Source organism: Flavobacterium bomense, assembly GCF_003970355.1.
In genome coordinates this window covers 1-648,428 of record NZ_RYDJ01000001.1, presented here as the reverse complement: position 1 = coordinate 648,428, position 648,428 = coordinate 1, and the positions used below count along the sequence as shown (strand labels likewise).

The following is a 648,428-nucleotide window of genomic DNA, read 5'->3' as shown; positions in this document are numbered from 1 at the left end:
TTATTACTGACCAATTTATACGTTCCTAATATGTCGTGTGAATCTTCATCACGATTGAACATTGGGGTATCGGTTTCGATAATGTTTTTTGCTTCAATCACTTCAAATCGAGTTCCTTCAATATAATTTGAAAAATAGGCTTCAAAAAAAGCGAAATTTTGAAAAGCTGTATTAGTTGTATTTCTATCTATCGCATTTTTGAATTCTCTTTGCTTTAACTCTAAAAATAATATCTCAAACAAATCTATTCTTGATTGGTCATAAGGATTTCCAAATGCTCGTGCAATGGCTCGTGGAGACGATAATATTTTGGAAGGCTGTGTAGATAATAAGGCACTAATTAGTTTGTTTAATTTCTCAAACTCACTTTGCATTCTTAATTTATCGGCGATTACTTTTGCGCTATCTCTAATTTGATTTAGTCCTTCTTCGCCTTTAACTTGTACTATTTTCTCTAGTTTGTTTTCGAGTTCAGCAATTGAAATAGTTTTAGATTCTGGACCCGATTTTCTGGACGGTTGTAGGTTTTCTAAAAATGCTCTTTCTTGTTGTGAAACAAATAACTCCCCCGAAAATGAATTGTCACCTTCAATTGCTCCAATACCTTCCATAAAACGAATGGTTATTCCAGGCAACTCTATTTTTTTGGTGTAGGTATAGGTAACAAATATTTGTCCTGTTGCAGTTGGTTTGAATTCTATTGCGGAACGGTGGCTTAATAATGCCCCGGGATATAAATTGCCCAGAATAGAAAAAATATTTCTTTTGATAATAACCTCGTCCGTATCAATAAAATTGGAAGTAAAGATACGAGGAGCAATTTTTTTAATTTTACCTGTACTTTCAAGCAAAGCAATTTGTTTTCTTACTTTTTTATCGCTCGATGAATAAATAATTTCTTGAAGGTGTGTTGGGACAAAATTTTCCATTAGTGGTGCTTTATTGAAGTAAAACTATACTTTATTTTCCACTAAAAAGTATTTATCGGGCTTTTTTTTCCATTATAAACGAATGTTGGGGTAGGAATGGGTGTTTTTTCCAGTAATAATTATAGTTTTTCTAAACCAGTTAGCCAAGTTTGTAATTCTTCAACAACTAAATCAGTTTGTGGAGTATTAGCTGGAAATAGAACATCAATAAAACGATGCAAATATGTTAATCTTACTGTATTATGTAAATTTATAAATTCCCATATTGTACGGTGACACGTACATAAATAGGGCAGATGCCATCATTATTGACTTTTGATCTCTTTATATAAAAGAGAACGGATACGGCTGTGTTCATGGTTGGTGACCTTTTAGTTATTATTAAATTTAAACTTTGTAATTCTTCCAAACAAGATGTTCAAATAGTGAAAAGGTATTTGAACAAATGTTGAACTGGTATCTTTTGAGATTTAATGAATAATTTGATTTACCGTAAATGAAAAAACCCCACTAAATCCTAGAATTTAGTGGGGTTTGCTTCTTTTTGTATTTCTACTGGCAGAGAGGAAGGGATTCGAACCCTCGATATGTTGCCATATACACGCTTTCCAAGCGTGCGCCTTCAGCCACTCGGCCACCTCTCTATTTTATTACGGCTGCAAAGAACACGAAAAAAAACGAGTTAGAAAAGTAAAATCTAAATATTATGTCATTTCTCCTCGTAAAGAAGTTTCAAAAATAGTTTTGAAGTCTTTTGGGGCTATTTTTTTGCTCAATAAATACATCAATTTTGTGATTCCCGCCTCGGTGGTGATGTCTTTTCCGGAAATCACACCAATTTCTTTCAGTCCGGTACTGGTTTCGTATTGCCCCATACTGACACTCCCGCCAGAACATTGGGTAACGTTAACAATATGTAACCCGCCGGCAATCGCTTTTTTCAAGAGGTTTAAAAACCAATCCTCTGTAGGTGCATTCCCAGCTCCGTAGGTTTCTAAAACAACACCTTTAAGATTCGGAATATTTAAAATAGCGGATAAAACCGCTTCACTGATTCCAGGAAACATCTTTATAATGGCAACATTATTGTCTAAATTTTTATGCACTTTGAATTCCTCCGTTCCTTTTTTAGGCAAAAACAATTCAGGATTCAACTTTAAATGCACCCCAGACTCCACCAATTCAGGATAATTTGGAGACGTAAATGCTTTAAAATGTTCCGCATTAATCTTTGTAGTTCTATTGCCTCGGTATAATTTGTATTCAAAATAAAGACACACTTCACTGATAACCGGATGATTATTATTTTGCAGAGAAGCTATTTGAATGGCTGTAATCAGGTTTTCTTTAGCATCGGTACGCAAATCCCCTATGGGTAATTGTGAACCGGTAAAAATAACTGGTTTTGCCAAATTCTCAAGCATAAAACTCAGCGCTGAAGCAGAATACGACATAGTATCGGATCCATGAAGCACAACAAATCCATCAAATGAAGTATAATTATCTGCAATAATTATAGCCATTTTTGCCCATTTTTCAGGATTCATGTTCGAGGAATCTATAGGATTTTCAAAAGAAACAGTTTCGATCTCACAATCCAATTGTTTCAATTCTGGAATTCGCTGTAACAATTTACTAAAATTGAATGCCTTGAGGGCTCCTGTTTCAAAATCTTTTCGCATACCAATAGTTCCTCCGGTATATATTAAAAGTATTTTGGCTTTATACAACATCGTGGTATTTTAATTTGTTCACAACTGGATTTGCATACATGGCCAAAAAACTTTCAAGAGCCACTGGATTGTCATGATCAATTCGCATTTCCAGTCTGCGCTCGAACAATGATTTTTCATTTTCAGTATACAAATGGGAATATCTATCGGTCTTATTTACAATATCAAAAGCAATAAAATTCGTTGGCCATAATTTGTAATTACTCAATATGGCATTATCAATTACTTGTGCCAAAGCTACTATTTGCTTATTTGAGTTCTCGTTTTCTGTAATAATGGCATCAATTTCAATATCTAAAACTTTCCCAACATGAATGTGTATTCTCTTCTTTTGCCCTAGAGCACCACTCAGAATCGTCATGAAATCTTCATTCTTTTCCTTGACATACACTTCATTATTGGCTTCAGCCATCAATTGTGGCATTTTCAGAGCATCAGTAGGATCATACTCGTACGAAATAGATACGGGTACAATTTTAATTTTCTTGAAATAATCCATTAAATTCTTTTCATCAGAACCCATTCCTACCATTTTCAAAACACCCGGATTGGTCTCATCCTTGCCGTCTTTCGTTCTTCCTTCTCGCTGTGCTATCCATACAGAACGGTTTTCATGAAGCAATAAATTTCCTATATATTCCGACAATAGTTTTGAACTCTGCAGCATTTCTCTTGGAGTCAATCCCCGTTGTACTAAAAAATTACGGTTCAGTTTTGCCAAGGTATTCAGAAACGATTTTTTTACTAAATTATCCCCAATCGCTGAGGCTGTCATCACTAACCCATGTTCAAATAAAGCTGTGTTTAATAACGTAGTATCCAAAAGGATGTCCCGATGATTTGAGACAAACAAATAAGAAGTGTTTTTCTTTAACTTTTCAAAACCGGAAGTGGTCATTCCTTCTGAACTTTTTTCTAGTATTCTTTGAACCGATTGGTATATAAAATTACATTGAAAATCCCGAATGGAGTGCGTTTTCCTGAGTTGTTCTTTCCAAACTTCGTCAGCAGCACCCGGAAAAGTAAAGTTCATCAATGCTTTCATCATTGGGTGATTAATCACATCTTGAAGTGCTTCGTTTATTTCGGAATCATAAAATGGCCGAATAGCGTCAAATTTCTGCATTGTTGATTTTTCTATATTTGTGTGGGCAAATGAACAAAAAAAAAGTCAAAATAAAGTGAATTCTACTTTAAATCCCAAAAATAGCTTTAGAATTCTCGGTGGTTCGCATTGCTATTTCATGTGTTGAAAGGCCATAAATCTGGGCTAACTTATCGACTACGCTGACTATATAACTACTTTCATTCCTTTTTCCACGAAAAGGAATTGGGGCTAAATATGGGGAATCTGTTTCTAAAACAAGATGCTTTATATCGATCTGTTTCAAAAATTGATCGATTTTTCCGTTTTTGAAAGTAACAACCCCGCCTATTCCAAGCTTCATATTATACGAAATTGCCCTTAAAGCTTGTTCATACGTTCCAGAAAAACAATGAAAAATACCAAATAAATCATCCGATTTTTCTTGTTCCAGAATTTCGAAAATTTCATCAAATGCATCCCGACAATGAATCACAATAGGTAACTTATATTCTTTAGCCAATTGAATCTGCTTTTTGAAAGCAATTTGTTGCTGAGGCAAATGGGTTTTATCCCAATACAAATCGATCCCAATTTCACCAACAGCGTAGAATTTTCTTTTCGCCAGTTCGTTTTCCACATGCTGTAATTCTTTCAGATAATTCTCTTTCACATACGTGGGATGCAAGCCCATCATCAAGAATACGTTTTCAGGATACTTTTTTTCTAAAATATACATGGATTCGGTGCACGTCGAATCGATTGCCGGAATAAAAAAACGCGAAACCCCCGCTTCAATGGCGCGTTGGATCATTTCATCTCGGTCTTGATTGAATTCCTCAGAATATAAATGAGTATGGGTATCGGTAATTATTACTTTTGTTTCCAAGTGTCGTCTTTTAAGAATACAAAATTACAAGAATTAAACTAGTCAAAAAAATGGTTTAACAAAGATTGCGATAGAAAAAAGATTCCAAAACTGCATACAACAACTTGTATCTTTGTAAAAGGGACACTATAATTCCGAAAACAAATTCTGCCTAGATGAAAAACCTCCACAAAATCCTTAAAAAAGAAAACTACAAAAAAGTAAAATTTAAGATTACTAAAACCCAACACCTTTTGATTAAAGCCAAAATCAACGGTATCAAAGGAAATTTCATTTTAGATACAGGTGCTTCAAGTAGTTGTATCGGATTTGAATGTGTTGATTTGTTTCTATTGGAAGCTAAAAAATCAAAAACTAAAGCTTCAGGAGCTGGAGCTTCCGGAATGTTGACACAAATAGCTACAAAAAATCAATTGCAACTAGGCACTTGGAAAGACAGTGCTTTTGACGTCGTAATTTTCGATTTATCTCATATAAACGAAGCTTTAACACAACACAAATCAAAACCCGTTCATGGAATCATAGGAGCCGATGTTTTAATGAAAGGAAAAGGAATCGTGGACTATTTTAATTATTGCTTATATTTACAATAGAAAAACGACCTTAAAACCTTAAAGAAACATGAAAAATATTTTCAAAAAATTATTGGTATTTATGGGACTACTTTTATTTTCTTGTTCTCCCGCCGACTTAACTAACGAAGATGAAACAATAACTAATTCAGATTCCAACAATCTCAGTATTTTAAAAACCAGCTATTCAAAAATTTGGGACTTCGATAATTTAACGGAATGGGAAGATGCTACTCAAGTTGGCAATCCAAATTACTGGATTGAAAATGGAAATTTACGTATTTTCACAAATCCAAATACGTGGGAAAGATCAAAAGTAAAAACGATTTCAAGTTTTGCCGCTGGAACCTATAGCTGGAATGTTTATATCCCCGAAATGGGCGTTGGTGACATGGCTAGCATTGGAGCTTTTTTATATAATAATGACACACACGAACTCGATTTTGAGATTGGCTATGGATCACAAGCCATTCGAAATCAATTAGCAGCAGAACCAGACGATCTTATCGTATACATGATCTCACAGGGCTATCCGTTCCAATCTGTTCAAAGGAAAATCAAAAGAAGACAATGGTATAATCTTACACTACAATTATCCCTTACTTCTAATGGGCGATACAATGTAAGTTGGAAAATCAATGATGCAATTATGGCAAGTGTCCGGCTTAATTATGGTAAAAACACCAAATTTAACATCTATTGCAGTGTCGAAAATTTACAATTTATAGGCGACCACATTCCGAAAAGCCAAAATTACGCACTTTTTGATGTTGTGGAATTCAAAGGAATTTTAATAAAAAAATAAAAAATCCGTTTAGTTCTAAAACTAAACGGATTTTTTATTTTTTTATTAATTCAATTACAATTCTAATGCTTTTTTAGGATTGTTCTCTAACAATAATTCCATTGGGTTTTCTAAGGCTTCTTTTACGGCCACCAAGAAACCAACAGACTCACGACCATCAATAATTCTATGGTCATAAGACAACGCCACATACATCATTGGGTGAATTTCTACTTTTCCGTTTACGGCAATTGGGCGCTCGATAATGTTGTGCATTCCAAGAATTCCTGACTGTGGCGGATTGATAATTGGCGTACTCAACATACTTCCAAAAACACCACCGTTAGTAATCGTAAACGTTCCACCAGTCATATCATCCACTGTGATTTGTCCGTCACGCGCTTTAAGGGCTAATCTTTTAATGTCGGCTTCAACACCACGGAAAGTTAAGTTCTCCGCATTACGAACTACAGGAACCATTAATCCTTTTGGTCCTGAAACTGCGATAGAAATGTCGCAAAAATCGAAAGCGATCTTATGATCCCCATCCATCATTGAGTTTACATCTGGAAATAATTTTAATGCTCTGGTCACTGCTTTAGTAAAAAAAGACATGTACCCTAAACCAATTCCGCCATGTTTTGCTTTGAATGCGTCTTTGTATTCATTCCGAATCAAGTTGATTGGCGTCATGTTTACTTCATTAAAAGTAGTTAACATGGCTGTTTCGTTTTTAGCAGCCACTAATCGTTCTGCCACTTTACGACGTAACATTGATAATTTTGAACGTTCTGATCCACGAGACCCACCGGTAGGCGTCCCCATTGAAGGTGCCGCATGTACGGCATCGTCTTTAGTGATTCTTCCGTCTTTTCCAGTTCCTGTTACTGAAGTTGTTGCTATATTTTTTTCGTCTAATATTTTTCGTGCTGCCGGAGATGGAGTTCCTGAAGCGTAAGTTGCTGCTGCTACTGGAGCGGCTTTTGGCGCTTCTGTTTTAGTTTCCACTTTTGGCGCTTCAACTGTTTTTGTAGCTTCAGCAACTGGCGCATCGCCTGCTGGTTTTACGCCGTCCGTATCAATGTGACAAACTACTGCTCCTACTGCAACTGCATCTCCTTCTTCCGCTTTCAAAGTAATGATTCCGCTCGCTTCTGCTGGCAATTCTAATGTTGCTTTATCAGAATCAACCTCAGCAATGGCTTGGTCTTTCTCTACATAATCTCCGTCTTTTACCAACCAAGTTGCGATTTCAACTTCCTTTATAGATTCCCCTGGTGATGGGACTTTCATTTCTAAAATCATGTTCTATTATTTTAAATTATGAATTTTAAGTTTTAAATTGTTCTTGAACAACTTATGTGTGTTAGATGTATTGTTTTTTAGCCCTGATGGCAGCGACATCCTTTTTCTAGCTTCTTTAGCTAGGAAAAGATATAGCGTACAGCAGGAAATAGCTCCTTATTATCGGTATAAATTTTTATCAAAAACCATTCGCAAGGCATCAGCCTGACGGCGTTTTGCTCTTGTATAACTTCCTGAGGCCGGTGCCGCATACGCTTTTAGTGAAGCCAATCTCCATTTTACTAAATCAAAATTCATTAGCATAAAGCTGTAAGCTCCCATGTTTTTTGGTTCTTCTTGTGCCCAAACATAATCATCTGCATTAGGGTATTTAGCGATAATGGCTTTTAATTGTTCTACCGGTAATGGGAACAATTGCTCGATTCTAACTACAGCCACATCATTTCTGTCCAGAATTTCTCTTTCGGCAGTAATGTCATAATAGAATTTTCCGGTACAGAAAACCAGCGTTTTCACATGCGCTTTATTCACTGTTTCATCATCAAATGTTTCTTGAAAACTCCCTGTTGCAAATTCTTCAACGGTAGATACTACCCTTGTATCCCGCAACAAACTTTTAGGCGTAAACACAACAAGTGGTTTACGAAACGTTGTTTTCATTTGTCTTCTCAAAAGGTGAAAGAAGTTGGCTGGTGTAGTACAATCTGCCACATACATATTGTGTCTGGCACAAAGTTGTAAATATCGCTCCATTCTGGCTGATGAATGCTCCGCTCCTTGTCCTTCGTATCCGTGCGGCAATAATAAAACAATTCCGTTTTGATTGTTCCATTTATCTTCGCCACAAGAAATATACTGATCAATTATAATTTGGGCACCGTTACTAAAATCCCCAAACTGTGCTTCCCAGATGGTTAATGTATTTGGGTTGGCTAAAGCATACCCATAATCAAACCCTAAAACAGCATATTCAGACAACAGCGAATTGAATATATTGAATTTCCCTGTTGCTCCCTCTAAAGTACTCAACAAAGTCACTTCTTCTTCTGAATCCTCTACTTTTACAACGGCATGACGGTGAGAGAACGTGCCTCGCTCTACATCTTGTCCCGAAATACGAACATCATATCCTTCTTTTAAAAGTGAACCATAGGCTAAGTGCTCTGCCATGGCCCAATCCAGCTTGTTGGTTTCAAAAAACATTGTTTTTCTATCCTTGACCAGTTTTTCTATTTTGCTGATAAATTTTTTGTCTGCAGGTAAGTTACAAATTACGTTTGCAACCTCAGTAAGTCCGGCTACTGGAAAAGTAGTGTCTACTTTTTTGAGCATTTCAACATCCGAAACCTGTTCAAAACCTTTCCATTCGTTTTTCATGAATGGCGTTATAATAGTCAAATCTTTTTTACGGGAGGCTTCTAAATTCACCTCTAGATTTGATTTGTATTCTTTTTCTAATCCTTTTACAAAAGTACTGTCAACAACTCCTTCGGCAAGCAATTTCTCCATGTAGATGTCTCTTGGATTTTTATGCTTTGCAATGATTTTGTACAATACGGGTTGGGTAAAACGAGGCTCATCGCCTTCATTATGTCCATATTTTCTATATCCCAATAAATCAATAAACACATCCCTACCAAATTCCATTCTGAAGTCCAATGCAAAGGACATCGCGTGAACTACTGCTTCAGCATCATCTGCATTGACATGCAAAACGGGCGAAAGGGTAACTTTAGCAACATCAGTACAATAGGTAGAGGAACGAGCATCCAGATAATTGGTGGTAAAACCTACTTGATTATTGATAACAATATGTATAGTTCCTCCCGTTTTATAACCATCCAATTGTGCCATTTGCACAATTTCATACAAAATTCCCTGACCCGCAATTGCAGCATCTCCGTGAACGGCGATTGGCAATACTTTTGAGAAATCGTTAGGGAAATATTTATCTTGTTTGGCTCTTGTGATTCCTTCGATTACTGCACCTACTGTTTCAAGGTGCGACGGATTAGGAGCTAAATTGATATTAATTTTTTTACCGGTACTGGTCACTTTATCCGCTGTAAGTCCTAAATGGTATTTTACATCGCCGTCAAAATATTCTTGATCGTAATCTTTGCCGTCAAACTCTCCAAAGATGTCTTGGGTCGATTTGCCAAAAATATTTGCCAACACATTCAAACGACCACGATGTGCCATTCCCATAACAAATTGCTCAACTCCTTTTTCAGCTGCTTTCTCGATTAAAGCATCTAATGCAGGAATAATTGATTCCCCACCTTCTAGAGAAAAGCGTTTTTGACCTACATATTTAGTGTGCAAAAAATTCTCAAAAGAAACGGCTTGGTTTAATTTATTAAGAATGGATTTTTTTTCGTCCAATGAAAATTTAGGCTGATTGTCATTGTAGCCTAATTTTTTCTGAATCCACTCCACTACTTCTGGTTTACGGATATACATATATTCCACCCCGATGTGCTGGCAGTATATTGTATCAAGATGCGTTATGATTTCCTGAAGCGTACAAGGCTGTATTTCCATAACCTTGGCTGCATCAAAAACAGTATTTAAGTCTGCTGATGAAAGTCCAAAATTTGTGATTTCTAGAGTTGGTGATGATACTCGTCTTTCTCGAACCGGATTTGTTTTAGTAAACAAATGACCGCGAGAGCGGTATCCATCTATTAATTTTAATACATTGAACTCCTTTTGAAGCTTGTCAGAAACCAAGCTAATATCTGTATTATTAGCCGCAAAATTTGCAATTTGCTCGACTTTATGATCCTCGCCGTAAGAACTCATCCCAAAGTCAAAACCTTGAAAGAAACTTCTCCAACTAGGCTCAACGCTGTCTGGATTTTCTATATATTGATCGTATAATTGAGCGAAAAATTCTGTATGTGCTGCGTTTAAAAATGAAAACCTATCCATAATATTTAGTGAATATACCTTTTTGATTAAAATAGTTTGGCAAAAGTACAATAATACAATAAATTTATAATTTATTTTAAGATACTTTTACATCTTAAATTGTTAAAAATCTAGAAACTTATGGCAAAAAAGCGCTTTTTCGAGGTTACCAAATCGTTTTTAGTACTTATTGCCTTGTTTTTTGCAAGTGCTCTGTTTGCACAACAAAATACAATGTATACCACTATGCCAAACCAGTTTTGGAGAAATGTACAATTTGGAGGTGGACTGGGTTTAGGCTTTGGTTCCGGCTACACGGACATTTCGTTAGCGCCAAGTGCCATTTATAATTTCAATGAATATGTGGCTTTGGGACTGGGAGTGCAGTATAAATATTTGAAGCAACGCGATTTTTTTGCTTCTCATTTGTATGGCGGTAGTGTTATAGGATTATTTAATCCAATCCCCGAAATCCAACTTTCGACGGAACTGGAACAATTAAGAGTCAATGTAAATCTGGATGGATCCAATAGCAATTCTCAAAACTACTGGAATACAGGTTTATTCATCGGCCTTGGTTACAGATCTGGAAACGCCACTATTGGTGGGCGATATAATGTTTTGACTGACAAAAACAACATTTACGGCAGTGCCTTTATGCCTTTTATTAGAGTGTATTTTTAATTATCTGCGATGAAAAAAACTTTTCAATTATGCTGTATTTTATTTATAAGTTACAGTTTTGCTCAAAACAATATTTTACAATCTGGGCCCATGGTGGGGTATTGCGAAATGACCGAAGCGATGATTTGGTTGCAAACCAACAAAAAAGCTTCGGTGAAAATAGCTTATTTTGCCCTTGACAATCCTACTAATATATTCTACTCCGACGTGTATTCATCTTCAAAAGAAGTTGGCTTCACGCATCATATTATTTTAGATCAATTAGAACCCGGAAAAAAATATACGTATGCTGTTTTCATAAATGACAAAAAAATCATCTTGCCCTACGAGACTTGTTTTTCATCAAAGAAACTTTGGGAATGGCGCGAAGATGCTCCTGATTTCACAGTAGCCATTGGAAGTTGTTCCTATTTTAATGAAACTCCGCTGGACAGACCAGGAAAAGCCTACGGAAGTGAGTATGGCATTTTTGAAAGTATTGCCAAAAAAAATCCAGAAATCATGATATGGAGTGGTGACAATATTTATCTCAGAGAAGCGGACTGGGATAGTAAAACCGGGATTTATCATCGGTATACGCATTCAAGGTCGGTAAAAGAAATTCAGCCTTTGCTGGCAAAAACTCAAAATTTTGCCATTTGGGATGACCATGATTTTGGTCCGGATGATAGCGATGGCAGTTTTTATAACAAATTTCTAACTCAAAAAGCGTTTAAAGATTTCTGGGCAAATAAAAGCTACGGTATGAATGCTGAACAAAACGAGGGTATTTATTCTACCTTTAGCTGGAGTGATGCACAGTTTTTTTTATTGGACGATCGGTTTTTCAAGACCCCAAATAACAGAATTACGGGCGAAAGAACGGTTTTAGGAAATACCCAATTAGAATGGCTGATTAACGCACTAAGTTCCTCTAAAGCCAGTTTTAAAATAATTGTAATGGGCGTACAAGTATTAAATTCCGTAGCGGAAAAGGAAAACTACAGCAACTACCCCAAAGAGAAAGAAAAATTGCTAAAAGAAATTCTTGATAATAAAATTAAGGGCGTTTTATTCCTAAGCGGTGATAGGCATTTTACTGAATTTTCCGAAGTTCCCCGCGAGAATGCCTACTCTTTATTTGACTGGACCGTTTCACCGCTAACTTCCGGTGTTGCCGCTGAAGGGGCATTAAAGGAAAACAATATTTACAGATCCAAAGGCAGTTTGATTACGCAACATAATTTTGGTATGATTTCATTCTTGGGTTCAAAGGAAAACCGCCAAATAAAACTAACTGTTTTTGATACTGCGGGAACTGAATTATGGAATAAAACAATCTTAAAAAAAGACTTACAATAACTAATACTTATTCCGGAACCACACTTTTTGCCATTCTCTTTTTAGGATCAAAAAAGCGACTTGTTCTGCCAGAACTACTAAATCAGATCCGTCTAGTTTTTTTATTTCTTCTTCGGAAACATCAATTATGTATAATAAATTGAGGTATTCAGCAAATTTGTATTGAATAAGTCGATATATTTTTTCGTGAAGCTGCAACTTCAATTCACTGGGAGAAATACCCAACGGAAAATCAATTGCTTCGTTAGCGAGATTGAAATCCTTATTCATTTGTTCGATTAATTTCAAATATAAGTTTTCACCCGCGGCTTCAGCAAGTAGTAAATCGGTATTTTTTGGAACTATAAACATATCTTTAAATATCAATGGCAATATGAATGTCAATTTTCAATATTGTTATTATTGTACACTATACTTCTTGTTAAATTATAAATATAAACTTTCAAAGTCAATGTTGAAATTGATTATTGAAATTGAATTACACTTTTCTGCCCATTAAATTCTCCCCAAAAGATTTCAACATTGCTTTTTTATCGGCGCTAATATTCATTTTATCCAAGGTCTGAAACGCCTCAAAAGTAAAATCTTGTATTGCTTCCTGTGTTGCCGTAGCCGCACCAGAACTATTAAAAAGTGCTTTCACCGTCTCTATTTTATCCGTACTATTTTCCGGCTGAACAGAAAACAAATACCGCAATTCTTTAGCTTCCTCTTCTTTTGAAAAAGCTACTGCTTTTAGATACAAATACGTTTTTTTATTTTCTATAATATCACCGCCTACTTGTTTTCCAAAGGTTTCTGGATCCCCAAAAGCGTCCAAGAAATCATCCTGTAATTGAAAAGCCAAGCCTAAATTGAGGCCGAAATCATACACCAGATTTGCGTTTTCCTCGGTAGTTTCTGCAATAATCGCTCCCATTTTCATGGCTGCTGCTACCAAAACGGCCGTTTTGTATTGAATCATCATCAGGTATTCTGGAATGGTAACATCATTGCGTTCTTCAAAATCGACATCCCATTGCTGCCCTTCGCAAACTTCAAGCGCTGTTTTGCTGAACAACTTGGCCAAATCCCGAAAAATAACGGGCTCATATTGTTCAAAATATTGATAGGCTAAAATCAGCATCGCATCCCCAGATAAAATTCCGGTGTTTATATTCCATTTCTCATGAACCGTTGCTTTTCCTCTTCGTAGTGGCGCATCATCCATAATATCATCGTGAACCAACGAAAAGTTATGAAAAACTTCAACGGCTAATGCGGCAGGCAATGCTTTTTGATACGGCGCATCAAAAATTTCGGCACTCATTAAGGTCAGTACCGGACGAATTCTTTTTCCGCCAAGGTCTAAAATATACCGGATGGGCTCGTACAAATTTCTTGGTTCTTTGGTTTCATATTGTGCCTGCAAATACTCCGAAAGAAACCCCTGATATTGATAAATGGAATGCATAAAATAAATTTTTGGCTAATTTACTCTATTCAAATTGTATTACAAACATCGTTTTACCTTCAAATGTTAAATAAACCAAAATACATTGGAAACTATTTTGGTGTTTAAAGTTTCCGTCTTATATTCGCACTCGAAATTAATCGTTCAAATCAACAAATTTGAATTTAATTAAAAAATACTGAAACCATTTCAGCCTTAAAAATGAAAGAAAAAATTATAACTAAAGCAAGTGAGATGTTTTTAAAACTAGGTTTTAAGAGCATCACCATGGATGATATTGCAGGAGAAATGTGTATTTCTAAAAAAACGATTTATAAATATTTCTGCAATAAAGAATTACTTATTGAGGAAAGCACCACTGCAATTCACAAACAAATCCATCAAATTATTGACCGTATTATTGCCCAGAATTATAATGCTATCGCAGAAAATTTTGAAATACGAAAAATGTTTAAAGAAATGTTTCAATCCTCAGACGACTCCCCCATTTACCAATTAAAAAAACATTATCCTGAAATTTATGAGAAAGTGATGACAAGAGAAATCAATGAATGCAACACCACTTTTGAACAAAACATAAAAAAAGGAATCGAACAAGGTTTTTACCGCGAGAATATAAATATTGAAAGTTACACGCGATTTTATTATTATTTAATTTTCAGTATAAAGGGCTGTACCAGTTCCGAAAAAGAAGCTCAAAAGATAGAACTTGAGATTTTAGAATACCATACCAGAGCTATGGCAACTCCCAGCGGGATAATTGAACTTGAAAAACATTTACTTAACTATACTACAAAATGAAAACTATAATTTTACTAGCCATCCTGACCTTTGGGATTTCGGCTCAATCACAAAACTCAGGCAACCCAGGTACAAGTCCCGTACAAACACTTACGCTAAAAGAAGCCATCAACTATGCTCTAGAAAACAAAGCAGATGCCAAAAAAGCACAATTACAAGTAGAGAACAGTGAATACCAAATTCAGGAAATACGCTCCAGAGCTTTGCCTCAAATTTCAGCTAATGGCAATTTGACGTACAATCCTGTAATACAAACAACTGTTATTGACGGAGCAGGATTTGGCGCTCCGGGAACTACCATCCAAGCCGCTTTTGGCCAACCATGGATTTCTACTGCCGGAGTTTCTCTGACACAGGCTATCTTCGACCAAACTGTTTTTACCGGCCTAAAAGCAGCAAAATCTACCAGAGAATTTTACCAGATCAACAATCAACTAACAGAAGAGCAAGTAATTGAGCGTGTGGCCAATAATTATTACCAAGTCTATGTGCAGCGACAAAAACTAACGGTGATTGACAGCACTTTAAAAAATACCACCAAAGTAAGAAACATCATCAAAGGACAATATGACAATGGTCTAGCCAAGAAAATTGATTTGGATCGAATTATAGTAAAAATTTCAAACATCAATACACAACGTCAACAGGTACTGAATGCCGTACAAATACAAGAAAATACCTTGAAATTTTATATGGGAATGCCCATAGAAACCCAAATCGAGATTCCACAAACTGCCTTTGAAGTAGGGTCACAAGCATTGTCTGAAATTCCAAATACGGCAAACAGAACGGAATACTTGCTTTTGAAAAAACAAGAACAACTATTATTTTATCAAAAAAAGGCTATTGAAGCTGCTTATTACCCAACATTATCACTGAATGCCGGGTACAATTATATTGGTCAGGGTCCTGTAATGCCTTTGGGCGGAAAACCTTCTAAAGGAGTGTACTGGTCTGATTTCTCTTCGATTGGCTTGAATTTGAAAGTACCGATATTTACTGGATTTGGCACTCGTGCAAAAGTGAGACAAGCCGATGTTGACCTACGAACTATCCACGAAGAGTTGGTTGATACCAAGTTGTCACTTGACCTGGCTTTTGCCAATGCAAAAACGCAAATTGACAACAGCTTAACCACAATCAAAAATCAGAAAGAAAATGCCCAATTAGCCAAAGAGGTTTTAAATAACACCCGAAACAACTATATACAAGGATTAACCACACTGACTGATTTACTGGATGCCGAAAACTCATTGACCGAAGCTCAAAACAACTACACATCAGCCATATTAGAGTACAAACTGGCAGAAATACAATTAGTCAAATCCAAAGGGGAATTAAAAACACTAACCAATAAATAATCAAAATGAAAAAAATAATAATAACAGTAGTAGTAATTGTAGCATCCTTAGGACTAATTGCCTACGTATTAACCAATAATAAAAAAGAAAACGAAGCTAAAACAACTATTGTTGCGGAGAAAAACGCCTCCGTTTCTGTTAGAGTTGAAACCGTAAAAACCGAAGCTGTTTCATTAGATTTCTCATCCAATGGAAATTTTGAACCCATACAAGAATTAAAATTTTCTGCTGAAAAATCAGGTAAAATAACAAAGATACTTGTAAAAGAAGGCGATTATGTTTCAGTAGGACAAACACTCGCCATTGTACGAAGTGATGTTATAAACGTAAATGCGCAAAACGCTAATGCGGTGTATCAAAATGCGGTGGCTGATTACACCCGATTTGAAAATGCATACAAAACAGGCGGCGTAACTAAACAACAAGTAGATCAGGTAAAACTAGCAATGGTAAATGCTAAATTCCAGTTAACACAAGCAAATATCAATGTTGGAGATACAAGAATCAAAGCGCCAATTAGTGGGTTTATCAATAAGAAATACATCGAGGTTGGATCAATCATTTCTGCTACACCTGCTACGGAATTGTTTGATATTGTAAATGTTTCCAAACTAAAACTAAAAGTTAACGTTAACGAAAGCCAAGTGGCCAGTTTAAAAGTAGGTACCGTCACAAAAGTTGTAGCAAGCGTTTATCCAGACCAAATTTTCTCAGGGAAAATCACTTTTATCGCCTCAAAAGCGGACGAAATTTTAAATTTCCCCATCGAGATTGAAATTACAAACAACGCTTCCAACGGTTTAAAAGCGGGTATGTACGGAACCGCTGAATTTGCATCGAAACAACAAAAACAATCGTTGATGATTGTTCCTAGAGATGCTTTTGTAGGAGGTGTAAGCAGCAATCAGGTTTTTGTAATTGAAAGCGGAACTGCCAAATTGAAAACAGTTACAGCTGGAAGAATTCTTGGGGACAAAGTAGAAATTCTAAACGGACTCTCAAATGGCGAAACTGTAATTGTCACAGGTCAAATCAACCTTCAGGACGGATCTAAAGTGGATGTCATTAAATAGTCGAAAGTTGTAAACCCAAAGGTCAAAAGCAGAAAACGGCATGACCTTATACGTTAAGACCTAAAAATATAAATATATGAAATTAGCAGAAATATCCATAAAACGTCCTTCGTTAGTAATTGTATTGTTTACGATTCTAACACTTGGTGGACTGTTCAGTTACAGCCAATTGGGTTACGAATTGATTCCAAAATTCGAAACCAATGTAATTACTGTTGCCACTATTTATCCGGGTGCATCACCAAGTGAGGTAGAAAATACGGTTACCAAAAAAATTGAAGATGCCATTGCATCCTTAGAAAATATTAAAAAAATAGACTCGAAGTCCTACGAAAGTTTATCAACAGTGTCCATTACATTAACGTCTTCGGCTGATGTTAATATTTCCATGAACGATGCGCAGCGTAAAATAAATGCTATTCTTAGTGATTTGCCTGATGATGTTGAAACGCCTTCATTGACTAAATTTTCTTTAAGCGATTTACCAATTATGACTATTGGTGCCAACGGAAAAATGGATGAAGTTGCTTTTTACGACTTAATTGATAAAAAATTAGCACCCGTTATTTCTCGAGTAGAAGGTGTAGCACAAGTAAATATTATTGGCGGACAAGAAAGAGAAATTCAAGTAAATCTTGATGCGGTAAAAATGCAAGCCTACGGACTTTCGATTCCGCAAGTGCAACAAACTATTTTATCTTCTAATTTGGATTTTCCAACAGGAAACATTCAAACTCGTGAGCAGAAAATACTAATTCGTTTAGCCGGAAAATATAAAACTGTTGATGAATTAAGAAACTTAATTGTATCTTCTAAAAACGGAATACAAGTTCGTTTAGACGCTATTGCTGATGTTCAGGATACTCAAAAAATTCCTGAAAAAATAGCGCGTGTCAATCAAAAAAGTGCTATTATTTTACAAATCATCAAACAATCGGATGCCAATGCGGTTGCCGTAAGTGAAGAGTTAGTTAAAACAATTGCTAAACTGGAAACGGATTATAAAGCAAACGGATTAAAACTTGAAATAGCAAAAGACAGTACTATTTTCACATTAGAAGCTGCCGATGCTGTTGTGCATGATTTACTAATTGCGGTACTTTTAGTGGCTCTTGTGATGTTATTTTTCTTGCACAGCATCAGAAACTCATTGATTGTAATGGTTTCTATTCCTGCTTCATTAATTGCTACGTTCATTGGAATTTGTTTGATGGGGTATACCTTAAACTTAATGAGTTTATTAGGACTTTCTCTTGTGGTGGGTATTCTTGTGGATGACGCCATTGTGGTTCTCGAGAATATTTACAGGCACATGGAAATGGGGAAAAATAAAGTTCGAGCTGCTTATGATGGAACTGCAGAAATTGGTGGAACTGTTGTATCGATTACTTTAGTAATTGTAGTAGTGTTTCTACCAATTGCAATGAGTACCGGATTGGTTTCTAACATTATTACACAATTCTGTGTAACGGTTATTATCTCGACATTGCTGTCATTAGTCGCTTCATTTACAATCATCCCATGGTTATCTTCCAGATACGGGAAATTAGAACACATTCAAGGTAAAAATCTTTTTGGAAGAATCATCCTGGGATTTGAAAGCTATTTGACACGATTTACAAATTGGGTCTCCAGATTATTAGAATGGTGTTTGGATCATTATTTTAAAACACTAGCTATCGTTTTAGTACTCTTTTTTGGATCGATGATTAGTTTATTTGGCGGTGGATTTATTGGTGGGGAATTCTTTGCCGCGTCTGATAGTGGTGAGTTTTTAGTTCAGATAGAAATGCCAAAAGATGCTTCATTAGAGCAAACCAATTTCATGACGCAAAAAGCAGAAGCATTCTTGCAGAAAGAAGAGTATGTTTTTAGTCAAATTACAACGATTGGTCAAACCAGTGAAGGTCTTGGTGCTTCGCAAGCCACTGCTTACAAATCGGAGATAAACGTAAAAATGGTTGGATTAGACAACCGTAATGAACCTGCAAATGTGTATGCTGCAAAAACCAAACGCAAATTAGAAAAAATACTAGTTGGTGCCAAAGTAAAAACAGTTCCAGTTGGTATTTTAGGAACTGCAGAAGATGCTACTTTAGGATTAATTGTAACGGGGCCAAATGTAGAAAGCGCCATGCAATTTGCAAAAGCAGCAGAAAAAGAATTACGTACCATTCCTGGAGCAACAGAAATCGAATTGTCTGTAGAAGATGGAAATCCAGAAGTAAACGTAAAAGTCGATAGAGATAAAATGGCCGCTTTAGGATTGAGTTTGCAAACAGTAGGTATGACCATGCAAACTGCTTTTAGCGGAAATACTGATGGTAGATTTAGAGCTGGTGAATACGAATATGACATCAACATTAAATACAATGCATTCGACAGAAAAAGTATCGCAGATGTCAGAAACTTAATTTTCATAAACGATAGTGGTCAACAAATAAAACTGAATCAATTTGCAACCGTAACCGAAGGTTCCGGTCCAAGTGAATTAGAACGAAGAGACAAATCAGCATCGGTAACTGTAAAAGGCCAAAATGTGGGTGTGGCTTCAGGAACTATTGTAACACAATGGCAAGAAAAAATTGAAAAATTAAAAAAACCAACCGGTGTAAATTATATTTGGGGTGGTGATCAGGAAAACCAGTCCGAAGGTTTTGGTACATTAGGAATTGCGCTATTAGCTGCGATTGTCTTGGTTTACCTGGTAATGGTTTCGTTATACGACAGTTTTGTACATCCATTTGTGGTATTGTTTGCCATCCCGCTTTCCTTTATTGGTGCAATGTTGGCTTTGGCTTTAACCAATAATACACTGAATATATTTACCATTTTAGGTATCATCATGCTTATTGGTCTGGTGTGTAAAAATGCGATTATGCTTGTAGATTATACCAATCAAAGGCGTAAAGCTGGCGAAACGGTCAGAACAGCATTAATCCAAGCAAATCATGCGCGTCTTCGTCCAATTTTGATGACCACTATCGCGATGGTATTTGGTATGTTCCCCATTGCGCTAGCCTCTGGAGCTGGAGCGGAATGGAAAAACGGTTTGGCTTGGGTAATTATTGGGGGATTAATTTCCTCATTATTCTTGACTTTAGTAGTAGTTCCGGTAATTTACCAAATTATGGAAAAAGCCATCAGTAGACTTTCGAAAGGAGAAAAAGTTGATTATGAAGCTGAGATGGTTGCCGATTATGAGCATAAAGAACTAAGTGAAGATGGATTTAATCCAAAACATACCGTTTAAAATCTGAATTTATTATAAAAGATAAAACCTGTTCATTAGTTTGAACAGGTTTTTTTATGGCTAAAAATCCATTAAGAATTCAATTTTAACAATAGCAACAACTGGCTTTTACACCTTCTTAATCACATAGGTCACAATTCCCCAGATGATTAATTGATTTTCTTCCGTGACTTTTATCGGAGCATAATTGGGATTTTCAGGCATCAGATAAAAACAGTCTTTCTCCAGTTGTATGCGTTTCACCGTAAATTCTCCATCGATAAAGCAAATTGCAATTTTATTGTTCTGTGGCTCCAAGCTTCTATCCACAACAAGAACATCTTTATCATTGATTCCAGCATCAATCATAGAATTTCCTTTGACTCTGATGTAAAAAGTAGCTAATGGGTTTTCACTCAATTGCTTGTTCAAATCAATGCTCATTTCCATAAAATCTGCGGCCGGTGATGGAAATCCAGCCGAAACCCCTTCGTTTATGAAAGGAATTCGCAATTCACTTTCAAAATCAGGTAGAAAGAACATTAGTTTTTGTCCGTTATTTATTGGCATTTGATTTCGAGTATGTCTTTAAAATTAGTGGTGTATCCGGGTGACAAATGGTTCTGATTCATGTTCCAGGTCAGACTTAAATTTTGGGTAGCCAACTTTACTTTCTTGTCACCAATTTTGTTATTGAGACCATCCATCACTTTCATCAGCAGCAAATGTTTTGGGTTTTCTTCGTCAAACAGCTGCAATTGTTTCTTGTTTTGATCAATCAATTCCGTGACGATCACGCCCGCTTTCTTGAATTTCAAATGTTCATTTCCTTGGTGCAGTTTCTTCAACATTGCGATAGCAACATTAGAAATTGTCAATGTAGAATTTGACGCATACGGCAATGTAATCGCCATATTAAAATAATATTTTGAGGTTTGTACCGTATGTTTATCCACCACTAACATTACAATAATGGTATGACAGCAGGAATTTTGTTTGCGTAATTTCTCTGCACAAACCGCGGCAAAAGTTGCTACACGTTCGCGCAGCAAATCAAAATCAGCAATTTGTTTTGGGAAACTTCTGGTCGTAGCAATACTTTTCTTTTGGTCAACAATGGGCTCTAAATCCAATACTGATTTTCCTTCGAGTTCATATTTTAAACGCATCCCAATCACACCCATTTCTTTTTTGATCCAAGCTTCGTGTTGTGGTGCCGTAAAATCCAGAGCGGTCACAATATTTTTAGCTTTCATCTTTTTATTCATCCGGTAACCAATGCCCCAGACATCTTCAATCTTTGTCCATTTCAAGGCTTTGATGCGTTTTTCTTCGGTATCAATAACATACACTCCTTGCGTTCTGTCTTGGAATTTCTTGGCAATTTTATTGGCTACTTTAGACAATGCTTTGGTTTCGGCAAAGCCAATGCAAACCGGAATCCCTACCCATTTTCGTATCCGAGTTTTCATTTGGATTCCATACTCATGATAATCGGAAATCGTCAAACCATCAAAATTCAGGAAGGCTTCATCAATGCTGTAAATTTCTAGATTTGGTGTAAACTGCCCTAAAATAGCCATCACCCGATTGCTCAAGTCTCCATACAGTGCATAATTGGATGAAAATAATGTTATATTTTTCTCTTTTACCAATTCCTTAATCTGAAATGCCGGCGCACCCATAAGAATCCCGGCCGCTTTTGCTTCATTGCTTCTGGAAATCACGCAACCGTCGTTATTTGATAATATTGCAACCGGCTTTCCGTTGAATTTCGGCTGAAAAACACGTTCGCAGGAAGCGTAAAAATTGTTACAATCAACTAAAGCATACATGTTGCAAAATTACTCAATATCAGTTGAAGCGAGTTCGTAACAAAAGTTAATTTTAAGCACTGTTGATAAGTAGTTTTTGTAGTGAAAAGGATTTAAAAGTAGCTAATGCTCCTTTACTGGCATTCTTCTTTTATGAAAAACATCAACAGATACAGTAATTTTATGAAAAAAAATCATAATAATTGCTTTTCAATAAAATTGTTTTTTGTTTTTCATACAAATTAGAGTGCTGATTTTAAGTGGATTAAGTCTACAAAATCAGGCCGTACTTTAAAGACACAATCCCTTGATTAAAAATTTTGGCATGCTCCTTGAATATCCCTTATCAAATAACACAAAAAGCGAAAGCCGAAAAGCTCAAGAGTAGGCAAAATTCAAAAGAACTGTATCATGAAAAAAATTACCTTTTTAGTAGCTAGTATCTTCATATTGGGAGGTAGTATAGCGAATGCCACAGAAAAAATCGATTTTTCTGTAGAAAGAAGATCTCCAGTAGATTTTAGAGATGCCGACCCAATTGTGTTCACAGAAAGAGGAATTGAGTTTTTTATTTTCCCTGACGGACAATTAGATTTTAATACACGTCCTACAATTGGACGGGATATCTATTATAAGTCAAGCCGAAAAAATGGGGTAAACAAAACCTATGGTGCGCCAGGCAATGTGCGAAACGGGAATTATGGGGTAAAAGTAGCACACGATAATATGGGGAGAGTAAGACAAGTAGGAAATGTGTTTATCAACTATGATTCAAATGACCGCATCAAACGAGTGGGTTCCGTGTATATGACCTACAACCGATTTGCATTGGAACGCGTAGGAGGTTTAGAAATAATCTACAACCGTCATGGCCAGATTGTTGAAACTGTTGGCGCTGTAAAAGGTGGTAGAAGTTACCAATACGGTCAAAACAGAAATGATCGTGATGACGACAATGATTTTGGTGGCAACCAAAACTCAGAGGACGACGACTCTTACTATTACAGAACAAATGGCCCCAAAACAAAAATTGAAAAAACGAAAGGAACCGGTCGCGTAGCCATCGTAATCAATAGAAGATAGTTTGTTAGTTATAAATGGTTTGTTTGAAAAATCCCGTTGGTATTCGTATCAACGGGATTTTTGTTTGAACAATTGAAAACACTACAAATTCCCCATAATTTGGTCCATAACCCAACTCGTATGCGTTGCTGTCAAACCTGTAGAAGGGTGTGTACTGTGCCCAAGAAGGTCTTCTCGCATTTGCTGCACATGATACAACTGAATATTTTCAGGATGGTCAATGAGTACTTCTGTTTGTCCTTGTGCGTTCGAAAGCACTACAGGATCATTTTCAAATACAGAAAACGTTATTTTTCCTTTGCTTCCATAAATGACCACTTTATCTTCCCGTTCATAGCACCCAAAATTCCAGCTTCCGGTACCTGTAATTCCAGACTCATGCAACCAACAGGCAGTCGCGGCATCTTTAGCAGCGTACAATCCCTGTTGATTAATACTAAGCCCCGAAACTTCTTTTATATTTCCCAGTAAATGCGTGAATAAATCCAGGCCGTGACTTGCTAAATCATCAAAATAACCGCCTGCAGCAATCAACGCATCAGTTCGCCAATTGTATTCGCCTGATAAATCCGTAGAACTTGCAGGTTTACTCAAATGCCATCTTATGTGTCTGATGTCACCAATGCTATTGGTATCAATCCACGCTTTTATTTGTTCAAAACGAGGTAATGTTCGGCGATAATAGGCTACAAACAACGGAGTTTTTTTTGCTGCGAAAGCAGTACAAATCGAGAGGCTGTCTTGATAATTTGGAGACAAAGGTTTTTCGATACAACATATTTTACCGGCTGCAGCCACCATGAGTCCATACAATTTATGCACATCCGGAGGCGTGGCAATATAAATCGCATCAATCTCAGGATCATTAATCAAATCATCGGCATTTGTGTAATATTTGCTGATTCCGTGTCTTTTAGCATAATCCGCAGCCTTAACCGCATCTCTTCGCATTACTGCTACCACTTGAAAACCATCCGTTTTCTGGTACGCAGGACCACTTTTCAGTTCGGTAACATCGCCACAGCCTAATATTCCCCAGCGGATTACTTTTGTAGGTTCACTCATAATGATAATTTTTCATTGCCTCAGACGATTGTGCCCTACTGCGACTGTTTTGCTTAATAGTTAAACCAGAAAGAAATTATGCTTCTTGTAGATACAACGCTGGATGAAACTTAATTGCTTATCGTTTGAAATTCTCGTTTTACTCACAACCATCAATTCCACAACTGTCTCCATCGGTGGTATTCAATACCGTGACTTTCGAATCAAATTTGCCTTCCTCCCATACTTTTTCAAGTGTCTTCACAAAGGTTTCCACATGTTGCGCACCCGAAACTGCATATTTATTATCGAAAACAAAAAAAGGAACTCCTTGAACCCCGACAGATTGCGCCTCATTTATATCCTGCTGCACTTCATTTGCGTACGCATCAGAATTTAGCACTTCATCAATAGCTTCGCCATTCAGTCCTACTTCCAGTCCTAACGCCTTCAAAGTATCCAAATCATTAATATTCTTACCATCCGTTAAATAGGCTTTGAACAGTAATTCTTCTAAGTCATTTGTCAAATCATATTTTTTAGCCAAATGCAACAAGCGATGTGCATGCAGCGAATTGGCCATAACCGCTTTTTCAAAATTGAAATCCAATCCTGCATTTTTAGCATTTTCAGTCATATTATTCAGCATCTCTTGTGCCCAATCTTTATCTTTTCTATATTTTTCGGCCAAATGCTCAACCATATCATCCTCTGGAGAAGCAACAAAGCCGGCGTCTAACTGAAAACTTTTCCATTCAATTTCAACTGCATCTTTATGCTCAAAATTCTGTAAAGCACCTTCTATTCTTCTTTTTCCAATATAACAAAACGGACACATGATATCCGACCAGATTTGTATTTTTAATGTATTTCCCATTTTCCTTTAATTAAATTCAAAAATTAATTTTATAATACAAAATTAATCAATTCAGTTTTGAGCTTTTGGGGTTTTAGTGTTTAATTATAGATACTGGAATAGTAAATATTTATTTGAATCAGAAAATCAGAAAAGTAATCCTTTATAATAGAACCAAAAAAACCATCAAAATTGCTCGTGATGGTTTTTTGTCAACTATAATCATTATACTAAAACTTCAACGTCAAACCGGCAAGGAAATTAATTCCTGCTTGTGGATAATAATACGGATAAATATCATACATGTAGCCATTAGAAACATATTTTTTATCTAAAAAATTGTTTACAAGACCTGTTACAATTATTTCTTTAAAAATTGATTTGGGTTTAAAGGTGTACGCCACATTCAAATCATTCACAAAATAATCCGCCAACTTTGCAGCCGGTAATTCAATGTTGTTCATGTATTGTTCCCCAACGAATTTTTGCAACCACGAAATATGAAGATTCTCCACTGGTGTGTAGACCAGAATATTTCCCGCAATTATTGCTGGTGAATATGCGATTTCAGTAGTTCCGTAATTTTGACCTTCAACAGCTAAATCAATATTTTTATTGGCACTCAAGGTAAAATTAGGACGAATAATCAATTGGTCTGTCAACGCTATTGTAGCATCCACTTCCAGTCCTAAGCGGTAACTTTTTTCGCTGTTCGAACGTATCGGAGCACCTACATCGTCTAAACTCCCTGTCAAAATCAATTGGTCTTTATAGGCCATATAATACACATTCGAGTTAAATTGTACTTTTTCCGCAACATATCTCCACCCCAATTCAAAGTCATTTAGTTTCTCTGGCTTTACGTTTCCGCCTTCATAATCACTCCTATTCGGTTCGCGATTGGCTCTGGCATAAGACAAATACACGGAATTTCCGGAATTGATCGTATAGGTCAATCCCGTTTTAGGGTTAAAGAAATTAAACGTATCATCCACAAGTGTTGGTTGAACACCATTAGCCTTGTAATTCACTGAACGATATTGCAAATCTCCAAATAAACTTAGCTGTTCTGTGATTTGGTAATTGGCTTTCACAAAAACATTCCCGTCCGTTTTATTGGCATAATCATCATAATAGCGATCTCCCAATTCACTCTGTGAAGCATTTCGTGCCCAGATCACTTTTCCAAAATGGTCGCCTTCATACTTATTCCATCCACCACCAAAAATTACATCCAGTTTTTCCTCTTTATAATTAGCAGAAAAAGTAGTACCGTAAAAATCATTATCCAACCATTTTTGACGCACTAAATCCGTTCTATTTATTGTTGTTCCTCCAATAGTAATTGGCGTCAAGTTATAGCTGGAAAATTTAGCATCTTCTTTATAATTTTCATAGAATCCTTTTCCTTTGGTGTAATGCAAAGCAAAATTAGTACTCCAGTTTTCAGATATTTTTTCGTTCCAATGCAATTGAGAGTGATCTTGCTGGTAATTATCCGTTTCATTATCATAAAAACGAGCATTTCCTTGCTCGTCCGTAAAAGCACCTGATGAATTAAACGCTCGGTCATTCTGCAGCGTTTCTGCATCTATTCCGTTCCAAGACTGGTACGTTTTTTCAGTACCTCCAAAAACCAATGCTTTTATCAAAGTCGTTTTGCCGACATACGTTCCCTGCAGAAAATAGGATTTCAAATCAGAAGCGCCACGATCTACAAACCCGTCAGACTTGATGGCTGATAACCTTCCTGCGATTTCAAAATGGTCGTTCATCAAACCCGTACTGAATTTTACGGTGTGTTTTCTGGTATTGAAACTACCCACAGAGTTCGATATTTCACCAGAGCTTTCTTTGGCAAAATTGTCCGTCAACATGTTTAAGCTCGCCCCAAAAGCACCCGCTCCATTCGTAGACGTTCCTACGCCACGTTGCAATTGCAAACTTTCTAATGATGAAGCAAAATCTGGCATATTTACCCAAAAGGTTCCCTGACTTTCAGAATCATTGTAAGGAATTCCGTTGATAGTGACATTCACTCTTGTTGCATCGCTACCACGTACGCGAATTCCGGTATACCCTACTCCATTTCCCGCATCAGAAGTCGTCACAACTGACGGCAAATAATTCATTAAAATAGGAATATCCTGTCCTAAGTTTCGGAATTTGATTTCCTTTTTGTCCAAATTACTGAAACTTACCGGCGTTTTAGTAGTGACCCGCACCGCCGAAACCAAGACTTCATCAAGTTGGTTTACTTTCGTAGTGTCTTTAACTTGAGAAAAAGAGATAAATGATGTAAAGAGAAAGACAGAAGACATAAAATATGTCAGATTCTTGGACTTTGAAACTTTAAGACTTTGAGACTTTGAGACTAAAATAGTATTCATCCGTAAATAAGATTACGAATAAAAGGGGGAATTATTCCTTTTGTTAAATTAATAAATGATTGTTTCCTATGACAAATAGATAGTGTGCACGCTATTTTCTTTGTCATTTTTTCCCTTAGCGACATTACTCGCCCAGGTTCGTTGGGTATGATCTCAGCTCGTTATTTAGAGCACCCCTTTGAGACAGCGCAAAAGTAGTTTTTTTTGTTCGAATTTTAGAAATAAAAAATAAAATCTTATTCTAAATTTGGTTTTCTCCTGTTTTTCTTGACTTCAGAAATAGTCTTTTTATCCTTTATTCTTTTTCTAATGACTGATTTAGGGATTCTGGTGGGTTTTCTTTCTTTTGGAACAAGCAATGCATTTTTTATTAATTCCAAAAATCGTTTGATTACGAGTTCTTTGTTTCTAAATTGACTTCGGTCTTCCTCACAATTTAAAATTAAAACAGCATCAGTGGTAAGTCTGGACGATAATTTAGTTGCAATCAAAAGTTTTTCTTCATCCGTTAAAGCCAGAGAATGGTGCAGATCAAAAGTCAACACCACTTTAGAGGATACTTTATTTACGTTCTGACCGCCGGCTCCACTGCTGCGGACTGCTTTAAAACTTAATTCGGATACGATTTTTTCTATTTCCATTGATGCGTAAATTTTAGAACTGATGTGCCGGTTTCAACAAATCATTCACCGTTTTGACCGGATTAAAAGTAATCAAAGGCACCTCAACAAACACAGTCAGCCATTTAGCCATTGCGCCGTTCCATAAACCAGGCAATTCATACCCTTTGATGTTTTTGCCCGCTACATTTTTTTCCACAATAAAACCACTACTATAATCCACAAACTGAGTGAGATCAAATTTCTCTTTTTTATAATTTTTTAGGCTACAGACTAAATCAACCGGATTAAAATGGGTAGCAGCATCCAGAATCGTCTTTTGATTGTCGTTTGCCAAATCGACTTGGAAACCTTCTACGATTTGCAATGAAATTCCTCCTTGAAGATCCCGGACCCAAAACGGCCCTCCTCCGGGTTCACCCTCGTTTTTTACCATTCCGCATACGCGAATCGGCCTGTTTAAAATCGCTTTTATTTCCTTGACTTTATTGTCCAGACTGTCCGTATGAGAACCGTCCTTCATTGTAGTATTCAATTTTTCCTTCAAAAAAAGAATAATTTCATCTACAAACGCGGACTCAATTGCCACAGTATCCAAGGCGTTTAAATACCTGAAAACCTGCTGCTGTATTGCCAGCAAAATTCCCGCCAACCCTTTTTTGTACAAAGAAATTTTCTCTAAATTGTTTTGAATTACATTGTCAATGTTTTTGATAAATACTATATCAGCCTCTAAATTATTCAAATTGGCAATCAAAGCACCGTGTCCTCCGGGCCTGAAAACTAATTGTCCCTTTTCATCTCGGAACGGCTTGTTTTTCATAGTAACCGCAAGTGTATCAGTTCGCTTGCTTTGATAGGAAAAACTAACCTGTATTGTTACACCCGATTGCTTTTCAATTTTAGATTTAATTGCATCAATGCGGCTTTCAAACTTTTTTTGATGGGATTCTGACACTGTAAAATGCAAATAAGAACAGTTATTAGTGCTCGTATAATGCGTACATTCCTGTAAATGCTCTTCCACAGGAGTTGCAATATGGGTTTTGTATTTATGAAAAGGAAGAGTCCCTTTTGGCTGATTTGCAAAGTCAAAATAATCAGATGATAAAATGAATTTTATAAAATAATAATTTTTCAAACTTGGATCTAAAGTATCAAAAGCGGCATACTCGGCTCTGAGTCGTTTATCGATTGCTTCAAAAAAGGGAAGTTTTTCCATTCCCACGATAAAAACAGCAAGTTTATTTGCTTTTTTTCGGTTGATATAGGAATTAATTGATTCATTTTCAACATCAAATTCATTTATAAATTCCGCCAAAAACTTAAACATTCTGCTGGCTGCTCCGGAAGCAGGCACAAATTTCTGTAATTTCAGATTTGATTTATGGGTATCAAAAAAAAGGGATTTTTCTTGAAAATCTTTTTCAGATAGCTTTAAAATACCATTAGACACTGTTGCCGGACGAACCAAATCTGCTTTGGGGATACCGTTTTTAAAAAAATTCAATTGCTTTTGAATGTCTTTCATTGAGATTCCATACTCCTGAATATACAGAAAATCATCCGAGGAAAACCCGAGTTCCCTTGCTAAAGTTAAGTCGTTAACACTTGCAATTGCCTTTTTGAGACGCAAATCCTGGTCTCCGGAAAGGGTTATAAATGGTTTATTATTATCGATTAAAGATTGTTTAAACACGGCAAAAACAGATTCTCTTCCTTCTGCTTTGTCTCGCAAATCATCTTTTTCCCAGGGTACATCAATATCTGTCAGAAAAAACAAATCGTATTCATGTGCCCGAGCTGCTTCATGCAACAAAGGATCGCAATAGTTGTAATACACCTCCGAAAAAACTTTGGTCACCATTAAATTCGTATCACAAAAAAGATATTTATTGGCAATCAGCGTTCGTTCATTTTCTAATTTAGCTTGACCGTAAGCAATGGGCAGCATATCATCAACGGTACATATTTGCTGACTTGAATCCCACTTTTCTTGCAGGTAATCACGTGCAAACTCCGGAACCCATTCCGTTTTATAATAGTCCGCAAGCTGTCTGGCCAAGGTAGTTTTACCAGTGCTTTCAGGACCAAATAAAGCTATTTTAATTATTTTTGTAACTCCGTTTGAGAGCTGTCTGAGATTTTCTTCCATTCTAAATAGCCAAAAATGGCAACTATTGTAAATACTATGTATTGAAAACTGGTAAAGGTATAGCCTTTGGCAAAATACAACGGAATGGAAATTACATCTCCAATAATCCAAAACACCCAATTCTCGACTTTCCTTTTGGCCATGAGCCACATTCCCACAAAGAAAATCCCTGTAATAAATGTATCTACATAGGCATACCAAGTGGTAAATTTACCAAAATAGTGATATACTGAAACCACAAAAGCGACCGTAAATATAAAAAGAATTATCGCAATTCGTTTTTCAGAACTTGAAATTTTTGAAATTGGGAATTCTTCCGTATCACCTTTTTTTCGGGTCCAATGGTACCAGCCATAAATACTCATTACAAAATAATAGCCATTAATCATCATGTCACCCCACAAGGTCCATTTCCAGAGCAAATACACAAATATGGACGTACTCACTAATCCGGTTGGAAAAACCAGAATATTGTCTTTTTTGGCGTACCAAACACTCCATAGTCCAAAAATGACAGCTATAATTTCCAAGATAATATCTAATGTTGAATACTCGCTGTACTGCGAAAAAAAATAGTCTATCATTAATTAAGGTTAAAAAAATTAATATCCTTTTCAAAAGCGGTTCCTATAATTACTAGATCGGCTCCGGCAGCATACGCGTTTTGAATTCCCTGCAAATCTACAATACCACCACCAACAAGTAACGGAATTTCAATATTTTGCGTAACTAATGCAATCATTTCTAACGGAACAGCTTGTTTAGCGCCACTTCCCGCTTCGAGATAAATCAGTTTATTACCTAACATTTCTCCCGCTAGTGCCGTAGCCAATGCTAAATCCAGATTATTTCTATCTAAAGGCTTTGTTTTACTAATGCGTTCTACTGCGGTTTCAGTGCCGCTTTCAATCAAAATATAACCGGTAGAAATGATCTCGAGTTGGGTTTGTTTTAAAATGGGTGCCACTTTTACTTGGTGTTCGATTAAAAAATCAGGATTGCGACCAGAAATTAAAGACAAAAATAAAATTGCATCGGCTTTATCTGAAATCTGAGATGGGTTTCCAGGAAATAAAACGATAGGCAATGTGCTGCTTTTTTTTATTTCTATAATTAATTCGTCTAAAATGTTGTTTTCAACCTGGCTTCCGCCAATGAAAATATGTGTTGCGGGTGATTGATTGATTTTTGAAATTAAACTAGGTAAATTCACCAGAACTATTTTATCAGGATCCAGAAGAATCGCCAGGAGCTTTTGACATTCGACTTTAGATTGGATGATTTCGTTATAAATGTTTGTCATTTTTGGTACGCAGATAACGCGGATTTTGTGGATTTAAACGGATTTCTGATACTTTATATTGTTGCTTATTAATTGTCTTTTCATTGCTTAACCAGTACGGGCAAAGCAATGACAAACTGCGCGATGAAATACTGTGTACTATTTTTCGAAAGCATAGACTAACGTAAAATCTTGTATTTCTTCAAAATGAATATTGAAATCCTTCAATACATTATTAAAATGAAGTTTAGCTTTATTTTGTTTAGTATTTAATTCAAATGAATGAACGTTTATATGGTCTTTGAAACTGATTCCTTTTTCGTTTCTAATTTTGAAAATAGCCTCTTTGGCACCCCAAATAACCGTTAATTTTCGGATATATTCTTCACTGTCCATATCCAAGAATTGAAACTCGCTATCACAAAATTTATGTGCTATTTTGATGATTTTATTTCGTTGCAATTCAATGTCGATTCCCACGGTTTCAGTACTGATTATAATGGCCGAAAACTCATGAGAATGTGTGATGGAAATGTGCTTTCCATCGTGTAAATGGGGCTTTCCGAAGGTGTCATAATACAAATCAAAATCAGTATATCCGGCTTGTTGCAATGCCTTACGAACGCTCAGGAAGGCGCGTTGGTGCATTTCGGATTTCATTCCGTCCAGTCGATTTTGATTGTTTACATTAAGAACAATCTGTTGGTTTAATTCGGAGAAAGGTTCCGTTATTTTCCAAATTAAAATTTGGGTGGCGGCATTAGGACGTATGATTTTATAAAGTGGCATCGTGTTGTGATCTTGATTTTTAGCCCCGGTAGCAGTGATATCCTTTTTTCACGCTTTTTTGCGTGTAAAAAGATATAGCGAATAACGGGAAATAGCTCCAGAAACTGAAACAAGTTCAGCTTAAAGAAATTATTTAGTTAATGTTCAAAAGATTAGCGAATTAAACAATTCATAAATCTTCTGGAAAACCGTAAAATTCTAAAGTTATTGCGTAAATTTGCAAAAAATTTTCACCCGAGCCTGAAAGGCGAACGGACGAAGTAATTACAAATATACTATAAATGAGTACTACAACTATGCCTTTTGTGGCTTTCAAAGTAAAAGACATTTCCCTGGCGGCTTGGGGAAGAAAAGAAATTGAATTAGCAGAAGCTGAAATGCCAGGTTTAATGGCGCTTCGTGCGGAATACAAAAACGAACAACCACTTGCTGGTGCTCGTATTGCGGGATGCTTGCACATGACAATCCAGACTGCAGTTTTGATTGAAACGTTGATCGCTCTTGGTGCTGAAGTTACTTGGAGTTCTTGTAACATTTTCTCTACACAAGATCAGGCTGCTGCAGCGATTGCTGCTGCTGGAATTCAGGTATATGCTTGGAAAGGGTTGAACGAACCTGATTTTGACTGGTGTATTGAGCAAACATTATTTTTTGGTGAAGACAGAAAACCATTGAACATGATTCTTGATGACGGTGGGGATTTGACCAATATGGTTATAGACCGTTACCCGGAATTAGTTGCAGGAATCAAAGGATTATCCGAAGAAACTACCACTGGAGTACACAGATTATACGAAAGAGTAAAAGCAGGAACATTGCCAATGCCGGCAATCAACGTGAATGACTCGGTTACTAAATCGAAATTTGACAACAAATACGGTTGTAAAGAATCAGCAGTTGATGCAGTTCGTCGTGCAACTGACTTGATGCTTGCTGCAAAAAGAGTAATCGTTTGTGGATACGGTGACGTAGGTAAAGGGACAGCAGCTTCTTTTAGAGGTGCTGGTTCTATTGTTACGGTTACTGAAATTGACCCAATTTGTGCGCTTCAAGCAGCGATGGACGGTTTTGAAGTAAAAAAATTAGATACAGTTATTGCAACTGCTGATATTATCATTACCACTACTGGAAATAAAGATATTGTTTTGGGTTCTCATTTTGAGAAAATGAAAGACAAAACTATCGTTTGTAATATTGGACATTTTGACAACGAAATTGATATGGCTTGGTTGAACACTAACCACGGTGCATCAAAAATCGAAATCAAACCTCAAGTTGATAAATACACTATTGCTGGAAATGATATTATTGTATTGGCTGAAGGCCGTTTGGTAAACCTTGGTTGTGCTACAGGTCACCCAAGTTTTGTAATGAGTAACTCCTTTACTAACCAAACACTGGCTCAAATCGAATTATGGAAAAACAGTGCGGCATACAACAATGATGTGTACATGTTACCAAAACATCTTGATGAGAAAGTAGCCATGTTACACTTAGCTAAATTGGGTGTTGAATTAGAGACGTTACGTACTGATCAAGCGGATTACATTGGCGTTCCAGTTGAAGGCCCGTTCAAACCAGAATATTACAGATACTAGTCGAGTCATTGCGAGGAAACGAAGCAATTCTCACTATTATAATACAAACCCTTGCAGTCCCGAAGTTTCAGGAGCAAGGGTTTTTTGTTTTTGGCCGTGACCCTTCGCAAAAACTACGGGTCGGATACTTATACGTGCCCTGCTAATGAAACCCCAACGACCAATGGAAATTGGTACGCCAAAAAGAACGGCACGTCAATAAGCCAGATGAAGCATTATAAATCTAGTGCTTGTCTGAGTTGTGAACTTTTAAAAAATGCACCAAAAATGCCAAAGGCAGTCTCATTGAACGCTTCCAATATGCCGATTTTATTTATCAAAATAAAGTCAGAATCCAAAATAATTATAAAATATACCGCAGACGACAAGCCGTCGTCAAACATCCGGCAGCCTGTCCCGCTCTTTGCAAGAGAGTAATAAAGCGGCAATGGGATTTTTATTATATCATGGCAACGAAAACCATAAAACGCGCCGCAGCTGATGTTGGATTGATTTTTACAGCCTACAACCTGCGCCGAATCTTCAACCTGATTGATCACAATCTACTAAAACAGTATCTAAGAATACTGGCGTTGTATTTTGTGATGTTAAGAGCAATTTTAACCCTTTATACGGACTGTTTTATTTTAATAATCATCAGCGACTTTTGCCAGAACGAATTTTAATTGTAGTTTAAATAACATATATTTACTCAATGATTAACAAAATACAGTTCCCTTGGAGGTTTTTAGACGAACTGACGTTAGCGGGAATCGCACCCACTATAACCGTAAAATCAAACAAAAGAAAACATGAAAAAAACATTGCTTTTAATCGCTCTTTTAACGGTTTTTAATAATATTTATTCACAAGAAGACAAAGTCGATCTTGCAATAAAAGAACTTATTCAAAAAAATAAAATTGTCGGTTTACAATTATCGGTTATTAAAGAAAATGTTATTGTAAAAACAAGTCATTATGGATTCGCCAATATTCAAGATTCAATTGCTGTAAATAGTCAAACCGTTTTTAGCATTAATTCTATTACCAAAGCATTCACAGGAGTTGCAATCATGCAATTAGTAGAAAACGGAAAATTAAATCTAGAAGAACCTATTTCAAATTATTTAGATAAATTACCCCAAACTTGGCAAAAAATTACCGTAGAACAGCTTGCAACCCATAAATCGGGACTTCCTGATGTTTGGGATTCACAAGGCAATATGCTTTCCGAGGATGGTAATATTTTGTTCGAAAACGTCAAAAAGCTACCCCTTGCTTTTGAACCTGGAAAACATGTGAGAGAAGGCTTGGCAAATTACATGCTTCTAGGAATGCTTATAGAAAAAATTAGTGGACAGTCGTTTGAAAAATTTATTATGGAAAACCAATTCAAAAAAGCAGGAATGAAAAACGCCATGAAGGCAGGAATTGGGGATTTTTATAACATTATTAATAACTCATCAAGACCATATACTTATTTTAGAAATAATGTTCTAACTAATGTTTATCAACCAATGCCTTCAAATTTATTGCCTGCAGGTGGGATATATGCAACAGCAACCGAAATGGCACAATGGGTAATTGCATTACAAACTAATCAATTAATTAATGCTGAAAATCTTAAAATTCTTTTAAAACCTATTGAATTAGAAAACGGAAAACCATATGAAGAGAATGGTTTGCTCGACAGAACTTCAATTGGTTTTTCATTAAGTTCAAGAGCTGAAAATCCAATAATTGCTTCAATGGGTGGTGCAAGAAATGCATTATTTATTTATCCTAATAAAAATGTTTCAATAGTAATTTTGACAAATTTAATGGGTTCTCATCCTCAAGCTTTTATAGAAGAAATTGCTAAATTATACATTAACTAAAAATAACAACTGCCGCTAACAGCTAGGGCTTACAAGTGCTACTCAAAAAATCGTAATGCCGGATTTTGACAAACCGTTAAGGCAAAATATGCAACGCAAAACGCCTGATAAATTCTGATGCATTTTTGACCCAAAAAAACCAACCTGTTTTAGTTTCAAATTGAGAGCTAATCCGATAGAATAATAAAGAAACCTCTCGATTTACAAATAAATCAATTCGGTAGTCCTTATAATAATATAAGTTTATGGTATCTTTGAATAACATAAATTCTAAGAGACATACAGCTGCTAATTAATTTGTATATCACAACAAAAGATAAAACCCTTTAATTATAAAACCATGAATACTTATTCTATTATCGCTCAGCTTGTAATCGCAGTGTCCGTAGGTTACGTATGGATTTTTAGGTTTGATAACATTGTTAACGAATTTAAACAATACGGCATATCGGATTTGACAAGAAATGTTGTTGGAGCCACAAAAATAGCCTTATCAACCTTGTTAATAACAGGAATTTGGTATCCTGAATTAGTATTTATACCGGCACTTATAATGGCCTTTCTAATGATAAGCGCACAATTTTTTCATTTTAAAGCAAAAAACCCATGGTCTAAACACCTTCCTTCTTTATTCCTTTTAGCATTATCTCTTTTTGTTGCATTATGCGCTTCCAAATAATCAAAACATGAATTTATTGCATTTACTTATTTTATTTTCGGCAACCTCCTTTCTTATCTATGGAATGGCGTATTTTGCCTCGTCGAATATGAAAAATGAATTTAAACGCTTTGGACTTGAAAAATTTGGACCATTAATTGCTGTTTTAGAATTGGCAGGGGCTATCGGTTTATTTATTGGGCTTCAAAATCATACTGTTTTAGTTCTTGCTTCCGGAGGCCTAGCTTTGCTTATGCTTCTTGGTACAGGGGTAAGAATAAAGATGAAAGATTCTTTATTGGTTTCTTTACCCGCGTTTTTTTACTTTGTGTTGAATCTCTATATTTTATGCAGAACCTTAGAATAAATCAACACTAAGTTGTTTTTAATATTTACCACCAAACAGTTCACTATTTGTTCTAATTTTAAATTAAAACAAAATACCCATTCCAATAATAATTGAAATGGGTACTAAGTAATAACCATGGTATAATGTCGTATTTTAAAATCAAGATAAAATTACATAACAATCTGATTTAAAGCTGCTTTACTTAAAGTTAATTCTTTTGACTTTACGACTTTTAAACTTTCGACTTATTTATAATAATTGAGAAAATCAATAATGCTTCAGCATAACGCTTTTATCACATTTTGAAATTATTCAATAATAATTTTTTTACTGGTTTTATTATTCTCATCATCAATTAGCTGCATGATATACGTTCCAGACGAAAGAGAAGAAACATCTATTGTATTACTAGAAGACTTTAGTACTGTACTTAAAATCTGTCTTCCTAACAAATCAAATACTGCAACATCTAAGTGCTGTGTTTTTTCAAATTGAACCGTAATGCTGTTTTTTGCAGGATTTGGATAGACCTGAATTAGGGAAGTATCAAAATTTTTAGCGCTAAGGCTTAAGCTTTCTACTCCACAATACGCTATTGCCCATGATGTCAGTATACCATCATCCCCTAATCCTGTATCCGTTATATTAAGTCTCCATTCGCCTTTAGCACTTTCTCCATTAAAAGCAGAAAGCGGTTGCGCCGGCTTTAAAACACCAGAGATTGCTGGACTTGTTAAAGAACAGTTTATTACAGCCAACCCTTGATCATCAAAAGTAGCATTCAAATCTGGATTAGAATCACACTTACTAGCTATGAGTGAAACATTGGTCCCTGATGGACTTGTCAGTACCGCAACTATATCTCCTATATAACTATGGGTAATTTTCATCGAAACATTAATATCTGAAATTGGGATATCAGTTGCTATATTTATTGTGCTTGTTGTCGTTAAGGTTGATACTATTACAGAAGGATTAGTGTTAGTCCTACTAAAACACTTGTTTGAACCAGTTGTAAAGCTACTTGGCCTACTAAAAACACCGTTTGCACATTCGTTTTTAGGCCTAACTCTCCAATAATATAACGTATTTTCGCTTAACCCTTTATTTTGATTATATCCATTTTTTGAGACAGTTGCGGTTTCTACTATAGATTGAAAATTTGAATCAGAAGCAACTTCCACATCAAAAAATTCAGCACTGTTATTCCCATCTTTAGACCAGATATAGGATGGATAAGTTGATTGTTTCACACTTGTATTAGCTGGACTACTCAGCACAGGCTCCGAAAAAACACCTCCCTTTAGCGTTAATACAACAACTTGAGTTTTGGTTTCTGACGGAGAAGTACCCGCGAAAGTGATAGAATAATCCTTAGGGTTTGAATTAGAAAATCCGCTAACGGTCATTAGTATTGTTTCTTTTGAGGTACTTGCTGTTGTTGGTGTAAAGCTAGCTGTGGAACCAGATGGTAAACCTGTCGCAGCAAATCTCACTACCCCCGTAAAACCCGCAGAAGGAATATAATCAAAACTAAAAGTTGATTTATTATCATTAGCACATTGGATTTTTGAGACTTCAAGCGCTGTCAAAAAGAATGTTGGAGTTGTAACTTGCTTAATTATTATAGTTGCGTCATTTACATCTAAGAAAACATTGTCAGCCGCTTTTATCATTAAACGCCCTGATTCCGTTAAAGAAGAGGGTACAATGATGCTTTTAGAACCACTATTTAAAGCCTTATCCGCTAATATAATAGTATCGGTAAAATCCCCTAAAGCCGAAAATAAAACATTTACAAACAAACAGTTTACCGGAAGTAAATTGGTATTCGCAACATCCCAAGTTATCAGTTGAGTTTCACCTTGTATCCAAGTCGTGTTTGAGTTTTGACTTGAAACTTTAAAGGGTCCTGCCGTTTGGATTGTATTTAACGTCATCAAATCAGCTGCCGTTTGTCCGCCATAAACAACATTATCCCTAACCGTAAAAGCAAACTCAAAACTCCGTTGAACTTGGGAAATTACCTCCCAAGTAGGCATCAGATTATTACTTAAAATATCAGTTAATTGGGGGAAATACCTATTAGGTTTTGTGGTTCCTCTTCGGGTTCTAAACATAGGACCTTGAATAGCCGTTGGGACAGGCTGAACAGGACTTTGCATCTCTTCATTGTCATTTTGTTCCCACGTATAAGTAAGAAGATCTCCTGAGTCAGGATCAGAACCTGTTCCTGACAACTGAAATGCGGTACCTACAGGAATGCTATAATTAGCTCCCGCATTGGCTTTTGGCGGTAAGTTGCTAACCTTGATTTCATCAAAACAGGCAGAACTCACACCCCCTTGAATGTTAGCACTTATGTCTCGTATGTTTACATAATTAAAATAATCATCCGAATTTTCCTGTACATTTTGCCCCGTACAAATTCCGGCATACCCCATTATTGACGATCCGCTTCCGGGTTCCACTTCGGTATTATTTCCACTTTTCAAACAGGTAGTTGTCCCATTGTGGGTATGATACCCTCCCATTTGATGTCCAATTTCATGTGCTACATAATCAACATCAAAAGAGTCTCCAGTAGGATTTGATCTACCAGTCATACCGCTTCCTTTATTTCCGGAATTACAAACACAACCAATACAACCTGCATTACCGCCGCCAGCTGTATTAAAATTATGCCCTATGTCGTAGTTTGCGTCTCCAATATTAGCATCTATGGTCAATTGAGTTTGCTTATTATATTCTGTACCCCAAGGGTCAGTAGTTCCATCATAATACATTACATCAAAATTCTTAGGTACAAACTGATATGTGATACCTAATTCTTTCTCATAAATACCATTTACTCGTGTCATTGTGACAACCATTTGCGCCATGATATTTGATTTTTTTTCAAAATCGGTAGTAGCATTACCAATAAACAAGGCACCATACTCTCCTGTACACGACATTGCTAATTCATACAACCGAATTTTACTATCATCAGTAGCACCTATCGTTTTATTTATTTGCGTATTTCCAGTTTTTTTAGAAAGTGAATTATCAGTCTCGCAAGTAAAAACATCAGATGAATTATTGACTAGATCATCTCTGTTGTAAGCAATATATACTGACTTATCACTTGTATAGGGATCTATAAAATAAGTTGATTTTCCAGCTTCAAAAACCTGAGCATGAAATCCGGCTTGCGATAAACTAAACCGAATATATTTACCAGGATGTACTAATGAACTACCAACATAACTTTTAATATTTGGTAATTTTGCAGCCAAATCCGGATGCAAAATTTGGGCATCTAAAACTTGGTAGTTTTCAACAGAACCGTCTTCATTAGGCACATTGATTATATTTTGAGAAGTCCCAAAAAACACACCTCTTTTAGGAGTATTCTGTAGTTTATTTTTAACAGAGGCTATACCAACAGTATAAAGTTTGAATTTTGTAGGCATTTTTTCTTTATCAAAACTAATATTATTAATTTTGAGCCGACTGTTTTCGGATAAAGCGGTCCAATCACTTTTATTCTGCCCCCATGATATGCTTAAGGAAAAACAAAACAGTAGGGGTAAAAGAAAATTATTTTTAGTATTCATTATCTTTAAATTTAGGTAAAAAATAAATCCCCCATTGCATTTCTACGATGGGGGATTTTGAATCAATTATTTATTGCATCAGAAACTTAAATGTATCTGATTTATTACCATTTATAACAAGAAAATACATTCCGCTGGATAATTTACTAACAGGTATTTTAGCTTCATTACTACTTTCTAATTGCAAAGCGCTTATTAAACCTCCATTTAGGGTATAAATGTCAACTCGATCAATTGGCGTTCTTGCACTGGAAATTGTAATTACTTTATCAGCCGACAATACAGTTGGGTATATTTTAAATTCTTCCCCATTAATTTTTTGCGTAGATAAAGTCGCTTGTGTTACCAAAGCAAAAGTTCCAGATCCGGTATGATTTCCTTTATAAGTACGATATTGCTCCGCAGAATATGCAGCACCTAACCCTCCGTTTATTTGAAAATTCTTAGGGTAATTTTTAGCATCATTGATAGAGTTGCTATTTACTTTTATAACTCTTAACCCGCTAGGGTCTGAAAACTCACTTGTTTCAGCATCTGTAAAGAATAGTGTTAAGTCATAGGAAGCTGTTGGTGCATTCAATCCATCTGCTTCTACTTTGATAACTTTCCCTGAATGAGATCCTGCTATATTAGTAAAGTTAGATTTACTACCTGACTCACTAATAGTTAGCGTAACACAACCCAGATCCTTAGTCGCATTTTCTATCAAACCAATGACATCTCCATCTTGATCGCTCAAAAAGTATACTTGATTTCCAATTTTCACGGTTTCACTATCAAATTGCATCAAATCAGATTCTACTGAAGCTGGTGTTCCGCTTACTACTACGTTGTCTAAAGTAAAACTAAAAGCAGTACCTAGTAAAGCATCATTATACCATCTCCAAGCTAAATGAAATTGTGTATTATTTAATGCCGGTGTCGCTTTATTATACTTACCTGAAGACATAACAGCTCCTGATGCTGTACCTGCAAAAAAGGCTAAAGAATTATAATTAGCGCCATCTAAAGAGTATACAAATTCACCATAATCAAACAACGCAGTATTATCTACTTGGTCCGTTTCTCCTCCTGCTTGCCAGTCAAAAGCTACAGTAACATCGCTCATCCCTTTTGTATCAATCAATTTGCTTATGAGAAGTAGATTTCCGTTTTGGGTTGAATCATAAGTGGCGCCTTGAGATGCAGTGCGATTTGAAACGTATGCTTTTCCTAAAGTATTTGGCCCATTAAAAAGCCAAACATTGGGATCCAATCCTATTACACTTTTAGTTTCCCAACCAGATGGAATATTTGAAGTAGTAAAAGTTTCTTTAAAAATCTCTACCGTACCTATACCAATAGCTGGTACATAATCATTATCAACAATTGTGATGTTTTGAATTCTAGATTGCGCTACAGGAGTATTTACATTAAACTTGATTATAATATTTTCTACACCTTCAACTATACCATCATTAAAAATGTTGAGTAAAATTGTTTTAGTCCCATCTTTATCAAAAGACAAACTAGTTGCTGATGTAGTAAAGTCTTTATTAATAGTTGCTGTAGAACCTGAGAAGTCTAAATTAATGGTTTGAGGAGAAGTGATGTTTACCCCAGTGACCTTAACCTCTATTGTATTAAAAACAGCACACCCTTGTGTTGCTGTCTGTTCGTTGACTACAGAAACATTAGCCGATTCAAAGAAAAGTTGGTTTGGATCAGGCGCAATAAATTCATTCCCTACATTAACCGCATACCAGGCATTCGTTACTTGTTTCACTTCATTAGAAAACGTTCCATATTCTTGTCCTGCAACAAGTATACTTGCATCTCTCATCTCTTGAAAAGTAGCGTTTGGAGTAAGTAGCACTTCGGCCTTAAAAGTAATCTGTTCAGCAATAAGAAAACCTAAACCTTTGACACTGTAGACCTTCAAAGCATCATTTATTTGATCATCTGCAGCCGCTTTAGCTTTCCCACGAGTAAAACTCTTTCCAGAACCTTCTACTAATAAATAATACCATTTATTTAGAACTCCACTATTACTATGGACTCCGCATTGGTCATTCGCTAAACTAGGTTGTACACATTGTGGGTCAGACCAAAATTTACCTCCATAACTGTCGGGATCTGTATTTGCTTTTGGATCATCCATCCAACGCAAAGCAGTAGATCCAGCTGCGCCCGGAGCTAACCCACCATCACGTTCATCAATTTGTTCTCCAATTCCCCATGGATCGTAAGGCAACGAACTATCAATTGTAGTCAACACATAATTTTCTACAGATGCTGCCCAGATATCCGAAAAACCTTCATTCATTGCACCGGATTCTCTGGCGTAAACTAAATCAGATGTATTAGAGCAGACACCATGTCCTATTTCATGCCCACAAACATCCATGGATGTTAAAGGTCCAAAAGAACCATTAGGCTTTGTACCGCCTTGATAACTTCCATCTCCGTAGGTCATTGCAGTACCATTCCAGAAAGCATTGTCATACGCATCACCATAATGTACATAATTAATAACTTTGGTACCACGATTATCATAACTACTTCGATTATGAATAGCTCCCCAATATTTAATTACTATTTCAGCTCCCCAATGCGCATCTAAAGCAATATCATCATTTTTTGTTTCATTGTCAACAGGGTATTTTAGAGTAGTGAAACGACTTCTCCAGTGTTCATCTGCGGTCCAGTTGTTGTCTCCAATTTCAACTTTTAATTGTCCTGATGGAGCATCACCATCATAAATAGAATACGATGGAATATTAGGCACACCAATAGGCGCTCCACCTACTCCATTATAAGAACGCGTTTCGTTTTCTATAACAACCGGCAATCCATTCACAAGGACCGGAATAGTCCCGAATAATGAATAGCGATTATTGACTGCATCTAATGTAGTCTGAAATTTTCTGTTTCCAGCATATCTTGTAGCTCCGTTCCCTTCAACTGAGGCTAAAATTGCTGCTGAATTAGTGGTGTTTATTTTATTCTTTTCGATGTTTTTATTAATTTCATCTGCATGTTTAATAATTGCATCCGTTAATAAAATCTGGCCATTGGCAGCATCAACAAAAACATTGTTTCTTGATAATGGTTTTGATGCGTATATATTGAATTTGTATGCAAGCGTTAAGTCAACCTCTTTTGTCTTATAATTATCAACATATACTAATTCGCCTTTAGGCAAATATTCATTATATGATTTTTGTAATTGTTGTATCTCTTTCTGATTCACCGTAACTTTTAAACTTTTTGAAATATCTTCCCAAACATAATTCTCAGCACCAACATGTTGCTTTGCCTTTTCTAATGCTTGGTCTTGGGACAATGACTTTGTCTTAGAAACATTAGCACCCATAACATAATGCTCTAGTGTAATTGCAGTTACTTTATCTTTTTTAAGAACAATATTATATCGTGCATGCTCCACTTTCACCCCATTATAGAAGGCAGAAAAAGTAACGATATTAAAATTTCCTTTGGTAGTATTGGTGTGAATTTCTTTAAATTCAAATGAATTTTTATCTAATTGCAGTACTTCCACTAAAAAAGCAGGAACACCAGCTAAATTTAAATTATAGTCCGGTTTAATTTTTAGTAAAGAAGGACTCTGGCGACTTTTATTAAATTTAAATTCCTGGATATTTGTATTTGATTGCAAATATTTTTCATTATTTTGAGTTTTACTTTTTTGAGCGAAAATTAAAAAGGTAAAAAACAAAAAACTAGATGTGAGTAATAGTTTATTCATAGTTGTGCTGTAAAATTTGGTGTACTAATTGAGTTTGTCCTTATTGTTTAATGCTGTGTAATTTGATACTTTATTTCATTAGCGCTAATATTTATTAATTAATAGTATTTATAGTCTTTAAAATCATTAATTCAAACGAACAATCAATAAACCACTTAGACAAGATCATTTTTAATGTCTAATCTGATTAAACAGAATCATATTAACTATATCCCGGTACGCTGTTTTGACTCGTAAAACCAACATTCTCGTAAACTATTATTCCAAAAAAAATATTTGATTAAAATTGATTAAAATAAATTTTAATCAAAATTTTGACTTTAAAAAACATAATTATTATATTTTAATCCAAAAAAGAATTAATTAATTAATTTTTTATCAAAAAAAAAGGTTAAAAAAAATAAACTTAATTTCTAATCAATATTAAAACAATAAATTATTTAAAAATTAATTTCAATTTATTAATTAAAAAAAAATCCTATAGATTTAAACTATTAGAGAGTAATGAATCTAATCTTTATGTTGCCATATAAAATCAGATACCGTTTAAAACTAGAAATAACCTTCTGAATTAGTGAAATTATATCAAAAAAAGAGATGCGTTTATAAAGAATATAATGGAGAGGGAAAATTTGAAAGAAAAAAAACACTACAGTGTCTTTGAGTGTCCAAAAAAATTACAGACAAGCAGTAATCACCTATACAAGTGAAAATTTATATTTTAATTAGAAGATGATTTTCTAAAAACAGTTCTGATTTGTAAAACCTATAAAAGAATCACAACAGTTTCTAATTACAAAATATCCCTTCCAAAACAGTATACGGCATTTTATTTGAACCGAAATTTAGTTTATTAAACTCCCTAGACCATCAGTAAAAAACTACGAATATAATCAATACTTATACCCTGATAAAATCAAATATAATTTACAAATCAGGCAAACCATCAATTTTGACTCTGCCTTCTTTTCCTTTGAAGATTCCGGAGGCGCTTGGCTAAGGTCAAAAAAAAACCCATTTCTTTCGAAACGGGTTTTTTAATAATTGAGAAAATCAATTATGCTTCAACTTCAAATGGAAGTATAGATACATAAGATTTGTTATCTCTTTTCTTTTGGAAAAAAACAACTCCATCTACTCTTGCGTGTAGGGTGTGATCTTTACTGATGTAAACATTTGCACCTGGATTATGTTTTGAACCTCTTTGTCTTACGATGATGTTCCCAGCAATAGCAGCTTGACCACCAAAAATCTTAACACCTAAACGTTTTGATTCTGATTCTCTACCATTCTTAGAACTACCGACACCTTTCTTGTGAGCCATGACGTATTAGTTTTATTTTGTTATTATTCTTGAGTATCTTCTTTTTTAGCTTTAGCTACCTTTTTCTTAGGAGCTTCAACTTCTTCTGTAGTTGCTTCAACTGCTGCTTTTTTAGGAGCCGCTTTTTTAGCACCTGCTGCAGTAATACCTTCGATTACAATTTGAGTAAGATACTGACGGTGTCCGTTTCTCTTTTTGTATCCTTTTCTTCTTTTCTTTTTGAAAATGATAACTTTATCTCCTTTTAAGTGTTGTAACACTTTGGCTTCTACTGAAGCACCTTCTATAGCTGGGGCGCCTATTGTGATTGTACCGTTATCATCTAACAAATAAACTTTGTCGAAAGAAACTTGAGTTCCTTCTTCATTTGCTAAACGGTGAACGTAAACCTTTAGGTCTTTGCTAACTTTAAACTGTTGCCCTGCTATCTCTACGATTGCATACATAACAAATTGTTTTATAAATTTTTAAGGTTGCAAATATACAATTAAATAATTACCTCGCAATTTGTTGAAGAAAAAAAATACCCAATACATCATAATTACTTATTAAATAGACTTTTGAAATAATTTTACAAAATAAAACGCTTAACTAGTGTTAAATTTCTCACAGTGAAACGCTTTTTATGTAACAAAAATTAAAAACCACTACTAATTATGCATATTAACAAAATTATTAACCTTATGAAAAATTCATTAATGGCTTTAGGTGCTTTGTTTATGCTAGGAGGAGTAGCTTCTGCTCAGAAAGTAGCTTTTGAAGAATACAAATTAGACAATGGACTGCATGTGATTTTGCACAACGATCCTTCTGCCCCTACTGTTATTACCTCAGTAATGTACCATGTAGGCGCTAAAGATGAAAATCCGGAAAGAACTGGTTTTGCTCACTTTTTTGAACATTTATTGTTTGAAGGAACCGAAAACATCAAACGCGGTGAGTGGTTTAAGATTGTAACTGGAAACGGTGGTGTAAATAATGCCAACACAACGGATGACCGAACCTATTATTACGAGGTTTTCCCATCTAACAACTTAGAATTAGGTTTATGGATGGAAGCAGAAAGAATGCTGCACCCAGTGATCAATCAAATTGGTGTTGATACTCAAAACGAAGTGGTGAAAGAAGAAAAGAGATTGCGCGTTGACAATCAGCCTTACGGAAATTTTTTGGCGGAAGTAAAAAAGAATATTTTCACAAAACACCCATACCGTTGGGCAACTATAGGTTCTATGAGCCATTTAGACGCTGCAACATTAGAAGAATTCCAAGCTTTCAACAAGAAATTTTACATTCCGAACAATGCTGTTTTAATTGTCGCTGGTGATTTCAAAAAAGAGCAAGCAAAAGAATGGATTCAAAAATATTTTGGACCGATCAAAAAAGGAGCTCCCATACAAAGAGAAACATTTGTTGAAGAACCGATTACTCAAACTATAAAAGCAGAATTTCAAGATGCTAATATCCAAATCCCCGCAATTGTAGCAGCCTACAGAACGCCATCTATGAAAACCAGAGACGCAAGAGTACTGGATATGATTTCATCCATCTTAAGCGATGGAAAAAGTTCTAGACTATACAAAAAAATAGTTGATGACAAAAAGATGGCCTTGCAAATTGGCGCTTTTAGTAACAGCCAAGAAGACTACGGCAGCTATATCATTTACGGTTTGCCTCAAGCGCCTAACACAACCGAAAATATTCTTGCCGAAATTGACTCTGAAATTGTAAAATTACAAACAGAATTAATTTCAGAAAAAGACTTACAAAAACTACAAAACAAATTCGAAAACCAATATGTCAACAGCAATTCTACCATTGACGGTATTGCAGACAACCTGGCTTCCTATCATTTGTTATACGGTGATGTAAACTTAATCAATACCGAAATTGAAATCTATCATTCTATCACTCGGGAAGAAATCAGAGATATTGCTAAGAAATATTTAAATCCAAACCAAAGATTAGTTTTGGATTATGTTCCATCTAAAGACAAAGCTCAAAACTAAGATACATCATTATGAAAAAATCAATATTAATTTTATCAAGCTTGTTCTTAACCGTAATTATGCAAGGACAAATCATCCCTCAGCCAAAACCTGGTGTAGCACCATCAATAAAAATCGGAAAACCGTTAACTTTTGAATTAAAAAATGGATTAAAAGTTATGGTTGTCGAAAACCATAAACTTCCTAGAGTAGCATTCAGTCTTACCTTAGACAATGATCCGTATGCTGAAGGCGACAAAAAAGGGGTTGCCGACATGACCAGTACATTAATCGGAAGCGGCACCACTAAAATTTCGAAAACAGCTTTCAATGAAGAAGTAGATTTCTTAGGCGCTAACATCAATTTTAGTTCTAATGGCGCTTCAGCAAGTTCCTTATCTAAATATTCGGGGAGAGTTTTAGAGCTAATGGCTGATGGTGCATTAAACCCAAACTTCACCCAAGAGGAATTTGACAAAGAAAAAGCAAAACTTATTGAAGGTTTGAAAGCCAATGAAAAAAGCGTTTCAGCAGTAGCAGCAAGAGTTGTAGATGTTTTGACTTATGGGAAAAACCATCCTGCAGGCGAATATGTTAGCGAAGCTACCTTGAAAAACGTAACTCTTGCAGATGTAAAAGCAAACTACACAACATATTTTGTGCCAAGCAACGCTTACCTAATTATTGTGGGTGATGTAAAATTCAGCGAGACAAAAAAAATGGTAGAGAAATTCTTTGGCTCATGGAAAAAAGCAGCTGCTCCATCGATCTCTTATAGCGATCCAATAGATGTTTCCGCTACACAAATCAACTTTATTGACATGCCAAATGCAGTTCAATCAGAAGTTGCGGTTGTAAATATGTCAAATCTTAAAATGACTGATCCAGATTACTTCGCAGTTTTGGTGGCCAATCAAATCCTTGGTGGCGACTTTAACAGTTACATCAACATGAACTTAAGAGAAGCGCACGGATGGACTTATGGTGCAAGAACAAGCATTTACGGAGACAAACGCATTTCTACTTTCAGTGCTTCTACGCAAGTTCGTAATGCCGTAACGGACAGTACTGTTGTTGAAATTTTTAAAGAATTCAAAAAAATCAGAACTGAGAAAGTGACGGATGAAATGTTAGCCAGCGTAAAAGCAGGATACATTGGACGTTTTGTAATGCAAATTGAAAAGCCACAAACCGTGGCAGGATATGCTTTGAGAATTCAAACACAAAGCTTACCAGCTGACTTCTACGAAAACTACATCAAAAATATCAGCGCTGTAACAGCAGATGACATTTTAAGAGTATCAAATAAATATTTTTTAACGGACAACAGCCGAATTGTAATTGTTGGAAAAGCAGCTGATGTAGCTACTAATCTGGAAAAATTGAAAATACCAGTTTCCTACTTTGATAAATACGGAAATGCAACAGCTAAACCAGAATTAAAAAAACCAGTTCCAGCAGGAGTCACTGCCAAAAGTGTCATTGAGAATTACATCAAAGCTATCGGTGGAGAAAAAGCAGCATTGGCTGTAAAAACAATTGTAATGAACGGGACAACAACTATTCCGCAAGCGCCTTCTCCATTAAGCTTCACCTCAAAAATTGATGCCAAAGGAAAATTGATGGTTGAATTAACGATGGGCACAATGAGCCTAATGAAACAAGTGGTAAATGAAAAAGGAGCTTACGTAATGCAACAAGGGCAACGCCAAAATATTGAAGGCAGTACACTTGCTGATATGAAAGCAGCTGCCACACCATTTGAAGAATTGTCTCTTGCTAAAAACCAAGGTTTAACGCTGGAAACTATTGAATCCATTAATGGGAAAGATGCGTACGCCGTCAAAAACGGAAAAACAACCTTGTTTTACGATGTAACTTCCGGTTTAAAATTAGCCGAATCTAAAATTGTTGAACAAGGCGGGCAAAGCATCACTCAAACTACAAATTATGGAGATTACAAAGAAGTGAAAGGAGTTAAAGTTCCTTTTAACATCATCCAGAATGTAGGTTTTGAATTAGACATAAAAATGTCTGATGTAAAAATCAATGAAGGTGTTTCAGATGCTGATTTTTTATAATCAAATCTTGAATAAATAAATAAATAAAGGCTGTCTATTTTTAGACAGCCTTTATTATTTTTAATAAGATCCTAAACACAAACTGATCAAGAACAGCTACTACTTCTTAGCCGACAAATACACGCCGATTAAAATAATAAACGCACCAAAAAACTGAACTGGCGTTAGCATTTCATTATCCAATAATCCCCAGCAAAAAGCAACTACGGGAATCAAATACGTTACCGAAGTAGCGAAAACCGGCGATGACATCTGGATCAATTTAAAGAACAGAATATTCGCAATTCCAGTTCCTACCACACCTAAAACCATTATAAACAAAATTGATTCCTGCACTTTCACATCATGTACCACTTCAAAAAAACCGGAGAAAAACAAGATAATGAATGCCGGAAAAAACAATACCATAAAATTCCCGGTAGTAATACTCAGCGGACTCAAATCATGCAAATATTTTTTGATTAAATTGACATTGACTGCGTAACATATCGAAGCTATTAAAACCAAAATAGCATAATAATAATTTTGTTCCGGATGATGCATGGCGCCGTTCAAAATCAACAAGGCGCTTCCTAATAAACCAATTAGAATTCCAAAAATTTGATTTCTTTTGAACTGCAGTCCAAAAACCAAAGCGCCAAGAATCAGCGTATTCAAAGGGGTCAGGGAATTCAAAATAGAACTCACGGAACTATCAATTTCAGTCTGTGCAATTGCAAACAAGTAAGCGGGTATAAATGTCCCGAATAAAGATGTTAAAGCAATGTATTTCCATTTAAATACTGGGATTTTAGACAAACTTTTGAACCCTATTAATATTAAAAAAACAGCTGCAAAAATAATTCGCAACGATCCCAATTGTAACGCTGTCAAACCTATTAATCCTTTTTTTATCAGTATAAAGGAACTTCCCCAAACCAAGGCAAGAACCAACAAATACACCCATTTTAACTGCTTCGATTCCATAAAAATAATTTTGCCCAAAATTGTAATTATTTTATGAATTAGTCCTTCTTTTTTTAATTAATTTTGTAATTCATAAAAAAGTAGTTAATCTTCAAAATATACATTATAATGAATTTCAAAAAATCAATCGCAACACTGGTACTTACATGTCTTTTATTTGTAGGTTGCAAAGAAAAAGAAACAGACATAGCTTCAAAAGAAACGGCTGAAACAACTGCTCCAAAAGTTAAAAAGGAAATTGCAGCTGCTAATCTTCAAACAGCGAGTTTCTCTGTAGAAGGAATGACGTGCGCTGTAGGCTGCGCCAAAACGATTCAAGAAGATCTAACCGCACAGGATGGTGTTCAAAAAGCAACAGTAGATTTTGATACTAAAATGGCCACTGTAACTTTTGACAAAACAGTTCAAACACCAGAAAAATTGACAACAGTGGTTGAAGCCGCTGCTGATGGCAAAACATACAAGGTTTCTAAAATGAAGTCCTAAATAGAACTTTACCTTTATCGCAACAAAACATTCTCTTTACGGGGATGTTTTTTTTTGAACCACACAAGGATGTTGAAGGTCATTAAAAAAAGCGTACAGTTAGTGTTAACAGGCTAATTTAAACTTAAAAGCCTTATTTATTCTAAAAAGAGTATTGCTTATTTTGTACTATTCCGGTAAATGGCTATTGTTGTTATTTCCACTTCAAGGTTTCCATTAGCCGCTGCATATCATTTTTGATATAACTTGCCGCTGGCATAATCGAGTCATAATTGGGTTTCGCATAAAAATAAACGGATCCCGTCAAAAAATGACTAGTACTGTCCGTAGCATAAAACTGGGAATTCGTTGCTGCATTTCCTTCTACCTGATAAAACATACCGTACACTTTCTTATCGGGATTCAAATACGGTTGTTCCAGAATATCATCTGCTTTTATCACGTGTTCATAAGTCAATTTTTGTGCATCCCGCAACAGTTCATTAATGTTTTTAGTGACTGGTTTATAGGTGAGATAAATAGTCGCTTTCATTTTTGGATAGGTAATCGTGAAACCACAATTGGGCTCTTTCTGGATAACGGCCTCTGAATTCATTTCAAAAGCAAAAGGACATTCGTTTTCAAAATTCATATAACTGGCTTGCGGATAATCCAACCGCAAATAAGCGGATGGTTTTGGGATCACGGCGTCTTTGCAACTAAAACTCAACAATGACGTTAGTGCTATTACCAGAAAAGGGATTGTTTTTTTAAACATTTCTATTTTTTTTAATCTTACAAATTTTAAGAAAACGCATTCCAATGGCTCTCTTTCCTTCGCAGAGGACCATGGAAGGATTATTCAATCGTTACTTTTATCTGTTTAACTCGTTTTTTATCCACTGCTTCTATAGTAAACAGACAGTTTTCGAATGCAATTTTTTGATCTTTTTTAGGGAAATTGCCTAAAATTTCCAGAATAAATCCGGCTAATGTTTCGGCTTCTCCTTTTTTAATTTCGAATAATTCTTCATCAACATCAATAATCCGATAAAAATCTCGCAGGTTTATTTTTCCTTCAAAAAGGTAATTTTTTTCATCAATTTGAGAAAAACTAATCTGCTCATCATCAAATTCATCGCTGATATCCCCAACAATTTCTTCAATAACATCCTCAAGAGAAACTAACCCTGAGGTTCCTCCATATTCATCTACCACGATCGCTAAATGACTTTTCTTGTTCTGAAAATCTTTCAGCAAATTATCCAGCTTTTTGTTTTCAGGGACAAAAAAAGGTTCTCGCAGCAATGCTTTCCAGTCAAATTCATTTGTATTAATATGCGGAAGCAAGTCTTTGACAAACAAAACGCCTTCTATCTGGTCTATATTGTCTCGATATACCGGAATTCTGGAATATCCTTTTTCTATAATTTTGGGACAAATAGCAGCAAAAGATTCTTCTATTTCTAAAGCAAAAATATCGATTCGCGGACTCATTACTTGTCTGGTATCCGTATTTCCAAAACTCACAATTCCTTCTAATATTTTTTGCTCTTCGGAAGAGGTTTCATCCGAAGCCGTAAGCTCTAAAGCCTGTGATAATTGATCAACAGAAAAATTTGTTTTTTGTTTTCCTAATTTGTTATGCAAATAAATCGTTGCTGCACGCATTGGTAAACTAATAGGCGTCAAAAGCTTATCTAAAAAGAAAATAGGGTAAGCAATAAGTTTGGCAAACTTGGTATTATTTCGACTGGCATATACTTTAGGCAAGACTTCTCCAAAGAGCAAAATCAAAAAAGTGACTACCAATACTTCCAAGATGAATTTCAATACCGGTTGGGTTATCGCTGCAAACATGCTTTTGCCAGTATATGAAAACAATATTACTATCGCTATGTTGACAAAATTATTAGCAACCAGAAGTGTGGCCAGCAGTTTTTTAGGTTTTTCTAAAAGCGCGGCAATAATTTTTCCTTTAGAATCATTCTCCTGAATGGTTTCATCAATCTCTTTTTGTGACAACGAAAACAAGGCTACTTCGGCACCTGAAATTAATGCGGAACAAAACAGCAATATGATTATTACTGTAAAACCAAATGCTAAATTAGTATCTATTGCGTAAGCAAAAAGCAAACTGGGCTCTGAGTCCAAATTGGTAAGGATTAGTTAAACACTCAAAATGGCAAGTCGTTTATAGGCAAGACATTCTTTTCGGTGTCAAAATTAGTGTTTTTCGGGACATCAGATACAGGAATTTGTTTATTACTTTCAGTGTCTTTCTTAGTTGACAGAAAAGTAAATTCGGTTACCTGAATTTCAGTGGTGTGTTTTGTACTTCCATCCTCTGACTGCCATTGACGGGATTTAATGCGTCCTTCCACGTAAATTTTATCGCCTTTAGAAAGGTATTTTTCACAAAGTTCCGCCGCTTTGTTGCGAACAACTAAATTGTGCCACTCCGTAGAAGTGATTTTTTCATTGGTGGTTTTGTTGATATACACTTCGTTTGTGGCCAACTGAAATCTTCCAATACAATTGCCTCCATCAAAATAATGCATTTTGATGTCGTCGCCAAGAAAACCAATTAGCATAACCTTATTTAATGTTCCGTTCATTTTAGAATATGGTATTTTATCAAAGATACATTTTTTTAGAAACTCTATAAATCCTTTTCAATAAAATTATGAATCACAATTGGGAACGGAAAAGTTCTCAAAGTTTCAACGTCAATTCCGTTTTCAATTGTTCCTTCAATTTTCACTTTCCAAAACTTAATATGTAAATGCTGGTGTGACAATTTATGAAGGATGCTTTTTTCGTTGTATTCTAACATACTTACGACAGTATTATCTTTAAAATAATCCGCTTGAATAGCTTCGCTAACACAATCAAAATCTTCCTCTTTTTCGGTTTCTATCAAAGGGAATTCATAGAGATTGTGCCAAATTCCTTTGTCTGTTCGTTTTTGAATTATGGTGTTGTCATTTTCATCTGCAACAACCAGATAATTAAAGTAACGGCTTCTCACTTTTAGTTTTTTAGTCTTAACAGGCAACTGATTAACTTTGTTTTTTTGCAAAGCAGCGCAACTTTCATTAAAAACACAAATACCGCAATTTGGACTTTTAGGAACACATTGCAAAGCCCCAAATTCCATAATGGCTTGATTGAAGGTTGCCGGGTTATCTTTTGGCATCAGTTCGAATGCCAAAGCAGCGAATTCTTTTTTGGCAGAAGCCTGAGCAATATCTGTATCTATATCGAAATAACGCGATAAAACTCGGAATACATTTCCATCAACAACCGGAACGGCTTCGTTATAAGAAAAAGAAGCGATGGCCGCAGCGGTATATTCCCCAATGCCTTTTAATTTTAGTAAATCCGCATAGTTATCCGGAAAACTTCCCCCTAAATCTGAGGCCACATATTGCGCCGTTTTATGCAAATTTCGCGCTCTGGAATAATATCCTAATCCCTGCCAAAGTTTCAAAACATGTTCTTCATTGGCTTTTGCTAAATCAAAAACAGTAGGAAAAGCGGCAGTAAAAGACATAAAATAAGGCATTCCTTGGGCAACGCGTGTCTGCTGCAACATGATTTCGGAGAGCCAAATAGGATACGGATCCGTAGTGTTTCGCCATGGCAAATCCCGTTTATTTTGTAAATACCATTTTATCAGCAGGTTAGAAAAATTCATTTTTAAATATTAGACTGCAAAAGTAAAAGTTTATGTGATTAAAATTTAATGAATTAGCTTGAATAATTGTTTTTTAAATTCCTATATTTGCAAACTCAAAAAAATAGTACAACATTATAAATAGGAAAGAAAATGACGAAAGCAGATATCGTAGCAAAAATTTCAGAAAAATTAGGTCTTGAAAAGGGAGATGTACAGGCAACTGTAGAGACTTTTATGAATGAAGTAAAAAATTCATTGGAAACTGGAGACAATGTTTATTTAAGAGGTTTTGGAAGCTTTATAGTGAAAACCAGAGCAGAGAAAACTGGAAGAAATATTTCTAAAAATACTACAATAAAAATTCCTGCACACAACATTCCTGCATTCAAACCTGCAAAAGTTTTTGTTGAAGGGGTGAAAATAAATAACGAAGCAAAATAATAATATTAATTAATCATAAAATCATAAGATATGCCAAGTGGTAAAAAAAGAAAGAGACATAAGGTAGCAACTCACAAACGTAAAAAAAGAGCGAGAGCTAATCGTCACAAAAAGAAAAAGTAGTTTTAAACTACTTTTTTCTTTTTAAATGTTCATTGAAATTGAAAGTTAGTAATCAGTATTCAGTTTTTAGTAGTCAGTCAACTGCGAACTTAACACTGCAAACTGCCAGCTAATTTTCCCCGGGTTCAATACCTGTTAAAAATATTGTTTAATCCATTTGTTCGCCACAGCGAATAGATAAAAATGTACAGCGTGAATAAAGAATTAATCATCCGATCTAGTTCCGAAGCCGTAGATTTTGCCTTATTAAAAGATGGAAAACTAATTGAATTACACAAAGAAGAAGAAAAAAGCAACTTCCAAGTTGGCGATATTTTTATTGCCAAAATCAGGAAACCCGTTGCCGGACTAAATGCTGCTTTTGTAAATGTTGGCTTTGAAAAAGATGCCTTTTTACATTATCATGATTTAGGACCCAATTTAGCTTCCCAACTGAAATTCATAAAACTTGTAAGCGCAGGTAAATTAAAAGATTTCTCCCTAAAAAACTTTCAGTTTGAAAAAGAAATAGACAAAGATGGTACCATTACTGATGTTTTGAGCGCCAATCAATCTGTTTTAGTACAAGTTGTCAAAGAACCTATATCTACCAAAGGACCAAGGATTAGCGCTGAGCTTTCTCTTGCCGGAAGATTTATAGTTTTGGTTCCGTTTTCTGATCGTGTTTCTATTTCTCAAAAAATAGAAGACAAAAAAGAAAAAGAACGCTTGAAACGATTAGTACAATCCATCAAACCAAAAGGATTTGGTGTTATTGTTCGCACAGTAGCCGAAGGCAAAAATACAGCCGAATTAGAAAAAGATTTGCAGAACCTGCTCAGCAGATGGACTGCAATGTGTAAAAAATTACCAACTGCTCATCATCCTTCAAAAGTATTAGGAGAACTCAATAGAGCCTCTTCGATATTAAGAGATGTATTTAATGATACCTTTAGTGGTATTCAAATTGATGATGAAGAGTTGTACAACCAAACGAAGGATTATTTGCAAGAAATTGCCCCTTCGAAACAATCAATAGTGAAGTTTTATCAATCAAATGACACACCTATTTTTGAGAAATACAACATAGAGAGACAAATCAAAACTTCTTTTGGAAAAACAGTATCCATGAGTAAAGGGGCGTATCTTATTATCGAACATACTGAAGCCTTGCACGTTATAGACGTAAACAGCGGAAACCGTTCTAATAAAGCCACCAACCAGGAAGATACAGCCATGGAAGTCAACATGATAGCAGCAGCCGAAATTGCAAGACAACTGCGTCTTCGTGATATGGGCGGAATCATTGTGGTTGATTTTATCGACATGTCGAATCCTGAAAATCGCAAAGTGTTGTTCGACTTCCTCAGGGAAGAAATGAGCGATGATAAAGCAAAACATAAGATCTTACCCCCTAGCAAATTTGGACTAGTTCAAATTACAAGACAAAGAGTAAGACCAGAAGTAAATATTAAGACCAGAGAAGAAGATCCAAACAATGAAAGTGCCGAAATTGAAGCGCCGATTCAAATCATTGATAAAATCGCTTTTGATCTGGAAAGAGTATTAAAAAACCACAAAGATGTTGTGCTTAATGTACATCCGTTTGTGGCCGCATACCTTACCAAAGGTTTTCCATCATTACGTTCAAAATGGTTTCTTGAACATAAAAAGTGGGTGAAAATCATACCTCGTGATGCTTACACGTATTTAGAATATCATTTCTACGACAAAAAAGAAAATGCTGTCATAGAATAAATTATAAACCGCCTTTCGTAAGATTGGCGGTTTTTTTGTGCGTCATTGCGAGATTTTTCGAAGCAAGCGGTCATTGCGAGGCACGAAGCAATCTGGAGCTAATCCAGCTATACGTTACAATCTTTTCTTTTTTAAAGAAAAAAAGAAAAGGATTTCCACTGCTATCTGGGCTAGGGATTTGTGTAAATAGAATTATTTTCTTCTCTCCACAAAAAACCGCTTCATCAACTCCGAAGCTTCATTTGCCAAAACACCTTTCACAACAGTTGTTTTAGGATGCAATTGTGTTCCCATTTTCACAAAACCCCTATTTTCATCAGTGGCTCCATAGACAATTCTCGAAATCTGACTCCAGTACAAAGCGCCGGCGCACATCTGGCAAGGTTCCAGTGTGACGTACAGCGTACAACCCATTAAATATTTTCCGCCGAGATAATTCGCAGCAGCAGTAATGGATTGCATTTCGGCGTGGGCCGTAACGTCATGGAGTAATTCGGTAAGATTATGTCCTCGAGCAATGACCTTATTATCGATAACAATTAGAGCACCAACAGGAATTTCGCCTTTTTCAAAAGCCATTTCGGCTTCCTGCAAAGCCTTTTTCATAAAATATTCGTCGGTGAAAGGATTTATCATAGTATAAGTCCGCGAATTCGCATATTTAAGTTCTTTGCAAATCTTCGCTTTATTTTGTGATTCTTTATAAAACAAGTTTTTTATCAAATGTAAAAATACAATTTCAAATCGTACCTTTGCTTTATGTCAGATAATTTACTTTCAACCATAAACAATCCAACCGATTTACGCCAGCTTGATGAAACCCAACTTCCTCAGGTCGCTCAAGAATTACGCAATTTCATAATTGATATTGTAGCCGCAAAAGAAGGCCATCTTGGGGCCAGTTTGGGTGTTGTTGAACTCACCATCGCTTTGCATTATGTGTTTGACACACCAAATGATTTGTTGGTCTGGGATGTAGGCCATCAGGCCTATGGACATAAAATACTCACCGGCCGAAGAGAAAATTTTCACACCAACAGGCAACTCGGCGGTATTTCCGGTTTCCCAAAAAGAGGTGAAAGTATCTATGATGCTTTTGGCGTAGGACATTCTTCGACTTCCATTTCAGCAGCATTAGGAATGGCGATCGCTTCTAATTTGAAAGGCGAATACGACAAACAACATATTGCAGTGATTGGAGATGCCTCCATCGCATCAGGAATGGCTTTTGAAGGATTAAATCACGCCGGAGTTACTGATGCTAATTTACTGGTGATTCTTAATGATAACGCCATCGGCATTGACCCGAGCGTTGGTGCGTTAAAAAAGTATCTTACTGCCGTAAAAGAAGGGAAAAATCCAAGGCAGAACAACATGATTAAATCATTGAATTTTGATTATTCGGGTCCTCTTGACGGGCATAATCTTTTTGCGGTTATCAAGGAACTCAAACGCTTGCAAAAAGTAAAAGGACCAAAATTTCTCCATATCATCACCACCAAAGGTAAAGGACTGCAACAAGCCGAAGAAAATCAGGTTAAATACCATGCGCCGGGGAAATTTGACGCTACAACTGGGGAAATTCACATCAAATCAGAAGAGAATTTACCGCCGAAATACCAGGATGTTTTTGGCTTGACCGTATTGGATTTGGCCCGAAAAAACGAAAAAATAATAGGAATTACACCTGCAATGCCTTCGGGAAGTTCCCTCAAATTCATGATGGAAGCTTTCCCAAAACGCGCCTTTGATGTAGGAATCGCCGAGCAACATACCGTTACCTTAGCGGCCGGAATGGTGGCACAAGGAATGATCGTATTTTGCAATATTTATTCTACTTTTTTGCAAAGAGCATACGACCAAGTCATTCATGACGTAGCACTGCAAAACTTACCGGTAATTTTCTGTTTGGACAGAGCGGGATTAGTGGGAGAAGACGGCGCAACGCATCACGGTGTTTTTGATCTTGCTTATTTGCGCTGTATTCCTAATATGATTATCTATTCCCCCATGAACGAAATAGCGCTTCAAAACATTCTCTATACTGCACAACTGGGATTGAATCAACCCATCGCTATCCGTTATCCAAGAGGTCGTGGTGTGATTCAGAATTGGCACGATCAACATCTGGGAAAGTATAAAAAAATAGCAATTGGAGAAAGCATTTGTATTAAAAAAGGAACACATATCGCAGTATTATCAAATGGAACTATTGGTCACAATGTCACTTTGGCTATAGCCAAGACAGACCACCAGGAAACCATTGCCCATTATGATTTTTCATTTGTCAAACCATTAGACGAAAAAGCACTACATACCATTTTCACTAAATTTTCAACTATAATCACGCTAGAAGACGGCGTTGTAAATGGTGGTTTTGGGAGTGCTATACTTGAATTTGCTTCCCAAAATAATTACACTTCAAAAATAAAAATATTAGGCATTCCTGACGAATTTATTGAACAGGGAACAGTCGCTGAATTACAACAATATTGCAAAATTGACGTTAAAAGTCTTGAAATCCTTTTTTCAAGCTATTAAAATAATTATTTTGCACGTTTAAATTTAATCTCACCCGTAATGAAATTACTCCCTACTGCATTTTTACTTTTTTTATTTTCAGTTTCTATAAATAGTTTTTCCCAAGAAGCAACAGTCAGTACTATGAAAACTGCACTTGAACCTGTAACAACACTCACAAAAGTAAAGAAACCGCTGACCGTAGTAATCAATATACGAACTAAGAAACCACATGTCCCTTTATCGTATTGGACAAAAAAAAATAGTTTAGGATTTGACATATCCGAAGTCGCTTTTATCAACTGGAGTCCCGGGGGAACGAGCTCCGTTTCCGGGTTGTTCAACGGAAAATTTCTGAGAACGTATAACCGAAGTAATTACAATTGGACCAATGAACTTTTAATCCGATATGGTTTAAACAAACAAGACCGCATCGAAGTAAGAAAAACGGATGATGCCTTTTTATTAAACTCAACATTTGGTTACCGAAAAGACACCCTTTCGAATTGGTACCATTCCGCAAAATTAAATTTCAATACGCAGTTCACTAATGGTTATTCCTATCCAAATACTGAAACTGCAATATCAAAGCCCTTTGCTCCAGCTTATGCCTTCATGGGAATAGGAGCTGAGAATATAAATAAAGAGAAAAAAAGAACGTTTTATATTTCCCCATTTACATTTAAAACAACCTTGGTTTTAGATCAAAGATTAGCGAATCAAGGTGCTTTTGGTGTCTCTAAAGCCATTTACGATCTGAACGGAAATTTGATCGAAAAAGGCGAAAAATCCAGAACAGAGCTCGGATTTTTATTTACGGGTCATCTGAAAAAAGAAATTTTTAAAAATATTCATTTAGAAAATCGCCTCAGTTTATATTCTGATTATGTGAATCATTTTGGCAACATAGATATCGATTACGACCTCCAATTTGAATTAGTGGTAAACCAATACGTAAAAGCGAATATTGGCGCACATATTATTTATGATGATGACATTAAATCAAAAAGAGAAATAGCGGGAATTCAAGTCACTGAAGGCCCAAAAGTACAAGTACGGCAAGCTATAGGTGTTGGAATACAATATTTGTTTTAAAAAAATTCTGAAAAATTTTTTCAGGGCTTTAAAATTTATGCTATTAATTTTTAATTATTTTTTCAACATAATGTAAATTTTCTCCTTTTATATCCAATATATAAATCCCGGTTGCCAATGCACTTAAATCAATTGATTTTGCTCTACTGAATTCTTGGTTTTTAACATCATAAAGCACTCGTCCGTTAAGATCTATTACTTGGATATTTACCCTACCAGAGTATTGATCAATTTTAATTGTTATTGGCCCTTTGGATGGGTTTGGAAATACGCGCATCACATCACTCTCAAAGTTGTCTACCGCTAAGGCGCAATTTGGTCCTGATACGGGTCTTGTAAAATCTTCAGCTTGATCATTCCCGACATTATTGTCTCCAGCAGATGCGTTTACTCCTAGTCCTCTGGCAGCAAAAACTTCCCAAATCAAACAGAAATCCTTACCGCCTGTTATTGCCTGATCTGCAGCTATAATAGCATTTCTTGCATCTACAAAAGTAGGACTGCAAGCTTGTAATTTGATTCCATCTAATACAATTCGCATGATTCTATTATTCCCGCTTGATCCTGTATATTTATTATTATCAAAACCATATTTATTGACATAAGCCCACGTTAAGTCCCACAGCATAGTAGCCCAAACGGAACCTACCCCGTGTACCGAGGTTTTTGATACCATATCTGCTGCGTCAATAAACTGATAATTATTGGTAGAGGCGTATGTCATTGGATTAATCGCCCTGTCCGTAGAATACTGAAAATCTCGTATTCCCCTGCCATCTGTGGCTTGTGAAGAAACAAAAGTCCCTATTCCTCTTTTGGCACCACCAGAATCTCCAGGTTTAATTTGCATCATTAATGCAAACCAATCAGACCAGCCTTCTCCCATTTGATCCGCATTATTCAAACAACTGGAGTTATTGCTCCCACCGGCCAGACGAGTAGAAATCCCATGACCATATTCGTGTGCAATAATCCCATTATCGAAATCACCATCTGAATTTATGAAAGGAGAAGCCTCTAATTGAATCTTTATATTCACGGTTTGAGTCTGCATCTGGGTTATAATATTCTCCCCAACGGACTGAGTAACACTTATGGCAGGTATGGTAATCGATTCATCAGCTCCCGACATAATTAAATCTCCATCAGCATTATTAACAACAATTACAGCAATAGCCCCAGCATTTTGCGCCGCTTTTACTTTTACTACAAACGTACAGCTCCCTCTTCTCAGCACAACGATTTTTCCACTCATTGCCGCAGCATTAGAAGGTGCTACACACCCTTGGGAGGTGCCGCCCGTACTATCTAAGTAGAGCACTACATCAGATTGCAGGAAATTGGGAGCCACAGGCAAATCAACACGTCCTGGGTTAAAGGAGTTTTGCCTTGCTACATAACTTCCAGCAATACTTGCAGGCGAATTAATTATTATTGGCTTAATTTCTGGACCTCGATCCCACAGAAACATCTGCATTCTTCCGCTACTCCCATCCACCGGAGTTGAAAAATTAGCATTATTTAAACTCATTGGTACCACTAATGATCCATCTTGTGCATCAGCATTAACATGATCCGTATCTTTCCCGCCACGATTGTAGTTATTCACTTGGAAATTTCCATTTGCTTCATCAAAACCATATTGATACCAAACATCATGCATGACATTATTCATATAAAAAAGGTTCGTAATTGCCGCATCTATATAGGTTGATGCCTGTACATTTGTACCACCATAAGGAAAATCAAAAAGTAGTGATGCTCCACCTGAAGGGCTAAAACCCGAAGTTGAATTAGTGCTGACAAAATCCTCTTTAGCCCATACATTATTTCCTCTGGTTATCGTAAATTCATGTCCCGCCACACCATCAACATCATGCCAGCCAAAAGGAGATGCATGGCTGTTCGCTGGGTTCGAAACAAGTTGAAAAGCAGAGTGGTTGGGACTTTCAAAATTGAATGGTATCACTCGGTAGGACCCGCTAGTTGTTTGCGTTGGAGAGGCCGAAAAAATTTGTTTGTAACTGGAGTCAAATGAATTTGCCCAAGACTCATGAGAATGACTGATTGCTTTACTATGATCAAAACTGCAAGAAATAACAAAATCATTTTTTTCTAACAGTCCCCCATCAGCGGCATCAATTCTCACGCTCCATATATGGTCCTGAGTTGGTGTATAAATGGTAAAATCCCACGCCAAAATTAATTTACCATTACTGGCTTGATGAAAAACTAAATTAGCAGTGACTGGCTCCTGAATGCCTAACCCATTGCTTATTTTAAATTTATGAGCTTCTTTATTTTCTATAACAGTGAAAATTTCATCGGCTTTCATGCCCAAGAGCGAATACGCTTTAGTCAAAGCATCTACTGCTGATAATGAGGGTTTGGTTGTATTTACTTTTTTAGAAACACCATCCACTATTCGTTTTTGAACATCAATAACTTCACTATTCTGTATTGAAAAATTAGAAACTGCCCTAAAGATTTCAATACCTTTATAACGTTGCACTACATAACAATTTTGTATTCCGGAGCTGGTCGCTCCACCATCGCTTTGTATTACCCAATCCTTAAAATCGCTTTTCGAAACATTAATTTTAGCATTAGGAGTATTTAAATAATGTTGAATAATTAAAGCGTTAGATTGTCCTAAAGCAAAAAAATGCGTTAAAAAAACTAAAAAAAGTGTAATTTTTTTCATAAAAATCTAATAATTCATCAATCATAAAAGCTGAAAACAAATCTAATTTTTTTAATCTACAATAACAAATTAATGATTAGTACACAATTGTTAATTTTTAACAGCAGTAATTGTTTTATAAAACAACAACGCATTTCCATCTGTCAGTAATGAGATAAAATGACAAATATGAAGTAATCTTCCGTATAAATTTTCTTTTTCCAAATGATGCTTTTCAGGCAACATTTTCAGAATTAAAGAGTCGTAATTAGATGCATTCCCATCGAATTTATTATTGAAAGCCGTTATGAATTTATCTAACAAGGTTTGAATAATCTGGTAGCCTACAATTTCTTTCTCAATGACTTCCCGACTTTGGTAAATATTATCCACACTTATTTTGATAATATCGTCCATCTGCGCTTTGTATTTGCTCTTATCCATTATGGCATACGGGAATTTTCCGTTCAGGATCAGCACTTCATTTTCGACAAATACTTTTACGGCATCATTGATTAAACTTCCAATTGCCAAAGCGCGCAAATAACTTATTCTATCTTCTTTGGTTTCTAAGGTCTTGTATTTTGAAGTATCAATGCTGTCTTTTACCAATTTTATCAAATATTCTAAAGCAAAATCTTCGGAAACTAGTCCTAAATTGATTCCGTCTTCAAAATCAATAATGGTATAACAAATATCATCAGCCGCTTCGACTAAATACGCTAAAGGATGTCTTTCAAAACCAATATCCATCCCTGTTTTATTTGGAATCAATCCCATATCTAAAGCCACATCTTGAAAAAAAGTTTTATCCGTTTGAAAGAAACCGTATTTTTTGTCGGCAATAGCTGCGGTTGGTTTCTTCGGCAAGCTTTCTTTTGGATACTTCATAAAAGCACCCAGAGTTGCAAACGAAATTCTAAGTCCTCCTTCAATTCCCGGACGACTGGCCGTCAATACCGAAAATCCATTCGCATTTCCTTCGAAATCAATTAAATCCTGCCATTCTTTTGCCGTAAGCTGGTCTTTGTATTGTTGTCCTTTCCCAATGGAAAAATATTCACCAATTGCTTTCTCACCGGAATGCCCAAAAGGTGGATTCCCAATATCATGAGCCAATGATGCAGCGGCAACTATAGCCCCAAAATCATTCATGTGATAGCCATGCACTTCTTGCAGATGCGGATATTTCTCGATGATTTTTTTACCCACCAATCGCCCTAAAGAACGTCCCACGACAGAAACTTCTAAACTGTGCGTCAATCTGGTGTGTACAAAATCAGTTTTTGATAACGGAATAACCTGCGTTTTATCTTGTAAACTTCTAAAGGCAGCCGAGAAGATAATACGGTCATAATCCACCTCAAAACCCAAACGGGTGTCGTCTTGTTCTATCCGCAATCGTTTGCCTTTGTCTCCTTGTCGTTTTAGTGATAAAAGTTGTTCCCAGTGCATCATTATATTTTTGGTTTTTACAAGGAGCGAATATAAAAAAAAGGTTGTGTTTATAAACAAAAAAACAGTCTAAAATGACTGCTAATTTTATCTTATCTACTTTCTTATTCTTCCGTAAATAATTTTTTCTTGGTTATAAACTCGTGTTTTTTCACCACATACGTTGCGGATAAAGTATCATGCAAACCTCTTTCTGTTTTACCCAGAAATGAAAAAGGGTCCATAGGATTAAGGCGGGATACTGCTCGTATCATAAAGTTTTTGGTATTGGGTTTAGATCCATCAACTCGTACTACAATCGTTTTGGTAAAATACTTAGCAAAGGTTCTGGAGAAGTACATCTCCGTAAATACATAGTAAAAAAACAAAATAATAAGCCCAAAGAATAAATTTTCAATCAAACTTAATGATGAAACCCAATTCGATGCCCCATGACTGTTTGTTGTATCTCCAATTATATTAATGGTAGCGACAATACTTATTGCTATAATATAAATAATCAATATATCGATAAGTAGATTCAGGAGACGCTGGCTTTTGGAAGCTAATAAATCATCTGTAATAGTAAATTTTTTATTTTCCATAGTATTAGTATAAAAATGATTATTTATAACGATAACTATCTCAAATATAGTGAATTATTTACAAATATAAACTTCTAGTTTCAAAACAATATGATGTTTTGGTTGTGATTATTGTCTTCTCTTTATTTATATTTAGGCTTTTTAGCTTACTTCTTTTAACATTCCTTTTATCATTGTAAATAATGGCCTAATTATGTAAAGCAAGATAAACGAACCTAGAAAAGCAAAAACCACATTAAATTTGACATTATAAAAATTCAACTCTCTTAATTCAAATTCAAGTTTTGTTTTTTTGATTCCATCTTCAGAAAATACTTTTACATAGTCAATTATCATATAATTTAAATCCTCTGAACTTGATTCGTTGTAAATTAATTGCTTAATATTTCTTTCTAATTGTGTCTTTCTTTTTACACTGAACCTAACATTAAACGTTTTCTTTAAAACATTATTAACATCCTTTTTACAGGCTTCATAGTATCCACTTAAATCCAAGTTTAATTTTCTGATAGGTTTTTTAATAACCGTAAATCCTTTAGGCAATGGAGGTATTATTGGATCGGAAGAATTTTTAGATTCTTTTAATATTTCGTTTGCAGACGTTAAGTCAAGAGGAGGTCTTTTTTCTTTTAATACTGTTTCATCAGAAGGTGGAACAAAATTATTATTTTGATTATCCTTCAGTATTTCATAAACAAATGGAGGTCTTTTATTCAACTCTTCTTTAAGTATGTTAAATGAATTATTAATCTCTGAAATTTGACTTTCTAACCGTTCTTTTCTAATTTCAGAATACTCATTTTTAACATAAAAAAATAGGATACTTCCAATTATAATACCAGCGAAGACAAAAAAAACAAACAACTCTCTTTTTGCCTTTTTCTTATAAACATTAGATTCTAAGGAATTCATCCCATCTAAATATTTCCATACTAAATAAAACGATAAGGTAGGAACGATAAGATAAATTAGAAATCTAAAATAGTTCATTGTACCATATCCATCAGATATTATACTTGAATGAAAAATGTAGTTGTCATTATTTTGATAAGGTACAAAATATATGAAAATCAATAATATTATTGAAATGTAAACTAGAAATGCAATTTTTTGAAAAATATTAAATTTCATAATATTTGAGTTTAAAAAAAGCTACCATTTATATGATAGCTTTTCAATTAAATTTATTGATTTAAAAAATCATCAAAATCGTCTCCTTTTTTCAATTTTAGTCTTCTTTTATTTAATATTTCTAAAATAGTTACACCAAGTTTAATGTTTTCTTCTGGAATTCCCTTATTTATATCATTTTTCCCAAGTATTAAATAATCCTTTAAGATTTTCTTTTGTTCATTAAATAAAATCTTTTTTTCAGGAATTAATTCGTTTTCTTTTTTTTCTTCTTCTCCCCAATATATTGTTGTTGGCAATTCAACCTCAATTATACCTTTATTAAAAGTGCCTTTAATGTAATGATTAATTTTAAAATCTACTGGTTTTTTAAATAATAAGCCTTTTGTACCTGATGAAGATACTTCTAACTTAATAGTAATATAGCCATTTAAATCATTATCACTTCTACCTTCAGAGAGAAAAAGGGATTTTGGTACGAGTGCTGTGTTATTCATACTAATTTTACTGCTAATAAAATCAAATTCTAAAGCATTCAATTCATAATCATTGAAAATTTTCTTTTGGTGTAATAATATATTATCTTCAGTTATGGATGTTAATTTTTCAATGTCAATAGTGATTTTTTCTGTTAGTTCATTAGTTACATCTACACTTTCTTTGCTAAACAATATTTCCATTTTTTTCTTTTTTAAAATATTTACGACCCACACATTTCACACTCATCCGGACCTGCATTTTTAGACAATTCGAGCATGGCTCTGTATTCATCGGCAGTCATTTCTACTGCTTCAGCGACTGCAGGAATAACGATTGATTGCTCCTTGATTTCGATTGGCTCCGCTTTTTTATCATTGTTTAATGTAAATTTAATCGCATCTACCGCAGCTTTTGTTCTCAAATAATACATTCCCGTTTTCAATCCAGATTGCCAAGCATAGAAATGCATCGATGTCAATTTAGAATAATTGGCATTTTGCATAAACAAGTTCAACGATTGTGATTGATCCACAAAATAACCACGTTGACGAGACATGTCGATAATGTCTTTCATCGACATTTCCCAAACTGTTTTGTACAATTCTTTCAGGTCTTGCGGAATATTCAGGTCTTGAACCGAACCGTTATTTCGCATTAATTCTTGTTTCAACGTTTCGTTCCACAAACCACGCTCCACTAAATCGTGCAACAAGTGTTTGTTTACCACAATAAATTCTCCCGAAAGTACTCTTCTGGTGTAAATATTAGAAGTATAGGGTTCGAATGCTTCGTTGTTACCCAAAATTTGTGACGTCGATGCTGTTGGCATTGGTGCCACTAACAACGAGTTTCTCACTCCGTGTTCCATCACTTCTTTTCGCAAGGAAGCCCAGTCCCAACGACCAGATAATTCCTCATCTTTCATTCCCCACAAATTGTATTGGAATTCTCCTTGAGATATTGGCGAGCCTTTAAATGTCGAATAAGGACCTTCTTCTTTGGCCATTTCCATTGAAGCGGTTACCGCAGCAAAGTATAATGTTTCAAAAATTTCCTGATTTAGTTTTTTAGCTTCGTCGCTCGTAAACGGCAAACGCAACATAATGAAAGCATCGGCTAATCCTTGTACTCCAAGACCAATTGGCCTGTGGCGTTTATTAGAATTCTCTCCCTCGATTACCGGATAATAATTCCTATCAATTACTTTATTTAAGTTTCTAGTTACCCGTTTTGTAACGGTATACATCAATTCATGGTCAAACTTTCCATTAGAAACAAACATCGGCAAGGAAAGAGAAGCTAGATTACAAACTGCAATTTCATCTTTGGATGTAAATTCCATAATCTCGGTACACAAATTCGAAGAACGAATCGTCCCCAAATTTTTCTGGTTTGATTTTCTATTGACGGCATCTTTATACAACATGTAAGGCGTTCCGGTTTCGATTTGCGATTCTAGAATTTTCTCCCAAAGCTCATGTGCTTTAATTGTTTTTCTACCTTTACCCGCTTTTTCATAATCCGTATACATTTTTTCGAAATCATCACCATAGACATCATACAATCCCGGACATTCATTAGGACACATCAACGTCCAATAACTGTCTTCTTGAACTCGTTTCATAAATAAATCAGACGTCCACATGGCAAAGAACAAATCTCTGGCGCGCATTTCTTCTTTTCCAGTATTCTTTTTTAAGTCCAAAAATTCAAAAATATCCGCATGCCAAGTTTCGATGTATATTGCAAAACTACCTTTACGTTTTCCACCACCTTGATCTACATAACGTGCCGTATCATTGAAAACACGCAACATCGGAACAATTCCGTTTGACGTTCCGTTTGTTCCACGTATGTAAGAACCTGTAGCTCTTACATTATGAATAGAAAGCCCAACTCCACCTGCTGATTGCGAAATTTTAGCCGTTTGTTTCAACGTGTCATAAATCCCATCAATACTATCATCTTGCATCGCCAAAAGGAAACAAGAAGACATTTGCGGTTTTGGAGTTCCTGCATTGAATAATGTAGGCGTTGCATGCGTAAAGAATTTTTTCGACATTAAGTCGTACGTTTCAATCACTGAATCTAAATCATCTAAGTGAATCCCGACCGAAACACGCATTAACATGTGTTGCGGACGCTCCACTATTTTGCCGTTTATTTTAAGCAAATATGATCTTTCCAAGGTTTTAAACCCAAAATAATCATAATTAAAATCTCTGTTGTATATCACATGGGAATCTAAAAATTCCGCATTTTTCATAATCACCTGATGTACTTCCTCAGATAATAAAGGTGCATCTTGTCCATTTCTCGGGTTTACATAATGAAACATATCGTTCATTGTTTCCGAAAATGATTTTTTAGTATTGGAATGCAAATTCGAAATTGCAATTCGCGCCGCCAATTGTGCATAATCAGGATGCGCAATAGTCATTGAAGCCGCAGTTTCGGCTGCTAAATTATCTAATTCTGACGTAGAAACTCCATCATAAAGCCCTTCAATTACTCGCATTGCGACTTTCACGGCATCTACTAAATCATTTAAACCATAGCATAGTTTTTTAATTCTATCTGTGATTTTGTCGAACATTACCGGCTCTTTGTGGCCATCTCTTTTTACTACGTACATACTTTTGTTTGTTTTTTAAAACAGAAAATCCCTTCGCTGTTTTTCGTTATTTGTTAGTCATTGCGAGGAACGAAACAATCTCAATTATTGTTTCATTTGCTCAATTTTTTTTGGAGCCATATCCAGCTATCCATTTCAATCTTTCTAGTCCTGAAAAAAGTTCAGGACTAGAAAGGATTTCCATTACTATCTGGGCTAATCAGTATTAGAAACAAAAAGAAATCAGTAAATCATTTAAGATTTAAAAAATCAAAATATTTCTTTAACATTAAAATATTTAGAAAAATTAAGACAAAACTTAATCGATCTTAATTCCTTCATGGTTTGATAAAAATCTAAAAATCGGCGTCAAAAGATATTTTTTGAGCATCACCATCAGTGTTCATTACACCTGCTTTTTGATATTCAGCCACTTTCTTTTCAAAGAAGTTTGTTTTCCCTTGAAGCGAAATCATATCCATAAAATCAAATGGGTTTGTAGTATTATATTCTCTGTCGCAACCTAATTCCACTAACAATCTGTCAGCAACAAATTCTAAATATTGTGTCATCAATACGGCATTCATTCCTATCAAACTTACCGGAAGTGACTCGGTGATAAATTCTCTTTCAATGTTTAAAGCATCTACAATAATGCTTCTGATTCTTTCTTTTGGCACTTTATTCACCAAGTGATGGTTGTGTAAATGCACGGCAAAATCACAGTGTACTCCTTCATCACGAGAAATCAATTCGTTAGAAAACGTCAATCCTGGCATTAAACCCCGTTTTTTCAACCAATAAATCGAGCAAAATGCTCCCGAAAAGAAAATTCCTTCCACTGCTGCAAAAGCAATCAAACGTTCTGCAAATGAATCCGATTCAATCCATTGCAAAGCCCAGTCCGCTTTTTTCTTAATCGCCGGAAAAACCTCTAAAGCATTGAATAATTCATCTTTCTCCACTTCATCTTTTACATAGGTATCAATCAATAACGAATAGGTTTCGCTGTGAATGTTTTCCATCATAATTTGAAAACCGTAAAAGAATTTCGCTTCCGCGTATTGCACTTCGTTTACAAAATTTTCTGCCAGATTTTCATTTACAATGCCATCTGAAGCAGCAAAAAATGCCAAAATGTGCTTCACAAAATAACGCTCATCATCCGAGAGTTTGTTGTTCCAGTCATTTAAATCCTGTGACAAATCGATTTCTTCAGCCGTCCAGAAACTGGCTTCCATACTTTTATAAAATTCCCAAATGTCATGGTGTTTGATAGGAAAAATTACGAAACGATTTTTATTTTCTTGTAAAATTGGTTCAACTTGAGTCATTATAATTGTTTGTTTTTTTGAGGTTTTAACAAATTTTTAAGCTTTTTGAGAGATACAAAGATTGTAAAATATTGCGGTTAATAAAAGCCAAACTTATTCACAATCCCCTATAGTTTTTAACAAATAGAAAAATTAAGATATTTTTCATACAAATTTTAAAACACTTAAATTCAGTATTTTAAATAATAATTAAAGGAATGAAGCACCGTAAAATATAGTTTTTTTAAATAATTAAACAAGAAAAACAGAATTCTTATTTACTTATTTTTTCATGTCTTGCGCCACCCTTTCAAGTTCAGCATACCAGTCTTCGCCAAATTTACGAATCAGGGCTTCTTTGACAAATTTGTATACCGGAACTTCAAGTTCCTGACCTAAAGAGCAGGCGGGATCACAAATATCCCATTTGTCATAATTAACAGCGGCAAACTCCGTAAAATCTTTCACCCGAACTGGATACAAATGACAAGAAACTGGTTTTTTCCAACTAATTGCTCCTTGATTATAGGCTTGTTCAATACCACACAGAGCGGTCTTACCGTCAAATATTGCGTAGGCACAATCTTTGTCGTCAATCAGTGGCGTTTCAAGATCACCATCGGTACCTTTTACCCAAGTTCCTTGCGCTTCAATTGCAGCAATTCCTTGTTTGCGTAAAAAAGGCTTGATCTTTGGATAAATAGATTCGAGGATTTGAGTCTCCTCAAAACTCAATGGCGCACCAGCGTCACCATCTACGCAACAAGCGCCTTTACAAGCAGTCAAATTACAAACAAAATCTTTTTCGAGTAAGTCTTCTGAGACTATGGTTTTTCCTAGTTGAAACATTCTGCAAAGATATTCAAGAAATTTGAAAAAGCACCTCAGCAACTCATAAATTCGTAAACAAAACCGAATAAAATTAAAACGAATTTACCTAATTTTATACTCCTGATTTTTTAACTTCGTTTACTTTTGTTTTCAAACTTATACAAACAATTGCATTTTTTATTTCTTTACAGTTCATCCTCTTTCACCAACCAAAAACACAGAACCATTTGAAATGGTTTTAAAAAATATTGAGTATTAATTGCCTTAGTTGTGCCCTAAAAACGATAAAAATCAAACTGTTACTTTTTTAGGACTATGAAATACAGGTCAACTATTCCCTCCTGGGAAAAAAATCTTCTCAAAAAAAAGGCATTAAAATTAAAAAATCTACTCCTCCAATAATCAGGGAAATTATCTACTTTTACCATAAATAAAAAAAGTCTGTTATGGAATTCGATATTCGAGAAATAATCACCGTAGGAATGGTACTTTTTGCCGTAATTGACATCGTGGGATCCATCCCGATTATCATTGATTTAAGAGCAAAACACGGACATATTGAATCCGAAAAAGCATCCATTGTAGCCGCCGTCATCATGATTGTTTTTCTTTTTGCCGGAGAAGAACTCTTAAAACTAATTGGAATTGATGTCAATTCTTTTGCTGTAGCCGGATCCTTTGTGTTGTTTTTCTTGGCATTAGAGATGATTTTAGGAATTCGGATTTACCGGGACGAAGAAGCCAGCTCTGCCTCAATTGTTCCCCTTGCCTTCCCTTTGATTGCTGGAGCCGGAACAATGACCACTTTACTCTCTTTACGCTCCCAATTTTATACCATAAATATTGTAATTGCCATTTTATTAAATATCATTTTGGTCTATATCGTTTTAAAATCATCCTCAAAAATAGAAAAATTATTAGGCGAAAACGGACTTGGTGTAATCAGAAAGACTTTTGGCGTAGTACTTCTGGCGATTGCTGTTAAATTATTCGCTGCGAATGTTAAAGGTTTGTTTGTCTAAAATATAATTTCCTAAATTTACCCTTAAATTATTGTAAAATAAAAAATCTGATTTTTTTGGAGCATTTTATTCTAAATAAATAACCCCTCCAAACATCTGCATTTTTTACCAAAAACAAAAACATCTTATGAAAATTTTCACTAACATCTTGGTATTTTTAGCAATAGCGCTAATCCTATTTAATGTTACTTTACTGGATTTCAAAAATCCATTTCAAGGAGATAGCGTAGTTGCATTTATTGGAATGGCAGCCTCTTTTTGTGCTGTATTGATTCTTCTAATATTCAGAATGTCAAAGAAAATAGAAGAAAAAACAAACGAAAAATAGCCTTGGTCTTTGATGTACTTATCCTTGGCGGTGGCGTATCTGGCATGTCATGCGCTCTAGTTTTGGGTTCTGCAAACAACAAACACTTTGTGTCTAATAAAAAAATCGGGGTGTTTACCCATCAAAAAACCTCTGCCCTTAAGGAAGCGCTATTCAATAATGTCTACGGAATCCCTGCAGGCACATTAGGCGCTGATTTATTGAAAGAAAGCACAGGACATCTTTTAGAAAAATATCCGCACATTACACAAATTCCCAACGAAAAAGTACTAAAAATTGAGGGCACCGCTCCTGAGTTTGCTGTAACTACAAATAAAAAAACCTACAAGACCCGCATAATTGTTGTAGGTGTCGGATCTGCAAATACTTTTGCTATTGAAGGTTTAATGCAATTTGTCGAACCACATCAAAAATCCCTTCCCGAAAAACAACGAATCCAACTCAAAAACAGCGATCACAAAGTCAAGGAAGGCATTTACGTGATAGGCACTTTAGCCGGATGGAGAAGCCAACTGGCCATTGCTGCAGGCAGTGGAGCTGCAGTAGCAACAGATATTCTAACTTTATGGAATGGCGGAATTCAGACTCATGCTCATGATAGCATTAGATAAATAGAATTTCATTCTGGAAAATCTCTCAAAAAATAGTGTTAGGTTTACACCTTCAATTCACTGTTTTATGGGATCATTTTTTTTGGGACTGGCAAGACTCCTGATTTTTATCGGATTTGTTTCTTTTTTTTCGATTGTGTTTTTTCTTTTTTCTTTTTTTCGAAGCAACGAAATTAACGCCCAAAAAGCTCTTATCCTGCGGGACTTTATAATTCGCACCTCAAATACCCTTTTGGGCATACGCACTATTATCTATGGCGACAAGCCGAAAGTTCAAGGACTAATCGTAGCCAATCACCGTTCCTATTTTGACCCAATTGTTATCGTAAACCAAATACATGCTTTTCCTGTAGGGAAAAAAGAAGTTGCCTCATGGCCTATGATTGGCTACATCTGCAAAATATCCGGCGTTTTATTTGTAGATAGAAAGTGTCCAAAAAGCCGACAAGAAACCGCCGAAAATATCCGAGAAGTTCTTGCCAAAGGATATTCGATCATTAATTTTCCAGAGGGGACAACAGCGGTTTTGCCAACGACTCTTGATTTCAATTACGGCTCTTTTGTAATGGCTACTAAGATTAAAGCTGCCGTGATTCCTATTGCAATAGATTATAAAGAAAAAACAGACGCTTTTATTGGTGACGACACTTTCATTCCGCATTTTTTAAAATGCTTTGGAAAACGGACCACTGAAATTAAAATAACTTATTTTCCGGCTATTTATTCTGAAGATGCAGCCTATTTATTAAGTACGTCAAAGAAAATGATAGATAACGAACTCATTCGATATAGAAAAGATTGGGACAATCAAAATTAGTTTTCTTTTTAAGGGCAAACAAAATCAAGAGTGAAATTTTCTAATTAAGCATCAAGTCCTAAGCTAATAAGCATCTCAAAAATAGAATCTTCATTTAGTGCCACTTTCTTTAAAACAGCTTTAATTCCTTCCACATTTTTTTGTTCCAGAGCATTATCAAAGTCATTTATAAGGCCTCCAACATACAAACGCTCATTAACTGTCATTCCAGAAAACTTACTTTCCATACTGTGAAATATAGTGATTATTATTTTTTCAAAATTGCCTTAATCATGGCATCCTCTTTCAATATAATCTCATAATAAGACCGTTCCCCATACAATTGCCGAGCAAATTCAGCAGCCAGGTATCGTTTTACCAATGATTTGCTTTTTCCAAATTTCAAATCCAATCCGTTGCCAAAAATAAATTTCTGAAATGAATTGAAATATGCCTCTGTTTGATTCATTTTAGATTGGAACTGAGCAAAAGTGAGTCCTTTAAAGGCGCTCCGATTTTTATCCAATTGTTCGAAAACAAAATTCCCTACGATTCCCGATTGCAATAAATAAGCGGTACTTCCATTTCCATGTTCCACCTCAAGCGGTACAAAAACATCAGGAACAATACCGCCACCGCCATATACAATTTTACCTTTTTTAGTTTTGAATTGCAAGGTGTCTGAAACTTTTATACTGTCTTTTTGATATAGTTCCCCATTTTCAAAACGCGTTTCTGATTCTTTAAAATACGCTTCATTCCCTTTTGAATAGGGTTTTTGAATCGACCGGCCTGTTGGCGTATAATATCTGGCAACAGTCAAGCGAACTGCTGAACCGTCAGCAAAATCTATTTCTCGTTGCACCAATCCCTTTCCAAAAGAACGGCGGCCTACAATAGTTCCCCGGTCATTATCCTGAACGGCTCCTGCAAGAATTTCACTTGCTGAAGCGCTGTTTTCATTAATTAGAATAAAAACATTTCCTTTTTCAAAACTACCTTTTTGGGTTGCAAATGTCTTGTCTATAGTACCTTTTTTGTTTTTGGTAAAAACAATCAGTTGTTTGTTTGGCAACAATTCATCCGCGATAGCAATTGCTTCTTCCATATAACCGCCACCGTTATCTCGGACATCAATAATAAGTGACTTCGCACCTCGTTGCTTAAGTGCAGACAAATTTTGCATAAACTCCTTGTAAGTAGTTTCGGCAAAACGATTTATTTTTATGTATCCTGTCGCATTACTCAAGAGCAAAGCGGCATCAACACTTTTTAAGGGAATAACATCGCGTTTTAGTTTTAGCTTGAGTTTTTTACGTTCTGATTTTCTATATATTGTAAGCTCAATATTAGAACCTACGGCCCCTTTTAATTTAGAAAACAAACTGTCTGTGGGCAACTTACGTCCGAACAATTTGGTTTTATCAGCATATAGAATCCGATCACCTGATTTTATTCCTGCTTTTGCCGAAGGGCCGTTTTCTACAGGTTTTATGACCGCTACAGAATCTTTATACATATAAAAATTCACTCCTATTCCCACAAAATTACCCTTCATGCTTTCCATTACCTGTTGCTGCTCGCTAGCGGGAACATATACGGAATGCGGATCAAGTTGCGCAAGAATATTATCAACGGTAAGATTTACAATAGAATCCGTATCAACCGCATCAACGTATTCAGTATCAATAAAATCAATGAGTGTATTCAGCTTAGTTTTAGAATTATTTTTAGCTGTGAAATCAGCTCTACCGGGAAAATGCAACATCCCGCCCAACACAACGCCAAAAGCAAGTGTTGAGAAAAGGAGTAGTGGTAAATATTTTGTATTAAATTTCATATAAAGTTATCATTAAAAGAATAATATAACCTGACGTGCATCATCGTTTTAATTTTTTTTGCACGTTCTTTTATTCCTCCAAAACTGGAATATGCTCAACCTCTACTCCGGCTTTTATCAAAAACTGAATGCCGGAATCATCGCGATAGCCATTGTGATAGACCACTCTTTTTATTCCCGACTGGTGAATCAATTTACTGCACTCCTTACAAGGTGAAAGTGTGATATACAAGGTGGCTCCTTCACAGGATTGTGTGGATCGCGCTACCTTGAGGATCGCATTTGCCTCAGCATGTAAAACATCCCAGCGGGTTAATCCTTGCTCATCTTCACAACAGTTTTCAAAACCGGAGGGCGTTCCGTTATACCCATCTGAGATTATCATTCTGTCACGCACAATAATTGCACCAACTTGTTTTCGTTTACAATAGGACAGCAAGCTCCATTCTTTGGCAATTCTAAGGTATGCTTTGTCGTATTTATTTAATTTTTTTTCGTTCATTTTATCTTATCCAGATTTCACTTTCCACAATCATTGGTATCACTACTCCTATTATAAATGCTGACATTACTAATGTCCAGTCGCGTTTTGAAAATCTAAAAACAGTCTGAACAATGTAGGCTAAAATCAAAACCACAAAAACCACTACAATCTGGGCGGCTTCTATACCTAGTGCAAATTCTGACAGTGGCAAGACTTTAGACATAGCATTTCCTCCAAGAATCGATTTGAAATAATTTGAAAAACCCAACCCATGAATTATCCCAAAGAAAAGCGTGATAAAAAACATCAGATTGAGGCTTTCTTTCTTGCTCGATTTTCCTGCCGTAAAAAGATTAAACAATGCGGTTATCACAATTGTAATTGGGATTAACAACTCAACAATATTTACTTTTATGGCAATTATACCAAAAACAGAAAGCAGTAAAGCCATGGTATGACCAATGGTAAAAAGGGAAACCAAAAGTACAATTCGCTTCCAGTCCTTGAAAGAAAAAGGAACCGCTAGGGCGATTAAAAATAAAACATGATCATAAGCGTGAATATCCAAAACGTGTTTTAATCCTATTTGAAAGTAAATCCAAAATTCTGACATCAGTAAAGTATTAAGTTGATAAAGGGTTGTAAACTTACGATTAATTTTGAAAATGATTCATTTGAACATTCAAATAAATACAAATCAAAAGCAGGTATGTCGAAAGAAAAAATATAAAAAAAATAAAAATTAATACTTTAAAATAGATATATCTTTGTACGATACAAAAACCACAACTATGTCATTTTCAGATTTATTTGATAGCGAATTCAAACAAAGAAATAGAGGTCATTTTTCATCTATTGTCCGCGTAGCACTAACTGACGAGAAGATTTCTCCAGAAGAAAAAGCATTTGTAGATAAATTAGCCGTTCGATTAGAAATTTCTCCTGCAGAATATGAAGAAATTTTACAGGATCCGCTAAAATACCCTATCAATCCTCCTTATTTATATGAACAAAGGATAGAGCGACTGTATGATTTAGCCAGAATCGTTCATGTTGACCACCATTTAGGAGACAAACAAGAGCTGATGTTACGAAAAATTGGCATTGGAATAGGATTTGACCCTGAAAATATAAGTCAAATTGTAGAAAATGCTCTTCTGCTTGTAGAAAAAGAAGTAGATTTGGATACGTTCATTACTGAAATACAAAATATCAATACGTAGATTATACCTATAAAAAAGCTTCCGCCAAGACGGAAGCTTTTTGTTTTTAGTACTTGCTTAGTTTTGCTTTAAGCATAAATTCTTCCGATTTTTCAACCATATTGTAGCTTCCACAGAAAAAAGGAACGCGCTGATGCAGTTCCGTTGGTTCAATTTCCATCACCCGATCAAATCCATCCGATGCTTTTCCTCCCGCCTGTTCTGCGATAAAAGCTAATGGGTTGCATTCATACAACAATCGTAATTTCCCTTTGGATGCTTTTGAACTTGTTGGATATAAATAAATCCCTCCTTTAATCATATTGCGATGAAAGTCAGAAACTAAACTTCCGATGTATCGAGAAGTATAAGGCCTGTCTCCTTCTTCCAGCTGACAATATTTGATATAATCCTTTACTCCTTGCGGAAAATGGACATAATTACCTTCATTGATGGAATAAATATGGCCATCGGTTGGGAATTTCATTTTAGGATGAGACAAGTAAAAAGTACCAATAGCAGGATTCAGCGTAAATCCGTTCACACCGTGCCCAGTTGTATAAACTAACATAGTCGAAGTCCCGTAAATCACATAGCCTGCAGCAACCTGATTGATCCCCGGCTGTAAAAAATCTTCCAACGTAACTGGAGTTCCTATTGGGGTAATTCTCCTGTAAACCGAAAATATTGTCCCTACAGAAACATTAACATCAATATTAGACGAGCCGTCAAGGGGATCCATCAACACTACATATTTATTATTGTGGCTGTGGTCACTTCCTTCCACAGTAATGAAATCATCATTTTCTTCAGAAGCGATTCCGCATACGATCTCGCGATTAATTAATGTTTGAATAAAAACTTCATTGGCATATACATCTAGTTTTTGCTGGTCTTCCCCCTGTATGTTTTGCTCTCCGGCAGCACCCACAATATCAACCAGTCCAGCTTTGTTTACTTTATAATTGACTACCTTGGCAGCCAATCGGATGGAGTTGATAATTCGAGATAATTCGCCGGACGAATATTGAAAAGCATTCTGGTTTTCAATGATAAATTCTCCAAGTGTTTTGTTGCGTTCTTCCATTAAGAAATCGTTGTAGTTGTTTTGAAGTCACAAATATCGTTTTTTTTGTGAAATTGATTTGAAAAATAGTTGCTTAGTTTAACCGTATTGTATATTTGCTGATTAAAACATAAAATTAATACGTAAAAATCTAATTTTATTGCGATATTGAAGCATTAAAATAAAAAATTATGAAATGAGCCGTATTGGAGATTGATCCAATAGCCAATCGAAAAAGCAAATTTCTTATTCAACTAAAAAACACAAATACATCCCGCACATGACGATCAGAAAAGGAAATCCTGAAGATATGGAAGCTGTTTTAGGGCTCATCCAAGAATTAGCAATATTCGAGAAAGAACCCGATGCCGTCCTTGTAACTGTTGCCGATTTAATTCGAGATGGTTTTGGCCCGGTGCCACTATTTCATGTTTTTGTTGCCGAGGTTCAAGCGGACCCGAGCAATAGCGAACAGGCAAAACAAATTGTAGGTATCGCCTTGTACTACTACCGATTTTCTACTTGGAAAGGAAAAACAATTCACCTGGAAGATTTAGTGGTAAAAGAGACAATGCGTGGCACCGGATTAGGATATGCTTTATATTCTGAAATTATAAAACAGGGTAAAAAAGATCAGGTTCGAAGAGTAGAATGGAATGTATTGGACTGGAATACTCCAGCAATAGAATTTTATGAAAAATCAGGCGCCAAAGTACTCCGTGATTGGTATGTTGTTCACATGGACGAATTGGGAATCACCAATTTTGTAGAGAATAAATTGAAATAAAATAAAGAACAATTTTTGTTTAAAATATGAGAGTATTCAAATTTGGAGGAGCTTCTGTAAAAGATGCTGAAGGAATTAAAAACGTGTATGACGTTTTACAAAAAGTGGGCTATGAAGACGTATTGTTGGTCGTTTCTGCAATGGGAAAAACCACAAATGCGCTCGAGGTTGTCATAAAAAATTATTTCGATAAATCCGCTGAATTAAATTCATCTGTTCAAGAAGTAAAAAAGTACCACAATCAAATTTTGATAGATTTATTTGAGGACGAAAAAAACGAAGTCTTCAAAGCTGTTAACACTCAATTTTCAGATTTAGAGTATTTCCTGACCCACAATAAATCACCCAATTATAATTTTGTCTACGATCAAATTGTCAGTTATGGCGAATTAATTTCGACCACAATCCTAAGTCATTTCATGAATTTCATGGGCATAAAAACACAATGGCTGGATGTTCGGAATTTCATAAAAACCAATGCTACATACAGGGATGCGGAAGTAGATTGGGAATTGACACAGAAGAACATTGCCAAAAACGTAAAACGTAAAACACTAAACATTACACAAGGATTCTTAGGTTCTGACGAAAATAACTTTACCACCACTTTAGGCCGAGAAGGATCTGATTATACGGCTGCAATTTTTGCGTATTGCTTAAATGCCGAAAGCGTGACCATCTGGAAAGATGTTCCCGGAGTAATGAATGCCGATCCAAGATATTTTGAAAATGCGAGTTTATTGAATCAGATTTCGTACCGTGAAGCCATAGAACTGGCTTTTTATGGGGCAACGGTTATTCACCCAAAAACACTACAACCTTTGCAAAAAAAGGAAATTCCGTTGTATGTAAAATCCTTTATAAATCCGTTACTAAAAGGAACGAGCGTTTCTAAAGGAGTCGACTTAGAACCTTATTTACCGTGTTTCATCGTCAAAAGAAACCAGCTTTTGATTTCGCTTTCCTCTATCGATTTCTCTTTTATCATGGAAGAAAACATCAGCGAAATTTTTGCATTATTCCATCAATTCAAAATAAAAGTGAACTTGATTCAGAATTCAGCAATTAGTTTCTCCGTATGTGTAGAAGATAAATTTGACAATTTCAAAGCCCTGAATGCTATCTTGTCTAAAAAGTTTAAAGTAGAGTTTAATGAAAATGTCACCTTATACACCATCCGACATTTTAACGAAACAGCAGCCGAAACCGTTGAAAAAAACAAAGTTGTGTTATTGAAACAGGTCAGTCGGGAAACCATACAAGTGATCACAAAGGAAGTGTAACCCTAAAAAAGATGCGCAACCCAAAGTATAAATGGAGATCAGAATCAAATTCTGATCTCCATTCTTTTAATACTTTAAAACCCAAACGCTAAAATCGAAACCTTTTGTAATTATCAAATTATAAATACTACTTTTGACACTTTCGAGTTATAGTATTTATGTTGAAAAAATTACTTTTTTGGACTGTAATAAGCTGTATTTCTGGGCTCCACGCACAGGAAATAAATTCGTTGTACAAAACCAAAAAAATCCCTTTTTCCCGTGACACCATTCATCTTGAAAAAGAAAGCATTAATTCCAGTTTTTTCAAATTGCTTGACGCCAATGGCAAACCCATCGAAACCCTTTTTTATACGGTAAATTTCAGTGAAGGGACTTTGTTTTTAAAAGAAAACAGCGCCCAATACAACGATTCAATAACCGTACACTATTTGAAATTTCCGGAGATCCTTACTAAAGAATACCGCATTTATGATTCTGCCAAAGTAGTAAGCAACGAAGCCGGATCAGGTGATTTATATACCCTCAAAAATAAAAACCCAAATAAAAATGTGCCTTTTGACGGCTTGAATACATCCGGAAGTATTACCCGTGGCATTACCATAGGAAACAATCAAAATGCCGTTTTGAACTCCAATTTAGACTTACAAATCACAGGAAAAATCTCTGAAAAAGTAAACTTAAGAGCCTCCATTCAAGACAGTAACATTCCGCTGCAGGATGGCGGTTATTCCCAAAAATTAGACCAGTTCGATAATGTATTCATGGAATTATTCAGTGCCGATTGGAACATTCGAGCGGGTGATATTTTTCTAGAGAACAAGAAATCCCAATTCCTGAATTTCAATAAAAAAGTGCAGGGACTCGCCACCACCTTCACCTTTGGAACCGAAGAAAACAAAACAAATGTATTTGCCTCAGCAGCGCTGGTCCGAGGACAATATGCAAAAAGCGATATCGTGGGCCAAGAAGGCAATCAGGGTCCCTATAAATTAAAAGGGCAAAATGGAGAGTTGTATGTACTCGTTATTTCAGGATCAGAGCGGGTGTATGTAAATGGTGTTTTATTAAAACGAGGCGAAAACAATGATTACACGATTGATTATAATGCGGGTGAAATCGTGTTTACCCCGCTTTTCACGATTACCTCCGAAATGCGAATTGCCATAGAATACCAATATTCAGATCGAAATTACACTCGATTTATAACCTATGCAGGCGCCACGCACGAAAATAAAAACTGGAGTTTTGGAGGCTATTTATATTCGGAAAACGACCTGAAAAACCAACCTTTACAACAAAATTTATCCCAAGAACAAGCCCAGATATTAGTTAATGCGGGAGATAATCCGGATTTAATGGTTGCCCCGTCAGCATTTGCAGATTCCTATTCTGAAAACAAGGCGCTGTACCGAAAAACAATCCTCAATGCTGTGGAAATTTTTGAGTACTCAAATGAAGCACAGCAGGAATTATTCAATGTTCGATTTACTTTAGTAGGACTGAATAATGGAAATTATATTTTGACAAATTCAGCCACGATCACCCGGGTTTATGAGTATATAGCTCCCATTAACGGCGTTTCGCAAGGAAGTTATGAACCCATCATACAATTGATTGCTCCTACAAAAATCCAAGTGACCACCTTTTTAGGGAAATACAATCCCACTGAAAAAACGGTACTCGATTTTGAAATTGGTCTCAGCAATAACGACAGCAATTTATTTTCGCCCGTTGACGATGCAAACAATCAGGGCCTGGCTGCAAAAATCAATGCCAAGCAACGGCTTTTTTCAAAAAAATGGCACGTAGATGCTTTTGCGAATTATCAATTTATTCAGCGAAATTTTAGGGCTGTAGAACGGCTGTACAACATCGAATTTGACCGGGATTGGAACTTAGGAACTGCGGCTATAGGAAATCAAAGTTTGTTAATTTCCGGACTGCAATTGGATTTAAACCCTAAACCCAACTCAACAAACAAAGGACTATTGATGTATCAGTTTGAAAAACTGGATTTTTCGGGAAATTTTTCGGGAAATCGACATGTTTTAAATGGCTTGTTTCAAATAAAAAACTGGACTTTTCAAAATCAAGGCAGTTCCCTAAAAAGTGACGGAACGATTTCATCCTCTGAATTTTTAAGAAACCAATCCCAAATCCGTTTTCATTTTGACAAAAACTGGATTGGCTCTCGCTTGCGCTTAGAGGACAATCAGGAGAAAAATAAAATTTCAAATGTATTTTCGGCTTTGAGTCAAAAATTTACAGAGTACGGATTTTTTACCGGTCGCGGAGACAGCACCAAAGTTTTTGTAGAATTGGGATACCTAAGAAGATCCAATGACAGTTTACAAAATGGACTGATCCAAAGGGTCAATTCGTCTCAGACTTTCCTTTTGAAATCAAAATTGATTCAAACTAATAAAAGCGATTTATCCCTATATGCTAATTACAGAATCTTGGATTTTGTGGATGCAACAAGAAAAAGAGAACCTACGTTAAATTCCAGAATAATTTATACGGATCGTTTTTTCAATCAATTGATACAAAGCACAACGGTTTATGAAACGAATTCCGGGACCATTCCCCAACAGGAATTCACGTATCTGGAAGTTCCTGCGGGCCAGGGAATTTACACCTGGAACGACTATAACGGCAATGGAATTCAGGAATTACAGGAGTTTGAAGTCGCCACGTTTATTGACCAGGCAAAATTCATCCGCATCTTTCTTCCCAACAGGGTTTACATAAAAACACATCAAAACAAATTCTCGCAATCCGTGACCCTGAATCCCAATCAATGGCAGAACGAAAAAGGTTTTAAGAAAATACTTTCGTATTTCTACAATCAAACCGCTTTTATAATCGACCGAAAAACTAGAAGTGAGGGTGATAATTTCGAATTAAATCCGTTCAGCAGTTCTACTGAAAATGTGTTGGGATTAAACTCGAGTTTAAGGAACAGTTTGTTTTACAATAGAGGAAAACAAAACCACTCCGCCACGTATTCATATCTGCAAAATAAAACTAAAAACTTGTTGTCTATAGGCTCTCAAGAGGCTACCAACAATTCGCATCAATTGCAGTACAATCATTTGTACCAGAAAAGCTGGCTGCTAGGTTTTTTTGCCAAAACGATACAAACAACCATTGAATCAGAAAATTTCCCGGAGAAAAACTATGCTATAAACGGTTATCAATTAGCTCCTAAAATCAGTTATCTATTTTCTAAAAGCACGAGCTGGGACCTCTTTTATGAATTACAGAATAAAAAAAACCAAATTGGGGTTTCAGAAACGCTGCTGCAAAACCGTTTTGGAACTGCCTTTTCGTATGCAGGCACAAAAAAATTCACGATGAACGGCGAAGTCTCTTTTTACCAAAATAAATTCGAAGGAAATGAATTCTCTTCGGTTGGATTTCAAATGCTGGAAGGGCTACAAACCGGACAAAACATCACTTGGAGGCTTCTTTTACAAAAAAATATCACCCAGTTTTTAGATGTTAATTTTAATTATCAGGGTCGGAAAAGTGAAACAACCCAGGCCATACATACTGGAAATATTCAATTGAGAGCCTATTTTTAATACCACAATTTAATAGTTTGGTAATGCCCTCGCAATATTAAATACACGTTCATTGTCTATCTTTCAAATTTAAACCACTAAACTACAGAGCCACATGAATTTGAATGCAAACCAACAAACTATTTTGATTGCGCCATTAAACTGGGGCTTAGGCCATGCTACACGTTGTATTCCAATCATTAAGGCCTTATTAGAAAACAACTACATTCCTATAATTGCTTCTGATGGAATTGCATTGGCTTTGCTAAAAAAGGAATTCCCTACTGTACAAACGCTGGAACTGCCATCCTACCAGATAGAATATGCAAAAAATGGAGCTCACTTTAAATGGAAATTATTAAAAAATAGCCCAAAAATGCTTGAAGCAATTTGGGAAGAAAAAAAAATAATTAAAAAATGGATCTCAAAATATAGGATTGACGGGATTATATCCGACAACCGACTGGGTGTGTTCAGCAAAAAAATTCCTTCGGTATTTATTACCCATCAATTGAATGTAATGACTGGCAATACCACTTGGATTACCAGTAAGATCCACCAACATATTATAAAAAAATACACAGAATGCTGGGTTCCAGATCTTGCTGGATCAATTAATCTAACCGGAAAAATGGGACATGTTGACGATCCAAATCTTAAAATTAGATACATTGGTCCTTTGAGTCGATTGCAAAAAAAATTAGTCCCAAAAAAATATGATTTAATGATTATTCTTTCCGGACCAGAACCTCAGCGCGGCTTGCTGGAGGATTCCCTGAAAAAAGAAATCGCACGATACCGCGGGAATGTCATATTTATTGAAGGAAAGATTGAAACCGAACAAATAGTAACTCAAATCAATCCTGTTACCTATTATAATTACATGAATTCTTTCCAGTTAGAGCAGGCTTTTAACGAAAGTGAAATGGTGCTGTGCCGTTCCGGATACACCACAATTATGGATCTAGCCCAACTCCGTAAAAAGGCTTTTTTTATTCCAACTCCAGGCCAATACGAACAGGAATATTTAGCCAGAAAGCTAAAAAAAGAAGGGTTAGTTCCCTATTCAAATCAGGATGATTTCAAAATTGAAAATCTTAGTGAAGTAGCGTCCTACCGTGGTTTACAAACCTTGCATTGCAATATTGACTGGAAATCGCTTTTTGATATTTTCCAAAACACAAAAATAAGTACCCTTAACCCCTAAAAACCCATTCCCTCAAATGGGTTTCTTAAGATTAGTTTTGAATGGTTATCAAAAAAAGAAGCACTACTGAATTACAGATTTGTACCTTTTAAATTAGCATGGCTATTGAATTCTTTGAATAATTCGAGTAAGTGCATCGTTGCTTTTATCAAATCATTAGTTTCTAAAAGTAACGCGAAATACAACTTGCTGTTTTTAGGACTGGTTTCTACCGTTCTAATTCTTTCAATTTGTTTTTTAATTAATTTAGATACTTGATCGTAAATCTCCATTTTGGTTTCTAAAAGAACATCAATTTTGTCAAACGAACCTTCTTGAAAAATAACAATAATATCTTCAAATAATTTTTTAAGCTTATTGTCTAAGCTTTTCAAATCCCTAATTTGATTGAATTTCAATTGTTTGTGATTGTTATTGATATGTGCATAGCTGTTTTGTGAGATGAATCCAAGGGACTGAATCATGTCTTGAAGATAACCCAAAATCATGACATAAAACATACTGCCCTCTGCCGAGGTTTCATCCAGATTCTTTATAAAATAGTATACATTACTCTTTAATTCATCGACTTCTTTTTCGAGTTTTTTGAGGTCTTTTTTATTCTCCTTTAACTTCCCTAAATCCTGAAGGCTAAGATTTTCGATAACCTCTCTATAAATCGTGTTTGAACCGCTTATCACTCTGGAAATCTGAATGGTACACTCCCTAATAACTTCATTTATGGTAACAATATCTTCTCTTTTCAAGAGCAATAATTCTTGCTGGGCTTTAATGGTTTTAGTATGCTTTCTTGAACTTCGATACAAAAGAATTCCTAATCCAACCAGCAATCCGATGAAAGCATATACTTGACCTACTTTGAGGAAATACGCAAAGATAAAGGCCGAAACAAATGCAACAATTGCTGTTACAAACCATCCCCCAATCACATTAAAAACCCCTGCAATACGATACACTGCGCTTTCGCGGTCCCAAGCTCGATCTGCAAATGAAGTTCCCATGGCCACCATAAAAGTAACATAAGTTGTAGAAAGTGGCAACTTTAAAGAAGTCCCTATCGATATCAAAATGCTGGCTACCATTAAATTTACAGCAGCACGAACCATATCAAAAGCAGGTTCGTCCTTTCTTTTTTTTCCTTTGACTTCCTGTTTCTCAAATTGCTTATCAATTTTTATTTGGATTGATTTTGGTAAAAAATAATTAATTCCCAGTCCGATATAAACGCCAAATCGCACAATATATCTGGATAACATATTGGGTGAAAAACGCTCTACGCCATCACCCTGTCTGGATAAATTAAGGCCGGTCTCGATGACAGTTTTGGCTTTTTTTGAAGTCCAAAGTGTTATAACCATAACCACTCCTGCAAAAACTAAAAAATAAAATGGCGCCACAATATTATCATTAGCCAACGCTCCCATCATAAATTGATCTCCAGAAATTCCTGAACCATTGAAAATTTCATAGGAGTTATAGGCCGCAATAGGAACGCCGATAAAGTTAACCAAATCATTCCCGGCAAAAGCTAAAGCCAAAGCAAAAGTCCCTACTATGATGATTACTCGGAGAATATTTATTTTGAAGAAAGTCATCAACACTTGAGAAAGCAGTGTGAAAAAAACAAAATTTACTCCTATTATCAGTAATTGATTGCTTTTTATCCAGACATGAGTAGCTTGATCGATAAAAGAAACTCCTTTCAATCCTTTAATCAGGATAAAAAAAGTAATCGCAGTAATGGCTAATCCTCCAAAAACTGCACCTATATATTTGACTCTTTTTTCATATTGAAAAGTAAAAATTAGTCGAGAAACATATTGCACAAAACTTCCAAGAGTGAAAGAAAGAATGACAGACAGTAGGATACTAAAAACAATTTGTGATGCTTTTTCAGTGTTGATATAATCACTTAAAGTATCAAAACTATCATCCAAAACATAAATTTTATAGACTGCCAAACAGAGCGCTGCCCCTAAAAGTTCAAAAATAATGGATACTGTTGTCGAAGTTGGTAATCCTATTGAGTTAAAAACATCTAATAATATAATATCTGAGATCATTACGGCCAGGAAAATAATCATAACATCATTAAAACTAAACATGCCGGGAACAAAAATACCACTTCGGGCAATTTCCATCATACCACTGGAAAATAGCGCTCCTACTAAAATACCTAGACTGGCCACAATCATAATAGTACGAAACGACACTGCTTTAGAACCAATTGCCGAATTTAAGAAATTTACTGCGTCATTACTAACCCCGACAACTAGATCAATTATTGCCAAAATACCTAAAACCACAAGCATTACTATATATATTTGTTCCATATCTGTATTAAAGTGAAAGGTGAAATTTTGTTTGCTCTGATGGAATTAGTTGGCCTTCAAAACAACTGTCTCATTGTACGACAACCTCATGATGATTTATGCCTGAGTGTTGCTTTATAGTTCAAAAAAGCGTCGTGATGGTACGGTTACACTTGGATGTCATCATAAATATACCACAACAAACTTCCGGTGTCTTTTGCAAATATGACCCTCAAAAGTAAGACTGTCGTTACTAAATTATTATTTTGACATCAACTTAATAACATCAATAACACAAGTGAATGATCCTAAAATAATTGTGCTTATTAGGTAAAGGATATTATTAATTCTATTTGACCTGAAGGAATTTAGATGGCCGTACTTATTCCCCTGACTTGGATTTTTCCAGGGTAAATGAAAACTCAGATCCAACATGATACGTGCTGTCTACATAAATTTTCTCGTCATGTGCTTCGATAATATGTTTTACTATGGACAATCCCAGCCCAGAGCCTCCCTCTGTTCTTGCTCCGCTTTTATCTACTCTATAAAAACGTTCAAAAAGTCTTGGGATATTTTTTTTCTCAATTCCTTCTCCGTTATCGGTGACACGAACGATGACTTTTTCTGCTGTCAAATCCTCAATACTTACTTCGGTAGAACCCTTTAATTTTCCGTATTTGATTGAGTTTACAATAAGGTTCATCACCACTTGTTGTATTTTTTCCTGATCTCCAATGACCATAACGGGTTTGTTGTATTTCATGTCAAACATCAACAAAATATCTTTTTTAGATGCTTTCATTTCGAGCAAATCAAATACATTCTGAACGAGTTTAACGATGTCAAACTCGACAATTTCCAGATGCAAATCCCCTATTTCGAGTTTGGTAATCATGTCCAGATCCTGCACAATGTAGATCAGTCTTTCGACTCCTTTTTCGGCGCGTTCCAGGTATTTTTTTCGGATTGTTTTGTCATTCATGGCTCCGTCAAGTAAGGTTGACAGATAGCCCTGAACCATAAAAAGAGGTGTTTTTAGTTCGTGAGAGACATTTCCCAGAAATTCTCTCCGGTATTCCTCCCGAACTTTTAAGGTTTCAATTTCCAGCTTTTTGTCAGTAGCAAACTTCTTGACTTCCCTTGTAAGAGTCGCCATGTCAGTGGTTATGGGCTGGTTTCTGAAGGTGCTAGATTCTAATAAAGAAACGTCATCGTATATTTTTTTTACCTTTTTATAAATAAAACGCTCCACCCGATATTGAATCACTATAAATGAAAAAGTAGCAATCGAAATGGCAAAAATCAGGCTAAACTGGTAGGAAAAAGTAAAAAAAAGGTAAATCAGTAAACTTACCAATGCAGTAGAAAAAAGGGTAATATACAGGGCCGACTTTACGGCAAAACGATATGTTTTTTTAAAATTTATTGTCATTTATACTTCAAACTTATATCCCACTCCTTTTATTGTTTTGAACAACTCTTCGCCAATTTTTTCACGTAATTTTCTGATGTGAACATCTATGGTTCTACCACCAACAACTACTTCATTGCCCCACACTTTATCCAGAATTTCATCTCTTTTGAAAACTTTTCCCGGTTTTGAAGCCAATAAATAAAACAATTCAAATTCTTTTCTGGGTAAGGCAATTTCGATATTATCTTTTACAATTTTGTATTCCTCCCGATTGATTTCGATTCCACCAACATTAAGAGTTTCGCTATTTTGTTCTTTTTCTTTTAATCGGCGCAGTAAGGCTTTTACTTTACTGACTAATAATTTAGGCTTTATTGGTTTAGTGATGTAATCATCAGCTCCGGCATCAAAGCCCGCAACTTGAGAGTAATCTTCGCTTCTGGCGGTTAAAAAAGTTATGATTACATTACTGAGTTCCGGTATTTTTCTGATGTTCTCGCAAGCTTCCATGCCATCCATTTCCGGCATCATTACATCCATTATAATTAGGTCCGGCAATTCTTTTTTAGCGATTGCTATAGCCTCTTTCCCGTTTGTGGCAGTACTGATTTGATATCCCTCTTGAGAGAGATTATACCCTACAATTTCTAAGATATCCGGTTCATCGTCTACTAGTAGAATTTTAGTATTTTTTTTCTTCATAAAGCACCAAAAATTATTTTGAATTGTAAATGTAATCATAAATGAGCTATTGAAAAGCTGTTAACGGTAATTTAATATTGAAGCCTCTTTATGATGTAAAATAAAACATAATCATAACAAACCAATAACTTACATTTTACATTTCGGCTGTTACTTTGCAAAAAATTTAAACCAGATGAAATTCAAATTATTATTTTTAACGTTATTTATAACCGCTGTTTCTTTTTCACAGAACAAAGGAACTATAGCAGGTATCTTGACAGATAAGGATTCTAACAACCAATCATTACCATTTGCTAACGTTCTCATTAAAGGAACTAATATAGGAACAAATACTGATATTGATGGTAAATATGCCATAACAATACTTCCCGGAAAATATACTTTACAGTTTAGTTTTGTAGGATATGAATCTGTAGAAGTTCCTGTAACAGTAGTTGCTAATCAAACTGTAACATTAAACAAAACTTTAGGTTCCGGAAGCTACAAACTAGAAGATGTAGTGGTGCGATCTACTGTAAATAGAGAAAAGGAAACCGCTCTTTTATTAGATCAAAAACAAGCGGTCGTGATAAAACAAAGTATCGGTTCACAAGAAATGGCTCGTAAAGGGGTAAGCGATGTTGAGGAAGGATTAACGAAAATTACCGGAATTACAAAAGTAGACGGAAGAGGTTTATTTATTAGAGGTTTAGAAGACCGTTATAATAACTTGTTGATAAACGATCTACAATCCCCTTCTAATAGTCCTTTCAAAAAAATTATTCCTTTGGATTTATTTCCTACTGACGTTGTAGGAGTTTTAAATGTATACAAAACATTCAATCCTAATATTTCAGGAGATTTTGCTGGAGCGACTGTCAATATTGAAACACCTCAGCCGAAAAATATCACAAAATTGAATATTGGTTTTGGTTATACCACAAACAACAATCTTGAAGCATTTTTGCTGTCCAATGATGCAAATTCTACTAAAGGGTCTTTAGGAATGCTTGGGAATGACAGAGCACTTCCTAGTGCTTTTGGTTCTGTTCCTAACGGTGCAGAACTTTCTCCTTCAGAATATGAAAATGGTTTTGGTAAAAAATCATGGGACGTTAACAATACTAAAAGCCCCTTGAATTCAAGCATTGGATTTTTACATGCTCAAAAATTCAATCTTAAAAACGAAAGTAATATAAGTTACATTATGTCTTTCAATTTTGATAATAAATACTCTTACAGAGAAGGTGTAGACAGAACCTTCAACCTTGGACAGAGTAATTACGATAATAATTTATACAACAAGCAATATAGTTATCAGACTACTTTTTCTGGATTAGCTGGAATGAAATACAAAACAAACCGATTCAACTTAAACTTCAATACTTTTTTAATTAAAGCGACTGACAGTAAAATTCAAGATCAAATAGGATATGTTAATAGTGCTGCCAATATTACTGATAATCTAATACGAATGAACCAATATGAGGAATCTAAGTATTGGAATACACAATTATTTGGAGACTATAAGTTAACTGAAGATGGCAAACATTCCCTTAAAGCTGGAGGTTCTTATGTAAAGACTTCATTCCAACAGCCCGACCGAAAATTCATTACAGGACGAATAAATGACAATCAAATTGACATGATATACGGTGGTAATAATTTAAACCGTCAATATCTAGACGTAAAAGGAAACTTTTATTATTCGTCTCTCTTAGAATATAATTTAAAATTTGGAAATGAAGAAGAATCCAATAAATTATCAATAGGATATAATAGCTCCCTAAATGACATGCAGTCTACTTATCGCTTCTTTTCAGGGAAAAGCAGAACTAATACACAACCTTACACTGCAAATGTCAACACTGTTAGTGAGAATATTAATCAAGACATAAACAATGGAATTGTATATGTTAAAGAGGAATCCAATGGTGATTATAAAGTCAAATTAAATCAGTTCGTTAATGCGGGATACTTCAATTTGTTCATGAATATTGGAGAAAAATGGGATTTAAATGCTGGAATTAGAGCAGAAAGCTCTACTCGTGAAATAAAATATAGAGAGCAAGGCGATCCTTTTGGAAGCGCTTATCGCAAAAAAACTGATGACAAACTTGATATCTTACCATCAGTAAATGCAAAACGTATTTTGAATGAAAACAGCAACCTTAGACTTTCATTAGCAAAAACAATCACTAGACCTGTAGCTGTGGAGTTGTTGCCAATAAATTACATTAATGCTGACGGAACCTCTGAAAGTGGAAATAAAGATTTGAAGGATAGCGAAAACTACAACGTAGATTTTAAATACGAATTATTTCCTAATAATAAAGAAATGTTTGCAATAGGAGTATTTGGAAAAATGATTAATAATCCAATTGAAAGAGTATTCAAACCTACTGCGAATAGTGGTGGTCAGATTACTACTTTTAAAAACTCGCAGCAAGCCGTTATTTATGGTGCCGAAATAGAAATGCTAATCCAATTGAGCAGAATAAACGAATCGCTTTCTAATTTCTCTCTAGGTTTCAACACATCATTAATGAGTACTGATGTTAAAATTGATCTTAAAAAACAAGGAAATGAATTAGAAAACAGTACCAACCGTAAATTACAAGGTGCTTCAAGCTGGTTAATTAATTCTGATTTAAAGTATGATTTCATTCTTAACAAAGATTGGAAAAACTCTATGACCTTAGTGTATAACGTTTATGGAGATAGAATCTTTGCTGTAGGTTCTTCAGGAATTGATCATATCTACGAGAAATCTTTTAGTAAATTAGATTTTGTCTGGACAAATTCTATTTCTAAAAGTATTGAACTTAAATTTGGAATAGACAATATACTAAATCCAAGCTATAAAAAAGAGTTAGGAAGGAAAAGCACTTTGAACATTACTGAAGACTCTCTAGTTTTAAGAGAATTCAAAAAGGGTGTTGGGTTCTCCTTTACTATAGGGTATACGTTTTAAAAACCAAAAAAAGAGCTGTAACGGCTCTTTTTTTGGTTTTTATAGTAACGTAAACTTTACATCAAATTGATTGTTATATAATACTTTAGTAACAATTACATAACTAAATTACAAAAACTCTAGAGTAATTTTGATTAAAATAATAAACAAAAAAACTTATAATTTTAAATTATTAAAAATGAAAAAATTAGTATTTAGTCTTGCATTACTTACCTTGGTTTTTACAAGTTGCACATCAAGTGATAATGAAACAGTAACAACTACACCAACTGCAACAGGCGATATCACAGGTGACGTTACAACATCAAAAACCTACACTAAAGGTACTTACAAATTGATTGGAGCCGTAAGAATTAAAAGTGGTGCAACACTAACTTTTGAAGCGGGCTCAGTAATTACTGCTGACGTTACGGATGGTTCTGATGTTCTATTAGTAGAAAATGGAGGGAAATTAAATATTTCAGGTACAGCTGCAGAGCCTGTTGTCTTTACTGAAAAATCAAAAACTGCAGGTTCTTGGGGTGGTATTATCATGTTTGGTGATGCTCCAATTGTATCAGGAAAAACAAGTGACGGAACTCCGATTACAACAGCAACTTCTGAGGATGGTACAAATATTGTTTACGGAGGTACAAATGCATCACATAATGGTGGTTCATTAAAATATGTACGAGTAGAATACGCTGGTAAAAAGATTCTTGATGGAAATTCTGAGATGAATGGATTTTCATTTTATTCAGTAGGTTCCGGAACAGTTTTAGAAAATCTTGTAGCTTATAAAGGAGCCGATGATGGTTTTGAATTTTATGGAGGAACAGTAAGTGCTAAAAATCTAATTTCATACGGTAATACAGATGATTCTTTTGACTGGCAAGATGGATGGCAAGGTCAAGCAAATACTAACTGGTATGCTTATCAAACTGGAGCTGGAAATTTCGGAATGGAAATCGAATCGAAAAGTGTAAATAATTCATTTGGTCCTAAAGTATCAAACATCACTTTAAGAAGAGCCGCTGGAACTGTAACTGAGTCTGGCAATCCTACAGAAATAGATGCAATCCAATTTAAAAAAGAAGGAAACGGAGAATATTCTAATGTCGTAATTTCAGGATATACTAATTCTGTAACTTCCGGAACTACAACAACAAATGCCGTTGCCGTTAGAATTCAAGATGCTAATACGAACACAAATCAAGTTCTTTCAGGTAAAATAAAAATGTTGAATGTTAAAATTTCTGATAATACTCCATTATCTGGAGCTGGTGCAAGTACATTTACTGTAGCTTTCCCATCTGCAAACTACACAACAAGCACTTCAGCAACTGGAGCGGCATTAACTCCTGGAACATGGGCAATTGTTGATGGCGTTAATTTGTTAGGGAATTTGTAATTAACAATCCAATCGATTTATATCAAACATCCTGAAAATTCAGGATGTTTTTTTTTGGTATGCTTTTTGAAATATATTTTGTATATTTACTATTCAAATTAATCTGATGGCAAAAAACTACTTTTATACTATTACTTTATTGGTTTTTTTATTTTCCCTTGGCATTAGTGCTCAGGAAACTAAGCAACAACCAAAGACACAAGAAAACGTCTCAATTGAAGGATTAAGCTTGTACCCGAACCCTGTGAGTAATGGTAGAGTGTACATTTCTACAAAAAACGATTTTGATAAAGAAATTATCATCTTTGATGTTTTAGGAAAAAAAGTACTTCAAACCATATTGAGCTCAAAAGAACTAAATGTCTCTAATCTAACCTCTGGTGTTTACATCATCAAGATCAATGAAAAAGAAGCATCAGCGACCAGAAAATTAATCATCCGATAATTTCAAAAATACATCAGAAAAGCTCCAATCCTGTTGGGGCTTTTTTGTATAATGCTTAAACCAAATCAACTCCCAGATTCAAGTTTATACCATTCCGTTATTGGTTTGCCTTAAAATTTTTGATTACTTTTGCAAAAAAAATATTGATCACATCTTCCGATATATTTACCATTTCCAGTCAAAAACAGTTTGAGAAAATTGCTTTGAAAGTGTTTCGTTTCCAATACGAAAACAACTTGGTCTATCAGGAATTTTGCGATTTTTTAAAAACAGATCCTCACAAAGTAAAATCGCTACAACAAATTCCATTTTTACCGATTCAGTTTTTTAAGAGTCATGAAGTGGTTTCGAATACCAATCCCATTCAGGAAACTTTTACCAGCAGCGGAACCACAAGCCCCGTAGCCCATAAAGGGGGAAATTTGGATAAAAAAGTAATTCCCATAACTAGCAAACATTTAGTTACGGACGTCACTCTGTATGAAGAAAGTTACCGCAAAGGGTTTTCCGAATTTTATGGCAATATTGAAGATTATGTTGTTTTGGCCTTGCTTCCTTCCTATCTGGAACGGGAAGGATCTTCCTTAATTTACATGGTCAAGGATTTAATTGAACTTTCCAATCATCCTGAGAGTGGTTTTTACCTGCACAATCACGACGAACTGATTGCCAAGCTTATCGCTTTAGATCTAGCGGGTCAAAATGTAATCCTGATTGGGGTTACTTTTGCTTTATTGGACTTAATTGAAACCTTCAACGAAAAAAGTTCTTTTTTAGATAAAAAAAAGAAGGTTCGTGATGACCTTGGGCAAACAACTGAACTTTCAGAAAAAAAACATTCGTTTCAACTGCAGCACACCATTATCATGGAAACAGGCGGCATGAAAGGAAAACGTAAAGAAATGATTCGAGAAGAACTACACGAACAATTGTGTAAAGGATTTGGCGTTTCAGCCATACATTCTGAATATGGAATGACCGAGTTGCTTTCGCAAGCGTATTCCTTAGGAAACGGCGTATTTGAATGCCCTTCTTGGATACAAATCCTTGTTCGCGATACCGAAGATGCGTTAACTTACATTCCAGACGGAAAAACAGGCGGAATCAACGTGATTGATTTAGCTAACATCAATTCCTGTTCCTTTATTGCTACGCAGGATTTGGGCAAAAAAAATCCCAACAACTCTTTTGAAGTATTGGGACGTTTTGATAATTCTGATATTCGAGGTTGTAATTTGATGGTCTTGTAAAAAGGTTAATCGTTAATTTATTTCATCGGTTAACCAAATTAACGAGCAAAATTTCATAAATAATTCTGTAATCTCCAACACGAATTCTATATCCTTTTCTTCCTTTCAATTTTCTATACCCTTGCGGCCGTGGATTTTCAGCTAAATCATAGATTTGCTTTTTGATTGCTGAATAGTGAGGCTCATTAATTTTGATTAAAGCTTTCAAAACTTTATTTCGAAATTCGATAGCATAAGCCATTACTTCGCTAATTTGCGCTTTTCTTCAATAATTTTAAAAGCTTCGTCTATAGAAATTCGATAACCGTCATCCTCTTTTTTGGCTTCATCATAAAGACGTACATCTTCTAAATCTTCCAATTTTTCAATCAATTTATTATATTTCTTGATAGGCAATACAACTGCGGTTCTATTTCCTTTTTCGTCAGTTAAAAATTGAGTTTCCATAGCTTTTCGTTATTTCAAGTAAAGTTATACAATTATTTAACCCGAAGCACAAAATAATTTTTCTTACCGCTTTGCAATAATACAAATTGATTGTTGATTAAATCTTTGTTCGAAAGCGAGAATTCTTCGGTTACTTTTTCTTTATTTACTGAAATAGAATTAGCTGTCAAAGCGCGTCTTGCTTCGCCATTCGATTTTAGAAATCCTGTTTTTTCGTTTAGAACATCAACAATATTGATTCCTGATTCAATCTCATTTCTATTGATTTCCGCTTGAGGAACACCATCAAAAACATCTAAGAAAGTAGCTTCGTTCAATTGCTTCAAATCATCTGAAGTGGAATTTCCGAACAAAATATTCGATGCTTTTATGGCGTTTTCTAAGTCTTCTGCTGAATGTACCAATACCGTAGTTTCTTCGGCCAAACGTTTTTGTAACAAACGTAAATGCGGTGCTTCTTTATGTTTTTCAGTTAAAACCTCAATTTCATCTTTGGATAAAAAAGTAAAAATCTTAATGTATTTCTCCGCATCAACATCCGAAGTGTTCAACCAATATTGGTAAAATTTATAAGGAGAAGTTCTAACGGCATCCAACCAAATATTTCCTCCTTCAGATTTTCCAAACTTGGTTCCATCCGCTTTTGTAATCAACGGACAAGTCAATGCATACGCTTTTCCACTCGCTATTCTACGCACTAATTCAGTTCCCGTGGTGATATTTCCCCATTGGTCACTTCCACCCATTTGCAACGTACAATTCTTTTCTCTGTACAAATGCAAAAAGTCATACCCTTGAACCAATTGGTACGTAAACTCAGTAAATGACATTCCTTCGGCAGCTTCAGAAGACAAACGTTTCTTCACAGAATCTTTGGACATCATATAATTTACCGTAATGTGCTTTCCAATATCCCGAATGAAATCGAGAAAAGAAAAATTCTTCATCCAATCGTAATTATTCACTAATTCCGCCGCATTTGGCGCATCGGAAGTAAAATCCAGAAAACGAGCCAATTGTCCTTTTATCGCTTCTTGATTGTGACGCAAGGTCGCTTCGTCCAATAAATTTCTTTCATTTGATTTTCCGGACGGATCACCAATCATTCCTGTTGCACCACCCACTAACGCTAATGGTTTATGTCCCGATAGTTGAAAATGTTTCAACAACATCACACCCACCAAATGTCCTATATGCAATGAATCGGCAGTTGGGTCAATTCCCACATACGCCACACGCATTTGTTCCATCAAATGTTCTTCTGTGCCGGGCATAACATCGTGGAGCATTCCTCTCCAAGTTACTTCTTCAATAAAATTCTTCATCTTTTTAATCAATTTCCACAAAGATAAAATTTATTGTGGATTCGGTTATTTGTTTAATAGGTTATTCGAAAAAAATTATTCGTATTTTCGTAGCATGATTTTAGTCACAGGAGGAACGGGTTTAGTAGGCACGCATTTATTGCTTCATTTAATTGATAATGGTAAAAAAGTACGTGCTATTTATCGAAGTGCCGCCTCGATGGAGAAAACGAAATCCCTATTTGCCATCTACAAAAAGGAATCGTTATTCGAGCAAATCGAATGGATTCCCGCAGATATTACCGAAATCCCTTCGTTAGAAATCGCCTTCCAGAATATTAATTCCGTCTACCATTGTGCCGCTTTGATTTCCTTTGATCCAAAAGATGAAGATGCTTTGCGAAAAACAAACATTGAAGGCACCGCAAATATTGTGAATTTTTGTATCGCTTATAAAATAAAAAAACTGTGTTTTGTAAGTTCCATTGCCACTTTGGGTGATTTGCTGCCTCATGAAAAATTCATCACCGAAGAAACCGAATGGAATCCGGAAAAGTACCATACTGATTATGCTATTTCTAAATATGGTGCCGAAATGGAAATCTGGCGCGGACAACAAGAAGGTTTAGATGTGATAATTGTAAATCCAGGCATCATTCTCGGGCCTGTCCCGAAGTTTCGGGATTGGGAGCAAGGAAGCGGACAACTTTTTACGAAAGTAAAAAAGGGACTGCAATTTTACACGCTAGGTTCAACCGGATTTGTTGCCGTTACTGATGTGGTCCGAATTGCACATCAATTGATGCAAAGCGAAATCAAGAATGAACGCTTTACCTTGATTGCAGAAAACAGTGTTTACCGGGACATCCTGAATACTATGGCGGATGCATTGGGCGTGAAACGACCTGAAACTCATGCAAAACCCTTTTTCATGGAAATTCTCTGGAGATTGGATTGGTGCGTTTCTACTATTTTTCAACAAAAGAGAAAATTATCGCACGCTACCGCAAAAGCTTCCTACTCGAAAAACAGGTATTCCAATGAAAAGATTAAAAACAGATTAAAAACAGATTTTACAAATATCACCGACTACATAAAAGACATTTCAGCGCTTTAAAAGGGCGCTTCATTCTGTTTTAATCGCGAAGTATCCTTAACAATTACAGGCGTTTTTTTCTTTTTCAAAAGAAGGGATTTCTTTTTCTTTTTATCTATGGTAAGTAAAGAATCAACTTGTTTTTTGTTATCCTCCAATCGTTGGGTCATTTGCTCAAACATCACTTTGTAACCCTCATAATCGGACGCATAATAAATATTACTTTTGGCAAACTGCAGGCTGTCAATTTTATATTTTTTATAAATATATTGTGTAGGATTTATTTTGAACGTGTCCAGGGAGGCTGGATTTTGGTATTTTATCGCTTCTAAAACAGACAAATCATACATCACATTTATCATAACGTCTTTATCAATAAGCCGTTCCGGTTTTTTGACTACTTCCTCTTTACAACCTAATAAGAGAGTCCCGATCGCTAAAAATGCTATAATTTTTTTCATTTATCAAAAATTTATCTTTCAAACAACAACCGTTTGCCCACACGAATGTCTTTTACCTTAAATGCGTTATATACTAATTGTCCATTTACAAAAGTATGGGTAATTCTGGACTTAAAAGTAAAACCTTCAAATGGTGACCACCCACATTTAGCCATAATATTTTCTTTCTTAACACTCCACGGCAAACCTGAATTTACGATCACTAAATCCGCATAATAGCCTTCTTTAATGAAACCACGTTTTTCTATTTTGAAAATCTTTGCCGGATTATGACACATTTTTTCCACAATTTTCTCCACGCTAATTTTACCTTGATGAAAGGCTTCAAACATAGCCACAACAGCGTGTTGAACCAGAGGCCCACCGGAAGGCGCATTCAAATACGATTGTTTTTTTTCTTTTAATGTGTGTGGCGCATGATCTGTGGCAATCACATCGATTCTATCATCCAGCAAGGCTTCCCAAAGCACTTTCCGGTCATTCGCAGTTTTTACCGCGGGATTCCACTTGATCAGATTGCCTTTGGTTGCATAATCATCATTGGTAAACCACAAATGATGGATACAAACCTCAGCTGTGATTTTCTTGTCTTCCAATGGAATTTTATTGGTAAACAAATCCATTTCTTTAGCAGTTGAAAGGTGAAAAACATGCAAACGCGCTCCTGTTTTCTTTGCCAGCGCAACCGCTTTGGAAGACGAAATATAACACGCTTCCTCACTGCGGATCAGGTGATGTGCGGTAATGGGAACATCTTCTCCATACTCTGCTTTGTATTTTGCTAAATTATTTTGGATAGTCGTTTCATCCTCGCAATGTACCGCGATAAGCAGTGGTGTACTGGAAAATATTTTTTCTAATGTGGCTTCATTATCCACCAGCATATTTCCCGTTGAGGATCCTAAAAATATTTTGATTCCGGCAACATTCTTTGGATTTGTTTTTAGAACCTCTTCTAAATTATCATTGGTTGCACCCATCATAAACGAATAATTCGCATACGATTTTTGGGCAGCCAACTCGTATTTTTGTTCTAATATTTCTTGGGTAACCGCATTTGGAACCGTGTTCGGCTGTTCAATAAAGGACGTAATTCCCCCTGCAATTGCGGCCTTAGATTCGGATTCGATGTCGCCTTTGTGCGTGAGTCCTGGTTCTCTAAAATGCACCTGATCATCAATGGCTCCGGGAATTAAATAATTTCCCTCGGCATCAATGATTTTACATTCAGAGGATTTAGCGCTGATGCTTTCTGCAATTTCAACAATAAGGTCATTCTCAATTAACAAATCACCTTCAAAAATGACTCCTTCATTTACTATTTTGGCATTCTTTATTAAAACCCTGTTCATCGTATTTTTTTCTTATAATGTATTGAAAAGTCTTTTTAATCTAAGCGAAATAACTCCAAAAACGGCTTCAATAATTATTGAATTACTCATTTTGGATTGCCCCTTGGTTCTATCAGTGAAAATAATTGGAACCTCTACGATTTGAAAATTCTTACAATATGTTCTATATTTCATTTCAATTTGAAAGGCATACCCAACGAATTTAATGGAATTTAAATGGATTTCTTCTAAAACTTTTCTTTTGTAACAGACAAACCCAGCGGTAGCATCATGAATTTTCATTCCGGTAATCATGCGCACATAAACAGAGGCAAAATATGACATTAGCACCCGGCTTAAAGGCCAGTTCACCACATTGACACCGGTTACATATCTAGATCCAATTGCTAAATCAGCATCCCCAAAATGACAGGCACTGTACAATTTTTCTAAATCATTGGGATTATGAGAAAAATCGGCATCCATTTCAAAAATATATTCATATCGGCGCTCCAATGCCCATCTGAATCCATGTACATAAGCCGTTCCCAAACCTGATTTCTTTTTTCTTTTCTCTAAAAACAACCTGCCTGCAAATTCTCTCTGAAGCAAAACAACCTTATCAGCAGTGTGATCTGGTGAATTATCATCAATAATAAGCACATGAAAGGGTTTGTGTTGAGAAAGCACCGATCGGATAATGCTTTCTATATTTTCAATTTCGTTATAGGTAGGAATTATAACAATACAATCATTCATATTTAGGCTAATTTCACCGCAAAAGTAAACTTTTTATGCCACTTGATCCTTAATAAAATTATAATAAAAAGAATGGCATAAAAATTAGTAATTTTGCACTGTTATGATAGAAACCATACTTCATCCAAGAATAACAGAGAACAAAGACTGGGCGACCGTACTTTTTGTGCTGTCATTTGCTATTATTGCTATTACTAGATCCATTTTCGAAAATCGTTTTGGTGATTTTGCGAACCTTATTTTCTCCAATAAATACACCAAAGTATACCGTGACAGCAGTCATCTCAAAAGCGGATTCACTGTTGCTTTATTTTTGGTTCAAATCATCTCCCTTGCGTTCTTCATCCAAATTGCATTGAGCTATTTTGGCCCTGTTTCAAAAACGGACTGGTTGCTTTATATTCAAATATTTACGTTCTTGATCTTCTTCGTTTTAGCAAAGTATTTAATCGAAAAAATAATTGCAACCTCATTCAATATTGAAGAATTTATGGAGCAGTTCAACCTTCAAAAGGTAACTTACAGGACCTATATTGGATTAATCATACTGCCATTCAATATTATTTTGTTTTATAACGACACAATCTCAATAAATATTCCATTATTAATTATAGGCATTATATTGACAATCAATGTTATAACTTATTTTATTTCAATAAAAAATTATCAAAATTTAATAATCGGTAAGTTGTTTTATTTTATTTTATATCTTTGCGCTCTCGAAATAGCTCCCTATTATTTCATGTATTATTGGTTCACAAAAGGGAGTGCTTAGAAAACGTTAAAATATGAAAGTGAAAACAATTTTGGTATCACAACCAGAGCCTAAAGTGGAAAATTCCCCATACTTTGAACTTCAACAAAAGCATAAAGTAAAAATTGATTTCAGGCCTTTTATTCATGTAGAAGGAGTTAATGCAAAAGAGATCCGCCTTCAAAAAATTGATCTTAATCATTACACCGCAATTATTTTAACCAGTAGAAATGCAGTAGACCACTTTTTCAGAGTGGCCGAAGAAATGCGATTTAAAGTACCCGAGGGATTAAAATATTTCTGCCAATCAGAAGCAGTCGCTTTTTACCTGCAAAAATATGTGGTATATCGAAAACGGAAAATTTACGTTGGACCAAAAGACTTTGCCGATTTATCCCCACTGATTAAAAAATACAAAGACGAAAAATTCTTATTACCTGCTTCAGATCAACTCAATGCGGATGCTCCAATAACGCTGGACGCCTTAAAAGTAGACTGGACTCCCGCTATTTTTTACAAAACAGTGATGAGCGATTTGTCTGATTTAGCCGATGTATATTATGATGTTTTGGCCTTCTTTAGTCCAACCGGAATAAAATCATTGTTCATGAATTTTCCGGAATTTGAACAAAACAATACTCGAATTGCTGTTTTTGGCAGTACCACCCAAAAAGAAGCTTTGGATCATGGCTTAAGAATCGATATTCTTGCGCCAACCCCGGAAACTCCCTCGATGACAATGGCTTTAGAGAAATATGTTATGGAAGCCAACAAAGGAAAATAAAAAATTACTTTTCGAAATAAAATCAAAAAAGCCATTCGCAATCCGAATGGCTTTTTTGATAATACAAAATCTAAAATTCCGTTGTGGTTCTTTATCGTGTATTACTGATACATATAAATTAGTACTACTGTCAGTTCGAGCACAATCGAAAATCATTTTAGCATCCAGACTGCGCTCAATATCACATAAAACTCAACAAATACTAAATTTAATCGTTTTTTTTTTAAATTTGATTTTCAATTCAAACTAAATTTAATAGTTTAGTTTAAAACAACAACCTATGAAAATCAATTCACTAGTAGTAGAAATTGACGGTATCGATAAAGAAATCTTGCGCGACTTGATGGAAGATGCCCGAAAGCCAATTCTTCAAATCGCCAATAAAATTGGAATTTCCGGAGCTGCGATTCATCAACGTTTGCGAAAACTGGAACAATCCGGCGTTATTTCGGGATCAAAATTTACGGTAAACAATAAAATTTTGGGCTATAACACGATGGCTTTTGTTGGAATTTATCTGGACAAAGCGGCTAGAAATCCAGAGGCGGTACGTGATCTAAAAAAAATTCCTGAAGTACTAGAATGCCATTATACGACAGGAAACTGGTCTATTCTTATTAAAATAATTTGTCGAGATAACGAACATTTAATGCAATTACTCAATACCAAAATCCAAGCGATAGAAGGCGTTTCCAGAACAGAAACTTTTATTTCTCTGGACCAACAAATTGAAAGACAAATTCAATTGTAGCACCACTTTTATCCCTTTGTGACTCCATGAACTTTGTTATTTCTGCGTAGGATAAATCATACACTCCGAATAACTTGATGAGATTTCTTCTCCGTCGAGATGAAATAGAGGCAAAAAAATCCGTCTTGTTCTTACACAAGACGGATTTGTATTTTTTTAGCAAACATCTAATTCCTTCTTCCGCCCATATAAATCGAAACATAATACAAGAGTGTCGCGATGGATCCTAAAGCAGCCACAACATACGTTCTAGCAGCCCATTTAAGCGAATCTTTGGCTCCCGCTTGTTCTTGCTGTGTCAGCATTCTTTTGTTTTCTAACCAAGCCAACGCCCGATTACTCGCATCATATTCGACCGGCAAAGTAACTATAGAGAATAAAGTAGTTGCTGCAAAAATGATAATTCCCACCAGTAGTAATTGCGGAAAAGTCTTCATCATCAAGATTCCTCCTAGCAAGATCCACTGCATATACGTAGAGGCTACATTTACCACCGGCACTAATTTAGATCGCATTGTCAGCCACTGATACCCTACAGCGTGTTGCACCGCATGTCCACATTCGTGAGCCGCAACAGCTGCCGCTGCCGCATTTCTTTGGTTGTAAACGGCCTCGCTTAAATTCACAGTTTTGTCAGATGGATTATAATGATCCGTCAAACGTCCCGGTGTAGAGATTACTCGTACATCACGAATCCCGTTATCGGCAAGCATTTTCTCGGCGATTTCAGCACCGGACATTCCGTTTTGCAATTGCAATTTAGAATAATGTTCAAATTTGCTTTTTAGTCTTGAACTAACTAACCAGCTGAAAAGCATGATTGCTCCGGCAAGAATCAAATAACCCATTCCCATATTTTTGTTTTTTAATTGTATTGTTTAAAATAAAACATCAAATTTTGAACCATTTTTTTACAATGTCAAAATGGCACAAGAAAATAGCAACAACATTATTCATTAACACTCAACTGCTTATTCACAGCTTCAAATTTAACGATCAAACCGTTGACTCTAGCCTGCTCTTTTTTGATTTCTTTTGGTCTTAAATAAAACCAAGTAAACCCAATCCACCCCAACATTACTACATAAGTGAAAATTCCCCAAAATATTGTCATACGGGATGTGTATTCATACATATACAAACATAACCCGGATCCAAGCAGTATAAAATACAAACTCAACATGGTAGATTGCAAAAAATGCTGTTTTGTTTTAATCGAAATTAATTTTTGCAGGTATTCACTATTACTTTGGGTGCCATCAATAGTTTTATAAAATGAAACTAATTTATTGTAGACGAATAAATAAAGCATCATAGCAAAAACGGCTAAAATGATTCCGATTTTGGTTGAAATAAATTCAGGCTGATAATGATACCAGATAAAAATAATAAATACACTTGTTGCGATAAGCAGCACATTTGTTATAACTAATTTTCGCAGACTCACTCTCTTGAAATGTTTCAGTTTAGAAAGCAATTCTTCTATATTTGGCGGACTTACAGCCTGTTGTCTCCACAAATCTTTAAAGTCTATATTATTGTCCATTTTCTTTAAACTTTTGAGTTAATTTTTCTTTTATCCTATGAATTTTTACTCTTGTATTAGCCTCTGATAGCCCAACAATATTGGCAATTTCTGCTTGTTTTACTTCTTCCAGTTCTAGTGAAATAATGATACGATCAATTTCTGGCAATTCGGCAATGCATTTGTACAAAAATTGAATCTGAGGTTCTGGCGAATAGTGCTTTTCTTCTGTAATATGTATTGGAAGTTCTGACTTGGGAAATCGTTTTTCTTTATCAATTTGTCTCAAGCAATTATTAGATGCAATACGGAAAATCCAAGTTCCAATACTGGCTTCATTTCTAAATGTGTGGAGTTTTTGCCAAACGATTATAAATGTTTCCTGCGCAATGTCCTGTGCTATGTCATAATCATTTACATAACCCATGCACAGGCGAAAAACCTTCTGCCAATAGGATTTGTATAACTGTTCAAACTCCATTATTATGATTTTATAAAGTTATTTAGTTGTGCTAAGTACCATTCTTTATCATCATACATAATAAAGTGTAACCCTTTGTTTGAATATTGAAAACTCGCAGTTTCTAAGTTTTTATATTGTGCCTCTATAGGCCTTTTATAATTTGAAAAACCAAATTCTAATAATATTAATGAAGGGCATTTTATATTCCCAATTTTTTCTCTCAAATCGGTATTGGAAAAATCACAATACATTTCTCCAAAAGTTTTTCTGTCTGATTTCATGCTCCACCTAATTGCTTCATCTTGTTTTGTAGCATCTGCTAAAAGCATTGCTATATTTCTTTTTTGCATTTGATAAAATTCATCTTCAGACATAGCCGTTATTTGATTGAGCATTGACGTGCAATCATTATTTACTTGTGATTTAAAAGAAGGATCTCTCAAAGCTGCCAAACAAGGAAGCGCATCAACAACTGCAATTTTGTTTATTAATTCCGGATAATCCGAAGCAATAGCCAACGCAAGTCCTCCACCCATACTGTGACCAACTAGAATTGGTTTTTCGATTTTGTTCGCTTTTATGTAGTTCACAATTTCTGTTTCCCAATTTTCAAATGTAGCATTTGGTTGTGGTTTACCCCCCGCAAAACCAGCCATTGTAAAAGTGTAACAAGTAAACTCTTTTTCAAAATTAGATTTTGTTTCATTCCAGACATCTCCAGAACTGGCAAATCCAGGCAGAAATATTATGGATTGTTTTCCCTTTCCTGTTTTGGCAATTTCAAACGGATACGATTTAGTTTGCCCAAATACATTTAAACACAATGCTGTAAATAATAGAGCGATAACCAAGAAGAGATACTTTTTCATTTTAATAGATTTAAGTTGTTAAATGATCCAATTTGCTTTTTAGATACAGGATCTATTAAAATGTTACAAAAGTTAAAAGTAATTTTTAATTTTCTGTTTATTAGCTGTTTGCAAAACAAAAAAAATCCTAATTCTAAAATTTAGGATTAGGATTGATTATATACTGTGGACAGATTATTACCCTACTAAATTAATAATTTTTCCCGGAACAATTATCACCTTATTTGGCGTTCTTCCTTCTAATTGTTTGATGGTTCTGTCATCTTTCATCACGATTTCCTCGATTTGCTCCTTGGTTAAATCCAAAGGTAAAACCATCGTGAAACGCATTTTTCCATTGAAAGAAACTGGATATTCCTTTTCACTTTCTACTAAATATTTCGCTTCAAAAACAGGAAAAGCAACTGTTGCAATCGAACCTTTATTTCCTAGCAACGACCATAATTCTTCGGCGATGTGTGGTGCATACGGCGAAATCACAATCGCTAAAGGCTCCAAGATTGCACGAGAATGACAATTCTGCGTTGACAATTCATTCACACAAATCATAAATTGTGAAACCGAAGTATTAAATGAAAAACCTTCGATATCTTCTGCTACTTTCTTGATAGTTTTGTGCAATGATTTTAGATTCTCCCCCAACCCCTCCGAAGAAGGGGAGTCAGAAACGTAGAAAGAGTCGTCTGGTCCAGTATGATACAAACGCCATAATTTTTTCAAGAAACCAAAAACTCCTGATATTCCTGCTGTATTCCAAGGTTTTGCTTGTTCCAATGGTCCTAAGAACATTTCATACAAACGCAATGTATCAGCTCCATATTCGTTACAAATATCGTCTGGCGTTACTACATTGTATTTGGATTTCGACATTTTTTCGATTTCGCGACCTACAATGTATTTTCCGTTTTCATCTAAAATAAATTCCGCATCTGCATAATCTTCTCTCCAAGCTTTGAATCTTTCAATATCTAATTCATCAGAAGAATTAACCATTGAAACGTCAACATGAATTGGCTGCACGTTTTGTCCACCGATTTTATTTTTAGAAACATACGTATTTGTTCCGTCTAGTCTATAAACAAATGCACTCATTCCCAAAATCATTCCCTGATTGATCAGTTTTTTGAATGGCTCTTCGGTTGGAGCAAAACCTTTATCTTTTAGGAATTTGTTCCAAAAACGAGAATACAATAAATGTCCGGTGGCATGTTCGCTTCCGCCAATATATAAATCTACGCTTTCCCAATATGCCAATGCGTCTTTACTTGCAAATTCGCTTTCGTTCTGCGCATCCATATAACGCATCCAATACCATGAACTTCCCGCCCAACCTGGCATCGTGTTCAATTCTAATGGGAATATAGTTTCCTCCCCCAACCCCTCCGAAGGAGGGGAGAGAAGCTCATTCGAAACCACTTTATTATTTACACTGTCCCAAGCCCAAACCAAAGCGTTACCTAAAGGCGGTTGCCCGTCTTCGGTTGGTAAGTATTTCTCTACTTCCGGCAAGATGATTGGTAAATGTTTTGCTGCAATCATTTGCGGCAAGCCATTCACATAATATACCGGAAACGGCTCTCCCCAATAGCGCTGGCGCGAGAAAACAGCATCACGCAAACGGTAATTGATTTTTCCTTTTCCTTGGTTTAGTTTTTCTAATTCTTCTATCGCTTTTTTAGTCGCTTCTTTGTACGTTAATCCGTTTAGGAAATCAGAATTGGCGATAATCACATTGTCTTTCGAAACGTATGCAGCTTCAGAAATATCTACATTGGCAAAAATATTTTTGATTTCTTGCATGCCTTGTTGCCCTTTGAAGAAATTCGTAAAAGCATAATCTCTTTCGTCGCCACAAGGAACCGCCATAACCGCGCCTGTCCCGTAACCTGCCAAAACATAATCCCCAATCCAAACCGGAATTGGTTCTTTCGTAAAAGGATGCTCTACGTAAGCACCAGTAAATACTCCAGAAATGGTTTTAACATCGGCCATACGTTCTCTTTCGGAACGTTTTGACGTTTTTTCTACATACGCATTGACTGCCGCTTTTTGTTCCTCAGTTGTTATTTCTTGAACCAAAGGATGCTCTGGAGCCAATGTCATGAATGTAACTCCAAAGATGGTGTCGGGCCGAGTGGTGAAAATCCCCACCCCAACCCTCCCCGAAGGGGAGGGAGCCGAAGCTGAATTCGTAATATCTTCTCGTTTTCTATTATTTAATTCAGTTTGAATTTTAGACAAAACTGCTTCAATATCTTTTTTTACCTCATCATTTGAAAATCGAATAACTTTGAATCTGTGTTTTTGTTCTAATTCAAAAGTCCTTTCTTCATCAAGTTCTATTTGTTCAGGAGTATTATGATATTCTCCATCAACTTCAACAACCAATCTACTTTCCAAACAAACAAAATCAGCAATGTAATTACCAATTAAATGTTGTCTTCTAAACTTACTGTCTAATTTTTTATTCCGAACAGCATCCCACAATAACGCTTCAGCAAATGTTGGTTCTTTTCGCATTTCCTTGGCATTAACCAATAAATGTTTAGCATTCTGAGAATCCCCTGTCATGTACCCAGGCTCGGCTCCCCCTCTTTTGGAGGCGGCTGGGGGGAGGAGATTAAAGGTTACCATCGCCCCAACACTTTTCCCAATCCAGTTTCTCTGACTTTCCTTAATGCTTTCGCTCCAGTCAATATCGTTTAAGCCTTGCAGTAAACGTTCTGCATAAGCCGAAATTCGCATGCTCCATTGTGTCATTTTCTTGCGCACCACTGTAAAACCGCCACGCTCTGAAACACCATTTACGATTTCGTCATTTGCTAAAACCGTTCCCAATCCCGGACACCAGTTTACTTCAGTCTCGGCCAAATAGGTCAATCTGTATTGCAATAAAATTCGCTCCTGTTGCTCTTTTGCGAAAGCGTTCCATTCATTTGCTAAAAAAACTTCACTATTTTCATCGCAAACCGCATTGACATTTGCATTTCCTTCTTTTTGGAAAATCGAAACCAAAGTCGAAATATCTTCGGCTTTGTCGCTGTTTTTATTGTACCATGAATTGAATAATTGAATGAAAATCCATTGTGTGTGTTTGTAATAATCGGGATTTGAAGTACGCACTTCTCGACTCCAGTCGAAAGAGAATCCAATTTTGTCCAATTGCTTTCTGTATCCTGCAATTTTATTTCCTTCTTTATCCGTTCCGCCGTCAATATTTACCGAAGTAGTATCCTCAGGACGTTGACCAGTCTGTATGGCATATTGCTCAGCAGGCAAACCAAAACTGTCATAGCCCATAGGGTGCAACACATTAAAACCTTGGTGTCTTTTGTATCTAGAATACACATCTGAGGCAATGTATCCCAGCGGATGCCCAACATGCAATCCCGCTCCAGATGGATACGGAAACATATCCAGTACGTAATATTTAGGTTTTGTTGCGTTATTTTCAGCTTTAAATGTTTCGTTTTCTAACCAATATTGCTGCCATTTGGTCTCTATTTCGTTCGGATTGTATTTCATTCCTCTTTTTTATTGTTTTTTAATGGAGTCATGCTGTCGCGCACTCAAGTCATTCCTCTTTTTTATTGTTTTTTAATGGAGTCATGCTGTCGCGCACTCAAGTCCTTTTTATAAGGTTCTGAACAAATGAGCAACTGAGGTTCTACCTTTTATTACGATGACTATTTTTAGGTGGCAAATTTACGTTTATTGTACGAAAGTTGAAACTTTGAGCGTTATTAACTTTAAATAAAGAAATTCTTTGTTATTTTTACCCAATAATTTCAGTAAACTATGAGTTCTTCCTTTGATAATTTTCAAAAACGCCGTTTAATTTCCTCTTATTTCTCAGTAGTGCTAAGTGTATTCTTGGTCTTGTTTCTACTTGGAATATTGGGTCTTTTCATTATAAATTCTAAAAAATTAGCGAACGATTTCAAAGAAAATATTGCCATGACCATTTTTTTCAAAAACGAAGCCAATGACACGATATTAAAAGCTTTTGGAACTGAATTAAAAGCAAGTCACTTTGTAAAATCATACGATTATGTAACCAAAGAAGCTGCTGCAAAACAACATACCGATATTATAGGGGAGGATTTCCTGGTATTTCTGGGAGAAAACCCGTTGCAAAATTCGTATGACATTCACCTGAAAGGAGATTATGTAGTAAAGGACAGCATAACAAAAATCGAAGCTAGCTTACGCAAAAACGCTATGATTTCCGATATTGTGTATGACAAACAATTAGTAAATCTGGTGAACGACAACATCAAAAAAGTAAGCATGTGGATTTTGATAATCAGCGGTTTTTTATCTTTTATTGCCGTATTACTGATCAATAGTTCGTTGCGTTTGTCCATACATTCTAACAGATTCATCATTAAGACCATGCAAATGGTAGGTGCTACCAAATCATTTATCAGAAAACCTTTTGTAATCCGAAGTATAAAACTGGGCATGATTGGAGCATTTTTAGCCATAATAGCCTTGACTGGTGTACTGATTTATATAGAAACCAGTTTTCCAAATCTTGGCATATTAGAAGACAAAGCATTAATTGGACTTGTTTTATTGAGTGTTCTAGGAATTGGTATTTTAATTACCTGGTTAAGCACGCATTTTGCAACACAACGGTTCTTGAATTTAAGAACAGACGACCTTTATTAATTAAACAATGAGGATAAGATTGCTTTGCTTCGTGCCGCGCAACTCCTCGCAATGATTTTATGGAAAACAACAACCACAAACCAGAATTTCTTTTTGACAAAATAAATTATAAAATTCTCTTAATCGGGATTGGTGTAATTGCCTTGGGATTTATTCTAATGGCCGGCGGAGGAAGTGATGATCCAAATGTATTTAGCGAAGACATCTTCAATTTTAGAAGAATTCGACTTGCGCCAACAACTGTTTTAATTGGTTTTGGCATTACTGTATATGCCATTCTTAAAAACCCAAAAAAATAACAAACATTGACGCATTATAAGTTACAATACTGATTAACAGACTACTAAAAACAGAACACTGATCACGCTATAATGAATACATTACAAGCTTTTTTAATTGCCATAATCGAAGGATTAACAGAATATTTGCCCGTTTCATCCACAGCACACATGGTTTTCCTAAGTTCCTATTTTGGAATTCAAGAAGATGATTTTGTGAAGCTTTTTCAGGTTTCTATTCAGTTTGGAGCTATTTTAGCTGTCGTGGTATTGTACTGGAAAAAATTCTTCGATTTCTCCAAATTCAATTTTTACATTAAACTCATTTGTGCCGTAATTCCTGCTTTGGTTTTAGGAAAATTATTTGACGATAAAATTGAAGCTATTTTGGGTGATCCTATCCCTATAGCGGTGGTGTTAATTATAGGAGGTGTAATTCTGCTTTTTATTGACAGTCGTTTTCAAAGCCCCACTATCATTCAAGAAGAAGATATTACTGTAAAAAAAGCTGTAATTATTGGTTTCTGGCAATGTTTAGCCATGATGCCGGGGACAAGTCGTTCCGCTGCCTCGATAATTGGGGGAATGCAACAAGGATTAACGCGGCATGCTGCGGCAGAATTCTCTTTCTTTTTGGCCGTGCCAACAATGATGGCTGTAACATGCTATTCTGTGTTCTTGAAAACCTACGAAACTTCACAAATGAAAGGCTATGAATTGATTTTAAAGTCTAACGAAAACATCCAATTATTCCTGATTGGTAATGTCGTGGCTTTTATCGTTGCCATTATAGCAATTAAATTTTTTATTGAAATTATCAAAAAATATGGTTTCAAACCATGGGGCTGGTACCGAATAATTGTAGGTATCTTTTTATTGATCTACTTTTCATATTCTAAATAATTCCTTTTGAAGACAGCCGAAGATTACCAAAACGGACAAATTTTACTGATTGACAAGCCCTTGAACTGGACTTCTTTTCAGGCGGTGAATAAATTGAAATGGGCATTAATCACTAAACTGAATCTGCCAAAAAAATTCAAGATAGGTCATGCTGGAACGTTAGACCCTTTGGCAACCGGATTACTGTTAGTTTGTACCGGAAAATTCACTAAAAAAATCACTGAACTTCAGGGTCAAGCCAAAGAATATACCGGAACTTTTTACATTGGAGCGACTACGCCTTCGTATGATTTAGAAACGGAGATCGATCAAACTTTCCCGACAGATCATATTGATGATGCTTTAATCCATGATACCCTAAAACAGTTTCTAGGCGAAATAGATCAAAAACCCCCTATTTATTCGGCTATAAAAAAAGATGGCGTGCGCTTGTATGAACATGCCAGAGCAGGAGAAACTGTTGAAATTGCCACCAGAAAAACAACGATTCACGAATTTGAAATTACCAGAATTGCACTTCCTGAAATAGACTTTAGAGTAGTTTGCAGCAAAGGAACTTACATTCGTTCCTTGGCATTTGATTTTGGAAAAACCATGGGTTCTGGTTCGCACTTAACGGCTTTACGCCGAACCAAAATTGGCGATTATGATGTAAAGAATGGTGTAGCTGTTACTGTTTTTGAAAATAGTTTAGACTCCAATAATTAGTGTTTTGAGACTTTCAACCCTAACAACATTCTTAGTTGCTTTTTTAAAACGAGAATAATTTCCAAATTAATTCATCCCTAATTATATCTTTTTTTAATTACTTCGTTCAACCACGTTTTATGAGAACTTGTTGTGCAGCGTACAACCTGATACAGCTGGGCATGCCCAAAAAAACCCCTCTTAAAACTTCAAAAGGGATTGGTTTATTTTATGTTTTGGAGAAAATTATTCCATTTCTTCCGCGTCTTTGTCTTCTTTCTCCACCGCGTCTTTATAATCCGGATATAAAAACTTATTGTACGGAAAACGGGTAATGTGAATGTGACGTACGGCTTCATAAACACGTTCTCTGAATTCCTCAAAATTTTCCTTGTTAGTAGCCGAAATAAACAATGCATTTTGCTCGCCTACTCTGCTCATCCAAGTCGATTTCCATTCTTCCAGCGTATAATGTCTTGGCGTTTTTTCGGTCATTAAATCATCTTCGTCAATAGTCAAATGCTGGTAAGCATCAATTTTATTGAAAACCATAATTACCGGTTTGTCATTTGCCTTAATATCCAATAAAGTTTGGTTTACGGATGCAATATGATCTTCAAATTCAGGATGCGAAATATCAACTACGTGCAATAACAAATCCGCTTCGCGAACCTCATCCAGCGTGCTTTTGAAAGAATCGACTAATTGTGTTGGCAATTTTCTGATAAATCCTACCGTATCCGAAAGCAAGAAAGGCAGGTTTTTAATAACTACTTTTCGGACGGTGGTGTCCAGCGTAGCAAAAAGTTTATTCTCTACAAAAACATCACTTTTACCAACGGCATTCATCAAGGTTGATTTCCCCACATTAGTATATCCCACCAAAGCCACACGAACCATAGCGCCACGATTGCCGCGCTGCACACCCATTTGCTTGTCGATGGTTTTTATTTTTTCTTTCAATAAGGCGATTCGGTCACGAACAATACGTCTGTCGGTTTCAATCTCCGTTTCCCCGGGACCACGCATTCCAATTCCCCCTTTTTGGCGTTCAAGGTGCGTCCACATTCCGGAAAGCCTTGGTAATAAGTATTGACATTGCGCTAATTCTACTTGCGTTCTGGCGTACGAAGTTTCAGCACGTTGCGCAAAAATATCCAAGATAAGGTGCGTTCTGTCCAGAATTTTACATTCCGTTATGATTTTAGATATATTTTTTTGTTGTGAAGGTGATAATTCATCATCAAATACCAAAGTCGAGATATCATTTTCTTTTACAAAAAGATGAATCTCTTCAATTTTTCCGGTACCAACAAAAGTCTTGGGATTAGGACGTTCCATTTTTTGCGAAAAACGTTTCACCACTTGCCCTCCTGCGGTAAAAGTCAAAAACTCTAATTCGTCAAGATATTCGCGCAGCTTCTCTTCACTTTGGTTTTGAGTTACAATACCAACTATAGCCGTCTTTTCGAAATTTATTACTTCTTTTTCTAACATATTTTTGAATAAGTTACAAATTTAATGATTTGTCAGGGACTTATTGAGTTCTGGGTTTATAAAAAATTAGAAGCTGTAAATAATGATAGTTTTTTGGTCGATCCGAAAATTATACTGCTGAAATGTTTTCCTGCGAATAAAATAAATTCAGCCGTGTATTTCTCCAGATGAAACTGCTATTTAACTCCAGAACGAGAAAAATTTCGCCACAGATTAGCACAGATTAAACGGATTTTTTCTCTTAGCGATAAATAATCTGTGAGTATCTGCCAAATCTTTTTTATCAGCGGGTCGTAATGATTATTTCTAAAGAAAAATTTTGCCACAAATCACCATTTGATTTCAAAAAAATCAGTGAAAATTAGGATAATTCGTGGCTAAAAAAATTTGCCAAATTTACAGTTATTTTAAAAAATTTTATTCTTGCCTCGCACACATTAAATGTTAGTTCTATTTTAATAAAGTGCATCATTTGAAAACAGTTTAGGCGCTAATTTTGACTTACTATCAATTAAATTGAACAAAACAGTACATCATTCCAAATTTTATTCCACTGGAAAGAGTGTGAAATAAACAATAAAGAGTTTACTTTTACTTTTTAAGAAATTGCAGCGATAACTACAATTTTGTTACTGTTTTAAATAAAACGATCTCGTAAAAATCAAGCCGAATTATAAAACCAAAAATCAATTAGTAATTTATATTCAATAAAAATGAAGCATTATCTTTTTTCACTACTATTCACTTTAACGTTCTTGAGTAACGTTGCGGCACAACAATTAAAATCACCCAACCAAAAATTCACAATGGATTTTTCATTGTTAAGTGACGGCACTCCAAGTTACACTTTGAGCTACAAAAATAACGTCGTTATAAAACCTAGTAAACTGGGTCTCGAACTAAAAAGCGACAAAAAAACAATGTTGTTTGATTTGACATATAGTACTAATCCCGCTGAAAAAAAATTGCTTTTTGATAAAAATTCGTTATTAAATAATTTCACGATAACAGATACCCAAACAGCTACTTTTGATGAAAACTGGAAACCCGTTTGGGGAGAAGTAGCTTCCATTCGCAATCATTATAACGAATTGGCAGTAACCTTAAATCAAAAAGAAACAGACAGAAAGATTGTGATTCGTTTCCGTTTGTTTGACGATGGTTTAGGATTTCGTTATGAATTTCCTTCGCAAAAAAACCTTACTTATTTTGTAATTAAAGAAGAAAGAACTCAGTTTGCCATGACAGGAGATCATACTGCATTTTGGATTCCGGGTGATTATGACACTCAAGAATACGATTACACCACATCAAAATTATCGGAAATCCGAGGCTTATCAGAAAAAGCAACTACCGCAAATGTTTCTCAAAAGTCTTTTTCTACAACAGGAGTACAGACTTCGCTAATGCTAAAAACAGCAGATGGATTGTATATCAATCTACATGAAGCAGCATTAATCAATTATTCGTGCATGCATTTGAATCTAGATGATAAAAATATGGTATTCGAATCTTGGTTAACACCAGATGCCAAAGGAGACAAAGGATACATGCAGGCCCCAAATCATTCGCCTTGGCGTACAATAATTGTTAGTGATGACGCAAGAGAAATTCTGGCTTCAAAAATGACATTGAACTTGAATGACCCAAACAAAATTGAAGATACATCATGGATAAAACCCGTTAAATATGTAGGTGTTTGGTGGGAAATGATCACCGGAAAAAGTTCTTGGGCGTATACGGATGAATTTCCAACGGTACAACTTGGCGTTTCTGATTTTTCAAAAGCGAAACCAAATGGAAAACACGGTGCCAACAACACTAATGTAAAAAAATACATTGATTTTGCAGCTAAACACGGTTTTGATGCCGTTTTAGTAGAAGGCTGGAATGAAGGTTGGGAAGACTGGTTTGGTCATTCCAAAGATTATGTTTTTGATTTTCTGACTGCGTATCCGGATTTTGACGTCAAAGGATTGCATGAATATGCCAAATCAAAAGGTATTAAAATGATGATGCACCATGAAACTTCAGGATCTGTGCGTAACTATGAGCGCCACATGGATAAAGCGTATCAGTTTATGAAAGACAATGGATACGATGCTGTAAAAAGTGGTTATGTAGGTGATATTATGCCAAGAGGCGAAAACCACTACAGCCAATGGATTGTCAATCACTTTCAATATGCTTTGGAAAAAGCAGCCGAATATAAAATTATGTTGAATGCTCACGAAGCGGTTCGTCCAACGGGAATTTCAAGAACCTATCCCAATTTAATTGGTAACGAAGCAGCAAGAGGAACAGAATACCAAGCTTTTGGTGGTTCTAAACCCAATCACGTGACAGTGTTGCCTTTTACCCGTTTAGTAGGCGGACCGATGGATTATACTCCTGGGATTTTTGAAATGGATTTAAGCAAATTGAATCCAGATAATAATTCCCATGTCAACAGTACGATTGCAAATCAATTGGCATTGTACGTAACGATGTACAGCCCGTTGCAAATGGCAGCCGATACACCGGAAAATTACGATCGCTTTCCTGATGCTTTTCAGTTCATCAAAGATGTAGCCGTAGATTGGTCTGACAGCAAATACCTTGAAGCAGAACCTGGTCAATATGTTACTGTTGCGCGTAAAGCAAAAGTGACGAACAATTGGTTTATTGGTAATGTAAATGGCGATACTTCTCGTACATCAACCATCAAATTTGATTTTTTGGAAAAAGGAAAAAAATATGTTGCCACTATTTATGCTGATGCAAAAGAGGCACATTATAAAACCAATCCACAAGCCTATACGATTCGTAAAATGACGGTGACTAACAAATCAAAACTGGCACAACTCAGTGCGCCCGGTGGAGGTTATGCGATAAGCATCGTTGAAATTAAATAATAATAAGCCGTTGGGTGTAATTCAATTTGTTTAATTTTTTAACCACATAGAAATATAGATTTTAAAATTCCGTAATGCGTTCCACTTTTTCCTAGAAAACCATAGCTATGTGAACCCAAGAATTAGGCTATCTTACTCTTTTTTTCTATGTCTCTATGTGGTTCAAATTTTTTATTAAAGATTAATTGAAATTTTCTTTAATTACACCCAACGAGTTCATAATAATAATCCGTGTATTGTAATTCATTCTACCACATAAATTCATAAAACAGAAAAGGCTGCCTAGAAAATCTAGACAGCCTTTTTTAGTTTTATCTTTCTCTTTAACTAATTTACTTTGATCAGTTTAACATTGAAAACAAGAACAGATCCTGCTGGAATAGGTCCACTACCGTTGCTTCCATAACCCAGATGAGAAGGAATTAAAAGAACTCCGTTTCCTCCTTCTTTAAAAAAGGGAATACCTTCTGTCCATCCTTTTATCACTTGGTTCAAACCAAATGAAATGCCTGAAGCATCACTTTGATCAAAAACATTTCCATTAGTAAAATATCCTTTGTAGGCTACTGTTACATTAGATGAAGCTGTTGGTTGAGCGCCAGTTCCCGCTTCATTAACCACATAATACAATCCTGAATCGGTTTTTGTGGCAGTCAATTTATTTTTCGCAATGTAATCCACGATTTCTTTTTCGTTTTGAACCGTGTAATCAACAGGTTTAGATGCTTCGTTATCCGATAAACAAGAAACAAATAATAAAGAAATTAGGGCTAATAAAGTAGATTTCATAATTTAATTTAAATGTTAAAGTTGCAAATATAGTAATTCAAGCAAAGCCTTTTATAAAAATTATTTATCACCAAAAATCTGGACGTCATCTACTTGAAAAGCGCCATCCAAAGCCAGGTTTTTTCCGGAGCCTGTATATTTAAAAGCAATGCTGATTTTACCTTGGAATGCAGATAAATCTACTGCGCCACTTCCTACAAATTGATACCAAGGCGTGGCTTGTTTGGGCAAATTAACCATTAAGGGAATCCAAGTGGCAGTTGCAAAATTCAATCCGTCAAAATTACTGGAAGCATACACTTCCAAGGAATTTAACTGGGAATCAACGTCTAAATGATGCTGAGCGCTTCTAAAAGTAAGGACTTCTTTCGTATGAACATCCATGTCAATTTTTGGCGAGATCAACCAAGCCACATTCGAAACAACTTTAGTTCCGCTAATGGCAAACTCGGCATACCCGTTACCGGAATAAACGGTGCCTTTCCAGAAAAGTGTTCCTTTTTGAACCATATTTGCCCAGCCGGGAAGACTCAAATTCGACTTATCGACAACTTTTTCAAAATCTTGGGAGAAAAAAGGAACAGCTCTGCTTCCGGTCATCACCACATCTTTTTCGGAACGCGGCAATAATTGGTAATCCGTTCCGTATTTTGTCAAAATTCCCCTTACTTTTCCGCTTCCTTCGGGAACAACTTTAGTCGAAAAATCAGAAAAACTACTCGTTCTAAAATAGACTTGATTGCCTAATTTATCTACTAATCCCCAATTTGTCGCACCGCCCACATTATTGGTTTCCTCAAAATAATGACGCCCTATGGCCAAAGCTGAAAACTGAACATCAGACAATTCGACCAACGTATTCAAATTAGAATCATTCAGCAGTTCCGCCATGGTTAACGACCGAACCAAAACCTCCTCCTTTACATTCCTACACGACGCATTCAACACTTTTTTATACTCATTTTGTGAAAGTCGCCCCACGCCACCTTCATTATAGGAATTCACAAAAATACTTCCGATACGCATCCCGCCAAATGAAATATCCGTATATTGATCTTTCAATTTTATATATACTTTATTGCCCAATCTATAGTCAATATACAAGTTGGTAGCATCCACAGGAACGCTAAATCCTATGGCTGGCGTTGTGGCTGTTGCCAAAGTCTGAAAGGAAATCGACTTGAAAAAATTTCCCGATTCATCGCTGGAAACCACATACGCCTCGATGACATCCTCGTATTTGTACTGTGTTACAATGGCATTCGCAACAGCATGAACTTCGTTAACTGTTTTATTTACAACTAAATCCGGCTGGGTGCAAATGAGTTTTGGAGCCACAACCTCATCCGTTACGCAACTGCTGAAAGTGATTGTCAACAGTAAAAATAGAACCGGTTTGCAAAATATTGATTTCATGTGCTTTAATTTATAAATTGATATAAAGATTGACAAAATACGTTCTTCCGTATCCGTAAAAATATTTTGGCCCAAAAGAAGGCGTGCCACTGGAAACATCTTGATTAATTTGTCTGAAATTTGCGTTTCGGGCTTGTTCATAACCACCCGTTTTATAGGTAACATCGAGTACATTATTGATGCTGGCAAAAATCCCAACATTCTTTCCGTAAATTCTCCATGATTTTCCACCCACAAGGTTGAGCAACATCGTTGGATCAAATTTTTCTTGTTTTATGAGTACTGTAGCCCGTTCCTCCGTTGCCTCTGGAAAATTGAAACCGCTTGCGGGATTTTTATAAAATATTTCGGTTCTGGAAATAGGAGAAATATCAATATAACTGTTGGTGAGGTAATTTACATTGGCGCTAATCCACCAATATTTTGGATCTCGATATTCAATTCCCACGGAATACGCGCGTTGTGGCATTCCCGCTTGCTTATAATTTTTTAGGGAAGCCGTTCCAAAATCAAAAACCGGACTGGTATTTTCTGGAGTTGCTTCAGCATCGTTTGTCAAAGTCACTCTTGGATTACTGTCATACATATATTCCCCGAAAGCGGCCGAAAAAGTGGTTTTAAATGTTTGGCTTAATTGGTATTCCAAACTGAATTCGGCCCCTACATTTTTCTTATTCAATTGTGTTAATGTCTGACTCACAAAAGCATCGGTATTTAAATAACCGGAGCCATCATCAAAAATTCCTTCGGCATAAAAAAAGGAAATTTGAGTAGCATTTTTAATTAAGGAATAATACGCAGTTAGTCTGGCTTTGAGTTTTGGGGAACGATAGATGTAACTGGCGTCCAAACTGCTGATGTTCTCACTTTCAATACCGTCTACAATCGCATTATTCAATCGGGAATTCGCAAACGTATTTTTCAAAGATGGTGCTTTGGTTAAATGTGCCGCATTAAAAGTCACCAGCTGTTTGCCGGAGATTTTGAAATTGAATCCGGCTTTGAAGCCAAAGTTTTCAAATGCTGTTTTTTCGTTTTTCCCGAAGGAATTGGTTTCATAAATTCCGTTTTTGTACAGACCTTCCCTTTGATAATTGGCAGTAGAAAAATGCTGGGCCAGATAAAAATCCGCTTTGTTGTAGGTGAATTTGAATTGGGTAAACGCTTCTACAGTATTGGCAAAATAATTATAGTTGTATCCGTACGTATCCCCAACAACTACTTGACGGTCGGGACTATTCAAATCAGACTGGGATTGATTTCCACTATAAAAAGCATCGATATCTTCAAAATAGGAACCGCCAAGCAAGTCCAACAATTTTTGTGAATTATGCGATTTTAGTTTTTTGAAAGATGCTCCTGCATTCAAAAAAATATTTTCCGACAGTTGCGCACTCAAATTTGTTGTGGCCACCGCTGTCTGATCTTCTACTTGATCTTCATACAAAACATACTTGCTTTTTGTGGGTTCGTAGCCCGTAATTGTTTCATTAGCATCCAAAACCGGATTTTGATTGGCTCGGTACAATGCGGTCCAATCAATTTGCGAATTGGCTAAAAATTCCGCTTTACTTTTTTCTGCATTTTCATAATCCGGAGTAAATGCACCCGAGAATTCTCCATTATCAGGCGCATAAAGAGAGCTGTAATAACTGGGCATATTTCGATAATACGTTGGATCAGGACTATTCGCATTTTGATAATCGATGTTGCTGTTGGCAATTGTTCCAAATTGATACGTCACACTCGAATTCAAATTGGTTTTATCATTGATTTTAAAATAATGATTCAGCATTATCATGGGTTCTTCAATGGTTTTGATGCGGGCGTTTCTTTTTTCATTCTCTTGAAAACCCCAATACGAATTGTATTTTACGTTTGTCAATTGGGTAACTTCAGCTGTATTAGGGGAATTTTTGGCTCTGGAATTCGGAGTGTACAGTGCCGTGAGATTCAACGAATGCTTCTCGCCTACTTTTTTTTCGAGACTTATAAAAAAGGAATTCGCATCATAACTGCTGCCTTCAAAATACCCTTCTTGCGCCCAGCGCTTTCCTGCCGAAACTACAAAAGCCCAGCCACGGGAATTCATTCCGGAAGCATGCGTAGCCATGGTGCGCCAACTGTAATTGGTATTGGTCCCAGAAAATGAAATTCGAGAACCTGGTCTGTAAATAGAGGCTCGCGTATTGATTTCCTGTGTCCCTAAAATACCCCCAAACGTATAATCCGAAGGGGCAGTTCCCAAGGTAAATTCCTGATTACGTAGCGCGTCATTCAATCCGCCCCATGCACCCCATTGCGGTCTGCCGTCATAAATTTTATTCATGGAAACGCCATTGATCATCATTGTGGAATGTTCGCTGTCTAATCCCCGAACTCTAAAACGAGCTTGTCCCCAGTTGAAAGCGGCAGCTTGCAAAAAAGCATCTCGGGAGGATTGCAAGAGTCCGGAAGTACTTTCGGAACTGCTGTTGTCTTCGCCAAAATCACTTTCAATAAGTGTGATGATACTGTTTTGCTGCTCTATGGATTGGTCTTGTTCTAAAGATATGGTTCCCAAATCCAGCATTTGTCCTTCGGTAATTTCAACGGGATACAAGCCATCTTTGAAACCCTGACTGTGTACCAGAAGCAAAATATTTCCTGTGGGAACGGTATCAAAACTGAAATTACCATCCGTTTTAGTGAGTTGCATTAAAGTCGTATTTTGAACACTGACTACCACAAAACCTAACGAAATTTGCGTTTTTGAATCGATGATTTTTCCAAAAAAGCCTGTGTTATTTTGTGCCGTAATGCATCCCAGTTGAACCATGAAAAAGAAAGCTATGTAAAAATTATTCATATATTCAAACGATGAGGGTTCTATTTAATAAAAATTATAAATTCCAATAAAAAGTTCAACCGTTACAATGAATTGCAACGGTTGAACTAAAACATAGAAAGCGTCATCCGAAAGGGAATAACTTTGAAAACAATTAAAAATGAATTTTGGAAAAAGAGTATAAAACCTTACTACTATAATGCTGAAAAAAGTGGTATTTAAAATTCAGCCTGTTGTCACGAACGAATTATAATGTTAAATGTACAAAAAAAACACTAACATATTGATTTTCAATAAATAAATTACTCTTTAGGTTAAAAATAAAAAACATACAAAAACATCGCGGTTTTAGTTGAAAATTTTCATTCTTTTCAAACGATCCTAAGCTTATTTATTCAAATATTATCTGTTGTTTTTGCTTCCAATACTAGCGATTTTATCGATTTGAAGGCCTGATAAAAGTTAAAGTGTTTTTTTATTCTTCGGAAAAAGCGTCTAAAAACGCACCAATTGTTAGGTAACTTTTAAAATTTGCCCCGAAACTTCGGGATAAAACTTAAAAGTAGTATTTTTGCACTATGGAAACAAATAGACAGAAAAAAATAGGTGGGGTTATCCAAAAAGATTTGGTTGATATTCTGCAAGGTGAAGTGAGAAAAAATGGAGTAGCTAATTTAATTATCTCGGTATCCAAAGTTACTGTAACTACAGATTTATCAGTGGCGACAGTACATTTAAGCGTTTTTCCTCAGGACAAAGCCAAAGAAATTTTAGAGGCGGTGAAGTCCAATGCTAAAACTATAAAACATGATTTATCACAACGCGTTCGTTTGCAATTAAGAAAAGTTCCTAATTTGGTTTTCTTTATTGACGACTCTTTAGATTACATTGAAAAAATTGACAATGCGTTAGCCAACAGAGATAATCCTATAGAAAACAGGGATCTTTTAGACAAACGCAGATTCCAATAAAGTTTGAATTTCTCCCTCTACATAGCCAAACGATACATCCTCAGCAATAGTAAAAACAATGCTATAAACATCATCAATCGCATTGCCAGCATGGGAATTATTGTTGGTGCAATGGCTTTGTTTGTTGTTTTATCCGTTTTTAGCGGGCTAAAAGTATTTAGTCTTTCGTTTACCAATGACATCGATCCGGATTTAAAAATAAGCAGCACTTTAGGAAAATCCTTTTTGATTTCTCCCAATCAGGAAAGCCAAATCAAAAAAATAGACGGTCTTGCTTGGTATACCAAAATCATCGAAGAGCGTGTTTTATTTACTTTTGACGGAAAACAACAAGTTACGTACTTAAAAGGGGTTGATGCTAATTTTAGCAAAGTAAATGCTATTGAATCCAAACTTTTCAATGGGCAATGGTTTAAACCTGACACCTATCAAGTAGTTGTTGGGTATGGAATTGCTCAGAAATTCTCGATGGGATTATTGGATTTTAATAATCATTTGGAAGTAATGGTGCCTAAAGCTGGAAAAGGCACGATTGAAAATCAAGAACAGGCCTTTAACAAAACGGATATAATTCCTGTTGGTATTTACGCCATTAGCGAAGATTTAGATTCTAAATATGTTTTTGCTGATTTGGGTTTAGCGCAGGAACTATTGGAATACAAAACCAATCAGGTTTCCGGGATTGAAATCAAAGCAAAAACTGGTGCTGATGAAACTGCTATTATAAATCAACTTCAAACTATTTTTAAGAATAAAATCACCGTAAAAAATAGGGCTCAACTTAACGACTCGCTCTACAAAATGTTGAATACCGAGAATATCGTTGTTTATTTAATCTTTACTCTGGTAATTGTTGTGGCACTATTCAACTTGATTGGCGCGTTAATTATGATGATTTTAGACAAAAAAGGGAATCTAAAAACCCTTTTTAATTTGGGAACTGAAATCAAAAATTTGCGAAAAATATTCCTGCTTCAAGGGACTTTATTGAGTGTTTTTGGCGGAATTATTGGGCTAACCTTAGGGATTATAATTGTACTACTTCAAGAACATCTTCAGCTTGTAATGATTACTCCTACACTGGCTTATCCTGTGATTTTCTCTCTCGAAAATGTACTTATTGTTATGGGGACGATTATTACGCTTGGCTTTATTGCATCCTTGATTGCAAGTAGTCGCGTGAGTAAGAAGTTATTGGAGTAAGTTTTTTACCGCTAATTCGCTAATTTTTAAAAAAATTACTCTTTAGATTTAGCAAAGATGTTTAATTAATAAGCTATTATAAATTAGCGAATTGGCGGTAGAAGTTGATTAATATATACTGCTTAAACCAACTCATATCCCGCATACGCTTCTTCGATTTCATTTAAAGCAGCGAACAATTCTTCGGGACGATCTAGTGTAACTAATTTTTGCTTGTGGGTTTTAAAAGAATGAATTCCTTTGAAATAATTGGTGTAATGTGGTCTTGTTTCCACAATTCCTAATCTTTCGCCTTTCCATTCCATGGCCCAAGTAAGGTGATTTCGAACTGCTTCGACTCTATCAATAACGGTAGGTTTTGGCAAATGTTCTCCCGTTTTAAAGTAATGTTTGATTTCGTCAAAAATCCAAGGATAACCAATGGCAGCACGACCAATCATAATGCCATCGATACCATATTCATTTTTATATTGCAATGCTTTTTCCGGAGAATCAATGTCGCCATTACCAAAAATAGGCATCGTGATTCTTGGATTATTTTTAACTCGGGCAATATGCGACCAATCGGAATGGCCTTTGTACATTTGGGCACGAGTTCTGGCGTGTATGCTCAAAGCAGCAACACCAATATCTTGCAAACGCTCTGCTACTTCATCAATATTAATGGAGTTATCGTCCCAACCCAAACGGGTTTTTACGGTTACCGGCAAATGGGTACTATCGATAACGGCTTTAGTCAGGCGAATCATTAAATCTACATCTTTAAGAACGCCGGCTCCGGCACCTTTGCAAACGACTTTTTTAACAGGGCAACCAAAATTAATATCGATTAAATCCGGGTTTACGGCAGACACAATTTTAGAGGACATGGCCATCGCTTCTTCGTCTCCACCAAAAATCTGAATCCCAACGGGGCGTTCGTAATCAAAGATGTCTAATTTCATGCGGCTTTTGATGGCGTCCCGAATCAATCCTTCGGAAGAAATAAACTCAGAATACATCATATCGGCACCGTGCGCTTTACACAATCTGCGAAAAGGCGGATCACTCACATCTTCCATTGGTGCGAGAAGTAAAGGGAATTCGGGTAATATTATGTTGCCAATCTTGATCATCGTCCTTAATTTTTTGCAAAATTACGACATTTAGCTGAAAGGATAAAAGAAGAAAGGAGAAAGACTTCGTATTAAAGGTGTTGGTTTACGAATTCGGGACTTTGAAACTGTTGAATTTAGCTTATATTTGCAGATTAATAGTCGCTGTTTGGCGATTGCGTGAGGGATTGCAGTGGAAATCCTTTTCCTTTTTTCTTTAAAAAAGGAAAAGATTGTAGCGGAAAGCCCGACCCTTGTGGTCACGCCCTGAAAAAAAATCAGGGTAAACCCAAATAAATTTGATATCAACAGAAAATGAAACACATACGGAATTTTTGTATTATTGCACATATTGACCACGGGAAAAGCACGCTTGCTGACCGATTACTTGGCGCTACACAAACCGTTACCGCTCGTGAGGAAAAAGCGCAATTGCTGGACAACATGGATCTAGAACGTGAACGTGGGATTACGATTAAGAGTCACGCGATTCAGATGGAATATACGTATAAAGGACAAGAATACATCTTGAACTTGATTGACACTCCTGGACACGTGGATTTTTCGTACGAAGTTTCTCGGTCGATTGCCGCTTGTGAAGGCGCACTTTTGATTGTAGATGCAGCGCAAAGCATTCAGGCACAAACGATTTCGAATTTATATTTGGCTTTAGAAAATGACTTGGAAATTATTCCGGTTTTGAATAAAGTAGATTTACCAAGCGCGAATCCAGAGGAAGTAAGTGACGATATTATTGATTTACTTGGATGTAAATTAGAAGATATTATTCATGCATCTGGTAAAACTGGTTTTGGTGTCGAAAATATTTTGGCAGCCATCATCGATCGAATTCCTCCTCCAAAAGGAAGTGTTGATGAGCCATTACAAGCCTTGATTTTTGACTCGCATTACAATCCATTTCGAGGAATCGAAGTTATTTTCCGGGTAAAAAATGGTCAGATTAAAAAAGGTCAGAAGATAAAATTCATGGCTACCGGAAACGAATATTTTGCAGACGAGATTGGGACTTTAAAATTAAACCAAGTTCCGAAACAAGTGATTTCAGCCGGTGATGTTGGGTATTTAATTTCTGGAATTAAAGAAGCGAAAGAAGTAAAAGTAGGTGATACATTGACAGATGCGAAAACGCCAACAACGAATATAATTAAAGGATTTGAAGAGGTAAAACCAATGGTTTTTGCGGGAATTTATCCTGTGGATACGGAAGATTATGAGGAGTTGCGAAACTCTATGGAAAAATTGCAGTTGAATGATGCTTCATTAGTATTTTTACCGGAAAGTTCAGCTGCTTTGGGATTTGGTTTCCGTTGTGGATTCTTGGGAATGTTGCACATGGAAATTATCCAAGAGCGTTTGGAGCGTGAATTCAACATGACAGTGATTACTACGGTTCCCAACGTTTCGTATTTGGCTTACACCAAAAAGGATCCAACAACTCCACTTATTGTAAACAATCCTTCGGACTTGCCGGAGCCCTCTCGTTTAGACCACGTGGAAGAGCCTTTTATTAAGGCAACTATCATCACCAAATCCGATTATGTTGGAAATGTAATGAGTTTGTGTATTGAAAAACGTGGGTTGATTACGAATCAGACCTATTTGACTACGGAACGTGTAGAGTTGACTTTTGATATGCCATTGGCAGAAATTGTATTTGATTTTTACGACCGTTTGAAAACCGTTTCTAAAGGATATGCTTCCTTTGATTATACGCCAATTGGGTTGCGAACTTCTAATTTAGTGAAAGTAGACATCTTATTGAACGCTACGATTGTGGATGCATTATCCTCCTTGATGCATGCCGACAACGCATATCAAATAGGAAAAAAAATGTGTGAAAAACTGAAAGAATTGATTCCACGCCAACAATTTGATATTCCTGTTCAAGCGGCTATTGGGGTAAAAGTGATTTCTCGCGAAACAATAAAAGCATTGCGTAAAGACGTTACCGCTAAGTGTTATGGTGGAGATATTTCCCGTAAACGTAAATTATTGGAAAAACAGAAAAAAGGTAAAAAACGAATGAGATTGGTTGGAAATGTTGAAATTCCGCAAGAAGCGTTCATGGCTGTTTTGAAGTTGAATGATTAATGACCTGACGTTTTTTCTCGTCATTAATTACCCTGACGATAGTACCGGTTTTTTTAGAGGAGTGAACTAGGTATTTCATCCCAGATTTAAATACGAAATTGGTTGTTTACTTTAGTGTTCAGAAACAAAGAGACAAAAGCGTATATTTGAATAACAAAAAAATATAACAATTATGAATTTTAATTCTAAAAATCCATTTTTAAATACTAAAACTTTTTCTACTGCAGTTTCAAAAAATGATCAAGTACATCAAACCACAATTCTTGATTATAATGACGAGATGACCTTGTCAGGAACCATAAATAAAAGTTTGATTTTATTTTTACTACTTACTGCTTCGGCTATAGTAATATGGTGGTTGACCTTTAATGGGATGAACCCAATGGTCCCGGCAATTGGCGGTGCAGTAGTTGGGCTTATTCTAGTCGTAATTTCAGCGTTTAAACCTCAATACTCCCCCTATTTAGCTCCTGGTTACGCACTTTTTGAGGGCTTATTTATTGGTGGAATTTCAGCAATATTTGAAGCAATGTATCCTGGAATTGTCATTCAGGCCGTAGGAGCTACATTTGTAACCTTCATGATTTGTCTGGGATTGTATAAATATAAAATTGTGAAGGTAACAGAACAATTCAAATCGGTAGTTGTGGCTGCAACATTGGCTATTGCCACGTATTATCTTATATCTTGGGTATTTTCAATGTTCACCAGTTTTGTGCCCGTGCATTATGGCGGCTCATGGATGAGTATTGGAATCAGTGTTTTTGTAATTGTGATTGCTGCTTTAAATCTGTTTTTGGATTTTGACCGCATCGAAAAAGGAGCAGAACAAAAAATGCCAAAATACATGGAATGGTATGGTGCCATGGGGTTAATGATCACCCTTGTTTGGCTGTATATTGAATTTTTAAGATTGCTCTCAAAATTAAACAGTAAAAACTAATCGTGCTAATAGCTGTATAAAAAAGAGTGAACCTTTTAAAGTGTAAAAGAGTCACTCTTTTTATGCTGCTTTCTCAAAAGCAATGTAATGACTTAAAAGCCCTTTATTGTTGAAAATAGGAAACCCTTTTATGAAACAAACATAAATAGTCCCATTTTTTTTATAATTCAACACTGTTTTTTCAAAAGGTTTCTGCTCTACTATTGCCGTACGGATTTCACTTGAAGTACTCTTGCTCGTTGCTTTCCCTTGAAAAATCTTAGGGCTTTTTCCCAAAACTTCGGATTCTGCATAGCCGTTCATTTTTTTCATGTTGTGTGAAGCAAATATAATATTCAATTTTACATCCGTAACAATAACAACCTCTTCTTTCAGGCTACTATTGAGATCCCAATCATTTTTTGACCATTTATTTTGCAAAGCAATTGAGTTTAGCTTGTTTAAATCCAAAAAAACATTCTTGACTGAACTCAAAAATTCATTATGAAAATCCCAAGAACAAACAGGAACCGTCTTAATACTTAAAGCGCTGTGATACATCGCAATAGCGTCTTCATATTCTTTAAAATTGCTCATAACACATAATTTAATGAACCAAATGTAATTTTATTCACAAAGATAAAATTACAAATTTCAGATTTTAACCATTGTTGAACTCCTTCATTCTCCATTAGAAATCAAATTTCAGCTGCACCACAACAAATTTTTTCTGCTCTGTATTCAAATTGCTTAGAGAAATCCCCAGCAAACGAACGGAATCCTTCATGCGCTCTTGGTACAAAAGTTCTTTCACAACCTCTAGAATCAGTCCTTTGCCAGATATAAAATAAGGCAAGGTTTTACTGCGGGTTTGTTGGGTAAAATCACTGTATTTAATTTTCAAAGTGATTGTTTTTCCAGCTATAGTTTGTTTTTTTAATCTTCTTTCTAAGGCACTTGCAATAGGATCCAGTTGCTCCATCATGAAAATTTCTGAAGAAAGGTTGACGTCAAAAGTATGTTCTGCCGCTACTGATTTTGTGATTCGATTGGATTTAACCTCACTATTATGAATTCCCCTAACTACGTTGTAGTAAAAATGTCCTGATTTTCCAAAATGTCTCTCCAGAAACTCCAATGATTTACTTTTTAATTCTACTCCCGTAAAAATCCCTAATTGGTACATTTTCTCGGTGGTTACTTTTCCAACCCCATGAAATTTGTGAATGGCTAATTCTTCCAAAAATGCAATCACTTCATTTGGATCGACTGTTTTCTGCCCGTCGGGTTTATTATAATCACTTGCGATTTTAGCGACAAATTTATTAACTGAAATCCCTGCCGAAGCTGTCAAACCTACTTCATTAAAAATGCGTTGTCTTATTTCCTGTGCCAATAAAGTGGCGCTAGGATTTCCTTTTTTATTTGTAGTGACATCTAAATACGCCTCATCGAGTGAGAGTGGCTCTACTAGATCCGTATATTCATAAAAAATCTTGTGAATTTTTCTTGATATTTCTTTGTACCGATCAAATCTCGGTGTAACAAAAATAAGTTCTGGGCAGTTTTTTTTAGCCATAACGCCACTTATGGCACTCCTTACGCCAAATTTCCTAGCCTCATAACTTGCTGCAGCGACAACTCCTCGATTCTCTGAACCTCCCACTGCAATGGGTTTTCCCCGCAACAATGGATTGTCCAATTGCTCCACAGAGGCGTAGAAAGCATCCATGTCAACGTGAATAATTTTTCTTACTGGAATGAATCCCTGCATAATGTTCTAATTGAATATTCCCTTCGATTTCTTCCAAAGAACCTAGCATTCTGATTAATTCTTACCGTCTGAACTCAAATAATTGACAACTACTTCTGATTTTTTTTTGTTTTCCGTTGGAAAAAAGAAACTAATGGGTCTGGATTTAAAATGATTCCAGATAGAAGCGGCAATAAATCGCAATTCAAACAAAGAAATAGCCCTGGAGCGGAGCGCCAATCCCAACGAAAGGCTAAAACTGACCGTAAAATTCACTAACCCAATAACTCCAATCCCAAAAATGCCCCAAAACAACATAGTATTGCTTACTTGATAATTTGCTCCATACACTCCTAAGGCTAGATTGCCACTTACAAAAGTGATGTGTCTAATATCCAGATTCAACCCTAAAAACAAGCCAACGGAAGCCGTACTTCCCATAAAAACGCCAAACCAAAAATTAGAAATAATTCCGGCCCCTCTTTTTTCGTACAGCTTGGCTAATTTTAAAGTACGTACTTTCCCTAAGCTTCTTTTCAACATGGGGTGTTCCGTTATCCGGAAAAAAACCTGATTATGTTTATCCCTATTGGCAATACTTCCCGAAATAATTCCAGATAAAAACAGAAAAAATCCTGCTATTGCCGCATGAAAAATAGCTAATGAATGAATGGGACTAATGTCTGTAAGTAACGTTTCCCATTTAGTTGCAGCAATATTATAATGGAATAAGTAATCAATAGCCCAAATTCCAAGCAATGAAACTGGAAAAGCCATAATTACATTCCCCAAAAATGCAATAAACTGGGACCTGAAAACACGTGCAAAAAGAATGGCAAAAGCTTCATATTTCTCCGCCTCCTTCCCTTGTTTTGCAACTCCTTTTTCTAGAGCTTTTATCAAGGCAGCAGCAGTCATCGCTGGCTGTTTTGTAGCTAAAGTAAACCCCAGAAGATAAATAGCAATAAATCCAAAAGCATAATTCATACTATAAAGAAAAGCATGCCCAAAAAAACTAGTGTCAGCGCTAGCAAGCAAAACCTTAATGACACATAATATACCTACAATAAACCCTCCACCTAGGGCGGTACGGAACATTTTAAAATATTCTTTGCGACTTTCTGTGATATAATGTTCCCCTGTTTTAGCCGTGTGCTGGGTAATTTCATAGGAGATTAATTGCGTACTTTCGGCTATAAATTTCCTAACATTGTTCTTGTAGCAATTGAATTTTATCAAACGCAAGGCTAAAACAATCCCATTGTTTTTTTTATCACTCTCTTTTTCAACGATCAGCAACGGAATTAAAAATTTAAGCCGCTCTAATTGCTGTCTGATTTTTAGTAAATTCTGGTTTACCCGAAGTGAAATGCCATATTTAGAACTATTATGAAAAGCTCTGTCCACAAATTCTTCGCATTGCTTATGCAAAACCATCAATTGGGAATAAGATAAATCATCTATAGTGATGAAATGATTTTCAGAACTCCGGACTTGATCTTCTATTTGAAACAATTCCTTTTCAAAAGCTGAAAAAGGACTTTCAAAATCATCAAATTCAGGTACCATTTTAATCACATCCGTTTCCATGGCACGACCGCTGATGCGTTGTGTAATAAGATGCATTGCAACAAGTATTTCTGATAAAACGGAGTGAGGTGCTACACTTTCATAAATAGATTTGAATTTTAAAAGGCTGTATAATTCCTCTAATTGCTCCACTGGAATTTTATTTACCCAAATCCCATCATTGGCTAGATAAAAAACCTGATTGAAAATGTATTCTAAAGTGTCTTTTTGAGGTTGATAAGGCAATATCTTAGCAAAGATTCTTTTTTTGACTTCAAAAAGAAAATCTACATCTTGCAAAATAGCTGCGTCTGTGAGGATTTTATTAAACTTAATGTCTTTGAGAATTTCTTTGAGATAAAGGGAAAGTTGTTTCCGACAAGAATAATTTTCTTTCAAAAAAGTAATAATATCCTGCAAATCCACGGTTGCCAATTTTTTTGTTTGCAAAGGCCGAATCAACCGAATTAACTCCACTAAAGGCTCCAGGTTGTCTTCTGTATCACGCCAAGACTCTGCTTCCCCAAAAAATTCAGTTAGCACTCCCACTGGAGTTGGCTTGTGTTTTCTTTTAAAAAATGGTTTTATCAACTTTGTTTAATTTTTGTAAAAATACGAACAGACTGATCATTTTTCATTAATAAATCCTTGAAATTATTGCTCAAGGACGCACAAAAAGACCTATTCGCAAAATTTCCTTCCTATTATCGGTAATCGACACACAGAATTGGAACATAAAAAACAGCAAACTAGCATAAACTCCGCTTTTGTCAAAGAGATAAAAACGGAACAAAAGCAAAATATTTAATACCTTTGGTTGCTGGTATCAGCCCAGATAGCAATGAAAAATCTTCGATTGAAAAAAACTATTTTTCATTTAAAAAAGAGCAACCCAAGACGCTATTTTTTACAAATTGAAAAAAGATTTATGAGTAAAAATTGAAATGAATATCTGGATACGAGCCAAGTGAACTGACAAAATAAATAACTAAAAATAACAAATTTCGCTTGAAATGATAGAAATAGAAAGAAAATTTTTAGTCAAAGATGATTCCTATAAAGAATCTGCTTTTACTCAAAATCATATTGCGCAGGGCTATTTGAGTTCCGCGCCAGCGCGAACGGTACGGGTACGAATAAAAGGAAAAAAGGGGTTTCTGACGATAAAGGGGATTTCTAATACCTCCGGACTGTCCCGTTTTGAGTGGGAAAAAGAAATTTCCATTAGTGACGCTGAAAAATTACTGCTTTTGTGTGAAAAGGGAGCTATTGATAAAACTCGTTTTGAAATAAAAGTGGGCTCTCATATTTTTGAAGTAGATGAATTTCATGGTGAAAATCAAGGACTGGTTGTGGCAGAAATTGAATTAAACTCTGAAGAAGAATTTTTTGAAAAACCAGCTTGGCTGGACAAGGAAGTCACCGGAGACTCCCGCTATTACAATTCTTATTTGAGCACTTCGCCTTTTAGAAACTGGTAATCTAATTACTCATTACGGCTATAGTTACCTGCAGCCCTCCGCTGTTTTTATTAGCTGCAATATCCATAAATGCTCGTTTAGAAAGATCAATCTCTCTAGACTTGACAAATGGGCCTCTATCTGTAATTTCTACAATTACGAACTTCCCGTTTTTTTCATTGGTCACTTTGACTTTGGTACCAAAGGGCAGTTTTTTGTGGGCGGCGGTATATTTATTATTGTCAAATTTTGTACCGCTGGTCGTTCTTCTGCCATTGAATTTATCTGCGTAATAGGATGCGTGAGCGGCTTTTTTGTAGATTTTAAATTTTCCTAAAGAAGAGATCAATGAGTCTATTTTTTTTTCTTCCAGCTCCATTGCGGTTCGACTTTTTTTGATGCTGTCTTTTTGTATGGTGGCTTTTTGTATGGTGGCTTTTTGTCTTTCAGAGATGGAACTTTGGCTACTGGCTAAAGTGATTATTGCCAACAAAAAAAATAATGTTATTGATTTTTTCATTTATGTCTTTTTTAGTTAAATCTATTTTACAAAAACCATACCTAGATAAAAAAAGCTCTATTTCTAGAGCTTTCACGGTTTTTTTTAAAACCATATTTTCCATGGGATTCGGCTTAAAATAAGCACTAATCCTAAACCATAAAAAATAGAAAATGTTTTAAATTTAGATTCGCTTGTAGTTGCTTTTTTGTGTTTTGACCACCCAATAGTAATCAAGACAATTGCTATTATATTGATCAAAGGATGTTCTAAAGCCAACAATCGGCTTTCCGTTGTCAGCCCACCCATTCCAACGGCTTTTATCATATTCAAACCATTGGGAGACACAAAGTATAAAAGTACACCTACTACTAATTGAGTGTGTATTGCTATTAAGCCAAACAGCGCTATCTTTCTGTCTTTGGAAGTAAATTCTTTTTTAGAAAACATCCCTATCAAAGAATTAACCACAGCCACCACTAAAACTAAAAGTGCGAGATAAGCCCAGCCAGAATGAAATTTTTGAATAAAATCCTCCATAAATAATATTTTTGTTTTAACAAATATAAGCAAAAAAGGCATAAAAAAACCACGTTTTTCAACGTGGTTTTAAATATTCAAACACTTAAATTACTCCTACTTACCAAAAATGTATCTAAGTGTAAATTGTGCTTGCCAAACATCAAAAGTTGAAGCATTTTTTTGAAAAGTGTCTTTTATTAAAACTCGAGTTCCGTTAGCTTCTACTTGAGTCGCTAATTGATAAAAAGGAACATTCGTAGTCGTTGTTCTGTAGTTCAAAACATTTGTATTTGTAACTCGTTGTGTAACTCCCCAATCTTTATTAATGAAATTAGTAAAGTTCAGGATATCAGCTCTGAATTGAAAATTATTCTTTTTACCCGCAATTGTAATATAAAAATCTTGAGTTGCTGATAAATCTAATCTATGTAGCATAGGTAAAACTCCTCCATTTCTCTCTGCATACTGCCCTCTTCTAGTAGAAAGGTAATCATCTTGATTGATATAGGATTCGTAAGCTTGTTGTTGTTGCGCTTCAGTGTAGACTGTTGTCACAGTCCCATTTGTTACTGAAAGTGATTGAAAACGAATTTCATTTGCATTTTTAGGGACATAAATCAAGTCATTGTTATTTACTCTGTCACCATTCATATCACCCCCGTAAGAATAGGAAAACGGTCCGGATTGTTCTCCAATGTATCCTAAATTGATTGAAGTTGCCGCCCCTACATTTTTACCGTATTCAATTTTGTATCCTAAAATACCAACTAATCTATGTGGTGTATTATTGTTAGACAATGCTAAAGGTAAGTCGTTATTTCCATTTACAGATCTAGCGCCCGTCCACGAACCAGAAGCAATAGAACCCGGAGATAACAAATCATTAGCACTTGAATACGTGTATGCAAACGATCCCCATAGCCCTTTTTTGTATGGATACTCTAATTTAAAGGTTGAAGAATAAAAATATCCTTTGTCCGTGTTTGTTAAAACAACGGCACTGGAAACATTATCATTAACACGAACACCTGCATCGGTACGAGCATATCTTGGTCTGTTATCCGGACCGCTGAAAGTTCCAACTGGCGCATCAAAATTAGCATTATAATAATGTATCGCATTAATATTTCTTTGAAAAATCCCTTCTACTGTACCTACAAAACCAAAAGGAAGTTTTTGATCAACCGCTATATTAGTTTTCCAAACTTGCGGAAACTTAAATTTTTTATCGGTGAAAGCCAATTCAAAAGTAGTAGGAAGCGTTGGGGTATCCGGAATAAAATAATCATTTGGGTTTGGAGTAAAACCATACCCACCAGAAGCCAATGCAGTGCCACTTACATCAACAAAACCTGTAAGCACTCCATTATTACCAATTGCATTAGATAAATAAACTGAAGGTGCTCTTCCTGTAAAAACACCACTACCTCCACGAAGTTGCGTCGTTGCATCGCCATTTAAGTCTAAGTTAAAACCAACTCTTGGCTCCAACAAATACTGAGTATCAGGCATTTTTCCTGTATTAAATTTTTGGCCTTGTCCAAAAGTTAATGCAGTAACTGCAGGATTCTCAAGAGCTGTATCAGCAAACCAAACAGCTGTGGCACGAAGACCTACTGTTAATTTAAATCTATCGCTCAATTTCATTTCATCTTGCGTGTACAAATCTAATTTGTTTGACTTGAAGATTTGTAATGGCTCTTGAGCGCCGGGCAATGCAGAATATCTGAATTGAAGACGTGCAGGAAGTGCAGTTGTTGATGGCGCCCCACCTGTGTTTGCAGACTGATTAGCTGCTGCATAAAAGTCAGAAAGTGAATTAAAAGTATAAACACCATTAGACCCAGAGAAAAACAAGTTGCTTGATTTGAAGTACTCAAAGTTAGTACCAAACAATAATGAATGTTTACCTATCGTTTTGGTCAAATTATTAGTAAAATGTAATGTAGAATACGAAAGTTTATTTCCTTGAGTGAACGGATCTAAACCTGCCGAAATAAATGTGTTTGAACCGTTTAAGATATCAATTGTTGGAAACAAACCACCACCTTGTAATGCTCTGTCTTCAATTTGCTTATCGTAACCTGCAATAAAGTTATTGTACCAAGAATTGCTTAATTTACTATTCAATTCTAAGACTACTGATCTCGTATTATCCTGAATTACATATCCGCTGTTTTTAAAAGACATTGCTAACGGACTTGTTCTTCTGTTTCCAAAACCTAATGAATTTGAGTTTGAAGTTAACTCATCAGAATTAGAGTTATGAAAAACATAACGAGCGGTCAATTGATGATTATCATTAATATTCCAGTCCAGTCTGGCTAGGAATTTTTTTGAAATTCTTTCAGCATCATAGTTTTCCCATGGTCCTGTGGTATAATTAAATTTATCTTGCAAAAAAGTAGAAAGTGTTTGCATTTGTGCAAAAGTAGGAGCCGAAACCTGTGCACTTGCTTGTGGCGAACCTGTAGATGTCCAAGTAGTAGCCGGGCTAATGTTCTCTATAGTTTCAACATTCCCAAAGAAAAATAATTTATCTTTAATGATTGGTGCTCCAATTCTGGCGCCCCAAATTTTTTCTTCAAATTTTCCAGGTACTACTGTTCTTTCTCCTGCTTTACTTCCTATGAAGTCTTTTTTGTTGCTTCGGAATGAGTTGTATATTGACCCTTCCACCTCATTCGTTCCACTTTTGGTAACCGCATTGATTCCAGAACCTAAAAATCCGGATTGACGTACGTCATAAGGAGCGATATTTACTTGTAATTGCTCAATAGCATCTAATGAAATAGCTGTAGAACCGGTTCTTCCTCCGGCTTGTGAGTCACTACCTAAACCAAAACCATTATTAAAAACAGATCCGTCAATAGTAAAATTGTTTAATCTTGAATCCTGACCACCAAAAGTACCGTTACTACCTGCATTAGCATTGTACTTAGTAATTGCATTTATGGAACGTGCACCTGTTACTGGCACGGCAGTGATTTCTCTGTTAGAAAATTGTTGAGATGCTCCAGTTCTTCCTTTATTGAAAGTCCCTTTCGATTTTGTAGAAACAATTACTTCATTCAACGCATTTGATTCTTCTTCTACAACAATATTTACAGTTAAATTATTCCCTAAAGGAGCGTTAATATCCGTGATTTCTGTTGTTTTGTAGCCCACATAAGTCACTCTTACAGTGTAGGGACCGCCTGGTCTAATACCCTGAACTGCATAGCCTCCATTGGCACTTGTAGTTGAAAAATATTTTGTTCCTGTAGGCGTGTGAACGACCTCAACTGACGCTCCTGGAAGAGTCTCTCCAGCATTCGATTTAACAGTCCCAGACATAGCAGAACTAGTGACCTGCGAATGACCTACAACTGATAAAAAAATAATCAAAATAAAAATAATTCTTTTCATTTTTGTTTTTTTGTTTAGTTAAAAAAGTTTGGCAAAAATATAACATTTTTACTTAAATAAGTTAACATACTGTTAAGAATACGGTATTTCAAAACAATTTTTTCGCCCTCAACCATTATTTCTTTTTAGATCGAAAACCAAAGTATTTATTTTTTTTATTAAAGATTATTCTTTTTTTAAAAGACTTAAAATGTGGTTTTTAGTTATAAAAAAAAACCTCATTCCAAATTGAAATGAGGGTTAGATTATTTTAAGCTAAACTAGTTGAATGTATAACGAACACCAGTTTGCATTTGCCATCTTGATGAGTTAAGACCTACATCATCAACTTGGTTAACATTATTTCCTACAGCAGGGTTGTATCTAAACGTTGGTGTGGTACCATTAGCTAAGAATCCAACTTGCTGAAGCAATTGCACTTGGTCAAAGCTTGTAAAATAACGTTTACCCCAATTTTTATTTATAAGATTGGTAAAGTTGAAAATATCAGCTGTAAATTCTAAGGTATGTTTCTTATTCCCTACGTTGATAGTAAACTCTTGTGCAAATTTCAAATCGACAACATGAGTCGTTTTTAAACGATCTCCGTTACGCTCAGCGTATCCACCTTTTCTACTTCTTAAATACTCATTCCCTTCGATAAAAGCACTAAGCGCATCCCATTGTTGATCAGCGGTTAAGCCATTAGTTGTGCTTACTAAATTAATTTCAGATTTAGCAGCAGGAACATAAATCAATGCTGAACTAGAGAATGTATCTTTTAACAAATTTCCACGGTCATTATACACATAACTTATCGGTGTTCCTTGAGCTCCTTCGTAGAAGAAACCAATTCTTGATTTTGTGAATTTACTCCATTTCAAAGTAACATTTCCGTTCGAAATAACTCTTGCACCTTGATCAAAATCAGATCTTGACAATGTTGGAAAATTAGCTCCATTAACGGTTTCAGTATTATTCCACTGAGAACTGTTTTGAGATGAGGTTGCATCCAATAGAACGGTAGACTTACCATAGGAATATGTACCAGAAATATTACCGTCAATAAATGGTGATCTAAAGTTTTTAGTTAAAGTAAAAGACACATTATAAGCTTTTCCTTCATCTGTATTAGAGGCCAAATAAATTCCTAGATACTTGTTATCAACTCTATTATTTGCATTGTAAGTTGGTCTTGTATCCGCTCCAGTTAAGTTACTTGTAGACGCTTTGATATTCAAATTTTCATAGGTGATAGCACTGATGTTATCATTGTAAGTAACTTCGGAAGTAAACACGAAGCCTAATGGCAATTTTTGATCTACTGCAAAACTTGCTTTAAATACCTGTGGTAATTTAAAATCTTTTGCAAAAATATCAATATTACCGCCCGTACTACCTGAACCTGGTCTTGGGACAGAAGCAGGAAGCGGCGCTATTTGACTATCAACGCTTGGATTAGGATTGAACACTGGCGTTGTCCCTCCGGTAATTTGAATCGCTCCTTGAGTAACTCCATTATTGTTATATGTCCCACCTGGCCATACTAGCGGTAACCTAGAAGTAAATACTCCAAATCCACCTCTAATTTGAGTTAATTTTGCACCATTTACATCATAATTAAAACCCAAACGCGGTGCAAAATGAGCATAATTAGATATCCCTTGACCTACTCTGGCATCTTTCAAGTTTTTACCGGCTGCTTGTAATAACCCAACCGTTCTAACATTAAAATCATTATTTACTAAACCATCTTCCCATACCGGCATATCAACTCTTACTCCGTAAGAAAGTTTGAAATTTTCAGTCAATCTCATGTCATTTTGAATATACAAACCAAATTGTTTTGTACCAAACTCAGCTGCTCCTAGCGACTCATCTCCACTACCACCAATCAAGGAATAGTTCATTAAAAACCTATTTGCTCTTGCATCTGTTAAGAAATCAGATAATTTGGAGTAACGATAAGCTCCAAAATTGTTACCAAAGAATACGTTTTTAGATTGTGAAAATTCGTTGTGAGTTCCAATCGTGATTTTATTTCTTCCAAGATTGATTTCAAAATTATCAGAAATAGTCAATACTTTTTGATCTAAAAGATTTGCAGTTGAAAAAGCTTCTGCACCAAAGAAAATACTACCTGGACCATCTATAATTTGAACGGTAGGAAACGGATCTCCAGATGGGTCTCTGTCATCAGCTACAGTTGTGTAAGCAATAACAAGATTGTTAGAAAATTTATTACTAAATCTTGAGTTTAGTTCTAAAGCTGTTGAATTAGTTGTCGATTTAAATAACTGACTACCATTGATAAAACTAATTGCTGTAGCAGAAGAACGGCTAGGAGAAAAATTCTCTGCATCAACAATACTGTGCTTAAATGATAATTTATGATTATCACTGATGTTCCAGTCTAACTTAGCAATGATTTTATCACTCTTAAGTGTTCTGACATTATTATTGTAAGAACCTGGATCATATCCAAAACCTGCTAATTTTGCAGTTAAGGCATTAATATCAGCTAATTTAGAATCTCCTGCGTAGGTACCAAAATCAAAAGGTTGTGGTGTCTCATTGTTTTGTTTTTCATAATTGATAAAATAAAACAATTTGTCTTTGACAATTGATCCACCTGCACGAACTCCGTACGTTTGCGCAGAAAAATCAGCTAACTTTTGTCTTCCGTCTGCACCTGCCAATGAAGGAGGCGTTTTAGCAGAAATAGACTCGTCTCTATTGAAAAAATAGGCAGATCCTTCAAAATCATTAGTTCCTGATTTCGTAATTGCACTAATTGCTCCACCCGCAAAACCTGAAAGTTTCACATCATAAGGAGCTACACTTACTTGAAATTGCTCAATTGCATCCACAGAAATTGGACTTACACCCGTTTGCCCTCCGTTAGTTCCGTTTGCAGCTAGTCCGAAAACATCATTACTTACAGCTCCATCAATATAAATTGCATTGAATCTATTATTTTGTCCCCCAATAGACAATTGATCATCGCCTCGAATTTGTGCCTGAGGTGTCAATCTTGCAAAATCAGAAATGTTTCTGGATAAGGAAGGCAATGACTTGATTTTATCTGAATTGATTACCGTTTGAGCTCCTGTTCTCTGAGAATTAAACGTATTATCTCTTGACGCTCTAACTACAACTTCTTTCAATTCATTTGAATCTTCAGCCAAAGCAATTTTAAAAGTTTTATTTTCTCCCAATTGAAGATAAATTTCGTTTTCTTCATAGTTTTTAAAACCTACATAAGTAATGGTAACCTTATAAGGCCCACCAACTCTCATGTTTGAAATACTAAAATTACCTGTCCCATCTGTAGATGCAGTGTAACGGGAACCTGAAGGAGTATGTACTGCAAGAATAGATGCGCCGGGTAAGGTTTGAGAATCGTTATCATAAACATTTCCGCTTACAGAGGAATTTGTATTTCCCTGTGCGTAAAGGTTAGGATTAGCGCAAAATAATAACGCTAATGCAAAAAACAACTTTAAAAATTTTTTCATATTGTCTAGTTTATTAATATTTGGCAAAAATATAACATTTTTGCTTTAATAAGTTAACATAACGTTAAGAATATCGTTTCTTTTAAACAGAATTTTTATCTCAAACCAATAATCTCGCTTTTTTTAATTAAAAAAAAAGAGAATTTTCAATTAAAATCATTTTATATTAAATTATCCACACCAAATTACCAATTGCAAATACTAAAAAAAATAACACAAATTTAAAAAAAGTACTCTGCCAGAATTACTTAAATACTAAAAAGCCCTGAATTAGCTAAAATCAAGGCTTTTAGTGTTTTATACCTCCATCAAAAACAGAGCAGTAATCAACCTTAAATGAAAATTGATACGATCATAAAAATCAGTAGCTTATTTGCTCCTATTTATTCTTCAAAAAATGATTCAATAAAAAAGTGGTAGATCCGTCATGTGTTTGAACCGTTTTCGTATTAATTTCTTCCAAGATAGAATTAGCCAATTGTTTTCCTAATTCAACTCCCCACTGATCAAAACTAAAAATATTCCAGATCACTCCTTGTACAAAAATCTTGTGCTCGTACAAGGCAATCAAAGAGCCTAACGTCTCGGGTGTCAGTTTTTGGATTAAAATAGTGTTTGTAGGCTTGTTACCTGTAAAAACTTTAAATGGCAAAAGGAATTTTGCTTTATCAGCTGAAATTCCTTGTGTATCAAATTCAGCTTGTACTTGTTCTTCTGATTTCCCATGCATTAATGCTTCTGTTTGTGCAAAAAAGTTAGACATTAGTTTATCATGATGATCATTGTCGCCGTATAGCGGAGTTACAAATCCAATAAAATCTGCAGGTATCAGTTTTGTCCCTTGGTGAATTAACTGAAAAAAAGCATGTTGTGCATTAGTCCCCGGCTCTCCCCAAATGATCGTCCCAGTTTGGTAATTGACTGGTTTCCCGTCCCGACCCACACTTTTACCATTGCTTTCCATTGTTCCTTGTTGCAAGTAGGGGGCTAATTTTTGTAAGTATTGCGTGTACGGAATCAAAGCTTCACTTTCGGCACCAAAAAAATTGTTGTACCAAATACTCAATAACGCTAACGTAACCGGCATGTTTTGGTCAAAATCGGCAGTTTTGAAATGCTCGTCCATCTCATTGGCTCCTTTTAGCATGCCGTCAAAATTATCGTACCCAACGGCTAAACTTATCGTAAGTCCAACGGCACTCCACAAAGAGAATCTCCCTCCAACCCAATCCCACATAGGGAATACGTTGTCTGGGTTTATCCCAAACGCTGTTACTTTTTGAATATTGGTAGAAACGGCAACAAAATGCTTGGCCACATCTTCTTGAGTAGCCGATTTTAAAAACCATTTTCTGATGGTTTCAGAGTTGGTTAATGTTTCTTGAGTTGTAAATGTTTTGGAAACAACCACAAAAAGCGTTGTTTCTGGATTTAGTTTTTTTATGATTTCATTTACATGATCCCCATCCACATTAGAAACAAAATGAACATTTAAATGATTTTTATAAAATTGCAATGCCTCAACAACCATAACAGGCCCTAAATCCGAGCCTCCAATGCCTATATTGACCACATCCGTGAACGGTTTCCCTGTAAAACCTGTTCTTTTGCCGGAAATTACTTCATTGGTAAATAATTTAATTTTACTTTTTACTTCATTAATTTCAGTAAGTACATTACTTCCATCAACATTTATTATTGCTGATTTTTTGGCACGCAATGCGGTGTGAAGTACTGCTCTATTTTCGGTTTGATTAATTATTGCACCATTAAAATAATCAGCAATAGCACTTTTAAGTCCTACTTCATCTGCTAGTTGTAATAACAACTGAAGTGTTTCTTGATTAATAATATTTTTTGAATAATCAATTAAAAAATCATTCCATTTCAAATTGAATTTTTTTGTTCTGGATTCGTCCAATTGAAATAATTCCTGAATCGACGCTTTTTGCATTTCGCTGTAATGCTTTTCAAGTTTTTTCCAAGCGCTTGTTTCGGTTGGATTTGTGGTATTTAAAGCCATTTATTGTGTGTTTTGTAGTATTATTTTAATAGGGTAAAAATAGTGAAATTAGTTTTAATGAAAAATGGTTTTGCATTATATTAAACTATAGTAATATAACAAGATTTCAGTGTTTTTTGGGACTAACACTAAGCAACTCGTCTTTTTTGAAAAAAATTGTGATGATTTTACAAATGTTATTTACAGGTTAGCCACACTATCCAGTTCAAATTTCAAGGGCGTTATTTGTGTCAAAAACCGACTTTTATTAGCGCCATTCATCGGCTCACCACTAGGCAATTTAAGTCTTAATGCATCTACTTGTCTTCCGTTTTTCCAAAATCGATAACAAACATGTGGCCCTGTTGCCAAACCTGTGCTTCCTACTAAACCGATAACCTGTCCCTGACTGACCCGTTGTCCGCGTCTCACGAGTATTTTTGACATGTGCAAATATTGTGTTGAGTAGGTTCCGTTATGTTTAACTTTTACAAAATTCCCGTTTCCGGCAGTAAAACCACTTTGCTCCACAACGCCGCTTGCCGTAGTGGTTATAGGTGTGCCATGAGGCGCCGCATAATCCGTTCCTTTATGTGCTTTCCATCTGTGCTGAACCGGATGAAATCTACTGTTTGAAAATCTTGACGAAATTCTACTGAATTTTATTGGAGACTTAAGAAAGAAATTTTTTAGTGTTTTCCCTTCTTCATTATAATATTGAATTTTATCTGAATTGGGGTTCTGCGCAAAGGGAAAGGCATAAATAATTTTTCCTCCGTATTCAAAAAAAGAAGCTTCCAGTTCTTCGACTCCATCATAAACGGAATCATTTATAAAGCGCTCTGTAAACGTTATCGCAAAACGATCTCCTTTTTTGAGTTTCATGAAATCAATTGAATAGGCGTAAATTTTAGCTATTTTATTCGCTAGAGCCCCTTCAATCTTAGCATTGTCTAAAGTTTCCGACAATGATTCTTTCAAAACTCCACCAATGGTGCGTCGCCTAATTGTAATTGGTTTGGTTTTTTTATAAACAACTACCGCTGTGTCCCGCATATCAATCACGTAATAACTCAGCGCATCGGGTTGATAAATAAAAGCCTGTAAATTATGTTTTTTATCCTTGGACCTCAACAACGTAAAAGGCCTGTTGATTCTAATACTTCTTACATCAAACGAATCTCTCACTTTAGCAATAATATCATATACTTTTCGTTCCCCAATATTCTGATTTTGAATAATAGTTCCAAAAGTATCTCCCCTTTCTATAGTATCATTAACGATATTAAAATCAGCAAGAACAAACCCAAACTCACTCTTTTTAGGAACAAGTTTCACTACTTTTTCCGGCACAACTTCCTTCATTTTATTACATGATACTAAAGAAAAAAGTGCTATTATAATTATAAATATTTGTTTCAAATCTTGTTTTTTTTTATTCAATCTACATTTCTACTCCCCAATTTTCTAATTCGTGGCTACTCCATAATTCCGGGAAGAAAATTCTTCTTTGATATTTTGGATGCATGTATTTTTTCCAGTCACTCCCGCCAGTAGCTTCTCCATCGCCTTTTCCACTTTGATCAATATATTTTTTTGCTGTATTAAGGTGTTGCATTACCCAAGTAATATTTACCGTATGGTCATAATGACGCATGGCTTGAATTAGTTCTGGATTTTTTTGATCTGATTCCGGTAATTGTTTGAATTTTTGCCAAATATTAATGGTGTTGTATTCCTCCATGTGGGCTAAGAATTCCTTCTTATATTTTTTTTCAAACTCCTCCAGTAAAAATGATTTTTTACCGCTGTGATACTCTTTTCCGGCTGCTTGCCAATACAAATGTTCCAGTGCAAACTCATACGTTGTATTCCGGTCAATGGTATCTCTATAACGGTAATCAATCAGATTTATTAGGTCTGTTGATGAAAATTCTATCAAGCGGTATTGCGCACTTTGAAAGCCGCTGGCCGGAGTTAGTGTATTTCTAAATTTCATGTATTGCTCCACTTCCATTCCATTTCCCATAATATCAAAAGAGGTGGTTAACATGTCAAAATAACGGCTGATTCGCATTAATCGTTCCGTGAAAAATACTGTATTAATGCTTTCACAATAGGAAATTTGCCGCATCTCCCAGAGAATCATTTTAAATATCAATTCATTAACCTGGTGATACATGATAAAAACCATTTCGTCCGGAAGCGTCGTTCTCTGAATTTGAAGATTCAACAGGGCATCTGTCTGAATATAATCCCAATAGGTGATTGGCTTAGACCATAATACTCCTTCGAGCTGTGTTTCTGTTTTTTGATTTATCGCATCATATTTAAGCTCAATTTCTTTTAAAATAGCTTCTGAATTGTCTTTAGTACTCATTATTTTTTTGTTTTAAAAGGATTTTTCAATCCTCTGTATCCCTCAATATCTGCCTTGATTGACCCTACTGCCAGACTGGCTTTTATCCTCAGCGGTACTTTATTGTCATCGTCCGAAATCCAGACAGTAAGACTTTCTTTCTCTTTGAAAACGCGTCCTGATTGTACCAAAGGTCTAAAAATCATAGCTGAAACAACGCCAAATTTAGTGGTAATATTTTCTCGTCCAATAAACTTTAGCTTGAATTTAGTAGTTTCATCATCAAAAAACATATCGATTGCCACTGATTCTCCAATTTTTAATTTATCGATACTAGGATAGTTTCTTAAATAATAAAAGGCCGATAGAATATCCTGAGTATTTTTTGGAATGTAAAGTGTTTTTTCGGTTTTATGTTTATAATCTTTTACAACAACTCTGTTTGTAGATTGGTCAAAAAACCCTTCTTGATTTTTAGTATAGCCGCCTTCATCAATTTTTCGAACAAACTGGTACGGATTTCCTGTTTCCTTATCAATGTAGCTTTCGTATAAATCATCTACTTTAAAGAAAAAACGAGACATCCCCGTGGTGTATCCTTTACCAACAACATGAAACGTTTTTTTGTTGTTTAAAATGGCCTCTTTTACTTCCAGCGTGGCATAACCGGCATTGACTATTCCATAGTGTATCCTGAATTTGAACCACTCACCCACTCCGTAAGCATCTTCCTGAGGAGAATCAAAGCTTACTGTTATAATCAACACAAAGAATAAGAATAGTTTTTTCATCACTTAATTTGTCTGTTTATTGACTCTATTAGCAAATTTTGTTCCAAATATATCAAAACAAAAAAACTCAGTCAAATAATGACTGAGTTTTTATGCTATTAACTAACCAAAAAACTATAAACTATGAAATTTATATGAAATCAGGAAGGAAACCACCCCTTCCCTTTTTGCGAGTGCAAAGGTAGTTAACAAATCCACTTTTTTTTGTTAAAAAAAAAGTTTAACACAACATTTACAAAAAAACATGTTGTTTATTAGTTATTTTTTCACAATATGTAAAAATAATGCTTTTTTACAACGTTCCTCGCAATTCCTGTTCTCGCTCAATTGATTCAAATAGCGCTTTAAAGTTCCCCGCTCCAAAACCTTTGGCTCCCATTCTTTGTATAATTTCAAAAAATAAGGTTGGCCTGTCTTGCACCGGTTTTGTGAAAATTTGCAACAAATACCCTTCTTCATCGGCATCTACCATGATGGCTAGTTTCTCGATTTCGTTTAAATCTTCTTTCATCATTTTCATGTGATCTCCCAATCGCTCCGGAATGGCTTCATAATAGGTATGTGGAGGAGCGGACAAAAATTCAATTCCTCTGGCTTTCAATTGCGATACGGTTTTGATAATATCATCCGTTGCTATTGCGATATGCTGAATTCCAGGTCCACCATAAAAGTCCAGATATTCCTCAATCTGTGACTTTTTCTTTCCTTCAGCAGGTTCGTTGATTGGAAATTTGATTCTTCCGTTTCCGTTTGACATTACCTTACTCATCAATGCTGAATATTCCGTATTGATTTGTTTGTCATCAAAAGAAAGGAAATTTACAAATCCCATCACGTCTTCATAAAACTTAACCCAAGTATTCATTTCATTCCAACCCACATTTCCTACCATGTGGTCAATGTATTTTAATCCTGTTGGTTCCGGATTATACTCGGATTTCCATTCCTTATAACCAGGAAGGAAAACACCATTATAGTTTTTGCGCTCTACAAAAATATGTACCGTTTCTCCGTAAGTGTAAATTCCGGAACGTACTACTTCTCCAAATTCGTCTTTCTCTACCGTAGGCTCCATAAAAGAGCGCGCACCACGTTTCATGGTTTCTTCGTACGCACTGGTGGCATCTTCTACCCATAGCGCTGCAACTTTCACGCCGTCTCCATGTTTTCTTAAATGTTCGTGTATTGGAGAATCTTGTGTTAATGGCGTAGTTAATACAATGCGGATTTTATCTTGTTTTAACACATACGACGTTCTGTCTCGCACTCCGGTTTCTAATCCTGCATACGCCAAAGACTGATACCCAAAAGCCGTTTTATAATAATGTGCGGATTGTTTTGCATTTCCTACGTAGAATTCTACATAATCGGTTCCTAATAACGGAAGGAAATCTTGTGCTCCTTCAAATATTTTTTCGAGTCCGTATTCTACTGATTTTACTTCTTTGCTCATTGTGATTTATTTTTTGATTCGGCATCTCTAGTTTTGGAACGCGGTTGACGCGGATAAAACAGATGTACACGGATGTATTAATTTAAAATTATGTTGTTGTTTACTCTAAAGCCCTAGCCCTGATGGAAACGGCATCCTTTTTCTGGCTTCTTTAGCCAGGAAAAGATAAAGCGTACAGCAGGAAATAGCTTCTAATTACTCGACCCAAGATTTGTAATATTGACCGTCGTCCAATCCCATCGCTTCTTCGGTGACCATTAAGGGACGAAAGGTATCAACCATAACCGCTAATTCGTGGGTTTCTGTATGACCAATGCTGCGTTCCATAGCACCTGGCGCCGGTCCGTGAGGAATCCCTTTTGGATGTAGTGTAATGTGACCTTGCTCTATATTGTTGCGACTCATGAAATCCCCATCTACATAATACAAAACCTCATCACTATCTATATTACTGTGATTGTAAGGCGCAGGAATGGATTTTGGATGGTAATCGTACAATCGTGGAACGAACGAACAAACAACAAAAGTTGAAGTTTCAAAAGTCTGATGCACTGGTGGTGGCTGGTGTACCCGACCTGTTATAGGTTCGAAATTATGAATACTAAATCCGTATGGAAAATTATAACCGTCCCAACCTACTACATCAAAGGGATGTGTGGCATAAACGAATTCATGCATCATTCCTTCTTTCTTGATTTTTATTAGAAAATCACCTTTTTCATCGTGCGTTTCTAATTCTGTTGGCAAAATAAAGTCGCGCTCGCAAAATGGAGAATGTTCTAGATGTTGACCTGATTCATTTTTATAGCGTTTTGGCGTGTAAAAAGGAGCAAATGATTCGACGTAAAACAATCTATTTTCCGAAGTTTCAAAATCAATTTGGTAAATCATTCCACGTGGAATAATCAAGTAATCTCCATATTCGAAAGAAATATTTCCCATCATGGTGCGCAATTTTCCTTTCCCTTTATGAATGAAAATCATTTCATCGGCATCGGCATTTTTATAGAAATAACTGCGTAATGATTGTCTGGGTGCGGCTAATCCTATGATACAATCTTTATTGATCAACATGGCTTTACGACTGTCCAGAAAATCGTTCTCCGGCTTTAACTCAAAACCTTTTAAAAGTAATGATTTGATGTTTTTTCCAATGGCAATTTTTGGTTCTACTGAATAGGATTTTAAAATTTCCTTTACCTGTGTTGGTCTGTGAACGTGATATAGTAATGAGGAATGGCCATGAAAACCTTCCGTTCCAAAAAGCTGTTCGTAATACAAACCACCTGTAGGCTTTTCAAATTGAGTATGTCTTTTTTGGGGAAATTTTCCCAATTTATGGTATAAAGGCATGATTTTTTTGCTTAAAAGTTAAAGTTTAAAAGTTTATCGTTTTATCGAAATAAACTTATTTAATTAAATCAAAAAAAATACAATCTATTCCGGATTCCTCTTAATGAGGAATTGCAGATATCCTAACAAACCGTTCCAAATTGTTTTCATAATAACAAATATCGGAATTAAAATTCAAATAAATTACAATTAAAACATAAACCCGATGCTAAACCATGTAAATCCTTTAGGCTGTTCCGGGGACCAGGAATATTTTATTTCTATAGGTCCAATGACTGTTTCTAAACCATATCCTACGGCATAGCCAGAATATTTTGGAATTGAAACCCAATCCACGGTCTCAAAAATCCGATCTCCAATATTAGCAAAATTTGCCGAAAAATTGATGTGGTTTTTTTTATAAAACTCATAATCTATCGTTCCTGTTGATTTTATATAACTATTAGCGGCCACACTTAAATAATCGTATCCATATAAATATTTGAAATTATTAAGCGGATTATATCCATATCCTCCTAAAATAAAATTAAAAAAAGCAACGCTTTCCTGACCAAAAGAAAACCCGGCATCGGTTTGGAATTTTACTGTAGCGTTCTTAAATAAAGTTGCGGCTACACCAAAATCTGCTTTAGCAATAGAAAACGGTTGAAAATCGCCCGTGTAATTGGACGAAAGCAAATAGGTTTGAATATCACCAGTAAAATACCATCCTTTTTTAGGAAAATATTTATTATCAAAAGAATCAAATTTCATGTAGCCAAAAAGACTGAAGTAATTACTGTTGTCAATTATTGGATCTACATTGGCGAGTGTTTCTGATTTTATTTTTAAATATTTGAGCTCGACTCCGCCTCCTATCAGAAATTTTTGAACAAATAAAGACTGGAAATACGCTTGATTTGTCAAGTCCGTAAAATCTACATTAATCGAATTTATATCCGGATTATTAAACGTTGTACTGCTTATTTCTTTGGCTACATTCCTGTTAAATTGGTTGTAATAAGATTTAAAACCAAAACTCAAATTAAATCTATTTTCGATATAATAATCTAAATTGTATCTAATATTATCTCCTAAAACAATATCCAGAGAGGCTATATCATTTTTAAAAAGTGTTTTTTTACGGGTCAAATTTACCAAAACGCCACTTTTGAATAAATTATCATAATGCAGGCCAAATTTTAAATAGGTTTTTGTTGAATTCTCTTCTAAATTTATGTTCAGGTCTACACCCCTTTTATTAGGTTCCAATGAATATGAGATAGAGCTGAAATTTTTGGTTGCATTGATATTATTAATGCCTTTTAATAAATCATCATAGCACGTTTTTACTCCGGGCTTAAATCTTAGCTTCCCTATGACATACTCTTTCGTGTAATTCTTTAATTCATTGCTGTTTATTGCTCTTATTTGAAGACTGTCTGACAGTAGTTTTAACTTGGGCTTCGTGTAGGGATTGGACGCATCAACAAGTTGTTTGAGTTGCTCATAAATCCCAAATGTTGCCTCTTCCCCTTTTCTTATTATTTCCTTTCCCTTGTCAAATGAGATCACACCATATTGTGTAACGTCTGGTCTAATGTAAATATCAGTATCCGTTACATTTTTTTTCATTCGCTCTATAGATTGAAGATTGGTGATTTGAACTAAAATTTTAGTAGCATCCTTGAGTTCTGTTCGGTCTAATAAATCATTTTGAACATCAACTCCTATAATGATATCCGCACCTAATTTTCGCACCTCTTCAATGGGATAATTATTAACAACGCCTCCATCTACCAGAATTTTTCCGTCAATTTCCACCGGAGAAAATAAGGAAGGAAATGCGGAACTGGCTATCATGGCCTGTGCCAGATTCCCTTTGTTCAATAAGACTTGCTCTCCCGTTTCAATATTAGTTCCAATACATAAAAAAGGAATTGGAAGCTGGTTAAAATCCTTTATGTGTCTTACGTTTCTGGTAATTCTGCTCAATAAATTATAATTGTAGATCCCTTTAGACAAAGCTTCTGGAATTCCTATTTTGAATTTGTCAAACGGCAAAACCAAAGCATACAATTCGTCATTTCTTTTTTCATAAAAATTCTTGGAAGACCTGGGGATAAAATCATTTATTAATTCATTGAAATCGGTCGCTTGAAAAATAGAATCGATCTGGTTTGCATTGTAACCTGAAGCATACAACCCTCCAATAACTGCACCCATACTGGTTCCGCCTATGTAATCAATCTTGACACCCGCTTCTTCTAACACCTTAAGGACTCCTATATGAGCAAATCCTTTTGCACCACCACCGCTTAAAACCAATCCTACTTTGGGTCTTTTTTGCTCCTGCGAAAACACCATCAAACTAGTAAAAACAAGAAATATTAGTGCAATTTTCTTCATAAGCAGCAATTTGGCAGTACTAAAACTGGACGCGATTGGGTATTATTTGTCCAAGTTTAGATACTCTAGATTAATCATTGATTTGTTGCCTTGTAAAATTCGGTAATTTTTTTGGCTTTAGACACACCTATAACGTCCGAAATTTCTTTTTCTGTTGCTAATTTCAATCTTTTAACACTTTTGAAGTGTTGGATCAAGGTCAGCATCGTTTTTTCGCCAATACCGGGAATGGATTCTATCGAAGAATTCAGTGCTGCTTTACTCCTTTTGTCCCGGTGATGCGTTATCCCAAAACGGTGCGCTTCGTTGCGTAATTGCTGGATTATTTTAAGGGTTTCTGATTTTTTATCTAAATATAACGGAATAGAATCACCCGGATAAAAAAGTTCTTCGAGCCTTTTGGCAATGCCAATTATGGCTATTTTTCCGCGAAGACCCAATTCATCAAGACTCTTCAGTGCTGATGACAATTGCCCTTTTCCACCGTCAATAATTATTAAATTCGGTAACGGTTCCTTTTCGTCCAGCAATCGTTTGTACCTTCTATAAACCACTTCGGTCATTGAAGCAAAATCATCCGGTCCTTCGACTGTTTTTATATTAAAATGGCGGTAGTCTTTTTTGCTGGGTTTTCCATCTTTAAAAACCACACAAGCCGCTACAGGATTTGTTCCTTGAATATTCGAGTTGTCAAAACATTCAATATGTCTTGGCTCTACAGGCAATCGCAAATCTTTTTGCATTTGTGCCATAATCCTTTTTGTATGACGGTCTGGATCTACAATTTGCAGTTGTTTGAGTTGTTCAATTCGGTAAAACTTAGCGTTGCGAATGGATAAATCCAAAATTTGCTTTTTATCTCCCAATTGCGGAACAGTTACTTTTATATTCTCCCCTAAATCAACGGGAAACGGTACGATTATTTCACGCGACAGCAATTGAAAACGTTCCCGCAGTTCAATAATTGCTAATTCCAGTAATTCTTCATCGGTTTCGTCAAGTTTCTTTTTGATTTCCATCGTGTGTGAACGAATAATCGAACCGTGCGAAATTTGTAGAAAATTTACGTACGCCGCACTTTCATCCGATACAATCGAAAAGACATCAATATTCGTAATTTTTGGATTTACAATCGTGGAACGCGACTGGTAATTCTCCAACACTTCGATTTTCTCTTTTATTTTTTGTGCTTCTTCAAAATGCATGTCGGCGGCCAGATTGGTCATCACCCGCTTGAAATCCTTCATGCTTTCCTTGAAATTCCCTTTCAGGATTTCGCGAATCGCATCCACTTGCTTTTGATAATTTTCTAAAGTTTCTAATCCTTCGCAAGGCCCCATACAATTACCAATATGATACTCAAGACACACCTTGAATTTTCCACTTTCGATATTGCTTTTACTCAAATCATAATTGCAAGTTCTAAGCGGATACAACTCTTTGATCAGTTCTAAAATAGTACTTACGGTCTTGAAACTAGTATACGGCCCAAAATATTCCGACCCGTCTTTGACCATTCTCCGAGTCGCAAATATGCGCGAAAAAGGTTCTTTCTTGATGCACAACCACGGATAACTTTTATCATCCCGCAATAACACATTGTAGCGCGGCTGCAAGGTTTTTATTAGGTTATTTTCTAGTAAAAGGGCATCGGTTTCCGTAGGAACCACAATGTGTCTTATGGTCACGATCTTCTTAACGAGCACATTGGTTTTGGCCGTGTCATGAATTTTATTGAAATACGAAGAAACTCTTTTTTTTAAATTTTTGGCTTTGCCTACATACAAAATTTTCCCTTCCTTGTCGTAATATTGGTATACGCCTGGATTATCAGGTAAGGTTTGGATTTGTAAGGCTAAAGTTGTTGGATTCATGTAACAAAGTTAATCTCAAAAATCCCGAAATACAAATCTGATTTTTAGAATAGCACTTTATTTCATTTCTTGAATGTTCCATTTATTTTTCATTACGTTTAGACCGTTAGACCTAAATCGTTTTATTAAGTTACCTATCAAATGCTTTAAATTATACCATCAGTAGTGACAAACCGTTACTTACTAATTGAAAATCAAGCCAATCCTGAAAAATCATTAAAAGTGGGTATAGTATCTATTCTTTATTATCTTAACTTTATAAATTATTAATTTAAACCTTACTAATTTATGAAACAGCAAAACAGCGAAACCAAAAATACTATTACCCATACTATTACTTGTGATTAGTATGTTTACAAGTTGTACCGAAGAATTGTATGATGAAGCAATTGCAACGCAATTTAAAATAACTTCACAAAAGATCCCTTTACAAGAAGTAGTCTCTGAAATTAATACTGTTCAAATCCAGATTTTTGCAAAAAACAATGCGAGACCAGAATTTACAGCAGAAAAACAGCAGAAAACAAAAGAAAATAATACCAACTTTATAAAAATTATTAAAAAAGACGATTACACGACATACTCCCTACTACTAAACAATTATTCAAAAGAAAAACCATTTTTTTCATTTTTAATAATTACCAAGAAAGAAACCGTTGAAAAAGCAGGTATAGCAAAATTTACTCCCACCAATCCTATTGCTGTTTTTGACGAGAAAACTTTTACAGGTACATTTCAAATTTTCGATATTTACCATACTGTAATTGTACAAACTCAATTTACAAACGGGGTTGCTCAAAATGGTCGAAAAACATCCAAAAACACTGCTAAAAGTAATAGCTGCACGACAAATGTAACAACTATTGTACATAATTGTACAAACGGCGGAAATCATGCACCAGGTGTAAAATGCGGCGATAATCTTATTAATGATGGTTATTACGAATTTTTAATAACAACAACTTGCAATAGTGCTCCCGCTATAAATTACATCTCTGCTCCAGACGCTTTTGCGGGTCAAAGCGCAACCAGTGGTAGTGGAAATAGTTTGAGTTTTAATAATGAGGTTTTGTCTTTTCTTTATCAATTAACAGAAGAAGAATATGCCGTTGTGGTTGCTAATCCTTTACTAGTTAAATATTTAGAGCAGTACAATGTTTCTGTAGAAAGCAGAGAATTTGCGTACCGTGTGATTTATAGTGTGATTTACAATAAAGAAAATATGAATTTCTTTAACGAAACCATACAATATCAAATTGATCAAAATTGGTCGCAAGAAAGCGCTGATTTTGCACAAGAAATGCGAATTAGAAAGTTCGATAATCCAACAGTTTTCAATTCTATTACTCCTTTTTTAATTGAAAAAAATATTGATGACGCTTTACTCGATCCTTGTAGTAAAGACGTATTTCAAAAAATAAAAAACACTACTAATTGTGATTTTGCAAATGTATTTGCCAAACTTGGTGCTGACAACTCTATTTACAATACGACTATAAAGACGGAACATAATAGTGTAATGGTTAATGGGCAACTACAACAGGTAACAACACCCGCCAATACAGGCAGAACAACACTTGGAACCAAATATAATTATACAATGTATGTAAACCCCGATTATAATGGGAAATCGAAATTATTTATTGCTGCTTTATTATTACACGAAATGGCACATGCTTACTTTTTCAGTTTGGTTGATGATTACAATATGGGAGCAACCAATTCTTTTAACGAACTTCCTATTTTGTTTAACGCCGCAGTAGTAAACCAATTTCCAATAGGACCTGATTTACACCATGAAGAAATAGCCAATAGTTATGTAAATGCAATAGCTGCCGCATTACAAGAATTCCAACCGGGGTTCCCTCAACAAGTTTATGACGATTTAGCTTGGGGGGGATTATATGGAACTTCGATTTTTGACACTTTATTACCCGTTGGAAACCCTAATAGAGAAAGAATAATAAATAGATATGCTTGTGAACAAACTGGCAACCCTCAGGGTCTAGGCACTACAAATCAACAAAACCCGATGGGTCAACCTTGTAATTAATAAAGTCATGAAAAAAGTATTGGTAATCAGTATAGTTTTTTTAGCGTTATCCTGTTCAGTTAAAAAAAACAACAGAGATCTCTCTGAAACAATAAATTCAATTGTAAAGGAAAGTGATATTACAAAAATAGAAGGTGATATTATTAACGATTTTTTAGAGGTAGAACTTAAAAAAGATCGTTACAAATCTTATAAAAATTATCCAATTTGTATTATTAAAGAAAGAATTAGCAGATTGTCTTCATTAATCATCTATGAATATTGTTATAAAGATAGGTATTTACCTATAAAAAATTCTACTAATAAAGATTGGATTCTTAACGAAGTACAAATAAAAAATATAAAGGATACTTTAGTTAATACTATAGCACATAATTGGAAAGTTTCGGATTTTACTTCGATTAATGTTTCAATTATAGAATCGAGTGAGTTAACAAAAAGTATTAAAGAAAATAATTACAAAAAGTATTCTGAAACCTTAATTCTTAACTTGTCAACTCCATTAATAATTAATGATAAAAATGCATTTATAACTTTTAATGCTAATCTTGGATGGAAAACAATGGACAGATTTACTGCTTTAATGAAGAAAAATAAAATAGGAAAATGGGAAATAGATTCGTATTATTATGATCCTAATTCTACTTGGTAAATAAATACTAGCTCAACAAAGTAAACCCTAAAAAAACTGCGCAAAGGACTCTGGATCTTTGCGCAGTTTTTAAGTTTTACTATACAAATGAAAGTGAACGAAGGTTAGGAAAATTTGTCGCTACTTAGAATTTGTAATGCTAAAGTTGTTGAATTCATATAACAAAGTTAATCTCAAAAATCCCGAAATACAAATCAATACTCTTGAAATCGTTCTGGCAAAATTTTTATCAGAATTTTAGTTTCTAATTCGTTATTATCCTTATTTTTATCCTTTCAAGAACTTATGATGAAAATCAATACCACACCTATCGTTCTTTTTGGCGAAAGCATTATTCCTGGCGAAAGCAAAACGATCAATGTCGAAATTGCCAGACTACACACCACAACAAAACTGAACATCCCCATTATGGTAAGACGCTCAAAGTTTGAAGGTCCCATAGTGCTTTTCTCGGCAGGAATTCATGGCGACGAAATCAATGGCGTCGAAATCGTACGACAGCTCATTCACAAAAAAATCAACAAGCCAAAAAAAGGTACAATCATTTGTATTCCAATCATAAACGTTTATGGATTTGTAAATAAATCGAGAGAATTTCCAGACGGTCGGGATTTAAACCGCGTGTTTCCGGGAAGCAAAACGGGTTCATTGGCCAGCCGATTTGCGTTTTATATTTTAGCTGAAATCATGCCTCTGATTGAATATGCCGTCGATTTTCATGCCGGTGGAGCCAGCCGTTTTAACGCACCACAAATTAGAATAACGCATAACAATCAGGAATTAAAAATTCTGGCCGATGTCTTTAATGCGCCTTTCACCTTATATTCCAGAAACATAATGGGATCCTTTAGGAGTTCCAGTGAAAGAATGGATGTCAAAATGTTGCTTTTTGAAGGCGGAAAGTCATTAGATATCAATAACGCTATCGCCGATGAAGGTATAAATGGAGCGAAACGTCTGCTTTCGCACCTTGATATGCTGGACCCAAAACATACTGTAGTTCATCAGAAATCCGACACCATTTATATTGAAAAATCAGGCTGGATACGAGCCAAATGCTCCGGATTATTACATGATTACGACACTATTGGGAAATTTGTAAAAAAAGGAACTATTCTTGCCACCATAACTGATCCGTTCGGAAAGTTTGAGCGAAAAGTAAAAGCGCCAAACGACGGTTATATCATAAATGCCAATCATTCCCCGATTGTGTATGAAGGCGATGCCATTTATCATTTGTCGAATGCTTTTGGAGAAGAAGGAGAATAAAATTATTAAAATGGACAAAACTGCGTTACGAAAAAAATACAAAGCCTTACGAAATTCCCTTTCAGAAAATGAAATCGAGGAAAAGAGTTTGGCTGTAGCCAATAAAACACTCACACTTCCTCTTTGGGAGAAAACCTATTTTCATATTTTCCTACCCATAACAGAACAAAAGGAAGTCAATACAGAATTTATTCTTCACATATTATCCGGAAAAGACAAAGAGATTATTGTTTCCAAAGCTGATTTTGCCACCCGAAAGATGACGCATTTTCTTTTGACTGATAATACCCGAATCAAAAAAAATAAATATAACATTCCCGAACCGGTAGATGGTATTGAAGTTCCTTCTACTAAAATCGATGTGATTTTTGTTCCGCTTTTGGCTTTCGACAAAAAAGGACATCGGGTGGGTTACGGCAAAGGATTTTATGACAAATTTTTATCAGAGTGCAAACCGGATGCAATCAAAATTGGACTTTCTTTCTTCGAACCCGAAGAATTGATTACCGATATTTTTGAAGGCGATATACAACTGGATTACTGTGTGACTCCGAATCAAGTTTATAAATTTTAATCCGTACTTTTGTAACTGATACAATCCACTTAACTTATGAGAACATTCAAAAATTCAAGATTTGCCGTAAGCGTTATGGTCATCCTTTTTGCAGTTTCCTTTTCAAGCTGCAGTATTCACACTGGAACCAGCAGATCATCCTATAAAGCTAAAAAACTACCTCCAGGTCAAGCAAAAAAAATATATGGCGGGAAAAGCGCTAAACAATATGCCCCCGGACACAATAAAAATTAATACAAACAAAAAAGACTTGCTCAAATCAGGAACAGGTCTTTTTGTATGTTATAAAAAACGTCGAACCTATTCGTGATGAAAAGCTTTTTTGTTGAAAAAAATCAAGATTCCAACTCCTGTTGAAATCGCCATATCGGCAATATTGAAGATAGCGTTGAAAAAAGTAAATTCTTTTCCGCCCCAAACAGGCAACCAGCTGGGTAGATTTCCGTGCCAAAAAGGAAAATAAAACATGTCTACCACTTTTCCGTGAAACCAGGTTCCATACGGTTGATCCGCAAATAAAGTAGCGACTTCTTGCTGACTGTCATCAAAAATAATTCCGTAAAAAACAGAATCGATGATGTTCCCAAAAGCACCTGCCAAAATCAATGAAATGGCAACAATTAGATAGTTAGAACTATTTTTTCTTTCTATAGAATCCCATAGCCAGTACCCAATTCCGCCTACAGCAACCAATCTAAAAAGGGTTAAAAATAATTTTCCGTAAACCCCCGGAATTACTGTTCCCCATGCCATTCCATCATTTTCAATGAAAAGGATTTTGAACCATTTGAATACTTCGACTTCTTCCCCTAAGATAAAATTAGTTTTGATGTAGATTTTAGTGACTTGATCAACAAGCAGTAAAATAAAAATAAGGAGATAGGCTTTTCGTAATGACATTTTATAAATTTTAATGGCGCAAAAATAGCAATTTAATCAAAAAAAACGCTCCCAATGGAGCGTTAAATATTGTTTAACTAGTAGTTTATCGTTGCAGGTTCTTTGCTTCAATACTCATTGTAGCGTGAGGGACAATTTTCAATCTTTCTTTCCCGATTAATTTGCCTGAGACTTTACACACTCCATACGTTTTATTTTCGACACGGAAAAGGGCATTTTTCAAATCCCGAATAAACTTTTCCTGACGAATTGCCAGTTGAGAGTTTGCTTCTTTAGACATCGTTTCGCTTCCTTCTTCAAAGGCTTTAAAAGTTGGAGAAGTATCGTCAGTTCCGTTATTTAAATCATTCATGTACGCACTTTTTATCAGATCTAAATCAGCCTGTGCTTTTTTAATTTTCCCAAGGATTATCTCTTTGAATTCTGCTAAATCAGTATCAGAATATCTTGTGATTTCATCTGTCATCTTATATTATTTTGAAATTAATATCATTGTTTTTATTTCATCAAATGTTATTTCCGTACCGTTTGTTATTTCATCTACAAATACCAATTCACTGGTCAGTGTTTCTGATTTTATATAGGCTTCATTTTCTAAAATTGCCTGCTCTAAAAGTCCGTTTCTCTTCAGTTGCACTTTAATTTTATCCGTAACTTCAAATCCGGAATCTTTACGAATATTCTGAATTCTGTTTACTAATTCTCTGGCAATTCCCTCTTGTTTTAATGCTGGTGAAATTGTAATGTCCAGCGCAACCGTTATTCCGTTAGCGTTTGCTACCAACCAGCCTTCAATATCCTGTGAGGTAATTTCGACATCTTCTTGTGTTAAAATTACGGTATTTCCTGCAATAACAATACTTAGGCTTCCATCCTTATCCAATTGGCTGATCTGTGCCGCAGAAAACCCTTGTATTTCCCTAGAAATCAACCCCATATCCTTTCCAAAACGGGGTCCAAGTGCCTTAAAATTAGGCTTGATTTGTTTCACCAAAACACCGGAAGCATCATCCAAAAGTACGATTTCCTTCACGTTTACCTCTGCTTTTATCAGGTCAGAAACAGCTTCAATTTCGGCTCTTTGATTGTCGTCAAGCACCGGAATCATTACCTTTTGCAACGGCTGACGCACCTTGATCATTTCCTTTTTTCGGAGTGATAAAACCAATGATGAAATGGTTTGTGCTTTCTGCATTTTGCTCTCCAACATTTTATTAACATAGTTTTCAACCGAAATTGGAAACTCGGCCAAATGTACGCTGTCATATTTTTCCGACTGTGTTGCTACAGTTAAGTCTCTGTAAAGTTTGTCCATGAAGAACGGAGCGATTGGCGCACCAAGTTTACTTATGGTTAACAAACACGTATATAAAGTTTGATATGCCGCGATTTTGTCTTGTGCATATTCCCCTTTCCAGAAGCGTCTTCTGCACAAACGAACGTACCAGTTACTCAAATTTTCCTGAACAAATTCAGAGATTGCGCGAGCCGCTTTAGTTGGCTCATAATCTGCATAATAGGTATCTACATCTTTTATCAAGGTATTCAATTCAGAGATAATCCATTGGTCAATTTCCGGTCTTTCGCTTAATGGAATCTCTGCTTCTTCATATTTGAAACCATCAATATTAGCATACAAACTAAAAAACGAATACGTGTTGTACAAGGTTCCAAAGAATTTTCTACGAACTTCCGCAATTCCTTCTAAATCAAATTTCAAATTGTCCCAAGGATTTGCATTCGAAATCATGTACCAACGCGTCGCATCTGGACCGTATTCTTTTAATGTTTCAAATGGATCTGCGGCATTGCCCAAACGTTTAGACATTTTTTGTCCGTTTTTGTCTAAAACCAATCCGTTAGAAACTACATTTTTATAGGCAACTTTATCAAAAACTAATGTCCCAATGGCATGTAAAGTATAAAACCAACCACGCGTTTGATCCACTCCTTCAGCAATGAAATCAGCAGGAAAATCCTTATTTGCGTCTATTTTATCTTTGTTTTCAAAAGGGTAATGCCATTGCGCATAAGGCATGGAACCAGAATCGAACCAAACATCAATCAAATCAGCTTCACGTGTCATTGCCTTTCCAGAAGCAGAAACCAAGGTGATTTCGTCGACTACATTTTTATGCAAATCAACTAAATCGTAATTGGATTCAGCCATATTTCCAATTTCAAAACCTTTAAAAGGATTTTCTTTTTGAAAACCTGCAGCGATAGATTTTTCAATTTCGTTGTATAATTCTTCAACAGAACCAATTAAGATTTCCTCTTGTTTATCTTCAGTTCTCCAAATTGGCAATGGAATTCCCCAGAATCTGGATCGCGATAAATTCCAGTCATTGGCATTTTTTATCCAGTTTCCAAAACGTCCTTCTCCAGTCGATTTTGGCTTCCAGTTAATCGTTTCGTTCAGTTCGAACATTCTGTCTCTAACCTCCGTGATTTTTATGAACCAGGAATCCAATGGATAATATAAAATCGGCTTATCGGTTCTCCAGCAATGCGGATAACTGTGGACATATTTCTCTACTTTGAAGGCTTTGTTTTCTTCTTTTAATCGAATGGCAATTTCAACATCTACTGAACGCTCTGGCGCTTCACCGTCGTTGTAATATTCATTTTTCACATATTTACCGGCATATTCGCCCACATGTGAGGTGAATTTTCCTTGTAAATCTACTAATGGAACCGGAGTTCCATTTTCATCCAGCACCAACATCGGCGGGATTTCTGGCGTAGCTTCTTTTGCTACTCTTGCATCATCAGCACCAAAAGTAGGTGAGGTATGTACAATTCCTGTTCCATCTTCGGTAGTTACAAAATCTCCTGAAATTACTCTAAAAGCATTTTCAGCATTTTGATACGGAAGCACCAATGGCATTAGTTGTTCGTACCGAATATCAACTAAATCAGCTCCTTTGCATTCTGCTAAAACCTGAAACGGAATTTTCTTGTCGCCTTCTTTGAAATTTTCAAAATCAGCAGGTTCTGTACTTTCAAAGAACCCTTTCCCGAATTGTTTTGCAACTAATTTTTTAGCCAAAATCAATGTTGCCGGACGAAATGTATATTGATTGAATGTTTTTACTAAAGCATATTCAATTTTTAGACCTACAGTCAAAGCGGTATTACTTGGCAATGTCCAAGGCGTTGTCGTCCAAGCGAGGAAATAAAAATCCCCAGCCCAGCCCTCCCCTTTGGGGAGGGAGTCGAGTCCGAAAGCCTTTGATACCGAATTTTCAGTTTCAGCTCCCTCTCCTTTGGAGAGGGTTGGGGAAAGGACTTTAAATTGTGCCACAACAGTCGTATCCGTTACATCACGATAACTTCCTGGTTGGTTGACTTCATGAGATGACAATCCTGTCCCTGCTTTTGGGGAATAAGGCTGAATAGTGTAGCCTTTGTACATCAAATCCTTGTTGTAGATTTGTTTCAAAATCCACCAAACCGTTTCCATATATTTGGATTTATAGGTCACATACGGATCTTCCATATCAACCCAATAGCCCATTTTTTCGGTCAAATCGTTCCATACGTCTGTATAACGCATTACGGTTTTTTTGCACGCTTCGTTGTATTCTTCGATGGAAATGGTTTTTCCAATATCTTCTTTGGTGATTCCCAATTCTTTTTCGGTTCCTAATTCCACCGGCAAGCCATGCGTATCCCAGCCGGCTTTACGCTTTACCTGGAACCCTTTTTGAGTTTTATATCTGCAAAAAATATCTTTAATGGCGCGTGCCATTACGTGGTGAATTCCCGGTAATCCATTTGCCGAAGGCGGCCCTTCAAAAAACACGAATGGGGTGTTTCCTTCACGAGTGGTTACACTTTTCTCGAATATGTTTTCCTTCTTCCAAAAATCAAGTACCTCTGACGCTACAGTTGGTAAGTCAAGTCCTTTGTATTCAGTAAATTTTGTGCTCATTTTATCCTTTTCTAAATCGAGGTGCGAAAGTAAGGAATAGTTCTGAATTATGAGTTATGAGTTACGAGTTTTTGCGTGAGGGATGGAAGAGGAAATCCCTTTATGAAGTTTACGAAATAAAAGATTGGAACGAACAGCCCGACCCGAAGTTTTTACGTAGGGTCACGCCCGAATTTCTAGGTAAAAACTTCTTTTAAAACATCCAGCGATTTTGGTTTTCTTGAAACTTTTATGGCTTTGCAATTTTCTAAAGTGAATTTGTTTTGAAAGAATTTGTATTAAATACAATTTCTTATCAAATTGAGGTATTTAACCCTTATTTGTCATCATCATCCAGTTCGAAAAAATCATTAACTGATTTTCCAAACAACCTTGATAATTTTAGCGCAAGAACTGTTGATGGCACAAAGCGATTGGTTTCAATTGAATTTATAGTTTGCCTTGAAACTCCTATTTTCTCCGCTAATTCCTCTTGAGTTAAATTTAAAATGGCGCGTTCTACTTTTAATCTATTCTTCATTACACACCTTTTTTAAATTACTAAAATTCAACAATATGACAACGAAGAACATTAATAGTTAACTGCTATTTCCTCGTATTTTTTATTGAGTTACGATATTCTAAAAAAAATAGCATGACAAGAATTAGGTATCCTGCTGCTTTTATCCACTTGCTAATATTGTAGTCCGTAAATAATTGTAACGAAATAATAGTTATTGAAATCAAAATCAAAATTAATTTTATATACTTCATATCAATGATTTTAAATAGTTAGCAACCTATGTGTTTTTTAAACTTTTCCTTTTTGTTTTGATTTTGATTCCATAAAGTTAATTAGTTAAAGCTTATTTTCCATAAAGAACAACAAAGTTGATTAAAAGATAAATATACTTTACTTTTTGATGCAAAATTAAATTATGAAGAATTTTTTTGTCCTATGAAAAAACCTCTTTCAAAACGTCCAATGATTTTGGTTTTTTAAAACCATCCAAGTGGAAACTGTAGTAATCGATCAGTATTCTTAAAATGATTTGCCGTTCGATGACATGGAATATTTTTTGATCGGTATCGAATTTCAAATCGATTAGTTTTTTGAACAAATTGCTTTCATGTTCCGTGAGCGAACTGATGGCATTGAAAGGCGTAAAGACACCTTCGTTCATTTCGAAAAAAGGCATGTCCATATCAGAAATATCCGGATAAAAACCCAGATATTTTGTGGTTTCCAATAATAAAATCAAATGAAAATTAGCAATTTCATCGTGATTGTCGAGCCAATGCAAAGCGGTTTCCAGAAAGGTAAACAGATGTTCATTTGCCTCTTCTTCGTGAATGGAATGGTGTAGCATTTCGGAAATAAACATTACAATCGTGCTTTTATAAATATCCGAATGTATCGAATGAAAAGGAGTCCCGATTTTTATTTCCTTGAAATTTTCTAAAGTACCTTTGTTTTTATGAACGGCTTCAATTTCGAGTATCGTCAAAGGTTGAAAATAAGCAATTTTTTGATTTGATTTTCGACTCGAAAAAGCATCCCGAACGAAGTACGATTTCAAGCCATGTGACAGCGTAAAGCATTTCACAATTAAGCTTTTTTCTTGAAATTTTAAAGATGAAAGAACAATGGCTTTGGTTTTTACGAGCACAATTTTAATTTAAAGATTGAAAATTCATTCCTTTAGATTATCTAATTATCATTACTTTTTTAACTTTAGTTTCCACTCCGTCTTGTGCCGAAATAAAAATCATATACACCCCGGAAGCCACTTTATATTTCCCAAAGGCGGTGGTATCCCATTCTATTGTTCCGCCTTCGGAAGTGGTTTCATAAACCAGATTTCCTCCAATATCAGTGATTTTAATGTTGGCTTTATCCAGTAATCCGGCAATTTTAACGGTTCCTTGGTATTCCGGTCGTACCGGATTTGGATACACATACGCGTTACTTAAATCATCATTAGCAGCAGTTGCAATTCCTTTGAAAGAAATCAGCCCTTTTGCAGTAGCAATAAAAACTTCGCCCGTAGCGCTATTGATCTCAATGTCATTGATCACATTGCTGGGCAACGGCGAGTTGCTTATTGTAAAATGATATTTGGTTTCCTGACCGTTTGGCGAGACTAAAAACAAACCGGAATCAGCCGTTCCTATCCATTTGTTATTGGCACCATCAACAGCAATATCCGTAATAAACTGTTCGTATAACAATTCTTGGGCCAGATTATCGTCTGTAATAATTATGGGATTGGTCGTCATCTGGTCATCCGATTGAAAACTACTTACATTTGACAAAATTCGCAACCCTTTTGTAGTACCGATCCAGAGCTGGTTTCTGGTATCTATTGCAATAGTTCGAACATCCGAAACTGGTAAATTACCCAAATCAGCGCCTGTTGTTATTTTTTTAAATCTAGTGTTACTTTCGTTAAAACCAATCACACCATCACCATTCGTAGAAAGCCATTTGGTTCCATTTCTATCTATTGCAATTGTTCCAAAATTGTTGTCATTTGGCGAGTCCAAAATAGCATCCATCGCATAACTTTGCCATTGACCCGAAGGCCTCAAGACTTTCAATCCATTTTTTATTCGGCTGTTGGTAACCCAAAGATTTCCTGTTTTGTCAAATGCGGTTCCATTGATCCTAATGTCTTTATAATTAGGCCCTGCAAAGGTTAATGACTCTAAGCCGCTATTGGTTTGATTGTACAAAATTTTTGGTACGTCATTTTCTATTTTCAACAGTCCTGAGAAAAAAGAACTGGCATATACTTCGTTTTCATTGCTTGGATTAACTATAATTCTGGTCATTGATTGCGCTCCTAAAACTGCTTCATACGGAATATTCAACCACCCTGTAGCGCTAAATTTACTAATCCCATAACTGTCTAACGGATACGGATTATAATCGGACGTATAATCTCCGTAAACCACCCAAAGCGAGCTGGGCGCCACCTGAAGCGAAAATATATTGTTTCTTGACGGACCAATGGGTGTTATGTTTTCAAAAGTTACCCCCAAAGAAAGCGTAGTTGTAGTCAATCCATTTTCTTTTGTTCCAATAAAAACAGTGTCGCCTATTATAGTAGCACACGTAAAACTAATATTGGGTTCCGGCAGTTGATTGGTGTTTATTTGATGTACCAATGCCATTTGGCTGTTATAAATATAAATCCTGCTTAAAGTTGTAACTACTAAATAACCATCCGATGTTCTCATATCCAATGCAGGTTGAGAAAGCCGGACAGATCCCGCAAACGAATCCGTAACCAAATTAAATTTATGAATGTATCCCGAAGCGTCCACAGCATACAGATTTAAACCTACTGTTGTTATGCCAGACCAGATTCCAGAGGCTATTGTGGTCCATTGGTTAAAATCGACTAAATTCTTATTAGAAACAGCAGCTCTTTTTATTCCATTATTTGTGGCAGCATAAATAAAACCATTGTACAATGCGGTTTGGCTCACACTGATTTCGGCACCGGCATTCCCAATAAAATAAGTATCCCCAAATTGCATGGTGGCCAAATTAAATTGGACAATACCAAAATCACACGAGAGATAAGCTATCCCTTCAAATTCCATGAAATGATTGATTTTCTTTATATCCGAAGGAAGTTGTTTGTTGATAATATCGACTACATTGAGCATGCTTCCATCAACTTCATTAATCACGATTAGCAGTCCGTTTTCATATCCTACAATTGTTTTATTGGAGGCTGTACTATGAAATACCGACGAGATGGTTTGTCCGGAGAGTCCATCTACTGTATTGGTGGTTTTGATTATATTACTGGTTGTGTTTTTAGAAAACAACGCATTTTCAGAAGCAGCAAAAACGGCTGTTGCAGATACGGAGACATCTTTTATTTCATTATAGGAGAAATAACCCTGCCACGACAAATCGTTTTGAGCAAAACCCATTTGCACAAAAAGTAGCAGCAAAAAAAATAAAACGCTCTTGTTCATTATCTGTATGACTATTGAATTACAAATATAGAACAAACGAAAGTCTTAGCATTTTGTTACACACAAAAAATGCCTTCTGTCCAGAATAAAGACAAAAGGCATTTTATACAATAATTAAAGCTGATTTACACGACCCCTTGTGCCAGCATAGCATCTGCTACTTTTACAAATCCAGCAATGTTTGCTCCTTTTACATAGTTCACATATCCTTCTTCGTCCGTACCATATCTTTTACATTGATTGTGGATTCCTACCATAATCTCTTTTAGTCTGCTATCTACTTCTTCACTGGTCCAGTTTAAACGAATAGAATTTTGTGTCATCTCTAATCCAGAGGCTGCAACACCACCTGCATTTGCCGCTTTACCTGGTGCAAAAAGGACTTTTGCGTTTAAGAATTCTTTGATAGCTTCTAACGTACATGGCATGTTTGCTGCTTCGGTTACACAAATAACTCCATTTGCAATTAAGTTTTTTGCATCTTCCTCGTTCAACTCATTTTGAGTTGCGCAAGGAATGGCAATATCTGTTTTTACTTCCCACACACTTTTACCTCTGTGGAAAGCGGCATTTGGATATTTTTCTAAATACGATTCGCATCTGTTATCGCCTCTTGCCCTCATCTCTAGCATAAAGTCAATTTTTTCTCCGAAAATACCTTCCTCATCATAAATATACCCATCCGGACCTGAAATAGTAACTAATTTTCCGCCAAGGTCATTTACTTTCAAAGCGACTCCCCAAGCCACATTCCCAAATCCAGAAATGGAAACTGTTTTTCCATTGATAGTTTGGCCTATGGTTTTAAGCATTTGTTCCGCAAAATAAACCACTCCATACCCTGTTGCTTCCGGTCTGATCAAAGAACCTCCGTAAGCCAGTCCTTTACCGGTTAACACTCCAGTAAATTCATTTTTTATTCTTTTGTATTGACCAAATAGATACCCAATTTCCCTGGCTCCAACACCAATATCTCCTGCAGGAACGTCTAATTGTGGCCCGATGTGTCTGCACAATTCCGTCATGAAAGACTGACAGAAACGCATCACTTCCCCATCTGATTTTCCTTGTGGATCAAAATCCGATCCTCCTTTTCCTCCGCCCATTGGCAAAGTGGTCAGACTATTTTTGAATACTTGTTCAAATGCTAAAAACTTAAGCACTGATAAATTTACCGTATGGTGGAAGCGTATTCCCCCTTTGTATGGTCCGATTGCTGAATTCATTTGAATTCTAAAACCTCTGTTAACCTGTATTTCACCACTATCGTCAACCCACGGAACACGAAATATAATCGACCGTTCTGGTTCAGCTATTCTGAGAAGCAAATTTTTTCCGTCGTATTTTTTCTGTTCTGCAATAAATGGGATTACAGTTTCAGCGAATTCCCTAACAGCTTGAATAAATTCAGGTTCATTTGGATTTTTGGCTTCAACTTGAGCCATAAATTCATTTACTTTTAGTAACATAGATTATAAATAATTGATTAAGAAAACGATTTCGTTAAACTATACAAAGATACATTTTATAAAAATATTCAGACTTAGTTTTTCCACTTTATCAATAGAATTATTTTTTTATTACCCATTTGCAATCAATTGTGTATAAGATATACCATTTAATCTAAAATCACTATGACTTTCGTAAGTAAAATAAGAATTTGTAAACTTATTTATAATTTTATTTTTATTAGTGAATGATGTTTTTATATATTTGTCAGGATTAGAAAATTTATCCCCCTAATGATCAAACAAATAACCCTGCTTACCCTTTTTTTTTTTGGTTTTTACCTCATTCTAATGCACAATTCGGTGGTTTTTCGCATGAAATAGGAGTGGTTGTTGGGCCTGTTGCTTTTCAATCTGATTATGGGGAACGAAATGACCTTTCAACAAACTCAGGAAATACAGGTATAGGAATAGGGATTATTCATTATTTGAATTTTTCTTATAAAGCCGACTGTAATTGTTATACCCCGGAAACGTATTTTAACAACCACTTCAAATTAAGAAGTGAGCTATCGTATAATAAAACCTACTTAAAACACTTTGGCGAATGGGTCGCTCCAGAGAAACCCTCACTGGAAGCAGATCAATTGCGCGCAATGACAGGAAGCACTGCTGTTACTAACATTGGAATGCAACTGGAATATTTTCCCTGGAGTATTCGTGATTTCAGTTCCCGAACAGGAAGCTTAGGACCTTTTATAAGCCTGGGAGGTCAGTTTAGTTATTACAATGCAAAAGCTTCGTCCTCACTAGGCCCTTTAGGAACTCCGTTAACTACATTTCCTAAATATCTAACCCCAACTGATGGTCGTCCGTATGGGTTTTCTTCTGAAAGCGGATCTGTCTGGTCCGTGGTATCCAGCGTGGGAACCCGCTATAAATTATCTCCATTATCGGATTTAATGGTCGACTTAAGAATGCAGTATTATTTTTCCAACTGGGTAGATGGTTTAAATCCTAATCCGGAAATTTATAAAGAAAACAAAGCAAACGACTGGCTGGTCTGGTTTAATGTAGGGTATATTTATTATTTGTAATAATAATGGCAATACTTTTACACAACAAACCCCCAACTCTAAATTAGAATTGGGGGTTTGTTTTTATTTTGAAAAAATCTTACGCTAAGGCTTGTTTCAAATCTTCCAGTAAATCTTCGATATCTTCGATTCCTACGCTTAACCGGACTAAATCATCTGTGATACCAACTGCTGCCCGTTTGTCTTCCGGAATTGATGCGTGAGTCATCAAAGCCGGATGATTTGCTAATGATTCTACACCTCCAAGGGATTCTGCAAGGGTAAATACGTTAATTTTTTCTAGAAAAGCAATAGCATCTTCTTTTTTACCAGAAACAAAGGTAAACGAGACCATTCCTCCATAACCGCTCATTTGCTTTTTTGCAATTGCATGAAACGGATGGCTTGGCAATCCTGGATAATACACCGTCTTTACTTTTATATGATTGTCTAAAAAATCCGCTACTTTCTCTCCATTCTGACAATGTCTTTCGACACGCAAATGCAACGTTTTTATTCCTCTAAGCACTAAAAAACTATCCATTGGCCCTAATGTAGCTCCAGTTGCAAATTGTTGAAAATGCAATTGTTCCCCAAGCGCCTCCTCTTTTACAATTAAAGCTCCCGCAATTACATCAGAATGACCGCCAAGATATTTCGTCGCCGAATGCATGACAATATCAGCACCTAAGTCTAATGGTTTTTGTAAATAAGGCGTTGCAAAAGTATTATCAACTGCGAAAAGTATTTTCTTTTCTTTGGTGATTTTAGCAATTTCCTGAATATCTACTAATTTCATCAAAGGATTTGTTGGCGTTTCTACCCAAACTAATTTTGTGTTTTCAGTTATCAATGACTTGAATTTCTCTATGTCATTCATATCCACAAAATGAAATTTTATTCCGGGATCTTTGTAAATACGGGTAAACATGCGATAGGTTCCTCCATATAAATCATCCATTGCTATAATTTCATCCCCTGCTTTGAAAGAACGCAAAACACAATCTGTAGCCGCTAACCCTGAAGAAAAAGCCAATGCTCGGGTTCCGTTTTCTATACTTGCTAATGCATTTTCCAGTGCGGTTCTGGTAGGATTTGCAGCTCTGCTATATTCATAATCCGGATTTATGGGTTGTCCGGGACTTGTTTGTGCAAATGTAGATGTTTGATATACCGGTGGCATAACGGCTCCTGTGCTTGGGTCATGGTGTTGTCCACCGTGAATCACTTTAGTATTAAATTTCATATCTTCTAATTTTAAAATGCTCGATTGTTTTACAAATTTACCGTTTAATTCATTCTTACCAAGCCTCAAGTAGGTCCCTTTGTGTTTAATTATCTGTTAAAAGATGAAATACATTGTCTTATTTTCACTTATCCTTTTTTCTATCACACGGTGCTCTAATGAATTAGTTTTTGAATACCAGAATTTTGTAACGACAACTACATTACACTGCAAAAAGCCATGTCCTACAATAAGCTTAAAAATCCCAATTGCTAAAGAACTCCCAATTGCAGCAGACAGCATTAATAAAAAAGTATTTTCTGTACTGAAGAAAATTATTTATTTTGGCGAAAAGCCATACACTGCATCAAATTACAAGGAACTAACGACTGCTTTTATTGGTTCCTACGAAAAATTCCAAAACGATTTTCCGAATGATACCTTTGGATGGGAAGCTCAGGTTGAAGAAAGCATAAAATACAAATCTGAAAATATTTTAAATTATAAAAGCATGTCTGACCACCAGTCTTTCGGTTTAATTTACTCCAACAGAGGTCTTTTGGGGATCTGATTCTAAAAACACGAAGACAACTTGTTTTACAAATCAAAAATCCAATTAGTCTATAGCTTTAATTCGGGATACCATCAGTGCTATCAAAAATCCAAAAATACCTATAAATGCGAATGAAAATCGCAGACTGGACAACTCAGCGATGTACCCTATAATAGGCGGACCCATCAAAAATCCAAGAAAGCTTACGCTGGAAACTGTGGTTAGGGCTACGCTGGGAGAAACGTTTGGTGTTTTCCCGGCAACACTATATACAGTAGGCACAATAGTAGAAACGCCTAGTCCTACAAACATAAAAGCGAGGGTTGCGGGAATAATAAAAGGAAAAAGTACTGCTGTAAAAAGTCCTGCCGAAATCATGATACCACTTATTTGTAAGACTCTTTTTCTTCCAAATTTACGGATCAGTCCATCCCCTAAAAAACGCCCACCTGCCATCATAATCATAAAAGAAGTGTATCCTAAAATCACTAATGGTCCGGGTGCTTTGATAACATCTTTGAAATAAACGCCGCTCCAGTCAAACATAACACCTTCACTGGCCATGCAACAAAAGCCAATGACACCAAGCCAAATTAAACCGCTATCTGGTTTTGAAAACATTTTTTTCTTCTCGACTTGGATCGTTTCTTTGGCTTTGACCAAAAAATTATAATTAAATGCCATCATCAATAGTACTATTCCGGCAACAATCAAAAAATGAACATACGGAGTCAACTCAAATGCCAGCATACCCAATCCTACTAAAGCACCTGTAAATCCGGCAAAACTCCACATCCCATGAAAAGAGGACATAATTGTTTTTTTGAAAAGTACTTCTGTGTAAACACCCTGTGTATTCACGGCTATGTTAGACAAGTTTCCAAAAATTCCAAACACGAATAATCCCAATGACAATTGCCAAGCCGCAACAGCCAAGCCCAAGTTTGTCAAGCTAAAAACATAAAAAAGCAAGGAAAAAATCAAGATCCGATGACTGCCAAAACGAGTGACCAATTTACCGGAAAAAGGCATCACCACCAGTTGTCCTAGTGGCAAAGCAAATAAAATACTCCCTAAATCCCCTTCGCTTAGGTGCAATGCTGTTTTAATATCCGGAATTCGGCTGGCCCAAGTAGCAAAACACAAACCCATACCAAAATAGAACATAGAAACTGCCCAACGAATTCTTTTCAGATACGAAATCTTAGCATCTTTATATGTTTTCTTGAATTTAGCTTTCGTTTTTGACCTTCCTAAAAAGTTTAAATCTATCAAAGTGATTTGTTTTAGAATTTTATTGTGCCAAAATTACAAAAAGCAACGATTGGTTGTGTCAAAGCCACACATTTGATGCGAGCTACAACGTTATTGTTCATAAAAAGTAATTCCCGCGAATTCACTAATTTTCACAAAAGTTTAAAAAAATTAGCGAATTCGCGGTACATTTTATAGGTCAATTACTTTTTTCTGCGCACTGCTTTGGATTGCCGCTTCAATAATTCGCATAACCTGAACACCCTCTTGTGCCGTAACCGGTTCTATAGCGTCATTTGTAATCGAATGATATACGCCGTCAAAAAAGTCATAATAATTCCCTTGAAGCGTGGGTGTGATTTCCTGAACCGTTTTGCCTTTTATTTCCGTGTGTAACAACCCTCTTTTTTCAACTGATTCCGTTCCCCAAACATCCAGATTGGGTTTCATTCCTAATTTTAATTCGTCTTCCTGTACATCGCCACGCGGTTTCAGGAATGACCCTTTTTTTCCATGAATAATATAAGCGGGAATCGCTTCCCGGACAAAAAAACCCGCTTTTAATCGGACACGAAAGTTAGAATAATACAGTAAAATATCGATATAATCATCAACCAAAGAATGTTCCCGTGTGATGCGGATGTCAGCAAAAACAGATTGTGGCAATCCAAACAAGCACAAGGCCTGATCGATTAAATGTGGCCCTAAATCCTTGAGAATTCCAGCACCGGAATTGGCGGTTTCTTTGTGTTGTTTTGGACTCAAAAGCGGATTGTACCGATCAAAATGGATTTCGGCTTCTATAAGATCTCCCAAAACTTTCTCTGAAATGATTTTCTGGACGGTCTTGAAATCACTGTCCCATCGTCTGTTTTGAAAAACGGCCAGTTTCAATCCATTTTCTTTAGCGATAGCAGCTAATTCCTGCGCTTGGGCAACCGTTGTGGTAAATGCTTTCTCGACAATGGCGTGTTTCCCGGCCAACAGCACTTTTTTAGCATATTCGTAATGTGTCTCTACAGGGGTATTGACTACCACCAGATCAAGATCATCCTCTAATAGCTCTTCCATCGTGGCATAACTTTTCACCGAAGGACAATCTTGATGAATCAATTTTTTACTTCGTTCCCAAGAACCAAGCAGCTCAAATCCGGGATGAAATTCTAAAAAAGGAGCATGAAATACTTTTCCGGACATTCCGTAGGAAAGCAAAGCTGTTTTTATTTTTTGCATGGTAGTAATTTTCAAATTATTGGCGTATTATTTTTAAACATGTAAGTCCTGTAAGTTTTTAAAATTTAGAGGAGTACTATAAATTCTTCTCAACTCATTATCTTTTCAAAATAAAGATTCTTGTTTTTTTAAGCATTTAATGAATTTAAGTTCATAGAAGAATTAAAATGCCTTTACACAGTGTCACTTTATACTTTTTAAAAGTAAAACGTATTTGACTTATATGTTTCAAAATTTTACTTTTTTGCTCTTTCGTATTGTTTTGGCCATTCGCTCTCCGCCTTTAAGTCATGGGCAAATGTCAATCCTAAATTTGGATTTCTCAGGGACTCTCTGGCAAATAACACTAAATCCGCTTTACCTGAAGCAACAATCTCCTCGGCTTGGGCGGCAACAGTGATTAAACCTACGGCGCCAGTCCGGATTCCGGTTTCTTTTTTTATGCTTTCTGCAAAAGGGACTTGGTAATTTGGTCCCAACGGAATTTGTTGGTGCGAAACTAATCCTCCCGAAGAAACATCAATCAAGTCCACTCCTTTTTCTTTTAGTATTTTCGAAAGTTGTACAGATTCCTCAGAATTCCACCCGCCTTCTGCCCAGTCTGTTGCTGAGATTCTAACGAATAAAGGCAAGTTTTCCGGCCACTCAGCTTGAACTGCTACAACGACTTCGAGTGTCAATCGGATTCGGTTTTCGAAACTTCCACCGTATTCATCGGTTCTAAAATTAGACAAAGGCGAAAGAAACTGATGCAACAAATACCCGTGTGCGGCATGGATTTCCATCACTTGAAAACCTGCTTGAAGCGCTCTTTTTGTGGCTGATTTAAAGTCGGAAACTACTTTTTGAATTCCTGTTTGGTCTAATGCAATTGGTATTGCTTCATTGTCATGATAGGCTACAGCACTTGGCGCTACTGGATCCCAACCGTCTTGTATTTTAGCTACTTTTCTACCTCCGTTCCATGGTGATGCGGCACTGGCTTTTCTTCCGGCATGTGCCAATTGGATTCCGGGAATTGAATTCTGACTGATGATAAATTGATTAATTTGCTGCATTTTTTCGATTTGTTCGTCTTTCCAAAGTCCCAAATCGCCCGGAGAAATCCTGCCTTCTGGAGAAACCGAAGTCGCTTCCTGAATGATTAATCCTGCGCCTCCGCTGGCGCGACTTCCCAGATGCACAAGATGCCAATCATTAGCAAAGCCATCATGAGCAGAATATTGGCACATAGGAGAAATTGCAATTCTATTTTTAAGGGTAATGCTTTTTATTTGGAGTGGAGAAAATAATTGAGATGACATAGTAGTAATTTAAGTATGTAATTAAAATAAAGACAAAGGGAATTTCCTTTTAAAAAAAGTAAAGTTACGAGACAGCAGCGAAACGAGGGACTGAATTTTCATTAATTAACAAACATTTAAAACGGTATGGAACAATTATTGCGAATTAAACAAATAGAAAACCTTACTTTTGTGAGTTGTAAAAATTAAATTAATAAGAGGATTAGATTGCTTCGTTCCTCGCAATGACAAATAAATGGACATAGTTATCAAGCTTTCTCAATTTTTATTGAGCTTATCATTACTGATTATACTTCACGAATTAGGACATTTCATTCCTGCTAAACTGTTTAAAACCAGAGTCGAAAAATTCTACTTATTTTTTGATGTTAAGTATTCCCTTATCAAAAAGAAAATTGGCGAAACTGAATACGGTATCGGGTGGTTGCCTCTTGGCGGTTATGTGAAAATTTCCGGAATGATTGATGAAAGCATGGACAAGGAACAAATGGCCTTGCCTCCGCAACCCTGGGAATTTCGCTCTAAACCGGCTTGGCAACGTTTGATTATTATGTTGGGAGGCGTTACCGTAAATTTTATTTTGGCTTTCATTATATATATCGGAATGGCATTTGCTTATGGCGATATTTTCATAGCAAATGCGGATTTGAAAGATGGTTTATTGATTGAAAATAAAGCGATGCAAAATGTTGGTTTCAAAACCGGTGATCATATTTTATCTGTTGATGGTGAAAAAATTACCCGATTTGACAATGATCTAACCATGAAGGTTATTATGGCAAAACAGATTCTTATTGAAAGAAATGGTGCGGAACAAGCAATCAAAATGCCAAATGACTTTGTAGACCAATTGTCAAAACAGGAAAAAGTACCATTGGTATCGATCCGAATGCCGTATGCAATAACATCTATCTCCGAAGGATCTTTGAACACTGCCCTGCAGCCTAAAGATATTATTACTTCATTAAACGGACAGTCCACAAAATATTTTGACCAAGTAAAATCTGTTTTAGAAAAAAACAAGAATAAAACAATTGCAGCCACTGTTTTAAGAGATGAAAAAGAGATAAAAGTACCTGTTATTGTTTCTAGCAATGGAGAATTAGGGATTACTGTTGGGTCATTAGGAATGGCTTCACTTGAAAAACTGGGCTATTACAAAATTAGCAAACAAGAATTTGGTTTCTTAGAATCTATTCCGGTTGGGATTACTAAAGGAAAAGATCAATTAGTAGGATACGGAAAACAGTTGAAAATGATTTTCAATCCGGAGACTAAAGCCTACAAACAAGTGGGAGGTTTCAAAGCCATCTTCGACATCTTTCCTAATACCTGGAGCTGGGAAGTGTTCTGGAACATCACTGCATTGTTATCCATAATGCTAGGTGTAATGAACTTATTGCCTATTCCGGCACTTGATGGAGGTCACGTTATGTTTTTATTATATGAAATCATCAGTGGTAAAAAACCAAGTGACAAATTCCTAGAGAATGCGCAAATGGTTGGTTTCGTATTACTTATAACACTGTTATTATTTGCTAACGGAAACGACATTTACAAGGCAATTGTAGGGAAGTAAAAAAAATTAAAAAAAAATTTATTTTTGCTTGCAGAAATCAAATTAAGCCCTATATTTGCACCGCTTTACAAGTGAAATAAACTTCATTAATAAGCACACAAAAACGTTCATTTTTTACCAGAATAAAAATATACAGTTTCCTTCTTAGCTCAGTTGGTTAGAGCATCTGACTGTTAATCAGAGGGTCCTTGGTTCGAGCCCAAGAGAGGGAGCTTTTTAAAAAGACTTTACAGCAATGTAAGGTCTTTTTTGTTTTAAAGCGGTAGTGAAATCGGGGCTTCATGGCGATTCAGTCAATAAAAGCTAATTCTAGATTTTGCCAAGTTGCTAGGTTCGTTTATAAAAAAAAGGCACACTATTCGGTACCCATCTAAAATCTCGAGGTACCCATTTTATATTCTGACTTGTCATGCCAATTGTTTAACTCTAAAAAACGGTAACATGAATCAAAAAAAAACTACAATTCTAATAGTGCCTCTTGCCAAAAACCCACCTCCTTTTTTTAAAGAATCCTATCCTGCCTTTGCTATAATTTTACGCTAATAGTACATTAATTGTATATCTTTGAATTTCGATCACATGACTTATTATTTACAAATAGGTTCGGGAATAAATAAAGACACTTAATGCTGTTTGAACTTGCGGATTTTAATATCTTTTCTTTCGAATATACATCCAACACCTTTTGTTTATAGTTGCTTCGATTAAGTAAATAGTGTAAAAACGAACTAGAACTGACCTAAAAAAAACCAATACATAACCCTAAATTTAGATTTAATGAAGAAAATTCTTTTCCTCTCTCTCTTTTTTATACTGGCTTGTAAGCCAACTCAAAAAACAGTTATTCCGGCATGGGCCCCTTATGACGAAACCGAAGAACTAGCAAAAAATGCTACCAACGCATCAACAAAAATGCAATACAAATTGATCCAGTCAAAAATTCTGGATAAAAACACTATTTGGGAAAACATAGCACAACAGATAGGTGCTTTTTCGGAGGACGATTATCAAAGACTAAAACCTTTAATCTTAGAACAAAACATTCCCACCATTCAATCCAATATTAAATCTGGCAGCCTTAGCTATGAAACACTGACGCAGTGGTATTTATACAGAATTGTCAAATATGAAAATGATAAAGATAAGATGCTAAATGCAATTGTAGCTATTAACCCTGAAGCAGTTAATGAAGCACGAAAGAGAGATAAAAACAAATCCAATCACGACCATCCAATTTACGGCATACCAATACTTGTAAAAGACAATACAAACGTAAAGGGCATGCCTACCACCGCAGGAACACATTTGTTACGAAACAATACCGCTGCAGATGCATTTATAATTACCCAAATAAAAGATAAAGGTGCTATTGTTTTAGGTAAAACAAACTTAAGCGAATGGGCTAATTTCCTTTTCCTGACTGGTCCTAATGGCTATAGTGCAGCGGGAGGGCAAACGCTTAATCCCTATGGACGGAAAATATTTGACACTGGTGGTTCGAGCTCAGGAAGTGGTGCTGCGGTAGCCGCCAATTATGCGGCAGCAGCAGTGGGAACTGAAACTTCAGGTTCTATTCTTTCTCCTTCGTGGCAAAATTCAATTATTGGTCTAAAACCAACTACTGGTTTATTGAGCCGAACGGGTATTATTCCAATCTCAAGTACATTAGACACGCCTGGGCCAATGACAAAAAATGTTACTGATAGTGGAATCCTTCTTTCGGCTATGAGTGGAGAAGACAATAATGATCCTGCAACCAAGAACAATCCAAAAAACATAAAGTACCTCGATGATCTAAAGTCGGGAACGCTGCAAGGATTACGATTTGGTGCCATTAAAAACTTTTTAGGAGATTCAATTTATAAGCAGAGTATCAATACCATAATTAAGTTAGGTGGTATAGTCGTTGAATATGATCCAGAACCAATGAACTTCGACGGTTTTGGCACCATACTTAGTGCCGACATGAAAGTTGATCTTCCTAATTATTTGAATAAATATGCATCAAATGAACTTACTATCCGCTCTATTGCTGACATTATAGCGTACAATAAAAATGATTCGATACTAAAAATTCCCTACGGACAAGGACGTTTTGAACAAATGCTAGCCGAAAACACTACTGAAGCAGAATTACTGCAAATAAAGGCCAAAATCAAAAAAGAAGGAGTCAATTTTTTTGAAAAACCGATGGTAAAATACCAACTCGACGCTATCTTATCCATAAACAATAATAACGCCGGTCATGCCGCTGCGGCCAACTACCCTTGCCTTACTATTCCTATGGGCTACAAAACAACGGGAGAGCCATGGGGTCTTACATTTATAGCCAGACCGTATCATGAAGACAGCCTTTTAAAAATGGGATTTGCCTTTGAAAAAGTAACAAAAATTCGAAAATTACCGCAAGACTATAAATAGATTTAAAAGATTAAAATTAAAAACACCCGCATCTATTAAATCACTTGTACGTTGGTTACAACTTTAATTTAAAGCAAGAAGATGCAAAGCAAAATTGATATTGAAAACCTAATACAGAATCCTGAAATTTCAATGAAATTACTTGAAAACATATAAAAAGTTAATCATCGAATAAATCACCCGAACTAGCCTCAATAGCTATCGGTAGAACCTTTTTAAAAAAGACTTTACAGCAATGTAAGGTCTTTTTTGTTTTAAATTCACAATGAAATTAAGACATCACCTAGTTCAAAGATAGAAATAGGAAAATTTGTTGATAACCATTTTAACTTGGTTACAAATCTGTGCTTCCATGCAACGCCGTTTAACAACTACAATTACTACTAAATTAATTCTTATATTTGATAAATAACTAGGTATGTGTTTTTCCAATATGCAGTGTTTAAAACTAAAAATGGCAAATCCTTATTGAAGTTTAAAATTTAATAACCACTAACCAATCTATTAAAACCTATGAACCAAACTTATTTTAAAAGAATTAACTTTAGTATCGTTCTTGTCTTTTTTATAACACTTTCCACTAGCTTAGGCTATGCTCAAAAAAAGAATGTAAAAAACAAAACAACTTCAAATTTTGTCTCAGATAGCGTATTTAATGCGCTTAAATGGAGAAATATCGGACCTTTTCGATCGGGAAGATCACTTGCGGTAGCAGGACATGCCAACCATCCTTTGACGTATTATTTTGGTTCAACAGGAGGTGGCGTTTGGAAAACAATTGATGGAGGAAATGAATGGTTTCCTATTTCTGATAGTATTTTTAAATCATCTGCTGTAGGTGCAATTACAGTTGCTCCATCTGATGCGAATGTAGTATATGTAGGAATGGGCGAAGCGGATATGCGATCCAATATCTCTTTTGGTGACGGAATGTATAAATCTGTAAACGGCGGAAAAACTTGGTCAAAATCTGGCCTCGATAAAGCGGATGCAATCGCTAATATTGAAGTACACCCTTCTGATGCTAACATCGTTTTTGTTGCAGCAATGGGAAATCCTTTTAAATCTAATCCGGAACGCGGTGTTTACCGATCAAAAGATGGTGGAAAAACATGGCAATTAGTTCTTTCTAAAGATGAAAAAACGGGCGCTATGTGTGTTCGTATCGATCCTACCAATCCTAGAATTGTTTACGCAACGCTTTGGGAAGGATATCGTAACGGTCATTCTATGTCATCAGGAGGAAAAGGATCTGGAATGTACAAATCTATTGATGGCGGTGATACTTGGAAATCGCTTAACGAAAAACCAGGAATGCCAATTGGAATCCTCGGAAAAATGGGAATCGCTGTGTCTCCAATAAATTCGAATCGCTTGTATGCTTTGATCGAAAATACAAAAGGCGGACTGTATCGATCTGACGATGCAGGCGAGCACTGGGAATTGATTAATGAAGATAAAAATCTTTGGCAAAGACCATGGTATTACATGAATTTACAAACCGATCCTAAAAACGAAAATGGATTAATTGTATTAAATGTAGATGCTTGGAAAACTAGCGATGGCGGTAAAAGCTTTAAAAAAATAAATGTCCGACACGGAGATACACATGATGTATGGATTAATCCTTTAAACCCAGATAACTTTATAATTGGCGATGATGGCGGTGGCGAAGTTACCTTTAATGGTGGGGAAACCTTCACGGAATTAGACACACCAACCGCTCAATTTTATCATGTATCAGTAGACAATGAATTCCCGTATAATATCTACGGAGCTCAACAGGACAATTCTTCCATTCGGATTGCTTCTAGAACTAGTGGCAATAGTATAGGTCCTGAATCTTGGTACGCCGTTGCGGGTGGCGAAGCAGGATACATCGAGGCAGATCCAACGAATGCTGACATTACATACGGTGGCGAGTACGACGGTCAATTGAGTTCTTACAACAAAAAAACAGGCCAAGGAAAAGATATCTCTCCGTATCCAGAATCGAATATTGGGGCTCCTTCAAGTGCTAAAAAATACCGTTTTCAATGGACGTACCCAATTGTTTTTTCGCCTCACAACCCAAAAAGAATGTATGTTACCTCTCAGGTAGTACACGTGACGGAAGATCAAGGTCATTCATTTGAAATTATAAGTCCTGATTTATCTCGAAATGATCCAAAAACTACAGGAGAAACGGGCGGACCAATAACTAAGGATCAAACAGGAGCGGAAGTATACGCTACTATATTCACCCTCTCAGAATCACCGCTAGAAAAAGGGGTAATTTGGACCGGATCTGATGACGGTTTAGTACATATCACTAAAAACAATGGGGCAAAATGGGAGAATATCTCATTACCAACAACAGTATTGCCTGACTTTTCTTTGATTAGTATGATTCACACTTCAGAACACGAAAAAGGAAAAGCATATTTAACAGCCAATAAATACATGTACGGCGATCGTACACCGTATATGTTCAAAACGGTTGATTATGGAAAAAGTTGGACTAAAATAACCAATGGAATTCCATCTGATGAATATTGCAGAGTATTGCGTGAAGATCCTAACAAACCCGGATTACTGTTTGCTGGAACTGAGCGAGGCGTTTATGTTTCTTTCAACGATGGAGATTCTTGGCAAAAACTAAACTTGAATTTACCGGTTACTCCTATTAGAGATTTACAAATTCAAAAAAGAGAAAAGGATTTAATCGTTGCAACCCACGGCCGATCTTTTTGGGTATTAGATGATATTACACCGCTTTATGAAATAAAAGACAAAACAGTAAAAGGAGACAAACACCTTTTCAAACCGCGTCCTGCTTATAGAATGCAAGGCGGACAAAGCGATGACATGAGTTCAGGAACTAATGCCCCAAATGGAGTAATTGTACGTTACTTTTTCAAAAAGAAACCTTCAACTGAGATAAAATTACAGTTTCTAACACTCAAAGGAGATACGATAAATACCTACTCTTCAACCAAAGACATGAAGGGTGAACCCATGAAAATTTCCAAGGAATTTTATCAAGATCCAAAAAAAGAGCAAGCGGGTTTCATCACCGCAAAAGCAGGTATGAATTCATTTGTATGGAACATGCGCTATCCAAATGCAACTGCAGTTGACGGAACTAATGTAATGTGGGCAGGATCTGGTACTGGCGCAAAAGTAGTACCGGGATCTTATATTGTTCGGTTAATTGAAGACAAAACCATTATTGCAGAGGCAGCTGTTGAAATCAAACTTGATCCTCGAATGACCACGAGTGATGCTGATTTAAAAGAGCAATTTGACTTGCACCAAAAAGTAAATAAAAAAGTCAATGAAGCTCATCTCGCGATTAACCAATTGCGAAAAATACGCACGCAAATTAATGGATACATAGCAACTGTAAAAGATACTGTGGCAGTCAATCAAATGAAAAAAATGACGAAATCGACTCTGGAAAACTTGGATAAAATTGAGTCATCATTAATGCAGCCAAAAGCTAAAGCACCACAAGATGTGTTAGCTTTCCCAATTCAATTGAACGATAAAATGGCTGGATTAGGATCCAATATTTCGTCATCGGAATCAAAACCAACCCGAAATGCTTATGTTGTTTATGAAGATTTAGCTATGAAAATAGATGCCGAACTCCAGAAAATAAAAGATATCGTGGATAACGATGTCAAGAAATTTAATGCTTTTGTAATGAAACAGCAAATTCCTGCCATTATTTTAGATAAGGAAATAAAATAATTAGATCGTATCAATCTTGTCAAATGGAGCGCAGTCGAGATTTAACTGCTAATCTGTCCCGAGGGGCGAGCCCAAGAGAGGAGCTTTTTAAAAAGACTTTACAGCAATGTAAGGTCTTTTTTGTTTTAAGACTTTAGTGAAAGCCGGGCTTCATGGTGATTAATGAGAAAAACTATCTTGTTTTGCAAAAACCGTTCTGTTTCAGAAACAGCAGTCATTCTCCTTTTAAAATTTGAGATAAATAGTGATCCTATTCTATTTTTAATTTAGATATTTACATTTAAAATTAATCAGATGATACGAAGACAGTTTATTGGTTCGGCAGCTTTAGTAGGTATTGCAGGTGCTTTTGGATTCACAAAACACTCCAATGAAAAAAATTTAATACACCATGTGTTTTTTTGGTTAAAGAACCCCCAATCGGAAGAAGATAAACAGCAATTGATTTCCGGCTTGAAAACTTTAGCAGCAATTCCAACGGTTCGCCAATTTCATTTGGGTATATTAGCTTCTACGGAAAAACGGGAAGTAGTAGACACTTCTTGGGACGTTTCAGAGCTGTTGTTTTTTGATGATGAAGCGGGTCAAAAAATATATCAGGACCACCCTATTCATCAGGATTTTGTAAAAAACTGTTCCCATCTTTGGGAGAAAGTTTTGGTTTATGATGCAATAGACTTATAGGCCTTGAATCTTGAGATATTAGATCAAATACTTTTACCATAATTAAGAGATTCTAAACAAAAATTAATGAATTCTTATTTTTTTCAGCCATTACAATTTTCTACTTTACCATTTTTGCAATAATCTTTTTTGCTTGATTTGAATTACCCCAGCTTGCGATTTCGTGCAAAACAGGCATTAAGCTTTTCACTTTAGCAAATGAAAATGTAATTCCAGATTTAGATATTGGAAATTATTTGAATAACATTCGTCGGGAAAAATTATTTATTGTTGAGCAAAAACTTGTTGATGGCAAAATTTTTGAAATAGAAAGATCATATTATTTAGCAGAAGTAGAAATTGGAAATAAAGTATCTATAAACAATGAGGTTATTAAAGACGGCTCATATCAAATAAGCAACGAAAAAAAAATATATGAAGTCAAAAACAATACAATAATACAGATTTTTACAGTTAACATTTACAAAACTTCTTCTGAAACAGAAATTACAGTACATCAAAAAAATTACTGGGAGATATCAAAAGGTGATAGCGTTTTTATAAACTCTGAAATTACAGAAAGTCAATCTATAAAACTTACGAAAGGGACAGTTTTATTAGTTCATGATGGTAAAATTAACCAAATTAAATGGAAAACAATTTTTCATAATTTACTGTATTTATTTCTGCATTAAATTCTCACTAAGTTTCAGAGTAAATTGGGCATTTAATCGCAATAATACTTATGTCATGGGGTGATTATGTTTTTAAAGTTTCAATATAAAAACATGGGACAAATATTAAATGCCAACTGTAGAATTTGCAATTTTGAAACTGATTTTAAATATGGTGGCGGTCAGTTTAATTACCATGAAAACCGCCCTGTTTCTGCTATAAATAAAGAAACTGGACAATTTGAAACCGTGAACTATTATTTCACTTTCTTAATTGCACTGCTCTCTATCCAGCCTTCGGTTCCATCCGTTAGTTGCACTTTTTTCCATTTTTCGATGACTTCCTTCACATAAACTTTAGTTCCTTCATGCAGCACAAAAATAGATTTACCGCCATTTCTGGGTTCGCTTTTCACATTCGCCATTTCGGCAAAAACAATGGCTGGTTTTTCGGTATCAAAATGACTTTTCTCAATAATAGCTGCGACCAGCGTCATTAGTAAAAGAAAAACAGCCAGAAACATTCCAAAAAAGAAAATCCGTTTAGGAAGTGTTCTTTGTAAAAAATAGTACCCGATAAAAAACAACAAAAAAGCGGCAGCCAATCCTACAGAAACCCATCCCCAGGTATTATAATGATAAATTCCCGTGAAATCACGAACTAATTTTGCAAAACCTACTTTTGGGATTACTTTAATTTCATCAATTGTTCTTTTTTGAGCGAATTTCAGGTTGTTAATACTTCCTTGATCGTTTGGATTGAGCACTAATGCTTTTTCATAATTGTAGATCGAAGGCGCAACCTGATTCAATTTATAATAGGCATTTCCTAAATTAAAATACAATTCCGAAGAGTGCTGCTGCTGGGTTTTCAAAACACTTTCATAGGCAGCCACGGCTTCAGTGTACTTTGCCTTTTCATAATACGCATTCCCTTTTTCAAAGCCGTTTTGGGCAAAGAAAAACTGAGTTGAAAGTAAAAGTATGTATAGTATATTTTTCATCATTATCTTTTTTTGCAACGAGGGCACAAAGGCTCAAAGTGTATTTACTCAAAAATTAATTTTAGTACTTTTATTAAGCAATCTGTTTTTCCAACGCAGCGATGATATAAACTGCTTTATCAAAATCCTGTTGTATTGTAACACTGGATGAAGGTGCATAACGAGCCACTTCACAATTTTCAGTAAGCGCAATAAAATCGTTTACAGCTTCTGGTTTTGCATTTCGGGACAACAATAATTCCTGAATATTATTCTTGCTCATTTCAGAGGTTTCAATGTGTAATTTTGCCTTCAGGAAATTATGCATCGCTTTCTCCAGTGCAATGTAAAACAGTTCTTTGTTATTGATTTGTTTCTTGGCCACTGATAAATATTTCTTGGCCAGTCTATTATTCATTCGGATTCTGTTTCCGGAAATATCGCCATCCATAGCTTCCTTTTTCTTTTTGAATAACACAATTATTGGAACCAATAAAAAAGGCAGTACTAACAATCCAATAAACAAATTCGATCCATAGAAATCCTCTTTATCAATGGTAACCAGATTAGTTTTTGACTTGATCGTTTTAAATTCTTCAACCGCTGCAATTTTATTTTTATTTCCAGCTGTAGCAGAAGAATCTGCCGGAGAGGGGCCATCAAGAATATGGATCATAATCTCTGGAGAACGGAGTGTTTTATACGTACGGGAATCCAAATCAAAATAAGAAAACAGCATTGGTTTTACTGGATAATTCCCTCTGTATTGCGGAATTATAGTATAACTGTCTGACATTTTTCCGCTCATACCGGAAAGTGGTGTACTGATGTCTTCGCTGTGAACGGCATCATACATTTCCAGCGCATTTGGCACAACTGGTTTTGGCAAACTGAACAATTTTAGATTCCCTTTTCCGGTTACGCTGACAACAAGATCCAGACTTTCTCCGTTTTTTAAATCGGTTTTAGACGGTGTGACTTTGAAGTCGAAACTTCCAACCGCTCCGGTAAAATTTTCTGGTTTTCCAGACTCGGGTAGTGGTTTAACGGTAATGGTTTTGGCTCCGGCCGAAACTCTTTGGGTCGTTTCCGTTAGTACCATTCGACCAAACATATCCCTTTGGTTCGTTGGTAACTGCACATCAACTGCTAATGATAGGGGCTCGATCTTAAGTTTTCCTGATTTTTGCGGATATAGCACTACTTTTTTTAGCACGATATAGCGATAATTTTGGCCTTTAAACATCCCCTCTTCGGCAGCAAGCTGTTTTATTTCAATATTTTGACTCCAAAAATCATTGTATTTTGGCTTGGTTAGTTCTCCTAAATTTGAGATTCCAATATTTGCAAAATACAATTTGTACACGACCGTAATGGGTTCGTTGATGTACGGATTTGTTTTAGACACATCGGCAACAAGATATAAGTTTTCATCCGCAGACACTTGTGAATCGTTTGGATCTCTGGGTTGTTGCGTAGCCTCAGTAACATTTATTTTTACTGGTGCTGTCTTATAAATTTGACCATTAAACTCTATGGCTGCCTGCTTGATAACCAAGGTTCCTTTTTGATTTGGCAAAAGAATATATGAATAGACTTTCTCAAAAGAACTTCTCCCGTTTACCCAGGACTGACTTACTTGCTGGCTGGGCCCGGCAACAATTCTAAATCCTTCAAATGAAGGCTTCACAAAATTATCCCCATCTACATTCATCATAAAATCAATACGCAACCTCTCATTTAAGCCCAACGTACTTTTGCTGACTTTGGCCTCAAACTGAACCTGAGCATTAAGGGAGCTGCACACCAATAAAACGATTGCTGCTATATATTTTTTCATTTTCAAACTGTCTAATTGATGTAAGTCCAAATTACTTGACAAGTATATTATTTATAAAAATTGGGCTTCGTTATACCTTTATCAATAAAATGTTGCTTATTCATTTCAAAATGCATTTCCGTCATAAAATTTAAATATTCTCTTAAATTTTCAAGCTTATACTCATCCCTTCTAAAATCAATATTCACACTATCTTCTAAACTTTTTGGTATTGCTTGACCAATGTTATTATATTCCAATTGAGTCGCATACAACTGTTTTTTTCCAATATTTAATTGCACTCTATCATATAAATAGGCGTAATTTTGTGGGTTTGCATTATTATTTCTAACCTCAATTTTCATTTTTTTTAATACCTTTTTTTGAAAATTGGGATATTTGTCGGAATGCTGTGTAAGTAACCAAAAATCTTTTGCTCCTTCTTTCCCAACTTTATCAAAACCTAAAAAACCGACCCTATTAAATATTTTTTCAATTCTTATTTTGTGATTTGTATAAACACTATCTTTAAAAAGCAACCACTTTTCTTTAGATAATTGTTCATATTGTTTTGGCGGTGAGGCATTATTTGCAGCTATTTGATCTGTTTTCACCATTTTTTCGAGATCAATTTCTAAATTATTTTTTTCTTCTTCATTTAAATTTATAGCGTTACAACTAATGAAGAATACAAGAATTATTAAAATTGAATATCTCATTTTCGATTTGATTATATCTTCAAAATTTATCGTTATCTTAGTAAAATCTACCAATCCTTCTCCGTTTTAACTGGTTTTCCTTTTACTTTCTGGGCATTCACCTTATCCTGAACCTTCTTTTCTTCTCTATTTACAGCATCTAGTAAATTTTCCAGACGCTGCTTGGAGATACCTCCAGGTGCTGGTTTTGGCTCCCCATTTTCATTGGGTTTTGGCTCATTTTTATCTTTGTCCTGATCGCCTTTATCGTCTTTTTTATCTTCCTCTTTTTTGTCTTTCTTATCGTCCTTTTTATCGTCTTTCTTGTCTTTATCTTTATCTTTCTTGTCGTCTTTTTTCTTGTCATCCTTTGGCGGATTGTCTTTCAGCATTTTTTTGGCCAAAGCAAAATTATAACGGGTTTCCTCATCGGTTGGGTCATTTCGCAAGGCGTTTTTATACGCTTCTACCGCCTGAGTATAATCCTTTTCATTCATGAATACGTTTCCCAAATTATGCAGGGCTCTGTGTTTTTGAGGTCTCGTTTTTGAATTTTTAAATGCTTTGGCGTACGCAAATTTGGCTTCTCCAGACTGCTTTTGCTTGTAAATACTATTTCCAAGATTGAAGGACGCAGCGGTACTATTAGGGAATTTTGAATCCGAAATTCTGTAATTAGCCTCTGCCTCTGCGAATTTGTTTTCCGCATATTCTGCATTTGCTTTAGGCAAAATTCGGTCTTTTTGTTGTGCGTACAAACCGGCCGTTCCGCAGAAAGCAATCATTAAAAAAGCAATTATGATAATTTTAAATCTTTTCATTTATTGTATCTATAAATCCAGAAGGTTAAGAACCTTTAGGAAATAATTATTTATTTTCGTTAAATAAATTCAATTTCTTAACCCAGCTTGTTTTTCTCTCCAACAGAAAGACATCCACAAATAACAGCAAGAAGGCAAAGCCCAAAAACCATTGAAATTGCGATTGAAAATCCGCCATTTCCGTCGCTTCAAATTCGGTTTTTTGAATATTATTCAATGCATTTTTTACATATTCAAGCACTTCTTTGGTATTATTTCCGTTTACATAACCCCCTTTTGTGGCTTTAGCAATCGCTGTCAGACTTTCTGGAACCAACTTCGTTATAACCACTTGGTTGTTATTGTCTTTCTTGAAACCTTCAATAATTCCATTTCTTTTCAATGGGATTGTACCTCCTTTTTCAGTTCCAACACCAATTGTAATAATTTTAATTCCCAACTTATTGGCTTCTTCAGCCGCTTCTTCAGCACCTTCATTATGGTCTTCACCATCCGAAATCATGATCAATAACTTACTCGTTTTTTTATCATCAAAATAGGTTGACGATAATTTGATTGCCTCGTTGAACGATGTTCCTACGGAGGAAACCATATCAGTATTCATGCTTTGCAAAAACATTTTTGCAACGCTGTAATCCGTAGTGATGGGCAATACCGGAAAAGCACTTCCGGCATACGCCACAATACCTATCCTATCGCTTCCTAACTGGTTGATGATTTGTGAGACAATTTGCTTGCTTTTGTCCAATCGATTGGGCGCAACATCTTCGGCCAGCATACTTTTAGAAACATCCATTGCAAAAACAATGTCAATCCCTTCCCGTTTTACGGTTTCCATCTTGGTGCCAATCTTTGGGTTTACCAAAGCAAAAATCAGCCCAAGAAAAGCTAAAATCAGCACGACTATTTTTAATACTGGCTTAAAAACGGAACTTTCCGGACTTAATTTTTTTACCATTTCTAAATCTCCAAACTCGCGCTGTTTCTTTCTTTTCCAATATAAATTGGCCAGAAAAACCAACACTAAAAGAGGCAGTATAAAAAGAAGGTATAAATATTTTTTTTCGTCTAATTCCATTTTTAATTTTAGATTTTTAATTTTAGATTTATGAATTTTGATCTTAGATTTTTACCCTAAATCAAAATTCTAAACTTGGTCATTCTAATTCCAATATTCCAGTTCGTGCTCCCTTCCCTTCGGGGAGGGCTGGGGTGGGGATTTTATATAAAGCTTTTAAAAACTGTATTCCTTAGTCCTACTTCCAGCAACAACAAAAAACCGGCAAACCATATAAAAGGCCTGAATTTTTCATCGTAATCATAGAATTTTAATTCTTCTATTTCTGTAGTTTCCAGTTTATTGATGGAGGCATAAATTTCGGCCAGCTTGCTATTGCTGGTGGCTCTAAAATATTTTCCGTCCGTTTTTCTGGCAATACTTTTCATTAATTGTTCGTCGATTTCCACTTTCATCATTTGGAATAAAAACGTTCCATTAGGTGCTATTTTATAGGGAAACATGGCCATTCCGTTAGTTCCAATTCCTACTGTGTATACTTTTATTCCATATTGCTTGGCGATGTCTGAGGCTGTTTCCGGCTCAATGAACCCAGCATTATTCACACCATCTGTCAAAAGAATAATGACTTTACTTTTGGCTTTACTGTCTTTTAATCGGTTTACGGCAGTGGCTAATCCCATCCCGATTCCGGTTCCGTCCTGCAAAACAGTATCGTATTTTATAGTGCTAATCGCATTTAGGATTACTGCTTTATCGCTGGTCACCGGTGTTTTTGTGTACGCTTCCGAGGCATACACCACTAATCCTATTCTGTCATTTGGTCGTTCTTCAACAAAATCAGCTGCGACTCTTTTCAATGCTTCCATTCGGTTTGGTTTCAAATCTTTGGCCAGCATACTTCCAGAAACATCTATTGCCATAACAATATCAATTCCTTTAGTTGTTTTTGTTCTACTGCTTACATCCACCGTTCTTGGCCTGGCCATGGCAACAATTAAAGAACACAATGCTAAAACCCGTAATACATTCAACAGTGGCTTTAACTTTGTCAAATACGACTCTGCGCCTTTAAATCCTGCTATAGAACTAATTTTTAATGTTGCGATCTGTTCGTTTTTTGTCCAAAGCAACCAGGCAATCACAACTGGAATCAGTAGAAACAGCCAAAAAAATTCTGGGTTCAAAAAAGTTATTTTATCCATTATTTACTTGCTTGTTTTAATTCGACCGAGTTCAAAACTCGTTCTGAGATTTCATTGCCATAGGTATCTCCTTCTTCATGAAAAAGTAAAACTTGTTGTAATCCACCTTCCTGACTGAACAATACTGCTTCATAGTACATTTTTACACCTGTCGCATCACCGCCATCAACTTGGGAAAAAGTGCCGTAGGCTTTAATCCCTTTGACCCCTTCTTTGGTTTCAAATTCTTCTTGTTTAACAATCATATTTTGAGCTCCTTGGGATTCTAATGATTGCAATATCCCGTCCATCGATTTAGCCAAATCAATTTGCGTTTCTGCTTTGAATTTTAACGTAGAAACCATCACATAAAAACGATCTAAAACACTACCATACACAAACGATTGCATCTCTTTAATCAATGCCATTCCATTTTTAGGAAGCGTTTTAGTCAGATCTATTCTCTTGAGTACTTTTGGTGTTTCTATGATAATTCCTGGATTTCCATATTCACTTTTTACCCATTCGCCTTCTAATAATTCTTTTGTAGGATGACCAATGATATTGTCTTTCACATAACTAAACCCTTTGGTAGCAATAAAAAAAGTGGTGGTCGCTGCCAATAAAAAAAGTACAATAGCGCTGGCCGTAAGAATCCGTTTATTTCTTTGTTTGCGCAACTGAATTTGAATTTGTTTTTGTCTTTGTGCTTCATTCAACAGTATCTCTTCTGCTTCTGGAACTTCCAGCGGAATGGAGCTGTCCAGGGTTAAAATTGCTTTTTGAATTTTATTTCGGTCTTCGGTTATTTCAAAATCCAATGGTTTCGATTTGGCAAATTTCACTAAATCGGCTTGTTTCAAAACACGCTCCAGATTATCGATAATTTCCTTCGAAAGCGTCATTTTCTTTTTGACAGAAGCCGCTCTAAGTCCAAGAATCAGCTCTGATGTAGTACTTTCCATAGCTGGAATTTCTATGGCTTCTTCAATATAATTTCGGGCAATATCAGTCAATTCACTGTAATAGGCCTTGACTTCTCCTTTTTGCCAAAGTTCTTTTTTCTCCAAAGAATCCAGCAAACTAGTCGCTCTTTCTATAGGCGTTTTATAAATTTCTTTGTGTAGTTTTTTCTCTTGTCGTTTTTTAATAAACCAATAAATACACGCTCCTATACCACCAATCAAAGCAACAATCAGCAGGTATTTCCACCAATCCCCAATTGAATTATCCGCAGGAGCAATGTCCTTGATGTCGTACATTTTTTGTTTCAAAGTATCCACTTGAACATTCGCTACCTCAACCAAAAGCGAATCCGTAAAAAACGGTTTGCTGTTGATAAAAATCTTGATACTTGGAACCACATATCTGCCAGAATCAAATTGGGTCAACCCGTATTTCTTGATTAATTCATAACGGCCGTCCATTTTGACCGTATCAATAGGATACGACTGAATCACCTCTAAAGCGCCAAGGTTTTTTAAGTTTGGAAAAATGACCTTAGACGAAGTGTCAACAGTAGTTTTTATGGATAATTTAAATTCGGCACCAATTTTATTTTTAATTGTATCAATACTTGTGACTACTTGCTTTTGTTGTGCAAAAACAGCCGTAGAAAGCAGCAATAGTAGGTATAATTGTTTTTTCATCTTTTATTATTGAACCCTTATCTCGATTTAAAATAACTCAGCAATTTAGTCACATAACTTTCATCAACTCTTGTGTTTACCACACCTGAACCTGATTTACTGAATGTTTCTTTAAAATAGGTTACTTTATTATGGTACTGTTTTTCATAATTCATTCGCACTGCTTTCGAGCTGGTATTTATCAATTCAATTGCTCCGGTTTCGGCATCAAGCATAGAAACCATCCCTAAATTCGGCATTTTTTCTTCCCGAATGTCGTACACGCGAATCCCAGTTATATCGTGTTTTTTAGAGGCTATTTTTAATGTATGTTCATACTCTTCCGACATGAAATCAGAAATTACAAACACAATAGCTTTCTTTTTCTGGGTTCCCGATAAAAATTTTAAGGCTTGGGCAAGATCTGTTTTACGGCTTTTGGGCTGAAATTCGATCAATTCCCTGATGATGCGCAATACATGCGATCTTCCCTTTTTTGGCGGAATATACAATTCGATTGCGTCAGAAAACAAAATTAAACCTATTTTATCATTGTTTTGTGTGGCTGAAAAAGCCATTGTTGCCGCAATCTCCGTAACAATATCTTTCTTGAATTGATTTTTCGAACCAAAACTTTCTGATCCTGATATATCCACCATCAACATCATGGTCAATTCCCGTTCTTCCTCAAACACTTTTACGTGCGCTTCATTGTATCGCGCCGTAACATTCCAATCAATAGCACGAATATCATCTCCAAACTGGTATTGACGCACCTCGCTGAACGTCATTCCGCGCCCTTTAAAAGATGTGTGGTATTCCCCCGAAAAGATGTGATCGCTCAATCTTCGGGTTTTGATTTCTATTTTTCGTACTTTTTTTAAGAGGTCTTTTGTATCCATTTCTTTGGTAATGAGTGAGAAGTGAGTGGTGAGTAGCAACCAAAAAAGGCTAATTACTATTCACTTTTTACTATTCACTTTTATGGCACTTCTATTTCGTTTACAATTTTGTTAATGATATCGACTGAAGTAATGTTTTCGGCTTCTGCTTCGTAGGTAACACCAATTCTGTGACGCAATACATCATGCACTACCGCCCGAACATCTTCTGGAATTACATAACCGCGACGTTTGATAAAAGCGTAACATTTTGCAGCATTTGCTAAATTGATGCTTCCTCGAGGAGATGCTCCAAAACTGATTAACGGTTTCAAATCAGCCAATTTGTATTTCTCCGGGTACCGTGTAGCAAAAACGATATCCAGAATGTATTTCTCTATTTTTTCATCCATGTATACTTCCCGAACGGCTTCCTGTGCGCGCAAGATTTGCTCTACTGAAACTACTGGATTAACTTTTTCATAACTCCCTTTCAGGTTCTGGCGAACAATCAAACGTTCGTCTTCCATTTTTGGGTAATCAATAACCGTTTTCAACATAAAACGATCCACCTGGGCTTCAGGCAATTGGTACGTTCCTTCTTGTTCAATAGGATTTTGAGTAGCCAAAACCAAGAATGGACGGTCTAGTTTGAAAGTAGTGTCTCCAATAGTTACTTGCTTTTCCTGCATGGCTTCCAGTAAGGCGGATTGTACTTTGGCAGGTGCACGATTTATCTCATCCGCAAGGACGAAATTAGCAAAAATTGGTCCTTTTTTTATCGAAAACTCATTTTGCTTAATATTGTAAATCATTGTTCCCACAACATCCGCAGGCAATAAATCCGGCGTAAATTGTATTCTGCTGAAAGAGCCATGTACCGCTTGTGAAAGCGTATTGATCGCTAATGTTTTTGCTAATCCGGGAACTCCTTCTAATAAAATATGACCCTGACCCAAAAGTCCAATCAACAAACGCTCCACCATGTGCTTTTGACCTACAATAACCTTGTTCATTTCCATTGTGAGAAGGTCTATAAAAGCACTCTCTCTTTCAATTTTTTCATTGATTGCTCTGATGTCTAAAGCCGCTGTATTTTCTTCCATTTTATTATTTTTAAAACCTTGAATTTAATGCCGTCGTTTTGAAGGTGCAAATTGAATTTTTTTTTAGAAGTAAGATGTTAAAAAATGGTTAAAACTTCGACAAAAGACTTAATTTTAAGGCCGAATTATGATACAATTTTTATATTTTTAAGAACTTTGAAAAATATATTTCGAATTTGAAGATTTACGCATTTTAATAAAAAATAAAAAACATGAATAAAACTAAATTATCACCCATTGTAGCAGGCGTCATGAACTGGGGGATTTGGGATAAAAATCTCAATACCAAAGAAATGGAAAACATGATTAATGTGTGTTTAGAAAATAAAATCACAACTTTTGACCATGCTGATATCTACGGGGATTACACCACCGAGTCTGATTTTGGAAAAGCATTTGCAGCCAGCAGTATTGACCGGGAAAAAATGCAATTGATATCCAAATGCGGAATCCAAATGGTGACCGAAAACCGGAACAATACGATCAAACATTATGAATATTCAAAAGAGTACATCATCTGGTCCGTTGAAAACTCCTTAAAAAACCTGCATACCGATTATTTAGACGTACTTTTACTACACAGACCAAGTCCTTTGATGCAGCCGGATGAAATTGCCGAAGCCGTTTTGAAGCTAAAATCAGAAGGGAAGATCATCGATTTTGGAGTTTCTAATTTCACTTCTACACAAACCGAATTAATTGGTCAAAAAACAGAAGTCTTGTACAATCAAGTCCAATTTTCGGCCACTAATTTCGAACCTATGGTGGATGGAAGTTTTGATTATATGCAGGCCAATAACATTCGGCCTATGTCTTGGAATCCGCTTGGATCTGTTTTCAGAAAAGATATTCCGCAAACCCATCGCTTAAAAAAATTATTGGCGACCTTAGTTTCTAAATACCATTTAGGCTCCGACTCGATTTTGCTGTCCTGGATTTTAAAACACCCTGCTCAAGTAATTCCTATTGCCGGAACGGTAAATGTAGCCCGAATCCAATCCTTGATGAAAGCCGTTGAATTAGAATTAGACAAAGAAGATTGGTTTGCCATTTGGGCAGCAAGTATGGGAACAAATGTAGCCTAGAATCCCTATTCAACTCAACAACTTTAGAATCAAAAAAGAAAAAAATTTCATGACTAAAACAGCCTTAGTGACCGGAGCCACCAGCGGAATTGGTAAAGCAACAGCACAAATATTAGCTAAAAATAACTATCAGATTATTCTTTGCGGACGCCGTGAGGACCGATTGACTGAACTCAAAAAGGAGCTTTCAGCATTTACCAAAGTGCATACGTTGTCCTTTGACGTTCGAGATAAAAAAGCGGTTTTCGAAAGCATCAATTCTATTCCGGAAGTCTTTTCTACAATTGATGTTTTGATTAATAATGCCGGAAATGCACATGGTTTAGACCCCATTCAAAAAGGAGATTTAGACGACTGGGATGCCATGATTGACATCAATGTAAAAGGACTTTTGTATGTCTCAAAAGCCATAATCCCACAAATGATCGAACGAAAATCAGGTCATATTATCAACATTGGGTCCATAGCCGGAAAAGAAGTATATCCAAACGGAAACGTCTATTGTGCTTCCAAACATGCTGTTGATGCCTTAAACCAAGCTATGCGAATGGACTTGAATCCTTATGGAATCCGGGTGGGAGCCATTCATCCCGGTGCCGTGGAAACAGAATTCAGTGAAGTGCGTTTCAAAGGCGATACAGACAGAGCCGCCAATGTATACAAAGGTTTTGAGCCATTACATCCTGAAGACATTGCTGACATTATTCACTTTGTAGTTTCCAGACCGTACCATGTGAATATTGCCGATTTGATGGTGTTGCCAACCGCACAAGCCGCTGCTACTATTTTAAAAAGGAATTGATTATCTCCATTATTTATTATAAAACACTACAATACATCGAGTTATCATTATATTTATAAAAGGGAATAAACAAAAAATGCAACAGGTAAAAATGCAACCGCTAATTCGCAGATTTTCTAATTAATTAGAAAATCTGCGAATTAGCGGTAGTTTATTAAAATATTCTGATAGAAAAGGATCAAAATAGGATCAACAAATATGTCTTTACAACACTGAAAAAAAAAATACATAATAAACAGTACCAATGATCAACAAACGCATTCTTATTAAAAACCTGCTTGCTCACAATGATGAAAGTAGTTTTTATGACAAAAAGCGCCAGTTAAATTTGCATACACGGGAAGGAAAAGCCAAGTTTCTCAAACACATTTGCGCGCTGTCCAATTCAAACCCTATGAATAACTCCTATATTGTAGTGGGGGTTGAAGACCAAGACAATACTATTGTGGGGGATGATTTTTTTGATGACAGTCGGATTCAGAATTTAGTGAATGCCTATCTGGAGAATCCACCCAAAATTCAATATGAAAATATACCTTTTCCAAATCTACCAAAGGACAAGGTTATCGGACTGGTAACAATCAAGCCAAAAAGCAACACCTCCTATTTCAAAAAAGGAATTCACACGATTCCTGCCAACAGTATTTTTATCCGAAGAGGCAGCAACACGACACCGGTTGAAGGCGAAATTGAAAAGAATTATCAGAATACGGAAACCGTAATTGGCATTGAAAACAACTCCCGAAACAGCATTGAATACACACTTGATGGCGTGATTGATTTTATGAATTTACGCCACAAAGACATGTCGCCAAAGTATAAAGTATTCAAGGAGTTATTTGTGATTTGCTGGGCAGGAATTGCAAAAAAATCCCGTGATAAAACGTATTTATCCCGCGTGGATATTGAATTGATCAACGAACAAATCAAGCTGTTTTATTCGGCTCAGGATGTGGTCGAAATCACTTTTGACGAAGATACTTTTACCATTATTGAGTATGTTCCTTTGGGTCTGAATGATAAAACGAGTTATTATCCTTTAGAAAAACAAACGATTCATTTTCACGACAATGGCTATTATAAAATTGAGAGAGAGATGCTTTTTCAACCACCGGAATTCAACAAGAAAATGCTGTTCCATATTTATAATGCCAATATTACTTTGCTGAACAAACTCCAAAAAGGACTTTCATTAAGCAAACGAGAAGAAAAAGATTTAGAGAATTTACCCTCAACATTTATGATTTGCTACCTCAACGGTTTTGAAGAAGCCAAACAAAAGCTAATAGATGCCAAAGTACTGTTGAAACCTTTCAACCACGTGTATTTATCGTTTAAGGAAGCGTTGCGAATTTTGAGAAAGATGAAATATGATGTGCAGTAATTTTTTGTTGATTTATTTATTTTTAAAATGTCCTGAAAAGTAAAATAAGCCCCTAAAGTAGTGATATTTTAAGTTTTACTTTAAAATGAGATTTGAGGAATTTAGCCCTGTTATTTGCAATAAAAATCAGAATTTTTAAAAAAGAGCTCCTTTAACTTTAGTTAAAAAAATAAGTTAAAAAGTAGTACTTCACCACTCTTTTACTTAATTTTATACCTTGAAAGACAGCTCGTATTTCTTGCTGTTTTTAGACTAATAAATGAACAACCCGTACATGAGAACACTTGTTATAGGCGATATCCACGGTGGTTTGCGAGCATTGCACCAAATTATGGAAAGAGCCAATGTTACTAAAAACGACACCCTGATTTTTCTGGGAGATTACGTCGATGGCTGGAGTCAATCGCCTCAAGTACTAGATTTTATCATTGCTCTGAAAACCAAACAAAACTGCATCTGCATCCGTGGGAACCATGATGATTTATTGCTGGAATGGCTCGGCGAAAGCAAAGACAATCTGCTTTGGCACAAACATGGTGGAGAAGCAACTGTTTTAGCCTACGAAACGGTTGGCTTAGAAACCAAGAAAAAACACATTGAATTCCTGAAATCATTAGAAAATTTTCATCTGGACGAGCAACAACGGCTTTTTGTCCATGCCGGTTTTACGAATATGAATGGTGTTGACTTTGAATATTTTCCCGGGCTTTTCTATTGGGACAGAACCTTATGGGAAACGGCCTTGGCATTAGACACGACAATGAAAACCGACCATGCGTTTTACCCAAAACGCTTTACTTTATATAATGAAATCTATATTGGTCACACGCCTGTCACCCGAATAGGTGAAACGACTCCCGTTCAAAAGGCAAATGTTTGGAATGTAGATACCGGAGCAGCCTTCAAAGGACCATTGACTATTATGGATGTTGACACCAAGGAGTTTTGGCAAAGTGAACCTTTGAACCAATTGTATTTTGACGAAAAAGGAAGAAATTAGATGTCCTATTTTTTTAAACCTGTGTTTAAAAGTGATCTATTACTGCCACATTAACACTTGCACAAGCTTTAAAAAACAAAAAAAAATCGTCTAAGTCAAATATATTTGTCTGGGCACTTTGGATTTTATTATTGCTGTAGAAAAGGGTTTGTTTTTTTCGATGTGTATGACGGGTTAGATTACATCACAAAGATTATTGTGCGTGTTTTTTAATAAGTTTACAAGGAATTTGTAATACTAAAAAAGGCAATTTGAAATATTCAAATTGCCTTTTTTAGTTAATTCTATTTTGGGGTTACAAGTCAAATTTTATTCCTTGTGCCAATGGCAATTGGGTTCCGTAATTGATAGTATTAGTTTGTCTTCTCATGTAGGCTTTCCATGCATCAGAACCCGATTCACGTCCGCCGCCAGTTTCTTTTTCCCCTCCAAAAGCACCACCAATTTCAGCTCCTGAAGTACCAATATTTACGTTGGCAATTCCACAATCGGAACCCGATTGAGAAAGGAACAATTCCATTTCTCTCATGCTCTTTGTAAAAATCGAAGAAGAAAGTCCTTGTGGAACTCCGTTTTGCAACGCAATCGCTTCTTCAATCGTGCTGTATTTCATTACATATAAAATAGGAGCAAAAGTTTCTGTTTGCACAATGTTAAAATGGTTTTCAGCTTCAATGATACATGGTCTTACATAACAACCACTTTCATATCCTTCTCCTTCAACCAAACCACCTTCAACAATAATTTTTCCACCTTCTTTTTTAGCGCTTTCAATCGCATTCAAATATTCCTGAACAGCACCTTTATCGATCAGCGGTCCTACGTGATTATTCTCATCCAATGGATTTCCTATTTGCAATTGACCGTACGCATTTTTCAACACGCTGATCGTTTTGTCATATACACTTTCGTGAATGATTAAACGTCTGGTTGAGGTACAACGCTGTCCTGCTGTTCCTACCGCTCCAAAAACCGCTCCGACTAATACCATACTGATATCCGCGTGTTCCGAAACGATAATAGCATTGTTCCCTCCTAATTCAAGGATAGTATTTCCAAAACGTTCGGCAACAGTTTTTGATACGTGACGACCTATTCTAGTTGAACCTGTAAAAGAAACCAGCGAAATTCTCTTATCATTATTGATTAAGTCTCCGGATTCATTTCCTGTTACTAAACAACTAACGCCTTCAGGAACGTTATTTCTTTTTAACACTGTTTTAATGATGTTCTGACAAGCAATTCCACATAAAGGTACTTTTGAACTTGGCTTCCAGATGGCAACATCACCGCAAACCCAAGCAATCATAGCGTTCCAACTCCAAACTGCTACCGGAAAGTTAAACGCTGAAATGATTCCAACCGTTCCTATTGGATGGTATTGCTCATACATCCGGTGCAAAGGTCTTTCAGAGTGCATGGTTAATCCGTACAATTGACGGGATAATCCCACCGCAAAATCACAGATATCAATCATTTCCTGTACTTCGCCATATCCTTCTTGAAGACTTTTTCCCATTTCATAAGAAACTAGTTTTCCTAAAGGCTCTTTGAATTTTCTTAATTCATCTCCCATCTGGCGAACGATATCCCCTCTTTTAGGAGCTGGAACCATACGCCATTCTAAAAATGCTTCCGAAGCTTTTTGCATTGCTTTTTCATAGTCTTCCTTAGAAGACGTTTTTACTTTTCCAATTAAAGTCCCATCTGCTGGTGAATAACTTTCGATGATTTTTCCATTGGCAAAATTAGCTGCTCCTGTTGATGTTCCTTCATTTACCTCCTCAATCCCTAATTGCTTTAGGGCGTCTTTGATTCCGAATTGATCTGCTATTGTTATCATTGTAACTTTTTTATTAAAAATTGTTATATTATTTACAAATATATTGATTTAACGTCAAATACTAAACATTGCTACTTTTATTTTGTTCTTTGGATCCAAAATCTGTTTTTTATAAAACAAACCCTTTTATAGATCTCAGAATTCTATCCAAATGATCTTCTTTTGAGGTTCCTTGTTATCGGTAGGCAAAATAAAATCGGATACACACTATAGTTTTAATCCCCTATAGTTGTAAATCTATTCTATTTTATCTTAAAAACAGAACAATTACTTATCTTAACTTTTATTTCCTGCGACGTTCCGTGAATATATTTGCAAGGGATAGTGGGAAATAGCTCCAAATAAAAATTGGATTGCTTATTTTTGTGCTCAATAAAATAGAATCATGATACAGAATCCAAAAAGATATACAATTACAGCGGCATTACCTTATACGAACGGCCCAATTCACATTGGCCATTTGGCGGGTGTCTACGTACCTTCGGACATATATTCCAGATATTTAAGATTGCAGGGGAGAGACGTTTTGTTTGTTTGCGGAAGTGACGAGCACGGCGTGGCGATTTCGATGAAAGCTAAAAAAGAAGGTATTACACCACAGGAAGTAATCGATAAATATGACGGAATTATACGTAAATCATTCTCTGATTTTGGAATTTCATTTGATAATTATTCCAGAACTTCGGCTAAAATCCATCATGATACGGCTTCGGAATTTTTTAAAAAGCTGTATGATAAAGGTGATTTTATTGAGGAAGTGACCGAGCAATTGTATGATGCAAAAGCGGATCAATTTTTGGCAGACCGTTTTGTGGTGGGAACGTGTCCAAAATGTGGCAACGAAGAAGCCTACGGCGATCAATGCGAAAAATGTGGCTCTACGTTGAATGCTACGGATTTGATTAATCCAAAATCGACCATTACAGGCGAAACGCCAATTATGAAAGCAACGAAACACTGGTTTTTGCCTTTGGATCGTTATGAAGATTTCCTGAAAGAATGGATTCTTGTTGGACATAAAAACGACTGGAAACCGAATGTTTACGGACAAGTAAAATCATGGATTGACGGTGGTTTAGAGCCTCGTGCAGTAACTCGTGACTTGGACTGGGGAATTGACGTTCCTGTTGAAGGTGCCGAAGGAAAAAAATTATACGTGTGGTTTGATGCGCCTATTGGCTACATTTCTTCTACAAAAGAATGGGCTTTGCACGAAGGAAAAGATTGGGAACCATACTGGAAAGATAAAGACACGAAACTAGTTCATTTTATAGGGAAAGACAATATTGTTTTCCATTGCATTATTTTCCCAGCGATGTTGAAAGCCGAAGGAAGCTATATTTTGCCGGACAATGTGCCTGCAAATGAGTTCTTAAATTTGGAAGGAAATAAATTATCGACTTCAAAAAACTGGGCGGTTTGGCTGCACGAATATTTGGAAGAATTCCCGAATCAGCAAGACGTGTTGCGTTATGCGTTGACCTCAAATGCACCGGAAACAAAAGACAATGATTTTACCTGGAAAGATTTTCAGGCGAGAAACAATAATGAATTGGTGGCGATTTACGGAAATTTCATTAATCGCGTGGTAGTTTTAACCAATAAATATTACAACGGAATTGTACCTACTCCAAATGAACTTTCGGAAGTGGACGAAGCTACTTTGACGGAATTGAAAGCGTATCCAGCGGTGATTTCAAGTTCTCTGGAGCGTTACAGATTCCGGGAAGCGTTGAGCGAGTTGATGAATGTGGCTCGTTTAGGAAATAAATATTTAGCCGACGAAGAACCCTGGAAAGTAATCAAAGACAATCCGGAGCGCGTGCAGACACAAATGTACGTTGCGTTGCAAATTGCGGCTGCGTTGAGTTCACTTTGCGAACCCTTCTTGCCGTTTACAGCTACAAAATTATCAAGAATTCTAAAAATAAAAAGTCCTTTGAATTGGAATACTGTTGCTCAAAACTCTGATTTGATTCCAGCTGGTCACCAAATTGGAGAAGCGGAATTATTGTTTGCCAAAATTGAAGACGAGGAAATACAGAAACAAATTGACAAATTAGAGGCGACTAAAACGGCTAACAAAGCAGAGAATAAAGTAGCCGAACCACAGAAAGAAACAATTCAATTTGAGGATTTTGCCAAAATGGATATCCGTACGGGAACAATCTTGGAAGCAGAAAAAATGCCAAAAGCGAACAAGCTTTTGATTTTAAAAATAGATACCGGAATTGACGTACGCACCATTGTTTCAGGAATTGCGGAGAGTTTTAAGCCCGAAGATATAATAGGGAAAAAAGTTACTGTTTTAGTGAATTTGGCTCCAAGAAACCTTCGTGGCGTAGAAAGTCAGGGCATGATATTGATGACCACTAATGCCGAAGGGAAACTGGTTTTTGTAAATCCGGATACCGATGGCGTTGCCAATGGAGAGACTATAAATTAAGAAAAAACAACCGCAAATTTGCTAATTAATATGTAATCTTAAATATATTAATTAGCGAATTCGCGGTAAATAAAAAAATATGAGCTTAAAAGTAATTGCCTTCGATGCCGATGATACCTTATGGATCAACGAAACCTATTTTGATGAAACGGAGAAAAAATTCTGCGGTTTGATGGAAGATTATTTATCGCATCAGGGAATTTCTAAAGAACTTTTCAAGGTCGAAATTGACAATCTGAAATTATACGGCTACGGAATCAAAGGCTATATTCTTTCGATGATTGAAGCCGCGATGAATATTTCGAATAATACCATTCCTATTGAAATAATCGAAAAAATTATTCAATATGGAAAAGAATTGCTGGAGAAACCTATCGTTTTATTGGATGGTGTTCAAGAAACTTTAGACGCATTGAACGGAAAATACAAATTGGTTGTAGCTACCAAAGGCGATTTATTAGACCAACGCCGAAAATTGCACAATTCTGGTTTGGGACATTATTTTCACCATATAGAAGTGATGTCAGACAAACAGGAAAAAGATTATTCCGATCTCATCAAACGATTGGAAATACAACCTTCGGAATTTTTTATGATTGGCAATTCCTTAAAATCAGATATACTTCCGGTTTTAGCCATTGGCGGACATGCCGTTCACATTCCGTTTCATACCACTTGGGCACATGAAAAAATTGACCATAAAATAGAACACGAAAATTTCATTGCTTTCAAAAAAATAACAGACGTTTTAAAACGATTGGAATTACGATAAATCCACCAATCCAATTGGCTAAAATTAGAGTATGCGAGTGCATTTGTCGGATCTGTTCTGTCTTAAATTTAGCCCCTCTAAACCTCTTTTTTAAGTAAAAAAGATACAAATTCAGCATATAAATACCTATTTTGAGGCATCAAAAATGCTTTAAAACATTTAAAAAACGCCCGTTTTAGTACATTGTTTATTACAATTGGAACGAATCCTTATATAATTTACTCTTTACCGGCTATCCTCCATTTTTGTACTGTAGGTTTGTAAAAACTTTAAATTTTTATATGATGAAAAAAATCATACTTACGTTAGTTTTTGCTTCAGCGATTACAACTTTAAGCGCTCAAACAGAACCTCAGAAAAATACTGAAAACGATTACAACAAATGGTCTGTTGAATTAGCAGGTGGTGTTAATAAAACACAAAGACCAATGACTGCTGGTTATTTCACCTCTACACCTAGTCCTTTTGTTGCTGATCTTGGAGTTCGATATATGTTCAACAACAAATTTGGTTTAAAGGCTGACATTGGATACAACAGCTTCCAAGGCAAAAACAATTCAATTGATTTTGACACTAAATATTACAGAGCAGATATTCAAGCCGTCGCTAATTTAGGAAGAATCATGAATTTTGAAACATGGACAAACACTCTCGGTTTATTGGGTCATGCAGGTTTTGGTTTAGCACAATTAGAAGACCAAAATTCGGCGTTGAAAGACAGAATGGGTAACTTTATGGCCGGTGTTACAGGTCAAATTAAACTATCAAACAGAATTGCTCTAACGGGAGATTTCACAACTATTCTTAATGCTGCGCAAGATGCCGCTTTTGATGGTGCAAGTACTCGTGATGCCAGAGGTTTCTCAGGGATTCTTTTTAATGGTACAGTAGGTTTAACAGTTTACTTAGGTAAAAACGAAAAACATGCGGACTGGGTTATCGATCACGAAGGTAAATTTGATGCAATTGATACAAGATTTATGGCTATCGAAAATAAAATGCTGGATACGGATGGAGATGGCGTAGCTAATTATTTAGATCAAGAAGAAAATACCCCTGCAGGAGCTTTGGTTGACACAAAAGGAAGATCAATTGATAAAAATAACAACAATGTTCCTGATGCTACAGAAGCTTACGTCCTAGAGAATTATGCTAGCAAAACCCCCGATAGTAACGTTGTATATGATAACGAACTAATCAAAAGTTTAATTAATGGTGGTTATGTTGCTGTTTATTTTAACTTTGATCAATCAAGACCAACTGACGTATCTACAGAAGCTACTAGTTTTATTTTAACATACTTGAGAGACAATCCTTCTGCTTCAGTAGACATTATTGGTCATGCTGATGAATTAGGAGGATCTGCTTACAATGATAAATTATCTACAGCAAGAGCTAACCATGTTAAAACTACATTGGTAAAAGCTAACATTGATGCATCAAGATTGAATGTTGTTGCAAACGGTGAAGATACCTCTGTAGATAAAAATTCAGTAAATGCAAGAAAATTAGTTAGAAGAGTTACGTTCTCCGTAAAATAAGCTTCATACTTACTTATAAAAAAGCCCTAAAGGAAAATTTCTTTAGGGCTTTTTTTAGAACTACACCTTATCTAACTGTTCCATTTTAGAATAGAGAATCAACTAACTCCTAACTATTCACAAAGAATAGCTGTACTTTTGAACTTTAAATAAAATCCCTTCATTTTGAGAACCCTTTTAGATATAGAAAATTGGCCCAGAAAAGAACATTTTCATTTTTTTAGACAATTTGAAGAACCTTTTTTTGGAGCCACAGTCAAAATTGATTGTACGAAAGCTTATGCAGCTGCAAAAGCACTAAATTCTTCTTTTTTTAATTATTATTTACACCAAACATTAGTAGCGGTAAATACCATTGAATCTTTTAAGTATCGAGTTTCAGAGGACCAAATATATATTTGTGACCAAATTAATGCTTCAGCTACAATTGGTCGGGAGGACGGCACTTTCGGATTTTCTTTAATCGAATACAATGCTGATTTTGCAGTTTTCAAAACGACCTCCGCTACAGAGATTGCCCGCATTCAAACCACAACAGGACTTTTTACCCGAACCTTTGAGGAGGATAACGTGATCCATTTTTCAGCAATTCCGTGGCTGGATTTTTCCTCTTTATCCCATGCTAGAAGTTTTTCCTTTCCGGACAGCTGTCCAAAAATATCTTTTGGCAAAATGAAAGTCTCCCCTAGTGGCAAAAGAACCATGCCCTTGTCTGTTCATGTACATCATGGATTAATGGACGGTTTTCATCTGGGACAATTTGTGGATTGTTTTCAGGAATTGATGAATCAGTAGTGACTTATTTTTTTTAACTTTACTAAAAACTAAAATTATGCTATCTAAAAATATTGAAATTGCCCTAAACAAACAGATTCGCATTGAAGCAGAATCCTCGCAAACCTACCTTTCTATGGCGTGTTGGGCTGAAGTGAGCGGACTGGAAGGAATTGCTCAATTCATGTTTGCCCAATCTGACGAAGAGCGCCTGCACATGCTCAAATTAATCAAGTATGTAAATGAACGTGGTAGCCATGCAAAAATAACGGACTTAAAAGCCCCAAAAACTACTTATGAAACCTTCAAAGATATGTTTGAGGAACTTTATAAACATGAAATTTTTGTTTCGGATTCGATAAATGAGTTGGTACACATCACTTTCTCTGAAAAAGATTATGCCACACATAACTTTCTGCAATGGTATGTTGCCGAGCAAATTGAGGAAGAAGCGACCGCAAAATCTATTTTGGACAAAATCAACTTAATAGGAGATGACAAAGGCGGTTTATACTTATTTGACAGAGACTTACAACAAGTGGCGCTTGTCAAACCTGCTATTTAAATGTTAAAATTTATTTAGAACAGATAAAAATAACATACATTTGCCTTAGTTTTTAATTCTTTATAAAAATTGGAAAAGAAAAAAAAGGAAAAGAAAAAAAATCAAAAAGAAATCCTTAAAACCATTAAGATTGCAGAAAACTGCAAATCTAAATGTTGCAAAAAATTCAAAAAAGGGGAAGACAATCGCTGTAAGCGGTGTCCGTTGTTTGATTTATTAAAAAAAGTATCCTGATTCAAAACATAAATGCCCTCTGATACAGAGGGCATTATTTTATTGCTTCGTCTTGAAAAACCTATTTCCCTAAAAGCAAAACATCATCAACGACAACTTCAGTGATGTAGCGTTTTTCTCCATTTTTATCGTCATAACTTCTATGGGTTAATTTTCCTTCAATGGCAATTTCTTTTCCTTTGGTAACATATTTCTCTATGATTTCAGCCGTTTTTCCCCAAGCAACGAGTTTGTGCCATTGGGTTTCTTCTACTTTTTCTCCTTTGTCGTTTTTGTAGCTTTCATTTGTAGCTAAGGAAAAATTAGCTAGTTTTTTTCCTCCGTCAAATGATTTGATTTCCGGATCATTTCCTACATGTCCAATTAACTGTACTTTGTTTCTTAATGTGCTCATGGCGTATACTATTTAAATGTTAGTGTATGTTTGTTGAATTGGTCTTTCAAATCAACAGGGCAAAGATGCGATCATAGCTAAAAAGCATTCGGTTGTTAACTATTTACTTTCGGTTGTAACTATTTGTAACCGTTTGTAATTGGTAAATTTTAGCTATATTTGATAAAATCATTATTTCATGCAAGCCAAAATAAACAAAGTAGAGTTACGAAATCTAGCGATTGAAGACTATAAAGAGCTCAAAAAATCAATGGTAGAATCGTATCCGGAAATGGTTGGTTCCTATTGGAGAGAACATCATATTGAAAAATTATTGAGCATTTTTCCGGAAGGCCAACTCGTAATCTTAGTAGACGGCAAAGTTGTAGGCTCTGCATTATCGCTAATTGTGGATGAAAGCTTAGTAGACAAAAACCATAATTATTCTGATATAACAGGAAAATATACCTTTTCGACCCACAATCCACAAGGGGATGTCTTGTATGGAATAGATGTGTTTATTCATCCAAGCTACAGAGGACTCCGCTTGGGAAGACGTTTGTATGACGCCCGTAAAGAACTATGTGAACAATTGAATCTGAAAGCAATTGTTTTTGCCGGCAGGATTCCAAATTATGGGCAACACGCCAAAACCCTCACTCCTAAAAATTATATCGAAAAAGTAAAAAGAAAAGAGCTACACGACCCTGTGCTTTCTTTTCAGCTGAGCAATGATTTTCACGTAATCCGGGTCATGAAAAACTATCTGGAAGGCGATACCGATTCTAAAGAATTTGCCGTTTTACTAGAATGGAATAATATTTATTACGACGAAAGCCCTAAATTAATAAACCTCAAGAAAAGTGTCATCCGCCTGGGACTCGTTCAGTGGCAGATGCGCCAACTGAACAATCTGGAAGCTTTGTTTGAACAATGTGAATTTTTTGTTGATGTCGTTTCCGGGTATGGCAGTGATTTTGCACTCTTTCCAGAACTCTTTACCGCTCCGTTGATGGCGGATTACAATCATTTGTCCGAGGCAGAAGCCATACGGGAATTAGCCAAACATTCAGAGCCTGTTCGCAAACGCTTTCAGGAGCTAGCCATTTCGTACAACATCAACATTATTACAGGAAGTATGCCTCATTTAGAAAATGGCACGCTTTACAATGTGGGTTTTCTGTGCAAGAGAGACGGAACTTCAGAAATGTATGCCAAAATTCATGTTACTCCAAACGAAGTACAGCACTGGGGGATGACCGGAGGATCACAAATTAAGACCTTTGATACCGATTGTGGTAAAATAGGCATCATGATTTGTTATGATGTTGAATTTCCGGAACTCTCTAGATTAATGGCAGATGAAGGCATGAATATTTTATTTGTACCGTTCTTAACAGATACTCAAAACGCCTATACCAGAGTCAAACATTGCGCACAAGCCAGAGCGATTGAAAACGAATGTTATGTAGCCATAGCAGGATGTGTAGGAAATCTACCAAAGGTAAACAACATGGATATTCAATATGCGCAATCAGCAGTATTTACACCTTCTGATTTTGCTTTTCCAAGTAATGGAATCAAAGCCGAAGCAACCCCAAATACCGAGATGACACTCATTGTTGACGTAGATTTAGATTTACTGAAAGAGCTTCACGAGCACGGTAGCGTACGCATTCTAAAAGACCGTAGAACTGATTTATACGATATCAAAAAAATAAATCCATGACAAAAACCTGCTTAGAATGTGAAGAGAAAATTGTAGGCCGTGAAGATAAAAAGTTTTGCAGTGACGGATGTCGCAACGCCTACAACAATAAAATGAACAAAGACAGCACTAATTTTATGCGCAACATCAACAATAAGTTGCGTAAAAATTACCGCATTCTAATTGAACTTAATCCCGATGGAAAATCAAAAACCACCCGCGCAAAATTATTAAGCAAAGGTTTTGATTTTGAATTTTTTACTAATATTCTGCGAACCAAAACAGGAAATACTTACTATTTCCTGTACGATCAGGGGTATTTAGTTTTAGACAATGAGTATTACATGCTAGTCAAAAAAGACATTTAACACCGCATCCAAATCCACTTACTTACCATGAAAAAAGATTATTTCTCCATTTTTGCCGGTTTGTTTATTTCAGTAACCCTAGCGTTAATCTACTTTACGATGATGCCGCAATGGACTTCCAATGATCAAGGGTCCCTTACTGAGTTTTCGACCCAAAGGGCTTTGAATCACATCAAATCCATTTCAAAAAAACCTCATTATGTAGGCTCCGACAATCATGATGTGGTCGCAAATTACCTCCTGAAAGAGTTAAAAAAGTTAGGACTGCAGACTTCTGTTCAAACCGGCTATACGCTAAGTGACTGGGGAAATCTTGTACAATCAAAAAACATCTTGGCTCGTATCAAAGGTTCTAATAGTTCCAAAGCCTTGTTGTTGCTTTCACACTATGACAGCGCACCCCATTCCTACTCGCCCGGAGCTAGTGATGCGGGTTCCGGTGTAGCTACAATTCTGGAAAGTGTTCGGGCTTTTTTATACAATAAAACCCCGCATAAAAACGATATTATTATTCTGTTTTCGGATGCAGAAGAGTTAGGACTTAATGGTGCTGCACTTTTTGTAACCCAACATCAATGGGCAAAACAAGTGGGACTGGTACTCAACTTTGAAGCCCGTGGTTCTTCCGGCCCCAGCTACATGCTGATGGAAACTAACAATGGAAATGCAGGATTAGTAAAAGAGTTTGCTGCTGCAAAAGCGACTTTTCCAGTATCTAATTCCTTGATGTACAGTATTTATAAAATGTTACCCAACGACACTGATTTGACCGTTTTTAGGGAACAAGGCGATATTCAGGGCTATAACTTTGCATTTATTGACGACCATTTTAACTACCATACCGCTCAGGATGACATCCAGCATTTAAACAAAAATACGCTGGCTCATCAGGGTTCATATTTAATGCCGTTGTTAAATTATTTTTCCAATACGGATTTAAATGCGGTGCAATCCAGTGAAGAGTATGTCTATTTTACCATTCCATACACTTTTATAAGCTATCCTTTCAGTTGGGTTTTGCCTATGGTTCTACTCGCCTTAGCGTTGTTTCTTTCGCTATTATTTATAGGAAGAGCCAAACGCCTTATATCAGCCCGAGAAATTGTAAAAGGATTCATTCCGCTGTTTGGTTCCCTGACGGCAACGGGAATAATTACCTTTTTTGGATGGAAAGGATTGCTGCTCGTCTATCCTCAATACACGGATTTGCTGAACGGATTTACCTATAACGGACATGCTTACATAGCTGCTTTCGTACTGCTGGCTTTAGCAATAAGCATGGTCTTTTATCATTTATTTTCATGTCGTAAAGTCAACATCAATCATTATGTAGCGCCATTATTTATTTGGATTGGGATTAATGCTATCATAGCTTTTATGTTACCGGGAGCTGGATTCTTGATTATTCCGGTGTACTTTGGTCTATTCCTTTTTGGAGTTTTCATTGTCACTCAAAAATCAAGCGAAACATTAAATCTTATTTTTAGCATTCCTGCTTTGATCATTATAGCTCCTTTTATCCAAATGTTTCCTATCGGTTTGGGACTAAAGGTATTGTTTGGAAGTGCCCTTCTTACCGTATTGATGTTCGGATTATTGCTGCCTATTTTTGGGGCTTTCGCCAAAAAGGGAATCTGGTCTATACTCCTGCTTTTGCTTTCCATTGGCTTTTTTGCGAAAGCGCATTTAGAGTCGGGATACAAACCCGGAAAAGCGAAGTCAAATAGTTTATTATACCTCTATAATGCTGACACAGATCAAGCCAATTGGGCCACGTATGACACTAATCTCGATTCCTGGACCACAGGCTATTTGGGTGTAAACCCGAAAAAGGCAACCAATTTGAACGAAATTCCGTTGTTTAGCAAATACAATTCTGGTTTTACCTATGCTGCCAAAGCTCCTAAAAAAGCGATTCCGAAACCAACTATCGCATTTCTGGAAGACCGAATTATAGGAAATCAAAGACATGTCAAAATAAAAATTTCCCCGAACAGAAACGTTAATCGCTATGACATTTTTGCCAATGAAAAAATGATACTTCATAATTTAAAAGCGAATGGCGTGACTACACTAGGTCGGAAAAATTCAATTTACCAGCGAAAAGGAAAGAAGATATTGAGTTATTATGTGGTAGGAAACGCCCCTTTAGAATTGCAGTTTAGTTTTAATGCTGCAACTGCGTTCAACATGGAACTGTTAGAAAGTTCTTTTGACCTACTTTCAAATCCTTTATTTGAAATCACAAAAAGAGAAAACTGGATGATGCCAACCCCTTTTGTTTTGAACGATGCGGTTGTCATTAGGCAAAAAATAAAAGCGAGTCCGGTTGTTGAGAATACTTTGAATACTACTGTAACAAATCCTGTTGTAAAAGATAGTTTAGCAGTAGTGAAAGACAGTTTGAAAAAATTATGATGGAATTTCTTTAAGGTCACATTTTATGACCTTGAAGAAATTTAAATTTATGAGAATGCACGGCCACCAATTGTAACCGCATATAAATTTAAAAATTACGATTGATTACAAAAAACGAAAATGACAAAAATTAGTGTTCTGGGTTGCGGATGGCTGGGTTTGCCTTTGGCGAAAGCCTTACTTTCGAAAGGATTTTCCGTGAAGGGCTCGACGACTTCTACAGCGAAATTAGACGTATTGAAAAATGCCGGAATCGCTCCTTTCTTAATTGCGCTTTCAGAAAATAAAACCAAAGGAAACCTTTCTGATTTTCTGGAAAATTCTAAAATTTTAATCATTGATGTCCCACCAAAACTTCGTGGTTTAGCGCAAGAAAACTTTGTTGCCAAGATTAGAAATATGATTCCATCTATCGAAAAATCTTCTGTTGAAAACGTACTTTTCATCAGTTCGACATCTGTTTATAATGATGAAGCTATTTTTGTTACTGAAGAAACTATCCCAAAACCAGATACGGAAAGCGGCAAACAATTACTGGAAACAGAACAGCTTTTGCTAAACAACAGTCATTTTAAAACGACGGTATTGCGTTTTGGCGGATTAATTGGCCAGGACCGCCATCCTGTAAAATTCTTGGCCGGCAGAGAAAATCTTGACAACCCTAATGCAACCATTAACTTAATTCATCAAGACGATTGTATTGGAATCATTGAAAAAATTATTGAAACGGATTCATGGAATGAAACCTTCAATGCAGTGGCTCCATTTCATCCTTCTCGAGAACAGTACTACACCCAAAAAGCGAAGGATCTGGATTTAGCTTTGCCAAAATTTAATTCTGAAGAAAATTCAACTGGAAAAATAATTTTGAGTGCTCGCATAGAAACGGTTTTAAAGTATACTTTTACGAAACCAAATTTGTAATGTGAGAACTAAAATTAAGAATGCCGTTTCGTCCAAAATAGACACTATTGGACTGCCAATTTTGGCTTTGTGTTGGGTCAGTTTTTTTTGGGGAACTACCTGGATTGCTTCTAAAGAAGGCGTGAAACACATGCCCGCCTTACAACTTGTCGCCATCAGACAATTTTTAGGAGGATTCCTGTATATTTCCTATTTTTTATTTAAAAAGGCGCCTTGGCCAAAGGGAAAACAATGGAAAACGATCATCATTCTAAGCATTCTTAATTTTGTTTTAAGCAACGGATTAAGCACTTGGGGCGTCAAGTATATCAGTAGTGGTCTAGGCGCAATTATTGGCGCTTGTGTCCCTTTATGGATTGTGATCATTACTTTTTTTAGAGGCGAACGATTATCCAGAGTATCAGTTGTGGGTTTGATTATCAGTTTCAGTGGGGTTTGTGTGATTTTTTACGACCACCTGAGTGATTTTTTGATTCCTAGTTTCAGATTTGGAATAATCATTTCCATAATTTCTACTTTAACTTGGGCTTTTGGCACCTTGTACACGAAGAAAAAAGCAGCCACTTTTAATCCGTATTTTAGTTTGGGACTGCAAATGTTTATTTCTAGTATTTTAGTTTTCGCCTACACTGGCGCAACTGGAATTTCCGTCAAATTAAGCGAAATTCCTGCTGCTTCCTGGTGGTCTATCGCTTATTTAGTTGTTTTTGGTTCCATACTTACTTTCATTGCCTTTATTTATGCTCTTCAAAATCTTCCTGCGGAGATCAGTAGTGTGTATTCCTATATCAACCCAATTATTGCCGTGATTTTAGGCGCAATAATCTTTGGGGAAACCCTCAATACTGCCATAGCCGTAGGAGGTGGCGTCACCTTATTTGGCTTGTATCTGGTGAATTATTCGCTGAGAAGAACCCGAAAAAACAGTATCAAAACAGAATAAAAAAAGTCCCATTTGCTCAGGCAAATGGGACTTTTTCATACTACAAGATAATTTTTATACCTGTATTTTTTTCTGGACTGAAGCTACGTCTCTGTGTCATTCGACTAAGGAGAAATCACACCAGGATCATACTCTGGTGAATAATTTCTACCAGATTTTTACTCTCTTTTCTGGAGCAATGTACATGCCATCATTTTCTTTAATATCAAAGGCTTGATAAAACGTATCAATATTTTGCAAAGGCACATACGCACGGTACATTCCTGGAGAATGCGGATCTGTTTTCACTTGGTTTTTCAAGGCTTCATCACGCATTTTGGAACGCCAGATCGTTGACCAGGAAATAAAGAACCGTTGTTCCGGAGTATATCCATCGATTAATCCCGGGTTTCCGTTTGCTTTCAGGTACAATTGCAAACCATCATAAGCGGCATTTACGCCTCCTAAATCTCCAATGTTTTCACCAAGCGTGAATTTACCATCTACAAAAGTTCCTGGAATAGGTTGCAAAGCGCTGTATTGAGCTGCAAGCGCTCCTGTTAAAGCAGAGAATTGTTTCAAATCTTCAGCGGTCCACCAATCTACTAAGTTTCCGTCAGCATTGTAACGCGATCCCGAATCATCAAACCCATGTGAAATTTCATGCCCGATAACGGCTCCAATTCCACCATAATTTACGGCTTCATCTGCTTGATAATTATAAAAAGGCGGTTGCAAAATAGCTGCTGGAAATACAATTTCATTATTTGATGGGTTGAAATAGGCGTTCACCGTTTGTGGAGACATGCCCCATTTTTCTTTATCGACTGGCTTGTTCAATTCAGCTATGTTTTCTTCAAAACGCCATTTTGCCAAGTTTTTAACATTATCAAAATACGTTCCGCCTTCTTTTGGACTTTTAATGGTCAAGGCTGAATAATCTTTCCATTTGTCTGGATATCCAATTTTTATTCTTGATTTATGCAGTTTAGCAAGTGCACTTACCTTAGTTTCTGTAGACATCCAAGGCAAATTATTGATTCGGTTTTCGAAAGCAAGAAATATATTTTTGATCATTTTTTCCGCTTTGGCTTTGGCTTCAGCCGGAAACATTTTCTCTACATATAATTTTCCTAACGCTTCTCCAACCGTTCCGTTGATGGTTTGAAGTGCTCTTTCGTCACGTGGTCTTTGACTTACAGCGCCCGTCAGGGTTTTTCCGTAAAACTCCCAGTTTGCGTCTTCAATAGTAGTTGACAATTGACTTGATGCTCTGTTTAATAAAGTCCAACGCATGTATGCTTTCCAGTCTTCTACTTTATTTTCTTTGAAAATTGTTTCTAAAGCAGTCATATATTTAGGCTGAGACACTATCAAGGAATCCACTTTAGGCAATCCTATTTTTGTGAAATAATTATCCCAGTTGATTGAAGGCGTCAGTTTTTGTAAATCTTTAACCGTCATTGGGTTGTATGATTTACGACGGTCTCTTCTTTCTACTCTATCCAATCTTGGTTTAGACATGGCGATTTCAAGTGCCAGGATTTTTTCGGCATTCGCTTTAGCAACTACCGGAGTATCACCAAGGTACTGTAACATTTTAGCAACGTGAAGCACGTATTTAGCTCGTTTTTCTTTAGAGTCGGCATCTTCAGAAACATAATAATCTCTGTCTGGCAAACCTACGCTACCCAATCCTACATTAATTACATTTCTATTGCTGTTCTTTGCATCAGTGCCTACACTGGCTCCCACAAATCCAATACCGCCAATTGGCTCCATTTCAATTAATAATGCCTCTAGGTCTTTCGCATTTTTAACTGCGTTTATTTTTGTCAAATACGGCTTTAAAGGCGCTATCCCAAGCTTATTTCTTCCTATGGTATCTAATATCGACTGGTATAAATTAACGGCTTTCCCTTGATCAGTATTTGATTTATAACTCGGATTCTTAGTGGCTTCCTTCAAGATTGCCAAAGCATCGGCATCTGTTTTTTGACGCAATTCATCAAAACTTCCCCAACGGGTTCTATCAGCTGGAATTTCTGTATTATCCAACCATGTTCCATTCACATAGCGAAAAAAATCATTGTTGGGTTGTACATTCTTGTCCATGTGGTTCACATTGATTCCTGGCTCTTTCGCCACGGCTGTGTTCTGGGCTTGACTTACCGTAAAACCCATGATTGCAGGAATCACAAAAAGCAACTGCTTATTGATGTTCTTTTTCATTTTTAATATATATTTAGTTAGTTTTACAAAGCTATCAATAAAACTTTTAACTTCTTGTTAAATTTTATCCCAATAAGATTGTGTTAATTTGAATTAAAAACAAATTTCGTTTTCGTATTTTTGTATTAAAATAACATTATGTTACGAATTTTAAAAAAATACCGAATCTTTTTAGGGGTCTTCCTGGTTTTTTCTGCAATCGTTTTATCCTTATTTTATTCGGCCTTAAAGCCAAAAAAAACACTTCCTATTTTTAATCCTTCTGATGTAAATCCGGAATTAGTAGACAGTACGATTCAGTATAAAAGTAAATACCATACCATTGCTGATTTTTCGTTTGTCAACCAAAACGGAAAAACCATCACCCAAAAAGACTATGAAGGAAAAATATATGTGGCTGATTTTTTCTTTACCACTTGCGGCTCCATTTGTCCAAAAATGAGCACCAATTTATCGGATATCCAGAAAGTTTTTGCCAATGACCCCAAGGTGAAGTTATTGTCGCATACTGTTTTTCCGGAGACGGACAGCGTTCCGGTTTTGAAGGCTTACGCCAAAAAATATAAGGTAGATGCTTCAAAATGGAATTTAGTCACCGGCGATAAAAAAGAAATTTATGAGATGGCCAGAAAATCGTATTTGGCCGTTAAACTGGGAGAACCAAGCGAATTATACGACATGGTACACACAGAAAATTTTGTATTGGTAGATACTAAAAAAAGAGTTCGTGGGTTTTATGACGGCACTAACAAAGAAGACATGAAACGATTAATCGACGACATTCGTTTTTTGAGTGCCGAATAAGATTAATTGACCTTTAATTTCTTCTCCTTTTCTGATAAATCCCATCCCAATCCATGCATTTTTTTTGTCTTAATTAAGGTTTAAATGTGATATTTATCATTTTTATTTGTATTAAAATGTGTATTTTTGCAATCTTAATTCAATCTAAATAAGGTTTGCAAACAACGATAAATTCTCTCAAAAAAGGCGAAAAGGCCATTATAAAAGACTTTGACATTGATATAGTTCCATTAAAATTATTGGAAATGGGTTGCTTGCCGGGCAATCTGGTAGAATTACTTCAAATTGCTCCTTTTGGCGATCCTTTATATTTAAACATCAATGGTTCACACGTTGCTATCCGATTGGAAACTGCCCGTGAGATTGAAGTTGAAATACTAAAAACTAATTTATAATGACCAATCAAAATATCAATGTTGCTTTAATTGGAAATCCTAACACCGGAAAAACCTCTGTTTTTAATCAATTGACCGGTTTGAATCAACAAGTAGGGAATTACCCTGGAATTACCGTTGAAAAAAAGATGGGTTTTTGCAAATTACCCAATAACATCAAGGCTAATATCTTGGATTTACCGGGAACCTACAGCCTAAATGCCAGTTCGATTGATGAAAACGTTGTCATTGAATTATTACTGAATAAAAACGATAAATTATACCCTGATGTAGCCCTTGTAGTTACGGATGTGGAGAATCTAAAACGAAATTTATTACTTTTTACCCAAATAAAAGACCTTGAAATTCCAACCATATTAGTCATCAACATGGCCGATAGAATGAAATTCAAAGGAATTACGCTGGATATTCCGTATCTTGAAGCACACTTAAAAACAAAAATTGCGCTGATCAGTTCGAGAAAAGGTTTTGGAATTGATGAACTAAAAAAATTGATAGTCAACTACAAATCCCTTTCGAATGAACCCTGCTTGAATGCCTCAAGCATTGATCCGGAATATTTTAATACTTTAAGAAAAACATTTCCCAACCAGCTCTTGTATAAATTATGGCTGGTCATTACTCAAGACGTCAATTTCCTGAATTTAGACCGAAATGAAATCCGAAATTCATTTACTAAATCGCATTCGGATCTAAAGCGTTTGCAACAAAAAGAAACCATAAAACGCTACCAATTCATCAATGACGTCTTGAAAACAGGATTAAAAGTCGATGAGACAATTGCTAAAGATTTTCGCAGCAAACTGGATCGCGTCCTGACTCACAAGATTTGGGGTTATGTGATTTTCTTCATGATTTTGTTTGTTATTTTTCAATCTATTTTCGAATGGTCTAAAATTCCAATGGATTTCATTGACGGTACCTTTGCTACAATAAGCGCTCTTGCTGCCGAGCAATTACCGGCCGGCGTTTTAACCAATCTAATTTCGCAGGGAATAATTCCTGGAATTGGAGGTATTTTGATCTTCATCCCTCAAATTGCTTTCCTATTTATGTTTATTTCAATTCTTGAAGAAAGCGGTTACATGAGCCGAGTTGTTTTCCTGATGGATAAAATTATGCGTAAATTTGGATTATCAGGCAAAAGTGTAGTCCCACTTATTTCCGGTACGGCCTGTGCGATTCCGGCAATTATGGCAACCCGAAACATTGAAAACTGGAAAGAACGATTGATCACCATCCTGGTCACCCCATTCACGACCTGCTCCGCCAGATTACCTGTTTATGCCATAATCATTGCTCTGGTAATTCCGGATACTCGTGTTTTGGGTTTTCTGAACATGCAAGGAATGACCTTGATGCTGTTGTATCTTTTGGGTTTTGGAACGGCTATTTTTTCAGCTTACATTTTAAATAAAATCCTTAAAATAAAAGGAAAAACATACTTTGTGGTAGAAATGCCCAATTATAAATTACCGCTTTTCAAAAACGTAGGTATTAATGTGATCGAAAAAACAAAAGCCTTTGTTTTTGGTGCCGGAAAAATCATACTGGCTATTTCTATAGTTTTATGGTTCTTAGCTTCGTACGGACCAGGAGAAAAATTCAATGATGCAGAAACCATTGTCACTGAAAACACCAAAAATAATCCGTTGCCTGAAGCTGAATTTGAGAATGCAGTGGCCTCCCAAAAACTGGAAAACTCTTATATCGGAATCATGGGAAAAGCCATTGAACCTGCTATTTCTCCTCTGGGTTACGACTGGAAAATAGGAATTGCCATCATCAGTTCCTTTGCCGCCAGGGAGGTTTTTGTGGGAACATTAGCCACTATTTACAGTGTGGGTGGTAGCGATAATGAAGTCACTATTAAAAATAAAATGGCTGCCGAGATTAATCCGGTTACCGGAGAAAAGGTTTTTAATTTTGCTTCCGGAATATCACTATTACTTTTTTATGCTTTTGCTTTGCAATGCGCCAGTACACTCGCCGTTACTAAAAAAGAAACCAATTCCTGGAAATGGCCGGCAGGACAATTGATCTTTATGTCCGGATTTGCGTATGTTGTTGCTTTAATTGCATACCAAATTTTAAAGTAATCACACACTACAATGGTTTTAAAATCACTCGTATGAGTGTGAGTGAAAAAAGCTAAAATTTAAAAAAATTAAAATGCAGATCTTAGCCTTTTACCGTGCGATTTGATTACTTATTAAATAACTCCAAGTTGGACAAACAATTTGCGAATTAGCAGCAAAAGAAATTAAGAAGATCAAGCAAAATAAGATAAAGCACTTGGTTATACATGCTTTTAAGACTCATAAATTTAATTCCTTTATAAGAACTAAGTAATAGGAACGATATATTGTCACATATTATAATGTCAAACCTTCAATAAAGACTGAGGTTGAGTTAAAAACAAATACGACATTATTTTAATCTCATTACTTATATGTCAACAAAAGTTAAAATGTCAAATTTTTATTATTTTTAATTTGTCTAAATAAGATTTAGGTTCTACATTTGCAGTGTAGAATTAATCTAAATAAAAATGAAGAATATTATAATTATCGGCTCGCTATTAATTACGTCCGTTTTGTTTGCACAAGAAAAGGAACTTACAAAAACTCAAAAAGATAGTATTGAAAGTTTAAACGAAGTTATTATTACCACCGATGCGATCATTGGAAGTAAATTTAAAGCCAAAAATAAAGCCGGATCAACATATTTTATCTCTCCAAAAGAATTAAAAACCTTTAATTATGATGATGTTTCCAGGATTCTAAGAACCGTTCCCGGCATCAATATTCAGGAAGAAGAAGGGTTTGGACTCCGCCCAAATATTGGTATGAGAGGAACCAGCCCAGATCGTTCGAGTAAAATTACACTAATGGAGGATGGCGTTCTAATAGCACCTGCTCCTTATGCCGCTCCTGCCGCGTATTATTTCCCAACAGTAAACAGAATGCAGTCTTTCGAAATTGTAAAAGGAGGAAGTCAAATACAATACGGTCCTTATACTACCGGCGGCGCCATCAATATGGTTTCTACTCAAATCCCAAATCGTTTCAAAGCCAGAGTTGTAGCCAGCATTGGTAGTTTCAATACCAAAAAAACATACGTAAATATTGGAGATGAACGCAAAAATTTTGGTTACGTTTTAGAATACAACAACCGAAATTCAGACGGATTTAAAAAAATAGACAACAGTTCAAAAAACACCGGTTTTCAGGGAAATGATTATGTTGCTAAATTTAGAATTAATACGGATCTCGATGCCAAAATCTTTCAATCCTTAACCGCTAAAGTCCAGTTTGGCGAAGATTTTGCCAATGAAACTTATCTTGGTTTGACCGAAGACGATTACAACAAGAGTCCTTACAGAAGGTATGCCGGATCAAATGAAGATTATCTTGATACGGAGCACAAACAAATCATGTTGACCCATTTTATTCAACCGTCTAAAAATTTCAACATCACCACAAAGGCCTACAAGAATGATTTTGCCAGAAATTGGTATAAACTTGATGCCTTAAAACTTGGAACTACAAAAGTAGGAATCAATTCTATATTAATTGATCCAATAAAGTATAATGCGGAATATTTAGCTTTAACAGGAGCTAATAACACTGCTGATAATGCTTTATTAGTTAAAGCCAACAATAGGATGTACGAGGCCAAAGGAATCCAATCAGTAGCCAATTATAATTTTGCAACAGGAGCGCTGAAACACGATTTTGATTTTGGATTTCGCTACCACGAAGATTATGAAGATCGCTTTCAATGGGTTGACGGATACGCCATACAAAATGGAGTGATGAATAGAACTTCAAACGGAACTCCAGGCACAGATGCAAATAGGATTACCTACGCCGAAGCAATTGCCGCTCATGTGCTTTATACGATTACCTATGACAAATTTACGTTCTCGCCAGGAGTCCGATATGAAAATATCAATTTAGAATCGATTAATTACGGGAGCAACGATATTACAAGAACCGGTACAAATATCGTAAATGCAAATAACCGTTCTGATGTTTGGATACCGGGAATGGGAATTCTGTATAAAATAAATGAAGATTACAATGTGTTTACGAGTGTTCACAAAGGGTTTTCTCCTCCGGGCGCTAAAGTTGGAGAAGATGCCGAAAACAGTATCAACTCAGAACTGGGTTTTCGCTTTCAAAAAAATGCCTTTTACGGAGAATTGATTGGCTATTACAATGATTTTTCTAATTTACAAGGTTCGGATAACATGTCCGGTGGCGGAACTGGAACTGGAGATTTATTCAATGCAGGTGCAGCAATCGTAAAGGGAATTGAATTTTTGGCCACGTATGAAATCCTGAAAAATTCAGAAAAAGGATATAAACTACCGCTTAGCTTTTCCTATACTTTGACGGATACGAAATTAAATAGTGACTTTAACAGCCCAATATGGGGAAATGTAACACGTGGAGATGAGATTCCGTACATCGCCAAAAATCAATTTGCTCTGACTGCCGCTTTCGAAACAGAAAAATTCAATTTGGCCATCAGTGGGAAATATGTAGATGCGTTTAGAACATTGGCAGGAACGGGAACTATTCCGTCCCAAAACAAAGTAAACAGTAATTTTATTGTAGATTTCTCAGCCAAATACCACCTCAGCCAAAAAGTGAGCCTGATGTCTAATATCATTAATTTAATGAATGAAAAGTATGCCGTTTCAAGAGTTCCTGCAGGTTTAAGACCAGGAATGCCTTTTAGTATCAATTTTGGAATTATGGCACAGTTGTAAAAAACTTTCTCATTAGTTTAACTCAAAAAAGCAACCTCTTTTGGTTGCTTTTTCTTATTTTTACAATATGGATATTCAAGAAATTTTAGCTTTTTTTGCCCTTGGAATAGCACTTGCTTTTTTGATTAAAAAATTCTTCCTCAAAAAGAAAAAATCAGATAAAAATTGTGGCAGTGGTGGTGATTGCGGCTGCCATTAAAATTTTATTTCGTATTTAAACGTTAAAAAAGAGCCCATGTAAAATGTTTGGTAGTAGTCTGAACTATCTTAAAAAACAATAAGTCTGTGCTTTCTTTAAAATATAAAAAAAGTGCGGTACTTTAATAGAATGGATTTTTAGACTCAATATCAACTGTTTACGTTTGTATGTTTTAGAAAATGTTTTCAAATTTGAACTTGTATCTAATTTGACTTTGAACATGATTTTAGTTTTATCCCTACAAAAATTGAAATTATGGTACTATTATGAATTAGTAATCCGTATGCGATTAGACCATCATAATTTTAACAAAAATCTGATATATAAGTTATATATATTTAATCCCAATGAAAATATTTTTCATTTTGCTATAGTGATATGCAGTCATTCAGTAGTGATATAAAAAGTTATTTTAAATACCCAATTTTCACATAGTATTCACTCGGGTTGATTTTGACACCTTCTTTTGGATACGGAAGAACACTATAGTTTTTTATGTTTTTTTGCTTTTTAGGCAAATATTTAGAAAACCACTCTTTATTTTCGTTTTCGTTTTTCATCGAAAAAACCAATATCTTGTTTTCAATTAATTTTGAATCTTTGTAAACAGAAACGACTCCCGAAACTTCCCCTTCCCAAATACAAGTAACCCCTTCCGGACAACGGGAATCAGAAGAAATCGATTTTAGAACCAACTGAAAACCTTTTTGATTGTGGCATATTTTCTGATGTATTGTACTGTATTTGACCTTTTGGGATTTTGGGATTTGCGCCAAAACTGCACTGCTGATAATCATACAAAGGAATACTACTGACTTTTTCATAAACGCGGTTTAAAAGATAAAGCTACGCTTCTTTTTAATAACAAATGGCAAAAATTAAAAACCCTATCCCAAAGCCACATCCAGAACCATCATCACTATAAATCCGCCAACAAATCCCAGTGTGGCAATATCCGTATTTTTATCCTGTTGTGTTTCCGGAATCACTTCCTCTACCACAACAAAAATCATAGCACCTGCAGCAAAGGCCAAAGCGTACGGTAAAATTGGGGTAAAAAATGTGACAGCAAAAGCGCCTAAAACAGCAGCGACAGGTTCTACCAAAGCTGATGATTGTCCGTACATAAAGCTTTTTCTTCTACTCATTCCCATACGACGCAACGGCATAGCCACGGCAATACCTTCGGGGAAATTCTGAATTCCAATACCAATGGCCAAGGTAACAGCTCCCGCAATGGAAGCCTCCGGAATCCCGGCAGCCACTCCCCCAAAAAGAACCCCTACGGCCAATCCTTCAGGTATATTGTGCAGTGTAATTGCCGAAACCAGTAATGTAGTACGCTGCCAAGGCGATTTAATTCCCTCCGTAACTTTAAAATTAATGTGAAGATGTGGCAATACTTTATCAATCCCAAAAATGAACAAGGCACCAAGAAAAAAACCAAAAGCTGCGGGAATCACTTTTTGAAAACCTTCGCCGCCGGTCATTTCTATAGCTGGAGCCAATAAACTCCAAAAACTTGCAGCAACCATTACGCCCCCGGTAAATCCGAGCATTCCGTCCAGTACCGTCCGGTTCATGGTTTTAAACAAAAAAACAAACGAGGCTCCTAAAGCCGTAAGAAACCAAGTGAATAAACTCGCATACAAAGCGGCTAATATTGGGTCGATACTCGTAAAATAATCTACTACAGATTGAAACATAATTATTTGATGTATATATTACTGGCTATTTTATTTGAAACCGTTATTTCTTTTGTTCCAACCCGAATTCTCAAAGAGGAATCAAAACTTTCCTTTTCGATAATTTCAATTTGGGAACCCAAAGCGATTTCTTGTTTGTCTAAATATTTTAAAAAATCAGAAGATGTATCTTTGACACCCACACAAATCCCGATTTGGTTTTTCTCGAATTCAGAAAGCAGTTGTTTGTCTACTTTTATAATTCTTCCGTTAGCATCCGGAATCGGATCTCCATGTGGATCTTCAGTGGGATTTCCCAGAAAATCATCTAACTTATTGATGAGTTTTTCAGATTTGATGTGTTCCAATTGTTCCGCAAGATCATGCACTTCATCCCATGAAAAATCTAATTTTTCAACTAAAAAAGTTTCCCAAAGCCGGTGCTTTCGAACAATCATTTTAGCGGCTAATTGTCCCTGATCAGTAAGGGAAACACCTTGGTATTTGATGTAGTTGACTAACTCTTTTTCGGCGAGTTTCTTGAGCATATCGGTAACGGATGACGCCTTGATTTCTATTTTTTCGGCAATCGCATTGGTGCTGATATCCACCTCTGAAACAGCCGTAAGGTGGTAAATGGTCTTGAGATAATTTTCTTCTGAAAAGGTCATGCTATGTTTTTTGAATACTCTTTTTAAATTTTAATACAAATCAATTTATTGATTTCTTCTTGAAGACTTCTCACTAAACCAATTAAGTTATTGATACAAATGTAATTAAAAAATTGGTTTTGCAAAATATAATTTTTAGTTTTGCCTAAATTTAATTTAAGCATTGTGAAAAAATTATGTTCATTATTAGTTTTCCTTATGTTTCACTTTGGCTACAGCCAAGAAAAAACAAATCTTTCTGGATTTATTTCATCAGAAAAAAAAGGGGTTTCGGAGGCTCGAGTTTTTTTAATTGGAACAAAATACGCCACCCAAACGGATAGTTTAGGAAATTACAGTATAGCGAATATTGCTGAAGGGAATTACAAAATACAAATTGTTGCAGAAGGTTTTCAAACTTTAAAAAAGAATATAACGGTCAAAATTAATGAAAACACTATTCTGGATTTGGAACTTTCAAATAATGAAAACCAACTTAACGAAGTTGTGGTTTCCGGAACTTTAAAACCCGTAAAAAGACTGGAAAGTCCCGTTCCTGTCGAGGTTTATTCCCCAATATTTTTCAAGAAAAATCCAACGGCCAGTATTTATGAAGCATTACAGAATGTAAATGGTGTTAGACCACAGCTTAATTGTGGCGTTTGCAATACGGGCGACATTCATATTAATGGGCTTGAAGGTCCGTATACTTTAGTTCTAATTGACGGAATGCCCATCGTGAGCAGTTTATCCACGGTGTACGGATTATCTGGAATTCCGAATTCACTGGTCGAACGAATTGAAATCGTAAAAGGTCCCGCTTCGTCTTTATACGGTAGTGAGGCGGTTGGAGGTTTGATTAATATTATTACCAAAAATCCAACAAACGCTCCCCTATTCTCCGCAGATGTGTTTTCTACTTCTTGGTTGGAAACTAATGTTGATTTAGGAGTAAAACTCAATGTTGGACAGAAAGCTACGGCACTTCTAGGTTTAAATTATTTTAGCTACAATCAAAAAACAGACAACGATGGCGACAATTTTACTGATGTTACCCTTTCAGACCGAATTTCCCTTTTTCAAAAATGGACTTTCAACAGAAAAGAAAACCGTTTGTTCACTATTGCGGCGCGTGGGGTTTATGAAGACCGTTTTGGCGGCGATGTGCGTTGGGAGAAAAAACACCGTGGCGGAGACGAGATCTATGGCGAAAGCATTTATACAAAACGAGCGGAACTAATAGGAAGTTACCAATTGCCTTTTCAGGAAAAACTAATGCTTTCCTTTTCAGGAAATGTACATTTTCAAGACAGTCGCTACGGGACAACCAGTTATATTGCCAATCAAAAAATTGGTTTTGTACAACTAACTTGGGACAAGAAAACAGGGAGGAATGATTTACTAACCGGAATTGCTACCCGATACAATTATTACGATGACAATACACCGGCAACATTAAAACAGGGAAATAACAATCCCGAGAAAACCTGGCTGCCGGGAATTTTTGTTCAGGACGAAATTACATTTACCGAAAAACACAAGATACTCTTGGGACTGCGTTACGATTACAACTCGTTTCACGGAAGTATCTTGACGCCAAGAATTGCCTATAAATGGAAATTGAACGATAATAATATTATTCGACTGAACGCCGGAACAGGTTTTAGAGTGGTAAATTTATTTACCGAAGATCACGCTGCTTTAACCGGTGCTCGTGAAATTATAATCGCAAATAATTTGAAGCCGGAACAATCCATCAATGCTAATTTGAATTATATTAAGAAAATAAATTTTGATAACGGAACCTTTATTGGCATTGAAACTTCCCTTTTTCATACCAGATTCAGCAATAAAATTGTTTCGGATTATGTTACTGATCCCAACCAAATCATCTACGACAACATTAATGGTTATGCGATAAGTCAAGGAATCAGTATGAATGTCGATTTCAATTTTCCTAATGGATTAAAAATTATCACCGGCGCTTCTTTGTTAGACAACAAAAACGTTCAAAATGGCCTAAAAGAAACACCTTTTCTAACCGAAAAATTTACAGCAACTTGGAGTGTTTCCTATAAAATTCAAGCTATCGATTTAAATATTGATTACACCGGAAATCTATACAGCCCTATGCGACTCCCACTTTTAAGCGCTTTAGATCCCCGTGCTCCAGAATCACCTTGGTACAGTTTACAAAACATTCAATTCACCTATTCTGGTTTACCTGATTTTGAAATTTATGTCGGAATTAAAAACCTGTTGAACTTTTTGCCTAAACAAAATAACCCGTTTTTAATTGCAAGAACAAATGATCCTTTTGATAAAAATGTAACCTACGACACAAACGGACAAGCGCAGGCCACTCCCCAAAATCCCTATGGACTAACCTTTGACACTACCTATGTATATGGGCCCAACCAGGGAATCAGAAGCTTTTTCGGACTCCGATATACCTTGAGATAATGAAAAAAAAACTGTATTTACTGGTACTCCTATGCTTTGCGATTCCTTCTGGATTTGCGCAGTTGCATTCGGTTTCGTTTGAACAAATAGACAGTTTGCAAAATAACAAAAAGAGAAAAACGATAGTTTTTATTCAAACCGATTGGTGCCAATTTTGTCATGCCATGAAAAACACCACTTTTAAAAACAAGGAAATTATTACCCAGCTCAATTCTAATTTCTATTTTATTGATTTTAATGCCGAGGAAAAGCGAACGGTTATTTTTAACAAAACTAGTTTTCAATTCCGACCCACGGGAAACAACTCCGGAATACATGAACTGGCCCTCGCATTAGGAACAGTCAACAAGCAACTGAACTTTCCTGTTTTGTGTGTTTTGAACAGTGAAAATGAGATTATTTTTCAGCACTACGGCTACTTAAACCCAAAAGAATTTAAGCTGATTTTAGCCAAACTAAAAGAATAAAATTGTCTATTTTTGATGGGAATGTCAAATTCTCAAATGAAACACTTCGATTACATCTTTACCGGCGCAGGATTATCGGCTTTGATGACCGTGTATAAAATGGTCCAATCTGGTAAATTCCGAGATAAAAGTATTTTGTTATTGGATGAAAATACCAAAAAAACCAACGACAGAACCTGGTGTTTTTGGAAAACTAGTGATTCGGTTTGGGAACAATCCATTTCCAAGAAATGGGATTCGGCTTTGTTTGCCAATGCAGATTTTCACCGGGATTTAGACCTGAAACCCTACCGCTACAATATGGTTAAAGGGCTGGATTTCTATAATCGGGTATTTGATCTGCTTTCAAAACAAGAAAACATCACGTTCATCAACCAGAAAGTTTTGGAAATCAAAGAATCCGAAACCATAATTATGGTACAAACCGAAAGCGAATCCTTTTCCTGCTCGAAATTGTTTAATAGTATTTACAACAAAGAAAAAGCAGAAAACCAGACAAAATATCCTGTTTTACAACAGCATTTTATAGGTTGGTTTATCAAAAGTGAGCAAGCTGTATTCAATCCCGAACAAGCTACTTTCATGGATTTTTCAGTGGAACAAAAAGGGAATACCCGTTTTATGTATGTGTTGCCCACTTCCAAAACTGAAGCTTTACTGGAATACACCTTGTTTTCGCACCACCATTTGAAGACCGAAGAATACGAAAACGAAATCCAGCAATACATCGAAAAACTTGGGATTACAAACTATGAAATCGTCGAAAAAGAGCAAGGTAGCATTCCTATGACGTGTTATCCTTTTTGGAAAGCGAATACTAAAAACGTAATCAATATAGGAACTTCTGGCGGCTGGACGAAAGCTAGTACGGGCTATACATTCAAAAATTCGGACACCAAATCAACAGAATTGGTTGCCTTTCTACAAAGGGAAACCGACTTTACTAAGTTTCATAAAAGCACTAAATTCTGGTTTTACGATTTACTTCTGTTAGACATCTTAGACCGAAAAAATGAATTGGGTTCTTCTATCTTTTCTTCGATGTTCAAAAAAGGCAATCCAACATTAATTTTTAAATTCTTGGACGAAGAAACTTCACTCAAGGAAGACATTACCGTTATTCTAAAATGTCCCAAAATGCTATTTATAAAAGCTATTTTTCATGTGGCTTCAAAAGCAATTAAATAGAAATCAAACTATAACAAAACTTTATAATTCAACTTCTATACTTGATTGTAAACTTTGTAACTTTGCAATTCAAAATTAGTATTGATTTAAAATAAAAAAATATGTATCCACAAGAAATGGTAAAACCAATGCAAGAGGAATTAACCGCTGCAGGTTTTCAAGATTTACATAGTGCCGAAGCGGTAGAAAACGCAATGAAATTAGAAGGAACGACGCTTGTAGTTGTAAATTCGGTTTGTGGCTGTGCTGCTAGAAACGCACGTCCGGGGGCAAAAATGAGTTTGGATAGCGCTAAAAAACCAGACCATTTAATCACTGTTTTTGCAGGAGTTGACAAAGATGCAGTTGATGCTGCGAGACAACATATGTTCCCTTTTCCTCCATCATCGCCAAGTATGGCTTTGTTCAAAAACGGAGAATTAGTGCACATGCTAGAGCGTCACCACATTGAAGGTCGCCCAGCAGAATTAATTGCTGAAAACTTGAAAGATGCGTTCAACGAGTATTGCTAATCCCAGTCAAAGCATAGAATATAAAACCACGTTTCGGCGTGGTTTTTTTGTTTATTGATGGTGATTATTATTTGCATTTAAGACAAAGTTGTCACTCTGACTAAGGAAGAGTCCTTATAAATTGCTCAACAGATAAAGATTCTTCGTTCCTCAGAATGACAAAATAAACGCAGGAAGGTCAACCCAAAATTGTCCCCCGCTCCCGCACGAATCCTTTCGTGTGGCTTGAAGAGCTAATTACAATTCTGAGAAACTAAACCTTCTATTCACCACAACTACCCTAGCCCAGATTGCAGCGGCATCCTCTTGTTGTAGCGATAGCGGAAACAAGAGATAGAGCGAAAAGCTGGAAAGAGCTCCAAAAAAAATAAACCATCAAGACATTACCGTAAATTAAGCAAGCATTGTTTTTGATTGTGAACCTTAGTTCCTTGAAAACTTTGCCTCTCTGAACCTTTTTTCATACTTTTGCAAAAAATATATTTCTCAACTTAAAACTGTTTATAGCATGCAACTGTATAACACATTAAGCGCAGAGGAAAGAGCCGTCATGATTGATGATGCCGGAAAACAACGTCTTACGCTGTCTTTCTATGCTTATGCGCAAATCTCAAATCCAACACAATTTCGTAACGAATTATTTCTGGCGTGGAACTCACTTGAAGTTTTGGGTCGGATTTATGTAGCCAGTGAGGGAATCAACGCCCAATTATCATTGCCTGCCGATAATTTTTATGCATTCAAAGATTCCATCGAGGTCTATGATTTCATGAAAGGAATCCGATTAAATATTGCCGTAGAACAAGACGATCACTCGTTTTTGAAACTGACTGTAAAAGTGCGTGATAAGATTGTGGCTGATGGTTTGGTTGATGAAACTTTTGATGTAACGAATATTGGAATTCACCTAAAAGCCAAAGAATTCAATGAACTTCTAGAAGATCCAAACACGATTGTAGTCGATATGCGAAATCATTACGAAAGTGAAATTGGACATTTCACCAAAGCTATAAAACCAGATGTGGATACTTTTCGGGAATCATTACCCATTATCGAAGAGCAGCTTACGGAACACAAACAAGACAAAAAACTATTGATGTATTGCACCGGAGGAATTCGCTGCGAAAAAGCCAGTGCTTATTTCAAACATAAAGGTTTTGAAAACGTGTACCAACTGGAAGGCGGAATTATTGAATACACACGCCAGGTAAAAGCAGAAGGTTTAGAAAGTAAATTCATTGGAAAAAACTTCGTATTTGATCATCGCTTGGGCGAAAGAATTACAGACGATATTGTTTCGCAATGCCATCAATGTGGCGCACCTTGTGACGTACATACCAATTGCGTGAACGAAGGTTGTCATTTACTTTTTATTCAATGTGACTCTTGCAAGGGAAAAATGGAAAACTGTTGTTCTGCTGAATGTGTAACTATAATTCATTTGCCGGAAGAAGAACAGAAAGCTATTAGACGAGGAATTAAAAACGGAAATAAGATCTTCAAAAAAGGGAAATCAGACGTTTTGACTTTCAAAAATAATCAAGATCCATTAGCAGGAGTTCCGAATCTTAGTGAATTGGCTGAGTCAAAAATTGCTCGCAGAGTAGCTACCGTTCTCAAAAAAGAAATAAAGATCAAAAAACAATACATTGGAAAAGGAACTCACTTTTATCCAAAACCAAGTATTGGTCAGTTTCTAATTGAAGAAAACGAAATCAAAATTGGTGATACGATTCTGATTAAAGGAGCTACAACAGGCGAGCAAAAACTGGTAATCGAAGAAATGCTGGTGAACGATTTTGCACAAGAAAAAGCAGTTTCTGGAGACACTTGTACTTTTAAATTGCCATTCCGGATTCGATTGTCAGATAAATTATATAAAGTTGTAGATTAGTGGAAATTTAAAACTAATTGTATGCCACATTCTTTTAATAAATTATGGATTCATGCTGTTTGGGCAACCAAAAACAGAGGTGAATTAATTGACTTTTCAATAGAGAAACAAGTATACGACTATATCAGACAAGAATTAATTGAATTGGGATGTCCCGTACGAATCATTAATGGAATGCCAGATCATATTCACGCCTTATTTTTATTAAATCCACAAAAATCAATTGCAGATGTAATAAAACAAATTAAAGGGAGCTCGTCACATTATATAAATGGAGAAAATTTAATGATTGAAAAATTTGTTTGGCAAACAGGTTATGCCGCTTATTCCGTTAGTGAATCTCAATTAGAATCCGTTTATAATTACATAAAGAATCAAAAGCAACATCATTTAAAGAAAAATTCTCAAGATGAATTTGACGAATTTATAAAATTACATGGGTTAAGCCAAATTTGAAACCGTGGCTATGTTCAAAACACACACAGCCATTAAACTATAGCCAACCGTTTCAACGGTTGGAGACATTCATGAGAAAACCTTTGAAAAATATTGTATTGTTCTTTACGTTGCTAACGGTTGAAACCGTGGGCTATATTCTAAAAACACACAACCATTAAACTATAGCCAACCGTTTCAACGGTTGGAGACATTCATGAGAAAACCTTTGAAAAATAATGTATTGTTCTTTACGTTGCCAACGGTTGAAACCGTGGGCTATGTTCTAAACACACACAGCCATTAAACTATAGCCAACCGTTTCAACGGTTGGAGAAATTCATGGGACAATCTTTGAAAAACAATGTATTGTTCTTTACGTTGCCAACGGTTGAAACCGTGGGCTATCTTCAAAACACACACAACCATTAAACTATAGCCAACCGTTTCAACGGTTGGAGAAATTCATGGGACAATCTTTGAAAAAATAGATATAAAACACATCATATCTTTATAAGAAGGGATTCAAAACTAACCCATTACAAACTAATTTGTAATGGGTTTTTTTATTGAAAATTTATGAGGCATTCGTGCTTTTATGCGTTGTGACGTAAAATTAAAAAATACTATCTTTACACATTAAACGTTTTAAAAACATAAGTTGTGCTCGTCGCAACACTATATATAAAATTATGGCATGTACAAGTTGTTCAACTTCTGATGGTGGATCACCTAAAGGTTGTAAAAATAATGGGACTTGCGGCACCGACAGCTGCAATAAATTGACGGTTTTTGATTGGCTTTCTAATATGAGTCTGCCTAATGGTGACGCCCCTTTTGACTGTGTGGAAGTACGCTTCAAAAACGGCAGAAAAGAATTTTACCGCAATACAGAGAAATTAACGTTAAGCATGGGCGATATCGTGGCTACTGTTGCTTCTCCGGGACACGACATAGGAATTGTTACTTTGACAGGAGAATTAGTTAAAATTCAAATGAAGAAAAAAGGAGCCAATCACCTGGGCAACGAAATTCCGAAAATTTATAGAAAAGCATCCCAAAAAGATATTGATATTTGGTCTGCCGCACGGGAAAAAGAAGAGCCAATGAAGGTGCGCGCACGGGAACTGGCGATTGCTCAAAAACTGGAAATGAAGATTTCAGATATTGAATTTCAAGGGGACGGATCAAAAGCTACGTTTTATTACACGGCAAATGACCGAATTGATTTTCGAGCATTAATTAAAGATTTTGCTAAAGAATTCAGTACCCGAATAGAAATGAAACAAGTAGGTTTCCGTCAGGAAGCAGCTCGTTTAGGCGGAATAGGTTCTTGCGGAAGAGAATTGTGTTGTTCGACTTGGTTGACGGATTTTAGAAGTGTAAATACCTCAGCGGCACGGTACCAACAACTATCTTTGAATCCACAAAAACTAGCCGGACAATGCGGAAAATTGAAATGCTGTTTGAATTATGAACTGGATACGTACATGGATGCTTTGAAAGACTTCCCGGATTTTGAAACAAAATTGGTAACGGAAAAAGGAGATGCCATTTGCCAGAAACAAGATATTTTCAAAGGATTAATGTGGTTTGCCTACACCAATAATTTTGCAAATTGGCACGTATTGAAAATTGATCAAGTCCGAGAAATCATCGCTGAAAACAAACTGAAAAATAAAGTTTCTTCGCTAGAAGATTTTGCAATAGAAATCATTGCAGAACCAGAGAAAAACTTCAATAATGCAATGGGACAAGAAAGTTTAACTCGTTTTGATCAACCCAAAACGAAGAAAAAACCAAATAAAAAACGAAAACCGGGCGGTGAAAATGCAATTGTAGCAAACAGCAACAAACCTGCAAACAATACCCGTCAAACTCCAAATGACAAAAAGCCTGTGGAGCCAAGAAAACCTATAATTATTACTAAAAATGTGGATAAAAAATAGCGCTTTACTTCTTTTGGTAGTAATTCTATTCTGGTCGTGTGATAAAAAAAGGGTTTTTGATGACTATCAATCTGTGGGTAGTGCGTGGCATAAAGACAGCATTGTAACGTTCCATTTACCAGAACTAGATTCCACAAAACGCTATAATTTGTTTGTGAATTTGAGAGCGAATAATGCGTATCAATACAACAATTTGTTCTTAATTGTAGCTTTAGAACTACCTAATGGTTTTACAAAAGTAGACACGCTCGAATACCAAATGGCTGATCCGGAGGGATTACTATTAGGGAATGGATTTTCAGACATAAAAGAAAGCAAACTTTTTTATAAGGAAAATGTACGGTTTCGATCCAAATACACCGTTCATATTAAGCAAGCAGTCAGAGAAAACGGCAAAGTTCCCGGCGTGACGGCTTTAGACGGAGTTACAGATGTAGGTTTTAGAATAGAAAAAAAAGAATAAAATAGTATTATGGCTATCAAAAAAAACAACAGTCCCGCTAAAGATAATGACAAAGACATGGCTCATTACAAAAATATTTTTTGGAAAATATTCTTTGTAGGGTTAGGAAGTCTTGCTTTATTTTTCCTGTTTGCTTCCTGGGGAATCTTCGGTTCGATGCCCTCTTTTGAAGATTTAGAAAATCCCGATTCTAATTTAGCGACTGAGATCATATCCGCTGACGGAGTGGTTTTAGGGAAATATTTCGAAAAAAACAGATCTCAATTAAAGTATTCTGACTTGCCAAAAAATTTGGTTCAAGCACTAATCGCAACGGAAGATGCTCGTTTTTATGAGCATTCCGGCATTGACGGAAGAGGTACTTTGAGAGCCATCTCGAGCTTAGGAACCAGCGGAGGAGCCAGTACCTTGACGCAGCAATTAGCCAAACAATTATTTCACGGAGAAGGATCTAAATTCCTGCCTTTTAGAATTGTACAAAAAATAAAAGAATGGATTATTGCCATCCGATTAGAAAGACAATACACTAAAAATGAAATCATTGCCATGTATTGTAATGTATACGATTTTGGAAACAATTCTGTCGGAGTTAGTTCAGCCGCAAAAACGTATTTTTCTAAAGAACCAAAGGACTTAACCATCAGCGAGTCGGCAATATTAGTGGGAATGTTTAAAAATTCTGGTCTTTACAATCCTGTGAGAAATCCACAAGGAGTGATAAACCGAAGAAATGTAGTGCTTCTGCAATTAGAAAAAGGAAAAATAATTTCAAAAGAAGAAAAAGAAAGACTGCAAGCTTTACCAATCACATTAAAGTTCAAATTACAAACGCACAAAGACGGAACAGCAACCTATTTCAGAGAATATTTAAGAGACTACCTAAAAAAATGGGCGGAGGAAAATAAAAAACCGGATGGTTCAGATTATGACATCTACAAAGATGGTCTAAAAATCTATACTACCATTGATTCCAGAATGCAACTGCACGCTGAAAAAGCAGTAACGGAGCACATGGCCAATCTTCAAGAAGAATTTTTCGAGCAATCCAAAACAAATAAAAATGCGCCATTTGTCAACATCTCTTCTGTAGAAACACAACGCATTTTAAGCCAAGCCATGAAATCCTCAAACAGATGGGCGGTATTAAAATCACTGGAAAAAACGGACGAAGAAATTATAGCATCCTTTAGCATAAAAACTAAAATGAGAGTCTTCTCTTGGAAGGGAGAAAAAGACACTATTATGACGCCATTGGATTCCATTCGGTATTACAAACATTTTTTACAATCCGGACTCATGGCGATGGAACCTCAAACGGGAAATATAAAAGCGTGGGTTGGAGGTATCGATTATAAATATTTTCAATACGATCACGTAGGGCAAGGTGCCAGACAAGTTGGTTCCACTTTCAAGCCTTTTGTTTATGCTACAGCCATAGAACAATTGAATATGTCGCCTTGTGATTCCATTATTGATTCCCCTTTTATGATTAGAAAAGGACGTCATAATGTTACCGAAGATTGGGAACCAAAAAACTCCAACAACAGATACAGCGGAATGGTAACCCTAAAACGAGGATTGGCAAATTCCATCAATATTATATCCGCAAAATTAATAGACCGAGTAGGTCCGGCAGCTGTAGTCGATTTAGCCCATAAATTAGGCATCAAATCAGAGATTCCGCTTCAGCCTTCCATTGCTTTGGGAGCCGTTGAAATAACCGTCGAAGATATGGTTGCTGCTTACAGCACCTTTGCCAATCAAGGCGTGTATATGAAACCCCAATTTATATCTCGAATCGAAGATAAAGGTGGCGTAATTATTTACGAACCCATCCCTGAATCACATGATGTTTTAAACAAAGACATCGCGTATGCCGTGATCAAATTATTAGAAGGCGTTACGGAAGGCGGGTCCGGAGATCGTTTGCGCACCACCGGCGGCGGAAACGGAGACAAACGCTGGACAGGATATCCCTATCAATTTAAAAATCCTATTGCAGGTAAAACAGGAACTACACAAAACCAATCTGACGGATGGTTTATGGGAATGGTTCCTAATCTTGTAACTGGAGTCTGGGTGGGTTGCGAGGACCGTTCTGCCCGTTTCAAAAGCATAACTTACGGACAAGGTGCCACAGCAGCACTGCCGGTTTGGGGTTATTTTATGAAACTTTGTTACGAAGATCCCGCTCTAAAAGTATCCAAAGCATCCTTTGAAAGACCCGCAAATCTATCCATAAAAGTAGACTGCTACACCGCTCCAAAAGTAATAGACACCACTAATATTGAACAAAATACCGATGAATTTGAATTGTAAAATTTTCATCTGGAGCTAATCCAGCCATCCGCTATATCTTTTAGTCTCCTTAAAGAAGGAGACTAAAAGGATGTCGCTTCTATCTGGGCTAGGCAATTCGTTCTTAAAATTAAATCTTGTTGTTATTAATACTACAAACAGATTGGGTTCTTCTTTAAATTAAAATTCGTCAACTAGCATTCAATTTTATGATTAACAAAAAAGTAAATAACGTTCATGAAGCCCTTCAAGGAATTGAAAACGGGATGACCATCATGCTGGGCGGTTTCGGATTATGCGGTATTCCAGAAAATTCCATCGCCGAATTAGTAAAAAAAGAAACTACGGATTTAACCTGTATCTCAAACAATGCAGGAGTAGATAATTTTGGCCTTGGATTGCTTTTGCAAAAACGCCAAATCAAAAAAATGATTTCTTCTTACGTAGGTGAAAATGCCGAATTTGAGAGTCAAATGCTATCTGGAGAACTCGATGTAGAATTAATCCCGCAAGGAACTCTTGCAGAACGATGTCGTTCGGCACAAGCAGGAATTCCAGCTTTTTTCACCCCTGCCGGTTATGGAACTGAAGTAGCCGAAGGGAAGGAAGCACGGGAATTCAATGGAAAAATGCATCTTATGGAATACGCTTTCAAAGCTGATTTTGCCATCGTAAAAGCATGGAAAGGTGATGAAGCCGGCAACCTAGTTTTCAAAGGAACAGCACGAAACTTTAATCCTTGTATGGCCGGAGCGGCAAAAATAACTATCGCCGAAGTAGAAGAATTATTGCCTGTAGGTAGTTTAGATCCAAACGAAATTCATATTCCAGGAATACTTGTAAATAGAATTTTTCAAGGTGTGAAATATGAAAAAAGAATTGAACAAAGAACCGTGAGAAAAATTTTCTGATTATGGCTTTAGATAAAAATCAAATTGCAAAACGCATTGCAAAAGAATTAAAACACAACTACTATGTGAATCTCGGAATCGGGATTCCAACATTAGTTGCTAATTATGTCCCAGAAGGAATTGACGTCGAATTTCAAAGTGAAAACGGAATTCTCGGTATGGGTCCATTCCCTTTAGAAGGCGATGAAGACGCTGATTTAATCAACGCCGGAAAACAAACCATAACTACTTTGCCTGGAGCAAGTTTCTTCGACTCGTCATTCAGTTTTGGAATGATTCGTGGACAACATGTTGACTTAACAATCCTTGGTGCAATGGAAGTTTCCGAAAATGGTGATATTGCCAACTGGAAAATTCCTGGTAAAATGGTCAAAGGAATGGGTGGCGCAATGGATTTAGTGGCTTCTGCCGAGAATATTATTGTAGCCATGATGCACGTTAACAAAGCTGGCGAATCTAAAATACTTAAAAAATGTACCTTGCCTTTAACAGGTGTTGGCTGTGTTAAAAAAGTCGTTACTGAACTAGCCGTTTTAGAAGTAACGCCGCAAGGTTTCAAATTATTGGAACGCGCACCGGGTGTAACTGTAGCGCATATCATCGCTTCTACGGAAGCTGATTTAATTATTGAAGGCGAAATTCTGGAAATGGTTATTGAGTAGCCCGAGTCTTAAAAACACAAAAAAACCACAATTTAATGAAATTTAGGGCTTTTTGTATTTAGTGATTTAGGTTCTAAAAATTGTATTTCCCTCCAAGGTAAATACTCCTTCCGCTAGCATTAATTCCAGAGGCAAAAGTCCTGTATTGTATATCTAAAACATTTTCAATACCGGAATAAACAGTGAACTGTTCCGTTAAAGATAATGATCCTTTCAAATTATAGGTTTCCCAAGAAGGCATTCCATTTTTTGGAGCATATTGCAAATTATCTTCTCCACTAGGCGAGTAATTGCTCAACTCTTTTTTTCCATTATACAACATATATAAATCCAAATTTACTAGTTTACTTTCATATTTAAAACCTGTTTTTCCATAAAATGGAGCAACATGGTCTAAAGGAAAATTACCCACCGCATTTTGGACTCTACCGTGAGTAAAATTGAAAGTGCCATAAAACAAGAATGATTTTGTGATATAACTTCTTAAGGTAGAGGAAATTCCGCTAATATTTCCTTTTCCTTGATTTTGATTGGCAAGAATGAGACTGTTTTTTCCTTCATAAACAATCGAAGATTGTCCGTTTAACGTAAAAGAACCCGTTATTATTGCATCATACAGTCTTGTGTAATAAAAAATATTTTCAAACTGAAAACGTTTACCTTCCCAAAAAGTAATGCTCAAATCAGCCGTTACTGATTTTTCAGGCCTCAAATCTTTGTTTGGTACAATTAAAGTTCCTGCTGCCGATTCGAATATTTTTGCTAAATCATCAATGTTTGCAACTCGAAATGCAGAAGCTAAATTAAAACCTATTTTTGTGTTTTCGCTGGCATTATTTACAATTCCAACGGCACCGCTATAGGTAAAGTTTTTTTGTGATACGCTAGTATAAGGTAAATTCAGAAAATTGGTTAAAATTTCGCTATTCAAAGTCGTGTAACCAGCCCTAGCACTTACATTACACGAGGCTGTTTTGTTAATGTCATTGCTGTAGGATGCAAAACCTTCGGCTCTAAAAGTATTGTTTTTTCCATCTGGATAACGCGAATCAGTAATGCTTTCAGCATTAGTTAAAATATTTTTTTTATTTCCTAAAGAATTTAAATTATCATAATAAACATCGGCGCCATAAATAAAATCACCATTACCTATTTTTGTTTTAAAATCAGAATTGATGGCAAATATCGAAACTTTTTCAATCCTTGAACTTTGCGTTGGATTGCCGAAATTACGGGTAATTCTACTTTCTTCGATGTTTTGATAACTGGCAACCAAATTCATATCACTGTTTAAGAATACCTTCTTTTTGTCTAATTTATAAGAAGAAATTAACCTTTTTTGTGGACCATAATTCCAAACTGCAGATTTAAATTTTCCGTTTGAACTCAAATCAGTTAGCCTGTCATATCTGGGAATGTTTGATGTGGTAGAAAATTGTAAATTTATACTATGTCGTGTGCTGATATTCTGCTGAAAAATAATTTTTTGCATAAAATCATATTGTTTATATCCAGAAAATTTTTGCACATATTTATCATCATTAGTAACTTTAATGTCAATACCATCTTTGGTTACCACATAAAAAGGTCTTTCTCCAAAAAAATCATTGCTACCATTTTTATGTTTTCCCATTTTTAAATCCCCATAATCATTATAGGAGAATGAAGTTAAGTAACCCCATTTTTGACCCGCAAAGTTGAAATCTAAATGACCTGATTTTCCTTGGTTTGCAGAGTTATAATTTGTTAAAGCAGTTCCGCTAACCTTTTGGTTTTCCGTATCGGAAAGCAATTTTGCAATTTTAGTTTGTAAATAAATGGCTCCGCCAAGCGCATCACTTCCGTGAATAGTAGATGATGGTCCAAAAAGCACGTCTACATTTTCAAGCATATTTTTATCAACAGTAATTATGTTTTGCAAATGTCCAGCTCTGTAAATTAAGTTATTCATTCGGATTCCATCAACGAGTAATAAAATTCTACTGGATTCAAAACCCCTAATAACAGGGCTTCCGCCGCCCTGTTGCGATTTTTGAACTGCTAAAGTCCCCGAATTCCCTAACACATCGGCACTGGACTGGAAGTTATTAAACTCGATTTCTTTTTTAGAAATACTTTCAATTTGTTGCGTAATTTTTCTTTTTGGTTTTGCAAATCGTTGTGTACTTACAACTACTTCATCTAATCCTATTGAATTTATAATGTCTTTTTTAGTTTGGGAAAATCCCGACAAAGAGTAAATACAAACCATTACGATTATTATTTTTTTCATGTTTGTGTAATTAATTTTGTTTAAAATAGATACTTCAAAAAAAAAACATGGAGTATCTAATAGTGAATAGATAAAGGATCTAGTTTTTAAATTAAATTGAGTATTATGATTTTTAATTATATCAATTTTAAAATCAATTTTAAAACCAAAATTCACTTTGTTTTTTTGTAAGAGGTGATTAAAGAGAAAGATTCGTTTTTACTTACTTTTAAAATAGCATTTGTAGTAATTTCAATCTCAAAACAAAAATCTCAAATAATCAGTTGTTTTTGATTTTTACAGGGAAATTCAGCGTTTAATTCAGCTTTTAGAAAAACCAAGTCGCCACAAAAATAGCCGTAATCACACAAATCAAATCGACTATAAGCATCGTTCCTAATGCATAACGCGTATTTTTAATATTTACGGAACCAAAATAAACGGCTATCACATAGAAAGTACTTTCGGCACTACATTGAAAAATACTACTCAATCTTGCCGTTAAGGAATCAGCACCAAAAGTATTCATTGAGTCAATCAAAAATCCTCTTGATCCTGCAGAACTAAAGGGACGAAGCAACGCAACTGGTAAGGCATCCGTGATTTGCTTGCTAACACCCATATTTGAGAAAATAAAAGCGATCCAATTGCTAATAATTTCAAATAAACCACTGTTTCTAAATAAAGAAATGGCAACCAACATTCCCAATACATAAGGAAAAATAGTTACTCCAGTTTTCACACCATTGTTTGCTCCTACTACAAAAGAATCAAAAACTGTAGTACTTGCGACCGTAAACTTCTTCTCATTTATAAAGGAGAAAATCAGGGTAAAAGCAATAATTCCAATTAATATTAAAGCAGAAAGATTAGCCGTAAAATAGTTTTTCCCGATTAAATCTAAATGGTTTACATACATCAACAAACCAACAATTGCAGCTATTAAAACCATCAATACAATCACTAGAGAAGCACTTTTGAAATTGATTTTTTGCTTCACTCCAACAATTAGAAATGCTGCAATAGTTCCTATAAAAGAAGTGATAATACAAGGTAACATCACATCCGCCGGATTGCTGGCATTAGCCGCAGCACGATACCCTATAATAGAGGTTGCAATCAAAGTAAGACCCGAAGCATGCAAACACATAAACATAATTTGTGCATCACTGGCCTTGTCTTTATCAGGATTTATTTCTTGCAAGCTCTCCATGGCTTTAAGACCAAAAGGAGTTGCAGCAGAATCTAATCCTAAGAAATTAGCAGCAAAATTTAAGGTCATATAGGAAATGGAAGGATGATTTTTAGGAATACTAGGAAACACTTTTACAAAAACTGGACTCAATGCTTTCGCTAACTTTCCAGAAGCTCCGGAAATGATTAAAAGCTCCATTAATCCACAGAAAAAGGCCAAGTAAGCCATCAACGGAAGGACTAAATCAAGCAAAGTACTTTTGCACGTTGGCAGTAAACCATCTGATTTTTGAACGCCACTGTATATTTTTACGGTTTTGTTTTTATAAACATAAGTCGTATCCGCATTTAGCGTATCACGATTAATTATCATGGTTTGTTCGGGTGCTTTTTTGATGCTGTCTTTAATAAAGGCAGGAAGTTCTTCGGCAAATTTCTCCGAAACCAGAATTGGATCATCTTTCTTTCCGTTCAAAACGTGGTCAATAGTATAACTGTCTCCCGAAAACAAACTAAACACTACAAATACAATTGCTGAAATAAAAATGACTAACCAAAATCTACTCAATACCATAATCTATAATTTTTGTAAATGTAAAAATTTAAAAAGTTTAACCGCAAATTCGCTAATAAAAATAAACCAGGAATAAACATTTCGATTCGCAAAATATCCAATTTGCGAATTGGCGGTAAATTATCACACATGAATTATTTCGTCCTCAATCAATAATTCTTCCCGTCTTAATCTCAAGAAAATCTGCGCCACGGCGATCGTGTCTTTCTCACAATAGGTTACAATACGATCAATATCTTTGTCTACATAAAATACATGTCCTACCTGGCTACCGTCGATATCGCCTTTTGGAGAAGGGATTCCAAGGACTTTACACATCAATTTCAAAGAAGTAAAATGCTTGTAATCGCCAAATTTCCACAATTCCAAGGTATCCAAATGGGGAATTTCCCATGGTTTTTTTCCAAATAAATTCAGTTTGTTTGGAATAGCAATTTGGTTGATAATCATGCGTCGGGCGAGGAACGGAATATCAAATTCCTTAGCATTGTGCCCACACAAAACATGTTGCGGCTGGTTGAAATGAGTATTCAGCAAAGTATTAAAATCTAACAATAGTTTCTTTTCTTCACCAAAAAAAGAAGTCACCCTAAAATTCCGAATATCGCCTTTGATGGTAAAATAACCCACCGAAATACAAACGATTTTCCCAAACTCGGCCCAAATTCCCGCACGATCGTAGAAATCCTCGGGAGTATATTCGTCTTTGCGCTGGTATTGGGTTTTATGTTCCCAAAGATCTTGCATTTCAGAATCTAATGCATTGAAATCTTCGGCTTCCGGAACGGTTTCGATGTCCAGAAACAGAATGTTATTGAGGTTTATTTTTTCTATCATTTGATGACACGCAGCTTACGTGGATTTTTACAGATTTTCTTAAACGAATATACCAAATTTATTCATCAACAACTAAAACAAACTTTGTTGCGTCGTTGGGTTTTCATGTTCCAATAACCATTTTTTTCGCCATAATCCGCCTGCATATCCTGTTAGTGAACCATCTGTTCCAATGACTCTGTGACAGGGCACGACAATCCAAAGCGGATTTTTCCCGTTAGCAGATGCAACGGCTCTAATGGCTTTGACATCACCCAAAATTTTGGATTGTTCGAGATATGTTCTCGTTTTCCCATAAGGAATGTCCAATAAAGATTTCCAGACTTTTTGTTGGAATTCAGTCCCTTTTGGATTTAATTTAAAATCGAAATCGGTTCTCTTGCCTTCAAAATATTCGTTGAGTTGTACAACGGCTTGTTGTAAAACAGCCTGAATTGTATTTGAACACAACCCTTCTTCGGTGACTGAAATTCGTGATATTCCACTTTCATCGCCTATGATTTTGGCAATTCCCAATGGCGTTTTGATGTATGCGGTTTCCATATTTTAAAGATAAAAAAAATACCCACATTGTTCCTAAAGAAGTAATAAAGTTCAGAAATAAATGCACTTAAAGTGTTTTGAGCATAAAAAAACCATTCGCAGAGACGAATGGTTCTTGTATTTTAGCCCCGATAGCAGCGGCATCTCGCGATTTAGAAAAACAAGGCTTTTTATCCGTAGTTTTTATTTATCGGGAATACAGCGGATAGCGGGAGTAGCTCCTGAAAAACACCAGGATTATTTCAAATTGGAATATACGTATGCTTCCAAGGCTTTCAATTCGTCATCCGACATGGCTTTGGTAACCACGAAGTTTGTTTTCATCACTTCATACTGGCTAGGATCAACAATAGGCTCGCCTTCGCCTTTCAAAAACGTTACGATACTTGCGTTTTTATCTTTATAAATCTTAGCAATATCCTGCAGACTAGGCCCTATTACCTTTTTATCTACTTGATGACAGGCGACACAATTACCTTTTCCATTGAAAATTTCTTCTCCTAATTCCTCTGGAGTTTGAGCAATTTCTTCGGAAGTGGTTGGGTATAAAGGTTCTTTTTTGGCTTCTTCTTTTTTACAAGAAGTTAAGGCTAAAACGGCTAATAAAAATAATGTCTTTCTCATGTTAATTTCTTTAATTATAGGTGGCTCAGTGGCTAGAATTACCATCCAATATACTTGGGTGGCTGAATTTGATTCAGATTCAAATACACTAAAATTTGTGCTCTGTGATGGGTGACATGGTCTTGCATCAAATTAAGTATTTGCAATTTTGATTTTTGACCCGCAAAAAAAGTAACTTTTTGGGATAATTCAGCATCATTGGTTTTTTGGACAACTCTTTTTGCTGCATCAAAAGAGGTTTTTATCTCTTGGATTATTTGTGCTTTTGAAAGCCCTTTTGCGGCTTCTTTTTTCACATATTTCTCTTCCGAAAAATAAGTTGTGCCCAACCAATTCATGTTATCTTGTATGTGAAATAATTGTTCTTTAAAGGACATTTCACGTTCAGCGGGTTTATAATCATATTTATCTTCCGGCATAGCTTCTGCAACGGCCACTAAATAATCTTTGGAATTATCCCATTTCTCTATGAAAGTAGAAACTACTTCCGCTTGTGCAAAAATGCTATTGGAAAGCAATAAAACCACTATTATTAAACATTTTTTCATTTCTATTTGTTAAGGAGTATTGCAGCCTCTTTCGCAAAATAGGTCGAAATCAAACTGGCTCCCGCTCGTTTGATACACATTAATTGCTCCATCATAATTTTATCGTGATCGAGCCAACCTCTTTCGGCAGCGGCTTTGATCATTGCATATTCACCCGAAACGTGGTAGACTGTTACCGGCACATTTACCGCATTTTTAACTTCGCGAACAATGTCTAAATAGGCAATTCCAGGTTTTACCATGACCATATCAGCGCCTTCTTCAACGTCCCATAACGCTTCTTTGATAGCTTCTATGCGATTGGCATAATCCATTTGGTATGTTTTTTTATCTTTTGGAATTTCAGTGGCGTCAACAGGAGCGCTGTCTAACGCGTCACGGAACGGCCCGTAAAAAGCAGATGCGTATTTTGCCGAATAACTCATGATGCCTACGTTATGAAAACCGGCAGTATCCAGACCCTCGCGCAAACGCAATACACGTCCGTCCATCATGTCCGATGGCGCTACAAAATCGGCTCCGGCCTGCGCATGAGAAACAGCCATTTTTACCAAGGCTGCGTTCGTTGCATCATTTGCTACATCTCCATTTGCAATGATTCCGTCATGTCCATAAATAGAATAAGGATCCAAAGCCACATCAGGCATTACAATCATTTCCGGACAAGCAGCTTTGATGGCACGTATGGCGTTTTGCATCAATCCGTTTGGATTCCACGCTTCCAGTCCCGTATTGTCTTTTAAATTTTCACTTACTTTTACATAAATATTTACCGCACGAATGCCCAATGCAAATATTTCTTTGACTTCTTCTACAGTTAAATCTATCGAACGACGGAATATACCCGGCATGGAAGAAATTTCTACTTGTACATTTTCGCCTTCAGCTATAAACATAGGAAACATAAAATCCGATGGACTTAAACTCGTTTCACGAACTAAACTCCTTATGGATTCGTTTGTTCTTAATCTTCTGCCTCTGTGTAATGGGAACATATATTTTCGTTTAAAGTTAAACTTTAATTTATTTTTTTAACCATTAAGAAATTAAGGTTCATTAAGGTTTTAAACTTAATTTTCCTTAATCTCTTTATGGTTTAACTATTTAAATCCAATTTTTCGGATTTTCTAATACGTTGACTAATTTCTCTTCTTCGCTTCCTGCTGCTGCATGATGGTCGTACACCCATTGTACATTTGGTGGCAAACTCATCAGAATACTTTCGATTCTTCCGTTGGTTTTTAGACCAAATAAAGTGCCTTTGTCATGAACCAAATTAAACTCGACATAACGACCGCGGCGTATTTCCTGCCACGTTCTTTGTTCTGGCGTATAGGGTAAATCTTTTCTTTTTTCTACAATTGGAACATAGGCTTCGAGGAAACTATTCCCCACTTCTGAAACGTAATTGAACCAATCTTGCATACTCCGCTCTGGAGTTTCTTTGCAATAATCGAAAAACAATCCGCCAATTCCCCGCGCTTCATTGCGATGCGCATTCCAGAAATAGGCATCGCATTGTTTCTTATATTTTGGATAAAACTCCGGATTGTGTTTGTCGCAAGCAGTTTTACAGGTTTGATGAAAATGAATTGCATCTTCTTCAAACAGATAATAGGGTGTTAAATCTTGTCCGCCACCAAACCATTGCTGAATTACATTTCCGTTATCATCGTACATTTCGAAATAGCGCCAGTTGGCATGAACCGTAGGAACCATTGGATTTTTTGGATGCATTACCAAACTTAATCCACAGGCAAAAAAATCAGCTTCGCCCACATTAAACATTTTTTGCATGGCTTCGGGTAACTTCCCGTGAACGGCTGAGATATTCACGCCACCTTTTTCGAAAACTTTTCCGTTTTCGATCACGCGGGTTCTTCCTCCTCCTCCTTCCGGCCGTTCCCAAAGGTCTTCACGGAATTTGGCTTGACCTTCAACCGCTTCCAATCCTTTACAGATTTGGTCTTGAAGGTTTTGTATGTAGGTGTAAAATTGTTGTTTCATTTTAAGTTAAAAGTGTTTAAATTATTTTTTAGTTTTTTTAAACCACTAAATAATAATGCTTTAAAAAAAGTGACTAAAAAGCGACTAAAAGTATCTAAATTAATTCCCAATAATACCCAGGTGTACACTTTATCTTCCAAAAAACCTTGTAGTAAAGACTGCAAACTGAACACTAATTACTGTATACTATTTCCCGTACTCCTTCACCGCATCAATAAACGCTTTTGCGTGATCCACAGGAATATTTGGTAAAATTCCGTGACCTAAATTCACGATGTATTTGTCTTTTCCGAATTCGTCAATCATTTCATGTACCATTTTCTTGATAACCGGAATTGGAGATAACAATCTGGAAGGATCAAAATTTCCTTGTAATGTGATGTTTCCGCCAGACAAGTATCTTGCATTTCTTGGAGAACACGTCCAATCTACACCAAGTGCCGAAGCCCTACTTTTTCCCATTTCATTCAATGCAAACCAACATCCTTTTCCGAAAACGATAACCGGTGCATCATCGGCCAAAGCTTCAATGATTTGATTGATATATTTCCAAGAGAATTCCTGATAATCAACTGGCGATAACATTCCGCCCCAAGAGTCAAAAATTTGAACAGCATCCACTCCTGATTTCACTTTTTCTTTCAAATATAAGATCGTGGTATCAGTGATTTTTTGCAATAAAACATGAGCAGCTTCTGGATGTTTGAAACAAAATCCTTTGGCCATATCAAAGCTTTTAGAACCTTTCCCTTCCACCGCGTAACACATAATTGTCCAAGGTGAACCTGCAAAACCAATTAATGGCACCTCATCATTCAACATTTCTTTGGTCAATTTAATAGCATCAAAAACGTACCCTAATGTTTCATGTACATCTGGAACAATTACTTTCTCCACATCTTGAATCGTACGAATTGGATTTGGTAAAAACGGCCCGAAATTTTCTTTCATCAACACTTCAATTCCCATGGCTTGTGGAATTACCAAGATATCTGAAAACAAAATGGCAGCATCCGGAGCAATTCTGTGAATCGGCATCATCGTTATTTCGGCTGCTAATTCCGGAGTCTGACAACGGGTAAAAAAATCATATTTATCACGCAATGCGATAAATTCCGGCAAAAACCGTCCGGCTTGACGCATCATCCAAACTGGCGGACGTTGTACTGTTTCTCCTTTTAGTGCTCTTAAAAATAGGTCGTTTTTGATCATGTATTTAAATTTTAGCGGATTGCTAGATGCTTTCCGGTGTATAATATTCAATAACTTCCAAAATCACGGCTTCGATAGTTGGTGTTTCGGGAATTACTATGTTTTTAATTTTCTTTGTTTCTAATGCTGCTGCTGTAGTAGTGCCTACGCAAAAACAAACTTCATTCTTGATTTTATTATTTGTCAAATAACTTTCAACGGCAGATGGGCTAAAAAACAGAATTCCGTCAAAATTTTCTTGGTCTGATATTTTAAAAGGCGCTAGTGTTGTTTGATACACTTCGATTTCATTAAAAATTATTCCGGCACTTTTTAATGCTTCAGGCAACGTTTCTTTACGCAAATTTCCGCTCAAAAAAGTATAGCTTTCTTTATTGTAAATTAAAGTGATTATTTCGGCTAATTCAGAGGCATAATCCAAATACACATCAACTGTAAAGCCATGCAATTCCAGTAATTCTTTGGTTTTAATACCTACACAAAAAACAGGTTTAGTCTTTAAAACTTCCCAACCGTTTTGTTCTATCAAACTTAAAACAGCATTTTGGCTGCTAAAAATTAAGTTGTTGTTGATGGTACTGAGTTCGAAAAGGTTGTTTTTTATTTCGATGAAATCTTGTTCCAAAAGATCAAAATTAGCATCAATAAATACTTGCCTTTGTTCTGCCGATAATGTTTTGGTGGATAAAATGCTTGTTTGGCTCATTATTTCTTCAAATTAATTTTAATTGCTGTCATCAATTCTGCTCCGCCATTTTCTAAAATTTCTTTGGCACAATAAAAGCCTAATTTCTTCCATTCCTGCATCGGAACGATTTTTTCTATTTCGATTTTTTGTTTCCCATCAATTGAAAACAAAACGCCTTTGAATACTATTTCCTCTTCTGTAAATACTGCCAAAGCGCCAATTGGTGCCGTACAACCGCCTTCGAGTGTTTTCAGAAACTGTCTTTCAATGTGTGTACATACCTCGGCATCAATATCATTTAACTCAGAAACGGCCTCTCTGCAAAATTCATCTTTTGCCATCGCAACAATCACCATTGCGCCTTGAGCTGGCGCCGGAATCATCCAATCCAAGTCGATATAATTAGAAGGTTTCAAGTTGATTCTTTCCAAACCTGCTGCCGCAAAAACGGCTCCGTTCCAACCGCTTTCCTGCAATTTCTGCATTCTCGTATTGACGTTTCCACGTAAATCAACTACTTTATGGTTGGGGTATTTATTGAGCCATTGTGCCTGACGACGCAAACTGCCTGTGGCAATTGTTCCTGCTCCATTACGAAAATCAAGGGTTCCTTTGTACACTAGGATATCTAACGTATTGGCTCTTTCCAAAACTGCTGCTTGTACAATTCCTATTGGCAAAGCCGTAGGAACATCTTTCATGGAATGCACTGCAATATCAACCTGACCGTTGATCATGGCAATATCAAGTGTTTTAGTAAAAATGCCTGTGATTCCTAATTCGTAAAGTGGTTTGTCAAGGATAATATCTCCTTGCGATTTTACCGCTATAATTTCGGTTTTATAGCCTAAATCATTTAGTTTTTTTTCGACGGTATGGGCTTGCCAGAGTGCGAGTTCACTGTCTCGGGTTCCTATGCGTATTGTTTTGTTTGCCATTTTTATTTTTTCAAACCAAGAGGAATTAAAGGTTTATTTTAATGAAATTTAATTCCTTAATGGTGTAAATTTTATTTTGTAGTCGCTCCTATTTTGAAAACTTTCTCAATCCAATCGATGCTTTCATCCACCATCGTATCATCATCTTTCAAATGGTTGGCAAAATGTGTAGTTATTTTTTGGATAATTCTGTTGCTGATAATCTCTGCTTGTTCTTCGTTGAAATTTGAAATTTTCTTGCTTTGAAAATCCAATTCGGATGTTTTTATCGCATTCAATTTTGCTTTCAAAGCATTGATAGTAGGGGCAAATTTTCTGCCTTTGGTCCACGTAGTAAATTCTTCTTTGATTTCTTCAATGATGGCTTCAGCAGCGGGAATGTGTTTTTTTCTATTTTCTAAAGTTTCATCTGTTAATTGTGACAAATAATCCATGTGAATCAGCGTAACACCTTCTAATTCCTCGACATTTTCATTTACATTTTTAGGAATTGATAGATCCAAAATCAATATTGGTTTTTTCAAATTCAGAATCGCTTTGTCAATAGTAGGATTCTGTGCGCCGGTAGCTACCACAACAACATCTGCTTTTTGTAGTTCCAAATGCAGTTCCGAATAATCTTTCACAATTAGATTCAGTTTTCCGGCTAGTTTCTCTGCTTTTTCTTTGGTTCTATTGATAAGTGTAATGTGTTCGTTTTTAGTATGTTTTACTAAATTTTCACACGTATTTCTACCAATTTTTCCAGTACCAAACAATAGAATATTTTTGTTCCCAATGTCTTGCACATTGTTAATAATATAACGAACCGCAGCAAAAGAAACCGAAGTAGCTCCAGAACTAATTTCGGTATCGGTTTTTATTTTTTTACTGGCTTGAATCACCGCATTCACCAATCGTTCCATAAAAGCATTGGCTAAGCCCAATGATTTTGATTGTGAAAATGAGTTTCTTATTTGGGCAATAATTTCAAAATCACCCAGAATCTGACTGTCTAAACCCGTTCCCACACGAAACATGTGGCTGACGGCTTCTTGATTTTTATAGACAAAACCCACTTTTTGAAAAGCTTCAACTGAGCCTTGACTGTTCTCGCAGATTAATTTGATCAATTGAAACGGATGTTCCGCATAACCGTAAATCTCTGTACGGTTGCAGGTAGAAGTAACTATTAAACTCTCTATTCCTTCATTCTTAGCTTGTTCCAAAACCCGCGTTTTTGCTGCGGCATCTAAACTAAACTTTCCTCTAATCTCAGCATCTGCTTTTTTATAGCTTAATCCTACGGAGTAAAAATAATGATGCTTTGATGTGTTATTGTTTTCCATATTTGCACTTTTCCTAAAAGTGAGGCAAAATTATCACTATAGTATTTATAAAAGTAACGCTAGAAGTTCTTTTTGTATCGCTCAGTGATTTTTTAATTCCAAATGGTCAGAATACTGCAAAAAAGGCTACTTTTGTAATGAATTCAAGTTGTTTGAATTGCTTTATTTAAAGTGGTTCTAAATAAAATAACTTGATGAATATCATTTTCATTTAAAAAAAATATCGCTATGGGTTCTCAGGAAATTATAAAAATTGAGGATGATTTCACACTCATTCGCTTTCAGAATGACAGCAACGATTCTTTTAATGCGCAACGGGAAGTGGGCAGCGGTTTGATTCAGTTTCATTTTGGAATCAAAGGAAAAGCGAAATTCATTTTCAACCAAGGCAATTATGCTTTGGAACTGAAAGAGGAAAAATCATTGTTGCTGTACAACCCACAAAAAGAACTGCCTTTAAATCTGGAGTTAGCACCTAATTCTTGGGTAATCTCTGTGATTATTTCTATCAAAAAATTCCATGCTTTATTTTCGACCGAAGCCGATTATATTACTTTTTTAAGCGCAGATAATAAGGACAAAAAATATTATAACGAAGGTAATATCAGTCCCTCGATGGCGATTGTTTTATCGCAATTGTTTCATTATAACTTGCATCCCTCCATAAAAAACTTGTATTACAAAGGCAAAGGATACGAATTATTGAGTTTGTATTTCAATAGAACTGAAGATCCAAACGCAGAACAATGTCCGTTTCTAATTGATGAGGACAATGTCATGAAAATTAAAAAAGCCAAAGAAATCATCATAGCCAATATGGCTGAACCACCCGGATTACAGGAATTGGCGGATGAAATAGGGCTGAATCTAAAGAAACTAAAAATGGGTTTCAAACAAATTTATGGCGATACCGTTTATGGTTTTCTGTTTGACTACAAAATGGATTTTGCTCGAAAATTACTCGATAGCGGCTCCTATAATGTAAACGAAGTAGGATTGAAAATTGGCTACAGCACCGGAAGCCATTTCATAGCGGCATTTAAGAAAAAATTTGCCACTACGCCTAAAAAATACTTGATGTCGATCAATCCAAATATGTCATAAACAATTGATTTCATATATTAAACAATAAATAAAAAATAGTTAATCGCAATTTATAAAAAAGTAAGTTTATTTACTTTTGTACCAACAAAAAAAGATAACATGAAAGGTGTATTATTAGTTAATTTAGGTTCTCCGGAAAGTCCCACTCCAAAGGATGTAAAATCGTATTTAGATGAATTTTTAATGGACAAATACGTAATTGACGTTCCGTTTTTGTTACGAGCATTATTAGTTCGTGGTATAATTTTGCAAACAAGACCTAAAAAATCTGCTGCCGCTTACGCAAAAATATGGTGGGACGAAGGGTCTCCACTTGTGGTTATTTCCAAAAGAATGCACGAAAAAGTACAAAAATTAGTTGATGTACCCGTTTCCCTAGCAATGCGTTACGGAAATCCATCCTTATTGTCCGGCTTACAAGAGTTACATGATAAAGGCGTGACCGAGGTGTTGTTTTTTCCTTTGTACCCGCAACATGCAATGGCATCTACCACCACAATAATAGAACTGGCCGAAGAGTACCGTAAAAAGTATTTTCCGGGTATGAAATTCACGATAGTTCCTGCGTTTTACAACAAACCAGATTATCTCAAAAACTTGGCTGATTCCATTAAAGGTCATCTAGAAGGTTTTGACTATGATCATTTATTATTCTCCTACCATGGAATTCCGGAGCGTCATATTCGCAAAACGGATATCACAAAATCACATTGTAAAATTGACGGTTCATGCTGCAACACCCCGTCGCCGGCACATGAGTTTTGTTACCGCCATCAATGTTATGAAACGACCAAACAAGTTGTAAAATTGCTGGGAATTCCAGAAGGAAAATACAGCCAGACTTTTCAATCGCGCTTAGCCGGAGACAAATGGTTGACACCATATACAGACGTTGAAGTAAACAAAATGTCCGAGAAAGGAATCAAAAACCTGGCTGTTGTAACGCCTGCTTTTGTATCGGATTGCTTGGAAACTTTGGAAGAAATTGCCATGGAAGCCAATCATGAATTTAAGGCTCACGGAGGAGAAAATTTTAAAGCAATTCCTTGTTTAAATGATGGTGACGACTGGTGTAAAACCGTAAGTAATTGGATTTCAAGCTGGTCCAATGCTTCATCATCACTTAAACTTGACTCCGAAAAAATTAACGCTTAAATGACTGTTACCGCCGATGAACTAGGAACACAAGACATTAAAAAACTCTTGATAAAACAGGCAGTTCCGTCTTCTATTGGGATTTTATTCATGTCGGTTAATATCTTGATTGATACCATATTTGTTGGACAATGGATTGGTTCTTTGGCCATTGCTGCGGTAACCGTAGTTCTGCCCATCACCTTTTTGATTTCTTCTCTGGGAATGGCGATTGGTGTGGGCGGAGGATCTGTACTTTCCAGAGCATTGGGAGCCAGTCACAAGGAAAAAGCACTTCAAACATTTGGCAACCAAATCATGATGACTTTTTTATTGGCCTCTGTTTTTGTGGTATTTGGTCTTTTTTTTAGTGACGAAATGCTAATGCTTTTTGGCGCGAAAGGAGCCATAATGGAACCCGCAAAAGAATTTTTTATCCCCATAATTATAAGCGTTCCGTTTTTGGCACTTTGCATGATGGGAAACAACGTGATTCGCGCCGAAGGCAAGGCCAAGTTTGCGATGGTCTCCATGATTATTCCTGCATTTGTCAATATTGCATTGGATATTATTTTTATCAAATACTTAGATTTAGGTATGTTTGGCGCTGCTTTGGCTACTGCCATATCCTATTTTACCTGTTTCTTGTTTGTACTTTGGTTTTTTGTTTTCAAAAGTGAACTTCAACTGAAAATGAAGCATTTTAAATTTAAAATGCCCATTGTCAAAGAAATCACTGAGTTGAGTTTTGTGACTTTTTCAAGACAAGGAGTTGTGAGCATTTTAGCCATCATCCTGAATCATACTTTATATACGTATGGCGGCGAACATTCTGTTGCTATTTATGGAATTATCAGTCGAATGCTGATGTTTTCCTTGTTTCCTATCCTGGGAATTACGCAAGGATTTCTGCCAATTGCCGGTTTCAATTACGGTGCAGGAAATTATGAAAGAGTGAAAGAAAGTGTGCAACTATCCATAAAATATGCCGCATTTCTCGCCTCGCTTATTTTTGTGGTTATTCTAATCTTTGCAAAGCCTATCGTTGCTATTTTTACTACAGATCCACTTGTAATCGACCAAACTCCGGAAGCGTTGCGCTGGGTATTTGCAGCTTCGCCAATTATTGCTGTTCAGCTCATTGGTGCGGCTTATTTTCAAGCTGCAGGAAAGGCAAAAAAAGCACTGCTTTTGACGTTAAGTAAACAAGGATTTTTCCTGATTCCGTTAGTGCTCATTCTACCAAATTTTTTAGGTATTTTTGGAGTGTGGTTTGCATTCCCAATTGCAGATATCTTATCAACAATACTAACTGGCTATTTTCTAAAAAAAGAAATGAATACAAAACTGATTCAAACTAACGATGGAATACTATAATTACCTTAAATCTCTGCACCTCATCTTTGTAATTACATGGTTTGCAGGATTGTTTTATATTGTACGCTTGTTCGTGTACCAAATTGAAGCGGCAGATAAACCCTCGCCAGAGAAAGAAATTCTGCAAAAACAATACAAAATAATGACCTATCGCTTGTGGTATATTATCACTTGGCCTTCGGCTGTTTTAGCGAGTATATTTGCCTTTTCATTACTTTATCTGAATCCAAGTTTAATTCAGTTAGATTATATGCAAGTAAAATTTGGCTTTGTTTTTGCACTTTATTTATACCATGGAAAATGCCAACAAATTTACAATCATTTGCAAAATGATGAAATAAAATACAGTTCAAACTTTATGCGGTTGTGGAATGAAGGTGCGACCATAATTTTATTTGCAGTCGTTTTTTTAATCATTGTCAAAGATGCAGTGAACTGGATTTATGGTGTAATTGGAATCTTTTTGTTTTCCATTTTAATTATGTTGGGTTTTAAATTTTACAAACGGATTCGACAAAGAAATCAATCTTAATTATGTTCAAAAGCTTCAAAATAGCAATGCTCTCGTTACGAATCAGAATCTTCCTTTCGATGATTGTGTTGATATTAATAGCGTCTGTTTTATTAGCTTCTATATCCATCATTCAATTTAAAAACGAAGCCAAAGAGTACCACCAAGAACGCTTAGAACGCAATGAGAATTCTGTAAAAGAGCACATCAATTATGTACTCTCTACCACTACATATCCTTTAAATTCTGCCAATTTAAGTTTGATTTTTAAAGATAAAATCCATGAATTAGCCCACATTCATAATGCGGAAATAAACATCTATGGTCTGGACGGAAAATTACTAAAGTCTTCTAAAGAGTCTTTTTCTGTGGATATAGTGGCGCCTCCTATTCCAAAATACATTTTAAAACTAGTTCGTTCTTCTATCGAAAAAAGATACGTTGATATTAAAACTATAGATGGCAAAAAGAACCGTTCCGCTTTCAGCCAAATCAAAGATCATAAATTCAAACCACTGGGGATATTGAACTTACCTTATGTAGAAGATGATGGATATTATGAAAACGAATTAAAAAGTTTCCTAATTCGTCTGGGACAGGTGTATGCTTTTATGCTTATTATTGCTTTTGCTGTCGCTTATTTCCTTTCCTCTTACATTACAAAATCATTAAAAACAATATCAGATAAGTTAAGTGGAACGAGTTTAAATCAAAAAAATGAAAAAATTGTTCTGGAAGCAAACAGTAAGGAAATCAACTTATTGATCAATGCCTACAACGGAATGGTGGACAAACTGGAGAAAAGCGCCATTAAACTGGCCCAAAGCGAACGAGAAGAAGCGTGGCGCGAAATGGCCAAACAGGTCGCCCATGAAATCAAAAATCCGCTTACGCCAATGCGATTAACAGTACAGAGTTTTCAACGAAAATTTGATCCAAACGATGCCAATGTAAAACAAAAAATGAACGATTACTCCGAAACTTTAATTCAACAAATTGACACCATGAGTGCCGTTGCCTCTGCGTTTTCAAATTTTGCATCAATGCCGGCACAGCAAAACGAAACCTTGAATGTTGTTGCCGTAGTAGAACTTGCGATGGACATTTTCAATGAAGACTACATTGAATTTCAAAGCGATTCTCCTGAAATTATTTCGAAAATTGACCGTACCCAACTGATCCGGATTATCACGAACCTGGCTAAAAATGCTATTCAGTCTATTCCGGAACAACAAGAAAAAAAATCAGTAGTTCTCCGTATCCATAAAGCAGCAAACAACGTATTAATTACTGTTACCGATAATGGAATTGGGATTCAACTCAAAGATATTGACCGTATATTCGAACCAAAATTTACCACTAAAAGTAGCGGAATGGGTCTTGGTCTTGGAATTATAAAAAACATTATCGAAAATTATAAAGGAACGATTACCTTTGAAACTGAATATGGAAAAGGAACTACTTTTACGGTTTCGCTTCCAATAATTAACACCTAAAAATACAATTATGAACTACGAAAATCTTTTAATTGCAACCGAAAATAACATTGCAACGATTACCATTAATCGTGCTACAAAACTAAATGCGTTGAATGTTGCCACGATTTCTGATTTGAATAAAGCTTTCAAAACATTAGGGAAAAATGATGAAATTCATGTTATTATTTTAACGGGAAGCGGTGAAAAAGCTTTTGTGGCGGGAGCGGATATCTCTGAATTTGCTGCTTTTTCAGTTGAAGAAGGAACGCAATTGGCCGCTGAAGGACAAGAAAAATTATTTGATTTCATAGAAAATTTAAAAAAACCCGTAATCGCAGCCGTTAATGGTTTTGCATTGGGCGGCGGATTAGAATTAGCCATGGCGTGTCATTTCAGAGTAGCTTCAGAAAATGCAAAAATGGGATTACCTGAAGTTTCGCTGGGTGTAATTCCGGGTTACGGAGGAACGCAACGTTTGCCACAATTGATAGGAAAAGGACGCGCAATGGAAATGATTATGACCGCAGGAATGGTAACAGCGCAAGATGCTTACAGAACGGGACTGGTGAATCACGTAGTCCCTGAAGCTGAACTTTTAGATTACTGTGTGAGTGTAGCCCATAAAATAATAAAAAATTCTCCGTATGCTATTGGCAAAGCCATAAAAGCCGTCAATGCTAATTTTAAAGAAGGAAAAAATGGCTATGAAACCGAAATAAAAGCTTTTGGAAAATGTTTTGGAACCGAAGATTTTAAAGAAGGAACAGCTGCATTTTTAGAGAAAAGAAAAGCAGTGTTTACGGGGAAATAATAACAAAAGAGAACCACGTTGGTTCTCTTTTTAGTTTATAAATGATGTTCCTTTAAAATAATCTTTGCTCAAAAAACAGATTATCTGCTTGACAAGACTTAATTTTGCAATCCTCTTTCGGAATATAACCATCTAAAATTAAACCAATGTCCTTCCAACCTGTATTTGCACTTTTCTGGGAAAATGTAAAAGAAAGCATCCAAAATGGCACTTACGCCAAACTAACACTTGCCAAAACCATTGGTGACACCGAACTGAAAAATATCTACGTTCGTCCCGTTTTGTCAGAAAGTGACGTGTTCAGCCTTTCCGTTACGGCGCGTTATAAAACCGAAGAAATAGAAAGTTTTCATACTCTTGACGAAACTTTTATGGTATTAGCGCCTTTTATGAACAATCCATTTTTAACTGCCTTACTGTTTACAACGGAGAACGACATCACTTTTAAACTCAATAAAAAAAGAGTAGGAACTATTATTGAGCAAGCGCCCACTTTTAAGAATGCTTCGGATGTGATTTTGGAAATGAAAGCAAAAGGGATTTCGATTTAAGATTTTTGATTAATCCCGATAACTATCGGGACTGATTTTTGATTTAAAAAACCAGCAATCCAAAAAATATCTGAAATTTAAAAATAGTGGTTAGGGACCAGAATTTAGTAATCAGTTCATGGCTTGGGTGTAAGGCAAGACTGAAATCGATCTTTTTTAATTAAAGTTGCAGTATTTGGACGTCAACAAACTGAATACTAAAACTGAACACTGTTTACTTACTTCTCCCCTTCCCATTCCGCATAAAACTGCGCTAGAAATCCTTCCATATACTGGTGTCTTTCTTGTGCAATTTGTTTTCCCGCCTCGGTATTCATCTTATCTTTCAAAAGCAATAATTTTTCGTAAAAATGATTGAGCGTTGGAGAATCGTTCTTCTTGTATTCTTCCTTGGTCATGTTGAAATTTGGAGCAATTTTAGGGTCGTAGATCGCTCTGTTTTTAAATCCGCCATAATTGAATGTTCTGGCAATTCCAATGGCGCCAATCGCATCTAATCGGTCCGCATCCTGAACCACATCTAGTTCTATGGAGGAGAATTTCTTTTCGAAATTACCGCCTTTGTATGAGATGTTTTCAATGATCTTGACCACATGTACAATGGTATCTGCGTCAACATTTTCTGATTCTAAAAATGATCTCGCTAGTTTTGGCCCTACAGTTTCGTCACCGTCATGAAACTTACTATCGGCAATATCATGCAGCAAAGCACCCAATTGAACCACCGTGGGATCACAAGCTTCTTTTCTAGCAATCAAAACGGAATTTTTAAACACTCTTTCAATATGAAACCAATCGTGTCCGCCTTCGGCATTTTTTAGTTTTTCCTTTACAAAAAGAATCGTTTTTCGAATTAAATCTGCATTTATCATTCTTTATATACTTTTAAAAAAAAGTTGAATTTCAAAGTTCTGTAACTTCAAAATTCAACTTTTTTATTCTTTATTTTTGCATTCAAAAAGCTATCGTACTAAAGCGGGTTCTACCCATTTGAAAATATGGGATTCTTTCGGAATGACCAATCGCTCAGAAATTCGTGCCATTCTTCCGGGTAATTTCATCAAATAATCCCGGGCTTTTTCTGCTTCATCAGTTAAGCCTGTAATTTTATCAATTTCCCATTTGTCAATTAATTTTTGCATAATGTCTACATAATCCGCTGCAGTGTACACCCCGATTCGTTGTGCCGAATCCGAAAACTGTTCGAAAGCAGTACTTATTTTTTCACCGGATTCTCTTAAGAAATGTGCTGGCATAACGATTTTTGCTTTCATCATATATTGAAACGCAAGCATCATTTCGCTAGGATCCACCTGAAAAATACGAGTTACAAACTCACTGTAAGCATGATGGTGGCGCATCTCATCACCCGCAATCATTTTGCACATTTTAGACAATTTGTTATCCCCATATTTCTTAGCCATTTGCGCTACTCGGTTATGGGAAACATAGGTTGCCAACTCTTGAAAACTAGTATAAACAAAGTTTTTATAAGGGTCTCTTCCGGTTCCTATGTCAAAACCATCGTTGATGAGGTGTTGGGTAGTCATTTCTACTTCACGCATATTCACGCGACCTGATAAATACAGATATTTGTTGAGCATGTCGCCATGACGATTTTCCTCTCCAGTCCATTGTCGGATCCATTTGGACCAACCGTTTCGCTCTACATTATCTATTCCGTCTACGTCCATTAACCAAGATTCGTAGGTCGGTAAGGCTTCTTCAGTAATCGTGTCACCTACTAAAGTTACCCAAAAATCATAGGGTAATTCTTTTGCAATTTCACGCAATTCTTTGACCTCATCAAAAAAAGTATCACTTTGAGAATTAGGCAAAAAATCCGTTGGTTGCCATATTTTTTCTACTGGTATCAGATACTGATCGACAAAGCTATCTACGTTTTTTTCCAAAAACTGCATTACTTCTAATCGAATGTTTTTTATTGACATTATATATAAATTAAATTTTTATTCCTTGAACAACTGCTTTTTCTGTTTTTTCGATCAAATCAGAAAAATTATAATCTTTAACCGCTAATGGCTTATGAACTACAAAGGTAAGGCGATTTCCTAAACCTAAAGGGAAAAACCCATATTTAACAATTATCCAAGAATTGTTTATGCTTATCGGAACTACATAAGCTGAAGGCGCGTATTTGCATAAAATTTTGAATCCGCTTTGCGCAAATTCCTTTGGCTTCCCAGTCTTGCTTCGTGTTCCTTCCGGAAAAATAACTGCGCAACGATTGTGTTTTTCAATATATTCAGACAAATTTTTGATCGCAGGAATGGCTTGCTTGGGATCTCTACGATCAATAAGAGCAGAACCACCATGTCGTAAATTAAACGACACACTGGGAATCCCACTTCCCAATTCTTTTTTACTGACAAATTTACAATGAAATCGGCGAAAAAACCAAATCATAGCAATAATATCGTACATACTTTGATGATTGGACACGAAAATTAACGGAACATTTTTTGGGATGCTTTCCACATTTTCAAACCGGTACGATGTTCCTAACAGTCTTGTGCACAAAATCAGAGAAAAATTTAAATAATCGACACTTATTTTATGGGCTTGATACCCAAAAACGTGAAAGCAAACCCATTGAATTGGGTGAAAAATAACCAAGGTAAGACCAAAACATAAATAATAGATTACGGATATGGGATACGAAATTAGTTTTTCCATGCTTTAAAAATTTGCCGTAAAAGTAAGAAATATATTTTTAGCCCGATTTTAAATCCCAAACAATATATGGACTCAACCTTTAATCGTAACTTTGCCAGTCAAAATCCATGTCCTTTTTTCTATTAAAATGAATTTTACTTACTCAAAAAACGAAAAACTAAAAAGCAAGACCACTATTGGATTATTGTTTACCGAAGGGAAATCAGTATCAAAATATCCGTTGCGATTGGTGTATAAAGCCAGCTCTTTTGGCGATCCCGAATCCCGAAACTTCGGGACGGGAGAAAAAATAAAAATGGGAGTTTCGGTTTCCAAAAAGAATTTCAAGAAAGCCGTAGACCGCAATTATTTCAAACGCGTCCTGCGCGAAACCTACCGGCTGAACAAACACCTTTTGATTGACCATCTGGACCAACCCTATTCCTTTATGTTTTTTTATCAAACTAAAGACAGATTGACGTACGCCGAAATTAATGCCAAAACCATTCAATTGTTTGAGAAATTTGTTGCTCAAAACATTAAAAAACCAGTATCCGAAAGCGATTCTATTTCTGAAATATAAACAATTCACCTATCCCAATTAAACAAAATCACCTTTAGATTCAGTCCTGCATCATTATTTCGTGATTTATTGTTATTTTAGTGGTCTCAAATTTAGTTAATTAAACCTATGAGCTTCCTCAAAAAAAAATTCTTAATTCCCCTTGTCGCTTCGGTATTTCTGTTTATTGGAACCAGCTTCAAAGATGATTTTTTTGAAATCGCCAAGCAAATCGAGATATTCACGACCCTTTTCAAGGAATTAAACCGAAATTATGTCGATGAAACGAATCCTGGAGAATTAATGGACAAGGCCATCAAAGGAATGCTGGTTAATTTAGACCCATACACCGTATATTTCAACGAGCAGGATGTAGTGCGATTCAAGATAAACAACACTGGAGAATATACCGGAATAGGCGCTTTACTGACTCGAAAAGAAGATAAATTGATCGTTAAAGAGCCCTATAAAAATTTTCCCGCCGACAAAGCTGGCCTGAAAGCCGGTGACGAAATTATTCAAGTGGGCGATGTCCTTTTGTCTGATTTTAAAGACGAGGCCTCTCAGCTTTTCAAAGGTACCAAAAACACCAAAATAGACCTCAAATACATCCGACAAGGAAAAGTACAAAGTACCCAGATTATCCTGGACGAAGTCGAAATCAAATCGGTGCCCTTTTTTGCAAAAATAGACGACAAGACCGGCTATATCGTATTATCGCATTTTAATAAAAAAGCGTCCTTGGAAACCAAAGAAGCCTTAGAACAACTCAAAAAAGAAGGTGCCGAACGCATTATACTGGATGTCCGAGACAATCCGGGCGGACTCTTGAATGAAGCCGTGAATATTTGTAATTTATTTGTTCCAAAAAACGAAATTATTGTTACTACAAAATCAAAAATAGAGCAACACAACAGCACATATAAAACAACCAAAGACCCTGTAGATACTGACATTCCTTTGATAATACTTGTTAACGGTCACAGCGCTTCAGCATCCGAAATCGTGGCTGGCGCACTTCAAGATTTAGATCGTGCTGTAGTGGTGGGTAGCCGCAGTTTTGGGAAAGGACTCGTGCAAAGACCGGTAGATTTAACGTATGGTACACAACTAAAAGTAACCATTTCCCGTTATTACACGCCATCCGGAAGATGCATTCAAGCTTTAGATTATTCACGAAAAAACAAAAACGGAATGGTTCTAAAAACAGAGGAGAAAAACTATAATGCCTTTAAAACCAGAAAAGGCAGAACCGTTTATGACGGCGGAGGAATTCAGCCGGATGTAGAACTGGAAGAAACTAAATTAAGTCCGATAGCAAATGCTTTGCTTCACAACGACGGGATTTTTAACTATGCCACGACGTATTATTATAAAAATCCAAATTTAGGAAATCGCATTCCTGTTATTTCTGATGTGGAGTATTTAGAGTTCAAACAGTTCCTAAAAACACAAAAATTCTCCTTTGACACGGAAACGGAATTGGCCTTGAAAAACACTTTGGCTATGGCCAAAAAAGAAAAACTAGAGGAATCTATTCTGGTAGAATATCAACAATTAAGTGTTGCGCTTCAAAAAAGCGAAAATGCCTTATTGGACAAAAACCAAAAAGAAATCAAAAACCTGATGGTCGATGAAATCATTAAACGCTATCAATATCAGGAAGGGCTGTATCAGTATTACATCAAAAATAATTCTGAAATCAAACGGGCCATTACTATTTTGAATTCCAATATGGAGTATCAGTCTATCTTAAAATGAAAAAATCGTTCTCCATAGTGCTATTACTTTTTTCGAGCTACGTATCAGCTCAGTGGCAACCTATAGAAACGGTTTATTTTGAATTTGACAAATTCACACTTTATAACGACCAAATACAAACGATAGTCGATTTTATAAAAAACACAGATACCTCAAAAGTAGAATCGATACAAATTTATGGGTATTGTGATGACCGGGGTGCTAACGATTATAATTATGAATTATCAAAAAACAGAGTAATTACGGTACAAAATATACTTATCCAAAATGGTTTCAGTAAAAACAAAATTGTCATTATTGAAGGCAAAGGCCGCGTGATTCTGAAAAAAGATATGATAGAAAACCTATCCGAAACCCGTTCTAAAAACAGGCGAGTCGACTTGTTTCTTGTCAAGAAAAACAGTTTTGGAAACGGCATTTACAATTCGTTTCAGAAGAAGCATAAAGTAGGCGACCGTATTTATCTGGAAAATATCCTTTTTCCACTTGGCAGCAGCACATTAACGGAGAAATCTAAGAAAGAATTAGACAAGATTGTGGTTCTTTTGCAGCAACAAAAAACGTTGGAATTCGAAATCAGAGGCCACGTTTGTTGCACGCCCAGTTATTACCTGGATGCCATAGATAAGGGAACCCGAGAACGCAAGCTTTCCTTGAACCGTGCAAAAAACGTCTATAAATACTTGATAAATAAAGGCGTAAACAGCCTTAGGATGCATTATATAGGAAACGGAAACAAATTTCCCTTAGGTCAAGGAGAAGCATTAGACCGCAGAGTTGAGTTTCTGATTCTAAAAATTTAGTTCCCCACTTTTCATCTCAATATGCGGAATATCGTCTTCGAGATACATTTCACTGGTTTGCACAAAACCATGACTCTCATAGAATTTCTTTAGGTACAATTGCGCTCCAATAGTGATGTGGCTTTCGCCAAAATGATGCGCTATTCCTGCAATAGATTCCCGCATTAAGTCATGACCCCATTTTCTGTCGCGGTAATTTGAATCAACTGTTACTCGGCCAATTGAGGCATTGTCAAAACTGATTCCTGGTTTGAAAAGTCTGGAATGCGCTACAATTTTACCTTCAAATTCCCCAATAAGATGCAGAGCTAGTTTGTCCTTTCCATCTAGATCGAGATATACACAGTTTTGCTCCACCACGAAAATCTCGCTTCTCAATCTCAGCAGATCGTATAACTCATCCACAGAAAGTTCCTTAAACGACTTTATACTCCATTTTAACATTTTATTTTTTTTAGTTTTTATTAGACTGCAAATAAAAGAAAATAAAACTATTTTTTCAAAACCTCAACTGATTTTATGATGGCTTCTAACTCATGCATTAAGTCTCTTTTTTCTTTGGAGGGCGCATAACAAAAGCCTTCCAAAACTAAAATCCTGTTGTGCTCTGTATCCAGAATAGCATAATTAATAAAAGGGCCTGACATAAAATCGTTTTTCAATTCCCAAGTTCCTTTTGTTTCATACGTTTCCTTTCCGTCCAGACTGATCTTAAAAAAATAAGGCGAATAGCTTTCTCCGGTAATCATTGCAGTATTATTCTCTTTTCCGCTGATGTAAAGATTGCCAATAGAATCCCTCATTTTAATAATATTCGTGATCAGATCTGTATCCTTTTTAGTGATGACATTTATAGGAACTTGATAAATCAACAAACTCGTGTTGCCGCTTATAATTTCATTTTTTAACCATATAAAAAGCGGTTTATGAAGGACGTATTGATATGAAGAAGGAATATTAATCGAAATTTGAAATTTATTCTTGATGATTTTTGGATTAAGAATAGACTGTTTTATAATGCGTTGGTTTTCGGAAATTTCAGTTTCCTTAATAATTTCAATTATTTTTGGCGAATTTTTCGCTATTATTTCTAGAATATCTACACTTGTTTTTCCGGAAATATGAAACACATTTTGGGGTGATGCGTATTGATTTTTTTTAATTTCAAATTTATTTTGCTCTTCTTTTTTGACTACGATAATCGTACGGCTGTCCGTCATAAATCCTTCTAAAATTTTAGTAGGATATTGATTTATCGTAAAAAGAGGTTCCTCCTCAGGCAATCCTATAACGGCGGAGGCAAATTTATTTCGAATACTGTCGCCAATCTCACCATTCCACAACTGGTCGTCTATGATAACTGAAATAGTATTAATTTTTCCTGTTGTAGCACGCGGTTGGGGATCCTTTTTTTGGTTGCAAGAACCCAGCAAAATGGCAGTAAGAAGCAATAAAAGAAGGGCTTTATTCATTGTATTTCAATTATAAAATAAAACCCAAATTTAGATAAGATTATTCTATTATCCGTTAATTTTAAGTTTCATTCCTGGTTTGAGTACTTCCCCGCGAATACCGTTCCATTTTTTCAGGTCAGAAATGGTTACGCCTGGATATTTTTTTGATATACTATACAACGAATCCCCTTTTTTTACATAGTAATCAACGGTTTCTTTCTGGGATAATCCGGAACCATTTATTTTTTTATTAAAGTAACTTATCGTTGCTTTATTTGTATTTATTACAGGTTCCTCTTTGGCGACAATCAAAGAACTCCCTAAAATAATTGTCTGCCCGGAAATTTTATTCCATTGTTTCAGAGTAGACGGAGAGGTGCCAAATTTCTTAGCAATGCGCTCTAAATTATCTCCTTTTTGAACTATATAATACGCCTTGCTTTCAGTAGATGCTACAGCTGCGTTTGCCTCTAATGAGGCGGCAACTTGCTTCTCAGAAAGGGCTTGTATTGGATCTGAATTCTTTATTACTTCATTAGAAACAACCGCTTCGTTGCTACTAATTTTTAGGTTTTTACCATACGCGATAACATTGCTGCTTAGCGCATTCCATTGTCTTAAATCAGCAATGCTAACATTGTATTTACTGGCAATAGCTCCCAGATTATCTCCTTTTTTTACCTTGTAATACTGGGTTGTCTGGGATTGCGCTATTCTTTGATTGCCAGTATCTTCACGTTCTTTTTTGGGTGTTGTTTTTGTGGCAAAATAGGGCTTCTCTCGTTTGCTGGATTCGTATTCTGTATAGGCATAAATCGGACCTTCATTAGAGGCAAAAACAGCAATTTTTTCTTGTGGCAATCTCAAATAATGATTTTGATCATGATAAAAAGGAATTATATCAAGCTTGTAGGAGGGATTTAAAACCTGCAATTGAACTACTGGAACATCAAGTAAATCTGATATTTGCTTGAATGTAATTTGCTTCTTGATCAGGATAGTATCCGTAGTAAAATGCTTTATGGTAGCCCGCTGGGGCACGATTCCGTGTTCCTTATGGTATTCATAAAGATACATGGTTGCTAAGAAAGCAGGTACATATCCTTGGGTTTCTCTGGGAAGATTTTTCCTGATATTCCAATAATTTTGCTGACCACCGGAACGTCTGATAGCTTTGGAAACATTTCCCGGACCAGAGTTATAAGAGGCCAAAACCAAATCCCAATCTCCAAATATTTTGTACATATTGGTCATATATTGCGCTGCTGCCTCGGTAGCTTTTAAGGGATCGCTGCGTTCATCCACATACGAATCAATTTTCAACCCATATTGTTTTCCGGTTTGATACATAAATTGCCACAGTCCAGTTGCTCCCATTTTTGAAACTGCTTTTGGATTTAAAGCAGATTCCACAACGGCTAAATATTTTATCTCCAAGGGAATATTTTGTTTGGCCAAAGCCTCCTCAAACATGGGGAAATAATATTCCGAAGTGGCCATTAATCGTTCAAAAGATTTTTTTCGGTATTTTAAAAATGATTTAATAATGTTTTCCAGACCTTGATTGTACGCAATATTAAACGGCGATTTTGCATTCATTGCCGCCAATCTTTCTTTCAGCAGTGCTGTTGGTAACTCATAATCTACTTTTTCATCTATATTTATATTTTCGATGTCTTCTGTAAGATCATTATATAAATCTAAGTTGGTCATTTCATTCATCCATAAACTGTCTACACAAGATGCCAGATCATATTCAACAAAGGAATTCTTAATGGAATCTAAATAGGATAATTTTGCATCAATTTTTTCAAATGCTTTGTTTTCAGTTGCTTTCTGCGAAAATAAATGAATTGATAGCAACAGAAAAAACGATAATGTGGTATTTTTTATAGTCATATTTAAAAGATCAAAGACCTATAATCCAAATGATTAGAAGTCTTATTTTTACAAACTTAAGAGGTTAAAACTAAAATTTTCTTTAAATATTGTTAAAAATATAATTTTTCAGTCCTTGGCACTGAATTTCTAATCGTTTGTGGGTAAAATTACTTTAAAGATCCAATTGTGAAACTTAAAAAAAACCTCAGCGATACATAAGGTATCGCTAAGGTTTTTATACATGTGATAAAACAGCTGTTTGATTTGAATGCTATTTAGATATCAAACGGCTTTTATTTTAATTTTACTGCATTTATTAGTCTAAAATAGCTGCAATTCCGGGTAACACTCTGCCTTCGAGCATTTCCAGCATTGCTCCTCCGCCTGTAGAAACATAACTCACTTTATCTTCCAGCCCAAATTGTTTTACAGCTGCCACTGAATCCCCTCCACCTACAAGAGAGAATGCTCCGTTTGCAGTAGATTCTGCAATAAAGTTGCCCAATGTAATTGTTCCGTTAGCAAAATTTTCCATTTCAAAAACACCCAATGGACCGTTCCAAAGAATCGTTTTAGAATCCATGATTACTTTTTTGAAGTTTTCCAATGATTTTGGTCCAGCATCCAATCCTTGCCACCCGTCAGGAATTGCTTTGACATCCACAATTTGGGTTTGAGCATCATTTGAAAAAGCATTTGCCGCTACAACATCAACCGGAATATGGATTTGAACTCCTTTTTCTTTGGCTAATCTCAAGATTTCCAAAGCCAATTCTTGTTTGTCATCTTCACAAATTGAATCTCCAATTTTACCGCCTAATGCTTTCACAAAAGTAAAAGTCATTCCGCCACCAATAATCATGTGGTCTACTTTATCCAGAATATTCTCGATTACGGTAATTTTAGAAGATACTTTTGATCCACCAAGGACTGCTGTTACTGGTTTTTCGCTGTTTTTTAAAACTTTGTTCAAGCTTTCTATTTCTTTGGCCAATAATAATCCAAAACATTTTTCGCTTGGAAAAAACTGCGCAATAATTGTAGTCGATGCGTGCGCTCTATGCGCTGTACCAAAAGCGTCGTTTACAAAAATATCACCAAGTGACGCCAGTTCTTTTGCAAAAGCAACATCACCCGCTTCTTCTTCGCTGTGAAAACGTAAATTTTCTAACAATAAAACTTCTCCAGCCTGCAATTTTTCAGCTGCAGCTTTCGCCTCTGAACCAATACAGTTTGAAGCGAACTGAACCGAAACTCCAAGAATTTCAGCAGTTGTTTTCAAAATGTGTTTCAAAGAGTATTTTTCTTCCACTCCTTTTGGCCGACCTAAATGCGACATCAAAATCACGCTTCCGCCTTGCGCAAGAATCGCGTCAATAGTAGGTTTTGCAGCTTCAATACGCGTGGCATCCGTTACATTGAACTTTTCGTCCAAAGGCACATTAAAATCAACCCGAATTATGGCTTTTTTATTTGCAAAATTGAAATCACTTATGGTTTTCATCAGTCTGTTTTTTAGTTTATTTTTTTTGAAAGAGTAACAAATATAGAACTTTTAAATTATTAATAAATTAGAGAAAATCATATAAAATCAATTTTTAGCAACGAAATCGATGTAAATTAATAAATAATGCTTTTATTTATCAATTTATCTAGATATTATTTTAGATAAAGGCCTGTTAAATTTTAAAAATAAAACATAAATTGGCACTTCTATAAACTAGCTTCTGCTGAAACTTTGCCTGCTAAAATTTTAGACTACACCATTTTCTGCTATCTTTGCTTCATGCAATTTTCAGAAATTTTAGGACAAGAACACATCAAAAGTCATTTGACAAAAAGTGCTGATTTGGGCAGAATTCCCCACGCACAACTGTTCGTAGGTCCGGAAGGCAGTGGCACTTTACCCATGGCGATTGCGTATGCACAATACATCATTTGCAGCAATCAAAACGGAGAGAATTCCGGTTCAAATGAAGCGTGCAACCTGAAATTTCAGAAAACTTCCCATCCTGATTTGCATTTTATTTACCCGACTGTCAGTACTGAAGAAGTAAAAACAAAACCCAAAAGCATTGATTTCATAACGGAATGGCGACAGTTTATAGAACAAAATCCGTACGGAAGTTTGTTTGATTGGTACCAAATGCTAGGTGTTAAAAACAAGCAAGGAGAAATTAGGGTCGATGATGCGCAGGAAATCTTGAAATCGCTGGCTTTAAAATCTTATGAAGGCGGATACAAAATAATGATTATTTGGATGGCTGATAAATTGAATATCGCTGCTTCTAATAAATTACTGAAATTATTGGAAGAACCTACAGACAGAACGGTTTTTATCCTGATTTCAGAAAATGAAGAAGATATTATTCAAACGATTCGTTCCCGTTGCCAAGTACTACATTTTAATGGTTTGAGTGAAACTGTCATTGCGGAGGCTTTGGTTTCAAAAGAAAATACGGATTCTAAAATAGCTTTAAAAATAGCGCATCAAGCACAAGGAAATTTCAATAAAGCATTGCAATTAATACAACCGGACAGCGAATCAGTTTTTTTTGAAAAATGGTTTGTCGATTGGGTTCGTGCGGCTTTTAGAGCAAAAGGAAACGCCGCTGCCATTCAGGATTTGATCCAGTGGAGCGAGCAAATTGCTGGTTTGGGAAGAGAAACCCAAAAAAAGTTTTTACATTTTTGTATTGATATGTTTCGTCAGGCCTTGTTGCTCAATTACCAAACGCCAAGTTTAGTCTACATGGAACCACAAGTGGAAAAATTCAAACTGGAGAATTTTGCACCTTTTGTAAATGGCAACAACATAAATGATATTTTTAAAGAACTTTCAGAGGCAATGTATCACATTGAACGCAACGGAAACGCTAAAATTATTTTAACCGATTTATCAATAAAACTTACTCGTTTAATTCACAAAAAATAAAAAAATGAACAATATTACTTCTATTTTAATTTTAATTTTCCTGGCCATCACTTTCCTACAGTCCGGATACGACAAATTGTTTTATTGGAAAGATAATGTCGAATGGTTAAAAGGTCATTTCGCTAAAACACCATTAAAAAACCATGTACCTTTAGCACTACTAAATATCTTGATTTTAGAATTAATTTCCGGTATTTTATGTGTGGTGGGTTGCATCGAATTATTCGTAAACAACGGAAGGATTTTTGGTTTTTACGGAGCCGTTTTCTCTTGTATCACGTTGTTGATGTTGCTTTTCGGACAGCGATTGGCCAAAGATTATGATGGAGCCAGAACGATTGTCATTTATTTTATCCCTGCAATATTGGCTGTTTATTGGTTAAACTAGACTTTACAACTTATTATTTTGAACAACTCCTTTTTAAATAAAAAAATGACACCAAAACACCCTTCAGAATCCCTGACGATATTAACTGATTTGGTTTTACCAAGCGAGACCAATCCTTTGAACAATCTTTTTGGTGGCGAATTATTAGCCCGTATGGATCGCGCAGCAAGTATAGCGGCACGCAGACATTCCCGAAGAATTGTAGTTACAGCATCCGTAAATCACGTTGCATTCAACAGAGCCATTCCGTTGGGAAGTGTCGTTACTGTTGAAGCTAAAGTTTCCAGAGCTTTCAAAAGTTCAATGGAAATATTCATTGACATTTGGGTTGAAGACAGAGAATCCGGTAATAAAACCAAAGCCAATGAAGCGATCTACACTTTTGTGGCAGTAGACGATACGGGAAGACCCGTTGAAGTACCCCAAATTGTTCCGGAAACCGAAATAGAAAAACAACGTTTTGAAGCTGCATTGCGACGCAAACAGCTGAGTTTAGTTTTAGCCGGAAAAATGAACCCCCATGATGCAACCGAATTAAAAGCGTTGTTCGTGTAAGAAGCAAAATACAACTGACTATTTTTAATTGATAAATAGATTTAAAATATTCTTGAAAGAGAAAATTTTAAATCAAAAAAGAAGTATTTTTACAAAACATATATTCAATATACAAATGAAATTATGGGATAAGTAATCATCCTGTCAGTTTCTTACAGTTATAAACCAATACAAATAGATGAAAGAAAAGGTAAAAGAGAAGATGAGTTCAGAGAAAGAATCTAAATTAAAAGCGCTACAACTTACGCTTGATAAATTAGACAAAACCTACGGAAAAGGGACAGTAATGAAAATGGGCGACAAAGCCATTGAAGAAGTAGAAACTATTTCTTCCGGGTCTTTAGGAATCGATTTGGCATTAGGAGTTGGAGGCTATCCAAGAGGTAGAATTATTGAAATATACGGTCCGGAATCTTCTGGAAAAACCACATTGACGCTTCATGCTATTGCTGAAGCTCAAAAAGCAGGTGGAATTGCAGCTTTTATTGATGCAGAACATGCTTTCGACAGAAACTATGCGGAGAAATTAGGCGTAGATATTGAAAACTTAATCATATCACAACCTGATAATGGAGAACAAGCGTTAGAAATTGCGGAGAACTTGATTCGTTCCGGAGCAATTGACATTGTTGTCATTGACTCGGTTGCAGCTTTGACTCCAAAAAGTGAAATTGAAGGCGAAATGGGAGATTCTAAAATGGGATTACACGCCCGTTTAATGTCTCAAGCATTGCGTAAATTAACGGGAACCATCAGTAAAACAAACTGTACAGTTTTCTTTATTAATCAATTGAGAGAGAAAATTGGTGTGATGTTTGGAAATCCAGAAACGACAACGGGAGGAAATGCATTGAAGTTTTATGCTTCGATTCGTTTGGATATTCGTCGTTCTACTCAAATTAAAGATGGAGATAACGTCCTTGGGAACAGAACCAAAGTAAAAGTGGTGAAAAACAAAGTCGCTCCGCCATTTAAAATCGCGGAATTTGACATCATGTATGGGGAAGGAATTTCAAAAACAGGAGAGATTCTTGATCTTGCTGTTGAGTTTGAAATCATCAAAAAAGCAGGATCTTGGTTCAGTTACGGTGAAACTAAATTAGGACAAGGTCGGGATGCTGTTAAGTCTTTGATTAAAGACAATCCGGAATTAGCGGATGAATTAGAAGAAAAGATTAAAGCCAGAATAAAAGAATTGGCAGAAGCATAAAAAGTAAAACCCGTCTCGTACCTAAAAAACGAGACGGATTTTTTTATTTTTACACGCAACCTTTTGTTGAAATTTTGATCTTTTGCAAAACAGCTTAGAATTCAATTAAGAAACTGAATTGTATAAATTTAAAAAATTAAGAAATGAAAAAAATTGTGCTTTTTATTCTGTTCATTACAACCTTGACCGGATGTTCCATTGATAATGATAATCAAGATTCTTATAGCTTTGAAGTGCTGCCTATAGATAGCTATACATTACCTGAAAAATTCATATTGGGAAATACCTATGAGATAAAATTAAAATATACAAGACCAACCGAATGTCATTTATTTCAAGGGATTTATTATGACAAAAATTTGAATGTAAGAACCATAGGCATTCAAACGGCAGTGAATACTAGTCAAGTTTGTACGCAACAAATACCTTCACCATCAGAGGTTTCTTTTAATTTTTATGTAACCAATACCGGTTCTTATATTTTTAAATTTTATAAAGGAGAGAATGCTAATGGAGAAAATATCTTTGAAGAAGTAGAAGTTCCTGTCGTTATTAATTAATTCTTGAATAAAATTGTGCGCTTAGACCAATAAATTATTGACTGTAAAAAGCTATTAGGAGTTTACTTGATACATTCGAGTAGTTATCCGGATGCCGAAGAAAATTTACAGATTTGAAGCAAATCCATTTTAGCACTAATGTGAGTACCGGCTTTAAATACCGAATTGTAAAATCATTTCAGATTAATTTTGAACCTATGGTAAAGTATCAAATAAATACTTTTTCAAACAACTCTGGTGACTTTAAACCGCTATTTATTGAGTTGTATTCCGGGATCAGTTACAGTTTTTAAAATTTATTTAGAGTCGAAAGCAACTAATTGGTCGTAAATGATTTCGCGTACTTCTTCGCGAATTTGTTTCCTGTCTGCCCCTGTTTTTCCCAAAGTTTCCACATGAGAATGTATTTTTACCCGCATAAATCCTGGACTTCCTCCCCAAAAAGCATATGGAAATCTTTTTTTATTGTCTCCAAAAGTAATGGGAACAATGGGTATTTGATGCTCAATTGCCAATCGGAAAGCACCATCTTTGAAAGTGTCCAGCAAGACTGATTCATCACATGGAACGCCACCTTCTGGAAAAATACAGATACTCAGTCCTTGATTAATTCTTTTTTGAGCGCGATTAAAGACTTCCATTTTACTTTTTGAAGAATTTCTATCCACCAAAATACAGGTTCTTTTATAGAAAAAGCCAAACAACGGAATTTTTGAAAGTTCTTTTTTACCTACAAAAACAAACGGATTTCTTGTCAGGACAAGCATCAGCATAATATCAGCCATGGAGGTATGATTCGCAACAATCATGTAACTTTTTTGGCACTCCATTGCTTGTGTTCTATCTATTTTATAATGAAAACCCATGCCAAAAAGAATGAATTTTGCCCAAATACGAGCCATCTTAAAAAAATAAGGATACCCGTTTTCCGTCAAAATAGACAGCACCAGAAAAGGAAACATCACCAATATAGGAATGGTCATCAAAATATAAAACCATATACGCCATAGCGCCCAGAAAATAATTTTTAATGCTCTCATAAGTTCAAAAGTAAGAAATCGGATGTTATGATACTCAAAAAATATTCTTGCGTTTTTCAACATATAAGTATTATAAGTTCTAATTTACTGCTCAATTATAATATCTTCGTTTAACCATCAAGGTTTTATTGACTTAAATGTCTGATATGGTTAAAAGAAATTACTAACACGATTTAAAGTAACTTGATTTTTATAATTTGCAAATTTGCGGTAAAAAATAAAAAACTTTGCGAACTTTGCGGTAATAGTTAAAAATCATAATGGCAAAAATACTGACAGGCGTTCAAAGTACCGGAACACCGCATTTAGGAAACTTACTTGGTGCAATCATTCCCGCAATAGCACTATCAAATAAACCGGAAAACGAATCGTTTCTTTTCATTGCCGATTTGCATTCCATAACGCAAATAAAAAACGGCGAAACTTTAAGAACAAATACTTACAGTACTGCTGCAGCCTGGCTTGCCTGTGGTTTGAATGTAGATAAAGTCGTTTTCTACAGACAATCAGATGTGCCGCAAACAGCCGAATTGTCATGGTATTTGAGTTGTTTTTTCCCTTTTCAACGCTTGACATTAGCGCATTCTTTCAAAGACAAAGCGGATAGACTGGAAGATGTCAACGCTGGTTTATTTTCGTATCCAATGCTGATGGCGGCAGATATTTTATTATACGACGCCGAGTTTGTACCCGTAGGAAAAGACCAATTGCAGCACGTTGAAATCACGCGTGATGTAGCGTCCCGTTTCAACCACCAAATGGGAGAGACTTTTGTACTTCCCGTAGCAAAAATTCAGGAAGACAGCATGCTGATTCCCGGAACTAACGGCGGAAAAATGAGTAAATCAGCTAATAATATTATCAATATATTCTTGGATGATAAGTCCTTACGCAAACAAGTTATGAGCATTGAAACCGACAGCACGCCGCTGGAAGATCCTAAAAATCCGGATACGTGCAATGCGTTTGCCATTTATAAATTATTGGCAAATCAACAACAAATAGCCACAATGACTGCCAATTACTTAAATGGAAATTACGGTTACGGTCACGCCAAACAAGCGTTGTTTGAGTTGATTATAGAAACTTTCAAAACAGAAAGAGAAAAATACAAGTATTACATGAACAACCTTCCTGAAGTAGATGCTTTACTAAAAATTGGTGCTCAAAAAGCTTCGGCTGTTGCCAATGGAGTTTTGGCAAGAGTGAGAGAGAAATTAGGATTTGAGGTTTAAACAATCGATTTTTAAAACATATAAGTTTTTTTAAGTTTAATACTATTTTATTAAAGCTTTCATGACTTATATGTTAAAATCAAATCGCCTCAAACAATTTCCCCGGTAAAGGCCGTATCACGCCTTTCAATTCCATATTTAATAGCATTCCTGAGATTTTATAAATAGGAAAATCACAGCGCAAAGCAATAATATCCATTAGTTCTTTCCCTGTTTTAAGGAGGTAGTCGTATACTTTTTGTTCGTCTTCCTCTAAGCTTACAAACAATTGTTTTTGTATGGGTTTGGATTCCTTCTGAATGTCCCAATTCAAAATATAAACCAAATCAGCGGCACTAGTCAATACATTTGCTTTTTGAGTCTTTATGAGGTTGTTGCAGCCTTGGCTATACTTATCTGTAACACGTCCCGGAACCGCAAAAACATCACGATTGTAATCATTCGCCATGTTTGCAGTGATTAACGATCCGCCTCTATCGGCAGATTCAATTACAATCGTCGCTTCAGACATTCCTGCAACGATCCGGTTTCTTCGCACGAAATTTTCTTTATCCGGATTGGAGGAACTCCAAAACTCAGTCATAAAACCACCGTTTTGTTCGACTTTCGACACATATTTTTTATGGGTTTTCGGGTAAATTTGGTTTAAACCATGAGCAACAACACCAATGGTTTGTAGGTTATTTTCCATTGCCAATTGATGCGCCACAATATCGACACCGTAGGCAAAACCACTTACGATTATAGGATCGAGTGGAGCCAAATCTTCGATCAGTTTTCTACAAAATTCAGTACCGTACGAGGTAATTTGGCGCGTTCCTACAATGCTGATTATTCTTCTGTTTTTTAAATTGATATTTCCAGATGTGAATAATAAAAGTGGTCCGTCAATACAATGTTTCAACCGATCTGGATATTCTTCGTCCTGAAAATAAACCGCATTGATTTCATTTGCTTTTATAAACTCCAGTTCCTGAGTCGCTTTTTCGAAAACTGATTTATCTTTTAAATTTTTCAGCAAAACAGATCCTACTCCATCAATAGCAGCGAGTTGCGATGCTTTTGTATTAAAAACCGCTTCTGCTGTTCCAAAATGGGTAAGCAGTTTTTTGGCTATGATGTCGCCCACGCCCTCTATTCTTTGCAATGCCAATAAATAAAATAAATCCTGCTCTTTCATATGTAGATAATACTTGTTTTTTATTGGAATATGGAATACGCCAGTTTAAAAAAATCTTTATTTATGTTTGTATAACGATTAAACATGGCTATTTCATGCTAATTATTTGAGGGTGAAATGTATAAATTTTTATGCGGATTGTTAATAAAAATTGTAAATAAAATTTTGATACCTGTTTTCGTTGTATAACTTTGTGAGTATGAAAATCGAACTATACATCGCGCAGCTTTTATACCGTTATCAATGTGTAACCGTTCCGGGTTTCGGAGCTTTTTTGACCGAAATTCAATCGGCTAAACGGAACGAAAGCACGAACTCGTTTTCTCCTCCCAAAAAAATGATCGCTTTCAATGCTAATTTGAAAAACAATGATGGTTTATTAGCCAATCATATCGCTTTAGCAGAGAAAACGTCTTATGAATACGCCGTTAGTGCCATTCAATATGAAGTTTTTACTTGGAAAAAAACATTAGAAGAAAACGAACTTTTTTCTATCAAAAATGTAGGTGATCTTCATTTGAACGCGGATAAAAATATAGTTTTCACTCCATACGACCAAACGAATTACTTAACCAGCTCTTTTGGGTTGGCTCCCTTTGTTTCACCACTTGTAAAAAGAGCAATCTTCGAAAAAGAAGTAGAAGCAATTGAAGAAAAAGCAACCATCACTATGGTTCCTGAAACCAGAACAGCGAATCCATATTTAAAATACGCCGCTATTTTTGTGTTAGGATTAGGACTTGCGGGAAGTGTTGGTTATCCAATGTATCAAAATCAAATTGCCTCAGAAACGATTCTTGTAGAAACTGCCGTTCAAAAACAAGTTCAAAATAAAATTCAGCAAGCCACATTCTTCATCGAAAGTCCGGTTCCTGCTGTTACACTATCCGTAAAATCGACTATCGAAGCAAAAATGCCGTATCACATTATGGCCGGAGTGTACAGGGAAGAAAAAAATGCGGATAAAACACTGCGGATTTTAAATCGCTTAGGATATGATGCCAAGCGAATCGCTCCTAACCGAAACGGTTATTTTCCGGTTTTGTATGGCAGTTACGCCACATTTGCTGAAGCAGAAAAAGCAAAAAAAGAAATCAATGAAAAGCACAATCCAGAAGCTTGGATATTAATTCAGTCACTATAAAACAAAAACCCTATTCGTACCGAATAGGGTTTTTTAGTTTTAATACTTTCTTATTATTTAATTCAAACTCGCTTTGTACATTCTCGCTTCTTCCCAAGAAAATTTATGACCGTATTTCTCCATCAACGCATTCAGTGATTCTTCTTTATATCCTGCAAAAGCAGCTGCTAAATCCTGCATTTTATCCTCCGATAAAACCTCTGAAATTGAAACTGCTTTGGTTTGTATCAGCTTTACAAAATGGGTGTAAATCGTTTGTTTGGTCAGCACTCTGATAGTTGCAATATCCGCAATTGATTTCTTTTCGACCCACAATTCATAGGTTTCCTGCACCGTTGTTTTTTTAGGTACCGTTGTTTTTGCTTTTTTCGAAGTATAACGCTCTATGTCTTTATCATCGGCAATCAAGGTTATATTTAATTCCTTGAATTGATTTTGTATGGCTTCTGTCTTGCGGATGATGTAATTTTTTATTTCTGAAGAGGTCAATTTTTCTTTCGAAATGGCTTCTCCTGCCACAACGGTTTCTATCAATAATTTGGCCTTCATTAAGCGTAAAACGGCTTTGGTTTGCAATTCTTCTAGCACGATTAATTCATCATAAAACGTTTTTACTTTTTTGATGCGCTTTACTTCTTCAATTTTCCAAAGAATTTCAAAAACCAGCTCGTCCATTGGTTTTAGGAAATAACTGAAAGCGGCTTGAATGCGTTCCGATACGTGATTCAAATCGACCGTTTCCTGACCAAAAAGGGTATTCAACTGCGAAATGAATTTTTTGGATGGATCTAAAAGCTGTTCAATGATTTCTGTTTGCTTTTTGGCCCAAACAGCGTGTTTGGATTTCTCTGAAATTTCTGATTTTTCGTTATAACTGAATTTATGATTGCGCCATTCCTGAGCCAAATCGTTCCAATCAAAGGTGTTTGTCAGATAGTTATGGATGAAATTTTTGGTTTCAAAATGCAAGGCATTCTCTAAAAACGAATCCGAAGCTTTGTTTAATGAGTAATCCATGACATCCTGATCGTTTGAAATGCCATTCATACGCAACGGAGATAGCAAAATAAGCCCTTCTAGTGAGCGCAAACGAGATAATGCCACATAAGCCTGTCCGGGTAGAAAAACTTGCGAAACATCAAGTGCTGCTTTATCAAAGGTTAGTCCCTGGCTTTTATGCACCGTAATCGCCCATGCTAATTTGATGGGATAGTGCACAAAAGTTCCCAAAACCTCTTCATCAATTTCTTTAGTGGTTTCGTCTACTTTGTATCGAATGTTTTGCCATTCATATCTTTCAACTTCTATAGTTTTATTTTCTTCCGGAAAATGAACCAGAATTTCTTTACTCGAAAGGGATTTGATAACGCCCATTTTTCCGTTGAAATAGTGTTTATCAAAGGATAAATCATTTTTTACAAACATGATTTGCGCGCCCACTTTTAACTGCAATTGTTGTTCCACGGGAAATATCTTATCCGGAAAATCTCCGGTAATCTCCGGTTTATAAACCACCAGCTTTCCCTCCAGATCTTGTAAAGCCTGCGCGTTCATCGTATCGGCTTTGTTGTTGTGCGTGGTTAATGTGATGTATCCTTTATTTGCTTTTAAATCGAAATCGGGTTTTACATATTGGTTTAAGGTTTGAATGTCCTGCTGTGAAATCTCATTGTTGCGCAGGTTATTCAAAACCGAAATAAATGTATCGTCAGTCTGGCGAAAAATCTTGGACAATTCAATGTATAAAGGCGGATTTTGTTGCACGACGTGCGAATGAAAAAAGAATTTTCCTTTGTAATAGGTTTTCAGCGTACGCCATTCTTCGTCCCGAATGACCGGCGGCAACTGCAACAAATCACCAATATATAAGACTTGAACACCTCCAAAAGCAGTGTTGCGCTTGCGTACTGTTTGCATCATATAATCCATCGCATCCAGCAAATCCGCACGAAGCATACTGACTTCATCGATAATCAATAATTCCATATTGCGAATCACCGATTTCTTCAAACCACTCATTTTGAAATGCCTGCGCAAGGTAGCTTTGGTTTCAAATTTAGTACTTTCGGAAAATTGAGGTGATGAATTATCTGGAATAAATCCTCCAAACGGCAACTGAAACATGGAGTGAATCGTAACGCCTCCTGCATTTAACGCGGCAATTCCTGTTGGCGCCACCACAACGGTGTTTTTGTGCGTGGTTTGGATAATTTCCCGTAAAAGGGTGGTTTTTCCCGTTCCTGCTTTACCGGTCAGGAAAACGGATCGATGGGTTTGATTGATGAATCGTAAGGTATAAGCGGCGGCTTCTGAAATGGTTTGCATTAGGCGTGTATATATAAAGCTAAAGTATTGAAAATTAAAAACACTATTGGAATAATTGGAAAATATTTACGATTATAATTCGACTGTTTTTTAGCCCAGATAGCAGCGAAAATCCTCGAAATTTAGAAAAAACACTTGCTACACGAGAGATTACTTCACTATACTTTTATTTCAATTGGAGTTCAGTGAACTACGTTTATAGCGGATAACCGGGTATGGCTTCAAAAAAAAAGCCTTCAATCTAACTATAGACGAAGGCAATCTTTTGAATTAATAGTAAAAATTTATTTTTTAGCCGCTGCTGTTTCTTCCGTTTTTGCAGGAGCTTTATATTTATCGTTCAAGGCTTTGATAATTTCTTTTGTGATATCAAATTTATCTTCTGCGTATAAAATTGAGGCAGCGTCACCGGTTCCATAGATGTAGGCATATCCTTTTTCCTTACCGTAGGATTTAATAAATTTTTTCACACCACTCACCAGAGAATCCATTTCTTTTCCGCTTTCTTGCTGCAATTCCTGAGACAACGCTTGTTGTGCGTAGCTCAATTGTTGTTCTTTTTTTTGCAGTTCAGCTCCTTTTTGTTGTGCCCAAGCCTGCCCGTTAGCTTGTGCCTGAGCTTGGAAACCTGCTGCTTCTTGCTTGAATCGATTAATTTCAGCCTCTAGCTGTCTTCCTTTTTCTTCTGCTTTTGTCTTGTATTTTGCTTCAAGATCTTTGGCCTCTGTATATTCCTTCATTAATTCAGAAGTATCTACGTAAGCAGTTTTCACTTCCTTAACTTCTGCTGGTTTGTTACAAGCAACAATTGAAATTGATAATGCGATAATTACTAATGCTTTTTTACTCATGTTTTTAATATTTATTTTTTGGTATTGCGTTGCCAGTTCGCTAACGCTCGTGTCGTGAATCTTTGATTTCATTTTGATGAATTTCTAGTTTTGAGTATTGGTGACAAAAATATAAAAAAATAGATAGTATTGACATAAAGTTTGAAAAATGCTACTTTTTTATGATATAAGATTTTATTATTGTGATTCACAAATGCATAATCTATGACTATTAAAAACGAGCTTCATATCTTCTAAATAAACGAATTAGTTTAAAAATCCGATGATCACCTTCGATTTCATTAAAAAACACACTTAAACACACTTAAAATGATTTTTAGGTGTTTTTTAGGATGTAAATGTGTGAGGAATACTCAGAATTCTTCTTCGCTTCCCAATTTGATTGCAATCCAACAAAAAAGGCTTTTATATAATTCATTTTTCCGGTTTTGTATTTTTCCGAAAGCAAAGCAACATAAAACGAATCAAATTTCATGGGAAGCACTTGTACCAATTTCATTTCTTCTTTCTCGAAAAGCATTTTTATAGCCGTTTTAGAAAAATGCCAAAAATGAATTGGCACATCATAAGCGGCCCAAAACGTTCCGTAATGTTTTGCATCGAAGGATTTAAAATTTGGAACAGCAATAATTAAAGTTCCATTAGGTTTTAATAATCGTTTGAGTTCTTTGATTTGGTTTTCCAAATTAGGAACGTGCTCCAAAACATGCCACATCGAAATGACTTCAAAAGAATGATTGTCTAACTCACTGGTTTCGCCAACAAATGAAACGCCTTTATTTTTGGCAATTGCTTTTGCTTTTTCACTTGGCTCTACTCCTATGGCATGCCAACCGTTTTCTTTGGCAACATATAAAAAATCCCCTGTTCCGGCACCTATATCTAAAATACTCCCTTTGTTGGATTGCAATGAATTAATTAAATTCAATTTATTTTTAAGTGCAATAGTTTTTATAAAATGATATGCTTTTTCAAACAGAGATCGTTTGCTATCGGTGTGCGAAATATAATCCACGCTTTCGTAATACTTGCCTAAATTTTCTAAACTGGGTTGTGGAGACGTAATCAGCATATCTAATTTGGCGTCATGATACAAGTTAAAAACCTCCTGAGAAACAGAATAATCTTTAACGGTTAAAAAAGGCTGTTGGTTTGAAATGTTCATTAATTAATAGTCTTTTATATTTTTAATTTTAAACAAAACCCTGAAAACACATACGAATGCTTTCAGGGCTGAATTATTTATTTTTATGATTCTTTAATAACTCCAAGGCTTCACAGCGTAGTTTCACGTGGAACAATTTTTAGTAACCAGTATTCCGTTTTTAGCACTTCCGAGAAACTGAATACTGCGACTGAATACTGATCACTAAACTAGCGTCCCATATAAATCAACAACACCGAAACATCACTTGGTGACACACCGCTGATTCTTGATGCTTGCGAAATGGTAACAGGACGAATCTTGCTTAGTTTTTGTTTGGCCTCAATTGACATGGACTTAATTTTATCATAATCAAAATTTTCAGGGATTTTAACATCTTCTAAACGAAGTAACTTATCAGCATTATTTCTTTCTTTTTCTATGTAACCAGAATATTTCACTTGGATTTCGGCTTGTTCTAAAATTTCTTGATCCACATCATTGGCGGCAACATAAGCTAGTACTTTCTCGAATTTCATCATGTCCTCTAAATCAATTTGCGGACGTGAAAACACTTTGAACATCTTATCCCCTTGCGAAATCAGCGCCGTCTCTTTTGCTTCTAAAACAGGATTTGCTTCCGCAACCGAAACACTCGTTTCTTTGAAGAAAGCCACCATTTTTTCGGATTCATTTAGTTTGTGTTCCATTCTGCGCAAACGTGCTTCTGAGGCCAAACCTATTTCATGTGACATGGGAGTTAATCTAAAATCGGCATTGTCCTGACGCAACAGCGTTCTATATTCTGCTCGAGACGTAAACATTCTATATGGTTCTTCAGTTCCTTTCGTAATTAAATCATCAATTAAAACTCCGATATAGGCTTCGTCTCTTTTTAAAATTAAGGGTGCTTTTTCATGCACTTTCAAATGCGCATTTATTCCGGCCATCAGTCCTTGAGAAGCTGCTTCTTCATATCCTGTAGTTCCGTTTATTTGACCAGCGAAATACAATCCTTCAATAAGTTTTGTTTCCAAAGTATGCTTCAATTGTGTCGGCGGGAAATAATCATATTCAATTGCATATCCCGGACGAAAGAATTTTACTTTTTCAAATCCTACAACAGAACTCAATGCCTTGAATTGAATATCCTCAGGAAGCGACGTTGAAAATCCATTCACATAAACTTCACAAGTATTCCATCCTTCTGGTTCTACAAACAGTTGATGTCTTTCTTTATCCGCAAAACGATTAATTTTATCTTCAATCGACGGACAATATCTTGGCCCAAGACTTTTTATTCTACCGTTAAACATTGGCGAACGATCAAAACCTTCTCTCAAAATATCGTGAACTTCAAGAGAGGTATAGGTCATATGACACGATTTTTGATGAATCAACGGTGAGGTCACATCTGAATAGGAAAATTTATCCGGCTTCGCATCTCCTTTTTCTTCATTCATTTTTGAATAATCCAAAGATCGTCCATCAACTCTTGGAGGCGTTCCTGTTTTCATTCGTCCTGATTGAAACCCAGCAGCAACTAAATCTTCAGTAATTCCATGTGCAGCACTCTCGCCTGCTCTTCCACCACCAAATTGTTTTTCGCCAATATGAATCAATCCATTCAGGAAAGTTCCATTAGTCAACACAACCGACTTAGACCGAATCTCTACTCCTAGCGAAGTTCGGATTCCTTTTATTTTTCCGTTTTCAATAATCAAACCTTTCACCATTTCCTGATAAAAGTCAAGATTTGGAGTTCCTTCAAGCATCATTCTCCACTCCTCGGCAAAACGCATTCGATCACTTTGAACACGCGGAGACCACATTGCAGGACCTTTGGATTTGTTCAGCATCTTGAACTGGATTGCAGTTCTATCCGAAACAATTCCAGAGTACCCCCCAAGCGCATCAATCTCGCGTACAATTTGTCCTTTAGCAATTCCACCCATAGCTGGGTTGCATGACATTTGGGCAATATTCTGCAAACTCATTGTTACCAGTAAGGTTTTAGAACCAAGATTTGCAGCAGCGGCAGCAGCCTCAGAACCGGCGTGTCCTGCGCCCACAACTATCACATCATATTCATTTAAAAACATCTTCTTTATAATTTAATCCGTATTAAGGATTGTGATTTTGAAATCTATTTAATTGTTCCACGTGAAACATTATATACTCAATTTTCAAATCTAAACTAAATGTTCCACGTGAAACACTTTAGATTAAAATAAAGAAAACACTATTATTTCACCTAAAACATAGCGATTTTTTCATCTTCTTTACTACGCATTAAAAGCTCCTCCGACTCTCCTTTGTCTTTGTAGCCACAGTAATGTAAAATTCCGTGAACTAAAACGCGTTTTAATTCTTGCTCAAAAGAGACATTGAAATCAGCGGCATTGTCTTTCACTCTTTCGACAGAAACAAAAATATCACCGTGCAACTCATTACCCATAGAATAATCAAAACTAATTATATCTGTTAGCGTATCATGATTCAAATATTCTACATTGATTTTATGTAGATACTCATCATCACAAAAGATGTAATTAATCTCTCCTTCTTTCTTGTTTTCTGAAGTAATAACATTTTCCAACCAAGCTACAACAGCTTCTTCGTTGTCTAAATTAAAGTCGGTTTCGTAATTAAAATTGATCATTTTTTATTAAAATATTCTTGAACTTTTTGATTAAAATTCGAGCGTAAAGGTAAGGATTGTCTATTTAATATTTCTATGCTATTCAAATAATCTAATAAAGCTGCCGGAAGCACATTAGATGGGTTTTTAAACTCCTTTTTATTGGTTTCGGATTGGCGTTTGTTTTCTTCACCTTGTTGCTGAATAGCGGAATTTAATTTCAACAATTCCTGTTTCACATTCAATATCTTTTGAAGCGTTTCGTTCTTAAAACCTTTGTTTAATAATTGCTTTTCAATTTGCTTCATTTGTTCCAAAGCGCTTTGTCCATTACCAACCAATCCTTGTTTATTTAATTCGTTTTGCAATGCTTCCCTTAATTGCTTTTGTTCTTTGTAAATTTCCATTATAGCTTGTGCATCACCTTCTCCGCCCTCACCCTTTTGTCCCGGTTTTCCTTGATTTCCTTGTTTACCATTTTGTCCTTTTGGACCGTCCCCATACTTATCTCCTTTCTTAATTCCGTCTTTCATTTTCTCGCCAAGACCTTCTTGTTTTTTAATAATATCCGGCAATTGCATTCCTTGTCCTTGACCTAGCTTCGGTTTCCCAGAACCCATTCCTGACATTTGCATTTGCATATTGTAAAGCATGTCACTGAGAAAATCTGCTAGTTTGTTAGCCGATGAAATCGAATATTGTTGGTGAGACAAACCTTTTGGAACTTGAGCGTCGGTTAAACTGGATAACGATTTGTCGACGTTGTAAACTACATTACCAATTTCTTTGGTAATATCCTCCGCAATTTTAGGATTACGCAAGGACATCGCAAATAAACTATCGTCAACATGCTTGAACTGTTGCTTTAAATCCTGTTGAAGTTTTATGTTTTTATTGAACGCTGGAGACCCTGATTTATGCCTTTTGAACTGATTCATCAAATCTTCCTGTGACAAAGAAAAAGCTAATAAATTGTCTGCGATTTGTCGCAACATGACAACATCTTCCTGCAACTGTTCCATATCTCCTTTATCCAAAGTTTGCGCCATTTTTTGCGCCATCTCTATCATCTTTTTAGAAGCACTTTTTTGGTTTGGTTTGGCTTTATCCTTTTTATCTTTCTTCAATTCCTCAGAAGCTTTCTTTAAATCATCATCAATGCTTTTTTCTTTAGCATCATCTTTTGGTAAATCCAATGGTGATTTTAATTCCTTATTTTCTTTTTCCAAATCATTTAAATCTAATTGAATTTTATCAAACTCCGCATTAATATCTTCCTGTTTATCCAGTTTATTTTCATTTTCATCATCAGATAATTTGTTTAGTTTTTTAGAAAGCTTGTCCAGTTTTTCACCTAACTGTTCCGCTTTCTTTTCAACATAAAATCTCTTAGTCAACTCTACCAACTGTTCTAAATTCTTAGTTTGGTTTTTACTGTTTTGTTTAAAAATATCCAACTTGGTCAACAACTCTTCATTCTGGATTTTATCGTTAAGTTCTTTCAACTCATCTAAAAGCTTTTGGTTTTTTTCCAATTGTTTTTCCGATTTGTCCATTCGGTTTTGAAGCACTTCTTTTAATTCATCTTTTTTATCCGTTTTGAATTGCTCCAAATTGTCATTCATTTTTTTTGTAAATTCTTTCATCATCTCATCCTGTTTCATTTGACGCTTGATAAAATCATTTACTTTTTGCTGATCTTTGAAATCCAAATTTTCTTTCTCTTTTCCGGTTTTTTGAAACTTTTCTATATCGGCCATTTGCTTGTCCTGGTTTTTTAACGACTTCTCTAAACTGTTAATGTTGTCGTTTTGCTGCTGCAAAATTTGATCTTCCTTTTCTTCATCTGTGGAAACACGATTAGTGAAGACCATAGACTTCGTACTTTTAAAATTGTGAATCGCATCATTATCAAAAACTTCAAAATAATACTCATAAGAAACCCCTTGCTCCACCGGAAGATTACTTGGAAACGAAAATACAAATTGGTCAAAAGAACTTTTTTTAATGGCAATTGTTCCACGTTTGGCAGTTTGCGGTTTCTCTATTTCGTAATAAACAATCTGAAGTCTAGACAAACCATAATCATCCGTGATTTGGCCTAAAACATAGTTCTTAGCAATCTTCAAACTGTCCGGTGTATTGTTCACATTGATCGTTGGGAACTGATCTTTGATAACTGTAAGCTGATAATTGAGTTTTTCGTGGTTTTTTACCTTATCATTTGAAGTAAATATTTGATAATCTGTATTTTGAAGTATATTTTTAGATAAAATAAAGGAGTTTTCTGTTTTCGAAAAAGAAGATTTGGAAATTCCGCTCATCCACGCAATATTTTGGGTCGCTTGAGTTTCTATTTTCCAAGTTACACGCGTTCCTTCAGGAATAACAGCATTTCCAGTTCCATTTATAGTTTCTGCTTTTTTATTCAAATATGAAGGAAAGTTCAATTGCATTTCGAAATTAGCAATCAAAGGAACGGTTATCACTTTCAATTCATAATCCGGAGAAGAAATAGCATTTCCCTCCACGTGAAACAAAATATTTCCTGAAGGCTTTGCCATCTTAAATTGAAATTCTCCAGCTTTCGATGATTCCATGAAATAACTTTCATCGCCAATGAAAATCATTGCATTCTCCGGAGCTATCTTTCCTTCGGTTTTAATGCGAAGGATAAAATCCTTTCCTTGTTCGGTTTGTAAATTCGAATTTAAAACAACGAATTTAAAAGGAGCCGGTGGCAAAAAAGCCGAATTGAAATGTACTACTCTATTCAAACTTTGAGAAATCATGCTGCTGTTTCCAGAAAAATAAAAGAAAGCATATAACAAAATTGGAATTAAAGCCAAAGGAAAATACTTTCTGTTAACATTATAATTTATGGCGTTCCCAAAAGGAATTGGTTGCAATGCATTGGCTTTTTGTTCAATCGAAGCAGCTAATAACTCCGATTTACTTTGATGAATATCCGAATCTGCCAATTGTAAGAAATTTGTCAACTTATCACTCACTTCCGTAAAATGATTTCCAATAATTTCCGAAGCCTGATTGTAATCGATTCCTTTTTGAAGTTTGAATAATTTAAAAATGGGAAACAAAATAAAACGGAACAACAAATAGACTTCTACTCCAATGAAAGTCCAAAATAAAATGGTTCTTCCTATTGGCTTGAGCCAAAGAAAATATTCGACAAAAAGCGTAAAAAGGAAATACAACAATCCTAAACCGACAAAGAAAATAGTTCCCCGTATCAATTCGTTGGTATAAAACTTCCTGATGAAAGCTTCTAATTTTAGATAAATAAATTCATGAGTTTCCAAAATTTATGCTTTGTTTGTTGTAACCAATAAAAGTAATAATTTATATGCTGGCAATTATCCAAATTCCAAAATATCTGAATCAAAGATTGAAGTCTCTTGGCAAACAGAATCAACGTTTTTACCGCTAATTCGCTAATTTTTATAAAAAAATCTATATTAAATAAACCACTTGATGTAGAATTGCACTAATTAACATCCTAAAATACAAAATTTAGTTTTTCTAAAAATAAATTTGCGGATTTGCGGTTCTTTTAAAAACTGATGTGTTTGCCTACTTGAATTTGTATCTTTGCAAAAAAAATACAGCAATGTCTAGACAAGTTCGGGTGCGTTTTGCACCAAGTCCAACGGGACCTTTACATATTGGCGGAGTTCGTACCGCATTATTCAATTATTTGTTTGCCAAAAAAAACAATGGTGTCTTCTTCCTGAGAATTGAAGATACAGACCAAAATCGTTTTGTTCCCGGAGCCGAAGAATATATCATGGAAGCGCTAGAATGGTTAGGAATTGCACCCGATGAGACTATTGGTAAAAATGAAAAATTTGGTCCATACCGTCAAAGCGAAAGAAAAGAATTGTACCAACAATATGCTGCTGAATTAATCAATTCTGGAAATGCGTATTATGCTTTTGATACAGCCGAAACATTGGATTCAGCAAGAAAATTAGAAGAAGATCAAGGGAACACCTTTATTTACAATCATACTAACAGAGAAAAACTAGATACCTCCTTAGTGATTTCTGCAGATGAAACTGCTAAAAGAATTGCTGATGGAGAGCATTATGTCATCCGTTTTAAAACTCCAGTGAATGAAACCTTGCATCTGCATGACATAATTCGTGGCGATGTGAAATTTGAAACGAATCTTTTAGACGATAAAGTATTGTTCAAAAGTGACGGAATGCCAACGTACCATTTGGCTAATATTGTGGATGATCATTTAATGGAAACATCACATGTAATTCGCGGTGAAGAATGGTTACCATCAATGCCTTTGCACGTTTTGTTGTACAGAGCATTTGGTTGGGAAGCACCGGAATTTGCACATTTACCATTGATTATGAAACCTGTTGGGAACGGAAAATTATCCAAGCGTGACGGTGATAAAATGGGATTTCCTGTATTTCCATTAGATTGGAAAACTACAGAAGGCATTTCATCTGGTTACAGAGAAAAAGGATTTTTCCCGGAAGCCGTAATCAACTTTTTAGCATTATTAGGTTGGAACGATGGAACGGATAAAGAATTATTCTCGCTGGAGGAATTAGTGGAAGCATTTGACTTGAACAGAGTTCATAAAGCTGGAGCTAAATTTGATCCAGAAAAAAACAAATGGTTCAATCACCAGTATTTAATAAAGCGGGAAGATGCAACTTTGGCGAAAGCCTATACTCCTATTTTAGCTGAAAAAGGTTTCTCGACTGCGCTCGAAATGACAAAGTTGACCAAAATAGTTTCTTTAATCAAAGAACGTGCGGATTTCGTTTCAGAATTTTGGGAAATGAGCGATTTCTTTTTTGTGGCTCCAACAGCCTATGATGAAAAAGCAAGCAAAAATTGGAAAGCAGAAACTCCGGCATTGATGCAAGAATTAATTTCTGTTATAGAAGAAATCACCGATTTCACTTCGATGAACACAGAAACAATTGTCAAAGATTGGATGACAAAAAATGAAATTGGAATGGGAAAAGTAATGCAACCGTTTCGATTGAGCTTGGTTGGCGCACTGAAAGGTCCTCACCTATTTGATATCGTTGAAGTAATAGGAAAAGACGAAACGATTAACAGAATTCAAAAAGCAATTGCTACTCTTTAAAACTAATAAAGCTTCTAGCCTTTTGAAGGCTAGAAGCTTTATATTTTATACAATTCACAAGTAAAATTTTACAAATAAATTATCATATTTCCGTTTAGTATTCCAGGATTTCCTTTGAAGTTGACTCCTAAATTCTTGTTGTTCCATTTTTAAAGCATATTATTGACTCCATATTGATAGGAAACATTAGCTCTAAAATGACGAACGCCAAAAGTGATTCTAACAGTTGGATAACAATTAAAATTAGAAATCTCCCTAATATCTTTGACTAACAACGTTGTACCAGAAATAACATTATTTTCATCTGTATTATCTATATTTAATTTTCCATTTACTTGAACAATTGGGCCAAACTCAATACTCAAATGATTTTCAACAAGTTTATAACTCACTTGTAAAGACACTTGAGCTGACGCCAATTTATAGTTGACATCTTCCTTAGCCAAAGTAAAAGCGTTTGTTGCAACAGAAAAATTATTCTCGCTAAATTGAATGTTATACACCATGTCCCAATTATTATAAAAATTTCCCCGCATAGAAAGTCCGGCATTCCAACCCAATTCAGGTTTAGTTTGAAAGTTATTCGTGTTCAGGGTAAATTGGTTGACTCCAAAACTAATCCCTACTCTATTGGAATCCTGTTATTTGTATTAGGCATAAGTACTTATTGAAATGAAAACACAAACTAAAGCAAACAAAATATTTCTCATATTATTTGAAATTTACAAGAACAAACCTAAAGATTTTTTGTAAATTGTCGGATATTTATTTAACTAAAAAAAACATTATGAACATTCCATTAATAGTACTCTTAGTAGTTGGATTTTTTATTTTACTTTCCTCTTTTTTTACTGTCAAACAGCAAACAGCTGCAGTAGTAGAACGATTTGGAAGGTTTTTAAACATTAGACAATCAGGTTTACATCTAAAAATTCCTTTAATCGACCGAATTGCAGGTCGCGTTAATCTTAAAATACAGCAATTAGACGTCATAATTGAAACAAAAACCAAAGACAATGTTTTTGTGAAACTAAAAGTTTCGGTTCAATTTATGGTTATCAAAGAAACCGTTTATGATGCTTTTTATAAACTGGAATATCCACACGATCAAATAACATCTTATGTGTTTGATGTGGTTCGTGCCGAAGTTCCAAAGCTAAAACTGGATGATGTTTTTGAAAGAAAAGACGATATCGCCATTGCTGTAAAAAGAGAATTAAATGAAGCCATGACTACGTATGGTTATACGATTATCAATACATTGGTAACAGATATCGATCCGGATATTCAAGTGAAAAATGCGATGAACAGAATTAATGCAGCTGATAGAGAAAAAACTGTTGCAGGATTTGAAGCCGAAGCCTCCAGAATTAGAATTGTAGCTAAAGCCGAAGCCGAAGCAGAAAGCAAACGATTACAAGGACAAGGTATTGCGAACCAAAGAAGAGAAATTGCTAAAGGTTTAGTAGAGAGTGTAGATGTTTTGAACAGAGTTGGTATCAACTCCCAAGAAGCTTCAGCATTGATAGTGGTTACACAACATTATGATACGCTACAAGCGATTGGAGCAGATTCTAATTCTAATTTAATTTTATTACCCAATTCACCTCAAGCAGGAAGTGACATGCTGAATAACATGATTGCCTCTTTCAGCGCTTCCAATCAAGTGGGTGAAATGATGAAAAAAGGTAATAGAAAACCAAATCCTAAAAAAGAAAATAAAACGGATTATCAATTACCTGAAAAACCAGAAGCTCCGGAAACGGAAGAATAATTTAAATTCAAATCATAAAAAAAGAGGCTCATCAGCCTCTTTTTATTTTTTTTATCCACTTAATCACAAATGGTAATGCAATGGTCAATAGCGATCCGTACGAACCTGAAAATGCATTTAAGGATGATCCTATGACACCACTCACAATATTTGAGGGGGTTAAACTCTCTTTTGTTTTTTGAAAACCATACGCTAATTTTTGATAACTGATTTCTTTTTCAATCCTTAAAATTTCCAGTTCTCTTTCAATTTGAGCATAGGATGAATATTTTTTGGTTTCCATAAATTAGTCGTTAAAAAAGATTTCTGAAAATTTCTCTAAAATGGGTCCTTCAATAATTCTATCTTTAATAGTAAATAAAAGCATTGTCAGTACAAGATAAATTCCACCAACTATTAAAAACCCATAGGCATAACTATCTAAAGCTATTCCAATAGCAAATGCTGCCGCAACAGAACAAAACAATAAAACCATACTAAAGCAAAGTAAAATCAAAGACATTTTTATGATCATTGTCGTTGATTTCATTGCAAGCTTAAAGCCTCTTAATTTATAATAAGCAGCGGTAGCTTCCAAATATTCTTTAGCCTGTTCTTGAATGTTTTCTGTGTTTTCTTTTAGTTCTTCAAAAGCCATGTACTTATTTTTAGATTTTAATACTAAATTAAATCAAAATTACTTTTGAAGTTTGGCGTTTTGAGATTTTAATTCCGCCAATTTTTCTTCTAAGAAAGAAATGACATCATCCGTCTTGTGACTCATATTAGACACTAGCTCCTCATAAGTTCCTTCCAGATCGTATTTAGCAAGCGAAAACTTATCTTTCAATTCTAAAGATACACTATCAAATCTGTTTTTTAATTCATTTTTAGCATCCTCAAAACCATCTTTAAATTTTTCTCTAGTTCTAGAGCCTTTATCCGGAGCGAATAAAATTCCTACTCCTGCACCTATAGCTACACCTGTTAAAAGAGCCAATACTGTATTTCCTGTATTATTCGACATGATTCTTACTTTTATACGTTCGTTTTATAAAGATACATATTTATAAACAACAACCCGTTAACAACTCGTTAAAGTGTAATTATACAAGACCAAAAGCAAATAAAAGCAAGCTCTTGTGTGTTTTTTTAAATTCTATAAAAGATGTTGTTTATGCTATAAAAGACGTTTAAAATCAATATATGGATGTTGTTTCCGATTAGATAAAAATATTAAAAATAGTATTTCTATAAAAAATTACTATACCAATCAAAAATCCTCTAAAAAGAGGATTTTTGATTGGTAAAACTATTTTAGCAATATGTTCTTAAAATGTAAGATCATTTAATACCTGTAGCACTTTATCGTTTTTTTCATTATTTTTCATTTCTGAAAGTTGTGTTTGAAAAAGACTAAAATTACCGCCGTCCTTTTGTAAGTTTTCGATAACTAAAATTCGAACCGCTGCCAATTGGCTTTTCAATGACATCGAATATAATTTTGTTAAAGACTCTTCATCAATATCTTTTATATTAACCTTATCAGAATGCAGTAAAATCAAATTAGAAAACAATAACGAGTTATTATCATTCTTAATATTTTTGACAATAGTCTGAATAATTAAACTGTAATTATCTATACTTTTTATATTAGTCACAATGTTGTTTAAAATCAAATTGGCATTGTTTTCATCCTTTTCTTTTACATATTTATTGATTTCTTTTTGCGTGTTCATCAATAAATTTTCTTCTTTTTTGCCCTTTTCTTCCCAAGCATCTTTTAATCCAACGGTTTTATTGAAGACAATTTTGCCTTCAGTTGAATCTTTATCCACATTGAAGTAACCCAATCGTTGAAACTGAAATTTATCTCCGGATTGTACCGTTGCCAAACTTGGTTCTACAAATCCTTTTACAATTTGTAACGAACCAGGATTCATAAATTCCAAGAAGTTTTTCTCTTTATGACTGTCTGGCGCTTCATCGATAAACAAGCGATCGTAGAGCCGAACTTCCGTCTCTAGAGCGTGTTGTATAGAAACCCAATGCAGGGTTCCGGCCACTTTTCGTTGACTGGCTTCGCTCCCGCTCCCGCTCCTGCTGTCTTCATCATACGTTACATGAATTTCAGTAATATTACCCGCAGCATCTTTTACAACACGCTCCCCTTTAATAATATAGGCGTTTTTAAGACGTACTTCTCTGCCTAAACTCAATCGGAAAAATTTGGCAGGAGCCTCTTCTAGAAAGTCTTCTTTTTCAATAAATAATTCTCTTGAAAAAGGAACTTTCCTAAATCCTGCACTTTCATCTTCCTGATTGTTTTCGGCATCAAGCCATTCTTCTTTGTCATCCGGATAATTTGTGATGACTAATTTTATAGGATCTAAAACCGCCATAACTCTTGGAGCGGTTTTATTCAAATCTTCACGCAGGCAAAATTCCAAAAGTGAAAAATCAATTATATTTTCTCTTTTGGCAACACCAATACTATCACAAAACTTACGAATAGAAGCTGCGGTATATCCTCTTCTTCGCAATCCTGAAATTGTTGGCATTCTAGGATCATCCCAACCGTTTACAATATTTTCCTGTACTAATTGCAACAGTTTTCGTTTGCTCATTACCGTGTAGTTCAAGTTCAAACGGGCAAATTCATATTGTTGTGGTCGTACTTTTGAGTCATCATAAATTTGGTCTAAAAACCAGTTGTATAATTCTCGGTGCATTACAAATTCAAGCGTACAAATAGAATGCGAAATTTGCTCGATATAATCGCTTTCTCCGTGTGCATAATCATACATTGGATAAATATTCCATTGATTGCCTGTCCTGTGATGGTGACGGTGTAAAATACGATACATCAATGGATCTCGCATCAACATATTAGTAGATGCCATATCAATTTTCGCACGTAAAACATGACTTCCTTCCGGAAAATCTCCATTTTTCATTCCTTCAAATAAAATGAGATTTTCTTCTATAGTACGGTTTCTGAAAGGCCCATCTACACCTGCTTGTGTTGGCGTTCCTTTTTGCAATGCCATCTTTTCCGAGGATTGGCTGTCTATATATGCTTTTCCCTTTTTAATCATCAAAATTGCCCAGTCATACAATTGCTGAAAATAATCAGAAGAATACAATTCCTCGGTCCAGTTAAATCCCAACCATTTTAAATCTTCTTTGATGGCGTCTACATATTCCTGCTCTTCTTTAGCAGGATTGGTATCATCAAAACGCAAGTTAACCGGTGCATTGTACTTTAATCCTAAACCAAAATTCAAGCAAATTGATTTAGCATGACCAATATGTAAATAGCCATTAGGCTCCGGCGGAAAACGAAAACGTAATTTATCTTTAGGAAAACCGTTAGATAAACTGTCTTCAATGATTTGTTCTATAAAATGGAGCGATTTTTCTTCAGTTGACATTTTTTTGTTTTATTTTAGCAAAGATAAAAAAAGTTTGAGGTTAAAGGTTTAAAGTTTCCATAGAAACCTTTGAAAAATTAGCGATTCCTCTTTACATTATACGCTTTACACAAAAAAATAAAATAATGGGAATTATAAAACTTAAAAATATCCGCACCTACTCCTACCACGGTTGCTTGATCGAGGAAGGAAAAATTGGGTCAGACTATATTGTAAATTTAGAAGTTAAGACTGATTTGAGAAAATCCAGTATTACAGATGATTTGAAAGACACGGTGGATTATGTGCTCTTAAATCATATCGTTGTAGAAGAAATGGCGATTCGTTCAGACTTATTAGAACATGTGGCACACCGAATCTTAACGCGAATCTTTGAAGAAATTCCGGAAATTTCCAGAATTATTGTGGCGGTTTCTAAACTAAACCCCCCTATTGGTGGTGATGTTGAAGCAGTTACTATTGAATTGGAAGAATATAGAAGCTAAATTAAAAATATTTTTTAAAACTTTTAAACTTTAAACTTTTAAACTTTAAACTTTTTGAGTACTTTTGCCGTCCATTCAACAGGGCGTCGTGGCCGAGTGGCTAGGCTGGGCTCTGCAAAAGCTCCTACTCCGGTTCGAATCCGGACGATGCCTCTAAAACCTTCAAAGCAATTTGGAGGTTTTTTTTATGTCTAATTTTTAGGAAAATTAGGGTTCGAATCCGGATAAAATATAAAACCTTTAAAACACTTTAGTTTTTTTTTGACTCAAATTTTTACCATTAAGAAACTACATTTTATTAAGACTTAAGACTTAATTTTTCTTAATTTCTTAATGGTTTAAAAAAACGTAATAGACTTTAATTATCTATTTTATCAAATGCTTTTTTTACCAATTCTTTTTCTTCCGGAAACCAACCTTGGGTGATCAAAACCATCCCAAAAACCATCATTACAATACTGATTCCTTTTTTAATTTTAAGGATGTTATTAGGGGTAAGTTTTGTTTTTAATTGTTTAGCTAATCCAATTTTGATACAATCTATAAATAAATAGGTTCCAATAACTGCAATAAAAAAAGTGACCATTCTAAATGTTTGCATTTCTAGTTTTGGTCCTACTGAAATAATAATAGCCAACCAAAAACCAAGTACACCTATATTGATAATATTTAACAAAAAACCTTTTATAAAAAGGCTTAAATAATTTTTTTTAACTATTTCCTTATCGATAATGTCTGTATTTATTTTCTCTTCTTTTTTTAATTGCAGGAAAGAAATTACACCATAAGCGAGCATCAACACACCTCCAAAAATAAAAAGTGCTGGTTGGTCTTTTAAACTTTGAATTAACCGGTAACTGCCTAAATAAGCAATTCCGATGAAAACAATATCTCCTAAAATTACGCCTAAATCAAATATTAAAGCCGCTCTAAATCCTTTTATAATACTTGTTTCCAGTAAAATAAAAAAAACAGGGCCAATCATAAAACTTAAGAAAATTCCCCAAGGAATACCAGCTAGAATATCGTTTATCATTAAATATCTAAATTTATTGGTATGAAAAATAAACTAAAATACTAATTTTTCTCTAAGATAGTGCCACCAATGAAAACATTTTGGTTAATCTGTTTTGGTTTTCCATAGATAAAAATTGAGCCTCCAGCTTTTACTTTTGCATCCACTAATATTGTGGCATGAATTTCTGATTGTCCTCCTGCAGTAACACTTATGGTTGTTTGAGAAGTCTCTAAATCCTTAGCATTAAGAATTCCGCCCGAGGTAATTACAACATCTTGATTTTTGGCTCTACCGGATACTGAAACTATTCCTCCTGCATTCGCTTTCACTTCTACTTTATCAACATCAATTTCTAACTTTATTTCGCCTCCAGATTTTGCATTTAAATCTAATACTGTTTGTTTAAAATCAGAGTCACTTGATACATAACTTCCCTCGCTTACAGCAATACTTTGCAAGGTTTTAAAATATAACTTAACTTTAATATCATCTCCAGATAATAATTTAGGGAAAGGCATTCTGATTTTTAATTCACCGTTCTTATTCACCGTTTCCACTTCATCTGCACGAGCACCGGTTATAATAATTTTGTTTTCTGAGGCTGCAATTAATTTAACACTGATTTTATCAAATACTTTTACTTCATCAAAATCTCCTAAATTTCTGGTTATCTGAGCATTTGTTATTTGACTTAAAAATATAAAAGCAATAATCACTAATTTTTTACTCCTATTTCTAATATTTATTTTTTGGTATTGCTTCGCCAGTTCGTTAGCACTCGTGTCGTGAATATTTGATTTCATTTTTTTTATTTTAATGGTTCTCCAATTCTTCTTAAAAAATTAAAATCCAGTTGTTTTTTAACTAAATCAGCATTTTTTACTTTAACATAAATTTCATCTCCTAATTGTAACAATTTTCCAGAAGTTGCACCAGTAAGTGCGTATTGTTTTTCATCAAAGGTGTAATAATCGTCTTTTATATCCCTGATTCTACACATTCCTTCACATTTATTTTCGATAATTTCTACATAAATTCCCCATTCTGTCACACCGGAAATTACACCCAAAAATTCCTCGTCCTGATGATCTTGCATGTATTTGACCTGCATGTACTTAATAGAATCACGTTCAGCATTAGTTGCTAAACCTTCCATTGTGGACGAATGAACGCATTTTGTTTCATACGTTTCTTCATCTACTGATTTACCTCCGTCCAGATAATGTTGCAACAAACGATGCACCATCACATCCGGATAACGACGAATTGGTGATGTAAAATGCGAATAATAATCAAAAGCTAAACCATAATGTCCTATGTTATCCGTTGAATATTTGGCTTTACTCATACTTCTAATCGCAAGGGTATCAATTAAATTTTGTTCTTTTTTACCATTTACATCTTCCATTAATTTATTTAAAGCTTGTGAAATAGAACCTTGCTTAAAATCAATTTTATGTCCAAACTTAGCAATAACAGCTTGCATTGCAAAAAGTTTATCCTCATTGGGTTCATCGTGAATTCTGTAAATAAACGTTTTCTTTTGTTTTCCAATGTATTCCGCTACTTTTCTGTTGGCTAAAAGCATGAATTCTTCAATCAGATGATTGGCATCTTTCGAAACTTTAAAATAAACGCCTTGCGGTTCACCGGCTTCGTCTAAATTAAATTTCACTTCCACTTTATCAAAAGTAATAGCTCCTTCAGCCATTCTTCTTTTTCTAAGAATTTTAGCTAATTCATCCATTTTTAGCGTCGCAGCGACAATTTCTTTCGAAACTTGATACGAACTTGCCGTGATCGAAATTTCTGATGGAATCACATCGTCTTTGGTCTCTATGATATACTGCGCTTCTTCATACGCAAAACGTTGATCAGAGTAAATTACCGTTCGACCAAACCATTGGTTGATAACCTCGGATGTTTCGTTAATTTCAAATATAGCCGAAAACGTATATTTTTCTTCATTTGGTCTCAACGAACACGCAAAGTTTGATAATACTTCGGGTAACATTGGCACTACTCTATCTACTAAATAAACTGATGTTGCTCTTTGATACGCTTCATCATCCAGGATTGTTCCTTCTTGTAAATAATGCGAAACATCAGCAATGTGAATACCAATTTCGTAATTACCATTTTCTAGTTTTTTAAATGAAAGTGCATCATCAAAATCCTTCGCATCTTTTGGATCAATTGTAAAAGTCAACGTATCTCGCATATCGCGACGTTTAGCAATTTCATTTTCTTCTATTGAAGTATCAATTTTTTGTGCAAACATTTCTACTTCAATAGGAAACTCTGACGGCAAACCATATTCTGCAAGAATGGCATGAATTTCTGTATCGTGTTCCCCTGGTTTTCCTAAAACTTTTATTACGGAACCAAAAGGACTATCAGCTCTGGCCGGCCAATCTTCAATGTGTACCAAAACGACATCACCTTGTTCGGCCTCGCCTATTTTATCCTTTGGAATAAAAATATCGGTATACATTTTTGGATTTGCAGTAGAAACAAAAGCAAAATTAGCTTGAATGTCAATTACACCCACAAAATCTGTTTTATTTCTTTCAAGTACTTCAATTACTTCACCTTCGGGTCTTTTTCCTTTTCTGCGGTTGTATACATACACTTTGACAATGTCTTTATCTAAGGCGTGGTTCAAGTTATTGGTCGGGATAAAAACATCTTCTTCCATTTCAGCACAAACAAAATAAGCTGTTTTACGGCTTGTCATATCAATTTTACCCTCGTAATACTCCTTACTTTCTGCTTTTACTAAGTATTTACCCGGCTCTGATTCTATGATTTTGTTTTGCGAAGCCAGAATCTTCAAATCTTTTATAATTTGATTTCTGCTTTCGGTATCATCAAGCTCAAGTTTTGCTCCTATCTGTTTATAATTGAATGCTTTATTAGCACTTTGCGATAATATTTTTATTATTTTTTCAGAGAAATCTTTCTCTTTTTTTATCGGCTTTCTTAGTCTTTTACTCATAAATCGGTTCTTAAAAGTCTAAAATTACAAAGAAGATATCATATTACAGATTTTACGGATTATATTTATTAAAAAAATAACTTTCGTATCTTTATAAAAATTGAAAAAATGGAAGATTTCAAAATAATTAGAACCTTTAATTATTCACATGAAATTGTGGTACTAAAGCATTTATTAGAACAGGAAAAAATCAACTATTTTTTTGAAAATGAAACGTTGGTTTCCATCGATCCGTTTGGCAGTTTTGCTTATGGTGGAATTAAACTTAAAGTTCATATTAATGATTTTGAAAAGGTTCAGGAATTATTAGATAACCTGAATACAAAACTGACTATTGTTTAAATCTAAAACAGTACTTTTTTTGAAAGTTGTCAACATCTATTATTTTAAATAAAAAGAAAAATTAAATTTAAATTATTTTTTGGTTGTTATTATAGTATGTTAATAGTGGCAATAAATTTATTTTAAAAATAGTTGAAATCAAGTTTAAAGATGTTATTAAGAGTTATTAACATACTTATTTTAAGATAAAGTATTAATTTTAAAGTCTTTTTATATTTTAATTAACAATGGTTGATAATATAAAAACTAGTGGTTTTGTAAATAACTCACACAACACTATTTTGTTGATAACCCACTTTTTAATATTAATAACTATTCTAAAAATTAACGAAACTAAATTAGGATTTAAAAACTAGGTTTTGGATTACTTATTTTTTAGATATTACCCAAAAATAGTTCTAAGATTCTATCTTAAGTTATGAACATAGTACGTTAATTTAAAGTTAACTGAATATCAAGCAATTGCATTTCGTTATTAACAATGTAAAATTTTAACATTTATAATACAAAATTTATATTGATTTACAACTATTTATGGATTAAAAGGAATTATTAATAACTGTTAATTAAATAAGGATCTGATAGTTACAAAATAAAATATTAAATTCAATTTTAAAGGTATATTTAAATTGAATTTATCAAATAAATAGGACTTATTTAATTCATCAGAATAGATTACTTTATTTAAATTTGCACAACATTATTTAATACATAGTATATGAAAATCTCCATAGGAAACGATCATGCAGGTCCGGAATACAAAAAAGCAATTGTGGAAATGCTTCAAGCAAAAGGACATGAAGTAACTAATTACGGAACAGATTCAGCAGCAAGTGTAGATTATCCAGATTTTGGTCATCCTGTTGCTACAGATGTTGCAGAGGGAAAAGCTGATTTTGGAATTGTTATTTGCGGGAGTGGCAACGGAATTTCTATGACAGTCAATAAACAATCTAAAGTTCGTGCGGCTTTATGCTGGATGAAAGAAATAGCAGTTTTAGCTCGTCAACATAATGATGCTAATATTATTAGTATTCCCGCTCGGTACACTTCAATTCCACAAGCAGTAGAAATGGTTGAAGCATTTTTAAGTACTGAATTTGAAGGTGGAAGACACCAAAATAGAGTAGATAAAATTTCTTGCTAGAATTTAATTATTCCAAAATTATACAGTCCAAAAAGGATTAAAATTTGAATTACTATAATTCCGTAAAACCTCAAAAGGAAGCTTTCTTTTGAGGTTTTATGTCTAAATAGAAGCATTGCTAACCCGGAACCAATTGTTCCGCCAATAACGCTTGGCAGTAACAAATTAAGTTCTGAAATGCGTCTTTTTTGATTTACAGCTAGCTGTTTGTCAACTGCTATTATTGAAAAAGCAACCAAATTAATGAGTGCAAAATACCAGAATAAAAAAGACATAAATAAGAAATTTTGACTCAAAGATACTATTTTAGTAACATGATTTTATAATCTTAAATTTAAAATGACCAACATACAATTCATATCAAAAGTCGTTGCCACTGCAGCAATAAACATTCAAAAAACAGTACAATTATTACAAGAAGATTGTACTATTCCTTTCATTTCTCGCTATCGAAAAGATACAACAGGAAATCTGGATGAGGTACAAATAGAACAAATTGCAAAGCTTCAAAAAGAATACGAAGTGATTGTAAAACGTAAAGAAGCGATTTTAAAATCGATTCAGGAACAAAATGCGCTCAGTCCAGAATTAGAAAAAAAAATACAACAAAGTTTCGATTTACAGGAATTGGAGGATTTTTATCTCCCATTCAAAAAGAAGAAAAAAACCAAAGCCGATGTGGCTAGAGAAAATGGATTGGAACCACTAGCCAAAATCATTATGGCGCAAAATAATGATGATGTCGATTTTATTTCGACAAAATATTTGAACGAAAAAGTAAGCAATGAAGCAGCAGCTCTACAAGGCGCCAGAGATATTATTGCTGAATGGATTAATGAAAATAGTTATGTTCGAAAGCAACTCCGACGATTGTACGAACGCAAAGCCATTATTACGACTAAAGTGGTAAAAACAAAGAAAGAAGATGAAAAAGCACAAAAATTTAATCAATATTTCGATTGGTCTGAGCCGTTGACTAAAGCACCTTCACACAGATTATTAGCCATGCTCCGTGCCGAAAATGAAGGTTTTATTAAGGTTAAAGTAGAAGTTGATATTGATGAAGCGTATGTTATTATTGATGCGTTAGTTTTAAAAAGTGAAAATAAAAGCACACCGCACGTTCAATTAGCTATCGAAGATAGTTACAAACGATTGCTGAATCCGGCGATTTCAAATGAAACTTTGCAAGAAGCTAAAGTGAAGGCTGATGCCAATTCTATTCAGGTTTTTGCGAACAATCTTGGACAGTTATTACTGGCGCCGCCGTTGGGTGAAAAACGAATTCTGGCGATTGATCCCGGTTTTAGAAGCGGATGTAAAATTGTTTGCTTGGACGAAAAAGGAGATTTGTTATACAATGAAACTATTTATCCGCATGCGCCTCAAAAAGAGGAAGCGATGGCGATGAAAAAAATTCGTTCGATGGTAAATTCGTATAAAATTGATGCTATTTCAATAGGAAACGGAACGGCTTCGCGTGAAACCGAATTCTTCATCAAGAAAATAGCTTTCGACAAACCGGTCCAGGTTTTTATCGTTTCAGAAGCGGGAGCATCGGTGTATTCTGCCTCAAAAATTGCTAGAGATGAATTTCCGAATTATGATGTCACGGTTCGAGGTTCGGTTTCTATAGGTAGACGACTAAGTGATCCATTAGCCGAATTAGTAAAAATTGACCCGAAAGCCATTGGCGTAGGCCAATACCAACATGATGTGGACCAAAACAAGTTGAAAGAAGAATTGGATAATACAGTGGTTCGTTGTGTGAATTCAGTTGGGATAAACATAAACACTGCGAGCAAGCATTTATTGAGTTACGTGAGTGGAATAGGAGAGAAGCTGGCTGAAAATATAATACAATACCGCTCGGATAATGGTCCTTTTACAGATAGAAAACAACTTAAAAAAGTGCCGCGTTTGGGTGAAAAAGCGTACCAACAAGGCGTTGCTTTTATCCGAATTTCGAATGCAAAAAACCCATTGGATAATTCAGCGGTTCATCCGGAAGCCTATGGAATTGTAGAAAAAATGGCTAAAGATTTGAAATTGACGGTGCATGATTTGATTGCCAACAAAGAGAAAATCGCTTTGATAAAACCAGAAAACTATAGTACACCAGAAATAGGTTTATTGGGATTGAAAGACATTATCAAGGAATTAGAGAAACCAGGATTAGACCCCAGACAATCAGCTAAAGTATTTGAATTTGATCCGAATGTAAAAATGATAAAAGATATAAAAACAGGAATGATTTTGCCGGGAATTATCAATAACATTACTAATTTTGGTTGTTTTGTGGATATTGGAGTCAAAGAAAGCGGGTTGGTTCACATCTCGCAACTCAAAGCCGGTTTTGTTAGTGATGTAAATGAAGTGGTTAAATTGCACCAACATGTTCAAGTCAAAGTGACCGAAGTAGATGAGGAAAGAAAGAGAATTCAGTTGACGATGGTCATTTAAATCATAAAAAAAGGCTTTTCAAGTATGAAAAGCCTTTTTTTATTTTGTTTCTCCTTCTTTTTTATCAGCTGACGGATCTTCTTTGGCTGCGTTTTTGAATTCTTTGATTCCGCTTCCTAAGCCTTTCATCAATTCTGGGATTTTTTTACCTCCAAAAAGTAATAAAACAACCGCCAATATAATAAGGATTTCTGTAACACCTATACTACTCATAATACGATAATTTATTGCCGAAGCAAGTTTGTAATAAACCTATCAGCAAAGGTATAGAGAATTAATTAATAGAAACTCATTTAAATTCATTTATTTTAATTTTAAAAACGTTAAAAATTTATTAAAAACGAATGCAAGATTAAGAAATATCATCCTAGAAAAGCGAATACAATCAACGACAATAATTGTTATATTTGTTAAATAATCAAAAAGGATGCCCGACAAAGGATTAAAAAGACAGAAATTAAAGGAAAATTTATTTAATAAAAGACGTTTAATCATACTAAACGAAGATACTTTTGAAGAAACTTTTTCATTGAAGCTTACCCTAATGAACGTTTTTGTGGTAGCGACTTTAGGCGCTATAATTATTACATTTGTCACCACCTTTATCATTGCATTCACTCCTTTACGAGAATTTATACCGGGCTATTCTTCTTCAAAATTGAAAAAGGATGCAATGGAATTGTCTTTAAAATCGGATTCTTTGTCACGTGCATTAAAACAAAACGAAGCCTATATCCAATCGATTCAAAAAGTGCTGACCGGAGAATTAGAATATGCAAAATTCAATAAAGATTCAATACTCGCGGAGGCAGAGGAAGCGCCTTCACAGGTTGATATGTCTGCATCAAAACAAGAATTAGAATTGAGGCAACAGGTTGCGCAGGAAGAGAAAAATGTAAATTCCCTGCGATCCTCCAACAAAGGTAAGGGTCAACCTCCAATAAAGTAAAATAGTTTTTATTACAATAAAATGGAGTGCGCCCAGCGGCTCAAACAATTAAAATCAGAAGGAAGAAATGTCACTAAAATCAATTGCAGCAAAATTATTTGCAAAAAAAATTTACAATACCACACAAGCTTGGTCTACTGATCCTATTGAAACTCAAAAAAAAGTTTTTTTACAATTAATAAAAGACGCAAATAAAACCCAATTTGGCGTAGACCATCATTTTGACCAAATTAAAAATTACGATGATTTTACAAATCAGGTTCCTGTTCGAGATTATGAAGGGTTAAAACCTTATATTGATAAGGTGGTCAAGGGGTCGGTTGATGTGCTCTGGAAAGGAAAGCCACTTTATTTTGCTAAAACTTCTGGAACAACATCTGGGGCTAAGTACATTCCTTTGACAAAAGAATCCATGCCGTTTCACATTACAGCAGCCAGAAACGCTATTTTGCATTATATTCATGAAACCGGTAACGCTGATTTTGTAGATGGAAAAATGATTTTCTTGCAGGGAAGCCCACTTCTGGAGGTGAATAATGGAATAAAATTTGGTCGTTTATCTGGAATTGTAGCGCATTTTGTTCCAAAATATTTACAAAAAAACCGAATGCCCTCTTGGGAAACCAATTGCATTGAAGACTGGGATACTAAAGTGAATGCAATTGTCGAGGAAACAATCAACGAGAACATGGCTGTGATTTCTGGAATTCCTTCCTGGGTGCAAATGTATTTTGAGAAATTGCATCAAAAAGAAGGGAAGCCTGTTGGGGAAATCTTCAAAAACTTCAATTTGTTTATTTACGGCGGTGTAAATTATGAACCGTACCGCGCCAAATTTGAAAATTTGATAGGTCGAAAAGTAGACAGTATTGAGCTGTTTCCGGCTTCGGAAGGATTTTTTGCGTACCAAGATTCACAAAAAGAAAAAGGAATGTTACTGCTTTTAAACTCGGGAATTTTTTATGAATTTATTAAATCGGACGAATTTTATACGAATCCCGAAGGTTCGGGACCAAGACGTTTTACGATTGGTGAAGTGGAACTGGGCGTGAATTACGTTTTAATCATTTCTACTAATGCAGGACTTTGGGGATATGATTTAGGCGATACCGTTCAATTTACCAGTTTAAAACCCTACAGAATTATAGTATCCGGAAGAATCAAACACTATATTTCGGCTTTTGGAGAACATGTAATTGGGAAAGAAGTGGAAAGTGCGTTACAGGAAGCAATTCTTGGAACTACCATTCGAATCAATGAGTTTACCGTGGCACCACAAATCACTCCTGCAGAGGGATTGCCGTATCATGAGTGGTGTATTGAATTTGAAAACGAACCGGAAGACAGCGTATCTTTTGCGGAAGCGCTGGACAATGCCATGCGAAAACAAAACATGTATTATGATGATTTGATTGTGGGCAAAGTGTTGCAAAAAGTGGTTGTCACCAAAGTGGCTAAAAATGGTTTTCAAGACTATATGAAATCGATTGGCAAATTGGGCGGACAAAATAAAATCCCGAGACTTTCTAATGATAGGAATATAGTGGATTTGTTAAAAAGTAAATAAATGTCTTACCTTTGAAGGTTAGAAAATAAGTAGAAAATGAAAGAAACAAAAAATATATCACGCTCCAGAGCACAAGAGTCTTCGGCAGCAATTGAAAAAATGTACATCACGATGCGCCACCTTTTCAATAGGGGATTTTACAAACCGATGGGAATTTCAGGCGATACATTGCGCGAAGCATTATTAGCATTACGACCAGAAATTTATGGAAATATTGCCGAAGAAAAAGTAGAATTGAACGGACTTTTATATGTAATTGAACGTCTGCCAGTAGGAATAGAAGAATGCAGATTTATCAATTTAACTTCGGATGAAGGGTATTCTAAATCGCATTTTCAGGCAATTGTACCGCCAAAAAGGCGACGTAATTGTTACCGTATCGACGAGGAACAAATGAACGTGGAGATTACTCGTGGACGCTCAGATATTTATGATATTCTGACGCATTTGACGTTTATTTTCATAGAATCACACAAAATTAGAAACAGGGTTTTACTGGATGACGCCGGTGAAGTTTCCCGCGACTGGTTCAAACTGGAACAAGCAGTTTCCCAAAAGAAGAAACTGACTCTTGTAGAAAAAGAGAAAGCCATTTCGCATGCCGCTAATATTCTGGGAAGAACATTTGAGGAAGTATTGGATATTTATGACGCATTTGGTTCAGCTGCTGCGCCAGATCGTTTCTTGCATGTTATCTTTTGGTTGGGGAAACTCGCCATTGAAGAAATTGTAGACGATAATAAGAGAACAATCACCTTTAGTCCTATTTTAAGAGAGCGATTGGGACACCACATTCATGGGGAAATTTGGGCTACCAAAATTAAAGAAGTGCTAGAAGAAAACGAACTTTTAGACCGCCCTATTCACGTGATTAGTGCGAACATGCACAGTGTGATGAATTCTATTTTTGCTACGGAAGTGTTGAAAACTAAGTTCAAAGACAAATCAGATTTCTTTATTTACGAGGAATTGAGTAAATCCGGAGCAGATGCTGTGCGAAACCAAGTGGAAGAAGTAGCCTTGAAATTTGGAATGATTTCGTTGCCGGATACCTCAGGAACGAATATCGATATTCAGATTTTTGATACTGCCAAAATTGACTGGGAAAAAACCTCATTTCCAAAGGCAAACACCGGAGATAAAAAACCAGTACTGATTGTTATGGATTATGCTTTTGGGGAACAGGCGTATGAAACGATTGATGAGTTGCTGAAACCGTTTAAAAAAGACACTTTATTGAATGTGGAATCGGTTTCTATCATGGGGAAAGCTGGGATTCTGGAAGGTGGAAAAGGGGACATTATGATTCCGAATGCACACATTAATGAAGGAACGGCAGATAATTATTTTTTCCATAATGAATTGTCGGCTGAGATGTTTGAAGGCAATGATATTGCTGTTTTTGCCGGACCCATGGTTACTGTTTTAGGAACTTCATTGCAGAACAGGGATTTATTGAAGTTTTTCCATGAGTCGACCTGGGGAATTATTGGGTTGGAAATGGAAGGTTCTTATTACCAGAAAGCCATTCAATCAGCTTCAAAAATCAGAAAGAGTGTTCCACATGATGTGAAGGTCAGATATGCGTATTATGCATCAGATAACCCGCTGGAAACGGGAAGTACATTAGCTTCAGGCGGACTAGGAACCACTGGTGTAAAACCAACTTACTTGATTACCATTAAAATATTAGAACAAATTTTCAACGTAAAATAATTAGCTCATGAATTTAAACGCGCATAGCGATTCAGAAATTGATGTATTTCAAATTACCAGTAAGCTAAAAAAAGGGTTCGGAAGGTTGAATACCCTGTTGTTCTATTGTATTCAGTTTTTTTTAAATCAACGGAAGGTTGTTTTAGTATTACTAATCATCGGTTTTGGTTTGGGATTGTTTTTGGATAAGAATAATAAATTGTATACTACTGAAATTACTGTAATTCCTAATTTTGGGAGTGTGGATTATTTGTATGCAAAAATCAATTTGATTCAATCTAAAATTAATGCTGGCGATATCGTTTTTTTACAAAATGAAATAGGATTGTCCCAACCTGAAGATCTAATAAAAATTGAAATTAAACCCATAGCTGATGTTTATAAATTCATTGAAGATAAAGAGCGAAACTTTGAGTTGATTAAGTTAATGGCAGAAGTTGGAGAGGTAAAAAAAGTACTTGAAGATAATATTACTAGTAAAAATTATACGTACCATACGATTGCGGTTGTTACCAATGGAACTACTAGTGAGAAAAAATTGATTACACCATTATTGAATTATCTAAATCAATCTGAATATTTTACCGCCATACAAAAGGTAGGATTGGCAAATTTAAAACAGGATATTACTCAAAATGACACGATTATTCAACAAATAAATGGAGTTCTTAATGGGTTTACGGCCAATGTAAAAAGTGCATTAAAAAATGATAAGCTCATGTATTATAATGAAAATACACAACTGAATGATATTATTAAAACCAAACAGGAATTGTTATACATTCAAGGGCTAAACCGATTAAAATTAATCAATTTTCAAAAAACGATTAGAGAGGTAACATTCACATTGAATAGTGATACTTCAAAATCAGTAAATGGCGTTATGAAGTTTGTATTGCCAGTATTGCTAGTATTATTATTTGTTTTTATTCATTTGTTCATTCGATTTTATCAAAAGCAATTAGCAAAATCAAAAGTAATTGCTTCTTAAAAAAAATATTTTTCTTTTGCAAAACAGAGCCATTGTGTTAAAAACAATTCGATACTACTTACTTACAACAGTCCAAAATCCTGTAGTTCGGCAAAGTTTACTAACCTTATTGATTCGGGTTTTTGGTGTGGTTCTTTTATTTGGTTTTACTTTGTTTTTAACTCAAAAATATGATCCTAAACTAGTTGGGCAATATGATTTTGTGCGTACGTTTCTTTTCGCAATCGGTAGTATTTGTTTGCTAGGATTTGACCAATCCATATTGTATTTTAAAGGGCGTTTGTATCCTAATTATTCTTTAGGCCATTTGAAGAAAGTATATTTAAAAATGGTTTTGATGCTGTTTTTAGCATCCTTACTTTTATTTCTTTTTTTTGTACTATTAGATGCTTCTGTTATTACACAATTTTTTGCTGATAATGCAACTTATTTCCTTCTATTCAAAGCCTCCGCAGTTATGTTTTTTTATGGACTTGCTATTTTAAACGTTGAGGTTTTTAGAGCATTAGAGGAAATAGTAGTAGCTGAATTATTTCGAAATGTTTTTAAATACTTGCCTATTATTGTTCTGGCTGTTTTATTAGTTCAATGGCAATTAGAATTGTATTTAGTGGATGCTCTATTGTTGAGTTTTGTTTTTTTGGGAATTGTTACTACAGTACTAACTTTTTATTTTTTTACAAAAAAAACAGCTATTTGCACTACGGATTGTTTCTCAGCTCGAGAGATTATCACTCAATCTTTTCCCATAGCCGTAAGCGGAATGGCTATTTTTTTGATGATGAGTTTTGACATCTTGTTTTTAAAAAAATACCAAGGTGACGCAGCAGTTGCTTTTTATTCGGTGGCGGTCAAGTTAATGACGTTGTTGTCTGTTATTATTTTAACAATAAACATTACCGTTTCGGCATCTATTGCAGCAAGTTTTTCGAATAAAGAAATTGAAAAAGTACAGCAAATAGTTCAAAATAGTTCCCGATTAATTGTAGCGATTACGCTGCCCGCAGTTATTGGATTGCTTATTTTTCCGGAGTTTGTTTTGAATTTTTTTGGCCCCAATTATTTAGCGGCGAAAGAGGCATTAGTAGTATTGGTTTTGGGACAAGGTTTTTGTGCCTTTTTTGGGTCGGCTCCTGTTTATTTAAACATGACTGGGCGGCAACGAATTTTTCAACGTATTGTTTTGGGCGCTCTTGGTCTTAATTTTATTCTCAATTACTGGTTAATTCCTTCCTATGGAATGTTAGGAGGGGCAATCGCTTTTTCGGCGAGTGCAATTTTTTGGAATTTTGGAACAGCTCTTTTTGTGTATTACAAAGACGGGATTAAGTTGTTTTTGAGTTAAGTTTGTCACTTCTATTTTCAATCAGAACTAAATGTCTTTACTCATAAAAAAAAATAAAGTAGCTTTTTTACTCCTTGTGGGACTCAATCTATTTGTGGCCTTTGCTGCGAGTTTTATTTTACCGAAACGTTTTTTTTATGATGCTGCTATAATTGCTTATGATAATGGTAACGAAATTGGTTATTTTGGAAGTTACCCATTGACTATTTTGTTTTATAAAATTACAGGTTTGCGTTATTTGCCTTTTTCAATAATTGCATTGATTCAGTTTTCCATTTTAATGGGTATTTTGTATAAAATAGGAATTCCAAGTACGTTTGAGAAAGTTACAATTAAGAATATTTTGGTGTATTTTGCTTTCATCATGATTGCGATTTTTATGGCAATGCCTTCCAAGGAGTTTATTACTTTTTTGTACCTCTCCGTGATCGTTTTCTTATTTCAAAATAAGCATTTTACTTTTCAGACTACCTTATTTATAGCCTTGTCTCTTTTTGTGTTTTTTGGAGTTATCTACAGGCCTTATTTTGCGCTACTGCCTATCGTAGCCATGGGAATGTATTGGGTTACTTGTGTCAAGATTCCGAATCGTACTTTTGCAACTCTTTTTTACGGAATTGTAATTGTAATTTTTTTGTCATTGAGTTATGGCTTTGTACAAGGAGAATTTTTTTCAGAGCAAAGCAGAGAGCTTATAAATAGCGCCCGATTAGGATCTGTTGATGCTAATTCAAGCATTGTTTCACCTGTAAAAACAGACACTTGGTATGGTGAAATCATAGGGATTTTGTATGGTTTTTTTACTGTAAATGTACCCCTTAATGGGTTGAAGCATATTTTTTCTCCACAAATTTTGTTATTCGTAATTTGGCAATTATTTCTGTTTTATATTTTATTGGTTCGATTGGCACGTTGCATAAAAGATAAAAAAAAATATGTTTACGAGTTATGGATGCTTCTTTTTATATTTTCTTTTTTTATCATTCAAGGGGTTTTTGAACCTGATTTAGGATCAGCGATTCGTCACAAAATGGGTGTTTTCCCATTAATTTATTATGCTCTTTATTATGACCATTTCCGAAAAGCAGTTCAATAAAGTTTTCTCTTTTTTTTTGGTGGCGATAGCTTGTACGCTAATTTTCAGGAAGCCTTGTACTTGGTTAATTTTTGCTTTCGCTATTTTTAATATGTTCTATTTCAAGAAAATAAAGTTATCTAGAAAGGCATTGATTTTAGCCATTACAATCGCGTCGCCTTTTTTGTTAGAATTATTGCTATTTTGGAATAATGATTCTTTTGCGCAAGGTATTAAATCTTTAGAAAAGACAGTCTCTTTAGTGTTATTTCCACTAATTATTTTGGGAAATTACAAACGAATTTCATTTCAAAAATTGTTACAATTTTATGTAAATAGTACCACATTAGTAATGATTGCTTTTGTGTTGCGTTTTGTATTTGTTTTTCCGGAGCATATCACTAAGTATTGGCATGGAATTCACCTATGGGAAATGGGCTATGTTTTTGCAAATTCTATCGGAATTCATGCTCCAGCTCTCAATATGCACTTGGTTTTTGTGAGTATTTCAGCCTTGTATTTGTTAATGCAAAGGTGCCAATCGAAAAAGAAGATTGGACTTGTGTTTATATCCTTTTTGATATTTGTAATCTCTTTTTTTGTTGTGCTTTTAGTTAATACTCGAATGGCTTTATTCAATGTTTTAGTTGGGTATTTATTGGTATTGTTTTCGTTTTTTGCAGCACAATTTGACCTAAAAAAGGTATTGCTTTATACTGTAGTTATTGGTGGTGTAGTGTGTGGGGTTCTTTTTCTCTTTATTCAAAAAAATTCGTATATGAAAGAAAAATATAGCACGGTAACTTTTGCTTACATGGACAAAGTGGGGAAGCTTGACGAAATTGATCATCCCGAAATAAAGGTTTTTAATTCTCTCGTAACCAGAGTTTCTATCTGGCAATCGGCTTGGGAATTATCTTTGCAACATTTACCTTTTGGCGTTGGAGCTTCGGATGGAAAACCAGAATTAGTAAATTATTATAAACAAACGAATCAGTATTTTTTAGCAAAATATGCTTTTCCTACACACAATCAATTTTTAGACTCTTTGTTGAAGTTTGGTGTTTTAGGGCCGCTAGTGGTTTTGCTTTTTATTGGAACGATTGGTTATCTGGGAATCGATTTAAAAAACGCATTAATTTTTGCTTTCTTTTTTCTTTTTTTTACTTCGAATTTGACTGATGATTTTTTATTGCGTTTCGACGGAATTACGTTTAGCGGCTTTTGGTTTTCTATTTTTGGAAGTTTTTGGCTGCAGCAAAAAAGTAACGTTCATACAACTTCTGAAGTGCTGTGAAATTAATTGTTGTATTAAATAAATCTTTACATCTTGTTTTGCCCTTGTTGCCAAATTGAGCTCTAACTTTTGAATCTTCAAGGATTTTGAAATAGACCGGTAACTCCGATAATTCTTGGTATAAAAAGCCAGTCTCTTTGTGAACAACGGTATCTTTATTGCCATTTATTTTAGTCGCAATTATTGGTTTTTGTAATGCCATAGCCTCAAGAACCGCGATAGGTAATCCTTCCCAAAGCGAGGTTTGAAGATAGATATCTAAAGCATTGATTTGCTCGTACACCTGTTTCTTTTCTATAAACCAACCTGTAATTTTGATGTTTGGGGCTGTAATTTCATCGCGTTCTTCTCCATCGCCAATCCATACAAATTGATACTCTGGAAATTGCAAAGCAATGGCATTGAATTGTCTTGGATTTCTAGCCGCAGTAATCCGACCTGCAATTCCTATGGTTAGTTTTGTATTATCAACGGCTTGTGAATAGTTTTCGATGGCAGAAATATCTATTCCATTTCTAATCATTTCGGCTTTTCCTAGTTGCTTTGCCATTTCAAACTCCGAGTCACCACAAGCGATGGTGATTCCTCCGAAAATTTTCTGAAAGAATTTCTCGATGTACCAATATCCTTTTTTGGCCATAGTAGAAATATCGGTACGCAAAAACGCATATCCGTGCGGTGTATAAAAAACTTTTGGTTTTGGGTTCAAAAAACTGCAAGCGATTCTCCCTAAAACGCCTGCTTTAGAAGAATGTAAATGGACTATATCAGGTTTGATTTTTTGAAGTTCAAAGACTAATTTTTGTAATGCTTTAAGGTCTGAAATGAAGTTTATTTCTCGCCTCATCTCAATTTTGACAGTTGGAATAGTAGCAAATAATTGGGTTACTTTTTCTGGGTCAATCTCTTTGCGATTGGCACTGTATAGGATGGAAGTTTGTACTTTTTGAAGAATGATTTCTTTTTCGAAATGATGGGTTAGATCTTCAAAATAGGTATAAATGCCTCCGCCTAATGCTTCAATTATATGTACAACTTTCAAATGTTTGTTTTTTGCGTGGGAAACAAAAATAAAGTATTCTTTTGCACTTTTACAATAAACGGAGATAGAATTGATGTAAAATTAAATCCGAAAAAGCAATTTGTTGTTCCTTAGCCCCGGGAGGAGCGGTATCCTTTGTTTTTTCTTTTAAAAAGCAAAGATATAGTAGATCACGGTACGATATGTCCTAGAAAGCCTTGTATTTCTTGCTTCGAATTTAAAAAGAAAGATGCGGTTTGTGGGTGAGTTTTCTTCAAATCAATTACATTTGTTACGTTTAAATAATTACTATGAAAAGAATACTTATCACCGGAGCCGCAGGATTTTTAGGATCACATTTATGTGACCGTTTTATCAAGGAAGGCTATTTTGTTATTGGAATGGACAATCTCATAACGGGAGATTTAAAAAATATTGAGCATCTTTTTAAATTAGAACAATTCGAATTTTACCATCATGACATCACTAAGTTTGTCCATGTACCGGGAAATTTAGACTACATCCTTCATTTTGCCTCCCCGGCAAGTCCTATAGATTATCTAAAAATTCCAATTCAAACCCTGAAAGTGGGTTCTTTGGGAACGCACAATTTGTTGGGATTGGCCAGAGTAAAAAATGCACGAATTCTTATCGCATCCACTTCTGAAGTGTACGGAGATCCATTGGTTCATCCGCAAACCGAAGAATATTATGGTAATGTGAATACCATTGGACCAAGAGGGGTTTATGACGAAGCAAAACGTTTTCAAGAATCAATCACTATGGCATATCATACGTTTCATGGCGTCGAAACCAGAATCGTTAGAATCTTTAATACGTATGGGCCAAGAATGAGACTTAATGATGGTCGTGTTATTCCAGCATTCATAGGTCAGGCGATTCGCGGAGAAGATTTAACCATTTTTGGTGACGGGATGCAAACGCGTTCGTTTTGTTATGTAGACGATCAAGTCGAAGGAATCTACAGATTGCTGCATTCGGATTATGTTTATCCGGTCAACATTGGAAATCCGGACGAAATTACGATCAAAGATTTTGCCGAGGAAATCATAAAACTAACCGGAACCAATCAAAAAGTGGTGTATCATCCCTTACCCATAAACGATCCGTTGCAGCGTCAGCCAGACATCACAAAAGCTAAAAACTTGTTGGGATGGGAAGCTAAAGTGGGTCGCACCGAAGGAATGAAAATCACCTATGATTATTTCAAATCGTTATCTAAAGAAGAACTTTCTAAAGAGGAGCATAAAGATTTCTCAAAATATATCTTTTAATTTAACGATTTTAAAACAGTTTAAAAAACCTAAATTTAGGTATGAAAATTCAGCATCAGAGTAATTATGGATTATAGTAGTAAAAGAAGAGTATTACACTTTTTCTAATCAGATAAATTTGTGAAAACCAAAACGGGAAGGTATTCAGGTTACATTCGCCCTTTTTCATTTGTAATAGACTTGATCTTTATCAATATGCTTTCAGTATACTTGACTGACTTTCCTGTAAATAAGGTTTTTTATTCCTTATTTATAAGTGCCAGCTGGTTTATTATAGCGGCCAATCTTGGGTTTTATGAAGTATACAGATACACAAAATTGATATCTATATTAAACTGTGCTTTAAAACAAGGTGTTTTATTTACCCTTTTTTGTCTCGTCTTCGCTTTTTTTGACTCTGAAAACTCCAGTTTTCAAAGAATCGTTCTCTTCACTTCAGTTTCGCTGTTCTTAATTCTAATCATTAAACTGTGTATTTATTATTTTCTAAAAAGGTACAGAGTGCTTTTTGGCGGTAATTTTAGAACTGTAATACTGTTAGGAAATTCTAAAAGTGTGGAGCCATTACAACAGTTTTTCACTAAAAATCCAGATTATGGATACAAATTAGAAAAAGTTTTTGACTTGAAAAAAGATAAAGTGCGAAAGCTTAGGGAGAGTTTTGCCTTTGTTTTGGAACACAAAATAGATGAAATGTATTGTTCGATGAGTGATTTGACGCAAAGTCAAATTAATGAAATTGTATATTTTGCTGACAATAACCTAAAAACATTAAAATTTATTCCGGACAAAAAGCAGATTCTTTCCCGGAATTTTACTTTTGAATATTACAATTACATTCCAGTAATTTCCTTGAGAAATATCTTGTTAGACGATAGCTTGAACAAGGTGATCAAACGGGTTTTTGATATTTTATTTTCGGTTGTGGTGATTCTAGGGTTGTTATCTTGGCTTACCATAATTCTCGCAATTTTTATAAAATGGGAATCCAAAGGGCCTTTATTTTTTATCCAAAAAAGGAACGGATTAAATTATAAAGAATTCAATTGCTACAAATTCAGATCGATGGAATTAAACGATGAAGCTGATATAAATCAGGTTTCTAAAAATGATATTCGGGTAACTACAGTAGGTCAGTTTATACGGAAAACAAGTATTGATGAGCTGCCACAGTTTTTAAATGTACTATTTGGCGATATGTCCGTTGTAGGTCCCAGACCCCACATGGTAAGTCATACCGAAATGTATGCGCTGAAGGTGGATAAGTTCATGGTACGCCACTTTGTAAAGCCAGGAATAACCGGACTTGCTCAAACCAAAGGATTTCGTGGTGAAGTCGAAACAGATAAAGATATTATCAACAGAGTAAAATTTGATATTTTTTATTTAGAAAATTGGTCTATTTTATTAGATATTAAGATTGTTTTTAACACAATATACAACACCATAAAAGGTGATGAAAAAGCGTATTAATAATGGAAAAACCACTTGTATCCATAATTACGCCTTCTTTTAATTCGGAAAAATTCATCACTGAAACCATTCAATCCGTGCAAAATCAAACCTATAAAAACTGGGAAATGATTATTGTAGACGATTGCTCTACGGATCAAACGGTATCTATAGTTGAAGAAATCACAAAAAAAGATAGCAGAATCCACCTTTTTAAACTTATAAAAAACTCCGGAACAGGAATTGCCAGAAGTACCGCTTTGGCCCAAGCTAGCGGGAAATTTATTGCTTTTTTAGACGCAGATGATTTGTGGAAACCCGAAAAACTAGACAAACAACTTGATTTTATGAAAGTGAATAAGCTTCCTTTCACATTTTCTTTTTATGATTGCATAAACGAAGGGGGAAACCCGTTAAACAAAAGAATTGAAGCGCCATTGGATCTTTCCTACCAACAGTTATTTTTTTGTAATTATATAGGGAATCTAACGGGAATCTATGAAGCTAATTACTTTGGAAAAATCGCTGTTTCCCCCATTCGAAAGCGTCAGGATTGGATACAATGGCTTACAGTACTCAAAAAAATAAAAACTGCACAGCCCGTTCCGGAAAGTTTAGCTTTTTATCGCATCCGAGAAAATTCTATTTCGGCTTCTAAAATGGAGTTAGTAAAGCATAATTTTGCCGTGTACAGAACGCATCATCATTTGAATTTAATTAGCGCAACACTTTGCATGGTTGGGTTTTTATTTACGCAGTTAATTCTCAAACCACGGTATTCCAAGACCATTAAAGCATCGATTTAAATTGCTTCAATTTGCCTCGATTGCTTCTTTCTAAACTTTTTTTTCGGATAAATATAAAATTCAAATTCGGTTCGAGATATTGTTCAATCGCCTTTTTAATTTTTTCAATTTGTTCCAAATTTAATTCGGTTTCACTGACATATTCAATTTCAAAAGTATCTATTTTGGTTTGTTTTATCAGAAATTCTTTCACGTTTCCGTCGTCTTCGATGATGCTTTTTGTAACATAATAAAAGGTAAGTCCAGGTGATTTTTTCCCGCTGGGTAAAATGGCAACATCATTGGTCCGGCCTATTAATTGCTTGAGAATCGGTTTCTGTAATGTGCTTTTTTCGTCTAGAATTCCAAGATCGCCAATGTCATAGCGAATAAACGGATGCGCTTTGTTGAACAAGGAAGTAATAACGATTCGGCCTGAAGTACCATTTGGAACATCTCGATTATTTTCATCCAAAATTTCCACAAATAACGTTTCTGAATTCACTTGCCATTCTCCTTCCTTATTCTGAAAAGCAATCAAATCAAGTTCTGATGCACCGTATTCATTGACAATAGGAATGCCAAATTGTTTTTCCAATAGGAGTTTGTCTTCTTCAAAAAGCATTTCTGAAGTTACCATACACACTTTCAAACTCGGACAAATTGCTGATAATACGATGTTTTTCTTTTGTAAAAATTTAGCAAACAAAACAATGGAACTTGTATACCCATTGATATAATCGAATTTTTTTGTTCGAAAATGATTCAAAAATCCTTCTAAAACAGCATCTGATAAATCAAAAATGGAGAACCGAAACCGATGGCTCAAAAAATCCTTGAAACGTTCTTTTTTGTTACCAATAAAGTTCATCGGAATTCCATAAAAACGCGCTTGATAGGAAGTATTAAAATCAATTTCATACCAGCCAAAACGATACATGTTTGAAGCCCAAGTCAACGCATGGCAATATTTGTCTTTGGCAAAAGTAAATGGAGTTCCGCTAGAACCTGATGTTTTATTGACGTAACTGTTTTTAAGAGAGTGATTTTTAGAAAGCCTTTCCAGTAAAGGTTTTTGTAAATTTTGTTTGTTTAAAACAGGTAAATTTTCCCAGATTTTATGATTTTTTGAACCGACTAATTCGCGATAAAAAGGATTATTTTGCAAATGAAAATGGACAATTTCTTGTTTTTTATTTTCAATAAAAACGTCATGTTCTTTTTCAGAAAAAGCTACAATTTTTCGCAATTCGGATTTAGCCTCCTTCATTGGAAAATTATTTAGCTGCAGCGATAAGTCGAAAAGTGGGAGCATTTTAAAGTGATAATTCATCAAAAATAATATTTACCAACAACTAATGACAGACAACGAACAACTTTTTAAAAATTAATTATTTTTTACGTACAAAAGCAATTATTTTTGCACTACAACTAAACACAACTACACATGACAATTTTACTACTGGGTTCGGGCGGAAGAGAACATGCTTTTGCGTGGAAAATGATTCAAAGTCCGCTTTGTGATACACTTTTTGTAGCACCAGGAAATGCTGGAACAGCTTCAATAGCTACTAATGTGGCTATTAGCCCAACTGATTTTGAAGCTATAAAAACGTTTGTTCTTCAGGAAAAAGTAGCAATGGTTGTGGTAGGACCAGAAGATCCTTTGGTAAAAGGGATTTATGATTTCTTTCTAAACGATGCTACATTAAGTCATATTCCGGTTATCGGTCCATCAAAAATGGGGGCACAACTCGAAGGAAGTAAAGAATTTGCCAAAGAATTTCTAATAAAACATAATATTCCAACGGCTGCTTACGATAGTTTTACTGCTGAAACAGTAGAAAAAGGATGTAAATTCCTAGAAACATTGCAACCGCCGTATGTTTTGAAAGCAGATGGTTTAGCTGCCGGAAAAGGGGTGTTGATTATTCAAGATTTGGCAGAAGCCAAAGAAGAATTAAGAAATATGCTCGTGCATCAAAAATTTGGTGCCGCCAGTTCTAAAGTCGTTATCGAAGAATTTCTGGACGGTATAGAATTAAGCTGTTTCGTTCTTACGGATGGAAAAAACTATAAAATCCTGCCAACTGCCAAAGATTATAAGCGCATAGGTGATGGTGATACAGGTTTAAATACAGGCGGAATGGGAGCCGTTTCTCCAGTTCCTTATGTTGATGCTGTTTTGATGGAAAAAATAGAAACACGCATTGTAAAACCTACAATTGACGGTTTCCAGAAAGACGGAATTGCATATAAAGGCTTTGTTTTTATTGGATTGATTAATGTAAAAAATGAGCCAATCGTAATAGAATATAATGTGAGAATGGGTGATCCCGAAACTGAGGTGGTTATACCGAGATTGAAAACGGATTTAGTAGAATTATTTTTGGCTGTCGCCAATGAAAAACTAGACGAAATTAATCTGGAAATTGATGAAAGAAGTGCTACTACCATTATGGTTGTTTCCGGTGGATATCCGGAGGAATTCGAAAAAGGAAAAGTAATTTCAGGATTAGAAACCATTGAAGATTCGATTGTTTTTCACGCAGGAACTACACTCGATAACGGAAATGTAGTTTCTAACGGAGGAAGGGTTTTGACCGTAACTTCGTATGGAAATGATTTTGAAGAAGCCATAAAAAAATCCTACCAAAACATAGACAAGCTACATTTTGATAAGATGTATTTTAGAAAAGATATTGGAAACGACTTAAAATAGTTTCCAGTTATCGCTCATTTTTAATTCTTATTTTAAGAAAGAGTGAGCGGTAGTATCTTGTTTTTCTGTTCCTGCTTCTTCAAAAATTTTCAATTGTTTGATCCAATATACCATTGCTGAGGCACAAATAATCATGAAAATCCAGTTAATTGTGTTTGCAGCAAACCAAGAGGTAAGCTCTAGTGAGCGTAAAAAGTCTAGAGGAGCAAATAAAATATTTACAAATAAGTATTGTATTCCTTCGAAAAATGCTTTCATAATGTATAAAATTAATTTTAGTAGTTGTCTTTTGGGAACTCTGACGGGTAAAAATTCTTATTTAGAAGAATCTTTTTGAACTTGCAGGGTTTGCTTTTTAAACAAGTATTATATTTACGAACACAAAAGTATAAAATATCCGTATGATAACAAGTATTTTTAGAAAATCTACACCATTAAATTTTTCATTGGTCGTAATTTTGATGCTGGTTTTCTTTTCTATATACCAATTTCAAGATTTATCGTGGGTGAATTCCTTTTTTTCGATCCTAAATAAAGCAGGATTGTTCTGTTTTGTAGTGGCTTCTGTTTTTATTACCGATTTTGTGGCCAAAAAAAACGGATTGAGCAAAGACAGTACCTACACGATTTTTTTTTACTTTTTGTTGTTGCTTTTTTCCCCAACTATATTCGACAATACAAATCTGATTATTTCGAATTTCTTCATTTTATTAGCCCTACGTCGATTGATTTCATTGCAGTCCCTGAAAGCTTCTAAAGAAAAAATATTTGATGCCTCATTGTGGATTTTTCTGGCTGCTTTATTTCATTTTTGGAGCATAATCTTTATCGTATTGGTTTTTATATCTATAATTTTTCATGTTTCCAGAGATTATAGAAACTGGATGTTGCCTTTTATTGCTTTTTTTATTGCAGGAATTATGTTTCTGCTTTTTGCAACAGTTTTCAACCTGAATGTGGTTGATTACGTTTTGAAAAGTGTAAAAATTAATTTTAAAATTGATTATTTCACTACCAATTATCAAAACGGCGCCTTGTCTATTTATGCAACAATCGCGCTATTTTTTCTGGTTTCGATGTTTGCCACATTATCTAACAGGCCACAATTGGTGCACACTTCTTTCAAAAAAATTGTTGCTTCGTTTTTTATTGGGGTACTTATTTTTCTGATTTCATCAAATAAAAGCAGCGACTTATTAGTGTTTACATTTGCTCCTTTGGCCATTATGGCAACCAGTCACATTGAACTGCCTCAACTTAAACTAAAACAGGAAATGGTACTATTTGTGCTTATTGCCTGCAGCTTGTTTGCTTTTTTTACGCAATTATAGCTTTTCACCGTAGGCTAAATCACCTGCATCTCCTAAACCGGGAACAATATAACTGTGCTCATTTAGCTTTTCATCTAATGTACCGACCCAAAGATGACAATTTTCCGGCAAATGTGCTTCCAGATGCGCGATGCCTTCAGGAGCAGCAATAACGACCGCAATGTGAATCTCTTTAGGTGTGCCTCTCTCCATCAATTTATTGTAAACCGCAACGATAGATTGACCGGTGGCAAGCATAGGATCTACTAGTACTAAATTTTTGTTGTTGATGTCAGAAATGGCCTCGTATTGCACAAGTATATCAAAGGAATCATCATGGTTTGGATGGTGCCTAAAAGCAGAAACGAAACCATTTTCGGCATAGTCAAAATAATTCAGAAAACCCAAATGTAATGGCAATCCGGCCCGTAGAATGGAACATAAAACCAATTGATCCTTGATTTCAGTGGTTTTTTTAAGGCCTAATGGTGTTTTGATTTCTACACTTTTATACTGTAATTCTTTACTCAATTCATACGCCATTATTTCACCAATACGTTCAATGTTTCTTCGGAAGCGCATGCTGTCATTGTGAACGTTCACATTTCTAATCTGCCCTAAAAAATGATTTAGGACGCTGTTTTCCTCTGATAAATAATGGATTTGCATGGTCGTATTTTTGTAATTAAACTTATAGTTATTTTTATATGGTATAAAAGTATAAAAAGTATCTTTGTCTTTTAATATATAAAGATATGTTTTCAAAATTAGCGTACTCCGTATTCGAACAAAGTATCAACGATTATCATCAATTTGATACTGTTGATCAGCCCATAAATAATCCTTTCCCAAAGGATAAATTTGAACATTTGTTGTATCACAAAAACTGGATTGACACCGTGCAATGGCATTTTGAGGATATTATTCGGGATCCAAATATTGATCCGGTTGCCGCTTTGACCTTAAAAAGAAGAATCGATGCTTCTAATCAGGAACGTACCGATATGGTGGAATATATTGACAGTTATTTTCTTCAAAAATACAGTGCTGTAAAAGTAAAAGACCAAGCAAAAATCAACTCCGAAAGTCCGGCTTGGGCTTTTGATCGATTGTCGATTTTAGCCTTAAAAATTTATCACATGAATGAAGAAGCTACTCGTACAGAAGCTTCACAAGAGCACAGAGATAAATGTCAGGCTAAGTTGAATATTTTATTGGAACAAAGAACAGATTTGTCAACTGCCATTGATGATTTATTAACAGACATTGAAAATGGCAATAAATTCATGAAAGTGTACAAACAAATGAAAATGTACAACGATGATGATTTGAATCCTGTTTTGTACCAAAACAAGAAGTAATTTAAACCCTCTTTTGTCAAAAAAAATCCAACATATAGCCGTCATGAGACTTTCCGCAATGGGAGATGTCGCCATGACGGTTCCTGTTTTACGCGCTTTTGTAAACCAGCATCCGAATGTTAAAATCACAGTGATTTCCAGACCGTTTTTCGAACCTTTTTTTGAAGGAATTCCGAATCTTTCTTTTTTTGCTTTCGATGAAAAAGTACGACACAAAGGGGTTGCAGGATTGTTGCGTTTGTTCCAAGATTTAAAAGGTTTAAACATTGATGCTTTTGCCGATTTACACAATGTCTTGCGCTCTAAAATCATCCGAAACCTTTTTGCTTTAAGCGGAAAAAAAGTAGCTTCTGCGGATAAAGGAAGAGCCGAGAAAAAAGCGCTGACCCAGCCAGAAAACAAAGTGTTCCAGCAACTCCCTACGATGTTCGAAAGACACGTTAAAGTATTTGAACAACTCGGTTTTACAATTAATTTATCACAACCTGAATTTCCTCAAAAAGCAATTTTGAGCCCAGATATTCTTGCGATAATTGGAGAAAAAAACCAGAAATGGATTGGAATTGCTCCTTTTGCACAATACGATTCTAAAGTGTATCCGTTGGATTTAATGCAGGAAGTAATTGACAAATTAGCTCTGGACACAACCAATACCATTTTGCTTTTTGGCGGTGGAAAAAAGGAAATCGAAATCTTAGATTCGCTTGCTGCTAATAAAGAAAACATGATTGTTGTTGCGGGGCAACTCAAATTGCGACAGGAATTACAACTCATTAGCAATCTTGATGTAATGCTTTCCATGGATTCTGGGAATGCACATATTGCAGCAATGCTAGGCGTAAAAGTGATTACACTTTGGGGCGCGACGCATCCGTATGCAGGATTTTCACCGTTTAATCAGCCATTGGAAAATTCTTTGGTTTCCGATCGAAATATGTTTCCAAAATTACCGACTTCGGTTTACGGGAATAAAAAAGTAGCTGGTTATGAAGATGCGATGCGTACGATTTTGCCGGGGACAATAGTTTTAAAAATAAAAATGTTTTTTTGAACCATTAAGGTATTTAGAAAAATTACATCTCAATTATGCCTCTCAAGATGTTTTAAACAAAGCTACCGTAAAGGGAACAGTTTTCCTAAACATCATCATAATCTACATAGATAGTTTCAGAGGTAGGATGCGCTTGACAGGTAAGAATAAGTCCATCTGCGATTTCTTTATCGGTAAGGATAGAATTTTTCGTCATTTCGGCAGTTCCGGAGGTAATGCGAGCCAGACAGCTGCTGCAAATTCCGCCTTGGCAGGAGTACGGAGCATCAAGGCCTTGTTTTAAAGCGGCATCAAGAACGGTTTGTTTTTGTGACATTTCAAAAGTCGTTTCCTCATCATCCACCATAATCGTGATTTTGGTATGTCCACCCAATGATTTTTTTATTTGATTTTCTTCGGCAGACGGAGTGAAAAGTTCAAATTTTATAGCCGATTCCTTGACATTATTTTCTTTTAAAACATCCGAAACCGTATTGATCATTGTTTCCGGACCACACAAATAGAATTTTTCGAATTCTAATTCTTTGTGTTTATTTTTCAAAATGAAGTTGACGGTTGATTTTTCAATTCTGCCGAATAATTCACCTTCAATTTTGGACTGACTGTATACATAGTGAACAAAGAAACGAGCTACATATTTTTGTTGTAAATCATGTAATAGTTGGTGAAACATGGTTTCTTCTGGAGTTTTATTTCCGTAAACCAAGATAAAACTGCTTTTAGGTTCGCTGCTGAGAACACTTTGAATGATGGATAAAACCGGAGTAATTCCGCTTCCGGCTACAAAAGCTGCATAATTTCTGGCGCGATCCGCATCAGCAACAAAGGTAAATTTTCCTTCTGGAGTTCCTACTTCCAGGGTATCTCCCGCTTTTAGTTTTGTATTAGCCAATTGAGAAAATGCACCACCTTTTACGGCTTTTACCGCAATTCGCAATTCGCCGCTTTCCGGAGAAGAACAAATGGAATACGCACGACGGATCTCTTCACCGTCAAGTTTCAATTTTAAGGTTGTGTATTGACCAGCCAGATAGGTATAAAAAGCTTTAAATTCTAATGGGACGTTAAATAAGACCGAAACCGAGTCTGTGGTTTCTCGTTTAACTTCTTTAATGTTTAATTTATAGAATGACGACATGATGTTTTTTTTGCAAATATAGTAAACAGAATAGGTTTTTTGAATTCAAAATATTTGAAATTTAACATACATCACTAAGTTATGTATAAGTTTCTTATGTATATTTGTTAGGTACAATCGAGATGATTCCAAAACGCTCAATGACAAAAAAATGAAAAACTCACAATTATACAAAGGAAGTCTGAATACGATTATCATGAAATTGCTCGAAGAAAACGGCAAGATGTACGGATATGAAATCACTCAGAAAGTAAAGTTAATTACCCAAGGCGAACTCAACATCACCGAAGGTGCTTTGTATCCGGCCTTGCACAAACTGGAAGCCGAAGGTTTGCTGGATGTAGAGATCGAAAAAGTGGATAACCGCATGCGTAAATACTACAAACTCACGGAGAGTGGTCAGAAAGAAACCGTAAACCGACTCTCAGAACTCGAAGATTTCATTCGGAATATGCAGAGTTTAGTGAACCCAAGTCCAAAATTAGAATTTTAATTTTTTGAAGATGAAACTAACCACCCAACAAATAGAATATATAGCTAATTATGTAAAGTCCTTTGACATCAAATGGTATGAATTGCAAGTAGAATTTACAGATCACATGGTAAGCAGTATAGAGGAAATTTGGGAGAAAGATCCCGAACTTACTTTTCATCAAGTGAAACAATATGCTGAAAATAAGTTTACAGAGGATTCTAGTTTTAAAGCGATTCAAGAGGAAAGAAAACGTATTTTACAAAAATTGTACAGAAAAGTACAATGGAAAATGATAACTGAATATTTGAAGTTTCCTAAAATTTTTGGAAGTATTCTTTTAGTATATCTCGCTTATACTTTTTCAGCTTATTTTGTTAGTCCTCAGAAATATTTAGCGGTATTATTTTGTTCTTTATTACTCATTGGTTTGCCATCGTTATATTACTGGTGGAAAAGCAAAGAAATTGATGGTAAGCACTTTTTAACTTTAGAAACCTTAAACCCTAATCTTTTGGTATTTTCTTTTCCTAATTTGGGAATGAGTATGAGTAATCTACTGAAACAAGAATTAGTCCAATACCAATGGTTGGTATTACTCTTTTGTTGTATTTGGGTATTAGGAATTTTGATTTCAATTACAGCAATTCACCTTCAAAAAGAAACAAAGGAAAATGTCAAAAAACAATACCAACTGAATTAATTTCACATGAAACTAACCCACCAACAAATAGACCAACTTTACCTTTTTACCCGTCAGCATTATGTGGAATATTACGATCTACAAACGGAATTGGTCGATCATTTAGCAAACGCTATTGAAACTGAATGGGAACAAAATCCTAGACCAACTTTTGACGAAGTTCTACATAAAGAGTTCAGGAAGTTTGGCGTTTTTGGTTTTATGGATGTGGTAGAAAGTCGGCAAGTAGTTTTAGGAAAAAAATACAACCGTATCGTATGGAGTCATTTCAAAGGTTTTTTTACCATACCTAAAATTATATTAACTGGGTTTTTGATTTTAGCAGTGTTTTATTTTCTTAAAGAATATTATACAAAAGAGATTTTTACCGCAACGATGCTTTTTTTAATTAGTAGTATGCTGCCTTTTTTGTTTTTTGAAAACAGAAAAATGAAGAAGCGCAAGCAGGAAACGGGAAAAATTTGGCTTTTTGAAAAGATACTATCTAATTATGGAACTTTTCCGTGGTTAATGATTTTGCCCATTCATTTTTTTAATATCATTAGAATTGATCGAATTTCAAATCCAAGTGACTTGGTACTATTTTGCATGAGCCTGTTTATAGTCTCAATGTCTTTGGCGATTTTCATTGTATTAAAAATAATCCCTTCCAAAGCTGAGGCCTATTTAAAACAAACCTATCCGGAATATAAATTAGAAAATTTGTAACGTTTTCTCATTTTGACTACCTACTATAAAACCAAAAGAACCAAACTATGATTCAAAAATTTCTTTATCTCGAATGGAAAGCATTTTTTAGGTCAGCTTCCTTCGCAACTAATTTGGCTTTGAAAATCCTGATGGGTTTTGTTGCCATTTATTTCATTTTAATTTTCTTGGCATTAGGAGTCGGGGCTTTTTATATTCTGAAGAAAATGAATCTGGATCCAATTGTTACCGTAAATCAATTCCTGATTTATTATGTGTTGATGGATTTAATCATCCGATTGCTGTTGCAAAAAATTCCGGTAATGAACATTCGCCCCATGTTAATTTTCCCCATAAAAAAATCCACGATTGTTCATTTCTCACTAGGGAAGACGGTTTTGTCCTTCTTCAATTTGGTGCACTGTTTTTTCCTGATTCCGTTTTGTGTTGTTTTAATTATCGAAGGCTATGATGTAGTTTCCGTAATGCTTTGGTACACTGCAATCTTTTCTTTGCTATTTACCAACAATTTTCTAAATATTCTACTGAGTAATAAAGACAATTTATTTGCCATTTTCTTAGCACTAGCTGCTATTTTAGGAGGATTACACTATTACGGACTCTTTAATATTACGGAGTTTACAGCGCCATTTTTTAATGCTATTTTCAATACGTATTGGGCTTTTGCCATTCCGGTTTTGGTTTTAATCGTGCTATATTATATTACTTTTCAGTATTTCAAAAAGAATTTATACCTCGATGCGGGGTTGTCAAACAAACATGATGAAGCCAAAACAGAAGAGCTGACTTGGTTAAACCAATTTGGAACCATAGGAACCTTCTTGAAAAACGACATAAAATTAATCAAAAGAAACAAACGTTCTAAAACCACTGTGGGATTGAGCGTCATGTTCCTTTTTTATGGCTTTCTTTTCTTTACTAATGGGATTGAAGCGTATAATAATCCTATAATGCATATTTTTGCAGGGATATTCGTTTCGGGTGGATTCTTAATCACTTTCGGACAATTTGTACCGAGTTGGGACAGCGCGTATTACCAATTAATGATGACGCAAAACATTCCGTACAAAGGCTATTTGAGTTCGAAGTGGTGGCTGATGGTAATTGCTACAATTGTGACTACAACCATTGCTTCGTTTTATCTTTACTTTGGATGGCAGGTATATTTAACCATTGTTGTGGGTGCCATTTATAACATTGGAGTCAATTCTCATTTAGTTTTATTGGGTGGCGCGTACACTAAAACACCAATCGATTTGAGTTCCGGGAAAGGCGCTTTTGGAGATAAAAAAGCATTCAATGTAAAAACGATGCTAATTTCACTGCCGCAATTAGGATTGCCCGTTTTACTGTATTGGGCCGGTTCTACTCTAGCTGGTGCTAATGTGGGATTAGCCATAGTGGCTTCGGCAGGAGTGATAGGTTTTGCATTCAAAGACAAAGTTTTCACCTTGATTGAAAAAATCTATAAATCAGAGAAATACGCAACCATTGCGGCTTACAAACAAAAAGGATAAATAGCAATCACATTATCCAAACAACCAGTTAACCGACTAAACTTCAAAAAATGATACAAGTAAATAACCTTTCGAAAACATACAACGGAACAACCGTATTAAAAATAGATACTTTAGAAATAAAAAAAGGCGAAAGCTTTGGATTAGTAGGGAATAACGGAGCCGGAAAAACCACTTTTTTCAGTCTTTTATTAGATTTAATTCAGCCATCAACGGGAAATATTATCAACAATGACATTCAGGTAAACACCAGCGAAAACTGGAAACCGTTCACCGCTTCTTTCTTGGACGAAAGCTTTCTCATTGGGTACTTGACGCCCGAAGAATATTTTTATTTCATTGGCGATTTACGCGGACAAAACAAAGCCGATGTGGATGCTTTACTGGCAACACACGAAGAGTTTTTCAACGGAGAAATCCTCAATAACAAGAAATATTTACGCGATTTATCCAAGGGGAACCAGAAAAAAGTAGGCATCATCGCCACTTTAATCGGGAATCCGGAAGTCATTATTCTGGATGAGCCGTTTGCCAATTTAGATCCCACGACCCAATTTCGATTAAAAAAAATCATCAAGGATTTAGCGGATAATCCGGAAGTAACCGTTCTGGTTTCTAGCCACGATTTACTGCACACCGTTGAGGTCAGCAACAGGATTGTTGCGCTGCACAAAGGCGAAGTGGTCAAAGACATTCAAACTTCGGAGGAAACCTTAAAGGAATTAGAACTATTTTTTGCCGTTTAAAATTCAACGCAACAGTCGTAGACTAAACTTTTACCGCTAATTTGCTAATTGCATTTATTAATTTAAATGTTCAGTTTGCGAATTAGCGGTTTTTTTTGGGCGTAACCCTCCGTGATTGCTTCGTCGTTCCTCCTCGCAACTTCGGGTCGGGCTGTACGCTGTATCCACGCTAAAAAGCGAGGGATGCCGCTTCCATCCCTTACGCACGATAGGAAAACCGAAATATAACACCATAATTTTCACGATAGCAAAAAGAAATGTATTTTTACCACTAAATATACTAAAACGGGTATTTACTAGTTAATTGATAAAAAACGTTTTCCATTGAAAATCAATAGATTCAAGCAGTTATTTTTCTTTTTCTTTTTTTCTTTTTTGGCAGCCTGTTCTACCAAGAGAGATACTTTTATGGCAAGAAATTCACACGCGTTAAGTACCAAGTATAATATTTTATATAACGGTCAAGTAGGATTGGATAAAGGAGTTCTGGCGGTAAATGCCAATAGCGATGATGATTTTTGGCAACTTCTGCCGGTAGAAAAAATGCAAATTGTAGAAGATTTTACTTCCACAACAAAACCTAAAAATACCGATTTTGAATTGGCAGAAGCCAAAGCGACCAAAGCCATTCAAAAACATTCGATGAACATTGGTGGCAGAGAAAAAAACAGTCAAATAGACGAAGCGTATCTGATGCTTGGAAAAGCCAGGTATTACGACCAGCGATTTGTTCCGGCACTCGATGCTTTCAATTACATTCTCTACAAATATCCAAACAGCAGCAAGATTTATGAAGCCAAAATTTGGCGGGAAAAAACAAACATGCGTCTGGGAAATGATGCTTTGGTCATAAAAAACATCAGTAAATTAGTAGAAGATCACGACCTGAAAAATCAAGTTTTTGCGGATGCAAATGCCCTTTTGGCCGCTTCTTTTTTTAATTTAGAAGAAAAAGACAGCGCCGTTGCTAAGATCAAAAACGCGATTGAATTCACTAAAATAAATCAGGAAAAAGCACGATACCGTTTTGTTTTGGGACAACTGTATCAGGGATTAGGATACAAAGACAGCGCGGTTGCATCCTATCAATCCGTGATTGACATGAACCGAAAATCCGAAAGAAGATTTGTCATTCAGGCGCATGCCAAAAAAGCCGAATTGTTTGATTATGAAAAGGGAGATTTTAATTCTTTTGTTGAAACCTACGATGAATTAATAGAAGACAGAGAGAACAGGCCTTATAAAGATCTGATTTTTCATCAAATGGCAGTGTTTTATGATAAACAAAACAGACAGGAACAAGCCTTAGATTTTTATAACGCCTCGTTAAAGACCAGTTCAAAAGACACCTATTTAGTAGCGTCAAATTATAGAAATTTAGGAAACCTGTATTTTAGAAATGCGGATTATCCTGTGGCGGCAAAATATTATGATAGTACCTTGGTTAAATTGAATACAAAATCAAGGGAGTTTAATAAAATACAAAAAATAAGAAGCAATCTCGATGAGGTGATTTTGTATGAAGCGCTAGCAAAGCGAAATGACAGCATCCTGAATGTGGTGGCGATGAACCCTGCGGATCGTCAAACTTATTTTGAAAAGTATATCGTTCAACTAAAAGAAAAAGAGGAGGCCAAAAGACTTTTAGCGGAGCAAAATAAAGCAAAACAGGAAAACATAGAGCGGAATAATTCGATTGGATCGGCAGGTTCGGCTTCAGATCAAGAGTCCGCAAAACCCATTCGGAAATCACCCATGATGCCACCAACCATTCCCAGCGCGACGACCCAATCAGCGGGTAGTTTCTATTTTTATAATCCTACAACAGTTGCTTTTGGAAAAGTAGACTTCAAGAAAAATTGGGGAGAAAGGACTTTAAATGGGAATTGGAGACTTTCATCAGGAAATGCTAACCCAACTTTGGCTGCTGCTTCGGTTGAGGACAGTCAATCCGTTGAAAAGAAAACGGAATCAAATAAAATTATAGAAGAACATACACCAGATTTTTACCTGAAACAGCTTCCTACGGCACAAATCGAGTTAGACAACATAGCCAAAGAACGTAATTTTGCTTACTATCAATTGGGTATTATTTATAAGGAAAAATTCAAAGAAAATAGTTTGGCTATTGCAAAATTGGAACAATTATTAAACAATAATCCAGAGGAAAAACTGGTGCTTCCAGCGATGTATAATTTGTATAAATTATATCAAATCACCGATGTAAACATGGCAACTGCGATGAAAAAGGAGATAACAATTCGGTTTCCGGATTCGCGTTATGCACAAATAATTAACAACACCAATCCGGATGCAATTTCTCAAACTGAAACCCCGGAAAGCGTCTATGCTAAGTGGTATAAAGCATTCCAAGAAGAGCAATTTATTGCCGTTATAGAGCATTCAGACAGCTTGATTACTCAATTTTCAGGCGAGGATATTGTATCTAAATTCGAATTGCTCAAAGCAAGTGCCATTGGAAAACTAAAAGGTGTGACGGCCTACAAAAACGCATTACAAGAGGTGGCTGATAATTATCCAAATAGCGAAGAAGGCAAAGGAGCACAGGTTATTTTGAATGACCAAATCCCGTTTTTAGAGAAAATGGAGTTGAATACAACGGATTCAAATAATTGGAAAATTCTATATCAAGTAGGTTCTCGTGACGATAAAAATACAAAAGCAGTGGAAGAAAAAATTAAAATGTTCATAGCCAGTGAAAATCTTCAGAAACTATATTATTCCTATGATATTTATACGGAGAAAGAAAATTTCATTACCATTCACGGTATAAAATCACGGGTTTATGCAACTGACATAACATTGGTTTTAGCAGAGAACATAAAATATAAAATCACGGATGCCGCAATAGTGGTTTCAGGTGAAAACTACAAAGTAATCCAAATCAAGAAAAATCTCGAAACGTATTTGGTACCAAAAAAGCAATAATTATGTTTGATAAAAAAGCAAAATCCTATACCGATCTTTTAGGAAAAACGAATCGGATTGTTGAAGGAACTACGATAAAAGGCGATATTATTTCGCAGGCTGATTTTAGATTAGACGGAAATTTAATTGGTAATTTTCAGTCAGAAGGAAAAATAGTGATTGGACCCGCAGGAAGTGTCACTGGAGATATTGTATGCAAAAATGCGGACATCGAAGGAAAATTTGAAGGTAAAATTCAGGTAACCGAAGTATTGAATGTAAAATCAAAGGCCAGTATTCATGGAGAAGTTATTGTAGGGAAATTAGCAGTAGAGCCAGGCGCTGATTTTAGTGCATCTTGTGCCATGAAAACAAATATTAAAAATGTAATGCAAAACGATGGACAACAAACCACCCCCGAAAAGAGCGAATAAATGGCTGCAGTTCATTAATATTCCAATTCAAATGGGAGTTATCATATTTTTGTTTTCCTATCTTGGGGACTGGTTAGACGAGAATTATCCCCATCCAAGAGTATATTACAGTAAAATTGTAGTGATGGTTGGCGTGGTTTTGGCATTGTACAATGTAATCCGTCAGGTAAACGAAATCAATAAAACGCAGTAATTTTTCAAAATAAAAAGCGTAAAAACCAATCGTAACACGTTCCGATTTTACAAATTAAAATAACGTTGCGCCTGAGTGCCTTTGCGGCAAAAAACAAATACAATGAATTTAAAAAAATACAAACCACTGCTGCCTTTATTGGTGCTTGCGGGATTGGCTTACGGTATTCATAGAGTTATTTTTTATGTTTTGCACATAAATGACTCCACTTTTTACTATTCGATAGAAACCCTATACCTGCTGTTCTTGGCGTTGTCAATTATGGTATTTGTGGTTTTGCTGAAAGTGAAAGAACGAAGTTTTGATAATGTAGGCATGTCATTTCTTTTGAGCACCAGTATCAAAATGATAGTTTGTTATTTGATTTTAAAGCCTATATTGCGGGTTACAATTGAAATTAAATCAATAGAGAAAATTAATTTTTTTATAATGTTTATTCTCTTTTTAGCAATCGAAACCATATTAACAATACGTATCTTAAACGAAAAGCAATAAATATATTTTTTAAGGAACAAATCCATCAAAAATAATTTTTTATATTCTTTTGCATATTAATAAAAGATGTACATTTGCACCAAATTTCAGAAACGTAATAAATTAAGATAATTAACTGTTATGGTGATTTCAAACAAACCACTTAGATTCATAGTAGCGACTTTAGTAGCGTGTCTTCCTTTAATTAGTTTTGCAAATCCGGAACAGGATTCTGTGAAAGTAAAAACAGAAGTTGCTCATGAGGCAGCTGAAGGAGCTCATGCTGAACCAACAGATGTAAAATCTGAAATTAAAGAATTTATCAATCATCACCTTTTAGATTCACATTCTTTTACCTTTAATGCGGATAAAGAATCAGGATCACATAATGGTTTCTCATTGCCTGTTATCCTTTGGGACAATGGTTTGCAAGTATTTTCTTCTTCAAAATTTCATTATGGTGAAGAAACAGCAGAACACAATGGAAACTTCTACGTATTGCACCACGAAAAAATATACAAAACAGAGGCGGACGGAACTTTAACAGAAGGCGAACATGGTCATCCTACTAATGTAACGCCACTTGATTTATCCATCACTAAAAGTGTGGTTGGTATTTTGTTTGTCGCCATTTTAATGTTTATCTTGTTTAAAGGTTTAGCAAAATCATATACTAAAAACGGAGGAATCGCTTCAGGAGCCGGACGCATATTTGAACCGATTGTTTTGTATGTCAGAGACGAAATTGCCATACCAAATATTGGAGAAAAAAATTATAAGAAATACATGAGTTACTTGTTAACGATATTTTTCTTTATTTTATTTCTAAACATTTTAGGGTTAACGCCACTGGGATTCAATATAACGGGAAATATTGCTATAACAGCATCGCTGGCTATTTTGACGTATGTAATTACCACTTTCTCAGCCAATAAAAATTACTGGGCACACATTTTCTGGATGCCAGGGGTGCCAACTCCAATGAAATTTATTTTGGCGCCAATTGAATTATTGGGAACCATCATCAAACCATTTTCATTAATGATCCGTTTGTACGCTAATATTTTAGCAGGACACGTAGTTTTGATGAGTATCATTGGTTTAATGTTTATTTTTAAAAGTTGGATTGGAAGCAGTTTGTCATTTGGATTGGCATTTGTGCTTATGATTCTTGAAATATTAGTAGCTTTTTTACAAGCGTATATTTTCACTATGTTATCCGCACTTTATTTTGGAGCAGGAAACGAAGAGCATCATCACGAAGAGGCTCACCATTAAGTCGAAAGTCAAACGTTGAAAGTTTAAAAGTCACCTTGACTTTATGACATTCGACCTTACAACTTTAGACTATTAATAAAGAATGTTTAATTTTTAATTTATATATTATGGAAATTCCAACTATTGTAGGAGCAGGATTGATTGTTATCGGAGCAGGTTTAGGTATTGGTAGAATTGGTGGTTCAGCAATGGACGCTATTGCTCGTCAACCAGAAGCTTCTGGAAAAATCCAAACAGCTATGCTTATCGCAGCTGCACTTATTGAAGGTATTGGTTTTGCTGCGTTATTCGCATCTTAATTAAAACTAAAAAAAACAATAGTTACAACGGTTGGTTGTAACTATTGTTTTTAAAATTAAAACATTACAAATTGCGATTAAAAGCAATTCATACTTTAAAATTTATAATTAGATATAATGGATAAGTTAATAAATGATTTTTCGTTTGGTTTGTTTATTTGGCAAATAGTAATATTTGTAGGATTGATATTCTTGTTAAAAAAATTCGCTTGGAAACCAATTCTGGATGCAGTTAATGATAGAGAAGAAGGAATTAAAAATGCCTTACTATCTGCTGAAAACGCTAGAAAAGAAATGCAAAATCTTCAAGCTGACAACCAACGTATTTTACAAGAAGCAAGATTAGAGCGTGACAACATGCTTAAAGACGCTCGTGAAATAAAAGAGAAAATGGTTGCTGATGCAAAAAATGAAGCACAGGCTCAAGGATTAAAAATGATCGAGCAAGCGAAAGCAGCAATTGAAAGTGAAAAAAATGCAGCCATGGCCGAATTGAAATTACAAGTTTCAACATTGTCATTGAATATCGCAGAAAAAATATTGAAAGACGAATTATCTAACAAAGAAGCTCAAACTAAATTAGTTGAGAAAATGTTAGGTGATGTAAAGTTAAACTAACAATTATGGCAAGTACAAGAGCAGCAATTCGCTATGCAAAAGCAATTCTAGACTTAGCAAACTCAAAAGGTGTTGCCGAAGTTGTAAATAACGACATGAAATTGATTGCTTCGACAATTAAGGGTAATTTAGAATTGAGTACTTTTATTCAAAACCCGACCATGAAAGTGGAGGTAAAAGAAAAAGCACTGTTAGAAGTTTTTGCCGGTATAAATGGCGTAACTCAAGGGTTGTTTCATTTATTATTTGAAAACAAAAGATTCGAAATTCTAGAAGCAATTGCCATAGAGTACAGTAAATTATCGGATATTATGAATGGTATTGAAGTAGCGCAGGTTACTACAGCGATTCTTATGGATGCAGCATTAGAAGCTAAAGTTTTGGCTAAAATTGCAACACTTTCGGATAAAAAAATCACAATAGAAAATATAGTAGATGCTTCAATCATTGGAGGATTTATTCTTAGAATAGGCGACAAGCAATACAATGCTTCAGTAGCCAACAGATTACAAGTATTAAAAAGAGAGTTAAGTAATTAGTTTTATTGCACATTTAAGTGTCTAAATTATAAATTAAGATGGCGGAAATCAAACCTGCTGAAATTTCAGCAATATTAAGAAAGCAAGTAGAAGGTTTTGAATCTGGTGCTACACTAGAAGAAGTAGGAACAGTACTTCAAGTTGGAGATGGTATTGCTCGTGTTTACGGGCTTTCGAATGTTCAATATGGAGAGTTAGTTGAATTTGACAATGGATTAGAAGCTATTGTTTTGAATCTTGAAGAAGATAATGTAGGTGTGGTACTTTTAGGACCATCTACAGGAATCAAAGAAGGTTCAACTGCTAAAAGAACACAACGTATTGCTTCTCTTAAAGTAGGAGAACAAATGGTAGGTCGTGTAGTAAACACACTTGGTTTTCCTATTGATGGAAAAGGACCAATCGGTGGAGACTTATACGAGATGCCTTTGGAAAGAAAAGCTCCTGGAGTTATCTTCCGTCAACCCGTTACTGAGCCATTACAAACAGGAATAAAAGCAGTAGATGCTATGATTCCAGTAGGTCGTGGACAACGTGAGCTAGTTATTGGTGACCGTCAAACAGGTAAATCAACTGTTTGTATCGATACTATCTTAAATCAAAAAGAATTTTACGATGCTGGGAAACCAGTATTTTGTATCTATGTTGCTATTGGACAAAAAGCTTCGACTGTAGCAGGAATTGCTAAAATGTTAGAAGAAAAAGGCGCAATGGCATATACCATTATTGTTGCTGCAAATGCTTCTGATCCAGCTCCAATGCAAGTGTATGCTCCTTTCGCAGGTGCTGCAATTGGAGAATATTTTAGAGATTCAGGTCGTCCGGCTTTAATTGTTTATGATGATTTATCTAAACAAGCGGTTGCATACCGTGAGGTTTCTCTGTTATTGAGAAGACCACCGGGACGCGAAGCATATCCTGGAGACGTTTTCTACCTTCACAGTAGATTATTAGAACGTGCTTGTAAAGTAATTGCAGATGATGGAATTGCTAAAGACATGAACGATTTACCAGATTCATTGAAATCAATTGTAAAAGGTGGTGGTTCATTGACGGCGCTGCCAATTATTGAAACTCAAGCTGGTGACGTTTCTGCATACATCCCAACAAACGTAATTTCTATTACAGATGGTCAAATTTTCCTTGATGGAGATTTGTTTAACTCTGGGGTTCGTCCGGCAATTAACGTAGGTATTTCGGTATCTCGTGTTGGAGGAAATGCCCAAATTAAATCAATGAAAAAAGTAGCAGGTACTTTGAAATTGGATCAAGCACAATTCCGTGAATTAGAAGCGTTTGCTAAATTTGGTTCTGATCTTGATGCCGTTACTTTAAACGTAATTGAAAAAGGAAGAAGAAACGTTGAAATCTTGAAACAAGGTTTGAACGATCCATATACTGTTGAAGATCAAGTTGCGATTATCTATGCTGGTTCTAAAAACTTATTGAGAAATGTTCCTGTGAACAAAGTAAGAGAATTTGAGAAAGATTTCTTGGAATTCTTGAACAACAAACACAGAGCAACTCTTGACGCTTTAAAAGCAGGAAAATTAACAGACGAAATTACAGATGTAATTGAATCTGTGGCAAAAGAATTATCAGCAAAATATAACTAAAACTAGTCAAAAGTTGTAAAGTCGAAAGTCTTAAAGTCAGTTTATCTGCTTTTGAGGACTTTAGACTTTATGACTTTACGACATTAGACTAATATAAAATGGCAAATTTAAAGGAAATCCGTAATAGAATTACTTCCGTTTCATCTACGATGCAAATTACATCGGCAATGAAAATGGTTTCTGCAGCAAAGCTAAAGAAAGCACAAGATGCAATCACAGCAATGCGCCCTTATGCCGAAAAATTAACGGAATTATTGCAAAATCTTTCTGCCACGCTTGATGGTGAGATAGGAGGAGAGTTTACCATACAACGAGAGATCAAGAAAGTATTATTAGTTGTAATAACTTCTAACAGAGGTTTAGCGGGTGCTTTTAATACGAATGCAATCAAAGAAGCTAAAAATCGCGCTGAATTTTATACGGGGAAGCAAGTGGATATTTTTGCTATTGGCAAAAAAGGAAATGATGTTTTGAGTAAAACACATTCAGTGGTTGATAATCAAAGCGTTGTTTTTGATGACTTGACTTTTGATGCTGTAGCTAAAATTGCGGATACATTAACGGAGAAATTCGTTTCAGGAGAATATGATAAAATTGAGTTGATTTATAACCAATTTAAAAATGCCGCAACACAAATCGTTCAAACCGAACAATTTTTGCCATTGGCACCTATAAAATCTGATCTTACAGTTTCAACTGGTGATTATATTTTTGAACCTTCAAAAGAAGAAATCGTGTTGACTTTGATTCCAAAATCATTAAAAACACAATTGTATAAAGGAATTCGGGATTCATTTGCCTCAGAGCACGGAGCGCGTATGACTGCGATGCATAAAGCAACTGATAATGCAACGGAAATGAGAAATCAATTGAAATTAACATATAATAAAGCGCGTCAGGCTTCTATTACTAATGAGATCTTAGAGATCGTTGGTGGTGCTGAAGCGTTGAATGGATAATAGATTATTATTCAAAATATATAAAGAGTCACGCTATGCGTGACTTTTTTTTTGTTTCTAAGGGAATTGTTTAATAATCTTTTTTTTCTTAAACCAATCCTTGTTTATTCCATAAATCGTAGTACTTTCCTTTTTGTTCTATTAATGCGACATGATTTCCGGACTCCACGATAGTGCCATTTTCCATTACCAAAATAGTATCTGCATTAGCTATAGTACTCAATCGATGGGCTATGACAATAACTGTTTTCCCCTGAGATTTAAAATTATCAATCACTTCTTTTACAATGTGTTCTGAGTTAGTATCTAATGAAGAAGTGGCTTCATCCATTAATAACACTTCCGGGTTTTTGTACAAGGCTCTTGCTATAGCAATACGTTGTTTTTGTCCTCCAGAGAGCATGGCGCCATTTTCACCAATTTGAGTTTCAAAACCATTGGGCAATTTCTCCACAAACTCTGTAATTCCCAATTGTTTGGACAAATCTAAAATGCGTTGAATATTTGGAAATGAATCGCCTAAAGCAATGTTTTCAATAATATTTCCCGAAAACAGATTGAGCTGTTGCGGAATGGCACCAATGCAATTCCGTAAACTCTGATAATGTATGAATTGAGAATCATATTCTCCAATATAAATTTTCCCTTCTTTTATGGGATATAAGTTTTGCAACAGTGAAATCAGTGTCGTTTTACCACTTCCGCTTTCGCCAACTATAGCTGTGGTTTCATTTTTCTTGAAAACAGCATTAAAATTTTTGAAAACTTCGGTTCGAGAGCCATAACGGAACGTTACATTTTCAAATTTTATATCTCCTATCTTTTCTCTTTGCAATTCGACTTTGTTTTCTGTTTCTTCCCGTTCTAAATCCATTATTTCAAAAAGTCGATCAGCTGCTATGAGTGCATTTTGTGCCGTTTTGTTCATCCCAATCAAGGAAGCAACGGGAGAAGTAAAATACCCAATCAAAGCGTAAAAGGAAAATAATTCCCCTGGAGTAATGGCTCTGTCAATCACATAACCCGAACCAATCCACATTAGAATAACAGTAAATATCGAAGCCAGAAAGTTGGTAGAAGTCCCTGCAAAAACACTGTTTAAGCCTGATTTGTAAGTGGTGAATAATAGTTTTACAAATTTATTTTCCGTTTTTAAATTAGAAAATTCTTCGATTCCGAATTCTTTTACGGTTCTGATATGCGTGACACTTTCAACTAATTGTGTTTGTAATTCGGCGGCATTCTCCATGATAACACGTTCTACTTTTTTATTGAATTTATTTAAAATAAAATAAATAGCTCCATAAAATGGAATTACCAAAAGAATCACCAAAGCCAATTTCCAATAGTAGGTAAACATCAACGTGAAAGAAAAAATCACAATGAAGATATTTACAATCATATCAATCGCCACTTCATTGATAAAAGATCTAATTTTTACCGCATCGCCAATCCGGGATGTGATTTCTCCAACTTGCATCGTGTCAAAAAAACGTTGCGGAAGATGGAGTAAATGTTTATAGTATCCTAAAATTAATTTGGCATCAATCAATTGCCCCGTTTTCATAACAAAAACACTCTTTTGAGAACCGATGTAGGCTTGCAATATGATGATAAAAATCATGGAAACACTCAGCAAATTGAGTAAGTTTCTGTTGCCTTCAACCAAAACATAATCGGTAATTTTTTGAATGTAGATGGACATGGCCAATCCTAAAACGGTAAAAAGTATGGCACCCGCCAAAGCCTGAATTAAAATGGTTTTATGTGGCTGTACCAAATCCCAAAAGCGTTTTAATGGAGTAACTTTTTCGTTATATTCCTTGAAATCATCATTCGGTGCAAAAAGAATCAGTACACCAGTCCAGATTTTTTGAAATTCTTCATACGTATAGGTTTCCATTTTGCCAAAAGCGGGATCCATTACCGTTATGGTTCCCCCTCCTTTGGAGGGGTTAGGGGAGGATTCAACTTTATAAATCACCACATAATGATGCAATTGTTCTTTTACTATAATGTGAGCAATAGCAGGGAGCGGAATTTTATCAATAGCATCTATGCCTCCTTTTACTCCCTTGGCAGAAAAACCCATTTTTTCGGCAGCTTCAATTATCCCCAGCACATTGGTACCTCTTTTATCGGTATTCGCAAATTGACGAATGCGCGCTATAGGCAGATTAACTTTGTAATGATTGCCAATAGAAGCGAGACAAGCAGCACCACAATCTTTAATATCATGTTGTTTTATTTTTATTGAAGCCATTATAAGAGTATAGATGATAGAAAAAAGACTTTAGAATTTTCTCAGAGAGTATAAATTATTTTATAAAATTTTACCAGTTTAAGATTTGGATGCAATTTGTTTTGGGTTGAGCCAATCATCGACTTTGTCAAACAATAAATCAAATAAGCTTCTTCTTGTAATGATGTATCGTGTGGTTAGGGTCATTCCTTTTGTAATTTGGGTTTTGTAACCGGATTGCAATTGCATTGCGGTAGTATTCAGTGCGCATCGTACTTTAAAAAAAGCTTGTTCCCCTTGAATGGTAATATTACGGTCAATATCGATTACTTTTCCTTCTAGCAAACCCCATTGGTTGTAATTGAAAGCATCGAGTTGAAATTTCACCTTTTGATTTTTTCTAATTAAACCTATATCGTTTGGTGAAACGGTGCTTTCTACAATCAATTGATCTATTGCCGAAATAGAGGCTATAGGTTGAGAGGCGTTCAAGAAAGAACCAGCTTGAATTCCTGAGAAATTTTCTATAGTTCCAGATAATGGTGCTGTTATATAATAGTTTTGCGCTTCTACTTTTATTTTTTCTAGGGTGCCGTTTAGGTTTTGAAGTTGCATTTGTAGCTCTCGTTTGCTGTTTTGCCAAAGGCTACGTTGGTTTTTTTCTAAACCAGAAAGTGCTTGCTGAGCATACGTATAATCAAAACTATATTTCTCAAATTCAGCTTTGGCAATTATGCCCTTATCATGCAACTGTTTGTTTCGGTCATATACTATTTTTGATTGGGCAATTTTGCTTTGCAATTCCTCTCTTTTATTATTGTAACTCTGCCACTCTTGCTGCATAGCAAGTGTTTTAAAACCCGTAGCCCTGCCTTGTGTAACTTGAGTTAAATCATGAATTTGATCCTGAATAGTAGCCGCCGTCACTTGATTATTGGCTTTCTCGGTATTTAAATTTTCTTGGGTAATGGCAATCAGGGTATCTCCTTGTTGCACTACTTGGTTATTCTTTATTTTTATAAAAGTTACTTTGCCATTCACTAAGCTACTTACTGGAACATTGTCAGTAGTACTTCGCACGATACCGCGACTCTGACTGCTAATGTCTATTTTGATGACAGGCAATAGTGCCAGAAAAATAAGTATAGCCAGAATCAAGACCAAGTAAATAGAAATACTCTTGGTTTTGTTTTTTGCGATAAGGTTTTCGAGAGTGTTTATGGGATCTTGACTGAAGTTCATTTTTTTTAGTGAATTTATAAGACACGTTTGTATAGATAATAAAAACATGGAGAACCTGCAATCCAACAAACAAATTTCCTTTAACTGATTACTATTTCAATACTAAAAAGACTGCCTAATAAAATAGGCAGTCTCACAATAAAAATCTTGATTTAAAAGTTATTTTTTAACTTTTGAATATGAGCAATTAACGCTCCTAAAGCAATACCTATGATAAATATCTTAAACCAATAAGGAGCTAAGTATTGCATTATTTTATGATAAGTCATTGTGTTAATTTTATGATGTTGCCCAGTCTACAAATTTATAGACGCCATATCCAACTAAAGCACCTACAACAACAACGCCAACAACTGTAGCCCCTGCAGCAGCCACGGCTATCACTGCTGGAGCAAGATAACCTCCTTCAGTCTCTTTGGACTCTTGGATACTAATTTCCTTTAAATTCAACGCTTCTAAATTCATATTTTAATTTTTTGATATTTAACATTATTTTTGTCCTTGAGCAACTGCTGCACCTACACCAACTCCTACCCAAAATGCAGTAGCTACAGTTTCAGCAGATATTGCTATTCCCCATATTAGAAGAGGTATAAACCCACCTTCTGTTCCTTTAACTTCTTGAGCATTAAGCTCCACTAAATTCAAATTATCTAAATTCATTTTTTAAGTTTTTAAAATTACACATTTCATTTCAATAAAAAGTTTCTCGAGAACTTTTGTGCTTGGTTTTTTTTAGAGACCATAGCTTTCAAACTCCTTGCTCTGTTTTTTTTGAAAGGGTTACAGTACAGCTGAATTATTCCCTTATGCTTTGTTTTTTGAGGAACAAATACCTTTACATAAAACCTCATGCTCTGTTTTTTTTGAAAGGGTTACAGTACAGCTGAATTATTCCCTTGTAATTGGCCAATTGATTTAGGAAAGTAATCTACATTTAAAAGTAACGTCTTACTCCAAACGCTTTCACTTTCTTTGTGCCAAAACTAGAGTAAGAAGAGGTTCTAAGCAAACTGTTGTTATCGGAATTCCTGAATTCCGATACTGAATTCACGGAATTCCACAAATTATATTTTATAAATCACTGAAAATATGCTATTTAAATAATGTAAAAAAATCATTATTTTTAAGATTATTTTAGTGATGTTGCTGTATTTTTGTGCAAAATCTACTGTAATGACTAACCAACGTTTTATTAAAATAGTGCTTTTAATACTGTTTCCTTATTGTTTATTGGCGCAAACGGCTGATAAATTTATCGGAAAAGATTCGTATGAAGATTTAAAAAAAGAGTTTATTTTACAGAAAAGTGATAATAATAAGAAAACATTTATTTCGGAAATCATTTCTAAATCTTATTCTAGAAAAAATAATTTAAGTCTTTCACGGGGTTTTTATCTTTTATCAACATTATACAAAGGAAATAAAGCAATACAATACCTTGATTCATCTATTGCCTATTCAACTAATCAAAATGATTATAATTTTCCAGCATTGTCTTATTCTAGAAAGGCATATGAGTTAAGAATGCAATTTAAGTATAGCAAGGCTTTAGCTAATTATTTCAAAGCAGAAAAATATGCTAAAGACAATAATGAAGATTTAAATTTTTATATCAAGCGGTCAATTGGTGTTTTAAGGTCAGAGGAATTAGGTGAAGTAGAGGAGGCATTGCTACTATATCGTGAATGTTTAAGTTACATAAGAAAAAAAGACATATCATCTTTAAAATACAGTAGCGATTATCACAATCTTTTATTTGTGATTGCCGATGCGCACAAATCATTAAAGAATTTAGACTCTGCTAGTTTTTATAACAAATTAGGGTACAAAGAATCGATTATAACCAACGATAAGTTTTATATACCATATTTTATTTTAAATGAAGGTGCAAATGAAATGTTAAAGAAAAATTACAAAGCATCTTTAGATAGTATAAATAAGGCATTGCCTCAAATAATATTAGATAAAAATTTTGGTAATATACTGGCGTCTTATTTTTATTTAGGAAAGTCGTACGCTGGTATGAGTAGTGAAAAGAAAGCGATTCAAAATTTTATCAAAGTAGATTCCATGTATTTATTAAATAAAAGAATTACACCAGAGTTTATAAGTGGGTATTCCTATTTAATTGAATATTACAAAAAAACTGGAGACAAAGAAAATCAATTAAAATTCTTGAATAAGTTTATGAGTATTGATAGCATATTACAAAGAAACTATAAGCATTTAAATAAAGTTTTAGTCAAAGAATATGACACTCCTCGTTTACTTGCAGAAAAAGAATCCCTTGTACAATCCTTGCAAAACAATGAATCTAGATATTTTATATGGATTTTGATTCTAATAGTAGGTATTGGAGGCTTAATAGGCTACCAATTTTATTCAAAAAAACAATATCAAAAACGATTTGAAGCAATTATTCGTCCTACATCAGTTGATTTTCAGCCTTCTGGTGCTATAAAAAAGGAAGATGATTTTAAACAAGAAAGTAAATCACAAGAATCACGAGGTATAGCAATAGAGGTTGTGGAGCAATTATTAGAGAAGTTAGTCTACTTTGAACGCAATAAGGGATATTTAGAGAATACGATTACCATTCAAAAAGTAGCTTTGCAGTTAAATACAAATACAAAATATTTGTCTAATGTTATTAATGAACATAAAGGAAAAACGTTTGTGCATTATATTAACGATTTGAGAATTACACATGCGGTTGACCAATTGCAAGCCCAAACGAAATTACGAAATTACACCATGCCTTTTTTAGCGAAGGAGTTTGGATTCAATTCTGCCGAAGCTTTTGCTGCGGCTTTTTATAAGAAAAACAAGATTAAGCCTACTTTTTTTCTAAAAGCACTAGAAAATGAAAAATATTCATAACTATTTCGTTTTCAGTTAATTATTTTATATAGCGCTATCGGAATTCACGGAATTCCGCCAATAACTTTTAATTTTTTTTAGCTATTATCAGGCCAAGCTTTTACTTTTGCAACTTGTATAATAAATAAATAATTTTATCACATGAAAACAGAAAAAAAACAAACAAAAACGCAATCAAAGTTCAATTTAGAAAAAATGAAAGTAGCTCAATTGGATAACTTACATTTAATAAATGGTGGTTTTTTAAAATTGACTGGTGACATTGAAACTGTAACTGACTCTTTAATGCCTCCTCCCAATAACTTTAACTTAAAAAAATGAAAAATATTTATTTAATTTTTTTAGTCTGTATAATTTTAAGTTGTGCCACAAAAAAAAATGGAGTTTATGTTTTAAAAAATGAATCAATTAGCTCTGGTTGGCGAAGTTTAGATTCTTTAAATTGGTTTCATAAAGTCAATAAAGATCAAAATGCTTTTATCATTGATTTTATTCAAGTCAAAAAAACATCTAAAAGTAAAGTTCGAAACAATAATGTTGTGGTTGCTATAATTGACACTCCATTAGATACTAATCATGAATATTTAAAGAATAATATTTGGTTCAATAAACATGAAATTCCTTCTAACGGTATAGATGACGATAAAAATGGCTATGTAGACGATATTAATGGTTGGAATTTTATAGGAACAAGAGATAATGGTTATTTAGTTTGGGTTAATTTTGAATTTGTAAGATTTTTGAAAATTTTGAACGCTAATTCTAATCCTCAATTAACTATTCAAAACCTAGGCGGTGATGAATATAAACGTATAATCAACACTTATAACAAGCAATTTGGAGCTTATGACAACTGGTTAAAATCACAACAATACATTGTTGATAATTATCAAATAGCAAAAGATAGCTTAAAAAGATATTTTCCTAATGAAAAGTATTCAATCAAGGAATTAGATAGTTTGTATCTCAAGCATAAAATTAATGATAAAACTTTTAAACAAAGACGTGAAGACAAGGATTATGATATTGGTGCAATGATAGGTTTTATAAAGTCAAGATTGCAAGCAGGAGAGAATACAATTGAGGAAGCTTTAGATACAAGGGTTCGAATAGATTCGATAGTCAACAGAAATCTAAATGTAAATTTTGATGAAAGAATATATATTAAAGGCAATCCTTATTTAGTTAGTAAAGGATATGGAAATGCGACTATCTCAGAAAACAAGGCAGGCAAAAGATCTACGCATAATCATTCAACTAAGGTATCAGGTATTGTATCGATGATTGCAAAAAATAATTTCAAGATAATGCCGTTAGTAATTTCGGCATCAGGTGATGAATACGATCAGGATATAGCTAATGCGATATATTATGCAGTAGATAATGGTGCAAAGGTTATCAATATGTCATTTGGTAAAGAATTTTCTTTATATAAAGAATTGGTAATAGAAGCATTAAAGTATGCAATGAAAAGGGATGTATTGATTGTACATTCTGCGGGTAACAATAAATTCAATATTGACGAAAACCCTTATTATCCGTCAGATACAGAATTTAAGGATGATGCAAAAGAAGTCGTAGATAATTTTATCAATGTAGGCGCCACTACTGCAAAAGCAGACAGTACTTTTGTGGCCTCTTATTCAAATTACGGCAAGAAGAATGTAGATTTATTTGCTCCTGGAGATAAAATTTATACCACAACCGCAGGCAATAGTTATGGCTATGATTCAGGTACTTCACTTGCAGCACCCATGGTTTCTGGAACAGCGGCTTTAATATGGTCGTATTATCCTAAACTAACAGCTAAGGAGGTTAAACAAATTATTCTAGAATCAGGAACGGCTTACGATTTAGACGTTTTGGTCCCTGGTGGAGAGGGCAAAAAAATCAAATTTAGTGAATTATCTAAATCAGGAAAAGTATTAAATGTCTATAACGCGATGCAACTCGCTGAGAAAGTGAGTAAAAAGAAACGATAATGCACCACTATCAAGTTCGTCCTTTCTCGCACTATGTTTTAAGAACCCCTTTATTTCCATTGCCTTTCTATTTTGATTTATTGGAAAATTATTCCGAAGAGGCCTTATTGCTGCAGTTTGAAAACCCTTATGTTAGAGAAGCCATTCGTATGGCTTCACCGGAACTACTAACAGCTTTAAAAAAATGGAAAGCTGATCCTTCCAGTGTATCACCTAAAAAAAGGGAGAGTTTGCAGCTTAGTTTACTGAAATACATTGCGCGAATATCAACTCGTTGTACTCCTTTCGGGTTATTTGCGGGTTGTTCAGTTGGAAAAATAGCTTCTGAAACGAACATTATACTCAATTCAACTGAAAATTTTAGTCGTTTTACACAATTTGACATGCAATTTTGGGTGGCATTATTACGAGAATTTGCTAAAAGAGAAGAAGTTATACCTTATCTTAAATATTATCCTAATAATTCGATCTATGCTCTTGGGGATTTTTACCGCTATGTTGATTACAACTATGTAAAAACAAAAAGAGTCCATACCATTTCAGCATTGCGAAAAACAGCCCTTTTAAGTGAATTAGTGCTTAAAGCAACATCAGGGATGACTGTTGATGAAATGGTTTGTCTTCTTGCCGATGATGATTCTGAAACCGCAGAAGCTTTAGAATATATTAATCAGCTTATCGATTTTCAGTTTCTTGTAAGTGAATTGGATGCAACAGTTACAGGTAGTGATGAATGGGGACGCGTTTTTTCTATCATCGATAAAATTCCGAACTTAAAAAAAGATTCTCAACTTTTGCAAAGTATAAGAACTCAATTTTTAGTATTAGACCAAACGCTTGTTCCTTCTGAAAAAGACTATGAAGCGATACAGGATTTAATTGAGAAAACAGGTGTGGAGTTTGATGAAAAATATCTTTTTCAAACTGATTTAAATACGACCGCTTCCGTAAATACTTTGAGTACTAGTTCACAAAATAAAGTCTTCCAAGCGGTTCGTTTTTTAAACGGAATTCAAAAGCAAAAGAAGTCTGAAAACCATACTAATTTTATAAAAGCATTCACACAAAGGAATGAATCAAGAGAAATGCCTTTGACAACTGTTTTAGATACTGAAACGGGAATTGGGTATCTTCAAAATTCTGAAATGAATGATACGCATGAGATTTTGGAGCATTTTTCTTTTAAAAGTAAAGTTCAAGAAACAATCCTCGAACCTTGGACGGCTTATGATTTTATAATGGAGAAGAAACTTCAGCAATGTATTCTTAAAAATGAAGAAGCAGTATCGCTTTCTGAAAAGGATTTTCCGGATTTTGATCCTAGTTGGAATAATGCACCAGCTACTTTCTCGGTAATGATTGAAATTGCATTGCATCAAGAAAAAGAAATCATATCAATTGAATCTTCGGGGGATGTTAGTGCCGCCAAACTATTAGGGCGTTTTTGTAATGGAAATGATGCTATTTTCAATTTAACCAATGAAGTTGTAGCCAAAGAAGCGACCTATCATTCTGATAAAATTTTAGCAGAGATTGTTCATATTCCGGAATCAAGAACTGGTAATATATTAAGAAGACCTGTTTTAAGAGCATTTGAAATTGCCTATTTGGCTAATTCGGCAGCAACTAAAGACTACACGATTGACTTAAATGATTTAATGATTTCGATACGCAACAACAAAATTATTTTGCGATCTAAGAAACACAATAAAGAAGTTATTCCTTGTTTGTCAAATGCCCATAATTATGTTACTAAATCGCTGCCTGTTTATCATTTTTTATGTGATTTACAGTCGCAAGATGTAAAGCCTATTTACAGTTTCAGTTGGGGTGTTTTAGAAACGCATTATGATTTTTTTCCAAGGGTTGAATATAACGGAGTACTACTTTCAAAATCAAAATGGATCGTAAGTAAAACTGAAATTATGCCTTTTTATAAAATGGATGGCATTCTATTATTTGAAGCTTTTTCGATTTGGAGAAAACAACGAAGCATTCCTAGTCTTGTAAATTGGGCTCATTTTGACAACACATTGTTACTTGATTTTGAGACAAATATAGGGATTCAATTATTTTTGAAATCAGTTGTAAATCATGTTAAAATCACTTTAGAAGAATTTCTATTTACAGAGGAATCTGTGGTGAAAAACGCAAAAGGTGAAAATTTTGCCAATCAGTTCATTCTATCCTATTATAAAGACCAATTGTAAAGTATGAAAAGGGATTTTTGCATAGGAAGTGAATGGCTGTATTATAAAATATACACTGGAGTAAAAACAGCAGATCTTATATTATCTGAAAAGTTGTATCCCTTAATTTTAGATTTACAAAAGGAAAAGATAATTGCCAAATGGTTTTTTATTCGGTATAACGATCCTGATTCGCATCTTCGTCTTCGTTTTTTAGTAACCAAACCAGAAGCAATAGCTACCATTATCAGTTCATTCCATCCTGTTTTTGAGAAGTTATTGGTCAACCATTTAGTTTGGAAAGTACAAACGGATACTTATAAGAGAGAATTGGAGCGGTACGGAGAGGCTACCATGGTAGATTCTGAGACTTTGTTTGGGTATCATAGTGAGTTGATTGTAGCCTATTTAAAGCATAAATCCAATTTTGAGGTAGCAGCACAGCTATTGTTTGGACTGTTTACAATTCATCATTTTTTAGAAAGTTTTCAGTTATCAATGTCTGAAAAACATGAATTGATGCGCCGGTTACAAATGAATTTTAAAAAAGAATTTAATGCCGATGCGGCCACAAATAAGGGACTAGATACCCAATACCGCAAGCGTGAAGTAGAAATTACTGCCTTGCTACTAGGCAAAACGGACTTGCCATTTGAAGTATTAACTCCCTTCATAGAAACTAAAATATCAGAAATTGCTTTGTTAAGTTCCAACATAAAAAGTCAGTTGGAGATTCCTCTTTTTGATTTTTTAAGCAGCCATATTCACATGATGGTTAATCGTCAGTTTACCTCCCGCCAACGACAATATGAGCTCCTGATATACGACCATTTGTATCGGTTTTATAAAACTCAGGAGCTCAGAAGGCATTAAAAATTGGGATTGACTTTTGAGTTAAGCCCTTTTGCTCTATAATACAATAGAATGTTTTAGTTAAAAATCAGTGACAACAAATTTACCATTTGTAATATTGTGAATCAAAGCGCCTTTATTATAAACTTGCAGATTCATTTCGCCTCTAGTTACTTTTTCTTCATTTATAGTTGTATGCTCAAGAATTGTGTAACTGCCAGCTGTTTGGTATTTTTTCCAATCAATATCTCTAATCCACAATAACTGGGTAGCTCTAAATATGCCAACATATTGATCAAAATCAATTCTGTTCTCTATTGTATTTTGGTCAAATTTATACGTGCCTACTGCTAAATTTGGCAATTTAATTTTAGATTTAATTAAAGCTCTAAATCCGTTATCTGTGTAAAAGTACATTTGATATGGATTATTTAATAGTTTCGGATCATATTCGCCAAAATGAAATGCGGTAAAAAAACTTAAAGCAGTTCCTTTAAAATTCATATTTGTAAAAGTATATGGGCACTCGGTAGTTCTTACATTATTACTAGTTACCGACCCTTCGATATATTTTCTTTTTTTATCAATGTCTAATTCATCATAGTAAGATTGTTCTAATAGATATCCTTTAAAATCAAAATGAAGGTACTTTTTTGTTTCATCGTAGTTGAAATTTGATATTGTCATTAAGCCTTTAGGGTTAAAATCGGCAGATTCAAAATGTGCATTTTGATTTCTATAGTCAAAAAGTGTAATATTTTTTAACGTACCATTTTTCAATAGCGAGAATTCAATTCTAAAACCTGGATTTTTATTGTTTTGATAGCTACAACTAAAAAATAAACTTTCACAACTTTCGTTGGAGCCGATGCGACTATTTATTAAATTTAACTGTTCATTGTCAATTTTAATATTTAGAGAATTCACAACTTCTTCTTTAAGAACTTCTTCTCTTTCACAAGATGCTATAAAAAGGAATAAAAGCAAACTATTTGCTTTTATTAAAAACCACCTACAGTACTTACCGTAGGTGGATATGTTTTTTTTTGTGCCTACCATTGAACTTGAATTGGTCTTACTTGAAACTCTACTTTACCAGTATAATATGTTCTTGTAGCAAATTGCCCAGTATTAGGATTTTTATTTACTACATTATCGTAAAAAGGAATTACAGAGTCGAATAAATTGTTGCTTTTCGTTGTTCTTTTGACGATATAATCATTTGATTTTGATTCTTCAATTGACGCTCCATATTTCGTGTTCACTTTAACAACCTCTAAAATTGTCCCGCTTAATTCGGTAGAAAAGTTAGCATTGAATTTTGAGCTTATTGATTGTTTAGTTTCAATTATTAATGGATCATCTACTTCTTCAAAAGAAAATTTCCATTCATTTGAAAATCTATTTAAATCCCACGTTTGAAATTCTAACACTGTACCGTAATTATTATTCAAAAAATTTATAGTTTTTAAGCCAATTATAGTTGTACGAATGTAAGTTTTTTTGAAAGGCCAATTAAATCTGCTGTATGCTTCATGTTTTAATTCAAATAAATCAGACGGTTTAGCAAAAAAGCCTTTTTTATCTGATTCACCAGTGTTTGATGCTTTTGATCCATAAAAGCAATAAATCATAAATTCAAATTGTCCGTCTGTCCATCCGGAGGAGCTATTGAGTCTATAATCAGTTACTTGTTTTGGGTCATCTGTGTTTGAAATAGTATTAAATGCTCCTTGTGCATCATTTCCCGACATTTTGAAAGAGGTTATGTATTCTCTATACTTCCCACCACTAATTGCTCCTTTTTGCTTGCTAGGAGTCAATCCATAATAGATGTTGTCTCTTTGCCAACCCTCTGATGCAGTACCTTCCCAAACATTGTAAGCATCCTTTAAAAATTGACTTTAGCACCATCATTTTTTATGTTGGAAAATAGCAAAATTACTGAACATTTCTATTCGATTTGCTACATAACAAGTAACAATCATTACGTTATAATTTTACTCTTAAAGTAGGTAATATAGCTATGGTTTCAACACCATTTAATGAATAATACAACTTGCTTTTTAAACCAAGTTCAGCATAACTATTGAGTTTGAAATAATATTCTAAAGATCCAAATAAACCCAAATTGTCTGCTCGATTTTTTTCGTTTATTAACACAAACACAGTATTGTTATCAATATTAGTAATATCGCTTCTGTTCATATTTTCAATAAAATAGTATGCTCCAAGCGTAAACTGCAAATTGTTTTTAAAAACGGTTCTAAAATGAACATCATAAAAGTCTTTGGTATGAATGTTTCTATAGTTTTGTAAAACCAAACCAGTATTGGTTGAAGTAAGTATTACACCATCATCTATATTTTTTGCATGCTGTAACCTAGAATAACCTAATCCAATGTAGCGGTCTTTAGGTAATTTAAAATCAAAATTTATTTCATAAAACGAGCCAATATTTGGCAATTCAAAAGGTACGGGATCATCTAAAAAGGATTTGGAGTACTCGATGTAGGATAGACCATAAGAGAACGAAATTTCAATTTTTTGTTCTTTGTTTTCTTGAGCAAATAAAGAAGTTGAAAGAAAAAATATAGTTAATAGTAGTCTATTTTTCATAGGATTAGATTTTATAAGTAACTGTTTTTTAATTTTAATGAATGTTTTATTGAATCATTTTTCTAAAAATAATTTTATGATAATTAGAATCTTTTACCAATATTTAAAGTAAGGTTATAGTGGTTAGGATACACCGGAATTGAGTTAATTTTTTTTTCGCCAATAGGCATTAAATAGTACGGACTGATACCAACAAAGTAATTCTTATAAAATGTACATTGAAATTGTAATCCTAAGGTATAATAAAAAGTATTTAAATTACCTGAAGTGGTTCCATTTTCATAAGTAAGTATCTGTCCATTATTAAAATCATAAGTCCAATTTTTTACATCATGCGCTCTAGAATATGAAAACAAATAGCCAGCACCTAAATTAAAATTAAATAAAAACCGATCATTATTAACAAATAGATAATCTATCTTAGTTCCTACAGTAACAGTATTTATTTTTGACCAAAGCGAATTAAAATATACACCTGAGTAGGTTTGATCCATTAAATAATTATCGACTGCTGTTGCATCATCAAAAAAACGAGGAAAATCATTACTTTGATTGTATTCTAAATACAAATCAAATGCAAAAGACTGAGAAAATCTATTTTGATAATTTAAACCTAGTGAAAAATTATTTAAGTTGCTTTCTTTATCAGGAAACCAAGGTTTGCCAATTGACACATAAACGCTTTCGTTTTGAGCAGATGAGATTGTAAAAATAAAGATAAATAAAACTGTAAAATTTTTTTTCATAACAACATAAATGTAGATGCTGTACCAAAGATACAGCATCTAATTAATAATTAAAGGTCGGTATAATAGTGTTTAAAGTAGTAATCTACAATGCCATTTTTCTTCACATTATAATCCACACCACCATCACTGACTGTTTCACCAGTAGCGCCAAGACCTACAATAGTTGCTAAAACAATTCTACGTGAGATTTCTGCATTTGTCCTAAACTTTGCATTACCGACTGAAACATTAATTTTAGCTGAACCGCTTGCCTCGGCATTTGGTTTAATTTTACCATCTTCAAGTTTAAAACCTGACTTCATGGAAAGTTCAAAAGATGCTGTAGCCTTCAAGTTATGTATGGAAAAAATAGCGAAATCCTGTGTATTTTCGCTCATGTTCCAATCTTGGTCAAATTCAGCACCAAAATCAACCCAATTTTTATCTTTGACATGTTTTCTTTTACATCTGAATTCTTTTACAATATAATCTTTTGGAGAAGCTGTTATTGTGCCATCTGCGTTTTGTGTGACAGAACCATCAGTTGTGCCGCGGTAAAATCTCAACTTTTGATGTGTGCCACCAAACCCCATGTAACCAGTTCCATTTATTCTTATTCTTGGGATATAGGAACTGATACCATCTGTTTCGGGAATATTATTATGATTGGTATTTGTTGTCAGTAATGTTGTTGTTGGTATTGTATTGTTATTATTAGTAAATCCACTAGGATTGTAAACCATGAATTGATTCTCACTAGTTATCAGTTCATTATTTTGGTCTAAAGGTGTAGGTAACAGTTCTATAAAATTACAAGGTCTACCAGCAATATCACATGGATCTATAGGTACGATTACATAAACGGGATTGTTATCTAAAAAATTGTTATCAAGATTATTAATAATTTCATAATCACTGTAGCCTGTATTAAATTGAAATCCGATGTTTGTTTGCGAATTGTTTAGCGGATCGAATGAAACATAATATTCTTGTGCATTTTGATCATCATTTTCATATTCAGGATCAAATGGAAAAAAAATTTGTAATTCCTGTGAAACAAGAAGATTAGTTAATTCATCTGCAATAAACGCTGTAGATCTAAAATTGTTCTTAGAAGTTAAGTTTTTGTCCAAAATTTCTTTAATTGTTTTATAATCATTAGAATTATTTTCAAACTCTTTTCTTAAAGCATTTTTAAAAATATTTTGCTTTCTTAAATTATTTATTTGGTTTTTGAACGTAGCTTGTTCATTTTTTCTTAAACCTTCTTCTTGTTCAAGTAAGTATGCAAAAGATACAATATTTGCATCTTTGTCAACTTCTTTCATTTTGTTATTTAAAGCGTTTTTGACTTCAGAGTCAGTTAATAACTTGCCTAACAAAATAGCAGTTTCTTGTACTAACTTCTGTTTTGAATTTAAATTTGTTTTTTCTAGTGTTTCACTATTGTTTTCAGTAGAACAACTGATTACCAAGAGGCAGAAGGAAAGTAGGAATATACTTTTTCTCATTATAAATTTTGTTCTCATTTAAGATTGTTTTAATTGTTTTAAATTGATAAATTTTAGATAAGTAGCTACAATATCATTTTAGAAAAAAAACTTAATTCTAAATAACGTCTTACTAAGAACTTATTTGTTTTTCTTGACTCCAAAACTACCCTCATATATTTTAACATACAAACACTTGTTATCGGAATTCACGGAATTCCGTGTCTTAATTCCGTGAATATTTTTTTAAAATACCTGAACATCAATAATTTGAAAACATGATTTTTTCTATGAATTTAAGCTATAAGCTCTAATTTTAGGTGTTGCGCGATAAATGACACTTATTAAACTTCAAAATTTTCAATTAGATTTCTCAAAAATTTACCCTATCATCACTTTCAATCTCATTCCTTTTTCTCTAATTTTACATTTTTGAAAAGCAAATATGAAATTAGAAATTAGAGAACTGACCACTAAACAGGAAATGTTAGCTCAATATGAAGTTATGCTACATTTATATACGAATTTCACTTTAGACAAATACGATGCGTATCTCACAGAGATGATCCCACACAACTACAAGCAAATTGCCGTTTTTGAAGGTGATGTATGTGTTGGACTCTCTGGATTGTGGTCAGGAACTAAACTCTGGTCTGGCAAGTATTTAGAAATTGATAATTTTATTGTACACCCAGATCACCGCAAAAAAGGAATTGGCAAAATGTTGACGGATTATGTTGATGCTTTGGCAAAAAAAACGGGCTGTACGATGATCGTTTTAGATGCCTTTACCGGAAATTTCACCGCACATCGCTTTTATTACAACCAAGGTTACGTACCCAAAGGGTTTCACTTTCTTAAAATTTTAAACGAAGAAGGTCTAAGTTAAAGAGAAAATTATGAAAGGATATAAAATAATTTTTTTCTCTGTGATTACCGCTATCAGCCTTACTTTTTGTGCTATGAAACACGAACTTCAAACGGAATTCCCTCAAGAAATACAATCAGTATTCTACCAAAAAGTGAAAAAAGATACGGAAAGCAGCGTGATCAATTTTTATATCGAATTCAAAAAACCGCTTGCGGCAAACATCAAATTGGAGAAAATCTATTTTCACAATCAAGAATCTCTAGTTCAGGAAATTACACCAAAAGACTTTAAATCTTCATTTTTACAAAGCAATAAAAAAGAAGATTTGATTATGGATATAAATCCCACCAAAGAATATTGCAACAAAGCACCTATAATTTCAAAGACCAAATTCGATATCAAATCCACAGAAGCAGTATTAAAATACAAGCTAAAAAATAAAACGTATTATTTGAAAATCTCCAATGTCTTCGAAAAACCGCTCTAATTAAAATCTTCAAATCAAATATTTTCTAAGACAAAACAGCAGTAAAAACAAAAAGGTACTGAGGTCATTTAAACCAAAGAATTGGTTATTTTTGTCGATATCAATTTAAACAAATACGCCATTTTGGGATTATATAAAAATCTTTTTAAACAGACTGCGATTTACGGGTTAGCAACGGTTGTCCCGCGAATGTTCAGTTTTTTTTTGGTGCCCTTATATACGGATTTACTTCCAAAAGCAGCATACGGAAAACTTTCCATCATTTTTGCCGGCATGATTTTTTTTAATGTCATTCTTGCGTACGGAATGGAAACCGCTTTTTTTAGATTTTACAATAAAGAAACAGACAAGAAATCGGTAGTGGAAACCACATCCGTTTCGCTTTTTTGGACTTCCATTTCGTTTCTATTTATAGCATTATTATTCCGCAATAAATTAGCCGTTTGGGCCGGAATTGAAGCGCAATTTATTACGTATAACATCTGGATTTTAGTGCTCGACGCTTTGGTGATTGTTCCTTTTTCTAAATTAAGAGTCAATCAACAACCGATAAAATACGCCATAATCAAAATAGGAAATGTAGCTGTCAATTTATTTTTGAACCTTTTCTTTTTGAGTTATTTACCGGTGATTTCACAATCAAACCCGGATAGTTTTTTAGGTTCTTTTTACTTGGAAGATTTTCAGATAGGCTATATTTTTGTGTCTAATTTAATTGCCAGTCTACTGACCTTTATAGTGTTGTCACCCAATTACTTTATATTGAAATGGCATTTTGATTATTCGCTTTGGAAACGCATGATGCAATACGGTATGCCTGTTATGGTGGCCGGAATAGCATTTGCCATCAACGACCAATTTGACAAAATTTTATTGGGATACTTATTGCCTCCTGACATTGCTGATGCCGAAGTGGGAGTGTATAACGCCTGCTACAAACTCGGTTTGTTCATGGTCTTGTACCGAACTGCCTATACTTTGGGAATCGAACCCTTCTTTTTTAGCCATTCTAATAGTAAAGATGCGCCACAAACCTATGCTACAATTACCAAATATTTTGTCATTTTTGGGTCGTTTATATTACTGTCCGTCATCGTTTTTGCTGATCTGCTCAAAGTTATTATGATCCGAGATGATTCCTATTGGGAAGCCATGAAAGTAGTACCATTAATTATTTTGGCTAATTTTTTCCTAGGCATTTACACCAACCTTTCCGTTTGGTACAAACTCATTGACAAAACGCATATTGGTGCATACATTTCTATAGTGGGAGCCATCATTACCTTAGCATTAAACTTTCTTTTAATTCCTACAATGAGTTATTACGGTTCTGCAATTGCCACCATTGCGGCTTATGGGAGCATGATGACCATCTCTTATTATTTTGGAAACAAATATTACCCCATACCGTACGAAACCAATAAAATTGCCATGTATTTAGTGATTTCCATAGGTTTTTCAGCAGTTTCATTTTATGGCTTTAGAGAAAATTATTTAGTTGGAGTGCCGCTATTGTTAGCATTCCTATATTTTATTTACTACAACGAGAAAGAATTATTAATCAAAATGTTGAACCGAAAAAAGAATTAGAATCTAGTTTTTAGGAGCTATTTCCTGCTTTTTGCTGTATCTTTTCTTTTTTAAAGAAAAAAAGAAAAGGATGCCGCTTCAATCAGGGCTAAAAAATCGAAAACAATACAAAAGAACATATACGGACAAGTAGGGACAAGTCGCGACTTGTCCCTACAGCACATAAAAATAAAAAAAATGACAATAAACATCATCAACAAATCACAACATGCCTTACCAAACTATGAAACCATAGCCTCTGCCGGAATGGATTTACGTGCTAACTTAACAGCATCTATAACATTAAAACCATTAGATCGAGCCATCGTAAAAACAGGACTTTTCATAGAACTACCCATAGGTTACGAAGCGCAAGTAAGACCTCGAAGCGGTCTCGCTGCTAAAAACGGAATCACAGTATTGAACGCACCCGGAACAGTAGATGCCGATTATCGTGGTGAAATTGGAGTTATTTTAGTAAATTTATCCAATCAGGATTTTGTGATCCAAAACGGAGAACGCATAGCACAACTCATCATTGCAAAACACGAACGCGCAGAATGGACAGAAGTTCAGGAATTAACTGAAACCTCCAGAGGTGAAGGTGGTTTTGGTAGTACGGGAGTGAAATAGATTTAATAATTTAAAGATTGAAAAATTTAAAGATTTGCGATACTCTTTAAATTTTTCAATCGTTTAATCTTTCAATAAAAAAACATGAAAATAATTGTCCCAATGGCTGGTCGTGGTTCACGCCTTCGCCCGCATACATTAACCATTCCTAAACCATTAATTCCTATTGTAGGAAAACCAATTGTACACCGCCTAGTTGAGGATATTGCAGGCGTATTAAATCAAGCGATCGAAGAAGTAGCCTTTATTATTCATGAAAGTTTTGGCAAAAAAATAGAAGAGGAACTAATTGCTATTGCACAAAAATTAGGCGCCAAAGGCACTATTTATTACCAAAACGAAGCTTTAGGAACGGGTCACGCTATTATGTGTGCCAAAGATTCTTTGAGCGGACCTGCAGTTATTGCTTACGCAGATACGTTAATTCGTGCTGATTTCGATTTAGATGCAACTGCGGATAGCGTGATTTGGGTAAAACAAGTAGATCAGCCAGAAGCTTTTGGTGTTGTAAAACTGAATGAAGCAAATGAAATAGTAGAATTAGTAGAGAAACCGGTAACTTTTGTCTCAGATCTTGCCGTTATCGGAATTTACTATTTTAAAGATGTGGCCGTGCTGAAAAACGAATTACAATTAGTATTAGATAACAATATTATCCACGGTGGTGAATATCAAATAAATGATGGTATCAAACAAATGATGGCTAAAGGCATGAAATTTGTTCCCGGTAAAGTGGACGAATGGATGGATTGTGGCAACAAGAATGTAACCGTTGAAACCAATTCCAGAATGTTAGGATTCTTGCATAATGATGGCGAACATTTAGTGGATTTTGATGTCAAATTAGAGAATTCGACTATAATTCCGCCTTGTTATATCGGTAAAAATGTAATTTTGATTAACGCAACTGTTGGTCCTAATGTATCTTTAGGAGATGGATGCCATGTTTCAAACAGTACAATAAAAAACAGTTTGGTACAAACCCATTCTCATATCAAAAATGCGAATTTAGACAATGCAATGATTGGGAATCACGTTAGTTTCGACGGTAATTTTTCCAGTATTAGCATTGGGGATTATTCGGTATTGGAGTAAAAGGATTCAATTAATGCACTAAGCAATAAGAATAAAACAATGTTGCATTTTTTTACCATATAAGTCATGTAAGTTTAAGTTTCAATTGTGTTGGCCTTATGTAACTTAAACAATCATAAGGTCATTTAAGGTTTAATTCTTATATGACTTATATATCAAATAGTATTTCACTCATTTTTTAGTATGACATTAAATAGGTCCAACTACTTAAATGCTATAATCAAAAATAAAAATATTTAATTTTAAACATACGAGTCTTGCAAGGCTATGTGGCTTCGCTTAAATGAACTATTGGTTTTACTTGAATTAATTCAAAACTTATATGACTTATATGTTTAAACAAGTATGCGACGAAATGTTATTATTTGTAATGTTAAGTGGTATTATATAAAAAAGATTCAGGATTAAAAATACAGCATGAAAAAAAGCGCTTTCATAATTTTATTTCTCGTTTTGCAATGCAATTCGGCTTTGCTGTGGGCACAAACAGAACCTGAGGAAATAAAGCTCGATACGGATCAGTTTCAGGAACTTTTTTATGAATCGTTGTTGCAAAAAGGGATTGAGAACTATGATAAAGCAATTGTAGCTTTGGATAAAGCCAATAAAATTAAACCCAATGATGCCGCCGTATATTATGAGTTAGGGAAGAATTATTTAGCATTAAAAGAGTATAAAAGTGCTTATAATTACTTTGAAAACGCCACTAAAATTGATCCTAAAAACAAGTGGTTCTGGATAGGAATGTATGATGTGAGTTACGAAACTAAAAATTTTACTCAGGAAATTACCGTCATCAATAAGTTGATTGAATTTGATCCCAAGTACAAAGAAGATTTGACCTCACTTTATATGGGGACTAATCAGTATGAGAAAGCTTTGGCACTGATTCAGGAACTTAATGAAACCATCGGAAAAACAGATAGAAGGGAATTATACAAAAGCCAGATTCTGTCTGTAGGAAAATTTCAGAATATGGAGATTACCAATCTGGAAGATCTGATTGCTAAAAACCCACAGGATGAGTTCAATTATATCAGTTTAATTTTTTTGTATTCGAAAAATAATGAAGAGTCAAAAGCGTTTGAAACCGTCAAAAAACTCGAAAAAGCAATCCCAGATTCGGAGTGGGCACAAGTAAGTGTATTCAAAAATTACTTGGATGCTAATGACGCACCAAAAGCCATTAAAGCAATGAATATTGTTTTGGCCAGTGCCAAAATTGATTCGAAAATTAAACACCGAATTCTGAATGAGTTTCTGGTTTTTACCGATAAAAATCCGCAATATTCGGCTGATTTAGAGAAGGCTGTCGGCTATTTTGACAAGGATACTTCCGTTGATGTTGCCAAAGAAATTGGGAAGTTTTTCCATGCTAAAAAACAATGGAACAAAGCAATTATGTATTATGAAAAATCAGCAAATAAGGAATCTGATGATGCCGTCGGAACGAATTTACTTTTGCTTCAAGCGCATACGGAGATGAAACAATTTGATACAGTAGCTAGGAAAGCTTCGGCACTTATGGAGACTTTTCCAACGCAGCCTCAGTTTTATTATTATGCGGGTTTAGCCAACAATCAGCTGCAACAATTTAAAAAGGCGAAGGGTTTTTTAGAAATGGGCATGGATTATGTAGTGGAGAATAAAGAGTTGGAAATCAATTTCAATATTCAACTTGGAGAAGCGTATAATGGTTTGGGAGATTTCAAGAAAAAAGACTTGTTTTTCTCTAAAGCCAATCAATTATTAAAAGAAAAAAAATAATGAAAAAAATTTCAATAGTAGTTCTACTTACTGTTTTTATGATTTCTTGTAAATCTAAAGCCATTGTGGTTGCTGCCAGTAATGAGCCCGTTGCTGAAGCGGGGTATATGTCAGCCAAAAAAATAATAGAAAATCATTATAACAATAAAAATGAATTTTCTACATTATACATTAAGTCAAGCGCGCGTTATGCGGATGACAAGCAGACCCAAAACGTTACCGCAGAAATTAAAATCAAGAAAGACGAACAAATTTTAGTAAGCATTCGTTTTCTTGGAATTACAATGGCAAAAGCATTGATTACGCCTTCCACGGTGAGCTATTACGAAAAAATCAACGGAAACTATTTTGAAGGGGATTTCAGCAGTTTAAGCCAGTGGTTAGGAACGGATTTGGATTATAATAAAATCCAGAACATGTTATTAGGTCAGGCTATTGATGATTTGACTAAAGGAAAATATCTAGGAACATTATTGGAACAAACCTATCGATTAGATGATACATCGAACAAAAACACGAAAAAATCATTCTTTTTAGATGCCGATAAATTTTTAGTTCAAAAGCAAGAAATTACACAAACTGCCGAAGAGCGAACGATCAAAGTTACATACACAGACAACAAAGTATACAACGAGACAACATTGCCTACAAGTGTTTTAATTAATACGTTTCAGAAGAAAGGAACTACCGAAATCAGTTTAGATTACAATACGGTAACTTTCAATGAAGAACTTTCTTTTCCTTATAGTGTTCCAAATGGGTACAAAAGAATTATAATTAAGTAAATTAGCAAAAATATTTTTCCGATATGCCAAAATTTCTCCTAAGCCTAATTTTAATTTGTACCACTTCATTACTATGGAGTCAGGAATCCCAACAAGAAAAATTAGAAGAACGTAAAGCTCAAATTCAAAAAGAAATTCGAGAAAATGAAAGATTACTGCAGAATGTAAAGAAAAAAGAGAAATCCGCTCTCAATGTGGTGATTATTCAAAGTACTAAAATAAGGCTTAAAGAAAAATTAATAAATACCACTGAAAAGCAAACCAAGTTGCTTAACAACGATATGTATATTAATCAGGTTCAGATCAATAAATTAAAAAAAGAATTGGGGGAACTGAAGGAGGATTATGCCGAAATGATTTTAAAATCATATAAAAGCCGTTCGTCAGAAAGTAGAGCGATGTTTTTATTGTCTTCTGAAAACTTTTTACAGGCATACAAAAGAGCGCAGTACATGAAGCAGTACACCAGTTATAGAAAAGCACAGGGCGAGGAAATTAAATCTAAGTCGACCAAGTTATTGGACTATAATGATAAATTAAACATTCAAAAAAAGGAAAAACAAAAACTGATTGCCGAAAACGAAAAGGAACGATTGGCTCTGGAAAAGGAAAAGAAAGAACAGCAAAAGGTAGTAAATTTTATCAAAAAAGATAAAAATATGATTGCCAAAGAGCTTAAGAAAAGACAACAAGAGTACAAATCAATTGACAGACAAATCAATAAATTAATTCGGGAAGCCATTGCGGCAGCCAATAGGAAAGCCGCCTTAGAAAAAGCGAAAGCCAATCCAAGTGCTCCGGTTTCCAGAGGTGCAGTGTCATCCTCTAAAATTGAGTTAACTCCCGAAGCTAAAATAGTTGCTGATAATTTTAGAGCGAATAGAGGAAGATTGCCGTATCCTGTTGAAAAAGGATATATATCATTAGGATATGGAAACCAAACCCATCCTTTGTTCAATACAATTACGGTTCACAACAGCGGTGTAGAAATCACTACGGACAATGGCGCAAGTGCCAGAGCTGTTTTTGGAGGAGAAGTAACCAGTGTCATCGTTTTGTCACCAGTAAACAAAGCGGTAATGATACAGCACGGAGATTTCTTTACGGTCTATCAAAATTTAAGTTCAGTGTCAGTCAACAAAGGAGATAAAGTGAGTATAAAGCAAAGTCTTGGAAAAGTAAGAACGAATGGCGAGACCGGAAAAACGATAATTAAATTTTTAATCCTACAAAATACAACCTATAATAATCCTTCAAGCTGGTTGTCCCCAAGATAGAAAATAGTTGTCTGATAAAAAAAGCACTATCAATTCAATCGAATTGATAGTGCTTTTTTTAGTTAAGGAATTCTTTAGTATTAATGGATAAAAGGTCTGTTGACGAAACCTTTTTGACGGTTGTGCTCCATTGCTGTAGTGTTAGTATAGATAGCTGTTTGATTTTTGAATAAATTAACGAATTTAGAACCTTTTAATGGGTTATTCTGCTTTATTAAAAGAAGAATGTACAGCTTTCATTATTCCTTCAGTAGACCAGGTTCCGGAAACTATAATACGTCTGATAGTGTACAATGGATCTGCAGGATCTCTTTTGGTTGATAAAATATAAGCCATTTCATAACCACTTTTCTTAATTTCAGGAATAGCTGCAGTATTCCATAATCCAAACGGATAGGCAAAATCCGTCACCGGTTTTCCTATGATTTCTTCTAATTTTGCTTTTGGTTTTACCAATTGTAAATTCCAGTCGTCGCCCATATATTTTGTAACCATGTGGTGATCCCAAGTATGCGCGCCTACCACATGTCCGTCATCAGATAAGCTTTTAATTTGCTCTTTGCTCATATATCCGGGACGATTAATTGAGACAGTCATAATATAAAACACGCCTTTGAAACCCTGTTTTTTCATTTCGGCTGCGCCAATGCTAAATTGTTCTTCTCTGGTATCATCAAAAGTAATCATGATTGGTTTTTCCGGTAAGGGACCATCAAATACTAAATAATCATAGAGTTGTTGTGGCAAAACGGTTTTATATCCTGCATCGGCTAAGGCTTTCATTTGTGCTGCAAAAGCACCAGGTTTTACGGTGTACACTTTCATGTTTCCGCTCGCACTGGCACTAAAATCTCGGATATTATGATAACATAAAACGGGTACTTCTTTTTTTGAAAGAATAGTCGCAGCATCAGCCGCTACTTTTTTTGGTGCAATAATTTTTGCAGGAACAGTTATAAGCGGGATTTCCGGTATTATTTTACGAGGTTCTGATTGGCATCCAACTACTAAAAAAAGCCCAACAGAAAGGGAATAAAGAATATTCTTCATAAATCAATTGGTAAATTATTGGTACTGAATGTAAATTGGTTTTGGAGTAAATTTTACTAATTCCTCTGGGCTGTACATCTTCCAATCGTTTTTATTGTCATTTTTATAAAATAATTTAAAACCAGTGAATTGTACCGGTTCTCTATAAATATAACTCATATACGTGGACTTTTTTAGAATTTTACTTCCAAAACCATCCATGTCCATAACGATTTGAACTTCAGGAACGGTCTTGATTTCTTTATAGTTTTTTACCATGCCCTGAGTAAAACGGTGTATTACAAGCACTTTTGGAGTCAGTTTATTTTTGCGCACAATATTTGCCAATATGTCAATGGCATCGTTAATATCAGCGGCAGTAAAATGCCCGATTTTTGAACCTGGGCGCTCTCCATTTTTCATAGAAAACTCCGGATCAATTCCAAGGTGTACATTAGGCATTGAAAGGTATTGTTCCAGTTCTGCCACTTCTGCCTTAACGGTGCTGTGTCCCACCTGAATGTCTAGAAATACCAGCGCATTTATAGGTTTTGCCCAACTTATAATAGTGTCTATTTGCTTAAATGGCATACGCATGCGGTGCATATTATTTTTTCCCGGAGCGCCTTGAGCGGTAACGGCAATATAATGCAAAGCCGGAATTGCTTTTACAGTAGAATCCGCTGCTTGCCACTTGGCCACTTCACCTTGTAATTTTGCCAACATTTCTTTTCGGGGAATTTCACCTAATATTCCCATTCTGGTGGAATATAAGTTGCCGTAATAAGCAATGATTCTATTGTAGGGTAAGAGTGCGCCCGGTAAAGGATAAGGGGCTTTTACAGGCCATCTGCCCGTGGTGTCATTGTTGCTTAAGGCAATCATTCTGGAATTAAAATCAAGCGTGTCGATGGTAAGGGCTATTTTCTTTTCTATCGAATTTACTTTTACGGTGGCCGGTTTTTCTGTTTCACTTTCATTATCAGCGGCTTTATTCCGATTACAGGCTAGCGTACTTAACAATAATACGGGAAGTGTGATATATGCAATTGTTGATTTTTTCATAGGTAGCTACTACTTTTTATTTAAAATGAAGGTCCAAGTTTAAAGATAATTTAATTCTCGGATTAATCACAAAGATATGATTTTTAAAGAACGTCATTTTGGTTAAACTAGTGTTTTTAAAATGGTGCTTTTTATATAATTTCCGTTTAAACTAGACTTTTGTGTAATTTTACAATAATCTTTAATGGAATTCAAAACAATATGAAACAGAATATAGGTTGCAACTTATAATTGTGGGGAGCATTTTTATTTAATCCATATTTTATTTAAAAGGGTTTTTTGGAACAAAAAGAAAATGCTAACTTTATAAACGTTTTCATTCCCTTTAACACAACAAAAATTGTTCAAAAACAGCCTTTCCTTTCTTCTTTTTTTATGCAGTGTTTTCACTGTTTTTGGACAAATAAAAAAAGATACCATAGCCCTTTCAGAAATCACTTTGAAGGGTTCGCCAATCAAAAATGCACCTCAAAACACTGCTTCTTCCGTTTCAGTGATTACGACTGTCGACATCAATAAAAGTGATGGCATTATACTGACTCCTGTGCTAAACAAAATTCCCGGGGTTACCATGCAACAAGGTGCGTTGAACACCAACAGGATTACGATTCGTGGCATTGGCGCCAGATCTCAATACGGAACCAATAAAATAAAAGCCTATTTTGATGGTATACCATTGAGTTCCGGTGATGGTGAAACCACTATTGACGATATTGATTTAGCGTCAATCGAAAAAATAGAAATCATAAAAGGACCAAATTCTACGAGTTTTGGATCCGGTTTGGGTGGCGTGATTCAGTTGTTTTCAAGAGAAACTCCATTATTGGAATCGTTTGGAAAATCAACAGTTACTTTTGGGAGTTTTGGGTTGCTACAAAACCGACTCTCGGCAGGATACAGCGATTCCAAAACGAATGTATTTGCGAGTTTTACGGATTTACAAAGTGAGGGATTCAGGGAAAATAGTTCCTATGACAGAAAATCATTTAACCTGCATGCCAAACAAAAAATTAATTCAAAGGGTAGTTTTTCCTTTTTGGGAACATTCACCCGATTGAAAGCTTTTATTCCAAGTTCTATTAATGAGACGGATTTAAAAAATAATCCAGAGAAAGCAGCCGCTACATGGGCAGCCGCACAAGGTTTTGAGTCGTATGATAAATTCATGCTGGGTTTAGGATACGACCATCAATTTTCTGAAAAATGGTCGCTGCAAACCAGTATTTTTTCTAATTTTAAAGATGCTTACGAACCCAGACCTTTTGATATTTTGGACGAAAAAACAAGTTCGCTAGGCCTTCGTTCGAATGTGAATTACAAAGACCAATTGTTTTCTTTGCCCTTTGAACTGAGTTTTGGTACCGAATTATTAACGGAAAAATACGCGTATTCCCTTTTTAAAAATTTGTACAAATCGCAACCTGGTCAAGGTAGTTTAAAAGGCGACGAATTCAGCTCTGTCAAACAAAACCGGAATTACAGCAACTACTTTTTACAAATGGAATTTTGGATTTCAGAAAAACTGCATCTGGAAACCGGAGTAGCATTTAACACAACCAAATATTCGTTAAAAGATATTTTCGAAAATAATTCTGAGGCTCAAAAAATGCCCTTTACTTTTGGAAATGTGTGGTCACCAAGAATTGGTTTCTCGTATAAAGTAAGCAAAGGAAAAAATATATTTACATCGGTGAGTAAAGGATTTTCGGTGCCATCAGTTGCTGAAACATTGACTCCAGAAGGGCAAATAAACACCGATTTGAAACCAGAAGTGGGGTGGAATTATGAATTGGGTTTCAAAGGAAACTGGCTTGAAAATAAAATATACACCGAAGTAACGTTTTATAGCACACAAATTGAAAATTTATTAGTGGCACGACGCACCGCCAATGATCAATTTGTTGGGATTAATGCAGGAAGCAGTTCACATTCAGGATTAGAATTCTTGGTTAATTACAAACTTTTCGAACTTACCCAATTTCAAATGACTTCTTATTTTTCAGGTGCGGTGAATACCTTTAAATTCAAAGAATTCTTGGATGGTGATGCTGATTATTCGGGAAATCAATTGACGGGCGTTCCTGAAAAGCAATTTAATTTTGGAGTAGATTTAACCACAAAAAATGGATTTGGTGTCAACACTTCTTTCCGAACGATGAGTAAAATTCCGTTAAATGATTCCAATACAAAATACAGTGAGCGGTATTCGTTGCTTGATATTAAAACGACCTATGTTTTCACGATTCTTAAAATCCTGAAAACAGAGCTGAATGCTGGAATCAATAACGCTTTGGATACTAAATATGCGGCTAATATTTTGCCAAACGCAGTTGGTTTTGGCACTGCTGCGCCACGTTATTTTTATCCAGGAAATCCCGTCAATTTTTACGGTGGTTTTTCGGTAGCGTTTCTTTTTTAGATAGGAATCCTAAGCCGATATTTTATTTTTTAATGCCCGCGACTTCTTTCTCGGTAACGATTTTGGTTTGTTTATTACTCCAGGAAGTCATAATGTAATTCATCACATCAGCCACTTCCTGATCCGTAAGTCCCATGGCCGGCATGCTGCTATTGTACTTGATTTTATTGACAATAATTTCGCCACTTTGTCCAAATTTTACGGCAGCGATACTTTGATTTCTCTTAGTTTTCAACCAGTCCGAACCGTCTAGAGGCGGGAAGTTCTTACCATCTCCTTTTCCATTTGCGCCATGGCATTGCATGCAAAAATCTGCATAAATTTCTTTTCCGGGTGACTGAAGTTTTGCAGCAACTTCGGTTTCAGTATTCAAGTCAATATAGTTGTCTGCGGAAAATGGATTTGCAAAAGAGAAGCCTCCCAATACAAACACTCCAAATCCTAAAAATAATTTCGTTATCAACATCGTTTAATTTGGTATAATTTTAATAATTCCTTTTCCTTCCACGCCCATATAAATATAGCCATCCGGACCTTGTGCCACATTACGCACGCGACCAATTCCGGTTGCAATTTTTTGTCTGCCGATCACTTCATTTCCTTTTAACTTTAGCAATTCAAGATATTGGAATTTCAAAGAGCCCACCAATAAATGTCCTTTCCAGTCTGGATATTTGTCGCTGGTGACAAAGGTCATTCCGCTTGGAGCGATGGATGGCAACCAATAATAAATAGGTTTTTGAATACCTGGTTTTTCGTTTTCTTTACTAATGGTGGTTCCGTCATAATCGATACCATAAGTCACCACAGGCCATCCATAATTGATTCCTTTTTTTATGATATTGATTTCATCTCCACCTTGTGGGCCATGTTCATGTTCCCAAATGGCGCCTGTTACTGGGTTTTTGGCCATTCCTTGCGGATTCCGATTTCCATAAGTGTAAATTGCTTCTTTGGCTCCGGTTTGACCTACAAATGGATTGTCTTTAGGAATGCTTCCATCATCATTTAATCGGTATATTTTTCCGCCATCGCGTGTAATGTCTTGCGGATTTACAAAATGTTCGCCCCGCTCTCCGATGGAGAAATATAAATAACCATCGTCGTCAAATAGAATTCTGGAACCAAAATGTTGTCCTTTTGTAGTGTTTGGAGTGGCTTTGTAAAGTGATTCGATTTGTGTCAGCGCTCCGTCCAATAATTTGGCTCGAATGAGTTTTGTGTGACCGCCGGTACCTTCCCCTTCATCGGAAGCGAAGGTCATATAAATCCAACCATTTTTGGCATAATCAGGGTGTAAAGCGATGTCTAATAACCCGCCTTGTCCGCGTGCGTATACTTTTGGAACATTTTTGATTTCTGTTTTTGTTCCGTTTTTGACATGGTATAAAACACCACTTTTTTCGGTAACTAACATGCTGCCGTCTGGCAACCAAGTCATCCCCCACGGAACAACAATATCTGCAACCACGGTTTCAAGCGTATAGTTTTTTACCTCGTCTTTAATAGGAATGTCATCAGATTTTACCTGAGCGTTACAACTTAAAGAAAGAAAGGATATAATTGAAAGTGAAACTAATTTAATTTTTTTCATGAGTATCATTTTTGGTCTTTTTAAAAAAGAAATCTTTTAAAGATAGTAAAAGAGGATTTAAAAAGGCAAATAAGTATTTGATTTTGCTTAGAATTAACAAAAGGAAGCTATTGAATTCCTTTTTTAAAGCTATGATTTAAATTTAGAATTGGACAAAAACCCCATCTAAAAATCAGGTGGTTAAATTTAATCTTCTTGAAAAAAAATTATTTCTTAGCGCTGTATTTTGCAGTTCTGGCGTTGTTGATTACCCCTTTCCAGTTCAATCCAAAACCAAAATCATTCACATTACCAGATGCATCTGTGTATGGAATCATGTCAAGAGGAACGTCTTCTAATTGTTTTTCAACGGTTGTCATATTCAATGGCATTTACAAAGGCAATAATCCGGAAGGTTCTGTTTTACCCGAAACAATATCCAATAAAGCTTCCATTTGAACACCAAATTCTCCCACGATGGCATCTACTTCTTTTTTAAATTCCCCAAAAACCATTGGATTAGAAATATTCACAGATACTAATACCGGCTTTCCTTTCATGGCGCTTTTAGTTTCCGTAATGGTATTATCCTTTTTTAGGCGCTTTGTATAATGGAACGGCAGAGCAGGCTTCACCATACATGATACTTCGTGCAAAAGGGTACAAGTAATGCGCGGCCAATACATAAGCCCGCATCGGAACCGGTTTTCTGGAGCATCCTTTTATAATAATAGGCTTGTTTTCATACGCTGAGTAGTCAATTTTAGGCAGTAATTCTTCATACAAGGATGCGTCTAAATCTTCCAAGGTTCCATTGATAATTTTCTTTGCAAATGGCGCCAATTGAATGGCAACCAAAATCGAAGCCCAGGCAGGAACAATAGCATCAGTGCTGCAGTGAATTGCCACATAGTGATCTTGATATTGTGACCAATCGTGATTTTTCAGTTCCTCTCTAAAGTCTTTTTCTTTCAATAAAAATCCTTCTAAAAGCCATTTTGAAATATCGATTTGCGTACGAATCCCTTTTGGATAATAGTCTTCAAGATCGAAAACTTCCAAAACACTATTCGCAACTTTATTTATTATTTCCATTTTAAAAATCATAAAGTCGAATATCGAAAGCCATAAGGTCAATTACTTAGAGACTTTATGACTTTCGACATTAGGACTAATTTAAAGCATTCCCAATTCTAATTTAGCTTCTTCGCTCATTAAATCTTTGCTCCAAGGCGGATCAAAAGTAATTTCTACTTCAGCGTCTTTTACATGTTCGATCGATTTCACTTTTTCTTCCACTTCTCTTGGTAAGCTTTCTGCAACGGGGCAGTTGGGCGAAGTAAGGGTCATCAGGATTTTTACTTCATAATCCGTATTGACCATCACGTCATAAATTAATCCTAATTCGTAAATGTCTACAGGAATCTCCGGATCGTAAATAGTCTTTAATATTTTTACGATCGATTCTCCTAATTCAGTTGTGTCTATTTCTTGTTCCATTATTTGAGTGTTTTAACCATATAAGACATTGAAGGTCATTTAAGGTTTTTGTTTTGAATATTATATTTGTACTTTTTTTTATTATTTAGCTTGATTAAATCATATTTAAAGTCTGCTATGTTTGTTTTTTATTCTTCCAGATATCTATATCTTTCGTTGACATATGTTTTTTGTCCTTCTTTAAAAATATGTGTTACATTGAAATTTATCATTAATCCTATAGGAATTTCTAAAAGGTTCATATAGGTTAAAATTTGGGCTTCATGTATTGGTAAAACTTTTTCTATTGCTTTTAGTTCAACAACCAAACTTTTTTCAACCAATAAGTCACATCTTAATCCTGTTTCAAGTTCTAAACCTTTATAATAAACAGGAATTGTAAGTTCAGTTTGAAATTCAAAACCTCTTATTGTCAATTCTTTTTTTAAACAAGTATGATAAACACTTTCTAAAAGACCGGGACCAAGATGTTTATGTACTTCTATGGCACAACCATTAACCTGATAAATTAAATCTTTTAAATATGTTTTGGTCATAAATTTCCATTTTTTATTCTGACTTATATGACCTTAAATGTCTTATATGGTTAAACGAATTAGTTCGCAATTAATTCTGTGCGTTGAACGCCAAAGCATACATTTTTATATTTTTTATCATAGATACCAATCCGTTGGCTCGAGTTGGCGACAAGTGTTCTTTCAAACCTATTTCGTCAATAAAATGTAGATCTGCTTCAAGAATATCAGATGCTTTTTGATTGGAAAAAGTACGAATTAATATCGCAATAATTCCTTTTGTCAAAATGGCATCACTGTCAGCAGTGAAAATAATTTTATCATCCGTTTGTTCTCCTTGCAACCACACTTTGGACTGGCAGCCTTTGATAATGTTGTTCTCTGTCTTGAATTCTTCTTTGATTAAAGGAAGCTTTCTTCCTAATTCGATGATGTATTCATAACGCTCCATCCAGTCGTCAAACATGGAGAACTCCGCTACAATTTCTTCTTGTATTTCTTTAATTTTCATACTATGCTGAATTTATTTCAGTATTATTCTTTAGCTAATGAAGTTATCGTATTCACAAACTTCTTAATTTCTTTTGGTGGAAAACCGTGATCAAAACTAGTGGTTTCATAGGCTTTCTCCTTAAGGGTAATTTTCAGTTTGGCTATAGCGGCACCGTCATGAAAACGTTTTTCGCTGGGCGCTTTGAGCTTAGACAAACTATCCAATTTCACTGTTTTAAAACAATCCACTAATTCTTTCCAGTCGGCATCCGATACTTTTTTGGGTATTGGTTTGTCATTTCCATCTCTGTCTTTTGAAACTGTCAGTATCTGATTTTTCACCGTTATTTTTTGATAAAAACCTCTGGTGTTGGCCGTGTATTCAATAACAGTAGTTTCCATATCTTGTGCTTTGGCACTATTGCAACCGTTGCCCATAAAAATAGTCAGGAATATAATAGATAGTATTTTCATATGAAGATAATATTTGTTTTTTATAGGAATATGGTATCGCCAGATCTTCATTGGTGTTTGATACAGCTTCTGTCATGGCGATTTCATATGAAGATAATTTTAAATTTTAGGACAGCATGACTTTTGCTTTTTTAATAGCTTCAACCATAACATCAATTTCTTCAATGGTATTATAAAAAGCAAATGATGCTCGTATCGTACCTGGAATCTTAAAGAAATCCATGATGGGTTGCGCACAATGATGGCCTGTTCGTACGGCTATTCCTAGCTTGTCAATTATAGTGCCAATATCGTACGGATGAATGCCTTCAATATTAAAGGATATTACGGAAGTCTTTGCTGCTGCGGTGCCAAAAATTTTCAACCCTTCAATTTCCAATAACCGTTTGGTTCCATATTCCAATAATTCTAATTCCTGTTGTTGAATGTTGTCAAAACCCACTTCGTTCATATAATCAACCGCAGTTCCCAGAACAATTCCTCCGGCAATATTTGGTGTTCCGGCCTCAAATTTATGGGGCAATTCCGCATAAGTAGTTTTTTCGAAAGTTACTTCTTTGATCATTTCGCCTCCGCCTTGATATGGGGGTAATTTATTCAACCACGCTTCTTTTCCGTATAAAATTCCGACGCCAGTTGGACCACATATTTTATGTCCTGAAAAAACATAAAAATCACAATTTAATTCTTGTACATCTGGTTTCAGGTGTGGAACGGCTTGTGCGCCATCAATCAAAATTGCGGCTCCTGCCTCATGTGCTTTGTCAATCATGTATTTGATAGGATTGACAGTTCCAAGAGCATTCGAAATATGATTTACTGTTACAATCTTCGTTTTGTCCGAAAGTAATTTGTCATATTCGGACATGATCAGTTCGCCATCCAGATTCATTGGAATGACCCGCAAAATTGCTCCGGTTTTCTCACACAACATTTGCCAAGGCACAATATTGCTGTGGTGTTCCATTGCCGAAACTAAAATTTCATCACCGGGTTTCAAAATCGAAGCAAATCCATTGGCCACTAAATTAATTCCATGAGTAGTCCCCGAAGTAAAAAGCACTTCATGGGGAAATTTTGCATTGATGTGATTTTGTAATTTACCGCGTGAAATTTCATATGCATCGGTGGCCAGTTGGCTCAGCGTATGAACACCACGATGAATATTAGCATTGATTTCCTGGTAGTATTTAGAGATCGCATCAATCACAACTTGTGGCTTTTGCGAAGTGGCTCCGTTGTCAAAATAAACCAATGCTTTCCCGTTTACTTTCTGAGAAAGAATAGGGAAGTCGGCTCTAATTTTATTTACATCTAACATTTTATCTGCTTGTTTTTATTGTTTTTATTGGTAAGATAGAACGCCAATAGTCAACAATTTTTTCGACAATCCAATTTAGTATTGGTCTTTTCTTATTTAGAATTTTTCTACATACAAAAGTAGTGAAATTGGAATTAATTTATAGCAAACACTTGTTAATAATACCTCATTTTCTCAATCCGATACTGTTCCAATAATGTGGTTCTTTTTTATTAAATTGCTTCAAATTAAGCCTCTATGAAAAAAGTATTCAAGTTCGTTGGTTTTGTCTCTTTTATCGGAATCTTTTATGTTGGTTTAATAACCTATCCAAAATTGGATTTAATTTCTGGCTTTTCAGCCAAAAGTATAGCCTCGGGACATTTTATTGATAATCGTTCGCAGAAAATGATAGAAAAAGGCGACAATGACATCGATATGATTGACTTAGCCAAAAACAAAATAGAAGCTACCGGAAAATTTGCGATTGCTTCGGTTTATGGTTTGAAAGAACGAAAAGCGATTTATCGTGAAGGCTTGGGGGCCACTTTAATCAACGATGATTTTGATGTTTCAAAGCCGTATTTGGTTCCTAAAAGAACGAGATTGAATATTAATATGCCTTTTCCATACGGGAATAACGAGCCAAAAGACACTGTTTTTTCAGATGTTGATTACACTAAATTGAATGCAGCTGTTGCCAATGCTTTTGATGAAAAAGAGGCAATCAAAAAAAGAACCCGCTCCCTTTTAGTGATTTATAAAGATAAAATTATTGCCGAAAAATACGATAGCGGTTTTGATAAAAACAGTAAAATATTGGGTTGGTCGATGACAAAAAGTATTACCAGCGCCATGTTTGGAATTTTGGAAATACAAGGCAAATACGATATTTACAAACCTGCTCCAATTCCAGAATGGAAAAATGACGATCGAAAAAGTATTACTACCAATGATTTATTACACATGAATTCCGGTTTAGAATGGGAGGAGCAATACGATAAAATTTCTGATGCCACCAAAATGCTTTTCCAAGCCGAAGACATGACCCTTGTACAACGGAAAAAATCAATGGTATTCCGGACGAATACGCATTGGAATTATTCTTCGGGGACCACGAATTTGCTTTCGGGAATTTTACGGAAGCAGTTCAAAACGCATCAGGAATATTTAGATTTCTGGTACAGTGCCTTGATAGATAAAATAGGAATGTACTCGATGGTAATCGAAACGGATATGGCAGGAAATTATGTGGGTTCATCTTACGGTTGGGCTACCACACGTGATTGGTCTAAATTTGGGTTGTTGTATTTGCATAAAGGCAACTGGAATGGTGAACAAATTTTCAACGAAAGTTGGGCAAAATACACCGCAACTCCTACAAACACTTCGAATGGAAGATATGGTGGACACTTTTGGCTCAATGCCGGCGGACACTTCCCTGATGTTCCCAGAGATATGTATTACTGCAGCGGTTTTCAAGGTCAGATGGTAGCGATTATTCCATCACTGGATTTAGTGATTGTACGAATGGGTTTGAAGGAAAATCCTAATTTTGATTTTAATGGAATGTTGCGTGGGATTGTGGAGAGTGTGAAAAAATGATTGGATAAAAAACCCTGTTAGAGTTTTAAACTCTGACAGGGTTACTATTATAACTTCTTTTTAGTGTTGATTACAAATCGAATCCCATTTTTACACCTAATTTAGTTGCAATAATCGTAGTAATTCGTTTTTTGAGTTCCGGTATTTTAATGCTTTCAATAACTGCATTGGAGAAGGCATACATTAATAACGCTTTGGCTTCTTTTTTAGGAATTCCACGCGCTTGCATGTAGAACATTGCGGTTTCGTCCAATTGTCCAATAGTACAACCATGAGAACATTTTACATCATCAGCAAAAATTTCTAGTTGCGGTTTGGCGTTGATTGTTGCTTTATCACTCAATAGTATATTATTGCTTTTCTGAAAGGCATTGGTTTTCTGGGCTTCTCTTTCTACAAAAATCTTTCCGTTGAAAACGCCTGTCGAGCGATCAGAATAGATTCCTTTATAATCTTGATGACTTTCGCAATTAGGAGTAGAGTGCTGCACTAGAGTGTAATGATCTACGTGTTGTTTCTCCCCAATTATTGTTATTCCGTTAAGATAACTTACGATTCTTTCTCCAAAATGATAAAAGTTCAAGTTGTTTCTGGTGAGGTTTCCGCCAAAACAAAACGTATTAACGGATACACTGCTTTCTTGTTTTTGAGAAACGTAGGTATTGTCAATGAGATTGGCTTCAAGCGTATCGTTTTGAATTTTATAATAATCAACGATGGCGCGTTTTTGAGCAAAAATCTCAGTCACAGAATTCGTTAATACGGGATTTTCGGTTAAGCTTTGATGCCGTTCAATAATTTGTACATGGGAATTCTCCCCTACAATAATCAAATTTCTAGGTTGAACCATTAGTGCTGCTTCATTCCCTGTAGAGAAATACATGATTTCAATAGGCTTGTCAGCTACTTTACTTTTTGGGATATTGATATACGCTCCTTCATTGGCGAAAGCCGTATTCAATGATGTTAGACTTTCCTCTTTGCTGGCAATTTGATTAAAATAAGTATCAATAACCATTTTGTATTTTGGTTTGGTCAATGCCGATGACATTAAGCAAACATCAATTCCTTCGTGTGTGGTTGACGATAAATTAGAACTGAAAACACCGTCGATAAATACTACTTTGTAGGTGTCTATTTCGTGTAAGAAATATTTTTTTACATGGTTGAATTCAACGGCATTTTCTTGTTTTGAAAAAACGGTAAAGTCATTTTTCAGGATGGCGTTTAGCGATGTGTATTTCCAAGACTCCTCTTTTTTTGTTGGGAAACCTTTATTTTCAAAGTTTTTTATGGCAGCAGTTCTCACATCATGAAGTTCAGAATGTACATCAATGCGTTCTTCGAAAGCCATAAAAGACGATAGTAATTTTTCTTTTAATTCCATTTTTATTTAAGTCTTAAAGTCGAAAGTCAAATGTCTTAAAGTCGGTATAAGCATAAAATAGCTGATTCAACTATTTTAGACTTTCGACTTTCGATTTTTAAACTTTACGACTAGATTCTAGGTATTTAATAAAACCACTTAACAATTTTGATATTTCTGTTACTGATTCTAAAAGTTTTTCAAATTCTTCTTTAGTAATATAATCTAAATCAAATGCTAAATATAATTGAGAACGAACTTCTCCAGCGGAAGCTTTTGCAACATATAAAAAGTAAATAAACTCTTTGTCTGTATTTCTCTCAAAGCCTTCAGCGATATTTGATGATATAGAAATTGATGCTCGCCTAATTTGTCTAGTGAAATCAAAGTCTTTCTTGAAATTTGTGTTTTCGGTAACTAGGTAAACTTTTTTGTTAAAAACTCTTGCTTTTTGCCAAGAATTAATTTCTTCGAAAGAATTAAATTTTCCCATTACTTTTTTCTTTTGACTTTATGACCTTCGACTTTAGACTATTTTAATTTTAAGCTTCTTGTTCTTGTTTAATCCAGTCGTATCCTTTTTCTTCCAGTTCGTGTGCCAGTTCTTTTCCACCAGATTTTACAATTTTTCCATTGTACAATACGTGAACAAAATCAGGAACGATATAGTCTAACAATCTTTGGTAGTGTGTGATCACTACAATTGCATTTTTGTCGCTTTTTAGTTTGTTTACCCCATTTGCAACAATACGCAAGGCATCAATATCAAGTCCAGAATCAGTTTCATCAAGAATAGCCAATTTTGGTTCTAGCATTGCCATTTGGAAAATTTCATTCCTTTTTTTCTCACCACCAGAAAAACCTTCGTTTAAAGAACGAGACAAAAATTTACGGTCAATTTCTAATAATTCTGATTTCTCCCGAATCACTTTTAGCATTTCATTAGAAGGCATTTCTTCTAATCCTTTAGCTTTACGGGTTTCGTTGATTGCTGTTCTCATGAAGTTGGTAACTGAAACTCCTGGAATTTCCACTGGATATTGGAACGAAAGAAAAACGCCTTTGTGCGCTCTTTCTTCTGGTGCCAATTCCGAAAGGTCTTCTCCGTCTAAAGTGATTTCGCCTTCGGTTACTTCGTAGTTTTCGTTTCCTGCAATGATGGAAGCAAGAGTGCTTTTTCCAGCACCATTTGGTCCCATTATTGCGTGAATTTCTCCCGCTTTTACTTCAAGGTTGATTCCTTTTAATATTTCTTTGTCACCTATTGAGGCGTGTAAATTTTTTATACTTAACATTTGTTTCTTTGTTTATTCGTAATGACCTTTTAGTGATAAAATGTCTAATATTTCAATTGTATTTTTTCGGTAACTTTATATATAATGCGATGTTCTTGATTTATTCTTCTTGACCATTTTCCAGAAAGCTGGTATTTTAATTGTTCCGGCTTTCCAATTCCTTCAAAAGCATGTAGTTGAATGTCTTCTATTAAATCTGTAATTTTATTTAAAATATTTTTATTTCCAGATTTAATCCAAAAATCTAAATCTTTTCTAGCTTTAGTCGTAAATACTATTTGCATAAAGCACGTATTTCTTCCATCGTCATTTTTATCCCTTTCCCGTTTTTAATACTTTGTTCTGCTTCCAAAATTTCTTTTACAAACTCAGGGTTATATGGATTTTCTTCTTTTACAATTTCAAATCCAAGTGATTTCGCCAACGATTTTAACAATGGAAAATCTTTTTTCTTTACATTTTTTAAAATTATATCCATAATATTTAGATTTAAAAAATTACCCTACAGAACCTTCTAACGAAATTTCTAATAATTTTTGTGCTTCTACGGCGAATTCCATTGGTAACTTATTCAATACATCTTTACTGAAACCGTTTACGATTAAAGCAATAGCTTTTTCGGTTGGAATTCCACGTTGGTTGCAATAGAAAACTTGGTCTTCGCCAATTTTACTTGTCGTAGCTTCATGTTCTATTTTTGCTGATGGATTTTTGCTTTCGATATAAGGAAAGGTATGCGCGCCACAATTGTTTCCCATTAATAAGGAATCACATTGTGAAAAGTTTCTAGCGTTCTCTGCGTTTGCTGAAATGCGCACCAAACCTCTGTAACTATTTTGTGATCTTCCGGCAGAAATCCCTTTAGATATAATAGTAGATTTAGTGTTTTTACCTAGATGCACCATCTTAGTTCCTGTATCGGCTTGTTGGAAATTATTGGTCACCGCAATCGAATAAAATTCGCCGGTTGAATTGTCTCCTTTTAAAATAACCGAAGGATATTTCCATGTTATTGCAGAGCCGGTCTCCACTTGTGTCCAGGAAATTTTTGCGTTTTTCTCGCAAATTCCTCTTTTGGTTACAAAGTTGAAAACGCCGCCTTTTCCTTCTTTGTTTCCCGGATACCAGTTTTGTACGGTTGAATATTTTATTTCGGCATCGTCCAAAGCGATTAATTCTACTACCGCGGCGTGCAATTGATTTTCATCACGACTTGGAGCGGTACAACCTTCTAAATACGAAACATAACTACCTTCGTCAGCAATTAATAATGTTCTTTCAAATTGTCCTGTTCCTGCTTGATTAATTCTAAAATAAGTAGATAGTTCCATTGGACAACGAATGCCTTTTGGAATATAACAGAAAGATCCGTCAGAGAAAACTGCCGAATTCAGCGCCGCATAAAAGTTGTCTTTTTGCGGTACAACTGTCCCTAAATATTTACGAACTAATTCGGGATGTTCTTTGATGGCTTCAGAAATACTCATGAAGATAATTCCTTTTTCGCCTAATGTTTTTTTGAAAGTCGTTGCTACTGAAACGGAATCCACAACGATATCCATAGCTACATTATTCATCATCTTTTGCTCATCGACAGAGATGCCTAACTTTTTGTACATTTCTAAAAGTTCCGGATCTACATCATCCAATGTTTTATTTGGATCTACCGCTTTTGGAGCTGAATAATAGGAAATAGCCTGAAAATCAGGTTTGGTATAATGCACATTTGCCCATTCTGGCTCTGTCATTTGCTCCCAAGCACGAAAAGCCTCAAGACGCCAATCAGTCATCCATTGAGGTTCTCCTTTTTTGTGCGAAATAGCGCGAACGATATCTTCATTTAAACCTATAGGAAACGTTTCTGATTCTAATTCAGTGTAAAATCCGTATTCGTATTCTTTATTTTCGAGTTCGATTTTTAAGTCGTCTTCTGTATATTTGCTCATTCTGATTTAAAGATTTAAAGATTTAAAGATTCAATTATTGAATATTAAACTTTATTATTTGTGTCTAAATATTTAATAAAATTAGAAAGGTTTTGAGAAATCTCAATAGTTAAATTATAACTTTTTTGAATTTCTTCGTGATTGCAAAAACCTAACTCTCTGGATAATACCAACATATTTCTAACCTCAGCACAACTGCCTTTGGAGATTTTTAAATATCTTGTAAATTGTCTATTACTGTTGTATTCTGAACCTTCGGCAATATTATTTGTAATTGAAACTACTGCTCTTTTTATTTGGTCCTTAAAACCAAATTCTTTTTCCAAGGATTTATTATTTAATAATTCAAAAACTAATTTAGTTAAGACAATACCTTTTTTATGGACATCAAATTCTTCAAATGATTTTGTCATACTATCATTAATCTTTTAATTTTTAAATTTTTCAATCTTTAAATTAAAGAGAGAAACTCTCACCGCAACCACATGTTCTATTGGCATTAGGATTATTAAAAACAAATCCTTTACCATTTATTCCTCCTGAAAATTCTAATACTGTTCCGGCTAGGTACAGAAAGGATTTTTTTTCGACAGCAATAGTGATATCGTTGTCAATAAAAATCTTATCGTCGTCGCTTTTTGTTTTATCAAATTTTAAATCATAAGACAATCCAGAACATCCGCCGCTTTTCACACCTACTCTCACGTAGTCTATGGAGGCGTCAAAACCATCATCTTGCATTAAATCGATGATTTTTTTTCTTGCTGTGTCAGAAACTTTTATCATAGCTTATATTGATTTTGTCTAAATTAAAGACAAAGATAGTATATAAAAAGCTTTTTACATAGTTGATAACATTTTTATAACCAATACAAAAATAGAAAAAAGCTATTTGAAGCAACTAAAAGCATTTGAATTCCTTAACTTTGAAACTTCTCAAAAAACACAAAAAACATGAAATTATACCCCATAGAAACTGGAAACTTTAAATTAGATGGAGGTGCAATGTTTGGCGTAGTGCCAAAAACCATTTGGAACAAAACCAATCCCGCAGATGAGAATAACCTGATTGACATTGCTGCTCGTTGTTTACTAATTGAAGAGGGCAATCGATTGATTTTGATTGATACCGGAATGGGAAACAAACAATCCGATAAATTTTTTGGGTATTACTCGCTTTGGGGTACCCATTCGATGGACAACTCATTAGCTAAACACGGTTTTCATCGGGATGATGTCACGGATGTTTTTATGACGCATTTGCATTTTGACCATTGTGGGGGCAGTGTACAATGGAATAAGGGCAAAACGGGGTATGAACCGGCTTTTAAAAACGCTAAATTCTGGAGTAACGAAAATCACTGGGAATGGGCAACCAAACCAAATCCCAGAGAGAAAGCATCGTTCTTGTCTGAAAACATTTTGCCGATACAGGAAAGCGGTCAGTTGCATTTCATCCAAAGACCGGAAGGCGATTTTCTGGCAAAATCGGAATTGGGTTTTGGCATCTTCTTTGCTGATGGACATACGGAAAAGCAAATGATTCCGCACATACAATACAAGGACAAAACAATCGTTTTTTGCGCTGATTTATTGGCAACAGCCGGACACGTTCCCATTGCGTATGTCATGGGTTATGACACCAGACCTTTGTTAACGATGCCTGAAAAAGCGAAATTTCTAAATGCTGCAGCAGAAAATAATTACTATTTATTTTTAGAACATGATGCGCATAACGAAATCATAACGGTTGAAAAAACGGAAAAAGGGGTGCGTTTGAAAGAACGGTTTTCATGTGATGAAGTCTTAACGTAGTGTTAAGTATAGTTTCAGTTGTAACAAAAAAAATTATTTTAGACAAATATTTTAAAATTAACAAAAAACATTTTCGATGAATACCATTAAACCCATTTGCATTTCTGCTTTTGCTTTATTAGCATTAGCAGGTTGTGGCGCTTCAAGACAAGTTTCAAATACTTCAATTTCTGGACTGGTTGCCATAAGCGCTCCTTTGAATATTACAAAAAAAGCACCAATAACTGAAAATGACTTGAAACGTTGGAGCCATTTAGATATTGTTACTGACACGATTCCCGGAATGAGCGTAGATAAAGCGTATGCTGAATTATTGAAGGGTAAAAAAGGCGTGCCTGTTATTGTTGGGATTGTAGATTCGGGAGTGGATATTGAACATGAGGATTTAAAATCGGCACTTTGGACTAATACCAAAGAAATTCCCGGAAACGGAATTGACGATGACAAAAATGGATATATTGATGATATTCACGGTTGGAATTTTCTTGGAGATAGTACCAAAGAGAATCTGGAATACGAAAGGATTATCAAAGATAAAACCCTGGTAGATGACGTTACCTATCAAGCTGCAAAAGCGTTGAATGACAAAAAAGTGGCTGATGCTGCGGCAGGAAAAACACGTTCCGAGCAAATGTTAGCGGCTCTTATGACCAGTGATGCTACTTTAGTAAAACATTTTGGTAAGTCAGTTTATACCATTGAAGAGGTAAATGCGATTGTTTCGCAAGAACTGGAAATACAAAAGAGCAAAGCGGCTATGCAACAAATGCTTTCTTATGGATTGCCAATTGCGGAACTAAAAGTGGCTATTCAAAAACAATTAGACGATCAGGTTGCCCTTATAAACGGAGACAATCTAAAAACAGACTACCGTAAAGTGGTAGGAGATAATCCAAATGATATTACGGATACTAAATACGGAAACAATAATGTGATGGGACCAGACAAGAATGAAATTCTTCATGGGACTCACGTTGCCGGAATTGTTGCTCAAACCAGAAATAATACTTTGGGGGGTGATGGTGTGGCTAATAATGTTCAAATTCTGACCGTTCGCGCTGTGCCGGATGGAGATGAGTATGATAAAGATATTGCACTTGGAATTCGTTACGCAGTAGATAATGGAGCCAAAGTAATCAACGGAAGTTTTGGAAAAGGCTTTTCTCCTCACAAGCAATGGGTGTACGATGCTATAAAATATGCAGAGAAAAAAGACGTCTTGATTGTACATGCAGCCGGAAATGACGCAAAAGACATCGATTATGCAGACAATTTTCCAAATGACTCTGAGGATAAAATAACAGAGTTTGCAGATAATTTTATCACAATTGGGGCTTTAAATTTTGAATACGGAAATAAGGTTGTGGCTCGTTTTTCTAACATTGGAAAAATTAATGTAGACGTTTTTGCTCCCGGAGTAAAAATCTATGCTACAACTCCAAACGACACCTATAAATACTTGCAAGGAACTTCAATGGCTGCGCCAAATGTAGCAGGAGTAGCGGCTTTGATTCGTTCGTATTACCCAAAATTATCCGCACAACAAGTAAAACACATCTTGATGGATTCCGGAATTGCAATTACAACAGCTGTTATTGTGGGAGGAAAATCAAATGACACGCGTCCCTTTTCGGCACTTTCTAAATCTGGTAAAATAGTAAATGCATACAATGCTTTACTCATGGCAGAAAAAATGTCTAAAAAATAATATTTTAAGAATTTAGTACTTGGAAGGGCAGTTTGTCCTTCCATTTTTATTTAAACCTACCTATGAAATCGCCATGACAGAAGCTGTCGCAAACACCAATGAAGATCTGGCGATACCATATTCCTATAAAAAACAAATATTATCTACATATGAAAAAATTACTTTTATTTTCTTTTGTTGTTTTTGGTCTCGGAACTGTTTTTGCCCAAAACTCCTCGTATTGGCAACAACATGTCGATTACAAAATGGATGTTACCTTGGATGTAAAAACATACCAGTACACCGGGAAGCAGGAATTGGTATACACCAATAATTCTTCGGATACTTTGAGAAAAGTATATTATCACCTATTTAATAATGCCTTTCAGCCCGGAAGCGAAATGGATGCCAGAATCCAAAGTATCAAAGATCCTGACGGCAGAATGGTCACCAAAATAAAAGTAGACGGTAAAGAAGTGAAGGAAAGCCGCATTAAAAACCTGAAACCAAATGAAATTGGTTTTTTGCGAATTTCAAATTTTAAACAAGATGGAGCAGTTGCTACTGCAAAAGAGGTTGGAACTATTCTTGAAGTGACTTTGGCCAAGCCAATATTACCGAATACTAAAACTACATTTACATTAGATTTTGAGGGTCAGGTTCCCATTCAGATTCGTCGTTCCGGAAGAAATAATGTTGAAGGTGTAGCATTATCCATGTCGCAATGGTATCCAAAAATGGCTGAATTTGATTTTGAAGGTTGGCACGCAGATCCTTACATTGCCAGAGAATTTCATGGTGTTTGGGGAAATTTTGACGTGAATATTACTATTGACAAGGATTACGTTTTAGGCGGTACCGGTTATTTACAAAACAAAAATGAAATTGGTCACGGCTATCAAGACCAAGGTGTTGTTGTGTCTGTTCCAAAGAAAACAAAAATGTTGACTTGGCATTTTAATGCACCAATGGTTCATGATTTTACATGGGCTGCTGATCCAGATTACATTCACGATGTAGTAAAAGGGCCTAACGGTGTTGATTTGCATTTTTTGTATAAAAACAACCCAAAATACATTCAAAACTGGAAAAACCTGCAACCAAAAACGGTCCAGTTAATGGAAATTTACAACAAAACGGTTGGAGATTATCCTTATAAACAATACTCGGTGATTCAGGGTGGCGATGGTGGTATGGAATATGCCATGTGTACACTGATTTTAGGACAAGGTAGTTTTGAAGGATTGCTTGGAGTAACTGCACACGAAATGGCGCACTCTTGGTTCCAACATGTTTTGGCTTCCAATGAATCAAAACACGGATGGATGGACGAAGGTTTTACCTCATTTCTGGAAGATTTTGGACTGAATGAAATTGCAAATAAAAAAGTAGAAAACCCTTATACAGGAGCCTATACCGGTTATTTTTCTATGGCAAATTCGGGAAAAGAATTACCACAAGGAACGCATGCAGATCGTTTTGATGAAAACAGAGTCTACAGCATCACATCGTATAGTAAAGGGGAAATTTTCTTGACTCAATTGATGTATTTGATTGGAAAAGATAATGTCATGAAAACATTGAAGAAATATTACAGCGATTTTAAATTCAAGCACCCTACGCCAAATGACATTAAAAGATCTGCAGAACGAATTTCTGGAGCAAATCTCGATTGGTACTTAGTGGATTGGACAGAAACCACCAATACTATTGATTATGGTATTAAGGATATAAAAGAAAATGGGGACAAAACAACCGTTACTTTAGAAAGAATTGGTAGAATGCCAATGCCAATTGATTTATTAGTGGAGTACACAGATGGAACAACGGAAAGTTTCTACATTCCGTTGCGCATGATGAGTTTCGAAAAAGAAAATCCAAATCCCGCCATAAAAAGAACGGTTTTGAATGATTGGGCGTGGGCGTACCCAACCTTTGAATTTGATATTTCTAAATCGAAAACTTCCATCAAAAAAATTACCATTGACCCAAGCGGATTAATGGCTGATTTGAAAAAGGAAAACAATACGTACGAGATAAAGTAACTACTATTGAAACGTTATAAAAAAAGTCTAATTTTCACAACTAGACTTTTTTTTTTGGTTTATATTGTTAAATGATTTACTTCAAATGCTCCAACATATCGGCAGTCATCGTTTCTAAATTAAACTCATGTTTCCATCCCCAGTCCTTTCTAGCCTCAGCGTCATCAATACTCGCCGGCCAGCTGTCGGCTATTTTTTGACGGAAGTCTGGCTCATAAGTGATGGTAAATTCAGGAATGTGTTTCTGGATTTCGGCAGCAATCTGCGTTGGTGTAAAGCTCATTGCCGCCAAATTATATGAAGAATGAATTTTTATTTGTTCTACCGGAGCTTGCATAATTTGGATGGTCGCAGCAATGGCATCGTCCATGTACATCATGGGCATTTTTGTTTCGGAAGATAAAAAACATTCGTATGTTTTATCCGAAATCGCCTTGTGAAAAATATCTACCGCATAATCCGTTGTACCGCCACCAGGAGGCGATGACCAGCTAATTAAACCAGGATAACGAATGCTTCTTACATCTACACCAAAAATATTATGGTAGTATTCGCACCATCTTTCGCCAGCTTGTTTACTGATTCCGTACACCGTTGAAGGTTCCATGATTGTGTATTGCGGCGTATTTTCTCTGGGTGTTGTTGGACCAAAAACAGCAATACTCGAAGGCCAGAATATTTTTTTTATTTTTCCGGCTTTCGCCAAATTCAAAACGTGAAATAACGAATTCATATTCAAATCCCAAGCAAAAGCTGGGTTTTTTTCTGCTGTAGCTGATAAAAGTGCTGCCATCAAATAGACCTCGTCAATCTGATGCAATTCCACCAGATGTTCAATTTGATTGAAATCCAAGGCATTTACCACTTCAAATGGACCGGAATTGACAACGTCAATATTTAACTTTCGAATATCCGAAGCAATTACATTTTCTGTTCCGTATATTTTTCGTAATTTTTGGGTAAGTTCCGTTCCTATCTGGCCGCAAGCGCCAATAATTAATATTTTAGTACTCATTTTTGTCTGTTTTAAAAAACAAAGATAACGTTTTCGTAAATAACATAATTTTGATAAAAAATACTGTTAAATTCTTAAAGTTGTAATTAAAAACAAGCTATGTTTCTTAATTTTATAGGTTTTAAATATAAAAACTGCTTTAGGGATATTAGATAGTTATTCCGATGCCGTAATTCGTAATTGTAAATTTACTTTGTAACTTTGCACCTAAATTAATGGCGATTTTTAAACGAGTATAATGGGTTTTCGTTTGCAAAAGTAAGAGCGTATAGCGATTGCATTCAGCCAGTAAAAAACAACAAATTGCCACACATGAAATATAAAACAGCAATCTTCTTTGCTCTTGCTTTGCTCTTGTTTTCCTGTCAGGATAATAATCAAAAACGCCTTTCCGAAAATAAAAAAGAGATGCAGCGAAGAGAAATTATTTTTAAAAACATAGAAAAGGGTTGGGTTTTTTATGATACTCCAGTTACGGAGGCTTCTGAAAAAAGTTTGGCTACTTGGAATGCCTGGCGTATTTTTTTGGCTGAATTAGCGCTGAAACCCAGAAAATCAATTAAAGCGTTCCAACAAAAATCAAAAGCACTTTCTAAAAAAGTAATGGATTTAAACGAAAATATCCCTTATGAATACAGTAAACCTCAAATAAAAAGCAGAATTTCGACCTTAATTACTAAGGTACGATTGTTGGATTTATTTATTAATTTAGATGCTATTCCAGATAAAAAAGTAACGCAGCTAGTGTCAGAAATCAATTTAGAATTGGTTTCGCTTCAAAGACAGATGGACAAAATCACCGAGAAAAGTAAGATTCCCATCGAGGAAGGGGAATCTGAGTTAATGAAAATGATGGATACCACAAGAGCCATTCCCAATTCACCTATAATCGACCCAAATATTCCACGCGTTGAGTAAAACAGCCTTATACAACACCTACGATAATTCGCCAAAAACCCAGCAAATCGTTGCTCGTTTATTAGAAAACAAGCAAATCAAAATACAGCTGTCGGGACTTTTGGGCTCTGCACTTTCATTTGTAATTCGATCCGTTTTTAAGAAAGCCGAACTTCCTCTTCTAATTGTTCTAAACAATAAAGAAGAAGCAGCGTATTACTTGAACGATCTGGAACAAATGATTGGCGAACAAGATGTACTCTTTTATCCCGGTTCATTCCGTCGTCCATACGAGATTGAAGATACGGATAATGCGAATGTTTTGCTTCGCGCCGAAGTCCTCAACCGGATCAATTCCCGCAAGAAACCAGCCGTTATTGTCACCTATCCCGAAGCCTTATTCGAGAAAGTGGTCACCCGGAAAGAATTAGATAAAAACACGTTGAAGGTTGCTGTTGGTGACAAAATTTCTATCGATTTTATCAATGAAGTATTGTTCGAATACGAGTTCAAAAGAGTCGATTTTATTACTGAACCCGGAGAATTTTCGGTTCGTGGCGGCATTGTCGACGTCTTTTCGTTTTCGAATGATAATCCGTACCGAATTGAGTTTTTTGGAGATGAAGTGGAGAGCATTCGTACCTTTGATGTTGCGACCCAATTGTCAATGGTACAACAGAAGAAAATTACGACAATCCCTAATGTGGAAAACAAAGTTTTTCAGGAAAACAGAGAAAGTTTCTTGGATTATATTTCAGAGAAAACGGTGATTTTTATCCAGAATACTGAAGATTTTTTAACACAATTAGACAAACAATTTGGCAAAGCCGAAGAAGCTTTCGCAAAATTATCGCAAGAAATAAAGCGGTCATCTCCGGAGCAATTGTTCTTGAATCAAGCCGAATTTATAAAACGAGCCTTGGATTTCTCGATTGTAGAATTGAGTTCAAAACCTATTTTTAGAACCACCAAAAAATTCGAATTTCACATTCAACCACAGCCGTCGTTCAACAAACAATTTGATTTGTTGTTGAATAATCTGAATGAAAATCATTTTAATGGCTATAAAAATCATTTGTTTTGTTCCAATGACGCCCAAGCCAAACGATTTCATGATATTTTCAAAACTTTGGATGAAGCCAATTCCGAGAATATCCGCAAGCAGTATCACACGGTTGTTTTTCCTTTGTATCAAGGATTTGTTGATGAGGAAAACCAAATTACCTGTTACACGGACCATCAGATTTTTGAACGGTATCATAAATTCAACATCAAAAATGGCTATTCTAAAAAACAGAATATTACGTTAAAGGAATTGACAACACTTTCTGTTGGGGATTATGTGACGCATATCGATCACGGAATTGGACGTTTTGGAGGTTTGCAAAAAATACAAGTCGAAGGCAAAACGCAAGAAGCCATCAAGCTCGTGTATGCCGATAATGATATTGTGTATGTGAGTATTCATTCGCTGCACAAAATTTCAAAATACAACGGAAAAGACGGAACGCCACCCAAAATTTACAAATTGGGTTCGAACGCCTGGAAGATTTTAAAACAAAAAACCAAGGCGCGTGTCAAACATATTGCCTTCAATTTGATTCAGTTGTATGCCAAAAGAAGGCTCGAAAAAGGATTTCAGTTTGCGCCCGACAGTTATTTACAAAATGAACTGGAAAGTTCGTTTATTTATGAAGATACGCCGGACCAAACTAAATCAACGGCAGAAGTAAAAGCGGATATGGAAAGTGACCGTCCAATGGATCGCTTGGTTTGTGGTGATGTAGGTTTTGGTAAAACAGAAGTCGCTATTCGAGCGGCTTTCAAAGCTGTGGATAATAGCAAACAAGTGGCGATATTAGTGCCTACAACTATTTTGGCATACCAGCATTACCGTACTTTTACGGAACGATTGAAAGATATGCCAGTTTCCGTTGGCTATTTAAACCGTTTTAGAACTGCCAAACAAAAAGCAGAAACCTTAAAATTACTAGCCGAAGGGAAACTCGATATTGTGATAGGAACACACCAACTGGTCAACAAAAATGTAGTTTTTAAAGACCTTGGATTGTTGATTGTGGATGAGGAACAAAAATTCGGAGTTAATGTAAAAGACAAACTGAAAACCATAGCTGCCAATGTTGATACACTGACATTGACCGCAACTCCAATACCACGAACATTACAATTTTCGTTGATGGCAGCGCGTGATTTATCCGTAATTACAACTCCACCGCCCAATCGTTATCCTATTGAAACCAATGTAGTCGGTTTTAGCGAAGAGTTGATTCGGGATGCGATTTCGTATGAAATTCAGCGTAACGGACAGGTGTTTTTCATCAATAACAGAATAGAAAACATCAAAGAAGTGGCCGGAATGATCCAGCGTTTGGTACCCAATGCCAAAGTTGGAATTGGTCACGGCAAAATGGAAGGACGAAAACTGGAGGAATTAATGTTGGCTTTTATGAACGGAGAATTTGATGTTTTGGTGGCCACGACCATCATCGAAAGCGGTTTGGATGTTCCTAATGCGAACACGATTTTCATCAATAATGCGAATAATTTTGGATTGTCTGATTTACATCAAATGCGCGGTCGTGTAGGACGTAGCAACAAGAAAGCGTTTTGTTATTTTATTTGCCCGCCGTATTCCGCAATGACAGACGATGCTAGAAAACGAATTCAGGCTTTGGAACAATTTAGTGAATTGGGAAGTGGATTTAATATTGCGATGAAAGATCTTGAGATTCGTGGTGCCGGAGATTTATTGGGCGGTGAACAAAGCGGTTTTATCAACGAAATTGGTTTTGATACGTACCAAAAAATTATGAATGAAGCCCTTGATGAATTGAAAGAAAATGAATTCAAGGATTTGTATCCGGAGGAAAATAATTTGGAAACCAAAGAATATGTCAAGGACCTTCAAATCGACACTGATTTTGAGTTATTATTTTCGGATGAATACATCAATAATGTATCGGAACGATTGAGTTTGTACAGTGAATTAGGCGCTGTAAAAAACGAAGAAGAACTCATTATTTTTCAGAATAAATTGATTGATCGTTTTGGCCCAATGCCGCCACGTGCCAAAGCGTTAATGAATAGTATACGTATCAAATGGATTGCAACCCGCATTGGAATCGAAAAATTAGTAATGAAACAAGGCAAGATGATTGGCTATTTCATTTCGGATCAACAATCCGATTATTACCAATCGAAACGTTTTAATCAAGTCCTACTGTTTGTGCAAAAAAACAGTTCTATTTGTAAAATGAAAGAAAAACAAACGCCGGCTGGTTTGCGATTACTGTTGACTTTTGACAATGTAAAGAACACCAGGAGAGCTTTGGAATTGATGGAGCTATTGGGTGGGGAATAAATAACAAAGCTTCCAGTCTTTTGAAGGCTGGAAGCTTTGTTGATTAACCGAATTTTCTAATTCTTCAAATCCTTAATTACTTTGAAAGCCACATCTACTTGTTCTTCACTTACTAAAATAGTGAATTCATTAGAAGTCGAAATTACTTCGTTTATGATGATTCCTTCCCAAGCCAAACGCTGGAAAATAAAATAGTAAATCCCAGGAACAACGATGTTTTCTTTCGGTAATTTCACGGTAATCGAAGCCAGATTATCCAGTTTTTGAATTAATTTCTCAGAAGCAAAATGCTTGTCAACCAAATTGTTGATGCTGTTGCTGACCACAATATTTGTTTCATTCACACCTCTGGACGAAGTGTAAAAAATATCCGGCAGCGTATTAATATCGGTAATTAAATCTGCTTGTTTATTTAAAACAGTGTCAGAAGCAGCAAATGTATAATCCGTCAAAGCAGAACGAACGGTAATTTCCCCAATATTTTTAATTACTTTATTGATCTTGTGATTCAGTCTGAAATCCAGTTCTTCAGTGAGTCTTTTTAAAGCCATAACCACTGCGCCTTGTTTTACTTCCTTTCCAAATTCACTTTCTAATTCAGTCATTATATTCCGGGATAATGAGGTCAGATTAATGATCCCTAATGATAACGCATTCAACAAAAATGGCTTTGTTTTGATGTAGTTCTCTACAATGGAAGAAACAGTTTTCATAATTTAATTTTTTTAGTGGTTGTAAATATACGCATAGTCAGTGTGTACATATAACGCAAATGTAAATAAAAAAACAATTTGTTACAAATACAACATTAAAAAAACGAATTAAAAATGATAAAACGCATCGATAAGATGCTCAATGACATAAGATTTGCCTTCTTTATGTATTGCAATAATGTCAAAACGGACATCTATATCTAAATTTCTTTTGTTGACAAAGGCATGAACGGCCTTTACAAGGAGCTGGATTTTTTTTGGTTTTACAAAATCTTGTGGTAAGCCAAATTCTAATGAGGAACGCGTTTTGACTTCAACAACAGCAAGTGTGTTTCCTTTTTGGGCGAGAATATCTATTTCGGCTTTTTGGAAGGTCCAATTGGTTTGCAAAATCGTGTAGCCGTCTTTCCGTAGAAATTCGACTGCCATTTCTTCTCCTAGTTTTCCAAGTTCATTATGTGCAGCCATAAAAAAGTTTTCAGTTAATAAACCTGTGAAATTAATTCCTACAATTCAGAATGGTAATTTATAACCAAAAACCCAAAATGATATGTAATATTACAAACAATTATCCTGAGTCTATTTCTGTTTAGTCTCTCCCTCCTTCGGAGTGGAGCCGGAGGGAGGATTTCTTTATTCAAAAACTAGTGTGCTGCTTTTCTCGCTGACATTGATCGTTACAGTATTGCCTAAAATTAAGGCTCTGTTGTCTTGTATGTGTCCCGCCGGGAAATTATACAAAATAGGAATAGAGTATTTTTTGGTTACATCCTCGATAATTTCGATGGCATTTTTCCCCCACGGAATATCATTATCCTTCATCTTTGTCATCGAACCTACCACAATTCCCTTGACGCTTTCCAGGCAACCATTTCGTTTTAAATTCATCATCATGCGGTCAATGTGATACAAATATTCGTCTAAATCTTCTAGAAACAAGATTTTATCGGAACAATCAATCGCGGAGGGTGAACCCAACAAACTGTATAGAATGGATAAATTTCCACCCACTAATTCTCCGGTAGCTTTCCCGGGTCTATTCATTACAAAAGGCGTTATATTGTAGGATAGTTTTTCACCAAATAAAGCAATCCGCATAGTTTTTATAGCTTCAGGAGTGGCTCTTGGAGCGGTTATCGGCATGATTCCGTGAATGGATTTGAAACCCATAGTGTTCAAATGATTGTGTAAAACAGTCACATCACTAAAGCCAATAATCCATTTCGGATTTTTTCTGAACGCAGTAAAATCTAACAAATCAATCATACGCACGGTTCCGTATCCGCCTTTTACGCACCAAATGGCTTTGATGTTTGGATTGTCCAGTTGCTGCTGAAAATCAGTTGCTCGCTGTTCGTCAGTCCCAGCTAATTGGTTGTTGTCTAAACCTATTGTGCTGCCTATGACCACTTCCAGGCCCCAGCTGTGCAGTAAATCAATAGCTGGTTTCAAGTTATCATCTGTGTTTTTTCGGGCTGTTGCCAAAATAGCTACGGTATCTCCTTTTTGTAAACTAGGGGGTGTAATCATATTGTATTGGGCTTGACTGTTGAAAGATTGTAACACAAAAATAAGCAATAGCAATTGATATAAAATAGAATAACGGGATGTAAAAGTAAATTGATTTTGATTCATGCGGTATTGCTTTTCTGAGAAATTCTAATGATAAAGGCGTTAAATGACAAAAACAAAGATAGACATTTAGAAAATAATTCTAAGTTCACACTCAAATGACTATTTTTACAATAACCAGATTCTAAAAGGGATCTCAGCAACAGCGGTAAATAAATGATATTTATGAGAATTACGTACTGGATTCCTATTCTTTTTTTATTCTTTCCAATTGCAAAAAATACTGCGCAACCAAAAAAATATGTTATTCATACCGTTGCGTTTTATAATTTTGAAAATCTTTTTGACACCATAAACGATCCGGATACTTTTGACGAAGAGTGGACTCCAAAAGGGTTGCAACGGTGGAATTATGGGAAGTACCAAAAAAAATTGGGAAACTTAGCCCGAGTGTTAGCTGAAATTGGTTCAGCTGAAAACACGGATTCGCCCACATTTATTGGCGGTTGTGAAATAGAAAACAGAGGCGTTTTAGAAGATTTAGTAAAACAGCCCAAACTTATTGATAAAGACTACGGAATCATCCATTTTGATTCACCGGACAAAAGAGGAATTGACGTGGCGCTGTTGTATCAAAAAAAGAAATTTCAGCCCACGAGTTATAGTAACATTCCGTTGTACATTTATAAAGAAGGAACCACCACAAACGAAAATTCTAAAGCCAATTCCGAAGAAAAAACAGATGACGAATTGCAAATAAGCACCAAAAATTATCGGGTTTACACACGAGATCAGCTATTGGTAACCGGATTTCTGGACGGAGAGGAAATCAATATCATAGTCAATCACTGGCCGTCGCGTTCTGGCGGCGAGAAAAAATCAAGTCCGTTCCGGGAAGCCGCTGGAGCATTAAACCGAAAAATAATCGATTCTTTGCAACGCATAAATCCAGAAGCAAAAGTGATTACTTTAGGTGATTTAAATGACGGACCATATAATAAAAGTGTCAAATTTGGGCTTGGCGCCAAAGCAAAAAAAGCAGATGTGCTACCGTTTGGGATTTATAATCCCTTCGAGGAAATGGCCAAGAAAGGATTTGGAACCATTGCATTTCGTGATGCATGGGATATTTTTGACCAAATAATGGTTTCCGAAACCTTACTGCAATCAGACTATTCTAGCTTTCGGTATTGGAAAGCCGGAATTTACAACAAATCTTTTTTGATACAAACCAGCGGACAATACAAAGGCTATCCGTTGCGGCATTCCCCCACCGAAATAGGATTTAGCGACCATTTTCCCGTGTATATTTATTTGATTAAGGAAAAACGGAACTAAAGTGCTTGTACTTTTGGAGAGAATTAGTAGGTTCTATCATTTAAAATCTTAGTACCTTAGTACCTTAAAAACTTTGACCTTCAGAAAAAATGGCAATTGCAAAACCTTTCAACCTCAATAAATGGATTGACGAAAACCGTCATCTGCTGAAACCACCCGTTGGTAATAAAAATTTATACACGGAATCCGGTGATTATATCGTCATGGTTGTTGCCGGCCCAAACGCCAGAAAAGACTACCATTACAACGAAACTGAAGAATTGTTTTACCAGCTTGAAGGCTCCATAAAAGTGATTATTCAAGAAGATGGGGAACGCAAAGAAATGGAATTACATGCGGGTGATATGTATCTTCATCCTGCTAAAATCCCCCATTCTCCAGTGCGTTCCGAGGGTTCTATAGGACTTGTCATCGAAAGAAAAAGAGCTGGAAAAGGATTCATGGACGGATTACTTTGGTTTTGTGATACTTGTAATCATAAGCTGCACGAGGTCTATTTTGAACTTTATAATATAGAGAAAGATTTCCTGCCTCATTTTGAACAGTTCTATACTTCTACAAAGATGCGAACCTGTGAAAAATGTGGAACCATAATGGAAACCGACACCAGATTTGTAGCCAAAAAATAATTTTAAGTCGCTGCTTAGCGTCAGTTCGCTTCCTTCATGTCCCAATATTTCTGAAAATTATATGTTTTTGGCAGCAAAAAACAAAATATTTTTTAGGATAAGAACAGCTCGCGACTTGTCTGTACTACGGAGAAATTGTTTATGTTTTTTGGAGCTATTTCCCGCTATTCGTTGCAATCCACGCCCAAAAGCGTGGGATTTCCACTGCTATCGGGGCTAGGGAATTTGGGATTTCTATAAATTTTTGCCAATAATTTAATAGGTGTCGTTCCTATAAACTTTATTCCTTTTATTTATACCTGCCAACGGATTATAATCCGTTGCTACAATATGAATCGTTCCTAGGGAACTTTCACGCATCAATAAGAGTCGTAGGCTCGGCAATTATTTAGGGACGGATTTTAATCCGTCCACATTTGAGGATATATACATAAAGTGTCGTAGGTACGGACGATATTTACAATCAAATTTGTTGGGAAATAACAGAATAAAGGAACAACGTAAAAGTTATTTTATTTGAAAATTGAGTAACTCTTTTGGCTCGATTTCTAAGGCGTTGGCAATTTTTACTAAAGTTCTAATGGTGGTGTTTGTTTTTGCTCTTTCGATTCTGCCTATGGTAGTTTTAGTAACCTTGTAAAATGTAAAAATCAAAAAAGCCATGTTTTTTAACATAATGTGGAAAGCCGTAAAGTAATGAATTTTCTTTTCTGTAAATTTGAAGAAAGAATTTAAAGCTAAATACAAGCTTTCCAATAAATACAAGAGATTTAATGAAATCACAAGCGTACTTCGAGAAAATACATAAACACATCGAAAACAATTTAAAAAGTTCGAAAACAAGTATTAGAATTGCAGTTGCTTGGTTTACAGATACGAAACTATTCGATATTCTTTGCGAAAAAGCCAAAGAAGGAATTCAAGTTGAATTACTTATGGCAAATCACGAAATAAATCACGATAGCAATATAAAATATAGAGATTTAATAAACGATGGAGGACAAATATTTTGGATAGGCAAAGAAGGTGCTTATGCTCCTTTGATGCACAACAAATTTTGTGTCATTGACAATACTATTTTAATTTTTGGGTCTTATAACTGGACACAAAAAGCAAAGTCAAATCACGAAAGCATAACAGTAATTGAAGAAGATTACAATCTCATTTTAGATTTCAATCAGGAATTTGACAAGATAAAAGACAAGTATTATAATCCAAATGCCGAAATAGATTGGATTAAGATTGTTATACGATTGGAAACATTAGTAAATGTAATTAAGCTCGAAGATTTAGAAGATATTAATTATCAGATTGATAAAACCAAAAGTCTGATTCCTAAAAATCATTCAGATAAAAAACTGGACTCGTTAACCATTATATTAAATCATTGTTCAAAAAAAGAATTCAGCCAAGCCGTAGTTTTAATTCAAAAATTTACCAGTGAATTCAAAAAGATAAGTATTTACAATGACCCTGAAATTCCTGCATTACAATTAGAAATTAGAAGTCTTGAATATCAAATTTCAAGTTTATCTGACGAAAAAACGGATATAGAAAAGAACATTAGAAGTTTTGAATTAAAATATAATGAAGAATTAGGGGGATTAATTACCAAAATCCTTCATTACAAAAAAGTTGTAGCCGAGAAAATTGCCAAAGAATCAATAAAAGATAAACAAAAACAGCAAGAATACGAAGAAGCAAAATTTGACTATGAAGATTTCTCAAAGTCATATAACGATAAATTAAACGAGCCTAAACCCTTTGTTTTAGATGAAGAAAAACAAAATGAATTAAAGAAAAATTATCGTAAAGCGACTAAACTTTGCCATCCTGACAAAGTAACAGAAGACCAAAAAGAATTAGCAACAAAAATATTTACCGATTTAAAAAACGCTTACGATAATAATAATCTCGAAAAAGTAAGTCAAATTTTAAAAGATTTAGAAAAAGGAATTTTCAAATCACAAGGTGAAACAATAGATAAAAAAGATAAACTTAAAATTATTCGAGAAAATTTAATTCGCAAACGTAATGAATTAGAAGAAAAGTTATTATCAATTAAGAATACTGATGCTTTCAATAAAATAAGTAATATTAAAAATTGGAATAATTATTTTGAAGAAACAAAAGAAGAGTTTAATAAAATTCTTGAAGAATTAGAACACGAAACAACTGTTTAGAATATGGAAGAAAATAACAAATCTTTAATTTCTGCAAATAATTCATTAGCAAAAATTGAGAAACAAATTGCTATTGGAGATAAAATTTTAGAAAAAGCAAATCAATCATTTATATTATTAATTAGTAAGGATTTCCTTTTTCAAATAATATCGCTAAATGATTACAAAAACTTAACTGCTAATTTAATTCTCAACAAAAAAACTAAAAATATATTTATTGAAAATTTAATAACAATAGAATTAGTTACTCGAACATCTAAAATAATATTTTTTACCAAATTCGGAAAATATTTCTCAACATCAATTGATAAAATATTGAAAATAAAAGATTTGAACGATTTATTTAATATTGAAATTCAAGACGAACTACTTGATGTTATATTAATCGATGAAAAAACAAATAATATAGAAAATAAATTTTTAATTTTTGCAACTCGAAATGGATTTGTAAAAAGTACAATCATTAGTTTATACTGCAACGAAAGTTTGACAAATGATATAGCCATTAGGCTAAAGGAAAATGATTCATTAATTAACGTAAAAATTGCAGATTATTTTGATGATCAAATTGTTATAGGTTCTAAACACGGTAAATTAGTAAGATTTTCTGTGTATAAAATTAGACCTCTATCAAAAAATACGTATGGTTATATTGGATTAAAATTAGAAGAAGAAAATAATATTGTTATAGGCTTATCAATTATTGATAGCTTTGATGATTGCATTTTTATTATTACAGAAAAAGGTAAAATAAAAAAATCTTCAATAGATGAATATCGCATTACAAATCGGGGAGGCCAAGGTGTTAAAACAGCAAACATTACAAATAATACTGGCTTTATGTCACATCTTAAAACTGCGAAATATAAAGATATTTGTCTAATAATCACAAACTTAAATAATATGATTGTTTTTGAAATGTTTAATGTAAAAATGGTTGGCAGAGCTTCTGAAGCAATCAAAATAATTAAATTAATTGAAAATGAACAAATTCATACAATAGTAAAACTGCCTAACATAAATCAATTCTCATAATATAAAAATGGATAATTCTAAAATCGTTACACTGCTAAAGAGAATAAAAGATTTAGACACAAATTATAGTAAATTATTAGTTCCTCTGCCAATGAGTAAGCAAATTACATCTTATATGTTAATTAGAGAGGACTTACTTTTTGTTAAGACAAACGCTGAATTATTATTAGAAAGTAAAAAGAAGAAGCCAAGAAATGAGCATACAGAAGAAACTCTTTGGTACTCCTTAATAATTCTTTATGGAAGGTGTTTTAGTGATGCAACTAGAGGTCAAAAAGTTAAACTTGATAAAGAAGACTTTTTTAATATTAATAATGAAACTAATATTTTGTTAATTACGCACAATAAAATAATTGATATTAGAAATAATTTTTTAGCACATCGAGGTGATAATGAAAATGAAATTCCAATCGTATATGTTAAAATTCCAAAAGGTGAAATTCCTGAAGAATATACTATAGAATTTAAAATAGTTTCTACAAGATATGTTACAGAAAGTTCATCTTTTTTAGAACAAATTATTGATTTAGTTGATTTTCTTATTCCTAAAATAAAAATAAAAACAGATAAATGTGGTGAACGATTAAAAAAAGGAATTTTTAATTTAGATGCTGAACTTTTAAAAAAATTAACTATTGAGTAAAGTTAACTGTCCCGTCCTGAAAAAAGTTTACCCCGCTTACGCTAATAAGTTCAAGCGGAACGTTGTGAAACCTTGCTAAAAAATTAAAAATAAATAAATGGAATTTTTAGAATACTATATTAGCCCAAATGTCGATAAAATTAATCCAATTGAATTCATAAAGAGAGGATTTATAGCTTCTCGAATCTCGGAAATAAGAGAGAAATTATTTAAAGAAAATCCAATAATGACTTTGGGTGTTGATGAAAATTTTTTTAAGGAAAATGCAGAAAAAGATTGGAAAATATATTTTGAAAATGTGTTAAAAATAAAGGTTCCTGAAAGTTTCATTTGTTTATTAAGGAATAAATATTTATCTAAAAAACAACAAAAAAGTATTTTAAAAAAGCAAAGTTTATCTCCAATTGAAATGGAAGCTTTAATTATAAAAGCTTGGAATGATTTCAATTACAGCTATAGTTATTATCATTTTGATGTTTTAAAATTAAAAAAAGAGAACTGTAAATTACCAAATATTTTTCATTATAATGGTGAAAAATTAACTAAAATTGGAGAAACTAATTTAACCGATGCTGAGTTAAAACAAATAATGAATCAAAGAAACTCACGAGTTGTTCATTTTCTAGATAATGGGGAATCTTGGCATTGCTTCTTTATGACATATAGAAGTATAAGCGGGAAGGAAACTTGGGATTTGGAAAAACCACATTATCATTATATTTCAGATAAATGGAATATAAAAAGAGATGATGCAATAAAACAATTTAAAAATGAAAACTATCCATCAACAAATGTTCATATAGAATGTAATATTTAAAAAAAGGCATTTCCTCAGGCAGGCGAAGTCTCCCGACTTGGTTCCCATTCCAACAAGCAATTCAATCCCCCAAACCCTCAATCTCAATCTTCAATTTTTCTAAGTGACGATTGATTATTGCCCAAACTATTGAATTATCAATGCTGTCATAAGCGTGAACCAAGCGGTTTCGAAAACCAATGATTTGTTTGTCATTTTCAATTACAAATTCATTTTCCATTAGTCTTAATTTATTCAGGGCTTCTCCAATAATTACCAATTGTCTTTCGACGGCACTTTGAGTTTTTCTGTCTTTATCATACATATTGAAATCAGTAATGTCAATAGTAAATTCGCGAATTAAGGTTATCGCCATTAAGACATCAGAAAGATACTTTTTGCTCTTTTCCGTCATAAAGTAAAATTTTTGTAGTGTCTATATTTTTTCTAAGAATTGGATTTTTAATGGATGAATTGGTCAATAAATCAACTTTTCTTTGAAAAAATTCTTCGAGTTTGTCCCAAATATTCATCAAATTTTCCCCACGCTCGATTGGGTCTTCGGTATCAATTTCGATTAGTAAATCAATATCGCTGGATTCATCATTGAAATTTTCAGTAACAGCAGAGCCAAAAGCATAAATATTTTTAACATTATGACTATTGCATAATGTCAAAAATTCCGCTAATCTCATTTGTATAGACTCTTTCATTTTCATAAGGCTAAGATAGTTTATTTTTTTAAAAGATATTTTCTGTTTTATAGATAACACATCCAGAAAGAAAGGTGCTTTTTTTATCTTTGTAACCGTAATTAACAAAGCTTCTACATTATGGCAAAAGGACCCGAAAAAAACACCAAAAATAAGGCGTTGCATACCAAATTGCTCAATCGGAAAAAGACAAAACTTCAAGAAGAAAAAAAAGAAAAAGCCATGCGTTTGAAAGCGTTGGTTACCAAAATGAATCAGAAAAAGCGTAGTGACGAATCTGATGTCATTTAAATGGTTGCGCTAATCAATCGGTGCTAATCTGTGGCTAAAAAAAAACATTTCGATTCTTCACTATTTTGCCCGAAATTTGTAGCACATATTCAAATACAAAACCTATGGAATTCGGTAGAATAATTATTTCAGAAACAGCAATGAACAGTGGAAATCTCCAAGATGTAATTCACTCTAATATATCGGTAATCAACTTAATGCGTGAGGAAGGCGTGAACGATGATTTGATTCACGAAGATGCCATAATGAGTTATTATTTAGATTATTATACCGCACAATATACCGAAGGAAATTTTGCTCAATTTGTTCACAATTCGGGTTGGGATAAAGAACTAAACGAATTGATCGAAGAAGGTTTGGCTTTGATTGGTACTGAAAAGCACTTGGAATTGTTTCAACAACAATCCAAAAAAGTGAAATTAATGAGCAGTGTCAAGCTGAATAAATTCCTGAAAGGAAAACTCGAAGGCGTAAATCCTACTCGAGATTTGCTTAACAACGACACTTTTTTCGAAATTGAAGAAAACTTGATTACGTTGAATGCTGCTTTCTTAAAAACACACCCAGATTTTGAAGTTCTTTCTGTAGATGATATGTTTGCAGCCTTAGAGGAGTTTGTGGGACATGAGATTAAAAGGGAGTAGTTATTTTACATAGAAAAAGTACAAATAAACGTGGAGAGAGTTAAAGTATAACATAGCGAATCTCTGTGTTTTACATTTGTGTTTTTCTATGAAGTAACTTAAAGCATTCCATTCTTAATCTATCAAGACACAATCGCTTTGGTGTGAAATTTATAGTTGTTGTATTCTATTTCTAAGATGTAGATTCCAGATACCATGGTGTTATCTGGCGAAAATGTTAAGGTATTTCCATATACTTTGAACGATTTTTGGAAGACTTTTGTTCCTTGAATCGTAAACAACTGCACATTTATGTAATCACTTAAACTATCTTTAAAATTAATATTGATAGTATTGTTTGTAATTGGATTTGGATAAACAACAAAAAAGTGCTCATTTTCATAAGAAACGGTGTCTAAAGTTGCAGTTTTGAACAGGGCTAATTTTGTAAAAGTGCCACCCAAAACTTCCGCAGTTTGTGCTTCACTCATACACAACCAATCTTGCATAATCGAAGAATAAATTTGTCTAAAGTCAAATTGCATCGCAATCTGGTCTGAAACGGTTGGGTTTAAAGGTATGTTTGGTGAGGTTCCCATCATTCCTGAAACTGGATTTTGAGCGGTTATAGCACTAGATCCAGTATTCAAGGCGGCTCCAAAGAAAATTACAGGCGCTCCAGCTCCATGATCGGTACCAAGGCTACCGTTGCTTTTAATTCTTCGACCAAATTCGCTAAAAGTCATTCCTGTTACTAAATTTGATTTCCCCATAAGCTCTAAATCTTGTTGAAATGCATGTATTGCCTGCGATAAAATACTGAGATTTGTAGCATGAGCACCTTTGGTCTTATCAGCAGCATCCACTTGACCACTGTGTAAATCAGATGTATTAGGGTGATTGACAATGTAAATAGGAGTTTGTAATCCGCCGTTGATTAATTTAGCAACAATTTTTAATTGATCACCTAGTTTATTAGCACTGGGATATGTTGCGGTTTGTGACTGAGCAGTGTTAAAAGCAGTTTGTATTGCAGTGCGATACACATTGCTTTGGTCTTTCATTAAACGTAAAAAAGTCAACTCCGTTCCGTAATCAGAATTAGGTGCGGGATCCGTAATTTGATTAATAACGTTCAAAAGTGCATTTGGATCCGGAGCATTATAACCCATATTAATAGTAGGTCCTTGTAAAGAAAAAGGCAAAGTAGAACCTATTTGAATAGCCAATGGATCAGGCATGGCGCTATTAGGATAACCAATAGGGAAATTAGGATATATGGTATCTAGCGATCGTCCTAGCCAGCCATCATCAAGGGTTTGATTGCTATTAGAAGCTGTAAACCAAATATCAGTTGCTCTAAAATGACTGAAACTTGGATTGGGATAGGAAACCCCTTGAATAATCATTAATTTGCCATTATCATGCAAAGTTTTCATTTCAGACATTGCAGGGTGTATGCCAGTAGTGGTATTATTGGCCAGTGGCAGAACAGAATTTTGGTTCATCAATATATTCGAACGTGCGTTATTTAAATTTGTCCATTTATCTAAAGGGAAAACGGTATTTAACCCATCGTTACCGCCATTCATTTGAATGATAACCAAAATTTTTCCGCAATTTACCGCTGCGTTTGCCAAAACATCTAATGCATTACTTTCAATTGAAGCTGACGCCATTACAGGAATTCCATTCAAAGCTAAAGGGATGGAGGCTAATGCACTTGTTTTTATAAAACTTCTTCTTTTCATAACTTCAAAAGATTACATTAATTGGTATTCAGCAAGTTGAGTAAGAGTCACAAGCAAGGATTTAAGTCGAGATTTCACAATGTTTCGATTGGTTGTATTTGACGTGTCATTTAGGTAAAGTGTCCAAGCTGAGGTCCAGTAATCATTGCTTGTTTGATTGGAAAGTAGCGATTGAATTTTTATTTGCTCTTTTTGTGTACTACTAATATCAATGGGCAGTAAGTACTGTATAGATTCAGCAACTAATAAAGCACAAATAGCAGGACTAAATTGTTGAATAAAACCTATTATATCTACTTCTATCCGAGTTGTGAGCAAGTTGTAAGTAAGATTGTAACCGTTGAAAATTTTATTTAAGAAATCGAATCTTTTTTGAGTGGTACTGGAATTGATCCAATATTCATGAAAAGACGGATTTTGATAAAAAGCAACCCAACCGGAAACATTTGGAATTTTCCCCATAGTTTGTTCTAAACCGCTCAAAACAGTATTGTTGAAGTAATTCCAAACTCGGTATTGCGCTTCAAAATTAGTTGCGTCTGTAACCGTATAATTCAAGTTAAAAGTCCGCAAACTACCAATGACCAGATCAAAAGGCGATTTAATGTAAACGCCTCTATTGGCCATATCATAAAAATGTTGGCTTTTGAAAAGTTGGTTTAATACCGGTGCGATTTCCCAATTGTTAGCTACAAATGTTTGTGCTAATGGCCTAATAATGTTTGACTCTATTGTGGCATCGATATCGTAATAGATAAAATAGCGATATAATCGGCGGCAAATATATTCTGAAACTACTTGTGATTTAGTGAAAATCATATCAATCAAAGCATCTAACTCTGAAGCACCCGCATTGCTAATGACGGTATTGTTAAAAAACGAGGAGAACTGCTTATTGCTCGTATCATGAAAATTGGTATCAAAATTAGTGCTGGGTGTTGCTGTATTTAAATTTACAACTCTCCATCCTGTTAATACTTTTGCTGCTTGTATCACATCAGCTTCAGTATACTGGCTTAATGGGTCTTTTCCTAGAGTAAAAAGCTCCATAAGTTCTCGTGCAAAATTCTCGTCTGGAGATGTTTTTGTGTTGGCTTGATTATTTAAATAGTACATCATAGCGGGCTGTGTAGCCATTTTTCTGATCAGTGTTTTGTAATTTCCAAGCGGATTATCTCGAAACATTTTCATGTAGGAGTACAATATGCGACATGAATTACTGCCCGCATACGAAAATGGTGTGCTGCGTACGGTGTCAAAATCTACTGGAATAAAATGATACCAAAACCAAGTCATTTTTTCCTTAATAGTCAAATTTTGATTACAAGCTAAACCAAAATTCCACTGTGATAATGAATCTATTCTTCTCGAGTTAGTGGTATTGGTTCCCGCAGGCAATGGGTCATTTGTCCAGTCAGCTCCGTAGGGCAAGTTGCTCTCATCTGGAGAATAATTATTGTATGAATTTACGGGAGGCGCAGGCGCAGTAGTGCTGATGTTCAACACGGCATTGACTGCATTTGTCATATTTAAAGCGAGTAACACATCAACATCGGCTTTTCTAAAACCATAACCAGTACGTTTTAGCAAATGCAGTACTTCTTGCTTGCCCCAACTACCGCTGTAGGGATTTAATCCACTGTTAACAGGAACTACTCTATCGGTAAAAGCCGATTTTGTAGCGCTTTTAACGCTTTGATATCTTCTGCCTGTAAATATTTTTCGGGAATATTTTTCAAATAATGGATCTTTGGTATCCTGATTAATTTTTAATTTATTTAGTATTAAATTAAATAAATTTCTACGGTTAATAGTATTACTCATAACGATTTCAAATTTGATTTGTACAATCGACTCCCTACTACTTTATTATTTTCTAATAAGTAAAAATAGCTACTCAAAATTATGTTTTTTTACAATACGTTCAACGTGCTATAAATGTTGTACTTAAATAATGTATTGTTCAAATTGCTGCAAAAATTTATAATCGGGTCATTAAAACTACACAAAAAACTTTCTCGATTATTTATTTTATTTAAATCTATAGGCGCGCAAAAAATGGCGGTGCAATTCCCCTTTTTAATTCGATTTTTGATAAAATTTTTATCTCATACTACCAAACATTTCCCTAAATTTGCTTCCATTAATATATAAGTTAGCGTTAAAAAAATCAAGCTATGTTACAAATCGCATTTATTAGAGAGAATCAGGAAAAAGTAATCACCGCTTTGGCAAAGAGAAATATCGATGCTACAAGTGTTGTTGAAGAAGTGGTACAACTGGATGAAAAACGTCGCGCTACGCAAGTGGAGCTAGACAGCATTTTATCCGAATCTAATAAATTATCCAAGGATATTGGCGAATTGATGAAAGCGGGAGAGAAATCTAAAGCCGCAATCTTAAAAGAAAAAACTGTTTTAAATAAAGAGAAAAGCAAGAAATTAGCCGAAACTGCTGATGCACTTGCCGCTGAACTTTTAGAAAAATTATATACCTTACCCAATCTTCCTGCTGATATTGTTCCTATTGGAAAAACACCGGAGGAAAACCTGAACGTTTTTGAAGAAGGGGAAATCCCAGTTTTGCATGAAGGCGCGCAACCACACTGGGAATTGGTAAAAAAATACGACATTATCGATTTTGAATTGGGAGTAAAAATCACAGGCGCAGGATTTCCGGTTTATAAAGGAAAAGGAGCAAAATTACAACGTGCTTTGATCAATTATTTTCTGGACAAAAATACCGCTGCAGGATATAACGAAGTTCAGGTGCCACACATGGTAAACGAAGCATCTGCTTATGGAACGGGACAATTGCCCGACAAAGAAGGGCAAATGTACCATGATAAAACGGATGATTTATACTTGATTCCAACTGCTGAGGTTCCAGTAACGAATTTGTTTCGGGATGTAATTTTAAACGAAAGTGAATTACCGGTTTTGACCACGGCTTACACGCCTTGTTTTCGTCGTGAAGCAGGTTCTTATGGTGCGCACGTACGTGGATTGAACCGTTTACATCAATTTGACAAAGTCGAGATTGTTCGTGTAGAGCATCCCGATAAATCGTATGAAGCCTTGGACGGAATGGTGGAGCATGTAAAAAGTATTTTGCAGGAATTGAAATTACCCTACAGAATATTGCGTCTTTGTGGCGGCGATATGGGATTCACAGCAGCGTTAACCTATGATTTCGAGGTGTTTTCTACTGCACAGGACCGTTGGTTAGAAATCAGTTCGGTTTCTAATTTTGAGACTTTTCAAGCAAATCGGTTGAAATTACGTTTTAGAGATAAAGATGGAAAAAATCAATTAGCACACACCTTAAACGGAAGTTCATTGGCTTTGCCAAGAGTTTTGGCAGCACTTTTAGAAAATTACCAAACTCCGGAAGGAATCGTAATTCCTGAGGTTTTGCGTGCTTATTGCGGATTTGATAGTATCAATTAGTTAAAACACTACTGAAAAATATTTTGTTGATGAAAAAGATTACGGTGTTCTGTGGCTCCAGTTTTGGGAATGAAAAAAATTATGAGGTTCAAGCGATAGTACTGGGACAGGTAATGGCTAAGAAGAACATTGATTTGGTTTACGGTGGCGCAAAAGTTGGTTTAATGGGTGCGGTTGCTGACGGTGTTTTGAGTGAAAACGGAAAAGTATTTGGTGTTTTACCCCGTTTTTTGATGTCTAAGGAAGTGGCTCACGATAATTTGACCGAGTTAATCATTGTGGAAAGTATGCACGAAAGAAAAACCAGAATGAATGAATTAAGCGATGGCGTAATTGCATTGCCTGGTGGATTTGGAACTTTAGAGGAGTTTTTCGAAATGCTCACGTGGGGGCAACTCGGACTTCATAAGAAACCCATTGGGATTTTAAACGTTGATGGATTTTATGATTTATTATTGCAATTCATCCAAAAAATGGCTGATAACGGTTTTTTAAAAGAAATCAATCAAAAGATGATTTTGGTTAGTGATAATGCGGAAGAATTGCTGAACAAAATGGAAAATTACACCGCACCGGAAGTTGGAAAATGGATTAAAAAAGGAAATGAATAAAGACACGAATATGTATTCCAACACCTAATCTGAATTAGAAAAACAGATAAAAAATGAAAAAAATCGTTCTCTTAATACACCTGTTTTTATCGTTATTTGCTTTCGCCCAAAACGAACAATTGGCACAGTATTATTATGATAAAGGCGATTTTGAAAAAGCCAAAATCAGTTATGAAGAATTACTGCAAGAGATTCCATTAAACTCTCAGTATTTTTTAAGAATAATCGATTGTTCACAGCAATTGCAACAGTTTGAAAGTACCGAAAAAGCCATTCAAGAACGACTTGACAAGTACAATCAAGGAAATCTTCTGGTAGAATTAGGATATAATTTTCAGTTGCAAAAAAATGATGATAAAGCCAAGATGTACTACGATCAGGCATTAGACCGCATCAGAAAAAATCCAAATCAAGTGTACGGAATTTCAAACACTTTTGAGCGAAAAGTGCTACTTGAATACGCGCTGAAATCCTACCAAATCGCAGTAGAATTAGAGCCTAATTTTAATTTCAATTATCAAATAGGATTGCTTTACGGTCAATTGTCTAATATAGAAATGATGATTTCCACTTTTCTGGATGAAGCGTTTGCTAATCCTCAAAACTCCATTCGAATCCAAAATCAGCTGGTTCGTTTTATGGCTGATGAAGGCGATGCAAATTTCAATGAATTGTTGCGTAAAGCTTTAATTGTAAGGACGCAGAAAAATCAAGACATTTTTTGGAACCATTATCTGAGTTGGTTTTATGTACAGGAAAAGGAATTTGGGAAAGCATTTATTCAGCAAAAAGCCATTTATAAACGCAATCCAGAATCGCTTGCTACGATTGTAAATTTAGGGCAACTGGCAATTGAAGAAGAGAATGAGGAAGCGGCAAAGGAAATTTTAGGGTTTGTATTGCAAAACACACTAGATTTAGAATTGCTGATCCAAGCGAATTCGTATTTGATTGCGATGAAAATTGAAAAAGCAACCGAAAAAGACTTTGCCGCGATCAGCAAAGAATTAGACGGTTTGATGAAACAATTTGAAATAAGTCCTTTTACCTTATCTTTGCAGCTGATTCAGGCACATTTCACGGCATTTAAGTTAAAAAAACCGGAGGAAGGAAAGGCAATAATCAAGAGAGCGCTGGAATTGCAATTGAATGATTATCAGGTGGCTGATGCCAAAATGGAACTGGCAGATATTTTGTTGTACGAAGAAAAATTCAATCAGGCGTTGATCTATTATTCGCAGATTGAATTGGACTTGAAGAATGATGTAATGGCGCATGAAGCCAGTTTGAAAGCCGCAAAAACGAGTTATTTTAAAGCTGATTTTGCTTGGGCGTTGAAACAATTTAAGGAATTGAAATCAGCCAATACACAGTTGATTGCGAATGATGCTTTGGAATATTTTCTGTTAATCAATGACAATACCGTCGTTGATTCGACACAAACGGCTTTGAAACAATTTGCCAAAGGAGATTATCTGTTGTATCAAAATAGGAATCAGGAAGCGATAACGCAGTTTCTATCGATTTTAAAAAATCATAAAGGTCAGCAAATAGAAGCCGTGACGTTGTTGCGTTTGGGAAATATTTACGAAGAAACGGGCGATTTTACTTTGGCTTTAAGCCAATACCAAACGATTATGGATCAGTATAGCGATGGGATTTACATAGACGAAGCGCTGTATTTTTCGGCAGAGATATATAAAAAACAACTGCTATTGCCTGATAAAGCGAAACCTTTGTATGAGAAGATTATTTTTAATCATCAGGACAGTATTTATTTTGTGGAAGCCAGAAAGAAATTCAGGCAATTGAGGGGAGATACTAATTTATAAAAAAGTTTAACTGTTTAATCGATTAACCAGTTAACCAATTAAACAAAAAAATGATACTATACAACGTTACTACAAACATACACGAAAGCGTGCACGATCAATGGATGATTTGGATGCAACACAAACACATTCCAGAAATTCTGGCTACAGGAAAATTCTCTTCGGCAAGAATGGTACGGGTTTTAATTGAAGAAGAAATGGGCGGAGTTACCTATTCCGTTCAATATGTGACGGACAGCAAAGACACTTTGGAGAAATATTATCTGGAGGACGCACCGGCTTTTCGTGAAGAAGGAGCGAAGCTGTTTGGAGACAAAATGCTGGCGTTTAGAACGGAATTAGAATTGATTGCGGATTATTAAAAAAGTGTTCAGTGTTCGTCTTTTTAGTGTTCAGTTTGGGAATAATAAATCTTGAAGTGGGAAATTACGATATTAAGTTCAAATTGTAAAAGTAAATATAATTGGAGGTCGCAATTTGCGACCTCCAATTCTGAAAAGATGGGTTTGCGATATGCTTCGATGGCTTTTACAGAACACGGCGTATTAATGTTATTGAGTGTTTTGAATAGTGAAAAAGCAATTCAAACCAATATTCAGATAATGCGGATATTTACAAAAACGAGGCAAATGCTCTCCGATAATTCGGATTTACGTATTGATTTTGAAACAATGAAAAAGAAAATTGAAAATCAGGGAAAAAACATAGAACTCGTTTTTCAATATGTAGATGAACTTATGGAAAAGAAAGAAATCATTCCAGAACGAGGAAAAATAGGATATAAGAAGTAGTTGCAATATTGATTTTGCGATAGTTTTCTGGATATTTAATACAATACAGTAGTGCCTTAGGGGCAAAATAAACCTAACAATAAAGTGAGATTGCTTCGTGCCTCGCAAAGACAAACATGGAAAAAGTAAAAGCAAAAAAACACCTCGGACAACACTTCTTGAAAGACGAAAGTATTGCCAAAGACATTGCAGATACATTGAACTTAGAAGGGTATGATGATGTACTGGAGATAGGACCAGGAATGGGCGTTTTGACAAAATATTTGTTGGATAAACCGGTGAACACCTACGTTATTGAAATCGATGCGGAATCAGTGACGTATTTAGACGAAAATTATCCAAAATTAAAAGATAAAATTATTTCTAAAGATTTCCTAAAATACAACATTAACGAAGTTTTTGAAGGAAAGCAGTTCGCAATCATTGGGAATTTCCCGTATAACATTTCGACACAAATTGTTTTTAAAACATTGGAATATCGCCACCAAATTCCGGAATTTGCCGGAATGTTCCAGAAAGAAGTGGCACAACGCATTTGTGAAAAAAAGGGAACAAAAGCGTATGGAATACTGTCGGTTTTGGTACAGGCTTTTTATGATGCCGAGTATTTATTTACGGTAGACGAACATGTTTTTATTCCACCGCCAAAGGTAAAATCAGGTGTTTTACGTTTGCGCAGAAAAAAAGATTACAGCTTGCCATGTGGTGAAAAATTGTTTTTTACGGTAGTGAAAACTGCTTTTCAGCAGAGACGTAAAACGTTACGAAATAGTTTAAAAACCTTAAATTTGTCGGATAGTTTGAGAGAGGATGAAATTTTCAACCTTCGACCAGAACAATTAAATGTAGCACAGTTTATAGCACTCACCCAAAAAATAGAAGCCGATGGAGTTTAAAATCAGCAAAGGATTAATTCAGGAATTAGAGCAACTCATTCAAAACAAAAACGACCAGCAACTGGAAGTATTATTGAATGATATGCACCATGCTGATATTGCTGAAATTCTCGATGAGCTTGATTTTAATGAAGCGACCTATATTTTTAAAGTATTAGACAGTGAAAAAACTGCTGAAATTCTTCTGGAACTAGAAGATGATTTGCGGGAAAATATATTAAGCAGGCTTTCGCCAAAAGAAATTGCAGAAGAGTTAGATGAGCTGGAAACCAATGATGCAGCTGATATTATAGCGGAGCTTTCACAAGATTTGAAAGCCGAAGTAATATCAGAACTTCAGGATGTAGAACATGCCAAAGATATTGTTGACTTATTGCGCTATGACGAAGATACCGCCGGTGGAATCATGCACAAGGAATTGGTAAAAGTCAATGAAAATTGGAATGTGCTTACTTGTGTCAAAGAAATGCGCATTCAGGCCGAAAATATCTCCAGAGTCCATTCGATTTATGTGGTGGATGATGAAGACCGATTGAAAGGGCGTTTATCCCTCAAGGATTTATTGACCACTTCTTCCAGAACCCCAATTAATGATGTGTACATCCGGAAATTAAACTCCGTAAAAGTAGATACAGAAGATGTTGAGGTAGCCCGAATTATGCAGAAATATGATTTAGAAGCTATTCCTGTTGTAGATGAATTAGGAAGGTTAGTGGGTCGAATCACTATTGATGACATTGTGGATGTAATCAAGGATGAAGCCGATCAGGATTACCAGTTGGCTGCAGGTATCTCGCAAGATGTTGAGGCAGATGACAGCATATTCGAACATACAAAAGCACGGTTGCCTTGGTTAGTTTTGGCTCTTTTAGGCGGTTTTATCTCCGTAAAAGTGTTGGGATTGTTTGAAGGCGCAATGCTGCAACATGGTAATTTATTCTTTTTCACGCCCCTTATTGCTGCGATGGCAGGAAATGTCGGTGTACAATCCTCGGCAATTATTGTACAGGGTTTGGCTAATAATACGTTGAGCGGATCGCTATTTAATAGATTAGTTAAGGAAGTTTCCCTAAGTTTATTAAATGGATTGATTCTGGCTACAATATTATTTTTAGGAAGTCATTTTCTATTGGATGTTGAAATGATAATTGGCGTTATTATCTGCGTAGCATTAATTTCAGTAATTATTATTGCTTCATTAATAGGGACTTTTATCCCGTTATTGCTGGATAAATTTGGTATTGATCCCGCATTGGCAACTGGTCCGTTTATTACAACCAGTAATGATATTTGTGGCATTTTGATTTATTTTTCGATAGCAAAAATGATTTTAGGGTTTTAAGATAGAAGTAAGAGAAGAGAAAAAGAATAGAGAACAAAGAGAATAGAGAGGAAATACAACAACAAACGAATACATCTATAACTATACAACCAACACTTTTTCCAGACGGCTTGGCTTTCTTTTGGAAAGTCCCAAAGCTTCTGGAGGGGAGAGGAAAAACCACAACCAGCATGAAAGTACATATCATTGGCGGAGGAAACTTAGGAGTTTCTATCGCATTAGGACTATCAAAATTTTCGCCAGAAGACCAAGTTACCATAACCCGAAGAAACACCTCCAGCATTCTGTATCTTGAAAAATTAGGAGCAACAGTTTCTACCAATAATATGCATCAGATTCAGGAAGCCGATGTCATTATTTTGACCATCAAACCATACCAAGTAGACACTGTTTTGGCCGAAATTCTTCCCGTAATTTCTAATAAAATCATCGCCTCGGCAGTGAGTGGATTGTCGATAGAAAATCTGCAAAACAAAATCGGTACGGCTAATAGTGCCATCCGAATCATGCCCAATATCGCGGCACAGTTTGGCGCCTCAGCCACCTGTATTGCGTTTAATGAAAAAGACAAAGAGAAGGCACAAGAGGTAGTTTCCCTTTTTCAGAATTTGGGAACCGCTCCTATTATTGACGAAAAATTAATGGATGCTGCAACTGTTTTGGCGGCCAGCGGAACCGCTTTTGCCTTGCGCTACATTCGGGCCTCAATGCAAGCCGGAATCGAAATTGGATTTGACTGGCAAACCGCCTTAGCCATCTCGGCACAAACGGTAAAAGGTGCTGCAGAAATGCTACTAGAAGAAAAAGTACACCCGGAACAATTAATTGACCGTGTGACCACGCCACAAGGCTGTACCATAGCCGGATTGAACGAAATGGAAATGCACGGATTCAGTTCGTCCCTGATACGAGGTATTAAGACGTCATTGAAACAAATCAAGGGGTAGGCGTATAGTTTTGTAATTTTTTCGTTAATTATGCTGCGCAAACGTCTCCGACTTTGCGCAATTTTTTTCTTAAAAGGGATGAATATTGACATTTCATATTTGTATTAACACTCAAATAAATCTTATATTTGAAAAAAACAACCATGAAAAAACTACTCCTATTAATCCTTATTTTAATTTCAAGTTATACTGTGAATGCGCAAAAAGACGAACAAAAACAAATCCTTAAACATGTAGTGATGTTTGGTTGGAAACCCGGTACAGATGCAGCAGCAATTGACAAAGTAGTCACTGCTTTTGGAAACTTAGAACATAAAATCAAATTGATCAAAGCGTATGAATGGGGAATTAATAACAGTCCTGAAAACCTGAATAATGGTTTGACCCATTGTTTTGTGTTGACTTTCACCAGTAAATCCGACAGAGATGCATATTTAATTCATCCGGATCACAAAGCTTTTGTAGCTGTTTTGAGTCCGGCACCAGATAAAGTTACCGTAGTAGATTATTGCACGAATAAGTAAACAGAAATCTGGTTTAAAAATTTAAATAACAGAGAATAACACTAATAATCAATAAATGAGAAAAGTCCTAGTAGTCCTGATTTTAGCATTCAATCTAAATGCAAATGCCCAAGAAGTAACCGTTGAAAAATCAATTTTTGGTATACAAACCGGATTCGGAGTACACGCAGGAATTTGGTTTAACAATGAAAGTAAGGTGTCTAATAGTATCGCTGTGCGCAGTGAAATCGGTCTTGAAAAAGATTTTACGGTTGGAGATCACTATGATGGAACCGGTTTTATTTTGCAGCCAGTAGTCACTTTAGAACCAAGGTATTACTATAATCTGGAAAAAAGGAATTCAAATGGGAAGCAAATCGCCAATAATAGCGGGAATTATTTTTCCATTAAAACAAGTTACCATCCGGATTGGTTTGTGATTAATCTTGCAGATAACGTTACAAAAACGGCTGATTTAGCAATTGTACCCACTTGGGGTTTGAAGCGTACTATTGGGAATCATTTTACCTATGAAACTGCGGTAGGATTTGGGTATCGAGTGGTTTATTTGAAAGAGAATTCGGTTAACGGTAATGTCCAGAATGCAGATGGAGCATACAATAGAAACCAATACATTCCTTTTTTACACCTAGGAATTGGATATACTTTTTAGGGTAAATATGTGTAGACTTGTTACAGGAACCATGAAAAAGGTTTTGTTAGCATGATAAACCGTAAAAAATCAAATATGAATCAGAGCACAATTGTTTTCAGAATGTCTAAAAGCAGTGGTATTTACAATAAATCCAATCGCTATGTAGTACGTATTGATAGCAAAACGGAGTGTGAAATGAACTACAGCAACAACCGGAAAGAATACCGTGTTTTGCCCGGAAAACATACCATAGAAATTGGTGATGGAACTTCTTTTCAAACAGAAGAGATAGTGCTAAAGGCGGGAGAAACGAAAGTACTGAGCATAAATCCCAGTCTTACGTACAATCTTGGATTCGGAATACTGACCGGAATGGTGGTAACCGGTTTGGTTATTCAATTTGCAGTACTTCAAAAATTTTCTCCTGTGATGATTATTCCATTCATGCTTTATTTATTTATTAAAAAAAGAGATTTTAAAAATAGTTTTGCGATAAGTTATTCAAAATAGAAGCTTATTGAACATAAAAAAGCCTCGTTTAATTGCTTAAACGAGGCTTTTTAGGATCACAATATGTTTTATACTAGTGCTGTTTTCTTCTTTTTAGATTGTTTTCTTAAGGTATATTTCAACCAGAAGAAACCCGTCAGACCAGCAACAAAAGAAGCAATCAGAATGGCAATTTTAGAGTATGTAATAACCTCTTTACCACTTTCTTTGAAAGCAAGAAGGGTAATGAAAATGGACATGGTGAACCCAATTCCACCAAGCATTCCTGCCCCAATTATTTTTTTCCAATTTAAATCTTTGGGCAACGTGCAAATGCCTAAACTCACTCCTAAAAAGGAGAAAAGCCAAATTCCAAGAGGTTTTCCCACCACAAGTCCCAGCATGATCCCAATTGTATTGGTATGATTCAATCCTTCTGACCAATCAGAACCAATGGCAATACTGGTATTGGCGATGGCAAAGAGCGGCAGAATCAAAAATGCAACCGGTTTGTGCAAAAAATGCTGTAATTTATAAGAGGATGTTTTCTTGCCTCCGTCTCCAAACGGAATGACAAAAGCCAATAACACTCCGGTAATTGTGGCGTGAACACCTGAATTCAGCATAAAATACCACATAGCAGCACCCCCAATTAAATAGGGGATAAGGTTGTGAACCTTTCTTTTGTTCAGGATAAATAAACCACCCATAATGGCAAAAGCAATAAACAGATTGGTAAAAGCAATTGTTTTTGTATAAAAAACAGCAATTACCAAAATAGCCCCTAAGTCGTCAATTACAGCAAGGGCAGTAAGGAATACTTTCAGCGAGGTAGGAACCCGATTTCCTAAAAGCGATAAAACTCCAATTGCAAAGGCAATGTCAGTAGCCATAGGAATACCGGCACCATTTTGTGTGGGTGTTCCAAAATTGAGCAGTAAAAAAATTCCTGCCGGAACAATCATCCCGCCTAAAGCACCAAAAACAGGTAAAGTGGCATTTCTAATACTCGACAATTCTCCTTTGTAGATCTCCCGTTCTAGCTCTAAACCAATCAAAAGAAAGAAGATAGTCATCAGTCCGTCATTGATCCAGTGGGTGATCGAATGGTTGCCGACATTGGTTTCCCAAAAGGCAATATAGTCAGTTTGAAAAGGGGAATTAGCAAATAGAAGAGAGAGTATCGTAACTAGGAGTAATAAAAGACCTCCCGCTTTTTCGTTTTCAAAAAAGGCTTTGAATGTTTTTGTTAATCTCATTTGTTGTTTTTCTTTTCCTATAATTAATAGTATAAATGATGAATAGGAATTCTGCAAATTTAAGCTTTTGAAAGCTAATTTCCGTTCTTAAAAGTATAAACCGTAATTTTTTTGTTTCTTTGATGTAGCAAAAACAAAGCAATTATGACCATCAAAATACTTCATATCGACAGCAATCATTCCTTACTGTGGAATGAATTGCAAAAATCCGGGTTTATCAATCACAGTGATTTTACTTCTTCAAAAGAAGAAATCGAAGCTAAAATTCAGGATTATCAAGGAGTTGTGATTCGAAGCCGTTTCAAGATTGACAAAACATTCTTGGACAAAGCTACTAATTTGCAATTCATCGCTCGCGTTGGAGCCGGATTGGAAAGCATTGATTGCGAGCATGCAGCATCTAAAAACATTACACTTATTGCCGCTCCAGAAGGAAATAGAAACGCTGTTGCTGAACACACCTTGGGTATGATCTTATCCATTTTTAATAAATTGAATCAAGCTGACAGCGAGATACGAGCAGGCCATTGGAACCGGGAAAGCAATCGCGGTCAGGAACTTGACGGTAAAACCGTTGGAATTATCGGGTACGGAAACATGGGAAAATCATTTGCCAAAAAACTCCGTGGTTTTGATGTCGAAGTCTTGTGTTATGACATTCAGGAAAATGTGGGTGATGCTAATGCGAAGCAGGTTTCCTTAGCAGAATTTCAGCAAAAAGTAGATGTAGTGAGTTTGCATGTTCCATGGACTTCCGAAACAAATAAAATGGTGAATGCTGATTTTATCAATGGATTTCTTAAGCCTTTTTGGGTTATTAATACCTCTCGAGGCAAGAATATTGTCACTGCCGATTTGGTTACTGCCATGCAATCCGGAAAAATTCTCGGAGCAGGTTTAGATGTTCTGGAATATGAGAAGTTGTCTTTTGAAACCCTTTTTAACGATAAAAACACACCAGAGGCTTTTCAGTATTTGTTGAAAGCCAAAAACGCAATTCTGACGCCACATATTGCCGGTTGGACTTTCGAAAGCCATGAACGATTGGCACAAGTGATCGTTGATAAAATAAAAGCAAAGTATCTTAGATAGGTAAAATTTGTCGTGCCGTAGCAGCGCAATACGGGAATTGGAGTTTCTTCTTTAAAGTAAAAATCCCTAAAACTCGTCGCTTGTTGCGAAGATAACATATTGGTTTAAAGCCAATTCGTATCGTTTTACTTTTTGGTGGAAAGACAAAATGGGAAGGATTGTTCTATCCAATGGCAGCCGTTTATGGATGGTACCAATCATTTTAAGCCAAGCGAAAAACGGTTCGTGCAAAATTTTACAGTTGATGATTTAGAACGTTTATTGCAAAATTATCAGATGAAGGCGTAATAATTGTGGGCGTTATGGAGGTTTGTAACTCTAGAAAATTCGGATAGATTTTGAATAGTGGAGGAAATAAAACCGAATTTTTGAACCAATTGGTAGAGTGTTTCAATAATTTTTATATTTTTAACCATTGAAAAACAATCTAATACAAATTATTTATGCAAAATTCGAAGATTGAAAATTGGAATAATCCGCTGCCAGTTCGTCAAAACAATAAAAAGCTGCCTGCCGGAATTTTAGCGATACTTTTAGGTCCTCTTGCGATTCATAAATTCCTATTGGGGTATACTACTGAAGGGATAATATGGCTGGTAATTAGTCTTTTTACCTGCGGAACGGTGACATACATTTTAGGTATTATCGAAGGAATAATTTATTTGACAAAATCTGACGAGGAGTTTTACCAAATGTATCAAGTAGGTAAAAAGGCTTGGTTTTAAAACATAAAAAAATCCCGGTTTTAGACTGTCCCCAAAAAGTCAGACACTATTTGGGGGTATTTTTCTACCACAAATTTTACTAATTGCCACGAATTAATTTTGTGCTGATTTGTAAAATTTCTAGCAACTAAGTAATAACCATGGTATAATGTCGTATTTTAAAATCAGGATAAAATTATGTAACAATCTGATTTAAAGCTGTTTTACTTAAAGTTAATTCTTTTGACTTTACGACTTTTAAACTTTCGACTTACTTATTTAATGGGATTCTGAAATTAATCTTCTTTCTCGCTCAGTTTTCGCTCCAATTCTTTCTGGAATTCTTCCATTACGGGCTTCATGGTACTTTCCGGAATGTCTGCAATCCTGATGTACATCAATCCATCTACGGCATTATTAAACAACGGATCCACATTAAATGCGACCACTTTTGCATTTTGTTTGATGTATTTTTTGATTAAAACCGGCAAACGCAAACTTCCCGGTTCCAGCTCGTCGATAATTTTATCAAACTTATTCAAATCCGATTCGGTTTCGTTAAAAATAAAATCCTTATCGGCATCTTTTAATTTTACTTTATACGCTTTTTTGGGATGAATGTATTGCGCAATGTACGGATCATAATAATTGGATTTCATAAATTCAATCATTAGGGATTTAGAAAAATCTGAAAATTGATTACTGATACTCACGCCTCCCAATAAAAATTTATGTTCGGGATAGCGTAAGGTGGTATGCATAATTCCTTTCCAAAGCAGGAAAAGCGGCATTGGTTTTTGTTGGTACTCTTTGATGATAAAAGCGCGTCCCATTTCGATAGATTTGTGCATCATATCATGTAATTCGGGCTCAAACCTAAACAGATCGTTGAGGTAGAATCCATTGATTCCATACTTCGGATAAATTTCTGAACCCAATCCCATTCGGTACGCACCGGCAATCTTATGGGCTTCATTATCCCATAAAAACAAGTGATGATAATATTTATCGTGCTTGTCTAAATCAATAGACTCATTGGTTCCTTCGCCTACTTCTCTGAAAGTGATTTCTCTAAGACGTCCTATTTCATGCAGGATATTTGGAATTTTAGTGGCTTCAGAAAAGAAAACCTCATAATTTTTACTTTGTAAAAGTCGGCAATCGCTATTTCTGGCGGCATCAACTTCGGCAATCATCTTTTCGCTGTTGGCAGCAGTGACAATTGTCTTTGGGCTTTTAGGAATTTTTAAAGTAGGCGTTGGCAAAAAAGGAATTTCTTTCTCAAAAGGATTGGCCAACATGTACGTTTTTTTTCTTAAAAACTCAGAGTATTCCTCTAAAGTCTTGTGCTCATTTTGTTCGCTTACGGAAATTGGTTTACCAATACGCACTTTGATCACACGGCGTTTCTGGCTAAAGACTTCCGAAGGCAGTTTTGCCGTTCTAAAAGTCCCGCTTATTTTAGAAAGCAAATAAAATAATCGACTGTTTTTAGCATGAAAATAAATAGGAACCACAGGCACCTGCGCTTTTCTAATTACTTTGATAGCTCCTTCTTCCCAAGGCTTATCTACCATTAACTTACCATCTTTATAGGTAGAGACTTCGCCTGCGGGAAACATGCCTAAGGGTTTTCCATCGCTTAAATGACGCAGTGTTTCCTTGATTCCCACCACGCTTGATTTAGCATCCTTATGATTTTCAAAAGGATTCACAGGCATGATGTATTTTTTGAGCGGCTTAATTCGGTGTAAAAGAAAATTAGCAATAATCTTGAAATTGGGTTCTCTCTCCAGCATTAATTTCAATAATAAAACCCCGTCAATTCCTCCCAGTGGATGGTTTGAAATCGTGATGTAAGCTCCTTCTTTTGGCAGGCGCTTTAAATCCTCTTCCGGAATTTCAAATTTTATTTGTAAATCATCTAATATTCCATTCAGGAAATTAACATCTTTCAAATGCTTATTTCTGTCGTACATTTTGTTTAAGGTAGAAATCTTTAGCACCTTCATAAGCATCCATCCTGAGAAGGTACCTAGAACTCCATACTTATCAGCATTTATTGCTTTTGCAACTTCTTTGGCGGTTACTAAACCCATGAATTTTTTTCTTTTAAAGCAAGAAACAAAGATAGCAAAAAACTCCATTTTCTCTATTTTTCTGAGTCAAACTTGTACTTTTTTATTACATTTGAAATCGTTATATACACACCATGATTTTTTCTGACAGATTCTAAAAATGCATTTCTAATACCATTTGGGAATTATTTATTTCTACAGAAATTCAAATACACACTTTATGAGAATTATTTCATACAACGTCAACGGAATTAGAGCCGCAATTTCAAAAGGATTTATCGATTGGCTGCAACAGGCAAATCCGGACATCATTTGCCTACAGGAAATCAAAGCCACTGAGGATCAAATTCCTGTGGAGGCTATTGCAAAGGCAGGGTATCCGTATCAATATTATTATTCAGCCACTAAAAAAGGGTACAGCGGCGTAGCGATTCTTTCAAAGATCAAACCTAATAATGTGGTCCACGGAACCGGAATTCACCACATGGATTTTGAAGGAAGAAATCTTCGGGCTGATTTTGATGATTTTTCCGTGATGAGTTTGTACCTGCCATCTGGGACAAATATGGAGCGACTCGACCATAAATTCATGTTTATGGATGATTTTAAGAATTATATTGATGAACTCAAAAAAGAAACGCCAAACTTGATTATCTGTGGCGATTACAACATTTGCCATGAGGCAATTGACATTCATGACCCAATTAGAAACAAGACCGTTTCCGGATTTTTACCCCATGAAAGAACCTGGCTTGACGGATTTATAAAGTCCGGATTTGTCGATAGTTTTCGCCATTTCAACAGTGAACCGCACCAGTATTCCTGGTGGAGTTACCGCGCTGGAGCCAGAGGGAATAACAAAGGGTGGCGCATCGATTATAATTTAGTTGCCAATTCTTTGAAACATAAACTCAAAAGAGCCGTTATTTTATCAGATGCCGTACATTCAGATCATTGCCCGGTCTTGGTAGAATTAGAGTAATCATCTTTAGCGCAGCCAAAGGAGGAGCTATTTCCCGCTATCCGCTACAATCTTTTCTCTCGTTAAAAAACGAGAGAAAAGGATTTTCACTTCTATCGGGGCTAGGGCATCCGAATGCAATTTAAATTTTTGATTTCAAAACAACAATAAAAACGATATAAACACCATTAAAATGATTAAAAAATTTTCCTTAGGATTACTCGTATTGGCACTTTCAACATCCTGCGTGTCAAAAAAAATATACAATGACTTAGAAAGCAAGTATGCGGATTCCAAAAAGGAAAACCGAAGCCTAACGGACGAAAATGAAGATTTGCTGAAAACTAAAAACCAATTGGATTTAGATAGAACTGCTTTAACTTCTGACTTGAGTGCTTCTAAAGCAGCACTTGATAAATTGAAAGCAGATTATGCTGCTGCTCAAAACAAACTCGAAGTCCTGCAGGATTCCTATGCCGCTTTAGAGAAAAACAGCGGAGAGGCTTTACAAAGTAACATGAAGAAAAATCGTGATTTACTAGGCCAATTAGATGAGAAAGCAAAAGCGTTGGCAGTAGAACAAGAGCGTTTGAGCAAAAGTGCCCAGCGTTTGCAAGAATTAGAAGACTTGATCGCCGCCAAAGAAGCCAACATGAAAAAACTAAAAGAAACACTCTCTAATGCTTTGAATAGTTTTGAAGGAAAAGGATTGACTGTCGAACAAAAAAATGGAAAAGTATACGTATCCATGGAGAACAAACTGCTCTTCAATTCCGGAAGTTGGTCAGTAGGTTCCGAAGGGAAAAAGGCAGTAGTAGAATTAGGTAAAGTTTTAGGAGACAATCCTGAAATCTCCGTTCTTATTGAAGGACATACGGATGATGATGCTTTTTCAGCTTCTGGACCAATTGCGGATAACTGGGATTTATCAACCAAAAGAGCCACCGCAATCGTAGCTATTTTGAGCGAAAACTCAAAAATCAACAAACAAAGTCTTACCGCCGCAGGACGAGGAGAGTTCTCTCCGCTAGCCAGCAATGCAACTGCTGACGGAAAAGCGAAGAACCGCAGAATCGAAATCATTCTTACCCCAAGATTAGATGAAATTGCCGAAATGCTGAATGAAATAAATTAAGGTTTAAAGGTTAAAGTATAGAAAGGTTCAGAGTGTATGCTTTGAACCTTTTTTTGTTCTCTACGAGATATTTTATAAAATAATCTCCAGTTTTATAAGTTTAACCATTAAGGAATTAAGAAAATTAATCATTAATTCTTAATGAAGCTTAATCTCTTAATGGTTTAAAAAAGGAACCTTTTCTTAACCGCTAATTCGCTAATTTTATCTTTCGTTTCAAGGGCTTTTAATTTGCGAATTCGCGGTTATTTTTTTAACATCCTGTAAACTTTTGTCAATTTTCTGTTAACACTAAATCGTAACCGCAAACTAATTTTATCTTTGTTTTCGAAAATAAAATACAATTTCCTTAAATATGAAATACACAACATTACCAAATACTGATATAAAAGTCAGCAAAATTTGCCTTGGAACCATGACTTTTGGGCAACAAAACAGAGAAGCTGATGGTCACGCACAAATGGATTATGCTTTTGAAAACGGAGTCAATTTCTTTGATACTGCCGAAATGTATTCTATTCCGGGGCGTCAGGAAACCTATGGAAGTACAGAGAAAATCCTTGGAACCTGGTTCAAGAAAACAGGGAAAAGAGAAGAAATTGTTTTGGCCTCCAAAATTGCCGGACCCAATCCTAATTTTGGCTATATGAGAGAAAAATTAGATTTTTCGCCCGCCAGTATCAAGTTTGCATTGGACAGTAGTTTGCAACGCCTGCAAACTGATTATCTGGATGTGTACCAATTGCATTGGCCGGAACGTAAAACCAATTATTTTGGACAACGCGGTTTCAAAGTGCAAGACGATGCTTGGGAAGATAATATTCATAATGTGCTGGAAGCATTAGACGGTTTTGTCAAGGAAGGAAAAATAAATCACATAGGTCTTTCAAATGAAAATCCTTGGGGAATTATGCGTTTTCTGGAGGAAAGCAAATACAATAATCTGCCAAGAATAAAGACGATTCAAAATCCGTATTCGTTATTGAACCGACTTTTTGAAAACGGGTCCGCTGAAATTTGCCTGAGAGAAAATGTTGGTTTATTGGCGTATTCTCCAATGGCTTTTGGCGTTTTGTCCGGTAAATTCCTTACTGGCGAAGCACATCCAAATGCCAGAATCAAATTGTTTCCGCAGTATTCCAGATATAGCAGTCCACAATGCACCGAAGCCACGCGGCTATATCAGGAAATCGCTAAGAAAAACGGATTGACCTTGACGGAATTGTCGTTGGCATTTATAGCCCAACAGCTGTTTGTAACCAGCACGATTATTGGCGCAACGAAAATGGAACAATTAAAAGAAAATATTGACACCATTGAAATATCACTTTCGGATGAAATCTTAAAGGCGATTGACGAAGTGCAAGCAGTGATTCCTGATCCGGCTCCTTAAATGAAAAAACCCTGTCTGATTTTAGAAATTGGACAGGGTTATTTTCAACATTACAGATCAAATTCATCATCAACCGATAAAGAATCTACCTTTATTTGCGTGGAATCTTGTATTTTGAATTTGATAAAAGATTTTGCAGGTCCTGAAATCAATATTGGTAAGGACTTGTAAATCGTGTCTTCAGGAGTCAAAAGCCCTCTTCGAAACATAATATTGGTTAAGAACAACTCTTGTTTTACAGCAAAATCTTTCAACATTCCCTGATCGTTGAACTGATACATGAATTTTTTTGGACTTGGAATAATTCGGGCGAGATACAAGCATTCGTTCAGTGATAATTCCAAAGGTGTTTTTTGGAAATAAAATTGACTTGCTTCGCCAATTCCATATACATTTGGACCCCATTCGATAATATTAAAATACACTTCGAGCATGCGTTCCTTGCTTACAATCCGGTTGTTTTCCAGAATATAAACCAATAAAATTTCTTCCAGTTTACGGGAAACAGTTTTTTCCCGACTCAGAAAAACATTTTTCACTAATTGCATGCTGATGGTACTGGCGCCGCGGGAAAACTTTTTAGTTTTTATGTTTTTGATGATGGATTGTTTGAAAGCTTCGCTGATAAAACCACGATGCGAAAAGAAAGAAGGATCTTCCGTTGTCAAAACCGACTTTCGTAAATAGGGTGAAATTTGGTCCAGTGGCGTGAAATTTGGATTAGCAGAGCCCACTAAAACCGGACGTTGCAACACGTTCTTTATAAGTGCGCGATACACAAATTCGCCATTGAGTTTGTTCAGGTTGGCTTCACCGTATTTTGTAATTTTTAGATTTTCTTTTTTTAGTTTGCTGTCAAAAACCAGTTGATTGGGTTTGTTTTGGTTGAATGCAAAGTCCAATTTGTAATCAAAAGTACCACTGGCTTTCATGCCTTGAAAATTGGCAAATAAACCGTCTGGAAGCGAAGTGATAAAATCCTGCGCGTTCATTTTTGGAATATTCACTTTGAGTTTATAAATCGTGTCTTTTTCAGTTTCATAAGCCACATAAGGATGAAGTTTTATCTTGTTTAACTGAACTGTTGAGGTGCTGTCAATCGAAATAAAATCAGAACCCAAAAGAAAACGGTAGTCAAATTTGGCGTTTTTTAGCAATACATCTTTGCTGGCGATTTTAGGATGGTTGAGTTTTAAATTAGCAATAGCCATAAACCCATCGATATGCAATTCATCACCGTCTTTATCTATGTTTTGAATATTCAAACGAATGGAGTCAAAGCTTGATTTTAGGTTGAACCGCTCGTCTAAATACGGCATTTTGATGGCACCGGTGTCGATATTAACAAATCTAATATCGGCTTTTTTATTTCTGGGATCGGCAAATCCTTTAATTTTCCAGTGCTGAGTAAAGGTGTTGGTTTGCACTCGAATAGCAGTTTCAAGTTGCTTGTTGACCAATCGCAATTTTTGGAAATTGATGTTTGTTTTTTTTCCGTTATCGTTAATTCGGATCGAAAGATTGTTCAGAATCATATCAGTTGGAACTAAATTTAGTGCTTTTGAGATGATTCTATAGGCAAAATGAGCGTAATCTCTTTTCTCATTTTGTACTGGTGTTTGATTGTCTCTCTTTAAAAAAGCATCGTAATTTCCCTTTTTCCCTTTTTTTACTAATTGAATAAAACCATTCTGAACCTCTAAAGTACCAAGTTGTAGGTCGCCGGTTATCAAATGCCACAAATTGACACTAGTTTTTAATTTTTTAATTTTAAAAAGCGTATCGGCATTTTTTGGAACCAATGCTATTTCGGTAAGATTTAGACCGGACAATCCTTCAAAAGAAGCTTTTTTTATCGTAAAAGTACTGTTGTAATCCATTTTCATTTCATGGGAAACTTTTGCAATGGTTTGCTGTAAAACGGCATCACGAAAGAGGTAAAAAGCAATAATTATAGTGGTAAACAATACAAAAAGTATTTTTGTTGCTAGAATTATGTTTTGTTTTTTGGTTTTCATAAACAGTTTTAAAAATAAAAGAATCTAAAATACAAGGCGTTTATAATATTATTCATAAAGAAAAGGAAAATAATACTAAAGCTGAGTTTTTTATAATTTTCTTTATAGTTTTGATTGGATAAAATTAATACTATTCCATTTTAGGACATAAAAAAACGACAACATTTCTGCGTTGTAGTTTTTGATATTAGCGGCAGCAGTGCCATTAGTAATTGTATTTCGGTTTTTTATATCCCGATAACGGATTTGCAATCCGTGCCCTTAGTGTATTTGAAAACAAATCAAGACTACAACTTCTGCGTCGTAAACCAAACAATCACAATTAGTTGCAACACTAAATGTATAAGAGAAACGTTATTTTAGATTTGTCAACAAATATCATCCAAACAACTCACTCGCCACGTCTTCAATTTTGGCTACTAATCGAATGTTAATTCCGGTATTTTTCAATGCAATTTTATTGTATTTAGAAACAAAAATGGTCGAAAAACCTAATTTTTCCGCTTCCTGAATGCGTTGGTCCACGCGGTTTACAGGACGTATTTCGCCGGAAAGTCCCACTTCGCCGGCAAAGCAAAAACCTTTATTGACTGCTATGTCTTCATTCGAGGATAAAATAGCGGCAACTACAGCCAAATCTATTGCCGGATCATCCACTGAAATTCCTCCGGTTATATTCAGGAAAACGTCTTTGGCGCCAAGCCTGAAACCGGCTCTTTTCTCTAAAACGGCCAGAATCATATTGAGTCGTTTGGCATTATAACCCGTCGTGCTGCGTTGTGGCGTTCCGTAAACGGCGGTGCTTACCAAGGCTTGAATTTCAATCATCAACGGGCGCATGCCTTCTAAAGTTGAAGCAATTGCTGTTCCGGATAATTCCTCGTCTTTATGCGAAATCAGTATTTCGGATGGATTCGAAACTTCGCGTAAACCATTGCCCAGCATTTCATAAATACCAATTTCAGCAGTGGATCCGAAACGGTTTTTTAACGAACGTAAAATGCGATATACGTGATTTCGGTCACCTTCAAACTGCAAAACTGTGTCCACCATGTGTTCTAGGATTTTTGGTCCGGCAATGTTACCGTCTTTGGTGATATGACCAATCAGAATCACGGGAATATTAGTTTCTTTGGCAAATTTGATTAGTTCGGCAGTGGTTTCCCGTATTTGAGAAATACTGCCGGGAGTGGATTCGATATAATCCGTATGCAAGGTTTGAATGGAATCGATAATCACGATTTCCGGTTGTATGGCTTCAATTTGCTTGAAGATGTTTTGGGTTTTGGTTTCGGTAAGAATATAGCAATTGTCACCGCTGGGCGTGATTCTTTCGGCACGCATTTTTATTTGTTTCTGGCTTTCCTCGCCTGAAACATATAAAGTTTTATACGGTAATTTTAAAGAGATTTGGAGCAACAGCGTGCTTTTTCCTATGCCGGGTTCACCACCTAAAAGGATCAAGGAGCCGGGAACGATTCCACCACCCAGAACGCGATTTAGTTCGCCATCTGTCGTGTCCATTCGGATTTCCTGAGCAGAATCAATTTCGTTTATTCGTAACGGTTTTGGTGCTTTACTGCTAGAAGTAGTTTCGCTTTTCCAAGCTGTTTTTTCTTGTTTCTGTATAATTTCTTCTGCTATTGTATTCCATTCTTTACAGGAATTGCATTGCCCTTGCCATTTGGCATATTGTGCGCCACAGTTTTGGCAAAAAAAAGTTGTTTTTACTTTTGACATTATTTTTTTGGTATTTGGCTTTTCATAGCATCCTGTTTTTCTAGTAGCAACCGTTTGGTTAAAGTACGGGTATTTCACGCTCACTAGGAGAAGCAATATACTACATTATAAAAAATTAGCCACTGTTGCTTTTCTTTTTCTTGTTTAAAAAATAGAGCATCAGTGGCTGGAAGTGACAAGGGCCTTTTGCGTATCATAAACGATACCATAAAGAGCCGTTTTAGAATGGAATGTTTTAGGTCAAAGAATTGTCTTTTTCATTGGGAAAAACAACCCAAGGCTTGAAGGTTTTGGCTTCTTCAAATTCCATTGTTGCGTATGAGATGATGATGATGATGTCGTCTTTTTGCACTTTTCTGGCCGCAGGTCCGTTGAGGGTTATGGTTCCTGAATTTCTTTCGCCTTTGATGGCGTAGGTTTCAAAACGTTCACCATTATTGATGTTAACAATAGAGACTTTCTCCCCCTCAATGATGTTAGAAGCATCCAGTAACGTTTCGTCAATGGTAATACTTCCGATATAATTCAGATCGGCTCCCGTTACTTTAACGCGGTGAATTTTTGATTTTAAAACTTGAATTTGCATGCTACAAAAGTAAATTAATTTAATGAAATGGTGTCAATCAAACGAATATTGTTGACTATTACAACAATAAAGGCACGGTATTTTTTATTTTTATATTTTCGGGTACACGGAAGCAGGGTTGCTTCATCAGCAATAACGAAATATTCCAATACAAAAGTAGGATTGTTCCGGAATGATTTTTGAACCCATTCTGAAATTTCTGCGGTACTTTTTGTAAAAAATTGGGCTTTTACAGAAGTTAATATTTTGTAGATGATAGCAGCTTCGGCTCTTTCCAGAGCTGATAAACGCTCATTTCTGGAACTCATGGCCAGATTGTTAGGCTCTCTAAAAATGGGACAGCCAATTATGGTTATGTTTAAATGGTTTTTAGCTACCATTTTTTTTACGATTTGCAATTGCTGAAAATCTTTTTCCCCAAAATAGGCTTTTGTAGGTTGAACAATCTCAAAAAGACGTTTTACAATTGTACCGACACCATTAAAATGCCCGGGTCTGAACTTGCCTTCCATTTGATTTTCAAGTCCATCAAAATCAAAATGTTCAGCAAGGGGTGTTCCATCATAAATATCGACCACCTCAGGGGCGTATAAAATGATATTTGGATTCAAAGCCGTAAGTTTTTTTACGTCTTCATCAAATGTTCTTGGGTATTTTGCCAGATCTTCGGAATTGTTGAATTGAGTAGGATTGACAAAAATACTCACTACCGTATTCTCATTTTCCAACAATGATTTTTGCATTAATGCCAGATGACCTTGGTGTAAAGCACCCATAGTTGGAACAAATCCAATGGTGGAGTGAAGTGCTTTTATAGGTTTCAAATAGTTCATTAAAGATGCTTTTCCGTAGAAAATAGGCATGACTGTATTATTAAAATTAAATGCAAACTTACTATTTTAGTTAATAACTGCATAAATTATTGTAATTTTGCACTGTTTTTATTGCCAATAAATTAAGTAAATTATAATATGAAAGATAAGAGGATATTATACGTATCATCTGAAGTGGTGCCTTATCTCGCTGAAAACGAGGTTTCTTTAATGTCTTATGACGTTCCAAAAATGATTAATGATCAAGGCGGACAGATAAGAATTTTTATGCCAAGGTATGGAAATATTAACGAGAGAAGACATCAGTTGCACGAAGTTATCAGACTTTCGGGCATGAATTTGGTAGTGAATGACTTGGATATGCCTTTGATTATTAAAGTGGCATCTATACCAAAGGAACGAATACAAGTGTATTTTATTGATAATGATGAATATTTCAAGCGCAAAGCGACTTTTGCAGATGAAGAAGGCGTGATGTATCCGGATAACGATGAGCGTGCTATTTTCTTTGCAAAAGGAGTGGTAGAAACCGTGAAAAAACTCAATTGGGTGCCAGATATTATTCATGTTCATGGCTGGATGGCGGCAATGTTGCCCATTTACATGAAACATTATTATAAAAATGAAGCATTGTTTTCAGAGACAAAAATCGTTACATCGGTTTACAGTCAGTCTTTTGAAGGAACTTTAGATGCTGGAATGATTAATAAAGTAAAATTTGATGGCATACCTAAAGAAGATATTGCTGATCTTGAAATCCCGGATTATGAAAATATTATTAAGGCCACGATAAAACATTCTGACGCTGTGATTATTGCCTCGGAAAACCTGTCTTCAAGTTTAACAAAATTTATAGAATCTTCAGGAAAACCTTTTTTATCTTTCGTCCCGAAAGATGCATTCGCGGAAGCTTATACTAATTTCTACAGAAACGAGGTTCTTTAAATTAAACTTTTTTATTAAATATGTACAATAATTCTTTCTTTAAGAAAATTCTGGTAGTGGCAAGTATTGCTTTTTTATATTCTTGTGATAAAGATTATAATGAAATTGGAGCGGGTTTAATAGGTGAAAATAATTTTAACCTGGAAAAAGAAACGTATGATGTAATAGCCTACAATCAAAAAACGGGGCCAATACAATCTAATAATCTTGCGGTAAGTCCTTTAGGGATTTTTAATAATCCTAATTTTGGCGAAGTAACAGCAAATTATGGTACACAATTGACATTGGTCACTCCTATATCTACTATAGGTGCAAATGCTTATATAGAAAGTGTAATCTTAACAATTCCATATTTTAGCACATTGACCTCCTCATCTACCACAACGGGAAATGTGTATCGCTTAGATTCAATTTATGGTGTTGAAAAAGCTAAAATGAAAATTAGCATCTATGAGTCGGGTTACTACATGAGAGATGCGGATCCGGTAGGTGGTTTTCAACAGGCTCAAAATTATTTTACAAACCAAAATACAGAATTTGATAATGTTAAAGTATCCAGTCGTTTAAATGACGCTGTGGATACAGCACAAAACGATGCTTTTTTCTTTGATCCTGCGGAGCATGTAGTTGCGGTTACGGATTCCTTAACTAATGCTGTTACCACAACAAGAACGGCTCCAGGAATGCAAATTAGTCTAAATAGAGGCTATTTTAAAACAAGGATAATAGATGCTGTTGCTTCGGGGAAATTAGCAACAAATGATGTTTTTAAAGACTATTTTAGAGGCCTGTACTTTAAAATGGAGAAAGCGGCAGGAAGTGCCGGTAATTTAGCAATGTTGGACTTTAAAGCAGGAAAAATTACGATAAAATACAATGAAGATTTGGCCTCAACTACTGGAGGGAGCCCAACACGAGTTAAAAAAACCATAGTGATGAACCTGACAGGAAACTGTGTTAGTTTGTTAGAAAACAATTTTGGAAGTAGCGGACTTGCCTATAATGCTTTGCCTAATACGGGAAATACTTCGGAAGGAGACGAGAAATTATACCTTAAAGGGGGCCAAGGATCCGTTGCAGTATTGAGTCTTTTTAACACTCCGGGTCAGTTAGAAGCCATTAGGAACAGTGGCTGGTTGATCAATGAAGCAAGTCTTGTTTTTCATATTGATGCGGAGGCTATGTCAGGTAGTTATGAACCAAAAAGGATCTATCTATATGATTTTAATAATAATCGGCCTATTGTGGATTATTATATGGACTTAACGTCTAATACTGCCAATCTCAAAAAAGCAAAAACAGTTTTTGATGGGAATATTAACGTAAATGCTACTTCCAAAAAAGGGTTGACATACAAGATTAGAATAACCAATCAAATACGAAATCTTATCAATGTTAAGGATTCAACTAATGTCAAATTAGGTGTTGTTGTTACCGAAGACATCAGTGTATTTCCTTCCCATAAATTGAGAACTCCTAATTCTTTTATCACCGGAGCGCCAAAAGCTTCTGTTATGAGTCCTTTGGGAACTATTTTATATGGCTCAAAATCTACCGTCCCAGTTGATAAACGATTGAAACTTGAAATTTTTTATACAAAACCAAATTAAGTCAAATTTATGTGTGGAATCGTTGGATATATCGGTTATAGAGAAGCTTATCCTATTGTAATAAAGGGATTAAAAAGGCTTGAGTACAGAGGGTATGATAGTGCCGGTGTCATGCTATATGATGGCGAAAACTTGAAACTGTGTAAGACAAAAGGAAAGGTTTCTGATCTGGAGGAGAGCGCTTCTTCTAGCATTACTACCAACGGAACAATTGGAATAGGACACACACGTTGGGCTACTCATGGAGTTCCTAATGATGTAAATTCGCATCCGCATCTTTCTAATTCTGGAGATCTAGCTATAATCCATAACGGAATTATTGAAAACTATTCGCCCTTAAAGGCAGAGTTGATAAAAAGAGGGTATGTATTTCATTCAGATACGGATACCGAGGTGTTAGTGAATCTAATTGAAGAAGTACAAAAAAAAGACAATCTAAAATTAGGCAAAGCAGTTCAGGTCGCTTTAAACCAAGTGGTGGGCGCTTATGCAATTGCTGTTTTTGATAAAAAAAATCCAAATGAAATTGTGGCTGCCCGTCTGGGAAGTCCATTGGCTATAGGTGTTGGAGAAGGAGAGTTTTTCATTGCCTCTGATGCTTCCCCATTCATAGAATATACATCGAATGCTATTTATTTAGAAGACGGTGAAATGGCGAATATCAGGTTGCACAAACCGATGAAAATCCGAAAAATTAAAGATGATTCTTTAGTAAATCCGAATATTCAGGAACTTCAAATGAATTTGGAGCAAATTGAAAAAGGAGGATATGATCATTTCATGCTGAAAGAAATTTATGAGCAGCCAAGTGTTATCAAAGATACTTATCGTGGAAGGCTTCATGCTAATCAGGGATTGATTCAAATGTCTGGTGTGGAAGATAATTTAGAAAAATTTTTAAACGCCGATAGAATTATAATCGTTGCTTGCGGTACTTCTTGGCATGCCGGTTTAGTTGCGGAATATATATTTGAAGAATTTGCCCGTATCCCAGTTGAAGTTGAATATGCATCAGAATTCCGTTATAGAAATCCTATAATTAACAGTAAAGATGTTGTGATCGCCATCTCTCAATCTGGAGAAACAGCAGATACAATGGCAGCAATTAAGTTAGCCAAAGAAAACGGGGCATTTGTTTTTGGAGTATGCAATGTGGTAGGTTCTTCTATTTCTAGAGAAACACATGCTGGAGCCTATACACATGCCGGACCTGAGATAGGTGTTGCTTCGACCAAGGCTTTTACCACTCAAATTACGGTTTTGACTATGATTGCGTTGCGTTTGGCTAAAGCCAAAGGGACATTGTCAAATTCTGTTTTTCATGCTTATTTACAGGAATTAGAAATTATACCTGAAAAAGTAAAAGAAGCTTTAGAGACAAACGAGAGAGCAAAAGAAATTGCGGCGATGTTTAAAGATGCTCCAAATTGTCTTTATCTGGGGAGAGGCTATAACTTTCCTGTAGCGCTTGAAGGAGCCTTAAAGCTAAAAGAGATTTCCTATATTCATGCTGAAGGTTATCCTGCTGCTGAAATGAAACATGGACCAATTGCACTGATAGATGAACACATGCCAGTAGTCGTTATTGCGCCTAAACAAGGCCATTACGATAAAATTGTAAGTAATATACAAGAAATAAAATCCAGAAGTGGTAAAATTATAGCAGTGGTGACTAAAGGCGATACTCAAGTTAGGGAGTTAGCAGATTATGTTATCGAAATACCAGAAACTTCAGATGCTTTATCGCCGCTGATAACTACAATTCCGTTACAGCTCTTGTCGTACCATATTGCTGTTATGCGGGAATGCAATGTAGATCAACCTCGTAATTTAGCAAAGTCGGTTACTGTAGAATAAAATAAAATATAATAGGGATATTACTGATATCCTTTTTAGTAGTGCCAGCCTCGAAAGAAAAACTTTCGAGGCTTTTTTTATTAGTACTTCTTTTGTCTTTAATTTTTTTCCAAAATACAAACGAATCATAAATGTTTGCTCTTTTGACACTTTTATCATATATCCAAAAATCAATAATAATTTTGTGATAAATGTATTTTTTATATGCATGCATAGTGAAATTTTGATTTTTTAATCTAAATTTTAACATTTTGAAATAAAATATAAATGTAGAATAACTGCAAATGAGGCAAAATTACTGATAAATATGAAATTTTACAGGTGATTTTTTATTAATATCAAAAATATTTGTACTTTGGCTTCCTAAACCAACAAAATAGAACCCAATGAGAGTGTATTTACTTTTTTTGTCATTGTTTTTTTGCAGTCTAACCTTTGCTCAAAACTCAATTTCAGGTACTGTTACTGATAGTAACAACCAACCAATTCCTGGAGCCAACATCAAGATAGTTGGAGATGCTTCTGGTACAATTACGGATCTAGACGGTTCTTTTGTATTGCAATCCTCTAAAAAACCACCTTATTCAATTGAGGTGACCAGTGTGGGGTTTGTTTCTCAACAAATTAGTGTTGTTTCTAGTAGTCAAAAACTACTCATAAAGCTTTTAGATGAAGAGAACAAGCTAGATGAGATCGTTGTTTCTGCTTCAAGAACACCAGAACGAGTGATCGAGTCTCCGGTTACTATTGAAAGAATGGGAATTCAGCAGATAAAAAACACCACGGCGCCAACCTTTTATGATGGTTTAGAAAACCTGAAAGAGGTGCATTTTAATACCAGTAGTATTTCCTTTAAATCGATTAATACAAGGGGGTTTTCAACTGTCGCCAATACGCGTTTCATGCAACTGGTAGACGGAATGGATAATTCATCTCCGGCCTTAAACTTTGTTTTGGGGAATTTAATAGGACTTTCTGATATTGATGTTGCTAATGTAGAATTACTGCCGGGAGCTTCCTCTGCATTGTATGGTGCAAATGCTTTCAATGGTATTTTATTTATGAACAGTAAAAATCCGTTCACAAATCAAGGGATCAGTACCTACGTAAAATATGGACAAACAACCCAGAAAGTAGCAGGAACTAATGATTATTTTGATTTTGGACTTAGAGCTGCCAAAGCGTTCAGCAAGCATTTTGCCGCCAAAGGGAATTTTAATTTTATGAGAGCTACAGAATGGATTGCTGCTGATCAAAGAAGCGTTACTGGCGGATCAATAGGTCATGCTAATAATCAAAATTATGACGGATTAAATTTATACGGTGATGAGGTAACTACTTTCATCACTAATGTTGGTCAGGTAAGCAGAACGGGATACCGGGAACAAGACCTGAATGACAATAAAGTAAGAAGTGTAAAGGCAGATTTTTCTTTACATTTTAAACCATGGGAAGGGGAAACCGAAATTATATTACAGCACAAAATAGGTTTGGGGAGCACTATTTATCAAGGAGCGAATAGATATGCACTCAATGATTTCTTTATGCAACAAACTAAAATAGAAGTAAAAGGAAAAAATTTCTTTGTAAGAGGGTACATAACGGATGAAGATGCAGGGAATTCCTATGACATGCGTTTTGCTGCTTGGAATGTTAATAGAGCGGCAAAATCAGATACAGAATGGTTTACGAACTATGCTACAGCATATCAACTTTCAGGTGCAGTTTTGGGAACTAATGCACAGTTATCTGCTGCGAATGCAAGGAACTATGCCGATTACAATATTAAACCGGCTGGACTTCCTTTTTTGCCAACTCCAACAGGGAGTGCGCGATTTGAACCGGGTTCGGTACAATTCAATCGTGCTTTGGCGGCTGCAATAGCGGAACCGGATCTAACCAAAGGAGCTAAATTTATTGATCAATCAAAAATTTACCATTCAGATGTAAATTATAATTTTAAAGATCTAATAAAATTTGCAGAGATCCAATTAGGAGGGTCATTCAGACAATATGAAATGAATTCTCAGGGAACAATTTTCACTGATTTTGATGGTCCTTTACGTTATAATGAGTATGGTGCTTATACGCAATTAACTAAAAAATTCTTAGATGACCGATTGAAATTTACTGGGTCTGCACGGTACGATAAAAGTCAAAATTTTAATGGAAATATATCCCCTCGTGTCTCTTTAGTGTATTCTGCGGGAGAGTCAAAAAGACATAATTTCAGGGTTTCTTATCAAACTGGTTTTAGAAATCCAACAACTCAAGACCAGTATATTGGTCTTGACTTAGGGCCATTTGCTTTAATTGGTTCAGCTCCTGAAAACTTAGATCGTTTTACAGAGGTTAGAGGAGTTAGTGCGGCGGGACAAGCAATGGGCGTTCCTGCTACGTTAACATTAACAGGACAAAATGCGTATAACAATTCGTTTACGCTAGCTTCAGTTCGGGCTTTTAGTGCGGCAATAGCGGCTAATCCAGCTAATGTTCCGGCTGCAGCAGCTTTGTTGCAAGTGGCTAATATAGGGTTGGTAAAGCCAGAAGAAGTTCAGGCACTTGAGCTAGGATATCGTACGGTTGTAAATAATGACTTATCAATTGATATTAATGGATATTACAATGTGTATAATGATTTCATGAATGTTTCAAGAGTAATTAGTCCTTATTATGGGGACGTTAACACGACATTTGATTTTGGAAATCCAGCAACTTTAGCGACGCTTTCTGCATTAAGTAATGGAGATAGAAGAGTGTATCAAGTGTATACGAATACTACTGCAAAAATCACGTCTCAAGGTTTTGGTGTAGGCTTGTCTAAGAAAGTGTATAAAGATTTTGAGGTTGGTGTAAATTATAATTTTGCTGAATTTAGTTTTGATCAAGCAGAAGATCCAGGTTTTGTAGCTGGTTTCAATACGCCAAAACATAGGGTTAAAGCGTCTGTAGGAAATGATAAATTATTCAAAAATTTTGGTTTTAATATCAATGCGAGATACAATACGGAATATTTATGGCAGTCCTCTTTTGCTGATGGAATTGTTCCTGAAAACACGGTCTTAGATGCTCAGATTAATTATGGTTTTCCGGCCTTAAAATCAGTGCTTAAAGTGGGAGCTACTAATATTGGAGGAAGGGATTATATTCAGGTAATTGGAGCGGGTGCCATCGGACAGCAATGGTTTGCTTCTTGGACAATTAATCCGTAGTTCAGAAAAGTCAATAATTTTAAAAAATATATTATGATAAAAAATTTCAAATGGCTGTTGTTGATTTCGCTAACCTTCGCAGCATGTAATAACGAGGATGACAATGCTGGGCCAGTTGAGGTTCCTATAACTTCCGGAACAGCAAGTTTTTCAAAATACGTTGCTTTAGGAGATTCATTTGCCGCAGGATATAGTGATGGCGCTCTTTTCAAAAAAGGACAAGAAAATTCGTATGTAAATATCCTGTCGCAACAGTTCGCTTTAGCAGGTGGTGGTGAATTTAAAACGCCATACACCAATGATAATATTGGTGGCTTATTGTTGGGAGGGAATGTAATTGCAACAAATAGGTTGTATTTTAATGGTTCAGGACCTGTTCAGGTAAGCGGTACTCCTACCACAGTAGTTACAAATAAAGTAGCTGGGCCTATTAACAACCTAGGAATTCCAGGGGCTAAAAGTTTTCATTTAGTAGCCCCGGGCTATGGAAACGTAGCCGGAGTGGCTTCTGGTGCGGCTAACCCGTATTTTGCTCGTTTTGCTTCAGCTTCAGGAACGACTGTTTTAGCAGATGCCCTGACTCAAGCACCAACGTTCTTCTCCTTGTGGATTGGCGGGAATGATGTCTTGACGTACGCTACCTCTGGAGGTATAGGAGTGGACAGAACCGGAAATTTTAACCCTGCTACTTATGGTTCTAATGATATTACAGATCCAACTGTTTTTGCAAATGTGTATACCGGGCTGGTGAATGCCTTGACGGCTAATGGTGCAAAAGGGGTGGTTGCGAATCTTCCTTATGTAACTACACTTCCTTATTTTACAACAGTTCCTTATAATCCAGTTCCATTGACTGCCGCTGTGGCTGCACAATTAAATGGAGGTTATGCTGCTTATAATGGAGGTTTGCAGGCAATGGTCACTAATGGGTTACTTACAGCAGCTGAAGCAACAAGAAGAACTGTTAAGTTTGCTGCAGGAGCGAATGCCGTGGTGATTGTAGATAGCTATTTGACAAATTTGAGTGCTTTTGGAGTTCCTTCGTTCAGACAAGCAACTAAAGAAGATCTTTTAGTGCTTACGTCGAGAACTTTTATTGGAACACTAGTAGGAGGGAATGCTGCAGCTGTAAACGGCGTTTCGGTGCCTCTTGCTGACAACTGGGTTTTATCTAAAGCGGAGGTGGCGGAAGTCAAAGTTGCTACAGATGCTTATAATGTTACCATCAAAGCAGTTGCTGATGCTAAAGGATTAGCTTTTGTAGATGCTAAAGCCACTATGGCACAACTGTCTTCAAGCGGAATTCGTTTTGGGAATTTTCATATTACGGCGGCTTATGTTACTGGTGGTGCTTTTTCACTCGATGGAGTGCATCCCAGCGCAAGGGGATATGCATTAATAGCAAACCTTTTTGCAAATTCTATAAATGCTAAATATACAGCTACGCTAAGACCTGTTGATTTAGGGCTCTACCCTATTCAATATCCGGCTTCTATTCAATAATTAGAATTTGATTTTCTATAATAACAACCACCCGTTTGATGACGTGGTGGTTGTTTATTTTAGTGACAACTCGGTCTTTTGTTAGTTTCTAAGTCGTTTCTAAATAATCTATTAAAAAAATATCTTTTTTTATAAAAAAATATCTTGATTTTATATTTTAAAAATTATCTTTGCACACTGAAAAAAGGGTATAATCGATATGTTTCGATTGGTTCTGTTTCATAAACCTAAATAGCTATTTAATAAATACATAAGTGATGTCAAAAGTAATAGGAAAAGTTGCCCAAATCATTGGCCCAGTAGTTGACGTTGTTTTCAACGGTAAGGATGTTGAACTTCCAAAAATTTATGATTCATTAGAAATCACAAAAAAAGATGGTACACTATTAGTACTTGAAGTACAATCTCACATTGGTGAAAACACAGTACGTACCATTTCGATGGACTCAACAGATGGTTTGAGTAGAGGTTATGAAGTAGTTGGAACAGGGAATCCTATCCAAATGCCAATTGGTGCTGATGTTTACGGTCGTTTATTCAACGTGATTGGAGATGCCATTGATGGTTTAGGAAACTTGCCAAAAACAGGAGAAAACGGGATGTCTATTCACAGACAAGCACCGAAATTCGAAGATTTGTCAACTTCATCTGAAGTTTTATTCACAGGTATTAAAGTAATCGATTTAATTGAGCCTTACTCAAAAGGGGGTAAAATTGGATTGTTTGGTGGTGCTGGAGTTGGTAAAACAGTATTGATTCAAGAGTTGATCAACAATATTGCAAAAGGTCACGGTGGACTTTCTGTATTTGCAGGAGTAGGGGAAAGAACACGTGAAGGGAATGACTTACTTCGTGAGATGCTAGAGTCAGGAATTATAAAATACGGGGATGAATTCATGCACTCTATGGAAAATGGAGGATGGGATTTGTCTAAAGTGGATATGCCAGGAATGAGAGAGTCTAAAGCTACTTTCGTTTTCGGACAAATGAATGAGCCTCCAGGAGCTCGTGCTCGTGTAGCACTTTCTGGATTGTCTATTGCGGAATATTTCCGTGATGGTGCAGGAACTGATCAAGGGAAAGATGTATTGTTCTTCGTGGATAATATCTTCCGTTTTACACAAGCAGGTTCTGAGGTTTCGGCACTTTTAGGACGTATGCCATCTGCAGTGGGTTACCAACCAACATTGGCTACTGAAATGGGTGCGATGCAAGAGCGTATTACATCTACAAATAAAGGTTCTATTACATCAGTGCAAGCGGTTTACGTTCCTGCAGATGATTTAACGGATCCGGCTCCGGCTACAACTTTTGCTCACCTTGATGCAACAACAGTATTATCTCGTAAAATTGCTGAGCTAGGTATTTATCCAGCGGTTGATCCATTGGATTCAACTTCAAGAATCCTTACGCCTCAAATTTTAGGTGATGAGCATTATGACTGTGCACAAAGAGTAAAAGAAATTTTACAAAAATACAAACAATTACAAGATATCATTGCGATCCTTGGTATGGAAGAATTATCGGAAGAAGATAAATTAGCCGTTTCAAGAGCACGTCGTGTACAACGTTTCTTATCTCAACCTTTCCATGTTGCTGAGCAATTTACAGGATTAAAAGGAGTGTTAGTGGATATCAAAGATACTATCAAAGGATTTAACATGATTATCGACGGTGAATTAGATCACTTGCCAGAATCCGCTTTTAACCTTAAAGGTACTATTGAAGAAGCTATCGAAGCTGGAGAAAAAATGTTAGCGGAAGCATAAATTAGTGTTCAGTGTTCAGGCTCAGTATTCAGTACTGTGACTGTAAACTGAGACTGTAAACTAAAAAGTATGTTATTAGAAATAGTATCACCAGAAGCAAAATTATTTTCAGCAGAAGTAACTTCGGTTACATTGCCCGGAGTTGACGGAAGCTTTCAAATTTTGAATAACCACGCGCCAATCGTTTCTATTTTAGGAAAAGGTGTCGTGAAAATTACAGCTTCTACTTTTGCTTTTGCAAAAGAGGTAGTAGGTAAATTCACGAAGTTAGATGATCAAAATTATACGCTAACGATCACTTCAGGAACAATTGAAATGAAAGATAATAAAGTTATTATTTTAGTTGACTAAAATAATTTTGAGTTATAAATCAAAGCTTCACAATTTGTGGGGCTTTTTTTTTGGAGCTATTTCCAGCTGTCCACTATATCTTTTACAAAGCTTCCAGCCTTCAAAAGGCTGGAAGCTTTGTAAAAGGATGCCGTTTCCATCTGGGCTAAAAAGTCGAGAACAAGAGATTATTTATCCTTTGCAAACTCCATAATATCTCCGGGTTGACATTCCAGAATCTCACAAATCAGTTCTAGAGTCGAAAACCGAATCGCTTTTGCTTTTCCGGTTTTCAAAATAGAAAGATTAGCTGTTGTGATTCCCATTCGTTCCGCTAATTCATTCGAACGCATCTTTCGTTTAGCGAGCATTACGTCTAAGTTGATGATTATAGACATGATTATATTGTTAAATTATTTTCAGCTTCTATGATATTTCCTTTTTTAATAACATCAGAAAAAGCTAATAACCCAATGCCAATTGCAAGTAGTAACAAATACATAATAATATCAGAAAGTATTTGGTCCTTTGGCTTCTGACTCATGTCCAACAGTCTAATTATAATCCCAGAAACGCTTAACAGCAATAAAAGACAGCCACTTCTGTTAAATCTTTCGGAGCTTTTAAAATTAAAAAAGCCTAACTGGTTTCCAACATCTGTTAGGCGGTAGTTGATAAAATGAGATATTAAAACAAACCATTAAAACAAATCACCAACTTGATTATTTTTAGTTATTCGGCACCATCAATAAGAGCTCTTGCAACTGCAAAGCCACCCACTTTTTCGCCTAATTCAAGTCCTTTTTCACAATCGCTTCTATAATGAATGCATCCAAACATTCTGGAATCCGAAGCTTCTTTTGCCATAGCTACAAAACCTTGTGCTTTTGCAGGGATGAGATGTGATAAAACAACATAGGCCGCACCGCTGAAGGTAGAATGACCTGATACATAAGCAGGGAAATTTGGAATCCCGGTTAATGTTTTTATAGACGGATCTACTTGGGACGGTCGGGGGTTAAAGTACGTGTATTTTGCGTCCCAGCAGCAGATCGCCGCATCCATCATAGCAATATTTAGCAACGCTAGATTTCGTGCCCAGCGCACCTCACTATAATTGAGTGCTACAAATGACTCTGATGCAATTGCATTCCAATGTCCCGGTGGCGTATAAGTTCCTACTCCATCAGCCCAAAAAGTAACAATTTCCATGTTTTTTCTAGTGGCATTTTTTCCATAGCTTTTTACTTCAGCTAATTCTTTTGCAAATTGTTCTGATTTTGTAGATGGTGGTGGAATCGGGCGGCTGGCCACAACCATTTCTGGAGTCATAAGGAATGATTTTACTTTTCCAAATAATGGTAGCATTGGAGGTCTTGCTGGTATATCTAATGATTTCCATGGAGTTTCTCCGGTTGCTGCCGTTTGAGTTTCCAGTTGTGTCCAAAGCGCTTGATTGCCAATAGCAGCTGCTGTTCCGTCAGCAGTAGCTCTGGCGATAAATTTGGCTGCTATTTTTCTGCCTAGAATAATTCCGGCATCCACATCACTGCGAACATTGGCGCCACTAATAATGCGATATAATTTTTGTTCCGCTGCCTTTTCTTGTATGTAAGCGATTTCTGTTGGGAATAATAATTTTAATAACTCAACCGTTACTCCTGCTAAAACAGCATCTTCAGAGGGATAGGAAGGCAAGTTGCTTTTTGGGATTAAAACCGGTAATGTAGCATCAACCGTAAAAGGTGCAGCTCTATTGTACAGTTTTTTATAATGCCAAGTTGCTATCATCGCATCGTATTGCGCCGCACTCACATAGGCATACGCTCTGGCTGCATAAGGCGGATTTGAGAATGGAAACTGCGGATTCGCAAACGGATTTGCTCCAGATGGTGCAGGGTAGGTTCCGTCTTCATTTTGATACGGCGGTCGATTGTGTCTTGCCACTAATGTTCGCATGATTTCATTCCAACGCAAAACTCCTCCGGTACTCCAATATTTTATGATGTTTCTTTGGTCTTCCGTGATGTTTGCCTGATAGCTTTTTATCTCATTTATTTCTCTTGTAAAAGCCGCTGCAGTAGTTGCTATTGGTGCATCCAAAGAGAACTCATCCGGAGTAGTCAGTAAGAATGTTTTCCAGGTCCCTGCTAATTCGTCTGTATTGATAGGATTTAATTGAGGGAATTGCTCGTTGCGTTCTGTTAGCTCATCACTGCAAGATTGGTTCACTGCAAGAAACAGAACCAAAAGACTGTAATAGGCTATTTTTTGTGTTTTATTTTTCATTTTCTTGTGCTGTTTTTTTTAAATTAAGGATGTAAAATAAACCACCGTAGAAGGTGTTTGATTGGCCAATATTTCTACCTTCCGTAACAAAATTGCACCCCCCAATAAGAGATAATCCCGGAATTTTCTGGAGTGTGTATTTAGTATTCACGCCAATTTTTAAGGCATTCATAGTATTGCTCGGGAAAGGCATGTTGTTGGTAGTGATGTCAAATCCTCCGGATTGCGATACCCAATTGTCCAGAATCGCTTCGGCTATTAATCTAGTGGAACGATAGCCAATTCTCAAGTTTACAGAAATTGCATCTGGCATGTCTACTTCATTGGTGTAATGCATTTCGTTTGTATAGTAGGAGTTTCGGTCAACGGTTATATTATCTCTTTTTACATAAGCGGCTGATATAGTGGTAAAAAAATGACCTCTTTGATAATCACCCATGATTCGTAAAGAAGCTGTCTTGCTTTTTAGGCCAAGACTCAAGGGTAAATAATCAGCTGAATAATCAGTAACCGGAGCCGAAAGTCCTCCCAAAGCATATAACGAGTAGGTAGCTTTACCAATTGTTTTTTCAAATGGCATGTATTTTACTGTTAGTGAAATATCTTGTAATCCTTTTTTGCCTTCCATTGTTCCAGCACTTGCATGTGTATCCACGTAAGGAAGACTGAAAATAATATTCAATTTATCAGAAACACCATAGTTTCCCATTAGAGCAATTGATTTTGTTGAAACAGTACCCAGATTAAGATTTTCTCTTTTAAAGGTTCCTTCCCAATACTTATCCCAGCTGCTATACTGGTAAACGGCTCCAAAACAAAAATTATTTTTACTCATCATAATTCCGTCAATCTCGGTTTGGGCATTTATAAATAGAGGAACCAATAGCAGGCAGTTCAGATAAATTTTTTTCATTAAAAAATGGTTTTTGGTTAATGGTTTTAGCCTTTTTTAGAATGGATAATGGTATAAAATAGTACAACAACAACTTTTTACCTAAGAAGGTCTGAGTTAAAAAAATAGTGATTGTTTGTCAAGTAATATCGCTGTAAAACAAGATTTGTTTTTGGCTTCAGCCAAAAAATCTCTTTGAATTTACAAGGCTAAATGCATTGATTAAGGGCGTTTTTCAAACAGAGAACTGTTCTATAAATCCATTTAAGTTATGGTCCTAAAGGCTAGTTGTACAAAGTATACCAGAATAGCAATGCAAAATGGCCTATCAAATTATTCACAAAAGTGAATTCAGAAAACACAAAAACCTGTTTTGTATTTATAAAGGGCATAATTTCTATCGAAAGGGTGTAATAAATGTACAGATGTAGCTAAAGTAATCATGAATTATCTTGACTTACAAAAACCGGATAAAAGCGAATGATTCCACTAAAATGAATGAAGATTTAAACGAAATCAGGTGGTGAATACGAAATGGAAGTGTACCCGGAATCTAACGCCTGGTTTGGCGTAATGATAGGTTCAGCAGAAAGTATCGCTGTTTTTGGATAAAAAGCTACGCAAACAGTATTATTTGGAATATAATCTTGAAGAAAAGACTTCATGAGTTTTTTAACCGGAGACTCTTTAGAGGAAGATCCATTAAATAATTGATTGTCAACAATATCTTTTAAATCCTGGTTTATTGCATCTTGATGTGCATTGCGCAGGTAATACAAACTTAGTATGTTATTTTGAATTCTTTTCTTGAAAATATGATACCTTTTATTGTTGATAACCACATCTTCATTGACGTACTCAAAATCAGTGTCTTCAATAAAAGAATATAAAGTTGCATTCAATTGGATTACTTCAAACTCTGTATCATGTCTTTTTTCCATAGTAGATACCCACGCTTGCTCTTCTTGATAAGCAAACATCAGATAGTATCCCATCACGTTGTAAAACAACGTTACTATTAAAAAAAGTGATGCAATTCGTTTCATATTTGCCGAAAGTAGAAAACTATTTCATAGGTTATTATCTTCAATATTAATTTTAAGTTTTTTTTAACACAATTTTATAAAATTACAAAACGAAACCGTTTTCGGAAAAATTTGTAGATTTTTTTTTAATAGTTGTTTTTTAATTGTTAATTTTTATAGAATTATATTTTTTTGAATAATGAAACAAGATTCTGTATTAGAATTTCTATTTCAAAATTCATTAACTGGAAGAAATTAGTAAACAAAAATGGCGCAAAATCCATAAACCAAAAAAGATGCTTATTTTTGTGGACTATGAAACATTTCCCAGAAAATCTATCCGCTAAACTTGAAATTCGAAAGCAAAATAATGCGTTGCGAAAATTGCCTTTATCAAGTAAAAGAATTGATTTTTCTTCCAATGATTACTTGGGATTTTCACAATCAGAAATTATATTTAATCAGACGCACGAGTATTTAATTACGAATACTATCATTCAAAACGGGGCGACCGGTTCCCGATTGTTATCCGGGAACCATAAGCTGTATCAAGAAACAGAAAACTGTATTGCCAGTTTCCACCAATCAGAAACAGCCTTGATTTTTAATTCGGGTTACAATGCCAATATTGGTTTTTTTAGTGCCGTTCCACAAAAAGGCGATTTGATTTTATACGATGAATTGTGTCATGCTTCTATTCGGGACGGAATCCAACTGTCGAATGCCAAAGCCTATAAATTCAATCATAATGATTTTGAGGATTTAGAAAAATTGATTTTACGGAATCCAAACACTATTATTTATATCGTTACTGAATCTGTTTTTTCTATGGATGGTGATTGTCCCAATTTGGAAGAATTGGTTTTGATTTCAACTAAATATAATTGTTATCTTGTTGTGGATGAGGCGCATGCTTTGGGCGTTTTTGGTGAAACAGGCGAGGGATTGGTTCAAATGCAGGGTCTACAAGAACATGTCTTTGCTCAAATTATGACTTTCGGGAAAGGACTGGGATGCCATGGAGCCGCGATTTTAGGCTCGGTTGAATTGAGGGATTATTTAGTAAATTTCTCCCGCAGTTTTATTTATACCACAGGGCTTTCGCCACATTCTGTTGCTGCGATTTTGGTTGCGTACCAGCATTTAGAAAAAGATTCGGCTTCAATTTTAAAATTAAGAGAAAACATTGTATTTTTCAATCAGCAGAAAAATTTATTGAGTTTAAAACCACTTTTCGTCCGAAGCAAATCGGCAATACAATCGGCCATTATTCCCGGAAATGAAAAAGTAAAAACCATCGCCAGTCAACTGCAGGAAAAAGGATTTGATGTGAAAGCTATACTTTCGCCAACGGTTCCCGAAGGGCAGGAACGCCTGCGTTTTTGCATTCATAGTTACAATTCGACGCAAGAAATTACGGAAGTGTTACATTTGTTGTGCACTTTTCTTTTTTAGCCAGCGGATGCTTCGGATTTCAAGGATTAAAACAGATTAGTGCATTAACGTACTTCTTGCTGTAATTATGGGTTTACTTTTGATTGCAGATTAATCCTGAATTCAAATAATCAAAAAAGCATAAAGAATACGGGTGAATTGTATTGTAAACTATCGATACTTTATTAGGAAAGAAGCGATTAGTATTTAAACCTAATATGGTTTGTAAATTAATTTTTTATTGTACGTATTTTAAGTGCTTAAATTGGTCCTTATTTAACGCATCGCCTATATTTTCTTTCTCATTCTCGCCACAGGAATATCAAGTTGTTCTCTGTATTTTGCAATCGTTCTTCTCGCGATGGGATAGCCTTTATCTTTAAGAATTTCAGCCAATTGATCGTCTGGAAGTGGTTTTTTCTTGTCCTCTTCCTCAATTGTATTTTGAAGGATTTTCTTAATTTCCAATGTCGAAACATCCTCGCCTTGATCGTTTTTCATGGATTCCGAGAAGAATTCCTTGATCAGTTTCGTGCCATAAGGCGTTTCTACATATTTGCTGTTTGCTACACGTGAAATCGTCGAAATGTCAAGACCTACCATGTCGGCAATATCTTTTAAGATCATTGGTTTTAACTTGGTTTCATCGCCATCCAGAAAAAACTCTTCCTGATAATGCGTAATCGCATTCATGGTTACAAAAAGGGTTTCCTGACGTTGGCGTATCGCATCGATAAACCATTTAGCTGAATCCAACTTTTGCTTTATAAACTGCACTGCATCTTTTTGCTGTGCCGATTTGTCTCGGGAATCCTTATACGTTTGCATCATTTCCTGATACTCTTTAGAAACGTGCAGAGAAGGAGCATTTCGACCGTTTAAAGTCAGTTCCAGTTCACCGTCTACAATTCTAATGGCAAAATCAGGAACTACGTTTTCTGTTATTTTATTGTTTCCGGTAAAGGATCCTCCTGGTTTTGGGTTCAGTTTTTCTATTTCGTGAATTGCTTTTTTAAGCTGCTCATTTGAAACATTGTATTTTTGTAACAGCTTGTCATAATGTTTTTTAGTGAAAGCATCAAACTGATTTTCGATAATGTCAGTGGCCAGTTCTACGGATTCTGTCGGTGTTTTATGTTTCAATTGTAACAACAAACATTCCTGTAGATCTTGTGCGCCTACGCCGGATGGTTCCAGTTCATGAATTACCTGCAGCATTTTTTCGACCATTTTCTCATCGGTATAAATGCCTTGCGTGAATGCCATATCGTCTACCATATCAGCAACACTGCGACGAATATATCCCATGTCATCAATACTTCCTACAAGGAATTCGGCAATATCACGCTCTTCATCATTCAGGATGAAGGTATTCAACTGATTGATTAAATCCTGATGAAAACTCACAGGCGCGGCAAAAGGCGTTTCGCGATCATCGTCATCATCACTATAATTGTTAGCCTGCGTTTTATAATCCGGAGTTTCGTCATTGCTTAAATATTCGTCAATGTTGATGTCTTCGGCGTCAATTCGCTCTGATTCCGCATCATCATAATCGTCATAATCTTCGTTTTCGAATTCATCCTTTTCATACTCATCTTCTTCTTTTCCAGTTTCCAAAGCTGGATTCTCGTTCATTTCTTCCAGTAAACGCTGTTCGAAAGCTTGCGTAGGCAATTGAATTAACTTCATCAACTGAATTTGTTGAGGAGATAATTTCTGTGATAATTTTAAATTTAAGAATTGCTTCAGCATTTTTATTGTTTAATCGGTTAACCGTTTATTTGTTGAATCGATTAACCGAATAACCGACTAACCGAATAAACTTTTTTAAAACTCCGCATTCATTGGCGTTCTTGGAAAAGGAATTACGTCACGAATGTTTGTCATTCCTGTTACAAACAATACCAATCTTTCGAATCCAAGTCCAAAACCAGAGTGAACCGCTGAACCAAATCTTCGGGTATCAAGATACCACCATAATTCTTCTTCATCAATTCCTAAGGCTTTCATTTTTTCAACCAAAACATCAAAACGCTCTTCTCTTTGAGAACCGCCCACGATTTCTCCAATCCCTGGGAAAAGGATATCCATCGCACGAACCGTTTTTCCGTCTTCGTTCAAACGCATGTAAAATGCTTTGATATTTGCCGGGTAATCAAACAAGATTACCGGACATTTAAAGTGTTTTTCCACCAAATAACGCTCGTGTTCTGATTGTAAATCAGCTCCCCATTCGTTGATGATATAGTTAAATTTTTTCTTTTTATTAGGCGTACAATCCCTTAAAATATCAATGGCTTCGGTGTACGAAACACGTTTGAAATTGTTTTCCAAAACAAAGTTTAGTTTGTCCAGCAAAGCCATTTCGCTTCTTTCCGCAACTGGTTTCGATTTCTCTTCATCCAATAATCTTCCTTCCAGGAATTTCAAATCCTCAGGACATTTTTCCAAAGTGTATTTGATTACATGCTGAATAAAATCTTCGGCCAAATCCATATTGTCGTTCAAATCATTGAACGCTACCTCTGGCTCAATCATCCAAAATTCAGCAAGGTGACGCGAAGTATTCGAGTTTTCGGCTCTAAATGTTGGTCCAAAAGTATAAATCTGTCCCAAAGCCATGGCAAAAGTTTCTCCTTCCAGTTGTCCCGAAACCGTTAGGTTCGTTTCTTTCCCGAAGAAATCTTCTTTGTAATTCACTTTTCCATCTTCGGTTCTTGGCGTTCCGTCAAATGGCAAGGCGGTAACTTTAAACATTTCACCGGCACCTTCGGCATCTGATCCGGTGATGATTGGTGTATTCACATACACAAAACCTTTCTCTTGAAAATAACTGTGAACTGCATACGACAATACCGAACGTACACGCATTATAGCTCCAAACATATTAGTACGCACTCTTAAATGCGCATTTTCCCGCAAGAAATCCAAGCTCGGTTTGTTCTTAGGTTGTATTGGGAATTTCTCCGCATCTGAATCTCCAAGGATTTCCAGTTTAGCTACCTGAATTTCAAATTTTTGTCCTGCACCTTTGCTTTCTACCAAAGTTCCGGTTACAGATATTGCTGCTCCAGTGGTAATTCTTTTCAAGGTTTCATCTGGAGTGTTTTCAAAATCGACAACACATTGTATATTATTGATAGTCGAACCATCGTTCAACGCGATAAATTGATTGTTTCTAAAAGTTCTCACCCATCCTTTTGCATTCACTTCATGAAGCGTCGTGGTACTGTTTAGTAAGTCTTTAACTTTTGTATGTCTCATTTTAGGGGTATAATTGATATTAAAAATTGTCTGTAACTGAACTGCAAATATAAATGATTTGTTTTAAAAGTCATTGCGAGGAGTGAAGCAATCTGGAGCTATTTCCCGCTTTCCGTTGCAATCTTTTTATTTTTAAAGAAAAAATAAAAAGGATTTACACTGCAATCAGGGCTAGGGAGTAGTGAAAGTACGGTTTTTGAAGATCTTCTTTGAGAATAAATAGGATTGTGATTGGTAACTGAAATGCTTTAGTTTTTTGATTACATAAATGAGAATATTTTCTGGTAATTAATTCTTGGTATTTTGATAGGCACAATCTCGCCTCAAATACCAGCAGTACAAAACTTAAAATCATGCTCCTCAAAGTTGGAAACTTTGAGGAGCATGATTTATTGGTTTGAATCTAATTCCATCAGTAAAAAACTAAAAGTTACATCCTAAAAGTTAGAAACTTTGCGAAGCAGAAGAGCAGGAAAATTCAAAAATGGGAATGTAAGTTGAAAAATAAATTTTATGATTCTTAATTATTGTTAATTTTCTTTAGTAGATTCAGTTTACTATTGGCAATAGAATCAATTTTTGAAGTTGATTTAGTAATTAATGAGTCGAGTTTTTTTACTTTAGCTCCTTCTTTGTTGATTATAGAATCAAGGGAATTTACTTTCTTCAACTCTTTATTAACCAGTGAATCTAACTTTTCCGCCTTGGCATTCAACTGATTGATTTTTTCTTCAGCTTGTTTTGAAATATCACCGCAGGAAACAAGTACGCCGGTTAACGTAATTAAGAGAAAATTGCTGTATTTATGTTTTTTCATGACCGCATTGTATTAATTTAAATTAGTATCGATTGCCAGATAAACGGTATTCTTACGATACCTTTCTGGGAGTTAAAGTACGATATTACTTTGAATAATATAAAATAATATTCAAGTACAGTGTATATAAACTTTACTTATTTTTTTGCTCTAAATCATCAATCTCGGCATCACTTGGTTCGATGATGTCAATTTTGGGTTCGATAAAATCTTGTTCGTTGGCCAAAGTTTTATTCAAGGTCAAGACTAAAGCTGGCAACAACATCAAATTGGATAGCATTCCGAATAATAATGTTAGCGAAATCAATCCGCCAAGTGCTATTGTTCCGCCAAAACTGGACAACATAAACACCGAAAATCCAAAGAACAACACGATAGAAGTATAAAACATGCTCAGGCCGGCATCCGTAAATGTGGCGTAAACGGATTTGCGAATTTTCCAGTTATTTTTCTTTAATTCCTCGCGGTATTGCGACAGAAATCTTACGGTGTCATCCACCGAAAGACCAAACGCAATTCCGAAAACCAATATCGTCGACGGTTTCAGCGGAATGTCCAGAAAGCCCATGATTCCTGCGGTTAGCATTAACGGCAATAAATTAGGAATGATAGAAACCAACACCATTTTGAACGAACGGAACATAAAACCAATCAAAAGTGCGGTCAGGAAAAAGGCGAAAGCCAGCGACGAAAGTAAGTTGTCCAGTAGGTAACCGGTTCCTTTTTGGAAAACTAAAGCTTTTCCGGTGATGGTGACTTTATATTGATCTGGCGGGAAAATTTTATCAGCTTTCTTACGAATTTCAGCTTCAATTTTGGCAATATTATCGCCATTTTCATCGCGCATAAAAGTCGTGATTCGGGCAAATTGTCCAGTGGAATCTACATAGCTTTTCATCAGATTATCTTTCGAGTTTTTTGTAGCATTTTTAGCATACGACAAAATAAACGACTGTTCCTGTGACGTTGGCAATTCATAATAGTCTGGGTTTCCGTTATAATACGCTTGTTTGGAATATTTAATTAAATTGACAATAGAAATGGGTTTTGACAATTCCGGAATTTCATCAATGGTTTCCTCCAGTTCTTCCATTCGCCTAAGCGTAGACAATTTCATAACTCCTTTTTTGCGTTTGGTGTCAATCATGATTTCGAGGGGCATCACTCCATCAAATTCTTTTTCGAAGAAAACAATGTCTTCAAAAAAGGCTTCTTTTTTAGGCATGTCTTCAATTAAACTACCGGAAATGCGCATTTCGTAGATGCCTACAATGCTAATTACTAAAAGAATAACAGAAACGACATAAATTGAAAAGCGATTGTATTTTACGTTTCTCAGAATCCAATCCATAAAAACCTTCACATAATTGCGGTCTAGGTGTTCGATGTGGCGCTCTTTCGGGGCCGGAATATAACTGTGAAAAATAGGGATGACAATGATGCATAAAAAGAAAAGTGCCATAATATTGATAGAAGTCACGACGCCAAATTCCAGTAACAATTGATTATTAGAAGCCACAAACGTAGCAAAACCTATGGCCGTGGTGAGATTCGTCATCAAGGTTGCCATTCCTACTTTGGTAGTGACACGCTGTAATGCTTTGGCTTTATTGTGGTGAATTTTATATTCCTGATGGTATTTATTGGTCAGGAAAATACAATTCGGAATTCCGATTACGATGATTAATGACGGAACTAAAGCGGTCAAAACAGTGATTTCGTAGTTCAGTAATCCTAAAAATCCAAAAGACCACATTACCCCAATAATGACAATTACCATTGATATTAACGTCGCCCTAAAACTTCTAAAAAAGAAAAAGAAAAGCAGTGAAGTAACTAATAGTGAAGCTCCAATGAAGATACTTATTTCATCGGTGATGGTTTTTGCGTTTAGCGTCCGGATGTAAGGCATGCCTGAAACGCGCAGGTCGATTCCGGTTTCTTTTTCGAATGTTTCGACTGCGGGAACTAATTTATCCAGAATAAAATCTTTTCGGGCTGCTGTGTTTACAATTTTTTTATCCATGTATACGGCAGAGCGAATGCTTCCCGATCTTTTGTTGAAAAGTAATCCTTCGTAAAAAGGCAAATCATTGAATAGTTCTTTTTTGATCTTTTGAAGATATGCCGGATCAAGAGTTTTGCTTTGGTCCACAAAAGGAACGAGTTCAAAGGTTTGCAGCGAATCATTTTTTTGTAATTTCTTTAAGTCATTTAACGAAATTACTAAATCTACCGCTTTGTCTTCTTTCAGCGTATTCATCATTTTGCTCCAGGAAGCATAGGCTTTTGGGGTAAATATGGAGTTATCTTTTACACCGATGATGACTAGATTTCCCTCTTCGCCAAATTTATTTAGAAAAGCGTTGTACTCAATATTTACAATATTGTCATCTGGTAATAAATTGGCTTCGGTAAAAGTGAAATGGATATTTTTCCATTGTAGTGCTAAAAGCGCTGTTATCACAACAATAATGGATAACATCAAAATTCTATTTCTGAGGACAATTCGCGCTATTAATTCCCAGAATCCTAAACTAAACCACTTAATCATAAGTCAATATTAAAGGCGGTAAAGGTAGTCAAAACCACTATAAATCATTTATTTTAAAAGAAACTTTTTGTTGTTTTACCGGGCTAATTATACCCTTTTTTTATTTTACAATAAAATAATTTTGTGGCATATAAATTATACATTTGAATTTCTCATCTTTGTTTCTTTAAAGTTGGGAAAGTCCATATAAAAACAAATATGAAGAATTATAAAAACACACTATTTTATTTAAGTGTTACTGGCGGTTTTATAGCACTAATGTATTGGATTATAACTAAAGGGAAGCATTTAGAAGTTGCAGAAACGATAGTGACACCAGAAAGTGGAAACGGTTCCTGGAGTGATTTTTTAGCGTCGATTCAGCATAACTTCCAAGATCCTTTGGCTATCCTTTTGGCGCAAATTATTACGATTATTCTAGTTGCTCGTGTTTTTGGCTGGATTTTCAAGAAAATTGGTCAGCCTTCAGTAATTGGGGAAATTATTGCGGGTATTGTTCTAGGACCATCCTTACTGGGATTGTATTTTCCGGAATTTTCAATTGCTTTATTTCCTGTTGAATCGTTAGGAAACTTAAAGTTTTTGAGTCAGATAGGACTGATTCTTTTTATGTTCGTGATAGGGATGGAACTCGATTTAAAAGTGCTGAAGAACAAAGCAAATGAAGCCGTGGTAATCAGTCATGCGAGCATCGTCATTCCCTTTACTCTCGGGATTGGTCTGGCTTATTTTGTGTACAATCGATTTGCTCCTGAAGGAGTTAAGTTCCTTTCTTTCAGTTTGTTTATGGGAATTGCGTTGAGTATCACTGCTTTTCCAGTTCTGGCCAGAATCGTTCAGGAACGAGGAATTCATAAAACAAAGTTAGGCGCTATTGTTATTACATGTGCTGCTGCTGATGATATTACGGCTTGGTGTATTCTGGCAGTGGTCATTGCGATCGTGAAAGCAGGAACGTTCGTGAGTTCCTTATACATTATTATGTTGGCGGTACTTTATGTTGTAGCTATGATTTTTATTGTAAAACCATTTCTAAAAAGAATTGGGGATTTATATGGTTCCAAAGACAGTATTATAAAACCAGTTGTGGCGATCTTTTTTCTGGTACTTATTATTTCCTCGTATGCTACTGAGGTTATCGGTATTCATGCTTTATTTGGAGCGTTTATGGCGGGAGCCATTATGCCAGATGTTCCAAAATTCAGGACCATATTTATAGAAAAAGTAGAGGATGTGGCGTTGATTCTTTTACTGCCTTTATTTTTTGTATTCACAGGTTTGAAAACTGAAATTGGGCTGATCAATGATCCGTATTTGTGGAAAGTGACCGGTTTTATTATTCTGGTAGCGGTAGTAGGAAAATTTTTGGGGAGTGCATTGGCCGCCAGATTTATAGGGCAAAGTTGGCGGGATAGTTTGACAATTGGCGCTTTGATGAATACCAGAGGTTTGATGGAATTGATTGTGTTAAACATCGGGTTGGAGCTTAAAGTGTTGACTCCTGAAGTCTTTACCATGATGGTCATTATGGCTTTGGTCACTACTTTTATGACAGGTCCGGCCTTAGATCTCATCAATTATATTTTTAAAACTAAAGATGGGGTTGAGATTTTGGAACCATCAAATGATAACAAATACCGAATTTTAATTTCATTTGGAAACAATGAAAAAGGAAAATCGTTGCTTCGATTGGCCAATAGTTTGATAAAAAAACAGAAAAACACTTCCAGTGTTACCGTCATGCATTTGTCTTTAAGTGATGAGGTACATACTTTTAACATGGAAGACAAAGAAAAAAATAGTTTTTATCCTATTGTTGAAGAATCCCATCTCCTGAAACAGGACATCACCACGATTTTTAAAGCAACGATGGATATTGAAACTGAAATTGCCGATGTAGCCAATCAAGGCGACTATGACTTGTTATTGATAGGTCTAGGGAAATCTATTTTTGAAGGGACTATTCTTGGAAAAGTAATTGGCTTTACCACACGGATCATCAATCCGGATCGTTTGATTGATAAGTTTACCGGCAAAGAAGGCTTGTTTGAAAACTCGCCCTTTGATGAAAGAACCAGACAGATTATTTCTAAAACCAAGATGCCAATAGGGATTTTGATCGATAAAGATTTACAGCACGTAAACCATATTTTTATTCCAATTTTTAGCCCTGAAGACTCTTTTTTGATTGATTATGTGCAAAAATTAATTTACAACAACAATTCTAAAATTATTCTTTTGGATGTAAATGGGCATCTTACGACTAATTTTGTCATGAAGAGCGCTATTGATTCTTTGGAGCAAAAATACCCAAATAACATTGGTTTGATAACCGATAAAATCATTAAAAAGGAATTTTTAGATCAGCAGGATTTAATGGTAGTCAGTCTTGAAAGTTGGAAAGACTTGGTGGACTCCAGAAGCACTTGGCTGAGCGGCGTTCCTTCGGTATTAATTTTAAAACAATAATATGAACTGGATTTTATTAATTTTAGGAGGTCTTTTTGAAGTGGGTTTTGCCACTTGCTTGGGCAAAGCCAAGGAAAGTTCCGGAATGGCAGCCACATTCTGGTTGTGCGGATTCTTGATTTGTCTGGCAATAAGCATGGGATTACTTTACAAAGCCACACTCACTTTGCCTATAGGCACCGCATACGCGGTTTGGACTGGAATAGGAGCAGTGGGAACCGTATTGGTTGGAATTTTTGTGTTTAAAGAACCAGCTGATTTTTGGAGAATATTTTTCATCACTACTTTGATCAGTTCTATTATAGGATTAAAATTTGTTTCGAGTCACTAAAGTCCTATATTGAGAACGAAGCTTATTTTGACAGCAATATTATCTTGAAATTTACTCAACTGATTGGGTCCATACCGGTAAAACCCACCTAATCCAAGTCCTTTGTAAATTTGATTTAGTTCGATTCCCGATTCGAAATACCCTTTGTTCAGTGTCTTATAATCCAGTCCGATGTGCTGCTCCGGGTTTTGTAAATTACCCCAAGCCACGCGGGATACAATGACTAAAGACGGTTTTATTTTTTTGAATAATGTGACACGGCTAAACCCGTGCTTGAATTGAAAATAGGCATATTGACTGGAGAAAAACTCATTGAAAAACATGGTTTCAAAACTGTTTTTGCCTGAAAAAGTGATCCTTTGAATGATAGTTTCTTTGGTAATATTATTAGGCGAGGTGTTGTACAAATGAGTTAAGGGTATTGCGCCAAAAGAATATCCTGCCTCGAAAAGTAAGCTTGTTTTTTGACCGTTTAAATATTTTTTTTCATACTCTGTTTTAAAATCTATTTTGCTAAACTCAAAATCATTTTGCCAGATCTTGGGGAGGGATTGGGTGTATTGAAACGTAAATTTAGGAAAACGTTTTTCAACCTCAATTCGTCCCGTAGGCGTTTGCATATAATCACTAAATGGATTCCAGCGCAAAGAAACCATCGCAGTAGTCATCACGTAATTAGGATATAATTTTCCGTTTAAATTGAAAATATAATTGAATTGTGGCTCCACAGCCGTTCTAGAGAGTTCCCATAAACTTTCGGTTTTTGGAATGATTTTAGTCTCTATAAATGTTTTCCAAGTTACATAATTATAAAAAGTACTGATGTTTATTGGTCTGGGATCATAAATTTTAAAAGGCTTTTTGTCAATTGCAAATACGGTACTGGCAATTTCTCGAAGATCATCCGTATAGGAAACTCCTATCCAGGAATTAGTAAATTTCCCTACACGTGCTGCTATTCCTAAGTTATACTTAAAATCATTATCTTTTGTTCCGTAAGCGGTGTATCCTTCGACTCTGAAATTTTTTGAAAATCGTTCGTTTGTAGTGCCCCCAATTCCCAATCTAAATCCTTCGTAGTTATTATAGCTAAACAATTTTCGTAAGTCTAAATCGAATTTTCCTATAGGTAAATACCCGTTGATAATTTTCCTGCCAAAACGGAGGCGGCTTTCAATTCTTTTTTTGATCGAAATACTGTCGAGTGCTTGATAGGTCTTTTTGCTTCGGCTGTCTAAGCTGTCTTTTCTGTAAGTGTCCCAAAAAGCTTCTGGTTTATTAATCGCATCGTCTTTGATTTCGATAGTGACGGCTGATTTTTTTATTTGGATTGGAATGTTATATTGGATTTCAAAATTGTTGGTTTGCGACAATAAATAGGTGAAATCCGAGGCTGTTTTTTTTCGTTCTTTAAAATCGTTTTCTACATCACCATCAAATTGAATCGTTCCGCCAAGGATTTTTATATCGTCATCATTTTTGCCCTTTACAATTTTAAAGGTTTTGTCCGTTGGAAACCATAATTTTTCACTGGGAATGTACTTAAAGTTATGAATTCCACTAATGTCAAGAACGCCTTTTATGCGCATTACTGCTTTGGCGACAGCAAAATTATTTTGGTCAATATAAAGTACGCCTTCCAGTCCTGACGCTCTTCTTTTTTTCTTATTCTTGAAGTAAATCATGTAGGTGTTTCTGCCGTCAATGATCAGGGAATCCAACAGTTTATAGTTGTAATCTTTTAGGGCATCATTGGCAATGGGGCTGTTGTACTTGGTCTCAAAAAGTTCGTAACGGGAATCGTAAATAGAGAAGGACTGCAAATTAAATGCAATGATTTCATAAACAGGTTGCTTGAAACCCGCCATTTTGGTACCTAATATAGTTTCTTTTAATGTGCTATTAGCAAATTGATATTGTGATACTTTTTCAGTTTGAAACAGATGTTGCTGACGTACGATATCTTTAAACTTATACTCGGAAGAGTCAATTTTTGAGAACTGATCACCGCTTGATTTTTGGACAAAAACAGAATCGATTCTCCCGTCAATGGAGTCAGGATTTGCGCTTACAATGAGTTTATTATAGGATTTAAACTCGAAACTGTAGAGTTTTTTTTGGGGGTTATTATTGTCTTTATTTTCGATCGCCTTTCGGATAATTGCCAAAGCTGGGTTTTCGTCTGGAACCACCACTTCATTCAGATCATCTGTTTTTTGAGATAGCATGACCACATAATAATTTTTGTTTTTTTCAAGGGTAATTCTGGCTTTGGTGAAACCAATATATGAAACATCAAAGGCTGTAAAGGGAATTGGAGTAACGATACTAAACTTCCCATCGACATCAGAGATGGAGTTTATACCGTCAGTTGTAGTAATCGTGGCAAAAGGCAATGGTTTATTGGTTGTAGACTCTTTCACAATTCCATTGACTTGAAACTGCGCCTGTAGCGAAAGCGTTAAAAAAAAGAAGAACACACACAATTGCTTCATAAATAGGGTTTACTGCAAAACGGGTATAATCTCATTTTGGTATCGCAAAAGTAACAATAAAAAAATCCGTTCCCCTAAGCGAACGGATTTTTAATAGGATTTGAAAAGGAATTACACTTTCATGATTTCAGCTTCTTTAACCACTAAAAGTTCATCTATTTTGCGGAAATAACTATTGGTTAAGTTTTGAACTTCTTCTTCGGCACTTTTGCAAATGTCTTCTGATGTTCCGTCTTTTTCTAATTTTTTGATCTCAGTGTTAGCATCTTTTCTGGCATTTCTGATACCCACTTTAGCGTCTTCGGCTTTCTCCTGCTTGCGCGAGCGTCCCGCTCGTGAACACAATCTATATTGTCACATACTTTAATTTTAAAACACTACCACAAACCAAAATTATATTAATCTACAGCAGGCATCAAGATCGGGACGCTCGCTCCAGCAGCGGGGAAACTCCCGGCAGCGTGGGTTTTTTTATAAGATTTGAAAGGGAATTACACTTATGTTTTTTTATATATCCGAGCGGTCAAGCATAATTTATAAAAAAGGCAGCTTTAGAAATACTCTAAAACTGCTTTAATACTTATTCTCCCATACGATAAGAACTCGACATTGAAACTCTATACAAAGAAATTTTGTCTTTTTTTCGTTCATCACAATCGATGATGTAAATTACACTATTTACAGAAAAAGCATCGTATCTGCTTTTTTTTATACCGTATTTTTGAAAAAAATCTATTCCAACAATATTGTTTTTATGCTTCTTCAGAAAAGATTTCTTTTCGAATCTAGGCGAATATTTTTTGGCCGTCTCTGTTGAATTATCTTTAAAATCAGGTTTAGTAAAATATAAAGAACCTTCGTCTTGACTTTTATCAAGTGTAATTGTATAAAAACGATAATCTGCCGAACCCTCTTTCGTCTGATTAACAGATTTTTTAAACTTTACGTAAACAGTATCAAGTTTTTTGATATACTCAATATCTTGTGCATAACTATGAGAACAGCAAAAAAATATAATTAAAAAGGCTAATTTTTTCATATTAATAAACTTTAAGTTAGCGGTCTAATTCAGTTTTACCAGCATCAATATAATTTTGGTGTAACCTAAGAGCATCTGATGGGTTAGGAAGATCTTTTTAAAACCGCTTGTTTCATTCAATCCGTTTAAGCTTAAATTCCCAGCTCGCGCGAGCGTCCCGCTCGTGAACACAATCTATATTGTCACATACTTTAATTTTAAAACACTACCACATACCAAAATTATATTAATCCTTAATAGGAATTACGAGCGGGACGCTCGCTCAAGCAGCGGGAAAATGTTTTGCATCAACGTATTTTATTATTCCAACACCGGACAAACATTCATCGAATTAACTTCATATAAGAGAACATTGACTTTTTTCTTTACGGTAAAATCAATAATATAAAATACTTTTTTTGTGTAAACAACTGACATATAATGTCATTCTGCTCATATTTTTTTTTAAAATTTATTCCAATTATATGTTTTTTATTTTTTTTAAAATGATTTATTTACTTTCCTAACTTCAGAGACAATATTTGCTTCTTTTTTTTTCAATTTTTAAACTTTGGGTGTTGAAAGTAAAGCCCGAACTTTGCGGGTAAAACAAAATTGTAAGCGCCCTCTCATCAAAATTATTTGGTTGAATTCTAGTATCAATAGCGTATTTTTTTTCGTTGTTTTTTCCTTTGAATTCAATATAAATAGTTTCGGACTCTTTGAGAGAATTATAGTTTTGGCTAAACACTTTTATAGAAAACAGTAGCACTAGCAATAAGTAAGGTCTCATGATATGATGATTTGGTTTATGAGCAAGGTTCTTTTGCAGTCAATGTTTTGCTTTAGTAACAATAGCACTAATTTTACTCTCCCATCATATATGAACTTGATATTGACACTTCATAAATAGGAATTTGTCCATTTTTCTCCTCTGATCTGTCAATTATGTATATTACTTTACATTTTTCAAACGCTTCATAATAGCTCTTGAAAACGCCATATTTTTTAAAAAAATTTACTGAAATTATCCTTTTCTTGTTTTTCCTTAAATACGATTTTTTGATAAATCTAAAATCTGATTTGTCACCTATTTCTCTTCTTGTAGTTGAGGGGTAATCACTTACATTAAATTGTAAATATTCATCCTTGTTTTTTTCTTTAAATTTTATAATATACCATCTCTTAAACCCTGGATTATCTTTAGGTAGAACGGTCTTAATTTGCGTAGCGCTTTCTTTGAAGTCTACATATATTGTATCTAAGTTTTTGATTAAAGAAATGTTTTGGCAATAAGTAATACCAGAAACGAACAAAAGCATTATGTATAAGTTTTTCATATTTCTATCTATCTAATTCTATTTTTCCTGCGTTAATATATTGATTTAAGAGGGATTGTGCATCAGTGTCTTTAGGAAAATCAACTTTAAAACAACTTGTTTCATTTAGTCCACTTAAACTTATATATTTATAAAAGTCTAGCCAATTAAAACTAGTAGAAGTCATTGGATTTGTTGTCGGATGCATTGTATACTCTTCCAAGATTGTTCTTTTTGGTCCTGTCGTTACCAAATCTCTTATTTCTCCTAAAACTTTTTGCATTGTAGGTATCATTTTATTATACATGAAATTATGCTGTTCATTAGCTGTAGGATATTTATTATTTAATGCTTCAACAAAAGTAAACCCTACAGCAGGATTAGCTGCTTTTGAAAAAAGATAAGCATGAATGCATTCGTGTAATATTGTTTTTGCATTTTCAATATTGGTTTGGGATTTTGTTGTTCCTGCAATGAGTATTTGTTTACTAATTTTTATCGTCAAATTTTTGGTAACAGGATCTTCACTTGTGGTGGCATTAGCTTCTGGTTTAGAAGTATCATTGTCTTCATATACTCGATCGGCTATCTCAAATTTAACATTAAATCGTTTACTATCGTGGAAAATATCTAAAAACAGTTTTTTAAATTCAGCAGACGTTTTTAATGCATCGAATAATTCATTGAACTTCTGATTTTCGGGTTTTGTAGTATCATAGGGAATACTTGAACAATCAATATTCATTGGTGATTTAAAAGAAGACTCAATATCGATTTTTAATGAAGAGTCTCCACTTAATGGTGTTATTATTTGTAAGGAAAATTCTTTACTTTCATCGCTCCATTTGTTGTCTATTTGATATTGGATAATTTGATTGTATGAATTAGGGTTGTCAATAGCCCATTGTTGCTGCTGAAAAGAAAGACTGTTATAAAAAATCACAGTATTCTTTATATCAAAACTATTTTCTGCACTCAATATAGGGATTGTAATATATTGTTGATAATTCTCCGTATATGTATCCTCTGTTGGATAATCACTATTGTCGTAGCCGCCACCACCTCCTGTACCGTAGGGATCGCCAAAACCACCATCACTTCCTGTTGAACCACTTGTTCCACCACCACCAGTACTACCACATGCATCAGGTGTTAATACTTTAACTGTTCTTATATAAAGGGTTGAAACTTGACACGACGCACCGGGTAAATGATGTTGTGTACTACCTTGATAAGGTGCTGAACACCATAATTGTTCTACATATACGAAACATTCTGATTCTGTGGTTCGGTTCTGTGGTTTGTTGTTATTAAATTTAGGTGCTTTTTCTAAACGATTCATTTGAATTTTACCTTCAAAATTCAATAATTGACCTTCTGATAATATAATATTATTAGGTATATATTTTAAAATGTATGCTCTTGGATTAGTATTAATTTCTTCTTGTATAACTAAATTTTCAAAACTTAAATTATCAGTAGCATTGTTTCTTTTTATTGCCATTGTATAAGAAATAATATTATTTAATTTAATTTTTTTTACATTGTCGTTAGTGATGATAAAATCGTTTTGTTTTTTGAATGCATTTTTTTTTGTAATCAAATTTCCACCTACTTTTTCAACTAAGTCTTTAAATTTAGAATCTTTTGCCAAAAGCTCTTCAAATTTCATTTCAGTAATAGTTGCTTTGCCAATTGAAGCATCAATATTTTCCTCATATAAATCTTCACAACAACTAAGTAAAATTAAAACCAAGCCAAGGATAGTTGTCCTGCATAAATAGTTTTTTAGCTGTTTGTTTGTTTGTTTTCATAAAATTTTTAAATGTTAATATTTCATAAAAATAAGAAATATTTTATAAATTATAATACCCACTTGTAGTGATATTTACAAAAAACAGAAAACCCGTCCAATTATACTAACGGGACGGGTTTCAATAGGTGTTGAGGTTGTTTTACACCTTCATGATTTCAGCTTCTTTAACCACTAAAAGTTCATCTATTTTACGGATATAACTATTGGTTAAGTTTTGAACTTCTTCTTCGGCACTTTTGCAAATGTCTTCTGATGTTCCTTCTTTTTCTAATTTTTTGATCTCAGTGTTAGCATCTTTTCTGGCATTTCTGATACCCACTTTAGCGTCTTCGGCTTCAACTTTGGCTTGTTTGGCAAGATCACGTCTTCTTTCCTCAGTTAGTGCAGGAACACTGATGATAATTACATCACCGTTATTCATTGGGTTAAAACCAATGTTGGCCACCATAATTGCTTTTTCAATCACGTGTAGCATGTTTTTTTCAAAAGGTTGCAACGTAATTGTTCTTGCATCAGGCACACTGATTTTTGATACCTGCGAAAGCGGTGTTGCCGATCCGTAATAATCAACAAAAACACTTCCCAGCATGGCAGGAGATGCTTTTCCGGCACGAATATTCAAAAATTCTTTTTCTAAATGTGCAATAGAACCGGTCATGGATTCCTTGGTGCTATCTAATATAAATTCAATTTCTTCAGTCATTTTTTTAGGTTTTGGGTTTTGGGTTTTAGAAATTTGGAGCAATCCAAAAGCTATAACCAGGAACCATTAACTATATATTTACTACGGTTCCTATGTTTTCTCCTTCGCAGATTTTTAATAAATTGCCTACTTTATTCATATCAAAAACCACGATTGGTAATTTATTTTCCTGGCTTAATGTAAAAGCGGTTGTGTCCATTACGTTCAATCCTTTTTTGAGGACATCTTCAAAGGAAATAAAATCGAATTTCACGGCAGATGGATTTTTTTCCGGATCACAATCATACACACCATCCACGCGAGTTCCTTTTAGAATCACATTAGCATTGATCTCAATACCCCGTAAAACGGCTGCGGTATCTGTTGTGAAATAAGGATTTCCGGTTCCGGCTCCAAAAATTACAATTCTTCCTTTCTCCAGGTGGCGGTCGGCTCTTCTTTTGATATAAGGTTCCGCAATGGATTCCATTTTTAACGCCGTTTGCAAACGGGTTTTCATTCCTTTTTCTTCCAGTGCACCCTGTAAGGCCATTCCGTTGATCACAGTGGCCAGCATTCCCATGTAATCTCCTTGCACTCTGTCCATTCCTGCGCTGGCTCCGGCAACTCCTCTAAAAATATTTCCACCACCTATTACAATCGCTATTTCTACTCCTTTATCATGAATTAGTTTAATTTCGTCAGCGTATTCAGCTAGTCTTTTTGGGTCAATTCCGTATTGCAAGTCGCCCATTAAAGCTTCTCCACTTAGTTTAAGAAGAATTCTTTTGTATTTCATGTGTGTGTTGAGTTGATTGGTGCAAATATAGACATATTCTGTTTTCTAAAAAATGCGTTATTTAAATTTTATAAATTTAGTTTTTCGTACGATTTTTTTGCGGCTTCATAGCCAATGTTAAATACGGCATCCATTTTAATTCGGTTGGTTTCAAACGTACTGTACAGGCATAAATCCTTTGGTTCTATGATCCAGTCGCAGATGTTAAATTTATGCATATTAGAATTTGCCGAAAGAATATCAAAAGCCCGAGTCGTTACCGCTTTGATCGTATTCAAATCTTTGGCGTCTATTTTTTGAATAGGACTCACGTAAACACCAATCAGGGTATCGCATTGTCCTTGCAGGATATCTGTTGGAAAATGATTTAGGATCCCTCCGTCACTATAAATGCTTCCTTTTATTTCATAAGGGGACAAAATACCCGGAAACGCCGAGGAAGCTAAAACAGCATCTGTAATTTTTGTTTCTGGGGCAAATATTTTTAGTTTTCCTCGAACCATATCGGTAGCTGTAATTTGAATTGGAATTTTTAAATCGCCCAAAACAGCCTCTCCAAAAATAGTATGAAAATAACTTTTGAAGGATTCTGAATCAATCAACCCCGCCTTTTTAAAGGTCAAATGTTTCCAATGAAAAAGATAGATCGACTTGAAAAACTCCAGAATTTCCTCCGGTGTCTTTCCCCAGGCATACATTGCACCAACAATAGCACCTGCGCTCGTGCCCGCTATCTGAGACGGGCGTATGTTTTTTTCTTCTAAAAATTTGATCACGCCAGCATGAGCAATACCCTTAGAGCCGCCTCCGGAGAGAACTAATCCTATCGATTTTGTTTTTAAATCCATCTTTGTAATTTAGGATAAAAATACACTTTTTGTAGAATTGAAACTGATATAAGTCATCTTTATAGGCCAATTTTATGCTAACTTTGTGTAAACAACTTACGTATTATGAAAATTCCTGTAGCTAAAGCATTATTTAACAGTCATTCCTATACCGATTACAGAAAACTTATTTCAGATTTAATATTGGAAGGAAAATCCACAGGAAAGGAACAATCCGAAAATTTGACGCAGTATAGCACCCTGAATGAAACCCGTATGCATCGTTTGGACAAAACCATTACAATTACGGAAGAAAATCAGATTAAGTTAAAGAATCTAAAAAGTGAATACATTTGGGTGGTAATTTCAGAAGGTTGGTGCGGAGATGCTGCTCAGTTGTTGCCAATCATGAATACAATGGCAGTGCAATCTGGCAAAATTGACTTGAGAATTGTGCTGCGTGATGAAAATGAAGAATTAATGAACTTATATTTGACGAACAAAAAAAAATCAATTCCTATATTGATCGTTGTCGCTAAAACAACAGGCGCTATACTCGGTAGTTGGGGACCAAGACCTAAAGCTGCTGCTGATTTGGTTGCGGATTATAAAAAAGAATTTGGCGTTATTGACGAAACTTTAAAAACCAACTTACAACTCTGGTATTTGCACGATAAAGGGATAACAACCCAAAAGGAGTTGATTGGTTTAATGGTTAATTTAGAGGTGTAATTTTTAAGTCAATACGCATCAAATTTTGAATAGTCTAACCTATTTTGTTTAAAAAGTGATTATAGGAAGTCAAGCATGTACTTTTATGGTAGCATGTCTTAAAACCAACTATTTTAAAAAAATATCTGATATTTATCAAGTTATCGATACCACAACACCTGTTTTATTGCTATCAGAGTTGCAGATTTAGGATTATTGGTCTCAAATATAGTTCAACCGTGTAGACTAAATTCTATTTGTCAGTTATAGCAGGAATCAATTTAACAAAGTTATTCCACGAGGATCCTTTTTTTGTAGTTTTGTTAAAAAGGAATAGTTGTGATAACAGACATTAATTTATTGGATTTAAATAAAACCTATTCGTATGTGAATTATCTAACTTGGGAATTTCAGAAAAAAATGGAATTAAGAAGGGGAGAGGATTTACTTCTCCTGATCTTTCCGCATCGCATGATAATACGCAGCACGGCTCAATGGTTCGTATTCTTCGGTTTCGCCCAGCATGACGAGTTTGTCATTGTCGGTTTTGCGGAAACTGTAATTCGCGAGATTTCCCGTGCGGGTACACACGGCATGGACTTTGGTTACATATTCAGCAGTTGCCATTAAAGCAGGCATCGGGCCAAAAGGATTTCCCTTGAAATCCATATCCAATCCGGCCACAATAACACGGATTCCCTGATTGGCCAAATCGTTACAGATCTTGACAATTTCGTCATCGAAAAACTGTGCTTCGTCAATGCCCACTACATCACAACCTTGCGCCAAAATTGCAATATTTGCGGCAGCGGGAACGGGCGTAGAACGGATTTCATTAGCATCATGAGAGACCACCATTTCATCATCATAGCGGGTGTCGATTGCTGGTTTGAAAATTTCGACTTTTTGCTTGGCAAATTGCGCTCTTCTCAAACGACGGATCAATTCTTCGGTCTTACCCGAAAACATGGAGCCACAAATGACTTCGATCCAACCAAATTGTTCTTTGTGATTTACTGTATTTTCGAGAAACATTTTGTATTTTTCTGACTTAAAAAATGAATAGTTTTTATTGCTTTATAATAAAGAAACCGACTTAAAAATTGTATACTTTTACGTCGTTTCAAAAGTATAAAATTTATATCAAATGGGAGATTCGAGAGCACTTATTTAAAAAAATAAAAATCGTGTTCACAAAGATTCCCTTTTCTTGGGACGATATCAAACGGAATACGAAAACGCATCAAAAAAGACCCGCTTAACACCCTATAATTTCAACAGACATGAAAAAAAAATTGGAAGCCGATTTAATCAGCATTGCACACAGAATATTACAGCTAAAAAATAAATCTGATATCAATCAATTATATCTGGAAACACAGAAGTTATACGAAAAACTTTCTGTCTTACGATTTGTGGAAGAACATTTCAGTGAAGCAAAACCAACCATTGGTATAACGGAAATCAGTAGAGAAATCGCAGCTGTTTTTGATACAACTGATTCCGTTCAACCACAAACAGTTGCGGTACTAGAAGAAACAATAGTTGAAGAAACAGTAGAGACGACTTTGGAACAAACCCAAGGAATAACTCCTTCAGAGGAATCGGATCCAGTTGCAACGGAAGAAGAAAGTGCCGTGGAAGTCCAAGAAACTGAAGCTGATAAAATTCCTGAAGAGGAAATAATTATTGAGGAAGCAGCTGCTGAGAAAACTATCGAAATGCCTTTAGAGCAAGCCGAAGCGCTACTTGAGGAGCATGAAAAAGAAGAGGAAATGGTAGTCGGCGAAACAGTTGTTGCTACGGAAACGGAAGCAGAGGATGAGACAGCAGAACCGGAAGCGCCTTTTGAACCTGCTTTTGAATTATCACAGGAAGAAGAAACGCAGACGGAATTGGAAATGCCAAAGAAAGCGCAAGCGGTGCAAATCTCTTTTGAGGATTTATTAGGAGGCAATTATCACGACACGCTTTTTGTAAAAAAACAGCAAGTAGATAACATTCCAACAGCAATAGTTATTGAAACTCCAAAAGAAAATCTACAACCTGAAGAACCAGAATCAGAAAGTACTCCCGCAGCACCAACCGAAAAAGTAGAGCCAAAAATAGTTTCGCTGAACGAAAAATTAGCCAAAGGAATCAATATCGATTTAAATGACCGCATTGCTTTTATAAAACATCTTTTTGGAAACAGCAGCGAAGATTACAACCGCGTTTTAAATCAATTAATCACATTTGATACCTTCTATGAAACTAGAGATTTTATCCAGGAAATGGTAAAACCGGACTATAACAACTGGGAAGGAAAACAAGAGTATGAAGAACGTTTTATGGATATTATAGAGAAAAAATTTTTGTAAATCGCCTTGAATTGTTCTGAATATACATTTGAACAAATACAGACTTTCTTTAAATTTTGTATTTAATTATTTTATCTATGTCAAAATTATACATCGTTCCTACGCCTATTGGCAATCTCGAAGATATGACTTTTCGAGCGATTCGGATTCTTAAAGAAGTCGATTTGATTCTCGCCGAAGATACGCGTACAAGCGGAAAATTGTTAAAGCATTTCGAAATTGGCACTCACATGTACAGCCATCACATGCACAACGAACACAAAACCATCGAGAATTTAATTTCGAGGTTAAAAGCCGGAGAAAATATCGCCTTAATCTCAGATGCAGGAACGCCAGCGATTTCTGATCCTGGTTTTTTACTGACCCGCGCTTGTGTTGAAAACGGAATTGATGTGGAATGTTTACCGGGTGCAACGGCGTTTGTTCCGGCATTAGTCAACAGTGGTTTACCCAATGATAAATTTGTTTTCGAAGGTTTTTTGCCTGATAAAAAAGGACGTCAAACTAGATATTTAGCGTTGGCAGAAGAAACCAGAACGATGATTTTATATGTTTCTCCACATAAATTAGTAAAAACTTTAGCGGAATTCATTACCTTTTTTGGCGAAGACCGCCAAATATCGGTTTCCAGAGAATTATCCAAACTACACGAAGAAAATGTTCGCGGAAGCGTGAAAGAAGTGGTCGATCATTTTAATAAAATAGCGCCAAGAGGTGAAATTGTCGTCGTGATCAGTGGAAAAACTATCACTAAAGAACCTAAAAAAAGTAAATTTTCGGAAGAAGAATAACCCATAAAAAACTATGAATTTAGAATCCTTTTTAGATAAATTAAAGCAAACGCCAGAAATGATCACGTTTGTAGAAACCATCGCAACAATTGAAGATAACTACGATTTTACTCCTACGGCATTTGAGAATGGTTTGCAACACAATGCAGCTGGAGAAAATTCAGGATCTTGCAAGTTGTTTGCTTTCGCTGAAATTCAAAGTTTATCAGAAGCAGCAACATTAGCCTGTTTTGGAGCGTATTATTACGAAGATGTTTTGCAAAATCCAAACGGAACAGATCACCAAAACATCCGCAATTTCATGAAAACCGGATGGGATGGAATTGCATTTTACGGAAGTGCTTTGGTTTCAAAATAAAATCACAATCCGATGTCAGGTCGAGCGCAGTCGAGACACATCAGTTGGTCTCGACTGCGCTCGACCTGACAAAATTCCTAATACAATTTTATAATCCCAAATCAATATGCGTTGGACCCTAAAACCAAAACCTTCCGAAAATGCCGTTCAAGATTTGGCGAAAGCATTGAATGTAGAAGATTTTGTAGCCACTTTATTAGTGCAACGCGGCATTGAAACTTTTGAAGATGCCAGACGCTTTTTTCGTCCGAGTTTAGATGATTTGCACGATCCGTACTTGATGAAAGATATGGAAAAAGCAGTTTCTAGAATCGAAAAAGCAATTGAAAATGAGGAAAATATTCTTGTTTTTGGCGATTATGATGTCGATGGTACCACCGCAGTTTCTCTCGTTTCTTCCTATTTAAAAACCTATTATCCAAACGTGGCGACTTACATTCCGGATCGTTATGATGAAGGGTACGGAATTTCATTTAAAGGAATTGACTTTGCTGATGACAATGGGTTTTCACTTATCATCGCTTTGGATTGTGGTATAAAATCCATTGATCATGTGGGGTATGCCAAAGCAAAAAACATCGATTTTATCATTTGTGACCACCATAGACCAGGAAATTCTCTGCCTGAAGCCGTTGCTGTTCTCGATCCAAAACGTGATGATTGTAATTATCCTTATGATGAGTTGTGTGGTTGTGGAATAGGTTTCAAATTGATTCAGGCTTTGGGTGTCAACCGAAACCAGACAATTGAGGATTTGGTTCCGTATCTGGATTTAGTATCGGCTGCCATTGCCGCTGATATCGTTCCGATGACCGGAGAAAATCGGGTGCTGGCTTATTTTGGACTGCAAGTTATAAACACGGATCCAAGACCAGGAATCAAAGCTATAATCCACCAGATAAAAAAACAAACCTTAGACATTACCGATGTTGTTTTCATCATCGCTCCCAGAATAAACGCTGCCGGACGGATCAAACACGGCAATCATGCGGTAGAATTACTAACCGAATTTAATTTTGAGCAAGCCCAACAATTTGCTTCTGAAATTGAGGCATATAATTCTGAACGAAAAGATTTAGATAAATTAATTACCAAAGAAGCGTTGCAACAGATTGAGGAAAATAATGAAAAAGAACGTTTTACTTCCGTAGTTTTTCAAGAAGATTGGCACAAAGGAGTAATAGGAATTGTTGCTTCCCGATTGATAGAAACCTATTATCGACCAACACTTGTTTTTACCAAAAGTGGGGATAAATATGCGGCTTCGGCACGATCCGTAAAAGGATTTGATGTGTATAATGCACTCGAAGCGTGTACAGAATATTTGGAACAATTTGGCGGTCACATGTATGCTGCGGGAATGACATTGGCGGCAGAAAACTATCAAATCTTTAAAGACGCTTTCGAAAAAGAAGTGGAAAGAACCATTCATTCGGATATGTTGACACCCGAAATTGCAGTTGACGCCGAGATTGATTTTGCGGATATTACTCCAAAATTAATTCGGATTCTGAAACAATTTGAACCGTACGGACCACAAAATATGACGCCAATTTTCCTGACTAAAAACATTAAAGACACTGGTTATGGAAAACCTATGGGTCAAGAAGAGGAACACCTAAAACTTTTTGTCAAACAAAATAATTCCGAAGGTATTGCTGCAATTGGTTTTAACTTAGGTGACAAAATGGAACTGACTACGCATCAAAAACCTTTTCAAGCGGTCTATTGCATTGATGAAAACGAATGGAAAGGAAAAATAAGCTTGCAATTGCGATTGCGAGATATTAAAGAATGATTATTTTGATATGAAAAAAAAAGACCCGTATTCGGCACTGCGGTATAAAGAATTCAATATTTTTTTGTTATTGCGTTTTGCTATGGTTTTTGGCTGGTCGATGCAATTTATTGTCATTGAATGGGAAGTTTACAGTTTAACCAAAAACCCGTTGTCCTTAGGAATTATCGGATTAATGGAAGTTATTCCAGCCATTTCAATGGCTTTATTTGCCGGACATATAGTCGATCAAAAGGAGAAAAAAGGATTGCTATTTAAATGCATATTAGGATTTTCAATTATTAGTTTGGGCTTGTTTTTATTTACATGGCCACCCTTTATAAAAGACTTTTCTACCCAAACTATTTTATATTCTATTTACTTTTTCGTGTTTTTAGGTGGATTGGTTCGTGCTTTTCTTGGCCCGACGATATTTTCTCTTTTGTCTTTGATTGTTCCTAAAAAATTATATCCCAATGCTGCCACTTGGAGCAGTTCTGTTTGGCAAATAAGTTCCGTTTTAGGACCTGCGGTAGCCGGTTTTTCGATCAATTGGATTGGTGTTCATTGGTCCATGTCCATCGTTTTGGGGTGTTCACTTTTTGCGTTAATCGCTTTAACCCAAATTGCAACGAAACCTATTTTGAATCCAAAAATTGGCGAACCCATTATGGAAAGTTTGAAGGAAGGTGTGAAGTTTGTCTACAACAATAAAACGATTTTAGGTGCTTTATCACTAGATATGATTGCCGTCCTTTTTGGAGGAGCTGTAGCGCTGTTACCCATTTTTGCACAAGATATTTTGAAAGTAGGCCCGCAAGGATTTGGTGTTTTGAGAGCCGCACCGGCAGTTGGCGCATTTTTGATGCTAATAATATCCGCTTATATTCCTTTTACCAAAAATGCGGGTATGAAACTGTTGTCGGCAATTTTTGCGTTTGGGATTTGTATTATCGTTTTTGGACTTTCATCGATTTTTTGGTTGTCAGTTGCGGCTTTATTTTTAAGCGGTGTTTTCGATGGGATTTCGGTGGTGATACGCCAAACTATTTTGCAATTGAAAACACCAGATCACATGAGAGGCCGAGTTGCAGCCGTGAATTCTATATTTGTGGGTTCCTCTAATGAATTGGGTGCTTTCGAAAGTGGATTAACCGCAAAGCTGATGGGAACTGTTAGCGCAGTGGTCTTTGGTGGAAGCATGACACTGATTACTGTATTTATTACAGGAGCTGTATTCCCTACTTTTAGAAAACTGGACTTGCAAAAAGATATTGAGGAACATGAAAATAGCGAGTAATATTGTCATTGCTTCGCCAGTTTGCTATCACTCGTGTCCGACAAGGGGGAATCACACAATTTGAATAACTTGATGTGATTTCTCCTTCGTCGAAATGACAAACTGCACGGTTGTTAATTACAAAAGTAGAATGGCATTAAACATGCTATTTTAGAAAAATCTCAAGATTATTTTACCAAACTTTTATGCTTTTTTATGTTTTATTATTTAGAACAAATATAAATAATATTTATATTTGCTTCAAACTAATGAAACATGCAAGAAATAAAACAAATATATCATAACAATTTAGGCACTGCTTTCTACTGGAGAAAAGATAATGACGTTGTACTGGACAAAGTCCAATTGGTTTTTAGAGAAATGGGTTTTTATTTTACCCAACAGGAACTGCAACTATTTAAGCGTTGTATTGAAGACAGCTACATCCAAAACAGATGCTGCGACGATTGTGAACTGAAAAACAAATGCCACAAATTTTTACTAAAAACACCTTGTTCCCAAATTGATTTGGCCGTTTCCATGGAAGAATTAGATGCCGTAAAAGATTTGGTAGAAGGCACTTTGTTTAAAATAAATCTAGATGATTATTTGTATGGAGAGGGAATGAATTAGGGATTGGTTTATTTGCGATAATTGCAAAATATACAAAAAGTATTTTCTTATATGCTTTTCAGTTTTTAATTTGATTGGTATGTTTTTCGTTTTGAATTCTGTAAAACGAAATCATGAAAGATACAATTGCAACGATAATTTTGAAATATGATTTTTTATTATTTTCAAAAGAAAAATCATCCAAGTCGATAGATAAAAAACCAACAGTCAACAATATAATTCCTAAATGAATAAAAAATTTAGATACTTTATTTTCAGTTTTCATAATTTAATTTTTATACTTTTTAATCTCAAAATTCTCACCGTCAAAAACACCATAAGTAAAATACGTAATCCAGTCACCTAGATTCACATATTCGGCATTTTCTCCTACTGTTACTTTCATAGGCAAATGGCGGTGGCCAAAAATAAGGTAATTGTAGTGTTTGGTTTCCAGTTTTCTTTTAGAATAGAGAATCAGCCATTCGTTGTCTTCGCCAAGAAAAGTCACATCTTCATCGCCAGAAATGAGTTTGTTTTTTACGGAAAGGTATTGCGCCAGTTTCACGCCAATATCCGGATGCAACCATCTAAAAAGCCATTTGAAAAACGGATTTGTAAATATCTTTTTCATGCGTTTGTATCCTAAATCACCGGGACCTTTTCCGTCGCCGTGGCCAATAAGGAATGTTTTATCTCCAAAAGTATATTCTTGATTGTCATGAAACACAGGAATATTGAGTTCTTTCTGGAAATAATCTTCCATCCATAAATCATGGTTTCCCACGAAGAAATAAATTGGAATTCCGCTGTCTCGGATTTCGGCCAATTTACCTAAAATACGGATAAACCCTTTTGGAACTACGGTTTTGTATTCGAACCAAAAATCAAATAAATCGCCCAATAGAAAAATAGCTTCAGCATCGTCTTTTACTTCGTCGAGCCAAGCTACGAATTTTTGTTCTCTCGGGAAACTCAATTCGGGTGTCGGTGCGCCAAAATGCTGGTCGGAGGCAAAATATATTTTTTTGTTATTGTGTAATTGCATGAAGTTACAGTATGGATTTCACATTATCACTGGCAAACCATTCCGCGAAAGAAGATTCGGTTTCTTGTAATTTCAAAGAGAAAAGGGTGATTCCTTCGGGTAATCTTCTGATGATTCTTTGAGAAAAATCAACTACCATATTTTCGCTTGTTGGTTGGTACTCTACTAAAATAACATGGTGTCCGCGAACTATTAATTCGTTTGCCAATTCGATATGCGGGGTTGTTCCGTTGAAAACAGTCGCATGGTCAAACTGATCTACTATTTCTTCTTTTACAATTTTCTTTAAATCCGTGAAGTCAATCACCATTCCAAATTTCACATTAGTGCGATCTGAAATTGGGGTTCCAATTACCGTTACTGACAATTTATAACTATGTCCGTGGACATTTTTACATTTCCCATCATAGCCATATAAGGCGTGACCGGTTTCGAAACTAAATTGTTTAGTAATTCTGATATTGCTCATTGGAGTTTAATTTTGATGCAAATTTAGCAAATTGATATGAGAAATGGGATGTAAATATTTTCCCTCCCCAACCCTCCCCAAAGTGGAGGGAGATAGGATGAAATTATTTTGTTTGTAATCCGAATTTGATAATCCACAAATGTTCTAGCCCTGATGGAAACGGCATCCTTTTTATAAGGTGATTTTTTTCCACCTTATAAAAAGATATAGTGTACAGCAGGAAATAGCTCCTGAAATAAATTCAGAATAAATCCTTCGAAAATCACTTTTTGAATTGGGACAATGCTTTTCTGGTAAAATCAGACAACACCAATTTACCCGAAATCGCGGCGCGTTCTAGCAACAATGTATCCCAATGTTGCGTTCCTTCCCAGAAAACCTTTTTCATCTCCAATAAACCTTTTGGATTGTAACCGGATAATTTACCAGTGAAATCAGCTATTGCGGCATCCAGTTCTGTTATGGTTTCAAAAGTATTAGCGTATAATCCTTTGGCTGTGGCCCAATCAGCAGTTTTCCATTCATGGGCTGCGAGGGTCATTTCGGCCATTGCCGTTTTTCCGATTTTCTTCGAAACGACAGGTTCTATTACAAAGGGACCAATTCCGATGGCCAATTCTGATAGTTTTATTGATGCATTTTTTGTCGCCAATGCATAATCACAGGCGGAAGCAATTCCTACGCCTCCACCAACTGCTTTTCCATGAATGCGCCCGACGATAAGCTTGGAACATGAACGCATTGCATTGATCAAATGCGCAAATCCAGAAAAAAATTGTGTTCCTGCTTCTTCATTGGAAACAGCTAAAAGTTCATCAAAAGAAGCACCCGCACAAAAAGCACCCGAGCCTTCACTTTGTATAACTATCACCGAAACGGCTGGATCGGCACTTAAATTATTGAATTCAGTAGTGAGTCGATCTAACAATTCTCTCGGAAAAGAATTACTCGAAGGATGAGCAAATGTAACGGTTGCAATTTTATTATCAATAGTTGTGAAGAGCGAACCTATTGGGTTTTCTGATACCATAGTGGGGATTTTGATGTAAAGTTAAAAAAAGTAAAGGAGGATTTGACTTTTTTTCAAATAGAATGGATTTGTATTTTGAAATTTGCTTTTTGGGAAATTTATATGTTATATTTGCGAACTAGTTTGGGGGATTAGCTCATTTGGCTAGAGTGCTTGCCTGGCAGGCAAGAGGTGATCGGTTCGAATCCGATATTCTCCACAAAACAAAACCGTAAAATCTTTTAATTAAGAGTTTACGGTTTTTTATTTTTAGAAATTATCTGATTACTTTTTAAGACTGCTACAAACTATTTTGGATATTCAATTTTTCCTACTTGTCGCATCACGCGTACAATTTTAGCTTTTCGCCTGTTGATATACGTGGAAGAACTAGTCGCCGAATATTTTCTTGGATTGGGTAATATCGCGGCTATTCCTGCAGCCTGGATTAGTGTTAAACTGGAAGCATCTTTTCGATACCAATGTTCAGTGGCTGCTTGAGCTCCATAGACACCATTTCCCATTTCGATACTGTTCAAGTAGACTTCCATAATGCGTTCCTTTCCCCAAATGATTTCAATCAGAAGAGTGAAATATGCTTCCAATCCTTTTCTCAAATAACTGCGGCCTTGCCAAAGAAATACGTTTTTGGCCGTTTGTTGTGATATTGTGCTTCCTCCTTTTATTCTTCGGCCTCGTTCATTGCTTTTATACGCTTTTTGCATGGCTACAAAATCAAAACCATTATGTTTCAGGAACGTTCCATCTTCACTGGCAATCACGGCTTTTTGAAGATTCATCGAGATGTTTTCAATAGGTTCCCAGTCGTGGCTGAAGAAAACTTCTTTTCCTGCAGTTTTATTTTCAATTGCACGAATCACCATTAATGGGGTAAACGGAACGGGTACAAATTTAAAAAATACCACAAAAAATAAAGAGAGTCCGATGAACCACAACAATATTTTGAATAAAAAACGAATTAGTTTGCTCATAAAAGAGGTTGTTTCTTTTTAATGGGTTGTTTTGATTTCCTGGGTGTTATTTTCGTTGCCATTATACTAAATCTGCTAATTCTGTTCCAATTAAACTCCCTATTGCCACTCCCATTCCACCCAATCGTACACCGCAATAGACATTGTCTGACAGTTGTGAAACGATAGGACTTTTGCTGTTACCAACACCCATAATGCCGCTCCAACGGTGTGCAATTTGGAAATCCTGATTCGGCAAAATTACTTCTTTTAATAATTGTTCCAATTTATTTTGGACAATTTCTGTTTGTCCAAATTCAGTTGTATTTTCCGTTTCAAAATCCAGATTTCTTCCTCCGCCCAGTAGTATTCTATCGCCAATATTCCTAAAATAATAATACCCTCTATCCAAGTGAAAAGTTCCTTTTATATTTAAGTTTTTGATAGGCTCCGTAATTAAAACTTGTGCTCTGGCCGGTTTAACCGCACCATTTGTCAATGTATTAGCAAAACCATTTGTTGCAAACAGTATTTTCTGGGTACTAAAACTAAAATCAGCAAGTGCCACTTCCACTTTATTCCCGTTGTCGAAATAGGAGGTAACGGTTTGTTGATTCAGGATTAAAATATTTTTAGAAACCGCTTCTTTCAACAACGCCTGCATCATATTTCCGGTATCTATTTGTGCTTCAAACGGATTGAAAACTAAATATTCCTCTATCCCGCTAAACCCAAAACAGTTTACTTCCATGGCGAAAACATCGGCTTTGAAAAGTGGTCTTAAGATTTCATTGATAAATGGTAATTTTCCAGCACATTCATTATAGCTACTTTCATCTGCTTTTAAAAACAACTCATATCCGCCGTATGGCTTGAAATCTATCGTGTCATCACCCAATCTTTTTCGCAACAACTGCAAGCCTTGCCACCGTTTTTGAACGAGATGAATGACTTCCTCTTCCGAGTGGGATTTTAAATCATCGATGATTTCTGAGAGACTTCCAAAACAAGCAAAACCGGCATTTTTAGTACTCGCGCCCTGCGGCAACATTCCTTTTTCCAACACTAGAATTTTGCTTTCAGGGAATCTTTCGCGCAAGCGTAATGCAGCATGTAAGCCCACAATACCGCTTCCTACGATGGTATAATTTACATCAGTAAACCAGTTTTTCAACTCCCAATAGCTCAAATCCATGTTTAAATATTTTTATAAAAATAATAATTTTTTGGAGCTAATACCGCTATCCGTTCTAAATAAATTCACTGAACTCCAATTAAAATAAAAGTAGTGTGAAGTAATCTTTTATTTTTTAAAGAAAAAAACAAAAGGATTTCCACTTTTATCGGGGCTAAAAAACAAGTATTAAAAACAAAAAAACATCAAATTAAATTGGCTAATTTTAGCATTCGAAAAAATAAATTATTAAAATGAACAAATTCCTATTTATACCTTTATTAATGATGAGTTTAAATGCTATGGCACAAAATGTAATGACTCCAGAACTGCTCTGGAAACTAGGAAGAGTAACCCCTTTAGGCATTTCCAAAGATGGAAAAAATGTAGTGTATAAAGTAACAACTCCTTCTGTTCAAGAAAATAAATCGGATACAAAATTCTACACTTTACCCGTAAATGGCGGAAATCCAACCGAAGTAAAAGATACCGCAGCCCTGTTAAAAGATAAAAACAGTTCTCCTGACGGGAAATATATCGTTTACAATGAAGAAGTAAAAATGGAGAACGTTCATGGAAAAGATTTTTATCCAGAATTAGTAAAATCAGATGTTCAAATCTATGACGGATTGAATTATCGTCATTGGGATACCTGGAATGAAGGCAAATACAACCATGTTTTTTATAAAGAAAACAAAGAAGGCGCCATGGGAATTGACATTCTGAAAGGCGAAAATTTCGACAGTCCACAAAAACCTTTTGGTGGTGATGAAGATTACATTTGGTCGCCAGACAGCAAAAGTATTCTGTACGTAAGCAAGAAAAAAGCAGGAACTGACTATGCTCTTTCTACCAACACCAATATCTATGAATACAACCTGAAAACTGGGAAAACCAGCAATAGAACGGAAGAAAACCTTGGATATGATACCGCTCCACAATTTTCTCCAACCGGAAATTTGACTTGGTTGCAAATGAAACGAGATGGGTATGAGGCAGATAAAAACGACCTGATAGTTAGTTTCAAAGGAATGAAAATGAACTTAACGGCCAATTGGGATGGAACAGTAGACAATTTCATCTGGAGTAGTGACGGGGAAAAAATATTTTTTGTTGCCCCTGTAGACGGAACAAAGCAGTTGTTTGAAGTTAATTTTCCTGGTCTGACCAATCCAGAAGCTTCGGGAGCAATTACCGTTCGCCAAGTCACCAATGGAGAATTTGATGTCAATGATTTAGTTGGGTTTTCCGGTGATAATATCATTGTAACGAGAACCGACATGAATCATGCGGCAGAACTTTTTTCTTATAATCTGAAGAAAAAGACTTGGAAACAACTGTCTAATGTCAATACTACAATTTATAATTCTTTGGCGCTAAGCAAAACCGAAAGAAGATATGTAACGACAACAGATGGCAAAAAAATGTTAGTTTGGGTGGTTCTTCCTCCTAATTTTGATGCTTCAAAAAAATACCCAACGCTTTTGTATTGTCAAGGCGGACCTCAATCTCCATTGACACAATTTTATTCCTTCCGATGGAATTTACAGCTGATGGCTGCCAACGGCTATATTGTTGTGGCTCCTAACCGTCGTGGAATGCAAGGTCATGGCGTGGAATGGAATGAGCAAATCAGCAAAGATTGGGGCGGACAAGTAATTGATGACTACCTGTCAGCGATTGATGCTATTGCTAAGGAAAAATATGTTGATGCCACTCGTTTAGGATGCGTTGGTGCCAGTTACGGTGGGTATTCTGTTTTCTATCTGGCCGGAATGCACAACAACCGATTCAAAACCTTCATTGCCCATGATGGTGTTTTTAACACCCAAAGCATGTTTGGGACTACCGAAGAAGTTTTCTTCAGCAATTGGGATTTTGGCGGTGCTTATTGGGAAAAAGACAATGCTGTAGCGCAAAAAACCTACACGACATTCAACCCAATGACTCTGGTAGAGAAATGGAACAAACCTATTTTAATTATTCAAGGCGGAAAAGATTTTCGTGTACCAATAGGACAAGGACAGGAAGCGTTCCAAGCAGCACAATTACGAGGAATAAAAAGTAGATTTTTGTATTTCCCGGAAGAAAATCACTGGGTACTGAAACCTCAAAATGCGCAGGTTTGGCAAGGTGAATTTTTCAAATGGCTCAAAGAAACCTTGTAGAAATCATTTTAAAAATAGGAAGCCTCACTTTTTCGTGGGGTTTTTTGTTTGTGTCAAAATATTTTGAATACCTTAACTTTAAATAATTTTGTAATTTTTATCTTTGAAAAATGAATAACAAAAAAAGTTATATTCCGATAAAAGTTTTCCTGAGTTATCTGGTTTTGGCGGTGCTTTTTGCCAGTGTGGGCTGGTTTTTATACTCCGAGAACAAGAATTTTTCAAAAACCGAAGAAAGAATTACCGAGGAAAGCAATACTATTTTACGGGTTAGCAACTTGCTCTCTGATACATATGAAACGGAAAATTTAGCTCGAATAGCCATTCAATCAGAATCAGAAAAAGATTTTAACAACTATATAAAGAAAAATACGCTGTTAAAAGCAGAAATTGATTCCTTGAAATTGTTTGTCTCCACACCACACCAAATCACTTTACTAGACAGTGTCAAGCAATTGCTATCTAAGAAAACGATAAATATCCAGCAACTAAAACTTATTAAAAATAAAAGTGAAAATGAAGATGCGGTGGACGACGCGATTGGTGATTTGACTAAAATGGAGTCTTCTTTGCGGAAACTGGAATTAGAAGATTTTGTAAAAGATCCCGCCAGAATGGGAATTTATCAACGAAATGTCCTTCAGAAATATGTTGCCTACTTAAATCAAAACATTCCGGATGATAGTACCAATACGTTAAGTAAAAAAGCAACCGATTCTATTTTGACGGTTTCTAAAAATTTATTAAATGAGGTAAAAAGAGAAACATCCCGAAAGAAAAAATTATTGAATTTTGAGGAAAATAAATTATTGCAAAATGAACTTTCAATCTCTGACCAGCTAAGAAAAGTCCTTAACATTATAGAACGGGAAATTATAATAAACACCACAAAAAATTATTCGGATAGAGAGAATTCCTTAGCAAAAACGAATCAAATTGTAACCTCTGCGGCTATAATTGGATTATTGCTTACTTTGTTTTTTTTGATTATAATTCTAAATGATTACTCAAAAACCCAATCCTATAAGAAACAATTGGAGGAGGCAAATCTAAAATCCAAAAAATTACTTATTAGTCGGGAGCAACTCATTGCAACTGTAAGCCACGACCTGAAAACCCCTTTAAGCACGATTATTGGCTATACGGAATTATTGGGAAATTCCGATTTAAGCAGTAAACAATGCTATTACACCAAGAACATCAAAGGTTCCTCCGATTATATTTCACAATTGGTTCAGGATCTATTGGATTTTACTCAAATTGAAGCTGGGAAAATCACGATAGAAAAAATCCCGTTTTCGCTGTACGAGATGATTTATGAAGTGGCAAATAGCATTCAATCCGTTTATGCACAAAAACCAATTCAACTGATTGTTGAAATTGACCCTAATCTCGAAAAAAAAATCATTGGGGATCCTTTTCGTTTAAGACAAATAGTATCAAACCTTATTGGAAATGCGTTCAAGTTTACTGAAAAAGGATTCATAAAAATTAGTGTTGAAATCTACTTGGAAACACAATTGATAGCGATACAAATAGAAGATTCCGGGATTGGAATAGCAGAAAAAAACCAAGAACTCATTTTTGAGGAATTCATTCAAGCCGATAAGAATATAGAGAAAAAATATGGCGGGACAGGATTAGGACTTACCATTTCTAAAAAAATGACAGCGATTCTAGGCGGTGCTTTGCATTTGAAAAGTGAATTAGGAAAGGGAAGTTTGTTTACAATCCAAATCCCCTTACTTTTTGATGTCACGGTTTCCGAAAAACAGACTACTGCGAATCCGTCAAAAAAGCACTATATAGCCATACTGATAGATGACGATGAAAGCTTGTTGAAATTAACAACTGAAGTTTTAAAACAAAACCAATATATTGTATTCCCTTTTGCTAGTGCAAAAGAAGCTCTTGATGCGCTATCAAATATTACCTTTGATTTGATTATCACCGATATTCAAATGCCGGTTATGGACGGGTTTTTATTTTTGAAAGAACTCATAGATAATTCTAAATACGAGTATGAAAAACAACCTGTAATAGCGGTCACCGGAAGAAATGATTTAAATCTGAACAACTACACAACCGCAGGATTTACCACTGTAATCAGCAAGCCCTATTCTCCTAATATACTGCTTAAAACACTACAGTCTATTTTGAACAATGACGCAGTTCCCTTTGAAGGAATTCTAAAAAGCAAGCAAACAAAGGAGGAAAGGCCTTATTCATTAAAAGTCTTGAACGCTTTTTTATCTAATGATATAGTTGCTTTAAAAGAAGTGTTACTCTCATTTATAAAAAGTACGGCAGAGAATTTAGAAAATTTAGATCGGTCAGTTTCAAACATTGATTTTATGGAGATTAAGAATACAGCTCATAAAATGGGGCCCATGTTCAAGCAAATTAGCGCATCAGAAATCAGTGTTATTCTAGATGTATTAGAGCAAGAAGACTTAACACTTGAAGAAATAACCATGGCTTCAATTAATTTGAAGCTCAAAATAACAGCTCTTTTTGTCCTGTTAGAAAAGGAATTAAACTAATTGATATTGTATAATTTTAATTTATTATACAGTGTTTTTCTGTTGATTTTCAATAATTTAGCAGCTTCTGTTTTGTTGTTATTGGTTTTAGCTAAAGCTTCCTGAATGACTTCTTTTTCGTTTTGAGACAAAGACAGATCAGAGGTGTCTAGGTTTTCATTTTGAAAAAATTCTGCGGGTAGTGCTGATTTTTCAATGAAATCTCCTTGCGACAAGAGCGTGGCCCTTTTGATGCAATTTTGAAGCTCACGCAGATTGCCCGGCCATCTGTAGTTTTGAAAAATTGTAACTACTTCAGCAGAAAGCCCAATGATTTTTTTGTTTAATTCCTGATTTGATTTTTCAAGAAAAAAATCAGAAAAGAGCATCAAATCTTCGTCACGATCTACCAAAGAGGGGGAATGTATAGAGAACTCATTTATTCTATGGTACAAATCCTCTCTGAATGTCCCATTTTTTACCGCTTCCCGTAAGTCTTCGTTTGTGGCGGTGATGATTCTGATGTCTACATCAATTTCTTTATTGCTTCCTACAGGCTTAATTTTTCTTTCTTGGAGTGCTCTCAATAGTTGGATTTGATTTTCATAGGAAAGATTCCCTATTTCGTCAAGAAATAATGTACCTCTGTTTGCTGCCTCGAAAAATCCAATTTTATCATTTATGGCTCCCGTAAAAGATCCTTTTACATGGCCAAAAAACTCACTTGCAGCTAATTCTTTTGGGATCGATCCACAGTCTACGGCAATGAAATTATTGTTTGTTCTGGAACTGTTCTGGTGAATGCTTTTGGCAATAACTTCCTTTCCCGTTCCGCTTTCGCCGATGATTAAAACTGACATATTTGTTGGGCTGACGAGTTGGATATATTCTGCCAGTTTTTGAGATGCTTTTGAGATCCCCTTCACAAATTCACTAGTCGGTTTTTTATTTTTTTTATTGTCAGTTTTAGGTTCAGAAATTACTTTATCAGAATTAGTGTGCGTTTCCATTTGAAGAGAATTTTGAATAACCAATAAAACTTCTTCGGGATTGAATGGTTTAGAAATATAATCTGCCGCCCCATTTTTCATGGCTTTTACAGCAGTATTCACATCAGAATATCCCGTCATTAAGAGGACGGGAACATTAGGATGGGTACTCTTGATTTCTGACATAAGTTTAATTCCATCATAATTTGGAAGTCGTAAATCCGTAATGATGAGGTCAAATTCATTGTTTTTGATTTGAGATTTTGCTTCTTCAGCTGAAAATGTAGCCGTTACTTCATAATCGTTTTTTACCAGAAATTTTTCTAATAATTTACAAAAAGCAACATCATCTTCAATCAATAAAATTTTAGCCATTGTATTTTAACTTTATGGCTAAAATAAAGGTATTAAATTTGTATTTAGCTAATTTTTTGCAAAAAAAAGAGAGACTGTTAAAACAATCTCTCTTTTTAAACAAAACTCACCTAAATTATTTATTTATCCAGTTTCCTTCAGCATCCGCATAAACAGTAGCATTCTGGTCTCCAACTGTAATTTCTAGTTTGTATTCTTTATTTTTATTGATGTATGCTTTTCCCAGAATTGCTCCGGGATATGCTTTTTCCATAGCTGTTTTTATTGCTTGAGGAACTGCTTCTGCTTGTACTTCAGTATATTCCTCTTGTAGTAAAACCGATTGATTTTGTGGGTTTTGAACGGGAAGTATTGTTGCAAATGCGGACATGCTTCCTAAAATAATTGCTGCTGATAAAATTAACTTTTTCATAGTATTTTTTTTAAATTGTTATTGTTTTGATGCTTTATTTTTGAATCCATTTCCCAGTTTCATCTGCAAAAAGAATAACTTTTTTCGCTGCTGCAGTCACTTCTAATTTATACTCTTTGTTAGCATTTACGTGTGCTTTGTCCAGAACAGCGTCTGGATGTGCTGCTAGTAAAGCGGTTTTAATAGCATCCGGAACATTTTCTACTTGTACCTCTACATATTCCTCTTGAATGGATAGCGTTTGTACTAGTTCATTTGAAGTTGGAACTGTAGTGGCAAATGCTGTCATACTTCCTAAAATAATTGCTGCTGATAAAATTAACTTTTTCATAGTGTTTTTTTTTAAATTGTTATTGTTTTAATGCTTTATTTTTGAATCCATTTCCCAGTAGCATCTGCAAAAAGATTTCCTTTTTTGTCCCCAACAGTCACATCCAGTTTATATTCTTTATTTGCATTTGTATATGCTTTGTCTAGAATTGCATCTGGGTAAGCCGTTTTTAACGCTTTTGTTACAGCTTCCGGCACTTCTTCATTTTTCACTTCAATATATTCTTCTTGAATTGAGGCTGTTTTTGCTGTTGTAGTTGTTACCTGAGCTTGTAGTTGTATATGTTGAAAAACTCGCTATTACAATTGCTGCTGATACCATTAACTTTTTCATACTGTTTTATTTATAGATTATTATTGTTACTTATTATTGTTCAAGTAATTGAAATAATTGTACCAGAGTTATAAAGGAAGGCGCTGTGTCATTAAGTATCTGTAATAGAGGTGTTTAATGAAATATGTTTTTTTTTAATAAGGAGAAATGTGGGTAAAACGTAGGTGTTGTGGGTATAAATTACCCGCTTTGTTTTTTTGTAGTGGTTCTAAACAAAAAAACCTTGCATCGCTGCAAGGTTTTTTATTATAGATATGTAAATCTGCTATTCTGGGTCGTTCATTTTGAACGTATCCATAAAAGCGGTTGTGTAATCACCTGCAATATAGCGAGGATCATCCATCAACTGTCTGTGAAAAGGAATGGTAGTTTTTATTCCTTCAATCACAAATTCGTCTAAGGCTCTTCTCATTTTACTAATTGCTTCTTCACGAGTTTGTGCAGTAGTAATTAACTTTGCAATCATAGAATCGTAATTTGGCGGAATTGTATATCCTGAATAAACGTGAGTGTCTAAACGAACACCATGTCCACCGGGCATGTGAAGTGTTGTAATTTTTCCTGGAGAAGGACGGAAATCATTATAAGGATCTTCTGCATTAATTCTACATTCGATGGCGTGCAACTGTGGTAAATAATTTTTACCTGAAATAGATATTCCGGCAGCAACCATAATTTGTTCCCGAATTAAGTCGTAATCAATAACCTGTTCTGTAATAGGATGCTCCACTTGAATACGGGTATTCATTTCCATGAAATAAAAGTTCCGGTTTTTATCCACCAAAAATTCAACCGTTCCAGCACCTTCATACTTAATATATTCGGCTGCTTTTACAGCTGCTTCCCCCATTTTATGACGCAATTCATCGGTCATAAACGGTGATGGAGTTTCCTCGGTCAATTTTTGGTGACGTCTTTGAACAGAACAATCTCTTTCTGAAAGATGACAGGCTTTTCCGTAAGCATCTCCTACAACTTGAATTTCAATATGACGAGGTTCTTCGATTAATTTCTCCAAATACATTCCGTCATTTCCAAAAGCTGCGGCTGATTCCTGACGGGCATCTTCCCAGGCTTTCAACAAATCTTCTTCTTTCCAAACTGCTCTCATCCCTTTTCCACCACCACCGGCAGTAGCTTTAAGCATTACGGGAAAGCCAAAATCTCTTGAAAGCTGTAGCGCTTGTTCATAGGATTCTAAAATCCCAACTGAACCCGGAACACAAGGAACACCCGCTTCTATCATAGTCGATTTTGCAGAAGCTTTATCTCCCATTCTATCAATCATTTCTGGAGAAGCTCCAATGAATTTGATTCCATGTTCTTGACAAATTTTAGAAAACTTAGAGTTTTCAGAAAGGAATCCATATCCTGGATGTATTGCATCTGCATTTGTAATTTCTGCGGCGGCAATTATATTTGACATTTTCAAATAGGACAAGTTGCTTGGAGGTGGTCCTATGCAAACGGCTTCGTCAGCAAACCTTACATGTAAACTTTCGGCATCTGCAGTAGAATACACCGCTACTGTTTTGATCCCCATTTCCTTGCAAGTTCTAATTACGCGTAACGCAATTTCTCCTCTATTTGCAATTAATATTTTTTTAAACATCTTGTTTTGCAATTTTAAATGTTGAATTTTAAATTTTAAATTATTTCAAATAATGAAAAAGCATCATTCAAAATTTATAATTTATAATTTCTTATGATGGATCTACTAAGAATAAAGGTTGGTCAAATTCAACTGGCGACATATCGTCAACCAATATTTTTACGATTTTACCAGAAACTTCAGATTCAATTTCGTTAAATAACTTCATAGCTTCTATTACGCAAAGAACATCTCCTTTAGCGATGCTTTTACCTACTTCAACAAACATCGGTTTATCCGGAGATGGTTTTCTATAAAAAGTTCCAATAATTGGAGATTTTATAGTGATGAAATGAGCGTTTTCTATCGCAGGTACTGCCGGAACAACTGCAACGGGAGCCACTTGTTGTGGAGCTAATGGTTGCTGAAGCACTCCTTGAGCGGGCATTTGCTGTACATAAGTAGTCTCAGTGACATTTCCTTCTAAGGTTGTTCTGATGGTGATTTTCACGTCATCCATCTCTAGTTTAACTTCTGCAACTCCTGAATTTGCGACAAACTTGATTAGATTTTGAATTTCTTTTAAATCCATAATTATTTGTTTTTAGTTTAAATTTATTTTTTGTCGTATGCCCATTTTAGATAAATAGATCCCCAAGTGAATCCACCTCCAAAAGCAGCCAAAATTATCGTATCTCCTTTTTTGAACTGATGTTCAAAATCACTAAGCACTAATGGTAAAGTGGCAGAAGTTGTATTTCCGTACTTTTCGATATTCATTAATACTTTAGATTCTTCTAAATTCATTCTGTTGGCTGTCGCATCAATTATACGTTTATTGGCTTGATGAGGAACCAGCCAATCGACATCTTCATTTGTCAGATTATTTCTTTTCAAAATTAATTCGCTTGAATCTGCCATATTGGTTACGGCGTATTTAAACACTGTTTTCCCGTCTTGAATAATGTTGTGTTTGTTGTCTCTTACCGTTTCAAAAGAGGCAGGGTTAAGTGATCCGCCGGCATCAATTTTAAGAAAATCTCTGCCAATTCCATCACTGCGCAAGTATTCATCCTGCAATCCTAATCCTTCATAGTTAGGTTCAAAGAGTACTGCACCAGCACCATCTCCAAAAATAATACAAGTAGATCGGTCTTTATAATCCACGATAGAAGACATTTTATCAGCACCAATTAAGAGTACTTTTTTATACCTTCCGGATTGAATATAAGCAGCAGCTGTTGACATCCCAAACAAAAAACTGGAACAGGCAGCCTGCAAATCATAAGCAAAAGCATTTGTGGCTCCAATTTGGGTTGCTACATATACGCCTGTTGACGCTACTGGCATGTCGGGCGTTGCGGTTGCCATAATTAGTAGATCGATCTCTAAAGGGTCAATGTTCGCTTTGGCCAATAAATCCTGCGCGGCTTTTATGGCCAAAAAAGAAGTTCCCTTGTCCTTGTCTTTAAGGATTCTTCTTTCTTTTATTCCTGTACGAGAGGTGATCCATTCGTCATTGGTGTCGACCATGGCTTCAAGAGCTTTGTTCGTTAGTACAAAGTCTGGAACATAGGCTCCAACAGCGGTTATTGCGGCTGTGATTGTATTCATTGTATGCGTTTATTTCTAGTCAAATGGTACCATTTGAAAATTTTTAAAAGACTTGAAAATTACAAAAAAAATTCCATTCTCTTTGAATTAGAACTTCTTATTTAACGAAAATTACAAACAACAAAAAAACTCTCACGATGTGAGAGTTCGAATATCATTTACAAAAAATGTATTATGCAACAGCTACAGATTTATCTATAACAACTTGCCCTCTGTAGTACATTTTACCTTCATGCCAATACGCTCTGTGGTATAAATGTGCTTCTCCAGTAATTGGACAAGTAGCAATCTGTGCTACAGTAGCTTTGTAATGTGTTCTTCTTTTATCTCTTCTTGTTTTGGAGATTTTTCTCTTAGGATGTGCCATTTTACTATATTATTTATCCGTTAATAGTTGCTTTAACTTGTCCCAACGCGGGTCAATATTTTCTTCTTCTTTATTTTCTTCTTTTTCTTCCTTTATCGTCAATTCATTGAGTTTTGTCAAGGCTTCAGTCTTTAAACTTCCATCTTGTATGCCCGGATGAACGCGTCTTAAAGGGACTGACAGCACAATCATTTCATAGATATATTGTGCAATATTTATTTCAAACTCTCCGTGGGGCAAAATCAATAATTCGTCGTTGTCATTATTGTAAACCTCATCAAAACGAACGATTAATTTCATTTCGCCCTCAATTGGCAGATCAAAATCTTCGCTGGTAAGATCACATGGCACATTTACAGCCCCTTTGTGATTAAAACGCAACTCTAACAGTGTGCTTTTTTTCTCTAAAACTACATTTACTTTGATCTTTGAATCTTGATATTCATCATAATCAAAGATTTCAAAGAACGCATTACTGATTTGATACTCAAAATGATGTTTCCCTAGCTTTAATCCTATAAAAGGAATTAAATATTCTTTTGTGTTCTTCATTTCAACAACAATTTTCCCCTAAACTTCGGGAGTGCAAAGATATAAAATTATTGCAAATCTAATAATGTTATTCACTTTTTTTTGTTCACAACTGCTTTTCTTTTGTTTTCAATGGTTTTTTGCTAATTTCTGCATATTGATTTCTGGAATGATAAATGTCTATTGCCAGATATACAGCCTCTTTGAAGGAGTTAAAATCAGCTATTCCCTTGCCTGCTATATCATAAGCGGTGCCGTGATCTGGTGAGGTTCTTATTTTATGCAAGCCTGCAGTATAATTTACTCCTTTTCCAAAAGATAATGTTTTGAAAGGAATCAATCCTTGATCGTGGTAGGTTGCTATAACGGCATCGTATTTCTCGTATTGATTACTGCCAAAGAAACCATCTGCAGCAAATGGACCAAATACTAAGATCCCTTTGTCGAACATTTTTTTTAATGTAGGTTTTATAATCAAGTCATCCTCTGTCCCTATGACTCCGCCATCTCCACAATGCGGGTTTAAACCTAAAACTGCTATTTTGGGTTTATTAATGCCAAAATCTTTGATCAAAGTCTGTCTGACCGTTTCGATTTTTCGCACAATCAATTCTTCCGTTAGCTGTGAGGCGACTTCACTAAGCGGAATATGATCTGTCAGCAATCCTATTCTCAAATTATCCTGAACCATCAACATCAAGGCATTGCCTTCTAGTTCTTGGTCTAGGTAATCCGTATGACCCGGAAACTTAAAATCGTCTGATTGTATATTGAATTTATTTATTGGTGCTGTTACCAGAACGTCTATAACACCTTCTTTGAGTGCTTTCGTCGCTGCAATAAATGATTTTATAGCATATTCCCCTGCCTTAGAATCATCCTTGCCAAGATTTAAATCCACACCTTCTTTCCAGAGGTTTAATACATTGATTTTGCCTAATACGATTTGATCTAATTTGTCGATCCCGTGGAGCAAAGATGTTGATTGAAAACTTTTTTTAACAAAAGACAACAACTTGACATTAGCAAAGATAACTGGAGTGCACAACTCTAACATGCGAGAATCCTCAAATGTTTTTAAAACAACTTCGCTTCCAATACCGTTTAAATCTCCAATAGAAATTCCGACAATTATATTTTCTGCTTTTTTCATAATGACATACCGTTATTTATTGCTAATTTTGAAGTGCAAATTTAGTAAAAAAAACAAGAAATGTTTACAGGAATCATAGAAACCCTTGGTATCATCCAAGAAATAAAAAAAGAAAAAAATAACGTTCATATTACCATAAATGCATCAATTACCACTGAACTTAAGATAGATCAAAGCGTGGCACATAACGGGGTCTGTCTTACGGTTGTTGCTATCAACGACACTTTTTATACCGTAACCGCAATAGACGAAACTATAAAAAAAACAAATTTATCGGATTGGAAAGTTGGAGACAGTATCAATCTGGAAAGAGCAATGAAGCTGGGAGATAGGCTGGACGGACATATTGTTCAGGGACATGTAGACCAAACGGGCACCTGCATCACTGCCGAGCAGACCAACGGCAGCTGGCTTTACACTTTTGAATATGAGGAAAATTGGAACAACATTACCATTGAGAAAGGATCCATTACGGTAAACGGCGTCAGCTTAACGGTTGTGAACTCAAAGAAAAATCAGTTTAGTGTCGCCATTATTCCTTATACATACGAACATACTAATTTTAAAACTTTTGAAGTTGGCACAAAAATAAATCTTGAATTTGATGTCATTGGTAAATACGTTTCCAGATTGTATGCCAACAAATAATAACTCGATAGTATTATAAACAAAAAAACGCGAATCTACATTAGAGTTTTTTGTTTTAACTTAAAGCTATAAATGATGTAAATCCCAAATAGCAAAGCAAGTGCCATCATGGTGTTAATATTTTCATCTACAGGCAATCCTGGCGGAGGTGGTGGCGTTGTTGATGTCCTTTCCCCAGCTGCGGCGGGTTGCGGCGGATCTTTAGCTAATACATTAAAAATACAAAACATAAATAAAACCAGAGTAAAAAACACCATTTGGACAATTTTCATATTTAAAATTGAATTATTCTTTAAAAAAATCAGAGTATTTAAGCTTTAAAATAAATACATCCTTTCAACATAAATAACACTAACCCGAAAAAAATGCGGTTTTTATAAAAATTTAGATTTAAAAAAAAGCCTTACAGTACTGCAAGGCTTTTAAACTTAAACTGTGGTCCCACCTGGGCTCGAACCAGGGACCACCTGATTATGAGTCAGGTGCTCTAACCAGCTGAGCTATAGGACCGGTTAAGAGTGTGCAATATTACTACTATTTTTCATGTACTCCAAATATTTTGACTTAGATTTCAATAATATTTCAATGATTCATTGCTTTCAAGCAGAAACTTGCTGAATAGTAGAATACTAAATGAATTATCCTAAAAATACTTATTTTATTTCCTGACACAACTCAATCAAAACGCCATTCGTACTTTTTGGATGCAAAAAGACAACTAACTTGTTATCAGCCCCTTTTTTAGGAATTTCATTTAATACAATAAAACCTTCTTTTTTTAAACGCGCAATTTCTAAAACTATATCTTCTACGTCAAAGGCAATGTGGTGTATGCCTTCTCCCTTTTTTTCAAGAAACTTAGCAATAGGACTTTCTGGATTGGTAGCCGCTAAAAGCTCAATTTTGTTCGGTCCATTCATAAAAAAAGAAGTTGTTACTCCTTCACTTTCTACCGCCTCGAATTTGTAGGCCGGAGCTCCAAAAAGCTTTTCAAAAACTTTATTAGAAACTTCTAAATTCTTAACTGCAATCCCAATGTGTTCTATTTTCCTCATTATTTATGTTTTGAGCGCAACGCTACTTTAGTTGAAAAACTCTACTACCACTGCGAATTATAACTACAATTATTTTTCAGTGTAAAATTAAACATTAAAAAGAAAAAACAAGGTCCCCACAAAAGGCAAGTTGAATTTATTACGCATAATAATTTTATAAAAAATAGCAATCACATGAATTATAATTGTTATTTTGTAAATTCTAATTATGATTTGATATGTTGAAAAACAATTTAAAATACGCCTTCTTATTATTGCTTTTTATTGTAGCTGGTTGTGCCAAAAGAGGCTCTATCACCGGGGGATTAAAAGATACTATTGCGCCTGTTTTGAAAATGAGTTTCCCGGAAAACTTCAACACAAACTTCAAAGGAGATGAGATTAAGTTGGTATTTGACGAAAATATTAAAATAAAAAACCTGAACAAACAATTGATTATTTCGCCACCAATGAAGAACGATCCATTGGTTTTACCCACAACGGCAAGCAAAACGATCACCATAAAAATTAAAGATACACTACAACCCAACACCACGTACAGCTTTAATTTTGGACAAAGTATTGCTGATAATAATGAAGGGAATCCGTTAAATCAATTCAAATATGTGTTTTCTACCGGCGATTATATTGACTCTTTAAGCCTTGGTGGCACTCTGAAAAGTGCATATGAAAAAGAAGTGGAATCATTCGTATCAGTTATGCTTTACGAAGTCAATGACAGTTTCAAGGACTCCGTTGTTTATACCGAAACCCCAAGATATGTAACCAATACATTGGACAGCTTGAAGACGTTTCGTTTAGAGAATTTAAAAGCAGGGAAATATCTTCTTGTAGCCATGAAAGACTACAACAGCAACAATAAATACAACCCAAAAACAGATAAAATTGGATTTAGCAAAGACTTTATTACGATTCCAAATGACACTATTTATGAGTTAGAATTATTTAAGGAAACACTTCCTTTCAAAACATTTAAGCCTAGTCAAGCCTCAGGAAACCGTTTGTTAGTAGGGTATGAGGGACTAATAAATTCTGCTGATGACAGGCCCAAAATAATTTTAAAAAACAACAACGATCTTCTGCCTACTGTCATTACTAAATTTCCAAAAAAAGATTCCCTTCAAATCTGGTACAAGCCCATTAAAGCTGATTCACTAAATTTGGCTGTAGCCAAAGGTCAATATGAATCGAAATTCAATTTTAAAATAAAAGATCAGAAAAAAGATACTTTAAACGTCATAGCCCTGCAAAACGGAACCTTAAAATTTAGAGAGCAATTTACATTAGAAAGTAATACTCCTTTAACCCGTTTCGAAAATTCGAAAATAAACCTAACCAATAACGCAAAAGATGCAGTGCCGTTTACCACTAAATACGACGAATTCAATCAAAAGCTTTTTTTTGATTTCATTAAAGAACCTTCCGAAAATTATACATTTGAAATTTTACCTGGAGCGTTAACTGATTTTTTCGAACAAACAAACGATACTTTAACGTATAAATTAAACACTCAAAGCACTGCTGATTATGGGAATCTGACCGTGCAGTTGCAAAAAGCAAAACAATTTCCCGTCATTGTTGAACTCACGAATGCAAAAGGGGACGTTTTAGCTACTGAATATACCGAGGAAAACACCACAATAAATTTTAATTTAATTGACCCCGAGCTGTACACGCTCCGAATTATTTATGATGCCAATAAAAACAAGGAATGGGATTCCGGTAATTATTTAGAAAAACGTCAAGCCGAGGAAGTGATTTACTTTTCCAAAGAAATTCCTGTTCGGGCAAATTGGGACGTCAACCAGGCATTTGATTTAAGTCTTCCCTACATTCCGGAACCTAAAAAGAAAACCAACAAGAAGAAATAAACGTTACCTGTTTTCTATTTCAAAAGAATCTCTGTCATTCAAAAAACCCAATTTTTGTCGGGTTTCCAGCATTTTTTCTGGGTCTAATTCTACTAAAAACAAACCTTCTGTTTCTATTGGTTCTTGAATGTAATTCCCCAGAAAATCGACTGCTTGTGAGTGACCTATGTATTCATAACCATTTGCGTCAATACCGATTCTATTGACACCAATAGCATAGCACATGTTTTCTATCGCTCGTGCTTTCAATAAAGCATCCCAAGCATTTGTTCTAATTTTTGGCCAGCTTGCAACATAAATCACCAAGTCATAATCCTCTGAATTTCTGGAAAATACAGGAAATCTCAAATCGTAACATATTTGAAGGCAAATTTTCCAATCTAAATAATTTACAATCGTTTTTTGGGTGCCACTAGTATATACTTTATCTTCGCCAGCTAAAGTAAACAAGTGTTTTTTATCATAGCACTGAATTGTTCCAGAAGGAAATACAAACACCATTCTGTTGTAAAAATTTCCGTTTTCCTTAATAACTAAACTTCCTGTTATAGCACTATTTGTAGCTTTTGCCAATGATTGTAACCATACAATGGTTTCGCCTTGCATTGTTTCTGCAACATCCTTTGGATTCATCGTAAAGCCCGTTGTGAACATTTCAGGAAGCACAATCAAATCTACCTTTTCAGTAAGTGCACTGATTTTTTCTTCGAAATAGTTTCGGTTGGCTTTTGGGTTTTCCCAAACTAAAGGAGCTTGAATTAGGATAATTTTCATTTTACTTTATTTTTTATAAAAATAAGAAATATCACAACACCATAAGTTCATTATATTAGCTAAAAAATGACTTTATGAAAAAGATATTTCTTGTATACTCTTTTCTGTTTTCTGTTTTTATTTTTGGACAGGAAAAATCGGGAGCGAAACAATTTTGGGAAAACCTACAAAAACAATGTGGGAAATCCTTTGAAGGAACAGTCACAGAGGGTGCAACCAATGATACTTTTCGGGATAAAAAACTGGTGATGCATGTCCGCAACTGCGATGAAAAAACGATTCGGATTCCGTTTTTTGTAGGAGACGACAAATCAAGAACATGGGTACTTGCTTATGATAACGATCGCATCCAGTTGAAACACGACCACCGCCACGAAGATGGCTCGGAGGATAAGGTGACACAATATGGAGGGACAACCACTAATGCGGGGTCAGCAACGCTTCAGTTTTTTCCGGCAGATGAGGAAACCTGTGATTTGATTCCAAATGCTGCTGCAAATGTTTGGTGGATTACTCTTGACGAAACTTCTTTCACGTACAACCTAAGGCGCATCGGTTCTGACCGACTGTTTACCGTGAAATTTGATTTGACAAAAACAGTAGGTACGCCTGCCGCACCTTGGGGATGGAAAGATTAGTGTATAATAGATTATTTTATATAAAAAAACGCATTCAACTTTGACATTGAATGCGTTTTAAATTATTATGCAATCCTTGTCCTTTGAGTTTGACCTTTAGGACTAAATGTTTACCCTTTTAAACTTGCTGATAAATATTCTCTGTTCATACGGGCAATATTTTCAAGAGAAATTCCTTTTGGACATTCTACTTCACAAGCTCCAGTATTGGTACAGTTCCCAAAACCTTCCGCATCCATTTGGCTCACCATATTCAATACACGGTCAGTAGCTTCAATTCTTCCTTGTGGCAACAACGCATATTGAGATACTTTTGCAGCGACAAAAAGCATCGCCGATGAGTTTTTACAACTCGCCACACAAGCTCCACAACCAATACAAGTAGCCGCATCAAAAGCATTATCCGCATCTTCCTTATTAATAGGGATCGTATTAGCATCAATAGTATTTCCTGAGGTGTTTACGGATATAAATCCTCCCGCATGTTGAATCCTGTCAAAAGAACTTCTATCGACCACTAAATCCCTTATTACAGGAAAAGCTTTAGCTCTAAACGGCTCAATAAAAATGGTGTCACCATCCTTGAACATTCTCATGTGCAATTGACAAGTGGTAACGCCACGGTCTGGTCCGTGCGCTTCCCCATTGATATACAAAGAACACATTCCGCAAATTCCTTCGCGACAATCGTGATCAAATGCAACTGGTTCATCCCCTTTCATGATCAATTCGTCATTCAAAATGTCAAGCATTTCAAGAAATGACATGTCTGGCTCAATATGATCTATAGGATACTCAACTATTTTACCTTCTGCAGCGGCATTTTTCTGACGCCATATTTTTAATGTAAGTTTCATATTTTTAGTTTGAAAGTCATAGAGTCGAAAGTCGAAAGTCGATTGACATGGAGTCACTTGACTTTAAGACGTTAGACATTAGACTAAATTATTTATAACTTCTTTGAACTAATTTCACGTTATCAAATACCAACGGCTCTTTGTGTAAAATTGCTTCGCTTGGTTTCCCAGTGTATTCCCATGCTGCTACGTAAGCAAAATTCTCATCGTCACGTTGCGCTTCTCCTTCTTCAGTTTGGTATTCTTCACGGAAATGTCCTCCGCAAGATTCATTACGGTGTAATGCATCTTTAGCAAATAATTCCCCCAATTCAAGGAAATCGGCAACACGAGTTGCTTTCTCCAATTCTTGATTCAAACCATTCGCATCTCCGGGAACTTTTACTTCTTTGTAAAACTCTTCACGCAAAGCAGCAATTTCTACAATTGCTTCGTTTAATCCTTTTTCATTACGAGCCATTCCCACTTTGTCCCACATAATTTTCCCTAATTTCTTATGAAAATAGTCAACAGAATGTGTTCCTTTATTGTTCATGAATCTTTCGATTTGGTCTTTTACCGCTTTTTCAGCAGCAACAAATTCAGGTAAATCTGTAGATATGGCACCCATTTTAATGTCTGGAGCTAAATAATCTCCAATAGTATATGGCAATACGAAATACCCATCTGCTAAACCTTGCATCAAAGCCGAAGCTCCAAGTCTGTTAGCTCCATGATCTGAGAAGTTCGATTCCCCAATGGAAAAACAACCCGGAATAGTAGTTTGCAAGTTATAATCAACCCAAGTACCTCCCATTGTATAATGTACCGCAGGGTAAATCATCATTGGAGCAGTATAAGGATCTTCATCTACAATTTTATAATACATTTGGAACAAGTTCCCGTATTTACTTTTTACAAGTTCAGTACCTAATTTAGTTACTAATTTAGTATCATTAGTATCCAATCCTTTCACATACGCTTGTTCATTTCCGTACCGTTGAATAGCTGCCGCAAAATCCAAATAAACTGCTTCACCTGTTTTGTTTACTCCAAAACCTGCATCACATCTTTCTTTGGCAGCACGGGAAGCTACATCACGAGGCACTAAGTTACCAAAGGCAGGATACCTTCTTTCTAAGAAATAATCTCTTTCATCTTCTGATAAATCGGTTGCTTTTTTCTTTCCTTCTCGAATCGCTTGCGCATCTTCTAATTTTGCAGGAACCCAAATACGTCCATCATTTCGCAATGATTCTGACATTAATGTCAATTTTGACTGGTGGTCTCCTGAAACAGGAATACAAGTAGGGTGAATTTGTGTGTAACAAGGATTAGCGAAGAAAGCCCCTTTTTTGTGGATTTTCCAGGCAGCAGTAGCGTTACTTCCCATAGCATTGGTAGAAAGGAAAAACACATTTCCATAACCACCAGAAGCAATAACCACCGCATGAGCTGAGTGTCTTTCTATTTCACCGGTAACTAGGTTACGAGCGATAATTCCTCTTGCTTTTCCGTTTACGATTACTAAATCCAGCATTTCATGACGGTTGTGCATTTTTACTTTACCACGACCTATCTGGCGATTCATTGCTGAGTAAGCACCCAAAAGCAATTGTTGCCCTGTTTGTCCTTGTGCGTAAAAAGTACGAGAAACCAAAGTTCCGCCAAAAGAACGGTTATCTAATAACCCTCCATATTCACGAGCCAAAGGAACACCTTGTGCCACACATTGATCAATAATATTACCGGAAACTTCTGCCAAACGGTGTACGTTAGCCTCACGAGCACGATAATCTCCGCCTTTTACAGTGTCGTAAAACAATCTGTGAACTGAATCACCGTCTCCTTTATAATTTTTTGCGGCGTTGATTCCTCCTTGTGCAGCAATGGAGTGCGCACGACGGGGTGAATCTTGAAAACAAAATGCTTTTACGTTATATCCTAATTCTGCTAATGTTGCAGCAGCAGAACCTCCAGCAAGACCTGTACCCACTATAATTATATCTAAATTACGTTTGTTAGCAGGGTTTACTAAATTAATATGATCTTTATAATTTGTCCATTTGTCCGCAATTGGACCTGTAGGAATTTTTGAATCTAATGCCATTATAATTTAATATTAATGATTGAAATGATGAAATAATGCAATGAAAATGAAACCAAAAGGAACAATAATTGCAAAAGCATATCCTAATGTATGCAACGATTTTGAATATTTATTATTAAAACCTACAGATTGGAACGAAGAATTGAAACCGTGCCACAAGTGTAACGATAACAAAAGAAACGAAACGCAATAAATTGCCGTACGAATACCACTTTCAAATTTATGCGTCAACTCAGCGAAATATCTGGTTTCGTCAAGCGGATTAACCGCTACATATTTATACACCATTTCAGGAACCCAGAAATCGTAAAAATGTAGTAGTATAAAAGCAAGAACTACTAAACCACTAACAATCATATTTCTTGAAGCCCAAGAGGAATTAGCCGCGCCGTTGTTCTTAACGTAAGAAATTGGTCTGGCACTGTTATTTTTGATTTCCAAAACGATACCCATTACAAAGTGAAATACAACACCTAAAATAAGAATGGGTTGGATTACAAACTGAACCAACGGATTATTTCCCATAAAATGAGAAATAGAGTTAAAAGCGTCAGGACTAAAAACGGAGGTGCTGTTTATAAAAAAATGTTGTGCTAAAAATAAAATTAAGAAAAGTCCAGAAAGCGCCATAGCGACTTTTTTTGCTATCGATGACTTTAATAATGCAGATTTTGCCATAGGAATTTGAATGAATTAATTTAAGAATCACACAAAAATAGAGCAATTAGTAGTGAACTACAACCTTTTCGTTATAATTTATAATCATTTTAAAGTGCTAAAGCTCCGAAGTTAATAATTTACTTAAACCCGGCACTTAATATATTGTAAATCTGTCATTTAGCAGAACAAAAACAATATATTTTAAAATTTAACGATTGCAAATGAAAACAATAATCCTTAAAATATTCACATTAAACGTATCATATCAATAATTTTGGCATGGTTTATTTTTCAAATTCTTAAAAAGTCACTAAATACAATTTTAACAACTTTAAAAAAATTGTCGTCAAACTCCTAAATTTACTTTTATAAGCAAAAAAACTAAACTAACATCATCTCTTTTGATGTTCTAAAAATACACGGGCCTAAAAATATGGACTGCACCAATGAAATGGCGAAATCTGTTTCTAAGTATATTCTACTCCTTAAAATGAATCCTGAAATTTCATTTTAACTTCTATAAAAAACACAACAATATAGACATTAATACCATTGTCAAATCGAGCCTAGTCGTGTTATAAAATGGGTTATTGTGCTAACACTTTATATATTTCATTAAGTATTGCAGGATCTTACTACTGTGTAACATAAAATAAAGGCTATCTTCGTAATGGAGACAGCCTTTATTTCAACAAAGACTTAGTCTATACAAAATACTAAGCCTCATTTATTTTCCATAGTACTTAATTACAATTCCCACCGCAGTCTTGCGCGTTTTGATAATCTTCCGGAGTAATGGTGTAAACTTCGGTGCGTTCATCTCTAAACATTGGATTAAAAATGTTTCTAGCTTGATTAAAACATTGATTTGTTGCAGTACATTCTTGATTGTTCTGTACAGCTACTAAAAAGCAGTATGAGCAATAAAAATAGTATATTCTTCATATTTTTAGTCTTGCCAATTATTAAATAATTCTTCTGCAAAAATCTCAGTTGGATTATCGTATTTGTTTTTGATATTATCGCGCCATTCCCATCACGATCTTGCTCCCACTGGTGCTTGCTCTAATTGCGGTAACGTATAGCCACTCACTCGATCTATAGGTTTGTTATTAGATAATGCTCTACTGATAATTATTTACAGAATAAGGATTTTCTATTTTTTTTCATGTTTAATGTACTCGTTACGATCAATAGATTTAGCAGAATCCGCGGAGATTTCAGAATCGTCAGCACAAGACCCAAAAAGCAGTATAGAAATTGTTAGAAGAACAAAATTAAAAGGCATTACTTTTTTTATCAAGTTAATATATTTAAGGTTAATTCTTACGAAGATAAAAATTATTTAAATACAAACTAACCGTAAACGCTTTATTTACAATTAAATAACAAGAGTTTTAAAGTCAATTGAATTTCGCCATATATTTTTGAACAATCGCTTCCGTATTCTCGTTTCGCATTTTTTGCTCTAACTGAATTGGTGGCGAAGCACGTTCCAAACAATTTTTTACCGCACAGGTCTCACAGGTAACCCCAACAATTTGTTTTTTAATGGAGTCGTTTTCCATAAACTTAAATTTTTTCTTCACGGCCGGAGTAATTAAAATCCCTACTGAAATACTGCGGATACAATCTACCTTGAACGGATCCGGTGTTGCGGATGAAAAAACAAGATATTCATTTTTACTGTTTTCATAACTGGAGATTTGTGCATCAAAAAAGTGGTTTTTATTTTGCTTCAAAGACTCCTCAATTGTGCGTATCGAAACCCATCTTCGGCAGTAATGCTCATTCATTTCATTCGCATGCGGCTCCTGCTGATTGGTGATGTGTAATTCTTTCTTTATCTGATAGGTGTCCGTTCCTTTTTGATGGGACAATCGCAGGAAAAAAAGATTTTTTAACTGAAAATCTTTTGGCAAAATATTGGTCAATCTTTGGTAGAATGATTCCGGAGAAACATTAAACCCGCTCATCAAAGCAATCATTTCCTGAGGTTTCGGATCTGTTTTGGACAAAAATAAATTCAGTTCGTCTATCAGTTTCTGTCGTGGAATAAGCAATGCTCCCGCAAAGTATGAAGCATAAAAATTATTCAGAACTTGGTCGAAATTATCAAATTTAATCCAACTGAACGTATACAGTCTATCGGTGATTGCGAGATAATTATACGCAATTTCTTTGGCCAAAATAAATGCTTTTTGAGGTTCGTCAATATCTAATGAAAGTAACAAAGTCTTGCTTTTTGGCACAAAAATCGATCTCAAATCCCCCAATTGTTCTTGTTCCGAAAAAACAAGTTCTTTTATCGTATATCCGTATTCCTCCATTAATATTGCTGTGAGTTCTTCAATCGAAATTTTAGTGTCAATATTTACGTAAAATGCTTTGGAAAACTGCAACACCTTCAGCTCTAAATCTTCAAAATAATTGGTGTGCGCTTCCTGATACGAACGCAATGAAGCCAAGAAGAAACTCTCTCTGGTTAAATTATAATGTTGCGCAATCTCAATAATCGTACTGATAAACGCATTGACTTTTGCAGGAGCGTTAGCAATAATGTCGATAAGATCATTTTCCTGAATCCCAAAAATATCCAACGGGATCTCTTTCAGAATGCCAGATTTTAGGATTTCTCCAATGGGGGCCAGATTATTATCCAGTTTCAAGGAAACCATATTGTCATAGGAAATATCGAGTTTTTCGGCTAACAGAATAATTTTATCCGTTTTAGGATACTTTTTCCCTTTTTCAATTTCGTTCAAGTACGATTTTGAAAGGTCCGTGATTTTTGCCAAACCAAATAAAGACAGTTTTTTATTGGTACGAGCCTGCTTGAGTTTAAGTCCAAAAATTAACTTGATATAATCCTTTTCTATATTCATATTTCAAAGATAATGTAAAAAATATTTACGCCAAAAAAAATATTTTTAATTTTTAGCGTACGTTCGCTTGTTTTGTAAAAAACTTTTTGTAGTATTGCAGTGTTGAATAATTAATAATTATCAGCAAAAGTTTAATAGTATCAATTTAAATGTGTTAAAAAATGAATTTTAAAGAAGTATATTCGAAAAATTTGTTAAATTTTTCAGAAGAAACCACCGATCAGTACCCGGAAATCTTAACTGATGAAGCCATGACTTTTTTGTCTTTACTTCATGAAAATTTCAACAAAAAAAGACTCGACCTTTTAGAAGAACGAAAAAAACAACAGGATTTATTTGATCAGGGGGTCTTACCCACTTTTCCTGCTGAAACAAAAAGCATCCGAGAAAGCAATTGGAAAGCGGCGCAAACACCCAAGGATTTATTAGACCGAAGAGTCGAAATAACAGGGCCGGTCGACAGAAAAATGGTGATCAATGCCTTGAATTCCGGAGCAAAAACCTTCATGGCTGATTTTGAAGATAGTACTTCGCCTACGTGGAGCAACCTAATGTCAGGACAGCAAAACCTGAAAGACGCGGTGAATAAAACCATCACTCTTGAAGACACTATAAAAAATAAAAAATACAGTCTGAACGACAAAACTGCTGTTCTGCTTGTCAGACCACGAGGATTACATTTGGCGGAAAAAAATATTTTGATTGATGGAGAACAAACTTCGGGATCGCTAATTGACTTTGGTTTGTATGCTTTCCATAATTACAAACAACTTATTGAGGATGGAACGGCGCCCTATTTTTACATTCCAAAACTGGAACATTATCTGGAAGCGCGATGGTGGAATGAGGTTTTCGAATTCACGCAGGAATATTTGGGTGTAAATAACGGAACATTCAAAGCTACAGTTTTGATAGAGACCATTACGGCCAGTTTTCAATTGGATGAAATCATTTTTGAACTGAAAGAGCATATTGTAGGCCTTAATTGCGGTCGATGGGATTACATTTTTTCATACATCAAAAAACTAAGAAAAAATCCAGCTTTTCTTGTTCCAAATAGAGATCAGGTGACTATGACTGCCCCATTCATGAGTGCGTATTCCCAATTGGTTATACAAAGATGCCATAAACGAAATATTCACGCAATAGGCGGAATGGCGGCACAAATTCCGATAAAAAACAACGAAGAAGCCAATAAAATTGCTTTCGATAAAGTAATTGCGGACAAAGAACGGGAAGTAAAAAATGGTCATGACGGCACTTGGGTTGCACATCCAGATTTGGTTCCGCTTGCCATGACGGTATTCGACAAATACATGCCAAACCAAAACCAAATTCAGGTAAAAAGAGAAGACGTATACGTTACCGAAAGTGATTTACTGGAAACGCCAAAAGGAACCATTACCGAGCAAGGTGTTCGAAAAAACATCAGTATTTCGGTTTTATATATTGCTTCATGGCTCAACGGACAAGGCGCCGCGGCCTTGCACAATTTAATGGAAGATGCCGCTACTGCTGAGATTTCAAGATCACAATTGTGGCAATGGCTGCAAAACAAAGTGGTTTTAGATAATCAAAAAGTCCTGACTGAAAAATACTATCACCGACTGGCCATGGAAGAATTTGAAAAAATAAGAAAGCTCGTTGGAGATGAGAATCACGAAAAACAAAAATACAGATTGGCAGAACAATTATTAGATATTCTGGTCGTGAACGACAATTTTATCGAGTTTTTGACTATTCCAGGATACAAATACATTTAAAATTTCAATAAAATCAATTTCAATAAAATCAATTTCAATAAAAAATCATTAAACACCATTAAACCTTTATAAACACTATGAAAACTACAGAAACAAGAATTCAAGAATTAGTTACCGACTGGATTACAAACCCAAGATGGAATGGCATTGAGCGACCATATACTGCTGAAGAAGTGGTGAAATTGCAAGGTTCGTATCAAATAGAACATAGCGTAGCCAGAATTGGAGCGAATACTTTATGGAATAAACTAAATGCTCAGGATTTTGTAGCCGGACTTGGCGCGCTTACCGGAAACCAAGCCATTCAAGAAGTAGAAGCAGGATTAGACGCCATTTATTTGAGCGGATGGCAAGTTGCTGCTGATGCAAACGTAGCCGGCGAAATGTATCCTGACCAATCTTTATATCCTGCTAACAGTGTTCCATTGGTTGTAAAACGTATCAATAACGCTTTATTGAGAGCAGATCAAATACAAGTGGTTAACGGGACTGCAGACAAAAAAGAATATTTAGTTCCTATTGTGGCTGACGCCGAAGCCGGTTTTGGTGGAAACCTAAATGCTTTTGAATTAATGAAAGCGATGATTGAAGCGGGAGCAGCCGGAGTTCACTTTGAAGATCAATTGAGTTCTGCTAAAAAATGCGGTCACTTGGGTGGAAAAGTATTGGTTCCTACGCAAGAAGCCATCAACAAATTGATTGCGGCTCGTTTAGCAGCTGACGTAATGGGAACGCCAACAATTGTTGTGGCACGCACCGATGCGGATGCAGCCAACTTATTGACTAGCGATATTGACCCAAGAGACGCTAAATTCATCACAGGAGAAAAAACAGGAGAAGGCTTTTTCTATGTAAATTGTGGTGTGGAGCAAGGAATTGACAGAGGATTGAGCTATGCGCCTTACGCTGATTTAATTTGGATGGAAACCAGCAATCCGGATCTGGATTACGCTAGACAATTTGCTGAAGGAATTCACGCAAAATTCCCAGGAAAAATGTTGGCTTACAATTGTTCGCCTTCTTTTAACTGGGCTGCAAAATTATCCGTTGCTGAAATGGAAACATTCCGCGAAGATCTTGCTGCAATGGGATACAAATTCCAGTTCATCACTTTAGCCGGATTCCACGCATTAAACACTAGTATGTTCGAATTGTCTAAAGCCTACAAAGAAAGAGGAATGGCAGGATATTCTGAATTGCAGGAAAGAGAGTTTGCTTTGCAAAAACACGGTTTCAAAGCGGTAAAACACCAAGGTTTCGTAGGAACATCTTATTTTGATGCGGTACAAAATACTGTAACAATTGGGAAATCTTCTACAACCGCAATGAAAGATTCTACAGAAGCGGCACAGTTTTAAACAGAACAACAACTATAAAAAAAACACGATTTCATCTGAAATCGTGTTTTTTGTTTTTAAAATAAAAGGACTGTTTATTTTGATTCGATAATTTCAAGATCAGTAACCACTTTCTCTTTTCCTTTTTGAATGCTTATTTTATTCACCGAAATTGGAAGGTAATAGTTGCCGTTTTTGGCTGGTTCCAATTTTAATTTTTTGTCTTTATTTTTCCAATTATCAGCAATTGCTTTGGTTATGGAAAGATAATAAACATGTTTGTTCAATCCTTTTACAGCCTTCACTTTCTGAGAATAAACCACTTCTTTCAAGCTGTTCTCAATTTGCAAAAGCACTTCTGCATCTCCATTCGAATAAAACCAAATCTCTGCTTTTGGCTCTGAAGCCTTAGCCCAAGAACTCCAGCTGTTTCCCCATTCTTTTGTTTTTTTTATCTTTTTAAGTTCGAAAACATGAAGATTTTCCGCTACAACTTTATCATTCAGTTGTTGCACTTGATCCAAATTGACTTTATACACCGAACGACCGTGAGTTCCTACCACTAAATCTTTTGCTTTCTTTTGAATCACTAAATCGTGAACGGCCACGTTTGGAATTCCATTAGAAAAATCATCCCAAGATGTTCCTTTATTTAATGAAACATACAAACCGTTATCCGTTCCCAGATATATAACATTCTCGTTTACATTATCCTCCACAATTACATTCACTGGACTTGCAGGTAAATTATTGGCGATATTTTTCCACGTTTGACCAAAATCATCTGACATATAAACATAACTGGTAAAATCATCATTTCGATACCCGTTCAAAGTCGCATACACTCTTTCTTTCTTATGTGCCGAAGCCACGACTCTGGAAACCCAGCGGTTTTGGGGTAAATTTCCCGAAATTTTGTTCCAAGTTGCACCGCCGTCTTTCGAAACATGAATCAATCCATCATCACTTCCTGTGTATAGTAACCCAAACTGCAAGGTACTTTCACTGATAACAGCAATTGTTCCAAAAGCAACATTTCCTTCTTTTGCTCCTTGCGTTAAATCCGGCGAAATAGCCGTCCAAGTTTCCCCTTGATTCATCGAACGATGCAAGAAATTAGATCCCATGTATAAAATATCCTGATTGTGTGAAGACAATAAAATAGGCGTTTGCCAATTGAATCGAAAGGGCTTTTCGTCCTTTTTTGGCTTTGGCGAAATATACTCCCGCTTGTTAGTCGCACGATCAATTCTGTAATAATTTCCAAATTGAAACCCTGTAAAAACAATATTGGGATTCCTTTTGTCAATTTGAGTCTGCATTCCATCTCCACCCATCAAATTTTCGTAAGGATATTTTCCGGTTTGGTACCATTCTGAGGAATATTTATAATCACTTGGACCAACCCAAACCCCATTATCCTGCATCCCGCCATAAATATTATACGGTTCTTGCTCATCTACATTTACTGAATAAAACTGACTCACTGAATGCGAATTACTTTTCACCCAGTGCGCTCCATCATCATACGAAATATTCAAACCTCCATCATTTCCATTGATTAAGTGCCCTGATTTATTTGGGTTCACCCAAACAACATGATGATCCGAGTGAACATTTTCCTCGCTTATGGAGGTGAATGTTTTTCCGCCATCATTTGATTTTATAATGGGCACACCCGATAAATAAATTTTATTGACATCGTTAGGATCAACTGAAATAACACTGAAATAATACCCGTACGAATAAAAGAAATCATCGATAAAATCTTGATGGGTCTTCGTCCAGTTTTTCCCGCCGTTACTTGATTTGTATACTTCGGCTCCAATTACTTCTGTTTCCGCTAAACTATTAATCGCATCCAAAACCACTTTTGCTGCTTCGTTAGGTTGTAAATACCCGTTTTGAACCCAGTGTTTGATATTTTCGGCTCTGTATTTTTCGGTTAAACCGTAATTCTTTAAAATAGAATTCAGACTTTTATTAGGTAATTTTAAGAATTCGTCCCCCGGCATAGAAAACGCAACCGGTAACGAATTACTTTTTTTGGATTGTAACGGTCTTTTGAATTGGTTGTCCAAAATGGCATACACATTTTCATCGTCATATACCGCTAAACCAATCCTTCCAACGCCTTCTCCAACCGGAAATCCGCTTTCAGCATTCGTGAAAAGTTTCCATGTGAATCCCGCATCTTCACTTTTATAAATTCCCGAAGTAGCACCGCTTCCTATAAAATCCCACGCTTTTCTATCTTTACTCCAAGAAGCCGCATATTGAACTTTGAAATTTTTTGGTGAAACAGCCACATCTATAATTCCCGTTTCATCATTGATATAAAGGGTTTTACTCCACGTTTTCCCACCATTAGTCGTTTTGTAAATTCCTCTTTCTTCATTTTTTGAGTACAAATGACCCACGGCACCCACAACAACTTCATCTGGATTTGATGGATTTATCAAAATTCTGCTGATGTGATGGCTGTCGTGCAATCCCATATTTTGCCAAGTCTTTCCTTTGTCTTCGGATTTTAAAATTCCAATTCCGGCGTAAGACGATCGCGACGAATTGACTTCGCCAGTTCCTACCCAAATCGTGCCTCGTTTCCAGTCTATCGCAATATCACCCACATTTTGCGTAGGCGCCGCATCCATAACAGGCAAAAAACTCATTCCGTTATTATTCGTGTACCAAAGTCCGCCTGAAGCATAGCCCACATAAAACTCGGTTGGATTTTCGGGGTTTACATCCACATCTACCACTCTTCCGCTCATCACCGTTGGACCGACATTTCCGAAAGCAACATTTTGAAAAAGCGATTGTTTCTCCATTATTTTTTTGGCTTCCAAGGCTTGCTGAATCGCTTCGGCAGAAACTTGTCCCCAGGAGACACTATGTGCAATAAGAGCCGAAAAGAGTACTATTTTTTTCATGTAAATTTATTTGAGTTGGAAAATTAATCATAAAAATAGTTATCTGAAAATTTTATCGTGTAATTAACATCCGTTTCTCTCAAAGTTAGTATTTTTGATTATTCAATATTATAAACAAATTGTTATAAAATGAGCGTAGCCAGAAATGGTATCAATACGAATCCTAACGCTCTGTGAACTACACATGATCCATAAAAAACAATAAAAATCAACACATGAAATACCATCAAATTGACAGTGATTTATTTATAAAAAACAGAGCAAAGTTCATGGCTCAGATGAAGCCAAAAAGCGTTGCTATTTTTAATTCTAATGATATTTATCCCGTTTCGGCAGATAGTACGTTGCCATTTGCACAACACCGCGACATCTTTTATCTGAGCGGAGTAGATCAGGAAGAAAGTATTTTATTGCTTTTCCCGGATGCGCCTTACGAGCACCAAAGAGAAATGGTATTCTTGAAAGAAACCAGTGAGCACATTGCGATTTGGGAAGGCGAAAAACTGACTAAAGAGCGTGCTTTTGAAGTAACAGGAATCAGAACTGTGTATTGGTTGCAGGAATTTGAAAAAGTCTTATTTGAGATGATGACGCACGCTGACACGATTTACATCAATACCAACGAGCATTACCGCGCTACTGTAGAAACCGAAACTCGTGAAGCCCGTTTTGTAAAATGGTGGAAAGACAAATATCCGGCACATGCTGTTGCAAAAAGTAACCCAATATTGCAACGCCTTCGTTCTGTAAAAGAAACCGAAGAATTGGATTTAATCCAAAAAGCATGTACTATTACGGAACTCGGTTTTAGAAGAATATTGCCTTTCGTGAAACCAAATGTAACCGAATACGAAATTGAAGCCGAGCTAATTCACGAATTCATTCGCAACCGTTCCAGAGGTTTTGCCTATACGCCAATTATTGCTTCCGGAAATAATGCTAATGTATTGCATTACATAGAGAACAATCAACAATGCAAAGCTGGTGATTTGATTTTGCTGGATGTTGCGGCTGAATATGCCAATTATTCCAGTGACATGACGCGTACCATTCCGGTTTCAGGAACGTATACCAAAAGACAAAAAGAAGTGTATAATGCCGTTTTACGCGTAAAAAATGAAGCGACTAAAATGCTGACAACAGGTACACTTTGGAAACAATACCATATCGAAGTTGGGAAATTAATGACTTCAGAATTGCTAGGTTTGGGTCTTATTGACACAGCCGATGTGCAAAACGAAAAACCGGAATGGCCCGCTTACAAAAAATATTTCATGCACGGAACATCACACCACATGGGGTTGGACACGCACGATTATGGAATCCTCACCGAACCCATGCAAGCGAATATGGTTTTTACCGTAGAGCCTGGAATCTACATTCCTGCCGAAGGTTTCGGAATCCGTCTGGAGGATAACATTATCGTTCAGGAAAGCGGCGAACCATTCAACATGATGCGCAACATCCCAATTGAAGTAGACGAAATTGAAGAATTAATGAACAGTTAATTCCTCAAAAACGTATAAGGAAATCGGTTTACAGCAATGTGAACCGATTTTTTTTGGGCGCTACCCAGCCTCCGTAAACTCCGGCTGCGTCGGGCTATTCGCTGCAAATGAAATTCACTGAACTCCTATAAAAATAAATGTACGGTGAAGTAATCCCTTGCGCACTTCAACGAGAAAATCTACAATTCCAAAATCCATGGTAAAGCTGTAACTTTTTAATCATCTTACCGACCTATTTAAAAACAAAAAATATTTTAAACCATTAAGTAATTAAGAAAAATTAAGCTCTGATTCTAAATGAAACTTAATTTCTTAATGGTAAAAATCTTTTAAACAAAAACTTAAAGTACAGAAATCATGCAAGCACACGAAATAGACTACCACATTTACGGCGAGGAAATGCAATATGTGGAAGTAGAATTAGACCCACAGGAAATTGTAATTGCCGAAGCCGGAAGTTTTATGATGATGGACAATAATATCCAAATGGAAACTATTTTTGGAGACGGTTCCGGACAAGAAAACGGATTGTTCGGCAAACTTTTAAGTGCCGGAAAAAGAGTATTGACCGGCGAAAGTCTTTTTATGACCGCGTTCATCAATCAAAATACTATCAAAAGCAAAGTTTCCTTTGCCTCACCGTATCCCGGAAAAATAATCCCAATTGACTTAACGCAATTTGACGGCAAATTCATTTGCCAGAAAGATGCCTTTCTCTGCGCCGCTAAAGGTGTTTCTGTTGGAATCGAATTCTCTAAAAAACTCGGTCGCGGATTGTTTGGTGGCGAAGGTTTTATCATGCAAAAATTAGAAGGTGACGGTCTGGCGTTTGTGCATACCGGCGGAACATTAGCCAAAAAAGAATTAGCAACAGGCGAAATCCTAAAAGTCGATACCGGTTGCATCGTAGGTTTTACCAAAGATGTGGATTACGATATTGAGTTTATTGGCGGGATCAAGAATTCTATTTTTGGTGGCGAAGGATTATTTTACGCCACGCTTCGCGGTCCGGGAACAGTTTACGTGCAATCGTTGCCTTTCAGTCGACTCGCCGACAGAATCATCGCATCTGCTCCCAGAGCTGGCGGAAACAGTCGCGACGAAGGCAGTTTATTGGGCGGTTTAGGCAGTTTACTCAATGGTGATAAACGATTTTAGTTTACAAAGTATTTTGTCCAATTGTCATTCCGACAAAGGAGGGGTCTCATTATAAAAGTCAAGAATGTGATTTCTCCTTCGTCGAAATGACAAAACAAAAACACTTTTTGTTTACTAATTCTGCTCAAATATTTTTTTTAATTTTTATTGACATTTTTTAGTCTAATCCATACAAGAATTCTAAAAAATAATATGACACATCTGTTTAAAAAAAAATTAAAGTCCTAATTTTACAGTCGTTCGAAACAAACCCAAAAAAGGGAAACAAATTCTCTTTAAAAAACACCATCATCTCCTATTGCGATATCAGGAAAGGAACCGCTATTATTTTGCCTCATGGTTTTCTAGAGAACAAAACGATGAGGGGTTTTACACTCCGAAACGGAATGCTTGAATTACATACAAAGAATGAAATGTTCAAAAACTTCTGAGATTGATCTTGGATTGGTAATGTGCTTTGGGGAAAATCCAGAATTGAAACGTATTATACATACAAACAATAAAAAACATAACAAATAAAATTAGAGATAATCTGTAAAATCAGAATTGTCCGCAGGCTAAATTTATGAAACTATTCATCACAGGAATTGGTACTGATGTAGGTAAAACCATCGCGTCAGCCATTGTAACAGAAGCTTTAGAAGCTGATTATTGGAAACCCATTCAAGCGGGGGATTTAGACAACTCAGATAGTCATAAGATTAAATCGTTTTTGTCCAATAAAATGACGGTAATTCATCCCAACGGTTATGCCTTAAAAACGCCTGCAAGTCCTCATTTTGCTGCAGAACGAGATGGAGTTGTTATTGATTTAAAGAAAATTAGGGAACCTCAAACAGAAAACCACTTGGTTATTGAAGGTGCAGGCGGTGTTTTTGTGCCGTTAAACGCTAAGGATTGTGTTGTAGATTTGATTCAGCCCGATTACAAAGTGATTGTGGTTTCCCGACATTATCTGGGAAGTATCAATCATACGTTATTGACCATTGAAGCTTTGCAAAACCGAAAAATTAAAATCGCCGGAATTATTTTTTCGGGCGATGAAAATAAGGCTACTGAAGAAATAATTCTGAGTAAAACGATTGTAAAATGCATTGGACGTATAGCACAAGAACCATATTTTGATCAAAATGTCATCCAGGAATATGCAGCTTTATTTCGGGAGCAGCTATTGAGTTTATAAAATCTTTGTGAAACTTTTTGCTTTCTCTGTGTATCTTTGTGGAATATATTATTTAAAATGACTTTAACAGAAAGAGACCGCCAATATCTATGGCATCCGTATACCCAACACAAAACGGCAGGGTTGCCAATTGCCATCAAAAAAGGGAAAGGCGCTTTGCTTTGGGACGAAAACAATAAAGAATATATTGATGCGATTGCCTCTTGGTGGGTCAATCCGTACGGACATTCCAATACATTTATAGCCGATGCGATTTACAAACAACTCACCACATTAGAGCACGTATTATTTGGCGGATTCACTCACGAACCAGCTGTTTTGGTGGCAGAGAAGCTAATGGAAATTTTACCTAAAAACCAACAAAAAATATTCTTTTCCGATAATGGTTCTACGGCTGTTGAAATTGCGATTAAAGTTGCCCTACAATATTTTTTCAATAAAGGAGAAAAGAGAACGGTGATAATTGCTTTTGAAAATGCGTTTCACGGAGACACTTTTGGTGCTATGGCCGCAAGTGGAATATCGTTTTTTGTGGAAGCATTTAAGGATTCTTTGATTGAAGTGATTCGGATTCCGGTTCCTGTTAAAGGGCAGGAAGAGCAAAGTTACAACGCTTTACGTCATGTAATAAAAAACAATAATTGTGCGGGTTTTATTTTTGAGCCATTGGTTCAGGGAGCTGCAGGAATGGTGATGTACGAACCAGAATCGTTAGATAAATTAATGCGAATTTGTCAGCAGAATAATGTACTGACTATTGCAGATGAAGTGATGACCGGCTTTGGGAAAACCGGAAAAACGTTTGCAACGGATTATTTATTAGAAAAACCAGATATGATGTGTTTGTCTAAAGCGTTGACCGGAGGAACAATTCCGATGGCGATTACGACTTTTACGCAGGATTTATTTGATGCTTTTTATGATGATGATATTAATAAAGCGTTGTTTCATGGGCATACATTTACAGCAAATCCTACCGGTTGTGCAGCGGCTTTGGCCAGTTTGGAATTGCTGCAAACGAATGAAATGCAGGCGAATTTAATTCGGGTCAATCAAAGGCATCTGAACTTTCAGGAGCGCATCAAAAATCATCCAAAAGTTACTGCAACCCGAGTGCTGGGCGTTATTTTTGCTTTAGAAATAAAAACCGAAAGTGCTGCCAGTTATTACGGAAGTTTACGGAACAAACTCTATGATTTTTTTATCGAAAACGGAGTGATTCTGCGTCCTGTTGGTAATATCGTTTATATCTTACCGCCTTATGTTATTACCGATGAGCAATTACAAAAAGTGTATGAAGTGGTCGAAAAAGCGTTAGAAATAGTCTAGTTTTTTGGCTGCAGATTAGAAAATCCGTTTTTATCGGTTCAGATCCGTGTGCTATTTTTTGGCCACAGATTAAACGGATTTTCACTGATTAAAAAAAATCCGTTTTTATCGGTTCAGATCCGCGTCATTGGTGTGCTATTTTTCCGCAGATTGAACGCAGAATGTAAATAACTTTGCGACCTTTGCGAAAAATAAAATAACTTGTCAACAACAATCTCCATAACTGCCATAGCTTCCCTTTCTCCATTAGGAAATGCACCTGAGGAAATTTGGAAAAAATATCTCGATAAAAATCATTGTTTTTCCGAACATTTTTTAGACCAAAAAAACACATTTGTAGCCAAAATTGATGCTGATTCTACTGAAATAATTCGCAAGTTGCAACAGTCAGATAACAAATATAAATCCTTGGACCAATCCGTTTTGTACGCTATGGCGGCTTCGCGGCAAGCGATGCAAAATGCAGGCTGGAATTCAAATGACGTTTTTGGAATCAATATTGGTTCATCTCGCGGTGCCACGGATTTATTCGAAAAGCATTATCAGGAGTATTTAAAAACAGGAAAAGCACAAACATTGGCTTCTCCAACGACCACTTTGGGCAATATTTCCTCTTGGGTGGCACATGATTTGCAAAGTTCTGGCCCTGAAATTTCACATTCTATTACGTGTTCTACTGCGTTGCATGCCGTGTTAAACGGAGTGGCGTGGCTAAAATCGGGAATGGCAGATAAGTTTTTAGTAGGTGGAACTGAAGCGCCTTTAACTGATTTTACGATTGCCCAAATGCGCGCCTTGAAAATTTATTCGAGTCGCGCAGAAGAATATCCCAATCGGGCTCTTGATTTAGAAAAAAAGCAAAACACCATGATTCTGGGTGAAGGTGCTGGGGTGTGTTGTCTCGAAATTGGGGAAAAAGAAAACGCCTTGGCCTACATCGAAGGAATTGGATACGCTACAGAAATTCTGGAACATAGTATTTCTATTTCGGCAGAAGCGACCTGTTTCCAGAAATCCATGAAGATGGCACTTCAAAATACTGATTTGTCCAAAGTGGATGTGATTGTCATGCATGCTCCGGGAACTGTAAAAGGGGATTTGACCGAATATAAAGCGATACAGAAAGTTTTTGGTGAAAGCCTGCCTTTGCTCACTACCAATAAATGGAAAATTGGTCACACCTTTGGTGCATCAGGGATTTTGAGTATGGAATTCGCTATTTTGATGCTGCAACACAATCGTTTTATCGGAGTCCCTTTTGCAAAAGCGCAAGCACAAACAAAACCGATTAAGAAAGTATTGATTAATGCCGTTGGTTTTGGAGGAAACGCGGTAAGTGTTCTTTTGAGTGTATAAGGATGCCATTTATAAGAGGTGTTCTTTTTAAAAAAGTAGCTACGAATTACTCTAATTTCACAAATTTTGGTAATCAGTGTTAATTGGTACGATCTGTTTATAAAGGTCAAGGTTTAATGGCACGCAGATACCGCAGATTTAAGCGGATTTTTATTTTTGTGTGGAATACCATTTGAATGAAATCAAATAATTCCATTGTCGGTTTTGGTTTTTTTTCAATGTGACTTAGAACTGAATCTTGGGCTAAAATGAATTGTTTTGGAGTAGCTTTTTCTTTTGCAAACAAAAAAAATCAGCGTTAATCGGTTTTATCCGTGTCATCCGTGTTCCAACTTTCCAGTTCTTTTGCTTTTTCGTAGACTAAATTACTTTCGTAGCCTTTTCGGAGCAAATAATCACAAAATTTTTTTCGTTTTTTCAACCGGTTTGCTTCCCGAATGGCCTCCCATTGTTTTTGGGAAATGCCGTCAAAGGTTGCGGTATATTCCTCATGCGTAATTTCTTTGAGTGCCAGATTGATATTGTATTGTGTGATTTTTCGGAATTTTAATTCATTGATAATTCTGATTTTGCCCCAAAACTTGATGCGGTGTTTTCCTCTGGCGAAACTGCAGGCAAAACGACTTTCATTCAGGAAATTACTACTGATCAGATGCACTACAATCGTATCGATTTCATCAGAGTCCATTTTCATGCTCCACAGCTTTTGTATTACTTCTTCGTGACAGCGTTCCTGATAAGCACAGTAGTGTTCAATTTTAGGAATGGCTGTTTTTAGGGTATATATGGGATTCATTTTTTTGTTTTTGCGCTTGTTCTTTATGGTTTAAATAGGTTCAAGCATTCTCATTGTGGGTTTCAAAAATAAGATATTAAATTTAAAGTGTCGCAGGACGGGAAACAGGAATTTATTTTTTGTTGTTTTAGCTAGGAAAAAGGCTTAGGGTTTGAAACAAAGCGACTGTTATAAAGCCAGTTAAGATGGTGTGAATGATTTTTTAAGAGAAATGGTAGAAGATTTTTAATAGTTAAAACATGTATTTCAACAGAATATTTTGCGCTTGGTCGATTAAATTAGGTTTTATTTAAAATACGGAACGATATTACCAGAATAGTTGATTTTACTTATTTTTTGTATTTAAAAGAATTAGAGATTTAGCTGTAAGATGCTTAAATAAATATCATAACATGAATAAAAAATTACTTTTATTAATTGCATTCTTTTTTAGTTTTGGTTTAGGTTATGGTCAAGTAGTAAATTACTCTTTTTCGCAAGCTAGTGGTACCTATGCAGCTTTAAATGGTGTGTTGATTAGTCCTTGGGACGATTTTGTAAGCGCGAATACCATCGAAATTGGATTCTCATTCAATTTTAATGGAATTAATTATACTACGTGTTCTGTTAACTCTAATGGGTATATCACCTTCGGCACCACACTTTCTTCCGCTACAAGTTATACTCCTATATCTTCAAATACTGGTTTTGAGGGTGCAATTAGTGCTTTGGGAATGGATCTGTTTAGTGCTAATTCTCCGATAGTTTATAGTTCAATAGGAAGTGCACCCAATAGAGTTTTTGTATTGCAATGGACCAACGTGCGTCGATATGAGGGTAGAACGGCTAGAAATGGTGACTTCAATTTTCAGATTAGATTGAATGAATCATCAAATACAATTCAAGTAATTTATGGTGGTTGTGCTACAACTTACGCAGGTAGTCTGACTGCTCAAGTTGGATTACGTGGATTAAATAATACTGATTTTAATAATAGATTAGTAACTAATAACTGGCCTACATCTACTGTAGGGGTTAATAATACCGCTAGTTGTAGAACAGGTAGTGGTTCAGGAGAACTGCCGCTTAATGGTTTAACCTATACATGGACACCAAACCCTATCATAACTAGTTTTACACCAAGCAATGCTTGCGCTGCATCTGGAGTTTCAGTAATTATTACAGGAAGAAATTTTACAGGAACAACGGCAGTAAATTTTAATGGGATTCCGGCATCATTTACAGTAAATAGCAATACACAAATAACGGCTCAATTACCAGCTACAGCCACAACTGGATTTATAACTGTAACTACTTCTGGTGGGACGGGGACGAGTCTTAGTAGTTTTACGGTAAGTACACCTGCAGGAGATCAAATATCTTATGGTAATAATTCCTGGTTAGGTTATGTGTATGCTAACACAAATGGAAGTCCGCCTAGTAATGCTTTTACAACTACCTATAGGGGGTATGTTACGCAAACGGAGAATTTTGATTTAAATTTAGTTGACGGAGCGCTTTCAGGGCCTAATGTATGTGGTAGTTATACTGATAATTTTGCGGTACGATTTAAAATGAATAGAAACTTACCGGCAGGATGCTATACATTTACAGTAGGTGGTGATGATGGGTATCGTTTAAGTTTAGACGGAGGTCTAACGTATGTTATAAATAACTGGAGCGATCATTCGTACCAAGAAACAACCTCTACGGTTTACCTTAGCGGGACTACTAATTTTGTGCTCGAATATTATGAAAATTTAGGGCAGTCACGTGTGCGGTTTTCATCCACATTTTCAGCACTTGGGATACCTGTTGTGGGAGCCATAACGCAACCTACTTGTGCACTAGCAACTGGAAGTGTTTCATTAAGCGGTTTGCCAGCAACTGGATCTCGAACCATTATTGCAACTCCAAATACAGCAGGCTTGACAGGGTTAACGGGAACGGGAGAAATTACAACTGTTGGAGGTTTGGTAGCAGGAACAACCTATACATTTGCAGTTTCAAATGGAACGTGTACGTCCTCAGTGAGCTCTAATGTTGTAATCAAGCCATTGCCATTGGTAGCTTCATTCAATGGGACTTGGACAAATGGTCCGCCAACTATTGAACAAAGCATCGTTTTTTCAGGTAATTATACCTCCATTGGAAACCTAGAAGGCTGCGATTGCACTGTAAACGCTGGAGTTAAGGTATTGGTCAAAACAAACCATGCTTTGAAAATAACGAATGCCGTAAAAGTAAATACAGCTCTGGGTACCAGTCTGACATTCGAAAACAATTCGAGTCTGGTACAAGTCAATAATGATGCGGTAAATACAGGAATCATTACCTATATTCGAAACAACAACATAACTCGGGAGACGGATTATACGTATTGGTCCTCACCTGTAGCAGGGCAAAAATTGTATGATGTCTCCCCTAAAACACCTTCGGATTACTTTTATTCATTTGATGCAGTTGTTGACAATTGGAATCATGAGGATTCAATGAATGTTATGGCAATAGGAACGGGTTATATTATCAGAGGGCCAAATTATGGTACGACACCACCTCCATTATTTTATGAGGCACCTTTTGTAGGAAAACCAAACAATGGTAAAATAGAGCTTCCCGGAATTATTGCAGACCGATCGTATCTTTTGGGAAATCCGTATCCATCAGCATTAAATGCAAATACGTTTATAAATAATAATAGTGATGTGCTAGATGGGACGCTTTATTTTTGGACTCACATGACTCCAATAGGAACAGCTGTCTTTAATCCCGGAACGGGAGTGTTCGCGTATTCATCAAATGATTATGCTACCTATAATCTCACGGGAGGGGTTGCGACTAATCCAGGGAGTGCAACATCACAAAACGTTAGTGATAAACCAAGTGGTAATATAGCGGCAGGCCAAGCCTTTTTTACCAGTAGCAGACTTGCTCCAACAAAAAATAGTATTGTATTTGATAATTCTATGCGAGTAGGTTTGAACGAAGCAATATTGGATAATTCGCAGTTTTTTAAAGTTAAAAATGCTGCAAAAAAGACAAATACAGTAGAGAGACATCGGGTTTGGCTAAACCTTACCAATACGGAAGGTGCTTTCAAGCAAATACTGGTTGGGTATCTGGATGGTGCTACTAATGAGTATGATTCTTCTTTTGACGGACTAAGTTATAACGGAAACGAGTTTGTTGATTTCTATAGTGTTATTAGCGATGAAACGTTAGCCATACAAGGAAGGGCTTTACCTTTTGATGAAAACGATATTGTGCCATTGGGATATAGTTCTGTAATTCAAGGTAGTTTTTCAATTGGTATTGATGAGGTCGATGGGATTTTTAGTTCTCAGAATGTTTACCTTGAAGATAAAAGTAACAATAGTATTTATGATCTAAAAAAAGCAGTTTATACTTTTAGCACTGAAAAAGGAACCTTTAATGATCGTTTTGTATTGCGTTATACGGACAGGACATTAGGAGTTGGCGATTTTGATACTGCCGCGATGCAGGTTTTAGTATCTGTAAAGAACAAGCAGATAAAAATCAACTCATCAGTAGAAACTATTGATAAAGTTTTTATTTATGATGTGCTGGGCAAGCAAATTTATAAAAAAACAAATGTTGATAACACTGAATTAGTAATCCCAAATTTAGGATCAAGTGAGCAAGTTCTAATTGTAAAAACAGTGTTGCAAAATGGAGAGACAGTTACAACAAAAACGGTGTATTAAAAGCATCATACAACAATACATTCCAAGCCCATTTTGTGTAAACAAAACGGGCTTTTTTTGTTTAAATAGTTTTTTGAAGCTATTTGTATGTTGATTTGCTCTTGTTTTTGGACAAAACTACCAATTAATTTTAAAAACGGTTCTCGATACACGTCACTTCAAATGCGAAGCGTATCGAGAAGTTTTGTTTCGTTTTGCTACACAAAAAAATATGCGAACTGACGTTTTTAATAATTGTACCCAACGGGTTGTACTAGTCCGAATGAATACCGAATGTTTTTTTTGACATAAATTTCCAAAAATTGATTGCATCATTATATTGAAAATCGGTGCTAAGCTGTGGGGTCTGTGTCCATTTTTAAAAAAAATAGAGGAATACCGACAAGCATATGAAAAAAACAAGAGCCTAATTCAGTGTGCTATTTTTAGTTTAAATATCACTAAATGTGGGTATTGTGATTGCAAAAGATTGTATTTACTTTTATAAAGTTATCGCTGATATTTCTTTATCAAATGAATTTCAACAAAAAAAGCAACAATTTAAAACAACCCATATGGCACGTAATCTTTTAGTACAGTCATGAATTTTCGGAGAGCTCAAGCAAACGCCGGAAATTCAATTTTAGACATCAAAATACGACACTTTACTATTTTTTTCTTCTTCCTTTTTATTAATGTAGCTTTTTCACAACAAGGAAAGTCAGATGTTGCATTCAACACGTATGATGACGGTTTGCAAGGCGACGGTTTTGATGGAACCATAAGAACTGTTGCTTTGCAAACGGATGGGAGACTAATTGTTGGAGGTGATTTTTTAAATTTTAATGGGGCCTCAACTCCATATTTGTGTAGGTTACTGCCGGACGGTTCTAAAGATCTTTCGTTCAATTTAGGTTCAGGCATCGAAGGCAAAGTATATTGTTCCTTAATACAACCGGATGGGAAGATTATTTTAGGCGGTTCTTTTGTAACCTTTAACGGTGTAAATGTTGCAAAACTAATCCGTTTAAATGCTGATGGAACTAGAGATGTAACTTTTAACTCTTCTGCTGGGACTACCAATAATATAATATATTCATGCGATTTGCAATCAGATGGTAGTATTGTAATTTGTGGCAGTTTTACCGGTTACAACGGAGTTCCCGCACCTAGGGTAGCTCGAATTTTGCCTAATGGAAATATTGACACAGGCTTTGCAATAGGTAGTGGCGCTGGCTCCCTTGTTGAAGAAATCAAAATTCAAGCTGATGGTAAAATAATTTTGGGAGGATCTTTTACTTCCTTTAATGGAACTGCTTGCGGCAGAATAATTCGATTGAATAGCAATGGGACTGTTGACGCTACTTTTGTTCAAGGAGCCGGTTTTGATGATGATGTGTCAGCACTCGCGACACAAGCGGATGGGAAAATTTTAGTAGGGGGTGTTTTTTTAAATTTCAATGGTGTTAAAGCCAGTAGAATAATTCGTTTGAATAGTGATGGCTCGCTTGACGCTACTTTTAGCACTGGCTCAGGGTTTAGTGGGGGTGTTGTAGCGGTTGTGAAACTAAATCCGGCTGGAGGTGTTTTGGTTGGGGGATCTTTTACGGGGACTTATAATGGAACAGCTGTTAATAGATTAGTTTTACTGGAAGCAAATGGAGTTATTAATCCTGCCTTTGATATTGGGGCAGGCCCGTTTTCGGCATCCGTTCTTGATTTAGCTACTGCATCTGATGGTTCTTGGTACGTTAGTGGGTCGTTTTCTGTTTTTGATTCCCAAAACCAAGGACGTTTGGCGCGAATTGATGCCTTTGGCGCTTTAGACATTGGATATCTTACTGCTGGAGTTGGTTTTGATAATTCTGTTTTAAAAGTAAATGCGTTATCAGATAATAAAACGATGGTTTTTGGAAATTTCACCAAATTCAACGGAACGATGTGCAACCGAATTGCAAGGTTATCAGAAGACGGAGCAATTGATGTTTCTTTTAATAATTCTGGTGCTGGAGCCAATAATTCTATAAAAACCGCTATTGTACAACCGGATGGCAAAGTTGTTATTGCAGGTGTTTTTACATATTATAATGGTGTCGTAAGGAACAGGATTGCCAGGGTTCTGGCAAATGGAGACATTGATGCGGTTTTCTCTATTGGAACCGGATTTAACAATCAGGTGTATGCTTTGGCGGTACAACCTGATGGAAAAATAATTGTCGGTGGAAATTTCACAAGTTACAATGGGGTTTTGAAGAATAGAATCGCTCGATTATTACCCGATGGAACTTTAGACTCCAGTTTTAATACCGGTTCTGGAGCTGATGCTATCGTAGAAAATATTTTATTGCTACCCGATGGAAAAATTGTTTTAGGTGGCCAGTTTTCTTTTTTTAATGGGATTTCGTATAATCGGATGGTTCGCCTGAATGCGGATGGAAGCATAGATCCTGGATTTTCTATAGGAACTGGTTTTGACAAAAATGTGTATGCAATAGCACTACAATCAGATAATAAACTGATTGTTGGTGGGACATTTACAACATACAAAGGCGTTTCCGCAAAAAGAGTGTTGCGATTGAACAGTGATGGGAGTTTAGATATCACTTTTGCAACGGGATTGGGATTTAGTAATGGAGAAATTAGGGCAGTTTTAGTCCAGCCCGATGATCGCTTATTAATTGGCGGAACGTTCTCCGGTACATACAACGGGACAGCTGTGAGGCGAATGGTTCGGTTACTAGCAACGGGAGATGTTGACACGACATTTTCGGTAAATTTGAATAATACGTTGTTTAGTATTTGTTTTACTCCCAATAATAAAGTGCTTATTGGAGGAAACTTCAATTCGGTTTCAGGTGTAACTAAACATCGAATAGCCCGAATTAAACTCTGTTCCAATAGCTCCGTTTGGAATGGGAGTTCCTGGAATAATGGAATACCATCTGCTGAAAAGACACTGCTTTTTCAGGGAAATCACCCCTCATTTACAACAGTAAACTCCTGTTCTTGTTTCATTAGTGCAGGGAACACGGTTACAATTCCGGCAGGAAATACGTTAGGATTGGTTTTCGATTATTCTGGTTCAGGCACATTAATTTTAGAAAACAATGCGGCATTGTATCAATATGAAGATCAGGTCAGTAATTCCGGAGTGATTCAATTAAAAAGAAAAACAACGCCCATTCTCCTCACAGATTATACCTATTGGTCGTCGCCTGTTTCAAATCAAAAACTGATTGATGTTTCTCCTGATACGCATTGGGATAAGTTTTATTCCTTTGATGCTTCAAGGAATTCATGGGCTAATGAGATTTCAACAAACGTAATGTCAGTTGGTAAAGGATATATTATTCGTGGTCCGAAAACTTTTTCAGAAACGAGTGCAGCAAATTATGAAGCTATTTTTGCGGGAGTTCCCAATAATGGGTTGGTGTCAGTGCCAATTGCGGCCACAGGTACGTCAAATTTGATTGGCAATCCGTATCCTTCAGCGATTAACGCAGATTTGTTTATAATTGCAAACAAAGAAACTATGGATGGAACTATTTATCTCTGGACACACAATACGGCTATTAATAAGAACGTATATACTTCAGATGATTATGCGGTGTATAACTTATTGGGAGGCGTTGGTACGAGTGCTGCAACTAATTCAGGCGTTAATAATACTAAGCCAGACGGGAAAATAGCTTCAGGACAATCTTTTTTTATGACGAGTATCAATGGTGGTGGGACAGCTATTTTTAATAACAGTATGCGTGTGATTGGTCAAAACGCTAGTTTTTTTAAATCAAGTGCCATTAATAAATCAAAATCTGAGGCTATAGAAAAAGACCGAATTTGGTTAAATTTGAGTAATAATGAAGGTGCTTTCAAACAAATCTTAATAGGATATGCAACGGGAGCGACAAATGATTTTGACCGTTCTTTTGACGGTGAGAGTTTTGAAGGAAATCAATATTTAGACTTTTATAGTAGGAGTCAAGATAAGAATTTAGTAATTCAGGGGCGTGCATTACCGTTTGAAGAGACAGATGAAATAAAATTAGGTTTTAGCAGTAAAGTAGCAGGAACTTTTATCATTAAAATAGATCAGACAGATGGAGTGTTAGTCAATAAAAATGTTTTTATTGAGGATAAATTAAATAATAATCTTGTTGATATAACAAACAAAAGCTATGCTTTCACTACTGCTGTGGGAATATTTGACGATCGTTTCGTTTTGCGATATACAAATAAAACCCTAATTTCGGATGAATTTATAAAAGAAGATGAATCTGTTTTTGTATCGACTAAAAACAAAGAGTTGCAAATAAAATCAACCAAAGAATTCATAGAGCAGGTTGTTGTATACAATTTAGCAGGAAGTACAATTTATCAAAAAAACGAAATCGACAACAATGATTTCTCAGTTCTGAATTTGCTTGTTGGTCATCAAGTTGTGTTGGTAAAAATAGTTTTGCAGAATGGGAGGGCTGTTACCAAGAAAATAGTGTACTAAAATAGAAGTATAAAAAAACCATCTTGCTCCTGCAAGATGGTTTTGAGTCTTTATTCAAAAACGAAGATTATTTCCCTTTGCCAGATGCTTCAAGGTTCTTCTCGATGGTATGTCCTGGTCGTGACCATTTTGGTTTTTCACCCAAGGGAGCAAATTGAGAATCTACAGCTTCAACGGTTTGAGGCTGAGAAACTTTTGTAAAGGGTTTTTGTGGATTTAAACCTAACATTTCAAACATTTTCATGTCTTCATTTACGTCAGGATTTGGAGTGGTCAATAACTTATCTCCAGCAAAAATGGAATTGGCACCAGCAAAAAAGCACATGGCTTGACCTTCACGACTCATGTTCATTCTTCCCGCAGAAAGGCGGACTTGGGTTTCTGGCATGATGATTCGGGTTGTGGCTACCATTCGGATCATTTCCCATATTTCAACTGGTTTTTCTTCTTCCATTGGCGTTCCTTCCACAGCAACCAAGGCGTTTATAGGCACTGACTCCGGTTGTGGGTTTAAGGTAGAAAGTGCGACAAGCATTCCAGCTCGGTCTTCAATACTTTCTCCCATTCCAATTATTCCGCCGCTACAAACAGTGACATTTGTTTTACGAACATTTTCTATAGTTTGCAAACGGTCTTCAAATCCGCGGGTCGAAATTACTTCTTTATAATATTCTTCAGAGGTGTCTAAATTATGGTTGTAAGCATATAAACCAGCTTCTGCCAGTCGATGTGCTTGGTTTTCAGTGATCATTCCAAGGGTACAACACACTTCCATATCCAGTTTGTTTATGGTACGGACCATTTCCAGTACCTGGTCAAATTCAGGACCATCTTTTACATTTCTCCAAGCGGCGCCCATGCATACACGGGATGATCCGCTTGATTTTGCACGCAAAGCTTGTGCTTTTACCTGACTTACTGACATTAAATCATTGCCTTCAATTTCAGTATGGTAACGCGCTGCTTGCGGACAATAACCGCAGTCTTCAGGGCATCCGCCAGTTTTTATGGATAAAAGGGTAGAAACTTGAACCACGTTAGGATCATGGTGTTCTCTATGAATAGAAGCTGCTTCATACAGCAAGTCCATCATAGGTTTGTTATATATTGCGATAATTTCGTCTTTGGTCCAATTGTGTTTTGTAATGCTCATTGATACTATTTTTTGATGGCTCAAAAGTAGTTAAATTGTTCTAAAGAACCAATGTAATACCATTGAAAAGCCGGTTCTGAAAATTTTAATAGCCAAATTAAGCAGATGTATACCGGTGTTTTTATATTCCATAAATTCTGGGCGTAGTATTGTAGATACAGCGGTTTATTGATATAGCGGATTTTAAAATTTAATAATACCGTCGCAAAGACCAATACTAATTGTGCTTTGCGACGGTATTAGAGGAAGGATTAATTTAAAATATAGGTTATGATTCAGCTCCGTGTTTGTCTGATGCATAGCGGGGGTCCCAATACAACATAAGCATAAAGGTGACAACTACAGCGGATACTATCCCTTCAAAAAACAAAGAAATGGAATACGTCATCACCGACGGATCCCCGCCAAATAAAAAGGTTTTGGATAGTGATCCCACATAAGCATCACCACCTTTGGAATAACTGTAAATAATTAAGCCAATAATGCTCAAAAATATTCCTGTAAGCGCCGTTAATAATGCTGAAACCGCATTAGAAACTAATATTGTTTTGTTTTCGGAAAAATTAGCCTTTAGTGTTCTATGGGCGCCGTAAAAGACAAACAACACGTTAAATAAACGCAACAAATAAATATCTGCCAGGCCTAAAAGTTCCATTATTAAGAAATAAAGACCAATTCCTATGAAAATAATGAATCCGTTTACTAATTCTTTAGGTAGTTTCATACAGTTAGTTTTAAAATTTAAAAATGATACATTTCTTATAAAAAGCATCCTATTTTCAAATTTACAGAAAAAATAGTAATGTTTTATGAAAAAATCAATATTTATTCCAATAGGCAAGTGCTGTTTTTTTGTCTTTTTCAAGTTGTTCTTTTAGTACGTCAACTGATTCGAATTTTTGTTCGGAACGAATTCTTTGAAGTATCGAGACACTAATATCTTGATTGTATAAATCAGCATCGAAATCAAAGTAATGAATTTCTATCGACTGATTTTGTCCATCAACAGTAGGATTGAACCCAATGTTCATCATCCCGAAAACCGTTTTTTGATTGATACTACTTTGTACAATGTACACTCCATTTTGTGGAATCAGTTTGTAGTTTTCTTCAACTTTTAAGTTAGCCGTTGGAAAACCGATAGTCCTTCCCAGCTGTTTTCCTTGAATGATTTTCCCAGTGAGTGAATAATCATAGCCTAAATATTCATTAGCCAGCGCCATATCACCTTCTAATAAGGCCTTTCTGATTTTAGTGGAACTCACGGAAATGGCATTGATTTCCTGAACGGATATTTGTTCTACTTCAAAATTATACTCTTTTCCAAAGGCGATAAGATCGTCAATATCAGCTGTTCGGTTTCGTCCAAATCGATGGTCGTGGCCTATTATTATCTTGTGGATGTGAAAACGATCTACGAGAATAGTACTTACAAATTCTTCGGCAGTCAATCTTGAAAAAGTTTCGTCAAAAGGATGGATGACAAGGTTTTCGATACCAATTTTTTCCAACAAATCAATTTTCTCAGTGATAGTGTTGAGTAATTTTAGATCAGAATGTTCCTGTAAAACCATTCGGGGATGCGGAAAAAAAGTAAGTACCAGACTTTCGTAATTCTCGTTTTCCGTATTTTGGGTCAGTTTATTCAGGATTTTTTTGTGCCCAATATGGACACCATCAAAGGTACCCAACGTTAGAATTGTTTTTTTTGGGGAAACGAAATCGTTTATAGAATGAAAAATCTTCAAAGCAAGTGTTTTATAATGGTGCAAATTTAAGGTATACAATTGATATAATTAAAAAAGGATTGAAAAGTTCAATGCTTTTTTAATGTATTATAGACTTTAATTTATTTTTTAATAAACGGAATAGTAGTCGTTTCAGATTGATTTTTCGATAATTTTAAAAAATAAATACCTTGCGATAAATGGGAGACGTTTATCTGAAGATCCTCCGCTGATTCTATTTTTTTTGATTTTAGGATCTGACCTAAAGTATTGATAATAGTGTAAACCTCCGGAGTATTGAGTTTGTTCTCACTAACTACGTTCAGTATGTTAGAGGTGGGATTTGGGTAGAGGTAAACCGAATTTAATTTTTCTATATCGACGGTAGATAATGATCCAATTCTAAAACTTTTAGATTGGGTTCCCCCAAAGGCTCCTCCGGTAGCAATAATTTCATTCGTAGGGGTTGATACAGTGTAAGAGCCATTTCCGAAATCACAACAGATACCATCATCTTGAGTATCAAATATAGTAAAAGTGTAACAATCATTGCCTGCGAGATCGAAGGTTGCCTTGATTGGATCAGGAAGCGGCCCGGTTTCTGGAAGATCTGTATAAGGGCCTCCTTTGTATAACACGGTTCCGGCTGAATTTGTAAGATTCCAGGTGGTTTCTGAACCATAATAGTCTTGTTGTAAGGAGAAAACTACTGTATTGCTGGCGTAATTTTTTGTAATGTCAAAATTTATAGTATCGCTGTTGTTGGCGCTGTTTTGATCCGTTTTCCTATTGGTACTAGTTATTGTACTGCTGAAATCATGATTGCCTCCAGTAGTAGTCAAACTATTTAAAGTAATATTTTGGGATTCGTTATTTGCCAGGCTTCCAGTCCAATTATAGGTTTGCAGGTTGTTATTATCAATTCCATAACTGATTGAGGCTTGAGTCAATGTTGCGCTGCCTTTATTCACGATTCTAATAACAGGAATAAAGCTAGTGCCGCAAGGAGGAATGTTTAAGTTTATAACCATTGTTGAAGCATCATTGGCAAAGATGACACCCGGGGTAAGTGCATCCGAAGTTTTCAAAGAAGCCCGTCTTACGGAATTATTCATTACAGTAATCATTCGTGCTTTTTGATCTGCTGTAAAGATGTTCATACAAGTGTCATCCGTATAGTCCATATAATTTTCAACCATATCTAAGCCTGGGGATGCGGGACAGGAATCAATATTTGATGGGCAGCCCGTGTTTTCTTGTCCTGCATTAGGCGTATCTTGACAAAAATCGTCTACATCACAGCCTCCGTCTCCCCAAATGTGGCGCAGCCCAAGCCAGTGTCCTACCTCATGGGAGGTTGTTCTCCCTTTGTCATAAGGAGTAGTGTAGTTTCCTCCGGTAAAATAACTGGATGAACCAAAAAAAGTATAACCAATCACGACACCGTCAGTGTTAGCGAAGCCTTCATCTTGATTTATTCCCGGCAGTCCGGAAGCACTAGGAAATTGTGCGTATCCCAAAAGATCGGTTTTGGTAAATTTGACTACCCAAATATTAAGGTATTTTTCAGGATTCCATTGTGTTTGGGGTTTTAGAGAGCCATCAATATCGACAGTAGACCAGCTTTCTCGCCCTAAGTTTACATGGTTTATCCCGTTTGATGAAATGCCCGATGGATCTCGTTTAGCCAGTGCGAATTCTATTTCTACATCAGCTCCTACAGAATTGGTGTTGAATCCTGGAGTGTTAGCTTTTTTTCTGAAATCTTCGTTGAGTACTTGAATTTGAGAAATTACTTGTTCATCAAAAATATTTTCATCACTGCCTAAAAGGTCGCCATTATGAATTACATGAACGACAACCGGTATGGTGATGACTGCATTTGTTTTGAATCCTTGTGCAGCATTCTTTTTTTTATTTTTTTCGAGTTCAATCTTTGGTGCTATCCATTGTTCAAATTCAGCAGTAGATATTCTGTTTGGATTTTTGGATTTTAGGTATTCTTCATATTCTGTCGTGGCACATCGAATTACAGAACCTTCCGGAATGATTTTATTTTTGCCAAAAAGAAGCGCTTTTGAAGGGGTGTTATTTACTTGTGCAAACGTAGGATTGATTGAAAAAAAAAAGCACAGTGTAATAAAAAAAATAATTTTTTTCATATTATGGATGTGTTTAGAAAAGGGTAATTCAATGTGTTGATTTTTAGTGTGTATTAAAAACATGCATTAAAATTAATTATTATTTTTATCTAATACAAATTAAAAAAAACAGAGGCGTACAAAGGAAGCATATTCCTTTTTTTATTTCCCGTTAAATGTGGTCATGGTAATTTCCAGTCCGGAAGTTCCAAAGGATTTTATGATTTCGGAGGCTAATTCCAGTCGTTCCGTAAGCGCTGTTTTTTCAGTATCATCCCAGTCGCCAAGGACATAGTCAACTTGTTTTCCTTTTTTGAATTCGTCACTGATCCCAAAACGGAATCGGGCGTAATTTTGCGTATTCAATACCAGATTGATGTTTTTGAGTCCGTTGTGTCCGCCATCGCTTCCTTTTTGTCGGATGCGAATGGCTCCAAAAGATAGATTCAAATCATCGGTGATCACCAGAATATTTTCAAGTGGAATATTCTCTTTTCCCATCCAGTATTGCACGGCTTTTCCGCTCAAATTCATATATGTGTTGGGTTTGAGTAGCAAAAAAGTTCTTCCTTTGAATTTGTATTGGGCCAGTGTACCCAGTTTTACGGTTTCGAAAGTAACGCTTTCTTTCCGGGCGAGGAAATCCACGATTTTAAAACCAATGTTGTGGCGAGTGTTTACATACTCGGCGCCAATGTTGCCGAGTCCTATTATTAAAAATTTATTACTCACGTTTTCTATATTATTTTTTTGGTGTTCGAGAGCCTCTGATTTCCTACAATCTGTATTATTCTCAGTTTTTGTATGCGAGAATAAATTTGAAATCCATTTTATCATACTGCAAAAATAGACTTAATTAGAATAGTGTACTATTAGATTTTTAGAAAATCGGTATTGGGAACAAAATAGTTCTGGATAGCCCTGATGGGAGTGGCATCCCGCGCTTTTTGGCGTGGATACAACGGACAGCAGGAGGAGCGTTATTGTGAAAATGGGTAGTGGTGCTCCTCATAATTTAAAATAGGATAATGAGGTTTCTCGTTGCTCTAAATGAAAAAATAAAAAGCAAAAAAAAGCACCAGTTGTAGAACTGATGCTTTCTTGAATGATTGAAAAAATATTATTTTTTCTTTCCTTTTACGGGAGCTTTTGCTGCTTTTGCTGCCTCTTGAGCTGCTTTCATAGCGGCACGAGAGATTTTCACTTGACAAATTACAGTGTTGTCCGGGTGCATGATTTTGTAGTCCGGAGAAGCTACTTTAGTAACGTACAATTTGTTACCCATGTCTAAGGCAGTAATGTCAGCTTCAATAAAATCAGGAAGATTTTTTGGTAAAGCTTTTACTTTTAGTTTACGAGTGTTCAAACGTAAATCTCCACCGGCCATAACTCCTTTAGAGTTACCAATGATTTTTACAGGAACTTCCATAGTGATTTCTTTGTCATCAAATAATTGAAAGAAGTCAATGTGTAAGATCTTGTCAGACACCGGGTGAACCTGAATGTCTTGTAAAATAGCGTTAAATGATTTTCCTTCACCTAGATTGATCTCAACTGTGTGAGCGTTTGGGGTGTAAACCAAGTTTTTGAAAGCCATAACTTCTGCTGAGAAATGAACTGCCTGATTTCCTCCGTATAATACGCAAGGAACCAATCCAGCATTACGTAGGGCTTTAGTCGCAACTTTACCCACGCTTTCTCTTTCTGATCCTTTAATTGTAATCGATTTCATTGTAAAAAAATATAGTTATTAAATAATATTACTTGTTTGGCTTTTAGCTTTTGGCTATCAGCAAGACTTTATAACTTTAAGACATTGGACTTTACGACTAATGTATTACATTATAAATTTTCCACTTATGGAATTGTTGTGGTGCACCATGTGCATAACTTCAGCAAAAAGAGGCGCACAACTCAACACTCTTATTTTTTTTGATTCTTTCTTTAACGGAATAGAATCGGTGACGATTAATTCTAATAATTTAGAATTCTCTATTTTTTCGTAAGCATCCCCGGACAAAATCGCGTGTGTACAAATTGCTCGTACGCTCAGTGCTCCTTTTTCGATCATTAAATCTGCGGCTTTCGCCAAAGTGCCTCCGGTATCAATCATGTCATCTACTAAGATTACATTTTTACCTTTAACTTCACCAATCAATTCCATGGTGTCAATAATATTGGCTTCTTTTCTTTGTTTGTAACAAATCACCACATCCGATTCTAAGAATTTAGAATACGCATAGGCTCTTTTTGAACCTCCCATGTCTGGAGAAGCGATAGTCAGATTGTCTAAACCTAAACTTTTTACGTACGGCAAGAATATTGTCGATGCAAAAAGGTGATCTACCGGTTTTTCAAAGAATCCTTGAATTTGATCTGCGTGCAAATCCATGGTCATTACTCTTGTTGCGCCTGCAGCATCAAGTAAATTAGCCACTAATTTAGCTCCTATCGGAACTCTTGGCTTATCTTTTCTATCTTGTCTTGCCCAACCAAAGTAAGGAATTACTGCTGTTATGTGTCGTGCCGAAGCCCGTTTTGCAGCATCAATCATCAGTAACATTTCCATCAAATTATCTGCCGTTGGAAAAGTAGAACAAACGATAAAAACCCGTAATCCTCTGATAGACTCTTCATAAGAAGGCTGAAATTCACCGTCGCTGTATTTTGACATGGTGATTTTCCCTAAAGGGATTCCGTATTGCTCTGCTATTTTTTCAGCCAGATAGACACTTTGTGAACACGCAAAAATTTTAGCTTCTGGTTCTAGGTGTGACATTTAATTTGTTGTTTTTATTCCGCTGCGCTCCATACTGTTGGCTTTGTCATTTGTATAAAGCCGTATGTTTGTATTTGCCTCGGGTGTAGTTAGTTGTGTGTTGTGTTTTTAACGAGGTGCAAATTTATAAAATTTATTCAACTCTGAAAGGAAAAAATTAAGTATTTTTAGTTGAACATTTAATATTATTTTTTACATTTGCATCGTGTTAAAGGAATTGATGGTTGATTTAAACACAACCACCTCTTTTATTGCGTTGAAATAACTGTTGTTATTTCATGTCTAGCTAAGCCCGGATGGCGGAATTGGTAGACGCGCTGGTCTCAAACACCTGTGGGAAACCGTGCCGGTTCGACTCCGGCTCCGGGTACATTAAAAGTCCGTAATAGCGTTGTAAATCAACACTTTACGGACTTTTTTTATTGTAGTTGCCCGACCATTGCTACTTCTAGTCAAAACGTTGATTACTTCATTCACATTAGTGGTTCGACAACCATCATTTCTGAAAAGTAGTTTTCCAGTAAATATTGAACCAGCTAATATTATTTTCTAATCATAATTAGATACATAAATTCTTTTTCCGTGGGATACAGCATGATATTTAATTCATTGAGAACTTATGTAAATGCTATAGAATGCTTCTCAAATACGAGAATTACCTGTTATTCCTAGTGTGTTATTTATTGTTGTTTTATCTCAAACTTTATATATTCAGATGGGGTCATATTAAATTGTCTTTGAAAACTTCTACCGAAACTTACCTGTGAATTAAAACCAACCATTTCGGCTATTTGATAGATTTTATAACTACCTGTTTTCAATAATTCGGCAGCTTTTTTAAGTCGGGTAATATTTATTAAATCAAGAGGAGTCAAATTAGTGACACTATTAATTTTTCTGTACAATGTGGATCGACTCATATTCATATTCAATGCCAAGGTGTCAACACTTAAATTAGAATCTGAAATATTGCTAATGATAATTCCATCGAGTCTTTTTATGAAATTTTCGTCTACACTGGTATGAGCCATCGTTCTGATATGAGCCAGAGGAGAACTTGAATAATGGTCTATTATATTTCTTCGATTATCCAATAAATTAGACACTTGTACTTTGAGATATCCCATAGAAAAAGGCTTGTCAATGTATGCGTCTGCACCAGATTCTAACCCCTCTATCCTAGCCCCAAGGGATATTTTTGCAGTTAATAAAATAATGGGAATATGGCTTGTACTTATATTAGTTTTCATTTTTTCACAAAATGTAAAACCGTCCATTTCTGGCATCATGACATCGCTGATTATTAGTTGGATGCTCTCGTTATCAACAATATCTAATGCTTGGATGGCATTTGTTGATTTTATTATTGTGTAAGTATCCATTAAATCTTTAGCAACAAAATCTAGTAAATCCTCATTGTCTTCTATCAAAAGGATAGTCGGTTTATTGTTTTCGATTTTTAATTTATGAGTAGAGAAGTCGTCTTCTACTTTAATATCAGATTTTTTTACATTGTCAAAATCGAACTCTTTATCCTGATGTATAGGAAGTTTGAGTACAAAACTATTCATTGCAGCATCATTAGTGTCTAATTTTAATTTGCCTTTGTGTAGCTTCACAAGGGAATAAGCCAAGGCTAGACCTATTCCAGTTCCGGATTGATTTTCGGTTCCTGGCGCTCTAAAAAAAGGTTCAAATATCTTGTTTCTAAGATGGGATGGAATTAATTTACCATCATTTTTTATCGTTAATTTGAAATAGCCTTCCTTTTTTGATAAGGAAAGAATAATGTTAGATTTTGAATATTTTATCGCATTATTAAACAGATTACTCAATATTTTAGTCAATACTTCAGCATCGACAAAAGCAATCAAATCATCTGTTTCTAATTTAAGTTCAAAATAAATGTTCTTGCTTTTTATTATTTGACTAAACTGCGTGTAAGTTTCTCGTACTAAATCTGAAATATTTGTTTTGACAAATGTAAGGCTAACGTTTTCTAATTCAGTTTTTCTAAAATCTAATAATTGACTAACTAAATTGAGCAAACGACTTACATTTTTATCCATAATAGACAAATTCTCCTTTATTTCAGTACCCGGATCCACTTTATCAAGCAACTTTTCTAAAGGACCTTTTATCAAGCTTAGTGGTGTACGAATCTCGTGAGAAATATTGGTGAAAAACTCAATCTTGGCATTGTATAATTCTTTTTCCTTTTTGTTATTTAGTTCTGTTAATAAATACGAATTTCTTAACTTTATTCTGTTGTGATAAAATCTAAAGCCTTGAAAACACAAAACAATTAGAATACAAATGTAAAAGACGTACGCCAAATTACTTTTCCATAGAGGTGGTAAAATAGTAATTTGTACTGGTGATGACTTACTCCAAATACCGTTAACGTTAAGTGCTTTCACTTTAAAAACATAGTTCCCAGAAGATAAACCAGAAAAATAAACCTTATGCCTTTTTCCTAACGAAATCCAATCACTTGTAGAGCCTTCAAGCTTATACCAATACTTCACCATTTCAGGTGCAGTATAACTTAATGACGTAAAATCAAGATTAAAAGAATTCTCATCTGGATATAAAGTAATCTCTTCGTTGTTGGTGATAGAATTATTATAAGTGGAAATACTAGTTTTTCCCGACGATTCTTTTCCTAATATTTCTATTCCTGTCAAAAAAATAGAGGGACGAAAAGTGTTTTTTAAAAACCTTTTTGGATTAAAAGCGACCATGCCGCTCGTGCTGCCAAAATAAATCATACCGTTTTTGTCTTTGTAAGCTGAATTATAATTGAATTGATTATTTAAAAGGCCGTTGTCTTCCGTGTACACCTTAATTTTTTTTGATTCTTGATCGAATTCAACCAAACCTTTTGAAGTACTTATCCAAAGAATATTTTTTTCACCACTAATAATAGAGTAAAATACATTGCTGGGAAATCCATCTTTAGTAGTGTAATTTTTAAATTCATTGCTCTTATAATTATATAGATTAAGCCCATTTTCAGTTGCGATCCATAAATCATTTTTATAGTCTTGGAAGATGCCATTTATTGCATTATTACTGATGCTTTTTGAATTGTCTTTATTTTGTTTAAAAACAATGCGCTTATTAGTCCTTGGATTATAACTAATTAAACCATCCCAATAAGTACCAGCCCAAAGAATGCCTTTTTTATCTTCCATAAACGAAGTATAAAAAACCCGTTCTGCAAATCCTTTAATGTTGATGAATTTATCTTTTCCTGCATCGTAAGTTTGTATACCCGTTGAAGTAATAACAAAAATTTGTTTTGAAATATTTTGATAAAGTGTGTAAACAAAATTACTGGAGAGACCATGACCATCTCCTACACTGTAATGTTTGATAACTTTTCCAGTGTCGGTATCCATGATGTCAATTCCACGATCAAACGTGCCGATCCACAGTTTATTTTCTTTGATTAATAGCCCATGAATGTTGTTATGGGTCAATAAGTTGCTGTTTTTGGAAAGATCGTAATTAGTAAAAAGTCCCGTCTTGGGATTAAACTTATTAAGTCCAGCATCCTCAGTACCAATCCATAAATTCCCATTTGGGTCCGAACGAATTTCACGAACTGCATTACCGCTAATTGAATTTTCACCAAGTTTTGGATAATATTTTTTGAATTGTATGTACTGTTTTGGATAATAATTAATGCCCCCAAAATAAGTACCTATCCAAACGCCTCCTTCAGAATCTGCTGTCAAGGAATAAACTGCATTATCGGAAATAGAGTAGGGATTATTATAGCTTTTAGTTAAATTTTTATACCTAGAACTCTTCAAATTATAGATAATTAAGCCAGATTCTGTTGCAATCCACAACTCGTTTGGATTAATTTTTAAAAAATCTCTTATGTATAAAGGTTCACCATTATGCAGACGCAATCGTTTGATACTATTGTTACGAATATGATAAACTAGCACACCACTATTTTGTGTTCCGATAAAAATATTATTTTCACCTTCACATATTATTTTGCTAATATTTATGGGAAGTTTGTTTTTTGTGGAGATGTTAATACTAATTTTTTTAAACGAATTTGTTTCTTTATTGTAACCATATAGATTATTATTAAATGCCACCCAAATTCTTCCATCAGGTGCTCTGGTTATTTCTTCTACATTAAACAATAATTTATTTTTATAACTAACCGTCTTTTTAGTTGCTATTGTGTACTTGAATAATGTTAAGTCTGCAATGTACCATAGGTTTCCATCATTATCATTCTCAATGTCAACAATGGGTTTGTTTAAAGACTTTCTTAAAAGGCTGAAATCTTCTGCTTTTTCATTGTATTTGAATAATCCATTATTAGTTCCCACCCACAATTGACCATTGTATTCGTGGAGACATTCAATAAAATTACTCCCTATGCTATTAGGACTATTAGTGTCATTTCGAAAAGTTTTAAAAGTGTAGCCATCAAATCTGTTTAACCCATCTTTGGTGCCAAACCACATAAACCCTTTTTTATCTTGAAGAGAGCTAAGCACAGTATTATGTGATAAACCATTTTCGCTTTTATACTTTTTAAAATAAAACTCTTGCCCAAATGAAGAATTGGTCAAGAAATAAATTATGAAGAGGTGAACGATGTATTTTTTCATTTTTTAATCTTAATACTAATTTTGTGAATAAAAGTAAATAAATAGAATGCCAATTTTCAATTCATATTATCCTATAATTATACAATTCATTCCATAAATAATAATATTACTGATAAAATAAATATTATAATTGATTTGTATAAAAAATGACACGTTAAATATAGATTTATTTTTTTTTTTGACCGTGTTTTGTTTAGAAATAACCAAATAAACTATTACAAAATGAAAAAAAATGTACCAAAATTAATTAAATTAGTCATTACCTTAACATTTTGCTTATTTGCGTTCCTAAACAACGCTTATTCTCAAGGCCAAATTAATATTAGCGGTGAAATTAAAGGTAGTGATGGAACTCCATTACCGGGTGCCAATGTCTTAATTTCAGGAACTCAGCTTGGATCTACTGCCGATTTTGATGGGAAATTCACATTGAAAAATGTTTCTTCTAATGCTGTGTTAGACTTTAGCTATATTGGTTATCAGAGCCAATCAATTAAAGTCAATGGACGTACTACAATTAATGTTGTTTTAATTTCAGACAGCGGTAATTTAGACGAGGTGGTCATAATTGGATACCAATCGATACGAAAAAGTGATTTAACAGGTGCTATTGCTGTTATTGATCCAACTAAAACAAATAAAAACATCTCAAACTCCCTTGCTGAATCTCTGCAAGGATTAGCCGCAGGTGTAACTGTTAGAAACGGTGGACAACCGGGACAAAATTCTCAAATAGAGATAAGAGGATCAGCTAGCTTTGTTAATTCTAATCCATTATACATTATTGATGGAATGATTACTGACGCAAATCAAACCATAAATAATAATGATATTGAGTCTATCCAAATTTTAAAAGATGCATCTGCAGCAGCGATTTACGGTTCAAGAGCTGCCAATGGAGTTATTATTATTAAAACTAAATCAGGCAAAGAAGGACCACTTAAAATTTCCGTTACGCTTAACACTGGGATACAACAAATTCCTAAAACTTGGGATGTAATGAACAATGCCCAATATGCCGAATTACAAAAAACAAGTTATACAAATTCTGGATTAATGCCTCCTTTATCAATTGGAGCAAATTTTAATCCCAATATCAATACAAATTGGCAGGATGAAGTGACGAGAACCGGAAATACTGTAGACTTAAACATTGGCGCCTCTGGGGGTACTAAAACTTCTTCCTATTTTCTTTCTGCAAGCCAGTTTGAAAACAAAGGAGTGCTAATTGGAAGGTCTTTTCAAAGAACATCTTTTAGAGTGAATACCCAGATGAAAAAAGGTATCGTAACTATCGGAGAAAATTTATTAATATCTAATTCAACCACAAAACAACCTTTAGGATCTTTTGATACGGGTAATCCTTTTTTCGATATGGTGACTATGTTGCCTGTTATTCCTGTAAAAGGTGACGGGTACATAAATGCTAATAATCCTGGAGGTTGGGGAATAGGAACTGTAGATGCCGTTTCATTTTCAAAGAATCAAGTTGCCGTTACTGATGTTTTACGTGAAAACATAAATTTTGCGAAATTAGTTGGTAATGCTTTTGTAAATGTGGAGATAATAGAGGGTTTAAGCTATAAATTTAATGTTGGTGTTGATGCAAGTTTTGACTTTTCTAAAGGAATAAGACGAAATGGAGTTACCCAATTTAATGCTGCAGTTCGCCCTAGTTTTATCGCTGACAATAGATCAAGATTTATCAGTGTTTTGATGGAACATACCCTTAATTTTAACAAAAAAGTAGGGAAACATAATTTAAATGGTGTAGTAGGTATTTCTGACCAACAAACAAAAAGAGATTTCTCTTTAGCTATGAGAAGTAACATTACGGAATTGGGAGATCAAATATTTACCCAAATAAATTCAACAACAGGAACATCAACTAGCGAAGGTGCAATCACAGATGATTATAGAACTTTTGGTTATCTAGGGCGAATAAATTATGATTATGCCAGTAAATATTATGTAACCCTTACAGGAAGAATTGACAAAGACAGTCGTTTTAGTAAAGACAATAGAACAGGTAATTTTCCATCAATAGCGGGTGCTTGGAGAATTAGTAAAGAAGATTTTTTTAATGTTCCTTGGATTGATGATTTGAAAATAAATGCTTCGTATGGTGAGTTGGGAATCGTAACCTTGGGTTCTTTTGATTGGCAAGGAACAATAAATAACAATACAAGAGCGATTCTTGGCGGTATGCCTCAAGTGGGTTCCTATCAAGCTACATTGGTGAACCCGGATTTACGTTGGGAAAATAGAAAAACACAAAATTATGGTCTAGAAACATCATTATTTAAAAATACAGTAAAACTGTCTGCGGCATATTATAATTCATTGTCTGAAGATGCCCTAGTTACTAATTTGCCTATTGCCGTTTATTTAGGTAATTTAGGGGGTACTCCTCCAGTAAATGCAGGCTCAATTAGAAATACTGGATTTGAACTTGAAGCTTCATACGCGAACAATGTCAATGAATTTAAATGGAATGTTGGTTTAAATTTTACAACCATAAAAAACCGTGTTGAAAAAGTTGGAAACCGTGGAGAAGGCATAGATTACATACAAACTGGATTGACAAGGTCCAAGGTGGGACAACCTTTAGGCCAATGGTATTTGTTAAAAACAGATGGTATTTTTCAAAACCAATCTGAAATAGATGCTCACTCGTTAAATGGCAATTTGATTCAGCCTTTTGCAAAACCTGGAGATGTCAAATTTGTAGACAGCAATGCGGATGGAAGAATATCTGATACGGACAGAGACTTTAGTGGATCTTCATCATGGCCAACTTTACAAACAGGATTACAACTTGGAGCTAATTATACGAATTTTGATTTAAGTGCGCAGTTTGTGGGGATCTTTGGAAATGAAATATTTAATAGTGTGAGACAACAGTTAGATTCCTATCAAAATACAAACTTTAGAAGTGATGTAAATCCCTGGACCCCAACAAATACAAATACAAGTGACCCGAGAATTGGTGTAGCAACAAATGATCAAGGTTTGGTTGACAACGCTAGATTTAGTTCAGATAGATGGTTGGAAGATGGCTCATACCTTAGATTGCGAAATATTCAACTAGGATATTCATTTGAAGACAGTATTCTAAAAAAATTAAAAATGACTGGATTGCGTGTTTATGCAACAGGACAAAATTTATTTACAATTACCAAATATTCTGGACTTGATCCCGATGTGCAAGGTAATGGTATTCTCGAAAGAGGTGTGGACAACGGAAACTGGCCTTCAAATCGAATTCTTGCATTTGGTGTAAATCTAGAATTTTAAAAACAAAAAACTAAAGTAAAAAATCATGAAAAATATATTAATATTATTTGTACTGTTAACAATTTTTTCTTCTTGTAGTGACGAGTTAGATAAAGTTAACCCAAACGAAGTAACTAACCAAAGTTTTTGGCAGAATGAAAGAGATGCTGTAAAAGGTGTTAATGCCTGTTATAGTACCTTGCACAGAGGAGGATTTTCAAGATGGCAACCCATGCTTTATGATTTGCGATCCGATGTGGGTGTAAGTTATAGCCCCTGGAGTGATTTGGCCAATGCGATGAATAATTTCATACAACCAGACTCTAATTTTGGACCAATGGTTGATGTTTATTTTGATAATTATGTTGGAATCAATAGAGCAAATGCTGTCCTTGCAAATGTGCCGGCTATAACTATGGATTCAAACTTGAAAGCAAGAGTATTGGGCGAAGCCTATTTTTTCAGAGGAATGCATTATTATCATTTAGCCAGTTTGTGGGGCAATGTTGTTTTGCAATTAAAACCATCTGCACCAACAGATTTACCAACAACTTCGACTGAGGCTAAAGTTTGGGCTCAAGTAGTTAAGGATTTAACGGAAGCCGTTGCCCGTTTACCAAAGAGCTATGCGGATCCAAAAGATCAAGGAAGAATTACTAAAGGCGGTGCCAATGCTTTATTAGCAAAAGCCTACATGCAATTAGGCGATTACGAAGCTGCTAAAAAAGCGCTTGATTATTTAGTTGTTGGCGATGGAGCTAGTGCCTATAATTTAGTGTCGAATTATTCCGAAAATTTCAAAATCACTTCAGAATTTAATACAGAATCCGTAATTGAATGGAGCTATATTGAAAATCCTACAGAAGGAACAGATAATGACGTACAAACCGCTAACCATAATTATGGAACATCTATTGGTCAATTCTATGCACCACCTGGAGTAGGGTTTTCAGATGCTGAAGCATTAAGATGGGTAGTTGATGAATTTGAAATTGAAAAAACGGTTTCAAACGAAAGAGATCCCAGACTGCCGGCAACATTTTTATACAACTTTACTAACGAAGCCGGTCCTGCTGCCACAATGGTTTATGGTCAAACATTTTTACAAAGATATGGCAACAATAAAAGGGTATCTTTTAGAAAGTTCCTTCACGATCACGCTAGAAATTATGAAGGCTTCAGAGGAATTAACAACTACAGATTTATTCGGTATGCCGATGTTCTTTTAATGTATGCCGAATGTTTGAATGCAACTGGAAAAACTAACGATGCCTACCAATATGTTAATCGAGTACGGTCAAGAGCAGGCTTAGCGCCCTTAGCAACCGGGAAGTCACAGCAAGCATTTTTAACTCAAATCAAGCATGAACGCCTCTTAGAATTATCAGGTGAAGGTCATAGATTTAACGATTTAAAAAGATGGGGTGATTTAGTACCAACATTAAGTAGCAAGGATCCTGGATTTAATAATTTTGTAAAAGGGAAACACGAATTACTGCCTATACCACAAAGAGACTTGGATATTAATCCAAATATGACACAGAATCCTAATTGGTAAAATACAGATTAAAAACCCGTTGGTGCTGTTTTTTTTAATCATTTGCACCTAACGGGTTTTATCCTAAATATTTAATTTAAGAACTACAAGTATGGAATCACTAAAAATAAAATTGAGAAAATGTGGAGCCATTTCTATTGTCTGTCTTACGGTAAGTTTATTTATTTCTTGCAACAGTAGCCAAATTAGCAGTGAAAGTCCAAAAATTGACGCAATGTCTACTGCTACTACGTTTAAAAATCCAATTCTGAGCTCTGGTGCTGATCCTTGGGTGTATAAAAATGGCAATGAATATATTGTGACATTTACTACCGGAAATAATATCACATTGATGCGAACAGAGAAAATGTCTGAACTTAAAAATGGTACAAAAAAAATAATTTGGACCCCACCCTCGTCTGGTTTTAATTCGAAAGAAATATGGGCACCCGAATTACATAAAATTAATGGAAAATGGTATGTCTATTATGCTGCAAGTGATGGCGATAATAAAAATCACAAAATGTGGGTTCTTGAAAATTCGTCACAAGATCCATTTCTGGGAACATGGGTAGATAAGGGGGAATTAAAACTGCCCGATGATAAATGGGCAATCGATGGAACCCATATCGAGATTAACAACGAGTATTACTTTGCCTGGTCTGGATGGTCTGGTGATACTAATGTCAGTCAAAATTTATACATAGCCAAATTAGAAACCCCCTTTAAAGTTTCAACAGAAAGAGTATGTTTATTGAAACCAACCGCAACTTGGGAAACTAATAATACCAATCCTTTGGTAGCAGAAGCACCCCAATTTTTAATTAGAGACAATAAGGTATTCTTGTTCTATTCGGCAGGAGGATGTTGGACAGATGGATATAGCATTGGAATGATATCGATGGAAGTATCAAAAAATCCTTTAGATGTAAACTCATGGACAAGAAGCGAAAACAATCCTCTTTTTAAATCTAATACAACTGGAAACACCTTTGGGCCCGGTCACAATTCTTTCTTTAAATCTTTAAACGGCAAAGAGGATTGGATTCTATATCATGCCAACCCGCAACCTGGACAAGGATGTGGAGAAAATAGATCAATGAGAATGCAGCAATTTACGTGGGATAACAATGGTTTTCCAGTTTTTGGAATTTCGGAACCACTTAATAAAGAATTAATTATCCCTGCAGGGGAATAATTTAAAAATATTTAATCCTTAATGTATTAATATTCATAGGATTAATGGTTTGAGTTAGTTAATTAAACTACCGTTTTTTTATTAAAACGGTAGTTTTTCAAAGAAGAAAAAAATAAATAATTAAATTTCAATAATGCTAAAATGAAAAAACACATCTTAAACCTGTTTTTAATTCTTACTATAACAGTAGGATCGGCTCAAGAAAACAATCAGCACAAATGGTCTATTAAAAAAGCAGAAAATTGGTATGCTAAAAATAATTGGATGGTAGGAGCTAATTTTATCCCAAGCAATGCCATCAATCAACTGGAGATGTGGCAAGCAGATACATTTGATCCAGGGACAATCGATAAAGAATTGGGGTATGCTCAAAGTATTGGCATGAACACGATGCGTGTATACCTACATAGTTTAGTCTACAAGGATAATCCAGAAGGGTTTAAAAATCGGATGAAAGCCTATTTAAAAATAGCAGATAAACACAGCATAAAAACTATTTTTGTGATATTTGATGACGTATGGGATAAAAATCCCAAAATTGGTTTACAGCCAAGTCCTAAACCAGGAATACATAATTCTGGTTGGGTACAAGATCCAGGAGATCCTGCCTCTAAAGAAGATAAAAACTTTCCGGAACTAAAAATTTATGTTCAAGATATCATCAAAACATTTTCCAAAGATGACCGTATCGTGATGTGGGATTTATATAATGAACCCGGTAATAGTGAAAAATTGAATACTTCAATGAATCTTCTTTCTAAAGTTTTTGAATGGGCTAGAGAAATTAACCCAAGTCAACCTTTAACGGCTGGATTGTGGACTTGGAGTTTTCAAGAACTCAATGCTTTCCAAGCTTTAAATTCTGATATTATTACATACCACCATTATGGGGACGCTGCAGAGCATCAACAAGTAATTCACTTATTAAAATCACATGGTAGACCCATGATTTGTACAGAATATATGGCTCGAACTAGAAATAGCAGGTTTTCAAATATTCTGCCATTATTAAAAAAAGAAAACATTGGAGCAATTAATTGGGGCTTAGTAGCAGGAAAGTCAAATACTATTTATCAATGGGACACTCCTATGGTAAATGGGGAAGAGCCTATTGAATGGTTTCACGATGTGTTTACAAAGGATGGTGCGCCATATCGTCAAGATGAGGTAAATTTGATAAAAAAATTGACTGCAAAAAAATAATGACATTCAACCTGCTTGATTAAAACAACGGAAGTTTGTAAAAATATCAAAAAACGAGAAGGGCTAATTTACAGTCCGATTAAATTGAACAATAAAAAATAATATTCATGAAATTAAACAAAGTGCTTTTAGCTTTTTTTATTTGTTGTTTTCAAGCAGGAATTTCTCAGACATTTACGCAACCTATTGCAGATTTAGCAGATCCTCATATTACTTATGTAAACGGATACTATTACTACACTGGAACTACTGGTGGAGACATTTCTATTAAAAAAGCAACAACTCTTGAAGGCTTAAAACAAGTACGGCTCACAAGATTATTTGGGCCAGGAAATGTGGGTGCTCAAACAGGAGACTATTGGGCTCCCGAATTACATCAACTGGATGGGAAGTGGTATATCTATTACACTGCTAAAGAAACAGGGTCAAATGTTCAAAAATCATTTGTGATCGAAAATAGTACCAGCGACCCAATGTCAAATAATTGGAATTTCAGGGGAAAGCTTTCTTCTACGGGTGCGGATTATTATGCTATAGATGGAACAGTTCTGGAACTTTTAGGTAATCGCTATTTTTTCTGGTCAGGAATAGATGCAACAACAAATGCACTTGGAAGAGATAAACCGCAAAGAATTTATGTGTCTTTAATGAGTAATCCTTGGACTCTGACTGGCTCGAGGTCATTGTTATCAAGCCCAGGGGAATTGTCTGGAGGAAATTTTGGGGATGTGAATGAAGGACCTGAAATTCTTTTAAAAAACGGAAAGATATTTATGGCCTATTCTGCCAATGGTTGTTGGACACCAGACTACAAAATGGGGATGATGTATATGAATGATTCGGCTAATCCTTTACTTCTGTCTTCTTGGACAAAGATGCCAGACCCTGTTTTTGCAACAAATGCGGCAACCCGTAGCTATGGTCCGGGACACAATTGTTTCTTTAAATCTCCAGACGGTACAGAAGATTGGTTTGCCTATCATGCAACGCCAAATTCTGGAGGTGATTGTGGAAATACTAGAACTACAAGAGCTCAAAAAATCACTTTTGATGGAAGCGGAATTCCACAATTTGGACAGCCTTCCGTTATAGGTGAGCCAATAAAAGCACCTAGTGGAGAACCTACATTGCCTTTTCAAGGGGTGGCAAATGGGCTGTATAAGATTAAACAAAAGAACACTACAAAATTAGTTGAAATTGCAGGAGCTGTTTATGGCAATCCTGCAAACATTATACAATGGGAGGACAACGGTGGACTAGGGCAACAATGGTGGATTCAAGCTACTGGGGATGGTTACTATACTTTTATATCTGCATTGAGTGGTTTAGCAATGGAGATTGGAGGCTGTAGCGTTTCTAATCTAGCTAGTGCCACAATTTGGACGCCTAATGGAGCTCCTTGTCAATTATGGTCTATAACGGATATCGGTTCAGGGAATTATAGTATTACTAATAAGAATAGTGGTAAAACACTCGAGATAGATGCTGCTGATATCAATGTTAACGGGGGAAATGTTCAGCAAAACACTTCGACTGGAACAGATAATCAACAGTTTAAACTTGAATTTGTAAGAGCAACGTTAAACACATTAAATATGGATAGGTCCAGCACGGTGAAAATTTATCCAAATCCAGCAAAAGAAAAATTTATAATTACCGGACTAAATAACCATGGTAGCATTGCAAAAATCAAAATTATTGATATCACAGGGAAAACTATAAAGAAAATTAACACGACTACGACTGATGCGGAATGTAAGGTTGATGTTTCGGCTTTAAAATCTGGATTATATTTTCTTCATATTACCATTGAAGGAAATACAATTAACGAAAAAATAATTATTGATTAAAGCCTTACTTAAATAGTATATTAAACCTCTAAAATTGAGTCAAAAAACATCAAAAAAACAACAATGAAAAAAGCGATTTTAATTATCTCATTTTTATTTACATTCTCTATAACAGTGGGACAAAACCCAAAAAAGATGTCCATTACATTACTTAAAAAAAGTGATTTTGAAAGAGAGATTGATGGCAAACAAGTACGATTATACACCTTAAAGAATCATTCAGGAATGATTTCAGAAATTACCAATTACGGAGGGAAAGTAGTTTCGTTATGGACGCCAGATAGAAAAGGTCATTATGAGGATATAGTTTTAGGATATTCTAACCTTACTGATTATTTAAATTCTAAAGAAAAATATTTTGGGGCTTTAATCGGAAGATATGGAAATCGTATTGCTAACGGAAAATTCACACTAAATGGTAAAGAATATGATTTGGCCCAAAACAATGGTCGTAACCATCTTCATGGAGGAAATAAAGGCTTAGAATCTGTTATTTGGGATGCTGTACAGGTGGATCATCAAACTTTAGAACTACGATATGAATCAAAAAACATGGAAGAAGGTTATCCTGGAAATCTTGTTGTAAAGGTTGTTTACAAACTTACAAACAATAACGAATTGAAAATTGAGTATTGGGCATCCACTGATGCTCCAACGGTAGTAAACTTAACTCATCATTCATTTTTTAATTTAAAAGGAGCTGGAAACGGGACGATCAACAACCATCTTTTACAGATCAATGCGGCCTATTACACACCAGTTGACGATGGGTTAATTCCTACTGGAGAAATAGCCAGTTTAGAGAATACAGCTTTTGACTTCCAAAAAATAACTGCAATTGGGCAAAGAGTCAATGCCGAAAATCAGCAACTCAAATATGGTCTTGGTTACGACCACAACTTTGTCCTTAATCAAAAATTGGAAGGTTTAAACTATGCCGCAAAGGTTATAGAACCTGTGTCCGGGAGAACTATGGAAGTTTACACAAATGAACCTGGATTGCAGTTTTACGGAGGGAACTTTTTAAATGGTACTGAAATCGGAAAAAAAAGTAAAGCTTATGAGTATAGAACAGCTTTTTGTTTGGAGACCCAACATTTCCCGGATAGCCCTAATAAAAATCATTTCCCTACAACTACAGTAAATCCCGGGGAAAAATACTATTCTATTTGTATTTATAAGTTTTTTATTTCAAAATAAGGCAAAATTTTAAATTATATAAGATGACTATCCGCTAAGTGGGCTAAATTTTCAAGAGAGAACTATTTCTAAAAAAGTTAGCCAATAATTTTATTAATTTTCACCAATTTTTTTAAAATTAGAATAGAAATTCGCGGCAATTCGGGGCTTGAATAATGAATTGGTATTAGTTACTGACAACCATTTTATATAAATAAGGACAAGCAATACTTTAGTTTTGTCAAAGCAATAAATTTGTATCTTTAAATCAACAGTTCAACCGATGAGCTGGACCTACGTAGCGAATAAAGTTAACGCCTTATCGCTTGATTAGGACTTCATCGGTTTTTAGTAAAAAGTATCAGAGTAGGGATTTTATAGGGTTTAGCTCATCATAACGAATTCCTGACATTCAAAGCACTCTTATTCTCAATTTGTTCTTTTGTACCTTTTAAAATCATCTGTGCCAAAATTCTTCCCATAGCTTCAAAATTCGTTGAAATGGTTGTGATTCCGTTTTCAACTACTTTTTTCAAAGGCGTTTCGTTGTAGGAAATAACGCCAAAATCACTACCTAGATTTAAGTTTTGAAGTTTTGATTTTTCAATTACACGCACTAAATCCCTGTCACTCGGGATGATGTACACTTCACCTTTACTAATTTCCCGATTCTTAAATTCAGTAATGATTTCATAATCGAAAGCAAAGTCTTTGCAAAAATTCTCAAAACCAATTCTCATTCCCAAAGGTTCACGAAATCCCGGAAAAATCATAATCATTTTTTCATATTTATCTAGTCTGGATTTCCCTTTCAGTAAGCCGTCATAAATGTCTTTTACGAAATTTTGATACACAGCAGGAAAGGATTTTAGTTCTGGATTGGTCTGGTCTAATATGTATACATCATTAACTGGTAGGGTTTTTATCACGGTGGCGGCCTGGGTTAAATTGGTCGGCATGATGATGTATTTGGTGTAATTGCCATTACTGTCATTAATTAGTTTCTGGAAAACAGGAGCATTAAAATGATGGAAGAAAATGTCTACCTGAACATTTGTACCAATGTTTTCCAGAAACGAATTATACAGGTCTTCTTTGAAAATATTCAATTCGTCAAAAAGTAAAAAAATCCGTTGTTTTATAGTGACTTCAACACTTTTTATATAATAGCCTTTGCCCGGAATGGCATAAATAATACCTCTTTTTTTTAATTCGTCGTAGGCTAGAAGAACCGTATCTCGAGACAATGAAAACTCTAAGCACACTTTATTTATTGAGGGGAGTTTGTCTCCTTTTATTAATTTTCCTTCTTCAATTCCCTTCTCAACGGTAATGATAATTTGTTTGTATTTAGGAACTCCAATATTGTTTTGAATGGAAATTATTTTCATAAAAAATGGAATTTCTTGGCAATATACAAAAACTGGTAGGTACTGGTATGTAAGTAACAGTAATTATTTTACTTTTGGTTTTAATATTTCATAAATAAATAATGAAAATAAAACACATATCACATTTTAAAGCTAATTCTGTAATGAAATTATTTGGTTTTACATCAGATGGTGAAGAGGTTTCTCTTTATGAATTAACTAACAAAAATGGAATGCAACTTAAAATCACCAATTATGGTGCAACTATTACTTCGTTGAAAATGCCACTGAAAAACGGTGCATTGGTAGATGTGGTATTGGGTTTTGATACTTTAGATGCTTACATAAAATCATTTGATCTGGAAAGTGCGCCATACTTTGGTGCAACCATTGGAAGATATGCTGGCAGAATTAATAATGGCTTTTTTAGTTTGAACGGTAAAGCTTTTCATTTAAATAAAAACAATAACAATAATTCGTTACATGGTGGAAATATTGGATATAGTCAAAAAAATTGGCGAGTAGAAAACGTGAAAGAAGGCAAAAACCCGGCTATTACTTTCGCATATTTCAGTCCTGATGGGGAAGAAAATTATCCAGGAGGCTTATCAGTAGAAATCACCTATATGGTATCGGAAGACAATGAATTATTTATAGAGTATAAAGCCATTTCGACCGAAGATACAGTTGTGAATTTAACCCATCACAGTTATTTTAATCTCGATGGTCACGATTCTGATATTTTAGAACAAGAGTTAATCGTTAACGCTCAAAAAATGGTAGAGACTACTGATCAAAATAGTCCAACTGGTAGATTTTTGGATTTAGATAATAAACCTTTCGATTTTAATCAACCTAAAAAGTGTCCTCCAAAAATTGATGCCACTTTTGTATTAGAAAAGGAAAATGAATTTGCTGCTTCTCTTTTTAATAAAAACAATAATTTGAAAATGACCGTTTATACGAATCAACCTGGGGTTCATATTTATGTTGGTGGGAACTGTTTTAATACAATAAAAGGAAAAGAAAATGCAAATTATCATGCTTTGAGCGGTATTTGTTTTGAGACGCAAAATTTTCCTGATGCACCAAATCACGAACATTTCCCGAATGCTATTCTAAAAAAAGGTGAAATATATTATCATAAAACAAGTTATAAATTCCAATCTTTTTAAAATGAAAAATAGTAAAACTATATTGTCGTTGTTACTGTTATTTTTGTTTTTTACGTCCAGTAATTCTCAAACGAATGTGGATCATACGCCAACTCCAATAGTTGCTACTTTTGCAAAAGGAGCTGATATAGGATGGTTGCCACAAATGGAAGCCACAGGATATAAATTTTATGATACTGACGGTATTGAAAAAGATTGTTTGCAACTCCTAAAGGACAGAGGAATGAATACCATTCGGCTTCGTGTTTGGGTCAATCCAAATGACGATAAAGCCAGTGGACATTGCAGCAAGGAAGAAACCGTTGTCATGGCTTTGCGTGCGCAAAAAATGGGAATGCGCATCATGATCAATTTTCATTATAGCGATTCGTGGGCCGATCCGGCAAAACAAGCGAAACCCGCAGCCTGGGCAAATCATACTTTTCAGGAGTTAATGACGGATGTGTATGATCATACTTTTGATGTTTTGAATGCCTTGAAATCAGCAGGAGTTACTCCGGAATGGGTTCAGGTAGGCAATGAAATTCCAGGTGGAATGATGTGGCCGGAAGGAAGTACCAAAAACTGGAATCAATTGGCACAATTACTCAACAAAGGGTATGAAGCTACAAAAGCTATTGATCCTAAAATTAAAGTAATCGTTCATCTTGACGAAGGAAATAATAATGAAAAATTCAGATTATTTTTTGATAACGCTACAGCAAATAATGTAAAGTACGACGTGATTGGACTGTCCTATTATCCTTTTTGGATCAAGAAAGATTACACAGAAACTATTGCGGATTTAGCGTATAATCTAAACGATATGGTGGACAGATACAACAAAGAAGTGATGGTTGTAGAAGTTGGTGGGGAATATGACAAAGCGCAAAATACGTACGAAATGTTAGCAGCAACAATCAAAGCAGTCGAAGCGGTACCAAATAACAAAGGACTTGGCGTAATGTATTGGGAACCACAAGGAGAAAAAAGTTGGAGCGGTTATTCCCTGAGTGCTTGGCAGTCTGACGGAAAACCATCAATGGCTTTAGATGCGTTTAAGGATTAGTTAAAGAAAAGAAATGCCGCTTAATCCTAGGAAAAAACAGCATTTTATTAATTTTTTTGCAACATAAGTAAGTCGAAAGTTTAAAAGTCGTAAAGTCAAAAGAATTAACTTTAAGTAAAATAGCTTTAAATCAGATTGTTACATAATTTTATCCTGATTTTAAAATACGACATTATACCATGGTTATTACTTATAAGTCATTGAAGTTTTTAATTTGAATTAAATCAAGTAAAAACTCGGTATTCGTTTAAGTAAAGTCATTAATCATTTAAAGAATATTTTAACTTACATTCACTGTAAATGGTTAATTGACAAGCGTACAATGCTATACAACCAGAAGTACATGGAGCAGGACTAAAGAGCGGTAAATTGACCTTGTACGCTACGAAATAAACCAAAATTCATATAGTTTTACTGAATATTTAAAAAAATAACAACAGCGAGTTCCTAAAAAAAGGAAATGGATAATTTTTAAATCATGAATGACATTTTAGTACACAAAACAATTGATTTTTTTCAGGAGACTTTTGGATCAGAGCCTGAAAAAATTGTTCTTTCCCCGGGCAGAATCAATATTATAGGAGAGCACATTGATTACAACGATGGTTTTGTTTTGCCGGCAGCCATCGATAAAATTATTTGTTTTGCTTTTGAAAAAAACAATTCGGATACCGCTAAAATTGTGGCTATAGATTTGAATGATGAGTTCGAAGTTTATACAAACGAAGAACAAAATCAGACGGATAGTGTATGGACAAATTACCTGCGTGGTGTTTTGAATCAATTGAAAAGGAACGGTTATTCCGTGGAGGGTTTCAATTGTGTTTTCAGCAGTAATATTCCGGTTGGTTCCGGTTTGTCATCTTCGGCGGCTTTAGAATGTGGCTTTTTGTATGGTTTAAATGAACTGTTCAATTTTAAAATTAAACCCATTGATATTGCGCTTATGGGACAAAAAGCAGAACATTGGGTGGGAATCAATTGCGGAATTATGGACCAGTTTTCCAGTGTAATGGGTCTTGAAAACAAAGTCATAAAAATTGATTGCAGGACATTAGAATATGAATACCATAATGCTAATTTTAGTGATTACTCCTTAGTTTTATTCGATAGTAATGTCAAACATTCCTTGTTTAGCTCGGCTTACAATACCAGACGGAAAGAATGTGAAGAAGGAATATCGATAATTAGTGCTTATTTCCCGGAAATTAGTAGTTTTAGAGATTGTAAAGAAGAGGACGTTTGGAGTCTAAAAGATAAAATGTCTGCGAATGTTTTCAAAAGGAGCCTTTTTGTAGTGAAAGAAATGAATCGCGTGAAACTGGCTTGTGACGCTTTGGATGATGGAAACATTGAAGTTTTAGGACAGCTAATGTTCAGTACGCACGAAGGATTATCATTGGATTATGAAGTGAGTTGCGCCGAATTGGATTTTTTAGTACACACGGTGAAAGAGGACAGATCAGTGATAGGCTCTCGATTAATGGGCGGCGGTTTTGGTGGTTGTACCATTAATTTGATTAAAAAAGGACAAGAAGAGCGAATTAAACAGCAGCTTTCTACTCTTTATTTAGATAAATTTGGAATAGAATTAAAAATTTATGATGTTAAAATCGGAAATGGAACATCACTTTACACTGCTTAATAAATGAAAAATTTTGATATCAACGAAGATCCGCACAGACGTTATAATCCGTTAATCAACGAATGGGTGCTGGTTTCTCCACACCGTTCGAAACGTCCTTGGCAAGGACAAAATGAAACAATATCTCCGGATGCCTTGCCGGAATATGACCCGACTTGTTATTTGTGTCCAGGGAATGTTAGAGCGAATGGAATGGTCAATGCGGATTATGAAAGTTCTTTTGTTTTTGAAAATGATTTTGCCGCTTTAAAGCAAGACGAAATTGCTTTTGAAGAGAACAAGAAAGAGACTTTTTTTAAAGCTACACCCGAAAGAGGAATTTCTCGTGTGGTGTGCTTTTCGCCAAAACATAATTTGACATTGCCAGAAATGCCGGCCGAAGCGATTGAAAACATCATTCGTACCTGGCAAAAAGAATATATGGATTTGGGTAATGTGGCGTACATCAACCACGTTCAGATTTTTGAAAATAAAGGAAGTGTGATGGGGTGCAGCAATCCGCATCCGCACGGACAAATTTGGGCCCAATCTTCTTTGCCCACCGAAGTGGAAAAAACGCAAAAAAATCTAAAAACGTATTTTGATAAACACAACACAACACTTTTTCAGGATTACTTACAAGAAGAAATGAAACTGGACGAGCGCATTGTTGTTGAGAATGATCATTTCGTGGTATTAGTCCCTTTTTGGGCGATTTGGCCCTACGAAACTATGATTGTCAGCAAACGAAATGTGAGTAAAATAACTGATTTCACGGAAACTGAAGTGACGGATTTTGCGGTTATTTTAAAGCAATTGACAACCAAATACGATAACCTTTTTGAAACTTCTTTTCCGTATTCATCCGGAATTCATCAGTCTCCAACAGACGGAGAATTGCATCCGGAATGGCATTTTCACATGCATTTTTATCCACCGTTATTGCGGTCTGCAACCGTAAAGAAATTTATGGTAGGGTATGAAATGATGGGTGAATCGCAAAGGGACATCACGGCGGAGAAAAGTGCAGCCGTTTTAAGAGCGCAATCAAATGTACATTATAAAAATAGATAACCATTAACCAATAACTAAATACATTTAACCAATGCAAACTTTAGCAATCCAAGATTATATTGTCTTTTTCTTCTATTTCATCCTGATTGTCAGTTATGGAATATGGATTTACAGAAAGAAAAAGAAAGAAGAAACGAGCAGTAAAGATTATTTCTTAGCAGAAGGATCGCTTACTTGGTGGGCCATAGGCGCATCATTAATTGCCAGTAATATTAGTGCGGAGCAATTTATAGGAATGAGTGGAAGTGGTTTTAAAATGGGACTGGCGATTGCTACGTATGAATGGATGGCAGCTTTTACCTTGATTATCGTTGCTATTTTCTTTATTCCGGTATACTTGAAAAATAAAATTTTCACCATGCCGCAATACCTGAATCAAAGGTATAACAGTAATGTTGCTATGATTATGGCTGTTTTTTGGTTGTTGTTGTATGTCTTGGTCAATCTTACTTCTATATTGTATTTGGGCGCTTTGGCGATAAGCAGCATTTCTGGTCTGGATATTACTTTGTGTATGATTTTCTTAGCGTTTTTTGCGGTGATGATTACGCTGGGCGGAATGAAAGTGATTGGGTATACGGATGTGATTCAAGTTTTCTTTTTGATCTTGGGTGGATTGGTTACTACTTATTTAGCATTGAATTTAGTTGCCGAAGAATTTGGTTCTACGGGAGTTATAAATGGGTTCAATTTGATGACGACTCATGCAAACGACCATTTTCACATGATTTTTGAAAAAACGAATCCTAATTATATGGATTTACCAGGATTGTCAGTTTTGATAGGAGGAATGTTAATCATCAATTTAAATTATTGGGGATGTAACCAATACATTACACAACGTGCGTTGGGGGCGGATTTAAAAACGGCGAGAAATGGAATTTTGTTTGCTGCTTTCTTGAAATTGCTAATGCCTATAATTGTTGTTTTGCCCGGAATAGCTGCTTTTGTATTGTATCAGAACGGGCATTTTGGCGCTGAAATGTTGCAAGATGGTACAGTAAATCCTGATCGTGCGTATCCGGTTTTGTTAAATTTGCTTCCTGTGGGCCTAAAAGGACTTTCATTTGCTGCTTTGACTGCGGCGATTGTAGCGTCATTGGCCGGAAAAGCGAATAGTATCGCTACTATTTTTACGTTGGATATTTACAAAACCAAATTGAATGTGCATGCCGATGAAAAGACATTAGTTAATGTGGGGAAGAAAGCAATTGTAGCGGCGATGTTAATTGCAGTTGTAGTAGCGCCTTTTCTTGGAATTGATAAAAAAGGAGGATTTCAATACATTCAGGAATATACAGGTTTTGTAAGTCCGGGCGTTTTCGCTATGTTTATTTTAGGATTCTTTTGGAAAAAAACAACTTCTAACGCGGCTTTGTTTGCAACAATTGGTGGATTTATGTTTTCTATTCTGTTTAAATTCATGCCGGCTTTTGTAGATTTATCGTTCCTTCATTCTTCCGGTTTTTCAGTTCCAAATGGGAATGGTGTCTATGAAATTCCTTTTATTGATCGCATGGGATTTGTTTTCTTAATTTGTGTCATCGGGATGTACAGCATCAGTATGTATGAAACAGCGCGAGGCGTTAAAACTAATGGTCTGGAAATTGATCGTACCATGTTTAAAATGTCACCAGGTTTTACCGTAGGCATGTTGATTGTTCTTTCGATTATTGCAGCGTTTTACACTATTTTTTGGTAGATAATGTTTTAGATTCAAAAAAAGCGATGCGTTCAATTTCTATTGAATTCATCGCTTTTTTGTTGTTTAAAAAAGTGTATTGAGGATCATAAAAACGATTCAAATCCATTAGTTATGAATCCATAAAAACTTCAATTAATCTTAAATAAAAAAGACATCTAATAAAAACATAGAAAAAAGAGCCAGATAGCCCAATTATTAGGTTGCTTCTCCAGTCCTTCTGTGGTATTGGGCCACATAGATTTGGTTTTCTCTAAAAAAAGTGACAGGCCTACCGGAATTACAAAATCGATATTTCTAGCCAGCACAGAGCGAAGTCGGAGTGAGGTTTAAAAATTAGACCTAATGGCTATAAGGACTTTTTTAATTTAGGACTGATTATTTCCCGAAGAAACGTTATATTTTTAGTTTAATTTTTCATGTCCATTTTTTTATTAGATGAGACAAAACTTTAAAGATGTATTAACCCAAAAATATAAGGCACAAAAAAAAGCCTTCGGAGTAACGAAAGCTTTTATAGTTGTTGAGGTCTTTTTAGTTAGTTACTAATGCATCTTGTTTCCAAATTTTTACGGAAGCAATTCTGCTGTTAGAATAGTCTACTTCGTTTAAATTATTGCCATTCCAAAAAAGCCATTTTCCAGTTTTTTCTCCATTTTCATAAATAGCAACAGATAGTTTATTACCATTTGTGTCGTACGCAGTCCAGATCCCTTCCAATTTTCCATTTTTAAAAAAGCCTTCTTGTTGTACTTTTCCATTTTCAAAGTAGTAAGTTGTTTTTACTAAATCACCTAGAGCTTCTAATTTTGGATTATTTTCTTGAGCGAATGCTATTCCTGAAAAAAGCAGTGCGGTTAATATTATATATTTTTTCATGGTTTTGGGTTTTTAAAATTCATATTGGCTTAACAAATATATAAATTATTTTACAATAAAAAAACTTTTACTTAACAATTTAGTAACATTAGAATAAAATTTAACATTTTAACGAAGTGCCTTGCGTTACTCATTACTAAAATTTCTTATTTCTCAATTCATTATTCATAATTAGTCCTAAATTTGCAGCCATGTCCAAAGGACAAAATAATCAAAAATTTAGAACATGTATAGAAGTCATAACTGTGGCGAGTTGAACGCCTCACACATTAACACCGAAGTTACACTTGCCGGTTGGGTGCAAAAATCACGTGATAAGGGATTTATGAACTGGGTTGATTTGCGCGACCGTTATGGAATTACGCAATTAATTTTTGACGAAGGTCGTTCGGATAAAACAGTTTTTGAAAGAGCTAAAACCCTTGGTCGTGAATTTGTGATTCAAGTAAAAGGTACTGTTATTGAGCGCGAATCCAAAAATAATAATATCCCAACGGGAGCGATAGAAATTTTAGTAACGGAACTTACTATTTTGAATGCTTCTCTCACGCCTCCTTTTACTATTGAAGACGAAACGGATGGTGGCGAAGATATCCGAATGAAATACCGTTACCTTGATATCCGAAGAAATCCAGTGAAAAACAGTTTGATGTTTCGCCATAAAGTAGCGATGGAAGTGCGTAAATATCTTTCGGATTTGGATTTCTGTGAAGTAGAAACTCCTTATTTGATCAAGTCTACTCCAGAGGGAGCCAGAGATTTTGTGGTGCCTTCCAGAATGAATGAAGGGCAATTTTACGCATTGCCACAATCCCCGCAAACGTTCAAACAATTGTTGATGGTGGGCGGAATGGATAAATATTTCCAAATCGTAAAATGTTTCCGAGATGAAGATTTGCGAGCAGACAGACAGCCGGAGTTTACACAAATCGATTGTGAAATGGCTTTTGTGGAACAAGAAGATATTTTGAATGTTTTCGAAGGACTGACCAGACATTTATTAAAAGAAATAAAAGGTATTGAAGTAGAAAAATTTCCAAGAATTACCTATGAATATGCTATGAAGACCTACGGAAATGACAAGCCGGACATTCGTTTCGGAATGGAGTTTGGGGAATTAAATGAAGTAGCACAACACAAAGAATTCCCAGTTTTTAATGCGGCGGAATTTGTGGTTGGAATTGCAGTTCCGGGAGTTGGGAGCTATACCCGCAAAGAAATTGATGGATTAATTGACTGGGTGAAGCGTCCTCAAGTGGGTGCATCCGGAATGGTGTATGTAAAATGCAATGAAGATGGAACCTATAAATCATCCGTTGACAAATTTTACGATCAAGACGATTTAGCACAGTGGGCAAAAATCACCGGAGCAAAACCCGGAGATATGATTTTTGTGCTTTCTGGTCCTACTGATAAAACGCGAACGCAGTTAAGTGCGTTGCGTATGGAACTCGCCACTCGTTTAGGATTGCGAAATCCAGCTGAATTTGCTCCGTTGTGGGTGGTTGATTTTCCTTTATTAGAGTTTGACGAGGAAAGTGGCCGTTACCATGCCATGCATCATCCTTTTACATCTCCTAAGCCGGAAGATATGCACTTACTGGAAACCGATCCAGGGAAAGTTCGTGCCAATGCGTATGATATGGTTTTGAATGGAAATGAAATTGGTGGTGGTTCAATACGTATCCATGATAAAGCAACACAGGAATTAATGTTCAAATATTTAGGCTTCACAGCGGAAGATGCAAAAGCGCAATTTGGATTCCTGATGGATGCATTTCAGTTTGGCGCACCGCCACACGGAGGATTGGCTTTTGGATTGGACCGTTTAGTAGCCATTCTTGGCGGACAGGAAACCATTAGAGACTTTATTGCCTTTCCAAAAAATAATTCGGGCAGGGATGTTATGATTGATGCTCCGTCTAAAATTGACGAATCACAGTTAAAAGAGCTGCATATAAAGTTAGCGTAATTGTAGTTTGTCGATAAAATTCGTTAGAAAACGTTGAATGTCAATATTTTTGCAAAATAAAAACACAACATCGTATTTCGTATTATATTAAATATTACATTTGCTCCATTATAAATTATTATTACTATTACAATGCGTACAGGTACAGTTAAATTTTTCAATGAATCTAAAGGTTACGGATTCATTACAGACGAAGAAACAGGAAAAGACATTTTTGTTCATGCATCAGGAATCAACGCGGAAGAATTACGCGAAGGGGATAGAGTTAGCTATGAAGAAGAAGAAGGAAGAAAAGGAAAAGTTGCTGCGAAAGTAGCAGTGATCTAAGCATAAAAATTAATTTTTTTGCCTACGAATGTTTAAAACGTTCCGATATTTATCGGAACGTTTTTTTTTGCACCAAAGCGTAGTATTCAAAAAGACTACTGATATTTGACTTTGTTAAACCCTTGGGATGTTAAACACATCACAAGATAAATATTTTTTGTTATTTATAATTAATAAAAATTGTAAATTTACATCGATATAGTAGCCATGTATTTTTAAGTTTTCATTGCTATTTAATAATTTGAAGGGTATCTTTGTCATTTATATTTATTTAAAAAAACCACAACCATGCAATCCGATCAATTAAGTTATATTCCAATTTTAATGCAGTTAGTTTTAGCGGTGGGATTTGTTGTAGGCACCATAATAATTTCTGGTAAATTAGGGCCTAAAAGATCTTCAGAAGCGAAAGATAAAAACTTTGAATGCGGTGTTGAATCGGTAGGAAATGCCAGAATTCCATTTTCTGTTAAATATTTTCTAGTAGCCATATTGTTTGTTTTGTTTGATGTGGAGGTAATTTTTCTGTATCCCTGGGCAGTCAATTTCAAAGAATTAGGAATGGAAGGAATGGTAAAGATGGTGATTTTTATGTCTTTGCTTTTGATAGGGTTTTTCTATATCATCAAAAAGAAAGCGTTAGAGTGGGAATAAAAATTTATTTTTAAATGCTGAATTTTAAATTTTAAATGGTTTCATTATAATTTACAATTCAAAATTTGTAATTCAAAATAATAAAAGATGAGTGATTCTAAAATAAATATGGTAGCGCCACCCGAAGGAGTTGTAGGAGAAGGTTTCTTCGCTACAAAACTGAATGATGTTGTGGGTATGGCTCGTGCTAATTCATTATGGCCATTACCTTTTGCAACCTCTTGTTGCGGTATAGAGTTTATGGCAACAATGGCCTCGCATTATGATTTGGCTCGATTTGGCTCAGAGCGAGTGAGTTTCTCTCCGCGCCAGGCCGATATGTTAATGGTAATGGGAACGATTTCAAAAAAAATGGCCCCTATTTTGCGTCAGGTATATGAGCAAATGGCAGAGCCTCGTTGGGTAATAGCCGTTGGTGCTTGCGCTTCCTCTGGAGGGATTTTTGACACCTATTCTGTTTTGCAGGGAATTGATAAAGTGATACCGGTCGATGTCTATGTTCCGGGTTGTCCGCCAAGACCGGAGCAAATTGTTGACGGAGTTATGAAATTACAAGAGTTGGTTCGAACTGAATCCGTAAGAAGAAGAAGTTCCCCGGAATACCAAGAATTATTAGCTTCGTATAATATCAAATAAAAGAATGGCGCTAGAAACGATACAAATCCAAGAGAAATTAGTTGAGACATTTGATTCAGCTGTTTTTGAATTCAATCAAGAGAGAGATATATTTTCATTTGAAGTTACTGCGGACAAAATTACCGCGGTGATTCTTTTTTTAAAAAATGATCCCATATTGCGTTTTCATTTTTTAACTGATCTGTGTGGAATTCATTACCCAGATAATGATGTAGAACATCAATTTGCGGTAGTATATCATTTACACAATTGGTACGAAAACAAAAGAATTAAAATCAAAGTGTTTATCAATGGTGAAACCCCTGAAATAAAATCGATATCAAGTATTTTCCTAAGTTCAAACTGGATGGAAAGAGAAACGTATGATTTTTATGGGATAAATTTTATTGGTCATCCGCAATTGAAACGTATCTTGAATATGGACGAAATGATTTCTTTTCCAATGCGAAAGGAATTCCCAATGGAAGACAGCGGAAGAACGGATAAAGATGACCGTTTCTTTGGTAGAACAACCGACAATTATTAAAAAAAAAACAATTATAATTTTTCACATTAAATAAATGTCAGAACTATTATTATCCCCAGAGCATCGCTATGCTAAAAGAATTGCAGCGCAGTTAAATGAAGATGGAAGCGAGCTTTCTATATTGAATTTAGGGCCTACGCATCCTGCGACTCACGGTATTTTTCAAAATATCCTGTTGATGGATGGAGAGCGAATTCTGGAGGCGGAACCAACCATTGGTTACATCCACAGAGCTTTTGAAAAAATCGCTGAAAACAGACCTTTTTACCAAATCACTCCCCTCACGGACAGAATGAATTATTGTTCGTCGCCTATCAATAACATGGGTTGGTGGATGACATTAGAAAAATTATTAGATATTGAAGTTCCTAAAAGAGCACAATATTTAAGAGTTATAGTAATGGAGTTGGCGAGAATTACGGATCACATTATTTGTAATTCAATCCTTGGTGTCGATACCGGCGCCTATACCGGTTTTTTGTATGTTTTCCAATTTAGAGAAAAAGTATACGAAATATACGAAGAAATTTGCGGGGCTCGTTTGACTACCAATATGGGAAGAATTGGTGGTTTCGAAAGAGATTGGTCGCCAGAAGCCTTTAGAAAATTAGATGTTTTTTTAGCTGATTTTCCAGCCGCTTGGAAAGAATTTGAAAACTTATTCGAAAGAAATAGAATTTTTATTGACAGAACTGTAAATGTTGGCGCTATATCGGCTGAGCAAGCTATGGCATACGGATTTACCGGTCCTAACTTACGGGCTACCGGTGTTGATTATGATATTCGTGTTGCGCAACCCTATTCTTCTTACGAAGATTTTGATTTTATTGTTCCGGTGGGAAAATCAGGCGATACATATGATCGTTTCTGTGTTCGTAACGCTGAAGTTTGGGAAAGTTTGAGTATTATTCGTCAGGCATTGGAAAAAATGCCAGAAGGCAACGAGTTCCATGCGGATGTCCCGGATTATTACCTTCCGCCTAAAGAGGATGTGTACAACAATATGGAATCCTTGATTTACCATTTCAAAATTGTAATGGGTGAAGTTCCGGTTCCGGTTGCTGAGGTGTATCACCCGGTAGAAGGAGGTAATGGAGAACTTGGTTTTTACTTGGTTACTGATGGAAGTCGGACGCCGTACAGATTGCATTTTCGCAGACCTTGTTTTATCTATTACCAAGCCTATCCAGAAATGATAAAAGGAGCCTTGCTTTCAGATGCAATTGTTATTTTATCAAGTTTAAATGTTATTGCCGGAGAATTAGACGCTTAATGAAATTATAAAAGATGAATTATAAATTTTGAATAAAAGTTAAAAAACATTAAAAATTTAGCATTCAAAATTTGAAATAATAAAAAATGGAACGTACGTATCACAAACAAGAAATAAATATGACTGAAGTCTTGATGTCTCGCATCAATGAATTGATTAGTCATTATCCTGAAAACAAAAGAAAATCGGCGTTATTGCCTATTTTGCATGAAGTTCAAGACGCTCATGAGAATTGGTTGAGTATTGAATTAATGAATAAAGTGGCCGAAATCCTTTTGATTAAACCAATTGAAGTGTACGAAGTAGTGTCGTTTTATACGATGTACAACCAAAGACCAATTGGAAAATACATGTTCGAATTTTGCCAAACCTCTCCTTGTTGTTTGAACGGAGTCGAGGATTTAATGGATTACACTTGTGAAAAATTAGGTGTAAAAGTAGGTGAAACTACTCAAGATGGTCTTTTTGAAGTAAGAGGCGTGGAATGTTTAGGAGCTTGTGGTTACGCTCCAATGATGCAATTAGGAGACTTTTATAAAGAACATTTGACGGTGGCAAAAATCGACCAGTTAATTGAAGATTGCAAAAATGATACAATAGTTTTACACGATACATAATATGTCACAAAAAATATTATTAGATAAAATAAATATTCCGGGGATTAAAACTTACGAAGTGTACCGTCAGAATGGTGGATATGCTTCAGTAGAAAAAGCCATCAAAACATTAACGCCAGACGAGGTTGTCGAAGAAGTGAAAACTTCCGGATTGCGAGGTCGCGGTGGGGCAGGTTTTCCCGCGGGAATGAAGTGGAGTTTCATTGATAAAAAATCAGGAAAACCAAGGCATTTAGTTTGTAATGCAGATGAATCAGAACCAGGAACTTTTAAGGATCGTTATTTGATGGAATTTATTCCTCATTTGTTGATTGAAGGAATGATCACTTCCAGTTATGCTTTGGGTGCAAACCTATCCTACATCTACATTCGTGGAGAATATATGTGGGTTTATAAAATATTAGAAAGAGCCATTAACGAAGCAAAAGCCGCTGGATTTTTGGGTAAAAATATATTAGGTTCAGGCTATGATTTAGAACTATATGTTCATTGCGGTGCCGGAGCTTACATCTGTGGGGAAGAAACTGCATTGATAGAATCGTTGGAAGGAAAAAGAGGAAATCCTCGAATCAAACCACCATTCCCTGCTATTTCAGGACTTTGGGCTAATCCAACAGTAGTTAATAATGTAGAAACAATTGCCGCAGTGCCATGGATTGTTAATAATTCAGGTGCGGAATATGCTAAAATTGGTATTGGTCGTTCTACAGGAACCAAATTAATTTCGGCTTCTGGACATATTAAAAATCCGGGTGTTTATGAAATTGAATTAGGTTTAAGTGTTTATGAATTCATGAATTCTGATGAATATTTAGGAGGAATGAGTTCTGACAGACCTTTAAAAGCATTTGTACCGGGAGGAAGTTCTGTTCCCGTTTTACCTGCTCATTTGATTTATAAAACTGCCGCCGGTGAAGATCGTTTAATGTCCTACGAATCGTTAAGTGACGGTGGATTTGCAACCGGTTCTATGTTAGGATCAGGTGGATTTATTGTGTATAATGATACTTCATGTATTGTACGTAATACTTGGAATTTCTCTCGTTTTTACCATCATGAAAGCTGTGGACAATGTTCCCCTTGTCGTGAAGGAACTGGCTGGATGGAAAAAGTATTGCACCGAATAGAAAATGGTCACGGTCGTGAAGAAGATATCGATTTGTTGTTGAGCATTCAAAGTAAAATTGAAGGGAACACGATTTGCCCATTGGGTGATGCGGCAGCTTGGCCAGTGGCAGCTGCGATTCGGCACTTTAGAGACGAGTTTGAATACCACATTCGTTTCCCGGAAAAAATAAAACATAGAGATCATTTTGTTGCGGAACCTTTTGAAAAAGTAAAGCATTTAGTTTCTAAAGAAATGATTTAAGAGTAAGGATTAACGTTTTTTGATTTCAGAATTAAGATACTCCGTAGGAGTTAAATATTGGTAGATAATGAAAGTAACCATAGACGGTCAAAGCATAGAAGTAGAACCAGGAACAACAATCCTGCAGGCAGCACGTATGATAGGTGGAGAGGTAGTTCCGCCAGCGATGTGCTATTATTCTAAACTAAAAGGAAGCGGCGGAAAATGCCGTTGTTGTTTAGTGGAAGTGGCAAAAGGAAGTGAAGCTGATCCAAGACCAATGCCAAAATTAATGGCATCTTGTGTAACGGGCTGTATGGACGGAATGGAAGTGAACAGTAAATCTTCGCCAAGAGTAACCGAAGCCAGAAAATCAGTAACGGAGTTTTTATTGATCAATCACCCATTAGATTGTCCGGTTTGTGACCAGGCAGGAGAATGTGATTTGCAAAATTTAAGCTTTGAGCACGGAAAGTCAGAAACGCGTTTTATCGAAGAAAAAAGAACATTTGAGCCCGAAAATATAGGACCAAATATTCAATTACACATGAACCGTTGTATTCTTTGTTACCGTTGTGTGATGGTGGCTGATCAATTGACAGACGATCGTGTGCACGGAGTAATGGATAGAGGAGATCATTCTAATATATCAACGTGTATCTCAAAAGCGGTTGACAATGAATTCTCTGGAAATATGATTGATGTTTGTCCGGTAGGCGCTTTAACAGATAAAACATTTAGATTTAAATCGAGAGTTTGGTTTAGCAAACCTTATAATGCACACAGAGATTGCCCAACTTGTTCTGGAAAAACTACCGTTTGGATGTTTGGTGACGAAATTCAACGCGTTACAGGAAGAAAAGATGAGTACCATGAAGTAGATGAATTTATTTGTAATGGGTGTCGTTTTGATCACAAAGATGTTGCGGATTGGATTATTGAAGGGCCGAGAGCCTTTGAAAAAGATTCTGTGATCAATCAAAATAAATACAATAGAAAATTACAAAAAGTGGAAATCGCTACCGAAGAGAATATTCTTTTAGGAAGAGAGAAAGACCGCAAGAAAATAAGCATGGTAGAGTTTCCATTGACTGAAGAAGATATTACGAATCAAAAAAGCTTAGGTAATAATGGATAGTACACTTATCATTGATAAAAGCGTCATTATTGTAGTAGTTTTTGCTATAACAATGCTTATGGCGATGTATTCTACTTGGGCAGAACGTAAAGTTGCCGCATGGCTTCAAGATCGAGTTGGCCCAAACCGAGCGGGACCTATGGGATTGTTTCAACCACTCGCTGATGGTTTGAAATTGTTTTCGAAAGAAGAATTTGAACCCAATACGCCAAACCGGGTGTTGTTTTTTGCAGGTCCGGCCATTGCAATGAGTACGGCCTTAATGACTAGTGCTGTTATTCCTTGGGGCGATCGTTTTCATTTGTTTGGCAGGGATATTTTGCTGCAAGCAGCTGATATTGACATAGCATTATTATACTTTTTTGGAGTTGTTTCTGTAGGTGTTTATGGAATTATGATTGGAGGTTGGGCCTCAAACAATAAATTTTCATTGATTGGTGCGGTTCGTGCTGCCTCTCAAATGGTTTCTTATGAAGTGGCAATGGGGCTTTCAATTATCGCTCTATTGATGATGACCGGGACGTTGAGTTTGAGAGAAATTTCAGCACAGCAGTCTGGAATGAGTTGGAATGTTTTTTACCAACCTTTATCTTTTTTGATTTTCTTGGTGTGTGCTTTTGCGGAGACCAACAGAACGCCATTTGATTTGCCAGAATGTGAAACCGAATTAATTGGGGGGTATCATACGGAATATTCGTCGATGAAAATGGGTTTCTATTTGTTCTCTGAATATGCAAATATGTTTATTTCATCTACTATTTTGGCGGTTTTATTCTTTGGCGGCTATAATTATCCTGGGATGAGTTGGGTGGTTGAAAATTGGGGAATCAATATTGCCAATGTTATAGGTATTGGAGTTCTTTTTATAAAAATATGTGGATTCATTTTCTTTTATATGTGGGTACGATGGACTATTCCAAGATTTAGATACGATCAATTGATGCATTTGGGTTGGAGAATATTGATTCCACTGTCTATCATCAATATAGTGATTACGGGTATTGTAATTTTGAGAAGCGATATTGCGGCTTATTTAGGATTTTAATGTCTACTCTTAAAATAAAATTAATTAGCATTAAATTTAATACATAGATCTCAAAATCACTAGCCCTGATAGTAGCGGCATCCTTTTATTTTTTTCTTTAAAAAATAAAAGATACAGTGAATAGCAGGATTAAGCTTCAAATAAAATAAGTAGAAAGGATTAAAATTGAGTGTTCGATTGCTTCGTTCCTCGAAATGACTAAAAAATGAGTATAGAAAACATATCCTTATCGGGAAGGAAAAAAGTAGTCTCTAATAAAGAGATGACTTTTTGGGAAAGAATGTACCTGGTTGCGATTGTCAAAGGCTTGATAATTACGATTCAGCATTTGTTCACCAGAAAAGTAACGATTCAGTATCCGGAGCAAGTGCGTGAAATGAGTCCTGTGTATCGGGGGCAGCACATGTTGAAGCGAGATGAAGAAGGTCGTGAAAACTGTACAGCATGTGGTTTGTGTGCGTTGTCTTGTCCTGCAGAGGCCATTACGATGAAGGCTGAAGAACGCAGAGAGGATGAAAAACATTTGTATCGAGAAGAAAAATATGCCTCGATATATGAAATCAATATGTTGCGTTGTATATTTTGTGGATTGTGTGAAGAGGCTTGTCCTAAAGACGCCATTTACCTGACGACTTCTAAAGTATTGGTTCCTTCAAGTTATGAACGAGAAGATTTCATTTTTGGAAAAGACAGATTGGTCATGCCATTAGATATCGCAATGAAAAATGCTCAACTTAAAAACGCGAACTAAATGTCTACAATACTTATAATTTTTTGTGTATTGGCTGCTATCACATTAGCAACCGCCTTTTTGACAATTTTCAGCAAAAATCCGATTCATAGTGCTATTTATCTAGTGGTGTGTTTCTTTTCGATTGCGGGTCATTATCTATTATTGAATTCTCAATTTTTAGCCATAGTACATGTCATCGTGTATTCTGGAGCGATTATGATTTTGTTTTTGTTCACGATCATGTTGATGAATCTGAACGAAGAAAAAGAAGTCCACAAACCAAGAATAACAAGATTAGGAGCAATTGTTTCTTTTTGTTTGATATGTTTGATTTTGATTGCTATTTTTATCAACTCAAAACCTATTGTTGGCGAATATGTAACCACTGGCGAAGATTATCAATCTATAAAAGTACTGGGTAAAGTGTTGCTCAACGAATATATGGTGCCTTTTGAATTTGCCTCTATATTGCTTTTGGTCGCTATGATTGGTACTGTTTTATTGTCTAAAAAAGAAAAATTGCAAAAATAAAATGAACAATATTTTAAACCACATTGGTATTGAAAATTATATATTCCTAAGCGTGATACTTTTTTGTATTGGCGTTTTTGGGGTGTTGTACAGACGAAATGCCATAATCGTATTTATGTCAATTGAAATTATGCTGAATGCAGTAAACTTATTGTTTGTAGCATTTTCGACGTATCATCAAGATGCGCAAGGACAAGTTTTTGTGTTCTTCTCGATGGCTGTTGCTGCGGCAGAAGTTGCGGTAGGATTGGCAATTCTGGTTTCTATTTTTAGAAATTTAGGTTCAATTACCATCGATAATTTAAAAAACCTAAAAGGATAAATGGAAATGAATACCAATATAGCTTTAGTTTTAGTTCTTGCTCCTTTTTTAGGATTTTTAATCAATGTTTTCTTTGGTAAAAGCCTTGGAAAATCGCTATCAGGAATAATAGGGACCCTGTCAGTTGTGGTTTCTTTTATTGCGACTGCTTATTTCTTCGGTGGAATTGCAGCGCAACCAGAAGGCATTCGAATTGCTCTTTTTGACTGGATCCAAATCAGTACTTTCAAAGTCGATTTTGGATTTCAATTGGACCAACTGTCCATTTTATGGTTGCTTTTTGTGACCGGAATTGGATCTTTGATTCATTTGTATTCGATCAGTTATATGCATGAGGATGAAAATATGCATACCTTTTTTGCGTATTTGAATCTGTTTATATTTTTCATGATTCTTTTAGTAATAGGAAGTAACTTATTAGTGATGTTCATCGGTTGGGAAGGCGTAGGTCTTTGTTCGTATTTGTTAATTGGTTTTTGGCATAAAAACCAAGAATTTAATGACGCTGCAAAGAAAGCATTCATCATGAACCGTATTGGGGATTTAGGGTTGTTAGTTGGAATTTTCATTCTCGGTAATTTATTCTCGACTTTAGATTACGCTACTTTAAAAACTGCTATTGCCGGTGCAACGGATCTTGATATGTATTGGCTTTCTGTTGCTGCTTTCGCGTTATTCATTGGCGCTTGCGGTAAATCAGCACAAATTCCATTGTATACGTGGTTACCGGACGCGATGGCGGGACCAACACCGGTTTCGGCACTGATACACGCGGCGACGATGGTAACAGCAGGGATTTTTATGATTACCAGATTGAATTTCTTATTTGATATGACTCCGGATGTACAATCGATTATTGCTATTGTTGGAGCGGTTACTGCTCTGGTTGCTGCAACCATTGGACTGCTGCAAAATGATATCAAAAAAGTTTTGGCGTATTCTACTGTTTCTCAACTGGGATTAATGTTTTTGGCTTTGGGATTGGGCGCCTATGAAGTGGCTGTTTTCCATGTAATCACGCACGCTTTCTTTAAAGCTTGTTTGTTCTTGGGTTCCGGTTCTGTAATTCATGCTTTGCACGGTGAACAAGACATGCGCAAGATGGGTGGATTGAAAAAAGCAATGCCAATTACTTTTGCAACAATGCTTATTGCTTCATTAGCGATTTCAGGAGTTCCATTATTCTCCGGTTTTTTCTCTAAAGACGAAATATTATTAGTGGCTTTCCATAATAACATTCCGTTATGGATTGTGGCTTCGGTTGCCTCTATAATGACTGCTTTTTATATGTTCCGTTTAATGTTTTTAACGTTCTTCCAAGAATTCAGAGGAACAGCAGAACAAAAGCACCATTTGCACGAAAGTCCAGCTTTGATTACCATTCCTTTGATTGTTTTGGCAATATTGGCTACTATAGGTGGTATGATCAGTTTGCCTGGAAATAGTTGGTTGAATGAATATTTGACTCCTATTGTACCTAAATTAGCCACGGCAGAACACCATTTAGGAACTACTGAATACATCTTAATGGTTATTGCTGTTGTGGGTGGATTGGTTGGAATTGGTATTGCTTACGCTAAATACATCAAACAAAACGAGGTTCCTACAGAGGATGCGGCCATTACAGGATTTTCTAAAGTTCTTTACAATAAATATTATGTGGACGAATTTTATGATGCTATTTTTGTTAAACCAATTAACTTTTTGTCTCGTTTTTTCAGAGACACAATAGAAACGGGTGTAACAGCTTTTGTTTTTGGTATTGGAAAAGTAGCAAACGAAATAAGTTTTCAAGGAAAGAAAGTCCAAAACGGAAGTATCGGTCTTTATCTCTTTGCCTTTGTTTTAGGACTTTGTGCTATTGTTTCGTATTTGTTTTTAGCAGAATAACCGAATTTATACACAAGTTTTCATAATACTAAAATTATAATTTTAAAATAAATTTTCTTTTAAAAATCTGGTTCGAAGGATGTTTAAAAAACAATAAATAATTACAAATGAATGTATCTCTAATATTAATTATACTTTTGGTCGGTACGTTTGCAACGTATCTTGCAGGCGATAAGCTAGCTTCAAAAGTAGCTTTGTTCTTTGGGTTAGCTGCTGCAGGCGCTTCAATTGTATTATTAAATCACTATAATTTAGGTGAAAACATCAGTTTCATCAACCAGTGGATTACGCAACCTAATATTTCTTTCGCTCTAAAAGCAGATGGATTGTCAATGGCGATGCTTTTATTGACTACGGTTTTGACTCCAATAATTATATTCTCTTCTTTTGGAAATCAATACGAAAATTCAAAATCTTTTTATGCGTTAATCTTGTTCATGTCATTTGCAATGGCAGGAACATTCTTAGCATCAGACGGTTTGTTGTATTATGTTTTTTGGGAATTATCATTGATTCCAATTTACTTCATCGCTTTAATTTGGGGTAACGGAGACGTAGAAGAACGCAAAAAAGCAGTAGTTAAATTCTTTATCTACACCTTAGCAGGTTCTTTATTTATGTTAGTGGCTTTTGTTTATATGTATCAAAAAGCGGGAAGTCTTTTATTAGAAGATTTATACAAATTGAACCTAACAGCAACTGAACAATTGTGGATATTCTTAGCTTTCTTCTTGGCGTATGCCATTAAGATTCCATTAATTCCTTTTCATACTTGGCAGGCAAATGTGTATCAGAAAGCACCAACCGTTGGTACGATGCTTTTGTCAGGGATCATGCTAAAAATGGGATTGTATAGCGTTATTCGTTGGCAATTGCCTTTGACACCTCTGGCAGCTAAGGAATACATGTATATTTTCATCGGACTTGGACTTGCAGGGGTGATTTACGGGTCTATCGTTGCATTGAAACAAAAAGATTTGAAGAAATTATTAGCGTATTCTTCTTTGGCTCACGTTGGATTAATAGCAGCCGGAACGTACACGTTGACATTAGATGGATTGCGTGGTGCTGTTTTACAAATGATTGCACACGGATTTGTAGTTGTTGGATTGTTTTATGTAGCTGAAATTATTTTTAGAAGATATGAAACTAGAGCAATTGCTGAAATGGGAGGCATTCGTTCACAGACACCAAAATTTACATCAATGTTTTTAATCTTGGTTTTAGCCTCTGTTGCTTTGCCAACTACTTTTAATTTCATTGGAGAATTCACCGTTTTATACAGTCTTTCACAAATCAACATTTGGTTTGCTATTTTAGGAGGAACAACCATAATATTAGGAGCGTATTATATGTTGAAAATGTTTCAACATGCCATGTTGGGCGAAACTAATTCAAAACCTTTTGCGGATGTAACGTTCAATGAAGGAATAACTTTGGTACTAATAATTGGTGTTTTATTCTTTTTTGGGATGTATCCAAAGCCAATTACTGATTTGATTACCCCAAGTCTGGAAGAAATTTTAACTCAAATAAACCGAATTAACTAAGTCAAATAAAAAAATGAATACATTAATAGCTATAATAGGATTAGGTGTTTTATGCCTTTTATTTGAAATCTTTAATTTAAGAAGAGCCATTGTTCCAATAATGATTATTGGATTATTGGGAGTGCTGGGTTTAACTATATCTGAATATAATTCAACGGAAAGTTACTATAGCAACATGATTGTTGTGAGTAAATTTTCAACTACTTTTTCGTCTTTGTTTATTGTGTTAACCATTTTCTTGGTAGCTTTAGGACATAATTTTTACGAAAATCACCAATCTAAAATCTCGGATTATATTGCCATAAAAATATTTTTATTAGCAGGGGCAGTGGCAATGGTTTCTTTTGGAAACTTAGCGATGTTCTTTTTAGGAATCGAAGTGTTGTCCATTGCACTTTACATTCTTGCTGCAAGTGACCGTTTGAGTTTGAAAAGTAACGAAGCGGGAATGAAATATTTTTTAATGGGATCTTTTGCCTCTGGAATCATTCTTTTTGGGATCTGTTTAATTTATGGTGCCATGGGAAGTTTTGACGTTACTGAAATCAGTGAATTGTCGCAATCAGCGGAATTGCCAGTTTGGTTTCCAATAGGAATTGTGTTGGTTACCATAGGGATGTTGTTTAAAGTGGCGGCAGTTCCATTTCATTTCTGGGCACCTGATGTTTACGAAGGTTCTCCAGCGTTGACCACTGCATTAATGAGTACTTTGGCAAAAGTAGTTGCTATGGCTAGTTTGTACAAATTACTATCAGTAATGAATGCGGATGTTTCTGAGTCATTCAAAATGGTAGTCGTTGTGATTTCGATGGCTTCGATGACCGTTGGTAATATTATGGCATTGAGACAAACAAACGTGAAACGTATGTTGGCTTTTTCTGGCGTTTCTCATGCCGGTTTTATGTTGATGACTTTGTTGAGTTTGTCTACATCAGCTGGAAGTTTGTTGTATTATGCCTCAGCGTATTCTTTATCTGGAATCGCTGCTTTTTGTGTGATTTTATACGTTTGTAAAAATAGAGACAACGAAGATGTTGTAAATTTCCACGGATTAGGAAAAACCAACCCTTTATTAGCGGCCATTCTTACGGCAGCTTTACTTTCTATGGCAGGTATTCCTATTTTTGCGGGTTTCTTTGCTAAGTTGGTTTTGTTCAATCAAACGATTCAAGCGGGTTATTTGACTTTAGTGATCGTAGCAGTGATCAATTCGATTATAAGCGTTGGGTACTACTTCAAATTGATTTTGGCGATGTACACTAAAGAACCAAACGAGGAACGAAAAGGAACGCCGGTTGTTATTTATGCGGTTGCCATTGTAGCAATTGTGTTGAATATCGCATTAGGGTTGTTTCCATCCTTAGTGTTGGATTTGTTGGCATAAATTAAATCTGTATATTAAAAAAAATCTTGATGACTTAGCTATCAGAATTTTTTTGTCATGTGTTTTTGCAATGAATTGTGTGCTCAATCTAATGGAACGGTATTGTCTTTTTTCAAAATAGATGGTCATAATTTCTGGATCTGTTAAATCTGGCTTATCGTTGTTACTGAATCGCTCACAAGTATATTTTAAATCTTTTCTAATTTTTCACAAATTGTCGAATAAATTTGCACTAATTTTAATGCTTTAGTCTGAATAATCGTATGTTTAAAAGCACTTCGAGAATTCCGTAAGTCGCTTATTTTTATACTTTAATAAGATATATAGAAGATGTTTCTGTTTTTTTTAATCGATTTGTAATACTGATTCTTAACACTTGTTTCGCATTAGAATTGAAATAATAAAATCTGGGACTCTCCAAAAGCTGGAGACGATACCGAAGAGTCTAAACTGACTATGAGTTTACTTTTTAAATCCAAACGCTTTTAGAAATGAAGGCGTTTTTTTTATGTTTATCTTTACTCGAAATTAAAAGGCAATGCTCAAAATTGGACATCGTGGTGCTAAAGGATACGAACCGGAAAACACTCTTGTTTCGTTCCAAAAAGCATTAGACCTACATGTGGACGGTATTGAACTCGACGTGCATTTGAGTGCTGATGAAGAATTAATTGTTATTCACGATGAAACCATTGACCGTACGACCAATGGAAAAGGTTTTGTAAAAGTTTTATCTTTGCAAGAATTAAAGGCATTTCGAATAAATGGAAAGCACCAAATCCCTACGCTACAAGAGGTTTTTGATTTGGTAAACCAAGGCTGCCTGATCAATATTGAACTCAAAAGCTACGAAGCAACAGACAAAGTAGTCTCACTCATTGAAAAATATGTTGCTAAAAAAGGTTGGAAATATGATCGTTTTTTAATTTCCAGTTTTGATTGGAATGCGTTGCAGCAAGTGGCGTTTTTAAATGATAAAATTTCAATTGGCGTTTTAACGGAAACTGATTTAGACTTGGCTTTGGCTTTCGCCAAATTCATTCAGGCAAAATCCATCCATCCGCATTTTCATTTATTGACAAAAGAAAACACGGCGCAAATGCAAGAAAAAGGATTGCAGGTTTTCCCATGGACTATCAATGAATTAGAAGATATTCAAAAAATAAAAACATTCAACGTAAACGGAATCATCACCGATTTCCCAAATAGAATATGAATCAGAATTTTGATATAATAATAGTAGGCGGTGGCGCAGCAGGTTTTTTTACAGCGATAAATATTGTAGAAAAAAACCCAAAACTGAAAGTTGCCATTCTGGAGCGCGGTGCAGAGGTATTGCAAAAAGTTCGCATTTCCGGCGGCGGAAGATGCAACGTGACGCACGCTTGTTTTGAGCCAAATGAATTAGTGAAGTTTTATCCGCGTGGCGAAAAAGAATTACGAGGCCCTTTTCATCAGTTCTGTTCTGGCGATACGATTGAATGGTTTGAGAAACATGGTGTAGAATTAAAAATAGAAGGAGACGGACGCATGTTCCCGGTTTCGAATTCTTCACAAACTATTATTGATTGTTTTCTAACTGCCACACAAAAACTGGGTATTGCAGTACTTACAGGACAAAGTGTACAATCAATTTTCAAGAAAGAGAATGAATGGAAAATCGAAACCCAAACTGAAAATTATCTTGCCGAAAAACTGATTCTAGCTACTGGGAGTAATCCTAAAGTATGGGAAATGTTACAGAATTTTGGTCATGCAGTTGTCAGCCCGGTTCCTTCCTTATTCACTTTTAATATCAAAGATTCCAGAATAAAAGAATTACCCGGAGTTGCGGCGCAAGTAACCGTAAAAGTAAAAGACACCAAACTCAGCTCAACAGGACCGTTGTTAATTACCCATTGGGGAATGAGCGGACCGGCGATATTGAAACTCTCCGCTTGGGGAGCCCGCATCTTGCATGATAAAAATTATCAGTTCAATATTTTCGTGAATTGGTTGAACGATGCTGACAAAGAAGATGTCGAGAAAAAGCTAAAAGACTTAAAACAGGAACACGCGAAAAAATCAGTTTCCAAGAAATCTCCTTTCGAATTAACCAATAGATTATGGGAAAGTTTGGTGTTCGCTTCCGGAATTGAAGCGGAGACGAAATGGGCCGATTTGTCTAAAATTCAATTGACGAATCTTGCGAATCAATTAACGAATGGCACTTTTCAAGTGAATGGAAAAAGCACCTTTAAAGAAGAATTTGTGACGGCAGGCGGAATTGATTTAAAGGAAATCAACTTCAAAACTATGGAAAGCAAACTACACGAAAACCTATATTTTGCTGGTGAAATTGTTAATATTGATGCCATTACTGGAGGATTCAACTTTCAGAATGCGTGGACTAGTGGGTTTATTGTGGCGAGTGCTATATAATAATCAACGCTTTAACAGTGTGGAAGCCTAAAAGGGTAAAAAACTATCTATTCAACCACCAGATACTTCCATTCAAAACCGCTGCAAAACTTACCCAAGCCAAATACGGAATGAATAAATAGCCCGCAATTTTATTGATTTTTGAAAACTGAAGGTACGTTTCAAAGATCATCAACCACAATACAATAATTTCTAATCCGGCTAACATCGGGTTGTGTAATCCAAAGAATAAATACGACCACAAAGCATTCAGTGCTAATTGAATCGCAAAGAAAATCAACGCTTTTTTTACGGCTTCTTTTTCTACTTCTATTCTATCCCAAACTAATCCAGCCGCAACACCCATCATCACATATAGCATACTCCAGACTGGTGCAAAGATCCAATTGGGCGGATTAAAACTTGGTTTTATTAAGGTTGGATACCAAGTGGTAATGGCAGAACGAGTAACCGTACCAGAGAAATAACCAATCGCAAGACACGTAACAACAACAGCTAATATTCGGGTGATTTTATTCATTTTTATATTTTTCTAATGTGAGCCAAATTTACTCAAATCTTTGTAACGATTAACCAACTAAACGAATAAACAAATAACCCAAAAAAAGTATCTTTGCATAAATTTATACATTCATGATTTCAGCAAACGATTTTATCCCATCACAATATACACATTCGATTGAAGAAGGCAATTTTCAATGGAGCGCACCAAGCAATATTGCCCTTGTAAAATATTGGGGAAAAAAAGACAATCAAATTCCTGCAAATCCTTCGGTGAGTTTTACGTTGAACAATTGTAAAACAATTACGAAATTGGCTTTCACCAAAAAAAATACTTCAACTGCGCTAAACATAAAAGATGATTTTTCTTTTGACTTACTTTTTGAAGGACAACCAAAAGAAGATTTCAAACCAAAAATCCAAAAATTTCTGGAGCGAATAGAAATTTATTTACCTTTTTTGAAAGACTACCATTTTACGATTGACACGGAAAATACCTTCCCACATAGTTCCGGAATTGCTTCATCAGCATCTGGAATGGCAGCTTTGGCGATGAACTTAATGAGTTTAGAAAAAGCGCTAAATCCAGGAATGACTAAGGAGTATTTCTATCAAAAAGCGTCTTTGCTGGCACGTTTGGGTTCTGGAAGCGCTTGCAGAAGTGTAAAAGGACAAGTTGTAGTGTGGGGAAATCATGCAAATATCTCCGGAAGTTCGGATTTATTTGGCGTGGAATTTCCAAATGCAATTCATGCTAATTTCAAGAATTTTCAAGACACTATTTTGCTGGTTGACAAAGGAGAAAAGCAAGTTTCAAGTACCATTGGACATGATTTAATGCACAACCATCCTTTTGCCGAAAGGCGGTTTGCACAGGCGCACGAAAATTTAGACCAATTAATTTCAATTTTCGAAAGTGGAAATCTGGACGAATTCATCAAAATTGTAGAGCGCGAAGCCTTGACGTTACATGCCATGATGATGACTTCGATGCCTTATTTTATATTGATGAAACCAAATACGTTGGAGATTATAAATGCGATTTGGAAATTTAGAAATGAGACTACAATTCCGGTTTGTTTTACGCTGGATGCCGGAGCAAATGTGCATGTTTTATATCCTGAGAATGTTGCCGAAAAAGTTTTACAATTTATTCAGCACGAATTAGTTGGCTATTGTCAAAATGGTCAGTACATTTGTGACGAAATTGGAAATGGAGCGGTATTGCTTTAATTTATTTATTTTTCACTATCTTTAATTTTTAAAGACCTGAAAACATGGACATTCAATCCGAGAAATTAGAATTGATAAAAATGTTGTTAGAAACTGACGACACAGCCATAATTGAAGCTGTGAAAAACATTTTCAAATCACAAAAAAAAGAGGTTTGGAAAAATTTATCACCTGAACAACAAGAAGAAATTGACCTTGAAATTCAGGAAGCGAATCGTGGCGATCAAGTTGATTTATAAAACAGCACATTAAAAAATGCCTAATTGCCAACCCCCAAATTGTTAATTTACAACACCATATGAAAGGACCTTTATTTTACTCAAAAATACTACTCTTTGGAGAATACGGAATAATTCGTGACTCAAAAGGGCTTTCAATTCCATATAATTTTTATAATGGTGCGCTCAAAAGAGACGGAAATTCGTCTGAAGAAGCGGTAAAATCAAATGGGAATTTAAGGCGTTTTGTTATCTATCTAGACACTTTACAAGACGAACACCCCAATCTGGTTACTTTTGATTTAGACCTCTTGAAAAATGATGTGGAAGCCGGAATGTATTTTGATTCCAGTATTCCTCAGGGTTATGGCGTAGGTAGCAGTGGTGCACTTGTAGCCGCTATTTATGATAAATATGCTCAAAATAAAATTACGGTTCTGGAAAATTTGACTCGTGAAAAATTATTGCAGCTAAAAAATATATTTTCTCAAATGGAGAGTTTTTTCCACGGAAAAAGTTCTGGATTAGATCCTTTGAACAGTTATTTGAGTATCCCTATTTTAATCAATTCTAAAGATAACATTCAAGCAACCGGAATTCCAAATCAAAGCTTTGACGGCAAAGGAGCCGTATTTTTGTTAGATTCTGGAATTGTGGGCGAAACCGCTCCCATGGTGAATATTTTCATGGAAAACCTGAAAGACAAAGGATTCCGCGCCATGTTGAAAAATCAATTTGTAAAATATACAGATGCCTGCGTTGAAAATTTCCTGGGCGGAGACATGAAATCATTGTTCATGAATACCAAGAAACTATCTAAAGTGGTCTTGAATAACTTTAAACCAATGATTCCGGAACAATTTCACAGCATCTGGCAACAAGGAATTGACAGTAATGATTATTATTTGAAATTATGTGGTTCTGGTGGCGGTGGTTACATCTTAGGATTCACAGAAGATTTAGAAAAAGCCAAAATTTCCCTGAAAGAGTATAAACTAGAAGTCGTGTACCAGTTTTAAACATCCTCTCCCCAACCCTCTTCAAAGGAGAGGGAGAAGAAAACCTAAAATAGCACCCTTATTATTGGGAGCACATTCTTAAATAAATCTAAATGTTAAGCAGGCACCACAAACTTCTCCTAATGAAAATTGCAAGTTTGTTCTCTGTGGTTAGAGGCTATAACATTCCGGTTATTATCCTGGCACAATACCTCTCAGCCATATTTATTTTGGCTCCTGACACAAGAGCTTTGGCTATTTTACTCGATTTCAATTTATTTATCTTGGTTTTTGCTTCATCACTAACAATTGCTTCGGGATATATTATCAATAATTTTTATGACAGCCAAAAAGATTTAATCAATCGCCCTAACAAGTCCATGTTAGATCGATTAGTGAGTCAAAAAACAAAACTAAACGTCTATTTTACATTGAATTTCATAGTTGCCTTAATGGCTCTGTTTGTTTCTTGGCGTGCTTTTTTATTCTTTTCCCTATACATTTTCGTTATTTGGTTTTATTCCCATAAAATAAAAAAATACCCTATAATAGGAAATTTGACAGCGGCTTTACTTGCCGTGACCCCTTTTTTTGCCATACTATTGTATTACTACAATCAGATCCCGTTTGAAGAAATTGAAAATTACAAAAGACAGCTTGGAGTAATATTTGTGCATGCCTCTTTTTTGTTCTTATTGCTGCTGATTCGGGAAATGATTAAAGACCTAGAAAATCTGAAAGGCGATTTAATTACTGATTATAAAACGATTCCCATTGTTTATGGAGAAGAAATTTCAAAAAAAATCATAACCTTTTTGACACTCCTTACCGTTTTCCCCGTTTATGTTTTAATCGAAATTTACGATGTGGGATATATGGATATTTATTTTTATTCCTCGCTCATAATCCTTATTTTATCCTTGCTTTACTTGTGGAAATCAAATGCTAAACCACAATTCCTATTGCTTCATAATGTCCTGAAATTTTTAATTGTCTCTGGAGTATTTTGTATTGTACTGATTGATCCGAGTGTTTTATGGCACGGCAAAAGATTGCTGATGATGCTTTAGACTATCCCTTTTTAAGAATTACTAAAAAAAACCTCTATCATCAGGCTAGGCATTCTCTTGAAATAGAAAAAGGGTTCCTACTATAAAATTAGAAAATCACAACCATTTATTAATTTGATTTTTAATTTTATGTATTCAATAAAAACAAAAAAAGAGCAGTTTTTATGCTATGGGGCATTGTACAAACCCTTTTTCGGGTTCATTTCATTGCTAAACGTGATTCCGCAGGATTGCTATAATACGTTCTACAGTTTTCTTGTTGACTCCCTTTCTTTCAATTTTGTCTTAATGACAACCGTTTCATAGGGAATGTGTTCTTCTTTAGATTCCAGTCGATCAATAAGTAGTTTAGCAGCAACTTCGCCTATTTCTATGCCATGCTGACTGACCGTGGTCAAACTGGGAGACAACCTACGGGAGGCGAGTATACCATCTGCAAAACCTATGATAGAAAGTGCTTCGGGAATTTTATATCCTTTTTTGAGTCCAATTCTCAAAGCAGCTACGGAGTCATTTTCGTCCAAAGCAAAAATCCCGTCAATTGTATTGGTATCAAAAATATTTTCTATGAGATTATTTAGATTTTCATCACAATCAGTTCTCAAAATTATAGCCTTATTAATGGGTATATTGTTGACTTCTAAGGCTTTAATATAGCCGGCAGCACGCAATTTCCCGACACTCAAATTATCAACTGAAGAAAACAGCGCTATGTTTTTGCACCCTAAATCAATTAAATGTTGGGTAGAATCTAGGGCCGAATCAAAATCATCTACAATAACTTTGTCACAATCAACGCCATCCGCAATTCGATCAAACATCACAATAGGAGTTCCATCATTAATGATTGCCGAAAAATGACTGTATTCCTGATTTTTTTGAGCCTCTTCAGAAACCGAAACAATAAATCCGTCGATAGTACCATTGCTGAGCATCTCCAAAGTATGCGCTTCTTTATCCAAAGATTCATTTGAAATACACATAATCACATTGTATCCTTTTTCATCAGCCACTTTCTCGATACCACTAAATACTTTGGCAAAGAAAGAATTCAAAATATTAGGAATAATCACCCCAATGGTTCTTGTTTTCCTGTTTTTTAGGTTCAAACCAATTACGTTAGGTTTGTAATTTTTTAGCTTTGCGTATTCTTTTATTTTTATTTTAGTTAACTCACTAATTTCCGGACTATCATTAAGTGCTTTTGAAACTGTAGAAACAGAAACATTCAGTTCTTTTGCGATTTGTTTTAGTGTAGCTCTGGCTTTCATAAAAAAATGTTTATTGTAATTAATAAAGAAAAAAGGGACAAGATGTAAATAAATAGAATATTAACAATTAGATCGACAAAAATAGCGATTATAATATAAAAATTGGCTCTGAAAAATGAGGAATATTCAATAAATTTACATAAAAATTCACAACAAAACAATCTATCGACGGTTTCGATTAATTCTAAATTCATTGCCGGAAAAATATTTCAAATATACATTTGATAATCAGCACTAAAACAAGAAAAAAATAATCTTTTAAGGTATTTGTATTTAAAATAATTAATTGTACTTTTGCAACCCCTTTATTGGGGATGGAATGTTTAATTAAAATAATATTATGGACGCATTAAGCTACAAGACACAATCAGCAAGCAAAGCCACCGTTACAAAAGAGTGGATTGTTGTAGATGCTGATGGGCATAACTTAGGTCGTATGGCTTCGAAGATCGCAATGATCCTTAGAGGTAAGTACAAAGCAAGTTATACGCCACACGTTGACTGTGGAGATAACGTAATTGTTATCAACTCAGAAAAAATCAACCTTACAGGGAACAAGATGAAAGAAAAAACTTACATCCGTCACACTGGTTATCCTGGAGGACAAAGAACTTTAACTGCTGAAGTATTGCAATCAAAAAACCCTGCATTACTAGTTGAAAAAGCAATAAAAGGAATGCTACCTAAAAACAAATTAGGTGCTGAACTTTTTAGAAATTTAAATGTTGTTGTAGGATCAGAGCACAAACAAGGCGCTCAAAAACCTAGAACAGTTAACCTTAACGATCTTAAGTAATGGGAGTTATTCACAAAATCGGTAGAAGAAAAACCGCTGTTGCACGTGTTTATGTTTCGGAAGGAACAGGAGTAATCACTGTAAACAAAAAAGCATTCGAAACATACTTCCCAACTGCAACGTTACAGTACAAAGTATTACAACCTATGTCTATGACAGAAAATGTAACAAATTTTGATGTAAAAGTGAACGTTTACGGAGGTGGTTCAACTGGACAAGCAGAAGCAGTAAGAATGGCATTGGCACGTGTTATGTGTGAAGTAAATGCTGAAAACAGAGCGATACTGAAACCAGAAGGTTTATTGACAAGAGATCCAAGAATGGTTGAACGTAAGAAATTCGGTCAGAAGAAAGCTCGTAAGAGATTCCAATTCTCTAAACGTTAATAGTACCTGTCTTGTATTATTTATACAAGACGTATTGATTATTAAATTTAAAAACAATGTTGTTGTTGTCCCGTTGAGACGGGAAATTAGTTTAGCATCTAAATGAAACCCAATTAAAAGATTGAATCTTTAAATTAAAAAGGAACATTGCTAATCAACAGAACGTAAACTAAACAAAAAATGTCAAACAAAGTAGAAGTAAAAGAATTACTAGAAGCAGGTGTACACTTCGGACACATGACTAGAAAATGGGATCCAAACATGGCCCCTTACATTTATATGGAGCGTAATGGTATACACATTATCAATCTTTATAAAACAGCAGCAAAAATTGAAGAAGCGAATGACGCTTTGAAAAAAATCGCTGCATCAGGTAGAAAAATATTATTCGTAGCTACCAAAAAACAAGCTAAAGACATCGTAGCTGAAAAAGCTAAAGCTGCAAACATGCCTTACATCACTGAAAGATGGCCTGGTGGAATGCTAACTAACTTCGTAACTATCCGTAAAGCTGTTAAAAAAATGGCAACTATTGATAAAATGAAGAAAGACGGTACTTTCATGACCCTTTCTAAAAAAGAACGTTTGCAAGTAGATCGTCTTCGTGCCAAATTAGAGAAAAACTTAGGTTCAATCGCTGACATGTCAAGACTACCAGCTGCATTGTTCGTAGTTGATATCAAAGCGGAACACATCGCAATAAAAGAAGCTCAAAAATTAAACATTCCAGTTTTCGCAATGGTGGATACCAATTCTGACCCAAGAGAGGTTGAATTTGTAATCCCATCTAACGATGATGCTTCTAAATCAATTGACAAAATCTTAACTTTAGTAACTGGTGCAATTATCGAAGGACTTTCTGATAGAGGATCTGACAAAGAAACTGATCTTCCTGTTGCTGCTGAAGTAGTTGTTCCTGTTACTGAAACAGTAGCTCCAACTCCTGCAACTGAAGAATAAAAATAAATTTAAAGATTGAAGAATTTAAAGATAAAAGTTATTGATTGTAAAATTGATAATGAACTCTTTAAATTTCTCAATCTTTTAATCTTTAAAATAAAAAAATTATGGCAACAATTACTGCTGCAGACGTAAATAAATTAAGAACAATCACTGGCGCAGGAATGATGGACTGCAAAAAAGCCTTGGTTGAAGCAGAAGGAGATTTTGATTTAGCTATCGAAAACTTACGTAAAAAAGGACAAAAAGTAGCCGCAAATCGTTCTGATAGAGAATCGACAGAAGGTGCTGCAATTGCTGTTGTTAACGCTAACAAAACTGCCGGAGTTGTGATCACATTAAACTGTGAAACTGACTTCGTAGGGATGAACGAAAACTTTGTAAAAATGGCTACTGAAATGGCTAATTTAGCATTGAACTTCAACACAAAAGAAGAATTTTTAGCGGCTGATTTCAATGGAATCACTGTTGCTGATAAATTAATCGAGCAAACTGGTGTTATCGGTGAAAAATTAGAAATCAGAACTTTCGAAAAATTAGAAGGTGCTTTTATCGGATCTTACATTCACTCCGGAAACAAAATTGCTACTTTAGTCGCGCTATCTGCAAATGTAGAAGGTGCTGAGGAAGTTTCAAGAAACGTATCGATGCAAGCAGCTGCAATGGCTCCAATTGCTTTAGACGAAACGGGTGTTGATGCTGACACAATCGCTAAAGAAATAGAAATTGCTAAAGATATCCTACGTCAAGAAGGAAAACCAGAAGCAATGTTAGACAATATCGCTAAAGGTAAACTAGCCCGTTTCTTTAAAGACAATACGTTAGTAAACCAAGATTATATCAAAGACAACAAAATGAGCGTTGCTGCTTATGTTAAATCTTTAGACAAAGATCTTATCGTTACCGGTTTTAAAAGAGCTGCGTTAGGATAATCATCCTAAAATGGTTTTAGAATCTCTAAATTTATTTTAGAAGTTTTCTAACCTCAATATAAAATCCCATTTTGTTCTAAAACAAGATGGGATTTTTTTTGTTTGAAAAAAAATTAAAACACTAAATTTGAAATTTAATTTTTATTTATGTTCAAAACCAAAAAAGAACTTGTATTCGTTACTCTCGCCGGAATATTCATTACTAACGCCGTTACTGCTGAACTCATCGGTGGGAAACTGATACAAATAGGTCCCTTTGTAATGAGTATCGGCATTTTACCTTGGCCTATTGTTTTCCTGACTACTGATTTAATCAATGAATACTTTGGAGAAAAAGGAGTAAAAAATTATCTTTAATTACCGATTTTTTAATTACTTATGCGTTCAACCTCTTGTTTTTATCCATAAATACTCCCGTGGCAAAAGGGATAATCCCGGTAAATGACGAACAGTTTTTGGCAGTTTTTGGCCAAAGCATGTGGATTATTGTGGGAAGCATCATCGCCTTCTTAGTTTCTCAATTGATAGACGTAACTGTTTTTTGGTTTTTCAAAAACCGTACATGAAATAAAAAAATCTGGCTCAGAGAAACAGGTTTCAAAAGAGCTGCGTTAGGATAAATTGATTTTTTGATTTCAGATTATAATATTTGAACTCAGATTTATATACAACCTATTTCAAAGAGATTTGAAATGGGTTTTTTTATCGGATTCATTCATTCAAAAAGAACTCTTAAACATATTAGATTATAAAAAGCTGAACTTCATGCAGTGTCCATTAACCACTAACAATTTAAATTAAAATAGCTTATAAATACAAAACGAAAATTCCTACCTAAAAACGCGCATCGTAAAAATTTAACATAAAACGACCATCACCTAAAATTATTTATATTTTTACCGAAAACGTTATCGTTACCTTATTTTTTTAATACTTTTAACTTTTTAAACCAAAAACTCAAATTTATGAAGAATTTATTTATCGCATCCCTAGTCTTGTTCGCATTTTTCTCTTGTACTGATGAAAATTTAAACCCAACAGAAGTAGTACAAAATAAGGTACAACCAAGTTATGTTGCGAACCAACTACTTATTAAATTTAAACCTACAGAAACTGGAGCTAAAACATCAACAAACATTTTATCTCTAATTGGAGGAACTACAGTAGAAGTTATTAACACTAATTCTATGAAAACTTCCACTGCTAAAACAAACACTACAGGTGGAAAAATTTTATTGGTAAATTCAAAGTTAGGCACAATGGAAGCTATTGAGCTTATTAAAGATTTACAAGGAGTAGAGTATGCAGAGCCAAACTGGATATACAATCATTTTGCAGTTTCAAATGACACTTATTATACTAATGGTTCACTTTGGGGCATGTATGGATCTACAACTTCTCCATCGAATCAGTTTGGTTCGCAAGCCGCAGCTGCTTGGGCAAACAATAAGTTAGGATCAGCTACTGTGTATATCGGTATTATTGACGAAGGTTACATGTATACTCATGAAGATCTAGCAGCCAATGCAGGTAAAAACCCAGGTGAAATAGATGGAAATGGTATAGATGATGATAGCAATGGCCTTGTTGACGATGTGTATGGCTATGATTTTGCCGCAAACGATAATACTGTTTTTGACGGAGTTGACGATGACCACGGAACACATGTTGCCGGTACTATTGGTGCTGTAGGAGGTAATGGAAAAGGTGTTGCTGGTGTTGTATGGAATGTAAAAATGATAAACGCTAAATTTTTAGGTGGAACAGGCGGAACATTAGCAAATGCAATTAAAGCAATTGACTATTTCACTGATCTAAAAACAAGACATGGCTTAAACATTGTAGCTACTAATAACTCTTGGGGAGGAGGAGGATTCTCACAAGGTCTTCAGGATGCAATTGAGAGAGCCAATACTGCTGGAATACTGTTCATTGCTGCTGCAGGGAATAGTGGAACTGACAATGACACCACACCAAGTTATCCTGCAAGTTATCCTAACGCAAATGTAATCGCCGTTGCATCAATTACCAATACAGGAGCTCTATCAAGTTTCTCTCAATTTGGCGCTACCTCTGTTGATTTAGGCGCTCCTGGTTCAGGAATATGGTCAACAGTACCTGCAAGATCTAAAGGTAAGTTTGTATCTAGCTATGCTAGTTATAACGGAACTTCAATGGCAACTCCACATGTGTCAGGAGCGGCTGCATTATACGCATCTTTGAATCCTGGTGCAACAGCTGCACAAATTAAAGCAGCACTATTGAACAGTGCTACTCCTACTTCCTCTTTATCTGGAAAATGTTTAACAGGAGGTAGATTGAATGTAAGCGGATTTTAATCCAATTAAAACTAATTAAACAAAGGAGTCCACAAGTTGGGCTCTTTTTTTTATGGTCATATTTTTTTTCAATACCGTTCAAAAAATCCATATTTTTAAAATATCCTAAGTAGAGGATGAATAGCAAAAGCTATGTTAGATAAAACTGCTAAGCACAAATTGACTTATTTAATGTAAAAATTTGAACTTAATAATCGGAAAAATATCTCTAGCCAAAATATTAAAGTTACATGATTCTTCTTTTTTACTAAATTAATTAAACGATTTTATTCAATAAAAATGAAAAAAAATAGAATCATGTTTAGAATAAATTCACATCGAAAACAACAATACAAATTAATACTTTTCAATTAAAACACTAAATTTGAATATTAATTGTTTTTTATGTTCAAAACCAAAAAAGAATTTGTATTTGTTATTCTTGCCGGAATCTTTATCACTAATGCCGTTACGGCAGAACTCATCGGTGGGAAATTGATACAAATAGGTCCGTTTGTAATGAGCATCGGCATTTTGCCTTGGCCTATTGTTTTCCTGACTACTGATTTAATCAATGAATACTTTGGAGAAAAAGGAGTAAAGAAATTGTCCTTAATCACTGCCGGTTTAATCGCCTACTCTTTCCTTGTTTTACTTTTCGCGATCAATATACCCGCCGCAAAAGGAATCAGTCCAGTCAATGATGAGCAGTTTTTTGCCGTTTTTGGACAAAGCATGTGGATCATAGTGGGAAGTATCATTGCGTTCCTAGTTTCTCAATTGATAGATGTAACCGTTTTTTGGTTTTTCAAAAACCGTACAGGAAACAAAAAAATATGGCTCAGAGCTACGGGTTCTACTATCATTTCGCAATTATTCGATTCTTTTATTGTGTTGGGAATTGCTTTTTGGTTGCCCGGCAAAATAAACTTTGACGTTTTTCTAACCTCCGCCTTGACAGGATATACCTTCAAACTTGGAATTGCCATTCTCTTGACTCCTTTAATTTACTTGGGCCACTACATTATAAAAAACTATTTAGCGGCAGAAAAAGAATAATTATGGATAAAAAAACAAGATGTGGTTGGTGCACTTCCAGCGATTTATACAAAAAATACCACGACGAAGAATGGGGCGTTCCAGTATATAAGGACCAAAAATTATTTGAATTTCTAATCTTAGAAACTTTCCAAGCCGGACTAAGTTGGATTACAATCCTAAAAAAGAGAGAAAATTTCCAATTGGCTTTTGATGATTTTGACTATAAAAAAATAGCATTTTATACCGAAAATAAAATTCAGGAATTACTCCTTGATGCAGGAATTATTCGCAATCAGTTAAAAATTCGCGCAGCAGTTTCTAATGCTACTGCCTTTATGAAAGTACAAGAGGAATTTGGCGGTTTTTCAAAATATATTTGGGAATTTACTGGAGGAAAACCCATTCAAAACAACCGACAATCTTTACAAGAAGTTCCGGCTACTACTCCGCTTTCAGATACAATAAGTAAGGATTTAAAAAAACGCGGATTCAAATTCGTCGGTTCAACGGTAGTTTATGCACTCCTGCAAGCCACCGGAATGGTTGATGATCACGTTGCAGATTGCTGGAAAAAACAGTAGTGAGTAATCCGTTTTCGACAGTTAAATTATCAAATAAAACTTTAAATCCGAAACTTTAATCAAAAAAACAATTACATTTGTTTCACACTTTAGGGGTGTCTACAACATTGTAGGCTGAGAATTACCCTCTGAACCTGATCTAGTTCATACTAGCGTAGGGAAAAGTAAGATGACTTCCTAGTACATTTATGTACTCTTGTAGCCATTCCTAAAGTATAACTGTATACTAAATTCAAAAGGAATGGAACTCAAAATCAACAATCAAACGAAACAATTTGCAACTGACAGTCTTACTGTTCAGGCACTTCTTGACTTGGAAATTCCCATAAAACAAAACGGAATTGCCGTAGCCATAAACAATAGTATAATTCCAAAATCCAACTGGAATTCCCACATCATACAAGAAACCGATAACATTCTCATCATCTCTGCAACTCAAGGAGGATAACCATTTTAATTTAAAGATTGAAAGATTTATCAAATCCACTCTTCAATCTTTCAATTTTTTAATACTTAAATCTTTCAATAAAAAAAATATGAAATACGAAGAAAAAATATCAACCACTCCTTTTCCTAATTCTACAAAAATTTATGTAGATGGAACCATTCATCCCATAAAAGTAGCGATGCGAGAAATTGCATTGACTGACACTAAAATGTCAAATGGCAGAATAGAAAAAAACCCGCCTGTAACCGTTTATGACACTTCGGGCCCATTTACCGACCCAAATATCGAAATTGACATTCGAAAAGGACTGCCCCGCATTCGTGAACAATGGATTCTGGATCGTAATGATGTCGAAGAATTAAGTGAAACCTCTTCCGAATACGGGAAAAAGCGTTTGAATGACGAAAAACTAAACGAATTGCGTTTCGAATATTTGCACAAACCTAAGCGTGCCAAAAAAGGAGCCAACGTTTCCCAATTGTATTATGCAAAACAAGGAATCATTACTCCAGAAATGGAATACATAGCCATTCGTGAAAACCAACGCTTGGAGTTGATAAACGAACAAACCAAAGCCATGCAACACCAACACGAAGGAAATAGTTGGGGCGCAAACACTCCCTCTCCTTCGGGCCGGGCTGGGGTGGGGAAAATCACCCCTGAATTTGTCCGAAGCGAAGTAGCCAGAGGACGTGCCATTATTCCAAATAACATCAACCACCCAGAAAGTGAGCCTATGATTGTAGGTCGTAACTTCTTAGTGAAAATTAATGCTAACATTGGCAACAGCGCCGTAACCTCAACAATCGAAGAAGAAATAGAAAAAGCAGTTTGGGCATGCCGCTGGGGAGCTGACACGATTATGGATTTATCAACCGGTAAAAACATTCACGAAACCAGAGAATGGATTATCCGAAATTCTCCTGTGCCAATTGGAACCGTGCCTATTTACCAAGCTTTGGAAAAAGTAAATGGCGTGGCCGAAGATCTCACTTGGGAAGTTTATCGTGATACGCTAATCGAACAAGCGGAACAAGGGGTTTCCTATTTTACCATCCATGCCGGTGTTTTATTGCGCTACATCCATTTGACTGCTGAACGTGTTACCGGTATTGTTTCCCGTGGAGGCTCTATCATGGCAAAATGGTGTTTGTTTCACCATAAAGAAAACTTTCTTTACACCCATTTTGAAGACATTTGCGAAATTATGAAACAATATGATGTAGCGTTTTCATTAGGAGATGGGTTACGTCCCGGTTCTATTGCCGATGCGAATGATGCCGCTCAGTTTGCAGAGCTGGAAACACTTGGCGAACTGACAAAAATCGCCTGGAAACACGATGTTCAGGTATTTATTGAAGGCCCTGGCCACGTACCCATGCACATGATTAAGGAAAACATGGACAAACAATTAGAGCACTGTGATGAAGCTCCTTTTTATACTTTAGGACCATTAACTACTGATATTGCTCCAGGTTATGATCACATCACCTCTGCCATTGGCGCGGCTATGATTGGCTGGTATGGTTGTGCGATGTTATGCTACGTGACACCAAAAGAACACCTTGGTTTACCCAACAAAAAAGACGTTAAAGACGGCGTAATCACGTATAAGATTTCGGCTCATGCTGCTGATTTGGCCAAAGGGCATCCCGGATCGCAATACCGTGACAATGCCTTGAGCAAAGCCCGTTTTGAATTCCGTTGGCAAGACCAATTCAACTTATCCCTAGATCCCGATACAGCTCGTGAATTTCATGATGAAACATTACCGGCGGATGGCGCCAAAGTAGCTCATTTTTGTTCGATGTGTGGCCCCAAATTTTGTTCTATGAAAATCTCCCAGGAAATTCGCGATGTAGCTGAAGCCGAAAAAGGCATGAAAGAAAAATCAAAAGAATTTGTAGAAAGCGGCAAAGAAATTTACTTATAAGACTGTAGAAGAAAGAGGAAAGAAAAAAGATTATGATCGTAATCACAAATCCAATTCCTGTAATTAATGAAATCGACACCATTCATTCTCTTTTTGAGAATGGACTGGAGTTGCTTCATATTCGGAAACCTGATTTTTCAGAAACAGAAATGAACGCTTTTTTATCCGAAATAAAATCAGATTTCCGTCAGCAAGTGGTTTTGCACAGTCATCACCAACTGGCTTTAGCATCTGGAATACATCGGATTCATTTTACAGAAAAAGCAAGAATTGAAACATCGGAGAAAAGTTTAAAAAACTGGAAAGAAAGTGGATTTAAACTCTCTACTTCGATTCATCAAATGATTGATTTTGAAGAACTACCTACTGTTTTTGCTTATGCTTTTTTTGGTCCTGTTTTCGAAAGTATTTCAAAACCAAAGTATGCTTCGGATATTGACTTTAAAAAAGCATTGCAACAAAGGAAGAATAACGAAACTTCATTAGTAGCACTTGGTGGAATTACAGCTGATAAAATTAAAACGGCATTAAAATATGGCTTTGATGATGTGGCACTTTTAGGTGCCATTTGGAACAGTAACCATCCAATAGAAAATTTTAAACAATGCAAGAAAAGAGACCTTTCGTAGTAACAATTGCAGGCTTTGATCCTTCTGGAGGCGCGGGAGTTTTAGCAGACATCAAGACATTCGAGCAACATCACGTTTATGGTTTTGCCGTCAATACCGGTAACACCATTCAAACCGAAAATCAGTTCTTCGAAATGCACTGGACTGACCAAGCTTTCGTTTTGAGATCATTGGACAAATTGTTTGAAAATTATGCTATCAAAGCCGTAAAAATTGGAATTGTTCCTTCACTGGATTATTTAAAAAAAATTGTTTTTGCTATAAAAAAACGTTCACCTACAACAAAGATTGTATGGGATACCGTTTTAAAATCTACAACCAAATTTCGTTTTATAACTATAGAAAATCAAGTTGTTTTGATCGAAATATTGAAAAAAATAGATTTGATAACACCCAATTACAATGAAATTTTACAGCTTTCCGCAGCAGAAAAAAAACCTGATTTAATTGCTCACGAGCTGTCAAAACAGTGCGCTGTATTACTAAAAGGTGGTCACAATCCTCTGGCAATTGGTGTTGACTGTTTGTATACCGGAAAGGAAATCTTCATGCTTACGCCAAATAACACTTCGGTTTTCGAGAAACACGGCTCTGGCTGTGTATTATCATCAGCGATTACAGCCAATTTAGCTTTGGGATTAGACCTGAAAACAGCTTGCATCAATGCCAAAAAATATATAGAAACCTATTTACAATCTAATCAAACCAAATTAGGATATCATCATGTATAATAAGCTACACTACATTTCGCAAGGAAATACTGTCGAAGAACAATTGCACAATATTCACAAAGCACTGGATAATGGTTGTGACTGGATACAAATGCGATTCAAAAATCAAAACGCGCTTGCCGTTTTCACTTTGGCGGAAGCCGTAAAAATAGTATGCAAAGAATACTTAGCCACTTTTATCATCAATGACAACGTGCATTTGGTAAAGCAATTGGATGCCGATGGCGTTCATTTGGGTTTAAGTGACATGAAAGTGGAAGAAGCAAGACTAATTTTAGGAAAAACAAAAATTATTGGAGGAACGGCAAATACTTTTGAAGATGTGCGCCAAAGGACAGCCGAAAACTGTGATTATATAGGTCTGGGTCCATTTCAATTTACGACAACCAAACAAAATTTAAGTCCCATTTTAGGATTGGAAGGGTATCGATTGATTATCCAACAAATGAAAATGAAAAACATCCAAATTCCCATTTATGCCATTGGAGGAATCACACTAGAAAACGTTGAAGACCTGATGGAAAACGGAATTCAGGGTATTGCCGTTTCTGGTTTGATCACCCAAAGCGAAAATCCATCACAACTTATTACTCAACTTAACGACAAATTATATGGTACCATTTAAAATAGGAGACAAGACCTTTCAATCCCGCTTGTTTTTAGGCACAGGAAAATTCGGTTCTAATCAACAGATGGAAGAAGCCATTTTAGCCTCTGGAACCGAGTTAGTAACCGTAGCGCTAAAACGTATCGATTTAGAAACCGAAACCGATACCATTTTATCCCATCTCAAACACCCGCTAATTAATTTGCTCCCCAATACTTCTGGCGCACGAAATGCCAAAGAAGCCGTTTTTTCGGCACAACTAGCACGAGAAGCGTTGGAGACCAATTGGCTTAAACTGGAAATTCATCCTGATCCAAAATATCTAATGCCAGATGCAATCGAAACCTTAAAAGCTACGGAAGCTTTAGCCAAATTAGGGTTTATCGTTTTGCCTTACATCCATGCGGATCCCGTTTTATGTAAACGACTGGAAGACGCAGGAACTTCGGCGGTGATGCCTTTAGGTTCTCCAATTGGTAGCAACAAAGGATTAAAAACGATCGATTTTTTAGAAATAATAATTGAACAGAGCAGAGTTCCCGTGATTATAGATGCCGGAATTGGCGCACCATCCGACGCAGCAAAAGCCATGGAACTTGGAGCTGATGCGGTTTTAGTAAACACAGCAATTGCCGTGGCAAGAAATCCTATATTGATGGCAGAGGCTTTCAGAGAAGCCGTTATTGCAGGTCGAAAAGCCTACGAAGCACAATTAGCCCAAAAAGTAAATCGTGCAATGGCTTCAAGTCCTTTGACCGCGTTTTTGTATGAGTAATATGTTTTTGGTCTATTTACAAGAAAACTGTTGAAAAAATGGCACGCAGATTTTACAGATTTACACAGATGGGAAATAAAAAAGAATGTGCAAAAATTCGCACAATTTATAGACTACAGAAATTTATAGTTGTATCAAAATAACTACATTTAGTTTTTAATTAGTACTAATTTTTAAATTCTTAAAAATGACCGAAAACGACATATCATTCAAAATAAGAGGAGCCATTTTCAAAGTGTACAATACACTCGGTCCAGGTTTATTTGAATCTGTTTATGAAAGCGCTTTGTATTATGAATTAACTAAAATAAATTTAAAAGTTGAAAGACAATTAGAAATCACTATTCCTTACGATGGCATCATATTAGATGTTGCTTTTAAAATTGATTTATTAGTAGAAGACAAAGTAATTATTGAATTGAAATCTGTCGAAGATTTAGCACCTATTCATTACAAACAAATTACAAACTATTTAAAACTTACTAATAAAAAATTAGGCCTACTTGTCAATTTTAATACAGTCACTATTTTAGATGACATTAAACGAATTGCAAATAAATTATAATTAAGGATTACAAATTAGCACGCAGATTTCACATATTTATACAGCTAAAATTAAAAAAAACGGTTAAAAAAATCTGCGAAAATTTGCAGAATCTGCGTGCCAAAAACCGCATATCCTTTTTGCGAAAAAAAATAAAACAATGAACACATTTAGATCGGTTTTTGACAACTACGATTGGGAAACAATCAAAACAAAAATATACCATACCACTTCGATAGAAGTCGAATCTGCGTTAGACAAAAAAAAACGCAGTCTCGATGATTTTCTGAGATTGATTTCACCAGCTGCCAAACCTTACTTAGAGCAAATGGCACAACTCACACAGGAATCAACCAAAAAAAGATTTGGCAAAACGATTCAAATGTATGCGCCTTTGTATTTAAGCAACGAATGCCAAAACATTTGTACGTATTGTGGGTTTAGTTTAGACAACAAAATCAAACGAAAAACACTGACCGAAAATGAAATTACGCAAGAAATTGAAGTCTTAAAAAAAGCAGGATTTGATCATGTTTTATTAGTTACAGGCGAAGCCAATCAGACCGTAAACATTCATTATTTTCTAAAAGCAATTGCTCAAATAAAAAACGATTTCTCAACCATTTCAGCCGAAGTGCAACCCTTGTCAACAGAAGAATACGAACAATTACATGACGCTGGTATTTATTCAATTTTAGTGTATCAGGAAACCTATCATCGAGATGTGTATAAACAGTATCATACCAAAGGAAAGAAATCCAATTTTGATTTTCGTTTAGAAACACCAGATCGTGTAGGAACTGCTGGTATTCATAAAATAGGATTGGGTGTTTTATTGGGATTAGAAGATTGGCGCACTGACAGTTTTTTTAATGCCTTGCATTTAGATTATTTACAAAAAACATATTGGCAAACTAAATATGCAGTTTCATTTCCCAGATTACGACCCGCAGAAGGAGTGATTGCTCCCAACTTTATCATGGATGATGCTGATTTGACCCAGCTCATTTGTGCCTACCGTTTGTGGAATGAAGATTTAGAAATCTCCCTGTCAACCCGAGAGAACGAGAAATTTCGGGACAATATTATTCCAATTGGAATTACCAGTATGAGTGCCGGTTCTAAAACTAATCCTGGTGGTTATGCAGTTGATCCACAATCTTTGGAACAATTTGAAATCAGTGACGAGCGATCTGCTGCCGAGATTGCAAAAATTATTTCCAGCAAAGGATACGAACCCGTTTGGAAAGATTGGGACAGAAATTTTAGTCAAAAGTCGAAAGTCTAAAAGTTTAGAAATTAACAAAAAAATTAGACAAGAGACAAGAGTCTAAAAATTTAGAAAGCAACATGGGGTCACACCTTAATATTTATTACTAATAGCAACTAACTTTAAAAAAGTTCTCGACTGCGCTCGAATTGACTTGTTTTTAACTTTTGACTTTAAAACTTTCCAACTTTATGACTTTTGACTTTATAACTGTCCAACTTTATGACTTCTCAACTTTAAGACTAAAAAAATGAGTATTATTCAAGATTTTTTACGCTATAACCGCCAGATGATGATGCCGGAAATAGGCGATTCCGGACAGGAAAAACTCAAAAAAGCGAAAGTTTTAGTGATCGGCGCAGGCGGATTGGGTTGTCCAATCTTACAATATATTGCAACCGCCGGAGTAGGAACAATTGGCATAATTGATTTTGACAAAATCGAATTGCACAACTTACACCGTCAAATTTTATATACGGAAAGACACGTTGGTCAATTAAAAGCAATCACGGCAAAATCAGTTTTAGAAATCCTGAATCCATTGATTCATGTTGTTGCTTTTGAAGAAAAATTAACCGTTAAAAATGCAGTACAAATCATCCAGGATTTTGATGTAATTGTTGACGGTTGTGATAACTTTGAAACCCGTTATCTGGTAAATGATACTTGCGTGACATTAGGAAAATCATTGATTTACGGCAGCATCTTAAAATTCGAGGGGCAAATGGCCGTTTTTAACCATAATGGAAATAAAAATCTTCGGGACTTATTCCCAGAACCTCCAAATCCTAAAGATGTTCCTAATTGTGATTTGAACGGAGTATTGGGTACGCTCCCTGGGATTATTGGCGCCATGATGGCGCACGAAACGTTGAAACTTGTTATGGATTTACCGACATTGGAAAATGAATTGGTTCTTTTTAATACGCTGGATTGGAGTTTTAAGAAGCTGGAATTTTAAGAGTTATTTGCTTTTTAATATTTTGATAAAATCTGTTCTGTCGATTTCCCTGCAACCTAAACTTTCAAGATGCGGATTATAAACCTGACAATCCAAAAGTTTGTAATCTTCTTTTTTTAATTGGTTGACCAAAGCTATAAAAGCCACTTTAGAAGCATTAGAAACTGTAGAAAACATACTTTCACCACAAAAAATACCTTCTAAATCAATTCCGTATAAACCTCCAACTAAAACGGCATCTTGCCAAACCTCAACTGATTTTGCTATTCCTAATTCGTGCATTTTACAATAGGCTTCAATCATGTCATTGGTAATCCAAGTTCCGTTTTGACCGTCACGTTCTATATTTTGACAGTTTGAAATTACGTCCCTAAAATTCTGATTGAAAGTGACCTTGAAAATATTCCGGTTCAGGATATTTCGCATGCTTTTAGATACAATCAATTCATCGAGAAATAGCACCATTCTGGGATTTGGAGACCACCACATAATAGGTTCTCCCGCTTCAAACCAAGGGAAAATGCCGCTTTGATACGCAAGTCGCAAGCGTTCCGGGGACAAATCACCTCCAATGGCCAAAATTCCATCGCAATTGGCTTGGTCAACAGAAGGGAAAAATAAGGTTGGGGATAAATAATACATTTTTCAATTTCAAAAATCAATACCAATTTCAAAAAATAAAAAAGTCAGAAATTCAAGTAAAACTCAAACTTCTGACTTCTAAATTCTAATTTTTTCATCCCTTAGAAAGGCAAATCGTCTGCTTCTTCTTCGTTTAGGTTTGTTGCTGGTGCAAATGCTTCAGCAGCCGGCATCGGAGGCATTTGAGCAGCAGTGGCTTCTGTGGCTACTCTTTCTACTCTCCATCCTTGAATTGCATTAAAATATTTAGTCACTCCTTGTGGGTCAACCCATTCGCGTCCTCTTAAATTGATCGAAACTTTAACCGCTTCACCTACTTTAAAACTGTTCAATAAATCGCATTTATCTTGTACAAATTCTACTAAAATATGTTGTGGATATTGCTCCTCGGTGGTTACGACCAATTCTCTTTTTAAGAAACTTCCGCTTCCCACATTTTTTGCATCCCCAAGCATTTTAATTTTTCCTGTAACTTCCATCTTCGTTGTTTTTAATGTTATTTATATTATTTTTTTGCCAAAAGTACTTTCCAAGCCGATAAGACATCATTCTCATTCAGGTATTTTTTTGCCTCCAAGTGTACTTTTTGCTGGTCATCAGCACTTAAAACTCCTTTTACAGCAAAATTCTGTTTTACAAATATACTAACTTCTTCCATTGTGGGCAAGGCTTCTATATTCCCTAACATCCCTAAATCATTTCCGTTAAAAACCGAACTTTCTTTAACAAAATTTGGAATGGCATCCACTCCAATTCCTAAAGTAGACAAGGGTTTTGGCACTTCAAAAAGCCCTTGGTTTGATCTGGAATACCAATTGCTGCCTAACCTGGAAACCAAGTCAATTTTATATTGATCAATCGCACCATTTTCGTCTAAAACAGACTCGTCAATATGAATGCGAACAACTTCACACAGTACTAAATTCCCCGCACCTCCTTCTGTTCCCAGCGGAATAATCTGAGTGACTTTGCATTCAAATTGAACCGGTGATTCTTTTACTCGAAAGGGTTTCACCACCTCTGAAGCAATCGGAGTCAAGCCTGATTTTAAAAACTCATCCACACCATGAGCATACTCTGTACTGGCCAGCGAAATCTGTTGTACCATGTCATAATTCACCACATTAATGACTACTTCCCGAGTTGCTTCAGCATTGATCAACGTGTGTTTTATCGAATTATCACGAACGCGCCTTGCTGGTGAAAAAATAAGGATTGGAGGATTGGCGCTGAACACATTAAAAAAACTAAAAGGCGATACATTAGCATTACCTTCCGCATCCATAGTACTGGCAAAAGCAATAGGTCTAGGTCCAACTGAACTTTGCAAATAGCCTTGTAATTTTGCCGTTTCGATACTTTTAGGATCAATCGTAATCATATTTTTTACTTTATAGCTGTACTCTACAAAAGTAAACAAATCGGATCAGTTTATGAAAGAGTATATCCAATTAGAATAAAATTACATCTGAATTTACTCTGAAAAAAATTCTTTCTTTAAAACTAAAATACCACAGCGTTTATTTCGTTATATTTATAATTCAAATTTTCATTTATGCAGTTTTCTGAAAGAAGAAATACAACCCGTTGGATTATAATTTCTGCCTCTTTTTTAATCATTTCACTGATTCTTTGGAACACATACACTTTTTTTCAAATCTTCAAAAACGAAGAACGATTAAAAATGAATCTTTGGGCACAAGCCCAAAAAACACTCATTAATGCCGATGAAAATACAGATGTTGATCTTCCGTTGCAAATTTTCAGTGACAACACTTCAATTCCTATTATACTGACAGAGAATGACAGCATCATAAACACCGTAAATATTGACGACGCTATTGTAAAAAATAATTCAAAGGCAGTCGCATTCTTGCAGAACTTAAAAAACGAAAACGTGCCCATAGTCATTGAGTATGTCCCTGGGAAATTTCAAAAATTATATTACGGCAACTCGGCTTTACTGAATAAATTGAAATATTATCCCGTTGCTTTAGTGCTGATCATAGTGCTTTTTGGCGGTTTAGTTTATAATTTTTATAGAAGCACCAAAATGGCAACACAAAACAAACTTTGGGCAGGAATGGCGAAGGAAACGGCTCATCAAATAGGCACACCACTTTCTTCATTAATTGGTTGGGTTGAACTCCTGAAATCTGAAAACATGGATGAAAGTACTACTTTCGAAATTGAAAAAGATATTGAGCGTTTGAAAACCATAACCGATCGTTTCTCGAAAATAGGATCGGAACCCAAATTAGAAAACAAAGATATTGTAGCCGAAACACAACAATCTTACGACTATTTGCAATCCCGATTCTCCAAACAAATTGAGTTTTCGTTCCAAGCGCCAAAAACTCCTATTATGGTATCTCTTAATCCTACGCTGCACAGTTGGGCCATCGAGAATTTAGTAAAAAACGCCATCGATGCAATGAAAGGAAAAGGAAAATTAGCTTTAGAAATTGAACAAGAAGGGGATTATGTAAAAATAAATGTTTCTGATACTGGCGGCGGAATTCACAAACAACAATTTAAAACCATTTTCGAACCTGGATTTACCACTAAAAAACGCGGATGGGGATTGGGACTTTCACTAACCAAAAGAATCGTGGAAGAATACCACAAAGGAACCATCAAAGTACTGAACTCCGAAATTGGAAAAGGAACCACTATGCAGGTGAGTTTTAAAAAAAACAACCTAGCGTAACGGAACTCCAAACTATGTAACTTTAGAAAACATTGTTTTTCTGACTATTTTGGACTTACTCAAATAATTTTTAACAAACAATGCGTGCTCTTCGGCTTGCGCCAAAGAGGCTCCAATTGATTTTTTAATCGATGTGACATTAGAAACGTTTTGATTACCAACGGAACCCACGATATACATATCGTTTTGACACTTTACCAGTTTCATTCTCGGAATTTCAATCATACGGCTAATTTCAGTATCTGAAAAAGAAGGCTTAAACTTATTGTTTCGATAGTGTATAAAATCATTCAACAATACAACCGCTTTTTGTCAATTTCAGCTGCTGTCCAAGCATGAGCCAAGTCACTTATTTTTCCGTTTTGTTTGGTATATCCTTCAATGATATAGGATTGGATTCCTATCTTTTGCACAAGCGCATTAAAAACCGTTGCATAATGAATGCAAACCCCTTTTTTAGTTTTTAATGTCTTCGTGATTTTCTCAGCTCCCGTTTCATGGGAATTTACGGCATACCTATTCGCAACATCATAGCTGATGTTAGATGCGGTCCAATAGAAATCAGCTCTTATTTTATCGGTTTCTGTTTTAAAATTAGCATTGATATAATTGGCAATAGCTTCAGTAGATGTAGTTGAATTAGCTGGAATAGCTGCCGTTTTAGCATCAACCAATAGATATCCGGGATTGACCTGTCCAACACTCATAAAGGAGAAAAAGAAGGTAAGCAACAAAAATATATTTTTCATAGTCTCGAATGTAAGTAATAACCATGGTATAATGTCGTATTTTAAAATCAGGATAAAATTATTTAACAATCTGATTTAAAGCTATTTTACTTAAAGTTAATTCTTTTGACTTTACGACTTTTAAACTTTCGACTTACTTAAGTTCTCTAAAATAGAAAAGGGAATCGGTTTTCACCTATTCCCTTTTAAACTAAAATCATACCAATTTGTTTTATTTGTGCAAATTTACAAATTGGTTTTAATACTTTCTGCCAACGCTTCAAATTCATTTTTGGACAGCGATACTTTATTTTGAAAACGCATTTCATCCATTTCATTCAATGGAATCAAGTGAACGTGCGCATGAGGAACTTCAAGTCCTACAACTGCCATTCCGATTCGTTTACACGGAACCGTTTTTTCAAGCGCAACTGCGATTTTTTTAGAAAACTGCATCAGTCCAATATATAAATTATCTTCCATCTCAAAAATCTTATCAATTTCTTGTTTCGGAATACAAAGTGTGTGTCCTTTTGCATTTGGATTTACATCCAAAAAAGCCAAGAAATTTTCATCTTCAGCAATCTTGTAGCACGGAATTTCTCCGTTTATAATTTTGGTAAATATACTTGACATTGTGAAATTGGTTAATTGTTGAATCGATTAATCGGTTAACCGAATAAACCTTTAATTAGTCGCGAGATATTTCTAAAATTTCGAATTTCAACACACCGTTTGGAACCGTGATCTCAGCAAATTCTCCAACTGATTTTCCTAACAAACCTTTTCCAATAGGTGAGGTTACCGAGATTTTACCTGTTTTTAAATCGGCTTCACTTTCGGCAACTAATGTATAAGTCATTTCCATTCCGTTCGTTTGGTTTTTGATTTTTACATTGGATAATACCAATACTTTAGAAACATCCAGATGGGTTTCATCAATCAATCTGGCGTTAGAATGTACTTCTTCCATTTTGGCAATACGCATTTCCAGCATCCCTTGTGCTTCTTTTGCGGCATCGTATTCTGCATTCTCAGAAAGATCACCTTTATCTCGTGCTTCAGCTATATCAGCCGATGCTTTTGGGCGCATTACGCTTTTTAAATAATCTAATTCTTCTCTTAATTTTTTTAAGCCTTCTGCTGTGTAATACGATACTGTACTCATAAATTCTTCATTTATATAAATAGAAAAAATCCCATCAGGACGGGATTTCTTTCCACAAAGATATTATTATTTTTTTTTCGTCGATAAATATATGTTAATCATATATAATTCAAAGTTAAATAAATTAAATTTGTTTCACTAATACTTCGACACTATTTTAAAATGAAAAAAATTCTGCTGCTCTTCGTTGTTATTCCTTTATTTTTTTCGTGTAGTGATTCTGGTTTTGACAACACCAATCCATTTGTGCCTAATTATACTTTCGCCGTAGACCTGAACCTGAATTTGCCGGAATACTCTAATCTTAAATTCGTTAGTAATGCGGTTTATGTATCCGGAATAGGCGCTCGAGGTGTTATTGTTTTCAATACAGGCAGTGGTTACAATGCTTTTGATGCCGCTTGTCCCAATCAAGCGATGAGTTCTTGTTCTACCATGACCATAAATGGGATAAATGCCGTTTGCGGATGCGACGGTAAAGAATACAGTTTATTTACCGGACAAGGAACTTTACAATATCCTATGAAGCAGTATCGCGTTCAAGTCAATGGAAATGTGCTTCGGGTTTATAATTAATTACAAATGCGAATCAAGGGTTAAAATATTAAGTTTATAAAGGCAGCTGCTATCTTGCCAAACAGCTGCCCTAATAATCTTTTTGTGGATCTAACTTTGCATGCTCTTTGAATATTGGTTTTTTCAATCAACCAATTAAAAAGGGATTCAATAGGTTGTCTAATTCTTGATACTGCTGTTGAATACAAGTCGTTTGAAACTTTATCTCTATTTCTAATTTCTTGAGATTCTCCTTTTACTGCTTTAACGGGTGTGAACATTACAGCGTTTTTTTCTTTTTCAAAATCAGATAAAAATTCTTTGTTTTGATAAATTTTATCTCCAAAAGAACATCTATCTTCTTAACCCTTGATTCGCATTTCTAATAAAACAATATCAAAGTCGGTTCGAATAGTCACTTTTCCTTTTGAAACTTTGGCTTCTTTTCCGGAATAGGCATCTCTTACTCTAGATCCATCTTCAAAAATAGGGGCTACAATAATTTCTTTTTTGCCAGTAGAGAGATCCAGACCAACCACTATTTTGTCTGTGAAAGTTCCTTTAGTGTATGTTCTTGAAAATGTGTAGGGCGTGTCCGAAATCATGGTGTGAATTCCAGCTCCCACAGCAGGATGGTTCTTTCTGAACTTTCCTAATTTTCTCCAGTGTGTCAGTATTTTTTTAGTTTCAGGATTGGATTTTATGTCTTTCCAGTTCATAAAGGAGCGTAAGGTAGCATCGCCGTTTGTACCTTCAATTACTAAGGGACGTGCACTCTCATCACCATAATATACTTGAGAAAGTCCCGGACTCAACAATAATTTTGTACCGGCTTCGATGCTTTTGGTGCGTTTTGCATCAAATGGAGCGCCGTCATCATGTGAGGATAAATAGTTTAAAACACTGTATCCTTTTAAATCGGTGTTGAGCTTGTCCGAGTATTTTGAGAATATGAATTCATAGTCTTTTTGGGCGTCCCATTTGAACTCAAAATTGATCATATTGTTGAAACCATTTTTAAAATAGTTTATTTTTTTATCTCCAAAATCAAAATCTTGTCCGCCGCTGATACCATAATTATAGACTTCGGCAATGGTGTAAAAGGAGTTGTTATCCAGTACTTTTGTAGGGTTTTTTTTCTTCCAAGTCTCAAATGAATAGTCACATTGCGTTTTGAAATCTGCCCAGACGGTTTCGTCTGTATGTTTTACGGTATCTCCTCTGTAGCCGTCTATCCCATAATCAGCAACGTAGTCTGTCAGCCATTTTATGATGTAATATTTTGGAGTTTTAGGATAGCCTGTCCGAGAAAAAAAAGCATCTAACTCATTCATTTCCTGTTCGTATCGACCTTCTTTTTTCCATTTTTCGACAAGAAAAGGAGGTAAGTCTACATTCTGGGTGCTTTCAGTTCTGATGTCTGGAAGATTGGCCACCAAAGTGCAGGTTGTTGTATTTTGATAATTTTTATAATCACAAACCGGATTGGTACGAACCCAGTAATTTGGCCAAACAGTATCTATTTCAGTCACAGGACCGGTGTGATTAATGACGCCGTCAAGAATGATTCTGATTCCTCGTGCATGCGCTTTTTTTACTAATTCAGCTAACTCTTTTTTAGTTCCAAAATTGGGATCTAATGCCGTCCAATCTTTGGCCCAATAGCCATGATAGCCATAACTCAATCCAGTGCCCTCATCTACAGCGTCATGAATTTGTTCCACTACAGGAGTAAACCAAATGGCATTTATCCCTAGTTTGTCAAAATAACCTTCTTCAATTTTTTTAGTAATTCCTTTGATATCTCCTCCTTCAAAACCACGAAGTTTTCCTGTAGTTTTAGTTCTGTTTAAAGTAATGTCATTGGAACGATCACCATTATTAAAGCGATCTGTCATAAGGAAATAGACATTAGCACCTTCCCAGACAAAAGGGGTTTTTTTTGTCTTTTTTATTGGAGTGTTGTTTTCCGTAACAGGTTTGGTACCGGAACAACTCACGCAAAAAGCGAGCACGGATAGAATTAATAGTAAAGATTTTTTTTTCATTTTTTTTTAAATTGAATAATTATTTTTTTGCTGGAGCTTCTTTTTCAAGGAGCAGCAGTCAGTATCTGGTATTTTTTTCAGTAGTTCTCCGGATTCTTGTATTTTAGAGTGTGAATTACTTCAGTTCTAAAATCAAAACAGATTTAGGTTCGATTATAATTTCGTTCGTCACGTCAAAGGTGAGTTCAGAAATGACATCTTTTCCAGTTTTAAAGTCTTTGATATTTTCTTTGAAACGATGTGTGTTTACCGTCTTGGTTTCGTTGCTGTTGTTCATTAAAACCATTACCGTTTCATTTGCATTGTATCTAAAATAAGCATAGATATTATTTTCCGGAATATAATGGGTTGTTTTTCCAAAATGAACCACTGCTTTTGTTTTTCTCCATTGGAACAATTTGGCGGTAAAATCAAAATAGTGGTTTTGCTCCGGAGTTCGTCCTTCCTTCGTAAAAGCATTGTTTTTATCGCCTTCCCAACCGCCTGGAAAATCAAGACGAATAGCTGCATCACCTTTGTTTTTATCACCGGCCATGCCTATTTCGCTTCCGTAATACAATTGTGGAATCCCGCGAACGGTAGCCATCAAAGTCATTGCCATTTTGTATTTTCTGATATCGTTCCCATAGGTTTGATTGATGCGATTGGTATCATGATTTTCTGCAAATAGTAACATATTATTGACATTAGGATACAGAAAATCATTGGTAAAATTGTCATAGAGTTTTACCATTCCTTTGTCCCAAGAGCCGTCATCTTCATTGAAAACTTTAGTGACTGCTTCATATAATGTAAAATCCATTACACTTGGCAGATATGAATTGTAATTTTGTATTGCTGCAATTTTACTGTCTTTTTGCCAATACGCCATTTGCGCTTGACTTTGCATCCAGACTTCGCCTACAATATTAAAATTGGGGTATTCATCGGTTATGGATTTGGTCCATTTTGCAATTCCTTTTGGATCAGAATAATTGTAGGTGTCGACTCTGAAGCCATCTAAATCAGCATATTCTATCCACCAAATGGCATTTTGAATCAAGTATTTTAAAGTCAACGGATTCTTCAAATTTAAATCGGGCATCGATGGGACAAACCAACCGTCCAGCGTGATTTTTTTATCAATTTCAGAGGCATTGGTGTCGTGAATAACTGTTCTTTTATGATTGGTTTGGGTGTAGGTGTCAAATTGATTGATCCATTCTTTTGTGGGTAAATCCTTGATCATCCAATGTTCAATTCCCCAGTGATTCGTCACGTAATCCATCACCAGTTTCAGGTCTTTTTTGTGCATTTCAGCAGCCAATCGAACATAATCTTCATTGGTTCCGTAACGGGGATCTATTTTATACACATCAGATTGTCCGTAGGTGTGATACGAAAAAGCAGCGTCATTATCCTCGCACAGTGGTGTACTCCAAATTGTTGTTGCACCTAGTTCTGCTATGTAATCCAGATTTTTTATAATCCCTTCAATATCGCCACCGTGTCTTCCTCCGGGTAATTCTCTATTGTATTTTTCTTGGGTTGAATTTTCACTATCGTTGTTTCTGTTTCCGTTGGCAAAGCGATCTGGCATCAACAAATACATCATATCCGAAGCGTCAAAGCTTTTGCGTTGTGCTGAGTTTTCTCTTCTTTTCTTAAGGCTGTATTTTTGTGTAAAGGTTTCTTTACTTTTGTTTTTAAAGGTAAAAATCAGATCTGATGCCACAACTTTTTTAGTGTCAATGGTAACAAATAGGTAGTTGGGATTTTCCGTTCTTTTTACGTCGGTTATTTTTATGCTATTAGAAACCGTTACTTGGTTTTGAGCAATGCCTTTGCCATAAAAAAGAATTTGCAGCTCTGGATTCTGCATTCCTGCATACCAAAAAGGCGGTTCCACTTTGTCGATTTGCGCATGTACAGTTATTGACATAAAAAAAAGGAATAAAGTTATTTTTTTTAGAAAGCTTCTGTTTAAGAACGGAAATTGATCTGTTTTCTTCATTGTATGTATTTTTTAGTGCTATTTAATGTTGTGTTGGCTTCAAATAAAACGGATTCATGTTTGAAAAGAACTATTTTCAGCATTTTAGAGGCCATTCTTTTTTTATTTAAGAGTAGTTTTCAATCGAACAATCCCAATAGATATTGGGATTGTCAGTAAGCCTAGCAAGGCTTGGGTTCAAATGATAGAATTAACTACAAGTTCTAGCAAATGTTAGTTTACGGAGACTAAATTTTCAGTAGTGACCACAAGAGTCTTGCCATTTACCACAATTTCCAATTCTTTATCTCCAAGAATTGTAAATGAAGTCTCTTTATGATTGATCGCTACTTTCAGAATTTGATTTCTAAATTTGATTTTAAACGAATAGCCTTTCCATTGTTTTGGGATTTTTGGAGAAAAATGAAGCGTATCATCTTTAACTCTCATTCCGCCAAAACCTTCTACGATACTCATCCAGGTTCCGGCCATTGAGGTTATATGGCACCCTTCTTCGACCTCTTTATTGTAATCATCAAGATCCAGACGTGACGTTCTCAAATAGAACGAGTACGCCACGTCCATTTTGTCTAATAAAGCGGCTTGAATCGAGTGTACGCAGGGCGAAAGGGAGCTCTCATGAACCGTAAAGGATTCATAAAATTCAAAATTGTTTTTCAGTTCTTCTTTCGAAAAATGATCTTCAAAGAAATAAAAACACTGTAAAACATCGGCTTGTTTGATGTATGGCGAACGCAAAATTCTATCCCAAGACCATTTCTGATTGATGGGTCTTTGGCTTTTATCCAAATCAACTACACGAACCAATTCTTTGTCCAAGAAACCGTCTTGTTGCAAGTACACATTATGTTCTTCCGAAAAAGGGAAGTACATATTGTCCGAAATTTTTTTCCAAGACTGTAATTCGGAATCGGAGATTTTTACCTTTTCGGTAATTCTTTTGTGATCCGAAGGATATTCCAGCGATACTTTCTGAATTTGTTCGTAGGTATATTCCAGACACCATTTTGCAATATAATTGGTGTAAAAATTATTGTTTACGTTGTTCTCATATTCGTTTGGACCCGTAACGCCAAGAATTACATATTGGTTTAAATTAGTCGAAAAATTCGCTCTTTGATGCCAGAAACGAGCAATTCCTATTAATACTTCCAGTCCTTTTTCAGGAATATAACTGTAATCGCCAGTGTATCTGTAAAAGTTATAAATGGCAAAAGCGATAGCTCCGTTTCTATGAATTTCTTCAAAAGTAATTTCCCATTCGTTATGACATTCCTCGCCGTTCATCGTCACCATTGGATACAAAGCTGCTCCGTTAGTAAATCCTAATTTAGTAGCGTTTTCAATGGCTTTATCCAATTGATTGTAACGGTACGTCAATAAATTCCGAGCCACTTCCTGATCTTTGGTCGCCATGTAAAACGGAATGCAGTACGCTTCCGTATCCCAATAGGTAGAACCTCCGTATTTCTCTCCGGTGAAACCTTTTGGACCAATATTCAATCGGGAATCTTTGCCTAAATAGGTTTGGTTTAATTGGAAAATATTGAAACGAATTCCTTGTTGTGCCTTAACATCGCCATCAATTGTAATGTCTGACATTTCCCAAATTTTTGCCCAAGCATCAATCTGGTCCTGCAACATTTGGTCATAGCCTACTGCTAAAGCGGATTGAATCACTTTTTCGGCAGCAGTAATGGTATTTTCATGGTTTAAAGAAACCGTATACCCGCCAATTTTTTGGATCGATGATTTTTGACCCTGTCCCACAATTACATCATAACTAAACTGAATTTTATCAGCAGTTGCATCAATATTAGAAGGAGAAATTCCCGTTTTTTCACCACTTGTAAAAATGCTATTTTGCATGAAAGTGGTTACTTTGAAATGTGTTTTGAAGGTTTGTGCCGTTACAAAAGCTTCATTTCCTGATTTTTTTACATCAAGCGGTTCCCAGAATTTTTCTTCCCAGTTCGCATCTTCATTGGTTACACCAGCATCAATGTAAGGTTTGTAAACGATTTTTGAATCTTTGTTCAAAGGGGTAATTTCATAATTGATAACACCAACTTCATCCAACACGATTGAAAGAAAACGACGAATACTAACTGCGATTTCGGTTCCGTTTTTTAAAGTGGCTTCAAAAGAGCGGTGGTACCAACCTTCTTTCATGTTCAGCTCCCGACGAAAGTTTTTAACTTCAGCACAGGTATTCAAATCTAATTTTTCTCCATTGATTTCAATATCAATTCCAATCCAGTTTGGTGCATTCAAAACTTTAGCAAAGTATTCTGGATACCCGTTTTTCCACCAGCCCACTTTGGTTTTATCCGGATAATAAATTCCCGCAATATAACTTCCCTGAAATGTTTCACCAGTATAATTTTCTTCAAAATTAGCCCGTTGTCCCATAGCACCGTTGCCAATGCTGAACAGACTTTCAGATGATTTTACACACTCGGCATCAAATCCTTCTTCTATGATAGACCAATTGTCTGGTTTTATATAATCTTGATTCATTTTTTATAATTTAAAAATTCAAAGATTAAAAATTATTGTGATGCACAAATAATATTATCCTTTTTACTTTTTTGAATTTGTTTCGTTATTTGTTAATTAATTCTTCTATGAATTGGGTATCGATAGCTGTAAAATCGTTGAAGATGTATTTTGCTTCGTGCAAAGTAGTTGCTTCCCCAATTCCTATGCTGGTCATATTACCAATATTCGCCGCTTGAACTCCTGCGACTGAATCTTCAAAAACAATTGAATCTTCTGGTTTTATTTTTAATAATTTTGCGGCCATTAAGAATACTTCCGGATCGGGTTTCGCATTGGTCACATCATTTCCGTCTACAACAGCGTCAAAATAAGAGAGTAGTCCTGTTTTCTCCAGAATTGGTCTGGCGTTTTTACTGGCTGAACCCAATGCGATGGGTTGGTCGTTTTGTTTTAAAAATTTTAAAATTTCAAAAACTCCCGGAAGAATCTCACTTTCATTCATATCCACTAAATAAGATAAGTATTCCTCGTTTTTTTGGACTAACCATTGGTCTTTGTCTTCTTGTGAGGCGGTTACTTTTCCTAGTTCTAATATAATATCCAAAGAGCGCACCCGGCTGACTCCTTTTAGTAATTCGTTGTGTTCCAGTGTAAATTCGATATTTAATTCATTTGCAATTTTTTGCCACGCTAAATAATGGTATTTAGCCGTGTCTACAATCACTCCGTCTAGGTCGAATATAAATGCTTTTGTATTCATTGATTATTGTTTTATTAGGTCATCAACATCTTGTACTTTAACTACTAAAATAGCAGCAATCAAAAAGCTGACACCACTAGTGACTAATGCAAATATGGCATTGTCATGGTATACATATTTAACTAATGGTCCGCCAATTAAGGCATTAATAATTTGGGGAATAACGACAAAGAAGTTGAAAATACCCATGTAAACTCCCATTTTCATTGGGGAGATTGATCCGGCTAATATGGCATACGGCATAGATAGAATACTAGCCCAAGCAATACCCACTGCAACCATAGAAAGAATAAGCCAGTTTTCGTTAGGGACAAAATAGATCGAAATTAATCCAAGGCCACCAATAATAAGGGATAGGGAATGGGTTAATTTTCTTCCGATCTTTTTTGCGATATAAGGCAACGCAAAAGCATAGAAAGCAGAAACCAAATTGTAAATACCAAACAACACGCCAACCCAGTCTCCTGCATTTTGATACGCCTCACTTTTGCTGTCCGAAATAGGTAAACCATAAATATGATGGGCTATGGCCGGAGTGGTAAAAACCCACATTCCAAACAAACCAAACCAAGAGAAAAATTGTACCCAGCTCAATTGCCGCATCGTGGTAGGCATTTTTCTGAAATCATCAAAAATGTCCAGTACGCTGGATTCTTTAGCATTGGCATCAGCCACTTTGGTTTTCTGATGCGCCATTTCGTCTTCAAATTGGGCTAGCTCTTCCGGAGAATATTCTTTGGTAGAAAAAATGGAAACCAGGATAGAACCTATAAGTATAACAGCTCCTATTACAAAAGATAAAATCAAATGCATGGGAACACCGCCATCTTCATCTCTATTGGAAACGCCAAACCAATTCGTCAAAACATAAGGCAGCCAAGAACCAATCACGGCACCGAAACCAATTAAGGCGGTTTGTACGCTAAATCCAAGTGTTCTTTGATCCGTTCTTAAATTGTCGCCTACTAAAGCCCTGAAAGGTTCCATAGCAATATTGAAAGAGGCATCCATAATCATCAACATTCCGGCACCTACCCATAAGGCAGGCAAAAGAGCAATGAAAATTTCGGCTTGCGGCATTAATATTAAACCAATGGAGGCCAACAAAGCACCCACTAAAAAGAAGGGTTTTCGTCTTCCAAATTTCCCCCACGTTTTATCACTGTAATGGCCTATGATGGGCTGTACAATAAGTCCCATCAACGGGGCAATGATCCAAAACCAGGATAGTTCGTGCACATCAGCACCAAAAATCTGAAGAATTCTGCTGGCATTAGCATTTTGCAGTGCAAAACCCATCTGTATTCCCAGAAATCCGAAACTCATGTTCCAAATTTGCCAGAAACTTAATCTACGCTTTTCCATTATCGTAATTTATAAATTAATACGATAAGCGATATGCTTATCAAAACTTGTCTTATTTTCGAAGTAAAAGTGAGGCTTTGATGGGGTAAATATAAAAATATATTTTAAACTTTTGTTTTTCAGATACAAATAAAAAGAAACATTTTTCACTACAAGGTTGTAGTACTGAATATAATACAGCTGTTTTAAAAATTAGTCACAGTTTTCAGTCGCAGTTTTATGAAGGCAACTGAAAACGTATAATATCTAATGTGTAGATTCTCTTTCTATCAGATGCGTTTCAATTACTTCAGTTTTGTAATTTTCATCTTCTTCATCTTCCTCAGATTCGAGTCTTTCAATCAGCATTTTTGCCGCTTTATTTCCCATTTTGATACCATTCTGACTTACAGTAGTAATAGTAGGTGTAGAATATTTAGAAATGATACCATCTGTAAAGGCAATAACGGCTAAGTCTTTAGGAACATTTAATCCTATTTTATTGGCAGTTTTAATTATCGTTACTGCAAAAAGTTCGTTTACTGCAAAGACGGCATCAATGGCTTTGTCTTCTAATAGTTTTCCAATAGTGATTTCGCAGGTATCAACATCTTCAATTTTGATAATAAGATTTTCATTGAAGGGGATGTCATTGTCCAGTAATGCTTTGATATAACCATCTGTGCGAAGTTTACCCACACTCACATAATCAACAGTGGTAACTAAGGCGATTTTTTTCCGTCCTTTATCAATCAAGCTCTGAACGGCTTCATAGGCTGCAGATTGATCGTCTATAATGACTTTGTCGCAAAGGATATCGTTCGTAACTCTGTCAAACATGACTACAGGCATTCCCTGATTGATGACTTCTGTAATGTGGTGAAAATCGCCTTTGAATTGGGTTTCTTTAGACAGTGACATAATGAATCCGTCAATACTGCCGTTAGCGAGCATTTCCATATTCAGGACTTCTTTATCAAAGGAATCGTCTGAGAGGCAAATGAGTACGCTATACCCGTTTTCATTGGCCACTTGTTCAATTCCATTGATGACAGTGGAGAAGAAATGATGCACAATTTCCGGGATGATAATTCCAATGGTTTTTGTTTTTCTGTTTTTTAGGCTCAGCGCAATGTTATTGGGTTTGTAATTGTAAAATTTGGCGAAAGCTTGTACTTTAAGTCTGGTTTCCTCGCCTATTTCTGGACTGTTCCGTAATGACTTAGAAACGGTAGAAATAGAAACGTCTAATTCTTTGGCAATTTGTTTAAGCGTTATTTTCCTTTTCATGTGGAGAGGGAGTAAAATTTTATTTCGTAATAAAGATAAAATTTAATTTTACAAATGGTAATTAAACGGGTTAAAATTTAAATAAAACAAAAAGTTTTCAACACTATTACGTTTTCGTAACCCAATTAAAAAGGGCTCTTGTCGGGCGTGTAAAAATTTACATAAATTTAACATTCGAAGTAATAGTTACGCTTAAAAATTCAAGGAAAATTCAATTAAATTAAAGAAAATGTATGAAAACAATTTATAAAAAGTTGTTGATTTTAGTACTGCTGCTCCCTTTTAGTGTTCTGGCTCAGAATATTGTTGGCGGAACCGTTCTTGATAAAGTGTCAGGAGAGCCAATTCCAGGGGTAAACATAAATGTACAGGGTACAAATAATGGTGTTTCTACTGATTTTGATGGTAAATATCAGTTGTCTAATGTAAAAAGAGGGGATAAAATTGTGTTCTCTTATATTGGTTACACCAATACGGTCGTGACTTATGTTGCTCAAAATTCATTAAACGTGTCTTTAGAAGAAGATGCCAATCAATTAAAAGAAGTGGTGATCCAAGTGGGTTACGGGACTGTTAAGAAAAAAGATGCTACAGGAGCGGTAACCGTGCTGACTTCCAAAGATTTTAATAAAGGACCTGTTACTTCTGCAGATCAAATGATAACAGGGAAAGTAGCTGGTTTGCAGGTTATTAATGGAGGAGGTTCTCCAGGTGAAGGTGCAACTATCAGAATTAGAAGTGGCTCTTCACTATCTGCTAATAACGATCCGTTGTATGTTATTGATGGTGTACCGGTTGCTGCTGGTGGCGTAGAAGGAAGTAGAAATCCTTTGAGTACTATTAATCAAAATAATATTGAATCGATTACGGTTTTGAAAGATGCTTCGGCAACTGCTATCTACGGATCTCGTGCTTCGAATGGGGTAATTATAATTACTACCAAAAAAGGTAAAGCAGGGGAAATGCAAATTAATTATAATGCAAACTTCCAGGTTTCTGAAATCACGAATAAAGTAGATGCTTTATCAAGTACACAATTCAGAGATTTTGTAACGGCTAACGGAAATGCTGCTCAAATCGCGTTGATGGGTGCTGCTGATACAGATTGGCAGGATGAAATATTCAGAACAGCTATTGGTACAGATCATAATATTGCCCTAAGCGGTGGTTCTGATAATATAGTGTACAGAGCCTCTGTGGGATATGCTAATTTGAATGGTATCTTAAAAAGAGATAACATGGAGCGTACTACAATGTCTGCTGGTATAACCGGAAACTTCTTTGACGATCATTTAAAGATAGAATTGAATAATAATACGTCTCTGATTAATAGTAATTATAGTAATCGTGGTGCTATTGGTTCAGCCATTCGTTTTGATCCAACACAGGCGGTAAGAAATCCTGACGGAACCTTTTTTCAATGGTATACGTCTCCAACTGAAATCAACCAATTGGCAGGCAGAAACCCATTGTCTCAAATCGAACAACAAAACAGTTTTGGAACAGCGTACAGAAGCATTGGAAATATTCAAACCGAATATAAAATGCATTTTTTACCAGAATTAAAAGCAGTAGCTAATTTTGGTTACGATCAATTAACAGGACGTTCATTTGGTAATACAGAAGCTAATTTTTTGAATGGTCTTTCCGGTTCCGGTTTCAACAATACGTATGAAAAAACCCAATCACGGTTCAATAAATTGATGGATTTGTACTTAAATTACAACAAAAAAGTAGAATCAATCAATACCGTTTTTGATGTTACTGGAGGGTATTCCTACCAAGATTTCAGAGAGACTTTTTACTCTTCCAATTTTAATTTTCAGAGTAATAACACTACGGTAGATCCTAATTTCCCGTCTCGTATCAACTTGCAGTCTTTCTTTGCAAGAACTAATATTAATATCGCCGATAAGTATTTAGTGACTTTGTCCTATAGACGTGATGGTACTTCAAGATTTACAGAATCGAATCGTTGGGCTAATTTCCCTGCCGTTGCTTTGGCTTGGAAACTGAACGAAGAAAACTTCTTGAAAGACGTAAGTAGTATTTCTACCTTAAAAGTTCGTGGGGGTTGGGGTATTACCGGACAACAGGATATTGGAATAAGTTATCCTTCTATTCCGTTGTATTTAGCCTCTAATACTGCTGCTCAATACCCGTTTGGAAGTCAGTTTTACACTACTTACAGACCACAGCCGTACAATAGTAATTTGAAATGGGAACAAACCACTACTGTGAATGCAGGGTTGGATTTTGGATTTTTGAACAATAGAATCAATGGTAGTGTTGATTTGTACAAAAGAACTACACAAGATTTATTATTGTACACACAAAACCCATCATTCTTCGGGTTTTCAAATTTTGACAATTATAACGTAGGAACAATTGAAAATAGGGGGATTGAGATTGCTGCAGAAGTAATCCCATTTCGTTCTGATGATTTTGAATGGAGAATTGGCGGAAACGTAACCTTTCAAGAGTCTAAAATCACTAAGCTGACTACTACACTTCCTAATACGCCAGGAATTAATGTTGGAGGCTATGAAGGTGCTACCGGAAATTTTATTCAAAATCACCAAGTGGGTTATGCACCAAGTTCTTTTTACGTGTATGAGCAAGCGTATGGTGTAAACGGAAAACCTTTAGATGGGGTGTATGTTGACAGAAATCAAGATGGAATAATATCAGAGTTGGATAAATACCGTTTTCATAAACCGGCAGCAGATGTTTTTTACGGGTTTAACACTAGTGTGACCTACAAAAATTTTGACATGGGAATGAACTGGAGAGGATCATGGGGTAATTACAATTACAACAATGTGGATTCCAGCAAAGGATCTTTCAATAATATTTTGATCAGAAACACAGATTTGTCAAACGGAGTTGAAAATGTTTTGGAAACAGGTTTCAGATCTAATGACACCAAACGTTTCGAATCTGATTATTACATTCAAGATGCCTCTTTTGTAAGATTAGACAACGTAAGTGTTGGATATACTTTCAATCAAAAAGAGAATACGTCTTCATTAGTTAAATTGACATTGTCAGCACAAAATGTTTTGATCATTACTAATTATGAAGGATTAGATCCAGAAATTTCTGGAGGTATAGACGGAAATTTATACCCACGACCAATTACTTTCACGTTAGGTTTAAACGTTAATTTCTAATACAAATAGCAAGAAAAATGAAAAAGATACAAATAAAATTATTGGGCATTTCTTTGTTACTGTGCGTGATGGTATTCTCATCGTGTACAGATGATTTGAGCCAAGCCCCGGCAAGTAGTGTTGCAGTTCCGGGAGAACAGTTTTTTAGCACACCGGAATCGTACAAACAAAATCTGGCCAAGTTATACGCAGGATTTGCTACTTCAGGGCAAACGGCAGCTGGTTCTCCAGATATCTCCGGAATTGATGAAGGGGAAAGTCAATACATCAGAGGGATCTGGTTGATGCAGGAATTAACAACAGATGAGGCCGTAATCGCCTGGAATGATGGGACAATAAAAGACCTTCATTCACAAACATGGACTTCTTTAGACCGTTTTATCACGGCTACATTTGCCCGATTTTCTTTTCAAATTGTAAACTGTAATGAGTTTTTAAGACAAACTACGGATGCTAAATTAGCCTCCAGAGGTCTTGATGCCGCTTTGATAGCAGAGATTAAAACCTACAGAGCAGAAGCGCGTTTTATTAGAGCATTCACCTATTGGCACTTGATTGATATGTTTGGCGGAGGTTCTTTGGTAACTGAGGATTCCCCAACGAGTTTTTACTACCCGGAATATGCTTCAAGAGCAGAATTGTACAAATTTGTGGATGCCGAATTAACAGCAATTATTCCAGAATTGAAAGCGCCAAAATCAAATGAGGCGTATCGTGTGGATCAAGCTGCTGCCTGGATGTTACAAGCTAAGTTGTACATGAATGCTAAAGTATATATTGGTACTGATAATTATGCAGGAGCATTGCCTTTGATCACTAAAGTAATAGGATCAGGGTATACTTTACACAACAATTATAACCAATTATTTTTTGCGGATAATGATAGAAACGGAGCTCAAAACGAATTCATTTTTGCAATTGCTTTTGATGGACTAAGAACGCAAACGTTTGGTGGGACTACTTTCTTGACGCATGCACCAGTTGGTGGTACTATGAAGGCTTCTGAATTTGGAATCAATGGTGGTTGGGCTGGTATCAGAACAACATCAGCATTTGTAAATAAGTTTAGTGAAAATACTACAGACGCAAGAGGTCAATTTTATACCGATGGACAAACTAAAGAAATTGCTGATATTGGTACATTTACTGATGGATACGCAATTCAGAAATTTAGAAATGTGACGGTAAACGGAGTTCAGGGCTCAGATAAATCAGGAGACTTTTCTGACTCTGATTTTCCAATGTTCCGTTTAGCCGATGCGTATTTAATGTATGCTGAATGTGCGGTAGTTGGTAAAGTAGGAGATCTAGGAACTGCCAGAGGATATGTAAATGCTTTAAGAACCAGAGCGAATGCTTCAACGATAAGCGCTCTTACTGCGGATGCTGCAGGTGCTAACCTGATTCTAGACGAGCGAGCAAAAGAACTGCACTGGGAAGGACACCGAAGAACGGATTTAATTCGTTTTGGTAAATTTACAGGCGGTAGTTATGTGTGGCCTTGGAAAGGAAATGTAGCGGGTGGTGCGCCAACGCAAGCATTTAGAAATTTATTTCCTATTCCTGCTACAGCATTAGCATCAAACAATAAATTGAAACAAAACCCTGGGTATTAATAAAATTTAAATAATAAATAAAAAATGAAAAATATAACTAAATCAGTAATTGCCTTATTCGCAGTTTTTACCTTGTCTTGTAGCGTAGAGGATGTAGAAGACAGACCAGTAATTCAAGGAGTGGATACTCCTGAATTAGTGGCGCCTGAAAATGATAAATCATACGTTTTACTAGAAGAAAATGCGGAAGACGTTGCAGAACGTTTTGTGTGGACCAAAGCAACTTATGCTGGTAATGTAGAGATTGGGTACAAACTTTTGATGGATGTTAAAGGAGGAAATTTTACAAAAGCAATTGAATTAGGAGGAACTTCTGGAGCAACTCAAATTGAAGTAACTGTAAAAACATTGAATCAAGCAGTAATTCAATTGGGAGGAACACCTGATCAACTGGGTTCTTATGATGTCAAAGTAGTTTCTAGTTTAGCAGGAATTGAAAAAATGATGTCTAAAACTCCACTGACTATTTTAGTTAATGCGTACACTGGATTAATTCCTTACGCATTTAAAGACTGGTATTTTGTAGGCGACGCAACTGCTTCAGGATGGAACAATAATAATAAAAACCAACCTTTATTCAGAAGCGGAACAAACCCAAGTTTGTATCAATTTACCGGTTTTTTCAAAGCGGGTGCATTCAAATTAATTTCTACACTTGGACAATGGGCTCCAATGTATGGTAAAGGAGATAATGGTGCTATTGTGGCTAGACCTACAGAAGCTGATCCAGATCCAGCATCTTTTACTATTGCAACGGAAGGCTATTATACTTTTACAATGAATACTGAAACATTAAAATACACTTTAGTGACGTATAATGCAGCTGCTGCTAAAACTTTCACTACCGTAGGTATCATTGGAGATAGCACACCATTAAAATGGGATGCTTCAACAGCATTAACCCAATCTACGTTCAATTCTCATGTTTGGTCATTAAATTTGTTGCCATTAAATGATGGTAAAGCTAAATTTAGAGCAAATAATGCATGGGACGTAAGTTGGGGTGGAAACACTGCTTTTTCAGGATTCCCAAATAACGGAACAAGTGGAGGTGACCTACCGGTTGCAAAATCTAAATACAAAATCTATTTTAATGATTTAGATGGTAGTTATTTAATGATTCCTAATCAAGGATAATTTATTTCAAAAATTTTTAAGGGCTATCTATGGGTAGCCCTTTTTTTTAGTTTTTAATTTAATTAATACTTAGCCATGAAAAAAAATCTACTTTTATTAATTTTACTTATAACCTCTATAAGTTATTCCCAATTTACAACTACGCCATCACCTGCAATTGCAAGTAGTGCAGTTACTCTTAATTTTAACAAAACAGGAACGCCACTCTCCAGTTATACAGGTACAATATATGCGCATATTGGTTTAACTGTTAATGGAGCAAAGTGGCAAAACGTGAAAGGGAGTTGGGGTAATAATTCCACACAACCCGCATTAACATTGGTTTCAGGAACTACTTATAAATTGGATCTTACTCCGGATTTGTATGCTTATTTTGGGATTCCAAATACGAGCTCTATTACAGAAATTTGTGTAGTCTTAAGAAATGATGCCGGAAATATGCAGACTGCTGATACTTTTTTTAATGTTGGAGCTTTTCAGGCAACTTTAACTTCTCCAGCAGAAAACAGTTCGACAATTATTACATCTGGTGGCAGTTTGAATATTTCAGCTTCTAATACAGGCGGAAATGCCAGTTATGTTTTGAAGGCAAACGGAACAACTTTAAACATAAATACAGCTGCTTCCAGTTATACTTTTAATCACACAAATATCACCGGAAATCAAATCTATGAGTTGGAAGTTACTCAAGGAACTACTGTTATTACTAAAAAATTCAGTGTGATTGTAAATACGGGAACGATAAGTGCCGCGATGGCTAATGGTTTGTTAGACGGAATTAATTACAATACTGGTGATGCGACAAAAGCAACTTTAGTGTTGGATGCACCTTTAAAAGATTTTATTTATGTAGCAGGGAGTTTTAATAACTGGCAGCCAACATCAGCGCACTCTATGAAAAAAGACCCAACCAGCGGTAAATTTTGGTTAGAATTAACCGGATTGGTCTCGGGGACAAATTACATGTATCAATATTGGGTGGGGGACGCAACTCCCTTGGCCGGTTCGCCTGGTTTAGTAAAAACTGCGGATCCTTATTCCACTTTGGTTTTATCTCCTTTTGATGATCCAGGGATTTCATCTGTAAATTATCCAAATCTTCCGGTATATCCCGTTGGTCAGGAACGTGAAGTAACCGTTTTGCAAACCGGGAAAGCTGCTTACGCTTGGAGTAGCGCCACTACAAACTTTGTTAAACCAGCTAAAGAAAAATTAGTAGTTTATGAATTGTTAGTGCGTGATTTTGATGCCAATAAAAGCTATCAGGACTTGATTAATAAAATCGATTATTTCAAAAATTTGAAGATAAATGCGATTGAATTAATGCCAGTAATGGAGTTTGAAGGTAATGAAAGTTGGGGTTACAATACCTCTTTTCACATGGCTTTGGATAAATTCTATGGCACTTCGGATAAATTGAAAGAGTTTATTGATTTATGCCATCAAAACGGAATTGCTGTTATTCTTGATGTGGCGCTAAATCACGCTTTTGGTAGAAACCCAATGCTTCGCATGTGGATGAATGATCCTGACGGCAATGGTTGGGGCTCGCCTTCCACTGAAAATCCTTATTTTAATACAACAGCGATGCACAGTTATAGTGTGGGGGAAGATTTTAATCATCAACTGCCCAGAACACAAAATTATGTACAACGGGTCATTAAACAATGGGTTGAAGAATATAAAATTGACGGTTTCCGTTGGGATTTAACCAAAGGTTTTACACAAAATTGTCCAGCGAACGTAGCTGGCGGGCAAGAAAATTGTACCGGCAGTTTACAACAAGATAGAATAGATGTATTGAAAAAATATGCCGATTATTCTTGGAATTTAGATCCAAATCACTACGTTATTTTCGAACATTTGGGTGGTAATGAGGAAGAACAACAATGGGCTAATTACAGGTTGAATGAAACGCCAAGTAAAGGCGTGATGATGTGGGGAATAATGACTTTTGACTATAACAATCTTACAAAAGGGTATGCAGGTAATATTTCAAGAATGAGTTCATCAAGTCGAGGATTTACTGCACACCGATTGATGGGCTATGCAGAGAGTCATGATGAGGAGCGCTTAATGTACAATAATGTGCAAGCAGGAAACAATACCACTCCGGACCATAATGTACGAACCCTTACTGTAGCTTTATCCAGAATGTCTGCATTAGGAGCTGTTTCTTTATTGGTTCCAGGGCCAAAAATGATTTGGCAATTTGGAGAATTAGGATGGAATTCTTCTATTTTTACCTGCAATAATGGAACTGTGAACTCTCCTTCTGATGGTACATCCGGGGATTGTAAATTAGACACTAAGCCACAGCCACAATGGACGGGTAAATGGCTTGGAGATACCAGCAGAAGCATAATTTACGACGACTGGGCAAAAATGATTACGATGAAGACCGAAGAACCTGTGTTTTTAGGAACTGTAACAATCAATAATAGCAGTTCGTTATTACCGAATATCAAAATTACCAACAGTGCACTAGCATCAACACAACTGAAAGATGTATTGATTGTAGCTAATTTTGATGTGACGCCAAAAAATGCTCCTTCCGGGTTTCCATACACCGGAACATGGTACAATTTGATGGACAATACATCTATTAATGTAATCAGTACCTCAGTTGCAATTACTTTGAAACCGGGGGAATTTAAAATCTATGGGAATAAAACAGCATCATTGGCAATAGCGGATTACGAAAAATCACCAACGATTGTGTTGTATCCAAATCCGGCATCTGATTATTTTACATTGAATGAAACAACGGCTAAGGTGCAGGTGTTTTCTATCACGGGACAATTGCTAAAAAGTTTTGATACCAATAAAACGGCAGGATCTCAATTTTCGGTTAGTGATTTGAATCAAGGACTTTACATCGTAAAAACATTTGATGAAAATAATGAAATGAAAGTATTGAAACTGTTGAAAAATTAAGAATGCCTTGAAGATTGAAAAGGCTGTCCATAAAAAGGCAGCCTTTTTTGTATAAAAAAACTGCTCCATAAATGAAGCAGTTTTTAACTACAATTACAACTAAATATTAAATTTTACCGTCTTTGATTTCCTCCACAATTTCAGGATTTAACAAGGTTGAGGTATCGCCAAAATTAGAATAATCCCCTTCGGCAATCTTACGCAAAATTCTGCGCATGATTTTTCCGGAACGGGTTTTTGGCAAACCGGAAACAAACTGGATTTTGTCTAATTTGGCAATGGGTCCTATGTGATCGGATATGTGTTGGTTGATCTCTTTACTCAGGTTTTCTCTGTCGCGATATTCTCCGGTTTCTTTTAGAATTACAAAACCATACAACGCATTTCCTTTGATATCATGCGGGAAACCTACAATGGCTGATTCCGCAACAGCAGGATGTTCATTGATGGCATCTTCAATAGGGGCAGTCCCCAGATTGTGTCCGGAAACAATTACTACATCATCTACACGTCCAGTGATTCTGTAATACCCAACCTCGTCACGCAAAGCGCCGTCGCCAGTGAAATATTTACCTGGAAAGGTAGAAAAATAGGTTTCTTTATACCGTTGATGATCGCCCCAAATTGTTCTTGCAATTCCTGGCCAAGGAAATTTAATACACAAACTTCCGGTAACCTGATTCCCTTCTATTTCATTTCGTTTTTCATCCATCAAAACGGGTTGGATTCCCGGTAAAGGTAATGAAGCATAAGTAGGTTTTGTCGGGGTTACAAAGGCAATTGGTGAGATCATAATTCCTCCGGTTTCCGTTTGCCACCACGTATCTACCACAGGACATTTTTTATCGCCTACGTGGTTGTTGTACCAGTGCCATGCTTCCTCATTGATGGGTTCTCCTACAGATCCAATTACTTTCAAAGAGGTCAACTGGTAGCGTTGCACGTATTCGATGCTTTCTTTTGCTAAAGCTCTAATCGCTGTTGGCGCCGTGTAAAACTGGGTAACTTTGTGTTTTTCGATGGTTTGCCAAAAGCGACTGAAATCAGGATAAGACGGAACGCCTTCGAAAATTACGGTCGTAGCTCCGTTCAATAACGGGCCGTAAAGAATATAGGAATGTCCGGTAATCCAGCCAATATCAGCGGTACACCAGAAAATATCATTGTCTTCATAATTAAAAACGTTCTTGAACGTATATGCGGAATACACCATATAACCGGCTGTAGTGTGAACCATTCCTTTTGGTTTTCCTGTTGAACCGGAAGTATAAAGGATGAACAAAGGATCTTCGGCATCCATGATTTCAGCCACATTGTTATTCGAAGCTTGGTCTAAAAGTGGTTGCAGCCATTGGTCACGACCTTCTTTCATGTGGATAGTGGAGTTGATTCTTTTAGCTACTAAAACGTTCTCTACACAAGGGCAATTCAATAAGGCTTCGTCAACGATACTTTTTAAATCGATGGTTTTATTCCCGCGATACCCACCATCTGAAGTGATGACCATTTTACATTCGCTGTCATTGATTCTTGCGGCAACTGCCGAGGCGGAAAATCCTGCAAAAACAACCGAATGGATTGCTCCAATTCTGGCGCAGGCCAGAGTGGTAATCGCTAATTCAGGAATCATGGGTAAATAAATACAAACCCGATCTCCTTTTTGTATGCCTTGCTCCTTTAAGACATTCGCCATTTTGCAAACACGCTCGTATAACTCATTATATGAAATATGCAATGCCTCTTCATTTGGGTCATTCGGTTCAAAAATGATAGCTGTTTTATCTCCTTTTTTAGCAAGATGCCTGTCGATACAGTTTTTTACAATGTTTACTTTGGCATTGGTAAACCATTTTATTTCGGCGTCAGCCATATTGAAATCAACTACTTTATCCCATTGCTGGTACCAAGTAAAATTCTCTGAGGCCACTTTGTCCCAGAATTTTCCCGGTTCACGAATTGATTTTTTGTAATGTTTAAAGTACTCTTCTAGATTATTAATTTTATAGTAACTCATGATTATTGATAAATTTTATATGTTGTTAATTCCTATTTTATACTTTTTTAATGCGGTGATAATTTCTTCCACAATCGATTCGTCGTCAATGGTCGACGGAATTTGGAATTCGGCACCATCTGCAATGTTGCGCAGTAGTTTCCGAAGGGTTTTTCCCGAGCGCGTTTTTGGTAAGCGCGTTACAATAACTACATTTCGTAAAGAAGTGACCGCTCCAATTTGCTGGCGAATCAATTTAATAATTTCTTGCTCCAATTGATAATGCTCTATTGCAATATCTAATTTCGTTACGACCAATGCCAACGGAATTTGTCCTTTCAAATCATCTTGAATTCCAATGACCGCACACTCTGCAACGAATCGGTGGGAAGCAACAACTTCTTCCATTTCAGCTGTAGATAAGCGGTGTCCTGCTACATTGATAACATCATCCGTTCTTCCGGTGATGAAAATATAACCGTCCTCATCTTTATAACCACCATCACCAGATAGATAATAGCCATCAAATTTGCTGAAATAACTGGCTTTAAAACGGGCTTCGTTTTCCCAGATACCCAACATATTTCCCGGAGGCAAAGGTAATTTTATGACAACCAAGCCTTCTTCATTGGCGCTTAATTCGTCACCGTTTTCATTGAAAATCCGAATATCATATCCGCAAACTGCTTTTGTGGCAGAACCGAATTTCACCGGCATTTTTTCAATGCCGAGAGAATTGGCAATCATTGGCCAGCCTGATTCTGTTTGCCACCAATGGTCAATTACAGGAATAGGAATGTGTTGTTGATACCATTCTAAAGTGGCATTATCACAACGTTCGCCCGCCAAAAATTGATTTTTGAGACAACTTAAATCATATTGTTTGATGAATGTTCCATCAGGATCTTCTTTTTTGATAGCTCTAATGGCGGTAGGAGCCGTAAACATAGTGCCCACTTTATGCTCTGAAATTATTCTCCAAAACGTACTCGCATCGGGAGTTTTAATCGGTTTGCCTTCAAAAATTATGGTAGTATTTCGATTTAATAACGGAGCGTAAAGGATGTAGCTATGACCTACTGCCCAACCCATATCTGATGCGGCCCAAAAAGTCTCGCCTTCTTTGACATTATAGATGTATTTCATAGAGAATTTCAATGCCACAGCATATCCACCAGTATCTCTTACAATTCCTTTTGGCTTTCCCGTCGTTCCCGAAGTATACAAAATATAAAGCGGATGATTTGAATTTACAGGAACACAAGGAGTTTCTTCTGAGCCATAAACCAAGGCATCATAATCTACATCATATTTCTTAAACGGAATTCGGGCGCCTAATTTTCTGTTGAAAACGATTACTTTTTTTGGTCGGTGTGAAGCGAGTTCAATAGCTTGATCGACCAAAGGTTTGTACGCAATCAAACGATCCACTTCAATTCCCGAAGAAGCGGTAATAATGGCCCGGGGTTTGCAATCATCGATTCTGATGGCCAATTCATGTGGTGCAAAACCTCCAAAAACAACGGAATGGATTACGCCAATTCTTGCGCAAGCCAACATGGCAAAAGCTGTTTGTGGAATCATGGGCATGTAAATTATTGCGGTGTCGCCTTTTTTTAATCCCAGTGATTGCATGCCTCCTGCGAGTTTTGCAACTTCGGTTTTTACTTCCGAAAAAGTGTATTTTTTTACGGTTTGTGTTACCGGAGAGTCATAAATAAAAGCGACCTGGTCCCCACAGCCATCCTGAATGTGTTTGTCTAACGCCAGGTAACAAATGTTCAATTCGCCATCTTTGTACCAAAGCGGATAGCCATTTTCGTCTTTTGACAAAATTGTCTCCGGTTTGTTGTACCACTCAATTGCATCAGCTTGTTCAGCCCAGAATTTTTCTGGCTGCTCAATGCTTTCCTCATAAATTTCCTTGTATGTCATTGTGTTGAATTTGTTTCTTATTGAATTAATTCATGAACTTGGTCGACTAACTTTTTGATTGAAAAAGGCTTGACTACATATAAATTAGCGCCTAATGAAAGGCCTTTTTCAATGTCCTTTTCCTTGTTTTTTGCCGAAAGGAAAATGACTTTGCAATGCTGCAACCGTTCGTCTTTTTTTATTTGCTCTAATGTGGCATACCCGTCCACCATAGGCATCATGACATCAAGAATAATGACATCCGGAAGTTTATTTTTTAAAATATCCAATGCTTCCTGACCGTCGCGCGCAATGAAAACTTCAAAATTGTTCTTTTTGAAAGTGTACTCTAATGACATTACAATATTTGGTTCGTCATCTACAATTAAAATTTTTTTCATTTTTAATTATTTTCTGTTGTATTATAATTGGGTAATGTAAATACGAATGTGGCGCCTTCAGCGGTATCGTCTTCGGCCCAAATTTTACCTTTGTGATGTTCTATTATTTGTTTGCATATGGCTAAACCCAAGCCGCTTCCTATTGGTTTTTTTACGTTTTGGTTTCGAGATTGATAAAATTTATCAAAAATAGCTTGAAAATCTTCTTTCTTAATTGCCTTGCCGTTGTTGTGTATTTTGACTTCAATATTGTCTTTGTTTTCATGAATGGAAATCACTATTTTCCCGTTTGTCTCAGCGCAGAATTTTATCGCATTGGATACTAAATTGTGAATCACCTGAATGATTCGTTCCTCGTCATAAAAGGCTTTGATCTCTCTTGATTCCTCCTGAAATTCAACATTTATGTTTTTGTTTTTTAGGAGTTGCTGGAGGGAATTCAATGTTTTTTTGATTGTTTTTGAAATGTTGTTTTTAGAGAGGTAAATTTTTTGTTTTCCGGTTTCAAATTTTTCTAAATCCAGAATTTTATCAATTAAACGATTCAAACGATCGGACTCCGATATGATATTTTGCAAAAACTGTTTTCTCAACTCCTCCGGAATGTCGTCATCATCATGAAGGATTTCGCTTGCCGCACGAATTGCGGTTATTGGCGTTCTCAATTCGTGGGTAACCGTGTCTAGAAATTCATCTTTTTGAATGTCTTTGTTGACTAATTCCTGATTCGCATTTTTAAGTTGTTCGGATATTTTTTTTAATTCATTTGAGGTGTCCGTCAACTTTTTGTTGATGATGATGTTTTCTTTGGATTCTTCTAAAATTCGCAACACTTCTGGCAGACTGATTTTGTCTTCTTTGACCACGCTTGATATTAATATTTTGGCGGAAGCCGTACCAATGTGTCCCGTCAATAAATTCTCAGCAAATTTTATAAATCGGGCATCGGCGGTGGTGATGTCTTTGTCTATGTTGTATTTCAAATTGAAAATGGTCAGTGCACGTTTAGTTCTTTCTTCCCCTAGAAATCGCTGCAATACTTTTTGAATGTCGGAGATATAGGCCGTTCCTTTCCAAATAAAAGCATTTTCATGATTGGTAATGTATTTGTCGATGTCTACAAACATTTCGGCATAATTGCGTTCCCTGTAATTCCCTTTAAAACTAACGGAAATGGCCAGATAACTCATCAAATTGATTAATAAACTCCAAAAAACGGCATGTGGTATAGGTTCTAAATAATCCAATCCGAAAAGCTGAAATGGTTTTAGAAGTTCAATTCCCCAAGGGCCTTCTTGAATGAATAAGCTTGTTGATTCGGTTATCCCAATGGCGTAAGGAACTAGAAGGGTATAAAAACAGGTTATAAATCCAAGTAAAATCCCTGTTATAGCACCATTTTTTGATCCTCTTTTCCAGAATATGGCACCAAAAAAAGAAGGAGCCAATTGCGCGATTACTACAAAGGCGACAAGTCCTATGGAAACCAAAGAGTAGTCCAGAATAAAAATTCGATAGATAGCATACGCCAGGATAATGAGGGAAAAAATGCCTATTTTCCGACTGATCAAGATGCGTTTGTTGTTTTTTTTCTGGGAATCATTCTCGAGTGAACCTATAAAGCCATAAGGGATTAATAGGTTGTTACTAAGCATAGTGGCGAGCGCAATTGAGGAAACGATTATCATTGAGATCGCTGCCGAAAATCCGCCCAGAAAGACTAAAACCATTACGGTGTTGTTGTTGAAATATTGTGGGATTAACAATGAATAGGTATCGGAATTGAGTCCTTGCCCCTCAAATAAGATGTTTCCTCCCCAAGCAATTGGGAATACAAAAAGATTAAAAAGTAACAAATACAGTGGGAAAAGCCAAATGGCTGTTCGAATGTGGCTTTCTTTATTGTTTTCTACGATGGCAGTATGAAACTGTCTTGGCAATAGAAAAATTGCAAACATAGACAACACACAAAGGAAAAACCAGTTGATTCCGTTTGTAATCCCGCCAATGGTATTTTTTTTGTCAAAATTTTCAAGGACACTCGCTTTTTGATAAATATCATCAAACCCATCAAAAACAAAGAAGGTTACGTAAATGCCAATCATTAAAAAGAAAACTAATTTTAGGATTGATTCCATGGCTACGGCAGTTACAATACCACGTCTTTTTTCGGAAGCATCCACGTAGCGTGTTCCATAATAAGAGGCAAATAATGCCAAAGCAAGACACACATATGTAGTTGTATCCGTAAAGATGTTGTCGCTTGATTGTGTTTTGCTGACAATATGAAAGGTATCTGAAATTGATTTTAGTTGTAGTGAAATATAAGGAAGTATCCCAATAACACAAACCATGGTGACTAATGCTCCAAGAAATCTACTGTTTCCGTATCGTAAAGAAATAAAATCTGCTATACTGGAGATTTTATTTACTCTCGAAATTCGGATAATTCTCTTTAGGATGATCATCCACGTTGGTATAATAATAATAGGGCCTAAATAAATAGGTAAATAGGCTAGTCCTGTTTCTGCTGCGACTCCTATACTGCCATAATAGGTCCAAGCAGTACAATATACTGCCAATGAAAAAGAATAGACATACGGATTGTTAGTCCATTTAGAATGTCTTCTTTTTTCAGACCAATGCGCTATGTAAAATAAAATGGAGACATAAAGCGCTAAAATCAGTAAAACCCCTACGCTATTCATAATATCTTTTTATTATTAAGTAGGTTATAGCGATTGAAAATAGCCATGCCGAAAAAATGTAGAGGTAAATTAGGGGTAAACCAAAAATAGGTTTAGAACTGTCAAATAATAGCAAAAGCGGAATATTCAATGCTAATAAGATTAACACTGAGAGTATAACCAGCTTTTGTTCATGTCTTTTTTTCATTGTAAAAAAATAAACAATCTCTGCAAAAAAATGCAGAGATTGTTTTTAAGGAATGCATTTAATTAATCGTTTTTTTCATCGTAATCTCCCATTAAGGAGAAGTACCCAAAGGCTCCCAATCCTAAAACAATTAGTGGGGTGAGTATGAATAGGATGATAATCCCGAATACTAAATCCTCTTGTTTACCGGACATAAATTTGGGCAATCCGAAAGTGAAGATGCAAAAATAGGCTGCAGCAGCTGCTAATGCAATCCAAACTAATCCTAAAATTCTTTTTATTTGATTCATAGCTGTGTTTTTTAAATGTGAGCGTTTTTGTCTTTATTTTTAATGTAAACCATTCCAATTACAAAGCTGATAGCAGCAATAACAATTGGATACCAAAGTCCTTCGAGGTAAAATTCCGGATTCCCGCCTTCTTTTGCATTTATAACAAAATAGGTTGAAATGGCAGGAAGCAGTCCTCCAAAAATTCCATTTCCTACGTGGTATGGTAACGACATAGACGTATATCTAATTTTTACAGGGAACATCTCTACAAGGAAAGCCGCAATTGGACCATATACCATTGTAACAAATATGACCTGAACGAAGACTAGAAATATTAACGACCATTCGTCAGCAGTGGAGATCTTAATAGTTGTTTTGGTGTCTACTTTTGCTTTGCCATCTACAATTACTGCCGTTCCGTTTTCTAAATGTACGGTTTTTATTTCTTGAAAAGTAGTTCCATCCGCATACTCTTTATTGGTGGTGTAAATAGAGTCCATGGTTTGCTTCTTGTTCTCTTTCAACTCCGCGATTAGCGTTGTTTTTTCTACCATTTCCGTTTTATTGGCTATCGAGGTAGTTTCGTACATACTTTTATAAATAGGTCGGTATAATATGATGGCTAGCAACATCCCGCCCATCATGATGTATTTTCGGCCTATTTTATCACTTAACCAACCAAAAAGAATGAAAAACGGAGTGCCAAGCATTAATGCAATTCCCAGTAAAGTGTCAACTTGTGACGAATCAATAGCCATTACTGTTTTCATGAAATTCATGGCATAGAATTGACCGGTGTACCAAACGACCCCTTGGCCCATAGTAGCTCCAAATAAAGCTAATAAAACAAATTTCAAATTGTAACGATTTCCAAAACTTTCTTTCAATGGATTGGTACTAGTTTTTCCTTCCGCTTTTGCTTTAGCAAAAACAGGAGATTCATCCATATTTTTTCTAATTAAATAAGAAACGCCAACCATGATGATAGATACCCAGAACGGAACTCTCCATCCCCATTCGTCAAATTGCTCTGGCGTAAGGATATTTCGGGTGGCTAAAATCACCATCAAAGAGATGAATAAACCCACTGTTGCCGTAGTTTGAATCCACGAAGTCCAGTAGCCTCTTTGTCCTACAGGGGCATGCTCTGCTACGTATGTCGCGGCTCCGCCATATTCACCACCCAAAGCAAGACCTTGTAATAAACGAAGAATTAATACTAATAAAGGAGCCATAAATCCAATGGTTTCATAACTCGGAATACAACCTATCAAGAAGGTAGCACCACCCATTAAAAGTAAAGTAACCATGAAGGTGTATTTCCGCCCAATTAAATCTCCTAATCTTCCAAAGAAAAGGGCTCCAAATGGTCTAACTACAAACCCTGCTGCAAATGTTGCCAAAGTTGACAGGAAAGCAGCTGTTGGATTATCCGAAGGGAAAAATTTAGTTGAAATTACAACTGCTAAACTTCCAAAGATGTAAAAGTCATACCATTCGATCATGGTACCCATTGAGGATGCGGAAATAACTTTCCAAATTCCTTTTGTTGATTTTTCTTTCATGTATTGTTATTTTTAAAATTGATTATAGATAAATTTGAAGTTGTACTATGAAGTCTCCTAATGATCCTGAGCGGTTTGTTAGAGAGGTGTATACGGGTCGAGTTGAATATTGTGCCGTTATTTTGGCATGGTGTCCATCTATGAAAAAGTTAGACCCTACATCAAACTGTGTGCTTGATTGTTCCAAAGCATCAAAGTTTTTATAGGTAACAGCACCGAAAGGCTGGATACGAATTTTAGGTTTTGCTTCTTTACATGGCAATAAAACACCTGCTTGTGTGTACCAAATATTTCCAGATCCCATCGTTGGCTGTGCATTTCCAGCTCCCGCTATAGCTCTACTCCCTGTGAAATTTGGATCTACTGAGCCAATATTCATAATCCCAACATTACGCAAATAATTAGGACCAAAATCATAATCATATAGTACACTGTACGCTGTAACGGCCATTTTGTTTTCTTTTTTTCCAATAGGCATATCAAGAAAAACATCGGCAGAGAAAAGTTTGATGTCGTGTTTGTTGATCGTGCTGTTTACAGAAGTTTTTGTGGCATCAGGTGCAGTGTAAAAACCAGCACCAATGTTGAATACTTTTTTAGTTCCTAAATAGCTACCTACTTTAAAAGGCAATACATTGGCTTCTTGATCTAAAAATTGATACTCAAAATAACCCGCTTTAGACCATTTTGTATTTCCGCTATTGTCAACCGCTACTGCATTATCGGCCACTGTTACATTAGTAGGAACTAAATTTGTAGCATACGGTTTATTATAACTCATTCTATATTCTAACTTACCGTATTTTCCTTTAGCGAATAAACCTACTTGTCTGGCAAACTGATCGGAGTTCTCTATTAAAGGCCAGTTAAAAATAGGGGCGTCTATGGTTAAGAAGTTTAGCGTTGAAGCCATCGTAAGTCTAGACAATCCCATGTAGTAGTGCAATCCAGCTCCGAGGGTAAAACTAAATTTCTTATCTTTTTCTGGTAATACAACTGCATATTCATTCCATGCGTCATGAAAGAATAAGCCAGGTTTTTTTCCGGCACCGTAGCCACCAGTACCTGAGGATCCTGCTGCGCCACCGTTAATAAAAGTTTGGTTGTTGATTCCAAAATGGGTTAAGATCATGTATCTTTTGGATACTTGAGCATAAGCTAGAAAACGCAGACGTCGATTACCAATGTCGGTTGCAGTTGAAGTTGCTTCGCCACCAATCATTGTTCCTGGATTCATCTGAGAGGAACGCATCCAGATCTGGTTCCATGCAATTACACGCATGAATTTGGAACCGTCTTCGTTCAGGTTAAATTTCAATCCAGCGCCATAGTCAGTAGAGCCTTGTGAAAAACTTTTTAGCGACAATAATAATAGTGCCGCGATAAAAAATATTTTTTTCATAAATAAAATTTTGGTTATTAAATGGTTGGTTAATAAAGTGCCAAATTGAGTTATTTAATTCTAGAAAAAAATTTTGATATATTTTTATGTAAAGAGATATAGTTAGTCCTTGAATCGTTCCCATTTTATGAGCATAAACTTGTCTCCTAATTCAGTAATGATCATGCCTGCTCCGGATAACAATTGTTTATTTTTGAGATATTCCACCAGTTCTAAGTGACTAAAAATCTTATAAGTAGGGTGGTAATTTGCATGCGAAGGTTTTTTGATGTTAAAAGACTTTACCCAATTGCTGATCGTAACATGTGAAACGCCCAGAATACGCTCTATTTCTCGAAAACTGAGTCCTTCCAGATACAGCTGTAAAGCCTTGGTAACATAGTAATCATCAATCTTTTTCCCTATTTTATTTACCGTAAAAAAATACTTGCATTTTTTGCATAAGTACCTTTGTTTACTGTTGATTATGCCACTTTTTATTATCTGATTGTTTTGGCATTTAGGACAGCTTAAAATCTCCATATATATAAATTTTGCATAAATATAGTAATTTAGCAACAATTTAAAAATGAATTGTGTTAAAAAAATAGATTTATTTTACACACTATTTATTTTTATTGGCGAATGCTTTAATTATAAGTAGATAATTGCAGTTTTATGTAAAGCAGTTTTTAGAAAGTAGAAGTTTATTGGGTGTTAAAAATTAAATAGGGTTTGCCTCTTTGTAGCAATTTTTTTAGACAAAAATATCTTTGGTAGTAAATAAAAAGCGCTATTCTATCCGAAGAAAAGCGCTTTTTATTGGTGTTAAAATTGGTTTTAATGTGAGGAGGCTTCACCAACACCTGAAGGAATTCGGATGTTTTCTACAATTTCCTGAACTTCCTGCGGTGGTTCCGGTGTAAAACTATTGATAATAAAAGCAACAATGAAATTGGCTAGCATAGCGATTGTACCAAAACCTTCTGGAGAAATGCCAAAGCGCCCGCAGCTACCAAAGCAATAACCCAATCCGGTAAATTGGCAATTTCCGGATTTGTCAATACCATAATGTCATTGTCATTTTTTAGTTCACTTCCCTTTAATCCTTTTGCTTCAGCAGTGGCTATAAAAGCCGGATCCTTGCTGTGCAAACCAAAATCCCAGTGGAAATCCGCCCAGTTTTATGGTGTTTAATTATTCTGCAAATAGTATTCCTGCTCCAAAAGAAGAGATAAACCAGATCGCTAGTAAAATAAAGAGGTATCGTATATTTTCCTTCCAATAGGCGCTTGCGTTTTCTGGTGTTGTCATACTGTTTTTTTTAATAGATTAATTTATAAATAGATCATGGCTTGCAATGTAATGGTATTGATGGTGTTGAACGTAGCATATTTCAGAGATTGAAATTCTAACGTTAATTTTGAATTATGGCCGCTGAAATAAGCATTGGCGCCAATTCCAAATTGATTTGCAGAATCATCTAAAACATCAATTTGACGATTGTCATAAGATACATACGGCTGGATACGGGTTTTAGATTCTCCCGGAATAACATACCCTACATGACCGTGAACTAGAGAGCCGGTTTCGTATGTAGTTCCTAATCTAAAATTTTCGCCATAATCTGTTTTTTGAAACATACCATAAGCGGTTATGGCACCTCCTTTAGTGCCAACTGGGACATCGTAAAAAGCATCCAGAGCAAAAATGTTTACATTTTCACCACTTATATTTCCCGAAGCATCCGCTACGACTGCACCATTAGGATGGGAAAAAAAACCGGCTCCAATATTAAATATTTTTTGTGTTCCTAAATAGGATCCTACTTTATAGGGCAAAACATTACTTTCGGTATCAAAAAGGCTGTATTCAAAATAACCAGCAAAGGTTTTTCCGGCAGCTTTTGAACCCAATAACCTTCTGCCGGTATAGGTGGCGGCTCCATCATTAGTAGGCACAACTAATTGTTCTAAATTATTATTTGAGGCTTCATTCACAGAAACGCGATACTGTAACTTTCCAACGGTTCCTTTTGCATAAACCCCAATATGTCTGGCAAATTGATCCGATAAACCCAGCGTAGCCCAGCCTTGACGCGTATTGTCTAAGGTCATTAAGTTCAAAGTTCCTTGGTTGTTCATTCTGGAGATTCCGTTCCAATAATGCAGCCCTGCTCCCACGGCATTATTTGCGCCCACACTGTACTGTGCCCATGCATCATGAAGAAAAAATTGTGGGCCATCACCAAGTCCGGTTGGCGTCATTGAATTAGCATTTAAACTATTCAATCCAACATGAGTGACTATCAGAAAGTCTTTATTAATTTGTGCTAACAATAATACTCTGGATCTCCTAACGCTAAAATCGAGATCGCCTTGTTGGTTTCCATTGGCATCTAAAGGGCGATCCGAATTGTATTGGGACCAAATTTGAGCCCAGGAAATCACCCTTAGATATTTTGTTCCTTCGTCATTTAAATCGAATTTCATCCCAGCCCCATAATCTGGAGAACCTTGTGAAAAACCTTTTAAAGAGAAGAGCAATACGAAAACTATCAAATACGTTTTTTTCATAATAAATTAGAATTTAAGGCGTTAAAAAATATTCTTGCAACAATGCTAAAGTCCAATTTTATATTTAGTATAAAAATATATGGTATATATATAAGTTAAATACTATAGTTTTTATTTAAATTAAAGCCTGAATGCACCGGAATAGATAAGTATGTTTGTGGTTGATACATGCCTGACAAGAACAAAAATGGATTGGTTTTTGACGAAGCGTATTCAATTAAAATTCTAAAAATCAATGTTTTAAATTATTTTTATTTGTAATTATATTTTTTTTAAGGAATTTAACCGCTATTGGTTCAGCGGGAACAACACGATTCTTGCCTTGTTTTAAAATCAATACGATTTCTTAAATTAGGAATGCTTTTGTTGTATTAAAAAAGAGTAATAAGGGAAATGCAGTGGTTGTTTTATAAATATTTCTCAAATAAAATTTATTAGTATCTTTCTTTTTTTTGTATTGCTTAAAGAGCTTAAGCTCTGTGTAACTATTTTTTTTAAAGAAGAAAAGGTTCGTGTGTATATAAATTTTGCATAACTATAGTAAATTTGCAATTATCCAAAAAACGAATTATGTAAAAAATAACATATATTTTTATATTATTCTGTTTTATATTCAGTTAATTATCTTAATAAACGACGATACAATAGGTTTTTTTGCTTAATAATCACATATTGACTGTATCTTGAATTATTTTTATTTTTTAACTAAAACGATAAAACGACTAGGATTTTAATATAATTTTTGTCTTTTTGTATAAATCTAATTTATTTATCATAAATAAAAAACTGCTTTTGAAGAGGCAAATCGGATGCATCCTTTGATAGGAATCTATCCGAAACGAATAGTGCCAGTTTTATAAAAGGCGATTGATGAAAAGGAGTTAAAAATGACACGTTCCATTGCATCTGTACAACGCCAATTGATTCCGATTCCGAATGAAAAAAGACAGGTGTTTAAAAATATAAATACTGTTGCCGAGTTGAACGAATTGAATACCAATTTATCCCAGTTAAAATGAAAAATTCCAATACACCAAAATTGACAATCGTAGGGGCAGGTCCCGGAGATGTAGAGTTAATTACTTTGAAAGCGATCAAAGCATTAAAAAGTGCAGCTGTTGTTTTGTATGACGCCCTTGTAAATGAGGAATTGTTGCAATATGCGACGCAGGCAGAAATTATTTTTGTGGGGAAACGTTTTGGTTGTCACGCCTACAGTCAAGATCAAATTAATGAATTGATTGTATCGATGGCAAAACGTTTTGGTCATGTCGTCCGGTTGAAAGGCGGCGATCCATTTGTTTTTGGAAGAGGAAGCGAAGAGATTGAATATGCTGAAAAATTTGATTTGGAAACCGCAATTGTTCCCGGAATTTCATCGGCTTTAGGTGTCCCGGCGTCTAACGGAATCAGTTTGACACAGCGAAAAATTGCCGAAAGTTTCTGGGTAATCACCGGAACTACTTCGAATCATAAATTATCTAAAGATGTGGCTTTGGCATCGCAATCCGCGGCAACGGTGGTTATTTTGATGGGAATGAATAAATTAGACGAAATTATTTCGATTTATCAAAACAACAGAACCGATGATTTACCGGTTGCCATCATTCAGAACGGAACAAAAGACACGGAGAAAAAAGTGGTGGGAACCATCAATTCTATTGTGAAATTGGTTCAAGAACACCAACTTTCGTCACCTGCAATTATTGTCATTGGAGAAGTGGTACGTAATGCTTCAAAACTAACGGCTTATTTTCAAAAGAAGAATGTTGAAGATGTACCTGTTTCTGATAAAGAAATAGTTGAAAACAGTACTTTTACGGGGAATAAAAATAGGTTGTAGTATAAATATCATAAAGTAACCGAGTCGAAGGTCTTAAAGTCGAAAGTCATAAAGTCCGTTGTCGATAGCGATTGTCTTTAATGATTGTCTTAAACATTTTAAAGTACAAAAATAATTAAAAAGTAGTTCGTAGTTTCTATAATTAGTCGTTATCAGATTTAACCTGAAACTTTAAACATTTAAAAAAAAATGGTTGATATCACACATAAAATAAGTACGCTTCGTACAGCAACCGCAAAGGCCACAGTAATTGTGAGTCTTCAAGCCACAATTGACGCCGTTATAAATAATCTGGTTCCCAAAGGAAACGTACTGGAAATGGCTAAAACGGCTGGTTTATTTGCCGTGAAAAACACGCATTTATCCATTCCGGATTGTCATCCTATTCCAATTGAATTTACATCGGTGGAATATGAAATTAACGAATTACGCATTGATATTATTTTCAACGTGAAAACGGTTTACAAAACCGGAGTTGAGGTAGAGGCGATGCACGGTGCTTCGATTGTGGCGCTTACGATGTATGACATGCTGAAACCAATTGACAAAAATATCGAGATTTCAACCATTAAATTAATCAGTAAGGAAGGCGGAAAATCGTCTTTCAAAAATAGATTTCCATCCGCAATTAAAGCGGCGGTTTTCGTTTGTTCCGATTCTATTTTTGCGGGAGATAAACAAGATCGTTCCGGAAAAATAATCGTTGAAAAATTGGAAATTAGCGGTGTAGAAACGACGCATTACGAAATCATACCGGATGAAATTGATGTGATTCAGGAGCGGACTAAAGCTTTTGCCAAAGAAAATCAATTAATCATTTTTACAGGAGGAACCGGGCTTTCGCCAAGAGATGTCACCCCGCAAGCACTGGAGCCTTTATTAGAAACCCGAATTCCGGGAATTGAGGAGGCCATTCGCAATTATGGACAACAACGCATGCCGTATTCCATGCTTTCCAGAACAGTCGCGGGAACTTTAGGGAATTCGTTGGTATTGGCTTTGCCAGGTTCAACCAATGGCGCAAAGGAATCCATGGATGCGATATTTCCTCATGTGCTGCATGTTTTTCATATTTTGAAAGGCAATAATCATGATATCAAATAAGGCTGTTTTATCGAATGATTTTGGATGTAAACACCACTATTTACGTATTTCTCTAATTGAGAAATACAATTTGCGTTGCACCTATTGCATGCCGGTCGATGGAATTGTAGTACCTCCAAAAGCGAGCTAGGGATTTTGTAAAAAAAAGTACGAGAATGTGATTTCCCGTAAAATCCCTAAAGTAAAAGGATTTACTTTTGAAGAAGATATAAAGCTTAATGCGTTTTTATCAGTATTTTCGGTATTAAGTTATATATTTGAAAATAAATGAACACTGACTTTTATTAGACAAAGCGACCTAATTTAGGGAAGATAAGTCTTATAGGGTTTGATCTTTATTCGAGTTGGTGGTCAGTTTTTCCGAACTAAACGAAAATTAAATAAACCCAATAGATAAAACTTAAATCAAAAAAATTATGAAGAAAATAATATTTATCTCATTAACAATAGCATTTTTTTCTTGCTCTAAAAATGACGAGCAAATAGATTTAGTTAAAAATGATTTATTAAAAAATCAAAACATTACTAAAACTGAATTAGATCTTTTTAAATTTACTAATTCAAAAGTTTTAGGAAAAGATGCTTATAAAAACTCTTATGATGAAATGTATAAAAAAGCATCAGGCTTGATAGACTCAGATTTAACAGAAAGTGCTATGTACAAAGGGATAAACAAACAAATTGATACATTAGGAACAAGCTATGATAAAATTAAAGATAAAAGCTATTTCAAAATAAATGCTTATCGTATGACTGAAAACGATACTGTATCTAAACTGATTTATTATATAACAGACAAAAATAAAATTTACGATTTTAAAAAGATTAAATAACAAAGAAAATTCCCCGCTCGTGCCCATAATCAAATTCTTCAATCAGTTGAATTCCTCGAGGCTTTACCCCGGGGTTAGAGAGGAAAGTTAGCAAGTCCACTATCGTTGCGCTCACATATCCGAGTCATCAGGTATATCTCCGGATTTCTATGTTTTTTAGTGAAGTTTCTATAAAGCAGAAAGAAATTTTGCAATTTCAATAATACTCTTTTCCTCTTTCAAAGAAAAGGTATTCTTTTTTAAGTAAACTGCAATTTTCTCTTTTTTCATTGGGAACAAGTCTTGAAGCTCTTTCTTGTTCTTTGGCATTGGTCTTGCTATTTTATTTTCTAAACTTAGATAATACTCTGCATTTGTTTTAACAAATTTTGCGGGTTTAGCTTGCTGATAGCTTGTTCTGGCCTCTGTTGCTTTTTGGAGTATAATTTTATCTCTTCGGTACAAGGCGAGATAGCTTGTACCATGTAATTCAGATAGGTACCCATAAACGTCGCCTTCTTTATTTGTGTAATTTAAAAGTTTTAATTTATTTTGGTTAGAAACCATAGTGATGGTATTATATGGAGCTTTTTTTGTGAGCGAAAAGAATTGGTCACCCTCACTTTGAATCTCTAGAGTGTCTGTGACGGCATTGTATCGCACCATTAATTTTTTTGGAACATCAGAAACTTCCGCTAATTGAAAGTCTTTATTGAGGTAGTGCGTGCCTTCTGTTTTTGCTAAAACAGGATTGTTTAAATCAGTGCTTCGATATAATACACCAGTTGAGTATGGGTCAATTTTATCAAGATATCCTTGAGAATAGCTATTTAAAACAATGCAGAACAGGAATAAGACGTTAACGGTTATTTTTTTCATTTTAGTTAGATTTAGGTATCCAAGCATTAATTTTATTTTCTAATATCGCTAAAGGCATTACACCGGATTCCAATACTTTTTCATGGAATTTTTTAATATCGAATTTAGCACCCATTTTTGTTTCGGCTTTTTTACGTAATTCTAGAATCTTCAACTGACCAATTTTATAGGATAAAGCCTGTCCAGGGATGGCCATATACCGCTCTATTTCTGGAATAATACTAGCTTCACTTTCGGCCTCATTTGCTAATGAATATTGGATGGCTTGCGCTCTAGTCCAGCCTTTGGAGTGCAGTCCAGTGTCAACTACTAGTCGCACTGCGCGGTGCATTTCATTGCCCAGCATTCCAAAGTATTGATATGGATCTTGATACAATCCCAGTTCTTTTCCTAAGCTTTCCGTGTACAAAGCCCAACCCTCACCATAAGCGCCAAACCAATTGAATTTTCTGAAGTCAGGAAGATTTTCGTTTTCCTGCTGCAAGGATATTTGGAAATGGTGTCCAGGAACGGCTTCATGCAAAAACAAATCTTCATCGCCGTACATATTATAATTCGCTACATCAGGTATCGGAACATAGAAAATGCCTGGGCGCGAACCATCAGCAGTTCCTTGATTGTACTCGGCGCTAGCCGTTTTTTCTCTAAAGGCTTCTGTTCTTCTGATTTCAAACTTCGTCTTGGGTTGGAGTGCGAATAATTTATCTACATTCGGTTTGATACGGGTATAAATGCTTTGAAAATTGGCTATAACCTCTTCTGGTTTTGTAAATGGTTTTAATTCTTTTTTGTTTCTAACCACTTCAAAGAATTCTAATAAAGTGCCTTTGAAACCTACTTGCGTTTTTACCTTTTCCATTTCGGCGTTCAATCGTGCAACTTCTTTTAATCCCAGTTCGTGAATTTGTTCGGGAGTCATATCAGTAGTGGTCCATTGTTTTACATACGTGGCATATAGCTCTTTTCCAAAAGGCAAACTTCCTATTCCGCTGGTAGCTCTGGAAGCAGGAAGATATTCTTTATTCAGGAAATCGGCCATTTTCTTGTATTGCGGAATCAATTTGTTGTTGATGGTTGCGGTATATTTTGCGGTTAACTCGTTTTTGATTCTGTCAGGAAAAGTAGTAGGCAGGAGTATTATAGAAGAATAAAACAAATTGTCTTCGATTTTAGGTGTAGCCATTTCTGCAAATTGTGGAATCAGTTTTACCGTTAATGATTTTGGTAAAACAACCCCTTTTGCCATTCCTTTTTTCATATACACCATTGCTGAATCGATCCAGACAGCATATTTGTCCATTCTTTTTAGGAAATTGGTATAATCTTGTTCTGTCTTAAATGGTTGTGCACCGGTTCCTCCCGCAAATTGTCCCATGGTTAGATGTGTTCCCCAAAATTGATGTACCGGCAACAAATTTGTCGGTTGTTTTAATAAATCTTTCCCGATTTCAACTTCCCATTTGATGATTTCGTAACTGTTTTTTTCCTCTTCGGATAAGTCTTCAATAGCAAATCCTTTTAAGGCAGTTTGGTATTTGTTAAAGAAAGCTTCTTGTGATTTTCTAAAACTGTCCGTCATTTCAAACTGCAGTTGGTCGTTGTATTGGTTTTGACCACTTTGGGTCGCATCCAGAGGATTCATAGCATTTTTGTCGTCAAAATAATTTTCTGTCAAACTGCTAAAGTCTTGTTTTTTTTCTTCCGATTTACAATTAAGAAGCAATAATGAAGTGGTTACGGAAAGTAAAAGAGTGGTTATTTTTTTCATAATTATATTTGGTAATAGATTGAGCTAATTTATTGTTTTTTTTTCAAATTCAAATGTAAGGATAGTTTTTCGTTTGTAAAAATATCTTTATTTGTCATAAAATTTAGTTAACGCGCCATCGTACAGTTTGTTTTTAGTAGATTTCTGCTAAATTTACTTTTTTAATTAATCACACCTAAATGAGAAAAAAATCCTTTTTTATTTTGTTAGTTATCGGAAATATGCTAACAATTGAAGCACAAGAAAAACAAGAGAACACTAGTATGAATCCATTTTTTCAGGCTTACGACACGCCGTTTAATGTGCCGCCTTTCGATAAAATTAAAAACGAACATTTTAAGCCCGCGATTTTAGAGGGAATTAGTACCCATCAAGCGGAGGTTAATGCTGTTGCAAATAATACGCAACCCGCTACTTTTGAGAATACTATTCTTGCCATGGAAAATGCAGGGGAATTATTATCGAATGTGAATACGGTTTTTTCTAATCTGAATTCGGCGAATACCAATAAAGAGATTCAGAATATTGCCAAAGAAATGGCACCAAATCTTTCCGCGCACAGAGATAATATTTACCTGAACGAGAAATTATTCGCAAAAGTAAAAACGCTTTGGGACAAAAAAGAAACTTTGGGACTGAATTTAGAACAGGCTAAAATTTTGGATAATGCGTACAAAGATTTCGTTCGTAGTGGAGCCAATTTATCAAATGCTGACAAGGAAATATTGCGTAAAATAAACGGAGATCTTTCGCTGACCAGTTTAAAGTATGGACAGAATATTTTGGCGGAGACTAATTCATACGAGTTGGTTGTTGATACCAAAAAAGATTTGTCTGGATTGCCACAAGGATTAATTGATGCTGCAGCTGTTGATGCCAAAGCAAAAGGCAAAGAAGGAAAATGGGTTTTTACCCTTTCTAATTCCAGTGTGATGCCATTTCTGCAATACAGTTCTAATCGAGAATTGCGCAAGCAAATTTGGAATGCCTACCAGACTAGAGGTAATCAAGATAATGAATTTGACAATAAAAAGAATGCAATAGCATTAGCAAATCTTCGTGGGCAAAAAGCACGATTATTAGGGTATAAATCACATTCCAATTATGTCTTGGAAGAATCAATGGCTAAAACTCCCGAAAATGTGAATAAGCTATTGAATGATTTGTGGAAACCAGCTTTGGAAATTGCTAAAACGGAAGCTGCCGATATTCAGAAAATGATGGCTAAAGAAGGAATTAAAGGTGCCGTACAGCCGTATGACTGGAGGTATTACACGGAGAAAATCAGAAAAGAACGTTTTGATTTAGACGAAGAAGAATTAAAGCCGTATTTCAGTTTAGAAAATGTTAGAAAAGGCGTTTTTCAAGTAACCGAAAAGCTATACGGGCTTCAGTTTAAAGTATTGACGGATGTTCCAAAATACCATGAAGATGTTACAGTTTGGGAAGTGACTGAGAAAGACGGAACCCATTTGGGTGTTTTATACATGGACTTTCATCCGCGTGAATCCAAACGAGGCGGTGCATGGATGACCTCGTACAGAACTCAAAAAACGGTTGACGGAAAACGCGTGGCTCCAGTAGTTTCTATTGTTTGTAATTTTACTAAACCATCAGCGAATGCCCCAGCACTTTTGACATTTGATGAGGTTACGACTTTCTTTCACGAGTTTGGACATTCTTTACACGGAATGCTGTCTAATGTTACCTATAAAAGTTTAGCAGGAACAAGTGTTCCAAGAGATTTTGTAGAACTTCCTTCTCAAATTATGGAGAATTGGGCAGCTGAACCAGAGGTCTTAAAAATGTATGCAAAGCATTATAAAACTGGGGAAGTGATTCCAGAAACATTGGTGAATAAATTAAAAAAAGCAGGGACTTTTGACCAAGGTTTTACTACAACAGAATATCTAGCAGCTTCTTTATTGGATTTAGAATACCATTCTCAAACCAAAGACATTACCGTTGATGCAAACGCTTTCGAAAAAGCAGCAATGACAAAAATTGGTTTGATTCCATCTATTATTCCAAGATACCGAAGTACGTATTTCAGTCATATATTCTCTGGAGGATATTCTTCCGGATATTACAGTTATATATGGTCAGGAGTTTTAGATACGGATGCTTTTGAAGCGTTCAAAACAACTACTTTGTTCAATCCTGAAAAAGCCAAATTATTCCGTGAGAATGTTTTGGAAAAAGGAGGGACAGAAGATCCGATGGTTTTGTACAAACGTTTCCGCGGTGCGGAGCCAAGTATTGAACCGCTGTTGAGAAAACGTGGTTTGGACAAAAAAGAAGAAGTATTTAAAAAGATAAAAGGATAAAATAATTTTGTTCTAAAGCAAAAACCCTACAATACAAATAATGTGTTGTAGGGTTTTTTATTGTCCTTCAAAAAAGGCTTATCCGTGATACACTCTGGAAGCAATTATTTTACCTTCTCTGATATCTAATACTTCTGCTACCAGTAAATCTTCTTCACCGGCTACCGTTCGTATGTATTCCATAAAAACGCGGTCACCATTTGCGGTAAGCGATTTTACATTGTAATTCAAACTCGGCAAACGTTCAAAAGTATCTTTCCACCATTCTCGCAAGGCTTCTTTGCCGGTGACAAAACCGTTGCTTTCGGGTTTGAATATTTTTAGTTTTGGACTAAAATGCACAGCATCGTCATCATACAAAGACAATAGTTTTTCTAATTCTTTATTGTTGAAAGTTTCAAACCATTTAAAAGCTATAGATTGTAATTTTTCTGGCATCATACTAATTTTAATTTGCATTTTTAATTAAAAAAATCCCGTTTTGCTACGCAAAAGGGATTTAATTTTATAATTTCAAAGAAATATTAAACGTTCTTCAAATTGATAATTTCTTGTTCAGTAAGCAATCTCCAGTTTCCTCTTGGTAAATTCTTTTTAGTCAAACCAGCAAAAGCAACTCTGTCAATACGCAACACATCATAACTGAAATGTTCAAAAATATTACGAACCACTTTCACGTTAGCGGATCTCAACTGTAATCCAATTTCACTTTTCGCTTCTCCGTCAATGTAGCTTACATCTTCCACAAAAACACGGTGTCCGTCAAGAGTCAGTCCTTTGTTTATTTTTTCTAAATCCTCAAATTTCAAGTTTTTATCTAATGAAACTTGGTAGATTTTAGATGATTTTTGACTTGGTAACGTAAATTTACGAATCATATCCGTATCATTCGTAAACAATAGTAAACCAGTTGTATTCTTGTCCATTCTCCCAATAGCGCCAATTTTTGCTGTTGTAGAGCCTTTTACCAGTTCCAGTACATTACGATATTCCTGACCTTCGTCCATCGCAGTAGTAAAGTTTTTTGGTTTGTTCAATAAGATGTATACTTTTTTCTCCGGTGTCAAAGTGGCACCGTCAAAATTTACTACGTCTCCCGGTTTTACCATATATCCCATTTCGATAACGGGAATTCCATTTACTTTTACAGTTCCGGATTGAATGTAAATATCCGCATCACGACGCGAGCATGCCCCAGAATTGGCGATGTATTTATTCAAACGGATTTCGTCTTTTACCTTTGGTCTTTTAGGAGCTTGATTTGGTTTTTTTTCTACTTTATCCGTATCGACAGCTACAACTTTAGTATTTATTTTAACTTTTTTTGGCCCTTGTGCCCGTTTTTGCATCGCAGGTTTTGGCTTGTTAGAACTTGGTCTTGAACTATTTGTTCTAGCACCACTTCCTTTATTGTTGCCTTGCTTATTATTCATAATATTCCTTAATTTGCGCAAAGATAGTATTTATATAATTGACAATCAATAGATGGCAATTATAAAAACGGTAACTGGCTTGTTAATAAGCGAATTAAAAAAAAATTAAATTCGCTTTTTAGAGCTGGCTCTCGATTTCTACTGATCCCCCTTTTCTTTTTAAAACAAAAAAAATCTAGTCATCTTGCTATTTTCATAAGTTGTTTTTTGTTCGTTTTATCAGGAATGAAACAGTGAAATACTGCCGCAATAAAGCGCTAATTGTACTATTAGATGCAATCTTTCTGGGATATTTCAAGCAGTTATTAATGCGCTTCCAGCCAGTCTTTGCCAGTACCAAGATCTACTTCTAGTGGAGCATTTAACTTGAAAGCATTTTCCATTTCATATTTTATCATCGGTTTGATTTTTTCGAGTTCATCATTATGCACATCAAACACAAGCTCATCATGAACCTGTAGCAACATTTTACTTTTCCAATTTTCAGAGGTTAGTTTTCCGTGAATATTAATCATTGCAATTTTGATGATATCAGCAGCACTGCCTTGAATTGGTGCGTTTACCGCATTTCGTTCTGCGCCACCACGAACAATGGCGTTTTGTGAATTGATATCTTTCAAATAACGACGACGACCCAGTATTGTTTGTACATAACCGTTCTCTCTTGCAAAATCTATTTGATTCTGTATATAGGACTTTAATCTTGGATAGGTTTGGTAATACGCTTCAATCAAATCAGCGCTCTCTTTACGAGATAAGTTAGTTTGATTGCTCAATCCAAAAGCCGAAACACCATATATAATTCCGAAATTGACCGTTTTGGCCTGACTTCGTTGCTCGCGAGTCACTTCTTCCAGCGGAACATTAAAGACTTTTGAAGCAGTAGATTTGTGAATGTCTTCGTGATTCTGAAAGGCTTTGATCATGTTTTCTTCACCGCTTAATGCAGCAATTACTCGCAATTCTATTTGGGAATAATCTGCAGAAACCAATGTGTAATTTTCATCTCGTGCCACAAATGCTTTCCGGATTTGTCGGCCACGTTCGGTTCGAATCGGGATGTTTTGTAAGTTGGGATTATTCGAACTCAATCGTCCTGTTGCCGCAACGGTTTGCATATAATCGGTGTGTATGCGGTTCGTGATTTTGTCAACTTGGTTGGGTAAAGCATCAACATACGTGTTTTGCAGCTTTATCAATTGTCGCCAATCCAGAATGTCTTTTACAATTGGGTTTTCAGCGGCTAAATAGCTTAAGATTTCCTCTCCGGTTGCGTATTGACCGGTTTTGGTTTTCTTTTGTTTGGCTCCTCCAATTTTCAATTTGTCAAATAATACATCGCCCAGTTGTTTTGGGGAAGCGAGATTGAATTTTTCACCGGCAGTTTCATAAATATTTGCTTCCAATATCTTTATATCATCATCCAAGGTTTTCGACAGGGATTTCAAGAAATCGACATCTACACGGATTCCTTCTTTTTCCATAGCGGCCAAAACAGGTACCAATGGAATTTCGATTTCCTCAAAAAGTTTTTTGGTGCCGGTTTTGTCTAATTCTAAAGTGAATATTTCCTTGAGTTGCAAAGTTACATCAGCGTCTTCAACCGCATATTCTTTGATTTCTTCCAGTTCAACGTCGCGCATTGATTTCTGGTTTTTTCCTTTTTTCCCAATTAAAGTTTCAATAGATTGCGGGGAATATTTTAAATATGTTTCTGCCAAAATATCCATATTATGACGCATATCCGGATTGATTAGATAATGTGCAATCATGGTATCGAATAGTTTTCCTTTTACGGTAACCTTGTAATTAGAGAGTATCTTTAAATCGTATTTTAAATTCTGACCAATTTTCTCGATGTTTTCATTTTCGAAAAAAGGAATAAATTTCTCGATTAAAACTTGTGCTTCCTCTTGATTTTCCGGAAAAGGAACATAGAATCCTTTTCCTTTTTCGAAAGAAAACGAAATCCCCACTAATTCGGCATGCAAAGCATCTAGACCAGTTGTTTCGGTGTCAAAACATACTGAAGCTTGTTTTTGTAAATTTTGCAACAGCAACTTCAGCCCTAAATCCCCTTGGATTATCTGATACGAATGTTCTGTATTTGCTAATGAACTATAATATTGATGGCGTGTTTCTTCTGATGAATCTTCCTGAATGGCACTTCCAAAAAGATCAAACTGTTCTTCAGTTTTAGGTTGTGTTTTTTTATATAATTTAGTTTCATCAACCGGGTTATTGGCTGTCGCAGTCGCTCCTTTTTTGAATATAGCGTCAAACTGCTCTGCCATTCGGCGGAATTCTAACTCGTTGAACAGTGCGTCTGTTTTTTCGACATCAGGAGTGGATAATTCATAGTCCGTTTCATCAAAAATAACGGGACAATCCAGTAAAATTGTGGCTAAGGTTTTAGATAATAATCCTTTTTCCTTGTTCGCCTCAATGTTCTCTTTCATTTTTCCTTTCAGCTTATCCGTATTAGCTAAAAGATTTTCCATGGTTCCAAATTCTTTTAGAAACTTCTTTGCAGTGACTTCGCCTACCCCGGGAAGTCCTGGAATATTATCCGCTGCATCACCCATCATTCCAAGGAAATCGATTACCTGATCCGGACGTTCAATTTCAAATTTTGCCAAAACCTCAGGAATTCCCCAGATCTCTATTCCATTCCCCATTCGGGCAGGTTTGTACATAAATATGTTTTCAGAAACAAGTTGTGCAAAATCCTTATCCGGGGTGACCATAAAAACTTTATAATTTTGTTTTTCGGCTTGTTTGGCAATGGTCCCAATTAGGTCATCAGCCTCATAGCCTTTGACTTCTATTATAGGAATATGCATGGCTTTCAGTAAATCTTGGATATAAGGAATAGCAATTTTTATGGCTTCCGGAGTAGCATCACGATGGGCTTTGTATTCCGGGAAGATGTCATTTCTCAACTGGCTGCCACCATTGTCAAAAGCAACGGCTAAATGATCTGGTTTTTCTCTTTTTATAACATCCATCAATGAATTCATAAAACCCATAATGGCGGATGTATCCATTCCTTTAGAATTGATCCGTGGATTTTTTATAAAAGCATAATAGCCTCTGAAGATTAAGGCATAGGCATCAAGAAGAAACAGGCGTTTTTGTTGTGACATGAATTGTAATTTTTGTAAAGTTTTCAAAAGTACAAAACTTGTCAGATAAAGGCATGAAATATTTCTTCAAATCAATTTCACTATGTTTTTTAAAATAAAATAGGAGAAACAGGGGCTTAGGTGCAGCGATTTTATATTTGTTAAACTTGTTTATTAAATAAAGCACGAATAATTTGTACGATAACGGTTTTGCTTTTTATTTAAAATTAAGTTTTTCTATTTCAGCTAAGCTGTTTCAAGTTGATTTAATGTAATTTTAGTTAAATTTAGATTAATAAAAACGCATACTATTTTCTTAATTTGTTATTTTGTGTAAAATTTGATTAAAAATGATTTTCCGTGTCGTATTCTTGTGTTCAATTCTACTTATTATTGAGCTGTATACTTTTCAGATCTTAAAAACTTTGATAAAATCAAAACTAATATTGTTTTCAATTCAGGGTATAAGCCTATTAGTTTTAATATATATCGTGTATTCTTTAATGCAATTTGACCGTAGCGTAGGACAAACCCAGCAATTCATGTTTAGTATGGGATTGTTGCTTATTGTTTATGTTCCAAAATTAATTTTAGCCTTAATTTTAATAGGGGAAGACATTTTTAGAGTAGGTGCTGGAGCCTTAAATTTTTTCGTGGATTATGACAAGAGTACTGATTTCCTTAATTCCAGAAGAAAGTTTATCAGTCAAATAGGATTAGGGTTAGCGGCGGTTCCGTTTTTATCCTTGATATATGGAGTCACGATTGGGAAATACAATTACAAAGTGATCAGGCAGCGTATTTTTTTTCCGGATTTACCGGATGCTTTTGATGGTTTTAAAATTACTCAAATATCCGATGTTCATAGTGGAAGCTTTGATGACCCGGAAAAAATTAATTATGCGATTGACTTGGTAAATGAGCAAAATTCAGATATGATTCTGTTTACTGGAGATATTGTCAATACGCACGCCAAAGAGATGCATCCTTGGATAGAAACATTCAACCGAATTAAGAAACATGAATATGGCAAATATTCCGTTTTGGGGAATCATGATTACGGAGAATATGTAACCTGGCCAAGTGAAGCCGCAAAAGCAGATAATTTTAAGGCAATAAAAAATTTATACGGAGAAATTGGGTTTGATTTATTGCTGAATGAGCATACGTTTATCGAGAAAGGAGATGCCAAAATAGCATTAGTAGGTGTCGAAAACTGGGGACATAATTTCAAGCAGGCCGGAGATTTGAATAAGGCTTCGGGGCAGTTAAAGAAAGAAGATTTCAAGATTTTGATGAGCCATGACCCTTCCCATTGGGAGCACGTGGTGCAGCACGATGATAAACACTACCACCTTACGCTTTCCGGGCACACACACGGAATGCAATTTGGAATCGAAATTCCCGGTTATTTCAAATGGAGTTTGGCGCAATACGTATACAAACAATGGGCCGGCTTATATGAAAACCTGGGAAGATACGTTTATGTCAATAGGGGATTTGGTTTTCATGCCTTTCCCGGAAGAGTAGGAATCATGCCGGAAATAACGGTCATCGAACTAAAAAAAGGCACTAATGTAGCAGAATTCGTTTAAAATGCTACATTTGTAAAAATAATATCTCTGTTTAGTGAATTTTAAAAATTAAATTTTTGGTTTTATGTCAAAATTTGGAGAACTTATAAATACTAAAATTCCGGTATTAATTGACTTTTATACGGAGTGGAATGAATCCTCCGTTTTAATGCATCCTGTGATCAGAGATGTAGCGGCGGCTCTTGGCGATAAAGCGAAAGTCATTAAGATTGACGTGGATAAAAATCAAGAATTAGCGGATGCTTTGCGGATCAAAGGGTTGCCTACGTTGATGATCTATAAACAAGGTCAGATGATCTGGAGACAGTCCGGAGAACTTGACGCCAATACGATAATTAGTCTCGTTCAGGAACAATTGTAATATTTTTATAAAGGGTTGCACTTAAAATTATTTTCTTTTAAATAAGCTAGTGTTTTTGGCAACACGTATTGTAGGTTCTTGAACGCTTTTATACTGTCGTGAAAAACAATAATACTCCCCGGTCTTAAATTTGACAGCACATTGTTCAGGCATTTTTCTTTAGATATTGTGGCATCAAAATCAGCACTCAGGACATCCCACATAATTATTTTGTACCCTAGTCTTTGTAGTTTTTTTGATTGCGATTTTTTTATTTTTCCATACGGAGGGCGAAAAAGTTTAGCGTCTGGATGGGTGTGGTTTTCAATTGCTTCTTGAGCCTGTTGCATGTTTTTGATGTACGTCTCAGTAGTTGTTTGCCAGCCATTTAAGTGGTTGAAAGTGTGGTTTCCTATGGTGTGGCCTTCCCGAATCACCTTTTTGAATATTTCAGAATTTTTTTCGATATTATTTCCAATACAGAAAAAAGTGGCTTTGATTCCGTATTTTTTTAATTCCACCAAAACCCATTCTGTAACTTCTGGAATGGGGCCGTCATCAAAGGTAAGGTATACAGTATTTCCTGTATTGGAGACATCCCAACTATAATTAGAGAATATTTTTTTTATAATCGAATGGGTCTTTGTCCAATACAATTTCATTTTTTTCATTTTAAAATTAAAAAAAATAGCGACATTTTTCAATGTCACTATTTTTTTAATGGATCTTTAATATTACTCCTTGTCGCGTCCAAAACGTTCAAACATTTTGATGTACGTATTGAAGACAATTTTGTTCTTATTGTAAAATGCGAGATCGCCATTTTCTTTCATGACTTGCAAGAGGCTTCTGTAGCGCTCAATATCAGTTATGATTGGAATTGCAATACTGCTTTGTTCAGAAGATTTAAGATTGCCATAATAGCTGAGGTTTTCTTGGTACTTAAAGACTAATCGGTCCAATAATTGTTCGGCTTTTATTTTTTCGCCAGTTTTATAATAGCCTCCCGCAAAAGGTTCTACTAATGAATAATAGCCAAAGCTGTCCAAAGGCATTTTTGCCATAGCTAAATCAATGATTTTTTTGGCTTTTTCTTTCTGTCCTTCCAGGATTAACTGATTCATCAATCTTGACAGATTGTTTCGGTAGGTAATGCTATTTTTTCTGGTTTCTGGATCATGATAAATAGAAGGACTATCACTATTTCCCCAATCCCATTTCATGACCTTTGCATACATTCTGTCAGTGTCTATTTGTCCCATTTCAAGTGGACTTCCATCTTTGGACATTGGAGTTTTTATTGGAACTAGTTTGTACACCATACCTTCGAGTTGAAGATATTCTTTCATCCAGAGGTAGTCCTCGCTATCATAAGCACCACCGCTAAAATAAATTGGTCTTTTCCAGTTGTTATTAGCAACAATGTCAAGCATCATCAATCTGTTTTTGTACAACGCACTCCCTTTGATGTCTATATCAATATAAGGCACTATAGAGTCATTGTATTTAGGGGATACTACTTTGTTTTGTATGATCGTATTTTTGTCAACGGGAATCCGAATCTTATTGGTTGGGTAAAAATGGATGGTTTGTCCGTTTTGCATTCCTACCGTTGATTTCGGATTTTTAATAAAATCGATAAAATCTTTTATATCCCAGCGACTTTCAATTTTTGGAATATGGGCCACATAGTCTAATTTATCTCCAACATATTCCTCGTGTGTAAATGAAACCGGTACTGGGTCTGATTCGTATGTTTTGGTTTTCATTTGATCGATATACCAGTCCGTCATGAATAAACTGGTGTTTACAATTTTGACATCGGTTCTTATTTTTTCAATTTCCTGTGCGTACCAAAGCGGGAAAGTGTCATTGTCTCCAATGGTGAATAAGATGGCATTAGGGTCGCACGAGGTAAGATACGCTTTTGCCATAGACAAGGCGGTATATTTGCCGGAACGGTCGTGGTCATCCCAGTTTTGTGACGCCATAAGCACTGGTGCCGCTACCAAACTTAATGCGATAAGGAGAGGGCCAGCTATTTTTGGAGCGAGATGTTTTTTGACACTTTCATACAAGGCGTAAACACCAAAGCCTATCCAGATGGCAAATACATAAAAGGAGCCTACCAATGCATAATCCCTTTCTCGAGGTTCAAAAGGCCTTTCGTTCAAATAAATTTTCAGGGCTATTCCCGTAAAAAGGAACAAGGCAAGCAAAACATAAAAGCTTTTTAAATCCTTATTGGCATGATACATAAGTCCAATAAGGCCCAGAATAAAAGGCAAAAAGAAATATACATTCCGACCTTTATTGTTCAATACATCCGATGGTAAGTTGTCCTGACTTCCTAAATGCAATTCATCAATGAATTTTATACCACTGAGCCAGTTGCCATCCAGATAGTCGTATCGTCCCTGAACATCATTTTGACGGCCAACAAAATTCCACATCAAGTACCTCCAATACATGTATCCAAATTGATACTCTACCATAAAACCTAGATTGTCCGCAGTTGTTGGTTTTTCAACAATCAAATAGTCGCCATAACTTTTTAGGAAGGTGACATATCCTTCGTTGTCAATTTGTTTTTGTGCGTAGGCTTGTCTGAATTCAGAAATTATTTTTTGAGTTTCATTTTTGAGTTGTGCAATCGCTTTATTGTAATCTTCTTCACTAAGCTGACTGGCATCAATACCGTATTTTGCTAAATCATCCTCGTAAGGATAATTAGGATTTAATTTGAATTGAGGCGGATTGGTAAAATTCATGTAATTTTCAATATGTCCATCGCTCCACATTCTTGGGAGAATGGTTTTATGATTGTCATCTGAATTTTGGGAAGCATTTTTATAATTATTGACAATAACATATTTCCCTGTTTTATAATCTCTTTCATAATTGGGTGCTTTGTCTAAATAAGGATTATTGGCATCTAATCCGGCAAAATTCTCTGTGTATTGTGGACCATAGAACAATGCATTTACGCCATATTGTTCTCTATTGTAATAGGCTAAAACTTCGCGGGCATCAGACGGTTTGTTTTCATTGATTACAGTATTTGCATTTGCTCGAATGGGTAGCATCATCCATGTCGAGAAACCAATTAAAATAAAAAGGATGCAAAGAATTATGGTGTTGTAGAACACAAACCCTTTTTGTTTGGTGTATTTCAATCCAAAGTAAAAGAAAGCAATCAAAGCTATTGTAACAAACACAGTGCCCGAGTCAAACGGCAGTCCTAAACTATTGACCATAAAAACTTCTGTTTTACCAAAGAATCCCATGGTCATAGGAAGTAGCAATTTGAAAATAAACAACAAAATAGCAATTACTACAACATTTGCAATAAGGAAACTTTTAACGGTTACTACCTTATAGTTTTTAAAAAAATAAAGAAAACCTATTGCGGGAATTGTTAGTAATGCCATAAAGTGAACCCCAAAGGAAAGTCCTACAACAAGAGAAATAATCAATAACCACTTATTTCCTCTTGGAGTATTCATGTCTTGCTCCCAGCGTAAACCCAGCCAAAACAATAGGGCAATAAACAAGGATGCCATGGCGTAAACCTCAGCCTCGACAGCATTGTACCAAAAGCTATCTGAAAAGGTGAAGGCTAAAGCACCAACAAATGAACTTCCTAGTATAACGATTTCATTGTTTCTGTTAGTCTCTGAAAATCGGGAAATCAATTTTTTTAGAAGAATGGACGAAGACCAAAAAAGGAATAAAATAGTAAAGGCACTCGAGAATACAGACATCATGTTTACCATTAAGGCAATGTGTTGATCATCTGATGCAAACATGGCAAAAAAAGCGCCAATCATCTGGTATAAAGGAGCTCCCGGAGGGTGGCCAACTTGAAGTTTTGCTGCGGTGGAAATGTATTCGCCACAATCCCAAAAACTCATAGTAGGCTCAACAGTTAAAGTGTAAGTTAATAATGCGATTCCAAATGTTAACCAACCAACAATTGTGTTCCATTTATTGAAGTTGAATGTTCCTTTGTCCATGTATTAAAATTTAGTTTAAATGTAAGTTACAAAGAAAATGTTTTTTTATTTAACCCTAGTAGCATTAACACTATTTTCTGGAAAAGTAATAAAATTCAATAATCAATTGATTGTAAAGCTCTTTTGAGATGCTTTGCAGCTGATTTTATTTTTTGTTGTTATTTTTTTAATAAAAAGACAAAAAAAATTTGTGCAAACTAAATATTATTTTAAATTTGCACTCGCTTAGCAGCACTGCTGGTCTATGGTGTAATGGTAACACAACTGTTTTTGGTGCAGTCGTTCAAGGTTCGAGTCCTTGTAGACCAACAAAAAACCTCTCAATTCCTGAGAGGTTTTTTTATAGATAAAATTCTGAGTAGTGTTTGTTGGGATTTTCGAGATAAGAGAGTGAAGTTGGTTAGTTGTTTTTGCAAAGCCAAAAGGAGTTAAATTCTAAAAGTGATAACAGGTCTGGTGGTGTGGTTTACTAAGTCCTCACTGATGCTTCCGTTAAAAAAATGCGCTAAACCAGTTCTGCCATGAGTGCAAAGGCCAATTAAATCAGCATCTATTGTTTTTGAAAAATTGATTATTCCACTTTCAATATTTGCATCATTAAATAGATGTGAGGAGTAGTTTGGAAGATCAAATTCAGCCATAAAAGCGCCCATCACCTTTTCGGCAGCAAGAGTGGTCTTAAAACTATTGGGTGTGCAAATCATGACTAAAAACAAATTGGCATCAAAGATCTTCGCGAACTCCATCATTTTTTTAAAAGGCTTTTTAGCTTCTTTTGAAAAATCAGAGGCAAAGACGAAATTTTTAAATTTTAATTTACCTACATCTTTTTTTATAACTAAAACTGGAATTTCGGAGAGTCGGACCACTTTTTCAGTATTAGAGCCAATAATGATTTCTTCAATGCCTGAAGTGCCATGAGAGCCCATAACGATTAAATCAATTTTATTCTTTTTGTTAAAGGATAAAATACCGCTAAAAGCTTTTTCAAATTGTACAGAGACATGTACCGGAATTCCTTTCAAATAGGGCTGTTCTTTTATTTTTTGAAGGTTTTCGTTAACTTTTTTGATGAACAACATAAGCGCCGGAGTAATGTCTGCTCCAGTAACAGAGTCATTCATGTGGTTTGGGAGTTCTAACAAATGCAATAGGAATATTTCACACTTGTTTTTTCTTGCAATTACAGCAGCCACTTTTAGAGCGTTTCCGGCATGATCAGAAAAATCGGTTGGGACTAAAATACGTTTCATAATTACAGCGTGTTAAATTATGGTAAAACTGTTGTTTTGAATTGTTCATGCGAATCAAGGGTTAAAAAAGAAAGAAATATCTGTTTAAAAATTAGATTAATAAGCTGATAATCAGTATATTTAT

Annotated in this window: 552 protein-coding genes, 7 tRNA genes, 4 pseudogenes and 1 riboswitch; of the genes and pseudogenes, 284 read left to right on the top strand and 279 right to left on the bottom strand. The window is 35.6% G+C overall.

The window, feature by feature from the left end; translation table 11 throughout:
* The 5 genes and pseudogenes from EKL98_RS02795 to EKL98_RS02775 form a co-directional block, all read right to left on the bottom strand.
* Nucleotides 1-929, bottom strand: a pseudogene (locus EKL98_RS02795) (Fic family protein); the annotation flags it as partial.
* A 556-nt stretch (nucleotides 930-1,485) separates the two neighbouring features.
* A tRNA-Ser gene (locus EKL98_RS02790) sits at nucleotides 1,486-1,573 on the bottom strand.
* 60 nt (nucleotides 1,574-1,633) lie between these two features.
* Nucleotides 1,634-2,662: an asparaginase gene (locus EKL98_RS02785; protein WP_126561486.1), complete on the bottom strand. Its 1,029-nt coding sequence runs from the start codon at nucleotides 2,660-2,662 to the stop codon at nucleotides 1,634-1,636.
* Entirely contained in the window at nucleotides 2,652-3,788 is a 1,137-nt protein-coding gene (locus EKL98_RS02780) for a 1-acyl-sn-glycerol-3-phosphate acyltransferase (RefSeq protein WP_126457536.1), read from the bottom strand. The genes EKL98_RS02785 and EKL98_RS02780 overlap by 11 nt, the downstream gene beginning before the upstream one ends.
* Nucleotides 3,789-3,855: 67 nt before the next feature.
* A complete protein-coding gene (locus EKL98_RS02775; protein ID WP_126561485.1) occupies nucleotides 3,856-4,635 on the bottom strand; it encodes a TatD family hydrolase in 780 nt (259 codons plus the stop codon).
* A gap of 155 nt (nucleotides 4,636-4,790) precedes the next feature.
* On the opposite strand from EKL98_RS02775, the gene EKL98_RS02770 reads away from it, so the two are divergent.
* On the top strand, nucleotides 4,791-5,228 hold the full coding sequence (locus tag EKL98_RS02770; RefSeq protein ID WP_126457538.1) for a retropepsin-like aspartic protease: 438 nt from the start codon (nucleotides 4,791-4,793) through the stop codon (nucleotides 5,226-5,228).
* A gap of 28 nt (nucleotides 5,229-5,256) precedes the next feature.
* Nucleotides 5,257-6,012, top strand: coding sequence for a hypothetical protein (locus tag EKL98_RS02765; protein ID WP_233588582.1), 756 nt, complete (start codon nucleotides 5,257-5,259; stop codon nucleotides 6,010-6,012).
* A gap of 54 nt (nucleotides 6,013-6,066) precedes the next feature.
* Here EKL98_RS02765 and odhB read toward each other — a convergent pair whose 3' ends face one another.
* Together odhB and EKL98_RS02755 are read right to left on the bottom strand one after the other, a co-directional pair.
* Nucleotides 6,067-7,296 carry a 2-oxoglutarate dehydrogenase complex dihydrolipoyllysine-residue succinyltransferase gene (gene odhB / locus EKL98_RS02760; protein ID WP_126457539.1) on the bottom strand — a complete coding sequence of 410 codons (1,230 nt, stop codon included), beginning with the start codon at nucleotides 7,294-7,296 and terminating at the stop codon, nucleotides 6,067-6,069.
* Between the two features lie 159 nt (nucleotides 7,297-7,455).
* Nucleotides 7,456-10,230, bottom strand: a complete 2,775-nt coding sequence (locus EKL98_RS02755; RefSeq protein WP_126561484.1) for a 2-oxoglutarate dehydrogenase E1 component — start codon at nucleotides 10,228-10,230, stop codon at nucleotides 7,456-7,458.
* A 120-nt stretch (nucleotides 10,231-10,350) separates the two neighbouring features.
* Between EKL98_RS02755 and EKL98_RS02750 the strand changes: the two genes are divergently transcribed.
* Nucleotides 10,351-10,893 carry a hypothetical protein gene (locus tag EKL98_RS02750; protein WP_126457541.1) on the top strand — a complete coding sequence of 181 codons (543 nt, stop codon included), beginning with the start codon at nucleotides 10,351-10,353 and terminating at the stop codon, nucleotides 10,891-10,893.
* A gap of 9 nt (nucleotides 10,894-10,902) precedes the next feature.
* Nucleotides 10,903-12,234 (top strand): alkaline phosphatase D family protein, encoded by a 1,332-nt coding sequence (locus EKL98_RS02745; RefSeq protein ID WP_126561483.1) that lies wholly within the window; start codon nucleotides 10,903-10,905, stop codon nucleotides 12,232-12,234.
* On the opposite strand, the gene EKL98_RS02740 is transcribed toward EKL98_RS02745, so the two are convergent.
* Nucleotides 12,235-12,585 (bottom strand): hypothetical protein, encoded by a 351-nt coding sequence (locus EKL98_RS02740; protein WP_126457543.1) that lies wholly within the window; start codon nucleotides 12,583-12,585, stop codon nucleotides 12,235-12,237.
* Between the two features lie 127 nt (nucleotides 12,586-12,712).
* Complete coding sequence (locus EKL98_RS02735; RefSeq protein ID WP_126561482.1) at nucleotides 12,713-13,687, bottom strand: polyprenyl synthetase family protein; 975 nt, start codon at nucleotides 13,685-13,687, stop codon at nucleotides 12,713-12,715.
* Between the two features lie 201 nt (nucleotides 13,688-13,888).
* On the opposite strand from EKL98_RS02735, the gene EKL98_RS02730 reads away from it, so the two are divergent.
* The 4 genes from EKL98_RS02730 (at nucleotide 13,889) to EKL98_RS02715 (ending at nucleotide 20,175) form a co-directional block, all read left to right on the top strand.
* On the top strand, nucleotides 13,889-14,488 hold the full coding sequence (locus tag EKL98_RS02730) for a TetR/AcrR family transcriptional regulator (protein ID WP_126561481.1): 600 nt from the start codon (nucleotides 13,889-13,891) through the stop codon (nucleotides 14,486-14,488).
* Entirely contained in the window at nucleotides 14,485-15,849 is a 1,365-nt protein-coding gene (locus EKL98_RS02725) for a TolC family protein (protein ID WP_126561480.1), read from the top strand. The genes EKL98_RS02730 and EKL98_RS02725 overlap by 4 nt, the downstream gene beginning before the upstream one ends.
* A gap of 5 nt (nucleotides 15,850-15,854) precedes the next feature.
* Nucleotides 15,855-16,922, top strand: coding sequence for an efflux RND transporter periplasmic adaptor subunit (locus EKL98_RS02720; protein ID WP_126457547.1), 1,068 nt, complete (start codon nucleotides 15,855-15,857; stop codon nucleotides 16,920-16,922).
* 76 nt (nucleotides 16,923-16,998) lie between these two features.
* A complete protein-coding gene (locus tag EKL98_RS02715; RefSeq protein WP_126561479.1) occupies nucleotides 16,999-20,175 on the top strand; it encodes an efflux RND transporter permease subunit in 3,177 nt (1,058 codons plus the stop codon).
* A gap of 108 nt (nucleotides 20,176-20,283) precedes the next feature.
* Here EKL98_RS02715 and EKL98_RS02710 read toward each other — a convergent pair whose 3' ends face one another.
* Together EKL98_RS02710 and EKL98_RS02705 are read right to left on the bottom strand one after the other, a co-directional pair.
* Nucleotides 20,284-20,724 carry a LexA family protein gene (locus EKL98_RS02710; RefSeq protein WP_126561478.1) on the bottom strand — a complete coding sequence of 147 codons (441 nt, stop codon included), beginning with the start codon at nucleotides 20,722-20,724 and terminating at the stop codon, nucleotides 20,284-20,286.
* Entirely contained in the window at nucleotides 20,715-21,989 is a 1,275-nt protein-coding gene (locus tag EKL98_RS02705; RefSeq protein WP_126457549.1) for a Y-family DNA polymerase, read from the bottom strand. Before EKL98_RS02705 ends, EKL98_RS02710 begins: the two co-directional genes overlap by 10 nt.
* 390 nt (nucleotides 21,990-22,379) lie before the next feature.
* Between EKL98_RS02705 and EKL98_RS02700 the strand changes: the two genes are divergently transcribed.
* On the top strand, nucleotides 22,380-23,051 hold the full coding sequence (locus tag EKL98_RS02700) for a hypothetical protein (RefSeq protein WP_126561477.1): 672 nt from the start codon (nucleotides 22,380-22,382) through the stop codon (nucleotides 23,049-23,051).
* Nucleotides 23,052-23,132: 81 nt separating this feature from the next.
* On the opposite strand, the gene EKL98_RS02695 is transcribed toward EKL98_RS02700, so the two are convergent.
* The 8 genes from EKL98_RS02695 to EKL98_RS02660 form a co-directional block, all read right to left on the bottom strand.
* Nucleotides 23,133-24,116 carry a Gfo/Idh/MocA family protein gene (locus tag EKL98_RS02695; RefSeq protein ID WP_126561476.1) on the bottom strand — a complete coding sequence of 328 codons (984 nt, stop codon included), beginning with the start codon at nucleotides 24,114-24,116 and terminating at the stop codon, nucleotides 23,133-23,135.
* 139 nt (nucleotides 24,117-24,255) lie between these two features.
* Complete coding sequence (locus EKL98_RS02690; RefSeq protein WP_126561475.1) at nucleotides 24,256-24,972, bottom strand: DsbA family oxidoreductase; 717 nt, start codon at nucleotides 24,970-24,972, stop codon at nucleotides 24,256-24,258.
* A 209-nt stretch (nucleotides 24,973-25,181) separates the two neighbouring features.
* Complete coding sequence (locus EKL98_RS02685) at nucleotides 25,182-27,272, bottom strand: TonB-dependent receptor (protein ID WP_233589343.1); 2,091 nt, start codon at nucleotides 27,270-27,272, stop codon at nucleotides 25,182-25,184.
* Nucleotides 27,273-27,577: 305 nt separating this feature from the next.
* The gene (arfB, locus tag EKL98_RS02680) at nucleotides 27,578-27,982 is read right to left on the bottom strand and encodes an alternative ribosome rescue aminoacyl-tRNA hydrolase ArfB (RefSeq protein ID WP_126457557.1); all 405 of its coding nucleotides are present in this window, start codon (nucleotides 27,980-27,982) and stop codon (nucleotides 27,578-27,580) included.
* Nucleotides 27,983-27,995: 13 nt separating this feature from the next.
* Nucleotides 27,996-30,116 carry a DUF4301 family protein gene (locus tag EKL98_RS02675; protein ID WP_126561473.1) on the bottom strand — a complete coding sequence of 707 codons (2,121 nt, stop codon included), beginning with the start codon at nucleotides 30,114-30,116 and terminating at the stop codon, nucleotides 27,996-27,998.
* Nucleotides 30,071-30,700, bottom strand: a complete 630-nt coding sequence (gene pnuC / locus EKL98_RS02670; protein ID WP_126561472.1) for a nicotinamide riboside transporter PnuC — start codon at nucleotides 30,698-30,700, stop codon at nucleotides 30,071-30,073. Before pnuC ends, EKL98_RS02675 begins: the two co-directional genes overlap by 46 nt.
* The gene (locus EKL98_RS02665) at nucleotides 30,700-31,419 is read right to left on the bottom strand and encodes a geranylgeranylglyceryl/heptaprenylglyceryl phosphate synthase (RefSeq protein ID WP_126516306.1); all 720 of its coding nucleotides are present in this window, start codon (nucleotides 31,417-31,419) and stop codon (nucleotides 30,700-30,702) included. Before EKL98_RS02665 ends, pnuC begins: the two co-directional genes overlap by 1 nt.
* Before the next feature lie 138 nt (nucleotides 31,420-31,557).
* The gene (locus tag EKL98_RS02660; RefSeq protein ID WP_126516305.1) at nucleotides 31,558-32,187 is read right to left on the bottom strand and encodes a 4'-phosphopantetheinyl transferase family protein; all 630 of its coding nucleotides are present in this window, start codon (nucleotides 32,185-32,187) and stop codon (nucleotides 31,558-31,560) included.
* A 281-nt stretch (nucleotides 32,188-32,468) separates the two neighbouring features.
* Here EKL98_RS02660 and ahcY point away from each other — a divergent pair, with 281 nt between their 5' ends.
* Nucleotides 32,469-33,785: an adenosylhomocysteinase gene (gene ahcY / locus EKL98_RS02655; RefSeq protein ID WP_126457562.1), complete on the top strand. Its 1,317-nt coding sequence runs from the start codon at nucleotides 32,469-32,471 to the stop codon at nucleotides 33,783-33,785.
* Between the two features lie 215 nt (nucleotides 33,786-34,000).
* Here the strand turns inward: ahcY and EKL98_RS02650 are convergent, their stop codons facing one another.
* On the bottom strand, nucleotides 34,001-34,324 hold the full coding sequence (locus EKL98_RS02650) for a hypothetical protein (protein ID WP_126561471.1): 324 nt from the start codon (nucleotides 34,322-34,324) through the stop codon (nucleotides 34,001-34,003).
* A 252-nt stretch (nucleotides 34,325-34,576) separates the two neighbouring features.
* Here EKL98_RS02650 and EKL98_RS02645 point away from each other — a divergent pair, with 252 nt between their 5' ends.
* From EKL98_RS02645 to EKL98_RS02635, 3 genes are all read left to right on the top strand, one after another.
* Complete coding sequence (locus tag EKL98_RS02645; protein ID WP_126561470.1) at nucleotides 34,577-35,641, top strand: serine hydrolase domain-containing protein; 1,065 nt, start codon at nucleotides 34,577-34,579, stop codon at nucleotides 35,639-35,641.
* 340 nt (nucleotides 35,642-35,981) lie between these two features.
* Nucleotides 35,982-36,320 (top strand): DoxX family protein, encoded by a 339-nt coding sequence (locus tag EKL98_RS02640; protein WP_126553940.1) that lies wholly within the window; start codon nucleotides 35,982-35,984, stop codon nucleotides 36,318-36,320.
* A gap of 7 nt (nucleotides 36,321-36,327) precedes the next feature.
* A complete protein-coding gene (locus EKL98_RS02635) occupies nucleotides 36,328-36,666 on the top strand; it encodes a DoxX family protein (RefSeq protein WP_126561469.1) in 339 nt (112 codons plus the stop codon).
* 290 nt (nucleotides 36,667-36,956) lie between these two features.
* Here EKL98_RS02635 and EKL98_RS02630 read toward each other — a convergent pair whose 3' ends face one another.
* The 4 genes from EKL98_RS02630 to rplU form a co-directional block, all read right to left on the bottom strand.
* The gene (locus EKL98_RS02630) at nucleotides 36,957-40,247 is read right to left on the bottom strand and encodes a reprolysin-like metallopeptidase (RefSeq protein WP_126561468.1); all 3,291 of its coding nucleotides are present in this window, start codon (nucleotides 40,245-40,247) and stop codon (nucleotides 36,957-36,959) included.
* A 70-nt stretch (nucleotides 40,248-40,317) separates the two neighbouring features.
* A complete protein-coding gene (locus EKL98_RS02625) occupies nucleotides 40,318-43,905 on the bottom strand; it encodes a M4 family metallopeptidase (RefSeq protein WP_158618318.1) in 3,588 nt (1,195 codons plus the stop codon).
* 1,147 nt (nucleotides 43,906-45,052) lie between these two features.
* Complete coding sequence (rpmA, locus tag EKL98_RS02620) at nucleotides 45,053-45,319, bottom strand: 50S ribosomal protein L27 (protein WP_086453627.1); 267 nt, start codon at nucleotides 45,317-45,319, stop codon at nucleotides 45,053-45,055.
* Between the two features lie 23 nt (nucleotides 45,320-45,342).
* Complete coding sequence (gene rplU, locus EKL98_RS02615) at nucleotides 45,343-45,765, bottom strand: 50S ribosomal protein L21 (RefSeq protein WP_126455145.1); 423 nt, start codon at nucleotides 45,763-45,765, stop codon at nucleotides 45,343-45,345.
* A 237-nt stretch (nucleotides 45,766-46,002) separates the two neighbouring features.
* Between rplU and EKL98_RS02610 the strand changes: the two genes are divergently transcribed.
* Complete coding sequence (locus EKL98_RS02610; RefSeq protein WP_126457567.1) at nucleotides 46,003-47,328, top strand: M16 family metallopeptidase; 1,326 nt, start codon at nucleotides 46,003-46,005, stop codon at nucleotides 47,326-47,328.
* A gap of 11 nt (nucleotides 47,329-47,339) precedes the next feature.
* Nucleotides 47,340-49,388, top strand: coding sequence for an insulinase family protein (locus EKL98_RS02605; protein WP_233584088.1), 2,049 nt, complete (start codon nucleotides 47,340-47,342; stop codon nucleotides 49,386-49,388).
* A 99-nt stretch (nucleotides 49,389-49,487) separates the two neighbouring features.
* Here EKL98_RS02605 and EKL98_RS02600 read toward each other — a convergent pair whose 3' ends face one another.
* Nucleotides 49,488-50,354, bottom strand: a complete 867-nt coding sequence (locus EKL98_RS02600) for a DMT family transporter (protein ID WP_126553947.1) — start codon at nucleotides 50,352-50,354, stop codon at nucleotides 49,488-49,490.
* 108 nt (nucleotides 50,355-50,462) lie between these two features.
* On the opposite strand from EKL98_RS02600, the gene EKL98_RS02595 reads away from it, so the two are divergent.
* Nucleotides 50,463-50,840: a heavy-metal-associated domain-containing protein gene (locus EKL98_RS02595; protein WP_126553949.1), complete on the top strand. Its 378-nt coding sequence runs from the start codon at nucleotides 50,463-50,465 to the stop codon at nucleotides 50,838-50,840.
* Nucleotides 50,841-51,033: 193 nt separating this feature from the next.
* Here EKL98_RS02595 and gldD read toward each other — a convergent pair whose 3' ends face one another.
* From gldD to mutY, 4 genes are all read right to left on the bottom strand, one after another.
* Complete coding sequence (gene gldD, locus EKL98_RS02590) at nucleotides 51,034-51,597, bottom strand: gliding motility lipoprotein GldD (RefSeq protein ID WP_126455137.1); 564 nt, start codon at nucleotides 51,595-51,597, stop codon at nucleotides 51,034-51,036.
* A gap of 80 nt (nucleotides 51,598-51,677) precedes the next feature.
* Complete coding sequence (locus EKL98_RS02585; protein ID WP_126561466.1) at nucleotides 51,678-52,973, bottom strand: gliding motility-associated protein GldE; 1,296 nt, start codon at nucleotides 52,971-52,973, stop codon at nucleotides 51,678-51,680.
* 23 nt (nucleotides 52,974-52,996) lie between these two features.
* Nucleotides 52,997-53,437, bottom strand: a complete 441-nt coding sequence (locus EKL98_RS02580; protein ID WP_126457570.1) for a single-stranded DNA-binding protein — start codon at nucleotides 53,435-53,437, stop codon at nucleotides 52,997-52,999.
* Between the two features lie 44 nt (nucleotides 53,438-53,481).
* Entirely contained in the window at nucleotides 53,482-54,519 is a 1,038-nt protein-coding gene (gene mutY / locus EKL98_RS02575; protein ID WP_126561465.1) for an A/G-specific adenine glycosylase, read from the bottom strand.
* Nucleotides 54,520-54,651: 132 nt separating this feature from the next.
* On the opposite strand from mutY, the gene EKL98_RS02570 reads away from it, so the two are divergent.
* A complete protein-coding gene (locus tag EKL98_RS02570) occupies nucleotides 54,652-54,942 on the top strand; it encodes an HU family DNA-binding protein (protein WP_016989051.1) in 291 nt (96 codons plus the stop codon).
* A gap of 315 nt (nucleotides 54,943-55,257) precedes the next feature.
* Nucleotides 55,258-56,802, top strand: coding sequence for an Rne/Rng family ribonuclease (locus tag EKL98_RS02565; RefSeq protein WP_126455129.1), 1,545 nt, complete (start codon nucleotides 55,258-55,260; stop codon nucleotides 56,800-56,802).
* A 192-nt stretch (nucleotides 56,803-56,994) separates the two neighbouring features.
* Here the strand turns inward: EKL98_RS02565 and EKL98_RS02560 are convergent, their stop codons facing one another.
* Nucleotides 56,995-57,438: a nucleoside deaminase gene (locus tag EKL98_RS02560; RefSeq protein WP_126561464.1), complete on the bottom strand. Its 444-nt coding sequence runs from the start codon at nucleotides 57,436-57,438 to the stop codon at nucleotides 56,995-56,997.
* 123 nt (nucleotides 57,439-57,561) lie between these two features.
* On the opposite strand from EKL98_RS02560, the gene EKL98_RS02555 reads away from it, so the two are divergent.
* Nucleotides 57,562-59,343: a 1-deoxy-D-xylulose-5-phosphate synthase gene (locus EKL98_RS02555; protein WP_126561463.1), complete on the top strand. Its 1,782-nt coding sequence runs from the start codon at nucleotides 57,562-57,564 to the stop codon at nucleotides 59,341-59,343.
* Between the two features lie 39 nt (nucleotides 59,344-59,382).
* Nucleotides 59,383-60,417, top strand: coding sequence for a DUF3078 domain-containing protein (locus tag EKL98_RS02550; protein ID WP_126561462.1), 1,035 nt, complete (start codon nucleotides 59,383-59,385; stop codon nucleotides 60,415-60,417).
* A gap of 43 nt (nucleotides 60,418-60,460) precedes the next feature.
* Here the strand turns inward: EKL98_RS02550 and EKL98_RS02545 are convergent, their stop codons facing one another.
* The 8 genes from EKL98_RS02545 to EKL98_RS02510 all read right to left on the bottom strand — a co-directional run bounded on the left by EKL98_RS02545 (nucleotide 60,461) and on the right by EKL98_RS02510 (nucleotide 71,526).
* Nucleotides 60,461-63,121 carry a T9SS-dependent M36 family metallopeptidase gene (locus EKL98_RS02545; protein WP_126561461.1) on the bottom strand — a complete coding sequence of 887 codons (2,661 nt, stop codon included), beginning with the start codon at nucleotides 63,119-63,121 and terminating at the stop codon, nucleotides 60,461-60,463.
* Nucleotides 63,122-63,211: 90 nt separating this feature from the next.
* The gene (gene dgt / locus EKL98_RS02540) at nucleotides 63,212-64,555 is read right to left on the bottom strand and encodes a dGTP triphosphohydrolase (RefSeq protein ID WP_126561501.1); all 1,344 of its coding nucleotides are present in this window, start codon (nucleotides 64,553-64,555) and stop codon (nucleotides 63,212-63,214) included.
* A 104-nt stretch (nucleotides 64,556-64,659) separates the two neighbouring features.
* A complete protein-coding gene (locus EKL98_RS02535) occupies nucleotides 64,660-65,139 on the bottom strand; it encodes an RDD family protein (RefSeq protein ID WP_126561460.1) in 480 nt (159 codons plus the stop codon).
* Between the two features lie 141 nt (nucleotides 65,140-65,280).
* Nucleotides 65,281-66,270, bottom strand: a complete 990-nt coding sequence (locus EKL98_RS02530; protein ID WP_126561459.1) for a hypothetical protein — start codon at nucleotides 66,268-66,270, stop codon at nucleotides 65,281-65,283.
* Between the two features lie 53 nt (nucleotides 66,271-66,323).
* A complete protein-coding gene (locus EKL98_RS02525) occupies nucleotides 66,324-66,950 on the bottom strand; it encodes a hypothetical protein (protein WP_126561458.1) in 627 nt (208 codons plus the stop codon).
* 20 nt (nucleotides 66,951-66,970) lie between these two features.
* On the bottom strand, nucleotides 66,971-69,385 hold the full coding sequence (locus EKL98_RS02520) for a ribonucleoside-diphosphate reductase subunit alpha (RefSeq protein WP_126561457.1): 2,415 nt from the start codon (nucleotides 69,383-69,385) through the stop codon (nucleotides 66,971-66,973).
* Nucleotides 69,386-69,720: 335 nt separating this feature from the next.
* Nucleotides 69,721-70,698 carry a ribonucleotide-diphosphate reductase subunit beta gene (locus EKL98_RS02515; protein WP_126457579.1) on the bottom strand — a complete coding sequence of 326 codons (978 nt, stop codon included), beginning with the start codon at nucleotides 70,696-70,698 and terminating at the stop codon, nucleotides 69,721-69,723.
* Between the two features lie 261 nt (nucleotides 70,699-70,959).
* Nucleotides 70,960-71,526, bottom strand: a complete 567-nt coding sequence (locus tag EKL98_RS02510; protein WP_126561456.1) for a DUF3109 family protein — start codon at nucleotides 71,524-71,526, stop codon at nucleotides 70,960-70,962.
* A gap of 428 nt (nucleotides 71,527-71,954) precedes the next feature.
* Here EKL98_RS02510 and EKL98_RS02505 point away from each other — a divergent pair, with 428 nt between their 5' ends.
* The 4 genes from EKL98_RS02505 to EKL98_RS02490 all read left to right on the top strand — a co-directional run bounded on the left by EKL98_RS02505 (nucleotide 71,955) and on the right by EKL98_RS02490 (nucleotide 74,286).
* Nucleotides 71,955-72,530 (top strand): MarC family protein, encoded by a 576-nt coding sequence (locus EKL98_RS02505; RefSeq protein WP_126457580.1) that lies wholly within the window; start codon nucleotides 71,955-71,957, stop codon nucleotides 72,528-72,530.
* 127 nt (nucleotides 72,531-72,657) lie between these two features.
* The gene (locus EKL98_RS02500) at nucleotides 72,658-72,858 is read left to right on the top strand and encodes a hypothetical protein (protein WP_126456406.1); all 201 of its coding nucleotides are present in this window, start codon (nucleotides 72,658-72,660) and stop codon (nucleotides 72,856-72,858) included.
* 44 nt (nucleotides 72,859-72,902) lie between these two features.
* Nucleotides 72,903-73,469 carry an NAD(P)/FAD-dependent oxidoreductase gene (locus tag EKL98_RS02495; RefSeq protein ID WP_126561500.1) on the top strand — a complete coding sequence of 189 codons (567 nt, stop codon included), beginning with the start codon at nucleotides 72,903-72,905 and terminating at the stop codon, nucleotides 73,467-73,469.
* Nucleotides 73,470-73,701: 232 nt separating this feature from the next.
* Entirely contained in the window at nucleotides 73,702-74,286 is a 585-nt protein-coding gene (locus tag EKL98_RS02490; RefSeq protein WP_158615210.1) for a lysophospholipid acyltransferase family protein, read from the top strand.
* 44 nt (nucleotides 74,287-74,330) lie between these two features.
* Here the strand turns inward: EKL98_RS02490 and EKL98_RS02485 are convergent, their stop codons facing one another.
* From EKL98_RS02485 to EKL98_RS02470, 4 genes are all read right to left on the bottom strand, one after another.
* Nucleotides 74,331-74,513, bottom strand: a complete 183-nt coding sequence (locus EKL98_RS02485; protein WP_126457582.1) for a hypothetical protein — start codon at nucleotides 74,511-74,513, stop codon at nucleotides 74,331-74,333.
* Between the two features lie 20 nt (nucleotides 74,514-74,533).
* Nucleotides 74,534-76,105, bottom strand: coding sequence for a S41 family peptidase (locus tag EKL98_RS02480; RefSeq protein ID WP_126561455.1), 1,572 nt, complete (start codon nucleotides 76,103-76,105; stop codon nucleotides 74,534-74,536).
* A 70-nt stretch (nucleotides 76,106-76,175) separates the two neighbouring features.
* A complete protein-coding gene (locus tag EKL98_RS02475; RefSeq protein ID WP_126457584.1) occupies nucleotides 76,176-76,607 on the bottom strand; it encodes a deoxycytidylate deaminase in 432 nt (143 codons plus the stop codon).
* 1 nt (nucleotide 76,608) lies between these two features.
* Nucleotides 76,609-77,202 carry a HupE/UreJ family protein gene (locus EKL98_RS02470; RefSeq protein ID WP_126561454.1) on the bottom strand — a complete coding sequence of 198 codons (594 nt, stop codon included), beginning with the start codon at nucleotides 77,200-77,202 and terminating at the stop codon, nucleotides 76,609-76,611.
* A gap of 178 nt (nucleotides 77,203-77,380) precedes the next feature.
* Between EKL98_RS02470 and EKL98_RS02465 the strand changes: the two genes are divergently transcribed.
* Nucleotides 77,381-77,812 carry a TerB family tellurite resistance protein gene (locus tag EKL98_RS02465; protein ID WP_126561453.1) on the top strand — a complete coding sequence of 144 codons (432 nt, stop codon included), beginning with the start codon at nucleotides 77,381-77,383 and terminating at the stop codon, nucleotides 77,810-77,812.
* A 46-nt stretch (nucleotides 77,813-77,858) separates the two neighbouring features.
* Here EKL98_RS02465 and fbp read toward each other — a convergent pair whose 3' ends face one another.
* Nucleotides 77,859-78,878 (bottom strand): class 1 fructose-bisphosphatase, encoded by a 1,020-nt coding sequence (fbp, locus tag EKL98_RS02460; RefSeq protein WP_126457587.1) that lies wholly within the window; start codon nucleotides 78,876-78,878, stop codon nucleotides 77,859-77,861.
* Nucleotides 78,879-79,137: 259 nt separating this feature from the next.
* On the opposite strand from fbp, the gene EKL98_RS02455 reads away from it, so the two are divergent.
* The 4 genes from EKL98_RS02455 (at nucleotide 79,138) to EKL98_RS02440 (ending at nucleotide 85,703) form a co-directional block, all read left to right on the top strand.
* On the top strand, nucleotides 79,138-79,644 hold the full coding sequence (locus EKL98_RS02455) for a GNAT family N-acetyltransferase (RefSeq protein WP_126561452.1): 507 nt from the start codon (nucleotides 79,138-79,140) through the stop codon (nucleotides 79,642-79,644).
* A 26-nt stretch (nucleotides 79,645-79,670) separates the two neighbouring features.
* Complete coding sequence (locus EKL98_RS02450) at nucleotides 79,671-80,927, top strand: aspartate kinase (protein ID WP_126553975.1); 1,257 nt, start codon at nucleotides 79,671-79,673, stop codon at nucleotides 80,925-80,927.
* A gap of 158 nt (nucleotides 80,928-81,085) precedes the next feature.
* Nucleotides 81,086-84,517, top strand: a complete 3,432-nt coding sequence (locus EKL98_RS02445; protein ID WP_126561451.1) for a hypothetical protein — start codon at nucleotides 81,086-81,088, stop codon at nucleotides 84,515-84,517.
* Nucleotides 84,518-84,611: 94 nt separating this feature from the next.
* Nucleotides 84,612-85,703, top strand: a complete 1,092-nt coding sequence (locus EKL98_RS02440) for a glycosyltransferase (RefSeq protein WP_126561450.1) — start codon at nucleotides 84,612-84,614, stop codon at nucleotides 85,701-85,703.
* 71 nt (nucleotides 85,704-85,774) lie between these two features.
* On the opposite strand, the gene EKL98_RS02435 is transcribed toward EKL98_RS02440, so the two are convergent.
* The 3 genes from EKL98_RS02435 to EKL98_RS02425 form a co-directional block, all read right to left on the bottom strand.
* Nucleotides 85,775-88,036 carry an inorganic phosphate transporter gene (locus EKL98_RS02435; RefSeq protein ID WP_126561449.1) on the bottom strand — a complete coding sequence of 754 codons (2,262 nt, stop codon included), beginning with the start codon at nucleotides 88,034-88,036 and terminating at the stop codon, nucleotides 85,775-85,777.
* Between the two features lie 361 nt (nucleotides 88,037-88,397).
* Nucleotides 88,398-89,450 (bottom strand): sensor histidine kinase, encoded by a 1,053-nt coding sequence (locus EKL98_RS02430; protein WP_126457593.1) that lies wholly within the window; start codon nucleotides 89,448-89,450, stop codon nucleotides 88,398-88,400.
* The gene (locus EKL98_RS02425; RefSeq protein ID WP_126561499.1) at nucleotides 89,451-90,134 is read right to left on the bottom strand and encodes a response regulator transcription factor; all 684 of its coding nucleotides are present in this window, start codon (nucleotides 90,132-90,134) and stop codon (nucleotides 89,451-89,453) included.
* A 175-nt stretch (nucleotides 90,135-90,309) separates the two neighbouring features.
* Between EKL98_RS02425 and EKL98_RS02420 the strand changes: the two genes are divergently transcribed.
* The 4 genes from EKL98_RS02420 to EKL98_RS02405 all read left to right on the top strand — a co-directional run bounded on the left by EKL98_RS02420 (nucleotide 90,310) and on the right by EKL98_RS02405 (nucleotide 96,175).
* On the top strand, nucleotides 90,310-93,090 hold the full coding sequence (locus EKL98_RS02420; protein WP_126561448.1) for a TonB-dependent receptor: 2,781 nt from the start codon (nucleotides 90,310-90,312) through the stop codon (nucleotides 93,088-93,090).
* 178 nt (nucleotides 93,091-93,268) lie between these two features.
* Nucleotides 93,269-94,480, top strand: a complete 1,212-nt coding sequence (locus tag EKL98_RS02415; protein ID WP_126457595.1) for a hypothetical protein — start codon at nucleotides 93,269-93,271, stop codon at nucleotides 94,478-94,480.
* 106 nt (nucleotides 94,481-94,586) lie between these two features.
* Entirely contained in the window at nucleotides 94,587-94,925 is a 339-nt protein-coding gene (locus EKL98_RS02410) for a T9SS type A sorting domain-containing protein (RefSeq protein ID WP_126561447.1), read from the top strand.
* Between the two features lie 143 nt (nucleotides 94,926-95,068).
* The gene (locus tag EKL98_RS02405; RefSeq protein WP_199740674.1) at nucleotides 95,069-96,175 is read left to right on the top strand and encodes a LuxE/PaaK family acyltransferase; all 1,107 of its coding nucleotides are present in this window, start codon (nucleotides 95,069-95,071) and stop codon (nucleotides 96,173-96,175) included.
* Nucleotides 96,176-96,197: 22 nt separating this feature from the next.
* On the opposite strand, the gene EKL98_RS02400 is transcribed toward EKL98_RS02405, so the two are convergent.
* The 3 genes from EKL98_RS02400 to tyrS are packed head-to-tail and all read right to left on the bottom strand — an operon-like array spanning nucleotide 96,198 to nucleotide 97,947.
* The gene (locus EKL98_RS02400) at nucleotides 96,198-96,416 is read right to left on the bottom strand and encodes a type II toxin-antitoxin system RelE family toxin (RefSeq protein ID WP_126561446.1); all 219 of its coding nucleotides are present in this window, start codon (nucleotides 96,414-96,416) and stop codon (nucleotides 96,198-96,200) included.
* Complete coding sequence (locus EKL98_RS02395; RefSeq protein WP_126457598.1) at nucleotides 96,416-96,622, bottom strand: hypothetical protein; 207 nt, start codon at nucleotides 96,620-96,622, stop codon at nucleotides 96,416-96,418. The genes EKL98_RS02400 and EKL98_RS02395 overlap by 1 nt, the downstream gene beginning before the upstream one ends.
* 32 nt (nucleotides 96,623-96,654) lie before the next feature.
* Nucleotides 96,655-97,947 (bottom strand): tyrosine--tRNA ligase, encoded by a 1,293-nt coding sequence (gene tyrS, locus EKL98_RS02390; protein WP_126457599.1) that lies wholly within the window; start codon nucleotides 97,945-97,947, stop codon nucleotides 96,655-96,657.
* A gap of 94 nt (nucleotides 97,948-98,041) precedes the next feature.
* Between tyrS and EKL98_RS02385 the strand changes: the two genes are divergently transcribed.
* A complete protein-coding gene (locus EKL98_RS02385; RefSeq protein ID WP_126561445.1) occupies nucleotides 98,042-99,043 on the top strand; it encodes an NAD-dependent epimerase/dehydratase family protein in 1,002 nt (333 codons plus the stop codon).
* Here EKL98_RS02385 and EKL98_RS02380 read toward each other — a convergent pair.
* From EKL98_RS02380 to EKL98_RS02370, 3 genes are read right to left on the bottom strand one after another with little or no spacing between them, the layout of a single operon-like run.
* Nucleotides 99,040-99,483, bottom strand: a complete 444-nt coding sequence (locus EKL98_RS02380) for a DUF4296 domain-containing protein (RefSeq protein WP_126561444.1) — start codon at nucleotides 99,481-99,483, stop codon at nucleotides 99,040-99,042. The genes EKL98_RS02385 and EKL98_RS02380 overlap by 4 nt on opposite strands.
* An 11-nt stretch (nucleotides 99,484-99,494) precedes the next feature.
* On the bottom strand, nucleotides 99,495-100,835 hold the full coding sequence (locus EKL98_RS02375) for a dihydroorotase (RefSeq protein ID WP_126457602.1): 1,341 nt from the start codon (nucleotides 100,833-100,835) through the stop codon (nucleotides 99,495-99,497).
* A 12-nt stretch (nucleotides 100,836-100,847) separates the two neighbouring features.
* Nucleotides 100,848-101,573: a polyprenol monophosphomannose synthase gene (locus tag EKL98_RS02370; RefSeq protein WP_126554000.1), complete on the bottom strand. Its 726-nt coding sequence runs from the start codon at nucleotides 101,571-101,573 to the stop codon at nucleotides 100,848-100,850.
* A 103-nt stretch (nucleotides 101,574-101,676) separates the two neighbouring features.
* On the opposite strand from EKL98_RS02370, the gene EKL98_RS02365 reads away from it, so the two are divergent.
* The 3 genes from EKL98_RS02365 to EKL98_RS02355 all read left to right on the top strand — a co-directional run bounded on the left by EKL98_RS02365 (nucleotide 101,677) and on the right by EKL98_RS02355 (nucleotide 103,862).
* Entirely contained in the window at nucleotides 101,677-102,348 is a 672-nt protein-coding gene (locus tag EKL98_RS02365; protein ID WP_126457604.1) for a DUF4271 domain-containing protein, read from the top strand.
* A gap of 13 nt (nucleotides 102,349-102,361) precedes the next feature.
* Nucleotides 102,362-103,111 carry a uroporphyrinogen-III synthase gene (locus tag EKL98_RS02360; protein WP_126457605.1) on the top strand — a complete coding sequence of 250 codons (750 nt, stop codon included), beginning with the start codon at nucleotides 102,362-102,364 and terminating at the stop codon, nucleotides 103,109-103,111.
* 280 nt (nucleotides 103,112-103,391) lie between these two features.
* The gene (locus EKL98_RS02355; RefSeq protein WP_126457606.1) at nucleotides 103,392-103,862 is read left to right on the top strand and encodes an Lrp/AsnC ligand binding domain-containing protein; all 471 of its coding nucleotides are present in this window, start codon (nucleotides 103,392-103,394) and stop codon (nucleotides 103,860-103,862) included.
* A gap of 167 nt (nucleotides 103,863-104,029) precedes the next feature.
* Here the strand turns inward: EKL98_RS02355 and EKL98_RS02350 are convergent, their stop codons facing one another.
* From EKL98_RS02350 to EKL98_RS02330, 5 genes are all read right to left on the bottom strand, one after another.
* A complete protein-coding gene (locus EKL98_RS02350; RefSeq protein ID WP_185964876.1) occupies nucleotides 104,030-104,716 on the bottom strand; it encodes a zinc metallopeptidase in 687 nt (228 codons plus the stop codon).
* A 95-nt stretch (nucleotides 104,717-104,811) separates the two neighbouring features.
* Nucleotides 104,812-105,408 (bottom strand): hypothetical protein, encoded by a 597-nt coding sequence (locus EKL98_RS02345; protein WP_126457607.1) that lies wholly within the window; start codon nucleotides 105,406-105,408, stop codon nucleotides 104,812-104,814.
* Nucleotides 105,398-105,868 (bottom strand): RNA polymerase sigma factor, encoded by a 471-nt coding sequence (locus tag EKL98_RS02340; RefSeq protein ID WP_126457608.1) that lies wholly within the window; start codon nucleotides 105,866-105,868, stop codon nucleotides 105,398-105,400. Before EKL98_RS02340 ends, EKL98_RS02345 begins: the two co-directional genes overlap by 11 nt.
* Before the next feature lie 2 nt (nucleotides 105,869-105,870).
* Nucleotides 105,871-106,719 carry an alpha/beta fold hydrolase gene (locus EKL98_RS02335; RefSeq protein WP_126561443.1) on the bottom strand — a complete coding sequence of 283 codons (849 nt, stop codon included), beginning with the start codon at nucleotides 106,717-106,719 and terminating at the stop codon, nucleotides 105,871-105,873.
* Between the two features lie 177 nt (nucleotides 106,720-106,896).
* A complete protein-coding gene (locus tag EKL98_RS02330) occupies nucleotides 106,897-110,244 on the bottom strand; it encodes a leucine--tRNA ligase (protein ID WP_126561442.1) in 3,348 nt (1,115 codons plus the stop codon).
* A gap of 273 nt (nucleotides 110,245-110,517) precedes the next feature.
* On the opposite strand from EKL98_RS02330, the gene EKL98_RS02325 reads away from it, so the two are divergent.
* From EKL98_RS02325 to truB, 4 genes are all read left to right on the top strand, one after another.
* Complete coding sequence (locus EKL98_RS02325) at nucleotides 110,518-111,393, top strand: cell division protein FtsX (RefSeq protein WP_126561441.1); 876 nt, start codon at nucleotides 110,518-110,520, stop codon at nucleotides 111,391-111,393.
* Between the two features lie 59 nt (nucleotides 111,394-111,452).
* Nucleotides 111,453-111,692, top strand: coding sequence for a DUF3098 domain-containing protein (locus EKL98_RS02320; protein WP_126457612.1), 240 nt, complete (start codon nucleotides 111,453-111,455; stop codon nucleotides 111,690-111,692).
* A 72-nt stretch (nucleotides 111,693-111,764) separates the two neighbouring features.
* Entirely contained in the window at nucleotides 111,765-112,574 is an 810-nt protein-coding gene (locus tag EKL98_RS02315; protein ID WP_126561440.1) for an undecaprenyl-diphosphate phosphatase, read from the top strand.
* Nucleotides 112,575-112,580: 6 nt separating this feature from the next.
* The gene (truB, locus tag EKL98_RS02310; RefSeq protein WP_126561439.1) at nucleotides 112,581-113,282 is read left to right on the top strand and encodes a tRNA pseudouridine(55) synthase TruB; all 702 of its coding nucleotides are present in this window, start codon (nucleotides 112,581-112,583) and stop codon (nucleotides 113,280-113,282) included.
* Between the two features lie 225 nt (nucleotides 113,283-113,507).
* Here the strand turns inward: truB and hflX are convergent, their stop codons facing one another.
* A complete protein-coding gene (gene hflX / locus EKL98_RS02305; protein ID WP_126456307.1) occupies nucleotides 113,508-114,758 on the bottom strand; it encodes a GTPase HflX in 1,251 nt (416 codons plus the stop codon).
* A 713-nt stretch (nucleotides 114,759-115,471) separates the two neighbouring features.
* On the opposite strand from hflX, the gene EKL98_RS02300 reads away from it, so the two are divergent.
* Entirely contained in the window at nucleotides 115,472-117,652 is a 2,181-nt protein-coding gene (locus tag EKL98_RS02300) for a glycoside hydrolase family 97 protein (protein ID WP_126561438.1), read from the top strand.
* 327 nt (nucleotides 117,653-117,979) lie between these two features.
* On the opposite strand, the gene EKL98_RS02295 is transcribed toward EKL98_RS02300, so the two are convergent.
* From EKL98_RS02295 to EKL98_RS02285, 3 genes are read right to left on the bottom strand one after another with little or no spacing between them, the layout of a single operon-like run.
* Nucleotides 117,980-118,441: an FKBP-type peptidyl-prolyl cis-trans isomerase gene (locus EKL98_RS02295; protein ID WP_126561437.1), complete on the bottom strand. Its 462-nt coding sequence runs from the start codon at nucleotides 118,439-118,441 to the stop codon at nucleotides 117,980-117,982.
* Between the two features lie 60 nt (nucleotides 118,442-118,501).
* Nucleotides 118,502-119,857 (bottom strand): DUF5689 domain-containing protein, encoded by a 1,356-nt coding sequence (locus EKL98_RS02290; protein WP_126561436.1) that lies wholly within the window; start codon nucleotides 119,855-119,857, stop codon nucleotides 118,502-118,504.
* Nucleotides 119,858-119,867: 10 nt separating this feature from the next.
* Nucleotides 119,868-122,705 (bottom strand): carboxypeptidase-like regulatory domain-containing protein, encoded by a 2,838-nt coding sequence (locus EKL98_RS02285; RefSeq protein WP_126561435.1) that lies wholly within the window; start codon nucleotides 122,703-122,705, stop codon nucleotides 119,868-119,870.
* 557 nt (nucleotides 122,706-123,262) lie between these two features.
* Between EKL98_RS02285 and rbfA the strand changes: the two genes are divergently transcribed.
* Together rbfA and EKL98_RS02275 are read left to right on the top strand one after the other, a co-directional pair.
* Complete coding sequence (rbfA, locus tag EKL98_RS02280) at nucleotides 123,263-123,655, top strand: 30S ribosome-binding factor RbfA (RefSeq protein ID WP_126452046.1); 393 nt, start codon at nucleotides 123,263-123,265, stop codon at nucleotides 123,653-123,655.
* Nucleotides 123,656-123,658: 3 nt separating this feature from the next.
* The gene (locus EKL98_RS02275) at nucleotides 123,659-124,858 is read left to right on the top strand and encodes an ABC transporter permease (protein ID WP_126554014.1); all 1,200 of its coding nucleotides are present in this window, start codon (nucleotides 123,659-123,661) and stop codon (nucleotides 124,856-124,858) included.
* Nucleotides 124,859-124,980: 122 nt separating this feature from the next.
* Here the strand turns inward: EKL98_RS02275 and dusB are convergent, their stop codons facing one another.
* A complete protein-coding gene (gene dusB, locus EKL98_RS02270; protein WP_126561434.1) occupies nucleotides 124,981-125,973 on the bottom strand; it encodes a tRNA dihydrouridine synthase DusB in 993 nt (330 codons plus the stop codon).
* Between the two features lie 294 nt (nucleotides 125,974-126,267).
* Between dusB and lepA the strand changes: the two genes are divergently transcribed.
* Together lepA and EKL98_RS02260 are read left to right on the top strand one after the other, a co-directional pair.
* Complete coding sequence (gene lepA, locus EKL98_RS02265) at nucleotides 126,268-128,064, top strand: translation elongation factor 4 (RefSeq protein WP_126452060.1); 1,797 nt, start codon at nucleotides 126,268-126,270, stop codon at nucleotides 128,062-128,064.
* 172 nt (nucleotides 128,065-128,236) lie between these two features.
* A complete protein-coding gene (locus tag EKL98_RS02260) occupies nucleotides 128,237-129,007 on the top strand; it encodes a Bax inhibitor-1/YccA family protein (RefSeq protein WP_126457621.1) in 771 nt (256 codons plus the stop codon).
* Nucleotides 129,008-129,067: 60 nt separating this feature from the next.
* Here EKL98_RS02260 and EKL98_RS02255 read toward each other — a convergent pair whose 3' ends face one another.
* The 3 genes from EKL98_RS02255 to EKL98_RS02245 form a co-directional block, all read right to left on the bottom strand.
* Nucleotides 129,068-129,583, bottom strand: coding sequence for a PAS domain-containing protein (locus EKL98_RS02255; RefSeq protein ID WP_126457622.1), 516 nt, complete (start codon nucleotides 129,581-129,583; stop codon nucleotides 129,068-129,070).
* Nucleotides 129,584-129,677: 94 nt separating this feature from the next.
* On the bottom strand, nucleotides 129,678-130,760 hold the full coding sequence (dinB, locus tag EKL98_RS02250; RefSeq protein ID WP_126554018.1) for a DNA polymerase IV: 1,083 nt from the start codon (nucleotides 130,758-130,760) through the stop codon (nucleotides 129,678-129,680).
* A gap of 54 nt (nucleotides 130,761-130,814) precedes the next feature.
* On the bottom strand, nucleotides 130,815-132,899 hold the full coding sequence (locus EKL98_RS02245; RefSeq protein ID WP_231507405.1) for a site-specific recombinase: 2,085 nt from the start codon (nucleotides 132,897-132,899) through the stop codon (nucleotides 130,815-130,817).
* Nucleotides 132,900-133,321: 422 nt separating this feature from the next.
* On the opposite strand from EKL98_RS02245, the gene EKL98_RS02240 reads away from it, so the two are divergent.
* Nucleotides 133,322-133,789, top strand: coding sequence for a CYTH domain-containing protein (locus EKL98_RS02240; protein WP_126457624.1), 468 nt, complete (start codon nucleotides 133,322-133,324; stop codon nucleotides 133,787-133,789).
* A gap of 1 nt (nucleotide 133,790) precedes the next feature.
* Here the strand turns inward: EKL98_RS02240 and EKL98_RS02235 are convergent, their stop codons facing one another.
* From EKL98_RS02235 to uvrC, 12 genes are all read right to left on the bottom strand, one after another.
* Nucleotides 133,791-134,288: a septal ring lytic transglycosylase RlpA family protein gene (locus EKL98_RS02235; protein WP_126561433.1), complete on the bottom strand. Its 498-nt coding sequence runs from the start codon at nucleotides 134,286-134,288 to the stop codon at nucleotides 133,791-133,793.
* Between the two features lie 84 nt (nucleotides 134,289-134,372).
* Nucleotides 134,373-134,807: a hypothetical protein gene (locus tag EKL98_RS02230; RefSeq protein ID WP_126457626.1), complete on the bottom strand. Its 435-nt coding sequence runs from the start codon at nucleotides 134,805-134,807 to the stop codon at nucleotides 134,373-134,375.
* Between the two features lie 96 nt (nucleotides 134,808-134,903).
* A complete protein-coding gene (locus tag EKL98_RS02225) occupies nucleotides 134,904-138,197 on the bottom strand; it encodes a TonB-dependent receptor (protein WP_126561432.1) in 3,294 nt (1,097 codons plus the stop codon).
* 260 nt (nucleotides 138,198-138,457) lie between these two features.
* Nucleotides 138,458-141,694: a TonB-dependent receptor gene (locus tag EKL98_RS02220; RefSeq protein ID WP_126561431.1), complete on the bottom strand. Its 3,237-nt coding sequence runs from the start codon at nucleotides 141,692-141,694 to the stop codon at nucleotides 138,458-138,460.
* Between the two features lie 379 nt (nucleotides 141,695-142,073).
* Nucleotides 142,074-143,717 (bottom strand): glucose-6-phosphate isomerase, encoded by a 1,644-nt coding sequence (pgi, locus tag EKL98_RS02215; RefSeq protein ID WP_126554030.1) that lies wholly within the window; start codon nucleotides 143,715-143,717, stop codon nucleotides 142,074-142,076.
* A 180-nt stretch (nucleotides 143,718-143,897) separates the two neighbouring features.
* Nucleotides 143,898-145,118 (bottom strand): peptidoglycan DD-metalloendopeptidase family protein, encoded by a 1,221-nt coding sequence (locus EKL98_RS02210; protein ID WP_126457630.1) that lies wholly within the window; start codon nucleotides 145,116-145,118, stop codon nucleotides 143,898-143,900.
* A gap of 22 nt (nucleotides 145,119-145,140) precedes the next feature.
* Entirely contained in the window at nucleotides 145,141-146,076 is a 936-nt protein-coding gene (locus EKL98_RS02205; RefSeq protein WP_126457631.1) for a tryptophan 2,3-dioxygenase family protein, read from the bottom strand.
* Nucleotides 146,076-146,846, bottom strand: coding sequence for a DUF3108 domain-containing protein (locus EKL98_RS02200; RefSeq protein WP_126457632.1), 771 nt, complete (start codon nucleotides 146,844-146,846; stop codon nucleotides 146,076-146,078). Before EKL98_RS02200 ends, EKL98_RS02205 begins: the two co-directional genes overlap by 1 nt.
* Before the next feature lie 292 nt (nucleotides 146,847-147,138).
* Nucleotides 147,139-148,299, bottom strand: coding sequence for a 4-hydroxyphenylpyruvate dioxygenase (gene hppD, locus EKL98_RS02195; protein ID WP_126457633.1), 1,161 nt, complete (start codon nucleotides 148,297-148,299; stop codon nucleotides 147,139-147,141).
* Nucleotides 148,300-148,494: 195 nt separating this feature from the next.
* Nucleotides 148,495-149,652 carry a homogentisate 1,2-dioxygenase gene (locus EKL98_RS02190; RefSeq protein WP_126561430.1) on the bottom strand — a complete coding sequence of 386 codons (1,158 nt, stop codon included), beginning with the start codon at nucleotides 149,650-149,652 and terminating at the stop codon, nucleotides 148,495-148,497.
* A 189-nt stretch (nucleotides 149,653-149,841) separates the two neighbouring features.
* Nucleotides 149,842-152,040, bottom strand: coding sequence for a patatin-like phospholipase family protein (locus EKL98_RS02185; RefSeq protein ID WP_126561429.1), 2,199 nt, complete (start codon nucleotides 152,038-152,040; stop codon nucleotides 149,842-149,844).
* A gap of 74 nt (nucleotides 152,041-152,114) precedes the next feature.
* The gene (uvrC, locus tag EKL98_RS02180; RefSeq protein WP_126561428.1) at nucleotides 152,115-153,914 is read right to left on the bottom strand and encodes an excinuclease ABC subunit UvrC; all 1,800 of its coding nucleotides are present in this window, start codon (nucleotides 153,912-153,914) and stop codon (nucleotides 152,115-152,117) included.
* 349 nt (nucleotides 153,915-154,263) lie between these two features.
* On the opposite strand from uvrC, the gene EKL98_RS02175 reads away from it, so the two are divergent.
* The 5 genes from EKL98_RS02175 to EKL98_RS02155 all read left to right on the top strand — a co-directional run bounded on the left by EKL98_RS02175 (nucleotide 154,264) and on the right by EKL98_RS02155 (nucleotide 158,696).
* The gene (locus EKL98_RS02175) at nucleotides 154,264-155,967 is read left to right on the top strand and encodes a hypothetical protein (protein ID WP_126561427.1); all 1,704 of its coding nucleotides are present in this window, start codon (nucleotides 154,264-154,266) and stop codon (nucleotides 155,965-155,967) included.
* 7 nt (nucleotides 155,968-155,974) lie between these two features.
* Nucleotides 155,975-156,619: a hypothetical protein gene (locus tag EKL98_RS02170; protein ID WP_126561426.1), complete on the top strand. Its 645-nt coding sequence runs from the start codon at nucleotides 155,975-155,977 to the stop codon at nucleotides 156,617-156,619.
* A 288-nt stretch (nucleotides 156,620-156,907) separates the two neighbouring features.
* Nucleotides 156,908-157,888 carry a succinylglutamate desuccinylase/aspartoacylase family protein gene (locus EKL98_RS02165; protein WP_126561496.1) on the top strand — a complete coding sequence of 327 codons (981 nt, stop codon included), beginning with the start codon at nucleotides 156,908-156,910 and terminating at the stop codon, nucleotides 157,886-157,888.
* A gap of 10 nt (nucleotides 157,889-157,898) precedes the next feature.
* Nucleotides 157,899-158,462 carry a 5-formyltetrahydrofolate cyclo-ligase gene (locus EKL98_RS02160; protein ID WP_126561425.1) on the top strand — a complete coding sequence of 188 codons (564 nt, stop codon included), beginning with the start codon at nucleotides 157,899-157,901 and terminating at the stop codon, nucleotides 158,460-158,462.
* Between the two features lie 36 nt (nucleotides 158,463-158,498).
* Nucleotides 158,499-158,696: a hypothetical protein gene (locus EKL98_RS02155; RefSeq protein WP_126457638.1), complete on the top strand. Its 198-nt coding sequence runs from the start codon at nucleotides 158,499-158,501 to the stop codon at nucleotides 158,694-158,696.
* A gap of 66 nt (nucleotides 158,697-158,762) precedes the next feature.
* Here EKL98_RS02155 and EKL98_RS02150 read toward each other — a convergent pair whose 3' ends face one another.
* The 7 genes from EKL98_RS02150 to gdhA all read right to left on the bottom strand — a co-directional run bounded on the left by EKL98_RS02150 (nucleotide 158,763) and on the right by gdhA (nucleotide 168,743).
* On the bottom strand, nucleotides 158,763-159,362 hold the full coding sequence (locus EKL98_RS02150; RefSeq protein ID WP_126561424.1) for a lipoprotein signal peptidase: 600 nt from the start codon (nucleotides 159,360-159,362) through the stop codon (nucleotides 158,763-158,765).
* An 85-nt stretch (nucleotides 159,363-159,447) separates the two neighbouring features.
* Nucleotides 159,448-159,828, bottom strand: coding sequence for a TraR/DksA family transcriptional regulator (locus EKL98_RS02145; protein ID WP_126561423.1), 381 nt, complete (start codon nucleotides 159,826-159,828; stop codon nucleotides 159,448-159,450).
* A gap of 6 nt (nucleotides 159,829-159,834) precedes the next feature.
* The gene (gene ileS, locus EKL98_RS02140) at nucleotides 159,835-163,299 is read right to left on the bottom strand and encodes an isoleucine--tRNA ligase (RefSeq protein ID WP_126561422.1); all 3,465 of its coding nucleotides are present in this window, start codon (nucleotides 163,297-163,299) and stop codon (nucleotides 159,835-159,837) included.
* Nucleotides 163,300-163,615: 316 nt separating this feature from the next.
* Nucleotides 163,616-163,819: a helix-turn-helix transcriptional regulator gene (locus tag EKL98_RS02135; RefSeq protein ID WP_126457642.1), complete on the bottom strand. Its 204-nt coding sequence runs from the start codon at nucleotides 163,817-163,819 to the stop codon at nucleotides 163,616-163,618.
* Nucleotides 163,820-164,234: 415 nt separating this feature from the next.
* Nucleotides 164,235-164,948: a DNA repair protein RecO gene (gene recO / locus EKL98_RS02130; protein WP_126561421.1), complete on the bottom strand. Its 714-nt coding sequence runs from the start codon at nucleotides 164,946-164,948 to the stop codon at nucleotides 164,235-164,237.
* Nucleotides 164,949-164,985: 37 nt separating this feature from the next.
* On the bottom strand, nucleotides 164,986-167,274 hold the full coding sequence (gene porZ / locus EKL98_RS02125) for a type IX secretion system anionic LPS delivery protein PorZ (protein ID WP_126561420.1): 2,289 nt from the start codon (nucleotides 167,272-167,274) through the stop codon (nucleotides 164,986-164,988).
* A 125-nt stretch (nucleotides 167,275-167,399) separates the two neighbouring features.
* The gene (gene gdhA / locus EKL98_RS02120; RefSeq protein ID WP_126457645.1) at nucleotides 167,400-168,743 is read right to left on the bottom strand and encodes an NADP-specific glutamate dehydrogenase; all 1,344 of its coding nucleotides are present in this window, start codon (nucleotides 168,741-168,743) and stop codon (nucleotides 167,400-167,402) included.
* A 359-nt stretch (nucleotides 168,744-169,102) separates the two neighbouring features.
* On the opposite strand from gdhA, the gene EKL98_RS02115 reads away from it, so the two are divergent.
* Nucleotides 169,103-169,819, top strand: a complete 717-nt coding sequence (locus EKL98_RS02115) for a THC0290_0291 family protein (RefSeq protein WP_126561419.1) — start codon at nucleotides 169,103-169,105, stop codon at nucleotides 169,817-169,819.
* Nucleotides 169,820-169,898: 79 nt separating this feature from the next.
* Here EKL98_RS02115 and EKL98_RS02110 read toward each other — a convergent pair whose 3' ends face one another.
* Nucleotides 169,899-171,044, bottom strand: a complete 1,146-nt coding sequence (locus EKL98_RS02110) for a cystathionine gamma-synthase (protein WP_126561418.1) — start codon at nucleotides 171,042-171,044, stop codon at nucleotides 169,899-169,901.
* A 103-nt stretch (nucleotides 171,045-171,147) separates the two neighbouring features.
* Here EKL98_RS02110 and EKL98_RS02105 point away from each other — a divergent pair, with 103 nt between their 5' ends.
* Entirely contained in the window at nucleotides 171,148-171,594 is a 447-nt protein-coding gene (locus EKL98_RS02105; RefSeq protein ID WP_126561417.1) for a hypothetical protein, read from the top strand.
* Between the two features lie 45 nt (nucleotides 171,595-171,639).
* On the opposite strand, the gene EKL98_RS02100 is transcribed toward EKL98_RS02105, so the two are convergent.
* The 3 genes from EKL98_RS02100 to EKL98_RS02090 form a co-directional block, all read right to left on the bottom strand.
* Nucleotides 171,640-172,851, bottom strand: a complete 1,212-nt coding sequence (locus tag EKL98_RS02100) for an MFS transporter (RefSeq protein WP_126452111.1) — start codon at nucleotides 172,849-172,851, stop codon at nucleotides 171,640-171,642.
* A 171-nt stretch (nucleotides 172,852-173,022) separates the two neighbouring features.
* The gene (locus EKL98_RS02095) at nucleotides 173,023-174,063 is read right to left on the bottom strand and encodes a Gfo/Idh/MocA family oxidoreductase (protein WP_126561416.1); all 1,041 of its coding nucleotides are present in this window, start codon (nucleotides 174,061-174,063) and stop codon (nucleotides 173,023-173,025) included.
* Between the two features lie 236 nt (nucleotides 174,064-174,299).
* A complete protein-coding gene (locus EKL98_RS02090) occupies nucleotides 174,300-175,367 on the bottom strand; it encodes an NADH:flavin oxidoreductase/NADH oxidase (protein WP_126561415.1) in 1,068 nt (355 codons plus the stop codon).
* Between the two features lie 235 nt (nucleotides 175,368-175,602).
* Here EKL98_RS02090 and rseP point away from each other — a divergent pair, with 235 nt between their 5' ends.
* The 6 genes from rseP to EKL98_RS02060 all read left to right on the top strand — a co-directional run bounded on the left by rseP (nucleotide 175,603) and on the right by EKL98_RS02060 (nucleotide 184,460).
* The gene (gene rseP, locus EKL98_RS02085) at nucleotides 175,603-176,946 is read left to right on the top strand and encodes an RIP metalloprotease RseP (RefSeq protein ID WP_126515356.1); all 1,344 of its coding nucleotides are present in this window, start codon (nucleotides 175,603-175,605) and stop codon (nucleotides 176,944-176,946) included.
* Nucleotides 176,947-177,084: 138 nt separating this feature from the next.
* A tRNA-Asn gene (locus EKL98_RS02080) sits at nucleotides 177,085-177,158 on the top strand.
* A gap of 565 nt (nucleotides 177,159-177,723) precedes the next feature.
* Complete coding sequence (locus tag EKL98_RS02075; protein WP_126561414.1) at nucleotides 177,724-179,367, top strand: amidase family protein; 1,644 nt, start codon at nucleotides 177,724-177,726, stop codon at nucleotides 179,365-179,367.
* Nucleotides 179,368-179,880: 513 nt separating this feature from the next.
* Nucleotides 179,881-183,102 (top strand): WD40/YVTN/BNR-like repeat-containing protein, encoded by a 3,222-nt coding sequence (locus EKL98_RS02070; protein ID WP_126561413.1) that lies wholly within the window; start codon nucleotides 179,881-179,883, stop codon nucleotides 183,100-183,102.
* Nucleotides 183,103-183,396: 294 nt separating this feature from the next.
* Entirely contained in the window at nucleotides 183,397-183,786 is a 390-nt protein-coding gene (locus tag EKL98_RS02065) for a Dabb family protein (RefSeq protein ID WP_126561412.1), read from the top strand.
* A 236-nt stretch (nucleotides 183,787-184,022) separates the two neighbouring features.
* Nucleotides 184,023-184,460, top strand: a complete 438-nt coding sequence (locus EKL98_RS02060) for a hypothetical protein (protein ID WP_126561411.1) — start codon at nucleotides 184,023-184,025, stop codon at nucleotides 184,458-184,460.
* 236 nt (nucleotides 184,461-184,696) lie between these two features.
* Here EKL98_RS02060 and EKL98_RS02055 read toward each other — a convergent pair whose 3' ends face one another.
* From EKL98_RS02055 to EKL98_RS02015, 9 genes are all read right to left on the bottom strand, one after another.
* Nucleotides 184,697-185,443: a tetratricopeptide repeat protein gene (locus EKL98_RS02055; RefSeq protein ID WP_126561410.1), complete on the bottom strand. Its 747-nt coding sequence runs from the start codon at nucleotides 185,441-185,443 to the stop codon at nucleotides 184,697-184,699.
* Between the two features lie 73 nt (nucleotides 185,444-185,516).
* Nucleotides 185,517-187,262, bottom strand: coding sequence for a BatD family protein (locus EKL98_RS02050; protein ID WP_126561409.1), 1,746 nt, complete (start codon nucleotides 187,260-187,262; stop codon nucleotides 185,517-185,519).
* Nucleotides 187,263-187,309: 47 nt separating this feature from the next.
* The gene (locus EKL98_RS02045) at nucleotides 187,310-187,960 is read right to left on the bottom strand and encodes a DUF6624 domain-containing protein (RefSeq protein ID WP_126561408.1); all 651 of its coding nucleotides are present in this window, start codon (nucleotides 187,958-187,960) and stop codon (nucleotides 187,310-187,312) included.
* 47 nt (nucleotides 187,961-188,007) lie between these two features.
* Nucleotides 188,008-188,760 (bottom strand): tetratricopeptide repeat protein, encoded by a 753-nt coding sequence (locus EKL98_RS02040; RefSeq protein ID WP_126561407.1) that lies wholly within the window; start codon nucleotides 188,758-188,760, stop codon nucleotides 188,008-188,010.
* Nucleotides 188,761-188,806: 46 nt separating this feature from the next.
* Nucleotides 188,807-189,838 (bottom strand): vWA domain-containing protein, encoded by a 1,032-nt coding sequence (locus EKL98_RS02035; RefSeq protein ID WP_126554062.1) that lies wholly within the window; start codon nucleotides 189,836-189,838, stop codon nucleotides 188,807-188,809.
* A gap of 143 nt (nucleotides 189,839-189,981) precedes the next feature.
* Nucleotides 189,982-190,983, bottom strand: a complete 1,002-nt coding sequence (locus EKL98_RS02030) for a vWA domain-containing protein (RefSeq protein WP_126561406.1) — start codon at nucleotides 190,981-190,983, stop codon at nucleotides 189,982-189,984.
* Nucleotides 190,983-192,611, bottom strand: a complete 1,629-nt coding sequence (locus EKL98_RS02025) for a hypothetical protein (RefSeq protein WP_126561405.1) — start codon at nucleotides 192,609-192,611, stop codon at nucleotides 190,983-190,985. Before EKL98_RS02025 ends, EKL98_RS02030 begins: the two co-directional genes overlap by 1 nt.
* A gap of 17 nt (nucleotides 192,612-192,628) precedes the next feature.
* Nucleotides 192,629-193,492, bottom strand: a complete 864-nt coding sequence (locus EKL98_RS02020; RefSeq protein ID WP_126457681.1) for a DUF58 domain-containing protein — start codon at nucleotides 193,490-193,492, stop codon at nucleotides 192,629-192,631.
* An 80-nt stretch (nucleotides 193,493-193,572) separates the two neighbouring features.
* Nucleotides 193,573-194,577, bottom strand: a complete 1,005-nt coding sequence (locus EKL98_RS02015) for an AAA family ATPase (RefSeq protein ID WP_126452140.1) — start codon at nucleotides 194,575-194,577, stop codon at nucleotides 193,573-193,575.
* Between the two features lie 212 nt (nucleotides 194,578-194,789).
* On the opposite strand from EKL98_RS02015, the gene EKL98_RS02010 reads away from it, so the two are divergent.
* The 4 genes from EKL98_RS02010 to EKL98_RS01995 all read left to right on the top strand — a co-directional run bounded on the left by EKL98_RS02010 (nucleotide 194,790) and on the right by EKL98_RS01995 (nucleotide 198,848).
* Nucleotides 194,790-195,662 carry an aldo/keto reductase gene (locus EKL98_RS02010; protein ID WP_126452142.1) on the top strand — a complete coding sequence of 291 codons (873 nt, stop codon included), beginning with the start codon at nucleotides 194,790-194,792 and terminating at the stop codon, nucleotides 195,660-195,662.
* Between the two features lie 49 nt (nucleotides 195,663-195,711).
* Nucleotides 195,712-196,464: an SDR family NAD(P)-dependent oxidoreductase gene (locus tag EKL98_RS02005; RefSeq protein WP_126561404.1), complete on the top strand. Its 753-nt coding sequence runs from the start codon at nucleotides 195,712-195,714 to the stop codon at nucleotides 196,462-196,464.
* A gap of 244 nt (nucleotides 196,465-196,708) precedes the next feature.
* Nucleotides 196,709-197,848 (top strand): ATP-binding protein, encoded by a 1,140-nt coding sequence (locus tag EKL98_RS02000; RefSeq protein WP_126457683.1) that lies wholly within the window; start codon nucleotides 196,709-196,711, stop codon nucleotides 197,846-197,848.
* A 274-nt stretch (nucleotides 197,849-198,122) separates the two neighbouring features.
* A complete protein-coding gene (locus tag EKL98_RS01995; protein ID WP_126452327.1) occupies nucleotides 198,123-198,848 on the top strand; it encodes a metallophosphoesterase family protein in 726 nt (241 codons plus the stop codon).
* A gap of 295 nt (nucleotides 198,849-199,143) precedes the next feature.
* On the opposite strand, the gene amaB is transcribed toward EKL98_RS01995, so the two are convergent.
* Entirely contained in the window at nucleotides 199,144-200,691 is a 1,548-nt protein-coding gene (amaB, locus tag EKL98_RS01990; protein ID WP_126561403.1) for an L-piperidine-6-carboxylate dehydrogenase, read from the bottom strand.
* A 385-nt stretch (nucleotides 200,692-201,076) separates the two neighbouring features.
* On the opposite strand from amaB, the gene metG reads away from it, so the two are divergent.
* The 5 genes from metG (at nucleotide 201,077) to EKL98_RS01965 (ending at nucleotide 206,789) form a co-directional block, all read left to right on the top strand.
* A complete protein-coding gene (gene metG, locus EKL98_RS01985; RefSeq protein WP_126561402.1) occupies nucleotides 201,077-203,137 on the top strand; it encodes a methionine--tRNA ligase in 2,061 nt (686 codons plus the stop codon).
* A gap of 79 nt (nucleotides 203,138-203,216) precedes the next feature.
* On the top strand, nucleotides 203,217-203,909 hold the full coding sequence (locus EKL98_RS01980; RefSeq protein WP_126457686.1) for an HAD family hydrolase: 693 nt from the start codon (nucleotides 203,217-203,219) through the stop codon (nucleotides 203,907-203,909).
* A 284-nt stretch (nucleotides 203,910-204,193) separates the two neighbouring features.
* Nucleotides 204,194-205,450 carry an OmpA family protein gene (locus EKL98_RS01975; RefSeq protein ID WP_126457687.1) on the top strand — a complete coding sequence of 419 codons (1,257 nt, stop codon included), beginning with the start codon at nucleotides 204,194-204,196 and terminating at the stop codon, nucleotides 205,448-205,450.
* Nucleotides 205,451-205,615: 165 nt separating this feature from the next.
* Nucleotides 205,616-206,245: a chloramphenicol acetyltransferase gene (locus EKL98_RS01970; protein ID WP_126561401.1), complete on the top strand. Its 630-nt coding sequence runs from the start codon at nucleotides 205,616-205,618 to the stop codon at nucleotides 206,243-206,245.
* 37 nt (nucleotides 206,246-206,282) lie between these two features.
* Complete coding sequence (locus tag EKL98_RS01965; protein WP_126457689.1) at nucleotides 206,283-206,789, top strand: ferritin; 507 nt, start codon at nucleotides 206,283-206,285, stop codon at nucleotides 206,787-206,789.
* Nucleotides 206,790-207,084: 295 nt separating this feature from the next.
* Here the strand turns inward: EKL98_RS01965 and EKL98_RS01960 are convergent, their stop codons facing one another.
* Complete coding sequence (locus EKL98_RS01960) at nucleotides 207,085-207,417, bottom strand: single-stranded DNA-binding protein (RefSeq protein ID WP_126452160.1); 333 nt, start codon at nucleotides 207,415-207,417, stop codon at nucleotides 207,085-207,087.
* A gap of 178 nt (nucleotides 207,418-207,595) precedes the next feature.
* On the opposite strand from EKL98_RS01960, the gene EKL98_RS01955 reads away from it, so the two are divergent.
* From EKL98_RS01955 to EKL98_RS01935, 5 genes are all read left to right on the top strand, one after another.
* Nucleotides 207,596-209,125 carry a bifunctional GNAT family N-acetyltransferase/carbon-nitrogen hydrolase family protein gene (locus EKL98_RS01955; RefSeq protein ID WP_126452162.1) on the top strand — a complete coding sequence of 510 codons (1,530 nt, stop codon included), beginning with the start codon at nucleotides 207,596-207,598 and terminating at the stop codon, nucleotides 209,123-209,125.
* A complete protein-coding gene (locus EKL98_RS01950) occupies nucleotides 209,122-209,472 on the top strand; it encodes a hypothetical protein (protein WP_126452170.1) in 351 nt (116 codons plus the stop codon). Before EKL98_RS01955 ends, EKL98_RS01950 begins: the two co-directional genes overlap by 4 nt.
* Nucleotides 209,473-209,571: 99 nt before the next feature.
* Complete coding sequence (locus tag EKL98_RS01945) at nucleotides 209,572-211,890, top strand: M28 family peptidase (protein ID WP_126561495.1); 2,319 nt, start codon at nucleotides 209,572-209,574, stop codon at nucleotides 211,888-211,890.
* A 120-nt stretch (nucleotides 211,891-212,010) separates the two neighbouring features.
* Entirely contained in the window at nucleotides 212,011-212,814 is an 804-nt protein-coding gene (locus tag EKL98_RS01940; protein WP_126561400.1) for a Rossmann-fold NAD(P)-binding domain-containing protein, read from the top strand.
* 1 nt (nucleotide 212,815) lies between these two features.
* Nucleotides 212,816-213,757 carry a DMT family transporter gene (locus EKL98_RS01935; RefSeq protein ID WP_233579252.1) on the top strand — a complete coding sequence of 314 codons (942 nt, stop codon included), beginning with the start codon at nucleotides 212,816-212,818 and terminating at the stop codon, nucleotides 213,755-213,757.
* 147 nt (nucleotides 213,758-213,904) lie between these two features.
* Here EKL98_RS01935 and EKL98_RS01930 read toward each other — a convergent pair whose 3' ends face one another.
* Entirely contained in the window at nucleotides 213,905-215,968 is a 2,064-nt protein-coding gene (locus EKL98_RS01930) for a M13 family metallopeptidase (protein ID WP_126452174.1), read from the bottom strand.
* Between the two features lie 138 nt (nucleotides 215,969-216,106).
* Between EKL98_RS01930 and EKL98_RS01925 the strand changes: the two genes are divergently transcribed.
* From EKL98_RS01925 to EKL98_RS01905, 5 genes are all read left to right on the top strand, one after another.
* A complete protein-coding gene (locus EKL98_RS01925) occupies nucleotides 216,107-216,772 on the top strand; it encodes an SCO family protein (protein ID WP_126561399.1) in 666 nt (221 codons plus the stop codon).
* A 155-nt stretch (nucleotides 216,773-216,927) separates the two neighbouring features.
* Entirely contained in the window at nucleotides 216,928-217,167 is a 240-nt protein-coding gene (locus tag EKL98_RS01920; RefSeq protein ID WP_126452178.1) for a FeoA family protein, read from the top strand.
* Nucleotides 217,167-219,266 carry a ferrous iron transport protein B gene (feoB, locus tag EKL98_RS01915; protein WP_126457696.1) on the top strand — a complete coding sequence of 700 codons (2,100 nt, stop codon included), beginning with the start codon at nucleotides 217,167-217,169 and terminating at the stop codon, nucleotides 219,264-219,266. Before EKL98_RS01920 ends, feoB begins: the two co-directional genes overlap by 1 nt.
* A 452-nt stretch (nucleotides 219,267-219,718) precedes the next feature.
* Nucleotides 219,719-221,947, top strand: a complete 2,229-nt coding sequence (locus EKL98_RS01910; protein WP_126561398.1) for a TonB-dependent receptor family protein — start codon at nucleotides 219,719-219,721, stop codon at nucleotides 221,945-221,947.
* Between the two features lie 67 nt (nucleotides 221,948-222,014).
* A complete protein-coding gene (locus EKL98_RS01905; protein WP_126457698.1) occupies nucleotides 222,015-222,146 on the top strand; it encodes a FeoB-associated Cys-rich membrane protein in 132 nt (43 codons plus the stop codon).
* 407 nt (nucleotides 222,147-222,553) lie between these two features.
* Here EKL98_RS01905 and EKL98_RS01900 read toward each other — a convergent pair whose 3' ends face one another.
* From EKL98_RS01900 to EKL98_RS01890, 3 genes are all read right to left on the bottom strand, one after another.
* A complete protein-coding gene (locus EKL98_RS01900; RefSeq protein WP_126561397.1) occupies nucleotides 222,554-222,970 on the bottom strand; it encodes a hypothetical protein in 417 nt (138 codons plus the stop codon).
* 63 nt (nucleotides 222,971-223,033) lie between these two features.
* Nucleotides 223,034-223,852 (bottom strand): ZIP family metal transporter, encoded by an 819-nt coding sequence (locus tag EKL98_RS01895; RefSeq protein WP_126457700.1) that lies wholly within the window; start codon nucleotides 223,850-223,852, stop codon nucleotides 223,034-223,036.
* Between the two features lie 2 nt (nucleotides 223,853-223,854).
* The gene (locus EKL98_RS01890) at nucleotides 223,855-224,502 is read right to left on the bottom strand and encodes a metal-dependent transcriptional regulator (RefSeq protein WP_126457701.1); all 648 of its coding nucleotides are present in this window, start codon (nucleotides 224,500-224,502) and stop codon (nucleotides 223,855-223,857) included.
* Between the two features lie 198 nt (nucleotides 224,503-224,700).
* On the opposite strand from EKL98_RS01890, the gene EKL98_RS01885 reads away from it, so the two are divergent.
* The 11 genes from EKL98_RS01885 (at nucleotide 224,701) to EKL98_RS01835 (ending at nucleotide 237,723) form a co-directional block, all read left to right on the top strand.
* Complete coding sequence (locus EKL98_RS01885; RefSeq protein ID WP_126561494.1) at nucleotides 224,701-226,944, top strand: TonB-dependent receptor; 2,244 nt, start codon at nucleotides 224,701-224,703, stop codon at nucleotides 226,942-226,944.
* Complete coding sequence (locus EKL98_RS01880) at nucleotides 226,944-227,411, top strand: thioredoxin family protein (protein ID WP_126561396.1); 468 nt, start codon at nucleotides 226,944-226,946, stop codon at nucleotides 227,409-227,411. The genes EKL98_RS01885 and EKL98_RS01880 overlap by 1 nt, the downstream gene beginning before the upstream one ends.
* Before the next feature lie 21 nt (nucleotides 227,412-227,432).
* The gene (locus EKL98_RS01875) at nucleotides 227,433-228,599 is read left to right on the top strand and encodes a lycopene cyclase family protein (protein WP_233589341.1); all 1,167 of its coding nucleotides are present in this window, start codon (nucleotides 227,433-227,435) and stop codon (nucleotides 228,597-228,599) included.
* A gap of 101 nt (nucleotides 228,600-228,700) precedes the next feature.
* Complete coding sequence (locus EKL98_RS01870; RefSeq protein WP_126561394.1) at nucleotides 228,701-229,111, top strand: BrxA/BrxB family bacilliredoxin; 411 nt, start codon at nucleotides 228,701-228,703, stop codon at nucleotides 229,109-229,111.
* Between the two features lie 508 nt (nucleotides 229,112-229,619).
* Entirely contained in the window at nucleotides 229,620-231,005 is a 1,386-nt protein-coding gene (trhO, locus tag EKL98_RS01865) for an oxygen-dependent tRNA uridine(34) hydroxylase TrhO (RefSeq protein ID WP_126561393.1), read from the top strand.
* A gap of 21 nt (nucleotides 231,006-231,026) precedes the next feature.
* Complete coding sequence (tnpA, locus tag EKL98_RS01860; RefSeq protein WP_126552779.1) at nucleotides 231,027-231,461, top strand: IS200/IS605 family transposase; 435 nt, start codon at nucleotides 231,027-231,029, stop codon at nucleotides 231,459-231,461.
* Between the two features lie 671 nt (nucleotides 231,462-232,132).
* Nucleotides 232,133-233,389: a PSP1 domain-containing protein gene (locus tag EKL98_RS01855; RefSeq protein ID WP_126457706.1), complete on the top strand. Its 1,257-nt coding sequence runs from the start codon at nucleotides 232,133-232,135 to the stop codon at nucleotides 233,387-233,389.
* Entirely contained in the window at nucleotides 233,373-233,852 is a 480-nt protein-coding gene (locus EKL98_RS01850; protein WP_126457707.1) for a gliding motility lipoprotein GldH, read from the top strand. The genes EKL98_RS01855 and EKL98_RS01850 overlap by 17 nt, the downstream gene beginning before the upstream one ends.
* 9 nt (nucleotides 233,853-233,861) lie before the next feature.
* Entirely contained in the window at nucleotides 233,862-236,171 is a 2,310-nt protein-coding gene (locus tag EKL98_RS01845; RefSeq protein WP_126561392.1) for a penicillin-binding protein 1A, read from the top strand.
* A gap of 188 nt (nucleotides 236,172-236,359) precedes the next feature.
* Nucleotides 236,360-237,061: a CoA transferase subunit A gene (locus tag EKL98_RS01840; RefSeq protein WP_126561391.1), complete on the top strand. Its 702-nt coding sequence runs from the start codon at nucleotides 236,360-236,362 to the stop codon at nucleotides 237,059-237,061.
* Between the two features lie 2 nt (nucleotides 237,062-237,063).
* Entirely contained in the window at nucleotides 237,064-237,723 is a 660-nt protein-coding gene (locus EKL98_RS01835; RefSeq protein WP_126561390.1) for a 3-oxoacid CoA-transferase subunit B, read from the top strand.
* A 73-nt stretch (nucleotides 237,724-237,796) separates the two neighbouring features.
* Here EKL98_RS01835 and EKL98_RS01830 read toward each other — a convergent pair whose 3' ends face one another.
* From EKL98_RS01830 to hemA, 12 genes are all read right to left on the bottom strand, one after another.
* Entirely contained in the window at nucleotides 237,797-239,995 is a 2,199-nt protein-coding gene (locus tag EKL98_RS01830; RefSeq protein WP_126561389.1) for a TonB-dependent receptor plug domain-containing protein, read from the bottom strand.
* A 307-nt stretch (nucleotides 239,996-240,302) separates the two neighbouring features.
* The gene (locus EKL98_RS01825; protein WP_126457715.1) at nucleotides 240,303-241,742 is read right to left on the bottom strand and encodes a nucleoside recognition domain-containing protein; all 1,440 of its coding nucleotides are present in this window, start codon (nucleotides 241,740-241,742) and stop codon (nucleotides 240,303-240,305) included.
* Between the two features lie 123 nt (nucleotides 241,743-241,865).
* Nucleotides 241,866-242,579, bottom strand: coding sequence for a 3'-5' exonuclease (locus EKL98_RS01820; protein ID WP_126457716.1), 714 nt, complete (start codon nucleotides 242,577-242,579; stop codon nucleotides 241,866-241,868).
* 72 nt (nucleotides 242,580-242,651) lie between these two features.
* Nucleotides 242,652-243,122 carry a methylated-DNA--[protein]-cysteine S-methyltransferase gene (locus EKL98_RS01815; RefSeq protein ID WP_126457717.1) on the bottom strand — a complete coding sequence of 157 codons (471 nt, stop codon included), beginning with the start codon at nucleotides 243,120-243,122 and terminating at the stop codon, nucleotides 242,652-242,654.
* Nucleotides 243,123-243,359: 237 nt separating this feature from the next.
* The gene (locus EKL98_RS01810; RefSeq protein ID WP_126561388.1) at nucleotides 243,360-243,746 is read right to left on the bottom strand and encodes a c-type cytochrome; all 387 of its coding nucleotides are present in this window, start codon (nucleotides 243,744-243,746) and stop codon (nucleotides 243,360-243,362) included.
* A 38-nt stretch (nucleotides 243,747-243,784) separates the two neighbouring features.
* Nucleotides 243,785-244,294, bottom strand: a complete 510-nt coding sequence (locus tag EKL98_RS01805; RefSeq protein ID WP_126457719.1) for a DinB family protein — start codon at nucleotides 244,292-244,294, stop codon at nucleotides 243,785-243,787.
* 2 nt (nucleotides 244,295-244,296) lie between these two features.
* Nucleotides 244,297-245,289 (bottom strand): porphobilinogen synthase, encoded by a 993-nt coding sequence (gene hemB, locus EKL98_RS01800; RefSeq protein ID WP_126457720.1) that lies wholly within the window; start codon nucleotides 245,287-245,289, stop codon nucleotides 244,297-244,299.
* 109 nt (nucleotides 245,290-245,398) lie between these two features.
* Nucleotides 245,399-246,301, bottom strand: coding sequence for an oxygen-dependent coproporphyrinogen oxidase (gene hemF, locus EKL98_RS01795; protein WP_126561387.1), 903 nt, complete (start codon nucleotides 246,299-246,301; stop codon nucleotides 245,399-245,401).
* Nucleotides 246,302-246,487: 186 nt separating this feature from the next.
* Nucleotides 246,488-247,513, bottom strand: coding sequence for a uroporphyrinogen decarboxylase (gene hemE / locus EKL98_RS01790; RefSeq protein ID WP_126561386.1), 1,026 nt, complete (start codon nucleotides 247,511-247,513; stop codon nucleotides 246,488-246,490).
* Nucleotides 247,514-247,535: 22 nt separating this feature from the next.
* Nucleotides 247,536-248,219, bottom strand: coding sequence for a uroporphyrinogen-III synthase (locus EKL98_RS01785; protein WP_126457723.1), 684 nt, complete (start codon nucleotides 248,217-248,219; stop codon nucleotides 247,536-247,538).
* A complete protein-coding gene (gene hemC / locus EKL98_RS01780) occupies nucleotides 248,219-249,139 on the bottom strand; it encodes a hydroxymethylbilane synthase (RefSeq protein WP_126561385.1) in 921 nt (306 codons plus the stop codon). Before hemC ends, EKL98_RS01785 begins: the two co-directional genes overlap by 1 nt.
* A 71-nt stretch (nucleotides 249,140-249,210) precedes the next feature.
* Nucleotides 249,211-250,467: a glutamyl-tRNA reductase gene (gene hemA, locus EKL98_RS01775; RefSeq protein ID WP_126452248.1), complete on the bottom strand. Its 1,257-nt coding sequence runs from the start codon at nucleotides 250,465-250,467 to the stop codon at nucleotides 249,211-249,213.
* A 228-nt stretch (nucleotides 250,468-250,695) separates the two neighbouring features.
* Here hemA and EKL98_RS01770 point away from each other — a divergent pair, with 228 nt between their 5' ends.
* From EKL98_RS01770 to EKL98_RS01740, 7 genes are all read left to right on the top strand, one after another.
* Complete coding sequence (locus tag EKL98_RS01770) at nucleotides 250,696-251,571, top strand: helix-turn-helix domain-containing protein (RefSeq protein WP_126457725.1); 876 nt, start codon at nucleotides 250,696-250,698, stop codon at nucleotides 251,569-251,571.
* Nucleotides 251,572-251,670: 99 nt separating this feature from the next.
* Nucleotides 251,671-252,726, top strand: coding sequence for a ferrochelatase (hemH, locus tag EKL98_RS01765; protein ID WP_126561384.1), 1,056 nt, complete (start codon nucleotides 251,671-251,673; stop codon nucleotides 252,724-252,726).
* On the top strand, nucleotides 252,727-254,082 hold the full coding sequence (locus EKL98_RS01760) for an MATE family efflux transporter (protein WP_126561383.1): 1,356 nt from the start codon (nucleotides 252,727-252,729) through the stop codon (nucleotides 254,080-254,082). It abuts the gene before it with no gap.
* Nucleotides 254,069-254,614, top strand: coding sequence for a CopD family protein (locus EKL98_RS01755; RefSeq protein WP_126561382.1), 546 nt, complete (start codon nucleotides 254,069-254,071; stop codon nucleotides 254,612-254,614). The genes EKL98_RS01760 and EKL98_RS01755 overlap by 14 nt, the downstream gene beginning before the upstream one ends.
* Nucleotides 254,615-254,616: 2 nt before the next feature.
* The gene (locus tag EKL98_RS01750) at nucleotides 254,617-256,089 is read left to right on the top strand and encodes a PAS domain-containing sensor histidine kinase (RefSeq protein ID WP_370274107.1); all 1,473 of its coding nucleotides are present in this window, start codon (nucleotides 254,617-254,619) and stop codon (nucleotides 256,087-256,089) included.
* Nucleotides 256,090-256,099: 10 nt separating this feature from the next.
* On the top strand, nucleotides 256,100-256,882 hold the full coding sequence (locus EKL98_RS01745) for an enoyl-CoA hydratase/isomerase family protein (RefSeq protein WP_126561381.1): 783 nt from the start codon (nucleotides 256,100-256,102) through the stop codon (nucleotides 256,880-256,882).
* A 146-nt stretch (nucleotides 256,883-257,028) separates the two neighbouring features.
* On the top strand, nucleotides 257,029-257,433 hold the full coding sequence (locus tag EKL98_RS01740) for a hypothetical protein (RefSeq protein WP_126515314.1): 405 nt from the start codon (nucleotides 257,029-257,031) through the stop codon (nucleotides 257,431-257,433).
* Between the two features lie 218 nt (nucleotides 257,434-257,651).
* On the opposite strand, the gene EKL98_RS01735 is transcribed toward EKL98_RS01740, so the two are convergent.
* The 3 genes from EKL98_RS01735 to EKL98_RS01725 form a co-directional block, all read right to left on the bottom strand.
* Entirely contained in the window at nucleotides 257,652-258,305 is a 654-nt protein-coding gene (locus EKL98_RS01735; protein ID WP_126457731.1) for an HD domain-containing protein, read from the bottom strand.
* A 90-nt stretch (nucleotides 258,306-258,395) separates the two neighbouring features.
* Nucleotides 258,396-259,385 (bottom strand): acyl-ACP desaturase, encoded by a 990-nt coding sequence (locus EKL98_RS01730; RefSeq protein WP_126457732.1) that lies wholly within the window; start codon nucleotides 259,383-259,385, stop codon nucleotides 258,396-258,398.
* 10 nt (nucleotides 259,386-259,395) lie between these two features.
* Complete coding sequence (locus EKL98_RS01725) at nucleotides 259,396-260,130, bottom strand: lysophospholipid acyltransferase family protein (RefSeq protein WP_126561380.1); 735 nt, start codon at nucleotides 260,128-260,130, stop codon at nucleotides 259,396-259,398.
* Between the two features lie 127 nt (nucleotides 260,131-260,257).
* On the opposite strand from EKL98_RS01725, the gene rnpA reads away from it, so the two are divergent.
* From rnpA to EKL98_RS01710, 3 genes are all read left to right on the top strand, one after another.
* Nucleotides 260,258-260,692, top strand: coding sequence for a ribonuclease P protein component (gene rnpA, locus EKL98_RS01720; RefSeq protein WP_126561379.1), 435 nt, complete (start codon nucleotides 260,258-260,260; stop codon nucleotides 260,690-260,692).
* A gap of 108 nt (nucleotides 260,693-260,800) precedes the next feature.
* Nucleotides 260,801-262,432: a S41 family peptidase gene (locus EKL98_RS01715; RefSeq protein WP_126457735.1), complete on the top strand. Its 1,632-nt coding sequence runs from the start codon at nucleotides 260,801-260,803 to the stop codon at nucleotides 262,430-262,432.
* A complete protein-coding gene (locus EKL98_RS01710; RefSeq protein WP_126457736.1) occupies nucleotides 262,429-263,235 on the top strand; it encodes an OmpA family protein in 807 nt (268 codons plus the stop codon). The genes EKL98_RS01715 and EKL98_RS01710 overlap by 4 nt, the downstream gene beginning before the upstream one ends.
* Here the strand turns inward: EKL98_RS01710 and EKL98_RS01705 are convergent.
* The 4 genes from EKL98_RS01705 to EKL98_RS01690 all read right to left on the bottom strand — a co-directional run bounded on the left by EKL98_RS01705 (nucleotide 263,224) and on the right by EKL98_RS01690 (nucleotide 268,074).
* A complete protein-coding gene (locus tag EKL98_RS01705) occupies nucleotides 263,224-263,679 on the bottom strand; it encodes a GNAT family N-acetyltransferase (RefSeq protein WP_126457737.1) in 456 nt (151 codons plus the stop codon). The genes EKL98_RS01710 and EKL98_RS01705 overlap by 12 nt on opposite strands.
* Before the next feature lie 47 nt (nucleotides 263,680-263,726).
* Entirely contained in the window at nucleotides 263,727-264,707 is a 981-nt protein-coding gene (locus tag EKL98_RS01700; RefSeq protein WP_126561378.1) for a DUF4837 family protein, read from the bottom strand.
* Nucleotides 264,708-264,755: 48 nt separating this feature from the next.
* The gene (locus tag EKL98_RS01695) at nucleotides 264,756-266,588 is read right to left on the bottom strand and encodes a LysM peptidoglycan-binding domain-containing protein (RefSeq protein WP_126552805.1); all 1,833 of its coding nucleotides are present in this window, start codon (nucleotides 266,586-266,588) and stop codon (nucleotides 264,756-264,758) included.
* Between the two features lie 298 nt (nucleotides 266,589-266,886).
* Nucleotides 266,887-268,074 (bottom strand): phosphoglycerate kinase, encoded by a 1,188-nt coding sequence (locus EKL98_RS01690; RefSeq protein ID WP_126561377.1) that lies wholly within the window; start codon nucleotides 268,072-268,074, stop codon nucleotides 266,887-266,889.
* A gap of 282 nt (nucleotides 268,075-268,356) precedes the next feature.
* On the opposite strand from EKL98_RS01690, the gene EKL98_RS01685 reads away from it, so the two are divergent.
* From EKL98_RS01685 to EKL98_RS01665, 5 genes are all read left to right on the top strand, one after another.
* Nucleotides 268,357-269,505 carry a DNA polymerase III subunit gene (locus tag EKL98_RS01685; protein WP_126561376.1) on the top strand — a complete coding sequence of 383 codons (1,149 nt, stop codon included), beginning with the start codon at nucleotides 268,357-268,359 and terminating at the stop codon, nucleotides 269,503-269,505.
* A 4-nt stretch (nucleotides 269,506-269,509) separates the two neighbouring features.
* Nucleotides 269,510-269,893: a DoxX family membrane protein gene (locus tag EKL98_RS01680; protein ID WP_126457742.1), complete on the top strand. Its 384-nt coding sequence runs from the start codon at nucleotides 269,510-269,512 to the stop codon at nucleotides 269,891-269,893.
* Between the two features lie 45 nt (nucleotides 269,894-269,938).
* Nucleotides 269,939-270,448: an acyl-CoA thioesterase gene (locus tag EKL98_RS01675; RefSeq protein WP_126452284.1), complete on the top strand. Its 510-nt coding sequence runs from the start codon at nucleotides 269,939-269,941 to the stop codon at nucleotides 270,446-270,448.
* Between the two features lie 202 nt (nucleotides 270,449-270,650).
* Nucleotides 270,651-271,658 carry a recombinase RecA gene (gene recA, locus EKL98_RS01670; protein WP_126452335.1) on the top strand — a complete coding sequence of 336 codons (1,008 nt, stop codon included), beginning with the start codon at nucleotides 270,651-270,653 and terminating at the stop codon, nucleotides 271,656-271,658.
* Between the two features lie 143 nt (nucleotides 271,659-271,801).
* Nucleotides 271,802-272,218: a membrane lipoprotein lipid attachment site-containing protein gene (locus EKL98_RS01665; protein ID WP_126457743.1), complete on the top strand. Its 417-nt coding sequence runs from the start codon at nucleotides 271,802-271,804 to the stop codon at nucleotides 272,216-272,218.
* Nucleotides 272,219-272,514: 296 nt separating this feature from the next.
* Here EKL98_RS01665 and EKL98_RS01660 read toward each other — a convergent pair whose 3' ends face one another.
* The gene (locus EKL98_RS01660; RefSeq protein ID WP_126561375.1) at nucleotides 272,515-273,258 is read right to left on the bottom strand and encodes a lysophospholipid acyltransferase family protein; all 744 of its coding nucleotides are present in this window, start codon (nucleotides 273,256-273,258) and stop codon (nucleotides 272,515-272,517) included.
* Between the two features lie 260 nt (nucleotides 273,259-273,518).
* Between EKL98_RS01660 and trpS the strand changes: the two genes are divergently transcribed.
* Nucleotides 273,519-274,493 (top strand): tryptophan--tRNA ligase, encoded by a 975-nt coding sequence (trpS, locus tag EKL98_RS01655; RefSeq protein ID WP_126561374.1) that lies wholly within the window; start codon nucleotides 273,519-273,521, stop codon nucleotides 274,491-274,493.
* Between the two features lie 79 nt (nucleotides 274,494-274,572).
* On the opposite strand, the gene dprA is transcribed toward trpS, so the two are convergent.
* Entirely contained in the window at nucleotides 274,573-275,673 is a 1,101-nt protein-coding gene (dprA, locus tag EKL98_RS01650; RefSeq protein WP_126457746.1) for a DNA-processing protein DprA, read from the bottom strand.
* Nucleotides 275,674-275,872: 199 nt separating this feature from the next.
* Here dprA and EKL98_RS01645 point away from each other — a divergent pair, with 199 nt between their 5' ends.
* Complete coding sequence (locus EKL98_RS01645; RefSeq protein WP_126457747.1) at nucleotides 275,873-276,817, top strand: HU domain-containing protein; 945 nt, start codon at nucleotides 275,873-275,875, stop codon at nucleotides 276,815-276,817.
* Between the two features lie 57 nt (nucleotides 276,818-276,874).
* Here the strand turns inward: EKL98_RS01645 and EKL98_RS01640 are convergent, their stop codons facing one another.
* The 6 genes from EKL98_RS01640 to EKL98_RS01615 form a co-directional block, all read right to left on the bottom strand.
* The gene (locus EKL98_RS01640; protein ID WP_126561373.1) at nucleotides 276,875-279,142 is read right to left on the bottom strand and encodes a helix-turn-helix domain-containing protein; all 2,268 of its coding nucleotides are present in this window, start codon (nucleotides 279,140-279,142) and stop codon (nucleotides 276,875-276,877) included.
* 284 nt (nucleotides 279,143-279,426) lie between these two features.
* A complete protein-coding gene (locus tag EKL98_RS01635; RefSeq protein ID WP_126553165.1) occupies nucleotides 279,427-279,993 on the bottom strand; it encodes an OmpH family outer membrane protein in 567 nt (188 codons plus the stop codon).
* Nucleotides 279,994-280,309: 316 nt separating this feature from the next.
* The gene (locus tag EKL98_RS01630; RefSeq protein WP_126561372.1) at nucleotides 280,310-281,158 is read right to left on the bottom strand and encodes a class I SAM-dependent methyltransferase; all 849 of its coding nucleotides are present in this window, start codon (nucleotides 281,156-281,158) and stop codon (nucleotides 280,310-280,312) included.
* Nucleotides 281,159-281,367: 209 nt separating this feature from the next.
* Nucleotides 281,368-283,239: a tRNA uridine-5-carboxymethylaminomethyl(34) synthesis enzyme MnmG gene (gene mnmG, locus EKL98_RS01625; RefSeq protein ID WP_126561371.1), complete on the bottom strand. Its 1,872-nt coding sequence runs from the start codon at nucleotides 283,237-283,239 to the stop codon at nucleotides 281,368-281,370.
* A 152-nt stretch (nucleotides 283,240-283,391) separates the two neighbouring features.
* The gene (ybeY, locus tag EKL98_RS01620) at nucleotides 283,392-283,799 is read right to left on the bottom strand and encodes an rRNA maturation RNase YbeY (RefSeq protein WP_126457751.1); all 408 of its coding nucleotides are present in this window, start codon (nucleotides 283,797-283,799) and stop codon (nucleotides 283,392-283,394) included.
* Nucleotides 283,796-287,098, bottom strand: a complete 3,303-nt coding sequence (locus EKL98_RS01615) for a hypothetical protein (RefSeq protein ID WP_126561370.1) — start codon at nucleotides 287,096-287,098, stop codon at nucleotides 283,796-283,798. The genes ybeY and EKL98_RS01615 overlap by 4 nt, the downstream gene beginning before the upstream one ends.
* Nucleotides 287,099-287,406: 308 nt before the next feature.
* Here EKL98_RS01615 and gltX point away from each other — a divergent pair, with 308 nt between their 5' ends.
* Nucleotides 287,407-288,918, top strand: a complete 1,512-nt coding sequence (gene gltX / locus EKL98_RS01610) for a glutamate--tRNA ligase (protein ID WP_126561369.1) — start codon at nucleotides 287,407-287,409, stop codon at nucleotides 288,916-288,918.
* Nucleotides 288,919-289,067: 149 nt separating this feature from the next.
* Here gltX and EKL98_RS01605 read toward each other — a convergent pair whose 3' ends face one another.
* Complete coding sequence (locus EKL98_RS01605) at nucleotides 289,068-289,538, bottom strand: PorT family protein (protein WP_262706905.1); 471 nt, start codon at nucleotides 289,536-289,538, stop codon at nucleotides 289,068-289,070.
* A gap of 167 nt (nucleotides 289,539-289,705) precedes the next feature.
* Here EKL98_RS01605 and EKL98_RS01600 point away from each other — a divergent pair, with 167 nt between their 5' ends.
* On the top strand, nucleotides 289,706-290,692 hold the full coding sequence (locus EKL98_RS01600; RefSeq protein WP_126457754.1) for an SPFH domain-containing protein: 987 nt from the start codon (nucleotides 289,706-289,708) through the stop codon (nucleotides 290,690-290,692).
* Nucleotides 290,693-290,723: 31 nt separating this feature from the next.
* Here the strand turns inward: EKL98_RS01600 and EKL98_RS01595 are convergent, their stop codons facing one another.
* The 4 genes from EKL98_RS01595 to EKL98_RS01580 all read right to left on the bottom strand — a co-directional run bounded on the left by EKL98_RS01595 (nucleotide 290,724) and on the right by EKL98_RS01580 (nucleotide 294,105).
* Nucleotides 290,724-290,975, bottom strand: a complete 252-nt coding sequence (locus tag EKL98_RS01595; RefSeq protein ID WP_126457755.1) for a DUF6327 family protein — start codon at nucleotides 290,973-290,975, stop codon at nucleotides 290,724-290,726.
* 3 nt (nucleotides 290,976-290,978) lie between these two features.
* Nucleotides 290,979-291,329, bottom strand: a complete 351-nt coding sequence (locus EKL98_RS01590) for a competence protein (RefSeq protein ID WP_126452310.1) — start codon at nucleotides 291,327-291,329, stop codon at nucleotides 290,979-290,981.
* A gap of 39 nt (nucleotides 291,330-291,368) precedes the next feature.
* Nucleotides 291,369-291,698 carry a YtxH domain-containing protein gene (locus EKL98_RS01585; RefSeq protein ID WP_126457756.1) on the bottom strand — a complete coding sequence of 110 codons (330 nt, stop codon included), beginning with the start codon at nucleotides 291,696-291,698 and terminating at the stop codon, nucleotides 291,369-291,371.
* A gap of 304 nt (nucleotides 291,699-292,002) precedes the next feature.
* Entirely contained in the window at nucleotides 292,003-294,105 is a 2,103-nt protein-coding gene (locus tag EKL98_RS01580; protein WP_126561368.1) for a glutamine--tRNA ligase/YqeY domain fusion protein, read from the bottom strand.
* Between the two features lie 125 nt (nucleotides 294,106-294,230).
* Between EKL98_RS01580 and folB the strand changes: the two genes are divergently transcribed.
* Nucleotides 294,231-294,590, top strand: coding sequence for a dihydroneopterin aldolase (gene folB, locus EKL98_RS01575; RefSeq protein WP_126515293.1), 360 nt, complete (start codon nucleotides 294,231-294,233; stop codon nucleotides 294,588-294,590).
* Between the two features lie 82 nt (nucleotides 294,591-294,672).
* Nucleotides 294,673-294,743: transfer RNA gene (locus EKL98_RS01570), tRNA-Cys, on the top strand.
* Between the two features lie 205 nt (nucleotides 294,744-294,948).
* Here EKL98_RS01570 and EKL98_RS01565 read toward each other — a convergent pair.
* From EKL98_RS01565 to rnr, 3 genes are read right to left on the bottom strand one after another with little or no spacing between them, the layout of a single operon-like run.
* On the bottom strand, nucleotides 294,949-295,626 hold the full coding sequence (locus tag EKL98_RS01565) for a LysE family translocator (RefSeq protein ID WP_126452318.1): 678 nt from the start codon (nucleotides 295,624-295,626) through the stop codon (nucleotides 294,949-294,951).
* A 41-nt stretch (nucleotides 295,627-295,667) separates the two neighbouring features.
* Complete coding sequence (locus EKL98_RS01560; protein WP_126561367.1) at nucleotides 295,668-296,411, bottom strand: head GIN domain-containing protein; 744 nt, start codon at nucleotides 296,409-296,411, stop codon at nucleotides 295,668-295,670.
* A gap of 5 nt (nucleotides 296,412-296,416) precedes the next feature.
* Nucleotides 296,417-298,606 (bottom strand): ribonuclease R, encoded by a 2,190-nt coding sequence (gene rnr / locus EKL98_RS01555; RefSeq protein WP_126552836.1) that lies wholly within the window; start codon nucleotides 298,604-298,606, stop codon nucleotides 296,417-296,419.
* Nucleotides 298,607-298,714: 108 nt separating this feature from the next.
* On the opposite strand from rnr, the gene EKL98_RS01550 reads away from it, so the two are divergent.
* The gene (locus EKL98_RS01550) at nucleotides 298,715-298,948 is read left to right on the top strand and encodes a putative signal transducing protein (protein ID WP_126454931.1); all 234 of its coding nucleotides are present in this window, start codon (nucleotides 298,715-298,717) and stop codon (nucleotides 298,946-298,948) included.
* A gap of 718 nt (nucleotides 298,949-299,666) precedes the next feature.
* Nucleotides 299,667-300,095, top strand: coding sequence for a ribose 5-phosphate isomerase B (gene rpiB, locus EKL98_RS01545; RefSeq protein ID WP_126454933.1), 429 nt, complete (start codon nucleotides 299,667-299,669; stop codon nucleotides 300,093-300,095).
* Here rpiB and EKL98_RS01540 read toward each other — a convergent pair.
* Nucleotides 300,092-300,370 (bottom strand): DUF1294 domain-containing protein, encoded by a 279-nt coding sequence (locus EKL98_RS01540; protein WP_126454936.1) that lies wholly within the window; start codon nucleotides 300,368-300,370, stop codon nucleotides 300,092-300,094. The genes rpiB and EKL98_RS01540 overlap by 4 nt on opposite strands.
* A gap of 64 nt (nucleotides 300,371-300,434) precedes the next feature.
* Here EKL98_RS01540 and EKL98_RS01535 point away from each other — a divergent pair, with 64 nt between their 5' ends.
* Complete coding sequence (locus EKL98_RS01535; protein WP_126561366.1) at nucleotides 300,435-302,558, top strand: Tex family protein; 2,124 nt, start codon at nucleotides 300,435-300,437, stop codon at nucleotides 302,556-302,558.
* 39 nt (nucleotides 302,559-302,597) lie between these two features.
* Here EKL98_RS01535 and tatA read toward each other — a convergent pair whose 3' ends face one another.
* On the bottom strand, nucleotides 302,598-302,771 hold the full coding sequence (tatA, locus tag EKL98_RS01530; protein ID WP_126515286.1) for a twin-arginine translocase TatA/TatE family subunit: 174 nt from the start codon (nucleotides 302,769-302,771) through the stop codon (nucleotides 302,598-302,600).
* Nucleotides 302,772-302,985: 214 nt separating this feature from the next.
* Between tatA and EKL98_RS01525 the strand changes: the two genes are divergently transcribed.
* From EKL98_RS01525 to EKL98_RS01495, 7 genes are all read left to right on the top strand, one after another.
* Nucleotides 302,986-303,507, top strand: a complete 522-nt coding sequence (locus EKL98_RS01525) for a peptidase (protein WP_126552842.1) — start codon at nucleotides 302,986-302,988, stop codon at nucleotides 303,505-303,507.
* 67 nt (nucleotides 303,508-303,574) lie between these two features.
* Nucleotides 303,575-305,074, top strand: a complete 1,500-nt coding sequence (locus EKL98_RS01520) for a GH3 family domain-containing protein (RefSeq protein ID WP_126561365.1) — start codon at nucleotides 303,575-303,577, stop codon at nucleotides 305,072-305,074.
* A gap of 36 nt (nucleotides 305,075-305,110) precedes the next feature.
* Nucleotides 305,111-306,790 (top strand): DUF6909 family protein, encoded by a 1,680-nt coding sequence (locus tag EKL98_RS01515; protein ID WP_126561364.1) that lies wholly within the window; start codon nucleotides 305,111-305,113, stop codon nucleotides 306,788-306,790.
* A gap of 7 nt (nucleotides 306,791-306,797) precedes the next feature.
* Nucleotides 306,798-307,781, top strand: coding sequence for a hypothetical protein (locus EKL98_RS01510; protein ID WP_126457764.1), 984 nt, complete (start codon nucleotides 306,798-306,800; stop codon nucleotides 307,779-307,781).
* Nucleotides 307,782-307,815: 34 nt separating this feature from the next.
* Nucleotides 307,816-309,126, top strand: coding sequence for an MATE family efflux transporter (locus EKL98_RS01505; RefSeq protein ID WP_158616075.1), 1,311 nt, complete (start codon nucleotides 307,816-307,818; stop codon nucleotides 309,124-309,126).
* 31 nt (nucleotides 309,127-309,157) lie between these two features.
* On the top strand, nucleotides 309,158-310,222 hold the full coding sequence (locus EKL98_RS01500) for a hypothetical protein (protein WP_126561362.1): 1,065 nt from the start codon (nucleotides 309,158-309,160) through the stop codon (nucleotides 310,220-310,222).
* The gene (locus EKL98_RS01495; protein ID WP_126561361.1) at nucleotides 310,194-311,498 is read left to right on the top strand and encodes an O-antigen ligase family protein; all 1,305 of its coding nucleotides are present in this window, start codon (nucleotides 310,194-310,196) and stop codon (nucleotides 311,496-311,498) included. The genes EKL98_RS01500 and EKL98_RS01495 overlap by 29 nt, the downstream gene beginning before the upstream one ends.
* On the opposite strand, the gene EKL98_RS01490 is transcribed toward EKL98_RS01495, so the two are convergent.
* Nucleotides 311,434-312,540, bottom strand: a complete 1,107-nt coding sequence (locus EKL98_RS01490) for a glycosyltransferase (RefSeq protein ID WP_126561360.1) — start codon at nucleotides 312,538-312,540, stop codon at nucleotides 311,434-311,436. The two genes, EKL98_RS01495 and EKL98_RS01490, sit on opposite strands and share 65 nt — an antisense overlap.
* A 290-nt stretch (nucleotides 312,541-312,830) precedes the next feature.
* On the opposite strand from EKL98_RS01490, the gene EKL98_RS01485 reads away from it, so the two are divergent.
* From EKL98_RS01485 to EKL98_RS01475, 3 genes are all read left to right on the top strand, one after another.
* On the top strand, nucleotides 312,831-313,814 hold the full coding sequence (locus EKL98_RS01485; RefSeq protein WP_126457769.1) for a UDP-glucuronic acid decarboxylase family protein: 984 nt from the start codon (nucleotides 312,831-312,833) through the stop codon (nucleotides 313,812-313,814).
* A 120-nt stretch (nucleotides 313,815-313,934) separates the two neighbouring features.
* Nucleotides 313,935-315,287, top strand: coding sequence for an exopolysaccharide biosynthesis polyprenyl glycosylphosphotransferase (locus tag EKL98_RS01480; protein WP_126561359.1), 1,353 nt, complete (start codon nucleotides 313,935-313,937; stop codon nucleotides 315,285-315,287).
* A gap of 2 nt (nucleotides 315,288-315,289) precedes the next feature.
* A complete protein-coding gene (locus tag EKL98_RS01475) occupies nucleotides 315,290-316,072 on the top strand; it encodes a glycosyltransferase family 2 protein (RefSeq protein WP_126552861.1) in 783 nt (260 codons plus the stop codon).
* Here the strand turns inward: EKL98_RS01475 and EKL98_RS01470 are convergent.
* Nucleotides 316,056-317,366 carry a phenylacetate--CoA ligase family protein gene (locus EKL98_RS01470; RefSeq protein ID WP_126561358.1) on the bottom strand — a complete coding sequence of 437 codons (1,311 nt, stop codon included), beginning with the start codon at nucleotides 317,364-317,366 and terminating at the stop codon, nucleotides 316,056-316,058. The genes EKL98_RS01475 and EKL98_RS01470 overlap by 17 nt on opposite strands.
* A 132-nt stretch (nucleotides 317,367-317,498) precedes the next feature.
* Between EKL98_RS01470 and purD the strand changes: the two genes are divergently transcribed.
* A complete protein-coding gene (gene purD / locus EKL98_RS01465) occupies nucleotides 317,499-318,773 on the top strand; it encodes a phosphoribosylamine--glycine ligase (protein WP_126561357.1) in 1,275 nt (424 codons plus the stop codon).
* 27 nt (nucleotides 318,774-318,800) lie between these two features.
* Here the strand turns inward: purD and EKL98_RS01460 are convergent, their stop codons facing one another.
* Nucleotides 318,801-319,031 (bottom strand): DUF6341 family protein, encoded by a 231-nt coding sequence (locus tag EKL98_RS01460; RefSeq protein WP_126454980.1) that lies wholly within the window; start codon nucleotides 319,029-319,031, stop codon nucleotides 318,801-318,803.
* Nucleotides 319,032-319,174: 143 nt separating this feature from the next.
* Here EKL98_RS01460 and EKL98_RS01455 point away from each other — a divergent pair, with 143 nt between their 5' ends.
* Nucleotides 319,175-320,104: a DUF6427 family protein gene (locus EKL98_RS01455; RefSeq protein ID WP_126561356.1), complete on the top strand. Its 930-nt coding sequence runs from the start codon at nucleotides 319,175-319,177 to the stop codon at nucleotides 320,102-320,104.
* On the opposite strand, the gene upp is transcribed toward EKL98_RS01455, so the two are convergent.
* On the bottom strand, nucleotides 320,099-320,752 hold the full coding sequence (gene upp / locus EKL98_RS01450; protein WP_126561355.1) for a uracil phosphoribosyltransferase: 654 nt from the start codon (nucleotides 320,750-320,752) through the stop codon (nucleotides 320,099-320,101). The two genes, EKL98_RS01455 and upp, sit on opposite strands and share 6 nt — an antisense overlap.
* Before the next feature lie 86 nt (nucleotides 320,753-320,838).
* Between upp and EKL98_RS01445 the strand changes: the two genes are divergently transcribed.
* Nucleotides 320,839-321,444: a DUF4254 domain-containing protein gene (locus EKL98_RS01445; RefSeq protein ID WP_126561354.1), complete on the top strand. Its 606-nt coding sequence runs from the start codon at nucleotides 320,839-320,841 to the stop codon at nucleotides 321,442-321,444.
* Nucleotides 321,445-321,487: 43 nt separating this feature from the next.
* Nucleotides 321,488-322,495: a glycosyltransferase family 9 protein gene (locus EKL98_RS01440; RefSeq protein ID WP_126561353.1), complete on the top strand. Its 1,008-nt coding sequence runs from the start codon at nucleotides 321,488-321,490 to the stop codon at nucleotides 322,493-322,495.
* Between the two features lie 85 nt (nucleotides 322,496-322,580).
* Here EKL98_RS01440 and EKL98_RS01435 read toward each other — a convergent pair whose 3' ends face one another.
* Nucleotides 322,581-323,633, bottom strand: a complete 1,053-nt coding sequence (locus EKL98_RS01435) for a ferredoxin--NADP reductase (RefSeq protein ID WP_126454992.1) — start codon at nucleotides 323,631-323,633, stop codon at nucleotides 322,581-322,583.
* A gap of 151 nt (nucleotides 323,634-323,784) precedes the next feature.
* On the opposite strand from EKL98_RS01435, the gene EKL98_RS01430 reads away from it, so the two are divergent.
* From EKL98_RS01430 to atpG, 15 genes are all read left to right on the top strand, one after another.
* Nucleotides 323,785-324,126 (top strand): PadR family transcriptional regulator, encoded by a 342-nt coding sequence (locus tag EKL98_RS01430; protein WP_091259149.1) that lies wholly within the window; start codon nucleotides 323,785-323,787, stop codon nucleotides 324,124-324,126.
* A 10-nt stretch (nucleotides 324,127-324,136) separates the two neighbouring features.
* On the top strand, nucleotides 324,137-324,808 hold the full coding sequence (locus tag EKL98_RS01425; RefSeq protein ID WP_126561352.1) for a hypothetical protein: 672 nt from the start codon (nucleotides 324,137-324,139) through the stop codon (nucleotides 324,806-324,808).
* 6 nt (nucleotides 324,809-324,814) lie between these two features.
* Nucleotides 324,815-325,516: a hypothetical protein gene (locus EKL98_RS01420; RefSeq protein WP_126561351.1), complete on the top strand. Its 702-nt coding sequence runs from the start codon at nucleotides 324,815-324,817 to the stop codon at nucleotides 325,514-325,516.
* Nucleotides 325,517-325,563: 47 nt separating this feature from the next.
* Nucleotides 325,564-327,033: a DUF5687 family protein gene (locus EKL98_RS01415; RefSeq protein ID WP_126561350.1), complete on the top strand. Its 1,470-nt coding sequence runs from the start codon at nucleotides 325,564-325,566 to the stop codon at nucleotides 327,031-327,033.
* A gap of 50 nt (nucleotides 327,034-327,083) precedes the next feature.
* Nucleotides 327,084-327,779: an ABC transporter ATP-binding protein gene (locus EKL98_RS01410; RefSeq protein ID WP_126454999.1), complete on the top strand. Its 696-nt coding sequence runs from the start codon at nucleotides 327,084-327,086 to the stop codon at nucleotides 327,777-327,779.
* A gap of 324 nt (nucleotides 327,780-328,103) precedes the next feature.
* A complete protein-coding gene (porW, locus tag EKL98_RS01405) occupies nucleotides 328,104-330,728 on the top strand; it encodes a type IX secretion system periplasmic lipoprotein PorW/SprE (RefSeq protein WP_158616359.1) in 2,625 nt (874 codons plus the stop codon).
* Between the two features lie 2 nt (nucleotides 330,729-330,730).
* Nucleotides 330,731-331,141 carry a bactofilin family protein gene (locus tag EKL98_RS01400; RefSeq protein WP_126457781.1) on the top strand — a complete coding sequence of 137 codons (411 nt, stop codon included), beginning with the start codon at nucleotides 330,731-330,733 and terminating at the stop codon, nucleotides 331,139-331,141.
* Nucleotides 331,107-331,334, top strand: a complete 228-nt coding sequence (locus EKL98_RS01395; protein WP_126455003.1) for an AtpZ/AtpI family protein — start codon at nucleotides 331,107-331,109, stop codon at nucleotides 331,332-331,334. The genes EKL98_RS01400 and EKL98_RS01395 overlap by 35 nt, the downstream gene beginning before the upstream one ends.
* A gap of 102 nt (nucleotides 331,335-331,436) precedes the next feature.
* A complete protein-coding gene (locus tag EKL98_RS01390; RefSeq protein WP_126561349.1) occupies nucleotides 331,437-331,829 on the top strand; it encodes a hypothetical protein in 393 nt (130 codons plus the stop codon).
* 120 nt (nucleotides 331,830-331,949) lie between these two features.
* Entirely contained in the window at nucleotides 331,950-333,086 is a 1,137-nt protein-coding gene (gene atpB / locus EKL98_RS01385; RefSeq protein ID WP_126457783.1) for a F0F1 ATP synthase subunit A, read from the top strand.
* A gap of 107 nt (nucleotides 333,087-333,193) precedes the next feature.
* The gene (gene atpE, locus EKL98_RS01380; protein WP_073353856.1) at nucleotides 333,194-333,385 is read left to right on the top strand and encodes an ATP synthase F0 subunit C; all 192 of its coding nucleotides are present in this window, start codon (nucleotides 333,194-333,196) and stop codon (nucleotides 333,383-333,385) included.
* A 117-nt stretch (nucleotides 333,386-333,502) separates the two neighbouring features.
* Nucleotides 333,503-334,003: a F0F1 ATP synthase subunit B gene (locus EKL98_RS01375; protein WP_126455009.1), complete on the top strand. Its 501-nt coding sequence runs from the start codon at nucleotides 333,503-333,505 to the stop codon at nucleotides 334,001-334,003.
* Between the two features lie 5 nt (nucleotides 334,004-334,008).
* Nucleotides 334,009-334,542: an ATP synthase F1 subunit delta gene (atpH, locus tag EKL98_RS01370; RefSeq protein ID WP_126455011.1), complete on the top strand. Its 534-nt coding sequence runs from the start codon at nucleotides 334,009-334,011 to the stop codon at nucleotides 334,540-334,542.
* 38 nt (nucleotides 334,543-334,580) lie between these two features.
* Complete coding sequence (atpA, locus tag EKL98_RS01365; RefSeq protein ID WP_126457785.1) at nucleotides 334,581-336,158, top strand: F0F1 ATP synthase subunit alpha; 1,578 nt, start codon at nucleotides 334,581-334,583, stop codon at nucleotides 336,156-336,158.
* A gap of 98 nt (nucleotides 336,159-336,256) precedes the next feature.
* Entirely contained in the window at nucleotides 336,257-337,117 is an 861-nt protein-coding gene (atpG, locus tag EKL98_RS01360) for an ATP synthase F1 subunit gamma (RefSeq protein ID WP_126457786.1), read from the top strand.
* Nucleotides 337,118-337,205: 88 nt separating this feature from the next.
* Here atpG and EKL98_RS01355 read toward each other — a convergent pair whose 3' ends face one another.
* The 4 genes from EKL98_RS01355 to EKL98_RS17980 form a co-directional block, all read right to left on the bottom strand.
* The gene (locus tag EKL98_RS01355; protein ID WP_126561348.1) at nucleotides 337,206-339,380 is read right to left on the bottom strand and encodes a peptidase domain-containing ABC transporter; all 2,175 of its coding nucleotides are present in this window, start codon (nucleotides 339,378-339,380) and stop codon (nucleotides 337,206-337,208) included.
* Nucleotides 339,381-339,458: 78 nt separating this feature from the next.
* The gene (locus EKL98_RS01350; protein ID WP_199736771.1) at nucleotides 339,459-340,601 is read right to left on the bottom strand and encodes an HlyD family secretion protein; all 1,143 of its coding nucleotides are present in this window, start codon (nucleotides 340,599-340,601) and stop codon (nucleotides 339,459-339,461) included.
* A 279-nt stretch (nucleotides 340,602-340,880) separates the two neighbouring features.
* The gene (locus EKL98_RS17820; RefSeq protein ID WP_091259184.1) at nucleotides 340,881-341,066 is read right to left on the bottom strand and encodes a hypothetical protein; all 186 of its coding nucleotides are present in this window, start codon (nucleotides 341,064-341,066) and stop codon (nucleotides 340,881-340,883) included.
* Between the two features lie 24 nt (nucleotides 341,067-341,090).
* Complete coding sequence (locus EKL98_RS17980; protein ID WP_231507447.1) at nucleotides 341,091-341,264, bottom strand: bacteriocin; 174 nt, start codon at nucleotides 341,262-341,264, stop codon at nucleotides 341,091-341,093.
* Nucleotides 341,265-341,777: 513 nt separating this feature from the next.
* On the opposite strand from EKL98_RS17980, the gene EKL98_RS01335 reads away from it, so the two are divergent.
* From EKL98_RS01335 to EKL98_RS01315, 5 genes are all read left to right on the top strand, one after another.
* Complete coding sequence (locus tag EKL98_RS01335; protein ID WP_158614838.1) at nucleotides 341,778-343,484, top strand: helix-turn-helix domain-containing protein; 1,707 nt, start codon at nucleotides 341,778-341,780, stop codon at nucleotides 343,482-343,484.
* A 141-nt stretch (nucleotides 343,485-343,625) separates the two neighbouring features.
* Entirely contained in the window at nucleotides 343,626-343,805 is a 180-nt protein-coding gene (locus EKL98_RS01330) for a hypothetical protein (RefSeq protein WP_126457790.1), read from the top strand.
* Nucleotides 343,802-345,466 carry a S8 family serine peptidase gene (locus EKL98_RS01325; RefSeq protein WP_126457791.1) on the top strand — a complete coding sequence of 555 codons (1,665 nt, stop codon included), beginning with the start codon at nucleotides 343,802-343,804 and terminating at the stop codon, nucleotides 345,464-345,466. The genes EKL98_RS01330 and EKL98_RS01325 overlap by 4 nt, the downstream gene beginning before the upstream one ends.
* Nucleotides 345,466-347,676: a lantibiotic dehydratase family protein gene (locus tag EKL98_RS01320; RefSeq protein WP_126457792.1), complete on the top strand. Its 2,211-nt coding sequence runs from the start codon at nucleotides 345,466-345,468 to the stop codon at nucleotides 347,674-347,676. The genes EKL98_RS01325 and EKL98_RS01320 overlap by 1 nt, the downstream gene beginning before the upstream one ends.
* 3 nt (nucleotides 347,677-347,679) lie before the next feature.
* Nucleotides 347,680-348,528 (top strand): thiopeptide-type bacteriocin biosynthesis protein, encoded by an 849-nt coding sequence (locus tag EKL98_RS01315; RefSeq protein ID WP_126457793.1) that lies wholly within the window; start codon nucleotides 347,680-347,682, stop codon nucleotides 348,526-348,528.
* A gap of 60 nt (nucleotides 348,529-348,588) precedes the next feature.
* Here EKL98_RS01315 and EKL98_RS01310 read toward each other — a convergent pair whose 3' ends face one another.
* From EKL98_RS01310 to EKL98_RS01290, 5 genes are all read right to left on the bottom strand, one after another.
* Nucleotides 348,589-349,566 carry a hypothetical protein gene (locus EKL98_RS01310; RefSeq protein ID WP_126457795.1) on the bottom strand — a complete coding sequence of 326 codons (978 nt, stop codon included), beginning with the start codon at nucleotides 349,564-349,566 and terminating at the stop codon, nucleotides 348,589-348,591.
* A complete protein-coding gene (locus tag EKL98_RS01305) occupies nucleotides 349,560-350,330 on the bottom strand; it encodes a hypothetical protein (protein ID WP_126561347.1) in 771 nt (256 codons plus the stop codon). Before EKL98_RS01305 ends, EKL98_RS01310 begins: the two co-directional genes overlap by 7 nt.
* Nucleotides 350,331-350,499: 169 nt before the next feature.
* Nucleotides 350,500-351,126, bottom strand: a complete 627-nt coding sequence (locus EKL98_RS01300; RefSeq protein ID WP_126457799.1) for a hypothetical protein — start codon at nucleotides 351,124-351,126, stop codon at nucleotides 350,500-350,502.
* An 83-nt stretch (nucleotides 351,127-351,209) separates the two neighbouring features.
* Nucleotides 351,210-351,872: a hypothetical protein gene (locus EKL98_RS01295; RefSeq protein WP_091259556.1), complete on the bottom strand. Its 663-nt coding sequence runs from the start codon at nucleotides 351,870-351,872 to the stop codon at nucleotides 351,210-351,212.
* 50 nt (nucleotides 351,873-351,922) lie between these two features.
* Nucleotides 351,923-353,383: a hypothetical protein gene (locus EKL98_RS01290; protein WP_126552891.1), complete on the bottom strand. Its 1,461-nt coding sequence runs from the start codon at nucleotides 353,381-353,383 to the stop codon at nucleotides 351,923-351,925.
* Between the two features lie 406 nt (nucleotides 353,384-353,789).
* Between EKL98_RS01290 and EKL98_RS01285 the strand changes: the two genes are divergently transcribed.
* The 8 genes from EKL98_RS01285 (at nucleotide 353,790) to EKL98_RS01250 (ending at nucleotide 361,828) form a co-directional block, all read left to right on the top strand.
* Nucleotides 353,790-354,233 carry a GNAT family N-acetyltransferase gene (locus tag EKL98_RS01285; RefSeq protein WP_126457805.1) on the top strand — a complete coding sequence of 148 codons (444 nt, stop codon included), beginning with the start codon at nucleotides 353,790-353,792 and terminating at the stop codon, nucleotides 354,231-354,233.
* 10 nt (nucleotides 354,234-354,243) lie between these two features.
* Nucleotides 354,244-354,702, top strand: coding sequence for a hypothetical protein (locus tag EKL98_RS01280; RefSeq protein WP_126457807.1), 459 nt, complete (start codon nucleotides 354,244-354,246; stop codon nucleotides 354,700-354,702).
* Nucleotides 354,703-354,825: 123 nt separating this feature from the next.
* Complete coding sequence (locus EKL98_RS01275; protein ID WP_126561491.1) at nucleotides 354,826-356,292, top strand: lipopolysaccharide biosynthesis protein; 1,467 nt, start codon at nucleotides 354,826-354,828, stop codon at nucleotides 356,290-356,292.
* A gap of 177 nt (nucleotides 356,293-356,469) precedes the next feature.
* Complete coding sequence (gene dut / locus EKL98_RS01270) at nucleotides 356,470-356,904, top strand: dUTP diphosphatase (protein ID WP_126457809.1); 435 nt, start codon at nucleotides 356,470-356,472, stop codon at nucleotides 356,902-356,904.
* 84 nt (nucleotides 356,905-356,988) lie between these two features.
* Complete coding sequence (locus tag EKL98_RS01265; protein ID WP_126561346.1) at nucleotides 356,989-357,999, top strand: sugar phosphate nucleotidyltransferase; 1,011 nt, start codon at nucleotides 356,989-356,991, stop codon at nucleotides 357,997-357,999.
* A gap of 417 nt (nucleotides 358,000-358,416) precedes the next feature.
* Nucleotides 358,417-359,766, top strand: a complete 1,350-nt coding sequence (locus EKL98_RS01260) for a tetratricopeptide repeat protein (protein WP_126561345.1) — start codon at nucleotides 358,417-358,419, stop codon at nucleotides 359,764-359,766.
* Nucleotides 359,766-360,551 carry a DUF4292 domain-containing protein gene (locus EKL98_RS01255; RefSeq protein WP_126561344.1) on the top strand — a complete coding sequence of 262 codons (786 nt, stop codon included), beginning with the start codon at nucleotides 359,766-359,768 and terminating at the stop codon, nucleotides 360,549-360,551. Before EKL98_RS01260 ends, EKL98_RS01255 begins: the two co-directional genes overlap by 1 nt.
* 23 nt (nucleotides 360,552-360,574) lie before the next feature.
* On the top strand, nucleotides 360,575-361,828 hold the full coding sequence (locus EKL98_RS01250) for a murein hydrolase activator EnvC family protein (protein WP_126455028.1): 1,254 nt from the start codon (nucleotides 360,575-360,577) through the stop codon (nucleotides 361,826-361,828).
* A 201-nt stretch (nucleotides 361,829-362,029) separates the two neighbouring features.
* Here the strand turns inward: EKL98_RS01250 and EKL98_RS01245 are convergent, their stop codons facing one another.
* Together EKL98_RS01245 and EKL98_RS01240 are read right to left on the bottom strand one after the other, a co-directional pair.
* Nucleotides 362,030-362,878: a polysaccharide deacetylase family protein gene (locus tag EKL98_RS01245; protein ID WP_126561343.1), complete on the bottom strand. Its 849-nt coding sequence runs from the start codon at nucleotides 362,876-362,878 to the stop codon at nucleotides 362,030-362,032.
* A gap of 15 nt (nucleotides 362,879-362,893) precedes the next feature.
* The gene (locus EKL98_RS01240; protein WP_126561342.1) at nucleotides 362,894-363,922 is read right to left on the bottom strand and encodes a hypothetical protein; all 1,029 of its coding nucleotides are present in this window, start codon (nucleotides 363,920-363,922) and stop codon (nucleotides 362,894-362,896) included.
* Between the two features lie 340 nt (nucleotides 363,923-364,262).
* Between EKL98_RS01240 and EKL98_RS01235 the strand changes: the two genes are divergently transcribed.
* On the top strand, nucleotides 364,263-366,341 hold the full coding sequence (locus EKL98_RS01235) for a TonB-dependent receptor family protein (protein ID WP_126561341.1): 2,079 nt from the start codon (nucleotides 364,263-364,265) through the stop codon (nucleotides 366,339-366,341).
* Between the two features lie 22 nt (nucleotides 366,342-366,363).
* Here the strand turns inward: EKL98_RS01235 and EKL98_RS01230 are convergent, their stop codons facing one another.
* The 10 genes from EKL98_RS01230 to EKL98_RS01195 all read right to left on the bottom strand — a co-directional run bounded on the left by EKL98_RS01230 (nucleotide 366,364) and on the right by EKL98_RS01195 (nucleotide 372,216).
* Nucleotides 366,364-366,807, bottom strand: a complete 444-nt coding sequence (locus tag EKL98_RS01230) for a c-type cytochrome (protein ID WP_126561340.1) — start codon at nucleotides 366,805-366,807, stop codon at nucleotides 366,364-366,366.
* 3 nt (nucleotides 366,808-366,810) lie between these two features.
* Entirely contained in the window at nucleotides 366,811-367,935 is a 1,125-nt protein-coding gene (locus EKL98_RS01225) for a PQQ-dependent sugar dehydrogenase (protein WP_126561339.1), read from the bottom strand.
* 206 nt (nucleotides 367,936-368,141) lie between these two features.
* Nucleotides 368,142-368,294 (bottom strand): hypothetical protein, encoded by a 153-nt coding sequence (locus EKL98_RS17545; protein ID WP_158614837.1) that lies wholly within the window; start codon nucleotides 368,292-368,294, stop codon nucleotides 368,142-368,144.
* Between the two features lie 12 nt (nucleotides 368,295-368,306).
* The gene (locus EKL98_RS17540) at nucleotides 368,307-368,474 is read right to left on the bottom strand and encodes a glycoside hydrolase family 3 protein (protein WP_156063277.1); all 168 of its coding nucleotides are present in this window, start codon (nucleotides 368,472-368,474) and stop codon (nucleotides 368,307-368,309) included.
* A gap of 25 nt (nucleotides 368,475-368,499) precedes the next feature.
* Nucleotides 368,500-369,009 carry a DUF2480 family protein gene (locus EKL98_RS01220; RefSeq protein WP_126552907.1) on the bottom strand — a complete coding sequence of 170 codons (510 nt, stop codon included), beginning with the start codon at nucleotides 369,007-369,009 and terminating at the stop codon, nucleotides 368,500-368,502.
* Nucleotides 369,010-369,090: 81 nt separating this feature from the next.
* Nucleotides 369,091-369,414, bottom strand: a complete 324-nt coding sequence (locus EKL98_RS01215) for an SUF system Fe-S cluster assembly protein (RefSeq protein ID WP_066075681.1) — start codon at nucleotides 369,412-369,414, stop codon at nucleotides 369,091-369,093.
* 128 nt (nucleotides 369,415-369,542) lie between these two features.
* The gene (locus tag EKL98_RS01210; protein ID WP_126457831.1) at nucleotides 369,543-369,950 is read right to left on the bottom strand and encodes a GxxExxY protein; all 408 of its coding nucleotides are present in this window, start codon (nucleotides 369,948-369,950) and stop codon (nucleotides 369,543-369,545) included.
* A gap of 70 nt (nucleotides 369,951-370,020) precedes the next feature.
* The gene (locus tag EKL98_RS01205; RefSeq protein ID WP_126457833.1) at nucleotides 370,021-370,440 is read right to left on the bottom strand and encodes a SufE family protein; all 420 of its coding nucleotides are present in this window, start codon (nucleotides 370,438-370,440) and stop codon (nucleotides 370,021-370,023) included.
* A 23-nt stretch (nucleotides 370,441-370,463) separates the two neighbouring features.
* A complete protein-coding gene (locus EKL98_RS01200; protein ID WP_126457835.1) occupies nucleotides 370,464-370,895 on the bottom strand; it encodes a hypothetical protein in 432 nt (143 codons plus the stop codon).
* A gap of 106 nt (nucleotides 370,896-371,001) precedes the next feature.
* The gene (locus EKL98_RS01195; protein ID WP_126561338.1) at nucleotides 371,002-372,216 is read right to left on the bottom strand and encodes an aminotransferase class V-fold PLP-dependent enzyme; all 1,215 of its coding nucleotides are present in this window, start codon (nucleotides 372,214-372,216) and stop codon (nucleotides 371,002-371,004) included.
* A gap of 237 nt (nucleotides 372,217-372,453) precedes the next feature.
* On the opposite strand from EKL98_RS01195, the gene EKL98_RS01190 reads away from it, so the two are divergent.
* Nucleotides 372,454-373,800 carry a serine hydrolase domain-containing protein gene (locus EKL98_RS01190; RefSeq protein ID WP_126561337.1) on the top strand — a complete coding sequence of 449 codons (1,347 nt, stop codon included), beginning with the start codon at nucleotides 372,454-372,456 and terminating at the stop codon, nucleotides 373,798-373,800.
* 70 nt (nucleotides 373,801-373,870) lie between these two features.
* Here the strand turns inward: EKL98_RS01190 and sufD are convergent, their stop codons facing one another.
* The 8 genes from sufD to EKL98_RS01150 form a co-directional block, all read right to left on the bottom strand.
* A complete protein-coding gene (gene sufD, locus EKL98_RS01185) occupies nucleotides 373,871-375,187 on the bottom strand; it encodes a Fe-S cluster assembly protein SufD (RefSeq protein WP_126552917.1) in 1,317 nt (438 codons plus the stop codon).
* Nucleotides 375,188-375,284: 97 nt separating this feature from the next.
* Complete coding sequence (locus EKL98_RS01180; protein ID WP_126552919.1) at nucleotides 375,285-375,659, bottom strand: four helix bundle protein; 375 nt, start codon at nucleotides 375,657-375,659, stop codon at nucleotides 375,285-375,287.
* Nucleotides 375,660-375,708: 49 nt separating this feature from the next.
* A complete protein-coding gene (gene sufC, locus EKL98_RS01175) occupies nucleotides 375,709-376,461 on the bottom strand; it encodes a Fe-S cluster assembly ATPase SufC (protein ID WP_126455797.1) in 753 nt (250 codons plus the stop codon).
* Nucleotides 376,462-376,505: 44 nt separating this feature from the next.
* A complete protein-coding gene (locus EKL98_RS01170; protein ID WP_126561336.1) occupies nucleotides 376,506-376,745 on the bottom strand; it encodes a Txe/YoeB family addiction module toxin in 240 nt (79 codons plus the stop codon).
* Nucleotides 376,736-376,939, bottom strand: coding sequence for a DUF2683 family protein (locus tag EKL98_RS01165; RefSeq protein ID WP_126552921.1), 204 nt, complete (start codon nucleotides 376,937-376,939; stop codon nucleotides 376,736-376,738). The genes EKL98_RS01170 and EKL98_RS01165 overlap by 10 nt, the downstream gene beginning before the upstream one ends.
* A 19-nt stretch (nucleotides 376,940-376,958) precedes the next feature.
* The gene (gene sufB, locus EKL98_RS01160) at nucleotides 376,959-378,407 is read right to left on the bottom strand and encodes a Fe-S cluster assembly protein SufB (RefSeq protein WP_126457852.1); all 1,449 of its coding nucleotides are present in this window, start codon (nucleotides 378,405-378,407) and stop codon (nucleotides 376,959-376,961) included.
* Between the two features lie 44 nt (nucleotides 378,408-378,451).
* Nucleotides 378,452-378,820: a four helix bundle protein gene (locus EKL98_RS01155; RefSeq protein ID WP_126561335.1), complete on the bottom strand. Its 369-nt coding sequence runs from the start codon at nucleotides 378,818-378,820 to the stop codon at nucleotides 378,452-378,454.
* Between the two features lie 43 nt (nucleotides 378,821-378,863).
* A complete protein-coding gene (locus tag EKL98_RS01150) occupies nucleotides 378,864-379,193 on the bottom strand; it encodes a HesB/IscA family protein (RefSeq protein ID WP_126455801.1) in 330 nt (109 codons plus the stop codon).
* Nucleotides 379,194-379,361: 168 nt separating this feature from the next.
* Here EKL98_RS01150 and EKL98_RS01145 point away from each other — a divergent pair, with 168 nt between their 5' ends.
* The 3 genes from EKL98_RS01145 (at nucleotide 379,362) to EKL98_RS01135 (ending at nucleotide 383,954) form a co-directional block, all read left to right on the top strand.
* Nucleotides 379,362-380,222, top strand: coding sequence for an MBL fold metallo-hydrolase (locus EKL98_RS01145; protein WP_126455803.1), 861 nt, complete (start codon nucleotides 379,362-379,364; stop codon nucleotides 380,220-380,222).
* A 76-nt stretch (nucleotides 380,223-380,298) separates the two neighbouring features.
* Complete coding sequence (locus EKL98_RS01140; RefSeq protein WP_126561334.1) at nucleotides 380,299-381,930, top strand: S8 family peptidase; 1,632 nt, start codon at nucleotides 380,299-380,301, stop codon at nucleotides 381,928-381,930.
* Nucleotides 381,931-382,079: 149 nt separating this feature from the next.
* Nucleotides 382,080-383,954, top strand: coding sequence for a M1 family metallopeptidase (locus EKL98_RS01135; RefSeq protein WP_126561333.1), 1,875 nt, complete (start codon nucleotides 382,080-382,082; stop codon nucleotides 383,952-383,954).
* A gap of 76 nt (nucleotides 383,955-384,030) precedes the next feature.
* Here EKL98_RS01135 and EKL98_RS01130 read toward each other — a convergent pair whose 3' ends face one another.
* Nucleotides 384,031-384,969 (bottom strand): L-threonine 3-dehydrogenase, encoded by a 939-nt coding sequence (locus tag EKL98_RS01130; protein WP_126457859.1) that lies wholly within the window; start codon nucleotides 384,967-384,969, stop codon nucleotides 384,031-384,033.
* Nucleotides 384,970-385,281: 312 nt separating this feature from the next.
* Here EKL98_RS01130 and EKL98_RS01125 point away from each other — a divergent pair, with 312 nt between their 5' ends.
* Both EKL98_RS01125 and mfd read left to right on the top strand, forming a co-directional pair.
* The gene (locus EKL98_RS01125; protein WP_126561332.1) at nucleotides 385,282-385,887 is read left to right on the top strand and encodes a hypothetical protein; all 606 of its coding nucleotides are present in this window, start codon (nucleotides 385,282-385,284) and stop codon (nucleotides 385,885-385,887) included.
* Nucleotides 385,880-389,248, top strand: a complete 3,369-nt coding sequence (mfd, locus tag EKL98_RS01120; RefSeq protein ID WP_126561331.1) for a transcription-repair coupling factor — start codon at nucleotides 385,880-385,882, stop codon at nucleotides 389,246-389,248. The genes EKL98_RS01125 and mfd overlap by 8 nt, the downstream gene beginning before the upstream one ends.
* Before the next feature lie 56 nt (nucleotides 389,249-389,304).
* Here the strand turns inward: mfd and EKL98_RS01115 are convergent, their stop codons facing one another.
* The 3 genes from EKL98_RS01115 to EKL98_RS01105 all read right to left on the bottom strand — a co-directional run bounded on the left by EKL98_RS01115 (nucleotide 389,305) and on the right by EKL98_RS01105 (nucleotide 391,596).
* A complete protein-coding gene (locus EKL98_RS01115; RefSeq protein ID WP_126451909.1) occupies nucleotides 389,305-389,961 on the bottom strand; it encodes an aspartate kinase in 657 nt (218 codons plus the stop codon).
* A 108-nt stretch (nucleotides 389,962-390,069) separates the two neighbouring features.
* Nucleotides 390,070-390,429, bottom strand: a complete 360-nt coding sequence (locus tag EKL98_RS01110) for a YraN family protein (protein WP_126451910.1) — start codon at nucleotides 390,427-390,429, stop codon at nucleotides 390,070-390,072.
* Nucleotides 390,430-390,594: 165 nt separating this feature from the next.
* Nucleotides 390,595-391,596 carry a S66 peptidase family protein gene (locus tag EKL98_RS01105; RefSeq protein ID WP_126561330.1) on the bottom strand — a complete coding sequence of 334 codons (1,002 nt, stop codon included), beginning with the start codon at nucleotides 391,594-391,596 and terminating at the stop codon, nucleotides 390,595-390,597.
* 162 nt (nucleotides 391,597-391,758) lie between these two features.
* Here EKL98_RS01105 and EKL98_RS01100 point away from each other — a divergent pair, with 162 nt between their 5' ends.
* Nucleotides 391,759-392,871 carry an endonuclease/exonuclease/phosphatase family protein gene (locus EKL98_RS01100; protein WP_126561329.1) on the top strand — a complete coding sequence of 371 codons (1,113 nt, stop codon included), beginning with the start codon at nucleotides 391,759-391,761 and terminating at the stop codon, nucleotides 392,869-392,871.
* A gap of 89 nt (nucleotides 392,872-392,960) precedes the next feature.
* A complete protein-coding gene (locus tag EKL98_RS01095; protein WP_126561328.1) occupies nucleotides 392,961-393,500 on the top strand; it encodes a 3-hydroxyanthranilate 3,4-dioxygenase in 540 nt (179 codons plus the stop codon).
* Nucleotides 393,501-394,007: 507 nt separating this feature from the next.
* On the opposite strand, the gene EKL98_RS01090 is transcribed toward EKL98_RS01095, so the two are convergent.
* On the bottom strand, nucleotides 394,008-394,154 hold the full coding sequence (locus EKL98_RS01090; RefSeq protein WP_233589340.1) for a helix-turn-helix domain-containing protein: 147 nt from the start codon (nucleotides 394,152-394,154) through the stop codon (nucleotides 394,008-394,010).
* A gap of 119 nt (nucleotides 394,155-394,273) precedes the next feature.
* Between EKL98_RS01090 and EKL98_RS01085 the strand changes: the two genes are divergently transcribed.
* The 4 genes from EKL98_RS01085 to EKL98_RS01070 all read left to right on the top strand — a co-directional run bounded on the left by EKL98_RS01085 (nucleotide 394,274) and on the right by EKL98_RS01070 (nucleotide 398,178).
* Nucleotides 394,274-395,683 (top strand): phospholipase D-like domain-containing protein, encoded by a 1,410-nt coding sequence (locus EKL98_RS01085; protein ID WP_126561326.1) that lies wholly within the window; start codon nucleotides 394,274-394,276, stop codon nucleotides 395,681-395,683.
* Between the two features lie 3 nt (nucleotides 395,684-395,686).
* Nucleotides 395,687-396,718 (top strand): DNA gyrase C-terminal beta-propeller domain-containing protein, encoded by a 1,032-nt coding sequence (locus EKL98_RS01080; protein ID WP_126561325.1) that lies wholly within the window; start codon nucleotides 395,687-395,689, stop codon nucleotides 396,716-396,718.
* A gap of 7 nt (nucleotides 396,719-396,725) precedes the next feature.
* Nucleotides 396,726-397,361, top strand: a complete 636-nt coding sequence (locus EKL98_RS01075; protein WP_126561324.1) for a hypothetical protein — start codon at nucleotides 396,726-396,728, stop codon at nucleotides 397,359-397,361.
* A 97-nt stretch (nucleotides 397,362-397,458) separates the two neighbouring features.
* Complete coding sequence (locus EKL98_RS01070) at nucleotides 397,459-398,178, top strand: hypothetical protein (protein ID WP_126561323.1); 720 nt, start codon at nucleotides 397,459-397,461, stop codon at nucleotides 398,176-398,178.
* 61 nt (nucleotides 398,179-398,239) lie between these two features.
* Here the strand turns inward: EKL98_RS01070 and EKL98_RS01065 are convergent, their stop codons facing one another.
* Together EKL98_RS01065 and EKL98_RS01060 are read right to left on the bottom strand one after the other, a co-directional pair.
* Nucleotides 398,240-398,572 carry a HepT-like ribonuclease domain-containing protein gene (locus EKL98_RS01065; RefSeq protein WP_126561322.1) on the bottom strand — a complete coding sequence of 111 codons (333 nt, stop codon included), beginning with the start codon at nucleotides 398,570-398,572 and terminating at the stop codon, nucleotides 398,240-398,242.
* The gene (locus EKL98_RS01060) at nucleotides 398,541-398,870 is read right to left on the bottom strand and encodes a nucleotidyltransferase family protein (RefSeq protein WP_233589339.1); all 330 of its coding nucleotides are present in this window, start codon (nucleotides 398,868-398,870) and stop codon (nucleotides 398,541-398,543) included. Before EKL98_RS01060 ends, EKL98_RS01065 begins: the two co-directional genes overlap by 32 nt.
* 120 nt (nucleotides 398,871-398,990) lie before the next feature.
* On the opposite strand from EKL98_RS01060, the gene EKL98_RS17815 reads away from it, so the two are divergent.
* Entirely contained in the window at nucleotides 398,991-399,161 is a 171-nt protein-coding gene (locus tag EKL98_RS17815; protein WP_197037238.1) for a hypothetical protein, read from the top strand.
* 104 nt (nucleotides 399,162-399,265) lie between these two features.
* On the top strand, nucleotides 399,266-399,805 hold the full coding sequence (locus tag EKL98_RS01055) for a DMP19 family protein (protein ID WP_126561320.1): 540 nt from the start codon (nucleotides 399,266-399,268) through the stop codon (nucleotides 399,803-399,805).
* 122 nt (nucleotides 399,806-399,927) lie between these two features.
* Here the strand turns inward: EKL98_RS01055 and EKL98_RS01050 are convergent, their stop codons facing one another.
* On the bottom strand, nucleotides 399,928-401,535 hold the full coding sequence (locus EKL98_RS01050; RefSeq protein ID WP_126561319.1) for a DUF1501 domain-containing protein: 1,608 nt from the start codon (nucleotides 401,533-401,535) through the stop codon (nucleotides 399,928-399,930).
* A gap of 12 nt (nucleotides 401,536-401,547) precedes the next feature.
* Complete coding sequence (locus tag EKL98_RS01045) at nucleotides 401,548-403,359, bottom strand: DUF1800 domain-containing protein (protein WP_126561318.1); 1,812 nt, start codon at nucleotides 403,357-403,359, stop codon at nucleotides 401,548-401,550.
* Nucleotides 403,360-403,712: 353 nt separating this feature from the next.
* Between EKL98_RS01045 and serS the strand changes: the two genes are divergently transcribed.
* The 11 genes from serS (at nucleotide 403,713) to EKL98_RS00990 (ending at nucleotide 413,071) form a co-directional block, all read left to right on the top strand.
* Nucleotides 403,713-404,984, top strand: coding sequence for a serine--tRNA ligase (gene serS / locus EKL98_RS01040; RefSeq protein ID WP_126451915.1), 1,272 nt, complete (start codon nucleotides 403,713-403,715; stop codon nucleotides 404,982-404,984).
* Nucleotides 404,985-405,013: 29 nt separating this feature from the next.
* Nucleotides 405,014-405,595 (top strand): LOG family protein, encoded by a 582-nt coding sequence (locus EKL98_RS01035; RefSeq protein ID WP_126552953.1) that lies wholly within the window; start codon nucleotides 405,014-405,016, stop codon nucleotides 405,593-405,595.
* 53 nt (nucleotides 405,596-405,648) lie between these two features.
* Entirely contained in the window at nucleotides 405,649-407,427 is a 1,779-nt protein-coding gene (locus EKL98_RS01030) for a tetratricopeptide repeat protein (protein ID WP_126552955.1), read from the top strand.
* A gap of 50 nt (nucleotides 407,428-407,477) precedes the next feature.
* Nucleotides 407,478-407,789, top strand: coding sequence for a DUF4286 family protein (locus EKL98_RS01025; protein ID WP_126451918.1), 312 nt, complete (start codon nucleotides 407,478-407,480; stop codon nucleotides 407,787-407,789).
* Between the two features lie 138 nt (nucleotides 407,790-407,927).
* A complete protein-coding gene (locus EKL98_RS01020) occupies nucleotides 407,928-408,218 on the top strand; it encodes a hypothetical protein (RefSeq protein WP_126552957.1) in 291 nt (96 codons plus the stop codon).
* A 116-nt stretch (nucleotides 408,219-408,334) separates the two neighbouring features.
* Entirely contained in the window at nucleotides 408,335-409,114 is a 780-nt protein-coding gene (rsmA, locus tag EKL98_RS01015; protein ID WP_126457893.1) for a 16S rRNA (adenine(1518)-N(6)/adenine(1519)-N(6))-dimethyltransferase RsmA, read from the top strand.
* Nucleotides 409,104-410,456: a magnesium transporter gene (gene mgtE / locus EKL98_RS01010; RefSeq protein ID WP_126552959.1), complete on the top strand. Its 1,353-nt coding sequence runs from the start codon at nucleotides 409,104-409,106 to the stop codon at nucleotides 410,454-410,456. Before rsmA ends, mgtE begins: the two co-directional genes overlap by 11 nt.
* Before the next feature lie 170 nt (nucleotides 410,457-410,626).
* Nucleotides 410,627-411,403 (top strand): pyrroline-5-carboxylate reductase, encoded by a 777-nt coding sequence (proC, locus tag EKL98_RS01005; RefSeq protein WP_126561317.1) that lies wholly within the window; start codon nucleotides 410,627-410,629, stop codon nucleotides 411,401-411,403.
* 143 nt (nucleotides 411,404-411,546) lie between these two features.
* Nucleotides 411,547-411,927, top strand: coding sequence for a Dabb family protein (locus EKL98_RS01000; protein WP_126561316.1), 381 nt, complete (start codon nucleotides 411,547-411,549; stop codon nucleotides 411,925-411,927).
* Between the two features lie 55 nt (nucleotides 411,928-411,982).
* Nucleotides 411,983-412,579: a hypothetical protein gene (locus tag EKL98_RS00995; RefSeq protein ID WP_126561315.1), complete on the top strand. Its 597-nt coding sequence runs from the start codon at nucleotides 411,983-411,985 to the stop codon at nucleotides 412,577-412,579.
* Nucleotides 412,580-412,654: 75 nt separating this feature from the next.
* Nucleotides 412,655-413,071 (top strand): hypothetical protein, encoded by a 417-nt coding sequence (locus tag EKL98_RS00990; protein ID WP_126451926.1) that lies wholly within the window; start codon nucleotides 412,655-412,657, stop codon nucleotides 413,069-413,071.
* Between the two features lie 68 nt (nucleotides 413,072-413,139).
* Here EKL98_RS00990 and nhaA read toward each other — a convergent pair whose 3' ends face one another.
* On the bottom strand, nucleotides 413,140-414,309 hold the full coding sequence (nhaA, locus tag EKL98_RS00985; RefSeq protein ID WP_126451927.1) for a Na+/H+ antiporter NhaA: 1,170 nt from the start codon (nucleotides 414,307-414,309) through the stop codon (nucleotides 413,140-413,142).
* Nucleotides 414,310-414,453: 144 nt separating this feature from the next.
* Between nhaA and EKL98_RS00980 the strand changes: the two genes are divergently transcribed.
* A complete protein-coding gene (locus EKL98_RS00980; protein WP_126561314.1) occupies nucleotides 414,454-415,401 on the top strand; it encodes a 2-hydroxyacid dehydrogenase in 948 nt (315 codons plus the stop codon).
* Between the two features lie 443 nt (nucleotides 415,402-415,844).
* Nucleotides 415,845-416,126 (top strand): TM2 domain-containing protein, encoded by a 282-nt coding sequence (locus EKL98_RS00975; RefSeq protein WP_126451929.1) that lies wholly within the window; start codon nucleotides 415,845-415,847, stop codon nucleotides 416,124-416,126.
* 275 nt (nucleotides 416,127-416,401) lie between these two features.
* On the opposite strand, the gene EKL98_RS00970 is transcribed toward EKL98_RS00975, so the two are convergent.
* Complete coding sequence (locus EKL98_RS00970) at nucleotides 416,402-418,204, bottom strand: GNAT family N-acyltransferase (RefSeq protein WP_126457917.1); 1,803 nt, start codon at nucleotides 418,202-418,204, stop codon at nucleotides 416,402-416,404.
* A 199-nt stretch (nucleotides 418,205-418,403) separates the two neighbouring features.
* Between EKL98_RS00970 and EKL98_RS00965 the strand changes: the two genes are divergently transcribed.
* The 3 genes from EKL98_RS00965 to EKL98_RS00955 all read left to right on the top strand — a co-directional run bounded on the left by EKL98_RS00965 (nucleotide 418,404) and on the right by EKL98_RS00955 (nucleotide 421,672).
* Entirely contained in the window at nucleotides 418,404-419,165 is a 762-nt protein-coding gene (locus EKL98_RS00965; RefSeq protein ID WP_126457920.1) for an exodeoxyribonuclease III, read from the top strand.
* Nucleotides 419,166-419,337: 172 nt separating this feature from the next.
* Complete coding sequence (locus tag EKL98_RS00960) at nucleotides 419,338-420,279, top strand: OmpA/MotB family protein (RefSeq protein WP_126457923.1); 942 nt, start codon at nucleotides 419,338-419,340, stop codon at nucleotides 420,277-420,279.
* A gap of 355 nt (nucleotides 420,280-420,634) precedes the next feature.
* Nucleotides 420,635-421,672, top strand: a complete 1,038-nt coding sequence (locus EKL98_RS00955) for an aldo/keto reductase (protein WP_126561313.1) — start codon at nucleotides 420,635-420,637, stop codon at nucleotides 421,670-421,672.
* A gap of 50 nt (nucleotides 421,673-421,722) precedes the next feature.
* Here EKL98_RS00955 and EKL98_RS00950 read toward each other — a convergent pair whose 3' ends face one another.
* The 4 genes from EKL98_RS00950 to panC form a co-directional block, all read right to left on the bottom strand.
* Complete coding sequence (locus tag EKL98_RS00950; protein ID WP_126561312.1) at nucleotides 421,723-423,690, bottom strand: transglycosylase domain-containing protein; 1,968 nt, start codon at nucleotides 423,688-423,690, stop codon at nucleotides 421,723-421,725.
* A gap of 378 nt (nucleotides 423,691-424,068) precedes the next feature.
* Nucleotides 424,069-425,430 carry a DNA repair protein RadA gene (radA, locus tag EKL98_RS00945; RefSeq protein WP_126451935.1) on the bottom strand — a complete coding sequence of 454 codons (1,362 nt, stop codon included), beginning with the start codon at nucleotides 425,428-425,430 and terminating at the stop codon, nucleotides 424,069-424,071.
* A 235-nt stretch (nucleotides 425,431-425,665) separates the two neighbouring features.
* On the bottom strand, nucleotides 425,666-426,016 hold the full coding sequence (gene panD, locus EKL98_RS00940; RefSeq protein ID WP_126451936.1) for an aspartate 1-decarboxylase: 351 nt from the start codon (nucleotides 426,014-426,016) through the stop codon (nucleotides 425,666-425,668).
* 14 nt (nucleotides 426,017-426,030) lie between these two features.
* A complete protein-coding gene (panC, locus tag EKL98_RS00935; RefSeq protein ID WP_126561311.1) occupies nucleotides 426,031-426,879 on the bottom strand; it encodes a pantoate--beta-alanine ligase in 849 nt (282 codons plus the stop codon).
* 108 nt (nucleotides 426,880-426,987) lie between these two features.
* On the opposite strand from panC, the gene EKL98_RS00930 reads away from it, so the two are divergent.
* The 7 genes from EKL98_RS00930 (at nucleotide 426,988) to EKL98_RS00900 (ending at nucleotide 438,096) form a co-directional block, all read left to right on the top strand.
* A complete protein-coding gene (locus EKL98_RS00930; protein WP_126457938.1) occupies nucleotides 426,988-427,794 on the top strand; it encodes a glycogen/starch synthase in 807 nt (268 codons plus the stop codon).
* A gap of 20 nt (nucleotides 427,795-427,814) precedes the next feature.
* Nucleotides 427,815-429,404: a DUF4270 domain-containing protein gene (locus tag EKL98_RS00925; RefSeq protein ID WP_126457941.1), complete on the top strand. Its 1,590-nt coding sequence runs from the start codon at nucleotides 427,815-427,817 to the stop codon at nucleotides 429,402-429,404.
* 9 nt (nucleotides 429,405-429,413) lie between these two features.
* Complete coding sequence (gene glmS, locus EKL98_RS00920; RefSeq protein WP_126457944.1) at nucleotides 429,414-431,261, top strand: glutamine--fructose-6-phosphate transaminase (isomerizing); 1,848 nt, start codon at nucleotides 429,414-429,416, stop codon at nucleotides 431,259-431,261.
* A gap of 386 nt (nucleotides 431,262-431,647) precedes the next feature.
* Nucleotides 431,648-434,473: a TonB-dependent receptor gene (locus EKL98_RS00915; protein ID WP_126457947.1), complete on the top strand. Its 2,826-nt coding sequence runs from the start codon at nucleotides 431,648-431,650 to the stop codon at nucleotides 434,471-434,473.
* Nucleotides 434,474-434,506: 33 nt separating this feature from the next.
* Entirely contained in the window at nucleotides 434,507-435,976 is a 1,470-nt protein-coding gene (locus EKL98_RS00910; protein WP_126457950.1) for an SGNH/GDSL hydrolase family protein, read from the top strand.
* A 257-nt stretch (nucleotides 435,977-436,233) separates the two neighbouring features.
* Complete coding sequence (gene atpD / locus EKL98_RS00905) at nucleotides 436,234-437,745, top strand: F0F1 ATP synthase subunit beta (RefSeq protein WP_073204939.1); 1,512 nt, start codon at nucleotides 436,234-436,236, stop codon at nucleotides 437,743-437,745.
* A gap of 69 nt (nucleotides 437,746-437,814) precedes the next feature.
* A complete protein-coding gene (locus EKL98_RS00900) occupies nucleotides 437,815-438,096 on the top strand; it encodes a FoF1 ATP synthase subunit delta/epsilon (protein ID WP_126457953.1) in 282 nt (93 codons plus the stop codon).
* A 167-nt stretch (nucleotides 438,097-438,263) separates the two neighbouring features.
* Here EKL98_RS00900 and EKL98_RS00895 read toward each other — a convergent pair whose 3' ends face one another.
* The 5 genes from EKL98_RS00895 to EKL98_RS00880 form a co-directional block, all read right to left on the bottom strand.
* Nucleotides 438,264-438,473 (bottom strand): helix-turn-helix domain-containing protein, encoded by a 210-nt coding sequence (locus EKL98_RS00895; protein ID WP_126552982.1) that lies wholly within the window; start codon nucleotides 438,471-438,473, stop codon nucleotides 438,264-438,266.
* Nucleotides 438,474-438,475: 2 nt separating this feature from the next.
* Nucleotides 438,476-438,619, bottom strand: a complete 144-nt coding sequence (locus EKL98_RS17535; RefSeq protein WP_158618317.1) for a hypothetical protein — start codon at nucleotides 438,617-438,619, stop codon at nucleotides 438,476-438,478.
* A 188-nt stretch (nucleotides 438,620-438,807) separates the two neighbouring features.
* A complete protein-coding gene (locus tag EKL98_RS00890; RefSeq protein WP_126561310.1) occupies nucleotides 438,808-440,364 on the bottom strand; it encodes a phosphatase PAP2 family protein in 1,557 nt (518 codons plus the stop codon).
* Complete coding sequence (locus EKL98_RS00885; protein ID WP_126561309.1) at nucleotides 440,354-441,277, bottom strand: transporter; 924 nt, start codon at nucleotides 441,275-441,277, stop codon at nucleotides 440,354-440,356. Before EKL98_RS00885 ends, EKL98_RS00890 begins: the two co-directional genes overlap by 11 nt.
* Before the next feature lie 485 nt (nucleotides 441,278-441,762).
* Nucleotides 441,763-442,302, bottom strand: coding sequence for a hypothetical protein (locus EKL98_RS00880; RefSeq protein WP_126561308.1), 540 nt, complete (start codon nucleotides 442,300-442,302; stop codon nucleotides 441,763-441,765).
* A gap of 294 nt (nucleotides 442,303-442,596) precedes the next feature.
* On the opposite strand from EKL98_RS00880, the gene EKL98_RS00875 reads away from it, so the two are divergent.
* Nucleotides 442,597-443,736 carry an aminotransferase class I/II-fold pyridoxal phosphate-dependent enzyme gene (locus EKL98_RS00875; RefSeq protein WP_126561307.1) on the top strand — a complete coding sequence of 380 codons (1,140 nt, stop codon included), beginning with the start codon at nucleotides 442,597-442,599 and terminating at the stop codon, nucleotides 443,734-443,736.
* A 267-nt stretch (nucleotides 443,737-444,003) separates the two neighbouring features.
* Here the strand turns inward: EKL98_RS00875 and rpoN are convergent, their stop codons facing one another.
* The 4 genes from rpoN to EKL98_RS00855 all read right to left on the bottom strand — a co-directional run bounded on the left by rpoN (nucleotide 444,004) and on the right by EKL98_RS00855 (nucleotide 450,353).
* Nucleotides 444,004-445,470: an RNA polymerase factor sigma-54 gene (gene rpoN / locus EKL98_RS00870; RefSeq protein ID WP_126561306.1), complete on the bottom strand. Its 1,467-nt coding sequence runs from the start codon at nucleotides 445,468-445,470 to the stop codon at nucleotides 444,004-444,006.
* Nucleotides 445,471-445,545: 75 nt separating this feature from the next.
* Complete coding sequence (gene asnS / locus EKL98_RS00865; protein WP_126457974.1) at nucleotides 445,546-446,982, bottom strand: asparagine--tRNA ligase; 1,437 nt, start codon at nucleotides 446,980-446,982, stop codon at nucleotides 445,546-445,548.
* 520 nt (nucleotides 446,983-447,502) lie between these two features.
* Nucleotides 447,503-447,799 carry a hypothetical protein gene (locus EKL98_RS00860; protein ID WP_126457980.1) on the bottom strand — a complete coding sequence of 99 codons (297 nt, stop codon included), beginning with the start codon at nucleotides 447,797-447,799 and terminating at the stop codon, nucleotides 447,503-447,505.
* Nucleotides 447,800-447,932: 133 nt separating this feature from the next.
* A complete protein-coding gene (locus tag EKL98_RS00855; RefSeq protein WP_126561305.1) occupies nucleotides 447,933-450,353 on the bottom strand; it encodes an efflux RND transporter permease subunit in 2,421 nt (806 codons plus the stop codon).
* Nucleotides 450,354-450,551: 198 nt separating this feature from the next.
* Here EKL98_RS00855 and EKL98_RS00850 point away from each other — a divergent pair, with 198 nt between their 5' ends.
* Both EKL98_RS00850 and EKL98_RS00845 read left to right on the top strand, forming a co-directional pair.
* Complete coding sequence (locus EKL98_RS00850) at nucleotides 450,552-452,822, top strand: cation:proton antiporter (protein WP_126457986.1); 2,271 nt, start codon at nucleotides 450,552-450,554, stop codon at nucleotides 452,820-452,822.
* Nucleotide 452,823: 1 nt separating this feature from the next.
* Nucleotides 452,824-453,153, top strand: a complete 330-nt coding sequence (locus EKL98_RS00845; RefSeq protein ID WP_126457989.1) for a DMT family transporter — start codon at nucleotides 452,824-452,826, stop codon at nucleotides 453,151-453,153.
* On the opposite strand, the gene EKL98_RS00840 is transcribed toward EKL98_RS00845, so the two are convergent.
* From EKL98_RS00840 to EKL98_RS00805, 8 genes and pseudogenes are all read right to left on the bottom strand, one after another.
* On the bottom strand, nucleotides 453,150-455,648 hold the full coding sequence (locus EKL98_RS00840; RefSeq protein WP_126561304.1) for a DUF5686 family protein: 2,499 nt from the start codon (nucleotides 455,646-455,648) through the stop codon (nucleotides 453,150-453,152). The genes EKL98_RS00845 and EKL98_RS00840 overlap by 4 nt on opposite strands.
* A 111-nt stretch (nucleotides 455,649-455,759) precedes the next feature.
* Nucleotides 455,760-455,957: pseudogene (locus tag EKL98_RS00835) on the bottom strand (ribosome recycling factor); the annotation flags it as partial.
* Between the two features lie 271 nt (nucleotides 455,958-456,228).
* On the bottom strand, nucleotides 456,229-456,687 hold the full coding sequence (locus tag EKL98_RS00830) for a hypothetical protein (RefSeq protein ID WP_126457998.1): 459 nt from the start codon (nucleotides 456,685-456,687) through the stop codon (nucleotides 456,229-456,231).
* Nucleotides 456,688-457,532: 845 nt separating this feature from the next.
* Nucleotides 457,533-458,006 (bottom strand): hypothetical protein, encoded by a 474-nt coding sequence (locus EKL98_RS00825; protein ID WP_126458001.1) that lies wholly within the window; start codon nucleotides 458,004-458,006, stop codon nucleotides 457,533-457,535.
* Between the two features lie 4 nt (nucleotides 458,007-458,010).
* Nucleotides 458,011-459,741 carry a hypothetical protein gene (locus EKL98_RS00820; RefSeq protein WP_126561302.1) on the bottom strand — a complete coding sequence of 577 codons (1,731 nt, stop codon included), beginning with the start codon at nucleotides 459,739-459,741 and terminating at the stop codon, nucleotides 458,011-458,013.
* 199 nt (nucleotides 459,742-459,940) lie between these two features.
* Nucleotides 459,941-460,504, bottom strand: a complete 564-nt coding sequence (frr, locus tag EKL98_RS00815; protein WP_126451955.1) for a ribosome recycling factor — start codon at nucleotides 460,502-460,504, stop codon at nucleotides 459,941-459,943.
* Nucleotides 460,505-460,574: 70 nt separating this feature from the next.
* On the bottom strand, nucleotides 460,575-461,282 hold the full coding sequence (pyrH, locus tag EKL98_RS00810; RefSeq protein ID WP_126458007.1) for a UMP kinase: 708 nt from the start codon (nucleotides 461,280-461,282) through the stop codon (nucleotides 460,575-460,577).
* A 68-nt stretch (nucleotides 461,283-461,350) separates the two neighbouring features.
* Nucleotides 461,351-462,130, bottom strand: a complete 780-nt coding sequence (locus EKL98_RS00805) for a patatin-like phospholipase family protein (RefSeq protein WP_126451957.1) — start codon at nucleotides 462,128-462,130, stop codon at nucleotides 461,351-461,353.
* Between the two features lie 105 nt (nucleotides 462,131-462,235).
* Between EKL98_RS00805 and EKL98_RS00800 the strand changes: the two genes are divergently transcribed.
* A complete protein-coding gene (locus EKL98_RS00800) occupies nucleotides 462,236-462,841 on the top strand; it encodes a thioredoxin family protein (RefSeq protein ID WP_126561301.1) in 606 nt (201 codons plus the stop codon).
* A gap of 423 nt (nucleotides 462,842-463,264) precedes the next feature.
* Here the strand turns inward: EKL98_RS00800 and EKL98_RS00795 are convergent, their stop codons facing one another.
* Nucleotides 463,265-463,855 carry a thymidine kinase gene (locus tag EKL98_RS00795; protein ID WP_126451959.1) on the bottom strand — a complete coding sequence of 197 codons (591 nt, stop codon included), beginning with the start codon at nucleotides 463,853-463,855 and terminating at the stop codon, nucleotides 463,265-463,267.
* Between the two features lie 248 nt (nucleotides 463,856-464,103).
* On the opposite strand from EKL98_RS00795, the gene EKL98_RS00790 reads away from it, so the two are divergent.
* From EKL98_RS00790 to EKL98_RS00765, 6 genes are all read left to right on the top strand, one after another.
* Entirely contained in the window at nucleotides 464,104-465,180 is a 1,077-nt protein-coding gene (locus EKL98_RS00790; protein ID WP_126561300.1) for a hypothetical protein, read from the top strand.
* A 77-nt stretch (nucleotides 465,181-465,257) separates the two neighbouring features.
* Nucleotides 465,258-465,971 carry a 16S rRNA (cytidine(1402)-2'-O)-methyltransferase gene (gene rsmI, locus EKL98_RS00785; RefSeq protein WP_126451961.1) on the top strand — a complete coding sequence of 238 codons (714 nt, stop codon included), beginning with the start codon at nucleotides 465,258-465,260 and terminating at the stop codon, nucleotides 465,969-465,971.
* 13 nt (nucleotides 465,972-465,984) lie between these two features.
* Complete coding sequence (locus tag EKL98_RS00780; protein ID WP_126561299.1) at nucleotides 465,985-466,329, top strand: HopJ type III effector protein; 345 nt, start codon at nucleotides 465,985-465,987, stop codon at nucleotides 466,327-466,329.
* Nucleotides 466,330-466,435: 106 nt separating this feature from the next.
* Nucleotides 466,436-468,127, top strand: a complete 1,692-nt coding sequence (recJ, locus tag EKL98_RS00775) for a single-stranded-DNA-specific exonuclease RecJ (RefSeq protein ID WP_126561298.1) — start codon at nucleotides 466,436-466,438, stop codon at nucleotides 468,125-468,127.
* Nucleotides 468,128-468,137: 10 nt separating this feature from the next.
* Entirely contained in the window at nucleotides 468,138-469,406 is a 1,269-nt protein-coding gene (locus tag EKL98_RS00770; RefSeq protein ID WP_126561297.1) for an MFS transporter, read from the top strand.
* Between the two features lie 255 nt (nucleotides 469,407-469,661).
* Complete coding sequence (locus EKL98_RS00765) at nucleotides 469,662-470,018, top strand: hypothetical protein (protein ID WP_126458028.1); 357 nt, start codon at nucleotides 469,662-469,664, stop codon at nucleotides 470,016-470,018.
* Nucleotides 470,019-470,076: 58 nt separating this feature from the next.
* On the opposite strand, the gene EKL98_RS00760 is transcribed toward EKL98_RS00765, so the two are convergent.
* The 4 genes from EKL98_RS00760 to EKL98_RS00745 all read right to left on the bottom strand — a co-directional run bounded on the left by EKL98_RS00760 (nucleotide 470,077) and on the right by EKL98_RS00745 (nucleotide 472,544).
* Nucleotides 470,077-470,283, bottom strand: coding sequence for a hypothetical protein (locus EKL98_RS00760; RefSeq protein WP_126515206.1), 207 nt, complete (start codon nucleotides 470,281-470,283; stop codon nucleotides 470,077-470,079).
* A gap of 3 nt (nucleotides 470,284-470,286) precedes the next feature.
* Nucleotides 470,287-471,045, bottom strand: coding sequence for a UDP-2,3-diacylglucosamine diphosphatase (locus EKL98_RS00755; RefSeq protein ID WP_126561296.1), 759 nt, complete (start codon nucleotides 471,043-471,045; stop codon nucleotides 470,287-470,289).
* A 4-nt stretch (nucleotides 471,046-471,049) separates the two neighbouring features.
* Complete coding sequence (locus tag EKL98_RS00750; RefSeq protein ID WP_126561295.1) at nucleotides 471,050-471,514, bottom strand: 6-pyruvoyl trahydropterin synthase family protein; 465 nt, start codon at nucleotides 471,512-471,514, stop codon at nucleotides 471,050-471,052.
* Nucleotides 471,515-471,776: 262 nt separating this feature from the next.
* Nucleotides 471,777-472,544 (bottom strand): enoyl-CoA hydratase/isomerase family protein, encoded by a 768-nt coding sequence (locus tag EKL98_RS00745; protein WP_126561294.1) that lies wholly within the window; start codon nucleotides 472,542-472,544, stop codon nucleotides 471,777-471,779.
* A 125-nt stretch (nucleotides 472,545-472,669) separates the two neighbouring features.
* Here EKL98_RS00745 and EKL98_RS00740 point away from each other — a divergent pair.
* A tRNA-Ala gene (locus EKL98_RS00740) sits at nucleotides 472,670-472,743 on the top strand.
* 88 nt (nucleotides 472,744-472,831) lie between these two features.
* On the opposite strand, the gene mtgA is transcribed toward EKL98_RS00740, so the two are convergent.
* Nucleotides 472,832-473,515, bottom strand: coding sequence for a monofunctional biosynthetic peptidoglycan transglycosylase (mtgA, locus tag EKL98_RS00735; protein ID WP_126458041.1), 684 nt, complete (start codon nucleotides 473,513-473,515; stop codon nucleotides 472,832-472,834).
* Between the two features lie 61 nt (nucleotides 473,516-473,576).
* Nucleotides 473,577-474,689, bottom strand: coding sequence for an NAD(P)/FAD-dependent oxidoreductase (locus tag EKL98_RS00730; RefSeq protein ID WP_126553015.1), 1,113 nt, complete (start codon nucleotides 474,687-474,689; stop codon nucleotides 473,577-473,579).
* A 233-nt stretch (nucleotides 474,690-474,922) separates the two neighbouring features.
* Here EKL98_RS00730 and EKL98_RS00725 point away from each other — a divergent pair, with 233 nt between their 5' ends.
* Complete coding sequence (locus tag EKL98_RS00725) at nucleotides 474,923-476,836, top strand: S9 family peptidase (RefSeq protein WP_126458047.1); 1,914 nt, start codon at nucleotides 474,923-474,925, stop codon at nucleotides 476,834-476,836.
* 110 nt (nucleotides 476,837-476,946) lie between these two features.
* Nucleotides 476,947-479,379 (top strand): ATP-binding response regulator, encoded by a 2,433-nt coding sequence (locus EKL98_RS00720; RefSeq protein ID WP_126561293.1) that lies wholly within the window; start codon nucleotides 476,947-476,949, stop codon nucleotides 479,377-479,379.
* Here EKL98_RS00720 and EKL98_RS00715 read toward each other — a convergent pair.
* The 10 genes from EKL98_RS00715 to pdxA form a co-directional block, all read right to left on the bottom strand.
* Nucleotides 479,376-480,722: a sigma-54-dependent transcriptional regulator gene (locus EKL98_RS00715; protein WP_126561292.1), complete on the bottom strand. Its 1,347-nt coding sequence runs from the start codon at nucleotides 480,720-480,722 to the stop codon at nucleotides 479,376-479,378. The genes EKL98_RS00720 and EKL98_RS00715 overlap by 4 nt on opposite strands.
* Nucleotides 480,723-480,837: 115 nt before the next feature.
* Nucleotides 480,838-481,134, bottom strand: coding sequence for a hypothetical protein (locus EKL98_RS00710; protein WP_126451975.1), 297 nt, complete (start codon nucleotides 481,132-481,134; stop codon nucleotides 480,838-480,840).
* A gap of 34 nt (nucleotides 481,135-481,168) precedes the next feature.
* Nucleotides 481,169-481,465, bottom strand: coding sequence for a hypothetical protein (locus EKL98_RS00705; RefSeq protein ID WP_126458056.1), 297 nt, complete (start codon nucleotides 481,463-481,465; stop codon nucleotides 481,169-481,171).
* A 35-nt stretch (nucleotides 481,466-481,500) separates the two neighbouring features.
* On the bottom strand, nucleotides 481,501-481,677 hold the full coding sequence (locus tag EKL98_RS18465; protein ID WP_317125370.1) for a hypothetical protein: 177 nt from the start codon (nucleotides 481,675-481,677) through the stop codon (nucleotides 481,501-481,503).
* Nucleotides 481,678-482,063: 386 nt separating this feature from the next.
* Complete coding sequence (gene accC, locus EKL98_RS00695) at nucleotides 482,064-483,410, bottom strand: acetyl-CoA carboxylase biotin carboxylase subunit (protein ID WP_126561291.1); 1,347 nt, start codon at nucleotides 483,408-483,410, stop codon at nucleotides 482,064-482,066.
* 91 nt (nucleotides 483,411-483,501) lie between these two features.
* Complete coding sequence (gene accB / locus EKL98_RS00690) at nucleotides 483,502-483,981, bottom strand: acetyl-CoA carboxylase biotin carboxyl carrier protein (protein ID WP_126458065.1); 480 nt, start codon at nucleotides 483,979-483,981, stop codon at nucleotides 483,502-483,504.
* Between the two features lie 23 nt (nucleotides 483,982-484,004).
* Nucleotides 484,005-485,003: a beta-ketoacyl-ACP synthase III gene (locus tag EKL98_RS00685; protein ID WP_126451979.1), complete on the bottom strand. Its 999-nt coding sequence runs from the start codon at nucleotides 485,001-485,003 to the stop codon at nucleotides 484,005-484,007.
* Nucleotides 485,004-485,175: 172 nt separating this feature from the next.
* Entirely contained in the window at nucleotides 485,176-485,370 is a 195-nt protein-coding gene (rpmF, locus tag EKL98_RS00680; RefSeq protein WP_007137315.1) for a 50S ribosomal protein L32, read from the bottom strand.
* Between the two features lie 9 nt (nucleotides 485,371-485,379).
* On the bottom strand, nucleotides 485,380-485,922 hold the full coding sequence (locus EKL98_RS00675; protein ID WP_126458068.1) for a YceD family protein: 543 nt from the start codon (nucleotides 485,920-485,922) through the stop codon (nucleotides 485,380-485,382).
* An 85-nt stretch (nucleotides 485,923-486,007) separates the two neighbouring features.
* The gene (gene pdxA / locus EKL98_RS00670) at nucleotides 486,008-487,057 is read right to left on the bottom strand and encodes a 4-hydroxythreonine-4-phosphate dehydrogenase PdxA (protein ID WP_126458071.1); all 1,050 of its coding nucleotides are present in this window, start codon (nucleotides 487,055-487,057) and stop codon (nucleotides 486,008-486,010) included.
* Nucleotides 487,058-487,114: 57 nt separating this feature from the next.
* Here pdxA and EKL98_RS00665 point away from each other — a divergent pair, with 57 nt between their 5' ends.
* On the top strand, nucleotides 487,115-487,702 hold the full coding sequence (locus tag EKL98_RS00665) for a riboflavin synthase (RefSeq protein ID WP_126561290.1): 588 nt from the start codon (nucleotides 487,115-487,117) through the stop codon (nucleotides 487,700-487,702).
* 35 nt (nucleotides 487,703-487,737) lie between these two features.
* Here EKL98_RS00665 and EKL98_RS00660 read toward each other — a convergent pair whose 3' ends face one another.
* From EKL98_RS00660 to mce, 3 genes are all read right to left on the bottom strand, one after another.
* Nucleotides 487,738-487,974 (bottom strand): hypothetical protein, encoded by a 237-nt coding sequence (locus EKL98_RS00660; RefSeq protein ID WP_126561289.1) that lies wholly within the window; start codon nucleotides 487,972-487,974, stop codon nucleotides 487,738-487,740.
* Nucleotides 487,975-488,138: 164 nt separating this feature from the next.
* Nucleotides 488,139-488,212, bottom strand: a tRNA-Ile gene (locus EKL98_RS00655).
* 143 nt (nucleotides 488,213-488,355) lie between these two features.
* Nucleotides 488,356-488,757 carry a methylmalonyl-CoA epimerase gene (mce, locus tag EKL98_RS00650; protein WP_126458077.1) on the bottom strand — a complete coding sequence of 134 codons (402 nt, stop codon included), beginning with the start codon at nucleotides 488,755-488,757 and terminating at the stop codon, nucleotides 488,356-488,358.
* A 218-nt stretch (nucleotides 488,758-488,975) separates the two neighbouring features.
* Here mce and EKL98_RS00645 point away from each other — a divergent pair, with 218 nt between their 5' ends.
* Nucleotides 488,976-490,628 (top strand): Ig-like domain-containing protein, encoded by a 1,653-nt coding sequence (locus tag EKL98_RS00645; RefSeq protein WP_126561288.1) that lies wholly within the window; start codon nucleotides 488,976-488,978, stop codon nucleotides 490,626-490,628.
* 3 nt (nucleotides 490,629-490,631) lie between these two features.
* On the opposite strand, the gene EKL98_RS00640 is transcribed toward EKL98_RS00645, so the two are convergent.
* Nucleotides 490,632-491,402 carry an amidohydrolase gene (locus EKL98_RS00640; RefSeq protein ID WP_126458084.1) on the bottom strand — a complete coding sequence of 257 codons (771 nt, stop codon included), beginning with the start codon at nucleotides 491,400-491,402 and terminating at the stop codon, nucleotides 490,632-490,634.
* A gap of 74 nt (nucleotides 491,403-491,476) precedes the next feature.
* On the opposite strand from EKL98_RS00640, the gene EKL98_RS00635 reads away from it, so the two are divergent.
* Entirely contained in the window at nucleotides 491,477-492,040 is a 564-nt protein-coding gene (locus tag EKL98_RS00635) for a hypothetical protein (protein WP_126561287.1), read from the top strand.
* A 110-nt stretch (nucleotides 492,041-492,150) separates the two neighbouring features.
* Here the strand turns inward: EKL98_RS00635 and EKL98_RS00630 are convergent, their stop codons facing one another.
* The 4 genes from EKL98_RS00630 to EKL98_RS00615 form a co-directional block, all read right to left on the bottom strand.
* Nucleotides 492,151-492,897, bottom strand: a complete 747-nt coding sequence (locus EKL98_RS00630; protein WP_126458090.1) for a succinate dehydrogenase/fumarate reductase iron-sulfur subunit — start codon at nucleotides 492,895-492,897, stop codon at nucleotides 492,151-492,153.
* 88 nt (nucleotides 492,898-492,985) lie between these two features.
* On the bottom strand, nucleotides 492,986-494,986 hold the full coding sequence (locus EKL98_RS00625) for a fumarate reductase/succinate dehydrogenase flavoprotein subunit (RefSeq protein WP_126458093.1): 2,001 nt from the start codon (nucleotides 494,984-494,986) through the stop codon (nucleotides 492,986-492,988).
* Between the two features lie 12 nt (nucleotides 494,987-494,998).
* Nucleotides 494,999-495,664 (bottom strand): succinate dehydrogenase cytochrome b subunit, encoded by a 666-nt coding sequence (locus EKL98_RS00620; protein WP_126561286.1) that lies wholly within the window; start codon nucleotides 495,662-495,664, stop codon nucleotides 494,999-495,001.
* 1,385 nt (nucleotides 495,665-497,049) lie between these two features.
* A complete protein-coding gene (locus EKL98_RS00615; protein ID WP_126458099.1) occupies nucleotides 497,050-498,531 on the bottom strand; it encodes a helix-turn-helix domain-containing protein in 1,482 nt (493 codons plus the stop codon).
* 161 nt (nucleotides 498,532-498,692) lie between these two features.
* Between EKL98_RS00615 and aceB the strand changes: the two genes are divergently transcribed.
* Together aceB and aceA are read left to right on the top strand one after the other, a co-directional pair.
* The gene (gene aceB, locus EKL98_RS00610) at nucleotides 498,693-500,294 is read left to right on the top strand and encodes a malate synthase A (protein WP_126561285.1); all 1,602 of its coding nucleotides are present in this window, start codon (nucleotides 498,693-498,695) and stop codon (nucleotides 500,292-500,294) included.
* A gap of 77 nt (nucleotides 500,295-500,371) precedes the next feature.
* Nucleotides 500,372-501,652, top strand: a complete 1,281-nt coding sequence (gene aceA, locus EKL98_RS00605; RefSeq protein ID WP_126458105.1) for an isocitrate lyase — start codon at nucleotides 500,372-500,374, stop codon at nucleotides 501,650-501,652.
* A 74-nt stretch (nucleotides 501,653-501,726) separates the two neighbouring features.
* Here aceA and EKL98_RS00600 read toward each other — a convergent pair whose 3' ends face one another.
* Nucleotides 501,727-504,564 (bottom strand): WD40/YVTN/BNR-like repeat-containing protein, encoded by a 2,838-nt coding sequence (locus tag EKL98_RS00600; protein WP_126561284.1) that lies wholly within the window; start codon nucleotides 504,562-504,564, stop codon nucleotides 501,727-501,729.
* Between the two features lie 215 nt (nucleotides 504,565-504,779).
* Between EKL98_RS00600 and EKL98_RS00595 the strand changes: the two genes are divergently transcribed.
* The 5 genes from EKL98_RS00595 to EKL98_RS00575 all read left to right on the top strand — a co-directional run bounded on the left by EKL98_RS00595 (nucleotide 504,780) and on the right by EKL98_RS00575 (nucleotide 511,098).
* Entirely contained in the window at nucleotides 504,780-506,072 is a 1,293-nt protein-coding gene (locus tag EKL98_RS00595; protein ID WP_126553033.1) for an aminopeptidase P family protein, read from the top strand.
* Nucleotides 506,073-506,429: 357 nt separating this feature from the next.
* On the top strand, nucleotides 506,430-507,230 hold the full coding sequence (locus EKL98_RS00590) for a TIGR00266 family protein (RefSeq protein WP_126561283.1): 801 nt from the start codon (nucleotides 506,430-506,432) through the stop codon (nucleotides 507,228-507,230).
* A 565-nt stretch (nucleotides 507,231-507,795) separates the two neighbouring features.
* The gene (gene bioD / locus EKL98_RS00585; RefSeq protein ID WP_126561282.1) at nucleotides 507,796-508,413 is read left to right on the top strand and encodes a dethiobiotin synthase; all 618 of its coding nucleotides are present in this window, start codon (nucleotides 507,796-507,798) and stop codon (nucleotides 508,411-508,413) included.
* 57 nt (nucleotides 508,414-508,470) lie between these two features.
* Entirely contained in the window at nucleotides 508,471-509,742 is a 1,272-nt protein-coding gene (bioA, locus tag EKL98_RS00580; protein WP_126561281.1) for an adenosylmethionine--8-amino-7-oxononanoate transaminase, read from the top strand.
* A gap of 201 nt (nucleotides 509,743-509,943) precedes the next feature.
* Nucleotides 509,944-511,098 carry a beta-ketoacyl synthase N-terminal-like domain-containing protein gene (locus EKL98_RS00575; protein WP_126561280.1) on the top strand — a complete coding sequence of 385 codons (1,155 nt, stop codon included), beginning with the start codon at nucleotides 509,944-509,946 and terminating at the stop codon, nucleotides 511,096-511,098.
* 298 nt (nucleotides 511,099-511,396) lie between these two features.
* On the opposite strand, the gene EKL98_RS00570 is transcribed toward EKL98_RS00575, so the two are convergent.
* Nucleotides 511,397-511,894, bottom strand: a complete 498-nt coding sequence (locus EKL98_RS00570; protein WP_126458127.1) for a regulatory protein RecX — start codon at nucleotides 511,892-511,894, stop codon at nucleotides 511,397-511,399.
* Between the two features lie 392 nt (nucleotides 511,895-512,286).
* Here EKL98_RS00570 and EKL98_RS00565 point away from each other — a divergent pair, with 392 nt between their 5' ends.
* Nucleotides 512,287-515,598, top strand: a complete 3,312-nt coding sequence (locus tag EKL98_RS00565; RefSeq protein WP_126561279.1) for a T9SS sorting signal type C domain-containing protein — start codon at nucleotides 512,287-512,289, stop codon at nucleotides 515,596-515,598.
* Nucleotides 515,599-516,178: 580 nt separating this feature from the next.
* Complete coding sequence (locus EKL98_RS00560) at nucleotides 516,179-520,078, top strand: T9SS sorting signal type C domain-containing protein (RefSeq protein WP_126561278.1); 3,900 nt, start codon at nucleotides 516,179-516,181, stop codon at nucleotides 520,076-520,078.
* A 67-nt stretch (nucleotides 520,079-520,145) separates the two neighbouring features.
* Here the strand turns inward: EKL98_RS00560 and bioB are convergent, their stop codons facing one another.
* The 7 genes from bioB to EKL98_RS00525 form a co-directional block, all read right to left on the bottom strand.
* Nucleotides 520,146-521,231 carry a biotin synthase BioB gene (gene bioB, locus EKL98_RS00555; protein WP_126458136.1) on the bottom strand — a complete coding sequence of 362 codons (1,086 nt, stop codon included), beginning with the start codon at nucleotides 521,229-521,231 and terminating at the stop codon, nucleotides 520,146-520,148.
* A gap of 268 nt (nucleotides 521,232-521,499) precedes the next feature.
* Nucleotides 521,500-521,955 (bottom strand): hypothetical protein, encoded by a 456-nt coding sequence (locus EKL98_RS00550; RefSeq protein WP_126458139.1) that lies wholly within the window; start codon nucleotides 521,953-521,955, stop codon nucleotides 521,500-521,502.
* A gap of 94 nt (nucleotides 521,956-522,049) precedes the next feature.
* A complete protein-coding gene (locus EKL98_RS00545; RefSeq protein WP_126561277.1) occupies nucleotides 522,050-522,979 on the bottom strand; it encodes a bifunctional riboflavin kinase/FAD synthetase in 930 nt (309 codons plus the stop codon).
* Nucleotides 522,980-523,080: 101 nt separating this feature from the next.
* Entirely contained in the window at nucleotides 523,081-525,120 is a 2,040-nt protein-coding gene (locus tag EKL98_RS00540; RefSeq protein ID WP_158616370.1) for a M43 family zinc metalloprotease, read from the bottom strand.
* 141 nt (nucleotides 525,121-525,261) lie between these two features.
* Nucleotides 525,262-525,936, bottom strand: a complete 675-nt coding sequence (pth, locus tag EKL98_RS00535) for an aminoacyl-tRNA hydrolase (RefSeq protein WP_126553053.1) — start codon at nucleotides 525,934-525,936, stop codon at nucleotides 525,262-525,264.
* Nucleotides 525,937-526,219: 283 nt separating this feature from the next.
* Nucleotides 526,220-526,831, bottom strand: a complete 612-nt coding sequence (locus EKL98_RS00530) for a 50S ribosomal protein L25/general stress protein Ctc (RefSeq protein ID WP_126452005.1) — start codon at nucleotides 526,829-526,831, stop codon at nucleotides 526,220-526,222.
* A 105-nt stretch (nucleotides 526,832-526,936) separates the two neighbouring features.
* The gene (locus EKL98_RS00525) at nucleotides 526,937-527,878 is read right to left on the bottom strand and encodes a ribose-phosphate pyrophosphokinase (protein ID WP_126458151.1); all 942 of its coding nucleotides are present in this window, start codon (nucleotides 527,876-527,878) and stop codon (nucleotides 526,937-526,939) included.
* A gap of 290 nt (nucleotides 527,879-528,168) precedes the next feature.
* Between EKL98_RS00525 and EKL98_RS00520 the strand changes: the two genes are divergently transcribed.
* Nucleotides 528,169-528,248, top strand: a tRNA-Leu gene (locus EKL98_RS00520).
* Between the two features lie 310 nt (nucleotides 528,249-528,558).
* Here the strand turns inward: EKL98_RS00520 and EKL98_RS00515 are convergent.
* The gene (locus EKL98_RS00515; RefSeq protein ID WP_126561275.1) at nucleotides 528,559-532,524 is read right to left on the bottom strand and encodes a hybrid sensor histidine kinase/response regulator transcription factor; all 3,966 of its coding nucleotides are present in this window, start codon (nucleotides 532,522-532,524) and stop codon (nucleotides 528,559-528,561) included.
* Nucleotides 532,525-532,746: 222 nt separating this feature from the next.
* Between EKL98_RS00515 and EKL98_RS00510 the strand changes: the two genes are divergently transcribed.
* From EKL98_RS00510 to EKL98_RS00485, 6 genes are all read left to right on the top strand, one after another.
* Nucleotides 532,747-535,821: a SusC/RagA family TonB-linked outer membrane protein gene (locus EKL98_RS00510; protein ID WP_126561274.1), complete on the top strand. Its 3,075-nt coding sequence runs from the start codon at nucleotides 532,747-532,749 to the stop codon at nucleotides 535,819-535,821.
* A 25-nt stretch (nucleotides 535,822-535,846) separates the two neighbouring features.
* Complete coding sequence (locus tag EKL98_RS00505; protein ID WP_126561273.1) at nucleotides 535,847-537,358, top strand: RagB/SusD family nutrient uptake outer membrane protein; 1,512 nt, start codon at nucleotides 535,847-535,849, stop codon at nucleotides 537,356-537,358.
* A gap of 91 nt (nucleotides 537,359-537,449) precedes the next feature.
* Nucleotides 537,450-538,535, top strand: a complete 1,086-nt coding sequence (locus EKL98_RS00500) for a glycoside hydrolase family 43 protein (RefSeq protein ID WP_231507428.1) — start codon at nucleotides 537,450-537,452, stop codon at nucleotides 538,533-538,535.
* 141 nt (nucleotides 538,536-538,676) lie between these two features.
* The gene (locus tag EKL98_RS00495; protein WP_126561272.1) at nucleotides 538,677-539,738 is read left to right on the top strand and encodes a glycoside hydrolase family 2 TIM barrel-domain containing protein; all 1,062 of its coding nucleotides are present in this window, start codon (nucleotides 538,677-538,679) and stop codon (nucleotides 539,736-539,738) included.
* Between the two features lie 107 nt (nucleotides 539,739-539,845).
* On the top strand, nucleotides 539,846-541,588 hold the full coding sequence (locus EKL98_RS00490) for a family 43 glycosylhydrolase (RefSeq protein ID WP_126561271.1): 1,743 nt from the start codon (nucleotides 539,846-539,848) through the stop codon (nucleotides 541,586-541,588).
* Nucleotides 541,589-541,651: 63 nt separating this feature from the next.
* A complete protein-coding gene (locus EKL98_RS00485; protein ID WP_233589338.1) occupies nucleotides 541,652-542,788 on the top strand; it encodes an aldose epimerase family protein in 1,137 nt (378 codons plus the stop codon).
* A 371-nt stretch (nucleotides 542,789-543,159) separates the two neighbouring features.
* On the opposite strand, the gene EKL98_RS00480 is transcribed toward EKL98_RS00485, so the two are convergent.
* Nucleotides 543,160-544,158 carry a GntR family transcriptional regulator gene (locus EKL98_RS00480; protein ID WP_126561270.1) on the bottom strand — a complete coding sequence of 333 codons (999 nt, stop codon included), beginning with the start codon at nucleotides 544,156-544,158 and terminating at the stop codon, nucleotides 543,160-543,162.
* Between the two features lie 101 nt (nucleotides 544,159-544,259).
* Here EKL98_RS00480 and EKL98_RS00475 point away from each other — a divergent pair, with 101 nt between their 5' ends.
* The 5 genes from EKL98_RS00475 to EKL98_RS00455 all read left to right on the top strand — a co-directional run bounded on the left by EKL98_RS00475 (nucleotide 544,260) and on the right by EKL98_RS00455 (nucleotide 550,760).
* Nucleotides 544,260-545,312, top strand: a complete 1,053-nt coding sequence (locus EKL98_RS00475; protein ID WP_199740673.1) for an aldose epimerase family protein — start codon at nucleotides 544,260-544,262, stop codon at nucleotides 545,310-545,312.
* 1 nt (nucleotide 545,313) lies between these two features.
* Nucleotides 545,314-546,360 carry a glycoside hydrolase family 53 protein gene (locus tag EKL98_RS00470; protein ID WP_126561269.1) on the top strand — a complete coding sequence of 349 codons (1,047 nt, stop codon included), beginning with the start codon at nucleotides 545,314-545,316 and terminating at the stop codon, nucleotides 546,358-546,360.
* 478 nt (nucleotides 546,361-546,838) lie between these two features.
* Entirely contained in the window at nucleotides 546,839-548,005 is a 1,167-nt protein-coding gene (gene galK / locus EKL98_RS00465; protein ID WP_126561268.1) for a galactokinase, read from the top strand.
* A 3-nt stretch (nucleotides 548,006-548,008) separates the two neighbouring features.
* Nucleotides 548,009-549,058, top strand: a complete 1,050-nt coding sequence (galT, locus tag EKL98_RS00460; RefSeq protein ID WP_126561267.1) for a galactose-1-phosphate uridylyltransferase — start codon at nucleotides 548,009-548,011, stop codon at nucleotides 549,056-549,058.
* Nucleotides 549,059-549,089: 31 nt separating this feature from the next.
* Entirely contained in the window at nucleotides 549,090-550,760 is a 1,671-nt protein-coding gene (locus EKL98_RS00455; protein WP_126458206.1) for a sodium/sugar symporter, read from the top strand.
* A gap of 534 nt (nucleotides 550,761-551,294) precedes the next feature.
* Here the strand turns inward: EKL98_RS00455 and EKL98_RS00450 are convergent.
* Nucleotides 551,295-551,639, bottom strand: coding sequence for a toxin-antitoxin system YwqK family antitoxin (locus EKL98_RS00450; RefSeq protein ID WP_126561266.1), 345 nt, complete (start codon nucleotides 551,637-551,639; stop codon nucleotides 551,295-551,297).
* A gap of 226 nt (nucleotides 551,640-551,865) precedes the next feature.
* On the opposite strand from EKL98_RS00450, the gene aspS reads away from it, so the two are divergent.
* The 18 genes from aspS (at nucleotide 551,866) to EKL98_RS00360 (ending at nucleotide 570,006) form a co-directional block, all read left to right on the top strand.
* A complete protein-coding gene (gene aspS, locus EKL98_RS00445) occupies nucleotides 551,866-553,611 on the top strand; it encodes an aspartate--tRNA ligase (protein ID WP_126561265.1) in 1,746 nt (581 codons plus the stop codon).
* Nucleotides 553,612-553,743: 132 nt separating this feature from the next.
* Nucleotides 553,744-553,938: a cold-shock protein gene (locus EKL98_RS00440; RefSeq protein ID WP_007137066.1), complete on the top strand. Its 195-nt coding sequence runs from the start codon at nucleotides 553,744-553,746 to the stop codon at nucleotides 553,936-553,938.
* A 288-nt stretch (nucleotides 553,939-554,226) separates the two neighbouring features.
* Entirely contained in the window at nucleotides 554,227-554,592 is a 366-nt protein-coding gene (locus EKL98_RS00435) for an NADH-quinone oxidoreductase subunit A (RefSeq protein WP_126458217.1), read from the top strand.
* Between the two features lie 87 nt (nucleotides 554,593-554,679).
* A complete protein-coding gene (locus tag EKL98_RS00430) occupies nucleotides 554,680-555,228 on the top strand; it encodes an NADH-quinone oxidoreductase subunit B (RefSeq protein WP_113664545.1) in 549 nt (182 codons plus the stop codon).
* A 4-nt stretch (nucleotides 555,229-555,232) separates the two neighbouring features.
* Complete coding sequence (locus EKL98_RS00425) at nucleotides 555,233-555,754, top strand: NADH-quinone oxidoreductase subunit C (RefSeq protein ID WP_126458220.1); 522 nt, start codon at nucleotides 555,233-555,235, stop codon at nucleotides 555,752-555,754.
* A gap of 34 nt (nucleotides 555,755-555,788) precedes the next feature.
* On the top strand, nucleotides 555,789-557,027 hold the full coding sequence (locus EKL98_RS00420) for an NADH-quinone oxidoreductase subunit D (RefSeq protein ID WP_126453972.1): 1,239 nt from the start codon (nucleotides 555,789-555,791) through the stop codon (nucleotides 557,025-557,027).
* A gap of 86 nt (nucleotides 557,028-557,113) precedes the next feature.
* A complete protein-coding gene (locus EKL98_RS00415) occupies nucleotides 557,114-557,644 on the top strand; it encodes a complex I 24 kDa subunit family protein (RefSeq protein ID WP_126515160.1) in 531 nt (176 codons plus the stop codon).
* Between the two features lies 1 nt (nucleotide 557,645).
* Nucleotides 557,646-559,013, top strand: coding sequence for an NADH-quinone oxidoreductase subunit NuoF (gene nuoF / locus EKL98_RS00410; protein ID WP_126553081.1), 1,368 nt, complete (start codon nucleotides 557,646-557,648; stop codon nucleotides 559,011-559,013).
* A gap of 67 nt (nucleotides 559,014-559,080) precedes the next feature.
* Nucleotides 559,081-560,130 carry a 2Fe-2S iron-sulfur cluster-binding protein gene (locus tag EKL98_RS00405; RefSeq protein ID WP_126453964.1) on the top strand — a complete coding sequence of 350 codons (1,050 nt, stop codon included), beginning with the start codon at nucleotides 559,081-559,083 and terminating at the stop codon, nucleotides 560,128-560,130.
* Nucleotides 560,123-561,175 (top strand): NADH-quinone oxidoreductase subunit NuoH, encoded by a 1,053-nt coding sequence (nuoH, locus tag EKL98_RS00400; RefSeq protein WP_126453962.1) that lies wholly within the window; start codon nucleotides 560,123-560,125, stop codon nucleotides 561,173-561,175. The genes EKL98_RS00405 and nuoH overlap by 8 nt, the downstream gene beginning before the upstream one ends.
* A gap of 205 nt (nucleotides 561,176-561,380) precedes the next feature.
* On the top strand, nucleotides 561,381-561,926 hold the full coding sequence (locus EKL98_RS00395; RefSeq protein WP_126458232.1) for a NuoI/complex I 23 kDa subunit family protein: 546 nt from the start codon (nucleotides 561,381-561,383) through the stop codon (nucleotides 561,924-561,926).
* Nucleotides 561,927-562,439 carry an NADH-quinone oxidoreductase subunit J family protein gene (locus EKL98_RS00390; RefSeq protein WP_126453958.1) on the top strand — a complete coding sequence of 171 codons (513 nt, stop codon included), beginning with the start codon at nucleotides 561,927-561,929 and terminating at the stop codon, nucleotides 562,437-562,439.
* A 1-nt stretch (nucleotide 562,440) separates the two neighbouring features.
* On the top strand, nucleotides 562,441-562,761 hold the full coding sequence (gene nuoK, locus EKL98_RS00385) for an NADH-quinone oxidoreductase subunit NuoK (RefSeq protein WP_066079401.1): 321 nt from the start codon (nucleotides 562,441-562,443) through the stop codon (nucleotides 562,759-562,761).
* 6 nt (nucleotides 562,762-562,767) lie between these two features.
* Complete coding sequence (gene nuoL / locus EKL98_RS00380; RefSeq protein WP_126561264.1) at nucleotides 562,768-564,651, top strand: NADH-quinone oxidoreductase subunit L; 1,884 nt, start codon at nucleotides 562,768-562,770, stop codon at nucleotides 564,649-564,651.
* 107 nt (nucleotides 564,652-564,758) lie between these two features.
* Entirely contained in the window at nucleotides 564,759-566,201 is a 1,443-nt protein-coding gene (locus EKL98_RS00375) for a complex I subunit 4 family protein (protein ID WP_126553087.1), read from the top strand.
* 13 nt (nucleotides 566,202-566,214) lie between these two features.
* Nucleotides 566,215-567,585 (top strand): NADH-quinone oxidoreductase subunit N, encoded by a 1,371-nt coding sequence (locus tag EKL98_RS00370; RefSeq protein ID WP_126458241.1) that lies wholly within the window; start codon nucleotides 566,215-566,217, stop codon nucleotides 567,583-567,585.
* A 538-nt stretch (nucleotides 567,586-568,123) separates the two neighbouring features.
* Nucleotides 568,124-568,801, top strand: a complete 678-nt coding sequence (locus tag EKL98_RS00365; protein WP_126458244.1) for a glycerophosphodiester phosphodiesterase — start codon at nucleotides 568,124-568,126, stop codon at nucleotides 568,799-568,801.
* Entirely contained in the window at nucleotides 568,798-570,006 is a 1,209-nt protein-coding gene (locus EKL98_RS00360; RefSeq protein WP_126458247.1) for a BaiN/RdsA family NAD(P)/FAD-dependent oxidoreductase, read from the top strand. Before EKL98_RS00365 ends, EKL98_RS00360 begins: the two co-directional genes overlap by 4 nt.
* 43 nt (nucleotides 570,007-570,049) lie before the next feature.
* Here EKL98_RS00360 and EKL98_RS00355 read toward each other — a convergent pair whose 3' ends face one another.
* Nucleotides 570,050-570,526 carry a TspO/MBR family protein gene (locus tag EKL98_RS00355; protein ID WP_126561263.1) on the bottom strand — a complete coding sequence of 159 codons (477 nt, stop codon included), beginning with the start codon at nucleotides 570,524-570,526 and terminating at the stop codon, nucleotides 570,050-570,052.
* A 113-nt stretch (nucleotides 570,527-570,639) separates the two neighbouring features.
* Here EKL98_RS00355 and EKL98_RS00350 point away from each other — a divergent pair, with 113 nt between their 5' ends.
* The 4 genes from EKL98_RS00350 to EKL98_RS00335 all read left to right on the top strand — a co-directional run bounded on the left by EKL98_RS00350 (nucleotide 570,640) and on the right by EKL98_RS00335 (nucleotide 574,026).
* Nucleotides 570,640-571,740, top strand: a complete 1,101-nt coding sequence (locus tag EKL98_RS00350; RefSeq protein WP_126561262.1) for a diphosphomevalonate/mevalonate 3,5-bisphosphate decarboxylase family protein — start codon at nucleotides 570,640-570,642, stop codon at nucleotides 571,738-571,740.
* Nucleotides 571,741-571,784: 44 nt separating this feature from the next.
* Nucleotides 571,785-571,979, top strand: coding sequence for a hypothetical protein (locus EKL98_RS00345; protein WP_126458256.1), 195 nt, complete (start codon nucleotides 571,785-571,787; stop codon nucleotides 571,977-571,979).
* Nucleotides 571,980-572,038: 59 nt separating this feature from the next.
* Nucleotides 572,039-572,977: a mevalonate kinase family protein gene (locus tag EKL98_RS00340; RefSeq protein WP_126458259.1), complete on the top strand. Its 939-nt coding sequence runs from the start codon at nucleotides 572,039-572,041 to the stop codon at nucleotides 572,975-572,977.
* Between the two features lie 92 nt (nucleotides 572,978-573,069).
* Complete coding sequence (locus tag EKL98_RS00335; protein WP_126458262.1) at nucleotides 573,070-574,026, top strand: geranylgeranylglycerol-phosphate geranylgeranyltransferase; 957 nt, start codon at nucleotides 573,070-573,072, stop codon at nucleotides 574,024-574,026.
* 245 nt (nucleotides 574,027-574,271) lie between these two features.
* On the opposite strand, the gene EKL98_RS00330 is transcribed toward EKL98_RS00335, so the two are convergent.
* Entirely contained in the window at nucleotides 574,272-575,297 is a 1,026-nt protein-coding gene (locus EKL98_RS00330; protein ID WP_126458265.1) for a LacI family DNA-binding transcriptional regulator, read from the bottom strand.
* 340 nt (nucleotides 575,298-575,637) lie between these two features.
* Between EKL98_RS00330 and rplM the strand changes: the two genes are divergently transcribed.
* The 17 genes and pseudogenes from rplM to EKL98_RS00245 all read left to right on the top strand — a co-directional run bounded on the left by rplM (nucleotide 575,638) and on the right by EKL98_RS00245 (nucleotide 590,209).
* Nucleotides 575,638-576,093 (top strand): 50S ribosomal protein L13, encoded by a 456-nt coding sequence (rplM, locus tag EKL98_RS00325; protein WP_066080505.1) that lies wholly within the window; start codon nucleotides 575,638-575,640, stop codon nucleotides 576,091-576,093.
* Nucleotides 576,093-576,479 (top strand): 30S ribosomal protein S9, encoded by a 387-nt coding sequence (gene rpsI / locus EKL98_RS00320; protein ID WP_126453913.1) that lies wholly within the window; start codon nucleotides 576,093-576,095, stop codon nucleotides 576,477-576,479. Before rplM ends, rpsI begins: the two co-directional genes overlap by 1 nt.
* 180 nt (nucleotides 576,480-576,659) lie before the next feature.
* Nucleotides 576,660-577,439, top strand: a complete 780-nt coding sequence (gene rpsB, locus EKL98_RS00315) for a 30S ribosomal protein S2 (protein ID WP_126561261.1) — start codon at nucleotides 576,660-576,662, stop codon at nucleotides 577,437-577,439.
* Between the two features lie 107 nt (nucleotides 577,440-577,546).
* Nucleotides 577,547-578,371 carry a translation elongation factor Ts gene (gene tsf / locus EKL98_RS00310; RefSeq protein WP_126561260.1) on the top strand — a complete coding sequence of 275 codons (825 nt, stop codon included), beginning with the start codon at nucleotides 577,547-577,549 and terminating at the stop codon, nucleotides 578,369-578,371.
* Nucleotides 578,372-578,518: 147 nt separating this feature from the next.
* Nucleotides 578,519-578,934, top strand: a pseudogene (locus EKL98_RS00305) (queuosine precursor transporter); the annotation flags it as partial.
* A gap of 402 nt (nucleotides 578,935-579,336) precedes the next feature.
* A complete protein-coding gene (locus tag EKL98_RS00300; RefSeq protein ID WP_126458274.1) occupies nucleotides 579,337-580,710 on the top strand; it encodes a S8 family peptidase in 1,374 nt (457 codons plus the stop codon).
* Between the two features lie 384 nt (nucleotides 580,711-581,094).
* Nucleotides 581,095-581,748, top strand: a complete 654-nt coding sequence (locus EKL98_RS00295; protein WP_126561259.1) for a queuosine precursor transporter — start codon at nucleotides 581,095-581,097, stop codon at nucleotides 581,746-581,748.
* A gap of 2 nt (nucleotides 581,749-581,750) precedes the next feature.
* Nucleotides 581,751-582,311 (top strand): DNA-3-methyladenine glycosylase I, encoded by a 561-nt coding sequence (locus tag EKL98_RS00290; RefSeq protein WP_126561258.1) that lies wholly within the window; start codon nucleotides 581,751-581,753, stop codon nucleotides 582,309-582,311.
* 81 nt (nucleotides 582,312-582,392) lie between these two features.
* Nucleotides 582,393-582,489: riboswitch (TPP riboswitch) on the top strand.
* Nucleotides 582,490-582,552: 63 nt separating this feature from the next.
* Nucleotides 582,553-582,759, top strand: a complete 207-nt coding sequence (gene thiS, locus EKL98_RS00285; protein ID WP_126458283.1) for a sulfur carrier protein ThiS — start codon at nucleotides 582,553-582,555, stop codon at nucleotides 582,757-582,759.
* An 88-nt stretch (nucleotides 582,760-582,847) separates the two neighbouring features.
* Nucleotides 582,848-584,692, top strand: a complete 1,845-nt coding sequence (gene thiC / locus EKL98_RS00280; RefSeq protein ID WP_126561257.1) for a phosphomethylpyrimidine synthase ThiC — start codon at nucleotides 582,848-582,850, stop codon at nucleotides 584,690-584,692.
* Between the two features lie 32 nt (nucleotides 584,693-584,724).
* Complete coding sequence (locus EKL98_RS00275; protein ID WP_126561256.1) at nucleotides 584,725-585,321, top strand: thiamine phosphate synthase; 597 nt, start codon at nucleotides 584,725-584,727, stop codon at nucleotides 585,319-585,321.
* Complete coding sequence (locus tag EKL98_RS00270) at nucleotides 585,297-586,052, top strand: hydroxymethylpyrimidine/phosphomethylpyrimidine kinase (protein WP_126561255.1); 756 nt, start codon at nucleotides 585,297-585,299, stop codon at nucleotides 586,050-586,052. Before EKL98_RS00275 ends, EKL98_RS00270 begins: the two co-directional genes overlap by 25 nt.
* A complete protein-coding gene (locus tag EKL98_RS00265; RefSeq protein ID WP_126561254.1) occupies nucleotides 586,045-586,677 on the top strand; it encodes a thiamine phosphate synthase in 633 nt (210 codons plus the stop codon). The genes EKL98_RS00270 and EKL98_RS00265 overlap by 8 nt, the downstream gene beginning before the upstream one ends.
* Nucleotides 586,664-587,434, top strand: coding sequence for a thiazole synthase (locus tag EKL98_RS00260; protein ID WP_126561253.1), 771 nt, complete (start codon nucleotides 586,664-586,666; stop codon nucleotides 587,432-587,434). Before EKL98_RS00265 ends, EKL98_RS00260 begins: the two co-directional genes overlap by 14 nt.
* Before the next feature lie 187 nt (nucleotides 587,435-587,621).
* Nucleotides 587,622-587,999 carry a GxxExxY protein gene (locus tag EKL98_RS00255; protein WP_126561252.1) on the top strand — a complete coding sequence of 126 codons (378 nt, stop codon included), beginning with the start codon at nucleotides 587,622-587,624 and terminating at the stop codon, nucleotides 587,997-587,999.
* Between the two features lie 139 nt (nucleotides 588,000-588,138).
* Nucleotides 588,139-589,266: a 2-iminoacetate synthase ThiH gene (thiH, locus tag EKL98_RS00250; protein WP_126561251.1), complete on the top strand. Its 1,128-nt coding sequence runs from the start codon at nucleotides 588,139-588,141 to the stop codon at nucleotides 589,264-589,266.
* Nucleotides 589,267-589,498: 232 nt separating this feature from the next.
* Nucleotides 589,499-590,209: a HesA/MoeB/ThiF family protein gene (locus tag EKL98_RS00245; protein WP_126561250.1), complete on the top strand. Its 711-nt coding sequence runs from the start codon at nucleotides 589,499-589,501 to the stop codon at nucleotides 590,207-590,209.
* Nucleotides 590,210-590,212: 3 nt separating this feature from the next.
* Here EKL98_RS00245 and aat read toward each other — a convergent pair whose 3' ends face one another.
* The 3 genes from aat to EKL98_RS00230 form a co-directional block, all read right to left on the bottom strand.
* Nucleotides 590,213-590,851 (bottom strand): leucyl/phenylalanyl-tRNA--protein transferase, encoded by a 639-nt coding sequence (gene aat / locus EKL98_RS00240; RefSeq protein WP_126561249.1) that lies wholly within the window; start codon nucleotides 590,849-590,851, stop codon nucleotides 590,213-590,215.
* A gap of 101 nt (nucleotides 590,852-590,952) precedes the next feature.
* Complete coding sequence (locus EKL98_RS00235) at nucleotides 590,953-591,330, bottom strand: DUF3127 domain-containing protein (RefSeq protein ID WP_091203008.1); 378 nt, start codon at nucleotides 591,328-591,330, stop codon at nucleotides 590,953-590,955.
* 26 nt (nucleotides 591,331-591,356) lie between these two features.
* Entirely contained in the window at nucleotides 591,357-592,232 is an 876-nt protein-coding gene (locus tag EKL98_RS00230; protein ID WP_126458313.1) for a flavin reductase family protein, read from the bottom strand.
* A gap of 174 nt (nucleotides 592,233-592,406) precedes the next feature.
* Here EKL98_RS00230 and EKL98_RS00225 point away from each other — a divergent pair, with 174 nt between their 5' ends.
* Nucleotides 592,407-593,561 (top strand): sensor histidine kinase, encoded by a 1,155-nt coding sequence (locus EKL98_RS00225; RefSeq protein WP_126561248.1) that lies wholly within the window; start codon nucleotides 592,407-592,409, stop codon nucleotides 593,559-593,561.
* Nucleotides 593,562-593,573: 12 nt separating this feature from the next.
* Here EKL98_RS00225 and EKL98_RS00220 read toward each other — a convergent pair whose 3' ends face one another.
* The 4 genes from EKL98_RS00220 to greA form a co-directional block, all read right to left on the bottom strand.
* Nucleotides 593,574-593,786: a hypothetical protein gene (locus EKL98_RS00220; protein ID WP_126458319.1), complete on the bottom strand. Its 213-nt coding sequence runs from the start codon at nucleotides 593,784-593,786 to the stop codon at nucleotides 593,574-593,576.
* 65 nt (nucleotides 593,787-593,851) lie between these two features.
* The gene (locus EKL98_RS00215) at nucleotides 593,852-594,310 is read right to left on the bottom strand and encodes a transglutaminase-like domain-containing protein (protein ID WP_126561247.1); all 459 of its coding nucleotides are present in this window, start codon (nucleotides 594,308-594,310) and stop codon (nucleotides 593,852-593,854) included.
* 225 nt (nucleotides 594,311-594,535) lie between these two features.
* On the bottom strand, nucleotides 594,536-594,925 hold the full coding sequence (locus tag EKL98_RS00210; protein WP_126458325.1) for an HIT family protein: 390 nt from the start codon (nucleotides 594,923-594,925) through the stop codon (nucleotides 594,536-594,538).
* Nucleotides 594,926-594,980: 55 nt separating this feature from the next.
* A complete protein-coding gene (greA, locus tag EKL98_RS00205) occupies nucleotides 594,981-595,457 on the bottom strand; it encodes a transcription elongation factor GreA (protein WP_126561246.1) in 477 nt (158 codons plus the stop codon).
* A 162-nt stretch (nucleotides 595,458-595,619) separates the two neighbouring features.
* Here greA and EKL98_RS00200 point away from each other — a divergent pair, with 162 nt between their 5' ends.
* Nucleotides 595,620-596,033: a Rieske (2Fe-2S) protein gene (locus tag EKL98_RS00200; protein WP_126458331.1), complete on the top strand. Its 414-nt coding sequence runs from the start codon at nucleotides 595,620-595,622 to the stop codon at nucleotides 596,031-596,033.
* 20 nt (nucleotides 596,034-596,053) lie between these two features.
* Here the strand turns inward: EKL98_RS00200 and EKL98_RS00195 are convergent, their stop codons facing one another.
* The 7 genes from EKL98_RS00195 to EKL98_RS00165 form a co-directional block, all read right to left on the bottom strand.
* A complete protein-coding gene (locus tag EKL98_RS00195) occupies nucleotides 596,054-596,293 on the bottom strand; it encodes a transposase (protein ID WP_126561245.1) in 240 nt (79 codons plus the stop codon).
* Nucleotides 596,294-596,374: 81 nt separating this feature from the next.
* Nucleotides 596,375-598,060 (bottom strand): alpha-amylase family glycosyl hydrolase, encoded by a 1,686-nt coding sequence (locus EKL98_RS00190; RefSeq protein WP_126458338.1) that lies wholly within the window; start codon nucleotides 598,058-598,060, stop codon nucleotides 596,375-596,377.
* A gap of 115 nt (nucleotides 598,061-598,175) precedes the next feature.
* On the bottom strand, nucleotides 598,176-600,053 hold the full coding sequence (locus EKL98_RS00185) for a glycoside hydrolase family 13 protein (RefSeq protein ID WP_126561244.1): 1,878 nt from the start codon (nucleotides 600,051-600,053) through the stop codon (nucleotides 598,176-598,178).
* Nucleotides 600,054-600,266: 213 nt separating this feature from the next.
* On the bottom strand, nucleotides 600,267-602,573 hold the full coding sequence (locus tag EKL98_RS00180; protein ID WP_126561243.1) for a glycoside hydrolase family 65 protein: 2,307 nt from the start codon (nucleotides 602,571-602,573) through the stop codon (nucleotides 600,267-600,269).
* A gap of 85 nt (nucleotides 602,574-602,658) precedes the next feature.
* Complete coding sequence (gene pgmB / locus EKL98_RS00175; RefSeq protein WP_126561242.1) at nucleotides 602,659-603,315, bottom strand: beta-phosphoglucomutase; 657 nt, start codon at nucleotides 603,313-603,315, stop codon at nucleotides 602,659-602,661.
* Nucleotides 603,316-603,318: 3 nt separating this feature from the next.
* Nucleotides 603,319-604,680, bottom strand: coding sequence for an MFS transporter (locus tag EKL98_RS00170; RefSeq protein WP_126458348.1), 1,362 nt, complete (start codon nucleotides 604,678-604,680; stop codon nucleotides 603,319-603,321).
* A 246-nt stretch (nucleotides 604,681-604,926) separates the two neighbouring features.
* The gene (locus EKL98_RS00165) at nucleotides 604,927-605,949 is read right to left on the bottom strand and encodes a LacI family DNA-binding transcriptional regulator (RefSeq protein ID WP_126515124.1); all 1,023 of its coding nucleotides are present in this window, start codon (nucleotides 605,947-605,949) and stop codon (nucleotides 604,927-604,929) included.
* Between the two features lie 233 nt (nucleotides 605,950-606,182).
* Between EKL98_RS00165 and EKL98_RS00160 the strand changes: the two genes are divergently transcribed.
* The 4 genes from EKL98_RS00160 (at nucleotide 606,183) to EKL98_RS00145 (ending at nucleotide 614,812) form a co-directional block, all read left to right on the top strand.
* Complete coding sequence (locus tag EKL98_RS00160) at nucleotides 606,183-609,122, top strand: SusC/RagA family TonB-linked outer membrane protein (RefSeq protein ID WP_126561241.1); 2,940 nt, start codon at nucleotides 606,183-606,185, stop codon at nucleotides 609,120-609,122.
* 17 nt (nucleotides 609,123-609,139) lie between these two features.
* Nucleotides 609,140-610,738, top strand: coding sequence for a RagB/SusD family nutrient uptake outer membrane protein (locus EKL98_RS00155; protein WP_126453882.1), 1,599 nt, complete (start codon nucleotides 609,140-609,142; stop codon nucleotides 610,736-610,738).
* Nucleotides 610,739-610,762: 24 nt separating this feature from the next.
* Entirely contained in the window at nucleotides 610,763-611,875 is a 1,113-nt protein-coding gene (locus EKL98_RS00150) for a SusE domain-containing protein (RefSeq protein ID WP_126561240.1), read from the top strand.
* A 75-nt stretch (nucleotides 611,876-611,950) separates the two neighbouring features.
* Nucleotides 611,951-614,812, top strand: a complete 2,862-nt coding sequence (locus tag EKL98_RS00145) for an alpha-amylase family glycosyl hydrolase (RefSeq protein ID WP_126561239.1) — start codon at nucleotides 611,951-611,953, stop codon at nucleotides 614,810-614,812.
* A 106-nt stretch (nucleotides 614,813-614,918) separates the two neighbouring features.
* Here EKL98_RS00145 and acs read toward each other — a convergent pair whose 3' ends face one another.
* From acs to EKL98_RS00085, 12 genes and pseudogenes are all read right to left on the bottom strand, one after another.
* Nucleotides 614,919-616,826: an acetate--CoA ligase gene (gene acs / locus EKL98_RS00140; RefSeq protein WP_126458363.1), complete on the bottom strand. Its 1,908-nt coding sequence runs from the start codon at nucleotides 616,824-616,826 to the stop codon at nucleotides 614,919-614,921.
* 15 nt (nucleotides 616,827-616,841) lie between these two features.
* Entirely contained in the window at nucleotides 616,842-618,740 is a 1,899-nt protein-coding gene (locus tag EKL98_RS00135) for an AMP-binding protein (RefSeq protein ID WP_126515121.1), read from the bottom strand.
* Nucleotides 618,741-618,757: 17 nt separating this feature from the next.
* Nucleotides 618,758-619,120: a response regulator transcription factor gene (locus EKL98_RS00130; RefSeq protein WP_126453872.1), complete on the bottom strand. Its 363-nt coding sequence runs from the start codon at nucleotides 619,118-619,120 to the stop codon at nucleotides 618,758-618,760.
* A 2-nt stretch (nucleotides 619,121-619,122) separates the two neighbouring features.
* Entirely contained in the window at nucleotides 619,123-621,828 is a 2,706-nt protein-coding gene (locus EKL98_RS00125) for an ATP-binding protein (RefSeq protein ID WP_126561238.1), read from the bottom strand.
* 249 nt (nucleotides 621,829-622,077) lie between these two features.
* Nucleotides 622,078-622,305: a DUF6814 family protein gene (locus EKL98_RS00115; RefSeq protein WP_126453866.1), complete on the bottom strand. Its 228-nt coding sequence runs from the start codon at nucleotides 622,303-622,305 to the stop codon at nucleotides 622,078-622,080.
* 11 nt (nucleotides 622,306-622,316) lie between these two features.
* Nucleotides 622,317-623,852 carry an MFS transporter gene (locus tag EKL98_RS00110; RefSeq protein WP_126561237.1) on the bottom strand — a complete coding sequence of 512 codons (1,536 nt, stop codon included), beginning with the start codon at nucleotides 623,850-623,852 and terminating at the stop codon, nucleotides 622,317-622,319.
* A gap of 22 nt (nucleotides 623,853-623,874) precedes the next feature.
* Nucleotides 623,875-625,254: a porin gene (locus EKL98_RS00105; protein ID WP_126561236.1), complete on the bottom strand. Its 1,380-nt coding sequence runs from the start codon at nucleotides 625,252-625,254 to the stop codon at nucleotides 623,875-623,877.
* A 102-nt stretch (nucleotides 625,255-625,356) separates the two neighbouring features.
* Nucleotides 625,357-625,776 carry an IS1/IS1595 family N-terminal zinc-binding domain-containing protein gene (locus EKL98_RS00100; RefSeq protein ID WP_126453860.1) on the bottom strand — a complete coding sequence of 140 codons (420 nt, stop codon included), beginning with the start codon at nucleotides 625,774-625,776 and terminating at the stop codon, nucleotides 625,357-625,359.
* Nucleotides 625,777-626,073: 297 nt separating this feature from the next.
* On the bottom strand, nucleotides 626,074-626,199 hold the full coding sequence (locus EKL98_RS18385) for a hypothetical protein (RefSeq protein WP_262706907.1): 126 nt from the start codon (nucleotides 626,197-626,199) through the stop codon (nucleotides 626,074-626,076).
* Nucleotides 626,193-626,387: a hypothetical protein gene (locus EKL98_RS17810; protein WP_199740677.1), complete on the bottom strand. Its 195-nt coding sequence runs from the start codon at nucleotides 626,385-626,387 to the stop codon at nucleotides 626,193-626,195. The genes EKL98_RS18385 and EKL98_RS17810 overlap by 7 nt, the downstream gene beginning before the upstream one ends.
* Nucleotides 626,371-626,547: pseudogene (locus EKL98_RS00090) on the bottom strand (DUF4212 domain-containing protein); the annotation flags it as partial. The pseudogene EKL98_RS00090 and the gene EKL98_RS17810, both read right to left, overlap by 17 nt.
* 23 nt (nucleotides 626,548-626,570) lie before the next feature.
* Nucleotides 626,571-627,809 carry a hypothetical protein gene (locus EKL98_RS00085; RefSeq protein ID WP_126458375.1) on the bottom strand — a complete coding sequence of 413 codons (1,239 nt, stop codon included), beginning with the start codon at nucleotides 627,807-627,809 and terminating at the stop codon, nucleotides 626,571-626,573.
* An 887-nt stretch (nucleotides 627,810-628,696) separates the two neighbouring features.
* Here EKL98_RS00085 and EKL98_RS18380 point away from each other — a divergent pair.
* The 4 genes from EKL98_RS18380 (at nucleotide 628,697) to EKL98_RS00065 (ending at nucleotide 631,589) form a co-directional block, all read left to right on the top strand.
* Nucleotides 628,697-628,828, top strand: a complete 132-nt coding sequence (locus EKL98_RS18380) for a hypothetical protein (RefSeq protein WP_262706902.1) — start codon at nucleotides 628,697-628,699, stop codon at nucleotides 628,826-628,828.
* On the top strand, nucleotides 628,825-629,652 hold the full coding sequence (gene cobA, locus EKL98_RS00080; protein ID WP_126561235.1) for a uroporphyrinogen-III C-methyltransferase: 828 nt from the start codon (nucleotides 628,825-628,827) through the stop codon (nucleotides 629,650-629,652). Before EKL98_RS18380 ends, cobA begins: the two co-directional genes overlap by 4 nt.
* 189 nt (nucleotides 629,653-629,841) lie before the next feature.
* Nucleotides 629,842-630,756 carry a bifunctional molybdenum cofactor biosynthesis protein MoaC/MoaB gene (gene moaCB, locus EKL98_RS00075; RefSeq protein ID WP_126561234.1) on the top strand — a complete coding sequence of 305 codons (915 nt, stop codon included), beginning with the start codon at nucleotides 629,842-629,844 and terminating at the stop codon, nucleotides 630,754-630,756.
* A gap of 416 nt (nucleotides 630,757-631,172) precedes the next feature.
* Nucleotides 631,173-631,589: a hypothetical protein gene (locus tag EKL98_RS00065; protein ID WP_126561233.1), complete on the top strand. Its 417-nt coding sequence runs from the start codon at nucleotides 631,173-631,175 to the stop codon at nucleotides 631,587-631,589.
* 168 nt (nucleotides 631,590-631,757) lie between these two features.
* Here the strand turns inward: EKL98_RS00065 and EKL98_RS00060 are convergent, their stop codons facing one another.
* A complete protein-coding gene (locus tag EKL98_RS00060) occupies nucleotides 631,758-632,447 on the bottom strand; it encodes a hypothetical protein (protein ID WP_126561232.1) in 690 nt (229 codons plus the stop codon).
* A 1-nt stretch (nucleotide 632,448) separates the two neighbouring features.
* Nucleotides 632,449-634,215: a DUF885 domain-containing protein gene (locus EKL98_RS00055; RefSeq protein ID WP_126561231.1), complete on the bottom strand. Its 1,767-nt coding sequence runs from the start codon at nucleotides 634,213-634,215 to the stop codon at nucleotides 632,449-632,451.
* Nucleotides 634,216-634,394: 179 nt separating this feature from the next.
* On the opposite strand from EKL98_RS00055, the gene EKL98_RS00050 reads away from it, so the two are divergent.
* Complete coding sequence (locus EKL98_RS00050; protein ID WP_126561230.1) at nucleotides 634,395-636,542, top strand: M3 family metallopeptidase; 2,148 nt, start codon at nucleotides 634,395-634,397, stop codon at nucleotides 636,540-636,542.
* 78 nt (nucleotides 636,543-636,620) lie between these two features.
* Here EKL98_RS00050 and EKL98_RS00045 read toward each other — a convergent pair whose 3' ends face one another.
* The 3 genes from EKL98_RS00045 to polA all read right to left on the bottom strand — a co-directional run bounded on the left by EKL98_RS00045 (nucleotide 636,621) and on the right by polA (nucleotide 641,121).
* On the bottom strand, nucleotides 636,621-637,001 hold the full coding sequence (locus tag EKL98_RS00045) for a nuclear transport factor 2 family protein (protein WP_231507426.1): 381 nt from the start codon (nucleotides 636,999-637,001) through the stop codon (nucleotides 636,621-636,623).
* A 65-nt stretch (nucleotides 637,002-637,066) separates the two neighbouring features.
* Nucleotides 637,067-637,975, bottom strand: coding sequence for a pseudouridine synthase (locus tag EKL98_RS00040; RefSeq protein WP_126458390.1), 909 nt, complete (start codon nucleotides 637,973-637,975; stop codon nucleotides 637,067-637,069).
* A gap of 305 nt (nucleotides 637,976-638,280) precedes the next feature.
* Nucleotides 638,281-641,121 (bottom strand): DNA polymerase I, encoded by a 2,841-nt coding sequence (gene polA / locus EKL98_RS00035; protein ID WP_126561229.1) that lies wholly within the window; start codon nucleotides 641,119-641,121, stop codon nucleotides 638,281-638,283.
* Nucleotides 641,122-641,450: 329 nt separating this feature from the next.
* Here polA and EKL98_RS00030 point away from each other — a divergent pair, with 329 nt between their 5' ends.
* Nucleotides 641,451-642,695 (top strand): metallophosphoesterase, encoded by a 1,245-nt coding sequence (locus EKL98_RS00030; protein WP_126458395.1) that lies wholly within the window; start codon nucleotides 641,451-641,453, stop codon nucleotides 642,693-642,695.
* 64 nt (nucleotides 642,696-642,759) lie between these two features.
* Nucleotides 642,760-643,056: a thioredoxin family protein gene (locus EKL98_RS00025; RefSeq protein ID WP_126458398.1), complete on the top strand. Its 297-nt coding sequence runs from the start codon at nucleotides 642,760-642,762 to the stop codon at nucleotides 643,054-643,056.
* Nucleotides 643,057-643,061: 5 nt separating this feature from the next.
* Here the strand turns inward: EKL98_RS00025 and EKL98_RS00020 are convergent, their stop codons facing one another.
* Nucleotides 643,062-643,697 (bottom strand): polysaccharide deacetylase family protein, encoded by a 636-nt coding sequence (locus tag EKL98_RS00020; RefSeq protein ID WP_126561487.1) that lies wholly within the window; start codon nucleotides 643,695-643,697, stop codon nucleotides 643,062-643,064.
* Between the two features lie 72 nt (nucleotides 643,698-643,769).
* Nucleotides 643,770-647,051 (bottom strand): glycosyltransferase family 117 protein, encoded by a 3,282-nt coding sequence (locus EKL98_RS00015; protein ID WP_126561228.1) that lies wholly within the window; start codon nucleotides 647,049-647,051, stop codon nucleotides 643,770-643,772.
* A gap of 238 nt (nucleotides 647,052-647,289) precedes the next feature.
* Between EKL98_RS00015 and EKL98_RS00010 the strand changes: the two genes are divergently transcribed.
* Nucleotides 647,290-647,360 (top strand) — tRNA-Gln (locus EKL98_RS00010).
* 119 nt (nucleotides 647,361-647,479) lie between these two features.
* On the opposite strand, the gene EKL98_RS00005 is transcribed toward EKL98_RS00010, so the two are convergent.
* Nucleotides 647,480-648,304: a universal stress protein gene (locus EKL98_RS00005; RefSeq protein ID WP_126453832.1), complete on the bottom strand. Its 825-nt coding sequence runs from the start codon at nucleotides 648,302-648,304 to the stop codon at nucleotides 647,480-647,482.
* Nucleotides 648,305-648,428 lie beyond the last annotated feature (124 nt).

Bases quoted from the DNA above. Each gene is read 5' to 3' on its own strand.
- EKL98_RS01045 (WP_126561318.1), bottom strand. From the start codon at position 403,359: ATGAGTAATACTATTAACCGTAGAAATTTATTTAATTTAATACTAAAT.
- EKL98_RS02240 (WP_126457624.1), top strand. From the start codon at position 133,322: ATGATAGAAATAGAAAGAAAATTTTTAGTCAAAGATGATTCCTATAAA.
- EKL98_RS00200 (WP_126458331.1), top strand. From the start codon at position 595,620: ATGAAAAAAATTCTGCTGCTCTTCGTTGTTATTCCTTTATTTTTTTCG.
- dprA (WP_126457746.1), bottom strand. From the start codon at position 275,673: ATGAAAGAGCAGGATTTATTTTATTTATTGGCATTGCAAAGAATAGAG.
- serS (WP_126451915.1), top strand. From the start codon at position 403,713: ATGTTACAAATCGCATTTATTAGAGAGAATCAGGAAAAAGTAATCACC.
- EKL98_RS02300 (WP_126561438.1), top strand. From the start codon at position 115,472: ATGAAGCATTATCTTTTTTCACTACTATTCACTTTAACGTTCTTGAGT.
- EKL98_RS02200 (WP_126457632.1), bottom strand. From the start codon at position 146,846: ATGAAAAAACTATTCTTATTCTTTGTGTTGATTATAACAGTAAGCTTT.
- EKL98_RS02665 (WP_126516306.1), bottom strand. From the start codon at position 31,419: ATGACAAACATTTATAACGAAATCATCCAATCTAAAGTCGAATGTCAA.
- EKL98_RS00910 (WP_126457950.1), top strand. From the start codon at position 434,507: ATGATAAAAAATTTCAAATGGCTGTTGTTGATTTCGCTAACCTTCGCA.
- EKL98_RS02095 (WP_126561416.1), bottom strand. From the start codon at position 174,063: ATGCAAAAAATAAAAACAGCTTTGCTTTCCTACGGAATGTCCGGAAAA.
- tyrS (WP_126457599.1), bottom strand. From the start codon at position 97,947: ATGAAGAATTTTATTGAAGAAGTAACTTGGAGAGGAATGCTCCACGAT.
- EKL98_RS01215 (WP_066075681.1), bottom strand. From the start codon at position 369,414: ATGGAACAAGAAATAGACACAACTGAATTAGGAGAATCGATCGTAAAA.
- dusB (WP_126561434.1), bottom strand. From the start codon at position 125,973: ATGATCAAGATTGGCAACATAATATTACCCGAATTCCCTTTACTTCTC.
- nuoL (WP_126561264.1), top strand. From the start codon at position 562,768: ATGAATACCAATATAGCTTTAGTTTTAGTTCTTGCTCCTTTTTTAGGA.
- EKL98_RS01075 (WP_126561324.1), top strand. From the start codon at position 396,726: ATGGATAATTCTAAAATCGTTACACTGCTAAAGAGAATAAAAGATTTA.
- EKL98_RS00365 (WP_126458244.1), top strand. From the start codon at position 568,124: ATGCTCAAAATTGGACATCGTGGTGCTAAAGGATACGAACCGGAAAAC.
- EKL98_RS00790 (WP_126561300.1), top strand. From the start codon at position 464,104: ATGAAAAAAAAATTGGAAGCCGATTTAATCAGCATTGCACACAGAATA.
- EKL98_RS00055 (WP_126561231.1), bottom strand. From the start codon at position 634,215: ATGAAAAAAATAACCACTCTTTTACTTTCCGTAACCACTTCATTATTG.
- EKL98_RS02335 (WP_126561443.1), bottom strand. From the start codon at position 106,719: ATGAAAAAGTATCTCTTCTTGGTTATCGCTCTATTATTTACAGCATTG.
- EKL98_RS00215 (WP_126561247.1), bottom strand. From the start codon at position 594,310: ATGAAAAATATATTTTTGTTGCTTACCTTCTTTTTCTCCTTTATGAGT.
- EKL98_RS01100 (WP_126561329.1), top strand. From the start codon at position 391,759: ATGAGAATTACGTACTGGATTCCTATTCTTTTTTTATTCTTTCCAATT.
- atpB (WP_126457783.1), top strand. From the start codon at position 331,950: ATGGTGATTTCAAACAAACCACTTAGATTCATAGTAGCGACTTTAGTA.
- EKL98_RS02600 (WP_126553947.1), bottom strand. From the start codon at position 50,354: ATGGAATCGAAGCAGTTAAAATGGGTGTATTTGTTGGTTCTTGCCTTG.
- EKL98_RS01640 (WP_126561373.1), bottom strand. From the start codon at position 279,142: ATGCAAACCATTTCAGAAGCCGCCGCTTATACCTTACGATTCATCAAT.
- EKL98_RS02160 (WP_126561425.1), top strand. From the start codon at position 157,899: ATGGACAAAACTGCGTTACGAAAAAAATACAAAGCCTTACGAAATTCC.
- EKL98_RS01750 (WP_370274107.1), top strand. From the start codon at position 254,617: ATGTTCAAAAGCTTCAAAATAGCAATGCTCTCGTTACGAATCAGAATC.
- EKL98_RS00830 (WP_126457998.1), bottom strand. From the start codon at position 456,687: ATGAAAAAATTAGCCTTTTTAATTATATTTTTTTGCTGTTCTCATAGT.
- EKL98_RS02730 (WP_126561481.1), top strand. From the start codon at position 13,889: ATGAAAGAAAAAATTATAACTAAAGCAAGTGAGATGTTTTTAAAACTA.
- pyrH (WP_126458007.1), bottom strand. From the start codon at position 461,282: ATGAAATACAAAAGAATTCTTCTTAAACTAAGTGGAGAAGCTTTAATG.
- EKL98_RS00915 (WP_126457947.1), top strand. From the start codon at position 431,648: ATGAGAGTGTATTTACTTTTTTTGTCATTGTTTTTTTGCAGTCTAACC.
- EKL98_RS02170 (WP_126561426.1), top strand. From the start codon at position 155,975: ATGAAAAAAGTATTGGTAATCAGTATAGTTTTTTTAGCGTTATCCTGT.
- EKL98_RS01710 (WP_126457736.1), top strand. From the start codon at position 262,429: ATGAAAAAATCGTTCTCCATAGTGCTATTACTTTTTTCGAGCTACGTA.
- EKL98_RS00275 (WP_126561256.1), top strand. From the start codon at position 584,725: ATGATCGTAATCACAAATCCAATTCCTGTAATTAATGAAATCGACACC.
- EKL98_RS00975 (WP_126451929.1), top strand. From the start codon at position 415,845: ATGCAAAATTCGAAGATTGAAAATTGGAATAATCCGCTGCCAGTTCGT.
- EKL98_RS00475 (WP_199740673.1), top strand. From the start codon at position 544,260: ATGAAAATAAAACACATATCACATTTTAAAGCTAATTCTGTAATGAAA.
- EKL98_RS00165 (WP_126515124.1), bottom strand. From the start codon at position 605,949: ATGAAAAGGAAAATAACGCTTAAACAAATTGCCAAAGAATTAGACGTT.
- rpsB (WP_126561261.1), top strand. From the start codon at position 576,660: ATGTCAAACAAAGTAGAAGTAAAAGAATTACTAGAAGCAGGTGTACAC.
- EKL98_RS00805 (WP_126451957.1), bottom strand. From the start codon at position 462,130: ATGGATTTAAAAACAAAATCGATAGGATTAGTTCTCTCCGGAGGCGGC.
- EKL98_RS00550 (WP_126458139.1), bottom strand. From the start codon at position 521,955: ATGAAACTACCTAAAGAATTAGTAAACGGATTCATTATTTTCATAGGA.
- EKL98_RS01945 (WP_126561495.1), top strand. From the start codon at position 209,572: ATGATGCCGCAATGGACTTCCAATGATCAAGGGTCCCTTACTGAGTTT.
- EKL98_RS01355 (WP_126561348.1), bottom strand. From the start codon at position 339,380: ATGGCTTCAATAAAAATAAAACAACATGATATTAAAGATTGTGGTGCT.
- glmS (WP_126457944.1), top strand. From the start codon at position 429,414: ATGTGTGGAATCGTTGGATATATCGGTTATAGAGAAGCTTATCCTATT.
- rnpA (WP_126561379.1), top strand. From the start codon at position 260,258: ATGAATTTTACTTACTCAAAAAACGAAAAACTAAAAAGCAAGACCACT.
- ahcY (WP_126457562.1), top strand. From the start codon at position 32,469: ATGAGTACTACAACTATGCCTTTTGTGGCTTTCAAAGTAAAAGACATT.
- thiH (WP_126561251.1), top strand. From the start codon at position 588,139: ATGAACACATTTAGATCGGTTTTTGACAACTACGATTGGGAAACAATC.
- EKL98_RS00180 (WP_126561243.1), bottom strand. From the start codon at position 602,573: ATGAATCAAGATTATATAAAACCAGACAATTGGTCTATCATAGAAGAA.
- EKL98_RS00875 (WP_126561307.1), top strand. From the start codon at position 442,597: ATGAAACATTTCCCAGAAAATCTATCCGCTAAACTTGAAATTCGAAAG.
- EKL98_RS01900 (WP_126561397.1), bottom strand. From the start codon at position 222,970: ATGAAAAAGTCAGTAGTATTCCTTTGTATGATTATCAGCAGTGCAGTT.
- EKL98_RS00515 (WP_126561275.1), bottom strand. From the start codon at position 532,524: ATGAAAAAATACATCGTTCACCTCTTCATAATTTATTTCTTGACCAAT.
- trhO (WP_126561393.1), top strand. From the start codon at position 229,620: ATGCAACTGTATAACACATTAAGCGCAGAGGAAAGAGCCGTCATGATT.
- EKL98_RS02485 (WP_126457582.1), bottom strand. From the start codon at position 74,513: ATGGAAAGTAAGTTTTCTGGAATGACAGTTAATGAGCGTTTGTATGTT.
- dgt (WP_126561501.1), bottom strand. From the start codon at position 64,555: ATGCACTGGGAACAACTTTTATCACTAAAACGACAAGGAGACAAAGGC.
- pth (WP_126553053.1), bottom strand. From the start codon at position 525,936: ATGATAAAATGGATTTCAAATTTATTCTCGCATACAAAAACTGAGAAT.
- EKL98_RS02480 (WP_126561455.1), bottom strand. From the start codon at position 76,105: ATGAAATTTAATACAAAATATTTACCACTACTCCTTTTCTCAACACTT.
- EKL98_RS00730 (WP_126553015.1), bottom strand. From the start codon at position 474,689: ATGGATTTGAGCTATTGGGAGTTGAAAAACTGGTTTACTGATGTAAAT.
- EKL98_RS01110 (WP_126451910.1), bottom strand. From the start codon at position 390,429: ATGGCTGCACATAATGAACTTGGAAAACTAGGAGAAGAAATGGCAGTC.
- EKL98_RS02040 (WP_126561407.1), bottom strand. From the start codon at position 188,760: ATGAAAAGATTTAAAATTATCATAATTGCTTTTTTAATGATTGCTTTC.
- EKL98_RS00295 (WP_126561259.1), top strand. From the start codon at position 581,095: ATGTTCAAAACCAAAAAAGAATTTGTATTTGTTATTCTTGCCGGAATC.
- EKL98_RS01400 (WP_126457781.1), top strand. From the start codon at position 330,731: ATGTTTGATAAAAAAGCAAAATCCTATACCGATCTTTTAGGAAAAACG.
- EKL98_RS02610 (WP_126457567.1), top strand. From the start codon at position 46,003: ATGAAAAATTCATTAATGGCTTTAGGTGCTTTGTTTATGCTAGGAGGA.
- EKL98_RS00530 (WP_126452005.1), bottom strand. From the start codon at position 526,831: ATGAAATCGATTACAATTAAAGGATCAGAAAGAGAAAGCGTGGGTAAA.
- EKL98_RS00620 (WP_126561286.1), bottom strand. From the start codon at position 495,664: ATGGCAAAATCTGCATTATTAAAGTCATCGATAGCAAAAAAAGTCGCT.
- EKL98_RS00570 (WP_126458127.1), bottom strand. From the start codon at position 511,894: ATGAATCCCATATATACCCTAAAAACAGCCATTCCTAAAATTGAACAC.
- EKL98_RS00900 (WP_126457953.1), top strand. From the start codon at position 437,815: ATGTTATTAGAAATAGTATCACCAGAAGCAAAATTATTTTCAGCAGAA.
- atpG (WP_126457786.1), top strand. From the start codon at position 336,257: ATGGCAAATTTAAAGGAAATCCGTAATAGAATTACTTCCGTTTCATCT.
- EKL98_RS01440 (WP_126561353.1), top strand. From the start codon at position 321,488: ATGAGACTTTCCGCAATGGGAGATGTCGCCATGACGGTTCCTGTTTTA.
- EKL98_RS01645 (WP_126457747.1), top strand. From the start codon at position 275,873: ATGAAAATCGAACTATACATCGCGCAGCTTTTATACCGTTATCAATGT.
- EKL98_RS01000 (WP_126561316.1), top strand. From the start codon at position 411,547: ATGAAAAAACTACTCCTATTAATCCTTATTTTAATTTCAAGTTATACT.
- EKL98_RS02135 (WP_126457642.1), bottom strand. From the start codon at position 163,819: ATGAAGAATAGATTAAAAGTAGAACGCGCCATTTTAAATTTAACTCAA.
- EKL98_RS01910 (WP_126561398.1), top strand. From the start codon at position 219,719: ATGAAGAATATTATAATTATCGGCTCGCTATTAATTACGTCCGTTTTG.
- mgtE (WP_126552959.1), top strand. From the start codon at position 409,104: ATGGAGTTTAAAATCAGCAAAGGATTAATTCAGGAATTAGAGCAACTC.
- EKL98_RS02525 (WP_126561458.1), bottom strand. From the start codon at position 66,950: ATGGAAATATTGTTTAGCAAAGAAAGTGTAGATGTAACTAATGAACTA.
- EKL98_RS00235 (WP_091203008.1), bottom strand. From the start codon at position 591,330: ATGGAAGTTACAGGAAAAATTAAAATGCTTGGGGATGCAAAAAATGTG.
- EKL98_RS02375 (WP_126457602.1), bottom strand. From the start codon at position 100,835: ATGAACAGGGTTTTAATAAAGAATGCCAAAATAGTAAATGAAGGAGTC.
- nuoH (WP_126453962.1), top strand. From the start codon at position 560,123: ATGGATAGTACACTTATCATTGATAAAAGCGTCATTATTGTAGTAGTT.
- EKL98_RS02380 (WP_126561444.1), bottom strand. From the start codon at position 99,483: ATGAAAAAAATTATAGCATTTTTAGCGATCGGGACTCTCTTATTAGGT.
- EKL98_RS01150 (WP_126455801.1), bottom strand. From the start codon at position 379,193: ATGATAAAAGTTTCTGACACAGCAAGAAAAAAAATCATCGATTTAATG.
- EKL98_RS01875 (WP_233589341.1), top strand. From the start codon at position 227,433: ATGTCAAATTCTCAAATGAAACACTTCGATTACATCTTTACCGGCGCA.
- EKL98_RS01770 (WP_126457725.1), top strand. From the start codon at position 250,696: ATGGGTTCTCAGGAAATTATAAAAATTGAGGATGATTTCACACTCATT.
- EKL98_RS00510 (WP_126561274.1), top strand. From the start codon at position 532,747: ATGAAAAAAAATGTACCAAAATTAATTAAATTAGTCATTACCTTAACA.
- ybeY (WP_126457751.1), bottom strand. From the start codon at position 283,799: ATGATCAATTTTAATTACGAAACCGACTTTAATTTAGACAACGAAGAA.
- EKL98_RS02385 (WP_126561445.1), top strand. From the start codon at position 98,042: ATGATTTTAGTCACAGGAGGAACGGGTTTAGTAGGCACGCATTTATTG.
- EKL98_RS00040 (WP_126458390.1), bottom strand. From the start codon at position 637,975: ATGAATAATAAGCAAGGCAACAATAAAGGAAGTGGTGCTAGAACAAAT.
- upp (WP_126561355.1), bottom strand. From the start codon at position 320,752: ATGCAAATCCATTATTTATCAGAGGAAAACAGCGTCCTAAATCATTTT.
- EKL98_RS02045 (WP_126561408.1), bottom strand. From the start codon at position 187,960: ATGAGATATTCAATTTTAATAATTCTTGTATTCTTCATTAGTTGTAAC.
- EKL98_RS01240 (WP_126561342.1), bottom strand. From the start codon at position 363,922: ATGAAAAAATCAACAATTGCATATATCACACTTCCCGTATTATTGTTA.
- EKL98_RS00565 (WP_126561279.1), top strand. From the start codon at position 512,287: ATGAATAAAAAATTACTTTTATTAATTGCATTCTTTTTTAGTTTTGGT.
- acs (WP_126458363.1), bottom strand. From the start codon at position 616,826: ATGAGTTACTATAAAATTAATAATCTAGAAGAGTACTTTAAACATTAC.
- EKL98_RS17540 (WP_156063277.1), bottom strand. From the start codon at position 368,474: ATGAAAGGAAAGCCGGTATTAGTATCTGTGAATATTTCTAATCCAATG.
- EKL98_RS00335 (WP_126458262.1), top strand. From the start codon at position 573,070: ATGTTAAGCAGGCACCACAAACTTCTCCTAATGAAAATTGCAAGTTTG.
- aspS (WP_126561265.1), top strand. From the start codon at position 551,866: ATGTATAGAAGTCATAACTGTGGCGAGTTGAACGCCTCACACATTAAC.
- EKL98_RS01890 (WP_126457701.1), bottom strand. From the start codon at position 224,502: ATGACCTTTTCAGAAGAAAATTATCTCAAGACCATTTACCACCTTACG.
- EKL98_RS01695 (WP_126552805.1), bottom strand. From the start codon at position 266,588: ATGACTATAAAAAATACCACATTATCGTTTTTTCTGTTGCTATCAATT.
- EKL98_RS18380 (WP_262706902.1), top strand. From the start codon at position 628,697: ATGACACGTTCCATTGCATCTGTACAACGCCAATTGATTCCGATTCCG.
- EKL98_RS00025 (WP_126458398.1), top strand. From the start codon at position 642,760: ATGTCAAAATTTGGAGAACTTATAAATACTAAAATTCCGGTATTAATT.
- EKL98_RS01460 (WP_126454980.1), bottom strand. From the start codon at position 319,031: ATGAAAGCATTTTTCGAAGGAATACAATACTTATTTGTAAATATTTTA.
- EKL98_RS02690 (WP_126561475.1), bottom strand. From the start codon at position 24,972: ATGGGAAATACATTAAAAATACAAATCTGGTCGGATATCATGTGTCCG.
- EKL98_RS00015 (WP_126561228.1), bottom strand. From the start codon at position 647,051: ATGGACAAAGGAACATTCAACTTCAATAAATGGAACACAATTGTTGGT.
- EKL98_RS01445 (WP_126561354.1), top strand. From the start codon at position 320,839: ATGTTTTCAAAATTAGCGTACTCCGTATTCGAACAAAGTATCAACGAT.
- EKL98_RS00190 (WP_126458338.1), bottom strand. From the start codon at position 598,060: ATGAAAAAAAAATCTTTACTATTAATTCTATCCGTGCTCGCTTTTTGC.
- EKL98_RS02420 (WP_126561448.1), top strand. From the start codon at position 90,310: ATGAAATTCAAATTATTATTTTTAACGTTATTTATAACCGCTGTTTCT.
- EKL98_RS02050 (WP_126561409.1), bottom strand. From the start codon at position 187,262: ATGAAAAAATATATAGCAGCAATCGTTTTATTGGTGTGCAGCTCCCTT.
- EKL98_RS01155 (WP_126561335.1), bottom strand. From the start codon at position 378,820: ATGACAAAATCATTTGAAGAATTTGATGTCCATAAAAAAGGTATTGTC.
- bioA (WP_126561281.1), top strand. From the start codon at position 508,471: ATGACTTTAACAGAAAGAGACCGCCAATATCTATGGCATCCGTATACC.
- EKL98_RS00195 (WP_126561245.1), bottom strand. From the start codon at position 596,293: ATGTTCACACCCGTTAAAGCAGTAAAAGGAGAATCTCAAGAAATTAGA.
- EKL98_RS00155 (WP_126453882.1), top strand. From the start codon at position 609,140: ATGAAAAAGATACAAATAAAATTATTGGGCATTTCTTTGTTACTGTGC.
- EKL98_RS02340 (WP_126457608.1), bottom strand. From the start codon at position 105,868: ATGGAGTTTGAACAGTTATACAAATCCTATTGGCAGAAGGTTTTTCGC.
- EKL98_RS02550 (WP_126561462.1), top strand. From the start codon at position 59,383: ATGAAATTACTCCCTACTGCATTTTTACTTTTTTTATTTTCAGTTTCT.
- EKL98_RS02475 (WP_126457584.1), bottom strand. From the start codon at position 76,607: ATGAACGAAAAAAAATTAAATAAATACGACAAAGCATACCTTAGAATT.
- EKL98_RS01055 (WP_126561320.1), top strand. From the start codon at position 399,266: ATGGAATTCGGTAGAATAATTATTTCAGAAACAGCAATGAACAGTGGA.
- rseP (WP_126515356.1), top strand. From the start codon at position 175,603: ATGGACATAGTTATCAAGCTTTCTCAATTTTTATTGAGCTTATCATTA.
- EKL98_RS02235 (WP_126561433.1), bottom strand. From the start codon at position 134,288: ATGAAAAAATCAATAACATTATTTTTTTTGTTGGCAATAATCACTTTA.
- mce (WP_126458077.1), bottom strand. From the start codon at position 488,757: ATGAGGAAAATAGAACACATTGGGATTGCAGTTAAGAATTTAGAAGTT.
- EKL98_RS00340 (WP_126458259.1), top strand. From the start codon at position 572,039: ATGAAAGGACCTTTATTTTACTCAAAAATACTACTCTTTGGAGAATAC.
- EKL98_RS01755 (WP_126561382.1), top strand. From the start codon at position 254,069: ATGGAATACTATAATTACCTTAAATCTCTGCACCTCATCTTTGTAATT.
- EKL98_RS01735 (WP_126457731.1), bottom strand. From the start codon at position 258,305: ATGATAAATGCAGATTTAATTCGAAAAACGATTCTTTTTGTAAAGGAA.
- EKL98_RS00045 (WP_231507426.1), bottom strand. From the start codon at position 637,001: ATGCAAATTAAAATTAGTATGATGCCAGAAAAATTACAATCTATAGCT.
- rpmA (WP_086453627.1), bottom strand. From the start codon at position 45,319: ATGGCTCACAAGAAAGGTGTCGGTAGTTCTAAGAATGGTAGAGAATCA.
- EKL98_RS02510 (WP_126561456.1), bottom strand. From the start codon at position 71,526: ATGTTTCAACTAGGAAAAACCATAGTCTCAGAAGACTTACTCGAAAAA.
- EKL98_RS02070 (WP_126561413.1), top strand. From the start codon at position 179,881: ATGAACCAAACTTATTTTAAAAGAATTAACTTTAGTATCGTTCTTGTC.
- mtgA (WP_126458041.1), bottom strand. From the start codon at position 473,515: ATGAGCAAACTAATTCGTTTTTTATTCAAAATATTGTTGTGGTTCATC.
- panC (WP_126561311.1), bottom strand. From the start codon at position 426,879: ATGCCTATTTTCTACGGAAAAGCATCTTTAATGAACTATTTGAAACCT.
- EKL98_RS00485 (WP_233589338.1), top strand. From the start codon at position 541,652: ATGAAAAAAGCGATTTTAATTATCTCATTTTTATTTACATTCTCTATA.
- EKL98_RS01310 (WP_126457795.1), bottom strand. From the start codon at position 349,566: ATGGTAGGCACAAAAAAAAACATATCCACCTACGGTAAGTACTGTAGG.
- EKL98_RS00395 (WP_126458232.1), top strand. From the start codon at position 561,381: ATGAGTATAGAAAACATATCCTTATCGGGAAGGAAAAAAGTAGTCTCT.
- EKL98_RS01810 (WP_126561388.1), bottom strand. From the start codon at position 243,746: ATGAGAAAGACATTATTTTTATTAGCCGTTTTAGCCTTAACTTCTTGT.
- polA (WP_126561229.1), bottom strand. From the start codon at position 641,121: ATGTCACAACAAAAACGCCTGTTTCTTCTTGATGCCTATGCCTTAATC.
- EKL98_RS02595 (WP_126553949.1), top strand. From the start codon at position 50,463: ATGAATTTCAAAAAATCAATCGCAACACTGGTACTTACATGTCTTTTA.
- EKL98_RS02145 (WP_126561423.1), bottom strand. From the start codon at position 159,828: ATGACAGATGAAATCACAAGATATTCTGATACTGATTTAGCAGAATTC.
- EKL98_RS00105 (WP_126561236.1), bottom strand. From the start codon at position 625,254: ATGAAAAAAATATTTTTTATCGCGGCACTATTATTATTGTCGCTAAAA.
- EKL98_RS00375 (WP_126553087.1), top strand. From the start codon at position 564,759: ATGAATGTATCTCTAATATTAATTATACTTTTGGTCGGTACGTTTGCA.
- folB (WP_126515293.1), top strand. From the start codon at position 294,231: ATGGGAATTATAAAACTTAAAAATATCCGCACCTACTCCTACCACGGT.
- EKL98_RS00720 (WP_126561293.1), top strand. From the start codon at position 476,947: ATGAATAACAAAAAAAGTTATATTCCGATAAAAGTTTTCCTGAGTTAT.
- accB (WP_126458065.1), bottom strand. From the start codon at position 483,981: ATGGATTTAAAAGAAATTCAAAATCTAATCAAGTTTGTCGCAAATTCA.
- EKL98_RS01070 (WP_126561323.1), top strand. From the start codon at position 397,459: ATGGAATTTTTAGAATACTATATTAGCCCAAATGTCGATAAAATTAAT.
- recJ (WP_126561298.1), top strand. From the start codon at position 466,436: ATGCGTTGGACCCTAAAACCAAAACCTTCCGAAAATGCCGTTCAAGAT.
- EKL98_RS01105 (WP_126561330.1), bottom strand. From the start codon at position 391,596: ATGAATCAAAATCAATTTACTTTTACATCCCGTTATTCTATTTTATAT.
- EKL98_RS01895 (WP_126457700.1), bottom strand. From the start codon at position 223,852: ATGTTTCAATCTGTAGTAGATTATTTTACGAGTATCGACCCAATATTA.
- pnuC (WP_126561472.1), bottom strand. From the start codon at position 30,700: ATGATAGACTATTTTTTTTCGCAGTACAGCGAGTATTCAACATTAGAT.
- EKL98_RS01835 (WP_126561390.1), top strand. From the start codon at position 237,064: ATGGCTTTAGATAAAAATCAAATTGCAAAACGCATTGCAAAAGAATTA.
- EKL98_RS01330 (WP_126457790.1), top strand. From the start codon at position 343,626: ATGAAAACAGAAAAAAAACAAACAAAAACGCAATCAAAGTTCAATTTA.
- EKL98_RS02290 (WP_126561436.1), bottom strand. From the start codon at position 119,857: ATGAAATCAATATTTTGCAAACCGGTTCTATTTTTACTGTTGACAATC.
- EKL98_RS02535 (WP_126561460.1), bottom strand. From the start codon at position 65,139: ATGGAAAATAAAAAATTTACTATTACAGATGATTTATTAGCTTCCAAA.
- EKL98_RS00715 (WP_126561292.1), bottom strand. From the start codon at position 480,722: ATGGCTAAAATTTTATTGATTGAAGATGATGTTGCTTTTTGTAAATTA.
- gltX (WP_126561369.1), top strand. From the start codon at position 287,407: ATGTCTAGACAAGTTCGGGTGCGTTTTGCACCAAGTCCAACGGGACCT.
- arfB (WP_126457557.1), bottom strand. From the start codon at position 27,982: ATGGAAATAGAAAAAATCGTATCCGAATTAAGTTTTAAAGCAGTCCGC.
- EKL98_RS00725 (WP_126458047.1), top strand. From the start codon at position 474,923: ATGAACAAATTCCTATTTATACCTTTATTAATGATGAGTTTAAATGCT.
- EKL98_RS01485 (WP_126457769.1), top strand. From the start codon at position 312,831: ATGAAAAGAATACTTATCACCGGAGCCGCAGGATTTTTAGGATCACAT.
- EKL98_RS17545 (WP_158614837.1), bottom strand. From the start codon at position 368,294: ATGACAACCGTTGAAAAACAATTAGAAGACGTTCCTCTTGACATGATT.
- EKL98_RS00525 (WP_126458151.1), bottom strand. From the start codon at position 527,878: ATGTCACACCTAGAACCAGAAGCTAAAATTTTTGCGTGTTCACAAAGT.
- EKL98_RS02350 (WP_185964876.1), bottom strand. From the start codon at position 104,716: ATGGGAATGGGTTATTTGATTCTTGCCGGAGCAATCATGCTTTTCAGC.
- EKL98_RS18385 (WP_262706907.1), bottom strand. From the start codon at position 626,199: ATGCTAGCCAATTTCATTGTTGCTTTTATTATCAATAGTTTTACACCG.
- EKL98_RS00115 (WP_126453866.1), bottom strand. From the start codon at position 622,305: ATGAATCAAATAAAAAGAATTTTAGGATTAGTTTGGATTGCATTAGCA.
- gldD (WP_126455137.1), bottom strand. From the start codon at position 51,597: ATGTTTAAAAAAACAATCCCTTTTCTGGTAATAGCACTAACGTCATTG.
- trpS (WP_126561374.1), top strand. From the start codon at position 273,519: ATGGCAAAAATACTGACAGGCGTTCAAAGTACCGGAACACCGCATTTA.
- EKL98_RS00970 (WP_126457917.1), bottom strand. From the start codon at position 418,204: ATGGGTTTAGTAACCGCCAAAGAAGTTGCAAAAGCAATAAATGCTGAT.
- EKL98_RS00245 (WP_126561250.1), top strand. From the start codon at position 589,499: ATGAGTATTATTCAAGATTTTTTACGCTATAACCGCCAGATGATGATG.
- EKL98_RS00150 (WP_126561240.1), top strand. From the start codon at position 610,763: ATGAAAAATATAACTAAATCAGTAATTGCCTTATTCGCAGTTTTTACC.
- EKL98_RS02400 (WP_126561446.1), bottom strand. From the start codon at position 96,416: ATGGCTTATGCTATCGAATTTCGAAATAAAGTTTTGAAAGCTTTAATC.
- EKL98_RS01495 (WP_126561361.1), top strand. From the start codon at position 310,194: ATGACCATTTCCGAAAAGCAGTTCAATAAAGTTTTCTCTTTTTTTTTG.
- EKL98_RS02770 (WP_126457538.1), top strand. From the start codon at position 4,791: ATGAAAAACCTCCACAAAATCCTTAAAAAAGAAAACTACAAAAAAGTA.
- EKL98_RS00020 (WP_126561487.1), bottom strand. From the start codon at position 643,697: ATGAAATTGTATTGGACAAAGACCCATTCGATTATAAAAAAAATATTC.
- hemA (WP_126452248.1), bottom strand. From the start codon at position 250,467: ATGGAAAACAATAACACATCAAAGCATCATTATTTTTACTCCGTAGGA.
- odhB (WP_126457539.1), bottom strand. From the start codon at position 7,296: ATGATTTTAGAAATGAAAGTCCCATCACCAGGGGAATCTATAAAGGAA.
- EKL98_RS01535 (WP_126561366.1), top strand. From the start codon at position 300,435: ATGACCAACATACAATTCATATCAAAAGTCGTTGCCACTGCAGCAATA.
- EKL98_RS00800 (WP_126561301.1), top strand. From the start codon at position 462,236: ATGAAAATTCCTGTAGCTAAAGCATTATTTAACAGTCATTCCTATACC.
- gdhA (WP_126457645.1), bottom strand. From the start codon at position 168,743: ATGTTACTAAAAGTAAATGAATTTATGGCTCAAGTTGAAGCCAAAAAT.
- EKL98_RS00540 (WP_158616370.1), bottom strand. From the start codon at position 525,120: ATGAAAAAAATTATTTTTTTTATTACACTGTGCTTTTTTTTTTCAATC.
- rnr (WP_126552836.1), bottom strand. From the start codon at position 298,606: ATGAGTAAAAGACTAAGAAAGCCGATAAAAAAAGAGAAAGATTTCTCT.
- EKL98_RS01210 (WP_126457831.1), bottom strand. From the start codon at position 369,950: ATGACCAAAACATATTTAAAAGATTTAATTTATCAGGTTAATGGTTGT.
- EKL98_RS02295 (WP_126561437.1), bottom strand. From the start codon at position 118,441: ATGAAATCTACTTTATTAGCCCTAATTTCTTTATTATTTGTTTCTTGT.
- EKL98_RS00850 (WP_126457986.1), top strand. From the start codon at position 450,552: ATGAAGAATTATAAAAACACACTATTTTATTTAAGTGTTACTGGCGGT.
- EKL98_RS01065 (WP_126561322.1), bottom strand. From the start codon at position 398,572: ATGACGGAAAAGAGCAAAAAGTATCTTTCTGATGTCTTAATGGCGATA.
- EKL98_RS00505 (WP_126561273.1), top strand. From the start codon at position 535,847: ATGAAAAATATATTAATATTATTTGTACTGTTAACAATTTTTTCTTCT.
- EKL98_RS01845 (WP_126561392.1), top strand. From the start codon at position 233,862: ATGGCTATCAAAAAAAACAACAGTCCCGCTAAAGATAATGACAAAGAC.
- EKL98_RS02005 (WP_126561404.1), top strand. From the start codon at position 195,712: ATGACTAAAACAGCCTTAGTGACCGGAGCCACCAGCGGAATTGGTAAA.
- hemE (WP_126561386.1), bottom strand. From the start codon at position 247,513: ATGATCAAAAACGACCTATTTTTAAGAGCACTAAAAGGAGAAACAGTA.
- rsmA (WP_126457893.1), top strand. From the start codon at position 408,335: ATGGAAAAAGTAAAAGCAAAAAAACACCTCGGACAACACTTCTTGAAA.
- cobA (WP_126561235.1), top strand. From the start codon at position 628,825: ATGAAAAATTCCAATACACCAAAATTGACAATCGTAGGGGCAGGTCCC.
- EKL98_RS02205 (WP_126457631.1), bottom strand. From the start codon at position 146,076: ATGAGTACTAAAGACAATTCAGAAGCTATTTTAAAAGAAATTGAGCTT.
- EKL98_RS02705 (WP_126457549.1), bottom strand. From the start codon at position 21,989: ATGTATGCTTTAGTTGATTGTAACAATTTTTACGCTTCCTGCGAACGT.
- EKL98_RS01085 (WP_126561326.1), top strand. From the start codon at position 394,274: ATGAAATCACAAGCGTACTTCGAGAAAATACATAAACACATCGAAAAC.
- EKL98_RS01550 (WP_126454931.1), top strand. From the start codon at position 298,715: ATGGAAGATTTCAAAATAATTAGAACCTTTAATTATTCACATGAAATT.
- EKL98_RS00145 (WP_126561239.1), top strand. From the start codon at position 611,951: ATGAAAAAAAATCTACTTTTATTAATTTTACTTATAACCTCTATAAGT.
- EKL98_RS00220 (WP_126458319.1), bottom strand. From the start codon at position 593,786: ATGATTGAAATTCCGAGAATGAAACTGGTAAAGTGTCAAAACGATATG.
- EKL98_RS01135 (WP_126561333.1), top strand. From the start codon at position 382,080: ATGAAAAAATTACTTTTATTTTCTTTTGTTGTTTTTGGTCTCGGAACT.
- EKL98_RS00345 (WP_126458256.1), top strand. From the start codon at position 571,785: ATGGACATTCAATCCGAGAAATTAGAATTGATAAAAATGTTGTTAGAA.
- EKL98_RS02055 (WP_126561410.1), bottom strand. From the start codon at position 185,443: ATGAAAAATATACTATACATACTTTTACTTTCAACTCAGTTTTTCTTT.
- EKL98_RS02435 (WP_126561449.1), bottom strand. From the start codon at position 88,036: ATGGAACAAATATATATAGTAATGCTTGTGGTTTTAGGTATTTTGGCA.
- EKL98_RS01145 (WP_126455803.1), top strand. From the start codon at position 379,362: ATGAAATTATACCCCATAGAAACTGGAAACTTTAAATTAGATGGAGGT.
- EKL98_RS00925 (WP_126457941.1), top strand. From the start codon at position 427,815: ATGTACAATAATTCTTTCTTTAAGAAAATTCTGGTAGTGGCAAGTATT.
- EKL98_RS00635 (WP_126561287.1), top strand. From the start codon at position 491,477: ATGAAAAAGATATTTCTTGTATACTCTTTTCTGTTTTCTGTTTTTATT.
- EKL98_RS01880 (WP_126561396.1), top strand. From the start codon at position 226,944: ATGAAAAAAAAACTGTATTTACTGGTACTCCTATGCTTTGCGATTCCT.
- EKL98_RS02500 (WP_126456406.1), top strand. From the start codon at position 72,658: ATGAAAATTTTCACTAACATCTTGGTATTTTTAGCAATAGCGCTAATC.
- sufD (WP_126552917.1), bottom strand. From the start codon at position 375,187: ATGGAATTAAAAGAAAAATTACTATCGTCTTTTATGGCTTTCGAAGAA.
- atpH (WP_126455011.1), top strand. From the start codon at position 334,009: ATGGCAAGTACAAGAGCAGCAATTCGCTATGCAAAAGCAATTCTAGAC.
- EKL98_RS02315 (WP_126561440.1), top strand. From the start codon at position 111,765: ATGAATACATTACAAGCTTTTTTAATTGCCATAATCGAAGGATTAACA.
- EKL98_RS00560 (WP_126561278.1), top strand. From the start codon at position 516,179: ATGAATTTTCGGAGAGCTCAAGCAAACGCCGGAAATTCAATTTTAGAC.
- EKL98_RS01635 (WP_126553165.1), bottom strand. From the start codon at position 279,993: ATGAGTAAAAAAGCATTAGTAATTATCGCATTATCAATTTCAATTGTT.
- EKL98_RS00110 (WP_126561237.1), bottom strand. From the start codon at position 623,852: ATGAAAGAAAAATCAACAAAAGGAATTTGGAAAGTTATTTCCGCATCC.
- EKL98_RS00995 (WP_126561315.1), top strand. From the start codon at position 411,983: ATGAGAAAAGTCCTAGTAGTCCTGATTTTAGCATTCAATCTAAATGCA.
- asnS (WP_126457974.1), bottom strand. From the start codon at position 446,982: ATGAGACATACAAAAGTTAAAGACTTACTAAACAGTACCACGACGCTT.
- EKL98_RS02175 (WP_126561427.1), top strand. From the start codon at position 154,264: ATGTTTACAAGTTGTACCGAAGAATTGTATGATGAAGCAATTGCAACG.
- EKL98_RS02685 (WP_233589343.1), bottom strand. From the start codon at position 27,272: ATGTCTTCTGTCTTTCTCTTTACATCATTTATCTCTTTTTCTCAAGTT.
- EKL98_RS01455 (WP_126561356.1), top strand. From the start codon at position 319,175: ATGATAACAAGTATTTTTAGAAAATCTACACCATTAAATTTTTCATTG.
- EKL98_RS00455 (WP_126458206.1), top strand. From the start codon at position 549,090: ATGCAAACTTTAGCAATCCAAGATTATATTGTCTTTTTCTTCTATTTC.
- EKL98_RS01170 (WP_126561336.1), bottom strand. From the start codon at position 376,745: ATGCAAATAGTATTTACGACTAAAGCTAGAAAAGATTTAGATTTTTGG.
- frr (WP_126451955.1), bottom strand. From the start codon at position 460,504: ATGACTGAAGAAATTGAATTTATATTAGATAGCACCAAGGAATCCATG.
- EKL98_RS01415 (WP_126561350.1), top strand. From the start codon at position 325,564: ATGATTCAAAAATTTCTTTATCTCGAATGGAAAGCATTTTTTAGGTCA.
- proC (WP_126561317.1), top strand. From the start codon at position 410,627: ATGAAAGTACATATCATTGGCGGAGGAAACTTAGGAGTTTCTATCGCA.
- EKL98_RS01885 (WP_126561494.1), top strand. From the start codon at position 224,701: ATGTTTCACTTTGGCTACAGCCAAGAAAAAACAAATCTTTCTGGATTT.
- EKL98_RS00470 (WP_126561269.1), top strand. From the start codon at position 545,314: ATGAAAAATAGTAAAACTATATTGTCGTTGTTACTGTTATTTTTGTTT.
- EKL98_RS02735 (WP_126561482.1), bottom strand. From the start codon at position 13,687: ATGCATTCCATTTATCAATATCAGGGGTTTCTTTCGGAGTATTTGCAG.
- EKL98_RS02365 (WP_126457604.1), top strand. From the start codon at position 101,677: ATGATAGAAACCATACTTCATCCAAGAATAACAGAGAACAAAGACTGG.
- EKL98_RS00290 (WP_126561258.1), top strand. From the start codon at position 581,751: ATGGATAAAAAAACAAGATGTGGTTGGTGCACTTCCAGCGATTTATAC.
- EKL98_RS02285 (WP_126561435.1), bottom strand. From the start codon at position 122,705: ATGAATAATTTTTACATAGCTTTCTTTTTCATGGTTCAACTGGGATGC.
- recA (WP_126452335.1), top strand. From the start codon at position 270,651: ATGAGTTCAGAGAAAGAATCTAAATTAAAAGCGCTACAACTTACGCTT.
- EKL98_RS00705 (WP_126458056.1), bottom strand. From the start codon at position 481,465: ATGAAAAAGTTAATTTTATCAGCAGCAATTATTTTAGGAAGTATGACA.
- EKL98_RS02370 (WP_126554000.1), bottom strand. From the start codon at position 101,573: ATGAATGATTGTATTGTTATAATTCCTACCTATAACGAAATTGAAAAT.
- EKL98_RS00260 (WP_126561253.1), top strand. From the start codon at position 586,664: ATGGTACCATTTAAAATAGGAGACAAGACCTTTCAATCCCGCTTGTTT.
- tnpA (WP_126552779.1), top strand. From the start codon at position 231,027: ATGCCACATTCTTTTAATAAATTATGGATTCATGCTGTTTGGGCAACC.
- EKL98_RS02065 (WP_126561412.1), top strand. From the start codon at position 183,397: ATGATACGAAGACAGTTTATTGGTTCGGCAGCTTTAGTAGGTATTGCA.
- EKL98_RS02230 (WP_126457626.1), bottom strand. From the start codon at position 134,807: ATGGAGGATTTTATTCAAAAATTTCATTCTGGCTGGGCTTATCTCGCA.
- EKL98_RS02075 (WP_126561414.1), top strand. From the start codon at position 177,724: ATGAAGAAAATTCTTTTCCTCTCTCTCTTTTTTATACTGGCTTGTAAG.
- metG (WP_126561402.1), top strand. From the start codon at position 201,077: ATGATACAGAATCCAAAAAGATATACAATTACAGCGGCATTACCTTAT.
- EKL98_RS01705 (WP_126457737.1), bottom strand. From the start codon at position 263,679: ATGTTAAAATGGAGTATAAAGTCGTTTAAGGAACTTTCTGTGGATGAG.
- EKL98_RS01830 (WP_126561389.1), bottom strand. From the start codon at position 239,995: ATGAAAAAAATAATAATCGTAATGGTTTGTATTTACTCTTTGTCGGGA.
- EKL98_RS01165 (WP_126552921.1), bottom strand. From the start codon at position 376,939: ATGGATATAATTTTAAAAAATGTAAAGAAAAAAGATTTTCCATTGTTA.
- EKL98_RS01250 (WP_126455028.1), top strand. From the start codon at position 360,575: ATGCCAAAATTTCTCCTAAGCCTAATTTTAATTTGTACCACTTCATTA.
- EKL98_RS01515 (WP_126561364.1), top strand. From the start codon at position 305,111: ATGAAAGAAACAAAAAATATATCACGCTCCAGAGCACAAGAGTCTTCG.
- EKL98_RS01130 (WP_126457859.1), bottom strand. From the start codon at position 384,969: ATGAGTACTAAAATATTAATTATTGGCGCTTGCGGCCAGATAGGAACG.
- EKL98_RS01410 (WP_126454999.1), top strand. From the start codon at position 327,084: ATGATACAAGTAAATAACCTTTCGAAAACATACAACGGAACAACCGTA.
- EKL98_RS01225 (WP_126561339.1), bottom strand. From the start codon at position 367,935: ATGAAAAAAATTAAATTAGTTTCACTTTCAATTATATCCTTTCTTTCT.
- EKL98_RS02645 (WP_126561470.1), top strand. From the start codon at position 34,577: ATGAAAAAAACATTGCTTTTAATCGCTCTTTTAACGGTTTTTAATAAT.
- EKL98_RS02165 (WP_126561496.1), top strand. From the start codon at position 156,908: ATGAAAATCAATACCACACCTATCGTTCTTTTTGGCGAAAGCATTATT.
- EKL98_RS00060 (WP_126561232.1), bottom strand. From the start codon at position 632,447: ATGAAAAAAATAACCGTTAACGTCTTATTCCTGTTCTGCATTGTTTTA.
- EKL98_RS00840 (WP_126561304.1), bottom strand. From the start codon at position 455,648: ATGAAGCAATTGTGTGTGTTCTTCTTTTTTTTAACGCTTTCGCTACAG.
- EKL98_RS00615 (WP_126458099.1), bottom strand. From the start codon at position 498,531: ATGAATATAGAAAAGGATTATATCAAGTTAATTTTTGGACTTAAACTC.
- EKL98_RS01760 (WP_126561383.1), top strand. From the start codon at position 252,727: ATGACTGTTACCGCCGATGAACTAGGAACACAAGACATTAAAAAACTC.
- EKL98_RS01630 (WP_126561372.1), bottom strand. From the start codon at position 281,158: ATGAACATTTCAAACCAACAGCCTTTTTTAACCGTTAAAGATTATTCT.
- EKL98_RS01195 (WP_126561338.1), bottom strand. From the start codon at position 372,216: ATGTTAGATGTAAATAAAATTAGAGCCGACTTCCCTATTCTTTCTCAG.
- EKL98_RS00755 (WP_126561296.1), bottom strand. From the start codon at position 471,045: ATGCAATTACACAATAACAAAAAAATATATTTTGCCTCCGACCAGCAT.
- EKL98_RS02000 (WP_126457683.1), top strand. From the start codon at position 196,709: ATGATCAACAAACGCATTCTTATTAAAAACCTGCTTGCTCACAATGAT.
- EKL98_RS02700 (WP_126561477.1), top strand. From the start codon at position 22,380: ATGAAAAAAATTACCTTTTTAGTAGCTAGTATCTTCATATTGGGAGGT.
- aceA (WP_126458105.1), top strand. From the start codon at position 500,372: ATGAAAACTACAGAAACAAGAATTCAAGAATTAGTTACCGACTGGATT.
- EKL98_RS01950 (WP_126452170.1), top strand. From the start codon at position 209,122: ATGACAAAAACCTGCTTAGAATGTGAAGAGAAAATTGTAGGCCGTGAA.
- EKL98_RS01820 (WP_126457716.1), bottom strand. From the start codon at position 242,579: ATGATAGAAAAAATAAACCTCAATAACATTCTGTTTCTGGACATCGAA.
- EKL98_RS01475 (WP_126552861.1), top strand. From the start codon at position 315,290: ATGGAAAAACCACTTGTATCCATAATTACGCCTTCTTTTAATTCGGAA.
- EKL98_RS01715 (WP_126457735.1), top strand. From the start codon at position 260,801: ATGAGCTTCCTCAAAAAAAAATTCTTAATTCCCCTTGTCGCTTCGGTA.
- hflX (WP_126456307.1), bottom strand. From the start codon at position 114,758: ATGTTAGAAAAAGAAGTAATAAATTTCGAAAAGACGGCTATAGTTGGT.
- EKL98_RS01335 (WP_158614838.1), top strand. From the start codon at position 341,778: ATGACTAACCAACGTTTTATTAAAATAGTGCTTTTAATACTGTTTCCT.
- EKL98_RS01905 (WP_126457698.1), top strand. From the start codon at position 222,015: ATGGATATTCAAGAAATTTTAGCTTTTTTTGCCCTTGGAATAGCACTT.
- EKL98_RS02430 (WP_126457593.1), bottom strand. From the start codon at position 89,450: ATGACAATAAATTTTAAAAAAACATATCGTTTTGCCGTAAAGTCGGCC.
- EKL98_RS01995 (WP_126452327.1), top strand. From the start codon at position 198,123: ATGAGAACACTTGTTATAGGCGATATCCACGGTGGTTTGCGAGCATTG.
- EKL98_RS02225 (WP_126561432.1), bottom strand. From the start codon at position 138,197: ATGAAAAGAATTATTTTTATTTTGATTATTTTTTTATCAGTTGTAGGT.
- EKL98_RS01540 (WP_126454936.1), bottom strand. From the start codon at position 300,370: ATGTCTTTTTTATTCTGGTATTTTGCACTCATTAATTTGGTTGCTTTT.
- EKL98_RS02660 (WP_126516305.1), bottom strand. From the start codon at position 32,187: ATGCCACTTTATAAAATCATACGTCCTAATGCCGCCACCCAAATTTTA.
- hemB (WP_126457720.1), bottom strand. From the start codon at position 245,289: ATGTTCCCATTACACAGAGGCAGAAGATTAAGAACAAACGAATCCATA.
- EKL98_RS00990 (WP_126451926.1), top strand. From the start codon at position 412,655: ATGAATCAGAGCACAATTGTTTTCAGAATGTCTAAAAGCAGTGGTATT.
- mutY (WP_126561465.1), bottom strand. From the start codon at position 54,519: ATGAATTTTTCTAACCTGCTGATAAAATGGTATTTACAAAATAAACGG.
- EKL98_RS02740 (WP_126457543.1), bottom strand. From the start codon at position 12,585: ATGTTTATAGTTCCAAAAAATACCGATTTACTACTTGCTGAAGCCGCG.
- EKL98_RS01220 (WP_126552907.1), bottom strand. From the start codon at position 369,009: ATGGAAATAATAAATAAAGTTGCGAATAGTGTTTTGGAAGTTTTCGAT.
- EKL98_RS00065 (WP_126561233.1), top strand. From the start codon at position 631,173: ATGAAGAAAATAATATTTATCTCATTAACAATAGCATTTTTTTCTTGC.
- EKL98_RS00710 (WP_126451975.1), bottom strand. From the start codon at position 481,134: ATGAAAAAGTTAATTTTATCAGCAGCAATTATTTTAGGAAGCATGTCC.
- EKL98_RS00590 (WP_126561283.1), top strand. From the start codon at position 506,430: ATGCAAGCACACGAAATAGACTACCACATTTACGGCGAGGAAATGCAA.
- EKL98_RS00125 (WP_126561238.1), bottom strand. From the start codon at position 621,828: ATGAATAGCGTAGGGGTTTTACTGATTTTAGCGCTTTATGTCTCCATT.
- EKL98_RS01300 (WP_126457799.1), bottom strand. From the start codon at position 351,126: ATGAAAAATAGACTACTATTAACTATATTTTTTCTTTCAACTTCTTTA.
- EKL98_RS01050 (WP_126561319.1), bottom strand. From the start codon at position 401,535: ATGAAAAGAAGAAGTTTTATAAAAACAAGTGCATTAGCCTCCATCCCT.
- EKL98_RS17820 (WP_091259184.1), bottom strand. From the start codon at position 341,066: ATGAATTTAGAAGCGTTGAATTTAAAGGAAATTAGTATCCAAGAGTCC.
- EKL98_RS02030 (WP_126561406.1), bottom strand. From the start codon at position 190,983: ATGGATAAAATAACTTTTTTGAACCCAGAATTTTTTTGGCTGTTTCTA.
- EKL98_RS02105 (WP_126561417.1), top strand. From the start codon at position 171,148: ATGAAATACATTGTCTTATTTTCACTTATCCTTTTTTCTATCACACGG.
- EKL98_RS00370 (WP_126458241.1), top strand. From the start codon at position 566,215: ATGAATACATTAATAGCTATAATAGGATTAGGTGTTTTATGCCTTTTA.
- EKL98_RS02675 (WP_126561473.1), bottom strand. From the start codon at position 30,116: ATGGAAGAAAATCTCAGACAGCTCTCAAACGGAGTTACAAAAATAATT.
- EKL98_RS01525 (WP_126552842.1), top strand. From the start codon at position 302,986: ATGCCCGACAAAGGATTAAAAAGACAGAAATTAAAGGAAAATTTATTT.
- EKL98_RS01140 (WP_126561334.1), top strand. From the start codon at position 380,299: ATGAATACCATTAAACCCATTTGCATTTCTGCTTTTGCTTTATTAGCA.
- aceB (WP_126561285.1), top strand. From the start codon at position 498,693: ATGAATTTTAAAGAAGTATATTCGAAAAATTTGTTAAATTTTTCAGAA.
- EKL98_RS01230 (WP_126561340.1), bottom strand. From the start codon at position 366,807: ATGTTGATAACGAAATTATTTTTAGGATTTGGAGTGTTTGTATTGGGA.
- EKL98_RS02605 (WP_233584088.1), top strand. From the start codon at position 47,340: ATGAAAAAATCAATATTAATTTTATCAAGCTTGTTCTTAACCGTAATT.
- EKL98_RS02580 (WP_126457570.1), bottom strand. From the start codon at position 53,437: ATGAACGGAACATTAAATAAGGTTATGCTAATTGGTTTTCTTGGCGAC.
- EKL98_RS01190 (WP_126561337.1), top strand. From the start codon at position 372,454: ATGAAAAAAGTATTCAAGTTCGTTGGTTTTGTCTCTTTTATCGGAATC.
- EKL98_RS17815 (WP_197037238.1), top strand. From the start codon at position 398,991: ATGGCAAAAGGACCCGAAAAAAACACCAAAAATAAGGCGTTGCATACC.
- EKL98_RS02640 (WP_126553940.1), top strand. From the start codon at position 35,982: ATGAATACTTATTCTATTATCGCTCAGCTTGTAATCGCAGTGTCCGTA.
- EKL98_RS01665 (WP_126457743.1), top strand. From the start codon at position 271,802: ATGAAAAAAATTGTGCTTTTTATTCTGTTCATTACAACCTTGACCGGA.
- EKL98_RS02520 (WP_126561457.1), bottom strand. From the start codon at position 69,385: ATGTACGTAGTAAAAAGAGATGGCCACAAAGAGCCGGTAATGTTCGAC.
- EKL98_RS02505 (WP_126457580.1), top strand. From the start codon at position 71,955: ATGGAATTCGATATTCGAGAAATAATCACCGTAGGAATGGTACTTTTT.
- EKL98_RS02725 (WP_126561480.1), top strand. From the start codon at position 14,485: ATGAAAACTATAATTTTACTAGCCATCCTGACCTTTGGGATTTCGGCT.
- EKL98_RS02750 (WP_126457541.1), top strand. From the start codon at position 10,351: ATGGCAAAAAAGCGCTTTTTCGAGGTTACCAAATCGTTTTTAGTACTT.
- moaCB (WP_126561234.1), top strand. From the start codon at position 629,842: ATGGTTGATATCACACATAAAATAAGTACGCTTCGTACAGCAACCGCA.
- EKL98_RS00330 (WP_126458265.1), bottom strand. From the start codon at position 575,297: ATGAAAGCCAGAGCTACACTAAAACAAATCGCAAAAGAACTGAATGTT.
- EKL98_RS01025 (WP_126451918.1), top strand. From the start codon at position 407,478: ATGATACTATACAACGTTACTACAAACATACACGAAAGCGTGCACGAT.
- EKL98_RS01200 (WP_126457835.1), bottom strand. From the start codon at position 370,895: ATGAAAATACTATCTATTATATTCCTGACTATTTTTATGGGCAACGGT.
- EKL98_RS02755 (WP_126561484.1), bottom strand. From the start codon at position 10,230: ATGGATAGGTTTTCATTTTTAAACGCAGCACATACAGAATTTTTCGCT.
- EKL98_RS00490 (WP_126561271.1), top strand. From the start codon at position 539,846: ATGAAATTAAACAAAGTGCTTTTAGCTTTTTTTATTTGTTGTTTTCAA.
- greA (WP_126561246.1), bottom strand. From the start codon at position 595,457: ATGAGTACAGTATCGTATTACACAGCAGAAGGCTTAAAAAAATTAAGA.
- pgmB (WP_126561242.1), bottom strand. From the start codon at position 603,315: ATGAATACAAAAGCATTTATATTCGACCTAGACGGAGTGATTGTAGAC.
- EKL98_RS01850 (WP_126457707.1), top strand. From the start codon at position 233,373: ATGTGGATAAAAAATAGCGCTTTACTTCTTTTGGTAGTAATTCTATTC.
- EKL98_RS01430 (WP_091259149.1), top strand. From the start codon at position 323,785: ATGAAAAACTCACAATTATACAAAGGAAGTCTGAATACGATTATCATG.
- dut (WP_126457809.1), top strand. From the start codon at position 356,470: ATGACAATAAACATCATCAACAAATCACAACATGCCTTACCAAACTAT.
- EKL98_RS00665 (WP_126561290.1), top strand. From the start codon at position 487,115: ATGTTTACAGGAATCATAGAAACCCTTGGTATCATCCAAGAAATAAAA.
- bioD (WP_126561282.1), top strand. From the start codon at position 507,796: ATGAAACTATTCATCACAGGAATTGGTACTGATGTAGGTAAAACCATC.
- EKL98_RS01960 (WP_126452160.1), bottom strand. From the start codon at position 207,417: ATGAGCACATTAAGAAACAAAGTACAGTTAATTGGACATGTAGGAAAT.
- EKL98_RS02010 (WP_126452142.1), top strand. From the start codon at position 194,790: ATGAATAAAACTAAATTATCACCCATTGTAGCAGGCGTCATGAACTGG.
- EKL98_RS01975 (WP_126457687.1), top strand. From the start codon at position 204,194: ATGAAAAAAATCATACTTACGTTAGTTTTTGCTTCAGCGATTACAACT.
- EKL98_RS02330 (WP_126561442.1), bottom strand. From the start codon at position 110,244: ATGAAATACAATCCGAACGAAATAGAGACCAAATGGCAGCAATATTGG.
- EKL98_RS00085 (WP_126458375.1), bottom strand. From the start codon at position 627,809: ATGAAAAAAACGTATTTGATAGTTTTCGTATTGCTCTTCTCTTTAAAA.
- rbfA (WP_126452046.1), top strand. From the start codon at position 123,263: ATGGAAACAAATAGACAGAAAAAAATAGGTGGGGTTATCCAAAAAGAT.
- EKL98_RS00405 (WP_126453964.1), top strand. From the start codon at position 559,081: ATGAAAGTAACCATAGACGGTCAAAGCATAGAAGTAGAACCAGGAACA.
- EKL98_RS00770 (WP_126561297.1), top strand. From the start codon at position 468,138: ATGAAAAAAAAAGACCCGTATTCGGCACTGCGGTATAAAGAATTCAAT.
- EKL98_RS02560 (WP_126561464.1), bottom strand. From the start codon at position 57,438: ATGATAAATCCTTTCACCGACGAATATTTTATGAAAAAGGCTTTGCAG.
- EKL98_RS01315 (WP_126457793.1), top strand. From the start codon at position 347,680: ATGAAAAGGGATTTTTGCATAGGAAGTGAATGGCTGTATTATAAAATA.
- EKL98_RS00350 (WP_126561262.1), top strand. From the start codon at position 570,640: ATGATTTCAGCAAACGATTTTATCCCATCACAATATACACATTCGATT.
- EKL98_RS00745 (WP_126561294.1), bottom strand. From the start codon at position 472,544: ATGGTATCAGAAAACCCAATAGGTTCGCTCTTCACAACTATTGATAAT.
- galK (WP_126561268.1), top strand. From the start codon at position 546,839: ATGAATGACATTTTAGTACACAAAACAATTGATTTTTTTCAGGAGACT.
- EKL98_RS00955 (WP_126561313.1), top strand. From the start codon at position 420,635: ATGAAATACACAACATTACCAAATACTGATATAAAAGTCAGCAAAATT.
- EKL98_RS00860 (WP_126457980.1), bottom strand. From the start codon at position 447,799: ATGAAAAAACATAAATACAGCAATTTTCTCTTAATTACGTTAACCGGC.
- EKL98_RS00625 (WP_126458093.1), bottom strand. From the start codon at position 494,986: ATGGCATTAGATTCAAAAATTCCTACAGGTCCAATTGCGGACAAATGG.
- EKL98_RS02635 (WP_126561469.1), top strand. From the start codon at position 36,328: ATGAATTTATTGCATTTACTTATTTTATTTTCGGCAACCTCCTTTCTT.
- EKL98_RS01980 (WP_126457686.1), top strand. From the start codon at position 203,217: ATGAGCTTAAAAGTAATTGCCTTCGATGCCGATGATACCTTATGGATC.
- EKL98_RS00980 (WP_126561314.1), top strand. From the start codon at position 414,454: ATGACCATCAAAATACTTCATATCGACAGCAATCATTCCTTACTGTGG.
- EKL98_RS00390 (WP_126453958.1), top strand. From the start codon at position 561,927: ATGTCTACAATACTTATAATTTTTTGTGTATTGGCTGCTATCACATTA.
- EKL98_RS00930 (WP_126457938.1), top strand. From the start codon at position 426,988: ATGAAAGATAAGAGGATATTATACGTATCATCTGAAGTGGTGCCTTAT.
- EKL98_RS02515 (WP_126457579.1), bottom strand. From the start codon at position 70,698: ATGACTCAAGTTGAACCAATTTTACAAGAAAATAAAAATCGTTTCGTA.
- rplM (WP_066080505.1), top strand. From the start codon at position 575,638: ATGGACGCATTAAGCTACAAGACACAATCAGCAAGCAAAGCCACCGTT.
- EKL98_RS01870 (WP_126561394.1), top strand. From the start codon at position 228,701: ATGTATCCACAAGAAATGGTAAAACCAATGCAAGAGGAATTAACCGCT.
- EKL98_RS02780 (WP_126457536.1), bottom strand. From the start codon at position 3,788: ATGCAGAAATTTGACGCTATTCGGCCATTTTATGATTCCGAAATAAAC.
- EKL98_RS01265 (WP_126561346.1), top strand. From the start codon at position 356,989: ATGAAAATAATTGTCCCAATGGCTGGTCGTGGTTCACGCCTTCGCCCG.
- rpmF (WP_007137315.1), bottom strand. From the start codon at position 485,370: ATGGCACATCCTAAGAGAAAAATCTCCAAAACAAGAAGAGATAAAAGA.
- EKL98_RS00765 (WP_126458028.1), top strand. From the start codon at position 469,662: ATGCAAGAAATAAAACAAATATATCATAACAATTTAGGCACTGCTTTC.
- EKL98_RS00965 (WP_126457920.1), top strand. From the start codon at position 418,404: ATGAGAATTATTTCATACAACGTCAACGGAATTAGAGCCGCAATTTCA.
- tsf (WP_126561260.1), top strand. From the start codon at position 577,547: ATGGCAACAATTACTGCTGCAGACGTAAATAAATTAAGAACAATCACT.
- EKL98_RS02450 (WP_126553975.1), top strand. From the start codon at position 79,671: ATGAGAGTATTCAAATTTGGAGGAGCTTCTGTAAAAGATGCTGAAGGA.
- hemF (WP_126561387.1), bottom strand. From the start codon at position 246,301: ATGAAACAACAATTTTACACCTACATACAAAACCTTCAAGACCAAATC.
- EKL98_RS01940 (WP_126561400.1), top strand. From the start codon at position 212,011: ATGACAAAAATTAGTGTTCTGGGTTGCGGATGGCTGGGTTTGCCTTTG.
- EKL98_RS00420 (WP_126453972.1), top strand. From the start codon at position 555,789: ATGTCAGAACTATTATTATCCCCAGAGCATCGCTATGCTAAAAGAATT.
- nhaA (WP_126451927.1), bottom strand. From the start codon at position 414,309: ATGAGATTAACAAAAACATTCAAAGCCTTTTTTGAAAACGAAAAAGCG.
- EKL98_RS00825 (WP_126458001.1), bottom strand. From the start codon at position 458,006: ATGAAAAACTTATACATAATGCTTTTGTTCGTTTCTGGTATTACTTAT.
- EKL98_RS01390 (WP_126561349.1), top strand. From the start codon at position 331,437: ATGAATTTAAAAAAATACAAACCACTGCTGCCTTTATTGGTGCTTGCG.
- EKL98_RS02255 (WP_126457622.1), bottom strand. From the start codon at position 129,583: ATGAGCAATTTTAAAGAATATGAAGACGCTATTGCGATGTATCACAGC.
- rpsI (WP_126453913.1), top strand. From the start codon at position 576,093: ATGGGAGTTATTCACAAAATCGGTAGAAGAAAAACCGCTGTTGCACGT.
- EKL98_RS00265 (WP_126561254.1), top strand. From the start codon at position 586,045: ATGTATAATAAGCTACACTACATTTCGCAAGGAAATACTGTCGAAGAA.
- atpA (WP_126457785.1), top strand. From the start codon at position 334,581: ATGGCGGAAATCAAACCTGCTGAAATTTCAGCAATATTAAGAAAGCAA.
- EKL98_RS01295 (WP_091259556.1), bottom strand. From the start codon at position 351,872: ATGAAAAAAAATTTTACAGTTTTATTTATCTTTATTTTTACAATCTCA.
- atpE (WP_073353856.1), top strand. From the start codon at position 333,194: ATGGAAATTCCAACTATTGTAGGAGCAGGATTGATTGTTATCGGAGCA.
- EKL98_RS02410 (WP_126561447.1), top strand. From the start codon at position 94,587: ATGGCAAAAAACTACTTTTATACTATTACTTTATTGGTTTTTTTATTT.
- EKL98_RS01585 (WP_126457756.1), bottom strand. From the start codon at position 291,698: ATGTCGAATAATACAGGAAATACAGTATTGGCTCTTTTAACAGGTGTA.
- EKL98_RS00855 (WP_126561305.1), bottom strand. From the start codon at position 450,353: ATGATTAAGTGGTTTAGTTTAGGATTCTGGGAATTAATAGCGCGAATT.
- EKL98_RS02470 (WP_126561454.1), bottom strand. From the start codon at position 77,202: ATGTCAGAATTTTGGATTTACTTTCAAATAGGATTAAAACACGTTTTG.
- EKL98_RS01855 (WP_126457706.1), top strand. From the start codon at position 232,133: ATGGCATGTACAAGTTGTTCAACTTCTGATGGTGGATCACCTAAAGGT.
- EKL98_RS02150 (WP_126561424.1), bottom strand. From the start codon at position 159,362: ATGTCATTACGAAAAGCCTATCTCCTTATTTTTATTTTACTGCTTGTT.
- EKL98_RS01725 (WP_126561380.1), bottom strand. From the start codon at position 260,130: ATGGAAAAACTAATTTCGTATCCCATATCCGTAATCTATTATTTATGT.
- uvrC (WP_126561428.1), bottom strand. From the start codon at position 153,914: ATGAATCCAACAACTTTAGCCTTACAAATCCAAACCTTACCTGATAAT.
- EKL98_RS01785 (WP_126457723.1), bottom strand. From the start codon at position 248,219: ATGAGCCAAACAAGCATTTTATCCACCAAAACATTATCGGCAGAACAA.
- EKL98_RS01595 (WP_126457755.1), bottom strand. From the start codon at position 290,975: ATGGAAACCAAAAAATATTCATCCTATGCTCAAATTGAAAGAGAACTG.
- EKL98_RS17980 (WP_231507447.1), bottom strand. From the start codon at position 341,264: ATGAATTTAGATAATTTGAATTTAGTGGAGCTTAATGCTCAAGAAGTT.
- EKL98_RS01080 (WP_126561325.1), top strand. From the start codon at position 395,687: ATGGAAGAAAATAACAAATCTTTAATTTCTGCAAATAATTCATTAGCA.
- nuoK (WP_066079401.1), top strand. From the start codon at position 562,441: ATGAACAATATTTTAAACCACATTGGTATTGAAAATTATATATTCCTA.
- EKL98_RS02720 (WP_126457547.1), top strand. From the start codon at position 15,855: ATGAAAAAAATAATAATAACAGTAGTAGTAATTGTAGCATCCTTAGGA.
- panD (WP_126451936.1), bottom strand. From the start codon at position 426,016: ATGCAAATTCAAGTTTTAAAATCAAAAATTCACCGCGTTAAAGTAACG.
- tatA (WP_126515286.1), bottom strand. From the start codon at position 302,771: ATGAGTAGTATAGGTGTTACAGAAATCCTTATTATATTGGCGGTTGTT.
- aat (WP_126561249.1), bottom strand. From the start codon at position 590,851: ATGTATTATTTATCCCCAACCTTATTTTTCCCTTCTGTTGACCAAGCC.
- mnmG (WP_126561371.1), bottom strand. From the start codon at position 283,239: ATGTTTTTAAATGAATATGATGTGATAGTTGTGGGCGCAGGACACGCC.
- EKL98_RS00595 (WP_126553033.1), top strand. From the start codon at position 504,780: ATGAAATACCATCAAATTGACAGTGATTTATTTATAAAAAACAGAGCA.
- EKL98_RS00885 (WP_126561309.1), bottom strand. From the start codon at position 441,277: ATGAAAAAAATTTATCTGAACTGCCTGCTATTGGTTCCTCTATTTATA.
- EKL98_RS00135 (WP_126515121.1), bottom strand. From the start codon at position 618,740: ATGACATACAAGGAAATTTATGAGGAAAGCATTGAGCAGCCAGAAAAA.
- EKL98_RS00645 (WP_126561288.1), top strand. From the start codon at position 488,976: ATGTTGAAAAACAATTTAAAATACGCCTTCTTATTATTGCTTTTTATT.
- EKL98_RS00170 (WP_126458348.1), bottom strand. From the start codon at position 604,680: ATGGAAAAGCGTAGATTAAGTTTCTGGCAAATTTGGAACATGAGTTTC.
- pgi (WP_126554030.1), bottom strand. From the start codon at position 143,717: ATGGCTTTAAATACCACAAATCCAACCGAAACAAGCGCTTGGAAAAAA.
- EKL98_RS01560 (WP_126561367.1), bottom strand. From the start codon at position 296,411: ATGAAATCAAATATTCACGACACGAGTGCTAACGAACTGGCGAAGCAA.
- EKL98_RS01060 (WP_233589339.1), bottom strand. From the start codon at position 398,870: ATGAAAGAGTCTATACAAATGAGATTAGCGGAATTTTTGACATTATGC.
- EKL98_RS01395 (WP_126455003.1), top strand. From the start codon at position 331,107: ATGGACAACAAACCACCCCCGAAAAGAGCGAATAAATGGCTGCAGTTC.
- EKL98_RS01280 (WP_126457807.1), top strand. From the start codon at position 354,244: ATGAAAGGATATAAAATAATTTTTTTCTCTGTGATTACCGCTATCAGC.
- EKL98_RS01435 (WP_126454992.1), bottom strand. From the start codon at position 323,633: ATGTCGTCATTCTATAAATTAAACATTAAAGAAGTTAAACGAGAAACC.
- EKL98_RS00685 (WP_126451979.1), bottom strand. From the start codon at position 485,003: ATGAATACAATCACAGCCGCAATAACCGCTGTTGGAGCCTATGTTCCA.
- EKL98_RS01955 (WP_126452162.1), top strand. From the start codon at position 207,596: ATGCAAGCCAAAATAAACAAAGTAGAGTTACGAAATCTAGCGATTGAA.
- EKL98_RS01840 (WP_126561391.1), top strand. From the start codon at position 236,360: ATGATTAACAAAAAAGTAAATAACGTTCATGAAGCCCTTCAAGGAATT.
- EKL98_RS01115 (WP_126451909.1), bottom strand. From the start codon at position 389,961: ATGAAAACTGTTTCTTCCATTGTAGAGAACTACATCAAAACAAAGCCA.
- EKL98_RS00100 (WP_126453860.1), bottom strand. From the start codon at position 625,776: ATGGAGATTTTAAGCTGTCCTAAATGCCAAAACAATCAGATAATAAAA.
- sufC (WP_126455797.1), bottom strand. From the start codon at position 376,461: ATGTTAAGTATAAAAAATTTACACGCCTCAATAGGTGACAAAGAAATA.
- EKL98_RS00440 (WP_007137066.1), top strand. From the start codon at position 553,744: ATGCGTACAGGTACAGTTAAATTTTTCAATGAATCTAAAGGTTACGGA.
- EKL98_RS02465 (WP_126561453.1), top strand. From the start codon at position 77,381: ATGTCATTTTCAGATTTATTTGATAGCGAATTCAAACAAAGAAATAGA.
- EKL98_RS00895 (WP_126552982.1), bottom strand. From the start codon at position 438,473: ATGTCTATAATCATCAACTTAGACGTAATGCTCGCTAAACGAAAGATG.
- EKL98_RS01805 (WP_126457719.1), bottom strand. From the start codon at position 244,294: ATGAAAAAATGTTTAATAATAGTGGTTTTATTGCTTTCCAATAGCATT.
- EKL98_RS01730 (WP_126457732.1), bottom strand. From the start codon at position 259,385: ATGTCAATAAAAAACATTCGATTAGAAGTAATGCAGTTTTTGGAAAAA.
- EKL98_RS02545 (WP_126561461.1), bottom strand. From the start codon at position 63,121: ATGAAAAAAATTACACTTTTTTTAGTTTTTTTAACGCATTTTTTTGCT.
- EKL98_RS02110 (WP_126561418.1), bottom strand. From the start codon at position 171,044: ATGAAATTTAATACTAAAGTGATTCACGGTGGACAACACCATGACCCA.
- EKL98_RS01425 (WP_126561352.1), top strand. From the start codon at position 324,137: ATGAAACTAACCACCCAACAAATAGAATATATAGCTAATTATGTAAAG.
- EKL98_RS01700 (WP_126561378.1), bottom strand. From the start codon at position 264,707: ATGAATAAAGCCCTTCTTTTATTGCTTCTTACTGCCATTTTGCTGGGT.
- feoB (WP_126457696.1), top strand. From the start codon at position 217,167: ATGACCAATCAAAATATCAATGTTGCTTTAATTGGAAATCCTAACACC.
- EKL98_RS01675 (WP_126452284.1), top strand. From the start codon at position 269,939: ATGACACCAAAACACCCTTCAGAATCCCTGACGATATTAACTGATTTG.
- EKL98_RS00795 (WP_126451959.1), bottom strand. From the start codon at position 463,855: ATGTTTCTCGAAAATACAGTAAATCACAAAGAACAATTTGGTTGGATC.
- EKL98_RS00750 (WP_126561295.1), bottom strand. From the start codon at position 471,514: ATGAGCAATATCAGAATTACTAAACAATTTAGTTTCGAAACCGGTCAC.
- bioB (WP_126458136.1), bottom strand. From the start codon at position 521,231: ATGAGCATTACAAAACACAATTGGACCAAAGACGAAATTATCGCAATA.
- amaB (WP_126561403.1), bottom strand. From the start codon at position 200,691: ATGATAACAATAGCAGATCAATTCGGAATCAAAGACGCCCTAAAGCAA.
- galT (WP_126561267.1), top strand. From the start codon at position 548,009: ATGAAAAATTTTGATATCAACGAAGATCCGCACAGACGTTATAATCCG.
- EKL98_RS02710 (WP_126561478.1), bottom strand. From the start codon at position 20,724: ATGCCAATAAATAACGGACAAAAACTAATGTTCTTTCTACCTGATTTT.
- EKL98_RS02415 (WP_126457595.1), top strand. From the start codon at position 93,269: ATGAAAAAATTAGTATTTAGTCTTGCATTACTTACCTTGGTTTTTACA.
- EKL98_RS01930 (WP_126452174.1), bottom strand. From the start codon at position 215,968: ATGAAAAAGAACATCAATAAGCAGTTGCTTTTTGTGATTCCTGCAATC.
- EKL98_RS00950 (WP_126561312.1), bottom strand. From the start codon at position 423,690: ATGAAAACCAAAAAACAAAACATAATTCTAGCAACAAAAATACTTTTT.
- EKL98_RS00230 (WP_126458313.1), bottom strand. From the start codon at position 592,232: ATGATTACGATTGATCCTAAAAGTATCGAAACGGCAAAATTACAAGGC.
- sufB (WP_126457852.1), bottom strand. From the start codon at position 378,407: ATGAGCAAATATACAGAAGACGACTTAAAAATCGAACTCGAAAATAAA.
- EKL98_RS02320 (WP_126457612.1), top strand. From the start codon at position 111,453: ATGGAAAACAACAACCACAAACCAGAATTTCTTTTTGACAAAATAAAT.
- EKL98_RS01965 (WP_126457689.1), top strand. From the start codon at position 206,283: ATGCTATCTAAAAATATTGAAATTGCCCTAAACAAACAGATTCGCATT.
- hppD (WP_126457633.1), bottom strand. From the start codon at position 148,299: ATGAGCAAAGAAGTAAAATCAGTAGAATACGGACTCGAAAAAATATTT.
- EKL98_RS01205 (WP_126457833.1), bottom strand. From the start codon at position 370,440: ATGAAAATTAAAGAAATACAAGAAGAAATTGTAGCGGAGTTCTCCATG.
- EKL98_RS01660 (WP_126561375.1), bottom strand. From the start codon at position 273,258: ATGAGAGCATTAAAAATTATTTTCTGGGCGCTATGGCGTATATGGTTT.
- EKL98_RS00640 (WP_126458084.1), bottom strand. From the start codon at position 491,402: ATGAAAATTATCCTAATTCAAGCTCCTTTAGTTTGGGAAAACCCAAAA.
- rpoN (WP_126561306.1), bottom strand. From the start codon at position 445,470: ATGCTGAAGCAATTCTTAAATTTAAAATTATCACAGAAATTATCTCCT.
- EKL98_RS01290 (WP_126552891.1), bottom strand. From the start codon at position 353,383: ATGAGAACAAAATTTATAATGAGAAAAAGTATATTCCTACTTTCCTTC.
- EKL98_RS02630 (WP_126561468.1), bottom strand. From the start codon at position 40,247: ATGAATACTAAAAATAATTTTCTTTTACCCCTACTGTTTTGTTTTTCC.
- EKL98_RS01815 (WP_126457717.1), bottom strand. From the start codon at position 243,122: ATGGAAACCGCATACATCAAAACGCCATTGGGAATTGCCAAAATCATA.
- EKL98_RS01580 (WP_126561368.1), bottom strand. From the start codon at position 294,105: ATGTCAACTGAAGAAAAATCGCTCCATTTTATAGAACAAATCATTGAA.
- EKL98_RS02440 (WP_126561450.1), top strand. From the start codon at position 84,612: ATGAATTTGAATGCAAACCAACAAACTATTTTGATTGCGCCATTAAAC.
- EKL98_RS00890 (WP_126561310.1), bottom strand. From the start codon at position 440,364: ATGAAAAATAAAACACAAAAAATAGCCTATTACAGTCTTTTGGTTCTG.
- EKL98_RS01510 (WP_126457764.1), top strand. From the start codon at position 306,798: ATGAATTTAAACGCGCATAGCGATTCAGAAATTGATGTATTTCAAATT.
- EKL98_RS00355 (WP_126561263.1), bottom strand. From the start codon at position 570,526: ATGAATAAAATCACCCGAATATTAGCTGTTGTTGTTACGTGTCTTGCG.
- EKL98_RS00225 (WP_126561248.1), top strand. From the start codon at position 592,407: ATGCAGTTTTCTGAAAGAAGAAATACAACCCGTTGGATTATAATTTCT.
- EKL98_RS00270 (WP_126561255.1), top strand. From the start codon at position 585,297: ATGCAAGAAAAGAGACCTTTCGTAGTAACAATTGCAGGCTTTGATCCT.
- EKL98_RS01500 (WP_126561362.1), top strand. From the start codon at position 309,158: ATGTCTTTACTCATAAAAAAAAATAAAGTAGCTTTTTTACTCCTTGTG.
- EKL98_RS02020 (WP_126457681.1), bottom strand. From the start codon at position 193,492: ATGGATACAAAAGACCTCTTAAAAAAAGTACGAAAAATAGAAATCAAA.
- EKL98_RS01375 (WP_126455009.1), top strand. From the start codon at position 333,503: ATGGATAAGTTAATAAATGATTTTTCGTTTGGTTTGTTTATTTGGCAA.
- EKL98_RS01325 (WP_126457791.1), top strand. From the start codon at position 343,802: ATGAAAAATATTTATTTAATTTTTTTAGTCTGTATAATTTTAAGTTGT.
- EKL98_RS00160 (WP_126561241.1), top strand. From the start codon at position 606,183: ATGAAAACAATTTATAAAAAGTTGTTGATTTTAGTACTGCTGCTCCCT.
- EKL98_RS01245 (WP_126561343.1), bottom strand. From the start codon at position 362,878: ATGAAGAATATTCTTTATTCCCTTTCTGTTGGGCTTTTTTTAGTAGTT.
- EKL98_RS01255 (WP_126561344.1), top strand. From the start codon at position 359,766: ATGAAAAAAATTTCAATAGTAGTTCTACTTACTGTTTTTATGATTTCT.
- EKL98_RS00005 (WP_126453832.1), bottom strand. From the start codon at position 648,304: ATGAAACGTATTTTAGTCCCAACCGATTTTTCTGATCATGCCGGAAAC.
- EKL98_RS17535 (WP_158618317.1), bottom strand. From the start codon at position 438,619: ATGAGTCAGAAGCCAAAGGACCAAATACTTTCTGATATTATTATGTAT.
- thiS (WP_126458283.1), top strand. From the start codon at position 582,553: ATGGAACTCAAAATCAACAATCAAACGAAACAATTTGCAACTGACAGT.
- EKL98_RS00845 (WP_126457989.1), top strand. From the start codon at position 452,824: ATGAACTGGATTTTATTAATTTTAGGAGGTCTTTTTGAAGTGGGTTTT.
- EKL98_RS01590 (WP_126452310.1), bottom strand. From the start codon at position 291,329: ATGGCTTTTGAAGAACTAAAAGAAAACACAGAAAACATTCAAGAACAG.
- EKL98_RS02695 (WP_126561476.1), bottom strand. From the start codon at position 24,116: ATGAGTGAACCTACAAAAGTAATCCGCTGGGGAATATTAGGCTGTGGC.
- EKL98_RS01740 (WP_126515314.1), top strand. From the start codon at position 257,029: ATGTCCTTCCAACCTGTATTTGCACTTTTCTGGGAAAATGTAAAAGAA.
- EKL98_RS02220 (WP_126561431.1), bottom strand. From the start codon at position 141,694: ATGAAAAAATTTTTAAAGTTGTTTTTTGCATTAGCGTTATTATTTTGC.
- EKL98_RS02185 (WP_126561429.1), bottom strand. From the start codon at position 152,040: ATGAAGAAAATTGCACTAATATTTCTTGTTTTTACTAGTTTGATGGTG.
- EKL98_RS02425 (WP_126561499.1), bottom strand. From the start codon at position 90,134: ATGAAGAAAAAAAATACTAAAATTCTACTAGTAGACGATGAACCGGAT.
- EKL98_RS01035 (WP_126552953.1), top strand. From the start codon at position 405,014: ATGAAAAAGATTACGGTGTTCTGTGGCTCCAGTTTTGGGAATGAAAAA.
- EKL98_RS02395 (WP_126457598.1), bottom strand. From the start codon at position 96,622: ATGGAAACTCAATTTTTAACTGACGAAAAAGGAAATAGAACCGCAGTT.
- EKL98_RS00675 (WP_126458068.1), bottom strand. From the start codon at position 485,922: ATGAAGAACACAAAAGAATATTTAATTCCTTTTATAGGATTAAAGCTA.
- atpD (WP_073204939.1), top strand. From the start codon at position 436,234: ATGTCAAAAGTAATAGGAAAAGTTGCCCAAATCATTGGCCCAGTAGTT.
- EKL98_RS02445 (WP_126561451.1), top strand. From the start codon at position 81,086: ATGTTGAAAAAATTACTTTTTTGGACTGTAATAAGCTGTATTTCTGGG.
- hemH (WP_126561384.1), top strand. From the start codon at position 251,671: ATGAAAGGTGTATTATTAGTTAATTTAGGTTCTCCGGAAAGTCCCACT.
- EKL98_RS00760 (WP_126515206.1), bottom strand. From the start codon at position 470,283: ATGAAAACTGAAAATAAAGTATCTAAATTTTTTATTCATTTAGGAATT.
- EKL98_RS00660 (WP_126561289.1), bottom strand. From the start codon at position 487,974: ATGAAAATTGTCCAAATGGTGTTTTTTACTCTGGTTTTATTTATGTTT.
- nuoF (WP_126553081.1), top strand. From the start codon at position 557,646: ATGTCACAAAAAATATTATTAGATAAAATAAATATTCCGGGGATTAAA.
- EKL98_RS00300 (WP_126458274.1), top strand. From the start codon at position 579,337: ATGAAGAATTTATTTATCGCATCCCTAGTCTTGTTCGCATTTTTCTCT.
- EKL98_RS01030 (WP_126552955.1), top strand. From the start codon at position 405,649: ATGAAAAAAATCGTTCTCTTAATACACCTGTTTTTATCGTTATTTGCT.
- hemC (WP_126561385.1), bottom strand. From the start codon at position 249,139: ATGGCAAACAAAACAATACGCATAGGAACCCGAGACAGTGAACTCGCA.
- EKL98_RS00210 (WP_126458325.1), bottom strand. From the start codon at position 594,925: ATGTCAAGTATATTTACCAAAATTATAAACGGAGAAATTCCGTGCTAC.
- EKL98_RS00480 (WP_126561270.1), bottom strand. From the start codon at position 544,158: ATGAAAATAATTTCCATTCAAAACAATATTGGAGTTCCTAAATACAAA.
- EKL98_RS00185 (WP_126561244.1), bottom strand. From the start codon at position 600,053: ATGAAGAAAACAGATCAATTTCCGTTCTTAAACAGAAGCTTTCTAAAA.
- EKL98_RS00500 (WP_231507428.1), top strand. From the start codon at position 537,450: ATGGAATCACTAAAAATAAAATTGAGAAAATGTGGAGCCATTTCTATT.
- EKL98_RS00960 (WP_126457923.1), top strand. From the start codon at position 419,338: ATGATTAAAAAATTTTCCTTAGGATTACTCGTATTGGCACTTTCAACA.
- EKL98_RS00425 (WP_126458220.1), top strand. From the start codon at position 555,233: ATGGCGCTAGAAACGATACAAATCCAAGAGAAATTAGTTGAGACATTT.
- EKL98_RS01420 (WP_126561351.1), top strand. From the start codon at position 324,815: ATGAAACTAACCCACCAACAAATAGACCAACTTTACCTTTTTACCCGT.
- rpiB (WP_126454933.1), top strand. From the start codon at position 299,667: ATGAAAATCTCCATAGGAAACGATCATGCAGGTCCGGAATACAAAAAA.
- EKL98_RS02260 (WP_126457621.1), top strand. From the start codon at position 128,237: ATGAATTTTAATTCTAAAAATCCATTTTTAAATACTAAAACTTTTTCT.
- rplU (WP_126455145.1), bottom strand. From the start codon at position 45,765: ATGTATGCAATCGTAGAGATAGCAGGGCAACAGTTTAAAGTTAGCAAA.
- EKL98_RS01020 (WP_126552957.1), top strand. From the start codon at position 407,928: ATGGGTTTGCGATATGCTTCGATGGCTTTTACAGAACACGGCGTATTA.
- EKL98_RS00450 (WP_126561266.1), bottom strand. From the start codon at position 551,639: ATGAAAAAATATATAATATTAACCGCACTGCTTTTTTCAGGAATAGCA.
- EKL98_RS01350 (WP_199736771.1), bottom strand. From the start codon at position 340,601: ATGAACTTCAGTCAAGATCCCATAAACACTCTCGAAAACCTTATCGCA.
- EKL98_RS01680 (WP_126457742.1), top strand. From the start codon at position 269,510: ATGAACAATATTACTTCTATTTTAATTTTAATTTTCCTGGCCATCACT.
- EKL98_RS02785 (WP_126561486.1), bottom strand. From the start codon at position 2,662: ATGTTGTATAAAGCCAAAATACTTTTAATATATACCGGAGGAACTATT.
- EKL98_RS02155 (WP_126457638.1), top strand. From the start codon at position 158,499: ATGAGAACATTCAAAAATTCAAGATTTGCCGTAAGCGTTATGGTCATC.
- accC (WP_126561291.1), bottom strand. From the start codon at position 483,410: ATGTTTAAAAAAATATTAATTGCAAATAGAGGAGAAATTGCGTTACGC.
- EKL98_RS01685 (WP_126561376.1), top strand. From the start codon at position 268,357: ATGCAATTTTCAGAAATTTTAGGACAAGAACACATCAAAAGTCATTTG.
- rsmI (WP_126451961.1), top strand. From the start codon at position 465,258: ATGTCAAAATTATACATCGTTCCTACGCCTATTGGCAATCTCGAAGAT.
- EKL98_RS00255 (WP_126561252.1), top strand. From the start codon at position 587,622: ATGACCGAAAACGACATATCATTCAAAATAAGAGGAGCCATTTTCAAA.
- EKL98_RS00430 (WP_113664545.1), top strand. From the start codon at position 554,680: ATGAGTGATTCTAAAATAAATATGGTAGCGCCACCCGAAGGAGTTGTA.
- radA (WP_126451935.1), bottom strand. From the start codon at position 425,430: ATGTCAAAAGTAAAAACAACTTTTTTTTGCCAAAACTGTGGCGCACAA.
- EKL98_RS02530 (WP_126561459.1), bottom strand. From the start codon at position 66,270: ATGAAATTTAATATTTTTCAAAAAATTGCATTTCTAGTTTACATTTCA.
- EKL98_RS01565 (WP_126452318.1), bottom strand. From the start codon at position 295,626: ATGATAAACGATATTCTAGCTGGTATTCCTTGGGGAATTTTCTTAAGT.
- EKL98_RS02360 (WP_126457605.1), top strand. From the start codon at position 102,362: ATGAAAGTGAAAACAATTTTGGTATCACAACCAGAGCCTAAAGTGGAA.
- EKL98_RS02570 (WP_016989051.1), top strand. From the start codon at position 54,652: ATGACGAAAGCAGATATCGTAGCAAAAATTTCAGAAAAATTAGGTCTT.
- EKL98_RS01925 (WP_126561399.1), top strand. From the start codon at position 216,107: ATGTTACGAATTTTAAAAAAATACCGAATCTTTTTAGGGGTCTTCCTG.
- EKL98_RS01600 (WP_126457754.1), top strand. From the start codon at position 289,706: ATGAACATTCCATTAATAGTACTCTTAGTAGTTGGATTTTTTATTTTA.
- EKL98_RS00435 (WP_126458217.1), top strand. From the start codon at position 554,227: ATGCAATCCGATCAATTAAGTTATATTCCAATTTTAATGCAGTTAGTT.
- EKL98_RS02035 (WP_126554062.1), bottom strand. From the start codon at position 189,838: ATGGAATTAGACGAAAAAAAATATTTATACCTTCTTTTTATACTGCCT.
- porZ (WP_126561420.1), bottom strand. From the start codon at position 167,274: ATGAACAAGAGCGTTTTATTTTTTTTGCTGCTACTTTTTGTGCAAATG.
- EKL98_RS00880 (WP_126561308.1), bottom strand. From the start codon at position 442,302: ATGAAACGAATTGCATCACTTTTTTTAATAGTAACGTTGTTTTACAAC.
- EKL98_RS02765 (WP_233588582.1), top strand. From the start codon at position 5,257: ATGAAAAATATTTTCAAAAAATTATTGGTATTTATGGGACTACTTTTA.
- EKL98_RS01825 (WP_126457715.1), bottom strand. From the start codon at position 241,742: ATGGTATTGAGTAGATTTTGGTTAGTCATTTTTATTTCAGCAATTGTA.
- fbp (WP_126457587.1), bottom strand. From the start codon at position 78,878: ATGGAAGAACGCAACAAAACACTTGGAGAATTTATCATTGAAAACCAG.
- EKL98_RS01125 (WP_126561332.1), top strand. From the start codon at position 385,282: ATGAAATATAAAACAGCAATCTTCTTTGCTCTTGCTTTGCTCTTGTTT.
- thiC (WP_126561257.1), top strand. From the start codon at position 582,848: ATGAAATACGAAGAAAAAATATCAACCACTCCTTTTCCTAATTCTACA.
- purD (WP_126561357.1), top strand. From the start codon at position 317,499: ATGACAATTTTACTACTGGGTTCGGGCGGAAGAGAACATGCTTTTGCG.
- EKL98_RS00780 (WP_126561299.1), top strand. From the start codon at position 465,985: ATGAATTTAGAATCCTTTTTAGATAAATTAAAGCAAACGCCAGAAATG.
- EKL98_RS02715 (WP_126561479.1), top strand. From the start codon at position 16,999: ATGAAATTAGCAGAAATATCCATAAAACGTCCTTCGTTAGTAATTGTA.
- EKL98_RS02555 (WP_126561463.1), top strand. From the start codon at position 57,562: ATGTCAGATAATTTACTTTCAACCATAAACAATCCAACCGATTTACGC.
- EKL98_RS01470 (WP_126561358.1), bottom strand. From the start codon at position 317,366: ATGCTCCCACTTTTCGACTTATCGCTGCAGCTAAATAATTTTCCAATG.
- EKL98_RS02355 (WP_126457606.1), top strand. From the start codon at position 103,392: ATGAAAATCAATTCACTAGTAGTAGAAATTGACGGTATCGATAAAGAA.
- EKL98_RS01520 (WP_126561365.1), top strand. From the start codon at position 303,575: ATGTCACTAAAATCAATTGCAGCAAAATTATTTGCAAAAAAAATTTAC.
- lepA (WP_126452060.1), top strand. From the start codon at position 126,268: ATGAAACACATACGGAATTTTTGTATTATTGCACATATTGACCACGGG.
- EKL98_RS02325 (WP_126561441.1), top strand. From the start codon at position 110,518: ATGAGTTCTTCCTTTGATAATTTTCAAAAACGCCGTTTAATTTCCTCT.
- EKL98_RS00415 (WP_126515160.1), top strand. From the start codon at position 557,114: ATGGAACGTACGTATCACAAACAAGAAATAAATATGACTGAAGTCTTG.
- dinB (WP_126554018.1), bottom strand. From the start codon at position 130,760: ATGCAGGGATTCATTCCAGTAAGAAAAATTATTCACGTTGACATGGAT.
- EKL98_RS00495 (WP_126561272.1), top strand. From the start codon at position 538,677: ATGAAAAAACACATCTTAAACCTGTTTTTAATTCTTACTATAACAGTA.
- EKL98_RS00130 (WP_126453872.1), bottom strand. From the start codon at position 619,120: ATGAAAAAAATTTTAATTGTAGATGACGAACCAAATATTGTAATGTCA.
- EKL98_RS00360 (WP_126458247.1), top strand. From the start codon at position 568,798: ATGAATCAGAATTTTGATATAATAATAGTAGGCGGTGGCGCAGCAGGT.
- EKL98_RS02015 (WP_126452140.1), bottom strand. From the start codon at position 194,577: ATGGAAGAAAATACAGCGGCTTTAGACATCAGAGCAATCAATGAAAAA.
- EKL98_RS01285 (WP_126457805.1), top strand. From the start codon at position 353,790: ATGAAATTAGAAATTAGAGAACTGACCACTAAACAGGAAATGTTAGCT.
- EKL98_RS01690 (WP_126561377.1), bottom strand. From the start codon at position 268,074: ATGAAAACCATAAGTGATTTCAATTTTGCAAATAAAAAAGCCATAATT.
- EKL98_RS00630 (WP_126458090.1), bottom strand. From the start codon at position 492,897: ATGAAACTTACATTAAAAATATGGCGTCAGAAAAATGCCGCTGCAGAA.
- EKL98_RS01260 (WP_126561345.1), top strand. From the start codon at position 358,417: ATGAAAAAAAGCGCTTTCATAATTTTATTTCTCGTTTTGCAATGCAAT.
- EKL98_RS02190 (WP_126561430.1), bottom strand. From the start codon at position 149,652: ATGCCTTTATACCATAAATTGGGAAAATTTCCCCAAAAAAGACATACT.
- EKL98_RS02455 (WP_126561452.1), top strand. From the start codon at position 79,138: ATGACGATCAGAAAAGGAAATCCTGAAGATATGGAAGCTGTTTTAGGG.
- ileS (WP_126561422.1), bottom strand. From the start codon at position 163,299: ATGAGCACAAAATTTACTGAATACAAAGGACTTGACTTACCAACTGTA.
- EKL98_RS00030 (WP_126458395.1), top strand. From the start codon at position 641,451: ATGATTTTCCGTGTCGTATTCTTGTGTTCAATTCTACTTATTATTGAG.
- EKL98_RS02090 (WP_126561415.1), bottom strand. From the start codon at position 175,367: ATGTCATCTCAATTATTTTCTCCACTCCAAATAAAAAGCATTACCCTT.
- EKL98_RS01095 (WP_126561328.1), top strand. From the start codon at position 392,961: ATGGCAATTGCAAAACCTTTCAACCTCAATAAATGGATTGACGAAAAC.
- EKL98_RS01180 (WP_126552919.1), bottom strand. From the start codon at position 375,659: ATGGGAAAATTTAATTCTTTCGAAGAAATTAATTCTTGGCAAAAAGCA.
- EKL98_RS01745 (WP_126561381.1), top strand. From the start codon at position 256,100: ATGAACTACGAAAATCTTTTAATTGCAACCGAAAATAACATTGCAACG.
- EKL98_RS02345 (WP_126457607.1), bottom strand. From the start codon at position 105,408: ATGGACAATAATATAGACTTTAAAGATTTGTGGAGACAACAGGCTGTA.
- EKL98_RS02745 (WP_126561483.1), top strand. From the start codon at position 10,903: ATGAAAAAAACTTTTCAATTATGCTGTATTTTATTTATAAGTTACAGT.
- EKL98_RS00600 (WP_126561284.1), bottom strand. From the start codon at position 504,564: ATGAAAAAAATAGTACTCTTTTCGGCTCTTATTGCACATAGTGTCTCC.
- EKL98_RS01320 (WP_126457792.1), top strand. From the start codon at position 345,466: ATGCACCACTATCAAGTTCGTCCTTTCTCGCACTATGTTTTAAGAACC.
- EKL98_RS02495 (WP_126561500.1), top strand. From the start codon at position 72,903: ATGTCATGCGCTCTAGTTTTGGGTTCTGCAAACAACAAACACTTTGTG.
- EKL98_RS02025 (WP_126561405.1), bottom strand. From the start codon at position 192,611: ATGAAAAAACAATTATACCTACTATTGCTGCTTTCTACGGCTGTTTTT.
- EKL98_RS00050 (WP_126561230.1), top strand. From the start codon at position 634,395: ATGAGAAAAAAATCCTTTTTTATTTTGTTAGTTATCGGAAATATGCTA.